We start from the raw sequence: 914,152 nt of genomic DNA, 5'->3' as shown, positions 1-914,152 counted from the left end.
GCCGGCGGCGGCTTGGCCGAAGCTCGGTTTGCCGAAACCGGCCCAGACCGGAATGTTCGGCGTGATCGTATGGGTCAGATCGACGTATTTGGCGCCTTTCAGGCTGTCATTATAAACTTTCCACAAGCCTTGTTCCTCCGCCAGGGCGGGTGAAAAGGACAGGGCGGCAAGCAATATCGGGAGGATCGTCTTATGCGGAAAAATCTGCATGCTGTATTCCTTCGTGAAAGAGATCAGCCAGCTTTTGGCGGGTCGCAGAAAGCACCCGCCGGGATTTCATCGCAAAGAATGTGAGCCGGCAACAGATGTTATGCCGAAGGGACGACAGAAGCCGAAAAAATCCTGCCCAACATGATGCCGGCGCCGCACAGATGTGCTGCGCCGCTGTTTTGACTGGCAAGGGGCCGATTAGGCCCATTCACCCTTGCGCATAACCGGAACCTTGGAGCCGTCCGGCCGGATGCCGTCGATATCGACCTTGTCGGAACCGATCATCCAGTCGATATGGATGAGCGAGGAATTGCCGCCCTGCGCGTTGATCTCATCAGGCGTCAACGAAGCGCCGTTGAGGAAACATTTCGAGTAGCACTGGCCGAGCGCGATGTGGCACGAGGCATTTTCGTCGAACAGCGTGTTGTAGAAAAGGATGCCGCTTGCCGAGATCGGCGACGAATGCGGCACCAGTGCCACTTCGCCGAGCCGGCGTGCACCTTTATCCGTATCCAGCACCTTGTTCAACACTTCCTCGCCCTTCGAAGCTTTCGCCTCGACAATGCGGCCGCCTTCGAACCGCACCCGGATATTGTCGATCAGCGTACCTTGATGCGAGAGCGGCTTGGTGCTCGATACATGGCCCTCAACCTTAAGCGCATGCGGCGTGGTGAAGACTTCTTCGGTCGGGATATTCGGGTTGCAGGTAATCCCGTTCTTCGCCGTGGACGCGCCGCCATGCCATTCATGGCCATCTGCCAGGCCAACGGTCAGGTCGGTGCCGGGACCGGTGAAATGCAGCGCCGCAAAACGCTCACCATTCAGCCAGGTCGAACGCTTCCTAAGGTTTGCATTATGCTCCGCCCAGGCTGCTACCGGATCTGCGACGTTGACGCGCGAGGCGGCGAAGATCGCTTCAGCCAGCTTGGCAACGGCAGCATCTTCCGGCAGATCCGGAAAAACCTGACGTGCCCAAGAGGGATTGGGATAGGAAACGATGTTCCAGTTGATGTCGAAATTGGCGATCTTTTCGAGTGCCGGCTTGTAGGCGATGGAATTGGCCTTGTTGGCGCGGGCAACTTTGGCCGGATCTTGCCCGGAAAGCAGCATCGGATTGTCGCCGGCGATTGCAAGCCGCGCGGCACCGTTCTCATAAGCCTTGGCCATGCCCTCGTAGAGCCAGCCGGAGGCCTTGTCGAAGCTGGCATCAGGTGCATGCTGATAACGAGCCAGCGTCGTTTCCTCGTCGGAATAGAAGGCCGAAACGATGCCCGCACCTGCCATATAGGCGTGTTTGGTGATGAACCGAACTAGCGGCAGCGCGGCGATCGGCGCGGTGATGACGAGGTCCTGCCCCTTTTCCAACCCAAGCCCCACCTTCACTGCGACTTCGCCAAGCTTCTCAAGCTTGATCGGATCGATGGATGTCTGGATGTTCGGGACGATGGTCATGGCTCAGCCTCTCGATTATTCGTGTGAGGCTAGACTTAGAGAGCTTTGGGGCAAAATTGAAGTCTTGGACATGCGGTCGTCAGGCAATCAGCGGAGCGGCGATCGCCTTCAACGCCTCTTTCGCATCGGCGGGCACTAGGCGTATCTGCAGCCCGCGCTGCCCACCGTTGATGAAGATGTAGGGCTCGTCCAGTGCGGTGATTTCGATCGCCGTCGGTACGAGCTTCTTCTGGCCAAGCGGGCTGATGCCGCCGACATGGTAACCCGTCAAGCGTTCCGCATCGGCCGGCTTCATCATATGGGCGGATTTTCCGCCAAAGGCCGAGGCGAGCTTTTTCATCGACACTTCATGATCGGACGGCACCACGACACAGATAGGCTTGCCATCAAGTTCGGCCATCAGTGTCTTCAACACGCGTTTCGGCTCTTCCCCGATCGCCTCCGCCGCCTGCAATCCGATCCGGTCGGCATTGGGATCATAGTCGTAGGAAACGATCGTATAGGCGATTTTCAGCTTGTCGAGGGTTTGGGTTGCGCGTGTGGTCTTCGACATTCTCAGGCGCCCGGAAAAGCGTTTTCGTAAATCTCGGGCTTGAAGCCGATCAGCAGCTTTCCATCCGCTTCCAGCACCGGCCGCTTGATCATCGACGGCTGCGCCAGCATCAACTCGATCGCCTTTGCCTGATCGATATTCTGGCGATCGGCCTCACCGAGTTTCTTGAAGGTCGTGCCGGCGCGGTTCAGCACCGTTTCCCATCCGGCTTTATCGACCCATGCTTGCAAATGGTCGCGATCGATACCCGAGGCCTTGTAGTCGTGGAATGCATAGCTCACACCCTTCTGGTCCAGCCATGTCCGCGCCTTCTTCATCGTGTCGCAGTTCTTGATGCCGTAGATGGTGATCGCCATTTCGCCGTCCTTTTGTCCCCTTTGCCCGCATCACGCGATGCCGGACTGGTCAGCGAAGCGATAACAACACCACATCGCAGAATGCAAGCCAATGAGGCAGATCAAATAGTGGCATGCCAAGTTCGCATGGCTGATCTGTGCGCGTATGCGTTGTGAAGATGAAGTCTTGGGCGCATATATTAGCCGACAGAAAAGGAGTTGATGTCATGTACGCCCAGAACAAAAACCGTGGTAGCCGTATCAGCCGCGCCTTCGCAATTTTCGGCGCTGCAGTTTCTGCTTCGGCTGCCGTTGAAAACCATCGTCGTCCGAAGAATAGCGATCTGACCATTCTCGGTATCGATCCCAAGGCTTTCGACCGCATCGGCTAATTGCCTAATATCACCTCGTTTCTCGCGGGCCGTCATTTCGCATGGCGGCCTTTGTTGTGAGAGCGGGGTTTCGGTCGCCGCCGGTGATTGGTTCATCCAAAAGCGATAATTGGCTTGCCGGCCTGGCATATGGTGGAGCGTCGGCGTTAAAACGCCAGCATCCAAATGGCTCATGGCGTGTTTCGCCCTTGTGGCTGTAGACAAGCGCAAATTCGCGCGCCTGCCATGTAAATGATTTCCCAATATTCAGAACCTCCTTGCGCCCGTAGCCATAGATGATGGTAACGTGAGGTGAAGGTGTGCGAAATGCCTGGCGTGGCAGGTTATGCCGGCTGAGCGCGCCATGAAGCATCCGCACGAATGCCTGAATATCGGTATTCCTCGCCGCACTTGTCAGCGCCAGATGCCGTCCGCCTCCGTAGATAGCACATGCGTCCAAAGTCACTGTAAGCGGGCATGCCCTGATCGATCCGATTGCAGTTTCGATCCGGGGAATGAGATCGTAGGGCGGCTTGTCAAATTCGTCCATCAACAGCAGGCTCACATGCAGCAAATGCGCCGGGTGACGTTGGCGGTTGGTGCGACCATGCGCATGCTCGCAAGCCGCCTTGTATATCTCCTCGGCCAAGGAGGGCGGCGGTTTCAGTACGAAAAAGAGTTCACTTCTCCACCGAGGCGCGAAGTGCGGTTGTCCGGATCGGTTTTTCCCAGGAACATTGCCTGTCAGCGGCAGGCATGGCTGGTGGTACGGCAACTCTGCACCTCCCATTATTCATCAACGCGGGATCATGCGGATGACGCAGTATAAGAGAATTCAATTGACAATAAAGAACAAAAAGAGAACGTAGGCAAGCGATCTAGGCGATCACAAATCTTCTGGTGCAAGAAACGGGTTGATTGCCTGTTCATGACATAGGATTCTGACAGGGGAAATCACACGAACGGAGTGAGCTCATGTCCGGACATCGATATGCGATCTTCGAAACCGCTGGCGGCTTCTGCGGCATTGCGTGGAATGTTGCCGGTATCACCCGTTTTCAGCTACCGACAAGCAGCGAGTTGTCGACCGAGAACCTTCTCCTGCGCCGGATCGGTGACGGTCAAAAATCGCCACCGCCCGTGGAGATTGGAGAGACGATCGCGCTGGTGAAACGGTATTTCGCTGGCGAGCGGATTGATTTCTCCGAGATCCGCCTCGATCTTGAAGGCCAGGATGAGGTCTTCAGGAATATCTATGCCGCAGCCCGCCGCATCGGCTGGGGTCATACGAGCACCTATGGCACGATCGCCAAGGAACTCGGCCTTGGGCCGGAGGCTGCGCGTGATGTTGGCCAGGCCATGGCGAAAAATCCGGTGGCGCTGATCATACCTTGCCACCGGGTACTGGCCGCCGGCGGCAAGCTCGGCGGTTTTTCAGCCCCTGGTGGATCGACCTCGAAACAGCGTATGCTCGAGCTTGAGGGTGTGCGTTTCACGCCGCCGGAGCCGGCACAGCAATCCCTCTTTTGAACTTTTGCCGACGCTCAGTGCGCCAGAAGAAGCTTGTACCCCGTGAAGGCGACGATCAGCACAGAAGCACCGATCATCGCAATCTTGCCAAGACGCTTCTCGATGAAGTGGCGAATGCCCTCGCCGTAGCGGCGCAACAGCCAAGCCAGGAGGAAGAAGCGTGCTCCGCGCGTGACGAGCGCCGACATGATGAATAGCCAGATGTTTACATGCACCGCACCGGAAAGGATCGTCACCACCTTGATAGGCGGCAGATGCGCAAAACCGGAGGTCACCAGCATCAGCAGGATCGTCTCGAAAGTGATGCCGGCCCTCAGCTCGTTGAAAGTATCGAGCTTGCCCCAGAATTCGAGGATCGGCATGGCAATGGCATCGAAGGCAAATGAACCGATCCACCAGCCCGCAATACCGCCGAGAACCGAGAAGACCGTCGCGATCAGCGCATAACGCCATGCACGCTCCGGCCGGGCCAGCGCCATGGGCAGGAAAAGCACGTCCGCCGGCACGAGAAAGATCGAGCTTTCGACAAAGGCGATGACCGCAAGCCAGACTTCCGCGGATTTGCGCGCACTGAGCGCCATCGTCCAGTCATAGAGGCGTTTGAGCATTGTGAAATCCAGAGCTTGGGGGGAAATCCGAAGGTGATGAAAGATACCGTGGGAGAGCTCGGTTGTTTGTCTGCCCTATCGATCCACAGATGCGGCTGAAGCGCAACCCTACACCGTGAAGCTGATCGTTACCTGAACGGTCTTTCTTTTGGGAATTTGGCGACAAGCCAAGCTCGTCTCGGCATCCAACTGCCTGAAATTATCGCCTTCATTCGGAAACCGCGAGGCAAGATAGATGATCGGCACGCCATGTCTTCATAGCGCGCCGACAATATTTCAATCTCTTATTCCCACTCGATCGTGCCGGGCGGCTTGCTCGTCACGTCGTAGACGACGCGGTTGATGCCGCGGACCTCGTTGATGATGCGGGTTGCCGCGCGGCCGAGGAAGTTCATGTCGTAGGGATAGAAATCCGCCGTCATGCCGTCGACCGAGGTGACGGCGCGCAGTGCGCAGACGAAATCATAGGTGCGATAGTCGCCCATGACACCGACGGTCTGCACCGGCAGCAGTACGGCAAAAGCCTGCCAGATCGTGTCGTAGAGACCGGCCTTGCGGATTTCGTCGAGATAGATCGCATCTGCCTTGCGCAGGATGTCGAGCTTCTCCTTGGTCACGCCGCCCGGGCAGCGGATGGCGAGGCCCGGACCCGGGAAGGGGTGGCGACCGATGAAGCTCTCCGGCAGGCCGAGTTCGCGGCCAAGGGCGCGGACTTCGTCCTTGAACAGTTCGCGCAGCGGTTCGACGAGCTGCATGTTCATGCGCTCGGGCAGGCCGCCGACATTGTGGTGGCTCTTGATCGTCACCGAAGGGCCGCCCGAGAAGGAAACGCTTTCGATGACGTCCGGGTAGAGCGTGCCCTGCGCGAGGAAGCGCGGTTCGCCCTTGCCATCGGCTGCGATCTTGGCTGCTTCCGCTTCGAACACTTCGATGAACAGGCGGCCGATCGTCTTGCGCTTCACTTCCGGGTCGTTTTCGCCGGCAAGCTGGGTCAGGAACATGTCGGATGCATCAACAGCCACGAGCGGGATGTTGTAATGGTCGCGGAACATGCCGACGACCTGTTCGGTCTCGCCCTGACGCATTAGGCCGTGATCGACATAGATGCAGGTCAGCTGGTCGCCGATCGCCTCATGGATGAGGATCGCCGCGACCGACGAGTCCACGCCGCCGGACAGGCCGCAGATGACGCGCTCATTGCCAACCTGATCCTTGATCTTGCGGATCATTTCGGCGCGGTAGGCAGCCATGGTCCAGTCGGACTTCAGGCCGACGATCTTGTGCACGAAGTTGGAAAGCAGCTTGGCGCCATCCGGTGTATGTACCACTTCTGGGTGGAACATGGTCGTATAATAGTGGCGGCTCTCGTCGGCAGCGATGGCGAACGGAGCGTTCTCGGAGGTCGCGATGACCTCGAAACCTTCCGGCAGTTTCGTCACGCGGTCGCCGTGGCTCATCCAGACCGGGTAACGACCGCCCTGTTCCCAGAAACCGTCGAACAGCGGGCTGGCCTTTTTCACTTCCACATCGGCGCGGCCGAATTCGGCGGCATGGCCACCTTCAACGACACCGCCGAGCTGGGTGCAGAGCGTCTGCTGGCCGTAGCAGATGCCGAGGATCGGCACGCCGCTGTCAAATACCGCCTGCGGTGCACGCGGGCTGCCTTCGGTGGTAACCGAAGCCGGGCCGCCGGAGAAGATCACGCCCTTGGGGGAGAGCCTGTCGAAAGCTTCGGCGGCGTTCTGGAAGGGATGGATTTCGCAATAGACACCCGCTTCGCGGATGCGGCGCGCAATCAGCTGCGTCACCTGGCTGCCGAAATCGATGATGAGGATGCTGTCGGGATGAGCTATCTGGGTCATGGCGAGCCTTTAATGAAGAACCCCGATTTTTGCAACTGCTCAGAAAGCCAAATTGCCGCTTTCTAGGGCGTTTCCTAGTCTGTCGATGACGCCAGCCAGCTTCTCGTCGATGACATGCAGATATTCAGTCCAGTTATCGACATGCTTCAGCTCCGCCTTCCCGTCGGAAATCCCGCGCAAACCGATCAGCGGAATACCGAACAACTGGCAGCAGCGCATGATGGCGAAGGTTTCCATGTCCACCATGTCTGCAGCGATCAGATCGTAGGCAGCGCCAGAGACGATATTGCCGCCGGTGGAAAGCGCAGCCTCGGGCACGCCTGGAATGCGAAGTGGCAGCGGCATGATCGCCGGATGGTCGAGAAAGGGTGTGCAACCTTTCTCGAAACCGAGCGGCGAGGCGTCCATGTCGCGATAGGCAACGGAGGAGGCCTGATAGACTTCCGTTTGTTCCAGCGTCCGGGAGCCGGCCGAACCGAGCGACACGATCAGATCCGGCATTTCGTTTTTCGCCTGCAGCTTCGTCAGCGCGTGCGACAGCACGATCGCGGCCTCGATCGGACCGACGCCGGTCATCAGCGGTTTGATGCGAGACTTGAGGTGCGGCCCATATTCGGCGTCGACGGCCATGACGAATAGCACCACATGCCGGCCGAGCCGTGTCAGTTCGAAACTCATTCCACCACGTCCTGACGATCGCGGATGACCATCATCGACGTGGTCATGGAGGCGATCAGTTTTGCCGGCCCGTCGCCGATCGCATAGGCACGGCCATCGGCCACAATGATCGTCGATCCGGGCTTGGTGACCTCGCCACGGAAAAGGAAACGCTCGCCGCGACCGGGCGAAAGCAGGTTGACCTTGAACTCGATCGTCAGAAGCGAAACTTCCGGCGCAATCACCGTATAGGCGGCATAGGTACAGGCAGTCTCCAGTGGTGCGGAAATCACCCCGCCATGCAGGAAACCGTGCTGCTGGGTAAGCTTCTCATCGAAAGGAAGCTCGATCTCCACCATGCCCTGCTGGATGCGCGTCAGTTCCGCGCCAAGCATCTCCATGGCGTTCTGCTTGGCGAAACTGCGCCGTATGCGTTCGTGAAAGTCGCCTGGATCGGTAATCTTCATGGTCTGCCCTTGGTGTCGCGGCGAAACTGGCATGCTGCAGGCGGATCGGCAAGCGCGACAAAATGACTATTATCAATTCAACAGAACGATCGAAAGGTTCAATACTGCGGCAAATGCAACCCAGAATGCGTAAGGCACGAAAAGCCACGCGGCCTGCCGGTTGGGTCTCCAGCTCATCATGATGAACAGCAGGATGAAGGCCAGCATCGGTACGATGATGACGAGGCCGAGAAGCGGGCTCTGCAGGCCGAAAAAGGCTGGCGACCAGAAGATGTTGAGAAAACCCTGTATGGCGAAGACGATCAGCCGGCCGGTATTGTTCTCATCGAACCATGTCGTGGACAGCGCAACGCCGATCATCACGTAGAGACCCGCCCAGACCGGTGCGAAAACCCAGTCGGGTGGATTGAAGAACGGTTTGTTAAGCGACTGGTACCACTCGCCCGGTGTGTTGGCGTAACTGCTGAGTGCACCGATGGCAACGCAGGTGACAATGAAGAAAGCAAAGGTCAGTATTTTACCCATGGAGGGTGATCTAGGGTCGCTGCAACCTGAGTAAAGATCATTTTATTTGGATAATATGCTGGTCCCAGGCGACGTCGCTGCGTGTGTCGTTGAAGCGGCCATCGTAGGATGACACAGCAATACCGTGGGCCGCAGGCGCCACACCGGCCGCCTCGTGGACGCTCTCTTCTTTCAAGACGATGCCTGTCTTCGCATCGAGTATCACTGACGCACCGCCGATCGGCGAGGTAAGTCCGACGATGTTTTCATGGCGGTTGACGGCAATTGCGCCGACATAGTTGGCAAGCCGCGCCGTCGTTTCATCCGGCAGCGAGAGAAGTGCAATATCCTCGCCCTTCGAGAACCAGCCGGCAAGCGGCGGTGTTTCGTTGCGTGCGCCTTCCCACTGGCAGGCAAACCAGATGCGGCCATTCTCGGCTATATCCAGATGCCGGGTCGAGAGCTTGCTGAGCGAAGACGGCATGCTGTGTTTCTGGATCAGCGTGCCGTTTTTCGCATCGAGCACGACCAGCGATGGTTCCATACGGTCGATGTTGAGCTTGGTGCGGCCGAAATCCGGATGGGTCTCGATGCCGCCATTGGCAATCACCAGAAGAGCACCATCATCCGAGACGGTCATGTCATGCGTGCCGATGCCATGAGCGTCGAATTCGCCGATCCGCCGGAATGCATTGCGGCCGTCATAGAGGCCGATCATGCCGCGATTGCCGTCGAAATCGTTTTCGCTGGCATAAAGAACGGTGCCGTCCGGCGAGAAATGCCCGTGGCCGTAGAAATGCCGGCCCTCCGGCGCGGTGATGACGATCGGCTCCGCCTGTCGAGACGGATCGAACACCATCGCAAACGTGCCGGGTCTACGGGCAAAGGCGACGGCGCGGCCCGTCGTGGAACTGAAAGCCATGCCATGCGCACGGGCGGGCAGGGCCATCCGATCGATGATCTCGCCCCGTTCGGAAACCGTGGCAATGCCGAATGTACCGTCAGAGGCGCGATAACCGGAGGCATAGACCGCATCGGCCCGCTCTAGCGCATAGAGCGATTCGGGAGCGAGCGTGGCCGCAAAACCGATGCCGGCAGCCTTCAGAAACGCCCGGCGGTCGATTGTCTCACCGTTCGAGGCCATCTCAGTCTCCGTCGGCGAAGGAGAAGCCGGAGGAGAGGCCGATCGCGCCGCCATATCCGTCATTGAGCTTGGCGATCACATCCTTGCCATCGACCAGCAGCGTATCGAGCTTTCTGCGTTCGCCCGCGTCCTCTACGGCCTTTTCGAGATCCGGCGTCACTTCACCCGTCAGGGCAGACATGGATTTCAGCTTCTCTTCCGTGGCGGCGACGATCGGCCTGTCCTTTTCAGGAAGAAGCTCGACCATGCCGGATGTCGTCAAAAGTTCGGACAATCCATCAAGATTTGCCTTGATCATAGGCCAAGTATTTTCCGAGCGCCAGAACAGCGCCTGTTTAGGAAATTTCGCCTTGTCCGCCCCCTTGTAGAAGGTCTCGATCCGCTGGTCGCGCACCGCTTCGGCGCCATGCACGAGAATGCCGAGCAGCCCGGTGATCGCTTCACCGCCGGTCCGATAGATGGGATTGTCTGCTCCCGGCTGTTCCCAGGCCTTCTGGATGCCATCCGGTGCATCCCAGATGCCGGATATTTCGGCGGCGACATTCCCGATATTTTCGGCAACGGCAGTGCTGTAACGGCAACGGAAGTCATTTCCGGAAATAAGCGTATCTGAGCCCGTACCGAACAGAAGATATTCCAGTGCGCCCAGCCCTTGCGTCGCGACGCTCTTGGTGGCGAGCGTCTTGGCATCGGTGGCCGTCTCGTCGGATTTGGAAAGAACTGCCTGGACCTGTTTCAGGCCGGTGCTCTTGCGGTCAGGATAAAACAGGATGCGCTCGAACCTGTTCTGCTCGATCACGGGGCCGGTGCGGACGATCTCGATATGCGCCCAACTGGCCGCGAGCTTGCCGAAGCCGGCTTTGGCCGCATCGTAATTGGTTTGAGACGGCGCCGCACAGAGTGTCTTCATCGTCGCCGTCATGTCTTCTGCGGATTTTTGGAACGCGTCATACCCCGGCCGTATGAAGCCATCCACTGCGGCCGTCATCACTTTCGTCACGGTCGCTACCGGAAGTTCGACGGTCGGCGCGGTATCAGCCTCCTGGGCAAACGCGGCGGAAGCGAATGCTGCGGGAAGCAGTGCGATCAGGCTGGCGGCCAAGGTCTTGCGCATCAGAGCGACTCCAGGAAGGTAAGAAGGGCGGTGCGATCCTCTTTGTCCATGGCTGCAAATGCGCTGCGCGCGGATTCCGCCTCGCCACCATGCCAGAGGATCGCTTCGGTAAGATTGCGGGCACGCCCGTCATGCAGGAAGAATGTGTGGTTGTTGACGGTCTTGGTAAGCCCGATGCCCCAGAGCGGCTGGGTGCGCCATTCCTGACCGTTCGCCATCCCCACCTGCTGACCGTCCGCCAGCTCTTCGCCCATGTCATGCAGCAGGAAATCCGAATAGGGCCAGATCAGCTGGAAGGCATGTGCCTTGTTGCCGGCATCGCGGCGGGTGACCAATTTCGGTGTGTGGCAGGCGGTGCAACCGGCCGAATAGAACATCTCCTTGCCTCTCAGCACCGTTGGATCATCGATATCGCGACGCGCCGGCACGGCAAGGTTTTCCGAATAGAAGGTGACGAGCGACAGCACCGGATCGGGCGCTTCGACCGGGCCGAGCCGCTCCTGCACGCCGGTCGGCATGGCAAGACAGGTGGCCTGCGCCTTGGTGCAATCGCCATGCGAAAACGGCGTGTCGGGTGTCGAAATGCCGATATCGCCGGTAAACGCGCCCGAGGATTGGTCGCGGATCGAGGCATTCTGCGCCTTGAAGCCGAACCGTCCGAGTTTCAACTCGCCGGTCATGTGGTCGCGCACCAGCGCCGCCTTGCCGGATATGCCGTCGCCGTCCTTATCGTCTGGATCGGCCTTCGCCAGGATATCGGCCTCGTGGATAGCTTGGATCAGCCCCATGCCGATCATCGGCGGTGCAATACGGGGCGACAGCGTTACATCGCCTTCAAGCGGCCCGTAACCGAGATTGGAAACCGAATAGGTCGGCTTGCGCAGGCTGACGACTTCGCCGTCAACAAGCGTGACCGGAACTTCTTCGTAGGAAATCTCCATCTTCCCTTCCGAGGCAAGCCCCGGAACGGCCAGATCCTGAAACTGCTCGCCATAGACGGCGTCAGGAAAGTTCAGCTTGCGGTAATCGCCGATCGCCTCGCGCTCCTCGTCGGTGCGGGCGGGCCGTGCCAGCCGCAGGAACATCGAGGTTGCATCCGCCGCGCCTTCCGGAGGATGGCCGCGGCCATCCTTCAGGTGACAGCTCTGGCAGGCGCGCGCATTGAACAACGGCCCAAGACCATCGGATGCCTGGGTGGAGGAGGGGGAAGACACCCAGAGCTTGGTGAACAGCGCATTCCCAAGCTTGAAATTCTGCTCTTCCTCGAAGGTGATGTTCGGCGAAAAATGCGAGAACGCATCGCCATTGACGATCGCCTTCGTCGTCGCGGCACCGCCGGACATGGTCTCGAACTGCTCGGCTTTGGAAAAATCCGTCGTCGGCCTCGTCACGCTCGTGACGCGTTTCAAATCCTTCGGATTAAGGTCGGTGCGGGTCTTCGGCAACTGGCTGTCGCTGCCGGTCGCGATCAGCGGCACCAGCACGAGTGCACCGGAAATGAGAGGCAGCAAGTAGGGAAAGGCTCTGAATGCGCCCATGGGTGATCGGGCCTCACCCGGAAGCGAGACCCGCCTTTTCTTCAATTATTTAAAGACAGCATCAGGATTATCGAGGCTGTCGGAACCTTCAAGCTCGATCTTCCCCAGATCCAGCGATGCAATGACGCGCTCGATGCTCTTGGTCTGATCGATCAGGCCGTCGATCGCCTTCTGCACCACCGCATTGCCCTTGGCGTTGTTCTCGCCGATCATCTGGTCATAGGCTTCGACCTTCTGGGCGCGATCCTTCATGACGTTCATCGCCGCAAGCGTTGCATCGAGCTTGCCCTTGATTTCCTTGTCGAGCGCCTTGTCCTTGGCGGCAACGAGGTCGGAAAGCGATGGTCCCTTCATCTTCGTGCCGTCCACACGGGTATATTCACCCGTATAGGCGGACTTGATGCCGATCGCATCGTTGAGATGCGAGGCATAGGTATTGTCGGAGAAGCAATCATGCTCTTCTTCCGGATCATGCAGCAGAAGGCCAAGCTTCATGCGCTCGCCCGCAAGCTCGCCATAGGAGAGCGAGCCCATGCCGGTCAGGATCGCGGTGAGGCCGGCATTGCCGTCGGATTCGACGTTTTTCGTCGCTTCCCCGTCAGGAGCCCAAGCCGTCACCATGTCCTTCAGGTCGGCAATCAGAAGCGTCGATGCAGCCTTCAGATAGGCGGCGCGTCGATCGCAATTACCACCCGTGCAGTTCGCCTTGTCGTAATCGGTATAAGGGCGTTTTCCGGCGCCGGCCTCTGTGCCGTTCAGATCCTGGCCCCAGAGCAGGAACTCGATCGCGTGATAACCGGTTGCGACATTCGCCTCGATCTCGCCCGCCTCGTGCAGGCTCTGGATCGTCTCCGGCGTAATCTCGGTAAGATCGACTTCCTCGCCGTTGATCTTGAGCTTGGGGTTGGCGATCACATTGGCGGTGTAAAGCGCGTTTTCATCGCTTTCGGTGCCGTAAGACGCATCGACATAATCGATCAAGCCTTCGTCGAGTGGCCAGGCATTCACCTTGCCTTCCCATTCGTCGACAATCGGATTGCCGAACCGATAGACTTCCGACTGCTGGTAGGGCACGCGGGCGGCAATCCATGCTGCCTTGGCGGCTTTCAGCGTCGCGTCGCTGGGCTTGGCGATCAGGGCGTCGATCGCCTTGTCGAGAGCCTGCGCCGTCGTCAGCGAGTCCTCGTATTTCGCCTGCGCCAATTCGGCATAGTGCTTCAGCACGGCGGCCGGTGTAGTTTCTGCACGGGCCGGTATCGACGTGAACACCGTCGAGGCGGCAAAAAGCACCATAGCGGCGCCGAGCAAGGTTTTACGGGTCATGTCCCTCTCCTTCGCGGCGCCGATCCCACGACGTCGCCAATGAGAGTTCTTGGCGCGAATTAAAAGTGGTGTCAAACGTTCTAGTTTAGAACGATTTGAAGTTATGGTTGATCCGCGCGGCCGAAATTTACACCTTGCGTTGCATGCGGCAGAAAAAGAATCCGTCCGTATCGGTACTTGCGGGTGACAGCGTGATCGTGCCTGCAGCCGCAACGCGAGGACGGGGTGCCTGAGCGCCGAATATTTTCGTCCAGTCGTCGGCGACGGAGGTGATCGCGAAAGCCGGGTTCTCAGTGCAGAAACGCTCGACCTGGCGATCATTTTCTTCCGGCAGCACCGAGCAGGTGACGTAAAGCAATGCCCCGCCGGGCTTCACGAACTTTGCCGCCTCGCCAAGCGCGTCCTGCTGCTGGGAAATCCGTTCATCGAGGTTCTTCTGCGTCAGTCGCCATTTGGTGTCCGGGCGACGGCGCCATGTGCCGGTGCCGGTGCAGGGCGCATCGACGAGAACGGCATCCAGCTTGTCCTTCAGGGCATCGAGCTGGCGCGGGTCGTCATGAACCTGGACATTGCGGGTGCCGGCACGGCGCAGACGCTCGATGATCGGCGCAAGGCGCTTGCGGTCGGCATCATAGGCATGAACCTGACCCTTGTTATGCATGGCGGCCGACATGGCGAGCGTCTTGCCGCCACCGCCGGCGCAATAATCCAGCACCTGGTCGTGTTCGCCGGGCTGAACCAGATCGGCGACGATCTGCGAGCCCTCGTCTTGAACCTCGAACCAGCCCTTCTGGAAGGAAAGCTCGGCCGTCACGTTCGGCAGGCGCGATGCGCCTTCGCCGGCTGCGATGCGGATGCCGTTGCGGGCGATTGCGGCTGCCTTTGCGCCGGAGCGCTCCAGCGCTTTCACCACCTTGTCGCGGTTGGCCTTTAGCGTATTGGCGCGAAGATCGAGCGTCGGGCGGTCGGCAAGCGCTTTGGCTTCTGAGAGCCAGTTCTCGCCAAAATTGGTTTCGAATGAAGGCTGTACCCAGTCCGGGATATCACCCTGCACATGCAAAGGCGCATCACTAAGATTACGGCTGGAGAAAGCGGCAATATGAGCGTCGGTCAGTGCCGGCGGTGCAAACTTGTCGTCGGCAAATTCGGCTGCAAGCGTCTCGGTGGTAAAACCCCACTGGCGCAGCAGGACAGAATAGGCAAGTGCAACGGGACTTTCGTCATCCATCAGCCAGGCATGGGAAAGCCGCATGCGAAGCGCGTCGTAGACGATATTGCCGATGGCTGCCCGGTCGCCGGAGCCGGCGAAACGGTGGGCAAGGCCCCAGTCTTTCAGTGCATCCGCCACCGGGCGTTTGCGTTCTTCGATATCGGCCAGAACTTCAATTGCTCCAGCTACTCGCCCGCCCAGTCGCATGTGATACTCCGTATCGGTTGAACCCGTATGGGGCCGGTCGTAACCGCGATCGGGCAGAAGGGCAAGAGGGAGGCCTGCCGCAGCAAGGCCTGTACCTTGAAGTTCGAAGTGTCGAATGGCTTAGCCGTCGACGCCCTTGATGCCCTTGCCTGCAACCTTCTGGGTGTCGGCAACAATCTGATAACAGACCTGCGCGGTACCGGATGACACCATGCCGATGTTCTGGGCTGCAGCCTTGGATACGTCGATAACCCGGCCGCGGATGAATGGCCCGCGATCGTTGATGCGCACGATCACGCTTTTGCCGTTGCGCTTGTTGGTCACCAGTACCTTGGTGCCGAAGGGCAGCGAGCGATGCGCGGCGGTGAGCTTGGCCGCATTCATCCGTTCACCGGATGCGGTCTTGGAAGTGAGAGCATACCAGGATGCGTGTCCGCATCCGGGCGCCGCATTGGCTGGCGCCTGGCCGAGTAGTGCAAAAGCAGCAATGGCGGCCGTGGCGGCAGTTAGGCGTCGAACTATTTTCAAGTCGGTCGTCCCCGTCGTTAAGTCCCTGCACGTTGCGTGCAATTGGCTTAGGCGCGGCGAAAAATGGCGAAAACGTGGGATTTTATATCACGGAGTGTTAATGACCGTAACATTTGTGATTACATTGCTATCGATCTTTTTAACGAGCCGGCTAATTGATGTTGGAATAAAACCTTAGGAATCAGTCGGTAAACGGAATCACGTTCCTGCAAGATTCCGTGATGCGCCGCGATCACAAAATGACGCGAAAAAAATTTGTTGTCGCACGGTGATTTCTGCCCAAATTGGACAGATTATGTGGCGCATTGCCGTAAGGATTAAGAAATATTAACTCGAAAGATGCCTAAGGATGGAAATTTCAACCGTTTCAAAATGGGATTTTCAGCCGCGCCAGATAGTCTCCGACCACATTTGGGCGAGTGAAGTGTGGTAATTGGGGAATGCAAACTGGAAACCCAGCGAACGGATTTTTTCATTCGAGACACGCTTGTTGGCGCCATAGAAAGAGCGTGCCATGGGCGTCATGTCGGCGCTGTCGAAATCCACTTCCGCTGGCGGCTCGACACCCATCAGGCGGGCGGCCTCCGTGATCACATCCTGGGGCGCACAGGGTTCGTCGTCCGTCACATTATATATGCCGGCAAGATTACGCTCCGCGAGAAACAGCGTGGCGCTGCCGATATCCTCGACGCGGATACGGTTGAATACCTGGTCCTTCTTTATGATGCGGCGTGCGGTGCCACGGTCGAGATTGACGAAGGCGTTGCGCCCCGGTCCATAAATGCCGGAAAGGCGCAGCGCCGCGACCGGCATGCCCGCAATGCGACCCTGCTCGGCCCATGCCTCTTCCGTGTCGACGCGCTCGATCGACCGACCAAGGATCGGGCTTCCCGGCGTTTCTTCCGTCACCCAGCCGCCGCCATGATCACCATAAACGCCGACTGTCGATAGATAACCAATCCATTTCAGCTTCGGGCAGAGCGCCGCAAGCCGACCGGAAACGAGCTGTAGTAAAGGATCGTGCTCCTTGCCGGGCGGGATCGACTGAACGAGATGGGTGACATCCCGCAGTGCCGCCAGCAATTCCGGGCTGAACGCAGTGCCGTCGAAGATGTAAGGCTTGATATGATGCGATGCGAGCGCTTCGGCGCCTTCAAGCGTGCGGACTGTACCGGCAACGGAAAAGCCCTTTTCCGCAAAGGCTTTCGCAATCGCCTTGCCCGAATAACCGCATCCGAAGATCATCACCGTCATCAATCCACTCCTGCCATCTGCCATTCCCGGCGAACCTCGGGATCATTATCTGCTGAGCGGCCTCTCGCGAATGCGGCAAACGCGCCATCGTCCATCAGCTGCCTCAAGGCCCAGACCGCCATGCCGCGCACGATAGGAGAAGCGTCATCGGCAAGAAGGTGACATTGCGCGATGAACTGGCGATCACCGGAATTGCCGGCTGCGATCAGCACATTGCGAACAAAACGGTCGCGCCCGATACGTTTGACCGGCGAACCCGAGAAGAAGGTGCGAAACGCCGGATCGTCCAGCGTCAGCAGAAAGGCGATCGACGGTTCCTTCAGATCATCGCGCGCCTTGAGCTTCATCTCGGAGGCGCTGGCGGCAAACTTGTTCCACGGACAGGCTGAGAGACAGTCATCGCAGCCGTAGATGCGATTGCCGATCAGCGGCCGGAATTCCGCATCGATCGGCCCTTTGTGCTCGATCGTCAGATAGGAAATGCAGCGCCGCGCATCCAGCCGGTAAGGGGCCGGGAATGCGGCTGTCGGACAGGCATCGAGACAGGCTCGGCAGGAGCCGCAATGATCCTTCTCCGAACTGTCGATCAAAAGTTCGGCGGTGGTGAAAAGGCTGCCGAGAAACAGCCACGACCCATGGGTTCGGCTGACGAGATTGGTATGCTTGCCCTGCCAGCCAAGCCCCGCCGCCTCCGCCAGCGGTTTTTCCATGACGGGCGCGGTGTCGACGAAGACCTTGACGTCTTCGCCCGCACGCGCTGAAAACCGAGTGGCGATTTCCTTCAATCGCCCCTTGATGACGTCATGATAATCGCGATTGCGCGCATAGACTGAGATCGCCGCCTTGTCCTTCATGGACTGGAGATAGCGCGGATCCTCCTCGGGGCCGTAGTTCAGCCCGAATATCACAATCGAACGCACTTCGCTCCAAAGTGTCTTGGGATCTGCGCGGCGCTCTTTCGTTTCCGCCATCCAGTCCATCGTGCCGTGATGGCTGTCGTCGAGAAATACGGAGAGCCTCTCCGGTGCGCGCGGAATGCTTGTCGGCAGGGTGATGCGACAGAGATCGAAGCCCTGAGTGATGGCTTCCTCGCGAATGAAGGCGGTCAGCTTCTCCCGCCGGCGAAGCGCCTTATCGTCTCCGGCTTTGTCGGCGCTAGAAATCGAGGTCCGCATAATGGGAGACCGGAGTCAGGCCGCGAATGCGCTCGGCAAGCATCGGGCGGAAGGAAGGACGCGATTTCAATCGCTGGTACCAATCTTTGGCGATAGGGAAATCCGACCATTCGATTTCGCCGAGATAGTCGAGAACGGAAATCGAGGCCGCAGCAGCCAGATCCGCATAGCTCAGCCGTTCACCGGCAAGCCACTGGCGGGAGCCTGCAAGCCAGGACAGATATTTCATGTGCTGACGGATATTGGCGCGCGAGGTGCGCAGCGCCTTTGAATCCGGCGCGCCGCCGCCCTGCGCTGCTGTCATCTGCAGCTTGTAGACCCGTTCGCGGGTCAGCGGCCGGGTCACGTCCTGCTCCATCTTCTGCAGGAACCATTCTGTCAGTCGGCGGATTTCAGCGCGGTGCCAGGGATCTTCCGCCAAAAGACGGCGCTCGCGCTTCAGCACGCCATGGGTTTCGTCGAGAAACTCCATCAGCACCGAGGGACCACAGAGCACACGCATGCTGTCATCGACATAGACGGGAAGCGTCGCTGCCGGATTGATGCTGAGAAATTCCCGCCGCTTTTCCCATGGCTGCTCTTCGACCAGATCGGCCTGAAATCCATACTCGGCAAGGATCAGGCGAACAAATCGCGAGGCGGACGACATGGGATGGTGGTAGAGGGTGGGCATCGGGCTTTGGGCTTCGGCTATTGTGTGCGGGGTGTGGGTGGCGTAGGCTTATATCGCGCCCGCCTGACTTAAGGTCAGCTATATGGACTTGATAGGGCCAACACAAGCAAGCGGCATAAATTCGCGACAAGTCGCAAACTGCCTGCATTTCGTCAGCAAATAATTAAGAACGATTGCAATTGCTGGTAACCGTGCGAATTGCGGGGCTTGCGGCCGGTTTTCCTAAGGCTCTCGGCTACGCCGCCATTTAAATATGAGAGCTAAGCCGGGATGGCGTTCGGCGCTAAAAAAGAGCGGCTTGTCGCCGCTCTCGTGTCTCGTTTAGCGAGGAATGGATGCCGTGGCGCAAGGGTCGACGCCGTAAGCCGGAGCGCAACCTTCCTTGCCGCTTGCGGCGGTCTGGGGCGCCATGAAAGAGCCCGCGAGAATAACAAGTGCCGCGCATGCAAAGAAAAGGGCGATAGGCTTGCCCATGAAAGACGCCTTTCAAACAGGTGATTTGCAGTGAACTAATTTCGTGCGACCGATTTATTGGTCACCGCTTCTGAATTCAATAACGGTTTTTGCTAAACCTGCGGTTAACGCACACTCATTCGCGTGTGAGGACTTTATGCCACATCGACAATTGTCAAGTTGCATAAATCCAAGGCTTTAGAAGCGCCTGCCCGATAGGCAGGCACCCGAAGCGCGCTGAATGAAAATAACAAAAGCTAAATTCAGGCCGCTTTGCCGCTGCCGGTGAACTGGCCCTGCGGACGGAAGTGCACGAGGTAGGATGCAAGGATCGAGCCGGGAACGACCGGACGAATGCCAAGCCCGCAGAGCGTGCGGCCTTCCTTGATCGCGTTTTCGGAGACGACGTTGTCGCTCTTCAGTAGTTCCACCTGGTCGGCAGTGACCGGCGGCTTCACGAACGGGATCATGGACGCGATGCTGCCGATCGTCGAGGCGATGCCGAAGGGCAGCGAGATCAGCGCGCGATCGCGGCAGGTCACGCGCAGCACGGTCTCGAGACAGTCGCGGAAAGTCATCACCTCGGCGCCGCCGAGTTCATAGGTCGTGCCGGGTGTCAGCGTGCCATCGACCGAGCGGCCGACCACTTCGGCCACGTCCTCGACATAGACCGGCTGCAGCTTGGTCTTGCCGCCGCCGATTAGCGGCAGTGCCGGAAGCTGGCGAGCCATGGCGGCAAACCTGTTGAAGAAATTGTCTTCCGGCCCGAAAACGATCGACGGCCGCAGGATCACGGCGTCGGGGATCAGGGAGAGGATGCTTGCTTCGGCGCGGCCCTTGCTGCGGGCATAGGAGGAGCCGGAATTGGCGTCGGCACCGATCGCCGAAATATGGGTGAACTTGGCGCCGGCCTTGGCGGCAGCTTCTGCAATCGAGCGCGCCCCGGTGTCCTGGATCGCATCAAACGTGTTGCGACCGCTCTCGAACAGAATGCCGACGCAGTTGACCACATGGGCCGCGCCTTCCACGGCGCGGTCAATGGACTGGCGATAGCGAAGATTGGCCTGAACCAGCGAAATCTGGCCGACATATCCGGCCGGCAGAAGGAAACCCGCGAGATCCGGGCGGCGCACAGCGACCCGCACGCGATAACCGCGCTTTACCAGCGTCCGGACCACATGGCGACCTACGAAACCCGATCCTCCGAAAACGGTAACGAGCGGCGGAAGATTGTTCACGGTCATGGTCTGCCCCGAAAGCTGTCTCTTACTCATTGGTCTTTAGCTTAAACCTCAACGTGGTGGAAGAGACTTGCGCGCCCCAGATGTCGCAAGTCTCCTGGAGCATCGACACGAAAACCGGAATCGGTTTCGGAAAGTACGATGCGCAGGTTATGAAGCGCCGTAGGCGTGTCAGATCCCCTGCACGACCACCATCTCGCCATCGGCGACTTCCTGCCGGATTTTTGCGGCAATCTGGTATTCCGGCGAGTTGTAGCAATCGATAGCGGCCTGCATCGACGGAAACTCGATCACGACATTGCGATGGCGTGACGAGCCTTCGAGTTCTTCCGCTGCGCCGCCGCGCGCCAGAAAATGGGCGCCATATTTCTCGAATGCCGGTTTTGCAGCTGCCACATAATCCTTGTAGCGCTCGGGATCATGCACATCCATTCGTGCGATCCAATATCCCTTGGTCATCAAATATCCTCCTCTCCAGTTTAGGTATATTCGAGATCGGGCGAATCAGGAGGCAAGTCAATATGGTGCGCTACGCATTCCCTTTGGCAGCGAGTGTATTTCTGGCGATCGGCTCGCCGATATTCACCGGATTATCCGATGCGCGGGCCGATGCCTGCCCGGCAAACGTCATGGATGCGCTTCGTGCGCCGGGCAAGAAGGATTCAAAACCGGTCGATATTCGATGCGACGTCAGCCTGAACAAGGGAGACAAGATCACCCAGCGCATCACGTTTTCGGGCAGTCGTGCTTCTGGCGTGGTTTTCGATTGCAACGGCGCGATGATCGACGGCACTGGAACCAAGGCGAGGACGGTGCTGATCCAGTCCCGCAAGGGAAGCGACGGAAAATGGGACGTGCCGACCGACATCACCATTCGCAATTGCCAGATCAAGGGTGATCTGCGCATCCAGGGCCTGGGCAATAACGGCCAGGCAAAGGAAGTGAAGGCATCCTCGAACCGGGACGGACATACGCAGCGGGCACAGGCGGCAGCGCCGACCGGCGTCCTGCTCGACAACATTACATTCTCTGGCAGTGTCGGGGTGCCGCTCTATCTCGCGCCCGGCGTGACACGAGTCACACTGCAGAATTCCCGCTTCACCGGCAAGGCAAGCTCGACCATCGTTTATCTCGATGCGGAATCGGCCGGAAATGTCATCACCGGCAATACGTTTTCGGCCCGCCCCGAATGGCGGGAAGTCATTGCCGTCGACGGATCGGCGAACAATCGCATCGAGAACAATACATTCGTGAACCCGCTCAGCGGCGGTATCTATCTCTACCGCAATTGCGGCGAGGGCGGCACGTTCCGCCATCAATCACCGCAGGGCAATACCATCCGCGGCAACACGTTCCAGTATCAGGTGCCGGTCGCACGTCCTGCCGTGTGGATCGGCAGTCGGGAAGGACTCAGCATGTTCAACAGCTATTGCCTCGTCCAACCCAAGATGTTGCTCGGCGGTCTGGATCACGATGACGGCGCCAATAACAACACCGTCATGGATAACCGCCTGATCGGCGGCTCTCCGAGCCTGATTGTCGATGAAGGTGCACGCAATCGGGTCGCTAACAATCGCTAGTTAGCTACGCGTATCAGGCGTCGTTTGCTGGCCAGAGAGCCTCGCGCATTTCGGCAAGAATTGCTTCGGCGGATGCTTTCGGGTCTTCAGCCTTGACGATAGGGCGGCCGACGACGAGATGCGTCGAGCCTGCTTTCAGGGCGTCGAATGGCGTCACGACACGTTTCTGGTCGCCTGCATCCGCGCCTTTCGGGCGAATACCCGGCGTAACGATTGCCATGTCGGCGCCGACGATTTCGCGCACGGCGGCGGATTCTTCGGCCGAGCAGACGATGCCGCCCATGCCGGCGTCGCGTGCTTGTGCAGCGCGGGTGCGAACCAGCTGCTCCGGCGTCTGCGCATAACCGGCTTCGGTCACGTCCGCAGCATCCATCGAGGTCAGCACGGTGACGCCGAGCAGGCAGAGATCCGAACCTTTGGCAGCTTCCACCGCAGCCCGCATTGCCTTGGGATAGGCGTGCAGCGTCAGCATGGTCATGCCCATCTTGGCAATGTTCTCGACGCCTTTGGCCACTGTGTTGTCGATGTCGAGCAGCTTCATGTCGAGGAAGATCTGCTTACCGTCCTTGGCGAGGTCACGGGCAAATTCCAGTCCGCCGGCAAACACCAGCTGGTAGCCGATTTTGTAGAAGGAGACGCTCTCGCCGAGCGTGGCGACCATTTTTTCGGCTTCGGAAACGGTCGGGATATCGAGGCCCACGATCAGTCGGTCACGCGCTTGCATGTTGGTCATTCCCCTTGCCATGTTTCTATCGGGGTCCAGTCGCACGAGATGGTCCGATCCGCAAGGGAGAAGCAGAAGAGATTTCCGCCGCCGCCCGGCTGATCTTGGCTTCTTGTGATCGGGATCTGCAGCAGATGGCACTTCAAAAGTGTGCCGACGCCGCCATGGCCGACAAAGGCGATCGGCATGTCGGGATTGTGGTCGGAAAGGATGCGGTCGAAAGCCGAAACAATGCGGGCCTGTGCATCCGCGGCCGTTTCCCAGCCCTTGAAGCTTTCCGTCGGATTGGCGAAGAACCAGTCTGCCGCCGCTTCGAATTCCGGCGGTGCCAGGAAACCGGTCGCCGACCGGTCGTTTTCATGCGTGTCAGGGGCAAGCATGATCGAGACATCGGAGGCTGCGGCCAGGATCTCGGCCGTTTCGATCGCCTTGGTCTCGTCGCTCGAAACGATCCGGCCAAGCTTTTGCGCCCAAGGCTGCTGCGCAGCCTTCTCGGCGCGCTGCCGGCCGATATCCGAAAGGCTCCATTGCGGCACCGGTACATCAGGATCGATGCGCACCTGAGGGTGAGTGATATAAAGGCCGAAGGTCATGTCGGTCAGAACTCCAAAGCGGGTCGAAATCGATCCCGCTTACCTCGGCCAGTTGACGCGCGTGTGAATCAAGTCCGAGTGTAGGTCCACAACTGCGCCGGCGGTATATTCCGCACGACGAAATCGTAATGCTTGATCTTGTAACGATCCGGATTGGCGATGATCGGCGAGACCGGGCCATAGGTGATCTGCATCACCGGCCTACCTGCCGGCATGCGGTCGAGCAGGTCTTCCAGAAGCGCGATACGGCTTTCCATCGGAAAGCTCAGCATCGGGATGGCGGAGATCACACTGTCGAAGATGACCGACTTCATCTCGCCAAGCGTCTTGTCGAGTTCGAAAGCGTCACCATTGATGAAGTGAACGCCTTCATAGGTCTTGATCAGGTTCTGGTAGAAATCCGTCGAATATTCGATCGAAACCAAGTTCTCCGGCGCAATGCCGCGTTCCAGGATCGCCTTGGTGATGACGCCGGTGCCCGGGCCGAGTTCAAGCACGGGCAGGCCCGATGAAGGGCTGATGACGCTCGCCATGCGCTTGGCGGTGACGGAAGAGGTCGGGCAGATAGCGCCTACGCTTTTCGGGCCATCCATCCAGCCCTTGAAGAAACGGATTTCCTCGTCGAACTTACGGCCGAGCCGTTCCTTCAAGCGTAATTCCATCTAGTTACCTCTCCCGGTTTTCAAGCCTATTTGGTCGTCTGGCCTCAGGGGTCAAGGTCGATGACGCAAAGGCAGGCAAAAATGTCGCAATTAGAAAACGGCATAAAAAAGGCGGCTCGAAATTTCCGGCCGCCTCGATTGTCTTAAACGCGCATTGGCATAAGCACGTAGAGAGCATCGTCTCCCGCGGTATCTCTGACCAGTGTCGGCGAACCCGCATCCGCAAGCATGAAGATGGCGTCGTCGCCCGAAAGCTGGGCCGTGATGTCGAGAAGATATTTTGCGTTAAAGCCGATTTCCATCGGATCGTTTTCATATCCGACCGCGACTTCTTCCGTGGCGCTGCCCGAATCCGGGTTGTTGACCGTCAGCATCAGCTGGCCTTCCGTCAGGGCAAGCTTTACCGCACGGCCGCGCTCGGACGAAATGGTCGAAACGCGATCGACGGCCTTGGTGAAGGTCTGGCAATCGACGCGCATTTCCTTGTCGTTGCCGGTCGGGATGACACGCTGGTAATCCGGGAACGTGCCGTCGATCAGCTTCGACGTCATGATGATGTCGGCGATCGATAGACGGATCTTTGCGTCGGAAACCTCGACGGTGACCTGTGCTTCCGGATCGTCCACCAGCTTCTGCAGCTCGCCAACGGTCTTGCGCGGAATGATGATGCCCGGCATGCCTTCCGAACCGGAAGGCGCCTGCACGTCGGCGCGCGCCAGACGGTGACCGTCGGTCGCAACGGCACGCAGCTTCAGATCGCCGCCGGCCTCGATCGTGTGGAAGAAGATGCCGTTCAGGTAATAACGGGTCTCTTCCGTCGAGATAGCGAACTGCGTGCGGTCGATCAGCATCTTGAGATCGGTCGCCTTCAGCTTGAACGTGTGGCTGAACGAACCGGCGGTCAGATCCGGGAAATCCGTTTCCGGCAGGCATTGCAGCGAGAATTTCGAACGGCCGGATTGGACCGTCATCGAGCCGCCGTCCGGATTGGTGGCAAGCAGAACTTCCGAACCGTCCGGCAGCTTGCGGACGATTTCGTAGAGAAGATGCGCGGGAACCGTGGTCGCGCCGGCCTGCTCGACCATCGCCGGAACGGATTCGGTGATCTCCAGATCCAGGTCCGTCGCCTTCAGTTCGACGCTGGCGTCGGAAGCGCGCATCAGAACGTTGGAAAGGATCGGAATTGTGTTGCGGCGCTCGACCACGCGGTGAACGTGGCTCAACGACTTAAGAAGATTGGACCGCTCGAGAGTAATACGCATGGACTCAACCGCTTTCGACCTGGGTGTCCCGGGAGGCGGGGCACCGGATATTCTTCGGCTTTCGCAAGCCGGACGATGTGGAGGGGCAAAATGGCAGAGATCAGCCTTTGAACGCAAGAGCATATGCGGGGTGTCCGCTTCATTTCGGCACTTGCAATAGACCTGCACACAGAAAACTTGGGCCCGTGCCGCTTGCGGGCCGCCATCGCCTTGACCATAAAGGGCTTATGATCATCCAACTGAATTGCGAAGCTCGTGGCTGGACCTGCTGAAGCGACCCGCGGCTACCGCGTCGCCAATACTTTTGTGCCTTCGCGCCCGCTGGAGCCGGCGCTTTATCTCGTTGCCACGCCAATCGGCAATCTCGGCGATATCACGCTGCGCGCGCTTGAAACGCTCGCCGGTGCCGATGTGCTGGCCTGCGAAGATACGCGCGTCACCCGCGTACTTCTCGATCGCTATGGCATCGCCAACAAACCTTACGCCTATCACGAGCATAATGCCGATGAGATGGGGCCAAGGCTGCTGGCGGCACTGGAACAGGGAAAGTCCGTGGCTCTGGTCTCCGATGCCGGCACGCCGCTTGTCTCCGATCCGGGGTATCGGCTCGGACAGCTGGCCATCGAGGCGGGCCATCGGGTAGTCCCCATTCCGGGCGCTTCGGCGCCTCTCGCCGCGCTGGTTGCTTCCGGTCTTCCGAATGATGCCTTCCTGTTTGCCGGTTTTCTGCCGGTGAAGGAAAAAGGACGCCGCGACCGACTGGCGGAACTGTCGAAAATTCCCGCAACGCTGATATTCTTTGAATCTCCGCATCGCATTACCGCCACGCTGGCCTCCGCTGCCGATGTTCTGGGGCCGGGCCGCGCGGCTTGTGTTGGGCGCGAACTGACCAAGGCCTTCGAGGAGATCAGCCGCGCGTCGCTCGGAGAGCTTGCTGAAGCCTTCGACGGTCGCAACGTCAAGGGTGAGATCGTCTTCCTCGTCGGGCCGCCTGCCTATGATGATGTGCCGGCGGCTGTCGATGTCGATGTGCTGCTGGAGGAGCTGGCATCATCCATGCCCGCGGCAAAGGCTGCGGCGGAAGCGGCACGTCTGACAGGCCTTTCGAAGCGAGACCTCTATCAACGGCTGGTTACCATGAAAGACGCCGCCATGAAGGACAAGGATGAGGGCTGATGGGGCGCGGAGCCGAGGACAGGCGGCATAAACGCCGGCGCGCCGAACGGCGCGGCCACGTCTCCGAATATCTCGCAGCTCTCTATCTTCTCTTTAAAGGGTATCGGATCCTGAAGTTCCGATACCGGACACGGCTCGGCGAAATCGATATCGTCGCCCGCAAAAACACTCTTATCCTGTTTGTCGAGGTTAAGGCGCGCGCCCGAGAAGCTGACGCGATCGATGCGGTCGGTTACGGCGCCCAAAGGCGGATAAGGGCTGCAAGCGATATCTGGCTGTCGCGCCGCCGTGACGCCCATCTTCTATCCTGCCGTTACGATATTATCGCCGTCCTGCCCTGGCGTTTGCCCCGGCATTTTCCGGATGCTTTTTGACGGTGTTGTGAAGTTTTTGCAAAGCTGTGCAAACGTCACAAATCTGAAACAGAATTGTTAAGAGCCTGTCACGGGCAAGCCCTATTGCGGTCCTCGATCCAACCAAGGCGGAGAGGACGTAACCATGACCATGATCAAGAAATTCTCGATGGCCGCGATGGCAGTTGCAATGTCTGCAACCTCCTCGCTCGCAGCAACCAACATCACCTGGTGGCACGGCATGGGCGGCCGTAACGGTGAAGTCATCAACGAAGTGTCGCAGAAGTTCAACGCTTCGCAGACCGCTTGCGCTCTGACTCCGATCTCCAAGGGCACCTACGAAGAAGCTCTGGCAACCGGTATCGCCGCTTTCCGTTCGGGCGAACAGCCGAACATCCTGCAGGTATTCGATGCCGGTGCTGCCACCATCATCAACGCCAAGGGCGCAACCGTCGCCGCCGAAGACCTGATCAACAATGCAGGTTACAAGTTCGACCGCAATGCGTTCATCGAGGGCGTTCGCTATTTCTACGCTGACTCGAAGGGCAAGTTCATCGGCATGCCGTTCAACTCTTCGGCTCCGATCATGTACGTCAACCCGCAGGCTTTCGAAAAGGCCGGCGTTGCCGTGCCGAAGACCTGGGAAGAGTTTGAAGCTGTTGCTCCCAAGCTCAAGGAAGCCGGCTTCATCCCGATGACCGCTTCGCAGCTCACCTGGCAGTTCACCGAGAATTTCTTCTCGCGCCAGAACATCCAGTTCGCCAACAACAACAACGGTTACGACAGCGTTGTCGACACCAAGATGAACCTCACCGACAAGAACCTTGTCATGATGTTCGAAAAGCTGAAGGCCTGGTCTGACGCAGGTCTCTACAAGTTCTACGGCGCAAGCTGGAACGACAACCAGAAGCCTTTCGAAGAAGGCAAGGTTGCCATGTGGATCGGTTCTTCTGGCTCCTTCGGTGGCCTGCAGAAGACCGCTTCCATGCCGTTCTCGGCTGATTTCCTGCCCTACTGGTCGAGCATCAAGGGCGCCGGCACCAACACCTTCATCGGTGGTGCGGCTCTCTTTGCAATGGCCGGCAAGCCGGAAGCCGAAAACAAGTGCACGGCAGACTTCTTCCAGTTCCTGACCTCGCCGGAAATCCAGAAGTTCTACCACCAGGCTACCGGTTACGTCGCCATCACCAAGGCTGCATACGAGCTGGCCAAGTCTGAAGGCTACTACGAAAAGACCCCGGTTGCCGAAGTCGGCATCAAGCAGCTGATGCTGCCGTCGGGCGAATGGTCCAAGGGCTACCGTCTTGGCTTCTACCCGCAGATTCGTTCCATCATGGAACGCGAATACAACAAGATCTTCTCGGGTGAAACGACCGTCCAGAAGGCCTTCGAAACCATCGAGAAGGAAGGCAACGACCTTCTCACCCGTTTCGCCAAGACCGCCGGCTGATAGCCATCTCCCATCATGGTCCGTCCGCTCTTTTCAAGGGCGGGCGGGCTCTTTTGTAATTGCAAGAAAGGGGAGAACTCGTGGCCTATACGACGTCACAACCGCAACCCGGCGGTTTCCTGTCCCGCCTCGGTTACCGGGGGAACGCACGCAGCAAGAAGCCTGCCGTCGCAGCAGAAGAAATGAAGCGTGTGCAGTTCACCTCGCCCGTTCTGCCCTATCTGTTCCTGTTTCCGCAGCTCGCGGTAATCTTCATCTTTTTCTACTGGCCCTCGGTCCAGGCGGTGAGCTCGTCCTTTTACCTCGAGGACCCGTTTGGCTTCGGCTCGACATTCGTGGGCTTGAGCAATTACACCGATGTGATCTTCAGCTCCGAATATCAGTCGATCGCGCTGTTTACCGCCGTCTTCACTGTGCTCGTCACCTTCCTGTCGCTCTCGCTGGGATTGCTGCTCGCCGTCAAGGCCGATCGCGTCATCCGCGGGGCCTCGACCTACAAGACGCTGCTGATCGCCGTCTACGCCATTGCAGCGCCCGTTTCGGGCCTGATCGGCATGATGATCTTCGACCAGCATGTCGGTCCTTTCGTGAAGATGATGTCTTATTTCGGCTGGCACATGCAGGTGGGCCTGAACTATTACGACACGGCCTTCGCCATGACGGTTGTCGCCGTCTGGAAGCAGATCCCCTATAATTTCATCTTCTTCCTCTCGGGCCTGCAGAATGTTCCGGTCTCCGTGCGCGAAGCGGCGATGATCGACTGCCGCTCGGGCCTGCGCCGGTTCTGGACCGTCATCCTGCCGCTTCTGGCGCCGACCGCCTTCTTCCTGCTGACCATCAACGTCACCTACGCGCTGTTCGACACGTTCGGCATCATCGACGTCATGGTCAAGGACAAGCCGGCCAACAACCCGGTCACGCTGGTCTACAAGGTCTATGCCGATGGTTTCCGCGGCAATGATATCGGCGGATCTTCGGCCCAGTCGGTCATCCTGATGATCGTCGTCTTCGTCCTCACCATCTTCCAGTTCCGCTTCATCGAGCGGCGCGTCCACTACAATTGAGAGGACAGACCATGTATCGCACCAAGTTTTCCGATCATCTCGTCCTCATCCTTGGCTCGCTGTTTCTCTGCATGCCAGTCGTGGTCGCCTTTATGACCTCGACCCACACGGCGGCCGACATCCACATGAACGGCTTGTCGCTCGCCTGGGGTGACAATTTCATTGCCACCTATGAAAAGGTGCTGACGCAGAAGGGCGGCTTTACCGGCGATATCACCGGCGCCCGCATGGTGATGAATTCGCTGATCCTCGGCATCGGTTTTGCCGCAGGCAAGATCGTTCTGTCGATGATGGCCGCCTATGCCATCGTCTATTTCCGCTTCCCCATGGCGACGCTCTCTTTCTGGGTGATCTTCACCACCCTGCTTCTGCCGCTCGAAGTGCGTATCATGCCCTCCTATCAGGTCATGTCGAACCTCGGCCTGTTGAACAGCTACACGGGCCTGATCGTGCCGCTCCTGGCGTCCGCCACCGGCACCTTCTACTTCCGCCAGTTCTTCAAGTCCGTGCCGGAAGAACTGTTGGAAGCAGCCCGCATCGATGGCGCAGGTCCCTTTAAGTTCTTCATCGACATCCTGGTGCCGATCTCGCGCACCATGATCGCCGCCATCTTCATCATCATGTTCGTCTATGGCTGGAATCAGTATCTCTGGCCGATGATGATGACGACCGACGAGAGCTTCTTCACCCTGATGCGCGGCATCAAATCCATCCTGCAGGTTTGGGTCGGCTCGAACATTCCCGATTACAACGAGGCATTTGCCCTGGCGGTTCTCGCCATGCTTCCGCCCGTGGCAATTGTGGTGATTTTCCAGAGTTGGTTCATCAAGGGCCTGACCGAAAGCGACAAGTAAGGAACGATAACAATGGCCGCGATCGACATCAGCAGCGTTGGCAAGATCTATAATGGCGGCGTACGTGCCGTCTCCGACATCAATCTCGACATAAAGGACGGTGAGTTCATCGTCCTCGTCGGCCCTTCGGGCTGTGGCAAGTCCACACTTCTGCGCATGGTCGCAGGCCTGGAGGCCATTTCCGAAGGTACGGTGAAGATCGGTGACCGCGTGGTCAACCAGGTCGAACCGGCCGACCGCGATATCGCCATGGTGTTCCAGAACTATGCGCTCTACCCGCATATGACGGTGCGCCAGAACCTCGAATACGGGTTGAAGAACCGCAAGACGCCGAAGGTCGAGATCGACGCGCGCGTCAATGAAGCTGCCCGCATGCTGGAAATCACCCAGTATCTCGATCGCAAGCCGCGTGCGCTCTCCGGTGGCCAGCGTCAGCGCGTCGCCATGGGTCGCGCCATCGTCCGCAAGCCGGCCGCCTTCCTCTTCGACGAGCCGCTGTCGAACCTCGATGCCAAGCTGCGCGTCTCCATGCGCGGTGAAATCAAGCGCCTGCAACGCCGCCTCGGCACGACCTCCATCTACGTCACCCACGACCAGCTGGAAGCGATGACGCTTGCCGATCGCCTCGTCGTGCTGAACGGTGGACAGATTGAACAGGTCGGCTCCCCGCTGGATGTCTATCACACCCCGGCCTCCACCTTCGTTGCAAGCTTCATCGGCTCTCCGGCGATGAACCTCGTGAAAGCGGAACTGCAGAGCGACAGGCTCGCGATCGGCCCGTCGCAGATTTCGCTCAACGGCTACGCCCCCACTTCTGGTGCCGTCACGGTCGGCCTGCGCGCCGAAGACCTGCGCGTGGTGTCGTCGGCTGAAGGCATGCCCTTTACCGTCGAATATGTCGAGGAACTCGGCTCCCAGCGTCTGGCCCATGGCCTTGTCGGTGATCAGGCCGTTACGATCGCGCTCTCCGGCGAAGCCGAAATCACGAATGATATGCGGATCGCAATCGACCCGTCCAAACTGCATTTCTTTGATGCCGAAACAGGCAAGCGACTGGAGGCTTCCGTGCCCGCCAAGGCCCCTGCCGCAGTGGCCGAACCGGTCGCCTGAACGGCCGGATGCCGATGAGTTTAATCTGTGCGGTCGGGATTGTTCCCGGCCGCATTGCTTTCGGGCCTATGCCATCCTAAATCAGGCAAGCCCAAATTCAGGCGGCATCTTTATCGGGGACGAAACTCATGGCGCATGTTCGCAAGGTCGCAATCCAGATGGACCACATTTCCAGCATCAACATTGCTGGCGATTCCACCTTCGCAATGACCTTGGAGGCGCAATCGCGCGGCTACGAGCTTTTCCATTACACGCCCGATCGCCTGACCATGCGCGACGGCAAGATCTTTGCGGCCGTCGAGCCGCTGCAGGTGCGCGACATCAAGGGCGATCATTTCACCCTCGGCGAAAGGCAGCGTGTGGATCTCTCGCAGATGGACGTCGTGCTTCTGCGTCAGGATCCGCCCTTCGACATGGGCTATATTACTTCCACGCATCTTCTGGAGCGCATCCACCCGAAGACGCTCGTCGTCAACGACCCGGCTTGGGTGCGCAATTCGCCGGAAAAGATCTTCGTCACCGAATTCGCCGACCTGATGCCGCCGACGCTGATCTCGCGTGATCCCGAAGAAATCGCAGCCTTCCGTCAGGAACTGGGCGATATCATCCTCAAGCCGCTTTACGGCAATGGCGGCGCCGGCGTCTTCCATTCCGCCCACGACGACCGCAACTTCACCTCGCTTCTGGAAATGTTCGGCCAGATGTATCGCGGCGAGCCCTATATCGCTCAAGGCTATCTGAAAGAGGTGCGCAAGGGCGACAAGCGTATCCTTCTCGTTGACGGCGAGCCGGTGGGCGCGATCAACCGCGTGCCGGCCGAAACCGACAGCCGCTCCAACATGCATGTCGGCGGCCGCGCCGAGCCTACCGAACTAACGACGCGTGAAAAGGAAATCTGCGCCCGTATCGGACCGGCTCTGCGCGAGCGCGGCTTCATCTTCGTCGGCATCGACGTGATCGGCGACTACATGACCGAAATCAACGTAACTTCGCCGACAGGCATCCGCGAAGTGAAGAAATTCGGCGGAGCCGATCTCGCAAGCCTGATGTGGGATGCGATCGAAGCCAAGCTCAACTGAGTTTAGTCTTTGATTCGACAGAGAGGCGCCTGACCGGGCGCCTTTTTTGTTTAGTTTGTTCGATTTTTGTTCTTGTTTAAATTTTCGCGCCGTGTCAGCTTATGGTTGTATTGGGGCGAAGGCAAGCCGTGGGGGCAGGGCCGTCGTTCCGGACATGATCTGTGGGAGCGATTGGCATGGTTTCACGCGTCAGTACCATTGCATTCCAGGGCATAGAAGGTGTTCCCGTCGACGTACAGGTCATGGTCGGCCCGGGCAAGATGGGCATGCATATCGTTGGCCTGCCGGATAAGGCGGTTGCAGAAAGCCGCGAGCGGGTGCAGGCCGCACTGCACGCGTCCGGCCTCGCCATGCCGGCGAAAAAGGTAACGGTCAATCTTGCGCCTGCCGACCTGCCCAAGGAAGGGTCGCATTTCGACCTTGCCATCGCGCTTGGCTTGATGACTGCACTTGGCGCCATTCCGGGTGATGCTGTTTCCGATCATGTCGTCATCGGCGAACTGAACCTGGATGGCACGCTGGCAGCGGTTGCCGGTGCGCTACCGGCGGCAATCAGCGCCAATGCCGTCGGCAAGGGCCTGATCTGCCCGGCAGACAGTGGTGCGGAAGCAGCATGGGCAGGGCCGGATGTTGATATTATCGCCCCGCGCAGCCTGATCGCGCTCGCCAATCATTTTCGCGGCACGCAGGTCATCTCGCGTCCGCAACCGGCAATCCGCGCTCTGCCGGCCAATCTGCCGGATCTGGCCGAGATCAAGGGACAGGAAAGCGCCAAGCGTGCCTTGGAAGTCGCGGCGGCTGGCGGACATAATCTACTTTTTGTTGGTCCGCCTGGTTCCGGCAAGTCGATGCTGGCGGCACGACTTCCCTCTATCCTCCCGCCGCTTTCGGCAGCCGAACTGCTGGAAGTCTCGATGATTCACTCGATCGCCGGCCAGCTTTCGGGCGGAAAGCTTTCGGATCGTCGACCCTATCGCACGCCTCATCATTCGGCGACCATGGCGGCGCTGGTCGGGGGCGGCCTGCGGGCAAAACCGGGCGAGGCCTCACTTGCCCATCACGGAGTTCTGTTCCTCGACGAATTCCCCGAATTCTCACCTCAGGTGCTGGATGCTCTGCGCCAGCCACTGGAGACCGGCGAATGCGTCATCGCCCGCGCCAATCACCGTGTTTCTTATCCGGCCAGCATCCAGCTTATTGCGGCGATGAACCCCTGCCGCTGCGGCATGGCGGGTGAGGCCGGCCATTCCTGCGCCAGAGGTCCGCGCTGTGCCGCCGATTATCAGGCGCGTATCTCCGCCCCGCTGATGGATCGTATCGATATCCGCATCGATGTGCCGGCAGTGTCGGCTTCTGACTTGATCAGGCCGGCACCGGCGGAAAGCAGTGCCGATGTCGCCAGACGCGTTCATGCAGCGAGAGAACTGCAGCAGGATCGTTATCTCGCGGCAGGTCTGTCGGGGCCGCTCACCAATGCACGCTGCTCCACGGCACTCATCGAGAAGGTGGCCGAGCCTGATCCATCTGGCCTGCAATTGCTGAGGGATGCGGCGGAGAAACTGAAATTCTCCGCCCGCGGATACCATCGGGTGCTGAAAGTGGCCCGCACGCTCGCCGATCTCGACGGCAAGCCGACCGTCGGCCGGCTGCATCTGGCGGAAGCGATTTCCTACCGTATGGCCAGCGAGCGGCTGGCCATCGCGGCGGCTTGAGTAAGGCGACTTAGCCGCCCAGCCCGTCGAACAGCGCGGTCGAGAGATAACGCTCGGCGAAGGAAGGGATGATGACGACGATTGTCTTGCCGGCGTTTTCCGTACGGCTGCCGACTTCGATGGCAGCCTTCAACGCGGCACCGGAAGAGATGCCGACCGGCACGCCTTCAAGGGCGGCCACGTGGCGGGCGGTCTCCAATGCGTCGTTGCTCGCAACCGTGACGATCTCGTCATAGATTTTCGTATCGAGGATTTTCGGCGCAAAGCCTGCACCGATGCCTTGGATCTTGTGCGGACCTGGCTCGCCGCCGGAAAGGACCGGAGATTCCTTCGGCTCGACGGCAATCACCTTGACGTCAGGCTTGCGGCCCTTCAGCACCTGACCGACGCCGGTAATCGTGCCGCCGGTGCCGATACCGGCGATGAAGATATCTACCTTGCCGTCGGTATCGTTCCAGATTTCCTCGGCCGTTGTCTTGCGGTGGATTTCCGGATTGGCGGGATTTTCGAACTGCTGCGGAATGATTGCATCGGGCAGCGTGGCGGCCAGCTCTTCGGCTTTGGCGATCGCGCCCTTCATGCCCTTCGGACCTTCGGTCAGAACGAGTTCGGCGCCGAGAAGCGCCAGCATCTTGCGTCGCTCGACCGACATGGTTTCCGGCATGGTCAGGATCAGCTTGTAACCCTTGGCGGCTGCCGCAAAGGCAAGCGCAATACCCGTATTACCCGAAGTCGGCTCGACAAGCGTCGTCTTGCCCGGCGCGATCTTGCCCTGTGCTTCCAGGCTCTCGATCATCGCGACGCCGATACGGTCCTTGACGGAGGCAATCGGGTTGAAGAATTCGAGCTTGGCGAGGATCGTGGCCTTCACGCCCTTTTCCTTCGCCAGCTTGTCCAGCTTTACGAGCGGCGTATCGCCGATCGTTTCGGTGATCGAGGAATAGATCCGGCCGCGGCCCGGCTTCTTGTCCGACATTGTCGTTTCTCCACTAGAACAGGTGACCGAAAATAGTGTCCGATGGAGAAAGAGGCGAGGATGAATTTGTCTTGTCGCATCGAAAAAAGGCGAAATATTCTTCTCCCGACAGGCGGCGTGGCGCAATCGCATGCTGCAAAAGAGGCAATCTTGACAGCTATCAATGCTGGCGCGGCCGGAAAGCGGCGTCAGACCCCGGTCGAACCGAAGCCGCCTGCACCGCGCACGGTTTCGGTCACGTCGCTGATCTCGGCCACGCGCACCTGCGTTACCGGCGCGATTACCATCTGGGCAATCCGCATTCCGCGACTAATGATGAAGTCTTGCTCACCGAGATTGATCAGCAGCACCTTCACTTCGCCACGATAATCGCTGTCGATCGTACCGGGCGTATTGAGGCAGGTAATGCCGTTCTTGAACGCTAGACCGGAGCGGGGGCGAATCTGCGCCTCATAACCGGCCGGGATCTCGAAAATGAAGCCGGTCGGCACGAGTGCCCGTTTTCCCGGTGCAAGCGTCATGGGCTCGGCCTCGGCCACCGCCGCACGAAGATCCATGCCTGCCGCACCGGCGGTTTCATAGGAGGGCAGGTCCAGTCCATCGCCATTTTCTAGGCGGATGAGATTGAGCTTGGGCGAAGAAGAAGTGTGAGCGTTCATCTCCTCATTAGCCCGGTGATAGTCGCCGGGGTCAAACACGAATTGAAACTTATCCACTAAGTCGCTAGATACGCGGCAACTCGAAGGATTGTTGCTGACATGGCCGAAACTCTGGCAGAGGCGGTTTCCCGCCGCCGTACATTTGCGATCATCGCCCACCCGGACGCGGGCAAGACGACGCTGACCGAAAAGCTGCTTCTGTTCGGCGGCGCCATCCAGCTCGCCGGTGAGGTCAAGGCGAAGAAGGATCGCATCCAGACGCGGTCCGACTGGATGAAGATCGAGCGCGAGCGCGGCATCTCGGTCGTCACCTCGGTGATGACCTTCGAATATAACGACAAGGTCTTCAATATCCTCGATACGCCGGGTCACGAAGACTTCGCCGACGACACTTATCGCACGCTGACGGCGGTGGATGCCGCCATCATGGTCATCGATGCCGCCAAGGGTATCGAGCCGCGGACGCTGAAACTTTTCGAAGTCTGCCGCATGCGCGATATCCCGATCATCACCTTCGTCAACAAGATGGACCGCGAAAGCCGCGACATTTTCGAGGTCCTCGATGAAGTCGAGGAAAAGCTGGCGCTGGATACCGCCCCGATCACCTGGCCGATCGGCCGCTCCAAAAGCTTCTGCGGCTCCTATCATCTTGCCGAAAACAAGGTTCGCGGTCCCGATAGCGAAGATTCCATCTCCGTCAACGGTCCGCAGGCGGTCGCCGACCGTCTGCCGGAAAACGAGCGCGCGGCCTTCGTCGAAGAAGTGGAACTCGCGCTCGAAGCCTGCCGCCCGTTTGATCGTCAGGCCTTTCTCGAAGGCCACATGACGCCGGTCTTCTTCGGTTCGGCGCTCCGCAATTTTGGTGTTCGCGATCTGATCAACGCATTGGGTGATTTCGCCCCGCCGCCGCGCGACCAGGTTGCTGATATCCGCACCGTTCATGCCGCCGAAGACAAGATGACGGCCTTCGTCTTCAAGATCCAGGCCAACATGGACCCGAACCATCGCGACCGTATCGCGTTTGCCCGCATCTGCTCCGGCAAGCTTGAACGCGGCATGAAGGCCAGGCTTGCCCGCACCGGCAAGCAGTTGGGCCTCACGGCACCGCAGTTCTTCTTCGCTTCCCAGCGCCATATCGCTGATACGGCCTATGCCGGTGACGTGGTCGGCATTCCGAACCACGGCACGCTGCGTATCGGTGACACGCTGACCGAAGGTGAATCGCTGGTCTTCCAGGGTGTTCCTAACTTCTCGCCGGAAATCCTCCGCCGCGTGCGGCTGGGCGATGCGATGAAGGCGAAAAAGCTCAAGGAAGCCCTGCAGCAGATGGCGGAAGAGGGCGTCGTGCAGCTCTTCCAGCCGGAAGACGGCTCGCCCGCTATTGTCGGCGTGGTCGGCGCGCTGCAGCTCGACGTCTTGAAGGAACGGCTTTCGGCGGAATACAGCCTGCCGGTCAGTTTCGAAATGTCGCGCTTCTCGGTCTGCCGCTGGGTTTCGTCGGACAACAAGGTTGACATGGAAAAATTCATCACCGTCAAGCGCGGCGATATCGCCCGCGACCTCGATGGCGACCCGGTTTTCCTGGCGCAGGATGCGTTTTCGCTGCGTTACGAGGCCGAACGTTATCCTTCGATCAAGATGGCCGCCATCAAGGAATATCACGTCGCCAAGGCGGCGTGATCCCGATCAATCGATCTTCAGCTCCGACCTGCCGCTCGTGAGGTCAAAGACAAGCCGTGATACGGTTTCGATTTCTGTCTCTGGAACCCGAAGATGCAGGTCGGCTCCGGTTGCGGTAAACTGCTCCTCGGCAATCGCAAGGTCCGCGATCGCCTGAAGCCGCGCCTTCACGCGCGCCAGATCAGAGAACTCGACACGCACAAGCCCTTCGACGGAAGGTTTCAGCTCGATCATCGGCGCGTTTCTCAGGCAACCCGCCGCCGTGCCGCCATAGGCGCGCACAAGACCTCCGCTACCGAGCAAGATCCCGCCGAACCAGCGGGTGACGATCACCACGACATTGGTCAGCGACTGGCCGTCGATTGCAGCCAGTATAGGTTTGCCCGCCGTACCGCTCGGCTCCCCGTCATCGGAAAACCGATAGGCCGCACCGGTCCGCCATGCCCAGCAATTATGGTTGGCGTCGGCATCGGAATGCGTCGCGAGGGCTGCCTTCGCTTCCTCTTCGTTCGCAACGGGAAGCGCGATCGCGAGGAACCGGCTTTTCTTGATGATCTGCTCGAATGTGGCGGCTTGCTCTAGCTGGAACATGCCAGAGCTTTAGCGTCTCGCCCTTGGCAAGAAAAGTGACAGCCTTTCCTAGCCAGGTCGGGCTCGTTTAATCCGCTGTCAGGTCCTTGAGGAAATCGTCGCACCAGCGGTTGATGTCGTATTCGAGCAGGTGGTTCATCATCTTTTCCCACCGCTGCTTGCGCTCGTCGAGCGACATGCTGAGACCACGTGCGATCGCATGCGCCGTCCCTTCGATATCGTAAGGATTGACCAGCAGCGCGCCTGTCAGTTCGCGGGCGGCGCCGGCGAAACGGGAGAGAACCAGAACGCCCGGATCTTCCGGGTCCTGCGCCGCGACATATTCCTTTGCGACAAGGTTCATGCCGTCGCGCAGCGGCGTGACGAGCCCGATCTTGGCAAGGCGATAGAGGCCGGCCAAAAGAGGTCGTGGTACGGACCGGTTCACATAGCGGATCGGCGTCCAGTCCACCTGGCCGAGAGCGCCGTTGACGCGACCTGCCTGCTCGGCGACCGTGCGCTGCATCTGCTCGTATTCCGGAACCTCGGATCGCGATTTTGGCGTGACCTGCAGATAGGTGACCTTGTTCTGGTAGGCCGGGTTCAGCCGCACGAACTGTTCGAACGCATCGATACGCTGGGTAATGCCCTTGGAATAATCCAGCCGATCCACGCCGATGATGAGATCGCGGCCCTCGATGCTTTCCTTGGCTTTCTTCACCATCGTATTGCGCGATGCCTTCACCGCATATTTGGAAAAGGCTTCGGTCTCGATGGAAATCGGATAGGCGCCGCCCTTAAAGGTCCGGCCATAGGTGGAGAATTTATTGCCTCCCTCCAGACGTTCGCCAATTCCCTCGCGCACCAGTCCGCCGCCGAAATTGTCGAGATCGAAATCCGTGTGGAAACCGACGAGATCATATTGCGACAGTCCGCGCATGATCTGTTCGTGCACCGGCATGGCGAAAAGCACATCTGCCGGCGGCCAGGGGATGTGCAGGAAGAACCCGATCTTGTTCTTGAAGCCCATCTGCCGCAGTTCGGAAGCAAGCGGGATCAGGTGGTAGTCATGCACCCAGATGATGTCGTCTTCCTTCAGAAGCGGCGCCAGCTTGTGGGCGAAGAAACGGTTGACGCGGAAATAACCGGCCATTTCCTTGCGGCCATATTCCGCAAGGTCCAGCCGGTAATGGCAGATTGGCCAGAGCACCCGGTTGGCAAAACCGTGGTAATATTCCTCGACATCCGTATCCGTCAGATCCGTCAGCGCATAGGTGATGTTGCCATGCTCGCGGATATCCAGTTTTTCCGGCTCACGTTCGCCGCTCGAATTGCCGGACCAGCCCATCCAAATGCCGCCGCGCTCTTCGAGCGCCGCCTGCAAGGCAACGGCAAGACCGCCGGCCGGCGCATCGCCAGCCTTTTTTGGAACGGTGACACGGTTCGAAACGACCACAAGGCGGCTCAAATTAAATTCCTTCCAATGATGAAGTACAGCCGGCGCATTATCGAGAAAGACCAGCCAGAATATCGCGCAGCTCGGCTGCGGAAGAGATAAGCATCGCCGCCTGCGTGGTTTTTCCGTCAGGCAGGGTCGCCTCGCCGATTCTGATCGACAGCCCGCCAAGCGCATTGGCGGTCGCAAACATGGCTTCGTCGGTCAGATCGTCACCGATCGCAACCGGTAAGCGGCCTTCAAAACAGGGTTCGCTGAGGAAGTGTCGTACGGCTTCACCCTTGCTGGCTCGCGCCGGGCGAAGTTCGATCACCATCTTGCCGCGCTGCAAAATGAAGTCGCTGCCTGCATCGATGGCGGCGCGTTCCATCAGCGCTTCAAGCTGGGCCTGAAGCTGCGGGGCCTGTCGGTAATGCGCGCCGATTGCGGCCCCCTTGTCCTCGATCAGCACGCCGTCCAGTCCTGCGGCCTCTGTCGCAAGGCGTTCCTTCAGCACTTCGAATTCCGGTGTCGCGGTGACACGCTCTATGAGGCCATCCGACATCCGTCGTTCAGCGCCATGAAGGCCCGCGATCGGAAATCGGTAGGGTTCGAAAAGCCGGTCGGCATAAGGCAGGGCGCGACCTGTCACCAGCGCCAGAGCGCCACCGAGCTTTTTAGAGATCGTGTGAAGAGTGGTGGGGAGATTAGGTGGAACGACGATCCCGTCAGGCGTGGCTGCCAGATCGATAAGCGTCCCGTCGATATCAAGGAACAGTGCCCATCGGTCGAAGTCTCTGAGAAGACCCGAAACCACTGCTCCGGATGGTGTGAAACCGGAAGAATCCCGGGCTTCACGTGGATTTGCTTGTTGCGACATGGGTTCTTATCTAGGCCGAGGTGGAACATCGGCAACCCTTGATGCCACGGAATGGCCGCAAATGGGGCGGTCTGTACGGTACCGTGCGGGCAAGCCGAAAAGCGTTGCCTGCACACAACAGTCTTAATGTGCGTTGCAAAACGTGAAGTTTCGCCCGTCGCATTTCCGTCACGAATACTGTTAGCTTAACTTTTCATTAGGCGAATAACCCGACCCTCCTCTCAATGCGCCACGTTTGGCCGCGATCTCTATCGGAGTTAAAAAATCCATGTGCCGCTGGGCTGCCTATCGAGGCGAACCGCTTTATCTGGAAGAGCTTGTTTCATCACCCGCCCATTCCCTCATAGAGCAATCCCATTGTGCAACCCGCGCCAAGACGGCCACAAACGGAGATGGTTTCGGCATCGCCTGGTATGGCGACAGGCCTGAGCCGGGGCGTTACCGCGATGTTCTGCCCGCCTGGTCCGACTGCAATCTGAGGAGCCTCGCAAGGCAGATCCGTTCATCGCTTTTCCTCGCTCATGTCCGCGCAGCAACAACGGGCGCAACCCGGCGCGACAACTGTCATCCCTTCGTTCACGGCCACTGGTCGTTCATGCATAACGGCCAGATCGCCAATTTCGATCGCATTCGCCGCCGTCTGGAAAGCATGCTCTCCGATGATCTGTTCAGCGCCCGAACCGGCACGACCGATAGCGAAATGATCTTCCTGCTCGCGCTGCAGTTCGGCCTCGATGCCGATCCGCTGGGCGCAATGGAAAAGGCCGTGGCCACGGTCGAGGCGCTGTCGATGGAAAAATCCGGCGAGGCACTGGTGCGCTTTACCGCTTGTTTCTCTGACGGCAAGCAGCTTTATGCCGTGCGTTACGCCACCGATCACAAGCCGCCGACGCTTTATGCAGCACCTATGGCCGGCCCGGCAGGAGCCAAAAGCGGTTATTGCCTCGTCTCCGAACCGTTGAACGACGAGGCCGATACCTGGGTGGAAATCCCGGATGGCAGCGCCGTCAAGGTCTGCACGGATGGTATGCAGGCGCTGCTGTTTCAGCCGAAGCTGCTCGCCGAGGCCGCCTGATCTTCACGCCACGGGTAGCGTGATCCCAAGTTCCAGCCGCAGTTTCTTCGTCAGTCCGGCAGCCACCAGCTCGTAGGAGCGGGTCACGTAGTGCACGAGTTCTTCCTCGGAAAGCGGCGCGCTCGCCTTGATCTCCACCCATTTGCGCTTGGCGAAATAGGGTGCCTGGCCGATCCCGTCGAGCGCCGTCAGGATCTCGAAACTTTCCTCTGAACACTTCACCACGATCCGCGCCTCGTCGCCCTCGCTCAGAAGCGTGAACACCTTGTCGCCCACCTTGGCGACATGGCCGTCCCACTGGTTGACGAATGTGGTTCCCGGCAATGTCTTCACGAAGGCGTCGAAGCCTCTGCGGGTGAACAGGTTCATGGTTTTCGCTCCTCCTTAGCTCTGCAGCTTGGAAGCGATCAGTGCCGCCAGCCGTCCGGCAACCTCATCTTTTGCAAGATCGGGCCATTCATCGATGCCCTGAGCTGAAATGATCTTCACGCGGTTTCTATCGCCGCCCATCACGCCGGTTTCCGGCGAAACGTCGTTGGCGACGATCATGTCGGCGCCCTTGCGCTCCAGCTTGGCGCGGCCGTTTGCCTCGACATTCTGCGTTTCGGCCGCAAAGCCGACAACGAGCTTCGGGCGCTTCGCATGGTGGCCGACGGTTTTCAGAATATCCGGATTTTCCGCCAGCTGCAGCGGGGAAGGGGCCTCGCCCGGCTGTTTCTTGATCTTCTGGTCGGCGGAAGAAACCACGCGCCAGTCCGCAACGGCCGCCACCATGACAGCAATATCCGCGGGCAATTGCGACGTCACGGCTTCCAGCATCTCGCTTGCCGTCTCCACATGAACGGTCGTCACGCCTTCCGGATCGGGGATCGTCACCGGGCCGGAAACCAGCGTAACTTTTGCGCCGAGCTTTGCCAGCGCTGCGGCAATAGCATGCCCCTGGCGGCCGGAAGATCTGTTGGCAATGTAGCGTACCGGGTCGATCGGTTCATGAGTCGGGCCGGACGTAACGATTGCGGTTCGGCCTTCAAGCGGCTTTGCTCCACTATCGAGAAGATCGATAACCGCGGCCGCAATCTGCAGCGGTTCGGCCATTCGCCCGATACCTGCCTCATTGCTTTCCGCCATTTCACCTGCCATCGGGCCGATGAAGGAAATCCCGTCCCGCTGGAGAACCTCGACATTGCGGCGGGTTGGAGCCGCATTCCACATTTTCGGGTTCATGGCGGGTGCTACGAGAACCGGCCGGTCGGTCGCAAGCAGAACGGTGCTCGCCAGATCGTCGGCCAGGCCAAGCGCCATCTTCGCCATCAGGTTCGCCGTGGCGGGTGCCACCAGAACGAGGTCGCAATCGCGCGCCAGCCTGATGTGCCCGACATCCTGCTCGTCTTCGCGCGAAAACAGTTCGGTATAGACATGGCCTGAAGACAGCGCGCCGACGGCAAGCGGCGTGACGAATTCCTGCGCCGATTTCGTCATCAGTGGCAGCACCTCCGCTCCGCGCTCGCGCAGCCGGCGGATCAGGTCGAGGCTCTTATAGGCCGCGATGCCGCCCGAGATGATGAGGAGAATACGCTTGCCGGAGAGTTCCATAGTCTTGCCTGCCATTGAAGTGCCCGGAAGCTAAGACCTTGTCCTCAAAGTTGCAATCGCCTTTCCATCAAGTGGTGAACGGCTGCGGATCCACTTGCCTGCGACAATCCGCTGCGTTACCAATTCGCGTGGCCGGATGCGGCCAGCCGCCCGCGGCTTCCAGCCATGGTGAATGCATCCACCGACCATCATCCTCGACCATCCGGTCAATGATGACGAACGGATCAGCAATGCGGGCACTGATTTGGCCGTTCGTCCGTTGAAAGGATGATGTCATGCGCGATTTCCGCGATGCAAAACTGATGGCAAAAAGCCTGCGCGAGGCGCTTGCCGAACAGAATGTCGAACTCTCCCACAGCAAGGCGCTGGAACTGGTCTCGGCCCAGTTCGGCTATGACGACTGGAATGTTCTTGCCGAAAAGATCGATGCGGCAGTACCGACGGAGCGAAAAGATCCGATCTCCATCCAGCCCGCCATCCCGATCTTCCGCATTTTCGATGTGACGAAGGCGATGGAATTCTATCGGGATTTCCTCGGCTTTGCCGTGGATTGGGAACATCGCTTCGCGCCCACTGCACCGCTTTATTGCCAGATGTCGCGCAGCGGCATGCTGATCCATCTCTCCGAACATGCCGGTGACGCCTCGCCCGGCGCGCGCGTATTCGTGCCCATGTCGGGGGCGGCCGCCTTCCAGAAAGAGCTGATCGGCAAGAACTACCCCTATATGCGGCCGGGGCTGGAGCAGGCGGACTGGGGACTGGAGGTCACTGTCATCGACCCGTTCAGCAACCGCATCACCTTCTGCGAGCGCGAGATCAAGCAAAGCTGATTAGCTCGCCTGAACAAGCCCGAAAAGATTGAGTGCGATTGGGGATCGTTGTTCCTTCATCACGGCGATCCCCAGTCGCGCCACCAGCGGCGGCCCTTCTATCGGTCGAAACACGACGCCGTCGATTTCGATCTTGGCAAGTGATTTGGGCACGATCGACACGCCAAGGCCCGCCGCGACCAGATTGACGACCGAAGGGATTTGAGGGGCTTCCTGTGTCACCGTCAGCTCGAAACCGGCTTCCTTGCAGGCCTGCAGGATGTCGGTATAGAGACTAAGGCCCATATTGCGCGGAAAGATGATGAAAGGCTCGCCGGCAAGACTTGCGAGCTTCACGCGGCTTTGTGCCGCAAGCGGGTGACTGGCAGGAAGCGCCACCAGCATCTGTTCGTCCGCCATGCGTTTCAGTCGCACGTCCTTCGGATCCTCCAGCCCCGGCCGAATGAAGGCGACGTCAAGTTCACCTCTTGAGAGCTTTTCCATCAGCCAGTTGCTGTTCATCTCGATCAGCGACAGGGCGACCTCCGGCCATCGCGCCCGAAACTGCCGGATGATGGTCGTCACGGCCGGGTTGAACGTCGCCGAAGCCGTAAAACCGAGCGTCAGACGCCCCGTTTCGCCACGCGCGGCTCTTTGCGCCGCAAGTTTTGCGTGATCCGCCGCCGCAAGCGAGATCCTGGCCTCTGCAAGAAATGCGATACCAGCCGCCGTAAGTTCTGCGCCATGCGCCACCCGGTGAAACAGCTGCGAGCCGATCTCCGTTTCGAGGTCACGAATCTGCTGGCTGAGCGGCGGTTGGCCGATGCCGAGTTTTGCCGCTGCCCTGGTGAAATTCAGTTCTTCCGCGACGGCGACGAAATAACGAAGATGTCGAAGCTCCATATCTAAAACCTATCACGAACGCGTCCTCCATATATTGGACACATGAACGCATGCTGGCTAGATTCGGGGTATTCCAGAAGGTCTTTTTTATCATGCCGTCCGCCGCCGCCAGCCGTCCTTTAGCTTCCGAAATCGATACTCTAGAACCCACGATTGCCCCGCCTCAGTCTGATCCTCCCAAACAATATCTGACGCGCGGTACGCCAGGCTACCGAAAGGCTAGCCTGGCACTTTTCATGTCCGGTTACTCGACCTTTGCGCTGCTCTATTGCGTACAGCCGCTGATGCCGATCTTTGCCGACGAGTTCAAGGTCAGCCCGGCCATGAGTTCGCTGTCGCTGTCACTGTCGACGGGCCTGCTTGCGCTGGCCATCTTCTGTGCCGCCGCGATCTCCGAACGTTTCGGTCGTCGCAGCCTGATGTTCTGTTCGCTGATGGGGGCCTCGCTCTGCACGCTTGCCTGCGCCATCATGCCGAGCTGGAACCTCATCCTCGTGATCCGCGCGCTGGAGGGCTTGCTGCTCGGTGGCGTCCCGGCCGTTGCCATGGCCTATCTGTCGGAAGAGATCGATCCCAAGGGCATCGGCGCCGCGATGGGCCTCTATATCGCCGGCAACGCGCTGGGCGGCATGTCTGGGCGCGTCTTCACTGGCATTCTCGCCGAGTATCTGTCTTGGCGCGTGGCTCTGGCCGTCATCGGCGCTTTCGGCATCGCGGCTGCCATCGGTTTCTTCACTATGTTGCCGCCGTCGCGCAACTTCAAGCCGCGCCGTTCCAGCGCCAGCCATCACGTCTCGGCCTGGCTCGGCCACGTCAGGAAAGGCCCGCTGGCACTGCTATTTCTCATCGGCTTCCTGCTGATGGGCTCCTTCGTCACCATCTACAACTATTCCGGCTTCCGGCTGGTGGTCGAACCCTATCACCTCAACCAGACCGAACTTGGCCTGATCTTCACCGCCTATTTGTGTGGTGTCGGCTCGTCATGGGTCGGCGGCACGCTGAGCGACCGTTTCGGCCAGTTTCAGGTAATGATGGCGGGTATCATCCTGATGTTTGCCGGGCTGATGACCACGCTGGCATCGCCGCTCATCCTCATCATTCTCGGTATCGCCATGCTGACGGCGGGTTTCTTCATGGCCCATGCGGTCGCAAGCGCTCTCATCGGGCGTCTGGCCGGAGCCAACAAGGGGCATGCCTCCTCGCTTTATCTTCTGGCCTATTATCTGGGCTCCAGCATTGCCGGTTCGATCGGCGGAAAATTCTGGAGCGCCGGCGGCTGGTCGGCGGTCATCACCTTTACCGGCATCATGTTGGCGCTCGCTCTGGTTGCCGGACAGACGGCCTACTTCCTTAGCTGTCGCAAGGCTAGATAAAAGCCATTGCTATCCGTTGGTCCGGACAGCCCGGATCGGCTGGGTGACCAGCTTGAAATCCGCCATTTCCTTTGCGCTCAGGTAATAGAGTCGGTCGGGTGGCGTCTCCAGCGCATGCAGCCACAGACCGGAGCCGATGCCCATGTCTTCCAGATGCCGGGCAACCCGCGCGGTCGTCGACTGCGCGCTCGACATCGCCTGTTCAGCCGTTGGCCGCTCGCGGCTGCCGTTGAACACCTGATGCACACCGACGACGGCATCGTTTTCCGCGATACGCTCGGTGCCGCCGGAAAAGGCGATCGGGCAGGACGAGGCGCAAAGCCCGCGTGAAGCGACCCGGGTCTGCAGCTTCTTCTCGCGGATGAGTTTTGACATCGCAATCGCGTCATCCACCGAACCGCCCGGCGAGTTCAGCTGTACGGTCTTCACATATTCCCCGCGCGCCTCGATTTCCTGCGCAAACCGTCCTGCCGCACCCGGATCGATCGTCCCTTCCGCCATCAGCACGCCGCCGGATTTGAGGTCGAAGGTCATCGCCTTGCGCAGAACTTCGCTCGGGCTGGCGGGCTCGACCGGTGGGGCAGCGGGGCGCCCGTCCGTCAGGGCAGGCGGCAGCACGGGCTGATCGTCATGCATCGGGTCGAAACCCGGCAGTTCCGCGCTCGCAGTTGCGATCTCGCGCACATCGATCACCAGAAAGGTCGCGGAGGCCGCGAGCAGCATATAGAATACGCAGCGCATCAGCACGCCGTCGTCGATCCGGCGGATGGCCTCACCGATCGTCATGCAGCCTGTCCCTGCCGCGCGAGCGCGGGTCGAGATTGGTAATATTGTTCGGCTCTTCGGCTGTGCCTTCGCCTTCCGCCTTGTTCTCCTCCTCAGCTCTCGCGACGGCAGCCTCCAGATCGACGCCATTGGCCGAAAGCGCGCGCTGGATTTCCAGCGCCCGCATCAGTTCTGCCGCGGTAATGCGCTCGGCATAGGGCAGTTTCTCCTCCTGGCGGCGGATCGAAGCGTGGGCGACGGCGAGAATGAAGACCATCACGCCCGGCAGAAGATCAATCGAGATCGCTCCGGCCCAGGCGGGAATGAAGTCTTCGGCATAATGCAACACGGCTTCAGCCGAAGACAAAGGCACGAAGCGACGCTCGGTCACCGGCGCGCGCGAAAGGATTTCGTCTGCGGCCTTGGCAAGTGCCTTCGACTGTGCGGCAACAGAGGCTCTGACCGTCGCCATCACCTGATCCTGCCGGTTGACCAGATTGGCATCGCTGCCATCGGCGACAGGCGCAATGAAGCCGAGCGAGAGATCATCTGCCGCGCGGCGGATCGATGGGGCAATCGATGTCTGGGCGAGCGAACTGATGACGCCGGTCAGCGCCACCGCTTCGGTCGAAAACTGGTCGGCGCGCGGCGCGATCAGGCCGGGTGCCGAGATCAGCGAACGCATCGTTTCCAGCCGCTTCTGCCCCTGCTCGAAAAGCTCCGCCACCTGCTCGCGCGAACCGTTGATATTGGCCTCGAGCGATCTCATCTGCCCCGACATCTGGGTCAGAAGCTGCACGACGCTCCCCGAACCCGTCGTGCCGGTCAGCGAGCCGGATTGCCGCTCGACGGCGGCAAGCTGGGTAAACCGCTCCGAGGCGCGCTGGATGTCCGGCAAAAGGCTCTGAACGGCAAGCGTGTTCTGGTGGGCGCGGTCCAGATCTGCGGCGTAACCTTCGACTGTTTCCGAAAGGTGCTGCTCGACGGCGGCAGAGCCGGCAAGGGCCGCAGCATTCAGCCAGCTCGACATGGCAAGGATCATCGCCGCACCGCATGCCATCACGAACAGCATCGCGGTCTTGCCGGTCCGGCTGGTGATATGCGGGTAGAAGCGCGCCATATAGGACCAGAAGGCATAGATGCCGACCGAGACCGAAACCGAATAGATGATCGCGGCAAAAAACACGCCGGTCGGCGATCCGTCGAGGATCGAGCGGACGCCTAGATAGGTGTAGACGCCAGACGCCAGCGCCAGAACGGCAAGCGCGAAACGGGTCATGGTTTCGACGGCTGCGACACCGTCCTTCAGGCGTTGCGTAGGACCCAAGGCCATCGGCAATCTCCGGGAAGAGGAATGTATTCCTTAAAGAGGTATGAAGAAACCGGCGGAATCAAGACAGGGTAGTGGTGCGGAAATGGCAAAAGGCCGGGAAACCTAGGCTTTACGGTCGAAATCCGTTCACGTCTTGATTGCCTGCATGCCGAAACCGCCGAGTGCGAAGAAATCGTCGATCGCGTGAATGGGCGAGATCGCGATCAGCTTTGCCAGGAAGGCGTCGGAAGCAAGTTCCTCCTCGATCGCTTCCACCTCGGCGGAAAGCGCGCGATCAATGGTATAGAATGCCGCGTGTTTGCGTACCACCTCGTAGATAAGCCCCACTGCGCCGCCCGGCTCGTCGCCATGCAAATCCATCGCCTGTGCAGCCAGCAGCGCCTCCAGTCCCGCGAGACGTCTCACAGCCCGGACCTGTCGCTCGAAGCGTTCTACCACAAGCGGCAGGAAGGCTGCCTCGTCCTCCATGCCGCCGGCAACGACGATTGACTGTGCCGAAACCGGATTGCTCATCGAAAGAACCCGCGAATAGATATCGCCGGCAAGCTTGATGATCGGCCCGAAGCCGGTGGCGATCGCACCGGGCGGCACCAGATTGACCGGCAGGTCACGCCGCTGGCCGTTGCCCAGAAGGACGCAGCGGTTGAAGGAATTACGCGCCGCATGCGCCATGCACAGTACAGCCGATTCCATCAGCACGGTCACATCGAGCGGCAGCGATCCACCGGATGTAAGCACCCGACCGTCGGCGATCACCGGATTGTCGTCGGAGCGTCCGGTCGCCGCGAGGATCTTGTGGCCGGACGTCAGCACGCTTTCGAACACTGCGCCGAAAACCTGCGGGATCATTCGAAGACTGAGCGGGTCCTGCACATGGGTGCCGCTTGGCCACGCCCAGCCCTGCGAGGCATTGAGCAGCCAGGAGCCGATCATCGCCTCGCGCGGCGTGCCCACATGGGTGACGGCGAGCCAGGGATCGCGGGACGCACCCATGGCGCCGGCTGCGGTGAGGCCTGTAGCCAGCAGCACGCGCAAGGCGCCGGCGGCTCCACGCATGATCCGGGCAGCTGCGGCGAAACTGACCGAATTGACGCTCAGCGAGGCGAGACCGTCGCGGGGTGCCATCCGCTGGGAGCTCAGGCCCGCTGCCTTGAAAGCCTCTTCCGCCGGCATCCTTCTGCCCCGATAGACGGCTTCCCCGACACCAGTCAGAACGGCGCCTATCTGCCCCATCAACCCGATATCGGCGCAACCGATCGAACCGGTTCGACGAACGATGGGAATGACGTCTGCTTCCAGGAGTGCCAGATAACTCTCCACCAGCTCCGTCGTGCAGCCGACATAGCCGGTCAGCGCCGTGTTGACCCGCATTGCAATAGCGTTGCGCACCACCTCTGTCGGAAATGGATCGCCGGTTCCGAAATGGTGGGCGCGCACCAGGCCGAGATTGAACTGGTCCAGTTCGTCGCTCGACCATTCGATATCCTTCATCGCGCCGACGCCGGTCGTCGCCCCGTAGACCGGCATGCCGTCGGCGATCGCCTGTTCAAGCACGGCTCTTGCTGCTCGAACACGTGCCATGCCGTCCGGCTCGGCGCTGACGGAGGCGCGGCCATCGCCGATCACCAGAAGTTCCGCAAAACCGAGCGGCTGCCCGGTCAACCGGATGGGGAATTTCGCTTCGGACATCTGCTTTGCCATGCTTCCACCCTAATGGAGATAAGTGGCTGCGGGATATCCCGAAATGCGAACGGATATGTCGCGCGAAGCCCGTTAGAGCGTCACGGCGATATAGACGAGAGCAGCAGCAATCACCCAGAGCGCCAATCTGCCGTAGCGGCTATGCCGTGCTTCCGCCTTTCCGATCGCCTCCGCTGTCTCCGGATCGAAGCGCAGGCCGTTTTCGCTCATATGGACCAGTTCCTGGTGGAACTTGCCCGTTTGTGCCGCGATTTCGGGTGCCGCCTCGGCAAGCTTGACGATCGCCTTCAACCCATCCTTGACGTCGGAGACTACGCGTTTCGGGCCGAGATTGTCGCGGATCCAGTCGCCGACGACCGGCTCCGACGCCTTCCACATGTTGAAGCGCGGGTTGAGCATGCGCGACACGCCCTCGACCACCACCATCGTCTTCTGCAACAGGATCAGCTCCGGCCGGGTCTGCATCTCGAAAAGGTCGGTCACTTCGAACAGCAACGCCAGAAGACGCGCCATCGAGATCGTTTCGGCCGGCTGTCCGTGGATCGGCTCGCCGATCGCCCGGATCGCCTGCGCAAATGCGGCCACGTCGTGGTGGCCGGGCACGTAGCCGGCTTCGAAATGCACTTCGGCAACGCGCATGTAGTCGCGGGTGATGAAGCCGAACAGGATCTCGGCGAGGAAGCGTCGCTCCTTTTTGCCCAGCCGCCCGGTAATGCCCATGTCGACGGCAACGATCGTGCCGTTCTGTTCGACGAACAGGTTGCCCGGATGCATGTCGGCGTGGAAGAAGCCGTCGCGCAGCGTGTGGCGCAGGAAGGACTGGATCAGCACTTCGGCAAGTTTTTCCAGATCATGACCGGCGGCTCGCAGCGCCTCGACATCGTTCATCTTGACGCCGTCGATCCACTCCATGGTGATGACATCGCGGCCGGTCCGCTCCCAGTCGACGGTCGGTACCCGAAAGCCTGGATCATCCTTGATATTTTCGGCAATCTCGGAAAGGGCTGCTGCCTCGAGGCGCAGGTCCATTTCCATCTTGGTCGTCTGTTCCAGTGTCCGCGTCACCTCGATAGGGCGAAGGCGCCGACTGGACGGCATGAGGCGTTCCTGCATGCGGGCGACCACATACATGCCCTCGATGTCATGGGCGAAACGCTGCCGCACGCCGGGGCGCACGACCTTCACGGCAACCTTCTTGCCGTTAACGGTCGCCGGATGAACCTGCGCGATGGACGCGGCGGCAATCGGTTCTTCAAACGCCGTATAGAGATCTTCGATCGGCCGGCCGAGCGAAGTCTGGATCGCGTTCTTGGCGGCATCCGTCGGGAAAAACGCCATCCGGTCCTGCAGCATGGCAAGATCGACGGCCCAGTCGACACCGACAACGTCCGGGCGGGTGGCAAGGAACTGGCCGATCTTCACATAGGACGGTCCGAGCCTGTCGACGGCACGCGTCAGCCTTTCGCTGCGCGCCTGCTTCTTGGCGCGAAAGCGCGCGAGCGGTTCCAGCATCGATTTGGCGAAACCGACAGCCGGCGGCATGTCTTCGGTCGGCAGCGCGGAAACCACGCCTTCGCGGACAAGGACCCAGCCGACACGGGCGAGCCGGAAATAGGCGCCGATCGTGCTCATGCGCTCAAAGCTTCCAGCCGGAATGCAGCGCGGCGATACCGCCGGTATAGTTGGTATAGGTCACGCGCGAAAAACCGGCATTGCGGATCATCGTGGCGAAATTCTCCTGGTTGGGGAATTTGCGGATCGATTCCACCAGATACTGGTAGGGTTCGGCATCGCCGGTAATCATCTTGCCGAATTGCGGGATCGCCCTGAACGACCACTCTTCGTAAAACTTGTCGAGCAACGGCATTTCGACTTCGGAAAATTCCAGAACCAGCAGCCGCCCGCCGCGCTTCAAGACGCGATAGGCCTCGGACAGCGCCACATCGATGCACGGCACGTTGCGGATGCCGAAGGCGACCGTATAGGCATCGAAGGAATTGTTTTCGAAAGGCAGCGATTCCGCATTGGCCTCGACGAAATCCAGATTGTCGGAAAGCTTCTTCTTCGCCGCACGTTCTGCGCCGACGGCAAGCATCGAGCCGTTGATGTCGAGCACGGTCGTATGCGCCCTGCGGCCGGAAGCCTCGACGATGCGGAAGGCGATATCGCCGGTGCCTCCGGCAACGTCGAGTGTCTTGTAGCCTTCTTCCTTGCGCGGCGAGAGCGCTGCGATCATCGCATCCTTCCAGACGCGGTGCATGCCAGCCGACATCACGTCATTCATGATGTCGTAGCGTTTGGCGACCTTGTGGAAGACGTCGTTGACCAGACCCTGCTTTTCTCCGTCGGCCACCTGGCGGAAGCCATAGGAGGTTTCCATTCCGCCATGGGCGCCGGTTCGGGCTTCGGTCATCGGTTACTCCTTAACGTCTTGTCCTTGAGCCTTCGATGGTAGCGAAACCGATTGTGGATCGCTATGTGGTGGATGGCCCGGTCGGTAAATCAATTGTCCGTCCGGTCTATAGATCACCGGCGCGGTTGTTGAAACAGGAAGTTAGGTATCCATGCCCGAATTGCCAGAGGTCGAAACCGTCAGACGCGGGCTTGCCCCGGTCATGGAAGGTGCGCTTGTGACACAGCTTCAGCAGAACCGCCCGGATCTGCGCTTTCCGCTGCCGGAAGCCTTCGCCGAAAGGGTCTCCGGCCGTCGCATCATTTCCCTTGGGCGCCGTGCGAAATATCTGCTGATCGATATGGAAGACGACCTGACCTTGATCAGCCATCTCGGCATGTCGGGTTCGTTCCGCATTGAGGATGCCGTTCAGGGCGACTTTCATTATGCGCGCTCGAAAGACAGCAAACATGATCATGTGATCTTTCACGTCGAGCGTGACCGGAGGCAACAGAAGATCATCTATAACGACCCGCGCCGTTTCGGCTTCATGCATTTGTGGAAGCGCAGCGAGCTCGATCTCTACCCCGCCTTTGCCGAGCTCGGCCCGGAGCCGACCGGCAATGCACTCGATGCCGATTATCTCGCCGGACGACTGAGCGGCAAGAGCCAGCCGCTGAAGGGCGCGTTGCTCGACCAGACGGTCATCGCGGGTCTCGGCAATATCTATGTCTGCGAAGCCCTGTGGCGATCGCACCTGTCGCCGAAACGCCAGTCGGGCACGCTTGTGACGCCGAAGGGAAAGCCGAAGAAAGAGCTGCTGGCTCTGACCGAGGCGATCCGCGCCGTCATCGCCGATGCGATTGCCGCCGGCGGCTCGTCCCTGCGCGACCATATCCAGACGGATGGATCACTCGGTTATTTCCAGCATTCCTTCTCTGTATATGATCGCGAGGGCGGGGCTTGCCGCATGCCTGGATGCAACGGTACCGTTGAGCGCATCGCGCAATCCGGCCGATCAACCTTTTATTGTCAGGCCTGCCAGAAATAAGCCGCTGCAGACACGGGAGGATACCTCTATGACCCTAGAAGCAGACTTTGAGACGATCTTGACCGAAACCCGCGGTGCGGTGGCGATCATCACGCTGAACCGCCCCAAGGCGCTCAATGCGCTGAATTCGGTTGTCATGACCGAGCTGACCGCGGCACTGAGCGCCTATGACAAGGATGAGAGCGTTGCTGTCGTCGTACTCACTGGCTCTGAAAAGGCATTCGCAGCCGGGGCCGATATCAAGGAAATGCAGTCGCTCGACTTCGTTGATGCCTATCTCGGCGATTTCATTTCTGGCTGGGATGCAGTTGCTTCTTTCCGCAAGCCGCTAATCGCTGCCGTCTCTGGCTTTGCACTGGGGGGCGGCTGCGAGCTTGCAATGATGTGCGACTTCATCATCGCATCGGATACGGCAAAGTTCGGCCAGCCTGAGATCACCCTTGGCGTCATTCCGGGCATGGGCGGCTCGCAGCGCCTCACCCGCGCCGTCGGCAAGGCCAAGGCGATGGATATGGTCCTGACTGGCCGGATGATGGATGCAGCGGAGTCAGAGCGTGCGGGACTCGTATCGCGTGTGGTCGAGGCCGAAAAACTGATGGACGAGGCACTGGCAGCAGCAGTGAAGATTGCCGCCTTCCCACGCGCCGCCACGCTGATGGCCAAGGAGGCCGTCAATCGGTCGTTCGAGGCAACATTGTCCGAAGGACTGCGTTTCGAACGCCGTGTATTCCAGTCGCTGTTTGCCACCGCCGACCAGAAGGAAGGCATGGCTGCCTTCGTCGAAAAGCGTAAACCCGCCTTTTCCAACCGGTAGAGGCTTAAAAAGCGCGTTGACTGGGGCGGGTATTCCCGCTATATGCCCGCCCACAGTTGGGAAAGCCTTTATGCGGCTTCCTCTATTGCTCCCGAATTGCTGGATGATGGGTCGCAGGACCGGCGGCAACGGTGGAGTGTTGGTTCGAATTCGTAGAGAGGCATGAAATGGCCAATACAACTTCGGCGAAAAAAGCGACCCGCAAGATCGCTCGCCGCACCGCAGTCAACAAGGCTCGCCGTTCGCGCGTTCGCGGCTTCATCCGTAAGGTTGAAGAAGCCATCGCAACCGGTGACGTTTCCGTTGCTGCAGAAGCACTCAAGGCTGCTCAGCCTGAGATCGCTCGCGCCGCTACCAAGGGCGTTCTTCACAGCAACACGGCATCCCGCAAGGTTTCCCGTCTTGCTGCTCGCGTGAAGGCACTTTCCGCCTAAGCCGGCTATCAATTTCAAAGTTTTAAGAAAGCCTGGTCTAACGACCGGGCTTTCTTTGATTCTGCCTTTTTAACCGGTCGTTGCTCGGCTCAATAACGGTTTCGTGTCATATGCGTGACAAAGAAAATGCAGGTTTATTAGAGACTTACGAGCATTAGCTTGGCCTTTGCCTTCATTTGGCCCGGACCTTGGAGGGTCAAAATAGAGTCAAGCGATTTTTTATTTTTCCTGTGAATCGCGATGGTTGTGGCTGGCCAAATTTGAATCCCATTGATTCAACTGCGATTCTTTATGACAGCCCCTGCGGCATTCTAAACACGCAGCAAGAGTCAACGCCCGGCGCTTAATTTTGGGTAAAAAACACTGTTGATCTTGCCAGGTGATCCTGCCTAAATGGCTTCCAGCAAGGGGCTCGGGGACAACTTCAGGAGCTTTCGCTGACAGTCTCAATCAAGAGAAGGTCGCGGACGTTTCATGTTCTTTGCTGCGGGATAAGAACTCCCGTTTTCCATAAACTTAGGGTTGCAAACCGGAAAGTGCATACTTTTCGGCCGCATTCCTTTTGTGTCCGCAGCCCGCCTCGGCGGTTTGTGGGCATTCCGCACTCATGATGTCTCGTACGAGGATGAGACATTGGAGTGACCCGTATCGACCGGCCTGAACGAGGCGGACCGGAAGATGAGCTTCGTTCTGGCGGATGAAGCTGGGAAAATTAAGGGGACGATTTAAAGCCTTTCCTTAGCGGGAAGGGTTCGGTGAAATTTACGACTATGTCTGGCGAAATCAGTTCGCCGGGCTTCCATTCAGAAGGCGGCAAATAATGCAGATCAATACCGTATCGACACGGGCACTTGGTGACAGCGACCGTGCTCGACAGGGATTCGATACAGTTTGCTCCCAAGCGGCAGGGGAAACAGCGGAAATGCAGCATGATGCTCTTTTCGAGCGGTTCAGTGCGCGATTGAAGGCGCAGGTCGGTCAGGATGTTTATGCAAGTTGGTTTGCGCGTCTTAAGCTTCATTCTGTATCAAAAAGCGTTGTGCGGCTCACCGTTCCGACGACCTTCCTGAAATCCTGGATCAACAACCGGTATCTCGAGCTGATCGAAGGCCTCTTCAAGGAAGAGGATAAGGAAATTCTCAAGGTGGAAATCCTGGTCCGCAGCGCAAGCCGCGCGATCAAGGCTCCCGGTGCTGCCGAACAGCGGCCGGCACCGGTCGAGAACAGCGCTACAACCAGTTTCAATCGCGCTTCGCAGCCGCGTGAAATCGGCAAGATCGCAGCCTTTCCGGCGCCGCTGGCTGCAGCCTCGACTGCGACGCGCAATGCGCACTCCGGACCGTTGTTCGGCTCTCCTCTTGATAGCCGTTATACGTTCGAGACCTATATCGAAGGTTCTTCCAACCGCGTGGCGCTTGCCGCCGCAAAGACGATTGCCGAAGCCGGTGCAGGCGCTGTCCGCTTCAATCCGCTATTCATTCATTCGAATGTCGGTCTCGGCAAGACACATCTTCTTCAGGCGATTGCCAACGCTGCCGTCGGCAGCAACCGTAACCCGCGTGTCGTCTACCTGACGGCTGAATATTTCATGTGGCGTTTCGCTACTGCGATCCGTGACAATGATGCCCTGACGCTCAAGGACAGCTTGCGCAATATCGATCTTCTGATCATCGACGACATGCAGTTTCTGCAGGGCAAGATGATCCAGAACGAATTCTGCCACCTCCTCAACATGCTGCTCGACAGCGCAAAGCAGGTTGTTGTTGCAGCTGACCGTGCACCTTGGGAGCTGGAATCGCTCGATCCGCGCGTCCGCTCGCGTCTTCAGGGTGGCGTTGCCATCGAGCTGGAATCCCCGGAATACGAAATGCGTCTGGAAATGCTCAAGGGCCGCCTGCAGACGGCCAAGCAGGACGATCCGTCGCTCGATATTCCGGCCGAAATTCTCAGCCACGTTGCCCGCAACGTCGCCAGCAGCGGCCGCGAACTGGAAGGTGCCTTCAACCAGCTTCTGTTCCGTCGTTCGTTCGAGCCCTCGCTTTCCATCGAGCGTGTTGATGAGCTTCTGGCGCATCTGGTTGGTGCCGGCGAGGCAAAGCGCGTCCGTATCGAGGATATCCAACGCGTCGTTGCCCGTCACTATAACGTGTCGCGGCAGGAACTCGTTTCGAACCGTCGTACCCGCGTCATCGTCAAGCCGCGCCAGATTGCCATGTACCTGGCGAAGACCATGACGCCGCGTTCCTTCCCGGAAATTGGCCGTCGTTTCGGCGGACGCGATCATACGACCGTTCTTCACGCGGTGCGCAAGATCGAGGAATTGATCGGCGACGACAGCAAGCTTGGCCATGAGGTCGAGCTCCTGAAGCGCCTGATCAATGAGAACAATGCATGATCGGCTGCTGAGCCAAATTTGAAGACCGGATGGGTCGTTCCGCAAGGAGCGGCCCATTTTTTCACTATCCATAATGGGTGCTCTCGACGAGAGGCTCTTGACGAGTCGAGCCCGCAAGTCGAACTTCTGGGAAAATGCCGGTAATCGACCAAGAGGCTCTGCATGTTCCTGTTATCTGTCGCTATGATCTGGGGCGTTGCTTGCATCACGCCGGGACCGAATACGCTTCTGGTAATCCGCTACTGCCTGACGGCACCGCGCAAGGTGGCGATCTCTGCGGTCATGGGGACTATTACCGGAACCCTGTGCTGGGGCATCGCCGGATGGCTCGGCATCAATGCTCTTTTTCAGGCGGCACCCTTTGCCTATCTGGCTTTGAAAATTGCCGGCGGTCTTTATCTGATCTGGCTCGGCATTCGTGTGTTTGTTGACGTTAGAAAGGCGCGCAGAGCACCAGAGGCCATCTCAGAAAAGGCCGATTTTTCGCTGAAGACTGCTTACCGCATGGGATTGGCGACCAATCTCGCCAATCCGAAATCCGCGCTTTTCGTCGCCTCGCTCTTCGCCGTCACCATGCCGGCCGGCACGCCATTTCTTTACGGTGTTGCTGCGATCGGGGTAATGGTGACCGTCTCGGCGCTTTATTATAGCTGCCTCGTTGCATTGATTACCCATCCACGAGTGGCGGCGGCTTACCTCAAGGCAAAACGGAAGATCGATCTCGGCGTCGCAACGGTGTTTGTCGGTTTCGGCACGAAGCTTCTCTTGTCGCAGCGGTGAGCGACAATGCATGGTAAGGACGATCCGACATCGCTCTTCTACTCCCACAACGCGGCAACATATGCGGCGGCGCTTTCAGATGCGAGCCTGAAACGGCTGGATGCCTTTCTCGCGGGGCTTTCTGCAGGAGCAACCATTCTGGAACTCGGCTGCGGCAGTGGCCGTGACAGCGCCGTCATGATTGCCCGCGGTTTTGATGTCCTGCCCACCGATGGCATCCTGGAGATGGCAAGCGAAGCTTCATTGCGTCTTTCCATCCCCGTTCCGGTCCTGCGTTTCGAGGATATCGATAAGGTATCGGCCTTCGACGGTATCTGGGCCAATGCATGCCTGTTGCACGTCCCACGTAGCGAGCTTGGCGGCATTCTGCAGAAGATCCATGCGGCCCTGCGCCCGGGCGGAGTGTTCTACGCCAGTTTCAAGGCAGGCGAAACCGAAGGGCATGATACCTTGGGCCGATTTTTCAACTATCCGTCAAGGGATTGGCTTCAGTTGAAATACGAAGTCCTGCCTTGGAAATCGATAACAATGGAAGAGCAGTCGGGCAGTGCTTACGATCGCAAGCCAACCGAATGGCTCCACGTAACTGCCGTCAAGTCTTGATGCAGGGCGAACTTAGTGAAGCTTAGCGCGTACGGTTGCAGTAATTCTTTCGAAACATCTAATCCTCCCCCTTTGTTTTAGAGAAAGGCGCTACATGTTTGATCGTATCTCTGGAGGAAGGCAATGAATGAAGAAGCGCGCGCCCGCATCGCGGCGAACGACAAGTTGTTGAAAGCCGTCATCACCCTGCTTGCCATCAAGGATCCAGACCTGCTGGACGAACTCGACATCATCTTCGCGCTTGCCGATGAAGAAGGCAGCGCTTTGGCCGAAACGGATCGCAGAACGCGGATCCATCTGAAGCAGGAGCTGGAGCTTATCCGTAATCTGGCAAGCTCCGCTCTGGAGACGACCCACTGAAGAGCCGTTCGCACGCCTCAGTGACGATGCTTGATATCAGGCGTCGCCGCCGGCCGTAGCGGCTTCGGTCTTCGGGCCGCCCTTGGCAACACCGACCATGGCCGGGCGCAGAACGCGGTCGCCGATCGTGAAGCCTGCCTGCACGACCTGCACGACCGTGTTGTTCGGAACGGCCGGGTTAGGAATTTCGAACATCGCCTGATGGAAGTTCGGGTCGAACTTTTCGCCCTCTGCATCGATCTTTTTCACGCCATGACGCTCAAGAGCCGAAAGCATGGCGCGTTCGGTCATTTCGACGCCTTCGAGAAGGGTCATCAGCGTGGCGTCCGCGCCAGAGCGCTGGTCGGCCGGAACTGCATCGAGAGCACGGCGAAGGTTGTCCGAAACGGCCAGCATGTCACGTGCAAAGCCGGAAACGGCATATGACTTGGCGTCCTTCACATCGCGCTCGGTTCGGCGGCGCAGATTGTCCATTTCGGCAGCAAGCCGAAGGAAGCGGTCGCGCAGTTCGGAATTCTCGGCCTTAAGCACATCCAGCGGATCCGGCTCGGCTGCAACCTCAGCAGCTTTCTCTTCGGCGGCACCGTCAAAATCGGCTGCTGCAGCTTCGACCTCGTTATCCGCGAAAGCTGCTTCAGGTCCGGTTTTCTTGGTTTCGTCGGTCATGACGTTCTCCGATTGATCTGTATCTTGAATTTGCGCTCGATATCGAGGTTTGCGGGCAAAAAATCAAGGCTTGGAGGACGAAGGAGCTGACTTACATCGAGCCGCGCGACAAGCGAGCGATCAACTGGGCCGTATAATCGACCATCGGTACAACACGCGAATAGTTGAGGCGGGTTGGTCCAATCACGCCGACGGCCCCGACGATCCGGTCCTCGCCATCGCGATAGGGTGCGACGATCAGCGATGAACCGGATAGCGAAAACAGCTTGTTTTCCGATCCGATGAAAATCCGAACCCCGGACCCGGCTTCGGCAAGCTCCAGTATTTCGATCAGGCTGTCCTTCTTCTCCAGATCGTCGAATAGCAGCCGCAGCCGGTCCAGATCCGAAGCCTCTCCCAATCCCTCCAGAAGATTGGCGCGGCCGCGAACGATGAGCTGGGTCGGCTTGCCTTCCTCGCTGTCGCCTGACCAGACCGCTAGGCCTTTCTCGATCAGATCTTGCGCCAGAGCATCGACTTCCGTCTGCACCTCCTGCTTCAACTTCTTGATCTGCCCCCGGAATTCGGGAAGCGTCTGGCCGGTCAGGTGTGCGTTGAGAAAATTGGCAGCTTCAGTAAGCTGTGAAGAGGTCACGCCTGCCGGCAAATCGATGATGCGGTTTTCGATCTGATTGTGATCGCCGACAAGCACAGCCAGGGCCTTTGTCGGCTCCAGCCGGATGAATTCCACATGCTTGAGGATCGGGTCGCTTTTCGTCGTGATGACGATGCCGGCTCCGCGCGAGACGCCTGACAGCATCAGGCTCGCATCCGTCATCAGGTTTTCCAGCGTCTGGTCCCTGTCGTTGGGACGCACCTGTCGATCGATACTGGCGCGTTCCTCATCGGAAAGGTTGCCAGTCTGCATGAAGGCGTCGACAAAGAAGCGCAGCCCGCTCTGCGTCGGCAGCCGACCTGCGCTGATATGCGGTGAATAGATCAGGCCCAACTGTTCGAGATCGCTCATCACATTGCGTACCGATGCCGGCGACAGCGACATGGGTAGCAGGCGCGACAAATTGCGGGAGCCGAGAGGCTCGCCGTTTTCCAGATAGCTCTCCACGATACGACGAAAGATCTCGCGTGAGCGCTCGTCGAGCATCGACCCGACATCCATGCCTCTACCCGCAGAAAAGCTCATATCCCTAAGTAACCTCGATTTGTTCGCCTCCGAAATATAGTTATTGCAGCGGAGGCCTCAAAAGGGAAATCGCAGATGTCGTGCCAATTGTCACGATAAGGCGCGGCCAAGGCTTTTTCTTTGCAAATGAAGCCCGCGCACCTTAGAAGGCGGGAAACGCTGCAACAGATGAAAACGGCAACAATTCGCCTGTCATCCAATGCGGAAAATCAAAGGATCATCGCATGCTTGGGCGTCTCGCCTGAAGATGCGATGCGCTGATATAGGGAGTGATCAATGCGGCCTTCAGGCAGACCAGTAAACCAGATGCGCAAAGTGTCTTTCGAGCGCAACTTCTCCAAACATGCCGAAGGCTCCTGTCTGGTGAAGTTCGGCGACACGCATGTGCTGTGCACCGCAAGCCTTGAAGAAAAGACCCCGCCGTGGCTGCGCAACACCGGCAAGGGTTGGGTAACCGCCGAATACGGCATGCTGCCGCGCGCCACCGGCGACCGCATGAAGCGGGAAGCCACGTCCGGTAAGCAGGGCGGTCGCACGCTCGAGATCCAGCGTCTGATCGGCCGTTCGCTGCGTGCGGTCGTCGATCTCGAGGCGCTCGGTGAAAAGCAGATCACCATCGACTGCGACGTCATCCAGGCCGATGGCGGTACCCGTACGGCGTCCATCACCGGCGGCTGGATCGCGCTTCACGATTGCCTCAAGTGGATGGAAACCCGCTCGATGATCAAGCTCGACAAGGTCCTGAAGGATCACGTCGCGGCAATCTCCTGCGGTATCTTCGCCAACCAGCCGGTGATCGACCTGGATTACCTCGAAGACTCCGCTGCGGAGACCGATGCGAACTTCGTCATGACCGGCGCGGGCGGCATCGTCGAAGTGCAGGGCACAGCCGAAGGCAAGCCGTTCAGCCGCGAGGAATTCCTGCAGCTTCTGACGCTCGCCGAAGCCGGCACGCAGGAACTGGTTGCCATGCAGAAGGCCGCCATCGGCGCCTGAAAGGTGGAGCGGTGATCGAAGGCATACTCGAAACCGCACTTTACACCGACGATCTCGACGCGGCGGAGGCTTTTTATGGCGGTGTGCTGGGGCTTGAAAAAGTCCTGCGCGCCGGCAACCGCCACCTCTTCTTTAGCTGCGGAGAGATGATCCTGCTGATCTTTGATCCGAAGGAGACGGTAAAGCCGCCGTCTTCTGACGCGCTCCCTGTTCCGCCGCACGGCGCAACCGGCCCCGGTCACCTCTGTTTCCGTATGCGTGCGGAGGCGATTGACAGGATGGTCGAAAAGCTCAACAAGGCAGGCATTGTGATCGAAAGCGATTTCCGCTGGCCCAACGGCGCCCGCTCGATCTATTTCCGTGATCCCGCCGGCAACAGCCTGGAATGTGCAGAGCCCATGCTCTGGAACCTGAAGTAGGAATTTTCATGCGTAAGCTCGAGACCAAGACGATCGTTGTCGCAAGCCACAACGCCGGCAAGATCAGGGAGATCGCCGAGTTGATCGGACCATTCGGTTTTTCGGCAAAGTCTGCCGCGGAACTGAAGTTCGAGGAGCCGGACGAAACCGGCACGACATTCGAGGAAAACGCCACGATCAAGGCGCTGGCATCGGCCAAGGCTTCGGGCCTTCCGGCGTTGTCGGATGACAGCGGCATCGTGATTGATGCTCTCGGCGGCGCACCGGGCGTCTATACGGCCAACTGGGCCGAGCGCGAGGATGGCAGCCGCGATTTCCAGATGGCGATGGAAAAGGTCGAGAAAGCGCTGCAGGAAAAGGGCGCTGATACGCCCGACAAGCGCACCTGCCGTTTCGTCAGCGTGCTCTGCCTCGCCTGGCCGGATGGCCATACCGAGCTGTTCCGCGGCGAGGTCGAAGGTGTGGTCGCCTGGCCGCCGCGTGGCACCGCGGGCTTCGGTTACGATCCGCTTTTCCAGCCTGAAGGCTATGAAACGACCTTCGGCGAGATGACCAGTGAAGAAAAGCATGGCTGGAAGCCGGGCGACGAGCATGCCCTGTCGCACCGTGCCCGCGCCTTCAAACTCTTCGTCGAAACCTGCCTGGAGGCCTGATCCTTCGTGAACGCCGTAGCCTCCAACCTGCCCAATACGCTGCTTCCCGACACGGGTGAGCCGGGCTTCGGCGTATACGTCCATTGGCCGTTTTGTGCTGCCAAGTGTCCCTATTGCGACTTCAACAGCCATGTCCGCCATCAGCCGGTGGATCAGGCCCGTTTCACCGCCGCTTTCCTCAAAGAGATGGAAACGATGCGGAAGATGAGCGGCCCGAAAGTCGTGACCAGCATTTTTCTTGGCGGCGGTACGCCGTCGCTCATGGATCCTTCAACCGTTGAGGCGATCCTCAACGGCATTGCCCGTCACTGGAACGTTCCGGATGGAATCGAGATCACCATGGAAGCCAACCCCTCCAGTGTCGAGGCGGAGCGTTTTCGTGGTTATCGGGCAGCCGGTGTCAATCGTGTATCCATGGGCGTGCAGGCCCTCAACGATGCCGATCTCAAATTTCTCGGCCGGCTGCATGATGTTGCGGATGCTTTGAAAGCGATACGGCTGGCGCGTGAGATTTTTCCGCGCATGTCCTTCGACCTTATCTATGCCCGGCCCAGGCAGACGGTTGAAGCGTGGGAAGCCGAGCTTAAGCAGGCAATTTCCTATGCGGTTGACCATTTGTCCCTCTACCAGCTAACGATCGAGGAAGGCACGCCCTTTTACGGATTGCACAAGGCAGGCAAGCTCATCGTGCCGGATGACGATCAATCCGCCTTGCTTTACGAGGCAACACAGGAAATCACCGCACGTCACGGCATGCCGGCTTATGAAGTGTCCAATCACGCAAAGCCCGGCGCCGAAAGCCGCCATAACCTGACCTATTGGCGGTATGGCGATTATGCAGGTATCGGGCCGGGTGCACATGGTCGTCTTACCCGTGGCCGTAACAAGATCGCCACCGCCACCGAGCGCCGTCCCGAAACCTGGCTTGAGCGTGTAGAAGCCGAAGGCCACGGGATGAACGATCAGGAAGTTCTCGGCTACGATGAGCAGGCAGACGAACTGCTGCTGATGGGGCTGCGCCTCACCGAAGGCGTCGATCTCGCCCGCTGGCAGGAACTCTCCGGCCGCGATCCGGATCCTGTCCGGGAGCAGACTTTACTGGAACACGGGTTTATCGAGCGTCTCGGCAATTCGCGTCTGCGCTGCACGCCAAAGGGGATGCTTATCCTAGACGCGGTCGTTGCTGATCTCGCCTGCTAAAAGCAATATCGGCAGGAGTGGAAACCGGTTTTCCGTCAGGAATCGCGGTAAAAATAGACAGGCCCGTTTCGCGTTTCGAAGAAACGCGGAAATGATCTGATCAATCGATTTTCATGAAAAGGAAAGCGGCATTCAAGCCGCGTTATTAGTCTGCTCTTCATTGAGGAAGGCATAGATCGCGGAGGCGGAATCGGTCTGCCTCAGTTTCGCGGCAAGATCCTGGTCACGCAGCACGCGTGCAATGCGCGAAAGCGCCTTGAGATGGTCGGCGCCAGCGCCTTCCGGAGCAAGAAGAAGGAATACGAGATCCACCGGTTCGTCATCCAGTGCCTCGAAATCGACAGGGCTCTCCAACCGCGCAAAAATGCCGCTGATCGATGAAATACCGTTAAGCTTCCCATGCGGAATGGCGATGCCATGTCCCACACCCGTCGATCCCAGCCGCTCGCGCTGCAGGATGACGTCAAAGATTTCCCGTTCGGAAACGCCCGTCAGCTTGGCGGCCTTAGTCGCCAATTCCTGCAGGAGCTGTTTCTTGGAGGTCGCTTTTAAGGCAGGGATAATCGCATCTTGATGCAGCAGATCTGCCAATGCCATTCGTTTCTTCCTTTGTGCCGCGAAGGCAGGGGAAGCGTCGTTGCCGACGCCTCCCGAGTTTCGTTAGTTCTTGATATTGGTGGAGTCGATCCAGCCAATATTGCCGTCGTGGCGCCTGTAAACGATGTTCAGCTTCTCGTCACCGGGGCTACGGAAAAGAAGCACGGGTTCATCCGTCATATCCAATGCCATGACGGCCGTCGCAACTGACATCGTTCTCAGCTGCTTGGTAGTTTCGGCAACGATCGTCGGAGCAAAATCGTCCGGCACATCGTCTGCCTCTTCAGGCACCCGGTCCATGACCGTGTAAGCCACTTCGGCAAAGCCGTTCTGCTGGTTGGTGCCAGCGTGATGATCCTTTAGACGGCGCTTATAGCGACGCAGACGCTTCTCTATACGCTCGGCGGCAGCATCGAAACTGCCCTGCGGATCATTGGCTTCGCCTGCGGCGTGAAGCACGATCCCCGTATCGAGATGCACTTTGCAATCGGCAGAAAAACGTGGGCCGGATTTCTCTACGATAACCTGGCTTGAATAGCCTCCATCGAAGTATTTGGTTATGGCCTCCCCGATATGGTCCTCGATCTTTTGGCGGAAAGAATCACCGATTTCCATATGCTTACCGGAAACACGCACACTCATGGAATTATTCCTTCTTGTCGTGACTTGCGTGTTCCAGTCTACGCCAAGCCGCTCTCTCATCCAAGCCGTCCGAACCGATTGCAGCAAAATAGCGCTACCTGTCCTGCCTTGCGCGGAATTGTGGGGAAGCCCCGCTGGCGGCGGCGCTTCTAGCCTTCGTTGGAAAGGAAGTCAACGTCTCGACCTATGGATGCATCGCACGCTGGTCACAACGTGGCTACTCTGGCCGCAGCGCGCTTCTCTCGCCGGCGCTGAACCGACGAGGGAATGTTCATGGCTTCCCGATACTTGGCGACCGTGCGGCGGGCTAGGTCTACTCCTGCCTGCTTGAGGCTGGTCACGATGTCGTCATCGGAAAGAACGGCGTCAGCAGCTTCCTGTGTTATCAGCATCTTGATTTTGTGGCGAACGGCCTCGGCGGAGTGGCTGTCGCCACCTTCATCGGCCGATCCGATCGAAACCGTGAAGAAGTATTTGAGCTCGAACATGCCCCGCGGCGTCAGCATGTATTTGTTCGAAGTAACGCGGCTTACCGTGGACTCGTGCATCTTGATGGCTTCTGCGACGGTCTTCAAATTGAGCGGGCGCAGGTGATCGACACCGTGCATGAGAAAAGCGTCCTGCTGGCGGACGATCTCTGTTGCGACCTTCATGATCGTCTTGGCGCGCTGGTCCAGGCTGCGGGTCAGCCAGTTGCCGTTCTGCAGGCAATCGGAAAGAAATGCGTAATCTCCGCTGTTTTTCGGGCAGTTCTTCGATACCTGTTGAAAATAGGTCTGGTTGACCAGAACGCGTGGCAGGGTTTCCGGATTAAGTTCCACCGCCCAGCCGCCGATATTGGCAGGACGGACGACGATGTCCGGCGAAATAACATCAGCGACCTGAGTTGCGAAATCTGCACCCGGCTTCGGGTTCAGTTGGCGAATTTCAGCAAACATGTCGATGAGGTCCTCGTCATCGACGCCGCATAACTTTCTGAGATTTGCGAAATCACGCTTCGCCAAGAGGTCCAGGTGGCGGACCAGGGTATCCATGGCGGGATCGAGCCGATCCCTTTGTTTAAGCTGGATCGCCAGGCATTCGCCGAGTGAACGGGCAAATATGCCGGGTGGATCAAGTGTCTGCAGGCGCACCAGTACTTGCTCGGCGTACTCGGTCGTTATGCCGAGCCTGGCAGCGATCTCGTCGAGGTCGGCCTGAAGATATCCTGCATCGTCCAGTTCTTCATTTAGCTGCTGGGCAATAAGGCGATCCTGCGACTGTTTGAGCAGCAGCGGGATTTGCTGGCTGATGTGCTCCCGTAGGCCGACTTCGCTGGCAATGAAATCGTTGATATCGTAATCATCGCCGGCATCACCCGCTGGCATCGATTTCCATTGGCCCATTAGCTCGGGCGCATCTCCTCGCCGCTCGGGCGGGTCGTCGGGAAAGACGTTTTCAGTGCCGCCGTCCAGGCCTTCGCCAAACGTTTCTGTAATGACGATACCCTGCTCGTCCCGCCATGCTCCCGCATCGACATCGGCTTCTGCGGCAATGTGATCCGTTGTGTCGCCATAGCCCAATTCTGCGCCACTTTCGCCGTCCGATGGCGAAATTTCGAGCAGTGGGTTCTTTTCTATTTCCTGCGCGATGAACTGGTTCAGTTCGAAATGCGTCATCTGCAGCAGCTGAATCGACTGCATCAGCTGCGGAGTCATCACAAGCGATTGGGTCTGTCGCAGGAAAAGGCTGGCGGTTAAACCCATGGTGGACGCTAAACTCCCAAAACACCCGGCCGCGCACTCATTGCGTGGCCGTCATGCGCATCTGGCACAAGAATTGCTTTTTTGAGAGATTTGGTCAAGCGCCGAGGTGGCGGAATTGTGACGCTATTTTAAAGGCTGAACTTGTCGCCAAGGTAAAGTCGACGGACATCCTGGTTATTAACGATGTCAGAAGCCCGGCCGTGGGTCAGCACTTCACCCGCATGGATGATATAGGCTCTATCGATAAGGCCGAGCGTCTCACGCACGTTGTGATCGGTTATCAGTACGCCAATGCCGCGTGCCGTCAAGTGTCGGACAAGATTCTGGATATCCGATACGGAAATTGGATCGACACCTGCAAAAGGTTCGTCGAGCAGCATGAACGACGGGTCTGTTGCCAGTGCCCGGGCAATTTCCAGGCGGCGTCGTTCGCCGCCCGATAAGGCCACGGCTGCAGACTTGCGGAGCTGGCTGATGTGAAATTCTTCCAGCAATTCGTCGAGCTTCGCTTCTCGCTTGTCCCGGTTGGGTTCGTGGACCTCGAGCACGGCACGGATATTGTCTTCCACCGACAGCCCGCGAAAGATCGAAGCCTCTTGCGGCAGGTAGCCGACACCAAGCCGCGCCCGGCGATACATCGGCATGCGCGTTACTTCATTGCCGTTGATCGCGATCATTCCCTCATCGACCGGAACAAGGCCGGTGATCATGTAGAAGCAGGTTGTTTTGCCCGCGCCATTCGGCCCGAGCAGGCCAACGGCCTCCCCACGGCGCACGACCAGCGATACGCCGTTCACAACGCGTCTTGTGTCATAGGTCTTGGAAAGTCCATGCGCGACGAGGGTCCCCTCATAGCGCGCCTTGTCGCGTGCGATAAAGGGTTCGGGCGAAGGCGTTTTCCTTGCCGTCAACTGGGGGAGAAAAGGAAGTTTCACGTTATGAGTCTATTGTTTAGGCCGCGACTTTGGGTCGAGCATGATTTCAACGCGACCACCGCAGCTGTCGAGCTTGGCTTGGCCGCTCGCCATCTGCACAGTCAGCTTGCAGCCTTTGAACACATTCGGTCCATCGGAAAGCACAACCTGCTTGCCGGTCAGCACAAACGTCTGGCTCGCCATGTCGAACTGGCCAGCTTCGGCTGTCGCTTGCTGTGTACCCGAACTCAGGAAAACCGTATCATCGAGAAAAATCTTGTCGATGTCGGCGTTGCCGCTGGAAATCGACGCCGCACCGCCGTCGCCATTGGCTTTCTCTTTGTACTGAACGGTCATCTTGCCGGCCTTCAGTGTGGTTGTGCCCTGCACAACATTCACATTACCGGTGAAATAAGCCTTTTTTTCCTGATCCTTGATCTCCAGCTGGTCGCTCTGGATCTGGATAGGCTGATCGTTCGACAGCTTGAGACCGCTCATGTTGCTCGTTGTAGACTGAGCAAAGGCGGAAACACTGAGGCAGGAAAACATGGCCACCGCGGTCGCGGCAGGAATGCTGAGTGAAAAACAACGATGCATCATGGCGGCCGGGCTCTATTTGCCTTTGTTGCGGATGGCTGCGGGATCGAGATGGACCCGAACCTTACCGGTGAAGTTGAGGGTATGCCCCTTATCGGTGATCTTCATGGAATCTGCAACAATAGAGCCTTGGCTCATCGAGATATTAACCGCATCGGGCGTGTTCATCGTCCCGCCGGGAATATCGAGATGAGCAGATTGGAAGTGGGCGGTGATCCCGTTGCTCAGATTGACGTCGAATGGTGCAGTCAGATCCAGGATGTCGGCACCACGGTCGAAATCTGCACTTGTTGCGGTTACGCGCGCGATCAGGTCGTCATTGATCGGCACTGCCGCTTTGACGTCCTTGAGCGTGATTTTATTAGGGTTTTGGATGTCCTGAAGAGCTTTGTTGGCCAGCATAGAGTAGCTGATCCCGTCACTGTTGCGGCCGGATATGGCGGGCCGCTCCATGACAATCTTTCCGTCTTCTATCTTGGCGCTCTCGATTGACAGATTTTCTGGCAGATAGGTCCGGACAATGGCAACGCCAATAAAGCCAAGCGAAATTAGGCCCGCAGCCACAGGTAGGAGAATTTTCAGCCGGCTGACGCGCGAAGAATGGGACAGCGCAGCATCGTAAGCGCTTGTCGGCGCCTGTATCGATGCGAGTATGCTTCCTGTCTTTCGTATATGCTGCAGCATGAAGCTCCATTTCGTCGTTTCCGGCGATCTCTTCGCTAGCCGATAGGGCAGGGCGATCAATCGTCGACCGCCAATATGGTTTTTATTCTTCAACAAACAATAATGGAGAACATAAAAACGTGATACGAACCGCTGCAATCGGGCAAATTGGGGCCTATGTAAAGCGCTTTAGGCATTAAGGGAAATTTTATGGACCAAATGGCAATCGCGGATCGGCGCCAGTTGCGCCGCAAGCTCAGCTTCTGGCGCGTCGCGGCATTGATCTTTTTGGCGGCCATTGGCTTCGTATCCTATTGGGCAATCGCCGGTGAGCAATCCGGTTCTGCCGTCCCCCATATCGCTCGCGTGAATATCTCCGGAATGATCACGGATGACCGTGAGCTGATCGAGCGTCTTGATCGTGTTGCGGAAAGTAGCCAGGCCAAGGCCTTGATCGTCTCTATTTCCTCACCCGGCGGAACCACCTATGGTGGCGAGCGCCTCTATCAGGCCATCCGCAAGGTGGCCGAAAAGAAGCCGGTCGTTTCCGACATTCGCACCTTGGCGGCATCTGCCGGTTACATGATCGCTACGGCCGGAGACACGATTATTGCCGGCGAAAGCTCGATCACCGGGTCGATCGGCGTCATTTTCCAGTATCCGCAGGCCGATGAGCTGATGAAGAAGATCGGTGTATCGCTCGAGGAAATAAAGTCCTCACCGCTTAAGGCCGAGCCGTCGCCTTTCCATCCGGCCAGCGAGGAAGCCAAGGGCATGATCCGCAACATGATCATGGATAGCTATGGCTGGTTTGTGGACCTTGTGGCCGAACGCAGAAAGCTACCGCGCGACGAGGTTTTGAAACTTGCTGACGGCACGATCTTCACCGGAAGGCAGGCTTTGAACGTCAAGCTCATCGACAAGCTCGGCGGCGACGACGACATTCTGGATTATCTTGATACGCGCGACGTTTCCCGCGATCTGCCGATTGTCGAGTGGAAAAAGAGCGATTCCTCGTCGTCCTTCTGGTTTGCCCATGCGCTGACGGGGCTTTTCCGTTATCTCGGTGTCACTCTGCCGATCACGCCGGATGCGATCGATGGTTGGGGTTCCGGCAAGTTGTTCCTTGACGGTCTTGTCTCGGTTTGGCAGGTTGGCAAAGGTTGAAAATCTAATTTTTTCAGGGGGCAACCGTGATTAAGTCTGAATTGGTACAGATCGTTGCGGCACGCAATCCGCATCTCTACCATCGCGACGTCGAGAACATCGTCAATGCCGTGCTCGATGAAATCACGGATGCGCTTGCTGGCGGTAACCGGGTTGAGCTGCGTGGTTTCGGCGCTTTCTCGGTAAAGAACCGTCCGTCGCGTTCCGGGCGCAACCCGCGTACGGGTGAGAGCGTCTTTGTCGAGGAAAAATGGGTGCCGTTTTTCAAAACCGGTAAAGAGTTGCGTGAGCGCCTCAACCCGGGCATGGCCGACGAGGACGATTGAGCGCGGATATCGCCGCAGGGTCTTGAAACTGTGGCGTCCGGGCCAATCTGCTATGGCTGAATGAGAAATTGCCGGAGTGACCTATGACGAAGCTTAAGCGTATTGTTTCGCTTGTCGTTTTCGTGCCGATTGGCATCGTCCTGATTGTCTTGGCGGTGGCGAACAGGCAGGTGGTCACACTGGCGCTAAACCCGTTCCGTCCACAAGACAGCATATTGTCCGTTTCGGCGCCGTTCTTTGTTTTTGTTTTCCTGGCGATCTTGGTGGGCATGGTGATCGGCGCTTCTGTGACGTGGTGGAAACAAGGCCACTATCGCCGCCAGGCTCGCGTCGAAGCCAAGGAAGCGGTGAAATGGCAGAAAGAGCATAAGGCGATCGCCGCTCGACGGGGCTGACAGATGGCGAACCGGCCCCGGTTCCTTCCCAGTCTCGCGTAACCGCTGTGATGAAATCCTCCTGACATCGTGGGCTATTTTTTTCGGCCCGCAGACCTGGAATAGCCCCATCCTGCTCCCCGCATTTGCTTTCGTCGCGTATGATCGCATGGGCTTTGCCGAATGCGCTGCAGATGCTATCTGCACGAAAATGAAAGCGAAGGATCAACCGTTGAAGAGCAGAGACAAGCGGATGGGGCAGAAGGCTCCTTCTCGGGGCGGCAATGCGCAGGACCGGCATAGCGTCACCGGCAAGCCGAAGTCTCCCGTTGCCGCATCGCGTCCGAAAGCAAGCGACAAGGCGAGCGAGGTCAAGCCCGTCATCAGCCAGTCTGCAGCGCAAACGCGACCGCTTATGGTACGCGAGGGCGATCTGCCGAAAGAAAATGTTCCGATTATTCTTGAGTCGCAGAATGCCGGCGATTTCCATCTGGTCGACAGCGGCAAGGGTCTCAAGCTCGAAAAATACGGTCCGTATTTTGTCGTCAGGCCCGAGGCGCAGGCGCTCTGGCAGCCATCTCTGTCAGCGGACGTCTGGAACAGGGCCGATGCCGTCTTCACCGGCAACACCGATGAAGACGGCATGGGCCGCTGGAAGTTTCCGCGTGAAGCGCTCGGCGAGACCTGGCCACTTTCGCTGCTGGACATCGATTTTCAAGGCCGCTTTACCGCATTCCGCCATATGGGCTTTTTCCCCGAGCAGATCGTCCACTGGACCTGGGTCCGGGATCGGGTCGAAGAGGCGAAGGCAAAGGGCCGCACGCTCAAGGTGCTCAACCTATTTGGTTACACCGGAGTGGCGTCGCTGGTGGCAGCTGCTGCCGGCGCAGAGGTGACCCATGTCGACGCCTCTAAAAAGGCCATCGGCTGGGCGCGGGAAAACCAGGCTCTTTCGCGTCTCGACAAGGCTCCGATCCGCTGGATCTGCGAGGATGCGATGAAATTCATCCTGCGCGAAGAGCGCCGGGGCAGCACTTACGATATCATTCTCACCGACCCGCCGAAATTCGGCCGTGGTCCGAATGGCGAAGTCTGGGAGCTTTTCGAGCACCTGCCCGTCATGCTCGACGTCTGCCGTGAACTTCTGTCGAAGAATTCCGTCGGACTGGTCCTCACTGCCTATTCCATCCGGGCGAGCTTCTATTCCATCCACGAGCTGATGCGCGAGACGATGCGCGGTGCCGGTGGCACGGTGGAATCGGGTGAACTCGTCATTCGTGAGACGGGTATCGACGGCAAGGCCCGTGGCCGTGCCCTATCCACCTCACTCTTCAGCCGCTGGGTTTCCCAATGACAGACGAATTCAGAAAGCCGGGTGCCCGCAAGGTCGGGCAGGTGAAGGAAGTTACCTCGCTCGCCAACCCGATCATCAAGGATATCAAGGCGCTTTCCAACAAGAAGGACCGCGAAGCGGCCGGGATCTTCATGGCCGAAGGCCTGAAGCTCGTCATAGACGCGCTGGAACTCGGATGGGAAATCCGCACTCTCATTTATGCCAAGGCCGCCAAGGGCAAGCCACTGGTCGAGCAGGCCGCCACCCGCACGGTGGCAAATGGTGGCCTTGTTCTGGAAGTTTCCGAAAAGGTCCTCTCGTCGGTTACCCGCCGGGACAATCCGCAAATGGTTGTCGGCATTTTCGAACAACGCTGGAAGCGTCTGGAAGACCTTGCACCTGGCAGGGATGAAACCTTGGTGGCGCTCGATCGCGTCCGCGATCCCGGCAATCTCGGCACGATCATACGCACGGCAGATGCTGCCGGTGCTTCCGCCGTCATCCTCGTTGGCGATTGCACTGATCCGTTCTCGCTTGAAACCGTCCGTGCCACGATGGGCTCGGTCTTCGCACTTCCCGTGGTGAAATGCTCGGTGGACGAGTTTCTTGGCTGGCAGAAGCGTTCAGGCGTCAATGTCGTCGCAACCCATCTTGCCGGTGCCGTCGATTATCGTACGGCCGACTACAAGAGCAAGCCGGTCGTCATCCTGATGGGCAATGAGCAGTCCGGCCTGCCGGATAATCTTGCCAAGGCCGCCAATCGTACCGTGCGCATACCGCAGCAGGGCCTTGCCGACAGCCTCAATCTGGCCGTCGCAACCGCCGTCATGCTTTTCGAAGCGCGCCGCCACCTCTTGACGTTGGAAGACAGAACATGACGCAAGGCGTAACACCTCTGTCTCGGCCACTGATTGCAGGCATCGTCATCGTAATTGCGGTCATTCTCGATCAGGCCATCAAGCTTGCGGTGGAAGCTTGGCTGCCTATGCACGAAGCAGTGCCGGTCATCCCGTTCCTGGCGCTCTTCCGAACGTATAATCTCGGTGTTGCCTTCTCGCTTCTATCCGGCATGGAGCGCGAATTCATTATTGGCATGCGCATTGTCATCGTTGGTGTCGTTCTCTGGCTTTGGCGCCGCACCCCGGTTTCGAGAACATTTGCGCATGCAGGTTTCACCCTGATTATCGCCGGCGCTGTCGGTAACCTGATCGACGGTTTGGTCTATGGTCACGTCATAGATTACATCCTGTTTCATACAGAGACGTGGTCGTTTGCCGTCTTCAATCTGGCCGACAGCTTCATAACTATCGGAGCCGGCTTGGTTATTCTGGATGAGCTTATCGGATCGAAATCGGGCGATTAAGTCCCTGTTAAGCCGTCGGCCTAAGGATTGCGAAGGAAAGCCCGTGTAGGCTTAATCCATGCGCACCCTCGCCGAGTTGCAAGACAGATTGACCAAGGCCTTCTCCCAGCCCCATTCTGCTGAAGGGCAGGCGGAGCAATTGTCTGAACTCATCGTCGAGCCGCCCGCAGAAATGGATTTCTTCGCTGCTGTAACCCCGCGGCACCTGAGCCCACTGCAGAACCTTATTTTCCAGTTGAAACGTTTGTCGCCCGGCCGGCACTCGCTGAAGAACCGCCTGAAAGAATCCGAAGCCGCTAGCGAAGCAAAATCGCGCCGCCTTTCGACTGTCGTGCATGAGATCCGAACGCCACTGAATGGCATTCTCGGCATGACACATCTGCTCAGCCAGACGAAGCTGACCGCTGAACAGCAGAACTATCTCAGCGGCATTCGCCAGTCCGGCCATCTCCTGGCCCAGCTGGTCGATGATATCCTCGATCTCTCCACCATGGAGGCAGGCCGTTTCCGGCTGAACACGAGAGCGGAAAATCTTCGCCAGTTGCTGGAAAGCGTAGTGGAAATGCTCTCTCCACGCGCCCACGAAAAACGCATCGAGATCGCCGCGACCTTTGCCGCCGATCTTCCCGAATTGCTGGATTTCGATCCCGCTCGTCTTCGCCAGGTTCTATTCAATGTCATGGGCAACGCGGTAAAATTCACCTCCAGCGGTGGTGTGCTCGTTCGGGTGACCCTTGCTGAGGCTAACGTCGAAATCGCTGTCATCGATACTGGTCCGGGAATGACACCCCAAGAGCAGGCGAGAATCTTCGGTGAGTTCGAACAGGTCGGATCGGTGGAGGCTCGCAGTGGAGGGACAGGCCTCGGCCTCGGCATCGCGTCGCGCATTCTGGCGGAGTTCGACGGTTCTCTTTCGGTCAAGAGCCGTAAGGGTGAGGGCAGTACCTTCACAATTCGCTTCCCTGTTCGTCTTGCCGAAGATGTGGCCGCGGGCGAAACCGACAGAAGCGGCATGCTGGCGCGGTCTTGTGTGATCTTGCTCGCGCCGCAAGGGCCAACGGCTCAGGCTACCGTTGCAACGATCGAGGCGCTGGGCGGCCGTTGCCGCCACCTTTCCACAACGCAGGACGTGTCGATGCTGATCGACCGGGCGGCGGATGGGCAAGCGCCTTTCACGGATCTGATCGTCGACCATCGGCTGGCATCGGATTATGCCTGCGAGCCGCTTCACAAACCTCTGCATCGCATTCTCCTCGTCAATCCGGAGGAGCGGGCCTCGCAGCCGCAGGATCTGTTCGATGCCTGGCTGATCCGCCCCCTGCGAGAGCGGTCGCTTGTCGACGTGTTGAGTGGCCGCATGCGTGGTTTCAGCCGTATCGACAATCAGTCGCAGAGCGTGCCGTCCCATGCGGATGGGATCGAAGCATTTGTGCCTTTCGATATCCAAAGAGAGTTGGATATCGTTCTTGCCGAAGATGATCCGGTCAGTGCCATGCTGCTGCGTACGATGCTGCAGAAGAATGGTCACAAGGTTCGATGGGTCACGGATGTCCCAAGTTTCCACAATCTTGTTCGCGCGCCCGGCGCGCCGCCTGACCTGATTATAACCGACTTGAACATGCCGGGTGGGGATCCGTTGGATGTTGTCACCGATCTGCGCGAGGCCGAAAAAACAATGAATAGTCTCGCAGTTCCGGTGATCGTCTTGACCGGCGAAGATCGCGACGAGGCTCTGCAAAACGCGTTGACTGCCGGTGCACAAAGGGTCCTGCAAAAGCCCGTAGAGCCAGCCCGTTTACTCGCTGACATTGGTCATCTTCTCTCGGAGAATATCGCGCGTCAGCGTCTCCGTTGACGGATTCTTACCCGCAGCCTATTGTGACAATCGATGTCACGTTCCTGTTGCAGAGACGTGATTAATGGCGGTGATCCAACCGGTACGGGTGACTCACCATGGCAATCGAACTCCTGAACCGCGAATTGACCCTCGATCATCCCTCGACACCGGCGCCTTCCATCGAGAAGAGCGATGTATTCGGCCGCATAGGCTCGTTGGAAACGCGGCTTGCGCGCAACAGCCGGGAGATCGATGCGGCACAGTCGGTTCGCTATCGCGTTTTCGTTGAAGAGATGAATGCGATGCTGCCTCCCGAGGCGATGCATCTCAGGCGCGATTTCGATAGCTATGACGATATCTGCGATCATCTTCTAGTGGTCGACAATGCGATTGATGGCGAAATCGAAGATCAGATCGTTGGCACCTACCGCCTGCTGCGCCAGGAAGTCGCAATGGCCAATGGTGGTTTCTATTCCGCCTCGGAATTCGATATCGAGCCGCTCCTGAAGCGCCATCCCGACAAGCAGTTCATGGAGCTCGGCCGTTCTTGCGTCCTGCCCGATTACCGCACGAAGCGGACCGTGGAACTGCTCTGGCAGGGCAACTGGGCTTACGCACTGAGGCACGGTATGGGTGCCATGTTCGGCTGCGCATCCTTCCCCGGTGTCGATCCGCAGGAACATGCGCTCGCTCTTTCCTTCCTGCACCAGAATTCGCGGGTGAAGGATGAGTGGATGGTGTCGGCCAAATCGGATCTCTATCGCAAGATGGACATGATCCCCGCCGACGAGATCAATCCGCGCCAGGCCCTGTCGGCCATGCCACCGCTGGTCAAGGGTTATCTACGTCTCGGCGCAATGATCGGTGACGGTGCAGTGGTCGACCAGGCCTTCAACACGACCGACGTCCTGATCGTCCTGCCGATCGCCGTCATTTCCGGCCGCTATATCAACCATTTCGGCGCCGACGCCGGCCGCTTCGCCAGCTGAGTGTTATACAACGAGCCGTATCGGCCCGCTGTAACGGGCGATCGTCTCGTCGGAGGTGAGTAGAGGCATGCCTTCGGATTTGGCTTGCGCGATCAGGATCCGATCGAACGGATCCTTGTGGAGGTACGGAAGCGTTTCAAGCCCGAAGGCGTGGTCACCGGTTACCGGCAATTCTTGAAAACCGTTATCTAACAAAGCGCGGTGCAGTACACGTGGATGAACCGGAATATCTTCCCGGCCGTGTGCATGCTTAATGGTTAGTTCCCATATGCTGGCTGCACTGAAAAAAGCGTGTTGTCGGTATTTTCGACTAATGGTCTGGCCTGTGCGGCAAGTTTCGCACTCATCGCCGCAAGCCAGACCAGAATATGAGAGTCCAGCAACAGTTTCATTTATCTTCGCCGCAGAACATGTCTTCAATGTCTTTGGCGAACAGGGTGTCGAAATCATCCGGCACGGAAAACTGGCCATCGAGAAAGCCTATGTGGCGTTTCTTACTTGAGGCGCCTGCGGGAGCATCCTCCAGTGGACCGACCTTCACCATCGGCTTGCCCGCCTTGGCGATGACGAACCCTTCACCATTCGCAGCCTCTTCGACCAGCCGCTAAAGGTGTATCTTTGCTTCGTGAATATTGACCGTTTTCATGGTGGGTGCCTCGAGCGGACTTAGTTCACTGAACTTAGTCCGCTCGAACGGGCGTATCAAAAAATGCTTACGACCCTGCATTGTAGGCGGCGATCGCCGCCATGTTGACGATCTCGCTGTCCTTGGCACCCATTTGGGTGATCTGCACCGACTTGTCGAGACCGACGAGAAGCGGTCCGATCAGGGTTGATCCACCCAGTTCCTGCAGCATGCGCGTTGCAATCGAAGCCGAATGGATCGCCGGCATGACCAGCACATTTGCCGTGCCTGAAAGCCTGCAGAACGGGTACTGCTCCATGCGCGTTGCATTGAGCGCCACATCCGCAGCAATCTCGCCGTCATATTCGAAATCGACCCGGCGGCTATCGAGGATTTTTATAGCCTCGCGCACACGCTCGGAGCGTTCACCCACCGACTGGCCGAAGTTGGAATAGGCAAGCATCGCCACCCGTGGTTCGTAGCCCATGCGCCGGGCAACCCGTGCGGCCTCGGTGGCGATATCGGCAAGATCCTCCGCATTCGGCTGGTCATGCACGGCCGTGTCGGCAACGAAGATCGTCCGGCCGCGGGCAACGACGAGCGAGACCCCGATCACCCGGTGGCCGGGCTTGGTGGCGATACAGCGCCGCACGTCGGCAAGCGCAGAGGCATAGTTGCGGGTCGTGCCCGTCACCATTGCATCCGCATCGCCTACGGCGACCATCGTTGCCGCAAAATGATTGCGGTCATTGTTGATCAGGCGCTGCACGTCACGCAGCAGGTAGCCCTGACGCTGAAGCTTGGCATAGAGGTGATCGGTATAGGCTTCGGTCCGCTTCGAAATACGGGCGTTGACGATTTCGATGCCGGGTTGGTCGAGATCGATCCCCGCCTTCTCCGCCGTGGCGCGGATCACGTCATCTCGTCCGAGCAGGATGGCCGTGCCAAGCTCCTGGTTGCAGAAGGAAATCGCCGCCCGCATCACCTGCTCTTCTTCCGCTTCGGCAAAGACGACCCGCTTCGGAAAGCGCCGTACCCGGTCATAGATGCTCTGTGTCGTGGCCGCTATCGGATCGCGCCGCGCAGCAAGTTCGCGCCCGTAAGCCGCAATGTCGGTTATCTCGCGACGCGCCACGCCACTTTCCATCGCAGCCTGCGCAACCGCCATCGGAATGGCCGAGATCAGGCGGGGATCGAACGGGACGGGAATGATATACTGCGCGCCGAAACGCGGACGCACGCCCTGATAGGCAGCGGCCACATCGTCCGGCACGGCTTCGCGAGCGAGATTCGCAAGCGCCTGCGCTGCGGCGATCTTCATCGCGTCGTTGATCTGGCGGGCGCGAACATCGAGCGCGCCGCGGAAGATGTAAGGAAAGCCAAGCACATTGTTGACCTGGTTCGGATAGTCCGAGCGGCCGGTCGCCATGATCGCGTCGTCACGGATACGCGCCACTTCCTCAGGCGTGATTTCCGGATCCGGATTGGCCATGGCGAAGATGATCGGCTTAGGCGCCATGGAGCGGATCATCTCTTCGGTGAAGGCTCCCTTCTGCGACAGGCCGAAGACCACGTCAGCGCCATTCATCGCTTCTTCCAGTGAGCGGCGGTCCGTCTTGGCGGCATGCGCCGATTTCCACTGGTTCATGCCCTCCGTGCGGCCCTGATAGATCACGCCCTTGGTGTCGCATAGAATGATGTTCTCCGGCGCAAACCCCATCGCCTTGATAAGCTCGATACAGGCGATTGCGGCAGCACCGGCACCGTTGCAGACGAGTTTGGTGGTCTTTAGATCGCGACCGGTCAGCTTAAGCGCATTGATCAGGCCGGCAGCGGCGATGATTGCCGTGCCATGCTGGTCGTCATGGAAAACCGGGATATCCATCAGCTCGCGCAGCCGGCTTTCGATGATGAAACATTCTGGCGCCTTGATGTCTTCGAGATTGATGCCGCCGAAGGACGGGCCGAGATAACGCACGCAGTTGATGAACTCGTCGACATTCTCGGTGTCCACCTCAAGATCGATGGAATCGACATCGGCAAAGCGCTTGAACAGAACCGACTTGCCTTCCATGACCGGCTTGGATGCCAGCGCACCTAGATTGCCGAGGCCGAGGATTGCCGTGCCATTGGAGATGACGGCCACCATGTTGCCGCGGGTCGTATAGTCATAGGCCTTGGCAGGATCGGCAGCGATCGCCAATACCGGAACCGCAACACCTGGCGAATAGGCAAGTGACAGGTCGCGTTGCGTGGCCATCGGCTTGGTCGGCGTGATTTCGAGCTTGCCGGGGCGCCCATCGGAGTGAAAATCGAGTGCTTCCTGCTCGGTTACCGATGTTCGCGTGCTTGCTGTCTTATCGTTCACGACCATATCCTCCAGCTTCCTGTGGGCAGCTTCGCCTGAAGCTGCTGCAAATGTTGTATTCAAAGGGGCTTCACCGATAGTGTCGCGACTTTCTATGCGCAATGAAAATCGGCCCAGTGACCCAGTTTGAACGTTTGTCCATCGACGCCCTGACCACCGACCAGCTCGCCTCGGAGGAAAGCCGTGCCACGGCCACCCCGATGATGGAGCAGTTCATCGAGATCAAGGCGAACAATCCCGGTTCGCTGCTCTTCTATCGCATGGGCGATTTCTACGAACTGTTTTTCCAGGATGCGATTGACGCATCCCGGGCGCTCGGCATCACGCTTACCCGGCGTGGTCAGCACATGGGCCAGGATATCCCCATGTGCGGTGTCCCTGTCCATGCGGCGGATGACTATCTGCAGAAACTGATTTCGCTCGGTTTCCGCGTCGCCGTCTGCGAGCAGGTGGAAGATCCGGCGGAGGCGAAGAAGCGCGGCTCGAAATCGGTGGTGAAACGCGATGTCGTGCGCCTCGTCACGCCGGGCACGATCACGGAAGAAAAGCTGCTTGTCGCCTCGGAATCGAACTATCTGATGACGCTTGCTCGCATCAAGGGCGGCGCCGAGCCGGCGATGGCACTTGCCTGGATCGACATCTCCACTGGCGTCTTCCGCCTTGCGGAAACAGAGCCGTCGCGCCTGCTTGCCGATATCCTGCGCATAGAGCCGCGCGAACTGATCATGCCGGATACGATGTTTCACGATCCGGAGCTGAAACCGGTCTTTGATGTGCTCGGCCGCGTCGCCGTGCCGCAGCCTTCGGTTCTGTTCGACAGCGCCACGTCCGAAGGCCGCATCGCTCGTTATTTCGGTGTCACGACGCTCGATGGTTTCGGCACTTTTTCCCGTGCCGAATTCGCCGCCGCCGCGGCCGCCATCGCCTATGTCGAAAAGACCCAGATTTCCGAGCGCCCGCCGCTCGGGCGGCCGGAACGCGAAAGCGGCGCCTCGACGCTGTTCATCGATCCCGCCACCCGCGGCAATCTCGAGCTGACGAAGACGCTTTCGGGTGAGCGCGAGGGAACACTGCTGAAGGCCATCGACCGCACCGTTACCGGCGGCGGAGCCCGGCTTCTTGCCGAGCGGCTGATGTCGCCACTGACCGATCCGGAGCGCATCAATCTCCGGCTCGATTCCATCTCCTTTCTGCTGGAAGAGCCGTCGCTCTGCTCCGACCTGCGCACATCGCTGAAGCACGTGCCGGATATGCCCCGCGCGCTCTCGCGTCTTGCGCTCGACCGTGGCGGCCCGCGTGATCTCGGCGCAATCCTGACCGGTCTGGAAGCCGCGCGCGGGGTGGCGGCCTTTCTTGATGGATCAATGCTTCCGGAAGAACTGTCCGATGCGCTGGTCGATCTGAAGGCGTTGCCGGTTACGGTTCAATCCCTGCTCGGCAACATGCTGGCGGAAGACCTGCCGCTTCTGAAGCGTGACGGGGGATTCCTGGCTGATGGCGCCAATGCTGAACTGGATGAGGTTCGTGCCCTGCGCGACCAGTCCCGCAAGGTGATCGCCGGCCTGCAGCTGCAATATGCCGACGAAACCGGCATCAAGTCGCTGAAGATCAAGCACAACAACGTGCTTGGTTATTTCATCGAAGTCACTGCCGGCAATGCCGGCCCGATGACCGATACGCCGGAAGCAAAGGCGCGTTTCATCCATCGTCAGACAATGGCGAATGCGATGCGTTTCACCACGACCGAGCTTGCCGATCTCGAAAGCCGCATTGCCAACGCCGCCGACAAGGCGCTGACGATCGAACTCGAAGCCTTCGACCGCATGGTCGCCGCCGTTACCACGGAAGCAGAGGCGATCAAGGCCGGTGCCCGCGCGCTGTCGATCATCGATGTCGCCGGCGGTCTTGCCATGCTCGCCGAGGAATGGAATTACCGCCGCCCGATCGTTGATGACAGCCGAATGTTTGCGATCGAGGGGGGCCGCCATCCGGTTGTCGAGCAGGCGCTTCGCCGCCAGTCGTCGGGCCCGTTCATCGCCAACGAATGCGATCTGTCACCGAAAAATGGTGGCGAATTCGGCGCGCTCTGGCTGCTCACCGGCCCGAACATGGGCGGTAAATCGACCTTCCTCCGCCAGAATGCGCTGATCGCCATTCTTGCCCAGATGGGTTCTTTCGTGCCGGCTTCCGCCGCCCATATCGGCGTGGTCGACCGGCTGTTCTCGCGCGTCGGCGCGTCTGATGATCTTGCCCGCGGCCGCTCCACCTTCATGGTCGAGATGGTCGAAACGGCGGCCATCCTTAATCAGGCAACCGACCGTTCTCTGGTCATCCTCGACGAGATCGGCCGTGGAACCGCGACCTTCGACGGCCTGTCGATCGCCTGGGCTTCCGTCGAGCACCTGCATGAAGGCAATCGTTGCCGCGGCCTGTTCGCTACCCACTTCCACGAACTGACCGTGCTTTCGGAAAAACTCGGTCGTCTTTCCAACGCCACGATGAAGGTGAAGGAATGGGATGGCGAGGTAATCTTCCTGCACGAGGTCGGCCCAGGTGCTGCCGATCGTTCCTACGGCATCCAGGTCGCCCGCCTTGCTGGCCTTCCCGATAGCGTGGTGAGCCGCGCCCGGGACGTGCTGACCAAGCTGGAAGATTCCGACCGCAAGAACCCGGCAAGCCAGCTGATCGACGATCTGCCGCTTTTCCAGGTCGCGGTGCGCAAGGAAGAAAAGCGCGGTGGATCTTCCAAGGTCGAAGAAGCGTTGAAGGCCATCAACCCGGATGACATGAGCCCGCGTGAGGCGCTCGAAGCGCTTTATGCGCTCAAGAAGCAAGCCGGTGCGAAAACCTGATTTGGTTTTCGCACCGCTGCAGGATGGCAAAAAGCGTTTGTTCGGTCACCCCTGATACAACTTGGCATTTGCATCGTGTTCATCTGCTCCTGTAGCCTCGCCCGCGGGGAAACGGGATATGACTGATTTAAATGACCTATTGGTATTATAAGCTTGGCCGGAAACAGGGTGGTCCTGTTTCCGCTGAAGACCTCGGCGTGCTCGCCCGCAAAGGCACGATAAAGCCGGAAACACTACTCTGGCACCCCGGCCTTGCAGATTGGGTCAATGCCTCGGAAGCCTCCGAACTGAGCCTTTGTTTTGAGAGCGACATGTCGGACAAGGAATCAGATCCCTTGCCCGATCCGACGATTGCAGGGCCATGGCCGCGCTTTTGGGCGCGCCTTGCGGACGAAATGATAATCGGGGCGGTAGTAGGATTGCCTTTCGGCTATTTAATCCGGCCACACCTGCCTGAGATTGGCGTAAATTTCCCGGCAGCCGACAACCTTCTGACCATCGTGATGCTTGCTGCCATCACCAGCATCGTTTTGTGGGGGGCGATGACATTGTTTGGCACTACCCCCGGCAAACTGGTTGCGGGGCTCAGGGTGGAAAACAGATCCGGCATGCCGGATTGGCAGTTCTATATGACGCGGGAATTCAGGATCTGGTTCTTTGTCAACACCGTCGGCGTTCCTTATCTTTCAATCATTCCCTGCATCCTGCAATACCGTCGCATCACCAAGGGAAGACCTGCCTGGTATGACGAAGGCGCAGCCATTGTCCGCGGAAAAGGCAGGCTCTCTCGCTCTGCTGCCGCAGCCGCAACTGCTGCAGTCACATTCATGCTGACCGTAATGGCGATCGGCTACATGAACATGCTGCGCGCAGAAGAGCGCATGGCCTCCAGTTATCGGTATTGGGAAAATCCCGCCACGGGCAAAAAGGCGGATCTCTGGTCCACTTGGGTCTTTGGAGAAATCAAAGCCGACAGCGGCAAGCTCTATCACTTCACATCTGACAAACTGACGTCCGAAATTCTGTTTGGTTATGAGCCGATGGATCAGCCATCGGTCGATGCGGTTGCTTACGGTGAGGCGCTGCAAAGCGTGATTGCCGAAGACATTTCCGTCAACGGCAAATGGGAACCGTTCAAGCTGAATGGTTTCGATGCAGCACGCGTCACCGGCATTGAGCCGAAGTTGAAGGATGTCAACGTTGAACTGACTGTCGTTATCGTCGGTCGGAGCGCCTGGCGAATGCTTCTGTTCGTGGAAGGTAGGCCTTTGACCAAACTCGCGATCAGGGAGGTTCTCATTCATTCGCTTCTGTCGACAGCAAAGGACATAAATGTCCCGGCGAGCATGCCCTGTGACGACGAAACCTGCTTTTCCGCGCTGCTGTCAATCGTCCGGTTTGCCCCCTCATGAGATGAGGTCTCGCCGACGAGTGGGTTTTTCCGAATGAGATGGTACTTGCAGATACTCTCATCTATTGTGTAGTGGCTGTGAAAAACGCTGAAGCCACTGTCAGGCGGTGGCTGATACGGGTGCAGAGGAGTTCACGCGTGAGCGTTGCCTTCATGAAGGAAGAAAGTGCCGAAACGGCCGCCGAAACGGTGCTGCCTGACCGGCCGATATCAACCCATCCGAACCTCGTGACGGAAACCGGGCTGAAGGCGCTTGAGCTTCAGCTGCAGGCCGCCCGCGATGCCTATGAGGCGACGAACGGGTTGGATGACATCAATGAGCGGCGACGCCAGGCGGCGGGTCCGGCGCGCGACATCCGGTATTTCGCGGAACGGGTCCACACGGCCCAACTCGTCCCGGCGTCTGCATCGAATGCTACAGTCTCTTTCGGCAGCACGGTTACATTCAGCCGCGATGATGGCCGCGAGCAGACCTACCGCATCGTCGGCGAAGACGAGGCCGATCCCAAGGCTGGAACGATCTCCTATGTGTCGCCGGTCGCACGCGCGCTCAACGGCAAGTCCTTAGGCGATCTGGTGACGGTCGGTCATCAGGAACTCGAAATCATCGCGATTTCGTAATCAGCTTTGCCAATCATGGTGCTGCCGTGCTTGTGAAGACCTGCGACTGCGGCTATCTGGTGCGTTTCCTAGAGCAATTCCAGCAGAAGTGGGAACCGGTTTTGCGTCCGGAATTGCGATGAAACAAACCAACAAAGGCGCATTCCGGCATGAAACCAGATTATCTCGTCACCCATTCCGGTGGCTTCCATGCCGATGAACTTCTCTCCAGCGTCATCCTGACCCGGCTTTTTCCCGAGGCAAAAATCGTCCGCAGCCGCGCGCCGGAGTGGATCACGCCCGGCAGCGATCGCATCATCTATGATGTCGGCGGCGCTTATGATGCCGAAAAACAGATCTTCGATCACCACCAGCGCGGCGCGCCGCTGCGCGAGGACGAGGCGCCCTACAGCTCCTTCGGCCTGATCTGGAAGCATTATGGTCGCGACTATCTTGCCGCCATGAATATCCCGACCGCCCATGTCGATGCCCTGCACGCCTCCTTCGACAAGAGTTTCGTCCTGCCGATAGACCTGATGGACAATGGTGCGCTCAGCCCGTCCAGCGCCGGTCCTCTTGCCGGCCTCACCCTGTCGAGCCTGCTCGAAACGCTCAAACCCAACTTCGACGACAAGGAGCAGGGTGCCGATGATCGCGCTTTTCATGCAGCGCTCGCCATCGCCCGTGCCTTTGTCGAGGCTGGTATCGGCAAGCGCGCCGCCAAGTTGCGTGCCGAAACGCTCGTCCTTGAAGCGATCGCCGAGGCTGGCGAGGGTCGCGTGCTTGAGCTTCCCATGGGCATGCCCTTCCGCCCGGCAATCGTGAAGGCCGGTGCCGATCACCTTCTTTTCGTCGTCCATCCGCGCGACGGCAAGGACTGGTGCGTTACCGGCATCCGTAAGGCGGATGACGGGTTCGAACTGCGCGCCGATCTGCCGAAATCCTGGGCGGGCCTGACGAACGGTGATCTCGAAGCCGCTTCCGGCGTCAAGGGCGCCACTTTCTGCCATAACGGTCGCTTCATCGCAGCAGCCACCAGCCGCGAGGCAGCCCTTGCCATGGCGGAGATTGCCGTAAAGGAAGCCTTGGCATCGGCCTGAACCGCCAAGACTGGCGAAGCCGGGTTCGGGCTACCTGCTATTGCGGGTAGCGCGATCTCCCTTTCGGGTCCGAAGATGATATAGATTGTCGTAGAATTTTCTTCAGGCTTTTCTGAGCGCCATCGGGATCGTCCATTGCTCGCCATACCGTTACCCTTCATTGCCGGATTGATCTTCGCACTGGTTCTTCATCACAGCCTCAAGGGCGTGGAAGCGCCTGGAAGTCGCCGGTATTTCGTGGCTTTCCTGATCCTTTATGCGTTGCAGGGCGTGGTCGTCGGCCTGCATTTCGGCTACGGCGTCAAGGCGCTTGCGCCGATCCAGCCGATTACCGCCTCCGTGATGCCGCCACTCGCCTTCCTGGCATTTCGTGGCCTGACGGATGAGACGATACCCAAACCCTGGATCCATCTATGGGCACCGGCTTCCATCGCGCTTTCGGTCGCCTTTATGCAGGTGCTGGTCGATCCGCTGCTGCTTGTGATCTTCCTCGTTTACGGCACTGCCATCTGGCGTCTGGCGCGAACCAGCGATGACGAGGTGATGGCGGAGGCGAGCCTTCAGCGCATGCGTCCGGCTTTGCGCGCCGCGCGTCTGACCGCGATCCTGATGTTCTTCTTCGCCCTGAGCGATGTTGCCGTGGCCGTCTATGCGGGTGTCGCCGGTGCAGAAGGAGTTCCGTTTGCGGTGGCGATCATGAACATCGTCGCGCTTGCGGCAACAGGTATTTATTACCTCCTGCCCGATCCGGACCGCACCGCGGTTTCTCCCAAAGCATCGGCTTTGCCCGATCCGGCAGATGCAGCAATCGTCGAGCGCGTCACAGCGGCTCTTGGCGAAGGCGAACTCTACAGGGATGAAAATCTCAGCCTCGCGAAAATCTCCCGCAAGGCGAAAATTCCGGCGCGCGACCTGTCTTCCGCCATTAACCGTGCCACAGGTCTCAACGTCTCCCAGTTCGTCAACAACCGTCGTGTCGGCGAAGCCTGCCGCCTGCTGGATGAAACAAAACAATCGGCGACGGCAATCATGCTCGACGTCGGATTCTCGACAAAATCGAACTTTAACCGGGAGTTTCGTCGCGCAACGGGCATGAGCCCGCGCCAGTGGCGCGCAAGGTCGAAAGTCGAAACAACCGGCTCTTGAACTTCATGCTGCAAGGCAACAACTTGGAAACGACCTACTGCCATAATCGGTGGTCAAGGTGACCAGAATTCGTTAGAGCAACACCACCAAAATCGGGAGCCGGTTTTGCGCCCGGAAATGCTCTGGAGCCGACCGGCAAACTGGCATCGGCAGGGATGATATGGCCAGACACGAAATCAATTTCTCCGAACTTCTCGATGTAGATGCCCTGAAGGCCGAATGCTGCGCGGTGATGAAGACGGCCCGTCCGCTTCTGGAGCTGAGGTCGGCGCTTCTGCCCATCATGCGCCGTGCCAGCAACGAGGGCCGCCAGAAGGCGCGCGAACTTCTGGTAAAGGACGGCAGCGGGCTCAATTGCGCCGAGCGGATTTCCTGGGTTCAGGACCAGATCATCTGCATTCTGCATGAGATGGTGGCAGCCGCCGTACACCCTGAAGGCAAGGACATCACGATCGCTGCTGTCGGTGGCTACGGCCGCGCTACGCTCGCGCCCGGATCGGATATCGATCTTCTGTTCCTGCTGCCGGCGAAAAACTCCGACGAGATGCGCAAGGCCGTCGAGTTCCTGCTCTATATTCTCTGGGATATGGGTTTCAAGGTCGGCCACGCGACCCGCACGGTCGAAGAATGCATCCGCCTTTCCAAGACGGATATGACCATCCGCACCGCAATCCTCGAAAGCCGCCTGATCTGCGGTTGCGCAACCCTGTTTGCAGATCTGGAGACCCGTTTCGACCATGAGGTCGTGGCCGATACCGGTGCCGAATTCGTCAGCGCCAAGCTTGCCGAGCGCGATCAGCGCCACCAGAAGTCCGGCGACACCCGTTATCTGGTTGAACCGAACGTCAAGGAAGGCAAGGGCGGCCTGCGCGACCTCCATACGCTATTCTGGATCGCCAAATATTACTACCGCGTCAAGGATGCCGCCGAACTGGTCAAGCTCGGCGTGTTCTCTCGTGGCGAATTCCGGCTGTTCGAAAAAGCGGACGATTTTCTCTGGGCGGTTCGCTGCCACATGCACTTCCTGACCGGAAAGTCGGAGGAGCGCCTGTCCTTCGATATCCAGCGCGATATCGCCTCGGCCCTCGGTTATCATACGCGTCCCGGCCTTTCCGCCGTCGAGCGTTTCATGAAGCACTATTTTCTGGTCGCCAAGGATGTCGGCGATCTCACACGTATCTTCTGCGCGGCACTGGAAGAACAGCAGGCCAAGGCCGCGCCGGGGCTTGCCAATCGCGTCATCTCGCGTTTCACCCACCGTTTGCACAAGATCCCCGGCACCACGGATTTCGTCACCGACCGTGGCCGCATCACGCTCGCTTCGCCGGATGTCTTCACCCGCGATCCGGTCAACATCATCCGCTTCTTCCATGTTGCGGATATCCATCAGCTCGAACTGCATCCGGATGCGCTGAAGCGTATGACCCGCTCGCTGACGCTGATCGACAACAGCCTGCGTGAAAACGAGGAAGCCAACCGGCTGTTTCTCTCGATCCTGACCTCGCGCCGCGATCCGGCGTTGATGCTGCGCCGCATGAACGAGGCCGGTGTACTCGGCCGCTTCATCCCCGAATTCGGCAAGGTCGTGGCGATGATGCAGTTCAACATGTATCACCACTATACGGTTGATGAGCATCTGATCCGTTCTGTTGAAGCTCTCTCGGAGATTGACAAGGGCGAGATGCAGGAAGCGCATCCGCTTGCCACCAAGATCATGCCCGGCATCGAAGAGCGCGAGGCCCTTTATGTCGCCGTGCTTTTCCATGATGTCGCCAAGGGCCGTCAGGAGGATCATTCGATCGCCGGCGCCCGCATGGCCCGCAAACTTTGCCCGAGACTCGGCCTGAACCACAAGCAGACCGAAATTGTCGTCTGGCTGATCGAGCAGCATCTCGTCATGTCGATGACCGCGCAGACCCGCGACCTGCATGACCGCAAGACGATCAGCGATTTTGCCGCTGTCGTGCAGTCCATGGACCGGCTTAAACTGCTGCTCGTCCTGACGATCTGCGACACGCGCGCCGTTGGTCCCGGCGTATGGAACGGCTGGAAGGGCCAGCTTCTGCGCACCCTTTATTACGAAACCGAGATCCTGCTCTCCGGCGGCTTTTCCGACCTGCCGCGCCGCGAGCGCGCGACTGTCGCCGAAGAGGCGCTTTTCGATGCGCTGTCGTCCTGGGACGGGAAGGAGCGGAAGACCTATTCGTCGCTCCATTATCAGCCCTATCTCTTGGCCGTTTCGCTGAACGATCAGGTTCGCCACGCGACCTTCATCCGCGATACCGATCGCGCCGGCCATGCGCTTGCAACCATGGTCCGTACCGATGCCTTCCGGGCAATCACCGAGATCACCGTACTCGCGCCCGACCATCCGCGCCTTCTGTCGATCATTGCAGGCGCCTGTGCTGCTGCCGGCGCCAACATCGTTGATGCGCAGATCTTCACGACTGGCGACGGCCGTGCCCTCGATACGATCCTGATCAACCGGGAATTTGCGGTAGACGAGGATGAACTCCGCCGTGCCGGCACGATCGGCCGGATGATCGAGGATGTGCTTTCGGGCAAGCGCCGCCTGCCGGAAGTCATCGCCACCCGCGCCAAGACCCGCAAGAAGACCAAGGCCTTTGACATCCCGCCTTCGGTCACCATTTCGAACGGCCTCTCTAACAAGTTCACCGTCATCGAGATCGAGTGCCTCGACCGTACAGGTCTTCTGGCGGATATCACCGCCGGCCTTGCCGACCTGTCGCTGGACATCCAGTCTGCCCGCATCACCACATTCGGCGAAAAGGTCATCGATACCTTCTACGTCACCGATCTGGTCGGTCAGAAAGTCACCAATGACAACCGCCAGAACACCATCTCTGCCCGGCTGAAGTCGGTCATGACCGACCAGGAAGAAGAAGCGAAGAAGAACCCGACACCGGCACCGGCCACAGAAGAACAGCCGCCGCGCAAGAGCAAGGCGCGCGCGTGACGGATATTCGACCATGAGCCTCGTCAAGAAATTCGCGACCGTCGGCGGCGCGACGCTCGGCAGCCGCATCTTCGGCTTCGCCCGTGAGACGGCGATGGCGGCAGCGCTGGGAACGGGGCCGATGGCCGACGTCTTTTACGCCGCCTTCCGTTTTCCGAACCTGTTTCGCCGGCTGTTTGCCGAAGGCGCCTTCAACGCCGCCTTCGTGCCGCTGTTTTCGAAAGAAATCGAGGCCAACGGTGTCGAGGGCGCCAAGCGCTTTTCGGAAGAGGTCTTCGGGGTGCTCTTTTCGGCGCTCCTCCTCATAACCATTGTCATGGAACTCGCCATGCCATGGCTGGTGCGTTTCATCATTGCGCCGGGTTTTGCCGACGACGCCGAAAAGATGTCGCTGACCATCCGCATGGCCGCAGTCATGTTCCCCTATCTCATGTGCATGTCGCTGACGGCGATGATGAGCGGAATGCTGAATTCGCTGCATCATTTCTTCGCAGCGGCAATTGCGCCCGTTTTTCTGAACGTGGTGATGATCGCCGCTCTGGTCTACGGCCTTTGGATCGGTGCGGAGCCCCAGCTGATCGCCTGGTATCTCTCCTGGAGCGTGCTGGTAGCGGGCGTTCTACAGCTTGCTGTGGTTTATATCGGTGTGCGCCATGCGGGCATCAATATCGGCTTTCGCCGCCCGCGCATGACACCGAACGTCAAGCGGCTTTTATGGCTGGCGGTTCCGGCTGCGATTACCGGTGGCGTTACCCAGATCAACCAGATCATTGGTCAGGCGATCGCCTCCGGCAAGGAAGGCGCGATCGCGGCTCTTCAATATGCCGACCGTATCTACCAACTGCCACTCGGCGTGGTAGGCGTGGCTGTCGGTGTCGTTCTTTTGCCGGAACTGTCGCGAGCGCTCAAAGGCGGCAAGATGAAGGAAGCGGCCGGCATCCAGAACCGCTCCATCGAATTCGTCCTCTTCTTGACGCTCCCCGCTGCTGTCGGTCTCTGGGTCCTGTCGGATGCGATCATCCGCGTACTCTACGAACGCGGGGCGTTCTCCGCCGAAAATACTTCGGTCGTTGCCGGCATTCTGGCGATCTATGGCCTCGGCCTTCCGGGTTTCGTGCTCATCAAGGCGCTGCAGCCGGGCTTTTATGCACGCGAGGATACCAAGACGCCGATGCGCATCACTATGCTTGCCGTCGTGGTGAATTCAGCGCTGGCGATTTCGCTTTTCCCGATCCTTGCCGAGCGCGGCATCGCCACAGCGGAAGCGGCAGCCGGCTGGCTTAACACTGTGCTGTTGTTCACGATCCTGGTCTGGCGCGGCGATCTCGTCTGGGAATGGCAGCTCGCCAGGCGCACGGTTCTGTTGATCGTCTCGGCAGGCGTGATGGCGGCAGCGCTTATCTACGCCTTGCCCTATGCCGGATCATGGTTGGCGCCGGGCGCTCATCTGCTAAGCCAGGTCACGGCCCTTGGCGCTTTGATTGCGCTGGCAATGGTCGTCTATTTCGGCGTCGCCTTCCTCATCGGCGGGGCCGATCTCGGCATGATCCGCCGGAGCTTGAAGCGCAAGCCAAAGGCGTCGTCTTAAAGAATGCCGCGATCACGTATCGCGGCTCTTCGACTTCGGCTTCAGGTTGGCAAGGCTGCCCTTACCCTTCTTGCCACAGTGCGCCCAAGTACGGCTTGGGCCGATATCGACATGCACGATGCCGTTGCAGTAACGGCCGATGCCGCCAATGCCCGGCGCGGTGCGGGCTGCTGCCAGGATACGTTTTTCGGAGACACCCGGCACGCGGATGTCAGCGGCGAAACAGCGGCTATGTTGCGACTTGCCCGAACGCGGGCGATGACCTGACGTGACCATCGGCTTCTTGCCGGTCTGCTTGGCGATATGGGCAAGGATCGCTTCCAGCTTGTCGGGAAAACAGCCGGTACGGACACTGACACGTTGTACCGTGTAGAAAGCGGAGTAATCGTGCTGAATTGCTGTGCTGCGGCGTTTGTCGTTCTTGCCTGCTGCCTCGGCGTTTACGTTCATACTGAATGCCAATAGGCAGGCCAGCGCGACGCGAGAAAAGATGCGCATGGTTGTCCCCTAAGAAAAGACCAGTCGTCATGACGATCGACTTCGTCGTAGCGGGGTATTTCATTCTGAAAAGTGACGTGAATAAGGTGGGATTTACCTCGAATTGAGATTAATAGGTCATGAATCTTAATATTCATTAACCAATTGCAGTCTTGATGTTTGTTATAGTTGTTCGGGGAGCGCCAAAACTTCGTTATAAAACTGTTACATAGCGGCACTCCGAGCTTCTGTAGCAACGTCCTCGAAGTTGATTGTCAAAACCCCCAAAAAAATTGGGGTCCGAGGCATAAAATTGCGAAAAATTCCCTTAATGGTTGCTATGGCCCATGATTTTAGCCAGATCACTACGCGAAACTCAGGAGCCGCCCATGCCAGTCCGATCACTTTTTCTCGTGACCTTGGTGGTCGATGACTTCGATCGGGCGAGGTCTTTCTACTGTGGTGACCTTGGCTTTGACTGCGTGGAGGATACGTCCCTTGCCGATGGTAAGCGCTGGCTTGTGGTAAAGCCGAAGGGCGATGAGGGTGCGGCTCTGCTTCTCGCTCAGGCCGCGGATGACAGGCAACTGGCCGCGATCGGCAACCAGGCCGGAGGGCGGGTCGGCTTCTTCCTGAAAACCGATGACTTTGCCCGCGACCACGCGGCAATGCGTGCCCGCGGCGTCAAATTCATGGAGGAACCGCGCCGTGAGGTTTACGGCACGGTAGCCGTGTTTGCCGATCCCTACGGCAACACCTGGGATTTGATTGAGCATGCTCCGCGCTGAGGCCTTGATTTTGCACCGCCCGACGTGCTTAGAGCGCGGCGTTAGCTACATGGCCCGCGGGGCGCGATTGCCGGAGACGTTCAAACCTGCCGGGAGCGCGTAACCTTGAGGCCTGAGGCCTTCCAACCGCCTATTCGAGGACATCATGAACACCTTCAAGCCGCTCGTTTTCTCCGGCGTTCAGCCGACCGGCAATCTCCATCTCGGCAATTATCTCGGCGCGATCCGCAAATTCGTGGCGCTGCAGGAAAACAACGACTGCATCTATTGTGTCGTTGACCTGCATGCGATCACTGCGCAACTTGTGCATGACGACCTGCGCGGCCAGATCCGCTCGATCGCCGCAGCCTTCATCGCTTCCGGTATCGATCCGGTGAAGCACATCGTCTTCAACCAGTCGGCCGTGCCGCAGCACGCCGAGCTAGCCTGGGTGTTCAACTGCGTTGCCCGTATCGGCTGGATGAACCGCATGACGCAGTTCAAGGACAAGGCCGGCAAGGACCGCGAAAACGCCTCGCTCGGCCTGCTCGCCTATCCGAGCCTGATGGCGGCCGACATTCTCGTTTACCGCGCCACCCATGTTCCGGTCGGCGACGACCAGAAGCAGCACCTGGAACTCGCCCGCGATATTGCCCAGAAGTTCAACATCGACTTCCAGGACAAGATCCGTGCGACGGGAACCGGCGTCGACATGGTCGTCGGCGAAGAGCCCATCCATGGTTATTTCCCGTTGGTAGAGCCGCTGATCGATGGTCCGGCCCCGCGCGTCATGTCGCTGCGTGACGGCACCAAGAAGATGTCGAAGTCCGATCCGTCGGATCTGTCGCGCATCAACCTGATGGACGATGCCGACGATATCGCCAAGAAGATCCGCAAGGCCAAGACCGACCCGGAAGGCCTGCCGAGCGAAATCGAAGGCCTGGCCGGCCGCCCGGAAGCCGACAATCTCGTCGGCATCTATGCTGCCCTTGCCGATCGCACCAAGGCTGACGTCTTGGCCGAATTCGGCGGCCAGCAGTTCTCCGTCTTCAAGCCGGCGCTTGCCGAACTGGCGGTCGAGGTTCTGGCTCCGATCGGCGCCGAGATGCGCCGCCTGCTCGACGACACCACGCATATCGACGCAATCCTCAAGGATGGCGGCGAGCGCGCCGGGGCACGTGCACAAAAGGTCATGGACGAAGTCTTCGACATCATCGGCTTCCTGCGCTGATTTTTGAGGCGGCATGAACAGGCAAACCCGTCGCGTGAAGCGGCGGGTTTTCATTTTTACACGTTGGTATAAGGTCCGCGGCGAGACTGCTTCGGCAACACAGGGGGCGTTATGGTTTCCAAGAGACTTTCGCGGCTTGAAGGCCACAGGCGCAAGTTCATGGCGGTCATCGACGGCACGCCGGAATGCGAAAAAGCGGTCCATTATGCCGGCCGCCGCGCCAAGAATACCAATGGCGGTCTGGTTCTCCTCTATGTCATTCCCGAAGGCGATTTCCAGCAATGGCTGGGTGTCGAGCAGATCATGCGCGCCGAAGCGATGGAAGAGGCCGAAGCGGTAATGGCGAAGGCCGCCCACCGGGTGCGTGAAACAATCGGCATCGACCCGGAAATCGTCATCCGCGAGGGCAGCGCTCCCGAACAGATCAACGGACTGGTCGAGGAAGACCGCGATATCGCGATCCTCGTGCTCGCAGCAGGTTCGGCGAAGGAAGGCCCGGGACCGCTGGTCTCCGCAGTCGCCGGTCGCGGTGCAGCCTTCCCAATCCCGGTCACGGTACTTCCCGACACGCTCTCGGACGAGGAAATCGACTCGCTGGCGTGATCTCACTATTGACCATGAGCGGACAAAGGCGCACTTGAACCCAAAGATGAGAACGGTTATCTTATTTGGAAGAGTTCTAAACTGAGTGCCGCTCGCGGCCAGGAGCAAGCCCATGTTCATCCAGACCGAAGCCACGCCGAACCCGGCGACCCTGAAGTTTCTTCCCGGCAAGGTTGTCATGGAAAAAGGCACGGCCGAGTTTCGCAATGAAGCAGAAGCTGCAGCCTCTCCGCTGGCCCTGCGCCTTTTTAACGTTCCCGGCGTCACGGGCGTTTATTTCGGCTACGATTTCATCACCGTTACCAAGTCTGATTCCGAATGGCAGCACCTGAAGCCCGCCATTCTCGGCTCGATCATGGAGCATTTCATGTCCGGCCAGCCGGTCATGGGCGGCGGTTCGTCCCTTGCCGAGGCTTCCGACGAGGAAGGCGAATTTTTCGATGAAGGCGACGAGACGCTGGTTGCCACGATCAAGGAACTGCTCGAGACGCGTGTCCGCCCGGCAGTTGCGCAGGATGGCGGCGACATTACCTTCAAGGGGTTCAAGGACGGCACCGTCTATCTCAACATGAAGGGCGCATGCTCCGGCTGCCCGTCTTCCACTGCAACGCTCAAGCATGGTGTGCAGAACCTGCTCAAGCACTTCGTTCCCGAAGTCCAGGCGGTTGAGGCCCTCTGATACCCGCAAGACCTGTTCATGATCGTTCTCGCTATAGACACTGCAGGCATCGATTGTTCTGCGGCGGTATTTGACAGTTCCGCCAGCAGGCTTTTGTCTGCCGTCTCGGAAGAAATCGGCAAGGGGCATGCGGAACGCCTGATGGCGGTCATCGATCAGGCTCTGGATGAAGCCCAAGTCGATCTCCATGCGGTCGGCCGCATCGCCGTCGTCATCGGCCCAGGTTCCTTCACGGGCATTCGTGTCGGCGTCGCGGCTGCTCGCGGTCTGGCTCTCTCCCTCGGGATCGATTGTGTCGGCGTCTCGACGCTGGAAACGCTCGCGGCATCGTATCGGGCAACCAGCGGTTCCGACATGCCGGTTCTCATCGCCATGGATGCCAAGCGCGAGGAAATCTATGCGCAGGCTTTCGCCGTCGATGGCGCTGCGCTGAACGAACCGGCAGCGCTTTCGGCAGAAAACGTCGACAATCTTGTCAAATCCCTCTCTGCCGAGCCTACCGGCTCGTGGATTTCCAAGACGGGTGATCGCTTCGATATCGGAACTGTCGCGCGTATCGGTGCTGCAAAGGATGCCGCTGGAGCACGGCCGAAGCCGCTTTATTTGCGTGGACCTGATGCAAAACCGCAGACGGGTTTTGCTCTGGCGCGGGTGTAGCCCATGTTTGACGACTATCTGACCTGGAAGCCGTTTTTCGAAGTCGTGCCGATCGAGGATGTCGATTGCCACGAGATTTCCGAACTGCACGGCCTGCGTTTTCCGCGCCAGTGGAGCGAAGCTGAGTTTCAGGACCTTCTTTCGCAGAAAAATGTCTTCGGCTTCATTGCACGCCAGACGAATGCATTCTTTTCAAAGCCACTCGGCGGCTTCGTGCTCAGTCGCGAGGCTGGCGGAGAGGCGGAAATCCTGACGGTTGCGGTCGCCGAAAAGTTCGGTCGCCAGGGGCTCGGCTGGCGCCTGATGCAGGCAGCGGTGCGTGAGGCAATCTCCCGCGGCGCCGACAGCATGTTTCTTGAAGTCGAGGCCGAAAACAGGCCTGCCGTCGGGCTTTACGGCAAACTCGGTTTTGCCAAGGTGGCCGAGAGACCGGCTTATTATCTGGGAGCGGATGGTCGACGGACCGCAGCGCTTGTCATGAGCCGTGATCTTCGCTAGTCCCTCAGCATACGTGAATATTTCGAAGGCCAGAACGTCATGACAGACCTTTCCAAGACCCTGGAAGAGTTGTGTGCCGAAAAGGGCATGCGCATGACCGATCAGCGCCGGGTCATCGCCCGGATTTTGCAGGATTCCGACGATCATCCGGATGTCGAGGAGCTTTATCGCCGCTCGTCCAAGGTTGATCCGCGCATCTCGATTTCGACGGTCTATCGGACAGTGAAACTGTTCGAGGACGAGGGGATTATCGAGAAACATGACTTTCTCGACGGCCGCTCCCGTTACGAGACCGTGCCGGAAGAACATCACGATCACATGATCGACCTCAATACCGGCAACGTCATCGAGTTTCAGTCGGCCGAGATCGAAGCGCTGCAGGAGCGCATCGCCCGTGAGCTCGGCTTTCGGCTGGTCGGCCACCGGCTCGAGCTTTACGGCATTCCCCTCGACAAGAACGATGATTGAGCGGAACCGGTAGGGACAAGACAAGTGATCACATCCATCCGGATCGGCCTTGTTGTCGTCTGTCTCGTGATCGTGACACTGGCGCTCCTGCCGTTTCAGCTTTTCGGCCTCGCCTTTGACTTGAAGATCCGCCGTTACGTTCCGCGTCTTTGGCATCGTTCCGCCTGTTGGCTTCTGGGTATCCGTATCCGGGTCCATGGCCACATCGAACGCCGCCGGCCGCTGATGCTCGCGGCAAATCATGCCTCGTGGAAGGACATCCTCGTTCTCGGCGCGGTTGCCGATGTCGTCTATATTGCCAAGTCGGAAGTAGCCAACTGGCCGGTCTTCGGCATTCTCGCAAAGCTGCAGAAGACGATCTTTGTCGTGCGCGAAGAAAAACGCCGCACCGGCGAGCAGGTCAACGAGATTGCCGCGCGCATGAATGCCGGCGAGATCGTCGTGCTTTTTCCCGAAGGCACCACCTCGGACGGCAACCGTCTGCTGGAGGTGAAATCCTCGCTTTTCGGAGCTGCTGCAGCAGCAGTGCCTCACACCCCCGATGGTGTCGTGCACGTCCAGCCGGTCGCGATCGCCTATACCCGCGTTCACGGCATGGCGATGGGGCGTTTCCATCGCCCGCTTGCCGCCTGGCCGGGCGATATAGAGCTGATGCCGCATCTGATCGGCGTGCTGAAGGAAGGCGCGCTCGATGTGGAGGTCGCTTTCGGCGATACGGTCGATTTTCGCACCGGTGACAATCGCAAGCACCTGAGCCAGAACATCACCGCCCAGCTCCGTCGCATGTTGATAAGGCATCTGCGGCAAAGGGAGTATGATGCGGATTGAGCGGACGGTTTATGTGCCGCTTCAATTCCGCCCTTTCTTGCGGTATGGAAGCGGCATGAACGAACATGTCTCCATTCCCGCGCCGGCCAATGAGGCTGCTCACTGTCCGGACAGCCGTCCCAACACCCGCAAGGTCTTCATCAAGACCTACGGCTGTCAGATGAATGTCTACGATTCCACCCGCATGGGCGATGCGCTGGCGGGCGAGGGATATGTGACGACGGAAGACATGGGGGAGGCGGATCTCGTTCTGCTCAACACCTGTCACATCCGCGAGAAGGCGGCGGAAAAGGTTTATTCCGCGCTCGGCCGCCTGCGTGACATGAAGAAAGAGCGCGCCGCCGAAGGCCGCGAATTCATGATCGGCGTTGCAGGCTGCGTCGCCCAGGCCGAAGGCGAGGAGATCATCCGCCGCGCACCGGCAGTCGACGTGGTCATCGGCCCGCAAACCTATCACCGCCTGCCGGACGCGCTGAAAAAGGCCCGCAATGGCGAGCGTGTCGTCGATACGGAATATGCCGTCGAGGACAAGTTCGAGCACCTGCCGGCAACCGAAAAGAAGGTTATTCGCTCGCGCGGTGTTACCTCCTTCCTCACCGTGCAGGAAGGTTGCGACAAGTTCTGCACCTTCTGCGTAGTGCCTTACACGCGTGGCTCCGAGGTTTCCCGTCCCATCGGCCAGATCATCGACGAGGCAAAGCGGCTGGTGGATGCCGGGGTGCGCGAAATCACGCTGCTCGGCCAGAATGTCAACGCCTGGGCTTCAGAAGACGGCAAGGGGAATGCAATCGGCCTTGCCGATCTTCTCTATCGGCTGGCCGATGTTCCGGGCCTTGCCCGCCTGCGCTATACGACAAGCCATCCACGCGACATGGACGACCGCCTGATCAATGCACACCGCGACCTGCGCATTCTCATGCCCTATCTGCATCTTCCGGTTCAGGCAGGCTCCGACCGTATCCTGAAGGCGATGAACCGCCGTCATACGGGTGCGGAATATTTGGCACTGATCGAGCGTATCCGCTCAGCCCGTCCCGATATCGCCATGTCGGGCGATTTCATCGTCGGGTTCCCCGGCGAGACGGATCAGGATTTCGAGGACACGCTGAGAATGGTCGAAGAGGTGAATTACGCCTCGGCTTTCTCGTTCAAATATTCGAGCCGTCCGGGCACGCCGGGTGCGGATCTTCCGGATCATGTGGCCGAAGAGGTCAAGACCGAGCGGCTGGAACGGCTTCAGGCGCTGCTCTTGAAACAGCAGGCCGACTTCGCCACATCCTGTGTCGGAAAGACCATCGATCTGCTTCTGGAAAAGCCGGGCCGCATGCCGGGCCAGGTGATCGGACGTTCGCCTTGGCTGCAGTCTGTGAATGTTGATGCAAAAACATCGCAAATCGGTGAGATTATCAGTGTACGAATCATCGGCACCGGTCCGAACAGCTTGTTTGCCGAGCCGGTTGAGAGTTTAATCGAGGTCTAATTCAAGTTGAGGAGCTTGCTTACTTGAACGCATCAGAATTGGTTTCTTCGACAGCGCGCCAGCCCCGATCCGCAGCGACCGACGCCAACCACTTCGTCCTGACGTTCGAGAATAACCGATTAGCAAGCGAACTTTTCGGTCAGTTCGACCAGAACCTCAAGCTTCTCGAACAGCGTCTCAATATCGATGCCCGCCCGCGTGGCAATTCGGTCTCCATTTCAGGAGATGTCGTTGCCACGAATCAGGCGCGCCGAGCCCTCGATTCCCTCTATGAACGTCTGCAGAAAGGCGGCTCCGTGGAAGCGTCCGATGTCGAAGGTGCGATCCGCATGGCGCAGGCCGCCGATGACCAGTTGAGCCTGCCGACGCTGGAACGCAAGGCAAAGCTCTCCATGGCGCAGATTTCCACCCGCAAGAAGACCATTCAGGCCCGCACGCCCACCCAGGACGCCTATATGCGGGCGCTGGAACGCGCCGAGCTCGTCTTCGGTGTCGGCCCGGCCGGTACCGGCAAGACTTATCTCGCCTGCGCCCACGCCGCCCAGCTTCTGGAGCGCGGTGCGGTCGACAAGATCATCCTGACGCGACCGGCCGTAGAGGCGGGCGAGCGCCTGGGCTTTTTGCCAGGTGACATGAAGGAAAAGGTCGATCCCTATCTGCGCCCGCTTTATGATGCGCTTTACGACATGATCCCGGCCGACAAGGTCGATCGTGCCATTACCGCAGGCGTCATCGAAATTGCACCGCTCGCCTTCATGCGTGGCCGCACGCTGCAAAACGCCGCGATCATTCTCGACGAGGCACAGAACACGACATCGATGCAGATGAAGATGTTCCTGACCCGCCTTGGCGAAAACGGGCGCATGATCATCACCGGCGACCCGAGCCAGGTGGACCTGCCGCGTGGCGTCAAATCCGGTCTTGTCGAGGCGCTGCAGATCCTGAAGGGTGTCGAAGGCATCTCGGTCGTCCGCTTCAAGGATACGGACGTCGTGCGTCATCCGCTGGTCGGTCGCATCGTCAGGGCCTATGACGCGCAATACGCCGTCCACGAGGAAAGCGAGGAAGCTCTCGACCGGTAATACCGGTCGGGCTCACCATTCATGCCCGAACTAGACATACAGATCAGCGTGGAAGATGGCGGCTGGCCGGACGAGGCCGTTTTGGCGTCTCTGGCAAGCCGCGTGCTTGGTGCTGCCGTGGATTATCTTGTCCGCGAAGAAGACCAGCCCTTCCCGAAAATGGCGCCGGAACTGTCTCTGGTCTTCACCAATGACGATTCCATCCAGGAAATTAACGCCGAGTGGCGGGATCAGGACAAGCCGACCAACGTCTTGTCTTTCCCTGCTTTTCCACTCGAACCGGGCGGCATGCCCGGCCCGATGCTGGGCGATATCGTGGTTGCAAGGGAAACTGTCGAGCGCGAGGCGGTTGATCTCGACAAGACTTTCGACGATCATCTGACCCATCTGCTCGTCCATGGTTTCCTCCATTTGTTCGGTTACGACCACATGGAAGAGGACGAAGCGGAAGAGATGGAAGCAGTGGAGACTCGCATTTTGGCCGGTCTCGGCCTATCTGACCCCTATGCGGGGCAGGACCCGTTGATATAAGTTTGGAACAATGAACGATTATTCGAGCAATGTCGCCCGAGAGGGCAAGGACAGTTCGGACTCTGCCTCGTCGGACGAGGGCAGTAGTTCGGCGAGGTCCGAACATCATCCCAAATCCCACAATTCCTTTTGGTCGAGGGCCGTGCGCCTGCTTCGGCCATCGCAGGGCGAACAGCTCCGCGAGGATCTCGCCGACGCGTTGATGACGGATACGAATGTCAGCAACGCCTTTTCGCCTGACGAGCGGGCGATGCTGCACAACATCCTCCGTTTCCGCGAAGTCCGCGTCGAGGACATCATGGTGCCGCGCGCCGATATCGAGGCGGTGGATATGAACATGACCATCGGCGAGCTGATGATCCATTTCGAGGAAACCGGCCGCTCTCGCATGCCGGTCTATAGCGACAATCTCGACGATGCCCGCGGCTTCGTCCACATTCGCGATCTCCTCTCCTATTTGGCCAAGCAGGCGCGCAATAAGCGCCGCGTCAGCTCGAAGGCCTCGACGGTGCAGATCTCTGCAGCAGTCAATGGCACCGAAAAGCCGACCCGCGCGGCACCCAAGGCTGCCTTCGATCTCGGCCGCGTCAACCTCGAACAGACTGTTGCCGAGGCGGGCCTCGTCCGCAAACTGCTTTTCGTACCACCCTCAATGCTGGCTTCCGACCTGTTGCGCTCGATGCAGGCTGCCCGCACACAGATGGCTCTGGTCATCGACGAATATGGCGGCACCGACGGCCTCGTCAGTCATGAGGATATCGTCGAAATGGTCATCGGTGATGTCGAGGACGAACATGACGATCAGGAAGTCATGCTCTCCAAGGCCGGTGAGGATGTCTTCATCGCCGATGCCCGCATCGAGCTTGAGGAGATTTCTAAGGCCATCGGTCCCGATTTCGATGTCCGCGACCGCATCGAGGATGTCGATACGCTTGGCGGCCTGATCTTCTCGGCGCTTGGCCGTATTCCGGTTCGCGGCGAGGTCGTCCAGGCCGTTCCCGGCTTCGAATTCCAGATCCTCGATGCCGATCCGCGCCGCATCAAGCGCGTCAAGATCCTGCGCAAGCGCGCTCTTGTCCGTCGCCGACAGGTGAAAGGCGAGAGCGAGGCGCTGATTACCGCGCCGCCGCAAGCGGCCGCGCTGCTGCCGGCTCCGGCCGAAAACGGCGCCGCGCGTCCCGAAGCCTGATCCACAGTCCGACCCGCGACAGGGCGCAGTTTTTTTGAAACACTGCGCCCTGATTCGCGAAAAGGGGACTTGTATGGAGTGGCTGGCGGGCAAGGTCATGCTTCTTTCGGGGTGGTCCCGGATTGCACTCGCAGTATTTGCGGGTGCCATTGGTGCTCTGGCACTTCCTCCCTTCGGTATCTTCGCCACGCTTTTCATATCGTTCACGCTTCTCGTCTGGCTCATCGACGGATCGACGGGCAATCCTGGCGGCGGGGCAGCCAGCCGCTTGCGCGCGGCCTTCGTGATCGGCTGGCTGTTCGGATTCGGCTATTTCGTTGCTAACCTCTGGTGGCTCGGCAACGCCCTGCTGGTCGATGCCGAGGAATTCGCCTGGGCGCTGCCTCTCGCCGTCTTCGGACTGCCCGCCTATCTCGCAATCTTCTATGGCCTGGCGACGGCGCTTGCCCGCGCTGTCTGGTCCGATGGCATCGGGCGTCTGGCAGCACTCGCCGCAGCCTTCGGGGTGGCGGAATGGTTGCGCAGCTTTGTGCTGACTGGCTTTCCTTGGAATGCCATCGCTTATGGCGCCATGCCGGTTCCGCTGATGATGCAGTCGGACGCGGTTCTTGGGATTTTCGGCGTCACGGTGCTTGCGGTCTTCGTTTTCTCGGCTCCTGCGTTGTTCGGCACGGGGAAGGGTAAGATTATCGGTCTTGCCTTTGCTGTCCTTCTGGCGGCGGCGCATGTAGGCTTTGGTGCGTGGCGACTAAATGTCGCAGACGAAAAACTCGCCTCGGGAGACGGCAAAAAAACAACCATACGTATTGTTCAGCCGATGATTGATCAGGCCCAGAAACTGGACGATACGAACCGCACGGAGATCTTCGAGGAGCATTTGCGCCTCACGGCAGCGCCGCTCAAGGACGGTGAAGCCCGCCCGGATATCGTGGTCTGGCCTGAGACTTCGGTGCCGTTCATCCTGACCGAAAATCCGGACGCGCTGGCTCGGATCGCCGAGGTTCTTGAAGACGGACAGGTGCTCGTCACCGGCGCCGTACGCTCCGAAAACGCCGGCGTCGGCGTCGCGCCGCGATATTATAATTCCATCTATGTTATTGATAGTGATGGGCAAATAACATCAGCGGCAGATAAGGTGCATCTTGTTCCCTATGGCGAATATGTGCCCTACGAAAGCATCCTTGCGTCGCTTGGGATTACCGAGGCGATCGCCATGCCGGGCGGCTTTACGGCCGCGTCCTCACGCAGCCTTCTCACCTTGCCAGGCGGTGCGCTTCTCTATCCGTTGATCTGCTACGAGGCGATCTTCCCAGGCGAGATCGGTCCGGATGTCGAGCGGACTTCGGCCATTTTGAACGTGACGAATGATGGCTGGTTTGGTGCAACGCCCGGTCCTTACCAGCATTTCCAGCAGGCCCGTCTGAGGGCCGTCGAGAACGGTATGTTCCTGATTCGCGGAGCAAATACCGGCATTTCGGCGGTCGTGGATCCATTTGGCCGTGTAGTGCAGGGGCTTGGATACAATCAAAAGGGTGTGATTGACGCATCTATAGGTGGTAAATATATCCTATATTGGAGTAATAGCAGTCGGCGGTGGTACTTCTGGTTGGTTGTGGCATTTATGTCTTTGATTGCAGTGTCCTCGCGTCTAAGTTTTAATTCCCGCGCGAATTGACCAAAAACCCCCAAAATTGCATAGTGAGAATGCCTACCGTCTCGTCATATGCTTCGCGCATTGGTTCTGTCGTCCCAATCGTGAGGTGTATTCTCCATACGCGGACCGGGTTGAAAACCTAACTGCAACTTCACCAGGACCCCCATTATGATTGAAAACAAGAAAAAGCCGAACCCGATCGACATTCACGTCGGGAGCCGGATCCGCCTGCGCAGAACGATGCTGGGCATGAGTCAGGAAAAGCTGGGCGAAAGCCTTGGCATTACTTTTCAGCAGATCCAGAAATACGAAAAAGGGACGAACCGCGTCGGTGCGAGCCGCCTGCAGAACATCTCGAGCATTCTTAATGTTCCGGTGTCCTTCTTCTTCGAAGACGCGCCGGGCGAGCAGTCCGGCGGTGCAACCGGCATGGCCGAAGCATCCAGCTCCAACTACGTCGTTGACTTTCTGTCGTCCTCGGAAGGTCTCCAGCTCAACCGTGCGTTCGTGAAGATTGCCGATCCCAAGGTTCGCCGCAGGCTCGTCGATCTCGTCAAGGCTCTCGCAGCCGAGGCGGAGGAGTAGTCTCTCTTCAAGAGACGGGGAGGAGAAAGCGGCTTTTACAGCCGCTTTTTTTTGTCCTCATTTCAGCTCAGAGGCAATTTTAGGCATAAAGATATATTTATGTCGTTGTGTTCTTGTTTTTATCAGTTGAACTCACTAAACATTTCACTGTCCATTCTTTGAGGGGTTCCCCGCATGCACGCCAATTATCTGTTCACCAGCGAGTCCGTGGCAGAAGGCCACCCGGACAAGGTTTGTGACCGCATTTCCGATGAAATCGTGGACCTTGTGTACCGCGAAGCTGCAAAGACGGGTGTTGATCCGTGGACGGTTCGCATTGCCTGCGAAACGCTCGCCACCACGAACCGCGTAATAATCGCCGGTGAAGTGCGCCTGCCGCCAAGCCTGATGAAGAAGGACAAGAACGGCAACGACGTCATCAACCCGTCGAAGTTCAAGTCGGCAGCCCGCAAGGCCATCCGCGACATCGGTTACGAGCAGGACGGCTTCCACTGGAAGACGGCGAAGATCGACGTGCTGCTGCACTCCCAGTCTGCCGATATCGCGCAGGGCGTCGATAGCGCAGCCGACAAGCAGGGCGACGAAGGTGCCGGCGACCAAGGCATCATGTTCGGTTACGCCTGTAAGGAAACGCCGGATCTCATGCCGGCTCCGATCTATTATTCGCACAAGATTCTGCAGCTGCTCGCGACTGCCCGCAAGAAGGGCGAAGGTGATGCCGGCAAGCTCGGCCCCGATGCCAAGAGCCAGGTGACTGTGCGTTACGAAAACGGCAAGCCGACCGAAGTCGACTCGATCGTTCTCTCCACCCAGCACATCGATGCCAGCTGGGATTCGAAAAAGGTTCGCCAGGTCGTCGAACCCTATATCCGCGAAGCGCTCGGCGATCTGCCGATTGCCGCCGATTGCAAGTGGTACATCAACCCGACCGGCAAGTTCGTCATCGGCGGCCCGGATGGTGATGCGGGCCTCACCGGCCGCAAGATCATCGTCGACACCTATGGCGGTGCAGCCCCCCACGGCGGCGGCGCATTCTCCGGCAAGGACACGACCAAGGTCGACCGTTCGGCAGCTTATGCCGCCCGTTACCTCGCCAAGAACGTTGTCGCAGCAGGCTTTGCCGATCGCTGCACGATCCAGATCTCCTACGCGATCGGTATTGCCCAGCCGTTGTCGATCTATGTCGACCTGCACCAGACCGGCAAGAACGTCACCGAAGACCAGATCGAAAACGCGATCCGCAAGGTGATGGACCTGTCGCCGACAGGCATCCGCCGCCATCTCGACCTCAACAAGCCGATCTACGCCAAGACCTCGGCTTACGGTCACTTCGGCCGCAAGTCCGGCCGTGACGGCTCCTTCTCCTGGGAAAAGACCGACCTCGTGAAGCCGCTCAAGGATGCTCTGAAGGAAGATCTTCTGGTCGCGGCTGAGTAAGCCTTTTCCGATCGGGGCTTTACCGATCTGGTAATCACACGTTAAAGCGGGTGCCTTCTGCGGGCATCCGCTTCTTTGTTTTTGGACGACGAGATCATGACTGACGAGCAGCAGCACCCAACGCGGGCAACGGAAGCGTTTTACGGCCGCCGGAAGGGCAAGCCTCTCCGCGAGCGTCAGGCCGAAGGCATGGCGACGTTGTTGCCGGCCCTCAAGCTCGATCTCGCATCACCGGCGCCGGACGACCTGCGCACGCTTTATCCGGCTCCGGTCGAGCGTATGCGGCTTGAAATCGGCTTCGGCGGCGGCGAACATCTGGTTCATCGCGCCCGGGAAAACGAAACGACCGGTTTCATCGGTGTCGAGCCCTTCGTCAACTCGATGGCGAAGCTGCTGTCGCAGGTCGAGATCCATGATCTGAAGAACATTCGCGTCTACGACGATGATGCGACGCAGGTGCTGGACTGGTTGCCGGCAGGCTCGATCGACCAGATAGACCTTCTCTATGCCGATCCTTGGCCCAAGCGGAAGCATTGGAAGCGTCGCTTCGTCTCACAGGTCAACCTGGATCGTTTCCATCGCGTGCTGAAACCCGGCGGCACGTTCTGCTTTGCCTCGGATATCGATACCTATATCAATCATACGCTGATGCATTGCCGTGACCACGGCGGTTTTGCCTGGCAGGCGGAGCAGTCTTCCGACTGGCTGACGCCTTATGCCGGCTGGCCGGGAACGCGCTACGAGAACAAGGCCCGCAGGGAAGGGCGCTCCTCAGCCTATCTGACCTTTATCAGGGCCTGAGAACGGCCCTTAAGAGAAATGCGGTCAGTGCAGGCTGACCGTCTTCAGGTCGTCTTCTGCTGCCTTGAAGAAGGTGCTGGACCGGTTGTCGGTCAACAGGATCGGCGTGCCGTCGGCGCCGAACAAAGCCCAGAGGTCCAAGCTTGGATCCATATCGGGAGCTTCGGGAAAGCAGCGGGAGACTTCTTCAGACCGCATCCTGCGAATATACCCAACTTCACCAGCACCGAGATGGGCGAGTTCGGATTGCGACAAATGCGTGTTCGCTTTCAAAAGCATTCCAGCCTCCGCTTGAGGGCGTCGGCCTTGATGCCGACACGTTCTAGTCTGAGACGGAAATGTTAATTTTTCTCACTACGCGTTGCGGTTCCGGGCGCACCAGATCGACCGAGAGAAGGCCGTTCTTCAAGAGGGCGGAGGAGACTTCCATCCCGTCTGCAAGCATGAAAACCCTTTGAAACTGGCGTGCAGCAATGCCTCTGTGGAGGTAATCGCGCTCCGGCTGCTCGATCTGGCGACCGCGGATCACCAGCTGATTTTCTTCGGTCGTAACGTCAAGTTCGTCTTCCGAAAAGCCGGCGACGGCAAGCGTGATGCGCAGTTTCTCATGGCCATCGGCAATGCCCGACCTGATTCGCTCGATATTGTATGGCGGGTAGCCTTCATTCGCCTTGGCGAGGCGTTCGAGTGTTTTTTCCATCGCATCGAAGCCCAGCAGTAGCGGGCTCGCGAAGGGTGTCATCCGGGTCATCGTTCAGTCCTTGCATCAAGCGACCATGCCGACGCCCAGAAGGCACGCCGGTACCGTGATTTATATGGGTTGCCGACATCGGAAGCGCAAGTTGCGGCGGATGATCTGCTGCGTGAAAGCTGCTCCTGCCGTGCTTGACAAAGCTTGCGCAGGCCTCCACCAATCCCCCTCGAATTCAGGGGATGAACAATGTCGCCACGTAAGATCATTATCGATACCGACCCAGGCCAGGACGATGCCGCAGCGCTGATGCTGGCTTTCGCAAGCCCTGAGGAACTGGAAATCCTCGGCCTCTGTGCCGTTGCCGGAAATGTCCCCCTCTCGTTTACCAGCCGTAACCTGCGCATCGTCTGCGAACTCTGCGGCAAGCCGGATGCCAAGGTGTACGAGGGGGCATTGAAGCCGCTCAACCGGCCGCAGGTGACCGCCGAGCATGTGCATGGCAAGACCGGGCTTGACGGTGCTGATTTGCCTGAACCGACCATGCAGGCGCAGGCTCAGAATGCCATCGATTTCATCATCGAGACGCTGCGCTGCGAGCCTTCCGGAACGGTAACAATCTGCACGCTCGGCCCGCTGACCAACCTCGCGCTGGCACTGCAGAAGGCGCCGGATATCGCCAGCCGTATCCAGGAACTGGTGATGATGGGCGGTGGCTGCTTCGAAGGCGGCAACATCACGCCGGCGGCCGAGTTCAACATCTATGTTGATCCGGAAGCGGCCAAGATCGTTTTCGACGCCGGCATCCCGACCGTCATCATGCCGCTGGACGTGACGCATCAGCTTCTGACGACACGGGACCGCGTTGCAAAGATCGCGGCGCTCGGCACGCGTCCCGCCCAGGTTCTGGTTGAATGGCTGGCCTTCTTCGAACGCTTTGATATCGAGAAATACGGTTCCGATGGCGGGCCGCTGCATGATCCGAGCGTGATTGCCTATCTGCTGAAGCCGGAACTCTTCTCTGGTCGTCTTTGCAATGTGGAGATCGAGGTCGAGTCAGAACTGACGGTCGGTATGACCGTGGTCGACTGGTGGCATGTGACCGACCGCAGGCGCAACGCGACCTTCATGCGCAATGTCGATGCCGACGGTTTCTTCGCGCTGCTGACGGAACGCGTCGCGCGCCTCTGAAGTTCAGGGTGCCGCCCTTCACGGGCGGCACCCCATCGTGTTTCTCAGAACTCTTCCCAGCTTTCCGCAACGGCTGCCGAGCCATGGGAAACGCCTGCCACCTTACGCGGTGCATAGACGGGCGCCTCAGCTCGGCGCGGAGCCGCAGACTGCATTCTCTGCGCCATCTGACGAAGCGGCTGCGCTGAACCGACGCTTGGAGCCGAGGTGCGGAAGCGTTGGACGAGATCCCTGAGCGTTTCCGCCTCGCCATTCAGCACGGCGCTGGCAGCGGTCGTCTCTTCTACCATGGCGGCGTTCTGCTGCGTCACCTGATCCATCTGGTTGACGGTCGAGTTGATCTCCTTCAGCCCCACCGCTTGCTCGCCGGCGGAAGAGGAAATCTGGCGGATCAGTCCGTTGATCTGCATGACCTGGATTGCGATCTTCTGCAGCGCATCGCCGGCCTTGCCGACAAGGTCCACACCCTCGTTGACCTGCGTCGTAGAGGCATTGATAAGGGTCTTGATTTCCTTTGCCGCGGTCGCAGAACGCTGCGCCAGTTCCCGCACTTCCTGCGCGACGACGGCAAATCCCTTGCCGGCTTCACCAGCGCGGGCTGCCTCGACGCCGGCATTCAGCGCCAGAAGATTGGTCTGGAAGGCGATCTCGTCGATAACGCTGATGATGCGCGAGATCTCCTGCGAGGAATGCGCGATGGCCTGCATGGAAGCGACGGCCTTCTGCACCACTTCGCCGGACTTTTCGGCGTCTTCACAGGCAAGATTGACCGTTGAGGCTGCCGTGCCGGCGTTTTCGGCACTGGAGTTGACCTGCTCGGTCAACTCGTTCAGCGCTGCGGCGGTCTGTTCAAGGCTTGCCGCCTGCTGCTCGGTGCGGTGAGACAGGTCACCAGTGCTGGCCGTGATTTCACGCGTGCCGTTACCGATATTCTGCACTGACGAGGCGACCGAGATGACGGTGTTTTCGATGCTCTCGAGAGCGCTGTTGAAGTCGTGCTTCAGCTTCTCGTAGTCACCTGGGAATTCACCCGTCAGGCGATGCTGCAGGTTGCCGTTGGAAAGTTCCGCAAGGCCTGAAGCGAGAAGCTCCACCACATGCGCCTGCTGACGGGCAGCGGCTTCACGCTCGGCCGCCGAGCGATGGCGCAGGTCTTCGGCGGCACTGCGCTGGGTTTCGGCTTCCGAAGCGAGCCGCTTGCCATCGGCCAGCGTGTGGCGGAAACCTTCCAGCGATCTCGCCAGCGCACCGACTTCGTCATTTCGGTCCTGGCCTTGTACGGCCTCGTTGTACCTGCCTTCGCCAAGCTGTCCGACGCTGGCAAGCAGGGCGTTCAGCGGGCGGCGCAGCAGCGAGCCGCTGGCAACCGAGAGGGTGACGATGACGGCGCTGAGCAGGAGGATGCCGCTGACGATCATCATGAAGGTCTGGTCGGTGACCGGAGCCATGATCACGCTCATCGGCACATCGACGACGACAGCCCAGCTGGTGTTGAGGTCTGGAACAGTGAAGGGATAGACGACCCGCTCGTAAAGTTCGCCATCAGGGCCGGCCAGATTGTCGATCGTTGCCGGCTTGCCGGATTTCAGTGTCGAAAGCAGCACGTCCGTGCCCTGGCCCTCGACCGGCTTCATCAGATTGTCGGCGATATCCGGAACGATCCACTTGCCGCCCTGAGAGACGAGCAAAACCCGGCCGGAACCGAAGGGACGCATCGCCTGCAGGGTCCTCGAAAGCGTTGCCATCGAAACATCGACGCCGGCAATGCCGATGAGCTTGTCACCGGACATGACGGGGTAGGCGATCGAGCTCATGGCGGTCTTGTCGCCGGTCGAGCTTTCGATATAGGGCTGGGTCAGCGCGCCTTTTTTTGACGCTGCCGGCAGGGCATACCATTCCGCCTGGGTGTCGACCTCGAAGACGCTATAGGCGATGTTGCCGGCCTTGTTTTTGGTCCAGTAGGGAGCAAGTTCGCCCTTCTTGTTGCCGCCGAACTCGCCATTGCCGATGAACTCGGCGTTCCGGCCGTCGAACGCGCCGGGAACTTCGGCAAACCAGCTGCCATAGGCAAAGGTGTTCTGTTCGAGATTGGCCTTCAGCGCATCGATGACATTCTTGCGATCGAGATAGCCCGCCTCGTGGCCGCGGCCGACAACGCCGGCCATCGCGCGCGCCGCACCCGCAAGCTGGCCGATTTCGGCCGCAACTTCGTTGCCGATGGAACGCGCTTCGGCATTGGCCTGCTCCAGCGTAAGCGTGGTCACCCTGTCGCTTGTCTGGGAGATCATGAAGAAATTGGAGACGATGAGCAGTAGCGCGATGGCAATGCTGGTGACGACGATCAGTTTTTTCGAAAGGGAATTCAGGCGCAGGAAGGACATGACTTGCCTCGTGGATCCGTGGGGCGGAGATCGCTGACATGGCAAGTGAAGGCCCCGTCATGGGGCGTTCTGCTCGGCTGACGCCTTAAGAAGAAGATGCCGCAGCGACGCTACCTGGCATCTGTTAAATTTGACTGAAATTGCAACAAGGCATCGGCCCGGTTTTCCAGGCCGATGAGAGGTTTTTACAGCTTCTGATCCACGGCTTCGGCAAGAGGGATCGAAGGCTGGGCGCCACGCGAAAGGCAGGCGAGCGACCCGGCGACCGCTGCCCGACGAAGGGCCTGCGCGAAGGTCAGGCCCTGGTCGAGGCTGGCAGCCAGGTAGCCGCAGAACGTATCGCCGGCTCCCACCGTATCGACGGGCTCGATGACAAGTCCCTTGGCCGTCAGGATCTCGCCATCGCGAATGGCAATGACACCATCGCCACCGAGCGTCACGACGAATGTCTGACCGCTTTCCGAATGCAGCTTATTCAGGGCCGCTATGCGGGCTTCGGCACTGGCCGCAGGTTCGCCTGATACCAGATCGAATTCCGTTTCGTTGGCAACAACGATATCTGCCAAAGAGGACAGCCGGACCGCCTCTTTCGTGAATGGTGCGGTATTAAGGATAGTGGTAACGCCTTTTTCTCGCGCAGCCTTGAACACGGCCTCGACGGCAGCTGGCGGAATTTCGAGCTGCAGCATCAGAATGTCGCCCGCGGCCATTGCATCGACCGTCTTGACGGCCTCATCGGCGGTGATCGTGCCGTTGGCACCGGGAATGACGACAATCATGTTCTCGCCATCGCCGCCGACAAGGACGAGTGCCGTCCCCGTCGGTTCACGAGCCTTCAGAACAGAAGAAAGGTCCGTACCGGCAGCCTTCAGAAGTTCCAGTGCCGGGTCTGCGAATGTATCGCTCCCGACTGCACCCGACATTTTTACGCGGCTGCCAGCCCGCCGTGCCGCGAGTGCCTGATTGGCGCCTTTGCCACCAGCGGCCGTCGAGAATGTCTGACCTGGAACCGTCTCGCCCGGCTTGGGCAATTCTGCCGTTGTGGCGATAAGATCCATATTGATGGAGCCGAAGACGGTGATCATGAAGTGCCCTGCCATGCGTGTTGATATGCGCGGACACTGCCCGACGGCACTAGTCCTCGTCAACTACCCGAAGCCGCAGAAGACCTGTACGGCTCTCGACCGATTTCGGCGGCGGTGCATCTGCCGATTGCTCGGCTTTCGCGGGTGCTTCCAGCTCCAGCGAAGTAATCCGGTTGCCACGTCGGGTCAGTTTCTCGGTAGAGGTCAGTATCTGCTCGACATCCTTTTCCGCGGCAAGGAAATGCGACTGCAGCTTGCGCGTTCTGTCATCTAGCCGCGTCAAATCCTCCATCAGCAGGCCGACCTCGCCCTGAATCAGATGCGCCTGCTCGCGCATTCGCTGGTCTCTCAGCACGGCCTGAATGACCTGGATCGATAGAAGCAGCAGTGAGGGCGAGACGATCACCACGCGGGAGCGCTGAGCCTTCTGCACCACCGCATCGAAATGCTCGTGGATCTCGGCAAAGATCGATTCCGACGGCACGAAAAGAAGCACGGTATCCTGTGTTTCGCCGGCAATCAGGTATTTTTCCGAGACGTCCCTGATATGGACGTCCATATCTCGCCGGAACTGCTGGGCGGCAGCACGCCGCGCGTCGGGCGAGGCGGCCTCGCGAAACGCAGTCCACGCTTCGAGCGGGAATTTGGCGTCGATCACCAGCGGCGGTGCGCCGTTCGGCATACGGATCACGCAATCCGGTCGCGTTCCGTTGGAAAGCGGCGACTGGAAGGAATAAGCCCCGTGCGGCAGGCCGTCGGCCACGATCGTCTCCATCCGGCCCTGGCCGAATGCTCCGCGCGTCTGCTTGTTGGAAAGGATCGCCTGCAGACCAACGACATCCTTGGCCAGCGTCTGGATATTGTTCTGTGCCGCATCGATGACAGCCAGCCGCTCCTGCAGCTTACGCAGGTTTTCATGCGTCGATTTGGTCTGTTCGGTAATCGTCGAGCCCAGCCTGTGGGTCATGCCATCGAGCCGCTGGTTGACGGCATGATTGAGTTCGGCCTGACGGCTGGTGATCGTCTCGGCCATGGCGGCGACACGCCCGTGCATCTCGCCTTGCATCCGCACCAGTTCGGCCAGGCGCGCTTCCGCATCCATCGTGCGCTGCGTCATCTCTTCGCGTTGGCGGCCGCCGCGAAGGATGGCGAAAAGCGCGATGATGACCGCCAGAACGGCGAGAACTGCTCCTATGAGCAGGATTGGTAGTACAAAATCAGGCGGCAGGATATGGGCAAGGATCTCTCTCATGGCGCCACTCTAGCAGATTGCATTAGCAACGAAAGATCAAAACGTGAACATACGCCAAGAAGCATGCTGCATACCTGTTCCATCGACGCAAAAGATGCGCTATGGGGGCGGCATGACAATCAAGCCGCTCATCATCCTTCCCGATCCGCTTCTTAGGCAGGTTTCGGCGCCCATCGAAACCGTTAACGCCGAGCTTCTCAAGCTCGCCGATGACATGCTCGAAACCATGTATGACGCGCCGGGCATCGGTCTCGCCGCGATCCAGATCGGCGTGCCGAAGCAAATGCTCGTAATCGACGTGTCGCGCGAGGACGAAGAGAAGAACCCGCAGGTCTTCATCAACCCGCAGATCGTCAAATCTTCGGATGAGCTCTCGGTTTACGAAGAAGGCTGCCTTTCGATCCCGGATTATTATGCCGAGGTCGAGCGACCGGCTACGATCGGCGTGAAATATGTCGGGCGCGACGGCAAGGAACATATGCTCGAAGCGGACGGCTTGCTTGCCACCTGCCTGCAGCATGAGATCGACCATCTGAACGGCGTGCTTTTCATCGACCACATCTCGCGGCTGAAGCGTGACATGGTAATCAAGAGGTTCACCAAGCTTGCCAAGGGCAAGGCTGTTTAGGTCTCGGTCTACCTGACTGAAAACGGAAGGCGCGTCCGCGAGGCGCGAGAAGTCCCATGTCACTTCGCATCATCTTCATGGGCACGCCGGATTTTTCCGTGCCGACATTGCAGAACCTCAAGCAGGCCGGCCACGAGATCGTTGCGGTTTACACCCAACCGCCGCGCCCGGCCGGTCGCCGCGGGCTTGATCTGACCAAATCGCCGGTGCATCAGGCCGCCGAACTGCTCGGTATTCCGGTTCTCACACCGTTGAATTTCAAGGCGGAAGAAGATCGCCAGACATTTCGCGATTTCGACGCGGATGTCGCGGTCGTTGTGGCCTATGGCCTGCTTCTGCCGGTGGCGATCCTCGAAGGCACGAAGCTCGGTTGCTATAATGGCCACGCTTCGCTCTTGCCGCGCTGGCGCGGTGCAGCGCCGATCCAGCGCGCCATCATGGCCGGCGACGAGAAGACCGGCATGATCGTGATGAAGATGGAAAAGGGACTTGATACCGGCCCGATGGCGCTGACGAGAGAAGTTGAGATCACGCAAGCGATGACGGCCGGCGAACTGCATGACAAGCTCATGCTCGTCGGCGCCCGCGCCATGGTCGAGGCGATGGAAAAGCTCGAAGCCGACGACCTGCCGCTGACGCCGCAGCCGGAAGAGGGCGTCCTTTACGCCGCCAAGATCGACAAGGCCGAAACCCGCATAGATTTCTCCAAGCCGGCGCGTGACGTTCATAACCATATCCGTGGTCTCTCGCCTTTCCCGGGCGCATGGTTCGAAGCCGAGATCAACGGCAAGCCTGAACGTATCAAGGTTCTCAGCTCTGCCATCGGAGAAGGAAGCGGTGCCGCCGGAGAGCTTCTCGACGATACGCTGATCGTTGCCTGCGGCGAGGGCGCCGTGAAGCTCACCCGCCTGCAGAAGGCGGGCGGCAAGCCGCTGGATGCGGCCGATTTCCTGCGCGGCACGCATCTGCCCAAGGGCACCAAACTTCCGGTCGGGGCTGCCTGATGCCGCGGTTCCGCATGACCGTCGAATATGACGGCACATCCTATGTCGGCTGGCAGATGCAGGAAAACGGCCATTCCGTACAGGCTGCCCTGCAGAACGGCATCCTGTCGCTCACCGGCGAAACGGTATCTGTTCGCGGGGCAGGCCGTACCGATTCAGGTGTTCATGCGAGGGGCCAGGTCATCCACGCCGATCTGACCCGCGAGTGGCAACCGTTCAAGCTGCGCAATGCGCTCAATGCCCATCTGATGATGGCGAACGAGCGTGTCTCGATCATCGATGTGCAGCAGGTCTCGGATGATTTCGATGCGCGGTTTTCGGCGGTGAAGCGGCATTATCTCTATCGCATCATCAGTCGCCCGGCACCGCTGGCGATCGAGGCTGGTCAGGCCTGGTGGGTGCCGAAGGAACTCGACCACGAGGCGATGCACGCCGCCGCCCAGATGCTCGTCGGTCACCATGACTTTACCACCTTCCGCTCCACCCATTGCCAGGCCAAAAGCCCGGTGAGGACGCTGGACCGGCTGGATGTGACACGCTCCGGCGACCTGATCGAAATCCGCGCCAGCGCGCAAAGTTTTCTGCACAATCAGATCCGCTCCTTCGCCGGGACGCTGAAGCTCGCCGGTGAAGCGAAGATGTCACCTGACGACGTGCGCAGAGCGCTTGAAGCGCGAGACCGCAAGGAATGCGGCCCGGTTGCGCCACCGGAAGGCCTCTATTTCATGAAGGTCGATTATCCCGGCGATGCTTGAAGCAATTCCAGCAAAAGCGGGAACCGGTTTTGCGTCCGGAATTGCGCTGGCATAAATCAGTAGGGCGACACGCCGAGATAGGATTGCAGCAGGTCGGCGACGATGAGACCCGGCACCAGCAGCACCAGCATGGTTGTTGCGACCACAAGCGGCTCCGGTCCACAAATCTGACGCACGAAGCGGGAAATGGCGAAAATCGTCGCGATCAGCAGGGCAAGCTGCACGAGTGCGATGAGGCCAGCTGCAAACGGCACGAGAAACAGCAGCAGCGTCAGCACCGCATAGGCATAGGATATCGGAACCGAAAGCCAGTTGGTCGCCACCACGATGGCGGTGAACTTGCGTTCGGTCTTCAGCAGCAGGCAAAGAACGCCGAGCAGCGTAAGCGGCAGGATCCAGTTGATCGCCTCGACCATAAAGAGCCTCAGATAAAAACCGAGACCTGCCTTGGTTCCTTCCGTGCTCGCAGAGAGGAAGGCGAACCGCATCCCGGTCCAATAGACGAACATGGCCGGCAGGCACCAGACGAAGGCCCAGAACGACCGCATCATGCCGCGATCGGTCATGTCGAGCCGCTGCAGGCCCTGCGCATCACCTTTGAAAAGCAGCCAGAGGCCGCTGATGTAGAATTTGACTTCAGGAAATGGAGGCATCGCCGAACCAGCGGGAGAGGAAGGTTCCGTAGATCTGGGTCAGCGTCTCGAGATCGGCAAGGGCGACACGCTCATCCACCATATGCATGGTCTGTCCGACAAGGCCGAATTCGACGACGGGGCAATAATCCTTGATGAACCGCGCATCAGACGTCCCACCGGTGGTCGACAGCGCCGGCTGCTTGCCGGTCACGGCTTCGACGGCGGAAGAAAGCGAGCCGATCAGCGCGTTGTTGCGGGTCAGGAACACATGGCTCGGCCGCTCTGCCCAGGTGATCTCGTACCTGGTCGGCTGGCGATCCGGCCGCAGCGTCTGGTCGGAGGCAGCCTCGTCCAGCCGGCGCAGGATCTCGGCCTTCACCGTATCGGCCGTCCAGGTGTCGTTGAAGCGGATATTGAAGGCGAAGCCTGCCTTGGCCGGCACGACATTGGTGGCAGGATTGCCGACATCGACGGTCGTCACTTCCAGATTGGACGCCGGGAACTCCGGGGTACCGGCGTCGAAGGGCGGGTCCATCAGCGCCGAAGCAAGCGGCAGAAGACCGCGAACTGCATTGTCGGCCAGATGCGGATAGGCCGCATGGCCCTGCACGCCGAACACCGTGACCTTGCCGGACACGGAACCGCGGCGGCCGATCTTGATCATGTCGCCGAGCATGTCGGGATTGGTCGGTTCGCCGACCAGGCAGGCATCCCAGCGCTCACCCTTGTCAGTGGCCCATTTCAAAAGCTTTTCCGTACCGTTGACGGAAGGACCTTCCTCGTCGCCGGTAATCAGGAAGGAGATCGATCCTTTTGGCGCGCCATGCTTCTCGATATGACGGGCGACAGCTGCGATGAAGCAGGCGATGCCGCCCTTCATGTCGACCGCTCCGCGGCCGAACATCTCGCCATCGGCGATCTCTGCCCCAAAGGGTGGATGGCTCCACGCGCTTTCATCGCCGACCGGCACGACATCCGTATGGCCGGCGAACATCAGATGCGGCCCGTCTGTTCCGAGCCGAGCATAGAGGTTTTCGACGTCGGGAAGACCCGGCTCAGTCGCGATCATCCGCTCAACGGTAAAGCCGAGAGGCGCAAGCATCGCTTCGAGTGCCGAAAGCGCGCCGCCTTCCGCCGGGGTGACGGAAGGGCAACGGATCAGCGTTTGCAGGTTTGCAATCGGATCGGAAACAGACATCGGATGGGTCTCTATTAGTCGCGCAGCAGCTCGTTGATACCCGTCTTGGAACGGGTCTTCTCATCGACGGTCTTGACGATGACGGCACAGTAGAGATGCGGAGCCGCGAGGCCGTTGGGCATCGTTGCATTGCCCGACGGCATCGAGCCGGCGACGACGACGGAATAGGGCGGGACTTCGCCATAGGTCACTTCGCCGGTGGCGCGATTGACGATCTTGGTCGACTTGCCGATGTAGACGCCCATTCCGAGAACCGAGCCCTCGCGGATGATGCAGCCTTCGACGACTTCCGAACGGGCGCCGATGAAGCAATTGTCTTCGATGATCGTCGGACCGGCCTGCATCGGCTCGAGCACGCCGCCGATACCGACGCCGCCCGAAAGATGCACATGCTTGCCGATCTGCGCGCAGGAGCCGACGGTTGCCCAGGTATCGACCATCGTGCCTTCATCGACGAAAGCGCCGAGATTGACGAAGGACGGCATCAGCACGACGTTCTTGGCGATATAGGCCGAACGGCGTACCACTGCATTCGGCACGGCGCGGAAACCGGCGGAACGGAACTGGTTTTCACCCCAGCCTTCGAACTTGGACGGAACCTTGTCCCACCAGGTGGAGTTGCCCGGACCGCCCTTGACGACTTCCATGTCGTTCAGGCGGAAGGAGAGGAGAACGGCCTTCTTGAGCCACTGGTTGACAGCCCAGGTGCCGTCTTCGCCGCGAACCGCGACGCGGGCCTGGCCACCGTCGAGCAGGTTGAGCGAGGTTTCGACGGCATCGCGTATTTCGCCTTTGGTCGAGACGGTGACGCTGTCGCGGTTGTCGAAAGCGGTCTCGATTGTCTTTTCGAGGGCGGCGAGGTCGAAGCTGCTCATGGAAGATCCTTAAACGTCACGCGGTATCGTGATGGCTGGGAAGGTGGTCATTTGGTCCCATTTGCTCTAAGCGACCGCCACTCAAGCGTCAATGTGAATTGGCGTCAACCACGGTTGGCGCGGGAAGGAAGCATCAGCATGTCGAAGAGAAGGTCAGAAGCGCGGGGAAATGAGGATAAGGTGTGGGAACCGCTGAAGGACAGCACGGCCGACAAGCACGCTGCCGCTGCCCAGCCCAAGACACCGCAGACGCAATCTCCGTCTTATCGTCTGGCCTTTGCCGATGAGGATTTCCTCTGCAGCAAGGAGTTGCGGCCACTTCGTCTGCAGCTGGAGCTTCTGAAGGCTGAGATGATCCTTGCCGAAAAGGGGATCGCTTCGACGGTGGTCCTGTTCGGTGGCGCGCGTATTCCCGCTCCCGGTGAGAAGCCCTGGGCAGCCCATAACGAGACCCAGCACAACAATCTCCAGGCGGCCTCCGTCTATTATGACGAAGCGCGTAAATTTGCCGCGCTCTGCGGGGAATATTCGGCGAAGTTCGACCACAAGGAATATGTCGTCGTCACCGGCGGCGGACCCGGCGTGATGGAGGCGGGCAATCGTGGTGCAACGGAAGCGGGCGCGCCGACGATCGGCCTCAATATCATGCTGCCGCACGAGCAGGCGCCGAACCCATATGTGACGCCTGAACTCTCCTTCAACTTCCACTACTTCGCCATCCGCAAGATGCATTTCATGATGCGGGCGAAGGCGGTTGCTGTTTTCCCCGGCGGCTTCGGCACGCTGGACGAAATGTTCGAGGCGCTGACGCTGATCCAGACCAAGCGCATGGAGCGCATTCCGCTCATCCTGTTTGCTGAAAAATTCTGGCGCAGCATCATCAATTTCGAAGCGCTGGCCGATTTCGGCACGATCGCGCCGGAAGATATCGAGCTGATCAATTTCGTCGAGACCGCCGACGAAGCCTGGAAAGTCATTCAGGATTTCTACGAGAAATAAAAATAGAAGACCCGCCCCTCGGGGGAGAGGCGGGCCTTTGTCGACAACTGCCGGGCTAGTTCCGTTATGCGGGGGGCGGGGAACTAGAGGGGGCGGTCCGGCAGGTCGTCGATGGAAATTACGCCGTCCTTGTTGGTGTCCATGCTGGCAAACAGCTTGTCGCTGGCAGCAGAAGCTTCGGCCTTGGTGATCTTGTTGTCTCGGTCTTCATCGATCATCCGGAAGAAGCGACCGCCGCCCATGCCGCCGTGGCGTTCGAAGCGGGCCTTTCGGAATTCGCCGTGTCGGCCGTCATGGCGTCGATCGTCGCGGTCGGCATGTTCATGCCGCGGACCATCGCCATCCTTGCGCTCGGCATTTTCAGCCAATTCCGGGCGCGGATTATTCTTGGCGAACTCTTCCCGTTTGGCGATGCGATAGTCGACAAGCTCGCCGCGCGTGATGTTGCCATCCTTGTTGGCGTCGATCTGGTTGAACAGGGCCTCCTGGCTGGCGGCCATTTCCTCCTTGGAGATCTTGCCGTCCTTGTTGGTATCGGCGCTCTTCAAAAGGCGAACGAAGGTCACGTCCTTCATCATCGCGCCACGCATCATGGCGTGAGAGCCATGCCGGCCGCCTGGTCCGCGGTCAGGCCGTTCGGGTGCGGCGAATGCCGGGATTGCGGCTCCTGCGACCAATACGGCTCCGAGCGTCGCAATAACGATCTTCTTGGCGGTCATCGAGAGTTTCCTTCCCTTTTATTTCGATGACCTCAAGCTATGGCCGCCAAGCCCCGGCGACCACTTAAACTCCCGTAATGTGGATGAATTCTTTGTAATGCTGGGCCAGGACTTCAAGCCTCAGCCCTGCACGATCCCCTTCAGGAATGTGGCGAGATCATCGGTCACGTAATCGATGTGATCGTCCTCGTCGGAAAACGTCTCCCAGCGCTCGATCAGCACGTCGTCGAGATTGCGCGGCGTGAGCAGAACGGTCCGCATGCCGAGCGCTTTCGGAACGGTGAGGTTACGCGGCAGATCTTCGAACATGGCGGCATTGGCCGTATCGACCCGATGAAGGCTGGCGAACTTGTCATAGGTCTCACCCGCCGGCTTTGGGACGTAACCCGCCGCGACGATATCGAAAATATCGTCGAAATTGTCGAGGATGCCGAGCGCGCGGGCTGTCGCTTCGGCATGCGGAACACTGCCGTTGGTGAAGATGAACTTTCGGCCGGGCAGCGCCTTGATCGCATCTCCCAGATCCGGGTTCGGGACCAGTATCGAATAATCGATCGCATGCGCCCTTTCCAGAAATCCGTCCGGATCAATGCTATGGTTCAGCATCAGGCCCTGAAGCGTCGTGCCGTGCTCGTGGTAATAGCGCTTTTGCAATGCGCGTGCTTCGTCTCGCTCAAGCTGCAGCAGTTCCTGCACATAGGCCGTCATGTTCACATCGATCTGGGCGAAGAGATTGATGTCATGCGGGTAGAGCGTGTTGTCGAGATCGAAGACCCAATCGCGGATCTTTGAAAAATCTGTGGCGTCGGCTGAGATCTTGGGTTTCTTGTCCATATCCCGCTTATGCACTGCCTTGCTGATAAAGAAAATCGAAAAGGCGACGGCTCGCCGCCGCTTGCGGCTTGGCGACAAATCCGCCTGCATGATACCGGCTGAAACATGGAACTCTGGATCCCCATCACCATTGCTGCCGCCTTCCTGCAGAACCTGCGATCGGCATTGCAGAAGCATCTTCAGGGCAGGCTCGGCACCCGTGGCGCGAGCTTCGTCCGTTTCGGCTACGGTTTTCCGGTAGCGATCCTCTATGTCGTGCTGCTCCACCAGCTCGCAGGTTTTGCGGTCCCTCAGATCAACTGGACCTTTGCAATCTGGGTGGTGATCGGCGGCTTGGCGCAGATCTTTGCCACCATCATGCTGGTCCATCTTTTCTCGCTCAGAAATTTCGCCGTCGGCACCGCCTATTCGAAGACGGAGCCCGTTCAGGCGGCGATCTTCGGCTTCATCCTGCTCGGCGAAAAGCTGACGGTTGGCGCGATCGGCGCGATCATCACCGGCGTCATCGGCGTGATGCTGATCTCCATGGCGCGCATGCCGCTGTCATGGAAAAATACCGTCACGGCGCTGGCCAGCCGTACGGCACTGGTCGGCATCGCTTCCGGTGCCGTCTTCGGCATTTCTGCCGTCGCCTATCGCAGCGCGTCCCTGTCGCTCGATGGCCCCAATTCGATCATGCAGGCGGCAATGACGCTTGCCTGCGTCACGACCTTCCAGACGATCTTCATGCTGGTCTGGATGGCATGGAAGGACAAGGGCGAGATCGTCACGGTGTTGAAGACATGGCGCTCTTCATCGCTGGTCGGCCTTGCCAGCGTCCTCGGCTCGGCCTGCTGGTTCACCGCCATGACGCTGCAGCAGGTGGCCTATGTCCGCGCGCTCGGCCAGATCGAACTCGTCTTCACTTTCATGGCCTCGTATTTCCTCTTCCACGAGCGGATCAACCGTATTGAAGTGATCGGTTGCCTGCTGATCGTGGCGGGCATTCTCGGGCTTCTGGCAGGCTGAAACGAAAAAGGCGCCTTGCGGCGCCTTCATCATTCGATCTCGTGCGCGATCAGGGCACGATCAGCGTGCCTGCGCCGCGTTCGGTGAAGATCTCGAGCAGCACCGAATGGGCGGTCTTGCCGTTGAGGATGACGACGCCCTGTACGCCGGAGCGGATCGCGTCGATGCAGGTCTCGACCTTCGGGATCATTCCACCGGAAATGGTACCGTCCTTGATCAGCGCCTGCGCCTGCGCGACGGTCAGTTCCTTGATCAGGTTCTTGTCCTTGTCGAGCACGCCCGGAACGTCGGTGAGGAAGAGCAGGCGGGTTGCATGCAGCGCACCGGCAATCGCGCCCGCAAACGTGTCGGCATTGATATTGTAGGTCGCGCCATCGCGGCCGGGAGCGACCGGTGCGATGACCGGGATCATTTCGGACTTGGCGAGCAGGTCGAGCAGCGTGCGGTCGACTTCGACCACTTCGCCGACGAAGCCGAGATCGAGCACGCGCTCGATATTGCTGTCGGGATCGATGACGGTCTTCTTCGCCTTTTCGGCGAAGACCATGTTGCCGTCCTTGCCGCACAGGCCGATCGCCCATTCGCCGGTCTGGTTGATCAGCGCGACGATTTCCTTGTTGATCGAGCCGGCAAGTACCATCTCGACGATCTCGACCGTCTTGGCGTCGGTGACGCGAAGGCCGCCTTCGAATTTCGATTCGATGCCCATCTTGGTCAGCATTGCGCCGATCTGCGGGCCGCCGCCATGCACGACGATCGGGTTGACGCCGGACTGCTTTAGAAGCGCGATATCGGCGGCAAAAGCCTTGCCAAGTTCGGTGTCGCCCATCGCGTGGCCGCCATATTTCACCACGATCGTCTTGTTCTCATAGCGCTGCATGTAAGGCAGAGCCTGAGCAAGGAGTTTGGCCTGGAGTTCGCTGTCCGACGTCGTCATGAAAATCCCTCACATCAAAGGTGGGGCGCTTTTAGCGCAAGTTTTTGTCAGAAGGAATAATCACTACAAAGTTTTCGGAATAACCGCGTCGTGGCCCTGCTGTCTTTATGACGCATTGCGCAGGCGCGTTACCCACCGTTTAGTGATGCCGGGCGTGTTGACAGAAGACAACGAGAAGCCGACCCTGTTTTGGTGTTCGTGCATTGTTTGCGTACCCAAATAAAAAGACACAGAACACACACCGGAAAAAGATCGCGCGACTTATGACGACTCCGAACCAGAGCGAAAGTGACCGTTCACGAGATCAAGTTCTCGCGGGCGAATATGTGTTGGGCGTATTGCCTCCCGAGGCTCGCCGGGGCATCGAGAAGCGTATGGCCCGCGATCCCTCTTTTGCGGCAACGGTCCGGCGGTGGGAAGACAATCTTTCGGATTACGACGAGCCGTATAACGATCCCAAAGCGCGACTTAGGCTTCAGGCACATTTTCCGGTTCTTGTGTCAAAGAGAAGCTTCAGCCGCGAACTGGCCGTTGCAGGAAGATGCTGGAACTCGATTAGCTTCTGGCGTGCAATGTGCGTGATGTTGGTTTTCGGTATCGTGACCTACGCGGCTTTCCAGTCGGGATGGCTTGCACTCTGAGCATGCCCGCCGGCGTTTAGATTGTCAGCGTTACGGCCTCGCCAATCGCAGCTCGCAACTCGTCCAGACCCTTTCCTTTCTCCGATGATGTGGAAAGAACGAACGGATACGCAGCCGGGCGCTTGCGGATCTTTTCGAGCGTTTCCTCGATCAGCTTCGGCACGGCCGGTTCCTTGATCTTGTCGGTCTTGGTCAGCACTATCTGATAGGATACGGCGGCCTTATCGAGCAGGTCCAGAACGTCGTCATCATTCTTCTTCAGCCCGTGCCGGCTGTCGATCAGTACATAGACGCGTTTCAGCGTCGCACGTCCGCGCAGATAGTCGAAGACGAGTTTCGTCCAGTTATCGACCATTTCCTTTGGCGCCTGCGCATAGCCATAGCCCGGCATGTCGACGAGAGCCATTGGCGGCAGGTCGCCCTCCTGACCCGAATATCCATCGGGCACAAAATAGTTCAGTTCCTGCGTCCGACCGGGTGTGTTGGAGGTTCTCGCCAAGCCTTTTTGGCCAACCAGAGCATTGATGAGCGATGATTTGCCCACGTTGGAACGACCTGCGAAGGCAACTTCCAGAGGGCCTTCCGGCGGCAGGAACTTCATCGAAGGCACACCACGGATGAAGATCCAGGGGCGACCGAACAGAGGCTTGTCGTTGGTGGTCATTCGTTTTTCTATCTCTGCATCTTCTGGAAAATAGATCGCATCCGGGTTTTGGCGTCAGATGTCAAGCATCTCGGGTGAGATGCGCCATACCGCCCTCAAAAGAAAACCCCGGTCGATGCCGGGGTTTTCCTGATTTACTTGCTTGTCGCAGGCTTTCGTTTGAACAGGCCCTTGAGATTGTCGAAGAGCTCGATCTTGGCACCGTGGCGCTTCATGATCACGGCCTGCTGCGTGACCGACAGCGTGTTGTTCCAGGCCCAGTAGATCACCAGACCGGCCGGGAAGGATGCCAGCATGAAGGTGAAGACGAGCGGCATCCAGTTGAAGATCATCTGTTGCGTCGGATCAGGCGGCGTCGGGTTCATGCGCATCTGCAGGAACATCGTGATGCCCATGACGAGCGGCCAGACACCGATCATCAGGAAGTGCGGCACGTCGTAGGGCAGAAGACCGAACAGGTTGAACAGCGAGGTCGGGTCCGGCGCGGAAAGGTCCTGGATCCAGCCGAAGAACGGTGCATGGCGCATCTCGATCGTGACGTAGATAACCTTGTAGAGCGCAAAGAAGACCGGGATCTGCAGGAGCACCGGCCAGCAGCCGGCGATCGGGTTGATCTTCTCTTCCTTGTAGAGCGCCATCATTGCCTGCTGCAGCGCCATGCGGTCGTCGCCGTGCTTGGCCTTCAGTTCTTCCATCTTCGGCTGCATGCGCTTCATGTTGGCCATCGAAGCATACTGCTTGCTGGCCAGCGGGAAGAAGATCAGCTTCACGACGATGGTCGTCAGAAGGATCGCAACACCGAAATTGCCGACGTGACGGAAGAAGAAGTCCATCAGCTGGAACATCGGTTTGGTGATGAAGTAGAACCAGCCCCAGTCGATAAGAAGGTCGAAATGCGGGATCTTGTATTCTTCGGCATAACGGTCGACGAGCGGAACGCGCTTGGCGCCTGCGAACACCATGTTCTTCAGCTCAGTCGATTGGCCGGGCTGAATGGTCAGCGCATCGCTCTTGTAGTCAGCCTGGTAGCGCGGCTGGCCATCGGTGAAGTGGGTGAATCGGCCTTCATAAGGCAATGACTGCGGCGGTACGATCGTCGCGGCCCAGTATTTGTCGGTAATGCCAAGCCAGCCGCCGGTTGCCTTGGCGCTCGTGACTGCATCTTCTTCGACGTTGGAATAGGTATGCTCGCTCAGGCTGCCGTCGGAACCGAAAACGCCGAGGAAGCCCTCATGAATGACCCATACGGACGGTGTGACCGGCTTGTTGTTACGGGTGATGCGGCCATAGGACGAGAGCGTTACGGCTTCAGAGCCCGGGTTCTCGATCTTGTCCGATACGGTGATCATATAGTGATCATCGATCGAAATCGTCCGGTTGAACAAGATGCCCTTGTCGTTGGTGAAGGAAAGCGTCACCGGTGTGGTCGTGGTCAGCTTCTGGCCGCTGGTGAGTGTCCACTTCGTGCCGGGACCCGGCGTCTGTCCGCTCGTGTCGCTGCCGATGTAGCCGATTTCGCCGAAATAGCCTTCCTTGGTATCGGAGGGCGAGAAGAGCGTGATGAGCGGGCTCGAGTCATCGACGGTCTCGTGATACTCGCGCAGTTTCAGGTCGTCGAAGCGCGCACCTGTCAGGTTGATCGAGCCGGAAACGGCCGGAGTATCGATTTCGACTCGCTCTGACTTGGCAAGCGCCTGCTCGCGTGTCGCGGTCGCTTCGGCCTGACCTGCACCCGGAAGGTTGCCGGTCGTCGCGGTAGCACCGGCGTTTTCCGGCGATGGGGTCGGGTTTTGCGCGGCTTGCTGCTGCTGCAGTGCCTGCTGGGCTTCAGCGGCACGCTGCTGCGCTTCCATGCGCGGGTTCATATAAAGGAACTGCCAGGCAAGGACGATGACGACCGATAGGCCGATCGCGATGAAGTAATTTCGGTTTTTTTCCATCATGCTTTCCTGGAGGAGGTTCCTGAGACAGACTTGGGCTTTTGCCTGCCTTCAATCCGTGCTGCAAGTTGTTCGGTCAAATTTGAGAAGGAAATGCCGAGCACCTCCCTGCGCGCGACGATCACATAGTCGTGTCCATTTTCCATTGCAAATCCGGCGGATTTGCGCACCGCTTCCTTCAGGCGCCGGCGCATCCGGTTCCGCTCGACGGCGTTTCCGTGCTTTTTGGTAACGGTGAAGCCTACACGTGGCGGCTCATCGGGCTGCTTGCGGTCGAGAACTTCAAGGAGAAAGGTTCTCCCGCGGCGTGCTTCGCCTTTCCGAACAGCAAGAAACTGCGGCCGGCTTTTCAGCCGCCCGACAGTGTTTTTCTTGTCTTTACTCGTCGTCACTGCCCGGTCCGGGCAAGTCGGCCGTTAGGCCGACAGACTGGCACGGCCGCGTGCGCGACGAGCCGAAAGAACCTTGCGGCCACCCTTGGTAGCCATGCGGGCACGGAAACCATGACGACGCTTGCGAACAAGCTTGGACGGTTGGTAGGTACGCTTCATTTTTTTAATGCCGCGGTGTGCGGCCCTTCTTGAAGATTGCCTCTATCGAAGCAAGAGCGTTTCGGAAAATGCGCTGGCATGCGGATATGCAGGTTGCGAGCCGCTGCCTGAGCGCGCGGGCATATAGTTCAGGTTAAGCCCGAAAGTCAATCCGCAAGCCCCGGATGACCGGAAAGCCGCCGTTTTGCCATCCATTATTTAAGCGATTACGAATGCAATTATTAATATAGCTCGCGTCAGGCGTAGTTTCTTTGGTTGTGTTTTTGGCGAAGTTTTTTCTATGTTGTGGGCAATGGCTCAAGTCGTGAGAAAATATATCGCGAAATAAGTCATGCGAGCGGGAGAATTTTGCTTGCGCGTCTAAAGTCGGGTGGTGCTTTCGATCAGCCATTATTAACGATTTTATGCTAATTTTCACAGTCATCAAGAATAGCGGCTGATCTTGGCGCTGTTCTAGTGTCTTTGGAGGGCGTTACCGTGAAAATTGGAGTAAAGATCAACCTTCTCGTAGGGTTGATGAGCCTTGTCGCATGTGCAATTGCCGGATTGTCGGTATTCGCGGTGAGCGAATACCATGACAAGCAGAGCGCCTACGCTAATATCGCTGATCGCGTCTACAAGGGCGAGCGGCTCAACCGCCTGGTGACCGCGGTGGTTATGGACGCTCGCGGTATGTATGCGGCGAAGGATGTCTCATCCGCCAAGCCTTTTGGTGAAGGCGTGACGAAAAGTCTCGCCGACATGGAAAAGCTGATTGCCGATTGGGCCGCTGTCGTTCCAGCAGCGCAGAAGGCGCAATTCGACAAGCTCACGGCAGGTTTCACAGAGTTCAAGGCATTCCGCACCGAAACGGTGCGCCTCGGCGCGACCGAAGGGCCGCAGGCTGCCAATGTTCAGGGTAACAACGACGCCAACCGCGCAAACCGCAAAGCCTATCAGGGGGAGATCGACAAGGTCGTTGCCTCAGATGTTGCCGAACTGGACGTGTTAAGCGCAGAGATGACGTCCTTCGGTAACCTGATCTTCTACTCCGTTCTTCTCGTTGCCATTCTCGGTGTCGGCGGTGGCCTGGGCTTTGGCCTTTATCTTGGACGCAGCCAGATTAGCGGTCCTATCCTTAAGCTGACATCTTCGATGGGGCGCCTTGCTCACGGTGATTATGATGCCGCCGTGCCATTTTCCGGCCGCAGGGACGAAATTGGCGACATGGCCGCAGCCGTCGAAGTCTTCAAGACGAACGGCTTGGAAGTTGCCCGCATGACCGATGCCGAGGCGGGTTTGAAGGCAAAGAGTGACGATCTGCAGACGCGTATGTCTGCCGTTGTCCAAGCTGCAGCCGAGGGCGATTTCACTTGTCGCATTGATAAGCAATGGGGTGTCGAAAGCCTTGACCGTGTGGCCCGCAATATCGACCAGCTCGTCAAAAGCATCGATGCCGGCGTATCGGAAACGCGCCGCGTCGTGAAAAGCCTTTCCGATGGCGATCTCACCGACGCCATGCGGGGAGATTTCAAGGGCGCATTTGCCGAACTGCAGGAAAACGTCAACAGTACGATGCAGACACTTCAGTCCACCATGGGTAAGGTGCGCAATGCCACCGGTGCCATGAATAACGGCGCGTCCGAACTGAGCATTGCCGCTAATGATCTGTCGAAGCGCACCGAGCAGCAGGCGGCAGCCCTTGAAGAAACGTCGGCCGCTCTCGATCAGATCACCTCCGTCGTGAGGACCTCGACCGAGCGGGCCAATGAAGCGACCACCATGGTCGGCGAGGCGAAGGAAAGCGCGATCCAGTCCGGCGCGGTCGTTCGCAATGCCATCGAAGCGATGGGACGAATCGAGCAGGCCTCGCGTGAGATCGCCCAGATTACCAATGTCATCGACGAGATCGCGTTCCAGACCAACCTTCTGGCTCTGAATGCGGGTGTGGAAGCGGCGAGGGCCGGGGAAGCAGGCAAAGGCTTTGCCGTCGTCGCCCAGGAGGTCCGCGAACTCGCACAACGCTCCGCCAGCGCGGCGAAGGATATCAAGTCGCTGATCGGCAAGTCAGGCGAGGAAGTCGCAGGCGGCGTTCAACTGGTTCAGAAGACCGGAGCAGCCCTGTCGGAAATCGAAGCGCGCGTCAGCCGCATCAATGACCATATCCATTCGATCGCCGTGGCATCGAAGGAGCAGGCGACCGGTCTTGCCGAGGTAAATACCGCGGTCAACCAGATGGACCATGTCACCCAGCAGAATGCCGCCATGGTTGAAGAAAGTTCTGCTGCGACCAGCAAGCTATCTACTGAAGCCGATGCACTTTATCGTCTTGTATCGCACTTCAGGATTGCCGAGGAAGATAGCCGCTTGCCTCGTCTTGTGCCGGCCGAAGCCTCTCATCGCCCGCAAGCTTCCCCGGCAAGAAAACTGACCGCAGCTCTCAGCCGTGCCTTGGGCGGAGGTGGCTCGGCCAAAGCAGCGGCGAGCGTTGCTGATTGGGAAGAATTCTGAATTCCAGCCTGAACATTACCGAAATTTAAGGCGGAGGCGGCTTTTGCCTCCGCCTTTTGCGTTTGCGCGGGGTGTTCAAATCTTGGTGACGCGGTAAAATGGTCGCATACACGCGGAGTTGAAACCCGTGGCTGAAATTGGAGATCCGTATGGATAGCGAGGTTCACACCTCGGAACGTCAGGGGACATGGCCGGACGGCGCCGGACCGGAGCCGATGCCGACCATTCTGCGCGGTCTTTCCGGGCGGTTGCTCTGGCTGACGGTGATATTCGTCATGATGGCAGAAATCCTGATTTTCATGCCATCGATCTCCGGCATGCGCATGAACTGGCTTCGTGATCGCCTGGATACTGCCGCCGCCGCGGGAATCGTGATCGACGGGTTGCAGCCTGCCGAATTGCCGCGTGCCGTACAGGACGACACACTGCTGGCGACCGGAACAAAGGTCATCGCGTTGCGCAAGGATGGAACGTCCCGGCTTCTGGCCGCAATCGAGGTTCCGCCGGAGATCGACGCTCAATACGATCTTGCTCACACGTCTATGCTGAGCTCCATGCGTGATGCGCTGGATACGCTTGTGTTCGGTGGTAACCGGGTGATGCGTGTTTTCGGTCCGGTTGGTGAAAGCGATATGATCATCGAACTGGTCATGACTGATAACGCCCTTCGCAAGGATATGCTGATCTACTCGAAGATGATGTTTCTCATCTCCTTGCTGATTTCGTTGATCACGGCAGTGCTTATATTCCTCGCAATCAATCGCATGATGATCTCACCGATCCGGCGACTGACACACAATATGCAGCTTTTTTCAGAGCGGCCCGATGACCCTTCCCGGGTTTTCTCCGCCGATCGTTCTCGCGGCGAGCTGGCCGTCGCAGGGCGGCATCTTGCGGCAATGCAGGTCGAGCTTCAAAGGACTTTGAAGCAACAGAAGAACCTTGCCGATCTTGGTCTGGCTGTATCGAAGATCAATCACGACATGCGCAACATCCTTGCTTCCGCTCAATTGATGTCGGACCGCCTGACGGATGTCGAAGACCCGATGGTCAGAAGTTTTGCGCCAAAACTACTACGCACCATCGACAGGGCCGTCGGATACACCAACGAGGTCCTGGCCTATGGTCAGGCATCGGAAGCTGCTCCGCGCCGCCGCCGGGTAAACCTGACCGACCTGTGCCAGGAAGTGCGTGACATGCTGGCCATCGATCCTGACTCGGGCATAGAATTCGTCGAACAGATCTCGGAAGGCGTGGAGGTCGATTGCGACGGGGAGCAGATTTTCCGCGTGGTCCACAATTTGTGCCGTAACGCCGTCCAGGCGTTGCTCACGCATGATGCCAATGATCCCAAAGCTGTGCGGCGTGTCACACTGACGGCACATCGTCTCGGCAGCGTCGTCAGCATCACCGTTGATGACACCGGGCCGGGCATGCCGCGCAAGGCGCGGGAGAATCTCTTCTCGGCCTTCAGGGGCTCTGCACGTTCTGGCGGAACAGGGTTGGGGTTGGTCATTGCGCGCGAGCTGGTGCTGGCGCATGGCGGTACGATCGCGCTCGTTGAAAAACCAGGTCCGGGCACGCAATTCCGTATCGAAATTCCCGACCGTCCGGTCTCTTTGGAGGACTATCGCGCCAGGGCGTGAGTAATTATTATTTGAAAACAACGGCTTGATGAATTTGCGAAGATAAAATGACATCAAGCCAGGGAAAATCGCTTGCAATCCTTCTCGGCACCCTTTAGAGGATCGCCACGCCAGCGGAACACACCGCTGACAGACGCACCCGTAGCTCAGCTGGATAGAGCACCAGACTACGAATCTGGGGGTCAGGAGTTCGAATCTCTTCGGGTGCGCCATTTCACTTTTCAATTGAAAATCAGAATTAAAGTGCATCTGTATCGGTTTTCGATCCGACGCTTTTTCGTTTTTTAGTCGCATTTTCCTCATCTGATTCCTGACAATGCCAATAGGCATGGCATATGCCTTGCGCTATCCAATGCGAACTTGTGATTGGGAAACGTCGCAGTCGTCGAATCGACCGCGATCCATGCGGAGTTCGGAAGATGAGATGGAAGCGTACGATCCAGTTGCTGGATGTTCATGCGGAAGGCGAGATCGGTCGCGTGGCGATTGGCGGGGTTCCTAAAATCCCGGGCAATACCGTTGCCGAGCAGCTGGAATGGATGAATTCCGATCCCAAGGGGCAGGAACTGCGCCGCTTCCTTTGCCTTGAGCCGCGCGGCACCCCGATCGGTTCCGTCAATCTTCTCCTGCCGCCAAAACATCCGGATGCTGATGCCGCCTTCATCATCCTGCAGCCGGATCAGGCGCATGCCAGCTCCGGTTCCAACTCGATCTGCGCCACCACGGCGCTGCTGGAGGCCGGTATCGTCGAGATGAAGGAACCGGAAACCGTCGTCACGCTGGAAACGGCGGCTGGCCTCGTACGGGCTGTCGCCACTTGCCGCGACGGCCGGTGCGAAAAGGTGAAGCTCACAATGGTCCCGTCCTTCGTCCATGAGCTGGACGTGAAGCTTCAGACGCCGGAATGGGGCGAGATCACGCTCGATATTTCCTATGGCGGCATTTTTTACGGTCTCGTCGACGTATCCCAGATCGGCCTCACCATCGAAAAGAAGAATGCCGCTGCCCTCGTGCAGGCCGGCATGATTCTGAAGGATCTGATCAACCGCCAGATCCCTGTGGCCCACCCGGAAATCCCGGCAATCTCCGGCGTCGCTTATGTAATGTTCCGCGATACGGAAGCCGATGGCACGGTGCGTACCTGCACGACCATGTGGCCGGGCAGGGCTGATCGTTCGCCATGCGGTACAGGCAACTCCGCCAATCTGGCAACGTTGCACGCCCGCGGCAAGGTGGCGGTGGGTGATATGTTCCTATCACGCTCGATTATTGGGACGCAGTTCGAAGTGGGACTTTCCGCCGAAACCGAGGTTGCGGGAAAGCCCGCCATCATCCCGACGATCGCCGGTCGAGGGTTTACCTTCGGCCTGCATCAGGTCGCACTCGACCCGTTCGATCCGTTGGCCGATGGTTTTGCAATGACCGACGTTTGGGGACCTTCTGCCGGCGAGATAATCTGATCTATCAGATCTCGCTGCCGATCTTGGCAGGCGCTTCGACATCACCTTGTTTCAGCACCAGCGAGCTTACGCCCTCGACGCCCTGGTGGTTAGGAGCAGGCACAACACCCAGTTCTTGGAACTGCATGTATTTGGAAGCGCCGAACATATCGCCTTTTTCTGCAGCCTGACGATACATTTCGGCAGCTTTTTCTGCATTGGCCGCAATGCCTTCGCCAGTCTCATACATGATGCCAAGATTGATCATCGCGTCAGTATTGCCGCGCTGCGCAGCAAGGTCGTACCAGGCGATTGCAGTCTGGTCGTCAGCCTGGACGAGTTGGCCTTCGTCATAGATGGCACCAATATTGAACGCCGCCGTGTCATCGCCGTCAGCGGCAGCTTTCTCGAACCATTGAAGCGCCTTGTCGACATCCGGCTGCGTGCCCAGACCATCGCGATAGGCAACGCCGAGATTATACGCGGCAAGTGTATTGCCGCTGTCGGCAGCCTGCTGATAATACGCAAACTCAGCCTTGTCGTCGCCGAGACGACCCATAAGCATGCCATAGTTCACCATGGCAGCCGCGTAACCATCCTTTACCGCCGTGCTGTAGGCATTCATCGCCTGATCGGGCTGGTCGACGCTATTGAGCGCTCGGCCCAGCTGATACGCGAAACGCGGGTTCCCTGTCGTATCGAAAGCGATGCGGCATGCCTGAACGGCCTGATTGCCTATGTCGGCAATGTTGACAGGCGCAAAATCGCCGTTGCGCTGTTGGTCGTAAGGGCTGCCTGCCAGGCGATCGCAATCACCCTGCTGCGCCGAGGCAAGAAGGAGGTTGTTGCGCTCGGCAGCATCAGGTGAGACAGTCAGCGCAAGAAGCGCGACAGCGGCACCTGTGGTAATCGCAAAACCCTTGTTGACTTTCAGAGTCCGGGATTTCATTGTTCGCTCCGACTCAAAACACTTTCAGATTGCTTAATGAACGCAGCACTCGTGTGCTTGTTCCGCGTATTCGCATCGAGTGTCCTTTCAGAGCCTCTGTAATCCGCACGATTTCGTGAAGTTTAGCGTGATATTGTCGGCATCGATTGGATGTTCCGGTGTTCTCGGAATGGGCGTGAGATTGTCTTTGCGTCTGCTTTGATGTTAAGCGGGATCGGCATCCCCAAAACACTCAGCGGAACAGCTCCATGAAAACGCTCCAGATTCGCCGCCCCGACGATTGGCATCTCCATCTGCGGGATGGCGCAGTGCTGGAGGGCGTGATCGGCGATACGAGCCGTCACTTTGCCCGTGCGATCATCATGCCGAACCTCGTTCCCCCGGTCGTGACCACGGCCGATGCCACAGCTTATCGCTCACGTATCATGGCTGCCCTGCCGCAAGGGCATAGGTTCGAGCCGCTGATGACCCTCTATCTGACGGAGCATACGAACCCGGATGATGTGGAGGAAGGCAAGAAGAGCGGTCTCATTACTGCCGTGAAGCTCTATCCTGCGGGCGCCACGACCAACTCCCATGGCGGCGTGCGTGATCTGGAAAAGGCCATGCCGGTTTTGGAGCGCATGGCGAAGATCGGCCTGCCGCTTTGCGTGCATGGTGAGGTCACGACGCCCGAAGTCGACATCTTCGATCGCGAGGCGGTGTTCATCGAGACGGTGCTTGATCCGCTGCGCAAGCGGCTTCCGGAACTGAAGGTAACGATGGAGCATGTCACCACCTCGGACGGTATCGACTACATCAAGTCGTCCAAGGCGAACCTTGCAGGCTCGATCACTACGCATCACCTGATCATCAACCGCAACGACATTTTGGTCGGCGGCATCCGCCCGCATTATTACTGCCTGCCGGTCGCCAAGCGCGAGAGCCATCGCCTAGCCTTGCGGGCCGCTGCGACATCCGGCGACCATCGTTTCTTCCTTGGCACGGATTCCGCGCCGCATGTCGACCCGTTGAAGGAATGTGCCTGTGGCTGCGCCGGCATCTATACTTCGGTGAACACGATGAGCTGCCTTGCTCATGTCTTCGAGCAGGATAATGCTCTGGAAACGCTGGAAGCCTTTGCATCGCTGAATGGTCCGGCATGGTACGGGCTTCAGCCGAACGAAGAGAAGATCACGCTTGAGAAGCAGGACGTTCAGGTCGAGTTTCCTGCAAAACGCGATACCGGCGCCGGTGCAATCACCGTTTTCGACCCGGGCTTCCAGATCTTCTGGAATGTCTTAGACTGAAATTACTGGTTGTTCCTGCCGGGTTGATATTTATTCGAGTTGTAGCTCTCCAAAGGTAATAATCTGGAGAGATTCTCATCTTAGCTTCTGCTCGTTTATTGAATAAATCTTCGAAGAGAATTCCGGCATGATGCTCGACTATCAGTCTCTTCTGCTTGCTCTCGGCGTATCCGCTGCATGTCTGATGGTCACCTTGTTCGGCACCTGGTTTTCCCGCCGGACGGACTCTTTCCTTTTGACGCTGGTAATTTCGCTTTGCCTCGTTGTGGCCGGCATTATTGTCTACAGCACGTTCACGGCCCGATCAGGTGTTACGCCTGCCGCCATAGCCTACGCTCTGTTCATGAGCGGATTTTCCACAATTTACGCGGCATCCGTGCAATTCCGTACGGGAATGTCACCCTGGCGATTGGCCGGCACTTTGTCCTTTGTCAGCCTTGCCCTTGGCATGCCGCTAATTCTCGTCGGGCTCGACGGGCTCGGCCTGATCATCATGAATGTCCTGACGGCCACCCTTCTTGTCGGCACGGGGTGCCAATACTGGACGGCACGCAAAGAGGCTCCTGGTCCTTTGCTTGGCATGGTCGTTCTTTATTGTGTCAGCGGTTTCTCCTTCGCGCTTTGTGCCGGTGTTCTCATTGCGGATGGCCGCCTGAGCCTGGGTGAACCGCCGGTAAACTGGGCGGAAAATCTCAATATCGGCATCTGCATCGCGGGCATGACCGGCATTGGCGCCTTGTCGCTGGCGCTTCATCAGTGGCGTATGGCTGCCCTTCACCGGCATGAGGCGATGACCGATGCCCTGACCGGCCTCATCAATCGTCGCGCCTTGTTCGATCAGTATGGCGGACGCAAGCTGAATGCGTCGACCGCCGTGATCGTCTTCGATATCGACCGGTTCAAGTCGATCAACGACCGGTTCGGCCATTCCGCAGGCGATGAGGTTCTGAAACTTTTTGCGCAGGACATGCTGTCGGAAATGGTTCCGGCCGGATCCGCAGCACGGCTGGGTGGCGAGGAGTTTGCCATGGTTGTCGGCGAAGTCATGTCCGGTCGCGCTGAAAGGATCGCCAACGCGGTGCGTATGCGTTTTGCGGCCCGGGACATCGCCATAGACGGAAAACTCCTTCGCTGCACGGTAAGTGCGGGCGTGTCAGTGGGTGCCCCGGAAGGTTTGCCGTTCGAAACGGTCCTGAATCTTGCTGATGGCGCTCTTTACGAAGCAAAGGATGCCGGTCGCGATCGTGTCGAGATCGCATCCTACCTGCGGTCGGTTCCCCCTGCGCCTGACAGCCGCACTTCAGCCTGAAAATTTCATCGCTAATCTATCCGCTGGCGTATCTGACACCATGCTGCTATTGCGGCGCGTGGTTTGAAGCAATGTCCAGCGAAAATCTGCAGCAGTTTCGCGTTCGGACTTGCGAATAAAGAAAAGCAGCGATTAAGGAGCGGGCGCATGATCCAGACCACATTTACCGACCGGAACGTAATGGCCGAACTGATGGCAAAGATGCTCTGGGAAATCGGAGCCGTGCATTTCAGCGCTGACAAGCCCTACAAGTTCTCCTCCGGCATGATGAGCCCCGTCTATATCGACTGCCGCAAGCTGCTTTCCTTCCCGCGTGTTCGCTCCACCATTATGGATTTTGCCGCAGCCACCGCTTTGCGCGAAGCCGGCTTTGAGAAGTTCGATTGTATCGCGGGTGGTGAAACTGCGGGCATTCCGTTCGCTGCCCTTTTGTCGGAACGCCTCGGCCTGCCGATGATCTATGTCCGCAAGAAGCCCAAGGGCCACGGTCGTGCATCGCAGATCGAAGGCCATCTGCCGGAGGGGGCCCGTGTCCTCGTCATCGAAGACCTCGTCACGGTCGGCGGCGGCATGTTCACCTTCATCGACGCCATCCGCGCAGCAGGCGGCGTGGTTGACCATGGTATGTCGCTGTTCTTCTACGACATGTATCCGCAGGTCGCCGAGCGTTTTGCCAATGGCAAGGTTCAGTTCAATTACATCGCCACATGGCGCAACGTTTTGGCTGTTGCCCGTGAGCAGAAGCTGTTCGACGAAAAGACCTTTACGGAAGTCGAATCCTTCCTCGACGCGCCATTGGCGTGGTCGGGTCGCAATGGTGGTGTAGCTGAGCTTTCGCTCTAGCAATGATATAAAAGCTCAGGTATCGATGGGCGAAACAATGATCTCGGGAGGAAATCGATGATCCTGTGCTGCGGCGAAGCTTTAATCGACATGTTGCCGCGTGAGACGACGCTCGGCGAACCGGCGTTTTCGCCCTATGCCGGTGGCGCCGTCTTCAACACCGCGATTGCTCTAGGCCGTCTGGGTGTCCCGACGGCCTTCTTCACCGGTCTGGCTGATGACATGATGGGCGACATCCTGCGCGAGACGCTGCGCAAGAGCAATGTCGACTTCAGCTATTGCGCCATCGCCTCGCGGCCCTCGACCATCGCTTTCGTCAAGCTGGTGAATGGTCATGCAACCTACGCCTTTTACGACGAAGGCACCGCTGGCCGCATGATCACCGAGGCCGACCTACCGGCAATCGGAGACGAATGCGAGGCGCTGCATTTCGGCGCAATCAGCCTGATCCCCGAACCCTGCGGCTCGACCTACGAGGCGCTGATGCTGCGCGAGCATGAAAAGCGCGTCATCTCGCTCGATCCGAACATCCGCCCCGGCTTTATCAAGGACAAGGCGGCTCATCTCGCCCGTATCCGACGCATGGCCGCCATGTCGGATATCGTAAAATTCTCGGATGAGGATCTCGCCTGGTTCGGCCTGGAAGGCGACGAGGATACGCTCGCCCGCCACTGGCTGCATCACGGCGCAAAGCTCGTTGTCGTCACCCGCGGTGCCGAAGGTGCTGTCGGCTATACGGCGGATCACAAGGTAACGGTTCCGAGTGAACGGGTGACGGTCGTCGATACGGTCGGCGCCGGCGACACATTCGATGCCGGTATTCTCGCGTCGCTGAAGATGCAGAACCTGCTGACCAAGGCCCAGGTCGCAAGCCTCACCGAAGACCAGATTGCTAAGGCACTCGCCCTCGGCGCCAAGGCAGCCGCCGTGACGGTTTCGCGGGCGGGGGCAAATCCACCCTTTGCAAACGAGATCGGGCTGTAATCGAGCCTTCCGCAGCGAATAAAAAAGCCCTCCGGAACGTCCTTCCGGAGGGCTTTTTGTTTGATTGTAACGAGCTTACTTCTTCAGGCCAGCCAGCGTCTTCACCAACCCTTGAGTCGAGGAATCGTGGCCGGCGGCGCTTTCCTTGCCTTCGACGACCGGAAGCAGGCCAGTCGCCAGTTCCTTGCCCAGTTCCACGCCCCACTGGTCGAAGGAGTTGATGCGGAACAGCACGCCTTCGACGAAAACGCGGTGCTCGTAGAGCGCTACGAGGCGGCCGAAGGCAAACGGCGTCAGCTTGTCATGCACGAAGGTGATCGACGGACGGTTGCCGGTAAACACGCGGTGTGGCGCGATAAAGTCGGCCTGTTTGTCCTCCATACCCTTGGAGGTCAGCTGGGCTTTCGCTTCCTCGAAAGTACGGCCCTTCATCAACGCTTCCGACTGCGCCAGGCAATTGGCGATCAACAGGTCGTGCTGATGGCGAAGCTCCGGCTCGAATCCGTTTGCCGCGATCATGAACTCGGCCGGAATGATGCTCGTGCCCTGGTGGATCAGCTGGTAGAAGGCGTGCTGGCCGTTGGTGCCGGGCTCGCCCCAGACGACCGGGCCGGAATTGCCCTCGACCGGCGTACCGTCGATCGTCACGCCCTTGCCGTTCGATTCCATATCGAGCTGCTGTAGATAGGCCGGGAAGCGGAGCAAGCGCTGGTCATAGGGCAGGATCGCGCGGGTCGGGTAACCCAGAACGTTGCGATGATAAAAGCCGATCAGGCCCAGCAGCATCGGCAGGTTTTCACGAACCGGTGCCTCGCGGAAATGCTTGTCCATCGCATGTGCGCCATCAAGAAACTTGCCGAAATTGTCCGGCCCGATAGCGATCATCAGCGGCAGGCCGATAGCCGACCAGATCGAATAACGGCCGCCGACCCAGTCCCAGAAGCCGAAGACCCGCTCTGCATCAATGCCGAAGGCCGCCACCTTCTCGAGCGCGGTGGAGACGGCGCAGAAGTGATGCTCTACGGCGGCATCGCCCAGCTTGTCCGCGATGAACCTGCGGGCCGTGGCCGCATTGGTCATCGTCTCGACCGTCGTGAACGTCTTGGACGCAACGATAAACAGCGTCGTCTCCGCATCGAGCAGCTTCAGCGTATCGGCAATATGCGCGCCATCGACATTGGAAACGAAATGCGCGCGTGGGCCGTCATGGTAAGGAGCGAGCGCCAGCGTTGCCATGACCGGGCCGAGGTCCGAACCGCCAATGCCGATATTAACGACATCGGTGATCTTTTTGCCGGTTGCGCCTTTCAAGGCGCCGGAACGGATGCCATCGGCAAACTTGCCCATCGCTGCCAGAACGGAATTGACGTCCGGCATGACATCCTTGCCGTCGACCAGAACCGGCGTGTTGGACCGGTTGCGTAGCGCCGTATGCAGCACTGCGCGGTCTTCGGTGAAGTTGATGGCGACGCCGGAGAACATCTCCTCGCGCTTCTTCGCCACGCCGCCGGCATCGGCTAGCTTCTCAAGCAGCGTGAGGATTTCCTCGTTCACCGCGGTCTTGGAATAATCCATGGTGAGATCATCGAAGCGGGCGCTGAATTTTTCGAAGCGGCCCGCATCCCTGGCGAAAGCGGCACGAATGTCCGTCGCCTTGGTAGCGTCTGCGGTTGCCTTGAGCTCTTGGACGATGGTCTGCATGATTTCCTCGCATTCTGCAGAATGATGCAGGGGAACCTATTCGCTTTCTTGTTCAAATCAAGCGTCACCGTTGCGTCTTTTGCGTAACGGCTCAGTCAATTGTCCATTTCACTGGCCGACGGCCGTCTCCACCGTGTTGCCGACTGCCTGTCCGAAACGGCCGACCTGATCGTTATAACTGCGCCGTGTTGCCGGGTCGAAGATCGCAATCGGCGTGCTGACGGCGACACTCGCTGCGCCGCCCACGGTTTGTGCGGTGCCGAGCGCCACAGCCCCCAGTCGTTCGCCAAGCCCGACATCGCTGTCGGTCACGGTCTGCCCTGCAATCAGCCGGTTTCCGATCAGCTTCACCACTTCCGGGCTTTCGGCGAACTTGCCATGGTTCAGCCTGTCGCCGCCCTTGAGCTTGGTCAGGTCCAGCACAACGATTCCGGCTTTCTCGAATTCGCTGCGATACGGCTCGACAGTCGGGTCGACCTGGCCCAGCCGGTCGATATTGCCGGAGATCCGCCGGGACAGGCTGAGAGCCCGGTCATCCTGCGATACGAAAAGGGTGAAGTGCGGGTGCTTGGGACCAAGCTCGGCAAACTGCCGGCCGAACACGTCGACATCGAGATCCGGCGAGGCCAGAATGACGTTCTGGATCTTGGGCGCCACGCGACCGTCGCGGATTGCCATTTGGCGCAGCGCCTCGACCGTGAGCCAGGACCCCATGGAATGCGCCATGATCGTCACTTCGCCGACCGCAGGATCGGTAGAAAGCTGACGCAGCATGTTCTCCAGCGCATCGCGGGAATAGTTGGTGCTTTCCTTGTCGTAGTTATAGGCAAAGATGCTGCCGCGCGACGGCCAGGTGAAAAGTACCGGCGCCACGTCCGTATTGGAATCATGAACAATCTGCGCAAAGCGATAGACGGCATCCTCGTAGCGATTGTTGAACCCGTGGACAAAGACCATCACCCTGCGGCTCTTGGGCAGGTTATGATGCAGCCAGTTGCGCGCACCGCCGATCTGCAGCGGGGTGACCGAAAGCGTGGCGAATTCCTTGGCGGGGTTGGCAGGAAGCTTTTTCGGCCATTGCACCTGACCCACTTCACGTGCGCTGTCGGGCGGTATCGAAACCTTGATTTCAGTGACGGAGGGTTCTCGTCCGCGTTCACCGGAGAACAGGATGCCGGGCGCTTCGGTCGGCTTGCGGGTTGTCGCCACCAGCACATCGACGGTCGAGGTATCGGGAACGGACGCAGTAGCAGTCGGAATGAGCACGCCTTCGGGCCTGCCGGCGCAGCTCGAAAGCGCAGCGACGAGCGAAGCAACGGCAATCAGGCGAAACGAAAATCCGGCACGGTTTTGCAAGCGAACTCCAACAGCTTATCCCCGGCACCACAGCTCGTGAGTAGTTGAGCGCGAAGGTGCCGTCCACTGCTAAACGGAGGAGATGACAGCGACAAGTCACTCTTGGTTCTGACCTGTCGCCGTGTTGCAACGGCGCTGGAGCAATGCCAGCAAAAGTGGAAACCGGTTTTGCGTCCGGAATTGCGCGGAAATAAGGTGCTTACCGCAACTCCCGCCGCAGGATCTTGCCGACATTGGATTTCGGCAGCAGATCGCGGAATTCGATGACGCGCGGCCGCTTGTAGTTGGTCAGGTTCGCGGCACAATGGGCCTTGAGATCCGCCTCGCTCAGGTTCGGGTCCTTCTTCACCACAAACAGTTTCACCGCCTCGCCGGAATTCGGGTCGGGAATGCCGACTGCTGCACACTCCAGCACGCCGGGATGCATCGCCGCCACTTCCTCGACCTCGTTGGGATAGACGTTGAAGCCGGAAACCAGGATCATGTCCTTCTTGCGGTCGACGATTTTGACATAGCCCTGGCGGTCCATGTAGCCCATGTCGCCGGTGCGGAAAAAGCCGTCCGGCGTCATCACCTTTGCGGTTTCATCCGGCCGGTTCCAATAGCCCGCCATCACCTGTGGGCCGCGAATGCAGATTTCGCCCACATCGCCAAGTTCGACATCATGGCAGTCATCGTCCCGGATCGCAATTTCGGTCGACGAGACCGGCAGGCCGATCATGCCGGAAAATTCCTTGGTATCCAGCCGGTTGGCGGTCGCGACGGGAGAGGTCTCGGAAAGTCCGTACCCTTCCGTGATCGGGCAGCCGGTCATTGCCAGCCAGCGCTCGGCGACCGGCCGCTGCACCGACATGCCGCCGCCGAAGACGAGGATCAACGACGAGTGGTCGAGCTTCTGGAAGTCGGCATTGTTCATTAACGCATTGAACAGCGTATTCAGTCCCGGAAAGATGTGAACGGGGTGTTTCTGTAATTCCTTGACGAAGGCCGGGATGTCGCGCGGATTGGCGATCAGAAGGTTATGGCTGCCGGTCGCAACCCCCATCAGCGAATTCACCGTCAGTGCGAAGATGTGATAGAGCGGCAGCGCGCAGAGGAACTGCAGCTGCTCCGGGCGCGGCTTGTTGAGGAAGGCGGTTTCCAGCCATGTTCCCATCTGCTCCTTGTTGGAGAGAAGGTTGGCATGGGTGAGGATGGCGCCCTTGGATACGCCGGTTGTTCCGCCGGTATATTGAAGAAAAGCGACATCATGCGGGCCGACGTCAATCGACCTCAGCGTCGTTCCTGCGCCTTCATTGAGTACGGTCCTGAAGCTGGAATGGCCGGGCAGCGACCATGCCGGTACCAGCTTCTTCACCTTGCGCACGACCAGATTGACGATATGCCCTTTGACGCCCAGCATGTCGCCCATCGTCGCAACGACGACATGTTTGACGCTTGTCGCAGGCAACACCTGCTGCGCGGTTGCGGCAAAATTCTCCAGCAGAAACAGCGCTTTCGCACCGGAATCCTTCAGCTGATATTCAAGCTCGCGCGGCGTATAGAGCGGATTGACGTTGACGACCACCAAGCCGGCGCGAAGAATGCCGTAGACGATCACCGGGTTCTGCAGGACGTTCGGTAGCATCACCGCTACGCGGTCGCCCTTCTCCAGCCCCTTGGCCTGAAGCCAGCCGGCTATTCTGCGGCTTTCGGCCTCCAACTGACGGAATGTCAGCGATTTTCCCATGCTGGTGAAGGCGGGCCGGTCACCATAACGGGCGCAACTCTCCTCGAAAAGCTGCCCGAGCGAGCGATGAGCCAGCGGCGGAATCTCTTCGGGCACTCCGGGCGGATAGGACTTCAGCCAGATCTTGCGCGGGTTCGTCGGGGCTCTCGCCACCTGTTCGTTCATGAGAGCATCCTCCATGCTCGTTGCCCTTACCTGAAGGCTATGGAAAAGTCCTCCACTTCTCCAAAGCCTATATTAGGTCATTCACAGGAACCGGAAAAGACTGGTCCATTCTCGAACAGCTAGATGACTTTAACGTAAGCGTCAATTGTCGCAGGCCGAGAAGATTTTCGGGAACGATTGCCGTGGGGGGAAGTTCTATTCACATGACGAAAAGATCAAAGGAGGTACGTCATGTTGCATCAGGAACCCCGTGCAGGTCAGGATCCGTATGTGAAGGATACGCCTTCGCTGATCGCCAGTGATAAGGTTGAGGGCACTGCAGTCTATGGCGCCGACGGTAAGCGGATCGGCTCGATCGAACGCATTCTGCTCGAAAAGCGCGGCGGCCGTGTCAGTTATGCGGTCCTGAGCTTCGGCGGTTTCCTTGGCATCGGCGATGACTATTACCCGCTGCCATGGGAAAAGCTGCACTATGACGAACAGCTCGACGGTTACCGCATCGACCTGACCAAGGATCAGATTACCGGTGCTCCGAAATATCACGATCTCGACGACGATAGTTTCTATCGAGCAAATGACCGGAAGGTTTACGACTATTACGGCGTTCCGCCTTACTGGATGTAATCCGATCTGATCGTTCTGAGAGAGGCCCCACGCGGGCCTCTTTTCGTTTGCTTAAGCCTATTCTGGCACGGTCCCGCCAAGGCGGTTTGGTCAACGGGGATTGCTGTCATGGCGGAAAAGGCGGGCGGAGTGCGTGATCTGGAGCGGGAGGATCTGCCTGCCGTGGCAGAACTTTTCCAGAAGACATTCCGTGGTTCGCAGCCTGTACGTCCTTCGATGATCCAGTATCTGCGCGAGGTGCTCTTCGATCATCCCTGGTACGACGAGGAAATTCGTTCCAAGGTTTTCATCGACAAAAGCGGCGGTGTGCAGGGCTTCATCGGTGTATTTCCATCCCGCCTCGAAATAAACGGTCGCCCCATCCGCGCGGCCTTTGCCGGCTCCATGATGGTGGATCGGCATGAGCAGAATCCACTGGCAGGTGCCCGTCTCCTGCGTGCCTTCCTCACCGGGCCGCAGGATATCTCACTGACGGAAACCGCCAATGCCCTGGCGCTCGGCATGTGGCAGAAGCTCGCCCTGCCTTTGGATATAGCTTACAGTCTCAACTGGCTGCGAATCCTGCGCCCTGCAGGCACGGCCGTTCAGGTTGCCGAGCGCGGGCTGAAAGCTGCGCGTTTTCTCCGCCCCGTTGCATCACTGTCAGACGGCATGATCGATCGCATGGGAGTGAAGGCGTTTCGGGCGCCGCCGATCCATGGGGCAGGGCGCGTAAATTTCTGGGATGCATCGCGGGAAGATTTTACCCAAGCGGTGCTGAAACTCTCCGAACTCTTTCCCCTGCGCCCGCAGTGGAACCGAGCGTCGCTGGATTGGTTCATGGATCATGCGCAGGAAAAGCGCCAGTTTGGTAAGCCCTCGTGGCGTATCGCCGAGTCCCGCAGCGGCGAGCTGGTCGGTTGTTACGTCTATTACGGTCGCCCGCGCGGGATTGGCTGGCTACTGCAGGCCGTCTGCGCACCAAATATCGCCGGCGAAATGGTCGACGATCTGTTTGCACATGCCGATGCCGCGGGCTGTGTCGCTATCCGCGGCGCCGGCCATCCTTGGCTGACGCCCGAACTCATCAGCCGGAAGACGCTGTTTTACGGCCGCGCTTTTTTCGTCGCCCATGCAAAGGACAAAAGCCTGCTGGAACCGATCAAGGCCGGCGAAGCCCTGATCAGCGGGCTCGCCGGAGAAAACTGGATGCGCCTGATCGGCGACGATTTCGACTGAGCCCGATCGGGTTTAGTCGAGCATCGTCAGCGGCGGGGCGTGCAGGTAATCGGCAACCTTGCGCTTCGAGGCGATATTGCGCCAGACCGCATCCACCTGATCCGGTGTAAGCCCCGCGGCGTCCGCGGTCTCTTCGCGGGAAATACCGTTATCCAGCGCATAGAGGCAGATATCCATCCGGTCATAGGGCAGCGAGAAATAATACTCGTCCTGTCCCTGTGGCAGCGACCATGTGTCGGTCGTCGGTGGGCGACGGCGGATCTCTTCCGGCACGCCGAGCGCTTCCGCCAGCTGATAGACCTGGGTCTTGTAGAGATGCGCGATCGGCTTGAAATCGGCCGCGCCATCGCCGTTCTTGACGAAGAACCCCTGGTCGTATTCGAGCCTGTTCGGAGTGCCTGCAACGCCGAAGTTCAGACGGTCGGCATGATAATATTCGATCTGCTTGCGCGTCCGCTGCTTCATGTTGGCGGCGGCGATCATGCCGAGATAGACGTCGAGCGGCATCCGGTGCCGGCTCTGCTCGCCTTGCGGATTGGCGACCACCAGCCAGGAGATGTTGTAACCGCGCCCCGTGAGAGCATCCTCCAGCACCACCTTGCAGCCCCAGCCGTCACCGAATTCCGGCACGACCTGACGGATAAAGCCGTCACGGCGGGCGTAGCAGCCCTGGGCGGCGAGTGACGGGCCGATATCCTCCAGTACCGTTTCGATGCCAACCGCCTCCGCCAGCGCCTTGCCGAGCCGCAGACTGTCCGGGTCGCTGTCATGTTCCGGCATGAACACGCCGGTCACCTTGCCCTTGCCGAGCGCGCGGGCGCAAAGCGCGGCCGTCACGCTGGAATCGATGCCGCCGGAAAGGCCGAGCACGGCACCGCGCTTGCGTAGGTCTTTCAGTACCGTCAGGCGCAGCCATTCGCAAATGCGCTCGATCTCCGCCTCGGCATCGAGCACGAGGTTCTTTGCGGAAAACGATGTGGTCGGTTTCAAGCGGGCAGGGGCGTTTGTCATGCGACATTGTCCTCGATATCGGGAGCGGATTGTTCGGCCGTAAGGCGGATCTTACCGGTGCTGGTCTTTGGCAGTGCGTCGCGAAACTCGACGCTTTTCGGCACCATATAATCTTCGAGATGAGCCGCGCAGTGGCGCAGGATATCCTTTTCGGAAAGTTCGGCATCAGGCTCCAGCGCGACATAGGCGCGGATCAACTGGCCGAACACCGGATCATCAACGCCGGCGACAGCCGCCTCTCGAATACCGGGAAGCGCGTAGAGAACCCGCTCCACTTCCTGTGGACTGACCTTCTCGCCGCGGGTCTTGATGATGTCGTCGCGCCGGCTGACGAAATACAGAAAGCCGTCTTCGTCGGCCCTGAACAGGTCGCCGGTATGAAGCCGTCTGCCATGGGCAACGGGCAGCAGCTTGGTGGACGAACTCAGCTCGTCTCTCCAGTAGCCGCTCATTACATGCGGTCCTTCGATCACCAGTTCACCGATCTCGCCGGCGCCGAGCGCACTACCGTCCTCATCGATGATCAAGGCGCGCGTTCCCGGAATGGCCCGGCCGACGGAGAGCGGCCGCCGATCGGCCTCTTCCGCCGGAAGATAGGTCGCGCGAATACATTCCGTCTGGCCGTACATCAGAAACAGTTGAGTGTCCGGCAGCAGGGCACGAAGACTCTGGCTGACAGACGGAGGCATGGCGGCGGCAGCGCTGGTGATATAGCGTAGCTGGGGCAGGAAATCCGGCTGTAGATCCTGCATGCCCGTGATCAACGCCGCCATCGGCGGCACCAGCGGAAATCCGGTTGCCTTCACTTCAGCGAGGCGTTGAAGCGTCTTGCGCGGAAAGGCAAAGCTCTTCTCCAGAACCAGTGTTCCACCGACCATCACCATGGTCAGGATCTGGGTGATCCCGTAACCGAAGGAGATCGGCAACACGCTCAATATTATGTCGTCGGAGTGGTTTTCCAGATAGTCGATAATCGCGCCACAGGCCGCGAGCAGGCTGGCATGGCTGTGCATCACGCCCTTCGGCGTGCCGGTCGAACCCGATGTGTGGATCAGAAGCGCCAGCGCTTCGCTGTCCACCTGTCGCGGCAGTTCGGCCTTGCCGTCATGAGTGGCAATCGCCTCATAGGCCAGCCAATCTTCGGTGGCGCTCGTTGGCAGGGTGCCGAATGCAATTTTGAGAGGAACATGATCCGCACCGCTGAGTGCACTGTCCACCAAGCTCAGGAAACGGGCCTGCGCAAGGATGGTATAAGGTTCTGTACTCTCGATGATGGCGCGCAGCTTGTCCTGCTTGATCGAGGCATGGAGAGGGCAGGGTACCGCCCCGGCCTTCCACGCGGCGAAGAATGCGACGACCGCCTCGGCCGAATTTTCGGCAATCATCAAAACCCGATCGCCGACCTTGATACCGTTCGCGACCAGGCTTGCCGCCAGATAGTCCGATAGTCTGTCCAACTCCCCGTAGGACAGCTGGGTCCCGCCGGCGATCAGCGCCATCTTCGATCCGAAACGACCGGCGCTTTGGCGAAGATGATCCTCGATACGCATGGCCGGTCCGCTGGCCTCAAGCCGCCGCGGCCGGCAGCTTCGATGCCAGATATCGCGTCATGTTGGCGATGCTGTCGAGATTTTCCGGAACGATCTCATCGTCCGCAATGGAAATGCCGAACGTCTGCTCCAGAAAGGCGATGACTTCGAGCACGCCGGTGGAATCGATCACGCCGCTTTCCAGCAATGACTGATTGTCGTCGAGTTCAGCATCGGCGCGAAACAGAAAGTTTTCCGCAATGAATTCCCGCACGGGAGCGTTGAACTTGTCGGCCATCAGAATAAGCCTTCCCCAGAGAGTGGCCTATTCAGCGGTTTCAACACGCGCGGCCACTATTACCCATGGTCTGACCCTGCATCAAACACCTGAATCTTTCGCTAAGCCCGCATTTCCACTTTGATACATTCCCGAAAATGTTCAGGTCGATACTTTACAGAGCGTTGGACGGCGTGCCTTTTTCGAAATTCTCGACATGTCCGATTACCTGCGCCCAGAGCGCTTGCATCGCCTCGTCGCTCGCCCAGGCGACATGCGGGGTGAGGATTACATTCGGCCGGTCGAGCACGATCAGAAGTGGATTGTCGGCTGCCGGCGGCTCTTTGGTCAGCACGTCGAACCCGGCGCCGGCAATCAGCCCCTCATCCAGAGCCGTCACAAGGTCGGCCTCATTCACCAGCCCGCCCCTTGCGGTATTGATGATCAGCGGATGCCTTTTCATCCGGCGGAATTCCTCGATACCGATCAGATCGCGCGTCTCGGGCTTCAGCGGCATATGCAGCGTGATGATGTCGGCCTCTTCGAGCACCGTTTCGAACGGCGTATAGCCCTCCGCCGCCTTGGCTGCACCCTTGCGTCCGGCAAACATCACCTTCATGCCCAGCGCCTTGGCGATCCGTGCCACCGATTGGCCCAGCGTGCCGCCACCGAAAATGCCGATCGTGGAATTGGCCAGATCACGGATCGGATGGTTGAAGAAGCAGAACTGGTTGGCGCGCTGCCACTCGCCTGCAATCACATCCTCGCGAAAGCCGACGATCGAGCGGCGTAGCGCAAAGATCAGCGCAAACGTATGCTCCGGCACGGTATTGACCGCATAACCGCGCACATTCGAAACCACGATGCCGCGCTCCTTGGCGAAGGCGAGATCGATTACGTCGTAGCCGGTCGCCGCGACCGTGATCATTTTCAGCTTCGGCGCAGCCTTGATCGACGCTTCGCGCACCGGTGCCTTGTTTGTGATGACGATATCCGCCTCGCGGATTCGTCCCGCCACCTCTGTCTCCGGCGTCTTGCCATATTCGACCCATTCATGGGGAAAGCTCGGCCGGGTGATCGTCACCGCAGGACCGATCGTGTCGCGATCGAGGAAAACAATCTTCGTCATTGGAGCCTCCCAAAAAAGTAAAGCATGTCGCGCAAAAGTGTGCAGCGGTTTTGCGCTGAAGACATGCGACAAATCAAGAATCTAAAGCGTGTGAGCGAATCCGAAGGATCGCGACACGCTTTAGTTCCGGCTTGCATTCGGCGCGCGCCTGTTTGAGGAATGTAGTCCTACAACATTCGGGCTTTCGTGAAAGCCCGAAGAACGGCCAAGTTGACCTGTATGGGGGAGTTGCATGGGGGAAGTTCTCGACCTCGATTGCGTGGTCGTCGGTGGTGGTGTCGTCGGTCTGGCTATTGCCCGCCGGCTGGCGATGGCGGGGCGTGAGGTCGTCGTTCTCGAAAGCGAGCCGTTGACTGGCAGCATCACCTCCTCGCGCAACAGCGAGGTCATCCATGCCGGGCTCTATTATGCAAGCGGCAGCCGCAAGGCGGAACTCTGCGTCAAGGGCAGGGATGCGCTTTATGCCTATTGCCGCGCGCGCCATGTCCCGCACCGCCAATGCGGCAAGCTTGTCGTCGCTTCCGACCCCGATGAGGTCGCCTATCTGGAAAAGCTGCTGAAACAGGCTGCAGCCAACGGCGTCGACGATTGCTACCTCATCGATGCCGCGGAACTGCATGCACTCGAGCCGCAGATTACCGGCCATGCGGCGCTCTTTTCGCCGTCGACCGGCATCATCGACAGCCACGGCCTGATGGATGCCTATATTGCCGATATCGAGGCTCATGGCGGCACGATTGTCGTAAACTCTCCGCTTCTCTCCGGCGAATTGACAGCCAATGGGCTAAATCTCTCCGTTGGCGGCAATGACCCTTTCACCGCGAACGCACGGCTGGTTGTTAATTCGGCGGGGCTTGAGGCATGGTCGGTCTCTGAAAACTTGGCAGGGCTTGATCCTGCAACAATTCCGCATCGCTCCTACGCCAAGGGCAATTATTTTGCCCTGTCTGGCAAGGCACCGGCCAGTCGGCTGATCTATCCGGTACCGGAACCGGGTGGCCTCGGCACGCATCTGACACTCGATCTCGCCGGACAGGCGCGGTTCGGGCCTGATGTCGAATGGGTGGAAGCCCCAAACTACGATGTCGATCCGGCCCGCTCGGAAAAATTCTATGCCGCGATCCGTAAATACTGGCCGCATCTGAAGGATGCCTCGCTGCAGCCGGCCTATGCCGGCGTGCGGCCAAAGACGGTAGGCCCCGAAGGCGGTGGCGGCGGCGACTTCATCATCCAGGGACCGCAGGTTGCGGGACATCAGGGTTACGTGGCGTTATACGGTATCGAATCTCCTGGCCTCACCTCGTCGCTTGCCATCGCCGATGAGGTCTGGAGGCTGATTTCCGAATAAAAGTCGTGGGTATGGACCGGTCAGCCTCGGCATCCGCCCTTGTGTCATGTCCCTGACATCCGTCCGTGCTTGGCTCCTTCGCCAAGCCCGATGAGCCGCGCCCCATGAAGGCGGAGCCCGACGCTGATATATCGAGGCCCAACGGAGATCGCTTGTGATGTCGCTTATTCTAGGCCTTGTTTCCGGTGCACTGATCGCTGCCAACGGCATCAGTATCGGCATTGCGATGGGTCGCCTGTCGCGCAGAGGCAGCCCGGCACCAGCGCTCACCGAAAAGCCGCCTGTCTCCGTCGTCATCCCGGCCTGCGGCATCGAGAATTTCACCCCCCTGACGCTAGAACGCGCCTTCGATCTGGATTGGCCGGACTACGAGCTGATTTTCTGTGTTGCCGATGCGCGTGACACGGTCATTCCGACGGTCAAGGAGGTCATGGCGAGGCATCCCGAAATCAAGGCAAGCCTGCTGATTGGCGACGACCGCGTCAGCGCCAATCCGAAGCTCAACAATTGCGTCAAGGGTTGGCGTGCTGCGGTGAACGACTGGGTTGTCCTGGCCGATTCCAACGTTCTGATGCCGCGCGATTATATTGGCCATCTCATGGCGGCGCGTCGACCGAACACCGGTCTTGTTTGCTCCACTCCGCTCGGCTCTCGCCCGGAAGGTTTCTGGGCAGAAATCGAATGCGCTTTCCTGAACTCCCAGCAGGCACGCTGGCAATATGCCGGCGAAGCAGTTGGCCTCGGATTTGCCCAGGGCAAGAGCATGTTGTGGTTCAAGCCGATGCTCGATGCGGAAGGCGGCATCGCCGCACTCGGTGCCGAAATTGCTGAGGACGCTGCCGCGACCAAGCTGGTGCGCCGTCTCGGCCGCAAGGTCCATCTTGTCGCCTCGCCATTCGAACAGCCGCTCGGCAGGCGCGAACTCACTCAGATATGGTCTCGACAAGCCCGTTGGGCGCGCCTGCGCCGGGTCACCTTTCCGGCCTTCTTCGTGCCGGAAATCCTGCTCGGTTGCCTGCCGCCGCTTCTACTGGCGCTTGCTGCGGCAGCCTTGTCGACAGGCTCCCCCTCATTCTCGATGATCACCCTTGCCGTCCTCACTGCGGTCTATCTTCCCGAGCTCGCTCTGATCCTGGCAAAGAACTGGCACCTCTCGGTTTGGACGCTTCCTGCTATGCTTGCACGCGATGTGTTGTCACCCGCAATCTGGATGAAAAGCTGGCTGAGCGGTTCATTCGACTGGCGCGGCAACACGATGACGATCGGCACCGAGACAAGCGAGCTGAGTTCTGCGTCCCCGCCCCATTGAAGCCGGGACTAAGGTCAATATCTCCGCGAGCTTCCCATTTGGTTGCGAACCGCTCTATACCGTCTGCTCAGGCAGTTTACGGCTCAGGGCAGGCGCGATGATCGGGGATATCGAGAGGAGAGTGCGGGCAGGCAGAAACCTGCGGATGATGCGCATCCTGCTTGGCGCTGCCGCGTTTTTCATGCCTCCGCTTGTCTCATTGAGAAAGCTGTCGGCTCTTCTCTTCGAGGGCCGGATGCTGATCGAATACCATGCCGACCGACCCGAAGCGGCGGAAAATCTATTCATCCGCCGTGTAAGGAAGAAGCAGCTCACCTTTTGGAGCATATCGACTTACATCACCAGAGTGGTGGAGCCCGGTCACGCTCGGCGGCTGGCCGAAATCCTTGGCGATCCGCGCCTCTCCCCGGGGGCGGCGGTACTTCTGCGCGCAGCTTCTCAGCGTCAGATGAAGGGCGGAAACGAGCCTGCGGGAGTGAACGATTCCGATCAGCAACGTTATCACGAACGACTTGCCGAAGACGGACTGGCCTTCATGCAGGCGGAGCCGGGCTATCTCGACCTGACACTGGCCCTATCGACGGCCCTTTCCGCGGAAGCCTGTGATCGAGAGGACATTTTCGCCGGTGCCATCAGGCATCTGACCACGCAGCTGGTCCATATCGAAAATGATCGAACTCTAGCCCGGTGGCATATGGGCGATGTGGTGACCGCAAGGCTTAGCCTTTTCGATCTTGATGGCGCCCTGCATTTCGTCTCCTCGTCCCATCTGTCAGGAATGACAAAGACACAAAAACTCTCTGCGGAGCTGCAATCTATCGTGGATGAGACCGTGGGTTTTCGTCATGTGATCCGCAAAGCCCATGAGGATATCCTGGCCCGTGCCGGCGGTAGCCGGCTGGCTGTTGTTGCTGACCTGCTCGTCATCTTTTTGCCGGCCGCCGCTTTTCGAAGAAACAAGATCGATTATCCCGGCTTTCGCTCGGACATCCGCTTTGCCCTTTCCGGCATAGTCAAGGCACTCGACAAGCATGGAATACCCTATGCGGTCAGAAGCAGATTGCGGACCCATGGCGTGCTGAATATGTCAGCCCCGTTCTTCGCCTATCACACCGTCTCCGAAACGGATTTCGGCCTGCATTTCAAGGAGACCGACCGGCCGTCCCTGTTCAGCTTCGATCCACGTGGCTATGCAGGCTGGTCAAGATTTTCGACCATGACGCTGGATGAACTGCACGCAGCGGATGTGTCCCAGGAGGCCGCGAGCGACTTCTTCTATCGTGAAAGGCAGCGCGTCATCGGCGGCAATCTGTCGAAATACCGGCAGGCGGATGTCTCCAATGTCGAGGAACTGCCGGAAAAGTTCATTTTCGTCGCGCTGCAACTGATCGGCGATGCCGTCAGCCAACTGGCCTATCTCGACCTGTTCGAAATGGTGGATGACGTCGTCCGGGCAGCGCAGGCTCATGGCATGGCCGTCGTCATCAAGCGGCATCCCCTGTGCACGACGCCGGAAGTCTCGCATTATCTCGGCGAACTCGTCTCCAGAGGCACGATCCGACAGGTCTATTCGAGCATCCACGCCATCATTCCGAAGGCTGAAGCTGTCTGCGTCATCAATTCGGGTGTTGGCGCGGAAGCGCTGCTGCACGAAAAACCGGTCTATGTCTTCGGCCGCTCGGATTACATGGCCGGATGTTTCGTCTGCAAAAGCCGCGGCGATTTTGCCGATCAGTTCGTCCCTGGCCGATCAAGGCTGTCGCCTGATGAGCTGCGGAAATTCTGGTATCTCTTGAGAAATACCTATGCGGTGGACCTGCGCGACCGCGATCGCGCGACAGCCGAAATCGAAACGCGAGTGATTGACCATTTGAAAACGTATCAGGTAGGCAGCCGTTTCGCAGGCGAAGACCATTGACCCGGTCTTGGTCGCGTAAATAAAGATTCGCGCTTCAATGAAACGAGAACAAAATCACTCTATTGACATAGGAAGAATGGTGCCGCTTGCAGGACTCGAACCTGCGACCCCATCATTACGAATGATGTGCTCTACCACCTGAGCTAAAGCGGCCCGGCAGTGGCGACTGGCGCCAATCTGCGAGTGATGCGCTGATACAGGCAACCAATTCCGATTTCAAGCCGGTTTTCGCGATCCTGTCGTTTTTCCTCAAACAGGTCTGGTGGGGCTAAAGTCCGAGCCGTTCACGGGCCTGCAAATATTCTCCCTCCAGCCGGTCGACGAGCTTTGCCACCGGTTCGATTGCCTTGATCGCGCCCACACCCTGGCCAGCCCCCCAGATTTCCTTCCAGGCTTTCGCGCCGGTGGTCGCCTTGTCGAAATCCATCTTCGACGGATCGGCCTCAGGCAGTGCATTCGGGTCCATGCCCATCGCTGTGATCGACCCCTTCAGGTAATTGCCGTGAATGCCGGTGAAATAGTTGGAATAGATGATATCGGCTGCGGTCGAATCCACGATCATCTGCTTGTAGCCCTCTGAAGCGCGTGCCTCATCCGTAGCGATGAAGGGCGAGCCGATATAGGCCATGTCGGCGCCCATGGCCTGGGCCGCTAGAATGCCGCCACCGGTAGCGATCGCTCCGGCCAGAAGAAGCGGTCCGTCGAACCATTCTCGGATTTCCTGTACCAGTGCGAAGGGGGACAGTGTGCCCGCATGGCCGCCGGCACCGGTCGCAACTGCGATCAAACCGTCGGCACCCTTGCGGATGGCAGATTTTGCATGCCGGTTGTTGATGATGTCATGCAGCACGATGCCGCCATAAGAATGCACGGCGGCATTCACCTCCGGCACGGCGCCGAGCGAGGAGATCACGATCGGCACCTTGTACTTCACGCACATCATCAGATCGTGTTCCAGCCTCCTGTTCGACGTATGGACGATCTGGTTGACGGCAAATGGTGCCGATGGCTTGTCGGGATTGGCGGCATCATACGCTGCAAGTTCTTCCGTTATCTGTGCCAGCCATTCGTCGAGCTGGCTTTCGGGCCGCGCATTGAGCGCCGGAAAAGCCCCGACGACACCCGCCTTGCATTGCGCCAGCGTCAGTTGCGGATGCGATATGATGAAGAGCGGCGATGCCACGACCGGCAGCCGCAGCCTGTCCTTGAGGACCGCTGGAAGCATGAAAGTAACCTCCCGAATTACCTTTACGTAAGATGGTGTATCAGATGAATTTCACGGGGGGAAGTCGCCTCGGTTTAGCGGATCGAACTTACCCGCCATGGATTTGCCACCATGTTTCGGCCGTCTCATCACGGGATGAGTTGGGTCGCCTTCTTGCAGTTCGGCGCCTGAGACGTTACCGAGAGGTTAAAAATCGGAGCGTGACACGATTACGCTCGCCAGTTGGAATGAACCGGAAGGACCGGCAGTGAGCGGCCTGGAAACAGCCATAAGAAATGCCCTGGATCGCGCCGAACGTGGTGATGGCCAGGTGCGCGCCCGGATCTATCAGTCCGCCCGCCAGGCACTTGATGCCGGCCTGCGCAAGCAGGGCGTCACCGATAATCTCGTCATCATGCAGCAGCGAAAGCGGCTGGAAGACAAGATCAGCGAGATCGAGAACGAGGAGATCGACCGCCTGGCGCAGTCGGCCCAGCCTGTTCCGGCTCCCGATGTCGATCCCTTTGTCGAAATCGATGCGCCTGTCCGCCAGACCACATCACACGTTGTCCCCGACGTCTCCGTATCTGTCGACGCACCGCGTGCACCCGCTCCCCACGTGGCTGAGGCGGTTGCACTTGGTGGTGTAACCCGATCAGGAGCGACCGCAGACCGTCACTCCGAAATGCCCTCGATGGCCCCGGATATCGCGCCGGCAGGGTATGGATCCGAACAGGTGCCCGGCACGCCACCGGAAGCCTCTCCTGTCGACGAGGTTGCAGCGGCCACCGGGACGAAGGGGCGCAAAGGCCGTAAGGCCAAGCCATCCGCCGAAATTCCGGCTGGACGCCGCGGCCGGAAGAAACGTGGCTTTCTGTCTCATCTGATCACATGGATCATAACGCTGGGCATTGTCGCTGCTGGCTGCTTCATCTTCTATCAGTCGGGCATGGTGCAATCGATGATCGAGGATGCTGTGCGCAGCGCCAATCGTCCGTCGGCGCTTCAGTCCTCGGGGCAGGGGCCATCCGTGCTGTCCTCGCGCGGAGGTTTTTCAGAAGAATGGGTTTCCATCTTCCAGCCGCAGCAGGGAACGGCCTTTACCGCAGGTTCTCAAGCCAGGGCGGAAATCGCAACGGCCACCGAAGCGCAGGCGCTCAAGATCACCTCTGCCACGCCGGATGCCTCAGGAGATGTCGCAATCGAAGTGCCGGTGGAAATCCTGCGCGAGCTTGCCGGCAAGAGTTCCACGCTGGCGCTGACCATCCAGTCGGCAGCAAACCAGCACTCGCAGATTTCGGTCCGCTGCGATTTCGGCAGCCTCGGCAGCTGTTCGCGCCACCGTTTCACGGCAACGCAGGAAAAGCTCGACGCGCTGTTCAAGGTAAGCTTCGACCGCACGATGGCGCCCAATGCGCCCGGCCGCATCATCGTTAACACCGGTATTCAGGGTGCCGATCGCCCGGTCTTTATCTATTCCGTTCGCGCTCTGCCGGGTCAGTGACCCGGCAGCTTCGCCTGCCGGATCGTCTTTATTTGAGATACTTCGGCCCGAACCCGAGGATCTTGTCGTCGATCTCGCCGATGGCATCCTTGTCCTTGCCTTCGTAGTCGAGAGACAGAAGGATGTGGCGGATCGCGTTCAGCCTTGAACGCCGCTTGTCGTTGGCCCGCAGGATCGCCCAGGGCGCCTCCTTGGTGTGGGTCTCTTCCAGCATTTTGTTGCGTTTTTCGGTGTACTGATCCCATTTCGTCAGCGCGGCGATATCCATCGGCGAGAGCTTCCAGATCTTCAGCGGATCATGGCGTCGGTCGTGAAAGCGCTTCAGCTGCATTTCCTGGCCGATATCGAGCCAGAACTTGAAGAAATGCACGCCATCTTCAACCAGCAGCTTTTCAAACCGCGGCGTCGCCCGCATGAAGCTGTCATATTGCGCCGGCGTGCAGAACCCCATGACCGGCTCGACCACGGCGCGGTTATACCAGGAACGGTCATAAAGAACGATCTCGCCCTTGGTCGGGAAATGCGTTGCATAGCGCTGGTAATACCATTGCCCCGCCTCGGTCTCCGTCGGTTTGGTCAGAGCGACGACCCTCGCCGAACGTGGATTGAGATAAGTGCGGATGGAAAAGATCGTGCCGCCCTTGCCGGCCGCGTCCCGGCCTTCGAACAGCGCCACCATCCGCTTGCCCGTCGCCTGCATCCAGAACTGCATCTTGACCAGTTCGATTTGCAGCTTCTCAAGCTGCTTTTCGTATTTGTCCCGGTTCAGCTTGTCGTCATAGGGATAATCGCCCGAAGAAAGCGCTTGGTCGTCGATCCAGTCCGGCAGGGTTGGGTTGTCTATGTCAAATCGCCGTTTCTTTCCCCCGATTGTCAGATCGACCGTCCTGCTTTCACCCGTTGACATGCCTGCTCTCCTCTTTGTCCTCGGTATCTCTTATGACGACGCGCTGCGCCATGGCGGCACGCTATCCGAAAGGTGGCATTCCGGCATAGGTTTTCCATAGACCCTGATGCACAAGTGTCATGGAAGGCTTATATGACCACATGTTTAGCAAGCAAAATGCCGGGATGTGGCCCGGGATCCAGTTGGGGTTGTCATGGCGTCGAGTGCAGAGCAGGCAGGCGGAGGTCTTATCGCCGCGATGAGAAGAGAATGGCGTCTCTTCTTGTTGCTGACGGTGTCTGCATTGGCCGCGATTGCCGCAGGTCTGCCCTGGTATTGGGTTGCTCTGGTCTGGCTGATTCTTGTCCTGGCGGTTTCGGCCCGGCCTCCGGTCGTCATGCCCGTCGCGGAACTGGAGAAGTTTGAGGAAGAAGAGCTGGCGTCCGATCCACTGCCCAGTATCACAGCGACGCTTTCCGCTCTCGATATCCCGGTCCTACTGTTGAATGCCGAGGCGATCGTTTTGTGGGAAAACAAGGCGGCGGAAAAGGCGCTTGGCCTGCTGCCGATCGGCTCGCATCTCTCGGCGCGCCTGCGCTCGCCGGGTATTCTCGACATGGTCAAGGAGACGATCGCAACCGGCGAGCCGAACCAGATCGAGCATTCTGAAAGGCTCCCCTCCGAGCGCGTCTACCTCCTGCGCATCGCGGCAATGGAGCCGCTGGACGCTTTCGGTGCGGAAAAACTCTTCCTCCTGTCGTTCAAGGATATCTCCGAACTTCGCCGGCTCGATCGCATGCGGTCCGATTTCGTCGCCAATGCCAGCCATGAATTGCGCACCCCGCTTGCCTCGCTGCGCGGGTTCATCGAGACCATGCAGGGGCCGGCGCGTTCTGATGATGCCGCCAAGGAACGGTTTCTCGGCATCATGCTGGATCAATCGACCCGCATGAGCCGCCTTGTCGACGATCTCCTGTCGCTTTCGAGGCTCGAACTGAAATCCCATATCGCGCCTGACCAGTCAGTCGATCTTCGTCCGGTTATAGGCCATGTCCGTGATGCGCTGCTGCCGCTGGCGGAGGAGCTTGGCGTCGAAATCCGCCTTCATCTGCCGGAACAAAAGGTCGAGGTCCTGGGGGATCGCGACGAACTGGTGGAAGTCGTCGAGAACCTGATCGAGAATGCCTGCAAATATGGTCAGGAGGGCAAGTTCGTCGATGTCTTCCTGCGCAACGAGCCATCCCAGCCGGTGGAAGTCAGTGTCGTCGACCGCGGTCCTGGCATCCCTGCTGAACATGTTCCGCGACTTACCGAGCGTTTTTATCGGGTTAGCGTTGCCGACAGTCGGTCGAAAAAGGGCACCGGCCTGGGACTCGCCATCGTCAAGCATATCCTCACCAGACACCGCGCCCGCCTCATCGTGAAGTCAGAACTGGGCAAGGGATCCGAGTTTACCGTCAGATTCTGACATAAAACATACGTACTGCACAGGCGTGCAACAGTATTATGTAGTGAAATCAGACATTTAATTTGTCACAAATGTTTCATCGAAGTGACATAAAAGCTGAGGTCAACGGCCGCTAATAGGAGCGGGCAAGAAGCCGGCAGGTGCGAAAGCCGGCGATCAAAGCTTTCACAAACCCCATCATGGGAGAGATCGATGAACATGTTGAAACTTTCTGCAGCTGCCCTCGTGGCCTCTGTCGCATTCGCCGGCGCTGCTGCCGCTCGCGACCAGGTCCAGGTTGCCGGCTCCTCCACCGTTCTGCCGTACGCCAAGATCGTTGCTGAAACTTTCGCGGAAACCTTCCCGAACTTCAAGGCTCCGGTTGTTGAATCCGGCGGCACCGGCGGCGGTCTGAAGGCTTTCTGCTCGGGCGTTGGTGAAGGCACGATCGACGTTGCCAATGCTTCGCGCAAGATCAACAAGAGCGAAGCCGAAGCCTGCAAGGCAGCTGGCGTTACCGACGTTCAGGAAATCCGCATCGGTTACGACGGCATCGTATTTGCCGCTGATAGCTCGAACGGTGACATGAAGATCGAGCCGAAGGATCTCTACAAGGCTCTCGCCGCTGAAGTTGTTGTTGACGGCAAGCTCGTCGCCAACCCTTACAAGAACTGGTCGGACATCAACGCTACCCTGCCGAAGGGCCCGATCGCTGCCTATATCCCGGGCTCCAAGCACGGCACCCGCGAAGTCTTCGAAGAGAAGATCATGGCTGAAGGCTGCAAGGAAGCCGGCGCCACCGACGTCATCAAGGCTGCCATCACCGATGCCAAGCAGGCTGCTGCCAAGTGCGTTGCAGTCCGTAAGGACGGCGTTGCTGTCGACATCGACGGCGACTACACCGAAACGCTGGCCCGTATCGCTGCCAACAAGACCGGCCTCGGCGTTTTCGGCCTGGCTTTCTACGAAAACAACAAGGACAAGCTGAAGGTTGCAACTGTTTCGGACGTCGTCGCTTCGACCGAGACGATCTCCTCCGGCAAGTACCCGGTTTCCCGTCCGCTGTACTTCTACGTCAAGAAGGCTCACCTGGGCGTTATCCCGGGCCTGAAGGAATACGTAGAGTTCTTCATCTCTGACGACATGGTTGGCCCGGAAGGCCCGCTCGCCGAATACGGCCTGGTTGCCGCTCCGGACGATCAGCGCGAACAGGTCCGCAAGGACTTCGAAGCCGGCAAGACCATGTAATGCTTGATCCGGCGCCGCTTCGGCGGCGCCGGTCTCTTATCCGGCATTCGGCCGGCGCCTTCGCAGGGCGACCTTTTAACTGGGTATTTGCGACCAATTCGGTTCCGGTGATGGGAATTGTGCGGTAGTGGCTGCCGCCGATGGCGGTAGGCCGGGGGATTCTGATGAGCACACCACTGATCTTGTTGATTTTGGCGATCATTGCGATCGTCTGTTATGTCGTTGGGACCCGACATGCGCTGGCGATCGCTGGCGGACTGTCCTCCAAACTCCATTCTCGTCCCGGCTATTATGGCTCGTTCGTCGCGATCTGCGCCGTCCTGCCGGCCGCGATCGTTCTGGCTGCCTGGCTGATTGCCAGCCCGCTCTACATCAATTCCACCATTCGCGGCGGTTTCCCCGAGGATGTGAAGGCCAGGTCAGAAGCTGAGCAGGGTCTCGCTTTCGGCATGGTCAACTCGCTTGCCCGCGGCATGGATATCCTGACGCTGGACGAGATCGACAGGGTCGGCAGCAACCCTGCCGAACTTCGAAGCGCGCTCGGCGCCAAGGGCGTTGCGCTTGCCGGTGATCCGGAACCGTACATGGTCGAATCCGCCGGCGACCTCAATGCGATGAACAAGATCAGCAACCGTGTCATGACGGCTGTTGTGCTGATCGTTGCGCTGATTGGCGCAGGTCTTTCCTATACCCGCATCTCGCATCGCTTCCGCGCCCGCAACAGGGTCGAACGTGTCATCCTTGGCGCGCTTGTCGTCGCTTCGTCGATCGCGATCATCACGACGATCGGTATCGTCATGTCGATGCTGACGGAAGCCGGCCACTTCTTCGGCCGCGTTCCTGCCTGGGAGTTCTTCTTCGGCACCGTCTGGGATCCGCGTTTCGCTGCAGCCGGTGCGAGCGCCTCTGAGGGCCAGTTCGGTCTGATCCCGCTGTTGCTCGGCACGCTTTATATCGGCTTCGTCGCAATGCTCGTGGCCGTACCGGTCGGCCTGTTCTCGGCAATCTACATGTCGGAATATGCCTCGCCGAAGCTTCGTTCGATCGCCAAGCCGCTGCTCGAAGTTCTCGCCGGTATCCCGACCATCGTCTATGGCTTCTTCGCGCTGACCACGGTCGGTCCGTTCCTGCGGGATCTTTCCTCCAGCATCAACGGCATCGCCACCGGTGATTTCGCCAACTTCATCCAGGCGCAGTCGGTTCTCACGGCCGGTTTCGTCATGGGCATCATGCTGATCCCTTACGTTTCCTCGCTGTCGGACGACATCATCACCGCAGTGCCCCGCGCCCTTCGTGACGGTTCGCTCGGTCTCGGCGCAACCAAATCGGAAACCATCAAGAAGGTCGTCATGCCGGCTGCTCTGCCGGGTGTTGTCGGCGCTCTCCTGATGACCGCCTCCCGTGCCATCGGTGAAACCATGATCGTGGTTCTCGCTGCCGGTGTGGCGGCCCGCATGCAGCTCAATCCATTCGAGCCGATGACGACGGTGACCGTCAAGATCGTCAGCCAGCTGACGGGCGACCTTGAATTCACCTCGCCGCAGACGCTCGTCGCCTTCGCACTGGGTATCACACTCTTCGTGATCACGCTTTGCCTCAATATCTACGCGCTCTTCATCGTGCGCAAATACCGGGAGCAGTACGAATGACCGACGTGGTTTCTTCCCCCGCCGGCGTCCTGGCGAAGCCCGCCCGTCGCGATATCGGCATCAAGCGCCGCTACGCCGCAGAACGTCGCTTCCGCGCCTATGGCATCGCCGCCCTGTCCTTCGGGCTTCTTTTTCTCGCGCTGCTTCTGTGGTCGGTCGTTTCCAAGGGATATACCGCCTTCCAGCAGACGATGATCACCGTTCCGGTCGAATTCTCCGAACAGATCATCGACAAGGATAACGAGCGCGCCACCGATCCGCAGAAGCTGGTGACGGCCAATTACCCGCTCATCGCCCGTAATGCCGTCGCCAAGGTGCTCGGCGTTGCCGAAACCGATCGTTCGGGTCTGCGCGCCGTCAACCAGATGATCTCGGACGGCGTTCGTGGCCAGCTGCGTGACATGGTTGTCGCCAACCCACAGATCATCGGCACGACCCAGACGGTCTCGCTGCTTGCCGCCGGCGATATCGACAGCGCATTCAAGGGCCAGATCGATCTCTCCGTGTCGGAAAACAACCGTAAGGTTTCCGACCAGCAGGTCGGCTGGATGAACCAGCTTGCGGAATCCGGCGCCCTCGGAAAGCACTTCAACACCGGCATTTTCGTTAACGGCAATTCCAGCCGTCCGGAAGCTGCCGGCGTCGGCGTGGCCTTGATCGGCTCCTTCTACATGATGCTGATCGTGCTCGTCCTGGCGCTGCCGATCGGCGTTGCCGCCTCGATCTATCTCGAGGAATTCGCGCCGAAGAACAAGTTCACCGACCTGATCGAGGTGAACATCAACAACCTCGCGGCCGTCCCCTCCATCGTTTATGGTCTCTTGGGTCTGGCGGTCTTCATCAACTTCATGGGCCTGCCGCGCTCGGCTTCGCTGGTCGGCGGCCTGGTCCTGACGCTGATGACGCTTCCGACGATCATCATCGCCACCCGCGCTGCATTGAAGGCGGTTCCGCCATCGATCCGTGCGGCGGCTCTCGGCCTCGGCGCCTCGAAGATGCAGACCATCTTCCATCACGTCCTGCCGCTTGCCATGCCGGGCATCCTGACCGGTACGATCATCGGCCTGGCGCATGCTCTCGGCGAAACCGCACCGCTGCTCCTGATCGGCATGGTCGCCTTCGTCGCCAACTATCCGACGACGCCGATGGATCCGTCGACAGCACTGCCGGTGCAGATCTACATGTGGGCAAACGAGGCGGAACGCGCCTTCGTCGAAAGAACTTCGGGAGCGATCATCATCCTGCTCCTGTTCCTCGTGGTCATGAATGTTGGTGCAATTCTGTTGCGTCGGCGCTTCGAACGCCGTTGGTAGGAGATCGACACAATGAATATGTTGTCAGAAGCAGCAGTTGAGAAGGCGCTGGACAAGAAGATGAATGAAGTCGCGTACAAGATGATTGGCAAGGACGTATCAGTCTATTACGGCGAGAAGCGCGCGCTTTTCGACGTGAACCTGAATGTCCGCGAAAACACGGTGACGGCGCTGATCGGCCCCTCGGGTTGCGGCAAGTCGACCTTCCTGCGCACGCTCAACCGCATGAACGACACGATCGAGGGCTGCCGCGTCACCGGCAAGATCACCCTTGATGAAGATGATATCTACGACAAGGAAATCGATGTCGTGGAACTTCGCGCCCGCGTCGGCATGGTGTTCCAGAAGCCGAACCCGTTCCCGAAGTCGATTTATGAAAACATCGCCTACGGCCCGCGCATCCATGGTCTGGCCCGCAACAAGGCGGATATGGACCAGATCGTCGAAGCCAGCCTTCAGCGCGCCGGCCTCTGGGCGGAAGTCAAGGATCGTCTTCATGAAGGCGGGACCGGTCTCTCCGGTGGTCAGCAGCAGCGTCTCTGCATCGCCCGTGCGGTTGCAGTTTCGCCGGAAGTCATCCTGATGGACGAACCCTGCTCGGCGCTCGACCCGATCGCCACCGCAAAGGTCGAGGAACTGATCCACGAACTGCGCGCCAACTATACGATCGTTATCGTCACCCACTCGATGCAGCAGGCCGCCCGCGTATCCCAGCGTACCGCCATGTTCCACCTTGGCCAGCTGGTCGAAGAGAACGACACGGACAAGATGTTCACCAATCCGGATGACCAGCGCACCCAGGATTACATCATGGGCCGCTTCGGCTGATTGGCCGTTGCCTGTTGCCCGCTGCTACGGATTTTGAGGACAAAGAGATGGTATCAAGTCATATCCTGTCGGCCTACGACGAAGAACTGAAGTATCTGCGCCGCCGCATCTCGGAAATGGGTGGCCTTGCGGAACAGATGTGCGGCGATGCCGTGCGCGCCCTGGTCAATGGTGACTCTGCCCTGGCCCAGAAGGTTATCTCCGACGACGTGATCCTGGATCACGCCGAGCGCGAGATCCAGGACAAGGCGATCGTCACTATCGCCAAGCGTCAGCCGATGGCTGCCGACCTGCGCGAAATCATCGGGACGCTGCGCATCGCAGCCGATCTGGAACGCGTCGGCGATCTCGGCAAGAACACCGCCAAGCGCGTCATTGCGGTTCAGGGCCATGGCGTTCCCCGCAAGCTCGCCCGCGGTCTGGAACACCTCTCCGATCTCGCGGCTGTACAGCTCAAGGAAGTGCTGGATGTCTATGCCAGCCGTTCGGCCGAAAAGGCAGAAGCGATCCGCCTGCGCGACGAAGAAATCGACGCCATGTACACGTCGCTTTTCCGCGAACTCCTGACCTACATGATGGAAGATCCGCGCAACATCACCACCTGCACGCATCTTCTGTTCTGCGCCAAGAACATCGAGCGTATCGGTGACCACGCGACCAACATCGCGGAAACCATCTACTACATGACGACGGGTGCTGTGCCGGAAGGCGAGCGTCCCAAGGACGATACGGCGAACACCGTCGGCGCGATTGCTGACTGATTTTGCCTGTCTGATGGAGTGTATCTAGTATGCAGCCGAGAATTGCGGTCGTGGAAGACGAGGAGGCGCTCAGCGTCCTCCTCCGTTATAATCTCGAAGCCGAAGGCTACGAGGTCGAAACCATTCTGAGAGGTGATGAGGCCGAAATCAGGCTTCAGGAGCGTGCTCCGGATCTTCTGGTTCTCGACTGGATGCTGCCAGGCGTTTCCGGCATCGAATTGTGCCGGCGCCTGCGCATGCGGCCAGAGACCGAGCGCCTGCCGATCATCATGCTGACAGCGCGCGGCGAGGAAAGCGAACGTGTTCGCGGTCTGGCGACCGGTGCCGACGACTATGTCGTCAAGCCGTTCTCGACGCCGGAACTGATGGCGCGTGTCAAGGCGATGTTGCGCCGTGCCAAGCCCGAGGTTCTCTCCAGCGTCTTGAAATGCGGTGATATCGAACTGGATCGCGAGACCCATCGCGTTCATCGCAAGAGCCGTGAAGTACGCCTTGGCCCGACCGAATTCCGTCTCCTGGAATTCCTCATGGTCTCGCCTGGCCGCGTCTTCTCGCGCTCCCAGCTTCTGGATGGCGTCTGGGGCCACGATATCTATGTCGACGAACGCACCGTCGACGTGCATGTCGGCCGCCTGCGCAAGGCGCTGAACTTCTCCAACATGCAGGATGTCATCCGCACCGTTCGCGGTGCCGGCTATTCGATGGAATCCTGATACGCGGGATAGCATCTGGAATGCAGGTTTCTCAGCCCGAGTGCGGTCATCCGCCTCGGGCTGAAGCATTTCAGGCCTTGGCTTCTTCCTGCCACTCAGGCAGCGGAAAGATCCGGTCGTAGGCCAGATTGAAGAAGAACGCATAGACCAGGTAGAACAGGGCGAACGAGATATCCATCACGAGCGCCTGCATCAGGCTCACGCCCAGATACCAAGCGATGAACGGCATGAGCACGATCAGCAGTCCGAGTTCGAACAGCACGGCATGTGCAACGCGCAGCGCCATGGTTTTCTGCGTACCGCCGCGATACGTCTGCATCAGGTGGTCGAAGCCGAGATTGTAGAGATAGTTCCAGCCGGTCGCCAGCGTTGCCGAAACGATCCCGACGACACCGATATGTTCGACCGGTATGCCGAAGACGAAAGAGGCGAGCGGTGTGAAAATCGCAAGCCCGATGATTTCGAAGCTGATTGCGTGACGAATACGGTCGCGTGTCGTGCGCATTTTATACCCCATTGGGTTATCCGGGTCGTCCCGGCATCAATGCCCATTCTGGGGGAGGTCGTCCTCACGCCTTTTCAGATAGGTGTTTGTGGCGCAGGAGGCAAGGCGCAGGCGGGCAAGGCTGCCTTGCAGAACCCGCAGCACGGCAAACAAAAAAGCGGGCCGAAGCCCGCTTGATCGTTGTTTATGGTGCCGAACTTTACGCCCGTGCAGCGCTCGGACGGCGGCGCTCGTTGACCGGCTGGTAGGCGAGCTTCGCATGGTAGGTGCAGTAAGGCGAATTATCCGGGGACTCACAGCCACAGAAGTGGAAATCGTCCGTCAGCGGATCGCCGACGGGCCACTTGCAGGTGCGTTCGGTCAATTCGGTCAGCGCCAGCTTGCGGGAAATCGGCAGGACAACGTTGGAAGCGGGACGGTAGACCAGTTCCTGCGAAGCCTCGAACTCGACCTCTTCCTTGAGCGCGGTTGCGCCGACCGGACGGGCGACCGGGCGTGCTGCCGGACGGGTGGCGAATGTCTGCTGGGGACGGGAAGTAGTTGCTGCTGGGCGCTTTGCCGTACGGTTCGTCGCGATTGTGCCGCCCGCCTTTGCGCGGCCCGGCAGGTTGAGGCGATGGACCTTGCCGATCACGGCATTGCGGCTTACGCCTCCAAGTTGTGCGGCGATCTGGCTGGCGCTCAAGCCTTCCGACCACAACCTTTTCAGTTTTTCAACGCGCTCGTCCGTCCAGTTCATGCCCGTTCTCCGCCTTTGAACGTTGGTGGCATGCAGAATCCCTCACCAATGTCGCGCGATACATCTCGCAACAGGCACTATATCTATGCTTTTGGTGACTAGTTCCGCCGCATGCAGTCTAGTAATTGATCTTTAACCTAGAGGTCCGCAGACTCCGTGACAAGAGTCCCCGGAATCGCCACGAATCGATTTCCCGGTTTTCCCCAACTTGCTTTCCGGGAGAGTCATTTTTGTCACAGCTGTCGGCAGGGTTGCGTCCTTGCAGCAAAATGCCTTGAAGCCCCAGATTTCCGTGAGTTTTATTGACATCACATGGATGAGTGGCGATAGTGCCGCGGCCGCCCCGAGGGCGGCATTTTGATTTTTTGAATATCCGCAATCGGATGCATTAGGAGTGAGCCGCCATGGCTGAATCTGCGCTTTTCGACACCTTTGCCCGGGCCCCGCTGCGCTTTGAGCGTGGCGAAGGCGTTTGGCTTGTGACGGAAAGCGGCGAGCGATATCTCGACTTCGGTGCGGGTGTCGCTGTCACGTCCTGCGGCCATGCCAATCCGCATCTGGTCGAAGCGCTGAAATCGCAGGCCGAGAAGGTCTGGCATCTGTCCAATCTTTATGAAATCCCGGAGCAGGAGCGCTTGGCGCGCCGTCTGGTCGACGCAACCTTTGCGGACAAGGCCTTCTTCACCAATTCGGGTGCGGAAGCGCTGGAATGCGCAATCAAGACGGCCCGCCGTTATCACTATTCCAAGGGGCACCCGGAAAAGTTCCATATCATCACCTTTGAAGGTGCCTTCCACGGCCGGACGATCGCAACGATCGCAGCCGGCGGCCAGGAAAAATATATGGAAGGCTTCGGCCCCAAGGCTCAGGGTTTTGATCAGGTGCCCTTCGGTGATCTCGATGCGCTGAACGCTGCGATCAACGAGAACACCGGCGCTCTGTTGATCGAGCCGATCCAGGGCGAGGGCGGTGTGCGTCCGGTTCCGAAGGAATTCATGCGCGAGCTGCGCCGCATCTGCGACGAAAAGGGTCTTCTTTTGATCCTCGACGAAGTTCAGACCGGCGTCGGCCGTACCGGCAAGCTCTTTGCCCATGAATGGGCCGGCATCACCCCTGACATCATGGCGATCGCCAAGGGTATTGGCGGCGGCTTCCCGTTCGGCGCATGCCTTGCAACGGCAGAAGCCGCATCCGGCATGAAGCCCGGCATCCACGGTACCACCTATGGTGGCAACCCGCTGGCCATGGCCTGTGGCAATGCGGTGCTTGATATCGTGCTCGCCGACGGTTTCCTGGAAAACGTTCGCGATGTCGCACTCGTCTTCCGTCAGGGCCTTGCTGCGCTCAAGGATCGTTTCCCGACCGTGATCGAGGATATTCGCGGCGAGGGCCTGTTGCTCGGCATCAAGGCAAAGGTGCCGGCCGGCGACCTGATCTCCGGAATGCGCGATCAGCATATGCTGGCCGTCATGGCAGGCGATAACGTCGTCCGCATTCTGCCGCCGCTTGTCGTCACCGCCGAGGAAGCGCGCGAAGGTCTTCGCCGTATCGAGCGTGCTGCCGAAACGCTGTCGGCTGACCAGCTGAAGAAATCCGCTTAAGAATACGTAGAGAGGGCGCCTTCCGGTTCCCTCCGTTAGGGAACAAGGTAATGGCATCTCCCAAGCATTTTCTCGATCTTTCCGCTGTGTCGGCGGGTGACCTGCGCTCCATCCTCGATGATGCAAAGGTGCGAAAGCTGGCAACCAAAGCCGGCACGGCTGACAAGCCGCTGGCCGGCAAGATGCTGGCCATGATTTTCGAGAAGCCGTCCACCCGCACCCGCGTCTCCTTCGATGTGGGCATGCGCCAGCTCGGCGGCGAGACGCTGTTCCTGTCGGGTACCGAGATGCAGCTCGGCCGCGCCGAGACGATCGGCGACACCGCCAAGGTTCTGTCGCGTTATGTCGACGCGATCATGATCCGCACCACCGATCACAAGCGCCTTCTGGAACTGGCCGAACATGCCACCGTGCCGGTCATCAATGCGCTGACAGACGACACCCATCCCTGCCAGATCATGGCCGACCTGATGACCTTCGAGGAACATCGCGGTCCCGTCGCCGGCAAGACGATTGCCTGGACGGGCGACGGCAATAACGTGCTGCATTCGCTCGTCGAAGGTTCGGCCCGTTTCGGTTACCGCATGAATATGGCCGTTCCGATGGGTTCCGAGCCGCATGACAAGTTCTTGAACTGGGCGCGCAACAACGGCGGCGAGATCATGCTCACCCACGATGTCGAGCGCGCGGTTGCCGGCGCCGATGTCGTGGTCACGGATACCTGGGTTTCGATGAACCAGGAACACAAGGCGCGCGGCCACAACATCTTCCAGCCCTATCAGGTCAATGAAGCGCTGATGAAGCAGGCCAAGGCCGATGCGCTGTTCATGCACTGCCTGCCGGCCCATCGTGGCGAGGAAGTCACCGACGCCGTGATCGATGGCCCGCAGTCGGTCGTCTTCGACGAGGCTGAAAACCGCCTCCACGCCCAGAAGTCCATTCTGGCCTGGTGCTTCGGCGCGATCTGAGCCTGTCTTCTGGCTCTTGAATTGGCTTGAAGCCGGCACCATTTGTCGGCTTTCAAACGCGCAGTGCCTGGTGCCGGCGCTTCAACAGACATCCCCGACATTTTCGAGCGGCCCAGCGGTTCCGCTTGCCGGCCTGTTTGTGTAAAGGTCGGGGACAAGGCCCGAGACGATCGGTGTGAAGGAGTAAGATGATGGCGGAAGCAACCGTGGAACTGAAGGACCTCCACTTTGCCGGAGACGACAGGGTTGTTCCCTTCCAGGTCGAGGGCCTGGATGTTCGTGGCCGTGCGGTGCAGCTTGGGCCGCTTCTCAACACCATTCTGGGTCGCCATGATTATCCGGCTCCGGTTGCAAGGCTGCTTGCAGAAGCACTGGTGCTGACGGCATTGCTCGGTACTTCGCTGAAATTTGATGGCAAGTTCACAGTTCAGACCAAGGGCGACGGACCCGTCGATCTTCTCGTGGCTGATTTCTCCACGCCGGATGCGCTTCGCGCCTATGCCCGTTACGACGAGGATGCACTGGCTGCTGCCGTCAAGGATGGCAAGACCTCGCCGCCGGAGCTTCTTGGTCAGGGCGTACTCGCCTTCACCATCGATCAGGGCAAGGGCATGCAGCCCTATCAGGGCATCGTGCCGATGGACGGCTCGTCTCTGGAAGAGATTGCCGGCGTCTATTTCCGTCAGTCGGAACAGATACCGACCCGTGTCCGTCTTGCCGTGGCCGAGCTTTTCGACCGCGATGAGGACGGCAAGCCGCGTCATAATTGGCGGGCAGGCGGTCTGGTCGCCCAGTTCCTACCCCAGGCGCCGGAGCGCATGCGTCATCCGGATCTCCACGGCGGTGATGGCGACGAACGCGATACCAGCGTCACCGATGATGCCTGGGATGAAGCCCGTTCGCTGGTCGAGACGATCGACACTGACGAGCTGACCGATCCGCAGGTCGCGATCGAACGGCTTCTCTATCGCCTGTTCCACGAGCGTGGCGTGCGGGTTTATGAACCGCAGACGGTCTTCGATCGTTGCAGCTGCTCGCGCGACAAGATCAAGGGCGTGCTCGCCGGCTTCACGGCGGAGGAAATCGAGGCAAGCCAGGAAGATGGCCAGATCGCCGTCACCTGCGAATTCTGCTCGACGACCTATCGTTACGAACTGGCGGAATTCGCTCCGGCCTGAGCCGCAGGGCTCAATTCAGCACCCGGTTCAGCCCGGGTGAATCCAGCGAGAAGGCGGGGATGTCGACCTTGAAGACCTCGCCTTCTTCCGTCTGCATGTCGTAATAGCCGAACATCATGCCGGATGGCGTGTCCAGTGGGCAGCCCGATGAATATTCATAGCTGTCGCCCGGCTGCAGGCGCGGCTGTTCTCCGACGACGCCAAGCCCGTCCACTTCGTCGACCAGACCGTTCTGGTCGGTAATATGCCAGTAGCGGTGAACCAGCTTTACCGTATGGATCGAGTGGTTCTCGATAACAATGCGATAGCCCCAGACATAGCGGCTCTCTTCCGGACTGGACTGCTCCTCCAGATAGAACGGCTCGACGGCAACTTCTATGTCTCTTGTCCGGGCGCGATACATGGACAAATACCTCAAAACTACAGCGCCGGATATCGTTTCTTGCACGTCAACCACGCCGTAGAACATGGAATCTACATCCCCGCATATCGTACACACGGCATCGAACGTCAAGAAAACTCGCGGTTTACGCGAGAAACTGTGATCTGTTCTTGGAATTAGGGATAACTGATATGGTGAATCCGAAAACCGGATTCACCATATCGACGGGCCGAAAAGACCTCAGATAGAAGCCAGAGCCTTGGCAAAATCTTCAAGCAGATCTTCGCCGTCCTCGATGCCGGCCGAGAAGCGCACGGTGCCGGGCGAAATGCCAAGCTCTGCACGCGCCTCGTCGGTGAGGTTCTTGTGCGTCGTTGTTGCTGGATGCGTGATCAGGCTGCGGGTGTCGCCGAGATTGTTGGAGATCGTTACCACGTCCAGCGCGTTCTGCAGCTTGAAGGCAGCTTCCTTGCCGCCCTTCAGCTCGAAGCAGACCAGCGTCGATCCGCCGCTCATCTGCTTGGCGATGATGTCGGCCTGCGGATGGTCCTTGCGGCCCGGATAGATGACCTTGGCGACATGCTTGTGCTCTGCCAGGAAGTCGGCGATCTGCGAGGCGTTGTCCGTCTGCGCCTTGACTCGGATCGGTAGCGTCTCAAGTCCCTTGATCAGCGTCCAGGCGGTAAACGGCGACATGGCCGGACCCGTGTGGCGATAATAATCCTGCAGATGCTCGTCCACCCATTCCTTGTCGGAAAGGATCACGCCGGCAAGGCTGCGGCCCTGGCCGTCGATATGCTTGGTGGCCGAATAGACGACGATGTGGGCGCCGAGTTCCAGCGGCTTCTGGAAAAGCGGCGTGGCGAACACGTTGTCGACCACCACCTTTGCGCCGATCTGGTTGGCAAGCTTTGCCACGCCGGCAATGTCGACGATCTCGAGCGTCGGGTTGGTCGGGCTTTCGAGGAAGAACACCTTGGTATTCTTCTGGATCGCTTTCTCCCAATTGGCGAGATCGCGGCCGTCGATGAGCGTGCATTCGATGCCGTAGCGCGGTGCGAGCGTCTCGACCACCCAACGGCATGAGCCGAACAGCGCGCGGGCTGCAACGATATGATCGCCGGCCTTCAGCTGGCAGAGCAGGGCGGCGGAAACGGCGGCCATGCCGGATGCCGTGGCGCGGGCTTCTTCCGCACCTTCCAGCGCACACATGCGCTTTTCAAACATGTCATTGGTCGGGCTGCCGTAGCGGGCGTAAATGTAACCTTCGGTCTCGCCCTTGAAGCGCGCTTCCGCGGCTTCCGAACTGTCGTAGGCAAAGCCCTGGGTGAGATAGATCGCTTCAGACATTTCGCCATATTGCGAACGCAGCGTACCGCCGTGGACGAGTGTAGTTGCCGGGCGCCATTTGTTTGTCATGCTAGTCCTCAATCCAAAACAAAAAAAACCGGCCGCGAAAGCAGACCGGTTTTAGCAACCCGGTCTTTTTAGCCACTTGTTTAACGTGGCTGCAAGCCGACCGGCAAATCACCACGGGATAAAGCTGGCTTACGCCTCGCATTCGCTTGCGTCAATGCCCTGCATTTGGTTTTGTCACCGCCAAATTTTGAAAGAAACGATCATGGCTCGCGACACGGGAATTCTGGCGGACCGCGCAATTGCGGCGCTCTTCGAAACGGGACGGCTGTTCTCCGAACGGGATCTCGACCGCGATCAGATTCAGCCGGCCAGCTTGGACCTTCGTCTGGGTGCCAAGGCATTTCGCGTGCGCGCCTCCTTCATGCCAGGTCCAAACAGCCTCGTTTCCGATAAGCTCGACCGGTTGAAGCTGCATGTTGTCGATCTGTCGGAGGGCGCGGTTCTGGAAACCGGCTGCGTCTATATCGTGCCGCTGATGGAAAGCCTCGATCTGCCGGCAAATATGTCGGCGTCGGCAAATCCGAAATCCTCGACCGGCCGTCTCGATATCTTCACCCGCGTCATCACTGATCATGCGCAGGAGTTCGACAAGATCCCGGTCGGTTACCGCGGCCCGCTCTATCTCGAAATCTCGCCGCGCACTTTCCCGATCGTCGCCCGACAGGGTTCGCGCCTGTCGCAAATCCGCTTCCGCATCGGCAATGCCCTCCTGTCGGAACCTGAACTCTTGCATCTGCACGAGACCGAAACGCTGGTCGCATCCTCGATGCCGAACGTGTCCGGCGGCGGTATCGCGCTGTCGATCGATCTCAAGGGTGATGCGAATGGCCTGATCGGTTATCGTGGCAAGCATCACACGGCCGTAGTCGATGTCGACAAGAAGGCCCAGCACGATGTTTTCGATTTCTGGGAGCCGCTCTACAGCCGCGGCCGCAACGAGCTGATCCTCGATCCGGATGAGTTCTACATCCTCGTCTCCCGCGAGGCCGTGCATGTGCCGCCGCTTTATGCCGCCGAAATGACCCCTTTCGATCCGCTGGTCGGCGAATTCCGTGTCCATTATGCCGGCTTCTTCGATCCGGGCTTCGGACACGAAGCCGCAGGCGGACGAGGCAGCCGCGCCGTCCTGGAGGTCCGCAGCCACGAGGTGCCCTTCATCCTCGAAGACAGCCAGATTGTCGGACGCCTCGTCTACGAGCATATGCTGCAGGCTCCGGAAGGCCTTTACGGCTCGGGCCTCGGCTCGAACTATCAGGCTCAGGGCCTGAAACTGTCGAAACATTTCCGCGGCTGAGCATCACGCTCGATCCCGGTTGGGCGTTTCGAACCGTATCTGCCCGACCAATCCCGATGCCGCAGACAACCCAGCCGGCCTTGACAGCCGCGATCCGTTGTTGGAAACCTGCACGCGCAAGCGGGTGTAGCTCAATGGTAGAGCAGCAGCTTCCCAAGCTGAATACGAGGGTTCGATTCCCTTCACCCGCTCCAGCCACCTTTCCCGCCAAGGCCAAAGCTGCCTATACCCCTGATGATGAGCCTCCCGGCATAAGACGTCTTTGAAGCCGTATCTTCGGCTTGGGTGAGATGGTTCGTTCTGCTGGCGCAGCCCAATAAGAAGGCCAGTCAACGCGCTTCCGGCAAAGGTCGACTGTCACGAACTTTCATTGATCCACCCGGCAAGCCTGAGGCGGAGCCAACGATTATTCATGGCGTCGGATAGCGGTTGCGGATCGCGCGCATATAGTAGCCACCGGGCGAACTCGCATCACACAGATCGGCGATGACAACGGCGGGAACCTCGCAAAACTCGCGAACCTGCCCGTTGGACATGAATACCGTCATGCGGAACGACATTTCGTCATACTCGACGGAATCGATAAGCTTTGATCTGAGATGGATACGCATGAGTTCCCATCCTGTTTCGCCGGCCTCCCTGCATTGAAAATAGTCGGGCATGCCATCGAGTCAATAATGATGAATTCATCTATCAAGATGTTTGGCAGTGCCTGCATGTGTAGGACTGCGATTGGGAAATGAAATTCAAGTAAAATAAATGATTGTTGTGTTGCGGGTCTGGAAGATCATCGTGACAATACGCGAGGCCGTTTCCATTGGTGTAGTGTGTATATCGGAAATTTGGTTCGACTTTGATTTTTGAGAATACGTGCGGCATCTTTCGAATATTGATGTGATGGATGACGCCAGACAATTCTTACGACGCACGTTATTTCGGGAAAAGGATTTCCATGCAGAAGTTTGCCGCATTCCTTGGTCTCCTCATCGCAATTTTGAGCTTCCCGGTATCGGCTGCTTCGACGAACCTTCTATTCGGGCGTGGCGTCAATCTCGTCGGGAATAACGGTTATTATACCCAGTCCACCACCTGGGCGACCGATGAGGGAATGAAATATTACCTGGGAAAGGGCATGCGCGTTTTCCGACTGGTTTTCGCCTGGGAATGGATTCAGCCAAGGCTCGGCGGAGATCTCGATCCAACCGTGCTTGCGGCGCTTGAACGGGAGGTTGATTTTCTGACGGGTGCTGGGGCCACGGTCATCGTCGATGTACATAACTTCATGCGCCGGGACCTCAATTTCGACAGGCAACCGAAGAACGAGGTCATCATAGGCGAGGCTCAGGAAGTCTCGGCGGCCCATTTCTCTGATCTCTGGGTCAGGCTCGCTATGAAATTCAAGACAAATCCCCGCGTCATGTTCGGCATCATGAATGAGCCGCACGATGTGGACGGCATCAAGCTTGCTGCGACCTACAATACGGTGCTGAAGGATATTCGCGCAACCGGCGCGACCAACACGATCCTATTGGATGGATACGGTTTCGCCCATGACCTGTCCTGGACGGGGCAACCGCTTGGAAAACCGCTCGGGCCGCTCGTCCGTGATCCCGGCAACAATCTGGTCATCGACGTTCACCGTTATCTTGACGACTACAGTGCCGGACAGAAACAGACCTGCAATCCTGGATCAGGTGCCACAGTTCTGGTGGAGTCGACGGAATGGGCGCGCGCCAACAGGATGCGGTTGTTTCTCGGCGAATTCGCGGTGGCCAAGAATGAGGCTTGCTATAAGGAACTGCGAGACCTTCTGGCATATTTTGCCGCCAACTCCGATGTCTGGACCGGCTACACCTGGTTTGGTGTCTATGCCGGACAGAAAGGCTACCATACGCCTGATCAGGGCTTCTGGTATTCGATCGATCCGGGCGGACCCGATGCGCAGGACTTTTCGGGCGCAACGCCGGATGATCCGCGCATGAAGATCCTGCTCGAAGGTCCGTGAGGCCAGTAGAACGTCTGGATGCATTCGACGGAAATTGTCGTCATGCGGTTTCAGTCCGTTGATGTCGGCGCATGCGGTGTCTTGTTCCAGTGGAACGGATTGGTCTTGAGTTCGATCACCGCCCGCCAGGCTGCAGCCGAGATCATCAGCCAGTAGAATGGCACCATCACCCATCGCCAGCCGATCTGCCGCTTTTCATGGTCGATCATCGACCCGACCCCCAATCCCAGGAAGATCAGGTAGCTTCCGAGGATGTTGACGAAATCCATGACGAACAGCGAGACGACACCGAGTGGCAGGTCGTTTTTGGGTGCGTCGAGCATGGCGGATGCCCCGAGCCAGAGGAAAACGAAGATCAAGGGGTGAAGCAATGCCGAGATCAGCATCCCGCCCACCATCAGCTGGAAAGTCACAAAAGCGGGCAGGCCCATCTCCCGCATCAGCCTCGCCGGATCGCGCATCAGCACCAGCCATGTCTGCAGCCAGCCTTTATACCAGCGGGCGCGTTGCGCCATCCAGACGGAAACCTGTACCGGCGCGTCCTCCAGTGTCTGGCAGGTCAACACGTCCGAACGGTAGCCGAGCCGATAGAGGCGCAGCCCCATATCTGCGTCCTCGGTCACATTATATGGATCCCAGCCGCCGACTTTCTTCAATATTTCGGTTTTGAAATGGTTGGACGTTCCTCCGAGCGGCAGGGGCATTCGTCGTCTGGCGAGCATTGGTAATAGGCCCCTGAACAGTGCGGAATATTCAAGCGAGAACAGGGCGCTGAGCGGTGATTTCCGGGCATTGGCAATGATCAGCGGCGCCTGCAGGCAGGCCAGTTCGGGCGGCCCGTTGACAAAGGTTGCGTGCGCTTCGCGCAGTTGCAGGGGGTGCGGCCGGTCTTCCGCGTCATATATGGCCAGAAATTCACCCCGTGCCGAAGAGAGCGCATAGGTAAGTGCCTTTGGCTTGGTTCGCGGACCGATTGGCGGCACAATGACGATTTCGAACTGTGGTCCAGGTTCAAGCGCGGTCAGCGCGGCAATCGTCTCGGCGTCGTCGTCTTCGCAGACGAGCTTGATATCGATGAGTGTATGGGGCCAGTCGAGCCGTTCGAGGCAGGCTATGAGTTGGCCGACGACGGGGGCTTCTCGGTAAAGCGCCACCATGACAGTGTAGCGCGGTAACGGGCCGGCTTTCAGGTTGAACCTGGTAGCAGGGCTCGGCAGATGCATCTTCAAAGCAAGCGCCGTCAGCCGCAGCAATAGCGAAGCAAGATAGGTCAGCGACAGAATGATATGCAGGCTGAGAAGCGTCACGACCGGTATGATGAGGAAGGTCGCGATCGTTCCGGCGACGAACGCACCTGCGAAAAATCCCTGCTTACCCGAAAGCACCGTCCGGGCGGAGAAAGCTGGTTGCCGCTCGAAAAGCCCGTTGGTCGTTTCCTGCCCGCGCCGTCCGGCTCCCGCAGCCCACACCGCCTTGCGAATGGCGCCTGGTGTCGTGATGGCAAGGTTCCGGCCGAGCATGGGCATGGTGGTCAGGGCTGCGGCAAGTTCTGCCAGTCGCGCCGCCTCCGGCACGATGACGGTTTCCGGCGCCCGACTGCGATGAGCAAGCCGGATCATGGTCGGACGTATAAGCTGGCTGTCCAGCGTCATTGCGTCCTGCACAAGACGGGGATCGATCGTGTCGATGAAAGGCAACCGCAGCAACCGCGCGATCGCGCCGTAATAAGCCTCTTCGCGCACCTCGCCGGAGCGCAGCAGCTCGGCCTCGATCGACGTGCCGTGACGCAGCGCCCGCTCGCGCATTCGGGCAATCATCGGCTTGGAGAAACCGAGAGCGGCAAGAACCGCGGCCTCAGCTTCCGGAGGATCCGGATCGGTGTCGCCGCGAAACTCTTGGTCATTGGCCTGCCGGCCCTCTGAACCGCCGTTCGGCAAGCTCGTGGCAGGCTCATCGTCACAGACCGCCGATCCCTGCGGCGGATATTCCCCGAAGCGCATGGTTCTGTTACACCGTCCCCAAGGAGCACCCGATAGGGGCGCTCCTGCCTGACCCGCAGACGATCATAATGAGGCACCGGATGATTACATCCCTAGTTTGGCGGGGGGCGCGCGATCTCTTTGCAGCTTTCGTGATGTTGGTGGCCGCTTTCGCATCACCCGGGACGAGCCTTGCATCCGAAAGCGGAAATCGCCTGCCGCTGATGTTCGACAGCCGCGAACGCGTGGCTCGCCCGGATCTGTCGACGATCGTTCGCCTGCGCATTCTGACAACCGTTGATTTTCCGCCTTTCAACTTCACCGACCAGACGGGACGCCTATCCGGTTTCAACGTCGATCTTGCCCGCGAAATCTGCGCTGAACTGAAGCTCGAGGCCAAATGCCAAATCCAGTCCATACCGTTCGACGAACTGGAAAGGACGTTGGAGGCCAATGGCGGTGAGGCGGTGATGGCGGGCATCGCGGTCAATCAGGACCGGCGGGAGCGTTTTTTGTTCTCCCGCTCCTATATCGGCATCCCGGCGCGTTTTGCCAAAAGCCGCTCGGCCGACATACCGGGCGACACTGCTGCAGCACTCGCCGGGCGTCGTGTCGGCGTAGTCAAGGAAACCGCACATGAGGCGATGCTCAAGGCATTTTTTCCAGGCATCATCGCCGTGCCGTTCGAAACCGGTGAGGCAATGACTACGGCCTTGAAGGAAAAAAAGATCGACGCCGTTTTTTCCGATGGATTGAGATTGCCCTTCTGGGTCGCCAGCGACGCTTCTGAAAAATGCTGCATGCTTTTCGACGGCCCTTATCTTTCGGAAAAATTCCTGGGCGAGGGCCTGTCCGTCATGGTGCGTCGCACCGACCCGCTTCTGGTCTCGGCCTTCGATCAGGCACTCGCCGAGCTGTCCCGTAACGGCAGGCTGCAGGATCTTTATCTGCGCTATTTTCCAAACGGGTTATATTGAGCTGGGAATTTGTTCCTGTCTCCCGTAACCGAGAAAGCAGGGACCTCACTGGCTCGCCCAGATTATGCGGGCCATCCACTCCACATCGGCAAGATCAAAGGTCCGGTTGGGATGCTCCGGGTTGAGCGACATCACTTCGACGCTTTTCGGGCTCTGGCGTGCCAGCACCTTGGCCATCACTTCACCCTCCTTGGTTTTCAACACGACGCGGTCACCGCGTCTCACCTGCGCCCCCGGCTCGACAATCAGCACGTCACCGTCGCGATAGAGCGGCATCATCGATTCCCCCTGCACTTCGAGCGCATAGACGCCCACCCTGCGTGACGGATCTACGGGAAACTCGACGACATCCCAGCCCTGTCCGGCCGGAAATCCACCATCGTCGAAAAAGCCGCCTGCTCCCGCTTGGGCAAAGCCAAGCAGCGGAATATTGCCGGCCTGCGGCGGAAAATTACCCTCGGGTATCTGGTTGCGGCCGCCAGCGGGCAGATAGCTCATGAATTGGTCGATCGTGGCCCCGGTTGCATCGAGTACTTTCGAGATCGATTCCGTCGAAGGCCAGCGCAGCCGCCCGTCAGGCCCCAGACGCTTTGAACGATTGAACGAGGTAGGATCCAGTCCAGCCCGCCTCGCAAGCCCGGATGGCGTCAGTTGATGACGTTCGGCAAGCCTGTCGATCGCGTTCCATATGGCGTCATGTGACAGCATTTTCGCCCGTGCCCCGGCCTTTACAAGGCTCCAGTCCGCGACCGCTTGAAGAGGGGCGCCATGCAGCCTTCAATCAGAGGTGACGCGCTCACCGATCCCGGCTTCTGCGTCAATGCCAAAGAGCGTCTCCGGCACGCCTGATTTTAGCCGAAGGTCACCTGCACGTAAAGCTCGAAGAGGAATAAAATCCTTTTTCTCCTTACGCCACCATGGCCATGTTGATCTTGCCGAGCTTGATCACAGCCTGGGTCCGGCTGTCGACATTGAGCTTCAGAAGGATTGCCGAGACATGCGCCTTGATCGTCGCTTCCGAGACGCCAAGTTCATAGGCGATCTGCTTGTTGAGCAGGCCTTCGGCAAGCATGGTCAGCACCCTGTTCTGCTGTGGTGTCAGCGTCTTCAGCCGGTCGAGAATTTCGATCAGCATCGGATCGTCCTCCGGCTGGCTGGTGTCGCTGCCGGGTGAGAATATCCCGCCGTCGAGCACGGTCTTTACCGCCATGCGGATGTCGTCGAGTCCGGATGACTTCGGAATGAAGCCGGATGCTCCCAGCTCTATCGACCGGCGCACGGTGCCGCTGTCGTCCGTTGCCGAAACGATGACGATAGGAAGCGCCGAAAACTGCGCCCTCAATGTCATCAGCCCCGAAAACCCGCTGACCCCTGGCATGGCGAGGTCAAGCAGCATCAGGTCGGCATCCGGATGTTCGTCTGCTGCCTTGAGCGCGGCGGAAAACTCGCCGCATTCGATGATGGTTACATCCTCCGCCATGGCCTGAAGCGTCTGCACGAGCGCGCCGCGAAACAGGGGATGATCGTCTGCGATGATGATTTTGAGTGTCTGCATTCCCACGCCTCCTCCCAAAGGCATAGTTGTGCTGAGATTGAAATCCCGGGCCCTCCTCAAGGCCTGCGTCAATTTGTAACGCTGTTGATGAGCCGAAACAAGAGTGGCCTTTGACTGCTGCACATCTTCCGCGAGTAGAAGGCCAACGGATCTGTATCGATTATGCGACAACCCACCATGTCGCGCAGTGATGCACGTCAGGTCCTGTCCGGTTGCGGCGCGGGGTTCGGCTCTCCGGTAAATTCGCGCACGATACCCATGAACGTTCGCATGAAGCGCTCCATGATCGATAGCGACCGATCGACTTCCGCGTCGCTCGGCAATCGTCCGGGCGGTGTCTGGCTGATACGTTCCTCGAGCGCCGTTACGCGTTTTTCCAGGAGGTCGAGTTCCTTCTCATAGGCCGCGCGCTCGTCCGGTGCCATCCGGCAGGTCAACTCGTTGTTTTCCTGTGTGCAGGTGGTGATCGCCCCGGTCTCCGTGTCCAGCCGCACGATGCCCTGGTCCGTCTGCTCCAGCTGGAACCTCTGCTGTGCCTCTGCCCCTGTTGAAACGAGCAAGGCGCCGGTCAGAGAAGCGGCGGCAATGCTGATTGCCGAAATGCGCATTTTGTCTCCTCCGATAGTAATGGACTTTTCGCCGCCTTTGCGGCAAACGATCCGCAACGCCGCTTATCTGCTCTAACGGGTTCGCAGGCCTCAAAGTTCTCACAAGCCCTAAATCTCAATGGAGATGTGTGATGACGGATACCGTTTACAAGATCGTGCCCGAAACCATCTGGCGGGAAGCCAAGGCGAGGGGTGTCTTCGAAGGGGCCGAGATCGACCACCGTGACGGTTATATCCATTTTTCCACCGGCACCCAGGCGCGCGAAACGGCAAGACTGCATTTCGCCGGCGTGACCGGGTTGATGCTGGTCGCGGTGGATTCGCGGCCTCTTGGCGAAGACCTGAAATTCGAGCCGTCCCGTGGCGGCGATCTTTTCCCTCACCTTTATGGCAGCCTGCCGCTTTCGGCGGTGATCTGGGAGATGCCACTCCTGATCGGCGTTGACGGCCAGCATGCCTTTCCGGAGAAAATGCCATGATCGGCCGCCTGGCGGGAATTGCCTCCCGTAGCCTTTTCGTTTTCGATCCTGAAATCGCCCACAACCTGTCGATCACCGCGCTGAAGAGCGGCATCTCGCCGGTCTGTCCGCCAAAGCCCGATCCGCGTCTGGCGCAGACGGTTGCCGGCATCCGCTTCGAAAACCCGGTCGGTCTTGCCGCCGGATATGACAAGAATGCCGAAGTGCCGGATGCGCTTTTGAAGATCGGCTTCGGTTTTACCGAGGTTGGAACGCTGACGCCGAAGCCGCAGGCGGGTAACGACAAGCCGCGGCTCTTCCGCCTGGTCGAGGATCGCGCCGTTATCAACCGCTTCGGCTTCAACAATCGGGGCCATGACGCAGTTTTCGCGCGCCTCAGCGCCCGTGGCAACGCAAAGGGCATCGTTGGGGTCAATATCGGCGCCAACAAGGACAGCGCCGATCGCATCGCCGATTACGTTCTGGGCATCCGGCGTTTCTATTCGCTGGCGACCTACTTCACCGTCAACATTTCCTCGCCCAATACACCCGGCCTGCGTGACCTGCAGGCGCGTGAAAGCCTGGCGGCGCTTCTTTCCGCCGTGCTTGCTGCCCGCAATGAAGAGGCGGACCGTGCCGGAAAACGCCTGCCGGTCTTCCTGAAGATCGCCCCGGACCTGACAGAAGAAGGTCTCGATGATGTAGCCGCCGAAGCGCTGGCTCATGATCTTGACGGCCTGATCGTCTCGAATACCACGCTTTCGCGCGAAGGCCTGAAGGATCAGGATCAGGCGAAACAGGCCGGCGGCATGTCCGGTGCTCCGCTATTCGCCAAGTCGACGGCGGTGCTTGCCCGCATACGCAAGCGCATCGGTCCGGATATGCCGATCATCGGTGTCGGTGGTGTGGGAAGCGCCGAGAATGCAGCGGAAAAGATCCGCGCCGGTGCCGATCTGGTGCAGGTCTATTCCTGCATGGTCTATGAGGGTCCGGCTCTTCCGGGCGATATCAACCGCGGTCTATCGAAATTGCTCGATCGCGACGGCATCGCTTCGATACGGGATCTGCGCGATACCCGCGTCGATCACTGGGCCTCGCAGCCGATCTGATCAGCCGGAAAGGACCATGGCCCAATAGGGCCTGCCGTCCTTGGACGGCGCCATGGCGACGCCCAGCCCGCGATAGTTCCCGAGCATGTTTTCCAGATGCTTGGGACTGTCGATCCAGGCCTGCACGGCGGCTTCCACCGATCTCTGCCCGGCCGCGATGTTTTCAGCTGCCGGCAGCGCCACGTCGCTCTTTTTCATCCGTGCGCCGAAATCGTCGCCGAAGCCGATCAGGTGCTTCATCTCTTCGGCCTTCGCCATCCGGATCGCCTGGATACCTGCTGCCTTGCGAGCCGATGTATCGAGCGAAAGTGCCGAAAGTCCTTTGGCGGCGCGCAGCTTGTTGACCATGGGCAGCGCTGCAACCGTGTCATCCTGCGAGCCGGGCGTCGGCGTCATCACAGCGGTGGTGGAACAGCCGGCCAGCGCGAGGCTCATGCCGGAGAGAACGAGAAAGCCCCGTCGCGAAGTGTTGAGCGAAACAGTCATTAGCGGCGATAGCTTATCAGGCGAAGAACGACGAAAACCGGGATGACCACGATCGCGCCGAGAAGCAGGTAATTGCCGATGTCGCCCAGCGCATCGAATCCGTTATGCAGGATATCGTAGAAATGGTAGCGCAGGCTGCCGATGATATTGTTCGGCGTGTAGCCGAAAAAGGCGAGCACGAAACCGACGATCAGGCAGACCACGATCAGCTTGATGATCGTCCGGCCGATCGAGTCGCCGAGAAACCTGTTCACACCATCCGCCATTCTTGACCGTCTCCGTTGCTTCAAAATGCCATAGCTGCGGCGACAAGCGCCTGCAACCGTCAGATAAGCATTCATCTTCGCCTCTCAAATAGAACTTGAGTTTTTTTGTGGCTTCGGCGATGAGCGGCATGATTTCAGGACAATATCGATGAGCCAGTTCTCTTCCGGCGATGTGATCGCCGACCGTCGTGCCGATTACGCTCGCATGCTGGCGGAAGGTCGCGACTTCGCTGCCGCTGCCGAACTGATGGAACAGGCGCTGGAACTGGCGCCCGGCTGGGCCGCAGGCTGGTTCCGTTTGGGTGAATATCGCGAGAAGGCGGAGCTGGAGACGGCGGAAGACGCCTATCGTCGCGCGCTGGAACTCGAACCCGAAGACGTGTTCGGCGCAACGTTGAAACTGGCTGTCATCGGCGCCGAGGAAGCGCCGGATCAACCACCGAGCCGCTATGTCGAAAGTCTGTTCGATGAATATGCCGAGCGCTTCGACACAGCCCTGGTCGAAAAGCTCGATTATTCCGTCCCCGGCAAGCTCACCGCACTCGTGCTTCCCCATGCACCCTTCGCCCTGACGGTCGATCTTGGCTGCGGCACAGGGCTTTTCGGCGCGGAGATCAAAGAGCATACGGCACGTCTGGAGGGTTTTGACCTCTCCACCAACATGCTCGCCAAGGCCGAGGAAAAAGCGCTTTACGATCATCTCGGCCAATCCGACCTCAGCCTTTCGGCCGAAGAAAGCGGCCTGTTCGGCCCGGATCTCCCAAAACATCGCGCCGATCTCGTATCTGCCGCCGACGTTCTGATGTATCTCGGCTCGCTGGAAACCGTCTTCCCGCTGGTCGCCGATCTGCTCGCACCCCGAGGCCTGTTCGCCTTCTCGGTGGAGGATGCCGGCGAAGAGGAGGGCTTCGTGCTGCGCGACAGCCTTCGTTACGCCCATTCCGAAGCCCATATCCGGCTGCTGCTCGCCCATCATCGGCTGGAGCTTCTGGAGATCGAGCGCACCACCATTCGCATGGATGCCGGAAAACCGGTCAGGGGCATATTGTTTCTGTCGCGCAAAGCCGCCTGAACCGGCGTTTTCTTGCGATTTTGCCTGGAGCGCTCACGCGTTGTTGATGACGCTTGATGAAGCCGCTATCGCAATGCACAATTGCTGAAAAACCGGCGCGAAACCCGGAACGGATTAAGGGGAACAATTTGGCCGACCAACAGAGCGCGCAGAAGCGCCGGCTGGGCTTTTATAGCCTAGATCCGGCCCGCCACACGAAGATGGAGGATGCGCAGGGCCTGTTCATCAGCGCCATGGTCGCGGCCCTTGGACTTTATTTCCTGAGCCAGGCGGGGTTCTTGACGAGCGGCACCGCAGGTGTCGCCTTCCTTTTGCACTATGCTTTCGATATCCCCTTCGGCGTCCTGTTCTTCGTCGTCAATCTGCCCTTCTACTATCTCTCGTTCAAACGCCTCGGCCTCGGCTTTTCCTTCAAGACCTTCATTGCCATCCTGATGGTCTCCTTCATCACCGAGCTTGAGCGGAAATTCATCGTCATCCAGCATCTCGATCCGTTCTGGGCGGCCCTTCTCGGCGGCATCCTGATCGGCTTCGGCCTGCTCGGTCTTTATCGCCACCGCGCCTCGCTTGGCGGCATCGGCATTCTCGCCATCTATATCCAGGACCGTTTCAAGATCCCGGCAGGCCTTGTCCAGCTCGGTTTCGATCTCTGCGTCATGGCCGCCGCCTTCTTTGTCGTCAGCCCGATGACGGTCCTCTGGTCGCTTCTGAGCGCTGTCGTCTTGAACCTGCTTCTGACCATCAATCACCGGTCCGACCGGTATATCGCGGTGCGCTGACATGGCGGATGCGGCGGACAAGAAAAGCCCGATCGGCTTCTGGGCCTCGTCAACGGAAAAGCACTCGATCATCGAGGATATTCAGGGCGTCGTTGCCGGCTCCATGCTGGCGGCGCTCGGCGTCACCATGCTTGCGGCAGCCCATCTGTTGATCGGCGGCACGGCCGGCCTCGGTTTCCTCCTGCGTTATTCCGTCGATATCAGCTTCGGCACGGCCTTCTTCCTGCTGAACCTGCCTTTCTACTGGTTGGCCTATAAGCGCCTCGGCCTCGCCTTCACGGTCAAGACTTTCGCCGCCGTCGCACTCACCTCCGTGCTCACCGGCATCCTGCCGAAACTTATCACCTTCGACAGCATCGAGCCCATCACCGCCGCCCTTTTCGGCGGCCTTCTGATCGGCTGCGGCATGCTCGTTCTTTTCCGCCACCGCGCCTCGCTCGGCGGTTTCGGCATTCTGGCGCTCTATCTGCAGGACAGGCTGGGCTGGCGGGCCGGCTTCGTGCAACTCGGGCTGGATTGCGTCGTGCTCTTCCTGTCCTTCTTCGTCGCAAGCCCGTTCGTCATTGCTTGTTCCATCGTTGCGGCGGTGACGCTCAACCTGACGCTCGCCATCAACCACCGCACCGATAGATATATCGTCCGCTGATCCACGGGCCTCAGGCGGCGTTGGCCACCTTGTCGATCGGATGCTGCGAGCGGAAGCCGACGGCCAGCCGGTTCCAGATGTTGATTGCGCCGATCGCCACGGTGATCTTGACCATCTCCTCTTCGGTAAAATGCGCCTTCAGCGGCTCATAGGTGCTGTCCGGAATACCGGTCTCGGCAATCTTCGTGACCGAGTCTACCCAACCGAGCAGGGCGCGTTCCTTGTCGTCATAAACGGGCGATTCCCACCACACGCTCATCAGGTTGATCCATTGTTCGGATAGCCCGTCATGGCGGCTTTCCTTCACATGCATATCGACACAGAAGGCGCAGCCGTTGATGATCGAGGCGCGAAGCTTGATCAGGTGAATGAAACGGCGCTCAAGGCCGGAAGCCTGCACGTAGTTCTCGATATCCATCACCGCCTTGTAGGCGTCGGGCGAGGCTTTGAAAAAGTTGAAGCGCGGGTGCATGATCGTGTCTCCTAGAGGGTTTCGGGCCCTATCCACGGGCCGATTTGCGTTCGTTGATTTCCATGAAGGCGCAGCCACGGGCGGCGATCCCGCCGTCATCGTCCGCTGCAAGCTCCGCCAGGATCGATGCCATCGTCACCTTGGCAAGTTCGGCGCGATAGGCCTTTTCGGCCTTCAGCATCGCCGCATTGATTCCGCAGGGTTTCGTAAAATACCGCCCCGGCAGCGGGTTCGGCCCACGCTGGCGGATCTCCGCGCAGCGAAACGCCGGTGCCGGCCCTTCCACGGCCAGCACGATGTCGAGCAGGCTGATCCGGTCCGGTGTTTTCGCCAGCCGGTAGCCGCCTTTCGGACCGGGCATGGTGGCAACGATACCGGCGCCGGAAAGCGCCTGCAGGTGCTTCAGGAGATAGCTGGTCGAAACGCCGTGAAATTCGGCAAGCGCCGCCGCAGACAGAACCCCACCTTCCGAAAGGCCGGAGAGCATGCCCACACAGTGGATTGCCTGTTCGACGCCGTCACTCAGTTTCATTTCCATCTCCTTATCACGGATAAAATTTATCCATGATTGTCGGGGCCGTGTCAATAGGCCTTCATTTCCGCTGATGAAAGCTTATCTTTCATTCCGTGGATCTCGTCGAAACCAAACCCTCCGGCAATCAGGCCGCGACCCTGCCCACGCCGTTCCTCAAATGGTTCGGTGAAAAGGGCTGGCAACCGCGCGCGCACCAGCTGGAACTTCTGGCCCGCGCGCAGGGCGGCGAGAACATGCTGCTGATCGCGCCGACCGGTGCCGGCAAGACGCTTGCCGGTTTCCTGCCCTCGCTTACCGATCTCGTCACCCGCGGAAATATCCCGCCCGGTTCCGCCTTCACCGGCATCCACACGCTTTACATCTCGCCCTTGAAGGCGCTGACCGTCGATATCGAGCGCAACCTGATGAAGCCCGTCACCGAAATGGGCCTCTCGGTTACCGTCGAAAACCGCACCGGCGATACGCCGCAATCCAAGCGCCAGCGCCAGAAGCTCACCCCGCCCGATATTCTGCTGACCACACCGGAGCAGGTGGCGCTTCTGCTTGCCAACAAGGAAGCCGGACGTTTCTTCAAGGACCTGAAATATGTCGTGCTCGACGAGCTTCATTCACTCGTCACCTCCAAGCGCGGCCATCTCCTCTCGCTCGGCCTCGCGCGTCTCCGCAAGCACGCGCCAGAAATGCAGACGATCGGCCTTTCCGCCACCGTCGCCGACCCGATGGACCTGCAGCGCTGGCTGGTCCCTCAGGGAGAGCATCCGGCACCTCCCGCCGGCCTCGTCCATGTCACCGGCGGTGCCGCCCCCGACATCACCATTTTAGGCACTGAAACCCGCATCCCCTGGTCCGGCCACGTCTCCACCTACGCCATCCCGGAGGTCTACGAGGAGATCAAGCGCCACAAGACCACGCTGATCTTCGTCAACACCCGCTTCCAGGCGGAACTTCTCTTCCAGTCGCTCTGGACCATCAACGAGGACAATCTGCCGATCGCCCTCCACCACGGTTCGCTCGATGCCAGCCAGCGCCGAAGGGTGGAGGCGGCGATGGCCGACAACAGATTGCGCGCTGTCGTCGCCACCTCGACGCTCGACATGGGGCTGGACTGGGGCGATGTCGATCTGGTCGTCCATGTCGGCGCGCCGAAGGGCGCCTCGCGGCTTGCCCAGCGCATCGGCCGCGCCAACCACCGCATGGACGAACCGTCGAAGGCGATACTCGTCCCCGCCAACCGTTTCGAAGTCATGGAGTGCCAGGCAGCCCTTGATGCCAACTATCTCGGCGCGCAGGATACGCCGCCGGTAGGCGAGGGTGCTCTCGATGTTCTGGCCCAGCATGTGCTTGGCATGGCCTGTGCCGAACCTTTCGATCCGGTCGAACTTTACGATGAGATCACCTCCGCCTCGCCCTATGCGAACCTCTCCTGGGAAATGTTCGAGCGCATCGTCGATTTCGTCGCCACCGGCGGTTACGCCCTGCGCTCCTACGAGCGTTATGCAAGGATACGCAGACAAGAGGACGGCCGCTGGCGCGTCTCCAATCCGCAGATCGCCCAGCAGTACCGCATGAACCTCGGTACGATCGTCGAAGCCGCTGAACTCAATGTCCGTCTCGTCAAACGCAATGCCAAGGGAACTTTAGGCAGGGGAGGCATGTCGCTCGGCAAGGTCGAGGAATATTTTCTCGAACAGCTGGTCCAGGGCGACACGTTCCTGTTTGCCGGTAAAGTCCTGCGCTTCGAAGGCATCCGCGAAAACGAATGCCTCGTCTCCAACGCCTTCTCGCTCGATCCGAAAATCCCCGCCTATGCCGGCGGCAAGTTTCCGCTCACCACCTATCTGGCCGACCAGGTCCGCGCCATGCTGGCCGATCCGGATCGCCGCGTCAGCCTACCCGACCAGGTCCGCGACTGGCTGAATATCCAGCTCGAACGCTCCATGCTGCCGAAACAGGACGAGCTGCTGATCGAGACCTTTCCGCGCGGCAAACGCTTCTTCCTCATCGCTTACTGCTTTGAGGGCCGCCTGGCGCACCAGACGCTCGGCATGCTGCTCACCCGCCGTCTCGAACGCCTCGGCGCCCGCCCGCTCGGCTTCGTCGCCACCGATTATTCGCTCGCCATCTGGGGCTTGAACGATCTCGGCGCGATGATCGCCGATGGCTCCCTGAGCCTCTCCGACCTCTTCGATGAGGACATGTTGGGAGACGATCTCGAAGCCTGGCTCGACGAAAGTTACATGCTCAAGCGCACCTTCCGCAATTGCGCCGTGATTTCCGGTTTGATCGAACGTCGTCATCCGGGCAAGGAAAAGACCGGCCGTCAGGTCACGGTCTCGACCGACCTGATCTACGACGTGCTGCGCTCCCACGAGCCGGACCACGTGCTTTTGGAGGCGACACGCCGCGATGCCGCTTCCGGGCTTCTGGATATCGGTCGTCTCGGCGATATGCTGTCCCGAATCAAGGGGCATATCACCCACCGTGACCTCGATCGCGTCTCGCCGCTGGCGGTGCCGATCATGCTGGAGATCGGCAAGGAGCAGGTACCGGGCGAGGCGCAGGATGCGGTGCTGCAGGAGGCGGCGGATGAATTGATTGCGGAGGCTGGATTGTCCACCGTTTCGGTTGGCGATCGCCCCTCACCCTAACCCTCTCCCCGCAAGCGGGGCGAGGGGACTTGCCCTGCTCGGTGTAGCGGATCGGGGCTGTACGGGTGCCACAAGTCTCCTTCTCCCCGTCAGTACGGGGAGAAGGTGCCCGGCAGGGCGGGTGAGGGGCAGCCCTCGACATTGACAGGAAAGACGAAACGACCTTGATGCACCGCCTCGGGCTTAGCCCCCGCACCATCGTAACAGGCCAACCCACCGGCGCCGAGGAAATCCTTGTCCACGGCATCGCCGCCGTCTGCGATCCGCTGGGCGGCCTTTACCTGCCGGAAACGCAGACCCTCGTCGTCTCCGACCTGCATCTGGAAAAGGGCGCGGCCTTCGCCCGCCGCGGCATGATGCTGCCGCCCTATGACACGATCGCCACGCTTAATATCCTCAACGCCGTTATTGCCCGCTATGAGCCGAAACTCGTCGTCTCGCTCGGCGACAATTTCCATGATCGCAGCGGCTCTGAACACCTGCCTGCGGACCTGAGAAAAATGATCACGGACATGGCGCGCGGCCGCGACTGGATCTGGATCAACGGCAACCACGATCCCGACGGAACCACAGACCTGCCGGGCATCTCGAGCGACGAACTTCTTTATGGGGGGCTGGTTTTTCGCCACGAACCCAGCCTGATTTCGGCAAAGGGCGAGATTGCCGGGCACCTCCATCCCGCCGCTACCGTCCGGCGCCGCGAAAAGTCGGTTCGTCGCCCGTGTTTCGCCAGCGACGGCCACCGCCTGCTCATGCCGGCCTTCGGCGTTCTCACCGGCGGCCTCGATCTCCGCCATCGGGCCATGCAGGGCCTGTTCAAGCAGGAAACGCTTGTCGCCCATCTCCTCGGCCGCGATCGCATCTATTCGGTGCGCTACGGCAGCCTGATGGGCTGATATGAATCAAACGGCGAAGGTAGTGGCCCTCCTCTGTGCGGTTCTAGTGTTGATCGCTGCAGTCGGATATCGGTCCAATCTGATCATCCTGCGGGTCAACCGAGAAGATTTCTTGGGTGGCCGGCTATCGGTATGGGACAGCCTCCTCCAGCTCCCACCCGGCAGCGGGCGGACATGGGCATTCATCCGCGCCGAGGATGGAGAAGCCGAGTTCAGTTTGGAATGCAACGACGGTCGGCATGTCCACGCTGGCTATCTTGAGGGAGGTGCGCTCCAATATGTGAGCGTCGCCATAACCGACTGTCGATTTGATGACAGCGGAACCTCCACTATCATTCTTTTCTTGCCGCTGGATGTAGCCGAACGTCTGTTCTCTTACCTGTAAACAAGCACCGGCAGTTTCGATCCGGCAAGCACCTTCATCGTCACGCTACCGAGCATGAATGCCTTGAAGCCCGAACGTCCGTGCGATGCCATCACGATCGCGTCGCAGCCATATTTTTCTGCTGTCTTGACGATGCATCCGGCCGGATCGACGCTCTGGAGCTTTATCGCTTCGCAGGTCAGATCGCGCTGTGCGGCGGCCGCTTTCGCATCGGCCAGAATGCCGTCTGCCTGTTCGTTCGCGCGCTGCTCGTATTCGGCATAGGCGATGTCCATGCCGACGGGATAGACGGTAAACACCTGTAGCGGCTCGATCACCGCCAGCACCGTCACCTTCGCATTGCTTTCGCGCGCAAAATCGAGCGCCTTTTCCAGTGCCTGGGTCGATAGCGGCGAACCGTCGGTCGGGATGAGGATATGTTTGAACATTTTGTTGACCTCCTTGGGTGACCTCCCTGGTCGAGATCATCTTGGCACCGGCCGATTGTCGCACATTGACCTGTCTCAAACCGAAGCGCTGCTCCCAAAGGGGTTCACGCCATCCTTCAGCCACGAGAGCGTATCCTTCCAGAAACCGCCGGCATGGCGGGAGTGGAAAAGGCTGAAATGCCCGATTGCATCGAGCCCGTAATGCGATGGCGATAGACTGGCTTCGATCCGCTCGGCATTGCAATAATAGGAAAGCGTCCGCCGGATCGCCGCGGCCGAACCTATATCATCATCGGTCACGCAGATCGCCAGGATCGGCGCGGTGACGGCGGCAAATCGCGAAAGCACAGCCTCGCGTTCATGCTTCGGATGCGTCCGCTCCATTCGCGGCCCGCGAAAGCTCCATTCATTGGCGACACCAGCCGGAAGATCTTCCAGCCAGCCGAGCTTCCTGCCGGGAAAATACCCGTAGATCGCGGTCAAGGCAGGCATCACCATGTGCCAGCGCCAGAACAACCTCGATCGATGCCCTGCCGCATAATCTCCCCACCAGGCATATTGCGCCCCCATCGTCAGCATCCGGTCTATCCGGTGCGCTTCGGTAGAAAGCCCCGGCAGGTAACCACCGATACTGTGCCCCACTACCATCAACGGAAGTTCCGGCGCTCTTTTGGTCATGAACCGCAGCGCCGCATCGAAATCCTGCTCGCCCCAGTCCCGCCAGCGATACCCGCAGCCGCGCAGGGTTTCCGGCCGCGACAGACCGATGCCGCGATAGTCATAGGTCAATACATCGAACCCTTCGCCGGCAAGGAAGTCCGCGTAATAGTGATAATAACGGGCAAGCACGCCGGTGGCGGCGTTGATGATCACGCGAGCGATGGGCCTTCCTCGCGCTGGCCAGATATGACCGTTCAGTGGCACGCCGTCCCGGCAGGTCAGGCTTGTCGAAATCCCGGTTGGGCGGGATGTCGATTGCGCGATTTCGGCCATGCGATCCTCCCGGCTGACTTCCCCGCAAGGCGGAGAATAGTCGGGCAAATCGACCACGCAATTATCCCAAGGCAGGGGTTGCGCCTTTCCGGCAGCACGGTGTCAACGCGCCAGCTTGGCAAACCCCTTGGCTAGGATGGGCCCGGTCGGTCGCCCGGTCGGCGATCCCCCGGCCTGTTCCAGCGTGATTTCGTAAAGCTGCGCATCCTGCGGCTTCGGCAGCGTCGACCCGCTCAGCCGTGCGGAATGAGCATCTTCCAGCAGGCCGAGCGACATTGGCCCCATCTCACGCGAAGGAAGCGTCCAGACCTGCATCGTCTTGTCCTCGGGCACACTGAAATCCGCCAGAAGCCGGATGCTGGCCGTATCGTTTCCGAAATCCTCGACCACCGCCTGAACCTCGCCGGCCTCGTTGACAAGCACTGCTACGACCAGCGGCTCGATCGTGCGCGTCACGCTCCACACCAGACCCACGGCCAGGATCAGCGAGGCGGCAATCGCTGAAATCGCCGCCGACCGCCAGCCGGAGCGAACATTGTCATTACCCGCTGTCGGAACTCTCGGCGAAACGGAGGCGATGGATGGCACCTCCACCGCGGCCTGTTCCGGCAGCCGGGCCTCGATGGCTTGCCACAGAACCGGAGACACGGCGGCCGGATCGACATTGGTGTCGAGTGGCAAAAATCGCTCGCGCGCTTCCGCAACGGCTGTGGCAAGCGTGGCATTGCGCTCGATCTCGTTTTCCACCTCCGCCACGTCTGTTTCGCTCAGCAGACCAAGCACATATTCGTCGGCGATATGGGCAACATTTTCGGTAGCGAACTTCATGCCATGCACTCCCGCAGCGTCAGGAGTCCGCGCCTTATCCAAGACTTCGCCGTGCCGAGCGGAAGTTTCAGCCGACCGGCAATTTCCCCGTGGGTATATCCGCTCACATAGGCCATCAATATGCCGCGCCGTCTCGTCTCTTCCAGGCGGCCAAGGCACTCTTTCAGCCGGCTGTTATGGTCGAGCCTGTGCCACGCCGCCATGATCTGTTCCAGTTGCTCGGCGTCCTGAATGGTCTCCAGTTGATCTTCCGTGATCAGGTCTTCCCGGCTCCCGTCTCTCAGCATGTTGAGCGCCCGGTTGCGCACGATCGCGTAGATCCAGCCGCGCGCCGACCCTTGCTCTGGCCTGTACTGATGCGCATGTGTCCAGATGCGAATGAACGCTTCCTGCACGACTTCTTCGGCAAGCTCACGGCGTTTGACGATCCGCTGTGCCACCGTCACCAGCCGGCCGGCCTCTGCATCGAATATGTCGCGCAACCCGCGCCGGTCGCCCTTGGCGCAGGCGGCAAGCGCCGCCTTGAAGTCCGTCGATTGGTCTGTCACCAAGGCCAGGCTGTCCTCTCTCCCCGAATAATCGCGCAGTTGCGAATATTCCATCTCTGCAGTTTTAGCGACGGACATGCGCTCGTCCAGAGTTTCACGTTTCCCGCAGTCATCCTGAGACTGCATATGGAAGACACGCCCGATGCGGAAATGGATGCGCGGCAAATAAATATTTTCAACGGCTGCATCCAAAGGCGTCCCGCCATGTGTCTACACATCGGGAGTGCTTCAGAGGCCGTGTGCCCTACCGCTCTTCATCATGCTGGAAACACAACGGGAGAGACAAAATGAAAACCCTTCGCACCGCGCTCGTCGCGTCCACCATGCTTGCCGCGTCTGCTGCCGCTGCAATGGCGGCCCCGGTCCTCGGCCTCACCGGTGACAAGACGCTCGTCATGTTCGACACCGCAAAGCCGGAAGTGACCAAGACCATGGATGTCACCGGCGTCGACAAGCTGGTCGGCATCGATTTCCGCCCCGGCAACAAGACGGTCATCGGCGTCACGCCCGATCACGCGATCGTCTCGATCAACCTTGAAACCGGCGCGGCCACGGAAGTCGCCAAGATGGACAAGATGCTGGCCATGACGCAAGCGCCGGTCGTCGTCGACTTCAACCCGATGGCCGACCGTCTGCGCTTCATGACCGGCACCACCAACCATCGTGTCCACCCGGATACCGGAGCAGTCACGGTCGATCGTGCTCTGGCTTTTGAAGAGGGCGATATGCACAAGGGCGAAACCCCGAACATCGTCGCGGCGTCCTACACCAATTCGATCGGCAAACCCGAAAAGACGGCGATGTACAATATCGATGCCACCATCGGCGCATTGATCCAACAGACCAAGCCGAATGACGGCACCCTGAAGGCGATCGGCAAGCTGGGCATCAAGCAGATGCCGGCAACATACGCCTTCGACATCCACGGTGAGGACGGCGGCAAGAATACTGCTTATCTGGCCGCAAACAAGACGCTCTATACCGTCAATCTTGAGACCGGTGCGGCCACCGAAATCGGCCCGATCACCGGCACCGAAAACGAGGTGCGCGACATCGTCATCCTCCCGGCCATGTAATCATGTGCAAAGGTTGGGGCGGAGTTCCGGCTTCGCTTCAGCCTGCCTCTAAATCTCGCCTGACATTTCGCGCCGCCGCCGGTCCAGCTCTTCCGTATAACGCCGCAGCGTGTGGCTTTCGGAAAGCTGCCCGACCACCTTGCGCTCGATCTGGTTGTTCACCACCGCCAGCGCTTCCGCCTCCGTCCGGTCGAACATTGCAGCCGCCTGCTTGGCATTCATGCTTCGAAGCAGCACGTCGTTCTTGTAGCGGATGAAAGAGGAGAGCTCTGGTTTCTCCTCGCCGCCCTCGGTCGCTGCCGAATAGACTTCCGGGGTAAGAATGATCCCGACATATTTTTCGGTCTCGTCGATTACGATCACGCGCTGGGTTGAACCGATCGGAAAATCCTTGCGGAACTCGTCGAGCGTCATTCCCGCCTGCGCCGTCTTCACATCGGAGCGCATCAGCTTGTCCACCGTCAGGTTGCGGATCCAGCCGATATCATGCGCGCTTCTGATTCCTTCGCCGCGCAGGTGAAAACGCCACGTCGCGAACGAGTAGCCGAAGCTGGTGCGCACAACGACCGATGACGTGATGACCGCCGCAAGCGCCAGCGCGGTGATAGGAAAGTCGCCGGTCACTTCCAGCGCCAGAAACGTCATCGTCAGCGGTCCGCCGATCACCGCCACTGCCATCGCGCTCATGCCGACCACCGCATAGATGACCGGCGTCAGCGTTGCATGGGCAAACAGGAACGGCGTCGAATAGGCAAACAGTTTTCCGATAAGCGCGCCTAAAAACAGCGAGGCGAAGAACAGGCCGCCACGGAAGCCGGCGCCGATGGTGATTGCCGATGCAACGGACTTGAGCAGCAGAAGTCCGATCACCGCCCCGATCGCCATGTGCTGGTTGAGGCTTTCGTGCAGCGCGCCGTGTCCGGCCGAAAGCACCCGCGTATCGATCAGCGCCAGCAGCCCCACGATCAGTCCTCCGAGCGCGGGACGGAAGACGGGGGAGATCGAGCTTTTGCGCGCCTGCTCCTCAACCTTCGAGACACCTTTCATCAGCAGGATGCCGCAGCCCGCACACACAATCCCGAGCATGACGGCTGGAAGATAGTCTGCCGGAACGACCGTGCCGATCTCGCCGATATCGATCATGAATTCGTCGCCGACGAAAAGCCGTGTCACGAAGGTCGCGGCCAGTGCCGCGACGACCACCGGCGCAAGGCTGACAATCGTATAGGTGCCGATGATCAGCTCGAAAGCGTAGAAAGAGCCCGTCAGTGGTGCGTTGAACGCCGAAGCGATTGCGCCTGCCGCCCCGCAGCCAACGAGAATGCGCATGTCCGAGCGGCGCAATTGCAAAATGAGACCGATCTTCGAGGCGATACCGGACGAAAGCTGCGTATAGCCTGCCTCCAGTCCTATCGAGGCGCCAAAACCGTTGGAGATCAGGTTCTGTACCGCAACCACGATACTGTCCGTCAGCGACAACCGGCCACCATGCAGCGCGTTGGCCTCGATCGGGTCGACCATCGGCTTTTTGCGCCACTTCTTTAGGATCAGGAACACGATCCCCATCACCACGCCGCCTGCGGCCGGTGCCCAGAGCACCACCATCGGATCGAGCGAGGTTGCCGCGCTAAGCCTCTCGTCGGGACCGATCCCGAAGATCAGCACCTGGACCTCATGGGCGATGAAACTCATCGCCGCCACCGCAAGCCCGGCAAGCACGCCGACCACAGCCGCCATCGCGATCAGGCCGAATTCGCTGCGCCTGATCAATATGCGCAATTGGGTCGGATGCAGCAGGTGGCGCCAATCGGGCAATCGATCTGGCAGGCGGTCGAGGAGGCGTTTCAACATCTTGGGCAGTCTGGGTTTGCGATATCGATCGCTAACTAGTGTAGGTTTCGCCGAAGCAAAGACGGCGGCAACAGGTCGGAGGTGATCAATCCTTGCGGAAGACGATGCTGGCACCCCAGCCGGTTACCAGCGCAATCAGCACGCAGAGCAGGCCATAGGCAAACGGCTGGTTATGAGCGGTGTCGGTGATCGCCTGTTCGAGGCCGGTCTTGACCACCCGGAGCGGAATTTCGCGCTGGGTCAGCAGCGTACCGCTCTTGAACAGATAGGCGCGCACGATATGCACCCCGTCCGGAACATTGGCCGGCAGCCTGAGCGAGGCGCGGAACAGACTGGATGAGACGAAACGAACGCCGCTCGCTTCCTTCTGGTAAAGGCCTCCAGCCAGCTTCAGTCGTCGATAAGCCTCGCGGAAATCGGAAAGCTCGCCGACATCGCGGATATAGCCGATCGGATTGAGCGCCAGATGTTCGATGCCGACACCCGCCGTATTGATCGGCGGCAATTGTGTGGGGTCGTCGAGCTGGCGGGTGCTGGCGATCGAATAGCTTTCCGGCACCTGCTCGAAGATCATCGAATCCGTGTTCACCCAGACGCCGAAGATGCGCTCCTTCTTGCGCACGGTGGCATAGTCGCGCGGGCCTTCAAGCGTGACGATGATGTCATAGCTGCCGATCGCGAGCAGTAGTTCGTCCGGATTTGTCATCGCCCCGAACACGGTTAGGTCGGCCCCGCGAAAATCCGAGGCGATCGCGATCTCGTTGGTCGAAACCCCGATATCGAGCCCTTCCTTGGCGGTCGAAGCCTCGCCCATCGGGATTTGCGCAAATCCGTTGGTCGCAGGGATCAGCAGCAGCGAGAAGAGGAGGGCGAGACGGCAAAACATCAGTAACCGATCCCTCCGACTGCAACCGAATAGAGATCCTGCGGGCGGATGAACAGGCCGACGGCAAGTCGGATGCCGACCGCCAGAACCAGCAGCGCCAGAAGAGCGCGCAGCTGTTCGCCGCGCAGCTTCTGCCCGACGCGTACGCCGTACTGTGCGCCGATAACACCCGCCACCATCAGGATGAAGGCAAGCACGATATCGACGGAATAGTTGGTCGCCGCCTGCACCATGGTCGTATAGGCGGTGACGAAGATGATCTGAAACAGCGACGTCCCGACAACGACATTGGTCGGGATGCGCAACAGATAGATCATCGCCGGCACCATGATGAAGCCACCGCCGACACCCATGATCGAGGTGAGGATGCCGATCAGGAAACCGAGCGTCACCACCGGAATGGCCGAAAGATAGATCCTCGACTTCTTGAACCGCATCTTCAGCGGCAGCCGGTGCACCCAGTTATGCTGGCCGGGACGCTTCAAGGGAAGCGGCTGGTTGAGCTTCGCCTTTCGCATGGCGCGCAGGCTTTCCTGCAGCATCAAAAGGCCGATCGTCGTCAGAAGCACGACGTAGAGAAGCGAGATGAACAGGTCGAGCTGGCCGATGCTGCGCAGCCACGAGAAGATCCACACGCCGACCGTCGCCCCGACAAGACCGCCGACAAGCAGCACCGTGCCGAGCTTCATGTCCAGCGTGCCGCGCCGGAAATGCGTGATCGCGCCGGAAACCGAGGACGCGACCACCTGGTTCGCCCCGGTCGCGACCGCAACGACGGGCGGAATATTGTAGAAGATCAGGAGCGGCGTGATCAGAAACCCGCCGCCGACGCCGAACATGCCGGACAGGAAACCGACGGCCGCACCCATGCCGAGGATGATGAAAATATTCACCGAAAGCTCTGCTATGGGCAGGTAGATCGTCACGGTTGACCCCGACAAGGCGAAACAGAACAACCTCGTCCAGCAGGCGATTTCTCGCTTGTCTGATGAGGTGGTGGGAAAGTGTCTCACATGCCGGGTGAACAAGGCATGAAGATGTCTGCTCCACATGCCTGCGCAGGCGTCAGGCTGTCAAACCCGCATGGGCGCGTCAGGGTATCGCAAGCCTTTGATTCGGCCGTTTTCTCAGCGGCGTGGCGAATATGCCGCGTCACCGCAAACCCGGTCGTTTTAGTCGTGATTGGAGATATGCGTGGGCGCACCAAAAAAGCCGGACCGAAAACGGACATGCCGTCTCCGGTCCGGCGACTGGAGCTTATCCATTCCGCTTGAGAAGTTCACGCACCATCGCGTCGTCCACCTTGCCGGTCGGCTCCTGGCCGATCGAACTCTGGAACGCCTTGATCGCCGCAACCGTCTTGGCGCCCATCTTGCCGTCCGGCGTGCCGGCATCGAAACCGTTCTTGTTGAGAATGGCCTGGATGTTGCGGATCGCCTTGGTCATGTCGATCGATGCAGTGGTCAGTTTCTTGCCGGAAACCCATTCGTCCGGAATGTTAACTGCATTGGCATTCGGGTCGAGCGGCTTGGCGGTCCAGGCATTCAGCTTGGCGCGAGCGCTTTCCAGCTGCTCCTTGCGCATCGCCTTGCCCACCTCTTCCTGCTTGGCGGCAGCGTCCGTATCGCCACCCCTGGCAGCTACGCCGAACCACTTGTAGCTCTCTTCGAGATCTTGGCGCACGCCGTTGCCGCGGGCATAGAGGATCGCGAGGTTGAACTGGCTATCGGCAACGCCGTGCTCGCTTGCCTTGCGGAACCACTCGACGGCCGCCGCATAGTCCGGCTGGCCGGCAGCCCCCGAAGCGTAAAGAACCGCGAGATTGTGCATCGCGCTGGCATTACCCGCCTGCGCCGCCTGACGATAATAGGAAATCGCCTCGCCGAGATTGCGCTCGACGCCGGTTCCCTTCTCCAGAAGGTTGCCCATCCGATACTGAGCCGGCGCAAGACCGCGATCGGCTGCAAGCTTGTACCACTTGGCGGCTTCGCCGAGATCGGTCGTAACTCCGCGGCCGTCGCTGAAGCGTGCACCGATTTCAAACAGCGCATTGGCGTCACCGGCCGCTGCCGCATCGGCCATCGATTGTGGCTCGATACCGGCAGGCACGGCGATCGAGGCGTGTTCGACCGGTGCGATCGGTGCCGCCGGCAGGTCTTCCGCCGGAGCTTCCGCAACCACATCCGAATCGCTTGCCTGCGGCGCTGCAGCCTCGGGTGTATTTGCCATTTGCTCCACCGGCGGAGCAGTTATCTCGGGCGCAGCGCTCTGCGGTAAGACCGGAGCCTCGGAAGCCGCCGGCGTCTGCGGAACCAGAGCGGCAGGCGTCGGCGCGCTTGCCTCGGGAGCGGCCGCAATCACCGGCTGCTCGACCGAAGCTACCTGCGGTGCCGGGCTGCCGCTCGTCACGGTCTTGATCAGCGGCATTGCCATCAGCGCCAGAAGCACGGCGCCGACTGCCATCAGGATCGGCCGGCGATGGCGCGAAAAGGCCGATGCGCCCTTTTCCTTCTCTGCCTTGCCGATATCAGGCTTCGCCTTGGCGGGTTTGGCCTTTGCAAGCGAGCCCATCTGGGAAGGATCGGCCTCCTGCGCGGCGGCCTTTGCGGCCCGGCGGGCAGCAGCAATATAGTCGGCGCGGTCGCCTGTGCGATCGCCACCCCGCTCGCTGCCGAATTCTCCCGCTGCCTGGCTGGCTCTCACCCGCTCGAGGATCTTGCGAACGTCTGGTGCACCTGAACCCGGCTCCAGAAGGTCGTTTTCGCCTTCGCTCTCCAGCATGTCGCCGGCAACCACGGCATCGTCTGCCGAAGGATCGATCGATGGCGTCGGGTCGACGAAGGTGCGTGCCTTGGCAGGCTTGTCCTGCTTCGAGCCGGGGAGAAGGCGCTTGGCCAGCCCGCCGAGCAGGCTCTTCTTCGCAGGCTTTTCTTCGTCCTCAATGTCCGTCTCGGCATCGACCGGCAAGAGCATCGCCGGAACATGATCGGCCATGGTGGAACCGATCGCGCTGGTCTCTCTCAACCGGGCTTCCGTGCGCGGCATGTCGAGGTTGGCCAGTTCACGATCCGCTTCGGCTGAAACGGGCGGCATCGCAACGGGTGCCGCCTCGCGCGCCACCGGCATGTCGCGCTGGATCGGCGCAGCCGCAAAGGCCGGCTGGCGAACAGGCTCTTCGTTTCGATAGGACACGGCAGGCGCAGTCGCAAACTGGCCTTCCAGCTGGTCCAGCCGTTCGGCGATCTGCACCAGCGTGCCGTGCAGTGCCTCGAACGTCTGGTGTGTCCGGCTTTCGGAACCGCGCGTCAGCTCTTCGAGATGCTTCAGGTCGTCGGCAAGGGCTGCAAGTGCCGCCATGTCTCCGCTTGTGCCGGGCGCGCCGGCACTCAGATTACGTGAATAGGCCTCGACCACCGCTTCGGCCGCCTGCCGGGCGGCCTCGACGATATATTCGTCATTGGTCGCCATATAGCCTTCGATCGCCGCCATGCGGCTGTCGAATTCCGGCGGCCATGCGGCGGGCGTACTGCTCGGCTGCGAAATCAGCGTCGAAAGATTGGCAATCTGGGCTTCCAGCCCGCGCAGCGCCTCGTCGTCATTGCGTGGAGCGGATGTTGCCTCGTCCAGTTGCGCTGCAATCGCGCTAAGCCTGTCCTCGATCCGCACGAAAGCGCCGTCATCGGCATGCAGGGGCCGCGGCTGCTGTTCCATCTCCTCAATCCGGTGCGACAGATAATCGAGCCGCTCGCCAAGCCCCTCGGCGCCAAAACTCGTGTCCAGCGCATCGATCTTGCGCGAAATGTCGGAAAGGTAGTTGGTGACGTCTTCCTGCTGGCCGGGAACATGCATCTGCTGCACCAGCACCGAAAGCTGTTCGATACGCTCCTGCAGCTGTGCCGTTGCCTGCTCCTCGGCCATGTCTTCGATTTTGCCGGCGAGCAGCTCGATCCGCATGGAAAGACCGTCGGTGGCGCTCTGGTCGGCAGTATAGCGGCCGATCGTTTCCACCTGTTCCATCAGCCCGGCCAGCCGGTCTTCAAGCCGGTCTTGCAGCCGCTGCATCGCAAGCTCGTCCTGCGCATTGGCAGCGCTGGCTCGGGAATTGGCGGCAATTGCGCGGCTGATCTCGTCCAGCCTGTGGTCCAACTGGCTGAACTGTTCGGTGATCGCCGCGTCATTCGGCTTCATGCGAGAGCCGAGCTGTTCCATCATGCCGGCAAGCGCCAGCAGCTTCTGTTCCAGCGCGCGAATGGTCGGGCTGTCCGCCATCACGCCGAGCTGGTTGCGAATTTCGTCGACCCGGTAGGCAAGCGCCACCAGTTCTTCGCGCAGCGCACTCGTGTCGGCGTCCTGAAGGCGTTCTTCCAGCCCTACCCACTGGTCCTGCATCTGCCGCAGCGATTCCTGCCGGGCAAGCCCGTCCATGACGGTCCGCAAATCCTCGAATTCGGAACGCAAGCCCGAAGCGCCTGGAGCGGATTGCATCGCAAGCTGGTCGATGCCCTGGGCCAGCCGTGCAAGGTCCGCCTGCACATCCTGCGTGAAACGCGAGTCCTCTGCCTGGGCGCGGATCGCACGCACTTCATCCTTCAGCGCCCGCATCTCGTGCGATACGCCTTCGGAAATGTCGCGCTTGAGATCATGCCTCAGGCCGGAAAGCGTCTCGGTAAATTCACGAATGTCGGCGCGGCGCTGGTTGGCCTCGGCCACGCGCGTGGCAACCGCCGGCTGGCGAATGTCTTCGCGGCGGGTGCCGGTGCGCTGTTCGGTGCGAGCGGGTGCTGCAGGCATTGCTGCACTGTTTTCAAAACGGCGGCTGCTCTGGCCTGCCTGTTCGAGCATGCGCTGCCGCTCGCGGATTTCCGCCAGCGGGTCGCGCGCACGCTCCGCGTAGCCCGCATCGACGGGGCTCGCCTTCGCACGCGGATCAGGCCCGGCCGGCATACGCGGCTGTCGATTGTCGTCAATGGCTCTTTGCGGTGCGACTACCTGTGCTTGGATCGGTGTCTGCGATGGCGCGCGTCCACCCGCCATCAGGCCCTGGATGCGTGCTTCCAGTCCCTCGATTGTGCGGCTCAGCGCATCCAGCGACGAGCGGTCTCGGTCGCCGTGACGGGGATGTGCCGATCGTGATCCGTTCATGTGCTCGCTCGTTTCGACGTTGATCCTGCCGGTCCGACTCTGAACGTTTCCCCCGGAGGTATTCCTCCATGAGTAAAACTGAATATTAGAGAAACCTTACGCAAGACTTGCCATTGTGACGGTTTGAACGCTTTTCGAAGCAAACGCACCGAACCGTCAGATCGCCTACTATCTCTGCAAACATGGTAAACAACCCGTTAAAGGTGCTCCAGATTTTAATTATTTCACGACATTCTAATATTTATGCCGCGGCTGACTTCGCACCTGCCCGCCCTATCTCGGAGCCTGTGCCTCATAAATTGCGTGTGAGTACCAATTGACGTTTACGCGCACGTCAATTAAATGACGAATGCAAGAATTGGCAGTGTCAGCGCAGCGGCCCTTGATCGGGACGCTTTCGGAAACGAAGCGCAGAAGGAGTGGTGCTGCCGATGAAGATGACAGGGAGGATGCTCATCGATGCCAATCTATAAGGCCCCGACCACTGATACGCTTTTTATTCTCAACGATGTTCTGGGCCTTGAGCGCTATGGCAACCTGCCCGGTTTCGCCGATGCCTCGCCGGACATGATCGAGGCGATCCTCGGTGAAGCGGCAAAGGTGGCTGAGGAAGCACTGTTTCCGCTCAATCTGTCAGGCGATCAGGAAGGCTGCAGCCGAAGGGATGATGGCTCGGTCACCGTACCGAAGGGTTTCAAGCAAGCATACGATCAATATTGCCAGGGCGGCTGGATCGGTCTGGCCGTGCCGGAAGAATTCGGAGGGCAGGGGCTTCCCTATACGCTGCACGCCGCTGTCGGCGAATACATGTCGTCGGCCAACATGTCGCTGATGATGTATCCGGGCCTGACCCAGGGCGCGATCGCCGCCATCCTTGTCCATGGTTCGGATGAGCAGAAGGCCACCTATCTGCCGAAAATGGTCGAGGGCACATGGTCTGGCACCATGAACCTCACCGAACCCCATTGCGGCACCGATCTCGGTCTTCTGCGTACCAAGGCCGTGCCGCAGGGTGATGGTTCCTACAGGATCTCCGGCCAGAAGATCTTCATCTCCGCCGGCGAACACGGCATGACCGACAACATCATCCATCTGGTTCTCGCCCGCATCGAAGGCGCACCGGAAGGAACCAAAGGCATCTCGCTGTTCATCGTGCCGAAATTCATGGTCGGCGAAGACGGTTCGCTCGGCGCCCGCAACGGCGTCACCTGTGGCGCACTCGAAGAAAAGATGGGCATCCACGGCAATTCCACCTGCGTCATGAACTATGATGATGCCACCGGTTACCTGATCGGCGCGGAGAACAAGGGCCTGTCGGCCATGTTCGTGATGATGAACGAGGCCCGCCTCGGCGTCGGCCTGCAGGGCCTGTCGATCGCCGAGACCGCCTACCAGAACGCCGTGGCTTACGCCAACGAGCGCATCCAGGGCCGTTCGCTCTCCGGCGCCAAGGCCCCGGACAAGAAGGCCGATCCGATCATCGTCCACCCGGATATCCGCCGTTCGCTGATGACGATCAGGTCGTTCAACGAAGCCGGCCGCGCCTTCCTGCTCTGGACGGCGCTGAAATCCGACATCGCCCACCGCTCGCCGGATGAGGCCGAACGCCAGAACGCCGACGACCTTCTCGGCCTCGCCACGCCGATCCTCAAAGGCGTGCTGACCGACAAGGGTTTCGACCACGCCGTCATGGCCCAGCAGGTTTTCGGCGGTCACGGCTACATCGAGGAACACGGCATGAGCCAGTATGTCCGCGATGCCCGTATCACCATGATCTACGAAGGCGCGAACGGCATCCAGGCGCTCGACCTGGTTGGCCGCAAACTGGCCTTAAACGGCGGCCGCGCCGTTATGGCCATGTTCAAGGAAATCGGCGATTTCTGCGAGGAAAACCGCGCCGACGAAACGATGGCTCCCTATACCAAGGCGTTGAAGAAGGGCCTCAACGACCTGCAGGCCGCAACCATGTGGTTCATGCAGAACGCCATGGCCAAGCCGGACAATGCCGGCGCTGGCTCTACCGATTACATGCACCTCTTCGGCCTCGTGACCTTGGGCTATATGTGGGCCAGGATGGCAAAAACCGCTCAGGAAAAGCTTGGTAGTGGTGACCCGCGCGAGGAGTATCTGAAGAACAAGCTGGTGACCGCGCGTTTCTATATGGAAAAGATCATGCCGGAAACTGCGTTGCGCAAGGTGCGCATCGAGGCGGGCAGCGACAGTGTGATGGAACTGGCTGCGGAAGCATTCTGAACCATTTCTAAGGACAAGGCGCTCCGAAGTGCCGCCCTGAAAGGGAAAACGGGAGAGACAACACCATGACCGAAGTCTTCATTTACGATCACGTGCGCACGCCGCGCGGTCGCGGCAAGAAGGATGGCAGCCTGCACGAGGTCCCCTCCGTCCGCCTCGCCGCCAAAACGCTGGAAGCCATCCGCGACCGGAACAATCTCGATACGGCAACCGTCGACGATATTATTATGGGCTGCGTCGATCCGGTGATGGATAGTGGCGCCGTCATCCCCAAGGCCGCCGCTTTCGAGGCCGGATATTCGACCAAAGCCCCCGGCATGCAGATCTCCCGTTTCTGCGCCTCGGGCCTCGACGCCATCAATTTCGGCGCCGGCAAGATCGCCGCCGGTTCGGACGACATCGTCATCGCCGGTGGTATCGAATCGATGTCCCGCGTCGGCATGGGCATGTCCGGCGGCGCCTGGTACATGGATCCTTCGGTCAACTTCCCGGCTTATTTCATGCCCCAGGGCGTCTCGGCCGATCTGATCGCTACCAAATACGGTTTTTCCCGCGATGACGTCGATGCCTATGCCGTCGAAAGCCAGAGACGCGCCGGAAAAGCTTGGGATGCCGGCTACTTCAACAACTCCGTCATTCCCGTAAAAGACCAGAACGGCCTGATCATCCTCGACCGCGATGAGCACATGCGTCCGGGAACCGACATGCAGGCGCTCGCTTCCCTCAACGCCTCCTTCCAGATGCCGGGCGAAATGGGCGGCTTCGAAGCCGTCGGCATTCAGGCCCATCCGGAAATCGAGAAGATCAACTATGTCCACCATGCCGGCAACTCGTCGGGCATAGTCGATGGCGCTGCTGCCGTCCTGATCGGCTCGAAAGCGGGTGGCGAGAGCATGGGCATCAAGCCGCGTGCCCGTATCCGCGCTTTCGCCAATATCGGCTCCGACCCGGCTTTGATGCTGACCGGCCCGGTTGACGTCACCGAAAAGCTTCTCGCCCGCACCGGCATGAAGATTTCCGATATCGATCTGTTCGAACTCAACGAAGCCTTCGCCGCCGTGGTCCTGCGCTACATGCAGGCTTTCGATATCAGCCACGACATCATGAACGTCAACGGCGGCGCCATCGCCATGGGCCACCCCCTCGGCGCCACCGGCGCGATGATCCTCGGCACCGTTCTCGACGAACTGGAACGCCGCGACCTGAACACCGCACTGGTCACCCTCTGCATCGGCGCCGGCATGGGCACGGCGACGGTGATCGAGCGGGTTTGAGAGGGTCTTAACCCTCCCCCTTGTGGGGAGGGTGGCCGGCAGGCGGGAGGGGTCTCACGACAATGAAGATCCCCTCCCCAACCCCTCCCCACAAGGGGGAGGGGCCCAACCGCCAGAATTTCAGGCCAGATTTCAGGGAAGAGGAAATCCCACCATGAGCACCTACACCAATTTCACCGTCGAAACCGACGCAGATGGCATCGCCCTCATCACTTGGGACATGCCCGGCAAGTCGATGAACGTCTTCACCGTCGAAGTCATGGACGAACTCGAGGCGATCCTCAAACAGACCGTCGAGGACGCTGCCATCAAGGGCGTCGTCTTCACTTCCGGAAAGTCCACCTTCTCCGGCGGCGCGGACCTGACCATGATCCGCGGCATGTTCTCCATGCTTCAGGACGAGCGCGCCAGAGACCCGCAGGCCGCCGCCCAAAAACTCTTCGATGCCGCCGGCCGCATGAGCTGGTTGTTCCGCGCCATCGAAACCAGCGGCAAGCCCTGGGTCTCCGCCATCAACGGCACCTGCATGGGCGGCGCGTTGGAACTGTCGCTCGCCTGCCACGGCCGCGTCGTCTCCAATTCGAAATCGGTCAAGCTGGCGCTGCCCGAAGTCAAGGTCGGCATTTTCCCCGGCGCCGGTGGCACCCAGCGCGTGTCGCGCCTCACCGATGCCCAGTCCGCCCTGCAGATGATGACGACAGGCCAGTCGCTTGCGCCTGCGCGCGCCAAGGCCATGGGCCTCGTCCATCAGGTGGTCGAACCCGATCAGCTGATCACCGCCGCAAAACAGATGATCAAGGACGGCCTCAAGCCCGTCGCCCCCTGGGACGAAAAAGGCTTCAAGGCCCCCGGCGGCGGCGTCTGGACACCCCAGGCTGCCCAGCTCTGGCCCGCAGCCCCGGCAATCCTGCGCCGCGAAACCGCCGGCAATTATCCCGGCGCGCTCGCCATCCTCAAATGCGTCTATGAAGGCCTGCAGCTTCCCTTCGATACGGCCCTGAAGGTCGAGCAGCGCTATTTCACGCAAGTTCTGCAGACCACCGAAGCCTTCTCGATGATCCGTTCGCTGTTCATCTCCATGCAGGAACTCGGCAAGGGCGCCCGCCGCCCGGCCGGTGTGGAAAAGAGCGAGTTCAGAAAGGTCGGCGTCGTCGGCGCCGGCTTCATGGGCGCCTCGATCGCCTATGTCACCGCCGCCGCCGGCATCCCTGTCGTCCTCATCGATCGCGATCAGGCCGCAGCCGACAAGGGCAAGTCCGTCTCGGAAAAACTGGTGGCAGACAGCATCGCCAAGGGCCGCATGACGAAGGAGGAGGGCGAAAAGCTCCTCTCGCTCGTCACCCCCACGCCCGATTACGCAACCCTCTCGGATGCCGACCTCGTCATCGAAGCCGTCTTCGAAGATCGTGCGGTGAAGAAGGCCGTCATCGAACAGATCGAAGCCGTCATCCCGGAAACCACCGTCTTTGCTTCCAACACCTCCACCCTGCCGATCACCGGTCTCGCCGAAAATTCAAAACGCCCGGACCAGTTCATCGGCGTGCATTTCTTCTCGCCGGTCGAAAAGATGATGCTCACCGAAGTCATCCTCGGCAAAGACACCGGCGACAAGGCGCTGGCGGTCGCGCTGGATTTCGTCGCGAAAATCAAGAAGACCCCGATCGTCGTCAACGATACCCGCGGCTTCTTCGTCAACCGCTGCGTCTTCCGTTATATCAACGAGGCCTATGACATGCTCACTGAGGGCGTGCCGGCCGCAATGATCGAGAATGCTGCCAAGATGGCCGGCATGCCGGTCGGCCCGCTCTCGCTCAACGACGAAGTCGCCGTCGATCTCTCCCAGAAGATCATGAAGGCCTCTATCGCCGATCTCGGCCCTAACTCGGTCAAGCCCGAGCACATGGACCTGATCGACAAGATGGTCGACGTGCTGGATCGCCGCGGCCGCAAGAACGGCCAGGGTTTTTACGACTACCCGGCCAAACCGGCCAAAAAGTCCCTCTGGCCCGGCCTCAAGGACCTCTATCACCAGAAACCGGCATCAGAAATCGACGTTGAAACCCTCAAGCAGCGTTTCCTCGTCACGATCGCGCTGGAGGCCGCCCGCACGGTGGAAGAAGGCATCGTCACCGACCCCCGCGAAGCCGATGTCGGCTCGATCCTCGGCTTCGGCTTCGCGCCTTACACGGGCGGCACGCTGAGCTATATAGACGGCATGGGCGTAAAAACCTTCGTCGCGCTGGCCGAAAAACTGGCGTCACAATACGGCGATCATTTCGCCCCGACCCCGCTCCTGAAGGACATGGCCGCCAAGAGCGAAACCTTCTACGAGCGCTTCAACCCCTATGCCGAAGTCGGCAAAGCGGCTTGAGGCCACGGGCCTCTTCCCTCATTCCTTTGCCTGTCACAGGAATCCAGCCAGCCCAAGTCATTGGGCTGGAAAGACCCTTCAATTCAGGTGAAGTGTCGAAGCGAGGTCGTGCTTTAAGACCGCCATTGCTGCCGCTCAGCCCTTCTTCACCCGAAACCGGTCGAGCCTCAGCCTCTCCCGCTCGTCGCTCAGGCTTTTGGCGGCGAGCCAGACCGCAGTCACCACGCTGGCCGTCGAGGCGGCGCAGAGGAGCAGCATCAGAAAGATCTGAGATTGCGCCGCAATTAGCGGATTGGCCCCGGCCAATATCTGCCCGCTCATGATGCCGGGCAGCGTGATCAGCCCGGCGCCCGCCATCTGGTTCAGCACCGGCAGCGTGCCGGCATAGATCGCCCGCTGCATCAACGGCGCCATCGCCTCTCGGCGCGTGCGCCCGAGCGAAAGCTGCGCCTCGATGGCTGCCCGCTGGGAAGACACGCCTTCGAAAATGTTGTTGAGCGCGATGCTGCTGGCGCTCATCGCCGAGCCTAAAATGATGCCGAAGATCGGAATGACGATCCTTGGTGCAGTCCAGTCTTCCGATCCCGCCACCGTCATCAGCGCAAAGGCCGCGACCAGCATCGTGCCGCCGGAGACCGCAATGCCGGAAAGCCCGTAATGCCAGAAGCCGATCAGCTTCTTGCGCTGCCGTGACCCCACTTCGAAAGTCGCTGCCACTAGCATCGCGAAAAGAACCAGAAGGCTCAGCCAATGGTCGGCGCTGGTAAAGATGAAACCCAGCACGAAACCGACCAGCAGAAGCTGCGCCACCATTCGCAGCGCCGCGATCAGGATGGACCGGTGAATGCCGAGGCTGAAAGCCACTGACAACACCGCGTTGACCAGAACCAGCAACGCCGCAAATGCCAGCTCGAAAGGGCCGAAGACGAGACCGTTCATTGCGGCCTCGCAAGCGTCATCACATGGTCGGCCAGCCGCTCCACCTGTTCCGGGTCATGCGAGGTCAAAACCACGGCGCATCCATCGGCCATCAGCTCTTTCACGATCTCTTCCACCGCCTTCACAGAAGCCGGGTCCAGCGCCGAAGTCGGCTCGTCCAGCAAAAGCACTTTCGGCCGATCCTCGATCGCCCGTAAAAATGCCATCCGCTGCCGCTCCCCGGTCGAAAGCCGCTCGGGTGCTGCCTCCAGCAGCGAAGCATCGAGAAAAAGCCGCTTCATCCCGTCGGTCTGCGCGCTTGCATCGGCAAAATGCTCGCCAACCGTTGCCGCCCACCAGCCGGGTTCGGAAGAAACATACCGCACCACCCGCCGCCATGCTGGCCCTGTCATCGAAGACGCCGCCAGCCCATCGACAAAACACTCCCCCTCATGCGGCACCAGATCGGCAATCATCCGCAATGTCAGGCTCTTTCCCGCCCCCGAAGGCCCGCTTACCGCGAGACACCGCCCCGCAGAGACTTCAAGCTCGATCGGTCCAACCAATTGGAATTTCAGCCCCCTGGCCGTCAGTCTTATCGCGGGGTTTTGCATGGGTGTCGTAATGGCATTAGGGGCGTTGGGGCGCAATATGGTGTGGGGACGGTTTGATGCGGTGGAAAGGGAAGCGTGGCCGATCGACGTCTTCATTGATGATCGCATGTCTGACGAATTATCAGGTCGAGCCGGACAAGTCGGATTTAGCTTTCCGAGATTGCTTGTGTCTGGATCCTCGGGTCAAGCCCGAGGATGACGGAGGAGAGGGATGCGCAAGGGCGCTTAAAGTAAACATCGAGTTTGGCTTGATTGCTTAATTTACTGTTTTATGCGGCTCCCACAAGTAAAGCATGCGCTCAGCAGATATTTGGAGAAACGTTGGCTTTCGGCTAAGCGCTACCCTAACGGCCGTCATCCTCGGGCTTGACCCGAGGATCCAGACGCAAGCCTAAAGTCGATGCCAATCCGGTAAAACGTGCCAGCCGGAGAGAGCCTTCTTCACCCAAGCTCATATTACAAATCCCGCCAGTGCGGGTTCATCGTCTCGATCAGCTCGATCTTCCATTTTCGGTACCAGCGCTTGAGTGATTTCTCCCGCTGTATCGCCGTCGTGATGCTCAGATGCTCCTCATACCAGACAAGCTGTCTGCAGCCGTATTTCGAGGCAAAACCGGGTGTCATGTCTTCGCGATGCTCCCAGATGTGCCTCTCAAGATCAGACGTCACGCCAATATAGAGCGTTCCGTTTTTGTGGTTGGTGATGATGTAGACATATCCCGCCATGCGAGCAGGATGTTGGGATGCACGCGCGTCGTCAATCCTAGCATTGTAGGGGCGTGTGCCTGGATCCTCGGGTCAAGCCCGAGGATGACGACAGATAGGTGAGAGCCAGAGTGCTACAAGCAAAGCAACGTCATTGTGCAAGCATGGAAATGTCGTCCGTCAGACCTTTATACTCGACGCACCAAGTTGCTGCCGCGTTCTCTGGCGAAACCTAAAAAGTGAGGCAGTACCGACCTTATTTCTGCCGACCAAGCACGACATCGCGTTAGGTGCTGTCCTACATCCCCTCAGATCCGTCATCCTCGGGCCTGACCCGAGGATCCAGACACAAGCACTCCAAGCGTCCTTGAGCATGGGGACGAAATCATGCCATGACCGAACAAAATCAACATCTTACGAAAATTTTATCCCCACCCTCCTAACCTATGACTACACTCTCCCCGTTCCGTCACGGATACACCGGCAGGCGTGCCGGCGAGGCGGGACCGGCGCTGGGGGTGAAGGGACGACGTGAACCGTCACCACCGGGGTCTGCGGAAAATGGTCTCCCTCCGGCGACACGGGGGAAGCGGCAAGGTTTTCGGACCGGCCTGCCGCTTCTGATGCCCGAACGGCGCGTCGGATGTGCCTGTGCGGCACACATGGTGGCCTGAAGGATGGTCTCGCCGGGCTTCGACCAAGTCCGTCCGTGAGAACGGAAAGCCCGGCGGCGGTGAAATGGAAGGTTGGCGATAAGTCCTCGGGTTTAACCCGAGGATCCGCCCGTTTTCCATCAAGCCAGACGAAAACCATTCGGCAAGGCAACGGCAGAGGGACCGGAGTCGCGGATAAAAACTGCCGAACGGGGCGCTGAGAGGTGTCACTTACAAACTAAATCATGAGGCAGCTTTCAGCGCCCCGTCCGAACTTGGAAATGCTCAAGATCGCCAAGGGCGTATTGCATCCATATCCCGATGCGCATCTGTCACCCAGTCAACGACCTTAATCCCTGCGACAAATCCGCATTTCGAGCATTCGCCCGTGGAGGACGCAAAAAATATTCGCATTTGCCGCTTTCGGCGGCGGTTTTCTTTCCTCACAACGCGCCTATTTTCTGCGATCACCACGGCAACTCATTCGTTGGAGAATACCGAAATGAACCTCGTCAAAACCACTCTCAAGGCTGTTGCCGCCGCCCTGCTCGTGCAGGCTGCTTTTGCCGCTCCGGTCTTTGCCGGCGAAAATCTCGACAAGATCAAAAAGGCCGGCGTCATCCGCATCGGCACGGAAGGCACCTACGCCCCCTTCACCTTCCACGACGCATCGAACAAGCTCGTAGGCTTCGATGTCGAGATCGGCGAAGCGGTTGCCAAGAAGCTCGGCGTGAAGGCACAGTTCATCGAAGGCAAGTGGGATGGCCTGATTGCCGGTATCGATGCGGATCGTTATGACGCCGTCATCAACCAGGTCGGTATCACCGATGCCCGCAAGCAGAAATACGCCTTCTCGGAGCCCTATATCGCCTCCAAGGCCGTGCTGATCGTCCGTGACGACAACACCGATATCAAGGGTTTTGCCGACCTCAAGGGCAAGAAGGCCGCCCAGTCGCTCACCAGCAATTACGGCAAGATGGCCGAGGCCGCAGGCGCCGAACTCGTCGGCACCGATGGTTTCGATCAGTCGATCCAGCTGGTTCTTACCCGCCGCGCCGATGCGACGCTGAACGACAGTCTTTCCTTCTTCGATTTCAAGAAGCAGAAGGCCGACGCACCGGTCAAGATCGTCGCCGAACAGGCTGAAGCCAGCTATTCCGGCGTCCTGCTGCGCAAGGGTGACGACGAACTGGTGGCCGAGGTCAACAAGGCGCTGGCCGATATCAAGGCCGACGGCACCTACAAGACGATCTCCGAGAAATATTTCGGTCAGGACGTCTCCAAGTAAGGGATATGCAAGAGATATTCGTCCGATCCTCCTGCACTTGAACCGTGCTACGATTTGGCGAAAGCTGAACCCGAACGTCCGGCCTTGGCCGGGCGTTTTCGTGTTAATGATCATAGAGCGTTAGAGAGTAAGGACTTCGCCCGTGCCGCATTGGCTTCAACTGATGATGGATTCATTTCCGACCCTGCTCTGGGCCGGTGTGAAATTCACCGTGCCGCTGACCTTGCTCTCCTTCGCCTTCGGCCTGACGCTCGGTCTCATCACCGCCGTCACAAGGCTGTTCGGCCCGAAGCCGCTGGTGCTGATCGCAAGGTTCTACGTCTGGGTCATTCGCGGCACGCCGCTGCTCGTCCAGCTTTTCGTCATCTTTTACGGCCTGCCCAGCGTCGGCATCCTACTCGATGCCTTCCCGGCGGCGCTGATCGGCTTCACGCTCAATATCGGCGCCTATTCGTCCGAAATCATTCGCGCGGTCATCGCCTCCGTGCCGAAAGGCCAGTGGGAAGCGGCCTATTCGATCGGCATGAACTGGCGTCAGGCCATGGCCCGCACCATCCTGCCGCAGGCCGCCCGTGTTGCCGTGCCGCCGCTCTCCAACACCTTCATCTCGCTGGTCAAGGATACATCGCTCGCCGCCGCCATCACCGTGCCGGAACTGTTTCAGGCCGCCCAGCGCATCGTCGCCACCACTTACGAGCCGCTGATCCTCTATATCCAGGCAGCGATCATCTATCTGGCGCTCAGCTCCGTGCTTTCGGCGCTGCAGGTACGGCTGGAAAAACGCTTTTCAAGATATGGCGGCATGCTGGAGGCCAACCGATGATCGAGCTCTCCCATATCCGCAAGAATTTCGGCGACCTTCAGGTCATCGACGATATCAGCCTCAAGGTAAATGAAGGCAGCGTCACTGCCCTTGTCGGCCCGTCGGGCGGCGGCAAGAGCACGCTTCTGCGCTGCATCAACCTGCTCGAAATCCCAACTTCCGGCACGATCCGCCTAGGTGATGCGGTAATCGAGTTCGCTCCCGGCAAAAAGGTCGGCTGGGATGCAGTTCAAAAAATCCGCCGCCAGACCGGCATGGTTTTTCAGAATTTCCAGCTTTTCCCCCACCGCACGGCGCTCGAAAATGTCATGGAAGGCTTGGTCACGGTGTTGAAATGGCCGCGTGAGAAGGCGGAAGCCCGTGCGCGTGAACTGCTCACCAAGGTCGGCATGGCGCATAAGGTCGACTCATGGCCCTCGACCCTTTCCGGCGGCCAGCAGCAGCGTGTAGCAATCGCCCGTGCACTCGCCATGTCGCCGCGTGTGCTGCTCTGCGACGAACCCACTTCGGCGCTCGATCCGGAACTGGCAACCGAAGTCGTCGAGGTCCTGAGCAAGCTTGCAGCCGAAGGCACGACCATGGTCATCGCCACCCACGACCTGCGCCTCGCCTCCCGCGTTGCCGATCATGCGGTCTTCCTCGAAGCCGGCAAGGTCGTCGAACAAGGGGCGGCCGATCGCGTTTTCGGCGCACCGGAACACGAGCGCACCCGCCGCTTCGTTTCCTCCATCAGCGCTGCCGTGCAATCGGGCTACGGGGAGGGGATCTGATCGGGTAATCGGGGCCGAAACGGACGGATGGGGAACTGATATTCGTCAAATCGGCCTTGACGCCGGGCTTGAGAGAACTAGACCGCGGACACTTTGTTTCGTTCGGGAGTGCATTCTTGAAATCCTTGGCAACCTTCTCAGCTTTCTTTGGCAAGACCTTCGCAATCTGGGTCATCCTCTTCGCCGTCCTCGGCTTCTTTTTTCCCGATACATTCAAGCTGGTAGCGCCGTGGATCGTCGCCCTTCTCGGCATCATCATGTTCGGCATGGGCCTCACCATCTCGGTCGATGATTTCCGCGAACTGGCCCGCCGCCCCTATGAAGTGGCGATCGGTGTCGTTGCCCATTTCGCCATCATGCCGGCACTTGCGCTGCTGCTGACGAAGATCATCCCGATGCCGCCGGAAGTCGCCGCCGGCGTCATCCTCGTCGGCTGCTGCCCGGGCGGCACCTCGTCCAACGTCATGACCTATCTTGCTCGTGGCGATGTCGCGCTGTCAGTTGCCTGCACCAGCGTCACCACGCTGGCGGCCCCCATTGTCACGCCGTTTCTGGTCTGGATGTTTGCCAGCCAGTACCTGCCGGTCGATGCCTGGGCGATGTTCGTCAGCATTCTCGAAGTCATCATCCTGCCGCTGGCGCTCGGTTTCCTGGCGCAGAAGCTGATCCCGGGCCTCGTGCGTGCCGCGATCCCGGTTCTGCCGCTGGTCAGCGTCGTCGGCATCATTCTGATCGTCGCGGCTGTTGTCGGCGCATCGAAGGGCGCGATCGCCCAGTCCGGCCTGCTGATCTTCGCCGTCGTCATGCTGCATAACGGCCTAGGTTATCTGCTTGGTTATTTCGGCGCCAAGGCGCTCGGCCTCAATTTCTACAAGCGCAAGGCGCTCGCAATCGAAGTCGGCATGCAGAATTCCGGCCTGGGTGCAGCCCTTGCCACCGCCTACTTCTCGCCGCTCGCCGCAGTCCCGAGCGCCATCTTCTCCGTCTGGCACAACATTTCCGGCGCGCTTCTCGCTAACTGGTTTGCCGGCAAGGAAGATGCCGATGCAGATGCGGCAACCAACCGGGTGGTTATTCCGCATTGAAGAAGGCGGAACGCTTTCCATAAAAAAAGGGCGGCTCCCGGGCCGCCCTTTTCAATTTTTCCATGCGCTTAGCTTTACCGCACGACCATCTGCTGCTGGCCGGTGGAAGCGGCGGGTTTCGGGTCGCGGGTCTTGGCCGGTGCCGGCTCCGCGGTGCCGAGATACTTGTCGCGTTCCCGCCAGACGGCCGGGATTGCAAGAAGTCCAACCGCAACGACCGCAATCGCCGTTTTTGTCAGTTCGTCCAGCTCCGGCGAACGGCCGTCGAAATAATAGACGAAGTAAACGATGGCGACGTGCCAGACATAGACATAAAGCGAATGGCGGCCGAGCAGGCGCAGGAAACGCAGAGTGAACACCCAGGTCAGTGCCGAGGCAATCGCGCGAACCCATGCCGCCTTGTGCTTCGGGCCGGCAACGATCAGCCAGGTGACGAGCAGACCCATCGCCGCGAAGTTCAACAGATAGACCGGACCGAAATCTGCACGGATTTCCATCGAGGCGAACTTGCCGATCATGTGCGGCGGCATCAGCTCATTGGCGGTAATCAGGCGCAGCGGCAGGAAGAACAGCACCAGCACCAGCGCCACCTTGGGGATGAAGGTGTTGTCGGGCGACAGCACATTACCCCAGTTGATCTTGCCCGAAGACGTCAGCGCGCCGAGCACCAGACCCGAGAAGAACACGATCTGCCAGCCGAACAGGTTGAACGAAACGCGCAGCCCCTGATCATCGGCACCCATGACCAGCTCGTTGAGCGGGATGGTGAGCAACTGGTGCAGGCCAAGCTGGCCGGCCATCCACAGCATGATCGATGCGGCCACCACATAGTGCCATTTGTCTTCCAGCACGAGCTTGATCAGCATTGGCGCAAACAGCATGTAGATGATGTATTGCGGCAGAATGTCCATGAAGGTCGGCTGGTACAGGAAGGTCGCGATCGCGGCGAGACGCAGCGGATCGTCGAAGGTCGTGTAGCCCAACCAGTTGAACCAGATCGAATAGGCGCCCGGCAGCACCATCTGCGCCACCATGACCGCGATCACGATGCCCATCGCATAACGATAAAGCTCGAACGCGCGGCTATAGATCGCCGAACGACCAGCCGCATATCTGGCCTTCATCATCTTGCGGGCGTAAACCATGCCGATCATCAGGCCGGAAAGGAATACGAAACCCTGAGCGTCCTCCACGAAGGCGAGCTGGTTGTGATTGATTTTTACAAGCAGGTATCCACCAGCAAAGATAAGGTGGTTGAGTACCATGAACACGAGGAAGTACCCTCGCATTCCGTCAATGATTTCAAAGCGCTTCATCGGTCGCGGTCTCCGTCTCTGCCGGTTCCGATGGTGCCAGCCCCTCGGTCCGTAAGGCCTCTGCGGGCCAGGAAGTCACGCGCCTAAACGTCGCGAGAAGCCGGAGAGTTCCGGCAAGAATCGGTATTAGCCGACGTTCAGACATTTCAACCGTAAACAGTCCGTGATGACTGTCACATGAACGGCATTTGTCAGTGGATGTGGAAAACTATTCGGCGGCGACCCGGCGCAAACCGGCGCTTTGCGTCAGATAAGCGCGGATTGCCGCAGGCTTTACTGGCTTGTGCTGCACGGCAATGCCATGCCGCTCGGCCTCTGCCCGAACCTCCGGTGTCCGGTCGGCCGTGATCAGCATCGCCGGTATTGCGGTCTGATAATGGGACCTCAGCGCAAGGATTGCCTCGATCCCATAACCGTCGTCGAGATGGTAGTCGGCGATGATGACATCCGGCGGCGGTTCGCGGCCCTTGATGATCGTATCGATCTCGGCAAGCGAGCGGGCCTGGCCGACCGTGCAGCCCCAGCCGGTGATCAGAAGGCTCATGCCTTCGAGGATCTGCGGTTCGTTGTCGACGCAGAGCACCCGCAATCCATTCAACACATTGGCGGGTTTTGCACGCTCGCGTCGAACTCTGGCCGAAGCAGCGTTCGGCGCAGCAAGGTCTCGCGGGTTCTCGACGCGGAAGCTCGTGCCGCGGCCGGGCTGCGAGGCAAGCTGTACCGGATGGCTCAGCATCCGCGACAGCCGGTCGACGATGGAAAGCCCCAGCCCCAATCCGCTTGCAGTCCGCGCGCCATCCTCCAGCCGGGCGAATTCCTTGAACACGGTGCGGAATTTTGATGACGGAATGCCGATGCCTGAATCCAGCACCTCGATGATTACCTTGTCGCCACGCCGACGCGCGCCGACGATTACCTTGCCCGAGACCGTGTACTTGATCGCGTTGGAAACGAGGTTCTGCACCAGTCGCCGCAGCAGGTTGGCGTCGGAAACCACTTTCAGCGAGGTCGGCATGACGACGAATTTGAGATCCTTCTCCCGCGCCATCGGCGAAAAGTCCGTGTCGATCCGCTTGAACAGATCGTCCAGCTCTATCGAGCTGAAACGGGGCTTCATCGTGCCGGTGTCGAGCCGCGAAATGTCCAGTACGGCGCCAAGGATTGTTTCGACCGATTCCAGCGAACTGTCGATATTGCGGGCGATTGCCGCATTCTTGTCCGCGCCAGCCAGTCGTTCGACCAGCGTCGAGGAATAAAGCCGGGCGGCATTGAGCGGCTGCAGAATGTCATGACCGGCGGCGGCAAAGAAGCGGGTCTTGCTGACATTCGCCTCGTCGGCCGAAGCCCGAGCCTCGCCGAGTGCGCGGTTGACGCGGGTAAGCTCCGCAGTTCGCTCCCCGACCCGCTGCTCCAGCGTCTCGTTTGCCTGTTTCAGCGCCTGATCCGCAGCAACACGCGCGGTAATGTCGGTAAAGGTTGCAACGAAACCCGCATCCGGCATGGGATTGCTGCGCACTTCGATGATCCGCTCACCGCCATGCACCATCAGCGAGAAGGTCGTTCCGAGATCCTTGAACTGGCTGGTAATAGCCTGCTTGTCCTTCTCGCTCACATCGCCGCGTTCGGCCAAAAGCGCGACGATATCGGAAAGCTCGAAGCCTACCTGTCCAGCCTGTTCGGGAAGATCCAGCAACTGGCGGAACCGCCGGTTCCACACCGTCAGCCGGTCGGAACTGTCGAACACGGCAATCCCCTGGTCCATGTGGGAAAGCGCCGTCTGCATCATGTCCTGGTTATATTGCAGCGCTTCGCTTGCCTGATCGAGCAGCCAGGCCGTGTCGGAATTGGTGTCCTCCACCTTCTGCAGCAGAAGAGAAAGCACAAGCCGCGCCGAAGACGAGCCGATTGCGCTTCCAAGTAACTGTTCGGAAAAATGGATCATCGCCATATCTGCCTGCTGGTCGTCGCGGAAACGGCGCCCGGCAGTCTTCTCGTAATTGGAAAAGGAGCGCAGCATCCGTTCCTCGCCAAGATAGCGGGCGATCACGGTCTTTAGGTCACCTACGCTGATGCGGGTCTTCCAGCCGCGCGTGGCAAATTGTGACCGCGGCTGGCGCTTGACGAAAATCCCCGCCTGCAATCGCTCCACCGGGCGTGGATTTCGCGACAGCGAACCGAGCACGAATGCAATCGTGTTGAGCGCGAGGCTGAATATCGTCGTCGTGACGAAAGGATCGATCTCCCGCCCGGAAAAGATCGCAGCGCCGGGAAAGATGAAATTCAGCACGGCCGCCGCGATATGGGAGTTGTCCGGTCCGCCAAGGCTCGGCAAGAACAGGAGATAGGCCCAGGACAGGAAGCCGAAGGAAAGGCCTAAAATGGCGCCGCGCGCATTGGCCCGCCGCCAGATCAGCCCGCCGAGAAGGGCAGGGGCGATCTGCGCAATGGCGGCAAACGCGAGCAGGCCGATCGACGCCAGCCCCGACTGGCTGTCGGCCATCCGGTAATAACCGTAGCCGAGCAGCATCACGGCAAAGATCGCCGCACGGCGGATATTGAGAAGCGTGCGGGTGAGGTCCTGGCTTGCGCCGGCATGCGAGGCGAGCTTGCGACGCAGGAAAAGCGGCAGCACGATATCGTTGGATATCATGATCGACAGCGCCACCGATTCCACGATCACCATTGCCGTTGCTGCCGAAAAACCGCCGATGAAGGTCATCAGCGTGACGAAGGGAAGCCCGGCTTCGAGCGGCAGCGTCAGAACATACAGGTCGGCATCGCCCATGCCGCCGAACGTGATCAGCCCGGCTGCCGCCACCGGGATCACGAAGATATTGATGGCGATGAGATAGACCGGCAGCAGGAAAGCGGCGGCACGGCGTTCCCGCGGTGTTCGGTTCTCCACCACCGTGACATGGAACTGCCGCGGCAGTATGACGATTGCGAACGCCGACAAAAGAATGACCAGCACCCATCGGCTGACCGGCGTTTCATAGGATGCAGCGGATGCAACCAGCAGGCTTTCTGATGCCCTGGCCGCAAGATCCGACCATCCGTCGAACATGAAGAACACGACGGCGATCCCGACTGTCGCGAAGGCGACCAGCTTCACGAGGGACTCCATGGCGACAGCCAGGATCAGCCCGTCCTGATGTTCTGTCGCATCCGTATGGCGAGTGCCGAAGACGACGGCGAAACAGGCCATCAGCAGGGTAACGATCAGCGCGAGATCGATGAAATGCAGGTTGCCGCTGCCGATGCCGAAATCGGATGGATTGACCATCACCGCGACGGAGCTGGACACTGCTTTCAGCTGCAGCGCGATATAGGGCACAGTGCCGACCAGCGCGAGCACGGCGACGATCGCTGCTACCGTGGCGTTCTTGCCGTAACGGGCGGCAATGAAATCGGCGATCGAGGTGAGTTTTTCCGCCTTGGCCAGTTCGACGATGCGGCGAATGATCGGCATGCCGAGCGTGAACGCCAGGATCGGCCCGATATAGATCGCGGCGAATTCCAGCCCGCGCTGGGAAGCAAGGCCGACACCGCCGAAATAGGTCCAGGAGGTGCAGTAAACAGCAAGGCTCAAGGCATAGACCAGCGGTCGCCCGCCTTTGGGAACACCCGAAAGCCGGCTCTTTCTGTCGCCGTAACTCGCCACCGCAAAAAGCAGCAGAATATAGGCGAATGCCGAGACAAGAATGACCCAGCCTTGAAGCATGTTTCCTCCCCCGCAGGCACGTGCGGACAGGAGATGAGATTAAGCGAAAGACGAAGCGTTGGAAATCGGCGAAGCCTCGTCAAAAAGTTCAATGCGGTCGAAGCTTCTCTGAGGATCTGTCAGGTTTAAACCCTTGGCTTTTTGCATCTTTTCAGTATCTGATGAAACGCTATGTTAAGCACGACGGCAACCGAGAGAGGGGTCAAGTCATGTCTGTAGTCAGCGAGTTTCGTTCATTTATTGCAAAGGGCAATGTTATCGATTTGGCAGTCGGTATCATCATTGGCGGCGCCTTTACCGGCATCGTTACATCGCTTGTCAATGATATCGTCATGCCGGTCGTCGGCGCGATCACCGGCGGCGGTTTCGATTTCTCCAATTACTTCATCGCGCTGTCGAGCGCCGTCACGGCTCCGTCGCTGGAAGAGGCGCGCAAGCAGGGCGCTGTCTTCGCTTATGGCAGCTTCATCACTGTTATGATCAATTTCGTCATTCTCGCCTTCATCATCTTCCTGATGGTCAAGGGTGTGAACAAGCTGCGCGCCATGGAAGAAAAGAAGCCGGTCGATGAAAAGCCTGCACCGCCGCCGGCCGATATCCAGCTTCTTTCGGAAATCCGCGATATCTTGAAGACGAAGTAACGAGACGCCTTGAGCCTGCAACTCATCAGAACAATGAATTGCAGGCTCAAGGAAACTCATGGGATTTCCGGACTTTTCTGCGCTATGAAAGGCACACGAAAAACAGGAAATCCGCATGTCTCTGCTTGGCTCCCTCAGTTCCCGCGCTCTTGCTGCTCCTGAAAGCGGCATTGTCGAGATCATTACCCATGCCCGCATCGGCGGCCGTGACGATCTGATCCCGCTTTGGGCGGGTGAGGGCGATCTGCCAAGCCCGGATTTCATCAACCGCGCAGCATCCGACGCGCTTCTGGGTGGTGAGACCTTCTATACCTGGCAGCGCGGCATTCCCGAGCTGCGACAGGCGCTTGCCGATTATTACACTCGCCATTTCGCGGTTTCGCTGCCGCCCGAGCATTTTTACGTCACCGGTTCCGGCATGCATGCCATCATGATGGCCGTGCAGGCGATCTGCGGACCGGGCGACGAGATGATCTATCTGTCGCCCACCTGGCCGAACATCGTTTCCGCAATCGAGCTTTCCGGCGCTGTCGCTACCGGCCTGCCGCTTGAGTTCACCGGTGGTAAATGGTCGCTCGACCTGAATAGGCTCGAAGCAATGATCACGCCGAAGACCAAGGGCCTGTTCGTCAACACGCCGTCCAACCCGACCGGCTGGACCGCGACGAAGAAAGACTTGGCCAGCATCCTCGGGCTTGCGCGTAAACACGGCCTGTGGATCATCGCCGACGAAATCTATTCCCGCTATTATTACGGCGGCGCGGTGAGGGCTCCGTCCTTCCTCGATATCGCGGAGCCGAACGACCGCATCATCTATGCGAACTCGTTCTCGAAGAACTGGTCGATGACCGGCTGGCGCGTCGGTTGGCTGGTCGCCCCGCCGGAATTGGGGCAGGTCATCGAGAACCTCATCCAGTATTCGAATTCCGGTGTCGCCCAGTTCATGCAGCGTGGCGCCGTCGTGGCGCTGAATGAAGGGGATGCTTTCGTTGAGGAAAATATCGAGCGCGCCCGCGTTTCTCGCGACATTCTCTGCGACAGGCTGATCGCCACCAACCGTGTCCAGACGCTGAAGCCCGAAGGGGCGATTTATGCGTTCCTGAAAGTGGATGGCATCACTGACAGCCGCGCGGCGGCACTCGATATCGTCGACAAGATCGGCGTGGCACTCGCACCGGGATCGGCCTTCGGCAAGGGCGGCGAGAATTTTCTCCGCGCCTGCTTCCTGCGCAATCCCAAGCATGTCGAAGAGGCCGCCGACCGGCTCGCGGGTTATATCAAGGCGCTCTGAGACAGTTGCCGGGGCTATTCGATAAAATTCGAAATATCCCCGAAAACCTCCCTTATCCACGTCATCGGATATAGTTGGGTCACCCCTTCATAAGTAACCGGTGATCAAGCGCCGCAATGCTTTCCTGCAAAAAACAAAAGGCAGGGAAGTTGTTCATGGCAGTGCTGGTAACAGGCGGTGCGGGGTATATAGGCAGCCATATGGCCTGGGCGTTGCTGGATGCCGGGGAAGACGTTGTCGTGCTTGACCGGCTTTCGACCGGCTTCCGCTGGGCGGTTCCGGATGCGGCGCGCTTTTATCTCGGCGATGTCGGCGATCAGGCCCTGCTAGCCCAGGTCTTCGCGGAAAACCAGATCGAGGCGATCATGCATTTCGCCGGCTCGATCGTCGTGCCGCAGTCCGTCGCCCATCCGCTCGATTATTATGAAAACAATACCAGCAAGACCCGGCTTCTCGCCGCTGCCGCGATCGAGGCCGGCATCAGGCATTTCGTCTTTTCCTCCACCGCTGCCGTCTATGGCGACCAGAAGGACGACACGCCGGTTCTGGAAAGCGCGATGACGTTGCCGAAAAACCCCTATGGCCAGTCCAAGCTGATGTCGGAACTGATGCTGCGCGATGCCGCTGCGGCTTATGATTTCCGCTTCGTCGCCCTGCGCTATTTCAACGTCGCCGGTGCGGATCCGCTCGGTCGCACCGGTCTTTCCACCGTCGGTGCAACGCATCTGATCAAGCTCGCCTGTGAAGCAGCCCTTGGCGAGCGGCCTGGCGTCGATATCTACGGCACCGACTATCCCACACCCGATGGCACCGGCGTGCGCGACTATATTCACGTCACCGATCTCGTCGAGGCGCATCTGAAGGCCCTGAGCTATCTGCGCCGCGGTGGCGAGCCGCTGATTGCCAATTGCGGTTACGGCCGGGGGTATTCGGTTCTGGAAGTGCTGAACGCGGTCAAGCGTGTCAGCGGCCAGTCCTTCGAGGTTCATTACGGTCCGCGCCGACCGGGCGATGCCGCAAGCGTCGTCGCCAATTCGACGCTCGCCCGCAGGCTTCTCGAATGGCAGCCGCGCCATGACGATCTCGACCTGATCGTCGAGACCGCGATCGCCTGGGAAGGGCAATTGGCCGGTCGCCGGGTGGAAGATCTCCGCTCGCTCCACCAGCGTCTGGCCGCCGTGCGCTTCTGATGCGCGATCAACGACAGGGGTGTCATGCCGAAATGATTATGGATAAGCGATTGCTTGAGGAGTAAGGGAAGCGCAAACAATCTGATCCGACGGATATCATGCGCCTCTCTTTGACAGCCGGTCTCGTTCTTCTTTTCTGCGGTATTGCCGCCTTGCCGGCCTATGCCTCGGATATCCCCAAGGCCGCCGCACAATCGCCGTCAGCCGTTTTGCCAAAGGTAAAACTGGTTGAGCCGCGCCTGCATCTTGCCAAGGGTGAGGCCGGCGCCAAGTCGCGTGTCGCTCTGACCTTCGACGCATGCATGGGTGCCGTCGATGAGCGCATCCTGTCGACGCTGATCAGCGAGCGTATCCCGTCCACGATCTTCGTCACCGCCCGCTGGCTCAGAAAGAATCCGCAGACAGTTGCGGTCTTTCTCGCCAATCCGGACCTGTTCGAGATCGAGAACCACGGCGAGAACCACATTCCGGCGATCGATGTCGCCGTGCCCGTCTATGGCATCCCGTCCGCCGGATCACCACAAGCCGTATCGCGGGAAGTCGGCAAGGGGGCGGAAGCGGTGATTGCTGCGGGCTTTTCGGCGCCCCGCTGGTTCCGGGGGGCGACGGCGAAATACGATGCGAGCTCGATCGATGAGATCCGCAAGATGGGCTATCGCGTCGCCGGTTATTCGCTGAACGGCGATGACGGTTCGCTGCTTGGCGCAGGCGCCGCCGAGAAGCGCATTGCGGCAGCCAAGGACGGGGATGTCATCATCTCCCACATCAACCAGCCGACCCATGCGGCAGGGCAGGGTGTCGCCAATGCTATTTTGAAGCTCAAGGCCCGCGGCGTTGAATTCGTCCGGCTCGCCGATGTCGAAACTATCGGCGACAACGATACGACCGGGCAGCGCCCCGGCCTGTTTTGAGCGGTTCGCATCTGCTGCGCCATCGCACCCGATTCTAAAACATGAGTTAAATCCTCAAGTCACTTGATCTGCAGCAAGTGGCCCCATGTCTCCAGCCTCTAGATTGCCGTCATATTGACGATCGGTAATCAGCGGAGAAGTTCGGGCATGGCATCGAGTGAGGACTTGGCACGCTATTTTGCGGCCGGAACCGGGCTCGATCCGCTCAGTGAGGCATTCAGCCGGCGGGGGGCGGTGATGCCGTTTCGCGGCAAGCGGCGTCTGCCGCCGGAAGAGATGCAGGATGTCTGGCTTGAGCTCCAGTCTCAGCCGGCTAAACCGGGCAAGCGGCTCGCCTATATCCACGTCCCTTTCTGCGCCAACCACTGCCTGTTCTGCGGCTTTTACCGCAATGCCTACGTGCCGCAGATAGGGGCGGATTATACCGAACTGGTGATCGAGGAAATCAGGCGTGAGGCGCAAACCACTGCCCTGCGCCACAACCCGATCCACGCCGTCTATCTCGGCGGCGGCACCCCGACGGCGTTGAGCGCGGAGGAACTGTCGCGGATCATCACGACTGTCCGCACCGAGCTGCCGCTCGCGCCCGATTGCGAGATCACCGTTGAGGGCCGGATCATCCATTTCACCCCGGACAAGATCGATGCCTGCCTGGAGGCCGGGGCGAACCGGTTCTCGATCGGCGTCCAGACCTTCGATACGGATGTGAGGAAGCGGCAGGGACGTCGCTCCAGCCGCGAAGAGGCCGTCCGCTTCCTCGAATATCTGCGCGACCAGGATCGCGCCGCTGTGGTGATCGACCTCATCTACGGGCTGCCGGGGCAGACGCTGGATGTGTGGCAGCGGGATCTGGAGACGGCCGTCGATATCGGTCCCGATGGGCTTGATCTTTATGGATTGAATCTCATTCCGACCACGCCGCTCTTCAAGGCGATCGAGGCAGGAAAGTTTCCGGCAACGCCGAGCCTGAACCAGATCGGCGCGTTCTACCGAACCGGAGCCGATTTCTTCCGGCGCAGGAACTGGCGTCAGATCAGTAACAACCACTGGGCCCGCACCACGCGCGAGAGAAATCTCTATAACCTGTTGATCAAGCAGGGCGCCGATTGCATCGCCTTCGGTTCCGGCGCCGGCGGTTCCATCGGTCCGGTCGGTTACGGCCTGAGCGGAGATCTGGCGGTTTATGGCGACGACATGAGGGCAGGCCGCAAATCGCTCGGCATGATGATGATTTCCGACGAGCTTTCCGCCCTGCGCACGCTGGTGACGGCAGGTTTCGAGGTCGGGCATCTCGATCTCGGCCAGCTGGACCGGACTTCCGGTCGCGCCATGACGCCGGTACTGGAGCCGCTTATCGCCCAGTGGCAGGGGGCGGGCCTCCTGTCGTTTGCGGGCGGTATCGTCGAACTCACCACCGCAGGCCGCTTCTGGTACTCGAACCTGATTGCCGCCCTCCACGACATTTTAACCCTTGAACTGGGCCCTTCACGGGATGCGGCCTGAACGAACTCATTGAAACGGAGCAGGGACATGTCCGATCTCGACCAAGCCGAAGCCATCATCAAGATCAAACAGGCCATCGCCGAAAAGCCGGACGGCGTGCTGGAAGCGCTTTCGGCGCAATATGGCGTCCCGTTTCAGACGGTGCTCGAATGCCTGCCGGAAGGCGTGACCCGCATCGACGGACACCATTTCATCGATGTGCTGACGGATATCGCCAACTGGGGCGACGTCATGTTCATCTGCCATTCGAAAGACGCCATCATCGAGTTTTCCGGCCCTGTGCCCAAGGGAGAGATGGGCCACGGCATGTATAATCTGCACGGCGGACCGGGCGGCCTTTCCGGCCATCTGCGCCCGGAAAACTGCGCCGCGATCTTCTTTGTCCGCCGCCTCTTCATGGGCATGGAAACCAGGTCGATCCAGTTCTTCAATGCCGAAGGCGAGACCATCTTCAAGATCTATGTCGGGCGCGACAGGGAACGCAAGTTGAAGGCCGTGCAGGTCGAGCGCTTCGAACGGCTTTCCATTCAATTCGCCAGGCCTGCAGGCAATGCCTGACATGCGGCCGCTTCTGATTTTCGGCGCCAGCCGCGGCGTCGGCCTTGAACTGGCAAAGCTCGAGCGCGCCGCCGGTCGTCCGGTGGCAGCGATGCTGAGGCATCAATCGGATGCCGTGGATCTGCTGCAGATCGGCGTCGAGATCCTGCGCGGCGATGCCCTGTCGCGGCCAGAGATAGAGCAGGCGCTGTTACGCCTGTCCGGCCCGTTTGACGTCGTGTCGACATTGAGCGGGCGAGGCGAGGCTGGCCGGCTTGTCGATGACGAAGGCAATATCAACGTCATCGAAGCGACGGCTGCGAGTGGCAGGGCAGGGCGCTTTGTCTTCATCACCTCCATGGGCTGCGGAGACATGGCGCCCTATCGGTCGGAAAGAGCGATCGCGGCCTTCGGTGCGGTCGTCGACGCCAAGACGTTTGCCGAAGACAGTTTGAAAGAGAGCGGTCTCGACTGGACGATCCTGCGTCCGGGCGGTCTCGTCTCCGAAGCCGCCACGGGCAATGGGCTGCTGACCCGCAACCCTCGGGTCCACGGTTTCATCCACCGCGCCGATGTCGCACTGCTTGCCTCCCGGGTGCTGCGTGACCCCACGACATCCCGCCATGCGTTTGCCGCTGTCGATCGGGACCGGATGAGGTGCGACACGCCGGTGGAACCCTTCTCGCTCGCGTGAGGCAGTCCGTTCCAGCATTGCGCACCCGGTGATAAAAACACCGGGTGCGCTTTTGTTTTCCGGGCTTTTTGGTTATGGACATCCATGGCCGAAAATGACGACGTAAATGATGATGCCCTTGCAAGGGGCGAAAGCCGCGGTGATCGCGCCCGCAGGTCGCAGGCGGCGCGAGAGGCCGACCGCAAGGCAAAGGCCGCTGCCAAACTTCGCGAAAACCTGATGCGTCGCAAGGGACAGGCCCGCGCCCGTCGCGCCGGCGAAGCGGACGATACACAGGGACTTCCGGCATCCACACCGTCTGCCGCAAAATCGGACGAATCATCCTGATTTATGTCGGCCACGGGATACTACGAGATTTCACGAACATTGAAGCGCCAGGGGTTTTCGTCTAAGGACGCGACCTTCCGAGCGTGAGAGGGAAAGTTTTTCAACCATGGATCGCATTCGCATTACCGGCGGCAACAAGCTGAACGGCATCATTCCGATTTCCGGCGCCAAGAACGCCGCCCTGCCGCTGATGATCGCCTCGCTTCTGACCAGCGACACCCTGACGCTTGAAAACGTGCCGCATCTGGCAGACGTCGAGCAGCTTCTGCGCATTCTCGGCAACCACGGCGTCGATATTTCCGTCAACGGTCGCCGCGAAGGCCAGACCGACAGCTATGCCCGCACCATACAGTTCACCTGCCGCACGATTGTCGACACCACCGCTCCTTACGAACTGGTCTCGAAGATGCGCGCCTCCTTCTGGGTCATCGGCCCGCTTCTGGCGCGTGAAGGCAAGGCCCGTGTTTCGCTGCCGGGCGGCTGCGCCATCGGCACGCGCCCGGTCGACCTCTTCCTCGAAAGCCTTGCAGCGCTTGGCGCCGAGATCGAGATTGACGGCGGTTATGTCAACGTATCGGCCCCCAAGGGCGGTCTCGTCGGCGCGCAATACACTTTCCCCAAGGTGTCCGTCGGTGCGACCCATGTGCTGCTGATGGCAGCAACGCTCGCCAAGGGCACGACCGTCATCGACAATGCTGCGCGCGAGCCGGAAATCGTCGATCTGGCGGATTGCCTGATCGCCATGGGCGCCAAGATCACCGGCGCCGGCACGAAGACCATCACCATCGAAGGCGTCTCCTCCCTGCATGGCGCGCGTCACCGCGTGCTGCCGGATCGTATCGAGACCGGCACCTATGCCATGGCCGTCGCTATGACCGGCGGCGACGTGACACTGACGGGCACGCGCGCCTCGCTGCTCGACAACGCACTCGACACGCTGAAGCTCGCCGGTGCGGAAATCACAGAGACCGAAAGCGGCCTGCGCGTCGTACGCAACGGTAACGGCATCCAGCCGGTCGATATCGTCACCGAACCCTTCCCGGGCTTCCCGACCGACCTGCAGGCGCAGTTCATGGCGCTGATGACCCGTTCCTCGGGTGTCTCGCATGTGACTGAAACCATCTTCGAAAACCGCTTCATGCACGTGCAGGAACTAGCCCGCCTCGGCGCCAAGATCTCGCTCTCGGGCCAGATGGCGCGGATCGAAGGCGTTTCCAAGCTGAAGGGCGCACCGGTCATGGCGACCGACCTGCGCGCCTCCGTGTCGCTCGTCATCGCCGGCCTTGCTGCCGAAGGCGACACCATGGTCAGCCGCGTCTATCACCTCGATCGCGGTTTCGAGCGTCTGGAAGAGAAGCTTACCCGATGCGGCGCAATCGTCGAACGCGTCAGCGACTGATCGTCGCCCAGATCACGAAGTCTTTGAAAGGACGGCAAGGAAACCCTTGCCGTCCTTTTTCGTATCCCTATGTTGAAGCGGCGTCCCAAGTTCCTCCCGCCTCATCTTCATGATCCGGCTTGGTCTTTCTGTTTCAACGCAATTCCGCATGCAGAACCTGCGCCCACTTTTGCTGGAATTGCTCTCATCGGAGATTTCCCAATGGCTGACGTTTCTTTTCCCGTCTGGTTCATCACCGGCTGCTCGACCGGCTTTGGCCGCGAACTCGCCAAGCTGACGCTCGACCGCGGCTGGCCGACCGTCGTCACCGCGCGCGACAAGAGCCGTCTTGCGGATCTCGTTGCCGGTTACGACAATGCGCTTGCCGTCGATCTCGACGTGACGGATCAGGCCCAGATAGAGGCGGCGGTAAAGGCTGCGGAAGAAAAATTCGGCCGCATCGACGTGTTGGTGAACAACGCAGGATACGGCTATCAGGCCTCGCTCGAGGAAGGTGAAGAAGCCGAAATCAGGGACATGTTCGACGCCAATGTCTTCGGACTATTCGCCATGACGCGTGCCGTCCTGCCCGGCATGCGCACCCGTCGCAAGGGACATGTCCTCAACCTGACCTCCCAGGCCGGTTTCATAGGCTTTGCCGGATCGGGCTATTACGCCGCCACCAAACATGCGGTCGAGGGCTTTTCCGATGCGCTTGCCGCCGAAGGCGCTCCGATCGGCATCAAGGTGACCTGCGTGGCGCCGGGGCCTTTCCGTACCGATTGGGCAGGCCGTTCGTTGAAGCAGACACCGGTGAAGATCGCCGACTATCAGGAGACGGCCGGTAGCCGCATGACCACGACCGCAGGCTATAGCGGCAAGCAGCCGGGCGATCCGGTTCGTGCCGGCGAGGCGATGATCAAGGCGACCGAAACGCAAAACCCACCGCGCCATCTGGTGCTCGGTGAACTTGCCTATAACGGCATCACCGGCAAACTTGCGGAGCGCCTTGCCGAAATCGAGAGCTGGAAAGATGTCAGCCTCTCTGCAGATTTCCCGAAATAAGCTTTTGACATCCATTGAACGAAGCCGGGGCGTGATATCCGCTCCGGCTTTTTGTTGTGTTCTTCAAGCCGATCGCTGCTGCGCCTGACGTCGAAGGATTTCGGTTGTCGTGTCGCGGTCTGCAGGCCGACCGAACAGATACCCCTGTGCAAAACCGCAACCGAGACGCTGCAGGCGAAGCGCCTGATCGGTGGTCTCGACACCTTCCGCCACCATGCGAACACCCAGTCCGCTCGCCATGCCGAGCAGCGCCCTGATGATCACCTCGCCGGGACCGCCCGACATGCGATCGACGAAGCTCTTGTCGATCTTGACGATATCGACCGGGAAATTCAGGAGATGGGTAAGCGAGGCATAACCGGTGCCGAAATCGTCGAGTGCCACCAGCAGTCCATCGGCCCGCATGCCTTCGATCGTCTGGCCGACCTTGCTGTCGCGTTCGTCCATATAGACCGTTTCGGTGACTTCGACGACGACCTGTTCGGGCGGCACCTTTTCCTGTGAGAAGATCTGGCTGATCCGCGCCCGCAGATCTCCCTGATCGAAATCGGCCATCGACACATTCACGCTGACATAGGAAAGCGGAATATCCCGATCGCGCCATGAGCGCATGTCGCGGGCAACCTGCTTCAGCATGAGGTTCGTCAGCTGATGGCCCAGCGACGCATCCTGCAAGGCTTCCGCAAACATTCCGGCCGAAAGAACCTGTCCGTCCGCCGTGCGCACGCGGCAAAGCGCTTCCAACCCGACGATCTCTTTGGTGTCTAGCCGGACGATCGGTTGGTAATACGGCTCTATACGCTCTTCGATAAGTGCGTTGGTCACTGTTTGAAGGACACGAAAACGCTCCGTCATCGCGCCGGTAAGCTCGTCGCTGTAAAGAACGAAACTGCCGCGCGCAGTCTGTTTCGCATGATGAAGCGCGAGATTGGCATGCTGCAGATAGGACGGAACGCCGGACGGATGCGATGGGTCGCAGATGGCACCGCCGCAGCTTGCCGAGAGGCGAAGTGTGTGGCTGTTTTCCTGCAGGTTGCGCTCTGCCATCGCCTCCAGGATGCTTGTGCAGACCGTGGCCAGATCCGACGGATCATTGTCGATCAGCACCGCAAATTCGTCGGCATCGACTCTGAAACTTTTCTCAGGTCCGATATTCCGCGTGATCGCATGCGCCGCCTCAAGGATCAGCCGGTCGCCAGTCGTGTGGCCGAAGGCATCGTTGATCTGCCCGAGATGGTCGATATCGATCAAGAGGATGCCGAACGGATCGGGATTGTTCTTCGCCCTCTCCTCGACCGTTCTGATGAAATTGGCGCGGTTGCCCAGCCCTGTGAGAATATCGAAATAAGCAAGTCGCTGGTTCTCCGCCTTCATCTCTTCGCGTTCAAGCACTAGCGAGCAGAGGTCGACGCATTCGGCAACGATCATACGCTCCTCTTCGGTCGGTCCCCGGTTTTCCTTGTAGTAGAAACCGAAGGCACCGAGCACACGACCGTCGCTCTGCAAGATCGGGCTCGACCAGCAGGCCATGACCTCGTGTTCTCTTGCCAGAATGTCCGCGAGCGCCCGATACGGCAGCCAGTAAGGATCGGTGAAGATATTCTCGACCGCGATCGGCTGACCAAGAAAGGCGGCAGTACCGCAGGAGCCGACACCCGGCCCGATCGCGATACCGTCTAGTGCTGCCGAATACTCTTCCGAAATGGTTGGGCCGGCCAAAGGATGCAGATGGCCGCTGCGATCGACGGTGACCAGCGAGCAGAGCACGCCTTCGGCCATCTGTTCGGCATGGCTGCAGATATGATTGCCGGCCTCCCTTACCGAGCAACCGCGAGCAAGCATATCCAGTATTTCCTGCTAAGTCGTCCCCTCCCGACTGCCATCCGTCAAAATTTCCCGGTTCTAAATGACTTGGATATCGAATGTTCCGATGATGTCCGTTGAAAGGTAAGTATAAGGTTATTCTGGTGGGCGTAATTATTATAAAACATCGATATTGTTGAGAAATATGGTTGCGAAGGTGACGCAGGTCAATGTTTCGCACCTCCGCGCGCCCTAGCGTCCGGGCAGCTCTTGGGGAATCCTATCTACACATGACATATTTTGCCTTCCTCTCCGCTGTTCTTGCGCTCCTGCTGGCGCCGGGGCCGACGAATACGTTGATGGGCATTGCCGGCGCGCGCGGCGGCCTTGGCGCCTCGGCGAAGCTTCTGCCCGCGGAACTTGCCGGTTACCTGACGGCGATCCTGCCGCTGACATGGTTGGGCGCGGAACTTCTCGCCCGTTTTCCTTCCGCTTCTGTCGCATTGAAAGTGGTTGCGGCTGTGTGGGTCATGTTCCTGGCAGTCAGGCTCTGGCGCATGCCGGGCGATGCGCAAAACGGCAGCGGCGTGACCGCTGGCCGTGTCTATCTCACCACCGTGCTCAATCCCAAGGCCCTGATTTTCGGCCTCGTGCTTTTACCGTCCCCCGCTGACAGTCAGTTCCTGCCGCGCCTTTTCGCCTTCTGCATCATGGTCATGGTCGTTGCCATGCTGTGGGGTGGCTTCGGCCGGCTGACCCAGGCGGGTGATGGCGGCAACAGGCGGTTGCTGCTGGTCCAGCGTGCGGCCTCCATCTGGCTGGCTGTCGTATCCGTGACGCTGATTACCGGCGTGTTGCGAGCGTAGAGCACTTCCGCTTTTCTTCGAAACGCGAAACCGCTCTATCTCTTCATTTTACCGCAATTCCGGACGCAAAACCGGTTCCCATTTTTGCTGGAATTGCTTTAGCCGAAACGGCTGGGCGAAAACGCTGTAAGATCCATGGCGGGTGACTGATCCTGCAGGAGATCCGCCACGAGCCTTGCCGTGCCTGCCGATTGGGTGAGGCCGAGATGGCCGTGGCCGAAGGCGTAGACGACGTTCGCAGTCGCCTTGGCCCGGCCGATTGCCGGCAGGCTGTCCGGCATGGACGGCCGAAAGCCCATCCACTGTACGCCGCCTTCGGTTTTCAGGCCCGGCAGAAAGCTCTTCGCCTTTTTCAGCATCGCTTCCGAGCGCGCGTAGTTCGGCGGCAATGACAGCCCGCCGAGCTCCACCGCGCCACCGACACGGATGCCGCTGGTCAGGCGGGTGACGACAAAGCCATGGCCGCCGAATGTGACCTGCGTGCGCAGGTCGAGCGCATCTGAGGGGAGGGTGGTGTTGTAGCCCCGCTCGGTCTCGAGCGGTATGTTTTCACCAAGTGTGCGCGCAATGCGATGCGAGAATGCGCCGGCCGCAAGCACGACCTTGCCGGCCAAGCGTGCAACATCGCCGGCAAGCACGATCTCGACGCCATCCGAAACCGGGCGCAAAGCCTTGACCTCGGCAATCTCGACGACGCCACCGCGGGCGCGAAAATTCTCGGCAAGCACCAGCGTGTAGAGTTTCGGATCGGCGATCGAATACCAGCCGGGCGTGAACGTGCCGCGGATGAAGCGGGGCGCGATCCCCGGCTGGATACCGGCCATCTCGGCGGCGTCCATGTGCTGGAACTCGATACCGTGCTCTTCGCGCGCTTCCCAGCCGGGCAGCGAGGTGCGGAATTCGGCATCGCTTTCATAGACCTGCAGATTGCCTTCCTTGCGCAGCATGGAAAGCGTGTCGGTGGCCGACAGGAAGGGCTCGAGCTCGGCCTTGGAAAGATCCATCAGCGCCGTCTGGGCGCTGGTCGAATGCGCCACGCGCGAGGCCGAACAGGCGCGCCAGAAGCGGAACATCCAGGGCGCGATGTTGAGTGCATAAGCGGGCGGAATGGAAAGCGGCCCAAGCGGATCGAGCAGCCATTTCGGCGCTTTTTTCAGGATGCCGGGGGAGGCAAGCGGGAGGATATCGGTAAAGGCGAAAGCGCCTGCATTGCCCGCCGAAGCGCCCGCCGCCGGACCCTCCCGGTCGATGACCGTAACGTTGAAACCGCGCATCTGCGCAGCGATGGCGACGGAAAGGCCGACGACCCCCGCCCCGATGACGACTATATCCGACCTTGCCATTTCCCTGATCGTCCCAACCTCACGCGGCCGTTTGCGGCTTCGCGCATCTTCCCCTTGTTATGTGACAAAGCCCTCCTTGTGGGAGGGCTTTGCGTGTTCGAATATCAGGCCTTGCAGGTCTGAACTGCGCCGGGCAGCTTGCTCCAGTCGGCATACCAGCTGTCGAAGAGTTTCAGCTGTGCCTCGACATAACCGCGCTGGCTGTCGGAAAGCACGTCGGTCTCGATGAAGTTGAGCGAGAACTCCTTGTTCCCCTTCAACACCATCATGTGCTTGAAATAGAGCACCAGATCCGGGCCTTCGTCGAAGGAGGAGAGCACGCCGAGCGCCTCTTCCAGCTCTTTGGCGCGCACGCGCGCATCCGCATCGCCCTTGGCGGCAGCCTGGGCGAGATTGCAAAGATGCAGCACTTCCTTCGGCAGAACATTGCCGATGCCGGTGATGGCGCCGGTTGCGCCGCAATTGACATAACCGTGGTAGACGGCAGTATCGACGCCGATCATCAACGTCACGTCGTCGTCACGGCTGGTGATGTTTTCGGCCGCATAACGCATGTCTTCCTGACCGCCGAATTCCTTGAAGCCGACAAGGTTCGGATGTTCTGCGCGCAGCGCGAAGAACAGGTCGGCGCGGGTGGCAAAACCGTAATAGGGGCTGTTGTAGATGACCGCCGGAAGATCCGGAGCCGCCGACAGGATCGCCTTGAAATGCGCCTTCTGGGCGGAAATGACTGAACCGCGCGAAAGGACGCGCGGGATGACCATCAACCCTTGAGCGCCAACCTTCTGAGCGTGCGCGGCAAGGGCAACGGCCGAAGCGGAGTTGATCGCGCCGGTGCCGACGATGACCGGAATGCCGGCCTTCACCAGGCGCTCGACGCCTTCCATGCGCTGCGCGTCCGTCAGAAGCGGCCAGTCACCCATCGAGCCGCAATAGACGACGGCCGACATGCCTGCTTCGATCAGCTGCTTGCCCTTGGCAACCAGCGCGTCGAAATCCGGCGTGCGGTCGCTTTTGCAGGGGGTCATCAGTGCCGGTACGACGCCGGAGAAAATCTTCGATTTCATCTTGCAAATCCTCGATATCAAAACGGCCGGCGGAGACGATCCCTAGCCCTTGGATAGAGAGAATACTCCTTCCATTTTCTTTGTCGACAAAAAAAATACAAGATGTCAAAGATCAATATCGAGGCGGTCGTTGCGGGTCAGGAGCCTGCCGATCTGTTCAACGATCTGCTCGCCATGCGCCTTGCCGAGACGGTCTGCCTCGGCAACGTTACGCGCCTCGACGGCGGCGATGATTTCCTCATGCTCATCGACATAACGCGGCGGCAGGCGATCCTCGTAGGACTGGTAATAGAGGCGCAGCATGCGTCGTCCTTCGCCGAGCAGCCGGTCGAAAAAGCTGGCGTAATAGGCATTGCGGCCGCTAGCCGCGATGGCCGAATGAAAATCGGCATTGGTGGCGATCATCGCCAGCGCATCCTGCGCCGCCACCGCCGCGCTGAACTCCGCCTGCCGCTCGCGAATGAGAAGAAGATCGTCCGCCCTGTGATGCTGAGCCGCCAGCCGGGTGGTGACGCGGTACATCAGCACGAGCGCATCGAAATAGGCGGGCATGCCGAGAAAATCGATATTCGACACCATGGTCGACCTGTTCGGCAGGGTCTCGATCAACCCTTCGCCGGCAAGCCGCACCAAAGCCTCGCGGATCGGCGTGCGCGACATGCCGAAACGCGCCGCAAGCTGCACCTCGTCGATCGCGCTGCCGGGCGAAAGCTTCAGGTCGAGAATCTCGTCGCGCAACAGATCATAGACCAGTTTGACCCCGGAGCCGCGCTTGCGTTCCGTGATCTGGCTCGAATCGTCATTGGTCATTTGCGCCTCGCGTGTCGACATGATGTCTTTTCGTCTTAGCGTATTAGACGCGAGGCGTTAAGCCAGAGGCGTATAGATCTCTTCGGTTCGTTCGATCAGGAAAGTGGTGGCAAGGCGACCGAAGGTGTGAGCGGGGCCGGGACATGGGGTCAACAAACAGGAAGACGGCAATTCGCGCCGAAATCAGGTGGCGGGTAGGCCTATTCTGTGGCCCGTCTCGAAATCGAGAGACATCTAATTTCGGATAAATGTCATTATCTCTTCATTTTTCTCAGATTGAGGTTGATCCTGGAAAATTCATCGGTATATATCGCGCCGTTCCAACGTTTTGGGTCCGCAGCGACACAGAACACTTTTAAGGACAGGTGGCCGAGTGGTTTAAGGCGCACGCCTGGAACGCGTGTGTGCGTGAAAGCGTACCGTGGGTTCGAATCCCACCTTGTCCGCCATTTATCTTATTAATACGCTGATTTTGTTTGGTTTTTTATACGGCGAATAAGCTGGCCCATCATTCAGCCCATCAGCTCCTTTTTTTGTGATTTTTATCTGCGCCGGGATTGTCATATCCGGGTGCGGTCGGATACACCCCGTAACACGGGCTCGAAAGGTCCATGCGCAAGACGTGCTAAATCAATCTGTTCGCCAACAGGCGGAATAGGGTTTAGTATGAAATGCGTTCCTCCGCGCCGGGCAACAAGCCTGGACGAACTCTCCCACAACAACAGCTACGCTGCGATGAAGGCTGGCCTTGGCGACGATACGGAGAATATCTCCGATCACGCAGAGCCCCAGCACGCAAACACGCGCTCGACGAAGCGCATCTCTACCGGCTCCTCTCCGGATAACGCCAATATCCATGTCCCCAACAAGGTGTCTGCCTCCGCTTCGTTTGGCCCCTATCTGTCGGATAAGGAGGTCGCGCAGCGCTACGGAGTGAAAAAACAGACGATCTGGCGGTGGGCGAAGAAGTCGGAAACTTTTCCGAAGCCCATCAAATTCCAAGGTACGACGACGCGCTGGTGCCTCGCGGCGCTGATGGAGTACGAGCGCCGCGAAAAGGAGGATCACGCGTGAGCACGGCTCCGTCGAAGCAGCCTCGCCGCAACCTTCAGGACCCGCGCAAGGCAAAGGCAAACTACCTCTATACCAGCGAAAATGTCATCAGCCTCTACGGGATCTGCGCGAACACCCTGACCAACTGGGTGCAGCGCGGCTTGGTGCCCTATCAGTCGGGCCGCAAGCGGCTGTTCAAGGGCGAGCATCTGAATGCCTTTCACCAAAATCGACGCCAGAAGGCGAAGCATGAGGTGGAACTAGATGAGGTGTACTGCGTCATATGCAAAGACACCCACTCTCTTCTGGTATCCGAAGTTCAGGCCACGCTCTTCAAGGGAAAGATGTCGGTATCTACCCCGTGCCCCAAAAAGGCATCGCCGGCCTATAAATGCATGTCGATCGGCGATTACGAGGCTCTCCAGGCGCTCAGAAAACCAATCCCAGAACGAAGCCAGAAGACTAATAATGATTCCGGCTCTCTTCCTGGGTTTGGGATTGAACAGGTTTTTTCGGATGGCAGCTGCCAACCGCCGAGTGCGGAACAGATGCACTTAGCAGTTTCACTGCCGCCCAAGGCGATTGAGATGGGCAATACCGCCAAGGCGCAAGTTATCGCCAAGCCCTCCGCTGCTGAGACCGAAAACGCGTTCGCAATTTACGAGTATCAGATGCTCGTGAAGGAAGCCCGTGGACGTCATGACAAGACTGTAGACGCGATCCTTCGCCATATCTGGCAGTTTGTCGATCTTTCGGGCAAGGGTGACTTCCGCGAGGTCGACAAGGAAACAATCGCGCTCTTTAAATCGGCCTTCCAAGAGAAGGGTACGGATGGCAAAGCGCGGGCCGCACAAACCGTGGTTCATGCCTTCGCTCACCTGAAGGGCTTCTTCGAGTGGCTCACGGAGCAGCCGGGGTACTCGTGTGTGCCGTCGCATCTCCACGACTATTTCACGCCCCCGCGACGGCTGGTTAATATTGCCAATGCGCCAACCACGAAGAATTACCCCTCTCACGAGGAAATCGTTGCAGCAGTGGAATCAATGGCCGGCAACTCGTTCTTGGAGCGCCGAAATCGTGCGTTGCTGGCGTTCGCATACCTGTCCGGCGTTCGCGTGGGGGCACTCATCACCTTGCAGATAAAGCACGTCGATCTGAAGCTGAAAGCGGTGGATCAACTAGCTGCCGAAGTCGCTACCAAAAACAGCAAAACGATACGTTCGGATTGGTTCCCGGTTGGGGAGATGTTCGAGGCAATCGTTTCAGACTGGATCACCGATTTGAAAGCGCAGGGCGCCACCGGCGAGACGCCTCTCTTCCCCAGGGGAGCACGGTACACATTTGGCGCCAGAAACGGTTCCGGCTGGGAGCCGCTGAAGGACGAAGGAACCGTCGCAAAGATCTTCGCCCGCATTGCGATCGATAATGGCATTGATCACTTCACCCCGCATCGGGTGCGTGACACGATCGGCTCGATGATCTTTCGCTGGGCTTCAAATCTGGAGGAAGCGAAGGCCCTCAGCCAGGGCTTTGGGCATGACAACCTAAAAACGACGCTGGATCACTACGGAGCGATCAGCGAAGCGAGGCAGCACGAACTGTTCTCGGGAATTAGGGACCGGAGCGAGCTGCAGTTTGGCGTCAACACCCGCAGCCTTACCCCAACAGCACGCGTGCAGCTTCAGCAAACGGTCGAAGACTTTATCGAGAAGATGATGTCGATGCTGAAGACGGAATAGGTAAAGAGCCTCTTTCTCGTTATCCAGCTCCCAAACCGCGGTTCCAAAATCAAGAATAGCGCGGCGGCCACACAGGCCACCGCTTCAGCCAGAGGCTGCCGAAGAGCAGAACGCAATTGCGTAAACCAGCTGGGGCCGAACTTAGCGAACTGATGGCTCCCTCGAAGTTGAGGCTTCCTTGCGACGTCTCATTGACGCCAAAAGAGCAAGGGCACCCTCGAAATTGAGTTCCTCCCGTCGCTCTGGATCAAAATAGCGGGGATAGAGGATATATGCCGCAGCGAAGATCTCTAGGGGCGTGCGCCTCGCCGTTCGGCGATCACACTTCTGGCGATCGTCGGTGGCGCCCCAGCCGGCATAAAATGGCATGCCAACGCAGGTTACTGGGATATCGCGGATCAACGCTTCGAATCCAGAAAGCGATGTGATCGTATAAACGTGATCGACAGTATTGAAGGCGTCCGCGAGCGTGATGTCTTGCTCGAGGATCATAGCCAGATGGCTGACGTCCCGAGGGTTTGACTGATATGGCCGAGTGCCGTGCAGCAGTTCGGGATGTGGCTTGTAGATGATCTGCGCGCCCGGATTTTCATAAGCAGCGATCTTCACGAGGTCGTTGTTATCGATCTTACGGTCGCAACCCTTTTCGATTGATGCATCACCCTCTACTTGTCCGACAACGAGGATACGCTTGCGCGTCTTCGGACCATATGTTGCATCAATGTCCACATCGTTCGACGCATTGTATTTCGAAAGCCTTGAGGCGATGAGCGCGCCCATGCCGGCCTTTGCGCGCTCGATCAATCGGGGATTGGCCTCAAAATCGTAGGTTTCTATGATGCGCTCAAGATCGGACTGTTTGGTCGCATCGAAATACATTGCCGAGCTATCAAAGCATAGCGAGATCGGCGGAGCCCGCGTAGCGCCTAGTGCGATTGAGCGAAGGAAACCGTCTTCTACCCTCGTAATGGGGATGGCATGTCGCAGGCAGAAGTCTTCGATAAAGGGCGGGATTTTATACCCCCACACATAAACCTTCGAGCCTTTGCGCATCAGCATAAAGGGCGCAATCAGGAGATAGAACCGTAGCTTGCCTATATGCCTGTTGCGTCGAACTACCTTCTCTCCGGCCAGCCAATGTTTGATGAAGTGTTTCCAGGTATTCAGGCCCAACACATAAGAACGTGGCTCGAGCTGTGGCATCGCTCGAGACAAAAATGATGCCAGCCGCATATGAAAATTCCCACTCATGGCTGGTTCGTCTCATTTCAGAGGAGGAAATGCAATGCGCAACGAAGCGCCGCCCACCTCAGTGATTGACATCAGCAAAGTCAGCTGCGCTCGCTCGAACCGCTCAAATGAGAAGCATTTTGTGATGGAGATGTATGCTGCGGCTGAGAGTGGCGACACCCAAAAATGTGATCGATGTAACATAAAATATAGCCGCCACGAGGGCGGCTAAACTCGCGGCTACCACCGAGAAAACAGCTATGCGATTTTCGCCAAGCTTTCCTGTCTCTTTCTCTCGGCTATTTCCCCGTCGATCGCGTCTATGCGATCTCTAAGGTTTTTCCACGTTCCGATGGGAACGTCATCCATATCCGGGGCACATGGCTCATCGAGCGCGCAGGGAAAGGACTGCTCGGAAGGACGGAAGTCAAGACCGGGGTCACGACGGACGTAACTAACCTCCAGGGAGGTCACGCCATAGGTATGATCGGGAAACCAGTAGGTCCCACTGTAATTGTTAAAATGAAGGTGAACCGGCGCATGTGTCGTGTCTATCTTGCGCATCACTGCCAGATAGCGGGCGAAAGCGGCAACGTCAGGCCGCATACCGTGAAACTCCACGATAATCTGTTTGAATGCCTTGAGATCCTCAAGGCTCATGGCCTCAAAGACATCCCATTCCGAGCCCTCGATGTCGATCTGCAAAATCGCATCTTTTCCCTCCGGCACACGCTCAGCGATGACATCGGAAATGCTTCGCCAACCTTCCGGCAAGTTAGCACCTGCTCCAACATTGGCCTTCGTGAAAATCAGGTTGGGGTGCTCATCCGGATGGTTCTCGATCGTGCCATCATATTGATAGACCTTATATCCCCGCTCCGCCATTTCGAGATCCCAAGGGGATTTCAAAGATACACCCAAGCTTAAGGCTACACCGTCCCGACCGGGATCGAGCATCACATAGCCGCCATCGTTAGCGCCACCAATCCGGACCATATCCAATCCCGCCGCCGATCGCGGGAAGAGTAGGCGCAGCATCTGATTCCAGGCCTGCATGTGACGGATGTGGGGAATGAGGATGATATTCGACTTCGGGCGCCAGCGAGCCCGCTTAAGGATGATGTCGTAAAGTTCCTGCTGCTGAAGAGATACACCAATCTTGTTCATAAAGCGCTTCCCAGTGACACTTTAGGGATAATGTACGGAGTGCCTCAGAGAGGCAACAGGTCGCAGCGACATATCCGCGCGATTGACGCGTGCAATGCTAAGCGCACCACCCATGCCCATAATCACGGGGCCGAAACTCATTTAATAGGCGACCTTCGCTGGCGGTTTACGACTATCGACGCCGTGTCTATGTTTGCGGAAAAATCAATGAGGAATGCCATGGGCGTGCACGACACCATCAAGGCGCTGTTATCTACAAAACAGGGTTCACGAGACTTAGATTTGGAAGTCGCAGCCATCTTTGGATGGAGCACCGCAAAAGTGGAGACGCCAGATAAGGCTAGTGGCTTTCTAGTCTATAAAACCGTATGGATCGACCCGAAGACATCGCAACCCGGGTTTGTCCCGCACTACACAACCGACCTGCAAGCCGGTTATGATCTTTCGGCAGAGTTATCCCCTCAAGGAGCCGTCGCAGTCGTGATTGAATCTGACGCAAGCCGAGCCACCTTCGAGGGCGAAGACCCGATTTACCATCCAGACCCAGCAGTAGCCCTTTGCATCGCTTGCCTGACATACGCCTCACGTCATGCGTAAAAGCTGGGCGCCCAGATCGAGACGTGCTCCAGATGGAGGTAAGATCTTTCGCGCAGGTAGATTTTGACGAATCGAACTGGTTTTTCATGGTCGATCTCGACAACTAGACGATCGTCACCGGCGCCGAAGGCAACGCGTCGATCTGGGGAGTAGACATCTACGTACTCCTTTCCATCTGCGGATACCGAGATTGCAATACTCGCGGCTCGCGCGGCGTGATCATCTGATCGATTATGAACCTCTACTCGTCTGATTAAATAAGCTGCATCAAGGCTTACGAGAAGGCTTGGTACATCATCCTTGTTCGTGTGGAAATGAACCTTCCCAAGAGATTTAGGTCCAAATGGCTTGGGAGCAAAGCCCTTCCACACGCTGCTGGGCGTGCATTTCGCGCCAATGGCCACGTTCCTCATACTGATCGACGAGGCAACTGGCCATTTTCGATCAAGGACGCCACGCAATTTCTCGGTAAGGCCGAGCCTTTCGAGCGATTTGTGCAGCTCTGTTTCAGCCAGAGGCATGACAACATTGGAGAGGTGGCATCCGTCGTAGAGGACTTCAGTTTTGGTCACATATCCGACGTCGATCAGGTGATCGAAGATAGTAATATGATCAATCCGGCCTTCTCCGACTTTTTGAGCCAAAAGCTCATTGAACCGTTTGGCAGCGTAATTTCGCTCAAGTACCCCTCCAACTGTGGGAAAACTTGGATGATAATTAACCTTGCCGGGAGGAGATGAAGGGATAGGTCCCCATATAATGCAAGGAATATCGTACTTCTTCACGAGCGAGTTGATTGCAAACAGATATCTATCGACGACTTTGGCCACTTCCGCGTCAAGTGACGTCTGGTTTATAATCGCGTTCCTTACGATGTGAACGCGACAATCGATTTCTCCGAAGCTCAGAAGTAAACAGCCATATTCTTCCCTGCGGCGATCAAGGTGATCCGTAATTTTCTCGATGGCCCGTGTAGCCGTTCCGGGCTTGCTCAAGCCATAGGCAGTTGCGGGCCCGACATGCAAGAGATCCACGCCCTCAAAAACACTCCTTTCCGAAGAAAGATTATTGTAGCCTGACCAGAATTGCGAATGACTGTCACCAGCCGCGAGTATCCTGTCGCGATTGCCCTTGGGACCAGAGCCCCCCCTAAATGCATTAATGAGTCGGCTGATCGGCATGCTGAAAAACCCGTGGTCGGTGAGTCGAAATCGGCGAGAGTTATAGCTTAGCGACTAAACCGCGCCATAGAATAATTAGCCCGATATCTAAGCTCCAGATTTCGATAGGCGGAACGCATTATTGGTCTAGACGAGATCATGGCGCCTACACAAAAGCTCATGTGTCGCCGTATTCTGATCCAATCCAAACCGGAGCGATAACTCAGATGGCGATTAACCACCGTTTACACCTGCGGCACGGCCTTTATATCTGTGCGGCACGAACTTAATGGAATCAGGTGGATTAGGTGAAGCTCAACAAGGAACAGCAGAACTCGATATTGGGATCGAGCTACAGCACGTATCGGGCGTTGATCGCTTATCTCGCGAACCGCGGCGATTCCTCCACATCTTCGCTCGACAGGAGCAAAACGGTTGCCGTTAGTGTCTATGACGACCAGATCGATTCTCATCAGCCCCTTCTGAGAAAGGTCTACCGGGATAACATACAGGGAATGAGTGACGTCAATCGGCTCTGGACTGACCGTTATCTTTTCTGGGGTGCCAAATTCGGCCGTATCGATCGTTTAGCAGCTCGTGCCATGCAGAATAATGCTCCAGCATGGTTTGTCGAGGACAGCTACATACGCAGCGTCGTCGGCTCGCTCGTCAAGGAGAGAAAAGAATACAGCCTGAGTTGCAGCCTGACCTTTGACGACCTAGCGCCACATTATGACGGAAACTATCCAAGCAGGATCGAGCAGATCATCCAGGCTCAGCAGCCGCTGGCGCCCTCCGAAGCAGCAGAAGTTCGGAGAAAAATTGATTCCATCATCGACACGCGGCTAACCAAGTACAACGATCAGCCGATCATGGACGACGTGTGTATCGGAGCACGCGACAAGAAGGTCCTCATCATATTGCAGAGCTACGGGGATGCGTCGGTTGAAGTTACCGGGGGCGACACCGCCGTGTTCGAACGAATGCTCAGCGACGCCATAAATGAAAATCCCGACGCTGACATTCTGGTGAAAACACACCCGGATACGATCATTAAGTCGAATAGAAGCTACATCAACGATAGAAGCGACAAGCTTCATTTTCTCAATTTTCGTATCAATCCTATTTCGCTCCTTCGTTACGTGGACAAGGTCTACGTATATTCATCACAGATGGGCTTTGAGGCCCTCCTGCTCGACAAGCAGGTCAAGATATATGGCACTCCGTGGTACGCAGGCTGGGGATTGACCGAGGATGTCAAGCCAATCAGCAGACGCGCAGATTACCCGAGGACCATCGAGCAACTCTTCAAGGCTTTTTACCTCGATTATTCGCACTACTTCGACACGGACGGCGCCGAGACCACCCTTGAGCAGGCGAGCAACAACATATTGTCGCTGCGAAAGCAGTTTTTCGACGAAAAGTATCGTGCAAAAAAAGTACTGATCATCAAACTCGACGGTATTGGCGATTATATCCTGGCGCGCGATCCCATGCGTTCCCTAAAAACCTCCGATTACTTCAAAGATGCAGAGTTCTCCCTTCTCGGCGACTCGGGATATCGCGGTGTACCGGAAGCACTGGACGGAGACTTTTTCTCAAACTTCAAATGGGTGAACAGGCGCGCCAACCGGTTTATGAATTGGCTGGAACGGGTGCGACATGACGCCGGCGGCACGCGGCGAAAGGTTCTGGATGTCCTGTCATATCTCTACCTAGTCTACTCAATGGGCATCAAAACAGGCATCCGGAAATCGGACTACGACTGCATTGTCGTTTGCTGCTGGAACCGTCGCCTACGCAACACCATCCTGCTGTTTCTAAGATGGATGAAGCCAAAGTATACGGTCGGCCTCGCAACAATGGATTTCAAGAAATCGCGATACTCTATCTCGATTCCCATCTCAGGCGACCATCTCAAATATTTCCGTTACGATCTGGAAAAGGCTTTCTTCAGTGCGCTGGCCCCTGCCCAAGAATCGCTACCTTCAGTTCAGCAAGCAAAAACAAGCTCCGTTGTTATGGTGGTCGGAGCGTTCCACGCCAAACGGCGCTGGCCAATCGAACGCTATCTTGAAGTTGCGTCTTGGCTATCCAAGGAACACGGGCTCGCCGTGACCTTGATAGGTGAAAGTGAGTTACCCACGCTTCCCAAGAATATAGCCGACGATAAAAATATCACACTTTCTTTGGGCAGACTGCCCATAGAGCAAGTAGTATCCTTGATCTCGTCAAGCTCCTTGGTGATATCAAACGATACCGGGTTTTATCACCTCGCAGTTGCTCTCCATAAGCGTACCGTCGTCATTTCCAATGGCAACTCCTACTCAACATTCTTGCATTATCCGGATACACACCCCGATGCCCTCAACATTAGGGAGGTGCTCGTGCCCGAGTTCGAGAAAATGCTGAAAACTCAAAATATGGATAAGGTCAGGGCATTTACACGCTCGTCTGACCTAGATATCGCCACCGTCACGGTCGAGAAGGTCAAGGCAGCGGTGATTGATGTTATGAAGATTTAATCACTCGGGCTGAAAGGCTTGGCCGAGCCGGATATCAATTTCGCTCGTGTCCGAGCAAACCAATGCAATGAAGACGCCCAAGCTTACATCACCGGACTGCGGTACCATGGCAACCAAGAGACATTCTTATCCCAGCATTCTTTCCAAGTTTTCCGACCTGACGGTGTTAGTTGTCGGCGACTTCATGCTTGACCGTTTTGTATATGGAGCGGTCAAGCGTGTTTCCCCAGAAGCTCCAATTCCCATTCTCAATTTCAATGGTGACGAGCTTATGCTGGGCGGAGCGGCAAACGTGGTATCGAACGTTGCTGCGCTAGGCGCGAAAGTGATACCTATCTCGGTAATTGGAGATGATGATGCCGGCACCCAACTTTGCACGCTCCTCAAGGCAGCAAACGTCGATCAAAGCCATCTGATTTCCAGCAACGGGCGAAGCACAACGCGTAAAACACGCTTCGTAGCGCAGCAACAGCTTTTCAGATTTGATGAGGAAGTGATCCAAGTCTTAAACGACGCGGATAGAAAAGCACTGGTGGCAGCCTTCTCCACGGCAATCACATCAGCCGACATCGTTGTTCTGTCAGATTACGGGAAGGGCGTTCTTTCCGATGGCGTCGCTGCATCTTTGATCGATGTGTGCAAAGCCGCTGCAATTCCAGTGATAGTCGATCCAAAGGGAGCCGATTACTCCATATACCGTGGAGCAACCGCGGTGACGCCGAACCGCCTCGAACTGCATGTTGCAACTGGCCTGCCCACTTCGTCCGATGAAGAAATCGTGGCTGCGGCGCGGCTTCTATGCCAGCAATGTTCATTTGACTTCGTCGTCGCAACACGCAGCGAGGAAGGTATGAGTATCGTGGACGCTGATACCTCGGTGCATGTACCGACTACGGCCCGAGAAGTATTCGATGTATCCGGTGCCGGCGATACCGTCATAGCAGCATTCTCTCTGGCGTTTGCGGCCGAAGGCGAGAGAGAAGTTGCAACAGAGATTGCAAACGTTGCAGCGGGAATTGTCGTTGGCAAACGTGGAACGGCGCAAACCAGCCGCGACGAACTTTTGAGCAACCTTACATTTGGTTGGCGAGATCATGCTCGCGAGGTGCTAGACGTGACTGCAGCTGCAAATCTATCCGCTGCTTGGAAGCATGAGGGGCTGAGGGTCGGCTTTACAAACGGTTGCTTCGACATACTGCACGTTGGGCACGCCTCCCAGCTGGCGGATGCCAGATCTCATTGTGACCGCCTCATTGTCGGGCTTAACACAGACGCCTCGGTCAAACGGAACAAAGGGCCGACCCGCCCTATCAATTCGGAGCTTGACCGTGCATCCATGCTGTTGGCCCTGAAGGCTGTGGATGCGGTTGTCCTTTTCGACGAAGACACTCCACTGAATGTAATACGTTCTGTTTTGCCCGATGTACTGGTGAAGGGCGGAGACTACACCGTAGATACCGTGGTTGGTGCCGATGTAGTCATCAGCAATGGCGGCCGCGTCCATATTTCCCCAACTGTAGGCGGTTACTCCACTACCGCGACACTTCGTAAAATGTCGTCTACTTCTCCCGAAAAAAGGAATGCCCAATGATCAAGCTGGACGACTATCTCAGCCAGTCGCTTGATGCTCTGAATGACTTGAAGGCTGCCCGACTCGATGAAAAAGCCGATCAAGCCGTCACCGCGATTGTGACTGCATTGCGCAATCAAAAACCACTGCTAGTTTGCGGTAACGGCGGCTCCGCTGCAGATGCCCAACACATTGCGGGCGAGCTCGTGGGCCGCTTCCTTAAAGAGCGTCGCGCCTACAATGTTATTGCGCTTAGCACCGACGCGGCAGTTTCGAGCGCTTGGAGCAATGACTATCAGTACGAAACCTTGCTTGCTCGACAAGTCCAAGCCTACGGTTCGCAAGGCGCTGTTCTACTTGCGATATCGACATCAGGAAACTCTCGAAATGTGGTGGCTGCAGCCGAGGCGGCACGTGCGATCGGTATGTCGGTTATCTCTATGACGGGACGAGGTGGAGGCACTCTGGCGTCACTGTCCGACGTTTTGCTAGATGTGCCTTCGACTTTCACACCAATGATCCAACAGGGCCATCTCAGCATATATCACTTCCTTTGTGGCGCGATCGAAAGCCGAATGGAGGAGTGACTTGAGCCGTGATTTCATCAATGATCCTAGGCAAGATGGGGCAGATAGAGGCCTATGGATTGAAATAGGAACGGATGCTGCGCGTTTCGCAAATCGCCCTGCTCTGTTTCTTGACAGGGACGGGGTCATAAACGTCGATTGCGGCTATCCTTCAAAACCATCAGATATAATAATCATTGAGGACATCATCCCTACAATACGGCTCGCGAATGAAGCAGGCTGGCCGGTGGTCGTGGTGACAAATCAATCTGGCATAGCGCGAGGTTACTTTACGTGGAGCGATTTCGCTGCGGTAACCGCCCACATTGATGCGGAGTTAGACCAACGCGGCGCTCGAATAGATGCTGTCCTCGCCTGCGGATACCATCAGGTTGGGCACGCCCCGTTGAATGTAGCAAATCATCCGATGCGGAAACCTCAATCAGGAATGTTCGTAGAGGCTCAGCGTAACTTCAAAATCAATCTTAAGCAGTCAATCATGATTGGCGACAAGATAACGGATTTCCAGGCAGCAAAAGCGGCGGGAATTGTTACATGCTATGAACCTGTGATGGGCCCTAGTGTTGCGTAAGTTAGCAACTTTCTGTTTTGGCGATAGGTTTGCGTATCTTCGCAAATAATTCAACTACCTTCAAAATCGACTTATCCAAGAAATAAAGCCTGTACCTATGCTATTGGGCTCTCCGCAGTCCCAATAGCCTGATGCGTCCCGTGTGATGACGGTCGGCAGCGCGACATATACTGACATGGACGCTACAAAGCAGGCTCAGAGAAGTAGCCACCCCGTGCTGCAGCCATCAGCGCCGCAATACAAAGAGCTATCTGAGGGGAGGCTGCCTGTATATAGCGATCGCTATCTATTCGTGCGCTGCCCTTGCCCTCTTCCCAAGCACATCCCAATCGTGATTGTGGACACAGTTCTTGTGCTAACTGAAGCGCACAACCCAAATTGGATGTGTAGAAGGGTACCCGTCCTGCCTCCGACGAGTCCTTGAAGAACCACTGTTCCGTCACTTTGGTTTCGCCCGTATGTCCGTCCACAACAGATTTAGTTCGCCTTACCCAACCGAGCAATATAGCGATCTGGCCGTCGAAAACCCTCGACCCTTGGGTTGCCGAGTTCAAATTTCTGATCACATCAACAACATTCATAGTCGACACCTTCTCGGCCTAACGTACGTCGGCACATCTATCCTGGCGGGGGCCCAACACCCAACACAACCCACCTCCCTATAATGGCGATGGACACTGGGGTCATTCAGATTTTCTACTGACACTACGCTGATATCACGCATTGAGTTGGCATTTACGCCACAGGTGGCTCCATGTCTTCCAAGAACGCTTAACTGCAGCAATACTGCTCCCACTCCAGCATCATCACTCGCCTCTGCTCCAACAAATCCGTTCGATGATATGCCGCCTCCACCGCATTCTTGATCGTATGTGCCAAGGCGCGTTCCGCCAAATCTCGTGCGTACCCATTCTCGGATGCCCAGTCGCGGAAGCTAGAGCGGAAGCCGTGGGCCGTAGCGAGGCGGCCGGGGGTATCGCTTTGGATCTTCTTGTCGCGAAGGAACTTGGTCAGCACCATATCGGTCATCGGCTTGCGTGAGCGAGAGAGGAAGACTAATCCCTCGCCCGTTTCAGATTTATCCAATTGCCGCTCCAAAATTTCGATCGCTCTTTGGCCAAGGGGCACGCGGTGCGTGACCTTACCCTTCATTCGCGCCGCCGGGATGGTCCAGATCGCGTGAGAGAAATCGATCTCTTCCCATTGCATTTCTCGCAGCTCGCCGGAGCGGCAAGCCGTCAGGATGAGCAGCTCCAGCATTTGCCGTGAGACAGCCTCACCTTCCATGAGCATCGAAAAGAACTTCGGGATTTCCCGCCAAGGCAGAGCTGGCTGGTGCTCTACCCTTTCGCGCTTGCCCGGTTGCTTCGGCAAGATCTTGTCGACGACACCCACAGGGCTGGCTAGTATGAAGCCGTTGGCCGCCGCCCAGTTCATCACGGCGTCGCAACGCTGTTTAATCCTTGCCGCAGTTTCAGCCTTTTTGAGCCAGATCGGCTTCAGGCATGCAGCAAAATCCGCAGGCGTCAGATCGTTGACCATCCGCTTGCCTATCTTTGGGAAGATGTACGTCTCCAGCGACGTCATCCACTGTTCGGTATGCTTGCTGTTACGAAAACCTTCAGCCTTGTCTGCGTGATGCCGCCTTGCAGCCTCTTCGAATGTGGGGACGGAAGCGAGCTTCTTTTTCTCGCGCTCTTGGACGCGGCGCTCCTCCAAGGGATCAATGCCCTTCTCGATCACGATCCGCAACTCAAACGCCTTCGTGCGAGCATCTCGGATCGAAACGATGGGATAGCTCCCTAATCCCATGTCTCTCCGCTTGCTGTTTTCGGGAGACTTGAAGCGGAAGATCCATTTTCCGGTGCCGACAGTCTTTGCTGGATAGAGATACAATCCGGCGATCGTCCCATCTGAAACAGGCTTATCATCGGGTTTCAGTTTTCGTGCTTTCGCATCGCTCAGGGCCAAAATCATTCTCCAGTATTCGGATCGTGATTGGTCTCTAGCCCATCATCCAGCCCATCACAAGATGATGGGCTGGATGATATTCAGTGTGATTCCATGTACCCATTTCTTCATACCAAGATCGTATTTTATCCTTATTATACAATGCCATATGGCGACACATCCAAGAACATGGAAAATCAAATATAGCAGTCACCTTGTCTGCCATTTTTACAAGTCAAACTCCTTCTTCGAGACGAGTTTGTGTGGTCGGTGTGTGATAGATGTCTGAGTGGCTGAGATGTCTTTTTCAGGAAAATCGATGATAAAGTCACTGTCACGCGTAGCTGCAATGGTTTGATTGGTGCTTGCTGAGTGAGCGTTTGCGTGAGGTTTGCGAAGTCTTGCATTTGCGCGGTATCTGCGCTCAATCCGTTTTCGACTTGAATATGAGTTTTCACAGGCCAGTGAGGCCGACGGTTATGGGATTGCATGTACCTGGCGGCGACAGGGCGTCCGTTTCAACAGATTGTATGGATTTCTGAAGAGAAATGGTGCCCGGAGGCGGATTTGAACCACCGACACGCGGATTTTCAATCCGCTGCTCTACCAACTGAGCTATCCGGGCATCCTAGGCTTATGTGAAGCCTGCCGGTCGTTTGGGACCGTCCGGAGCATGTAATCCCCGGGAGCGAGCGGGGTTATAACATCTTGTTCGGCCATGTCCAGCACCCCAAACGACTTTTTTGACAGGTTTGCGAAAATTCCGAATTTCCCTGCAGAATCAGTCGGAAAAGGGTGGCGTGTGGAGGTCGGAGGCCGCTGCTGCTGTGGATAATTGCCAAATCCTGCCGGGATGGCACGGTCTGCAGGGAGTGTATCTCCCGAAAGTGGCCGCTGGTTTTGGGGGATGGGTACGCAAACAAGACGTCAAAGCGTCGTGATCGCGTCCGAATGGCGGCGATGCGTTTCGTCGTCCGCAGGGCAAGCTTCTGCCGGTCTTGGAAAGGCGGATCACGCGATAGCGGCAGGTGCTGAAGTCAGTCGGCGATCGAAGGCGAAAAGGCTCAGGAAGAACAGACGCCGCTGTCGGGGGGGCAGGGGCGCGGATGGCATAGGTAGACGTTGAGGGCAAGCAATGCAGCAGACGTTCCTGGCCTTAACTACGAGCGATTATTCGCGACCCTCCAGATCATCATCCGCCTTGCGCTCGTCGTCGGCCACTGGAATGGCGTAGGAGCCTTTCAGCCAGCGCGACAGGTCGAGCGTGCGACAGCGTTCGGAGCAGAAGGGATAGTCTTCGCGCGAGGAGGGCTTGCCGCATTCCGGGCAGGGCCGGGCTTTCCTGAGCGGCTCGACCTTGCCGCCCGTCTTGATCGGTTCGGATGTCATGGGAGCAACTCCTTTTCGTCAAATCATTTGAGCAACGCGGGCAGAACGGCTGTCGCGCCTGTAAAGCCTGAAATCAGGCTTCGGGCCAGCCCTGTGCCACATCGAACCCTTCGCCGGAAAGCAGCGTCGTCACATCGTAGAGCGGGAGCCCGACAACGTTAGTGTAGGAGCCGGAAAGCTTCTGCACGAATGCGCCGGCAATGCCCTGAATGGCATAGGCGCCTGCCTTGCCGCGCCATTGGCCCGATGCGATGTAATTGTCGATCTCGCGGGTCGAAAGCCGCTTGAAGCGCACCTTCGTCTCGACCACCTTCTGGCGGAACTGTCCGCCGGGCGTGACCAGGCAGATGCCGGTATAGACCCAGTGGCCGCGGCCGGACAGAAGATGCAGCGCGGAAAACGCTTCTTCCGTATATTCGGTCTTTTCGAGGATGCGGCGGCCGACGGCAACGACCGTATCGGCCGACAGTATATAGCTGTGCCGCCAGGTCGGGTCGTCCTTGATCGCGCGATAGGCGGCCTCGGCCTTTTCGCTCGACAGCCGACGTGCGAGCGAGCGGGGATGCTCGGCACGCTTCGGCGTCTCATCGATATCCATCGGCATCAGCCGGGCAGGCTCTATGCCGATCTGGTTGAGAAGATCCAGGCGGCGCGGCGAACCCGATGCCAATATCAGCTTTTGCTCAAGCGCCATTTCAGGCCTTATCCCGCCGAAAAACTTACTTGAAGCGATAGGTAATACGGCCCTTGGTCAGGTCGTAAGGGGTCATTTCGACCAGAACCTTGTCGCCGGCGAGAACGCGGATACGGTTCTTGCGCATGCGGCCGGCCGTGTGGGCGATGATTTCGTGTTCGTTTTCGAGCTTCACCCGAAACGTCGCATTCGGCAACAGTTCCGTGACAACGCCCGGAAATTCAAGGACTTCTTCTTTAGCCATTTTATCGGTTTTCTTTCTGTCTAAGGTCGGGCAGGCAGGAATCTTCGTCCGCCGCCTCGAAATTTGCGCGGAAACTACACAATCGCGTCCGGTTTGTGAACCACGCCTAATCGCTATTCTTTTACATGCACAATTTCGCCGTTCAGCCGCTTGCCGGCGGCGCGCGCCTGATGGGTTTCATTCGCTTGTCGATCAGCTTCCAAAGATGGTCCCGCACCTGGCGATAGGCATCCAGTCGCTGCTCGCGCGTTCCCGTCACCACCGTCGGATCCATGGTCGGCCAGTAGACCACATCCACGGCATGCGAACGGGTCAGTTCCAGCGCCGTATGATGCGCTTCCGGCGCAAGCGTGACGATCAGATCGAAGAAGTCGTCTTCGATCTCCTCCAGCGTGCGCGGCCTGTGCGGGCGCTTGTGGTTGAGCGAAAGCCCCACTTCTTCCAGCACGACATCGACAAAGGGATCAGGCTCACCGGAACGGACGCCGGCAGACTGTATATATATATCGGGTTGCAGGAGGCTTTTCGCAATGGCTTCGGCCATCGGCGAGCGGATCGAATTCTGCCCGCACATGAACAGGATCGCCGTCGGAATGCCGATTTCCTGTTTCCGGTTCGGTGCGTCGGCGGTCATCTCAGCCACGCCAGTAGAGAACGCAGACGAGCGTGAACAGCCGGCGTGCTGTATCGAAATCGACGCCGATCTTGCCGTCCAGCCGGTCCATCAGTGTTTGCGAACCTTCGTTGTGAATGCCGCGGCGGCCCATGTCGATCGCCTCGATCCGCGATGGCGTGGCGGTCTTGATCGCCTCGTAATAGCTCTCGCAGACCATGAAATAGTCCTTGATGATCCGGCGGAACGGCGTCAGCGACAGGATGTGGGTGGCGACATCCTGATCCGCTTCGGTCGTGATCGTCAGCACCAGCCGCGCATTGACCAGTGAAAGCCGCAGCTTGTACGGCCCGCCCGCATGACCGAGCGGGGTGAACGAGTTTTCCTCGACCAGATCGAAGATCGCGACCGCGCGCTCATGTTCCACGTCGGGGGTGGAACGCCCGATCGAGTCGTCCAGAACGACATCGCAAAGACGAAACTCCCCCTGGCCCATCCGTCAATCTCCGGGGTTGAGGCGAATGGAGACGGAACGGGCATGCCCGTCCAGCCCTTCGGATTTGGCGAGCGTGATCGCCGCTGGCGCAAGCTGCCTGAGCTGTTCTGCGCCCAGACGCAGGATCGACGACCGCTTGACGAAATCGAGCACGCCGAGGCCGGACGAGAAGCGCGCCGAACGCGCCGTCGGCAGAACATGGTTCGATCCGCCGACATAATCGCCGATCACTTCCGGCGTATGGCGGCCGATGAAGATCGCGCCTGCATTGACGATACCGGGCATCAGCGCATCCGGATCGGCAACCGCAAGCTCCAGATGTTCGGCGGCGATGCGATTTGCGAGCGGCAGCGCGCTTTCGAAATTCTCGACGAGGATGACGGCGCCGAAATCGCGCCAGCTGGCGGTGGCGATGTCCGTGCGCGACAGTGTCTTCAGCTGCCGTTCGACGGCGGCTTCCACCGCTTTGCCGAAATCGGCGTCGTCGGTCATCAGGATCGACTGGGCGCCGGCATCGTGCTCGGCCTGGGCGAGAAGATCTGCGGCGATCCAGTCCGGATCGTTATTCTTATCCGCGATCACCAGAACTTCCGAAGGGCCGGCGATCATGTCGATGCCAACCGTGCCGAAAACCTGGCGCTTGGCGGCGGCCACATAGGCATTGCCGGGGCCGACGATTTTTGCGACCGGCGCGATCGTATCGGTGCCATAGGCAAGGGCGGCCACTGCCTGAGCGCCGCCGACGCGGTAGATTTCGGTAACGCCGGCGATCCGGGCTGCAGCCAGAACCGCGGGATTGATCTTGCCGCCGCCGGCGGGCACGACCATCACGAGGCGCGGGACGCCTGCAACCTTGGCCGGCACGGCATTCATCAGCACCGAGCTCGGATAGCTTGCCGTACCGCCCGGCACGTAGAGACCGACCGCCTCGATCGCCGTCCAGCGCGAACCGAGACCGACGCCGATCGCATCCTCGTAGATGTCGTCCTTCGGCATCTGGCGGGCGTGGTGTTTTTCGATACGCTCGGCTGCGAGCTTCAGCGCATCGATGACGGCGGCATCCGTTTGAGCAATCGCAGCATCAACTTCAGCCTCCGAGATGCGGATACCGTCCTTCGCCAGATCAACGCCGTCGAAACGGGCGGAATAATCGATAAGTGCCGCATCACCACGGGCGCGTACGTCATCGATGATGGCCTTGACCACGGCATTGACGTCTTCCGAGACCTCGCGTTTGGTCGACAGAAACGCCTTGAACTGCGCTTCGAAATCGTCGGATGTCTGTTCAAGCCAGAGTGCCACGCGGGTCGTCCTTCTTATGTCCTGCCATCATCGGGCCGGACACACCCACATTGGTCAGGGATGGCGCGGCCTTGTTGGGGTTTCCCACGCGCCGCCGATATCCGCAAGTGCGACTTCGATGCATTCGACATCCAATTCGATCGCGGCATTGCCGGAAAGCACCAGTTCGACCGTGCCGTCGGGACCTTCGCCTTTCTGGGTAAAGCGGATTGCCAGAAGCGACATCACGTCCTCCTTGCGGGCGCGGTTGATGCCGTTGGAGCGTACGGCCTCGACACGCTTGAGGACGAGAGCAGCGCGATGGCGCTCGAAACCCTTGCGCTTGCCTTCGGCGGCAGCCCAGTCGAACCGGTTCGCGGCAAGCGAAAACGCCTTCTCCGATGCGGACCAGTGCAAATCGCCCACTTTGAAAACCGCATCCTGCATATGGGCGGATATCACATCCAGATCATCCGTATCGAGAGCCAGAAGTTTCAGCTCGGTCATGCGCTTTTTCCATGATTGCATCGCCCGGACTTACAATATTCCGGGCGGCCGTTGTTCCATAATAAGGAGATAGGATGAACGCTTGCGGTAAACAACCGCGCTTGTCCATGTCTCGCGCGAGAATGATGCAAGACGACGACATTTCGCTTGGTGGAGTGGAGCGATGTTCTACGGAACTGCTCGGAGAGCCTGGATACCACCCTCCTTGTGTCGACTTGACATTTGTCGGCGCGAATAATCTGAGTATATGCAACTATAAGTAAAATGACGATACCCTTTGGGAGGAGGGGAAAATGTCAATGCTATATGTCGTTACGCTCTACAGTGATGCAGGCGCAGATCTGAACTCTTCTCAGCAGGCGCTGCCGATTTATCGCTTTGCAATCGAAAGTGCCGATCGCGGCGACGCAATTGCGCGTAGCTGCATGTCTGCTCTGCGCCGGCAACATACTGGCCTCGAGTTTTCTCACGACATCCGCGCGATCGTTCTTGTGACGCCGCAGACCGAGATTTTCGAGGTTGTTTCGGAGGTGCTGGAGATCGATGAATGCTAAAGTCTGCCGGACAAAAACATTCGATGAGGCAGAAATCTAAAGTGCGAGGATCGCGACAGGCTCTAATCGTGGAGACTACACGTCGGTCCATCATCTCTCTGTTGAGCGAGACCGAGCCTTGAGGGGCTTTGTGTGTCAGGCCAAATCCGCAACCTGTTCACGCCCGGATGGCCGCAATGCCCTGTTGGTCTTGACGATCGTGTGGATGAGCGCATCGTCATCGCGAATGCCTAGCTGATAGAACCGGATCGTCATGGCTGCTAGCCGTTCGGCTGCAGGATCATGACGCGACATGCAGGCGATATAGCGCGCCGTCTCGAAAATGGTCTGAAGCCGTTCGAGTTCTTCGGGCTCGATCGGCTCGTATGCTGCCGGCATTTTGGAACTTCCCATCCCTTGCTTCGCCCCAATGATTGTTTTTTAGGTAAGTCTAATAAGTATGCTTTTCCCCCCGATAGGAAAGCGAGAAACAAATATGGTGTTAGCAGAAAGTAAACATCGGCTCTGAGCACAATCTTGTTCGAAGGGCGGATGATCTCTTATAGCTGTGTGGCACGTGTGTGCATCCCATGGTTGGGTGGCAGGATAGATGAAGCAGGATTTCTTCGAACGTGAAGCGACGATCGTTGCTGCGGAATTGATCGGTGTGGAACTCGATGTCGCGGGATCTGGCGGTATTATTGTGGAGACGGAGGCCTATCTGCCCGATGACCCCGCCTCGCACAGTTTTCGCGGCCGAAGCGACCGTAATGGAAGCATGTTCGGTCCGGCCGGTAATGCCTATGTATATCGATCCTACGGTATTCATTGGTGCCTGAATTTCGTCTGCAGGCCCGGTAGTGCAGTTCTCATTCGCGCCGTCCAGCCGCTTTATGGTCTTGCGGCAATGCAGGTGCGCCGTCGCCTGGACGATCCTCTGCTGCTGTGTTCAGGCCCGGGTCGGCTCTGTCAGGCGCTTGGGATAACCATTGATCATGACGGAAAATCCCTGTTCGCACATCCGTTCGATCTGAGGGTTCCGAGCGAGCCGGCACGCGTTGTGACCGGCCCGCGGATCGGGATTTCGAGGGCGGTCGACAATCCATGGCGCTTCGGACTTGAGGGCTCGGCTTATCTCAGCAAGCGCTTTCCCGGCTGACGGGTTTAGCGACGGCCGAGCAGACTGAGCAATCCGCCGGTCGCAAGTCCGAGCAGTACGCTGCCTGCTGCCAGAAGCAGGGCATAGGACATGATGTTGTCCGACAACCAGTTTGCGGTGATCAGCCTTGCATTGCTGAAGCTAAGATCCTGCGTTGGCATGAAGCGGAACCAGCTGACTGGAACGCTTCCCATCACGTCTGTCTCGCCGCTGTAGATTGCGATGCGCCCGCTCATCTTTTCCCACGCCTCGCGGCTGGAAATTTCTCGCATGCCCTCGTCTAGCTGGGCGCTGTCCGGCGCAAGCACCGCCGTCCAGGTCCCTTGACCCGTCGGGTCGCTTTCCTGCGCAACCAGAAGATGGGCGGATTTCGGTGGTTTGTAGAGCTGGTCGGTAGGCGGCGCAAAACGCAAGGCGGAAAGCGACAGATCGTAATTGTCCTTGGCCCACTGGCTCAACTCTTCGAACTGGCGGCTGAAGAAGTTGCCATCGGCGCGCTGCTGCCAGTCCTGCAGGCTGATACTGGAGGGCGTAACCGTCTGCGGAGCGATATCGGGGCTCCAGCTGTTGCGGCTGTCCTGGTCGATTTTCAGCTGGGACAGGACGTTGAGCGGCATCTCGGAGATACCGCCGACAAAGATCGCGTTGCGCTCGGCCATCCGTGCTGCCGAGATTGTCACGTTGAGCGGTATAACCCGATGTGATGCGTTGGATATCTTGCCGGCGAAGGTTGCTGCGGCCGAAAGCGTATGTTCATCGATTCGGCCGAGGAACAGAGATACCGGGTCCTGTCCGAGGAAATACGGAAAGCCGATACCTGCAGTCGCGGCGACATTGGGAACCTGGGCGATCCGGGCAAAATCCGGCATGTGGAATTGCGAAGTACCAAATATCGCAAAACGCGGTTTTTCCTCGCTGCTCGCGCCTGGGGCGCAGGATCCATCAGAAGCAGTCCGCAGTGCGGCTTCGACAGTGATCGTGTTGACGCCGGGCCGGAAGTGTCGAAGCGTCAGCTTGATCGGAAGATGCCGCAGGATCGCACCGCCCGCAGATGTGATCGGAACGGTGGAGGCGATGTTTCCGTTGACGAAGATGTCTAGATGGCTGCCCGGCAGAACGTCAGGCGTGTACGCCGCATCCAGCAGGATACGAGCCTCACCATAGGCATTTGCGTAGAAATCCGCGGGAACGCCGATCGTAAAGCTGGTTCTGAAGAGGCGGCCGGTAAATTCCTGGCTGTTGACCCCAAGGGCGGAGAAGTCGAGTACCTTGTCGGAGAACAACAGCGGCGTATCCATGCCGCGCCAGCTTTCAGTCGAAAGCGTTTCGCGCCGTTGCGTCGAGCGGTTGTCGAGCGACGCGACGAAACTTTCGACAAGTCCGTCGATGGAAGACCAGGTTGGACCGGACAATACGAGCGAGGAAACGCCCTTGCTCCGCGGATAATCGACGAAGCTTGCCGCCGCCGAGTTGCTGTTAGAAGCGGAAAGTCCTGGAAGAACGGTCCTGAGTTCATCGGTCGTGCCGATGAAGACGGCAACTTCGCCGGGCTGGATGTCACCATCCGCCTGCCTGCTGAAGGTGAACGACTGGTTGGGCATGCCGGCGATGAGTGCAAGCGCCTGGCTCAGCCGCATCAGTGTGTCGGTGGCGCCGAGCTGATCGAGGGCTGGAGCAATGATGCGGAAGCGGGTATTGCCCTTGCCGTCCACGCCGATCGCCCTCAGGTCGTCCAGAGTGCCTAGGCGCCGGTCGTTGGTGCCGTCGAAGGACAGGTAAGTTTTGGATGGATCGATATCGGTCCATAATTCATAGGTGGATTCGATCGTGCAGTCGGTGCGATGGCGTTGGCTGGTACCGAAACGGACCATGTTGCCACCCGCCTTCAGCAATCCGGCCGGGATCTCGAAGGCCCGTTCGGCAGGCTGTTCGGCCGAGGCAATCGTCTCTGCGGCAACGACCACGTCATTGATCGTGATTGTCAGTTTCGATGTTTCTGGCGCGACAAAGATCGAGTTCTGATAGGCAAGATGCAGTTTTGCTGCGCGTCCTGCCTGATCGGCCGTCAGGTAGACGGACCACGATCGCTGTTCGATTTCTCCATTCAGCCGCATGTCCGTAAACGGAAGAATATAACGGCGTGCCTGATCGGCCGAGCCGGCTGCGGACACCGTCTGTGCAGGGGCCGCAGATTGTGCGGGTGACGGCGGCTGGGCGCTCCACTGCGCGGGTGCCGTCTGTTGTGCGGGCGGAGTGGCAGGCCTTGCGATCGGCGGCGTAATGGCGGGCGATGGAGCCTGGCTTGTTGGTGCCGGCTGGCCAGGAGCAATCGGCACGGGATTGACGGGCACAGGCGTCGGTGCGGGCGGCGGCGTCTCCTGAATGCCGCGATCGCGACGCTCCGAACCCATGTCAAAAGGCGTTGCGCCCTGTTGGGCGCAAACCGGAGTGGCGGCGCAGGCAACGAGGGCAAGGACAATGAGCTTGTTCATGTCGATCTCCTAGCCTTTCTCTGCGCTGCGGGACTTTCCGAGGTCACGCATCAGGTAACCAAGGCCGCGGCTCGTCTGATAGACGGACAGCCACAGGAACCACAACGTGCCGCGGAAGAGGCCCGGATTGTTCCGGCGAGCGGTCTGGAACTGGGTCCATTGGGCGGAATTGGCGAACATCAGGTCGGCGATCAATCGGTGATCGAGAGCCTTTTGCGGCACGTAACGGCAGCCCACGGAGGTGACGTCGCCGGTGCGGTCGAAGTTACGGATTTCGACCGGCAATTCGCTGACCGGAAGGTCGCTGAATGGCTGGAAGCGGATATGCCCGATCGTATCTTTGGCAATGCCCGTCGCGCCTTCCGTATAGACCTCGAGCTGAGCCCCGTGCACCGAGACATTGTTGATCGTCGCCGTATACCACTTTCCGTCGATGCCGAATTCGCACCGCCGGCTGATCTTGACGCGACGTGACGCCTGGCGTTCGCCGCGTTCGGAAACGACGCCGAGCGCGCAGCCGGCAATGATGATGTTGAGCATGTTCCAGCCGGCGACGACGAGTGTCACGTCCGCCTTGAACGGCTCGTTATAAAGCTTGTAGACGCTCATAGCGAAGGCGACGATCAGGATGAAGAAGATCACGAAGAACGGCCGGCTGACTTCCGAAAGGCGGCTCACCGAAACGGATTCATCCTTCGCCGTGACCTTGAAAGTCGGCTTGCGCGGGTTGAGCATGACCGAGATGACGGCCGGCAACAGATGCACCGTCTGCACATATTCGTAGAGTTCGGAAATCCATGGCCAGCGGAACGATCCGTAGAGATAGTTCTGCATCATCATGTTCACCGCCATATAGGTCAGCGAATAGACGAGGAATTCGCCGCCGGACGAGGTGAAGATTTCCAGATCGAAGAAGATGTAGAACAGCGGCGCGAACAGGAAGATCGTCCGCGGGAAGGGAAACAGCCAGAACAGCGTCGACGACATGTAGCAGAGACGCTGCGCCAGCGAGAGGCCGCGTTTGAGCGGCGGAAAACGGAAGCGCAGGATCTGCATCATGCCCTGAGCCCAGCGCGAGCGCTGGCCGATGAAGCTGGCGAATGTCGCCGGCTGCAGCCCGGCAATCAGCGGGCGGTCGACATAGATGCTGTTCCAGCCGAGGCCGTGCAGGTCGAGCGCCGTTTCGCAATCCTCGGTGATGCTGACGCCCGAAAAGCCATTTGATACTTCCAGCGCCTTGCGGTTCAAGACCGCAGCCGAGCCGCAGAAGAAGGCCGCATTCCATTTGTCGAGCCCGCGCTGGATGATGCCGTAGAACATCTCGTTCTCGCTCGGCATCTTTTCAAATGTTTGGAGGTTGCGTTCGACTGGGTCCGGGTTGAGGAAGAAGTGCGGCGTCTGGACGAGGAAGAGTTTCGGATCGCTCTCGAAATAATGCACCGTTTCCAGAAGGAAGTCGCGCGTCGGCGCATGGTCGGCGTCGAAGACCGCGATAAGATCGCCGGTCGAATGGGCAAGCCCGTTATTGAGATTGCCGGCCTTGGCATGCTCGTTGCGCTCGCGGGTGAGGTAATTCACCCCCATTTCTACGCAGAGCCGCTTCAGCTTTTCGTGGCGGGCTTCGGCCGCACGGGCGTCGGCAACATTACTCGCCTTGCGCTTCTGCACAGTGCCGCCATCGTCGAGCAGCCAGACGGTCAGCTTTTCCGGCGGATAATCCATGTTGCGGGCAGCGGCCAGAGTATTGGCAAGAAGCTGTTCGTCCTCGTTGTAGCTTGGCACAAAGACATCGACGGTCGGCAGGTTTTCGTCGCTGCTCGATCTGCTGCTTGGCCGCGCCGGCGGCAGCGGCATGGCAACGACGAACAGGCTGAGCGACAGCATCAGCACGCTGTACATTTCTGCCAGATAGACAAGCATGCCGGGAATGAAGTTTTCCAGCTGGTTGACCGGCGGCAGCGTGCTTGTCGTGCGCCAGTAGACATAACGCAGCACCATCCCTGTACCGAAGGCAAGCGCCACCAGTCGCCATTTTCCGCCGACATCCAGAAGCTTGATGATCGCCATGACCGTGACGATCAGGATGCTTGCGATCAGCTGCGTGCGCGTATTGATCGGCAAGGTCACCAGAAGGATGATCATCACCGTGGCGACGGCCCAGATAACGGCTGAATATAGTGTCCTCATGGCGGACTACCTCGATGAGAGCCGAAGACGGACAACAGGATCAGCGGCAGACAACGTCTGCTCCGTCGGTTGCCATGGAGCAGGATGGAGACGGAACTGCCACCCTTTGGGTTGCCGGTACCGTCGCGCCGTTTGGCGTCGTCGTTGCGGCATAACCATCGGAGGATCGTCCGGTGGCAGAAGAATAGCCGTTGCCGAAAGGCGAAGGTACGCGGGGACCACGCGGCTCAAGCTGCGGCGGTGCGACCGGCGCCGCCACAGGCTGAGCGACCGGCTGGACACGACGGACCTGAACTCGCGGCGCATAGGACGTCGTCTGCCGCTGCGGCAGCGTCTGGACCATCGGCTCGGATGACGCCGGGCGCGGATAGATCGGAGCGCCGGTGGTGCCGACGGCGGAGTTGAACTCGCGATTTGCACCGTAAGGGTTCCAGCCGAGTGCATCAACCGATGCGTTGATCGTAAAGTTATACATGACCGAAAGGAGCTTTGCTTCGGTGGCATTCGCCTCGCAGGTTCGCAGGCGGATCTGGATCACGCCGTAGTTGGCGAATGGCGTGCCCTGGTCGCGGGTGCGGATTTGTTGCCAGGCATAAAGGCACAGATCGGAGCCTCTGCCGCGCCCGAAAGCATATCCGAATGGACCATAGGCGTTCTGCACATAGAACTGTGATTTCGCCATCGCCACACGCGGCAGGGACTGGCGCATTTCAGATGAGATGCGTCCTTCGGTGATCGACGACATGCCCAGACTGTTATCGGCCTGGCTGTAGGCGCTCTCTGTGCCAAAGAGCTGGACCTTCAGCATGTTCTGTCCGGGTGTGGATGCGTTGGTCGCCAGATGGATGTCCTGGCTGATGGCATTGTTGAAACGTCGTTCGATAATGTTGACGACCGCGGGTCCCCCTGGCGGTGGCATGACTATGGCCTGTTCCGGCGGAACGCTCTTTATGAAGGCTTCGGATTGGATCGGCTTTCCTGCGCATCCGGTGAGGCTGAGCGCTGCAAATCCTATGGAGGCCGTGATAGCAGCACGGCGACCGCTCCATCCCGGCTGCAAAGTCATAAAGTGTCCGTCCGTCATCAAAATCCAGTCCTGGGGCAGACACGCATTACTCATTGCCCGCTTTCTGCGAGGGTCACCGGGCAGCCATTTGTGGAATGCCTGCCGGTTCGAGTCACTTTTGTGTATTCATGATTTCTTATTTACTTACGAAATCTAAATTGTTCGTTAACTATATGCCCTCATTCTTTAACCAATTGCTGTCAGATGTGGGCTTGTGTGCACGGGCCGAAATGATTTGGATGGACAGGGACCGGGGTGCAAATGCGGTTTTCGCTGATCTCTTTAGCTGCTTTCGGCATGGCCGCAGCGGCATTGATCGCTTACAAACAGGCGTCTGACGTCGATTTCAACGAGATCACCGGTTCGTTGACTGCTGCTGATTCGTTTTTCGCAGGCACAGACGTGAACCGCACGAACCGATTGCAGTCGCAATCTCCGACCGTGGCGCCAGCCGATAAGCGCGCCGGACGCCCGCCACTGGTAATTGCACAATCACAGCAGACTGCCCCGGCTTCGGAGCCGAGTGCGCAGATTTCGCAGCAGTTCCCGAAGCAGTCTCAGACGCAGCCGCCAGCACAAGCGCAGTCGAGGCCGGGCACTCAGCCGTCAGCCTCGGCTCCGCAGGTCGATGAAAGCGCGCTCCGCTATTTTGCCGCCCGAGGCGATACAGCCCGTCTACAGGCCGAAATCTCCCGTCTTCGAGCACTCTATCCCAACTGGACACCTCCGGCCGATCCGCTGGCCGCACGACCGACGACAGATCCGCAGTTGGACAACATGTGGCAGCTCTACGCACAGGCGCGCTATGCCGATGTGCGCAAGGCAATCTCCGATCGCCAGGCCGCCGAGCCGAGCTGGCAGCCGCCTACCGATCTTCTGGATAGGTTGAAGCTTGCCGAGGCGCGCACCCGGCTGACGGCGGCATCCGATGCCAAGACCTATGACGAGGTTATTCGGATTGCAGCGGAAAACCCGACGCTTCTGACCTGCAGCGAAGTCGATGTCTTGTGGCGTCTTGCCGAAGCCTTTGCCGATACCGACCGCAAGCCGCGGGCGCGTGATGCCTATCTGTACGTGCTCAGCAATTGCGACAATCCTTCGGAGCGGATGGCCACGGTCCAGAAGGCGAGCGAATTGCTGGCGCCGGACATGATCGAGGAACTGCTGTCGAAGGAACGAACCGGCGCGGACGGGCAGCCCGAATTCGAAAGCCTGCGTGATGATCTGGCCCGCCGTCTGGTGGGCGACGGCAATACCGATCCCAAGCTCGTCGTCGCTGACAAATATCTGACGCGGCTGGAACGGCTGGCCGAAAAGGATGAACTGGCGTCCGATGCGCTTCTGCTCGGCTGGTATTATTATCGCCGAGACAATCTCGGCGGCGCCGAGCGTTGGTTCCGCAAGGCCTTCACCAAGGAAGAGACCGCCTCTGCAGCTGAGGGCCTGGCTCTCACCCTGACACGCCAGAATTCTCCGCTCGAAGCCGAAAACGTGCTCTACAAATGGCGTGACACGTCGCCCGGCTCCAAGGCCGCCTATATGGCCGCCGTCGCCAACCTTCTCGCCATCGATCCTCCGCCGATCTTGCAGGAGGAAGTGCTGTCGCGCATGGCGCCTGTCGTCATCGAAGCGAAGGATGCAGCCGCGGCCCAGCAGTTCGGATGGTATGCGCGTTACATGCGCCAGCCGACAACGGCGGCTCAATGGTTTGCCGCAGCCCTCACATGGAAGCCGGATGACGAACCTTCCGCCTATGGTCTGGTCCTGAGCCGTAACGATCTCGGCGACAGGGCCGGTGTCGCGGCGATCCAGCGCACCTGGGCCGGCAGGTCCGACCGCATCGCCAATCTCGGCGAGGACGATCGTCGTCGTTTGCAGGGGCAGGATTATCTCTCGCAGCTCACGCCGCCGCAGCAACAGCAGACGCAACCCTATCTTGCGCAGCAGATGCAGCAATATCCGGTGGAGCAGCAACTACAGCCGCCGCCGCGCCAGCAGGCTTACTACCAGCAGCCCTCAAACCAGCAGCCTTATGCCGCTCAGCCTGAACCGGTCACTCAGGCTTACCGGCCTGTGCCCGTCGAAAGGCCCGCACCGCGTGTGTCACGCGCCACACCTGCCCGCAGTGCTCCAGTCAACAGGGGGTGCGCCTCTACCGTCGACCCTCGCCAACTTTCGCCGGATCAGGCTCTCGCCCGCGGCTGGTGCCTGATGGATCTCAACCGGCCGCTCGAAGCAGCGCAGGCATTCGATGTCGCGACCATGGCTTCCTCTCAGGCCGCCCGTTCCGATGCCGCTTACGGCAAGAGCCTCGCTTATCTGCGTGTCGGCCTGACTGACAAGGCGGCTGCCGCCGCAACGATCGCACCGCAGAACAATACCCGCGCCGTCGAACTGCAGGCATCCATCCTTGCCGACAGGGCCGTCAATTCGTTCAAGTCGGCCCGCTACCGGGAGACGCTGATCGCGCTCGATCAGCGGGCGCAGATCGTGCCCGAACAGACCGATCTGATGAGCCTGCGCGGATACGCCCTGCTCAACATCGGCAGGCAGGCGGAAGCGCTGCGTATCTTCCAGGCCTTGGCCGATCTCGGCAACAAGGATGGCCTGAGAGCGATTGCCGATCTTACAACCAAGAACAATTGAGCCGATGAAACCTCTGCTTGCAGTCTTTGCCGGACGGTGTTCCGATACCGTGGTTTCAATGGTCGTTTTGTAGCAAAACGGCCGATATCTACTGTCCATTAACCTTCGGGCAAGGAATTAACCATACAAATTGGACTATACGGCAAATGGGACGACTGCGGTCTGCTCACCAAGGCATGAAGCCGCCAAGGCCGTACCGGTTTGAATCCGGTATCCGCTCAAGAAAAGTCAGGAAAACTGCGGTGACCGCGTTCGCACGGCACGGGATCATGTCCTGTGTGCCAAGGCATTCATTGTCCATCTCCAGTCCCTGACCCGCATGGCTTCTCTCACGCCGAATTCTCGGTTTGTGTGGTTTTTGGGGACGACTTTTGGTGCAGGACACGCCAAGCGAACAGGTTCGACGTCGCCAGGCAGGCAGCCTTGGCGAGAGACTGGCATTCGCCGGTCTCGACGGCGATCTGTGCGATCTGCTCCGCCGGTGTCGCCCACAGCTCGAAGGCCATCTGAAGAACGGTCTGCGCGATCTCTTTCAACGCTTGCAGTCCTCTCCCGAAGCCTCCAGCCATTTCGAAACCGAACAGCAGGTCGACCGTCTCAACGATCTTCAGGCGTCCCACTGGGCGGTGCTGACCGACGCTCGCTTCGATGCGCTTTATGCAGATCGCGTCAAGGTTCTGTCGGATACTGAAAGCCGCATGGGTCTCGACCCGCGCTGGCATATCGCCGGCCATTCGGTGATGCTCGAACATCTGGTACTCGGCGCTGTCGAGGATTTTGCGCCGCGCTCCTTCCTTCCCGGTGCCCGCCGGCGCGAACAGGAACTGCGCGATCTCATCGCCGCCATCCTGCGCCTGGTCATGGTCGATGTCGAAATCGCCGTCTCGCTCCGTTTCAATGAACAGAGACAGAAGCACCAGCGCGCCCTTGCCGACCAGCGCTCCGCCGATCAGGCCGAAGCGGTCGACACCTTTGCCGCCGTCATTGGCGCGCTCGCCGAGCGTGATCTGACAGCCGCCCTGCCGAATGACGTGCCGGAAGCCTATCGTGAACTGGCCGAACTTCTGTCAAGCGCGATCGGCGGCATGCGCAACTCGGTCGGCGTGATCGACAATGCCGGAATGCAGGCGATCGGTCTGACGGATGCCATGGCACGCAACGCCTCGACATTCGCGGCCGCTTCGGAAGAGCAGGCGCGCCGGGCACAATCAGTGCATAACGACCTTTATCAGCTTTCCGCACTCGTCAAGGAAAGCGTTGCCGGAACGTCGGCTGCCGAAAGCGCTGCCGTTGCGACACGCCGTTCCGTCGAAGAAAGCGGTGAGATCGTTGGCCGCGCAATCAGCGCCATGACCGATATCGAGAATTCGGCCGAAAAGATCGGCGAGATCATCGGTGTCATCGACGAGATCGCCTTCCAGACCAATCTTCTCGCGCTCAATGCCGGCATCGAAGCGGCGCGCGCCGGCGATAGCGGCCGCGGTTTTGCCGTCGTCGCACAAGAGGTGAGGGCGCTTGCCCAGCGTTCCGCCGATGCGGCCCGCGAAATCAAGACACTGGTCACCGGTACCAAATCGCAGGTCGGGGCTGGTGTCGACATGGTTCATCGCACCCAGGCGGCGATCGGCGGCATCGTCCAGCAGGTCGGCGAGATCAATGATGCGATCACCGGCGTCGCCCGCCGCACGGTCGAACAGGCCGACGGGCTGAACCGCGTCACCTCGGAGATCGGCTCGCTCAGCCACGAGATCAGTGCAAATGCGAGCTTCGCACGCAATACCGGTGAAAGCGCCGATGAGCTGCACACCGTCATTCTCGAACTGGGCCGCACGGTGCGCGAATTCCGCATTGCCCGCCAGCAGGGTTTCGAGCGCGACGTCCAGAATACCCACGATGGCAGGCGCCCGGCAGTTCAGCCGGTTGGCGCATTGTCCGACCGATATCAGGCATTGGCTGAGGCCGAGGCACAACCCTTTTACAAACGGCAAGGAATACGCTGATGGCAGCAAAGAAGGCCGCATCCGGAAAACTGGCTCTCTCGGCCGTTCTCGACCTCAATGAAGCATCGGTCCTGCACGGTAAGCTCATGTCCATGCGGGGCAAGGATATCGTGATCGATGCCTCTGCGGTGGAGCGTGTCGGCGTGCAATGCGCCCAGGTTCTGGTTGCCGGTGCCACAGCATGGCAGGCCGACAAGAAGTCATTCCTCGTCGAGAAGGCATCGGATGCCTTTGAAAAGACGATGGCGCTGATTGGAATCAGCGAAACCCAGTTAATTGCTAAGGAGATCTAGCAATGAAGAAAAAAGTACTGACCGTGGATGATTCACGGACGATCCGGAACATGCTTCTGGTCACCCTCAACAATGCCGGTTTCGAAACGATCCAGGCAGAGGACGGCGTCGAGGGCCTTGAGGTTCTCGAAGGCTGCGAGCCGGATGTCATCGTTACCGACATCAACATGCCGCGCCTCGATGGCTTCGGTTTCATCGAAGGCGTGCGCCGCAACGAGAAATACCGCGCCATCCCGATCCTGGTTTTGACCACGGAAAGCGATGCCGAAAAGAAGAACCGTGCGCGCCAGGCCGGCGCGACCGGCTGGATCGTCAAGCCCTTCGATCCGGCAAAACTCATTGATGCGATCGAGCGTGTAACCGCCTGAACCGGGAATTCTTCCGATGGATATGAACGAAATCAAAGAGATCTTTTTTCAGGAATGCGAAGAGCAGCTCGCTGAACTGGAATCCGGTCTTCTCAAGCTGAACGATGGGGATCGCGATCCCGAGACGGTCAACGCCGTTTTCCGCGCCGTTCATTCCATCAAGGGTGGTGCCGGTGCATTCGGTCTGGAAGAGCTCGTGGCCTTTGCCCACGTCTTCGAGACCACGCTGGACTGCGTGCGCTCCAACAAGCTGGAGCCGAACCAGGATGTCCTGAAGGTCATGCTCAAGTCGGCCGACGTGCTCGCCGACCTCGTGACCTGCTCGCGTGATGGCGGCAGCGTCGAGGAAAGCCGTACGCGTGGACTGGTGAAGGAACTGGAGGCTCTGGCCAACGGCGAAGCTCTGCCGGCCGCCGAGGCACCGAAGGCTGCAAAGCCCGTTGCTGCTGCTCCTGCAAAGCCGACTGACGACAGCGGTTTCCAGCCGATCCCCTTCACCTTCGACGGTTTCGGCGAAGAAGAGAAAGTGGTCGAACAGTTCACCTACGAAGTCACCTTCAAGCCGACGCGTGAACTCTATTCCAAGGGCAACGAAGCGGCGCTTCTGCTGCGCGATCTTTCCCGCTTCGGCGAGATGGGCATTGCCTGCGATATGGATCAGCTTCCCGCGCTGGAAAACATGGATCCGGAAGCATCCTATTTCGGCTGGAAGATCTCCATCACCACGCCGAAGTCCGAGGAAGAAGTCCGTGCGGTCTTCGAATTCGCCGAGTGGGATTGTGAGCTGGAGGTCAAGCCGGCCGAAGTGTCGGAAGGCGAGCAGCTACCGATGATCCCGGTGCCTTTCGATCTCTCTGCACTGGACGACGAGCCGGCCGAGCCGACCCCGCAGACCGAGACCGCTGCGACGGAAGAAGCTTCTGCGAGCGTCGTCAAGGCCGTCAATGCTGCCGTCGAAAAGAAGGAAAGCGCTGCCGCCGCAGCCGCCGCGGCTGCTGCTGCCACCCAGAACAACGCCGCAGCCGCCGCATCTTCGGCCGGCCAGACGATCCGCGTCGATCTCGATCGCGTTGACCGCCTGATCAACCTCGTTGGCGAGCTCGTCATCAACCAGGCGATGCTCTCGCAGAGCGTTATCGAGAACGACAATAACGGCGTGTCCTCGATCAACATGGGTCTGGAAGAGCTGCAGCAGCTCACCCGCGAAATCCAGGACTCGGTCATGGCGATCCGCGCGCAGCCGGTCAAGCCGGTCTTCCAGCGCATGTCGCGTATCGTCCGCGAAGTGGCCGACATGGTCGGCAAGCAGATCCGCCTCGTCACCGAAGGCGAAAACACCGAAGTCGACAAGACGGTCATCGACAAGATCGCCGAGCCGCTCACCCACATGATCCGCAATGCCGTCGACCACGGCATCGAAAGCCCGGAAAAGCGAGAAGCCGCCGGCAAGGATCCGGAAGGCACGATCAAGCTTTCCGCAAAGCATCGTTCGGGTCGCATCCTCATCGAACTGCAGGACGATGGCGGCGGTATCAACCGCGAGCGCGTCAAGCAGAAGGCGATCGACAACGATCTCATCAGCCCCGATGCAAACCTTTCGGATGAAGAAATCGACAACCTGATCTTCGCGCCGGGCTTCTCCACCGCCGACAAGATCTCCGACATCTCCGGCCGCGGCGTCGGCATGGACGTCGTCAAGCGTTCGATCCAGGCACTTGGTGGTCGCATCTCGATCTCCTCGCGCCCGGGCCTCGGTTCGACCTTCACCATGAGCCTGCCGCTGACACTCGCCGTCCTCGACGGCATGGTCGTCACCGTTGCCGGCCAGACGCTGGTCGTGCCGCTGACGGCGATCGTTGAAACGCTCCAGCCGGAAGCCTCTGCCATTCACTCCTTTGGCGCGAACCAGCGGCTCATCTCGATCCGCAACTCGTTCTGCCCGCTGGTCGATGTTGGTCGCATCCTCAACTTCCGCACCAACCAGGCCAATCCAGTCGATGGCGTCGCGCTTCTGGTCGAATCCGAAGGCGGTGGCCAGCGCGCCCTGATGGTCGATGCGATCCAGGGCCAGCGCCAGGTCGTCATCAAGTCGCTCGAGGCGAACTACACCCACGTTCCGGGTATCGCCGCCGCAACCATCCTCGGCGATGGACGCGTGGCGCTCATCCTCGACGTCGATGCGGTCGTCGGTGCTTCTCGCGGTCAGTCGCTGAAGCCTGAAATGTCGCTCGCAGCAGCAGGATAACCTGGGTCATGAGCGTATCTTATGCCGTAAAGTCTCTGTCGCAGGGTGCCCGGGAGCTTATTGCCTTCCGTATCGGCGATCAGGAATTTTGCGTGAACATCATGTCCGTCCGCGAAATCCGCGGATGGACCCAGGCCACGCCGATGCCGCATGCGCCCGCCTATGTCAGGGGCGTGATCAACTTGCGCGGTGCGGTTTTGCCGATCATCGACATGTCGGCCCGGCTCGGCATGAAGGAAACAGAACCGACCCCGCGCCACGTGATCATCGTCGCGCAGGTGAAGAGCAAGGTTGTCGGCCTGCTGGTCGAGGCCGTTTCCGATATCCTTACGATTACCGACGATAATATCCAGCCGGTTCCGGAAGTCTCCTCGGACCTGGAGAAGCAATACGCAAGGGGCATCCTGGCCATCGACAAGCGAATGATCTGCTTGATCGAGCTGGAAGCCCTTTTCCCCGAGAAAGCTCACGACAAGGAAAGTGAAGCTGCATGATGCCGTTGGGCGCGCTTGATAGCCGGCAGTCGCCGGATGAGGTATTGGCGAGCGGAGAATATCCGCTGAAGCGCCGTGATCTCTCCGAAATCGCTGCAATGATCTATGCCGATGCCGGAATCTATCTCAACGATTCCAAGGCTTCTCTCGTCTATTCGCGTCTCTCCAAGCATATCCGCAATCTGGGCTTGAGAGGTTTTCGCGAATATTGCGAGCTTGTCTCATCGCCGGAAGGCGCAGCTGTTCGTCGCGAGATGCTGTCGCATCTGACCACGAATTTCACTCGCTTCTTCCGCGAGAACCATCATTTCGAACATCTGCGTGACGAAGTCTTGCCGGGCCTTATCAACCGTGCCAAGAGCGGCGGACGTGTGCGCATATGGTCGGCTGCCTGCTCGGATGGGCAGGAACCCTATTCGATCGCGCTTACCGTACTCGCGATGTTCCCGAACGCCGCCGATTACGATTTCCGTATTCTGGCGACCGATATCGATCCCAAGATCCTCGAAACGGCACGAGCCGGTGCCTATGACGAGAACGCTCTTGAGAGCATTTCGCCGGCCATGCGCAAGCAATGGTTCCGCGACGTCGATATCAACGGCCGCCGCAAGTGCCAGATTGACGATCGCGTCAAGAAGCTGATCACCTTCAACGAACTGAACCTGATGGCTCAGTGGCCATTCAAGGGCGGTTTTGACGTTATCTTCTGCCGCAACGTGGTCATCTATTTCGATGAACCGACGCAGATGAAGATTTGGTCCCGTTTCGCATCGCTGCTTCCAGATGCCGGTCACCTCTATATCGGCCATTCCGAGCGCGTGTCGGGTGATGCGAAGCATCTCTTCGACAATATCGGGATCACCACCTATCGCTATATCGGAAAGCATGCAGGGAGGAAGGCATGAGCGCGCCCGCACGCGTCCTCGTCGTGGACGACAGCCCCACTATGCGGGGCCTGATCACCGCTGTGCTGAATTCCGATCCGGAGGTTAGCGTCATCGGTCAGGCCGGCGATGCCATGGAGGCGCGTGCCGCAATCAAGCAGCTGAACCCGGACGTCGTCACGCTCGATATCGAAATGCCGAACATGAACGGCCTCGAGTTCCTCGAAAAGATCATGCGCCTGCGGCCGATGCCGGTCATCATGGTCTCGACGATGACGCATCACGGCGCCAACGCGACGCTGGCAGCACTTGAGATCGGCGCCTTCGATTGCGTCGGCAAGCCTGCTCCGGGCGAACGGCGTCCGTTCATGGATCTTGCCGAAAAGGTCAAGGCGGCTGCCCGCTCGGGCCGCAGGTTTACGGCAACATCCGCGCCGGCTCCGGTTGCGCCGCCAATGTCGGTTCATGAATACCGTGTGGGACGCAAAGTTGTCGCGATCGGATCTTCTACCGGTGGTGTGGAAGCGTTGATTACGGTGCTGCAAAAGTTCCCGCAGAACTGCCCGCCGACAGTAATCACTCAACATATGCCTCCGACGTTTACGAAAAGTTTTGCAGAACGTCTTAATCGTATCTGCGCTCCTGTAGTGGAAGAAGCGACCGATGGCGCACGCCTGGAGATCGGCAAGATCTATCTCGCGCCCGGTGGTGAACGACACATGCAGGTGGCAAATCCGTCAGCGCCATGCTGCCGGCTGATCGAAAAGGAACCCGTCAACGGCCATAGGCCGTCGGTCGATGTACTCTTCGATTCAGTTGCGGAATTGGCCGGCCGCAACGCGGTTGGCGTCATTCTGACCGGCATGGGGCGCGACGGGGCTTCCGGACTTCTGAAGATGCGCGGCGCCGGCGCACGCACTATCGGACAGAACGAGAAGACCTGTGTGGTCTATGGGATGCCGAGGGTTGCCTATGAACTGGGTGCCGTCGAGCAGCAGTTGCCCCTGGGCTCCATTGGAGAAGAAGTTTTGAAATTAACTGCCGCCCGAAAAGAAGGTACCGAATAAATGTCTCTCGCTGAAAAAATCAAAGTTCTGATCGTCGACGATCAGGTTACCAGCCGCCTGCTGCTCAGCGATGCTCTGACACAGCTCGGCTTCAAGCAGATCACCTCCGCCGGCGATGGCGTACAGGGCATGAAGATCATGTCCGAACAGCCGCATCACCTGGTCATTTCCGACTTCAACATGCCGAACATGGACGGCATTGGTTTCCTGCAGGCCGTTCGCTCGAACCCGGCAACCAAAAAGGCAGCCTTCATCATCCTGACGGCTCAGGGCGATCGCGCTCTGGTTCAGAAGGCAGCCCAGCTCGGCGCCAACAACGTTCTCGCCAAGCCGTTCACCATCGAAAAGATGAAGGCCGCTATCGAGGCGGTGTTCGGAGCCCTAAAATGAATGATGCTATCGCGTCCAGGCGCGTCCATATCATCCAGGGAGAGTACAAGGTCATTGACGACCCTGACGTCGTCCTGTCGACGATACTTGGATCGTGCGTGGCCGCGTGTCTTCGTGATCCAGTCGCCGGTGTCGGCGGCATGAACCACTTCTTGTTGCCTGGCTCGGGCGGGGCCATGGCATCGGGAGGTGATGCGACGCGCTATGGCGTGCATCTGATGGAGCTGTTGATCAACGGTCTCCTGAAGAAGGGCGCCCGGCGCGACCGGCTGGAGGCAAAGGTCTTCGGCGGCGCAAAAACGATCGCAAGCTTCTCGAATGTCGGCGAACAGAACGCAGCCTTTGCCATGCAGTTCCTGAGGGACGAAGGCATTCAGGTTGTCGGCTCGTCGACCGGCGGAGAGCACGGAAGAAAGCTTGAATATTGGCCCGTCCACGGACGTGCCAGACAATACCCGCTGACGGGCGCGGAAACGCAAAGAACAGTTGCGCTTGAACAGCGCCCTGTCCGCACGCCACCCAAGCCAGTCGACAACGCTATCGAATTCTTCTGATCGTCACCTCAATTCTTATTCTGGAATGGCCATGAACGACATTGTTACGCCGCAGATCTCTGCCCTCGAGGAGGCTTTGCCGGATGTTCTGATGCGGCTGGTTTCCGAATTGCACGATGTTGCATATCTGATCGAGCGGGTGGAGCCGCAAATTCTCGAAGTGGGCGGAGAGAATGTATTGCAGTCGCCCGACACGATGAAGATCTTGCAGGGCATCGATCTTGCCGTGCAGAAAACGCGCGGTCTGGCTGAATTCATCGATACCATTACGGGATCCATTCCCAATGAGTGGAAGGTGGATGTTTCCACGGCGCTCAGCCTCGTCAAGCTGGCAGACATGCAGAGATCTCTGGCGAACGGCATGCGGCATGGTCACTCGCAGCCGCTGACCAAGGCAGCAGGCGACTTCGACTTCTTCTGATCTTGTAGGCTGACGCGCTGCTCGCAAACTTTCGCGTCTGCACCCCCACATTCCAAATTGCCGAAACGCTCGCACAAGCTTCGCCTCATAGGGTGCGCCTGGGCAGTAGCTCTATAACCGTGTTCGGCGATGTGGGAACAGAATGAATCTGTTAGCTCAATTTTCACAAATTTCTAGAAATCTGGCATCTCTCGGTCAGACAAAACTTATTGCTTTGGCCGCTGCAGGTGCGATTTCAATCGCGATCGTCATTGCCGCCGCGATGTTTGTTAATAAGCCTGCCTACGAGACACTCTACGTGAACCTTGAGTCCAGCGATCTCAATCAGGTCAGCATGGCACTTGCAGAAGCCAACCTGGCTTTTGAAGTCGGTTCCGACGGCAAAAGCATCCAGGTTCCGGTCGGCAGCACCAGCAAGGCGCGTCTGCTGTTGGCGGAACGCGGGCTGCCAAACAGTTCCAACGCAGGTTATGAACTCTTCGACAATGTCGGCTCGCTCGGCCTGACGTCCTTCATGCAGGAAGTTACGCGCGTCCGCGCGCTTGAAGGCGAAATTTCCCGATCGATTCAGCAGATCAGCGGCGTCTCCGCCGCCCGCGTCCACATCGTCATGCCCGATGTCGGAAACTTCCGGCGCGCACAACAGAAGCCGACGGCCTCGGTGATGATCCGTGCGGGATCGTCGACCGGCCGCAAGGCCGCATCTTCAATTCGTCACCTTGTCGCTTCGGCCGTTCCCGGGCTCGACGTCGAGGACGTAACGATTCTCGATTCCACCGGCCAGTTGCTTGCTTCGGGCGACGACGGTGGCAATAATCAGATCAACCGCTCGCTTGGTATCGTCCAGTCTGTCCAGTCCGAAATCGAGACCAATATCGACAAGGCTCTCGCGCCGTTCCTCGGCATGGACAATTTCCGCTCCAGCGTCACGGCCGCCCTGAACACGGATAGCCAGCAGACCCAGGAGACCGTTTACGATCCGAATTCACGTGTAGAGCGTTCGGTCCGCGCGACGCGTGAAAACGCGCAGTCGCAGCAGTCGGCTGACGACAACGCATCGACAGTCGAGCAGAATGTTCCCCAGGCGGCACCTGACCAGGGTGGCAATAACGGGCCGAAGTCTTCCGACAAGTCCGACAAGCGTGAAGAGCAGACCAACTACGAAATCAACCAGAAGACCATTGCCACGACGCGCAACAGCTATCTGATTGAAAAAGTGTCGGTTGCCGTTGTGGTCAACAGGGGCCGTATCGCTCAGATGGTCGGAGAACCTGCTGATCAGGCCAAGATTGACGCCTACCTCGCCGAGATGCAGAAGATCGTGACCTCTGCCGCCGGCATCAGTCCGGATCGTGGCGACGTGATCACCCTCACGGCCATGGACTTCCTCGAAAGCCAGTTGCTTGAAGAAACCGCTACCGGCCCGAGCGTCACGGAAGTTCTTACTCGCAACCTCGGCGGCATCATCAACTCGCTGGCTTTCCTCGGTGTCGCGTTCCTGGTTATCTGGCTTGGCCTGCGCCCTCTGGTTCGCACGGTTTCCGGTACGAGCGCATCGGGAGAAACGATCGGCGAAGGTGCCGGCCTGGAACTGCCCGATTTCTCTCCGGCCGGCGGCAGCCCCGCTCTTATGGACGGTTTCGGCGCAGACTTCGGTTTCGATGGCAGCAACGACCTCATGGGCGACGACGAAGGCGATGGCTTCAACCGCCGCGTCAAGGAAGGCCCGGAAAAACGTCTTGCCCGCATGGTCGAGATTTCCGAAGAGCGTGCAGCGAAAATCCTCCGCAAGTGGGCCTTCGAAAAAGCAGCCTAAGGGTAGATCACGGAAACATGATGCAAAGGGTCGGATGCAAATCCGGCCCTTTTTTGCGGAAATTGGAACCAATTCGTCTGCGTCACTTTAACCTAAGATGTGACACTCCCGCAGCATCTGGGGAAATTCGCCCAGCACATGATGGCAATTGTGTGGGCTTCTCTTAAACTGACCGTGATTCGTCGGCGGTTTCATAACCCCTCAGCAAGGGGTGCAGCGGGTGTCGGTAACAGGAACTCGGATAGGCTTCTTCAGGCGAGGTCTTAATCGACGCAGCAGGAGCAGATAACGAATGGAGTTATCGGGCATGGATGTATCGGCGCAAGGACGCCCTATTCCGGAGAATGATCGCACTCCAGTAATGTCTCGTAATGAGTTGGTGCGCCGCCTTTCCGCCTTGGCCGGTTCGGAAAATCTGCAGGTGATCATGCGATTGCTCGCCGATCACGTCGGGGCGTCCCATTTTCTGCTTGCTCGTTACGATCTCATCCAGGAACAGGGTCTCGATTTCATCGTGACCTCGAACTGGCCCTTCGATCTCGTTCGTCGTCTCGGCTCTGAATTGGCCAGTGCCTACACGCGGTCGACGGAGCTTGAAAAATGTTTCGCCGTTCTGACACCGAGCTTTGCGCTTTTGCCGGACGAAATTGTCCTGCCTGAAAAATTGAGCCGCCAGTATTGCGCCCTGACCTTTTCGGTCGGCCGCACACGTTTTTCCTTGATGCTTCTGTTTGTCGAGGGCGTCATTCTTTCGCAGGAACATCTACGCGAAATTGGGCTTCTTGCCGCCTATGGCGCAAGCTTTGTCGAAAGCGTGGAATCCCGCACCGAACGTGATTTCGAGCTGACCGAACGAGAACTGGAATGCCTTTTCTGGATCGCCGAAGGCAAGACCAGCGACGAGATTGCGGTCATACTCGGAATTTCGAGAAATACCATCAACAACTACATCACTAGCGTGATGCGCAAGACTGCTACCAAGACCCGCTCCGAGGCGATCGCCTACGCGGTTCGCAACAATCTGGTATAGAGGGCGGCAACGGAATGGGCTATTCGCGAGGCGGTACCGCTGACGGACCGGGGAGCGTTCAACATCTCCGCTTGCAGCGTGGATCAAGCAGATCGGATATCTTTCCGAAACTCGTCGCCATGCAGAAAAGCCTCAAGGCTCGTAATTTTGCTGTTTTCCGGATCTCGGGAGCCGGGCTTCCGAATAAGCGAAAGCTGGTATGCGAACTGGAGAACTGGGGACCGAACGCGGTTGAAAACAGCAACCGGCTTCTCGGAGAGTTTGAAGAGACATTGCTCGATCATGTCGAGATGTCGCTTCTCCCTCTGGTATGGAGTGGAAATGGTTCCGGCAGCACCATAGATGCCGGCGAGTTCACACCGCTTATCCGGCGACTTGAGAGCGCTGTGCTGCCATTTTCGGGCGTTGTTTTCCCCGTGCGCTTGGGTGCTCTCGGGAACGGTTACGTTGCGTTCTTCGCCGAGCATCTCACGCTTGATGCGGGATCCGTGATAGATCAGCATGTGGAAAGCTGCCAGATCATGATGGATCTGCTGGCATTGGACGAGCGGCGCAACGTGCCGGCGGAATCGCTCAGTGAGCGGGAAATTGCCTGCCTGCAATTGGCGGGCGATGGTCGCATCAGCGAAGAGATTGCCGAAAAGCTCGGCCTTTCGGTCCACACCGTAAATGCCTATCTCGGTTCGGCGACGATCAAGCTTGATTCCGTCAACCGTATCCAGGCGATCGCAAAGGCGATCAGGCTCGGCTACATCACCTGATTTCTTATGCCGCTATCGCCGGCCGCGTTTTGCTCTTGCCGCATAGACACGATGGATAAGTTCGGCAACGGCCTTGTAGAAGGGCGGCGGGATAACGCCATCGACGGTGACCTGCGCGAACATCGAACGCGCCAGCGGTGGATCCTCGAAGATTGGGATATTGTTCTGCTGCGCCACTTCGCGGATCTTCAACGCGACCAGATCCTGACCTTTCGCGACCACGATCGGAGCTTCGTTCTCTCCCTGGGCATAACGGAGTGCCACCGCATAGTGAGTAGGATTGGTGATCACGAGCGTGGCGCGAGGAACATTGGTCATCATCCGCCGCCGTGCGCGATCGCGGCCGATGGAGCGGATGCGAGCCTTGATCAGCGGATCGCCCTGTGACTGCTTGAATTCGTCCTTCACTTCCTGCTTGGTCATTCGCATGTTCGAATACCAGTGATGGCGCGTCCACATGTAGTCGGCGATGGCAAGAATGCCGGTCGCAAACAGGATTACGATCATGATTTTCTTCATGATCGCCATCATCTCGACGAGCATCACCTGGGGATCGGAGAAGAGGGCATCGAGCGAGCGGAAATAATCGCTGCGCAGAACCAGAACCATCACGACGGAAACGACGATGATCTTGAACATCGACTTGCCGAATTCGACCAGTCCCGCCATGCTGAAAAGGCGCTGCCATCCCTTTACCGGCGATATCCGGTTGAACTGGGGCGTGATACGCTTCAGTACGAATTCAGGCATGTGCTGGGCAAAATTGGACCCCAGTCCGAATATGATGAACAGAACCGCCACCGGAAGCAGCATCGCGCTCGCATCCCACATCAGGCGGACAAACAGCGAAACGAGATCGTTGGCGGTCTGCATTCGCCATTGATCCGGCTGTTCAAGCAAATCGCGCAATGTTTCCGCTAGCCTGGCTGCACCCGTCGGAAGGAAGAAGACCAGATAGATATAGAAGGCGAGAGAGGACGCGAAGATAGGAACTTCGCGTGACGAGGGAGTATTACCCTCGGCCATCGCGTCCCGGATCTTTTTCTCTGTCGGGTCTTCTGTTTTACTGTCCTTGTCCTGATCGTCGGACACGAGCGCCTTCCTGACGGCCCTGGAGCAGACCCCGAAACCTGCAGTCGTCCCCCGCAAAAGGGATGCTGCAGAAACCTATAACGATGCATCGATAGGAAACCCTAGGTTTCCGCACCGATACGCAAGCGGTCATCAGACATTATTCATGGGATCGAAAAGGGGCAATCGTTAAGCCCCGGCGGTATCGCGGTTATCAACAGCGACCGATATGGTGCCGCGCGCCGAACCGGGCGCGCGGGATTGGTGTCACGGCCTCGTTCAGGCCGCCGCTCCCTCTGCCTGGGCTTCGGGATCCTTGAGGATGATCTGGCCCGAATTGGCGAGACGCAACGCTTCCTGTGCGATGGCGCGGCGTGCAATCGCGATTTCGCGCGGATTGGTGCCGGGCATCTCGACCTGCAGATCGGATTCGATCATGCGGCGAGAACGAGGGCTGATCGACGACAGGACACTTTCGCGCAGCTGCGCAGAAGAGGTTCTGAGCGCCATCGTCAGCACTTCGCCGGAGATGTCGTTCAAGAGCAGCACGCGGCTGCGCTGCGGCATGAGGAGAATATCCTCGAAGAGGAAGATCTTCGGACGAACCTTGGCAACGGCATCCTGGCTGATCTCCTCGAGAGAATTGAGCAGCGTATCGACGTCGGGCTTGGTCAGTTCGTTCATCAGTTCCGCGACCTTCATCGGGCCGACGGAGTTCTTCTCGCGTTCGATCTCGGTAATCAGGTCGACGACCTTGTTCTCGATGATCTGCGCCGCCTTCGGGTTGACGTTCTTCAGGTTCACCGTGCGGTTCATGATGTCCGCGCGCTGGCCGTCGGGCAGTTTCAGCAGCACCTTTGCACCGAAACCGGACGGCAGCATCGAAAGGATGTAGGCCACGGTCTGAGGATGTTCGCGCATCAGGAAAGTCGCGATGAAATCGGGATCGGCTTCCTGCAACCGGTCCCAGATGGACTCTTCGTAAGACTGGAAAGCCATACGTCGACCGAGAAGGCTGTCGACTTCTTCCGGGGTAAGGCCAGCCTCGAGAATGCTCTCGATGACCTTGGCGTTGTCCATAAGGCCTGCACCTTCGGTGAACAGGTCCTCAAATTCGTTGACGAGCTGTGCAAGTTCATTCGGCGGAATGGTGCGCAATGTTTGCGCCGCGGCGATGATCGCCTGCAGTTCTGCCTGGGTGAAAAATTTGAGCAGCTTTCCGGCGACATTCTTTCCCATGGCGAGCAGCACTGCTGCTGCCTTTTCCGCCTGGGAAAGAGGTTTGTCTGTCAATGCCCCGCCGAAGTCTTCAAAGTCCATCATGGTCTTTTTCCTCTTTGCTTCCGACTTCCTGGATCAGGAAGTTTTGGAGCTCATGACTTCAATGAGCTTCACACCGAAGCGGGTGTCGTCGTCTTCGAGAACCGTGATCTCACCACGGGCGATGCGACGCCCGTTGACGGTGATATCGACCGGTTCGCCGATCTTCTTGTCGAGCGCCACGACGGCGCCTTCCTGAAGGTTCATCAGATTCGACACCGAAATGCGACTGGTTCCGAGCACAACATGAACATCGATGGGGATATCCATGATGAGATCGAGGTTGCTGTTAAGCCCCGAGCCAGCAGTCGGCTTGCTTTCGGGCATGGAGTAGTCGAAATCGCTGCTCCCGCCGAAATCGCTGCTTGCCCCGAAGTCGTTGTCACCGCCAAAATCGCTGGTGGTGGCAACATCGCCGAATGAAGGCAATTCGGAGTTCGTTTCGCCGCCGGCCGGAAAGTCGAAGCCGAAACTGTCGTCAGCTGCCGGCGCCGTACCGTCGGCATCGTGTTTCATCACGCCACGGAGTTCGTTGACCGCATTGTCGAAATCGAAGTCCGAATCCGATGGGTTCAGTTCATTTTCTTCCGTCGAAGCTGTCTTCTTTGTCGCCATGAAATTAGCATTCCCGTTCCAAATCTATCGACTATCGGTGTTTTTCCACCAAGCCCCGGAGGTCCGCTGCCCTAGCCAAGCAGATGTTTCAAAATGTCGTTTTCGTTGCTCACATTGTCCTTGACGCGGACGGTGTAGTTCTCGCCGCTTCTGCCGAACTCGCAGTTATACATCTCGCGGCCATTGGCACTGACATCGACGATGATCTCTTCCTTGTCCCGGAAGGCAATCACGTCGCCTGCCACAAGCTTGGAAATCGTCTCGAGTGTCAGGGACTCAAGGGAAATCTTGGCTTCCAGCGTTACCCGTGACCGGCGAACTTGCTCGGACATGCTTTCCGACCAGGCATCCTGCTCACGGGAGAAGTCACCCTTCGATTTCGGCAGTGTAATGGTCGTCTTGAGCAGATATTTCTGCGGGATGACGAGGAAGAATTCGGAAGCGATCTTGCCTAGCTTCAGCTCGACCCGGATGGACATGGCGAAGGGATCGGCCTCTTCGTCTTCCAGCATCGGCCTTGCATCGGCATTGTGAGGCCTCTCGATCGTCGTTTCGAAGCCGCCCGGTGCGTTCACACCGGAACGCAATACCTGAGCTATCTTGTCGAAGACCATCGTCGAAAGATCCAGCTCGATCTGTGATAGAGCCCGGCGCGGCGGTTGGAAAATCGAATCCGGCGTTGCGCCGAGCATGTTTTCCATCAGCGTGATGACGAAGGCATTGTCGCAGGCGATGACGAATTTCGGGCACCAGTTGCGCAAGGTTGCATCGGCCAGCACGACATTATCGCCCAGCCTGCCAACCAGCTCGCTCATCAGGCCGGATCTGTATCCAGCGAAGATAACTTCGACCGAAAGTCCGAGCTCGCTCTGCAGCACGTCCGGAAGGAAGCTCTGGTAGAGAGTACCGAAATCCTGGGCCAGACGCTCCAGCGTTTTCTGGTCGCCGAGCGAACCCGTCAGGCGGGCCAGGAGTGCCCGCTCCATGGCTGGCTGTGCTTGCGAAGCTTGGTTGTTGCTGGTCATTGTCGTTAAGCCGCCTTCGTGTCGCCGCCGGGCTTCATCATTTCCTGCTCGACCGAGTCGATCGACGGACGGTCGGAGGAGGAGATCGTCTTGCGGCCGTACTCAAGCGCCACCTGCGGTACCGAGCCGTTCATGTAGGCAAGCAGGGTCTGCTTGACGATGATGTAAAGCCGGTGCTGCTTGGTGCGCACGATCTTGATCTGCGAGACGATCGGGTTGCACAGGCAGTAGGAAAGGAAGATGCCGAGCATCGTGCCGACGAGAGCCGCGCCGATCAGGCCGCCGAGAACCTCGGGAGATTCGTTGATATGGCTCATCGCCTTGATGACGCCGAGAACCGCGGCGATGATGCCGAGTGCTGGGAAGGCGTCGCCCATCAGCTGGATCGAATGATAGGGCTTCAGGCGATCATGAAGGATCGTCTCGATCTCTTCGTCCATCAACGCTTCGATCTCGTGGGAGCGTGCGTTGCCGATGATGATCAGTCGGACATAGTCACAGATGAAGGAGGTAAGTTCGGTATCCTTCAGAACCGATGGCGCTGACTGGAAGATCGGCGATTCTGCGGGATTGTCGATATGCGCTTCGATCTCGTTACGTGATTTGGTGCGCAGGTCGCGCATCAACGAATAAAGCACGCCGAGCACTTCGAGATAGGCCCGCTCCTTGGGAACGGCATTCTTGAAGATCTCGCCGATCGCCTTGCCGGAATCCTTGAGCACCTTCATCGGGTTCGCCATGATGAAGCTGCCGACGCCCGCACCACCGATAACGACCAGTTCGAACGGCTGCATGAGGAGCGCGACATGCCCGCCCATAGCCATGTAGCCGCCAATGATACAGCCGACCGTGATGACAAATCCGATAATAAGATTCATTGTAAGCTCGTATCCAACGCTTGTCCTAGACTAAACCGATAAGGCAGCTGCCTTGCGTGAGACTGTTGTAGTTCGCGGGGCGATGCGACCGAATGGCCTCGAACGCCGCTGAGGAGATCCGGCGCAGCTATTCGCCATAGACCTTGCCTGCCGAGGTCACGATTTCCCATTTGCCATTGCGTTGCCGCAAGCCTGCCAGACGCGAGCTATCCGGAAGCTTCGAGCCGATCTGGACGAGAAAAATGCCGTTGCCGTTTTCGATCAGTGCGCGGCCGTTGGCGACATGCAGCAGCTTGAATTCAGTGCCGCCGGGAAACGCCTGATCTTCGAAGCCGCCTGCATCCGATCCGTTACCGGATGGCGTCGACGGTATTGCAGCGGTGGTCAGCCGATCTGTTTCCATCTCGCGCAGAAGTGCGCGCTCGACTTCGTCCTGCTGCGGATCACGCATTGCGCCGATGCCGGCCTCACCGGCTGGACGCGCGTGGCGAACGTCGCGAAGCCCTTCCCAGCCGGCTACGTTGACCCCGAATTTCTCCTGGTTGAAGAAGACATACCAGGGGAAGGCGGCGCACAACATCGAAAATCCGACCAGCGAGGCGACAAGCCAGCGGTCGATCGGCTTGTCTAAAGTCGTTGCCGGCCCTGAAGCTTGATGCCTGCCGGATCTGGTTTTACCAAAGAGCCTGGTTTTCATGCTCATCTCTTTCCTGCCGGCATTGGGCGATTGGTATTGCTGAGAGATGCCTTCAGGGCATTGGCGAGTTCGGTGTAGGCGTCGATGACCGCCGCATCGCCAGGTGACTGCTTCAGCACGTCATAGATAATCGGCACCTGCTTGACGGCCATGTCGAGATCGGGATCCGCGCCGGGCCTGTAGCCGCCGATAAGGCGAAGATCCTTTGTCTCCTCGTAAACGCTGATCAGCCCCTTCAATCTGGAGACCAGTCGTTCCTGATCCCCGGTCCATGCCTTGCGGGCGAGACGCGAGATCGAGGAAAGCGGATTGACCGGCGGATACCGGCCTTCGTCGGCAAGTGCACGGTCAAGCACGATATGTCCGTCAAGGATACCGCGGGTCGAGTCGGCGATCGGGTCGTTGTGATTGTCGCCGTCGACGAGGATCGAGATGATTGCCGTGATCGTGCCCGTGCCTTCGATGCCGGGGCCGGCACGTTCCAGAAGGCGCGGCAGCTCGGTAAAGACTGAAGCCGGATAGCCTCGCGCGACCGGCGGCTCGCCTGCCGCGATCGCGACCTCGCGGATCGCATGCGCAAATCGCGTCACGCTGTCGGCGATGAACAGCACGTTCAATCCCTGATCACGAAAATGTTCCGCGATCGTCATGCCCACCAGCGGGGCCATCTTGCGTAGCATCGGGCTTTCGTCGCTGGTGGTGACGACGATCACCGCTTTGGCAACGTTGTCACCCAAAGTGTCTTCGATGAACTCACGTACTTCGCGACCACGTTCGCCGACCAGCGTTATGACCACCCGGTCGAAGGCATCTGCCTTTGCCAGCATCGATAGAAGCGTTGATTTGCCGACGCCTGAACCGGCGAAAATGCCCAGACGCTGCCCGTAACAGATAGGGGCAAAGATATCGATCGCCTTCACGCCGGTGCGGAACGAGGTATCGACCCGCCTGCGGGTCATGGATGGCGGCGGCAGGGTGTTGATTGAACGCTGCACCGAGCCTTCCCGCAATGGGCCTTTGCCGTCGATCGGTCTGCAGAGTGAATTGATCGTTCGACCGCACCAGCTCTCGCTGGGAGCCAGCCGGAATTCGCCGGTACGCAGCACGAGATCGCCGACACCGATCGGCTCGCCCGGCTCGATAGGGCAGACATAGATGAGATCGGGCTCGACACGCACGACCTCGCCCATATGCGCGCCAGTAGCACTCTGATGCGAAACGAATTCGCCAAGGCGAACATGTCTGGAAAGGCCACTGACGGTGTAATATCCGGCCGCGATCATCCTCACCCGACCGCCCCAGGACAGGACGCTCGAAGGATTTGCATAATGCGCCGCCATGTCCGACAGACGTTCCAGTCGTGGCATCACGACTGGTGAGGTGACCGGTTCGCTAACCGGCTGAAAATCGGATTGGGTCGTCGTCATCCGCGTGCGTCCTACTGGCTACCGCCCAGCGTTCTCATGGCGGATGAGAAGTTGTCTTCACTGGTGCTCATCAGCGAGGAAATGCTTTCGAACGCGCGGTTCACCTGGATCAGCTGGGTCATCTCGCCGATGGCATTGACGTTGGACTGTTCGAGGAAGCCCTGCATGACGCCGACGCCCATCGTATCGACGACTGCCTGCGGCGTGTCGGTGGGGATGATGCCGCTGTTGTCAGCGCGGTAGAAACCCTTGTCGATATCGACCGAGAAGACGCCGATCTGTCCGACCGCGCGGTCGCCCTGCATGATGCGTCCGTCCTGGCCGACCTTTGGTGTCGGGGCTCTCGGATCGAGCTGGATCGGAGCGCCGCCGCCATCGAGAACGGGGTAGCCATTCGTCGAAATGAGTTCACCCGTAAGCGACATGGAAAACCGTCCGTCACGTGTCAGAACCTGACCTTGAGGAGTCTGAATGGCGAACCACGCGTCGCCTTTGACGGCGAAATCCAGGGAATTCCCGGTCTGCTCAAGCTCGCCATTACGCATGGAGAGGTAGTCATTGCCCTGGGAGACGAATGCGATCTTGGTGTTGTTCTCGTTCTGGGTCTGGCTGAGGATCTGATCGAACTTCACCTCAGTCGAACGAAAGCCGACCGTATTCATGTTGGCAATATTGTCGGAGATCGTGGTGAGGCGACGCTCGAGAGCGATCTGCGAGGAAATGCCGACATAGATACCGGATTGCATGGATGTCTCCTGATTTACGGATACGGCGCATGCCCCCGCGCGGGAGAGCTGTGGCGATTTGAAGGAGACAGTTAAGAGCCCGGGCTTGCGCGAACCTGTTTGGTTTAGCGAGGGGGAAAATGCGTGCGGATACGGCAAATCGGCGGGCTGCGCCTACCGCAAGTCCCGCGCAAGATTGTCTCTCTAGCGTCCGGGACAACAAGATGGAGAACAACCATGACCATGCAGCCGATTCAGTTGTTCGAGCTTGCGTCTCGACAGGCGGAATGGCTGTCCGTTCGACAGCAGGTGACGACGACGAACATCGCCAACGCCAACACGCCGAAATACGTCTCCAAGGATCTGACGCCTTTCGATGCCGAGCTCAAGTCGGCAAGTGGTCTCGGGTCCATGGAAATGGCGAGGACGAATGCGGCTCACATGACCGCGGACATCGCCGGCAATGGCCGGGTTGAGCTGAAGGACTCTAAGCTCAATCAGGAGATAGGCGTCCAGGAATCCGGCAATACAGTCTCATTGGCGTCGGAAATGTCGAAGATGGGCGAGATCAAGCGGCAGTTCGAGCTGAACACCCTCCTCGTTCAAAATATCAACAGAATGATGCTGACGGCATTGGGTAAATAAAAATGGACTCTTTGATCGCTTCGCTCAAGATCGCAGGTAGTGGAATGGAAGCCCAGTCCACCCGCCTGCGCGTCGTTTCTGAAAACATCGCAAACGCACGTACGACCGGCGACACCTCGGGTGCGGATCCCTATCGTCGCAAGATCATCACCTTCGGTAATGAGATGGATCGCGCCAGCGGCATCAACATGGTGGATGTCAAGAAAATCGGCGCTGATGAGGGCAAGTTTACCGAGGAATACGATCCCGACCACCCCGCTGCAAATGCGCAGGGCATGGTCAAATATCCGAACGTCAATGTGCTGATCGAGATGGCCGACCTTCGCGAAGCCAATCGCAGCTACGAGGCAAACCTGCAGAGCATCAAGCAGACGCGGGATCTGATCTCGTCGACAATCGATTTGTTGAAAGGTTAACTATGATCGATAGCATTTCAAGCATCGGTGCGCTGAAAAAGTCCACTGGTCTCGACCAGACGGAGACCACCTCCAGCAGCATGTCGAACATGCTGGGCGCCGCAGTCGGTACGGTTGCAACCGGTGTTGCGGGGCCAACATTCGGCAGTTTTCTTGCTGATGCCGCCAAGGGTGCGCTCGATAGCGTGAAGCAAGGCGAAGCGATGTCCTTTGCCGGCATTCAGGGCAAGGCAGATACGCGCGAAGTCGTCGATGCTGTCATGGAAGCCAATCGCACGCTCCAGACCGCGGTCGCCCTTCGAGACAAGGTCGTATCGGCCTATCTCGAAATTTCCAAAATGCAGATCTAGGATAAAGAGGTTTCACGTCCATGAGAGCACTCGCCATTGCTGCAACGGGTATGAATGCCCAGCAGACGAACCTCGAAGTCATCGCCAACAACATCGCCAACATCAACACGACCGCCTTCAAGCGCGGCCGGGCGGAGTTTACCGACCTTCTCTACCAGACCGAACGCGCCGCAGGCGTCGCCAACCGCGCCAACCAGTCGGTTGTGCCGGAAGGCGCCAATATCGGTCTCGGAGTGCAGACATCGGCTGTTCGCAAGCTGTTCGAACAGGGTGAAATTTCCCAGACAAGCAATACGCTTGATGCCGCAATCGTCGGCAATGGCTGGTTCCAGATCGAAGGCTCGGACGGTACGACGCTTTATACGCGTGCCGGTGCATTCAACAAGGATGCCAACGGCCGTCTGGTGACGATCGATGGCTACGGCGTCATTCCCGCGATCACCATTCCGCAGGACGCGACCGAAGTCACCATCGCTCAGGACGGCACCGTCTCGGTTCGCATCGGCGAACAGGATAACATGACACAGGTCGGTCAGCTGCAGGTGGCGCTTTTTGCCAATGATGCAGGTCTGCGTCCGCTGGGCGACAACCTTTTCGCGGTCACGGAAGCGTCCGGCGATGCAGTTGTCGGTTCGCCGCTGGATACCGGCTACGGCTATCTGAAGCAGGGTTATCTCGAAAGCTCGAACGTCGATTCCGTCAAGGAAATCACTGACCTGATTTCTGCACAGCGCGCTTACGAAATGAACTCCAAGGTCATCACGACAGCGGATGAGATGGCTCAGATCGTCAGTAAGAATCTGAAGTAACGGATTAAGAGGCGGGCAAACATGATGTTTCCTAGTGTAAATGCACTTCGGTCGGCTGTCGGCGGGGCTATCCTGTCACTGCTGTTCATCGCTGGTGCCGGATCGCAGGTCGCGGTTGCCCAGCCTCTTTATGCCGTCGTTCCCACATCGACGATCTTCCCGGGCGATATCATCTCCTCAAGCCAGGTCATGGAGGTCGAAGTGACCAATCCGAACCTTGCCGGCGGATACACGTCAAGCGTCACAGATGTCATCGGCAAGGTGGCAAAGCGGACGCTGGTGGCGGGACGGACTATCCCGGTTTCCTCGCTGCGTGAGCCCTACACGATCGAGCGCGGCAAGGCGATCCGTATCATGTTCAATGTTGGCGGCCTGACGATTTCGGCTGCCGGATCGGCTCTGCAGGATGCCATGACCGGAGACTCGATCCGAGTCCGAAACACTGAGAGTGGAGTTACCGTCACCGGCGTGGTGAGGGCTGACGGAAATGTCGAGGTTGTCCAGAAATGATCGGTAGACTGCTAACAACGATCGCCGCCAGCCTGCTGGCGCTTTTTGCTGCGGCGTCTGTCGTCGAAGCGGCATCAAATGCGCGTATCAAGGACGTGGTATCGCTCCAGGCCGGGCGTGATAACCAGCTCATCGGTTATGGTCTCGTTGTCGGCCTGCAGGGAACCGGCGATGGCTTGCGTGCCTCGCCGTTTACCGACCAGTCAATGCGCGCGATGCTTCAGAACTTGGGTATTTCGACGCAAGGCGGTCAATCGGCCGCCAAAAACGTTGCGGCCGTTATGGTCACGACGAACCTCCCGCCTTTCACCAGTCCCGGCAGCCGCATCGACGTGACCGTCAGCTCTCTCGGTGACGCCACCTCGCTGCGCGGCGGAACACTTGTCATGACCTCGCTCACGGGTGCCGATGGACAGATCTATGCCGTTGCACAGGGCGCAGTCGTCGTTTCCGGTTTCTTGGCCGAAGGCGCAGCCGCCACCGTCACTGAAGGCATTACTACGGCCGGCCGTATTCCCGGTGGCGCCATCATCGAGCGGGAATTGCCTTCGCGCTTCAAGGATTCGGGCAATCTTGTTCTTCAGCTGCGCAATCCGGACTTCTCTACGGCAATCCGCGTTGCTGACGCGATCAACTCCTTCTCCACCAGTACCTATCGCATGCCGATTGCCGAAGCGCGCGATTCCCAGGTCGTCGCCGTGCAGAAGCCACCGCAGGAAGATCTCGCTCGCCTCATGGCGAGGATCGAGAACCTTGCCGTCGAAACCGACACACCCGCCAAGGTCGTCATTAACGAACGGACGGGAACCATCGTTATCGGCGCGGATGTCCGCATCTCCCGGGTCGCGGTCAGTTATGGAACGTTGACGGTACAGGTTACCGAAATGCCTCAGGTCGTGCAGCCCCTGCCTTTCTCGCGCGGCGAGACCTACGTCCAGCCGCAGACGGACATCATGGCCGAGAAGACTGGTGGTCCGGTTGCAGTTCTCGAGGGTCCGGATCTGCGCTCGCTGGTGGCAGGATTGAACAGCATCGGCGTCAAGCCTGATGGAATTATTGCGATCCTGCAGGGGATCAAGTCTGCAGGTGCGCTGCAAGCGGAGCTAGTACTGCAATGATTGGCCCAGACACTTCATCTCCGGCTCGGTTGCGCCCATGGGAGCGCTCCTCGGTTGCACTTCCGGTTCTCGCTCTCTTGGGGCTGCTCGTTGCGCTGCCCTCGGCCGACGCCCAGGAGCAGGTTCGTGACACGACCGGGATGACGAGCGAGACCGAAGTCCAGCAATTCTGCGGCAATATTGCCGACGCGGCGCGCGATCGCCGTTATGCCTTGCAGAAACAGGACCTTGAGAAACTTCAGGCCGAGGTCGATGATCGCATAGCCGTGATGGAGGCCCGCAAGGCCGAATACGAGGACTGGATCGGCCGGCGCAACGAATTCATGAAGCAGGCCGAAAACGGCCTGGTCGATATCTTCAAGACCATGAAGCCTGACACTGCTGCTCCGCAGCTGTCCGAAATGCAGGCAGGGCTTGCCGCCGCAATCGTCATGCGGCTGCCGCCCCGCCAATCCGGTCTGATATTGAGTGAGATGGAGGCCAAGAAGGCTGCGGCCGTTGCGTCCATCATCGCCAGTGCAGCGGATCCCAACACGTCGAAAGATCCGTCATGACCAAACTCGCACCTGCACTCCTTGCTACCGTGGCGCTTCTTTCGGGATGCTCGCAAACGCCCCAGACGATTAGGGAAGTCGGCAATGCACCGTCGATGAGCCCCATCGGCAGTGGCCTGCAGTTCAGTCAGGCGCCGCAGCTGGCTTCCTATCCTAAGCGCCCGCACAACATGAACAATGGCTATTCGCTCTGGAGCGACAGCCAGGCCGCTTTGTTCAAGGACGCACGCGCGCTCAATATCGGCGACATCCTGACCGTCACGATCAAGATCAACGACAAGGCTGATTTCGACAACGAGACGAAGCTTGAAAAGAGCAACGACCGGACGACCGCGTGGAAGGCCGATGCCACAATTTTCGGATGGAACCCCAAGACCGATTCTTCCTTTGGCTTCAACGGCGAATCCAATTCCGACGGCAAGGGGTCGACAACCCGGTCGGAACAGCTGAACCTGCTCGTAGCGGCCGTGGTGACCGGCGTTCTCGAAAACGGGAACCTTCTGATCAGCGGTTCGCAGGAAGTGCGTGTCAATCATGAGATCCGCATCCTGAACGTGGCCGGTATCGTCAGGCCGCAGGACGTCGATTCGGAGAACGAGATCTCCTACGAAAAGATCGCCGAGGCGCGCATCTCCTACGGCGGCCGCGGTCGCGTAACCGAAATTCAACAGCCGCCGGTCGGCCAGCAGCTCATGGACCTGTTCTCGCCGATCTGAGGCGTCCGGGTTTTTGCCGAGGAGTGAAACCACATGGCTATCACGGCTGAGGACGACAGCGTCCCGAAGAAGAAGAACGCACTTATCCCGATGATCGGCGCCGTGGTGCTGTTGTCCCTGGTGGGCGGCGGCGGCGGCTGGCTGACGGGAAAGCTGATTGCACCGGCGCCAAAACCGGTGGAGGAAGCGACAAGCACCCCTGCCGCCGAGGGCGAGAAGAAAGGCGAGGGCGAAAAGGCCGCGCCGGCTCTCCCCAACATGCTGGAACTGGCACCGATATTGACTAATATTGGCTATCCGGCGGAAAATCTCATCCGGCTGCAGGTGGGTTTGGTATTTGACGGCCCGCCTGACCCGGCGCTGGCCGAAACTGTGAACCAGAACATCATGACCTATCTGCGGACGCTCTCGCTGCAGCAGTTGCAGGGGCCGCGTGGATTCACATATTTGAAGGGCGACCTTCAGGAGATTGCTAGCCTGCGTTCCCAAGGGCGTGTAACAAAGGTCCTGATTAGGACTTTTGTTGTCGAATGATTCGTCTCGCGATTTTCGTTGCCACATTGGCTTTGGTGCCCGGTCTTGCGCATGCGCAGCAGCTACAGGATTTGATCAACGCTCCTGTTGACGGCTCTGCTGCTGCCTGGATCGTTCGCACTTTCGGCCTTCTGACCGTCCTGTCTGTGGCGCCAGGCATCCTGATCATGGTGACGAGCTTCCCGCGCTTCATCATCGCCTTCTCGATTTTGAGAACCGGCATGGGCCTCGCCACCACGCCGTCGAACATGATCCTCACCAGCATGGCGATGTTCATGACGTTCTACGTCATGTCTCCGACCCTTGAGCAGTCTTGGCGCGAGGGCATCCAGCCCATGTTGCAAAGTCAGGTGACGGAAGCGCAGGCGATCGAGCGTACGGCCGAACCGTTCCGAAGCTTCATGATCGCCAACACTAGGCCGAAGGATCTCGCCCTGTTTGTCGATCTCGCCACTGAACGCGGTCAGCAGACTTCAGAGAACGACAGGCCCTATTATCGGGTGCTCGTTCCGGCATTCATGTTGTCCGAAATCCGTCGCGGCTTCGAGATCGGCTTCCTTATTGTCCTGCCTTTCCTCGTCATCGATATGGTTGTCGCCACGATCACCATGGCCATGGGCATGATGATGCTTCCGCCGACATCGATCTCCCTTCCGTTCAAGATCCTGTTTTTCGTCCTTATAGACGGCTGGAACCTGCTCGTCGGCTCTCTGGTCAGATCGTTCTCCTGAACAATCGAAATTGTGCGCCTGTCTCTCGGCGCGGCAAGCCTGCCGGGTTGCGGTAGGGGCCTGCAGCTGTCTATCTGAAGGCCTCCTGACCTCCGTGGCGAGCGTGGCTCTCCTGTCGGTGCCGGCTGGCTTTGTCCTCCGCTCGGCGCCGTAGCGCACCTCGCATTCCTATCTTCCGTTCCTGGATATCCGTGAGGCCAGGCAACGAGCAGGCGCGTTGGTGGCGATACTGATCTCCTTCATGTCACATCCGCTCCCGTCGCTCGATCTCGCCTGTGTGCAATAGGCGAGGCGGCAGCACTGGGATTGCCCATCGGCCGGGTGAGGGGCTTCTTAAACGCAAATTGCCGCGCACATGGCGCGGCAAGCGGTGAATAAATCGCTCGGTTCCCCTCCGACGCACGCAGGAGGGGAACGATAGTCTTGTCAGTGATGAGCCGGGCTGCTCAGCTCGAGAGCCGCCTGCGCCTTGGTCGTATGGAAGGTCACCTTCCTGAGGCTGTCGGCCAGAATGGACGTGTTCTCCCTCGGATCGGCAGACGGGCTGTGGAAGTTGATGTAGTTGATCGAGATGCTTGCCTTGTCGGCTTCCAGCTTCAATCGGCTATATATGGTGATGCCCGGTGGGCTGATCTCCAGATCGAGCGTGATCGACGGGTAGGTCGACCAGTCGAGAGCATAGTCGCCTCCGACGCCGAAGCGGACCGTCCCCGGATGAAAATAGAGTTCGGCAGCAGAATCGACGAGATCAGCGATGCTGCTGTGATACTCGAAACGAAGAAGCGAAATGAGATCGGCAGCGTCCAGCAGCCTCAGTTCGGCCGCCAACGGGCCAATCGCCTTGGCAAGGATTTCTTCTCGTTCGATGGAGTAGGGGCATGTTTTCATAATGAGCCGTCTAGCCAGTTTTTATGGTTAACGTTGTATTCGGGCCGTCACGAGATCCCTGAAACTTCAGAGGATCGCTCGGTAGTGAAGTTAGAGTATGAGGCTTGCGTAGAAATGGAGTGTTGAATTTAAAAGGAAATTCGACATTCCAAGGCTTGGTCGACCATCGTAGCGCAACAGATCGCGCCGGCTTTCGATCGCCAGTTCTCATCAGGTTGAATACCGGGCTGTCATGATGCGTCTTGCACGCATCTCGGCAATGATGTTCGGTTCCGGACAACGCGTGTCGGGAACGGTGTGCTTCAGAGCAGCATCATGCTTGTAGGTTGTCGGGCGCAACGCTCAATGTGCGTCCGGCCAGGCCTGTGTCTGGCGTTTGTGTTCAGTCGGACTTTTCCATGAAAGGCCCGCTACGTGCCGGCAGGCACGCAACATCGATATGATCGGGCTTCAAGCCGTTTTTGGCGCGCTCTACCATTGTCTCGTAAGCGGTTTCGAGATGCAGGGTGAAGCGTGCGTCGTCGAAAAGCGGGCTTTTCAGGCGATTGTCTTCCAGGCGCTGCCGCAGAGGCTTGAGCTGTTCGGGATTTTTGCCGAACTCGACGGCCAGCCTTACATAGTCGTTCTCGTCTTCCGCAATAAGTTCGGGCAGTCCGATTGCATGCAGCAGACTTTGGCTGACGCGCGAGGCGAAATTGGTGCCCTTGTAGGTCAGGACCGGCAGACCGGCCCAGAGCATCTCGGAAGTCGTCGTGTGGCCGTTAACGGGATAGGTGTCGAGGCCAAGGTCCGCGAGCGGAATGCGGTTCAGGTGGTGCTCGAACTGCATCTTGGTCATGAAGAAGATGCGCTTGGCTGGAACGCCGGCGGCGACGAGCTTCTTCTGTATGTTCATCCTGCTTTCGGCATTGTTGGTCAGGATCCAGAGGATGCCGTTCGGCGTGGACTTCACGATATCTGCCCACATATCCAGCATCTGCGGCGTAATCTTGCGGTTCGCGTTGAACGACCCATAGATGAAGGCGTCTTCGGGAAGGCCCACTTCCTTGCGTGTCATAGGCTTGGCAAGCGGCCTGTTGACCGGATCGTTCGGCTGATACGTTTCCGGCAGGCGGCAGAACTTCTCGTAATAGTGCGGTTTCGAACTATCCGGCAAAACGTATCTGTCGCCCACGGCATAGTCGAGATCGACGTTGACAGTGGAGCCTGGGAAGCCCAGCCAGGCAACCTGGATCGGTGCCGCCTGCATGTTGAAGACCGTATTGCGAGTGCCGATCGTATGGCCCTTGAGATCGACGAGGATGTCGATATTGCGGGACCTGATTTCGGCCACGATCTCCTCATCGCTGAGATCGCGAACGGTGACGACATTGCCCCACTCTTCGCGGTTTGCCTCATTGGTCGCCAGCATCTTCGGATCGGTATGGCAAAAGAGGGTCACTTCGAAGCGATCCCTATCATGCAATTCGAACACCCGGCGGATAAGCTTCATCGTGGCATGTTTGTCGAAAAGGTCGGAGGAGAGGTAACCGACACGGATCTTGTCACCCCACGTATGGGGCATTTGATGCCGGATTGCGGTCATCTCCGGGGAAAATCTCGGCGTGTTGCTACGAGCCAGCTGGTTCAGATGCTCATTGCCGGTCCAATGGAGGTTGAAGAAGGTGCCGTCCATCCTGACGAAGTCCGTCTCGCCTGACGCAAGTTCAGCGTCGATGATCGGCTGGTGGCGCTCTATCGCGTCGTACTTGCTGTGTTCGCGGCTGAAGGTGAGATACATCAGCCGCACCGGCTGGCTGTTCGGAATTCGGCTGAGCAGTACACGGGCTGTCTCGATATCGGACGGATCGAACATATCCCAGGTGTTCAGCGAAATCCGGGCGCCGAGCAGCATATGCGGCAGCTCCTTACTCCTGATCAGCAAGGTTTTAAACACGCGGGCGATACGAGCCTCACCTCTCTCGACCAGAGTTGACGCGACGATGAAAGCCAGTTCTGGGTCGCGGGTCAGCTTTGGAAGAATGCGATTGGCCAGAGCCAGCGCCTTGTCCTTCTCACCGATTTCGAAATTGAGCTTGATGGCATCGATCAGATTGTCGTCGGCATGTTGACCGCCGAGCTCGGCAGCCAACTGGAAGGACTGGGCGGCTTCCGCCTTGTGACCGAGCTGCTTCAGCGTGCGGGCGAGCAGCGTGTAGGTACGGGCATCCTTTTGAACTTCGAGCAACCTGTTGATGGTGACGAGCGAGGAGGTGTAGTCGCCGCTGCGGAAATGCTGGGACGCGGCCTTATAGCTGATCTCGGTCAACATCTGCTCCGTATTTTCGTTGCCGCGCCAAGTTCGTCTGTTGGTTGCAGAGGCTTGCTTGCGGGCGACGCAAGAAATCGATCCGACTTTGCTATCCGGCGAAGCTTGCTTGAAACCGGTGTTGGTTGGCCGGAGCCGGAAAAACGCTCGCTAAAATTATGTTTAACGTACCACCCCGAGCGCTAACCGTTTGTTTACTATGTGTCCGCATTGCCGACGACTCACCCCCAAAATTAAGACTGTGGCAACTCTTGGCTGGCTAATTTGGTCCTGCGACGGGTTGGTGTCCTAAACGAATAAACGGAACCGAGTGGCATGATGTCGGACCGTCGCAGCCGATTAAGAACCGGCATGTCCTCACCGTTTGTTTTCAGTCTTTAGGGGACACTTCATGTCTAGCATCAACTTCAATGCCGGCGCTACTTCGGCTCTCGAAACCCTCCGCAACATCAACAAGGATCTGCAGAAGACGCAGAACAGCGTCTCCACGGGCGAGCGCGTTAACTCTGCTTCTGACGGCGTTTCCTACTGGTCCATCGCGACCACGATGAAGTCGGACAACAAGGCTCTCGGCGCCGCTTCCGACGCACTCGGCGTTGGCGCTGCCAAGGTCGACACAGCTTACGCTGCAACCGAAAGCGCCATTGACGTCGTCAACGAAATCAAGGCCAAGCTGGTTACCGCTTCGGAAAGCTCTGCCGACAAGGATCAGATCAACCTGGAAGTTGAAAAGCTTCAGGAACAGCTGACCGCAATCGGTAAGGCCGCCTCGTTCAACGGCGAAAACTGGCAGATTTCCGGCTCGAACACCTCGACCACCGCTAAGGTTGTCGACGGCTTCGTCCGCGAAGACAGCGGTACGGTCAAGATCACCACTGCCGACTTCAACCTGTCCAGCTACGCAATGTTCTCGACGCTCGCCAGCGACGTCGGTTCCGGCGGCATTCTGGGCGCTGTCATGACCATCGCTCTGACCTCTGCTTCCACGCAGGGCGCAATCGACGGCTTCATGACCACGGTTGAAACCGCTCTGTCGAGCCTGACGGATGCCGGCGCTGCTCTCGGCGCTCTGACCACCCGTATCACCCTGCAGGACGAATTCGCTTCCAAGATCTCCGACGCAATCGACTCGGGCGTCAGCCGCCTCATCGACGCCGACATGGAAGAAGAATCTGCAAAGCTTTCGGCACTCCAGACCCAGCAGCAGCTCGCTGTTCAGTCGCTGTCGATCGCCAACTCCTCGGGCCAGAACATCCTGCGTCTGTTCCAGTAATCACTGGCATCGTTCCGAAATTGGGGCCGCACCTTCCAGGTGCGGCCTTTTTCGTTTTGGGCGCCTTGAAATCCAGCGGAAACGCTGCTGCCAATCGTAGATATTAACAGGAAGTAAATGCTTAAAAATTAACGGGAAGTAAATGAAATTAAAGCGTTTTTTTTGTTTCTTTGTTTGGAACTTGTTAACCTTAACGGTGTCTACTCGGCTCATCAAAACGACGGGCCGAAATTAACGGTTTCCGGCAAGCATGAAGCTGACTGTCGTTCCCGGCGAAATCCGGAATGTCCCTTCAAATCATAGTGCCAAAGGGGCAACTTTCATGACCAGCATTCTGACCAACACCTCCGCCATGTCTGCTCTCGCAACGCTGCGGAACATCAACACTGATCTCGCTTCCACACAGGATCGCGTTTCGTCCGGTTATCGCGTCGGCGCTGCCAAGGTTGACACAGCTTACGCTGCAACCGAAAGCGCTATCGACATCGTCAACGAAATCAAGGCCAAGCTGGTTACCGCTTCGGAAAGCTCGACCGACAAGGAGCAGATCAACCTTGAAGTCGAAAAGCTTCAGCAGCAGCTGACGGCCGTTGCCCAGGCAGCATCCTTCTCCGGTGAAAACTGGCAGATTTCCGGCTCCAACACCTCGACGACGGCCACGGTCGTTGACGGCTTCATCCGCGAAGACAACAGCTCGGTCAAGATCACCACCGCAAGCTTCAACCTGTCCAGCTACGCAATGTTCGAGACCCTGTCCAGCGACGTCGGTTCCGGCGGCATTCTGGGCGCTGTCATGACCATCGCTCTGACCTCGGGTTCGACCCAGGGCGACATCGATGGCTTCATGAACACGGTTGAAACCGCACTGTCGAGCCTGACGGATGCCGGCGCTGCTCTCGGCGCTCTGACCACCCGTATCGACCTGCAGGACAACTTTGCAGCCAGCCTTTCCGACGCGATCGAATCGGGCGTAAGCCGCCTCGTCGACGCCGACATGGAAGAAGAATCAGCAAAGCTTTCGGCACTCCAGACCCAGCAGCAGCTGGCCGTCCAGTCGCTGTCGATCGCCAACTCTTCTTCGCAGAACATCATGACGCTGTTCCGCGGCTAAAAAAAATCCGCTCTCGGATAATAGGGTCGCACCATGGTGCGGCCCTTTTTTACGTCTTGTTTTTATTTGTTAATTTTGTATTTCCGCAATCATAGGCTGTTAGCTTTCTGTTCATTCGTGTTAACAGCCGCAAGCAGGCGTTAACTCTCTGTTAACCCTGATCGGTTTTTCTCCTCGTCATTGAAACAGCGGGCCGGGCAGCAGCGAACACGCAACGTCCACCGGCCAGGCATGAAGCTGATCGCGTTTACCGGTCCACGCCGGAATGTCCCTCCCAACCGTGAGCCAAGGGGCAATTTGAGATGACGAGCATTTTGACAAATACTTCCGCAATGTCCGCACTGCAGACGCTTCGTGCTATCGGCAGCAGCCTTGCAGACACGCAGGATCGCGTCTCTTCCGGTTACCGCGTCAGCGAAGCCGCCGATAACGTCGCCTATTGGTCGATCTCCACGACCATGAATTCCGACAACAAGGCGATTAACGCCGCCTCCGACGCTCTTGGCGTTGGTGCCGCCAAGGTCGATACCGCTTACGCTGCGATGGAAAGCGCCATCGACGTTGTCGACGAAATCAAGGCCAAGCTGGTTACCGCAACGGAAGAGTCCACCGACAAGGACCAGATCCAGCTCGAAGTGGAAAAGCTGCAGGAACAGTTGAGCGCGATTGCGCAGGCAGCTTCGTTCTCCGGTGAAAACTGGATGGTTGCAGCCGACAACGCCTCCAACACGGTGGTCGTGGATGGCTTCATCCGCAATGAGGACGGCACGGTCAAGGTTACGACCGCTGAGTTCCAGGTCGCCTCTTACGCAATGTTCGGCACCATCAATAACGGCGTCGGCGAAGACGGAATTCTCGGTAGCGTCATGAGCATCGCTCTGACCTCGGCATCCACGACCGGCGACATTCAGGCCTTCCTCGACCAGGTCGAAGCCGCACTTTCCAGCCTGACGGATTCGGGTGCCGCCCTTGGTGCTTTGATCACCCGCATCGATCTGCAGGATGAATACGCAGCGACTCTGTCGGACGCAATTGAAACCGGTGTAAGCCGACTGGTCGACGCGGACATGGAGGAGGAATCAGCCAAGCTTTCGGCGCTTCAGACGCAGCAGCAGCTTGCGATCCAGTCGCTGTCGATCGCCAACTCTTCTTCGCAGAACATTCTTTCGCTCTTCCAGGGCTAAATGTTCGGGATCACTTGATTTCGATGACAAAAAACGGGCCGCGTTTCCACGACGCGGCCCGATACGTATTAAGAAAAATCAACGGCTTATGCCGAATGACAGTAGCTGGAATCCGAGACGATATGCTGGCGCAAGGTTGTTTGCGTCTTGTCCGAATCGTAGGTTTTCATTAACCTTCGTGTATTGGCCAAAGAGCCATAAACGTGACGCGCTTGCCACATGGCAAGCAGCATGAAGTCGATGCGTCGCGGCCGGATCACAAACGGCATGTCCTGATTCCGAACATAGGTGGTTAGAACATGTCGAAGATCATGACCGTCGGTTACGTGCAGAGCGCGCTACAGACCCTTCTTTTCGCGAGCGACAATCTCGAAGAAACCCAGAAGCGCACGGCATCCGGCCTGGCGGTTGAATCTGCGGCAGACAATGCTGGTTACTGGTCGGCCGCAACCAACATGACCTCTGACCAGAGCGTTCTCGGTAGTATCGGAGATGCGCTCAACCTCGGTGCCTCTAAGCTCGATACGGCCTATGAGGCAGTGACCTCCTCCATCAACATCATGGACGAGATCACCAGTCAGCTGGTGACCGCCTACGAGGAGGGTACGGATAGAGATGCACTCAACGGCCGAATTAGCTCGCTCAAGGAAAATCTGAACTCTGTCCTCCAGGCAGCGACGTTCTCCGGCGACAACTGGCTCTACAATTCGGATGAAATTCTCGGCGCATCGAAAACCATTCCGACGTCTTTCCAGCGTAGCGTTTCGGGGGCGGTATCGCTCAGCTATGTTTCCGTCGATACCGCGGATACGACGCTGATCGATTCGGCCGATGCCAATCGCGGCCTTCTGACCGGCGCGATCGACGCCAATACATTGAATTCCGACGGAACCGCGACCTCCCGCAACTACTACCTGCTTGACGTGGATTCGACCATTGCGACGACCGGCACGTCGATTGCCGTTTCCGACGCCACGACCTCGGCCGAGCTGGACGATATGATTGCCGTCGTTGGCCATTTGACCGACAGGCTCAATCAGCTGGCAAGTTCGCTGGGCACCGTCTCCGCCCGTGTCGATCAGCAGACCGGCTTCGTGAAGTCTCTCCAGGATATTCTCGACAAGGGCGTTGGCCGCCTGGTCGATGCGGATATGGAAGAAGAATCCACCAAGCTGGCGGCTTACCAAACCCAGCAGTCGCTGTCGTCACAGCTCCTCTCCCTGCTCAATGGTCATCAGCAGAGCACACGCGTTCTTTTTAGCTAGCGCCGTTGGCGGGTCTTCATCTTCGCACAAGTTTGGCATCGTAGCTGGTTTCAGGTGATAATGCGTTCATTCCCGGATGCATCGCGCCGATCGCCTCGAAGCGAGCCTGCCAAACGCACGAAGGAATGGTCCACTTGTTCAGTTTTGAGGTAAGCCTTTTCATTCTCCGCATGTCGGCTAGGTAGGGATATCTCCATGAGTATGCCGCTTGCTCGTTACCTGAAGGATTTTGGCGCTCCGCAACCGCAGCCGCAGCCATCGGAGTTCGTTTCCGATTTCGATTTTCCCGAGAACAACTTCGATCTCCCGGACGTGGCGTCAGAGCCTGCCGTCGATATCGAAGAGGAAAAAAGCAAGGCGCGCGCCGAAGGCCATGAGGCTGCCGTGGTCGAAATGACGGAACGCCATGAGGAGCAGGTGGCGCAGATCACCGCAAGGCATCGCGAGGAAATCGAGGCGCTGACGGCGAAATACGACGCTGTCGTTGCCGAACGCGTTGAAGCCTTCCTCAAGGAGATGAAGGCATCAGTCTCGGATGCCGTAGACACTTCGGTGGCGCGTGTCCTGCAACCCTTTGTCCAGGAAGAGGTCGCTCGCGCTGCTGGCGCAAAATTCGCAGCCGATGTCGCTGAAGAGATCGGGCAGGGCAGGACGGTGAAACTCTCGGTGAGAGGTTCAGAAACATTTATCGAAATGATGCGCAAGCGGCTCGATCCGCTCGTGACTGAAGTCGAATACGAAGAATCGTCGGAAATCGACATGACGCTGGAAGTCGGTGACTCGATTCTCGTGACGCGTCTGAAGACTTTTGTCGAAGCGATGGAAGAGCAGATAGATGAGTGAAAGTCATCATCACGGCAAGAACGAAATTATTGTCGTCAAACGCCACAAGGGTGATCATGACGGAGCCCATGGCGGCGCCTGGAAGATCGCCTATGCGGACTTCATGACGGCAATGATGGCATTCTTCTTGGTCATGTGGCTCGTCAACGCCTCCAACGAAGAAACGAAGGCCTCGATTGCAAGCTACTTCAATCCGATCAAGCTGACGGATGAGCAGCCCAGCTCTGACGGCGTCAAAGAACCGGCAAAGGACGCACAAGGCGAACAGAACGGTCAGAAGTCGGACGTTGCAGCCGATAAGACACAGGACGGTTCCGCCGCAGCTTCCGGCGAGGATCTGACGGCTTCTTCCGGCGAGAACACCAGCTTTTCCGAAGAGGCATTTTTCGAAAATCCTTACGCGGTGCTGGCTGAGATCGCTCAGGAAGTTGGCCAGCAGGCCAATGTCAGCGTGAAGGGCGAGGGTGGCGCTGCAAATTCCGGCCCTTCGACCGGCGCTTCCGGCGGCGAGGCCTATCGCGATCCGTTCGATCCCGACTTCTGGAGTAAGCAGGTTTCCGCTCCACAGAACGGCCAGAACGGTGCCGTTGCCGTGTCGCAGGACAGCAAGCTGCCACCGGTTCCCGATGCCAAGCCGGTCGAGACAGCCGCCGCACAGGCGCATCCACGCACTGACACCCAGAGACAGTCGCCATCTGACGCGCAAGCGTCGACCAGCACCGATGCGGCCCAGCAACAGATTGCCGCGCTGCAATCACCCAAAGGCGCTGTCGACGGCAGTGGTCAGCCGAAGGAAGAGGAGCCTTATGATGGCTCTCCCGAGCCTGACAGGCCTCAGACAACGTCCAAGCCGACGGAGAAGCAAACCGAGAAGGCCGAGGAGTTGCGGGAAGAACTCGTCAAGGCTTTGACCGGCGTTCCGGGCAAACTTGCCGAGGGCATCGTCGTCACTCCGTCCGAGGGCGGTATGCTCGTTACCATTTCAGACCAGGCCGCAACGCCGATGTTCGATCTCGGATCGGCCGTTCCTCGCAGGGAGACTGTCCTGGCGATGGAGAAGGTTGCCGCAGTCTTGAAGGCGAAGGCTGGCTCGATCGTCATCCGCGGCCACACTGACAGCCGGCCTTATCGAGGTGGCAACGCCGACAACTGGACGCTTTCGATGGACCGCGCCCATGCCGCCTATTTCATGCTTCTGCGTGGCGGCCTTGAAGATACCCGCGTAAAGCAGCTTTCCGGTTTCGCCGATCGCCGACCGCAGGTTACCGACAATCCCGAGGACGGAGCCAATCGCCGCATAGAAATCCTGATTGCCGATGGTTGAAGGTAAGCGCTGATGTTCGCTCGCAGATACTGGATTGTTCGCTCCACGCTTCTTGCGGCCGCGCTGGCTGCAGGAGCCGCCGAGACGCGCGCCCAGGACCAGTCGCTCGATGCCTATAAGATCTTGAGGTCCCTCCAGTTCGTCCAGGATTCGCTGGTACTCGGAGATCACTCCGCCTCCGATCTCCAGCGCTACCTGCTCGATTCTCTCGACAAGAGGCTGCGATCTGCGGACAACGGAACGCTTGCGGATACGCGCAATGCAGACGCAGTCTTCGTTTACGTGATGAGTGGCGGTAATCCCGCCACCTTGAACTTCCTGGCATCCCGCGACACTCAGGGATATCTCGACGCGCGTGTCGTCAACGTCCTGCAGAAATATCTCGACGGCCGCGGCGGGCAGGTTGCAAGCTCGATTGCCTCTCTCTCCCAGGAATATAAGGGCTCACCGATCGGTCCCTATCTCAATCTTGTCGCCGGCAACGTCAATTATCCGACTGATCCGACCGCCGCACTGATCTTTTACGATCGCACCCGCATCGATGCACCGGGCACGATCCTGGAAGAGGCGGCGCTGCGCCGCTCCATCGTCGCAAGCGCAAGTCTGAAGGATGTCGATCGGGCTTTCGGCTATTCCGTGCGGTATGCGCGGCGTTTTCTTCATTCGCCTTATGCCAGCCAGTTCGCTGACCTCTTCGTCGACCTCGCGGTAACCAGCGCGCCGGGGCTTGGACACGACCGGGTTTCGGAAGTGGCCGACCTCATGGATCCGGACCGGGCCCAGGAGCTTTACCTGCGCATATCACGACTGGCGACGCTGAAGGGTAAATATGATCTGGCGAGCTATACGGCTGAAGAGGCACGCAAATTGAACGATGTGCTTAGCGGCAAGGGACGTACGCTACTCCCCGGCCTTTACGAGCATATTGCCAAGGTTCCGTCTTCAAATGTTTCGCAGGTTGTCGACCAGCTTTCATCGATTCCCCGCGAAGGTCTTTCGGATCGCGACCGAGCACTTCTCGATGCTGCGCAACGCGTCGGCGAGGAGATTGTCAGGCCTGTGGATATCAGCGGCAGCGGCGAAGACACCCCTACGCCCGATGGCAACACCCGGACTGCCGATGCCAAGCCTGATCCGACGACTGCAGGCTCAGTCGTGCCGAATGCCGCGACCGCGACAAATGCGGCCGTTGACGACTTCGTCACGCAAGGCCGAAACAAGCTGGGTGAGATAGATTCGCTCCTTGCGAAGGAGATTGGGGGTCGATGATGAATGTAGTGAACAATGCCTTGCCGGCGAGCGCGGATGTTTCAACCGCAGCTTCCTCTGCGTCCAACAAGGGTACGCGGACTTCCAAGGACGACGGTTTCGCCAAGACGCTCAACTCCTATGGCGACGGCCAGGGCCAGCGCGAAAAAGCCGCCGCGGCGAATGACGATGGCGCGGCAACCGAGACACAAGCCGGACAGGACCAGCCTGATACGGACGTCGCCGCCGAGCCGAAGGCGACTGCAAGCGCTCGTCCGTTCGCGATGACCGTCGAAACGATGCTTTCAAAGGCCGTTGTTCAGGCCTCGGATGCGATCACTCCGGAGGCCGTCGTTGAAATGCCGGTCGAGGGGCAGGACGCGGAGCCGCAAGTGCCTGTCGACGTTGCCGATCTCGATACGGCGGCAGACCTTTTGGCCGACCTGCAGGCGGCAATGCCGGCCAATACGAAGGGTTCGAGCAGCCCGGTTCGCAACACCGCCGCCGATCAGGCCAAGACAGACAATACGGACACCGATGCCGCAGACCCGGATGCTGCGGACGACGCGCTGGCATTGCTCCAGTCGCTTCCGGAAACGGCGTCTGCCCAGACTGTGCAGTCGGACATTGCCGGCGATCAGCTGCCGGTACAGACGGAATCCGCTGAAATCGACGTAGACACGGTAACAGCACAGGCCGGCAATGCTGCTCTGTCCTTGAAGGACGCAGCGGCAGGAACGGCCACGAACACCGTGGCGACGGATACAAAAACTAGCCAGCGTCCAGCTGCGACTGCCGCCGATGTTGCCCCGGCGGTTCACGATGCGCTGGAGCATGACAGCGAGCTTTCGGTCGACATGGAGACGCCCGCTGTCCAGGTCACCGAGAACCGTCGATACATCGGCATGGCACCGAGCTCCAACGCGGTCTCACTGGCAACCGCATTTGGTCAGGATCCGGATTGGTCGGCTGCCATGAACCCGAGCGCAAAGCTGTCCAACGAGGCGCTTTATGCCAGCACGGGCAAGGTGGTGAATACGCTCAAGATCGAGCTCAACCCCAATGACCTCGGGCATGTGACGGCAACGATGCGCATGGTCGGCGAAGAGCTGAACATTCATCTCACCGTCGAAAGCAGCAAGGCCTATCGGCAGCTCATGCACGACAGTTCCACGATGCTCGATAACCTGAAGTCACAAGGTTACAGCGTCGACCAGATCACGGTCAGCATTGCGAGTGGAAGTAGTTCGACTTCGTCCGACAAGGGCAGCGATACATTCGCCAACAGCCGGCAGTCTTCCGATATGGGACAGGCGCAGCAGCAACAGCAGCAGAACGGCCGCCAGGGCGGCAATACGAGTGGCGGTCTGACGGATACGTCGGACATCGGTACGCGTATCAGCTCTTCCGGAGGTAAGGATGAAGGTTCGGCTCAAGGCGCGGGTTCTGGCGGCGCTGGTGCTCGTCCCGACACCGTTTATCTCTGATAGGGGGGAAGCGGCGGTCGGCGCCAGCCTCGCTTGCGAACGGCAGATACAGCGCGCTGCTGCACAATATGGCATTCCGGAAGGCATACTCTATTCTGTCGGCCTCACCGAGACAGGGCGAAAAGGCTCGCTCAGTCCCTTTGCCTTGAATGTCGAAGGCAAGGCATTCTTTCCCGGTTCGCTGCAGGAAGCCTTTACTCAGGTTGCTGCATCTCGGGGGCAGGGGGCAAAGCTGATCGACATCGGCTGCATGCAGATCAACCTCATGTATCACGGCGCGGAATTTGCCTCCTTGCAGGATATGTTCGATCCGGCTCAGAACGTTGCCTATGCCGCACGTTTTCTGCGGCAGCTGTATGATCGGCACGAGACCTGGACGATGGCTGTTGCCCGTTACCATGCCGGGCCGAACAATGACCCGGCGCAGCAGCGATACGTATGTCGCGTGATCGCAAATCTGGTCGCTTCGGGATATGGGCAGTGGACCGCAGGAGCGACGAATTTTTGCGCTGGCGGCAACTGGAAGTAGATTGCCTTTCCAATTTACATCGCGCCTTTGATCTGGCAGCAATGAGGCGTGTCAAACAGGGGCATGCCGAATCCTGTTATGAATCTGTCAAAATCCACCGAAAAAATTGTGGCTGTTTTGGTTTTTACTACTATATCTAGTGCAAATCGGAGAGGTGTGGTTAATCAATTATTAATTAGTCCCCACAAGTTCCTATAATTGTGGCTGACTCTCACGATTCGTACTCATGCCTCAGCACATGAACGCTGCTGATTCGGAGATGGGTGAATGATCGTCGTGGTTGATGAGCGAGAGCTCGTAACGGAAGGTTACACATCCCTGTTCGGCCGCGAGGGCATCCCCTCGGCAGGCTTCGATCCCGTCGAGTTCGGCGAGTGGGTCAACTCCGCAGCCGATGCCGATATCCGCGCCATCGAAGCCTTCCTCATCGGCCAGACCAAGAACGCCTGCGATCTGCCACGCGCCATCCGCGATCGCTCCACCGCACCGGTCATCGCCGTTTCCGATCAGCCGTCGCTCGATGCGACGCTGGCGCTGTTTGATGCCGGCGTCGACGACGTCGTCCGCAAGCCGGTTCATCCGCGCGAGATCCTGGCGCGCGCCGCTGCCATCCGTCGCCGCCTGACCGCCATCGCCAACTACACCGATATCGGTTCGATCCGCGTCTATTCCGACGGTCGCGATCCTGAGATTGGTGGGGAAGTCTTTCCGCTGCCGCGCCGCGAGCGCCGCATTCTCGAATATCTGGTCGCCAATCGCGGCCGACGTGTTTCCAAGGCGCAGATCTTCTCGGCCATCTACGGCATCTTCGACGAGGACGTCGAGGAAAACGTCGTCGAGAGCCATATCAGCAAATTGCGCAAGAAGCTCCGCAAGAAGCTCGGAATCGACCCGATCGATTCAAAGCGCTTCCTCGGGTATTGCATCGACTGGAATTGATGACGGCACAGCATGGTGCTGTCCTGTTCAACGCAAAAACACCGCCCGATCGCTTTGGGCGGTGTTTCTATTTGAGATGACAGAAAAGATGGATGAAGCTCTTCGTTAGCGTGCCGAAAGCTGGGCCACGGCCAGCAGCGTGTCAGCGCTGATCGAGGAGGAGCTGCCCTGAAGAATGGAAAGGGCAGCCGAGTCCGTTGCGCCGTTCTGGCTGTCGTAAAGTGCGGTGAAGCGTTGAATGACCTTCTGCACGTAATCCGGATCGGACAATTTATCGAGCTCGACGAATTTCTCGACGGTCGCTGCCTGCTTCTCAAGCTCCTGGCTGGAGAAATAGGTCGACAGATTGTAGGCTGTCTTGAAAAAGTTGAGCAGCGCTGAATCCCCAAGGATGTCGTAGGCACTGGTGATCGACGAGGCCTTGCGCTCGAAATAGAGAGCAAGTCGAACGCCCTCGTTGGAATCGCCCTGCTCTTCTTCCAGTGTCTGCCGATAGTAGTTACTGACAGTCTGGAAAACGTCGCCCCTCTGCTGGACCGTGCCAAGCGTATCGGATGTCAGGTTACCTTCGGTGTCGAAATTGAAGGAAGCGACGATCTTGGCGAAGCTCTTGTTGTCCAACTGGTTGACGTAGCTCTTCGGATCGTCGAGATCCGAAGCGAACATCTGCTGCAGCTCGTCTTTTGTGACGCTCTTCGGATCAATTTCCTGGCTCTCGAGCAGGAAGTTGACGAGCCTGCTGTCCGATAGAAGTTCATCGACAGTCGAAATCGATTCCATCTTCTTTTCGAAATACTCGATCTCGTCAGTGGCGGTTTCGCCCGCTTTTTCCCTCTCATCGCCCTTCAGGAAGCGTGTCTTGAGGCTGAGGTAATCCGCGGTAAAGTCCTGAGTTACGTTTTCCGACTGTGCCAGAAGTGGGGTGTCGACGTCGCCCTTCGTATCGAAATTGAACGCTTTGACGAGGGCCACATACCGCTCGTCATCCAGCTGATTGGCGTAGCTGTCCTTGTCTTCGAGATTGCTGGAAAGGATCTTGCGCAGGGCCGTCATTTTGACCTCACTTGGGTCGATGCCGAAGGCGCGCAACGCGACATCCCATATTTCGGTAACGTCGTCGTTGTTCGCATCGTCGTCATCTGCATTCGACTTGAAGAAGTCATCAATGCTTTTGACGTCGGCGATGCGGGTCTCGAAATTGGAGACAGCATTTTCCACCGCATCGGCCTGGCTGGCCTGGAACGCGGTCTTGTACTTGGCCTCGAGATTGGTCGCCTGTTCGCTGGTCTGGGCCGAACCACCGGCCGCAACCGTTCCGTCGGTCTGGAAACTGAAATAATCCAGTAGCTCAGTATTGCCGATCGTCTCGGCGAATGTCCGGCTGTACATCATACTGGCAACGCTCGATGCCATCATCGTGTCGCGCAGTCCGAAAGCAGTTTTGACATACTCCAGAAGCCGCGCGTCCGAAGTGATTTCGGAGGCGCTTCCGGCCTCGGCAACGTGTTTTTCCCAGTAGGACTGGTTTGCGTCCAGGAGCAGGTCGGAGGGATAGGTCGACTTGTTGTAAATGTAGTCGAGCCGCAGATCCGATGTCTGTTCAGCGCTCTGCGCGGTCTCGCCTGCAGCGACTGTGCCATCGGAGCTGAAATTGAAAGCCGCAGCCAGTTCGCGCCAGGCATCGTTGCTCGCCTGATTGGCAACGCTATCGGGATCGTTCAGATCGCTTGTCAGGACCTGCGATAGATAGTTCTTGGAGGTGTATTTCGCGTCGAGCCCGAATGATTCCAGCACGTAGGTGCGCAGCCTGTCATTGCCGATAATGTCGTTGACATGATCGATGCTACCGATCTTGCTCTGGAAATAGGACACCTCGGACTTGATGTCCGTTTCTTCCTGGGTAAAGGAATCCTGGTAGGCCGTAACGAGGTTCTCGGTCTGGGCCGATGTCTGTGCCTTCGCCAAATCGCCCGAGAAATTGTAGGCCTTGGCGAAATCCGCGTATCGGGTGTCGGTGAGTGAATTGGCGAAGCTGGAATCGTCGTTCGGATCGCTTTCCAGCACCTTCTTCATGAAGGCCTTGGCATAGGTCATCTCCTCGAGGCCGTAGGCCTTCATTGCATAGGAAAACAACCTGTAATCGTTGACGAATTCCTCGGCTGTGGTGACTTTGCCGATATTTTCTTCGTAATAGTCCGTGTTGCTTGCAACATCACCCTGGCTTGCAACGCGCGACAACGAGGAATTGATGTCCCTGTTGAGGACAAGATAGCTCGTATATGTGGAGAATGCGCTTGAAACCATGCGGATGGAAGCCTTTTGCTTGCTGCAATGGCCGATATCATGGCCCAGACTTGCGCTTCCATCGCGCACACGTCCACCGGGCATCCTTGCCCTCGGGACTTAATTCGTGATGAACGTAGCTGAAAAATGCTCTTGTGTCATCCCCGTCCGGCCATCAATTCCGGGAATGGCTTAACGCGCCGTCACTCTCACGCAAGCTTCGCTTTCTAGATTTTACCCAAACCGGCTGGCTGTCCGATGTTGCGACGGCTGTCCGAATTCAAGGACTTTGGAAGCGAAAGCGCCTCAGGCGGTTTCCGCATCTCATGACGAGACGGAGCAGAAATGGCCACCCCTCAGAGTATCCTGCCGTTGCCGAAGGTCGCGCCGAAGGGCCGTGACATCGGTTTTGCCGTCGGCATAGTCACGATCCTTTGCATTCTCTTCCTGCCGATCCCGGTCTTCATGATCGACGTGGGGCTGGCCTTCTCCATCGCCTTCGCCGTCCTCATCCTGATGGTTTCGCTCTGGATTCAGCGCCCTCTGGATTTTTCGTCCTTCCCGACGATCCTTCTGATCGCCACCATGATTCGTCTGGCGCTCAACATTGCGACAACGCGCGTCATCCTCTCCCATGGACATGAGGGACATGATGCGGCTGGCGGTGTCATCGCCGGCTTCTCCAGTCTGGTCATGTCCGGCGACTTCGTTATCGGTCTGATCGTCTTTCTGATCCTGATCGTCGTCAACTTCATCGTTATCACCAAGGGTGCCACCCGTATCGCGGAAGTCGGAGCCCGCTTCACCCTCGATGCCATTCCCGGCAAGCAGATGTCGATCGATGCGGACCTGTCCGCCGGCACGATCGACGAGAAGGAAGCCCAGCGCCGCCGTAGTGAACTCGAAGAGGAAAGCTCCTTCTACGGCGCGATGGACGGTGCCTCGAAATTCGTTCGCGGCGATGCGGTCGCAGGCCTGTTGATCACCGCGATCAACATTTTCGGCGGCATCATCATCGGCTATTTCCGTCACGGTATGGAAATCGGCGAAGCAGCCGATGTCTTCGTCAAGCTTTCTGTCGGTGACGGTATCGTAACCCAGATTCCGGCTCTCATTGTCTCGCTCGCAGCCGGCCTCATCGTAACGCGCGGCGGCACCAAGGGCTCCACCGATACGGCCGTTATCGGCCAGTTGAGCAGCTATCCCAAGGCCATGTCGGTCGCTGCGGGCTTGATGTTCGTTCTCGCGCTCATTCCGGGCCTGCCCCTCCTGCCGTTCACCGCCCTTGGTGGTCTTCTGGCTGCTGGCGCATGGCTCGTTCCCCGCCAGATCGAGGCGCAGAACAAGCTCCTGCGCGAGGAGGAGGAAAAGAAGGCCGTCCAGAAGCAGGAGGTCGAAAAGGACACGGTCAAGAACGTCCTCAAGACCACCGAGATCGAGCTGGCGCTCGGCAAGCTCGTTTCGCCGCGCCTGCTGGGAGCCCATCAGGAACTTGCCTTCCGCGTCAGCAAGATGCGCAAGAAGTTTGCCGTACAGTACGGTTTCGTCGTACCCGAGATCAAGGTCAGCGACGATATCGCCATCCCCGACAAGTCCTACCAGATCCGCATCCATGGCACGACGGTCGCCGCAAGCACACTGCGTGTCGGTGAAGTGCTCGTCATTACCGGCAAGCGCCACAAGCCGTCGGTTCCTGGCGACGAGGTTCGCGAACCCGCCTTCGGCATGCCGGCGGTCTCCGTTCTGGAGCATTTCGTCGAAGATCTGAAGCGCGAGGGCTTCCACCCGATCGACAACATCTCTGCGCTGCTGACGCACGTGAGCGAGGTGATCCGCAACAATCTTCCGTCGCTCCTCTCGTTCAAGGACGTGAAGATCCTGATCGACCGGCTGGACCCGGAATACAAGAAGCTTGCCGACGAAATCTGCTCGTCTCACATGTCCTATTCCGGCCTGCAGGCCATCTTGAAACTGTTGCTGGCCGAGCGCGTTTCGATCCGCAACCTGCATCTCATTCTCGAAGCGGTGGCCGAACTCGCACCGCATCTGAAGAAGGCCGAGCAGATCGTCGAGCATGTGCGTGTCCGCATGGCGCAGCAGATTTGCGGCGATCTTTCCGACAACGGCGTGCTGCGTGTCGTCCGCATCGGTACCAAGTGGGACTTGATCTTCCAGCAGGCGCTCAAGCGCGACGCCAAGGGTGAAGTGATCGAATTCGATATCGATCCGCGCCATCTGGAAGAGTTCAGCAACGAGGCAAGCAAGGTTATCCGTGAATTCATGGACGAGGGACTGCCTTTTGTACTTGTGACCCTGCCCGAAACGCGCTCCTATGTCCGCATGATCACCGAACGCCTGTTCTCGACGCTTCCGGTGCTCTCCCATGTCGAGTTGGCAAAAGGCACGGAAATCAAGATACTCGGTTCGATTTCATGATCCCCGATCCCCAGGGCGCCATAATGGCGCTTTTCCTGGCATTCTGCCGAATAGGTGGATGCGTGATGGTTATGCCAGGGTTCTCGTCGGCGCGTCTGCCGATGCAGATCAGGCTTTTTCTGGCGCTGGCGTTATCGCTGGCGCTTTTGCCTTTGTTCTGGGATATCCTCTATCCGCCCGCCTCGGCCGCCCCCGAAGTCTTCATCGTGACGATCTTCTCCGAGACGATGACGGGCGTCATCTTCGGCCTCGTCGCGCGGATCTATGTTCTCGGCATCCAGTTTGCGGGTGCGATAATCGGCATGGCCATTTCGTTCAATGCCACGCCTTCAGGAGACATATTCGAAGACAGTTCCGACAACTCGCTGACCAGTCTTCTGGCAACGGGCGCGCTTCTCATCCTTTTTGTTTTGGATTTCCACCATTACATGATCAAGGAGCTGGCCGAATCCTATCAGAGCATTCCGGTGGGCTCGTTGATCGGTTCGCAACGCTCGCTGGTCAGCCTGACGGACACGCTCTCCGCGTCTTTCATGATCATGCTGAGGCTGGCGAGCCCCTTCATCCTCTATGGTCTGCTGTTCAACGTGGTCGTTGGCCTCATCAACAAGCTGGCACCGCAAATCCCTCTCTATTTCATTTCCACGCCTTTCGCGCTGGCAGGCGGTATCCTGCTGATTTATTTCGGCATAGCGGCAATTCTCGATCAGTTTGCCGATGGCTTCTTCGTCATCTTCGGCAATCTATAGGAGCGGATAATGGCGGATATGGACAGATCCAAGAAGCTCAAGCGTCTCGTCAGCGTCCAGCGGCATATGGAGAAGATGATCGAAAACGAGCTTTCGGTTATCGTTCGCCAGCGCGAGGAAGTGAACACAGCAATGGAATTGACAGCGAATGTCATGACCTCGCTCGACCCGATCCATCGCGGTCTTTCGCGCCATTATCTGGGCCGTTTCTCACGGCTGGCAACGGAAGAAAAGCAGCTTATGGCGGCCCGCCGCTCTCAGGAAGCGCGCCTGGCAAAGGAGCGCAGCAAGGGAGACCGGCTTGATGAGCGCCGCAAGGAGGCCCTGGAGCAGGAGCAGCGTGCTCGCGAGGACGATGCCGTCATCAACTTGCTTGAGATGATGATCACATTGAAGGACACCAGCTTCCAGCAAGGTTAAGGTGGCAACATTCCCCTCGATTTTACAGCGTCGTGCGCCATTCATCGGTTCAGGCAAGACGCTGTGACACTGAGGTCTGCGCATCGCAAGCCCGGAAATCGAAGTCGATTTTCGGTCGGCGCGCAAGCAAGAGGGAAACGACGTGGCCATATCTCCTTCCAGCGATCTTGTCCTCGACGTAGTCAAGGCAGCCGATCCGAACAGCATGTTGGCAGCGCGCGAAAAGCTGCGTTCTGTAAGTGCTGAACATCAGGCATCCGTGCTGACGGCCAGCAATGCCGGTTTTGCATCTGTGCTGGGCGCCGGTGCAAGCGATGCATCCAAGGCGGGCATCGGCAATATTCAGCACGCTACCGGCAAGGAGCAGATTCCTGAAGTTTACCGGAAGTTCGAATCGAGCGTCCTGACGACCTTCCTCAAGGACATGATGCCTTCCGAAAGCGAAGCCGTTTACGGCAAGGGCTCTGCCGGCGAGTTCTGGAAGAGCATGATGGCCGAACAGATGGCGGATTCGGTTTCCAAGCGAGGCGGCATTGGCATCGCGGAACAGGTCTTCGCGCAGGCGCTGAACAAGCAGCGTCTTGAAGTGCCCAACAACACGACAGACGGAAACGACAAGGCCAAGGCTGTCAGCATGATTACGGATTTCGAACGCCGTACGCTGCTGTCGCCGGGCGCCATCAAAAAAACTGATAACGACGCGGCTTGATTGAAATGCCGAGGGAGAACGATTCCATGGAAGTGCTGAACAGCGAGTACCGCATCAAGGCGGTTCTCGGTCGTCTTGACGTGATCATCGAAAACGAAAACCAGCGGATCGGCACCGATCCCGAGTTCGATTTCAAGCTCTCGAATGCACACAAGAGCCGCTGCCTTTACGAATTGACCATGCTTTTCCGCAACAGCGAGCGAAATGACATCACGGCGGCCCATCTGGAGCAGCTGCATGCGCTCAAGGCCAAACTGAAGTTGAACGAACGCCGCGTGGAAGCTCATATGCGTGCTGTACGCGCCGTTGCCGAACTTCTGAAGAATGCCGTTCGCAGTGCAGACGACGACGGCACCTATTCCCAGGAACAGTTCCTCGTTCGGGCCGATAGATGATCAAGATTGTCCTGATCGGCGTCTGGGTATGCATAATCTCGCTTGGCGGGGTATATGCGGCTGTGACCTTGTCGGCGAAATCCGGCGTAGAAGTTGCCAAACCCGTCATTCCCCCGGCTTATGTGGCAGGTGAAACCCTGAGCATACCCGTGGTGACGGAAGGAGCTGTGACCGGTTACTTCCTCACCAAGGTCTCGGTGATGATCGATCAGGAGAAGGCTGCTAACACGCATATCCCGATCGCGCCCTACATCACGGATGAGCTCTACACCGTCCTGGTGGGTAACAAGATGATCGACCTGCCGAAGGTGGGTGACCTGAATGTCGAGGGCCTGAGAGCCAAGATCAAGGACGACCTCAACGCGCGAGCCGGGGATGCATTGGTGACCGCGGTGATTTTCGAACAGCTCGATTACCTCTCCAAGGCGGACCTTGCCGGGAAGTCGAACCAGAAGATGGCTTCCAAGAAAATCATTGCGCCAGAGCCTGCTCCTGCCGGCACAGCCGGCAGTGCGGCTGCGCCGGCGCAATCGCACTAGAGCGCACCGCACTTTGGTTTCTTGTTTCCAGGCATGTCTTTCCCGCAAATTCCGGGATCACTTCGAGAGACATGCTCGGGCGGGTTCGGGAATTTAGGGGGGCACAGTGCCGAAACCAGTTCTGATCGTCGGCGCCGGTCTGTCCGGTGCCGTCATCGGCCGCGAGCTGGCAGAGGCCGGTCACGTCGTCCACATCATCGATCGGCGTTCCCACATCGCTGGCAATTGTCACACTGCGCGGGACGAAGCGTCCGGCGTGATGGTCCATGTCTACGGGCCGCATATCTTCCACACCAATGATGATGAGGTGTGGCGTTACGTCAACCGGCACATGACGTTCATGCCCTATGTGAACAGGGTGAAGACGACGAGCGCAGGGCAGGTCTATTCGCTGCCCGTCAACCTGCACACGATCAACCAGTTCTTTGACAGGACCTTCAGGCCGGATGAGGCGCGCGACTTCATTCAGTCACAGTCTGACCCGTCGATCGGTGAACCGGTGACATTCGAGGATCAGGCACTCAAATTCGTCGGACGCGAACTCTACGAAGCGTTTTTTGAAGGATACACGCGCAAGCAGTGGGGATGCTCGCCTGCGGATCTGCCTGCCAGCATCCTCAAACGACTGCCGGTGCGGTTCAGCTACGACGACAACTACTTTTCGCATCTCTATCAGGGCATGCCGGAGCACGGTTATACCGAGATGGTCGCGCGTATCTTGTCGCACGACAACATCTCCATAGAACTGGAGCGGAATTTCGTCCGCAGCGATGCCGGCGATTTCTCACACGTGTTTTATTCCGGGCCGCTCGACGGTTACTTCGACTACGAGCTCGGCCGGCTTGGATACCGCACCCTTGATTTCGAGGAGTTTCAATACGACGGTGATTATCAGGGTTGCGCGGTGATGAATTACGCAGATGCCGATGTCCGTTACACACGGGTTACCGAGCATAAGCACTTCTCTCCCTGGGAAAGCCACGAACGGAGCGTATGTTACCGGGAGTATTCGCGGGCATGCGGTCCGGATGATGAGCCATATTATCCGATAAGGCTGAGTGGCGAGCAGGCGCTGCTGGCGCAATACGTGGCGCGTGCTCGCTTCGAGCAAGGCGTCACCTTTGTCGGCCGCCTCGGCACATACCGTTATCTCGATATGGATGTGACGATCCGTGAGGCGCTTGATACCGCCCGATCCTGTATCCGCGCATTCGCGGACGGCTTACCACTCCCCGCGTTCAATATCGAGCCGTAGAAATGGTGCCTCTTTACCGTGTCGGGGTGGATGAGTAACAAACATATCCGCAACTAAAAGTAGATTCTTGATCGCGGTTTTTTTCCATCACGAGTCCGGCGATAATGAGGCGTGTCAAACGGAGTCTCGTTAGCATCAATCATTCTAGTACGATATCCACCGAAAAAATTGTGCCTGTTTTGGTTTGAGCCACTACATCTAGTGCAAATCGGAGAGGTGTGGTTAATCAATTATTAATTAGTCCCCACAAGTTCCTATAATTGTGGCTGACTCTCACGATTCGTACTCATGCCTCAGCACATGAACGCTGCTGATTCGGAGATGGGTGAATGATCGTCGTGGTTGATGAGCGAGAGCTCGTAACGGAAGGTTACACATCCCTGTTCGGCCGCGAGGGCATCCCCTCGGCAGGCTTCGATCCCGTCGAGTTCGGCGAGTGGGTCAACTCCGCAGCCGATGCCGATATCCGCGCCATCGAAGCCTTCCTCATCGGCCAGACCAAGAACGCCTGCGATCTGCCACGCGCCATCCGCGATCGCTCCACCGCACCGGTCATCGCCGTTTCCGATCAGCCGTCGCTCGATGCGACGCTGGCGCTGTTTGATGCCGGCGTCGACGACGTCGTCCGCAAGCCGGTTCATCCGCGCGAGATCCTGGCGCGCGCCGCTGCCATCCGTCGCCGCCTGACCGCCATCGCCAACTACACCGATATCGGTTCGATCCGCGTCTATTCCGACGGTCGCGATCCTGAGATTGGTGGGGAAGTCTTTCCGCTGCCGCGCCGCGAGCGCCGCATTCTCGAATATCTGGTCGCCAATCGCGGCCGACGTGTTTCCAAGGCGCAGATCTTCTCGGCCATCTACGGCATCTTCGACGAGGACGTCGAGGAAAACGTCGTCGAGAGCCATATCAGCAAATTGCGCAAGAAGCTCCGCAAGAAGCTCGGAATCGACCCGATCGATTCAAAGCGCTTCCTCGGGTATTGCATCGACTGGAATTGAAAAATGTAAGGGGCGATCAGGATCGCCCCTTTTTTGTTTTCCGGCCGGCAATGATTGTTCGGCCTTTTCCGATTGTTTCGACTGCCGGTTTTCCATCGACCCGTTGGGCATCCCGCCGTCGAAAAATGTTTTTCAAATTTTCCATCCATCCTTTTCAGACAGCTTCACGCAAGGACCGGCACCTAATGTGGAGCAACTATCACAGCGAGGATTCGAAATGAGCATTTTTGGAACCATGAAGACCGCCGTTTCGGGCATGAATGCTCAGGCTAACCGCCTGGGGACGGTCGGTGACAATATCGCGAACTCGAGCACGACAGCCTACAAGGGCGCTTCGACCTCGTTTTCGTCACTGGTTCTTCCATCCACTTCCGGCAACTACAACTCCGGCGGCGTGGAGACGAAAGTTTCCTACTCCGTTTCGGAACAGGGTGCCTTGGAATACACCACGTCCGGATCTGATCTCGCGATCCAGGGTGAAGGTTTCTTCATCGTCCAGGATACCGCTGGAAACATCTTCCTGACGCGTGCGGGTTCGTTTACTCCCGATGAAAACGGCTATCTCGTGAACGACGCCGGCTACATGCTTCTCGGTTACGACGCCGATGGAGGCACGCCGACCACCGTCGTCAATTCCTATGACGGGCTGGTGCCGGTTAAGGCTTCCAACTCGAGCATCACGGCTGTCGCAACGACCAACGGCTCGCTCACCGGCAACCTCAACAAGTCGGCGGATCCTGTCGCTGCGGGCAGCTGGGCAAGTGATAACGGTGCTACCACCGATGTCGACATGGACAGCATGCTGAAGACCTCGGTAACGACCTATGACGAGTACGGCGCAGCTGTAACCTACGATTTCTACTTCACCAAGACGGCCGATAACTCTTGGGAAGTCGCAGTTTACAATGCTGCCGATAAGAGCACGACCGGCAGCGGCAGCTTCCCGTATTCCGGCACGGCCGTGACCGCCGATCTGGTGTTTGATTCGAAGGGTCTCGTCAGCGTTGACGGCGCGACCTCGCCGCTGTCGATCACCGTTGGCGGCATTGACTTCGACCTTTCCGGCATGAACCAGCTTTCCAGCGCATCGGTAATCTCCAAGGGTAGCGCCAACGGTAGCCCGGCCGAGTCTATGACCGGTATCGAGATCGATTCGGATGGCACGGTTTACGCGACCTACGCCAAGAGCGATCCGAAAGCCCTCTACCAGATTGCGATGGCGACGGTTCAGAGCCCGGACAATCTCAAGCTCTTCTCGGGCAACGTATATAAGCCGACCGCAGACTCAGGTGTCGTCACCATCGGCTTTGCCGGCACCACCGGCTTCGGCGAAATCGTTTCCGGTGCCCTGGAAACATCCAACGTCGACCTCGCAAGCGAACTGACGGAAATGATCGAATCGCAGCGTAGCTACACGGCGAATTCCAAGGTATTCCAGACCGGCTCTGACCTGATGGATGTTCTCATCAATCTCGCCCGTTAAGGCGTAGGAGCCAGCTGAATGTCCATCGCATCCGCAATCAATACGACGAAATCGATCCTGAGCAACACCGCGACCCAGACGGCCACGGTGTCGACCAACACGTCCAATACGAACACTGAGGATTACAATCGTCGTACTGCGGTCACGACGACGAACCCCTATTCCGGTGCGACTACGGTCAAGCTGGAGCGTACCGAGGACGCGGCCCTTCTGAAGCAGACATTGTCGGCAATTGCAGACGATGCAGGTCAGCAGGCTTTGTTGAAGGGTCTCGTATCGCTCGATGCGGCGATGGGCGGAAGCGAATCTTCGGCGACGCCTTCGCAATATCTGGCGGCTCTTGTCGAGTCGCTTGATACTTATGCTACGTCACCGAGCGACGTAACATTGGCAGCGGCCGCAGTAGCGGCGGCTGGCGATCTTGCCAACTCCCTTAATCAGCAGACATCAGCCGTTCAGGGGCTTCGCGTCCAGGCGGATTCGGAGATTTCGACGACCGTTGATAAGTTGAACCAACTCTTGAAGGATTTCGAGAAGGTCAACGACAAGGTCAAGGAAAAGATCTCGAGGGGCGAGGATGCCAACGATGCACTCGACACCCGCGAAGGCCTTGTAAAGCAGATATCCGAGATCGTCGGCGTCACGAGCACCGTCCGTGATGGCAACGACATGGTGCTTTATACCAGCGGCGGCATCACCCTGTTCGAGACGGTGCCACGCGAGGTAACCTTCGATGCCAGTGCGGTTTTGTCTGCGGACGGACCGCCAGGCAACGCCGTCTATATCGATGGTGTCTCGCTTGCTCCGGGCAAGGGCAGTAGCACCAGCGCCAGCGGCTCGCTTCAGGCGCTGCTGCAGTTGCGCGACGAAGTCTACCCGACCTATCAGGATCAGTTGGACGAGATTGCCCGCGTTACGATGTCGGTCTTTGCCGAGTTGGACGGTGCAGGTGATGAAATCGCCGGCCTCTTCACCACCAAGGACGGATCGACTATCGATTTCAATAACCCGGATATCGTCTCCGGTCTGGCGGGGCTGATCACGGTCGATAGTGACGCGCAAGCCGATCCGACTAAGTTGAGGGACGGCAATATTTCCGGCGTAAAGCAGAATACCGAGAATGCCGCAGGCTTTTCGAAGCTCCTTTACGGCTATCTCGCAGGATTCGAAGAGACCGTCGATTTCGACGGCGATGCCGGAACCACAACCCGTGCCACGCTTCTGGCTTATTCGACCGATTCCGTCGGCTGGGTTCAGGAATATCGAAGCAACGCCAGCTCGGCTGCAGAAAGCACCTCTGCCATGCAGATGCGGGCGAAGGAAGCCTATGCCAATGCCACAGGCGTCAACCTCGACGAGGAGCTTATTCTCCTGTTGGACATCGAGCAGTCCTACAAGGCGGCCACGAAGCTGCTTTCGACGATTGACGAAATGCTCAGCTCACTAATGCAGGCGGCTAGCTAGTCATGAAAACAACGTCTATCTCATCTCTCGCCATTAGTCAGTCTATGCAATCGACCGTCTCCACTGCGATGACGGAGATTACAAAGCTGCAGGATGAGGCGGTTACCGGTACCTATTCCGATGTCGGGCTGGAACTTGGAACCCGTACCTCGACAAGCCTGGATTATTCGCGTGAAAGCAGCCGCCTCCAGTCGGTCATCGATGCGAACTCCTTCGCCGAGACGAGAATGGAAGGGTCGCAGCTTGCGCTGACCAACATCTCGGATGCAGGGCAGACACTGCTGGATGCCTTGACGGCGCTCAGTGGCAATTCCGATGTAAACAGCCTCAAGGTTTCCGCCGACAGCGCAATGTCGGTGCTGGAGAATTTCGTCAGCTACGCGAACACTGCAGTTAACGGCGAATACCTCTTTTCCGGCATATCGACGGATGTGCAGACTTTCGACGATGATTTCATCGCCAACGTGACGGATGACTTCAATACGGCGTTCACCAACTTCAGAACGGCAAACGGCATCGCCTCGGCCGGTGATGTGACCGCCGGCCAGATGACCCAGTTTCTGTCCGATTATGAGACATCTTTCAACTGGGCGTCCTGGACCAACGCGTCTGACACCGTAATGACGACGCGCATAAGTTCTTCGGAAACCGTAGCGACATCAACCAGCGCCAATTCCGAAGGTTTCAAGAACCTTGTCCTCGCTTCTGTGGTAGCGTCGCAGCTATCGAACGCCGGCCTCGGAAGCGGAGCCTTGTCCGTGGTTAGCCAGAAGGCAACGCAATATGCCGGCACCGCAATCTCCGGCGTGACTGCTCAGCAGTCAGCACTTGGTTTGTCGCAAGAGCGTATCGACAAAGCGAACACTTATATGAGCAACCAGATCAAGATCATCGATACGCAGCTGACGGGCTTGGTGGGTGTGGATACGGAGGAGGCCTCTGTGCGGTTGTCGACACTGCTGAACCAGGTTGAAACCTCTTACTCGATCACATCTCGAATCCTGGGCATGAGCCTCGCTGATTATCTCTAGTCATCGGCATGTATGTCCGATGCCCGCTCTACCATGAAGGGTAATTGAATGTTTCAGTTTTCATACGCGGAGATCATGGAGGATGATCTCACTGTCGCCCGCGAACGAGAACGCCAGATCCTGACAAGATCGATCGAACTTTTGGAAGTGGCCAAGCAGAGCGCCAAATACGACAAGGATTCGATCGAAGCTGTCTACTACACGAGACGGGTATGGATCAGGTTGATCGAGGATCTGCGGAGCGCCGACAATCAGCTTAGTGTGGAAGTCAGAGCCAATCTAATATCGATCGCAATATGGATACTGAAGGAGTTGGAAAACATTCGCCGACGAACGTCTACCAACTACCAGGGTATCATCGACATAACCATCATCATTCGGGATGGACTTAAATGAAAAGTACGCTACGCCTTTCGCTGAAATCCGGGGAAAAGATCTTCGTCAACGGTGCCGTCCTGCGGGTGGACCGGAAGGTTTCGATCGAATTCCTCAACGACGTGACGTTCTTGCTGGAAAACCATGTTCTTCAGCCCGAGCAGACCACGACGCCACTTCGGCAGCTTTACTTCATCGCCCAGATGATGCTGATCAACCCGGAAGGCAAAGAGCACTCCATGGCGCTCTTCCGCAAGTCGATTACCATGCTGGTGGCCTGCTTCCAGAACGAGGAAGTTCGTGCTGAATTGAAGCGGATCGACACCATGGTATCCTCGGGTCGTCCCTTTGACGCACTGAAGGCCATCCGTGCCCTTTATCCTGTCGAGGAAGCCATTCTCAACAAGAACGAGATCACGCCCGCAGCCGTTATGGAACTGCGAAAGGAAATTGCGCTATGGTGACCGTTACTTCCGCAACGTCGACGACATCGACGGCGTCCACCTCGACATCTGCCTCGGCCACGGCTTCGGCCGCGGCATCGCTGGATTACAACAGCTTTCTCAAGCTGCTGATCACGCAGATGCAGAACCAGGATCCGACCGATCCCATGGATGCGACCGAGCAGGTTTCCCAGCTCGCGACATTCTCGCAGGTTGAGCAGACGATCAAGACGAACTCCAATCTGGAGAGCCTGATCAGCCAGTCCAACCTGTCGAACGCGTCGAACTATATCGGCAAGACGATCACCAGCGCAGATGGCAAGACCACAGGCGTTGTCGCTTCGGTCGAAGTGACGTCCGATGGTCTCACGGCCAAGACGACGGATGGCAAGGAAATCAGCATTGGAGAGGGCATAACGATCTCCACCGCGAAAACCACGACGACAACCGAAACTTCCGCTTAAACTAAGCGCACGAATCCCTTAGAGCTGGGACGGTCGATTTGCGACGACCGTGCGGCCGTCCAGGCGCCTATGAAGGGTAGAATGTCATGAATGAGGCCGATGCGCTCGACATTATGCGCAACGCCATCTGGACGATCCTGGTCGCTGCAGGACCGGCTGTTCTTGCAGGCATGATTGTAGGCGTGACCATCGCCCTGATCCAGGCCTTGACTCAGGTGCAGGAAATGACGCTCACCTTCGTGCCCAAGATCGTTGCCGTCATGGTCGTTATCGGCCTTTCGGCGTCTTTTATGGGCGCACAGATTGCCTTGTTTGCGGATCTGGTTTTCTCACGCGTACAAAGCGGTTTTTGAAGCCTGCAGGCTTGCACCTTATCTGTCTTCCTTTTTTCGACGGTCATCTTAACGTCTTGTCTGTGGCGCTGCATCGCGCCCGTGAGGTTCGCAATTCGGACCGGGTTTGCTGTGGCTGCATCGTGCCGGCACGTTGGGCTGAAAAGTGGATACTCAATCATATTTCTCTGTGGCTGTAGCAATACTTCAGCTTCGCACAAGTCGGCCCCCCTACAGCTTCTGATATGACCAGCATGAAAAGCTGGTTGCAGCTCGCCATTCCAGGGAGGAGGGGGCGGCGAGAATTTGTTTCCTCGCATTGTTCGCCATACCGCGGAAGCCATTCCCGGGTTTGTTTTAGGCATTTGATCCAGCGTCAAGGCTCCACACATGACTACGACCATTTCCTCGCTCAGCGTTACCCAGATCAGGTCGCTTTCGACGGCGGCAGTTGCGGCGTGGACGACGGAGGACGTGGCGTCGCTGTCCACGGCCCAGATCAAGGCCCTATCTTCTGAACAGATTTCGGCGATGGATACGGAAGACATCGAAACGATGGATTCCCGTCAGTTGAGCGCCATCGCGACAAACGCGATCGTTGGCCTGACGATGGATCAGCTTGCGGTGCTCAGCAAGGTCGCTATCGAAAGCTTGAGCACAGGACAGGTTGCAGCGCTCACCACGGCGCAGCTGCTGGCGCTGTCTACGGATCAGGCCGAAGCACTGACGTCGTCGCAAGTCGGTTCATTGACGTCGGCACAGCTTGCGGCCTTGACGCCGGCCGATCTCGCGACCTTCTCGACGGCCGACATGGCAGCCATCAATCCGGCCGCGATCGGAGGCCTTACAACCAAAGTCATGGCGTCGTTGTCAACGGCGCAGGTTGCTGCGCTTTCCACCGGCTCGATCTCCAGACTGACGACCGACCAGATCGTGGCCTTGTCTACAGGACAGGTTGCGGCTTTGACGACTGCACAGGTCGGGGCTCTCAAGTCCCAGCAGGTCGCGGTTCTTGGAACCAACGATATCGCCGCGCTGTCGACCGAAAGCGTCGCAGCACTCAGCAACGGCGCGGCTCCCGGCCTGTCGTCGGCCCAGATCTCGGCCCTCTCATCGGCGCAGCTCGCCGCCGCCAACACGGCGCTCATTGCAAGCCTGACATCGACGCAGATCTCGGCACTGTCTACGGCTCAGGTCGCGGCCTTGACGTCAGCTCAGATTGGCGCGTTGAAAGTGCTGCAGGTTGCGGCGCTTAGCACAGCGATGGTCGGTGCTCTCACAACGATGCAGATCGCCTCCCTCAGCACCGGAAGCGTTTCCAGTCTGAGCACTGACCAGATCAATGCGCTGTCGGCGACACAGATTGCAGCATTGACGACGGCGCAGATGTCGGCGTTCAAGGCAACGCAGATCGTTGCCTTTTCGACGGGTGACATGGCAGGCCTGACGACAGCGCAGATTGCGGCCTTAGGCACGAAGTCCATTCTCGGTTTGACGGCGGATCAGGTTGCGGCACTATCCACCAGCCAGGTTCAGGCACTGACTTCGACCCAGATCAGGGTCCTGTCATCGGATCAGGTGTCGGCTCTCGGTGCGGATGATATTGCAACCTTCTCTACCGATGAAATGGCGGCACTCAGCAACAAGGCTGTGGCCGGCCTCTCGACCGCAGTCATGGCATCGCTGGCGCCCGCTCAGGTCGCATCGCTAAGCACCAGCGCCGTGGCCGCTTTGTCTACGGATCAGTTTGACGCATTGAACACCGCCCAGATCGCGGCCCTGACGAACCTGCAGGTTGCCGTGCTGACATCGGCCCAGCTTGCCGTGTTGAATTCGGCAGACTTTGCGGCCTTCTCGACCGCCAATATTGCAGCTCTTACCAGCCGCAGCATTTCGGGTCTCAGCACCAGCGTCATGGCATCCTTGTCGACCGCACAGGTAGCGGCCTTGAGCGCGGCCGCGGTAGGAAAGCTTTCGTCTGATCAGATGGAAGTTCTTTCGGTAGCGCAGGCCGAAGCACTTACTTCCGCGCAGGTAAAAGTACTGACGTCTGCTCAGCTGGCGATGCTGACGCCGCAGCAGCTTGCAACATTCTCGACCGGTGACATGGCAGCGATCTCGAGCGCTGCAATTTCCGGTTTGAAGGCAGACGTTATCGCGTCGCTCTCCACCGCTCAGATCGCTGCACTGACCGCAAGCTCTGTCGGTGGACTGACGACCGAACAGCTCGACAGCCTGTCGCTGGCACAGATTAAGGCGATGAGCACTGACCAGATTGGCGCGCTCAGGACCTCGCAGATCGCCGCGATTGGATCGGAAGGCGTGGCGGCTTTGTCCACTGCACAGATTGCAGCCTTGTCCGCCGCTGCGGTGTCTCGTCTGACTGTCGCCCAAGTCGCCGCCTTGAGTTCAAGCCAGGCCGAAGCCCTCACCACGGCACAGGTTAAGGCGCTTACTTCCGCCCAGGTTGCCGCGCTGGATCCCGAGGATCTGGCCACCTTCTCGACTGCGGAGATAGCCGCGCTCACCACGGGTACAATTCCAGGGTTGAGTACCGCGACCTTGCAGGCGTTGTCGACTGCACAGATTGCCGCCCTCACGACCGTTGCCGTCGCCAAAATGACGACCGAGCAGATGGCCGCCTTGAGCGGCATTCAGCTTGCGGCATTGACCACCGCTCAAGTGGGAGCCTTGTCCTCCTCGCAGCTCGGGGCGATCGACACGGAAAGCCTGCTTGGTTTGTCTGCCAAGTCCTTCGCGGCAATTACCTCTGCGGCTATGGCAGGTCTTTCGACCGATACGGTCGCAGCCTTGTCCACGGCCCAGATCGCCGCGCTGAGCACATCGGCAGTCGCCGCCATGTCGACAGCCCAGGTCGCAGTCCTGTCCAGCGGTCAGGCATCGGCTTTGACCACCACACAGGTCAAAGCGCTGACTTCAAAGCAGATCGGGGCATTGCCGACCGAAACGCTGGTATCGCTTTCCAGCGGTCAGATCGCATCGTTGAACACGGCTGCGTTTGCCGCTCTCTCGACCGATCAGATCGCTTCTCTGACGTCGCTTCAGCTTGCAGCTCTTTCCACGGCCCAAGTCGCGGCTCTGACTTCGCTCCAGGTCGGCGCACTTTCGTCGGAGGCTATCGCGGCCTTCTCTGCAGCCCGGCTTTCCGTGCTTAACTCAGGTGCCGTCGCCGCCTTGTCCACGGACGTGATCGCGGCCCTTTCCACGGCACAGGTCGCCGCTCTCAGCACCGCGGGTATCGCCAGCCTTACGACAGACCAGATCGCTGCTCTGTCGACGGCGCAAGTGGATGCGTTGTCGACGCTGCAGATAGGCGTTCTGAAGTCATCACAGCTCGCAGCATTGAGCACTGCAGACCTCGCGACCTTCTCGAAAGCCGATATCGCGGCGATCGGTGCGAAGGCGATAGCGGGCCTGAGCAGTAGCGCGCTTGCTTCATTGACGAGCGATCAGCTCGGTGCGCTCGGTGTAACGGCGATCGCCAATCTGACGAGCGACCAGATCGAAGCGCTCAGCTCGGCCCAGATCGACGCCCTGTCGACCAAGCAGGTCGCCGCCCTGACCTCGGCACAGGTGGCGGCGTTGAGTGCGACCGCAATCGGGCATTTCAGCTCCGCGCAGATTTCGGCGCTGAGCACGGCCGGCATGAAAGGCTTGAGCGAAGATCACATCGCAGCCCTGACGGCCGCACAAATCTCGGCTCTGTCGACTCTCCAGATGTCGACGCTGAGTTCGATGCAGATCGCGGCTTTCGGCACGGATGATATTGCCTCACTTTCCACGGCGCAGGTCGCGGCACTGAGCACGGCTGGCATTACTGGTTTGTCGACAAGACAGGTCGCAGCCTTGTCGACGGCGCAGGTCGATGCCCTGACCGCCACTCAGATTGCTGTATTGAGCATCGACCAGATCGAGGTTCTTGATCCGGCCGATATCGCGACCTTCTCGACGAAAGAGATGGCCGCAATCAGCTCAGCCGCCATTTCGGGGTTGTCGACATCGGCCTTGGCTTCCTTGTCTACCGCCCAGATCGCGGCGCTCAGTGCCAGCGGCATTACCGGTTTGACTACCGGGCAAATCTCGGCTCTGCTCTCGAGCCAGGTCTCGTCACTGACGACGAAACAGATTGCGTCGCTGAGCGCCACCCAGGCGGCCGCCCTTGGCACGGATGACATCGCAGCCATGTCCACTGCCCAGGTCTCGTCTTTCAGCACGGCGGGTATTTCCGGCCTGACGACGAAACAGGTTGCAGCGCTTTCAACTGCGCAGGCGGGAGCCTTGACCAGCGTTCAGGTTGCGGCATTGAGTTCCGCCCAGGTCGCGGTTATCGGAACGGAAAACATCAAGAGTTTCTCCACGTCTGATGTTTCAGCCATTCATACGGATGCGATTTCCAGCCTGACGACGGCTGTCATCGCAACGCTTTCTACGGGCCAGATTGCATCCTTGACCACCAGCGCGATCGCGTCGCTGACGACGAAGCAGGTTGCAGCGCTCAGCACGGGGCAGATCGCCGCCCTATCGAGCAAGCAGGTCGGCGCTCTGACGTCACAACAGATAGCGGCTCTTGGTGCGGACGATCTCGAGGCACTCTCCAGCTCGGCCCTCTCGGCAATCAGCTCCGCTGCGATAGGAGGCCTGTCTACCGATACGCTGGCATCGCTGTCGAACGAAATGATTGCCGGCCTCGGCACCTCGGCGATCGCTGGTCTCACCACCAGACAGATTGCGACACTGAGTACCGACCAGATCGGCGCGCTGACGACGCGCCAGATGGGAGCTTTGAACTCTTACCAAGCGGCAGCGCTGTCGAGCGACGACCTTGCAGCTTTGACGACCGGCCAGATCGCGGCCTTGAGCACCGCAGGTATTTCGGGGCTTTCCTCGGGTCAGATAGAGGCGCTGACGACTGCCCAGACAGAAGCGCTGACCGCCACGCAAGTGGCCTCAATGACCTCCAAACAGGTCGCGGCACTTGGCGCCGATGATCTTGCATTGTTTGCGACCAGGGAAATCGCTGCCCTGAGTTCCAGCGCCGTTGCCGGATTGTCCTCCGCGACACTTGCATCTCTCTCCAATGATCTCGTTGCCGCCTTCAGCACGGCTGCAATTACCAGTCTGTCGACGAGCCAGATGGCTGCATTTTCGACAACGCAGCTTGCGGCGATGACGAGCAGTCAGGTCAGTGCACTGAATTCGAAACAGCTTGAAGCGCTGGGGACGAGCTATATCGCCTCCCTCTCGACGGAGGAGATTGCGGCTCTCAGCACGGCAGTCATTGCCGGCCTTTCGACTGCGCAGATCGCCACGCTTTCGACCGCGCAGGCCGAAGCGCTGACGAGTTCACAGATTGCTGTCCTGAATTCCAACCAGATCGCCGCGCTTGGCAGTGACGACCTGGCCCTTTTCACGACCCGGGAGATTGCTTCGCTAAGCGCGAGCGCGATTGCCGGCCTCTCGACAGACGTCCTTGCATCCCTATCGACTGACAGGATCGAGGCGCTCAGCTTTTCGAATATTGCAGCGCTTTCCACCGCCCAGGTGGCAGCTCTCGGCAGCAAACAGTTGGAGGCCCTCACAACCGCTCAGATCGGCCATCTGTCATCGAGGCAGATCGGCGCGCTCGGTGCGGCAGGCATATCGGTGCTCTCCACCGGTCAGATCGCCGCCATGGCAACGGCTGGACTGGCCGGCCTGACCTCGGCCCAGGTGAATGCGATGTCGACCAGCCAGGTCGAGGCACTGACGAGCACGCAAGTTGCGGTTCTGACCTCGGCGCAGGTCGCGGCCCTCGGCACCGACGATCTGGCAGTCTTCTCGACAAAGGAACTTGCGGTTCTCGGCTCAAGCGCCATTGCCGGCCTGTCCACCGCTGTGCTTGCAGCACTCTCGACCGAGCAGATCGCGTCGCTGAGCTCTGCCGCAATCGGTCAGCTTACCACCAGCCAGGTCGCGGCGTTGAGCACCGCGCAGATCGATGCCCTGACAACGGCCCAGTTCGGTGCCCTCGGTTCCAAGCAGATCGCGGTCCTCGGTACCGATGCAATCGCAGGCCTCTCGACCGATCAGATTGCAGCGTTTGGCACGGCCGGTATTGCGGGGCTGACGGCTGCCCAGATCGCGGCGCTTACCACCAGCCAGGTCGAAGCCCTGACGTCGACGCAGATCGGCGCACTTAATTCGGCCCAGGTGGCGGCTTTCGGCACCGACGACCTTGAAGTCTTCTCGACTGCCGATATTGCTGCCCTGAGTTCCAGCGGCGTGGCGGGATTGACGACCACTGTTCTTGCTGCGCTCTCGACTGAACAGATCGCGCATCTGAGCGCTGCGGGCATTGCCGGTCTCACCAGCAGCCAGATTACCGCGCTTACGACGGTTCAGGCGGAAGCGTTGACGACGACTCAGATCGCAGCGCTCAACTCCAGGCAGATATCCGCACTCGGCCTTGACGATCTTGCGACCTTCACGACCGACGAGATTGCAGCCATCAGTTCTATGGCCATCTCGGGTCTGTCGACCAGCACCGTTGCCGCGCTGACGACGGAGCAGATCGCGGCCCTCGGAACGGCAGCTATCGCTGGTCTCACAACCGGCCAGATCGCCGCACTGAGCCTGAACCAGCTCGAGACCCTATCAACGGCTCAGATCGGCGTTCTCTCGTCGAGCCAGGTGGCCGTGCTGACAACTGTCGAAATCGCGGCTCTGACAACGGCGCAGATCGCGGCACTCAGCACATCCGGCATCGCAGGTCTGACGAGCGGACAGGCCAGTGCATTGACACTGGACCAGATTTCCGCGCTGTCGACGACGCAGATCGCGGCGCTGACATCGACAGCCATATCGGGACTGACCGCGGAGGATCTGGAATCCTTCTCGACCGAAAAGCTTGCCGCAATCTCGTCCACAGCGATTGCCGGCCTATCGACGAGCTTCATCGCGGCTCTTTCAACGCAGGAGCTCGCGGCGCTCGGGACCGCCGGTATCTCCGGTCTGACCAGCGCCCAGGTCGATGCATTGACGGCAGAACATCTCGACTCGCTGTCGACGGCGCAGATTGCGGCCTTCAGCTCGGCAGGCCTTTCCGGCCTCACCACCGAGGACATGGCCGCATTCTCGACTGCGGATCTCGCAGCCATTGGCACCGCCGCAATCAAGGGCCTGTCCACCGCGATCATCGCATCGTTGACGACGGAGCAGATCGGCGCACTCTCTGCCAGCCAGGTCGGTGGTCTGAACTACAATCAGATCGTCGCTCTCTCCACCGCCCAGGTCGCAGAGCTGACTACAGCCCAAATCGGCGCGCTCAACGCGCTGCAGGCAGCAGCGCTGGGTACTGACGATATCGCTGTCTTCACGACGGGCGAGATTGCCGCGCTGAACACCGGGGCGATCTCCGGTCTGACCTCGTCGGTCATTTCGTCGCTCACCACGGCGCAGGCAGAAGCCCTGACCCCGACCCAGGTCAACTCCCTGACCTCGTCGCAGCTCGCCGCCCTGTCCAATGATGGATTGGCCACGTTCTCGACCGAGGATATTGCCGCCTTCAACAGCGCCGCTCTCCCCGGCCTGTCGACGGAAAGCATCGTGGCCATGTCGAGCGCACAGCGTGACACGCTGATCGAGACCCATATGGCAGCGCTGAGCCCTGCTCAGGTCTCCGCGATCATCTCGCTTTATCTGGCGGCATAAGTACGCTGCCGGGAGCATCGATCTAAACAAAAACCACCGCTCATTGAGAGCGGTGGTTTGTTTCTTTCTATCGGTCTGCTCTGGCCCAGAGACGGTTGTCAGCCTCTATCGGCGACTGGTCGTCCCAATCGGCAAGCCTTTCGCGATAATGTCGCCGATAGTCGCTATCGTCACAGTATTCGACATGGGCCTGAACGAGATCCGCGCCGATCTCGTAATAGATTTCCATGTTGCGCAGGTCCGGCACCGGCGTCTCGCCGCGTTCGCACTCCCCCTGCATTTCCCAGAAGATCTCTTCCAGTCTGCGGGCGAGGCCGGGAATGTCGCGAAGCACGCTGCTTTCGCGTCGTGCCGCAAGCTGGTCCCGGATTGCCTTCAGGCTGGCCGGGTTCTTCGCATAGCCGATTGCCTTCGCCACATAATCTTCCGGATCGCTGCACAGCAGTTCCGGCACGCCCGCGGCATGGACGATACTGTGGCAGAAACGGGCGGCAAAGCTGCGGCCCGGGAAAGTCAGCACCGGCAGACCCATCGTCAGGGCATCGGCCCCGGTGGAGTGGGCGCCATAAGGGAACGTATCGAGGAACAGGTCGGCAGCAGCGATACGCGCCAGATGCTGCGCATTCGGCGCCTTCGGTGCAAATATGATCCGGTCGCTGTTGATCCCGGCCTTCTCCGCACTTTCACGCAGCCGCTGGTCCACCTTGTCGCCGCCGGTCAAAAGCCAGAGCACGCTGTCTGGAGCTTCTCGCAGGATTTGCATCCAGTGGCCGAACGTGGTTTCGGTGATCTTCTGCATGCCGTTGAAGCAGGCGAAGACGAACTTGTCCTTCGGCAGCCCGGCATCCGCGCGTGTCGGTTTGTCCGCGATGGCACGCTTCCGGTCGATCGGCTGGTTGCAGGCGATGCGGAAGACCTTTTCGGAATAATAGATCTCGTTATCCGCCGGAACGATATGCTCGTCGGCGATCATATATTGATGGAACGGGCTGCCCATCGAGCCTGGATAACCGCAGAAATTGACGATCACCGGTGCCGGACGATAGGCGAATATCTTTGTCCGCGCATGTTTGGTGTAACCGTTGACGTCGACGAGGATGTCGATCTCGTCGTCGCCGATCAGCTTGGCAGCCTCTGCATCGCTCATCGTCGCGATATCACGCCAGCAATCAACAACCGCCTTCATCCGCGTCTGGGTTTCGTCCCGCAGCACCGGATCGCCGCAATAATAGGCGTAGATCTCGACGCTTTCCTTGTCGTGCAGTTCGAGCACTTCCCGGAGCGCGAAGCCGACGGCATGGTCGCGCAGGTCGGAGGAAACGTAACCGATCCGCAACCGCTCACCCGTTCCGGTCTTCTGCTTCGGGATGCGGCGCTGCAACTCCTTCGTCTCGACGCGCCCGACCAGCGACCTGTTGTAGCGGTAGGCCTTGGCAAGCTGGAACATCGGATCGTCCGAATAGCAGGCAAGCGTCAGTGGCGACATGGCATCAATCATCTGCCGCTGCGTGGCATGGGTCGATGGTGTCAGCACCGGCCATTTGCATTGGCGCTGCCGAAGCGCGCTCCAGTGCTGTCCGGCCTCCGGCTTGTCGGGGCGCAGTTCGATCGCCTGCCACAGTGCAGTTTCGGCTTCCTCCAGAAGACCGGCATTTTCCATCACGCGGCCGATATGCTGCAGCGTCATCAGCCGGTGGCTGACCCGGTCGGCGGTACTTTCGGCGGTGAGCGCGGTATAAGCCTGCCACTGCTGGATGGCCTGAACGGCAAGACCACCGTCTTCAAGCGCGCGACCGAGATTGATATGGGCAGCACCAAAAGCTGGATCGAGCTTCAGGCAGGCGCGCAATGCGTTGATCGTCCCGGCAAGGTCGTTCAATTGCCTGAGCGTGACCGAATAATTGAAATAGACGAGATGCAGGAATGGATTGCCATCGTTGAAGGCGATCCAGGCCTTGTATATTTCCGCCGCCTCTGCCTTCTGCCCGGCAGCACTTCGACTTTCCGCAACGGTGAAGAGATCGGTGAAGGCGAGCCGCTGGGTGCGCGCAAGTTCCAGAATTTCGGCGAGCGGGGCGTTGGGAGATAAGCTCATCTTGTCGACCTTGGCATCCATAAAGTTCTGCAATTTATGATGTAGGCAATATCGTCGCCGGCCTTGCCTGGACATGCGCCGGCATCATGCCGACCCCTGAGGTCTTATCGCGTTGCATCAACCATCGGCAAGGCTGCGCAAATATGTGTCCCCATCGGATTCACAGAAGTCTGGCCGCTGCGCTAACCTGATACCTGGGTGATGCCGCATAATCACGCAACGGTTGCATTTTAGCCTTTTACTTAAATGTCGCTTGAGGACACGCTGTTACACGATCGGACAGGTGACGCTGTCTGATCGAGTCGGTAATGAGCAAAAGCATGAATTCTTCAACTGGTCCTGTATCCCGCACATTTTGCGGTCTGCCGGTATCGGCCCTGGATTGGAATGCGGCTCTCGCCCATGCGGAAGAGCTTGCTCTGGCAAAGGGGCATCCCAAAACTATCGCCTTCCTCGACGATGCACAGCTCCTGGGCGCGCTGTTAGGGTTTTCTCGCGGCAAGATATTGAAGCGACATATGTTTCTGCCGGTCGGTGGGGCCTTTCAGCACATTCTGATGAAGTTTTTCCATCGTAGACCGGCGTTCGACGCCAGGTTTTCTCCCGACAGCTTTATTCCTGCTCTGCTTACCTATTTTGCAGAACCATGCCGTGTCGGCCTCATCGGCGATGACAAGAGCCGCACGGAGCTGCTTTGCACACATTTTGCCCGTCATACCCCGTGGCACGATTTCGTCGCCATCCCGTCTGACGCGAACCTGTCGGGCCGGTTGGATCTGGTGATCGTCGATGCGACAGACCCGCATGTATATGAGCATATTGTGGGTGGTTTGCGTGGCGCCGATATCGGGCTCGTCGTGTTGGCGGGCAGGGGGCTTCGCCGGTTCTCTAAAACGCCTCCCGTTTCCTCTGGCCTTCAATCTTCAGTTTCCAAGCCGTCTTTCGCCTGACGGTTAACCTTTTGTTTGCCACGAAAATTTAGACTGCCTTAATCAATGCGGGCAATGGCGGCTCCGCTGCGCGCAGAGGTGGTGAGCAATGTATGCCGATGCAAAGGACAGGCAAGCGCCCGATGGGACGCCGTCGATCTTTCGCCGGCTCCATTCAGCTTTCCTGACATTTAGTCCGGCGCTGGCAATGACAGCGGCTTTCGGCATCACCATACCTTTCGTCGCCATGCAGCTCCAAGGCGTCCAATTTAAAGCCGAGACGCAGGTAGCAGTCACCACCCAGCGCGGCGAAGCGATCCATTCCGCCATCGAAGAGCTGGGTTCCAAGACGGTGCTGGACAATGTCATTCGCGCCCTCAACCTTGCAAGCGTAGAGGAAAACCGCCCCAGCATAGCCCGTGTTGTCTCCGAAGTTGTTTCGGGTGAGGTGACGACGGTTTCGCAGGTGGAGGAAGTCGCCCGCCAGAAATTACGCGATGCAATGTCCGTTTCTTACGACGCTGCCGGCGCCAGAATAGTGCTCGGTGCCAAGGCAGATGATCCCCATACAGCCGCTGTTATCGCCAATCAGCTGGCAAGCGAACTCCGGCGCTCGCTTGTTGCTAATATTGGTGAAACGCCAAGTCCGCAGGTGGATGCGATGCGCAAGGCGGCCGCCAGGGCCGAATCCGCGCTCACAGGTTTTGTCGGCAAGCTGGATGAAGGCACGCGCGCAAAACTGCAGTCGTTGCAGGACGAGCATCGCAAGCTTGAGACCGATATCTCCGATACCGAACGGCATCTTGCGGAAGTGGCTGAAAAGCAGCAGATGGCGTCGTCGATGAAGCTCGCCGATGTGCTTGCCAAGCCGCTTCCCGACAGCCTGGAATTTACGGGCCTTGAATACGAACGGCAGCGTTATGTGCAGGCGGAGCTTGCCGTCCAGCAGCTCGCGGTCAATCTTGGTCCGCTTCATCCACGGCTGGTGGCGGCTCAAGGCGCTCTCGACGGTGCCAAACGGGATATCGGCAGCGCATTGCGCCAGCTTGTGGCCTCGCTCAAGGATGATCTTGCTACAACGACGAAGGCCCTTGCCGAGCTTAAGGATCGCAAGGCGGCTCTCGATGCGGACAGGCCGTTGAACGACACGGCCGCACAGCTTTCATCGCTTCATGCTTCAGCCGAAGAGGCCCGCCATAACCTCGATAAGATCGAAGCGGCATCCAATTCATCCAGGCCCGTGGCCGTTTCGCTCCCGCCTGTTCTGCGCGCTGCATCGCCCGCTTCAGCGGAGCGTCTCGGTCCCGACCTGATCAGGCTTTCAGGTCTTGGGGCGCTCCTCGGGCTTCTTGCCGGTCTCCTGTTATCGGCGCTGCGTTATCGGCGTCAGTCGCAGCTTGCGACCGAATTCGAAGATATGCCCGTTCAACTGGACTTGCTCGAGCACGATCTGCAGGCGGAGCCTGCCGCGGCGCACGCCATTGATGAAAGCGCATTGCTTTATGAAAATGGCCATAATGAGCGCCTTCCCGATGACGATCCGGTCGAGGAACGGCTGGCTGCAAACGATACCGCTTTTGGCGATCGGGTGCGTTCCTTGCTCATCGAAAACCGGATGACTTTGCAAGAGACGGATTTGCCGCCGCATGTTGCAGCCCTGGTCGATGAGTCCCGGACACGTCGCGGCGAGGAGAGCTGGCAGCGTTGGGATGACGCCGTTGACTATGATCAGGAAGAGTTGCTCACGTTGCAGCGCGAACTCGCCGAGCTTCGCGAACTGGTGGCCGAACACGCTGCCCGTCAGCTGAAGGCGACGGGCTGATCCAGTGTCACCCGGCATAAACTCCTTGCATTTGCCTGATCTGGACAGCATAGGGCGTGCACGGGCAATCGGCCCTCCGCCGATCCCCTAATTTGACGCTGAGAAGCGAGGAGTTCACCGTGGCATTTGTGATCGATGGCAAGGAAGCAGCCGCTTCCGTGATTTCCGCCGTAACCGAAGCATCCGTATCGCTGGAAGGCAAAACCGGTATCAAGCCGGGCCTCGCGGTCGTCATCGTCGGCGAAGATCCGGCAAGCCACGCCTATGTCAATTCCAAGGGCAAGATGGCCAAGCAATGCGGCTTCAACTCCATCCAGCACACGCTGCCGGAAGAGACGACGCAGGAAGAACTGCAGGCGCTGGTCGACACGCTCAACGCCGATCCGGCAGTTCACGGCATTCTCGTCCAGCTGCCGCTGCCGAAACATTTCGACAGCGATGCCATCATCCAGTCCATCCTGCCGGAAAAGGACGTCGATGGCCTGAACATCGCCAATGCCGGCAAGATTGCCACGGGCGACCTCGATACCGGCCTCATCTCCTGCACTCCGGCCGGCTCGATGCTGCTCGTCAAGCGCGTCCATGGTGAAGACCTTTCGGGTCTCAATGCCGTCGTCATCGGCCGTTCCAACCTGTTCGGCAAGCCGATGGGCCTGCTTCTTCTCGCGGCCAATGCCACCGTCACCATGGCGCATTCGCGCACCAGGGATCTCGCTTCCGTCTGCCGCAATGCCGATATTCTTGTCGCAGCCGTCGGGCGGGCCGAAATGGTCAAGCGCGACTGGGTCAAGCCGGGCGCAACCGTTATCGATGTCGGCATCAACCGCGTGCCGGCTCCCGAAAAGGGTGAGGGCAAGACCAAGCTCGTCGGCGACGTCGCTTTTGCCGAAGCCTCGGAGGTTGCTGCCTCGATTACGCCCGTTCCGGGCGGCGTCGGGCCGATGACGATTGCCATGCTGATGGCCAACACGGTCATCGCCGCACACCGCGCCTGCAGCCTACCCGTGCCGAAGTTCTAAAATTTGCACATTTGTCGCGCCGTGGTTGCGCGATAGCCCCTTGATTCCTCAGCGGGAGCGTTAAATCATCACTCCGGTTGCCACGTCGTCGCATGTGGCAATCTTTCAGGTCGACTTAAACGATTTTGAGAGGGAGGAGGATTTGATGAGGACTTCTGTTTGGATCGGCACCGCTGTGGTGGCCTTGATCGCAGGCATGGCACATGCGCAGGAACTGAAGTTTCCGCCGGGTCAGGATGCCAAGTTCAACTGGAAGAGCTATGAGGATTTCAAGGCGGCGCATGCCGACCTCAAGGGCCAGAGCCTGACCCTTTTCGGTCCGTGGCGCGGCGAGGACGAGGTGCTGTTCAACAGCGTGCTTGCCTATTTCAACGCTGCCACCGGCATCAACGGTAAATACTCCTCCTCCGAAAACTACGAGCAGCAGATCGTCATCGATACCCAGGCAGGGTCACCGCCCAACATCGCCATCATCCCGCAGCCGGGCCTTCTGGCCGATCTTTCCACCAAGGGTTTTCTCACCTCGCTTGGCCAGGAAAACGCCGACTGGGTCAAGACCAATTACGGCTCCGGCGAAGACTGGGTTCGCTACGGCACCTACAAGGGCAAGGATGGCAAGGAAGGTTACTTCGGCTTCCCCTTCAAGGCCGACCTCAAGTCCATGGTCTGGTACGTACCGGAAAATTTTGAGGAAGCCGGGTATGAAATCCCCAAGACCATGGAGGATCTGATCGCGTTGACCGACCAGATCGTCGAGGATGGCGGGGTGCCATGGTGCATCGGTCTCGGTTCCGGCGGTGCGACTGGCTGGCCGGCGACAGACTGGGTCGAGGACATGATGCTGCGCACCCAGACGCCGGAAACCTATGACAAGTGGGTATCGAACGAAGTGAAGTTCGACGATCCGGCTGTGGTAGGCGCGATCGAGGAATTCGGCAAGTTCGCCAAGAACGAGAAATATGTCGCCGGCGGCGTGGCAGCGGTTGCCTCGACCGACTTCCGCGACAGCCCCAACGGCCTCTTCGACATTCCGCCGAAATGCTACCTGCATCACCAGGCATCCTTCGTCCCGTCCTTCTTCCCGCCGGACAAGGAACTCGGTGTCGATGCCGATTTCTTCTACATGCCGACCTATGCCTCCAAGCCTGAACTTGGCACGCCGGTTTTGGGCGCCGGCACATTCTTCGCCGTCACCAAGGCTAGTCCTGCCGCCAAGGCCTTTATCGAATTCCTGAAAACGCCGATCGCCCATGAAGTGTGGATGGCGCAGGCCTCGTTCCTGACGCCATATAAGGGCGTCAATCTCGATGCTTATGCCAACGAAGTCCTCAAGAAACAGGGCGAGTTACTGACAAAGGCAACCACCTTCCGCTTCGACGCCTCCGACCAGATGCCCGGCAAGATCGGCGCAGGCGCCTTCTGGACCGGCATGATCGACTATGTCGGCGGCAAGGATGCAAAGACGGCCGCAGGTGAAATCCAGAAAGCCTGGGACGGGTTGAAGTAGAAACTTCTTCTCTCGATTATGTCGGCGGCCCCTCATCCGCCTGCCGGCACCTTCTCCCCGCATGCGGGGAGAAGGAAGCAAGGCGCAACGTCTCGATAATCTCGGCCTTTGCGCAGGGCACGTTCTAGGGTGAGGGGCCAAGCAGACGAATGTCTGCGCTTAAGCCACAGATTGGGAGGGGCAGCATGGCATCGCAGATCGTATCGGCCTTCGGCGCGGTAATCGCCGGCGTGTTTGCCTGTGCGCTCTATTACTGGCTATCCGACAAGCTGCTGCAGATCATCCTGCCGGTGCGCTCGGGTGACGTGCAGAGGATCTCGGCCAATCTGAAGACCCACGCGGCGATCCGGCCCTGGCTGTTCCTCGGTCCCGCGCTGCTCTTGATGATCGTCTACCTCGTCTATCCCGTCATCGCGACCTTCATCCTGTCTTTCTATGACAGGTCAGGCGGCAATTTTGTCGGGCTGGCCAATTACTGGTGGGCGGCGACCGACGCACAGTTCCGCCAGTCGATCTTCAACAACATCCTCTGGCTTGCCGTCGTGCCTGCCGCCTGCACCTTCTTTGGCCTGGTCATCGCGGTGCTCACCGACCGCATATGGTGGGGCAATATCGCAAAAAGCCTGATCTTCATGCCGATGGCGATCTCCTTCGTCGGTGCTTCCGTGATCTGGAAATTCATCTACGAATATCGCGGCGCAGACGGCACCCAGATCGGCCTCCTCAACGCCATCGTGCAGTTCTTTGGCGGCGATCCGCAGGTCTGGATCGCCATACCGATCTGGAACAACTTTTTCCTCATGGCGATCCTGATCTGGATCCAGACCGGTTTCGCCATGGTCATCCTGTCAGCCGCACTCCGTGGCATCCCCGAAGAGACGATCGAAGCAGCGGTCATCGACGGCGCCAATGGCTGGCAGATTTTCTGGAAGATCATGGTGCCGCAGATCTGGGGCACCATCGCGGTCGTCTGGACGACGATCACCATCCTCGTCCTGAAGGTTTTCGACATCGTGTTGACCATGACCAACGGCCAGTGGAACACGATGGTGCTGGCGAACCTGATGTTCGACTGGATGTTCCGCGGCGGTGGTGACAGCGGTCGAAGCGCCGTCATCGCGCTCGTCATCATGGCGGCTGTCACACCGATCATGATCTGGAACATCCGCCAGGCCAGCGAAGACCGGGGAGGGCACTGACATGAACGCAGCGATAAATCTCCGCCGTATCGGCTTGCCTCGCCTGATCGTTCACTTCTCCGTTCTGGTCATCTGCATCCTCTGGCTCATCCCGACGATCGGCATTCTCGTGACGTCCTTGCGAGAGCCGGGCCAGATCGCCTCATCCGGCTGGTGGACGGCCTTCAGCGGAGCAGCCGAAACCAGTGCGGCCCGACTCGGCGAGCCTTCGACCGCAAGACAGGACGGCCCCAACTACGTGATTTCCGGTTCGGTCTTCGATGGCGCCGATACCGGCCCGAAAGGCAGCGTCCGCGCCTTCGGCACCAAAGTCGCCGCTCCGACTGAATTTACAGCCGGTGAAGCTGCTGATCTTGGCGACGGCGAGACGCTGACCGTCAATGAGGACGGCACTTATGTCTATTCCAAGAACGCGCCCTTCACGGACAAGCGCGGCAAGCGTGTCTATCTTTCCGTCGCGCAGCCGCCGTCCTTCACGCTCGATAATTACCGCACGGTTCTGACCTCTCAAGGCATCGGTCAGGCCTTCATCAATTCGTTGACCGTCGCCATCCCGGCAACGATCATCCCCATCCTGATATCGGCTTTTGCGGCCTACGCGCTGTCATGGATGCAGTTCCCCGGCCGCGCGATCATCATCGCCGTCGTTGTCGGCCTGATCGTCGTGCCGCTGCAGATGTCGCTTATCCCGCTGCTGAAGATGTATAACGAGATCGGTGCCTTCTTCGGCATTGCGTCGCGCAGCTATGTTGGCATCTGGTTGGCGCATGCCGCCTTCGGCATGCCGCTCGCCATCTATCTCCTGCGCAATTACATCGCCGGTCTGCCGAAGGAAGTGATCGAATCCGCCCGTGTCGATGGCGCCAGCGACTTCGAGATCTTCGTCCGCATCGTGCTGCCTTTGTCTTTCCCGGCACTGGCTTCTTTCTCCATCTTCCAGTTCCTCTGGACCTGGAACGACCTTCTCGTTGCCATGGTTTTCCTCGGCACCGGCAAGGACCAGCTGGTGCTGACAGGCGCACTCAATGCGCTGCTCGGTTCCATGGGTGGAAAGTGGGAAATCCTCACCGCTTCCGCCTTCATCACCATTATCGTCCCGATTATCGTCTTTTTTGCACTGCAGCGTTATCTCGTTCGCGGCCTGCTGGCAGGCTCCGTCAAGGGCGGCTGAGGCCGCGGACGATCACCAGAACCAACAAGGATATTGAATGAGCATTTCCGCAGAAGCCGCAGCGACGCCCAGCAATGCCCCGGACCGGGATTGGTGGCGCGGTGCCGTGATCTATCAGATTTACCCGCGCTCCTTTCAGGATTCCAACGGTGACGGCATCGGTGACCTCAAGGGCATTACCGCCCGCCTTCCGCATATCGCAGCGCTTGGTGCCGACGCCGTATGGATCTCGCCCTTCTTTCCGTCGCCGATGAAGGATTTCGGTTACGATGTCTCGAATTACATCGATGTCGATCCGATGTTCGGCACGCTGTCAGATTTCGACGGCCTGATCGCCGAAGCCCATCGCCTCGGTATCAAGGTGATGATCGACCTCGTGATGTCCCATTCGTCCGACCAGCATCCCTGGTTCATCGAAAGCCGGTCTTCTCGCTTCAACCCCAAGGCCGACTGGTATGTCTGGTCGGATGCCAAGCCGGATGGTTCACCGCCCAATAACTGGCTGTCGATTTTCGGCGGATCCGCTTGGCACTGGGATCCGACGCGCATGCAATATTACATGCACAATTTCCTTACCTCCCAGCCGGACCTGAACCTGCATAATGCCGAGGTGCAGGATGCGCTGCTCGATCTGACCCGCTTCTGGCTGAAGCGTGGTGTCGATGGTTTTCGTCTCGACACGATCAACTTCTATTTCCACGACAAGGAGCTGCGCGACAATCCGGCGCTCGACCCTTCGCGCCGTAACGCCTCCACCGCGCCTGCGGTCAATCCCTATAACTTCCAGGAGCATCTCTACGACAAGAGCCGCCCGGAAAACATCGACTTCCTCAAGCGTTTCCGTGCCGTGTTGAACGAGTTCCCCGCCATCGCCGCCGTCGGCGAGGTCGGCGATAGCCAGCGCGGGCTGGAGATCGTCGGCGAATACACGTCCGGCGGCGACAAGATGCATATGTGCTACGCCTTCGAATTCCTGGCGCCAGATGTGTTGACGCCAGCACGCGTGGAGGAAACCCAGCATGCGTTTGCGGCCGCAGCGCCGGAAGGCTGGGTCTGCTGGGCCTTTTCAAACCACGATGTGGTGCGTCATGTCAGCCGCTGGGGCCAGGAGGTCCTTGATCGCGACGGCTACGCCAAGATGCTCTCCGCCATCCTTCTGTCCCAGCGCGGCTCGGTCTGCATCTATCAGGGAGAGGAACTGGGCCTGACGGAAGCAGATATCGCTTATGCCGATCTGCAGGATCCTTACGGCATCCAGTTCTGGCCAGAATTCAAGGGCCGCGACGGCTGCCGCACACCTATGCCGTGGGATGCGCAGGCGCTGCAGGCGGGTTTTTCGACTGCGGAACGCACATGGCTGCCCATCCCGGTCGAGCATCAGTTGAAGGCTGTCAGCGCCCAATATGGCGACCCGGCTTCGGTGCTGGAACAGTATCGTCGCTTCCTCGCCTTTAGAAAGACAAATCCGGCTTTGTCGAAGGGCGAGATCTCGTTCCTGGCCACCGAGGAACCGCTGCTTGCCTATGAAAGGCAATATGGCAACGAGACCATCCTGTGCATGTTCAACATGAGCCCTAATTCCTCATCGACAGCATTGCCGGACGGGAATTGGGAAGTGCTGGAAGGGCATGGGTTTGAGACTCCATTTGAAGGCCGCCAGATCGAGCTGCCGGCGTGGGGCGCGTTCTTCGCACGGCACGTGTGAGATAGGGAACAGGGGAGGACGGTCATGACCGGCGTAACGCTCAAGGAAATCCGCAAGTCCTATGGTCAGGTCAAGGTGCTGCATGGCATCGACCTCACGATAGAACAGGGCGAATTCATCGTCTTCGTCGGTCCGTCCGGCTGCGGAAAATCGACTCTGCTTCGGATGATCGCCGGGCTCGAAACCGTGACTTCCGGTGAGATGTCCATCGATGGCGAGGTTGTCAATGAAGTCCCTCCCTCGCGCCGCGGCATCGCCATGGTCTTCCAGTCCTATGCGCTCTATCCGCATATGACTGTTTACGACAACATGGCTTTTGGCATGCGGATCGCCCGCGAAAGCAAAACCGAGATCGATCGCCGCGTTCGCGCGGCGGCCGATATCCTGCAGCTCACGCCCTATCTCGAACGTCTGCCCAAAGCGCTCTCCGGTGGCCAGCGCCAGCGTGTCGCGATCGGTCGCGCCATCTGCCGCAATCCTAAGGTCTTCCTGTTCGACGAGCCCCTGTCGAACCTCGATGCGGCGCTGCGTGTCGCGACCCGCATCGAGATCGCCAAGCTCAAGGACAAGCTTTCCGACACGACGATGATCTACGTCACCCACGATCAGGTCGAGGCCATGACGCTGGCGGATCGCATCGTCGTTCTGTCCGCTGGAAAGATCGAGCAGGTCGGGCCGCCGCTGGAGCTTTACGAGCGCCCGGCCAATCTTTTCGTTGCGCGTTTCATAGGCTCGCCGGCAATGAACATCCTGCCGGTGACGATCGGCGAACCCGGCGCCGAAACCTTGGTCACTCTCAAGGGTGCCCAGTCAACGAGCGTACCGATCACGGTACCCGCTACCGACAGGGGCGCGAAGGCAAGTCTCGGCGTTCGTCCAGAAGATCTGGAGATTTGCATAAATGACGACTACCTCTTTGAGGGCCGCGTTTTGCTGGTGGAAGCGCTGGGCGAGGTGACCCTGCTTTATCTCGAAGGCGGAGCCGGCGAAGAGCCGGTCATCGTCAAATTGCCCGGCAAGTCCGATGTCTCGAAGGGCGATATCGTTCGCCTCAAGGCTGCTCCTCAAAAGCTGCATCTTTTTAATGCAGAAGGCAGGACATATCGGGTCTGATGAAGGCCCTGTGAAACGAGAAGGCCGTTTCTGCGTCCCGATTTGCGCTGGCGGAATTAGCTTGCTCGTTTTCGCGTTTCGAAGAGAGGCGCAATGCCCTCGTCGGTAAGGGTGAGTTCACCACATTTCGTGAAGCGTCCATTTGTCCTGTGCTGAAACGGGACTCGCCAACCCGTTGTTAAACTTCACGACCTAGTCTCCGCCTGTAAGTATAGGAGTAAAGTCGTGGGTGCGGCGCCAATTAACAAAAATCATTATCTGAACAAGGAAGAGTCATTCATGTATGACCGCGAACAGCGGTTCAAGATGGAAGACACGATGAATGCGGGCCGCATCGAATATACCGAAAAGGCCGTACTCAACATGGCGCAGCGCCGTTGCGATGTGGTGCAGATTTCCCAGAGCGGCGCGGTCCTTGGCCTGCTGACGCAGTATAATCTTCCCGAACAGTTCTATCTCGATATCCCCGATGCCCGCATCAACAAGGTCGGCTGTGTCCTGATGCGCGTCAACATGAACAACACGATCGAAGTCCGCTTCCTGCGCCTGCTGAGCGATAAGGAACTCAACCGCATCTTCGTCTTCTCCACCCATCCAAGGCACCGGGACCACAAGATGGATATCCGCACCTGGTAAGATAGATCGATAGACACAAAAAAGGCGGCCACCGGGCCGCCTTTTTGCTGTTTGATCCGCAGCCTGTGCCTCAGGCAAAAACGCTTGCGCCCTGATCAGCCCTGCCGACATTGCGGCGGAAGGCGGAGAACAGCTCGCGGCCCATACCGAATTCGTTTTCGGAAAGATCGGCTTCGGCCGGCGTGCGTGCATCGAATTCCGCTGCGTCCACCAGCACTTCCAGCGTTCCGGCAACCGCGTCGAGACGGATCATGTCGCCTTCGCGGATTTTCGCGATCGCGCCGCCGTCAGAAGCTTCCGGCGTCATGTGGATCGCTGCCGGCACCTTGCCGGATGCGCCCGACATGCGGCCGTCGGTGACGAGGGCGACCTTGAAGCCGCGGTCCTGCAACACGCCGAGCGGGGGCGTCAGGCGGTGAAGTTCCGGCATGCCGTTCGCCTTCGGTCCCTGGAAGCGGACGACGGCAATGAAGTCACGGTTCAGCTCGCCGCGCTTGAACGCATCCTGCAGGCCCTGCTGGTCGTGGAAGATCACGGCCGGTGCCTCGATCACATGGCGCTCCGGCTTGACGGCCGAAATCTTGATGACGCCATGGCCGATATTGCCGGAAAGCATCTTCAGGCCACCGGTCTTCTGGAACGGCTGGTCGACGGTTGTCAGGACCTTCGGGTCACCGCTGACCTCCGGCACGCTTTCACGCGTCACCTGTCCGTCTGCGCCGAGCTTGGCTTCGACCGTATAGGCTTCCAGCCCGTGACCGAAGACGGTGCGCACGTCGTCATGCACATAACCGCCGCGAAGAAGCTGCTTGATCAGGAAACCCATGCCGCCGGCAGCGTGGAAATGGTTCACGTCGGCAAGCCCATTCGGATAGACGCGCGCGAGAAGCGGTACGGTATCCGAAAGCTCGGAAATATCCTGCCAGGTCAGGTGAATGCCTGCAGCCCGCGCCATTGCGACCAAATGCATCGTGTGATTGGTCGATCCGCCCGTCGCATGCAAGCCGACGACGCCGTTGACGATCGAGCGCTCGTCGATCATCTCGCCGGCCGGTGTAAATTCATTGCCCATGGCGGTGATGGCGAGTGCCCGTTTCGCAGCTTCGCGGGTCAGGGCTTCGCGCAGCGGCGTGCCGGGATTGACGAAGGAGGCGCCGGGCATATGGAAGCCCATGATCTCCATCAGCATCTGGTTGGAATTGGCCGTGCCATAGAAGGTGCAGGTGCCGGGACCATGATAGGACTTGGATTCGGCTTCCAGAAGCTCGGTGCGACCGACCTTGCCTTCCGCATAGAGCTGGCGAATGCGCGACTTCTCGTCGTTGGGCAGGCCCGAGGTCATCGGACCGGCCGGAATGAACACGGCCGGCAGGTGCCCAAAGGAAAGCGCGGCAATCACCAGGCCCGGCACGATCTTGTCGCAGATGCCGAGATAGACGGAAGCGTCGAACATGTTGTGGGAAAGGCCGATACCGGCCGCCATGGCGATCGTATCGCGCGAGAACAGCGACAGTTCCATGCCCGGCTGGCCCTGCGTGACGCCGTCGCACATCGCCGGAACCGCACCTGCCACCTGTGCAATGCCGCCCGCTTCACGGGCAGCTTCGCGGATGATCGGCGGAAATGTCTCATAGGGCTGATGCGCCGAAAGCATGTCGTTATAGGCGGTGATGATGCCGAGGTTCGGAACGACGTCTCCGGACAGCGCGTCCTTCTCGGCGGGGGAACAGACGGCAAATCCATGTGCCAGGTTCCCGCAGGAAAGAACCGCCCGGTGCGGCCCCTTGGCGACCGCTCGTTGCAATCGGTCGAGATAGGCCTCGCGATGCGGTTTGGATCGCTCGATGATCCTTGCCGTGATCGCCTGAATGCTGGAATGCGCCGCCATGTCAAAACCTCCTTCGGGCAATCCCGGCTTGGGAGAGGCCAAAGCCACCGGGATTGCATGTCTCGTCAATGTGTTGCCGCCTGACGAGCGCCAGGCGGACGATAGGTGCCTCAGGGCGCCCAGTAGATCTCGAGCGGTGAAACCGCTCTGGTGAGTACGGCGCGGATCGGCATGTTCTTCTCGTCCGATCCGGCTTCAGCCTTCGCCAGCACGTCCTTCTTCTCCTGGCCCTCGATATGCAGCACCAGCAGCGGTGCGTCGGAGAGACTTGAGAAAGTGAAGGTCAGCCGCTCTTCGCCGGCACCTTCCGCCGCCATGGTCATCACGCCGCGTGGCGTCGAAAGATTGAGCGCTTTGGCAAGATGATTGCCACGTGGAAAGAACGATGCAGTATGTCCGTCGCCGCCCATGCCGAGGATCGCGACATCGAACGGATTGCAGATCGAAGCCGTCTTTCCGGTGGCAATTTCCGCGGCTGTATCGATCGTTGCCGCTTCGTGATAGAGCGGGATGAAGGTCGTGGCCGCAGCCTTGTCCTTGAGCAGATGCGTTGCGACCAGAAGATGATTGGAGCGTGGGCTGTCGGCCGGCACGAAACGTTCGTCGACCAGCGTCACCGAAACCTTCGTCCAGTCGAGATCCTTGCCCGAAAGCGCCTCGAAGAAGCGTTTCGGCGTCGACCCGCCGGAAACGGCGATGGACGCCGCTCCCTTTTTCGAGATCGCTGCGGAAAGCTGCTTGGCAACCTTGTCGGCTAGCGCTTCGGCGAGATCGGCTCCATTGGCAAACTCATGAAAAGTCGATGCCATGGTCTTCAGCCTTCGTGCCAGGTGCGGCCGTCACGCTCGATCAGTGCAATCGCCTGGCTCGGACCCCAGGTGCCGGCCGTGTAACCCTGCGCCACCTGTCCGGTTTCTTCCCAGCCCTTGAGGATAGGATCGACCCATTCCCATGCCGCTTCCACTTCGTCGCGACGCATGAACAGCGTCTGGTTGGCACGGATCGTGTCCATCAGCAGGCGCTCGTAGGCGTCCGGGCTGCGGGCGTTGAAGGCTTCCGCAAAGCTCATGTCGAGCGAGACATTGCGCAGGCGCATGCCGCCCGGACCTGGGTCCTTGATCATCAGCGACTGCTTGACGCCTTCGTCCGGCTGCAGGCGGATGATCAGCTGGTTGGCCGAAATCCGGCCCGCTGCCGTGTCGAAAATGTTGTGCGGCACAGGCTTGAAGGAAATCACGATTTCCGAAACGCGGCTCGCAAGGCGCTTGCCCGTGCGGATGTAGAAGGGAACGCCGGCCCAGCGCCAGTTGCCGATCTCGGCCTTGATGGCGACGAAGGTTTCGGTGTTGGAAACGCCACCTTCCAGCTCTTCGAGATAACCCTTGACCGGGCCGCCCGCGGAGGCACCGGCGCGGTACTGGCCGCGCACCGTCATCACTTCGCAATTGTCGGCGGTGATCGGCTTCAGCGCCCGCAGCACCTTGAGCTTCTCGTCACGCACCGCTTCCGAATTCATCGAAGACGGGGTTTCCATCGCAACAAGGCAAAGCAGCTGCATGATATGGTTCTGCACCATGTCGCGCAGTGCGCCGGCCGTGTCATAATAACCGGCGCGACCTTCGAGGCCGACAGCTTCGGCGACAGTGATCTGCACATGGTCGATATAGTTGGCGTTCCACAGCGGCTCATAGAGCGCATTGGCAAAACGCAGCGCCATCAGGTTCTGGACCGTCTCTTTGCCCAGATAGTGGTCGATACGGTAGATCTGTTCTTCCTTGAACACCTTGCCGATCGTGTCGTTCAGTTCCAGCGCCGAGGCGAGGTCGCGGCCGATCGGCTTCTCGACGACGATGCGCGTCGACTTGGTGATCAGCTTGTGGTCGCGAATCTTTTCCGAAATCGCGCCGAAAATCGCCGGCGCAACGGCCAGATAGAAAGCGCGAATGCGCTCCTTGCCGGTGCCTTCGTCGAGAATCTTCTTCAGCTTGTCCCAGCCCTGATCGGACTTGGCATCGACGGAAATGTAGAAGATGCGCTCGCAGAAGGCCTTGACCTGGGCTTCGTCATATTCGCCCTTCTTCAGATGCTCCTTGAGCGCATCCTCGGCGAACTTGCGGTATTCTTCATTGGAAAGCGCGCTACGGGACGCGCCGATGATCCGCGTCGGCTCCGTGAACTGACCTTCGATCTGCCGGTGATACAGAGCCGGAAGAAGCTTGCGCTCAGCAAGGTCGCCGGTCGCGCCGAAGACGATGCAATCGAATGGTTCCACTGGAATGATCTGGCTGCTCATCGCTCAACTTTCGTCATGTGTGGTTGGGGTGTGTCTTATGCTAATCGATTTAAAAAGGCTAGCCCGAATGTCGGCCTCAAATACGGTCTCTTAGCGCAAACCAGGTTAATGCAAGGAAAAGCAGTGGTTTACGCATTGCATGTCCTCCCGGAAAGGCAGGTATGGTAAGATCGGCCAGCACGTCGAGCTCGCTTTTGCCTCCAGCGACCATTTCAGCATAAAGCTTGCCACAATAATTTGACAGCATCACGCCATGGCCGGAATATCCACCGATGGAGGTAACGCCTGGCATGACCTGGCGAACGAAAGGCCTTCGCGGCAGAGTGATCCCCACATTGCCGCCCCAGGCATGGGTTATCCGCACGTCCTTCAAGGCCGGATAGGTGGTGACGATCTGCTGCCGTATCGCTTCCGCCGTATCGCTCGGGTTTTTCGAACTATAGACCTCACGGCCGCCGAACAGCAGCCGGTTATCCTTCGACTTGCGGAAATAGCGCACCACGAAGCGGCTGTCGCAGACAGCCTCCATGCCCGGAATGACATGCGGGAAAGCATCGAGCGGCTCGGTTGCCGCGATGAACGAGCCGATCGGCATCACATGCGCTGAGGTGACCGGTTCGAGATCGCCGATATAGGCATTGGTGGCGATCAGCACCCGGTCGGATGTCAGCGTGCCTTTCGGCGTCTCGACCCTGATCTTGGTACCCTCGCGGCGGATCGCCGTCGCTCTGGTATTCTCGTAAATGCCGGCGCCTGCGGCCTTGGCCACTTTCGCCAGACCGATCAGGAATTTCAGTGGGTGGATATGGCCGGTGCCGATATCACGCACGCCGCAATAATAATCCTTGGTGCCGACCCGCTCTTCCGTCTCCGCCTTGTCCATGAATGTCATGTACGGATAGTCATAGCGTTCAGCGGCGATCTCCGCATTGGCGCGGTAATCGCGCTCATATCCCGGTTTGTGTGACACGTTGAGCTGGCCCGGCATGTAATCCATGTCTATGCCATGCAGTGTCGCAAAATCGTGGAGATGCCGCTTGGCGTTTTCTGCCATTTCGAACAAAAGCTTGGAGCGTTCGTAGCCCAGTTCCTTCTCGGCCTCTTCCGGCCACCAGCGCTGCCCGGTGCCGAGCTGCCCGCCATTGCGGCCGGAGCCGCCATCGCCGAAGTGCCCGCCTTCGATCAGCGCCACGGAGACGCCGGAAGCCGCCAGATTACAGGCTGCCTGCAATCCGGTATAGCCGCCGCCGATGATCGTTACATCCACCGCCTGCGAGCCGTCGAGTGTGGGATAGGTGGGGCGTTCCTCGACGCTCGCCTGATACCAGGAAAGACCCGGCGCGATCGGGCTCTGCCATGTATCCATGCTGCTCACCTTAAACGTTGAGAAGCAGGAACTCGCGCTCCCACGGGCTGATCACCTGCATGAAGGTCTCGAATTCCCCGCGTTTGACGCCTGCATAGATACCGATGAACTCCTTGCTGAACACCTCCGCCAGCGCCGGCTCCTCTTCCAGCAGCGAGACAGCTTTCAGGAGATCGCGCGGCAGGTCGATCGCGCCTTCGTTGGCGGATTCGTCCGTCGGCGGTGTCGGATCGATCTTGTTCATGATGCCGAGCAAACCGCAACCGAGCGACGCAGCGAGTGCCAGATACGGATTGGCATCCGAACTCGGCAGCCGGTTTTCGACGCGCCTTGCCACCGGATCGGAAACCGGCACGCGGAAAGCCGTCGTGCGGTTGTCGTAACCCCAGGCGGTATTGACCGGCGCCGCCATGTCCGGCGTCAGGCGGCGGTAGGAGTTCACGTAAGGCGCCATCATCACCAGCGCCTTCGGAATATAGGTCTGCATCCCGCCGATGAACTGGAAGAATTCCTTCGAAGGTTTGCCGTCCTTCTGCGAGAAGATGTTCTTGCCCGTATCGATATCGACGACGGATTGGTGGATGTGCATGGCCGACCCCGCCTGGCCCTGCATCGGCTTGGCCATGAAGGTCGCGTAGATGCCGTGTTTCATCGCCGCTTCGCGGATCGTCCGCTTGAACATGAATACCTGGTCGGCCAGTTCCACCGGATCGCCGTGACGCAGGTTGATTTCGAGCTGCGCTGGTCCTTCTTCGTGGATCAGCGTATCGATCTCCAGTCCCTGCTTTTCGGAGAAGTGGTAGATATCGTCGATCAACTCGTCAAACTCGTTGATGCCGGCAATCGAATAACCCTGTCCACCGAGAATCGCGCGGCCGGAACGGCCCTTCGGCGGATGCAGCGGATAATCCGGGTCGTCGTTCTTGGCGACCAGATAAAATTCGATTTCCGGAGCCACGACCGGCTTCCAGCCACGCTCTGTGTAGAGTCGCACAACGTTCTTCAGCACGTTGCGCGGCGTATAGGCGACAGCGTTGCCTTCCGTGTTGACGATGTCGCAGATCACCTGCGCTGTCGGATCGGTTTCCCACGGCACGACCGAGAGCGTCGAAAGATCCGGCATCAGCTTGAGATCGCTGTCGCGCGGCTCGTAGCGGAAGCTCTCGGTCTCTTCCGGATATTCGCCGGAAATCGTGTGCCTGTAGAGCGCCGATGGCAGCGCCAGCGATGTGTTGGAGGTGAATTTCGACGACGGCATCATCTTGCCGCGCGGCACGCCGGCAAGGTCGGGCGTGATGCATTCGATATCTTCGATCCCTCGCGCGCGCAGCCATGCCGCGGCCTCCTGCCAGTCTGCCACGCCGCGAAGCGAGGTCAACGTTGGTTGGGCGACGGCGGCCTTGGCGACCGTACCGACTTCAACTGCAGCGGGATTGGCTTTTTTGGTTGGCATGACACACCGGGTGAGGTTGATCGAATGTTCCCATCATAGCCACCGATCGGCAATTGGCGAGGGGGAGGCGTTGACTTTGGGTGAACTATGTCGAACAGCGAAAGCGGCAACCAATGGAGTGATGATTGGCCCGTAAATTCGATGTGGTGATCCTCGGCGCCGGTGCCGCCGGCATGATGTGCGCGATCCGCGCCGGTGCGCGTGGGCGTTCCGTTCTGGTTCTCGACCACGCCAAGGCTCCGGGCGAGAAGATCCGCATTTCCGGTGGCGGTCGCTGCAACTTCACCAATATTCATGCCGGCCCGAAGAATTATCTCTCTTCCAACCCGCATTTCGTCAAATCAGCACTCGCCCGGTATTCGGCGCAGGATTTTATCGATCTGGTGAACCGCCACGGCATCGCCTTCCACGAAAAGACACTGGGTCAGCTCTTCTGCGATGAAAGCGCCAAGGACATCATCCGCATGTTGCTGTCAGAGATGGAAGCGGTAAGGGCCAAGCTCGAACTCCAGACCGGCGTCACCTCGGTGGAAGGGAGCGCTGACGGTTTTCGCATCGTCACCTCCACCGGCGAGACGATCGAAGCCGGCTCCGTCGTCGTTGCCACCGGCGGCAAGTCGATCCCGAAAATGGGTGCGACCGGTCTCGCTTATGACATCGCCAGGCAGTTCGATCTGAAGCTCGTCGAAACCCGCCCTGGCCTCGTGCCGCTGACGCTCGATCCGGGGCTTCTGGAAAAGCTCGCGCCGCTTTCGGGCATCGCCGCACCCGCCGAAATCCGCCATGGCAAGACCAGCTTCCGCGAGGCTCTGCTTTTCACCCATCGCGGCTTGAGCGGTCCCGCGATCCTGCAGATCTCGTCCTATTGGCGTGAAGGTGACGAGATCACGCTCGTGATCGAACCGGATCGCCGGATCGCCGACGACCTGAAGGCTGCCCGCAAGGCCAACGGCAAGCAGTTGGTGCAGACGGCGCTTTCCGATATCCTGCCCAAGCGGCTTGCGCAGTTCTTCGCCGAGAAACATCCCGCGGCAACGAAGCTTGCGGACTGTTCAGACAAGGTTTTCGACGCTGTCGCCGCTTCGATCCAGGACTGGCGAATCCGTCCGGCAGGCTCCGAAGGTTATCGCACGGCCGAAGTCACGCTCGGTGGCATCGATACTTCGGAACTCGATTCCAAGACGATGCAGGCAAAGTCTGTTCCCGGCCTATACTTCATCGGCGAATGCGTCGACGTCACTGGTTGGCTCGGCGGCTACAATTTTCAATGGGCGTGGTCGTCGGGCCATGTCTGCGGAGAAGCGCTTTGATCCTGGCATTCACGCCCGCATGGCTCCGGTTGTGGTGTTATCGTTCAGCACTTCTTAATGTAACGAACTGATCCTGCCATAATCCCAGCTTATTTTGATGTTCAAGATCGAAAAAGGCTGCCACTATAGGTTTGATTATCGTCTCGGAGTTCCAATCCATGCCGAATGCTCGCCGTACCCGCGCCATTGCAATTGCCAAGGCGGATGACCGCGCAAAACTCTTTCGTTTCAGCATGCTGATGATTGCCGCTGGAACCACGGCTGCACTTTTGGCCGTACCGGTACTGTTTTAAGCGGTACGCTAATTTAATCGGTTTTTCAGTGGCTTTGGGCTGGTTTGCTTTGCGCGGCCGCCTCCAAATTCTTGACGTTTGTCAAGTTTAGCAAAAATTTCACCTATGTCGGCGAGTGTGTGTGGGAAATTTACACCCACAAAGGCTCCCCATGAAAAAGATCGTACCTTCTTCGGTCGTCACTAAAATTGTATTTCTTTGTCTCTTTCTTATCGTGGTTGCAGTCTCCGCCGTTTCCGGCCTTGCCTACAACACGTTTCGCAAGGACATCATGGAAACGGCTGTGGAGGATACGCACAAGTCCATCCGGACGATGGCGTTAATCTATGAGACGGCTGTGGTGAGTGCAAAAACAGCACTTTCTGACGGAAAGCTCGCCAAGGTTACTGCCGGCGAGGGGGCACTTCAGGGCCATGATCTTGTCGATCGTACCGCCGGCTCCATCGGTGGCGTAGCGACGGTGTTCGAGAAGCAGGGCGGCGATTATGTCCGCATCTCCACTAACGTGAAGAACGAGAAGGGCGAACGTGCCGTCGGCACCAAGCTCGTCGCCGATCACCCGGCACAGAAGGCTCTGGCCAAAGGCGAGGCCTATTATGGCCCGGCCGTTCTTTTCGGCCGCGATTTCATGACCGCCTATTATCCTGTTGTGAACGCCTCCGGCGCTGTCAGCGGCGTACTCTTCATCGGCATCCCGATGGAGGTCTATTTCGCCCATATCGCCTCTGCCGGCACGGCCTTGATGGTCTCCTCGCTGCTTGCGCTTCTCTTCATTGCCGTTGCCAGCTATTTCGTCATTCGCAGACTCGTCAGCCCGCTCGGCGTCCTGACCGGCTCCGTCCGGGCGATTGCCGATGGCGACAACAAGTCCGAGATCCCTTACACCGCACGCTCTGACGAGTTCGGCAACATTGCCCGCGCCCTGCAGGTCTTCCGCGACAACGCGCTCGAAAAACTGCGCATCGAGCATCAGAGTGCCATGGAACGGGCAGAGGCCGAAGCCGAACGCGAACGCAACGACAGTGACAAGCGCATGGTCGACAGCCAGATTGATCAGGCTGTCGCAGCACTCGGCACGGCCCTGTCGCGCCTGTCGCAGGGGGATCTCTCGGTCACTATTGACCAGCCTTTCTCCGGCAAGCTGGAACCGCTGCGCACCGATTTCAACGGTTCGATCCTCAAGCTGCGCGACACGCTGTCCCACATTCGTCAGAGCACGATGGCAATCCAGAAGAGCAGCGCCGATCTCAGCCATTCGTCCGCTGATCTGTCTCGCCGCACCGAAAGCCAGGCGGCTTCGCTGGAGGAGACCGCGGCTGCTGTCGAGGAAATCACGGCAACCGTGCGCTCTTCCGCCGATCGTGCCCGCGAGGCGAACGAGGCCGTTGGTCACACGAAGAAGAATGCCGACAATTCCGGCACCGTCGTCAAGAATGCTGTCGAGGCCATGGGGCGTATCGAAGACGCGTCGCAGAAGATCGAACTGATCATCGAGGTGATTGACGACATCGCCTTCCAGACCAACCTTCTCGCTCTGAATGCCGGTATCGAGGCGGCCCGCGCGGGTGAAGCCGGCAAGGGGTTTGCGGTTGTCGCGCAGGAAGTGCGTGAACTGGCGCAGCGCTCAGCCGATGCGGCCAAGGAAATCAAAGGCTTGGTCAATCAGGCGACCAACGAGGTCGGTTCCGGTGTCTCGCTCGTCCAGCAGGCCGGCGAAGTACTCGCCACGATCAGCAGCGAGATCGTCGTCATCAGCCAGCATGTCGAAACCATCGCCACCGCCAGCCGCGACCAGTCGGCAGCGCTGTCCAACATCAATCAGTCCGTCAACCAGATGGATCAGATGACCCAGCAGAACGGCGCAATGGTGGCCGAAACCAGTGAGGCAAGCCAGCGCCTGGCGGCAGAGACCGAAGCCCTGTTCGACCTGCTGCAGCAGTTCCGCATCGATGCGGCCGCCACGGGCACGCAGTCTTCTTATCGCTACAGCAAGGCCGCCTGAACGGCGTCTCTTGAAGATCGGCAACCAGATGTAAGAAAGGGCGGCTTGAGGCCGCCCTTTCTGTTGGCAGGGAGATGAAAAGGTATGGTGGCCGAAGGGCTCCCAAGAGGCTCCCTAATGGCTCCATCGGCCCGGCTCTTGTCCGGCCGGTGTTTGAGGCAATTCCAGCACAAGTGTGAAACTCTGACTGCTGAATTTGCGACAAATTGCGGGACGGTGCGGTCCGACCCGGCAATCTTGCACCCGCCGCTACTGAAGCCTGTTGGTCATGACGACGGGAACCATAAGGTCGCCCCAGTGGCCGTCGCCGCCGTGATGCCGCGCCGAACGGATCAGCTCGACCGAAACGCCGGCCTCGACTGCTTTCATGACGGCATGGTTCAGCCGGTGCAGGTCATTGGCAAGCGAGCGGATCGCTGCCTGCTGATCGGCGGTCATGGCGCTTGCCTGCTCCTCCGCCCGTTCTTTTACATGGGTCTTGATGGGTGCCTGGATCGTCATTTCGGGGTCTCCTTTCGTTGGGTTTGGTGGTCTTGATATCTCTTGTTGCCGTGAGCCTTTTGCGGATGGCGAAGTCCCCCTCTGGCCTGCCGGCCATCTCCCCCACAAGGGGGGAGAAAAATCGCGGCAGCCGCCCATTTCACCTGTGAACGCTGGCGGTGAGGCTGGGTTAAGCCCTCCCCCTTGTGGGGAGGGTGGGGAGGGGACTTTGCGGCTCACTCCGCCGCCGGCCGGAACTGTGCATGCTCGGTGGACTCTCCCATCGCGGTCGTCGACGACAGCCCGCCGGTGATCGCCATCGACACGGCATCGAAATAACCGGTGCCGACTTCGCGCTGGTGTTTGGTCGCCGTATATCCGTTGATCTCGGAAGCGAATTCCGCCTCCTGCAGCTCTGAATAGGCGGCCATCTGCCGGTCCTTGTAACCGCGAGAAAGTTCGAACATGCCGAAATTCAGCTGGTGGAACCCGGCGAGCGTGATGAACTGGAACTTATAGCCCATCGCCCCCAGTTCCCGCTGGAATTTCGCGATCGTCGCGTCGTCGAGGTTCTTTTTCCAGTTGAACGACGGTGAGCAATTGTAAGCCAGCATCTTGCCCGGATGTTCCCGGTGCACGCCCTCGGCAAACTTGCGCGCCTGCTCCAGATCCGGTTTCGACGTCTCGCACCAGATCAGGTCGCAATGCGGAGCGTAAGCGACGGCACGGGCAATGCAGGGCTCAAGCCCGTTCTTCACTCGATAGAACCCTTCCGCCGTCCTCCCGGCATCGTAATCGACAAAGGGCCGGTCGCGCTCGTCGATATCCGAGGTCAGAAGCTTTGCAGCTTCCGCATCCGTGCGGGCAATCACCAGCGTCGGTACGCCCATGACGTCGGCGGCAAGCCGCGCCGCAGTCAGGTTGCGGATGTGCGCCGCAGTCGGGATCAGCACCTTGCCGCCCAGATGGCCGCATTTCTTTTCGGCCGCCAGCTGGTCCTCGAAATGAACGCCCGCGGCGCCAGCCTCGATAAACGCCTTCATGATCTCGAAAGCGTTGAGCGGTCCGCCGAACCCGGCTTCTGCATCGGCAACGATCGGCGCAAACCACGTCTCGACCGAAAGCCCCTTGCCCTCGGACGTCTCGATCTGGTCGGCGCGTTGCAGGGTGCGGTTGATCCGCCGCGCCAGTTCCGGTGCCGCATTGGCCGGATAAAGCGACTGGTCCGGATACATCGAGGATGCGGTATTGCTGTCCGCCGCCACCTGCCAGCCGGAGAGATAGATGGCCTTTAAGCCCGCGCGCACCTGCTGCATCGCCTGATTGCCAGTCATGGCGCCGAGCGCATTGACGAAATCCTCAGCTTTCAAAAGCTCCCACAGCCGGTTCGCACCTTTTTCCGCCAGCGAATAACGGATCTCGATCGAGCCGCGCAGCCGCTGCACGTCCTCAGCCGAATAGGGGCGGGTGATCCCGTCGAACCGGCCGTCAGGCGCATTGGCAACGAGCTTGTAAAAATCTGTCATCTGTCTCTCTCCCACTGGTTTTGAACTTTGGATCAGGCCCGAAAGCTCATGTGAAATATTTACAGAATGACGAATGTTAATTCTATAAGTGCATGATATAAAAGAAGTTACGATGTCACGACTTACACAGAAGCGAGTTGAGTTTTGTAAATATTGTAAAATCGAAGCCGCGTAAAACTTTGACAGGAGGAGGTCTATAGTGGAGCGGAAGGTATTTGCGGGAGGCCGCGTCAGGCGGGTCCGGCTCGGGCTTGGTTTGACCCAGACCGCCATGGCAGGCGCGCTGGAAATCTCTCCCTCCTATCTCAACCTGATCGAGCGCAACCAGCGGCCGCTGACGGTGCAGCTTCTGTTGAAGCTCGCCTCCACCTACAAGGTGGATCTCGATGCGCTCCAGGGGGAGGGCGGCGGGCTTGCCCCCCAGCTGCGCGAAGTTTTTGCAGATCCGCTCCTGGCCGGTGAAATCCCCGGCGATCAGGAAATTGTCGAAGTCGCGGAAGCGGCGCCCAATGCGGCACTCGCCACGGTAAAACTCTATCGCGCCTATCGCGAACAGGCGGGCCGGCTTTCCGATCTCGCGGTCCTGCTGGCAAGCGAAGGCCGCGAGATGGCAACCAGCAGCAGCCGAATGCCGATGGATGAGGTGCGCCAGTCGCTGGAACGTCGCCCGAACTTTTTTCCCCGCCTGGAGGATGCGGCAGAGGCTCTGGCAAAGACCTTCTCCGCCGGAGACGACCTACCCTCCGCCCTACGCACATGGCTGAAGAACGAGCGTGGCATAACCGTCCGCACGCTTCCCTCTCACGTTATGCCGAGCTTGCGTCGCCGTTACGATCGCCACAGCATGCGGCTCTTCCTCTCGGAGCGCCTCTCGCCCTTCGATCGCAACCGGGAACTGGCGACTGAAGTCGCACTGCTGGCAATGGCGACGGAAATCGATGCGGAGCTGGACGGCCTGTCCCTGCAGACGGCAGAAGCCCGGCGTATCGCCCGCTTCGAGCTTGCCCGTTATGCGGCCCATGCGCTGCTCATGCCCTACGCGGCGTTTCTGGCGGCCGCACAGCGCGCCCGTTACGATATCGATATCCTGCGCGCCCGCTTCGATGTCTCCTTCGAACAGGCTGCAAACCGCCTGACCTCCCTCTGTCGGCCGGACGCTGCCGGTATTCCTTTCTTCCTCATGGAGATGGATCACGCTGGCAATGTCGTGCGTCGCGCGGGCGCCCAAGGCTTTCCGCAATCCCGCTTCGGTGGCCGTTGTCCCAAGCTCGGCATCCATTCCGCCTTTGCCGAGCCCGGCCGCATCCTCGTCGATCGCGTGGAGATGCCGGAAGAGGACGCCTTTCTCACCGTGTCGAGAACGCTGGAAGGTCCGCAGGCGGATTTCGGCGAGCGGATCCGACGTACGGCGATCCTCATCGGTTGCGATATCGGCTTTGCAGCCGATGTGGCCTATGCCGCGGCGCTGCCGGCCACCGGCTTTGCCGTCGAATCCGGCCCCGCCTGCCGCATCTGCGAGCGCAAGGCCTGTCTGTCGCGTGCCGAGCCGCCGATCACACGCCCGCTCGGGCTTGACGAAATGGTGACCGGCCTCAGCGCCTTCGACTTTCAGTAGCCCCTTGGGTAATTTGCACGACAAGCCTTGGGGGCAAGTCATTCCGCAGTGCACATTCCCACTTGTAGGTCGTAAAAATCCTTTCTACTCTCACGTTCAAATACAGAGGGAATTCCTGCGTGGGGGCACCCGCGGAGAAAAAAGAAACAGGAGAAATCATGAGAACCCACCTGCTTGGAATGGCGGCAGCACTTGCTGTTACCGCCCTTGGCTCCTCCGCTTTTGCGCAGGAAAAGGTCGTCCACGTCTATAACTGGTCGGACTATATCGATGAGTCCATTCTCGAGGATTTCACCAAGGAAACCGGCATCAAGGTCGTTTACGACGTTTTTGACAGCAATGATCTCGTGGAAACCAAGCTGCTTGCCGGCGGCTCGGGTTATGACGTCGTTGTCCCGACCGGTCCGTTCCTTGCCCGCCAGATCACGGCCGGAGTGTTCCAGAAGCTCGACAAGTCGAAGCTGCCGAACCTCACCAACATGTGGCCGCTCGTGTCCGAGCGTCTGGCAAAATATGATCCTGGCAACGAATATGCCGTCAACTACATGTGGGGCACCACCGGCATCGGCTATAATGTCGACAAGGTGAAGGCAGCGCTCGGCGATGTGCCGATCGACAGCTGGGACGTCCTGTTCAAGCCGGAAAACGCAGAAAAGCTGAAGTCCTGCGGCATCAACATTCTCGATGCCTCCGACGAAACGTTCGCCATCGCCATGAACTATGTCGGCAAGAACCCGGACAGCAAGGAAACTGCCGATCTGGAAGCCGGCGGCGAGGTCTTCAAGAAGATCCGTCCTTTCGTGAAGACGTTCAACGCCTCGGCCTATATAGATGAGCTCGCTAACGGCGACAGCTGCATCACCATCGGTTGGTCGGGCGACGTGCTGCAGGCGAAGTCGCGCGCCGAAGAAGCTGGCAAGGGCGTCAAGGTCGAGTTCGTCATCCCCAAGGAAGGCACCTATATGTGGTTCGACAACCTCGCGATCCCGGCGGATGCGAAGAATGTCGAAGAGGCGCACGCCTTCATCAACTACCTGATGAAGCCGGAAGTCATCGCCAAGGCCTCCAACTATGTCCAGTATGCCAACGGCAACCTTGCCTCGCAGAAGTTCGTCGATAAGGAAGTGCTGGAAAATCCGTCGGTCTATCCGCCGGAAGATGTGGTGGCAAAGCTCTTCACCATCTCGCCTTACGGACCCAAGGAACAGCGCGTGCTGAATCGGGTCTGGACGCAGATCAAGACCGGCAGCTGATAGCTGACAATCCAAGGGCGGGCTTTTACCCGCCCTTTCAGTTTCCAAGGATCGCAAGCGGGGCAAGGCATGGCGAAAACTCTCGGACCGGTAAAACGCAAATTCTCTCCCTGGACCGATCCGAATGCGGTCCCCTTCATCCGCTTCGAGAATATCACCAAACGCTTCGGCGATTTTGTTGCCGTCGACAACCTCACGCTTGATATCTACGAGAAGGAATTCTTCTCGCTGCTTGGCCCTTCCGGCTGCGGAAAGACGACGCTGATGCGCATGCTCGCCGGCTTCGAGGAGCCGACGGAAGGCCGCATTCTTCTGCAGGGGCAGGACATTCGTGGCGTCCCGCCCTATCGCCGCCCGACGAATATGATGTTCCAGTCCTATGCGCTTTTTCCGCATATGACGGTGGAGAAGAACATCGCCTTCGGTCTCGAACAGGACAATATGCCGAAGGGCGAGATTACCGCCCGCGTTCAGGAAATGCTCAAGCTCGTCAAGCTCGAACAGTTCGCCAAACGCAAGCCGAACCAGCTTTCCGGCGGTCAGCGCCAGCGCGTTGCTCTCGCCCGTTCGCTCGCCAAGCGTCCCAAGGTGCTGCTGCTCGACGAGCCGCTCGGCGCGCTCGACAAGAAGCTGCGCGAGGAAACCCAGTTCGAGCTGATGGACCTGCAGCACACGCTCGGCATGACCTTCCTTATCGTCACCCACGACCAGGAAGAAGCGATGACCGTGTCCGACCGGATCGCAGTCATGGACAAGGGCATCATCATGCAGGTGGCGACCCCGGCTGAAATCTACGAGGCGCCGAACAGCCGCTACGTCGCGGATTTCATCGGCGACATCAACATCATCGAAGGCAAGATTGCCGACACCGCAAGCGCGCTCGGCGCACCGGGCACGGTAAGGATCGAAAGCGAAGGCCTGTCGATCGCCGTCGATCAGGAATGCCAGGCTGTTAAAGGCGATCATGTCGCCTTCGCTGTTCGTCCGGAAAAGGTGCGAATCTCGCTGGATGCTCCGGCCGATAGTTCCACCAATGCGTTTTATGGCGAGGTCTGGGATATCGGCTATCTCGGCGATTTCTCGCTCTTCATCGTCCGCTCCGAGGATGGCCGTTTCCTGCGTGCGGCCCAGGCCAATGTTTCGCGTCTCGTCGATCGGCCGATCACCTTTGGCGATATGGTCTGGCTCACCTGGTCGCGCGATGCCGGCCTCGTCCTGACGCGATAGGGAAGGGGAGCGAACATGGCCAATGTCGCGGAAACCAATCCTGTCAGCAATGCCGCGACCAGTACCGGAGGTCCGTCCTGGACGCGCTGGCTGGTCGTCGTCGTGCCCTATATCTGGCTCATCCTGTTCTTCGTCGCGCCGTTCCTTATCATCTTCAAGATCTCGCTGTCGGATACGGCCATCGCCATGCCGCCCTATCTGCCGACCTTCGATGGTTTCGGCAATCTTGGCGAATTCTTTTCCGAGCTGGATTTCGAGAACTATATCTTCCTGACCGAAGACCCGCTCTACATCTGGTCCTATCTGTCGTCGCTCAGGATCGCGGCGATCTCGACGCTGCTGCTGTTGCTGATCGGCTATCCGATGGCGCTCGCCATGGCCCGCGCCCCGACCTCGATCCGCCCGACGCTGGTCATGCTGGTGATCCTGCCCTTCTGGACCTCGTTTCTCATCCGCGTCTACGCTTGGATCGGCATCCTCAAGCCGGATGGCCTGCTGACGCTTCTCCTCCAGACGATCGGACTGATGGGACCGGACCAGCAGGTGCAGATCTTCCGCACCGATTATGCCGTCTTCATCGGCATCGTCTATTCCTATCTGCCCTTCATGGTCCTGCCGCTCTATTCGGCGTTGGAAAAGATGGATCATTCGTTGCTGGAAGCCGCAAGCGATCTCGGCTGCCCGCCCTGGAAAGCTTTCTGGAAGATCACTTTCCCGCTCTCCATACCGGGCGTCATTGCCGGCGCGATGATCTGCTTCATCCCGATCACCGGCGAATTCGTCATCCCGGATCTTTTGGGCGGTGCCGATACGCTGATGATCGGCAAGACGCTCTGGACCGAATTCTTTGGCAATCGTGACTGGCCGCTCGCCTCTGCCGTCGCCGTCGTCCTGCTGATCATGCTGGTCGTGCCGATCATGATCTTCCAGAACCAGCAGAAGAAGGTGGTGTGATGAGATCTCCCCGTTTCGACGCCACCGTTCTCACCCTCGGTTTCGCCTTTCTCTACATCCCGATCATCATCCTGATCGTCTACTCGTTCAACGCTTCAAGGCTGGTCACGGTCTGGGGTGGCTTCTCGCTGAACTGGTACTCCGCGATGTGGTCGAACCAGGGCTTGATGGATGCAGCCTGGGTCACGGCTCGCGTCGGCGTCCTGAGTGCCACGCTCGGCACAATCCTTGGCACTCTGGCGGCATTGGCGCTCACCCGCTTTGCCCGCTTCCCCGGCCGCATGGCCTTTTCCGGCATGATCTACGCCCCGCTGGTCATGCCCGAAGTCATCACTGGCCTGTCGCTGCTCCTGCTCTTCGTCGCAATGGGTGTCGATCGCGGCTTCTGGACGGTCACGATCGCGCATACGACCTTCACCATGTGTTATGTGGCGATCGTCGTGCAGTCGAGGCTCCTGACCTTCGACCGCAGTCTGGAGGAGGCAGCGCTCGATCTCGGCTGCCCGCCGGTCAAAACCTTCTTCAGGATCACCCTGCCGCTGATCCTGCCCGCAGTCATCGCTGGCTGGATGCTCGCCTTCACCTTGTCGCTCGATGACCTCGTCATCGCGAGCTTCAACACTGGTCCGGGCGCAACAACACTGCCGATCAAGATCTATTCGCAGGTCCGCCTCGGTGTGACGCCGGAAATCAACGCCATCTGCACCATCCTCATTGGTCTTGTAACGATCGGCGTCATCGCCGCATCCCTCACCACCAAGCGCGCCGAGTTGAGGCGCGTCCGCGACGAGCATCTGGCGATCCGCGGCGCGGAAAGCTGATAGGCGGAACCGGGTTTTATTCGCCGGGCTTGGCGGCCGGCACGTTCATCGGCCAGAGGATCGGCGTCGGCCACGCTCCGCCGATGAAGAAGTTTAGCGGCGGGTTTGCATCCTTCGGTGTGATCGTGGCCGAGAGCGCGAGGCTGCTGTTTGCAAGCGGCACGGCCCCGGTCAGCGCAATCGTTTCGTTGCGCCCGGCAATCTCGGTGTCCTGAAGGTCGGCAATTCCGTTGCGGATAGTGGCCGTCGCCTTCATGCTGTCGAATTCGATGGAGCCCGTTGCAGCGTCGCTAAGCGAGAAATAGGGTTTTCGGATTGCTAGCTGGCGAATAGCCGACAGGTCCATGCCGGTCAGATTGCCGGAGCCTGTCTGGAAGCTGACCGTCCCGGTCGCTGCGTTCCAGGCGTCGCGCGTGATCGGGCGTGGCACATCCAGCGAAATGTCGAGCGATCCCTGTGCTGCAGGCAGCGGGCCTTTGAGCTGCAGCTGTTGTGCGATCGTCGCGAAATCGACGCCCCGGACGGCCGCGCGGAAGGCGACGCTTTGTTCCTCGCCCCGGGCGCTGGAATTCGCATTAAGGGTGGTGATCCGCCCCGTCATGCGACCCGGTTTTAGATCGCTATCGAGAATATCGAGGCGGAACTGCTGAGTCACATTCATCAGGCCAAGCGCAACATCATAAAGCTGGAGACCGCCCAGCGAGGCGATTTGTGAAGAAAGCCTCATATCGAGGTCCATATTCGTCACAAGCGACGGCAGCGCTTGCACATCCTTGCTGATCGTCGGCTCCAGAGCGATAAGCAGGCGACGCAGGTCCATATGATCGAAGGCAAGCGTGCCCGAAAGCTTCGGCGGCGAGGAGGCGGGGATGTCGAGCTCCAACAAACCGGTCGCATTCTCCTCGTTCAGCCCGAGCGAAAGCTCCTCGAACCTCATTTCCTGGCGGTCTGCAATCAACCGGGCCGAAACCGATGCCGATTGCAGTCCATCCACCAGGCGTGGATCGATCTCGAACCAGCGTAGCGCAGCAGGCATGTCCGATGCCCGAAGCTCGGCATTGCCGGAGAAATAACCTCGCGGCGTCAGGCTTGCGACGCCGTCGAACTTTGCAAACCCGATGTCGGCACTGGCCGTTCCCTCGAAATCTCCGCTTCTACCATCGAGAAGCAGCAGCGGCTGTGTGCTGCGAATATCGAGGCCGATCCTTTTGCCGCGGACAACGGCATCCCCGCGGATGATGGCGGTATCGGAAAGACGAGGCCAATCCATCATGCCGTTGATGGCATCGAAGCGGACGACACTTCCATCTGTTTCGCGGATGATATCGAGAATGCCGTTGCGAAACTGTACCTCGCCAATCGGTGCATCCAGCGCCTGATCGAGCCTCTGCCGGTCGCCATTGGCCGAAACTTTCGCCATGGCATCGACCAGCTGTCCGCCATTGGCCCAATGAAGCCGCTCGTCCTTGTCGCGGCTCATGAAAAGGTGTGGTTCGTTAAGGCGGAAATCCTCAAAGACCGGCTGGCCAAGCAAGGCTTCCATCAAGTCGAACGAGGCGGACAGTTCCTTGATCGTTGCCAGTATCTGCCGTCCGCCATGTTCATCGTTATGAATGGTGATGTCGGTAAGCGTGACTTCCGGATGCGGCCAGAACCGAATTGTGGAGATGCCGCCGATTGTGGCGTTATTCCCGGTCCACCGTTCTACCGACTGTTCGATGCTTTCCCGCACCAGACTGGTGGAAATCAGGAAAGGCGTGACGATCCTGAAAATCGCGCCCACCGCAAGGATCATCGCAAGCGCAATCAGCACCGTTCGACCAACTGGCCGGCGTGCATGCCTGCGGAATGTCTGGGCGGCTTTCGTGAACATGCAAGGCGCATATAGGAAATGGCTGCAGGGCGCAATTCGGGCATCGAAACGACAACGTCATGTACTTCATTGTCGCATGCGACATGTTATACATTTCCTGTCGCCCCGGCATGGAGGTGCCCGCGGCAAGAGGAGGCCGGCAGATGCCGGAAAGGGAGGACTATGCTCGAACAGGAAAAGCCGCTCTGGATCATGCCCGAAGAGAAGCGGCATGAAACACCCCTTTATCGGTTCATCCGCTGGTGCGAGGCGCGCCATGCCACCAAATTTGCCGATTATGACGCCTTTCATTCATGGTCGATCGATGAAAGCGAACATTTCTGGTCGGCGATCTGGGATTTCTGCGGCGTCAGGGGAGAGCGTGGCGAAATCGTGCTGGCAAACGGGGAAGATATGCTGGCCGCACGTTTTTTTCCCGAAGCTTCGCTCAACTTTGCGGAAAACCTGCTTGCCCATGCCGGTGAGGGATCCGAGGAAGCACTGATTTTTCGCGGAGAAGACAAGGCCCGTTACAGCTGGTCGTGGGACAGGCTGCGCTCGGAAGTCTCGAAGCTCCAGCAGACCTTTCGCGCCATGGGTATCGGCAAAGGGGATCGCGTTGCGGCAATGATGCCGAACATGCCCGAAACCATCGCCTGCATGTTGGCCACTGCCTCGCTTGGCGCCATCTGGTCGTCCTGTTCCCCCGATTTCGGTGAGCAGGGCGTGCTCGACCGCTTCGGCCAGATCGAGCCCAGGCTTTTCATCACCTGTGACGGTTACTGGTATAACGGCAAACAGCAGGATGTTTCCGCCAAGCTGAAGGTGGTGACCGCCCGCCTTGGCGTGCCGGTCATCGTCGTGCCCTATCTTGGCAAGGCGGCAACGCTGGCCGCCGACTTGACGGACTCACGCACTTACCCCGATGTAATCGCCGCCTATCAGGAAAAGCCGCTCGAATTTGTCCAGCTGCCGTTTTCCCATCCGCTCTACATCCTGTTTTCCTCTGGCACGACCGGCATCCCGAAATGTATCGTCCATTCTGCCGGCGGCACCTTGCTGCAGCATCTGAAGGAGCATCGGCTCCACTGCGGCATAGAGCCGGGAGAAAGGCTCTTCTATTTCACCACCTGCGGCTGGATGATGTGGAACTGGCTGGCTTCGGGCCTCGCGGTTGGCGCGACGCTGTGCCTCTATGACGGCTCGCCCTTTGCTCCCGATGGCAACGTGCTCTTCGATTTTGCTCAGGATGAAAAGTTTGCCGTCTTCGGCACGGCGGCAAAATATATCGATTCATTGCGCAAGTCCGGCATCGTGCCGAAGGAAAGTCATGATCTGTCATCGCTGCGCCTGATGACCTCAACCGGTTCGCCGCTGTCTCCTGAAGGATTTTCCTTTGTTTATGAAGGCATCAAGCAGGATATGCATCTTGCATCGATCTCCGGCGGCACCGACATCGTCTCGTGTTTCGTGCTGGGCAATCCGTTAAAACCCGTCTGGAAGGGCGAGATTCAGGGGCCGGGACTGGGGCTTGCCGTCGATATATGGAACGACGACGGCGAGCCGGTACGCGGCGAGAAGGGCGAACTGGTTTGCACCAAAGCCTTCCCCTCAATGCCGGTCGGGTTCTGGAACGACCCGGACAAGTCGAGATACAGGGCCGCTTATTTCGAGCGTTTCGACAATGTCTGGTGCCACGGCGATTTCGCCGAATGGACAGCGCATGGCGGGCTGATCATTCATGGTCGCTCGGATGCGACGCTCAATCCTGGCGGCGTGCGCATCGGCACGGCCGAAATCTACAATCAGGTCGAGCAGATGGAGGAAGTGTCAGAAGCCATCTGTATCGGCCAGGATTGGCACAATGATGTGCGCGTCGTGTTGTTCGTCCGGCTCGCCAATGGGTTGTCGCTCGATGAGGATCTTGCCAAGGCAATACGTACCCGTATCCGCAATGGCACGACGCCCCGCCATGTCCCCGCCAAGGTCATACAGGTATCGGATATTCCGAGAACCAAATCCGGCAAGATCGTCGAACTTGCAGTGCGCGATGTCGTTCACGGCAGGCCCGTCAAAAACAAGGAAGCACTCGCCAATCCCGACGCGTTGAAACAGTATGAAAACCTTGCAGAACTTGGCACGTGATCTTGCTGCAATGCAGCAATACATCGCGATGATCCGGATCGGGACAGGTTTAAGCTCTTGTTGAGTGACGTTCCTCAATTCTGGGGCAAAATGTCCGGTTAAGGGCTATAAAGCTGACACACGATGAGATTTTGAGGCGGGACGTCTTTTACTTCTATCGTTGTTCAACAGCACAATGACTTGAGGGCAGCCGAGGCTGCCCCTTTTTTATAGCGGTATACACGCATTGCGTGAATAGGTGATTCTGTATCGCGTTTTTGGCGTGTCGTTAGCTCGCCAGAACCCGCTGCGACGGGAAGGTGATCTCCACCAGCGTTCCCTCGTTCGGCACCGAGGTAATGGCGAAATTCGCCCGGTTCGCATCCACCATCGCTTTTGTCAGTGGCAGCCCAAGGCCCGTGCCGTCACCCCGTTTGCGGGATGCTCCCGCCACCTGCCGGAATGGCTTCATCGCCAATTCCAGCTCGGCGCGGTTCATGCCGATACCGGTATCGCGAATTCTCAGCACGACGCTGCCATTCGTCTCATAGGCGGTGGAGACGACGATCTGACCGCCCGATGGCGTAAACCGGATGGCGTTGGACAGGATGTTGAGCACGATCTGCTTGATCGAGCGCAGATCGGCCACCACCTGCGGCACGGCTTGCGACAGTGCCGTGCGTATGATCACCCGCTGGCCGTTTGCCTGCGGCTGCACAAGCGAGACCGCTTCCGACACCGTTTCGTCCAGGCCGACAGCGACGAAATCGAGATCAAGCTCTCCCGCCTCGATCTTGGAAATATCGAGCAGGTCGTTGACGATATCGAGCACATGCCGGCCCGAGCGGCCGATATCGTTCGAATATTCGATATAGCGGGGGTGGCCGACAGGCCCGAGCCGTTCCGATGCCATCATGTCGGCAAAGCCGATAATGGCATTCAGTGGCGTGCGAATCTCGTGGCTCACATGTGCAAGGAACTCGCTCTTGTGCGCATTGGCCGTTTCCGCGGCGCGTTTTGCGGTGCGCAGCTCGTCTTCGGTCCGTTTCCACTGGGTGATGTCGCGGATGACGGCGCAATAGCCGTTGGATGACGTCAATCGGCCGATCGTCATGAAAAGGGGAAGGAACCCGCCGGATGCCTCGCGGCCGATCACTTCACGACCGTCGTTCAGCACGCTCGCCACGCCATGGCCGGAAATCCCGGAGAGATAGTCGAGGATTGCCCGCTGGCTTTCATGCGCAAAAAGCGTGACGAACGGCTTGCCGTTGATCTCTTCGCCATCGAAGTTGAACAGCGCGCTTGCCGCTCGGTTCATCGATCGGACTTCCCTGTCGGATCCGATGATGACGACGCCGTCGGTGGCGGTCTCCAGAATGGCCCGCAGCTCCTCCACCTCGACCTGCAGTTTCGCCAATTGGTCGGCGGTGCGGATCGGGCGCAGCGGCAACACTTCCGCCGTGGTGTTTTCTGGCGGCTCCGCTTCGGCGGCAACCGGCATCAGCGCCAGCATCAATGCCGATGTCTCATTGAAGCGGATCGACTGAAGCCTTGCCGTCACGGGAACGATCACGTCGTCGGCGCGCACCACCACCATGCCGCCGGCATGCGTGGTCTTGTCTTCCAGTTCCTGCCGCTGCAACAACGCATCAAGTCCGCCGACATCACCAAGCGCCTCTAGTGAAGGATAGCCGGTCAGTTTCAGGAATTCGCCGTTGGCGTGGATCAGTCGATCACCGGCATGCACTAGAAGTGCTACCGGCATCTGGTCGATGATATCCTCCGAAAGGCCGGTGCGATCGCGGCCGGGCAGCATGGCGGCGAGAGCTGCGGCATCCACCGCTTCCTCGTGCTCGATCTCATTCTCGGGGCGGTCCTCGGTTGCTTCCGTCGGCTCGTTGTCGAACAACGTGACGACGATGTTATCGGAAGTCTCCGACCCGTCGGTCACCTCAAGCGTCTCATCCTCGTGAAATGCCTGGGCATCTTCCGGCAGTTCTTCGTCAACCTGTTGCGTTTCGTCGTCGTCGGTCGGCAGGGACTGCTCAACCTCGCCATTCGCCTCGGAAACGAGGTCTTCGTTCGTGCTGGTGACGTCCTTGCTGAAAGCCGCAACATCCTCCGGCAGATCGGATGCGGTGGTGTCTGCAGTAATAACCTTATCACCGAGGGCTTCGTCGCTTTCGGTCTCCAGATCCTCGGCTGGTTTCACGAAATCATCCAGACGTCGGGCAATTTCCTGAAAGTTTGCCTGCTCGCCGGGACTCAGCCGTGAGCGTCGCTCCTCAAGCTGGATCACCTTGTCCCATTGCCGTCTGCCCGGCGTTTCGGTCAGCGTCAGGGCTGGGGGCTCGCCTTCCGGCCAGTCAACGGTCTTGGCCGGGTCTTCAGCTGTGTCCGCATCAACGGTATCCACATCCGGTTCGTTGTCCGTTTCACCCGGCATCGGCATGTCGTCATCGGCGAAAGAGCTCGCTTCGACATCTGCCTCTTCATTCGATGTGTCGCCAATCTCATCGAACGCTGCCGTTTCCGCGTTCTCGTCGCTTGCCGCAGGGACAGTATCGGCATTCTGGTTTTCGGCCGGTTGCTCGAGAACCTCTTCCAATTGCTCGGAAGCTTGCAATTCATTCTGTTCTGCTTCGAGCGGCTTGGTTGCTAGGTCTGCCTCTGCTCCCCCCAATGAAAGGCCAGCGGCGTGCGGGTCTTCGGCTGCGTCGCCCATCCGAACGATGCCGAAGCCGCGGAACCCGTCAAATTCGCGTGCTCTCGTGTAAGTCGGGAGCGCTGCCAGATCGACCGGCACCACGAGCGAGGTTCCCTCTACCGGCCACCAGATCGTCTTGCCTGACCATGTGTCCCGACGGCCAAGCAATTCGCCGATCTTGCCGTCCGGATCGAGATTGAAGAGTGCGGCGAGATCGGAAAATGCCATGCCCGAAATATCGGCTGCATGCGGCCCGACAGCCTGGGCGAATTCCTTCGACACTTCGCTGAACCGGCCGGCGGCATCGATTTTCCAGACGAAGCGCACCGTTCCGAGCGGACGTGATGCCGGCTCTGCCTGTTGCATATGCGGCAACGGTTCGACGTGGTCTTCGGCGATGTTTATGCCTTCATCCCCCGGCGCCTCTGCCTCAGACGTGGTGGCTGGCACGGTTTCGTCATCATGCTCTTCGTGCGATCCGAACGTCGCGACCTCGTCGTCATCGGTTTCAATGTCGACAGCCACGTCCGCGTCGCCCGACAGGTCTGCCGGAATGCGATTTTCTCCGCTCACGATCTCTTCGGCAGAAATGTCCTGCGCAACGGTTTCGGCATCCCGCTCAGCAGCTGTGGTGCCGTCGAACGTCTTCGCATCCGGTTCGCCGCTCTCGGTGAAAACCTCGTTTGCTTCATCAGCAGGGGCCAGATCTTCAGTCTTCACATCCCCGCTCTCGATGTCTTCAATGCGGGAAACCGGCGAAGGCGTGTCCGAAGCCTCTTCCACCGTGACCTTTTCTGCAGCGGTCTCGGCGAAGGCATCAGCTTCGGTTTCTGTCTCGTGTCCACCCGTCTCCACGTAGGCCGCATCGCTCTCATCGGCCGCGCCCGTCGTATCGTCGAGTGAGATTTCTTCCTCCGTTTCGGGATTGTCCTCGATCGCGGCGACGGCGCTCAGCGCATCTTCGTAGTCAGGCAAGGCGACGCTATCAGCGGCGATTTCTTCCGCGGCATGCGTGGCATTCACCGCCGCAGCCTGCATTTTTGCGGCTCCCACGACGAACAGAAGATTAAGTGCAGGCTCTTCCGACACCTGGCCGATCGCAGCAGGCAGATATCCGCTGGCGGTCGCGATCGGGCGCTTGATCAGTCGGTGACGGTCATTGCCGACCATCGAGACAAGCATGCGCGTCGTCTGGATGGAAAGGGTGAGCGCTGCAAACTGGCCGGATGCAGCCAGAATGTTACCATCGCCATCGAGCACGGCCATATGCGTGTCGGGATCGTCAAAGCCTTCGATCAGGCGGGCAGCACATTCCTTGAGCGGCAGGTTTTGGCTGTCCACCGGCACGGAAAGAAGGATGCACGGCTTGTCCTGAACCCGGATCATTTCGCAGCGCGCCTGCACAGCCACGCGCAGAAACCCGGAAGCGATGCGAACGGTAAACGTGCGCCTGTCGCCCACCGACTGCAGCGAGCGTGCGACAGGCTCCACCTGGCGAAACATCAGTTCGCCGCGGTCGAGCCCCTGGTCGAGAAAATCATAGATTGAGCCGAAGCCAAAAAGTGCGGCACCCCGGCCATTTGCCCATGAGACCGATCTGAGATCCGCCGAGAACAGAACGACGGCCATACCCGCGGCAAATGCCTCTCGCACACGCTCGTGTACGGCGACATCGATGAATGGGTATTGCACGTCCGACATGGGCAAGCCTGTGAAATTACGTGTCGGCCTATAAGGCCATGGAATTAACCTCTTGTTAATATCCCTCCCCTTCGACAGGGTCCACATGGGAGAACAGGAACGCGTAAACAGGGTTAACGTCGGTCGGTTGTGCTGCACTGCAAATATTGCAATGCACAATAGCATCGGCTATATTTACGGCAGAACAGGTTCGGCGATGCCTGTTTTTTCGCCGGACCGGATCTTTTTGGAGGAAAAGATTGTGGCTTATTCTGACGATATCTTCTCGTTCTCTGCATTCGATCCGGCAAAGCTGACGCAAAGCTGGCACGAGTTTGCAGAGCAAAGCACGACCCATTCCCATGACGCCTACGGTAAGATGAAAACGGCGGCGGCGGAAGCCTCCCGCACGGTTGAATCCACAATCCATTCTGCCCAGGCCGGCTCTATGGAATTCGGCTTGAAGGCAATCGACGCACTTCGCACCAATACCGAAATGTCGCTCTCCCATATGGAGCAGTTGATCGGGGCCAAGTCCTTTTCCGAAATGATGGAATTGCAGACTGCTTTCGTCCGCAAGCAGGCGGAGTTTACCGTCGAGCAGGTGAAGGTGATGCAGGACGCCGCGCAAAAGGTTGCAGGCGAAGTCTCAAGGCCCGGCCGGCAAGCCGCCGAAAAAGCCATGGACGCCTTCAAGCCGTCCTGATCGCCAGGTTCTTCGGCAACCTTGTCCACATCCTCGCGGCGGACTTGATCACAAGGATCGAATTTGTCAGATTGAAAGGACTTGCAATCTTCATTCGATGGCCGTATGTGACCGGTCAACATCGCTTCGGCGGTTTATGCGGTTGTAGCTCAGTTGGTTAGAGCGCAGGTTTGTGGCACCTGAGGTCGGTGGTTCGACCCCACTCAACCGTACCATTCCCCTCTCTCAGTAAGTCTATAAGTCACTAGGACTTACGGGGAGAGGGGAATTATCCTTCCCCGATATCCCGGTCCATTTGTGCACGCGCGTAATGCGTTGGCGGCATGCCGACAAATCGGGTGAACGCGATGCTGAAGGCGCTGGCGGAGCCGTAGCCGACACGATCGGCGATCTCCTTGATGCCTTCATCGCCACGTCTGAGCAGTTTTTTCGCGATCGCCATCCTCCAGGAGAGCAGGTATTCGATCGGCGCGACGCCCATCGCCTTGCGAAAGCGTTCGAAAAAGACCGATCGGGATAGAGCCGCTTCGCCGGCCAGTTTCTCAACCGTCCAGTCATGCTTCGGGTCTGCATGTATCTTGCGAAGCGCCGCCGCCAGCCGCTCGTCGGAAAGCCCGCGAAGCAGGCCGGGAGAGGCGCTGCCGCCGGACGCCGACCGAAGCGCCTCGATCAGCAGCACTTCGAGAAGCCGCGTCAGCACCATGTCGCGCGCCGGCTTTTCTTCCTTCGCTTCGTTCCGGATCAGTTGAACGATGGTGGCGAACTGCCTTTCCCCGCGCACATGCACCAGTCGCGGCAGCAGCGATACAAGAAGGCTGGCATCCGGGGATCCGAACGCAAGTCCGCCGACAAGCATGCGCATATTGGCCGGTCCGTCCGGATCGCCGTGCCGGGTCTCCTCATCGCGCCTGGTAACGGCGAAATGCGCGGCATTTTCCGGATCGACCGGCTCGATACTCGACATGGTAAAGTCGCAGGCGGCGGGGATCAGAATGAAGTCGCCGGCCCGCAGTTCTATCGGTTCCTCTCCGGGAGCCGACAGCCGTGCTGCACCTTCGAGAAGGACGCAGAAAAGCGGCCGGGCCGTCGCCGGAGCATCGACGCGCCATGGGCCGGAGCCGCTCGCCATCTTCGAAAACGGCAGGCTTGGCTGAAGCAGGGCCACCACATCTGCGAACGGATCGGTCAATTCAGGACTTTCAAAAATGAATTGAGGACGATCGATTGTAGTACGTCCTGGCTTCAATATCTACTTTCATGACCAGACAACATGAAAGGAACAACCATGAAGACTGTTCTCATCACCGGCTGCTCGTCTGGTTTCGGCCTCGATATCGCAAAACTGTTTCTCGATCGCGACTGGAAGGTGATCGCGACTATGCGCACGCCGCGTGAGGACCTGCTGCCGATATCCGAAAACCTGCGCATACTCCCCCTCGAAGTCAGAAGCGATGAAAGCGTCGCAAGGGCTATCGAAGCGGCCGGCCCGATCGACGTCCTTGTCAACAATGCCGGCATCGGCTGGCTGAACGCGCTCGAAGGCACGCCGGTCGATGTCATCCGCGATATCTTCGAGACCAACACGATCGGCACGATGCGCATGGCGCAGGCCGTGCTTCCGCAGTTCCGCGAAAGGAGGGCGGGGCTGATCGTCAATGTCACGTCGGCGGTCACCATGAAGCCGCTGCCGCTTCTGTCGGTCTATACGGCGAGCAAGGCCGCGGTGAATGCGTTTACGGAATCGCTTGCACTCGAACTCGAACCATTCGGCATTGATGTGAAGATCGTGCTTCCGGGCGCGGCACCAGCCACCAGTTTCGGCAAGACCGCGATCTCCCGTATGGAAGGGCATGGTGGTTTCCCCGAAGCCTATGCGGGATATGCAAATGAGGTGTTTGGCGAGATGAGGCAGAGAACCGAGGTCACGCTGCCGATGGATGTCGCACAAGCCGTCTGGCGTGCAGTGACCGATCCGTCATCCCCGAAGCGGCTGCCGGCTGGCACCGATGCGGTGGCGCTCGCCAATTCGCAGGCCTGACGCAACAAAAATCCGCCGGGTCGCTTTCGATCCGGCGGATATGTTCGAAGACGACGGTCACTCTTAGCCGAAGGCCGATGCCAGCCGCTGGCCCAGCGCACGTGCCGGCGATGGCTCCCTCCTGTCCCGCAGGTCAGCATTGTTGATGGCCCGAACTGATGCTTCCGCATCAAGCTTGAACTGGGCAAGCAGGGCGGTCAGCTCGGCAGCCTGCGAAGCAAGGCTGTAGGTCGCGGCGGTTGTCTCTTCCACCATCGATGCATTTTTCTGCGTACCCTGGTCCATCTGGTTGACCGCGGAGTTGATCTCCGAAAGCCCGGTAGACTGCTCGCGTGTGGACGATACGATGGCCGAGACGCTCCGGTTGATTTCCTGCACTTCCGATACGATCGTGTGCAGCGCCGTGCCGGTTTCTCCGACCAGCGCCACCCCGTCGCGCACCTGCGCGCTCGACTTGGTGATCAGGTTCTTGATCTCCTTGGCGGCATTCGCCGAACGTTGAGCCAGTTCGCGCACCTCCTGTGCGACGACGGCAAACCCCTTGCCTGCGTCGCCCGCCCGCGCGGCCTCTACGCCGGCGTTCAGCGCCAGCAGGTTGGTCTGGAAGGCGATATCGTCGATCACGCCGATAATGTTGCCGATTTCGGATGACGATTTCTCGATCTCCTGCATCGCCAAAACGGCCTTGCGAACGATCTCTCCGGAGCGTTCGGCACCATCATGGGCCTTTTTCACCAGTTCGCCGGCCGTGCTTGCCTGCGCGGCGGAATCCTTGACGGCGGTAGTCACCTGTTCCAGTGCTGCGGCGGTCTCTTCCACTGATGCAGCCTGCTGTTCCGTGCGCTTTGACAGGTCTTCCGTTGCCGCACGAATTTCGCTCGCGCCGGCATCGATCATCTTGGCGTTGTCGCCAACCGACCGCAGTGCTGCCTGAAGTCTGGTGATGGACTCGTTGAAGTTCAGCCGAACCTTGTCCAGTTCACCGGCAAACGGGGTAGCCAGACGGTAGGTCACATCGCCTTCGGCAAGATGGTTCAGGCCGCGGGCGATATCATCCACCGCGAACTTCACCTCCGCTGCTTGCCTTGCACTTTGCTCCTCGCGCGCCTGTCGTTCCTGTTCTGTAAGCCGGCCATTGGCTTCCGCTTCGCGTTCCAGCCGCTCGCGCTCGATGGCGTTGTCGCGGAATACCGAAACAGCGGCTGCCATGTCGCCGATCTCGTCCTTGCGATCCCGATGCGGGATCTGATGCTCTGTATTGCCGGCCGCGAGTGCGTTCATCGACAGGGTGATGCTGGCGATCGGCCGCGCGATCCAGCGGAAGCCGAGCAGGGCGGCAATCCCGCCGACCACGCCGACGATGACCACCAGGATAACCGTTGTCACCAGCGACGAACTCGCTGTTGCCTTTGCCTCACTGACTGCCGCTTCTCCGGTTGCCTTGTTCAGGCTGACCATTTCGGCAAATAGCTTGACGGCTTCTCCACCCATGACCGTCATCTGTTGCACATGTTTCTTGGCCGCAGCCATGTCGCCTTCACCCAGCAGGGTAACAAGACGCCCGCCTGCCGCTTCATAGGTGTCGATTGCGGCTTCCGTGGCCTGATATTTGGCACGCATAGTGTCTGTCGTCAGACTGGCGCCATAGGCTTCGAATGCTTTGTTGCGTGCGGCATATGCCGCCTTCAGCACGGCAAGCGCGCTGGCGCGTTCCTCCTGCGTCGAAGTGCTGAGCAGCAGTGCGACGTTGCGGCGGACATCGCCGAAAAGACGTTCCATTTCGCCCATCTGGGTTGCCCGCGAAACCCGTTCGCCGACGGTGTCGACCTGGGCCTGGAGAGAATTGACCGCGAGAATGGAAAAGGCGCCCTGGACAATTCCGAGCGTGACGACGAGGCCGAATAACAATGGTAAAAGTGTTTTAATCTGAATTTTTGCAAACATAACCGGGTCCTTGGATGTGCCGTGCATTCTTGTGTTGTGCGCGTGCCCGTTGAGATTTGTGACAGTTTTGCTAACAAAGGGCTTACAGCGGGCTGTGCACCGCTGCGGCTTGTTGCCTCAAATCTGACAAAGTATCATAAAAATTGATTTAACATTTTCTTGTCCATTCCTGCCGTCGATTGGCATGCGGCAGGCACAAAAAATGGGCCGCTTAGTCGGCGGCCCAGTCTGGTATTGCCATATCGGTGGGATATCATCCCACCGGTTCGCCTATGATCAGGCGGTAAGACCCGTCCATTTCCAGTCGCGGATTTCCGGCATGTCTTCACCGTATTCCTGCACATGGGCCGTATGCAGTGCGAGCTTGCCCTTGAGCATTTCGATCACATGCGGAACCTTTTCCTTCAGCTCCGGCACCCGTTCGATGGCTTCGAGCGCCAGGTGATAGCGGTCGAGCTGGTTCAGCACCGTCATGTCGAAAGGCGTCGTGGTCGTGCCTTCCTCGACAAAGCCGCGAACGTGCATGTTGCGGTGGTTGTTGCGCTTATAGGTCAGCCGGTGGATGAGATACGGGTAACCGTGATAGGCGAAGATGACAGGCCGTTCGGTGGTGAACAGCTTGTCGAACTCCTCGTCCGTCAGGCCATGCGAATGCTCTTCCTTCGCCTGCAGCGTCATCAGGTCGACGACGTTGACGACGCGGATCTTCAGTTCGGGGATCGCCTCGCGCAGGATCATCACGGCGGCGAGAGTTTCCATTGTCGGCACGTCGCCGGCGCAGGCCATCACCACATCCGGCGCAATCGCATCATCCTCGTTGCTGGCCCAATCCCAGACCCCGATGCCTGCCTCGCAATGCCTTGTCGCATCCTCGATCGAAAGCCATTGCGGCTCCGGCTGCTTGCCGGCCACAATGACGTTGATGCGGTCCCAGGTATTCAGGCAATGGTCAGCCACCCACAGAAGCGTATTGGCATCCGGCGGCAGGTAGATGCGCACCACGTCCGCCTTCTTGTTGGCAACGTGATCGAGGAAACCCGGATCCTGATGCGAAAAGCCGTTATGGTCCTGCCGCCACACATGCGAGGTGAGCAGGTAGTTGAGCGAGCTGATCGGCTTTCTCCACTCGAGATGACGCGTCACCTTCAGCCACTTGGCATGCTGATTGAACATCGAGTCAATGATGTGGATGAAGGCTTCGTAGCAGGAGAAGAAGCCGTGACGGCCGGTGAGCAGATAACCTTCCAGCCAGCCCTGGCACAGGTGCTCGGAAAGCACTTCCATCACCCGTCCGTCTGGCGCGAGATGCACGTCATAGGGCTCGATCTTTTCCATCCACACCCGGTCGGTTGCTTCGAAGACCGGGCCAAGCCGATTGGAATCCGTCTCATCCGGCCCGAAGACCCGGAAATTCTTCTCCGTGTCGTTAAGCTTCATCACGTCGCGCAGATATTTGCCCAGCACTTCCGTCGTCTGGACGATCTTTTCGCCCGGTACCGTCACATCAACAGCGTAGTCGGAAATCGGCGGGCATTTCAGCTCCTTGCGCAGGATGCCGCCATTGGTATGCGGGTTTGCCCCCATACGGCGGTTGCCGGTTGGCGCAAGGGCTTTCAGTTCCGCTTTCAGGCTTCCGTCCGCATTGAACAGGTCTTCCGGATTGTAGCTCCGCATCCAGTCTTCCAGAACCTTGCGGTGGCTGTCGTTTTCGCGGCATGTGGCAACCGGAACCTGGTGCGCGCGCCAGAAATCCTCGACCTTCTTGCCGTCGACTTCCTTCGGTCCCGTCCATCCCTTGGGGCTGCGCAGGATGATCATCGGCCAACGCGGTGCCTGGGTGGAGAGTGTGCCCGAGCGCGCCTCTTCCTGGATCGCGCGGATCATGTCGGTCGCCAGATCCATCGCATCCGCCATCAGCCGGTGCATCGCCTCCGGCTCGTTACCTTCGACGAAGATCGGCGCATAGCCATGGCCTTCGAACAGCTTTCTCAGGTCGTCATGCGGAATGCGCGAAAGCACGGTCGGGTTGGCGATCTTGTAGCCGTTGAGATGCAGGATCGGCAGAACCGCGCCGTCGCGGGCTGGGTTGAGGAATTTGTTGGACTGCCAGCTTGCCGCCAGCGGCCCGGTTTCGGCCTCGCCGTCACCCACCACGCAGGCGACGATCAGGTCCGGGTTGTCGAAGGCTGCACCATAGGCATGCACCAGCGCATAACCCAGTTCGCCGCCTTCATGAATGGAGCCGGGCGTTTCAGGTGCGACATGGCTCGGCACGCCACCGGGGAAGGAGAACTGCCGGAACAGCTTGCGCATGCCTTCTTCGTTTTCAGCAATCTCCGGATAGACTTCGCTGTAGATGCCTTCCATCCAGGTATTGGCGACCATGCCCGGCCCGCCATGTCCCGGTCCGCATATATAGATGACGTCGAGATCGCGGCTTTTGATCACCCGGTTGAGATGCGTGTAGATGAAGTTGAGGCCGGGGGTCGTGCCCCAGTGGCCGAGGAGTCGCGGTTTGATATGCAGCGGCTGAAGCGGCTCACGCAGGAGCGGGTTTTCCAGAAGATAGATTTGACCGACCGAAAGATAATTGGCCGCTCGCCAGTACCGGTCCATCAATTCCACTTCCGCCTGCGACAGTTGCGTGCGCGGACGGGTGGGGTCGAAATATTCGGCCTGCGAAAATGCGGCGTCCTTTTGGACCAAATGTTGCTGCATTGAAAACTCCTCTCTTTTTCCTCACCTCTGATGCTAATCGATTTAGATGATCTGTTTCATGACATGGATCATGGACTGGCGGATTGTCCGCCTCTCAAGAGGCATCGCGCTTCCAGCAATGTGGATGCTTTTTGTGACAATCAATCAACTCTTGCGCGATGGACGTCAGGATAGGGCAGGGGCTGACGATTGCCAGCTTTCAGCGCGACATTTCTGGCTTCGGTCTCCCGTTGCCGCCAGTCGGGCCTGACCATTCGCCGCGCACAAACTCCGTGCGTTATGCCGTCGCAGGTTTTGATGCGACTCAACGCGCGCCTGTCATGTCCGGGTGATGTTGAAAGGCCAGACTTGTTTCCTGGCCGGATTGTCGTCATCGGAGGAGACGAAACATGCATGACACGAATAGCATCGCCGCCATCGATGCGGATGAACGCACGATCGAGCTTGGTGCGCTTTTCTCCGAGGTTCGGGCATTGCGTGACCGGGTCGCTGACGAAGGGCGATCATTGTTGGAAAGCCTTATCACCGGGGGTGTCGAAGCGGATCGCCTTGAAAACCTTTGCCATTATCTCTGCCTGCGCAGGCACGACATTCGGCCGCTGCAGCGCAGGCTGATGTGTTACGGCCTCTCCTCACTCGGCCGGCTGGAAAGCCGGGTTCTGCCGACGCTGGATGCCGTGCTCTCAGCCCTGTCTGCCATGCAGGGAATGACCTCTCCCTATGTCCTGCCGTCAGAAGCGCAGTTTTTTGCCGGCGAGGCGGAGCTCAGCGCGATGACGCAGTGGTTGCTGGGCAGCGGACGCCCGCATCGCCGCGGCCGCATCATGGTCACGCTGTCGGGAGAGGCGGCGACCGATCCCGACTTCATCCTCGATCTCGCCCGGCGCGGCATGGATGTCGCTCGCATCAACTGCGCTCATGATGGTCCCGACAGATGGGAGGCAATGGCGCGGCATGTGCGTGCCGCCGGCGAAAAGATCGAACGCCGGATCACCGTGCTGATGGATATCGCCGGGCCCAAGATCAGGACGGAAGCCGTTGTGGCCGACAAGGGCGCCAAACTCACGACAGGCGATCTTTTCCGCCTTGTCGCTTCACGCGAACCTTATCAGACGGAAGACGTGCGTTTCTGCGCGGCGGTTTCACTGCCGGAGATCGTCGAACGGGTCGAGCCGGGGCATAAGCTACGTTATAATGACGGCAAGCTGGAAGCCGTCGTCGAAAGCGTCTCCGAAGGGTGACCCACGTGAAGGCCGGTGGCGTCAAGCTGAAACCGGAAAAAGGATTGAACCTGCCGGATACGGCACTCGGCCTGTCGCCCCTGACCGCCAAGGATGAAGGTGATCTTGCTGCCGTCATCGGCAATGCCGACATGCTCGGTTATTCCTTCGTCAGCCGGCCGGAGGATCTGGATCTGTTGGAGAAGGCGCTCGGCGCCCATCCGCCGCGTGTCGAAAAGCTTGGCCTCGTTGCCAAGATCGAGCAGCCGGAAGCGGTCCGCAACCTGCCGGCCTTGATTGCCCGTGCCCACACACTCGGTCGCCCCTTCGGCGTCATGATCGCCCGCGGCGATCTTGCAGCCGAGATCGGTTTCGAGCGGGTTGCCGAAATGCAGGAAGAAATCCTCTGGCTCTGCGAAGCGGCATCCGTACCCACCGTCTGGGCGACACAGGTTCTGGAGGATTTGGTCAAGGACGGCTTGCCATCGCGTGGAGAGATGACCGATGCCGCCATGGCTGCCCGTGCCGAATGCGTCATGCTGAACAAGGGACCGGCGGTTGCCGAAGCCGTCACGCTGCTTGACACGCTTCTTGCCCGCATGGACGAGCATATTTTCAAGAAGACGCCTACGCTTCGTGCACTGAAATCCTGGTAGCTCAAATAGGAAGACCCGGCCCATGAATGTTGGGCCGGGTCCTTCGTGGGACGACGCGGCCTCCGTCGCGTCGTCCCAGCCCACCGTTCAGGCGGAGATGGCGAATCCGGCACCGTCCGGCTCTTGATCGAACCGTCCTTTGGCTGCGCCCGGATATCGTTGATATCGTCGCGCAGGGTTCACGGATTTCAGACTTCACCTCAACCCTCGGCGGCAAACTGGATATATGCTTTCCGGGAGACCAAATTCCGGGAGTGGAAATCCTTGCAGTCCGAGTTGGCTTTGAGCCTATACATGCTGCGGTTGATTTCATTGACCCAACGCAATGCCCCTGAAAATGCCCCGGAAATGCCTTCGAATGGATATCCGATTCAGGCGTCGTGGATGGGCTTGTGCTCGGCGATGTCGGCGGCGTGGCGGAACATGCGCACCAGCCTTGTCCGCTCTTCCCCATGCCGCATCAGTGCGTGGTCGAAGCGCCGGATCTGGCCCGGATCCGGCCGCCAGCGCCCGTCGCGGGCCTTGTCGTTGCTGCTTGCAGGCTTGAACGACATGCGCGGGCCGATATTCTCCTGAAACTGCGCCAGCGTCATGCCGGCCTTCACCAGTAGAGCCCGCACACCAGAGCGGCTTTCTGTGGCGATCACCACACGGAAGGCGTTGATGAGGCTGCCCTTGGATACCGGCAGCTCGCGTGTGTCGAACAGATCGCTGCCGGTTTCATGCTCCCGCAGATAAACCAGATAGATGTCGACCAGCCGGTGCGCCGTCTGCAGCAATTGCGCGTCGGTTCCACCATCGATCCCATAGACGTGATCGTCGCCATGCGCCGGTTTTGTGAAAGCTGAATAAGGCATGATCCTGTCCTCGTTTGCCTTATAAACGCGCAGGGCTTGCTTTGGTTCTGCCGGAATTTTGACCACCTAAGATACGGAGGCGCCACCGTTTTTTCACATTCGATGTTGTGCAGCGCACAATTGCCTATTGCACAAAGCGGATTATGGCCTATGTTTGTCCTGCGGCCGCGTGTCGCACCATGGGTCATTTGACCCCCTTCACCCGTCGCAAACGCCGGGTTTTTTCAAGAAGGATGAAACCATGACAGTCTCAATTAGCAACATCAAGGCATCTCAGAGCGGCGCTGTTCTTTCGGGTCAAGTGGCAAGAGCCGTTGCCGAAGCGCGTATTGCCGCCGGCTACAGTATTGATGACCTTTCTTTGACCACCGGCCTCGTGCACGAGGAAATTCTTGGCGTCGAGGAAGGCCTGAATGCCGATCCGGCCAAGCTGAAACGTATTGCCGTTGCGCTGAAATTACCCCCGTCAGCGCTTCTCGTCGCCTGATTTTAAGGTGTACCAAAAGCCCGGCTCCAGCCGGGCTTTTTCGTCTTTGCCGTCAACCGGCGACGAAGATATGGCTTTCCGCCGCCACCAGTTCGCGGATGTATTCGACAACGATCCGAAGCCGCGCAAGGTCGCGGGATGTTTCGTGATAGGTCGTCCAGTAGGATCGCTTGAGCGAGACTTGCGGCAAGAGCCTGATGAGCTCGGGATGTTGCCGCGCCACATAATCATGCAGGATGCCGATGCCGGCACCCGCTTTGACCGCCTCGGTCTGGCCCATCGCGCTCGAGATCTCGAAACCCGCATCCCAGTCGCGCATGATCTCGCCGGTGAAATTCAGCGAGGGTGAGAAGATCAGGTCTTCCACATAGCCCACCCGCGCATGCCGTCTCAGCTCTTCGGCGGTTTTTGGTTCTCCGGCGGTATCGAGATAGGCCCGTGATGCATAAAGCCCGAGCGTGTAATCGGTGAGTCTGGAGGAAACGAGCCGGCCCTGTTCCGGCTGCTCGATGGTGATCGCAATATCCGCCTCGCGTTGCGACAGCGAAAAATGCCGCGGCACCGGCACCAGCTGGATCTTCAGTTCCGGATGCCGGCGGGTAAGACGGCTCATCCGCGATGCGAGAAAGGAGACGCCGAAACCGTCCGGCGCGCCGATCCGCACCGTTCCGGCAATCACCGTGTCGGTGCTGGCCGTTCTTGCCTGCGCCGAAAGCATTTCGGTTTCCATCTTTTCGGCCGCAGCCAGCAGCACTTCGCCTTCCGCCGTCAGCGTGCAACCGTTGGTTCTCCGCACCAGAAGCCGCGTCTGCAGCGCATCCTCCAGCGCCGTCATCCGCCGCCCGAGCGTAGCATGGTTGATACCGAGCCGCCGTGAGGCGGAGAGCAACTGGCCGGTGCGAGCCACCGCCAGAAACATCCTGACATCATCCCAGTCCACGGGCGCTACCCTCTAATGTCGAAATTTGCACAACAGTTGCGTAAACTATCGCGTTGAATTGCGCAAATTCGAGTGACATTCTGGCTGTCACAGAAACCAGGAGGAAACCATGCAGGAAATCGGTCATTTCATCGGCGGCAAGCATGTCGCCGGAACCAGCGGTCGCACCGCCGACGTCTTTAATCCGGCAACCGGCGAAGTACAGGCCAAGGTCGCGCTCGCAAGCGTTTCCGAAATTCGCGCGGCAGTCGAAAACGCCAAGGCCGCTCAGCCGGCATGGGCTGCCACCAATCCCCAGCGCCGCGCCCGCGTCTTCATGAAGTTTGTCGATCTGCTCAACCAGAACATGGATGAGCTTGCCGTCATGCTGTCGAAGGAGCATGGCAAGACGGTCGAGGATTCGAAGGGCGATATCGTCCGCGGCCTGGAAGTCTGCGAATTCGTTATCGGCATTCCGCATCTTTCCAAGGGCGAGTTCACCGAGGGTGCAGGCCCGCAGATCGACATGTATTCGATCCGCCAGCCGGTCGGCATCGGTGCTGGCATTACCCCGTTCAATTTCCCCGGCATGATCCCCATGTGGATGTTCGCCCCGGCGATTGCCTGCGGCAACGCTTTTATCCTGAAGCCTTCCGAGCGTGATCCGTCCCTGCCGATCCGGCTTGCCGAACTGATGATCGAGGCAGGTCTCCCGGCTGGCATCCTCAACGTCATCAACGGCGACAAGGCCGCCGTTGATGCGATCCTGACGGATCCGGATATAGGCGCCGTCTCGTTTGTCGGCTCCACCCCGATCGCCCGTTATGTCTACGGAACGGCAGCTCAGAACGGCAAGCGCGCCCAGTGCTTCGGCGGCGCCAAGAACCACATGATCATCATGCCGGATGCCGATCTCGATCAGGCCGTGAACGCGCTTATGGGCGCGGGCTACGGTTCCGCTGGCGAGCGCTGTATGGCCGTCTCGGTCGCCGTGCCGGTCGGCGAGGAAACCGCCAACCGACTGGTCGATAAGTTGATCCCCAAGATCGAGAGCCTGCGCATCGGCCCCTATACCGATGACAAGGCCGACATGGGCCCGGTGGTCACCAAGGCGGCGCAGGAGCGCATCAACGGCCTGATCGACAAGGGTGTCGAAGAGGGTGCCAAGCTTCTCGTCGATGGCCGCGGCTTCAAGCTGCAGGGATATGAAGACGGTTATTTCGTCGGCGGTTCGCTGTTCGACAACGTCACGCCGGACATGGAAATCTATAAGCAGGAAATCTTCGGCCCGGTCCTCTCCGTCGTTCGCGCGACGAATTACGAAGACGCCCTGTCGCTGCCGATGAAACATGAATACGGCAACGGTGTAGCGATCTACACCCGTGACGGCGATGCCGCCCGCGATTTCGCATCCCGCATCAACATCGGAATGATCGGCATCAACGTGCCGATCCCGGTTCCGCTCGCATACCATTCCTTCGGCGGCTGGAAGGCGTCGTCCTTCGGCGACCTCAACCAGCATGGCACGGATTCGATCAAGTTCTGGACCAAGACCAAGACGATCACCGCCCGTTGGCCCTCCGGTATCAAGGACGGCGCGGAATTCGTCATGCCGGTCATGAAATAATCTGGACACTATCGATGGCGGGTATGATCGTATCCGCCATCCAGCTTTCGCTTAATCAACTATCCCTCACGAAAGGTTGACGTGGTCGCCAGTTGCCCTAATTTGACGCGGGTAGGAGTGGGAGTTGTATCATGGTCTACGAATGGGACGAAAAGCGTGCCCGTCGCGCGTATTTGGCGCGTGTTGGCCTGAGCATCCTGGCAATCACGATAACTCTGGGCGTTTCCGCAGCGATTGCTATCGCGATGTCTATCGGTTGAGCCATCTTCGCGGCATATTTCAATCATGTCAGACAAGGCCTGCTAATGACTTGGCGCTAAAGGCATGCGGTGAAACAGGCGCGCGAAGCGTGCGAGTGGTTCGCTGGCGCAGCGCGTTTTTCCTGGTAGATGGTCTCAGCAGGCCTGCAGTTTTCTCGCGAGAAACTTCCGGCGGTCGATCACGGCTGGTGCTGAACCTATTTGTCACAGCCTTGGTATGAATGTCATTTATCAAGGATCGTCCACTGGCGCGGGTGTAAGCAGATGGTAATCACCACCAGGAAAACCGCACCTAGTGGCTGCTTTATGTTGATTGTTTAATTCAGGATTTGCTTTTTTGTGTGTTCGGTGAATTAGTGCACTTGAAAACATGATCCCGATTTTCCTATTTTGGAATTGTTCAAAACTAGGGAAGCGTCTATATAGAGTTCTCTCGAGTCTTCGGAGACCATCATGCGCCTGACCAAACAGACCAATTATGCCGTAAGAATGCTGATGTATTGTGCAGCCAATCACGGCCATCTCAGCCGCATTCCGGAAATTGCCAGGGCATATGGCGTATCCGAACTGTTTCTGTTCAAGATCCTTCAGCCGCTCAACAAGGCTGGTCTGGTGGAGACCGTGCGTGGCCGCAACGGTGGTGTGAAGCTCGGCCGTGCTGCCGATAAGATCACCCTTTTTGATGTCGTGCGCGTCACGGAAGATAGTTTCGCAATGGCGGAATGTTTCGAGGACGATGGTGCGATCGAATGTCCTCTGGTCGATAGCTGCGGTCTCAACTCCGCGCTTCGCAAGGCGCTCAACGCCTTCTTCGACGTTCTGGCCGAATACACGATCGACGATCTGGTCAAGGCGCGTCCGCAGATCAACTTCCTCCTCGGCCTCGATGCGGTCGATATGAAGAAGGTTGTCGCTCCGGCGGCCTGATCTCACCAAAGCTTTTTCGACGAAAAACGCCGGTCGCTCCGGCGTTTTTTGTTTCTGCTGACCGCACTTGGTTGACCTTCCTGCCGCAGTGGCTAGAACGAATTATGTCTTGCCATGCCGGCAGCCTGCCGTGTCGGTAGCCTGTTGCGCCGACAGGTATCAGGTCCGGTCTGCATGAATTTTCCTGAACTGCGCCAATTTTTTGTAACGTTGCTGATCGGAACTGCCGGCGCACTTATAGCCATGGCCATAGGCTTTCCGGCGCCCTATCTCATCGGACCGGCGCTTGCAGTCACCTTTGCTGGTCTAGCCGGACTTCGTCTGGGTGTCCCGCTTCTCGTCCGCAACGCCTGCTTCGTCATCATCGGCATATCGATGGGCTCGACAGTTACGCCGGAGATTTTTGTTGCGGCACGTACCTGGCCGCTCAGCTTCGTCATGGTCTTCGTGGCGATTGTCATCCTGCTTTTTTCCGCAGCCTGGGTGCTTCAGCGGCTGTTTCGTTACGATCGCACGACAGCGCTTCTTGCCGCATCGCCCGGCCATCTGGGTTATGTTCTGAGCCTCGCTGCAGAAATGCGCTGTGATCTTCGCGCTGTCAGCATTTCCCAGAGCGTGCGCGTGCTTGCGCTGACGATCAGTGTCCCGCTGATCGTTGAATTCTTTGATTTGGCCGACACCGACGTGATCGTTCTGCCCGACGCGATGAGCATGCCGATCCTCGTTGTGATGCTGATCGTTTCAGCCGGTTTCGGCCTGCTTTTCCAGCGTTGGAAGTTTCCCGCGGCCCTTTTGCTTGGCGGCGTTTTTGTCTCCATCTCCACCCATATCACCGGTTCCGTCTCCGGCACCGTCCCCAACTGGCTGCTGATCCCGATCTATGTTCTGCTCGGCTCGCTGATCGGTTCGCGCTTTTCCGGCCTGTCCTTCGCCGATCTGCGCCTCGCCATCGTTTCGGGTTTGGTCGTCACGGTCGTCGTCATGGCGCTTGCGGGGGGCATTGCCGTTATCGTCTCCTATTTCGCCAATGTGCCGCTGGATGCGGCGCTGATCGCGTTTTCTCCCGGTGGACTGGAAACCATGGCCGCCATGGCCGTCATGCTTCATGCCGACCCCACCTATGTCGGCGCTCATCATGTGCTAAGGCTGATGTTCCTGTCCGTGCTGATGCCGCTCGTCATCGGCAGGGATGCAAGATTGAAATAGAATTCGTCGCGTCAGATGCGCAAACACAAGCAGTGAGGAGAAGGAATGTCGAAGGCGATCATCGTCATGGGGGTTAGCGGCGCCGGTAAGACGTCGATTGCCGATCTTCTGGCAAGCCGTCTCGGCTGCAAGTTCGTCGAAGGAGATCGGCTGCATCCGGAGGCGAACGTCAAGAAGATGGCGGAAGGGACGCCGTTGACGGACGAAGATCGCTGGCCGTGGCTGGATATCATCGGCAACGAACTGAAGGTGGCCCGCTCTGCGGGCGAAGATATTGTCGTGACATGCTCGTCTTTGAAGAAGATCTATCGCAAAAGACTTCGATCCGCTGGCGGTGATCCGCTCTACTTCGTGTTCCTCAAGGGCTCGCCCGAGCTTTTGGCCTCCCGCATGGGCGCTCGCAAGGGTCACTTCATGCCGACCTCCTTGCTGCAGAGTCAGCTTGCAACGCTTGAAAGCCCGGAAGGTGAGCTTAATGTGGTGACCGTCGATATCGACGCTTCGGTTCCGCAAATCGTAGAGGATGCAATCGGCAGGCTGGAAAAACTCTGGCGGGAAAATAGTTGAACGATATCTCGCCCGGATCGACAATTCTTAGTGAATTAAACTTTTATTTACATTTTTTGTCCGGCTTGGTGATCTGAAACTGGTCTTTCTACGTATAACACTCAATTAGCGTTATCGGTTTCGCCGGTAGCGTTCGGTCAATGAGTGTTGGGTGGAAAAGGGATCGCATGCAGGAGTCGAGCCATGGCGCGGGACGTGCCGCGCTTCGCCGGGTGCCGAAACAGGAAAGAAGTCGTGAACGTATCGGCGAGATCCTGAAAGTCGCGAAGGAACTGATCGGTCAGAAGGGTATTGATGCCGTCACCATGAAGGAGATCGCAGCGCTTTCCGGCGGTCCCATCGCTTCGGTCTACCAATATTTTCCTAACAAGTCGGCCATCATCGCCATGCTCTATGAGCTCTACGTCGAAGAGGTTCGCGAGCTGATTGCTGGCCACGTCTCCCACATCGAAACTGCGGATGACGCCCTGAAGGCAACCGACGATCTGTTCGACATGTATTACGAGCGCATGCGCCAGGAACCGTCTACTCAGGACCTTCTGAACGCGATCCAGGCAGACAAGACACTGGCCGATCTCGATATCGCCGAGACGCGGGCTCAGGCAGAGGGTTTCTATCAGCTCACCCGGCATTTCGTTGCCGAACCGCTTCGTGAAAGCTATGCGCAGACCCTGTTCGTCATGTTCCACATGGCCGGCGCCACCTTGCGCCTCGCACTGATGGTTCCGGCGGAAGCGGCGCAGATTTCGGCACAGTTCAAGTCGATCGTGCGAACCCACGCGACCTACTTCCTCAAGGGACATTTCCCGCAAGCAGCTGTGTGATGACTGGGCGTTCTCAGACGCCCAGTTTATCCCTTATCCCGTAATACCATGCACCGAGTGCCGTCAGCGGCACGCGGAACATCCGTCCGCCGGGGAAGGGCAGGTTGGGCAGCGATGCCCAGACATCGAAACGCTCCGCATGGCCGGCAGCGGCCTCACCGAGTATCTTTCCTAGAAGATGCGTCGTCGTTACCCCATGGCCGCTGTCGCCATGGGAGAAATAGACCTTGTCCGACAGTTTCCCCATATGCGGAATACGCGTCAGCGTCAGCGCGAAATTGCCGCTCCAGGCATAATCGATCTTCGTGTCCTTCAACTGCGGAAACGTCTTGAGCATATTCGGACGGATCACGCCGGTCAGGTTTTTCGGATCGTTTCCGCCGTAACCGATGCCGCCGCCATAAAGCAGCCTGTTGTCTGCGGTGCGGCGATAATAGTCGAGAATATAATTGGCATCCTCGACGCAGTAATTGGCCGGCAGCAGATCCTCGATCAGTGAGGACTCGAGCGGTTCCGTCACCATCACCTGGCTCGATACCGGCATCATCCGTCCATGCACCTGCGGAAACAGCGGTGCCAGATAGGCATTGCCGCAGATCAGCACATAAGATGCCGTCACCGAGCCGCCGCCCGTGCTGACGACCGGACGCTTCCTGTCAGTATCGACCGCGATCACCCGCGAGCCTTCAAAAATCTTCGCACCCAGATTTTCCGCCGCGCGCGCCTCGCCAAGCACGAGGTTGAGCGGATGGATATGCCCGCCGAGCTTGTCGATCATCCCGCCCGCATAGCGGTCGGTCCTTACATATTTGGCCACGTCGGCCTTGGACACCATTTCCAGCCCTGTATGGCCGTAACGTTCCCAGTCGGTCTTGTGATGCTCCATCTCGCGGATCTGCTTGTCGGTGAAGGCCGCAAAGAAACCGCCATGCTCAAGCTCGCAATCGATCGCATATTTGACCACCCGCTCGCGGATGATATTGCCGCCTTCGAGCGACATCTTGCCAAGCTCGATCGCCTTGTCTTTCCCATAGCGTCCGGCGATCGTCTCGAGATCGCGGCTGTAACCGTTGACGATCTGCCCGCCATTGCGCCCGGATGCGCCGAAACCGATACGCTCCGCTTCCAGCACCACGACCGAAAAGCCGCGCTCCGAAAGCTCCAGCGCCGCCGATATGCCGGTGAACCCGGCACCGATGATGCACACGTCAGTCTCGATATCGCCGGCAAGGGCAGGGTGCACGCGCTTGTCATTGGCGCTTGCCGCATACCACGAGCCGGTATGGCCGGGATTGGTGGCGCTGTCTCGAAACGTCATCTCATACCGTCCTTATATAGGCGTCATATTCCACGTCGGTGACGCGCAGCGAAAACTCGGCCAGTTCCTGCGCCTTGCAGGCACTATAGAGCGACCGGTATTTCGGGCCGAGTGTGGCATAGGCGAAAGTGGATCGGGCAAACTGCCGCAGCGCATAGTCCCAGTTGGTCGGCAGCGGATCATGGTTGATCGCGTGCTCGTCGCCGGTAATCGCCCCGCCCGGATTACGCTTCTCCTTGATGCCGGAAAGTGCGGCATTGAGGATCATCGCCAGCGCCAGATAGGGGTTCACATCTGCACCCGCCACCCGATGCTCGATCCGCGTCGCAGGCTTCGATGCGGTGATCACCCGCACCGCCGCCGACCGGTTGTCGAACCCCCAGGATGCATAGGTCGGCGCATGTTCCGATGGCCTCAAGCGCCGGTAGGAATTGGCATGTGGCGCAAACACCGCCATGCTCTCCCCCATATTCTCCAGCAACCCGCCGACCGAATGAAACAGCATTTCCGAAGGCCCGTCCTCGCCGGCATAGACATTGCGCCCGCTCTCGTCGATCAGCGAGAAATGCACATGCATGCCGCTGCCTGCCTGCATGCCATAGGGTTTCGCCATGAAGGTCGCATCGAGATCATTCGCCCGTGCCACGCCCTTGACGATCCGCTTCAGAAGCACCGCATAATCTGCGGCTCTCAGCGCATCCGGCACATGGTTGAGATTGATCTCGTACTGGCCCGGTCCGTTTTCACGCACCACCATGTCGGCCGGTATGCCTTGCGCCCTTGCGGCACTGGCAATGCCATGGAACACATCCTCGAAATCCTGCAGTTCGGAGATCGAAAGCACCTGCGTCTGGCCCGTATGCCAGCGCCCCTCGCGCGAGTTCGGCGGTCGCACAGGATCGAGCGCCGAACGCAGCGGGTCGATCAGGTAGAACTCGAGCTCCGTCGCCACTACCGGCGTCAGCCCGATCTTCGCAAACCCTTTGAGCACATTGGCCAGCACCTGCCGCGGATCGCCGTAGAAACCGGAACCGTCCGGATCGCGCATGCCGAGCAGCACCTGTGCCGTCGGCCGGTTCAGCCAGTTGATCCGCGACAGCGTACCGGGAATGGGAAAACATAACCCGTCCGGATCGCCGGTTCCCTGCGCTAGTCCGGCGGCATTCACGTCGCGGCCCCAGACATCCAGTGCATAGACCGAGCGCGGCATCGCCATGCCTTTGTCCAGCACGTCCAGCGCCCGTTCGCGCGGTATCCACTTTCCGCGCGGAACACCATTCGCATCGATCACGAAGGCCTCTAGAACCTCGATATCGGGATTGGCATCGAAAAAGCTTTTGGCATTGGCAACATCATTCATGAAACACCAGAAAATCCAATCGAACCCGAGGCGAAAAACGCCCGTTCACGCCGCTAATGAGGCGCGCTAACGGTCGAGAAATCTGGCGTCGTAGATGAGATAACGTGCCATTGTCATGTCGGCCCGGCGGATCAGGGGCGATCATCCGGGCATCGTTCCCTTTGATTGTTCCTTAAAGCCTAACCCGCCTTTTTGCCAAAAGCCAGCCCGGCCGCTGTGATCGCTATTGAGGCCCGCAACCATCAGGCCCGCAACCATCAGGTCCGGAGGCATCAGGCCCGGAGGCATCAAGCATTGAACCGCTCTGGCCGATAGGCCGAAATATCGATCAGCGTCTTTTCGCCCAAAATTGCCTCGGCAATCACCTGACCCGTCACCGGTCCGAGCGTCAGCCCGTGATGTGCATGGCCGAAAGCGAACCACAGGCCCTCATGCCGGGGCGCTCTTCCGATCACCGGCATCATGTCCGGTGTGCAGGGGCGGGCACCCATCCACGGCTCCTTGTCCAGCCTCTCGCCGAGCGGCAAGATGCTGCGCGCCACCGCTTCCGCGCGGGCCAACTGCACCGGCGTTTTCGGGGCATCCCGGCGAGCGAATTCCGCCCCGGTCGTCAGCCGTATCCCCTGGTTCATCGGCGCCAGAAGATAACCGCGCTCCGCATCCAGCAGCCAGCCGTTGAGCACCGCATTGCCCTTGGGCGCATAATGCATGTGATAGCCGCGCTTCACCCCGACGAGGAAATTGTAGCCGAGCGGCTTCGTCACCACGTCAGACCACGGCCCGAGCGCCACGACCACGTCCTTGGCTTCCACCGTGCCTTCCCCCGCCACGATCCGCCATCCGCTCGTGGTTTTCGAAAGGCTGCGTGCATCGCCCTTCAGCACCTTGCCGCCAAGCTTTTCGAATAGCCGCACATAGGCCTGGCTCAGCGCCAGAGGGTCCTTCACCGACCACGGATCTTCCCAGCGCAATGCACCGGCGAAATCCCGGGAGAGATGTGGCTCTTTCGCCGCCAGATCGTTGGGCGAAAGCGCCTCGAACGCCACGCCGTATTCCTGTGCCAGCCTTTCGGCCTCGCGAAGCTCGCCATCCCGTTTGGCAGGCGTGCGAAAAAGCTCCGTCCAGCCATCCTTGGCGATCAGCGCCTGCGCCCCCGCTTCCTCGATCAGCTCGTTATGGGTGGAGATCGAATGCTCGATCAACGGCGCATAGGCGCGTGCGATCAGCTGGTGACGGGAAAGGTTCGAGTGCCACCAGTATTTCGCCAGGAAGGACGAGACGGAAGGGAGCGCCCGCCAGTGAAAATGCGAGTCGATCCGGTTGTTCATGGCATTGCGCAATATCTGGCCGAACTGCTGCGGAAAGCCGTAAGGGACGACGCCTTCGCGCTGGATCAGCCCGGCATTGCCATAGGACGTCTCGCGCCCCGGCTCGCCGCGGTCGACAAGAACCACAGCCTTGCCGCGACGGGCAAGCTGCAAGGCCGTCGAAATGCCGACGATGCCGCCTCCAAGTACGATGACATCTGCAGCCGCCATGATCTTTCGTCTCCACACTCAACCATCACCGGAACATGCCGCCCCGGTGATCGCCGCGCAAACGAAAAATGTCGAAATGGCGGTGGTTTAACCCTTCAGCGCTTCGGCGGAAATCCAGAAGACGGCATCCTGAGATTCAGCCGTTTCCAGCCAGAGGAATTCCAGATGCGGATATTCCTCCTCGAGAATTTCCCGGCCCGAGCCGATCTCGCAGATCATCCCGCCTTCCGGGTTGAGATAGTCGCCGGCCTGCTCAAGTATCTGGCGCACCAGATCGAGCCCGTCCTCGCCGCCGTCATGCGCCATCGCCGGCTCCGCCTGATGTTCGGCCGGAAAGCCGGCCATCGAGGCATGGTCCACATAGGGCGGGTTGGTGATGATCAGGTCATAGGTCTTGCCCTTGAGCGGCGCAAACAGATCGCCCTGATGGAGCGACACCTGTTCACCGACTTCATGCTCGGCGACATTGATCTTCGCCACTTCCAGCGCATCGGCCGAAAGATCGACCGCATCGATCGCCGCATTGGGGAAGAATTTTGCCGCCAGCACCGCAAGGCAGCCCGAACCGGTGCAGATATCGACGGCAGTTTCCACGGCAAAGGGATCAGGCAGATAGGTCGAACCCTGTTCGCCCAGATATTCGGAAAACAGGATCTCGCCGATATGCGAACGCGGCACGATCACCCGCTCGTCGACATGGAAGCGCACGCCCTGGATATAGGAATGGCCGGTAATATAGGACGAAGGCTTGCGCGTCGTCACACGCGTCTCGATCCGCTCGGAAAGCAGCTTGCGTTCGGATGGGAGAAGCCGCGCATCGAGAAACGGATCGAGCGCATCGATCGGCAGGTTGAGTGAATCGAGCAGCAGAAACGCCGCATCGTCCCCGGCCGTCGTCGTGCCGTGGCCGTAACCCAGCTCGGCCGCATTGAAACGGGAAATCGCATAACGCCAGTAATCGCGCAGCGTCACGAGGTCTGTCGTAATGTTATCCTGGCTCACCGGCGTCTCTCTTCGTCACAACTGGGTTTTGGCAATTGGGTTTTGATCACATCCGGACCATATAGGACTGGACGAAGCCGGGCATAGAATGGCAAGGGCGGATGGGTCAACAGGGAAGGCTGGACAAGACCCGTCCTGACCGTCCCGCAAGGCAAATGGTTCAAGCTGGCCGCTCAACCGAGGCCAAAAGTAAGGCAGGCGGGTACCACTCGTAATCTCCCCACTTGTGGCGGGCTCGAAGAGCGGGCAGAGACAGGTGGCTCTGCCCCGGCAGCCGACAGGCCAGAGGGGGCGGAAACTCAGAGTCGAGCGAAGACGTGATCGCCTGCGCAGGAAACCGCATGAAATGAACGAAAAGCCCCGACGCTCCAAACCAACACAGAACCGCCGGCCGCCGGCGGCCCCCGTCCGCAAACCCGCCGCGCCATCCTCCGGCAAACGCGTCACGCTCCCGCGTGCCTTGTCGAAACTCGGCTTCTGCTCACGCACGCAAGCCGAGGATCTCATCCGCGCCGGCCAGGTCAGCGTCAACGGCCGCACCGTCACCGATACCGAAGCCTGGATCGACCTCGACACCGCAAAGCTCGCCGTCGATGGAAGAGAGGTCGCGGCCGAAGCCCCGGTCTATCTGATGCTCAACAAACCCCGCGGCCTAGTCACCACCCGCCATGACCCCGAAGGCCGCCCGACCGTCTTCGATTGCCTGAAAGGCCACGACCACACGCATCTCTCCCCTGTCGGTCGGCTCGACAAGGCGAGCGAGGGCCTTCTCCTCTTCACCAATGACACGCAATTCGCCAATGCGTTGCTCGATCCCGAAACCCATGTGCCGAAAACCTATCACGTCCAGATCGACACGCTCGTCGACGACGAGATGCTCAAGGTGATGACGAAAGGCATTGAAAAGGACGGCGAAACCTTAAAAGCCCGCCGCGCGATAAAACTACGCGAAGGCGAAAAGAATTCCTGGCTGGAGATCGAACTGGACGAAGGCAAGAACCGCCACATCCGCCGCATGCTCGAAGTGCTAGACATTGGCACGCTGCGCCTCATCCGAGTGGCGATCGGTGATCTTGTACTGGGCGATCTGGATAAGGGGGCAGTGCGTGCGCTGAGCGAGGCGGAGCTTGATGGGCTGAGGGTCCAGTCCGCCGCTGCGCCGAAGCGTTAAGCCAGCTTCTGTGCAGCGATTCGACATAGGCTATCAAGTCTGCGGATATGATTAGCAATCATGACACCCAATCAAAACGCCAACAAAAACATAATCTTCTAGAGAAAATTGGCTGGGGAACCTGGATTCTCACATGATTTCAAGAGCTTAGCGGAAACGCCCTGAAATTCCCTCTGTTTTCCTGTCGCGAGCGACCGTGGATGCCACCTTTGTGCCCTGGCTTTGGGCATCAGTCAACTGGACGGTCGAGCGGCAATAATTTCCGCTTCCGGGCCTCAAGTTTGCGGTGAGGTGGCCATGAAGCGCCCGGCAGCTTTGCGCCCCTCAAGGCGGCGAAGCCTTCCGCGAACCTGTCATCATTCATGTGGACGAGAGGCAGTATCAGGTGAGGTAGTCTGGGCGTGACTTACTTAGTCATCTGTATGAAAATTAGTGACGTCGAAAACGCTTACCTACGGGTCATCACTCAATCCTTGCAGGTCATTGAGCATCGGCGCATGCATAGAAGCATGTCGAAGAGCATCACAGAACACCCGTTGAAAACATGTGAGCAATAACGGGACATATACTCGGTCCTCGGAAGTTTCGGCCAGGAAGTGTAGCAGCGGTGTAATATCCTCGGTATAGGTACGCGCGACGAGCAAGCAGAATTTCTGAAGGTCGCGACTGTCCGCAAGCTCTGCCTCGACAAGCTGAGAAGCTTCGGCCGCTCCGGATGCAGCAAGACCAACTATGCACATAGCGCGGATCAATGCATCTGGATGCTCAATAGCGCCATGACGGAGATAGCGACGTGTTTCAGGCGAACCTGGCGCTAATTGCCCGAGTGACCAGGCAGCATAATAGCCTAACTCGCCTCCCCCGCTGCCGGAAACTAGAGCGCCAAGATTGTCAACGGCGTGCAGCCGAAGATCTATTGCGGCGGAGATGACGTCGCCAATCGAGCCCTTCGCCAATAAGTCTTGCTTTAGCTCGCGGATTGTCCGGGCTTGAGCGGGGATGAAAGCCAAAGCTTTCATCGCTTGCGAGCTTAGCTCGCTGTCGGCGGCTCGGATCAGGACCTCAAGATCGGGAACTGCGCCCTTGGATGGCTCCAAGCAAAGTCTGGCAAGAAGAGCATAGATCATGTCCGATGGCGCCTTCTTCGCGACCATTTCGTTCAACAGAATCTTGGCGTTCCCAGGAGGAATGCCCTTCATCGCCGAAAGCCAATCGAAAACAGAGATGTCTCGATTATAGTAGTCGAAGAAATGTCGATTCATATCGATAAGACGGCCGGCTATCGAGCGCAGCGCATTCTCATTTTGATCCTTCCAGGCAGCATGTGCATAGGCCATCGAGTATGTGTAGGCGAATTTTTCCTTGTGATAGCGGTCGCTCATGTCGACAACGGAGAAAAGCCAGTTGCCCGACCAGCCCGCCATGGTTGCCTGCATTCTTGTCTTGTAGACCCAAGACGGCTGTAACCTTTCCTCGAACAGTTTAGCAGCCTCTTCAGCCGTGCGGTTGTCGCGAACCCACCGGAGCCAGGGTGCGATCAACTCGAACTGCCGTTCACTGCTAGCCAGTCCGGCAGCGGCCATAAATATTGCAGTTGGATTGACGTCATTCTTAACCAGAGCCGATGCAAACATCCGTTCGATCATACGGCCAGCCCTCAACTCGAGAGCAATCTCAGCTTTACGCTCCAAATTCGCGTCATCCGACGGCATGGTGGTGCCTGACGTAAGCTTCACCGAGAGCGCGGACTGAAATACTGTTCCGTTGTCCGGGCCGAGGCGAAGGGGAGGAGGTTCAACAGTCGTTGTCTCGCGAGTGACCTGTGATCCTGCTGACTCTTGATCGCGTACGACGGGGCGATGATCCGGCTCGCCGAAACCCATCTCTAAAGACTGCCTGACAAACCGCACGAGCGCTTGATGCTGTAGGGCGGTGCGGCTCAGCGGCTTCACGATCGACGAATGATCCGAACCCGGAATTTTCAGGGGTTCATAACCTTCTCCGTGGAAATAAGCGGACGCTGAAAACGGTTCGACCACCTGCCGCCAGAGCCCGAACAGGCGCTTAATCCTAATCGGTCGGTCCTCAATCAGTTCTCTACCGACGATGCGTAAAATTTTACTGTCAAGAAGCGTGCGGAAATCGCGGTGGAGATCATCGAGAGTAGTGTTCGATTGGCTAAAGCGCAGGATTGCCGCCTGACTGTGCGAAAAAGCATATGAGAGTATGGAGAGCATATTTGCATCACGCGACCCCAGCGAAGGCGATGCGACCAGAAACAAGCCGAGGATCGGATTGGTCTTCGCCAGTCGCGCCTGATTTGCCACAATGAACCGCCTGATGACGATCCCGCCCATGCTGTGGCAAACGAAGATGATCCTCCGCTGCTTCCATATATCGAACTCGGAAAGATACTCTCTCAGCGCGTCGGTTGCATCCGAGACGCTGTAAGTGTGTGAGATCAACCCCGTGCGATAGGTGAAAACATATACACCGGCTCCTAAGATTTCCTCCTCTTCGAGAAGCAAACTGGGCCATGACGGATTTCCCCATGCCGCTTCGCTGTCAGACAGTATGCCATGGACGAAGATGACGGTTGTATCGGAATTCGACCGCCTCAACGGCTGCAATCCGAAGCCGAGAGACGAAGCCGCTTGGCGCGCGGCGTTGGTGCTTTTCGATAATCCTGACATCGCCTAATCACTTCTCGGACAAATGTTAGAAGAAATTGCAATTTCCTACACAAATATAAAGCATTACTACACCTTTGCATTTATACAGCGGTTGCTTCACGGGACTTATCAAGCGAAATCCGACGCCGCCAACCCGATTATATGGAAGATGCGTAGTGCTATATGTCTGACGCAATCTATGTCCGAATGGCTGCTCCTGGCGAATGCTGGCCCACGCGTGATGCGGTGACGATTAGATCATCAGCCGAATAACGTTTGCGACGTTAATGCGGCTGATGGCCGCCTGTCCGGTTTCGGCCCTGACGCCGTCGTTAGTCACACATCCGTCCGAGGGCACTAGGACAGGGTCCCCAGCCGTCTTTTTGAGAACTCTAAGCATCATTGGGATCTGCAGAACGTCACATGCCACTTGACCCGAGATCGCGCCAATGGCTTAACGAGCTTGCCTTGAAATTCCCTTGTTTTTCCCATCGCTAGCGACCGTGGATGCCACCTTGTGCTCTGGCTTTGGGCGTCAGTCAACAGCACGGGCGAGCGGCAATAATTTCCGCTTTTAGCGCTGAAGACGGCATCTGGCGATCGCCACGCGATGACCGCTTTGCGCCCCAATATCAGTCATGGAGGCAAATCATCGGACTTCTTCGCGGAAGAGCATGAGGCAATTGGACCGATCTGGTTTTGTCGCTGGCTTGCGTTCGCGCAGAAGGCCTTCGAGCCGTTTTCCAGCTTTTGGGTGAATCTCCTCGAAGTGACGCGCGGTCTCGATGGTGTCGCCGCGCTGAAAAATGCGCTTGACTGCACGAGAGAATTTCCATCCCGACGCCTCTGGCTGTGCAAGAACTTGCACGCTGCCGCAAGAGAGCTATAGCAAATCGCGCTGGTGAGTAGCGCCGCTGGACAAAGGACGCTGCAGGTGCCTCTGAAACTCAGAGTTTAAACGCGTTAGTAGACTCGAAAATAAATTTGACAGCAGTTTCAAGCGTGCAGGTGGGACGAGTCCTGTACCAGCCTCGGCGCCGACTCGGTATGACCCCTTGTGAGGCGTCCAAGATATGATATTTTGCGCAGCAAGCAGCCCGATGTTCTTCACTTTTTCTTTTGGTGAAAGGACCGGCTATGGAACCCAATGATTCTCTCTTCCTCGAAATCCTCGGCATCAAGGCTGGCGCTCACGGCCGTTTCGCGATTGTCGCCGTGCTCGTGACTTTTTTGCTGGCGGGGGCGGGGTATCTGACGGGGCGGACGCTGGGATTGTGGTGATGCTGATTATCTCCGGCCGATATGAGACTTCCCCCGCAATCTCAGCCGCCACCTTGGCTTGGGCTGCCGCTTGTTCTCTCGCATCGAGACGCTGGATGATCCCAAGGCGCATGGCGCGGCGTCTATTGATGGCACTTTCGCCCGCGATTTGGCGCAAGGCGACCGCTGCCTTGTCGAGAATGGTATGGAGATATTCGTTCGGATTGCCGACGGTGAGATATTGGCGCAGGCCGTTGATTATATCCGAAAACGCCTCGTCTTCATGGGACTTCAAGGCGCGAGTGTATTCCTCCACCGGAAGTGCGGCTGTGCCAACAACAACATCTTCCTCAAAGCCCCTCTTTGCGAGCGCGAGGAAAAGCTCGTCAGGGGTCATCTTCGGTTTCTGCCGCGCTTGGGCAGCCGCCAACCTTTCTTGCACCTCTTGTGTCAATTCCTCTCCAAACCGAGCGAGGTGGTCCAGATCGAACGCTGACGGGTTGTCGGCATTCGCGGCAGCGTACATGTCTATGAATTCCATCGCACGCGGGTCATCCAGCTCGCGAAACAACCTCTCCAACTGTACGGTGTCGTTCAGGCTCATGTAAGCGTTCAACCGCTTGTACGTTTCATATATTTCTCCCAACGCCTCGTCGGCAGGTCGATTGAACGAGTTGTGATAGAAATTCCAAGCCCTTCGCATCTCCATATCCGCTTTGCCACGGATATCGGCTTGATTGAGAACTCTGGCGTGTTGCGCTATTTCCGCTTCAGCGAAGTAACCGTTTCTGATGCCCGTTAAGAGCTGATCGTCAAAATCATTCGAACTGTAGAAGTCGATGCTGAGGAGGGTGTCCCGCCAGCGCACTTGCTCATCAGAATCGTTCTTTTCAGCCGAGTAGGTGTTGACCTTCCGGAGGTATTCTAGCGATGGAGCGCTTTCTGGCTGGAAGTAGCTCCATCCGAACAGTGTTATGGTTCGGACGGTATTGATCGTGACCTTGAATGAGTATTCCTTCAGAAGCGGCGTCACGAGTTTGCAAAGCGCGAAAATCTTTCTTATGACGCGAACGTTGCTGATGCCGAGCTTTATGGCGAAACCCTTGATCAAGTTCCCAATGTTGTCTGCATCACCAGGTATCGCGATCTCGGCTATCTCTTCATGGGACGGTTCAAACCGAAGATGAACGTCAACCACCTTTTCGAGGTACCCTTCAAATTCAACTTTGTCTTCTAGCTGAGCGTCATTGAGCAGCAGCACGACCTTGCACTTGCGGTCGATAGCGAGCTGGGAAATGTAGCCGAGTACATCCACGCTCCTGAGGTCTTCGCCCTTCCTTTCGAGGTCATCCACGCAAATGATCATGTTGCGTGCGGATAAGGCTAGAGCCTCGACTATCGCATCCGAGCCTTTGTCGAAAAACACATCTACGGCTTTGAGCCAGAGGTTGGATTGCGATTTAACGCCTGCGTAAAGGTCTTTATAGTTCGCGGGGTCGAATGGCTTATCTATCTGCGCCACGTCGACGGTCGATTGGAAAATCTCGCGCTTTATCTCTGCAAGGGAGTTCAGGCCGAACAGCGACGCTTTGGCATAACGTTTAAGAGGGACTTTCCCCGCTTGTCCCTGCATTTTCAGCACATCGTCCCATGTCCATGTCTTGCCTGTTCCCCACTCGCCCCGAATACAAAGCACCTCGGGCTTATCCGTGGAAAGGAACCTTTGAATGGCTGCACGCGCGTTCTGAACCGACATCAATTCCCCCCACTTGAATATGAGAGTGGCGTTCTACCATGAGCTGTTGTCAAAGTTCCACTGGAGGATGGATTGCTCCTATGCAATCCTGCCTCGTGGCGAACAGCCGGTGGCAAGTGTCAATCCCCTTCGCGGGGAACCGCTTGCGCGGGGAAGGGGGTGTCTCCCCGGAAAGTCTCTCCTAGACCGAAGGACTTGAACACCCGGAGTAGGCGCTCAAGGCGCGGTTCCTCTTTCTCGGGAAGGAGGATCCGTTTTGTATCCAGGGAGAACGGCAGGACCCAGAGGGTCAGGCCCGGTCTGTCAGGGAAAGTAAATGGCGCGAGCGGACCCTTGAACTGCCCCGTCGCCGGGTAGAGAAGGACTACGTCGCCCGTCGCTCCGAGGTAGGAGTGCCCGTATGCGTACATCTGATAGAAATCGGACTGTGACAGCCAGTATTTGGCGCGGAAAGCGGCCTCCTCGTCGATTAGCTTCCATTTCGTGTCGGCGAGCAAAACGTTCGACATCGATCGCGTAACAACTAGATCCGGACGCATACAGAACATTCGTCTGCCCGCATGGTGCACCAGATATCTCGAGCTTCGCTGGACCTGGAGCTGGTGACCCTCTTTGAGTTGCCTTCGCATGTGCTTGGCGACAAAGGCTTCAAATAAAGCTTCCATGGGAAACAACAGCGTGGGCGCGTTGCTCGAGCCGATTCCGGTGATCGGGGAGTGCCCGGATAATAGAAGCCGGGCCCACGCGAGAGGTTCCTCGTAGTGATCCATGCCGCGCTGCCGGGCCAACCCGGCGAAGTCGCGATCGATGTCGGCTGATCTCGGGACCTCCGCAAACGCGAACCGGAGTTCCTGAGCGAGCCTCTGATTGGCCGGACTACGGGTTTGGTCTGCGACTGCGGCCAACGCGCTATGGATTAAGCGGTTCTCGGGCCTGTTCTGGGTGAACTCGTCGAGAGCGGCGAAAAACCTATCGGGTCGGACGAGGTTCTTCTTGAGGTTCTCGGAGAAGAGGAGCTTTCCGCGAAGCGAGGCAAGGTTTTCCTCCAGCGGGTTATAGCCACTCGCCAGTCCTCGTTGGAGAACCTTGCGGACCCCCTCGAGAAACTGCGACACGAATACCTCGAAAAGTGGCATGCGCCGGGCCTGGAGTTCCGCCCGATCCTTCCGGATGTGGCGGAATTCTCCCAGACAGGACAGCATGTCGAGAAGCAGGGAGCGCGCGGAAGAGCCGCCGTCGGCCGCTACCTTTCCTATCTTGGGCAGTACTTCGATCTGGAAACCGCCAGGCGCACGGATGACGCCGACGGAGTTCGTCATCTGGATCGTCCGCCTGCCGTGGCGGAGACCCGGCCTTGCCCAAGCGGCGTCACCGATTCCGCTGGCTCGTAGGCATTCGCTCTCGAGCCAGGCAAACACCGCATCCGGTATACCGATGACCTCCCCGAAGCCCGGTCCGGCCACCAGGTGCTGGTATTCGAAGACGGTGACCGCGCCCAAACCTCTCATGGTCATCTCGTCGTCGTATAGATCCCGACGTAGGACTCCACATCGGTAAAGGCTGACTTCTGGATTTCGTAACGCGGTCGCGAGAGAAGGCTATCCATCTCGTGGGTGTCGCCGAACAGTTCCGCCACCAGCTCTTCGTTCTGAGAGAGCTCGAGGACGAACTGATGCCTGGCGTGGCTCTTCTGGTTGTCGCCGAGGACAAGCCTGATTTTCCGCCAGTCGTCGAAGAAGTATTCCTCGAGGAGGGGGATTATCTTCGACTGGAAGATCGCACCCAGCGTCGCCAGGCGCTCCTGTTGATCGCCAATCAAAGAAAGCGGGGTGAGATACGCGTGGCCGATGCAGTGGTCGCGGTCATACAGGAGCTCTATCCTCCGGTTGATGGTCTCCAGCATCCGCGCCACGTCGATGGCGTGTTCGCCGGTCACGATGTCGGTGTCGGCAAGCGGATAGCCTTCGCTCTTTCGTGTTTCCGGCGGGAGCGAAACGAATTCGAACCGCCTCCTAAGGGCTGTGTCCATCAGAGCCAGTGAGCGGTCTGCTGTATTCATCGTCCCGATGATGTCGACGTTCTGGGGAACGGTGAAGAGATCGCCCGAATACGGTAGGACGACTGCGACCTTGTTCGGCATGCCCTCCCGCTTGTCGGTCTCGATCAGCGTGATCAGCTCCCCAAAAATCTTGCTGATGTTTCCGCGGTTGATCTCATCGATGACGATCGCGAAGCGGTGTTCGGGAGCCTGGCGCGCGCGTTCGCAGATGTCTTTGAACACGCCGTTCTTGATATGGTACCGCACCGATCCGTCGTCTTCGTCGGACAGCACGGGCCTCAGTCCTTCAACGAACTCCTCGTAGCCGAACGACTGGTGGAACGTTACGAATGAATGCCGTCGGACGATGGAGCCGGCACCGGGCTTCTGCCGCGATTGCTTGACGAGGTCGACGAGCGGAACGCAGACCGCTTCCCAATCTCCGGAAAGCTCGAATTCTCCCGCTCCGGCGCGAGAGAATATTCGGATAGTGCCGTCGCCTATTCCGGAGACCATCTTGGTCAGGATCGTGGTATGCAAGGTTTCGCGGACGTTCTTGCTTCGGCCCTTTGTCGCCGATACTGCCTGCACGAACGGATGGCCGAGAAGCTGAGTGACAGACGCCCTGCCTCCGAGGTCGTACATGGCGGCTGCGACCGCTTCCCACCAACTGAGCGTGCCCATTTTTTCCAGTACGAACTGGCTACGCCACTCGGAATCGCTCTCGACGTCGGCGCGCTGCTCGTAATCCTCCTTAAGGAGGCGCGAAACGGTATAGGTTTTACCCGTACCCGGAGGGCCGTAGTATATCCGGTTCAACGGGCCCCGCGTGTTGAGGTCGGTTTCGGATTCGTCCTTGTCTTCGTCGCTGACGGTATCGCGGTCGGCCTCGAGCTCGTCTGGCCACCGTCCCGTCAACTTCCGCCCTGGCGGCAGGATTCCCTCGGCGACCAGGGACGCTTCCGACAGCGCGTCCTCTAGTTCCGTCAGCAATTCGGCGGTCAACGGTCGACGGCGGACCGTCTCCATTCCGTTGATCGTCCGGCGAATTGAAATGGTGCGCCTCGTTTTGCCCTGGACGGTCCCGAGGACCGCGTTGGCGCGCTCGGCGTTCGGTTCTTTCCAGCCGAACCGAACCTGGACGCCGCGACTGATGTGCCACCAGTCCAGTCCGAGATCGTGGGTCAGCCGCGCGAGCCTGCAGAAGAGGGCGCTTTCCTCGACCGTCCATCTTTCGCGGTATTCTTGAAAGGCGGGTTTGCCGTCGAAGTGGCTGAGGATCTGCTGATCTGTCATGTCAGCCAACGCGAGCTGCTTTACGATCTCGTCGTAGTCGGGCCGGAAGTCCGCAATTCTCTCGAGGGTCCAATCGACAAGCTGGTCCATCGACATGCGCAGCCCGTCGGCCTTTGCAAGGATGGAGACTATCCCGGATGCGGCGTCGTCGTTTCCCCTGATCGCTGCATACGCCTGTTGCTGCGGGGGATTGCCCACCGTGTCGATTTTGACGAGAAACACCTGCGCGGCGTCGATCCCAACCGTGTAGGCGAGATTTGTCGGCGAACTGGGAGAGGGATAAATCTTCGCCCAGTTATAGCTGGAGAAGTTTCCGGCCTGATTGGTCGGCCTTCTCCTTATCTTCACGTAGGCTCCCGGCCCGATCCTCGACGCGACCGCCTCGGCCCAGTGCCCGGTAATATCGTACGCCGTCTTGAGAGCCGCGTAGGCGTTTTGATGGTCCTCGCTCGTGCTATCCATGTGTGTCCCGTTCCACTGCTGGAGAAGGGAGAAGTGCTCTTCAGTAAAGAACGCCATTCGGGTGCCCGCTGCGCATGAGTGATTCTAGGCGGTGATATTAGCGCAGGCATCGATAAGCAACTAATGGCATCGAAGGGCCGATGTGGGCGTTGGCGGAAAGGCAGTTATCTGCTGCCCTGCCTAAAACAGACATTTTGCTATCTGCCAACAAGGTCATGGGTCAGGGTGTCTTTGAGGAAGGTCCCCAGCCGCTTTTTACCGAGCTCAAGGTGGTCTAATGATCTGGAGGCAGTCACATAGGATTTGAGGCGAAATCGCTCCAAGTAGCTGCAAAGACGTCACTTTTTCTAGTGGGCATAGGCAGCTATTAAACAGAGGGAATGGGTCCAAAAATGGCTTGCCTGGGGACCTTGGATTCTCACGTTATTTCAACGACTTAGCAGAAAAGTCTTGAAATTCCCTATGTTTTCCCATCGCGAGCGACCGTGGATGCCACCTTTGTGCCCTGGCTTCGGGCATCAGTCAACTAGACGGTCGAGCGGCAATAATTTCCGCTTCGCGGCCGAAGTTGTGTTCCCGCGGTCGCCGCTCGGATGGCCGCTTCGTGCCCTATTTACGACCGGTCAACCCGCCGCTCCGATCTCCTGAAAGCGGAGGGCCGCCCACGTAGAAGTCATGATTACGGCGGTGTGGCTCGCGGACGGACCGCTTAGCGCGCAACTATTGGCCTCTCCCGCCGTTCACGTGCGCGCTTCCGACGGTGCGCGCCCGGTGAACAAGGAATGCCAACTTTCGCCGATTGACAAGGTTGACGAAGCTGCCGCTCTTGGTGGCATTGCCAGCCTATAGTGAGGTCTTAGGAGACAGCAGTTTATTTTCGCTGCGAAATTACAAAAGTCTGAGAACCTAAGTTGCAAGCAAAAGCGTATTAAAATTAAAGTTGCATTGAAATCATCGTTGCGTTATTATTCACGGACAATCGATACCTCATACTATTTGCGCCTGTTGGGTTTTTGTTTCCATAAAAGGGAGGCTAAATTGCAAGAGACCGTAGAAGAAAGATTGGCTCGAATTGAAGCAGTTTTAGCTGAGACAAAAGAAGCTAAAATTAAGCTAACTACTGAAAGAATTACATCAGCGGCTAGTTCATTTGCTTCAGAGCCGGGATCGGATACTGCTCACAAATTTCTCAAAGAAATTGAGCGCGCGACTTCTGAGTCTGGGGATCAGAAGTTGATGGGCACGACAAGCACTGTGTCGACTGTGACAACGGTTACCATTTAACTCAGTACGGCAGGTGTTCGCTGTGAGTGCAGAGCTTGAGTCCCGTGGCGGTAATGGGCCACTGGATCCGCTATTTGTTGAGCAGTTGAGGCGGATTGCAATTGAGGGGCAAGAGCTACCCACGGTGCCTTGCCGGATTATCTGGCTGCGAGATGGTCGACATCGAACAGCCTTAATTGAAGCGGTCGACGAGGAAGGTGACCGCGTTCTGTTCATAAAAATGAGGGGAACATCGCAGTTCCTTGGTGATCTCACTCTCGGCGTTGAGAGGCATGTTCGGGCAGTGATCGAAGCAGCCAACTCAATAGGAGTGTATTCCTCGGTGCCCTTAATTATGGGGGGCGATGATGACTTCCTGGTGTTTGAGGGAATACCTGGCGCCGCGTCGCTCGCTGAGCACGACCTTTCTGTGGAGCCTGGCACTTCTGCGCGTTGGGCGGCGGAAACTATGGCGACCCTGCACCGAATCCCCCTTCTCTTTGCCGAGAACTTACGTCCCATTCGCATGCCAGTCCCAACCTACGGGAGCATAACGCCTGACAAGATGGCCTCAGGTCTTGGCTTGAACGAGCACTTCTTGCGGCTTGTTCAAATTAGTCCATCTTTAAACGATGCGCTGAGAGAAGCGAGCGCTGAATGGTGCGCTGACACGGTAGTGCATGGTGACTTTCAAGTGAGCAACGTTTTGCAGCTTGAAAGCGATGCAACCCGTCTTTTTATTGTCGATTGGGAATTGTCAGGCATAGGAGATCGCCATTGGGACATGGCGACGCTCGTGGCCAGCGCGTATTACCGTCAAATTATCATGCAGCGCCCACCCCCAACGAAATGGATTAGTTGCGCAATAGCGCACTATCAGCACATTGCGGCGTACAGGCTGAACGAGCGGAAACTATTTGCGTACACTGCTGCGTGGTTGGCCCTGAAGACGCAGGTCAACATTGCATTTGGCGTTACTCCCACGAAGATTGATGTAGAAAGCTTGTTCCTAGCCGCTAGCATCGTCGGTTAATGCCAATGCTGACACTGTTTCAACTCCTTGAACAGATACAGCCGTCCACTGAAGGCATTCTTACTCTGCCTGCCGCTTTGGTCGAAGATGGCCAACAAATTCGTTTCAACGCTGAGCAAGAACGCGGACCGTTAATTCGGCAACTTTATAGCCTATATCATCTCCGGGTTCGTGAGATAGCAACCCTCACCGTCCCGGATATTTTTAACGGAGCTTCTTCTAGCGCGGATGCTCACCTTACAAGAGCATTCTCGAAGCTATTTAGGGGGCGTTTTTATGAAAGTTTGGGATGGAAGCGGCAGACGTGTGAAAATGACGGAGTCGGAGGACATTTTACCCGCGCCGGGGTGTCCCTACATTGCAGCGCTGCTCAAATCAGGCGCATGGAAGATGATTTGCATCACACATTACTGTTTCCTTGCCTCCAGACGGGTGCTCGTCCAGGTTTTTTTGTGATGCATTCGTCGCATGGACCAGCAAATCCTGTCCAGTTTAGAGTATATCTGAACCTTGAGAGCAGCCGATCGATTACCTCGCTTTACTATATATGGCAGGCGCTAGATGCGCGATCAATGAAGTTTTCAATAAAGGTTGTGAGCAGCGCGTACAGGCTCGGACGCTCGGACAGTGCAGTCATATATATCGCTGCGGACGGGCTGCGCTCTTGCCTACGAGAGCTAAGGAATCTTCGTTTTGACCGGCATTTTCCGCGGCTCGTCGCAAGTACTTCTTTGTTCGCGCGAAGGGTGAGCGACGGCATCGCAGTCGCAGAAGAGCCAGAGCGCCGGACTGGCGATGCCCTACTGAGTTTCGGCCAGCACAGAGCATCAATGCTCGCCGCCGCGATTATCGCTGCCCGCACGAGTGGATGGTCGACCGACGCGCTGATTTTCGCGTTACGTATGGAGGGGATGGACCCTCGTCGTGCCTACCGAAACCAAAGAGTGGGATGGATAGCAAATGGCTGACAAAAAGGTCGCGCTGATCAGCATGCCTTGGATGTCTACGAGTTTTCCGTCAATTCAACTCGCAGTGCTGGCGCGCGCGCTTGAGGATTCGGGTATCCCTTGTGACAGGTTCGAGCACTTCCTGCGCTTTTCACACGAAATAGGACATAGTGCGTATAGCGCGATCTCTGGCGGCGACAGCGCGGCGGGAGAAGCGGTGTTTTCTCAATTATATTGGGGTAGTCAATTGTCTGCCGCCGACATAGGCGCCGAACGGCTTTTCAACCTCTCGCAAGCCGACACGATGTGGAAGGCAATCGGCTTTGTAGCTGAGCGCTTTATCGACGAAGTCGCAGCCGAGACAGATTGGAGCCAATATGACATCGTCGGCTTCACGCTAACTATCGCGCAGAATTCGGCTTCAATGGTTCTTGCGCGTCAGATAAAGCTAAGAAATCCAGATATCAAAATTGTAATTGGAGGAACAAGCTGCGCCGGCCCCATGGGTAAAGCGTTATTGGATATATGCCCCCATTTTGACTACGCCGTGACCATCGAAGGAGAGGAAGTGCTTCCAGCCATGGTAAATCGGATGAGGAGCGGGGGTATAGTGAATGACCTCGGCGGTGTTGTAGAGCGTGGTGTTACGGACAATGGGCAGGGGCATAAATTACCTAAATTGCTGCGACCACGGCTTGAGGGACTATCCTTCGACCCGTACTTCTCAACTTTAAAATTGCTGCAAATGGAAGCACGAATTGCTGTCTGGTTGCCGATAGAAACATCACGAGGATGTTGGTTTGGAGAGAAGAACCAGTGTCGCTTCTGCGGGCTGCACGAGGTAATGAAATACCGCACCCCAGATTCGAATGCGCTGGTCGCCGAACTTGATCGCCTTGAGTCAAAGTATGGCGTGAAGAGATTCTTCGCAGTGGATCTTATCATGCCGCAAGAATTTTATGAATCGACGCTAGACCATTTGGCGAACAGCGATCGAGGATGGTCATTTTTCTACGAAATTAAGGCCAATGTGACTCGATCGCAGATTGCACTGCTAAAGAGAGCGGGAGTTGAGTGGATACAGCCTGGACTGGAGAGTCTTTCGAGCAATTCACTGAAACTAATGAAAAAGGGCTGCGAACCATATCACAACGTTCAATTGTTGAAATGGTGTCATACGGACGGCATTCGCGTATCGTGGAACGTACTATATGGGCTGCCTGGTGAGACTGATATTGACGTGCAGGAGACTATTTCCCGCACCCATTTGCTTCAGCACCTCCAGCCACCATCGGGTGCTGGCCGATTTCAGCTGCATCGGTTTAGCCCTTATTTCGAGAATCCATCTATCTTCGGGATTACAAACATTCGTCCGCGAGAAATCATGCGAAAAGTCTATCCCGTTTCAGACGATCTGCTGGTGAATGTTTGCTATCAATTCGACTATGACTGTGAGGCACTACACGTCACAGACGAATGCGAGGGCGCGCTCCAAGCCGCTATTGACCGCTGGCGCATCGCTTATAAAGCTGGGGCATTTCTGCGACTCAAAAGTCAGCCGGGCTGTGGAGGCACGCTGTGGGATGGCCGGGATCCGGATAACGTTCGCGAGTACCAACTAAGCGCTTTCGAAGTGGCACTACTCCAGCGACTTGATAGCGCATTGCCAGAACGTGCGATTATTATTTCCGATAGCGCCTGTAATCATGAGCTCCAAGTTGGGCTGGAGCGTTTAATCGAAATTGGTGCGGTAATACGTGACTGCGGCAAGCTGCTCAGCCTCGTACCTTTGGCTGACGATTTTCGGGTTCCGCGTGAATTAATAGGTCAGGAAATCGCGGCCCACCCGTCGTTGGTCGGTTAAAGACTGAATGACTATTCGGTTCGTTTGTTCGTTGGTTCACTGAACCGGAATTGCCCATATTGTCCACCCTAGTCTGGGGACTCAGCTTCGAGCTGTTGAAAGCTGCGTATTGCCTTATTTCTGAATCGTCTAATTTCTGGATCTGACTATACAGCCATAAGTGACCGGAAAGGAGCTGACAGCGCCCCAATCCAACCGCCGTCGACGGGCAGCTATTCGAACCGGGAATGCCAAAAGCGAACGAACCGCCGTCGGCCCCCAATGCCGCCGTCAGTGACAGCGTGTCCGAGTAAGAACAACAGGTCCCCAGCCAATTTTCCTAGCCACCTTCGAACGCGACGGGTGGCCCAAGGAACTGCGGCCGAAATCGCCCAACTTATTGAGAAGACGCCACTTTTCAGAGGGGAAGATGGTTGCCAATTTAGATCAAAAAATCGATCGAAAATGACTTGCCTGGGGACATCGGATTCTCACATGATTTCAATTACTTAGAATAAAAGCCTTGAAATTCCCTCTGTTTTCCCATCGCGAGCGACCGTGGATGCCAGCTTTGTGCCCTGGCTTTGGGCATCAGTCAACAGGGCGGGTGAGCGGCAATAATTTCCGCTTTCGGACTTCAAGTTTGCGGTGAGCAGGCACTGACCTCCCTGCGCTGAGGACGAACGCGGCGGCCGCCAGCGGCCTAGTCGCGGTCACATTTCGACATCTTCATCTTCCTCGTCGTCGGTCAGACCCTCAACGTCCTCCCCTAGAAGAATCGCGCGTTGTCGGCGGGAAGGTTTCTCGAACGTCTCGAACCGCGGAAGCGCCTGGAGGGCGCCAGCCTCCGAATGGAAAAGGCGCGTGAAAGAACGGCGGCCGCCGAAGCCGTCGCTGTGAAGTGGGCCGAAGACGCTTTTCTCCCCCGCCACCGCCCATATCGCGACCAGCTCCTCGCGCGCGAGCATCTCAAGGAACGCGGCGCGATCGACTAAGGCCGCGCTTCGCCCAACCCGGTGCGCCGACGGATCCATGAACACCACTTCGCCATCCGCGTTGCGATATTCGATCGACCGGCCGTCGGAGAGGCGCAGGCCGAGTTTGTCGATCAGCCAGCCAGCGGGCAAGTTGAGGGTGATGTTCTGCGTGATTGAATAGTCGTAACTACTGCTCTCAGCCGTATACTCGGCGGTGGGCGGTCGCACGGACAAGGCGGGCGCCTGCCAGTCGCCTCCATTGGGCCGCCACTCGATCCAGCCGTTGTCGCTGTGGTCGGGCCAGGCCCAAGGATGCTCGCCCAGATGCATATGATAGCCATCGGCACCGCCAACCGGCATGTCGTGATTCCCGGTCAAGTGGATGCCCTCGAGCCGCTCGAGAAACTGCGGCAGATCGGCGGCGCCGATGACCGTGCAGCCGATCCTGCGCCATGATTCAGAGCGGAGCCAGTCGCGGTCCTCCTCCCATATCTCGAACCCGGTGAGCACGAGCCACTGGCGGCCGTCCTGGTCGGAGACCTCGATATTCTCCGCGCCGTCGAGTATCGAGGCGCTCGAATGGAGCCAGGCCAACGCCTCGCCGGGCGTCCTAGCTTCGATGGTCGGACGCAAAGGCGCCCAGAAGCTCGCCTCGCGTGGCCGGCGCCAGCCGTCATCTTCGGTGCGCTCGCGTAGCATCGACGGGTCGATATTGCGTAGCCGGCTCGGTCCGTTCTCCTCCTCTTCGCCGGTCAGCACCGCAAGATTGTCTTCCATTCGCGCTGCGAGTTCATAGGTTGCTAGCCATTGGTATTTCTTGCCGATCCGCTCGACCTCGTGGCTATTGCGGCCGGTGCCGATGCCCCGGTCAAACGCATGGTGTAGCGCCTCGGACCAGCCGAGTTCGTGAGCACGCCACGCCACCCAACGGCGTGCCCAGGCCAGGTTGAATTCGGCCGGGCCGCGCGCGGCGAAGCCCTGATACATGCCTTCGTCGCGCCAGTTCTCGGCGCGCGCGCGCCAATCCTCGAATCGCTGTGGACCGATGGCGTCACGAAAGGCGCGCTTCGCCGCGCGGAGATTGTCGCGCCGGTCCGCGTGAACCGGCCCGTTTCGCTCCCCCTTAATCGCAACGGTTTCGGCTTGGAGGGTCGCGTAGGCGGCAAGATCCTCCTCGCTGGCGTCGGCAGTAAATTCGGCGAGCCACTGGCTCCTCAGCTCCCCGGCGGTGGGCAGCGGGTCGGTGCCGCGCAGCGCTGGGCTGAAGCGGCGAACGATCGGATCTAGAATATAGCGCGCGAAGTCGCCGTCCTTGAGCGAGCTAACGATCGCGTCGTGGAAGCGCTTACCGTCATCGCCATAGGAAACCTTGAACGCGGCAATCTGCTCCTCGGAGATCTTCTCGATCGGCCAGGCACTCGAAAAAGGCGGCCTGGTTGACGTCAGGTCAAATTCGGACGCCAGCGCACCCTGCGCCGCAGCGTAGCCGATCAGGCCCGAGGCATGGTCCCGAAGCAGCTTGTTGGCAGGCGGGTTGCCTCCGGCGAACAGACCGTCATGTAGCATCCCGGCGACAGACTGCAGTTCCTCAGTGCTCCAGCGCCCCTGCATCCCCGCGCCGAATAGCGTGGCGGCAAGCCGCTCGACGACATAGAGATCGTCGAGCCCAGCGAACCCCTGCCAAATCCGCATAGCCAGCGCGGCACGATCGGCGAACAGCACGACCAACGCCTTGGTCGCCTTGTCGCGCAGCGGCCGGCGCGTCGCGGTGAGACACCAGGCGAGTTGAATCGCGGTGAGCTCCGCGCGTTCGGGCGCGACACCGGCGAGATCGGCCGTGCGGACCCAGTCGATCAGGTGGAATGCCGCGTCGGGCGATCGGGCGAGGTGGATCGTCCAGTGCATATCGCGCTCGCCCATTGGCAGCACGCGAAGCTCGGCGTCGAGACGACGCGCATTGTCTTGGTGCCCGGGCTCGGTGGCGAAGCCCGAACATCCCTATCAGGCGATAGGCCCAGCCATTTTCGATATCCATTTCCAGCTCTGCGATGTCGGCGGGACGGCCGTAGCGACGCGCAGCCGTCGAGACGTCTTCCAGATGCTCAAGCATCATGTCGCGTTCGTGTTCGCAAAGCTTTTGGAGCTGCGCCTTGGACATCGGTTCCTTCAAATTCATCTTCAGTTCGGCCAGCAGCGTGTTGAGCTTCCGACCGATGACTTGCGCCTTTTTATGATCCGAACAGTGAAGGCTCAGTGAAAGCCGGCTGCCGGATCGGCATTGCTGGAACGTGTTCGGAATGCGCGCGCGCCAATAGAAGATATTGCCGCGGCGGGTGAGATTCTCGACGTCGTGGCGGACCGCCATGAGGAACTTGCCCTTGCCTGCCACCGGCGCTGCCGCCGCGCATATTTCGCGTGGGCATCACCTGTGGGCTACAGTTCTGGGCATCAGGTCGCCGATGATGCCAAAACGATATCCGGCACGACTGGAAAATCAAGGAATTAAGGGCATTTAGGGAGAATTGGCTGGGGAACCTGGATTCGAACCAAGATTAACGGAGTCAGAGTCCGTCGTTCTACCGTTGAACTATTCCCCAGCAGGAAGCGGCGCTTGGCCGGTTCGTCGGTGTGCGGCGCTTATAGCCAAACCTTCGCGACTTGCAAATAGTTTTTTCCGAAAAATTTGCAGCATCTTGCATCAGCCACTTTTGGTCGCCGTTCGGAAAAAGACATTGGCGAATTGCGCTTGCGCTGTTATCCTTGCCGCAACGAAGCAATCAGACGCAGCAGCACGCCTTTTGGAGGCGGTGCGCCGCGAAATGGATAGAACGACCAATGGACCCCGATAGCGGCCGTATGCCGCCAGATGGCGGGGCGTCGGCCGGAGAGCGTGGGGCGCAAAAGCGGCCCCGTCGCAGGAAAGGGAAGCGCGGCGGCAAAAACCGCAATGCGAACACTTCCCAACACGCGTCATCGGCCGTTCAGGCTGACCCGGCCGCGCGCCCAGAAAAAAAGCAGGACTCGTCAAGACAGGACGTGGCTAAACGCGATGCCGGGAAATCGGATGTCGCGAAGCAGGATCAGCCTGCGCGCAAACGCAAGCGCAGGCGCTCCAGATCTCATTCCGGTGCATCGTCCGATCACATTCCACAGGCTGCAGCCGGTGCTTCAGGGCATTCCGGTGGCAAGCCGCATGTCGATGCCCGAGGCGGATCATCCCATTCGGCAGGCGCATCGAATGCCGGCGCAAGCGCGCAGCAGCCTCATCATGCGGGTGGCGAAGGCGCATCGCGGAATGAAGGCAAAAATCACGGCGGCCAGTCTCATGGTGGCCAGTCTCACAGCGGTCAGTCTCATGGCGGCAGAGGGCGGGACCGGCGCAAGAAGAACCGGGCCGGTCGCGGCCTTCAGGGGCGCCCCCTCACACAGGCAAAAGGCGCTCTGAACGGTGTTTCGCAGCCTGCGTTGACACGGGCGATGTCTTCTTCCGAGCAGGGCAGCAGCATCACCCCGGCCCTGCAGTCGGTCGACGCGCCGCTTCCCTTCCATGACGATCTTTATGCCGCGCTCGATCTCGGCACCAACAATTGCCGCCTGCTGATCGCCCAGCCGACGCGTCCGGGCCATTTTCGCGTCGTCGATGCGTTCTCGCGCATCGTGCGTCTGGGGGAGGGGCTTGCAGCCACCGGCCGGCTGTCGAACGACGCGATGGACCGTGCCGTCGAGGCTTTGCGCATCTGTGCCTTGAAGCTCGCCGCCAAGCCGATCCGCAAGATGCGGTTGATCGCAACCGAAGCCTGCCGCGCCGCCGCAAACGGCGAGGAATTTCTGGCGCGGGTGACTGCCGAAACCGGTCTTGAGCTGGAAATCATCGATCGCGAGACAGAGGCGCGTCTTGCCGTTTCCGGCTGCTCCTCGCTTGTGGGGCGTGAGGCGCGTTCTATCGTGCTGTTCGATATCGGCGGTGGCTCGTCGGAAATTGCCGTCATCCGCATCGCCGACAATCGCTCATCGCGGCTTGCCAACCATATCACGCACTGGACGTCGCTGCCCGTCGGCGTCGTCACTCTGTCGGAGCGTTATGGTGGTCGCGATGTGACGCCGGATGTCTTCGAGGCGATGATCTGTGAGGTTCAGGGCATGCTGGCAAAATTCGATTGCCCGCCGCCTGAAGCCGGTGGCAACGGCAGCGACTACGATTTCCATCTGATCGGCACATCGGGCACGGTCACGACGCTTGCCGGCGTCCATCTCGATTTGCCGCGTTATGACCGTCGCAGGGTCGATGGCCTGTGGCTGTCGGATGCGGAAGTTTCCGCCATGCAGGCAAAGCTGCTTTCCTGGGATTTCGCCGGGCGTGCCGCCAATCCGTGCATTGGCCCTGATCGTGCTGATCTGGTGCTTGCTGGCTGCGCCATTCTGGAGGCGATCCGCCGCCGTTGGCCAAGTCCCAGAATGCGGGTTGCCGATCGCGGGCTGCGCGAAGGGCTTTTGACCGATATGATGGCCGATGATGGCGTCTGGCGGCGCATTCGCTCGAGAAGATCGGGCTCGACAGGTTCCGGAGAGGTTTTGAGACGGCGATGACGAAGACACCGGTCGGAATAAACAGAACAGGGCGAAAGCTCGGCCAGAAGGTCAAGAAGGGCAAGCTGAAGGCGTCTTCGCGCCGCTGGCTGGAGCGCCATATCAACGATCCTTACGTGCAGCGGGCAAAGCTCGAGGGTTATCGCGCCCGCGCCGCCTTCAAGCTGCTTGAGATCGATGAAAAACACCAGATCTTGAAGGGCGCCCGCCGCATCATCGATTTGGGCGCAGCACCTGGCAGCTGGTCGCAGATCGCCGCCAAGGTGACGAACTCGACGGACGAGGATCCGCGCGTGGCCGCCATCGACTTTCTGGAGGTCGATCCCTTGCCGGGCGTAAAAATCCTGCAGCTCGATTTTCTCGATGACAGCGCGCCTGCACTTTTGAAGGAAGCGATCGGCGGCGTGCCGAACCTCGTGCTTTCCGATATGGCGGCGCCGACGACCGGCCATCACCGGACAGACCATCTGCGCACCATGCATTTGTGCGAGGTCGCGGCGCATTTCGCCATCGAGGTTCTGGCCGAAGGCGGTCACTTCCTGGCAAAGACCTTCCAGGGCGGCACGGAAAAGGATCTGCTTGATCTCCTAAAGAAGAACTTCAAGCAGGTCATCCATGTGAAGCCCGCGTCGTCGCGTCAGGAATCGGTCGAGATGTTCCTGCTCGCCAAGCACTTCAAGGGTCGCAGGGCAGAGGATGCTGACGCCGAAGTCGTTTCCGAGACGTCTGACGACTGATCCTTATTCTCCCGCTTCCGGCTGCACGTCAGCCGGTCGCCGGCCCCGGTGGCCGGAAACATCGGCCCCTGTCAGCGGATCGAGCTTGATGAGCGGAATGATCGAAAACAGCGAGACGGCGGCCACGATGAAGAAGGCAAGGTGAAAATCTGAAAGCTGCAGATGGCTGCCTGAAAACATCGACGACATTTCCAGGATGAAGGCGGCAAAGGCGACGCCAAGCGCAAGGCTGACCTGCTGCAGCGCGGATGCCATGGAGGTCGCCTGGCTCGCCAGTTCGTCGGAAATCTCCGAATAACCTAGTGCGTTGACGCCGGTAAAGAACAGCGAGCGGAACAGGCCTGCCGCCAGAAGCGCACCGATGATCCAGATATGCGGCGTCTCGGGCGTGAAGAACCCGTTCACCGCCGTCATGGCTGCGCCGAGAACGCCGGCGACCATAAGCGCCGTGCGGAAGCCGGTGACGGCAAATACCCGCCGCGCCATGAACTTCACGGTCAGCGCACCGATCGCACCTGAAAAAGTGATAAGACCGGATTGGAACGGATTGAGCCCGAAACCGAGCTGCAACATCAGCGGCATCAGAAAGGGGATGGCACCGGTGGCAATCCGAAACAGCGTGCCACCCGTTGTCGATGCCCTGAATGCCCGGTCGTTGAAGATCTGCAGGTTCAGGATCGGGTGAGGGTGCAGCCTTGCGTGACGCACATAAAGAAAGCACGCGGCAAAGCCTGCAAGCGTTGCGCTGATTCCGACTGCGGGCGGCAGGGCCGGCAGGCCGATTACCGAAAGCCCGAAGACGACGCCGGAGGCCGCGACGGATGTCAGCAGGAAGCCAGTCCAGTCCATCCTGGCAGTTCCCATCGGCGGCACTTCGGGCAGGTATCTGCCGGTGAGGTAAAGGCCGATCACCCCGATCGGCACATTGATGATGAAGATCCAGTGCCAGGAAAAATAGGTCGTAATGAAGCCACCGATCGGCGGCCCCGTCAGCGGTCCGACAAGCGCCGGTATGGTCAAAAGCGCCATGGCGGAAACGAGATCGCTGCGCTTGGTGGTGCGCAGCAGAACCAGGCGCCCGACCGGCGTCATCATTGCCCCGCCCATGCCCTGCAGAAAACGTGACATGACGAACTGGACGACAGAATCGGAGATCGCGCAGAGGATCGATCCGATGATGAAAACGCAGATCGCCAGCCGGAACACCTTCTTCGCGCCGAACCGGTCCGACATCCATCCGCTGATCGGGATGAACATCGCAAGCGCCACCATATAAGAGGTTAGCGCCAGCTTGAGTGTGATCGGGCTGACGCCGAGATCATTGGCGATTGTCGGAAGCGCGGTGGCGATCACAGTCGAATCCATGTTCTCCATGAACAGGGCGACAGCGAGGATGAGTGGAATGATACGATTCATGGAGACGGATGCCGTTATCTGACAGGCCCGAGGGACAAGAGGCCTGTAAACCTCCAAAGCCGTTCTGCCAATGGACGTTCCGCGCCTTTTGTTCATCTCATTGGTCGGGCGAGGTGTCACGTCTGCGTGAAAACGCGATTTTGACCCCTGATCATCGTCAACTTTTCGCTCGGGCGCGCTAACTTCGCGTCGACATCATTCGTCATGAGGGAACGGGATATGGCTGGAAACGGTATCGGAAGAAGAACTTTGCTGGGCACTGCGGGCTTCACGGTCCTCGCTGCACCGGCAATCATCGGCAACCGGGCGGCCTTCGCCCAGGACAGCAGCAAAGCGAGCAGCAATTTGGCAATCGATCGTGTTACCCCGCCCGATCTTCATAAGTTCAAGGTAGGCAGTTTCGAGGTTCTCGTCGTCAAGGATGGCGCTCGTCCGTCTGGCGTGCCGAACGAAACCTTCGGCACCAACCAGTCCGCTGAAACCGTCGGCGCGCTTCTGTCTGACAATTTTTTGCCGACAGACCAGTTCGTCAACGGCTTCTCGCCGACCCTGATCGACACCGGTTCTGACGTTATCCTGTTCGATACCGGTTTCGGCCAGTCCGGTCATGCACAGGGCGCAGGCCGCCTGATAGAAGGTATGGCCGCTGCCGGTTACATGCCGGCCGACGTCACCATCGTCGTCCTGACCCATCTACACGGCGACCATATCGGCGGCCTGATGGAAAATGGAAAACCTGCCTTCGAGAATGCCCGTTATGTCGTCGGCCAGAAGGAATACGATTTCTGGAGCGATACTGCGCGTGTCGGCACACCTGCCGAAGGTGGCCACAAGGGCGTGCTTGCCAACGTCAAGCCGCTTGCCGAAAAGATCACCTTCATCGGTGATGGCGCCGATGTCGTCTCCGGCATCACCAGCATGGCAGCTTTCGGCCACTCGCCGGGCCACATGATCTTCAACGTCGAATCCGCCGGCAAGCGCCTGATCCTGACGGCCGACACGGCAAACCACTTCGTGCTGTCGCTGCAGCGCCCGGATTGGGAAGTGAAGTTCGACATGGACAAGGCCGCCGCCGCCGCAACCCGGAAGAAGGTGTTCGACATGGTCGCCACCGACAAGGTCGCCTTCCTCGGCTATCACATGCCGTTCCCGGCGGTCGGTTATGCCGAAAAGCAGGAGACGGGTTACCGCTTCGTGCCGAAGAGCTATCAGTTCGATATCTGATCGTTTTCTGCGTACAGCATATGAGCTATGCAAACCCGGGTGGGCTGCCTCCCGGGTTTTTTCTATTCCCTTGTTGTCATGAACGTGTTACCAGCCCTCGCCAACTTCCATGTATTTCATGCAGAAGCAACCGGATGAAGGATTTCCTTTTCCCGGAGGATTCTGCCTATCCAACTGAAGGAACTGGCAATGGCACGCATCGTAATCTCGGCAACCGGCGCGGAAGCGCTAACATTCGACGACGTGCTTCTCCAGCCGGGGCACTCGGAAATCATGCCGGGTCAGACCAATATTTCCACCCGCATCGCCAAGGATATCGACCTTTCGTTGCCGATCCTGTCCTCGGCCATGGACACGGTCACCGAAAGCCGTCTGGCGATCGCCATGGCGCAGTCGGGCGGCATGGGCGTCATCCACCGCAACCTGACCCCGATCGAACAAGCTGAAGAAGTCCGCCAGGTCAAGAAGTTCGAAAGCGGCATGGTCGTCAACCCGGTCACGATCGGCCCGGATGCAACGCTGGCCGAAGCCCTGTCGTTGATGAAGGCTCACGGCATTTCCGGCATTCCGGTCGTCGAAAACGGCGGTCGCCCGGGCCGTCTGGTCGGTATCCTCACCAACCGCGACGTCCGTTTCGCTTCTGATCCGAACCAGAAGATCTTCGAACTGATGACCCGCGACAACCTGATCACGGTCAAGGACGGTGTCGAGCAGGCCGAGGCCAAGCGCCTTCTCCATTCCCACCGCATCGAAAAGCTGCTGGTCGTCGACAATGAAGGCCGCTGCATCGGTCTCATCACCGTCAAGGACATCGAGAAGTCGCAGCTCAACCCGAACGCCGCTAAGGACGCCCAGGGCCGTCTGCGTGCCGCCGCCGCCATCTCCACCGGTGACGATGGCGTCGAGCGCGCCGAGCGCCTGATCGATGCCGGCGTCGATGTCATCGTCGTCGATACCGCCCACGGTCATTCCCAGAAGGTTCTGGATGCCGTTGCCCACGTCAAGAAGATGTCGAACGCCATTCGCATCATCGCCGGCAATGTCGCTACCGCCGAAGGCACCAAGGCACTGATCGATGCCGGCGCAGACTGCATCAAGGTCGGTATCGGCCCGGGCTCGATCTGCACCACCCGCGTTGTCGCAGGCGTCGGCGTTCCGCAGCTCGCAGCCGTCATGGCGGCAGTCGAGGAAGGCAACAAGCACGGTATCCCGGTCATCGCCGATGGTGGCCTGAAGTTCTCGGGCGACGTCGCCAAGGCGATCGCCGCCGGCGCCTCCGCCGTCATGGTCGGCTCGCTTCTGGCCGGTACCGATGAAAGCCCGGGCGAAGTTTACCTCTACCAGGGCCGTTCCTTCAAAGCCTATCGCGGCATGGGCTCCGTCGGCGCCATGGCGCGCGGCTCGGCAGACCGTTACTTCCAGGCGGAAGTGCGCGACACGCTGAAGCTCGTTCCGGAAGGCATCGAAGGTCAGGTTCCGTACAAGGGCCCGGTCTCGGCCGTGCTGCACCAGCTCGCCGGTGGCCTCAAGGCTGCCATGGGTTATGTCGGCGGCAAGGACATCAAGGACTTCCAGGAAAAGGCGACCTTCGTGCGCATTTCGGGCGCTGGTCTTCGCGAAAGCCATCCGCATGGCGTGACCATCACCCGCGAAAGCCCGAACTATCCGGGCGTCAGCTCGTAAAGAGTTGAAGCATCTCCACCGATTTCAGGCGGGCCGGGCATTTTGCCCGGCCCGTTTTCGTGCCAGAAGGTCGGGAAGATTGTAGGAGTATTGCCGATGATGACCGACACGACCGCCATGTTCTGGCCAATGATTGCCCACGCTTTTCTGGTCTTCATCCTCTATTATCTGCTGTCGATGCGCCGCGGCGCAGCCATCCGCGACGGCGGTTACGATGCGCGGCAGTTCAAGGAGAACTTGTCAGAGCCGACTGAGAGCCTGCTGGTCCATAACAACCTGAAGAACCAGTTCGAGCTGCCGATGCTTTTTCACGCCGGCGTGCTGGCGATCTTCATCTGCAATGCCGACAACATCATCACCATTGTACTCGCCTGGATCTTCGTCATCTCGCGTTACGCGCATTCCTATGTCCACATCACCAGCAACCGGCTGCTTCTGCGCCGCCCGCTGTTCATGCTCGGCTTCATGGTGACAGTGTTGATGTGGGGCTGGCTGGCGATTTGGCTCGCCACGTCCTGAGGCGGGTCCGCTCTCACGCACCAATCTTTTTAACGCACCAATTTCTTCACGCATAAGTGTAGCGCGGCCCTTCCGCGCTTCATCGCCTTGTCGGAGGGCCGCCCTAACTTTGCACGAAGCGTAGCGAGAGGAGCAGGCATCATGGACAAGGAGCCAAAAGTCACCCAGGCGATGATCAACGCCTATGACGAATATACCCATCTCCATCTCGACCGACGCAAGTTCATGGAACGGCTGACCGCACTCGCAGGGTCCGGCGCCGCAGCGGCCGCCATCGCCCCCATGCTCGCCGCCAATGGCGCCCGCGCCGCCATGGTCGAGGCAAGCGACGACCGGCTGACGACCGAAAACGTCACTTTTCCCGGTTCGACCGGCGACATGAAAGCCTATTGGGCCCGTCCCAAATCCGCGACCGGCCCGCTCGGCTCCATCATCGTCATCCACGAAAACCGCGGCCTCAACGACCATATCCGCGATGTCGCCCGCCGCGCGGCGCTGGAGGGCTTCAACGCGCTTGCGGTGGATTTCCTCTCTCCTCTCGGCGGAACGCCCACGGATGAGGACAAGGCGCGCGAGATGTTTTCCACCCTTGCGCCGGCACAGACTGCCGCTGATGGCGAAGCGGCGCGTGCCTGGCTTTCGAAACATGAAGGCGCCAACGGAAAAGTCGGTGCTGTTGGCTTCTGCTGGGGTGGTGGCCTCGTCAACCGCATGGCGGTCAACTCGCCGGAGCTTAATGCCGGCGTCGCCTACTATGGACAACAGGCACCGGCGGCGGATGTGCCAAAAATCAAGGCGCCGCTGATGTTGCATTACGGCGGCCTCGACGAGCGCATCAATGCCGGCATCCCCGCCTATCGCGAGGCGCTGGAAAAGAACGGCAAGACCTTCGAGCTCTTCGTCTACGAGGGCGTCAACCACGCCTTCAACAACGACACCTCGGCCGCCCGTTATGACAAGGCAGCCGCAGATCTCGCCTGGAGCCGAACGACCGACTTTTTCAGGAAGTATCTTAGCTGACACCAATCTTGCCACACACAAGTGTAGCAGCCTTGCGACAGAAGCGGCGGCGGCAAACCCGCCGACGTTGACATGTGTCAGTTCGGCTTCTTTTCTCTCCACGGTTGCGGCGAGCAAGCGCTCAGCCGAATGTCATCGCTTGTGAGGAGGATGAAATGGCATCAACAATGAAGGCCGCCGTCGTACGGGCATTCGGAAAGCCGCTCGTCATCGAGGAAGTGGCGATCCCCGATCCAGGCCCGGGTCAGGTCCTGATAAAATACGAAGCAACAGGTGTCTGCCACACCGATCTTCATGCCGCCAATGGCGATTGGCCGGTCAAGCCCAATCCCCCCTTCATTCCCGGCCATGAGGGTGTCGGCTATGTCGCAAAGCTCGGCGCCGGCGTCTCCCGTATCAAGGAAGGCGATCGCGTCGGCGTGCCGTGGCTGCACACCGCCTGCGGCGCGTGCTCGCCTTGCCGCACCGGCTGGGAAACGCTCTGCGGCAGCCAGCAGAATACCGGTTATTCCGTCAACGGCACGTTTGCGCAATATGGTCTGGCCGATCCGGATTTCTGCGGCCGCCTGCCGGATAATCTCGAATTCGGCGCAGCCGCTCCCGTGCTCTGCGCCGGCGTCACCGTCTACAAGGGCCTGAAGGAAACTGAGGTCCGGCCCGGCGAATGGGTGGTCATCTCCGGCGTTGGCGGCCTCGGCCATATGGCTGTTCAGTATGCCAAGGCCATGGGCATGCATGTTGTGGCCGCCGATATTTTTGATGAAAAGCTGGATCTGGCGAAAAAGCTTGGCGCAGACATCACAGTCAATGGCCGCGATGCCGATGCCATCGAGCAGGTGCAGAAGGCGACCGGCGGCGTGCATGGCGCGCTGGTTACCGCCGTTTCGCCCAAGGCGATGGAGCAGGCATACGGCTTCCTGCGCTCCAGGGGCACGATGGCGTTGGTCGGCCTGCCACCCGGTTATATCTCGCTGCCGGTCTTCGATACGGTTCTGAAGCGTATCACCGTGCGTGGCTCCATTGTCGGCACCCGTCAGGATCTTGAGGAGTCGCTGGTCTTTGCTGGGGAAGGCAAGGTTGCCGCGACTTTCTCTTGGGACAAGCTGGAAAACATAAACGCCATTTTCCACCGCATGGAAGAGGGCAAGATCGACGGCCGTGTCGTCCTGGACCTCGCGGCCTGATCCAAGATCGGGTGAGGGGCGCTCAGCGCCCCTCATTTCTGCTTCGGGGCTGTCTCGATAATCGCTGCCGCCAAGGCAGACATGTCCTCTGAACGCCCGCTGGATTTTCGCCATATCAATCCGATCTCGCGAGATGGTGCGGGATCGGCAAACGGCACGATTATCAGGTTGTTTCGGGCGGTTTCCGAGGCAAGCGCCATTTCGGGGATCAACGTCATTCCCATGTCATGGGATACCATCTGCAGCAGCGTCGCCATTGAGGTTGCGCCAAAATTGACGAGGCTTCTTTTCCCGGCCGCGCTGCAGACGGCAAGCGCCTGATCGCGCAGGCAGTGCCCTTCTTCGAGCAGCAGCAGCCGGTCGGCATCCACCTGGTTTTCCGTCATCGGCGAGGTCAGCACCTCACGGTCATTCTTCGCCATCGCCATGAAGAACCGGTCGGCGAACAAGGGCCTGACCTCAAGCGTCTCTGCTTCTACCGGCAGCGCCGCGATCACCGCATCCAGCCGCCCGTCGAGAAGTTCGGCAACCAGCCGGTCGGTCACTGTTTCCTTCAGCTCAATCTCGATTTCCGGATAGGCTTGACGCAGATACGGGATCAGTTTCGGCACAAGATAGGGCGCGACCGTCGGAATGATGCCGATGCGGATCGGCCCGGCCAGGACACCGCTCTTGCGCCTCGCCGTCTGTTCCAGTTCGTCAACCGCGCCAAGAATGACGCGGATGCGCGACAATACCGCCTCGCCCTTGGCGGTCAGAAGCACGCCGGCGCGATTGCGCTCCACCAGCTGCGCGCCCAGATGATCTTCCATTTCCATGATCTGGGTCGAAAGCGCCGGCTGGCTGACATGCACCATCGCCGCCGCCTTGCCGAAATGCCGCGTGGCAGCCAGCGCCTCGAAATACCGCATCTGGCGAAGTGTAAGCATGATAGGAAATTCCGATCGAACGGCGACGATGCCGCACCTCAAGATTATGAGATGAGGGTATCTTCTTCAACTGTTTGCAGCCGCGTTGGAAAATGAAACGCTGACGGAGATCTCACCACCCCGTCATCACCTGGCCCGACCTCGCTCGCGCCTGCCGGGCGAAGCTCTTCACCTCGCCGTCGAGATCGTCGGGTATCGCGGCCGGTGAAATGTTGTCGAGGCAGGCGGTGATGTGATCGGTGATCGCGTTCATCAGCGACGGCGAAAGCCCCGGCCGTTTCATCAGGCCGATCTGCACTGGCGGCAGCGGCGGAAAGCCGTCTGCGGCTGTCAGAACCTTCATGCCCGGCCGAAGTGCCGATTCCGGCAGAACCGAAACGGCCATGCCGGCAAGGATCGCAGCCGCAATGACGGTCGAAGACCAGCTGGTGAACAGAACCTGATATTCGCGCCCATCCGCGTCCAGTGCCGAACAGGCAAGCTGCCGCCACAGACAGTCACGGCGTCCGACCGCAAGCGGCACAGGCGCATCATCCTTCAGCGGATGGTTGGCGGATGCAACCCAGCACAGCGGTTCCGTCCGCACCACATCCGAGATCCGCTGCCGCGGGTTATGGGTCACGAGTGCGATATCGAGTTCGCCCCGCGCCATCTTTTCGCCGAGGCTGACCGATGGTTCGCAGACGATATAGAGTTCCACATTCGGATGGGTCTTGGCGAACCGGCCGATGATTTCCGGCATGTAGCGGTCGGCATAATCGTCGGGAGTGCCGATCCGGATCGTGCCCTCCAGCCGGTTGTCATCGAAGGCCGCAATCGCCTCGTTGTTCAGCCGGATGATGCGCCGGGCATAGTTCATCAGCTTCTCGCCCTCGGCCGTCAGGCGGTTGCCCCGCCCGTCCTTGGCAAACAGCTGCTTGCCGATCCGTTCTTCAAGCCTGCGCATCTGCATCGAAACGGCAGATTGCGTCTTGAACACTCGGTCCGCAGCCTTGGTGAAGCTGCCCGTGTCGATGATGGCGATGAAAGTATGCAACTGGTCGATATCGAGAGGAGCGGACATGGGCGTCATCCATCAGTGAAGTTGATAATCATCATTAGAAACATTCGTTGGACTGATCAATACGATTAACCGATAACACCTGCAATTCTCGAACAGAGGCGCTGTTGCAAACGGCGCAAATGTCTCACCGGCAATCCGTCCGCATCAGCCGTCGGAAAGCCTTTGACCGTGCCCGATGAAAGGATACCCCGATGAGCACGACCGAATGCGGAACTGATTTGAAGCTCGTAAAGGCTGCGGCCCCGGTTCGCGCCGGTTTGGTCCAGACGGCCGTGTTCGTGCGCATCAAATCCGCATGGCGCGCCATCCGTAATCGCATTGCGGCGCATCCGCTTTCTGAATTGGATGATCATATGCTCGACGATATCGGACTTAGCCGCCGTGATGTCGTGATCGCACTTGATCGTTCCGGCGCGCTGGATGATCCGTCTCTGCTTCTGGCAAAGGCTGCTCGTACGCGCGCCCGCACGCGGTTTGCCCGGCCGCCAGCTCGCTGACCGCGTGCATCAATTCGAAAATGTAACGATTTTCCCCGCAGGGTAAGCCAATGACCCTGCCTCTTGCCCGGCCGGACACCCGCGCCGGGCCTTTTTTGTTTTGTGTGGAGCGAAGAAAAGCCCGCCGAAGCGGGCTTTCAGATCAATACTGGTATTCGTCGAACACCGGCTCGACCGAGCCATTCCAGCGGCCGTTGAAAAGTGCAAGCAGATCGTCGGCGAGCGTTGCCTTCTTCGCCAGCACTTCTTCGAGCGGTTGCAGGAAGACGCTTTCGTCCTGGCCGTCGCCATTGAGCTTCGCCCGCGCCTTGAGGCCGGCCGTCGAAATCCGCGCTGCATCGCGCGCCACGTCCAGAACCGGACGGCCCTTGATCGTCGCTGCAAGCCCCTGTGCCGGGACGGCATCGCGCATCGCGACAACATCCTCGAACGTCCAGTCTGCCGTCAGCGCCTCGGCTTCGGCAAGCGCCGCATCGTCGTAAAGCAAACCGACCCAGAAGGCCGGAAGCGCGCAGATCCGGCGCCACGGGCCGCCGTCTGCGCCGCGCATTTCAAGAAAACGCTTCAGTCGAACGTCGGGGAAGAGCGTCGAGAGATGGTTCGTCCAGTCACCCATGTTCGGCTGCCAGTCGGCCACTTCGCCCTTCAGCGCGCCGGCCATGAACTGGCGGAAGGTCACATGAGTGCAGTCGTGATATTTGCCGTCGCGAACGATAAAATACATCGGCACGTCGAGCGCCCATTCGACATAGTGGTCGAACCGGAAATCCGCATCGAAGACGAAGGGCAGGGTGCCGGAACGCCGGTTGTCGGTATCGCGCCAGATATCGCCGCGCCAGGAGAGGAGACCGTTAGGCTTGCCTTCGGTAAACGGCGAGGAAGCAAACAGCGCGGTCGCGATCGACTGCAGCTTCATCGACACCCGCATCTTGGCGGCCATGTCGGCTTCCGAGGAGAAATCGAGGTTAACCTGGATCGTGCAGGTGCGGTACATCATGTCGAGACCCTTGGCGCCGACCTTCGGCATGTAACGGGTCATGATGTCGTAGCGGGATTTTGGCATGCGCGGCGTTTCAGCCAGAGACCATGTCGGGCTGCCGCCCAGCCCAAGGAAGCGAATGCCCATCGGCTCTGCGATCTCTTTCACCAGCGCCAGATGCTTGTTGGATTCCTTGCAGGTCTCGTGGATCGTCTCCAGCGGCGCTCCGGACAATTCGAACTGGCCGCCAGGCTCGATCGAGATCGCGCCCATGCCGGACTGTTCTCCAAGCCCGATGATGTTCTCGCCGTCCATGATCGGCTCCCAGCCGAGCCTTTCCTGCATGCCCTTCAAAAGCGCGGAAATGCTGGCATCGCCGAAATAGGGAACGGGAGCGTTGTCCTTGGCGAAAAACACGAATTTCTCGTGTTCGGTGCCGATGCGGAATTTTTCCTTGGGGCGCGAGCCCTGCGCCAGATAGGCGGAAAGCTCAGATACCGAGGAAAGTGGTGTCTGGTCGGTCGTGTCACGCGCCATGAAAATACCTTGGTCGGAAGGCCTGGAATGATAAGCCAGACTGATAATCGTCCGGCTGATTGAACCGAATTCATCTGCGGTGCAAGCGAATTTGTTTCAAGATCAGTTCAGAAAAACAGTGCGATCTGTTGCGCTTTGGCAAGTCTGCAATGGTCCTCCATTACTTCCAATCACCGATCGCCGCCTGAATGACCGCCAGTGCCGCAACCGCCGCCGTATCGGCCCGCAGGATCCGCGGCCCGAGCGGTATCGCCGTCACGTAGGGCAGCGAGCGCAAGAGGCTGCGTTCCTCCTCCGAAAACCCGCCCTCCGGACCGACAAGCAGGGCAACCTTTTTCTCGGTGATCTTTGCCAGGATCGGCAACGGGTTCTGGCCCTCGTCGCCTTCGTCACAGAAGATGATCCGCCGGTCTTCAGACCAGCGCTCCAGTATCTCGGCAAGCTTGCGCGGTTCGCAAACCTCCGGGATCGACAGCACGCCGCATTGTTCGGCAGCTTCCGTCACATTCGCTTTCAGCCGGTCGAGATTGGTGATCTTACCCTGTACATGCTGGGTCATCACCGGCTGCATCGTGCCGGCCCCCATCTCCACGGCCTTCTGCACCAGATAATCCAGCCGGCCGACTTTTAGCGGCGCAAACAGATAATGCAGGTCGGAGGTTTCCGGTTGCGGCCTTGTCTGCTCGATCGGCTGAAGCACGATCTTCTTGCGGCTGGGAAAGGTGATCTCGGCCAGCCATTCGCCGTCGCGTCCGTTGAATACCAGAACCTTCGCACCGGCTTCCAGCCTCAGCACGTTGGCGAGATAATTGAACTGCTCGCTCGATACCTCATGCCGGGTGTCGGTAGACAGGGGAGAAACGACGAAAAGCCGCTGAAGGCGAAAATTGGCGCGCATGATCTTCTCTTACAAAAACAGCGCAAACATAACCGTAGCAATGATCGCCGCAAGGCCTGCCGCGGCCGGAAGCGTGATAATCCAGGCGGCGAGAATGCTCAGGATATGCGAACGGCGCACCAGGTAGCGCCGTTTCATCTCGTCGTCATTGTGCTCGCGTTCCTCGGCCTCGGGGTGGATGTCCCTGCCGGAACGGACCCGCATATATTCGTAGCGCCGCTTCGAATTGCGTGTGTACCATTCGCGGAAAAGCCCGACGCCGAACACCGCGCCGACGGCAATATGGGTGGAGGAGACCGGCATGCCGATCCACGACGCGACGAGCACGGTCAGTCCCGTTGACAGCGATACGCAATAGGCCCGCATCGGGTTGAGCTTTGTGATCTCGGCACCCACAAGCCGCACCAGTTTTGGTCCGTAAAGCAAAAGCCCGAGCGAAATGCCCAGGCCGCCGATCACCAGTTCCCACAGCGGTACGCCGGGCATGCGGTGCACGCTGCCGGTGGCCACGTCCTGAACCGCTCCGACGATCGCCGCCAATGGCCCGATCGCGTTCGACACGTCATTCGCTCCATGCGCAAATGACATCAGCGCCGCCGACAGGATCAGCGGAATGCGAAAAAGCTTTCTCAGCGACTGGTTACGGTTTTCCAGCCCCTCCGCCTGCCGGGCAATCACCGGGATCAGTACCCGCCAGGCGATAAGGCCGGTCACGACGGCCACCAGGCTTGCCAGATAAGGCGAGGGCGCACGTAGCTGATTGCCGCCGACAAGCGTCAGATAGCCCGCAAATACACCGGTCATGATACCGATCAGCACCGGCACCCATGTCTTGGCTGACGTGATCTTGTCTTCGCGGTAGATGATCGTTTCCTTGACCAGCAAAAGGAACGCCGCCGCGATCACCGCTCCGAGCACCGGTGAGACGACCCAGCTTGCGGTAATGCCCGCGACCAGCCCCCAGTTGATCGCGCCGAAGCCGGCGGCGGCAATGCCGGCACCCATCACCGCACCGACGATGGAGTGGGTGGTCGAGATCGGCGCGCTCGCCCAGGTCGCGATGTTGATCAGTACGGCAGCGGCAAGAAGCGCCGCCATCATCGCCCAGATCAGCACGTTAGGGCTGGAAATCAACGCCCCGTTGGTGATGCCACTGGCAATCGTGGTGGCGACATTGCCGCCGGCCAGCACGGCCCCCGCCACCTCGAAGACGGCAGCCAGGGCAAGTCCGAAGCCCATCGTCATGGCGCGCGCACCGACCGCGGCACCGATATTGTTGGTCACGTCGTTTGCGCCGATATTCATCGCCATATAGCCGGCCAGCGCCGCAGCGGCGATGACGATGACGGAGCCGGATGTGCCGGTCACATAGGTCGAGGCGAAAATCGCGGCCAGAATGATGAAGAGCAGCGCCACGCCCGGACCGGCAAGCCCGCGCGCCGTATGCCGCGCGGCGTCTTCCACCGAGGAGAGTTTTTCCAGATCCTTGTCGAGCGTCGGCTTTGCCAGACGCGGCTTCTGTTGGGCCATGCTTCGTTTTATCGGTAAGGAGCAGCGCTTGGATATCTTGCTCCGGTTTATCCCGAAGCTTTTTTAGCGCTCGCTTTTGAAGAGATTATGATGTTGGGCCGCAGGGCCTGCTCAGCCCGTGGCTTTCATGGCGAGAGTGCCAACCGCGGCGACATCCTGAACCGGTTTGCGCATCCTTTCGGCAAACTGCAGCATCAGGATTTTCAGTTCCGGCTCGTTCACCCGGTTGGAGGCTTCTTCGGGAGAAACCCACTCGATCTGCCGCACGCCCTTTTCCTTGAAGTCCTTGCAGCTGCCTTCGACCTTGAGCAGATGAACCTGCACGCGCACCGGCACCTTGATGCCGTTATCGAGACCCTTGCGGTAATGGTAAAAGCCGAAAGGCTTTTTCTCGGCCTTGCCTTTGACGCCGACCTCTTCCCTGGCTTCCTGCTCGGCGACCTGATGCGCTTGTCTGTTTTCCATCGGCCAACCCTTGGGGATCACCCACCGGCCGGTATCGCGACTGGTGGCAACCAGAACCTCGAATTCGCCGCGCTTTGTGGCGCGATAGCAGATCGCAGCATATTGCTGGCGCGGGGGGCGCTGCACCATGAGACGAAGATTGCTGGCGATACGGTTCATCAGGCCCAATTTAGAAAACACCTCCGAGAGTTTCATTTTACTAATATAATGATTGCGCCAGGATTAACGAGGTGTCGGGATCGAATTTGATCGTGAATCACCCGTTAAAAACCCTTACTCAGCTAAATATAAGGGGGTCGATAAACTGAGACGTCAACAGCTTATTGCACACCTGTTCAACTTTCCTCGAAATGTTGCCGAAATGCGCATGGCGAACGCATCGAGGCGACATTCGTCAAGAATAAGTTGAAGCATCCCGGCGTCATGAAATAGGTTGCGATTGAGACATGCGAGGGAGGAATGCATGCCGCAGCCAATCCAGTTTTTGCCGCCGAGGCAGGATGTCCTGTCTCGCAGGGCAACCATCATCGATGATCTGCGCGGCCTTCTGCCGGCCGATTGCGTCATCCATGAGGCGCGCGAACTGGTTCCCTTCGAAACAGACGCCTTCATCAGCTATCGCCGCATGCCGCTCGCCGTCGTTCTGCCGCGTACCACCTCGCAGGTGGCGGCGGTGATGAAATACTGTCATCGCTACGGTATCCCCGTCGTGCCGCGCGGCGCCGGCACCTCACTTTCGGGCGGTGCCATCCCGCAGGAGGATGCGATCGTGCTCGGCCTGTCGCGCATGTCCCGCATCATCGAGATCGACTATGCCAACCGCACCGCGACGGTGCAGGCCGGCGTCACCAACCTGAATATTTCCGAAGCCGTGGCGGTGGACGGTTTCTTTTACGCACCCGATCCCAGCTCCCAGCTTGCCTGCACCATCGGCGGCAATATCGGCATGAATTCCGGCGGCGCGCACTGTCTGAAATACGGTGTCACCACCAACAATCTTCTCGGCGTGAAACTGGTCCTGGTCGATGGCCAGGTGATCGAGTTGGGCGGCAAGCATCTGGATGCGGCAGGCTATGATCTCTTGGGCCTCGTCTGCGGCTCGGAAGGCCAGCTCGGCATCGTCACCGAGGCGACGGTTCGCCTGATCGCCAAGCCGGAAGGCGCCCGCCCGGTCCTGTTCGGGTTCTCGACATCCGAGGAAGCCGGCGCCTGCGTGGCCGATATTATCGCCGCCGGCATCATACCGGTCGCCATCGAATTCATGGACAAGCCGGCGATCGAGATCTGCGAGGCTTTTGCCAAGGCTGGTTACCCGCTCGATGTCGGCGCACTCCTGATCGTCGAGGTCGAAGGCTCGGAAGCGGAAATGGATGCCACGCTGGAAAACATCGTCGAGATCGCCCGTCGCCATCAGGTCATGACCGTGCGCGAATGCCAGTCGGCAACCGAGGCCGCGCTGATCTGGAAAGGCCGCAAATCCGCCTTCGGCGCCACCGGCCGCATCGCCGACTACATCTGCATGGATGGCACGGTGCCGCTCGGCAAGCTCTCTTATGTGCTGAAAAAGACGTCGGAAATCGTCGATCGCTTCGGCCTTCGCGTCGCCAATGTGTTCCACGCCGGCGACGGCAACATGCACCCGCTGATCTTGTTCAACGCCAATGACCCGGAAGAGGCGATGAAGGCGGAAGAGGCGGGCAACGAGATCCTCAAACTCTGCGTCGATGCCGGCGGCTGCCTCACCGGCGAACACGGCGTCGGCATCGAAAAACGCGACCTGATGCGGCATCAATATACGCCGGCCGAGCTTGCGCAGCAGATGGCGGTGCGCGCCGCGTTTGACGAGGACTGGATCCTCAATCCGTCAAAGGTGTTTCCGCTGGAAGGGAGGGGATGAAGCCTATGCTTTCCAGTTCCGTCTCGTTCCCCCATCACCCCCCTCTGCCCTGCCGGGCATCTCCCCCACAAGGGGGGAGATCACGAGAGGCATGCTCCTCGTTCCTCTCTCTACCCGTCTTATCGTCTCGATACATATCCAACATTGATTGGGGCAAAGGGGTGCGCCTGGCTGATCTCCCTCCTTGTGGGGGGCTCGGAGAGCGGGGCGAGACACGTGGCTCGACCCAGGAAAGCCGGCAGGGCAGAGGGGGGCATTCACACTCTCGACACCAGCGGGGAGCATCCCCCGCATGCTGATCCCCAACACCGAAGCCGATGCCGCCTACATCATTCGCAATGCGGCAGCCGAGAGAAAGCCACTGGAGATCTGCGGCAACAACACCCGTGGTTTTGCCAGGGCGAACCAGCCAGCCGAACAGATCAGCTCCCGAGGTCTCACCGGCATCGTCGATTACGACCCCGCCGAAATGGTGATGACGGTCAGGTCCGGCACGCCGGTTTCCGAGGTCGAGGCAGCCCTTGCTGCCAACCGCCAGATGATGGCTTTCGAGCCTATGGATCATCGCGGCATTCTCGGCACCCATGGAGCTCATTCTCGCGAGCCGACCATCGGCGGCGTTTTTGCAGCCAACGTTTCCGGCCCCCGCCGTCTCACCGCAGGGGCTGCGCGCGACAGCCTTCTCGGTCTCCGCTTCGTCAACGGCCGCGGTGAGATCATCCGCGCCGGCGGCAGGGTGATGAAGAATGTCACCGGGCTCGACCTCACGAAGTTGCTGGCCGGCTCGCAGGGCACGCTCGGTTTCCTCACCGAAGTCACTTTTCGCGTGCTGCCGGTTCCGCCAGCGGTGGAAACCGTCGTCATCTCCGGCCTTGACGACGAGATGGCGGCAAAAGCGATGGCTGCGGCCATGGCCTTGCCGGTGGAAATCTCCGGTGCCGCACACCTGCCGGCAAGCGTCCGTTCTCGCTTCATCGGCAATCACCTGCCGGAAGGTGAGGCGACCGTGCTGCGGCTCGAAGGGCTTGGGCCTTCTGTAGAGGTCCGGGCGCAAAAACTTGCCGCCGTCATGGAAGCCTTCGGACCGGTTGCGACGCTCGGTATGGAACGGAGCCTCACGCTCTGGCGCGAGATCCGCAACGTTGTCCCTTATGCCGATGGCACGGAAAAACCGCTCTGGCGGGTCTCGGTCGCCCCGAGCGCCGGTTATCATCTGGTCTCGGCGCTGCGTCTGGAGGCCGGCATCGATGCCTTTTACGACTGGCAGGGAGGACTGGTCTGGATGCGAATGGAGGCCGATCCCGAAGCTGAGCTTCTCCGCCGCTATATCCGCGCGTTGGGCGGCGGCCACGCAACCCTGATCCGGGCCACGGAAGCAGCACGCGCCGATATCCCGACCTTCGAACCGCTGCCGGATGCTGTTGCGGCGTTGTCTGCGCGGGTGAAGGAAAAGCTCGATCCGGCGGGGATTTTTAGCGTGGGGAAGATGGGGTGATGAGAATGAACTTTAGCAGATGGCATTTTGCTCGTGGCGTGCCCCTCACCCTAACCCTCTCCCCGCCTGCGGGGAGAGGGGACGTGCCCCGCTCGACCTCAGTGGCTGAGCGAGCGGTCGCGGCATATCCCTTCTCCCCGTTTCAACGGAGAGAAGGTGGCGGCAGCCGGATGAGGGGCGATTGCGCGTTCAGAATTGGCGGAGTTGGCATCCTAAAAAACATGCGCGAAGGTCGCGCCGCTTGTGATCTCCCCCCGTGTGGGGGAGATGCCCGGCAGGGCAGAGGGGGGCTGGCGACCTCGACGATCCGAGGAACCTTCTGATGCAAACCTCCTTCACCCCCGAACAGCTCGAAGACCCGCACGTCGCCGAATCCGAAAAAATTCTTCGTCGCTGCGTCCATTGCGGTTTCTGCACCGCCACCTGTCCGACCTATGTGACTTTGGGCAACGAACTCGACAGCCCGCGCGGCCGCATCTACCTGATCAAGGACATGCTGGAAAACGGTCGCGATGCAGATGAGGAAGTCGTCACCCATATCGACCGGTGCCTCTCCTGTCTCTCCTGCGTTTCCACCTGTCCTTCCGGCGTCGACTACATGCATCTGGTCGATCATGCCCGCGTCCATATCGAAAACACCTACAGGCGCCCGCTGATCGACCGGTTGATCCGCAGCCTGCTTGCCGCCGTTCTGCCATATCCGTCACGCTTCCGCACGGCGCTGACGCTGGCAAGATTCGGCCGCCCTTTCGCGCCGTTGTTGAAGCAGGTCAAGGCGCTGAAGCCGCTCGCCGCCATGCTCGATCTCGCGCCGCAATCTGCACCGGTGCGGCAGGAAACGGTCATGCACGGCGCCCAGCCCATTCGCGGCATAAGGCGGGGGCGGGTGGCTATCCTCTCGGGCTGCGCGCAATCCGTGCTCGATCCGGGCATCAATTCAGCAACAATCCGGCTTCTCGCCCGCTTTGGTATCGAGGTCATTTTGCCTGAAGGCGAGGGGTGTTGCGGCGCGCTTGTTCATCACATGGGGCGTGAGGAAGAGGCGCTCGATTTTGCCCGCCACAACGTCGATGTCTGGACACGCGAGATCGACAACAAGGGCCTCGATGCGATCATCATCACCGCATCCGGTTGCGGCACGACCATCAAGGATTACGGCCACATGCTGCGGCTCGATCCGGCCTATGCCGAAAAGGCGGCAAGGGTATCGGCGCTGGCCAGCGACATAACCGAATATCTCTCAACGCTCGATCTGCCTCGACAGGAACAGAGACGTATCAACGTCACCTATCATTCCGCCTGTTCCATGCAGCACGGCCAGAAAATCACTATGGCACCGAAACTGCTGCTGAAAAATGCCGGCTTCACCGTGCGCGATCCGGCGGAAGGGCATCTCTGTTGCGGCTCCGCCGGCACTTACAACATCCTGCAGCCGGATATTTCTGCCGAGTTGAAAGCCCGCAAGGTTCGCAATATCGAGGCGACGAAACCGGATGTCATCGCCACCGGCAATATCGGCTGCATGACCCAGATCGGCTCAGGCACGGCCATTCCGATCGTCCACACAGTGGAATTGCTGGATTGGGCTTATGGTGGCGAGAAGCCGGGGAAACTGTCGGCTTTAAAGGAAAAGGCCACCGTTTAGGTGGCCTTCCCAGGTCAATTCCGGAGAATTCTGTTATCCGCCGAAAATCGTGCGGAAAATGTCGATGCCACGATCCTTGAAGGCAACGTCGCCGGGCTTTGATCCGGGTCCGATCACGACGACCTTGGAGCCGACCGGAGCGCGGGCATAAAGATGCTCGACATCCTTGTTCATCATGCGGATGCAGCCGGAAGACAGGTTGAGGCCGATGGACCAGGGCTGGTTGGTGCCGTGGATGCGGAAGATCGTGTCTCGGCCCCCTTTGTAGAGATACATGGCGCGGGCGCCCAGCGGATTGTCCGGACCGCCGGGCTGAACCGCCGGCAGCTTGATGCCGCGGCGGGCTTCGCGGGCGCGCATTTCCGCCGGCGGGGTCCAGGTCGGCCATTCGGCCTTGCGTCCGATCGAGACTTCGCCAGACCAGCCGAAACCTTCGCGGCCGACACCGATGCCGTAACGCGTCGCGCGGTTTTTGCCTTCGACGTAATAGAGGAACTTGTTGTTGGTATCGACGATGATCGTACCCGGTGCTTCATTGGTGGTGAAGCGAACGCTGCGGCGCTGGAATTTCGCCGGCACTTCCTTGTTGCGAACCTTTGGCGCGACATCGCTGGCGGTCGTTTGAGATTGAGCGCTGGCGGTCTCGACCGGTGCCATGGTGGCGATGGCCGCAAATATCATGCCGGCTACGGCCAGCAGCAATTTAGGCGATTTCATCCTTACCCCTCATACAGATCTGATCTTCAAGCCGAGGCAAAATGTCCCGGCTTGGCCTGTAGGGCAAGTCAAAGAGGCGAGAATATGGGCAGCCTGTGGATAATAAAACGGCCGGATCGTGTCGATCCGGCCACATGAATACATGTCGAAGGGGCGGAAAACCTAGATCACGATCACCCTGGTTCCGATCTCTACCAGTCCGTAAAGATCGGTTACATCCTCGTTGCGCATGCGGATGCAACCGGACGAGACGGCGCTGCCGATCGTCCAGGGCGCGTTGGTGCCATGGATGCGGTAGAGCGTCGAGCCGAGATACATGGCGCGCGCACCGAGCGGGTTTTCCGGTCCGCCATCCATGCGCGCAGGCAGGTAGTGGCCCTTGGCGGCCTCGCGGGCGATCATCTCCTGCGGCGGCACCCAGCTCGGCCATTCCGCCTTGCGGGTCACCTTGTGTTCACCAGCCCATTCGAAGCCCGGTTTGCCGACACCAACGCCGTAACGTTTGGCCTGACCGTTTTCCATCACGAGATAGAGGAAACGGTTATTGGTATCGATGACGATCGTGCCCGGCCTTTCCTTCGTGTCATAGGCCACCATCTGCGGCAGGAACTGCGGCTCGATCTGGCTGCGGACAGCCCGGTTGGGACGCACGGCTGCCTGCTGCACCTGGCTGTTGTCGCCGAAGATGCCGCGGCGCACGACCGGCGTGCGGGCCGGTTGCTGCACGTCCGCCTGCCGCGCGACACCGGGCCGGTTCGGCGCCGCCGGGTAATAATTGCGCTGGCCGGTCACCACGGCCTGCGGCTTCATCGATCGCTGCGGCTGAACCTGTCTCTGGCGGGCCTGCGGCTGCGCACCGAGTTGCATCAGCCATGGAGCAGCAAGATCGGGACTGACCACGATCGGCGGGCGTTCGCGATAACGATCATCCGCCATTGCGGAACTGGAAAACAGGGCAGCAAGGCCCAGCGCGAGAAGAAGTTTCGCCTTCATGTCGGATCCACTCGTTACAATCACCGAAAGGCGGCCGCGCATCGACCTGAAAATCGAAATCGATTTTCGGAAAGTACGATGCGCCACTTAAATTGCCCGCCATTTGAGGCAGATGGTGAACGCAAGCTCAAAGCGAATGGTAAACGGGTGGCGCGTTTCATGCGTCAAATCCGATATAGCTTCCGGCAAGGTTACCCGCCGGTTTCGAGACATGGTTGCCTGAAACTGAAACCGGCGATACTGCCGTTAACGATTGGAATTGCGTAGAAAGAATTAGAGCGGATAGTATGGTCTGGGAGAAGGAAATGGCGGGCATCATAACCGGCGAGGATGGCAGGGGACGCTGCTTCTGGCATGGCGGGCTGGAGGATTACCGCCGTTACCACGACGAGGAATGGGGCCGCCCGGTCACCGACGATATCCGTCTGTTCGAAAAGATCTGCCTCGAAGGGTTTCAGTCCGGCCTTTCCTGGCTGACGATCCTGCGCAAGCGCGAGAATTTTCGCGCGGGCTTTGCCGGCTTCGACTTTCACAAGGTGGCGGAATTCGGTGAGGCCGACATCGAGCGGCTGGTGGCGGATGCCGGTATCATCCGCCATCGCGGCAAGATCGTCTCTACCATCAACAATGCTCGCCGCGCCATCGAACTGCAGCAGGAATTCGGCTCGCTCGCCAAATTCTTCTGGAGTTTTGAACCCGGTGCCGACCAGCGCCCGGCTACGCGCGATCTCGAAACGCTGCGCGCCAATCCGACCACGCCGGTTTCCGTGGCGCTTTCGAAGAACCTCAAGAAACGCGGCTGGAGCTTTGTCGGCCCGACGACGATCTATGCCTTCATGCAGGCCATGGGCATGGTCAACGACCATATCGACGGCTGCTTCTGCCAGAGCGAGGTGGACGAGATGCGGCTGAGGTTCAAACGACCCTAATCCGAGGCCGAGGTGATGCCGTTCAGCACGCCGTGCAGCTCGCCCAGATGGTCGATCTGGCGAAAGCGCGGAGCATCGGTCGGCGCGTCGACGTGTTCAAGAACCCAGGTCAGTGCGTGGGGAACGAAGACGCCGTAAGCGCCGGCGGCAATTGCCGGCACGATGTCGGATTTCAATGAATTGCCGACCATCATCGCCCGTTCTGGCCCTTCTGCAACCTTGTGAAAGATGCGGCGATAGGTGGTGGCGTTCTTGTCCGAGACAATCTCAACGGCATCGAAGTAGTCGCCAAGGCCTGATTGCGCCAGCTTGCGCTCCTGGTCGAACAGGTCGCCCTTGGTGATCAGCACCAGCAGATAATGGCCGTTCAGCGCTTCAAGCGTCTCTTCCACATGCGGCATGCATTCCACCGGATGGCGCAAAAGGTCACGACCAATCTCGAGGATCTTGGTGATCGTTTTTGTCGGAACCTTGCCCTCGGTGATCTCGACGGCGGTCTCGATCATCGAAAGGGTGAAACCCTTGATACCGAAACCGTAATATTCGAGGTTTCGCTTTTCGGCTTCGAGCAGCTTGGCCGAAATATCCGGCCCCTCGGCAAAATCGCCGAGCAGCGTCTGAAAATGCTCTTCCGTCAGCCGGTAATATTGTTCGTTCTGCCAGAGCGTATCGTCGGCATCAAAGCCGATAGCGGTAATCGGGCGCATGTCCACTGCCTCCGGCCCTATCATATGGAGGAAGATCGACGCCGGGCAAGCGGCAAGCTTGCCCGGCGCCATCTCATTCAGCTCTTATTTTCCGTGCTGTTTCAGCCAGGCCTGCATGTCGGCGATCTCGGCCTCCTGCGCCTTGATCACTGCTTCCGCCAGCTTGCGCTGGGTCGGGTCCTTTCCGTATTCGAGTTCGATCTTGGCCATGTCGATCGCGCCCTGATGATGGGCGATCATTCCGCGGGCGAAATCGACATCCGCATCGCCGGAAAACTCGATCGCCATGCCCTGATGCATTTTTGCATTGGCGGCCTTGAAGGCTTTTGTCGAGGCGCTGTCTTCGGCCGACGCAGCATTCATCGTCATGCCAGCATGGCCTTTCATGTCGTGGCCCTTCATTTCCTGCGCAAATGCGCCGGAGAAGGACGTGTTGGCAAAGGCGAGCGTTATCGCAGCCGCGGCAATGATCGTGGTCTTGGACATGAGGTATCCTTCCGTGTCCTGAAATTCGTTATCGATGATATGACGAAAACGATCAGGCTCGGGGAGGAGGCGTCAGCGGCGCAGGGCCTGAAACGATCAGCGAAAGGCCGGTTTCCGGTGCGGGGTAACGGTGGATGAAACGGCCGCTATCGGCGAAGGTGATGTGCGGCGGCATCACCAGGCAGGCGGAGCAGAAAGGTGCGACGCAAATCTTCTTGCCGTCTTCGCTCTTGTGCGGGCAAGGCTGCTGTATCTCGCCATGCATGGGATCGGATTGCGCGATATCGCCATGCCCCGAATGGACCGGCATGGCGTGCTGCGACGTTGCTGGACCGGCGTTTATTGCTGCGCCAGCCATTGCCGCACCCGCCATAGGCATGACAGCCATAGCCGGCATCGCTCCGTAAAGGAGCCAGGCGGCAAACATCATGATGGTGGCGAGCTGTCTCATTGCAATGATTCTAAGCTTTGGGCGTTGGAAATCAAGCGAGGCCGGCATCACGTCACGCTGATCGGATGCGGTGACGGTTCAGACCGCGATCACCCGATGGATGGCCTGCCGGTCGCGGCCAATCTCGCCGAACGGCGCCACCGGCCAGTTCCACCGCCGTTTCGCCTCAGGCGCCGCAACGCCGCAGAGAAGGTCGTCCTCTTCAAGGATAGCCCCGTCGCGGTCGGTCACCTCATAGCTGATGTCCGTCAGCAGCGCCGTCTTGCAGGGCAGTTGCCCAAGTCCGTCGAGATGGGCGCGGATGAGTTGCGAGATGACTGCATCCGGATTTTCATGGCCGGATCGCTCCAGCAGCCGGCGACAGCCGACGCCGATCTGCGAGACGATATTGGCCGAGACGACGAGATCGAGATAGGGTACCTGCCGCAGAAACGCCAGCGGCTCCGGTGTCTTTCCAGACAGCGCATCCTCAAGCCCGGAAAGATCGCGCGAGATCAACCGGACATTGGTCAGCCGCTTTGCCCTGATCCATGTGCGGACGCTGGCGAGATGCACGAGATCGACCAGCACGACGGTATCGAAGCGTTTCGACAGTTCGACTATCGGCACATCGCGCAGCAGGCCGGAGCCGAGCACGACGGCGGTGCGCCGCTGTTTCATCGGCGCGATCGTCTCGCGGATAAAGGCATGGCAATTCTCTTCATGCGCCGCCCAGTCCTTCGTGCAACGCGCCGCCCGGCCCCAGAGGCCGAGAGAAGAGCGGATGAAGGGACGGAATTTTCGCGGCGTGACCAGAGCGGTCGCGGTATATTGGATGGCTTCGAGGATCATATGAATACAGGCAAAGACTAACGGTAGGCTTGGCGGCGGTGATCAACTTCCATCACCAGAACCACCAGTCGTTGATCCTGTATGTCGCAGATGATGCGATAGTCACCGACCTTGTAGCGCCAGAGATGTTTGAAACGAGGCCCCTGAAGGGCCTTGCCGAGTTGGCGGGGATTGTCGAGCGGCTTCACCCGGGTGTGCAGAAAATCTCGTATGCGAGCCGACTCTATATGGCCCATTTTCTTGAGCTGTTTGATCGCAGTCGCCTGAAAGTCAATCTTCCACGCCAACCTCGCGCTCCATCTCTTCCCAGGTGTAGGTGCGCTCGCCGTTTTTTAAGCGCTCCATCGCCGCCTCGGCGAGTGCGATGTCGTGCAAATCCTCCAGATGCTGCTCGATCACCTCGCGCATATAGGCATCCGGCGCGGAACCGGCTTCGGCCGCATATTCCTCTACGAGCTTCATCATCTCATCCGGCATTTCGATGGTGACACGCTTGTTCATGGTGATTAATCCTTCAGGTCGCCTGTATATACCATTGCGCTGCACTCTTCGCCAGCCGCCGCCCTTGCCGGGTGAGGCCTCATCCTCTAAGAAACCGCTCGTATTTTCGGCCTTTTCCGAAGGCCACAAAGCAATGGATATCGATCATGAGCGACAAGCAAAAGAAGCCCCAGAAACTCAAGGCCCGCCTGCCGCGCGGTTTTGTCGACCGCTCGGCTGCCGATATCCATGCGACCAACGAGATGACGGCGAAAATCCGCGAGGTCTATGAGCGCTACGGTTTCGATCCGGTCGAGACGCCGCTGTTCGAATATACCGATGCGCTGGGCAAGTTCCTGCCTGACTCTGACCGCCCCAACGAAGGCGTGTTTTCGCTGCAGGACGATGACGAGCAGTGGATGAGCCTGCGTTACGACCTGACGGCGCCGCTGGCCCGTCACGTGGCGGAGAATTTCAACGAGATCCAGCTGCCGTTCCGCACCTATCGCGCCGGTTATGTGTTCCGCAACGAAAAGCCCGGTCCGGGCCGTTTCCGCCAGTTCATGCAGTTCGATGCCGATACGGTCGGCGCGCCGGGCGTTCAGGCCGATGCCGAAATGTGCATGATGATGGCCGACACGATGGAAGCGCTCGGCATCAAGCGCGGCGACTATGTGATCCGCGTCAACAACCGCAAGGTTCTCGATGGCGTCATGGAAGCCATCGGTCTCGGCGGTGACGACAAGGCCGGCCAGCGCCTGAACGTGCTGCGCGCCATCGACAAGCTCGACAAGTTCGGCCCGGAAGGTGTGAAGCTGCTTCTCGGCGAAGGCCGCAAGGACGAGAGCGGTGACTTCACCAAGGGTGCGGGCCTGAATGCCGACCAGATCGACAAGGTTCTCTTCTTCGTCGGCATCAAGGACTATGCGCAAAGCGCTGCCCAGCTTGCCGAGCTCGTTGCCGGTACTGCCAATGGCGGCGAAGGCGTCGATGAACTGAACACGATCGGCGCTCTGGCGACCGGTGCCGGTTACGGCCCGGACCGCATCAAGATCGATCCTTCCGTCGTCCGCGGCCTCGAATATTACACCGGTCCGGTCTTCGAAGCCGAACTGACCTTCGACGTCACCAACGAGAAGGGTGAAAAGGTCGTCTTCGGCTCGGTCGGCGGTGGCGGGCGTTATGATGGTCTCGTCTCGCGCTTCATGGGGCAGCCGGTTCCGGCAACGGGCTTCTCCATCGGCGTATCGCGGCTGATGACGGCGCTGAAGAACCTCGGCAAGCTGGGGCAGGACGAGGTCCTGGCTCCCGTCCTCGTCACCGTCATGGATGGCGATGTGGAAAGCATGGGCCGTTACCAGCGTTTCACGCAGGCTCTTCGCTCCGAAGGCATCCGCGCCGAAATGTATCAGGGCAACTGGAAGAAGTTTGGCAACCAGCTGAAATATGCCGACCGCAGAGGTTGCCCGATCGCCATCATTCAGGGCGGTGATGAGCGCGCGGAAGGCGTCGTACAGTTGAAGGACCTGATCGAGGGCAAGCGCCTGTCTGGTGAGATCGAGGACAACGCTTCGTGGCGCGAGGCGCGTGTGGCTCAGGAAACTGTGTCGGAAGCCGATCTTGTTGCCAAGGTGAAGGATATTCTCGCGGCTCAGGCCGAAGATCGCAGGCGGGCGAAGGATGTTTGATCGCGTTTCCTGTGTTTCGGGAGCTCTCCCATGCCTCTGATCAACATGCCCGAATTTTCAGGCACCCTGCTCGATGAATTCGCTGCCCGCGGTACCGCGCGGATCGACACACCGGTCATCCAGCCGGCAGCGCCGTTCCTCGACATGGCGGGCGAAGACCTGCGCCGGCGTATTTTCCTCACCGAAAGCGAGACGGGCGAGAGCCTCTGCCTTCGGCCGGAATTCACCATTCCCGTCTGCCTGCGCCATATCGCCAATGCCACCGGCACGCCGCGGCGGTACTGTTATCTCGGCGAAGTGTTCCGCCAGCGCCGCGAGGGTGACAACGAGTTCTATCAGGCCGGTATCGAGGATCTGGGCGAGACCGCGACGGCCAATGCCGATGCGCGCGCCGTCAACGATGCGATGCAGATCCTGCACAACCTCATTCCCGGCCGCCGCCTGACGGTAACGCTCGGTGACCAGGCGGTCTTCGAGGCGGTCGTTCGTGCGCTTGGCCTGCCCGGCGGCTGGCAGAAACGGCTGATCCAGTCCTTCGGCAACAATGCCCATCTGCGGCACCTGCTGATGACGCTGGCGAGCCCGCAGGCTGAAACGGGTCTGTCACCAGAGCTTGCCGCGCTTCTGAGCCAGGACGAGGCGGCGCTGATCGCCCATATCGACCGGACCATGGAAGAGACGGGGTACTCCACCAATGCCAGCCGTTCGCCGCGCGAAATCGCGGCCCGGCTGAAGGAAAAGCAATCGCTGGCCGAAACCAGGCTCGATGGCTCGGCGCTTCTTCTCCTGAGCGAATTCCTGTCGCTGGAAATGTCGCTTTCCGAGGCTCCCGCAGCACTGGCCGGTTTCGCCGATGCGGCGGGGCTTGCCATGGGGGCGGCACTCGTGACGTTTCAGGCACGCGCGGAGGCCATGGCCGATCTCGGTGTCGACCTGACCAAGGTGACCTACCGCGCCGCATTCGGCCGTCCGCTCGATTATTACACCGGGCTCGTCTTCGAAGTCAGCCGCGACAACGCGGTTCTGGCCGGTGGCGGGCGTTTTGACCGGCTGATGACGCTTCTCGGTGCGAACGAAGATATTCCGGCCGTGGGCTTCTCGCTCTGGCTCGACCGGATCGAACAGGCGAGGGCGCGCTGATGTCTATGATTACCATCGCTCTCCCCTCCAAGGGCCGCATGAAGGAAGATGCGTCCGCAATCTTCGAGCGCGCCGGCATGCCGATCGTTGCCGTTGGTAACGAGCGCTCCTATCGCGGCAAGGTCGACGGTCACGACGATATCGAGATCGCCTTCCTGTCTGCCTCCGAGATTGCCCGCGAAATCGGTGCCGGAACGGTCGATTTCGGCGTGACCGGTGAAGACCTGATCCGCGAAGGTTTGGCAGATGCCGACCGTAAGGTCGAAATTTCGGCCCGCCTCGGCTTCGGTCATGCGGATGTCGTCGTCGCCGTGCCGGAGATCTGGCTCGATGTCGACACGATGGCGGATCTCGGTGACGTTGCCGCCGACTTCCGCTCGCGCCATGGCCGCCGTCTGCAGATCGCCACCAAATACTGGCGGCTGACGCAGCAGCATTTTTCGGGAAGCCACGGCATCCAGCTCTATCGCATCGTCGAAAGCCTTGGCGCCACCGAAGGAGCGCCTGCCGCGGGACAGGCGGATATCATCGTCGACATCACCTCGACCGGCTCGACGCTGAAGGCCAATCACCTGAAGATCCTGTCCGATGGCGTGATCCTGAAGTCGGAAGCCTGCCTTGTTCGCGCCCGCAAGGCCGAGCACGAAGGCGACGACCGTATCGCGGCGATCGTCGAGGCAGTCCGCAAGGCCGTGTGATCAGGATGTCAGGCGCGGACGCCAACATTATCGGGCTTTATGAACGCCACGCGCTCGCCTTCGACAAGGTGCGCGGTCGCAACCTGTTCGAACGGCCGTGGCTCGATCATTTTACCGGGCTTATCCCGCAGCGCGGGCATGTGCTGGATCTCGGTTGCGGGGCGGCCGAGCCGATGGCTGCACATCTGATCAGCAGAGGTTTTCACGTCACCGGTGTCGATACGTCGAAGACGCTGATCGGGCTGGCGCGCGAGCGGTTTCCGGGCATGGCCTGGCATGAAGACGACATGCGGAAGTTCTACATACCGACCAAGTTTTCCGGCATCCTTGCGTGGCACAGCTTCTTTCACCTGAATGCCGATGACCAGCGGGCGATGTTTCCGCGCTTCGGCGCGCTTGCCGGTCCGGGTGCTGCGCTGATGTTTACCAGCGGTCATTTCGAAGGCGAGGCGATGGGCGAGTTCGGCGGCGAGCCGCTTTACCATGCCAGCCTGTCAAAGGCCGAATATGAGGCGCTGCTGCAGAAGAACGGCTTTAGGGTGGTCGCCCAGATCTCGCAGGATCCTGCCTGCGGCGGCGCGACCGTCTGGCTCGCCAAAAATATCCGCCGCTAGAACAGTCCTTTATTCAGACAATAAAAAACCCGCCGGATGTTGGTCCGGCGGGAATGTCTTGGCAGGGATTTGATAATTGTTAGGCGGCAATTGCGACGGAACCGCGGCGGGCGTCGATGGAATATGCGCCCGGGCCGAAGGTTGCGAGCAGGATGTATGCGCCGGCCAGTGTGAAATTCTTCATCAGCATGATGCCGTTAAGGGCGTTGATCCAGCCGAGAGCCGCATCAGGCCAGCCGGGAACGGCAACGGTACCCGAATGGAAGACGGCACCGGTGAAGATGCAGAAGAGTGCAAGCGCCCAGCCGACGATTTTGGTCTGGAAGCCGACGAGAACGGCAAGACCGGTGACGAATTCGAACAGGCCGGCGAGATAAGCCAGAGCCGTGGCAGCAGGCAGGCCGGCGCCGGTGATCATGCCGGCGGTGCCTGCCGGATCGGTCAGTTTGCCGAAGCCGGAATAGATGAAGATGAAGGACAAGAGGATACGGGCGATCAGGACGATGGTGTTTTGCGAGCTAGACATGGAAGTCTCCAGATATTCGCCAGCTCCGGTCTTTCGGGCCAGCGGTTGAATTCTCTGGAGCTGTATGTGCCACGTTTATCGGTGCCCCGAAAGGTGAACGAAGGTGGACAAATTGTTCGCTAAAAATGAACGACAACGACAAGGCTCGGCGCGGGATGTGAAACAGGGGAGAGGCCGCGCAAATGCGGAATCGGGATATATGTTTGTATGGCGTTGCAATTGCGCGGCCTGGCATATTGGTTGATGTCCTGCCGGTTTCCCTCGATTTCTTCCTTTCATGAGGATGGGTCGGCTTGCGGACATGCCTTGCATGCCGCAGGCGTGACTGCGACAGGCTTATGCCAGCTTCCGCCTGCCCACGAACGTCTCGCGAAACACTCCGGTGGCGAAAGCGACATGATTATGTGACCGCCATTCGCTGCGGGGATGAAGGGGCGCGAAATTCACGCCATCATCCTGATTTTACTGGGATCAATGAGACAAAGCTTCCCCGTCCGATTGCCGCGCCATTGCATTTGCGGGACGAAAGACTACGTGGCGAGCACACAGCTTGATAGATTCGCTTTCCTGCTCCATCCTTGCGCCCTGTCTTCGCATTGCGATCATGGGAGGGAGTGAGGGATGACCTTCGAATATCTGGTGACGGCGTTCATAATATGCCTCTCGCCTGGCATCGGTGTCGTTTACACGCTGTCATCGACACTTGGCGGCGGATTGAAGGCGGGTTTCTGGGCTGCGATCGGCTGCACGATTGCGACGGTCATTCATCTGGTCGTCGCCATGGCCGGTCTTGCCGCTATTCTCCACACGAGCGCGGTTCTGTTCCAGGCGATCAAATTCGCTGGCGTCGCTTATCTGCTCTGGATGGCCTGGGCGGTTTTGAAAGGGCGAGGCGGGCTGTCGGTGCGCCCAACGGAACCGAAATCCCCGCTGCAGCTCATCCGTAGCGGCATTCTGCTGAATATACTGAACCCGAAACTGCCATTGTTCTTCGTCGCCTTCATCCCGCAATTCGTACCCGCTGGAAGCCCGGTTGGGCTGTTGATCGAACTTGGTCTCGGCTTCACCGCGATGACCTTCATCGTGTTTATCGGTTATGCCGTGATTGCCGCGACCGGGCGGCAATATCTGCTGCAGAGTGAAACCGCGATGAGCTGGATGCGCCGCGCCTTCGCCGCATCCTTTGCCGCACTTGGATTGAAGCTTGCGACCGAAGGAACGCGATAGCTTCAGAACTCCTGCCAATTATCCCCTGCAGCGCTGGGCGCGAGCCCCAGTCCTGCTGCCAGTTTTCCGGCCAGCGACCGTGCGGGCGAGGGGTGAACCTGACGGACGGGCGCTGTCGGTGAGACGGCGCGCACAGCCGGGGCCGTTGCGATCGGAGCATCCGCACCGAGATCGAAGCGGGACACCAGCACACGCAGCCGCTCCGCTTCACCGGCAAGTGCCACGCTGGCGCTGTTTGCCTCTTCCACCATGGCGGCATTCTGCTGCGTGACCTGGTCCATCTGGTTGACCGCGACATTCACCTGCGACATGCCGACCGACTGTTCCTTCGATGATGTGGCAATCGCATCCAGCTGGCTATTGATCGCCGAGACATGATTGCGGATGCCGGCAAGCGCAATACCGGTGGCGCTGACCAGCGAAACGCCGCTTCTGACCTCATCGGCCGAGTTGCGGATCAGCTCCTTGATCTCCTTTGCCGCCTGGGCCGAGCGCTGGGCGAGTTCGCGCACTTCCTGGGCGACCACGGCAAATCCCTTGCCCGCTTCACCTGCGCGCGCGGCCTCCACACCCGCATTCAGCGCCAGAAGATTGGTCTGGAAGGCGATCTCGTCAATCACCCCGATAATGCTGGAAATCTGTTCCGACGACTGTTCGATCTTCTGCATCGCATTGACCGCCTTCGCGACCACCTCACCCGATTGCAGCGCCGATTGATTGGCTTCCACGGCCATTCCGCGCGCCTCTTCCGTGCGGTTAGAGGAATTGGCAACATTCGAGGTGATCTCGTCGAGTGCTGCTGCGGTTTCCTCCAGCGAGGCGGCTTGCTGTTCTGTTCTGCGGGAAAGATCGGCGGCGCTCTGTGAAAGTTCGCGCGAACCGCTGTCGATCGCGCCGGTGGCGTCTGAAACAGCCTGCATTGTGTCACGCAACTGCGCCACGGCGGAATTGAAATCCGATCGAAGGCCTTCGAAATCCGGGCTGAACGGCCGGTTAAGCGTGACTGCCAGATTACCGCTGGAAAGCTGCTTCAGCCCCTCTGCCAGCCCTTCCGTCGCCTGCGCCATGTTTGCTGCCCGCACCCGGTCGGCTTCAGCGTTGCGCTGGCGCTCCGCATCCTGGGCGCTGCGGTTGTCTTGCGCCTGCTGTTCCATTTCGCGGGCGCGCAGGCCGTTATCCTTGAATACCTGCACCGCACCAGCCATCTGGCCCACCTCGTCGCGGCGATCGACGCCGTCGATCGTCACCGAAAGATTGCCGTTGGCCAAGTTGACCATCGTTGCCTGCAACTGCTTGATCGGCCGCACCAGCCAGCTGCGAATGGCAAAGAACCCGACCGACAGCACGACGACAAGACCGAGAAGGACGCCGCCAAGCGTAGTCAATGCTGTGGTATTGGCAGCACTGCCGAGAGTTTCGGCCTTGCCCGATACGCCATTGATGATCGTATCGGTGATTTTCGTCGACGTTTCGGCAAATGCGGCGAACTGCGGCTGGCAGCCGGTCAGGAAAGCCTCCTGCGATGCCTGTATCTCGCCCTCTGTCTTTGCGACCTCGCCGAGCCTGATTGCCGGTGCGCAGGATTGCTGAAGGATCGAAAGGCCGGCAGCCTTCAGCGCATGCAGATCCCGGTTATCAGAAAGAATGCCGATCGCCGCGTCCATCCGCTCGGCAAATCCCGCCTGCGCATGCTGCAGTTCCGCGGTCGCGGCCGCATTGCCTTCCGGCGTGCGCGACATCAAAAGATCACCTATCGCCGCCCGAGCCATCTGGATCGACCGGTTGGCACGCGCCACCGAAAGTGATGCCGTACTCTCCTTGTGCAGAAGATCGCCATAGGACCCGTTGATCTCATAGATGCGTGAACTGCTGTAACCCGCAATGGCTATGGCGAAGATACCAAACAGCGCCATGATGGCCATGAACTTGCCGACGATCGAGATGTGCTTCATCGAAATGCCCCGTGTGCAGAGAGTGCGTCGAGGCCAGGGTAGCGGCAGGTCTTTATGATTAAGTATCGGCTAATGTATTATTTTATACCTGTCTAAAATTATACTCGCACAGGTGGTGCCGTCGAATTTCATTTGGACCTTGGTTGCAGCATGCTTCTGCCTCCGAGAAGCGAATGTATTCATAGGGGGCAGGCGGTCTCAGTAGTTCGCGACCATCGTCGGTTCGAAATCCGGGACGACATTGAGCATCGGCGCTGCGCGCGCAACGATCTGCTTTACCATCGGCGCTGCCGTATTGGTGGCAAAAGTACTCGTCGTGCCTTCGCCCGAAAGCGGCTCGTCGCAGAAGGACAAAACGACATATTGCGGGTGATCGATCGGGAAGGCCGCCAGATAGGCGTTGAAGCTCAGCGTGTGGGAATATTTGCCGTTGATGACCTTGTTTGCTGTTCCCGTCTTGCCGCCGACATGGAAGCCGGGAACGTCGGCGCTTTTGCCCGAGCCCTCTTCGCCGTTGAGCTTGAACAGGGTGCGGATCGTATCGCTCGTGCTCGGCTTGACGATCCTCACCGCGGTCTGTTCGGCAGCCTCTGCCGTGCGCGGCAGGAAGGTCGGCTCGATCAGCTCGCCGCCATTGACGAGGGCCGCGCCCGCAACTGCCGTCTGCAGTGGCGTGGTCGCCACGCCATGGCCGAAGGAGATGGTGATGGCGTTGATCTTCTTCCACACTTTCGGCTGGCTCGGCGTCTTCACTTCCGGCAGTTCGGTTTCCATCCGTGTCAAAAGCCCGAACCTGGTGAGATAGGCTTTCTGGTTATCCATGCCGACCCGGTCCATCATCTTCGCCGTGCCGATATTGGAGGAGTAGCGGAAGACCTCCGGTACTGTCAGCCAGCGGCGCGGCACGTCGCGGTCGTCATGAATGGTGAAGCGGCCGAAATGAAGCGGCGTCGTGGCGTCGAACGTATCGGAGAGTTTTGTCACGCCGGAATCGAGCGCCATCGCCATCGAAAAGGTCTTGAAGGTCGAGCCCATTTCGAACGTGCCGTTGGTCATCCGGTTCAGCCAGCCGTCTCCGCCATCGGCCTGCGGATCGTTCGGATCGAAATCGGGTGCGGAGGCAAGCGCCAGCACTTCGCCGGTGTGAATGTCGATGACGGCCGCACCGGCAGCCTTGCTCTTGTATTCGCTCATCGCGTGGCGAACCGCGTCATAGACGATATTCTGCACCCGGATATCGAGCGAAAGGCGGATCGGCTTCAACGCTTCTTCGGTGGTCAGCCCGACGCTCTTCAGGTCGGAAAGCCCCTGCATGTCGAGATACTTTTCCATGCCGGCGACGCCGCGATTGTCAATATCGACATAACCGAGCACATGCGCCGCGATGCGCCCATCCGGATAGAACCGCTTCACCTCCGGACGAAAGCCGATGGCGGGGATGCCGAGTTTCAGCACTTCGCTCTGCTGCTTCGGCGTCAGCTGGCGGCGAACCCAGATGAATTTCTGGCGCTTGTCGGAAAGCTTGGCATAAAGCGACTTGCGATCGAGATCCGGAAAAAGGGCCGAGATTTTCTCCACCGTCTCATCGAGATCGACGATGCGGAAAGGTTCGGCAAACATCGAAACGGTGTGGATGTCTGTCGCCAGAAGCTCGCCATTGCGATCGGTAATGTCCGGACGCGCCGCGATATTGTTATTGGCGGGAATGGATGCGGTCGCCTCTGCCGGGCTGAAGCCGTATTCGGTCATCCGGGCAAACATCGCGCAATAGGCAAGGATGAAACAGGTCGACAGGATGACGAGGCGGGATCTCGCCTGCTTCGCACTGCCCGGCGCCTTCCGCTTTGCTTTGGCTGAGCGTTTTGCAGAGATCAGCGTTTTCACGCGACCGCTCTTGCGAAGGGAAAAGGCGATAACTGACATGAAGGTCTTCTGCTCTCAGGCGGAAGATCATCGACCACCGTGCCGACGATTGTCTAGGTTCGGATGGTTAACGACACGCTAATATCGCGCGCCGAACCGATCACGAAAACGCACATTCGGTGCCCGGGAGGGGCCACCGAATGCCTGGCCATCACAGGCTCAAGTCCAGACCGAGCTGACTGCTGAGGAAAAATGCGAAGACTGCCAAGGCCAACACCGCCAGCGCAAAAACTGCCGCTACCTTGCCGCCCGTGCGTACCAACGCCAGCGTCTCACCCTTTTCACCCTGATCATAATGCCACTTGATGGCGAAGAACATGGCCAAGCCCAAAGCGACAGCTTTGAAGATGACGAAGACGACAGGGACCCAATCCATGACAAAGGCTCTCATTTGCATAAGCTATGTGCCTTATGCTCCCATTTTGGGCAGATGCATATATCTCATTCTGCAACGCTGATATGTGACAGCAGGTGGTTGGGGAGCAGGGCTGTGTGCGTTGGGTTCGGGAATGGCTGCGTCGCACAATGGTGGTGAGTGTCACGCCACTGGATTGCTGGTTCGAAGCTGCTGGCGAGGTGTACGTCACACTGAAAGTGGAGCGTCAAAACATTCTAGGAATAGGATTCTTCGTAATCTTCAAATTCCCAAAACATAAACCGGGACAATATATTTGCTATGTCATTCCATGTTTCGCCTGACACCTCGGAGACAAGTTTTCCGACAGCTGCCTTAATCGCGCAACCATCGTGCTCGTTCATAAATAAAATGTGCCTTGAAAAGGCAGGGTGTTGGGCACGGTTCTTCTGAAACCATTTCGGAGAACAAACTTCAAAGCTGAAGATATCTCCGCCCTCTTTGCCCTGAATGGCAACTGTTACATCCATGCCAATACAAAAGTCTGATGGGTCATCGGGCCAGTAACTATCGAACTCTCCCCCTGCCATCGAGTAGGACTTAATCACAGCTTTCATGGCACCATATGGGTTGTATACCTATCATCTGAATGGGGCCGGTATACAGGCCATCTGCTGCTCCGGCGACCAGTTTTCAGGCCTGTCCTGAGCATAGACCCATTTCAAGCCGCTTTTTATCCATGTCTCGCGAAATGCCTGAGCACTCCGGATCGTCTCATCTTCATAACCGAATTCAACACCACAGCAGGGACATATTTCGTAGGTGGGGCAATTTCCGTCTTCTCCGTACTGGGGGTACGGTTGCCGCAATCCACAGACGCGGCAATGGCAAGTGGGATCATTATGCATTGAAATTGGAGCGCCCTGCCTTCCGAAATATTGGGTAGTTTCTCGACTATCAACCAATAGCCTTCGTGGGCGTGTGACAGCAACGGGCAGAAAGTCGCCGTCGTCTTTTATCCCATTCACAACGCAAAAAAGGGCGGCCTTGCGACCGCCCTTCTATTCCTGAACCGGATGGCTCAGATATGAAACCTTAACGGTCTCACATCATGTCCATGCCGCCCATGCCGCCCATGCCGCCAGGCATGCCGCCGCCAGCTGCTTCCTTCTTCGGAAGTTCGGCGATCATGGCTTCGGTGGTGATCAGCAGCGAAGCAACCGAAGCTGCGTTCTGCAGAGCCGTACGAACGACCTTGACCGGGTCGACGATGCCCATGGCGATCATGTCGCCATATTCAGACGTCTGGGCGTTGTAGCCGTAGTTGTCTTCGTTCTTTTCGAGGATCTTGCCGACCACGATCGAAGCTTCGTCACCAGCGTTTTCAGAGATCTGGCGAACCAGAGACTGCAGAGCGCGGCGAACGATGTTGACACCAGCTTCCTGGTCGTCGTTCGCACCCTTGACGGTGATCTTGGAAGCCGAACGGAGCAGTGCAACGCCGCCGCCCGGTACGATGCCTTCCTGAACGGCCGCGCGGGTTGCGTTCAGAGCGTCGTCGATGCGGTCCTTGCGTTCCTTGACTTCGATTTCGGTCGAGCCGCCAACGCGGATGACGGCAACGCCGCCAGCGAGCTTGGCAAGACGTTCCTGCAGCTTTTCGCGGTCGTAGTCCGAAGTGGTTTCTTCGATCTGCGCCTTGATCTGGGCTACGCGGCCTTCGATGTCAGCCTTCTGGCCGGCGCCGTCGACGATCGTCGTGTTTTCCTTGGAGATCGAAACCTTCTTGGAACGGCCGAGCATGTCGAGGGTGACGTTTTCGAGCTTGATGCCGAGGTCTTCGGAGATGACGGTGCCGCCCGTGAGGATGGCGATGTCTTCCAGCATGGCCTTGCGGCGATCGCCGAAGCCCGGAGCCTTGACGGCAGCGATCTTCAGGCCGCCACGCAGCTTGTTGACGACGAGCGTTGCAAGAGCTTCGCCTTCAACGTCTTCAGCGATGATGACGAGCGGCTTGCCGGTCTGAACGACGGCTTCGAGAACCGGCAGCATGGCCTGGAGGTTCGAGAGCTTCTTTTCGTGCAGCAGGATGTACGCGTCTTCGAGGTCCGCGATCATCTTTTCCGGGTTGGTCACGAAGTAAGGCGACAGGTAGCCGCGGTCGAACTGCATGCCTTCGACGACTTCGAGTTCGGTTTCAGCGGTCTTGGCTTCTTCGACGGTGATGACGCCTTCGTTGCCAACCTTCTGCATGGCTTCAGCAATGTCGTTACCGACCTGCGTGTCGCCGTTTGCGGAGATCGTGCCGACCTGGGCAACTTCAGCCGAGGTGGAGATCTTCTTTGCCTTGGCCTGCAGGTCCTTGACGACTTCGAGAACGGCCAGATCGATACCGCGCTTCAGGTCCATCGGGTTCATGCCGGCAGCAACTGCCTTGGCGCCTTCGCGAACGATCGCGCGGGCAAGAACGGTTGCGGTCGTGGTGCCGTCACCGGCGATGTCGTTGGTCTTCGAAGCAACTTCGCGGACCATCTGGGCGCCCATGTTTTCGAACTTGTCTTCAAGTTCGATTTCCTTGGCGACCGATACACCGTCCTTGGTGATGCGCGGAGCGCCGAAGGACTTGTCGATAACAACGTTACGACCCTTCGGGCCGAGGGTTACCTGCACTGCGTCAGCGAGGATGTCGACGCCGCGCAGCATCTTTTCGCGCGCAGAGCGGCCGAATTTTACTTCTTTAGCTGCCATTTTGAGAGCTCCTGAATAGAGGTTTCAGCGAATTACGAAAAAAGCGTTGCCGGCAATCAGCCGATAACGCCCATGATGTCGGATTCCTTCATGATCAGAAGGTCTTCGCCGTTAAGCTTGACTTCGGTGCCGGACCACTTGCCGAACAGAACGCGGTCGCCGACCTTGACGTCGAGAGCAACGAGTGCGCCCTTGTCGTCACGTGCGCCGGAGCCGACTGCGATGATTTCGCCTTCAGCCGGCTTTTCCTTGGCGGTGTCCGGAATGATGATGCCGCCCTTGGTCTTTTCTTCAGACTCGACGCGCTTTACGACAACGCGATCGTGCAGGGGGCGGAAAGTTGTGCTTGCCATTGTCTAATCCCTCGATCAAATGACATGGACAGGTCTCAGGAATAAGACCCGCGGATCTCGTTTAGCACTCCTCGGATGAGAGTGCTAACGGAGCCCGAGATAAGGGTGGCGATCGGGCGAGTCAAGAACGGGCTCGAAATTTTCGTTGCCGCTCTGCAACATCAAGCAAAACAGGATTAACAGCCAACGGCCATCACTCTCCTGCTCTGGCGAGACGGCTTCTGTCAGAAGAGTTTGACCTCAGCATGGCAGCTGCCGATGAAGCCAGCCAATGAAAATTGTCATATAGCTTTAACATGACATTTTTACTGAGGCGCATTCCTTTTGAGGATATTGGTTTGGGGGAGGGCATATGGCGGCGATTGACGATGTGGCAAAATCGGATAGCGCTCAGCCCACACTTGCCGAACTAACTTCCGTCTTCGCCCGCATCGGCTGTTTGAGCTTCGGTGGCCCGGCAGCGCAGATAGCCATGATGCACCGTGCAGTCGTGGAGGAAAAACGCTGGCTCTCGGAGGAGCGGTTCCTGCATGCCCTGAACTACTGCATGCTGCTGCCGGGACCGGAGGCGCAACAGCTCGCCACCTATATCGGCTGGCTGACCCATGGCACCCGCGGCGGCGTCATCTCAGGGCTGCTTTTCATTCTGCCCGGCCTCGTCGTCATCACCATCCTGTCGGCCGCCTACGCGCTCTGGCAGGAAACCACATGGCTGGCCGGTCTGTTCTTTGGGCTCAAGGCCGCAGTTCTTGCCATCGTCGTCGAGGCGGTCATTCGGCTCTCGAAGAAGACGCTGAAGAGCGGGTTTCTCTGTCTTGTGGCAGCCACGGCCTTCGTGGCGCTGTTTATTTTTTCTGTACCCTTTCCGGTCGTGGTTCTCGCTGCTGCCTCTGCCGGTTTCCTCAATGCCCGGCGAACCGGTGTCACCACGGCACCAACAGACCTCACCGATCTTCACGCACCACCATCACCGGGCAGGGCGATCATGAGCCTGATCGGCTGGATCATCGTCTGGCAATTGCCGCTTCTGATCCTTTGGGCCTTTTCCGCACCGGATGGCCTGACAAGTCTTTTCTCCTTCTTCTCAAAAATGGCGCTGGTCACCTTCGGCGGTGCTTATGCGGTTTTGGCCTATGTGGCGCAGGTCGGTGTCGAGCAATATGGCTGGCTGAAGCCGGGCGAAATGCTGGATGGGTTGGCGCTGGCCGAAACCACGCCGGGGCCGCTCGTTCTCGTTCTTTCCTTCGTTGGTTTCCTCACCGGTTTTCGCGAGGCTTCCGGGGTCGTCGGAGGCGTTCTCGGCGCTTTGCTGGTAGCCTGGGCGACCTTCGTTCCGAGCTTCATCTTCATTTTTGCCGGTGCGCCTTATATCGAGCGCCTGCGCGGTAATCGCATCCTGTCCGGCGCGCTGTCGGCGATCACTGCGGCGATTGTCGGCGTCATCCTCAACCTCGCCATCTGGTTCGGCCTGCATGTTCTGTTTCGCGAAGTAGGAAAGGTCGAACTCGTGCCGTCGCTCGGGCTTGAACTGGCGCTGCCGGTCTGGGCAAGCCTCGATCCGGTGGCAGCAGTTCTGTTCGTGCTCTCGGCCGTTTTGCTGTTCCGGATGAAGCTCGGCATGATGCCGGTTCTCGGTATCTGCGCCGCGGCCGGGCTGGCGGTTCGCTTGGCGGCACTCATGTAACGGCCGCATGAAATATACCGCACTGCACGCAAATCTCCTTGCCATCCAGGCCACGCTTTGCGACATCAGCGCCAGATATGTGAGGCCAGACGTGGCAGAAGGTGATCAACAGGCATGGCAAAGCGCATCCAGAACTTGAGTGAAGTCATTGGCGGCTACGATGTGGTTCTGTCCGATGTCTGGGGCGTGGTGCATAACGGTGTTGCAGCCTTTCCGCATTCCTGTCAGGCATTGGCCGAAGCCCGCAAAGCCGGTGCAACCGTCGTGCTGATCACCAATTCCCCACGGCCCGCGCCGGGCGTCATCGAGCAGCTGAAACTGCTCGGCGTCGAAGACGGCACCTATGACCGCATCGTCACGTCTGGCGACGTGACCCGCCATCTGATCGCCGAAGGCCCGAAAAAGGTTTTTCTGCTCGGCCCCGAACGCGACATGCCGCTTTTCGATGGTCTCGACGTCGAGGTTGTTTCCGCCGACCAGGCGGAAGCGATCGTCTGCACCGGCTTCTTCGATGACGAGAAGGAAGTGCCGGAAGACTATACCGACATGCTGAAGGCCTTGGTTGCCCGCGACGTGCCTTTCATCTGCGCCAACCCGGATCTCGTCGTCGAGCGTGGCCACAAGATCATTCCATGCGCCGGTGCTGTTGCCGCCTATTACGAACAGCTCGGCGGCAAGACCCGCATCGCCGGCAAGCCGCATTTCCCGATCTACGAGGCCTCGCTTGCGGCCGCCCGCGAAGTGCGCGGCGACTTCGACAAGTCGAAGGTGCTCGCTGTTGGCGACGGCATGCCGACCGATGTGCGCGGCGCGCTTTCGCAAGGCCTCGACCTGCTTTATATCAGCGCTGGTATCCATGTGGCGGAATACACTGTCAACGGCGAGACGGACGAGGCCATCCTGCAGGCATGGTTGAAGAGCGAAAACGCCGCGCCGAAATTCTGGATGCCCAGACTTGCTTGATTGATCTGGCCTGGCCAGTCACGCAATATCGAATAGCCTGATCCGGACCTGTCCCATGACCGTATTTCACCGCAACGAAAAGAAGGATCCGCTGCCCGAGGCTCTGAAGGGCGGAGTGGTCGCGATCGGCAACTTCGACGGCGTGCATCGCGGTCATCGCAGCGTGCTCAAACGTGCGCTGAAGCTGGCGGAAGAACGCGGTGTACCGGCTCTGGTCCTGACCTTCGAGCCGCATCCGCGTACCGTCTTCAAGCCGGACCAGCCGGTTTTCCGCATCACGCCGGCGCCGGTGAAGGCGCGGCTCCTGGAGGCGATGGGGTTCCATTCGGTGATCGAATATCCATTCGATCGCGATTTTGCCGGCCGCTCCGCCGAAGAGTTCATCCGGTCTATTTTGGTCGACTGGCTGGGCGCGAGTGCAGTCGTCACCGGCTTCGATTTCCATTTCGGCAAGGGCCGCGAGGGTGGGCCGGCCTTCCTGATGGCCGCCGGTGAGCGCCACGGTTTTTCCGTCTCGCTGGTCGATGCCTTCCGCGATGAAAACGCCGAGGTGATTTCATCAAGCCGTATCCGCGAATTGCTGGGCGAGGGGGATGTCGCTCAGGCAGCCGGCCTGCTCGGTTATCGCTATACGGTGGAAGCCGAAGTGATCGACGGGGAAAAGCTCGGCCGCCAGCTCGGTTTTCCTACCGCCAATATGCGGCTGGCGCCCGAGGCGGAATTGAAGCCCGGCATCTATGCCGTCCGTTTCCGCCGCGCAGACGGCACGCTTTATGACGGCGTCGCAAGCTACGGCCGCCGCCCGACGGTGACCGATAATGGCGCTCCGTTGCTCGAAACCTATCTCTTCGATTTTTCCGGTTCGCTCTATTGCGAAATCTGCGCCGTCTCTTTCTTCGGCCATCTGCGCGACGAGCTGAAATTCGACGGGCTGGACCCGCTGGTGGCGCAGATCAAGCGCGACGAGGAAGAGGCGAGGGCGCTGCTTTCCGGCGTTCAGCCGATTAGTGAACTGGATGCGAAGATCGCATTCGCCTTCAACGCAGAAAACGAAGGATAAGATCATGGCAAGCACCCCGCGCCGGCCCACCAATCCTATGGATGCCGCCGAAGCCCTGTTCAAGCCGGCAAAGAAAGCCGCCGCAGCACCTGTCGAAAAGCGCGCCCTGCCGGAAGTTAAGGAACTTGTGTCGATCAAGCTCGACAGCGCGGTTATCGAATATTTTCAGGAAGACGGCCCCGGCTGGCAGGACCGCATCAACGATGCACTGCGCGGTGTGATGGCGGCAAATCCGAGAGATTGAAGAGCAGTCGTTTTTTAAAGGCGCTTTTCCGAGCCCGCATCTTTCAGGATAGCGTTGTCGGTGTGTCGACTCAAAAGATTATGCGGAAGCAATATGATCTTTCCGGTGTCTCGCGAGCGCCATTTTTCATGCGAACCCTTCGCGTTGGTCAGATATTCATAACCGAGTTCCGAAATGATCGTGCGGACGGTTTTGTAAAAACCATCGACCATCAGGCCGCAGCCGGAATGCTGGCAGGTCTCTCCCAGAGAATTGCTGGGATGAGATCTCTGATCGGTGTGTCAGCAAGGTCTGCTGCTGACATATGGTTGGCGACGATCAGATCGATGGCTGCGTCAAAGAGCACGTCCTCGAAAGCATTTACGGTCGGAGCTTCGATATGGAGGCCGTCGATATCGCTCTCGGAATAAAAGACCTTGGCCTCTTCATCCCAAACGGCTTTTACGAAAAACGTTCTTTTCATAACAACGGCCCAAACCTGTTCTGGTACAGTCGCGGCAAGAATATACGACCTCGCGGCAGTCAGGCAATCATGTCGTCTCGCCAATCCGATTTCCCCCTTCCTTTCCGCCCCAAAACGCCTTAATAACCGCGTCCATGACAGTTTTCCGGTCGGCCCAGATCATCGCTAGGATGATCATACGAATTATCGGCCCGGCTTTCCGCGCTGCTTGATCAAGCTGCGGGAAGGTCCGGGATTTTGGCGTTTGAACAGTGCCTCCGCCACCGAATTCTCATCCGCATCGCGCCGAAACGTGGCGCCAAGAGACGATTGCCTGATATGACCGATACTGCTGAAAAGCTCGATTACTCGAAGACCCTTTATCTGCCCGAGACGGAATTCCCGATGCGCGCCGGCCTGCCGCAGAAGGAGCCGGAAACCGTTGCCCGCTGGCAGCAGATGGACCTCTACAGACAACTGCGCACCTCCGCCGTCGGCCGCGAAAAGTTCGTGCTGCACGATGGGCCTCCCTACGCCAACGGCAACATCCATATCGGCCATGCGCTGAACAAGATCCTGAAGGACGTCATCACCCGCTCGTTCCAGATGCGCGGTTATGACTCGAATTACGTTCCGGGCTGGGATTGCCACGGCCTGCCGATCGAGTGGAAGATCGAGGAAGAAAACTACCGCGCCAAGGGCAAGGCCAAGCCGGACCTGAAGCAGCCGGACGCGATGATCGAATTCCGCAAGGAATGCCGCGCCTATGCCGAAAAATGGATCAAGATCCAGGGCGACGAGTTCAAGCGCCTCGGCATCGTCGGCGATTTCGACAACCCGTATCTAACGATGAACTTTCACGCCGAAAGCCGCATCGCCGGCGAACTGCTGAAAATCGCCATGAGCGGCCAGCTTTATCGCGGCTCCAAGCCGATCATGTGGTCGGTCGTCGAGCGCACGGCGCTGGCGGAAGCCGAGGTCGAATACCACGATTACGAGAGTGACACGATCTGGGTGAAGTTCCCGGTCGTCGGCGCTGCCGAACTCTCCGACGCTCACGTCGTCATCTGGACCACCACCCCGTGGACCATCCCCGGCAACCGCGCCGTCGCCTATTCGCCGAAGGTCGCTTACGGCCTTTACGAGGTCACCGAAGCTGTCAACGACTTCGGTCCGCAGCCGGGTGAAAAGCTGATCTTTGCCGATGCGCTGGCCGAAGAATCGGCTGCCAAGGCAAAGCTCACCTTCAAGAAGCTGCGTGGCGTCTCGGCAGACGAAATGGCAGCCCTGACGCTTGCGCACCCGCTCGCGGGCCTCGGCGGCGGTTACGAATTCGCCGTTCCGCTTCTCGCCGGCGATCACGTCACCGATGATGCTGGTACCGGTTTCGTCCACACCGCTCCTTCCCATGGCCGTGAAGACTTCGAGGCATGGATGTCGTCGGTCAAGGAACTGGAAGCCAAGGGCATCGATACCCGCATCCCATTCCCGGTCGACGACAGCGGCACCTACACCGCCGACGCCCCCGGTTTCGAGGGCGCTCGCGTCATGGATGACAACGGCAAGAAGGGTGATGCCAACGACCGCGTCATCAAGGCGCTGATCGAACGTAACGCACTGTTTGCCCGTGGCCGCCTGAAGCACTCCTATCCGCATTCGTGGCGCTCCAAGAAGCCGATCATCTTCCGCAACACGCCGCAATGGTTCGTCTATATGGACAAGGACCTGAAGGACGGCACAACGCTGCGCACCCGTGCCCTGTCTGCGATCGATGACACCCGTTTCGTGCCCGCCGGCGGCCAGAACCGTCTGCGTGCCATGATCGAGCAGCGCCCGGACTGGGTTCTGTCGCGTCAGCGCGCCTGGGGCGTTCCGATCTGCGTGTTTGCCGATGAAGAAGGCAATGTCCTGCAGGACGAAGAGGTCAACAAGCGCATTCTCGAAGCCTTCGATACCGAAGGTGCCGATGCCTGGTTCGCCGAAGGCGCCAAGGAACGGTTCCTGGGCAATGGCCACGACCACGGAAAGTGGACGCAGGTCATGGATATCCTCGATGTCTGGTTCGATAGTGGCTCGACGCATACGTTCACGCTCGAAGACCGCCCGGACCTGAAATGGCCGGCCGATGTCTATCTCGAAGGCTCCGACCAGCATCGCGGCTGGTTCCACTCCTCGCTTCTGGAATCGGCTGCCACCCGCGGCCGCGCGCCTTATGACACGGTCGTCACCCATGGTTTCACCATGGATGAAAAGGGCCAGAAAATGTCGAAGTCGCTCGGCAACGTCGTGTCCCCGCAGGACGTGATGAAGGATGCCGGTGCCGACATCCTTCGCCTATGGGTCATGACCACCGACTATTGGGAAGACCAGCGCCTCGGCAAGACGATCATCCAGACGAATGTCGATGCCTATCGCAAGCTGCGCAACACCATTCGCTGGATGCTCGGCACGCTGGCCCATGACGAAGGTGAGGAAATCGCCTACGCCGAACTGCCGGAACTCGAAAAGCTGATGCTGCATCGCCTGTATGAGCTCGATAAGCTCGTACGCGAAGGCTATGATGCGTTCGAATTCAAGAAGATCACCCGTGCGCTGATCGATTTTGCCAATATCGAACTCTCGGCTTTCTATTTCGACATCCGCAAGGACGCGCTCTATTGCGATGCCCCGTCTTCGCCGCGCCGCCGCGCTTCGCTCGCCGTCATCCGCGAAATCTTTGAGGCCACCGTCACCTGGCTTGCCCCGATGCTGCCTTTCACCACCGAAGAGGCTTGGTTGTCGCTGAAACCGGATGCGGTCTCGGTGCATCTCGAGCAGTTCCCGCAGGTGCCGGCCGAATGGAAGAACGACGCGGTTGCCGAAAAGTGGGCGAAGATCCGCAAGGTTCGCTCCGTGGTCACCGGCGCACTCGAGATCGAGCGCAAGGACAAGCGCATCGGTTCGTCGCTGGAAGCGGCGCCCGTCGTCTATGTTGCCGATGCCGAATTGTTGAAGGCGCTGGAAGGTCTCGAATTCGAGGAAACCTGCATCACCTCTGCCATCACGATCACGGCAGGTGAAGGTCCGGAAACGGCTTTCCGTCTGCCGGAAGTCGCGGGCGTGTCGGTCGATCCGAAGCTGGCCGAGGGCACCAAATGCGCCCGTTCGTGGCGTGTGACAACCGATGTCGGCTCCGATCCGGCATGGCCGGATGTCTCGGCTCGCGATGCTGCGGCGCTGACCGAACTTGCCAAGCTTGGCAAGTTGTAATGTCATGAACCGTGCCGGATGATTGCGCTTAAGCGCGTCATCCGGTATTCCTGCCTGAAATTGGCCGGATTTATCCGTCAGGTCGATGGCAATAGTCTATGAGGCGTCGAGGCGGGCGTCCGTGGTAGGGGTTTGATGGAAACGACGAAAACCTTGCGTATGGCCCTTGGTGCGGCCGGTATTCTGGTTGCGACCGTGACGCTTTCCGGCTGCATGGGAAGCCCGACCTACGGCACAGACAAGACTGCCATGGAACAATTGGGCGATGACGTGACTTCGGCCATCGATATCGGTGGCGATCGCGCCAAGGAAAAGGCGAAGATCCGCTACAACCCACGTCCTGCGCTGGTCGTCGCCAGCCATCAGGAAGGCGGGGCGTTGCCACCGCCGCAGCAATCGCTTGCCAACCGCGAAAACAACCCGAACTGGGTCGAATCGCCGGAAGAGGCACGTGAGCGCCTTCGTCAGGAAGCGACCGACAACCAGAGCAACCCGAACTACCGTTCACCGCTTCTGGCCGGCAAGGGCCAGGCCGGGCAGTTGACGGAATCGCAGAAGTGGGAAGCCTTCCGTCAGGCGAAAGCCAACGCAAACGATCCGGGCATCAGCGGAGGCCGCCGTTCGCTCTCCGATCCGCCGACGGAATTCCGAACTGCCGATGCGCAGACCCTGCAGGATCTGGGTGAGCCGGAGACCAAAAAGGAAGCTCGCCGCAAGAAGGAAGCCGAGGCCGCCTCCACAAAGGGCTCTGCCTGGTGGAAGCCCTTCCAGTAAGATTGAGCGAACGAGGCTCGGCCAAGCCGGGCCTTTTTTGTAAGTCTTATTTGTCCCGTCGGGACCGGAAAAAGTCGATGAGCAGGTCTGCCGCCGGCACTTCGGCAATGCCGGAATAGACTTCGGGCGCATGGTGGCAGGTGGGTTGCGAGAAAAACCGCACGCCGTTTTCCACAGCGCCACCCTTCGGATCGTTGGCGCCGTAATAAAGCCGGCGGATACGGGCGAAGGATATGGCGCCGGCGCACATGGTACATGGCTCCAGCGTCACATAGAGATCCGCTCCGCCAAGCCGCTCGCTTCCGGCCTTGGCTGCAGCTGCGCGGATCACGGCAATTTCGGCATGGGCGGTGATGTCGTTTTCGGCGCGGGTGCGGTTGCCTGAGCGGGCGACAATCTCGCCGTCGATGACGAGTACGGCACCAACTGGAACCTCGCCGCGTTCCGCGGCATTTCTGGCTTCTGTCAATGCGGCATCCATGAAGCCGTCGCTCTTTGGCATTTCAGCGATTTCCTCTTAACCCGGATCGCATGAACTGGTAGGAAGCATGCAACGCGAAGCGCGCCTTCTGGGTGTGCATCCATCTGGTCAACACGAACAAGTATGTCCGGGATACTCCGTCGACATCCTGCTTCAGGCAAACAACATATGAATTCAAAAGACAAGCCGAAGCGCGGCGAAGCGAAAACCTTCGTTCGCGAAATCAAGCCGAAAGCCGAAGGCAGCACTGCTTCCAAGTCGGGGGGCAAGCCGGGCTTCAAGTCCTCAGGCAAGCCGGGAGCCAAATTCAGCGACAAGCCCGCTGGGGCTGCGAAGCCGCGCGCCAAGGCAGAAGGTGCAGTGAGAAAGCCGGTCCGTTCGGCCAAGCGCGAGGAATTCGTCGGCGAGGGTGCATCCGCGCCGACCGACGGCAAGCCCGAGCGTATTTCGAAAATTCTCGCCCGTGTCGGTGTCGCATCCCGTCGCGATGTGGAGCGGATGATCCTCGAGGGCCGCGTCACATTGAACGGCAAGCCGCTCGATACCCCTGTCGTCAACGTGACGCTGGAAGACAAGATCGAAGTGGACGGCGTGCCGATCCGCGGCATCGAGCGCACCCGCCTTTGGCTCTACCACAAGCCAGGCGGTCTGGTGACCACCAATTCCGATCCGGAAGGCCGTCCGACCGTGTTCGACAACCTGCCGGAAGGCCTTCCGCGGGTTCTCTCCATCGGCCGCCTCGACATCAACACCGAAGGCCTGCTGCTTCTGACCAATGACGGCGGTCTGTCGCGTACGCTCGAACTGCCGACCACCGGCTGGCTGCGCCGCTACCGCGTGCGCGCCCATGGTGAGGTCGATCAGGCCGCGCTCGACAAACTGAAGGACGGCATTGCCGTAGACGGCGTGCTCTACGGCTCGATCGAAGCGACGCTCGACCGCGCCCAGGGCCACAATGTCTGGATCACCATGGGTCTTCGCGAAGGCAAGAACCGCGAAATCAAGAACGTGCTCGGCGCGCTCGGTCTCGAGGTCAACCGCCTGATCCGCATTTCCTACGGCCCGTTCCAGCTCGGCGATCTGCCGGAAGGCGAAGTGCTGGAAGTGCGCGGCCGCACCCTGCGCGACCAGCTCGGCCCGCGCCTGATCAATGAATCGAAGGCCAATTTCGAAGCCCCGGTCTATAACGAGCGCGGTTCGGAAGAAGAGCAGCCGCAGCGTGCCGAAAAGACGGAGCGTCCTGCCAAGTCCGAACGCGGCTGGGCGAATGATCGCTCGGACGATCGTGGTGGTGACCGCGGCGACCGCCGCGAGCGCGCCCTTGGCCGCCTCGACACCAAGCGTCCCGATGCCCGCCGCGACGATCGCAAGTTTTCCGACAGGCCTTCGGGCAAGTTCGGGGCGAAGCCATCGGATCGCGATTTCGGTGATGAGAAGCCGAAGAAGCGCCCGCCGATGGGCACCAGCCGCACGGCGAATGTCTGGATGGCGCCCGGCGCCCGCCCGACGACCGACGACAGCGGCCGCAAGGTAACAGCCCGTGCCCAGGCCGAGCAGCTGTTCAAGAAGCCAGCGCCGGAAAACGATCTCCGCGTCAAGATCAATCGCGTCAAGGATGACAGCGACTGGATCCGCGGTGAAGACCAGCCGGAACGAGGCGCAAGGCGTGGTGATCGCGAAGACCGTGGCGACCGTGGTTTCGGCGACAAGCCACGCGGTGAACGTTCGTTCGGCGACAAGCCGAGAGGCGAGCGCTCGTTTGGTGATCGCCCCCGTGGCGACAGGCCTTACGGCGACCGCAAGCCCCGCGAAGACGGAGACCGTCCGGCCCGCGGCAAATCCTTCTCCAGCGAGGGGCGCTCCGAGCGTCCGCGCGGCGAACGCAGCTTTGGTGACAAGCCCCGTGGCGATCGTCCCTACGGCGACAAGCCGAGGGGAGAACGTTCGTTCGGTGATCGCCCCTCTGCTGATCGCCCCGCACGTTCCTTCTCGGATCGCCCGCCGCGTGACGATAGAGGCGAGCGCTCCTTCGGTGATCGCCCCGCAAGAGGTGACAAGCCCTTCGGTGGCAAGCCTTCTGGCGCAAAGCCTGGCTTCGGCGGCAAGCCCTCGGGTGGCAAGCCCGGTTTCGGTGGCAAGCCGGGTGGCGGAAAATCCTTTGGCGGCAAGCCTTCCGGCGGCAGACCCAATAGCGGTAAGCCAGGTGGTGGTTCGCGTGGTGGCCCAGGCGGTGGACGCCCGGGCGGCAAGCCGCGGACACCGAGGGGCTAAGCTGTGCGGATCGTAGGGGGTGAGTTCCGCGGCCGCGCTCTGGCCACGCCGAAGACGAATGATATCCGGCCGACCATCGACCGGACGCGCGAAAGCCTGTTCAATATCCTCGGGCACGTCTATCCGGACGCGCTCGATGGTACACGGGTGATCGACCTTTTTGCCGGAACCGGCGCGGTGGGGCTGGAAGCCCTGTCGCGCGGTTGCAAGCAGGCCTTGTTCGTTGAAAACAGCGTCGAAGGCAGGGGCCTTCTCTGGGAGAATATCGACAGTTTCGGTCTGCATGGCCGGGCGCGTATTCTCCGTCGGGACGCAACCAGCCTCGGTTCGATCGGCAATATCGAGCCGTTCAACCTGATTTTCGCCGATCCACCTTACGGCAAGGGCCTGGGTGAAAAGGCACTCCATGCGGCGCATGCCGGCGGCTGGTTGGCCGCGGGTGCCCTTGTTCTGCTGGAAGAGCGGATTGATGCCGAGATCGTCGTCGATCCAGTTTTCAAACCGCTGGAAAGCCGGATGTTCGGCGATAGCCGCATCGAATTCTATCGATATCAGCCAGGCTGAACCTCGCCATGAACACACGCCTCTCCCTGCCGGATCTGGATACTGAAAACAGCGGGGAGGGCCTGCGTTATGCCGTAGCCTTCGGCGGCGGCGGAGCAAGAGGCATCTCGCATATCTGTATCATCGAGGCGCTCGATGAACTCGGCATCAAACCGGTGGCGATTTCGGGATCTTCGATCGGCGCGATCATGGGGGCCGGCATGGCGTCCGGCATGCGAGGCGCCGACATCCGCGACTATACGGTGCGCACGATGGGCAACCGCAATTCGCTGTTCAATCGCCTCTGGACGCTCGGACCGGCTTCAATGCGCGACAAGCTGGGCGGCTTCCGCTTCGGCCATTTCAATCTCGATCCCATCCTCGATGCCTTCCTTCCTCCCGATATCCCGGAGGATTTTTCCGACCTGAAAATCCCGCTTAAAATCTCCGCCACCGATTATTACGGGCAGGCCGAGGTGATCCTCGAAGAGGGGGATCTCAGAACCGCGATTGCCGCATCAGCCGCCATTCCCGGCCTGTTCATGCCGGTCTGGGTCAACGGAAGGGTGATGATCGACGGCGGCGTATTCAATCCGGTTCCCTATGAACAGCTGCTCGACCTTGCCGACGTTGTCATCGGCGTCGATGTCGTTGGCGCACCGGAAGGCGACGGCACCCACCCGCCGACCCGCATCGACGCGCTGTTCGGTGCCAGCCAGCTAACCATGCAGGCTTCGATCGCGCTGAAACTGAAACTAAATCCGCCGCACATCTTCCTGCGCCCGCAGGTCAACCGTTTCCGCGTGCTGGATTTCCTCAAAGCGCAGGAAATTCTGGACGAGGCAAGCCACGTCAAGGATGAATTGAAGCGTGCAGTGGATGCACTGCAGGCATCCGTCGCCAAGGGCTGAAGCCGTCCTGCTCACCATTTCCCCAGAGACAGACCCGCTTCCACCTCGTCGGCCACGTCTTCCTGAACATTGATGCGTTTCGGCTTGATCAACGGTTCCGGCTTGACCGGGCTGTTGAACAGCTTGTCGCGTCCTGCCGAAATGCCCTCGACTGCTTGGATCTGCAGGCGCTCCTCGTCGCGGCGGCGGATATCCTGAAGAATTTCCTCGGCGCGCGCTTCGGACATGCCGAGCGCTTCCAGCGTCTTGGCACCAAACAGCAGGCCGGATTCCAGCGTTTCGCGCAATTCGTATTCGACGCCCTTTTCCCTCAGCCACAGGGAATGGATGCGGTCATAGGAACGGGCGAAAAGCCGGACATTGGGAAACTCTGACTGGATAAGCTCGACGATCCTGCTGGTCGTTTCCTTCTTCTGCGTCGCAACGACGACGATCTTGGCCTTTTCGATACCGGATGACACGAGCACGTCGCGACGGGTGCCGTCGCCGAAATAGATGCGGAAGCCGAAATTGGCGGCCTGGCGGATACGATCGGCGGAATCATCGATCACGGTCACGGCGCTGCCGCCGGCAAGCAGCATCTGCGAGGCGATCTGGCCGAAACGGGAAAAGCCGATCATCAGCACGTCTGCGCCGGCGCCGGCGAAATCCTCGTCCAGTTCCTCCCGCGCCTCACCATGCATCAGGCGTTTGGCAAGTGCCGCACCAAGCGGCGTCAGCGCCATCGAAAGCGTCACGATGGCGATCAGCAGCGAGGCGGTCGAGGATGACAGAAGCCCGGCGGCGGTGGCGGTGGTAAACAGAACGAAGGCGAATTCGCCGCCTTGCGGCAACAGGAAGGCAATCTGGATCGCATCGTTATGGGATGAGCCCCAGAGCCGGCAGAGCCCGTAGACGATAAACGCCTTCACTGCCATGAACACGATGACGGCCGGGATGATGAACAGGATATGGTCGACGATCACTTCGAGTTCCAGCGACAGGCCGACCGCAACGAAGAACAGTGCCAGAAGCAGGCCGCGGAACGGCTCGATATCAGCCTCCAGCTCGTGCCGATAGGAGGATTCCGCCAGCATCACGCCGGCGAGAAACGCTCCCATCGCCATCGACAGGCCAACCATCTGCATTGCCGCCGCCGATCCGAGCACGACGAGCAGGGCGGCCGCGATCATCACCTCGCGCGCGCCGGTGCGGGCAATGATCTGGAACATCGGATTGAGCAGATATTTTCCGGCGATGATCATCGCGCCGATGGCCGCGATCGCAACGGCGAAATCGACAAACGGTGTGGCGGCCTGTTCCTCCGTTCCCGGCGCAAGCACGGTGATCAGCGCCAGAAGCGGCACGATCGCCAGATCCTGGAACAGCAGAACTGAAAACGAGCGTTGCCCGTAGCGGCTGTTGATATCGCCGGCGTCGTTGAGCAACTGCAATGCAAAGGCGGTGGAGGAAAGCGCAAGGCCGAAGCCGACGATCAGGCTTCCCTGCCACGTCGCCATGCCGGTCTCGAAGGCGAGCGCCGCAAGCGCAAGCCCGGTCAAAAGAACCTGAACCGGACCAAGACCGAACACGTCGCCGCGCATCTGCCATAAGCGCGAGGGTTTGAGCTCCAGCCCTATGACGAAGAGCAGGAAGACGACGCCGTATTCCGCTACATGCAGTACCTCTTCCGTATCGGTGATACGCTGGAAGACCGGGCCGATGATGACGCCGACCGCCAGATAGCCGAGAACCGTTCCAAGCCCCAGCCTCTTGAAGATTGGTGCGGCGATGACCGCTCCGGCCAGAAGAAGCAACATTTCGGTGAATAGCGAGCCCGGTGCGGTCATGCAGAAACTTTCGAATAGGCGGAATGAATCAGTCGGGCTGTTCGCAGACGCGACAACCCGGTCAAGAAAAGGTGTGGCACACTTGATGCTTCGAAGCGCTCACAATAAATGGGACAGGAACGAAAGGCTTGCAAATATGAGCTCTGAAATTGATTCCGCCCAGCTTTTATCCCGTGCTTCTGAACTAATCGACCTGGCGAAGGCGGCAGGCGCCGATGCGGCCGATGCAGTCGTGGTCCGCTCGCGCTCGCGCTCCGTCTCGGTGCGCCTCGGCAAGGTCGAGGGAACTGAATCATCGGAAAGCGACGATTTTTCGCTGCGCGTGTTTGTCGGCCAGAAGGTTGCCAGCGTGTCGGCCAATCCGGGCTTCGACATGAAGACGCTTGCGGAACGCGCCGTCGCCATGGCGAAGGTCTCTCCCGAAGACCCCTTCGTCTGCATGGCGGATGCGGACCGGCTGGCGAAATCCTATCCGGATCTCGACCTTTTTGACCCGACCGATGTGCCGACCGATGCATTGCGTGAGGCAGCCCTTGCTGCCGAAGCTGCTGCATTGGCCGTTAATGGCGTCACCAATTCTTCCGGCGCCGGCGCCTCTGCGGGCATGGGCGGCATGGTTCTCGTCACCTCGCATGGCTTTTCCGGCAGCTACATGGCCACGCGTTTCGGCCGATCCGTCAGCGCAATTGCAGGCGAAGGCACGAAGATGGAGCGCGACTACGATTTCGACAGTCGCCTTTATAACGCCGATCTCGATGCGCCGGATCTGATCGGTCGGCGCGCCGGCGAGCGTGCGGTTGCTCGTATCAATCCGCGCCAGGTGCCGACAGCAAGCAATGTCACCGTCGTTTTTGATCCGCGCATGGCGCGTGGTTTCGTAGGCACGATCGCCGGCGCCATCAATGGTTCATCCGTGGCGCGCAAGACGAGCTTCCTGCGTGACAGGATGGGCCAGCAGGTTTTGAAGGCTGGTCTCAACATCACCGACGATCCGCTGATCGTCCGCGGTTCATCCTCGCGTCCGTTCGATGGCGAAGGTGTTTCCGGCGAGCGGATGACGATGATCGAGGACGGCGTGCTGAAGCACTGGTTCCTGTCGACCTCCACCGGCCGCGAACTCGGCCTGCCGACCAATGGTCGTGGCGTGCGCGGCGGTAACTCCGTCACCCCGGCCTCTACCAACCTGGCGCTTGAACCGGGCGATATCTCGCCGGAGGAACTGATCGCGTCGGTGGGTACCGGCCTTTATGTGACCGAACTGATCGGCCAAGGCGTAAACATGCTCACCGGCGAATATTCGCGCGGCGCCAGCGGTTTCTGGATCGAAAACGGCAAGCTTGCCTTCCCCGTCTCCGAGGTGACGATCGCGTCCAACCTCAAGGACATGTTCATGCGTCTCACGCTGGCAAACGATATCGACCGCAAATACGGTGTCGCTTCGCCGACCATCGCGATCGAGGGCATGACGCTGGCGGGAAGCTGACGCCATGGTTTCCTCCGACAAAAACTGGAGCGCAGATCTCGACCTCATCCTCGATGCCGCCCGGCAGGCAGGTGAGATCGCCAACGGCTATTTCCGGCAATCGCCGGAAGTCTGGTGGAAGAACGAGGGCCGCTCGCCGGTCAGCACCGCCGACTTTGCCGCCAATGATCGTCTCCAGTCGCTTCTTCTGAAGGCGCGCCCGAACTATGGCTGGCTTTCGGAAGAGACCGACGACGACAGCGCCCGGCTGGCCTGTGAGACGCTGTTCGTTGTCGATCCGATCGACGGCACCCGCGCCTTCATCGCCGGAGAACCGATCTGGTGTGTATCCGTCGCGGTTGTCCACAAGGGCCGCCCGGTGGCGGGCGTCCTCGTCGCGCCGGCGCTGCAGCAGGAATACCAGGCCGCGGCAGAAGGTCCGGCCTTGAGGAACGGCGCACCTATCGCTGTCCGATCCGAGGTGGAGGTTGACGAACTGGTGCTGGCCGCGGACGAGAAGATCGTCAAAAAGCTGCAGCCCGAGCTTGCAATCCATCGCGTCAGCCACGTTCCCTCGCTCGCTTATCGGCTGGCGATGGTGGCCGATGCACGCATCGATGGGACGATCGTGAAGAAGGACAGCCATGACTGGGATCTGGCCGCTGCCGACTTGATACTGGAGCGTGCAGGCGGTGCGCTGACCGGGCTTGATGACCAACCCCTGATCTACAATCGCGAAACCATCCGTCACGGCGTTCTGGTGGCCGGAACCCGCCATGCGCGCCATGTGCTTCTGCCCCATCTTGTGACCGGTGCAGCGGGTTGACCTTTGTGACGGAATGCCGCAGAGGAAGGGCTTCTAGTCAAGAAATGGACGGATTTGGAAATGACGCAATCGAGCGAAAAGAAGCAGCTCCTGCACCTGGTTTTTGGCGGTGAACTTGCGAGCCTGGACGGCGTGCAGTTCAAGGATTTGTCTGCCCTCGACATTGTTGGCATCTATCCCGACTACGCAACAGCGCTGACCGCCTGGCGCTCAAAGGCGCAGTCGACTGTCGACAATGCCGAGATGCGCTATTTCATCGTCCACATGCACCGCCTTCTGGATCCTGAAATCAAGTAGGCCTGACACAAGGCGCCAGAAATATGATAGTCCTTCAGGTTAGGGCGCACTTGACCTGAAGCTCGCTTTTTTGACGCATTTATGAAGCAGGTAAGACGAGCTAAATTATCGCTCCAGGGGTGAGGTATTGATGGCGCTAGGCAGGGATATGGAGCGAGGGCTATGAGCGGTGCTGTGGCTCGCATGGCTCTTGCCGGCTATCGCCTTGCAGGCGTAGCGCTTTATCCTTTGGCCGGCCCCTATCTCGCCTGCCGGGCGATGAAAGGCAAGGAAGACCGCTCAAGACGACTTGAGAGACTGGGTTATGCGAGCCAGCCGCGTCCTCGTGGGCCGCTGGTCTGGGTTCATTCGGCAAGCGTCGGGGAAACCCTTTCCATCCTGCCGTTGATCCGTGAACTGCGCCGCCGCGAAATCCATGTCGTGCTGACTACCGGCACTGTCACCTCAGCTGCCCTTGTCGCCGCTCGGCTGGGTGATGAGGTCATCCATCAATATGTGCCGATCGATCTTAAATTCCCGATCAAGCGTTTCATCGCCTATTGGCGGCCGGATGCCTGCATTACGGCGGAATCTGAAATCTGGCCGACAACCGTCGCTGAACTCGCGCGCCGCCGCATCCCGCAGATCCGGGTCAATGCCCGCATTTCGGATCGCTCCTTCGCGCGCTGGAGCAACCACGCCAAGGTGGCTGAGGCGCTGTTCGACAAGATGGCGCTCGTCGTCGCCCAGTCCGATCTCGATGCAGAACGCTTCCGTGACCTCGGTGCATGGCCGGTCATCGTCTCCGGCAACCTGAAGAGTGACACGGATCCGCCGCCCTGCGACGAGTTGCTGCTGGCGAAATACAAGGCAGAGATCGGCGACCGCAAGACCTGGGCGGCGATCTCGACCTTCGATGGCGAGGAAATGGCTGCTGCCACTGTTCACCGGGCGCTGAAGCCGAAGAATGGCCAGTTGACCATCATCGTGCCGCGCCATCCCGACCGGGCTGATGCGATCGAAACCATGCTTAAGGAAGAGGGCCTAGTTGTTGCACGTCGTTCGCGCAATGACGAACTTACGCCTGAGACTGATATTTTCCTCGGCGATTCCATAGGCGAAATGGGGCTTTACCTGCGCCTGACCGAAATCGCCTTTGTGGGCCGATCTCTGACCAATGAAGGCGGTCAGAACCCCCTGGAGCCGGCAATGATCGGTTGCGCCGTGCTGACCGGCCCGAACATCCAGAATTTCCGTGATGCCTATCAACATCTCGTCCGCAAAGGTGGGGCGCGAGTAGTCAAGGATGTCGAGATGCTGGCCAAGGCCGTGCATTACCTGCTGATTACCGATCACGCCCGGGCCAGGATGGTGGAAGCCGGAGCCGATGCGATGGAAGACCTGCGCGGTGCACTCGCCAAGACCGTCAAGGCGCTCGAACCCTATCTCAATCCCTTGACCGTGACGGCACGCCTGCAGCCGAAGGTCGCGGCTGCCGGAACCGGTCGGTGAGCCCGCCCCCCGCGATCGCGGGCATCCTGTTCGACAAGGACGGTACGCTTATCCGTTACGACGAAAGCTGGGGACCGGTAAACCGGGAGGCTGCACGCATCGCTGCAGCCGGAAACGCAGCGCTCGAACCCGTTCTGCTGGCCGCCGGCGGCATGGACCCGGAGACGGGCAAGACGAAAGCCGACAGCCTGCTCGCCGCCGGTAATTCCGCCGAGATTGCCCAAGGTTTCGTCACGGCCGGCTCGCCGCTCGATGTCGATGAGCTGACCCGCGAACTGGATGCGCTGTTCCTCCGTGCGGCGGAATTTTCCGTGCCGGTCGCCGATCTCCTTTCCGTGTTTTCGGATTTGAAGGCACGTGGTTTGAAGCTTGGCATCGCCTCCAGCGACAACGAGAAGGCAATCCGCCGCATGGCCGAAAGCTTCGGCATTGCCGGACATGTGGATTTCATCGCCGGTTACGACAGCGGTTTCGGCACCAAGCCGCAGCCGGGCATGATGCTCGCCTTCTGCAAGGCCGTCGGCCTTCAGCCGGCGGAAGTCGCGATGGTGGGTGACAACAATCACGACATGCATATGGGCCGTGCCGCAGGTGCCGGGCTCAACCTTGCCGTCCTGACCGGCACGGGGACGCGTCAGACGCTTTCCGCCCTTGCCGACCATTGTCTCGACGATATTACCGCACTTCCCGACGTCATCTTTGCCCCCGCATCGCCCGGCGCGGTTTCCGTAGGGGATTAGCCGCGATGGTTTCCGAAGCGCCGCCCTTCTGGTGGGAAAAGGCCGATTGGCGCGCTTATGCGCTGTCACCTTTTTCGGCCATCTATGGCGCGGTTGCGGGTAAAAGGATGCGCACGGCTAGGCGCGCTTCTGCCCCGATACCTGTGATCTGTGTAGGCAATTTTACAGTTGGGGGCGCCGGCAAGACCCCGACCTCGATCGCGCTCGCAAGGGCTGCCAAGGCAATGGGCCACACACCCGGTTTCCTCAGCCGCGGTTATGGCGGCTCGCTGGATGTGACCACGCTGGTCGATCGCGATCGCCATCGTGCCGATACGGTGGGCGACGAGGCGCTGCTTCTGGCGGCAGAAGCCATGACGGTAATCTCGCGCAAGCGGGTCGATGGCGCAAGAAAACTGGCCGCGGAAGGCGCTGACCTGATCATCATGGACGACGGTTTCCAGAGTGCCCGCCTGCATCTGGATTTCGCTCTTGTGGTGATCGATAGCGTAAGAGGCATCGGCAATGGCCATCTTGTGCCGGGTGGCCCGGTTCGCGCTCCGATAAAGGAACAGATGCACCAGCTCTCTGCCATCCTCAAGGTTGGTAATGGCGAAGCTGCGGATGCGCTTGTCCGCAAGGCAGCTCGTGCCGGCAAAGCGATCCATGTCGCCACGATCGAGCCGCGCCCGGATGCCAGCCTGTCGGGCAAGAATGTGCTGGCCTATGCCGGAATAGCAGATCCGGAAAAATTCTACCGCACCGTCCGCGCCATCGGCGGGCTGATCTCGACGACCCGCTCCTTTCCGGATCATCATTATTTCACCGGGGACGAGATCCAGTCGCTGCTCGACGATGCCGAGCGCGAGGACCTGGTACTGGCGACTACGGCCAAGGATGCCGCCCGCCTTGCCGGCCATTCCGGCCCGGCCCGCACGCTGCTGGAGAGATCGAAGATCGTCGAGATCGACATGGTCTTCGACGATCCCAATGGTCCTTCGACCATGATCGAGGCGGCATTCAGGAATTTCCGCGAAAGACGGCTGCGCGAGGGCGCGGCCAAGGGCTGATCGTTCAGCCCACCTGCTGGTTCGGCAGCGTTCCGGCGCGTTTTTCGGCTTCGAGCGAGGTTGCGCAGTCGATATAGGCTTCCTGCCTTGCAACGCTCCAATAACGCAGTTCGTCGACCGGGATATGCGCGCCGGTCAAGGCGCAGGTGACGTAGGAGCCGGCGCTCAGGATTTGGTAGTCGCCGTCGAGATAGCGGATCTTGGCCTCGCGAAAGCCGCTTCCCTCAAACCGGTTCATCACTCGTCTCCTGCGAAAAAACATCGGTCCCCTCTACCCCGAACCAATTACGATTACCAGAGCGCTTCTCAACTCCGCCCGAACAGCCGTTCTATATCAGAAAGCTTGAGTTCTATATAGGTCGGCCGCCCATGGTTGCAGGTTCCCGAACCGGGTGTCGCCTCCATCTGGCGCAAAAGCGCATTCATCTCGTCTGGTTTCAGCCGCCGACCGGACCTGACTGATCCGTGGCAGGCCATCGTTGCGGCAATATATTCGAGCTTGTTCCTGAGGCCGCTCGCTGTATTCCATTCCGCGATCTCGTCGGCGAGATCGCGGACAAGCGCGCTCGCATCCACTTCGCCGAGCATGGCTGGCGTTTCGCGCACGGCAACCGCGCCCGGACCGAAACGCTCGATCGCAAGCCCCAGCCTGTCGAGTTCCGTTGCATGCACCATCAGCCGGTCGCAATCCTCTTCCGGAAGGTCAATGATCTCCGGGATCAGCAGCACCTGCGAGGCAAGGCGGTCATTTTCCAGCGCCTTGCGCAGGCTCTCGTAGACCAGGCGTTCATGTGCCGCATGCTGGTCGACGATCACGAGACCTTTCTCGGTCTGGGCGACGATATAGTTCTCATGGACCTGCGCGCGGGCAGCACCCAGCCGGTAACCGGCGGCGGTTGTCTCAGGCGTATAGGTTGTTTCCGCACTCGTGTCGGCGCGAGCCGTCGGCGCGGCAAAGGCGTCGAAACCGGACTGGACCGGGCGGGCTGCATAGGCGGTTGCGATATCGAGATCGAGCGGTCTTGAAGGCGAAGAAGACGCGGACCAGCTTGCCTGCGCAGAAGCCGAATGCGAATAGGAACGCTGCGGGAAAGCTGAACCCGAGCCCTCGGAAAAGCCCGGTTGAGCGGAAGGCTGCTGGAAAGAGCCGGGCTGGAAGGCGCGCAGCATGGCAGCGGCCCCGGTGGTCGAGGCACGGTCACCCTCGCGATGCAGCGCCTGACGGATGGCCCCGACGATCAGCCCGCGCACCAGCTGCGGGTCGCGGAAGCGCACGTCGGCCTTCGCCGGATGCACGTTGACGTCGACAAAGGCGGGATCGAGATCGATCGAAAGGACCGCGACCGGATAGCGCCCTGCCGGCATCTGTTCGGCATAGGCACCACGGATCGCAGACAGGATCAGCTTGTCCTGCACCGGCCGCCCGTTGACGAAGGCGAACTGATGCGCCGAGTTGCCGCGGTGAAAGGTCGGCACGCCGACGAAACCGGACAGCGACACATCCTCGCGCCCGGCATCGATCTCGATCGCATTCTCCTTGAATTCCGGGCCGAGGATCTGCGCCATGCGGGCAAGATGGTCGTCACCGGTGGCGGCAAATTCCAGCGTCGAGCGGTCGGAACCGGACAGCACGAAACGGATATGCGGGAAGGCGATGGCCATGCGCTTGACCACTTCGGTGATCGCTGCCGCCTCCGCCCGCTCGGTCTTCATGAATTTCAGCCGGGCAGGGGTGGCAAAGAACAGGTCGCGCACCTCGACCACCGTACCGGGATTGGCCGGCGCCGGCTTGACCGGGATCGCGGCACCGCCATTGACCGAAACCTGCGAGCCGGACGGATCGCCGTGGCGGCGGCTGGTGATCGTCAGCCGCGCGACCGAACCGATCGATGGCAGCGCTTCGCCGCGGAAACCGAGCGTGTGGATATCGTTGAGCGTCGTCGAGATCTTCGAGGTGCAATGGCGGCGCACGGCCAGTTCCAGATCTGCCGCATCCATGCCCGATCCGTTGTCGGTGACGCGGACAAGGCTCTTGCCCCCGCCGGCCGTGGCGATTTCGATACGCGTCGCACCGGCGTCGATCGCATTCTCGATCAATTCCTTTGTCGCGCTGGCGGGCCGTTCAATGACTTCGCCGGCGGCGATCTGGTTGATCAGGGTTTCAGGCAGGAGCTTTACAGACATGTCGCCATTTTCGGGGATTCTGCGGCCGGAGGAAAGTGCTGCAATAGGATTATCCTCGGCAATCGTCTCAATGGGAAACGCCATTAATCCGGCCTTAAGGTAAACGGGCTAGGGTTCATGTGAGAAATTGGATGAATCCGGGAGAGCATCTCTGCTCTTCGCGAATGACCGGAGTGGCGGCCAGCTGGGCACCGCCACAACAATCTGGTCATTCGTTGATGACTTGCAGCCAGCATGTTCCCATTGACGAGCGTGAAGGAAGTTTTGCCGATCGTACGTTGAATCGGCTGACCGGGAGTGGCCGAAAGCCGTCCCGAAAGCATACGGAGTTTCATCCATGAATGATTTGGACGCGGCGGATCCGAACATTCAGACTGCCATTCTGGAAGCACTGGCCGAGGGCTTGTCCGCGGCTGTGTTGCTTTACGACAGGAACGATCTTGTCGTATTTGCCAGCCAGCAGATCGCGAGCATCACACGGGTACAGCCCCGTCTGCTGGTGCCGGGAACCCGTATTCGCGATCTTCTCGCTGCCATGTATGATGCCGGTATCCGCCTTGTCGCCGACACCCACAATTATCGCCGTGCGCTCAATCGCGAGGATTGGGTTGCCGAACAGATTGCCGGTCTGTGGAAGGAGCGTTCTGAAAGCCTGGAGCGTCCCGGTCCCGATCGCTGGCTGAGTGTCGTCAAGCGCCGTCTTCCTTCCGGCTACGGCGTCTGCGTCATCAAGGATGTCTCCGAACAGAAGAAGCGCGAGGAGCAGTGGCGACTCGACACCGAACGCGTCCAGGTGACTGAAGAAGTTCTCGACAACCTGCCTTTCCCGATCAGCGTCAAGGACCGCAACGCCACCTTCGTCGCGGTCAACAAGGCCAATTGCGATTTCCTCGATCTGCCCGCCGATGCGATCCTTGGTCACAAGGGTTCCGACATCAATTCCAGGGCCTTCGAAGACCGTCTTGCGCCGATCAACCAGCATGTCTATGAGACTGGCGACCCGATCCAGCTCCCCGAGCACATCACCCGCCCTGATGGTTCGACCGCACTGACGATCGTCCACAAATATCGGATCGGCAAGCCCGGCCGTTATTATCTTGTAACCGTCAAGCAGGATGTGTCGTCGGTTGTTGCCGGCGTCCGTACCGATCTGTCGCAGCAATCGAGCGAATGGGTCTCCGGCTTTGTTCCGATCGACATGACCCGGAGCGCCGTTTCGAGCTCGGCCGTCGACCCGCTCTCCGCCGTCGCTGGCGCAAAGATACTCGTTGTAAGCCGTTTCGCCGACACGGTGGCGGAGGCAATCGATGTCCTTTCCCGCCAGGCCGCCGATGTTTCAGCCGCAGCCGACGCCGAGGAACTCACCCTGTTTCTTCAACTCGCGGCCGAAGCCGATGTCCGCATCGACATCGTCGTCATCGATGCCCGTATGCCGGCCGAGTTGAAGCAGATCGCCGAAGCCTATGGCGTAACGGCACTGCGTGTCGAAGAAGGGACTTTCGGGCCCGGCCTGCCGGTTCGGATCGCCACCGAACTGCGCAAACCCGTTGATGAAATCATATTGCCGCCAATCGACGAGCCGTCGTTCGCGCCGGTCTCGAAGGACGATAGTATCGATGTCCTTGTTGCCGAGGACAATGAAGTCAATCAGATCGTCTTTTCACAGATCATCGAAGGACTTGGCTATAGCTACGTTCTGGCGACCGATGGCGAAGAGGCAGTCCGCCTTTGGCGCGAGCATTCGCCGCGCCTTGTTCTCATGGATGTAACGCTACCGAAACTGACCGGTTTCGAAGCGTCTGCGGCGATCCGTGCACTTGAGGACGGAGTTCAGGCGGTGCCGATCATCGCTGTCCTGCCGCAAGCGTTCGATCGTGATCGCGAGGCCTGCATCGAGGCCGGCATGAACGATGTGATCCTGAAGCCGATCAGCCCGGAAGCACTGGATGCGGTATTCCAGAGGTATTTGCTTTCGGACGAAGACGAGATAGCAGCTGAAGCCTGGCCCGTTTCGTGACCATATTGGCATAAGCTGATACATCAGCAGAGTTTCTTAATCTTTGTCCCTCATCCTTCGCTCGTTTCGATGAGCAGGATTTTTTATGAAGCTAGCGGGCAACCCATTGCCGCACGTCAGCCAGAACGAGTTGCAGGCCATGGCCTACAGCGATCCGTTGACGGGCCTGGGCAACCGCTACCGGTTGCGCGACAAGGTGCGCCTGCTTGCAGCCGAACGCGCCGACGACCCGGCCCCCTTTGCCATCTGCATCGCCAATCTCGACGGCTTCAAGCCCATCAACGATCTTTTCGGCTCGGAGGCGGGTGACGAAATTCTCTGCCAGGTTGCCCATCGTCTGAAGGCCTGCATGCCCGATGGCGCGACGGTAACACGCCACGATGGCGACGAATTCGCCTTTGTCCTTCCTCTTGTCTTCGAGCGGGTAGGGGCGGAGCGCATCGGTCAGATGATGAAGGATGTGCTCTCCGCTCCGTATGATTTGGGCGACCGCAATGTTCGCCTTTCGGCATCCTTCGGTTTTGCCATCTATCCTTTCGCAGGTGAGGAATTCGAAAACCTGCTGAAGAGCGCCGAAACGGCCCTCTACCGATCCAAGCGCCGAGGCCGCGCCCAGATCACTGTTTATTCCACTGAAATTGCCCAGGAAATGAAGCGTGCCACGCAGATCGAGCAGGCACTGCGCAACGCAATCATCACAGATGCGGTCGATGTGCATTTCCAGCCGATCGTGCGCATCCGCGACGGCGTGGTGGTGGGTTTCGAAGCTTTGGCGCGTTGGCGCGATGCCGATCTCGGTTTCGTCTCGCCTGCCGTCTTTGTGCCGCTGGCCGAAGAGCGCGGCTTTATCGATGCATTGTCGGATACGCTGCTGCGCAAAGCGGCAGAGGCTGCACTTTCATGGCCGCGCGAGCTTTTCCTGTCGTTCAACCTGTCCTCCGCCCAGCTCATGGATCCGGGCACATCGCGCAACATCCTCTCGACGCTGTCGCGCGTCGGGCTTGATCCGCGGCGCGTGGAACTGGAAATCACCGAAACAGCCGTGATGACATCGGCCGATACCGCCCAGCGGATCATTTCGGAATTGCGAGCAAGCGGCGTGCGCATTTCGCTCGACGATTTCGGCACCGGCCAGTCCAGCCTTGGCCGGCTGCGCGACTTCACATTCGACAAGGTCAAGATCGACCGCGCCTTCATCTCACGCATCACCTCAGACCGCGCGTCGGAACATATCGTGCGCGCCATCATCGCCATGTGCCAGGGGCTGGATCTCGCAGTCGTTGCCGAAGGCATCGAGGAACAGGCCGATGTCGACATGCTGCGCGCACTCGGCTGCGGCATGGGGCAAGGCTACCACTACGGCCGCCCGGTGGATGGCGCCGCGACCCTGCGCTACCTGCAGGACCACTACCACGACTTCATGGCGATCGAGCGGATCTGAGGCGCGCGTAGCTCGCTTGAGAGCTGGACTTTGCCGCAAAGGCAGGGTTCGATCCGGTGTGGTTATATAGACGCATCCCATCGCATCCGAATTTCTCGCTCCAAAGTATCCACCGCATCACAGTCGAGGTTTTCATTTCCCGCATATGCGAGGTGAGATATCACCGTTAAAGCCGCGTATTGTCCTTGGATTGCCGCTGCTTCGCGCATCAAGCTTAGCGCCTGTTTTGTGGACACTTCTCTACCATCAATCACGTGACTGGCCATGTTTGAGATGGGAACAGCAAGGGGAAAACTCGCAAGCTCACTCCAGGTGGCCAGCAATTCCCGCTGTCTTTGTTTTGGCACCTTTTCCGAATGTGGCGGGGCGAGGATTTCGTACAGCACACAAAATGCGGCATTTGGGGAAATGGACAATGCTTCCGCGACGAGTGCCGTAGCCTTGGAAGTATCTAGGTATGGAAATTTGCAGTCGATCTTATCAGAAAATGCTCGCTCTTGATCGATAGAGTTCATAATTGGGCTCGCACAAATAATCACGAATTTTCTAACAACCGTAGCTCATGACGGCAATTGCCGTTTTACAGACATCCCGCGGCGCTTCTGATTGTCGCGGGAAGCCCGCTCCTCGGCGATGATCCCCTCTCGATCGAACGAGAGTGCGCCATTTCGATGTCCAACGATCCGCTGCTACAGCCGTTTCAGCTCAGGCATCTGACGCTGAAAAACCGCATTATGTCGACAGCCCATGAACCGGCCTATTCGGAAGACGGGATGCCTAAGGATCGCTATCGGCTCTATCATCTGGAAAAGGCCAAGGGCGGTATCGCCATGACGATGACGGCGGGGTCGGCCAGCGTTTCGGTCGACAGCCCGCCCGCCTTCGGCAATCTGCTCGCCTACAAGGACGAGATCGTTCCGTGGCTGAAGCGGTTGACCGACGACTGTCATGAGCTTGGCACGGCGGTGATGATCCAGCTTACCCATCTCGGCCGGCGCACCAACTGGAACAAGGGCAACTGGCTTCCGGTCCTCGCACCCTCTCCGATCCGCGAACCTGCCCACCGCGCTTTCCCGAAGGAAATGGAGGACTGGGATATCGAGCGGATCGTCGCCGACTATGCCGATGCCGCTGCTCGCATGAAGGAAGGCGGTCTCGATGGGATCGAGATCGAGGCCTACGGCCATCTGATCGACCAGTTCTGGTCGCCCGCCACAAACAAGCGGGAGGATGAGTTTGGCGGTTCGCTGGAAAACCGCATGCGCTTTTCCGACATGGTGCTGAAGGCTGTCCGAAAATCGGTGGGACCGGATTTCATCGTCGGCATTAGGCTGGTGACGGACGAGGACTGGGAGAAGGGCCTTTCACGCGAAGAGGGGATCGAGATCGCAAGGCGGCTGGTCGCCTCCGGTAATGTCGATTTCCTCAATGTCATCAGAGGCCATATCGATCACGATGCCGATCTCAACAATGTCATCCCGATCCAGGGCATGCGCGCGTCGCCGCATCTGGATTTTGCCGGCGAGGTGAGGGCGGCGACGAAATTCCCGGTCTTTCATGCGGCCCGCATCGCCGACGTTGCAACCGCCCGCCACGCGATCGCGGACGGCAAGCTCGATATGGTCGGCATGACCCGCGCCCATATCGCCGATCCGCATATCGTCCAGAAGATCATGCGCGGAGAGGAGGCGCGTATCCGCCCCTGTGTCGGTGCGACCTACTGTTTGGACAGGATTTACGAAGGCGGCGAGGCGCTCTGTATCCACAATGCGGCGACCGGCCGCGAGGCGCTGATATCTCATGATATCGCTCCTGCACATGAGGTAAGGCGCGCCGTTGTCGTCGGCGCCGGTCCGGCAGGGCTGGAGGCGGCGCGGGTTCTGGCAGAACGGGGGCATTCGGTGACAGTGCTCGAAGCCACGGGAGAGGCCGGCGGCCAGATCAATCTTCTCATCCGCAATCCCCGCCGGCGCGAAATGATCGGCATTATCGATTGGCGCCTGTCGGAACTCGAACGTCTCGGTGTGGAAATCCGTTACGACATCTACGCCGAGGCGGATGACGTCATGTCGCTCGATCCCGACCTTGTTGTTGTCGCGACAGGAGGTTTCGCGCAATTGCCCGAGCTGGAGGAGGGTGAGGATCTGGTTACCTCGAGCTGGGATATCCTCGCGGGTACCGCAAAGCCTCAAGCTTCGGTTCTTCTTTTCGACGACAATGGCGGCCATCCGGGCATGAGCGCGGCCGAAGTTATCGCATCAAGCGGCGCGGAGCTGGAACTGGTCTCCCCCGAGCGTTTTTTCGCCCCGGAAATGGGCGGCATGAACCATGTGCCCTATGCAAAGAACTTCGCGGACAAGAACGTAAAGGTCACGATCAACACACGGCTTAAATCCGTGCGGCGCAATGGCAATGGCCTGACGGCCGTTCTCGGTTCGGATTACTCGCCCGCGACTGTTGAGCGTCAGGTCGGTCAGGTGGTGGTGGAACACGGCACCGCGGCCAATGCCGACTTGTTTCTTGCATTGAAGCCATTGTCGAAAAATCTTGGAGCGGTGGATTACCGCGCCCTGATCGACCGCCGCGTCCCGCTGCCTCTCAAGCTTGAAGATGCCACTTTCGACCTCGTCAGGATCGGCGATGCCGTGTCGAGCCGCAACATCCATGCGGCCATCTATGACGCATTACGGCTCTGTTCCCTTCTCTAGATCGACGAAAGGGCGGCGCCGCGGCACCGCCCTCTGTCATTCTCATCGCATCACACGTGGCGGATGGCTCGTTCCGGGCTTCAAACTTTAAGGCTTCGTCGCCGTCGACGAGTTTGTATCGCCACCCGTTGCGGGGGCTGCCGGCGTGGCAGGGGTGGCCGGCGTCGTAGTCGTGGACGATGTCGTGGTTGCGTCCGTCGCAGCCTGCTTGTCGTCCAGAGTCTTGAATTCCGGGGCGGACTGAAGCGCTTCGGCCGTTTCAGTCGTCGTCAGGCGTACGTCGTTTTTCTCGGCGTCGCGGGTCATGCTGATCTTGCTCATCGGCAGTGCGACATCCTTGGTACCGATGCCGAGGAAGCCGCCGACACCGACAATCGCCGCGACGATGCCGCCGTTTTCTTCGAGGATCAGGTCGTTGACCTTGCCGATGCTCTCGTCGCCGGCGTTATAGATCTGCTTGCCGATATAATCATTGGCGCTGACCTGGGTTTCCGACTGCTGGGTCAGATAGGCTGCATCAGCCGCAGCGGATGTCGTCGAGCCGGCTGCCGGTGCCATCGTATTGGTCTCGGCCGGCGCCATCGGTGCTGCAGGGGTAGCCGGCGTAGCATTGTTTGTCTGGGCGAATGCCGGCGCAAGGGCGGTGGACGTCATGAGGGCGGCCGCAATAAGTGCTCCAAAGGTCTTCTTCATGGTGTTCCTGCCTTTTCCATTTGTTATTGTTACATAAAACCACTGCCTTGACCGGGAAGTCGTCACGGCTGCGGCTCGATAGGGAAACAAGCAGGGACAGCATTGGTTCCCCGAATGCTGTTTTTTTACGCTGAGAACGTCTTGATTTGAGACGCGCCTCGGTCGTCAGAGGCGATAGGAGGGATCGTATTTGGCCTCTGCGCCGGTATCGACCGCGAATGTCGCACCGGCCATCGCATCAGCCGCGCGGCCGGCAGCGTCCAACCCTTCCCAGGCGGAAGTGATAGCGATGCGGCCGTTACCGATAAAGGCGGGGCAGGTCGTTCTACTGGCCGGCAACTGATATCGCTGAATAAAGGTTCCGGCGGCATCGTAATGGTCGAGCGCCGCTTCGCCCCAGCGTGCATTCCACAGATGGCCGTTGGCATCGCAGATAGACCCGTCGATACCGCCTGCGTCCGCGCTGCCGTCGATGAAGACGGATGGCTGGCCCGCTGGAAGGCCGGTTGAGGGATCGATCGCAACTTTCATCAACCGGTTGCCGCGGGTATCGACGAAGTAGGCCGTTGCGGCATCGGGGGAAAAGCAGATGGAGTTCGGTATGCTGATTGCATCGTAAAGCCTCGTCACCACGCCTCGGGAGACATGGTAGATCGCGCCGGCACCATCGGCAGCGGTGCGTCCCATCGTACCGATCCAGAGGCTGCCGGAGGGGTGTACGCGCCCGTCATTCGAACGATTGCCGTCATTGCCCGGTTCGAGTTCACAATACGGTGCGAGTTCGCCGGTTGCCCGGTTGCGGACGAACAGCCCCTTGTCGCTGCCGATCAGTTGTGTGTCGGCATCGATCCGCGCAACGACGCTCGCCATCACTGGAAGCGGATGGATGCTCTCGATGCCGGTTGCCATATCGAGGGCATGCAGCGCCTTGCCGAGAATGTTGCACCACCACAGCGTATTGGTCTCGGCTTCGAAGCTGATCCCTTCACCCAGTTCGCACAAGCTGGAAGACAATACCGTGCCTTTGAACGAATGAACGGATGCCATCTTTTCCTCCCGGATACCGTGATGTTCTCGCGGCTGCCTATTCGCCATATTGCGGCGTCCCTGTCCACACCGACCGCGCAATATGCGTCATCCCCAGCTAATAACCTGCACCCTCGTGTCGCCTGCGCGAGAACTCTGTTAAGACGAGTACCTGTCAGTATTGATAAAACGGTTGATGGCGGAAAAAATTAACATCTCTTTTAAGTCTGCAGTGGAAGCTCCTATATTGTAAGACACGCGATGCGGGAAGAAATGCAAGGAAATTGCAACTTTTGCCTTTTCTCCCAATGAGCGATCTCCGAAAATCACCTGAATGATTCGTGTGCTTGCGCCGCCAATCCTGCGCATTCGGAACAGAGAAGTTAGAAAATGTCCAAAACGGAAACGGCCGCCAACCTGATTACATTCGACGTCGATGTCGAAGAGATTGCAGGTTTGAAGACCCAGTTCGATGTCTTCCGTTTCACCAAGAAGCTTGCGGAGTTTTACGGCTTTCGCAATTTCATGGTTCTCAACCTTCCGCCTGCAACCGCGTTGGGCCTGTCCGGCAGTGCTATCATCAATAACTGGCCGTCCGAACTCGTTTCGCTTTTCGATCGCGAAGGCATGATCCGCTCAAGCTTTGTCGTGCGTCAGCTGCGTCGTTCCGCGGTGCCATTCGCTTTCGACCTTGAGCGCGATGCGGAAACGCCGGAAATGGCTGCCGTGTTTGGCAGATTTGGTATCGTGCGCGGCGCTTGCATTCCGGTCCACGATCCGGCTGGAGCCAGGGGGGCGGTTGTGATCGGCGGTTTGGGCAGCGAGCCGAATCGCCAGCAGTTGATGGAAATGACTTTTGCGGCGATCCATATCTTCGACCGGCTTGCCGAAATCCGAAACATGGACGTTCGTGCGACCGATCTTTTGACGGATCGCGAGATCGATTGCCTGACCTGGACTGCAGCGGGCAAGACAAGCGCCGAGATCGCCGATATCCTCGGCCTGTCGGAACATACCGTTAATCATTACTTGAATCGCGCCGCCAAAAAGCTGGATACCGTCAATCGTACTCAAGCTGTGGCCAAGGCTTTGCGCATAGGGCTGATTAAATAGGCTTTCGCTAATCTGCACAAATGATGTGCGAACCCTGTTTGCTGCAGTGCGGAATGCCGTCTTATACGTCGTTTGTTCTGAAAATTACTGCAAAAAAGTGCTAAAATACCCTCTTTCAGACTGGCACGTTTCATGCTTGCTTAGAAATAGGTCCAGAGGGGACTTCAAAAGCGTACCAAGAGACGCGACCAAGAAAAAAGCCGCTGTCCGGATCGAGCGCCCATTGGCTGCCATCCAGACAGCGGCTTTATTCATCTTGCCGGTATGCGGCAGCAACTCCTATATAGCAGCAAGGAATGTGCGCCGTGGCGAAAAGCCGGGATGCGCTTGAGGACAAGCAGGAGCTAGACATGCCGGATGTAACGAAAACCCAGGTGCTCGAAGCACTCGGCAAGGTTCGCAGTCCGGATCTGGAAAGCGACCTTGTGAGCCGCGGCATGGTGTCGGACGTCTTCATCTCGGATAACAAAGTCTATTTTTCGATCACCGTGCCTGCAGATAAGGCTCAGGAACTGGAGCCCTTGCGGCTGGCCGCCGAAAAGGCGGTCACGTCCGTGCCGGGCGTCAAGGGTGCGCTGGTCACATTGACGGCAGACCGAAAGGCGTCTGCCGCACCGCAGCAGGCTGCGGCGCCGTCGGCTCACGGTCATTCGCACGCTCATGCTCCCGCCGGCGGTCCATCCCGTGGTCCGGGCAACGTGAAGGCCGGCGTTCCCGGTGTTGGGGCGATCGTCGCGGTCGCATCCGGCAAGGGCGGCGTCGGCAAATCCACCACTGCCGTCAATTTTGCGCTTGGGCTGCAGGCGAACGGCCTGCGTGTCGGCATTCTCGATGCGGATATCTACGGACCGTCCGTACCACGGCTCCTGAAGATTTCCGGCAGGCCCGAACAGATCGACGGCCGGCTGATCAAGCCAATGGAAAACTACGGCCTCAAGGCCATGTCGATGGGTTTCCTCGTCGATGAGGAAACGGCGATGATCTGGCGCGGCCCCATGGTCCAGTCGGCGCTTCTGCAGATGCTGCGTGAAGTCGCCTGGGGCGATCTCGATGTTCTCGTCGTCGATATGCCGCCCGGCACCGGCGACGCGCAACTGACCATGGCCCAGCAGGTGCCGCTCGCTGGTGCGGTGATCGTGTCCACGCCGCAGGACCTGGCATTGATCGATGCCCGCAAGGCCGTGACGATGTTCCGCAAGGTGGAAATCCCGCTTCTCGGCATCGTCGAGAACATGAGCTATTTCCTCGCCCCCGATACCGGCAAGCGCTATGACATCTTTGGTCATGGCGGTGCCCGCGCGGAAGCCGACCGCATCGGCGTTCCCTTCCTCGGCGAAGTACCGTTGACGATGGATATTCGCGAACGCTCCGATCTCGGGACGCCGATCGTGCATGCCGAACCGGACAGCGAGATTTCAGGCATCTACAAGGATATCGCCGCCAAGGTCTGGGCGCAGCTTTCGCAAGGCAAGCGCCGCCAGGCGCCGTCAATCGTTTTCGAATAGGACGGCCGCAGCTCTGGCGCTTTCTTTTGCGGTGTTACCGCCTAATGCAGGGAGGGCTTGTGGCCGATCGCCGCAAGGCCCTTGCGCAGAAGGCTTCCAAGCGCCATTTTCCGTCTACTGTCCGGGGCACCCCGCCTCCTATATTTTGGCAATTGCCGCTTTCATCGTCGCCTCGCTTGCTGGCCGGCGACGGTTCGCTGGCCGGTTCCGGGCAAAAAATCGAGAGTGATCAAGGCCCGACCTACCAAATAATAGTCTGCCTATCTTAACCTTAGTCCGGAAGTTCGTCCGCTCTGTTTCGCCCATTCTGTTGCGCATGCCGTTATCCGTTTCATTGTCCGTCGTCTTCTGGAAAGGCTGACTGAAGTCAGGCACTCTATGGGTCACCCCGCTGAACATCACGCTGCCGAAAAGACGCGTACTCACAGCCTGTTTGCACTCACCCTCGGCTCCGTCGGCGTCGTTTACGGTGATATCGGCACCAGCCCGCTTTATGCATTCCGCGAGGCGCTGAAACCCGTTGCCAGCGACGGCCTCACTCATATGGAAATCATCGGCCTGATCTCGCTGATGATCTGGACCCTGACGATCATCGTTACGCTGAAATACGTGATCTTTCTGCTCAGAGCCGATAACGACGGTGAAGGCGGCACGCTCTCGCTTCTGGCGCTTCTGACCAAGTCGGCCAATGGACAGCGCGCCATGCTGATGCTGCTCGGCCTGATTGGCGCAGCCCTGTTCCTTGGCGATGCGATGATAACGCCGGCGCTTTCCGTCATGTCCGCGGTCGAGGGCTTGAAACTGGTCACGCCGAAGCTGGATAGCGCGGTTCTGCCCATCTCCGTGGTCATTCTGATTGCGCTTTTCGCCATACAGTCGAAGGGCACCGCCCTGGTGTCACGTTTCTTCGGGCCGATTACCGCGCTCTGGTTCATCGTCATGGGTGCGATAGGGCTCGTCCATATCGCCGATGATCTGAGTATTCTGAAGGCCTTCAACCCCTGGTACGCGATGGAATTCATGCTGCGCGAAGGCTTTGCTGGCATTGTCGTTCTTGGCGCTGTCTTTCTGACGGTGACCGGGGCTGAAGCGCTTTATGCCGATCTCGGTCATTTCGGTCGCAAGCCGATCCAGTTGGCCTGGTTCCTTCTGGTTTACCCTGCGCTGACGTTGAATTATCTAGGCCAGGGCGCCATGGTGCTGCAGCATCCGGAAGCGATGAGCGACCCCTTCTATCTAATGTTTCCCGAATGGGCGCTGATCCCGGTCATCCTTCTGGCGACAGCCGCGACGATCATTGCCAGCCAAGCGGTGATTACCGGTGCTTTCTCGCTCGTGCGCCAGGCGATCCATCTCGGTTACCTGCCGCGCATGCAGATCCTCTTTACCTCGGAGACCAATACGGGGCAGATCTTCCTGCCCGGCGTCAACACGCTGCTGCTTGTCGGTGTGATTGCGCTCGTTCTCGGCTTCGAAAGCTCCGAAGCACTCGCTACCGCCTATGGCATCTCGGTGACCGGCGCGATGGTGGTCACGACGCTCATGGCTTTCGAATTCGTCCGCCTTCGCTGGAACTGGCCGCAGACGGTGGCGATTATGGTTTTGGCGCCATTGCTCGCCTTCGAGCTGGTTTTCCTTGGAGCCAATCTCCTGAAGATCCATGATGGCGGCTGGGTGCCGGCGATGATGGCCGCGTTTTTCACCATCATCATGTGGACCTGGAAACGCGGCACCGCAATCCTTTTCGAAAAGACCCGTCGCATCGACGTGCCGCTTAATACCTTCGTGCCGATGGTGGAGAAGAAGTCGGATCATGCCCCGGTTTCGGTGCCCGGCATTGCCATCTTCCTGACCAGCGATCCGGAAACCGCACCTGCCGCATTGCTGCACAACATCAAGCACAACCATGTCCTGCACGAAAAGAACGTCATCCTGACCATCCGTACAGTCAATAAGCCGCGCGTTTCGATCGAGGAGCGATATCGCTTGGAAAAAATCTCCGAGCGCTTCACCGTGATCGAACTGCGCTTCGGCTTCATGCAGTCGCACAATGTCTCGCAGGCGCTCGCCTATCTGCGCAAGACCGGCTTCAAGTTCGACATCATGTCGACCTCGTTTTATCTTGGCCGGAGGAAGCTGGTGCCGGATGCCGAATCGGGCATGCCCATGTGGCAGGACCGGCTCTACATCGCCATGGCCAATGCTGCGACCGACCCATCAGACTATTTCCATCTGCCGGCTAACCGTGTGGTCGAACTCGGTGCGCACGTCGTCATCTGAGCGGAATGGACCACCTCTACCGCGTGTCCTTGGGGCTATATTCACGTCTTTGTTAAATGCGCGTGTGCTGAAGGAGGCTGTGGCGCAAGGCTTTCCGTTCGCGCGTTAACCGCTCATCAAGGTTAATGATTCACTCTTCAAGCATAGTCGCTGTCCCGCACGTTCTCTTGCGGGCTTCTATGGTTACCTTGTGGAGTTGCCGTTTTGCGTTCGAAAAGAGTTCTGCGTAAGAGGTCCCTGCCGCGTTGGGACAAATTGGCCTCTCCGGTTCTGTTCGGTTTTGCCGCCTGGCTGGCCTTTCCTTCCATACCCTCTCAGGGTGACCTCACTGACCTGCTTTCCGGTGTTAACGGGCCGTCGGAAAGCTGGCGGATGGTGATCACCCAGTCACCGGCGGGCTCGCTCCACACGGCGTCGCTTGCCTTTCCGGGCGGCTCGCATGTTCTCGGCGGCGATGCCGGCATCGCGTTGCCGGACGGGCGCAGGGTGGCGTTGGCCGACAAGGACAAGCCGGGCGAAGGCACGCCCGACGAAGATCGCATCAACCGCTCTGAAAAGAAGGGCCGCATCGTTGCCGTCATGCCGATGCTGCCGCCGAAGGCATTCTCTGCCGGCTCCATCCTCGATCGTTCGAGTTCGTTGACCAGGCCCGTCGATGACGAGGACGAGATGACCGCCTTCGTCAAGGTCGCCCGGGGCGAGCAGGCCAGTCAGCAACCGGTCGAAGTGGCCGAATTCTATTTCCGCAAGGATGAGGTGAAGGAAAAGAGCCTTCCGCCGATGATTGCCAGCCTCGTGACTAACGATCGTGCGGATATACTGGCAACCGCCTATGCTTCATCCGCCCCTGATTTCTCCCGCCAGTCACCCTTCGATGCAATCCTGAAGAAGCCCGAGGCGGGAAGGTTTATCCCGCCGATCGGTCCCGAGGACCATGCCTGGGCGGCGAACCCGCTGCCCGCCGATTCTTTTTCGCCCAAGCAGCAGCAGTGCCTGGCATCCGGCATCTATTTCGAGGCGCGAGGCGAATCGGTGCGCGGCCAGGCCGCGGTTGCCCAGGTCATCCTCAATCGGGTGCGCAATCCAGCATATCCGGATACCATTTGCGATGTCGTCTATCAGAACGAGGATTGGCGAAACCGCTGCCAGTTTTCCTTCGCATGCGACAATATCAAGGACCGGATACGTTCGCAGGATCATTGGAAGACGGCGCGTGAGGTGGCCATGGCCGTCACCGCCGGAAAGATCTGGATGCCGGAGGTCGGCTCTGCGACACATTATCACGCCACCTATATCCGGCCGAACTGGGCGAAGACGATGAAAAAGGTGGGACGCATCGGTTTGCACGTCTTCTATAGAACCTATGGTGGTGGTTGGAGCTGATACAAGCGCCCCAGTGCCCGCCGATTCCCGCAACAGTTTTATCCACTATCCCGTCACTTATGCTATAAGGCGATGAATTCATTAGCTTTAAAACGCTTGTGGCAAGCTTGTTCAGCGCCTTGACTAGCAAGGCGGTGAAAACTATGTTGCGCGCACTTGAAAGAGGGCCGGAAGGCGCGAAATCCCTCGCTAACCGTTGCACGGCTTTGCCGTGCGGGAGAGCCGGTGATGGAGGATGCGATGGACGACCCTGATGATGGTCTGGATGAGCGCCGGAAGCGCCTTTCTGCAGCCTTGGCTGAAAGAAAGGCCGAAGACGCGGCAGAGGATCGGAAGAACGGACAATCGGAAGCCAGCCGCAAGGGTATGGCGCTCGGATTGAAGATTTCCTCCGAATTCATCTCTGCCATCGCGGTTGGCGGGGTCATAGGCTATCTGATCGATTGGGCCATCGGCTCAAAACCCTGGGGGATGATACTTTTTGTCCTCCTCGGTTTTTGTGCCGGTGTGCTAAGTGTGCTCCGCGCCGTAGGTATGGTGGCTCAACCGCCGCACCTTGAAAGCCGGAGCAGTGAAGACAAGAAGTGAGGCGACCTCGGGTCGTCTTGGTGAACAGGCCGCGCGGGCGGTCATCGAAAGAGGGTAAACGGTGGCAAACGATCCGATCCATCAGTTCCACATCAACACGATCGTGCCGATTGAAATCGGTGGCATCGACTTCTCTTTCACCAATGCTTCCCTGTTCATGGTTGCGACAGTCGCTATTGCAGCCGGCTTTCTCTATTTCTCGACCTCGCAGCGCTCGCTGATCCCGGGCCGCGCGCAGTCTGTTGCCGAAATGTCCTATGAATTCGTCGCAAATATGTTGCGAGAAGGGGCGGGCAGCCACGGCATGAAATTCTTCCCGCTGGTCTTTTCGCTGTTCATGTTCATCCTGACTGCGAACCTGATCGGCATGTTCCCTTACTTCTTCACCGTCACCAGCCAGATCATCGTCACCTTCGCTCTGTCGATCCTGGTCGTCGGTCTCGTCGTGGTCTACGGTTTTGCCAAGCATGGCCTTCGCTTCCTGAAGCTTTTCGTGCCGTCGGGCGTTCCTGGTGCGCTTCTGCCGCTGGTTGTTCTGATCGAGGTCATCTCCTTCATCGCCCGCCCGATCAGCCTCTCGGTTCGTCTCTTCGCCAACATGCTGGCTGGCCACATCACGCTCAAGGTTTTCGCAGGCTTCGTGACCTCGCTCGGTGCACTCGGTGCGCTCGGCATTGGCACGGCTATCCTGCCCCTCATCATGACCGTCGCTCTGACCGGTCTGGAATTTCTCGTTGCATTCCTTCAGGCCTACGTCTTCGCAGTCCTGACATGCATGTACTTGAACGATGCCCTGCATCCGGACGGTCACTGAGAAATAAAGTCGTTGGTGCTTGAGGGCACCAGTCCAAAGCCGCAACAAACCATTCGAAGGAGTTCATCATGGACGCGGAAGCAGCAAAGTACATCGGCGCAGGTATCGCTTGCCTCGGCATGGGTGGCGCAGGCATCGGCCTCGGCACGATTTTCGGCAACTACCTGTCGGGCGCTCTGCGTAACCCGTCGGCTGCTGATGGCCAGTTCGGCCGCCTGATTTTCGGCTTCGCCGTTACGGAAGCTCTGGGCATCTTCTCGCTGCTCGTAGCTCTCCTTCTCCTGTTCGCTGTCTAAGACTTATCGTCTAGCGGCATAGGATAGGATCACGGCCGGCCGGCAACGGTGAGCCGTGATCCACTTTATATGGAATTCACCTGGAGGTGATGATGTTCGTGACCTCGGCATACGCGCAGACCGCGCCGGCCGCATCTGAAACGCCTGCTGCGCCCGCAGGCGAGGTTCATACCGAAACCGGCGTCGCTCACGGCGGAGAGCACGAGTCTGCGGGTTTCCCGCCATTCGACTCGTCGCATTTCGCGTCGCAGCTGCTCTGGCTCGCCATCACCTTTGGCCTTTTCTATCTCGTCATTCAGAAGGTCATCATGCCGCGCGTTGGCGGCATCATCGAAGATCGCAAGGGCCGTATCGCCGGCGATCTCGAAGAGGCAGGCCGCCTGAAGGCCGAAGCTGACGCTGCCGTCGAGACCTATGAAAAGGAACTGGCTCAAGCCCGTTCCAAGGCAAACGGCATTGCTGACGCTGCTCGTAACGACGCCAAGGCCAAGGCCGCTGCCGATCGCACCGCGATCGAGGCGGAACTTGCTGCCAAGCTCGCCGCAGCCGAAACCCGCATCGGCGAAATCAAGTCCAAGGCTTTTGCCGAAGTGGGCGCGATTGCCGAAGAAACCGCGACCGCGATCGTCGATCAGCTGATCGGCGGCAAGGCCACCGGCGACGACATCAAGGCTGCTGTCGCAGCTGCCAAGACGGGAGCCTGATCCATGGACGCAACATTTTGGGCCCTTATCGGTCTCGTCCTCTTTCTCGGCCTGATGATCTACATCAAGGTTCCGGGTATGGTCGGCCGTTCGCTGGACAAGCGCGCCGATAACATTCGCGGCGAACTCGACGAGGCAAAGCGCCTGCGTGAGGAAGCCCAGGCTCTGCTCGCCGAATACCAGAAGAAGCGCAAGGAAGCCGAGGCCGAAGCGGCAGCCCTGTTGGCCGCCGCCGAACGCGAAGCCGCTCTTCTGACCGAGGAAGCCCGCCAGAAGACCGAGGAATTTGTTGCTCGCCGCAACGCACTTTCGGAACAGAAAATCAAGCAGGCCGAAGCCGACGCCATCACCGCCGTCAAGTCCGCTGCCATCGACATCGCTGTCGAAGCCGCAGGCAAGGTGATCGCCGCAAAGACCGACAAGACCACCCAGACCGCCCTCTTCAAGGACGCCGTCGCCAAGGTCCAGTCGCGCCTGAACTGATTTTTTCTCAGAATTCGAATTTGAAAAGCCGGGTGAAAACGCCCGGCTTTTTTGTTTCGAGATGTCGGACGTTGATTATGGCCTGTAGACAAGTCTCTAATTCGAGGTAGAGCTTCCCGGCTCCTAGTAGAAATAGATTCTATCGAGTTCGATCTCATAAGGATCTATAAGGATCGGGCTGCCGTCCTCTTTATAGATTTCAAGCTCATCTATTTTCCCGTCGATGACATGAAGCAGCAAGTGGACCAATGCGCCGCTTTCATCGACGTCATCCATATAGAAGCCTTCAACGGGAATGCGCCCACTAACCCTATCCGATGGATAGTCATTATCGCGAACATCCGCCCAGGGGCCGTTGCTGCGCAATTTCAAGCTTCCTTCCGGATCAATGCGCATGACTTCTACAGACTGCATCTGGTCGAGAATTTGACGCCGTCCGGGGAAGTCGCCACGAAGGAGATGCATCAGCAGATTGTGCTCAACTGTTCCGATGGGTCTCCAATTGTCAACGATGCGCTCTTTGAACGGATCCTGACCTCGTTCTTCAGAAAGCCTGAGCCAGCCTACGGCTTGCCGGGCTTCGATGACTGCTTCGGCGGTGCTATAAAAAATTCCGGAGACTAGCTCTTCGACCCAGGCCGGCGGGCAGTCGTCCCACATCGATACCTGTTCCTCAACATAGAAAAACAGTCCACCGGTGCGCCTATATATACTTATGCGCTTTAGCTGATCGGCGCGCATAATTCGCTTTACGAGTTTCCTAGTCATCCTACTTGCTTGACCCTTGGACGATTGCTGTTGCCCGGAGAAGCGCAGCATCGGCCAATGAGGGCAAACAGGCAATGCGTCGAGACCGCCCGGCGTTCTGTTCGCTCTATTCTAAAAAGTCGTCGTTCTTCAACGGCCGAAAACTCATCCTGTGCAGCGGGCAGGGGCCGTCGGCGATGATCGCGTCCCTATGCTGCTTCGTCCCGTAGCCGGCATGCTTTGCAAAGCCATAGGCTGGATAGACGACGCCGGCGCGGTTCATCATCCGGTCGCGCGTCACCTTTGCGACGATCGAGGCGGCGGCGATGGAGACGGAACGGCTGTCACCCTTGATGACGGCCGTGCCCGAGCAGGAAAGCCCCTTGGGCACATCGCGGCCATCGACCAGCACATGGGCTGGAGCGACCGAAAGGAAGGCGACGGCACGGCGCATGGCATCGAGACTGGCACGCAAGATGTTGATCTCGTCGATCAGCTTCGGCCCGGAGGAGGCGATCGACACATGGGCGGTCGCCATGATCGCTTCAAACAGGGCTTCGCGCTGCTTCAGGCTGAGCTTCTTGGAATCGTTGAGGCCGGCCGGGATATTATCGGGGTCGAGGATCACCGCAGCGGCGACTACAGGGCCCGCGAGCGGCCCGCGGCCTGCCTCGTCGGTTCCGGCAACCGGCCAGTGTCCGGCATCGCGAGCGGCAAGCTCCAGGCTGAAATCACAGGTGAGGGGGGTATCGAAAAGCATCGGAGAATCGGGCGGCGTGTGAACCAACATGGCGGCAGGCTCGCACGCCGTCCCGATCTCCTGCAAGCCCCGAAAGCGAGTGCGGCTTCGCTTTCCACCGCGCTCATGGCGGTGGGCTCGGGGCAATGTTCTCGGCGGGGCAAGGGGGCGGAAACCTTACCGAGAACGAAGTTGAATATGTCGTGCCTCACGGGAGGCGCATGAATGACACAAAACTCGACATGCGGAGGACTGAAGAAAAATCTGGCTTAGAATGCGCGGGCATTCTTGGACGTTTCCCTTCCTGCGTGTTCTTTCGCGCTATGGTTCCTTATCCTAGAGAAGCGACAGCTGGATCCCGCCGCCATTGGGGCGGATGAACAGGTCGTCGCGCAGATGCATGCCGCGCCGGCCGAGCCCAAGCCGCTTGGTCGCCATTTCGAAACGGCGGCCGATCTGCCATGCATAGGGACCGGCACCCTTCATCCGCTTTCCGAACTCGGCATCGTAATCCTTGCCGCCCCGCATCGAGCGGATCAGCGACATCACATGCCGGTAGCGATCCGGATAATTGCGCAGCAACCAGTCGCGAAACAGCGGGCTGACTTCCAGCGGCAGGCGCAAAAGCACATAACTTGCTTCCGTCGCCCCCGCAGCATGGCCTGCATCCAGAATTCGTTCTATCTCGTGGTCGTTCAGCGCCGGAATGATCGGCGAAGCCATGATCGCAGTCGGTATGCCGGCATCCGACAGCGCCTTGATCGCTTCCAGCCGCTTGGCCGGTGTCGAAGCACGGGGTTCCATCGTTCGGGCGAGCTTGCGATCCAGTGTCGTCACCGAAATCCCGACTTTGGCCAGGCCTTTCGAGGCCATGTCGGAAAGGATGTCGATATCGCGCATGACCAGCGCCGACTTCGTCACGATCACCACCGGATGATTGGCCTTCTGCAGCACTTCGAGGATCTGGCGCATGATCCGCCATTCCCGCTCGATCGGCTGATAGGGATCGGTATTGGTGCCGATCGCAATTGCCCGCACCTTGTAATCCGGCCTGCTCAGCTCCCGTTCCAGAAGCCGCGGCACGTCCGGCTTGGCAAATAGTTTAGCCTCGAAATCGAGCCCCGGTGAAAGGCCCATGAAACTGTGGCTCGGCCTTGCAAAACAATAGATGCAACCATGCTCGCAGCCGCGATAGGGATTGATCGACCGGTCGAAACCGATATCGGGGCTGTCGTTGCGGGTGATCGCCGTTTTCGGCTTCTCGATCTGCACTTCCGTGCGGAACGGCTCGAGCTCCTCGAGTGTCTGCCAACCGTCGTCGAACACCTCGCGGCGTTCCTCCTCGAAGCGTCCGCTCGGGTTCAGGCCGGCGCCTCTGCCGCGCCGCCGATCGATCTCGATCCTGAGCCCGGATGATTGGACCAGTGCATCGGCAATGTCAGCCGTATGGGCGGGCGCAAACGCACCCTGCCGCAGTTGGGACAGCTCGGTCATTGAAGGCTCCTGACGGGATCACTTCCCGTTCTCGATGACTAAATTCCTATCGCCAGAATGAGAACATTGCAAGAACAAACTTTGTTCGTTGCTGGCTTTTGCCCAAGCTATGGGTTAAGGGTCAGAAATGCTGACTGTTTTAATGGAATGCAGGGACCAGGAAGCCGAGCTTGCGCAGACGCTTTCGATCCTCGTTACTGCCGCTGTGGAAGGACTTGTAAGTGACGTGATCGTGCTCGATCACGCGTCGCATGATGGTTCGTCCCGTGTGGCGGATGCTGCCGGCTGCCGGTTTCACAGTCACTGGGACATCAAGGATGTCCTGCGCAGTGCGCGTGGCGAATGGCTGCTTTTCATAGAGGCAGGCGCGCGTCCGCAAAGCGGCTGGATCGAGGAAGTCATCGAGCATCTGGCGATCCACAAGCAGCCGGCGCGCTTTTCGCCGTCGCGCAACTACCGCCGGCCATTCTTCCAGCGTATCGGTCGTTCGGTCCCTCCGCTGGAATACGGGCTGATCCTACCGAAGAAGAGCGCGATTGCGGTCGCCAAATCAGGCATGAGCCTGGAAGCGCTGGCAAAGGGCCACAAGGCGACGAAGCTGATGAGTCAGCTCATTCCGGCGTGGGTTGTCCGCAGCCGATAATTTCAGCCTTTCGTGCGCTTCAGATGTTCGTCCAGCCGCGGCAGGATTTCGACGAAATTGCAGGGCATGTGACGATAGTCGAGCTGCGCCTTCAATATCCCGTCCCAGGCATCCTTGCAGGCGCCGGGCGAGCCGGGAATGACGAAGATGTAGGTGGCATTGAGCACGCCGCCCGTCGCGCGCGACTGGATCGTCGATGTGCCGATCTTGTCATAGGAAATGCGGTGAAAAAGCGCCGAAAATCCGTCCATCCGCTTTTCGAACAGCGGTTCCAGCGCTTCCGGCGTCACGTCGCGGCCGGTAAAGCCGGTGCCTCCGGTGGTGATGACGACATCGATCTCCGGGTCGAGCGTCCAGGCCGTCACCTGTCCGGCGATCTTTTCGCGGTCGTCGGTCACGATGGCGCGGGCTTTCAGCAGATGCCCCGCCGCCTCGATGCGGTCGACAAGCGTCTGGCCCGACTTGTCGTCTTCGAGTGTGCGCGTATCGGAGACGGTCAGAACCGCGATGCCGAGCGGAATGAAGCTGCGCATTTCGTCTATCCCGATCATTATTTCGCTCCGATGGTCCGTGCGGCTGTGAAATACCAGTCTGGCCGCTTGCTCTGAAGATCGTTCGCAGCGTTTACCGCTTTGGCTGACGTTTCAAACAGTCCGAAATATGTCGCACCGGAACCGGACATGCGGGCAAGCCACGCGCCTTCCGCCGCAATCAGTTCGGAAAGCTCGCCGATCTCGCTGACAAGCGAGCGCGCCGGCGGCTCCAGATCGTTGCGCAAGGCGCTGAGATCGGCTTGCCAGTCTCCGGTAAGGGCTGGAATGGCGGGATTGTTCTTGGTTGTCAGCCGCCGAAAAATATCCGGTGTCGAGACGCCGCGAAGCGGATTGCCAAGCACGATGGCGAAAGACGGCATGGTGTCGAGCATGGTGATGTCCTCACCTATGCCTCTTGCGGCAAGCGGCCGGCTTTTCAGGCACATGGGCACATCGGCGCCGAGTGAAAGCGCAAGCGCCGAAAGTTCCGGCTCGCTGATCTGTGCATCCCACAGGCGTAAAAGACCGCGTAGGGTTGCTGCCGCATCGGCCGATCCGCCGCCGATGCCAGAGGCGATCGGCAGGTTCTTTTGCAGATGGATGGCAACCGGCGGCGCGGCAATGCCTTTTGCGTCAAGCGCAATGCGCAGGATATCGCGAGCCTTGAGCACGAGGTTCTGCTGGGCCGCATCCGGATCAGGCGAAAGCCCTTCGCCGAACCGGCCGGAAATCGAAAATGCATCCTTTTTGGAAAGCGTAAAACCCAGCCTGTCTCCGGCGGGCGCACCCGCCGTCGCATCGTCTGCATCAGCGGTAAAGGTCACGATACTGTCGAGCAGGTGATATCCGTCGGCGCGCTGGCCGACCGCATGCAGCGCCAGATTGATTTTCGCCGGTGCGAATTCGGTCACTGCGAAGTTTGTGAATGCTAAGTCGAAAAGGCCCGCGTCTGTGGCGGGCCTTTTGATATCTGCCGATGTGATGTCCAGAGACATATCGTGCATCAGGACTTCTTATCGGGCGTGGCAGGTGCCGGAGCGGCCTGAGCCGGGGTTTCCGTCTGGTTGCGCACCGTATTGGTGGCATTCGGATCGAGCGCCGGCAGGCCGTTTTCGATCTTCTGCTTCACATGCTCGCGGTTGACGTCTTCGCCTTCGGAAACAAGCGTGCGGTTCCACTGGTAGACGGCTTCGAGCTTGCGCCCGACCCGCCAATAGGCATCGCCCAGATGGTCGTTGATCGTGGCATCACCGGCGCGCAGCTGGATTGCTTTCTCAAGCTCCGTCACCGCATCGTCGAACCGGCCGAGGCGATAGTAAGCCCAGCCGAGCGAATCGACGATATAGCCGTCATCGGGGCGCGCATCGACGGCCGCCTGGATCATCTTCAGGCCTTCGTCCAGGTTGAGGTTCATGTCGACCAGCGAATAGCCGAGATAATTCAGAACCTGCGCCTGTTCAGGGTTCAGTTCCAGTGCCTTGCGGAAATTGGGTTCGGCTTTCGGCCATTCCTTCAAGCGCTCATAGGCAATGCCGCGCTGGAAGAACACCGACCAGTCGCTCTGCCGAGGCACCGAGCCGATGACTTCGACGGCCTTGTCGTAATTCGCGGCCATCTCCTTGTAGTCCTTGGCCTCGGACAAGACGCTGCCATAGGCGATGTAGCTGCGGATATCGGCCGGGTCGGACTGGATCAGTTCCTTCAGGTGGCTCTTGGCCTCATCGATCTTGCCGGTATCGGAAAGCGTGATGCCGAGCTGCAGTTCGGAAATCCGCCGCATCGGCGAATCCTCGGGAACCTGCTGGTAGAATGCGATGGCGCGCTGCGGCTGTTCCAGTTTTTCGGCAATGCCGCCGAGCATGATCAGCGTATCGGCACTCTTCTCGTCGAGCGCATGCGAGATCTGCAGGTAGAGCGCCACCATGTCTTCCGCACCCTGGCGGTTCAGCGCCCCGCCGATGGAGAAGAGCACGCCGGCTGCACCTTCGGCAGCGGTCGTGACCTGCTGGGCCGGCTTTTCACCCTTTTCGATGCTCTGGCGCAGCGCCTTGAGCGGAGCGTAATTGGAGATCATGCCGTCGCCGACAGAGATCGCATCGAGCGCCTTCTGCTTGTTGCCCGCCGAGGCTTCCAATCGCGCCAGCGCCATGACGGCGCGCATGAACGTATCCGGAGCGGTAGCGACCGCGTCATTATTGGTCACGGCCCGGTTGAGATATTGGCGGGCGGTCGAGGTGTCGCCGGCGACGATCGCCATTGCACCCAGATGGTAATCGGTAAAGACCTTGAACCAGGCGGGGCCTTTCAGCCCGTTGATCGTCGCGATCGCCTTTTTACCCTTGCCGGCGCCGACATCGGCCCAGCCGGACAGAAGAAGATGCGTCAGGCGGTCGAGATCGTTCGGTCCCTCATAGGCAAGGATCTTCCTGGCGCTGTCGTATTTACCGCTGCGCAGCGCATCCAGCCCGCGCACGATCTTCGTCACGCGCTCGACGGCGGTGTCGCTCTTCAGCGCTTCGGCTTCCTTCAACCCGTCGGCAAAATCGCCGTTGAGAAGAAGCGAGATCATAAGCCGTTCGCGGATTTCGAGATTGGCCGGCTCGAAATCGAGTGCCTTGCGATAAAGCGCGATTGCGGTCGGGTAGTCGTGATCGACATCGGCCGTGCGGGCAGCGAGAAACGCGCCGGCAAACGACTTCACGTCACGCGCCCCGAACGTCGCCGCCTTCTCTTCGGCCGGCTTGGCGTCCGGTGTGGCGGCGCCCGCCACAGAACCGAACACCAGGCATGCCGCGAGCGCGACGCTGGAAAGCAGGAGATGACGGTTTGTCTGCCGCATAAACGGGCCTTTCATGAAAGCTGGCGTGTCGGCGACGCGTCGCCGCAGGAATGCGCCGAATGATTCATAACAGAATGGCTTTTTTGAAGCAGGTCCGCAAGGAAATCTGCCGTGAGCTCAGCTATCCCCAGAAGGGTTGTCACGGCAGATTGATCAGTTCACCCGCTGGATGGTGAAGTCGATGACTTCCATCATCGCATCCTTCAGCGAACCGGCCGGAAGCGGAGCCAGCGCATCGCGGGCGATCTTGCCGTAATGCAGGGCGCGCGCGATCGTATCCTTCAGCGCGTCGTGCCTGGTAATCAGACCTAGCGCCTTTTCGAGGTTCTGGTCGCTGCTTTCACCCTTTTCGATGGCGCTGCGCCAGAAGGCTTGTTCTTCCTGCGTGCCGCGACGGAAGGCGAGGATGACGGGAAGTGTGATCTTGCCCTCGCGGAAATCGTCGCCGACATTCTTGCCGAGATCAGCAGCATTGCCGCCATAATCCAGCGCATCGTCGACCATCTGGAAGGCATAACCGAGGTTCATGCCGTAGGAGCGCAGGGCCGAACGGCTTGCCTTGTCTGCATTGGCGATGATCGGGCCGACTTCGGCAGCCGCGGCAAACAGTGCCGCTGTCTTGGCGCGGATGACGGAGAGATAATCGTCTTCGGTCGTTTCGAGATTCTTGGCGACAGAAAGCTGCAGAACTTCACCTTCGGCGATCACGGCGGCTGCTGTCGCAAGCACGTCGAGCGCTTCGAGCGAACCGACATCGACCATCATCTTGAACGCCTGGCCGAGCAGAAAATCGCCGACGAGAACGCTTGCCTGATTGCCCCAGATCATCCGTGCTGTGGACTTGCCGCGGCGCAGATCGCTTTCGTCGACCACGTCGTCATGCAGAAGCGTCGCCGTATGCATGAACTCGACCGAGGTCGCGAGCCTCACATGGCCTTCGCCCTGGTAACCGAACATCGAGGCCGATGCGAGCGTCAGCATCGGGCGCAGCCGCTTGCCGCCGGAAGAGATCAGGTGGTTGGCCACTTCCGGGATCATCTGTACATCCGAGCCGGCCTTAGACAGGATCAGCTGGTTGACGCGATCCATGTCCGCCTTGGTGAGATCCACCAGCGGCTTTACGGATGCAGATTTGTTTTTGCCTTCTTCAAGCGGTATGACGACGCCCAAGTTCAGGCCTCCCTGGAAATGTATGAGACGAGACTAGTAACGTCGTCATAGGGCGGTAGGGCAAAAACATAAAGGGCTTTTCACGAAAGGGTGCCTGATGATCGAGCTTATCCGCACCAATGATGTCGTCACGCTGTCACTTGCGGAAAGCCTGATGAAAGATGCCGGCATACATTGCCTCGTCGCCGATCAGTCGATGAGCGTGCTGGAAGGTTCGCTTGGCCTCCTGCAGCGCCGTCTTCTGGTGGAAGAGTCGCGTTCGCAAGAGGCCCGCACAATCCTTACTGATGCCGGCCTGGAGACCGAACTGCGGTCATGAGCACATCCGATCTGATCAAGTCCAAGCCGCAGGTAGACTTCACCATCGATGCCTTCCATCGTGGCCGCTTCCACGTTGTACAGCCGAAAAATGAAGGGCATCGCTCTGGTGTGGACGCCATGCTGCTTGCCTCGCTGGTATCGGGCGACGGGCCAGCAAGCGTTGCCGATCTAGGCTCCGGGGCAGGAGCGGCGGGTCTCGCGGTCGCCTCGCGGCTTGGTGGGGCACACGTCCTCCTGGTCGAAAAATTTCCGGTCATGGCGGATTATGCCAGACGAAGCATCGCTCTGCCCGAAAACGCCTTCCTGGCGGACCGCGTGGATGTGCTCGAGGCGGACGTGAGCCTGACCGGCAAGGCCCGGGTCGCAGCAGGTCTTGAAGACGAGGTTCACGATCACGTCATCATGAACCCGCCCTTCAATCATGCCGGGGATCGCAGGACCCCCGACAACCTGAAGGCAGAGGCGCATGCGATGACGGATGGCCTGTTCGAGGCCTGGCTGAAGACTGCGGGCGCTATCATGAAATCCGGCGGGCAGCTGTCGCTGATCGCACGGCCTGAATCCATTGCCGATATTCTGGCAGCTTGCGGAAAGCGTTTTGGCGGCGTCGAAATCACCCCCGTCCATCCGCGCCCCGGCGAGGATGCGACCCGCATTCTCGTGACGGCGATCAAGGGATCGAAGGCAAGGCTGATATTCCGCGCACCGCTTGTCGTGCATGGTCCAGACGGCCATTCGTTCAGCGCCGATGTCGACGACCTGAACAATGGCCGTTCGGCCTATCTGCGTCGCACTGTCAGCCGCTCACCACGTCGATCAGCAGTTTGACATTGAGCGCGGCAATGGCGAGGGCGATCAGGTAGGCAAGTGCCGCCAGCCAGCGTGGCGCGACCAGCGCACCCATCTTCGCCTTGCTGGTCGTGAACATCACCAGCGGAAAGACGGCGAAGGAAAGCTGCAGGCTGAGCACGACCTGGGTGAGGATCAGAAGTTCGGACGTTCCAGCATCGCCATACCAGATGGTGACGATACCGGCCGGCACGATCGCAATTGCCCGCGTCACCACGCGCCGGACCCACGGCTTCAGCTTGATATGCAGAAAACCTTCCATGACGATCTGCCCGGCAAGCGTTGCCGTCACCGTCGAGTTGAGGCCGCAGCAGAGCAGGGCGATGCCGAAGAAGACCGGCGCCAGAGCGAGGCCAAGGATGGGCGACAGGAGCGCATTTGCCTGGCCGAGTTCAACCACATTGGTGTGCCCGTTGGCATTGAAGGCTGCTGCCGCAAGGATGAGAATGGCGGCATTGATCATCAGCGCGAAGGTGAGCGCAACCGTGGAATCGATCGTCGCGAATTTGAGCGCCTCGCGCTTTTCCGGCACCGTCTTGCCGAAATCACGCGTCTGCACGATGCCGGAATGCAGGTAGAGATTATGCGGCATGACGGTCGCGCCTAAAATGCCGAGCGCCAGATAGAGCATTTCGGGGTTTTTGACGATCTCCGTCGTCGGCACGAAGCCGAACGCGACCTCAGACCAGACCGGATCTGCAAAGAAGATCTGCACGCCGAAACAGACGGCGATGACCCCGAGCAGGGTAATGATGAAGGCCTCGACCCAGCGAAAACCGAGCCTCTGCAGATAGAGGATGAGAAACACGTCGAGCGAGGTAACGAGAACGCCGACTTCCAGCGAGATGCCAAAAATCAGGTTGAGCCCGATCGCGGTGCCTATCACCTCGGCAATGTCCGTGGCGATGATGGCGATCTCCGCCAAAGCCCAGAGAACGACCGAGACCGACCGCGGAAAGGCATCACGGCAAGCTTGCGCCAAATCGCGGCCCGAGGCGATCGCCAGTCGGGCGCAGAGCGATTGCAGCACGATCGCCATCAGGTTGGAAAGCAGCGCGACAGAAAGCAGCGCGTAACCGAATTTCGACCCGCCGGCGAGCGAGGTGGCCCAGTTGCCGGGATCCATGTAACCGACTGCGACCAGATAACCCGGACCCGCGAAGGCAAGGACACGTCTCAGTTTCGAGCCGTGGCGGGTGACATTGACCGATTGATAGACATCCGACAGCGACGCCTCGCGGGCATCTTGCCGCCAGCCACTCTCGGTCTTTATGCGGGAGAAATCCATGTAATCCTCGGATGGGCAATAACGGCATCTTGCTTGTTTGGAATGAAATTGCAAGTCATTCGCAATAAGCCGTAAACCTTCGTTGGAACACAGCGATTGCACTTGTCGTTCCAATGCCTACATGCATTGCTGAACCGATATTCTGGAAGGATCTTAAATGGCTGGCTTGTTCAATCGTCTGCTCCCGAAGCGTTTTCGCAAGAAGGGATTGGCGATACCCGTCGTTCGCCTGCATGGGGCGATCATGACGGGCGGAAACCAGTTCAAGCCGACATTGAGCCTGGCGACGGCAGCCCCGATGCTGGAAAAGGCATTCGCCAACAAGGAGACACCGGTTGTTGCCATCTCGGTGAATTCCCCGGGCGGCTCGCCCGTGCAGTCGCGGCTGATCTTCCAGCGCATCCGGGCGCTTGCCGAGGAAAAGCAGAAGAAGGTGCTGATCTTCGTCGAGGATGTTGCGGCCTCCGGCGGCTATATGATCGCGCTTGCGGGCGACGAGATCTTTGCCGACCCGACCTCGATCGTCGGTTCGATCGGTGTCGTCTCCGGCGGCTTCGGTTTCCCTGAAATGCTGAAGAAGATCGGCATCGAGCGCCGCGTCTATACCGCCGGTGAAAACAAGGTCATCCTCGATCCGTTCCAGCCGGAAAAGGATAGCGATATCGAATATCTGAAGACGCTGCAGGTCGAGATCCACAAGGTCTTCATCGATATGGTGAAGATGCGCCGAGGTGAGCGTCTGTCCGATGACGGAGAAATTTTCTCCGGCCTGTTCTGGACGGGCTCGAAAGGTCTGGAACTCGGCCTGATTGACGGGCTGGGCGACATGCGCGAAGTCTTGAAACGCCGCTTCGGCAAGGATGTCCGCCTCGAACTGATCGGCAGCGCCCGCACCCTGTTCGGCAAGCGTCTGCCCGGCGTGGAAATGACCACACCCGCCTTTGGTGAAATCGCCGCGCAGGCGGGGGCGGGACTTGCCGCCAGCATCGAAGAAAGGGCATTGTGGAGCCGATACGGGCTCTGACGCCCGACACGTCTCGTTTGAGAGCGGGGCGCATTTGCATAAGGACTTCGAGGGGAAATGGCCCAGCTCATATTCATGGCCGTGCTGATCTGCGGCGGATGGATGCTTTACAAGCGCTTCATCAAGGACGCGGAGAAACTGACCGCACGCCGCAAGCAGCAGGAAAAGGAACGCCAGACCGGTGCCGTCGGCACGCTGGAAAAGGATCCGGTGACGGGCGAGTATCGGGTGAAGAAGGAAGAAGAGTAAGGCACTCGTGCCTTCACGCTTGACCCTCGCCGCCTCGCGTGGCACTCGTCCGCATCCTCAATCAAACGATGCCGATATGCCCATGACCGATCTGCCCGAACACATGGACCCCAAGCGCTCTTTCCAGGCGCTCATCCTGACGCTCCATAATTACTGGGCGGACAAGGGCTGCGCCGTTCTGCAGCCTTACGACATGGAGGTCGGTGCCGGTACCTTCCATCCCGCGACCACTTTGCGTGCGCTTGGTCCCAAGCCGTGGAAGGCAGCTTACGTTCAGCCGTCGCGCCGCCCGTCCGACGGTCGTTACGGCGAAAATCCGAACCGCCTGCAGCATTATTACCAGTATCAGGTCATCCTGAAGCCGAACCCTTCCAACCTGCAGGAGCTTTATCTCGGCTCGCTGAAGGCGATCGGCCTCGATCCGCTTCTGCATGACGTGCGTTTCGTCGAGGATGACTGGGAAAGCCCGACGCTCGGCGCCTGGGGTCTCGGCTGGGAATGCTGGTGCGACGGCATGGAAGTCTCGCAGTTCACTTACTTCCAGCAGGTCTGCGGCATCGAATGCTCGCCGGTTGCCGGCGAGTTGACCTATGGTCTCGAACGTCTCGCCATGTATGTCCAGGGCGTCGACAACGTCTATGACCTGAACTTCAATGGCCGCGAAGGCGAAGAGAAGATTTCCTATGGCGATGTTTTCCTGCAGGCAGAGCAGGAATATTCCCGCCATAACTTCGAATACGCCAATACCGAAATGCTGCATCGCCACTTCATCGATGCGGAAAAGGAATGCCAGGCGCTTCTCGCTGCCGGTGCACCGGGCGACAACGCCAACCAGATGCTGCACAAGTGCGTCTTCCCGGCTTACGACCAATGCATCAAGGCATCCCACGTCTTCAACCTGCTTGATGCCCGCGGCGTGATCTCGGTCACCGAACGCCAGAGCTACATCCTTCGCGTCCGCACGCTCGCCAAGGCCTGCGGCGAGGCTTTCCTGCTGACGGATGCCGGTGGCGCGAATTTCGGCGAAAAGGCCGCCTGAGGCTCGCTTGATACTATCGCGCGATGCCGCAGTTACGCGGCGTCGCTTTTTTCCAGAGCCAGCCGGAAGCCCAGAGCCTGAACGACTTTCTGGACGGTTTCGTAGCGCAGTTTCGATCCTGATTTGAGAGCTTTGTAGAGGCTTTCCCGTCCAAGCCCCGAAAGTTCTGCGACTTGGGACATGCCGCGCGCCTTGGCGACGTGCCCGAGTGCCGCGATGAAAACGTCCGGGTTTTCATCTTCCATGGCCAATTCCAGATATTCCAGCATGGCATCCGGGCTATCGAGATATTCGGCAATTTCGAATGTGCTGGTCTCGCTCATGGCCATTCTTTCCTGATTGTCGCGGCCAGCTCGATGGCTCGGCCTATATCCCGCTTCTGCGTGGATTTATCGCCGCCGACCAGCAGCAGGTAAACAGTCTGGCCGCGGCGGGTGTAGTAGATGCGGTAGCCGGGACCGTAATGAACACGCATTTCGGAAACCCCGCCGCCGACCGGTTCGCAATCACCGAAATTCCCTTGCTCTGCCGATGTCAGGCGAGCGAGAATTCGCAGCCTGCCCTTTTGATCCTTGAGCGAACGCAGCCACTCGTCAAATTGCTTGGTCTTCTCGAACGTGATCATACGAATGTATCCGATTGGATACGGTTTCGCAATAGAAGCGAAAGCCGTCAAAGTTTAGTGCGGTCAGCTATTCAATAAGTGACGGATCGCGTTAGATGTATCGGCAGAAACTGGGGGTATTACCGATATGTACATCGCGCTCGGCCTTATCGCGCTCGTCGCTCTCTACGTCATCGTCATTTATAACGGCCTCGTCCGCGCGCGGCAGATGGCGGAAGAGGCTTGGTCCGGCATCGATGTGCAGCTGAAGCGCCGCGCCGATCTAGTCCCCAACCTGATCGAGACGGTGAAGGGTTATGCTGCGCACGAAAAAGGCACGCTCGAAGAGGTGGTGAAGCTGCGCAATCAGGCTCAGGCGGTGCCCACCGGCGATGTCGCCGGTCGTGCGCAGGCGGAAGGCCTGCTCTCTCAGGCGCTCGGCAAACTGTTCGCGCTCGCAGAAGCCTATCCCGACCTCAAGGCCAACCAGAATTTCGCCGAGCTGCAGACTTCGCTGGAGACGATCGAAAGCGAGATCCAGATGGCGCGGCGTTATTACAATGGCTCGGCGCGCGACCTGAACATCAAGGTCGAGAGCTTTCCCGCCAATCTTGTCGCCGGCCCCTTCGGCTTTTCCAAGCGCGAGTATTTCGAGATCGAAAACGAGGCCGATCGCGCCGTTCCCAGCGTGAAATTCTAAAGCGGAGGTCGCTGATGTTTCGGCGCCTTGTCCTCGCCCTTGCCTTGGTTCTGGCAGGTTATCTTCCGGCTGCGGCGGAGGAATATATCCGCAGCTACAATTCGGATATCAGGATTGCTGCCGATGGTGAGCTGACGGTGACCGAGGCGATCACGGTCAATGCCGAGGGCAATCGCATCCGCCGCGGCATTTTTCGCGATTTCCCGATGACCATGGAGGATGCGAAAGGCCGCACGATCCGGGTCGGTTTCGAGCCCGTCTCCGTTACCCGCGATGGCCGCCCGGAAGCCTTTCATACGGAAACCATCTCCCGCGGCATCCGCATCTATGCCGGGGATGAAAACACGTTTCTATCTCCCGGCGAGCACACCTACGCCATCACCTACAGAACCAACCGGCAGATCCGTTATTTCGACGATCATGACGAGTTGTACTGGAACGCCACCGGGAATGGCTGGCAGTTCCGCATTGCACAGGCTTCGGCGCGTGTGACGCTGCCGGGCGGCAGGGTCACGGATACCACTGCCTTTACCGGTGCCTACGGTTCCACCGCCAGCGACGTCCGCGCAAGCGCTTCTGGCAGCCAGGCGACATTCACCACGACCCGCCCGCTGGGCAGTGAGGAAGGCCTCACGATAGTCGTCGGCTTCCCCAAGGGCATCGTTACAGCACCTTCCGCAGATCAGGAGAGTGCGTGGTGGTGGCGTGACAACCGTAACTTGTTCCTTGCCCTCGGTGGCCTCGCCGTCGTTGCTTTTTATTATTTCGTGGTCTGGCGGAGAGTCGGCCGTGACCCGCAAGGCGGCGTCATCGTGCCGCGCTGGGATACACCGGCCGGCATCTCGCCGGCGCTGGTCAACTATATTGACAACAAGGGATTTTCCGGCGGCGGCTGGACTGCGTTTTCGGCAAGCCTGCTTGATCTTGCGGTAAAGGGTTATCTGACGCTCGAAGACCTCAAGTCGCGGGTTGTCGTCAGGATCAGCGATAGAAAGCCGTTGAAGGATCTCCCCTCCGGACAAAAGAGCATGCTGTTCCAGATGGGCGCAGCGGGTGACACATTCGCGATCGAGAAGTCGAATGGCGAACGGGTACAAGAGATCGGCAAGGCCTTCCGGCAGGCGATCGAGAAGGAACATCGGGGCAAATATTACAGGCACAATACCGTCTATGTCGTGCTTGGCGTGCTGCTCAGCCTGATGGCCGCGGCGGCGTTGCTGATTTTTGGCGATATCGATCCGGATGATCTCGGGCTTCTGCTTCCCGCCGTCTTGTTCGGCGGCTTCTGGTCCTTCTTTGCGGTCAATGCCGGCAAGTCACTGCTGCGGAAGAAAACCATTGCCGCCCGCATCGTCGCGATCATCTCGCTTGCCATGTTCGGCCTTGTCGCCTTTTCCATTGGCGGGACTTTCATCGTCGGCATGATCGACAGCATCGGGGATGGCCAGTGGCCGGTCTTCGCCGGCATCGGCGGTTTCGTCCTCATCAATGCGCTGTTCTTCTTCCTGATGGGCGCGCCGACCCCGCTCGGCCGCAAGCTGATGGATGAGATCGAAGGCCTGCGCACCTACCTGACGGTCGCCGAAAAGGACCGGATGAACATGGCCGGCGCCCCTTCCATGTCGCCGCAGCATTTCGAAAAGCTCTTGCCCTATGCCGTAGCGCTCGGCGTCGAAAAACCGTGGAGCGAGGCATTCGAGGCATGGCTGGCAACGGCGGTTGCCGCCGGTGCCGCAGCCTATAGCTCGACCTGGTATCACGGTGACGGTTTCGGCAGTTTTGGCGATCGCATCGGCGGCTTCTCGTCATCCATGTCGCAGACCATCCAGTCCACCATCCCGACCCCGAAATCCTCGTCGTCTTCCTCCGGCTTCTCGACAGGTGGCGGTTTTTCCGGCGGCGGGGGCGGCGGCGGAGGCGGTGGAGGATGGTAGCTGCTGCTTGAATTCTGCAAGCTGATCGACTACGTTACATGTAACGCGATCCTTGGAGGTGAAAATGCCCGCTTCCGTTGGCAGAAGAGTACAGAAGCATCGGGATGCCCTGAGAGCATCCGGTCTGCGTCCGGTGCAGATTTGGGTACCTGATACGCGTCGGCCGGGGTTTGCGGCGGAATGCCGCCGTCAGGCCAAAATTGCCGCCGCCGCGGATGCCGCCGATCGTGATCTCGATGCAATTCTGGATGCGACGCTTGCCGACCTTGATGACGAAGGCTGACCATGCGGCGTGGCGATCTCGTTACCATTGGGGTCTCTGGTGATTTCGGTAAACCACGCCCGGCACTAGTCATCCAAGCGGACCTATTTTACGAGACCGGCACGGTGACCGTGCTGCTTATTTCTTCCGCTCTTGTCGAGGCGCCGTTGATCCGGGTGAGGGTTGAGCCTTCCTCTTTAAACGGCCTGCAGAAGACCTCCCAGATCATGATCGACAAGGCCATGTCGGTAAAGCGTGACGAGCTCGGCCTCGTTATCGGCCGCCTCGAAGACGAAACGCTGCTTGCCGTCACCAGATCGCTTGCGGTGTTTCTCGGCCTGGTCTGAGCTTTACCGGCGGCCTAGCCGCCACTTTCCCAATCAGACCTGATGACTTTTGCGGATGGGCTTGCTAAGCCCGCCACGTCATTATTTTTAAGCGCAAAGACTTGAGCCCCATGCCCGACCTGCTTCTAGAACTTCGCTCCGAGGAAATTCCTGCCCGCATGCAGCGCAAGGCGGCGGGTGACCTGAAAAAGCTCGTGACCGACGCGCTGGTGGATGCAGGCCTGACCTATGAAGGTGCGCGCGAATACTGGACACCGCGTCGCCTGACGCTCGATATCCGCGGCCTGACAGCCCGTTCGGCCGATCTGCGCGAGGAAATCAAGGGACCGTCCACCAAGGCGCCGGAACAGGCGATTGCCGGTTTCCTGCGCAAGGCCGGACTTTCGGATATCTCCGAAGCCCAGGTCGCCACCGATCCGAAGAAGGGCGATTTCTATGTCGCCATCGTCTCCAAGGCCGGCCGCGCCGCCGAAGAGATTATTGCAGACGTGATGCCCGGCATCATTCGCTCCTTCCCTTGGCCGAAATCGATGCGCTCCGGTTTCGCCTCCATGCCAAAGGGTTCGAGCTATGGCGGCGTCGAGGGCAAGGGTTCGGAAAGTCTGCGCTGGGTGCGCCCGTTGCAGTCGATCATCTGCACTTTCGGCTCCGAGCATGACGAGACCAAAGTCATCCCCTTCGAAATCGATAGCATCACCGCCGGCAACGTCACCTATGGTCACCGTTTCCACGCACCGGATGCGATCACCGTTCGCCGTTTCGATGATTATGTCGCAAGCCTCGAAAAGGCGAAGGTCATGCTCGATGCCGACCGTCGCAAGGACATGATCCTGCACGATGCCCGTGATCTCGCATTCGCAAGCGGCCTCGATCTGGTCGAGGACGAAGGCCTGCTCGAAGAGGTTTCCGGTCTGGTCGAATGGCCGCATGTGCTGATGGGCACGTTCGAGAAGGACTATCTCGAAATCCCGGCTGAAATCATCCGCCTGACGATCAAGACCAACCAGAAATGCTTCGTTACCCGCCCGCAAGGCGTGGAAGAAGGCCTGTCCAACCATTTCATCCTGATCTCGAATATCGATGCCAAGGATGGCGGCAAGGAAATCATCCACGGTAACGGCAAGGTCGTGCGCGCCCGCCTGTCGGATGCCAAGCATTTCTGGACCCGCGACCAGGGCGATATCCCGGATCTCGGCACGCTGGTGGACTCGGCGAAAAAATTCGATCTCGACCTGAAGAAGCCGCTCGACCAGCGCATGGCCAAGCTCGATGCGCTGAACGTGACGTTCCACGCCAAGCTCGGCACGCAAGGAGCGCGCGTTGCCCGCATCCGCGCGCTGGCCAAGGAACTGGCCCCTATCGTCGGCGCCGACCCGATCCTCGTCGATCGTGCGGCTGTGCTCGCCAAGGCTGACCTTCGCACAGAGGCCGTCGGCGAATTCCCCGAACTGCAGGGCCTGATGGGCCGCCGTTATGCCGGTCTGCAGGGCGAAAAGGAATCCGTCGCGATCGCCATCGAGGATCACTACAAGCCGCAAGGCCCGTCCGACCGTGTGCCGAAGGACAAGGTGGCAATCACCGTCGCGCTCGCCGACAAGCTCGATACGCTTACCGGCTTCTGGGCCATCGACGAAAAGCCGACCGGCTCGAAGGACCCGTATGCGCTGCGCCGTGCGGCTCTGGGTGTTGTGCGCATTCTCTTGGAGCGGAGTGTCGAGTTGCCGCTCCTCAAGCAGATCGAAAATGCGGCTATTCCCGTTCTAAATTCGGACGCAGAGAGGTTCTTCTCTGAGATGGGGAAAAGCGTAAGTGCTGCAGCGGAGATACTGAACCGCCCAGAAATGGTTGAGGAATTTGATAGTTCTTCGCCCGTCATCGAAGGATGGTCGGATCACGTGTTTCACGGGATCTATCGAGTTCAGAACGACCTCCTGTCCTTCTTCCATGACCGCCTGAAAGTCTACCTGCGCGATATGGGCGCCCGTCACGACATCATCGACTCGGTACTGACGCCGGAGACCGATGATCTCCTGCTCGCAGCCCGTCGGGCAGAAGCGCTGACCTCCTTCATCTCCTCCGAAGACGGCCAGAACCTGCTGGCTGGCACCAAGCGCGCTACACAGCTGCTTGCCGCCGAAGAGAAGAAGGGCACCGTTATTGCCGAGGGCGTTTCCGGCGAACTCCTGAAGCTCGATGCCGAAAAGGCGCTTTGGGCTGCGGTCCAGGTGGCCTCTAAGGAAACCTCCGAAGCGGTATCGAAGAAAGAATACCGCTCCGCCATGGAAGCCCTGTCACAGCTGCGCGCGCCGGTCGACAAATTCTTCGAGGATGTTCTGGTCAACGACGAGGACACCGCCATCCGCGCCAACCGCCTGGCCCTCCTGAAAGCCATCCGCGAGGCGACCGGCACGGTTGCGGATTTCTCCAAGATCAGCGGGTAAGGCGCGGCTCTGCAAAAGCAGACGCAATCCATCCGAACTTTCAAAAGCCCCGCTAATCCGGGGCTTTTTTCTGCGCTGCGCTCCGTGTTAAACTGAGTGTGGATTTCTCCAGGAGCCTTCGATGAACAAGCCCGTGCAAGTGACCGTCAGCGATCAGGCCGCAAGCTTCGTCTCGCGCGAGTTGGAAAGCGGACGCTTCGAGACCGTTGACGAGGTTATCGAGGCGGGGCTTCGCATGCTCGAGGAAGAGCAGATGAAGATCGAGAGGCTGCGCGAATTGCTGATCGAGAGCGAGAATAGCGGCCCTGCGCATTACGTCGATCGGGATGAGTTCCTGTCCCGGATGCGTGAAAAGCATGGGCGATGAAAGTCTATCGTCTACGCCCGACTGCCGAGGCAGATCTTGACGATATCTGGTTATATACTGCCAATATCTGGTCCACTGAGCAGGCTGAGACCTATGTCTCCCGCTTGTTCGATATGTTCGTTTTGCTTGGGACCAATCAAGGTCTCGGGCAACAGGTAGATACGATCATGCCCGGCTATCGCCGCTTTCTATGCGACCACCATCTCATTTTTTATGTATGCGCTGATGACGGGCAGGTCGAAATCGTTCGTATCCTCCACGAAAAGGTCGATATCCGCCGCCATCTCGACGAACAGCAATGACAGTCTCCAAAATCCTCATCAGCGCCTGCCTTCTCGGCCATGCCGTCCGTTATGACGGCAAGGGAAAGCCGCTCGTCCATCCGGCGATCGATCGGTGGCGGGAGGAGGGGAGGCTGGTGACGATCTGCCCGGAGCTGGCCGGCGGCATGGGCGTGCCGCGGCCGCCTGCCGAGATCGAGAAGGGCATGACCGGGGCCGATGTGCTTGAGGGGCGGGCGCGGGTCATGGAGATCACCGGCGGTGATGTGACCGAGGCCTTCGTCGCGGGTGCCCGTCACGCGCTGGAATTTGCGCAGGCGCATGGCTGCACCCACGCGCTTCTGATCGACGGCAGCCCATCCTGTGGCTCGGGCTTTATCTATGACGGATCGTTCGAGGGGCTGAGACACGCAGGCAACGGCGTGACGGCTGCGCTTCTGGAGCAGGCAGGTATCGTCGTGTGTTCAGATCGCCAGGTGGAGGAACTGGTGGAGCTGTTGGCAAAAGCCTGACGCCGCCCGTTTGCCGCTATCGCGCGGATCCCGAAAAAGTACTGAAAAGAGAAAGCCGCCGGACCATATTGTCCTGACGGCTTTCATCCCCGCGTCCCCCGCGTAACTTGGTGAGCACTCCGCCCGACTAGGGCGGAACCTAGATAGTGTAAATTAGCTTGCCATGCGCATCTGGCCGGCCATGTCGCGCAGGCTGTCGGCGTGTTTCGAACCGCTGACGCGGAAGCCTCGGATCAGGTTCAGGAGGTCCTCGGTATCGACTGCGAGCGCTTCCGCAGAGGCCGTGGTCTCTTCCGCCATGGCGGCGTTCTGCTGGGTTGCCTGGTCGAGATGGTTGAGCGACGAGGAGATCGAACGCAGTGTCGAATCCTGCTCTGCGGCGGAATCGGCGATCTTGCTGACGATGTCGCTTGCCGCCTTTACCTGGCTCGAAATTCGCTTGAGCGCTTCGCCGGCCTCGCCCACCAAGCGAACGCCATTTTCCACCTGATGCGAGGAATGCGAGATCTGGTCCTTGATCTCCTTGGCGGCGGCTGCCGAACGCTGGGCGAGTTCACGCACTTCCTGGGCGACGACGGCAAAACCCTTGCCGCTTTCGCCGGCACGCGCGGCCTCGACGCCGGCATTGAGCGCCAGCAGGTTGGTCTGGAACGCGATCTCGTCGATGACGCCGATGATCTTGGAAATCTCGCCGGAGGATTGCTCGATACCGCTCATCGCCTCGATCGCTTCGGCAACCACGGCATCGCTGCGGTTCGCTTCGCCGCTGACCGTGACGACCCGCTGGGCCGCCTCGCGAGCGCCGTCAGCGGTCTGCTTGACGGCAACCGTCAGTTCGTCGAGAGCCGCCGAAGTTTCTTCCAGACTTGCCGCCTGGCGCTCGGTGCGCTGCGACAGCTCATTGGAAGCGCGACGGATTTCCTCCTTCGAGCCGCCGATATCGATGCCCTTGGCATTGACCTTGGACATGGCAGCTTCGAGATGGCCGAGCGCCTCGTTGAAGTTGTCGCGCAGGCCGGCATAGCGACTGCCGAGATCGCCGCAGCGAACCGTGAGGTCGCCCTTGGCGAGGTTTTCGAGAGCGGAGCCGATCGTGGAGACGACGCGGGCCTGCAATTTGGCCTCGTCGCGCTGCATGTCGAGGTTCTGCTGGCGCTCGCCGTCGAGTTCCTCCTGTTGGCGCTGTTGGCGTTCTTCCATCGCATGGCGCTCGCGCACCTTCTGCTGCAGGGCTTCGGTGGCGCGGGCCATCAGGCCCACTTCGTTCGTCATGCCCGTATGCGGGATCTTGAGATTGACATCCTCGTCGGCAACGGCGTTCAGCGCGTTGCGGATATCGCTGAGCGGTCCGGAAATGTTGCGGATGACAATCAGTGCAAGGATGGCGGCAAGCACAAGGATGCCGGCTCCGATGCCGACGGCCTTCATGATGTCCGAGCGGACCTGGGCTTCGAGGTCATCGACATAGACGCCGGTAACGAGAACCAACTGCCAGGGTTCGAAAGCGAGCGCATAGGAGCTCTTGCGGAAATCCTCGCCCTGTTCGCCGGGCTTGGGCCCAAGGAAGTCTGCAGTGCCGCCGCCGGCACGGGCGAGCTTGACCAACTCGTCGCGATACATGAAGCCCTGGCTGTCGGGCTTGCCCTTGAAATTCTGGCCGAGACGCTTGGGGTCTGGATGCAGGCGCATCGTCACGTCATAGTCATAGGCATAGAGATAACCGTCCGGCTTGAAGGTCATGGCGGAGACAGCTGCGAAGGCCTGTTTCTGGGCGTCCTCGCGCGTCAGCTCGCCAGCCGCTTCACGCTCCTGGAATTTCTTCAGAATGCCGATGCCGGATTCCACTTGGCTGCGCAGCATTCCGTAACGCTCTGCATAGATCGCGCTGGTGGATGCGCGTAGTTCGAAATAGGTACCGACCGCGAAGGCGACCATTAATGTCAGCACGAGCAGGACGAGCTGATGGGAGATCTTCAGGTTCTTCATGGAATCCTCGCGACCATACCGACCGCCATTGTCCGGCAGCCGAATAAACTTCAAGTGTTGGGAAGGAGCGCATCCTGCGCAAAATTCGTGCTGCATCGCACAAGGCTAAAAATGCCCTGTATCTTTGAATAAAAATTTAAGTTTTTGGCGGATGGCCGATGATAACGGATATATTATCGAACGTTATCGCGAATTTTCAGCCCGATAGGGAATTTAACAAGTCAGGGTAGAAGTATTAGGAATAGTGTATCTTGCGGATGGCGAAATAAGCAGCTCTCGTTATTCACTCAACCTAAGTGGAGTGTCTTTTATCTTCTGCTCGCTGAAGGTGCTTTTCTCCACGGCGCCTGTCTTTGACTCAAGGTCGATCGGGTCAGCTTGATGGCTCGCGGTCTGGACCTCTGTCTGGACATATCTGCCGCTCGTGGTCGCAATCACAGCCTGCATCTGATCGATGTTCATCCAGTCCGGTACCTTGCTGATATGGACGACCGGCGAGCCGCCCATCCAAGCATCGGTACGTACGATCTTCTTCTGGCCGTCGATCTCCATAAGCGAGACCGATTGGATGCTGCCTTTCAGCTCGGGAACCTTGTAGTTACTGTCTTCGGCCTTCTTGAGAGGAGGGCAGGTTTCGCAAGTCAAGCTCAGCATGCTTGGGGTCGTTCCCTGCGTATTGCCCGGAAATGGCATTACAGACTGCGCCTGGGCAGTACCGGCGAAAAGCACGAAGGCTGTGAGGGCCAGATGGCGCATGATGCAAATCCTCTCTTTGCATCATGCATAGTCCATCAGTGGTTTCGATCCCGTCAGGAGAACCGGTAAATAACGGCTTAAACTGTAACGATCGGCCGCATCACCAGAAGGCATGCGGCCAAGCTGTCAGGAATTCTCGCGCGCGGCCGCACGCCAGCCGATATCGCGGCGGCAGAAACCGTTTTCCCAGGTGATGCCTTCTACGAGCGAATAGGCCCCGGCCTGTGCCTCGCGGACATTATGGCCGATCGCCGTAACGTTCAGCACCCGGCCGCCGGTCGCAACCAGCTGTCCGTCCTTGATCGCGGTGCCGGCATGGAAGATCTTCTCGCCTCTGCCGGTTGACGGCAATTTGGCGATCGGCGTGTTCTTGTCATAGGCGGCGGGATAACCCTTGGATGCCATGACGACGCTCAGCGCCACATCGTCGTTCCACAGCGCCTCGACCTGATTGAGGGTGCCGGTTGCGGCGGCATAGAGCAGTTCGAGAAGATCGCTCTTCAGCCGCATCATCAGCACCTGGCATTCCGGGTCGCCGAAGCGGACATTGTATTCGATCAGTTCCGGACCCTTCTGGGTGATCATCAGGCCGGCAAAGAAGACGCCGGTGAACGGATGGCCGCTTTCCGCCATGCCGCGGATGGTCGGCTCGATAATTTCCTTCATCGTCCGCTCGACCATTTCGGGCGTCATCACCGGGGCAGGGGAATAGGCGCCCATGCCGCCCGTGTTCGGTCCGGTGTCGCCGTCGCCCACACGCTTGTGGTCCTGCGCGGTTGCCAGCGCCAGCGCGGTCTTGCCGTCGGAAAGGCAGAAGAAGCTTGCCTCCTCGCCATCGAGATAGGCCTCGACCACGACTTCCGCACCGGCTGCCCCGAAGGCGCCGTCGAAGCAGTCGTCGATCGCGGCAAGTGCTTCTTCGACCGTCATTGCCACGGTGACACCCTTGCCGGCGGCAAGTCCGTCCGCCTTGACCACGATCGGCGCGCCCTGCTCGGTCACATAGGCCTTGGCTTCTTCACCATTGGTGAAGCGGCGATAGGCTCCGGTCGGGATATTGTAGCGGGCGCAGATATCCTTGGTGAAACCCTTGGAGCCTTCGAGCTGGGCTGCCGCGGCCGATGGTCCAAATACGACGATGTTCTTGGAACGCAGCACGTCGGCGATACCGGCCACCAGCGGACCTTCCGGACCGACCACGACGAAGTCGATACCATTGGTCAGGCAGAATTCGGCAACTGCGCCATGATCATCGACGTCAAGGGAAGCGATCTGGGCATGTTCCGCGATACCGGGATTGCCCGGAGCGGCATAAAGGGCAGTCAGTTTGGGAGACTGTGCGAGCTTCCACGCCAGTGCATGTTCGCGGCCGCCTGAGCCGATCAGCAGAACCTTCATAAACCGCCCTCATGGTTGTTTCACTGGGGCGGTTAAGGCCCGTTGCCGCAAAGGTCAAGGGTCTGCGGCCGATATGCACCCGGTTGGCGGCCGGCCCCACAGGGATAACAGGGTCGGCACCGCCTTGATGATATGTTTCTAGAGCGTGCATGCTCCTACCGGCGCAACGCCAGTGTCGTTTCGAAAATCAGTCGATTTCTATAGGCGAGGAAGGGAACCGGTTCGTCTCTTTTGGCCGCATCTTTTATCTTTTCGCTCAGGTAGATGATGGCGGCCTCCAGCTCTTCGGAGCCCACCGCCTCATCACGGGCGAGTTGGGTGGCGATTCTTCTGGGCATTCATACCTCCATGCGTACCGCATCATGCGGCGTCGCTAACTATAGGTGGCGCGACGAATGCGAGAAGATGTCACGTCTTTATCCACCGGGTGACGGTTATCGATTTGTGAATGCCGGTCCGTTTTGGCACAGGCTGCTTCATCATCCTGTGAGCGCAGGGAAAGGCAGTGTTGTCTTGCCGCAAAGTTTGACTATGGTCGCGCCTCCCGATCTAGACGAGGACTTCCATGGCCGCCGACATCCAAAAACTCAGCCTTGCGATTGCCGCAGAAATCAACGCGCGCCCGGATCAGGCGAAGGCGGCGATCGGTCTGCTGGATGAAGGCGCGACGGTTCCCTTCATCGCGCGCTATCGTAAGGAAGTGACCGGTGGCCTCGACGATACGCAGCTTCGCAATCTCGCCGAGCGCCTCGTCTATCTGCGTGAGCTGGAAGCCCGCCGCGTCTCGATCGTCGACAGCATCAATACCCAGGGCAAGATGACCGACGAACTGGCGGCCAAGCTTGCCGTTGCCGCCACCAAGGCCGAACTGGAAGACCTTTATCTTCCCTACAAGCCGAAGCGCCGTACCCGCGCCGAGATCGCCCGCGAGCGGGGCCTTGGCCCGCTCGCCGAAGCCATCTGGGCAGATCGCAACGCCGACCCGGCAAAGCTTGCGCAAGACTATGTTCAGGGTGAAGTCGCCGACCTGAAGACGGCGCTCGATGGCGCGCGCGATATCGTTGCCGAAACCATCTCCGAAAATGCCGATCTTCTCGGCCGCCTGCGCCAGCATATGCGCGATGGCGCCGTTCTCCGCGCCAAGGTGGTCGATGGCAAGCAGGAGGCGGGCGCAAAGTTCGCCGACTATTTCGATCACACGGAGCGCTGGGCAACCGTTCCCGGCCACCGTGCACTCGCCATGCTGCGCGGCTGGAATGAGGAAATGCTAACGCTGACGATAGATGTCGATGCCGACGACACATCCCCGGTCAAGCCGGCACAGCGCATCATTGCCGCTGCGTTTGAAATCCGCGGCTCTGGCAAGGGCGACCTGTGGCTGATGGAGGCTGCCGGCTGGACCTGGCGCGTCAAGCTCTCTGTCTCCCTGTCGCTCGATCTGATGCGGGAAATGCGCGAGCGCTCCGAAGAGGATGCAATTCACGTCTTCGCGCGTAATCTCAAGGACCTGCTTCTGGCCGCTCCTGCCGGTTCCCGCTCGACCATGGGCCTCGATCCGGGCATCCGCACTGGCGTCAAGGTCGCGATCGTCGATGCCACCGGCAAGCTGATCGACACCTCGACCGTCTATCCTTTCCCGCCGAAGAACGACCTGCGCGGTACCCAGGCTGAACTTGCCTCGCTGATCCGCAAGCATGATGTCGAACTGATCGCCATCGGCAACGGTACCGGCAGCCGCGAGACGGAAAAGCTGGTGGCCGATATGCTGTCATCCCTGCCGGGGGCCAAGCCGACCAAGGTTATCGTGTCGGAAGCCGGCGCCTCGGTCTATTCCGCCTCGGAAACGGCAGCCGCCGAATTCCCTGGGCTCGACGTGTCGCTGCGCGGCGCGGTCTCCATCGCCCGCCGCCTGCAGGACCCGCTGGCCGAACTGGTCAAGATCGAACCCAAGGCGATCGGCGTCGGCCAGTACCAGCACGATGTCGATCAGGGCAAGCTCGCCCGCTCGCTCGATGCCGTCGTCGAAGATGCGGTGAATGCCGTTGGCGTCGATCTCAATATGGCGTCTGCGCCGCTGCTCGCCCGCGTTTCGGGCTTGAGTAAATCCATTGCTGAAGCGATCGTTGCCCATCGCGATTTGAATGGCGCTTTCGCAAGCCGCAAGGATCTTCTGAAGGTCGCGCGCCTAGGCAACCGCACGTTTGAGCAGGCTGCAGGCTTCCTGCGTATTCCGAACGGCAAGGAGCCACTCGATGCCTCCTCCGTCCACCCGGAAGCCTATGGCGTGGCAAAGAAGATTGTTGCCGCCTGTGGCCGCGACCTGCGCACCCTGATGGGCGACAGCGCCGCGTTGAAGTCGGTCGATCCGCGCCAGTTCATCGACGAGCAGTTCGGTCTGCCGACGGTGAAGGACATCATCGCCGAACTGGAAAAGCCCGGCCGCGACCCGCGCCCGAGCTTCAAGACCGCCACTTTTGCGGAAGGTGTCGATGAGATCACCGATCTCAAGCCCGGCATGCTGCTGGAAGGTACCGTGACGAACGTTGCGGCCTTCGGCGCCTTCGTCGATATCGGCGTGCATCAGGACGGTCTCGTCCACGTCTCGCAACTGGCCGACAAGTTCGTCAAGGACCCGCATGAAGTCGTCAAGGCGGGTGATGTGGTGAAGGTTCGGGTAGTCGAGGTGGACGTCAAGCGCAAGCGAATCGGCTTGACAATGCGCAAGGATGGAGGCGAAAGCGCCCCGCCGCCGCGTGGTCCGGGCAAAAATGAACGCCCCGCCAATCAAAAATTCATGAAGACCGAAAAGCCTTCTTCACAAGGCGCTTTCGGCGCAGCGCTCGCAGAAGCTTTAAAAAAGCGCTGAATTTTACAAGCTTCGATGCCATTGCTACCATTAGGTGTGCGCCGTCAAACAACCCGTTTGACGGCGTGCTGTTTCGTGTCATTTTCATGACCGGAATGTGCTTGCAGTCCGAGGAATAGACGCTAGATTTCGAAAAATAGTAAGGTTCCCTTAGTATTCAGGAGGTGGGTCCGTGAACTCGTCCCTTCACGATCTTCTTAGCAAAATCATCAAGATAGGCACTCTCACCGTCCGTGGGACGGGAGGCGAACAGCGATATGGAGGAGGGGGAGGTCGGTCGGTGGCCATCCGCTTCACCGACGAAGCATCGGAATTGGCGCTTCTGCGTGATCCGCAGTTGCAACTCGGCCAGCTCTACATGGATGGCCGTCTCCTTGTGGAAGAAGGCGACATCTATGAGTTCCTGGCCCTGATCAAGGACAACACCCTGTCCGAAGGCCTGACATTCGGCATGATCGTCCGCGGCATCGGCCGCATGATCGAGGCGCAGTTCCGTAATCGCGTTCCGATCAACCACAATCGCAAGAACGTCTCGCATCACTACGATCTCGACGAAAAGCTGTTCTCGCTGTTTCTCGACGAGGACTGGCAATATTCTTGCGCCTACTTCAACCCGCCCGGCATTTCGCTGGACGAGGCGCAGATCGCCAAGAAACGCCATATCGTGGCAAAGCTTCTGGCAGAGCCCGGCCAGAAGGCGCTGGAAATCGGCTCCGGCTGGGGCGGCATGGCGATGTATCTGTCGGAAAGCTCCGGTATCGACGTGACCGGCATCACGCTGTCGACCGAGCAGCTCAAGATCTCCCGCGAACGCGCCGCCAGGCGGGGTCTCGCCAACAGCGTCCGTTTCGAGTTGCAGGACTATTATTACCTCCCGCCGACCAAGAGCTACGATCGCATCGTCTCCGTCGGAATGTTCGAACATGTGGGCCGCCTGAACTACAAGAAGTTCTTCAACAAGGTGAACGATGTGCTCGCCGATGACGGCGTGATGGTGTTGCATTCGATCGGCCAGCCCTATCCGGCGATCTACAACAATCCGTGGATCGAAAAGTACATCTTCCCGGGCGGTTATATCCCGTCTCTGGCGGAAGTGCTTCCGGCGATCGAAAAGGCGGGACTGCTGGTCTCCGACGTTGAAATCCTGCCAATGCATTACGCCTATACGCTGCGCCACTGGCGCGAGCGCTTCATGGCCAACAGGGAAAAGGCGGCAGCGCTTTATGACGACCGTTTCGTCAGGATGTGGGAGTTCTACCTCGCAGCCTCCGAAATGGCCTTCACCCACGAAGCCTTCCACATCTTCCAGATCCAGATCGTCAAGAAGCGCCAAGCCGTTCCTGATACCCGCGACTACATCTATGAGCGGGAAGCGGAATTGCGGGCGTTTGAACAGAGCCGATTGCCGTTGGACAAGATTGCGGTGTGATGGTGCCCAGCTGGGGGCAGAAGACCCCTCCCAACCCTCCCCACAAGGGGGAGGGCTTAACCCGGCCGATCCCTCCGGTGAGAAATTGGCAAGAGGCCGCCACGGGTCTTCTCCCCCTTGTGGGGGAGATGGCCGGCAGGCCAGAGGGGGACTTGAAGGCGATGATTCTTCCATCTCCTTGACCACCCCAAATCCCCGGCGCTAGAACCTCGGCATGATGACAAACGCCCCAAATGATGCCGCTCGCGTGGCCGATGCCCCTTCCGATAATTTTGTCTATCGCGTGCTGCCGCGATCGCTATGGGGATATTCCCAGCTTGCCCGCTGGGACCGCCCGATCGGCTGGCAGCTTCTGATGTGGCCGTGCTTCTGGTCCATCGCTCTTGCGGCGGACGCGGCACCCGATGGCCTGGAGCCTTCGGCGGGCACGATCATCTTCTATCTCTTCCTGATGTTCGTCGGCTCTGTCGCCATGCGTGGCGCAGGCTGCGCCTATAACGATCTCGTCGACCACGATATCGACATGGAAGTGGCGCGCACCCGTTCGCGCCCGCTGCCGTCGGGCCGCGTGTCCCGTTTCGGTGCCAAGGTGTTCATCGTTCTGCAGGCGCTGGTCGGACTGCTTGTCCTCATTCAGTTCAACACCTTCTCGATCGTGCTCGGCATAGCCTCGCTCGCTGTCGTCGCCATCTATCCCTTTGCCAAACGTTTTACCGATTGGCCGCAGTTCTTCCTTGGGCTCGCATTCTCCTGGGGCGCGCTGATAGGCTGGGCGGCAATCTTCGGATCGCTCTCCTGGGCGCCGGTGTTTCTCTATATCGGTGCCGTTGCCTGGACAATCGGTTACGACACGATCTATGCCTATCAGGATATCGAGGATGACGAACTGATCGGTGTTCGCTCTACTGCACGGCTGTTCGGCGACAAGGCAAAACCCTGCCTTGTCGGGCTCTACGGCGTCACCGTCCTGTTTCTTTTCTTGTCCTTTATCGCGGCCGGTGCCGGTTTCTTCGCCTATGTCGGGCTGATTGCTATGGTCATTATGCTCGGCTGGCAGATTCTCATTCTGGATATCCGCAATACCGCCCAGTGCCGGGACCTGTTCCTCTCCAACAATCGTGTCGGCGCAATCCTCTTTGCCGGCCTGCTTCTCTCGCTCATTTTCTGAGACAGCGATGATGCTGAACTGAGAAAGCCCGGCTTGTTGAAGCCGGGCTTTGCGCTGCGCCTTGCAGGTTCAGGGGACGTTCCTACCGGCGCGCGATGATTTCCCGGCCTTCGATCCTCAGCGCGACGCCGAGGCTGCCGGTCGTGCGGCGAACGAGGAAGCGGGGACGCCTTGCGGCGAAATAGGAGTGACGGCGGCGCTGCTTGGTGCCATGGTTGCGCACGTCGCCGATATGGTTTTCGAGCGGACGGGCAACGCCATCGGCTTCAACCATCAGCATCGGAATATGAAAGGCTTCAGACCACGAGCGCCAGTCGGCTGCGATGTCGCAGAGATCGTGCGCTACGAGAAGCGGGATGCAGAGATCAGGATCGTCGTGATGGAGTTCGAGCGTGACGGTGACTTCACCGTTGCCATGGTCGATCGCACGGGCGGCGACACCCTTGAACGCGCGCGCCGGCAGGGCGAAGGACAGCGGCAGACCGCTACCCGGAAGGATCTTGCGCAGCACGGCGCCGCGCTCGTCGATGGTGATCGTGACATCTCCTGAGGTCTCGCGCAGCGAATAGGTAATCTGCTGCGGAAAACGAGACGGATCGAGCCTCAATGTCGACCCTGCCCAATCGGGCTTCAGAACGGTTTTGCTCATCGCTTTATGCTACCCTTGTTTTACCTGAGAGCCGCTTCCGGTTTCCCGTATTCGTTTCTCTGCGGGACTTTTGTCCTCTGATGGGCTCACATTAGGCGGCGGGGTTGCGAAAACCCCTTAAAAATCGCGGTTAAGGAAAGTTTGCCTTGGTGGATGGTTACCGAATGCCGCAATTATCGCGGTTTCTGAAGGGTGAACGCGTCAGCTTGGATTGAAGGCGTATCGCCGTGAGACACGCCCTTGCGATCGCGTTTTCGGGTCTGTGGAAAACCGTCCGGATCGCCGATTATGCAGGCCGAAAGCCTGGGACAAAAATCAGCTGTCGTCTTTTTTGGAGAAGGGTGTGAAGGCCGCGTCGATATTGGACGACAGCCACGCCAGATCCTCGTCGGCGGCTTTGAGCATGGCGGCTTCCATCCGTCGATAGCGTGAAAGAAGCTCCCGGCCGAACTCGGTAAGGCCGGCCCCACCGCCGCTTTTTCCACCATGGCGGGTAAAGATCGAAGGTTCGCGGAACATCCGGTTAATCTCGTCCGAAAGCAGCCATGCACGCCGGTAGGACATGCCGATCGAAGCTCCGGCGGCGCGGATGGAACCATGTTCCTCGATCAGCTCGAGCAGTTGCGCCTTTCCCGGCCCGAGCCTTACGCCGATATCGAAATCGATGCGGATCGTGGTTTTCCGGATATGGCTCATGGGGCGATGATGACCTTGCCCGGGTTCATGATGCCGGCCGGATCGAAGGATTTCTTGATCCGGGCCATAAGGTCCATCTCGATCGGCGAGCGGACATGCGCAAGCTCGTCCCGCTTCAGCTGGCCGATGCCGTGCTCCGCCGAAATCGAGCCGCCAGCGGCAAGCACGATCCTATGGACGATCTCGTTGATCTCGCGCCAGCGGTCGAGAAACGCTTGTTTGTCGGCACCTACCGGCTGGGAGATGTTGTAGTGGATATTGCCGTCGCCCATATGGCCGAAGGCGCAGACGCGCGCGCCTGGCATGGCGGCGAGAACCGCCGTTTCGGCCTCCGCCATGAATTGCGGGATCTTCGAGACCGGCACGGACACGTCGTGCTTGATCGATCCGCCTTCCGGCTTCTGAGCGCCGGACATGCTTTCGCGCATCGTCCACAGCGCCTTCTGCTGCGCAACCGAGCTGGCAATCACCGCATCGCGTACCAGACCGGCCTCGAAACCCTGCTCCAGCAGCGAATGGACCATGACTTCAGCAGTCTCGGCCGAGTCCGACGTCGATATGTCGATCAGCACATACCACGGATGCGGTTCCGACAGCGGGTCGCGCACGCCGTCGATATGGCGCGAGGTGAATTCGATGCCGATCCGCGGCATCAGCTCGAAGCCGGTCAGGGCCATGCCGCAAAGTGTCGAGGCCTTGTCGAACAGTTGAAGCGCGTCTTCGGTCGAGGCGACACCGGCAAACGCCACCTGATGACCGACCGGTCGGGGGAAGAGTTTCAGGACCGCACCGGTAATGATGCCGAGCGTGCCTTCCGCACCGATGAAGAGGTCGCGCAGGTCGTAGCCGGTATTGTCCTTCTTCAGCCGACGCAGGCCGTCCCAGATCTCGCCGGTCGGAAGTACCACTTCCAACCCGAGGCAGAGCTGGCGCATGTTGCCATAGGCAAGCACCGCCGTGCCGCCCGCATTGGTGGAAAGATTGCCGCCGATCCTGCAGGAACCTTCCGATCCGAGCGAAAGCGGAAACAGCCGGTTCACCTCTTCCGCAGCCTTCTGCACGTCGGCAAGAATTGCGCCGCCATCGGCAACCAGCACATTGGCTACCGGATCGACGTCGCGGATGCGGTTCATCCGGGCAAGCGATACGATGACGTCATTGCCGCCGGCGCGTGGTGTCTGTCCGCCGACAAGACCGGTATTGCCGGTCTGCGGCACGATGGCGGTGCCGGTTTCGCTGGCGAGTTTCAGGATCGCCGAGACTTCCTGCGTCGAGGCAGGCTTCAGAAGCAGCGGCGAGGAACCCTTGTAGAGACCACGATCCTCCACCAGATGCGGGGCAAGGCCTGCCGCATCGCGGATCACATTGGCATCTCCGACAATCGCGGCAAAACGGTCAATCAGTCCCGAAGCCATCTCTGAACCGGCCTTTGCGCTCTCGCCCGCTGCATTGTCCATTTTCATTCCTCTCCGTCGCGTGGTGCGGCTGCCCGTCCCAGCCTGTCATTGATCGCTTCGCCTAGTCCCTCGTTCGGGATCGGCGCAACCGCGATGCTTGAGGCACCGCTGGCATCCGCGCGCTTCAGGTATTCGAACAGGTTGGCGGCCGCCTGCGCAAGGTCGGCGGATGGGCTGAGGTCGAGATCGATCGCAGCCTTTTCCGCACCGGCAACCGGCTGGCCACCGAAACGGATCAGCGCTTCGCCCGGTTCGATCGCCGTCGCGTCGAGACGCACGCTAGCGCCCGGCGCATAATGCGAGGCGAGCATGCCCGGCGCCTCGATGATCGCGGCAGGGCCTGAGCGGCGCTCAAGGTCACGCCCGGCAGCGTCGGCGATATGCATGGCCGCAAGACCACCGGGCCTGAGAAGCAGGATCGCGCCGGTTTCGGGATCGACGCGGATGATCGTCGACTCGACGCCGACTGGCGAAGAGCCGCCGTCGATGATCAGTTGAAGCTTGTCGCCGAGGTCGTCCATCACATGGCGTGCCGAGGTCGGGCTAATCTTGCCGGACGTGTTGGCGCTTGGTGCCGCAAGCGGCCGGCCGAAATCGCGGATCAGGTCGTTGGCAAAACCTTCCGGGCAGCGAAGCCCGACCGTTTCCAGCCCCGCGGTTGCCAGCGGATGGATGGTGCTGTCTTTCCTGAGCGGCAGGACAATGGTCAGCGGACCGGGCCAGAAGGTTTCGGCCAACTTTCTCGACGCCGGATCGAACACCGCGTACCGCTCGGCCATCTCGATATCGCAGACATGGCAGATGAGCGGATTGAACTGCGGACGCCCCTTGGTCTCGTAGATGTGCGAGATCGCATCGGCGCGCGTCGCATCCGCGGCAAGGCCGTAGACCGTTTCGGTCGGAATGGCGACGGGAAAACCGTCATTGAGCACGCGGCTTGCCTCGCTGATGGCGCGCTGGGGCTCATGGGTGATGTTTATGATTTCGGCTGTCATGCCGCTGTCAATACAGCGGAGTGCCCGTGCTTTAAAGCCTTTTGATGATTTCGCGCACTGCGGCACTGGGCGCGCCGAGCATCAGAACGTTGCGCATCGCATCGCGCGGGCTGTTGGTCTGGAACAGAAGCCCGTTCTTGCGCCATGTCCGGTCGATCCGCGCCTGTTCGCCTGCTTCGCCTTCCACCGCGACGGCGAAATACATGCGGGAATTCCGTGGATTGATTCGGGCGAAAAACACCTCGTCGCCGCCGATCTCGGAAGAGAAGTTGGCGATGTAGAATGACCAGCTGACCATCGCATCCTGCGAAAAGAAGGTACGTGCTGCGGTCACATGGCAATAGCCCAGATGCGGGCTACCCTCCAACGTGCGGTGAAAGATGATCTTCGGCAGGTGGATAGACCGGTGAAAGCTGTTCAGCCGCTTATGCGTGGTTTCGCCGGCCGTTTCGAGCTTCTTGCCTGTCTTTTCAGCCACTTCGTCATGGGTGAGATAGCGACGTTCGTCGGGAACCCAGACAGGGCGGGAGCGTGGAATTCTGCCGGTTCGCAGGAATTCCGTATGGGCATTGCCGCTGCTTGGCGGCATCATCAAGGGCCTGGGCCTGTTGACTTCGTAATAACGGAGCTGTCCTGGCATGGTGGCGGCTCTTCCCAATGAATTTTCAAGAACACTATTAGCAAGACCTTAACAGTCGGTTTCTCCCGCAATCGGATGCTATTGCGCGATCGTCGCCAATGCAGTGGCCGATGTCGCAATGTCGTCTATGCGACAGGCCGGCGTCCCGCTTAAATATGACAAAGCTCAAGGTGCCGCCTCGCTAGGGGAGGCGGAGAATTGGGAAGCCGGCGGGTCGCAGAGATCTATCCGGCGCTGCCCCCGCAACGGTGGTGGAGTTGAAGGCATGGTAGGGGGCGACCCCGGCCACTGGGACAGAGCCGAACGGCCGACCGGGAAGGTGCCATGCAGTCCTTTTGGGACAACTCCTCAGCCCGGAAACCAGCCTGAGCTTGATGACACCGGTCGCGGAGGGCGCACGGGACGGGAATTGGCTGCATTGATTGTTGCCGGCTTGTCCATGCCCTGAAGCTTGCTTGTATTGCGAGGAAGCATATGGACATTCACAATCAGGTTCTGCGGCAGCTGAAGAACCGCCGCGAAGGTTTCAGCCTGGAACAGCCCTTTTATATCGATCCCGATTATTACAAGCTCGATCTCGAGATGATCTGGTATCGCGACTGGCTGTTTGCCGGCCACGATTGCCAGATCAACAAGGCGGGCATGTATTTTACCCTGCAGGTTGGCGACTATCCGGTTCTCGTCATCCGCACGCGCGAGGGCGATATCCGCGCCTATCACAATACCTGCCGCCATCGCGGCCACCGCGTCTGCACCAAGGAAACGGGTTCTGCGACCCGCCTCGTCTGTCCCTATCACCAGTGGACCTACCAGCATGACGGCTCGCTGATGTCGGCCCGTCATATGGGCGAGAATTTCGACAAGAAGCAGTTTGGATTGAAACCCGTCCACTGCCAGGTGGTTGCTGGCTACATCTTTATCTGCCTCGCAAAGGAAGCCCCGGATTTTGCTCCGGTTCGCGCAACGGTCGAGCCTTACATGGCGCCGCATCGCCTGCCCGAAACGAAGGTTGCTGCCCAGAACACGATCATCGAAAAGGGCAACTGGAAGCTCGTCTGGGAAAACAATCGCGAGTGTTATCACTGCGCCGGTAACCATCCGGAACTCTGCCGCACCTACCCGGAAGCGCCGACTGCGACCGGTGTGCAGGGCGCCGGCGACGATCCGTTCATTTCCGAACACTGGAGCCGCTGTGAAGCGGCCGGCCTGCCGAGCACGTTCAACATGTCGCCGGACGGCCAGTTCCGCGTGGCGCGCATGCCGCTGATCGAGGATGCCGAAAGCTACACGATGAACGGCCGTCCCGCAGTTCAACGGTCGCTCTCCGACGACGTGACGATTTCCCATATCGGCACGATGCTTCTGTTCCATTACCCGACCACCTGGAACCATATGCTGGTCGACCACGCGATCTCTTTCCGAGTCATCCCCATCGGGCCGGAAGAGACGGCGGTCACCACCACATGGCTGGTCCACAAGGATGCGGTGGAAGGCGTCGATTACGATGTCGAGCAGCTGACCCATGTCTGGAACATGACCAACGACCAGGACAGGCAGATCGTCGAGGAAAACGCCTTCGGCATCCGCTCTCCCGCCTATGAACCCGGCCCTTATTCCGAGGCGCATGAAGGTGGTGTGATGCAGTTCGTTGAGTGGTATTCGAACTTCATGATCGATCGCCTGCAGGGCAAGGACAGCACGCTTTACGCGGTGGCGTGATACTGAGCGCTCCTCCGCAATGTGCCGTCAGTTTGCGGAGGAGCCTGTTTTTACGCTGAGTGGGACGTACGATCACTCCCGATTAAGGCGTCGAAGGCTTGGTGTCTTTGGGTCGCAAGCCAGGCCCGAAAGGAAATGATCTCGGGATTGATCTCGCGCATCGCAGCAAGGTCCACGTGATCCGCCAGCGGGCCGTTATCCAGGATCGCCGCAAGCTGACCAAGATCGCTATTGGCGGCAAGGACTTCATCGGCAAAGCGGGAATAGATGACCGGACGACCGGCGGCTTCGCTGAAGATTTCCCCCAGCTGGCGCCCTGTAACCGTATCGCTCGCGATCTTAATCGTCCGTCCGCTGAACCGTATGCCATCGGCAAAGATCGCGGCGACGAATTTCCCGATGTCTTCCACGGCAATCAGTTGCATCGACTGGTCCGGCCTGAGGAAGAATGTGTACCGGCCTTCTGAAAGGCCGAATGCCGGGTTGATCAGCATATCCATGAATATCATCGGTCTGATTATGGTTGCGGTGACCGGCAGCCAACGGATATGCGCCTCGATCCGCGGCTTGGCGTCGAAACGGGCGATCCCGGTCGGTGTGTCGCCGGAACTGGCGCCCGAGGAATAGACGAGATGTGCGACGCCGCTTTCGGCCGCAAGATCGGCGATCCCGCACCCTATCCGTACCTCTTCGGTCTCTGACAGGTTGGCCGGTAAGACGCTGAACACGCCATGGGCACTGTCCATCCCGGCGCGAAATGTATCGAGATCGGCAAATGATCCTTCAACCAGTTCGGCACCCGCCTGACGAAGGGCGACGGATTTGGGGGCCGCAATGTCTCGCACAATCGCGCGAACGGGCCATCTTGCCTTCAAAAGCGCTTCGGCGACCGCTCCACCCTGCCGGCCGGTGGCGCCGAATACCAGGATTGGACGCTTGTCTTCTTTCATCTGAGAACCCTCGTGGTGAACACGGGGTCTCCATATATACTGTTGAAACACAGCCGGAAGACGGCACTATTTTCAGCCTCGGGCACACGGGTGATACTCTTGGACAATTCAGGTCGGAGCAAAACCGAAAGGCAGTTGACGCGCGATCAGGCTTTCCTGCCGCAACCTGCTAACGGAGTATGCGGGCGTCTGGGTGACAAGTGGACGGTTCAGGTCATCTGGCGCCTCTCGCTGGCAGAGGGTCGAAGGCTCCGTTTTTCGCATCTGAAAAGGGAAATCGACGGCATCACGCAGCGCATGCTGACACTGACGCTACGCGGCCTGGAACGCGACGGTTTCGTCAGGCGACACTATTTTCCCGAGGTGCCGCCGCGCGTCGAATACGAGCTGACCGAATTGGGAGCCGGCATACTGGCGTCTCTTCAGGCGCTGAATTTCTGGATCAGGGACAACTTCTCCCGCATCGAGGAAAACCGGCGCGTTTTCGACGAAGCCGGCGAATAGGGCATCTGGCATTCCTCTGCCAGGGAATATGGCGTGGAACAAATTGGTATGTATCACGTTCTAAATCGCTGATTATATGTCGAGGAAACATTCCCATGAACGCATTCCGCATGCGCATTGCCACCGCCTTAACGGCAGCGGCCGTTCTTGCTACGAGTTTTGTTCCGGTTTCGGCCGCACCTGTGATGCCGGTGGCACCGATGGCGGTGCAGGCCTCCGCCAGCCAGGCGACCGAGGTCCAATACCGTCGCGACGATCGTGACCGCCGCTATTATCGCCATGATCGCGATCGCCGCCACTACCGCCATGATCGACGCGCCTATCGGGAAGGATATTACAACGGCCATCGCGGATATCGCGAGCGCCGCCAAGGATATCGCTATCACAACGGTTACTGGTTCCCGCTGGCAGCATTCGGTGCCGCTGCGATTATCGGCGGCGCCATCGCCAACCAGCCGCGTGCTTCGGGGGGCAGCCATTATCAGTGGTGCGCCAATCGCTACCGGACTTATCGAGCTTCGGATAATACCTATGTCGCCAGCGCCGGCGTCCGCCGCTCTTGCGTTTCGCCTTACAGGTAAGCGGATATCATGACGAACAAGCCCGGACGCTCACGCGGCCGGGCTTTCACATTTCCGCGCATAGCATGCATTCAGGACAAAAATCCTAGCGTTGGAATGTTTGTTGACTATCCTGTGAGTTGGTGGCGCGGGAGGCGTCACCTCTTCAACTAAGGGAATGGAGAGTACGAAATGACTCTGTTCAAGAAATTTGCCGTTGCAGCTGTTTCAGCCGTCGTTCTTGCTGGATCACTCGGAACCGCGCAGGCGCTGCCGCTGCCAGCCGCACCGAATGCGCAGTTCGTATCCGACGTAAGCAACGTGCAATATTATCGCGACCGCGGCTGGCGTGGCGATGGCCCGCGCCGCGGCTGGTACGGAGGTCATCGCGGTTACCGCTACCACCGTGACGGATATCGTCGTCACAATGATGGCTACTGGTATCCGCTTGCAGCCTTCGGTGCCGGCGCGATCATCGGAGGAGCGATCGCTTCGCAGCCACGTTATGTCGAGCCCGCACCCCGGCCTGCTTATAGCGGCGGAGGCGGCTTGAACCCGCGCCACTATGAATGGTGTGCGGGCCGCTACCGGTCCTATGATAGCTATTCGAACTCGTTCCAGCCGTATAACGGCCCACGCCAGACCTGTTATTCGCCCTACTACTGAGTGGGGTGGGAAATGGCACGATAGATCGGCCCGCGCTTCGGCGCGGGTTTTTCGTTTGCGCATTACAGAATGCCGACCCGCCTTAGTAGCCACCAAGCGGCGGCAACCGAAAGCCCGATCGCGCCGAAGGCGAACAGCGTGCCATGCTCCAGATGCGCAAATGGCAGGCCTTCCGTATTCATCCCGAAAAAGCCGGTGACCAGCGACGGTGGCAACAGGAAGGCGGTCATCAGCGACAGGATGTAGAGGTGGCGGTTGGTTTCCGACGAAAGCTTGGAATCGATTTCCTCATGCAGCAGCCGTGCCCGTTCCTGCAGCGCATAGACATCATGATCGACCGCTTCCAGACGGCTGATCAGTCGTGATGCCGCATCATCGAAACCATCCGGCATCTCGTCCTCGTCGGAAGCCGCGGCCCGTCGCATCAGGGTCAGCACCGTTCGCAGATGCCGGTGAAGCCGAACGACGGTGCGGCGCACGGGCGCGAGCTTGCGGCGTTCGTCACGCGGTGCGTTGTCGTAGACGAAATCCTCGATCAGGTTCAGCTCTTCCGTCAGTTCCATGACAAGCGTGATCAGTGTTCGCTGGAATTCCGCCACCAGCGTCTCGAACACGTCGATCGGCCGTTTGAAGCGTGCCGCATTCTTTTCCATCTGCGCCTTGAGCCGGTCAATGGAACGCAGCGGCTGCAGACGCGTGGTGATGATGATGCGGTCGGAGACGAAAAAATGCAGCCAGCCGATATCGCGCGTTTCGCTGTCGAACTCCTTCTGGAAGTCGATCAGCGTGCCGTAGATCAGCTGCTCGTCGAGAATGATCGCCGCATGGGTGTCACGCGTGGTGAGAGCCGCAAGCACCGGCGGCGTCACACCCGGCAGGCTTTCCAGAAACGCCGGTACCCGGCTGTCGGCAAGGTTCAGATGCAGCCAGAGAAAACCGTCGCCGCTATCCAGCTCTCGCGCCGTCGTCTCGAGCGGTAGCCGTGCGCAGGAGCGCGTCGGCGCATCGAAGCGGTAGGCCCAGACGAGACCGGGAATGGCAGGCGTCATCAGCGGTGGCGTATCCATCGGCAGAACTCCGGTATCCTGAAGACCTTCTAGATCAAACTCGCGAAAGAATCTTTATCGCCGCGGCATCCTGCATTTTATCATTTTTCTTTCCCCTCATGCGCGACTGCTTCATGATGGAACAACCTGCCGATTGACAATCTCCTTTACGTTTACGTAAAAGGAATTACTTGTCCCGAGAGGCAAGGCTGCACTTCTGATGAGGAGGATCATATGTACAGCGCCCCGGTGGAGGAGATTGCCTTCACGTTGAACCATGTTGCCGGTCTTTCCGCGGCCCTGGAGGAGGGGCGCTTCGGCGACCTCAGCGGCGATCTGGTGGCGGCAATCCTTGAGGAGGCCGGACGCTTCGCCTCGAGCGAGATCGCGCCGCTCGGCGAGAGGGGCGACCGCGAAGGCGCGAAACTCGAAGACGGCGAGGTGACGACGCCGAAGGGCTGGCCCGACCTTTATCGTCGCTGGCGCGAAGGCGGCTGGAACGGACTGACCGCGCCGGAGGCTTATGGCGGCCAGAACCTGCCGCATATGCTCAATGTCGCAGCGCTCGAAATGTGGAACTCAGCCTCAATGGCCTTCGCGCTGGCCCCGACACTGACGATGGGCGCGATCGAGGCGCTCGCAGCCCACGGCTCGGATGAACTCAAAGAAGTCTTTCTGGAAAAGATGGTGTCCGGCGAATGGACCGGCACGATGAACCTCACGGAACCGCATGCCGGCTCCGATCTCGGCGTGCTGAAGACCCGCGCCGAGCCGCGCGACGATGGCACCTATCGCATCTTCGGCCAGAAGATTTTCATCACCTGGGGCGAGCATGATGCCGCCGACAACATCATCCATCTGGTCCTCGCCCGTTTGGCGGACGCACCGGCCGGCACACGTGGCATCTCGCTGTTTCTGGTGCCGAAATTCCTGGTCAACGAGGATGGATCACTCGGTGAGCGCAACGACGTTCTCTGCCACTCGATCGAACACAAGCTCGGCATTCACGGCTCTCCCACCTGCACGATGATTTTCGGTGACGGCCGGTTCGGCGAGGAATGGGGTGCTGTCGGTTATCTCGTCGGCGAGGAAAACAAAGGTCTCGCCTGCATGTTCACGATGATGAACAACGCACGCCTCGCCGTCGGCATCCAGGGTGTCGCGATTGCCGAAGCCGCGACCCAGAAGGCCATCGCCTTCGCCAAGGAACGCACGCAGGGCAAGGCGCCGAACTGGTCGGGAAACGATAAAAGCACCGTCCAGAACGGGGGCCAGAACGGGGGAATGAGCCCGATCGTCGAGCATCCGGATGTCGCCCAGATGCTTTTGACCATGAAGGCACTGACCCAAGGCGCACGAGCCATTTGTTATGCCTGCGCCCATGCCACCGACATGTCCCATCATCATGAGGGTGAAGAGGCCAAACATTGGGCAGAGCGTGCGGCCCTGCTGACCCCGATCGCCAAATCCTTCTCCACCGATATCGGCGTCGATGTCGCCTCGCTTGGCATTCAGGTCCATGGAGGAATGGGCTTCATCGAAGAGACCGGTGCGGCGCGTTATCTGCGCGATGCCCGCATCGCCCCGATCTATGAAGGCACAAACGGCATTCAGGCGATCGACCTCGTCACCCGCAAGCTGCCGCTTTCCGGCGGCGATCAGGTGAAGGGGTTGCTTGCCGAGTTGAAGCAGGTGGCCGAAGAGATCGCCGTCCGCAACGATCCCGATTTCGGCGAAACCGGTGACCGGCTGCGCGCCGCAATCGCTGCTCTGGAGGCTGCAACCGCCTGGCTGCTGGTGGCGCAGGCGGATGGCCGTACGGCCGATGCTCTGGCAGGAGCGACGCCCTATCAGCGCCTCTTCGGCCTCGTCCTGACCGGCGTCTATCTCGCCAGGGGCGGGCTGGTCGCAGCCGATAACGGCGAGGGGAGCGGCCGCGTCAACCTCTGCCGCTTCATGGCGGAAAACCTGCTCGCCGAAACCTCGGCGCTCAAGGATCGCGTCATCGCAGGCTCCGCCAGCCTTGCCGCCGCCCGCAGCCTGCTGGATTGAGGAAGATATCTTGACCGAACATATCATCGTCGATCGTACCGATGCCTATCCCGGCGTGCTGGTCATCCGTTTCAACCGGCCGGAAAAGAAGAACGCCATCACCGCCGCCATGTATCAGCGCATGACGGCCGCGCTTGAAGAGGCCAATGCCGATGACGAGGTGAAGGCCGTCGTGTTTCTTGGCACCGAAGGCTGCTTTTCCGCCGGCAACGACATGGGCGATTTCGTCGGTTACGCGATGTCGGGCACCACGGAGCCGCCGGCCGGCGCCCTGTTCATCAAGGCGCTGGCACTGGCCGAAAAGCCGCTCGTCTCCGGCGTCGACGGGCTGGCGATCGGTATCGGCACGACACTCAACCTCCATTGCGACCTGACGGTCGCTTCTGGCCGCAGCCTGTTCAGGACGCCCTTCGTCGATTTGGCGCTTGTCCCGGAAGCTGCATCGAGCCTGCTTGCGCCGAGGATCATCGGCCATCAACGCGCCTTCGCGCTTCTGGTGGCCGGCGAAGGCTTTTCCGCCGAGGCAGCACTCGAAGCCGGCATGATCTGGAAGGTTGTCGCTCCGAATGCGGTGGAGATGGAGGCGCTGGCAATCGGTGCCGAACTTGCCAAGAAACCGCCCCAGGCGCTGCAGATCGCCCGCGATCTCGTTCGCGGCCCGCGCGATGAGGTGTTGGCGCGGATCGATGACGAACTCGTCCATTTTTCCGCTCGTCTGAAAAGCGCCGAGGCGCGGGCCGCCTTCGAAGCCTTCCTTCGTCGTTAGAAGAATAGGGGCAGCCTGCCGATGCGACTGTGAGGTCGGCACCGGCAGGCCTTGCCTGCGGGCGGGCGGGCAGTCTCGGTTGTTTACGGCTGCGGTTCCAATGCCTGTTCCAGGGCGGTGCCGACCGGGTTGATATCGCCGACGAAGCGGATCAGGTCCGCCATGGTGAAATGCCCGGCCTTGGCGCTCGGCAATTCCGGCTTCCAGTCGGACCGCTGCCAGAGGAAGGAATCGTGATCGCCATGCACCATGCCGAGAAAGGTTTCGGCGACGATGGTCGAGGCCATCGGGCCGAGGCGTTCGCCCTTGTGGTAATGCTCCGCCTCTTTCAGCGCATAATACCAGAGCGGCGTTTCCTCATGCAGCCCGTGTTTCTTGGCGGCCTTGCCGTCAGGCCCGGTCGCAACCTGCGCCGGTTTCAGCGGCGTGAGGCCCATCGCCCGACAGACAGCCTGGCCGGACGGAAGCCCGATCTGCACGCCGCGGCGCAGGTTACGGAAGGCGAGGTTGAATTCCCGCACCAGCTGCGGCGGTGCCTCGGGTATCAGCCCCGGCAGCGTATGTAGCGCCGGTGTCAGCAATGGGTCGAGACGGCGGCTGTGGTTGAGTGCGAAGTTGCCGCCGGCCGGCGTGCCGAGATCGAAATAACGCCGCCAGTCGATCACCCAGTTGGAGGGCAGCGTGTTCTGCGCCGCAGGAGGCGGGGCAGGCGGCACGGGCGCGAATTCGCCGGTGATCGATCCTGACTTGCCGGTGAAGAAGAACAGAAGCCCCAGCGTGCCATTGGCGATCGAATCCGCCGTCGGGTTGAATACCTGGTTATGGCTGTAGGTCTGCCGCACCATCGAATGCCCGAGCCGGTAACAGGCAGCGGCAAATTCCGCTGGCATGTAGGGCCGCTGCTTGAACCGGTAGAAACGCCGGCCCTGATGCTTGATCTTCTGGATGAGGCCCGGCTCGGTCAGCCGTTCGACGAAATCGAACAGCACGATCCACTGGTAGTGCCAGGTGACGATCCGCCTTGTTTCCTTGAAAAGCGCGTCGTCGCTGAGGCCGGGATTTGCGGCGACCACCCTGTCGAATACCTTGTTGTGGAACTTCAACATCAGAAGATGCATCTGCGCCACCAAAAGGTTCTCGTCATTGCGCTCGTCGAAGATCAGCGCATGTCCGACCTGGTTGCGCGGCAGGTCGTTGGGCAGTGTCGGGATGGAGCGGCCATTCTGGTCGGGTGATTGCGCCGCATGTCCGATCAGCATCTTGCCGATGATCTTCGGCTTGGCGGGATCGCGCTGGTAGAGATAGGGATGGATGCCCGGCCCGTCGCCATAAAGCGAATCGAGGTCGAGCGCCGGTGTGCGGAAATTCACCGTCGCCAGCGGATCGGCCTTCTGCTGGTCGAGCGGCGTCGTGTCCAGCGTGATGTCGTGGTCGATGAATTGGCCGAGATAGGTATAGCCCGCCGGGATGTTCATGTTGTCGCCCGCGGGATCGGGATTGCCCGCCGCATCGAGCCTGTCCAGCATCGCTGCCGCCAGTTCCGCAAGCGCATCATCGCTGGCCGAAAGCGGCAGAAGATTTGGAAACATCACCCCGAATTTGCCGGGATCGCCTATGCCGTCGAAGGAATGCAGCGTCTCCGGTTTCATCCCGCGCACGCCATGCCCATGCATCGCTACGTCTGTCATGATTTCCCCTCCCGTCGCAGCAAAGCAAGTCATTTGCTTCCACAGGCTGCGAGGCGGCGAAATATGCTCTCGTCCTAATGTTCGGTAAATTGGAGGGAATTCAAAAGTGCCGAAAGCAATACCGGAAGGTGTATCTTCGCGGCACTTCAGAATGAGCCTGCCCCGAACTGGGGCGAGGTTTGCGTCAGATTAACGCGAAAGCAGCGCCACGGCTTCCACATGCGTCGACCAGAGGAACTGGTCGATCGGCGTCACCGACTTGATGCGATAGCCCGCATCGACGAGAATTTTGAGGTCTCGCGCAAGTGTTGCAGGGTTGCAGGAAACGGCCACGACCGTCTTGATCCCGGAGCGGACAAGCTCCTTCACCTGAACTTCGGCGCCGGCGCGCGGTGGGTCGAAGACGGCCGCATCATAGACCTTCAGTTCCTGCGCCATCATCGGACGACGGAAGAGGTCGCGCTTTTCCACCGTGACCGGTTTCAGCCCCTGCGTGTTGCGCGCCGCAAGATCGAGCGCCTTGATCGACTTGTCCTCGCCCTCGACCGCATGCACTTTCGCCTTGCGGGCTATCCTGAGCGAAAACGTACCCGAGCCGGCAAACAGGTCGATCACCCGCTTGGCCTTGCCGAGATGGTTCATCACCAGTTCCGCCATCGCCTCTTCCGCGGGCTTGGTCGCCTGGGTGAAGGCTCCGGGCGGCGGCGACACGTTGACACCGCCGAAATCGATGATCGGCTTCGTCGGTTCGAGAATGATCTCGCCATTCACCGAAACCCGCGCAATGCCTTTCAGCGAAAGCACGGCTTCGGTCACGGCACGACGCTGTTTGTCGTCGAGCTTTTTCAGTCCATCAGCCGCCAGATCAAGCCCGGATAGCGTCTCGAGCACCGTCAGGTGGAAGCTCTCGGACCCTTGAGCAAGCGCTGCTGCCACTGTGCGGATCGCGGGAAGCCTCGCCACGATACCGGGCGAGGTGATGGGACATTCTTCGATTGATACGATGTGGTTGGTCTCGGCGCGATTGAAGCCGAGAAGCAGCTCCTTCTCTGTGCGGCGCACGGAAAATACGGCGCGGCGTCGCTCGCCGGGATGGCACGCAATGGTCTCCCCGACTTCCGGTGTCAGCCCGCGCGCCTTCAGCGCATCAATGACCAATTCACGCTTGAAAGCGTTATAGGCCGGTGCCGCCAGATGCTGCAGCGAACAGCCGCCGCAATTGTCCCGGTCGGGATTGAAATGCCGACAGATCGGCTCGATCCGGTCCGGGGACGGATTGGAGGTCGACATGACGGTACCGTAATCGCCGTTGCGGGCGATTGCCAACGTTTCGCCGGGCAGCGCGTAAGGCACATAAACCGGCCCGTATTCACTTTCGGCAACGCCATGGCCCTGTGCGCCGAGCTTTTCGATCGTGACGGTGACCGTACTCATGATGGCTTCCTTCCGCCAAGCAGGAATTCGACATTGCCGTCGCCGCCAGCGATCGGCGAGGGGATCATCCCGAGACTTTCCCACTCCATCTCTTCGACGAGCCAGCGCTGCAGTTCCGCCGCAACATCCGGCGCAGTCTCCGGCTGTTTCAGCATGCCGCCCTTGCCGACATTTTCGCGGCCCGCTTCGAACTGCGGCTTGACCAGCAGCACGCAATGGCTGCCCGGTTCCGCCAGTTCGAGCGCCGGCGGCAGGGCAAGCTTCAGCGAGATGAACGAGACGTCGGAAACGATGAAATCGACCGGCTCGTCATCGATGTCGTCCGCCGTCATCTCGCGGGCATTCAGGCCCTCGATATTGGTGACGCGCTCATCGCTGAGCAGCCGCTCATGCATCTGGTCATGGCCGACATCCACGGCGATGACGTGGGCGGCACCGCGCTCCAGCAGAACCTGGGTAAATCCACCCGTCGACGCGCCGACATCGAGGCAGGTCAGGCCTTCCGGATCGAGGCCGAAATGGTCGAGCGCCGCAATCAGTTTCAGCGCCGCGCGCGAGACATAGGTGCTGGCCGGATCATCGACGACGATCTCGGCCTCCGACGAGACGGACTGCGCGGGCTTGGTCACGACCTTGCCATCGACCTTCACGGTGCCGCGCGCAATCGCGTCGCGCGCCCGCGAGCGGCTGTCGAAAAGGTTGAGCGAGACCAGCAGCTGGTCGAGACGGACGGATGAGGAGTGTTGGTTCATGCGGCTCTCTTGGCGGTTTCCGTGTCGCAAGGCAAGCAATTCCAGCAAAAGCAGGTATCAGTTCCGCCTCCGGATTGGAGCAAAAGCGAAACAGACAGGCGATGGCGCCGTGCCCCAGCAATAGGCAGAGAATCCCGAAATCGGCCATAAGTCGGAGATCTGTAAAATGAGTATGAGTTCTTCAAGCGGCCGGTAGTGATTTTTCGCTAGGAACGAGCCAGCGGCATTGGTGATGATTGTGTCGCGGAGACACCCATGGGAATTCAACGCGAAGTCAGGATCGATCTGTTACGCGGCATAACGCTGCTGCTGATTTTTATTGGCCACGCCGAATTCACCTTTTCCGCCACGTTCCAGCATTCGCGCGGCTTTGCCGATGCGTCGGAGCTATTCGTGCTGCTCGCCGGCATGTCTTCGGCGCTTGCCTATTATCGCCCGAATGCCGGTCTCTCTCTGTCGCGCCCCTGGCGCCGTGCATGGCGCATCTATCTCGCATACCTGCTGCTTTTCCTGATCATGGCGGCATTCGCGTCGCTGCTGGCGATCGAATATGCCCATACCAGCGCGGTCAGTGATATGGCCGGCTTTCTCAACGAGCCGGTCCGGCGTGGGGTACAGGCCGCGCTACTGGCGTACATGCCCGGAGATCTGGACATTTTGCCGATGTATATCGTGCTCATGCTATGGGTTCCGGTCGTCTTCTTGCTTCACGATCGTTCCCCGACACTGCTGATAGGCCTTTCGACGCTCATTTGGATCGTCGCGGGTCGTGGGCACGTCAACTTTGCGAACCCGGCGCTGGAAAGCGGGCATTGGTACTTCGATCCGCTTTCCTGGCAGCTGATCTTCACAATCGGCGTCGTGCTCGGTATCCGCATCAAGACCGGTCGTGATCCCTTGCCCTATGACCGCAAGGCGTTCTTCCTTGCGGCAGGCTTCGCCATCATCGCCATCCCGGTAAACCTTGCCTATTTCCTGGCATGGTTTCAGCCGCCTTATCCCGGTTTCTACAAGGAACTGATTTCGAAAACCAACAGTGGGCCGTTGCGCATCGCCGACGCGCTGGCCATCCTCTATCTCGCCTGGAACATGGATTTTGTGAAAAAGGCAACAGGATGGGTATGGCTGCGGCACGTTTCGATGATCGGTCGCCACAGCCTGCCGATCTTTTCGATAGGTATCGTTCTTTCTACCTCGGCAAGCGTCTATATGGGCCTGCACCCGCAGGCGTCGCTTGGCGCCCAGATGATTATCCTTGTTGCGGGCTGCGCCGCACATCTGGCGCTTGGCTGGTTTCTCGAAAGGAAAAGGCTGCGCGCTTCTTCCGACCGCCTGCAGCTTGGCAGAGCTAATCCGGCTTGACCGGAATACCGGCCGATTTATCGTTATCTGCTCGGTATGATTTGAGGCGACGCAAGTGATTGTGAGTTGAAGCAACCACCGGCCAGGCGCAAAGCTGTTTGTTAAGGCATCGGGAAAGCCAGCCATGCGCCGTCATGCCAAGGGCCTTGATCGATATAACTTTGTGACGATCACGCTCCATTGGCTGGTCGCCCTGCTGATCTTCGGGTTGATCGTGCTTGGTTTCGCGATGACGCGCCGTTCCGTCGATCCGGCTTTGCAGTTCTCATTGTTTCAGTGGCACAAGTCTTTCGGCATGCTGGCTCTGCTTGTGTCTCTGGTGCGGCTTGCCTACTCATTGTTTGGTCCCCGACCGAAACCGGTCGCCGAGATGAGCGCTCTCGAACATGGGGCCGCGCGCGGAATGCATCATCTGCTGCTTTTGCTGGCGCTTGCTGTGCCGCTCGCAGGCTGGATGATAGCCTCTGTGTCTACGCTGGAGATACCGACATTTGCTTTTGATCTCGTCGTCATCCCGCATCTGCCGGTGGCAAAATCCGATGCCGCCGAAGCCTGGTGGACGACGGCGCATGCCGTGCTCGCCTATCTTGTCCTCGCACTGGTGGCGCTGCATGCCAGCGCTGCGCTTTACCACCATTATATAAGGCGCGATGCCGTTCTGATCCGCATGCTCGGCCTTCGCGGCCATCGATAAGGCAAGGATTCGTCAGGGAGGTGACGTGTCATGATCCGAGGGACATCAATTCTAACCGCAATAGTTCTCTATTCGTCATCGGCGCAACTTGCTCCGGCGGCGCCAGGCGTCCCAAATCTCACCGAAGCGGCGGGGCGTTACACCATCACCGGCTCATCCGATATCCGCTTTCAGGTCGATCAGGTCGGCGGTGGCGGTATCAAGGGAAGCTTTCGCAGGTTCTCCGGCAATTTCAATCTGAAGGCAGGCGACTTGAGCAATGCGGTGGTGAATTTCGAACTGGAGCCGCAAAGTGTCAGCACCGGCCAGGCAAGGGTCGATACCTTCCTGCGTTCGAGTGCCGTGTTCGATACCGAAAATTACGACAGCATTACCTTTCGTTCCAATCGTGTCGAGCAAACCGGTCCGGATAGCGCCCATATCACCGGCACGCTAACTGCCAAAGGGCATAGTGCAGCGGAAAGTTTCGATGTCAGGTTGACGTCGTGGAACGGCCGCATGATCGGATTTACCGTCAGCGGCCGGATACTGCGGTCGCATTACGCCATGGATGTCGGCACGCCGATCTATTCCAACGTGGTGGAATTCGACATGCTGGTAGAAGGTCAGCGAAACTGAGGCGTGGCTTATCCCGCAGCGCCCACGCCGATCACAGTCTTGCCGAGCGCGCCGAACACGGTCCTGACGATGCCGGCGCGGTCGAGGCCGGCCTTGGCATACATCACGTCCGGGCTTGCCTGTTCCATCCAGATATCCGGAAGAACCATAGAGCGGACCTTCAGCCCGTGGTCGAGCAGGCCTTCAGAGCTCATGAACTGCAGCACATGGCTGCCGAAACCGCCGACGGCGCCTTCCTCGATGGTGATCAGCACCTCGTGGTGGCGGGCAAGCTGGCGGATCAGCTCATAGTCGAGCGGCTTGGCGAAACGCGCATCCGCAACCGTCGTCGAAAGCCCGGCGGCCTCAAGATCTTCGGCAGCAAGCAGACAGTCCTTCAACCGCGTGCCGAAGGATAAAAGCGCAACCTTGGAGCCTTCCTTGACGATGCGGCCCTTGCCGATCTCAAGGATCTCACCGCGCTCCGGCAGTTCGACGCCGACGCCTTCGCCGCGCGGATAACGGAACGAGATCGGGCCATCGTCATAGGCGACGGCGGTGCGCACCATGTGTTTCAGTTCCGCCTCGTCGGCGGCGGCCATGACAACCATGTTCGGCAGCGTGGCGAGGAATGTCGTGTCGAACGAACCGGCATGTGTCGGCCCGTCGGCACCGACGAAACCGGCGCGGTCGATCGGGAAGCGCACCGGCAGACCCTGGATCGCAACGTCATGCACGACCTGGTCGTAACCGCGCTGCAAGAAGGTGGAATAGATGGCGCAGAACGGCTTGAAGCCTTCGGTCGCAAGACCGGCCGCAAAGGTCACCGCATGCTGTTCGGCAATGCCGACATCGAAGGTGCGCGACGGATAGGCCTGTTGCAGCTTGCTGAGACCCGTACCGTCCGGCATCGCCGCGGTAATACCAACGATCTTGTCGTCGAAGCCTGCCTCCTGTACCAGAGCGTCACCGAAGACGCTCGTATAGGAGGGGGCATTCGGCTTGGCTTTCGCCTGCGCACCGGTGATGACGTCGAACTTGTTGACGCCGTGATATTTGTCGGCCGCAGCTTCCGCCGGCGGATAACCCTTGCCCTTCTGGGTGACGACATGGATCAGCACCGGGCCATGGGCATTGTCGCGCACATTGCGCAGGACCGGCAGGAGATGGTCGAAGGAATGACCATCGATCGGGCCGATATGGTAGAAGCCGAGTTCCTCGAACATCGTACCGCCGGTCACGTAACCGCGTGCATGTTCGACGGCACGGGTGATCGCGCGGTCGACGGAACGGCCGAGATAGCCGGTCAGCTTCTTGCCCATTTCGCGCACGCCCATATAGGCGCGGCCGGAGGCAAGGCGCGCCAGATAGGCGCTCATCGCGCCGGTCGGCGGGGCAATCGACATGTCGTTGTCGTTGAGAATGACGATCAGCCGGGCATCCAGCGCGCCGGCATTGTTCAGCGCTTCAAACGCCATGCCGGCCGACATCGAGCCGTCGCCGATGATCGAGATCACGTTGCGCTTCTTGCCCGCAAGCTCCGAGCCGACCGCCATGCCGAGACCGGCCGAAATCGAGGTGGAGGAATGCGCGGCGCCAAAGGGATCGTATTCGCTTTCCGCCCGGCGGGTGAAGCCGGAAAGACCGTCTTCCTGGCGCAGCGTGCGGATCCGGTCGCGGCGGCCGGTCAGGATCTTGTGCGGATAACACTGGTGGCCGACATCGAAGATCAGCCGGTCGTCGGGCGTGTTGAAAACCTTGTGGATGGCGATCGTCAGTTCGACCACACCAAGTCCGGCACCCAGGTGACCACCCGTTTTCGAGACCGCATCGATCATCTCGTCGCGCACTTCACGGGCAAGCTTGGGCAGGTCGCGGTCATCGACTTTCTTCAGATCTGCGGGGAGCTTGACGGTGTCGAGCAGCGGCGTCGCGGGCAGGGAAGTCACGGAAGCTGGCTTTCTCTTCTTGTTTTCTTGGAAGTCGTTTCGTCCCAAAAGATGAGCAGAAAACGGCTTTTTTCAAGTTTTACGAACATCCGGTTCTAATCGATTTTAGCTGCCGGGCAAGCGGAAAGCCTATGGCGAGGGCAAAGGAACGAACTCTTCCTCGTCGCCCGGAACGATGTCGAAACGGCCCGTTCGCCACTCTTCCTTGGCTTTTTCGATCCGTTCCTTCGAGGAGGAGACGAAGTTCCACCAGATGTAACGCTTCGAATTGAGCGCGGCACCGCCGAACAGCATGACATGACAGCCGAGCGGCCCGGCCCGAAGCGTGATCTCGTCGCCGGCGCGAAACACCAGCAGCTGATCGGCTGCGAACCGGTCACCGGCGATCTCCAGCTCGCCAGCGAGGATGTAAAGCGCGCGCTCCTCATGGCCCGCGCCGAAGGGAAAGCTCTTGCCCGGTTCGAGCCGCAGGTCGACATAAAGCGTGTCGGTAAAGGTCGAAACCGGCGAGGCAAGCCCCTCGAATGCGCCGATTACCACGCGCCCATGCGCGCCGTCCCATTCTATTTCGGGCATCACTTCCCGGCCGGTATGGGCAAAGGCGGGGTCGATTTCTTCCTTGTTGTCCGGCAGCGCCAGCCATGTCTGCAGCCCGGACATCGACAGCGGATGCCCGCGCAGGTTCTCCGGCGTCCGCTCCGAATGCGTAATGCCGCGTCCAGCCGTCATCAGGTTGATGTCGCCGGGCTTGATCACCAGTTCGGTGCCCAGACTGTCGCGATGCTTGATCTCGCCGTCGAACAGATAAGTGACGGTCGAAAGCCCGATATGCGGATGCGGCTTCACATCCAGCGCCTCGTCGGGCTTGAGGATGGCCGGTCCCATGCGGTCGAAGAAGATGAACGGCCCTACCAGCCGCCGCTGCCGGCTCGGCAATGCGCGCCTCACCGAAAATCCGCCGATATCGGAAGAACGCGGAATGATCAGGTTCTCGATCGCATCACAAGCAAAGGCATCGCCGGGGGCGGGGTCTGTTCCAGGGAAAAAGGACATCCAGCAATCTCCGTCTTTCGGTTCATCCTAGCGCGTTCGCCCCCGGGTGGACAACCACGAGGCAACAGGGGCGGGCAGCTGCTCCGCCAAGCTCAATATGGGGGTGGGTCTTGCGAATACAGGTCCATCTGCTCATCGCCTTCGGATGGCGGAAATATTTCGGCGACGAAAGTCTCCGGATCGGAGGTGAACTCCTTCATCAGCGAGAAATGGTCGGTCTCGCGGAAATCGATTTCCGACAGCCCGTCCTTCGTCATCCGCAAAAGCCGTGCGCCGGGATAGGCCATGATCAGCGGTGAATGGGTGGCGATGATGAACTGCGCTTCGCCTGCATGTTCCGCCTCGCGCAATATCCTCATCAATTCGATCTGGCGTCTGGGAGAAAGTGCAGATTCCGGTTCGTCGAGGATGAAGATACCGCGTCGCCGGCAGCGTTCGTGGAAAAAACGCAGGAACCCTTCGCCATGGGAATAGGAAAGAAAGTCCGGCCCCATCTCGTTGCTCTCTCTGGCGGCCTGATCGAGATAACGGGCGACGGAGAAGAACGTCTCTGCCTTGAAGAACCACCCTGCAGAAACTTTCGGCAGCCATCCGCCGATTAGGCATTTGGACAGGATGCCGCCGGGCGTTTCGATCGCCATCGAGTGATCGACGGGACGGTAACCACTGCCGCCGCCGGCATCATCGAATCCGGCAAGCACGGCAATGCCCTCCAGAAGGGTGGATTTGCCGATGCCGTTTTCCCCCACGATGATCGTAATCGGGTGGTCGAACCGAAGGGAGAAATCCCCGCCCTGCAAAAGCGGCAGGGAATAGGGATAGGCTTCGAAGTCCGTCCAAGTGCTTTTTATGGAAATGCTGCGCAGGTAAGGCGGTTTGGCCCGGACTTTCGGCTTTTTGCTCATGGCATACCTGTCTTGCGGCATCTGGTGGCGGAGCACGCATGCAGTTATCGGGGAGCGCCTTCCAGCGTTACCGCTGAGCCTTATTCCCCGTCGAGCGGCTCGACGCCCTGCACCTTTCCGGCGCGGTCGAGGCGGATCTTCTCGATCCGGTTTTCGGCCGCGTTGAGCAGCTTCTCGCAATGTTTCTTCAGCGCTTCGCCGCGCTCATAAATGGCGATGGACTCGTCCAGCGCCACGTCGCCGCGTTCCAGCCGCGCAACGATGCTTTCGAGTTCGGCAACAGCCTTTTCGAAGGAATAGCCGCTTACATCGATCGTATCGGTGGTTTCGGTCATGTCCTTCATCCTCTCATCAGTCTTACGATATGCATGCCGGCGGATTCTGCCAGTCCTTCCAGATCATAACCACCCTCAAGCAGGCTGACGACCCGGTTGTTGGCGTATTTCCCAGCAATTTCCATCAGCCGCCCGGTCGCCCAGTCGAAATCATCGCCGACAAGGTTGATCTGCGCCAGCGGATCGCGGTGATGCGCGTCGAAACCGGCCGAGATGATGATGAAATCGGGACGAAAATCATCGAGCCGCGGAAGCACGCGGTCCTTGAACGCATCGCGAAAATGATCGCTGCCGTCATTGGGCGAAAGCGGCGCGTTGACGACCGTGTTCTTCGCACCCGTTTCGTTCTTGGCGCCTGTGCCGGGGTAGAGCGGCATCTGGTGGGTGGAGCAGAACAGGACAGACGGGTCATCCCAGAATATGTCCTGCGTACCGTTGCCGTGATGCACGTCCCAGTCGATGATCGCGACGCGCTCGACGCCATAGGTCTGCTGGGCATGGCGCGCTGCAATCGCTCCATTGTTGAACAGGCAGAAGCCCATTGCCTTGGATTTTTCCGCATGGTGGCCCGGAGGCCGGGCCGCAACAAAGGCATTGTCGACCTTGCCCGTCATCACATCGTCGACAGCCGCCATCGCGCCGCCGATACCGGTCAGCGCCGCCTGCAGGCTTTTCGGCCCGACATAGGTATCCGCCTCGATCTGACGGATCGTGTCCTCTTCCGGGATTTCGCGCATCACGGCGCGAAGATGCTCTTCCGGATGCGCAAGCAGGACCGCATCCTCGTTGGCCTGGGGGGCTTCCTTGCGTGCCAGATCGGAAAAATTCGGATGCTGGAGCGCGATCGCCAGCGAACGCAGCCGGTCGGGTCGCTCAGGATGGCCTTCAGGTGCAGGATGTTCGAGAAAGATCTGGTGTTCGTAAAGGCGGGTGGTCATGAAACGTGTCCCCGACGGTCTGTTGCCCACGACATGGCGCATCCGCCGCATTTTTTCAAGCAGCAGCCCTTGCCCTCGGGCCGGTTTGGCCGGAAAGAATAGTGTTGGGGAAATGGCTGTTCAGAGGTGTGCGTGGCCAAGGATACGATCAAGGCGTCGGATTTTCGCGTTGCCTTCCGCGACGTCGACATGAATGGCCAGATGTTCCGTTCGGTCTATATCGACCGCGCCGAGGAAGCGGTTGCCGCCTTCTGGCGTCGCCGCAAGACCAAGGACGATGACCCGTTCTTCATCACCGGCAAGGTTGCCGGGACATTCCATGTGCCGCTTGCCGTCGGAGATATCGTCCACACCCATGTCGGTGTCAGCAAGATCGGCGGAAAATCGGCAGGTTTCCTTGTGCGCATGACCCGTGGCGAAGAAGCTGTCGCCGAAGTCGAGATTGTCTGGGTCGCAACAGACGGGAAGGGTGGCAGCCCGGTCGCGCTTCCGGAAGACCTGCGCGACTGGCTTTATTCGTTTCTCGATTGAGCCTTATGCTCAGGCCCTCTGGGGCAGGAGCGGGTAGCCGACCATGACGGCGCGGCCGGCAAGGGCTGCGATCACGGCTTTCAGGACATCGCCCGGAATAAAGGCGAGCGAACCCATGAATGCCTTTGAGAAGCCGAGGCCGGTGATCAGCGCCAGATAGCTGATGCCGCAGACGTAAAGAACGATCACACCGCCGAACAGCGCCGCGACGAAGAAATTGACCGTTTGCACGAAGCCGGCCTGGCTGTGGCTGACGAGAAGCTGCGACAGGTAGCCGGTGGTGAGGACGGCGAAGACCCAGCCGATCAGATAACCGGTGGTCGGCGCCATGAACACGGCAAGGCCGCCACGGCCGCCGGAAAGAACCGGAAGCCCGATCGCGGCAAGCACCAGCACAAGCAGCACCGAAATCGTGCCGCGCTTGGCGCCGAGCACGACGCCTGCCAGCATCACGCCGAGCGACTGGGCGGTGATCGGAACCGGAATGAAGCCGAGCATGATCGGCGGAACGAGGCCGAGAGCCACGATGATGGCGGCAAAGAGCGCTGAAAGAACGAGGTCGCGGGTTGCCATGGTTTGGAGTTCCTTGAGACTGACAATCCGTCACTTCTGACTGCGGATGCCGCGGGCGTCAATGGCAGCGGCAATCTCGTCCGCGCTTTGGAGCGTTGTGATGATCAGCGGAACGATGAGCGACACCGGGCGCGGCTTCAACCCGCGGGCGTAATGCGCATCCCGGATCACCTCGTAGCGGCTGAGGATTTCCGGCACGAAACGGATGACCAGGCCGATCGAAAGCCCGACATCCCGCGCTTTCAGAATGCCCAGCCGCTCCAACGGCATCGCAGCCCTGGTGATCACGTCGATGAAATCGCCGGTCGTCGTCGTTGCGGTGACAAGGCTGGCGAAAAGCGCCAGCGCCGCCAGCCGGAAAAACGCGGTCAGTCCTTCGGCCGTGCCGTTGAAAGTCGCCGTAAACAGCGCAACGACGACAACGATCAGTGCAAACGGGCGCATGCGGCGCCAGATCTCCGCGGTGCTGATTCTCAGCAGCGCGTGGCCGGCAAGGCCTGCAAATGCCGCACCCGCGAGAAATCCTGCATTGTTGATCATGAAGAGGATCAGGCTGATGATGGCCAGCGCCGCCAGTTTCACAGCCGCCGGAAGCCGGTGCAGAACGCTGTCGCCATTGATATGCAGCGAGCGCATCAGGCTGTCGCTCCGTGCATCGCTCGGTACTCGCCGATGACTTCGGCAGGTCCACCGTCTGCCGCGATCCGTCCTTCATGAACGAGCAGCACCCGGTCCAGACCGGCCACGAGATCGAGATCGTGGCTGATGACGATCACGTCTTCCGGCAGTGTGTGAATCGTCTTTTCCACCAGGTTGCGGTTCTTCAGGTCGAGCTGGTTGGTCGGCTCGTCCATCACCAGAATTTTTGGTTCGGTGACGAGCACCGAGGCCAGCGCTGCAAGTTGCAACTCTCCGCCGGAAAGCTCGTGCGCGCGCCGGTCTCCGAGATGTCTTATACCGAAACGGTCGAGTATGGCATCGACCGCCGCCGTCACCTCCGGCTTCGGCAGTTTGCGTGACTTGAGGCCGAGCGCGATATCTTCGCGCAGCAGCGGCAGAATGATCTGGTTCTGCGGGTTCTGGAAAATGAATCCGCTTTGTCCGCGCGCTTCGTCTTCGTTTGTCACCGTATCGAAACCGTTGACCGTGACCCGGCCGGACGATGGCTTGACCAGCCCGTTGATCATCCGCGCAAGCGTGGTCTTGCCGGAGCCGTTCAGCCCGATAATGCCGACCCGCCGCCCGCTTATCGTCAGGTCGAGCGGATGGATGACGGTGCGGCCCTCGAAGCGAACCTCGACCTTTTCAAAGTGGATATCCAAACCTGATCCTCAAAATCCTCCCGCGTCTATAAACCGCCATCGGCAACAAAGGAATTCGGAACAAAAAAAGAACATTGCAAAGGTTGCATGAAGCCCATAGTCTCCCGCCATGGCTATTTTGATCAACAACGAGCAGGCAAGGCGGATCTTTCTGGAACGGCAGCAGCTTTGCGCTCCGCCCGGTCGCGCGCTGGCCAAGGCCGATCTCCTGCAACTGATCGACGATCTCGGCTTCGTCCAAGTGGATAGTATCGCCACCGTCGAGCGCGCCCATCACATGATCCTGTTTTCCCGTAACCAGACCTATCGACGGGAGCATCTGACCGCGCTTCTCGAAAAGGACGGCGAGCTTTTCGAGCACTGGACCCACGACGCCTCGATCATTCCGGCGCGGCTTTTCCGTTACTGGAAACATCGCTTTCGTCGCCGTGAACCTATCCTCGCAGAGCGCTGGCGCAAATGGCATGGCGAGGGCTTCGATTCCGCTTTCGACGACACATTCCGACATATCGCCGAAAACGGGGCCATCATGTCCCGCGATATGAAGATGGAGGACCACAAGTCCGGCGGCTGGTGGAATTGGCATCCGAACAAGACGGCGCTCGAATATTACTGGCACACCGGCAAGCTGGCGATCGCAGGGCGGGTCAACTTTCAAAAGGTCTATGATCTCACCGAACGCGTCATCGCCACTCATCATCACGAACCCGAAGTCGATCATCAGGAATTCGTCGACTGGGCCTGCCGCAGCGCGATGAAAAAGCTCGGTTTTGCCACATCCGGAGAACTCGCCGCCTTCTGGGATATCGTCACGCCGGAAGAAGCAAAAGCCTGGGTGGCAAGCCATCGCGACGAACTGACCGAAGTGGTGATCGAAGCAGCCGACGGCAGCCGTCCGCGGGCCTCCTTTGCGCTTCTCGGTTTTCCCGATCATCTCGGCGACATTCCCGATCCGCCGGCGCGCATCCGGGTGCTGAGCCCGTTCGATCCGCTGCTGCGCAACCGCGACCGCGCCGAGCGCCTGTTCAATTTCGTCTACCGTATCGAGGTTTTCGTGCCCGAGCCGAAACGGCAATACGGTTATTACGTTTTCCCGCTTCTGGAAGGCGACCGGATGATCGGCCGCATCGACATGAAGGCGGACCGCAAGGCGGGCGTGCTCGACGTCAAGCGCCTATGGCTCGAAAAGGGCGTGCGGGCATCGGCCGGACGACTGGAAAAGCTTGATGCGGAGCTGCAGCGGGTGGGCAGGTTTGCCGGTGTCGAAAAGGTTTTCTATCAGCCCGGTTGGCGAGGATAGTGATTACCTCAGCCACCTCAGAAACACCGTCGAAAGTGGCGGGAGGTCAAGCGCGATCGAGTATGGCTTGTCGTGCTGCGGGGAGCGTTGTCCCCAGGCATCCATCTGGCCGAAATTCGAGCCGCCATAGATTGCTGCATCGGTGTTGAGGACCACCTCCCAGCGGCCGTCTTCCGGCACGCCGACACGGTAGCCGTAGCGCGGCACTGGCGTCATGTTCGACATGACCAGCATATGTGATGAACGGTCCTGTGATGAGCGAAGCATGCCATATACGGAGTTTTCCGCGTCATCCGCCACGGCCCATTCAAATCCCTCGGGATGCACGTCGCTGAACTGCAGCGCCGGCTCGGTCGCATAAAGCCGGTTGAGGTCGCGGATGAGGAACTGGATACCGGCATGCTCCGGCCGGTCGAGGAGATCCCAGACGACCGAGGCGTCATGGTCCCATTCGCTTTCCTGACCTATCTCGCAGCCCATGAAAAGCAGCTTCTTGCCTGGATGTCCCCACATGAAGCCGTAATAGGCGCGCAGGTTGGCAAGCTTCTGCCACCGGTCGCCTGGCATCTTGCCAAGCATCGAGCCTTTGCCATGTACCACTTCGTCATGGGAAATCGGCAGCATGAAACGCTCGGAATAGGCATAGATCATCCCGAAGGTCATGCCGCCATGTTCATACTTGCGGTAGACCGGGTCGTCCGAGACATAATGCAGTGTGTCGTGCATCCACCCCATGTTCCACTTGAAATCGAAGCCCAGCCCGCCGTCTTCCGGTTTCTTGGTCACGCCAGGCCATGCGGTGGATTCTTCCGCAACGGTAAAGGCGTGTGGGCAGCGCTCGTGGATGATGCTGTTCAGATGTTTGAAGAACTCGACGGATTCAAGGTTCTCTCGCCCGCCATATTGGTTTGGGACCCATTCACCCTCGTTGCGGCTATAGTCGCGGTAAAGCATCGAGGCGACTGCATCGACGCGCAATGCATCGACATGGAAATGCTCAAGCCATTCGAGCGCCGAGGCGATCAGGAACCCTTTCACTTCGTTGCGGCCAAGATTGTAGATCAGCGTGTTCCAGTCCTTGTGAAAGCCCTCGCGAGGATCGGAATGTTCATAAAGCGCGGTCCCGTCGAAACGGGCAAGACCCCAGACATCGGTCGGGAAATGCGCCGGCACCCAGTCGAGAATGACGCCGATGCCGGCCTGATGGCAGCGGTCGACGAAATAGGCGAAGTCCTCGGGCGTGCCATGACGCCCGGTCGGTGCGAACAGGCCAAGCGGCTGGTAACCCCATGAACCGCCGAACGGATGCTCCATGATCGGCAGCATCTCGATATGGGTGAAGCCGAGGGATTGCGCATAGGGAATAAGTCGCTGGCTGAGCTCTACCCAGTCCAGCGAGCGGTTGCCCTCTTCGGAAATCCGCACCCAGGAACCGAGATGCACTTCATAGACAGACATCGCGCCGTCGCGGCTGCGATCCTGTGCCTGCCGTTCCATCCAGTCCGCATCATGCCAGCGAAACGGTCGCGACGATGCGACGATAGATGCGGTTGATGGGGCCGCTTCCGATGACCGCGCCACCGGGTCGGCGCGTTGCGGCGAGAGGTGGCCGTGGCTGTCGAGCAGCTCGAACTTGTAGCGCTCGCCATGCGTCAGCCGCGGAATGAGCAGTTCCCATATCCCCGCTTGCGGGCGAAGCCGCATCGGGTTGCGCCGTCCGTCCCAGGCGTTGAAATCACCGACGACGGAAACCCGCTGCGCATTCGGCGCCCAGACGGAAAAGCGTACGCCTGAAACGCCGTCGATCTCCATCGGGATGGCCCCGAGCGTGCGGCCGAGTTCGTAATGGGTGCCCTGGCTGATCAGATGCAGATCCAGTTCGCCGAGCAGCGGTGAAAATGAATAAGGGTCTTCGGTCTCCTGAACCGCGTCCGGCCATTCGATCCGCAGACGGTAGGGTGCCGGCCCGCCGACAAGACCAGCGAAAATGCCGACGTCATGGATCGGTTCGAGCTCTGCCATCACCCGTCCGGTATCGCTTTCGATAACCGACACAGACAGTGCGCCGGGCAACAGTGTCCTGACGACGGTGAGATCACCATATTGATGCTGCCCGAGCATGGAGAACGGATCTCCGTGACGCCCTTCGGCAAGTGCCTGCAGTCCTTCCTGCACCATGCCGGTCATCAGCTCTGCGCGTTCATATCTCATCTGTCAGTCTCCAATAGTCGTGAGGCGATCGCCGAAAAACCGGCAAGCGGAAGGGGCAGCCAGTGCGGTCGGCTGCGAACCTCATAGGCCACTTCGTAAGCGGCCTTTTCCAAAAGGAAGAGATCGAGTACCCGGTCTCGATTTTCGTTGGATTGCACAAGCGCATCGGATTTTTCGACTGCGGTGAAATAGGCGCTCAGGAATGCCGGTTCGGCCAGTTCGATGAAGCGGGTGATCAGCTGGCGGTGGCGGATATCGTCTACCTCGCTCACAACTTCGCGGTCCATGTCTGCCGCAGCGGCGAGATAGCTGAGTGAACGTAAGAGTCCTGCCACGTCGCGCAGCGGATTGGTTTTTGCCCTTCGCTCGCCAAGCGTCTTGGTCGGCTCGCCCTCGAAGTCGATAATATAGGCATCGCTTTCGGCAACCAGGATCTGGCCGAGATGGAAATCACCGTGGTGGCGCGTCTTCAACGTGCCGCCGGTCGCTTCCGTCAGACGGCTTGCAAGTGCTGTAAGTTCGTCACGGCGGGCGATCAGCGACCGCGCGATCTCGGCCATCTCGCCCTCCAGTCCCGGCAGGGTGCCCTCCAGAATGGCAAGGCTCTGGCCGATCTGTTCGGCCACTGCACGGCGGGCTGCGGCGACGTCGTCCTTCGTGCCCCATTCCGGCTTGAAGGCTTCGTCATCGGTATTTTCCGCCAGCGCCACATGCAGCTCGCCAAGCCGTGTTCCTATTGTCGCGGCGAAATCCACCAGCGGTTTGAAATGTTCGTCGGCGGTTTCGTTCTCCAGTCCGGTGACGACGATCTCGTCGATCGAGCGGCGCAGATTTCCGAGCATCCAGTTCCACGCATCACCCTGGTTGCGGATTGCCTTCTGTACAATGATCAGCGTGTGACGCGTGCCGTCGGGCCCTGTGCGGGCGACTTCGCCGAGAAGCTGCGCCGTGTTCCGGTACCCCACCTTGGTGAGGTGCCGCGTCATCTCCACCTCCGGATGGATCCCCGGAAAGATATGGCGGATAAGCTTGACCATCGCCAGATCGCCGACGATCAGTGAACTATTGGACTGTTCGGCTGAAAGCCAATGCACCGGCAGCTCGTCGCTGATCTCCAGTTTATCAAGATGATCGGTGCCGATGAATTCAAGGGCCCCGGTGCGACCGGTAATCACGGCACGCTCCGACAGGCCGCGCAGGATAGCGCGTGCAAAACTTTCATGCGCAAAGCCATCGGTCAGGAAGCCGACCCGACGCCCTTGTCTCAACCGCGCCATGGCAAGCTGCTGGGCAAGTGCGGTCGGAAAACTGTCGTCCCAGGATACTGCCAGCGGCAGGAGATAGTTGTCCATGCGGCCGGCGATATCGGCTTCCAGTTCGCCGAGAAGGATGTTGTTGGCAAAGGGAAGCGGCGTTGCCGAGATGAGCGCCGCGTGGTTCAGGATCTCACCCTTCGCGCCGAACCAGCGCCGCATCGTGAGATATCCCGGCAGCACCTCGTTCGACATCGTGTCCACCAGCTTGGGCTGGTCGACCAGTTCCTGCAGGTCGCGGCGCACCACCATGGTCACCATATCCTGCACCTGTTCCGGCGGCGCCTTGCGCCAGCTCGGCCCATCGGATTCGGGCGACAGCTGGAACCAGAAAAAACCATAGGGCGGAAGCGTCAGCAGATAGGTCAATTGCCCGATCGGCGGGAAGGGTGACATGCCGGTGAGCTCGATCGGCACCGAGCCCTCGAACTGCGCCAGATCCAGCTCCACGGCTTGGGGCAGTCGCGAAAGATTGGCGACGCAGAGGATCGTCTCGCCGTCATGCTCACGCAGATAGGCCATGATCTTGCGGTTGCCCGGCGTCAGGAACCGAAGCGAACCACGGCCGAAAGCCGGGTGCCGGTTGCGCAGCGCCAGCATGCGCCGGGTCCAGTTGAGCAGCGAATGGGCGTCAGCCCCTTGCGCCTCGACATTCACCGCCTCATAGCCGTAGAGCGGGTCCATGACCGGTGGCAGCACGAGACGGGCAGGATCGCCCTTGGAAAAGCCGCCATTGCGGTCCGGCGACCATTGCATCGGGGTGCGCACGCCGTCGCGATCGCCGAGATAGATATTGTCGCCCATGCCGATTTCGTCACCATAATAGATGACCGGCGTGCCGGGCATGGACAGGAGCAGCGCATTCATCAGTTCGATCCGCCGCCGGTCACGTTCCATCAGCGGAGCGAGGCGCCGGCGGATACCGAGATTGATGCGGGCGCGACGGTCTGCGGCATAGGTGTTCCAGAGGTAATCGCGCTCCTCGTCGGTCACCATTTCCAGCGTCAGCTCGTCATGGTTCCGCAGGAAGATCGCCCATTGGCAGTTTTCCGGAATTTCCGGCGTCTGGCGCATGATGTCGGTGATCGGGAACCGATCTTCCTTGGCAATGGCCATGTACATGCGCGGCATCAGCGGAAAATGAAACGCCATGTTGCATTCGTCGCCGTCACCGAAATATTCGCGCGTATCCTCCGGCCACTGGTTGGCTTCTGCGAGCAGCATTTTTCCGGGATGGCTCTCATCGAGTGCCGCACGAATGCGCTTCAGGATGTCGTGGGTTTCGGGCAGGTTCTCGTTATTCGTGCCCTCACGCTCGATCAGATAGGGGATCGCGTCCAGCCGAAATCCGTCGATCCCGGTATCGGCCCAATAACGCATCACCTGCAGAAGCTCTTCCAGCACGGCCGGATTGTCGAAGTTGAGATCCGGCTGATGCGAATAAAACCGATGCCAGTAATACGCTCCGGCTACCGGATCCCAGGTCCAGTTCGACTTTTCCGTATCGAGAAAGATGATCCGGGTTTCGGGGAATTTCTGGTCAGTATCGGACCAGACATAGAAATCCCGTTCCGGCGAACCCGCCGGCGAATGTCGCGCCCGCTGGAACCAGGGATGCTGATCCGAGGTGTGGTTGATGACGAGCTCGATGATGACGCGGATTCCGCGCTCGTGTGCGGCTTCCACAAACGCCCGAAAATCCTCCATCGTGCCGTAGTCGGGGCTGATATTGCCATAGTCTGCGATGTCATAACCATCGTCGCGGCGCGGAGAGGGAAAGAAGGGCAGGAGCCAGATCGCATTTGCGCCGAGCGAGGCAATGTGATCGAGCTTTTCGGTCAGCCCCTTGAAGTCGCCTATCCCGTCGCCGTTCGTGTCGTGAAAAGACTTCACATGCAGCTGGTAGATGATCGCGTCCTTGTACCATAGCGGATCGTCGTTCTGCTGCTGGTTCTGGCTGATCGCCTCCGAAAGGCTATTGGTCATGAAATCCACGGCGCATTCCTCCCTTATCTGACACGCCAGATGGCGAACGGCAGTCCTGCCTGCGGGTCGAGCCGCAGGCGCTGGATTTTTCCTGTCCAGGTGAACCGGTTGCCGGCGATCAGGTCTTCCAGTTGAAGCGAAGCGTGGTCGGGCTTGTTCCACGACCAGAGCGGAATTTCGACATCCGCCTCATGCGCATTGTAGGGGTCGAGATTGACGGCGATGAGCAGCACGTTCTCGCGTCCTGCACTGGCCTTTTCGAAGAACATGATATTGTCGTTCCACGCGGTCAGAAGCTGCAGGCCGAGATGCGAATGCAGCGCCGGGTTTTCGCGGCGGATACGGTTCAGGAGCGCGATCTCGCCCTTGATATTGCCGGGCCTGTCGTAATCCCAGGCGCGGATTTCGTATTTTTCCGAATCCGCATATTCCTTGCGCTTGGCATCCGGCCGGCCTTCACAAAGCTCGAAGCCGTTATAGACGCCCCACAGACCGGACAGCGTGGCGGCAAGGGCAGCCCGGATCAGATAGGCAGGGCGCGGCGCGTTCTGCAGGAAATCCGGATTGATGTCGTGGGTGTTGACGAAGAAATGCGGCCGGAAGAACTCCTTGGGCTCTTCGGTGGTGATCTCGCGCATATATTGCTCAAGTTCCCACTTGGCGTTTCGCCATGTGAAATAGGTATAGGACTGCGAGAACCCGACCTTGGCGAGCCGGTACATCACCTTCGGCTTGGTAAACGCTTCCGACAGGAACACCACATCCGGATGCCGCGAGCGGATATCGGCGATCATCCATTCCCAGAAGGGAAACGGTTTGGTGTGCGGGTTGTCGACGCGGAACAGCTTGACCCCGTTGTAGACCCATTTCTGGACCACGTCGCGCAGTTCGATCCAGAGCGAGGGAACTGCCTCTTTCGCGTAGAAATCGACATTGACGATGTCTTCGTATCGCTTCGGCGGATTTTCCGCATAGCGGATCGTCCCGTCTGGCCGCCAGTCGAACCAGCCTGGATGTGATTTCAGCCACGGGTGATCCGGCGAGGCCTGGATGGCGAGGTCGAGGGCAATCTCAAGCCCATGATCGGCGGCTGCATCCACCAGTCGACGGAAGTCATCGAACGTGCCGAGTTCGGGATGGATCTCGGCATGCCCGCCATCCGGCGAGCCGATTGCGTAAGGACTTCCCGGATCGTCCGGTGCGGGCGTGAGCGTATTGTTCTTGCCCTTGCGGTTGGTCTTGCCGATCGGGTGGATAGGCGGAAAATAGAGCACGTCGAAGCCCATCTCGCGAATGGCGGGCAGCCGGGCGATCACGTCATCGAATGTGCCATGGCGGCCCGGATCGCCGCTCTGCGAGCGCGGAAAGATCTGGTACCAGCTGGCAAAGCTTGCCGCGGTCCGTTCCGCATCGACGGGTATCGCTTGCGAGCGAACCCGGTGTGGTCGACGGTCGGCTTTTGCCATCAGCTCGGCAGTTTCCGGCAGAAGCAGGGTCTGCGTTCGCTGCTTGTCCTGTTCTGCCGTCAACCGGTCGAACAGCTTTTGCAGTTGGGGTTTCAAATTGCCGGTGGCATGATCCAGCGCATCGAGTACCAGATTGATACCTTCCTGAATTTCCAGCCGGAGATCCAGGCCGGCCTCGTGTTTCTTGGTGAACTCGTAGCGAAAAATCTGGAACGGGTTCTTCCAACCTTCCACGGCAAACTCGTGCCGTCCCATGCGTTTCAGCGGAAATTCCGCCTGCCAGCGGTCGTTGAGAACGAGCTGCATCGGCACTTCCTGCCAGTCCTCGTCATCTGCGCAGCGATAAAGCAGGGCGGCCGACAGCGGATCATGCCCATCGCCAAAAATGTCGGCCTCGACCTTCAGGATCTCGCCCACCACGCGCTTGACGACAAAGCGGCCCTCATTGACGGCAGGCGTGATCTTCTCAATCGCCAGCCGTGGGGAGGCTGCAGCCGCTTCGGCTCTGGGAACCGGTACGGCATCGACGATCGGTTCGGAAACATAACCCTCGAAGATGCGGATTTCTCCGGGCCTGAGCTTCAGTTTCGCATCAAAAACCTCTGTCCCGTCCTCCGGTGCTACCAGGGGCAGGAAGGGTGAGGCGGCCTCACGCAATACGTTGAAAGGGGCGGGAGCAGTCTTGCGCAGGTCGCGATTCAGAAGCACGACGCGCATCTTTTCTGACGCGCGGCTGTCCTCTTCATCCGTCTGGAACAGTCCGACGACGGGACCCTGGCTAGCGGAAACGAGCGTCAGCGGGCGCCGGGCAAAACCGGCGGTCGTTTTGTTGGTCGCACCGTTGATGTCGCGGATCTCGGCGGAAAGATTGTAGGAGCCCTGGTCTTTCAAACCCCGCAGCCCCAATCCGTCGCCATGGAGCGGATCAAGCGGCAGTGAAACGCCATATTCGAATCCCATCGGGATCATCAGCCCGCTGGTGAAAGTCGAGGCGAGCTTCAGCGCCCGCACGGCCTTGCGCTTCAAGACCTCGCAACCATCCGTGCCATGGGCGATGCGTCTTCCGAAAGGCGCTTCGGGAAAAGCGATCTGGTAACCGAGGTCACGCTGGATCTGGTATTCGTCCATGATCCATCGCTCTTCCATGTCCCACCACGCGAGCGAGGAAAAACTGCCGTCGAATCCGCTGTCCTTCAGTGCCTTGCGGTCGGCAAACGAGCTTCCCGGCGTCCAGGCAATGAAGATCGTCTCGGGTCTGGACCGGCGCGTATGAGCGACCAGATCATGCCATGCTTCCGGGGCAACGCTACCGATGCCGATACAGCGGAAACCGGAGACACCGGCCTCGGTCAGAGACACCAGCCGCTCCTTCCATTCTTCGACATGTCGGGGCTGCGCGGTAAAATCGATCCTCTGCGCGCCCATCTGATGTGGCTTCAGGCGTGGATCGGCTGCAACCGATGGCGAAGCGTAGCGGTCTGCCGCGACCTGATCGATAACCAGATCAAGCATGAATTTCAGCTCGCATTCGTGCGCGGCATGCGTAAGTGCGGTAATCGCCTCCAACGAATTCGAGCCAAGCCCGAGAGAGGGGGCCAGACGATCGAAGTCAGATGTCGTAAAGATGCTTGCACCACTTGCGCTATGAAACAGTGGGCCTGACAGGATCGTGTCGAAGCCCAGGGCGCGGGCATGAGCAAAAACCTCTTCCCACGCATCCATCCCATTGAGCGCAAGCGGATGCACATAATAGATTTGTGGTGGCAGAGCGGTCAGCGGAATACGGGATGCAAATTGAGGGCGCGTGTTCATCGGTCCTGCCTTGCATTTGATGGTTGGGGGCACGTGATCGGATCCACGAAGTCCTCGACTAACTGCAAGCCCGCATGGCTGGTTCCGATAAAATTGCAGCAATCATCTCCGCCCGCGCGGCCTTGCCATTTCCTTCGGTGCCGAAGATGTTGAAGATAAACAGCAATCAGGGATTGATCCGAGAGCGCTTTCCTGCTCGGTTTCGCAGCAGTTTATGAAAGGCGTCCATTCGTCACGCCAGGACGATGTCACTGACGGATCGTCCGGCATCGCAAAGCAGCGACGATCCGGTTAAGTCTTGGACGCTGCATATCGGGAGGAATACGACATGGCAAAACTACAGGTGGCGATGATTGGTCTTGGCATGGCGGCAGGCCACCACGCCCGAGCCTTGATCGATCTCGCCGATCAGGTCGAATGCGTTGCAGCCTACAGCCCGACAGCGGCACGTCGCGAGGCTTTCGCCGCACAATACCCGATCCCGGTTATCGACAGTCTCGACGCTATTTTCGACGATCCGGATATCGATGCCGTGCTGATCCTCACACCTCCAAGCAGCCATTGGGAGCTTGTCGAGCGTGCCGCAGCGGCAGGAAAACATATTCTCCTGGAAAAGCCATTGGATATCAGCCTTCAACGGGCCGAGGCTATTGTGGCTGTGGCTGAGAAGGCGAATGTGAAATTGGGCGTCGTGCTGCAGAACCGGTTTCGCCCGGCCGCACTCGCGCTCGATCTTCTGGTCGTCACCGGCCGCCTCGGTTCGCTGGTCGGCGCATCCGCTGCCATTCGCAACTGGCGGCCGCAAAGCTATTACGATGTCGAGGGCAGGGGAACGAGGGCGCGTGACGGCGGCGGCGTCCTGCTCACCCAGGCGATCCACACGATCGACCTTCTCCTGAGTTATGCCGGCGCGCCCAAGGATGTTTCCTCCTTTGTTCGCACCACGCCCATCCACCAGATGGAGACAGAGGATCTGGTCGCGGCCTGCCTCTCCTTCGAAAGCGGCGCGATCGGTACGCTGAACGCCACGACCTCGGCCTATCCCGGCCTGCCAGACCGGATCGAACTGATCGGCACGCAAGGCACGGCCACCCTTTCCGGCGACACGCTGGAAGCAGCGTTCATGGACGGCACGGTGGCAAAGGTGGGGGGCGAGCAGTCGATCGGCACGGGCGTCGATCCGATGGCCTTCGGGCATGAGATGCACCGCGCCCTGATCGGCAATTTTATCGGTTCGATCACCGGTGAAGAGACATTGCGCGTCTCCGGTCGCGATGCGCTGCAGGCGCACCGCTTCATTGAGAACATACTGGCGGCCAGCCGCTGAAGGCTTGAAGCGCTGAAGGTTTAAAGTCCGGCGGCCTTGCGCAACTCTTCCGCCATACGGCTGCGCCAGTCCTTGCCGGATGCCTTGAACCTGTCGAGCACGTCGGGATCGAGCCGCAACGTCACGGCAACCTTCGGCGCCTCGACCTTGGGGCGGCCGCGGGCAGCAATTGGCTTTTCCATCTTCTCCGCCATTTCGGGGAAGACCTCGCGGAAGGGGCGGGCGTTTTTCATTTCCTCTTCCGTCCACGGCGGATTGTCGGAAACTTCGTCCCAATCCTCTTTCGAATATCCTCGGCCGGGCTGAAACTCTGTCTGCTTTTGAGGCTTGATGTTCATTCGATCAAACTCCTCTCATCCCTTCGCGCCGGGCGCCTTGATATGACTGAAAGCGCCTCGGATCCAAGATTGACAAAGATTGCTGCGATTACACCGTTTCGCAATCTGCCGATCGCTGTGCGCCGCCCGTTCTTCGCCGGAACGGTCACGGCTGACAGAAAGAAATCAAATGACAGATCTTCGAAATCGAGACCATGCTTCTCGATATTCGCAACTCGCTTCTGCTCGTCCCAGATGATCCGCATTATTCGTACACGAAAAATCGCCGCCCGACAATGAGCGACGATCCGACGAAACGAAAGAGGTTACAATCCCGGAATTATAGTGGTTGCGATCGCAGCGATCAGCAGATCACCGTCTCGGCGATCCGGATGCCGAAACCTTCCAGCCCGACATAGTGGCGCTCGCTGCGGGTGAGGAGCTTGATCGAGGTGACGCCGAGATCTTTCAGGATCTGCGCGCCGAGACCGATTTCAAGCCATTCGCTTTCACGCGCCTGCGCCTCGGCATGGGCTTCCTGGTCCTGGCGCATCTTGCGTCCATGTTCGGTCTGGCCGACGCCCACGGAACCTTCGCGCAGGTAGATGATCACACCGCGGCCTTCGTTCTCGATCATCTTCATGTAGCGCTCGACAGAGCGTTCGGCGCCGAACACATCCTGCGCCACGTTTTCGAGGTGAAGGCGAACCGGAATGTCGACGCCGTCACGGATGTCACCGAAGATCACGGCGACATGCTGCATCGGGTCCCAGGGCAGCGAATAGGCATGCGCCTTGGCGCGGCCGACCGGGGTTGTCACGTCGAAGGATGAGATCAATTGGATCAGGGTTTCCTTGCGCTGCCGGTAGGCGATCAGGTCGGCAACGGAAATCTGCTTCAGCCCGTGTTCGACAGCGAATGCCGCCACCTGCTGGCCGCGCATCACGGTGCCGTTGTCGTTGACGAGTTCGGAAATCACGCCAATCGGCGGCAGGTTGGCGAGCTTGCAGAGGTCGGTCGCCGCTTCCGTATGGCCGGAGCGCATCAGAACGCCGCCCTCGCGCGAAATCAGCGGAAAGATATGGCCGGGACGAACGAAATCCGCAGCACCGACATTCGGGTTGGCAAGGTTGCGCACCGTCAGCGTCCGGTCGTCGGCGGAAATGCCGGTCGTCGTGCCATGCTTGAAATCGACGCTGACGGTAAAGGCCGTCGTGTGCGCGCTGTCGTTTTCGGCCACCATGGCGTTGAGGTTCAGCCGCTTGGCTTCCTCGCGCGGCATCGGCGCGCAGACGATACCGGATGTATGGCGTACGATGAAGGCCATCTTTTCGGGCGTGCAATGCACGGCGGCGACGATCAGGTCGCCCTCGTTCTCGCGGTCGTCATCATCGGTAACGACGACGATCTCTCCGGCCTCGAAGGCGCGGATGGCTTCAACGACGGACTTCTGATCGTAAACCATTGGAAAATTCCTATTTCAGGCGGCCGGTCTGGCCGCGATCCCTAAGATAATGATCTGCAATCGCGCAGGCGACCATGGCTTCGCCGATCGGCACGGCGCGGATCCCGACGCAGGGGTCGTGGCGGCCCTTGGTGCGCACATCGACATTGTGGCCATCGGCATCGATCGACTGGCGCTCGGTGAGGATCGACGAGGTCGGCTTGATCGCAAAGCGCGCAACGATCGCCTCACCGGTGGATATCCCGCCGAGAATGCCGCCCGCGTGGTTGGAGAGGAAGATCGGCTTGCCGTCATTGCCCATCCGCATCTCGTCGGCATTTTCCTCGCCGGTGAGCTCCGCCGAGGCAAAGCCTTCGCCGATCTCGACGCCCTTCACAGCGTTGATCGACATCAGCAGCGAGGCGATGTCCTGATCGAGCTTGCCGTAGATCGGCGCGCCGAGACCTGCCGGAACACCTTCGGCGATAACTTCGACAACCGCGCCGATCGAGGAACCGGATTTGCGGATGCCGTCGAGATACTCTTCCCAAACCGGAACCATCTCCGGGTCGGGGCAGAAGAACGGGTTCTGGTCGACTTGGCGCCAGTCCCAGTTATTCCGGTTGATCTTGTGCTTGCCGATCTGGACGAGCGCGCCGCGCACGGTCACACCCGGCACAACAAGCCGTGCAATGCCGCCGGCGGCGACACGGGCCGCGGTTTCGCGGGCAGACGAGCGTCCGCCGCCGCGATAATCGCGAATGCCGTATTTGACGTCATAGGTATAGTCGGCATGGCCGGGACGATAGCGGCGGGCGATCTCGCCATAATCCTTGGAACGCTGATCGGTATTCTCGATAAGCATCGAGATCGGCGTGCCGGTCGAAATCATCGTCTCGCCGTCCTCGTCGAACATCACGCCGGAGAGAACCTTGACGATATCATCCTCGCGCCGCTGGGTGACGAAACGCGACTGGCCGGGCTTGCGCTTGTCCATCCAGGCCTGAATGTCGGCATGGGTGAAGCGCAGTCCGGGAGGGCAGCCATCGACCACGCAACCGAGTGCGGGACCATGGCTTTCGCCCCAGGTCGTAACGCGGAAAAGATGGCCGAACGAATTGTGGGACATGAAGACTGCCTGGCTGCAAGGGCGCTTGAAACGCCGGTTTTATCGAGGCTTTATTAGGCAAAAGCATGGGCGCGGACAAGCCTTTCTTGCTTGCTGCCGGTACCCGCCGGGTGAACAGTCCGGTCGACAGGCGCAAGGTTCGGCGGCTCATGCCACCGATCTTTGCCAGCCCTCCTGTGCTCTTAACGTGAAATCGTCGAAGGGCAGGGCGCGCGCGAAGGCATAACCCTGCAGAAGATCGCAGCCGAGGTCCTCAAGCAGACTTGCGTGTTCGAAGGTCTCGACACCTTCCGCAACCGTTTCGACGCCGAGTGAACGGGCTATATCGATGATCGATCGAACCAGCGCGCGCTCTTGCGGCGAATGAAGGATTGGCAGAACCAGTTGCTTGTCTATCTTCAGTCGCTTCGGTTTCAGTCGCAGAAGGCTGACGATTGAGGTGTGCCCGGTGCCGAAATCATCGATCTCCACATCGATGCCGAGTTCCTTGATCCGGTCCAGATTGGCGACGACGGCGCTGTCGCTGTCATCGAGGAAGATCGATTCCACCAGTTCGAAGGCGATCTCGCCGGGTGCGATCTGCAGGCCACGCAGCATGTCGATCAGGTGTTCGTCATGCAGCCGTCGCGACGACACGTTGACAGAAACCCTGGGCACAGCGACGCCCATCGCCGCCCATCGCATCTTGTCCTTCAGCACCGTTTCCAGCATCAGCTGATCGAGCGTCGCCGTCACGTTAAGGTCGTCTGCGATCTTCAGGAACTGGTCGGGAGCAAGCAGGCCCCGGCGGGGATGCCGCCAGCGGATAAGCGCCTCGACGCCCGTCAGCTTATGTGTGCCCGCGCTGATCTGCGGCTGGTACCAGGCGGAAAACTCATGGTTCTCGATTGCCGCCAGCAGCTCGTCCGCCGTCCGCTTATGGTCGATAATCTCCGCATGCAGGTTCTGTGTAAAGAATTCGAACCGGTTGCGCCCCATGCCCTTGGCTCGGTAAAGCGCCAGATCGGCATTGACGAGAATGCGCCGCGCATCGACATGCGTGCCATTGGCTTCGGCGATCCCGATCGACACGCCGCAGCGGCAGGAAAACCCGTCGAAATCGAGCGGCTGGCGAAACTCGGAAATGATCCGGGCCGCAAGCTGCGCAAGCTCCTTCGAGCTTGCCTGATCGTGCACCAGAATGACGAATTCGTCGCCGCCGATGCGAGCGACCGTATCTTTTTCGTTGATATTGCGGGTCAGGATTTTGGAGGCGTGCACGAGCATCGCGTCGCCTGCGGCATGTCCCAGCGTATCGTTTATCTGCTTGAAACGGTCGAGATCGAGGTGAAGCAGGGCGAATTTTCGCCTGCCGGAAGCGCGCGACAGGGCGTCGAGCTCCATGTCGAGCTTACGCCGATTGGCCAGCAGCGTCAGCGGGTCATGCAGCGCGTTGTGTTCGATCCTGCTCTTGGCAATTTCGAGTTCGCTGTTCTTGGCGTCCGCTTCTGTCTTGGCCTTCTGCAGTTCCACCGTGAGTGCCGTATCCTTCGTCACATCAAAGGCCAGCCCGATGAGTTTCTTCGAGCCGTCCTTACCCTGATGCAGCTGGCCGACGGAGCGCACGTAGCGGATCGTACCGTCCGCCTGCGCTACGCGAACCACCAATGCCTCCTTCGTTTGGCCGCTGAGATACGCTCTCGATGCGTTGATCGCGATCGGTCGGTCTTCGGGCAAGAGCAGATTGAGCCAGCGTTCCTGGGTTATGATGCCGTTGGTGAAAGGGATGCCATACAGCTGGCACATGCGCGCATCCCACGTTTCGGTGCCCTGCCCGGGCGTATATTCCCATATGCCGCAGCCGTAGGAGGCAAGTGCGAGGTCGAGCTTGCCGGATAGTTCCTCAAGCTCCCGCTCGCGGCTCGACAATTCGTCCAGCGCAAGCTCCAGCTCGGCATTCTTGACCTCGGTATTGGCCTTGGCGTCGCGCAGCGTCTGCGCCATCAGCATGTCGGCGCTCACATCCCACACGATACCGGTCATGCGGTGGCTGCCGTCGATGTTTTCGTAACGTGCGCCGGCTGATCTCAGGTGCCGGACCTCGCCGTCAGCCGAGGTTATGCGATAGGTTTCGGTGCAGGATTCGTAGAGCCGCGCCCATTTCAGGAAATGAGCTTCCGCCTTCGCTCTATCTTCAGTGGCCACGTGCTGCAGCAATCCCTTCAGCCGCTGCACATCCTGTGGCGAGTTTACGCCGTGAAGCAGTCTGGCGCGCCGATCCAGGAAGAGCTGCAACCCGTCGCCGCTGACCTCCCATATGCCGATGTTGGAAGCCTCCATCGCGAGATTGAAGCGCTGTGAAAGATCAAGAAGGCTGGATTCACGCGTTTTCAGTTCGGCAATATTCCGGTTGCGCTCGGAAAGCAGCCCGGTCGCCACCACGATTGGTACGATGAGCGCAACCGCACCGAATGCGAGAAATAGCCGGAAGTGGTGCTGGTTTTCCGGGGGGGTAGCCCAGCCGTTCTTCGGGGCAAGCGAAAGATCCCAGCGCGAGCCGGCAATCTCCAGCGTCTTGGTGAGCGGCGATTGGTCGTCGACCGTGTCATCGCCAAAAAACGCCAGATAGCCAGGTTTCGCCTTGTCTCGCAGCGAGAAGTTTACGTTTGTAAGATCGACTGGGCTGGGCCGGCCCGCGTCATCGTCGACGATCATTCCCGCTTCCTTTAGAAGCTCCGCCTTGTCGATGACGATGGCAAGCGCGCCCCAGGGCTGGCGAAGTGTCTTATCGTCCAGCACAATCGGTACGACCAGCGTCAGGTGGTTCTCCTGCGAACCTGTGACGATACTCGGCGATGTCCTGTCCCTGGTATCCATCAGATCCGCGTCTAACCTTTTGACGTCGAATGGCAGCGAAGCGTCCGCGCTCGAAATACCCTCGGGTGTGTGGATCTGCGATATGGAAAGATCTGGCGCCAAGGCTACCGCGGCAAAATGCCGATGATTGTCGAATGTAGCCTCGACGAGATGTCGCAGGTGGTCTGAGGTTGCATTCTGTTCGCGCAGAAGACGCTGTGCAAGCGCCTGCGCATCCTTGATATCTGTCTCGATGCGCCCAGTCAGGTTACGTGACACGGCAGAGGCTGTGTTTTCCACATCTGCGCGCAAGGCGGCACGCCCGAATTCGGTATTGCGCCGATCAAGACCTAGTGCAATCGCAAATATGCAAAGCGAAATTGTTAGTGCCGCAAGCAGGGAAATTGGATTCGAGGCAATTATATTGTGCCAGTTTAAATAGTGTGGCGGCCTGAATTTCACCTGCTGAATGCCCTTCTCTAACCCGGGATGACCGAGAAATAGTGTATTGGCGGGGTGTTAATTTATCATTTCGCGATACAGGGTGCTGTGAACGAGGAATTATGTTTAATCAATACTTGATTTTGATGTTTTGAATCTCCTGGGGAAAGTCGAAAAAAGGTATTTGTTATATTTTTGTTAATAATAATGCCTCGTTTCACGCGCGAAATGTCATGATCAAGAGCAACTTTTGCCACATTCTGAGGGCTATCTTTGCTTCGAAACGAAACACACGGACCTCATCAAAGGCCTCCAAGATGCGCATGCTCATCGCCACCCTGCTCGCCACCGCAAGTATCTTCTCGCCGCTCAACAGCTTTGCTCAGAGCGCGGATATCGAGGCGACAATCAGGAAGGTGGACGTCAATGCGCTGAGCCTGACGCTTGACGACGGCAAGACCTACAAGGTTCCGGAAGAGTTCAACTTCGAAGGATTGAAGGCAGGCGTCAAGGTTCTGGTCTTCTATACCATGGTAGACGGCAGCCGTATTGTCGACGATCTGGAAATCGTTTGATATCAGAGTGAGAGAATGCGGGTGCTTTCGACGTGTTTGACGCCCGTTCAGCTTAAATCCAGGCGATCGAACCTTTGGCAACCGTTCCGTCACCCGCGTCGCCCTCACTCAACTCGATCCTGACGATACGGTCCTGATGGATCGGCATGTTGGCGGCTTCATCTTCATCGACATTGCCGATAATGCGGAAAAGCGAGCGAAGCACTCCGCCGTGGCTGACGGAAATCGTCGGTCCCTTCAGCGACGCGAGCCATGCGCCTATACGCCAGGAAAGGATTTCATAGCTCTCGGCATCTTCGCCCGGTGGAATGAAGCTCCACTTGTTTTTTGAACGTTCCCGCAGTCGCTCCGGAGCAGTCTTCTTTATCTCGGCGGTGGTAGACCCTTCCCAGTCACCGAAAGAAAGCTCTTTCAGGAGTTCATCTGTACGGTAGCCCGCCGGGTCCAATCCCATGGCTGTCCGTATGCGCTCCATTGTCTCCCTTGTACGCCAAAGGGGGCTTGCAACGAAATCGAACCCGTCGGCTGAGCCGACGAGTTCGCGCAGCGTTTCACCGTTACGGGTAGCCTGTCCACGCCCGATCGCATTGATCGGGATATCCTTTTGTCCCTGAAGACGACCTTCGGCATTCCAGTCCGTCTGGCCGTGGCGGATCACATAGACAAGCACGGGATCGTTCCTCGTTAGTCCTTGATGACCGAAATGTCCGGAGCGTCGACCGCCTTCATGCCGATAGCGTGATAACCGCTGTCGGCGTGATGCACTTCGCCGGTCACAGAACGGGAGAGGTCGGAAAGCATGTAAAGGCCGACATCGCCGACATCTTCGATGGTGACGGTACGGCGCAGCGGCGCATTGTACTCGTTCCATTTCAAGATGTAGCGGAAGTCACCGATGCCGGATGCGGCAAGTGTCTTGATCGGACCGGCCGAGATCGCGTTGACGCGGATGTTCTTCGGGCCGAGGTCGACCGCCAGATATTTGACGCTGGCCTCGAGAGCCGCCTTTGCAACGCCCATGACGTTGTAGTTCGGCATGACCTTTTCCGCACCGTAATAGGTCAGCGTCAGCATCGAGCCGCCATCGGTCATCAGCTTTTCGGCCCGGCGTGCGACGGACGTGAAAGAATAGACCGAGATCTGCATCGTCTTGGCAAAATTGTCGGCAGAGGTGTCGACATAACGACCGGTCAGCTCGTCCTTGTCGGAAAAGCCGATGGCGTGCACGATGAAATCGATCTTGCCCCAGTGGTTTTCGAGATTGGCGAAGACCTCGTCGATCGTCGCTTCGTCGCTGACATCACAGTGGCCGGCCATGAAGGCGCCGAGTTCGGCCGCCAGCGGTTCGACCCGCTTCTTCAGCGCATCGCCCTGATAGGTGAAGGCCACTTCGCCGCCATTGTCGACGATGGCCTTGGCAATGCCCCATGCAATCGAGCGATTGTTCGCAACGCCCATGATGAGCCCGCGCTTGCCTGCCATAAGGCCGGATGCCTGAACCATTGTGTAATCCCTGACACGAAAAAATGAATGTTGCCTATGGCATAGGCCGCATCAGGGTTCAAGCATGCGTCAAATCATCAACCGTAAAGATGGCCTGAAATAGATGCGTGCCTGGGGATGATGTCATCCCTTTGTCACGCTTTCCGTCTCACAGATACAGCCCATCGCGCATCAGTCGCATCAGGTCGGTGACCTTGGCGTCCGGCGTTTCCAGAAGCACGATCCTCAGTTCGACCACCAGATCGCCGCGTCCTGCAGCGTCATGAAGGCCGAGCCCTTCGATCGTGATCGTGCGGTCGGATCCGGACCAGCTGGGAATTTCCACCGTCCGCCGGCCCGCTGGTGTCTCCACCTGCGCCTCACCGCCGAGGACGGCATCCTGCAGCGAGATGGGCAGCACGATATGAAGGTTGAAATCCCTGACGATATAGATGTCGTCGCGGGCCGCATTCAGCGTCACGACAAGATCGCCCTGTTTCATGTTGGGCAGTTTCAGGCCTTGGCCCGTAAGCCTTACCTGATGTCCGTCGGTGGTGCCCCGCTCGATCGGAACGCGAACTTCCCGGTCGTCCGAGAGCTTGATCGTAACCGGTTTCAGCGCCAGCAGTTCGGCCACCGTCACCTTTGCCTCGACCAGAAGATCCGGCGCCTTTTCCGGTGTTGGCGCTGTGCCGCGGATACGTTTGACCAGATTGGCGATGAGGTCGACTGCCATCATCGGCAGCGGGGAGCGGACTTCCGGCCCCGGCGCATCCTTCGGGCTCGTTTCTTCGACCTTTGTCTCCGACGTGTCGGCATGTTCCTTGGCGCGCTCGCGTGCCTCGGGGCTGCCGCCGAAAATGCGTTCGATGGTTTCTTCCGGGCTTTCGCTCGGCTTCTTGCCCGTCTGCTGCTTGGCTTGTCCGCTTGCCGCACCCTGGGCTTTCGCCTTTGCCGCATCGGCCTTCGGTTCGGCCTTGGTGGCGTCGGCCTTGGTAGCATCGGACTGGGCTCGGGCAGCCTGGGCCTTTGCCAGCTCCTCCATCACCTTTTCCGCATTGGCGCGCGCAGCCTTGGCGCGCTCTGCCGCATCGCGCTGCTGCATGATCGTCTGGTGCATGTCGGCTGCACGGTCATAACGCCGGCGCCGCTCCGGATCCTTGAGCAATTCATAGGCCTGCCCGATCTCCGCGAACCGGTCCGTTGCACTCGGATCGTCGCGATTGTGATCGGGATGAATCGTCTTGGCCTTCGTCCGCCAGGCCGCCTTGATTTCGTCTGCATCGGCGTTCCGTCTGACGCCGAGGATGGAATAGGGATCACGCATCGTGAGACCACCGGTTACGCTTTTGGCGGCAGATCCGGCATAATCGCGAACCTGCCGATAATAAACTTAAACACGGGCAACACAGGGCCATCATGCACTGCTCGCTGCTCCGATTTTCTCGGATTGAGAGAGTAGAGGCGCAGTCCTGAATCAGTGGTTACAGCGCGGCTTCACAGCTGAGGCATGGTGAAGGATCAGTTAACGCGGTGTGTGGTTTGGAAACAATTAGGCCAAGGGTGACAATTTGGCTCAGCCTTGCCTGTCGAAGGCCGTCAGCATCCAGTCGCCGCTTCCGGTCATGCAGGTCTGGCCAGCAAAAACGGCGATCCCTTCATAGGAATGACGCGTTGTCTTGAAGGCGCGGCAGACGCGACCCTGGGCGTTGTCTTCCTGAATGACGGAAACCACGCCGGCACTGCCGGTCGCGGCATTGGCCCAGGGAAGGGGAGTGTTGCCCATTTTCACGAGATCGGCCGAAGTGACGGCATTGCGCACAGTCGCTTCGTCGGAAAGGCTTGTCTCGGATTGGGGCTTGCCGGCAACGGTTCCCGTCGCAAGCGATCGATCGACCTTGCTCGATCCGCCAAACAGATCCAGACTACTCGTACATCCCGCAAGCGACAGTGTCAGCGTGGCGAGGCAAATTGCAGCGCCGCTCTTGCGGCCCAGGCACTTTGTCATTTCGGTCCACTTTGCTATCACTGACACCTAATATCCTGTCCGGCGCTTCGTCTCGGGCATGTTCGAGCAGATTGGGAGTATTTAAGTCAATATGTCTGGAAGTGAGTTAACAACCGGTGACTTCACCGAAGAATCTGAACCATTTACCCTTTTCGCCCGCTGGTTGAAGGATGCGGAAGCTTCTGAGCCTAACGATCCAAACGCCGTTGCGGTTGCAACAGTAGATGAACATGGCCTTCCGAATGTGCGCATGGTGCTGCTCAAAGGTTTCGACGAGCACGGGTTCGTTTTCTATACCAATTTTGAGAGCCAGAAGGGCCAGGAAATCCTAGGCCAGAAGAAGGCGGCCATGTGTTTCCACTGGAAATCGCTGCGCCGGCAGGTGCGCATCCGTGGCCCGGTAGAAGTCGTGACTGATGCTGAGGCCGACGCCTATTATGCATCCCGCCCGCGCGGCAGCCGCATCGGCGCCTGGGCATCGAAACAGTCGCGTCCGCTCGAAGGACGTTTTGCCCTGGAGAAGTCAGTCGCGGAATATGCGGCGCGTTATGCAATCGGCGAAATCCCGCGGCCGTCCTACTGGTCCGGCTTCCGTATCCGGCCGACATCGATAGAATTCTGGCACGACCGCCAGTTCCGCCTGCATGACCGTGTCGAGTTCCGTCGCGACGATCCGTCCGGCAACTGGAACAAGGTGCGGATGTACCCGTGAGCAATTCCAGCAAAAGCGCGAACCGGTTTTGCGTTCGGAATTGCGTAGAACAAAACCTCTAGCGCTTCAGCGCGAAGGGAATGCCGGAGGCGAGTGCGGAAACGTAACGCGCCTTCTGGTAATAGCCATTCAGTGAGACGCGCGGCAGGGCGGTCGGCCGGGCCAGGTCGGCGGCGGTGAGCATTCCAGGTTGTGTGGTAAGGCCGATCACAAAACCGAGATCGCGGGCGGATTGGAATTCCCTCGGTCCGATCGCGTCCCGGCTTCCATAGGGATATGCAATTGCTGTTGGTCGCTCGCCCGTGAGTTCCGTCAGCCATTCTGCCGATTTGCGCATCTCTCTCAGGGCTTCTTCCGCGCCAAGTCGGCTGAGCTTGCGATGCGTCACGGTGTGAGCGCCCAGCGAAACGAGCGGATGCGCCGCGAAGTCTCGCAGTTCCTGTGGCCCCATGATGAGTTCGCGGGTAGTGGCAAGGGGATCGATGCCGTATCGTTCCGCCAGGAGACAGAGGTCTGCGACGGCTTCGGCCTCTTTGCGAGCCCAGACATAGCTGGCAAAGCGGAAAGACGTGTCGAGTTGCTGTACCGGCGTCTTCAAGTCCACCGTTTCAACGCCACGCCCGAAATCGAAGCTGATGCGATCCTGCTCACGCAGAAGTCGGCCCATGATCTCCCACCAGAGCGGTTGCCTGTGTTCGGCAAGCCCTTGTGCGATGAAGACGGTGAAGGGCACGCCATGCCGGGCGAAAACGGGCAGCGCGTGTTCCGCATTGTTGCGGTACCCGTCATCAAGCGTGAAGGCTGCAAACGGCTTGGTCGAAGGGACAGCCAGCCGTTCCGGTAAATCCGAAAGTGCTATGAAATCGTAGCCGAGTGATTTCAGCCGAACGATCGCGGCATCGAGGAATTCCGGCGTGATTTCCAGATGCCGGTTAGGCCCGATGACCGATGCGGATTCCGGCCTTACATGATGCAGCGTGAAGATGACGCCCGAGCCGCGAGCCGACGTCAACAGGCCGCCCCCTGCCATCAGCGCCGAAGCTTCCAGCCCGGCACCGATCAGCCAGCGCTTGACGTTGCGACGCCAGATCGCTTTTGCCTTGTCCTTCATCGTGTCCGCAATTAGCCCCCGGGGCAGCCATGCCCGATACGGGACAGGCTAGTGCCGACCCATTAAGCCTTGCTGAACGATGGCACGCTTACGGCCGTAATCCGTCGAGAAGCGGAAGCCCGATGACGGCGGCGGCTCCGATAAGTGTGAAGCAGATCCGCCGGAACGTGGTCTCACTGGCGATACCGAACATCCGTGAACCGAAAAAAAGCCCGATGCCGTAAGCCGGCCCTGCAGCAAGCGCGATCAGCAGGACTTGCAGCGTCAGGATGCCACCGATGATATAGGACGTGGCCGAAAGCACGCTGGCCAGCGCGAAGTAGAGAATGAGGTTGGCGCGCACGACATTACGTTCGATCGCTCCACCGAGCCAATAGGCGACGATCGGGGGGCCGGACATCTGGGCCGCGCCGCCGAAAAGGCCGGCAATCGCGCCGACGCCGACCGTCAGCCAGGTTTTCGGCCGGCCATGATAACGCCAGCCCGAGATCAGGAAAACCAGCAGGCAGACGACGACAGCGGAAATGATCCAGCGCAGCGTCACCGACGGCATCAGCGAAAGCATTGCCGCGCCAGCCGGAACGCCGATGATGGCGCCGGCCAGCATGGTGAAGACATCGCGGCGGTTCGCCCTGCGCCATCCTTCCGGCAGCATGCCGAGCGTCATTACCCAATCGATGACAAGGAGCAGTCCCGACGCGATCTGCGGGCTCGTCGCCGCTCCGGCGAGCGGTATGAATATCAGCGCCCCGCCAAAGCCGGAAAAGCCGCGCGCAAGGCCTGCAACAACGGCGGCAAGAAGCACGAAGGCAAGTTCGCCGATCGAGTGGCCCGGAAGCCATGTCGCGAGAAAAGCGGAGATAGGATTGAGGGAAGTCATGACATGCGGTGTTTGTGAGGTGAAGAAAGCCGATCACCTGCTGCGGTTTCGTACGATCTGTCAATAAGGGGTAGTCGGGGAGGGGTGACGAAAATCGTTTGCGATCCACCAGTCGCATTCCTCTTGTGTATAGCCGAGCAGATACCCCTGTCGCCGTTCCATCTCTTCCGTCCACGGCCTCGGGCCGTTCATCAGGTCGTCATAGGCCTTGAAGCGCCATTCTTCACCGGGCAGGGCGTAATAGACGGTCAGAAATGTTTGGCCGCCACCCCGCACAGCCTTGACGCTCTCGACGAACGCGCCGCTTTCGACATGCGGCCGAAAAAGGTTGCGAACGTTTTCGAACCATTCAACCCCTTCTTCGCCATCAAGAATGGCAAACGGCTTACGTCCCTCCAGCATCAGCGGCAGTTCGAAATTCGTATGGACCAGATAGCTAGCCTCGTCGATCCGATGCGGCCGTGTCAGCATGATCTCGCCGTCCCATTCGGGCAGCAGGAGATCGGCTGCCGAGGCAAGCGCGAACAATTCCTCCTTGTCGGGATAGAAGGAGTGTGTTGCCAGATCTGCGAATTCCGTAACCAGAATGGATGCAACGATCGCCGGGTTGGCTTCAAAGCGCATTTCGTGGATCGAGCATCCCGTTTGCGGCGACAGGAATTTTAACACGAATGTCTCAGCACGCATCACTTTCTGATCTGGGGATGTGTGCCTGATTTTGCTGGGTCGTCTGTCTGCTGCGTGCCACATGATCTGTCGCGCATCGGGCGCTTCTTGGCAGATTGAAATCGGCATGTTGCGGCGCAGGTCGCTGCGAAAGCGCGATGCATAGCGCCTCCCCCAAACGCCTAGGAAATGGCACCCCGTTTCGTCATTTCGGAAGACGACGGCTCCACCGAAGGCCGAGGAAAGACCCTCCGTGCCGAATGGTCCTTCACCACCATAAACAGCGATGACGCATTCAGCGGGCGCGACACACACTACGGTATCCCCGGCGGGTGCGAACCCCTGGCTTCTGAAAAGATAGACTGGACAAGGTTGTGTAGTCATGTCGCGACCATACTGCACAGGTCTACTTCAGCAACTCGGAAGTTTGACGCCGTCAAACCGTCCGTCGATAGAACTTCGTATCCACCGCCATCCGCGGAAAGCTTGCCGGCAGCTCGTCGGCGACGATCTCGGAGAAGCCGTTCTTCTCGTAGAAACGGTGGGCAGCGAGAAACTTGTCGGTGGTGCCGAGCAGGATCGTCTTCAGCCCGACAGCCGCTGCATGCGCCATAAGCGCGTCGAGCAATCTCGCAGCCACGCCGAACTCCTTGCCACGAACCTCGGCGGCGACGAACATCTTGCGCAACGCGGCCTCGTCATTGCCGATATCCTTCAGGGAAATCGTGCCGACGATCTTTCCGTCCTTTTCGGCGACCCAGAACCCGCTCTTGGCCGTCTGATAGAAATCCGCAATGGCGGCGAGATCCGGCTGATCCGCCGCGGTGATCGCGACACCGAACTCCTCGCGCTGGATCGGCAGGATGACACCGATCACGCCCTGTTCGTCGCCTGCCCGGAAGGCGCGGATCACGATGTCGCTCATCCTTTTTACGCCTTCGTGCCGCCGACGGTGACCTGATCCATCCTGAGATGTGGCTGGCCGACGCCGACCGGAACCCATTGACCGGCCTTGCCGCAATTGCCGATGCCGGTATCGAGCTTCATGTCGTTACCGACCATCGACACGCGCTTCATCGCATCCGGGCCGTTGCCGATCAGCATCGCGCCCTTGATCGCCGGGCCGACCTTGCCGTTTTCAATGAGATAGGCCTCGGTGCAGCCGAAGACGAATTTGCCCGAGGTGATATCCACCTGACCACCGCCGAAGGAGACGGCATAGACACCCTTCTTGACGGACGCGATGATCTCTTCCGGCGTCTTGTCGCCGCCAAGCATGTAGGTGTTAGTCATCCGCGGCATCGGTACTGAAGAATAGCCCTGTCGGCGGCCGTTGCCGGTCGGCTTCATGCCCATCAGCCGGGCATTCTGCCGGTCCTGCATATAACCGACGAGCTTTCCGTTCTCGATCAGCACGTTATAGGCCGACGGCGTGCCTTCGTCGTCGATAGTGATCGAGCCGCGGCGATTGTCGATCGTGCCGTCGTCGACGACGGTGACGCCCGGAGCGGCGACCATCTCGCCCAGAAGCCCGGCAAAGGCAGAGGTTTTCTTGCGGTTGAAATCGCCTTCCAGCCCGTGACCGACCGCCTCGTGCAGCATCACGCCCGGCCAGCCGGAGGAAAGCACCACATCCATCGTGCCGGCCGGCGCCTCGATCGCCTCGAGATTGACCAGCGCCTGGCGCAGCGCCTCATCAGCGCCAACCTGCCAATTGCCTTCGGCGACGAAATCGCCGAAGCCGATGCGGCCACCGGTGCCAAACGAACCGCTCTCCTGCCGGTCGCCGCTTCCCACGACGACGGAAATATTGATGCGCGTCATCGGACGGATGTCCTGCACCCGGTGCCCGTCCGCACGCAAAATATCGACCACCTGCCAGCTGGCGGATATCGTCGCGGTGACCTGGCGAACCTTTTCGTCCTTGTTGCGCAGATAGGCGTCGATATCGGTCAAAAGCTTGGCCTTCGCCTCGAAGCTCGGGGAGCCGATCGGGTTCTCGTCGCCGTAATATTTCTTGTTGGTCCGCTGCGGGGCGCTCGCATAGGAACCGGAATAACCGGCGGTTACCGCGCGAACGGCATCCGAGGCGCGTTCCAGCGCTGCGGCGCTCAGGTCGCCCGCATGGGCGTAACCGACCGCCTCACCCGCAACCGAACGCAGGCCAAAACCCTGGTCGGTATTGAATGAGCCACCCTTCAGCCGTCCGTTGTCGAAGGTCAGCGATTCCGCCTGGGCGTGTTCGACGAAAAGCTCGCCGTCATCCGCGCCGGAAAGCGCTTTTGCGACAATCGCCCGCAGCTTCGCTTCGTCCGTGTCGAACAGGCTCAAGAGATCGGTGTTCATGGAAATACTCCTTGGGCAGGACCCGCCTCGGCGCGGCAGGCTGTGGCGGCAAACCGCCTTTTCATCCGATGTAGGTCCGGCACGGAGCCGAAGCAAGCCTATCCTTGGGTCGGCCTGGTTCGCAGATAGGCTTGAACCGCATCAGGCATGGTTTCGCGAGGCAGCGTGTTGAACTGGCCGTCACCGCTGAAGACCATGAAGGCCCGCGGACGCTCCCAGACTTCGGTAATGCTTCGCCACGTCAACTTGCCGCTGCCGAGATCGGACACGATGTCGATTCCATCGGCATCGACGGTAATCTCGGCCTTCGGATCGCCCATGCGCTTGTAGCGACCGAAGGTGTTGACCTTGTGGGCGCGCCAGATCACGGCGACGAAGATGACCGGCGCCAAGGCGAGGACAAGCATGACGCCGGCGAAAATATTGTTGTCGCCCGAGATAATGAAATAGATGGAAAAGCTCAACATCAGAACCGAGATGACCCACATCATCTTCTGTTCGACCACGGCACGGCGCCAGACGAAGGCGCGGATCGCATCGCGCACGATATCGTCATCATAGCGAACGGTGAAACGGTGGCTGCCTGCAAGGCCCATGGTCTTCCTGCCCTTCGACGCAGCTATCCGATGATCAGGGAAGTGCGTCGTAGCCGGGGCCAAAACCGTTGAGTTCGACGGGAATGCCGACGCGGTCCTGATCGGAAGATTCGCGCAGCGCGAAGACGGCATTCTTGCCGGCGCGCAGGATACGCATCAGTTCCTCGTCGATTTCCACTTCCACATAGCAGCCTTCCGAGAAGCAGCGGGTGAAATAGGCGCGGCCGATATTGTTGTTATCGACGTAAAGCTCCATCCCGTCCTTCAAGAGAACGCCGAGCGGTGCGAGGATGCGCAGGATACGCGCCTTGCGATCGGCGGTCTTGAGCACGACGACCGAAAGCCCCACTTCCGGCCGGTCCTCGGCAATGACGTTCTGCATCAGCGCGCATTGCTCGGCGGAAGCGCCGGCAGGGCGGTCGCAGATCACCGACCATGCGCCATGGCTTTCCTTCACATTCCCGGGCTGCTGTCCGGAAGGGCCAGGCGTGGGGGCGGGTGCCGGAGCCTGCGCGCTCGGGGCGGGACCTTTCGGTGCGGCACTCGGCACCGGCGGCGTCTGTGCCGGCTGTGCGAATGCGGTGGAGACCGTGCCCAGCGTCAGGAGGGCAATAAGGCTTGCGCCGATGAGGGAGGGACGACCCATGGAAACCTCTGGTTCGAATCAATGCGGCTTATCCTGTCTTTCGCGGTGCGAATTGGAAAGCCTTGCCGAGTTTTCAGCGGAGTACGGCGAAAGTAGGACCCTGTTCAAGTCACAAGGGCGTCGCCGGCTTCAAAATCTGGTGGAATTTGTCAGCCGAAAGAGCATATCTTCATTTCAGGCTGCGACTCTGTGGAGGGAGGTGTGGTCTATTACGGAGGGAAATCAACCAGAGGATGTCGCGCGTCTGCAATGCGCAAAATGCCGCAGGGGCATTTGTCGCAAGACGTTGCGGATATAAGCAAACTATGGTTGAACCAAGCTATAGCTTGGAGACTGCGTAAGAGTTGATCTGGATCACATGCGTGGGGAGAAAGTTTGTGATGAACAGGGCTTATGCGATGATGATGGCGATCATCTGTCTTATCACCGCCCCGATTGCGGGGCTGGTAAGCGCCTCGGTGGCGCATGCGGACCAGCCGCATCCCTGGCAGATGGGGCTTCAGGCGCCGGCAACCGAAATCATGCACCAGATAAGCTGGTTCGAGAAGTACACGCTCTGGTTCATCGTTCCGGTCACGCTTTTCGTTCTGGCACTGTTGATCATCGTCGCCGTGAAATTCCGCGCCGACAAGAACCCGACGCCATCGCGCACCAGCCATAACACGACGATCGAGATCGTCTGGACGGTGGCGCCGGTCCTGATTCTCTTCATGCTGGCCATCCCGTCCTTCAATCTTCTGAACGCCCAGCTGGAAATTCCCGAAACCGACATGACGGTGAAGGCCACCGCCACCCAGTGGCAGTGGAATTACGAATATGAGGGATCCGGCCAAGGGGAAGGGGCGTCGCCTGTCGCTTTCGACAGCTACCTGTTGAAAGAACCCGATCGCGCCGCGGCCGGCAAGACGGACATATCCGTTTATCCGCGCCTTCTTGCCGTCGACAACGAGATGATCATTCCCGTAGGCAAGACGGTACGCCTTCTCGTGACAGCCGCTCCGACCGATGTCATCCATGCTTTCGCCATGCCGGCTTTCGGCGTGAAGATCGATGCCGTGCCAGGGCGCCTTAACGAAACCTGGTTCCGCGCCGAACGCGAGGGCCTTTATTACGGGCAGTGCTCCGAGCTTTGTGGCAAGGACCACGCCTATATGCCGATCGCCATCCGTGTCGTCTCTGAAGACAAATACACCGCCTGGCTCGCTGCCGCCGCAAACGATCTGCCGGGAGCCTACAAGGCGCTTCTGGCATCTGCGGACAACAAAAATGCAGTCGGCGTCGATGTCGCTGCAAACGACGTCAAGTAAGGGAGGCGAGATCAATGGCTGAAACGACACATCACGACGACCATTCCCATCGTGCCGCCCATGACGACGCACATGCGCATGGCGAACATCATCACAAGCCGGGTTTTGCCGCCCGCTGGCTCTTTTCGACCAACCACAAGGATATTGGCACGCTCTACCTGATCTTCGCGATCATGGCCGGCATTATCGGCGGCCTTCTGTCGGTCGCGATGCGCATGGAGCTGCAGGAACCCGGCATCCAGATTTTCCACGGCCTCGCCTCTATCGTCTATGGTTTCGAGGGCGATGCCGCGATCGATGGCGGCAAGCACATGTTCAATGTGTTCACCACCGCCCACGCGCTGATCATGATCTTCTTCATGGTCATGCCGGCGATGATCGGCGGTTTTGCCAACTGGATGGTGCCGATCATGATCGGCGCGCCGGACATGGCTTTTCCGCGCCTCAACAACATTTCCTTCTGGCTGATCGTCCCGGCCTTCCTTCTTCTTGTCTTGTCGATGTTCGTCGAAGGACCGGCAGGCGCCTATGGCGCGGGCGGCGGCTGGACCATGTATCCGCCGCTTTCGACCTCCGGCCATCCGGGACCTGCCGTCGATCTCGCGATCTTCTCGCTCCACGTCGCCGGTGCCTCGTCCATTCTCGGCGCGATCAACTTCATCACCACCATTTTGAACATGCGCGCGCCGGGCATGACGCTGCACAAGATGCCGCTGTTTGCCTGGTCTGTTCTGGTAACCGCCTTCCTTCTGCTTCTGTCGCTGCCGGTTCTGGCCGGTGCCATCACCATGGCGCTGACCGACCGTAACTTCGGCACCACATTCTTCTCGCCGGAAGGCGGCGGCGACCCGATCCTCTACCAGCACCTGTTCTGGTTCTTCGGCCACCCGGAAGTCTACATCCTCATCCTGCCCGGCTTCGGCATCGTCAGCCACATCGTCTCGACCTTCTCGAAAAAACCGGTTTTCGGTTATCTCGGCATGGCCTATGCGATGGTGGCGATCGGCGCTGTCGGCTTCATCGTCTGGGCCCACCACATGTACACGGTCGGCCTGTCGCTGGATGCGCAGCGTTATTTCGTTTTCGCCACGATGGTGATCGCGGTGCCGACAGGCATCAAGATCTTCTCCTGGATCGCGACCATGTGGGGTGGCTCGATCACGTTTGCGACACCGATGATCTGGGCGATCGGCTTCATCTTCCTGTTCACCGTTGGCGGCGTCACCGGCGTGCAGCTGGCCAATGCCGGCCTCGACCGCTCGCTTCACGACACCTATTACGTCGTGGCCCATTTCCACTACGTCCTATCGCTCGGCGCGGTCTTCGCCATCTTTGCCGCCTGGTACTACTGGTTCCCGAAAATGTTCGGCTACATGTATAACGAGACGATCGGCAAGCTGCATTTCTGGGTCATGTTTATCGGTGTGAACCTCGTTTTCTTCCCGCAGCACTTCCTCGGCCTTGCCGGCATGCCGCGCCGTTATATCGACTATCCGGATGCTTTCGCCGGCTGGAACTACGTCTCCTCAGTCGGTTCGTATATCTCCTTCGTGGGTGTACTCATCTTCCTCTTTGGCGTATGGGAAGCCTTCGCCAAGAAGCGGGTTGCCGGTGATAACCCCTGGGGCGAGGGTGCGACCACGCTTGAATGGCAGCTGTCGTCGCCGCCGCCCTATCACCAATGGGAACAGCTTCCCCGCATCAAGTAGGAATTCCGATCCGGGTGCTGCCTTGGCAGCGCCCGGCATCTCGTCAGGATCTGAATTGAAATGACTGTTATCGATTCCACCCAAGCGATGTCGCAAGAGGAAGGAAAGCTCCTTTCCGAAGCCGATGCGCGCGATTTCTTCGCGCTGCTGAAGCCGCGCGTCATGTCGTTGGTGGTTTTCACCGCCTTTGCAGGCCTTGTTCTCGCGCCCGGTGAGATCAACCCGGTTCTGGCGATCATCTCCATCCTCTGCATCGCCGTTGGTGCCGGCGCCTCCGGCGCGCTCAACATGTGGTACGATGCCGATATCGATGCCGTGATGACGCGCACCGCAAAACGCCCGATCCCCGCCGGCCGTATCCGCCCTAATGAGGCACTTGCCTTCGGCCTGACGCTCTCGGCCTTCTCGGTCGTCATCCTCGGCCTTGCCGTCAACTGGTTTGCCGCCGGCCTGCTCGCCTTCACCATCTTCTTCTATGCCGTCGTCTACACGATGTGGCTGAAACGCTCGACGCCGCAGAACATCGTCATCGGCGGTGCTGCAGGCGCATTCCCGCCCATGCTGGGCTGGGCCTGTGTAACCGGTGGCGTGTCGCTCGACAGCGTCATCCTGTTCATGATCACCTTCATGTGGACCCCGCCGCATTTCTGGGCGTTGGCGCTGTTCAAGATGCGCGATTACGGCTCCGTCGGTATTCCGATGATGCCGAATGTCGTTGGCCAGCGCTCGACCAAGATCCAGATGGTCGTCTATTCGGTCCTGATGGCCGCCGTCGTCGCCGCACCGACCGTCACCGGTCTTGCCAGCGTCGGCTACGGCGTCTTTACCGGCATTCTGAGCCTCATCTTCATCTGCTATTCCATTCTCGTGCTGCGCATGGCCGAGGATGACGAGAAGATGCTGCCGGCAAAGAAGCTGTTCTTCTATTCGATCTTCTATCTCTTCGCGGTCTTCTCCGCGCTGATCTTCGACCACATGGTGGCCGGTCTCAGCCAGTTCCTCGGAGGGCTTCTGTGATCGATACCGTCAAGCTCAGCGAGACACAGAAGAAGTCGCGACGAAACCGCAATGTGGCGCTCGGCCTCGTTCTCGCGGGGCTTTGCGTGCTTTTCTACATCATCACGCTCGTCAAGGTCGGCGGGTTCTGGAACTAGGCTGAGTATCGGAGCCAAATGGAGCTAGGGAGGAGCGACATGGGAGGCGGAATTCAGGGCGGTCATTCAGGTCAGGCAAAGCGGGTCAGCAACGCCTCGATCTTTGCCGGTTGCGCCGTATTTGTTTTCGGCATGGTTGGCGCCGCTTACGCGTCTGTTCCGCTCTACCGTCTCTTCTGCCAGATCACCGGCTATAACGGCACAACCCAGCGGGTAGAGCAGTATTCGTCGACCGTGCTCGACCGCACTGTTCAGGTTACCTTCGATGCAAACATATCAAGCGGCCTGAACTGGGATTTCAAGGCGGCGAAAGCCGTGCAGCCGAAGATCGGCGAGACCATCCAGGTCGAATACACGGCGACCAACCGCTCGGCCGTCGCCACCACCGGCACCGCCGTCTTCAACGTCACGCCGATGGAAGCCGGTGCCTATTTCAACAAGGTGCAGTGCTTCTGCTTCACCGAGCAGACGCTGCAGCCGGGTGAAAGCGTTTCCATGCCCGTCGTCTTTTACGTCGATCCGGAGATCGTCAAGGCGGAGGAAACGAAGAATATCAGAACGATTACCCTGTCCTATTCCTTCTACCCGAGCGAGCCGGCAAAGCCCGTCGCAGCGGTGAAGAAGAATGAGGCAGACAATAAGCTTTGAGAGGAGCGCCTGCGAAAAAATTCCGCAGGCGGTGGAGAGGCATTTATCGGGGATTTTGACATGGCAGACGCGCATCAGAAAAATCACGACTACCACATCATCGATCCGAGCCCTTGGCCGCTTCTGGCCGCGATCGGCGCCTTCGTCATCACCTTCGGTGGTGTCGGTTACATGCGCTATCTCAAGGGCGCTGAGTTCCACATGTTCGGCCTCAACTGGGCCACCCCCTGGGTGTTTTTCATCGGCCTGGCGATCATCCTCTATGTGATGATCGGCTGGTGGGCGGACACGATCAAGGAAGGTGATGAAGGCCATCACACGCGGGTCGTATCGCTGCACCTGCGCTACGGCATGATCATGTTCATCGCCTCCGAAGTGATGTTTTTTGTCGCCTGGTTCTGGGCCTTTTTCGATGCGAGCCTCTATCCCAACGAAGCGATCCAGGCCGCCCGCGTCGAAGCGCTCGGCGGTCAATGGCCGCCCAAGGGCATCGAGGTTCTCGATCCCTGGCACCTGCCGCTATACAACACGATCATCCTGCTTCTCTCCGGCACCTGCGTAACCTGGGCGCATCACGCGCTCCTGCATAACGACCGCAAGGGACTGGTCACCGGCCTTGCGCTGACGGTCGCGCTCGGCATCCTGTTCTCCGCCGTGCAGGCCTACGAATACGCGCACGCACCCTTCGAATTCTCCAATTCGATCTACGGCGCTACCTTCTTCATGGCCACCGGTTTTCACGGTTTCCACGTGCTGATCGGCACCATCTTCCTGATCGTCTGCCTGATCCGCGCCATCAATGGCGGCTTCACCCCCGAACGCCATTTCGGCTTCGAAGCGGCCGCCTGGTACTGGCATTTCGTCGACGTCGTCTGGCTGTTCCTGTTCTTCTCGATCTATATCTGGGGCGGCTGGGGCGCACCGCTGGCGCATCTGTGAGGTTTTTTGGGGGGGGCCTGCCCCTCATCCGCCTGCCGGCACCAACCGGGGACGGGTCGCTTGCCCCGTCCCGTCCTCCGGACCCCCGTAATGACGGGGAGAAGGACGCAAGCCGCGGCCGCTATGCCTCAATCGTGGCACGTTCCCTCGCCCCGTTTACGGGGAGAGGGTTAGGGTGAGGGGCTAGTTCTCCGCGTGTGACTTTGTTTGAGATTGGTCGTAGCAAGATGAGAACCAACGTCGTCACGACCAACTCACGCAAGAAAACCTCATTGAGAAACATCCTCACCACTGCCCTTATCCTCCTCTCACTCGCCATCCTGCTCGCTCTCGGCACATGGCAGGTAGAGCGGCTCTATTGGAAGGAGGGCCTTCTCGCCGATATTACCGAGCGCCGCGCAGCCCAACCGGTATCTTTGGCGGAAATCGAGCAGAGAGCTGCAGCCGGCGACGATATCGAATACCGCCGCATCGCGCTTTCCGGCATATTCGACCACACAAAGGAGCGGCATTTCTTCGCCACGTTCGAAGGTCGCACCGGCTTTTATGTCTACACGCCGCTGACGCTGGCGGACGGCCGCAAGATCTTCGTCAATCGCGGCTTCGTGCCCTATGAGATGAAGGAGCCGGCGACACGAGCGGAAGGCGAGGTTTCCGGCGAACAGACGATCACCGGTTACGCTCGCGCAAAACTCTCCGGCAAGCCGTCCATGCTGGTCCCGGACAATGATCTCGCTAAAAACATCTTCTATTGGAAAGACCTCGATGCCATGGCGGCAAGTGCCGGGCTCTCCGACGTCATTGCCTTTTTCGTCGATGCCGATGCATCCGTCATCAATCCCGGCGGCTGGCCGAAGGGCGGTGTGACGCAATTCGACCTTCCCAACAGCCATCTCCAATATGCCGCGACATGGTACGGTCTCGCCGCAGCACTGCTGGCCGTGGTTTTCGGCATGTGGTGGCGCAGCCGCAAGTCCGCATCATCACCGGCCGGAGAAGGTCGATAACGACATTTTCTGTTGGCGCGCCTCAATTGCCTCGCCTATATGAGGCCTTAGGCGTTTTCCAACAGCGGATGCGGAATGAACATTCAGCTCACCAAACCGGCTCTTTCGATCAGGCTTTGCGGTCCGCGCGGTTTCTGCGCCGGCGTCGACCGGGCGATCCAGATCGTCGTTTTGGCGCTGAAACAATACGGTGCGCCGGTCTACGTCCGCCACGAGATCGTCCATAACCGTTATGTCGTCGAGGGACTGGAAGCCAAGGGCGCCGTCTTTGTCGAGGAACTGAACGAGATCCCGGAAGAACATCGCCAGCAGCCGGTCGTTTTCTCCGCCCACGGCGTACCGAAATCGGTGCCCGAAGATGCGCAGTCGCGAAACCTCTTCTATCTCGATGCGACCTGCCCGCTGGTGTCCAAGGTTCACAAGCAGGCCATGCGCCATCAGCGCCTCGGCCGCCATGTCGTGCTGATCGGCCATGCCGGTCATCCGGAAGTCATCGGCACGATGGGGCAATTGCCGGAAGGCACGGTCTCGCTCGTCGATACGATCGCCGATGCCGAAGCCTATATGCCGGAAGATCCCGACAATCTCGGCTATGTCACCCAGACGACCCTGTCTGTCGACGACACGGCGGGCGTCATCGCCAAGCTGCAGGAACGGTTTCCGAACCTGACAGCCCCGGCCGCCGACAGTATCTGCTATGCCACCACCAACCGCCAGGAAGCGGTGAAGGAAGCCGCCCCCGGCTGCGATCTCTTCATCGTCGTCGGCGCTCCGAATTCATCCAACTCCAAGCGCCTCGTCGAGGTAGCGCTGAGGGCAGGGGCAAAGCGCTCGCTGCTTGTTCAGCGCGCCTCCGAACTGAACTGGGACGAAATCGGTAATATCCGCACGCTCGGCCTCTCCGCAGGCGCATCGGCACCCGAAGTCATCGTGGACGAGATCATCGCCGCCTTCAAGGAACGGTTTGCCGCCGAGATCGAGCTGGCGATCACCGCCGAGGAAACCGAAAACTTCCTCGTCAACCGGGAGCTTCGCAGTGTTCCGCTGACGGTGGAAGATATGGCGTGGGTGAATGGGCGACGACCGGTCGGCGTAGCCGACGAAACGATCCAGTGAATCGTTTCGAGGGAGGAGCGCCCGGAGCGTAAGCGCAGGGCCGGGGCCGCTTGTGGCGGAATGAGCGTGATCGCTTGTTGCACCCCCTCTGCCCTGCCGGGCATCTCCCCCACAAGGGGGGAGATCGACCTGAAGCTTTCGTCCTGCCAAGACCTTGAACTTTCGAGCCTTGCAGGCGACTAATCTGCTACTTCATCCTCTCCAGCGCGATAGGGGAGCGATCGTTGGCCTCTTTATGATCTCCCCCCTTGTGGGGGAGATGCCCGGCAGGGCAGAGGGGGGTAATATGACGGCAGATGATTCTGCCCCTTGACCGACTGTGAGACCGCCTTGGCCGTTTATACCGACATCACCGAAACCGACCTCAAGCACTTTCTGGCGCAATATGACGTCGGCGAGCTGACCTCCTACAAGGGCATTGCCGAAGGCGTCGAGAACTCCAACTTCCTGCTGCATACGACGAAGGATCCGCTGATCCTGACGCTTTATGAAAAGCGGGTGGAAAAGTCGGACCTGCCGTTTTTCCTAGGGCTCATGCAGCATCTGTCGGAACGCGGCCTGTCCTGCCCGCTGCCGCTTCCGCGCCGTGATGGCGAACTTCTGGGCGAGCTTTCCGGTCGTCCGGCAGCGATCATCTCCTTCCTCGAAGGCATGTGGCTGAGAAAGCCGGAGGCAAAACATTGCCGTGAAGTCGGCAAGGCGCTGGCCGGCATGCATCTTGCCGGTGAGGGGTTCGACATCAAGCGGCCGAATGCGCTGTCGCTCGAAGGCTGGAAGGTCCTTTGGGAAAAGTCGGCCGAGCGTGCCGACGAGGTCGAGACGGGCCTTGAAGCGGAAATCACCGCTGAACTCGCCTATCTCGAAGCCCATTGGCCGAAAAACCTGCCCGCAGGCGTCATCCATGCCGATCTTTTCCAGGACAATGTCTTCTTTTTGGGCGACGAGCTTTCCGGCCTGATCGACTTCTATTTCGCCTGTAACGACCTGCTCGCCTATGATGTCTCGATCTGCCTCAATGCCTGGTGCTTCGAGAAGGATGGCTCCTACAACGTCACCAAGGGTTCGGCCCTGCTGGAAGGTTATTGCTCCGTGCGTCCGCTTTCGGATGAAGAACGCGAAGCGATGCCGGTTCTCGCCCGCGGCTCGGCCCTGCGCTTTTTCCTCACCCGTCTCTATGACTGGCTGACGACGCCGGAAGGCGCGCTGGTGGTGAAGAAGGACCCGCTCGAATATCTGCGCAAGCTGCGCTTCCACCGGCAGATTTCATCGGTCGCCGAATATGCACCGGCAATCGAGGTGGCGTCATGAAACAGGTCGAGATTTTCACCGATGGCGCCTGCTCCGGCAATCCCGGCCCCGGCGGCTGGGGCGCTATCCTGCGTTACGGTGAAACCACCAAGGAACTGAACGGCGGCGAGGCGGAAACCACCAATAACCGCATGGAGCTTCTGGCTGCCATCTCCGCGCTCACCGCATTGAAAAGCGCTTGCGAAGTCGATCTCTATACCGACAGCAAATACGTGATGGACGGCATCTCCAAGTGGATCTTCGGCTGGAAGAAAAACGGCTGGAAGACCGCCGACAAGAAGCCGGTGAAGAATGGCGAACTCTGGCAGCAGCTCGATGCCGCCAACCAGCGCCATAAGGTCAAGTGGCACTGGGTCAAGGGCCATGCCGGCCATCCGGAAAACGAACGGGCTGACGAACTTGCCCGCCTCGGCATGGAGCCGTTCAAGAAACCCAATCTCGGCCGGTCGCTTCTGGTAAAATAACCCGCCTTCGACGTCGCTCAGCCGCATCAGACCCGACTTGCCATTGCGGCGTCACCGCCTATGGTGATCGTGGCCAAATCGGGGCACGACAACGGGAGACCACGCATGATCCTTCACTGTGTTTTTCTGCGCTTCAAGTCGTCGGTACAGGACGCCGAAAAACAGGAAATCTACGCGGCGATCGCAGGCCTTCAGAACACGCTTTCGGGCATCGTTGATGTTAAATTCGGTCCGAACATATCGTCCGAAGGTTTGAGCGGTGGCTTTCTCGATGGCTTTATCGTGACATTCGAAAGTCCGGAGGCGCGTGATACCTATCTCGCGGCTCCGGATCATCTTGCCGTCGCCGAACGTATCGTCGCCTCCGCCGATGGTGGCCTGTCCGGCCTTATCGTCTACGATCTCGCAGCGTAGCCACACCAATTTAGTTCACAATGCAAAGGGCGCCATCTGGCGCCCTTCGTCATTCTACAAATCCCGTCAGTTAGATCAAAGCTGTTCCAGCATCGCCGCGGCACCCGAGACGGTGGCCTGGCCGGGGCTTTCCTCGATGTTGAGCGACTTCACCACGCCGTCCTCGACCAGCATGGAATAACGCTTCGAGCGCACGCCGAGCCCACCGCCGGAGAGGTCGATGTCGAGGCCCATGGCCTTGGTGAAGGAGGCGTCGAAATCGGCGAGAAAGTGGATCTTGCCGAGCGCGTTGGATTGTTGCGCCCAGGCACCCATCACATGCCAATCGTTGACGGCAACGACAGCGATATCATCGACGCCGCGTGCAAGAATGGCATCGCGGTTTTCAATGTAACCGGGCAGATGGTTGAGCGTGCAGGTCGGCGTGAAGGCGCCGGGTACGGCAAACAACACGACCTTCTTCCCGGCGAAAAGACCGCTGGTTGTCACTTCCACCGGGCCATCTGCCGTCTTTTCCTTGAATGTTGCTTCCGGAAGCTTTTCGCCCACTGCGATCGTCATGTCGTCTCTCCTGCCAATGATCGCCCATGCGATCGTTCGCGGCACTATAAAGTTGGCGAATGACAAGACAAGAGAGGGCAGGGAGAACTGTCGACCAGTTTGCGATCACGGCATGCGGTGCCCGGAAAGGCTCACTCGAAGGCCAGCGAGGTTTCCATGGCGCGCTTGCCGGCAAGCACGAGAATGCCCCAGTGCTTGCCCTTCATGTCATAGCCTTTCGGCAGCTTGCCGACCGGCATGTCGACGGAATAGCTGTCCTCAAGCCGTTCCCCCTTGGTCTCGTTGAACAGCACATGTCCTTCCGGCCCGGTGACGATCACTTGCGGCTTCTTCGGTGCGTCTTTGGGTAATTGCAGCCGCAGCCGCAGCGTGTCGCCGTCGGCGGAAACGGAATAATGCGTGACGGCAAAATCGTCGGACGGATGTTCCGGCAGCTTGCCTTCCGCATCGTTGATGATCATCGCCTCGGCAAAGGACGTGCCGCCATCTGCCTTGAGTCCCAGGTTGAATTCGGCCTGGAAGGGAATGCAGATGTTTCGGCAGATGCCGATAAAGGCAAATGCCGTGATTGCGGATGACTGGTTCGGGTTCTTCACCGAAAGCTCGAAGGGAAAGCTGACAGCCGTATCGTAACCGATATCGCGAACGTCACCATTGTCGAAACGACGCGGCACCGGGTAGGAGATCTTGCTGAGGCTGACGTCGGATGTCTCGGGAAACGAGATATGCGGCGGTATGCCTGCATCGCCCGGTTCGCGCCAATAGGTGATCCAGCCGGCCTTGGGCTCGATTTGCAGCGCGCCGCGCACGGTGCCGCGCGCATCAGGCGCCAGCGCAACGATCCTCATGCGCCCGCCCTCATTGCTCACCCAGTCGGTCGTTTCTGCCTGTACTGAGACCGGCATGAAGGCAGAGGCGAGCAGAAGTGGGATGGCGATGAAAAGGCGGCGGGTGGTGAAAGCGGTCGAGATCATGAGAACGGATTTATCCCAGCAATCCCATGCTCGCCAGCCACGTCTGATGAAAACCAATCATTTTCGGTTGAATGATCCCGTAGACTGCCCCATGTTGCCTTGGAAGGGTCGCCCGATGCGGCCGCCGCCACACGGCGCTTTAAAGGCACACGGGAGGCTCGATGGGAATTACGGCGCTCAAAGACAAGCGTGAACGCGGATTTCTCGACGGCCAGTTCCTGATCGCCATGCCCGGTGTTCAGGACAGTAGTTTCGCTCGCAGTGTTGTTTATATCTGCGCTCATTCACCAACCGGTGCTATGGGTTTCATCATCAACAGGCAGCAGGAACTCTCATTCCCCAACGTGCTTGAATATCTGAAGATCGTTGAGGAACCTCACACCGCCTTTCTTTCGGAACAGGCGCGTTATTTCCCGGTTCTTTACGGCGGTCCGGTGGAAACGGGCAGGGGCTTTGTTCTGCATTCCGACGATTTTTCCTGCGAGTCCTCGATCCCTGTCAGTGACGAGATTTCACTCACCGCAACGCTTGATATTCTAAGGGCGATCGCGGAAGGCCGGGGGCCGACGCGGGCAACTCTGCTTCTCGGCTACGCCGGATGGGGGCCGGGACAGCTTGAGGCCGAAATCAGCAACAACGGCTGGCTCAATTGCGCATCGCAGGATGACATCATTTTCGATCCTTGCGTTGATGCCAAATACGAACGCGCGCTTGCCCTTATGGGCGTCAGCCCGGAAATGCTTTCGACCGAAGCAGGACATGCTTGATCTGTTTCGGTGGAACGATATCCACCCTTCAGAGTTCTATTATCGCAAGGCGTTGAACAACGTCGAAAGAGATAAGGAGAACAAGGAATGGGTAGCACCAGCGATAAGATGGCAGGCAAGGGCAACGAAGTTGCCGGTAAGATCAAGCAGGCCGCAGGTGACATGACCGACAATCCGAAGCTCAAGGCGAAGGGCAACGCCCAGGAAGCCAAGGGCCATGCTCAGCAGGCTAAGGGCAAGATCAAGGAAGCGGGCAAGGATTTCGTTGACCGCATGTAATGTCTGGGACCTGACCAAATCCCGGTAATGTCGGACGGCATAGTCCGAAAAAATGATCTCCAGTAATTTGATAAACCTGTTTCGGCACTGCCGGAGCAGGTTTTCTCTATTCCCCTCCCTCCATCGATGCGGACCAGCCCATGCGCCTCTACGATTGCGATCACTGCGGACAGCCTATCCATTTCGACAACCGGGACTGCATGAATTGCGGCTCCCGTCTGGCCTTCGTGCCGGAGGCGCTTGCCATGCATGCGCTGCAGCCTGTCGAAGGCGAGGAGGTCTGGTTGCTATTCGCCAACCCGCAGCGGAAGGTCCGGCTTTGCGCCAATGCCGGCATGGATATCTGCAACTGGACCGTTCTCGCGGACGATTCCAATCCCTTTTGCCCGGCCTGCCGCCATAACCGTCTGGTACCGGATGCCTCCACCGAGGAGGGATTGCGGCAATGGCGGCGCATCAGCCAGGCTCAGCGTCACCTCTTTTATTCCATGCTGAAATGGAACCTGCCGCGCATCAACCGCGATGAGGATCCTGCAGGCGGTCTCGTTTTCGATTTTCTCGTTGACGAGATCCAAGCCGACGGAACGGTAAAGGCCGCATTGACCGGCCACGAAAACGGCCTCATCGCGATCCGTGCAGCCGAGGCGGACGATGCGACGCGTGAGCAGATCCGCGTGTCGATGAACGAACCTTACCGCACTATGCTCGGCCATTTCCGGCACGAGACCGGCCATTACATCTGGGACAAGATGGTCCGCGACGGCGGCAGGCTGGATGAATTTCGCGCGGTATTCGGTGACGAAACCGTGGATTACGGCGAGGCGCTCAAACGCAATTACGAGGAAGGCCCGCCACCGAACTGGCAGGAATTCTTCATCTCTACCTATGCAAGCTCGCATCCATGGGAGGATTTCGCCGAGAGCTTCGCCCACTATGTCCATATAGTCGACACGCTGGAAACGGCACGAGCCTACGGCATGTCGATAGACCCGCGCAGGCACGAAGAACTATCGGCGGAAGTGGATTTCAATCCCTATCGCGCCGACAGCGCCGAACAGCTCGTGTCCGCCTGGATCCCCTTCAGCCTGGCGATCAACGGTATCCACCGCTCGATGGGGGTGCCTGACCTTTACCCGTTCATCCTGACGCCGGCCGTGACGGCAAAGCTGCAATTCGTGCATGATCTGGTGTTGAGACGGTAGGGCGGAGACGCCCCTTCCCAATCCTCTCCACAAGGGAGAGGGTTTAATCCGACCGCCTCGTCGGACCACAATTGCGGTAAGGAGCGTGCCACGGATTTTCTCCCCGCGTGTTGGCGAGATGGCCGGCAGGCCAGAGGGAGACTGTGGGAAGTTACGCCCGTTTCGTCAGCGGAAACCGTTCCTTCAGTAACCGCAGCATGGCTTCGCTGGTGGCAGGCGGGCCGAACAGGTAGCTCTGGCCGTAGTGGCAGCCCATCTTGGCAAGCTCCATCGCATGCTCATCCGTCTGGATGCCTTCGGCGACGACTGTCATTTCCAGCCCACGGGCCATGGCGATAACGGAGCGCAGCAGGATCGAGCCCTTTTCGCTCATGTCGCTGACAAGCGTCTTGTCGAGCTTGATCATGTCGAACGGAAACTGCGTCAGGTAGGCGAGTGAGGAATAACCGGTGCCGAAATCGTCGAGTGCAAGGCTGAGGCCGGTCTCTTTCAGCTTGGCGAGGATCAGGCGAGCCTGTTCCGGGTTTTCCATCATCAGGGATTCGGTCAGTTCCAGCTTCAACTGGTGCGGATTGACCTGAGTCTTCGAAATCAGTGCCCTGACATCGTTATAAAGGTCCGCATTCAAAAGCTGTGCGCTAGACAGGTTGACGGAAACGAAGATCGGCACTTCACCAGTCTGCTCCTGCCATGAAACCAGGTCCGACGCCGCACGCTCCATCGCAAACACGCCGAGAGGGCCGATAAGGTCGGACATTTCGGCGATCGGGATGAATTCGGCAGGCGGGATGCTGCCACGCTTGGGATGTTCCCATCGCATCAGCGCCTCGAAGCCGGCGATCTCGCCGTCTTTCAGCGATATGATCGGCTGATAGGCGAGCGACAGTTCCTTGCGCTCCAATGCGCGGCGAAGATCCGTTTCGATCTGCAGGCGGTCGGTGCCGGACGTGCGGAAGATCGGCCGGAACGGCTCCACCTTGTTACCGCCGCCGCGCTTGGCCCGATACATTGCAAGTTCCGCGTCCGCCAAAAGCCCCGCGGCGCTTTCCTGCTGGTCGACGAAGGACGCAAGCCCGATCGAGGCGGTCAGTACGATCTCGCGATTGGCATAATTGATCGGCACCATGATGGCCTGCGATACGGCCTCGGCAAAATCGGCGATCTTTGCAGGGTCGCGCTCGGAAACAAGGATCAGGCCGAACTGGTCGCCGGCAAGGCGTGCCAGCGTATCCTGCGGTTTCATTAGGCGGCGCAGGCGCCGGGTGATCGCGATCAGCATATTGTCGCCTGCCGCAATCCCGAGGCTGTCGTTGACCTGCTTGTAGCGATCGAGATCGATTGCCATCACGGTCGGGCGCACGGTGTCGCCGCTGGCGGCAAGTGTCAGAACGCCCTGCAGGCGATCGAGGAAGATCTGCCGGTTCGGCAAGCCTGTCAGGTTGTCGTGCAACGCATCCTGCAACAGCCGTTCGACCGAATTTTTCTGTTCGGTCACATCGACGATCGTGCCGACACAGCGGATGATCTCGCCGTTCGAGCCAAGCACGGGCCGCGCACGGATCTGCAGCCAGTGAAAATGTCCATCCTCGGCGCGAATGCGGAATTCGTGATGCAGGCGGCCGCGGCGATGTTCGAGCAGCACGTCGAGCGTGGCACGGAACCGGTCGCGGTCGTCGGGGTGGAGGCGGGGAACCCAGTTGCGCACCGGACCATGCATGGCGCCGGCCTCAAGCCCGAGACGGCCCGAAATATCTGGGGTCGTGACGACACGATCACGCGCGACATCCCAGTCCCACACGGTATCGCCGGAGCCGGTCAGCGCCAGTGACTGCCGTTCCAGATCGGAGAACAGGCCCTGCTGATAGGCGCCGCCGGCAAAGGCGTGCTGCATGACCGTAAAGCCGATCAGAAGAACGATCAGCACCAGACCACCGCCGAGCGCCGGCTGAATGATGTCGTTGTCGAGCTGCCCTGTCACCGTCAGCCAGCTGCCGAACAGCCAGACGAGGATCAGCGTCCAGGTCGGCACCAGCAGGATCGCCCGGTCGTAGCGGTTGAAGCCGAGATAGATGATCAGCAGGATGCCGACCGTACCCGTCAGCGCGAAGGAAAGCCGGGCGATACCGGCCGCAACGGAAGGGTCATAGATCGCCACGCCGCCGAGCAGCACCAGTCCGACGACCCAGGCAAGCGTCGCGTAACCCAGATGCACATGCCAGCGGTTGAGGTTCAGATAGGTGAACAGGAAGATGACGAGCGACGAGGCGAGCGCCACTTCCGCACCCGCACGCCATATTCGCTGGTCGCTGGATGTGATGGTGATCAGCTTGTCGAGGAAGCCGAAGTCGACGCAGATATAGGCGAGCACGGCCCAGGCAAGCGCTGCCGCCGCCGGTAGCATCGATGTGCCCTTGACGACGAACAGGATCGTCAGAAACACCGCCAGAAGACCCGCAATGCCAAGCACTATGCCGCGATAGAGTGTGAACGAGTTGACCGTATCCTTGTAGGCGTCCGGCTGCCAGAGGTAGATTTGCGGCAGCGAAGGGCTGGCCAGTTCGGCAACAAACGTGATCGTCGATCCCGGATTGAGCGTGATGCGGAACACGTCTGCATCGGGGCTCGGCAGACGATCGAGCGAGAAACCTTCCGATGGAGTAATCGCGGTAATACGCTGCGAACCGAGATCCGGCCAGAACACCTTCGATCCGACAAGGCGAAAATGCGGTGCGACGATGACGCGCTCCAGCTGCTCTTCCGAGACGTTGGAAAGTGCAAAAACCGCCCAGTCGCCCTGGTGCCCGGGATTGCTGGATCTGACTTCGATGCGTCGCCGAATCCCGTCACCGCCCGCCGCCGTGGAAACCTGGAAAGCCTCGCCCTGATTGGTATAGATGTCGGTCGTGGCCGTCAGGTCGAGCGCCGTGTCGTCACGCGAAATTTTCACCGGCTCGGCGGCACGCGCACCGTTAAGCCCGAAGGCCAGAATGGCGACGATCATCAGCAGCAGAAACTTCAGGCCAAAGGCCCGATACGCAGAACTAAAACGCATACCGTCAATCATGGTCCGACCATTTTCCCGAATTCGCCGTCTTCCGGCAACCGGGAAAACATCATGTGGTCACGCCATTCGCCGTTTATTTTGAGATACTTCCGCAAAAGACCTTCCCGCTCGAAGCCGGCTTTTTCTAGAAGCCGCATGCTTTTCCAATTGTCCGGAATACAAGCTGCCTCGATCCGGTGCAACTGAAGTCCGCCATAGATATACGGGATTGCCACTCTCAATGCGGCCAACATATGGCCTTGGCCCGCATGTTTTTCACCCATCCAATATCCGATCATGCAGCTTTGTGCTGCACCCCGGCGAATATAGCCGATGGTAAGTCCCCCGAGCAGGGTCATGTCGTCCTTGCGGAAAAGCAGCATGGGCATGGCGAGACCCGACGCACATTCCTGGTTTGCGCGCAGGATTCGGGCGCGAAACGAGCTTTCCGTCAGTTCGTCGGCCCGCCAGGTCGGTTCCCACGGCTGAAGGAAGCTGCGGCTCTCGGAACGCAGACGATACCATTGCTTGTAATCGGAATTATGCGGCAGCCTCAAAAGATGCTGAGGTCCGGATAACTCGGGCGTGTCCGGCTGACGGGACAGAAACCGAAACACCGATCTACCCATTGTGCTTCGGAGCCTCTGTTCAGCTGGCGGCTTTTGCCTTGATGACAGGTGAGGATAGAGCCGAGGCGATATCGGACATCGGCGCGAGCTTCTCGATCGGGCCGACGGCCGAAAGGGTCGGTACGGTGTCGAAGAACAGGCGGCCTGCCAGATCGGTCAGCCGCTCGGTGGTAATGCCTGCGAGACGCTCCATCATCTCTTCGTTGGGGATAGAGCGACCATAAAGCATCATCTGCCGGGCGATCTGGCCGGCGCGGGCGGCAGGGCTTTCCTGACCCATGAGCAGCTGCGCGCGAATTTGTGCGCGAGCCCGGTCGATTTCCACCTGATGGATCGTGTCGGCAGACTTGTGCAACTCGTCGATGATGACCGGGATCAGCTTCGGCAGATCGTCAGCACCGGTTGCTGCGTGAATGCCGAAAATGCCGGTATCGGAAAAGCCCCAGTGGAAGGCATAGACCGAGTAACAGAGGCCGCGATGCTCGCGCACTTCCTGAAACAGGCGCGAAGACATGCCGCCGCCGAGAATATTGGCGAGGATCTGCGAACAGTAGAAATCGCGCATATGATAGGCCTTGCCCTCGAAGCCGAGCAGGACCTGTGTATCCATGAGGTCGCGTTCCTCACGAATATCGCCGCCGATATAGCGTGCAGCATCAAAGACGGGCGGTGCGCTGGGCGAAGTCGGCAGACCGGCAAAACGCTCTTCCACCTGTTTGCAGAAGGTCTGGTGGTCGACCGCACCGGCGGCCACCACGAACATCCGGTCGGTCGTATAATTGCGCGAAAGGTAGCCGCGAATCTGACTCGGCGTGAAGCTTTTCACCCGTTCCGGTGTGCCGAGGATGGCGCGCCCGATCGTCTGGCCACGATAAGCGACTTCGGAGAATTTGTCGAAGACGACATCGTCGGGCGTGTCGTTGGCCGCACCGATTTCCTGCAGGATCACGTGCTTTTCGCGGCGCAGTTCTTCCTCGTCGAATTCCGACTCCGTCAGGATATCGGCAAGGATATCGACCGCCAGCGGCACATGATCCTTGAGCACGCGGGCATAATAGGATGTCGTTTCCGTAGAGGTCGCGGCATTCAGCTCTCCCCCGACATCCTCGATCTCCTCGGCGATGTCGCGGGCGCTGCGCCGTGCTGTTCCCTTGAAGGCCATGTGCTCAAGCAGATGGGCGATGCCATGCTCTTCTTCGGTCTCGTTGCGAGAACCCGACTTGATCCACACGCCGAGTGCCACGCTTTCCAGATGTGGCATGCTTTCGGTGACGACAGTCAGCCCGGAGGGGAGCCGGGTAATCTCTACATTCATACTATGTCTTTCCGGCGCGCCGTTACTTGGCCCGGGCGTTGCTGCCGATGAAGGTCTCGACGGCTTTCAGCTCCGGTTCCAGTATATCGAAGCGCTCCTCCCTTTGCATAAGATCAGACAACCATGATGGGAGCGCGGGATCAATTCCGCAAGCGGATTTTACCGCAGCCGGGAATTTGGCCGGATGCGCCGTCGACAGCGTTACCATCGGGCTGGACGGCTTGGCATTCTTGGCGGCGACGAAGACGCCGGTCGCCGTATGCGGGTCGAGAAGGTAACCGGTGGCCGAAAGCGTCTCGCGGATCGTGGCGGCAACTTGGCGTTCGGTAGCACGTCCGGCGCGGAACTCGCGCTTGATCGCCTTCAGCGCCTTTTCCTTGATCTCGAACGAACCGGATTGCTTCAACCCGTCCATCGAGCGGCGCACTGCTGAGTCGTCGCGATCATAGGCTTCGAACAGCAGGCGTTCGAAGTTGGATGAGATCTGGATGTCCATCGAAGGCGAGGTCGTCGCTTTGACGCCCTTCATCTCGTAACGGCCGGTCTTCAGCGTGCGGGCCAGGATGTCGTTGTCATTGGTGGCGATGACGAGGCGATCGATCGGCAGGCCCATCTTCTTGGCCACATATCCCGCAAAGATATCGCCGAAATTGCCGGTCGGCACGGTGAACGAGATTTTCCGGTCCGGTCCGCCAAGCGAGATAGCAGCGGTGAAATAATAGACCACCTGGGACATGATGCGCGCCCAGTTGATCGAGTTGACGCCCGAAAGCTTGACCTTGTCACGGAAGGCCGCGTCGTTGAACATCTCTTTGACGAGGTTCTGGCAGTCGTCGAAATTGCCCTTCACAGCGATCGCGTGCACGTTGGACGCGGAAGAAGAGGTCATCTGCCGCTGCTGCACCGGCGAGACCTTCTCATGCGGGAAGAGAATGAAGATGTCGGTGCGCTCGCGGCCGGCAAATGCATCGATCGCAGCACCGCCGGTATCGCCCGATGTGGCGCCGACGATCGTCGCGCGTTCACCGCGCTCGGCAAGCACATGGTCCATCAGGCGCGCAAGCAATTGCATCGCCACGTCCTTGAAGGCGAGTGTCGTGCCGTGGAAGAGTTCGAGAATGAAATCGTTCGGCCCGACCTGCACCAGCGGCACCACGGCCGGGTGGCGGAAAGTGGCATAGGCCTCGTCGATCATGGCCTTCAGCTTGTCATCGGCAATCTCGCCATCGACGAAAAGCGACAGGATCTCGAAGGCGACTTCCTGGTAGGATTTGCCGCGCAGGGCACGGATCTGTTTTTTCGAAAGGGTAGGCCATTTGCGCGGGACATACAGACCGCCGTCTTTTGCAAGCCCGGCCATGAGCGCATCCCGAAAGCCGAGAGCGGGTGCCGTACCACGGGTAGAAATGTATTCCACGACCTTGAATCCCTAATCGATTTTTGTTCTGACCGCTGATATAGACTATCGAAATCGGCGGTGAAAGACCGGAAAATGCCGGGTCGGTACCGTATCGGAAACGAGGCTGCAAAGGGTTGAGTAACGTGGTTGGCAAGTTCTCTCGCGGTTTTCTGACGTTGTCTTTGGTGGCTGGCTTAGGTGGCTGCAATTCTGCTTCGCAGGGACTGGACCTGAGTTCCAACGCTGCTCCTGCCAATGCCCAGCCGGTTCAGGCTGTCGTGCAGGCCTACTGCCCACAGGTGGTTATGCGTGACCAGGATGCCGTCTATCGCTCCTATGCGCGCGGCGGGCAGGATAACCCTGACAAACTTCTCTACCAGGCCTCGTTCAACGACGCGACGCGCCAGTGCACGGCAAACGAAACCACGATGACCATTAATCTCATCGCCCAGGGCCGTGTCGTGCAGGGACCTGCCGGCACGCCGGGTTCCGTCACTCTGCCGGTTCTGGTCGAGGTGGTCGATGGTGACAACGTGCTCTATTCGCAGAAGGTGGCCTTCCCGGTCGAGATCCCGGTGGGCGGCACACAGTTCATCTTCTCCAAGGCCGACGTGCAGATCCCGAACAATGCAGGCGGCGCAACGCGTTTCACCCGCGTTCGTCTCGGTTTCGACACCGGCCCGGCCAAGAAGCCGCGCCGGTCCTGATTTCGACCTTGTGAAAGAACCGCCAGCCGCTGCGGGAAACGGTCGCCATTAAGGCTCCGTTAACCATAATTCCTTAACTCATATTAGCAGATCATTAAGGGTGCTTCGCCCTGAACTGCCCTGCGTGAGGTGGGAATGTCTGCTCCGGCGATCTCGGCGGGCGCGAAACGGCGTCTCAAGCTATACACGGCCATCGTCTCGGTGGCCTGGCTGCTGCCGGCTGCCGCCTCGGCGCAATCCACCTGGACGGGCACCTCCGATAATGACTTCTCCAACGGCGCCAACTGGACACCGGCAGCACCCGGTGCGACCGGCAGTGCCGCAATCGGTTCCGGCGCACCGACCGTCTCGACGGATACGACCGTCAGCACGGTCGATGTTTCCGGCGGCACGCTGCATGTTGACGCCGATCTTTCGGCGGCCGGCGGTACCAGCCTTGCCGATCCGGGGCGCATCGAAATCTCCACTGGCGGAAGGCTATCCTCGGATGTCGGGATGAGTGGCGGCAATCTCGCCAATTCAGGCACGCTGGACGGCAACCTGCATATGACCGGCGGCGAGACGGTCAACGACGGCACGATCACCGGCACCGCGACCATCGACGACGGCAAGCTCACCAACAATTTTGTCGTAACCAATGTCGATGTGTCGGCCGCTGCCGAATTCGTCAACAACTCTGGCGCTGAGGCAGGAAATGTCACCAGTGCCGGCACGTCGTCGAATGCCGGAACGATAACGTCGCTGACCAACACGGGCGGCTCCTTCACCAACAACAGCGGCGGCAGGATTACCGGCGATACGAACGTCATCGGCGGGACGGTGACCAATAATTTCGTCGTCACCTATGTGGATGTCGCGGCTGCGGCGATTTTCGTCAACAACTCGGGCGCGACTGCAAGTGCCGTCACCAACGCCGGCACATCGTCGAATGCCGGCACGATTGCCTCGCTGACCAATACCGGTGGAACTTTCACCAACAATGCCGGCGGCACGATCACTGGAACGACGGTGATTTCCGGCGGTACTTTGACCAACAATTTCGTCGTTACCGATGTGGACGTGGCCGCCGCTGCAATCTTCGTCAACAATACCGGTGCCTCGGCAGGCGATGTGACGAATGCCGGTAATTCCTCGAACGCCGGTACGATCGCCTCGCTGACCAATACCGGCGGCACTTTCACCAACAACGATGGCGGCACGATCACCGGTAATACAGTGGTATCCGGCGGCACGCTCGTCAACAATTTCGTCGTCACCGATGTCGATGTTGCGGCAGCAGCCAGCTTCGTCAATAACTCGGGCGCGACGGCGGGTGATGTCACCAATGCTGGCAGCGCCTCGAATGCGGGAACGATTGCCTCGCTCACCAATACCGGCGGCACGTTCACCAATAATGATACCGGCACGATCACCGGCGACGCGACCATAGCCGATGGCACGCTGGTCAACGACGGCACCATTGGCGGCACGATCGGTATCGGCTCGGACGGCGTGCTGGCCGGCTCCGGCGCGATCGGTGGGCTGACCGTTGGCTCCGGAGGCACCTTCGCCCCGGGTCCCGGTATCGCGACCGTTGCAGTGAACGGCGATGTCACCTTCGAAAAGGGCTCTACCTATCAGGTTGAAACCGATGCATCCGGCCTGTCCGACCGCCTCGATGCCGCCGGAAGCGTGACGATAAACGGCGGCACGGTTGATGTCCTGGCCGGGTCGGGCACCTATTCTCTGGCCACCACCTACACGATCCTGACCGGCGACAGCGTCACCGGCACCTTCGATGAGGTCAATTCCGATCTGGCCTTCCTGTCGCCGATCCTCAGCTACGACCCGACCACGGTGACATTGGGCCTTTACCGCAACGACGTCGATTTCGCCGATGTGACGGAGACGCGCAATACGCGCGCGACGGCCGAGGCGGTCCAATCTCTCGGTGCCACCAATTCCGTCTTCCTCGGCGTGCTTCCGCTGAACGCTACCGGTGCCCGCGATGCCTTTTCGCAACTGAGCGGCGAGCTGCATGCCTCGCTGAAAAGCCAGTTGCTGCAGCAGGCAGGCCTTGCCCGCGAGGCGGTGATCGACCGGATCAACGGCAATGTACCGGTTAAGGAAACCGAAGGCGGCGCAAGTTTCTGGATGACCGGTATCGCCGCGACCGACCGCTTCGACAGCGACGGCAATGCTGCAGATATGAATGGCCATATCGCGGGCCTGTTTGCCGGCATCGACGCCGATGTCTCGGAGCATTGGCGTATCGGCGGCCTGTTCGGTTACACGAATGCGTCTGCGGGCACCGATGCCGACTGGGACAGTTACAGCGCCGGTCTTTATGCTGCGGCCGATTGGGGAAGGCTCAACTTCACGACGGGCGCGATCTATTCAAGAAACGATATCTCTACCGAACGGAATATCGCTTTCGGCGCATTCGAGGACCAGCTTGAAGCCGATTACCAGAGCGCGACGCGGCAGGTTTTTGCCGATCTCGGCTGGCGCGAGAAGGTCGGTGCCGCCACGCTCGAGCCTTTTGCCAATCTCGCCCATATCAATCTCGAAACCGATGGTTTTCGCGAACAAGGCGGTGCGGCAGCGCTTTCGGCAAATGGCAACACGGATGACGTGACGCTGACCACCCTTGGCCTCAGATGGTCCGCCGATATCGGCAATGCGGATCTGCCGGCGACCTTTTCCGGCATGCTGGGTTGGCGTCACGTGATCGGCGATCTGACGCCATCCTCGCGGTTTGCCTTCTCGTCCGGCAGCCCCTTCGTCATTGAAGGCGTCTCATTGCCGCGCGATACGGCCGTGCTGGAGGCTTCACTCACCGCGCAGATCTCCAAGACGGCACGGGTTAAGCTCAGCTATTCGGGCGAGTTCGCCCACTCCTTTGCCGCCCATGCGGCAAAGGCAAGTCTCGTCGTAGACTTCTAGAAATCAGATCGCGTCGGCCCATTCGCCGAGTGCGGCAACCACGGCCGGCAGGTCCTGCATGCGCGAGATCACCGTTTCGGCACCCGCATCCGTCAGGCGGTCAGCGTGGCTCGGATAGGTATGCGATGCGCCGGTAAAGCCGACGACCCGCATGCCCGCAGCTCTGGCAGCGTGGACGCCATGGGTCGAATCCTCGACCACCAGGCAGCGCGACGGATCGACACCGAACTGCTGCGCGCCATGCAAAAAGATGTCCGGCTTCGGCTTGACCCGATCCGGTCCCAGATCCTTGGCCGAATAGATATGCGGCGCGAAATAGGGTTTGAGGCCGACCTTGGTCAGCATCATGTCCAGCCGTGCGCTGGAGGAATTGGAGCAGATGCAGCGCTGTGTCGTCAGCCGGGCAAGTGCGAACTTCACGCCCTCGATGATCTTCACATCGCGTTCCAGCCGGGCATCGAGCAGCTTTTCCGACTTGTCGAGCAGCGAGGCGGAAAGCGGAATATCGGCTTCCTTCTCGATGCTAAGCAGGATGTTCTTCCAGGTCATGCCGGCAAAACGCTCACCCATTTCCTCGACGCTGATCGGGTAACCGGCTTCCGTCAGCAGCTGGGATTCCACCCTTGCAGCAATGATTTCGGAATCGACGAGCACGCCGTCGCAATCGAAGAGGATGAGGTCGAAACCGCTCATGATGGAGATATACCCTTTTAAGACGTCAGCCGCCTTCTAGCGGATGGGTGCCGGAAGCTCAACCAGTACGGTCGCATGGCTGGGTCAATCGGGGCGGGAGGCTGCTCACTTCAATATGGGGTATCGAGCGGGAACTGTAGCAAAAACCTCCGCTCGCCTTCGGGCGAAAAGAGTACCGCACGGCTCTCCTCGCTGCGTCGCGCCCAGCCCTGGGCGAGCATATGGGCAAGCAGCGCCTTGCCGAGCGTGCCTGCCAGATGCGACCGGCGCTCGCTCCAGTCGAGGCAGGATTTGCACAAGGGGCGGCGGCTGGAGGCGAGGGCTGATAAATCGATGCCGAAGGCTGAGAGCTGCGCGCGGCCCTTTTCCGTCACCGAAAGGTTCTCCCCATCCGACGCGATCTCGCCATGGCAGACGAAACTGTCGAGCATCCGCACGCCGAAATCGCCGGCAAGGTGATCGTAGCAGACGCGCGCCTTTCTGAGCGCCGGGTCCTTTGGTCCCGGCCTGTAACGCAGATGTCCGCGGCTTGAGGCAAACCCCATCATCGTTTCGATCAACCGGGCTGCCGCTTCGTCGGCCAGCGCGAAATAGCGATGCCGCCCCTGCTTGCGCTGGGATAAAAGCCCGCCGGCCTCAAGTTTGGAAAGATGTGTGCTCGCCGTCTGCAACGTGATCCCGCCAATGGCTGCAAGCTCGGTCGCGGTCAGCGCCCGCCCACCGGTGAGTGCTGCCAGCATGTTGGCGCGGGCGGGGTCGCCGATCAGAGCGGCGATCTGGGCAATGTCTGGACCTTCGTTCATGCGAAAGCTTCTAGCATGTTTTTGCAATCGATACTTCGATCGCTATCGAAGCATTCTCGCTAACCAGCATGGCAAAACACCCCGTCACGAGGAAAACGAAGCCAAGGGAAATGCCATGATCACCTGTTTCATCCGTTACGAGATCGACCCATTCAAGCGCGACCGTTTCGAACAATATGCCCGCGCCTGGGGCCAGTCGATCCCGCGCAACGGTGCCGATCTGATCGGCTATTTCGGTCCGCACGAAGGATCGGCCAACATCGCTTACGGCATCTATAATATCGAGAACCTGGCGGCCTACGAGGCCTATCGCGCCCGGCTGGCCGTCGATTCGCTTGGCCGGGAGAATTACGAATTCGCCAAGCGCGAACGTTTCATACTCAAGGAAGACCGCATCTTTCTGAAAAATATGTCTCTGCCGCATGGAGCTTTTGAAAAACTATGATCGCCGTCATCTTCGAAGTTGTGCCCTATATGGGCGAACGCCACCGTTATCTCGATCTGGCCGGTGATTTGCGCGCCGAGCTTGAAAAGATCGATGGCTTCATCTCCATCGAACGGTTCGAGAGCCTGACGATGCGCGGTAAGCTTCTCTCGCTCTCCTTCTGGCGCGATGAAGACGCGGTTAAGGCATGGCGTAATGTCGAGGCGCATCGCGCCGCGCAGCAGGCCGGGCGTAACGGCATCTTCGCCGATTACCGACTGCGGATCGGTCATGTCCTGCGTGATTACGGTATGTTCGAGCGCGACGACGCGCCGACGGATAGCCGGCAGGTGCATGCGGCATAAGCCGGGTCAGACGGTGTAGCGCGCCTCGGCAAGGTCGATCTCGCGGATGAGCTTGCGGGCGATCTCCTCGGAGACCTTTCGGGCGCGGCTGAGGCGAAAGATCTCGTCGCGCTCGGCACGCAGTGCTGCGAGCCGCAGCCGCTTGTCCACCTCTTCCATCCGCCGGACCTCTTCGGCCTCGTCACCGATCTTCGAGCGCCCGTCGATACGTTGTCGGTAAAGTTCCATCAGCCGAGTGCCGACTTCGCCATAGAGATCGGCATCCGTGCGGCCCTCGCTCATCGCGTGCTGCAGTTTCTCGATCATTCGGATTGCGGCCTCCGCCGAGGCGATACGCGCCGTATCCTCTTCCTGGTGATGGTCGGGCTCGGGTGGAAGTTCGAGATCCTTCAGCAGGAAAGGCAGGCCGACGCTGGCCGCAACCAGCGAGAAGATGATCACGCCGGCCGCAAGGAAGATCGCAAGGTCGCGGGCCGGGAAGGGCGTGATGCCGTCATCGAGAAAGAAGGGCAGCGTCAGGATACCGGCAAGCGTGATGGCGCCGCGCACGCCGGCGAGTGAGGTGGCGACCAACAGTTTCCAATGCGGCTTGTGGATCTCCTGTCCACGGCGGGCTGCCCGGAACAGGGTGAAATGCAGCGATACCCACACCCACACGAAACGAAGTGCGGCAAGCGCTGCGTTGATCGCGATCACGTATGCGATCAACCAGATTGGATCTACATGCCCGGTCTCGGTGACAACCCGTGCCGCACCCGAGATGATGCCCGGCAACTGCTCGCCGAGCAGCACGAAGATGATGCCGTTCAGCGCAAACTGCACCGTATCCCACACGGCATTGCGCCTGACGCGGGTAATGCCGAGCGCTTTGCCCCGCAGTTCGGCATAACTCATGGTAATGCCGGCGGCGACAGCGGCAAGAATGCCGGAACAATGCAGGTGTTCGGCAACCAGATAGGCGCCGAAGGGAATGAGAAGGCTGATCAGGATCTGCGCGCCTGGGTCTTCGCCGAGCTTGCGGGAAACGGTGTCCTTTATCCGCACGACAAGCCACGTCACGCCGAAGCCGATAAGAATGCCGCCGATCGCGACCCAAAGAAACGTGCCCAGCGCGTCCGTCAGCGAGAATGTGCCAGTGACGGCCGCCGCAACGGCAAACCGCATGCAGACAAGGCCGGATGCGTCGTTGAGCAGCGATTCCCCTTCGAGAATGTGCATCAACCGGGGAGGGATCGGCACGCGCGCCGCAATCGCCGAGACCGCGACCGGATCGGTCGGCGAAACAATGGCGGCAAGTGCGAAGGCGACCGCAAGCGGCATGGCCGGGATCATCCAGTGGATCAGAAGCCCGACGCCGACGACCGTGAACACCACGAGCCCGAGCGCCAGTTCCAGGATGACGCCCTTGTCGCGGAACAGCCCTTCCTTCGGAATGCGCCAGCCATCGAGAAACAGAAGCGGCGGCAGAAACAGCAGGAAAAAGATATCCGGTTCCAGCACCACACCATCGCCGGTGATCCCGGTGATCGCAGCCCCGAAGGCGATCTGGATCAGAGGTAGCGGAACGGGCAGCGGAAGCAGCCTGGAGATCGTGCCGCTGAGGATGACGGCAAGCAGCAGGACCAGGGCTATCGTGATACTGTCCATGGTTTTTCCATTCCCTGCTGTTCCAAATCAAGGCCCTGAATAGGAAAGCCGTCCACGCTAGGCAAGGGCGGAAACTGGCTGTTTGGCAGATGCGGGCATCATCTTCCTGCGCATAGGTTATGTTTTTCATCGGCCGCGGACTTGGAGAATTCGGCTGTGATTGCCGCCTCGTCATGTGTCGCAAACTGCCTGATTGTTTTGTGATTTTTGGATAAACTATATGGCCGGCGCATTTCAGATTTTGGCTCATACACCGGTCTATGTGTGGTTCCTGCTTGCCTATCTTGTCTGGCAGGGGGTGGCCGCGACAAGGACGAGAAAACGTCCGCTTTGGCGGCTTCTGACGGTCCCGTTTATCTTCACGGTGCTGGGCATCTGGCCACTGATCGGAAGCTTGGCACTGGACATCAAGCTGGTCGCCATCTGGCTCGGTGCAATCCTCCTTTTCGCGTTGCCGGGCATCGTTACCGGCCCCTGGGTGATCGCTCGGGACGCATCACGCCGTAACGTGACGATCTCGGGAAGCATCGTGCCTCTCGTCAGGAACCTGACACTGTTCGCGTTGCATTATGCGCTTGCTGTCGCGCTTGCACTCAACCCTGATGGGGCTCAAATCCTTACCATGGCAGGCTTTGCGCTATCCGGAGGCTCGATCGGTTATTTTGCCGGCTGGGCGTTCGCATTGCGCCGGCACCTGCTTGATATCCCCATTACAAGGCATTCAGCTTAGCCCTGCGAACCGGGTGCCATGCCGCTCCGGCATCGAAGTGGGGCGAAACCGCAGCCTCTTGAACCCTGACGTTCCTGGGCGACGGGCCCTGCTTCCCAAGGTTACGAGCCTCTGGTTGGCCATGCGGCAAGTGCCTGTTCGGCAACCGCTTCCAGCGTCTCGCGGCTGAACCCGGCTTTGGCCTGTACAGCCATGCCGTGAAGTACGGCCATCAGATACGCCGCCAGCGCATCGGGTTTGGCCGTCTCGGGCAGGTCGCCTTCCGCCTTTGCCCGCTCCAGGCGCTCGCGAAACAGCGCTTCGCCGCGCGCGCGCACCTCGATCAGCATTTGCCGCACGGGTTCGGCACCATCCGACCCGGCCAGCAGGCCGGTGATGTTGAAACAGCCCGTATGCTTGGGATATCGCGTGTTGAGATCGATCGCATTGTACAGCATGTGAGCGGCGACTTCCCGCGACGTCGGTTTCTGAAGCGCATCCGGGATGTAGTCGAGATACCGTTCGTAATAGCGGTCGAGCGCTTGGGCAAACAGCGCTTCCTTGTTGCCGAAGGCGGAATAAAGGGCAGGCCTCTCAACGCCTGCCGCCTCTGTAAGGTCGCTATACGATGTTCCCTCGTAACCCTTGCTCCAGAAGACGCACAGGATCGCATCCAGCGCCTTCTCCACGTCAAATTCGCGATGTCGTCCCATTCGATCAACTCAACCACATTTCGTAACGACCGTTATTAAACAGCTTGACGCCTGAGGTCAAATTTCATACCGATCGTTATAGTAATGGCCATTACGTAAATCAGCCAGGCGTCTCCCGACATTCGGAAACGCCTTCGTTTTTATGGAAAGGTTACCCATGTCGAAGACATTGAAGGGCAAGGTTGCCCTCGTTACGGGCGGTTCTCGCGGCCTTGGCGCGGCAATAGCGCAAGCGCTGGCGGACGAGGGTGCTGACGTTGCGATCAGTTACGTCGCCTCTGCGGAAAAGGCGGAGGCTGTGGTCGAGAAACTGAAGTCGAAGGGCGTCCGCGCGCTTGCGATCCAAAGCGACCAGGCGGATATGGCAGCCGCCAAGCCGCTGGTGGACAAGGTCATCGCACATTTCGGCAAGCTCGATATCCTCGTCAACAACGCGGCGATTGCAGTTCAGGGCAAGACGGTTGACGATCCCGCCCTCGATACGGTCAATCTCGATCGCCAGTGGCAGATCAACGTCTTGGGATCGGTTGCCGCGACTCGCGCCGCAGCGCCGGTTCTGACCGATGGTGGGCGGATCATCTTCATCGGTTCGCTATTTGGCACCCGCATACCGGTTTCGGGTGTTGCCGACTATGCAGGCAGCAAGTCGGCGCTTCTCGGTTATGCCAAGGGCGTCGCGCGCGATCTGGGCAGGCGCAACATCACCGTCAATGTGGTTCAGCCCGGCGTCATGCCCACCGACATGGCCAAGGGCGCTCTGGGCGACGAGGTGCCGGAAGCGCTGCTGGACATGCATCCGATCCGTCGTATTGCGACGCTTGAGGAAGTCTCGGCGCTCGTCACGCATCTTGCCGGCCCGAACGGCGGCTACATGACCGGCGGTATATTCGATATCGCGGGTGGCTTCGCGATCTGACGGGAAAGCCCGCAATACTGGCAGGCATTCGAGAGAGCGCCTGCCACCCCACCTTAATCTCGCCACAGGGTTGATATCATTGCATTCCGACCTGCAGCCGCCTGTCGTCGAAAGAAAATTGAGTGCCCGAAATACCGTCATCCGCGCGCGTGAAGCGGCGCGTCGTCCTGCATTTTCCCGGATTTGAACCGCTTGACGCGGAAAGGCACCGGACCCGCTATGAAAGGGCGATGCAGAGGACTGCGGAACTCTGGGGGCTTGATGCAGATGTCGGCACTTTGCAGCAAGAGGACGGGCGAGCCTATTTCGACATCGAAACCAGCCGCCCGGAAGATGCCTGGCGAACATCGAGCCGTTTCTTCGTCTTCGATCACGGCGCGATCGTCGATCATCTGGGCGCGCGTCCGCTGGTCACCCGTCTGGCACAAGGTTTCCGCAGTGCTGCAGCCGTTGTCATCGAAGGCGGTGCCTTCGGTTATTTCCGCCATGCCTGGCGTTTCGGCCTGTTCTTCATCTTCCCGTTTCTTCTGGTCGGCCTCGGCATGGGGATCAGCCTTGCGCTGGCGACTTATCCGCTCTGGCTGGGCCTCGGCCTGTGGCAGCTCCCGCTCGGTATCGCCCCTGGCTACCTCTTTTTCGCAAAGTTGTTCATTCCCTGGTCGGACCGGTTCCACACCCTGCATTTGTTTTCCGATTGGGAGATGGCAGTTGCCGTGTCCCGCCTCGACAACGCCATCGTCAACGACTGGATAGAGGCCTCCACCCAAGCGGCAAGACAGGCCTTCGAGTTGCCGGCCGATGAATATGTCATCAGCTCCCACAGCATGGGTTCCAGCATGGCGGCCCAGACGATCGGCCTTCTGCTTGAGCGGGAACCAGAGCTGTTCGCCGGCAAGCGTGTGGTCTTCGTAACCCTTGGCGGCGCCACGCTTCAATGTGCGCTGCTGCGCTCGGCAAGCGTCCTTCGTGCCCGTGTCGGCTTAATCGCCGGTGCAAAAAATGTCACCTGGCTCGAAGTCCAGTGCCTGACCGATGTCATCAGCTTCTACAAATCCTCGGTCACCGCTCTGACCGGCCACCCGGATGCGCCTCAGCCGCGTCTGGTTTTCCTGAGGATCAAGAACATGCTGTTCGCCGATCGTTACAAGAGGATCAAGCTGGATTTCCTCAGGGTGCATCGCCAATATGTGCTGGCGTCGGATCGGCGCTCGAACTTCGATTTCGGCCTGATGACCGCCGGGCCGCTTGCGGCCGTAACCTTCAGGCGATTCTCCGGAGAATGGGGTCAGGACGCTGAGCTGGACTACCCGCAAGGAGCCGTGAACGGAGAGCTGCATTAACAAAATAGCGGCGTTTCCTCAAAGTTTTTCCGAAATAATTCAGCAGCTTCAGCATTTGGTAACCAGATTGGGTAACCATAACAGTCGATAAATTCGTTTTATGTATAGCGTAGCGAGTGTGATATGGCTGCTGTTCTTCCGCTGTCTGACCTGAAGCATCAGGTCCGTCCCGACGCATGGGTTAACTCCATCATCAAGGGTGATTGCGTTGCAGCCTTGGAAGCGCTCCCGGATCATTCGGTCGACGCGATCTTCGCTGACCCGCCGTATAACCTCCAGCTCGGCGGCACGCTGCACCGCCCGGATCATTCGGTCGTCGATGCCGTCGATGACGAATGGGACCAGTTCGCCTCGTTTGAAATGTACGACGCCTTCACCCGCGCCTGGCTGCTCGCCTGCCGCCGCGTGCTGAAGCCGGCCGGCACGATCTGGGTGATCGGCTCCTACCACAACATTTTCCGCGTCGGCTCGATCATGCAGGACCTGAATTTCTGGCTGCTGAACGATATCGTCTGGCGCAAGGTCAACCCGATGCCGAACTTCAAGGGCCGCCGGTTCCAGAACGCCCATGAAACGATGATCTGGGCCAGCCGCGACGCCAAGGCCAAGGGCTACACCTTCAATTACGATGCGTTGAAAGCCTCGAACGACGACGTGCAGATGCGCTCCGACTGGCTGTTCCCGATCTGCTCGGGCGGCGAACGCCTGAAGGGTGAGGACGGTAAGAAGGTGCATCCGACCCAGAAGCCGGAAGCGCTGCTCGCCCGTGTCATCATGGCTTCGACCAAGCCGGGTGATGTCATCCTCGACCCGTTCTTCGGTTCCGGCACGACCGGTGCCGTCGCAAAGCGCCTCGGCCGCAACTTCGTCGGTATCGAGCGCGAACAGAATTATATCGACGCAGCGTCTGCCCGTATCGAAGCGGTAGAGCCCCTCGGTAAGGCGGAACTGACCGTCATGACCGGCAAGAAGGCCGAGCCGCGCGTTGCCTTCAACGTGTTGATCGAAGCCGGTCTGCTAAAGCCCGGCCAGGTGCTGACCGATGCCAAGCGCCGCCACAGCGCGATCATCCGCGCCGATGGAACCCTGGCATCCGGCGGTGATGCCGGCTCGATCCACCGGCTCGGCGCAAAGGTACAGGGCTTTGATGCCTGCAACGGATGGACCTTCTGGCACTTCGACGACGGCCAGTCCTTGCGTCCCATTGATGAACTTCGCGTCGTCATCCGCAACGATCTCGCCAAGCTGGACTGAACCACCAGTCCTTAGCCCCAACCTGGCCGAGATCTGAGAGTTCCTCTTTCGGTTTTGTACCTCTAGTCCTGAAAGAGGATAATGGCGTCCGGGTGGCTGTACCCGGACGCCATATTCATTTGTCGTTTCAGAAGAAGCGGGTCCGGCGAAGCCGGACGCGGTCGGCCAGAAGAGCGCAGTAGCTGGCCAAGTAGACGCCCTTCTCGGTCACGCTGATCCGCAATGATCCATCGGCCTCGAATGTCTCCGTGGTCGTATCCACCACGGCTCCATCCACATAAATGATCTCGACTTTGAGGCTTCTGCCGGTCCGGGCAAGTTTGACAGACTTGCGCAGCCCGTCCTCCATGTCGAAGGCGTAGTTTCGGGTAAAGTCTTCTTCGGACGTCTCCAAAGTCTGGGCAAGGTTTTCGGGATAAGGCATCAGGGCGGCGTCGCTATGAGCTGGCACATGGCTTTCCGGTCACCTGTTGCTAAGGTGAGCAGCTTAAATATGCGAAATCGACTTGCGGTTGTGACTGCGGCAACTAATCTGGATTGCAGTCATAGTCTGCGATTGGGAAAATCACCCGCAGACTAGTAAAAATATTTTCACCTGTAAACTGACTTCTACTCAGGGTTTTGGATGAAATGAGAATTCCACTCGAGGGGGATGTCGCGGCGAAGATAGAGGCCAAGCTGGCCAAGTTTTCGCGCGGATGGGCAAAGCTGGAACTGGATCCTCTGCGCCGCGCCACATCGTTCAAGGTTCTGGTGCTCTGCGAAATGCTGGGGGGCCGGACAAAGGCTGCCGAAGCTGTGGAACTGGCCGACAATACGTTGGACAACTACCGCCACGGCAAGAAGGATCCGACATTTGCCAAATTGGAATTAATGGCGGAAAAGGCCGGTATCGCCGCTCGTTATCTCGGGGGCGAATGGTCGTTTGAAGATGACGCGATACGCATCAGTCTCGCCGCACCGGTAACATCATCTGGTTTCGTCGCGCCGCCCGGCCTGATGGACAACCCCTCTCAGCCTTATGTCCACGGCTATGACGAGATCAGGCCATCGACGACTGCGGCAGCAACAGCGATCGAGAACTACTGGGCGAGATTGGGTCTCGATCCGGACACCGTCACCACATTGCTGGCTGAGGGAGACAGCATGCTCCCGACGATCGCCGACCAGTCGCCGGTCTTCGTCGATACCGGAGACCGTGATCTTGCCGATGGTGGCATCTATGCATTGCGGATCGACAATCGCCTGATCATCCGCCGTGTGCAGCGTCTGGTCGGGGGAGGGCTGCAGCTTCTAGCCGACAACAATGCCGCCTATCCGCCGCAAGAACTCGGTGAGACTGCATCGGCCGAACTCGAAGTCATCGGTCGCGTGCGCAGCACAGCCATCGCCTGCTGACGATAGCTGCGCCAAGCCGGGTTACTTAGACATCGATGCCGTGAGCGATGAGATCCTGCTTCAGCTTCTCCGCGCCGGTAAACTGCACGGCTTTCCAGCCTGCAGCGCGTGCGCCTTCGACATTCACCATCGTATCGTCGATGAAGATCGAGTTTTCGGGGGTGAGGCCGAAATCCTTCGCATGCCGCTCGTAGATCGCCACATCCGGCTTGATCAGGCCGATCTCACCCGAGACGGTGATACCGCGCGTCGCATTGAGGAATGGATACATCCTGCGCGCCTCGACAAACGTGTCGGCCGCAAAATTCGTCAGCATCGTCACGTCATGGCCCTTGTCGATCAGCCCGAGCATGATGGCGACGCTGTCGTCATAGGAATGCGAGACCATTTCGGGCCAGTATTTGCGGAATGCGCGGATATGCTCTTCCCGCTCGGGATATTGGGCAATCAGCAGAGCTTCTGCGTCTTCCCACTTGCGGCCGCGGTCCTGCTCCAGGTTCCAGTCATGGGTGCAGACATTCTGGAAAAACCATTTCCGCTCTTCGGCATCGGGAATGATGCGCGAAAACGGCAGGTTGGGATCGTAGTGAATGAGAACCTTGCCGATATCGAAGACGATGTGGTCGATCTTGTCTGCCATGATGTTTCCTGCGGTCAGTGTTTTGCAAAGGCTGTCGGAATAGCCTGAGTGATTACCTTTTTCATGACAGTCGGCAAAGCCTCGTCATCGAGCTTTTCGACACCCACCCACCAGCCTGTCGGCTCTTTACCGGCAGGAACCCGCGTGCGGAAAACCGAAAGCCTCAGTTCGAAATGGGTGAAGACGTGGGTAATGGCGCCGCACGGATGCCAATCCGAGTCGAAGGGTGCATGGTCGATGTCGGTTCCGCCGTCGATCCGCGCTGTCCATGCGGTGGTCGGCACTTCCGTCATTCCGCCGAGCAGGCCGGTTTCGATGCGCCGTCTCAGCAAGATCTCGCCATTCTCTGTCACGGCGACGAAGGCAGCGCCGACGCGGACCGGCTTTTCCTTTTTCGCTGCCTTGACCGGAAAACGCTCCGGCTCGTGTTCCGCCAGCGCCAGACAGTCATCGCGGAAGGGACAGAGCGCGCAGGCAGGGCGCTTCGGCGTGCAGATCGTGGCCCCCAGGTCCATCATCGCCTGGGCGAAATCGCCGGGCCGGTCGGTCGGCGTCAGTTCGCGCACCCTGGCTTTCATCTCGGGCTTGGAGCCGGGTAGTGGCGCATCGATCGCATAGAGGCGCGAAATCACCCGCTCGACATTACCGTCCATGACGGCCGACGGCCGGTTGAAGGCGATGGCGGCGACAGCTGCGGACGTGTAGTCCCCGATACCGGGAAGCGCGCGCAGTCCCTCTTCGGTATCAGGGAATATGCCGTAATGGTCGTTGGCTACCGCTTCGGCGCATTTCTTCAGGTTGCGGGCGCGGGCGTAATATCCGAGCCCCGCCCAGGCGGCCATCACGTCCTCCGAAGGCGCTGCCGCCAGATCGGTTACCTTGGGCCAGCGCTCCAGGAATTTTGTAAAATAGGGTTTGACCGCCTGAACGGTCGTCTGCTGCAACATCACTTCCGACAGCCAGACATGATAGGGATCGGCCCGTTTCCCGGCCGTCGCCGCCGACGGGCTGACGCGCCACGGCAGTTCCCGATGATGGCGGTCATACCAGGAAAGCAGCTTATGTGCATGGGTGAGCGTGGGTATCGGGGATAACGTATCGAGCATCGTTTGCCGTTTTAGGGGTGTGTGCCCTATACTTGGAAGATGAATGCGCCGGCATCAAGGACGGCTCAAGCCTGTGGGGCCGGTTATCCAGCGATGAATTATCCATCCAAGAAGACGCCATTTATCCGCAAGGGTGCAAACCAGATCGCCGAGATCGCCAACGGCATCATCGATCCGGTGCTGGCCAAGCGGGCCGGCATCTCGACGGCGCTTCTCGGTTCCTGGGATGAAATCGCCGGCGAAGAATTCGCCGATTGCACCCGGCCGGAAAAGATCACCTGGGCCCGCAATGACGGTTACCGGGACGATGGTTATACGCCCGGCGTGCTGACGATTGCCTGCGAGGGCGCACGTGCGCTGTTTCTCACCCACGCCCAGGGCGAACTGATCGGCCGTATCAACAGCTTCTTCGGTTTTCCGGCCGTGCGCCAGATCCGCATCGTCCAGAAACCGGTCTCGCCGCAACTCAAGCATCCGCGGACGCCGCGCCCCTTGAAGGGCGCGCCGGCCCGCAAGCTGCACGACATGATGGAAGGCATCGAAAGCGAGGCGCTGCGCAAGGCGGTCGAGCGTTTGGGCACCGCAGTGATGCAGCAAAAGCGCACACGTTGAGGTGAAGCCGGGCTTAAGCCCAGGTTTTCCCAGCTTTCGTCACAATTCTTTGAAGTAAGTTACCTATCGGCAACTTGCCGAGGATTGAGCGCCGGGATACGGAGGTTCCAATCTTTTCTTATTTGCTCTCAAACGGGTGTCCTATGCTTTTGAACGATATGACCATGACCAGGCGCGCGCTTCTCGGCGGTGTTGCCGTCACAGCGCTCGCTCTTGCCCTTCCGCTCGGCGTTACCGATGCTCTCGCTCAGGAAAAGCCGGAATCGCAGGGCGATGTCGACATGGCTGCAGCGCTGAAGCCCGGCACCCTGCCGGAAATGGCGCTCGGCAGTGCCGATGCCCCGATCAAGGTCATCGAATACATGTCGATGACCTGCCCGCATTGCGCAAACTTCCACAACGTCACCTTCGACCCGATCAAGACGAAGTATATCGATAGCGGCAAGGTGCAGTTCATCATCCGCGAATTCCCGTTCGATCCGGTCGCAACCGCCGCCTTCATGCTGGCACGCAGCAACCCGCAGAAGCCGGAAGAGCTGGCAACGCCGGAACAGTATTTCGCGATGGTCTCCATGCTGTTCAAGCAGCAGCGCGCCTGGGCGGCTCCAGCCGACAAGGATGTCCGCAACGCGTTGATGCAGACGGTCAAGATTGCCGGTTACACACAGCAGACTTTCGAAGCCTGCTTGACGAACCAGAAGCTTCTCGATGAAATCAATGCTTCTGTGAAGCGTGGCGCGGATGAATTCGCCGTCAACTCCACGCCGACCTTCCTGATTAACGGGAAGAAGTATTCTGGGGACATGTCGGTTGAATCCATGTCGGCGCTTTTCGACAGCATCTGATAACGCTCTCTCCATCGGGAGAGTGAGGGGCGCAGCATGAAGTTCAACAAGCTGCGCCTCGTCGGTTTCAAGTCCTTTGTCGAACCGACCGAATTTTTCATCGAGCGCGGCCTGACCGGAGTGGTCGGGCCGAACGGCTGCGGCAAGTCCAATCTTGTCGAAGCGCTGCGCTGGGTGATGGGCGAAAATTCCTACAAGAACATGCGCGCGTCCGGCATGGACGACGTCATCTTCTCCGGCTCCGGCAATCGACCGGCCCGTAATACCGCCGAAGTCGGCCTCTACCTCGACAATTCCGATCGTACCGCACCGGCAGCTTTTAACGATGCCGACGAGATCCAGGTCACCCGCCGGATCGAGCGCGAAAATGGCTCCGTCTATCGCATCAACGGCAAGGAAAGCCGTGCCAAGGATGTACAGCTGCTTTTCGCCGATGCCTCGACCGGCGCACGTTCGCCCTCCATGGTCGGGCAGGGCAGGATCGGCGAACTGATCAACGCCAAGCCGCAGGCTCGCCGGCAATTGCTGGAAGAGGCCGCAGGGATTTCCGGCCTGCATTCGCGCCGCCACGAGGCGGAACTTCGCCTGCGCGCCGCCGAAACCAATCTCGAGCGTCTCGAAGATGTCGTCGTCCAGCTGGAAAGCCAGATCGAAAGCCTGAAACGTCAGGCCCGCCAGGCAAACCGCTTCAAGTCGCTGTCGGCCGATATCCGCGCCCGCGAGGCGATGCTTCTGCATATCCGCTGGGTCGAGGCCGAGCAGGCTGAACTGGAAGCCCAGACCGCGCTCAACCAGATCACCGTCACGGTTGCCGAAAAGGCTCAAAGGCAGATGGAAGCGGCCAAGGATCAGGCCGTCGCCAGCCTCAAACTGCCGGAGCTGCGCGAGGAGGAGGCGAAAGCCGGTGCCGCCCTGCAGCGCCTGCAGATCGCCCGCAGCCAGCTGGAAGAAGAAGCAGGACGGCTGCTCAAGCGTCGCGACGAACTGACCCGGCGCCTGGCGCAACTGGCCGAAGACATTCGCCGCGAGGAACAGCTCGCCGCCGACAATACGTCTTTCCTTGAAAAACTGGACGAGGAAGAAGCCGAGCTGAACGACATGCTGGCGGATAGTGGTGCCGAAAGCGCCGATCTCGGCGAAGCATTCGAGGCGGCAGGCGCAGCCCTTACTGAGAGCGAGCAACTGCTGGCGACGATCACCGGTGAGCGCGCCGAAGCCGCCGCCGGTCGCAACCAGCTCGAACGTCTGATCCGTGATCTTTCAGAACGTCGTCAGCGCCTCGATCGCCAGCGGCAGGATGCGGTGGCCGAACTCGATGCCGTTTCCGAACGGCTCGGCGCACTTGATGACCCGGAGGAAAAGGCGGAACTGGTCGAAGCCGCCGAGATGGCGCTGGAGGATGCTACTGCCGCTGCCGAAGAGGCAGAAGCCGCACTCAACTCCACCCGCTCTGCGGAAGTCTCCGCCCGCCGTCCGGTGGAGGATGCCAAGACCAAGGTCAACGGGCTGGAAACGGAAGCCCGCACGATCAGGAAGATGCTCGCTGCCGGCGCCGCCTCAGGCGACTACGTGCCGGTTGCCGAAATGATCCATGTCGAGCGCGGTTACGAGGCGGCACTTGGTGCAGCTCTCGGGGACGATCTCGAAAGCCCGGTCGATGACGCGGCCCCCAGTTATTGGTCGGTGACCGGTGACAGCTCCGGCGATCCGCGCCTGCCGGATGGCGTCGAGCCGCTGTCGGCCCGTGTTACGGCCCCGCCGGAACTTACCCGCGCATTGGCGCAGATCGGGATCGCCTCTGCCGGTAACGCGCAGAGCCTGATGGCATCGCTGAAGCCCGGCCAGCGGCTTGTGACCAAAGAGGGTGCTGTCTATCGCTGGGATGGCCATGTCACCGGATCGGAAGCGCCCGGAGCGGCTGCACTGCGCCTGTCGCAGAAGAACCGCCTTTCCGAACTCGAAGCCGAGATCGACGAAGCCCGGGATGTTCTGGCCGAATGCGAAAGCCTGCTCGCGGATGCCGTCGCCGAGATCGCAACGAGCGAGCGGCTGCTTGCCGATGCTCGCGACCGGGTGCGGCTTGCTACACGTCAGGTTGCCGATGCCCGTGAGGCGCTGGCCGCTGCGGAGCGCGCCTCAGGCGATCTCATGCGTCGCCGCGATGTGGTCACCGAGGCGCTCAATCAGGTCGATACGCAAATTGAAGATGTCGATGTTCAGGGCGAAAACGCCCGTATCGAACTCGAAAATGCCCCGGACCTGTCTGATCTCGACAATCGCCTGCGTGACCAGCAGGCCGCTGTTGCAACCGATCGTGGCCGGCTGGCCGAAGCGCGTGCCCGCTATGAAGGCCTGAGCCGGGAACTCGAAGCCCGCAAGCGCCGTATCGCTGCCATCGCCCAGGAACGCTCATCCTGGAAGGCCCGCGCCGATAGCGCCGCCGCCCATATCGACAGCCTGCGCGAGCGCGAGGAAGAGGCGCGCGACGAGATCGTCGAGCTGGAAGCCGCGCCCGAAGAGGTCGACGATCGTCGCCGCAGCCTGATGTCCGAACTGCAAAAGGCGGAGGCTGCGCGAAAACTCGCAGCTGACGAACTGGTCATTGCTGAAACTCGCCAGCGCGAAGCGGACCAGCGTGCCGCAACCGCTCTTTCTGAGCTTGCCGATGTGCGCGAAAAACGCGGGCGTGCCGAGGAGCGACTGGTTTCCGCAGCCGAAAGGCGCCACGAGAGCGAACAGCGTATTCGCGAGGCCTTGAATGTCTCGCCGCCGGAAGTCCTGCGCCTCACCGGGCTGCAGCCGGGCCAGCCTGTTCCGGATATTCGCGCCATCGAACGCGAGGTCGACCGCCTGAAAATGGAGCGCGAGCGGCTCGGCGCCGTCAATCTGCGTGCCGACGAGGAGCAGAAGGAACTTTCCGACAAGCTTGCGACGCTCATCCGCGAGCGAGACGACGTGGTCGACGCGATCCGTAAGCTGCGTGGTGCGATCCAGAGCCTCAACAAGGAAGGTCGCGAGCGCCTGATTGCCGCTTTCGATGTGGTCAACACCCAGTTTCAGCGCTTGTTCACCCACCTTTTCGGCGGCGGTACGGCAGAATTGCAGCTGATCGAATCCGAAGATCCGCTGGAAGCCGGGCTTGAAATCCTCGCCCGCCCACCCGGCAAGAAGCCGCAGACGATGACGCTTCTCTCAGGCGGCGAACAAGCATTGACGGCAATGGCGCTGATCTTCGCCGTCTTCCTTACCAATCCCGCTCCGATCTGTGTTCTGGACGAAGTGGATGCGCCGCTCGACGACCACAATGTCGAGCGCTACTGTAACCTTATGGATGAAATGGCGGCCTCGACCGAGACTCGCTTCGTCATCATCACCCATAATCCGATCACCATGGCACGCATGAACCGGCTCTTCGGCGTGACAATGGCGGAGCAGGGTGTTTCCCAGCTGGTTTCGGTCGATCTCCAGACCGCCGAGCTGCTGCGTGAGGCAAGCTAAAAAAACGAGAGTTTTTTGCGCCATAATTGATTGTAGTCACATATACGTTGTTTCACCCATATAGGGGATGCGCGGGATGTGGTATATGGCTATGCAGAATTACGGATTCGGCGGGGGCTGGGGGGCGTCTTTGGGCGCAAAGGCCATTCGGCGAATATGTACCCCCCGCGTGGGTTTCCTGTCCTACGCGGAAGGCTTTGCGGGGCCGAGTGTGATCCGGCCCCGCAAAGCTTTTATCTCTCCCGTCTTCGGGCTTACCTCCAAATTGCGCCAAATTGCCTGTTGCATAATGCTGCAGCGCACATAATCCTGCCTCCATGATTTCCCAAGCTGTTGCAAAAGCTCTGAATTTCAGAGAAAAATGCGCGGGGAGGCAGGAATGGCAAAACGGGTTTACTGGTTCGGCGGTGGTAAGGCAGAAGGCGGCGCGGTGGATATCGCATTGCTGGGCGGCAAGGGGGCACATCTCGCCGAAATGGCGAGCCTTGGCTTGCCGGTCCCTCCGGGGCTGACCATTACCTGTGACTGCTGCCACGAATTTTTCCGCAATGGCAAAAAGATCTGCGACGACCTGAAGGCTGATGTTCTGGCCGGGCTGAAAGCGGTTGAAAAGGAAACCGGTCGCATCTTCGGCGGCAGCGAAAGGCCACTGCTTCTTTCCGTCCGTTCCGGATCGCGCGCCTCCATGCCCGGCATGCTGGATACGGTCCTCAATCTTGGCCTCAACGACGAAACGGTGCAGGCGCTCGGCCATGATGCCGGCGACGCCCGTTTTGCCTGGGACAGCTATCGCCGCTTCATCCAGATGTATGCCGATGTCGTCATGGGCCTCGACAACGAAATCTTCGAAGAGGTGCTGGAAGACGAGAAGGGCCGCCTCGGTCGCCAGCACGATACCGATCTGTCGGCCGTCGAATGGCAGCACATCGTCACGCTCTACAAGCGCCTGATCGAGGACGAACTGGACGAGAGTTTTCCGCAGGACCCGCATGTCCAGCTCTGGAAGGCGATCGCAGCGGTTTTCTCCAGCTGGCACAACGCCCGCGCCGTGACCTACCGCACGCTCCATCGCATCCCCGAAACCTGGGGCACGGCCGTCAACGTCCAGGCCATGGTCTTCGGCAATCTTGGTTCGACTTCCGCCACCGGCGTTGCGTTTACCCGCAACCCGTCCACCGGCGAAAAGGCCCTGTACGGCGAGTTTCTAGCCAATGCGCAAGGCGAGGATGTCGTCGCCGGTATCCGCACGCCCCAGTCGATCACCGAGGAAGGCAGGCTTGCATCGGGCTCTGAAAAGCCGTCGATGGAAAAGCTGATGCCCGAGGCGTTTCAGGAATTCCGCGGCATCTGCGATCGTCTCGAACAGCATTATCAGGATCTTCAGGACGTAGAGTTCACCGTCGAGCGCGGAAAACTCTGGATGCTGCAGACGCGTACGGGAAAGCGTACGACCAAGGCCGCCATGCGGGTTGCCGTGGAAATGGTCGAGGAGGGGCTGATCTCGGAAGAACAGGCGGTCTGTCGTATCGACCCGCCGTCGCTGGATCAGCTTCTGCATCCGACCATCGATCCACGCGTCCCCCGTCACCAGATCGGCTCTGGCCTTCCCGCCTCGCCGGGGGCGGCGACCGGCGAGATCGTTTTCACCGCTGAACAGGCGGTCGCGGCGGAAGCCGAAGGAAAACGTGTCGTGCTCGTGCGCATCGAGACCAGCCCGGAAGACATTCACGGCATGCATGCGGCAGAAGCGATCCTGACGACACGCGGCGGCATGACCAGCCATGCGGCGGTCGTTGCGCGCGGCATGGGTATCCCCTGCGTCGTCGGCGCGGGCTCGATGCGGGTCGATCTGCGCAACGAAACCCTGACCGGAGCCGGCGGCGTGACGCTCAGAAAAGGTGATATCGTTACCGTTGACGGTTCATCAGGTCAGATCCTCAAGGGTCGCGTCGCCATGCAGCAGCCGGAACTCTCCGGTGACTTCGGAAAGCTGATGGCCTGGGCCGACAGGGCGCGCCGGATGCAGGTCCGCACCAATGCCGACACCCCTCAGGATGCGCGCTCGGCGCGCTCCTTCGGGGCGGAAGGTATCGGTCTTTGCCGCACCGAGCACATGTTCTTCGAAGGTGACCGCATCCACGCGATGCGCGAGATGATCCTTGCAGAAGACGAGGCAGCGCGCCGTGCTGCTCTGGCAAAGCTCTTGCCGCTGCAACGTTCGGATTTCACCGAGCTTTTCACCATCATGCACGGCCTGCCGGTGACCATCCGCCTGCTCGACCCGCCGCTGCATGAATTCCTGCCCAAGACGGAAGCCGAGATCGACGATGTCGCCCGTGCCATGGGCATGTCTCCCGACTTTCTTGCCCGCCGCATCGATGCGATCCACGAATTCAACCCGATGCTCGGCCATCGCGGTTGTCGCCTTGCGATCTCCTATCCCGAGATTGCCGAAATGCAGGCGCGCGCCATTTTCGAGGCCGCAACCGAGGCGGCAAAGGCAACCGGCGAGCCGGTGGAGCTGGAGATACTGGTACCGCTGGTCAGCCTCCGGGCAGAGCTCGATTACGTCAAGGGCGTCATCGATGCCGTTGCCCGCGATGTCTGGAAAGAGACCGGCATGGAGATCGGTTATCTGGCCGGCACGATGATCGAGCTGCCGCGCGCCGCGATCCGCGCCCATGTGATTGCCGAAACCGCCGAGTTCTTCTCCTTCGGTACCAACGACCTGACCCAGACCACATTCGGCATGTCGCGCGATGACGCGGCAACCTTCATCCCGACCTATCAGCGAAAAGGGATCATCGAGCACGACCCCTTCGTCTCACTGGATTTCGATGGCGTCGGCGAACTGATCCAGATCGCCGCCGAGCGCGGGCGAAAGACCAAGCCCGATCTCAAGATGGGCATCTGCGGCGAACATGGCGGCGATCCGGCATCGATCCATTTCTGCGAAAATGCCGATCTCGACTATGTGTCCTGCTCGCCCTTCCGGGTGCCGGTAGCGCGCCTCGCGGCAGCCCAGGCCGCTATCGCCAAGCGCAACGCCTGACCCTTCAGTGGGGAAGGGCGCTGAGGATGGCGTGAGCTTGGCCGCTCATGTTAGTATGCCCCCGGGGGAAAACCGGGGGGGGCGGATGCCGAATCTCGATCATGTCAACATCCACACCCGCGATGCGGCTGTGATGATCGATTTTTTGACGACGCTTCTCGGCGTGGAGGAGGGGTATCGCCCACCTTTCGGCATGCCGGGCCACTGGCTCTATCTCGAAGGCCATCCGGCCATCCATCTGAACGTCGTGGAGCGCGAAAACGATTTTCCGCAAGGCATGCTCAACCACGCAGCCTTCGCCTTTTTCGATCGGGACGATGCGATCAGCCGGGCAAAGGCCACCGGTTATCGTCTCGAACACGATGAGATACCCGGTGCAGGTATCGGCCAGATATTCGTCTATGGCCCGGAAGGGATCAGGATAGAGTTGCAGTACAGGCAGTAGCGGGTCTTACGGCCTGTGCACGATCACGCGCCGTTCGACCACGATCGGCGGGCGCCAGAACATCTGGTCGTTGCGTTCCATCATCGAGCGGGTCTGTGCGCGTCGGTCGAGTTCCAGATCGAGCAGGCATTGCGCCATGGCATCCGTTTTGGCGCGAAAACCGTAGCCTGCGCATGTGCGCTCGTCGGCCGCTCGCCGCTCCTCCGGCGTCATTGTCTGGCATGAGGCCAGAATGAGAAGCAGTGCCGAGGGAATGAGAATTCGGGAAAGGCGCATGGTCATGCTCCATCAGGTCGTACGGACGAGCCGCGAACAGGTATGTAGAGCATTCGACGATAAAATGCGCGGGGCATGAAAAAAATCGAGGTGGAAAAACCGGCTGCGGAAGGCGTCGGCAGTGGCCCACGATGCTTTGAGATTCCATTCTTGCGACACCTGTCCTACACAGTCTTGATTGTTTCGTCCGGAGCTTGCGCCGCAAAATGACTGTCCGTTTCGTCCGGCCCGTTTCCCAATCCGCCTATCTTGGTCGGCGGTTGGCTTTGTCGGCATTGCTGCTGTTCGTGATTGTGGCTCTTGCCCATCGTTTCGGCCCGTTGAGCGAACCGGATTTCCTGGCGCTTCTGTTCCTGTCCGCAGCAATCGCAGCCGTGTCCCTGCCGCTTTCGCTCGTTGGCCTTGTCCGCTTATGGCAGGTCGGGGCCGATGGTGGCGTCGCGGCCACGAAGGGACTGATCTATGCGGCATTGCCGCTTGGGACAGTCATTTATGGGGCCGTGCAATATTATACCAAGCCGGCAATCTACGACATTTCCACCGATCTGGCTGATCCGCCGGCTTTTATCTCCGAATTGCATTTCGCCCAGCGCTGGCTTCCCAGACCCCCGGTGCCTGAGGCATGCGAGCGGCGTGCCCAGTTCGCAGCTTACCCGGGTTTGATCGGCAGGCGGTATGAGGGTGCGCTTGACCGTGTTTATGATGGAGTCCGCAAGGCATCCCTGTCCGCCAGAATTGCGATTGCAAAGACCGACGGGCTTTCGCTGGTCGAGCCTGACCGGACCGAGCGAAGCGCGCCGAAGGATGATCAGGCGCCGGTCCCGGATATCGCGCCAGTGCCTTTGCCACGGCCCGAACCATCGCTGGACGGCGCTGTCGGCAATCCGACCGAGGTCGTGTTGCAGGGTGCGACCCGCACATTGATCGCCGGATTGCGTTTCGATGTGGTTATCCGTTTGCGCGAGGATGCCGAAACGACCTTTGTCGATATCCGTGTCGTCTCTCGCTACGGGCCGCATGATCTCGGTTTCGGTGCGGAGATCGCCGAGGATTTTCTCGACCGCCTCGACGCCGAACTGCTCGGGCTATCTGGCGGCTAGAGCAATTCCAGCAAAAGTGGGAACCGGTTTTGCGTCCGGAATTGCGTTAAAACAACGCGATAGAGCCGTTTCGCGTTTCGAAGAAAGGCGGAAATGCTCTAAAGTCGCAACCGGATTGCGTAAGCAAAGCGACAGGCAATTCTGTCAGGCCGGCCGATAAATCCCGTGCAGCGAGGGTGGCCCATCGGTTGCTACTCGACCTTTTTCAAGAAGGTCTTCGATATGGGCAAGAACCGAAAGCGCTGCCGCGCCATGCAGCTTGGGATCGGTCTTCACGTAGATGGCCTTGACCATGTCGGCGATCAGTCTGTCGCCCGCCAGAATGCGTTCCATCACGGCTCGTTCCCGCATCCGCCGATGGGTCCGCAAGCCCCGCAGGAATGAAGCAGGCTCGCGCACCGGGCCACCATGGCCGGGAAAATAGATCCGGTCCTTGCGGGCTAGCAGCTTTTCGACAGAGGCCATGAAATCGGCCATGAATCCGTCCGGCGGCGCAACGATCGTTGTCGCCCAGGCCATCACGTGATCGGCCGAAAACACGATGCCGGTATCCTCCAGTGCGAAGACGGAATGGTTCGCCGTATGGCCGGGCGTGTGAATGGCCGAAAGCGCCCATCCATCGCCTTCGATCACCTGCCCATCGGCAATCGCGATATCCGGCAGGAAATCCGTATCGGCGCTTTCCGAAAAAGGATTGATCTCCCCTTCATGCAATGGCCGCGCCGCGCGATGTGCACCTTCTGCTACCGTCAATGCACCCGTGGCGTCCTTCAAGCGCGCTGCCAGCGGCGAATGATCTCTGTGCGTATGGCTGACGAAGATATGGCTGACTTCCCGACCATCGATGGCCCGCATCAGCGCATCGAAATGCGCTTCGTTGTCGGGGCCGGGATCGATGACGGCCAGCGAGGATTTGCCGACGATATAACTGTTGGTGCCGTAAAAAGTGAAGGGGGAGGGATTGTTGACGGTCAGTCGCTGAACGTCCTGCGCAATCGGAACGGCATGGCCGTAGTCCGGTGAGAATTCGGTGTCGAAATCGATATCGCTTGCCATGCCTTGCGTCTTGCTAGCCTTTTCCTTCGCCATATCCCGCTTTATTCCAAAAACTATCGCAAGGAAAATAGCCGGATGAACGAAGATAGCCGTTGAGGGCGGGATAAAGCTTTGCTAGAGGAAGCGCCTGCCGTGCGGCATCTTCATGCGGTCACGGAAGTGTTGGGGCGTCGCCAAGCGGTAAGGCACCGGTTTTTGGTACCGGCATTCCCAGGTTCGAATCCTGGCGCCCCAGCCATATTTCAGCAAAATGTGTTGGTGACCGAGGAATCCATCCGCCGAATCTGTCGCAGCACGCGATAGGGCATGCTGGCCTTGGTAACGATATAACGGGGCGATGTCTTGCCGCCGAAGCCGGAGAACAGCAGGATCGAGCCCGCGTTGACGATCCCGTCGAAATCGAAGACACGGCCCATAGCCGCCGCAGACTGGATCGCGTTCCAGAGCAGAAGCGGTACGACGCCGTTGCCGGCATCCGGTGCGCGGGTCGACATCAGGTAATAATAAGTGCTGTTGTCGAAGACACAGAAAATCGCCGCCTTCGGCCTGCCGGTTGCGCTCTCTCGTGCGACCCAGATGTGGCCGCGTCCGCGACTCACCGCCTGGATCGCGACTTCCTTGCAAACGCCGAAATCGATATTGGCCTGCAGGCTCTTTTCTTCGAGATGTGCCGCAGAAAGGTGGAAGAAGGCTTCCGGATCCGAACTTTCGTGAACGTCGAAATTCTCCGCGGCCCGGCGGATGACATTGCGTGTCTTGTCGCGCATCGCCTTCCAGATCACGGCGTCCGGGTAGGGCTCTATTTCGAAAGTGAACTGAACCTGGACATTGTAGCCCTGTGCCTGAAAGGGCAGGGCGTCACATACGCCGCGATGCATCTTCTGACGAAAGGATGAAAGCGGCGGGAGTTTGCGGATAAGTTCCTGCGTGATCGAATGGCGTTTGACATAGCGATTGGCTTCGCTGCCGCCGCCGTCATCGATGCCGGGGCCGAGAAAATGCGTCAGCGTCGGCATGTTGCTGCTTGTCAGGCCGTATCGGGAATTGACCATATAGGGAAGGCGCCCGACCGTTCGTCCGCCATCGGTCACCTCGACGAAATCGACCCGCCCGCGTGTGGCAGCTTCCAGCCACCATTGTTCGTGGAATATTGTCGGCGTCAGCTTGTTGAACGCCATCTCTGCTGCCGCTTTTAACTGGCCCTGTTGGTCAATACTCTTGCTACGCGTGATCATCGAACCTAGCCTCAGTACTATAGATTCTGAACTATGCCTGCTGAGCGGGTATCTGTCGGAGTTATTTGCATTGTATTTGCAGCGTCATGTTAAACGAAAATTAATTAATGTGAATAAGAGCATTCATATTTATTGATTCAAGTTTAATTGCTGCGCTGCAAATAAAATCGGTCGCGCGGCAAAGTAAAAATATTAATTCGATGAATCAATAGCTTGCCGACTGGCCTGTAGCGGCTGTCGGCGAGGTTTCGTCGGAGGAAATGTAGATCGCTTCGGGTTCTAGGCCTGCTGCTCAAGCGAAAAGGCACAGTTTGTGGGGGCAGGTGAGTGAAACCTGCCGCGTCCTTGCTTCAGAGCGGGATAGGGTGGTCGCCGAAAAATATGGATCAGACAGCCTGACGCGTCGCGCCGATGAATTTCGGTTTTGCCATGGCGGACCGGTAGACCGCCGTCGTTTCCAGGGCGACGCGTTCTATGGTCAGGTTGTCGATGCGAATCTGGCTCTTTTCCTGCCATTCGCGAAGAGTGGCGGGATCGGCAAGGAGGTTGGCAAGGGCTGCGGCCAGCATCTCCGGTGCCGATGGAGGCACGAGTATGCCGGCTTCGCCGAATTCCAGCAACTGCGGAATCCCGTCGACCTTTGTCCCAATGATGGCGCAGCGCGCCTCGCGCGCCTCGGAAATCACCAGAGGTGCAGGATCGGCAAGCGACGGCAGGACGAATATGTCGGCCGCCAGCATGTAAGGATAGGGATCGTCGAGCGAGCCGACGAAGGTGATTGCGTCACCGCAGCCCGTCTGCCTCGCCAGTTCCCGGTATTCTTCGCCCATAGGGCCGCTGCCGACGATGAAAAGCCGCGCTGCGGGATATGTGGCGTGAACAATCTTGAACGCCTGTATGAGGTCCACGACCCCCTTGCGCGGGTGTAACCCGCCAACGAATAGGATGCTCGGATGCGCAAGATCGGCAGGAGCCGCTTGCCTGTTGGCAAAACGTGCAGTGCCGATCGTGCCGTTGAGCACGACATGCAGCTTTTTCGCCGAAATTCCGCGCTGCTGCATGGAGCGACTGACGGATTCGCTGACGGCGATCACCCGGGTGCCGAGCCCCATCAGGATGGCGCTTTTTTCAAATTCATTGTGAACGGTGGTGACCAGCGGAATCCCGGACAGCTTGCAGACCGGATAGGCCAATACGGCGCTCGTCATCATATGCGCATGGATTACGTCAGGTTTCCACTCGTTGACATGACGTTTCAATGTCGCGACCGAGCGGACGACCGTCAGCAGTCTCCGTTCGTGATCGACGATGCGGGTTGCTACATGGTTGCTTGCCAGCAGCTCGTCGAAATCGCCGCCGCCGCTGGCGATGCACACCTCGTGACCGAGCCTTCTTTGCTCGCATGCGAGATCGACTGCTGCATGGACATGTCCGTTCAGCCGGTAGGTGTGGTTAAGAAGATGCATGATACGCATGTTTGATTACTATCCGCTTTTACATGGAATAAGCTCAAGTCTCTTGTCGTGCCGTTCCCGACGGTCCGGATTATCTGCGGGTTCCGGGTGACGGTAGCCCAAAGCCCGTTCCGCTTCCAATGTCGAAACTCTGGCTGTAGGTTGATAGTTGAATGCGCCGTGGCGTCCGAAGGACTCGATCCCGAACTGTCTCAGTCGATCGATTTGCCGGGCAGCTTCCGCCGGCGCGCCGTGCGTATAGATCGGATAGGCGTTTTTAAGAACCTGGCCGCCCTCCAGCTTCAGGTCGCCGTTAAATATGGCGTTGTTGGCAACATGCGCCCTGAATTCCGCTTCGGCAAGTTCAATGCTGGTGATCGTGTCGTTGCTGACGACCTCGACAGCGAAATATTCGCGGCCGTCATTGCGGCCATAGAAATCGGAATAGATCGTCAGCCGCTTCCATGCTGCTTCATAGGAGAAGTTGTAAAGGATGGATTGGGTGAACCCGCGATCGCCCGAGAAGCTGAAATAGAGACTGATAAGCGTGATTGTCTCCAGCGACTTTTCCTGTTCCAGCCCGCAAAGTCGAAGCATGATGTTGATCGGCATGGTCGAGATCACTCGCGCAGCCGCTATTGTCTTGCCTTGTGCTGGCGTTACGATGAACTGTTCAACGTCCTTGGCCACCTTGGATATCGGCGTGCCAAGCCTGAAGGTGACCCCGTTTTCGATGAGGCCTTTCTTGGCTGGCTCGTAAAGGACCGCATAGCCTTCCTTCGGTCTTGCCAGCTGCTTGTTCTTTAGATGCGGCAATTTCCTCTGGCGCATTTTCCGGAGCAAGCCTCGCAGCGACGAGTGCTCCTTGATCCACATCATGCGCTTTTCGGCCAGTTCCAGGTCGATATGTTCGGGTGGAACGCCGTAAAAGCGCGCCATATAGTTTTCCAGCCCCGAACGCTTGAGGAGGTAGCCGCCGATCCAGAACCTGGCGAAATCCTTGGCGTTGCGCAGCCGACGGCGCCAGATCCGCGCATGGATGATGGAGAGGACAATTCGGCAGATGCCAACCGGCCCGGCGCCAAGGATGTCATCGACGATCGAAATCGGGTAGCGCGTAATCTGCCTCTGAGGATTGAGCCTTCCCCAAGTCGGATGGACATGAACGTAATGTTCGAGCAGTTCCGGAAAATGCTTGAGGAGTGGAGAGCCATCCTGAAAGATCAGGCTGCCGATGTCGAAGGTGAAGCCATTGGCCGACCAGTCGATGTGGTTCCCGCCAATGTGTTGATATTCGTCGATAATCGCAATGCGCGCGCTGTTTTGTCGAAGGAGTACCGATGCAGCAACGAGGCCGGTTATGCCCGCGCCCAGGATGATTGCATCATAGACGTCAGCCTCAGATGCCGTTTCCGGCTGCAACTTGTAAGAATCAAGCATCGATTCTCCCTCATAGTTGGCTAGGAGGCTAACAATACTTTCAATAAATATCACATACATCAAATCCGCACTATAATTACTGGCGTGTCAATGCAGGAAATGCACAATAAGTTTGGATTTAATAATTCATAATTCACGACGTATTTCGAGATATCTTTGATTTCAGTATAGATTATCGCCTGTTTGTGTGTATCGTTGATTTAGTCGAAAGGTCTGTTTGCGCTCTTTATCGGCATTGTCGGCATTTATCGATCGGAAATGCTCAGCTTCGGCTAGGTTGAATTCGCGTTTATGACGTCCTCTGTGCCGGTTCGTCACGTCGGACGGAAGGACGTTTTCCAGATAAGTGAGCCTTATTCTCGAAGGCTTGCTGACGGTCTCTTTTGTTTGAGGGTTGGGTCGTCCATGCTTGCATTTGCCACGCTAAGAGGCGCATCCTGGCTGATCTTCTCGCGCCTGTTCGGCCGCGTTGTCGACTTTGTCAATCTTCTCATCCTGGCGCGCCTGCTCGTGCCTGCCGATTTCGGCGTCACTGCTTTGGCCATGGCGCTGGTGCTGATTATCGACAGTATATTGGAGGTGCCGGTTACCCAGGCGCTCGTGCGCCTTCCCACGATAGACAAGCAGCATCTGGATACGGGCTTCACGCTTGCCGTTCTGCGAGGCATCGCTGTTGCCGCACTCACAATCGGCTGCGCGTGGCCATATTCCTGGATCAATGGTGATCCGGAACTGGTACCCGTTGTCTGTATTCTGGCGATCGGCACGGTGGTCAAGGGGCTCTACAGTCCGGCAATGGTCTACTTCGCCCGCAATATCGATTTCCGTCCGACCTTTATTGCCGAGACGACCAGTAAGGTCTGCGGCCTGATCGCCGCTATCGTCATCGTTTATACGGAGGGCGGTTATTGGGCGCTGGTCGCCAACTATGTCGTCGCGGCAAGCGTCACGACAATGATGTCATATGTTTTTGCTCGCTATCGCCCCGCTTTCTCTCTTCGGCGTCTTGGCGATTTTGCCGGCTTCATGGGTTGGTTCACCGCCTCGCAGGTCGTGTCTGCACTGAATTGGCAATATGACCGGCTGATGATCGGCGCCTATGTTCCGAAAGCTTTGCTCGGCCGCTATACGGTGGCGAATGACGTTTCGTTGATACCGACGCAAAGCTTTATCGGCCCGGCTTTGCAGCCTCTGATGTCTGCATTTTCGAAGATGAGTTCGGACCGGGCAAGGGTCGGCCAGGCATTTCTGAAGGCAATCCGTATCGCCATGCTGATCTGCGTGCCTGCCACGCTCGGCATCGCTCTGACCGCGGATCTGGTCACTAATCTTCTGCTCGGGCCGAAATGGGCTGAGGCTGCGCCTTATCTGGCCTTGCTGTCCATCTCCATGCTGCCGGTGCCCTATTTTCAGACGCTGATTTCTCTTAGTCTTGCCCTTGATCGTCCAGATCTTCTGTTTCGGATAAATCTGATCGATTTCATCCTCCGCACGATCGCTGTCACGACCGGTTTCTATTTCTTTTCGATCGAGGGCGTTATCTACGCAAGGCTTCTGATGGCCGCCGTAATGGGGGCCTATTACGTGTTTCAGCTGCGGCAGCTCCTCAATCTCGGGTTCCGGCGGCAGATCCGGAATCTGTGGAAGGTTGCGGTGGCCGGCGCCGTGATGGTCGTTGCCGTCTATTGGTTGCGAATGCAGTTCGCCGGTCTGGAAATCCCCGATTTCCTTGAGATGGTCCTGATTGCAGGTTTCGGCGCGGCAGCTTACGGCGTAACGCTGCTGGCTCTGGGCTTGAGGCTTAAGCTCGGCGGTGGCCGCTTTGAGCTGTTTGACGCACGCTGACGTCGTCACGTGCTCAAGGGCAAGGCTTCCGGCTCTGGCGTCTGATGGGTGTCTGGCTGCCAAAGCAGTCGCAGCGGAAGCGGGATGGCCATCAATATCTGTCGGATGATGGATAACCTGACCCAATTGTCTGGATGATATTTTTATTACTGTCGAGTTCTTCTTTAAAGCTTAACAATAAATAAAAACTCTTGCTCGCTCCGTTAATTTATGTTTTGCTTGGGTCATCACGTGAAATTGCCAGCATTCGAGTATCCTTAGTATTTCAATGTGAGATCCATTCGCGGCTCTCACAGAGCGGGTGGCGTGTTTTACTATGAAAGCTGTAATTTTGGCGGGAGGTCTTGGAACAAGACTTTCCGAGGAGACGTCGACTGTACCAAAGCCTTTGGTTGAGATAGGCGGACAGCCAATTCTCTGGCACATCATGAAGATATACGCCGCTCATGGCGTGAAAGACTTCATCGTGTGCTGCGGTTACAAGGGACATCTGATCAAGAAGTTCTTTGAAGACCTGCGTATGCGTGGATCGAGCGTGACTTTCGATCTTGCAACATCGGAAGTTACCTATCTCGACCCGCCTTGCGAAGATTGGCGCGTCACGTTGGCGGATACGGGCGCAGATACGATGACCGGCGGCAGGCTTGCCCGGGTTCGGCATCTTCTCGGCAACGAGCCGTTTTTCATGACCTATGGCGATGGCGTCGGTGACATAGACCTGACCGCGCTTCTGAAATTCCACAAGGACCACGGCAAAAGCGCAACCGTGACTGCCGTGCAGCCGGTCGGCCGGTTCGGTGCCATGTATCTGGAAGACGAGGATCCGCGCGTCCAGTCCTTCAATGAGAAGCCAGAGAATGGCGGGACCTGGATCAGCGGCGGTTTCTTCGTCCTCAACCCGTCCGTGCTCGGGCTGATCGAAGGCGATGAGGTGATGTGGGAGAGAGGTCCCATGGACGAGTTGGCCAAGCAGGGCGAGCTTATGGCTTATCGCCATCGTGGCTTCTGGCACCCGATGGATACGCTGCGGGATAAGACGGTGCTTAACGAGATGTGGGCATCCCGTTCGGCTGAGTGGAAAGTCTGGTAGCCGCAGGCTTGAGGAGGCGTCATGAACTTCACCTCTCTCGGCGGCTCGGATGCGAAACTTATCGATCTGAAGGTTCACGGCGATAGCCGCGGCAGTTTTGCCCGGACATGGTGCACGAAGCTTTTTGATGATGCCGGTGTCGTGTTCACGCCCATTCAGGGAAATACGTCCCTGACGAAAACGCGCGGCGCTGTTCGCGGCATGCATTTTCAAAGGGCACCGCATGCTGATGCCAAGGTCGTCCGCTGCAGTCATGGGCGTATCCATGACGTGATCGTCGACCTTCGCGAGGGATCGAAGACATTGGGAGAGAGCTTCCATGTCGAACTCGGTGCCGACGATGGAAGGATGCTGTTCATTCCGGCCGGTTTTGCACACGGGTTTCAGGCGCTGAGCGAGGACGCGATCGTAGAATACCTGATGGGTGATGCCTATTACCCGGAACTTTATGACGGAGCGCGTTACGATGACCCGCTTCTGTCGATCGAATGGCCGGAGCCGGTGACGGAAATCTCCGACAAGGATCGGGAATGGCCTGATCTTCTGGCGAGAATGCCCTGGCTCCAACGGAGCGCCGCATGATGCTGGATGGTGTGTTCAAGACTGCAGGCAATGACGACGGTGGCATCCTGCCGCCGCTCGACGTGATGTCCTTGCTTCGCACCCTGTTTCCGTTGCCACGCAGCCTGACGGGGAATGGCGTGCGCGCGACGCTGCAGGCATTGAAGCAGCATATCCCGCTCGATATCCACGAAGTTGCCACCGGCACGCAGGTCTTCGACTGGGACGTGCCGCGCGAATGGAATATCCGGGCAGCGTCGATCAAGGCGCTCGATGGCCGTGTGCTCGTCGATTTTGCCGATAACAATCTGCATGTCGTCGGTTACAGCGTGCCCGTCCGCGGCACGTTCACCCGCGAGCAGCTGGCCGCGCATATCCACACGCTGCCAGACCAGCCGGAGGCCATCCCATACCGCACCTCCTATTACGCCGAGAACTGGGGCTTCTGCTTGCCGCATTCGCTCTGGCAGACGATGCAGGACGAGGCCTACGAGGTCGAGATCGATAGCGCGCTGGCCGATGGCGCGCTGACCTATGGCGAGTTCCTCATTCCCGGCGAGACAGATCAGGAGATCCTGATCTCCGTGCATGTCTGCCACCCGAGCCTCGCCAACGACAACCTGTCCGGCATCGTCGTTGCCACTGCGCTCGCAAGACATTTCCTGGCGCAGCCGAAGCGCCGCTTCGGCATCCGCTTCCTCTTCCTGCCGGCCACCATCGGCGCGATCACCTGGCTGGCGCAGAACGAGGATCATCTCGACCGCATCGCCCACGGCCTTGTCCTGACCTGCATCGGTGACGATGGACCGTTCCATTACAAGAAGACTGTCGACGGCGCGGTGGTCGATCTCGCGGCCGAGCATGTGTTGCGGCATAGCGGGCATGCGTTCGGAATGCTTGAATTCTCGCCTTATGGATACGACGAGCGGCAATACGGCTCCCCTGGTATCGTCCTTCCGGTTGGCTGCCTGATGCGTTCCATCCACGGCACTTTTCCGGAATATCACACCTCGCTCGACAATTGCGACTTCGTCACATCGGAGGCGCTCGACCAGTCTTTCCACCTTCTGGTGGATCTCATCGAGCTGCTTCAGCGGAATGCCACCTATCGCCGCGTCGACGGCAGGGGCGAACCACAACTCGGGCGGCGCGGGCTTTATCGCGCCATAGCCGGGCAGAAGGAAGCAGGCGGGGCCTCGCAGATGGACCTGCTCTGGGTCCTGAACCAGTGCGACGGAAACCGCTCGCTTCTCGATATCGCGGAACGCGCCAAGGCGCCGTTTTCCAGAATACGTGCAGCCGCAGATCTATGTTTGAACGCTGAATTAATCACGGAGGTTCGGCCATGACTATCGCAAGCATTCAGGTGGAAGCATCAACGCCGAAGTCCGGCCGTATCACAGCCTGCAGGTCCTGCGGCGGAAATCATCTCGATACGATCCTTGATCTCGGCAATCAGCCGCTTGCAAACGCGCTGCTCGAACCCGAACAGCTCGGCGTTCTGGAGCCGCTGTTTCCGCTGGAAGTGGTGCTCTGCCAGGAATGCGGCCTCTTGCAGGTCAGCGAGGATGTGCCGCCGGAAATCCTTTTTGGCCAGGATTATCCGTATTTCTCGTCCTTCATTCCGGCCCTTCTTGCCCATAGCCGCGAACACGCACTCGATCTAATCGCGGAACGGGGTCTGGGAGCCGACAATCTTGTCGTCGAGATTGCCAGCAATGACGGTTATCTTTTGAAGAATTTCGTCGAGCACGGCATTCCGGTCCTCGGCATCGATCCTGCTGGCGGCCCGGCCAAGGCGGCGATCGAGATCGGCGTGCCGACGGTCATCGATTTCTTCGGCAAGGACGTGGCAACGAAGCTGGTTGCCGAAGGCAAGCGTGCGTCGGTCATGCTGGCCAATAACGTGCTCGCCCATGTCAACGACATCAACTATTTCGTCGAAGGTTTCGCCATTCTGCTGGCCGATGACGGCATTGCCGAATTCGAATTCCCTTACGTCAAGGATCTGATCGAAACCTGCGCTTTCGACACGATCTACCACGAGCATTTCTTCTATTATTCGCTGGCAGCCCTCGAACCGCTGATGGGCCGTCATGGGCTTTATCTCAACGATGCCAAGAAACTCGATATCCATGGCGGCTCGCTGCGTCTGCGGGTCTCCAAGACCGAGGGCAAGTCCGAACGGCTGCAGAAGATGCAGGCGGAAGAAGATGCGATGGGCCTGACCGGCTTCGATTGCTACCGTGATTTCGGCCTGCGCGTTTCCGGCATCCGGGATGACTTGCGGAAGATGCTCGGTGCCTTCCGTGAAGAAGGCAAGACAATCGCCGCCTATGGCGCGGCCGCCAAGGGCGCGACGCTTCTGAACTATGCCGATCTGCCAGCCGGTACGATCTCCTATGTCGTGGACCGCAACACCCACAAGGTAGGCAAGTTCATGCCCGGCGTCCGCTTGCCGATCCGGCCGGTGGAGGAGCTGGTTACCGCGCCGACCGATTATCTGCTCATCCTGCCCTGGAATTTTGCCGAGGAGATCGTCGCCCAGCAGGCTGATTACAAGAAGAAGGGCGGAACCTTCCTCAAAGCCATTCCCTATCCTCAGGAGATCGAGGTGGGCTGATGTCTGACGCCAACAAAGTCCGTAACCTCGTCTTCGCACGCGTCGGCCGCCTGTCGCTGCATCGCAACTGGCTGGTCGAGCCGAAGGCGTCGCGAAACTGGGATCTGCAGCTGAGCACTTATGACGAGCAGCAGTCGGATCTCGATGACGGAGACTTTCCCCTCTCCGTCGACACCGGCACGAAATGGGATAGCGCCTGTCGCTACCTGCGGGCCAATCCCGATCTGCTTGACCGCTACGACTACATCATGTTTCCCGATGACGACCTGCTGTTCGAGCCGAATGGCCTGTCGAACCTGTTCGACCTCATGACGTCGAACGATCTGGATATAGGCCAGCCATCACTCCTCCCGTCGAGCCATATTTCCTATCCGGTCACGGCGCATTGCCCCGGTTTCACGCTGCGATATTCGAATTATGTCGAACCGATGTGCCCGATTATCCGCACGGATTATCTGCGCACGCTCCTTCCCATCCTTGCCCGTTGGCCAACCGGCTGGGGGCTGGATGATATCTGGACCATGATGATGGCAAAACCGGCCTATCGCGCCGCCTTCATCGATGCCTCGCCGATCCTGCACACGAGGCCGCTTTATACCGGCGCCGTCTACAAAACCTTCGAGAGACTGGGCATGAACCCGGAGGGCGACCTGAGGGAGGTCAGAAGCACGTTCCGGGGCGTGCCGCAGCCGAAACTGATCTATGGCGGCATAACTGATGGCAGCCGCAAGGTCAGCCATCTCGCCGCCAATATTCGCAATGGCCTGCATCTCCTGCGCGCCGCAAGCGCAATGCGCAAACCGCGCGAAGCCAGAAGGGCGGGTTACGGCATGCTGATACGCACGGTCACCCAGATCGGCTACCGGCCGGTGCAGCTTGAAAAGGTGGTCGGGGCGAGCCCCGCCGTCACCGTTCTTTCGACAACCACAACCACAAGATAGAGGCGGTTCGTATATGCGTATCCTAATCACCGGAAATATGGGTTATGTCGGCCCGGTCGTGGCAGCACATTTTCGCTCGGTCTGGCCGGACGCGGAGCTTATCGGGTTCGATACCGGTTATTTTGCCCAATGCCTGACGCTGCCTGATGAATTTCCCGAGCGTGTGCTCGACAAACAGGTATTCGGCGATGTCCGTGACTTTCCGGTGGAATTGCTCGAAGGCGTGGATGCGGTCGTACATCTTGCAGCGCTTTCCAACGATCCGATCGGTGCCCGTTTCGAAAAGCAGACGGAAGGCATCAATTACCGCGCCAGCGTCGATATCGCCACGGCAGCCGCTGAGGCAGGTGTGAAAAGCTTCGTCTTTGCCTCCAGCTGCAGCGTCTACGGCTTTGCCGAGGGTGGGCCACGCAAGGAAAACGACACGCTGACACCGCTGACCGCCTATGCAAGGTCCAAGATCGCCACCGAACAGGCGCTGGAACAGCTGGAAGCGCCGGACATGGCGATTACCTGCCTGCGTTTCGCCACCGCATGCGGCCAGTCCCCGCGGTTGAGACTGGATCTGGTGCTGAACGATTTCGTCGCGACGGCCCTTTCGACCGGCGAGATCAAGGTCCTGAGCGACGGCACGCCCTGGCGCCCGCTGATCGATGTCAAGGACATGGCGCGCGCCATGGAATGGGCAATCAAGCGCGATAGCGACAATGGCGGCCGCTTCGTGTCGATCAATGCCGGCCGCAACGAGAACAATTACCAGGTCTTCCAGCTTGCCGAGGCCGTCGCCCAGGCGATCCCCGGAACGCGCGTTTCGATCAACAAGGACGCACTGCCGGATCTGCGTTCCTATCAGGTGGATTTCACCCGCTATGCCAAGGCAGCCCCGGACCACCAGCCGGCTGTCTCCCTGTCTGAATCGATCACGCGGTTGGTCGACGGTCTAACGAGTGCAAAACAGGCGGGACGTGAAGTCATTCCGGCTGCTGCCAAGCGACTGACCACGCTTGAACGCCTCATGGATGCGGGACGTCTGTCCGACGATGTTCGCTGGGTAAACTGAAGCGCCGAGACCAAAAGAGACGAGTGGTGATAAGGGAACGATGATGGAGCATCAGGGATATGCGATCTTGGGCAGCGGAATGGCCGGGTTCGGCGCTGCCAACGTTCTGTTTGCCAATGGCATACGGGCCAGGATCTACGACAAGCGCTCCAGGCCTGGCGGCCTGACCTCGAGCTTCGGCAATGGTGACGGCTTCGTCTTCGACGAGGGCGTGCATATCTCGTTCACGAAAAATCCCCGCGTGAAGGATCTGTTTGCTGAATCGACCGGCCAGAAATTCGAGGTCGGCAATGTCTATTGCAACAACTACTGGCAGGGGCACTGGATAAAGCATCCCGCCCAGGTCAACCTTCACGGCCTGCCGGCCGAGCTGGTGGTCAATTGCATCAAGGATTTCATCGAGGCGCGCCAGATCGAAAACCCGAAGATCACCAATTACGAAGACTGGCTGCTGGCCGCCTTCGGCAAGACCTTCGCCGAAACCTTCCCGGCAGTTTACACTCGCAAGTATCACACCACGGATGCCAGCAACATGTCGACGGACTGGCTGGGGCCGCGTCTCTATCGCCCCAATCTGGAAGAGGTGCTGCGCGGCGCGCTGGAACACGAGCCGCTCGACGTTTTTTACGTCAATGAGTTCCGTTATCCGATGGAAGGCGGCTTCGAATCCTTCATCAGCGGCTTTTACGACAAGGCCGAAGTGCTCTGCGACCACGAGATCGCGGCGATCGACACGAAGGAAAAGCAGCTGACATTCAAGGACGGTACGACGCATGACTTCAAGAAGCTGATTTCGTCCCTGCCTCTCCCGATCGTCATTCCGCTGATCAAGGGTGTGCCTGATGATGTTCGCGAAGCTGCAGCGAAGCTCGCCTGCACCCAGGTCGTTGTCGTCAATATCGGGCTCAATCGCCCAATCGAGACCAAGCCACAATGGTCCTATTTCTACGATGAGGACATCCCGTTCGCGCGCGTCAGCTACCGAGGCAATCTGTCGAAGAAAAGCGTTCCCGATGGCTGTGGGGCTCTGCAGGCGGAAATCTACTTCAGCGAAAAATACCGGCCGCTAACCGGCAGCCCGGACGAGTGGATCGAACCGGCCATCGATGCGCTGATCAAGTCCGGCATCGTGCAGTCGCGCGCCGAGATCATTCACAAGAGCGCAATCATGCTGCCCTTTGGCAACGTGATCTTCGATCTTGACCGAAAAGCTGCCGTCGAAACCGTGCATGCCTATCTCGACGAGGTGGGCATCGAATATTGCGGCCGCTTCGGCCAGTGGGGCTATATCTGGACCGACGCCGCCTTCCTGAGCGGTGAACGAGCCGCACGTGCAGCGCTCGGGCTCACCGGCACTGTCGAGGAGTAGAGCAATTCGCTTCAAGGTGGGAACCGGTTTTACGGCCGGAATTGCGTCAGAACAGGGAGATGGAGCGATCTCGCGTTTTGAGGAAACGCGGAAACGCACTCGCTCGACGGCGCGCCAAACGCACTTAACCACAACGGCGGGGTTGCTGCGATGAGTATCCCGCCCGTTGGTGTTTTCACACTTATCGTCGGCATCCTCTGCCTGATATCCGGTTATCGCGCCACAGCGATTGCCTTCGGCGTGATGACCATATTCGGCGGAGCGGCTGCGGTGATGATCGGCGGGGCAGGCATTCAGCCCGGCCATCTCTTCGTCGGCTTCCTGGCGCTCGCAACGCTCTCCTACCGTGAGAAGATGAAGGTCGCACTCAACGCGCTGGCCTTTCCGCAACCTGCTTTCTGGCTTCTCTGCCTTCTGACCTATGGCGTGCTTGCAGGGTTTTTCGCTCCGAGGCTGTGGGCGGAGACGATGAACATCATTCCGCTCGGCTCGTCGGAATATCCCGAGACCGGCGGCGCGGTGCCGCTCGGTCCGGTTTCCAGCAATCTCACCCAGGCCATCTACAACACCGCCAATATTGTGACCTTCGTCATGATCGTTGCGATGGCCTCTACCATGGCAGGGTTTCGCGCGGCGACCGGTACCGTCTTGGCCTTCTCTTCCGCCAACCTGCTCTTCGGCATTGCCGATCTCGTCACCTACGGAACCCCGATCCAGGAACTCTTCAGCTATATCCGCAACGCACCTTATGCGTTCCATGACGAGGCGATTGTCGCCGGCGTCAAGCGCGTTGTCGGTTCCTGGCCGGAAGCCTCCACATTCGCCGGTGTCAGCCTGGGCGTGGTGGGTTTTGCCGGAACGATGCGCATTTGCGGGCGCTACAGCAAATTGACAGGTTTTCTCTTCCTGCTGACATCGATCATGGTGATCAGGTCCACTTCGTCTGCAGGCCTGTTCGGTCTGCCGGTCTGCCTCGCAATCCTTTACATGACCTGCTTTTTCCGCTGCGGCGGCCAGTCCGGCACGCGGATCAGTGGCGGCGTCGTCCTTTTCGCGCCGATCATCCTCGTCCTCATCGGCATGATGATCGTTATGAACGAGGATCTTTTCCGCCAGCTTTATGCCTATTTTGATCTTCTGCTGTTCAGCAAGGCGAACTCTGCATCCGGCATCGAACGGGGCATGTGGAATGCCTATGGCTGGAGCAATTTTATCAACTCTTATGGCCTCGGCGTCGGGCTGGGCACATCCCGCACATCGAGCTTCATTATTGCGCTTCTTTCCAATGTTGGCATTCCGGGTGTGATTTTCTTCGGCCTGTTCTTTTTGTCTGCCTTTTACACCAGGCGAGGAACGCCACGGACATTCGACAGTGATGTCCGGCTTGCCGGCCGCAACGGCTGCCTTTGTCTTCTCATCGGCGCTTCGGTATCGGGATCAACTGTGGATACCGGGCTTTTGTTTTTCGTCATGGCAGGGCTTGCGACAGCGGTGCCGGCCGAAGAGCGTGAGACGTCTTTCGCGCCGGTGCCTGCTCACGCATAGACCTTCACATAGTCCACTCGCATCGATGTTTCCTTGTGTTCGGGAAGCAAGGGGTCCGGGTAAGGCACATCCGCACGCAGCGCGAGGGTCACGAGCGGCCAGAAGAGATCGTTATTGGCCTTGATTTCAGCAGCGCGCCCGATCGGCCAGACGGTCGGCCGGCCGCTCGCGGGATCGATCACCGGCTCACGTTCGAAATACGGCCTGCATTCGCTCTCGGTCACCAGCATCCCGTATCGACAATATTGCGTCGTCATGTCGACCGGTGTCCTGACGCCGACTTCGGCGTGCCGTTCTCCCGGCTGGCCCCATTCGTGCAGGTAGGCACCGTAATTCGTCGGCTCGAACCCCTTCTGCTCGACAACATCGATCTCGATGCTGGTTTTCGGGAAAAGAATGCTGCGGCCATTCATCAGCCAGAAGGCGGGCCATGTGAGCGGATGTTTGGGAAAGATCATCCGGGTCTCGAAGTAGCCGGTCCGCCATCCCTTGAGAATTGTCCCGTCTCCGCGGGCAGTCTGAAGATTGCCGGAAATCCATTGCTTCTGCGGGTCCCCGTTGCCGTAATAATGCGGCACGGACATTTGCCGTCCGATATATTTTGCCGAAATCTGCAGCGCCTTGCCGTTTGCCGTCGCGTCGTCGTCGACGATTGCGTAAGGATTGAAGCCCTCCTCGCCGGTGCTGCGGGCAAAGGCGGAATTGCCGTAAAAGCCCGGATCGAATGTCGTGGCTTTCCGCCCGGCTTCCCAGATCGTCCAGTCGATCGTTCGGAATTGCTCGTCAAAGATCAGGCGGCGTCCGCTGGTCGGGTCACTTGCTGCCAGCGCCCGGCCACCCAGCATCACCCCGGCCCCTGCCAGTACCGATGCCTTGACGAATGTTCTACGCGGCAGCTTCGACATGTCCGATCCTATCTTCAAGGAAATTGAGTGTGTCCTGGCAGGTCAGCGGCTCTGGGATGATCGCTTGGATATATCCGTTTTTATTATCCGTATTTCCCGATGTTCGTGAAAGGGAGGTGAATGCTCCATAGATTGATCATCGGTTATTCAGTGTTTCTGTATGTATTGATAGGTTAGACTAGCGATAGACACGGCGTCCATCGAAAATAAACGTCGATACGTATATTTGATTGTCGTATGAAGACTTAGTATATCCCAGGCGCATGGGATGGAATTCGATTGCGAAATTTGAATATTTGCTTCGAATAGGCCGAAATTATCCGCATCCGGCCCGAACACGCCTTCGGCTATCTGCCGCGCCGGTCAGGGGTGTTGCTGATCGTGAAGATATTTGGTGCCAGATTCCAGCTCCGAATGCCGGTGCTTGGCTTTATGTGCCCGGCTATGGGCCACGTAGCATACGAAATGAGAGGCAATATAACCAGCGCCAAGCGCAGTGCTCAGCATCATGATCCATATGAAGGTAGATGCTAATGAAAGTCCCGACAGGACTGCGGTCAAGAGATAGACAATCGCAACAAACACGGAAAGTATAGTAAAGACAACGACATGAAGCCAGATTCCACAAACGGCGCCAATGGCGGCAGAAAGGATCAGGACCCAAATAGCCATTCATTACTCAATTTTAATTAGGATTCTCTAATATTAATATCGCATGTCTAGGCGTGTTCGATCAAGCCCCGAGCGCTGCCGTGGCGAGTTTTCCTCTCTATTAGGGTTGATGCCGGTTATTGCGAGGCGCCCCCGTTTTGCGTCACCGCATTTTGTTGAGGCTCGACACGAATGACGTCGCCGGGCTGAACGGCATCGTCGTCCTTGACCACGAATGTCTCTGTCGCGCCGTTGATCGTGCGGCTGATTTTCGTGATCGTACGCGGGCGGCCTTCGGCATTCAGCGCGGATAGGGCCGCCGGCACGCGCATCTCGATATTCAGGAGCAGTGCCTGCGAGGTTCTCATCTTCTCGTCATTGGCTGCAAGCTTGTCTCTGAGCTCTGATGCTTCCATCAGTGCGGATGCCTTGAACTTCTCCACGACGGCCAATGCATCCTGGTCGAGTTTCGTCAGATCCTGCTGAGTAGTCAAAAGTGCAAGCGATACGTCGAGATTGCGGCTCTCGAGATCCGCGAGATTCTGGTTCGCGCCAAGCTGGCGTGATGACACGGTCAGCCCTTGTGATACCAGCTTGTTGACCGAGCTCAGATCCTTGTTGGCGAGATCGATCTGCTTCGTCAGCGACGCTTCCTTCTGCTTAAGTCCTTCGATCTGGTTCTTGGCAAGAACCTTGGACTGTTCCAGCGCGGTAAGATCGGAATCCATAGAGCGCAGGCGGCTGTCCAGAAGCGCCTGCTCGTTTCGCATCACCTGCATCACGGCGGTCTGGGACGAGCGCTCCGTCAGTTCGCGCGGAAAGCTGATCTTGACGTTCTTCGCCAGCATGGCATCCACGCGGGCTTGTCTCGCCAGCAGGCCAAGCCGCTCTGCTTCGAGCTCCCGCATCGTGCCCTGGTTCACAAGGGCCTCGCGCTGAACCTCCATGACCCTAGGATCAACGCTTCCGCTTCCTCCAGCCATGCTGAGCGCCTGGGTTACGGTAAGGCCGGGGAGGAAATTGAACTTGCCGGGTGTCCCAACTGCGCCGGTAACGAAAAATGGCCGGTAGCTGGAGATTTCGATCGATGCATTCGGCCGTTTCTGAAGACCGATCTGGGCCTGAAGTTGCTCGCCGATGATCTCGGAAACTTCCTCTGGTGTCTTGCCGGCAACCGGAATTGTACCCACGATCGGCAGTGAAAGCGTTCCGGAGGCCGAAACCGTAAATTCTCCCGTCAGCGGCACCCACTCATATGCGATACCCGCACTCGGCCGCCATTCGAAAACGCGGATCTTCAACACGTCGAGCGGACCGAGAAGATATGTGGCTGCAAGGGCTTGCCCGATGGTCGATACGAGCATGCCCGAGGCAAGCGCAACTATCCAAGCGCCTGCGGAGAAGGAAAAGAATGCTTTGCGGTTACGGCGGCAGGAGGAATTGGTATGCGTCACGTTCCCTATGCTCCTTCGGCTATTTCACCTGTGTCATGCTATCTGTGCGGGTCTCACGGCCGGCGGCGGCTCCGTGCCGAGGGCCTTGTACGCAAAGTTACTGAACTTCCTGATGAACACAGGTGTTGCGAAATCTGCAGCGCGTGTCACTGCATCGGCCGGATCGAAGTCCATGCGCTCCAGCCGATCAATTGCGTCGATAAGCGTCTCGACGGTTTGATCCTTGAAGAATACGCCTGTCCTTCCATCGATGACCGTCTCGGTTGCTCCACCGCGCCCAAATGCGATCACAGGACGACCGCTCGCCATGGCTTCCAGTGGGACTATACCAAAATCTTCCTCACCCGGAAAGATCAGGGCTCTGCACCGTGCATAGTGATACTTCAGCACGTCGAAGGATTGTGAGCCCATGATCGTCACTGTCGGGCCGGCTATCTTGCGAAGATAGTCCAGCATCTCGCCGCCGCCGATGACGACGAGTTTTTTCTTCATCAGATTGAAGGCCTCTACAGCCAGATCCGGCCTCTTGTAGCCGACGAGTTCGCCCACCATCAGATAGTAGTCGCCGACCTCCTGCATGGGCACCGGGCGGAAAGCCTGAGTGTCGACAGGCGGGTGGATGACATCCGCATCCCTGCGATAATAGCTTCTGATCCGGTTGGCGACTGTGACCGAGTTGGCGGCGAAATGATCAACCCGGCTCGCCGTTCCGATATCCCACGCCCGGAGGCGATGCGCGAGCGGCGGCATCATCAGCCGCGTCATTATACCTGACTTCCGATAGTATTCGTGATACATATTCCAGACGTATCGCATCGGAGAATGACAATAGCAGATGTGAACGGCCGGAGAATTCGGAATAACGCCCTTGGCAGGGCCGGATTCGCTACTGATGACGAGATCATATTGACTTAAGTCCAGCTGCTCCAGCGCCATCGGCATCAGGGGAAGGTACTTTTTATACATACGCTTTGCATACGGCAAAGAATTGATGAACGTCGGGTAAATTGTATGTGAATTGATCGCAGCTGATATGGAAGCCTTGTCATATACATGTGTGTAAATGTCAGCTTGAGGGTAAATCTTGCAGATCGCCTCAAGGACTTTCTCGCCGCCTCGCATTCCGACGAGCCAATAGTGGATAATTGCCACACGCATGAACCACCTCACGAGAATCGTTATATTCTATAAATCGTATTAGTTCCGAGAGTTCTGAGGATAAACCTGTAATTTCGGTTGTTCCAAAGAAGAACTAAGGGAGAACGGTCCGGAAAGTTTCACTAAAGACTTTCTGGAGTTTCTAACATTTTTCAATAGACTACAGTCAATAAATATATTGTCAAACTTTTAAGCATTTGTTAGCAATGATTAACAGTGCTACGCAGTGCATGCAAATCGACTGACCTTTAATCACATCTGCTGATATGGAGTGCGTCAATGCGTGACGTCAATGTAAACGCCGGCGAAAGTGGCATTCAGCGATTATTTGTTTTCGACAAATTCAAGTTAAGGCTGTCTCCTAGGCTATCTTTATTTGCAAAGCGTGCTTTAGATATTCTTTTGTCTCTGACAGCTTTGTTTGTTCTTGTGCCATTAATATTTATAACATCTCTCGTATTGCTGCTGATCCAAGGAAGGCCAATCTTCATAGCTCATAGCAGGATTGGGCGAGGCGGGGGCATGTTCCCATGTCTTAAGTTTCGCACCATGGTCAACAATAACGAAGCGTTGCTTGAAAAATACTTGGCGGATAATCCTGCGGAGCAGGCGGAATGGGCGGCCACGCGCAAGCTGAAGAACGATCCGCGCATCACGCCGTTCGGCGCTTTTCTGCGCAAGAGCAGCATCGACGAGATTCCGCAGCTCGTGAACGTCGTTCTTGGCCATATGAGCATTGTCGGTCCTCGCCCGATCGTTCCCAGCGAGACGGTTTATTATGGCCAGAACTACGCCGATTATATTCGCGTGCGTCCGGGTCTGACAGGATTGTGGCAGGTTAGCGGGCGAAGCGATGCAGATTATGTCAAGCGCGTGCAGCTCGATGCGCTGTATGTCGCCAATCGCAGTCTTGTCGGCGATCTGGTGATTATGGCCAAGACCATACCCGCCGTGTTGAATGCGCGTGGAAGCTATTGAGGAGTAATGCCTTTTGGCATTGCGGGCATCATTCGAGCGCTGGTTGGGTCTGGTAATATATCGTCGAAAAATCGGGGTGTATTCCCTTCTGGATTAACTATTTCAACTCTTCAGTGCTGAAACTTGAATTTATCGTGCTATTGTTATTGAAGTATCCGGTATTTTTACTGGAATAGGATTTCAACAATAGTTTCTGTGGCAGGGAAGGCGTTGGAATTTATCGATGGGCCTGAAGGATAGTTTCGCAGTCAACGGCCGCTTTCTGACCCAGACGCCAACCGGCGTGCAGCGCTACGCCTTGAATGTGCTGAAGGCCCTCGATGAGGCAAGCGGTGGCGGGGCGGTCGCTTCGCTTCTTGTTCCTTCCGGCGCTGCCGATCCAGGTCTGAACGCCTTTTCGCGGATTGAAGTCGCCAGCCGCCTCAACGGCCATGCGTGGGAACAATGCGTTCTGCCTTGGAAATGGCGTGGCCCCTTGCTCAATCTCTGCAATACGGCTCCTGTCGCCAAGAAGAACCAGATCGTCTGTATCCATGACGGCAACGTTTTTGCAGCGCCTGACAGCTACAGTCTGGCGTTCCGGACGGCCTACAAGTCCATCCAGCCGGTGCTCGCCAGACGGGCGATGCGGATCGCGACGGTTTCGCATGCCTCGGCGCGCCAGCTTGCCCGCTACCTGCCGATAGAGGCAAAGGATATCGCCGTCCTGCCGAACGGCTACGAACATGTCCTGCAATGGAATGCCGACGCGGCCACCATCGCGCCGGGGATCGTTCAGGCGATCGCAGCGCGGTCTCGCCGGTATGTTTTTGCGCTTGGATCCCGCGCCAGGCACAAGAACCTGGCGCTTCTGTCCAAGATTGCCGCGGAACTGGATAGGCTTGGAATAGATATTGTCATTGCCGGGGGGGATTTCGGTATTTTCAGCGAAAGCGCGGCGGGGCAGCACGACAATGTCATAATGGCCGGTCGGGTTTCCGATGACGACATCGCCTATTTTCTGAAACGTGCCCTGTGTCTTGCCTTTCCCTCCCTGAATGAGGGTTTCGGCTTGCCCGTCGTGGAGGCGATGGCACTGGGATGCCCGGTCATATCGTCTTACCATTCGAGCATGGCCGAAGTCTGTGGCGATGCCGCGCTGATGGCTTCGCCCTTCGACCCGGCTCAATGGATAGCTTATGTCGAGGCCCTGAGGAACTCGGCTTCGCTGATGGACGACCTGCGTGCGAAGGGTTTCGTCCAGATGCAGAAATTCTCCTGGCGTGAGACCGCTGCAGGATATTGCGAACTGCTTGACGAGCCGACGGTCCGCCTGGCGCCTCCTGCGCCGGCAGCGCCGCCCATTGCCAGGGTTGCTGTCGCCATCGCCACCCGCGGTCGTCCGGCAGTCGTGTCGCAGACCGTCCGTCACCTTCTGGAAACGCAGACATTGGCGCCCGAGCGGGTAATCCTTTCCTGCGTGGATAGCAGTGATGCTGGAGATCTTGCCGATGATGATCGTGTAGAGGTGCTCACCGGGAAGGCGGGCTTGCCGGCCCAGCGCAACAACGCTCTGGATCATTTGCCAACGGGAATTGACGTTCTCGTGTTTCTGGACGACGATTTCGTTGCCGACCCGAACTGGCTTGCCACCGCGGCGCGCGCCTTTGCGGACGAAAGCAGTGTGGTGGGCTTTACCGGGCGTGTGGTCGCCGATGGTATCAAGGGGCCGGGCATACCCTTTACTGAGGCAGTCAAGCTTGTCGAAGAGGCCCCTGCGACTGAGGGATCGGTCTGGGAGCGTCCCTTCAGCCCCTACGGCTGCAACATGGCGTACAGAGTATCGGCGATAGGCGATAATCGCTTCGACGAGCGTCTCGTTCTTTATGGCTGGCTGGAGGATCGCGACTTTGGTGCATCGCTGGCGAAAAAGGGCGGGGACCTGGTCAAATGCGCCGAAGCCTATGGTGTTCACATGGGAGTGAAGGTCGGCCGGGTCAGTGGCCAGCGCTTGGGATATTCGCAGGTAATAAACCCCGTTTATCTACGTCGGAAGGGAACGATGACGACCAAACAGGCGATCGGCCAGATCTGGCGCAACATGTCGATGAATTTCGCAAAGTCCGTGGCCCCGGAACCGTTTATCGACCGGCGTGGCAGGGTAAAGGGAAATCTAGCAGCCTTGGCTGATCTTCTGTGCGGTAAAATCAACCCGGAAAGAGCGGCCTCTCTGGATGTTCCGCCCACCAAACTCGAGCGCCTTGGCGGAGGTGCCGCACGATGACTTTTGACAGACCTGGTCCCGTCGAGCGAGCGTCGCGCATCTGGCCTATAGATAACGTGGCAAAGGATAACAGGGTCGATGGCCCTGTCATGTTCCTTAAACTGGTTTTTGTCATAGCGTGGCGATACAAGCTTCGCCTGCTTGCCTGCATGTTTTCAGGTGTCATTGCCGCAGCGCTTTACGCGCATTCTCTGCCGCGCACCTATGATGCGACAGCCACGATCTTGCTCGAACCGCGCCAGTTCGCCAATGCCAGCTCGATATTGCAGCAGGGGCTTGATCTGAACAGCGCCGAAAGTGAACTGCAGATCATTCTCTCGGAGCGGCTTCTCTCGGCAGTTTTCGAAAGCCTGAAATTGTATGAAAGCCCGGAGCTTGCGCCCCAGCCTGTGAGCTTGCTCAAGTCGGCCATTACCGGCCCGATCGAGTGGGTCCGGTCGACTTTCTCGGGACAGCCCGCGGAAAATAACGCCACCACGCTCACCCAAAGCCCGGAAGAAAATCTCAAGCGTGTTGCCTTCGCCAACTTCGTTGAGAGAGTGTCCGCACGCCGCGTCGGCCAGTCCTATGTTGTTGCGGTCGGTTATTGGTCCACGGACCCAACCCAGCCCGCGCGTGTCGCCAATGCCATCATCTCCGGTTACATCCTGCAATCCGTCACCTCGAAGGAACAGGTTGCCAGCGCCGGAACGGAAACCCTGCAGGGGCGACTTGATGCATTATCCGCCCAGATCGCGACGGCCACGCAGGCGATGAAGGAAGGCACGCTGCCAAAGGCCGCGACACCGGATGCCGATGCCAAGATCACTGGCGCCGCACTTCCCCCTCTTGCTCCGTCAAGTCCAAAAACCTCTCTTATCGTGGCATTCGGCGGCGTGCTGGGATTGTTTTTCGGTATGGCTGCGCTGGCCATGAGCATTGCTTTCGATCGCAAGGTCCGCAGTCCCAAGGATCTGGAAACTGAAACCACGATGCCTTGCATGGCTCAGATACCGGAGGTCGGGGGCCGATTGCAGCTTGCGACGCGGGTCGGGGCCGGACAGCGGATGCGGCGCCACGCGGCGGCCATCCGTGATCTGCGTACCTTGATCGATATCTCCTATACCCACAAGAAGGCCGACAAGAACGCCGTGATCGCGCTGGCGGGCTATTCCCGTGACGCGGGCGGATCGGCGCTCGCGCTCAACCTTGCAGATATGCTCAATCGCAGCGGACGTCCCGCAACCGTGTTCTGGTGCGGTGAACAGACCAGAGGCGTATCGGGCGGCCCGCTCGCATCGCTTGCAGATGCCGCAATTTCGGAAGCGGATATCGCGGAGATAACTTTCGAGCAGCGGGATGGGATTGCAATTTTGCCGGTTCTCTCCCGTGATGCGGTGACCAATATCTATTCCAATTTCCGTCACCCGCGCATCCGCGAGATCATTGAAGCGGCGCGTCAGAAAGGTGATGTTATTATCGATCTTCCTGAATTGGATAGTTCGTTGGACGCCCTGGCTCTTGCGTCTCAAGCCGATGTCGTTGTCCTCGTGACGCGATGGGGTCGCACGACGCGTGAAGCCGTCAAGAGCGCCGAGCAGCAGCTGCGCAGGGCCGGAGCCAATCTTGTCGGTTATATCATCAACAGGCAACGGTCATGACCGACGACATTGCCTTGAAAACGCTTGAGTCTATGGTAGCGGGTCGGGGCAAAAACATTTCCATGGATACGCGGGGTGCCGGCTCTCCCAAATTGGCGGTCATCGTTACCTGCTGGAATTATGCCGATTATGTCACCGATGCCATTGAAAGCGTTTTGAGGCAGGGTCGCCGGGATTGTGAACTGGTCGTCATCGATGACGGATCGACAGATAATTCCTGGGACGAAATATGCCGAACTGGCGTCCGGGCGTACCATATCGAAAATGCGGGGCAAAGGCTCGCCTGCCTTCGCGGGCTACAGGAGACGACGGCCCCTTTCGTCCTGTTTCTCGATGCCGATGACGAATTGTTGCCCGGCGCGCTGACGGAAGTCCTCTGGCACCTCGACAAGGATGTGGCGAAACTTCAGTTCCCGCTGCTGAGGATGGATGCGCGGCGGCGGATCATGAGCGGTCCCGTCCCACCGCTTTCCGATTTTCGTGAGAGGGAACTGCTCGTCCGGGAAGTTCTGAAGACCGGATACTACACAAGCCCTCCGACATCCGGAAATGTGTTTCGCAGGGATGTCTGCCAACTGATAGAAGGAGCGGATTACGAACGCGCTGTCGATGGCGTCATCCTGTTCGTGGCTCCTTTCATGGGTGACATCATAAGTCTTTCGAGGCCGCTCGGCCTTTACCGGGTGCATGACCGTAATGATTCTGGTTTCAGCAGTGAATTGAACCCGATCCCGCTCAAGCGCGAGGCGGAGCGTTTCGAGCACCGGCTGGAGCATCTTCGCTCGCTTCTTGATAAGACAGGTCTCGGATCCCGCCTGGTGACCGCCAATCGCGCCTATTTTCATCAGGAACGCAGCTTCTATCTGGCCATCGCAAACAGCGCACGTGTCGGGCTGCGCCAACTGCTGTTTCTGCTGTCGCTTTTGTGGACCTATCCGTATTCCGCCAAGGTCAAACTGTCGATGACAGTCTTTTTTGCGCTAACCTTCATGCTTTCATCCGAACGGGCAAAGCGCGTCATCAATTATCGCCTGCAGGCGCACAGCAGGTCCGCCATGGGACTTATCAGGGCAATTTTCCGGCGTTAGCCATCGACGTTTCACTCGCGGGCCCGGGCAACCGGGAAAACCGTGAAGAGAAGCATTCCGACAAACAGAAGCCCTGTCGATGTCGTGATAAGAAAGGGCATGTCCAGCCCGGTGTCTCCGTGCTGTACGTAAAATCCTTCGCGGAATAGCACGACGACCTGGGTAATCGGATTGGCAAGGAGCACGTCCGAGAACGGATGCGGCATATGCGACGGCACGTAGAACACGCCCGATAGCAGGAAAAGCGGCCGCATGACGATGTCGAAGATCTTCTGGTAAAGCGGAAACTTGAAGAACAGCACGGTGTTGCCGAGTGCCACCCCGAGCGCCATGATCCAGGCAAAGGCGATCGCCTCGACGATATAGGCCCACTGGATGGTAACCGGCTGGTTCGTCGTCCACAAAGCCGCGTAGAGAATGATCCAGGTCACCACGCAGGACGTCATTGCCTGCAGGATGAACCGCGAAATCACCGCATCGAATGGCGATACTTTCGGGTAGCTCATCAGAGCCTTGTTACCGCTGATCGCCGAGACGAGATAACCTTCCATGCCTTTGTACATGCTGAAGGCGAGGTAGCCCGTGGCATAAAACAGGGTGAAGCTCGTTCCGAGCGCCGGCAGTCTTCCCAGTGACCCCAGAAGCAGCGACATCAGCCCGATGAAGGCAACCGGCTCCAGCAGGGCCCACACATAACCACCCGGGCTCCTGCCGTATCGGGTCGCAATTTCACGGATCACGAAAGCAGTGACGATGCGGATATGGGTGGTCAGGTAGTTCAAGGACGTGCCTCGTCTGCAGGCGAATGGATGGCCGGCGGTGCGGGTTTCCGGACCGCCGGGATACCGTCAGTGTCGGTCGCGGATATTATAGAAGACCATCACGGCAACACCCCAAAGCAGTAAGCCCGCCAGTGTGACCAGGATCGGGTTCAGCAGGCGATGCGGATATTGTGCCATCTGCGACAGGGTCGGTTTGATGAAGACCGCAAGATAACGCTGTTTCGCCCCCGCTTCTACACGGGCCTTTTCGAGAGAGGCGAGCGAAGCCGTATAGGCGCGCTCGGCAAACTCGTTCTGTGTCTGGATTGATTCATAAAGCGCGATACGACCGGCAACATCGGTTGCCTGACCTGTCGAGCGACCGCCTTTTCCGGAAACGCCGCTACCGAAGCGCTGGCGTTCCTTTGCAATCTGGTCTTCCAGGCTGGAGATCTGCGAACGGATGAGGCGCACGCGCGGAGTGTTGCTGCCCATTTGGGTCAGTGCTGTCGAAAGCTCGGTCTTGAGCTTGACCAGTTGTTCTTCGAGCGAGCCGATCAACTGGGCCGCGAGCTTTGCGCCTTCGACCGGGTCGGCTTCCTGCGAGGCGTCGCGATAGCTTCTAAGCGACGCGCGGGTCTGGGTTAGGCGGTCTTCGGCAGTCTGAACCTCGTCCCGTGCCGTCTTGAGCACTTCGTTGCGTGCCGTCAGCGACAGGTCGTTGATCAGCTTTTCGCTCTGGGCGATGACGAAATCGGCAACCTTCTGCGACATTTCCGGGCTGAATGCCTTCACCTGCAGGTCCATAATGCCCGAGGTCTGGTCGAAATTCACGGTCACCATGTTGCGCCAATAGGCCAGCCTGTCTTCGATCGGCATATCCGGGCTGATACCATAGAAGAAATCCATGCCCTGGCGTGCAAATACCGCATCAAGGCCAAAGGCCTCGTCGACCATCTGAACCATCCGCTCGCTCAGGATGAAGTCGACCAGTACGTAGGAATCGGAAAGCGTGCTGCCGGATGAACTTTGCGAGAACATGCCGAGCAGGTCGCTCGACGGTGCGGCTTCGATGCTGCGCACGGAGAAGGACGAGAAGCTGTGATACTGGTCGGCCGCGATGAAGGCCATGTAACCGGTGCTGACGACTGAAGGCACTGCGACCAGGGCGAGAAAACCGCCAACGATCGCCATATGCCGCGTTTTCAGTGCTGACAGCCAACCCCGCTTGGCAGGTTCCGGCGATGCGGGGTCTATCGTGATCTCAGGCGATGCCGGTTGAGCAGGCTGCACAGACGGAGCCGGCACGGACGCAGGGCGTTCGAGCAGCGATTCCAGTAGGCGCAGGTTCCTGCTCTTCGGCGCGGCTTGGCCGTTCTCGGAGGGCAGAGCAACTTGATTGCCTGATACGGTGTTTGGAGCCGTCTGGTTCAAAGTCAGTGCCTCTTCATATTGCTTTCATGCACGGCGATGGCCTCGTTGATGTCATCGTAGTAGGTCATCTGCCCATTTTCCAGAACGATGCCGGTCTGGCAATAGTCGCGCAACGTTCCGGTGCTGTGGGAGACCATGATCACGTCGGAATTGCTCAGCTTTTCCTTGAAGGTCTGCTGCGATTTCCGCTTGAAATTGGTATCGCCCACGGCGGTGATTTCGTCGACCAGATAATAGTCGAAATTGATTCCCATGCTCACCCCGAATGCCAGCCTAGCCTTCATGCCCGAAGAGTAGGTTCTGACAGGCGCATGGTAGAATTGCCCTAGTTCGGCGAATTCGGCAACATAGGCAACCAGCTCGTCGGTATTCACGCCATAGATGCGGGCGACAAAGCGGACATTCTGCTCGCCGGAAAGATTGCCCTGGAAGCTGCCCTGAAAGCCCAGCGGCCAGGAGATTTTTCCCTGCCGGATGATGCGGCCGCGGTCGAGTTCGAGCGTACCTGCGATAATCTGAAGCAGCGTCGACTTTCCCGCGCCGTTACGGCCCAAAAGCCCGATGCTCTTGCCACGCGGAAAGGTCACCGACACATTGTCGATGATCATCTTTCTCACGCCTTTCATGCGCACCTCTTTGGTTGCGCGCTCCAATCGGATCATCGGTCTCTCAGCCTTCCCCTGGATGTCGTAAATAGCACAAGCCCGATGAATACCAGGCAGGCCGCGACACTCCAGACATAGAACCCGTCATATCCGGCTGCCCGGTATTGCGGATAAAATCCGGTCCTGAATTGCATGACGATATGAGCCAAAGGGTTAAAAAGTATCACATCCTTGGCGATCGGTGGCAGTGAATCCGGCAGGAAGAATACGCCGGAGACGAGGAAAAGCGGGCGGGTGACGATGCCATAAAGCTTTTCGTAGATCGGGTACATGACGAACAGCACTGCATTCGCGAGCCCGATGCCGAGCGCGATCAGGCTCGCCGCTACCATGGCTTCCAGGATGGGCGGCAGATGGATGGAAACGGGATGGCGGACCGTGAACACGATATAACCGAGCACAACGATTGCGACGATTGTCGTCGTCACGATCTGCAGCACGTAGCGTGCAGCAACCGTGTCGATCGGCGCCACGCTCGGATAGCTGAGCAGGGCCTTGTTGCCGCTGACGGCGCTGTTCAGATAGCCGGCCAGCGCCTGGTAGAACTGGAAGCCGATATAACCGGTGGCAAAGAACAGCGGGAAGCTGGTTCCAAGCGGCGGCAGATGGGCGATCGCCATGAAGATGACGGACAGGAAGACGATATGGCTGACCGGATCGAGGAAGGCCCAGAGATATCCGCCCGGCTTTGCTCCGAAGCGCGTCGACATTTCACGCATTACCAATGCGCTGACGACACGAGCGTGAGTTGCTAGATAGGACAAGCGCGTCTGGAAACCCTGGTTGAAGAACGGCCGGAAACTGACGCCAAATTATGTCAAATCGGCGGTTTATGCTACCAAAAACAATGGTGGCTCAAGACGGCTACCCTGATTTGCAGCCATCGCGCGTGTTCTGAAGCGTAGCACCGGTCCGGGGAGCGGTGCTACGCAAGTCTCTACAGGTGCTGTTACGCGCCGGCCAGCAGTTCCTCGCAGTAGCTCGGTCCGGTTGCGCCGGGGCGGTCGGCGGTGATCTCGATATTGCGGATCGTGTAATCGGAGGAAACGGTGATCTTGGCCGAGCAGCTGACGCTGGCGCTCTTGCCGTTCTCCAGCTTGATGCGCTTGTAGCCGCCGCGCCAGCTATAAACTGTGCTGGAACCGGAAGTAACGTCATCGAGCGGCGGATTGTATTTTGCAAAGAACTCGCCGGCAGAGTGGCCGACCCAGCGCTTGGATATCGGGCTGTCGGTTATGGTAACGGTCGTGCAGCTGGAAAGTGCAAGCGCGAGAAGGGCGGTCGATGCGATGAGGCGGCGGCTCATGATCCGTGAAAATCCTTGTGTGATGGGCTGGTCCCCAAGCAATGCCTGCGGGACATATGTCATGTTCCAGCTAGCAGATTTTCCTGGCTCACCGCGAGATCACGGGACGGCTTTGACATCAAATTCTTGAAGCGCCGCTTTTTTGCAACGGATTCACGGCAGTGCCACAAGGTGCGACAAACGAATTAAGCCTTGTCACATTTTTTTCGAAAACGGTGCTTGTCGAAGGAAAAATGCTGTTCTATAGAGGCGCCACTGGTCACGGAGTGTAGCGCAGTCTGGTAGCGCACCACGTTCGGGACGTGGGGGTCGCAAGTTCGAATCTTGCCACTCCGACCAGTCAAAAGCCTTTCAGAGCAAAGGTTTCAACTCCCGAAAGACTTTCTCCGCAGAATTCCTTTTCTGATAAACGGACCGATTGGGGACTGTTTTATCGTTTGGGCTTAAGAACGCATTTGTCGGCGCGATCTGGACGTCCCAGTTTGCATGTGTGCGGTCTGTTTAAACCCTTTCGCTGCCGCCTCCATTACCATGTCCGAGATCGATTAATCTCGAACCAGCAGGTCCTGTATTCTCATTTTTGGGAACAGCTGAAGAGAGCCGGCGTTATCAGCCCATCGAAACCGATGGAGGTGACTATGCTTAAAGGTATCGCATTGTGGGCAATGGGTGTTCCTATCCTTGTAATCGTTCTGCTCTACATGTTTGTTTTCTAGCTGCAGCCACTTGTTGCGCCATTGAGCAGAAGCAGCTCAGCCGAAGCATTATCGGCTGCAAAACAACAAACTCATATGAAAAGGCCCGCTTTCGCGGGCTTTTTTTGTTTCCGTAATTTGTGATCTGAGAGCTACTGGCGCTGAGAGTTACAACGCACTTGTCGTAACACGAAGGCGGCTTGCGCCGCCCTCGTGACATTCTTGCGTTCAGATATCGCTTCCGGCGCTGGGGAAGAACTCGGCTGCTTCTGCGGCCGTCAATCTCCGGATCTCCGCTTCGTCGCGGCGTGATGCGAACAGTTCGCTTGCCATCAGTTGTTCGGCCAGATCCGCGGGCAGCGAAAGCACGATGCGCTGTTCACCTTCCTTGCCGCGATGGATGCCGCCGACATCTGCGCGCTTCGCGGTAACCATGCCGCCGGCAACCGTATTCAGCGTGTCGGGATCGATCAGGACGAAGGCGCCGGTGGCGCGGTTCTGCTCATAGGCATCGAACACCGCCGGTTCTTCGAAGGAAAGATGCACCTTGCCGATCGCGTTCATCGAAAGCAGCGAGGCATGCGGCTTCCACTGGCCGGTCGAAAGATCGAGCTGCGACGTGGGTTCGATCGTTACCCGCTGCCGGCGCGAGCCGCTTTTCAGCCAGTAACGCTTGCCCGGCTCGATGCCGCCCGGCTGAAGCGACACGAGCTGCGCGTCGAAGGATGTGCCGGTCATCGGCTGGCCATCGATGGAGACAATGATGTCGCCACGCGCCACATCCACCTGCCGGTCGAGAACGAGCGTGATCGCATCGCCGGCGACCGCTGCATTGCGCACGAGATCGAAGGTGACAATCTGCTTCACATTGGCGACGGTGCCCGAAGGCAGGATCGCAACCGAGTCACCCGGCTTGATCGCGCCGCCCGATACCGTACCCTGATAACCGCGAAAACTCTCGCCGGGGCGCACGACGCGTTGCACGGGGAGGCGGAAACCGCCGGCCTGGGTGGAACGGCTGGTGGCAAGCTCCAGCGCTTCGATCAGCGTCGGGCCTTCATACCAAGGCATTGCATCAGCGCCGGAGAGAACGACATTCTCGCCCTTGAGCGCCGACATCGGAATGGCGGTGATCTGCCGCACGCCGAGTGCCAATGCGAATTCGCGGAATTCGGCCGCGATCTTTTCGAACACTGCCTTGTCGTAACCGATCAGGTCGATCTTGTTGACCGCCAGCACGAATTGCCTGATGCCCATCAGCGCCGCGATCGTTGCGTGCCGACGGGTCTGTTCGAGCAGGCCGACGCGGGCGTCAGCCAGAAGGATGGCGAGATCGGCGGTAGAGGCGCCGGTCACCATGTTGCGGGTATATTGCTCGTGGCCGGGTGTATCGGCGACGATGAAGGAGCGGCGATCCGTGGAGAAATAGCGATAGGCGACATCGATCGTGATGCCCTGTTCGCGTTCCGCCTGCAGGCCGTCGAGCAGCAGCGCGAAATCCGGCAGGCCGAGATCGTTCTGCGCGCCACTGTCACGCGCAAGCGTCGCCGCCTGGTCTTCCTTGACCGCCTTGGTGTCCCAGAGAAGCCTGCCGATCAGGGTCGACTTGCCGTCATCGACAGAGCCGCAGGTGATCAGGCGCAGCGGCCGCGTATCGCGCGAAACGCGGGCGGCGGATTCGGCGAAGGGAATGACATTCGCCGAAGCAGCGACGGGCGTGGTTGTGGCTGTAGCTGTGGCGCTCATCTTAGAAATATCCCTCGCGCTTCTTCTTTTCCATGGAGCCGGACTGGTCGCGGTCGATGGCGCGGCCCTGTCGTTCGGAAACGGTTGCGATTTCCAGTTCCGCGATCACCTCTTCCAGGTTGGACGCCGTCGAGCGGATCGCACCGGTGAGTGGAAAGCAGCCGAGCGTGCGGAAGCGGATCATGCCGTGCTGGATTTCTTCGCCGGGCTGGAGTTCCAGCCGCGGATCTTCCGCCAGGATCATCATCCCGTCGCGCTCCACATAGGGGCGCTCGGCGGCGTAATAGAGCGGCACGAGCGGAATGTCTTCCGCCTGGATGTATCGCCAGATATCGACCTCGGTCCAGTTCGACAGCGGGAAGGCGCGAACGCTCTCTCCCTTTTTGATCATGCCGTTATAGATGTTCCAAAGTTCCGGCCGCTGGTTGCGCGGGTCCCATTTGTGGTCCGGCGTCCGGAAGGAATAGATGCGTTCCTTGGCGCGGGAGGCTTCCTCGTCGCGACGGGCGCCGCCGAAGGCCGCATCATAGCCGCCTGCATCGAGTGCCTGCTTCAACGCTTCCGTCTTCATCACGTCGGTATAGAAGGCCGATCCGTGGGTAAACGGCGTGATGTTTTCTTCGGCACCGCGCTTGTTGGTATGGACCACGAGATCGAGGTCGTATTTTTCGGCGATCTGGTCGCGAAACTCGATCATCTCCTTGAACTTCCAGGTCGTGTCGACATGCAGAAGCGGGAAGGGGACGCGGCCGGGGAAGAAAGCCTTGCGTGCCAGATGCAGCAGCACGGATGAATCCTTGCCGATCGAATAGAGCATGACCGGGTTTTCGAACTCCGCGGCAACCTCGCGAAAGATATGGATCGCTTCGTTTTCGAGGGCTTTCAGATGCGGATCGAGCGGCGGGCGGGAAACGGGTGGGTTCCTGATTTCCGTTTCCTGTGCAGACAGGGACATTTCGGTCTCCGGTAGATTTTGAATGTTACACACAAAGAGTGGGGATTTGGGCCTCAGCGGGCGATGGAACTCGCGAGCGGTGCTGAAGCCGGTATCGGCTGAGACGCGCTTTCCGGGACATGCAGTCCGCATTCGCGTTTCTCGTCGTTTTCCCACCACCATCGTCCGGCGCGTTCAGGCTCGCCGGGCTTGATGGCGCGGGTACAGGGCTCGCAGCCGATGGAGGGGTAACCGCGGGCATGCAGCGGGTTGACCGGGATATGCTCAGCCGTCACATGGGCATTGATCGTGTCGATATCCCAGTCGGCCAGCGGGTTGACCTTGATGAGGCCGCGTTCGGCATCATATTCGGCAAAAGGCGTGGTGGCGCGATTGCCGGACTGGCCGCGGCGCAAGCCGGTCACCCACACCTGCGCTTGCGAAAGCGCCTTGGCGAGCGGGATCAGCTTGCGCACATGACAGCAGGCGTGACGTGCTTCGATACTGTCGTAGAAACCGTTCAAGCCGTATTTCGCGGCATAGGCATCGATATCGTCCTGTTCAGGATAGAACCGCCGGATCGTCATGTCGTAACGTTCCTCAGTTTCCGAGATGAGCGCGACCGTTTCCTGAAACAGGCGTCCGGTTTCCAGCGTGGAAACTTCGATCGGAAGGCGATGCGTACCGATCGCGGCGGTGATGACCTGGTCTTCTATTCCAAGCGAGGTGGTGAAAACGGCGTGGCCAAGTTCGGCAGCAGCGGAAAGACGGCCGGCAAGATCGAGGCTTGCAAGTCTGGCGTTCAATTCTTCGGCGAGGCTCTCGTTGCCTTCTGCATACGCGGTACGCTCAATCACATCATGCGTGGTCATGGTTCTTCTTTCATCAGCAAGTGCTGTAGTATTGCGACTTGCAGGGGCTGATGACAGGAAAAGCCGTTTCTTCCGCCGGTTCTGGGGAGCAAATATCTCTAGAAAGCCGGGCCTACACAGAAAACCTGCCGCCTTAACCAAATGTGACTGTTTTTACGGCAGCAGATGCCCGCATAGGTTTGTATTTTCTGCATGTTTGCGGTACTCCAGAACGGAGTGTGCAATGCGGCATAGCCGTGTGCACGAACGCGACCGCGGATGTCGCATCCAAGATATTCGCGAGGCGCAGGGATACGAAGTGTGAAGCGGCGACGTGAGGGCAAAAAAGCCTCGCGGCGGCGTTGCTGTTGATGGTTGCGTGATGATATCCCAGAAAGCGAAATATGCGCTTCGAGCCTTGGCTGCTCTGGCGCAGGCCGACCCGGATGAGCCGATGCTGATCTCGGAGATCGCGGTCCAGCAGTCCATTCCGAAGAAATTTCTGGAACAGATCCTGCTCGACCTGAAACGCTCCGGCATCGTCATGAGCCGCCGTGGCAAGCAGGGTGGATATCTACTGCTGAAGCCCGCCGACGCAATCTCCTTCGGTGAAGTCCTGCGGCTTGTCGACGGGCCGATCGCTCCGCTTCCCTGCTTGTCGCAAACCGCCTATCGCAAATGCGATGATTGCGATGGCGAACACCTGTGCGAAATCCGCCATGTCTTCGCCCGTGTAGCCGACGCCACCCGCGACGTTCTGTTCAACACCACGATTGCCGATGCGATCGAGGGGGCAGGCGAAGGTACACAGAAGCCAGCTCAGGTGAGAGAGCTTCTGACGGCGTAAGCCCTCTTGCTTAATTGATATTGGCGTCTGCCTACGTGCAGCAGGGCATGCTAATGTACTCTCCTTGTCGAGAGGCTGGCATGTTTTCTGTGTCCATCGCAAAATCACCGAAGGACTTCGAGATCGCCGCGGCGCTGTGCCGGGAACTGGCGGATTGGGATATCGCCATGGCCGCGACCCATGGCGTCGATCCTCAACTGGTGACGGATCTTTATCACGGTGAGACTGCGGCAAGCCTTGCCCGGCGTTACGCGCAATCGGGGACAGGAATGTTGCTGGCATCATGGGATGGCCAGCCGGCGGGATGTTTGGCATTTTCCATCTTCGACGATACGGCCGACGAACTTCACAAATTCTACGTGGGCCCCGATTTCCGGCAAAGAGGCATCGGCGGCGCAATGATGCGGGCGGTCATCCATGCTGTCGAAGCGCGTCGGAAGAGCACGCTGCTGGCGCACACCACCATCTATATGACCGATGCTATCTCGATCTATCGCGCCTGCGGTTTCGACTTCTGCCCACCCTTTCGAGACGTGCCCAAAGCGGTTGGCCATACGGAGATTTTCCTCAGGCGCGACTCTCCGCCGGGTTGAAATCGAGCCTCTGGAACGAATTTCGGCCGGATTGCGTTTTTGCCGTTCGGTGTTTTCCCGATGCTGCTGTTCTGTGAACTGATGCTCATGGAACGCATTCTTTGTCGCGCGAACCCGCCCGAGGGAAACAGTTTTGCCTTCTTTTCGCCGTGAATTGACTAAGACGACCTGACCGATAGAGTTTAGCCCATATCAAATGGCCCGATGATCACGGGACACTGGTCATGGGACAAGGATCACAGGAGAGACTCTATGCTGAACTTCACCGATGGGATTGGAAAGCGGCTGGCAGTGGTTGCGCTCGGCGTGACGCTCGCTGCAGGAAGCATAGCGCCGGCCTTTGCCGCGAGCCAGCTTCTGAACGTGTCCTACGATCCAACACGCGAGCTCTATAAGGATTTCAACGCCGCCTTTGCCAAGCACTGGAAGGCGGAAGGTGGTGAGGATGTCACAATCCGTCAGTCGCATGGCGGCTCCGGCGCGCAGGCCCGCTCTGTGATCGATGGCCTTGAGGCCGATGTCGTGACGCTGGCGCTGGAGAGCGATATCAATGCCATCCAGAAGACCGGCAAAATCAAGGAAGACTGGCGCACCCGCCTGCCCAACAACGCTTCGCCCTACACCTCGACGATCGTCTTCCTCGTTCGCAAGGGTAATCCGAAGGGCATCAAGAACTGGGGCGATCTGGTGAAGGGCGACGTGCAGATCGTCACGCCGAACCCGAAAACATCAGGTGGCGCCCGCTGGAACTATCTGGCTGCCTGGGCCTGGGCCAATGAAGAATTCAAGGGCGATCAGGACAAGATCAAGGCCTATATCGGCGATCTCTACAAGCGCGCTCCGGTTCTCGATACCGGTGCCCGCGGATCCACCGTCACCTTTGCCCAGCGCCAGATCGGCGACGTTCTGCTCGCCTGGGAAAACGAGGCCTATCTGGCCGGTGAGGAATTCGGCAAGGATGCGTTCGACATCGTCGTGCCGCCGATCTCCATCCTCGCCGAACCGCCGGTCGCAGTCGTCGATGCCAATGTCGACGCCAAGGGCACCCGCAAGGTCGCCGAAGCCTATCTCCAATATCTTTATTCCGACGAAGGCCAGAACATCGCGGCCAAGCACTTCTATCGTCCGTCCAAGCCGGAAGTGGTGAAGCCGGAACTGTTGAAACAGCTGCCTCCGATCAAGCTCGTCACCATTGACGATCCGCTCTTCGGCGGCTGGAAGAAGGCGCAGCCGGAGCACTTTGGTGATGGCGGCATTTTCGACCAGATCTACAAGCCCGGCGCCAAATAATCACTCAAGTGACACTGGAGGCACGGTGCGGTAGTTTGTTGCCGCACCGTTGCCATGTCGGGCCTGAACGTAGAATTCGGAACCAAGCATGACCGCATCCGCTACCGTTTCCACGGCGGGCTGGAGATTGAAACAGCCGAGCATCATCCCGGGTTTCGGGTTGACGCTCGGCTTTTCGCTCGCCTACCTGTCGCTGATCATTCTCATCCCCATCGCCGGCCTGCTCTGGCGCACGGCCGAACTCGGCTGGTCGGGCTTTTTTGCCATCTTCTCCGATGAACGGACGATCCGGGCTCTTTATGTATCCTTCGGCACGGCCTTTATCGCGGCAGTGATCAATGTCGTCTTCGGCACGCTGCTCGCCTGGGTGCTCACCCGTTATCGGTTTCCCGGGCGCCGGCTGATCGATGCGATGGTCGATCTGCCCTTCGCCCTTCCGACGGCTGTTGCCGGTATCGCGTTTGCCTCGCTTTATGCGCCGAATGGCTGGATCGGCTCGCTGTTCATGCCCTTCCGCATCGCTTTCACGCCGATCGGCATCGTCATCGCGCTGATCTTCATCGGTCTTCCCTTCGTCGTGCGCACCGTGCAGCCGATCATGGAAGAGATCGACAAGGAGGTGGAAGAGGCGGCTGCCACGCTTGGCGCCAACCGGTTCCAGACGATCTTCAACGTGCTTCTGCCCGGTCTTACGCCAGCCCTTCTCACAGGCTTTGCGCTCGCCTTCGCGCGCGGTGTCGGAGAATACGGCTCGGTCATCTTCATCGCCGGTAACATCCCTTACGTGTCTGAAATCGCACCGCTGCTGATCGTCATCCGGCTGGAAGAATTCAACTATGCCGGCGCGACCGCCATCGCCACGATCATGCTTCTGATCTCCTTTGCCATGCTTCTGGTGATCAACCTCATCCAGGCCTGGAGCCGCAGGAGATATGGCAATGTCTGATAATCGCCGTATCTCCTTCCGTAACCCGGCTGACGAAAGCTTCTCCACCAAGCTGATCCTCGTCGCCCTGACGCTCGTCTTCCTCGCCTTCTTCCTGTTCCTCCCGCTTGTGTCGGTTTTCTACGAAGCCTTTCGCGAAGGATGGGTCACCTACGAGGAGGCGTTGCTGGAACCCGATGCCTGGGCAGCGATCCGGCTGACTCTGATCGTGGCTGCCATCGCCGTGCCACTCAATCTCGTCTTCGGTCTGGCCGCCTCCTGGGCGATCGCCAAGTTCGAGTTCAAGGGCAAGGCGTTTCTGATCACCCTGATCGATCTGCCGTTTTCGATCTCGCCGGTCATCTCCGGTCTGGTCTATGTTCTTCTCTTTGGCAGCGGCAGCCTTCTCGGCCCCTGGCTGAAAAGCTATGGCATCGAGATCCTGTTTGCCGTGCCCGGCATCGTGCTTGCGACCGTCTTCGTCACCTTCCCCTTTGTTGCGCGCGAACTGATCCCGCTGATGCAGGACCAGGGCACCGGCGATGAGGAGGCGGCACTGTCTCTGGGCGCGTCCGGCTGGCAGACGTTCTGGTATGTGACGCTGCCCAATATCAAATGGGGCCTACTTTACGGCGTGCTGCTCTGTAACGCCCGCGCTATGGGTGAGTTCGGCGCCGTCTCAGTCGTTTCCGGCCGTATCCGCGGCCTCACCAACACCATGCCGCTGCATGTCGAGATCCTCTATAATGAGTACAACATGGTCGCCGCCTTTGCGGTGGCATCCCTGCTGGCTCTTCTGGCACTCGTCACGCTCGCTTTGAAAACCTTTCTCGAACTTCGGTTCGGTGCCGGCGCCGCCGGCGGCCGGCACTAGGATACCCCGCGTATGGAAGTCAAAATCAACAATATCCGCAAGGAATTCGACCGTTTCGCCGCGCTGAATGACGTATCGCTCAATATCGCTTCGGGTGAATTGATCGCGCTGCTCGGCCCGTCCGGTTCCGGCAAGACGACACTGCTTCGCCTGATCGCCGGCCTGGATTTCCCGACTGCCGGCCAGATTTTCTTTGGTGAGGAAGATGCCTCCCGCCATTCGGTCCAGGAGCGAAATGTCGGCTTCGTTTTCCAGCATTACGCGCTGTTCCGTCACATGACCGTGGCACAGAATATCGGCTTCGGACTCAAGGTCCGTCCGTCCGCCAGCCGCCCGCCGAAAAGCGAGATCAAAAAGCGGGTTTCCGACCTGCTCGACATGGTGCAGCTCTCGGGTCTTGAAAATCGCTATCCCAACCAGCTTTCCGGCGGTCAGCGCCAGCGCGTGGCGCTTGCCCGTGCCATGGCGATCGAACCCCGCATCCTTCTGCTCGACGAGCCTTTCGGCGCGCTCGATGCCAAGGTCAGGAAGGAACTGCGCCGCTGGCTGCGCGAATTCCACGACCGCACCGGCCACACGACCGTGTTCGTCACCCACGACCAGGAAGAAGCGCTTGAACTTGCCGACCGTGTTGTCGTGATGAGCCAGGGCAAGATCGAGCAGGTCGGTTCAGCGGATGATGTCTACGACCGCCCGCAGTCGCCTTTCGTCTTCTCCTTCATCGGCGAATCCTCGCATCTGCCGGTCGAGGTGAAGAATGGTACGGTTCTGTTCCAGGGCGAGCCGATCGGCATTTCGGAAAAGACCGATGCGGCCGGAGACCTGTTCTTCCGCCCGGAAGACGTGGTCCTGACCGACGAGAAGGACGCATTGTTCGGCAAGGTTACTGCCTGTCGCCGTCTCGCCGGCACCCGTATTGCCGAGATCGACATCGCCAACAACGGCCACGATCCGTTCCATGTCGAAGTGGAGGTGCCATTGCATGCTCCGATCGAGCTTGGTTCGGAAGCCCGTTTCCGCCCGACCCGCTGGAAGATCTTTACCAAGTAACTGCCGGACGGTTTACGCTCGGAGTCCGTGAGCTTGTTGATGTTCCAGCCCTGTCCGAAGATCAAGGAGAGGCTGGAATACTATTCCATCCAAGCTTCGTCTGTCGTCTTGCCCGCATCGGTTTGTATATCCGGCTCATGTGTCGCAGCCGCTACATCTTTAAGGCGTAAGATTCGATAAATACAAATACGCTAAGGCAATTGCGGTTCAACGTCTTTAATAGGCTTAAAATGTCGGCTCATGTCGATGAAACCTGCCAACCGAAGCAGCATGAGCTGCTATCCCCAGCTGTAGTCGATACAGTTTCGGCATCTCGTCAGCCATTGTTCGGGCGCTTTTTGCGTGGCGCTGGCCAAGCGCAATCCAGAGGGCGCACCCTTCGGCAAGGCCCTCCGCCGGAAGATATGGCGAAGGCGCTGGCCATCCTTGCAAACCAGCCGAATGCCAGCGCTGGCCTTGTCCGGCTTGGAGACAAGCAGATCCTGTTTTCCGATTGCGAGCAGGCGTTTGTCATGTATGCCCGGCACGGCCACTCGCTGGTCGCGCTGTTCGATCCTGTCGGCCCGCAGGAACTGTGGCCAAACCTGCTTGAAAAGTTCATGGCGACGGCGCGTCATCAAGGCAGCCGACCGGTCTTCTATCAGGTTTCGAAAGCTTTCCTGCCGCACGCCTTTGATTGCGGCCTGCGTCCGTACAAGCTCGGCGAGCAGGCAGTGGTAGACCTGACCCGTTTCGACCTCAAGGGCGGTGCCTGGCTGAAACTGCGCCGCTCGATCAATCGCGCCGAACGCGACGGGCTGGAATTCTCCATGCTTTCACCCGATGAGGTGCCCGAGGTCATAGACGAGCTGCTCTCGGTTTCGCGTGCCTGGCTGGCCTCGCACAACGCCTCGGAGAAGGGTTTTTCGCTCGGCACATTCGACCTCGCCTATGTCAAGGCATGCCCGGTGGCGATCATCCGCTTGGAAGGGCGCATCGTCGCTTTCGCAAACATTCTCGAAGCCGGCCAGCATGGCGATGCCTTCATCGACCTTATGCGTCACATTCCCGAGACGCATCGCGGCATGATGGATCTGCTCTTCGTGCGCATCATGGAGCATATGAAGGCGCGGGGTTTCCGCACGCTCAATCTCGGCATGGCCCCTCTCGCGGGCCTGGCGGATCATCACTACGCGCCGCTGTGGAACCGGCTCGGCCGGGAGATCTTCGAATTCGGCGAGCGTTTCTATAATTTCCGCGGCGTGCAGGCTTTCAAGTCGAAGTTCGATCCGGTCTGGCAGCCGCGTTATCTCGTCGTTTCGGGCCGCGGTCTTCCGCTCGCTTCCATCTTCGATGTAACGATGCTGATCGGCGGCGGGTTGCGCGGGATTTTGCGCAGATGAGGGCTTTGCCGGTTATCGTTGCAGCGCTCACGCTGGTTGCCGGTGCCGTTGAACTCTATCACATGCAGTTCGCTCAGAATGAAATCGTCAGCCTGCCGACCTCCCGCATCAGCGATCCGCAGGTGCAGGAAAAAGGCATCGTCGTGCTTCTGTCGGACGCCGATGGCTGGGGCCGCGAAGAAGACCGCATGTCGGATGCGCTGACAGCCGATGGTGCTGTAGTCGTCGGCGTCGATCTGCCCGACTATTATGCCGGGCTTGGCGAAGAGAAGCGGGACTGCCTCTATCTCGTCTCCGATATCGAGGAACTGAGCCGCCAGATCCATCGCGATCGGGACATGACGACCTATCGCGCTCCGCTGGTGGCAGGCATCGGCGCCGGCGGATCGCTGGCTCTGGCGATTGCCGCCCAGACACCGTTCTCCACCATCGGCGCGACGCTGGCGGTCGACCCGGATCCGTCGATCGCCCTGTCGAAAATACTCTGCACGCCGGCGCCGAAAAATCAGGTCGATGGCGGTATGCGCTATGGCCTGACCGAAGGCGAGCTGCCGAACGATATCGACGTCGTATTCACGCCCGAAGCCGCAAAGGCGGGGCGCGAGCATGTCGAAGATCTGAAACGCACCCACCCCGACATCGAGGTGACTGCGGATGACGAGGCTTCCGAGGAAGCTTTGCTTGCAGTTTCACGCAGCGTGATGACAGCCGCTGAGGCCACCGGTTCTCCGCTGGACCTTCCGATTGTGCCGATCGAGGCCGCGCCGCGCCGCAATACGATGGCGATCATCTATTCCGGTGACGGCGGCTGGCGTGATATCGACCAGAAACTCGCGGCATATCTGAAGGACGAGGGAATCCCGGTCGTCGGCGTCGATGCCCTGCGCTATTTCTGGAACGAAAAGACGCCGGCACAGACGGCAGCCGACCTTTCCCGCATCATCGCCACCTACCGCCAGCGCTGGAATGTCGAGAATGTCGTTCTGATCGGCTATTCCTTCGGCGCCAACATTCTGCCCGCCACTTACCGGCTGTTGGCGAAAGATGACCAGGAGGCAGTTCGTCTCATGTCGCTGCTGGCACTGTCGCATCAGGCCGATTTCGAAATCGCCGTCACCGGATGGCTCGGTTATGCCGGTGCCGGCAAGCATGGTGACCCGGTGGATGACTTAAGAGCGATCGAGCCTCTTAAGATCCAGTGCGTCTATGGGCTTGAGGAAGAAGATACGGCCTGCCCGGATGTGGGTGAAATCCCGGGTGTCGACATACACCCGCGCAAGGGTGGTCATCATTTCGACGGAGATTACCGCGCACTCAATCAACTCATCATTGATCGACTGAGCCAGCTTCTATCAGTGATGTGACAGTGAAATTCGGTTGTTGCCACGGCAAGCGAAACGGAAAGATCGCGGCGTGCTTTAGATCGCCGCGAAGCTTGCTTCGTTGGGCAGGAGATCGACCTGCTTTCCGTCGAACAGGTCCGAATGTTCGCCGATCGCCTGTTCCCAGGCGGCTGCGGGTCCCTGGGCGATCAATTGCAGCGAACCGTTCATGGGGTTGACGACTTTCAGTCCGAGGGGCTCATAGGCATTCAAGGCGTCAATGACCGGTGCCTTAGCGCGCAACGAAACGTCCCGCAAGGCCGCCTTGCGGGCCATGATATCCGATATCTCTCGGGCCTGAGACATTTCCTGATCGGCATTCACTTCGACGATGAAAACGATCGAGTCCTGCGGCGACGAGCTCGAAACGATATTCCTGACTCTGGCATTCAGCATGGTCAGTCCTTTCGATGGAAGAGCCGGCGTCATGGCAGCAGGCCTTCCAGGTCAATGCAGCCACGCCCCACTCTTGGGACAATATTGGCCCAATTTTGATTACATCTAGTAAACTCCATCAGCGTTTCCGTCAAACGTCGAGGCTGGCCGGTGAGTTCCGGATACTTCTCAAGAATGAGCGCCAGAGCTGATGAAATACATGGCGCCGAGAGCGAGCTGCCGTTCATGGAGGCGTAGCCGCCGCCGGCCAGAGCACTGTGTATATCCACGCCCGGTCCTACGATATTCGGTTTGCTCGGGGCTTGCCGCGCTGTATCGCCGTAGGAATACCCCCAGTCGCTGAAGGCGGCGACACGATCGTCCCTGTCGATCGCCCCGACGGCGACGACATGCTCAAGCTTGGCGGGAAAGCAATGGTTGCCCATACCCAGGTTGCCGTTGTTGCCGATTGCCGCCACGACCACCGCGCCCTGGTCTGCAGCGTTGCCGATCGCCTTGTAAAGGCTGCTGATATCCTCTCGGGTCAGGTTTCGTGTGCCGAGCGATGCGTTGACGATCTGGACGCCGTCGCCTTGAGGGCCTGCTTCGTTGACGAGCCAGTTCAGGCCGCCAAGCAACTGCGCAAAGTAACCTCGCAATCCCCCGTTCTCCGACTGCTCCGTCAGCACGGCCGCAACCGAGAGATGGACCTGCGGTGATATGCCGGCGTTCTGGCCGGCGCATATGCCTGCCACATGTGTTCCGTGGCTGCCGAAATCCCGCGGGCTTGCGCCCGGCACTTCGACGCCGTTGAGGTCGAACTGCCGGTAGACGATATGGTCGCCTTTCCTGTGTGAAAATTCAGGATGATCGACATCGATGCCTGTGTCCAGAAGGCCGATGGAGATGCCGTTGCCCCGGTATGCCTGGGGAAGCTCGCCTCGATTGGGAAGAATGCGACGGTGCCAGAAGTCGGGTGAAGTTTGCAACTCCCGGATCTCCGGCGGATGCACCAGGATTTCCGATTTTGGAACGACCTCGACGCCCTGTTCCTCGAGGATATCGATCATCGGCTGTTCCAGTCGAGGCAGGATCACCGCTCCCAGCGCTTCGAGATAGACCCCGCGCAGAAACAGTCGCTCGCCGCGGCTAACCCGCGCAACCGCGGGCAGAGCCTGCCGATAGGTGTTGGAGGCGTTGATGAGATCCAGTGTCGTTTGCGATCGGGACGTCATCGCCACATGCATCAGCCGCCGCAATTGTTTGCGGGAATCCGTCTGGCTCGTTTGCGGCAAGATGATTTTGTTCTCGGAACCCGGACCGGCCTTGTCGCTCTGTTCGTCCAGATAGCGATTGTCCGGAAGGAGAATGATCACGGACGATTTGGGCGACACCTCGATATCCGCAGTAAGCCCACCAATCTCCGGGCGGCTGTACCGGGCAAGCGACTGGATGCCGCGCTTGTTCTTGTAAAGGCGGATCCAGCGCCTTCTCAGATCTCGCCGGTGGCGTTTTCCTGCAAAACCGCCGCTTCCGCGCCAGACGGACGACTGCTTTGCAAGCGCACGCACAAACTCTTCCGGCGCCAGCGCCAGGATCCTGCTCATCATGATTCGCCCCCAACTTTTGACTGAGGCGAGAATATTATCGCTATTTAAGATTGCAACAATTTCCTGCGCAACCAAAGGGTGAGGCAGGTTGCATCAGCGGTCGCTGAGTGCTGCCCGCGGATTGACCCAGGGCTCTTGATTGCTCCGGGGCAGGGGGACTTTTCCGAGGATATGATCTGCCGCCTTCTCGCCGGTCATGATCGAAGGCCCGTTGAGATTGCCATATGTGATGTGCGGGAAGATCGAACTGTCCGCGACCCTCAAACCTTCCACTCCGATGACGCGACATTCCGCATCGACGACAGCTTGTCGGTCGTCGGCGCTTCCCATCCGGCAGGTGCCGCAGGGATGGTAGGCGCTTTCCAGATGCTCGCGCAGGAAAGCGTCGATCTCGTCATCCGACTGCAGGTTTTCACCGGGCTGGATTTCCGGTCCGCGATAGTCGTCGAATGCTTTCTGGTTGAAAATTTCACGCGTCAGCCGCACGCAATGGCGGAATTTGATCCAGTCTTCCTCATGGCTCATGTAGTTGAAGCGAATGACCGGATCATCCTTCGGATCCGCCGAACGAAGGGTTACGTTGCCCCGCGATTTGGAAAGATTGTAGCCGACATGCGCCTGAAAGCCGTGGCTCTTGGCGGCAGCTTTCCCGTCGTAGGAAATCGCCACCGGCAGGAAATGATACTGGATATCCGGCTGCTTCAACCCGGCTTGCGAGCGCAGGAAGGCGCAGGCTTCGAACTGGTTGGAGGCGCCAAGGCCACCCTTGGACAGCACCCATTGCGCCCCCGCCACCCCCTGCCAGAACCACGGCAGCCAGGAGTAGAGCGAAACCGGCTTGGTCGAGACCTGCTGGAAATAGAATTCCATATGGTCCTGCAGATTTGCGCCGACGCCTGGCCGATCAGCCTTCACCTCGATCCCCATGTCCTTCAAGTGCGCCGCCGGCCCGATGCCTGACAGCATCAGAAGCTTGGGCGAGTTGAAGGACGAGGCTGCCACGATCACCTCGCGATTGGCTTTAACGATCTCCGGCACGCCGCGCCGTAACACCTCGACACCGGTCGCCCGTCCATTCTCGATGACGATCTTTTGCGCCAGACCATAGACGATCTCGACATTCTTCCGCTTCATCGCTGGCCGCAGATAGGCATTGGCGGCAGACCAACGGCGGCCCTGATGGATCGTCTGTTCCATCAGCCCGAAACCCTCCTGTTTCGAGCCGTTATAATCCTCGGTCGTTTCGAAGCCTGCCTCGGCACCCGCCCGGATGAAGGCATGAAAGAGCGGGTTCTTCACTGGCCCGCGCTGCACATGCAAAGGCCCGTCGGTACCACGCCAGCCTTCTTCTCCCCCATGGCTGTGCTCCATCCGCTTGAAATAGGGTAGCACGTCGGCATATGACCAGCCGCGCGCGCCAAGCTCCTCCCAGCGGTTGTAATCCTCCGCATGGCCGCGCACATAAACCAGCCCGTTGATCGAGGATGAACCGCCCAGAACCTTGCCGCGCGGCGCGGTGATGCGGCGGTTGTTGAGGTTCGGCTCGGGTTCGGAAAGATAGCCCCAATTGTACCGCTTCATGCTCATCGGCCACGCAAGGGCTGCCGGCATCTGGATGAACGGGCCATAGTCCGACCCACCCGCCTCGATCACGATCACCGAATGCCTGCCATCCTCCGAGAGGCGGTAAGCCATGGCAGATCCTGCCGAGCCGGAACCGATGATGACGAAATCTGCCTGCATGAGTGTCTCTGATCCGATCTATTAGGTATCTCGGTGAATTTTAGCTGGATGCAGTTCTCAGTTGAGTTCCGATGTCTTATTTCTTTGGTAGCGATATCGTTTAGGCGGCGCGTGACCGATGGAAAATAAGCACTTTACCAAGAAGCTCCTTGCGAAGCTCGCGCGTGGCCACAGTGAAAGGCTCGAAGAGGAGCGCAACCGAACACGCCTCAGCAAAGGTATATCCAACACTTATCGAGATCGCCGGGAAAACCGGCAACCGTTCGCTCGTTGCATGGTGCATCACGCGCGCATGTTTTTCGTCGGCATCGGCATGTTTGTCGGGACTTTGGTGCATTTGCGCTTCGGGATAAATCTGATCATTTGCGTTGCTGCTTTCGCCGCTTGCACTTTCTTCATCTTCGAGCGTTGGAGACAGATAAAGCGCGCACGCGACGCCCATTTCGACTAACGGCTTCACCCTCAATACGGCGCCTCGACTTTGCCCATTCCCACATAGACCGTCTTCAGCTCGGAATAATGCTCAAGCGCCGCAAGCGAGTTTTCCCGTCCGAAACCGGACTGTTTCGATCCACCAAAGGGAATTTCCACCGGGCAGAGATTGTAGGTGTTGATCCACAAGGTCCCGGCCTCAAGTTGGTCCACCACCCGGTGCCCGCGCGAAAGGTCGGCGGTGAATACCCCCGCCGACAGGCCGAATTCAGTGGCGTTCGCCCGCGCGATCACCTCGTCCTCGTCGTCGAAGTCCAGCACGCACATCACCGGGCCGAAAATCTCTTCCCGCGCAATGGTCATCTCGTCGGTCACATCGGCAAACACGGTCGGCTGGATGTAGTAGCCTTCGCCCGTCACGTCGTTCGGAATGCCGCCGCCGGTCAGAAGCGTCGCGCCTTCGGCCTTGCCCTTGTCGATATAGCTCAAGACCTTCTGGCGCTGGTCGAAAGAGATCAGCGGCCCCATCTGCGTCGCCTCATCCATAGGCTCGCCGATGGTGATCTTTTCCGTCCGCTCTTTCAGCCGCGACAGGAACTGGTCCTTCACCTTGCGTTGCACGAAGACGCGGGTGCCGTTGGAGCAGACCTGTCCCGTGGAATAGAAATTGCCGAGCATAGCCCCGCCGATGGCGCTGTCGATATCCGCATCGTCGAACACGATCAGCGGTGATTTCCCGCCAAGCTCCATCGTCACATGCTTGAGTTGGCCGGCGGCTGCCGCCGCCACCTTGCGCCCGGTCGGCACAGAGCCCGTGAGTGAAACCTTGGCGACATCCGGATGGTTGACCAGAAGCGGCCCGGTTGTCCGATCACCCTGGATGACGTTGTAGAGCCCCTTGGGAAGCCCGGCTTCGATCAGGATTTCGGCAATCTTCAGTGCACCGAGCGGCGTGTTTTCCGACGGCTTGAACACCATCGCGTTGCCGGCGGCAAGCGCCGGCGCACCCTTCCAGCAGGCAATCTGCTGCGGATAGTTCCAGGCGCCGATACCGACGCAGACGCCGAGCGGTACTCGTTTCGTATAGGCAAAGTCACCGCCGAGCGGGATATACTGGCCGTTCATGCCCGCAGCGATCACGCCGCCGAAAAATTCGAAACTGTCGGCCCCCGAAGTCGGGTCGGCGACGATCGTTTCCTGGATCGGCTTGCCGGTATCGAGCGTTTCGAGTTCCGAAAGCTCGCGGTTCCTCTCGCGCATGATTTCGGCGGCACGCTTGAGGATTCGGCCGCGCGCCGTCGGGCTAATTGCCGCCCATTCGGGCTGGGCGCGTTTGGCCGCTGCGATCGCCTTTTCGACAATCGCCGGCGTTGCCGCATGCAGCCTTGCGATCACCTCGCCGGTGGCGGGGTAAAGGCTCTCGATGACGCTGCCTGCGGTATCCTCCACATATTCGCCGTCGATGAAGTGGCTGGCTTTCGGCTGTGCTTTCATTCTCTTGTCTCCGTCCTCACTCCCCACGGGGATAACGCTTGGACTCTTCCAGATTGTCGAGGTTCATGTGGTTGCGCATGTAGCGCTCGGAGGCCTTCTGCAAAGGCTGGTGATCCCACGGATAATAGGCGCCGTTGCGCAGCGCTTCATACACCACCCATCGCCGCGCCTGGCTTTCGCGCACGGCGGCGTCGAATTTCGCCATGTCCCATTTGGCATCCCGCTTGGCGCGAAATCCTTCAAGAACCTCGGCATGAGCCGGGTCGCCCGCAAGGTTCGTGAGCTCCTTCGGATCGGCTTCGAGATCGAAAAGCTGCTCTGGATCGAGTTCGCAATGGATATATTTCCACTTGCCCTCGCGAATGCCGACGAGCGGCGCGTAGGACGCTTCGGCTGCGTATTCCATCAGCACCGGCGAGGTCCGTTCACCGCCATCGATCACCGGCTTCAGGCTTTCGCCATCCGTCCATGGCGCAATCTCGGAGATCGATATCCCGGCAAGGTCACAAAGCGTTGGCGTCACGTCGAGATTGGAAACGGGAGCTTTGTGCAGGGCAGGGGCAACGCCCGGTCCCGCCACCATCAGCGGCACACGCGCGGAGCCTTCGAAGAAGTTCATCTTGAACCACAATCCGCGCTCGCCCAGCATGTCGCCATGGTCGGAACAGAACAGGATGACCGTATTGTCGAGCATCCGGGTGCGGGTCAGCGTATCGATCAGCTCGCCGACCTTCTCGTCGATATAGGAGATATTGGCGAAATAGGCCTGGCGCGAGCGGCGCACATTTTCCTCGGTAATGTCGAAGCTCGCATAATCGCATGATTTCAGGATGCGCTGCGAATGCGGATCCTGGCTCTCCAGCATGCCGACATCCGGCATCAGATACTCGCAGTCGTTATAGAGATCCCAGAACTTTTTCCGCGCCACGTAAGGGTCGTGCGGATGGGTAAACGAGACCGTCAGCGCCCAGGGCCGACGGTCGGCGTCATCGTTTTCGCGCGCCAGATGATAGAGCTTCTGGTTGGCCAGAAACGCCACTTCATCGTCATATTCCATCTGGTTGGAAATCTCGGCGACACCTGCACCGGTCACCGAACCCATATTGTGATACCACCAGTCGATCCGCTCGCCCGGCTTGCGGTAGTCCGGCGTCCAGCCGAAATCGGCCGGATAGATATCGGTCGTCAGCCGCTCCTCAAAGCCGTGCAACTGGTCTGGACCGACGAAATGCATCTTTCCCGAAAGTGCCGTGTAATACCCAGCTCGGCGCAGATGGTGCGCATAGGTCGGGATCGACGAGACATATTCGGCGGCATTGTCGTAAACCTGCGTCCGGCTCGGCAATTGCCCGGCCATGAAGGATGCGCGGGCAGGGGCACAGAGCGGCGAGGACGTGTAGTTGTTGGCAAACCGCGCCGAGCGCGCGGCAAGTGCTTTCATGTGCGGTGCATGCAGCCACTTCGCTGGTCCGTCAGGAAACAGCGTGCCATTCAACTGGTCGACCATGATGATGAGAAAGTTCGGGCGGTACATGATCGCGGCAGGACCTCTGTAGGCAGGAATGGCAATGTAAGGAGTTATTTTCGATCTTGTTTTCGATCAAGTGATGATTGCGAAACGCGCTATCCCAAATGCGTAGGGCGCATTGAACGCGCCCGGCCACTCAATCATGCAGTCTGATCCGCGATTGACGCTACCAAGTGCCGCAGCAGATTTGGATAGTCATCGGAAATGCGGGTAGCGTTTGCCATCAGCGTGATCGCGGCATTTGCTGGTCTCGTCATTGCGTCAGGCTGGCCGGTTAACAGCTTGGCAGTGCTTGGTATTTCCCTAAAGTCGGACCTGTTGTCCAAGACTGGGCAACGTCCGCGCCGGCACTTGCCGCACACTGTCCAAACATCGGATGATCCCTCGTAATTCATTGAATTTTAAGCAAATACCGGAAGGTCGTCACAAAACCTTCATGCGATTTTCATAGAGGAGCAACGGATTGTTGACGGGTAGCGCCGCAACCTGCGCAACGTCATTTAAGGCCTTTTTTCGAGCATTTTGAAAAGCGCTCGTGCAGTGGAGTAATGCGTATGTCGTCTGCGGCTGTTCTCGAACCGGGTGTTGTCCGGCGATATGCAGGCGACCAGCTTGTTACCCTCGGGAAACTGGTTCTCGAAAACGCCTTCCAGCCGATTGTCGAAGTGGCGACAGGATCGGTCTTCGGTTACGAATCCCTGCTGCGTGGCCATGAACGGATCGGCTTTTCCTCTCCGCCGGAATTGCTCGACGAGGCCCAGCAGGCAGGCCAGCTTCTGGCGCTCGAGCAGATGATGTCCGGCCGCGCGCTCGCCAAATTCGCGACGCTTCCCGACTATTCGTCAGCCACGCTTTTTCTCAATCTGGATGTCCGACTGATCCGTCAGGGGTATGAATTCCTCGAAAGAGTGCTGCACCATCTGCGGGCGGCCGAGATCGCACCTTCTTCGGTCTGTTTCGAATTCTCCGAACGCTTCGACAATACCAGCGTACCGGAATTTGCCGATCTGGTGGCCGATATGCGCAAGGCGGGCTTCAAGCTCGCCATCGACGATTTCGGTGTCGGTCACGGCGAGATGAAGCTGCTCTGTGACTTCCCCGTCGACTACCTGAAGATCGACCGGCATTTCGTGTCCGATATCGACCGCAATCCGCGCAAGCGCCATCTGGTCAAGAATATCGTCAACATCGCCCACACGCTCGGTATCCGGGTCATTGCCGAGGGCATCGAGACGGAATCCGAATTTCTGGCCTGCCGCGAATATGGTGTCGATCTCGTTCAGGGCTATTTCATCGCCAAGCCGACGACCTTCCTGACCGAACTGCAGCCGGCCTTTCCGCATCTTGCCGATATCGGCCGTGCGCGCCGTTCCAGCCAGTCGCTGGACGAGATCCTCATCCGCAAGCAGATCGAAAGACTGCCGACGGTTTTCGAGAATGACGCGATCGATTCTGTATTCGAATTGTTCCGCCGCAATCCGCGCCAGGCATTCTTTCCGGTCCTGAACGCCAATGGCGAACCGCGTGGCGTCATCAACGAATACCACCTGAAGGAATTCATCTATCAGCCCTTCGGTCGCGACCTTCTGAAGAACAAGGTCTATGAACGCTCGATCGCTCACTTCGTCGAGCGCGCCCCGATCATCGGGCTGGATGCCGAGGCGGAAGAGCTGATGAGCCTGTTTGCCAACATGGAAAACAGTGCCTGTGTCATCCTCACCGAAAACATGCGTTATGCCGGCGTCGTCTCGGCCGCATCTCTTATCAAGGTGGTAAACGAGAAACAGCTGAAGATCGCGCAGGATCAGAACCCACTGACTAGCCTGCCGGGTAACCGCGCGGTACGCGATTTCATGCAGGAAGCTGGCCGCGACGACGAAGAAAGCCGCTTTTTCTGCTATTGCGACTTCGACAATTTCAAGCCGTTCAACGATCACTACGGTTTCCAGAAGGGCGACCACGCAATCTCGCTGTTTGCCGCGCTGATGAAGCGTTACTTCTTCTCGGAGGGTGACTTCCTTGGCCATATCGGCGGCGACGACTTCTTCATCGGCATCCGCGATTGGACACGCGAGGAGCTGGACGAAATCCTCGAGCGCCTGCTGTCGGATTTTCACGGCGATGTGATAGAGCTTTATTCCGAAGAAGAACGAGCCTCCGGCAGGATCCGCGGTCATGACCGCTCGGGCCGCGAACGGGACTTCCCGCTGTTGCGCTGCTCTATCGGCGTTCTGGAGCTGCCCAAGGGCCTGCTTCTCGATGATATCGGCCGCATCAGCGTCGAGATCGCATCGGTCAAGGCAACCGCCAAGGAGAGCGAAGGCGGCCTCGTCTTCTCGTCCTTTGGTGAGACAAAGTGACCGGCCACATCCACCGGTCCCTTTCTAAGGCAGAGGTCGTGTCCTAAGTCAGTGGTCTCATGCTGACAGGAGACTTTTATGCCGCTTCCCAATGAGATGCGTTTCATCGACCTGCCGTCCTTCGGTTCCCCCGACGTGATGGTGGTGGCCCGCGGGCCGCTGCCGAAGCCACGTCCCGGCGAAATTCTGGTCAAGGTCGAGGCAGCGGGCGTCAATCGCCCCGATGTGGCGCAGCGTCAGGGCAATTATCCAGCGCCCAAGGATGCAAGCCCGATCCTCGGGCTGGAGATTGCCGGCGAAGTCGTGGCTCTCGGAGAAGGTGTTTCGGAATATTCGGTAGGCGACAAGGTCTGCGCACTGGCGAATGGCGGCGGTTATGCCGAATACTGCGCAGTGCCGGCCGGCCAGGCTCTGCCTTGGCCGAAGGGCTATGATGCGGTCAAGGCGGCTGCCGTGCCGGAAACCTTCTTCACTGTCTGGGCCAATCTCTTCCAGATGGCCGGCCTGACCGAGGGTGAGAGCGTGCTGATCCATGGCGGCTCAAGCGGCATCGGCACGACCGCAATCCAGCTTGCCAGGGCCTTTGGCGCAACCGTCTATGCAACGGCCGGATCTAAGGAGAAATGCGACGCCTGCGAAAAGCTCGGCGCAACGAGAGCGATCGACTACAAGTCGGAAGACTTTGCCGAAATCATCAAGGCAGAGACTGGAGGGCAGGGCGTCGATGTCGTGCTCGACATGATCGGGGCGGCTTACTTCGAGAAAAATCTCTCCGTGCTGGCCAAGGATGGCTGTCTGTCGATCATAGCTTTCTTAGGGGGAGCCAAGACCGACGCCATCGATCTGAGACCTATCATGGTCAAGCGGCTGACGGTGACCGGCTCGACCATGCGGCCGCGCACCGCAGACGAAAAGCGCGCAATTCGCGATGATCTCGTCACCGAGGTCTGGCCGCTTCTGGAAAAGGGTGAAATCGCCCCGGTAATCCACTCGGTGCTGAAATTCGGTCAGGTCGCTGATGCCCATAGGCTGATGGAAACCAGCAGCCATATCGGCAAGATTGTTCTGAAGATAGGGGAAGGAAAGGTGGCTTGAAGGAATCACAATCCCGTTCAGGCTTGCGAATGCTAAGCCGGGATCGGTGATTTTGCAAAGCACTTATATTCGCGCAGCGTTACATAACTTGCCTTGCAAGACATGCGTATGACACCTACTTTCTAGTCATCGTCAACGTAGTGAAAGGAAGGTGATCCAATGTCTAATGAGATTTCGGTCTGCGTAACGGGCAATGGAAAGGTGGCGGTCTTGACGGGGCAGCCCTCGGCCTGAACCACATCTTCTTTCGGACTGTCGAGAGACGGGCCGGGTTCGTTGAACGGACCAGATTTCATGGAAGGGTCGCCTCGGCGGCCCTTTTCCTTTTCTGCAGCAGGCATACGCGCGCGGCATGCCCGCAGCGAGGCTTCGCAAAATTGATGCGAGTTTTTTGAGCTTAATTCTTTCAGGTATGCCTATTTTTAGCGCGGTTGCTTTGACCGAGATCACAAAAATCCCTGCTCATTTGGCAAGGGTGTGCTGCTAATCGAGTGCTACTTCAAGACGGTCTTCGCGCGTATAACAAACGCATCGAAACAAGAGGGCGCCACCAACCGGCCGCCGTTTCGAAAGCCCAGGAAAGGGGGACCATCATGAACGTGAAACGCACTTTGACGAATTGGCGCAACTACCGTCGGACGGTTGCCGAACTGGAGCGGATGACGACGCGCGAACTGGCAGATCTCGGGATCACCCAATACGAGATCCGCAGCTTCGCTCGGACCGCCCACGGTTTCTGATCGAAAAACAGGCAAATACTTCGATGAAAACGCCCGCCATGACGCGGGCGTTTTGCTTTTGTGGGATTCCGCCGGATCAGATGCCTATCCGCCCGAGTGCCGGTATCTTGAGGCCGGGTCGGGCAAGATCGAAGCCCGCGACAAGTCCGAGAAAATGCACTTCCAGACCGCTGCGCTGGCCGACCGAGAAACCGGCAAGTCCACGCAGCGTTACATGAAGGTCGCGCCGGTCTTCGTCCAGATGAACGAATTCACCATTCGGCAGATAGTCGCGCCCCACCGCATGCGGCGGCAGCACGGCGCCGATTTCCGGCACGGTGCGCAGCACATAGGCGACGAACGTATTGGAATTCGGCCCGGGCCAAATCGTGTAGCCGCCGGGTTCTGCATAAGGATAGGCCGCGATCGCGCCTTCTATCTTCGGGATCAGTAACTCGGCCTTCGATCCCGTGACCGTGGCGACCAGCTGCGGTTCGTTCGAATACCAGTAGGCGTCGGGCGCCCGGTGATTGCGCCGGATCGGCGATCCCCAGCCCACCTTGTCGTAACGGGTATAGGCCGATGCGCCTTTTTCCTTGGTGACGATCCAGGCGTGGCTGGCGACAGAACCTTTAAGCCCACCCGTCATGGCGGAGAAGATGTAGATCGCCGCATCCTTGTTATCCTCGGGCTTGGGCAGGATGCCCGCCGAGGTCCAGCGCGCCGCACTCCACCCGGATGGATGATCCTTCATTGCCCAAAGCCCCGCAGACGCGAAGGTCGGCAGCAGGTAGACGATGAAGATGACGACCAGCAGACGTTTTACCGATTTCATAAGCATTTCCCGTGCAAGTCTTCCGCGAACAGGATAAGAGCCTGCCACCAATCTCTTGTTGCCATAGAAGCCAGCAAAATCAGGACAGACCATGCAAAATCCCGTTACCGTTGAAGTGACCCGCGGTTCTTCCGTCGAAAGCCGTCACAGAGGATTGGGTGTGGTTGTCGATGGAAGCGGAAAGACGGTGTTCTCCTTCGGCGATGCTGAGGCCGGCGTCTTCCCGCGTTCCTCCTGCAAGGCCATGCAGGCGCTGCCCTTGATCGAGAGCGGTGCTGCGGACGCCTATGGTTTCGGCAATGCAGAACTCGCCTTTGCCTGTGCCTCTCACTCCGGCGAGGATCGTCATGTCGAAATGGCGGCATCCATGCTGGCCAAGGCCGGGCGCGATGTCTCTTCACTCGAATGCGGCGCGCACTGGTCTTCCGATCAGGCAACCCTGATCCATCAGGCGCGAACCATCGACAAGCCGACGGCGCTGCATAACAACTGCTCGGGCAAACATTCCGGCTTCGTCTGCACCTGTGTCCATTCCGGCGCGCCGGTCGAAGGTTATGTCGGTTACGATCACCCGCTGCAGCGCGAAATCCGCGATGTCATGCAGAGCCTGACGGGTGCAGTGCTTGGCGCCGACAATTGCGGCACGGATGGCTGCTCCATCCCGACCTATGCCGTGCCGCTCAAGGGACTGGCCCATGGTTTCGCGAAAATGCTGACCGGCGAAGGGCTTGCCGCATCGCGTGCCAAGGCGTCACGACGCCTGATCGATGCCTGCATGGCCGAGCCTTTTTACGTCGCCGGCACTGATCGCGCCTGCACGAAGCTGATGGAAGTGGCTCCGGGCAAGATCTTTGCCAAGACCGGTGCCGAAGGCGTTTTTGTTGCAGCACTTCCCGACCAGGGCCTCGCCATGGCTGTCAAATGCGAAGACGGCACGACCCGCGCCGCCGAAGCGATGATCTTTGCGCTGATTTCCCGCTATTTCGAAAAGGGTGGCGAAACCCAGACGAAGCTGATGGCCATGGCCAACCGCCAGATGAAGAACTGGAACGGCATGCCTGTCGGTGATGTCCGCGTAACCGACGCCATGTTCGCCTGATAGAAGCGTATCGGCATCGCTCTGCACTGGTCTGCGTCTCCTGTCATGTTATGACTGTTGCAGATCAGGAGGATGTGGATGAACACGTTCTATTTTTCGCCCGGCAGTTGCGCGCTTGCCAGTCACATCGCACTCGCCGAATCCGGCCTGCCTTATCAGGTGAAGAAGCTGAACTTCGCCGAGGGCGAGCAGCGGTCTGAGGCCTATCTGGCGATCAATCCCAAGGGGCGTGTCCCGGCGCTTGTCACGGATAAGGGCGTGGTAACGGAAACCGTTGCCATTCTCGGCTATATCGCCCAGGCGGCACCGGAAGCGAGGCTTGCGCCGCTTGCCGATCCCTTCCTCTTTGCCAAGATGCAGGCCTTCAACGCCTACATGGCGTCCACCGTGCATGTTGCGCATGCGCATGGCCGGCGCGGTTATCGCTGGGCCGATCAGGAAACCTCATTCGAGGACATGAAGAACAAGCTGCCGTAGGTGATGAGCGAGTGTTTTCGCATTATCGAAGACGGCATGCTCGAGGGTCCCTATGTGCTCGGAGAGCACTATTCGACCGCCGATCCCTATCTCTTCCTGATGTCCGGATGGCTGAAGAGCGACCGGGTGGAAATCGCAGATTTTCCGCGCGTACACGCGCATTACCGCATGATGCTGGAGCGTCCCGCCGTGCAGAAGGCACTGGCGGAAGAAAAGGCAGCCTGAAGCAGAAGCAGCAACCGGTTTGCATCCCAAATTGCGGTGAACGCTCTATGCGCAGCGCGCGAGTGGCATGCTTTCCGGCTGAGCTTCGGCATCGGCTACCATCGGTGCCGGCATCGGAAGATAAGGCATGGGCAGGTCTGCGAGCTGCAGCAGATCCATCGCCCGAATGTCAGGATGGTCGAGAGCGTCTGGTCGGAGGGCCTCGGCCGCCGAGCGGGTCGACATCGTTTGTAGTATCGTGTTCAAGAAAATCTTGAGGGGGTTCATTATTCACCTCGCAAATGGTGGTTTCATTTGCAGGTTGAATATGTGCTTCGTTCGGCGTCACTACAATCGACATTATCAGGTACTCGTTATAGGTTTTCTATATGAGTAATCTGAATCTCGTCCATCTGAATGGTCTTCGGGCACTGGAGGCTGTCGCCCGTTTGGGCTCGTTGCAGGCCGCAGCGGCAGAGCTTGGCGTTTCGATCGGCGCCGTCAGCCAGCAGGTGATCAAGGCGGAAGCGCAGCTTGGTCATCCTGTCTTTCAACGCCTGCCGAAAGGCATGATGCCGCTGGATACGGCAAGGCCTATGCTGGCGCGACTGACGGACGGGTTCCGCAGCCTTTCGGAAGCAGTGGCTGTCGGACGAGCGCGAGATGACAAGCTGCTGACGATCTCCGTGGCGCCGGTCTTCGCAGCCCGTTTCCTTGTGCACCGGCTCGACCGGTTCACGGCATTGCATCCCGAGATCCGCCTGCGCATCGATGCGACCACCGCTCTGGCGGATTTCGTCACCGATGGCGTGGATATCGGCATTCGTGTCGGGGCAGGAAAATGGCAGGGTGTGAATGCGGACCTGCTGTTGCCGCAGCTCGTTTTTCCCGTCTGCGCGCCGGCTCTGGCCGCGAAATTGCGCGAGCCGAAGGACATTCTCGAACTGCCCACGATCATCGACGGGCATGCGATGTTTTCCTGGGATGTCTGGCTTAGTTGCGTGGGCCTCGAGGGGCGGCAGATGCAGGTCCGTCACGTCTTCAATGAAGCCTCGCTCTGTCTCGACGCAACGATAAGGGGCGAGGGCGTCATGATCGCCTGGCAGACGCTTGCCGATTATCCGCTGGCGCAGGGCAAGCTGGTTGAGCCCTTTGCCATTCGCGCCGCGACCGGCTTCGGGCATTATTTCGTCACGCCCGCCGGAATTCGCCAGCCACCGAAGGTCAAGGCCTTTCATCGATGGCTGACGCAGGAGCTTGAGGCCTTGCAGCCTGAATAGTCTTATGGATTTGCCGGTTCGGCGTTCCGCTTTGCCCACATCGCCTGATAGCCGGGGCGATGGGTGCAGGCCTCATACCATGCCTTCAGCGATGGACGGTTGTCGAACAGCGAGTGATAACCGCGTGCATAACGCAGGATTTCGATGACATTGATATCCGCGGCGGTAAACCGATCGCCAACGAGATAATGTGTTGTCTCAAGATGCTTTTCGAGCGCATCCAGAGGACGGACGAGGCAGTCGGCTGCATCGTCGATCGCTGCGATGCCTTCCGGCGTGTCGCCCTTGGTTGACTGGATCTTCAGCGCATCCGTTTCGATGCTGGTTGCCGCAAACAGCGACCACTGCACCATCAGTGCTTCTTCCTCGACATTCTTCGGGCCGAGTTCGCCGCCATATTTGCGGGCGAGATAAAGCGAGATCGCAAGTGACTCATGCAGCACGAAGCCGTCGTCGTCCATCGACGGGATCGATCCCATCGGATTGACGGCAAGAAACTCGTCCGAGCGGGTGTGCACCGGGCAGCCGGGGGCAGACGTGTCAGCCAAGCGATAGGCCTGGATGATCGGCACGAGCTCGAATGGCAGGCCGATTTCCTCGATAAGCCAGAGTGGCCGCGTCGCGCGTGAACGGTAAACCCCGTAGATCTTCAGCATCGATATCTCCTTGATGAGTTGGCGCGAAGCTAAAGCAATTCCAGCAAAAGTGGGAACCGGTTTTGCGTTCGGAATTGCGTGAAACAAATGATTAGAGCACTTCTGGCGAAATCTATTTTCGCCAGAAATGCTCTAAGCAGGTTCGGTGACGAACGGAAGATCATCCTGGGTTGGACGCCCATGAAAGTTTTCGATAGGATTAAATCGTGTCGGATAACCTCAAGGAGCTTCCCATGCGCACCACCCAGTCCCTCAGCATCACGCTTCCGATCGAGATGGCGGAAATGGTCAAGGCCAAGGTCGCCTCCGGTGAATACGCATCCGAAAGCGAAGTCATTCGCGACGGCCTGCGCACCCTGATCGCCCGCGACGCGGCAATCGAAAAGTGGCTGGTCGAGGAAGTCGTGCCGACGATAGAGGCGGTCGATGCCGGTCGGGTGAAGGCTCGTCCGCTTGAAGAGACACGCGAACGTCTGCATGCGAGGATCGACCGCATGGTCGCTGATCGTCGATGAAATATGAGGTCATGTTTTCTGACGACGCTGAAGATGATGTCGCGGAACTGTTGGCCTATCTCGTGCCGAGGGCAGGCGAGCGTGTGGCCAGACGCTATGTCGATAGGCTGATTGATTACTGTCACTCATTTGAGGATTTTCCGGAACGAGGTATCCGCTCGGAGCTCGATCCCAACCTTCGACTGGTCGGTTATCGAAGGCGTGCAACGATCGCTTTCCGTGTCCTGGACAATACAGTGCTGATCGCCCGTATCTTCAACCGGGGTAGGGACGTCGGTTTTAATGAAGATGATCTCGATCTCTAGCTTGCCCGATTGCCTTCTATGGTCAGATGCGAAAATCGCTCTGCGCCGCCCTTTGACAGATCCCCGGTCGATGCTTCTCTCCACCGATACCCGATGATCGCGCCCCGTCTCGCCCCCTGAAAGATGTTGTTGGCGATGATAGCGTCACCTGCACCTTCCACCACGGTCACGACGCAGCCCACCCCGGCGTCGCGCACGATATTGCCGGTCGCCGTGACATTGCGCAGGTAGGGGCCGAAACCGAATGCCAGGCCGCCATAGGGCGCGTTCTCGACCATATTGCCCGTCACTGCCGTATCCGCCTCGGCGCTGATGCCGACGCCGAAGATCGGGTCCTCGACCGTGTAGGGGCCAACCAGGCGCAGGTTGCGGACGATATTGTTGGAGATGGTGGCAAGCCGTCCCCCCTCGTTGAAATTGACGACCGAAATGCCGTTGGCCGCGCCATCCACCAAGTTGCCTGAGATCATCGCGCCTTCGAAGGAGAATTCGGCGTAGATCGCCGTCTCGCCGGATGCGCTGCAGTGATTGCCAGATATCATCGCATTCGAGGCGCTGTTGGCGCGGATCGCGGAAAAGGCCGAATCCGAGATGTGGTTGCCGGAAACGATCACGTCATCGGCGCGGTAAAGGTTGATCGCATTGCCATACTGGCCGGTGCCGCCATTACCCGCGCCGGTGCGCGAGATGCGATTGCCGGAAACGATCGTCCCATCCCGACCTTTTTCCCAGCGATGAATGAGAATGCCGCCATTGCCACAGTCCGAGACGATATTGTCGGCGACCGTGAGATCGGCGCTATTGACCGCATAAAGCCCGTATTCGGCAGCGCGCGTCATCCGGTTGCGCGTAATTCTGCCGCCGCATGCCTCAAGATGCAGCCCCGACTTGCCCCCATTTGCCACGTCGCAATTTTCGATGGCGAGGTCCGCCACGTTGCGAAACAGCGCAAGCGCCGGGGCATCTCCACCAGCCGCGCGCCCCGCACCATCGATGGCCAGGCCCGACAGTTCGATGCGGCGCACGTTTTCGGCCCGCAGCAATATCCCGGAGCCGGACAGGATCAGGCGTGTCGCGCCGGCAATCCCGATCAGGCGGGTGCCATCGGGCAGATCAAGGCTCGATATCGGATAGTCGCCGGGCGGCAGATAGACAGGCATGTTGCGCCCTGCAGCCTCGGTGAGCAGCCGCTGGAGATTGCGTCGCGTCGTTTCTCCTCCGCCCGGTGCGACGCCATGGGCGCTTGCATCGATGGAGCCACGCAATTCGCCGCTGGAGATGGCCGGTGATCGGGCTGCCGCCGACCGGGCAAGAGCCGCAGTCGAGGCCGCTGCGACCAGCCCTGTCAACAGTCGACGTTTCGAAATCATCCAGCTTGCCTCACCACGTCAATAAATAGTTTCCCATTGCAGTATCTGTGATCGACCTGCGTCACAAATATTTGCGTATCCGGGTAAAAACTTTGCAATCATCTCAACAAGACATGTCATCGCACGATTTTATTAAGCAAGGGGTAGTAATTGCTTTTTAAGGTGTATTGCGTGGGGCATGCAATTTCTGGACGTTTCGGGGGCTTGGAGACGGACATGGTAATTCCCGTATCATATGAGATGACGGTGGAAACGCCGAGGGAAGCATTGGAAGATGCGTGCGAGCGATTGCGACGCACCGTTATGGACAGCGGTTGCGCGCTGGACCTTGCGGAGGCGTTGCAGGAGCTGACGGCGCTGAGGGTGCTGGATCAGTTGCCCGATTTCATTTCGATCAAGGACCGCCGCAGCCGGTTTGTCTTCGCCAACGAAGCAGCCTGCCGTGCGGCCGATATCAGCGATTACTCCAGCCTGATCGGCAAGACCGATTTCGATGTCTTCATCGGAGAGACCGCCAACCGGCTTTTCGCCATGGAGCAGCTGGTGATGGAAAGTGGTTTGGCCGTTGAGAAGCAGGACGAATATCTCGTCCGCCATGACGGCAAGACATTCTGGCTGTCCATCTCGAAAATTGCGCTCAGGAACTCTGCCGGGCAGATCGTCGGTCTGGTCAGCATTTCGCGCGATATCAGCGAGCGAAAACGGCAGGAAGAGCTGCGCCACGGCCAGGCGCGCCTGCTGGAAATGATCGCGCGTGGTCAGCCGCTGGATGTGGTGCTGAATGCAATCGTCCGGCTTATCGAGGCGCAGCTTCATGATGTGAGGGGCGCCGTAATGCTGCTTGACGAGGACCGCAAGCGGTTCTCAGGAGGCGCGGCCCCCGGTCTTTCACCTTCCTATGTGCAGCTCATCGAGAGCATCGAAATCGGTCCAAGTCGTGGTTCCTGCGGCACGGCGGCCTGGACCGGTACGCTCGTGACAGTCGCGGATGTAGAGGCCGACCCGCTCTGGGAGCCATATCGTGAGCTTGGTTCCCTGTTCGGTTTTCGCTCTTGCTGGTCGACGCCGGTCATCGGCGCCGAGGCGCGCGTGCTTGGCACGTTCGCGCTTTATTCGCCCACAAGGCGCGAGCCGACGACGATTGAACTGGAGTTGATGGCGATCGCCACCGATCTTGCCGGCATTGCCATAGAGCGTGCTGAAAGCGAACGCCGTATCCGTCATCTGGCGCATCACGATCCGCTCACCGGCCTGCCCAATCGCACGCTTTTCTGGAGCCAGTTCAATCGCAGCCTGCACGAGGCGCGGCGCGAAAGCCGCAAGGTGACGGTTGCCTATATCGACCTCGATAATTTCAAGGCGATCAACGATACCCACGGCCACGCAGCTGGTGATGCAGTTCTCAAGACGCTTTCGGATCGCATGGCTCACTGTATCCGTGCGAGCGATCTCATCGTCAGGCTGGGCGGCGATGAATTCGCCATCGTCTTCTCAAATCCGGATGGCGACCGCAGCGGCGTGTTGCGGCGTCTGGATAAGCTGCGGGCCCTCATTGCCGAACCTGTCTTGGTTGAGGGAGAAAGCATCGGCGCGACCTGCAGCATGGGCGTCGCCTTCTATCCCGAGGACGGCGAGCTTGCAGAGGATCTCCTGGCAAGCGCTGACCGCGCCATGTACGAAGCCAAGGAACTCGGCCGCGACAGGCTGACTATCTGTGGGTGATTGTCAGGCGCTGGTGAGGATACGCGCGGCACTCGGGCTGCCGGCCTTCTCGTTCGGATAGGTTTCCTCGAACTTGCTGACGAACTTGTCGAACAGCCCGGCGAAGACGTTGAGTTCCTCCTCACTCCAGCCATCGAGCATGGAGGCAAGCAGCCGTCGTTTGGTCGCGTCGACCTGTGCCATCAGCTGGTCGCCGAGTTCCGTGCGCACGACGATCGACCGGCGTCCGTCAGCTTGCGATGCATCACGTCGCAAAAGCCCTTGTGTCACCAGTTCCGCGACCAGCCGGCTCCCGCGTGAAGGATCGAGCCGCATCACATCGGCGATCGCACCGACCGTGACCTCGCCGTCGATACGGTTCATTGCCCGTAATGCATCCAGGTGTGAGATTTCGAGGCTTGGAGCAAGATTGTCGACCAGCGTCCGGCTGATCACCCTGCGGCCGATCAGCAGCCGCATCCTACCCATCACCTCGCTGATATGGGCAATATCGGCGGCGGCTTGAAAGAAGTGTTCTTCGGTCACTGTCTTTGTCATGGCGAAGGAAAATAGCAGAGCTGTATATCCGGGCAAGAATTATCTGCCGCCCGCATCTGGGTGCGATTGACAATTATATGCTAAAGGCACATAAATTGCGCCTCACACTGGATAGCCCATGACACCTCCCGCATCCCTCGTCGTCCCGCTGGTTGCCAGCCACCGCCAGCGATTGATCGTTTTCTGCTTCCTGATGGCGGCGCTTTTCATGGCGACGCTCGACAACCAGATCGTCTCGACGGCATTGCCGACGATTGTCGGCGAATTCGGCCAGATGGAGCGTTTCGGCTGGGTCAGTTCCGCCTTTCTGCTCGCCACCAGCGCCGTAATGCCCATTTATGGCAAGCTGGGCGATCTTTTCGGCCGCAAATACGTCATGCTGGCTGCGATCGTCATCTTCACGCTCGGTTCGCTCGCCTGCGGTTTTGCATGGTCGATGGATAGCCTTATCGCTGCCCGCGTCTTTCAGGGACTGGGCGGCGGCGGTATCATGGTGTCGATCTTCTCGATCAATGCCGATCTCTTCGAGCCGCGCGAACGCGCCAAATACCAGAGCTATTCCAGTCTGATGATCATGGCATCCGGCAGCCTCGGCCCCGTCCTCGGCGGCACGATGAGCGATCTCTTCGGCTGGCGGTCGATCTTCCTCATCAACCTGCCGCTCGGCGTCATCGTCATCACCGGTCTCGTCCTGATGTTGCCCTATCGCCGCCCGACGCGTCAGCCCAGGATCGACTATATCGGCGCCGCAGTCCTGGCCGCGACGATCACCTGCCTCGTCGCCTTTGCCGACAGCCGCCAGATTTTCGGCTCGCTCATTGCACCGGCTTCGCTCGCCCTTCTGGCTGGCGGCATCGTCTGTGCCTGCCTCTGGGTTTTCGTCGAAAGCCGCGTGCCGGAACCGATCGTGCCGCTCAAGCTTTTCCGCGATAGCACGTTCTCGCTCTACTTCATCATCTCGCTTTGCGCTGGTTCGGTCGGCATCGGCCTAGTCAACTATTATGCGCTCTTCCTGCAGACAACGACCGGTCTTTCGCCCTCTGCCGCCGGCCTGTTCTTCATCGCGCTGACCGGTGGCATCGTGACCGGCTCGATTTCCGCCGGCCGGCTGATCTCGATTACCGGGCGCTATAAGCCCTTTACCGTGATCGGCCTGGCCATGAGCGTCGTCATGCTTTTCTGCTTCTCGCAGATCGGTCACGATGTTTCTCTGGTCATGGTCGCGATGATCATGTTCCTGCAGGGCCTCTCGGTCGGTTTCGGCCAGCAGGCGCCGATCATCGGCGTGCAGAATGCCGTGCCGCGCGGCGATGTCGGGGCCGCAAGCGGCGCCGTGGCGCTGATGCGCATGGGCGGCGCTTCGATCGCCATCTCGCTCTTCGGTGCGATCATCGGCACGGGCCTCAAGGCTCATCCGGTCGAAATCCCCGGACTGCCCGATATCGAGACGCTGACGCCAAAGATCCTGGCCACCTTGCCCGAGGCATCGCGTCAGGCCGTGGCGGCCGTCTATCATGATGTCTTCTCGCCGCTCTTCCTCGTTGCGGCAGCCATCGCCCTGATCGGCCTCGTCGCAGCTCTGTGCCTGAAGCCGATCCAGCTTCCGACGATGCAGGCAGCAAGCCAGCCGAAAGAGGAAAAGGCGGCGGCCTGAGGTCCTCGAAACTGCGCCTCTCGAAAGTCTCGGGTTGTCGCCTATCTTGATAGGCATGAAACCCGAGGCTCTGCTTCATCCGACTCCCGCCGGGCTGTTCTGCCCCATCGGAAATTTCCACGTCGATCCGGTCCGCCCCGTCGAACGGGCGCTGATCACCCATGGTCATTCCGATCATGCCCGCTCTGGCCATGGCCATGTGCTCGCCACACGCCAGACGCTCGACATCATGGCGATCCGTTACGGAGAGGATTTTGCAGGCAGCGAACAGGCGGCCGCTTGGGGCGAGGAAATCTTCATCAACGGCGTCAAGGTGATGTTCAAACCGGCCGGCCATGTTCTCGGCTCGGCCCAGATCCTCATCGAAAAGGACGGCATGCGCATCGTCGTCTCGGGCGATTACAAGCGTGGTGTAGACCCGACCTGCGATCCCTTCGAGCCGATCGCCTGTGATGTCTTCATTACCGAAGCAACCTTCGGCCTGCCGGTCTTCCATCACCCCGACCCGAAGGTCGAGATCGCAAAACTGTTCACCTCGTTGAAACAGTTTCCCGAGCGTAGCCATCTTGTCGGCGCCTATGCGCTCGGCAAGGCGCAGCGCGTCATCCGCCTGATCCGCGACAATGGCTATTCCGACCCGATCTATATCCATGGCGCACTGGCGCGGCTCTGCGATTATTATCGGGGGCAGGGCATTGAACTTGGTGATTTGAGGCCTGCAACCATCGAAAAGAGCAAGCCCACGGAATTTTCAGGCGCCATCGTCGTCGGCCCGCCATCGGCGTTTCAGGATCGCTGGGCGCGGCGTTTCAACGAACCGCTGATTTCGTTTGCTTCCGGCTGGATGATGGTCCGACAGCGCGCCAAACAGGGCGGTGTCGAACTGCCGCTCGTCGTCTCCGACCATTGCGACTGGCCGGAACTCCTGTCCACGATCAGGGAGATTGCCCCGCAACAGGTCTGGGTCACCCATGGGCGCGAGGAGGCGCTGGTAAGGTGGTGCGAGCTGCAGGGCATTCCGGCAAGGCCGCTGCATCTCGTGGGCTATGAGGATGAGGGGGATTGATGAACGCCCGTCCGCATCGAAACACCCCCCTCTGGCCTGCCGGCCATCTCCCCCACAAGGGGGGAGATCACAGGTGGCCTGCACCTTGCCCAGCTCAGGCGTTTGCGAGTGCATCGATTAAACCGTCTCTTCTTTCGTTGAATTTGATCGAGGCAAGCCATTACGCCCAGCTGATCTCCCCCCTTGTGGGGGAGATGGCCGGCAGGCCAGAGGGGGGCTGGCACGGCAAAGCCCCGGCCACCGGGGAGACTCCCCCATGAAACCCTTCGCAACCCTGCTCGACCGCCTCGTCCTCACCCCATCCCGCAACGGCAAGCTCACCCTGCTCGTCGATTATTTCCGCACCACACCCGATCCCGATCGCGGTTATGGCCTCGCAGCCCTTGCCGGCGCGCTGGATTTGAAAAGCGTCAAGCCTGCCATGCTGCGTGAACTGGTCATGGAGCGGATGGACGAGGTCCTGTTCCGTTATTCTTACGATTATGTCGGCGATCTCGCCGAAACCATCTCGCTCGTCTGGGATGGCGGCGCCAAGGACGTTGCCGACCATGCCCCGCAACCCCGCCTGTCGGAGGTCGTCAAGCGGATGAATTCGCTCGGTCGCACCGAAGTTCGCGGTGCCGTGCGCGATCTGCTCGACCAGCTCGACACATCCGGCCGTTTCGCCTTCCTCAAACTTGCCACCGGGTCGCTGCGCATCGGGGTATCCGCCCGTCTCGCCAAGCAGGCGCTGGCCGATATGAGCGGAAAAGACATCATCGAGATCGAAACTCTCTGGCATGGCCTCACACCACCCTACGAAAGCCTGTTCGCCTGGCTGGAGGGCAGGGCGGACAAGCCGGTTCTTGCCACCCCGGCGATCTTCCATTCCGTCATGCTCGCCAATCCGGTGGAAGACGGTGATCTCGAAAAGCTCGATCCGGCCGATTATGCTGCCGAATGGAAATGGGACGGCATCCGCGTGCAGATGTCGAGTTACAGCGGCACAAAGAAACTCTATTCCCGCTCGGGCGATGATATTACCAACGCTTTCCCGGATGTCGTCGAGGCGATCAATTTCGACGGCGTCATCGATGGCGAGTTGCTCGTCGGCGGCACGAAGCGGACCAACGCTCCGACCCGAACTTTCTCCGATCTGCAGCAGCGCCTCAACCGCAAGACGGTTACGGGAAAGATGATGGACGAATATCCCGCCTTCGTCCGCGCCTATGATCTTCTGTTTCAGGGCGAGGCGGACATTCGCGATCAGGGCTTTCTCACCCGTCGCGATCGTTTGGCTGATGTAATCGACAAAGCCCCTCACGACCGGTTCGATCTCTCCGATCTGGTGCCCTTCACCGATTGGAGCGAACTCGACCGGTTGAGAGCCGACCCGCCCGATCCGGTCATCGAAGGCGTGATGATCAAGCGCAAGGACAGCTCCTATCAGGCCGGTCGCCTCAAGGGGCCGTGGTTCAAGTGGAAGCGCGATCCCTATAACATCGATGCCGTCATGCTTTACGCCCAACGCGGCCACGGCAAACGCTCGAGCTATTATTCCGACTTCACCTTCGGCGTCTGGACCACGACTGATGAGGGGGAACAGCTCGTGCCCGTCGGCAAGGCCTATTTCGGCTTCACTGACGCGGAACTGGAAGTGCTCGACAAGTTCGTCCGCGATAACACGATCGACCGTTTCGGCCCGGTGAGGGCGGTCAAGGCGACGCCCGATTTCGGCTTCGTGCTGGAAGTCGCCTTCGAGGGCATCGCTCGCTCCACCCGCCACAAATCCGGCGTCGCCATGCGCTTTCCCCGTATTGCAAGGCTCAGGCAGGATAAGCTGCCGCGCGATGCCGACCGGCTGGAAACGCTTGTCGCAATGATCGAGACACGCGAGGCGAAAACCTGAAATTTTCGATCATGCTTAAATTGTGCATGACGTCAGTTAGCGGATGCCTCTCACGCCAAGGTGATTATTTTGGCCGCAGCGGTTGCGCCTTCTGCGACGCACCAATCCGCTTGTCCCGCCCGGCGGCCTTCCCGTGTCGCCTTGCATTTTCAAAGCCCCGTGGGCGAGATCGCCAACGCGCATATTTGAGAAATACGATGTCCATTCCTGAAATTGCACTGCCTCGCCGCCCGCTATCTCTCAAGTCCAGCGCGGTTTCCCTGCCGCGCGGCTTCTTCTGGTTCGTGCCGGTCATCATGGTGCTTGCCGGTTTCATCATCTGGTGGCAGGGGCCGGGCCTTTGGCGTGACTATCAGATCAGCCGCAACCCGGTCGTGCTGCAGGACGGAGACATCCGCAACGGCAAGTGCACCACGCGAAAGGGCGTGATGACTGAATGCGAGGCAAAGCTTGCTTATAGCTACCAGGGGCGAGCTTATGAGACGGAGACGCATTTCTTCTTTGTCGATATGCATTCCGGCGACTACATGACCGAACTCGTCATCGCCGCCGATCGCCCCGAACTCGCCACGCTGACACTCGGCCTGGAAAAGCTCTGGAACCGGGCCATCTCCTTCGCCGTCCTTGGAGGCCTGATGGTGCTTCTCAGCGGCGCAATGGTGTTTCTGGCGATCCGTGTCTGGCGCGTGCGCGGCCAGATATGCAGGCCGGCGGAACTGACGCTGATCCCGGTCGCGGTCACTGCCGCGAAGAAGAGCCGCAAACGCCTGTTCGTCACCTATGTGGACAAGCTCGCGCCCGGCATGACCAAGCGCACGGCCTACACGCTGTTTGGGCGCGATGAGGAGCCCCTGTTCCTGACTGATCCGCAGGGCAATCCGGTCGGTGCCGCCGTCCGCCATGGAAAGACGGCCCTGCCGGTGATGATAGATGCCGGACTTCAGCGCATTGACCTGACGGCAGAAGAGCGCGAGACGGCACTCGCTTCGATCCGTGCCGCCGAGGCGGATGCCAATGAAATCGAGCCGCAAGCCGCACCGAAGAAGAAACTTCAATGGATGCAGGGCTTCAAGACGCTTCTCGTCGGCATCATTCTCGTCGTGGTCGCTGCGCTCGGTTACTGGGCCTGGTACGTCACCACGTCGCCGACGCAATTCGACCAGATCGGCATGGAGATCAATAACGTCATGCCCGGCCCGCTCAACGAGTGGGGCTGCGGCCAGTTGCAGAAGCGTTTTGGCGATGACCGCGCACCGCGTGGCTGCTCGGCTGCCGATCATCTGAGCTGGAAATAGGGCGGCAGTCCGGCTTTCGTTTTCTTGAACGCCTCCGGCCCCATTGACGAACATGTGACACGCAGCATTTTATCGTCTGCTAAGAGTGCCATGTGTTCGTTCCGCTTCCGGATGTTTCGCCCATGATCGTGACCCGCCGCCTCGTGCTTGCCGGCATCGCCGCCGGTGCCCTTTCCAGAAGTGCTCTCGCTGCCACTCCCTTCCCGACGCCGGATATCCCGCCGCTTGAAAACCGGGACTATGCGCAGGCGCGCAAACATTTTCGCACCTCTCTCCTGCGCAAGGGGCCGTCGCCGGAAGTCTCGCCGCCGCTCGGCACACCGCCGGGTGCAACACGCGTTACCTATCCGGGCGGCCCGGATGGTTCGATCCAGCTGATCGCCTGGCTTTCCCATTACGAGCCGTCGAAGACACTGAAACCCGCAGTGCTTTTCCTTCACGGCGGAAATGCCACCGGCGACGGCCATTGGGAACTGATGAAACCCTATTGGGAAGCAGGCTTTGTTGTTCTTCTGCCGTCCTTCCGTGGGGAGAACGGACAGGCCGGTTATTACTCCGGCTTCTACGATGAAACCGCCGATGCGCTGGCGGCTGCGACCTATCTGGAAAATCTGCCCGGAATAGACCGCAATCGCTTCTTCATCGCCGGTCATTCGAATGGCGGCACGCTGGCGCTGCTCGCCTCGATGACGCGCAAATTCCGCGCCGCCGCGCCTATCTCGGCCGGTGTCAGCGCCTGGCGCTATTTCGGTCGATATTCGAACGAAATGCCGTTTGATCCGGCGGATCCGATGGAATTCGTCATGCGCTCCTCCGCCTGTTTCGGCGCCAGCCTCAAATGCCCGACATATCTGCTGCGCGGCTCTGAGGAACGTCCGTTTGACAAGGACCATGAGTTGCTGATGGAGCGGGCAAGATCGGCAAGCGTCTCGATCGAAAAGAAACTGCTACCGGGCACGCATAACGGTGTCGTCCCCGGTGCCGTTGTCGAAAGCATCCATTTTTTCAACCAGTTTGCCTGATCGCGGGTGCTGCCGGGGCCGTTTGTCGAGCCAATAAAAAAGGCGGGATCTTGATCCCGCCTCTTCTTTTCATGTCGCTGATCTGATGATCAGAACTCTTCCCAGTTGTCCGCTGCCGGTGCCGCCGCAGCGCCGCTGCGACCGCCGCCGAAGGCCTGGGCAAGCTTGCCGACCATGCCGCGTGCTGGCGAGGCGACCGGTGCAGTGCCGCGCGAGGCGGCTTTCACCGGCGCGGCCATCATCGATGCCGTCTGGCGCAGTGCACCTGTCTGTTGCGAAAAGCCTGCGCTCGAACCCTGGCCGAGCTGGAACTGCGATACCAGTTCGCGCAGACGACCCGATTCCGTGGCCAGCGTGGCGCCTGCAGCATTGGCTTCTTCCACCATCGCTGCATTCTGCTGGGTCACCTGGTCCATCTGGTTGACCGCGGTGTTGACTTCCGCGAGGCCGACCGACTGTTCACGCGAGGAGGTGGCGATCGAATCCATATGCTGGTTGATCGTGACGATATAGGTCTCGATCGTCTTCAGCGCCGTACCGGTTTCGCTGACCAGCTTGACGCCGGTCTCGACCTCGACCGACGACTTGCCGATGAGATCCTTGATCTCCTTGGCTGCCTGGGCGGAACGCTGTGCCAGTTCGCGCACTTCCTGTGCGACAACGGCAAAGCCCTTGCCCGCTTCACCCGCACGCGCGGCCTCGACGCCGGCGTTGAGTGCCAGAAGATTGGTCTGGAAGGCAATGTCATCGATCACGCCGATGATGTTGGAAATCTGGCCGGACGATTCCTCGATCCGTTCCATGGCGTTGACCGCGTTGGCAACGACGACGCCGGACTGGCGGGCGCTTTCATTTGCCTGGATAGCAACGGTGCGGGCTTCTTCCGCACGCTTCGACGAGTTCGACACGTTGGTCGTGATCTGGTCGAGGGCGGCGGCGGTTTCTTCCAGCGAAGCGGCCTGCTGTTCGGTCCGCTTGGAAAGATCGTCGGCGCTCTGGCTGACCTCGCGCGAGCCCGAATCGATCGAGCTTGTCGCCTGGGCGACCGAGCCGAGCGTTCCGCGCAGCTGCGAAACTGTGGCGTTGAAATCTGCGCGCAGGCTTTCGAATTCCTGGGCGAAGGCCCGGTTCAGCTGGAATGTCAGATCGCCGGAGGAGAGGTGCTTGAGACCTGTGGCAAGGCCATTCGTGGCTTCAGCCATCGCTTCGGCGCGGATGCGGGCATCCTCGGCATTGCGCTGGCGCTGCTCTTCTGTGAGGCTGCGCTGTGCTTCCGCTTCGCTTTCAAGCGCCTGCGTCTTCAGGGCGTTGTCCTTGAACACCTGAACCGCCTGCGCCATCGTGCCGATCTCGTCGCGGCGGTCGAGACCAGGGATCTCGCGATTGGTTTCTCCCGAAGCAAGTTCCGCCATGCGGTCGCTCAGTCGAGCGATCGGGCCGGTAATCCCGCGCGAGGCGACGTAGAGGCCAAGCAGGATAAGCACGGCAAGCGAAATGCCCAATGCAATCACGCCGGTGATGATCGTATCGTTGGTATCGGCCTGAAGTTCGGCGGTGCCGGCATCGACCGTCTTCATCAACTCGTCATTACCGGAGGCGAAAAGCGGCAGGACCTGCATGACCTTGGCGCCGGCATCGCGCATGGCAGCGCGTGCCTGGATCGCCTGGCCGTTCTTGGCGAGCGTGATGACCTGCTGGCCCAGCTGGTCGAATTCATCGACTGCCTTCAATATGGCGTCGGCGGCAGCGCGGCGTGTGGGTACGAGATCCACGGTCATGCCGACGCGCTGCTTCATCAGGTCGCGGTCGCCTTCGTATTTTTTCACGGCAGCTGCAAATTCCGGCGAGGCCGGATCATTGACCTGCATCAGGCCGAGCTGCAGGCCCATCTGCAGCAATCCGGCCGTTGCGCGCGCATTCAGCGTTGCAGCCGTGCTCTCGTGCGAAATGAAATAGGAGTATCGTTCGTCGGCATTCTTGAACTGCATGCTGACATAGAAAAGCCCGATGAGTGCGATCGCACCCATCAGTGCGATGACCGCGACGATCTTCGTGCGGATTTTTGCATTTTCGAGGAACTGCATTTCGCTTCCTATTGGGAAAGGGCGATCCCGTGCGAAAATGCTGTCATACGCAGGGATGCTGTCTGAACCGATTACATGACGATCACCACCGCTCCCATCGCGGCTGAACCTCTTGCACCGTCGTGTGAGATCTAGCCTGGGCGCATTTAAATTTGATTAAACATGTTTCGAACCGTTCCTGATCGCGGGAATGCGCGCTGCGCCAGACACACCAGCTTCGCGCCAGCGCCACCTGCCAGAGTGTACATAGACGTCATCTGCTCGAGCGGGTCTTTATGCCGAACACATTTTCATCGTTTCGCCGCGCCACCGGTCTTGCGGCCGCACTGATTGCAACGACGGCGCTCGCCGGTTGCCAGGTTCCGTTCGTCACCGATACCAGCCGCGTGAACCCGAATGTTTTCGTTCAGGAAACGGCTCCGGTTTTCCACGTCCCGCCCTATCAGGATCCTCCGTCTAACCAGCCGCCGCCAATGCCGGGTGCCATCCCGCAGAAACGTCAGCTCTACCCGTCGGATTTCCACCAGAAATACGATCTCGGCGCGACCTACGGCCTGCCTGTTTCCAACCCCGTCTATCGAACCATGTACGACGTCACGCGCGACGCCGACCACACGCTTCCGGCGATCCCCTATTCGCGCGTCGATCAGCGTTTCCTGAGATCGCAAGTCGACTATCGCACCAACGAGGCGCCGGGCACGATCATCGTAGATACCCGTGCACACTACCTCTATCTGGTTCAGCCGGGCGGCAAGGCGATGCGATATGGCGTCGGGCTCGGCAAGGCCGGCTTCGCATGGTCCGGTCGCGGCGTGATCCAGCGCAAGGCGAAATGGCCACGCTGGACGCCGCCCGATGAGATGGTGTCCCGTGATCCAGGCCTGCGCCAGTTTGCTGCCGCCGAGGGCGGCGCGACCCCAGGCCTCAACAATCCGCTCGGTGCCCGCGCGCTCTATATATTCAAGGATGGCAAGGACACGCTCTACCGCGTCCATGGAACGCCGGACTGGCAGTCTGTCGGCAAGGCCACGTCTTCGGGCTGTGTGCGCATGTTCAATCAGGATGTCATCGATCTTTTTGATCGTGTTCCGAACGGCACTCCGATCGTCGTTACCTGACCGATTATCCGTTGACTATAAGCCTGGAGCCGCCCGCAAGGCGGCTTCTTGCGTTCCTTCGGTCAATGTAAACGTTGCCGATTTGCCGCAGACCCGTCTCTTAGAGGTGGAGCATATGCTGCTGGAACCTTTCGCCTTCGAGATCGTTCGATTAAGCTTTGCGTTATCGCGTTCCTCTGGATGGTTCTCCCTGACATGACATTCGACACTTCCTTCTCTCGCCGGAGCTTCCTTACTCTTCTCGGCGCGGGCGCAGCCTCGACGCTTGCCGGCTGTGCCTCGACCACGCCATATGGCGGGCAGGTCATCACCTATCGAGACGGCATCAGCACCCAGCCGCCGGAGCCGGCCGGATACGATGCCGATGCGGCCCAGATGTATGGCAGCGTGCAAGATGGCGGTTTCGTCATCCCGGCCATCCCCTATCAGAAGATCAATCCGCGTTATTATCGCCAGCGCGTCGTCGATCCGACCGGCGAGCGCCCCGGCACGATCGTCGTCGATACGCCCTCGCGCTTCCTCTATCTGGTCGAGCCGGGTGGCTCTGCCATGCGTTACGGCGTCGGCATCGGCCGCGAAGGCTTTTCCTGGTCAGGCGAGGGCGTCATCCAGTGGAAGCAGAAATGGCCGAAATGGACCCCGCCGGATGAGATGGTCGCCCGCCAGCCCGAACTGGTCAAATATTCCGCCAAAAACGGCGGCATGGCTCCCGGCCTCAACAATCCGCTCGGCGCCCGCGCGCTCTATATATTCCAGAACGGCCAGGACACGCTTTACCGCCTGCATGGCTCGCCGGAGTGGAACTCGATCGGCAAGGCCGTCTCCTCCGGCTGCGTGCGCCTGATGAACCAGGACATCGTAGACCTTTATGAACGCGTTCCCGCCAAGACACGCATCGTGGTCTGGCAATAACGGAACTCTTCTCAAGATGTTATCCTCGGCCTCGTGCCGGGGATTTTCTTTCCGGCACGTCAGTCTACGCGAACATTTCTAGGATCGCACCGAAACATGTGTTAAGCGCCAGCCGAATAAAAGCAGGAGCGCAACATGACCGAACTGACCGTAGAAGACGCAACCAACCGCATCTATGAATCGCTCCACGCGGACAATGCCGATATCGACACCCATATCGCATCTCTGAAAGCTGCTCTGGCAAAGGCCGGCCAAAAGGAAGCCGTCTTCGATCCGGCCAAAATCTCGCAGAACAACCGTTCCGGCCGCAAACTGATGCAGGCCTATTTTCGCCAGCGCGGCGTGACGGTAAAATTTTCGGCGTGATGACTTGGTCGAACCGTGATGCAGGCTTTGCATCACGGCTGACTTGCGGGCGAAGCGGATGCCGGAGGGTGATTGAGCCGCGCGGGCAGCCAACTGGGCCAACCGCAAATGCTCCTCTTATATGAGGCCGTGCATGTGCTTCATGGGCTGCAGTACGATATCCGCAATGGCCGAAATTCCGACCTTGAATGCCTCCTGATATCCAGGATCGGCGACCATATTCTTGAATGCCGACCGATTTGGATATTGAACCAGCACGGCAGCATCCCACCCTGCTGCCGGCCCTGCGGTGAGCAGAGGCAGGCCGTCACCGCCAAACAGAATTTGTGCGCCAAAGCGCGCCAAAATCGGCTTGGCCATCTTATGGTATTGGCGATACCTTTCCCGTCCGTCATCGGGTTTGAAGTTGATCAGGTTCAGCATCACGATGGGCGTGTCGTCGGCTTCACTCAGGAAGACCTCGACTGCAGCTGGGGACAATTCAGCCATTCGCTTATCTTTCTTAAACACTTTGCTCGGAGGGCGTGCACCCGGCAAACGAATAGCGTGTTCATTTGTCAGAAACTGTCAGGAGTGAACGCCAGTCGCGATCCTGTTCGTGCCACTGTTTCACGATCGATTGTCGTCGGCCGGGATAACGCTCCTGCAAAACGGTTGTCAGTTGCAACCGATCTATGCGGAAGTGACGGAAGGCCGATCTCTGTTCGCACCATGCGGCGAGTACCCGCACACCGTCGAAATAGACGATGGCTATCGGCCAGATGGTGCGATCCGACAATGAACCATGAGCGTCTTCATAGCTGATCTCGACTTTGCGCTGCCGACGAATGGCCTCTCGCAATGATGCGGCGTGTGGAGGGTCGACAAGCTCCGACGATGGCGCCGCCGTTATAAGGCCAGACGCTTCATCGCTCGTCGCAGAAGGTGCCTTTCCAACGGAAAGGATCTTTGCCAATGCGCTTTCGCTGCCATGTGCCAGCGCCGGATCGGCGCGTTGCTGCACCCAACTCAAGCCGAGCTTGATCGCGTCCAGTTCGTCCGGTGAAAATGCGAATTCTGGAAGGAAGTAGCCATCTCTCAGACAAAAGCCAATGCCCGCTTGTGCATCGATCGGCGCTCCCAAAGCGCGCAACGTATCTATATCCCGGTATATGCTCCGCTCCGACACCCCCAGCCGATCCGCGAGATCGAGGGCAGTGACGGGTATCCTGCGTGCTCGCAGTATGCCGAGTAGTTCAAATAATCGACCCGTTCGCGACATATGCAGATATCCCTCGGCAAGTTCGGTGCCCGCTTCCTACTTCTCCTCGGCCCCCTCAAGCCGATCCTTCAGCCCCACCAGCGCGGCCCTCAGCGTTCCCACCTCTTCGAGGCTGCATCCTGTCGCCTTGCCGATGGCTTGCATCACGCCGGCTGACCGATCCTTCAGCTCCAGCCCCTGCGGCGTCAGCGTGATCTTCACCTGCCGTTCGTCTTCCGCATCGCGCTTGCGCTTGACGAGGCCGGATTGCTCCAGTCGCTTGAGGAGCGGCGAGAGCGTGCCGGAGTCGAGCCCCAACCTGTCGCCGAGCGCCTTCACCTTCTGACCATCTTCCGCCCAGAGTGCCATCATCACCAGATATTGCGGATAGGTCAGTCCGAGCGGTTCGAGCAGGGGCTTGTATGCGCGCGTAAACGCATGCGCCGCGCCATAGATGGCGAAACACAGCATCGCATCCAGCCCGCCGGCTGCTGCCTCGCGGCTTTCGACCTCATCGTTTTTATTCGGCTCTGCCCCTGTCATCACGAAACCGTGCTCTATCTCTTTCATAATCTATTCTCGCAGGCTTGACGTCAGAATGCAATGCGCATAAATCTATTGCACGCAATTGAATTGCGAACGATTTAACCGAAGGGAGTACGAACATGCCCATTCTTTATACCACCAAGGGTTCTGCCACCGGCGGCCGTGCAGGCCACGGCGCCTCTGAAAACGGCGTTCTCGATGTCACGCTGACAGTCCCGAAGGAACTCGGCGGCGACGGCGCAACCGGCACCAACCCCGAACAGCTTTTCGCAGTCGGTTATTCCGCCTGCTTCCTCGGCGCGCTGAAGGCCGTTGCCGGCAAGGAAAAGGTGAAGATCCCGGAAGACGCCAAGGTGACGGCAACGGTCGGCATCGGCCCGCGTGAAGACGGCACCGGCTTCGGTATCGAAGTCTCGCTCTCCGTTTCGATCCCCGGAATGGACAAGGCACAGGCCGAAGATCTGGTCGCCAAGGCGCATATCGTTTGCCCCTACAGCCATGCCATGCGCACCGCCACGGAAGTTCCGGTCACGGTCGCCTGAACATCGTAGGCATATGAGGTGCCGTCTTCGGGCGGCATCCGGACCATGTTTTTAAAACGGCTGGAAGCCTCGGGGCTTCCGGCCGTTTTGCCATATCAGTTCCGTTGCAGGGCGAGATGAGCGCCAAGCCCGATCAGAACCGCCCCGCCGGCCCGCTGCATCATCTTTTGCGCCGCGGCCGATTTCTTCAGGCCCTTGACGACGGCGCCTGCGAGAAACACGCAGACGATATCGGCGGACGAGAAAGTGAGGTTCACCACCGCGCCGAGGATCAGGAACTGCAGCCAGACGGGAAAGGCCGCCGACGCATCGACGAATTGCGGCAGGAAGGCCATGAAGAAGATCGCCGTCTTCGGGTTCAGCACCTCGACTGTAATGCTTTCCACAAAGGCGCGGCGGGCGGATTTCTGGCCGATCACGGGCAGGGAAGGATCGCCGCTTGTCCTGGCTCTAAAAAGCGAGATACCGAGCCAGATCAGATAGCCCGCTCCGATCATCTTTACCGCCAGATAAAGCGTCGGCACTGCATGGAAGAGAACGGAAAGCCCGGCAGCAGAAGCAACCACATGCACATAACAGCCCAGATGAATGCCGAGCGTTGCCATCAGCCCGCCTTTGCGCCCCCGCGCCATTGTCTGCGCCGCGGCATAGAGCATCGCCGGGCCGGGAATATAGGCGAACACCGCAGTCGTGATGAAGAAGGTGATCAGCAATTCGACAGATGGCATCGGGTGATCCTTGGCGAGAATGATAGGCGAAACACTATTCTTTAGCCCGGCCAAAAGCCATCAGGTCATCTCATCCGAAAATCTGCAAAACCATTGTCTTTGGAAAGATATCGTTTATATTCTTTCGTGGGAAAGGAATAATGCCATGGCTTACGCATCGAAAAATCCCGATCTCGTCATCTCGGAAGCGCAGGTGGTGACCAAGGCCACTGTCGCGGCTGCAGACCGGCTCGGCCTCAGCGCCCGCACGCTTGCCGGCATTGTCGGCGTGTCGGAAGCCTCCGTATCGCGCATGAAGCGGCTGGATCATCTCCTGGAAAAGGGCACAAAACCCTTCGAGCTGGCGCTGTTGCTGATCCGTCTTTTCCGCTCCCTCGATGCCATCACCGGCGGCGATGAACAGGTGGCGCGCGCCTGGCTGAAGAACCACAACACGGCTCTCTCCGGTATTCCCGCCGACAAGATCCTCTCCATTTCCGGTCTGACTGATGTCCTTGCCTATCTGGATGCCCGCCGCGCTCTCGTCTGAGTTCAGACGGCTGAGCACGACTGTCTGGCGTCTCGTCGAGGCGCAGCATCGTGTCTCGACGATGAAGCTGGTCGATCATGTCGATGAGCAGGCGCTGCTTGAAAACCTTCTGGAAGAAACCAAGCCCGCCTATCCGCCGGAATGCGAAGGGCTGGATTATCTGTTGAAGACGCCGTTCCGTTACGGCGCGGCCTATCCGCATGGCTCCCGTTTCCGCCGCGCCGGCAAGACACCGGGCGTTTTCTATGCGGCCTTCGAGATTTCCACCGCGATTGCCGAAATGGCGTTTTACCGTTTGTTGTTCTTCGCAGAATCTCCGGCCACGCCGCTGCCGTCCAATCCCGCCGAATACACGGCCTTTGCCGTCTCGATCGACAGCGCAAAGATCCTGGACCTCACCACAGCCCCATTCGATCGGGATCGTGCGGCCTGGGAAGATCGACAGGACTACGCTGCCTGCCAGGCTTTCGCTGAAACCGCCCGCAGCGCCGATGCCGAAGCGATCGTCTACCGTTCTGTTCGCGATCCTGAGGGCGGGTTGAATATCGCGCTGCTGATGGCCTCCGCCTTTGCTGCGCCTGAACCATCAGAACGGCAGACATGGCGAATTCGCCTGTCACGGGCAGGCGTACAGGCGATCCGCAATCATCCGCTACTGAGAATGGGATTTTCAATTGCCGATTTTGCTGACGATCCACGTATAGCGGCGGTGATCAAGCCCTGATCGGCCTCAGAATGTCGGGTGTAAAAACGAAAAAAGGCCGGGGCAATGTTGCTCCGACCTCTCTCATCGCCGCTTTACCCACCAGTGCCAGTACATCCGTGGTCAAAAGCTGAAAGCAGCGGCGGCAATTGCGAGCAGCACATGGGTTAAGCGCTCATCAGCAATGCCGATGAAGCTTATGTAATCCATGATTGTGTTGAAATCAAGAATAACTGCTATCTGCGGCAATTATGCGCGTTTGCCGCGTATCATGCGGATTGCCCGTTTCTGTCCGCCTGACGAAATCGACGAAGGCGCGCAAGGCCGCCGGCATCTGGCGACGGCTCGGGTAATAGAGATAGAAGCCGGAATAATAGGGGCACCAGTCTTCGAGCATGCGCGTGAGCCGGCCATCCGACACCAGGTCCTTCACCTGATCCTCGAAGGTGAAGGCAATGCCAGCACCTGCAAGTGCTGCATCCACCATCATGTCCTGATCGTCGAGCACAAGGGCGCCATCCACCTCCACCGACAGTTCCACACCGCCACGCTCGAATTCCCAGGCGTAAAGCCGACCCGTGCCGAAACGAAAGCCGATGCAGGGCAGGGATTTCAACTGTTCCGGCGTAACCGGCTTCGGATGTTTTTCGAAAAAGTCGGGCGTCGCGACGATCGCTGTCCGCTGCCTTGGACCGATCGGAACCGCGATCATATCCTGCGCAATGATTTCGCCGAAACGAACACCGGCATCGAACCCTTCCGACACCATGTCGACCAGCTCGTTGTTGATGACAATCTCGATGCCGACCCTCGGATGGGCCTCCAGAAACCGCGCGACCAGCGGCAGAAGCACCATCCGCGCTGAAGGCCGCGAGGCATTGATCCGCAACCGCCCGACCGGCGTGCCGCGAAAATTGTTGAGGTCGTCCAGCGCATCCTCGATATCGCGGAAGGCGGGGGCGACGCGCGAAAGCAGCCGCTCGCCGGCCTCCGTCAGCGCCACGCTGCGCGTCGTGCGGTTGAACAGCCGCACATCCAGCCGCTCCTCCAGCGCCTTCAGGGAATGGCTGAGCGCAGATGGCGTACAGCCCAGTTCGTCGGCCGCGCGACGAAAGCTCTTGTGTCGCGCCAGCGCCAGAAACGGTGACAGATCGGTGGGTGAGAAAATTGCCATTGCTGAATTTTACTCATCAACTCGAAGAGAATCCAGTCGATTATCTCACGAGCGGTGTCGGCGTAAAAATGTCCTCAGCCGCCGATCAACGGAACGGCATCACGAAAGAGGAGATTTCAACATGCGTACATGGTTCATCACTGGTGCATCCCGCGGCTTTGGCGCCCTGATCACCGAAAAGGCTTTGGCAAAGGGCGATAACGTCGTCGCCACCGCCCGCAATCCGAAATCGGTGACGGAACGTTTCGGCGACCATCCGAACCTTCTCGCCGTCGCACTCGATGTCAACGACGAGACCCAGGCTCATGATGCCGCCAAGGCTGCGATTGCCCGCTTCGGCCGCATCGACGTTCTGGTCAACAATGCCGGTTTCGGCCTGCTCGGCGCAATCGAGGAAGCGAGTGCTGAGGAAGTCGAGGCGATCTACCGCACCAATGTCTTCGGGCTTCTCTCCGTCACCCGTGCCACACTCCCGCATATGCGTCGTCAGCGCTCGGGCCATATCCTCAACTTCTCGTCCATCGGTGGATATCGCAGTTCAGCCGGTTTCGGCGTCTACTGCTCGGCGAAATTCGCCGTCGAAGGCCTGACGGAAGCGCTGGCCGATGAACTCGCTCCCCTCGGCATCTTCGCCACCGCCATCGAACCCGGCTATTTCCGCACGGATTTCCTCGAAGGCAATTCGCTCAGTGTGAGCCCGGTCGAGATTGCCGATTATGCGCAAACCGCCGGCGTGGTGCGCGAAAAGGCAAAACACATCAGCCGCAACCAGCCCGGCAATCCGCAGAAACTCGCCGACGTGCTGATCGATTTCGTCGATATGGAAAACCCGCCGGTCCGCCTACCGCTCGGCAGCGACACGGTCGCGGCCATCGAAGCCAAGATCGCCTCCGATACTGCGCTGCTGGAGCGGGTAAGGGCGATCTCTGTGTCGACGGATTTCGACAAGACTGAAGCCGCCTGAGCGGCCGCGCTACCAATATCAAAAGCGCCCGGTGATGAGCCGGGCGTTTGGTTGCTCTGTATTTGCCAGATCCATCAGCCTATCGTCATGCGCCGCAGCACATTGGTTTTCCAATAGAAATGATGCGCCAGTGCGCCACCGACATGCATTGCCAGTATCAGCCAGAGAATGACTTTGAGAATATCCGCGTGGAGGTCTCCGGCACTGCCCCAGCCCAGATAATAGGCGCCGATACCCGTCAAGGGCATCATAAGCAGCAATACGTAAAGCAGAACATGCGCGATTTTTGCCCCAAGCCTGAATATCGCAGGCTCACTCACGGGCGCAGCCGGAACGCCCTGGATATTGCGCAATAAAAGCCGAAGCAACACCATGAGCAATACCGCAAGGCCGGCATAGGCATGGATATTGGCCGAGGCAATCTGATCCACGGTGGCGGCTCCGGTCCGCCGCATGGCGTGTTGCCACGCATTCATGCCGTCCGGCAAAAGCAGGTTGAACAACACGAGTATAGCAGTCAGCCAGTGGAGAATACGCTGCGGCAGAGAATAGGTAATCGGCGATGTCATCTGAATTCGCTCTCGATTTGGAAGAACTGGTCGTTCGGCGACTGATTTATTTGGTGACGGTCAGGGTCCCATGCATGCCCGCTTCATAGTGGCCCATGATGTTGCAGAAGAGCATGTAATGACCGGGTGAAAGTCTGGCTTTCAACGAACCGTTCGCGCCTGGTTTGAGATCCGCGACCTCGCCAAGACTTTTAAGCTGCTTTTCATCAATGCGATGCTTGCCCTTGATGACGGTGATCTTCTGGTCGGCAGACTTCAGCTTCACCAGCACCATTTCGTGTTCCTCGGTCATCGCCGCATTGTGCACCGAAAAGACGACTTCACCGGCCTTGATGATGGACTGGTCCATCTTGAGGCTCATGGGGCCACCGCCTTCGCCGTCTTCGATGACATTGATAGCCGTGGCCGCGAAGGCCTGTGGTGCCAGCGACATAAATGCGATTGTGCCTAGTGCCAGGAAATGTCTGCGCATCATGGATCTCCTCAGGTTTATCCCGCCGGAGACTTAGAACCGTTTTCTGACGGCACTCTGAACGCGAAACGTGTCTAGGAGGCTTGTTTCAATCCTGCCAGCAATTGCCGCACCCCATCCGATCCGCCAGCACCCAGTTCAGCATCGATTTCCGCGTGAACCCGTGTCCAGATCGGCAAGGCTGCAGAAAGCATCGCCATCCCCGCTTCGGTCAGCGTCAAAAGTCGCCCGCGGCGATCTTTCGGGTCGGTCTCGGTTCTGACCAGCCCGCGCCGTTCCAGAACCTTGAGCGCCGCCGTCAAAGTCGTGCGGTCCATGGCGAGTAGATCGCAGACGGATTTCATCGTCGCCGGCACCGGTCGGTTGAGTGACATCATCAGCGAAAACTGCCCGTTATTCAGCCCGATAGGTTTCATCGCCACATCGAAACGCCGGGCAAGCGCCCGTGCCGCCCGCTGCACATGCAGGCACAGGCAGGTGTCCCGTACATGCAGGGTCGTGGAGAATGGAATTGATTCGGAATTTGACAGCATGGAATAATCATGTTGATATCAACGTAATCTGTCAAGGAAGAGGAGGTTCCGGGCATGGATATCACCGCATCCGCAAAGAATAACCCCGACAATCCGGTCGTCGACAAGGATGAATGGCGCAATGCGCGCCTTAAACTTCTGGAGCTTGAGAAGGAAGAAACCCACCTGCGCGACAGAGTGCGGGCGGCGCGCCAGGCGCTCCCTCGGGTGAAGGTCAACAAAGATTATACCTTCGAGACGCTTGCCGGCCGAAAGACACTCGCCGAGCTTTTCGATGGCCGCAGCCAGTTGCTTGTCTATCATTTCATGCTCGGCCCGGATTGGGACGAGGGCTGTATCGGCTGCTCCTTCTTCTGCGATCATGTCGAAGGCGCGCTGCCGCATCTCAACAACCACGACGTCACCTGGGTGGCGGTCTCGCGCGCACCGCTCGCAAAGATCGAGGCCTATCGCAAGCGCATGGGCTGGAATTTCCCCTGGGTCTCGTCCTTCGGCGATGATTTCAACTACGATTACAACGTCTCCTTCTCGGATGAGGAGCGGGCATCCGGCGCCGTCGAATACAATTACCGTAAGGTGCCGACCACAGAGATCGCCGATGAGGAACACGGCATGTCCTCTTTCTACCGTAACGAGGCAGGCGAGATCTTTCACACCTATTCGACCTACGCCCGCGGCGGCGAAGAGGTCTGCGGCACGCTGATGCTGCTCGACCGGGCACCGCTCGGCCGCAATGAAACCTCGACCATGAGTTTCCTGAAGCGCCACGATGAATATGAAACGGCGCCAAAGGAGAAGGGTTCATCCTGCTGCCATTGAGGCGGTGCAGATTTCATAATCAGGGAGGAAAAGACAATGACGATGGTCATGGCAAAACCGCGCGCCGAGCACGGGTTTCTGGAGAGGATGGTCGGCACCTGGGATGTCACCTCGGATATGAGCGGCGAAATGCCATGGGTCGAAAACGTCCGTTCGCTTCAGGGAATCTGGATTATCGCCGAAGGCACCGGCATGATGCCGAAAGGAGACGGCGGCGAAGGAGGAGAACCCGCAACCACCATGCTCACGCTCGGACATGACGCCGCCAAGGGCAAATATGTCGGCACCTGGTTTGGTTCGATGATGGATTATCTCTGGGTCTACGAAGGCGAGGTCGAGCCGGATGGCAAGACGCTCAGTCTCTATACGACAGGGCCGACGATGAGCGGCGAGGGCATGGCCGATTACCGCGAGCAGGTCACCTTCCTGGCCGATGACCACCGCACTTTCACCTCCAGCGCCAGGCAACCGGATGGCAGCTGGAAACAGTTCATGGAAGCGCATTATCGCCGCAAAGGCTGAGAGCCTTCCTTTCCCTAACCGATCACGAGGATAGTGCCATGCTGCAGACTGCTTCCAACACGCGTTCCGCCATTCATGGAAAATTCATCTGGTGCGAGCTGATGACCTCCGACACCAGGGCCGCCGGTGATTTTTATTCCGCCGTTGTCGGCTGGAAGGTGAATTCCATACAGATGCCGGATTTGCCGTCCTATTATCTGTTCGAAATGGGCGAGGGAGAAAACTGCCCCGGCATCGGCGGCATGATGAATTTCCCGCCCGAACTGGAAGGCAAGCTGCCGCCGAACTGGACGGGTTACGTCGCGGTCGATCACGTGGATGAGACGGCGAAAGAATATGTTTCACTCGGTGGCCGGGTTCAGCGCGAGCCGGACGATATTCCAGGCATCGGCCGGTTTGCCGTTGTCGCCGATCCGCATGGCGCAGTGCTTTGCATCATGACGCCGATCCCACCGGAAAATCCGCCACGCGAACTGGGACCGGAAGACCCGGGCAATGTCGGCTGGCGCGAGCTTTACGCCGGTGAGGTAAACGAGGCTTTCGACTTCTACGCCAAGGTTTTCGGCTGGACCAAGGACCATGATTTCGACATGGGCGCGATGGGGCCGTACCGCATCTTCGCCCATGGAGGCAAAGCCATCGGTGGCATGATGACGAGGCCCGAAACCGTGCCGATGGCCTGCTGGAGTTATTATTTCAATGTCGAGGCGATCGACGCAGCGATCGACCGGATCAAGGCAAATGGCGGCGCGGTGGTGTTTGGCCCGCAGGACGTGCCCGGCGGCAGCTGGATCGTCCAGGCGACGGACCCGCAGGGTGCGTTCTTCTGCCTGGTGGCACCGGGAAGGTAGATAATTAAAGACCTCTCCCAACCCTCCCCACAAGGGGGAGGGCTTAACCCAGCCGAGACGTTGAAGCAAAATCAGGGCAGAAGTTTGCCGCGGATTTTCTCCCCCTTTGTGGGGGAAATTGCCGGCAGGCCAGAGGGGGAATTGTCCCGCGCCATAACGTCTGACGTTGTAATGAGCGCCTCCATTCCTACCGCTTCAAGCTCCCCAAAATCCCGCGCACGATAGCCCGGCCGAGTTGCGTGGCAACCGTGCGCGTCACGCTCTTCATCGCCGCTTCCACGATCGTCTCGCGCTGGTAGCCCGAGCGGCCGACGGTCTTGCGCCCACGCTGCTGGTCCTGATCGTCGTCACCGCCGCCGAAGCCCGGCAAAGTCCAGCCGGTCGTCTCGCCGGAACCGGCAGGCGGCGCGGGGTCGAGTTCGTCCTGTGCGTTTCTGGCGGCAGCCGCATCGGCGGCTTGCTTGGCGCGAGAGGCAAGGATCTCGAAGGCGCTTTCGCGATCGATATCCTCGTCATAAAGCCCAAGAACCGGGCTGCGGTCCATGATCCCCTGACGCTCGGCATCGGTGAGCGGCCCGATCCGGCCCGACGGCGGGCGGATCAGCGTGCGTTCCACCATCGAAGGTGCGCCCTTTGCTTCCAGCGTCGAGACCAGCGCCTCGCCGGTGCCAAGCTGGGTGATTGCGGTTGCGCAGTCGAAATCCGGGTTGGGGCGGAACGTATCGGCCGCCGTCTTCACCGCTTTCTGCTCGCGCGGCGTATAGGCGCGCAGCGCATGCTGCACCCGGTTGCCGAGCTGTGCCAGCACCGTTTCCGGTACATCGAGCGGGTTCTGCGTGACGAAATAGACGCCGACGCCCTTGGAGCGGATAAGGCGTACCACCTGCTCCACCCGGTCGATCAGGATCTTTGGCGCCTCATCGAACAGAAGATGCGCCTCGTCGAAGAAGAAGACGAGCTTCGGCTTGTCCGGATCGCCCACTTCCGGCAGTTCCTCGAACAGTTCGGAAAGCAGCCACAGAAGGAAGGTCGCGTAAAGCCGCGGGTTCATCATCAGCTTGTCGGCGGCCAGAATGGAGATCTGGCCGTAACCGTTATTCGGGTTGACCCGCATGATATCGGTGATCTTGAGCGCCGGTTCGCCGAAGAAATGCTCGGCACCCTGCTGTTCCAGCACCAGAAGCGCGCGCTGGATGGAGCCGACCGAAGCCTTGGAGATCAGGCCGAATTCCTTGGAAAGCTCGGTCGCATTCTCCGCCATGTAGTTGAGAAGCGAGGTGAGGTCTTTGAGGTCCAGAAGCGGCAGGCCGGCCTTGTCGGCCAGCTTGAAGGCGATGTTGAGCACACCTTCCTGCGGCTCGGACGCGTTCATCAGCCGGGCGAGCAAGAGCGGTCCCATTTCGGCGATCGTGGTGCGCACCCGATGGCCTTTTTCGCCATAGATGTCCCAGAAGATCACCGGAAACTGTTCGAAGTCATAATCCTGAGAACCGATCTGTTCGGCGCGCTTCAGCAGGAAATCCTTGGATTCTCCCTTGGCGGCGACACCGGAAAGGTCACCCTTGATGTCCGCTGCGAAAACCGGAACGCCTGCCTTGGAAAAACCTTCCGCCAGAACCTGCAGCGTCACCGTCTTGCCGGTGCCGGTGGCCCCGGTCACCAGACCGTGGCGGTTGCCGAATTTCAGGTCCAGATATTCCGCCTTGTTCAGCGTGTCGTCCGGCTTGCGGCTGCCGCCGATGAAGAGCTTACCCGTCTCGTCCGTCATGCAACTCTGCGCTCCCTCGCGGCGTTTGTTCTCAAATGCTTATACGGCGGGCTTTGGCGGGCGGCAACGATTTCCCGAGGCCCCGAGCGATCAGATCACGCGAAGGCGAGGGCCATATGACGACGAGCGGCAACCTGCTGGAGAACGGCACCGGACATATCGACAAGGACAATATTTCTGGTCCGCATCACGGACGAGGGCGCGACGCCGATAAGCCCGCCGAAATTCCGGCTCGTGGTTTGAAGGATGTCTTCTGGCGGATTGTCTCCGGGGTGATGGAAGACAGGGTCACGCTGATTGCGGCCGGCGTCACCTATTATCTTCTTCTGGCTCTCTTTCCAGCCGCCAGCGTGCTCGTCTCTCTGTATGGGCTTATGGCCGACCCCGCGGCGATCGCCGACCGTATCGCTTCGCTCGGCTCCGTCATGCCAGCGGACGCGCTTGACATCTTTCTCAATCAGGTGAGGGCGCTGTCGGCAGAGCGCGGCGCCACCCTGTCGGCAGGTTTGGTCGGCGGTCTGGCGCTGGCGCTGTGGAGCGCCAATAACGGCATCAAGGCGCTGTTCGATGCGATGAATGTTGCCTATCGCGAAAAGGAAAAACGCAGCATCGTCCGCCTCAATCTCGTCTCGCTCGCCTTCACCTTCGGCGCCTTCCTGATCGCCATCGTCATCCTGTTTTCGATGGGCGTCGTGCCGGCGGTGCTGAACTATTTCTGGCTGGATCGCTGGGCCGAACTCATCATTCGCGTCGCCCGCTGGCCGATCATGATGGTATTCGTCGGTTTTGGCATCATGGCTCTCTATCGGTTCGGCCCCAGCCGCGAGCCCGCCAAGGTCCGCTGGCTCACATGGGGCGCTGTCTTCTCCACGCTCCTCTGGTTCGCCGCCTCCCTCGGCGTCTCCTTCTATCTCTCCAATATCGCCAACTACAACGCGACCTATGGTACATTGGGCGCGCTGATCGGTTTCATGGTCTGGACATGGATATCGGCCATCATCGTGATCGTCGGGGCCGAGATCAACGCCGAACTGGAACACCAGACGACGCGCGACTCGACCACCGGCACGCCGCGGCCCATGGGAGAACGCGGTGCCTACATGGCCGATACATTGGGAGAAACGCGGGATTGATCGGTGGCGGCGATTAAGCACTTGCGCTGCCATCCCTGGATCGCGAATAACAATGTTCCAATCTCCCGTCATGGCTGGTCTTGCCGTGGCTGAATGTGTATTACTTTGACGTCAACGTCAGAATTTTGAGGAGACATCCTGATGAACGAACTGGTTTCCCGCGTCGCCGACAGCGTCGGCATCACGCCCGATGTAGCCGCAAAGGCGATCGGCATGATGCTCGGCTTCCTGCAGCGCGAGGCCGATGATGGCGCGGTAGCAAAGATGATTGAAGCAATCCCGGGCGCTCCCGAACTGGTGGCCCAGTTCAACGGCGAAGGCGCTGGCGGCGGCGGCCTGCTTGGAGGCCTGATGGCAAGCTTCGGCGGCGGCGTCATGGCGCTTGGCCAGCAGCTCATGTCCCAGGGCCTCGGCATGGGCGAAATCACGGCACTTGCCAAGGAAACCATGGCAGTTGCCCGCGAACATGCCGGCGATGAAGTGGTCGACACGGTTATCGCCTCGGTGCCGGGCCTGTCTCAGTTCGTTTGAGCCAGCCGGATCAGCTCGATAGACGGATCGCATAAACAAAAAGGCCGCCGGTTCCTGTTCCGGCGGCTTTTTTGTCGGGTGGCCAATCGGGGGAATGCCAAGCCGAATAGGGCAGGGGTGTGCCCGGCCGAAGATTGTGCTTCGGACCATCGCCGGTTGATCTGGGAAATGGCGACAAGATGAATTTATATTAGATTAGCCTAATTTACAAGTGATGATTGCTGGCAGCGAGGTCGCATCCTTGCCATTTTTCGACCGCCATCATTCCCATTGACTTTCCGGTGCGACAGGCCCATGTGAGCCTCAAAGCGGCTGCCCGTCCGGGCGTCGCTCTTTCAAAGGACAAACCGAGATGAACCCCGACAGTCGAAGTTCGACGTCAACAGATAGACCTGCCGCTTCGGGGCTCTGATCCGTTCTCTCGGTGATGCGCTCCGGGGACCAGATGGTCCGAAAAGGAGCCGTCATGCTGCGCATCCACGCCTATGACCTTGACCGCCTTGTACCTGCAGCCTTCGACCAATCGTTCGAAGGCGAAAAAGCTGTTGCGCAGACCGAAATTCAATCCGCTGAACGTAGCGCCTCCGTCGTCTGGTACGATCTGATCAGCCCGACCGCAGAAGAAGAACGCCAGGTCGGAGAATGTCTCGGCCTCGTCATACCGACCATGGACGAGATGGAGGATATCGAGCTTTCCGCCCGGCTCTATCAGGAGGACGGCGCCGAGTTCATGACCATGACCGTGCTGATACGCCCGGATGCCGGCACGCCGATCAAGGTGCCGGTCACCTTCATCATCAAGGGGCAGATCCTCGTCACCGTCCGTCATGCAGAACCGCGTCCGTTCGATGCCTTCATGGCGCGTGCCCGCAAGGCAAACGGGCTCGGCACGCATACGGCCACCGGCGAGCTGATCATGAGCGGTCTGGTCGAGGCGATCATCGACCGCATGGCCGATACGCTGGAAAGGCTCGGCGCCGATATCGACCAGATCTCCCGCGACGTCTTCGAAGCCAAAGCCTCGAAGGCCAACAAGAAGCAACGTGACCTGCAGGAACTGATCCGCGCCATCGGCCAGAAGGGCGAGTTCATCACCGTCGTGCGCGAAAGCCTTGTCAGCGTTTCCCGTGTGGTCGCCTATTATGCGGCGCTTGATGGCGTTGACCGCAAGCTTTCAAAGGAAGTCCGCCAGCGGCTTAAGCTGCTGCAGCGGGATGCCACCTCGCTTGGCGATCACTCGGCCTTCATGTCGAACAAGATCAATTTTCTGCTCGATGCGACGCTCGGCCTGATCAATCTGGAGCAGAACCAGATCATCAAGATCTTCTCGGTCGCCTCGGTCATGTTCCTGCCGCCGACGCTGGTCGCTTCCGTCTACGGCATGAACTTCGCCTATCAGCCGGAATTGCAATGGCATTACGGCTACCATTCGGCGATCATCATGATGATCTTCTCGATGGCCGTGCCCTATCTCTATTTCAAGCGAAAAGGCTGGCTGTAACGCCGGCCTTGAAATGAAAGAAGGCGGGGCATCGCTGTCCCGCCTTCCTGTCGTCTGGATTGTGCTGAACTGTGAGGCTCAGAATTCTTCCCAGTTCTGCGCCACGGCAGCATTGCCGGAAAACGCGCCTGCGACCTTGCGGGCGAGTGACCGGGCCGGCGAAGCGGCCGGGGCATCGTTTCTTGCCGCGGGGCGAACCGCTGCCGGCGCATGGCCATCGGCCAGCTTGAATTGCGCCAGCAGCGAATTCAGAGACGCGACTTCGCGGGCCAGGCTATGGCTGGCGGCAGTGGATTCCTCGACCATCGCAGCATTCTTCTGCGTGTCCTGGTCCATCTGGTTGACGGCGGTGTTGATCTGCTGGAGACCGGATGACTGTTCCTGCGAGGATTCGACGATCGCCGCGACGTTGCGGTTGATCTCCTGAACTTCAGAAACGATGTTCTTCAGTGCTTTGCCGGTCTCTCCGACCAGTTCCACGCCATTGCGAACCTGTTCATTCGAGGTCGTGATAAGCGCCTTGATTTCCTTGGCTGCATTGGCCGAGCGCTGCGCAAGTTCGCGAACTTCCTGTGCGACGACGGCAAAGCCCTTGCCGGCTTCACCGGCGCGTGCTGCTTCGACACCGGCGTTCAGTGCCAGCAGGTTGGTCTGGAAGGCGATATCGTCGATGACGCCGATGATGTTGCCGATCTCGCCGGAGGACTTTTCGATCTCCTCCATCGCCTTCACGGCGGTCTGGACGACTTCTCCGGACTTTTCCGCACCTTGACGGGTACGGGCGACAAGCGCACCGGCTTCGGAAGCACGCTTGGCGGCATCCTTTACCGTGGTGGTGATCTGTTCAAGTGCTGCGGCCGTTTCTTCCAGCGCTGCGGCCTGCTGTTCGGTACGCTTGGCCAGGTCGTCGGCGGCCGACTTGATTTCGTTGGCACCGGCATCGATGCCGCGGGCATTCTGGGCAACGCCGCGCATGGCTGCCTGCAGCTTGTCGGCCGAGGCGTTGAAATTGTGGCGTACGCCATCCAGCGTTTCGGTGAACGGCTTGCCGATCCGGTAGGCGAGGTCTCCGTCTGCCAGATGCGAAAGGCCATTTGCCAGGTTGTCGACCGCAAACTTCACGTCGGCAGCTTCCTTCGCCTTCTGCTCTTCGCGGGCGGCGCGTTCCTGTTCGGAAAGGCTGCGGTTGGCGCGGGCCTCTTCCTCGAGCTTGGCGCGCTCGATCGCATTGGTGCGGAACACGGCGACTGCTTCGGCCATATGGCCCACTTCGTCCTTGCGGCCGAGCCCCGGAACCTCCTGGTTCGTCTGACCGCCGGCAAGTGACGCCATGCGCTGGCGCAGCATGTCGATTGGACCGGAAATGCCGCGCGAGGCAACGAACAGCGAGGCGGCGATCGCAGCGGCAAACAGCACGCCGAGCGTCGTGATCAGGGTGATGAGGGTTGAATTGATTTGCGCTGTGATTGCGGCACTGTTGTCTAGTACCGTTTTGGTATTGGCAACATTCCAGTCCTTGAAGTCATCGCGGATCTTGGCGATGTCCGGATCGACCTGTGCAAGAACGACTTGTGCATCCTGCATCTGGCCCTGCTCGGTCAAGGCGACAGCCTTGTCCGTCATAGCCGTGATTGCAGCTGCGCGTGTTTCGAACGCCGCCAGGTCATTCGCCTGCTCGGGGATAAGCTGCTTGGCCGAACCTAGCAGCGTGCCGATAACCTTCTTGCCGCTTTCATAGTTCTTCTGCGCCACGGCGCGGAAGGCGGAACCCTGCGGATAGACCGTCAGCTGATAGGCGCTGTAGGCAACCGAGTTCATCGAGGTCGATGCGCGCGAAACCTGTGTCGCAGCGACGCTGTCTTCCGCGATGAAGGCTGAATATTGGCCGTCCGCCTGCTTGAAACTGTAGGCAGCCACACCAATCCCGGCCACACCGATCAGACAGACCGGCACGATCAGGGACAGTATCTTGGTTCTAATTGTCGCGTTTGAAAGAAAACTCATAGCATGCACCGTGAGAATGGACCGCGTGGACGCAGGTCGCCTGGGACGATCGGACAGGGGAGGGAAGGCACGAGTGGAAGCTATCGAGGCCGGGGAGGCGCGGGCTGGGCTTTCATGCAGGCCTGTCATGGGCTTGGCCGCACGCTATGGCAAGGTTGCTTAATCGCAATTTAATCAAATGCGCATGAAGCGAAAAAAATGTTGCGAAACTGAATATTTGTCAGGAAACAAAGTTGAAATTCCGCAGCGATGCAAATTGAGATTGATATGCGCAGCTTCGCTTCGGATTGACGGCACTCATTGTCTTGTAGATCCGCTATAAGTGCGAATTTTTGCAGTTGACGTTCTCGGCTTGAGCCTCAAATTCAGTCAGTTAATATTCTATGTCTTTCGGGGGTAATCAGAATGCGCATTTTCACGTCGAGGGCGTTTGCCGTCGCCGCGGTTTCGCTTTTGCTGCAGGTGCCGACGATGGCGCCGGTTCTCTCCGGCACGCCTGCTTTTGCCCAATCCTCCACAGCGCCTGAAGCGGAGGTTGACGTTTCCGACGCGGCGATCGTCAAGATGAATGCCTATGTCGAATTCTTGAACCGCTCCATTCGCGCCTCGGAATCGCTCGAGCGTTACGGTAGCTGGGTCGATATGAAGAAGGGGCCGACCGGCAAGGAGAGGGTCATTTATGGCCTCTACTCGCTTTATGACGTGCGCGACGAGATCGCAGCCGTCGAGCAGGCAGCCAAGGCCGATCCGAAAATGCCGGAACTCGATGCAGCCATGCTCGCCTATGTCGAGACCTACCAGAAGCTCGCGCCGGTGATCGAAAAAGCCAACAAATATTACGAGCGGCTGGACTACAAGTCCGACAAGATGGAAGGCGCGAAGGCCTACCATAAGGATATCGCAGCACTTGCTCCGACCTATGGGGAGCGCCGCGACGCTGCCGACCTGACGCTGCGGGCGGAAAAGGTGAAGCTCGACCTGGCGTCGCTCAAGGCTCTCGAACAGTCCGAAGGGCGCAAATCCCGCTGGCATGTCCGCAATGTCATGATCCGCGCCGAAGCGATGATGGACCTGATGCCGGACAACGAAAAACCGGTGGTCGACATGGCCGTTTTCAAGGGTGAGCTCGACGCCTATGCAAGCGCGGTGCGCGAATTCGACGACTATGCCATCGATCACCCGGACAGTTTCCACGTCTTCGAAAGCCGTCCGGCTTCGCTTCTCTCCAAACTGCGTGATCTCGACGAACAACTCCGAAAATTCAAGGGCGACGCCCGCAAGGCCGGCGGCAACGACATCGAGTGGATCGTCTCGGACTATAACACCATGGTAACGACCTCGCAGACGGCGACGACCTTTGCCAAGGACTGACTAGATCATTCGGCGCAAGTGCAAAGCCAGGCCCCTCTGGCCGACAGGGCAGAGGGGTATCGGCAGGTTCCGGTTTGCTTATTCCACCGCGGGCTCAAATTCCGGCAGCAGCTTGCAGGCCTCGTTATAAGTCTTGCGCTTCTCCTCGCAGAGCGCCGCGACGGACTGCTTGGTCGGCTTTTCGTTTCTGTCAATCCAGCTCAGCATGGCGGAAAACAGTGCCGCATATTGTGGCGTAGACAGTTTCGAATGCTCCGCCTCGTCGGAAAAATTCTGCTGCAGCAGGTCGCCATTGCCGGCCTTTTCCACCGTCTGGCGATAGATAGCCTCGTGATTGACGAACACCGTCGGGTCTTTTCTGGCGTGCAGCGTAATCGTCGGCAGGACGATCTGGCCGGTGAGATCGGCGTCGTAGACCATCGCCCGCTGCGCTTGCGGATCGGCCTTGAACCTCTCGACCCCCTTGTTCAGCGCCGCATCGTCATCCGATCCCTTGTACTGAACCTGCGAATTGTCGAACGGATTTTTCCCGTCCAGCCGTCTCCAGACGATATCCTGAAACATCCCCGTCGCCCAGGCGAGATGCGCCACCAGGGTCTTTTCCGGCACATGGGTGACCGCAAGAATATTGGCGAGGTTTCTTGCCTGCTCCGGTGATCGCTTATCCTTGGCAAGCGACAGGCCCGTGCATTCGTCGACGCGTTTTTCCAGCTCCTCGCGCTTCATCGAGGCGCCCTTTGGAAGTCCCTGCCAGACCGGGTATTGCACCTCGTCGGCACGCGGATGGTTCTTGCAGTAATACTGGTAGACGGCGCGCAGATCGGCGCGGAAGTCATAGCCGCGGCTTCCGCCTGCAAGCAGCCCGCTGGTCAGCACCACACCGTCGTAATTCTTGTGGCCACGCCAGTCGAGCGCATAAAGTTCGGCGGTCTTGGCGGCCACATTGCCGCCCCATGACTGGCCGTGTAGCAAAACTGTCTTCGGCTCCCCCAGCAGCCGCTCGGCGATGCGCCGCACATTGTCGGTGTCCGCGGCGGCCATCCGCACGCCATAACCCTGTCGGCGATAGTTGGACCCTGCCCAGGCATAACCCTCCTGAACCGTCACGGCGAAACGCTCCAGATCCTCCACCGGATCGTCGGGTTTCGGCTTGGCCGTCCGCGGCCCGCCATGGGCATGGACGACAAGCACGCCGTTCCAGTTCTTCGGCTTGGCGATCCAGTAATAGGCGCCGCGCATATCCCGGCCTGCGAAACACTCGGTGCCAGCGGGCAGGCTTTCGGGGCAATCCTTCGGTGTCGTTTCATCACCTCGCCGTTGTGCCGCAGCAGGCAGGCTTGTTGTGGCGATCACCGCCGCAGAGAGCAATAAGGTTCTGAAAAGCATAGAAAATTCCTCCTTATCCAGCCCGCTTGGAAAACTATGGCGATGGCCGGGGGAGGCAATGGTTGACCGAAACAGTCCGGCACAATGATGGCCTCTACTTGCCCGGATGGGTGATTTCTTTCCCAAATGCGAAACGAAACGGGTGCTTCCCCACCCATCCTGTCCTTAGTCGGTTCGGCTCCTGTCCCATGTCGGCTCTCCGGCGAGGAGAACGATCTCCACTGGCTCGCCGCATATCTCCACCTTCGGACCACCGCTTTCATTCCAGTAAAACAGGTTGAGATGCCATCCGCCCGGCATCTTGCGGGATCGATCGATAATCCCTCCCGCACCTGCGGCGCGGGCGATATCGGCATTGTGCCAGGAAGCAGGCTCGCGACCTTCCGCAATCGCTGCCTGCCACGGTTCGTTGGAAAGATCGCGCTCTATGCCGAATGCCCGGCATGCCTCTTCGTCATGCTGGTCGAGCACGAAGGCCTCGCCGATCCGGAGCGGCACCATCATGCGCGGCAGACCATTCTTTCGCATACAGCCGGAGACAGCCGCGATAGCGGATTCGAATGTCGCGCTCGTATAGAGAATTCTCTCGCCGGGACGATGATAACGGCCGGCACTTTTGGGATCGGGCGGATCGAGAATTCTGTCCAGCCGTTCTGTCGGCACCGAACGGAAGAAGCGGCCTTCCACCCGACGCAGGAGCGGATGCGCGGCGGCCGGATTTTTCTCTTCATTCATACGCCTGATACTCACAATCACCCGGACAAAAAAAGCTCCGGAGATGTTCTCTCCGGAGCGTCGATCATTCAACCCGAAACTGGGATCTGGATTTACTTATCCCATTCCGGCGCCAGATGGCCCGGATTGACGATACGGCCGTCCGGGCGGGCAAGTTTGTGAACTGCTGCCATCTCGTCTTGCGAAAGCGCGAAGTCGAAAATGTCGAAATTCTCCGGCAGACGGCTTTCCGTGGCGGTCTTCGACAGCGCGATCACGCCCTTCTGCTGCACGGCCCAGCGCAGCACCACCTGTGCGGCGGTCTTGCCATGCTTGGCGCCGATATCCTTCAGCACCTCGTCCTTCGGCACGGCGCCGTCGGCCATTAGGTAATAGGCTGTCACCGACATGCCGGTCTTTGCCGCTTCCGCCAAAACCTTGGTCTGGTCGAGATAGGGGTGATATTCGATCTGGTTGTTGACGATCGGTGCATCCGACAGTTTTACCGCTTCCGCCATCAGCGTGGTGGAGAAGTTGGAGACGCCGATATTCTTGACCTTGCCGGCCTTTCGCAGCTCGTTCAGCGCTCCGATCCGGTCAGCCAGCTGCATCTCGCTCTGCGGCCAGTGAAGCAGAAGAAGATCGACATGATCGGTCTTCAGCTTGGTCAGGCTTTCATCTACCGAAGCGATGAAGTCCTGGTGGCCGACACGATCGACCCAGACCTTGGTGGTAAGAAAAATGTCCTGCCGGGCAATGCCCGAAGACTTCAGAACATCGCCGACGGCGGCTTCGTTCTTGTAGATCTGAGCGGTATCGACATGGCGGAAGCCGAGCTTCAGGGCTTCCGGCAGGACGCGATGCACATCGGCATCGGGCATGCGGAAAGTACCGAAACCGAGGGCGGGGATATTTGCGCCGTTTGCGCTGACGTCGAACATGAAAACTCCTTTGAAAAGCGAAGCCCGGCCGAGACTAGACGAAAAGTGGCCGAGCCAGAAATGAAGCCCACTCTACATGGGCTGTTTGGCGGAGGGATCAACTGCGAGATTTTGTCGGATGCAGGTCCGTCTCGCGGTAATCACCCGGCAAGTGGCGGATTGAGCTTCGCGAACCCGTCCTGCCGGTAATAGGGGAAATGCGGATAAGGCACTGTCACCGCGCTTGCCGTGTCCAGCTTTGCGATCTGCTCTTTCGTCAGGGACCAGCCCACTGCGCCGAGGTTCTGCCTCAGTTGTTCCTCGTTGCGGGCGCCGATGATGACGGAAGAAACGGTCGGACGGGATATCAGCCAGTTAATAGCCACCTGCGGCACGGTTTTTCCCGTTTCGGCGGCCACGTCCTCCAGGGCGTCGACTACCCGGTAGAAATGTTCGTCCTCCACCGGCGGGCCGAAACTTGCTGTCTCATGCAGCCGGCTTCCCGCCGGGATAGGTTTTGAACGGCTGATCTTGCCGGTCAGCCTGCCCCAGCCGAGCGGGCTCCACACCAGCGCGCCAAGCCCTTGGTCTTCGCCGAGTGGCATCAGGTCCCATTCGTAATCGCGGCCGATCAGCGAATAATAGACCTGATTGGCGACATAACGGGTCCAGCCGTTCCTTTCCGCCGCTGCCAGCGATTTCATGATCTGCCAGCCGGAGAAGTTTGACACGCCGATGTAACGCAGCTTGCCGTCTCGAACGAGCCGGTCAAGCGTCGACACCACTTCTTCCACCGGGGTCGAAGCATCGAAAGCATGCAGCTGGAAAATGTCGATATGGTCGGTGCCCAGCCGTTTGAGCGCTTTCTCGACGGCTCCGATCAGCCGGGACCGCGACGAGCCCCAGTCGTTTGGCCCATCGCCGGCCGGCAGGCTGGCCTTGGTGGAGATCAGCACGTCGTCACGACGGCCCTTGATCGCCTGTCCCAGCACCTCTTCCGATGCGCCGTTCGAATAGACGTCCGCCGTATCGAACAGGTTGACGCCGGCTTCGAGGCAGATGTCGACGAGGCGGCGCGCTTCTTCGACATCCGTATTCCCCCATGCGCTGAACAGCGGGCCGGACCCGCCGAATGTTCCGGCGCCGAAGGAGAGGACCGGCACTTTCAAACCGGATTTTCCAAGTGTGCGATAATCCATGACCGTCATCCTTCCTAACTGTTATTCTGCCGGTGAAAGCTGGGCGGCATTGCCGCTGCGGCTCTTGTCCATGCGGATCGCGATAAGGGCGACTGCAAGGGCTGCGATCGGAACGAGGCCGGCAACCAGGGTAACCGATCCGAGACCGGGGCCATGGTCAATGACGGCGCCGCCGAGCCATGCGCCGATCGCATTGCCGAGGTTGAAGGCGGCAATGTTGAAGGACGAGGCGAGCCCCTGGCCGGCGCCTTCGGCCTTGGCAAGTACCCACATCTGCAGCGGTGCGACGGTGGCAAAGGCGGCCGCGCCGAACAGGGCAATCGCGATCACCATAAGCACCGGCTGGTGGATGACGACAGTCATGGCGAGGAGTACGACGGCAAGTGCGATCAGGCTGCCGACAATGGTCGGCATGAGGTGACGGTCTGCCAGCCAGCCGCCGGCAAGGTTGCCGATCACCAGGCCACCACCGAAGACGAGCAGGATCGGCGAAACTGCGGCTTCAGAGAAACCGGTAATCTGCGTCAGGATCGGCGCGATATAGGTGAAGCCGGCAAAAACACCCACCCAGGAGAGCACGGTGGTCAGAAGGCCGAGAAGAACGGCGCGGCGGCCGAGCACGGCAAGCACGCCCTGCGAGGCTTCTTCCTGTGTGTCGGATGCGTTGTCCTTCGGTACCAGAAGCGCGATCACCGCAAATGCTGCGACGCCGATCAGTGTCACGGCCCAAAAGGTCGAGCGCCAGCCATAGGCCTGACCAAGCCAGGTACCGAACGGCACGCCGAGAATGTTCGCGACCGTGAGACCGGTGAACATGATGGCGATGGCGGACGCCTTCTTGTTCGGCGCGACGAGACTGGTCGCAACCACCGAACCGACGCCGAAGAACGAGGCATGCGCAAAGGCGGTCAGCACGCGGGCGGCCATAAGCGTCCAGTAATCGGGCGCGATGGCGCAGGCGAGATTGCCGATGGTGAACACCACCATCAGCGCCATTAGCAGGGTCTTTTTCGACCATTTGCCGGAAATGGCACCGAGGATCGGCGCACCGATGACGACACCGAGCGCATAACCGGAAATAAGCAGGCCGGCAGCCGAGATCGAAACGCCGAGATCCTTGCTGACATCGATCAGCAGACCCATGATGACGAATTCCGTGACGCCGATGCCAAACGCACCGGCCGTCAACGCATAAAGAGCGAGAGGCATTGGGGTATCCTTGTCCTGATCCCTTGGGAGGAGGGGGCCAAGGGAAGATCATTCGATGCGCCGCAATATCGTTGCTAGACACTTGCCTGTGTAGCGACATAAATTGATAATCATCTGTGAAATGAAATCACAGGTGAGACGTCGAACGATTTGTTTTGATTTCGAGCGGCTGGATCCAGGCACAAAGAAAGATGCCGTGGGGTTAGCATCGGCAAGTTGAGAGGTTCCCTTGGACAACCGAGCCGGAGAAATGGAAGTCTTCGTCCTCGCCGCCGAGCTGAAGAGCTTTTCGGCGGCAGGCCGACGGTTGAAGCTGTCACCCTCGGCAGTCAGCAAGCTCGTCACCCGTCTGGAAGACCGGTTGGGTACGCGGCTCGTCGTGCGTTCCACCCGTTTGCTGCAACTGACGCCGGAAGGCGAAACCTATCTGGCCCGCGCCTCGCGCATCCTCGCCGAGATCGCCGATACGGAAGAGATCGTTTCCGGCGGCGGGCGGGCATTGCCGCGCGGTCCGCTGTCGGTCAATGCCTCCGTCGGCTTTGGTGAACTCTACATCCTGCCGATGACCCGCGAATTTCTGCAGCTCTTTCCGGATGTCCAGCTGGATGTCACGCTGACCGACGATACGGTCGATCTCATCCGCGAGCGGGTGGATATCGCCATCCGCCACGGACCGTTGCGCGACTCCTCGCTGATGGCGCGAAAACTCGGTCAGACCCGCCAGGTGGTGATTGCCTCGCCCGCCTATATTGCCGAACACGGCTTGCCGCAATCGCCGGCCGACCTTGAAGGGCACAACTGCATCAACTTCAATTTCCGCCGATCGGTCGAAGGCTGGCCGTTCCGCGATCCGCTGACCGGCAAGATCGATCTGCGCCCCGTATCCGGAAGCCTTAGGGCCTCAAGCGGTTCGATCATCCGCCAGTTCTGCGTTGATGGTCTCGGTATCGGTCGCGTCGGCCGCTTCCATGTGGAACCGGACATCCAGGCCGGCCGCCTCGTTCCCATATTGGAGGATTTCAACCCGGAAGATATCGAAGACATACACGCTGTTTACGCCGGGCATGAACATCTGGCCGTGCGCATCCGCGCTTTCATCGATTTTCTCGCGGAACGGTTCTGAACGCATCCTGCACGATGGCGTTCAGAGCGCTTTTTTCACCTTGTGCCCGAACTTCCGCTTGAGGAAGCTGGAAGTCCGATAACGCACGCCGGCAGGCCGCTCTGGATCGGCAATGTCGGATTCGGCAATCAGCTCCTCGTCCGCCGTCAGATCTCGCATCGGCACAGGCACAAGCCCGCGTCCACTGTCCCGGTTCAGCGCTTCGATTGCAGCGATGATCGACCCGCCATGGGCCGCGATCGCTGCCGAAACCTCCGACACATCGCGTCCCAGATGCTCGGCAATCAGGTCGTCCCGCGTGGCGATGATCTTGTCCGTGAGATCCGTCTGCCCTTCAGAAGCCTCCAGAATGAGGTCGCATTCTGTGTCATAGCCCATTGACCGGTTGTTCAGATTGGCCGAGCCGATCTTCACGATCCGGTCGTCGGCAAACATCATCTTGGCATGGACATAGATCGGCGTGCGCGCCGCATTGACCGGATAATAGAGGCGGAAACGGTTGTGGACGTCCGCCTCTCTGACCAGCTTCATCAGCCGGATACGTGCGCCGTCCATTGCCTTCGCTTCCAGAAACCCTTCGCAGCCTTCCGGATTGATCAGCACGATCTCCGGGCCGTCCGGTTCTTTCAGGCGCTCGGCCATGGCTTCCGCGATCCGCCGGGAAGCGAAATACTGGCTTTCCACATAGAGCGTCTTTTTCACCGCTGCGATGATCGCAAGCTTGGCGGTCTCGATCTCGACGACCTGTTCGCGACTGTCATATTCCGGTGCGGTGCGCGCAATACCGATGGCGATGTCGCGGAAACCGACATCGAGCCCCTCCGGCCAGGGTGTATCTTTCTGCGCCAGATCACGCGGCTCAGGCAGTTTCTCGTCCGTTGCGCGTTTCCATCGCATCCGCGCGATTTCGCCGAGCGCCCGCGCCGCCTCGCCGGAAAGACACGTTGTTGCATCATGCCAGGGGCCTTGCGCGAAACCCATGGGAGACTTGCGCAACGGTTCGTTTTCCGCATGGTCGCGCGTATCCCAGCGCCCGACCGTCATGTCGATCCCGCCGCAGAACGCCACCTCGTCGTCGATCACCAGCAGCTTCATATGATGCGATGAAATCGATGGATGCGCGCCGTCCAGCTTCAGGTTGATGCGTTTGTCGAACATCCATTTGAGAATGTAGAACGGCGTCTCTCCACGTGTGATCGAGTTGATCAGCCCGATATCCCATTTCAGGATGCGGATATCGAGATTTTCATTGCGCGCGGCGATCGCGTTGAGAAACTTGCCGAGCTGGTCGGGCAGTTCGTCGGAGGCCTTCCGGTTCCGTTGCCTGTCGTCGCCATTGCCAGGTATCAGGTCGATCCGCGTGTCGAAATCCCAGCCGATCAGGTAGATAGAGCGTTGTGCCTTTGCCATGGCGCTCTTGGCGTAACGAAAGAAGTCGGCGGCATCGATGATGATCGAAAGCCTGTCTGCCTGTGCGATCCGCCAGCAGGTCTCGCCTTCCTTCAATATGCTCTGCATCTGCCCCGTTGCCCGCCGTCAATTGATATCGACGGGCGCATATAGGGCGATGGCACAGGTCTTCTATGGGCAGCTGGCGGTGTTTCGAGGATCGGGGTCTTGCGCTGTCTTCTTGCTGCTCCGGCGGCTGGCAATGGCGACTGCGATTATGAGAAAGGGCCATGCAGTGGTCAGCAACAGCCCCGAAAACCGAGCCGCCGTCCACGGAAGGTTGCGCAACGCGCCCTCGATCAGGGTGATGACGAAGAAGATTTTCGCAATCAGCAAATAGAGGATAAGCGCCGTCGTCGTCACAGTTTCTGCCATTCTTTCTTCATGTATACGTATGGCTGGCCCTCTCGTGGAGTGCCCCGAACAGGTTTGTCGAGGGAGCCAGCCATTTCAGTCAAGGGCTGACAAGGCCCCTCAAGCGTTCAATCACGATCGAAGCGTGAGGTCTTCACCCATTTGAGGGATAGTACGCCGGGATGCACAGTGCGATGAGCCTCGATGCGAAGAGTGGAACCGCTGCCGTCAGGTAAGGCGCGCAGATGTGTAAGGCGACAGGGTGCCGGCCGCATTGGTAGGAGCTTGGAAGGCCGAGGCCCCGTGGACTGCTTCCACTTCCTTCGCCACCAGTTCCTGCAGCCGCCAGAGATTGCGGTCGCGAATGCCGAATTCCGCCAGATGGACCACGGTATTATAGAGATATTCGGCGCAGGAACCGCGATGCCCGCAGGCACGCGCCAGAATGGGGGCCACTTCTTCCAGCGGCAGTAGCGGCTTGACGATCCGCGGACTGTCTCCTCCCGCCCAGAATGTCAGGGCCGGGATCGTGCCGCCATCCTCCGTCCTGACCGGCAGAAAACGAAACGTCGACAAGCTGTCCTTATTGCTGAGTTCGCGCCTAAGCGCGCTTTCGATCTGCTCGCGCTTGTCGTGGTCGGCCACCCTGTAGATCAACCCGTCGCAACGTCCCCCGCGCGATAACATCATCATCAGCCCAGGTTGAGCGGGAGAGCCGCGTCCGCGCTCGATACGCAGCGAAAACGATCGGTGCCAGCCATAGGCGGTTGCGCGCTTGCACGCGATGGATGCGAAACCCGGTTTCCAGATCAGCGAGCCATAAGCGAAGATCCACAACGGCTCGTCACCGATTTCCTCGACCAGGCGCTCGGTCAGCGCCGTATAGTCGGCGTCGGTCAGCGGGGTCCAGGCCGCGGGCAACCCCGGATCTTCCTCCTCGCGAAAGCAAAGGTCGACCATCTGCTGGGTCAGTGACATTGGAGATGATTTGGGCATGGCGTTTATAGTGTCTAGACTTGTGGGATAGCAGCGAAGCTCAAAATTGCGCTGCCTTTACAGGCCTGTCAACGCAGTGCCGTCCCATGTTTATTCTTATTGCCGCATAGACGCCCGATTGTTCTGGTGAAAGATCACGGATCATGTCGGTCGATATAGATCCGTGAACGAAATGAAGAGGTGTCCCGTTGCGTTGGCTGTTTATCCTTGTTCTTGGCCTTTTGGTTGCATGCGTGCTGAGCATTATCTGGATGAATGATGCCAATCGATTTCCTGCTGGCGGCCATCTGCAAGGCGCAGACCCGACACAGCAGAACCCTTTGACCGGGCAGCCTCCCACGCCCAGCCAGCCCGGCGCCAATCCTTGATCGGTAATTGACGAAGAAACATCAATTTTTGTGATGTTTCATCTCAGATTATCGCTTGACCTTCCGTCGTCTGAAGCCTTCATTCGCGCCATTTTTCGTGCCTGCTTTGAAGGAGACTGATCATGGCCGTCGATACATCCCCCCGCTCGATCACCTGGACCTATGTGGACGGGGAATGGATTGATGGCAATCCGAAGCTCATTGGCCCGACCTCGCATGCCATGTGGCTGGCCTCGACAGTCTTCGATGGCGCCCGCTGGTTCGATGGCATCTCGCCGGACCTTGACCTGCATTGCCAGCGCGTCAACCGCTCCGCCACCAATATGGGCATGAAGCCGACGATGACCCCGGAACAAATCGAGGCGCTCGCACTCGAAGGCGTCAAGAAATTCGACGGCAAGACGGCGATCTACATCAAGCCGATGTATTGGGCCGAACATGGCACATCCTACAGCGTCGTCGCGCCTGATGCGGAATCGACCCGCTTTGCGCTCTGCCTGTTCGAGGCGCCGATGGGAACCGCAAAGCCCTCTTCACTGACGCTGTCGCCCTTCCGTCGCCCCAGCCCGGAAGTCGCCATGACCATTGCCAAGGCCGGTAGCCTTTATCCCAACAGCGGCCGCATGATCATCGAGGCCCATTCGCGCGGCTTCGACAATGCGCTCGCGCTCGACATGAACGGCAATGTCGCGGAAACCGCGTCCTCGAACATCTTCATGGTCAAGGACGGCGTAGTCATGACGCCGATCGCCAACGGCACCTTCCTTGCCGGCATCACCCGCTCGCGTGTCATTGGCCTGCTGCGTGAATCCGGTTTCGACGTTCGCGAAGTAACGCTGACGGTAAAGGATTTCGAAACTGCCGACGAGATCTTCACCTCGGGCAACTATTCCAAGATCGCACCTGTCACGAAATTCGAGGAACGCTCACTGCAGGAAGGGCCGGTCGCCCGCAAGGCTTTGGAGCTTTACATGGACTGGGCTCGATCAGGCGGTCGCAACGACGCCTGATCGTCCGGAAAACCAATGAAAGCTGAGATCGTTATAGGTATAGGCTTTCATGGAAACAAAGACTTAGAGGTTTAGAGTAAATTGTGCCTGCAGTTGAAATAATCCAAGTCGGATATCGCCAATGCTCGGGTAGAATAGTGCCCGGGCATTGATCTTGTTTGCCGTATTATTTATCGAATAAGATAGAGTATTATATAGTCATTTCCGTCAATTGTATTGCGGCGTAGAAAGTATATGCTGAATTGACCTCATATTTTTGCCGCATTGCAGCAAAAATATGCCAAATGAGTTCAGGTAGTATCTGCATCCTCTCTCCCCCTTGGGAATACAGGCCCCTTAGGAGTGGCAATGTCAGTAGACGTATCATCATCGAGTGCATCGCAGCCCACCGACCTTGAGACAATCGCCCGAAATGGCAGCCGGTTTCGCCGGATGGCGGTTAGAATTCCAACCTATCTTGCGGACGTGAAGGAAAATCCGGCCTGGTTGCCGATGTTCATGCTTGCCCGCACGATGCCCGGCCGTCGTGCCCATTGGGCCCTGTCGGCAAAATACAAGCCCTCGGGTAAGCCGCAGCCATCCCTGTTCGGTAGGCTGGATGCAGCCGCGATTGCTGATGCCTTGCGCGGCGACGGTATTTTCACCGGCCTGCAGATGCCTGCCGAGATCCAGCAGGAGATCGGCCGCTTTGCGTTGATGATGCCGTGTTTCGGCAATTTCGACCGGTCTCTCGAATTTGTCGCGCCCCGGCATAAGGAGGCCGAGCAGAGTTTCGGTCGCTCGCTGCTGAGCGGCCATTTCTTCGAGCGATCGCTGAAAAGCCAGGGTGTACGCGCCATCCAGGCCGACCCTTTGCTGATGGATGTCGCAAAACATTATCTCGGCGCCAGCGCCCGGCTTATAACCACTCGCATCTGGTGGAGTTTCCCGACTCAGGCCTCTTCTGAAGCCGACCGCAGCCTAGCGTCGCTAGACAAGTTCCATTTCGATCTCGACGACTGGCGAATGCTGAAATTCTTCTTCAACCTCGTCGATGTCGATGAAGGCACCGGTCCGCATGTCTTCGTCAAGGGTAGTCACAACCGGCGCAAGGCAAAGCACCAGTACACGCTGCTCGTCGGTCATCCGGCGGATGAAGTGCTGGATTATTACGGTGCCGATCAGGCCGTCACGTTGACTGGCCCGGCCGGCTCCGGTTTCGTCGAGGATCCTTTCGGCTTCCACATGGGCACGGTACCGGTAACGAAGCCGCGGCTGATGATGGAAGTCGGCTTCGGCGTATCCAAACCGTCCCGCCGCCGTTTCCACGGCGAGCCGATTATCAGGAAATAAGCCGCCCGGCGCTCAGTTCCGGGCGATGCCTTCCAGGAAATCCGCAGCGCGGTCGACACCGCCGATCGAGATCGTATGGCCGAGGCCCGGCTCGATGACCGTCTCGACGCCCACGCCTGCCGCTTTGAGTTCGGTTTCCGCCTTCTCTGTTTCCCAGGAAGGGATGACCGGGTCGGACGTGCCGTGCACCAGCAGAACTTTGGTTGCTGTCGATGGCGCCAGCGGCTTTTCGGTCGCCAGCCGCCCGGAAAAACCGACGACAGCTGCGACCGGCCAGCGGCCGCTCGCGACTGCATCAAGCGACATGATCGTGCCTTGCGAAAAACCGACCAGCACCACCCGGTCGAGACGCCCGTTGAAACCGTTTTCCTCGATGATGTCGGAAATCACCGTATCGAATGCGGGGCGGGCCGCGGTAATGCGGGCAGGGCGGTTTTCTTCGGTCACGCCGGCAACGCTGAACCACTGGTAACCTGTTCCGAAGCTCGACCGTTCCGGTGCATTCGGTGAAACGAAAACGGCATCCGGCAGGCGCGCTTTCCAGTTTTCGCCGAGCGGCGCGAGATCGGCGCCGTTGGATCCAACACCGTGAAGCAGGATGACAAGAAGGGAATTCTGCAGGGCGGTCATGACAATACCTTATGCGCAAGGGATACGGATCGTCCGCATCAAAGGAAGATCGGTCTACGACAGGAACCGGAAAGGAGCTAGGCCGCAGCCTGTGACCGCTCCGTTCACCGATAGCATATCTGGATGACGATCGGTTCGCGTGGCTTGGATGATCCGACTTATGTCATGCCATGAGGCATAGTGATCCCGCAGCGTTTCAGCGCCGCCGTGATGTCTGCTTTACGTGAAATCCATCCGTGTCGATCTGCGGAAGAGACGGGTTGTCCTCCGCCCCGGTCAGGCCGGCATATTGCGCGATCGGGCCTGCCCGGCCGATCAGGTGGCCCTGCAGGTTCTGGCACTGCGCGTCTTCCAGAAACGCGCGTTGTTCTTCCGTCTCCACACCTTCCGCCACGATCGGAATGTTCAATCCGCGCCCGAGCCCGATCACCGCGCGCACGATCTCGTCGGCGCTCGAGTCGGCCACCAGCTTGGAGGTGAATGACCTGTCGATCTTGATCGTATCGAAGGGGAAGGATTGCAGATAGGAGAGGGACGAATACCCTGTACCGAAGTCGTCCATGGCAATCCGCACACCAAGTGCCTTGAGGCCTCGCAGGATTTGCAGCGCCCGGGCGAAATCTTGTACCAGCACGCCCTCGGTGACTTCAAGTTCCAGCCGGTCGGCGGAAAGCCCCGTTTCCAGAAGCATCGTATGAACGTCGCTAACGAGGCTGTCCTGGCGAAACTGGATCGGTGAGATGTTTATGGCGATCTTGAGCCGGTTCGGCCAGCTTGCAGCTTCACGCCCGGCTTCGTTAAGCACCCAGCGGCCGATTTCGACGATCTGGCCGCTTTCCTCAGCCAAGGGCACGAATTCGTCGGGCGTGATCAGGCCGCGGGTTGGATGATGCCAGCGTAAGAGTGCCTCGAAGCCAAAGATCTCGCCGGTAACGGCGGCCTGTGGCTGATAATGCAGCATCAGTTCGCCACGTTTGATCGCATGGCGCAGGTCCTGCTGCAGCACGCGCCGGTCATGCATTCGGCGGTCCATGCGGGAGTTGAACGCACAGAAGCGACCGCGCCCTTCTGCCTTGGCGCGATAGAGCGCCGCATCCGAATTGGCAAGCAATGTCGCGGCATCGGCGCCATCCTGCGGAAACATCGCGATTCCGATGCTGAGGCTCACCCGAAGCGAGCGCCCGTCCACTTCAATTTCCTCTTCCATCACCCGCGTCAGCCGCTCGGCAAGCCGTGTCATCGTTTCCGGCTGGTCGTCACCAACGCTGATCACGGTAAACTCGTCACCGCCAAGGCGCGCAGCCACGTCGTCTTCATCGATCACGCTCTTCAGTCGCCTGGCCAGTTCCGCCAGCACGGTATCGCCGGCTGCATGGCCGAACACGTCGTTGATATCCTTGAAACGGTCGACGTCGAAACTCATCACGCCAAACTGGCGGCGCAGCACCCGGCTTTCCGCAATCAGCTTGGCAAGCTCTGCCGCAAACCGCATGCGATTGGGTAGGTCGGTGAGCGGATCGTGATGGGCGAGATAGGAAACCCGCTGTTCCGCCGTCACCCGCGCAGTAATATCCTGCTGTGTGCTCAGCAGATATTTCCCGTCAAGCAGCACATCCTGGACGTCGATGATCTTGTCGCCGATCTCCACCTGCGTCACGGAAGAGCCTTCTTCGAGCAGCTTGCGGATAAGACGCTCGAAATAGGCGATTGGGTCCTCTTTCCAGTCGGCCATCCGGCCATCGGCAACGACATCGGCGAAAGTCTCGTCCTCGTTGTGCCATCGGCTGTCGAGGTCATGCAATTCCTGGAAGCGACGATTGGCGTAGAGCGGCCGTCCTTCCAGCTCAAAAATGCCGACGGCGACCGGCAGGTTGTCCATTGCCGCCATCACCGCCTGCAGCATTGCCCTGTCGTTTGCAAACCCGCGCGTCTTTGCCGTGGTCATGCCTTGCTCCCGTGGTCCGGAAAACTGTAGGCCTCACGGCTTAAATATTAGATAATCAAAATATATCAAATCCGACAATATCGGTGGAGATGGTTCAGGAGGCGCCAAATGTATGTGCGCTGTTCTCTTCCTTCACCCTCATGATTGCCGTTTCCAATCGTTCGAATGCGATCAGTCCCCGGGACCCGATGGAGCTTGCTGCACGCCGGATCGCCGATAGCGTCAGGGCAAGATCCTCGATCGCCAGATTTCGTTGAGCCGAGCCGTCCAGACGCCGCTGCCTGTCGGCAAAACGAAAGGCTTCTTCAGCCAATGTAGTGAAAAGCCGATCGGCCGTTGAGACGCGGTTCCCGTTATCGTCCACAGCCCGCCATATCGGTGTATGCGTATCCAGGCGATAGCCGGTAAGCGTGCGGAAGAGGATTAGTTCGCTTGTAGAATACCCGCTTCCAGATGCGGCAGCGGTCGCATTGAGCGCAATCGGGGGCGAACCCGCCTTGTCTGTCGTGTCGGAAACCTCAGTGGTATCCGGCACGAACAGATCGACCGAAGAGAGGTCGAGGGCGGGCAAGGGTGTAGCCGTATCATTTGCATCGTCCAGACAGGCGATATCGGAAGCTCGCCTGTCCAATTCATCGGTCACCATGGCCTGAAGAATATGATGATCGGTTTCGCGCATCAAAAATTGCGGAACTGCTGGAATATCGTTGGTGATCACATTGCTCTCATCGGTCAAATGTCAAAATCGCAAACGGAAACGCAAACAATGACCAACCATAGAAATGCAATCCTGCGCGAAGCTGATTGTTGATCGCATTTTGGCTTACGGCTTCACCGCCAGCTTTTCTGCACTGATCTCACCGCCGATTTCGGCCGTTTTTTTCTGCTTGTCGTAGACGCAGATGGTGCTGATCCTGGTTTTCGCACCGACAGCCTTCCCGGTCACGACGGCCATCCCGTAATGTTGGCTGCCATAGGGATCAACGACTGTATTGCCTTTTTCGATCAGTCCCTTGGAAGCCTTTACGCAGGCTCTGGAAACATCCGTCTGGAACTTTGCCCAGGCATCATCCGTGGATGCATGAGCAACACTGCCGGTGATGAGAAAGATGCTCAGCGCGGCAAACGGCGCGGTCGTGATTGTCATCGAATCAAATCCTCCTTTTGGAATGTTCCGATTGCCACCGATTGGCGGCAGTCCTGTGACGCGCCGCTAAATTCAGGTATTGGCGGAGCAATTTCCGGATCGCTGGAACGATGTTCCACGACATGGCGTTACCAAGCAAAGCTGCTGCGCTGCATCTTTGATTTTTGCCATAATTTTGGCATCGGGGGCGTTGCCTCTTCTCCGGTCCGCTCCTATGTTCCCGCACGACGATTACCCAAGGTTTTGCCTAAAAGGAGTAGACCAATGGCCTTCGAACTTCCCGCACTTCCCTATGATTACGAAGCGCTCGTTCCCTTCATGTCGAAGGAGACGCTCGAATATCACCACGACAAGCACCACAAGGCCTATGTCGACAACGGCAACAAGCTCGCAGCGGAAGCTGGCCTTGCCGACCTTTCGGTCGAGGAAGTCGTCAAGAAGTCCTTCGGCACCAACCAGGGTCTCTTCAACAATGCTGCCCAGCACTACAACCACATCCATTTCTGGAAGTGGATGAAGAAGGACGGCGGCGGTAACAAGCTGCCCGGCAAGCTGCAGGCTGCAATCGACAGCGATCTCGGCGGCTACGACAAGTTCAAGGCTGATTTCATCGCAGCCGGCACCACGCAGTTCGGCTCCGGCTGGGCTTGGCTTTCGGTCAAGGACGGCAAGCTTGCCATTTCCAAGACCGCGAACGGCGAAAACCCGCTGGTTCACGGCGCATCCCCGATCCTCGGCGTCGACGTATGGGAACACTCCTATTACATCGACTACCGCAACGCCCGTCCGAAGTATCTCGAAGCCTTCGTCGACAGCCTGATCAACTGGGATTACGTGCTGGAAATGTACGAAGCCGCTTCCAAGTAAGCTTCAGCCGTTTCAGTCATCGGAAAACACCCGGCGTCTCGCGGCGCCGGGTGTTTTCTTTTGTGTTTGGAAGGTTTCCCCTCACTGCCGTTTCTAGACGGCTTCGGGCATGAAGCCTTCTCGTGGACCATCCTGCAGAACGACGACGCGGGTGCCATCTGGAACGCGGCGATAAAGGTCGACGATGTCCTGGTTGAGCAGGCGAATACAACCGCTCGAAACTGCCTTGCCGATCGTCCAGTCCTCCGTCGTGCCGTGAATGCGGTAGAGCGTGTCGCGACCGTCTTTGAAAAGATAGAGCGCGCGCGGCCCAAGCGGATTGAGCACGCCCGGCTCCATGCCGGCGGCAAGCGGACCGTAACGTTCCGGCTCGCGGGCAATCATGTCCTGTGTCGGCGTCCAGCGCGGCCACTGGCGCTTGTATTGAACCCTGCCGACGCCTTCGAATTCCAGTCCGGCCTTGCCGACGCCAATGCCATAACGCAACGCCTGGCCGTTTTCCTGAACGAGGTAGAGGTACCGGTTTCTAGTGTCGACGACGATCGTTCCGGGTCGTTCGCGCGTCGGATAGGCCACCTCGCGGCGATAATATTGCGGATCGACGCGTTTCAGGTCCGCGGCCTTGATCGGAAACTGCTCCCCCTCGATCGCGGCATACATGGCCGTATAGTGAGGGTCGACGGACGGCTTGAGGGCGATGGGCTGCACCGCTGATGTTGCGCATCCTGCCACAAACAGGGGAGTTGCGATGAGAAGGGTTCGGCGGGTGATTGCTGGCAAATCGTTCTTCCGGAATAATCAGGCAAAAGAGCGTATCTTCGCGATGACGCGCATGCAGTTCCTCTTACCCGCAATGACCGCGAGACCGGATCACAATGCCGACGATTATGTTCACGTCGTCTTTATCGCGGGTGAGCAGCCAATCTGCATGCCGTCCGTCACACCTCTGTCACAGATCGAGCCTAACTGCGCGCCATGTCTTCTGAAAAAACTCTTCTCCGCTTCGGCGTCATCGCCGATCCCCAGTATGCAGATGTCGAACCGAGGCTGGAATACGACCGGTATTACCGCAACAGCCCGAAGAAGCTGGCGGACGCGATCGATACGCTGAACGGCGAGGATCTCGCTTTCGTCGCGACGCTCGGGGATCTGATTGATCGCGACTGGGAAAGCTTTGACCCTATTCTTTCCGTCTATGAAGGGCTGCGCCACGAGAGCATCCTGCTTCCCGGCAACCACGATTTTTCCATTGCGCCGCAGCGGCTGACAGAGGTTCATGCGCGTCTCGGCATGCCTGCCCCCTGGCATCATTTCTTGCGCGGCGGCATCCGCTTCGTAGTCATCGACGGCAATGAGGTGAGCCTGTTCTCCACTCCGGAAGGGCATGCGCGTCACGCCGAGGCACGCAGTCGTCTGGCCGCACTGGAAGCTGCCGGCGCCATCAATGCCATGCCGTGGAATGGCGGCATCGGCGATGGGCAGTTCGCCTGGCTGGACCAGATGCTTGCCGACGCGCGAGAACGCGGCGAGGCGGTCATCGTCATGGGGCACTATCCGCTCTATCCCGAGAACCCGCATAATCTCTGGAATGGCGAGCGGGTTACCGAATTGTTCGAGCGCTCGGGCAACGTCATCGCCTATCTGAATGGCCATAACCATGTCGGCAATCTCGGACGCACTGGCTCCACCTGGTATGTCAATTTCAAGGGCATGGTCGATACCGAGACGGAAAACACCTTTGCCGTCGTCGAGGTCTACAAGGACCGTATCGAGGTGATCGGCTACGGCCGCGAGGAAAACCGCAGCTTGGCTCTCTGAGTAATTCCGGCTGAGGCGGAAACGCCTCTCGGTGAATTGCCGGCTCAACCCTGGGTGAGGCAAAGCGCCGCGATTGAAGATGGCGCCACAGACGCAGTCAAAACAGAAAGCCTTTCATTGGAAACGGTTTAAGCCGGTTTTCCCTGCCTCTCGTTGAGGTAACGAGGGATATCTTCGCGCGTTCTGCGACACTCTGTGTACTTGGATAAACTGACTTCGATCTGTTTCCTCACAATCGCAAGTAACGGCCCGAATGACTTATGTTATTTGTCAATTTTTGAACTGATTTGAAGAACCATCCAAAACCTATTTATTGATTTTCCGCAGGAAATGTTCGGGCCGTCTTCGCGAGTGTATTCAACTGGGAACGAGCGAAACGACATGGCCAGCACAACAGACACGGGAACCCTGACGCGACCCGGATCGCGGAATTTCAATGCAACCTCAAAATTTCTTCACTGGCTTATGGCGGCCATCATCGTGGTCGCCTGGGGCGTGGGATATTACGGCGGCGCCATGCTGCATTACGGTGTCAGCGACGGCGAGACGGCACAGAAGATCTGGGCCATTACCCTGCACAAATCGATCGCCACCACGACGCTTTTCCTCATCGTCGGGCGTATCATCTGGCGCGCCTATAACCGCCCGCCTGAACTGACGGACATGCCGGCAATCATGAAGACGGCCACCCATCTCGGCCACTTCGCCCTCTACTTCCTGATGGTCGCAGTGCCTGTTTCCGGCTGGTGGAACAGTTCTTCTGCCGGTTATGCAATCCCGGTTGCCGGTCTCTTCACCATTCCCGGCCTCGGCGGAAAGAACCCGGAACTGACGCCCTATCTCGTCTCTGCCCATTTCTACCTCTCCTGGGCGCTGGGCCTCGTCGTCGCCGGCCATGCCGCCTTCGCGCTGAAGCACCACTTCATCGACAAGGACGAAACGCTGACGGCCATGCTGCCGAAAAAAGACTGAGCCTTAATGCGGCACCGGATGCATGAGAGGTGCCAAAACGCCCCATGCATTCGGGTATCAGGCGATCGGTTGCTGCCATCCGTCGATCCAGACCTGGCGTAACCGGTCGCCTTGCCCCGGAAAGAAATCGTCCCTCGCTTCGCAATGCGTCACGCGGTCCGCACGAAAATTGCGGATCGCGTTGCGCAATTCGCACCAGGCGACGATGTTGGCAGTTTGCGAATAATAGATGAGTGCAATCGGCCGGATCGCCCGATTCGTCACATTGCCCGGCTCGTCACGATAATCGATCAGCAGCTTCTGCTCGTCACGGATCGCACGGCGCACAAGGGCCAGATCCACCGCGTCCGGCGAAGGGGCAACCGTTCCCCAGGCATGCAGTGCATCTGCCGAAAATGTTCGTGCAAGCGGCTCAGGAACGACCGCCGCGATCTTGCGGTTCACCCGCTTCGCGGCGCGTCTCAACTCGGTATCTCCGGTGCGGTCGAGAAGCGCCAGAGCCAGCACGATTGCCTCGGTTTCCTCGATCGACAGCATCAGCGGCGGCAGGGTGAAGCCGGGCCTCAAGATATAGCCGATGCCGCGCTCGCCTTCGATCGGCACACGCATGGCCTGAAGCGCTGCAATGTCCCGATAAATCGACCGTATCGTGACTTCCAGTTGCGCGGCGATTGCCGCCGCCGTCACCGGCTTTCTAGCCGGCCTCAGGATCTGGATGATCTCGAACAGCCGCGACGCCTTGCGCATGAGATTTCTCCGTCATCATCGATTCAACTGACAGAACGCTGTCAGTTGCACTGGCTTATAGCGCCTGCTGCCGGCCTGAAAAACAAGGGTAACCGGCGAATTTTCAAAAACGGGATGGCGCGACAACTGACATGAGTTACGGCGAAAACCTCTGGCTCTTCTTCACCCTTCTCTTCGGTATCATCATCCTGCCGGGCATGGATATGATATTCGTCCTGGCGAATTCGCTTGCCCGTGGCCGGGCGGCAGGGCTGGCCGCCACAGCAGGCATGATGCTGGGCGGCCTGGTCCATTCTGCCTATGGCGCCCTAGGCGTTGGCCTGCTGGCAAAACTCCTGCCCGTCCTGTTTACGCCGCTGATGCTGGTCGGCGCGCTCTATATGGCCTGGATCGGGTTCACCCTGATCAGAAGCGCTATCGTCGTCGATGATGTCGGGCGTGCCGATACGAAAAGCAATTGGGAGGCCTTTCGTCGTGGCGCCATTACCTGTCTCATCAACCCCAAGGCCTATATGTTCATGCTGGCCGTCTATCCGCAGTTTCTCAAGCCCGAATTCGGTCCGCTCGCGCCGCAGGCCCTCGTCATGGCCGCGATGACCGCGGCAACCCAGCTGGCTGTTTATGGCGCAATCGCTGTCGCGGCCGGTCGGGCAAGAAACATGCTCGTCGGAAATCGCACAGGCACAGTATGGATCGGCCGCTGCTGTGGCGGGATCTTGTTGCTGATCGCCGCCCTTGCTTTATGGGAAGCACTGCATCGGCAGCTGTAATCTGTCTGTCACTGTGCTGTATTTGTGAACACTGTGTTCAACGCAGGGTCCACAGCATTCCGCAATCCTGACAGGAACGTGATTTCTTTCAAACGGATAAGCCGGTCCAATATCCTCGCGCAATTGCCGGCTGTCTTGCCGCATAACGAGGAGACTTCTTCATGAAGATCAGGATGACCGCTATCACCACTGCCGCACTCTGTCTTGGCTTGGCGGCTGCAGCCGTCGCTCAGGACAATCCTGTCGCCAAGCGCGAGCAGATGATGAAGCAGGTCGGCGCCTCCGTGGGCGCACTTGGCGCTATCGCCAAGGGTGAAAAGCCTTATGACGCGGGGGCGGTCAAGGCCGCTCTGACGACGATTAGCACCGACATGAAGGTCTTCCCGGATCAATTCCCGGCCGGTTCCGAAGTCAATTCTGCAGCTGCCCCGGCAATCTGGGACAACATGGATGACTTCAAGGCAAAGTCCATGAAGCTCGCCAGCGATGCCGATACGCTTCTCGCCTCCATGCCTGCGGATCAGGCCGGCGTGCAGCAGGCGGTGCAGACGCTCGGTGCCAATTGCGGCACCTGCCACCAGACTTACCGCCTGAAGCGATAAGCGAACCGGTTGAGGGATCGGCGCAGTCTCGGCTGCGCTGATCCGCTTCATGAACCTGAAGGACGGATTTCCGGAGACTTGCCATGGCCTCGACTTGGTCGAAGATAGCGGCGGCTGGCGTCGCGGTAATAGGTTTGGGAGCCGTCACCGCATGGGCGCTGACAAAACCTGAGCCGCATCCGGAAAACTTCTGGGCGAATGCCAGCACGCCGGATCTGGCCCATGGCGAGCAGTTGTTCTGGGCCGGCGGATGCGCCAGCTGCCATGCTGCAACCGGGGCCGAAGGCGATGCGCTGAAGGTCATGTCCGGCGGGAGGGCGCTGCCAAGCCCGTTCGGCACCTTCCATATTCCCAATATTTCTCCCGATCCGAATGCCGGTATCGGCGGCTGGACGCTGGCTCAGTTCGGCAATGCCATGACCCGCGGCGTCGGGCCGAATGGCGAACATCTCTATCCGTCTTTCCCCTATGGCTCCTATGCGCGCATGTCGCCGAAGGATATCGGCGATCTCTTTGCCTATCTGAAGACCCTGCCGGCAAGCTCCAATGTTGCCCGGCCGCATGAGCTGGGCTTCCCGTTCAATATCCGCATGGCGGTCGGCGGCTGGAAGCTCCTCTATTTCAGCGAGGCACCCCGGGTTGAACTCGCGTCAGCCGACGAAAAGATCCGTCGCGGCCAGTATCTCGTCGAAGGCCCGGGACATTGCGGCGAATGCCATACGCCGCGCAACGCCCTTGGCGGCTTCGAGTCAGGCAAATGGCTCGCCGGCGGTCCCAATCCGGAAGGCGAGGGCAAAGTGCCCGGCATCACCCCGTCAGGCCCGATCGGCTCGTGGAGCGAAGCCGATATCGTCAATTACCTCGAAACTGGCTTTACCCCGGAATACGATTCGGCTGGTGGCGCAATGGTCGAAGTCCAGAAGAACATGGCTCATCTGCCGAAAAGCGACCTGGAAGCCATTGCGGCGTATCTGAAAGCCGTGCCAGCGCTTTGATGGTCTCGAATATTACCTATGCTCGGCGGAAAACGGCGATAATTCCTCTTGCGCCGTCGCATCCCACAGTCCGAGACCTTTCAGGATTTCGACCGTGAAGGTGAAGGGTGCGGTTCCTGCAGCTGTCACCACGCCATCGGCAGACACCGCCTTCGGGCCATCCACATAAAGCTTTTCGCCACTATAGCCCGGGTATTCCTGATGCGAGGCAACCCGGTTGCCGGTATGCTTCACGTCGTTCAACACGCCGGCGCCGGCCAGCATGCTGGCGGCAGCGCAAATGCCGGCCGCCATCTTGTTCTTGTCGCGGAATGACCGCACAAGATCATGCAGGTCTGCGGGCACGCGCTTGTTTTCCCAGGCGAGCCCGCCGGGCACCACGAGCGCATCGAAATCTTCCGGCCTTACCTGCGCAAAAGAAAGATCGGGTGTCACGTTCAGTCCGCCCATCGAAGTCACGGGACTGCCATCACCTGTCGCAGTCTTCACTATCACTCCGAGATAGCTGCGTGCTACCGCCATCAGCAGCGCGCATTCCCAATCGGCGAATTCCGGTGTTAGCGCTACCACGATCGCTGTCATCTTTCGGTCCTTTCAAGGCCGCCAAGGGTCGGATTGCGCGCTCAGGTGAGCGCCTGTGTATAGCGCATGCCGGTGACCGGCCGCGGCTTGAATTCCAGGTGTTCGTAGAAACGGTGAGCGGCCGAATTGCCCGTCGTGGCGCTGACGGAGAGGTAACCGCAGCCGGCGCCTTTGGCGATGTCGCGGGCGCGCGCCACCAGATGCTGGCCGATGCCGTGCCCACGCTGGCCGTCGCGCACGAAGAGATGATGCAGGTCCATGCCGCGGGTGCCTTCCTGGGCGCGGTAGAGCGGCACGAGAATGGCGTATCCGATCAGTTCCGAACCGGTATCGGCCACAAGCACGGTGATCCATGGCCGATCGCCGAACAGGTCGCGTTCGAGAATATCGGGCGTCATGGCCGAAGCATCATGGTGATGCGCTGCAAGTGCCGCGATCATCTCGTTAAGTTCGGGCAGGTCGTGGCGCTTGGCATGACGGATGGTCAGCACGGCCGGGCGGGGAAGGGATATTTCGCTGTCTTCGAGAAGAACTTGCGGCATTTCGGCATCCTTTGATCTTGTGGTGCCGTCAGGTGCCGTCTGAAACAACAAAGCCGCCTGACGGCGGCTTGTTGACATGATGATCTGTCGAGCCGCCCTTTACAGGTAGGCCCAAAAATACGTTGCGGCGGTGGTTAGGCGCGTATTGATCATGGCAGCTCTCATGCGCCTGTCCGAAAAACTTGTCAAGGGTGTCTTGATCGAGAAGAAGCCTCAATGCTCACTGTCGCAAAGTCCGTGATCTGAAAGCGAGCGGATCACGTAGCAGTCCTCGATTGCGTGATCGCCGTCGCAATGCGAGACGATGCGCGCCAGCTCCTGTTCCAGCTTCTTCAGTTTCTCGATCTTGTCGCGCACGCTTTTCAGGTGATCGCTGGCGATCCGGTCGGCATTGCCGCAGGGCTGGTGCGGATGCTGGCTGAGTGCAATCAACTCGCGGATGGCGGAAATGTCGAGCCCCAGGTCGCGCGCATGGCGGATGAAGGCGAGCCGCTCGAGATCCTGCCGCTCATAACGTCGCTGGTTGCCCTCGGATCGTTCCGCCGCGGCAAGCAGGCCCATCTGCTCGTAATAGCGGATAGTCGGAACCTTTACGCCGGTCCGTTTCGAAAGATCGCCAATCGACAGCATGACACACTCCAAACCTATAGTCTCTGGAGATATCTAATCGGCGATCCCTTGCTGTTCAAGGTTTTGTACACCGGATCTGAAACGGTCGGGTCGCAACCTGTGCCGTCACAACTGTGTCTCGTCTTCCGCGTTTTTCGCAACGAAGTCGGTTGCATTCGGGACGTTGATGGTGACCGCTATCGCCTGCTTGTCCTCGTTGACGCCCATCGCCTCGAGAATTGCATTGCGGATATCGTCTTCTACCGCTTTGCGGTCCTCGGGCGACATCGCATTGACATCATCTTCGGTCAGGTCGTTATCCTTCAGGTACTGTTCTCGGATCCGTTCAGCGAGCGTCTTGTCGGCAAGATCCATGAATTCCTGTTCGTATTGGCTGTAGGCGCTCTTTTCGGTTCCCGTTTCGCTCGCATCCTTGGCTGTCTCTGCTTCTGGCCTTTCAGGCACCAGGAACATGGCTGCCAGCTTGGCGCTGAACGATGTGTCGCCGCTGGTCAAGGCATTGCCCTGACTGTTGCTGCCGCTTCCCTGCTGCCGATTCTCATCCAGCACGAACATGTCGGTCCCACTCTTCGCGGACCTGTCGGTATAGCCTGCATAGGCACTGGAACTCGAACTTGATGTAACGATCATGGTTGTCTCCTCAGCTTTCTGACTAAGGCTTAGAAAGCGGGGCTTGCTCGGGGCTAGAGCTGACCTGCGGCAAGGTGGCTCAATGGTAGATTGCACCTTTGTGATCTTATGATAGTATACCCCCCTATACTATATTTGAGGCGAGACGTGTCGCACACCGTTCGAGACAAGGCAAAACTCCTGGCGCGCGTGCGCCGTATGAAGGGGCAGATGGAAGCTGTCGAGCGCGCGCTGGAGGCGGAGGCGCCCTGCGGCGACGTCCTGCAGCTTCTGGCTTCTATCCGCGGTGCGCTGGCCGGCCTGACCGGCGAGGTCATAGAGGGCCATTTGCATGAGCACGTGGTGCATGCCGAAAACGATGCCGAGCGGGACAAGGCGGCCGCCGAACTCGCCGATGTCCTGCGTACCTACATCCGGTGAGAACGGCCGCTCACAGTTTGAATGCGGCTTCGGCCGTTGGTGTTTGGAAATGGAGCCTGTCATGGCAAGCAGTATCGATAGTCTGAAGCATGAACACGTGTTTCTCGGCGCGGATCATGAGCGCAACGAGCGTAAGGTCTGGCTGGTCATTGCGCTGACCGCCTCGATGATGGTGGCGGAAATCGTCGCCGGCTCGATCTTCGGGTCTATGGCGTTGACGGCCGATGGCTGGCACATGTCCACCCATGCCGGAGCCATGTTGATCTCGGCGCTGGCCTATATGTATGCAAGGCGCAATGCGAAGAACCCGCGTTACACCTTCGGGACCGGCAAGTTGGGTGATCTCGCCGGTTTCGCCAGTGCTGTGGTGCTGGCGCTGGTGGCGCTGTTCATCGCCTGGGAAAGCTTCGTGCGCCTGGCAAATCCGGTGGCGATCGATTTCGATCAGGCGATCTTCGTGGCCGTCATCGGCCTGGCCGTAAACCTGCTTAGCGCCTGGCTGCTGCGCGATGACCACGATCATCATCACGGCGGCCACCATGGACATCATGGCAGCCATAGCCATGCCGGTCATCATGGTGATCACGCTCATTCCGGTCATCATGCACATGTTGGCACCGAAGATAATAATCTTCGCGCCGCCTATCTCCATGTTCTCGCCGATGCGCTGACCTCGGTACTGGCAATCGCCGCACTTATCCTCGGCCGGCTCTATGGCTGGAATGCGCTTGATCCGATCATGGGCATTGTTGGCGGCATTGTCATAGCGCGCTGGTCCTTCGGGCTTGTCCGCGCTACCTCTCGCGTATTGCTCGATGCGCAGCCGGATGACGGGGATCTGGCGGTCAGGATCAGGAAGGTCATGGAAACACCCGATGATACGGTCATGGATCTGCATGTCTGGCAGCTTGGTCCTGGGCACAATGCAGCGATCGTTTCAGTCGCGACGACCGTCCCCAAGGCGCCTGCGTCCTATAAGGAAAAGCTGAAATCCATTCCCGGCCTGTCGCATGTGACGGTGGAGGTAACCGCTCTCGGTTGATTGCCTCAACTAGGTTCCGGCAGACCAAAAAAGAAAGGCCCGAAACCGGATCCGGTTCGGGCCTTTTTTGTATCTGGTGTTGCAATGCCGGTCAGGCAAATTCCTGGTAGAGGTTCTGCACCCATGCTTGCGGTGCTGCGGCCGCGCTAAAGCTTGGGCCGGCGTCTTCCGCGTCCATTGTCCAGAGCGCGCTTGCAAGCGAGCTGGAAAGCTGCGTGCTGCTGCCGGTCAAGGCGTCCGCGAAGCGTGTCGACGAAACGGCGGCAGCTTGAGGCGCTTCCTCAGCCGTGCGCTCCACTTCAACGGTTCGGTTCGGATATTGATAGCCACTCAGGCCGCTATCGATCTTCATCGCTTTGGTCCACGTCCAGTTAGTTAACGAAGGGTTAACGCTGGAACCTTGCGCGAAGCTTGCGTCGGGCTGATGTGGGGACTGAAGAGGGCTTGACAGGCTGAAACATGCTTGTTCGAACCGGTAAAACGCCTGTAAAAGCGCAAGCTTGCGCGATTTCGCTCAGCTTCGCCGCCGCCAGGAAAATATGAACCCATGTCTGGAATTTAACTGTTACGGCGCGCCCTGATTATCAGCGCACCGTTTTTCCGCCTCTCCGTCAGTGTGGGGCGGCATGGTCTGAAGAATCATGCAAGGCGAGGCCCCATTGCAATTCGGGCCAGCAAGATGCTGGCCCGATTGTCAATTATCCGGTTAAGGTGGGTACCCGTATTCGCTTACATCTTGCCCGCCACCTTGATCGCGAATGCATATTCGAACGCGATTTCTTCAAGCCTCTGGAAACGGCCCGACTTGCCGCCATGGCCGGCCGCCATATTCGTTTTGAGCAGGATCGGCGCCGTCCCGGACGTATGCTCGCGCAGCTTGGCCACCCACTTGGTCGGTTCCCAATAGGTCACGCGCGGGTCGGTCAGTCCGGAAATCGCTAGGATCGGCGGATAGGCTTGCGCCGTGACGTTGTCGTAAGGCGAATAGGCCGCGATCCAGCGATATTCCTCCTCGGACTCGATCGGGTTGCCCCATTCCGGCCATTCCGGTGGAGTGAGCGGCAGCGTGTCGTCGAGCATAGTGTTCAACACATCGACGAAGGGCACTGCGGCGATGATGCCGGCGAATTTTTCCGGCGCCATGTTGGCAACCGCGCCCATCAGCATGCCGCCGGCGGAGCCGCCCTCGGCAATGATCCGGTCATACGAGGTAAAGCCGGTCGCAACCAGATGGTCGGCCGCCGCGATGAAGTCTTTAAAGGTGTTCTGCTTGTTCTCCATCTTGCCGTTTTCGTACCAGGCGAAGCCTTTGTCCTTGCCGCCACGGATATGGGCGATGGCATAGACGATGCCGCGGTCTGCAAGCGAAAGCGCATTGGTCGAGAACGACGCCGGGATGGTTATGCCATAGGCGCCATAACCGTAGAGCAGGCAGGGCGACGAACCGTCGAGTGGCGTCCCCTTTTTGTAGAGCAGTGAGACCGGCACCAGTTCGCCGTCATGCGCCCGTGCCATCACCCTGCGGGTGACGTAATCATCCGGGTTATGCCCCGATGGCACTTCCTGGGTCTTCAGCAGCACCCGTTCGCGCGTCACCATGTCGTAGTCATAGAGCTGGGTTGGCGTGGTCATCGACGAATAGGAGAACCGGATCATATCGGAATCGTATTCGGCTGCGCCCGAAAGACCGAGCGAATAGGCTTCCTCATCGAAGGCGATCGCATGTTCTTCGCCCGTCCGCCGGTCACGGATGACGATCTGCGGCAGACCGTCCTTGCGCTGCAGCCAGATCAGATGGCGTGCATAGGCCATGTGCGAGATGATCAGCCGGCCCGGTTCATGCGGCACGACGGGCTTCCAGTTCTCCTTGCCGGGAGCGGAAATCGGCGCCTCGACGATTTTGAAATCCTTGGCGTCGCCATCATTGGTCATGATGTAGAAAACGTCGCCGCCCTCGGTCATCGAATATTCGATGCCCTCTTCGCGCTCCGCCACCAGCTTCGGCTCGGCAGTCAGATCGGAAGTCGGGATCAGCCGGTATTCGGACGTCTCGTGGTCGTGGATGTCGATATAGATGAAGTCGTCGAGCAGCGAGCCTCCGACACCCATGAAGAAGCCTGGATCAGTCTCCTCGAACACCAGCCGATCGGAAGACTGCGGCTCACCGACGATATGGTGGAAGACTTTCGACGGGCGATGGTTCTCGTCCTGCAGCGTGTAGAAGAAGCTCTTGCCATCGGGCGCCCACACGCCGTCGCCAGCAGTGTTCTCGATCACGTCATCGAGGTCCACGCCGGTTTCAAGATTGCGGATGCGCAGGGTGAAATATTCCGACCCCTTGTCGTCATAACCCCAGATGCCGTGGCTATGATCGGTCGAGTGGTCCATGCCGGCCAGCCGGAAATAATCCTTGCCCGCCGCTTCCTTGTCACCGTCGAAAAGCGTCTGCTTGTCGCCGCCGTCACGCGGCGTGCGGAAATAATGCGGCTGCTCGCCGCCGGTCACGAACAGGGAACCATAGGCGTAAGGTCCGTCCTTCGTCGGCACCGAACTGTCGTCTTCCTTGATGCGGCCGCGCATTTCGGAAAACAGGGTTTTCTGCAGCTCTTCCGTATCGCCGAGTGCTGCTTCCATATAGCTGTTTTCAGCTTCCAGATGCTTGCGGATTTCAGGGTCGAGGATCGACGGATCCTTGAACATCGCCTGCCAGTTGTCGGCCCGCAGCCAGGCATAATCGTCCGAGCGGGTAATTCCGTGACGCGTGTCGCTGACCGGCTTCTTGGGCGCTACAGGGGCTGTAGGGAGATTGGCGAAAGGCGATTTAGGGGAGGGGGCCAAGGGAGCACTCCGGTATGAAAGGAAGGAGTGCCAGAGATAGGTTGTGGGCGCCTGAGAGGCAAGCAGTGATGACGCCGCGCGTTACTTCTTCTTTGCATCCGAAAGCACCTGTTCAGCCATTTTTCTCCGCTCACCGCCTCGTCTGTTCACATCATGGTATTTCGCGCCTTGGTTGGTGGTCAATTGACTGCACGTCTCCTAGTTTCCGCGCCATCCAAGTCGATATGAGTAGGGATCACATGAAGAAACAGCTGTCGGTGATGGCTCTTGTCCTGTTTTCCGCGTCTGCGGCACATGCGCTGGATGCGCGCGTTACCAGGCAATTGAACGCCCTGGACCCCGATGAACGTCGCGAGCAGCGTTGCGACATGGAAGCGATGGACCAGATTCGCAAGACCGGCGAATTCCGCCCCGACAAGGTCATCGCCTACACCTTTTCCGATACGATCGAGGACGGAAACAAACTGAAGGCACCAGGTGCCGTCTTCCGCAGCGCGGGGGATTGGTACCGCCTCAAGTTCAAATGCGAAACCGGTGAGGCCGGCCTGAAGATCATGTCCTTCGACTATACGATCGGCTCCAAGGTCACCCGTGACCTTTGGGACAAATATTACCTCTACGACTGATCCTGTGTCGCCGCAGCATCGATAATGCTGCGGTGCTTCTCCAGCCTCAACCCGGCAGGTTTGGCGTTGCCTTACGCTCGGGAAACAGTTCCGCCAGCACCGTCATGAGGATCAGCGAAAGCGGCAGCGCCAGCATCGCGCCGACAGCTCCCCACATCCAGGTCCAGAACAGGATGGCGAGGAAGACGACGAAGGGATTGATCTCCCACTGACGCCCCATCACCGCCGGAAAGATCAGGTTTTCCATCGCGAGATGCACGGTGAAAAACAGGAAGGCCGGCAGCAGCGCCAGGAGAATGGCGTCATGGGTGAGAATGCCGGCAATCGCCACCGAGATCGTCATCAGCGTGATCCCGAGGAACGGGATGAAGCTTGAGAGAAACGCGAACATGCCCCACAGCACCGGCATGCTCAGTCCGCACAGCCACGCGATTACCGTCATTACGATGCCGAGGCAGAAATACATGACGCTGGCTGTCGCGAAATAATAGCCCAGGACCTCATCGATCGAGTTCAGTATCCTGATTGTGATCAGACGCTGGCGGCGGTTCGGAAACGCCATGATCACGGTTCTGCGAAGCCTCAGACGTCCATAAAGGAACAGCAGCAGCGCAGCAAAGAAGATCATCCCCTGAATGATCGCAGGTGTCAGGCTGGCCGTTACCACGCCCAGAATGTTGGTGGAGTTCTCCAACAGCTTGTCCATCGACATCGTACCGGTCTGGAACGTGGCCGGGGAGATGTTCAGCCAGTGCTGACGTTCCAAAAAAGGCATGAGGCGATCGTAGGAGCGTTCGACGAATGTCGGCCCCTCCCGCATGAGCGTTGCAACCGGTTCCGCCAGCGCATTGGCGATCACGAACAGTACGAGAAACACAAGGGTCGACAGGATTACGGCAATGCCGAAACGCGGCACGCCCGCCCGGCCGAGCTTGTCTGCCACAAGCCCGAGGATCAGTCCCACCACGACTGCAAGTGTGATGGGGATGAGGATCAGCGCCATATAATGAAGGATGGCGAAGAAGATGATCGCAAATATGCCGATCACGGCCCAGGCCATGGCCACATTGAGTGCGTCACGTCCCAGCGGGACATCCTCGGCCGAGCTCAGATCTTCTTCCTCGACGACAGCGAATGCCTCGCGCCGACGCGACGAAAAATCTACGAAATGCTTCTTCGGCTTGCCGCTGCCGCGCGCGCTGGTCGTTGTCATGTGTTTCCTGAGTGCCCCGAGCCTGCGACAAAACGCAAAAACGGCACTCCGGTTCCGGAGCGCCGAGTGTTTATTAGCTTTCTGGTAATCCTGCCAAACAGGTCGATACTGGAGGCCTCAAGCTGCCAACGTCAGGCCGATACCCCACGGGTCTTTCAGCGCATGTCCTTCGGCTGTCTTCGTCGTTGAGATTTCCTGGGTTTCCAGCGCTGCGAGTGCCTTGGAAAGTGCTTCCTTGTTGTTGAAGCGCACCGTGTAATCGGAAAGGCCGGTCATGTTGTCTTGGCGTGGCTGAGCGCCCCGGCTGTTCCAGATATTGGCCGCGATATGATGGTGGTAGCCGCCGGTGGCAAAGAAGCTCGCACCCGGATAGCGCGCCATGATTTTCAACCCCAGCACGTCGCGATAGAATGCGTCCGCTTGCGGAATGTCGCCGACCTGCAGGTGGATATGACCAACGGATGTGCCCGGTGCCATGCCGTTCCAGTCGCTCTTTGGCGCCGAGTCGTAAAGCGCCTGGAGGTTCAGCCGGTCGGTTGCCATCTGCACCGTTCCATCCGGAAAATAGGTCCATTCATCCGGCGTGCGGTCACGATAGATCTCGATACCGTTGCCTTCCGGATCCGACAGATAGAGTGCTTCCGAGACCAGATGGTCCGACGCGCCGTCGAGCTGCACGCCCTTGTGCGCCGCATTCGCCAGCCAGTGGGCAAGTTCCAGACGGTTCGGCATCAGAAACGCGGTGTGAAAAAGACCTGCAGCCTGGCGCGGTGCGCGAGTAACAGTGCTGTCGGTCGTAAGCTGCAACAGAGGCAGGCCATGGGCGCCAAGCAGCACGCCGCTGGCACTCTTTTCCAACACCGACAGGCCGATGATCTCTTGATAGAATTTCGATGTGGTATCGAGATCGGTAACCACCAGATGCGCGCGGTCCACATGAGCCGGGCGTGTCAGGGCGAAAGCTGCTTCAGAAGAATTGCTCATTGATACTCTCCGGGGCGAGTTTGCATCGCCGCAGACGTCTGCGGCGGCAAAGCCGCGATGCCGAAATATCGCCCATTCTCATCGTTCACGAAAGTCGAAAAATGAGAGAAGCTTCGTTCTTAAAAGGTGAACAATGAAGCTTGATGCGAATCAAGGCGGTAGGTGTAAGCTGGGCAAAAATGCTGGACAATTGAAGGAGATTGAAATGTACAAAACGATCCTTGTAGCAGTCGATATAGCCCAGGCGGAAAAGGCTGAACGTATATTGAAGCAGGCTGCACAGCTGTCTGCTGCAGGTGGCCGCATTCTGATGATCAACGTCGTCGAGGAACTGCCCGCCTACGTCGTGTCGGATCTGTCCATCGACATGCTCGTCGATGCCCGCAAGCGGGCTGAAACAGAACTGACCGAACTTCGCAACACGGTCGGAGTCAAGGCCGATATCGAAATCCGCCAGGGCGCGCCGGCGCGCGAAATACTGGCTGCTGCCGAAGACGCAAAGGCCGATCTCATCATCGTTGCCTCGCATGTTCCCGATCTCAGCAACTACATTATCGGCGCCACTGCCGACCGCGTCGTCCGCCACGCAAAATGCTCGGTGCTGATCGACCGCTGAAATCGTGACGTCGCACGGATAGACGGATACTCTGATCTTACGGCTTTAAACCGAATGTGAGGCGGTCCTCGCCTCACAAGTCTTGCCTTAACCGGCGACGCCACGCATTCTGTCGTCGGACGGAGACGGCTTTTGGAATGAGTGAACTCTTCAACTTCGGACGGCGTTACGATCTGCATGAGGTCATCGCGGACGGTATTGTCCACGGGATCGGGATAGTTTTTGCCCTCGTTGGTGCCACAGCCCTGATCTTTTATGCCACCGTCTGGTCGAGCTATGGCGAACTCGCCGCCGCCTGGATCTACGGGCTGGGGCTGATCCTCTGCCTGTCGGTCTCTTTCACCTACAATATCTGGCCGCATTCGCGCACCAAATGGATACTGCGCCGGCTTGATCATTCGGCGATCTTCATCCTGATTGCCGCCACCTACACGCCTTTCCTGCAGCGCGGTGCGGCTCACGATCCCTGGATTGCCGCAATGCTGGCGGCCATATGGATCACCGCCATCGTCGGCGTATCGCTGAAATGCCTCTTCCCCGGCCGCTACGACAGGCTCGCCATTCTGCTTTACCTTGCGATGGGCTGGAGCGGTGTGGTGGTGATGGAAGAGGTCTCGCAATATCTCCCGACGGTCACGACGCTTCTGATCGTCATCGGCGGGCTGATCTACTCGCTCGGCGTCATCTTCCATGTCTGGGAAAAGTTGCGTTTTCAGAACGCAATCTGGCACGGCTTTGTCGTTGCCGCCGCCGCGGTCCATTATGGTGCCGTGATGACCTGTTTCAGCCTGACCGGCAGCATCTGAACAGTGAGCCCTGTCGCTGACAGCCCTCGACAGATAGATGCCGTCTGCTAAGGTGGATGAAATTGTAATATAGTGGACAAGGCAATGAGCAATACCCCGATCATCCGCGACGCAGATGAGGCCGACCTGCACGGCATCATGGAGATTTATAACGACGCGGTTCTCAATACGACTGCGATCTGGAACGAGACGCTGGTTGATATCGAAAACCGCCGCGCATGGTTCGATGCCCGTAAGGCGAAGGGTTTTCCGGTTATCGTCGCGCAGCTCGATGGCGACGTTGCCGGTTACGCCTCCTATGGCGATTGGCGTGCCTTCGACGGTTATCGTTTCACCGTCGAACATTCGGTCTATGTCCACAAGTCCTTCCGCGGCCACGGTCTTGGCCGCAAGCTGATGGAAGAACTGATCGCCCGCGCCGCCTCGAACGGCGTGCATGTGATGATCGCCGCGATCGAAGCCGAAAACCAGGCCTCGATCGCGCTCCACAACGCGCTCGGCTTCCGCATCGCCGGCAAATTCTCCGAGGTCGGCACGAAATTCGGCCGCTGGCTGGACCTGACCTGCATGGAGCTGAAACTCACTAAGGTCTGAACTGTCCAGCGTATTCTGCGTTTCCATCCAACACCCTACATTGCCGGCGATACTTGGAAGCAAAGGACACCCGAAATGGATATCAGGCGCAGCGGCTCACAGGCCTCGAAGAAACAGCCGGCGGATTATTTTACCGGCACGGTGCGGCTCGACCCGCTGATGGAGGCGCCGGAACCGGCGCGGGTGCGCGCCGCAAGCGTCACCTTCGAACCCGGTGCCCGTACCAACTGGCACACCCATCCGCTCGGCCAGACGCTGATAATCACCGCAGGTTTCGGCCGCGCCCAGACTGAAGGCGGCCCGGTCAGGGAATTGCGTCCGGGCGATGTGGTCTGGTTTTCTCCGGGCGAAAAACACTGGCATGGCGCAGGCGTCGAAACGGCCATGACCCATATCGCCATCCAGGAGGCGCAGGATGGCGTCACCGCCGACTGGCTGGAGCCGGTCAGCGACGTGGATTACTCGCGGCCAGTCGAGAAGGACTGAGCTTTCCGTCGATCTCCTTCAATATGTCGATGAAGGCCCGCAATCCGGTCGGCACATGCCTGTGCCCCGGATAATAGAGGCAAAGGCCGTCGATCTCCGGGCACCAGTCGGAAAGTACGGCAACCAGCCTGCCTTGCCGGATATAGTCTTCCGCCACATGCTGCGGCACATATGCGATGCCGAGACCCGCCGCGGCAGCCTTTGCCATCAACTCGGTATCGTCGAGCGTCAGCGGACCGGAAACATCCACGACAATCTCTTCGCCGCGCCGTTCGAATTCCCACCTATAGAGCTTGCCGCTCGGCATCCTCAGCCGGATGCAGTTGTGCCCTGAAAGATCCTGCGGCGTCAAAGGTTCGCCACGGGTGGCTATATAATCCGGCGAGGCCACCGTGATGAAGCGGGCAGGGCCGCCGAACGCGATGGCGATCATGTCCTGCGGCACGCTCTCGCGCAGCCTGATCCCGGCATCGAACCCGTCTACGACGATATCGACCAGCCGCCCGTCGCTGACCAGATCCAGCGCCACGTCCGGATAACGGGCGAGAAATGCCGGAACCGCATTGTCCAGCAGCCTGCGAATGACGATGCTGCTGGTGTTGATCCTGACCGTGCCGCTCGGCCCGCCGCGAAAATCATCGACCGCTTCCAGTGCCGCATCGAGTTCGCGCAGCGCCGGCCCGAGCCTTGCCACCAGCCGCTCACCCGCCTCGGTGGGCGAAACGCTGCGTGTCGTTCGGTTGAGCAGGCGCACGCCCATCCGCGCCTCCAGCCCGCGCATCATGTGACTCAGCGTCGAGGGCGAAAGCCCCAGTTCCTCTGCCGCCCTGCGAAAACTGCGATGCGCGATAATCGCCGTGAAGGCCGCAAGGTCATTGAGCGTCGGCTTTTCATTCATGGGGAAATTTCACCAGCTTATGCAGGATTGAACTGCTTATAGCATGAATTGGCAAGGGCTATCTTCCCTGCAGAAACTCCGGCTTCGAAAAGCTCGGCAAGCCGCAGAACGAAGGAGAAAGATCATGTCCAGAACCTGGTTCATCACCGGCACATCCTCCGGCTTCGGCCGCCTGCTCACCGAAAAGCTTCTGGCCCGCGGTGATCGCGTCGCCGCCACCCTGCGGCGCATCGATGCGCTGGACGATCTGCGCCAAACCTATGGCGACCGGTTGTGGATCGCAAAGCTCGACCTCACCGATCAGGATGCGATACGCGCCACCGTCGACCGCGCATTCGCAGAACTCGGCCCTATCGATGTCGTCGTCAACAATGCCGGCTATGGCCTGTTCGGTGCGGCGGAAGAGTTGAGTGACGAGGAAATCCGCCGCCAGATCGACACCAACCTGATCGGCTCGATTCAGATCATTCGCGCGGCGCTGCCGCATCTTCGCGCCCAGGGTGGCGGGTTGATCCAGCAGGTCGCGTCCGAAGGCGGGCAGATCACCTATCCCAGCTTCTCCCTCTACCACGCCACCAAATGGGGTATCGAAGGTTTCGTCGATGCCGTTGCCAAGGAAGTCGCACCCTTTGGCATCGGGTTTACGATCGTCGAACCGGGGCCGACGCGCACCGATTTCGCCAAGGGTCTGTCCATCGCCGCGCCAATGGATATCTACGCCGATACGCCCGCAGGACAGGTTCGTCACGCCATCTTCAATGGTGGTTTCGATATCAAGGGCGACCCGGACAGGATGGCGGAAGCGATGATCGACTATGCCGGCCATGAAAATCCGCCGCTCCGCCTGGCCCTTGGCGGCGCCACCTATCCGTCGATAAAGGCAGCACTTGAGGGGCGTCTCGCTGAACTGGAGGCGCATAAGGCGACGACACTTGCCATGGATTTTACCGACTAATCGGCATGAAGCGATCCGGATGTTCAAGTCGTCATTGAACGTCAACGCATGTCGGGCAAATATGTCGCACCGATTCCACGGCATGTCTCCCGAAAGCGGTCACCGGTTTCGGGAAGAAGACATGCGCAAAAACAAAGAGCTAAAACACGGCAGGCAAATCTGAAAGATTGCGACGTGTTTTAGCGTGCCGGAGGAACAGCAGCATGCCCGATATCGTCCGTATAACCAGCGATGAACTCGTCGCCGAGATTTCTTCGCTCGGCTCCGAAATGCAGTCGCTGCAGACGACCGATGGCCGGGACTGGTTGTGGAACGGCGATGCTGCCTTCTGGACCGGCCGTTCCCCGATCCTGTTCCCGATCGTCGGCAAGGCGCCCGGCAACCACATTGCCGTCGATGGCGTGCCCTACGAAATGGGTCAGCACGGCTTTGCCCGAAGGGCCGAATGGGTGCTGGCCGACGCCAGCACCTCCACTTGCCGTTTTGAACTTGAAAGCTCACAGGACACCCTGAAAACCTATCCTTTCGCGTTCCTGCTTTCGCTCACCCATTCACTCGAAGGCCACAGCCTGACGGTGACGGCCGAAGTCGAAAACCGCGACAGTCGTCCGATGCCCTTCGGCCTGGGCTATCATCCGGCCTTCCTCTGGCCGCTGCCGGGTGGAGAAGGCAAGCCACATACGATAACGCTCGACAATGGCGCAGAGCCGCTCCTGACCCGGCTTGAAGACGGGCTTGTCACAAGGGACAAGCTGCCGTCACCCTTTTCGAAAGGGCATCTCACCCTTTCCCATGACCTTTTCGAAGCCGATGCGATGATCTTTGCCGAAGGTGCAGGCAAGGGGCTGACCTATGCAGCCGAGGGCGGCCCGAGCCTCAAATTCGCGTTCGACAACCTGCCTAACCTGGCGCTCTGGCAAAAGGTCGGCGCGCCGTTTCTTTGCGTCGAACCCTGGCATGGCACTGCGGCAGAGGCGGGAGGTTCGGCCGAAATGGCAAAACGCCCCTACACCACAATTTTGCCTGCAGGCGAGAAGGTGCGCTTTACCTTTTCGGTTTTGGTAACTGGTTGATCCGGCAGTTGGTTTTCCGGCATCCCAGCCCTTGACGAGTGAGCAACGCAGAGTTGATATCCCCATGTTAAATCAATAATGGGGATAGGAAGTGACGCCCACTTTTTTCGACAGTTGCAATTGGATTTTTCCGTTTTTCTTTTTCTGCAAGCCAGCCGTTTCTGCCCTTTCGGACACAAGTTCCACGAGCTGGTGGAACATGGCTGCGACGATAGCTAGCGTGGTTTCGGCGGTAGCAGCAGCTATTGCCGCAGTCGCCGCCTATTTCACGATCCGCTCCACTAAAAGCGAACGGCGTGTATCGGCACTCGTCACCATCAAGGAGTGGTATAGTCGCAGCCACGAAAAGTTTGGAGATGTGACGAAGGAGCTGGATTACGGCACAATTGTCTACGATCCATTTACGCGAGAAAGCAAGAAGGAAGGGCAGTTGCTAAGCTTCCTCAGCACGCTCAACGAGGTTGCCTTTCTCGTGGAAATTGGTCATGCCACTGCGGAAGATATTCGTAAGACCTCGCTGGGATACTGGTTTACGGCCGCTCTGAGCGACGGCGCAACGGTTGCTGCCCTCGCCAAGTTAATCGTAGCCGACAAGGCGCGTGGGTATGAGTCCAGCGTGTTTCCGTTCCTGACGCAAATAGGCCCGAAGATAACCGGAAATAAAGCGCATGAGTTGGTGGAAGTGCGGGCAAAAGCCATGTCCGAAGACAAGAGCTTCAACGACAAGGTTCTCAGCGTGATCCGGCCCGCGTCTGGCGGCACGGTTGCCCCTTAATAAGCGATCGTCCGGCACATATGCCGTCGCATGGATGGCCTGCGAAACTCCGGCTCGTGGGAAACATCCCAGAGGTAATGGTCGATTTCCAGTATCGTCGACCATTTCCGCTCGGCCGCCAGTGTCTTTTGCAGAATGTTTCCTGCAATCACGGACGCTGCCCTAATTTCGTTTTCGGCGCGCTCTCCCGCCTCCAGGTATTCGCCCGCATCGATGCGCGCGGCAAGACGGTCAGAATAGACCAGAACGCCGAGCTGGCGAAGAACATGCGCGACCGCATTGTCGGCAAAAATAGTCAGGCGCTCGAGCCCGACCGTATTCCACCAGCCGAATTCGCGGCCGACGCGCGCCAGATCCGCGATCAGCAATTGCGCGCGTTTGTAATAGTAGATTTGTTTGTTGTCGTAGAGCGATACGTCCTCGAACCGCTTCATCCGCAGCAATGACTGCAGCATTGTATGCGTCGAGCGCGTATCGTCGATCACGGCGTCCAGATCGTCGTCATACCGGTCGATGAGCCAGTGACCGAGTTCGTTGAGGCTCAGCCTGAACTGCGCCATCAGTTCCGTGGCCCGGGGGTTGTCATTACCCGCCTGGCCGAAAAGCTCCCGCACCTCTTTCATCGTCAGGGCAATCAGCCTCTGCGAAGACACGATCTCCGGATCGCGCGTGACCGCATCCTTCAGCAGGCTTGCAATCGTATAATATGTGGAATTGGGCACAGACCGGATAAGATCGTGCGCATAACCCGATCCGAAATTGATTGCTCCGATGCAGAGCACATAACGAAGGGTCAGGGATTCTTCGCCGGTATAATGATGTCTTCCGGAAAATTGCCATGCGACTTTTCCGTTGCGCGGCATTGTCCGGGCAAAATGCGAAAGGGCATTGTCGTCGATTGCGACATCCCGGGCATTGTCGACTACGAAGGAACAGCTCGATATGACTTTCGAGAACGGGTCATTCGACCTGTTGTTGTCCGTTTGTCCAACTGGCATCTTCAAGGCTATATCGGTCATGTTGCGCCCGCTAACCATCTCGCTGACGTCACGAGATCAGACTCGTGCACGAAAGCCGACCATAATACCACGTCATCAACAAAAAAGTTGCATTTTCGTAAGCGTCTTGGCCTGTGCCGTCAACCTTTTGCGCGTTTGCTGATATGTACGGGGCGCGTTTTGCCGCCTCCCGGAGAAATTGCACCCGTCAGGAAATGCCCCGCCGGGTGCCTTGGCGGCTTATTCCACCGGCGTAAAATTCATCGCATGGCCGTTGATGCAGTAGCGCAGGCCGGTCGGCGGCGGGCCATCGGGGAACACGTGGCCGAGATGGCCGCCGCAATTGGCGCAGCGCACTTCGGTGCGTACCATGCCATGCGACGTGTCGCGGATTTCGGTAATGACATCCGGCTTCACCGCCTCGAAATAACTCGGCCAGCCGCAGCCGGAATCGAATTTCGTGTCGGAGACGAACAGGTCTTCGCCGCAGCCGGCACAGCTGTAAATGCCCTTTTCCCTGGAATTCCAGTAGGGGCCGGTAAAGGCGCGTTCGGTGCCTGCCTGCCGCAGGATGTAATACTGTTCCGGCGTCAGTTCTTCGCGCCACTCGGCGTCGCTCTTTGAGGTCTTTGGGGTGCTGATCGAGGACATGACCGTTCCTTTCGTTTGCTCCCTAGATAGGCGTCGTGATGCTGTGAATAAAGATGCATGTCACAGCCTTGTGCCCGGTTGAGCTTGAGGCAACTGCCCGTTTCACTTAAGACGATCACACGCGTTCGATGATCGACCGTGTGGGGGGTAGGAGAGATTATGGCCGCAGCCGCGCCGGCATGGACGTTTATTGCGCTCTTCCTGCCGTTCCTTGCCGCCATTCTGGCACCATTCCTCGTTTCGCGCCTCGGCGACAGGGCCGCCTGGATCGTTGCGCTCGCGCCTGCACTGTCCTTTCTGCATTTCTGCGGTTTTCTGTCGGAAATCTCGGCTGGTGAGGTCGCGACCGGCGGATATGCGTGGGCGCCCAGCCTCAACCTGTCGTTCTCCTGGTTCATCGATGGCCTGTCGTTGACCTTCGCGCTGCTGATCACCGGCATCGGCACCCTGATCGTGATCTATTCCGGCGGTTACCTGAAGGGGCACCGGCATCTGGGAAGGTTCTTGTCCTTCATCCTCCTGTTCATGGGTGCGATGCTCGGCCTTGTCGTCTCCGACAGTTTCCTGATGCTCTTCGTCTATTGGGAGCTGACCTCGATCGCCTCCTTCCTGCTGATCGGTTTCGATCATGAGCGGGAGGCCGCAAGGCGTGCCGCGCTGCAGGCGCTGGTCGTCACCGGGGCAGGCGGGCTGTCGCTGCTGGCTGGCCTCGTTTTCCTCTGGAACGTCACCGGTGTGACCCAGCTGTCGCTGCTCGTCCATCTCGGCGATGCGCTGCGGATGAGCCCTTTCTATCTGCCGGCCCTGTTTCTCGTGCTCGGCGGTGCCTTCACCAAATCGGCGCAGTTCCCGTTCCACTTCTGGCTGCCGAACGCCATGGAGGCGCCCACACCCGTCTCCGCCTATCTTCATTCGGCAACCATGGTAAAGGCCGGCGTCTACCTGCTGATGCGGCTCAATCCGGTTCTGGGCGGCACGCCGGCCTGGGAAATCCTGCTTCCCTTTTTCGGTGGCGTGACGCTGGTTGCGGGAGCGCTGATCGGCATTCGCCAGACCGATCTCAAGCTGATGCTCGCCTATACGACCATGGCCTCGCTCGGCCTGCTCACCATGCTCACCGGTTTCGGCTCGCCGCATGCCATCGAGGCGGCGGTACTCTATCTTGTCGCCCATTCGCTCTTCAAGGGCGCCCTGTTCATGGTTGCGGGCGCGGTCGATCACGGGACAGGCACGAGAGAGCTGCCGCTCCTGGGCGGTCTTCGCCGCGCCATGCCGATCACCTTCGTAGCCGCATTTCTGGCGGCCTGCTCGATGGGAGGACTGCCGCTTTTCGCCGGTTTTCTCGCCAAGGAAGAAATCTACGCAGCCCTTGCCACCGGCAATCCGCGCGCCGTCTTCTTCACGGCTGCGGCGCTTGTCGGCAATGCGCTGATGTTTGCCATCGCCCTTGCCGTCGGCCTGAAACCCTTTGTCGGAAAAGGTAATCAAACACCGCTGACGCCGCATGAGGCACCGGTCGCGCTCTGGCTTGGCCCCGTGATATTGGCCGCGCTCGGCCTCGTCTTCGGCATATTTTCGCCGCTGCTTCACGCTTACCTGACATCGCCCATGGCAAGCGCGGTCATCGACGAACCGACGGTGATCACGATCGGCACGATGCCGCATTTGGGCTTGCCATTCGGCCTTTCGCTGCTCACCGTGACGCTCGGCATCCTTGTCTATCGGGAGCTCGACCGGGCTCGCGCTCTGGCTGCGCAGATGCTGGAAGGCCTCGGCCCCGGCCCGGATCGCTGGTTCGATCAGTTTGTCAGCGGCCTTGTCCGTTTTTCCGCGCGCCTCGTCCGCATCATCCAGCCGGGACGGCTGGAAATCTATATCACCGCAACTTTCATCGCCGTGGCGGCAACCCTGCTTGTGCCGCTTTTCCTTTTTGACGAACTCCCCGCCATGCCGTCAGGGCCGGCCGGAGCCCTCGTGCAGGAAATCGCCTTTTTCGTCATTGCAGCACTCGGCATCGTCACCGTCTTGCGCGCCGCCGACCGCCTGACCGCGATCGTTTCACTCGGCATCCAGGGATTTGCGGTCGCGGTGATCTTTCTGCTGTTCGGTGCGCCGGATCTCTCCTTCACACAGTTCATGGTGGAAACGCTGTCGGTCGTCATCCTGACCCTGGTGATGACGCGGCTCAGGCTGTCGGTCACCGATCACCGCCCGCCAGGGCAGATCCTGCTGGACGGGACGATCGCAATTGCCTGCGGCCTCGGTTTTGCCCTGATGCTGCTGAAGGCGGTCGGCACGCCCTTCGATCCGTTCATGACGGATTTCTTCAACACCTATTCCAAGGCGATCGCTCACGGCGCCAATGTGGTCAACGTCATCATCGTCGATTTCCGCGGCACCGACACATTGGGCGAGATCGCCGTGGTGATGGTCACCGGCCTTGCGGTTCTGGCGCTGATCAAGCTGCGGGTCGGGAGGCGCGCCTCATGAATACCCTTATCCTGCGCACGGTCGCGCCCGTCATCACCGCCCTGATGCTGCTTTTTTCCGTCTTCGTCCTGCTGCGCGGCCATAACGAGCCGGGCGGCGGTTTTATCGGCGGGCTGATCGCGGCCTCGGCGCTGGCAATCTTCGGCATCGCGCATGGACCGGGTGCGGTGCAGCGGGCAATCCGGTTTCATCCGATGGCGATCGCCGGTGCCGGCCTGGCCCTCGCGGCCGTCTCCGGCCTCGTTTCGATCGCAGCCGGCGTTCCCTTCATGAGCGGGCTGTGGATCTATCCGGATATTCTCGGCGCAGAAGTGCCACTCTCGACGGTCATGTCCTTCGATATCGGAGTTTATCTCGTCGTGGTCGGTTCAGTCACGGCGATTGCGCTCGCACTGGAGACCGAGCCGGATGGCGGCGCGGGCGAAGGCGAGGGAGGTGGCTGATGGAAATCCTGTTCACCGGGCTCATCGGCCTGTTCTTCGCCGCCGCCGTCTATCTCATGCTGTCGAAATTCACGATCCGCATCCTGCTCGGCATCGTGCTCCTTGGTAACGGCGTCAATCTTCTCCTGTTTACCGCCGGCCGCATCACCCGCGAAGTTCCTCCTATCATCCCCGCAGATGCGTCGACGCTCGGTTCCGTCGCCGCCAACCCTCTGCCGCAGGCGCTGATCCTGACGGCGATCGTCATCTCGTTTTCCTTTTTCGCCTTCCTTCTGGTGCTGACCTGGCGCGCCTTCGAGGAACTTGGCACCGACAGCACCGACGAAATGCTGCTCGCAGAACCACGCGATGAACCGCTTCCGCCGACGGGGTATTGATTTGATGCATGTGCCCCAACCCGCTCCCCGCCGACATTTGCCGACACAGGGAGGCCAGCCCTGATGGCCTCACCATCAACCCCCGTAGATCTTGCCGCCGCCATGGTCACGACGGTCCCGGCGCTCGCCGACTGGCTCGTCATCCTGCCGACCGCGCTGATGATCCTTGCGGGCGCGGCTCTGATGATGATCCGCAAGTCGGTCCGCCTTCATGCGGTTATTGCCATCGCAGCGCTGGTCTTGCTCGTCCTCATTGACGCGCTCCTGCTCTGGCAGGTTTCATCAAGCGGGCCGGTCACCATGACCATGGGCGGCTGGTTGCCGCCTTTCGGCATATCCTTCACCGCCGACATGTTCGGAGCCGTCATGGCGCTCGTTTCGGCGCTCGCGGCTCTGTCGGCGGCGGTCTATTCGCTACGCGATATCGATGCGAGCGGATTGCGCCACGGCTTCTTCGCCTTCCTGCTGCTCCTGATGGCCGGCGTCTCCGGCGCCTTTCTGACCGGCGATATCTTCAACCTCTATGTCTGGTTCGAAGTCCTGCTGATCTCGTCTTTCGGCCTGCTCATTCTGGGCTCCGAGCCGAAGCAGATCGAAGGGGCGCTGAAATACGCAATTCTCAACCTCATCGGCACGACGCTGTTTCTCATTACTGTCGGTTATCTCTATGCGATCTTCGGCACGCTCAACATGGCCGATATCGCCCGAAAGGCTGGCGCGCTGCGTGGCGTGACCGAAAACGCGCCGCCGCTGATGACGCTGACGGCACTGTTCGTGCTCGCCTTCTGCATGAAGGCGGCAGCCTTCCCGGTGAATTTCTGGCTGCCTGCCTCCTACCACACGCCGCGCATTACCGTATCGGCATTGTTCGGCGGCCTGCTCACCAAGGTCGGCATCTACGCCCTGATCCGTGTGACGATCATGCTTCTGCCGGTCGAGCGGGAAGCGATCAGCCTCGTCGTTGCCGCATCCGCCGTTCTCACCATGATCCTCGGCGCGCTCGGTGCGCTTGCCCAGAACGACCTGCGCCGCATGGTCGGTTACGTCGTCATCGTCGGCATCGGCAACATGCTGGCGGGTGTAGCAATCGGTTCGCCGGCCTCCGTCAGTGGCGCAATCCTTTATGCGCTGCATTCGATCGTCACCATGACCGCGCTTTATCTGGTGGTCGGCGAGGCAGGGCGGCTGGCCGGCACGTTCGAACTGTCGCGCCTCGGCGGCCTTTGGAGCCGTGCGCCCTGGTTTTCCTTTGCGTCCCTGGCGCTGATGCTCGCCGCGGCCGGCCTGCCGCCGCTTTCCGGCCTCTGGCCCAAGGTCATGCTGTTGAAGGCATCGCTGGATATCGGCGCCTGGTGGCTGGCCATCGCCATTCTCCTATCTGCCTTCCTCGTCACGCTGGCGCTCGCCCGTGTTTTCCTGCTCGCCTTCTGGCGGCCGGCGCCGGACGGGATGGATCAATCCCTGCCTGAAACGGACTGGCGTTCGGTTTTGCCGATCGGCCTGCTCTCGGCCCTCGTTCTGGTTTTCGGTGTTTATCCCGAACCGCTTCTGGCGCTCGGCCAGGCCGCCGCCGATGGCCTTGCCGATCCGTCCGCCTATATCCGCTCGGTGTTTCCAGAAGGGGCAGCGCCATGATCATCTATGTCCTGTCATTGATGATGGCGATCATCTGGGCCGCGATCACCGGCAGCGCCACGATCCACAATCTGATCTTCGGTTTCCTACTGTCGGCTGTGGCCCTGTGGATCGTTCGCGACGAGATGAGCGCGACCGGTTATCTCCTGCGTCTTGGCCGCATCCTGTCGCTGCTGCTGCTCTTCTTCAAGGAGCTGGCTCTGTCGGCCTGGAAGGTGGCGGTGCTCGTCACGCGGCGGAAGATGCAGGTAAAACCCGGCATCTTCGCCTTTCCCTTGACCGTGGACAGGGATTTCGAGATCACGCTTCTGGCCAATCTCATCACGCTCACCCCCGGCACCATGTCGGTCGACGTGTCGAAGGACAGGAAGTTCCTCTACGTCCATGCCATCGATTGCTCCGATGTCGAGGCGACGAAGCGCGAGATTGCCGAAGGTTTCGAGCGCAAGATCATGGAGGCGTTCCGATGAACATGTCGGGCATGACCTTTGAGCAGGCGATCCTCCATGCCTCGATCTGGATTGCGCTTGCCGTTCTCGCCGTTGCCTTCCTGCTCACGGTCTGGCGGGTGGTCAAAGGTCCGACATTGCCCGATCGTGTCGTGGCGCTCGATATGCTGGTGGGCATCGTCATAGGCTTCATCGCCCTGATCGCCATCCGGACCGGCTTTACACTCTACATTGACATCGCCATAGCACTTGGACTTGTCGGCTTTCTGGCAACTGTCGCTTTCGCTCGCTTCATTCTCGCTGGTGCGGCAGGGCAGGCCGGCGCCATTTTGGCGGACGGGCCTGGAGAAAAGGTCAGCAAACTCGGCGGCAAGGCGCGCAAAGTTTCGACGAAGAAGATCGTCGATAGCGACAGCAAGTCGGCTTCGAAACGCTCCGGCAAGCCCGTAAGGCCAGTAAAACCGGAAAAATCGGCCCCATCCGTCAAATCGCCCAAGCCGGGAAAGGGGAAGTGATGCAGCTTGTTCTGGCAATACTGACTTCTGCTTTGATCCTTGCCGGCGCGGCATTTGCCCTGGTTGCGGCAATCGGTCTCAACCGGCTGCCCGATATCTACTCAAGGATGCATGCCGCATCCAAGGCCGGGACGGTCGCTTCGGGGCTTCTACTGCTCGCCGTTGGGCTCCAATCAGGCGATATCGCAGTGCTTGCACGGGCACTCGCCGGCTTCTTTTTCTTCGTGCTGACCGCCCCGGTATCTGCGCATTTGCTGGCTATGGCGTCGTTGAAAGCGGGATATTCAATGGCGAATCAGTCTGTCTGCAACGAAATGCCAGTGGTCAACAATGAATAATATTTTTCAGACGGTATTTATAAGCGCGCGATGATTGTAAAATCGCCTTATTGCCAGCAATAAATGTCAGAAATATGCGATATTCGTTGAGAAACCACTCGGCATTACTAGATTTCGCAATTGGACTTTCCTGATTGTAGTGATAATTGAATAGAAGTAGAGCAATGATGCTGTTGTAGACTAACGTTTTACCGCGTATTTATCTGAATTAGATCGGCCTTGATAAGGCCGCTTCGGATAAACTGGACGAATATGCGGTTTACGGAGGCTACATGCAGCATCTGGTGACGATCCGTTTTTCTCGCAGGAAGCTTAGGGGTAGGCTTCTGTCCTTGGACGCTGTGCGAAGGTTGGGTTCTCGTCGCCATCGCTCGACTACGGAAGAAGCCGCGGAGGTCGCGGCTGGCTCCGTATATAAGTCGAACAGGAGACCGGAAATGACAGATATGGCACTGGGCAAGGGTCCCGAGCTGCTGGTGGAACTCACCGCAGATATCGTGGCTGCCTATGTGAGTAACCACGTAGTTCCCGTCGGCGATCTCTCCAACCTGATTGCAGACGTACATACCGCATTGAGCGGCACATCTTCCCCGACCCCGGTCGTCGCAGCGGTTGAAAAGCCGAAGCCGCCGGTGCCGATCAAGAAGTCGATCGAGGACGATTATCTGATCTGCCTCGAGGATGGTCAGAAGTTCAAGTCGCTGAAGCGCCACCTGATGACCCATTACAACATGACGCCGGATGAATACCGCGAGAAGTGGGGCCTGCCGGCCGATTATCCGATGGTTGCTCCGGCCTACGCCGAAGCTCGTTCGCGTCTGGCGAAAGAAATGGGCCTCGGTCAGCGCCGCAAGCGCACCCGTAACTGATTTGTAGAGACTGGCCGGGCTTCGTCCGGCCAAAAGCAAATCCAGCCAGAAGCCACTTCGGGCGAGAGCCGCCTTGTGGTGAGCCAATGCCCGCGCGCTTCTGCATAGGAATTGGGTCGGAAATCAAAGCTTGAGCAATGGCTGTGATCTCTCTTAGCCAGTCTGCTTTGGTAAAATGCGCGCCCTGAGGCGCCACGAAAAGCCGGGCTGTCGCTCGGCTTTTGCGCATCCGGCCCATGTCCGAATGCTGGTCCTGATCTGCTTTTTGCCGGAAAACGGGGATGAATTGAGGAAATAAATCCTATTTCCGCACAGAGAAATCAAAAAAAACATAAGCATTATCAATGTTTCTGTAAGAAGCTGCTCTTGCCTGCATTCCCCGTTAGCGCTCAAGGTGTATGAATTAATTCCTATTTAAGAAGGAGTTGTCATGCCTTTTGAGACTTCGACCAAACAAGAGGGGCCGACGAACGGGAGACGCTCCGATACGCTTGCTTGCAATATAGGTGCGGTTCCTCTGGTTGCCGACGCTAAGCCCGTCTACCCGGCAAGCCTTCCTGCGCGTATCGTCTGCCGTATCGTCAGCCAGATCACGGCGGAAACGATCTCGCTTCTGAGCGACCGGGTGATGGTGCGCAACGAGCGGCGCCGGCCTTCCTGCCATGTGCGGCAGATTTCCATGTATGTCTGCCATGTGGCGCTGCGAATGTCGTTCAGCGATATCGGCGCGGCTTTCGGCAGGGACCGCACCACTGTCGGCCATGCCTGCCATGTCGTCGAAGACCGGCGAGACGATCTGGCCTTTGACGAATTCGTCTCGGCGATCGAACGCATGGCGACGGCAGTCTTCCAGTCCTCGGACCTTTTCGGACGCGAGGGTGGTCATGACTGAAGGATCGAGGCGTGACCGTTCAGTGCAGCCGGGGTCGTCCACAACATCGGGGCGGGCCGTATCCGTCAAAGGTCTCACGCGCCTGGTGCGTCACGCCGTCAGTGCCGGAAAGGCCGGGCTGGTGATCGCGAACGGCTCTGCCGGTACCGTTCACCTTGGCGAGGAGCGTCGTTGTTATCCCGAGACGGTGCTGAGACAAGCCGTTTCGCTCGGCCTTGTCACTCGCGCAGCCGGCCTCGTGCAGGCATCAGCCGAAGCCCGCAACTTCCTGCGCCGCGCGCTTGCTGCAGCGGGGATGGAAGGTGAGGGTGGATTTGCCGGGCAGCATGGCGAGATCGTCAGGACGGAGGTGGAAATCGACGGTGCGCGCCAAAATGTCAGTCGCAATCTCGATGATACGCCGCTTTCCAGCCTGGCGCGCCTGAAGGACAAGGCCGGCACCCCTTTCTTTCCCTCCGAGGCGCTTGGCGCCGGCGAAAAGCTGCTGGATGATTTCACTCGCGGTCAGTTGCAGCCGCGTATCACCTCGTCCTGGGAGCCGCGCCTGTCTTCGCGCGGCAAAGGCGAGGCGGGCGGCCTTGCCGATATCGCGACAAGCGCGCTGGAAGCGCGCCGGCGTTTCGGCCGCGCGATGGAGGCGATAGGACCGGAGCTTTCGGGTGTAGCAGCCGATGTCTGCTGTTTCGGCAAGGGGCTGGAACTGGTTGAGCGGGAACGGCAATGGCCCGTGCGCTCCGCCAAGCTTATGTTGAGGACGGCGCTTCTTGCCCTTGCCCGTCATTATGCCCCGCCGCCGCGTCATGCGCAGAGGCGCCACAGCCATCATTGGGGCACGCAGGATTTTCGCCCCACCGCCGAGTCTTACGGCAGCAGCGGGTCGTCGTAGATCTATCAGGCAGCAGCTTTCAAACGCGCCTCTTCGCGGATGCGCTTAACCATCGAGCGCAGTCCGTTGGCGCGTTGCGAGGAAAGATGTTCGACAAGCCCGATCTGGTTGAAGATGTCGATCGCATCGGTCGCCACGATTTCCGAGGCGTGCTTTCCAGAATAGGTGGCCAGTACGATGGCGACGAGCCCGCGCACGATATGGGCATCGGAATCACCTTCGAATGTCATCACCGGATCGGCGCTTGCATCCTTCACATGGCTTACAAGCCACACCTGGCTGGCGCAGCCCTGCACCTTGTTTTCAGCCGATTTCTGCGCCTCCGGCAGGTCGGGCAAAGCCTTGCCGAGTTCGATCACATACCGGTAGCGATCTTCCCACTCGTCCAGGAAGGCGAAGTCGTCGATGATCTGGGAAAGCTCTGCCATGGTCTCGTCCGGTGTTTTTCTGTTTTCTCCATATAGGTATTTTGCGCGCCGATAACAGAAAAAACTGAATAGATGCAGGCAAGAGGTGCGGCGGCGTCCCGCATCATTCCGAATTGGCTGAACGGCTGGCGTGCAAGCTTTCGCAACCGAAACCCTCAAGGCGTCAAACCCGTTTCTCTTGTTCGTATGGAACGAGGGATATCGCCACAGTCTTTGCCCGGATGAAGCCGTCCAGGCCGTAGCAGGGCAAAAGTTCGATCTCGATATCAAGCTCATCCTGAGGCAGTGCGTAATAATCGGATCGGCCTCGATCGGTCGCGCGCTGGAGCAAAAGCCCGCCGATTACATTTTGACCGCTGAAGCCATCCAGTTGCAGGTCCATGATGCCTTCCAGAGTGAAGGTCACGATGGCATGTTTGTCGAGTTTGATGAACCCGTCAGAATCGACTGCATCGGTCATGATCCAGCCATGTATCTTCAGCTCGCTGGCTCCGCTTCTGTTGAGGGACAGGCTGATAATCTCGGCATCGTGGAATGTTGGCAGTTCTCCAAACCATGCCAGCAATTCCTTTCCGCCCGCAACATCTTCGTAAATCATCGATCATCCCGCGCCCGACCCGGTTGTATTTCACAATAGCCGGCCGCAGGCGCCTTGCAACGTGCCCGGTCAACCCATCGGTCGAGTGCCGCGCAGGGTGGCGGTGTCCTGAAAGCCGGGATCCCATGCAAAAAAATCGCCGCAAGGAGTTTCTTCCTTGCGGCGTCAGCAGTTGCTGAATTCAGGGCGGGCAGTCAGGCGCCGGGAACCGTTGGCTGTGGGGCCAGGCGCAAGTCGTAAAATGCAAGGAATGGTCCGTTTATTGCGCGGGGCGTTTCAGCGGCAGCGGCACGGAACCGGTATGGACCGGGGCGGAAGGGGCGATCGACTGAGTCTTGACCGCATCTCCCGGGAAAGGCGTCGGCTCGGGATCCTGTTTCAGCGCCACATCGGCGGGATTGGCGGCAGGCTTGTTGTTGAAATGGCTGTCGAGTAGTTCAAAGGCGACATGCGCGCCTTCGGCAGCGCGCACGCCGAGAACGGAAAGCGTCTCCGCGCCTTTTGCACAGACATCCGGCTTTTCGGCGCATAGACCAGAAATATAGCTGTAGGCACCTGTCGCAGCCGAGATTGCGTCGCCCATCTGTACGGCGCCGGCACCCTCGCTGACCTCAAGCGGCCTGTTGCTGAAGTATGAAAGCACCACCAGCACGGCTGCGAAGAAGATACTTCCCTTGATCAGAAACCACATTGCCCTATTCCGTCCGACCTGGCCTGTCCCACCCTCGGGTCCGGCTTCGCCACTTGTTTTTTCCACAGCAGAGTATTTCTGCCGGGCGTCGGTCTGTGCCGCTCTTGAACACCACCGTACCGGGGGGAGGCAAATACCCCTTTGACGCGACCGCTCGGATTTATCTAAAATTTGATCTAAATCGACACACGCCCCGCATTTTCGCCGTCCAGCGCGGCATTTGTCTCAAACTTTAGCGAATGCCGTTAAGCATAAATGGGGCGGCGGTTCGAAAGGCAAGGCGTTTTGCCCGGCCCGTTCTGCCACAATCATTAACAGCACGCGAAAAATCGAGATAAATCCATCGCTTACCTGTCGTTAACTACGATTGCAGATGGGTGTCCGATTATGTGCCAAAGCCGGAAGACCCGGCTTCTGACAGAGTGTCGAATCGCGCATCCTTAGCCTTTCTTTAAGTCGCGGAAGCCTAATGTGACCGCGTAAAACGAGTTCGTGTCAGGGTATTGAGTGCGCGTATTGGGTAACATTGCCGGGAAGGCTGTTGAGGTAGTCGACAAGACCGCCGAACGCTGGCTGGCGCGCCTTGGTGGCGAAGTGGTTCGGGGAACCGACATCACGCTGCTGCGCCGTATGGTGCTGACCGCCGCCGTATCGCTCGTCGCGATCCCGATGGCTTTGACCGCTCTGCTGCGTCCGGTTCTGGCGCTGCCTGTCGGTGTTGCGATCGCCGCCTCGGCTTTCCTTGTCGCCGCTGCGATCGCCTTTTCGCGTCCCCGCCCGCTGCCGCAGCCGGCAGCCAGTGAAGATCTTTCTTTCGATGCATGCCCCGGCCTGATGTTGTCGCTGGATGCCCAGGGACATGTGCACAGGGTCGGCGGCCGTGATGCCCATTCGTTTCCCGCAACGATCCGTGATTGCGCAGGCGTAACGCTCGCCGAGCGCGTTCATGTTTCGGATCAGATCGCGCTACTCCAGGCTTTCGACATGCTGCGCCAGGGCGCATCGCGGGCCGAGACGGACGTTCGGGTGCAGAAGACGTTTTCGGTTGCCGATGGACGCCAGTTCGTTCTCGTCCGTTTCGATTTTACCGCCATCCGCGACGGCGAGGGTAGCCTTGTCCAGGTAATCGCCCAGGCGCGCGATGTCTCCGAATACGATGCGCTGAAGCGCGAGGCCGAGCGTCGCCAGGAAGAGGCCCGTTCCGCCCACGAGACGAAGTCGCGCTTCCTTGCGGCCGTCAGCCATGAGCTGCGCACGCCGCTTAATGCCATTCTTGGTTTTTCCGACGTGCTGGCCGGTGAATATTTCGGCAAACTGGCAAACGACCGCCAGCGCGAATATGTCGGGCTTATCCGCCAGTCGGGCGGTCATCTTCTTTCCGTCGTCAATACAATGCTCGACATGTCGAAGATCGAGGCCGGCCGCTACGAACTGCTGATCGAGCCCTTCGCGGCATCGGAAGCGATCGAGACCTGCCGCGCCATGCTGGACCTGCAGGCCCGCGACAAGGGTATCACGCTGACGGCGCGCGTCTCCCGCGCCCTGCCGGAAGTGCAGGCCGATCGCCGCGCTCTGCAGCAGATCCTTATCAATCTCGCCGGCAACGCCATCAAGTTCACCGAGCGCGGCGGCGTGGTGTCGATGGATGCTGCGGTCCGTGGTCGCGATCTCGTCGTCACAGTCAGCGATACCGGCATCGGCATCGCGCCGGAGAAGCTCGGCACGCTCGGCCAGCCTTTCACCCAGGTGGAAAATGGCTATAGCCGCAATTACGAAGGCACCGGCCTCGGCCTGGCGCTGACAAAGGGACTGGTTGCGCTCCATCGCGGCACGTTCGTGATTGCCAGCAAGCCGGGCGAGGGCACCGTCGTGACGATCACCTTGCCGATGGGCGGCCCCGATACGGCCGATGCCGACGAGCCGATGGCGGAAACGGTGGAGTTCCCGCCGCGGCTGAGGACCGTGCAGTTGAAGAATTCGGATGAAAAGGCCATGATGGAAGGGTCCGCGATGGAGCGGTCCGAAATTCAGCTGGGATGTGTAAATGACCACGCGGAAGCGAAAAGCGCCTAAGGGGCGACGGACAGCGAAGGAGCAAAGCCTTCCGTCCCGCATCCTTGCGGGCACGGGCTCCGCCGTGCTTTACGGCGCGACCGGTTCCGCACGCGGTATCGGCGGCGCCATCGTCCGCAATCCCAAGGCCACTCTCTACGCCACGACCTTCATCGTTGCTTTCTCCTTCGTTGCAGCCAATGCGCTCTGGTATCAGCCGGGTGGCCATCCGGCCCCTTTCCTTGCCACGCGTGATGCTCACGATCCAAACGCGATTGCCGGTTATCGCCAGTTTCGCCAGGCCGATCCCGCTGACGTGACCACTTTCCGGATCGAGCGCGCGCCGGCAGGCGGGCAGACTGCGCCTGAAAGATCCGCCGCCCGCCCGCCTGCTTCTCTACAGACGGTGGCCTCACCCGCGACACAGCCAGTGACGACGGCACCCGCGGCAGCACCCATGGAAGCACCCGCTGACGACATCCGTTCGATCATCGCAGGCCAGACGCCGGCGGCGCAGTCCGCGCCCGGCACGACGACGGATGCGGAGCTGGTTGCAGGCATCCAGCGCGAGCTTGCGCGCCGTGGTATCTATCAGGGCACCGATGACGGCCTGATGGGCCCCCGCACCGAAAGCGCCATTCTCTTCTTCGAGGAAGCCTCTGGCCTTCCGCAGCGCGGTAAAGCCACGCCGGAACTTCTGGCCGTTCTTCAATCGCAGTCCGGAAGTCGGAGCCAGGCTCAAGCACAGGCCACGGCCGCGCCGTTGCCGATCCCGCGCCAGGCTCCAAGAGCGGATGCATCCAGAGCCGAGGCGCCGAAGGCTGAGGCGCAAAGAACTGCGGCTCGACCCGCGACCCAGCCTGTCGTCCAGCAGATAAAGGCTCCGGCCCGCAACGAAGATCCGGTCACGGCTGCAATCCGTTCCTCCGAGCGTCAGCCGGGCATGATGCCGCCGGCTGAAATTCCGGGCGCGCGCCGGGCCGCTGCTGCGCCCGTACAGGCCGCCGCCAGACGATCCGATCCACTGCCCGCCTCGCAGATGGTGCTGCAAATCCAGAAGGGCCTGTCGAACATCGCCTATACCGATGTCGAGATCGACGGCGTCGCCGGCACACAGACCAAGGCCGCCATCCGTCGTTTCCAGAAGCACTACCGCCTGCCGGAAACCGGCGAGCCCGACGAAGTCGTGCTGCAGAAGCTGAAGGCGATCGGCGCGCTTTAGGGGGGAGGGGTCATCCGCCGGCGGTCACTCAGACGGGCAGGAAGATGAAGGCACCGTCGAGCTGGCAGCATTAAAGACAGCCAATCGGGCAAACGCCATTCCGCCGATCTCCTTTCGTTGCCCCATCATCCGTGCATGGGAGCAGCTATGTAAAAAGGCTCGCCTGTTTCTGCGAGCGTCTTCAGCCGCGACAGGGCTTCGGGCCATCCGCCACCAACCGCCTTGCTTGTGGCGGTGTCACCGCCGAAATCGTCGTGTGTCAGCGTCAGCTTGCAGGCATTTTCCCCGACAGCCTCGATGAGCCAGGTGACGCGCGAAGCCGGATCAACAGCGACATCCGGCGACCATTGGGCGCTGAAGGAATGTACGAAGCGGTGCGGAGGATCGATCTCCAGGACCTTGCCGACAATCATTTCGCGATCTCCGACAAAGAATGTGATCGCGCCGCCTACGACCCATTCCGTTCGTGAGGTCATGTTGAAGTGTTGCCAGAGCGGCGTTTTCTCATCATCCGCGAGAAGGGCCCACACATCTTGCGGTGTGGCACGAATGAACATTTCCCAGACGTGCTTCGGTATTGCTGATGCCATGGTTGCGTCCCTTTTCTCGGCGACAGCTTTGATGTCGTTTATCGTTTGAGCAAACGGTGCGGCAAAGCGCGAAATCCAGCGATCCGCGATCTCCTGGACGGGAAGCGGATTGAGGTAATGCAGCTTTTCCCGGCCGATCTTGCGGGTCACTATGAGATTGGCGTCTTCGAGTATGTTGAGATGTTTCATAACCCCGAAACGGGTAATGGACTGACTACGCCCAAGTTCGTTTAACGTCTGGCCATCTCGTTCACGGAGATGGTCTAGAAGTTCGCGCCGGAGCGGATGTGCCAAGGCATTGAAGATATCATCCATGCAGATGAATAGGTGACCAAGTGGTCACCTGTCAAGATGTGGCCATTTCGTATCATTTGCCTCCGCCCCCAATCCATCCTATTCACTTCCCATGCGTCTCCGTTCCGATATCTATGTCTCCGCTCTCATCCGCCGCGTCTTCGGTCTCGGCGGTTTTGCGGCTGTCGAGCACAAGGGGGCGGACGCGGCGGGGGCGATCTTTATCCGGCAGCGGTTTCGCGACGGGCTGGAGAGCCTCTATGCTCCGGCACCGCAGAACTTCTTTTCAAGTGAGGATGACGGCAGCCGTAAGTTCGAGATGCGGCTTGAGCGTGCCGAGCCGGATCTCATGCGCGAGGCGCTCGACAGGGAACTGCGTTTCGATCCCGATCTGTGGCTGGTCGAGCTGGAGATCGACGACATCGGCGATCTCTTCCCGGTGGTAAAGCCGGATCCCTGATCCTCAGCGGATACTGAAACCGGAGGCGCTTCTGCGCAGCGTGGCCGAGGTCCGCACAGACCTCTCCTCGATAAAGGCTTCGGCTTGTGTTGTGTCAGTATCTGCGCCGGAAAACAGTCTGGAAGCAGCCTGGTCCGCACCATAGGTATAACGATCGGCCCTGCGCCAGGCTTCCACACGCGCATTGCACTCTTCTTCGTCCAGGGATTGCCACAGGCTTTCTGCCTCCGACACGCCATCCGTCGCTTCCGCCAGATGGCCGTAGAGGCGGGTAAGGATATAGGTCGCGTCCGCCGATTGCATGCCGAGGCTCTTCAGCACGGTGGCAAGCTGGCGGCCGGAGAGATCGAGCAGGATACGTTCGGCCAGCCAGCGGCTGGTCGTCAGGATGTCCGAAAGCGCGGTGACGAGAAAGGTCGCTTCACGGTTGCGAGCAAACCGCACCAGAAGCGCTTCCTGCACTTCCGAAAGGCTGCGCAGGCCGAGACGATCGCCTTCGACCCGTTCCACATGGCCGGCAAGCAGCTTGATCCGGCGGCGCAGATCTTCTTCACGGGCACGTTTGTCGGTATCGATGGACGTGTCGACTTCCGCCCTCGGCATCTCCACGGGCGCCGAACCGGGATAGGGCTCGGCGGTGGCGCTTCTGGCCTGCCGGGAAATATCGGGACGCAGGCCTACCAGCGCATCGATGACTGTCGGAGAGAGCGCGGCACGGCTCACGATAGCGCGCGCATGCTCGGTGCCCTGGCAGCGGGCGATGGTGACCAGCGCCTCGTCGGAGAGGCAGGTCGATGTCATCAGGAACGGAGCTGCGACGGCGATCGGCTGGCTACCGAGAAAGAAGGCGACGGCGGCAGGAACGTTGGGAGATTGCGCAAGGGCGGCGACCGCCTGCCGGCGCGCCTCGTCGGATGAAGCGGAAAAGATCGGCATGAAGAGTTCGGCGAACTGCCGCAGCTCCGAACGCGTCGGATGGGACAGCGCTTCAAAGCTCGTCACCGTTGCCATCAGCACGACGTCCTTCCTGCGCAGCGCCTGCGGTCTCTCAAGGTCTCGAAACTCACTCGTCACGGGCAAACTCTTCGAACGCAATACAAACAGAGGTGCCGACAAACGCGTTTGGCCGCCGCAGGGCAGCCGACACGTCATCTACCTTACCTTGGAAACTCCCGGTGGGCGGGCAGTATCAGCCGGCGTTTCCGCCGGTTTCGTCACCCGCTCAAGGTCGATTTGATGCTAGGCTCAATAGGGTTAATGTCTGGTGAAGACGGCTCGTTTTGGGACATCCTGTCCACAGCCGATATGCTGGTCAGCGACAGGTCCGCATCCCGCCAGCTGGCCTCGGTCGCTGCGCCGTTCGCGGATAAATAGAGAAATCTGAATTCTGTGGCCCTGATAATGAACCAAATCTGCAACACCGCGTTAATGATCCGATCTTGAAAGCGGATTTCCAGCGGGCGCTACTTTAGCGTTAATATCTCGTTAACCGTCTTATGGCTGAATTTCAGCAATGGCCGGCAATAAAGCCGGAAAGGGCAGTAGACTTGATTGTTGCTGCAGCTGCTGGTTCAGGCGGAACGGGCAGGTGAAATGTCGCAGCGTCTGGCAAAAAGACGCTTTGACGAGAAAGACGCGGATGTCCGTGAACCCTTCGGGGCAGGCACGGGCGCGTCGGCCCAGTTGGGCAGGATGAAATCGAGCCGCCTTCATCCCTCTCGATCCCTTGATTGGAGACGAGCATGGCAGAGATAGTGGTAATGAATCTATGGCGTGATCGGAAAGGCCGAAAGGTTTCGAGCCCGACGGATGCTTCCAACCTTGCTCTTGCGGGTGAGATCGTGATGTTCACCGGCGTGCGTTACGAACGTTTTGACGATCGCATGGACCGCAAGGCCGAAAATCACGCTGTCCGTATCGAACAGAAGTGAATTCGAAAACCCGATCTTGTGAGATACTGAGGAATGCTGCGCAAAGACGCGGGGCGGCATTGGTTTCAAGGCACGCGAGAATACGGTGAACCCAGGCGTCGCGAGCGGATCCGGACGATCGAGACGCGCTTAGAACTGGACTCTGGTTCTCCACTGGAATGGAGCACAGGTCGCCTGATCGAGAAATTTCGATATGACCGGAACGACGCTTTTATGCGTCACGAAACTTCTCAAGACCGCATAGCCCTCCGTCTGCTGCGCCTCGACCAGCACGGTCTGTGAAAAGCCTCTCGGCAGGCTCTTTCGAAGAGCGGCAAGTTGTGCCGGCGTTCCCACGACTACATCCAGAACATGATCCGCCGATGTGCGGTCGTTGATCGAGAATATCTCGTCGGACGAAGCATCGAACACGCCGAGCGACCAGAACGGAACACCGCTGTTCGGAGCCGTCAGTCTCACCGGTGTTTCGCTTATGTCGAATGAACAGACCGACATCTCCATCATCGGGTCTTCCTTGGAAAGCCCGGCGCGGTCCGGCTGCTCGCCGAGACGATAGAAGCGGTGGCTTTCTCCCTCGGCAATGATGCGCGTATAGGCGTCCCGCTGGGAAAACTGCGGCAGCGAAAAGACGATGATCAGGTGCAGCAGGGCTGCACCCACAAGCCCGGTGAAGATCGCAAACAGGATCTTCAGCCACAGGAAGTCGCGTCGCAGTGAAAGGAAACTGAACAGCCTAGACATTGCCGCATCCGATCCTGCGGATGGCCGGCATGGAAAGGTCGATCAGGCCGGAGCTTCCAGCCGCCGGCGTATCGAGCAGGGTCAGTGTCAGGCGAAACTGGCCTTGCTGAGGGCTTGCCAGCCAGTTGCCGGGGCGGGCGCGCGAGGCGATCGTGATGTCGAGAGAACCATCCGATTGTCGCCCCACCATGCGGGAATTGAGCGAAGAGGGCAGGTCCGCATCCGCAGCCGGTGGACGGCCGTCCGGTCCTGTTGCAAACAGCGTCCAGAAGCGCGCGGTCGGCGTCTGTCCGGTCAACTGATAGGTGCAGCTTCCGGAAAGTCTTGCGCCGCTGTCATCGGTCGTTGCCGTGAAGCTCAACCCTTCCGCCGTGGCATAAATAAGCTTGCCGGCATTTGCGCGGTGAGACTTGGCATAAGGATCCGCATCCGCCGTCTGCGCCTCCGGGAAGGCTTCCCAGGAGCCGAGCTTGATCGCGCCGAAACCGATCGTGGCATCGAGCGCCAGCCGGGTCGACCAGATCCCGCCTCCGAAGGCGATGGCAAGCGCGATTGCGACGAGAAAGGGAACACGGAACACGAGCAGTCTGGGTCCTCGGCAGAACGGTGCAGGGAGGATTAGCATTGATTCTTTTGTGGGGAAATGCCGAGATGCCATTCCGCTGTGGGGAGCGTAAGTCCTCTCACGGTATCGAATTCGTCACCACCGGGCTTACGGTCGCCGTACCCTTGCGCATATCGCTGGCGGAACCCTGTCGCAGGCCTGCTGCGGGTCTCGTGGCTTCGGCAACCTTTTCGACACCCGCCACCAGCGGCGGTGCGGCCTTCAGCGCCTGTGCCAGTTGCTTCAGAACGCGAGTCGATTCGCCCGAGAGCGAACGCGGGCGCGTCAACGCCATCAGTGCCGGATCCTCTTGGCGTTGCTCGGCCGGCGTATCGCCCTTTTTGTGGTTCCCCGTCGGAAGCGGATTTTCGATGCCGGGAATGGGTCTGAGTTCGATGCCCTGATGTGCATAGTCCATCAGCTTCTTGAACGTCATCGCCGGCAGCGCGCCGCCGGTCATGTTGTTCATCGAGGTGAAGTCGTCGTTACCGAACCAGACGGCAGTCGTGTAATTGCCGGTAAAGCCGATGAACCAGGCGTCGCGATAGCTCTGCGACGTACCGGTCTTGCCGCCGGTGACGATGCCGCCGTCAAGCGCTGCACGCCGCGCCGTGCCGATCACCGGGATCTGCGTCAGGATGCGGTTCATCGAAGAGGTCGCCTTTTCCGTCAGCACGCGGTTGGCAGGCATCTCGTCACGGTTGAAATCGTAGAGAACCTCACCGCCATAACCCAGTACCTGCTCGATCCCGTGGCGACGCGATTGCATGCCGCCTGCCGGCATCACGGCATAGGCCGTCGCCTGGTCGAGTACGGTCACTTCCGAGGTGCCGAGCGGAATGGTCTTGTCCATGCGCAGCGGCGTCTCGACCCCCATCGCTTTCGCCGTTTCGACGATCACCTTGGTGCCGAGCACATCCTTGGCAAGCCGCACGGGCACCGTGTTGAGCGATTGCGACATGGCGGTCAAAAGCGATACGCGGCCCTTGTAGGAGCGGGCATAATTCTGCGGTGACCAGCCGCGCCAGGTGATCGGCGCGTCGGAAATCATTGTTTCCGGTGTCATGCCGTGTTCCATCGCGGCCGAATAGGTGAACAGCTTGAACGACGAACCCGGCTGGCGCAGTGCCTTGGTGGCACGGTTGAACTGGCTCTCGCCATAATCCCGACCGCCGACCATGGCGCGAACGGCACCGCCGTTCTCGATCATCGCCATGGCGCCCTGCTTGACCTTGTAGCCCTCGCCAAACTCGCGCAGGCTGGATTCCATGGCCGCGTCGGCTGCCTGCTGCAGGCCCATGTCGACAGTGGTGCGAACCACGACCGAATGTTCCTTGATCTTGCCTTCCTTGGCCAGCCGCTGCACTTCGTCGAAAGCCCAGTCGAGGAAATAGTCGGGCGCTTTCACGTCGGCGCGGTCGATAGCGGTTGCCGGGTTACGCCGCGCGCCGATCACCTGGCCCTCCGACATCAGGCCGCTCTGCACCAGATTGGACAATACGTCGTTGGCGCGGGCGCGCGCCGCCGGCAGGTTGACATGAGGTGCGTATTTAGCCGGCGCCTTGAACAGGCCGGCCAGCATGGCGCTTTCCGCCAGGCTGACATCGGTGATCTTTTTGCCGAAATAGAACTGCGAAGCCGCCGCCGCCCCGAACGTGCCGCCGCCCATATAGGCGCGGTCGAGATAAAGCGACAGGATCTCTTTCTTCGACAGATTGGCTTCCAGCCATACAGCCAGAAAGGCTTCCTTGATCTTGCGCTCGATCGAACGTTCGTTGGTCAGGAACAGGTTTTTCGCCAGCTGCTGGGTCAGCGTCGAACCGCCCTGCACGACGCCACCCGCCTTGGCGTTTTCCGTCAGTGCCCGGCCAAGCCCGATGAAGTCGATGCCGTAATGGTCGAAGAAACGTCGGTCTTCGGTTGCCAGAACCGCCTTGATCAGGTGATCCGGCAATTCGTCGATCGGCACTGAATCTTCATGGATAATGCCGCGATGGCCGACCACATTGCCGTAACGGTCGAGAAAGGTGACGGCAAAATCGCCGCGGTTCTTCCAGTCTTCCTTGGTCTCTTCGAAGGCGGGAAGTGCCAGCGCCAGAAGGACGACAAAGCCTGCCGTGCCGAGCGTCATGGCCTCGCCGGCCACCTCGAAGGCGAGTTTTTTCCAGCCACGCACGCGAAAACGACGGAAGAATATGGTGATCTCTTCCCAGGCTTCGGCGAGTTTGAAGCCAAGGTTCCAGACGGTGGAATCGATCCAGCTGTCGACACGCAGCAGGATGTGGCGCTTCTTGCGCGGCCGGCCCTCGGGTGCTTTGGGTTCGTCCTGCAATCTTTCCTCCCGTCCGCAACGCCATTATTTTAGCTTTTGCGTTTGGCTTGACGTAGCCCCTGACAACGATCAAGAGCATAAGCTTGCCACGGTTAATCAGCATTAGCTGACAATTGGTTGATGCGCGATTGTAAAATCGCAACGTGAAAAGGGCGGCCGACACGAATTGTATCCGACTGCCGCAAAAGTGATGATGAACGACGTACCTTTCTGGAAACTGAAGTCCCTCGACGAGCTCACGCCGGGCGAATGGGAAAGCCTGTGCGATGGCTGCGGCCTCTGTTGTCTCAACAAGCTGGAAGATTGGGATACAGGCGATGTGGTCTTCACCTCGGTCGCCTGTCGCCTGCTGGATGGCTCGACCTGTCGCTGCAGCGACTATCCAAACCGGCAGAAAACCGTACCCGACTGCATCCAGCTGACACCGCAGGAAGTGCGAGAGATCCACTGGCTGCCGCCGACCTGCGGTTATCGCCTGGTTCGCGATGGCGAGGATCTGTACTGGTGGCATCCGCTTGTCTCGGGCGATCCGGAGACCGTACATCAGGCGGGAATTTCGGCGCGCGGACGCACGGTCAGCGAGGTCGAAGTCGACGTGGACGATTTCGAAGACTATGTCGTCAGCTGGCCGCTGCATGTGGGATCTGAGCGTTAAATCGAGGCAAACCACAGGTTTTCGACACGGGTGTACGATACCGTACAAAGCATTCCGCGTGACTAAGGCGCCATTCATCTATGTTGTTTGGCGCATATATAGTCTATTGAACTGCTGATATGTATCGTTGCAACTGTCGAAAGCCGTGATTTCACTCGATGAATGCTCAAAGCACTCTGGCAGATCGCCTTTACGAGGCAGCCCTTGTCCCCGAACTCTGGACGGAGACTTGCGAGCGGCTGGCGATTGAGGCGGGGTCTTCTACCGCTTCGATCTTCACAGTCGATGCCAGCGGCAATCATCGTTACGTCACTACCCCCAATATCGCCGACCTGTTCGCCAAGTTCGTTGCCAGCGATCTGAGACTTCAGAACCCGCGCCCGGCGCGCGCGATGCAGGCTTCGCCCTTTTCCTTCGTACGCACCTCCGACATCCTGACGCCGGAAGAGATGCAGGGCGATATCATTGCGCGCGAATTCTTGAAGCCGCATGGTATCGACTGGGAAGCCGGCTGGGCCTTCCAGGAGCCGACAGGCCATGTGATCGTGATCACCCTGATGCGCAAGGCCGGGCTCGACAATTTCTCCCACGCGCAGATTGCCAAGCTCAATCACCTGAAACCGGATCTGGCGCGCGCTGCCTATATGGCCTCGAGGCTTGCCTTCAATGAAGCGCGCTCGATGACGGAGACCTTGTCCATGCTTGGCCTTCCGGCCGCCGTGATCGGCGATGGCGGTCAGATGCTCGCCTCCAATCCGGAACTTGAAGCACTTTCGCCGCGTATCCGCACTGGCGCCGGCGACAAGATCCTGCTCGAAAGCCCGGGGGCTCGCGCACTGCTCGACGAGGCGATCGAGCGCTACAAGGCGCAGGCGGTGCCGACCGTCCAGTCGGTGCCGGTAATTTCCCGCGATGAGCTGCCGCCTCTTATCCTGCACCTTCTGCCGATCCGCCGCGCGGCACGCGATATCTTCTCGCGCTCCATGGCCGTGCTTTCAGTCACCCAGGTTGGCCAGGTCGGGCCGCCGGATATGCGGGTTCTCTGCGGTCTCTTCGATCTGACGCCCGCCGAAGCCAAAGTGGCGCGCGGCATTGCTATGGCCCATACGCCGGAAATGGTCGCCGCATCCCTTAACATCTCGCTTGAGACAGCGCGCTCGCACCTTAAGCGCATCATGCAGAAAACCGGCACGACCCGGCAGGCTGAACTCGTCCTGCTTCTCTCCGGCCTCAACGCGCCGGGCGTCGGGCAAGGCGGGCGTTAGGCAGAAGTTCGGCCCGTGCGTTTTCGTCGCTGCGAAATTATCTCGTTCTGTCCTTGACCTTCCCATCATGGGAAGCCTTACATGCGGATGCGAAAGGATCGCATCTCATGAATCAGCACCTTGGACATACCCATTCCGGTATCGCCGAACCTTTGACCATTCCCGTAGAGGGCATGACCTGCGCCTCCTGTGTGCGCCGGGTTGAGACCGGCGCTGCCAAGCTGCCGGGCGTTAAGACGAGCGCCGTCAACTTCGCGACGAAGAAGCTCACCGTCGAAACGGGCGAGGGGTTTGATCCGCAGGCGCTGGAAAAAGCGATCCACAAGCTTGGTTATGAAGTACCGGCGGGTGCGATGGAACATGCATTGCGCGAGGCGGGAAGGGTGGTGACAACCGCTCCGCCGGAGGCTGCCCCTCACCCTAACCCTCTCCCCGTGAACGGGGAGAGGGGACGTGGCCCACGCAAGGGCGCGGTGGATGAAGACGGTGCGGCATATCCCTTCTCCCCGTCAGAACGGGGAGAAGGTGGCGGCAGCCGGATGAGGGGCAGCGCCGCAGACCACGCTCACCACCATCACAAGTCTCACTCCACCCACGACCACGCCCATATGCACCAGGGCGAAGAGGCAGCGCTGAAGCGGGATCTGGCGATCGCCTTCATCCTCACCCTGCCGCTGTTCGTGCTCGAAATGACCGGCCATGCCTATGAACCGTTCCATCACTGGCTGATGGGCGTCATCGACCCCCAGACCCTCTATTATCTGTATTTCGTGCTCGCCACCGCGGTGATCTTCTGGCCCGGTCTGCGCTTCTTCAGAAAAGGCCTCCCCGCGCTTTTGCGCGGCCACCCGGAAATGAACTCTTTGGTCGCGGTCGGCGTGGCAGCCGCCTACGGTTATTCGCTCGTTACCACCTTTGCCCCCGGCCTGCTGCCGGAAACCGCCCGCTATGTTTATTACGAAGCCGCCACCGTCATCGTCACGTTGATCCTGTTCGGCCGCCTGATGGAGGCACGCGCCACCGGCCGCACCGGTGCCGCGATCGAAAAACTTGCAGGCCTGCAGGCAAAGACCGCCCGCGTCGAACGCGATGGCCGCGAGATCGATGTTCCGACGGCAGATGTCGTTCCAGGCGATATCGTCGTCATCCGTCCGGGCGAGCGGATTCCGGTCGATGGGACTGTGCTCGACGGCCAGTCGAATATCGATGAATCGATGATTTCGGGCGAACCGATCCCGGTCGCAAAGTCCGCAGGCGCCACCGTCATCGGCGGCACGGTCAATACGACGGGCACGCTGCGGTTTACGGCGGAAAAGGTCGGTCGCGATACGATGCTCGCCAGCATCATCCGCATGGTCGAGCAGGCCCAAGGGGCAAAGCTGCCGATCCAGGCGCTGGTTGACCGCGTAACCGCCTGGTTCGTGCCGGCGGTCATCGTGCTCGCTATCATCACTTTCGCTGTCTGGTACCTTGTCGGCCCCGATCCGAAGATCACTCATGCGCTGATTGCGGCGGTCGCCGTGCTCATCATTGCCTGCCCCTGCGCCATGGGGCTTGCCGTGCCGGTCTCGATCGTCGTCGGCGGCGGCCGTGCAGCCGAGCTTGGCGTTCTGTTCCGCAAGGGCGACGCGCTGCAGGGCTTGGCTGACGTCTCGACCGTCGTCGTCGACAAGACCGGCACCGTCACCAAGGGACGGCCGGAACTCACCGATTTCATCACCGCCGAAGGTTTCGATGAAGCCGAAACTCTGGCAATGGTTGCAGCCGTCGAGGCTCGTTCCGAACACCCGATCGCCGATGCCATCGTCAAGGCTGCAAGGGCGAGGGGGCTTGAAGCCGCGAGCGCCGAGGACTTTTCTTCCGTCACCGGTTACGGCATCCGCGCGCGTGTCGGTGGCCATGAGGTGGCGGTCGGCGCCGACCGTTACATGCAAAAGCTCGGCGCTTCAGTCGACACATTCGCCGACGTCGCGAAACGCCTCGGCGGCGAAGGCAAGACACCGCTCTACGCCGCCGTCGATGGAAAACTTGCCGCCATCATCGCCGTTGCCGACCCGCTGAAACCGTCGAGCGTCGAGGCCGTCCGCGCCCTGAAGGCGATGGGCGTCGAGGTCGTCATGGTCACCGGCGACAACCGCCGCACCGCAGAGGCGATTGCCGCCCAAGTCGGAATTCACAAGGTCGTTGCCGAAGTGCTGCCCGAGGGCAAGGTCAAGGCGATCCATGGCCTGCGGGCCGACGGCCGCAAGCTCGCCTTTGTCGGCGACGGCATCAACGACGCCCCCGCACTTGCCGAGGCCGATATCGGCATTGCCATCGGCACCGGCACGGATGTGGCGATCGAAAGCGCCGATGTCGTTCTGGTCGGCGGTGAACTTACCGGCGTCGTCTCGGCAATCGCCGTCAGCCGCGCAACGATGAAAAACATCCGCCAGAACCTGTTCTGGGCCTTCGGCTACAATGTGGCGCTCATCCCTGTTGCCGCAGGCGTGCTCTATCCGGTCTTCGGCCTGACTTTGTCGCCGATGATCGGTGCCGGCGCCATGGCGCTGTCTAGTGTTTTCGTGCTCGGCAATGCGCTGCGGTTGAAAACCTTCAGCGCGGAGGATCATGCATGAATATCGGTGAAGCATCGGGCGCATCCGGCGTCTCGGCCAAGATGATCCGTTATTACGAGCAGATCGGCCTGATCGCGCCGAAGGGGCGCACGGAAAGCAATTACCGGGTCTATGGCGCCGAAGAGGTGCATGTGCTGCGCTTCATCAAGCGGGCGCGCTCGCTCGGTTTTTCGCTGGAAGAGACCGAGACGCTTCTAAAACTCTGGCAGGACAAGAGCCGCACGAGCGCTAGCGTCAAGGAAATCGCCACGACCCATATCAACGACCTCGAACGCCGTATCGCCGAAATGCAAGGCATGGTGAAGACGCTGAAACATCTTTCCCATTGCTGCGGCGGCGACCACCGGCCGGATTGCCCGATCCTTGATGATCTAGCGGGCGAGAGCCCTGCCAAGGGCGAACGCGCCGCATCGGGCGAGAGCCCTGTTAAGGGCTAAAGCGTCGCATAGCCAAACACGATATCGAACACGCATAACCAAACCAGCTACCAAGGAGCTTTTCAGATGACCGCCATATTCACCGTAGCCGACATGACCTGCGGCCATTGCGAAAAGACTGTCCGCGCCGCCCTTTCCGAAGCCCTGCCGGGCGCTGCCGTCACCATCGACCTGCCGTCCCACAAGGTCACGGTAGAGGGCGACAGGGCAAAGGCCGAAGAAGCAATTCGCGAGGCTGGCTACACGCCGGAAACCGCAGCCGCCTGAGCAGCTCGAGTTGGGGGACGGGACCATGAGGCAACGGATCATCGTATGTCCGCTGATCGAAAATGACGGCGCTTACCTCATTTGCAAGATGCCCTCCGACCGGGGTGTGTTTCCGGGCCAATGGGCGCTTTCCGGCGGTGGAATGGAAGCCGGAGAAAAGATCGAGGAGGCGCTGCGGCGTGAGATCCGCGAGGAACTGGGCGAGGGACTGACGATTGCGGAAGTCACTCCCTGGACTTTTCGCGATGACGTCAGGACCAAGACTTATCCGGATGGCTCGACCGAGGAGATTTACATGATCTACCTCATCTTCGACTGCCGCGCGGTTAGTCGCGACATAACCATCAATGACGAGTTCGAAGACTACGCCTGGGTGCAGCCCGGCAAGTTCGAAGCCTATGACCTGAATGCCGCGACGCGGGTGACGTTAGCGGCGAAGGGTTTTCTGTCGGATTGATATGTGTTTTGGCCGGTCCATGTGCACTTTGTTTGCGAATGAATAGCTGATTGGCCGGTCTGCCCGCTGCCGTCCACAATCACGGGATCCAAGAGATGTTGAGGTTCAAAGCCGAGTGGGAACGTTTTCATGGTAACACGCCCCCTATAGCCTTTATGCTGAGGGACGTTGCAGGAAAGCCATGGGTTCGTTTTCACGCATTGCCGGCTCCGTCCGATACGCCAAAACCAGGCAAGAGCAGGACGAGATCCGGCGAAGAGCGGCTGTATTGGCTAACGAAACGCTTGAGAAAGGCTCCGATTGCTGGCTGGTTCAGTCTTGGCGCGAAGAGGATTCTAAACCCTCAAACAGCATTTCCGATTGCGAAATCCGGTACCGTGAAGATGGCGACGAATTTCAATGGGTAAGCTCGGCATCCCGCGTCCGATGTCACCAATACGCATTTGGCGATCTTCTGGGAGACATTGCGGAAGATAGCACCGGGCCAACGCTCTGGTTTGATGGCAAGACAGGAAAGGTCTTTGCACCTTACGATGGCGGGTTCGATCTTTTTCTGACTTCGGTGGAAGAGGTCCGCGAGTTTGAGAAGCGACATGAGGGGTGGCTATCTTCTCATCCGTCCGGCCTCTAAGAATACCTCGTCGCCGTTCTTCCCACCCATCCCTTAAAAGCCTCGCCATCATGCTCACCTACCGCCCGGCGGTCCCGTCCGACGCTCAGATGATCATCGACCTGCACGTGTCGATGAGCCAGAGCGTGTACGCGCATATCCTGCCGCAAGCCTATCTGAAGGAGGTTCTTCCGGCTGAAAAGCAGGAGCTTTGGAAAACGCGATGCGCCGAGCTGCCATCTCCCGATCACCTCGTCATCATTGCCTGCAACCGGGCGGAAATCGCGGGTTTCTGCTGCTTCGTCTTCAATGAGGAAACCGAATTCGGCACCTATCTGCACAATCTCTACGTATCGCCGTTTTTCCAGGGAAAGGGCGTAGCGAAAACGCTTCTCCGCGAGGCACTCTCCAGCTTCGAGAATTCGCGAAAAGACCTGCCGGTCCATCTTGTCGCCTTCGCGAAAAATATCCCGGCGACAGCCGTCTATGACCGGCTTGGCGGTTTGGTGATCGAAAGGCGGGAGGTCACACGGGCGGGCAATCCGGGCGTGGAACTGGTGCGCTATCAATGGCCCACAGCGCACGACCTTCTGGAAAAGCTTGCGGCTTGAATGATGTCGTCGGCCCATAACCGACGCATTCCGGTGCCAGACAGCCCGCCACCGAAATCCATGCAGGGAGAACCATCCGATGAACGATAGCTGTCCCGTCCTGACCCCGGTAGAGAGGCAATATATGGAGATCGACGAGAAGGCCCGGCATGCCATGATGGCCAGGATTTACAAGGCGATCGAGGATGCGACAGCGCAGGCGGCCGAAGAACTGAAATCGACCGAATGGACGAACGCGCCGCCGGCCTACGAATATTTCGTCTCGGTCGCCCACCAGAAGCTCTTCGTCCACCTCTGCGGCGGTGATCCCGAAACCTTTCAGGGCGGCGATCCCGAACTGGCCGCCCATATCCTGAAGAACGGCCAGAAGATCGTCGATCATTATTTTATCGGCGCAAAGGCGGACCCCGGTGCAGATAGATCTACGGCCTGAAGAAGCTTGGCCGCAGGTGGATATCAACGCCCCTGCATCACCCTTATCATGTTGGGAGTGGGCGTGCTCCAGACAGACTTCACATCTTCATAGGTGATGCGGCCGCTCGCCAATCCGCCGTGCAACCTGTTGCAGAATGTCGATTTCGCCTGCTTTTCCTGCACGTTCATCAGCTTGGCCAGATTTCCGGTTCTTTCCGAAGACCAGTGCCTCTTCGTGCAATCGGCAATTGCCTGCGCACGCACCTGGGGGCTGCCTTCAAGCGTCGTCTGCAGCGCATCGTATTGCGCGCGCGTAGGCGCACAGGCACTTAAGGCAGCAACCAGCGATATTGTTGTCAAGATATTGATAAATCTCATTATATCCCTCGATTCTATAGATCGTGCGATAATCCTTCAAGCGAACGGCCGCAACATCGCCGATCAATATTTTATCGGAAAAAACCAAACCTGCTGTCGGATTGGCGATCAGCCCTACGTCTTCAATGCGAGATGGACCTGCGATCCGCCCGAAGAGGAAGAGCCGGACGCAACAGCAACGGGAGGCCTGCCATGAACAAGAACACAATCTGCCTTTGGTACAACAAGGATGCCGAGGACGCGGCGCGGTTCTACGCCGAGACGTTTCCCGATAGCGCGGTCGGTACGGTGATCCGTGCTCCCGGTGACTATCCGGATGGCGTCGAGGGCGATGTTCTAGTCGTCGAATTCACCGTCGCCGGTGTCGCTTGCGTCGGGCTGAATGGAGGCCCCCATTTCAAGCACAATGAATCCTTCTCCTTCCAGATTTCCACCGAGGATCAGGAGGAAACGGACCGCTACTGGAATGCCATCGTCGGAAACGGCGGCGAAGAGAGCGAATGCGGCTGGTGCCGTGATCGCTGGGGCATTTCCTGGCAGATCACGCCGCGCACGCTGATGGAGGCGCTTAAAGTTGGCGGCGCCGAGGCCAAACGTGCTTTCGATGTGATGATGACGATGAAAAAGATCGACGTTGCCGCAATCGATGCTGCGCGCCGGGGTTGAGGCAGGTCTCTGTCGGCTCTGGCCCTGATTGCCGCAGGACAATATGACGTCCTGCTTTAATATCCCTTGCAATCAGGTTGGCCCGAGGAGTATGGAGCGCCCATTCCAACAGGTATCGAGACGATCCCGGTATGGCTCGGGGTCTTTTCCCCGGCGTAATCCCGGCCGCCATCGAAAATGGCGTCGCGGAGCGCCGAAAGATCATGAAAGCAACAACGGCTTATGCCGTCGGCGGCAACGCCATTCTGGCCGGCATTCTTCTTATGTTGCTCGGCGACCTGATGTTCGCCCTGAACGATGCCATGGGCAAATGGCTTGTCGCCAGTTTTTCCGTCGGCCAGGTCCTGCTGCTGCGCTCGCTCGGTGCTTTTCTGGTTCTAGGGCCGCTTTTGGCCCGCAGTTCGACAACCTCGCTTTTCAAGGTCGAAAAACCGGGCCTGCAGTTTGCCCGTGTGGTCATGGCAACTGCCGATACCGGCCTGTTCTACGCCGCCGTGGTCTATCTGCCGCTCGCCGACGTGATGACTTTCTATATGGCCGGACCGATCTATGTGGCGGCGATCTCGCATTTCTTCCTTGGAGAGCGGATCGGCTGGCGGCGCTGGCTGGCGGTCCTGATCGGCTTTGTCGGTGTCATCATCGCGCTTCGCCCGTCGGAAGCCATGCTTTCGTGGCCATCGATGTTCGCCCTGGTCGGTAGCCTCTCCTTCGCTCTGTCGCTTGTGCTTGGCCGCGTGCTGCGCTCGACGCCCGACGTGACGCTGGTGACCTGGCAGACACTCGGCGCCCTTGTTGCAGGCATCTTCTTCAGCGTCGGCAACTGGAGCCCGTTTACCGGCCAAGAGCTTTTCGCGCTCCTGCTGCTCGGCGTCGTTTCCTGCTCGGCGCATCTGCTGATCACCCGCTCGCTCAAGCTCGCGCCGGCCTCGGTTCTCGCGCCGCTGCAGTATACGCTGCTTTTATGGGCGATCGTTTTCGGCTGGGCCTTTTTCGGTGATTTCCCCGATGCGCAGACGCTTGTCGGCGCCGCCATCATCGTCATTGCCGGCATGTTCATCTTCCACCGCGCCAAGGTGAAAAAGGTCGAACCCGTCGTGCCGAACAATTCCAGCCACGGGTGAGGGAAGGGATGCAGATCGACCGCTTTTGAGGTCGATCTCCTGTCTTTTGAACGTCAGCCATAATCCAGCGATGCGATAAACGCATCGAATGCGCTGATATCGTAGCGGAGCGGGTTGGTGGTGATGGAGCCAAGCGAAAGCCCGGTTTCCGGCAGTCCCCAGCGCACACGACCCGCCAGTATTTCGCCCATCCGCGTGTACCAGCGCAGAAGCGATGGCTGCAGCTGTACATTGAGATCGAACCGGTCCCGCGATTTTGACCTGTCGCCGTCACGCTGCTGCCGGGCTATGGCGGGATCGATGGCCTTGACGAAATAGGCATCGGCGAAGCCGAGCCGCTTTTCGGCAAATGCCGCGCGGCACGTCTCGAGTTGCAACCGCCATTGTGATTCCGGCAGAACACCGAGCTGAAACATGCCCCAGTTGTAGTGCAGTTTCTGCGGGTCGGTGTCGCAGATGGCATGGCCGGTTGCCTCTTCCATGGCAAGCGCATCGCCCCACCGCTTGGCATTCCAGTTCGTCCAGTAAAGTGCCGTCGCCAGTCCCGTCTCGGGCTGTTCCCTGCGATCTGCCGGATAACTCTCGCGGATCAGATGGGATTGTGCATGCTCCCGGCACCAGGTGGTTTTTCCCGCGGCGCTGATGCCCTCTATGACGATGATCATTCTGCCCTCCCTTGTGCTTTTCCGGGTCAGCTATCCTTCAGGCGAACCCGTTCGGTCATCCGCGTCATTGATCCGCGCTGTCAGCACATGGTCGCGCCATGCTCCGTTGATCTTGAGATAGTCCCGGGCGAGCCCTTCCACCTCGAAGCCGAGGCGCTTGAGCAGCGCACCGCTTCTTTCATTCTCGGGCATGTAATTCGCCATCACCCGGTGCAGTCCATAGCTGCCGAACACATGCGGGATCAGCCTGTCGAGCACTTCGAACATCAGGTTTTTGCCCTGCATGTCGTGGTCGATCGAATAACCGAGATGGCACGCCAGAAATACGCCCCGAATGACGGTGGTGAAATTCGCTACCGCGATAATCTTGCCGCCTGTCTCGAGCCTCACGACATATCGATAGGCAAAACCCTTGAGCGCCTCGCCGGCGAAATCCCTTGCCCGGTCCTTCCATGCGTCGGCCGAGTGATAGCCCTCCTCGCGCAACGGTTCCCAAGGGCCGAGATGCTCGGCATTGCGCAGGTAATAGGCGGACAGATCATCCGCATCGTCGGCGCGGACGAGGGTGATGAGCGTTCGTCCCGTTCTTATCGGTTGCATCTTGCTGTCCGCAATTTTGACGCTTCGGATGACCGGCCTGCGATCTATGGCGTGTCGTCGCTATCGTGCCTCGCATCCGCCAAGTCAACCTTTCCCCGCGCGGCCGGCGTCTACCGCTCGCTTGGCTGGGGCAATGCGCAGGATATCGGCAGCGCCGATATCCGTCTGACCAAGCACCGTAATAGAAGAGCCGCATAGGCTCCGGTGCGCACAAAAAAGCCGCCCGCACAGATCGTGCGGACGGCTTCTCCTCGTGCCTTGGCAGGCGGTATTCCTAGAACTTTACACCCACGCCGACCTGGAAGACATGCTGGTTGAAATCGACGTCCAGTCCGCCGATATCGCCGTTGCCGTAATCGTTGTAACGGTATTCCAGCCGGCCGAAGATGTTGTCGGTAAAGGCGTGGTCGACGCCCGCGCCGATCGTCCAGCCATGCAGGGTGTCGTCGTCGTTGAAGCCGGCAGGCCCGTTGACCTCGACATTTGTCGCAGTCCAGCCGCCAGCCGCATAAACCAGCGTGCGGTCGAAGGCGTAACCGACACGGCCGCGAACGGAACCGGAGAAGCCGCTCTCGGCATCGAAGCCGGCGCCGATGTCTTCGTTGTTCCAGTCGTAGTTCACGTCACCTTCGATACCGGCGACGAAACCGTTGGAGAACTGCCAGTTATAGCCGGTAAACGCGCCGAGACGCCATCCATCGAAATTATCCGAGCCGACGCCTTCGAGATCGCCGTCACCCCAGCCGTAACCGGTATGAGCGCCAAGATAGAAGCCTTCCCAGGTAAACGACGGCGCCATTTCAACGGCGACCGGCGCGGTCGGGATCTGCTCCACAGCGTCTGCTGCGTAGGCTGCGGTCGATGCGCTGAAAGCGGCGACGGAAGCGGCGAGAATGAAAAGACCCTTCATGGATTTTCCCTCCATAAGCATTGCGTGATGAGATGGCATGTAGGAGCGATTGCTGAAAAGGCAGTAGCAAAAATGTCACATGCTGAAAAATCGATCATTGACTGCCGATAGATTGGTCTTTGTGCCTTCTATTTGCGCGTCGATTGATCTCTTTCGAGGCCGGATGCAAATCAGGAGTCGACCCTGCCCGAAAGCAGGATTGGGCCACTTCCGCCGATAGCCAACTGGTCGCCAGGATTGCGCAAGGGGCAGGCCTTCAGCGACAGGCAGCCGCAGCCGATACAGCCGGTCAACTCGTCGCGCAGCCGCGTCAGCGCCTCGATCCGGGCATCCAGCTCGGACTTCCAGCGGGCAGATAACCGTGCCCAGTCCTTTGCGTTCGGCGTGCGCTTTTGCGGCAGGGTTTTCAGCGCTTCGGCAATCTCCTTCAACGGCACGCCGGCCCGTTGCGCCACCCGGATCACCGCGATGCGTCGCAGAACGTCGCGGCTGTAGCGCCGGTGGTTGCCGCCATTGCGCCAGCTTTCGATCAGCCCCTCCGCCTCGTAGAAATGCAGTGCCGAGATCGCCACGCCGGAGCGTTCCGCGACTTCTCCCACACTCAAACCCTGAAGTTCTTTGATCTTTTCCGATTTCGTCATTTTTGCCGTTGACCTCAACCAAGGTTGAGCTTTTACGGTGCCGATCCTGAAGAGAAAAGGCCTGGCTGAAGCAGGCGTGCATGAAAAGGTTTAAGTGGCATGACGGAATTGATCGGGGAGCGGGACGGCCCAATGGGGGATATCAGGCGGGATGGAGCGCCGGCGGAAGACGAAGCCTTGGGTTATGCAAGCCTTTTGAGCGGAGAAAGCGGCCGCATGCTGGCGCTGATCTCCAGCGGCATCGGCCTGCATGCCTTCAACCAGTTCGCCATCGTCGCCGCCATGCCGCTTGCAGCGGCAGAACTTGGCGGGCGTGATTGGTACAGCTGGGTCTACAGCCTCTATTTCATCGGCTCGATCGCTGGCGGCACGGCGGCCGCCTCCATCCGCGACCTGCTCGGCGTGCGGCGGGCTCTTGCCCTCTCGTCTCTCTTCTTTGCCCTCGGCGGGTTGAACGCCTTTGTCGCACCCGATTTTGGCTGGATCGTCTTCGGGCGCTTTCTGCAGGGCGTCTCCGACGGCCTGATCGTGGCGATCTGCTACAGCCTCATCCCGGCGAATTTTTCGTCTTCCTTGATCGCCCGTGTCTTTGCCGTCGAAGCGACCGTCTGGGCGGTAACGGCACTGCTCGGGCCGCTGATCGGCGGGTTGATGACCGAGGCGATCTCCTGGCGTTTTTCCTTCCTCGCGGTCACGCCTTTTCTCCTGACGCTGGTGTTGTTCACTTTTCTGACCGAGCCGAAGACCGGTGAGGGCAGGGCGGCAAGTTTCGCGCCCGTCTCCGTCGGGCTCTGCGTTGTCACCGCGCTCATCTTTGCGTTCTCCTCAGCCAGTGGGCAGCCGATTTGGCAAGCCACGCTACTGGTTTTCGGTATTCTGTCGCTGCTCTCGGTCGTCACCCTTGATGGCCGTTTCGGTTCGCCGCTCTTCCCGGTCGGCACCTTCCGCTCCGGCTCGGTGCTCGGCCGCGCCTTCGCGATGCTGTTTCTGATGTCGGCCGGGCATTCGGCCGGCAGCACCTATCTGGCTCTGCTGGTCAGCGAGGTATTCCGCCTCAGTCCCGCGGTCGTCGGCTATATCGTCGTCACCATGGCGCTGGTCTGGAGCGTCGTCGCGATGTTCGCCAGCCGCTACGAGGCCTTCGCATGGCGGCATGCGACCATGTGGCTTGGGCCACTCTTCCATCTCTCCGGTTTTATCGCGCTGGCAATCGCCATCGGCCTGCAATCACTGCCGCTGGTAATCTTCGGCCAGATCCTGATCGGCATCGGCTTCGGCCTCGCCTGGGCCAATGTCAACGAAGCGGCGATGTCTGCGGCCGAAGGAGCGGAGCGTGATCGCGCCAGTGCGCTTCTGCCCACCATGTCGACGGCAGGTTATGCAGTCGGCGCCGCACTCTCCGGCACGATCGCCACAGCAACCGGCCTGACGGCAAGCCTTGCAACGGGAACCGCCGGCGACACAGCCGCATGGCTTTATGGCACAGCCGCCCTCGGCGCACTGGTGAGCTTCGTCCTCGGCTTCGGCGTGAAGCTCAAGTCCACCTGATCGTCAGGCCTTCAATGCGCTTTTCAGCGTCTCGAAAATACGCGGATCGAGCGTTTGCGAGACGTTGAAACGCATGCAGTTTTTCGCCGATTGCGACAGGCTGAAGGCATTGCCGGGCGCAAGCACGATCTGCTTCTGCAGGCAGGCGCGCGCCACCTCGGCGGCATCGGTCTCACCGGGAAGCCTGCACCATAAAAACATGCCGGATTGCGGATGCAACACCGGCTCGATGCCGATTGCCGCGAGCTTCTTGGTCACCTCCGCCATCGCCTTGGAAAGCCGTGCCCTCAGCGCATCGAGATGCTTGCGATAGCCGCCGTCCGAAAGGGCGGCATGAACAACCTCCTCGGTCATCCGCCCGCCGGCAAAGGATGTGGCGATCTTGAGATCCGTCAGCCCCTCGATCCAGTCCGGCCTTGCCGCGATGAAACCGCAACGCGCCGCAGCCGACAGCGTTTTCGAAAAACTGCCGATATGGATCACCCGCTCCAATCCATCGAAAGCCGCAAGCCTCGGTGCCGCAACCGTCTCGAAATCGGCAAAGATATCGTCTTCCACGATCGTCAGGTCGAACTCCTCGGCGATCTTCAAAACCCGATGCGCCGTGACCGGCGAAAGCACTGCCCCGGTCGGATTGTGGATCGCCGAATTGGTGATGTAGAGCCGCGGCCGATGCTCGGAGACGATTGCGGCAAAAGCCGCAAGGTCCGGCCCGTTTGCCGTATAGGGCACGCCGACGATCTTTGCCCGGTGCGCCCGCAGAAGGGCATGGAAATTGAAATAGCAGGGATCGTCGACCAGTACGGTATCGCCCGGCTCGATCAGGAAGCGGCAGAGAAGATCGATCGCCTGCGTGCCGGATTCGGTCAGCATGATCTGTTCCGGTGAGGCTTCTATGCCGCGCTCGCCCATCCGCCGCGAAATCAGCCGCCGCAGCGGATAAAGTCCCAGCGGCGTGCCGTAATCGGCCAGCGATGAAGGCTCTGCGCGGGAAAGTGTTCTGAGCGACTTGCGCATCGCCTCTTCCGGAAGCCATGAAGGCGGCAGCCAGCCGCAGCCGGGTTTCAGACTGTCTTCGCTGCTTTCCAGCGATTGCCGCGAGATCCAGAACGGATCGACCGCCCGATCCAGTTTCGGCCCGGCCTCGGCGGGCGAAAAGGGCGCGGCCTGGTTGGCCACGTAAAACCCCGACCCCGGCCGCGAAACGATCGCGCCTTCCGCCACCAGCCGCTCATAGGCATCGACGACCGTGGAGGTGGAAACCGAAAGAGTGCCTGAAAGCGAGCGCACCGAAGGCAGCTTCGCCCCCGGCGTCAGCACGCGCCCGATGAGCCGCTGCCGGATCACGCCCATCACCATCGCCGCCTTGGACGAGGTTGCCGATAAATCCATTCCCCAAATCTCCTGACTGTACTGCTGCATGAAGCATAACAGTTTGTCGAAATCGTATCAGACCGTTTCTGGCATGGCCATGCTGAAAAGAGCATAACGCAGCCATTGGAATGCCTGAAACAGCGCCCACGGATTGACCCTGTGCGGCGAGGGGAGAATGACATGGATCGCAGTCTGTCGGGTTGGCTCAACGGGTTTATCGGCGTGCTGATCTTTTCCGGTTCGCTGCCGGCCACAAGGCTGGCGGTGATCGGTTTCGACCCGCTGTTCCTGACCGTCGCCCGCGGCACGATTGCCGGTCTTTTGTCACTTCTGCTGCTCCTGGCCTTCCGGCAGAAACGGCCGCAAAGCAGCGAGATCTTTTCCCTCGTCATCGTGGCGCTTGGCTGCGTCGTCGGCTTTCCGCTGCTCACCGCACTGGCGCTGCAGCACATCTCGTCTGCCCATTCGGTCGTCTTCATCGGCCTGCTGCCGCTTGCCACCGCCATCTTCGGCGTCATTCGCGGCGGTGAACGCCCCAAGCTCGCCTTCTGGGCTTTCGCCATCCTCGGCAGCCTGCTCGTCACCGGTTTCGCGCTGGCGCGGGGCGGCACGGCTGCCTCGATTGGCCTCTCCTTCGGTGACTGGCTGATGCTGGCGGCAATCATTGTCTGCGGTCTGGGTTATGCCGAAGGTGCTGCTTTGTCGAAGCGGCTCGGCGGCTGGCAGGTCATCTGCTGGGCGCTGGTCATCTCGCTGCCGGTCATGTTGGTCGGCGCGCTGGCGCTGATGCCGGAAACATTTGTAGGCGTCGGCGGCTCTGCCTATGCAGGCCTTGCTTATGTCTCGCTCTTCTCGATGCTGATCGGCTTCATCTTCTGGTATCGCGGCCTTGCCCAAGGCGGCACCGCGACAGTCGGCCAGCTGCAGCTCATCCAGCCATTTTTCGGTCTGGCGCTGGCAGCGCTCCTGCTCGGCGAGCAGGTAACCTCATCCATGTTCATCGTCACCCTCGGCGTCATCCTCTGCGTTGCCGCGGCGAAGAGGTTTGCTCGGTAGGTAAGGAAGGGCGATGACGTAGCGTCTGGCTGATCTCCCCGACAAGGGGGGAGATCATTAGGAGCGCTCGGCACCGACAGCAAGAAAAACGGCGCGCCCCCAATCGGAGACGCGCCGCATAAAGCCCTCGTCAGGCCTCCTCGAAATTGAGCCTTAAAGCGTCGCGCCCAGCTTGCGCAGGTCGGCGAGGATCGGGGCCTTGGGCAGCCAGATCTTGTCGTATTCGGCAATCACCTTGCCGGCGTCCGCCACCTGCACGTCCTTGACTGCGATGACCTTGCCGAACTCGTCGAGCAGTTTTGCTTCGTTGGCGACGGTCGCGTCGATCTGGGCGTCGAGCGCTTCCTTGGTCAGCCTGGTGATCAGCTCGCGATCCGAGGCAGGTACATCCTTCCAGACGCGGCCCGAGGCGAGCGCGACGCAGGGCATGAAGATCGCGTTCATCTTCAGCATCGTCTTCGAAACCTTGTCGAAGCGCTGGTTCCACGAGAAGTCGAGATCGGCCTCGAGCCCGTCCACCTGGCCGTTCGACATGGCGTCGAACACTTGCGGCGTCGGGATCGGGGTCGGGGCGGTGCCGAGCAGCTGGTAGAAATCGCGATAGGCCGGCGTCGTATTGATGCGAAGCTTCATGCCGTTCAGATCGTTAAGCCCGCCGATCTCCTTGGCGGTGAAGACGACGCGCATCGTGGTGATGCCCCAGGCAAGACCCAGCGTGCCGGTTTCCTTCGGCAGCACGTCGAGCATCTTCATGGCCAGCGGATCACGCACGAGCTTGGCCACCTTTGCGGTGGAATCGACGACGTAAGGCGCGTTGATCGCCGCGATCGAGGGAATGCGCGAGCCGAGTTCGGCGGTCATGATCCAGCCGAAATCGAGCGAACCGGCCTGCATCTGCTGCATCATCACGGCTTCGGTGCCGAGCTGGTTGGCCGGGAAAACGACGAGGTCGAGACGGCCCTTGGTCTCGGCCTTCAGCATCTCGCCAACCTTCAGCGCCGCATTGTTCCACGGATGGCCGGGCGGCGTGGTGATGCCGAGACGGAAGGTTTTGGCCTCCTGCGCGCGCAGCACGTTCGGCATCGAAAGCGTGCCGGCGGCAACGGCGCCGGCTGCAGCCATCGTTGAATTGCGGAGGAATGATCTGCGGGAAATTGTCATGGTCTAATCCTCTGGAGTTTTATTGTTGTGGTTACGGTTACTTGACGAAGAAGGTCGACAGGATCGGGAAGATCGAAAGCAGCACGAGCAGCACGCAGGAGGCGAAGAAGAAGGGCAGGGTGACGATGAACATCTTGCCCGGTTTCGCCCCCGTCACCGCCGAGGCGACGAAGAAGCACAAGCCCACCGGCGGCGACAGGAAGCCGAGAACGAGGTTGACGGTGACGACGACGCCGAAATGGATCGGGTCGATGCCATAAACCTCCGTCGCAATCGGAAGCAGGATCGGCACCGTCATGATCAGTCCCGGCGCGCCATCGATGACGGTGCCGATAACGAGCAGGATGACGTTGACGAGAAGCATGAAGGTGATCGGGTCGGATGCGATCGTCTGCACCCAGGCGGCGACATTCTGCGGCACCATGCCGTAGACCAGAACCCAGGAGAACACGGCCGCGGCCGCGACCAGCAGAAGCACGACGGCGGAATAGATCCCGGCCTTCAACAGCATCATCGGCAGGTCGGAGAATTTTAGATCCCCGATCCAGTAGCGCCCGACGAGAACCGCAGCGACCACGCCGACGGCGGCTGCTTCCGTCGCATTGGCAATCCCCGCCATGATCGAGCCGACGATGATGATCGGGATGGAAAGCGTCGGCAGTGCGCCGAGCACGATGCGCACACGCTGTTTCAGCGTCATCACGTCGCCGCGCGGATAGTCATAAACGAACCAGCCCATGCCGGCGATGACGACGCAGAAAATCGCGGTCAGAAGAATGCCGGGCAGCATGCCGGCCGTCAGCATGTCGCTCACCGGCACCTGCGCCAGAACCGAATAGACGACGAACATGATCGATGGCGGAATGATCGGCCCGAGCATGCCGGCGTAAGCTGTCAGCCCCGCCGCAAAGGTCTTGTCATAGCCCTTCTTTTCCATCTCTGGCACCATCATCTGCGCCATGATGGCGACCTGCGCGGTGGCCGAGCCGAGGATGGAGGAGACGAACATGTTGGCGAGCAGGTTCACATAGGCGAGCCCGCCCTTCATCGAACCGACAAAGGCCATCGTCATGTTGATGATCCGGCGGGTAATGCCGCCGCCGTTCATCACCTCGCCGATCAGCACGAAAAGCGGAATGGAAATAAGGCCGTAATTGTCGACCCCGCCGAAAAGCTGAACCGGAAAGCTGGCGAACAGAAGCGTATTGCCGGTCGCCCAGATATAGACGGCGGCGGCCATGCAGAGGCAAAGTCCGATCGGCACGCCGACCAGCATGAAGAAGGTGAAAAATGCGGTCGTGACCATCAGTTGACCCCTTCCGCATTGGCGAATGCAAGCCGCTGTCTTTTGGGAGCGAACTTCATCTCTTCAAGCAGATTGGCGGCGGTATGGATCGTCATGGTGACGGCAAACAGCGGCACAACGAGGCTGATCGCCCAGACCGGCCAGTTCAGCGTCTGGGTGTATTCGGTATAGAGGAAGTTGAAGCTCTCACCGGCATATTCCTTGGCGTCGAATCCTGCGGCTGCGATGCCGATCGGGTCCATCCAGTTCCAGCACATCACGCCGAGCCCGATGGAAAACAGCATCGCGAGAAAGGTCGCGAAGGCCTGCAGTCGCTCGGCATTCTTCTTCTGCAACTTGTCGCTGATCAGCGTCACGGCGAAATCGAGCCGCAGGCGTGTCAGTGCCGAACCTCCGATGAAGGTGAGCCAGACCATGGCGTAAACTGCCGCCTCATCCACCCAGTAGAGCGGCATGCCGCCATAACGGGTGACGACATTGAGCAGGATGAGGAAAAGCACGAGTGCCATGAAAAATCCGACGAGGAGCTTTTCCACGGCAAGCACGCCTTCCGACAGTCCGATGATCGCGCGTGCGGCAAAGGAAGGCGAACCGGGCGGCAGCCCGTCCTCCGTCAAGGCAGTCGTCATAATTTCAGTTCCCTCTTTGTTGGGTATAATGTAGATTTTATACATTTCGAGAGTCAACTGGCTTTTCGACGGAAATGGTGTAGCGGGGTTGCATGGCCTTAAAACTGAAACACAAGACGCTTTCGGGCGCCCTCATCACCGAAATCCGCCAGGCGATCCTGTCGGGAAAATATGCCGGCGGCACGCAGCTCAGGCAGGATGCATTGGCGGAAACCTATGGCGTCAGCCGCATTCCGGTGCGCGAGGTATTGTTTCAGCTGGAAGCGGAAGGGCTGGTAAAGATCCTGCCGCAGAAAGGCGCGATCGTCTCGGAACTGTCGCGTGCCGAAATCGACGACGTGTTCGACTTGAGGATCATGCTGGAGCCGCGGCTGCTTCTGGCCTCCGCCCCGGCCTTGAACGAGAAGGATCTGGCCGAACTCGATGAGCATCAGGCAAATTACGTCAAGGCGATAGCATCTGGCGAGCGGGATGATTACGGCCGGCTCAATGCCGACCTGCACATGGCCATGTATCACCGCGCAGACATGCCACGAAGCCAGCAGATCGTTGCCTCGCTTCTGCAGACCAGCGACCGCTATACCCGCCTGCAGCTGTCCAACGAGGCCGCAATGGAAAAGGCGATGTTCGAACATGCCGAACTGATCGGCCTGATCCGCGCCCACCGCTTCGAAAAGGCCGGCGAGCTGCTCGCCACCCATATCGGCTCCGTCCGCGAAGACCTGATCAAGGTCGTCGAGGGCAGGGGATAAGAAAAGTCGGGAATTTAAAGCGTGTCTCCCGAAAGTGGTCACCGGTTTCGGGATGAAGACATGCGCCAAAAACAAAAAGCGAAAGTACGGCCAGCGAATCTCAACGATCGCGAAGTGCTTTAGCGGACGGCCAGCGTGATCTCGCGGCAACGACGTGACGTCAATCTATCGCCCGACCCCGTTCTAAAGTTAACGGCAGTCGCGTCCGGTGGGGCTTGTGGCAGAACGGGACCGATAAGTCCAATCGTAAAGCTATCGGTCGTGCCTGGCTAGCCGATTGCGCCCGGTTACGGTCATCAACTTCGGCTGCGCGAAGACTGGAGTTTGACTTTGGGCGTTCGGTGTACTATCTGAGGTATATCGATATTTTTCTTGCCGAGATTTGGTTACTGCGCGAGTGGCACCGCGTATTGAACGACACTCCCTTTAAAGCATCGTTATCATCATCCGCGGCGCTTTTGCGCAGCGGTCCCTCTATGTTGCTATGAAAGGGTTCATCATGACCACTGGCACAGTTAAATGGTTCAATTCCACCAAGGGCTTCGGCTTCATCCAGCCTGACAACGGCGAAGCTGACGCATTCGTCCATATCTCCGCTGTCGAGCGTTCGGGTATGCGTGAACTCGTAGAAGGCCAGAAGGTCTCCTTCGATCTGGAGCGCGACCGCAAGTCTGGCAAGATGTCGGCCTGCAACCTTCAGGCTGTCTGAATTGGTATCCGCTTTCGTGTGACCACGGATGTACTGGCACTGTCGAAAGCATGGGACCACAGGAGGTCAGGCAGCCGCCTGGCCTTTTTTTATTGCCGTTGAAGAGCGGATCACGCTGTCGATGGTGCTCAAATGGCGCTGTAGCAGTTTCAGGTCTGCACATCCTGCTTTGCGAAAGTCCGGACTTCTGATCGAAGCGCCGGCGCGCACAAACCGAGGAAGACAATGACCGAGCAACACAGCAAAGCGCGACAGGTTGCCGAAAAGGCATTCGACAAGACACAGGCCTCAAGTGCTGCCGGCGACCGTGCCCGCGATGAGGTCGATGCCGTTACTAAGGCGCGTCAGGAAAAGACGTCCCGGTTGCGCGAAGCGCGTCTCGCCATGGAGGCGCAAAACGCGGCCGATGTGTCCGTCAGGAAAACCTGAGCGATTTCGAAACGGACCTGCTTGAAAGCGGCAGTGAGCGGCATTGACGCCTGTTGCGAAGAGAAAGAACAAAGACATGAACAGCACGACAACTGCTGCGCTGACCATTGAATTGACGCCAACCCAGATCAGGGGATTGAAGCTCGCAAAACTCGGCGACCTCCACCCCCAGGACGGGAACCGCTGGACCCATCTTGGCGCCACCGAGACCTACGCAAAATCCGACCGCTTCAAGGAGCGGCCGCTGAAGGTGAAGTTCGCGACGACCGCCACTCTCGAACAACTTACGGGCTACGGCCTTCTCAAAGGGCTTGACCCCGATGCCGAGGCCGGCGAAACCCCACATGGAATAACCATGGCGGGCAAGATGTGGCTGCTGAAGCACAAATGATGACAGGCGGCGCCTCATCAGGGCGCGGGGGGCGGGATTTTGATCACGCCCTTGACGATGATCTGTCTTCAGGCGATCAGGGCGCTGCTGACCTTCCGGATTGCCAGGCCTGTGGTGCCTGCTGTTCCTATTCGTCCGAATGGCCGCGCTTCACCACCGAAACCGATGAAGCTCTCGACTTGGTTCCGCTGCAGTTCGTTGCTGCGGACCAGCGAGGCATGCGGTGTGAGGATCAGCGATGTTCGGCGCTGTCCGGCCGTGTCGGTGAGAGTACCTCATGTCTGGTCTACGAGGTTCGTCCCGACGTATGCCGCGCTTGCGCCCCCGGAGATCCCGAATGCAGGACCGCACGCTGGGCTTTCGGTTTGAAATAGGCGCGGTCAGGTCGATTGGGGTCAGTTGATCGGCCGAAAGCCAGTGTCGAGTGCCTTGATGAGCGCCGCGCTCCTCACGCTTCCCGATATGCCCATCCGGTTCAGGCGTTTCTTGATCCGCCAGTCGCTGACCTTGAAAAATCCGCCGAAGAAGAACAGTGCCACGGACCCGATGACACGGGCGTCCGAAGACGCTTCAACGTGGCGCGGATATCGAGCGTCTTGCCTTAAGTCGTCCGTAACGGATAGCTGCCAATGGTATGGGAAATATCGTCCAGAGGCTGTTCTATGTCCATTTCGCAAGATGATCCGAACAGGGCCGCGGCCCGCATCCGCCTCTTGCAGGACCATGATGCAGCGTTGCCGCGGCTAGCGGTATTGATAGAGGAGATGCAGGCTCACTATGAGGTGCCGTGTCCTGCGCGCGCGGAAATCATTGCCGGGCTGCAGGCGAGGCCGCAAGGGGCAGAAATTCTCGTTGCCGAGCGGGAAGAAAGCGTGATTGCCTTATGTGCATTCAGTGCGATCTATCCGGGGCCGGGCTTGAACCCAGGCATTTTCCTCAAGGAGTTGTATGTCGGTAGAACGTCTCGCGGTCTCGGCGTCGGGCGTTCCCTGATGCGGGAACTCGCCGCCTTGGCCGGCCGGCGGGGGTTGTCGAGGATAGACTGGACCGCCGACGCGCAGGACGACAGGCTTCTTGCATTTTATGATGAGATAGGCGGCGTCGCAAAACCGGAAAAACTGTTCTACCGGCTGGATGGCGAGGCGCTGGCAAGGCTCGGCGACGAGGCGTCCTGAAAACGCGTGGCGGGGCCTGAGGTTTCAGGTCTCAAGCCGCTTCCCGTCCCGCATTGACCTATATTCCCCCTGCAAGGCGGCGATTCCGCCATGCGCGTATTCCTTCGCGCGGGTTGATCGTCTCCATCGCCCGAATGCGCTTAATCCGGGCTTTAACGATAGGGCGTTGCTGTGCCTCGAACGGGCGGTGCGGGTGGATAAACGGTGCTTCGATGATTCGAAGCAATATCCCTCATATGGGGTATGCCCTGTCTGCAATATAAGGTATGGTTAACCTCCGGTTAACTCTTGGAGTGGCGCATGGAAAAGCTTTTTCGTCACCTTCAGCTGCCTTGCGGTTTCCTGAAGATGCTGCTCGCGTCTGCTTTTGTTGCTTGCGCTAGTCTGATTTCAGGCGATGGGGCGTGGTGGGCTGCCGGCTTTGGTGTCGCCTCTCTCGTCTTCATGCAGGTCGGCTACTTCGGTGCAGTTGTCGCCCTGTCCTTCGCGGAAAAAAGCCGTAGAAGATAATTTCCGGCTTCAAAACAGAGACCATACGAGTGCAAAAAGGCCTGTAAGCCAAGCTATGGTCAAAACCGCGACGCAGACCAGAAACAGCTTTATGCGCATTCTTCGTCCTCCAGTTGGAGAAAATAGGCCAAATGCCCGGCTCGGCAAATCTATTTTAGAATCCGCTTTTATTCTTTTCCGTCACAGTTAACCGACGGCTGATGATAGGGCGTGTTTTCCGCGCCAGGCTGCGGGAACGGCTGGCTCAAAGCCAATGGCTCCAGAATTGTGATTTGAAAATAAGCACGCGAAATATTGATGATAAAATGTGCAGGGATACTTGCGCGGTTGGCGATTTGTCGTTTTCTATGGGTCAATAACAACCAGCAGGGGAACATGATGCTGACTCGTAGATATCTGACTAAATTGGCCGCCCTGGCCGCGGTGGCCTTGGGCACCGGCTTCTCCGGCGCGGCCTTTGCCGAAACCAATATCAAGTTCACGCTCGACTGGAAATTCGAAGGCCCGGCTGCCGGCTTCCTGCTTGCCGTGGACAAGGGATATTTCAAGCAAGAGGGGCTGAACGTCACCATCGACACCGGCAATGGCTCGGTGGAGGCGATCCCGCGCGTCGCGACCGGCACCTACCAGATGGGTTTCGGCGACATCAACTCGCTGATCAAGTTCCTCGACGAGGATCCGGCGCAGAAGGTCAAGGCGGCGATGATGATCTACGAGCGCCCGACCTTCGCGGTCGTCGGCCGCAAGTCGCTCGGCGTCACCACCGATCCGAAGTCGCTGGAAGGCAAGAAGCTCGGCGCACCGCCGCCGGATGGCGCATTCGCCCAGTGGAAGGCCTTCAAGCAGGTGGCAAAAATCGACGACAGCAAGATCACCATCGAGTCGATCGGCTTCCCGGTGCGTGAGCCGATGCTCGCCAAGGGCGATGTCGATGCCGTCTTCGGTTTCGCCTTCTCGGTCATCCTCAACCTGAAGGCTCAGGGCATCGCCGATGACGATATCGCCACCATCCTGATGGCCGAACACGGCTTGAATCTTTATGGCAACTCGGTGCTGGTAAATACCGATTTTGCCAAGGAAAATCCGGAAGCGGTGAAGGGCTTCATGAAGGCGCTGGCCAAGGGCTTTGCCGCCGCTGTCGCCAACCCGAAGGAAGGCGTCGATGCCGTGTTGAAGCGCAACGAGACGCTTAACCCGGATATCGAGATCCAGCGGCTGAACATGGCCAACGCCATGAACATCAAGACGCCTTACGTCGTCGAAAACGGTTTCGGCGGCGTCGACATGGCAAGGCTCTCCGCTTCCATCGACACGCTCAAAATCTCGATGGGCCTCAAGGGCGCTGTCAAGGCCGAGCAGGTCTTCGACGCCAGCTTCCTGCCGGCAAAGGCGGAGAGGATGCTGCCGTAAGGACAGAGGAAAGTCCCCGCCCCAAACCCCTCCCCACAAGGGGAAGGGGCTTAACCCGGCCGCACCCTCTACGCTTGATTTTGCCAGTCGTGGTGCCGCGTGTTCAACCCTCCCCCTTGTGGGGAGGGTGGCCGGCAGGCGGGAGGGGTTTTCGCGACAAGATTGTTCGATCAAGGAAATTCTGATTGGCACACCTCGTTTCCATCGATGATGTCGACATGCGTTATGGCGGCGCGGAAGGCACGCTTGCTGTCTCCGGCCTCACCATGCGCGTCGACAAAGGCGATTTCGCCGCCGTTGTCGGCCCGTCCGGCTGCGGCAAGTCCACGCTGATGAAGCTCGTCACCGGCCTGCATATCCCGCAGGTCGGCACGGTCATCGTCGCCGGCCAGCATGTCACGCAGCCCGTCTCGATCGTCGGCATGGCGTTCCAGAACCCGACCATGCTGCCTTGGCGCACGACGCTGGAAAACATCCTCCTGCCGCTCGAAATCGTCGAAAGGCACCGCCACCGTCTGCGCGCCAACAAGAAGGAATACGTGGAGAAAGCCGAGCATCTGCTTGAACTCGTTGGCCTCAAGGGTTTTGGCGAAAAATTCCCCTGGCAGCTTTCCGGCGGCATGCAGCAGCGCGCCAATCTGTGCCGCGCCCTCATCCACGAGCCGGAACTTCTGATGCTTGACGAGCCTTTCGGCGCGCTCGATGCCTTCACCCGCGAGGAACTGTGGTGCGTCATCCGCGATCTTCACGCGGCACAGGGCGTCACCATCGTTCTCGTCACCCACGACCTGCGCGAAGCGGCCTTTCTCGCCGACAAGATTTTCGTCATGAGTGCGCGGCCGGGCCGTATCCTGAAAGAGCATCGCGTCCCCTTCGAGCGGCCGCGCGATCTCGAGATCATGTATGAGACGAGGTTCAACGACCTCGTGCACCAGCTGCATGGCGAGATTGCGCAGGCGAGGGCAACCGTATGACGATCACGACCGAAAATACGACCGCACCCGCAGCAAAACAGCCCGCCCGCATCAACTGGGTCAAGGCGGCGTCCTGGCTTTTCACGCTTGGGCTGTTTCTCTTCTGGGAACTGCTGGTGCGCGGTCTCGGCACACCGGTGACGATCCTGCCGGCCCCGAGCCGCATCTTTCAGGCCGTGGTGCAATACTGGTCGCCGCTTCTGAAAAACTCGGCCCAGACGCTGTTTACCACCACGCTCGGTTTCGGCCTGGCGGTGGTCGGCGGTCTGGCGATCGGTCTGTTCATCGGCTGGTCGAAGACCATCTATGCCGGGCTTTACCCGATCATGATCGGCTTCAACGCCATCCCCAAGGTCGCCGTCGTGCCGATCCTGGTCATCTGGTTCGGCATCGGCACCATTCCTGCCGTCATCACCGCCTTCCTGATCTCCTTCTTCCCGATCGTCGTGAATGTCGCGACGGGTCTGGCGACGATCGAGCCGGAGACGGAGGATGTGCTGCGGGCACTCGGAGCAAAGAAGCTGGACATCATGCTGAAGGTCGGTATTCCGCGCTCGATGCCCTATTTCTTCGGCTCGCTGAAGATCGCTATCACGCTTGCCTTTGTCGGCTCGGTCCTGAGTGAAACCGTCGCCTCCAATTACGGCCTCGGCAACATGATGGCCTCGGCCCAGAGCCAGTTCAACGTGCCGCTGGTGTTTGCCGGTCTGCTCGCACTCGCAGTCGAAGGCATCGCCATGTATTCGCTGATGGCGTGGATCGAACGCCGCATGACCGGCTGGGCGCATCGCTCGACCATGGCCAACTGAGAATAAGGAATGCCCCGACGAGACCTGCCGGGGCATGAACTTCAAGGCTATGCGGCTCAGACCGGCAGCGGCGCCGCGGGGTTCACCAACTTTTCCGCCCTCAACTCCCGCCAGAAATCGGCAGGTACGACTTCCTTCAGGGCGGCGCTGTCCTCGGCGATGCGCGAGGGCTGGCTGGCGCCGGGAATGACGGCGGCAACGGCCGGGTTGGCGAGTGAGAACTGCAGGCCGGCAGCCTTCATGCTCACGTGATGGCGGTCGGCAATCGCCTTGATCTTCGCGATCTTCGCAGCCATGTCAGGCTTGATCGGCGCATATTCGAAATTCGGTCCGCCAACCAGAGCGCCCGAGCTGTAAGGCCCGCCGACGACGACACCCAGGCCCCGCTCTGCCACCATCGGCATCACCCGCTGCAAGGCCTTGTCATGGTCGAGCAGTGTGTAACGGCCGGCAAGCAGGAATGCATCGGGCTTCGGTTCGTCCAGTTCGAGCACCAGCTCGATCGGCTCGACCTTGTTGACGCCCAGCCCCCAGGCCTTGATCACCCCTTCGTTGCGCAACCGGTCGAGTGCCTTGAAGGCACCATTTCGGGCCTCCTCGAACTTTTCCAGCCACCGGTCGCCCCAGAAATCCTGCGCCAGATCATGCACGAAGGCGATCTCGATATGGTCGGTCTTCAGTCTTTCCAGGCTCTGCTCGATCGAACGCAACGTGCCGTCATGGCTGTAGTCGTTGACCACCTTGTTCGGCAGACCGTGGCTGAACACGCCGGCCTTTTCGCCCTGCTCGCGGGCGCTGACATCCTCGATCTCGTCGAGAATGTAGCGGCCGACTTTTGTCGAGATCACATACTGGTCGCGCGGCTTATCCTTCAGCGCGTCGCCCATGCGGATCTCGGCCAGCCCTGCGCCGTAGAAGGGAGCGTTATCGTAATAACGGATGCCGTCGGTCCAGGCGGCTTCCACAGTGGCGCGCGCCTCATCCTCGGGAATATCGCGAAACATGTTGCCGAGTGGGGCTGCGCCGAAACCGAGGCTGCTCGGCAGAATATCCTTGAGTGCCATGGGGTCTATCCTTCTTTTCAGGGGTGTCAGCCGAGATTGACGGGAGTGACCACATAGGCGGACCGCTCGGCCAGGCTGTTGATCTTTGAAGCGTAGTTTTTGAAATGGGGCGTCTCGCGATGCGCTTCAACCGCATCCGCATCGATATAGAGTTCATCGAGGATAAAGCGTTCGGGGTTCGCCCGGTCCTGCCAGACATCCCAACGCAGATTGCCCGGCTCGGAACGGCAGGAAGGTGCGGTGTCGGCAAGCAGCGCCCGCAATTCAGCGGCCTTGCCGGGCAGGGCGGTGAGTATGGCGATGATTTTGGCGTTGTTGGTTTCGGTAGTCATGGCGTGTTCCTTTGGGTGAGCCGTCGCGCGTGTAAAAAGTCCCCTCCCAACCCTCCCCACAAGGGGGAGGGCTTAACCCGGTCGACCTGCCGTGGCTTAATTGGGACAGGCGGTCGCCCCAGGAAAGCCGGCAGGCCAGAGGGGTATTTCTGCCAAGTATGTTTACTGTCACGCAGCCAGCCTGCGATCCAGCGCCTCGATCAGTGCCGTGGCGATCGGATGATCCGAACGTGGGTTCTGGCCGGTGATCAGTTCGCGGTCGATGACGACATTCGGTTCGAAATCGATCTTGGTCTTGCTTACATCACCACCTGCCGCCGTCAGCGCCTCGATCATGTTGAAATAGAGTTTGGCGTGCAGAACATAATCCTCGACGACCTTTTCTTCCGTGTCGGAAAAGACTGTCATCTTGTAGCCCGCATATTGCCAGCCCTTGGCCCATTCGCGCGCCTTGGCCTCATCGCCGGCCACCAGTGCCGAGCGAAATTCGCGGGCATGCGGCATGGCGGCGACAGTCGCTATCGGGCCGTGGCACAGATAGGCGGAAGGCTTGCCCTTTTCGTGGAAATGCCTTGCGATTTCGCCCATGTCGGGGTCGATCATCAGGTCGACAACCGGGCCCTGGCCGCCGGGAACGAAGATAGCCGCAAAATTGTCGAGCCCCTGTTCTATTGCGCCACGCAGCGTCAGGCCGCTGTTCATCGACGTGTCGTTTGCCCAGAATGCCTTGGCTTTTTCGTAAGCCGCAACATCGCCACCGAAATGCTCTGCACTGTCGGATGCCTCGTCCATATGCGGCTTCGCTCCGTTCGGCGTCGCCAGCACGACCTCGTAACCGGCATCGATCAATGCCAGCATCGGCACCACGGTTTCGTTGAGATATTGACCGGTCGCACCCGTGCGGCCGTCTTTGGTTTCGATCCGGGTCGCATTGGACCCGATGACCAGTACCTTGCCCTTGCTCATCGTCTCTCTCCTTCGAGTTGTGTTGTCCGTTTTGGACAGCCTGACGATGCGCAATCTCGACACATTTCGGAAATTTATTTAATTTATTCCAGACATAATCAATGCGTTATAACTGAATAGGCGTTGTGTTTGAATGAGATACGACCTCAACCTGTTGCCGGTCTTCGTCGTGCTGATGGAGGAGCGCAATGTCACCCGCGCCGCTGAACGCCTCGGCATCACCCAGCCGGCGCTGTCCAACACGCTCAACCGGTTGCGCGAGACCTTTCGCGATCCGCTTTTCGTACGCGAGCGATATGGCATCCGGCCGACGGAACTCGCAGAAGAGATCGCCCCTGCGATTGTGGAGGCGCTGGCGAAGCTGGATGATGTCATACTCGGCCAGCAGAACTTTGACCCGCTGACTGCCGAGCGGCTGTTCACCATCGCACCCAACGATTATGTGGAATTCGTGCTGGTGCCGGCCATCGTCGAGCGGCTGCGCCAGGTGGCGCCTGGCATCCGGCTGCGGCTCACTCCCTTCGGCAGCGATATCGCCGAGACGGGCGTGATGTCCGGCACGACGGCAATGGTGCTGGGAAGGCTCACCGATCCTCCGGATAATCTCGTCGTCCAGCATCTGATGGAGGATGGACTTGCCTGCGTTGTCCGTGCCGATCATCCCGATATCGGCGACAGCATCTCCAAGGAGCAATATGAGCGGCTGAAACATGTCAACATGCTGCCGCCCGGCCGGTTGCGTGCCGGCCTGTTCCAGTCTCTGGAGCGGCAGGGGCTGAAGCGTGAGGTGGCGGTGTCCGTCACGCATTTCCTCTCCATTCCGGAACTTGTCGCCGTCACTGATTACTGCACCACGCTTCCGGCATTGATCTGCCGGCGTATTGCGCTCGATCCGCGGCTGAAGGTGCTTCCCCCGCCAGTGGATCTCGGCACCTTTCCCGTCCAGATGGCCTGGCATGTCCGCCACCGCAACGACCCGGCGCATCGCTGGCTGCGTGGGTTGATCGGTGACGTTGCCAGGGAGTTGGCGCGCTGAATATCAGCTATGCCTTCATTCGAATTCTGAATACTGCGGATATCTATATCAACGAGAAGCGACATATGTCCGAAAGGGTCGCTGTGTGACTGTCCGGGCTGCCTATCGGAATGGTTATTTGGCGAAAGCAATATGGCCATATCCTGCCCTAGGCAGACCCGCAGAAACTGACGATAATCCAAAAGATTGCAGAGATGAGGGGCTGAACCCGCCATAACCGATCTTTCATAGGTATCGGATATACCGATGCCGACCAGTTACACTATTCCTGAGGGCATGAAGGCCTTGGACGACGACAAAACGATGTTGCAGGCCGTCCGGCTGATGGAAGCCGCTGACGTCTGCGTGGCGCTCTATGACGACCAGGATCGGCTGCGTTATGCCAACCGTGCGTTTCGTGCGGCATGGTTCATCGAAGAAGGTGAACATCCGCTCTGGTCGGAGTTGATGCGTCGAAATTTCCACGCAAGGCGCGGCACCGTCATCAAGGTCGAAAATTTCGAGGCATGGCTGGCGTCCACCATCTCCCGGCGCGGCAAGGCAGGTTTTCGCGCCTTCGAAACGGACCTCCACGATGGCCGCTGGTTGTGGATGACGGAGACGACGCAGGATGATGGCTGGATGCTCTGCGTGGCGAGCGACATCACCTCAAGCCGCCCCGACGAGCGTGCCTTGCGGCAGGACCGCGACGACGCGATCAAGGCTTCCCATACCGACGAACTGACCGGTATTCCGAGCCGCCGTTTCGTCATGGCAAAGCTCAACGATCTTCTCGCTATGCGTGACGAGGGTAACGTCAACGGGCTGCATTGGGGGCCCGTAGGCTGTATCGCCGTGCTCGACATCGACAATTTCAAATATATCAACGACCGTTTCGGCCATTCGGTCGGGGATGCGGTGCTGAAGGATTTCGCCGCCACCTTGCAGAGCTACGTCCGCAAGACGGATGTCCTCGGCCGTGTCGGCGGAGAGGAGTTCGTTCTCATCCTTCCCAATACCACCGCGGAAAATGCCGAGGTGATCGTCGGGCGCATGCTTGAGGCAGTCAGGCTGTCTCGGCCTCTGCCGGATCAGGTCAGTTTTCGCTACACGTTCTCCGCCGGCATCGCCTGCGCCGAAAGAAACGAGAAGGCTGACGACCTCTATCGCCGTGCCGACCTCGCGCTCTACGCCGCCAAGATGCGCGGTCGCAACCAGATCAGCCTCGATACGGCGGCGCGAGTGGGGTGAAAGATCAAAGACCCCGCACCGTCGCCGCAGGATCCCTGAGCGATGGCAGGTGACGGCGGATATGCTCTCCCAGCATCGCGGCAGCGGAGGACGGGCGGCTTTCGGAAAACTCAAGCGCTATACCGATCGTCGGCAGACGCGGCAGCCCATGCTCGATGATGTGAAGGTCAGGCGGCACCGCCGTTTTTGTCAGTACGCTGACCGCATGGCCTGCGCGAGTAATCGCGATCAGCCCAGCAAGACTGTCGCTGGCAAACGCTACTCGATAACGGCGGTTGACGGCCTCCATCGCGTCACAGGCGGCGCGGTAATCGAGTGTTGTCGGTGCCGATAGCGCCAGCGGCAGGATCTCGTTGGACAGCAGCTGCGTATCCGGCCTGTCCGCCACCCAGACGAAGCGCTCCTGCCGGATCACCGCGGCATCATCCGCATCGGGCAGCGATACCAGCGCCATGTCGATCTGCCGGCGCTGGATGAGCGGCCGAAGCCCGATCGTCGGAGCGCAGACAAGCCTCAGCTCCACTTGCGGATTGGCAGCGCAAAAGCGTTTCAGCAGCTCCGGCAGGAAAGCGATCGAATAATCCTCCGGACATCCGAGGCTGACCGCCCCCTTCAGCGCCAGCCCGCCCATATCTGCCAGGATCTCGTCATGCCGCGCGATCAGCTGTTCGGCATGGGCCAGCAGTCTCTCGCCTGCCGCAGTCAACCGCATGCCGGCGCCGGTGCGCTGCAGAAGCGGCTGACCGACCTCGGCCTCCAGCCGCTGCATCTGCATGCTGAGTGCGGATTGGGTGCGCCCGACTTGGTTGGAGGCAAGGCTGATCGAACCCGTGCGGGCAACGACGACGAAGTTTTTCAGAAGCGCGAGATCAAGCATGGCAATATCAGGAAAATGGATATCGGATTAAAATACTATCAATTGGACTGAGGTGCCAGTGGCTTGTTACCCTCCCGGCCAATCAATCACAATGGGGAACCGTCATGGAAAACGCCGCCAGAAACCTCACGTCGCGCAATGACGATCCGGCCTTCTGGGCCGATGCCGACAAGCACCTGACCCGTTACGGGCCGGCCTTCGAGGACGTCATCATCGAACGCGCTGAGGGCAGCTTCGTCTACGATGCCGATGGCCGCGCGATTCTCGACTTCACCTCCGGCCAGATGAGCGCCGTGCTCGGCCACACCCACCCGGATATCGTGGCGACGGTAAACCGCCAGATGGCCTCGGTCGCGCATCTGTTCTCCGGCATGCTGTCACGTCCGGTGGTGGAGCTGGCTGCAAGGCTCGCCGCGCTCGCCCCGGGCCTCGACCGTGTCCAGTTGCTGACAACGGGTGCCGAATCCAACGAGGCGGCCATCCGCATGGCGAAGCTCGTGACCGGCGGGCACGAAATCGTTGCCTTCGCCCAGAGCTGGCATGGCATGACCGGAGCTGCGGCTTCCGCCACCTACAGTGCAGGTCGCAAGGGATATGGTCCGGTCTCGGCCGGCTCCTTCGTCATCCCGGCACCGAATGCCTATCGCCCGCGCTTCAGGAACCCGGACGGATCGAACGACTGGCAGGCCGAGCTAGACGATGCGTTCCATCTGATCGACAATCAGTCGACCGGCAATCTCGCCGCCTTCATCGCCGAACCGATCCTGTCTTCCGGCGGAATTCTCGAACTGCCGCTCGGTTATCTCGCGGCCTTGAAGAAGAAGTGCGAGGAGCGCGGCATGCTGCTTATCCTCGACGAGGCACAGACCGGCGTCGGCCGCACCGGCAACATGTTCGCCTTCCAGCGTGACGGCGTGACGCCCGATATCATGACGCTGTCGAAGACGCTCGGCGCCGGCCTTCCGCTTGCCGCTGTCATGACAAGCGCGGAAGTGGAGCAGAAAGCATTCGAGAAGGGGTTCCTCTTCTACACGACCCACGTATCGGACCCGCTGCCGGCTGCTGTCGGTGTGACCGTGCTGGATGTGATGGCACGTGACAATCTGGTCCAGCAGGCGATAACGCGCGGCAAACGCCTGAAGGACGGGCTGTTGGCGCTTCAGCAGCGTTTCGAATGCATCGGCGACGTGCGCGGCCGCGGTCTTCTGCTCGGGCTGGAAGTGGTGACCGACCGCCACACCAAGGCGCCCGGTTTCGAGCTTGGCGCGAAGATCATGGAAGAAGCGATGGTTCGTGGCCTTTCTATGAACATCGTCAAGCTGCCCGGCATGGGCGGCGTCTTCCGCATCGCTCCGGCGCTAACCGTTTCGGACGCCGAGATCGACCGCGGCGTCGAGATCATGGCGGACGCGATCGTGGCGGCTCAAGGATAGCCGATAGACGGAAGACCGCTCGGAGACACGGCCGGGCGCAAACCTCCAAATGACGAATATCGACCGTATCCTGCCCATGCGGCAGGATACGGCATGAGGGCTGATGAGCCGCGGGCCTAATCTATTCGGCATCCTCAAGGGGGCGTTTCACACAAAGTGCCACCCTCGCCATTACTTGGTTCTGAGTATCCTCCCAGTGCAACCATCGTGCTTCTGGATGGATGAGGCGATCACGTCTTTATCGTTTTCGGTGACCTGCGGAGGAATGGCCGTTCCACGAGGATCCAGCTGAGATAACCAGCCATATAGGCCAAGGGCAGGCTCAGCGCGATCATCATCGCTGGCGATTGGACACCAACGAAATAGAGAAGGGTGCCTGAAATCGGCCAGCCATATAGATACACTCCGTAGGAAACGTCGTCGTCAGCGTTTATCCGCGATATCGCTTCTGATTTTACTGCAAAGGAGAACCAGAAGATCAGATAGCCGCCAAAGACGGCGAAGGCTGCGATTTCGAATTGTTCAAGGAACATCATCACGACCAGAGCGGTGGTGCTGGCAATGGCAAGGGTATTGGTGAACGGAATTTCCCGGCGGAACAGATAGAAGCACGCGCCGACAGAGAAGTTTGCAAACAGACGAACGCTTTCGGAATAATAACCGGTGAAAAATGCGATCCTGTTGGGGATCTGGATATCCAAAGGCCTCATCGTCATGAGGAGCAGTGCCGCCGATATCGCAGCAAAGGCAAAGCGTTTTCGGCTCAGACCGACGAGGCCGACGAGCAAGGCGAATATGTAGCAACGGAATTCGTAGGAGATCGTCCAAAGCGAACCGTTCAGGATTTCATAGGGTAATCCTATGAAGCCAGGCTGCGAGGGGCCGTGAAGCGTTACGATTTCCAGGGTGAAGCGAAGCAGATCACCCATCCCGTAATAACCGATTGCAGCGCCTGTCAAAGGTGCAAGCGCCAGGCAAATACAGACCGCAACCAGATAACCCGGATAGATACGCAAAGCGCGTTTTTTCAGAAATGAAATTGGGTTGCTGGAGCGATCGTAACTCTGAGTGATCAGATAACCGCTAAGAAGAAAGAACCCGTCCACGGCAAGCTCCGCGAATGTCCGCGCTCCAAGCGCGCTAGACAATATTTCTCGGGATCTATTGCCGTCGATGATCTCTGATGCATGAGAGACTATTACGAGAGAAGCAAACAGCAGTCGAAGAAAACCAATGTTGTTGGCATGCAGTGTGTGTTGCATAATATACCTGCTTCATTAATAATATAAATTCTTATTGTTTTGCAGGCTGGAAGTGTCAAGTTCAGTATACGAAATCCTTTTTATAGCATTAATGCCGGTGCCATGAGTTGCGTTTGCCTGAGTTAGAGGGCGCGGCGTCTGCCTGTGAGTCAGGCCGGTTTCAGCATGCTTTCGAGGAGGGCGGCCATGATGGCCGAAAGCGTCATTGCTGCGGGAGATATCCTGATGATCCGGCGTGTCTATTGCCAGCTTCGGGCGGAAGGGTGGGAGGACGCGGGCGATCCACGGCGTCTGGCCGCCAATCTCATCTATCTCTACAAGATCGGCGTGAGGCAGGAAAAGCACCTGCTTGAGCTTGCGCCCTATCTCACCTGAGGCCTTTGGTGGGGCGGTATTCCCATTGCAGAACAAAGCTCGAATACCTATTGTTATTAATTAAGCAAGTTTGAATGTATGGCGACACGAATGACGCGTCTTTGCGTTAAATGTCGTCATGCTAATATTCAATAGAGCCAATCGCAGCATTGTTTCCGACCCGGCTGGTAACTTCGGGATGATGACTGCGCTCATCCTGCCCATGTTGCTGGGAGGCGCCGGGCTGGCGGTCGACACCGCCAATCTGATGGTTTCGAAACGCCAGTTGCAGGAGGCGACGGATGCCGCAGCCCTTGCCGTTTCAGGTGCCATGGCCAACGGTTCCGATACCGCGGCCGGCCAGAAGCTCGGCAAGGACTTTCTGGCGGGCCAGTTAGCCAATTATATGAACACCACCGACACCGCGACGATCAAGAACGCGACGACGGTGGCAATCGTCACCAACACGGATGCATCGACGGGGGCCAAGAGCTATTCGGTCTCGGTAACCTCCTCTGCCGATATTCCGCTGACGCCGCTTACCAGTTTTTTCGCCGGGCGAACCTATCCCGTAAATGCCTCGAGCAACACGATATCGGGCACCGGAAGCGGTACTGGTGCTGACGGAGCGGCTGCGGCAAGCAATGGCATATCGATGGAAATCCTGCTCGATGAATCGGCTTCGATGGCGGAGAACACGACGACGGTGAAGGGCACGAAATGCGTCATCAACCTGCTCGGGATCTGTATCGGCCAGCAGACTGTTTATGTGACCAAGGTGGAAGCGCTGAAACAGGCTGCAGCCACGATGTTTGACGCCCTCGACAAATCCGATCCCAAGACCCGCTTTGTCCGCACCGGCACGATCTCCTATACCAACGGCATCAAGGGGCAGTCGGCGGTCGCCTGGGGAACGACGGCTGCAAGAAATTACGTCAATGCCATGACGCTTAACCCGGTTGGTGGAACGGACGCGACGGCGGCGGTGACCACCGCGACCTCCAACATCAAGAGCAACATCTACGGCACCGATACCGAGAGCGTCGAGCAGGCCAAGAAAGGCAACAAGACATCGGATCGCATCATGATCCTGATGACCGATGGTGATATGACCGGCAATAGCGTGGACTGGAGCCAGAGGCTGGACCAGAACGTACGTGACGGATGCGCGGCCGCAAAGACGGCCGGAATAAAGATCTACACCGTCGCCTTCATGGCGCCGCCCAAAGGGCAGGAACTGTTGAAATACTGCGCCTCTGCCGCAGGCAACTATTACGAGCCCAACACGATGGAAGCCCTGGTTGCATCGTTCAAGTCGATTGCCGACAACGCGATCAAGCCGGTGAACCGACTGACCAATTAGCCTGCCTTCAGCATTTCCTCCCGCGTCACGCGGGAACCGGACGGCGACCTTCCTGTTCTAACCTTCAGAGGCACAAAGGAAAGGGATGCATATGGTTGAGGCACATGGAGAAAAGACGCAGGCTCTGGAACTGGCCGAGGAATATCGCAGGCTCGGCGGAACGCGGCTTGCCAAGCTCGACGACAATTTCGTCACGACCCGAAAGTGGGAAGACGAACCCGAGGAGGCATCACGCTTCTGGCACGACCGGGTGGAAATTCTCGATGACAAGCGTCAGGCGGAAGTCGTCACTCATCTGAAATCCATGAATTCCTGACATTTCGAGATAGCAGGCTCCCAAGGCGAAAGCCGCCATTGCCCGGGCGGACCCAAGTGATCCGTCCGGGCAAATGGTTCGGTCGGGAAGGGCTAGAACACCGCCAGATATTTCAGAAGCGAAATGATGCCGATGATGATGACGACAACCCGCACGATCTGGCGGACCTTTGCGTCAAGCGGCAGCATGTTGACAAGATAAAGTACCAGCACGATCACGAGGAAAGTGATCAGGATGCTGATCAGAAGCGACAAACCCATAGCCCCAGTCTCCATAATTTGCGGCGCGTCCTGCGCCGATCACGAAACTGTAATTATGAGACGATGCGGAAAAGGAAAGGGTGCTCAATAAGATAGTGTGGGCGCTTTATCATTCGGTCCGGACAGGCACAGATGTTTCGGCTTGTTCCTCGCCTGCTATTTCCCATATTGGGCGAAAAGGCCCATATGCCCGATGGAGACATGCTTGTTCCACTTCGACAACTCCTATGCCCGTCTGCCCGACAGGTTCTACGCTTCGGTTTATCCCGAGCCGGTCGAGGGGCCGAAGCTGATCATGTTCAACGAGGCTCTGGCGAAAGAGCTTGGCGTCGAGGCCGATCTTTCCGATCCGGATCGGCTGGCGGCGACATTTTCCGGCAACGTGGTGCCACAAGGGGCGATGCCGCTTGCGATGGCTTATGCCGGCCACCAGTTCGGCAGTTTCGTGCCGCAGCTCGGCGACGGCCGTGCGATCCTGCTGGGCGAAGTGGTGGATCGAGGCGGTATTCGTCGCGATATCCAGCTGAAAGGCGCAGGCCCGACGCCATTTTCCCGCCGTGGCGACGGCCGTGCGGCTTTGGGGCCTGTGCTGCGGGAATATATCGTCTCCGAGGCCATGGCTGCGCTCGGCATTCCTGCGACACGGGCGCTGGCCGCGGTGACGACCGGCGAGCAGGTCTATCGCGAGACGGTGGAGCAGGGTGCGGTCTTCGTTCGTGTCGCGGCAAGCCATGTGCGGGTCGGCACCTTCCAGTTCTTTGCTGCGCGCGGCGATACGGATGGCATAAGGGAACTGGCCGACTATGTTATCGACCGGCATTATCCCGAGTTGAAGGCGGCCGAGAACCCCTATGCGGCACTGCTGCAGGCCGTGGCATTCCGGCAGGCGGAGCTGATCGCGCGCTGGCTCGGCGTCGGTTTCGTCCATGGTGTGATGAACACCGACAACATGACCATATCGGGGGAGACGATCGACTTCGGCCCTTGCGCCTTTCTCGACGAATATCATCAGATGAAGGTGTTTTCCTCGATCGATCATGGCGGGCGTTACGCCTATCGCAACCAGCCGGGCATCGGCCAGTGGAACATCGCCAGACTGGCGGAATGCCTGCTGCCGGTAATCGACGCGGATCAGGACAGGGCAGTCGACGCGTCGAACGAGGTTCTGAGAGAGTTCGGCGAGCGGTTTCAGGCGGAATGGATCAAGGTGTTCAGGGCCAAGATCGGGCTTTCGAGTGAAGCCGATGATGATGGAGAACTGGTACAGCAGCTGCTTTCGGCAATGCAGGATCAGGAGGCGGATTTCACGCTTGTTTTCCGTGGTTTGGCGGATGCGGCGGAAGGGCTGGACGAACGGTTCCTGAGCCAGTTCGCCGATCCTTCCAAGGCTGCGGAATGGCTGGGACTGTGGCGCGAGCGGCTGGCGCAGGAGCCTCAAGGTGACGCTGGCCGTGCCGACGCGATGCGTGCCGTCAATCCGGCGATCATCCCGCGCAACCACCGCATTCAAGAGGCGATTTCGGCTGCCAATTACGGTGACTTTTCCTTCTTCACCCGACTGCTCGCAGCACTCGAAAAGCCCTACGAGGAGCGTGCCGGATTTGCCGATTACATGACGCCGCCAACACCTGAAGAAAGGGTGACGCGAACCTTCTGCGGAACCTAGTCCTTCAGAAGCGAGATGGCTGCTTCGATATCCCGAACGGCCTCCGAGCCCAGCGGCAGGACCGGACGCGGCGGCTGGGCTTTGGTGATGCCCATGAGGTTCGCTGCCGCATAGACCACACGCAGGCTGCCATGCGTCTTGAACAGCTGCCAGAGAGGGTGGAAGGAGGTATCCAGCCGTGCCGTTTCTTCCGCGTTGCCGCTGATCGCCGCGCGGGTCAGGGCCAGCGCCGGCTTGGGGAACAGACCGGCGACGACGCTGTACCAGCAATCCGCACCGGCCAGCAGTGCATGCGGGCACTCCCAGTCACCGCTATAGCCAATGGCGAAATTGGCCGGTGTGGCGGCTCTCAATCGAGCGATCTCGCCTGAAAAATCGCCGCCCTTCGGCAGCGGCATTTTCACCGCGCTGACATTGGCAAGGCCAGCCAGGCGCCCGATCAGTGCCTCGCTGAAAGAAAAATGCGTGGTCGACGGGTTGTTGTAGATCGAAAGCGGCAGATCGGTTGCGGCGGCGACCGCTTCGAAATGGCGAAACGCCTCTTCCTCGGTGAGCGGCGTGTATGAGACCGGCGCAAGAAGCAGCGCGTGGGCGCCGGCTGCTGCCGCATCGCGGGCAAGCGCCACCGCATCGTCGGTGCGCAGAGTGCCGACGCCGACGATCAGCGGGAGCTTGCCGCCAACGCATTCGACCGCGGCCTCCACCGCCCGGCGGCGTTCCTCGCGGGAGAGGTACATATAGGTTCCGGTGCTGCCGAGAAGACCGATCGAATTCGTCTTGGCCTCGACAACGCGCGAAAGAAGTCGCTGCAGGGCATCGGTATCGACGCGGCCGGCTTCGTCAGCAGGCGTCAGCGGGAAGGCGGAAAGGCCGGTAAAGGCGGGCGGTGTGGTCGGCATCGAATTCTCCGGCGAAACGAATGGGGGGCCACTATGAGCGATTGCACCACGATCGCAAGGGCTTAAGACGGCAGGGCAGAGAGCGTCTCCGCCTATTTACGAAAAATACCGAGATAGGAAAATAATCCTTGACGGCGTGACGGTGCTTTGATAGGGTTCAGGCATAGTCGAAGAACTGCGCTTGAGGGCGGGGGGGCTTCGAAGGGTGTGCGCCTATAGTTGAGCGCGCCAGGTCTTGAGCAACCATTCTAATCCGACATTGCGATACGGGAACGAAACGCTGCAGCCGAAGAGGCTGTCGGCGATTTGCCTGTGCGCTTCATGGAGCCTGCCATGGATGATTTCGACAGTTTCGATCCGGGCCTGTTCGGCATCTGGCGGGATCGCGCGGGCTATGGCGACGAGATGCCAACGGAGGATGCCGTGCTGGCGGATGAAGTGCGGATTGCGCTGGAGATCAAGTCGGCGGATGGCGGCGTTTCTGCGAGCGACGAACTACGCAAGCTATTAAACGACATGACGGTGGAGATGCGCGAGCAGTTTTCCACCTTCCGCAAGATGCGCGAGAGCGCGGCGGGCGCTCTGACGGATGGCGACGAGGCGGCGCAAAAGCTGGCGCGCGCCGACGTGAAGGCGGCGACCGACGCCATGAGCCTGATCGTGCGCACGCTCGAAAAGGTCGACAGTCTTCAAAGGCAGCTGGCGCGGGATCGCGAGATCGAGGCCGAGCGCGTGGCCGATGAGGGCGGCTATGGAGAAGCGAAAGACCGCCTGCAGCGGCTGATAGCGGACAAGGCGGATGAACGGGCCAAAAGTCTTCTTGCTACCTGGATCCGAAACGGCGCTGCCTCTGATGCCGAGCCTCGACGAGCGGGCACCGATCCGCCATCGGGCACGGGCTGAGCGTCGTGCACGGGCATCCGATGCAAGGCGTCTCGCCAAGCAGAAAAGTCGTATCGCTGCCCAACATCAGGCAGGCATGCAGGGTATCGACGAGCAGCATGAGAGTGAATGCATGGCGGTCACCAGCGCGGAAAACATATTGGCGCGAGGGGCAAGCCATGCGCATGAAATAGAAACGGCGGAAGCATCTTCGACAGCGGCGACGCAACCTTCCGCGGTCGTCGAGGTGGAGGGGCTTGTCGTACCGGCACGGTTCGTCTCTCGCTATGAACGGGACTGGGACATCAACGGTCGACCGGAACAGAGGCCGCCCGCAGGTGACTGGCGGACGTGGCTGGTCATGGGCGGACGCGGATCGGGCAAGACGCGGGCAGGGGCCGAATGGGTGCATAAGCTCGCTTCTGCCGGGGAGCGGTCCGATCTGAGGATCGCGCTGGTGGCGGAAACGCTGGGTGACGCCCGTGAGGTGATGGTCGACGGCGTGTCCGGTATCTGCCGGATTGCGCGCGACAAGTCTCCGGACTTCGAAATCTCGCGGCGTCGGCTCGTCTGGCCGAACGGGGCGGTGGCGCAGATATTTTCCTCCGAGGACCCGGAGGCGCTGCGCGGGCCGCAGTTTCATTATGCCTGGTGCGACGAGCTCGGGAAATGGAAACATGCCGAAGAGACATTCGACATGCTGCAGTTCGGCCTGCGGCTGGGGACCGATCCGCGCCAACTGGTGACGACGACGCCGCGGCCGGTGCCGGTATTGAAGCGGCTGATCGCCGATCCTTCGACGCGGCTGGTCAGGATTGCCACCGGCGACAACCGGCAAAACCTGGCGCCGGGTTTTATCGAGGCGCTGGAGCGCCGGTATGGCGGCACGAGGCTGGGCCGGCAGGAACTGGCTGGCGAGCTGATCGAGGACCGCGAGGACGCGCTGTGGCGCCGCTCGGAGATCGAGGCCTGCGTGATCCGGGTCATGCCGGCATTAAGGCGGATCGTCGTTGCGGTCGATCCGCCCGCAGGCATAGGACAGAATTCCTGTTGCGGCATCGTCGTGGCCGGGCTGGAGCCGGAGGGGCGGGCCGTTGTGCTGGCGGATTGTTCCGTTGAGGGCGCAACGCCTGCCCAGTGGGCGCAGTCTGTCGTGAGGGCCTATCGGCGCTTTGCCGCCGACAGGATCGTCGCCGAGGTCAACCAGGGCGGCGAGATGGTGACGGCGATGCTCCGAAGTGTCGACGTGGCGCTGCCGATCACCATGGTCAGGGCGACGCGGGGAAAGTTTCTGCGGGCCGAGCCGGTGGCGGCGCTCTACGAACAGGGAAGGGTGGCGCATGCAGGACGGTTTATCGAACTGGAGGACCAGATGTGTGATTTTGGTCCCGATGGGCTGTCATCGGGGCGTTCACCTGACAGGCTGGATGCGCTGGTCTGGGCGCTGACGGCGCTGGTTCTGGAAGGGCAGGGCGAACCGCGGGTACGGGGGATATGATGCAATGCGCTTTAGGGTCAAAACTCAATCAGGATAGGGGTTTTGACCCTAGAGCGTGCAGCTTTCGGCAAGGTCCTTGTAAAGCCGAGCCTCAGTCTGCCTTCTCAGCGCTTCACCGTTGCGGCCCGGCCCGAAACACCGATCGCCTGGTCTTATCTGTTCGGCGATGAGCGCGGCGCGCTCGCGATAGAACAGGCATTGTTGGTTTCGCGGCAGTGATGACAGCCGCAAGAGAGTTTGTTCGGATTGCTGCATTCGGCGTGAATGCTCGGCTTGTCGCGGAGCGCAGGATGGATCTATGGCCACCCTGACCAGCATGCTTGCACCAAACAAAAGCACCGTTCCCATAAGGACCGGTGCCACGTAGTTACGCCATCCGGACATCGGCGATATCCGGATGGGTTATATGGCTCAGCGCTGGTTCGGCTGGCGGGAATTGTTTTCCTGCATCTGCTTCCATTCGGATTCCATGCGATCCAGAACTTCCTGCGGGATCGGTTTCGAAGGGGCTGCCTGAGCGGGCTGCGGCATCATCATGATCTCCTTTTTTGTTGCGCTGCACCATCATGGAAAAGCGTCGACATAACGTCGCATGGCCATATTGGTTCCATAGCTCGAGACAAAAGTAAATTAGCCTTTAAGTCGTTAAAACGATTTAGTTTTCTTAAACCGATTGAAAGTCGCAACACGGTGAAGGCGAGCGGTAAATGGGTAAGCTTAACAATGCGGCGGAACGTCGCATTTTCTTCGACGAGGTGCGCAAGAGCCTGTTTTCCGGGTGTCTGAAGCAGCGCGAGGTTAACGGGCTCAATACGATTCTTGACGGATGGACGAAACTGAGCGTGGCCGTTCGAAAGTCTGCAGGTGGCGACGATGCGCTGGCCTATGTGCTGGCGACAGCCTTCCATGAGACGGCGGCGACGATGCAGCCGGTGCGCGAGACGCTGGCGCTCAATGATGAGGAAGCGATTGCCCGGCTGGAAAAAGCCTTCAAGGCGGGTCGGCTTCCCGCGGTGAAGACACCCTATTGGCGGCCGGATGCCGAGGGCAGGACCTGGCTTGGCCGCGGCTTCGTGCAACTGACACATCGGAGAAATTACGAGGCGATGTCGGCACTGACCGGGATCGATCTCGTTTCCGAGCCTGGGCGTGCGATGGAGATGGGCGTTGCGGTCGCGATCCTTGTCAGTGGCATGCTCGAGGGCTCGTTTACCGGCCGCAGGCTCGGCGATTATTTCGCTGACGGCAGGAGAGACTGGACCGATGCGCGAAAGATCGTCAACGGAACGGACCGGGCGGAACTTGTGGCCGGATACGCCAAGGCATTCCGGCTGGCTTTGCCGAGGCGCATTGATGCGGGCGGGGACGCGTGTTAGCAGGCAGCTTGTCTGAATGAGGTGCTGCGGAGTTTCGATGATACGCCATATCGTGTTTTTCACGGCCACGTCCGAAAATCTCGAGGATGTCCGGGCAGGGCTTTCAATGCTGACCGCAAACCCGCATGCATCGCTTCTGGAAATCGGCACGAATGTAAAAACCGACCAGTGGGACCGGGAAGTCGACTTCGTCGTCTACGGCGAGTTCGAAAACGAGGCGGCGCTGGCAGCCTACAAGGCGCATCCGATCTATCATAAATCGACTGAAACCGTGCGGCCGCTTCGCGAGATGCGCATTGCTGCAGACTATGACAGCGACAAGGCGGTAAAGACGCCGCTCAGGTAGGCTCAGTCTTACCCAAAAAGGATCACCGTAATGAAATCTCCTTTTCGCCTGCCGTGGCTTTCCACGGGGGAACGCAAAGCCGTGTCTGCAGATCAAGGGAAGGGCGGTGCGGCCGTGGCCGAGGTGAAGATGGCGGCGGGCGTCGCGTCCGCCTTTGCGGTGCTTGCCAGCGAGGGAACGGCGCATTGGTCCGGCAGGTCTTATGCGGCGCTGGCGCGGACAGGGTTCATGCGCAATCCGGTGGCATATCGGGCGGTGCGGATGATTGCGGAGGCTGCAGCCGCTGTGCCGTGGCTGGCTTACGAAGGTGTTGCGGAGGTTGCGGATCATCCGGCGCTGGCGCTGCTTCTGCGTCCAAACGGACGGCAGGGCGGACCGGATTTTTTCGAGGCGCTCTACGGGCATCTGCTCCTGTCCGGCAATGCCTATGTCGAGCCGCTGGCGATCGGCGGATCGTTACGGGAACTGCATCTGCTGCGGCCCGACCGGGTGAGCGTCGTCGAGGGGCGCGATGGCTGGGTGACGGGGTATGATTATCGCGCCGGCGGGCGAACGCGCAGGCTGGCGGCTGAAGCAGAGGATGGGCGGCTTTCGCTGTTGCACTTAAAGCTGTTTCACCCGCTCGACGACCATTCTGGCTTTTCGCCGCTTGTGGCGGCGGGGGCAGCACTCGATCTCTCCAATGCGGCGGCGGGTTGGAACAAGGCTTTGCTCGACAATTCGGCAAGACCTTCCGGCGCGCTCGTCTATCAGCCGAAGGATGGCGGCAATCTTTCGGCCGACCAGTATCAGCGGCTGAAGGACGAGTTGGAGGCAGGCTATTCCGGTGCCGTCAATGCGGGGCGGCCCTTGCTGCTCGAGGGAGGGCTAGACTGGAAAGCGATGGGGCTTTCGCCGAAGGACATGGATTTCATCGAGGCGCGCAATGGCGCCGCAAGGGATGTCGCGCTGGCGCTTGGCGTGCCGCCGATGCTGATCGGTATTCCCGGCGACAATACCTATGCCAATTACCAGGAGGCCAACCGCGCCTTCTACAGGCTGACCGTGCTGCCGCTGATTGCGCGGACTGCCGCGAGCTTTTCCGCCTGGCTGTCCGAGATCTACGGGGAATTACGGCTGGAGCCGGATCTCGACCGGATTGCGGGGCTGAGTGCCGAGCGTGAAGCGCTGTGGGCGCGGGTCGGGGCGGCGGGTTTTCTGACCGACGACGAGAAACGCGAGGCAGTGGGATATTGAGCGAATGGCCGCATGGGTGTAATTTGTAATACGTCGTATTATAAATGGAGGCTCCTTTGGCTGACAAAAAGAACGCCGACAAATCGGCCGACAAGCCGGTCCTGTCCGATCCGATCACGCTGCGTGTGCCGCAAGACATTCTCGAGGATATCGAGAGGATTGCCGAAACTGCCGATCGCAGCCGCAGCTGGGTGATTGTGCGGGCGTTGAAATATTACCTGATCAATGAGGGCAGCGATCTGCTCGAAATTAGGCAGGGGCTAGACGATGTGAAGGCCGGTCGCGTCCACGACGCCGAAGAGGTTTTTGCCGAACTTGAGCGCCTTTCTAGAGAAGACGCCGCCTGATGAAAATTCGCCTTTCGGATCGAGCTTTGGCCTATCTGAAACGTGAGCAGGGCTATCTGGCGAAATTCGATAAGCGTGTCGCTCTTGCCGTTGTTCGGCAAATCAGGGCCGCGACCAAACTGATTGGCGAGCATCCGCAGATCGGACCTGTCATCGATGGTGCTAAAGGGGTTCGGCGTTATATCTCCGCGCCCTACCAGATCGATTATCAAGAAGACGACGTGGGGATCATGGTGGTTGCCATTCGTCACGGAAGACAAGCCCCGAGAGAGGTCGAGGCAGAGTACCCGCAGTTCAAGCTCGACTGAGCGTTGAGAAGGCAGGTATCGGCTGCAGCTTTCAAGCTTCAGCCTCTCACGCAACCTCCGAAGCGTCGGACTCAACCTCTCAAGGCTTCTCTACAAGCGATTCTGAAAGTTGACCAATATCCGCCTGCGCTCGCGGTAACACGGCGCCGCAATTGTCCGAAGGTGCTGTGGGTACACGCCTTTCCGAGATGCGCCTGATTGGGATCTCGACTGACTGCCCCCCTCTCTAACCGACAAGGGATTAACTATGGCAGACCTTGGACATGATCCGGGCGCGATCATCGGCGTCTGGGCGGCGAAGACGGCGGGGGCTTTTGCAGGTGCCGGCGTGTCGCTGATCTACCTTCTGCCCAAAAGCAGGCGCGAGGCGGCGAGCCGGTTTGCGACGGGCGTGACATGCGGGTTGATTTTTGGCGGACCGACGGGGCTGTGGCTGGCAGAAAGGCTCGGCATTTCCGGCATGCTCTCGGGAGCGGAAACGATGCTGGCGGGGTCGGCTGCGGCGAGCCTCTGCGCCTGGTGGGTGCTGGGCGCGTTGTCGCGGGTGGCAGAGAGATATGGCGGTCGACGTTAGGTGGTCAGCTGTGGCTGCCACCACCGCCACCTTCATCGGTGCCGGTATACATGACCGCGTCTCCCAGGGCGTGATCCGCTCTTTCGAGGGCATCGGCCAGAAGCGGCTTTCGGAAAATGGCTGGTGGATGCAGGGCAAGGCCAACTGCTCCAGCTATCACTGCCGTGCCTGAGATGAGACCGAGTGCGATGAGCATCAACGTCTGCATGGCGCGCTCCATTCAAGGACCCGTGCTCCGAATATAGTGCGGCTCGCACGGGGCTTCAACTCAGCCAAGAGCGCACGCCGAGCCGTTCGCTAAGTTCATTCAGGAGATTTCCATGCACGCTTACCGCGGGCATCGCGCCCCCATGCGTATTCCTTTGCGCCCGACGGCCCGAAAATTCGCCAATCTGGAACTGGCCGGGATTACCGGCGACGGCACCTTTTCCGGTTATGCCAGCGTCTTCGGCGAGGTCGATCTCGGCAAGGACAAGATCGAGCGCGGGGCGTTTCTGAACTCGCTTGTCGCCCGCGGCGCGGATGGCGTGCGGATGCTTTACCAGCATGATCCGAACGAGCCGATCGGCGCCTGGAAGACGATCCGCGAGGATGCCCGCGGGCTTTTTGTCGAGGGCGTGTTGTCGCCGGGCGTGGGCCGCTCGCGCGAGGTGTTTTCACTGATGAAAACGGGTGCGCTGGACGGGCTTTCGATCGGGTTTCGGACCGTCAAGGCGCGCACCGATGCCAAGACAGGGGTGCGGCGCATCCTCGAAGCCGATCTTTGGGAAATTTCCGTCGTGACCTTTCCGATGCTGCCATCGGCCAGGGTTTCCGACGTCAAGCATGCCCGGTTCTTTCGAGATCGGGAAACAGAACTCGTCCGCCAGATGCGGCGGGCGGCGAAGATGATGTTCACCTCAAGCTTCAAGGGAAAATCGATATGACGGAGCAGGTTATGCAGGCAAACAAGGTGGCGCCCGAAGTGAAGGCCATACCCGAGACGGTAACGGCGGCTTTCGACGAGTTCATGGAGGCGTTCGAGGCCTTCAAGGATGTCAACGACCGCAGGCTCGGCGAAATCGAGCAGAAGCTGACATCGGATATCGTCACTCGTGACAAGGTCGACCGTATCAACCGGGCAATGGACGACCAGAAGAAGGTTCTCGACCAGCTTGTTCTGAAGAAGGCACGGCCGCAGCTCGGATCGGCCCGTGCCAATACCCATGGAGGAGCCGAGCTGTCGCCGGACGTGGCGGAGCACAAGGCCGCCTTCGATGCCTATGTCCGCCGTGGTGACGAGGCGGGGTTGCGCGAGCTGGAAGCCAAGGCGATGTCGGCAGGCAGCGGTGCGGATGGCGGTTATCTCGTGCCGGACGAGACGGATAGCGAGATCGGCAGGCGGGTTGCCGTCGTCTCGCCGATGCGGGCGCTTTCGACCGTGCGCACCGTCTCGACCGCGGTATTGAAGAAGCCGTTCGCGACGACCGGTCTTGCCACAGGCTGGGTGGCTGAGACAGCGGCGCGGCCGCAGACCAATGCGCCGCAGCTTGCCGAACTGTCGTTTCCGACCATGGAACTTTACGCCATGCCGGCGGCAACGCAGGCGCTGCTTGACGATGCCGCGGTCGATATCGAGGCCTGGATTGCCGGCGAGGTGGATATCGTCTTTGCCGAACAGGAGGGCGATGCCTTCATCCGCGGCGATGGCGTCAACAAGCCGAAGGGATTTCTGTCCTACACAGCGGTGGCCGACAGCGTCTGGACCTGGGGCAATCTCGGCTATATCGCGACCGGGGCCGCGGGCGCCTGGAAATCCACCGGACCATCGGACACGCTGGTCGACGCGATCTATTCGCTGAAGGCGGGGCATAGGCAGAACGGCACCTTCATGCTGAACCGCAAGGTGCAGGCCGATATCCGCAAGTTCAAGGACGCCGACGGCAACTACATGTGGCGCCCGCCGGCATCTGCCGGTCAGCCGGCAACGCTGATGGGCTTTCCGGTGGCGGAAGCCGAAGAAATGCCGGATGTGGCGGCGGGTTCGCTGTCGATCGCGTTCGGCGATTTCCGTTCGGGTTATCTGGTCGTCGACCGGGCGGGAGTGCGTATCCTGCGCGATCCCTATTCGGCCAAGCCTTACGTCCTGTTCTACACCACCAAGCGTGTCGGTGGCGGGGTGCAGAATTTCGAGGCGATCAAGCTGGTGAAGTTTGCGGTGAGCTGATGCTACCGCGAAGCGAATAGGGAGTGGCGAATAGCGAATGGAGGGGCGGACGCGACCGCTTTCTCCCATCGCTACAAGCCATCTCCCTATTCGCCACCCTCAATTCGCTATTCGCTTACCCAAGGGATTTCCATGACCTATGCACTGATCGATCCGCCACTGGCGGAACCGCTGACGCTTGCCGAGGTGAAGGCGCATCTGCGGCTTGATGGCGGTGAAGAGGATGCGCTTCTCCTGTCGCTGATCACGACCGCCCGCACGTTTCTGGAGAGCGAGACGGGGCTTTGCCTGATCGCGCAAAGCTGGCGGCTCTATCTTGATCGATGGCAGACGGACGGAGTGATCCCAATCCTCAAGTCGCCGCTGCAAGCGATTCTATCCGTTACGATTTATGATGCCGATGGCGCAGCCGTTGATGTTTCGCTTGAAGACCATCTGCTCGACGGTGTGGGGCGTCCGGCACGGCTCTGGCTGCGTGAACCACCTTCTCCGGGCCGGGCCGTGAATGGTATCGAGATCGATTTTTCGGCCGGTTATGGTGAGGCGGGAACGGATGTGCCGGACACGCTGAAACGGGCGATGCTGATCCATATAGGCCACATGTTCGCTTTTCGCGGCGTCATCTCGGCAGAGCAGCAGCCGGCCGGTGTTCCCGACGGCTACGAGCGGCTGATCGCGCCGTTCCGGATGCGGAGGCTCTGATGGTGGTCTTCTTCGACCCCGGCCAGATGACGGCGCGGCTGTTGCTGGAAGGCCCGGTCAGAATACCGGACGGGCAAGGGGGCGCGACGGTGAACTGGACCGAGACCGCCGCCATGTGGGCCAAGGTCGAACCGGTATCGGCAAGCCTTGCCGAACGGGCCGGTGCCGAGATCGGCACGATTACACATCGCATCTGGCTGCGGTTTCGCAGCGATGTTTCTGCTGGACAGCGTTTGCGCAAGGGTGCTCGGCTGTTTGCGGTGAAGCTGGTCCAGGACCCGGATGAGACCGGGCGCTATCTGACCTGTCTTTGCGAGGAGGGCGCGGGATGAGTGCGGCAAATGCACTTCTGAGTTCTATCCATTTGCGGCTTGCCGGCGATGCGGTGCTGACGGCGCTGATCGGGCCGGATGGCATTCGTGATCGCCTGCAGACGCGGCCGAAACTACCCGCAATCGTGATCGGCGAAATGGAGACCCGCGATCTTTCCACCGTGACCGAGGCCGGCGAGGAGCATCTTATCACACTGGAGGTCTGGTCAGAGGGAGACGGACGGCGGCAGGCACTGGAGATTACGGCGAAGGTGACGGCGCTGCTCGACAATGCGGATCTGGCGCTCGACGGTGCCCTTCTGGTGAACCTGCTCAGGATCAGTGCGCGAAGCCGTCGCGAGCCGAAGACCAGATATTATCTCAGCGAGATACGTTTCAGGGCCGTGACGGAGTGACGATGCTGGCCGTTCGGCGCGCTTTTCTGACAAGCGAGATCAAAAGGATGACCGAGCAGAGAGCGACAAGCGTGAGCAGGATTGAAATGATGAGTGCGGTGGACACCCCTGTTCGGTCAAGCAGGGCGGTAAACAGGATCGGGGCGATGGCGTTGGCGATATTCTGCGGCATCATCAGCCGTGACGCCTGACGGCCGTATTCGCTCGGCGAAAACAGCGCCAGCGGCAGCAATGCGCGGGCGACGACCAATATGCCCGAGCCGAAGCCGTAAAGTGCGACAAAGATCCAGAGGCTGACAGTTGACGGTGGCAACAGGAGAAGGCTGCTAAAGCCGGCAATCATCAGGCTGATCCCGCTGACCGAGGTGAGAAAGGGATTACCGTGCTTGCCGAGCAGCATATCGAAACCGCGTGCCGAAATGCCGAGCACGCCGCGTGCTGCGGCAAGCTGCAATGCGAGTTCAGGCGTGGCACCGGATTGTTGCAGCACTTCCAGAAGGGAAGGCGACAGGCCGAAGGTGACGAAGGAGGCGATTGCCGTTGAGAGCGCCACGAAGATGAAGGCTGCCTTTTTGCCGGCCGCAGTCAGCGGTACTGGTGCGGTGTTGGCCGATATGCGTGCGGTTTCCCGGGCGACCGGTTTCGGCAGGCCGAACAGATAGAGCGGCAGGCAGACGAAGACCTGCAATCCGGCGGCCCAGAGGAAGGTCGAACGCCAGCCGATCAGATCATGCAGCAGGTTGAGCAGCGGCCAGGAAATCGTCGGCGACAGGCCGGTGAACAGCATGAGAATGGCGATCGTGCGCTTTCCCTCGACGCCTTCGCGTTCGACCACGGCGGTGAAAGCCGGGGCATTGAGGGCAAGCGCTGCACCAAGACCGAGGATGATCCAGGCAGTTATGTAGCCGATCACCCCTTGTGCGCTGGCCAGAACGCAAAGTCCTGCGGCGAAGAACAGGGTTCCGATGGAAAGCACGCGTGAGGCGCCGAAACGCTCCAGCATCCTGCCCGTCAACGGGCTTGCGAAGGCGCTCGTGATCATCATGACGGATAGGCCCGCAAAGACGATCTCGTTTGCAAGGCCAAGATCCGAGCCGAGCTTGCGGCCGATCGCCCCGACTGCTTCGAATGTCGTTCCCCATCCGATCAATTGCCCAACGGCGAGGACGCTCACGGTTCTGACCGAACTGGGGGGATGAGGCATGGCGGGACATCGCGAAGGGAACTGGCGGTAACGGCTGTAGCAGGTCCTCGTAACAGCGGGAAGTGGCCTTTCGGGCGAAGACGACAACCAATCGAAAAGGAATGGTAGAATGGCAGCGCAGAAAGGCAGGGACCTGCTTCTGAAGGTCGACGATGGCGGAACGTTCATGACGGTGGCGGGGTTGAGATCGCGTCGTCTCGCATTCAACGCGGAGACGGTGGATGTAACGGATGCGGAAAGCGTCGGGCGCTGGCGGGAATTGCTGGGCGGCGCGGGTGTCCAGCGCGCATCGCTGACAGGCGCCGGGATATTCAAGGATCAGGCGAGCGATGAAAAGGTAAGAGCCGCCTTCTTCGCCTCCGCGATCTTGAACTGGCAGGTCGTCGTTCCGGGTTTCGGTACGATCGCCGGTCCGTTTCAGGTGAGCGCTCTCGAATATTCCGGCGAGCATAATGGCGAGGTGCGCTTTGAACTGGCGCTTGAATCCGCCGGCGCAATCACCTTCGGTGCGCTGTGATGGCCGGGGCGACGATAACCGGCAGCCGGGCCAACCGGCACCGCGGCGAGGTGGAGGCGGTGCTGAACGGCGAGCGTCGTATCCTTTGCCTGACGCTGGGCGCATTGGCGGAACTCGAGACGGCATTTTCCGCGGAAGACCTGAACGGGCTGGCGGCGCGTTTTTCCTCCGGCAGGCTGAAGTCCGCCGACATGATCCGTATCATTGGCGCGGGCCTGCGCGGCGGCGGAAATCTGCTTTCGGACGACGAGGTGGCGGCAATGAGCGTCGAGGGAGGGATCGCGACCTATGCCGGTATCGTTGGCGACCTGCTGACAGCGACCTTTTCCGGGCGCGGGGAGGGTGCTGCAGCAAACCCTTGAATGCCGCAGCGGGAAAGAATGTGCGTCACGACAGGGCAGGCGCGTCGGCGCCATTTCCCTGGGACGTGGTGATGCATGTCGGCTTCTACCTGCTGCGGCTTTCTTCACGGGATTTCTGGGCGCTGACGCCGGTGGAATTCCTTCTCATGACAGGTGCCGCGCGGCCACGCGAGATGGCGGCTGGCAGGGCCGAACTGGATGCGTTGATGCGAGCGTTTCCGGATGTGGGCGTCGGCGCAGCAATGTCTGACCTTCATCCTGGTCCTCTCCCCGCAGGCGGATGAGGAACTGTGGCTCACGGAGAACAACAATGGAAAACGACGATACGGATGTCTCTGCAACGCTTGCCGGTGCAGAGGCGCTTTCGGACGTGATGGCGGATCTGGAGGCCAGGTCGCAGCGGTTCGGTACGGCGCTGACCGGTGCGCTGAGATCGGCAACGACCGGCAGCAAGGGGCTGGAGGACGTGCTGCGCGGATTGGGCAACCGGCTGACGGATATTGCGCTGAGTGCCGGCCTGAAGCCGCTTGAAGGCCTGCTCGGAAATGCCGTGGGATCGCTGATCGGATCCGTGACGCCGTTTGCCGATGGCGGGGTCGTACGGGCACCAAGCTATTTTCCGATGAATGGCGGCACCGGCCTGATGGGCGAGGCGGGGCCGGAGGCGATCTTGCCGTTGAAACGCGGACCGGATGGCTCGGTCGGCGTGGCTTCGGCTGGCGGCGGGGCAGGGCCACAGATCGTTTTCAACGTGACGGCGACGGATGTCGCGAGCTTTCGCAAGAGCGAGGCGCAGGTTTCGGCCATGCTCGCACGCAGCGTGATGCGTGGGCGCAGAGGGCTTTGAACCGGACACTTTAGGGGGAAATCGGCATGAGCGGGTTTCATGAAATACGTTTTCCGTTGCGATTGGCGCTCGGCGCGAGCGGCGGGCCGGTGCGGCGCACGGATATCGTCAATCTCTCGAACGGGCGGGAACAGCGCAACCAGCGCTGGCGCGATAGCCGCCGCAGCTATGAGGTCGGATCGGGTATCCGCTCGCTCACCGATCTTTATGCAGTGCTGGAGTTCTTCGAGGCGCGGCGGGGGCAACTGTATGGTTTTCGCTTTCGCGATCCGGTGGATTGGGCCTCCTGCTCACCGGGCGGGGTAGTGTCCGCAAACGACCAGATCATCGGCACCGGCGATGGCGTGACAGCCGTGTTTCAACTGGTAAAGGCCTATCAGGATGCGGGTGGCAGTTGGACGCGGCGGATCACCAAGCCGGTTCGGGAGAGCGTGCTGGTTGCCGTGGAAGGCGTGGCTGTCACGGATGCGACCTATACGGTCGATGCGACGACCGGGATGGTGACCTTTGCTGCGGGGCATGTGCCGGTGGCCGGCGCGCTGATCGAGGCCGGATATGAATTCGACGTGCCGGTGCGTTTCGACATCGACCGGATCGACGTCAACCTCGCGCATTTCGATGCCGGGCGTATCCCGACCATTCCGCTGACGGAGATATTGGCATGAGGACAATCCCGCAGGCGTTCAAGACGCATCTCGACGGGCAGGCGACGACGACCTGCCATTGCTGGCGGGTGACGCGGCGCGATGACGTCGTGATCGGTTTTACCGACCACGACCGCGACCTTAGTTTCGACGGTACGAATTTTCTGGCGGCGAGCGGCTTTGAAGCGAGCGAAAGCGAGCAGGCCGCAGGACTTGGCGCGGAAGCTGACGAGGTGGCAGGTGGGTTTTCAAGTGCGGCGATCGAGGAAGAGGATCTGGCGGTCGGACGATATGATGGTGCCCGGGTGGAACTGTTTCTCGTCAACTGGACCGCGCCGGATGAGCGCATGCTGCTGAATATACGCGAAATCGGGGAGGTCGTGCGGGCCGGCGGCCGGTTTCGTGCGGAGCTGCGCAGCATGGCACACCGGCTGAACCAGCCGCAGGGCAGGCTTTACAATCGCCGTTGCGACGCGAGCCTGGGGGATGGCAGGTGCAGGATGAATCTTGCCGCCTGGCGTGGCGAAGGATCGGTCGTCGAGATGATCGACAGAAGCAGGTTGCTCGTATCGGGGCTGTCCGGTTTCGCCGATGGTTTTTTTCGGCAGGGCAGGGTCGTGTTTTCGTCAGGCCTTTCCGCCGAGCTGGATGGACATGGCAGGCGCCAGGACGGGACTGCTGTCCTTTCACTCTGGTTGCCGCTGGAAGAGGAGGTCGAGCCGGGCCGGGCATTCACCGTGACGGCCGGCTGCGACAAGACGTTTTCAATGTGTCGGGAGCGTTTCGCCAATTCGCTGAATTTCCGTGGCTTCCCGCATGTGCCGGGTTCGGACTTCGCCTATTCCTATGCAGACGGGGAGCGGGTCCATGACGGCGGCCCGATTTTCGAATGACGGGGCCGGGTGATCGGATCGTCGCGCTGGCGGAAAACTGGATCGGCACGCCCTATCGCCATCAGGGCGCAGTAAAAGGCGTGGGCTGCGATTGCATCGGCCTGATCCGTGGCGTCTGGCGCGAGCTTTATGGCCAGGAGCCGGAAGTCGTACAGCCCTATGCGCCGGACTGGGCCGAGCGCAGCGGCGAGGATAGACTGATGCAGGCCGGGCGGCGATTGTTCGGACCGGCCTTGCCATTGGCAGAGGCGAGGCCGGGAGATCTGCTTCTGTTTCGCTGGCGGCCGGATTGTGCGGCAAAGCATGCCGGTATTCTGGCTGGGTCGACGCATTTCATTCACGCCTATGAAAAGGCTGCGGTGATACGCTCAGCGCTGGTGGCTTCATGGCGGCGCAGGATTGCGGCCGTGCATCGCTTTCCGGAAACCCGGATTGATTGAAAACGGCTGTCAGTTGGCGTATATTGTCGGAGTGGTGAGCGCGGTTGCAGCCCCGCCCACCGTTTTGCTTATCTATTGAAATGTACCCGGACGGTCATTGACCAGCCCGTCCGGGTTACTCTCCAGATAAGTGTAAGGCTAATCGGCCGAAGCTTCATAACTTTACCTCCATGTTCGAAAGCAGGGCTTCTGCCGAAGTCAGCGTAGCCAACCTTCGCTGATGCGCCGGGCTGGCTCGGCGCGTGCTGCTTTTGCTCTCAAACATACACACGCTATCACAATTTTAGCGCGCATCCAGTCGTAAGGGCCGGTGCGTGGGGAGAGATCATGGCTACTCTTCTTTTTCAGGCCGCGGGCGCGGCGCTCGGCGGTGTTCTTGGTCCCATCGGCGCGATTGTTGGTCGGGCTGCTGGCGCTTTGGCCGGGAGTATGGTCGATCGGGCCTTGATCAACGGAAACACTACAATTTCGGGCGTAAGGCTCGGTACGGCGCGGATTCCGGGTGCCGATGAGGGGAGTGCGATCAACCGGCTTTATGGCACGGCGCGGATCGGCGGTACGCTGATATGGGCGACGCGTTTCGAGGAGGAGGTGACGAGTGAACGCACCGGTGGCAAGGCGACGGGCCCGCGTATCGAGACGTTTCGCTACTTTGCCAATTTCGCCATCGGGTTGTGCGAAGGGCCGATCGCTTCGGTGAGGCGTGTCTGGGCCGATGGCCGGGAAATCGACCTGACCGCGATCGAAATGCGCGTCTATCGCGGCGACGAGGAACAGCTGCCCGATCCGCTGATCGAGGCGAAACAGGGAGAGGGATTGGCGCCGGCCTATCGCGGGCTGGCCTATGTCGTCTTCGAAAGGCTGCCGCTCGATGCGTTCGGCAATCGTATTCCGCTGCTGCAGTTTGAGGTGTTGCGACCGGTTGGCAGGCTGGAGGCGCAGATCCGGGCGGTGACAATCATTCCGGGGGCGACGGAGCATGGCTATCAGACCGGTGAGGTAACGGAGAGCACCGGTGAGGGCAGCGGCCGCATCATCAACCGGCATACGACGACGGCGCTGACCGACTGGCAGGCCTCGATCGATGAATTGCAGGCGCTTTGCCCGAACCTTCAGCGGGTGGCGCTGGTCGTTTCATGGTTCGGCACGGATCTCCGTGCCGGGCATTGCCGGATCAGGCCGGGTGTCGAAGTGGAGGCGCGGCGCGATGAAAGCGATCCCTGGTCGGTAGCGGGCATCGGGCGAGGTGAGGCCTACCTAGTCAGCCGGCGCGACGGCGCGCCTGCCTATGGCGGTACGCCGAGCGACAGGAGCGTCAGGGCGGCAATCGCGGATCTCAAGGCGCGTGGGTTGAAGGTCTATCTCTATCCGTTCGTGATGATGGATGTTCCGGCTGGAAACGGTTTGCCCGATCCTTATGGCGGCAGTGAACAGGCGGCCTATCCCTGGCGGGGCAGGATCACCTGTCATCCTGCCCCGGGAGAAGCCGGGTCGGTGGACCGGACGGCGGTTGCTCGGGCCCAGGTGGAGGCCTTCAGCCAAGACAGCGAAGGTTATCGTCGCATGGTTCTGCATTATGCGGATATGGTGGGCGATGCGGGTGGTGTAGACGGCTTTATCATTGGCTCTGAACTGCGCGGGCTGACGCAATTGCGCGATGAGGCGGATCGGTTTCCCTTTGTTGATGAACTGGTCGAACTTGCCGGGGATGTCAGGGCGAGGGTCGGAGCGGAGACGAAGATAACCTATGGTGCCGACTGGAGCGAATATTTCGGCTATCATCCGCAGGACGATAGCGGCGACGTTTTCTTTCATCTCGACCCGCTCTGGGCCTCTCCGGACATCGATGCGGTTGGCATCGACAATTACATGCCGCTCGCCGACTGGCGCGACGATGACCTCATAAAGCGTAACCCGGATGGCTTTGTTGCGCGCGACGACGTGACGGGGATGGCAGGGCAGATTGCAGCCGGTGAAGGGTATGACTGGTATTATGCCAGTGAGGCTGACCGGCAAAATCGCCTTCGCTCCCCCATAACCGACGGGCTGGCGGGCAAGCCCTGGGTCTTTCGTTACAAGGATATCGAAAGCTGGTGGTCTAGTCTGCATTTCGACCGTGTAGACGGTGCGGAGCGGACGACGCCGACGATCTGGATGCCGGGACAGAAGCCCGTGTGGTTTACCGAACTGGGATGTCCGGCAGTGGACAAGGGCGCCAATCAGCCGAATGTCTTCGTCGATCCGAAATCGGCAGAAAGCAATCTGCCGTACTTCTCTTCGGGTGGAAGATCTGACAGCCAGCAGCGGCGTTTTCTTCAGGCGCACCACGATCATTGGCAAGGCAATACAGCACCGCAGGGCATGGTCGATCCGGACCATGTTTTTGTCTGGACATGGGACGCGCGCCCGCAGCCGGCCTTTCCGGATGACCTGTCGTTCTGGAGCGACGGCAGCAACTGGCGGACCGGGCACTGGCTTAACGGGCGTATTGGCGGCACCACGCTTGCCGATGCGATTGCCGCGATCCTTGTTGACCATGGCATCGAGGATTTCGATGTTTCCGCGGTCAGCGGTGACCTGACCGGTTTCGTGCAGGCGGACCTCACTTCGGCGCGGGCCTTGATCGAGCCGCTGATGGAGGCCTTTCAGATCGATGCGGTCGAGGACGGCGGACGGATACGGTTTCGCTCGCGATTGGCCTCGAGCCTTGAACCGCATGAAATCAATGTTCTGGCCGATATCGAGGATGAACCGCTATGGACGGAAAACCGGGGGCACGACAGCGATTTCCCTGCCGAGACCGCATTGGGTTTCTTCAATCCGGTGCTGGACTACGAGCAGGCAAGCGTGCGCTCGCGCCCGGTTGTGGCCGCAGGCAAGCGGGTGCTGGGCTACGATCTGCCGGCGACGCTTTTTGAGGAGACGGCGCTTGCTGCGGTTGAAGCTGCCCTGCGGGCAAACCGTATTGCCAGGCGGACCGTGAATTTTGCGATTTCACCGGCCGACCAGGCAATCGGGACGGGTGACGCGATCCGGCTCGTTGATGGGCCTGATGGGATATTCGTGGTTGAGCGTATCGAAGAGGGCGCGATCCGCCGGATCGAGGCGAGCCATCATGTGGCGGTGCCGCCTTCCGGTTCGCATGTGGCGACCAGCCGGGGCCACACAAGCGGCGGAGGCGTTTCCGATGCCTTTCAGCCCCTCCTGCACTTCATGGACCTTCCGCGCCTGACCGATGCCGCATCGGAAAGTTTCGCCTGCGTTGCCGGTTACTGCCGGCCGTGGCGGCGCATGGTGATCTCCTCCTCGGCAACCAGCGAGGCATATCGCACACGGGTGACGATTGATCGCCCTGCACGGCTCGGGTCGCTGTATTCGCCGCTGCGGCCCGGCGTCTCTGGCCGGTTCGATCATGCGAATGTACTGGAGCTGGATCTTCATTTTGGCGGGCTGGCATCGGTCGATGAAGTCGCGGTTCTTTCCGGCGAAAACCGGATCGCGGTGAAGGCGCAGAATGGTGCCTGGGAAATCATTGGCTTTCTGTCGGCGCAGGAAATCGCGCCAAAACGCTGGCGGCTGTCCGGTCTGCTGCGGGGGCTTGCCGGCACGCAGGATGCGACTGGGGCCGGTGCCGTGGCTGGCAGTCCGTTTGTCGTGCTGGATGAAGCGGTGGTGTCGCTTGGGCTTGGCAGCGAGGAACGCGGGCGGTCGCTGAACTGGCTCGTCGAGAGCCTTGGCAGCGGTGGCGGTCAGGCCGGACCTCGTGTGTTTACGGGTGGTGAGCGCGCCGAAACTCCGTTGGCACCTGTGCATCTTTGGGCCGACAGGAGAGCTGATGGAGACATCGTCATAGGCTGGACACGATGCGGCCGGGTGGACGCAGATGGCTGGGAGGCCTTGGACATCCCGATGGACGAACCACAGGAGCGATATCGAATCGATCTGATGGCACATGGCGATGTGGTGAGGAGCGTTGAAGTGACTGAGCCGTCCTTTTCCTATGCCGCAGAAGACGAGCTTACCGATTTCGGTGAACGGCAAACAAGTATCGATTTCGCAGTCAGGCAGATGGGACGCGCGGCTCCTTTCGGCATTCCTGCGCGATCTTCGATCAATCTTTGATAACAAGGAGATGAACAGATGGATTTGATGAAGAACTGGTATCAGTCGAAGACGATCTGGGGCGCCCTGATTGCTGTTGCGGCCTCCGCGCTACAGCTTGCTGGCCTTGAGATCGGGGCTGCGGATCAGGCGGAGCTGGCCGATATCGCAGTGACGCTTACGGGGGCGGCGGGTGGCCTTCTGGCGCTTTACGGACGCCTTGTGGCAACCGGCTCAATCGGTGGAAAAGCCCCCTCCAGGCCATCCTGAAGGGGAGGATTACGGAGCATTCATTTGCCATTCAGCCGTCATCCGATACATAATCCATAACATGCATTGGACATGACCTTTCGTCGGTTGAGTGGAAACAGGTAAACATGGCGCGACTGCCGATCATAGCGATTTTGGCTGCCGGCACTGCATTCGCAGCATTGCCTGGGAAGCCTGCGACTGCTCGAGACTATCTCGTTCTTGTTGCGGGCGACTGTGGCACAGCCGCCTCGCGCGTTGTCCGTGACACTGGTGGACAGCTTCTGTCGGCCCAGCCGTCCTCGGATGGCCAGACCTGCATTGTGACGGTCCTTGTGCAGGGCAATGGCAGCGAACGGCCGCGCAAGGTCACCGTCCGGGTGCCGATGTAGGCGAGGTATACTAGACATCAGCGCCTTTTTGGATCCGAAACCGGGTGCGGTTTTCGGGTTGATGCGCTAGATACTTGCAAGATTTTATGCAGGGGACGGTTCATGCGCATTCTCGTGGTCGAAGACGACGTCAATCTCAATCGCCAGCTTTCGGACGCATTGAAAGAATCCGGCTATGTCGTCGATACCGCATTCGACGGCGAGGAGGGTCATTTCCTTGGTGATACGGAACCTTACGACGCGGTGATTCTCGATATCGGCCTGCCTGAAATGGACGGCATCACGGTCGTTGAGAAATGGCGTTCCAACGGCAAGGGCATGCCGGTCTTGATGCTGACGGCGCGTGATCGCTGGAGCGACAAGGTGGCCGGCATAGACGCCGGTGCTGACGACTATGTGGCAAAACCCTTCCATGTCGAAGAGGTGCTGGCGCGAGTGCGGGCGCTGATCCGTCGCGCGGCTGGTCACTCGTCGTCAGAGATCGTCTGTGGCCCGGTACGCCTCGACACCAAGGCTTCCAAGGCAACGGTCGATGGCATTGCCCTGAAGCTGACCTCCCACGAATTCCGCCTTCTGTCCTATCTCATGCACCACATGGGCACGGTCGTATCGCGAACCGAACTGGTCGAGCATATGTATGACCAGGATTTCGATCGCGATTCCAACACGATCGAAGTGTTTGTCGGTCGACTGCGCAAGAAGATCGGTGTTGATCTGATCGAGACCGTGCGTGGGCTTGGCTACCGGATGCAAGCGCCGGCCGATGCCCAATAGTCTCCCCAAACAGCCTCCGAGCCTTGGCATGGGAGGATTTCGGTCACTCACCGCACGCGTGCTTCTGCTTGCGACCGCATGGTCTGCCGTAGCGCTGGTGGTGATCGCGATCGTCATCTCGCAGCTCTACCGGCAATCGTCGGAGCGGGCTTTTACCGATCTTCTGCGTGCGCAGCTCTATAACGTCATCAACTCGATGACGATTGGTGAGGACAACAAGCTTTCGGGCAATCCGCAACTCGGTGACCTGCGTTTCTCGCAGCCGGAGACTGGCTGGTACTGGATCATCGAGCCGCTCGGCACTTTCGCGGCGACACCGCTTTCTTCGTCTTCCCTCGGGACCTCGAACATCAAGGTGCCGACCATTCTGAGCGTGCCGTTCAACAATCGGTACGAACGGTTCTACCGCACCAATGATGCTTTCGGGAATACGGTGCTCGTGGCCGAGACCGAAGTGGTTCTCGACGGCGAAGGGCGTGCGGCGCGGTTTCGCGTTTCGGGAAATCTGGCCGTCGTGGAAGATGACGTGCACGGATTTTCGCGCAATCTCTATATCACGCTTGCCGTGTTCGGCGTTGGCAGCCTGATCGTCAATGGCCTGGCGATCCTTTTCGGCCTGTTGCCGTTGAAGGGCGCACGCCGTTCACTGGAGCGGGTGCGGCGCGGCGAAGTCGAACGACTGGAGGGACGTTTCCCTCGCGAAATCATGCCCTTGGCCAACGACATCAATGCGCTGATCGAAAGCAATCGGCGTATCGTGGAGCGTGCGCGCATGCAGGTGGGAAATCTTGCCCATTCGTTGAAAACACCGATTGCAGTGCTGCTCAACGAAGGGCGGCTGGGCGAGAAGGTGCCGTCCGATCTGGTGCGCTCCCAGGCCGAAGCGATGCAGACCCAGGTTCAGTCCTATCTCAATCGCGCCCGGATCGCGGCCCAGCGCGACTCGCTTCTCGCCAGAAGCGAGGCCGAACCGGTGATGGAGCGGTTGGTGCGCGTCATGCGCAGGTTGAACCCGGACACGAAGTTCCATCTTTCCGTTTCACCGCCGTCATTGGCGGTGGCGCTGGAACAGCAGGACCTTGAAGAGACGGTTGGCAATCTTCTGGAGAATGCCGCGCGTTTTGCCAAGACCGATATCTGGGTAGCGATCGCTCCGTCGTCTCCGCCGCCGGGTTCCGAAGGCGAGGCTGCCCGAAGGGCATGGGTAGAGCTGATTGTAGAGGATGATGGTCCCGGTCTCGAGCCGGAGCAGATCACCATAGCGATGAAACGCGGAAAACGGCTGGACGAAAGCAAGCCCGGTGCCGGTCTCGGCCTTTCGATCGTCAGTGAAATCGCCTCTGAATACAATGGTACTTTCAATCTGGACCGTGGTGCGCACGGAGGATTGCGAGCAAGACTTCTGCTGCCCGGCGTGACCCGTGACGCAGCCTGACGCCGCTCATGAAACCTGTGGCCAATGAGCAACTGCTAAAGACTTGCTGTCATATCTTCTGGACGATCGCATCGCCTGCTATATCATTGAAGTGAAAGGCGGACGAACAAGGCTCTGCAACGGTCTCGATCAACCTAGCCAGGGAATTATTTCCCAAGGCGGGCGGAGATGCTGATGTGAAGACCTCGTTTTCTGCCGAGCATGCAAGTCGGAGACCATAAGCAAGCGATGCGCCCCACGAGCTTTTCAACCGTGCTGTTGACCCTTTGCGGAATAGCTGTCGTTTCCGGCTGCACGTCGACGTCGCGTTCTGCGGCCGGTGCGCGAGGGCTCTTGTCTCCAAAGCCGTCTGCCTCGGCAGGCTATATTACCGCCCTGCAGGGCGGTATCGTTGGGCGTAGTGGTGCAGAGCTTTCATCCAGCGACCGCTCGCGCGCATTGGAAGCTGAATACCGTGCTCTGGAAGAGATGGCCGGCGGGCAGTCTGTTCAATGGAAGGGCGATAACGCCAACGGGACGGTCGTCGCCAACGCACCTTACCAGGTAGGCGCACAGAATTGCCGGCAATACCGGCACACGGTTACTGTCGACGGTCGGGACATACTCGCGAGAGGCGCCGCCTGCCGCAATTCCGACGGGACCTGGACGCCGCTCAACTGAATTCGTGTCGGATATGCCCGCACGGATTCGTGAATTTGATACAGGTCATAGTAGTCGATAGACATTCCCATCAGTCTTGAAACGTTCTAAAGACCTGGCCCGTGGCGTGGCCATGGGCCACGGAGATCTCTCAAATTCACGTCAACGGCATGGGACCGATTGGAATGTCACCGCCGTTGCAGTAATTGGCGAACATGATTTTATGGATCCTTCTTGCGCTCATGACGGCAATCGTCGCTGCAGCGCTGCTTTATCCGCTCTATCGGCGTCCCGAGGCCCTTGCGCCTGACAATGCCGGAGAGATCGAGGTCTATCGTGACCAGATGAAGGAACTCGACCGGGATCGTGCCGGCGGCCTGATCAGCGCCGAGGAAGCCGAATATGCGCGCGCCGAGATCGGTCGCCGGTTGCTGGCCGCTGCGGGTAAGGAAAATGTAGATGCTGCGGACGCGGTAAAGACGAGCGGATTACGCAGGATGGCGATCGGTATCGTGACTGTCGCGCCGCCTGCTATCGGGCTCTGTCTCTACGTCATGCTGGGCAGCCCAGGTTTGCCCGATCAGCCGCTGGAAGCGCGGCTGGCGAACCCAGGCAATGACATGTCGCTGCTGGTGGCGAAAGCCGAGCGGCATCTGGCGCAGAATCCGAACGATGGTTCCGGCTGGGATATTCTGGCTCCGATCTATTTCCGCACTGCACGGCTTGGGGACGCCGAACTTGCTTATCGAAATGCGATTCGCTTGATCGGACCCAGTGCGGCACGTCTGTCGGGCCTCGGCGAGACGCTGGTCGTTGCCAATGATGGTATCGTGACCGAGGACGCCCGCTCTGCCTTCGAGCAAGCGGTTCGGCTGGAGCCGGGTGATGTGCGCGCGCGCTTTTATGTTGGCGTGGCACAGGAACAGGCCGGCAAGGCGACTGACGCGAAAGCGACCTTCGAGGAGATCGCCAAGGCTTCGCCCCGAGATGCTCCGTGGATGGGCCTGATCAACGAACATATCGCCAAAAATGGCGGCACCGTTGCGGCACCTGCAGCGCCGCCTTCTCTGGGCGGCCCGAACGCTGATGATGTAGCCGCAGCGCAGGATATGTCGCAGGGTGATCGCCAGGACATGATCCGCGGCATGGTCGACAGCCTCGCATCAAAGCTGGAATCGGATCCGAACAATATCGAGGGCTGGCTGAGGCTGGTAAGATCCTACATGGTGCTCGGCGACAGGGAGAAGGCTGAAGCCGCCTTGAAGACCGGGCTGGAGCATTTCCCCGCCGATGGAAACGAGGGCAGACAATTGATCGCGCTCGCACAGGAAATAGGACTGTCGGCCGAAGGCGCGGCAAATCCGGGAGCCACCCCCAAGATGGGAGTAACCCAATGACGCGCAAGCAGAAACGATTGGCCGTAATCGCCGGCGGCATGAGCTTTATCATCATCGCCGTCTTCCTCGTGATGTTCGCCTTCTCGCAGTCCGTCGCTTACTTTTTCATGCCGGGCGATCTGGCCACGGCCAATCTGCAGCCTGGAACCCGCATCCGGCTCGGCGGTCTGGTGGAGGATGGATCGGTGAAGCGCGGGCAGGGGTCTACTGTGAGCTTCACCGTGACCGACGGCAAGGCGACCGTGCCTGTGAGCTATACCGGCATCCTTCCCGACCTGTTCCGCGAGGGGCAGGGGGTTGTCACCGAAGGTTCCTTCGATGCCGCGACGCATGCTTTCGTGGCTGACAGCGTGCTTGCCAAGCATGACGAGAACTACATGCCCAAGGAAGTTGCTGACCGGCTGAAAAAGGATGGTGTCTGGGAGGACGGAACCGGCAAGGGCATGGCGCCGGCCAAGGACGACCAGAGTAAGAAGGCTGGAGCCAAAAGCGGACAGGTTGTCGGGAGCACCACGCCATGATCGTCGAGATCGGCCATTTCGCGCTGGTACTGGCGCTTGCGACCGCAATCATCGTCTCGCTCCTGCCGCTGATCGGCGTGCATCGGCGTGACGCTAGCATGATGGCGGTGGCGACGACCGGTTCGCTCGTCATGTTCGGCCTCGTGGCGCTGTCATTCGCCGCGCTGACCTGGGCCTATGTCGTTTCCGATTTTTCGGTGAAGAACGTCTGGGAGAATTCCCATTCGCTGATGCCGCTGATCTACAAATATTCCGGCGTCTGGGGCAATCACGAGGGCTCGATGATGCTCTGGCTGCTGATCCTCGTTTTCTTCAGCGCGCTGGTCGCCGTCTTCGGCCGTAATATTCCCGAAACGCTGAAAGCCAATGTTCTGGCCGTGCAGGCCTGGATCAGCCTGGCCTTCCTGCTGTTCATCCTTCTGACCTCCAATCCGTTCCTGCGCCTCGATCCGGCGCCGGCTGAAGGGCAGGATTTGAACCCGATCCTGCAGGATTTCGGGCTCGCCATCCATCCGCCGCTTCTCTATCTCGGTTATGTCGGCTTTTCCGTCTGCTTCTCCTTTGCCGTGGCGGCGCTGATGGAAGGCCGCATCGATGCGGCATGGGCACGTTGGGTGCGCCCATGGACGCTCGCCGCATGGACCTTCCTGACCGCCGGCATCGCCATGGGCTCCTACTGGGCCTATTACGAACTCGGCTGGGGCGGCTGGTGGTTCTGGGATCCGGTCGAAAACGCCTCCTTCATGCCCTGGCTTGCCGGCACGGCCCTCCTGCATTCGGCACTGGTCATGGAAAAGCGCGAGGCCTTGAAAATCTGGACCGTGCTTCTCGCGATCATGACCTTTTCGCTATCGTTGCTCGGTACCTTCCTTGTGCGCTCCGGCGTGCTGACCTCGGTCCATGCGTTTGCCACCGATCCGTCGCGCGGTATCTTCATCCTCTGCATTCTGGCGATCTTTATCGGAGGAGCGTTCATGCTGTTTGCATGGCGAGCGCCGACCTTGAAGGCTGGTGGCCTGTTCGCGCCGATATCGCGAGAAGGTTCGCTGGTGCTGAACAACCTGATCCTGACGGTTTCGACTGCGACCGTCTTGACCGGAACGCTCTATCCGCTGGTGCTGGAAACCCTTACGGGTGAAAAAATCTCGGTTGGTGCACCGTTCTTCAACATGACCTTCGGCCTGTTGATGCTGCCGCTTCTGATCGCCGTGCCGCTCGGACCGATGCTTGCCTGGAAACGGGCTGATCTTTATGGGGCGCTGCAGCGGCTCTGGGTTTTCGCCGGCCTCGCGCTGCTTTTAGGCCTGCTGCTCTGGTATATGCAGAACGGCGGCCCGGTCCTTACGATCTTCGGACTGGCAATCGGTTGCTGGGGCATGCTCGGCGCGATCGCCGACCTTTGGTATCGCGGCAACTTCGGTAAACTGCCGGTGATGACCTCGCTGCGCCGCTTGAAAGGCCTGCCGCGCTCGGCCTGGGGCACGGCATTCGCCCATTTCGGCCTCGGCGTGACCGTTGTCGGTATTGTTGCCGCATCGGCTTTCAGCACCGAACATGTCGTCGAGATGAAGCAGGGGCAGACGGCGGACGCCGGCGGTTATTCGCTGACCTTCGACGGTTTTCGCGAAGCTGTCGGCCCGAACTTCACCGAGGAGCGGGGGCATTTTGCGGTGAGCTCCGGTGGCGCTGTGGTCTCCGATGTCTGGTCGTCCAAGCGGCTTTATACAGCGCGTCGCATGCCGACCACGGAAGCCGGCATCCTGACCTTCGGGCTTAGCCAGCTCTATGTCTCTCTCGGTGATCCTATGGATGGCGGTGGCATCGTCGTGCGCATCTGGTGGAAGCCTCTGATCCTGTGCATCTGGGGCGGCTGCCTGATCATGATGGTCGGTGGTTTCGTGTCTCTGTCGGATCGACGCTTGCGCGTGGGCGCACCGTCGAGGAAGGCCAAGCAGGTCAAGGCTGTGATGGAGCCGGCGGAATGAATTGTCAAAACCCCTCCCCAACCCCTCCCCACAAGGGGGAGGGGCTTTATGGCCCTGCCCTCGACTCTAGATCCGGGCAAGACGGTGCCACGGGTTTTCTCCCCCCTTGTGGGGGAGATGGCCGGCAGGCCAGAAGGGGAATTATCACCAAACTCCTGATCGCTCTTTTCCTCCTCCTCACCCCCATCCAAGCCTTCGCCGTCAATCCGGACGAGGTGTTGAAAGATCCGGCACTCGAACAGCGTGCGCGGCAGATTTCGGCGCAGTTGCGCTGCATGGTCTGCCAGAACCAGTCGATCGACGACAGCAATGCCGAGCTTGCCAAGGATCTGCGCGTGCTGGTTCGCCAGCGGCTGACCGATGGCGATACGGACAAACAGGTCGTAGATTACGTCGTGTCGCGTTACGGCGAGTTCGTGCTGCTCAATCCGCGGCTCAGCAGCAAGACGATCATTTTGTGGTCCATGCCGATCGGACTTCTGATCGCGGGTATTTTCGCTCTTGTCATTTTTGTCAGGAGCAGGCCTGCGCGGCGTCCTTCCGAGGTGTTAAGTGCCGAAGAGAAAGCCAAAATCGACGAACTGCTCGGCAAGTAGGTTTTGGACCACGGGCCGGATATTTCGAAATATTACGAACATTTCATGCTCTAGCCACCTGCAGTTAAGGTGACGACGCCTATATCTCTGTCATCGAACAACGGCGGGTTGCCCATCGGCAGCCTGACCAAGATTGAGTGACGAAGAGAAGAAGGTAGCTTTCACCATGACGTTTGGACGTCCCTCCCTCAAGACAGTGCTGAAGACCTCGACCGTTGCCGGCCTTGCCGCCGTCATGCTGTCCACCGGCATCTCAGGCCAGGTCATGTCCTCCTTTGCCGCTCCGGTTTCCGTGACAGCGCCGCAGGCACCTAGCTTCGCGGATGTCGTGTCTGCAGTTTCCCCCGCGGTCGTTTCGGTTCGTGTCCAGTCCGACGCACAGCCGGTCTCCGACGACAACAGCAATTTCTCCTTCAACTTCGGCGGCCGCGGCTTCGACCAGCTGCCGGATGATCATCCGCTGAAGCGTTTCTTCAAGGAATTCGGCGGCCAAGGTGGTCCCGGTGGCCCGGGCCCGGGCGCAGGCCCACGTGACCGCGCAGAGCGCGGTGGCCCCGGTGGGCCAAATCGTCCGCACCACCTGCGTCCGACTGCCCAGGGCTCCGGCTTCTTCATTTCCGAAGACGGTTACATCGTCACCAACAACCACGTCGTTTCCGATGGACAGGCCTATACGGTCGTGCTGAACGATGGCACCGAACTTGATGCCAAGCTGGTCGGCAAGGACAGCCGTACCGACCTAGCGCTCCTGAAGGTCGATGCGCCGGCCCGTAAGTTCACCTATGTCTCCTTTGCCGATGACAGCAAGGTTCGCGTCGGTGACTGGGTTGTCGCAGTTGGCAATCCGTTCGGCCTCGGCGGCACCGTGACTGCCGGTATCGTTTCGGCCCGTGGCCGTGACATCGGCTCCGGCCCATATGACGACTATATCCAGGTCGACGCAGCCGTGAACCGCGGCAACTCGGGCGGCCCGACTTTCGACCTGAACGGTCAGGTTGTCGGCATCAATACCGCGATCTTCTCGCCGTCGGGCGGCAATGTCGGTATCGCCTTCGCGATCCCTGCCTCCACCGCCAAGGACGTGATCGCCGACCTGATGAAGGACGGCAAGGTCGAGCGCGGTTGGCTCGGTGTGCAGATCCAGCCGGTAACGCAGGACATTGCCGACTCGCTCGGCCTGAAGGAAGCTTCCGGTGCGCTGGTCGTTGCTCCGCAGGAAGGCTCTCCGGGCCAGAAGGCAGGCATCAAGCAGGGTGACGTCGTTCAGGCGGTCAACGGCCAGCCGATCAAGGATGCCCGTGATCTCGCCCGCCGTGTCGCAGCCTTTACGCCGAATACCAAGGTCGATGTCGATCTGTGGCGCGACGGCAAGAAGCAGACCATTCCGGTGACGCTCGGCAACATGGCAAGCGATGAGGCTGCTTCCGCTGAGCCCACGCAGCCGGACGATCCGGCTCCGGCAAGCGAACAGGCGCTGGCAAGCCTCGGCATCACCGTTGCCCCGGCTGAGGACGGCTCCGGCCTTTCCGTGACCGATGTCGATCCGGACAGCGAAGCAGCCGCCCGCGGCCTGAAGAACGGCGAGAAGATTCTTTCGGTCAACAACAAGAAGGTCGAAAGCGCAGCCGATGTCGGCAAGGTTCTCGAACAGGCTAAGAAGGACGGTCGCACCCGTGCGCTCTTCCAGGTCGAGGCCGATGGTTCCAGCCGCTTCGTCGCTTTGCCGATCAACGAAGGCTGATGCCGCGCAACCATCTGAGTGACACTGCGGGGGTGGTACCTCCAGGCCCAACCGCAGGATCAAGCTCATCAAGGGGCGCCGCCGGAAACGTCGGCGCTCTTCTTGTAACGGAGACCAGCATGCAGACCTCGTCGTTTTCCTCGGTAAAGACAGAAGATTCCGATAGTGTAAATGTTTCCGCCGAGGCTATTGTCCCGCACATGAAGATTCTGGTTATCGAAGACGATCTCGAGGCGGCAGCCTACATGACAAAGGCCTTTCGCGAGGCCGGCATCATCGTGGACCACGCCAGCGACGGTGAAAGCGGCCTGTTCATGGGCTCGGAAAACTCCTACGACGTGATGGTCATCGACCGCATGTTGCCGCGCCGCGATGGCCTGTCGGTGATCAGCGAATTGCGCAAGCGCGGCGTCAACGCCCCGGTGCTGATCCTGTCCGCGCTCGGCCAGGTGGATGACCGCGTCACCGGCCTGCGCGCCGGCGGCGACGATTACCTTCCGAAACCCTACGCCTTTTCCGAGCTTCTGGCGCGTGTCGAAGTGCTCGGTCGCCGCAAGGGCACGCCGGAACAGGATATGGTCTACCGGGTCGGCGATCTGGAGCTCGATCGGCTTTCTCACGAGGTCAAGCGCGCCGGCAAGGATGTGCTGCTGCAGCCGCGTGAATTCCGCCTGCTCGAATACCTGATGAAGAATGCCGGTCAGGTCGTGACCCGCACCATGTTGCTCGAAAACGTCTGGGACTATCACTTCGACCCGCAGACGAATGTCATTGACGTGCATGTCTCGCGCCTGCGCTCCAAGATCGAGAAGGACTTCGACAAGCCATTGTTGAAGACCATCCGCGGCGCCGGCTACATGATCAAGGACGAGGGGTAATGCTTTCCCGCATCGCCAAGCGCGCCCGCCTCATGTTCCGCTCGACGGCCGTGAGGCTGTCGGCGCTGTATATCCTCCTGTTCGCGATCTGCGCCGGGTTTCTCGTCATCTATGTGACGGCGCTTTCGGAAAAGACGCTGGTACAGCAGACACGCCAGACGATTACCGAGGAAGTCGCCGATATCCAGCGCGCCTATGAACGCGGCGGGGTGAACCTTCTCCTGCGCATCATGGAGCGCCGCGCCCGCCAGCCGGGCGCAAATCTCTATGTCATCGCCGGACCGAACGGCGAGATGCTGGCCGGCAATGTCTCCTCCGTCCAGCCTGGCGTGCTCGACCAGGAAGGCTGGACGAATATGCCTTTCTCCTACGAACCCTATGCCGAGATCGGCGGTTCGCGCAAACATCTCGCCATCGCCAATGTCCTGCGCGTCGATAACGGATTGCGGGTGATGATCGGTCGCGATCTCGGTGACCCGAGCCGTTTCCGTTATATCGTGCGGCAGGCGCTGATGGTGGCGCTGGCGATCATGGGACTGGGCGCACTGGTCATCTGGTTTGGTATCGGCCGCAATGCGCTGAAGCGCATCGACCGCATGTCGGCTGCGAGCCAGAAAATCATGGCCGGCGACCTGTCTCAGCGACTTCCCGTCGGCCGCTCCGGTGACGAGTTCGACCGGCTGTCGGGATCGCTGAACGCCATGCTAGGCCGGATCGAAAAGCTGAACGAAGGCCTGCGGCAGGTTTCCGACAATATCGCCCATGACCTGAAGACGCCGCTGACACGGCTGCGTAACAAGGCTGCCGACGCTCTGGGCGAGGATGATGAAGATGCGCGGCGGGCGGCGCTTGAAGGCATCATTGCCGAATCCGACCAGTTGATCCGCACCTTCAACGCGCTGCTGATGATCTCCCGTGTTGAGGCCGGATCAATCGCGGCGGAGATGTCGAGCGTCGATCTCTCTGCCGTTTCCGCCGACAGCGCCGAGCTTTACGAGCCTGTCGCAGAAGAGGCGGGCATAACACTGATCACCGGGATCAACCCAGGCATCTCCGTCAACGGCAACCGCGAACTGATCGGCCAGGCGATGTTCAATCTGCTCGACAACGCGATCAAATATGCCAGCGAAGGCAGCGAGACGCCGGTGATACGGGTGAAACTGTCTTCCGAGGCGGGTGAGGTTAGGCTTGCCGTTAGCGACAACGGCCCAGGGGTGCCGGCCGACAAACGCGGTGAGGTGACCAAGCGTTTCTTCCGGTTGGATGCCAGCCGTTCCAAGCCGGGAACAGGCCTTGGCCTGTCGCTGGTCGAGGCGGTGATGGAGCTGCATGGCGGCAGGCTGGAGCTTTCCGCCACGGACGAAGCGAAGACGGAGACTCCGGGCCTGACGGTGACGATGGTGTTTCCGGTGGTGAAGGGGTGAGAGGGTAATAAAGACCCCTCCCAAACCCTCCCCACAAGGGGGAGGGCTTAACCCGGCCTTACTGTTGAAGGATGATTGAGGCAGGTGGTTGCAGCGGTTTTTCTCCCCCTTGTGGGGGAGATGGCCGGCAGGCCAGAGGGGGACGTCCTCCCCATCATCTGTGGCCGGTCACACCAGCGGCGGCGCCAGGTTCATCAGTAGCACCATCACCAGCCCGACCACCGAGACGATCGACTGGATGATCGAGATGGTTGCTGTTGCTTCACCCATCGTCATGCCGAAGGATTCCTTCACCAGCCAGAAACCTGCATGGTTGGCATAATTGAAGAACAGCGAGCCGCAGCCGACTGAGAGCGCCAGGAGCGAGGCATTGAGCGACGGGTCATGTCCGACAAGCGGCGCGAGCAGTCCCGATGCGCCAACGATGCCGACCGTGGCGGACCCTGTCGAGACCGAGAGCAGCATCGAGATGATCCAGCCGAGAAGCAGCGGCGAAAGCGAGAACTGCTGGCTCAGATGCATGATCGCATCCCCGACTTTCGCATCTCCCAGAACATGCTGGAACGCCCCGCCGCCCGCAATGATCAGCAGAACATTGGCGATCGGCTTGACGCTGGCGGACAGCTGCGTGCGCAGAAGCTCGCTGTTGCCGCCGCGGCTGATGATCAGGGTCCAGGCGGCAAACAGCACGCCGACCAGCATGGCGATGCCCGGATCGCCGAGGAAATCGGTGATCGACAGCAGCGTTGAACCCTTCGGCAGGAGAAGTTCGGCAATCGCATGGAAAAGCATCAGCAGCGCCGGCAGAAGCGCTGTCAGCAGGCTGAGACCGAGGCTAGGCGGTGCCTGGCCCGTCGATGCGCCCTCCGCTGCGTCCTGCGAGAACTGGTCGATCAGCCCCTGATCTGGCTTGACCTTGAGGCGCGGGGTAACGATCGCGCCATAGACCGGTCCGCCAAGGATGATTGCCGGAATGGCGGCGATGAAACCGTAGAGCATGGTCGCGCCGATATTGGCGTTGAGCGAGGCGATCGCCGTCAGCGGGCCGGGATGCGGCGGCACCATGCCGTGCATCGACGCAAGTGCGGCAATGACCGGAACGCCGACATAGACATAGGCCGAGCCCTTGATGCTCCCGGTCTCGTCAAGCTTGCGCGCAACGCTGAAGATCAGCGGCAGAAGCACGACGAGGCCGACTTCGAAAAACATCGGAATGCCGATGATGAAGGCGGCACCCGCCATTGCCCAGGGCAGCATGCGGGTTGAGGTTCTGGTGATGATGAGATTGGCAATGCTTTCAGTCACGCCGCCGGCGGCCAGGATGCGGCCGAGCATGGCGCCGAGCGCCACGACGAGGCCGACAGCGCCGAGCGTGTGGCCGGCACCGGCCTCGATCGACTTGATCAGCTTTTCGCCCGGCATGCCGGTGACAAGGCCGACGCCGATGGAGGTGATGATCAGCGCCAGGAGCGGATGCAGCCGGATGCGCGATACGATCAGCACGACGAGGAAAATCACGCTGCCGAGCGCTGTCGCAAGAAGCGCGATGTCTGAGGAATTCATGGTTTCTCCCGAGGGTGTACGCGGGAGCGCAAGGCAATTCGGATGACTCCACGCAACCGAAGAGCGGGAAGCGACCCGCTAAGGCATGGAGTACGAAAGTCTCCAAATAGATAGCGCCCTAATTAGATTGCGTCACTTGATAAACCGCAATCGTTCATGGGTTGTGGTTTCCCCTCATTCCGGTTTGTCTTCTCCGTCTGCGCAAACTAAAAGCTGCATGAGGGAGGAAACGGCATGAAAAGCGTAAAACGGCTCGATACCGTATCAGCGGATGTCATCCGTCCCCTATCTCAGGCGGAAGCTAAGACTGCTCTGGCGGCGCTGAAAGATATTGGAAAATCCGAGGCTTCCGTTGCGCAAATGTTGAAAGAAGGCGGCGCGCTGAAGGATTTTCTCGTCGCGGCATTCAGCCTGTCGCCCTATCTGCGCGACACGGCTTCGGTATCTCCCTCATTTCTGGCGCAGGCTATCGGCGAGCCGGTAGAGCCGGCGCTGTCTTCCCTCATCGACAAGGCGCGGAGTGCGTGGCGGCCGGTTGACGGAAAAATCCCGTCCGAGGGCGAGGTCATGACCGTGCTTCGGTCGGCCAAGCGCGCCTTCAGCTTCATCCTGGCACTGGCAGATCTCGCCCGCATCTTCTCTGCGAAGGAGACGACCTGCTGGCTGAGCGAATTTGCGCAAGCCTCCGTTGCCTCCGCGGTCGACCATCTCCTGCTCGCGACCCATGAGAGCGGCAAGCTCAAGCTTGTCGATCCGGAAGAGCCGAGCCGTGGCTCGGGCCTCATCGTGCTCGGCATGGGCAAGCTCGGCGGGCGCGAACTCAACTATTCCTCCGATATCGATATCGTCGTTTTTTTCGATCCGGAGGTGGGCATTCTTGCCGATCCGCTCGATCCGTCGGAGATCTATGGCCGGATGATGCGCCGGCTGATCCGTATCCTGCAGGACCGCACGGCCGATGGCTACGTTTTCCGAACCGACCTGAGGCTGCGGCCTGACCCCGGCTCGACGCCGCTCGCCGTCTCCATGGATGCAGCCCTGATCTACTACGAGGGCAGGGGACAGAACTGGGAGCGTGCCGCCTACATCAAGGCGCGTCCGGTGGCGGGTGACATGGCTGCCGGCGATAATTTCCTGAAACTGCTGACGCCCTTCGTCTTCCGCAAATATCTCGATTATGCGGCGATCGCAGACATTCATTCAATCAAGCGCCAGATCCATGTCCACAAGGGCCATGGGGCGATCGCAGTAAAGGGCCACGACGTCAAGCTTGGCCGCGGCGGCATCCGCGAGATCGAATTTTTCGCCCAGACGCAGCAGCTGATCGCCGGCGGTCGCATGCCGGCGTTGAGGACGCGCGAGACGGAAGTAGCACTTGGGGCGCTGGCTGAGGCGAAGTGGATCAAGCCGGAGATCGCCACGGCGCTGACCGAGGCCTACTGGTTCTTGCGCGATGTCGAGCATCGCATCCAGATGGTGCATGACGAGCAGACACATCGCCTGCCGGACAGCAATGCGGAACTAAAGCGCATCGCCTTCATGCTCGGCTTTGCCGATGTCGCAGCCTTTTCCGCGCGGCTGGAAAGCACCCTGAAGACGGTCGAGAGACGTTATTCCCGGCTGTTCGAGCAGGAGGAGGGGCTTTCAGGGGGCGAAGGTAATCTTGTTTTCACCGGCCAGAAGGACGATCCCGATACGCTGAAGACGCTGGCTGAACTCGGCTATGAGCGGCCCGCCGACATGTCGCGGATGATCCGCACCTGGCATTCCGGTCGTTATCGCGCGACGCAATCCGTCGAGGCGCGCGAGCGGCTGACGGAGATGATGCCGGCTTTGCTCAAGGCCTTTGGCGAGAGCCGGCGTGCCGACGAGGCGCTGCTGCGGTTCGACAGCTTTTTGAAGGCGCTGCCGGCTGGCATCCAGCTTTTCTCGCTGATCGGCAAGAACCCACCGCTTCTCTCCCTCATCGTCACCATCATGGCGTCTGCTCCGCGCCTCGCCGATATCATCGCCTCGAAGCCGCATGTCTTCGATGGCATGCTCGATCCCGGCCTGATGTCGGAAGTGCCGACACGCGACTATCTGTCGAAGCGGCTGGACACGTTTCTCTCGGGCTCGCGCCACTACGAGGACAGGCTGGATCGGTTGCGCATCTTTGCCGCCGAGCAGCGTTTCCTGATCGGTATCAGGTTGCTCACCGCAGCGATCTCCGGCGACGATGCCGGCCGCGCCTTCACTCATCTGGCAGATCTGTTGATCGATGCTGCGCTGACAGCGGTGAAAGGCGAGATCGAGACCGCGCATGGCACCTATCCGGGCGGCCGGGTGGCCGTGATGGGCATGGGCAAGCTCGGCTCGTTCGAGCTGACGGCCGGATCGGATGTCGATCTCATCCTGCTCTATGACTATGACAGCGAGGCTTTCGAAAGCCTTGGTCCGAAGCCGCTCGACGCCCAGCGCTATTTCACCCGACTGACGCAGAGATTGATCGCGGCCCTTTCCGCGCCGATGGCGGAGGGTGTTGTCTTCGAGGTCGACCTGCGCCTGCGCCCCTCCGGCAACAAGGGGCCAGTCGCCTCCCGCATCATCGCTTTCGGCAAATATCAGCGAGAAGAGGCCTGGACCTGGGAGCATATGGCGCTCACCCGCGCACGCATCGTCTGTGGCGACGAGAGCCTTGGTAATGAGGCAAAGGCGATCATAAGCGAGGTTCTGGCGACCAAGCCGGACGTGAAGAAGATCACGACGGACGTGGCCGAGATGCGGGCGCTGATCGCGGAAGAGAAGCCGCCGCGCGATATCTGGGACTTCAAGCTCATTCCTGGCGGATTGATCGATATTGAGTTCATCGCCCAATACCTGCGGCTGATCGCGCCGACGCGGGCAGGGAGCAAGGATCTACTGGTCGACACCTATGGCCTGTCGACTGCGCAAGCACTGAAGGCACTGGGCGAAGACCTGCCTGAACGCGCCGATCTCGATACATGCCTTGAAGCCTTGCGTCTGTTCACCGAACTCTCGCAGATCATCCGCCTCTGCGTGGATGGTCCTTTCGATGCCAAGGATGCACCCACGGGCCTTGTCGAGCGGATCTGCCGCGCAGGAGACTGCCCCGATCTCTTGACGCTGGAGGGAGAGGTGAAGCGGTTATCGGGTGAGGTCCGGGGAGTGTTTGAACGGGTTATGAAAAGGTGAGGTAGGGTGAGGGGCTTTCGCCAAGGTGAATGCGGCGAAGGTCAGTTGTGATCGCCTTACGCCGCCCTTTTCCGTGCTTCCACGAAAGGCCGGTCGGGAATGAACAGCGACACGGCGGTGCCTTTGCCGCATTTCGAGCGGATACGCATCCTGCCGCCATGCAGCGCCACCAGCGAGCGGGAGATGGCAAGCCCGAGGCCCGAACCGCCCTTGCTCTTGGCATACTGACTCTGCACCTGTTCGAAGGGCTGGCCGATCTTCGGCATTGCATCCTTGGGGATCCCGATGCCGCTGTCGGCGATCGTCAGCATCAGGCCTTTTTCCATTCGGTGAGCGCGCAACTCGATACTGCCGCCTTCGTCGGTGAATTTAACGGCGTTGGAGAGGAGATTGAGCATCACCTGCTTCAGCGCGCGTCTATCACCGACCATGTCGAGTACTTCGGGTAGCCGTTGATGGATCGTGATCTGCTTGTCCTGGGCGGAGATAGAGGTCAGGCGCAGGCTCTCTTCGACCAGGGGCACGAGATCGATCTTGTCCGCCTGGATGCGCATGTGGCCGGCTTCGATCTTCGACATGTCGAGAATGTCGTTGATGACGTTCAGCAGGTGCTTGCCGCTGTCGTGAATGTCCTTGGAATATTCGCCGTATTTCGGCGAGCCGAGCGGGCCGAACATGCCGTTCATCAGGATTTCGGAGAAGCCGAGAATGGCGTTGAGCGGCGTGCGCAGCTCGTGGCTCATATTGGCGAGGAATTCTGACTTCGCCTGGTTGGCGGCCTCCGCGCGTTCCTTTTCCGCCTGATAGTTGGCATTGGCGACGGAAAGTTCTGCTTTCTGCTTTTCCAGCGTCTTTTGCGAGGCTGAAAGGTCCCCAATCGTTGCCATCAGGCGGCGCTCGCTGTGGCGCAGGCGATCCTGGTGGCGCTTGAGAAGCGTGATATCGGTGCCGACAGAAACCGTGCCGCCGTCGCGGGTGCGGCGCTCGTTGATCTGCAGCCAGCGTTCGTCGGCAAGCTGAACCTCGGTGGTGCGGGAGAAACCGCTGCCATCCGCATCTGCGATGCGACGCTCGATCACCGGCCGTGCCGCTGCTGCATTGACCGTAGTACGCTCGGTTCCCGGCACCAGCACACTTTCAGGCAATCCGTAAGCTTGCTGGAAGTGGGTGTTGCACATCACGAGACGGTCGTTCTTGTCCCACAGCACGAAGGCTTCGGACGTGCATTCGATCGCGTCAGCGAGGCGCTGATCGGCCTCGGCATAACGTTGTGCCAGACGGTGCTGTTCGGTGACGTCCATGGCGATGCCGATCACGTGGATACGACCGGAAGCGTTGCGAATGACCTGTGCCCGTGCGCGCATCCAGACATAATGTCCCGCCGCGTGGCGCATGCGGAATACCTGGTCGACCTGCTTGGCATTGCCGCGGCCGATGGCACGCGCGAGAGCGTAGATATTACCGTCCGACGGATGCATCATCCTTGCGGCATCGGAAAACGACATGATGCTGCCGGCAGCAGGCAGGCCAAGCATTTCGTACATCGAACCGGACCAGAAGAGCCTGCGATTGGCAACATCGAAATCCCAAAGTCCGCAACGCCCATGAGACAATGCGGCTTCGATCCGTAGATTGGATTCAGCAAAGATCTCGTCGGCGTCGTGCGCACGCCTAACCTGCGTGTAATAGGCATAAAGGATGACGAGAAGAATGGCGGAAATGCCGGTAAAGAGAGTGACGTTGAGCGAGATCTCGCCACGCAGGAAATTGTTCGTGGTGTCGAGCGAATGCGCCGAGACGATCAGAGCGCCGTCATCACCGATCGGCTGAATGGCAGCATAGTGCGGAATGTCGCCGAGATAGGTCTCGATCACGCCGCCGAAGCGCCGAAGTGTTGCGGTCTCGGGCAGAAGCGAAGCAAGGCGGCGGCCGATATAGGCGGAAGAGGCTCCTTTCGAGCCACCGAAAACGACACCGGACTTGTCGATGAACAGCGTGAAGGAACCATGCGGCTGTGGATCGGAAGAGAGATAGGATGAAAGCCGTGCTTCGGCGGCAGCGCGGTTGGCCTGGGCGAAAAGGGTTTCCTGGCCGGTGAAAATCGCCTGGGTGGTTGCTGCCATCAGCGCAGTCGATTGCCGGGCGGCATCTTCCATACGGCTGTTCTCGCCCATGATGCCGAGAATGCGCGACGCTGCCACGACCATAAGGAATGCGATGATGAGAAGGGGAATGGATCGCTTAAGCACCAGTTCCACCTTCGGCGTTTGACGTGCGATCGGCTTGACCGCGAAATTGCTGTCTTTCGAAAGCGCTTTCTGCAGGCCCGAAACCTTCGGAAATTTAGGGCGCAGCCAAGCGCCGGCCGCGGTTTCCCGCTGCACGTCCGATACCGTATTCATCTAGTCCCTCGTGATGATCCGGTACGCCGCCCGTCCGAATCTACCCTAATGAATCATAGAGTGATTCTTCGTGTCCAGAGGGTTGGTAATATTTTGTTAACTATTTGAAAAATGCTAGAATTTGCAGGTTTATGTGGCGCAAATCAGCTGCGGCTTCAGTCGAAATCCGGATGCGAGATTTCAGGGCGCGTCAAGCAAAGTGTTTCAAAATGTGTCAATCGCGGCCAAAAATGTGGCAGGCGCTTAAATGTGACCCGCAGCGCTTAAAGTGCTGCGGGTCACCAAGGCTATCAGTCCTTCAGCATGCGTCCGACGATGTCGCTGACATCCGTCGAAAGGCCGGCTGCCTTGGCGATCTTCGAAAGCGCCAGCCGTGCCTGTTCGGCACGGACAGGCTCAAGCGAACGCCACGAGCGCATCGAGGTGAGGATGCGTGCGGCGAGCTGCGGGTTCTTCGGATCGATCGCAAGGATCTGGTCCGCGAGGAAATCATATCCCTTGCCGTCGACGCGGTTGAAGCCGGTCGGGTTGCCGAAGGCGAACGTGCCGACAAGCGAACGGACGCGGTTTGGATTGCCTGGGTTGAAACGCGGATTTTCCATCAGCGCCTTGACCCGTTCGAGCGCATCAACGCCGGGGATCGTCGCCTGGATCGAGAACCACTTGTCGATGACCAGGGGATTGCCGTCGAAACGGGTGAGGAAGCTGGCGAGAGCAGCCGTTGCTTCCGAAGCATCCGGGAAGCGATGCGCAAGCAGCGTCAGTGACTGCGCAAGATCCGTCATGTTGTCGGCAGCGGCAAATGCTTCGGCGGCGCGCTGCGGGCTGTTTTCAGCATACATGAGATAGGAGAGGGCAACGCCGCGGAGCGAACGCTTGCCGGCATCCCCGGCTTTCGGCGAATAGGCGCCTTCGACCTTCATCTCGTTATAAAGGCGGACGAAGACTTCCTCTCCAGCCTTGGCGATCGCCTCATGCACGGCCTTGCGGCCGGCATGGATCGCATCGGGATCGTTATTGCCACCGAGCGCGCGAGCAATGTCGGCCTCGCTCGGCAGGTTCAGCGCCTGCGCCCGGAAGGCGGGCTCCAGCGATGCATCGCCGGCGCATTCCAGAAGAGCGGCAACAAAAGCCGGATCGCAGGTCACATCCTTGCCGTCGCGCGCATCGCGGGCGGCCTGCGCCAGGTTCGGCATGGCAAGGTCGGTCAGAGCCTGCCAGCGCGAGAAAAGGTCGCTGTCATGGCGGGCGATATGGACGAGGTCTTCCAGCGACTGTTCGAATACCAGATTGACCGGTGCCGAGAAGGACCGGTTGAGCGACACCACCGGCCGGGACGAGACGCCCGAGAATGTGAAGCTCTGGCTGCGCTCCGTCAGGTGCAGCACGTCGCCCGTTATTTCGCCGCCGGTGACCGATGTCGGTTCGGCAATCGAACCATTATCGAGGATCAGCGCGAAGGAGAGCGGGATATGCAGCGGCTCCTTGTTCGGCTGGCCGGGTGTGGCCGGTGTCGTCTGCTCGAGCGACAGCGTGAACGTGCCGGCGGCAGCGTCATAGGCGCCTGAGGCGGAAACCAACGGCGTGCCGGCCTGAACATACCAACGGAAGAACTGGCTGAGGTCGCGACCGCTCGCATCCTCGAAGCATTTTACATAATCCTCGACGGTGACGGCCTGTCCGTCATGGCGCTCGAAATAGAGGTCCATGCCTTTGCGGAAGTTGTCGCGTCCAAGAATGGTCGCGATCATCCCGGTGATCTCGGCACCCTTCTCGTAGATCGTCATCGTGTAGAAGTTGTTGATCTCGCGATAGCTGTCCGGGCGCGGCGGATGCGCCAGCGGGCCTCCATCCTCCGGAAACTGATCGGACTTCAGATGACGCACGTCGGCAATCCGTTTGACCGGGCGCGAGCGCATGTCGGAGGAGAATTCCTGGTCGCGATAGACCGTGAGGCCTTCCTTCAGGCAAAGCTGGAACCAGTCGCGGCAGGTGATGCGGTTGCCGGTCCAGTTGTGAAAATATTCATGCGCGATTATGCGCTCGATATTCGCATAATCCTGGTCGGTGGCGGTTTCCGGGTCGGCCAGCACGTATTTGTCGTTGAAGACGTTGAGACCCTTGTTCTCCATCGCCCCCATGTTGAAATCGGAGACGGCGACGATCTGGAATATGTTCAGATCGTATTCGCGGCCGAAATGCTCTTCGTCCCACTTCATCGAGCGCTTCAGCGCATCCATGGCATAGGCCGCACGCGGCTCCTTGCCGTGCTCGACATAGATCTTCAGCGCCACTTCGCGGCCGGACATCGTTTCGAACGTGTCTTCGATGACGCCGAGATCGCCTGCGACCAGCGCGAAGAGATAGGCGGGCTTGGGATGCGGATCGAACCAGGCGGCAAACGAGCGGCCCTCGTCATAACCGGCGCCGCCAAGGAAATTGCCGTTCGACAGCATGACCGGGTTGGCTGCCTTGTCACCGATGATCGTGATTGTGTACGGCGCCAGAACATCCGGACGGTCGGGGAAATAGGTGATGCGGCGAAAGCCCTCGGCCTCGCACTGGGTGCAATAGACGCCGTTGGTCCGGTAAAGACCCATCAGCTGGGTATTGGCTTCCGGATTGATATAGGTAGTGATCGTAAGCTCGAACGGGCTTTCCGCCGGCAGGTCGCGGATCGTCAGGCTTTCCGGCGTCGCGTCATACTGGCTTGCCGACATTTCCTTCTGGTCAAACAGCAGGCCGGAAAGCTTAAGTTCGTCACCATCCAGGACCAGCGGCAGCGATGCGTCGACGCCTTCGCGCCGATGGAAGATCAATCGGGCCTCGATCTTTGTATTGGTCGGATCGAGTTCGAACGTCAGGTCGACCCGTTCCAGAACAAAGTCAGTGGGGCGGTAATCCGCCAGATGCACGATCTGGCCCGTATCTGTTCGCATGATGTTTCCTGAAACGGCTTAACGACTGGACGTGACGACGTGAGACCTGTCCCCGAAAAGACTGGTTTGGCCCCCACGCCGCGGGCATATTTACATTCAATGCTAAACGATTGTTGAACCGCGGCTAAAATAAAGTGTCGCACTGTCAGTATAGTGATCGATTTTCATACAGTGCTATTTCGGAGCTGTAGGCAAAAGATCGCAAATCCGATTGTCGGCTGCGTCGATTGGCGCACTGGCGAACTTTCGTCAATTTTCACACACGGCGCTCCACTTTTGCGTTAATGTCCTTGCGAATCCACCCCGCCTATTTCCGGATCAAGGCCCAAGGCCTGAACCCCAATGAGTTCCCTTATGGCCCCCGATGCCCGAAATCCCCTGCACGGGATTATGCTGAAAGTATTGTCTGTTGTCGTATTCGTGATGATGCAGACCTGCATCAAGGCGGCCGGGCCGGATCTCCCTGCCGGGCAAGTCACCTTCTACAGATCGGCTTTCGCGCTTGTTCCGATCATGGGATATCTGGCTTTTCGCCGGGAATTGTTTCACGCCTTCCACACCAATAGCCTGTCGGGTCATCTCAAGCGCGGCGTGCTCGGCATTATGGGCATGATATGCGGCTTTTATGGCCTGGTGCATTTGCCAATGCCCGATGCAATAGCACTCGGTTATTCGATGCCGCTGATCGCCGTCGTCTTTGCCGCGATATTTCTCAAGGAGACCGTAAGGCTCTATCGCTGGACCGCGGTTGCTATCGGCATGGTCGGCGTTGTGATCATTTCATGGCCCAAGATGACCATGTTCAGTGGTGGTGGCATGGGGTCAGAGCAGGCAATGGGCGCGATGGCAGTGCTCCTGGGCGCCGTCATGGGCGGCTTTGCGATGATCCAGGTACGCCAACTCGTTCAGACGGAAAAGACCGCAACAATCGTGCTCTATTTCTCGCTGACCGCGGCGATCTTCTCAATCATCAGCCTGCCCTTCGGCTGGTCTTCTCTGAGTGGTTATGCGCGCCTATGCCTGATCGCCTCGGGATTTTTCGGAGGGCTGGGGCAGATCCTGCTGACGGAAAGCTATCGCCACGCGGACGTCTCGACGATCGCGCCGTTCGAATACACATCCATCATTCTGGGAATTGCGATTGCCTACACGCTGTTCGGTGATATCCCGGCGATCAATACCTTGATCGGTACCGCAATCACCGTCTCGGCCGGCATCTTCATCATCTACCGCGAACACCAGCTTGGGCTGGAGCGCAGGGCTGCGCGCAAAGCCTCTCCGCCGGGTGCATGAAGATCAGGGAAGGGAAAATCAGAGCGGGATGCCGGAAAGCGGACTGACGGACCCGATCGCTTCGCCCCGAGTTCTGCTTGCCTCGGAAAATTCGCGCGATGCGTTTACGGCGGCGTTTATCTGACGCAAGTTTTCACGGAGAGTGCGAAGAGGACTGAATATCGATCTCATCGCACATCCTCCTCAACGTTCGCGAAAATCGGCAAACATGGCCGAGGGACGCGAAATGCCGCCCGGACGCACCATGGCGCGCGATGTGATCTGCTCGTTGGTTGCCGAGCCGAAGCGGTGGTAGCCCTGCGTCGAGCGCGGGCCGACGCCTGCGGCGCGGAGTGTTTCGAAGCCCGAATGTATTGGGCGAAAGCGGCTGGTCATTACCGTGGTCCTTTGTCTGGGTCCCTCCCAAGACATTACTAATATTGCTTAAAATGCTCTGATTCAGCAATGTGGCAGAACGCCACGCTGCCATGCGTTTCTCGCATGGGTTGCTTCATATAATGGTAATAATTTGCATTTCGTCAGTTTGATTGCACGAAATATGTGCAATTCCGGCTATTGAAGACCGTGTCGAAAGGCCAGCAGATCTTGCCAGGTCAGGGCTTTGTTGGCGGGGGCGGCAAGAAGCTCCTGCGGGTGAAATGTCGCAAGCGCAGGGATTTCCATCCCTGCAAAGCTCACGGTCTGCCACTTTCCACGCATCGTGTGGATCGTGCCGTTGCCGCCTATGAAGAAGCGGGCCGGGAAATTGCCGAGCAGCAGCAGCGCCTTCGGTCGGGCAAGCACGATCTGGCGCTCGATAAAAGGCTGGCAGATATCCATCTCGGCCGCCGACGGCATTCTGTTGCCCGGTGGGCGCCAGGGAATGATATTGGTCATCAGCACGCCGTCGCGCGAAAGGCCGATTGCTGCAAGCATCCGCTCGAGAAGATCTCCGGCCCGACCGGAGAAGGGGGCACCATCGCGATCATCATCCGCATTCGGCATCGGCCCGATAATCGCGATCCCGGAAGACGGATCGCCGCTGGCAAACACAGTCGAGCGGGCGCTGTTTTTCAGGTTGCAGCCGTGGAATGTCTCGATCGCCGCCTTCAGCTCAGCCAGTGAACCGGCAGCGCCCGCCGCCAAACGTGCAGCTTCCACCGCCTGTCCGGCCGGCACGGAGACCGGTGCCGTGGTTGCCGGGGGAGGGGCGGTAGCACCCGGCCGCCGCGAGGGCGCACTCCCACCATTCGAAGCCGAAGATACGCCGTCCTGCGGACTGTGCTCCCGCGCACTTGCCGGGGCCTTTGCCTGAGCCCTTGCGGCCTTCTGCGCCTCGAACTGGGCAATCCGATCGACCGGTTCGTCGTCGACGAGCCATTCCACGCCGGCATCCGCAAAAAAATGCAGAAGCGCGGCAAGCTCGGCCGGATTGAGATCTGAGGCGGCGTTCATGCTTTCACCTTAACGAAGCCGAACTTCGCGGGAAAGCCTTAAGCCGCCCATTCACCGACATTCTCGCTCTCTCCGATCAGAGCCAGACCATGAGCAATCGACAGAAGCTCTCCGCCGCTTTCGATCTTCGATGCGTCGAAACGCCGGGTAAAGATCTGGCGCACTGCGGGAACGAAGGAAGTGCCGCCGGTGAGGAACACCTTGTCGACTTCGGCCGGTGCGGTATTCGTCTTGGTCAGCACATCGTCCAATGCGCCTTCGATCTTTGCCAGATCGTCTGCGATCCAGGTCTCGAAATTCGCACGCTTGACCATCTTCTTGCCGGCCTTGCCAAGCGGTGAGAAATTGAACTCGGCTTCTTCCGCGGAAGAAAGCGCCATCTTGGTGGCCGAGATCGCCTGGTAGAGCGGATAGCCTTCGTCATGCTCGACCAGTTCGATGAACAGTTCCAGCTTGTCCGGGTCTATCGCCGAGCGCACCAGCGATTTCAGGTCGTTGAACTCGCGGGTCGTCTTGAAGATCGACAACTGGTTCCAGCGCGCAAAATTGGCGTAGTAGTTCGATGGTACTTCCAAGAGCTTGTCGAAACTCTTGAAGAACGTGCCCTTGCCGATTTCCGGGGCTACCAGATGTTCGATCATCTTCGCATCGAAATGGTCGCCTGCAATGCCCACGCCGGAATGGCCGATCGGCTTGGCCGTCAGCTTGCCGGCCACGCGTTCGAAGCGGATCAGCGAATAGTCCGTCGTGCCGCCGCCGAAGTCGGCGACCAGAACATTGGCATCGGTCTTCAGCGTCTGGGCGAAGTAATAGGCTGCTGCGACAGGTTCATAAACATAATGGATCTCGGGAAAACCGAGCCGTGTCAGCGCTTCGTTATAGCGATCCGTCGCAAGCTTCTCGTCCGGGCTGGCGCCGGCAAAATGCACCGGCCGGCCAGCGACAAGGCGCGAGACTTCGGCGGGCCAGTGCCCGTCCGCATAAGTCTTCAACCGCTTGAGGAAGACCTCCATCAGATCTTCGAATGTGTGGCGACGGGCAAAGACCAGCGTACCCTGGAAGATCGGGCTTGCGGCAAAGGTCTTGATCGACTGCAGGAAACGGGCGTCGCCCGGATTGTCTATGAACTGGCGGATCGCCGCCTGTCCGGCCTCGACCTTTAGTGCCTGAGCGCCGAGCTGGGCATCCTTCATGAAGGAGAGCGCCGTGCGCATCGAATCCGTCTCGCCTGCGCTGCTCGAAAACTGCATCGAATGGGTAGTGCTGCCGCTGTCTGCCAGCGCCAGAACGGTATTGGTCGTGCCGAAATCAAGCCCGAGCGCCCGTGCCATGGCCGTGCTCCTTGTGGTCTGCAAAAATGATTGAGCCGGGACGCTCCCGGACGCGATAAGGGCGAAGCCGCTGCCTCGCCCTTTTTGAGAGCGCGCCTGATGCCACAGGCTCGGCGCCAAAGCAAGCGGGAAGGGGGCGGTGGATGCTGAATTACGTGACGAACGCCACCAGTCGTGAGCGCTGCGGCGCTGGCGGGTTCGATCGTAAATTCAGCCAGAAGTAGATGTCCGCAAGGCGCTGGAAACGGTCATTGCGCGGATGCGCAGCTAGCGATAGTCCACCATCGGCACATCTTGATTCCCGGAAGATGATTGTTAAGGAATTGGACCGATGCATCTTGTCGCAATGAAAATCCTGGGCACCGTATTCCGTGTTGAAGGAACACCTTGGGACTATCAGAACAACGTGCGGCCTTTGGTGTTGAGCATCGAAGGCTATGTGACTTGCGAGGTCGTTTTGCCTGATCCAAATGGCACGATCACCATAGTGCCTCAGCCAGCAGAACTGCACTTTCATCGGATCGTTCAGCTGGAGGCAGGAGTTGAAGAAATCGATCTCTATGACGGCCCTAATAAGCTGGTTCTTAAGTTTCGACCATTAACCCTGTGAGAAAGCGGGAGTGTACGATCCGCGATGTAGGGAATTGATTTCGGCTTTGGACCGAACCCGGACCATCACAGCAACCTCATTGCGATACAGGCATTGACTCGGTAAGCATCTCAGATGCTTGGCTCAATATATCAATATATCAATATATCAATATATCAATATATCAATATATCAATTCGTCAAGAAGAGGCTGATTAGCCATGGCGTCGAGCGGACGCCAGATGGACTTATAACGCTCGAGAATAAGCTGCTCTTTTTGGCGTTCGTTCAGCTTGAACGAGCCGTAAGGATTGCTGATTTTGATGCAGTACAATCTGCGGTGAAGAGGATCGACGACCGCGCTGAGTCGCTGGGAAAGCGACACCTAATTGTTTTTGCCTATATGTACCTGCGGTTCGCTGATGGCACTCCGAAGGTGACTCATGCAGATGTCATTAAGGAAGATGGCCGCGTCTTGCGGTCAGTTGAGTATCGACGGCCAGTCACACCAGCGGAACGTCTCATCGCGGATTGGGGGCGTTTGCGCGATGAGCGATACGGAAAGTACCTTCTTCGAGCTGTTTATGCGTCAAAAGTGTAACACGGCAGTCTGTCCTGTGACGGCCAGTTTCAAGACACCGGGTTGTCCGCAGTGGGCCGAAAGCCGACCCGCCACCCTGACATCATCTACACTGGTTCGTGTTCGGAATGATCTCTTCCACATTTGGCGCAGCACTTAACCGGTGTCGTCTGACGGGGATAATAGGAAATCTTTTCAGTTTTCCATAGCGAACGCGTCCCACCTGGACAGAATGGATCAGAGGTAAGACGGTGCCATCAGAGGTCACAGATTATGAAGTCATTCTAACGGTTCTGCATTATGCGTTAATAGAAATCAGAGCAGCTGAGAACCTGAGAAAAGCGCAAATTCTGGCGGACATGTTCCACAACGTGCCCAATGGAATTGCATCAAGCAGGCCGCCTGAAGAAATTCGAAGAAAACTAGACGAATCGGCAACTCGGTTAGGTTGCCAAGACTATATCGACGGCCTCTTTGTCAGCGCTCTGCGAAACATGAACAGATAGCGCAATTTGTCTGCTTCGGGCCGATGGCAGACATCGACTGCATTTGCGGATAGCAAAAGGGGCGCAGATGCTGCGCCCCTTGCTTCGGCCCGATCCCGATCGTGTCGGTCAGGCTTCGGCGTACCAACGGGCGGGCAGGGATTGCGTTTGTTCGGCTTCCTTGCTTTTGAACAGCTGCGTCGACGAAGCGCCGGTGTCCGTTGCCGAGATCTGGTCGAGCATCTGCCGGATCATCTGGTCATGTACATTGGCCGCAGCGCGCCGCTGGCTGGCCGAGACGTCCTCATTGGCCTTCGCAGACGAACGTTGGCTGATCGCCTGAAGATCGGCCAGCAGCGGGGTGACGAAATCCCGGACACCCGAACCTGCCGCGGGCGCGCTTGTTGATGCTGAACCGTCCGCCTGGCCGGCAGATGAATCCGCATCCGGCTCGCTGCCCGATATGCTATCGTCCTCGGTCGATGCCGAAGCTTCATCAGAGGTGGAGTGCTCGGCGACGGCTTCATCTGGTGGAACATCGCCGTCTGCCGCATGGGGCGCCCCGGCGGTCTCGGTCTCGTCCACAGGCTGAGAGGCGCTCTCGTCTACCGGTTCGTCCGTTCCCGCTTCGGCAGGCGGCGTCGGGCCATAGGTACCGTCATCGGTTTCTTCCGGCGAGTAGTTTTCGACTGTGTCGGACTGGCTGCCGCTTGATGGTGCCGTGTTGTTTTCACCAGTCGTCGTTTCGTTGTCCGTCGCATCGGAAGAACCGGACGATGGCGATGATTGGCTCGGTGAGCTGGACTGGCTTCCGCCACCGAAAATACCTTCGAGAAACACTATATTCTCCGCTGTTAACGAATGCGGAGCGGCCTCTAGCAGCTGCGGATTGAAGTGGGGTCAACGCGCGAATGATAAATAAAATCAATATTTAAGCATGTGAAAATATGATTGAATGATAGATTTCTCATGTTGGTGAAATCATGGCCCGGATGTCCATGCCGCCATGTTTTGGCCGGGTCGCTCATGTCTATCGCAAGGCCCTTGTCGAACGTATGGAGTTGATCTGCCTTGACCCCTGGAAAACTCTCCTTTCTCGCTCTTTTCGGTGCGGCCGTTATTGCCGTTGCGGCTCCCGCCCGGGCCGCTGAGCCAGTGCGCTGCACCGTCATTCTCGACGTCGACACCGGTATGGCAATCCACCGGGAGGGCGGATGTGATAGCCCCTTCTATCCGCAATCGACCTTCAAGCTGCCGCTGGCGATGATGGGCTACGACAAGGGTATTCTTGTGGATGACCATAATCCCCGCTGGGAATACCAGGCGAAGTTCAAGCGCTCTGAGCGCGAGCAGAAGACGACCGACCCGACGATATGGGAGAAGGACTCGATCGTCTGGTATTCGCAGGAAATCACCCGCCGTCTCGGAAAGGAGGCCTTCGCCGATTACGTCCGCCGGTTCGACTACGGCAATTGGGACGTTAATGGCGGGCCGGGCGGCACCGACGGGCTGACGGAATCCTGGCTCAGTTCCTCGCTGAAGATATCGCCCGACCAGCAGGTGGGTTTTCTGCGGCGTTTCATCACCGGCAAGCTGCCGATTTCGGCAAAGGCAGTGACCATGACACAGGCAATCGTGCCGACTTTTGAGGCCGGTGACGGCTGGACGGTTCATGGCAAGACCGGCGCAGGCTCTCTTCGAAACGCCAATGGCAAGCTGGACGGCAGCCGCCCGCTCGGCTGGTTCGTCGGCTGGGCCGAGAAGGGCGACAAGAAGGTCGTCTTCGCCCGCATGCTGGCGGACAACAAGCGGCATCCCGACAAGCCGATCAGCTTCACTGTTCGTGACGGCCTGATTTCCGACCTGCCGAAGCTGGCTTCCGGCCGGCCGAATTGAAATCAGATGCGAGCCGGGCGTATCGACCCGGCTCGCATATTCTCTCAGGCGTTTGCCTGAAAACGCACGCCGCTTTCGTTGAGGAAGCAGGTCTTGTCGAATGCTGCCAGATCCACCGGATTGGCAAGTCGCACATCGTCGAGCGTCGGAAACGGCTTGTCTTTCGGATCATAGCTGCGGCTGATCTGCGATACGAAAACGATGATCAGGCCTTTCGATCTCGCGAAGGATTGCAGCGCCGAAATCTGCTGGTCGAGCGGTGGGGTCGAACGTTGCTGATCCAGCAATTGCAGATAGTCGACCACGATCAATGTGCCGGGGGCGGCATCCTCCGTGGCCTTGATGATGTAATCGGCGCAGACCCCGTCGGAGCAATCCGAAACGAAACGGTCGCCATAGCGGGAAAGCTCTGTTCCCAGCCGTAAGAGCCGCTCGGCGATCTGCGCTTGCGTATATTCCAGCGTGAAGAAGAAGGCGCGGCTGCCGCCCTTCATCGCCTCAAGCGCCAGTTCCAGCGCCATCAGCGTCTTGCCAAGTCCCGGCCTTGCGCCGATCAACACCAGATCGCCATGCTTCAGTTGTTGATATAGTTCACTGGCTGGAGACGCGGCGGCGTGGCGCGCCGCAAGCAAGCTCCAGCTTTTGCAGCCTTCGGTGCGTGCGATACGGTCGAGCGCGGCATTGAGAGGGATGGATTGTTGGCGCGACAGGGCCTTGGCCTTACGCTTCAGGTGATATATGGGGGCCGAAAGTTTCATCGACGAAAACCTCCTGATGCGAGCAATATTCGCAATCCCTCCTTTTGCTTCTGCCCGGACAGTCGGTTGAAATCGCCAGTGCCCGGCATGAAATCTGCTTTCCCGATCGGAGGGGGAGGCGCGGGCCGCGCCGGAATCAGATGATAGCCGAAGCCCGTCAAATCCGGAAGCGGCGTGATGCCCAGACGATCAGCACGCCTATGACGGTTGCCAGCAAGCCCCAGAAGATCCAGGGCGTCTGGTTTATCATGAAGCTGGAGCGCGGGTAGGGAAACACGCCCGTGCCCTGACCGATCCAGACAAGCCCGATGATGCCGACGAGAAAACCGAAAATACCGGCGATAAGCCTGATTAAATGCATTGCCGCTCTCTCATGTCGTTGAGGTCACGAGGAAGATAAGACGAATGCCGCTGCCATCAATGCCGGATGGTTGCCGCGGATGCGGCAAACCGATCCCCGCAAATGAAAGGACCCGGCTGTTCACCGGGCCTGATATTGTCAGAGCGACTTTGCCGCGCCGCCGTCGACGCGCAGCATCGTGCCGGTAATGTAGCTTGCCGGTTCCGAGCAGAGGAAGGCGCCGGCGGCACCGAATTCTGCGACCGTGCCGAGGCGACCGGCCGGAATGGTCTTCACCGAAGCTTCGCGGACTTCTTCCATGCTCTTGCCGAGCCGCTTGGCATTGGCGCCATCCAGTTCCTCGATACGGTCCGTCAGGATACGGCCCGGAAGCAGCATGTTGGCGGTCACGCCGGAGCCGGCGACTTCGGTTGCAAGCGTCTTGCTCCAGCCGACCAGCGCGCCGCGCAGCGTGTTGGACAGTGCCAGGTTGGGGATCGGTTCGAGGACGCCGGAAGAGGCGACGGTCAGGATGCGGCCCCAGCCTTGTTCCTTCATCTGCGGCAGGAGCGCGTTGGTTAGCGAAATCACCCTTAGCACCATCGACTGGAAGAAGCTGTCGAGCTTGTCGGCGCTCATGTCCTGCGTGCCGCCGGGCGTCGGGCCTCCGGTGTTGTTGACAAGAATATCGATGCCGCCGAGCTTTTGGCTAACCGCTTCAACCATGGCCTCGACGAAATTCTCGTCGGCGAGGTCGCCCCAGACCCAGTCAGCCTTGCCTTTTCCGGCGGCGTTGATCGTCTTGCAGTTTTCGGCAAGCTTGTCGCCCGAACGTCCCACCAGGAGAACATTGGCGCCTTCATTGGCGAGCGCCGTTGCGATCCCGAGGCCCAAACCGCGCGAAGAAGCGAGGACAAGCGCCCTTTTGCCCGAAATTCCCAGATCCATTCCGTTCTCCTGTGACGATGTTGTCTGTGCATGCGGTTATAATGGCCGCGGCTCACATTGGAAGCCTGATCCGGTCTTTGGATCGGCTCGATCAGGCGCAGACGAAGCGGGGCGGCGTTAGGACGCAATCATGCATGAGGCCTTGGCTTGTGGTGCGGTTTGACTTTACGGATATCCTGTTTCGAAGAGAACTTGCAGCTTGTCAGGTTGTATGACAACAAGAGCTTGGAGATTTGTGCGACATTTTGACGTTGACGTAAACGTTATTTGTCCTGCAGATAAGGGAGTGGGTCTTCGTGTCTGGTCAGCGGGTGTCGCATCTCGGCTCGACAACCACCCTGGCATTTGCCAAGGAATAGTTTGACAAAAGGGGATCCCGCCAAGGCGGAGGCATATGGAATGAGCGAAGAGATGGAACTTCCCGAACGGGAGATGATGGAATTCGACGTCGTGATTGTCGGTGCTGGCCCGGCCGGCCTGTCCGCTGCAATCCGGCTGAAGCAAATCAATCCCGACCTCACCGTGGTGGTGCTGGAAAAGGGCGCGGAAGTCGGCGCCCATATTCTCTCCGGCGCGGTGGTCGATCCGGTCGGCATCAATGCGCTCCTGCCTGGTTGGCAGGAGGAGGAGGGGCATCCGTTCAAGACCAAGGTCACCGACGACCAGTTTCTGTTCTTGGGGCCAGCCGGCTCCGTTCGACTGCCGAACTTCGCCATGCCGCCGCTGATGAACAATCACGGCAAGTACATCGTCTCGCTCGGCAATGTCTGTCGGTGGCTTGCGACCAAGGCGGAGGAACTCGGTGTCGAGATCTATCCGGGCTTTGCCGCAAGCGAAGTGCTTTATGACGATGCAGGCAACGTTATCGGCGTAGCGACCGGCGACATGGGCATCGAGAAGAACGGCGAGCCCGGCCCGAATTACACCCGCGGCATGGCGCTCTTGGGCAAATATACGCTGATCGGTGAAGGCGTGCGCGGCTCGCTTGCCAAGCAGCTGATCGAGAAGTTCGAGCTGTCGAAGGATCGTGACGTCCAGAAATTCGGCATCGGCATCAAGGAACTCTGGGAGGTCAAGCCCGAGAACCACAAGCAGGGTCTCGTCCAGCACTCCTTCGGCTGGCCGCTCGACATGAAGACCGGCGGTGGTTCCTTCCTCTATCACCTGGAAGACAATCTTGTTGCCGTCGGCTTCGTCCTGCACCTGAACTACAAGAACCCCTATCTCTTTCCCTTTGAGGAGTTCCAGCGGTTTAAGACTCATCCGGCAATCGCGCCTACCTTCGAGGGCGCCAAGCGCATTTCTTACGGCGCCCGTGCAATCACCGAGGGCGGTTACCAGTCGGTGCCGAAGCTTTCTTTCCCCGGTGGCGCGCTGATCGGCTGCTCGGCAGGCTTCGTCAACGTGCCGCGCATCAAGGGTTCGCATAATGCCGTTCTCTCCGGCATGCTCGCCGCCGACAAGATCGCGGCAGCAATTGCCGACGGCCGCGCCAATGACGAACCGGTCGAGATCGAAAACGAATGGCGTTCCGGCCCGATCGGCAAGGACCTGAAGCTGGTCCGCAACGTCAAGCCGCTCTGGTCGAAATTCGGCACCGTCATCGGCATCCCGCTCGGCGGGCTGGACATGTGGACCAACCAGCTGTTCGGCTTCTCTTTGTTCGGCACGCTGAAACACGGCAAGACCGACGCCCAGTCGCTCGAACCGGCGGCAAAGCACAAACCTATCGACTATCCCAAGCCGGATGGCGTGTTGACCTTCGACCGCCTGTCGTCCGTCTTTCTGTCCAACACAAATCACGAGGAGGATCAGCCGGTCCATCTCAAGGTGAAGGACATGGAGCTTCAGAAGCGCTCCGAGCATGACATCTATGCCGGTCCGTCTACGCGTTACTGTCCGGCAGGCGTCTACGAGTGGCGCGAGCAGAATGGCGAGGAGGTTTATGTGATCAACGCGCAGAACTGCGTCCATTGCAAGACCTGCGATATCAAGGACCCCAACCAGAATATCAACTGGGTGCCGCCGCAGGGCGGCGAGGGACCGGTCTATCCGAACATGTGATCTTCGGTCCGGTTGCGAGAATGTCTCGTGCAACATCAATGATGAACGGCAGCTTTTAAGTTGCCGTTTTTCAATTTCATCCGCCGGATATTATCCGGGGCTGAAAAGGTCTTGGTAACGCTGAGTTCATTCTTATATCTGATCACATCTGGCTGATTGCCTATCTCTTTCGTGTCGCGTGAAAGAAGAATAGGTATGGTTCAGGATAAGAAATCGGCTTCGTTCGCGCCAACAGGTCAGCATGTGATGAGCAACAGAGATATCGTCTTCGGCGTCGCCTCCGTCATCGGGGCCATCAGGCGTATTTTTATCTTCGCCGCGATTGCGATCATGCCGGCATTCTTCTTTGCGGGTGAAGCGGCCGCGGTCGATTGCCGTGCCTATCCGACGCCGGGTGTTGACTGGAGCAACTGCAAGAAGCGGCTGCTGATGCTGGACAACAGCAATTTCGAGGGAGCCAATCTCTCCGGCGTTGATTTCAGCATGACCGATCTCAGCCGTACGAACATCAAGAATGCGAATTTCAGCAAGGCCATGCTGGTGCGTGCCTCGCTCGCCGGTTCGGATGCGAGAGATGCCAATTTCGAGCGCGCGGAAGGCTATCGCAGCAATCTCTCCGGCATTTCTGCTGCCGGTGCGACGTTCGTGTCGGCCGAAATGCAGCGATCGAATTTTTCCGATGCCGACCTGACCAATGTCGACTTCACCAAGGCCGAGCTCGGTCGCGCGATCTTTTACAAGGCAAAGCTGGCGAACACTCGTTTTGCGCTGGTCAATCTTTCTCGCGCAACCTTCCATAATGTCGACATGAGCGGGCCGGTTGATTTCAATAACGCGTTCCTTTTCCTGACCCGGATCGAAGGTGTTGATCTGTCCAAGGCGACGGGCCTCGAGCAGGACCAGATTGCGCTGGCTTGCGGCGACGACAGGACGAAATTGCCGGAGGGACTGAAGATGCCGCCCTCATGGCCCTGCGAAGACGAGTGACATCAAACACGATTGTTACCAGCCGAGGCTTCGGCGACACACGTCATTAGCGAAGCATTAACCATAACGTCCTTAGCTTGCGTCATCTTTTCGACGCATCAAGGACACGATCATGCCGATTTCACGCCGCGGCCTTCTGGCTGGCTTGCCGCTTTTGCTGGCCGGTTGCGCTTCGACCTATAACGAGCAGCAAAATTACGCTGCCGTGCCGGAAGAAGAGTTCCCCCTTCACCGCGTGCCGATCGACAAGATCAAGCCGGAACTGCGCCGCCAGCAGGTTGCCTTCTCCGGCAACTATGCCCCCGGCACCGTTGTGGTCGATACCCCTGCACGCCGCGCCTATTACGTCCTCGGCGGCGGTCAGGCGATCCGTTACGGCGTCGGCGTCGGCCGCGCTGGCATGGCGCTTTCCGGCAATGCCTATGTCGGTCGCAAGGCCGAATGGCCGTCCTGGACCCCGACGCCCGCCATGCAGCGCCGCGAGGAACGTTATCGCAAGCTCGCCGGCGGCCTGCCGGGCGGCCCGAACAACCCGCTCGGCGCCCGCGCCATGTATCTGTACCGAAACGGCAACGACACGATGTTCCGCCTGCACGGCACCAACCAGCCGGAATCGATCGGCCACGCCATGTCGAGCGGCTGCATCCGCATGATGAACCACGACGTGATCGATCTCTACAACCGCGTTCAGGTTGGCGCGAAGGTCGTCGTCATCCAGGCCTGAACCCGGAGGCTCAAATTCAGTCAGGCCCGTTGCGTCCATCGCGGCGGGCTTTTACATTTCAGGTCCGCGCTTTCCAGGCGACCACCATCAGCGCGCCGATCACCGTGATATGCTCCATCACCACATAGAATTCGATCGTCTTGAACGGCTCCTCCATCGTCCAGAAGTGATGCACGAGCGGTATCGTCAAGGCGGTGAAAACTGCCAGAGCGCCTGCGCCGAGCCAGGTCCAGCGATTGAGGATGATCAGGATCGAGCCGCCGAGCTGGGTGACGATCGTCGCGATGTTGAAGGCGACCGCCGGTTCCAGCCCGAAATGCGCCATCTCGGCGACGCCGGCATTGAAGTCGATCAGCTTGGAAAGCCCACTTGCCCAGAACATGAAGGTCAGGATGGTGCGCGCCAGATAACCGAACCAGGTGGAGCCGGTCAGAGCGCTGATCGGGTTCGGATTGCCATATGATGATGTCTGAGATGTCGCCATGATGTCCCCCCATAGGCTTAAGGGGACAATCATAGCGAGAAATTTGCGCTTTGGTAAGTATAGGAAGAGTTCGGACAGAGCTGGCTGCGTTGTCAGAATCCCGAGAGAACCAGCTTGCCGCGGGTTTTGCCACTTTCGATCAAGGCATGTGCCGCCTTCAGGTTGGTCGCATTGATCGGACCTAGGACGTCAGACAGCGTCGTCTTGATCTTCCCGGCATCGACCAGTTCCGCGACCTGCGTCAAAAGCTTGTGCTGCTCGATCATGTCTGCCGTCTGGAAGACCGGCCGGGCGAACATCGTTTCCCAATGGATCGAAAGCGCCTTGCGCTTGAACTGGCGCACGTCGACAGGCTCTTTCGGATCGTCGATCAGGCCGAGACGACCCTGCGGGGCGATGAGTTCCAGAATATCGCCGATATGCTGCGAGGTTTCCGTGATCGAAAAGACAAAGGCCGGTGCACCGATCGCCAGTTCTGCGATCTGCCGGGCAAGCGGCTTGGAATGGTCGAGCACATGATGCGCGCCGAGCTGTCTGATCCAGTCCTGCGTCTCGGGTCGTGAGCCGGTGGCGATCACTGTGACGTCTGAAAGCTCGCGCAGAAGCTGGATGGCGATCGAGCCGACACCGCCAGCGCCGCCGATCAGAAGGACGGCGTTCCAGGCGCTTGCCACCTTGTCCTGCACCCGCATCCGGTGAAACAGCGTCTCATAGGCGGTGATTGCGGTCAGCGGCAGCGCGGCGGCCTGTTCGAAGCTCAGCGTCTTCGGCTTAGGCCCGACGATCCGTTCATCTACCAGATGGAACTCGGCATTGGTGCCCTGGCGGTTTATCGCGCCGGCATAATAGACCTCGTCGCCCGGTTTGAAGAGTTTGACATCCGGGCCGACCGCCTTGACCACACCGGCCGCGTCATAGCCCAGTACCTTGTACTGGCCGGGTTCGAGAACCGCATTTTTGCGGGTTTTCGTGTCGACGGGATTGACCGAAATCGCTCTGATCTCGACCAGCAGGTCACGCCCCTTGGCCTCCGGCATCGGCAGGTCGATGTCGACCAGAGCTGTTTCGGACGAAATCGGCTGGTTCTGGTTGAAACCCACGGCGCGCATCGATCATCTCCCTTGCTGTATCGAGGACTAGAGATGGCGCGGACTTGGGCGTGGCGCAAGGAGCGATGGGCCGCACTCGGTACGTCTATCAAATCCTGTGGTGGCAGATCTCAGGCGTGACCGGTCTTGCGTTCGAGCCAGATCGAGACGGAGAATACGCCGAGCCCGAGCAGCGAGAACAATACGCCGACATAACCGGTTGCCGCAAAACCCCAGCCCCAGGAGATCACGAGACCACCGAGGGCCGCACCGAGTGCATTGGCGATGTTGAAGGCCGAGTGGTTGGAGGCAGCGGCGAGCGTCTGCGCATCGGCGGCCACATCCATAAGGCGTGTCTGCAGTGCAGGCGCGGGTGCAAAACCGCAGCCAACAAGGAAGACGGTGATATAGAGCACGATCGGATATTGCGCGAAATTGGCGAAGATCAGCATGACGATGATGTAGAACACCATTGAACCGCCGATCGTACCCTTCAGCGAGATATCGGCGAGCCGTGAGCCGACGATATTGCCGACATTCATGCCGATGCCGAACAGCGCCAGCACTACGGCAACCATGCTCGCCGACAGGCCGGCCGTCTCGGTCGTCGTCGAGGCGATGTAGCTGAACACCGAGAACATGCCGCCAAAGCCGACGGCTGCGACGCCGAGCGTCAGCCACACCTGCGGTTTGGCGAATGCGCTGAGTTCGCGCAGGATGCTCGCACCTTCCTGCACCTTATCCTTCGGCTTGAAATACCAGACCAGCGCGACCGTCAGGGCGCCGATGCCGCCGACCAGATAGAAAGCGGCGCGCCAGGAAAGAAGCTGGCCCATGAACGTGGCAAGCGGCGTGCCTAGGAGCGTCGCGATGGTGAGGCCCAGCATGACCCGGCCGACGGCGCGTGCGCGCTTGTTCGGCGGCACCATCGACGCTGCCACCAGCGAAGCGACGCCAAAATAGGCGCCGTGCGGCAGGCCGGTCAGGAAGCGCAGGAAGGTAAAGCTCCAGAAGTCGGGCGCCATGGCGGACAGGATATTGCCCGCCGCAAATACGCCCATCAGCCAGAGCAGCAACGTGCGGCGCGGCACCCGTGCCGAAAGCACCGCGATGATCGGCGCACCGACGACGACGCCCAGCGCATAGGCGCTGATGACATAGCCTGCCATCGGAATGCTGACATCGAAGGTCTTCGCCACGTCCGGCAACAGCCCCATGATGACGAATTCGCCGGTACCGATGCCGAAGCCACCCACTGCAAGGGCGAAGGTTATAAGCAGCACCGCGAGGGGAGAAAGGGTCTGATGGCTGGATGCAGCGCGTGCGGCATCCATGGAATGTACGCTGTCGGTCATGATGTCGGATCGTCTTGAAGAATGGGACAGGCAGGAACCGTCCCGCCCGATTGGCCGTTGCGGCCGCAAATCCGCCCGCGGATATCAGCTTACCATGTCATTGTGCAGTGCGGTAGATGAACATTGTATTTCGTCAAATTTTCACATGCGATCGACATATCTTCTGCTCATCTATCAACGCGGCGCTCTTGATAAGACCGCGTCCCGCAACCATTTCCTGATCCACCCGTTGTCTCGCCGCCTCAAATTTCAAACCGGATAGTTCATGAACCTTTATGCAGTGTTCAACCGCGATGGCGGCACCTTCCGAACCACCGACATGGACGCCTATTGCGCCCATGCCCTGCGGTCGTTCGAAGGAGCGGGGCATGAGATCGAGTGCCATGTCGTGTCCGGCGACAAGGTTGTCGAGACGATGGAGAAGGCCGCAGCCTTGAACGGAGTTGACGGCCTGATCGCCGGCGGCGGTGATGGCACCATTTCCGCCGCATCCTCGATCGCCTGGAAGAGCGGCATCGCGCTCGGCATCGTGCCGGCCGGCACCATGAACCTGTTTGCCCGTTCGCTGAAGATCCCGCTGGATATCTGGGATGCCATCGATGTTCTCTCCCATTCGGATGTGCGCAATGTCGATATCGCCAGCGCCAATGGCAGGAGCTTTGTCCACCAGTTCTCCGCCGGGCTGCATGCCCGCATGGTGCGCTACCGCAACTCGATGAGCTATGCCTCTCGTCTGGGAAAAATCCGCGCCAGCGCCCGTGCCGCGATCGGTGTGATGCTGAACCCGCCGGAATTCGAGGTCGAGTTCAATGCCGAGGGCAAGACTGGTGTGCGCCGGGTTTCGGCGATCTCGGTATCGAATAATGAATTCGGCAGCGACGCGCTGATGTATGCCGATGATGTCACCCGCGGCCATCTTGGGTTCTACATTGCCGATCCGCTGACGCCTGCCGGTGTCGCAAAGCTCACGCTCGATATCCTGCGCGGCCGGCTGAAAGACAATGAAGCGGTGACGGCGATGACCGTGACCGAGCTGGAACTGCATTTCCCCCGCCACCGCAAGGATGTCCGCTGCGTCATCGATGGCGAACTCCTGCCGATGGATCGCGATATCCTGCTCAAGATCCATGCCGGCGAGTTGAAGGTCCTCGTCGACCATATCCCGCAGAAGGAAGTCGCCGAACAGCAGGGCAGCGGCATCTGATAGGACTCATGCAGACGATGCGACCGGTGCCAGCGGCTGAAGCATGGTCGCAGCCGCCGCATCGTCATGCATCTCACCGCGTGATTTCACCGTAACGGCATTGGACGCAAATTCCAGCCCCGCAGCCTTGCAGGCGGAAATCAGCCGCTTGATCGCCTCGCGCTTGATAATGCTCGGATTGCCCGGCAGCGAGGTGAACTTGAAGCGCACCACGATCGACGTTTCGGTAATGTCCTGAATGCCCTGCATCTTCAGGGGGACTAGGAAATCCGCTCCGAATTCGGGATCGTCCAGCATGGCGATGCCGACCTTCTTGGCTGTCTTGCGGATCAGTTCGGGATCGCTCTCCCGCTCGAACTTCAGCTGGAATTTGATCGTGCCCCAGTCACGGCTGTAATTGCTGACAGAGCTGATCTGGCCGAAGGGCACTGTATGGATCGGCCCGTTATGGTGGCGCAGCCTGACCGAGCGGATGGCGATCTGTTCCACCGTGCCCTGCTGGCTGCCGGTGCTGATATATTCGCCAATGCGGAATGCGTCCTCGGCGATGAAGAAGATGCCAGACACGATATCCTTTACCAGTGCCTGCGAGCCGAAGGAGAGCGCCAGGCCCAGCACGCCGAAGCCTGCAAGAAGCGGCGCCACATTGACCCCGAGAGCGCTCAATATGACCAGCGCACCGACGGCAAGCACCGCTCCGAGCGCCAGATTGCGCACGACGGGCATCGCCGTCGAGAGCCTGCTGGTCTGGCGCTTCTCGTTCTGGTCCTCATGTCCCGGCAGCATGATGGCCGGCGAAGGGGCAAGCGCTTCCGAATAGTGCCAGATGAAACTCGCCACAGCCCAGCTTGCCACGATCGCAAAGCTCAGTCTTTCGAGCCAGAGAATCCAGCCCGTCGCGTCCGCCGCCTGTCCGCCCATGAACGGCGACCATATGGCGGTGATCAGATGCAACCCGCCGATCCACACGGCACCCGCGCAGAGCACCCTGAGGCTTGCGAGAAGTGAAGAACCAAGACCAGCACCTCGCACCCGCTCATGGTGCCGCGTAAAATCATCGACCAGCGCATGTGCGCCGAGTGCAAGGATCGGCAGTGCCAGCAGGGCCATCTGCGTCGTGCCGGCGGCGAAGATCCAGCGGGCGCTGTTCGGCGTTCCGGCAAACAGCACACAGATCAGCCACAGCGCCAGCGCCGTCACGACGTAAAATTCCGGCAGAAGATTTCCGGCAACCCGGCGTACAATGCCTGGATTGTCGCTGATGAAGGCGTCGCGAATATCGTTGCGCCCACCGATGAACCAGTAGAGCTTCAACAGTGTCAGCAGCGTATTGCCGGTCAGGAACCAGCCGTCGATAATCAGGCTGTCTATCCCGATAGCGCCTGCAAGCCTTGCCATTTCGGCAATCGCCGCGCTGATCAGGCCGTAGGTCACCAATATGCGGAAATGCCATTCCGGCCTGTTGATCGGCACCAGGCTGCGCCCGCCGTGGTTTTTCTTGAACAGCAGCCGCGCAAGCGAGACATAGAGCGACGCCACGATAATGGCCGTCACGATGCTCCTCACCATGCGGGTCGTTGCTTCCCCTTGCGGTCCGAGCAGATCAAACACAAAGCGTGTGGCGACAAGGAAAAACGCCACCGAGGCGAGATCCCCGATCATTCGCCTCAGGCTTTGACCGATGATCCCGGTCATTCGTCCGCCCTGCGGCACTTCCCGCGTGAATGCAGCCGCAATCAGCCGCCGCAGAATGAGTGTCGCGGTGGCCGCGGCTGCGATCGTCGAGAGCGCAAGAAGCAGGACCCGGCCATGGCTGCTGCCTTCCTCGGTCAGCTTCTCGTCTGCCATCACCATCGCCGTGGGCAGGCTGCCGACGCCGGAGAGAGCTGTCGTCGCGCCGCGCATGAAGGCGGCGGAAAACTGGCTCCACTTCGCCATACCCATGTCTGTCGCCATCATTTCGGGCGTCGGTGTCATGGGGGCAGGCGCGGGTGCTGGTGCGGCTGCGGCAGGTGCCAGTGCCGCAGGTGGCGAAGATGCGGGTGCCTGGGATACAGCTTGGGTGGATGTGACTTGCGAGAATGTCGCGGGCGTTGTGCCGGTATTGCCTGCTACCGCTGCCGGAATAGGTATCGCAGTCCCGGGTGAAACCGTCGTCGCCTGTCCGACCTCGATCGCCACAGGCCTGCCGCTTCGTGCCGCGAAATCGAGGATCTGCTCGACATCGGCATCGCTCTGGCCGGGATGGACGATGATCTTCAGTGGCGCGTCATCCGCCATGGCAGAACCGCCAAGGGCGATCGTCACGACGATGGCGGCGAATGTGGTGCGGAGGAATGCGAATATCATGTCCATGGCCAACGTCCTCAACGACGCTGTCGCCTTCCGTACAGACCGGTGCGACAATCCGTACCTGCGATTTATATCAGCAAGATGGCCCGGCGCGAATGGGGACTTTTGCGAAGCCTATATCGACGCGACAGCCTGGTTTCGCCCGCGTGACTTTGCCTGGTAGAGATACTCGTCGGCCCCTTTCAGGCAATCGTCCGGATCGAATCCGGGGCTGCACATCAGCGCTCCGATACTGGCCGAGAGCGGAATACGGGCGCCGGATGAGGAGCGCAGGTCGATCGCCTGTATCGCCTGCCGGACATCCTCGCAGCGCCGTGCCAGCGCCTTCGACGTCAGCCCCACCTGGAAAAGCGCGAATTCCTCCCCGCCCAGCCGGCCGGAAATGTCGTGCTGTTCCATCCGGTGGGCAGCCAGCAGCTTGCCCGTCAGGCGCAGTGCCTCGTCGCCGGTGGCGTGCCCGTACCGGTCGTTGATCGACTTGAAGTGGTCGAGATCGAGAAACATCAGTCCGCCCGTCACTCCCTGCCGGCTGAGGGAGGCCAACTCATCGAGAAATGACGTGCGGTTGAGCAGGCCGGTCAACCCGTCATGGCGAGCAAGCTGCTTTAAGTCTTCATAGGCGACTGCGAGCTTTTCCAGAGCCTCCGTCGTCTCCGCCTTGGCGCGCCTGATCCGGTCGGACTGCCACAGATGCAGGATCGAGGCGGGAATGGAGATCACGAAGGGGCAGACGATCGTCATGATCAGTCCGGCGCCGGCCACCTGCCCACCGAGATGCGGCACGATCGCAAAAGACAGCCCAAGCGAGGCAAGCGTCGCCAATATTCCGATCAGTATCGATTTCACCAGAATAACGCGCATGCGCCGCCCTCAAACCAATCAAATATGGTGATGTGATTAGAGGTCTGAATTTTAACGAGGGCTGAATGAAACGATTAAAGACTGGTCGTATTCTTGCTGTTTGTCAGGATGGGCGAGCAATAATAGGTATATGCGCAAAGACTAACGCTGCCTTGTGCGCATTCCTTACCTGCTGCCGGGTCAAATCCTCGGCAGATAGGTCTGGTAATCGAAGTCGCTGACCGTGCGCAGATAGGTGATCGCCTCCTTGCGCTTCGTGTCGCCATAGAGCTTACGGTAACGCTCGCCGAACACATCGCTAATGAAGGGCGAGGCAGAGAAATCCTCTACGGCGGTCAGAAAATCATGAGTCAGCCGCTTCGTGCCTTCGGGCGGTTCCTGACCGGGTTCTGTTGCCGGACCGGGATCGAGCACCTCGTCCAGTCCCGCCAGCATGCCGCCTAAAATGGCCGTGAGCAGCAGATAGGGGTTGGCGTCGGCGCCTGCGACCCGGTGCTCCACGCGTGCAGCCGGCCCATTGGCGTCGGGAATTCGCACCGCCGTGCCGCGATGCCCGAAACCCCAGTCGATATCGACCGGCGCAAATGACCCCGGCTGGAAACGGCGATAGGAGTTGGCAAAGGGAGCAAAGATCAGCTGTGCATCGCGCATCGTCTTGAGCATGCCTGCCGTCACCGACTTCAGCTTCACCGGATCACCGCCCTTGGCATCCAGAATGTTGTTGCCGTCGCGGTCGATGATGCTGGCATGCACATGCAGGCCGGAGCCTGCCTGATCGCCATACGGCTTGGCCATGCAGGTGGATTTCATGCCGAACTTGCGCGCAGCCTGTTCGGCAATGCGCTTGAGATAGATGCAGTCATCGGCGGCGGCGAGCGCGTCCGCCCGGTGCAGGAGATTGATCTCGAACTGGCCGGGGCCGAATTCGGCTGTCGTCGCGTCAGCGGGAATATCCTGCAGCTTGGCCCAGTGGCGCACCGTCTGCAGGTACTCGTCAAGCGCGTCGACGGCGCTCATGTCATAGAGCTGGAACCCGTTCGGCTGGTCTCGGTACATCAGCTTTTCAGGCGGGCGAGGGCGGCCGGTCTCACGCCAGTCGTCCTGCATCACGTAAAATTCAAGTTCGGTCGCCACCACCGGTGTCAGCCCGCGTTCCTCGAAACGCTTCAGCAGGTTGGCGAGAATGGCGCGCGGGTCCATGAAGCTCGGAGAGCCATCCATCTCGTGCATGGTGGCCAGAACCTGTGTCGAGCCTTCAGGCCCCCATGGCATCGGCGCCGCACTGCGTGGGTCTGGAACGCACTGCCCGTCGGGGTCGCCGATCGTCAGCGACAGGCCGGTAATATCGTCATTGTCGTCGCCCCATATGTCGAGCGACTGGGTGGAGGAGGGCAGCCGAACAAGCCCGTCCCACACCTTCTTTTCCTTCGATTTCGGAATGCGTTTGCCGCGCAGATCCCCGTTCATGCCGACGAGCAGGATTTCGGTATGGGGCTCAATGCGATCGGTCATGAAGCATCATCTCTAAGGTTGCGGAACCTCGTTCGTAGCCGATAAGAATTGACCGCACAATCTTCAGGAGAGCGACGCGATGAACGACAAGCCGGCCATTTCCAATCCTGGCATTTCCAATCTTCAAGCCATCGATGCCGCCCACCACATCCACCCCTTCTCGGACATGAAGGAACTGAACGCCAAAGGCACGCGCATCATCGAACGCGCCGAGGGCGTCCATATCTACGATTCCACGGGGAAGAAATATCTCGATGCCTTTGCCGGGCTGTGGTGCGTCAATGTCGGTTACGGCCGCAAGTCGATCGCCGAGGCAGCCTTCCGGCAGATGCAGGAACTGCCCTATTACAACACCTTCTTCGGCACCACGACGCCGCCGGCGACGCTGCTTGCACAGAAGATCGCTTCGAAGACCGGTGGAAGGATGAACCACGTCTTTTTCACCAATTCCGGCTCGGAAGCGACCGACACATGGTTTCGCATCGCCCGCGTCTACTGGAAGGCGCTCGGAAAGCCGGAGAAGACGCAGGTCATCGCGCGGAAAAACGCCTATCATGGTTCGACCGTCGCCGGTGCCTCGCTCGGCGGCATGAAGCACATGCACGAACAGGGCAACCTGCCGATCGAAGGCGTCCATCATATCGGCCAGCCCTACTGGTATGCCGAGGGCGGCGATCTGACGCCTGCCGAATTCGGCCTGAAAATGGCCCGCGAACTTGAGACCAAGATCGATGAACTGGGTGAGGATCGTGTTGCCGCATTCGTCGCCGAACCGATCCAGGGGGCAGGCGGCGTCATCATCCCGCCCGACACCTATTGGCCGGAAATCGCCCGCATCTGCAAGGCCCGCAACATCCTCCTGATCTCGGATGAAGTCATCTGCGGTTTCGGCCGCCTTGGCTCATGGTTCGGCTACCAGCATTTCGGTGTAGAGCCAGATCTCGCACCGATCGCCAAGGGTCTGTCCTCGGGTTACCTGCCGATTGGCGGCGTACTGGTCTCGGATCGCGTGGCGCAAGTGATGATCAGCGAATTCGGCGATTTCGCCCACGGCTATACATATTCCGGTCATCCGGTTGCCGCAGCAGCCGCGCTGGAAAACCTTCGAATCATCGAGGAGGAAGGGCTGGTCGAACGGGTGCGCGACGATATCGGCCCGTATTTCGCCTCCGCCTGGAAAAGCCTCGAGGATCACCAGGTCGTCGGCCAGGCGGAAAGCGTCGGCCTGATCGGCGGGCTTCAGCTGGCGGCCGATAAATCCACCCGCCGCCGTTATGCAAAGCCCGACGACACCGGCTCTCTGGTGCGCAATCACTGCGTCGAGAACGGCCTGATCATGCGCGCCACCGGCGACCGCATGCTGGCCTCGCCGGCGCTGACGATCACGCGATCGGAGATTGACGAGGTGATCGAGAAGCTGGGCCAAGCACTCGAACATCTGCGCGATACGGTGAAGGAATAGGTTTTAACGCGGCAGATCCATCACCGCATAACCGAAGCGGTACTGGTCCATCGGCCGGCCCCATTGATAGGGGTAGCCGACGATCGCGATATCCTGCGGTGCGGTGGTGATCCCTTGTTCAAGTAGATATCCGGAGAACTCCTTGTCGAAGGCGACCGGCATGCTGCCATCCTTCGTGCGCCAGACGAAAACGACCCGGTCGAAATCCGCAAGCGGCCGGTTTTTCAGTCCCGGCGGCGGCGGTTCCACGGCAACCGGCTGTTCGGGCAGGCTGAAATGCAGGTTGCCGGCAAGCTGCCTGTCCGAGGCGACGACGACCGTATCGGCGCCTGCGGCCTTTTCCGCCACGGTCTTTGAAAGAGCCGCGAATGGAATGTTCACATAGCCGTAATTGCCGTTGATGCGGCCCATATTGGCGCGAAGCGCCAGCGCCGCCGGGATCAGCACCATAATCACGATCGCCACGCCCCAGAGGCGCTTGAAACTCACCTCGACCGGGATTTTTGCTGCATCCACCTTCAGCGCGAGATAGAGCGGTGTGGCGAGCAGAAGTGGCGTCAGCCAGCGATCACGCACGTTCTCGAAACCGGCAAACAGGATCATCAGCACGATCAGCGCAAGCGAGAGCACGAGAATGCGGCCGACAAGCCGCGTCCAGCGACTATGAGCGCTAAAGATGGCTTTCAGGTGCTCGCGATAGACGGCTGCAAAGATGATCAGCGTAAGGGCTGTGAAACTGAAAAAGCCGATCGTCAGTGAGCCGAGGCCGCTGGCAATCCCGCCGATCAGCCCTGCATCGTCACCGCCGAGTTTCTTGAGCGTGCTCTGGCTCGCATCGCTGAAATTGTCGACAAGCCATAGCGCATGCGGTGCGACGATCGCCAGAGCCAGGACACCGGCGGGTATCAGCTTCCAAGAAAGCATCGTACGGCGCATGTCGCGGTCCATCAGCACGGCAAGTCCGGCGGCAACCGGCAGGACGGCAAAATTGTATTTCGTGATGCCACCGATGCCGATGGCAATGCCGAACAGCAGGAAGGCCTCGAGCGTTGGCCGGGAAATGACCCTCAGCAGGGTAAAAAGAAACAGGCATGCGCCGAAAATGGCAGCGACCGTATGTGAAAGGTCGCGCTGCGCCTCGAAGGATACCTGCGGAATGGTGAGAAGCCCGAGTGCGGCAACGACCGCCAGCCGCTTGTCTTCCAGCACCTGCCGTGCAGCGAGATAATAGAAGATGTAGGACAGGAAGAGCATCAGCGCCTTCATGCCCGAGAGAGTGATGATCGAGATGCCGAAAATCTGGATCGCGCCGTGCTGCAGCCAGTTATAGAAGGGCGGTTGCGCGCCATAGCCGGCAAGCAGCCATTGCGACAGATAGACCTGCTCGGACTCGTCGAGTTCCAGCCCGTGCGGAAGCACGAAGCGCACGATGACCTGGATAACGAAATAGGCGGCAAGCACCAGAGCAAGAGTTTGCCCGCTACCGAGCCGGTCGGAAAAAGCTGGTGCGGCATACGCCTGTGTCGGTGAGGAAATCTTCGGCAAATTTGTCTCCGGCATTCTACCTTGACGGCTCGTCAGTTTTGACCTGACGGATCTGCGGTCCAAGCGTAGTTGAATTGTTCCGTGTCGCGCCCGCCCGAGAACGGGTAGGCAACCGCCATCGTTTTGGTGATGAGTGCGGCGGTGTCAATGCCGTTGGAGCGAAGAAACTCTCCAAGTGCGGGAGGCAGGTCCGGCCCATTGGCGCTATTCCAGATCACCAGTCCGCGGTTTTGCGGAGAGATGAACGTTCTGGAACGGGCAAATCCGGGTTGTGCTACTCCGGCTTGTGGGGCGTTGACCCGTGCCGCTGCGGCTAGCGTCATGCCGTCTGCCACGATGAAGTCCAGCGGGGTATCCGCCTCCGCCAGCACTTGGCGAACGAAAGGCACCGAAGGAAAACTGTCCTTCTGGTATTTGCCGTGGAGTGGCCCAAGCAAATTGCCGGCTGTCAGGTAGAGCAGGAAACCAAACATCAGTATCGATGTTGGCACAGCCAGAACTGCGACCGCATGGGGATGTCGATCGAAGCCGCCTGCGGCTTCGATCTTCAGGCAGAGATAAACCGGCAGGAGCAGCAGAAAGGGTGACAACCATTTCTGGCTGATCTTCGTCGCCCCCATAACAAAGGAAATCAGGCCGACAATCAAAAGACAGAGCAGAAACATCCGGCCGATCGCACGCGTCCAGACCGTTCCCGCCCGCCTGCCGGCCCAGATCTCACGACCAAAGGCAATTGCCATGAAAATGATGAGTGGAAGTGCGCCCTCTACGGCTGAGGTGACCAGCGAAATCAGGCCTTCCAGGCGATCGGCGATGAAATTCCCCGAAGGACCATCGCGCATCTCGTCGATCGTATCGGTGGTGGTCGCGTCGATGTTGTTAAGGAACCAGAGTGCATGCGGCATGCAGATGAGCCCCGCAACCAGGATGGTTGCGATCAGCCTACGGTCGAACAGGCGGCGGCGCAGGTCCGGATCAGGCAGAATGGTGAGAATTGCTGCGATCGGAACGACTACGAAATTGTATTTCGAGATCACCCCGATGCCTATTGCAAACCCCGTCAGCGCATATCGCCAGAGCGTGGGCTGTTTCAGCGCGCCGATGAAGCCGTAGAGAAACAGGGAGACGCAGAAAAGCAACGCCACCGCATGACTGAGATCACGCTGAGACAGAACCGAGACCGCTGGAAGGGCCAGCACGCCAAGCATGGCCGCCGCCACGACATCTTTCCGGTCACTGACCTGCCTGACCGCAAGACCGATAAATACACAGGAGAGAAACAGGAGGCTGTTCTTCAGCAGTGTCAGCGCCAGAACCGAGGGACCGATCAGATGGATTACGCCGTACTGAAGCCAGTTGTAGAACGGCGGCTGTCGCCCGTAGCCCAGGAGCAGAAATTGCGACATGAAGATCTGCTCGGACTCGTCCGCTTGCAGGCCTTCGGTCCGCAATACCCTCAGCACGATTGCGGCCAGGCAATAGGCCGCAATCAGCCAAAGAACACGCTCCGGTTTCCGGGTTAGGATATCACACGGCCGGTGCATCAGCCTGATAGACTTCCCTGACGATGTAGCTGAGGGCGCTATCCTCGCGGTAGTAGGTGCGAGCTATCATTTCCGCGATAATACCTGTCGTGATCATCTGTACGGACGAGAGGAACAGCATCACGCCGATCAGGAACAGCGGTCGCGTGCCGATGTCGTTGCCCATGATGAACTTGTCTATGAACAGGTAGAACAGGATCAGTGCCGAGATCGCGCCGAGGCCAAGGCCGAGCGAACCGAAGAAATGTCCCGGCCGCGCCTTGAAGCGCATGAAAAACATCACCGACAGGAGGTCAAGAATAACCCGGAACGTCCGGGAAATGCCGTATTTTGATACACCGTGCTGGCGGGCGTGGTGCGTTACCGGCATTTCGCCGATGCGCGAGCTCGGTACGACACCGGCGACCCAGGCAGGGATGAAACGGTGCATTTCGCCCATCAGCTTCACCTGCTTGATGACCGTCGAACGGTAGATCTTCAGCGAGCAGCCGTAATCGTGGAGGCGCACGCCGGTGATGCGGCCTATCAGCCGATTGGCGATGAAGGATGGAACCTTGCGCAAAAGCAGGCCGTCCTGGCGGTTTTGGCGCCAGCCGACGAGCAGATCGAGTTCACGGCGCTCAAGTTCAGCGACCATCGCAGGGATGTCCTTCGGATCGTTCTGCAGGTCTCCATCGAGCGTGGCGATAAGCCGGCCCTCAGCCTGGTTGATGCCTGCCTGCATGGCGGCCGTCTGGCCGAAATTGCGCTGCAAAGCAACGATCTTCAGGTCGAGGCCGGGGCGATTGAGCGCAGTTCGGGCATTGGCGATCGTGGCATCCGTGCTGCCGTCATCGACCAGGATCAGCTCCCATGAGGCTGCATAACCGGCCATCGACGTCACGATCCGCTCGATCAGGGGCTTGACGCTTTCCTCTTCATTGAAAAGCGGCACGACCAGCGACAGTTCGACCGGGCTGGTCGTCTCGATGAGGCGGGTGACCGACTCTGCTGTTGTACCCACCGTGTGTTTCTCCTAGAAGTGCGGGCTTATACGGGCGGCGCGCCATGGCGCAGCATCGTCGCATAGACCCGAATTTATCGCATTGGGGCCACTTACTATATGAAGAATTATTCCGTTGCCAGCCAGAGAGCGTGGATAATTCGTAACGCCATGACGCTGCTGACGCTGGCGACCGTCGCGCTTTATGCAATCTTCATACAGTGGGTTTGGGGCTGGGCGACCGTGCTGGCTCTATGGAAAAGTGCCGGCCTCGGTTCGGCTTTTCTCGCGCTTGCCGCACTGCTTGGCACCTATGTCCTGCGCACCTGGCGTATCTATGATTATTTTCCGACAGAGACCGGCGGCCGCTTCGGAACGCTGCTGCGCCTCACCCAGGTGCACAATCTTTTGAACATCATGCTGCCCTTCCGTTCGGGCGAGGCAAGCTTTCCGCTGCTGATGAAACGCGAATTCGATCTGTCGCTGGCAAGAAGCACCGCCGCTCTTTTCGTTATGCGGCTTTTCGATCTTCATGCTCTGCTTGCTGCAGCCGGCATCGGACTGGTCCTGCAGCATCATTCGTCATGGGCCTGGGCGCTCTGGTTCGGCTTCCTTGTCCTGCCGGTCGCAGGTTTTGTCCTGCGCGGCATCGGCATTCGGTTTGCTGCAAGGGTACTGCCGGCAAAGGCGGAAAGATTGCTTGCCGAAGTCGAAGCAGGCCTTCCCGTCGATGCCGCAGCCTTTGCGAGGGCCTGGGGCGCAACGCTGATCAACTGGTTCACCAAGATCGCAGTCCTTGCCTGGGTGCTTGGCCTGCTCGGCGGCGTTTCGATGGCACCCGGTTTCGGCGGCGCGCTCGGCGGGGAACTGTCCTCCGTCCTGCCGGTCCATGCGCCCGCCGGTGTCGGAACCTATCCAGCCGGCATCAGCGCCGGTGCCGTCGCCTTCGGCGCCGCAGCCTCGGGGGCTGCTTTCGAAGACCTCGCTCAGGCTGCTGTCAACACCCACCTGCTCGTCATCGTCTCTTCGCTGATCGGCACGGCGCTGTCGCTGTTTGCTGCGAGAGGGAAGGGGTAAAGGGATCAGGCTAATTTTAGCCCGAGGTGTTCGGCCATCGGCAAGTAGTCCTTGTCTCGCTGTAGCTGAGTATATCCGTTTTCTATGCAATAGGTTCCGATGATGAGATCGGGCGCCTTGCTTGTCGTGAAGCCGCGGGCGCGCGGGGTCCTGTAGTTTGACGCTGCCTTGATTGCCAGTTCGCCGGATAACATCTGCGGGATGGGGAAATCCCTGAGGTGCTGTTCTATCCAGCGGGCCTGATGACTATCCCGTGCCCCCTGAAGCACTTCCTTCAGGATGACGTCGCCGAGCAGGACAACTCCGCGCGGTATGAGTGATCTGAGCGTGGAGGCAACCTCGGCATCATCTTTTCGAAAGAGCGATATCCAGACGGAGCTATCCGCGACGATCATTCGCCCTCCTGAAAGCCCCAGCTCGAATATCTAACGGAATTCTCTCTTGAGGCGTCAAGGTCGCATTCCCAGCCGATACCCTCGAGATTGTCGATCGCGCGCAATTGCCTCTTGATCCGCACGAAATCTCTCCGCGCCTGATCAACTGCGGCCTTCTTGGTAGGCAAGCCCCCAAGTTCCATGGCCTCGGCGATAAGGTCGTCATCCAATTCGATATTGGCGCGCATGCTGACCCCATGGTGTATGAATTTTGAAATCATACACCATGGGCATGGTGGCTGGAATTATTACTGGAACGCCGTCTCGTAGAAGCTTCTGAGCTTACGGGAATGCAGCGTTTCGGTCGGCATGGCGGCGAGCTTCTGCACGGCGCGGATGCCGATCTGCAGATGCTGGCTGACCTGTGTGCGATAGAAGGCGGTCGCCATGCCCGGCAGTTTCAGTTCGCCATGCAGCGGACGGTCGGAAACGCAAAGCAGCGTTCCGTATGGCACGCGGAAACGGAAGCCGTTGGCCGCGATTGTCGCCGATTCCATATCGAGTGCGATAGCGCGCGACTGGGACAGCCGCTTCACCGGCCCGCGCTGGTCGCGCAGTTCCCAGTTGCGGTTGTCGATCGTCGCGACCGTGCCTGTGCGCATGATCCGCTTCAGCTCGAAACCTTCATAACCGGTCACTTCCTCGACGGCGCTTTCCAGCGCCTGCTGAACTTCCGCCAGCGCCGGGATCGGCACCCACACCGGCAGGTCGTCGTCCAGCACATGGTCCTCGCGCACATAGGCATGGGCAAGCACATAGTCACCGAGACGCTGGCTGTTGCGAAGCCCGGCGCAATGGCCAACCATCAACCAGGCATGCGGCCGCAGCACGGCGATATGATCGGTGGCGGTCTTGGCGTTCGAAGGGCCGACGCCGATATTGACCAGCGTGATGCCGGAATGGTCGTCCTTCTTCAGGTGGTAGGCCGGCATCTGCGGCATGCGGGTAATCGGCGTCGTCTCCGGCGTATCCTTGCCGGCAAGCGTGATGACATTGCCCGGTTCGACGAAGGCCGTGTAGCCACCGCCACCCTCGGCCATCAGCTTGCGGGCCCAGGCGGCAAATTCGTCGATATAGAACTGGTAGTTGGTGAACAGCACGAAGTTCTGGAAATGCTCGGCACCCGTGGCCGTATAGTGGCTGAGGCGAGCCAGAGAATAATCGATGCGCTGTGCGGTAAACGGTGCAAGCGGCGCCGGTTCTCCCGCCGGAGCTTCATATTCGCCATTGGCGATCAGATCATCGGTATTGGTGAGATCCGGCGTGTCGAACAGGTCGCGCATCGGTATATCGGCCATCGCGTGACCGGCCGAAGCTTCCACATGAGCGCCTTCGCCGAATGCGAAATGCAGCGGGATGGGCGTAGTCGATTCCGACACGGTGACGGGAATGCCGTGATTGCGCATCAACAGATCCAGCTGTTCGATCAGGTAATGGCGGAACAGTTTTGGCCGCGTCACGGTCGTCGTGTAGATGCCGGGGGCCGCGACATGGCCGTAGGAAAGCCGCGAATCGGCATGGCCGAACGAGGTCGTTTCGATCGAGACCTGCGGATAGAAGGCGCGATAACGGCCGGTCATCGTGCCGCTCTTGGCCAGCGCGCCAAAACTGTCGATCAGGAATTTCGTATTACGCTCATAAAGCGCGGTCAGGGCATCGACAGCCGCCTCGGCATTGTCGAAAGCCTGCGGTTCCACCGCGCTCGGGCTGATGTAGGAAAGCGGAGAAAAGGGAGAGATTCGTGTGTTCATGAGCCATTATAAGGAGAACTCCATGACAATCAAACGGCGATCATCGTCCCACTTTTTAGCTTGATTGTGCCTCTTCAAAGCGTGGCAACGCATTCGCCGCTGTTGGAGTAGACACACAGGCTGCCCGTGTTGATGTTGAAGCCCAACGGTCGCTTGGACGGTTGCACGGCAAGTGCGGCAAAGGACAATGCGAAGATCGTCATCATCAAGGTGACGATGGTCAGGCGGCGTGCAATGGTCATCATGATCCTGCTCCCGTAATGTCAGGTTCCGATCGGTTCCTGGCTGAATGAGGGCAGAATAATGGCGACCGGCTGTATGAAGGCTGAGAGCCCTTTTCATCTGGCGTTCAGGGTGATTAACGGGCCGGGCTCCAGATTCCGGGTAGAAAAAAGCCGGCTGTGACAGCCGGCTTCGTATCGGGGGATTAAGGTTAGAGCCGCGTCCATGTCTGCGACTTGCACAGAACCTTCAGCACGCAGCCCTTCATCTTCAGCGTATTGCCGGCAACGGAGCCGGAGCCGCTATAGGTCTTGTCGTTTTCTGGGTCGGTGATCTCGCCGGAATATTCGTCGCCGGTGCCGGACATTTTTCCGATCTGCTTGCCGGCATGTTTGCCGGTTCTCAGCGTTACGCAATAAGCCGATCCGCATTTGCCGATCTCGGCGGTCGCGCCACTCTGGGTCTTCCAGTTGCCCTCGATCGGCTCCGCGGCGTGGCCCGCCGCAGCACTCACCAGCAATGCCGCCGCCGCGGCAAAAGTCTTCAGCATGAGATCCCTCCTCAGATCCTCGTTATTGCGGCGTTCGACAGCCCTCCAGCAATCGACGCCCCGTGTCTAAATTAGCTTACCAGTACGTAAAGGTAAAGTTGCGGAGTGCTGGTAGTAGGCCCGTTTTTCAGATGTTTTCAGCTGACTGGGTGGCGGGCGACTTTCTCTTTCCTGAAACGGAAGCGGAAAACATGGTTAACAAAGAGTTTCGATCGAAATCCTAACGTTTCGTAAACGAAAGCCGAAAACCCTTAACGTGCAGGCATTGTAGTGCTTAACGAAAACTCAAATTTACGAAGCATTTGAACTTTGTTTTCCGCAAGTTAAGCATTCTTTTTAGTCGGATTTTCGAACCTTGGGATCATATTGGTCTCATCAAACGAGCGGGAAAAACCGCCACCCTGATGGATTAACAAAGCCGCATAAGACGGTGGTCCGGAAGGGAATGATGAACAGGGCAGAAGAAGAAACAAGGTCTTAAACAGGGATCAAAACCGATGGCACGCTTTGAAATTTCGATGACTGAAATGGCCACCATGGGTGGCGATGCCCGCGCAGAAGTCTTCTGCGATATGGGCCTGATGTATGCAACGGGCCGCGGGGTCGAAATCGACCTCGTGTCCGCCCACAAATGGCTGAACATTGCCGCCATCAAGGGCTCCGACCGCGCCGCCGAACTGCGTGCCGATCTGACCCCGCAGTTGACGAAGATGCAGCTTGCGGAAGCATTGCGCGCCGCCCGCGAATGGATGACGGTGCACTGAGCAGAACCACTTCGCAGAAGAGCCTGCACTTATCCGGCTTTTCGTAATCAAACCGCGACCGGCAGAGACAAGGCCGGCGCGGTTTTGCCTGGTTCCTATTCAGCTCAGAGCGATTTCAAAACCTGAGGCAACGCGGCCTCCAGAAGCGCCATGTCGGGCTCTTTTCCGGCGCTGATGCGGATGCAGCGGTTGAGAGGCTCGACACCCGGCATGCGAATGAAGACGCCGTGGCCTAAAAGCCCATCGACAATCGCGCGGGCGTAAGCCGCATCGCGTCCGCAATCGATCGCGACGAAATTGGTGGCCGAAGGCAGCGCCTTGAGACCGTTGGCGGCCGCGATCGCTCCAATACGCTCGCGCGATGCCTTGATGTTGCCGACGACTTGCTTGAGATAGGCCTTGTCCTTCAGGGCAGCGATTGCGCCTGCAACGGCGATCCTGTTCATGCCGAAATGGTTGCGGATCTTGTCGAAGGCTTTTGCCGTGCCTTCCGTCGTGATCGCATAACCGACGCGCGCGCCAGCCATTCCATAAGCCTTCGAGAACGTGCGCGTGCGGATGACGTTCGGCATGTCGATCAACGCCTCGATCGACGGCGTCGAGCTTGCCGGCGCCGTTTCGCAATAGGCCTCGTCGAGCACCAGCAGCGTCGTTTCCGGCAGGGCCTTTGCAAAGGCCACGACCTCGTCGGCCTCCCACCAGCTTCCCATTGGATTGTCAGGATTGGCGAAATAGACGAGCGGCGCATTTTCCCGGCGCACGGCATCGAGCAGCCCGTTCAGGTCCTCGCGGTCGTTCACGTAAGGCGTGGTCACCAACCGGCCGCCAAAACCGGCGACGTGGAAATTGAAGGTCGGGTAGCCGCCGAAGGAATTCACCACCGGCATAGGCGTTGCCGCTGCCGGGTCGATGACGAGCCGCACGATCTGGCCGAGAAGGCTGTCGACCCCTTCGCCGATCGCCAGGTTTTCCGGCTTGCAGTTGAGATGGGCAGCAAGCGCCGCCTTGAGGTCGAAATTTTCCGGATCGGCATATTTCCAGATGCCCGTCGCGGCTTCCGTCATGGCTGCAATTACGGATGGCGCCGGGCCGAAGCCGTTTTCATTGGCGCCGATGCGCGCCTTGACGACCGCACCGCTCTTTCGCTCCAGCGCTTCCGGGCCGACAAAGGGCACGGTCGAGGGCAGTGAATTGATCAGCGGAGTAAAACGAGAAAATGCAGGCATGTGGGATAAGTCCGGTTGAAAGCCGGGACACAATAGAAAGCTTTCGCTGCTGTGCAAGGGTAGGAGTTTGACCGGTAGCCTTCCGGACGACGATTCGCGGAATGCCGGACACCTCGATGCATCCTGAGGTTTTGTGATCCGAAATATGCAATTTTAGGAATTGCTGAAGCGAGCAATCAATCTTTTCGGCCCATCTTCGTCGGATGAGCAAATTCGTGCTGATTGTTCTTGGAGCAGCGACCGCGAGTTTCCTCGCCACGGGCGGGCATACGCTGCTTCCGGGCATCCCCCGTTACGTCGAGGCGAATATCGGCACCTCATGCCGGATCAAGGGCAATATCTCGATCAACTCCGGTGAGCGCATTTATCATGTGCCCGGCCAGGAATATTACGATGAAACCAGGATCAGCGCTCAATATGGTGAGCGCTGGTTCTGCTCCGAGGCGGATGCCCAGGCGGCTGGATGGCGCCGAGCGCGGCGCTGATTTTTGCCGGAACCGCCTGCGGCACCAACTCCGTATTCCGACTCAGTGGCTCGTCTCGAAGCTCAGCCGAATGACATGGTGGAGGAATTCAGGGTTGATCAGCATGTTGAAGCCGACCGTCACCTTCTCCTCTTCGCGCGCCATGACCGTGCAGCCGATCTCGTCGCGTATGCCGAGGATGGCGAGGAAGAAATGAGACGGCACCGGAATGTGCGGGGTTACCTCAAGTTCGGCTCCCTGCAGAGAGATCGTACGGATCAGGCAGCGAATACTCGTCTTGGTGCTTAAATGGTGTTCGACGAGCACAATCTTACCCGGCCGATCAATCGTGAATTTTTCAAAGACACGGCGCAGGCCCGCCGGTTCTTGCGTGTTGGTCCCGTCCATCAATGGGGCCATGGTATCCTCCTGACTTGTCCCGCGAATATGATTTTATTCCTGCAATTCTGATGCATTCTAAAGTTGATTGGTAAATTTTTCTCGATCTATGGTGTCCTTATCCGCCTCATTCCGCTCACTGGACACAATGTCGCGTTGTTGACGCCCACGCGTCGCGACGATACGCCTTTGCGGCCGTTCGAGGTGCTATCTCTTGGCGGTCGAACAGGAATGGAGCAAGCAAGTGACAGGCAGGCTGGTAATCGTCGGGGCAGGGCAGGCGGGCTTTGCGCTTGCGGCGAAACTTCGGGCATTGAAGGATACACGGCCCATCACGATGATCGGCGCTGAAGAGGTTTATCCCTACCAGCGGCCGCCGCTTTCCAAGAAATACCTTCTCGGCGAGATGAGTTTCGATCGCCTAACCTTTCGCCCGGATAACTGGTTTGCCGAAAACGACGTGGAAGTCCGACTCTCCACCTATGTCGAGGAAATCGACCGCGAGAAAAAGACCGTCCGCATGCAGGATGGTTCGGGGCTCGAATATGAAACCCTGGCGCTGACGACGGGCTCCACCCCGCGTACTTTGCCTGCCAGCATCGGCGGCGAACTTAAGGGTGTATATACTGTCCGCGACAAGCGTGACGCGGATCGGCTGGCCGATGAAATGAAGGCCGGTCGTCGCCTGCTGATCATCGGCGGCGGTTATATCGGGCTGGAAGCGGCAGCCGTTGCACGCCATCTCGGTCTCGACGTAACGCTGATCGAAATGGCCGACCGTATACTCGCCCGTGTTGCCTCGAAGGAGACCGCAGACATCATGCGCGCGATACATAAAGAGCGCGGTGTCGTGATTTGCGAACAGACCGGCCTTACCCGCCTGATCGGCGAGGATGACCAAGTACGTGCCGCCGAACTTTCCGATGGCACGGTCATCAATGTGGATTTTGTCATCGTCGGCATCGGTGTCACCCCGAACGACCGTCTGGCGCAGGATTGCGGCCTCGATGTCGGCAACGGCATCATCGTCGACGAATTTGCCCGCACCTCCGACCCGTCGATCTTCGCCATGGGCGATTGCGCCCTGTTGCCGTGGGAAGAGGGGCGCATTCGCCTAGAATCGGTACAGAACGCCGTCGACCAGGCCGAATCGGTTGCCGCGACACTTGCCGGCGACGCTAGGCCCTATTTGCCAAAACCATGGTTCTGGTCCGACCAGTACGATGTGAAGCTGCAGATCGCCGGCTTTAATCTCGGCTATGACGAGACGCTGGTGCGCGCAGGCAGCCGCGAGGGAGCCGTCTCGGTCTGGTATTTCCGGAACGGCATGCTGATTGCTGTCGATGCGATCAATGATGCGAAGGCCTATGTAACCGGCAAGAAGATGCTGGAAACTGGCATCAACCCGGACAGGTCCCGCCTGGCCGATCCGGCCACGGATCTCAAGTTGCTGTTATCTTGATTATATATGGTCTGCATTTCGCGGCCGGGATTTATGACGAAAAGGCATAGGAGGAGAAATGCCGGTACCGAAGAATGACTTCAAGGCTGCGATCAGTGCCGGCCGCCAGCAGATTGGCCTATGGCTGAACACCGGCGAGGCGCTTCCGGCGGAGATTGCTGCAAGCGCGGGCTTCGATTGGCTGGTGATCGATTCGGAACACGGGCCGAATGATCTGCGCAGCATTATCGCCCAGTTACGGGCGCTGGCTCCCTTTGCCGTCGAACCCGTCGTGCGCCCGCCTTCAGGCGAGACATGGTTCATCAAGCAGTTGCTGGATGCCGGTGCGCGAACGCTCCTCATTCCCATGGTCGATTCGCCCGAACAGGCCAAAGCGCTGGTCCAGGCCGTGCGTTATCCGCCGCGCGGCACGCGCGGGCTCGGTGCCGCCGTCGCACGCGCTTCGGGTTTTAATGCTATTTCCGATTATGCGCAGACAGCCGATGACGAGATCTGCTTGCTGGTTCAGGCCGAAACGCGTGTCGCCATCGACAATATCGAGGCGATTGCCGCGATAGACGGCGTTGACGGCGTCTTCATCGGCCCGGCGGATCTCTCAGCCGACTTGGGCTGCCTCGGCCGAATCGAGGCGCCGGAAGTGCAGGGCGTCATCGAATCGGCGATCGGCCGAATCATCGCCGCCGGCAAGCCCGCAGGCATCCTGACCTTCAACGAAACTCTCAATCGTCGTTACCTCGAACTCGGTGCAAACTTTGTTGCCGTTGGCGCAGACGTCACCGAGCTTGCCGCGACGCTGAAAAACCTTGCCGGCCGTTACGGGCGCGGCCCGGGCGCAGGTCCGGCAGGCTCGGGTTATTGAGCCGGCAATCTCGTGGATTCGTCCGCTCCGCGCCGAAATAATGCTGCGGCTGGGGTTCATCCCCAGCCTGCGACGCCTCTTTTTGCTAAAAGACCTTGCATTCGGGATTTATCCGCAATAATCAGGCCGCACCGGAGAGGTGGCCGAGTGGTCGAAGGCGCTCCCCTGCTAAGGGAGTATACGTCAAAAGCGTATCGTGGGTTCGAATCCCATCCTCTCCGCCACTATCCTTCATGAAATCGCTGGATCATTAGCGCGAGCGCACGAAGCGCCTGCGAGTTATTCCTGTTGCCTGTCGGCAACATTCTCGCAAAGCTATGTATTCGAATGTGACCTTTCCTTAAGTTGCTGTCGCAAAAACGTTTTCTTAACGAAAACTAAATTTTTAATGACCGCGGACTGCGGTTTTGTGTCCTTTCGGCAACATGGTTTTGGGAAGCTGCCTTGAAACTCTCGCTCATCCACAGTTCGGCATTGCGCAGCTCACGGCGATTTGTATTTTCAACTTCGAAGCGCGGCGGTGGTTCGTCAGCTTTCAAGCACGGGGATGGGCCCAAGGAATTTTTGTCCTTCGGTAAATCAAGACCTAGACCCATACGTAACTTTGACTGGAGGTCAAAAATGAACATCAAGAGCCTTCTTCTCGGCTCCGCTGCTGCCCTCGCAGCAGTTTCTGGCGCACAGGCTGCCGACGCAATCGTGGCTGCTGAGCCCGAGCCGCTGGAATACGTTCGCGTTTGCGACGCTTTCGGCACCGGCTACTTCTACATCCCGGGCACCGAAACCTGCCTCAAGATCGGTGGTTACGTCCGCGTTCAGGTTGACGGCCGTTCGGACTCGGATGTTGTCGGTTCGGCACTCGTTTCTGACGGTGCTGGCGGCTTGGTTGAAGTTGCTACCGGCCAGAACGGCGGCTACCGCACCAACACCCGCGCTCAGCTCGTAGTTGAAGCCAAGAACGACACCGAGTTCGGTACGCTTGCTTCCAAGATCACTGCGCGCGCTAATACCAACGGTTCGAGCTCTGACTTCTATCTGGAAGAAAGCTACCTGCAGCTCGGCGGTCTTCGCGTCGGTTACTTCTACAACTACTTCGATAACGGCCTTCCGGGCGAAACCGTTCTGTCTGACGGTGGTCCGTTCGACAGCGTTTACGGTCTCGGTGGTGACACGCTGAACAACTCGATCCGTTACACCTACGACGCCGGTACCTTCTCGGTTTACGGTCAGGTTGACGCATTCGATTCGCAGGACGGCTGGAAGACCGATGAAGCTGGCAACGATGACGAAATCGGCATCAATGGCGTCATCACTGGCAAGTTCGGTGGCGTAACGCTTGACTTCTTCGCTGGTTATGACTTCGACAGCGAAAATGCAGCTCTTGCTTCTACGCTGACTGCAGAAATCGGCCCGGGTTCGCTCGGCGTCTTCGCTGCTTACTCCTTCGGTGCAAACCGTTACTTCGATGCTTCCGAGTGGACGATCGGCGCAGAATACGCCATCAAGGTCACCGACAAGTTCTCGATCGCTCCTGGCGTTCAGTACTGGGATAACATCGTTCTCGCTTCTGACGGCGACTTCGATGGTGGTGACGCATGGCGCGCTGGTATCACGGCTGATTATAAGATCACCACCGGCCTGTCCGCTAAGGCAACCATCAACTACACCGACGTTGACGCTGGCCAGTTCGGCGATGACGACAAGTGGGACGGTTTCCTCCGCCTGCAGCGTTCTTTCTAATCTGATCTTTCAGATTTGAGCGAAAAGCCCGGCCCAGTGCCGGGCTTTTTGTTTTCGTGATTCGGCTGACATACTTGATTGTCGCAGAAATTAGCGACCCAACATGCACGGACAGGCCGCTAGCCGATGACTTTTCTCGTTAAATTTGTGACAAATAAGTAACTGCAGGCTCACAAGTAGCCGGTTCGCCAAGTTCGCGAAGGCGGAAACGCTTGTGAGAACCGGCTAATCGACTGTACCTTGACGAATGTAAAGCCTAGAGTTGACCGGGGAACCCCAATGAAAATCACGAGCCTTCTCATCGCATCGACCGCGGCGCTTGCAAGCGTCACCGTCGCGCAGGCAGCTGACGCAATCGTCGCTGCCGAACCGGAACCGATGGAATATGTTCGCGTCTGCGACGCCTTCGGCACCGGCTACTTCTACATTCCGGGTACCGAAACCTGCCTCAAGATCGGCGGTTATGTCCGCGTTCAGGTTGACGCTCGCAGTGATGACGACTTCGGCGGGGATAGCGGCTATCGCACAAATACCCGTGGTCATCTGACACTCGACGCGAAGTCGGATACCGAATACGGTACACTTGCTTCGACCATCAACCTGGAAGCCAACACGAATTCGCCGGATGGTTCCGACTTCTTCCTTGATGAAACCTTCATCGAACTCGGTGGTCTCCGCGTTGGTTACTTCTACAACTACTTCGATACCGGACTTCCGGGCGAAACCGTTCTCTCCGATGGCGCACCGTTCGGCAATGGTGGTTTCGGTGGCGACACCCTCAACAACGGTATCCGTTACACCTACGACGCCGGCGCTTTCTCCGTCTACGGTCAGGTCGATGCATTCGACTCTCAGGACGGCTGGAAGGACGACGTACCGGGCACCGGTCGTGGCCAGGATGAAATCGGCATCAACGGCGTCATCACCGGCAAGTTCGGTGGCGTAACCCTCGACTTCTTCGCCGGTTACGACTTCGACCGCGAAAATGCTGCTCTCGCTTCCACGCTGACGGCTGCAATCGGCCCGGGCTCGCTCGGCGTCTTCGCCGCCTACTCCTTCGGTGAAAACCGTTACTTCGACGCCGCTGAGTGGACCATCGGTGCGGAATACGCGATCGCTGTGAATGACAAGTTCTCCATCGCGCCGGGCATCCAGTACTGGGATAACGTTGTTCTCGACGCCGATGGCGATTTCGACGGCGGCAATGCATGGCGCGCTGGTATCACGGCTGATTACAAGATCACCACCGGCCTGTCCGCCAAGGCAACTGTCAACTACACCGATGTTGACGCAGACGATCTCGGCGACGCCGACCGTTGGGACGGCTTCCTGCGTCTGCAGCGCTCGTTCTAATCCGGCTCTCGGATCTAATTTGGAAAGCCCGGCCTTGTGCCGGGCTTTTCTTGTTCTGGCGACGTCGAAATTCGTCCGTGATAAATTGGTAACTGTCAGTTTCCAACTGCGTGATGTAGTGGATCTGAATGTACGAAGCCGCTTGCACTTATCCTGATCGCGAGTAGCGTTTTTTCAATGTGCGAATGCAGCTCACCGAGGAAATCCCAATGAAGCTGACCAGTTTTCTCATCGCATCGGCAGCAAGCCTGGTTGCTACATCTGTTTCCCACGCCGCTGATGCCATTGTCGCTGCCGAGCCGGAACCACTGGAATATGTCCGCGTCTGCGACGCTTTCGGCACCGGCTATTTCTATATCCCTGGCACGGAGACCTGTCTCAAGATCGGCGGTTATATTCGTCTGCAGCTGGATGGCCGCAGCAATTACGACATCGACACAAGTGCTGGCGCGGTCGAACTCGACGATGATGCTGGCTATCGCACAAATACGCGTGCGCAGCTCCGGTTCGAAGCCAAGTCCGACACCGAGTTCGGCCCCCTTGGTTCACGCGTCACGTTGCGCGCCAACAATAACTCCGACAGCTCGGACTTCGCGCTGAACGAGACCTATATCGAGCTGGGCGGTTTCCGCATCGGCTACTTCTACAATCACTTTGATACCGGCCTGCCGGGTGAGACCGTGCTGTCGGACGAAGGCCCGCTTTCGGGCAGCGCAACCGATATTTTCGGGGACTATATTGGCGGAGATACGCTGAACAATTCCATTCGCTACACGTTCGAATCTGGAGCATTCACTGCATACGGTCAGGCTGATTTCTTCAATTCGCAGGCGGGCTGGAAGACCGACGCCGATGGCAGCGCTGACGAGATCGGTCTCAGCGGTCTCATAGGCGGCAAGTTTGACGCGTTTTCCATCGATCTGTTCGGCGCCTATGAGTTCGACCACGAAGACGGCGTCGTCGCATCCACTCTGTCGGCCGAGATCGGACCGGGCAAACTGGGTGTTTTCGGTGTCTATTCTTCCGGCCCGACCCGCTACTGGGATTATTCGGAATGGACGATTGGCGCCGAGTATGCCTTCGCTGTTTCCGAAAAGTTCAAGCTCACGCCCGGCGTCCAGTATTGGGATAACATCATTCCCACGAGCGACGACTATACGGGCGGCAGTGCCTGGCGCGTCGGCGTGACGGCGGATTATCAGGTCACGCCGAACCTCCTCGCCAAGGCGACCTTCAACTACAACAATGTTGACATTGACACTGCCGGTTATGGCGATGGCGACCGTTTCGACGGCTTCCTGCGTCTGCAGCGGGATTTCTAATCACAGAAGTTGAAAAGCCCGGCTAGGCCGGGCTTTTTCGTGCTTATCAGGGTATCTTGCTATCGAACTGTTCGAGAACCGGGGTAAGGCGCGGCTGTCTATGGCTCTCGGTCTCACCGCCTGCCGAACCGCAGATCGTCAACAATATCGGCCTTCTGCCCCAGCCGGGTCTTGTAGACCTGATAATTCTCTAAGACGCGCTGAACGTAGTTGCGCGTTTCGGGGAAGGGGATGCGTTCAACCCAGTCGATCACCTCTTCGAGCGACTTGCCACGCGGATCACCATAACGAGCAATCCATTCCGGCACACGCTTCGGTCCGGCGTTGTAAGCTATGAAGGTCAGTACATAGGAGCCGCCGAAAGCGTCGATCTGCTCGCCGAGATAATGCGCGCCAAGTGTGGCGTTGTAACCAGCGTCACTGGTCAGCCGGTCCGCCTTGAAGCTCATCCCGTGCCGCTTGGCAACGCCCTGTGCCGTCCCGGGTAAAAGCTGTAGAAGGCCGCGGGCATTCGCTGCGGAAACGGCTGACGGGTTGAATGCGCTTTCCTGCCTTGCGATCGAATAGGCAAGCGCCTTGCCGGAACCGGCAATATTGGCGCCGGCCGGAATGACGCCGATAGGATAGGCGAGTGCCGCCACATCGACACCGCGGGAAAATGCCGACTTGCCGATTCGCAGCGATAGTGCATGGTCGCCTTGTGCTTCCGCGCGTGCGGTCAAAAGCGAAAGTTCGCCCGGGCTGTCGATCTGCTCGCCGAGTGCCGCATAAAGTGCTGCTGATCGCCGGTCATGGCCGACGGCGTCAAGCCGAGCGATGGCACGGACCACCTCACGCGAAGCGAAGCGCTCACGGTCCTGCGCCGTGGGGGAGGGGTAGCTTACATCGAGCGTCGATTTGCCGAGTTTTGCTGCGGCCAACTGCCCGTAGAACGTGCCGGAATAACGCGCCGCCTGTTCATAAAAGTTACGCGCCTCTCCCGGTCCGCCGGCCTCAGCCGATCGGCCGAGCCAGTAGAGCGCCCGCGACGCGGAAAGCGGCCGGTTGGAAGCTTCGTAAATCTTGCGGAAATGCGTCTCGGCCGTCGCCGGATCCTGAAGCGCCCTCAGCGCATACCATCCAGCATGGAATTCCGCATCGGCGCGATCGACGGTAGACTGAGCCACATGATTTGCGACCAGCCTGTAGGCGGCGCTGAACTGACCTAGATCCGCAAGCCCGCGCGAGACGATCCGTTGCTCGTTCCACCATTCCGTTGGATAGACGAGTTTTGCCGGATCGCGCGGTATGCGCTCAAGCAGCTTTGCCGCTCCGGCATAATCGTTCTGCCGCCTTGCATATTCTATTTTGACGAAGAGATAAGCGGGATCGCTCGCCCACGAGCCTGCAACGGCATTGATCAGCGCATCGGCATTCCTGGCATTATTCGCAACGGCCGCCCACGCGTTATAAAGCGACTGCGCATTGCCGAGACTGGAAAACCGCTTTGCTTGCGCCACGCGGCCGCGATACATGAGATAGTCCATGCGGGCCTTGTGATCGGCTGCGGTGAACAACCCGCCGAATTCGCCAAGCAGCTTGTCTTCGGTCGCCACATCGAGTGTCTCGGAAGACCATAGACCACGCAGGGTCCGGGCGGCCTCAGCGGTTTTCCCAGCTGCCGTCTGCGCGCGGGCGAGGATCATTGCACCTTCCGGCGTCTGCGGGCGTGAATTGCCCATGGCGGAAAGCACGGCTGCAGCAGGTGGGTTTTCGCGATAAAGCGCGCGCTCTTCCCGCTCGCGCAATCCGCCGAGCCCCGGCCAGCCGGTCAGCTCGCGTGAAGCGCTGGCAATCTCGCGATAGGGCACATCCTTCATTCCCGAACTGGCAATCGCCCAGGTGAGGATTTTACGGTCGAGCGAGCCTGCCGGCAGGCTGTCGCGCGCAGCAATCGCCTGCGCTGCATCATTGCCGGAAAGCGCGTCGAGCCCGGTTTTGAGTGCAGAAGATGCAAGCGGTCGGTCGAGCCTCGGAATGGAGCCGGTAATCTCGGGAATGGGCATGGCCGTTGGCGTGGGGATAGCCTGGGGGCCCGGTTGCGTTGGCACAGGCGCGCTCATCGGTGCGTTCGGTCGGGCAAAGGGAAGCGGCACGATGCCGCTACCAGCGCCACCGCTCTGGGCGAGCACAAGGCTCGATATGCTGGCTGCACCCAATCCTAAGGTGAGGATCAGAGCGGGCTTCTTCATCCGGCGACTCGCGAAAAAGACATATACCCCTATCGGGTTCTCCCATTAGGCTCCGGCGGCATTAACGAAACCTTACCACGACCTCTAAAATACGCATCAATGAGCGGTGGCCGGCGATCAGTTTCCCGTGAGCTTTGCGCTTGTCGGCGATCTGCCTCCGCTTTATGGTGCGCCACCTTAGTCATTGATTACGGCCGAAGCATGGACTGCGGCCATTGGGAGTTTTGCATGTTCAAGGGATCGATCCCCGCGCTCGTAACGCCGTTCACCACTGGCGGGGCTGTCGATGAAAAAGCGTTTGCAGATCATGTCGAATGGGTGATTGCAGAGGGCAGCTCGGGCCTTGTCCCGGTCGGCACGACGGGTGAATCGCCGACGCTTTCCCATGATGAGCACAAGCGCGTGGTCGAACTCTGTGTGGAGGTCGCTGCCAAGCGCGTGCCGGTCATCGCTGGTGCTGGTTCCAACAATACGACAGAAGCGATCGAGCTCGCACAGCACGCAGAACAGGCCGGCGCCGATGCTCTGCTTGTCGTCACGCCCTATTACAACAAGCCGACCCAGAAGGGGCTTTACGCCCATTTCTCGGCAATCGCTGATGCGGTTTCCCTGCCCATCTTCATCTACAATATTCCCGGCCGCTCGGTCATCGACATGAGCCCGGAAACCATGGGCAAGCTTGCGAAGGCGCATAAGAATATCGTCGGCGTTAAGGACGCGACGGGCAAGATCGAGCGCGTCTCGGAACAGCGCATCTCCTGCGGTACCGATTTCATCCAGCTTTCCGGCGAGGACGCTACGGCGCTTGGTTTCAATGCGCATGGCGGTGTCGGCTGCATTTCGGTCACGGCCAATGTCGCGCCGCGCCTCTGTGCCGAATTCCAGACGGCGACGCTGGCCGGAGATTACAAGAAGGCGCTCGAATACCAGGATCGTCTTATGCCGCTGCACAAGGCAATCTTCATGGAGCCGGGTCTCTGTGGCGCCAAATACGGTCTGAGCCAACTGCGCGGCATGGAGCGTACCGTGCGCTCGCCCTTGGTCTCCGAGCTTGAGCCGACAACCGAAGCCGCAATCGATGCGGCGCTGCGCCATGCAGGCCTGTTGAACTGAGGCATTGCCTTGGCGCTCGAAGTCGCTGACGCATAAGCTTCACATTCGGTCCTGACCGCATTATATCAATGCTTAACCCCGCTCATTGCTTTTGGGCGGGGTTCTTATTTGGAAAAGCAATTCCAGCAAAAGTGGGAACCGGTTTTGTGTCCGGAATTGCGTCAAACAGAGTATTGGAGCCTTTTCGCCTTTCGAAGAAAAGCGGATACGCTCTAAGCGGAATGGAATTCGTCTGATGGCACCCAAAGGCAGCCAGCGCGTGGTCAACAAGGTCGTTGCGGAAAACCGCAAGGCCCGGTTCAACTACGAGATCATCGACACCTATGAGGCAGGCCTGGTGCTGACTGGTACCGAGGTGAAGTCTCTGCGCGACGGCAAGGCCAATATCGCCGAATCCTATGCGTCGGACGAAGGCGAGGAGATCTGGCTGATCAACAGCCACCTGCCTGAATATCTGCAGGCCAACCGCTTCAACCACGAGCCGCGCCGCCGCCGCAAGCTGCTCCTGTCGAAGCGCGAGATCGGTCGTCTGCGTAACAGCATCAACCGCGAAGGCATGACGCTCGTGCCGTTGAAAATCTATTTCAACGAAAAGGGCAGGGCCAAGCTGGAGCTCGCACTCGCCAAGGGCAAGAAGCTGCACGACAAGCGCGAGACCGAGAAGGAACGCGACTGGAACCGGCAGAAGTCGCGGCTGTTGAAGAACGGCTGAGACTGATCAAAAGCGCATTCGGCGTAATCGCTGACCCTCTGCCCCCAAGCGGGGCGAAGGGAACGTGCCCTGTTCGAGATCTGCGACGCACGGTAACGGCGTGGCTTGGGTCCTTTTCCCCGCCTGCGGGCAGAAGGTGCTGGCAGGCAGATAAGGCGTTGAAGCTGGCGCCGAGGTAAACCTCCACCGGAACCAAACTCATCCCCCGCCGTTTCCCCGCACGTTCATGCGGGTAAGCGGATAATGACGAAGAAGCAGTTTTTCACCTACCTGATGCTGGTTGTGGGCTTCGGCCTTGCCGTCTGGCTCCTTTATCAGGTTTTTCGCGAGCACTCGTTCTCCGAGATCGCCCAGTCGGTCCGCGATATCCCCGCTGCCAATCTGGCTCTGGCACTCCTCTTCGCCTTCGGCTCCTATCTCTGCCTCACCGGCTTTGACTGGTGCGGCGTGCGTTATGTGAAGAACGATCTGCCCTATCCTAAAATCGCGCTCGCGTCTTTCATCGCGCTCTCCATCGGCCAGAGCGTGGGCATGTCGGGCCTCAGCAGCGGTGCGCTGCGCTATCGCTATTACGCCCACTGGGGCATGACGACTGAAGATGTGGCGAAGATCGTGCTGCTCTCGGGCGTCACGGTAGGGCTCGGCATGGCCGTGCTTGCCGGCATCGTCATGGTGCTCAACCCGCAGGATGCCGCCGCAGTGCTGCGTCTGAGGCAGGGGGGCGTGATTGCCATCGGCGCAGGCTGCCTTGCCGCAACGGCACTATACATCGCGCTTGCCGCCTTCCTGCGTGCGCCGCTGAAAATCCGCAGCTGGACCTTCCAGATGCCCACCTGGAAAATTGCCGTCGCACAAGTGGTCATCGGCACGGTCAACTTCGCTCTTGTCTCTGCCTGCCTGCGCGAGGTCATGGCGGCGGGCGCCGATGTCAGTTATCTCAAGGCCGCAACCGCCTTCGTGCTCGCCAATGTTGCGATCCTCATCACCCATGCGCCAGGCGGCCTCGGTGTGTTGGAGGCGACCGTCCGGCATGTCATGGGCGATCAGGCATCGATCGGCTCGCTGGTCGCCTTCCGGGTGATCTATTTCTTTATCCCGCTCTTCATCGGCCTGCCGCTGTCGCTCGTCGTCGAGGCCATCTTCCGGGCAAGAAAGTCGGGCAGTAGCCCGCAGCCGAACGGCGATCAACGCGCAGCGGTCTCTGCCGGATAGAAAGTCAGCGTTCCGCCATTCGGCGCTCATGTTCGATCAGCCAGCGTTTGCGCCACAGGCCGCCGCCATAACCGGTCAGGCCGCCATCGGCTGAAAGCACCCGGTGGCAGGGAATGACGATGGCGATCTGGTTGGCGCCGTTGGCACCCGCAACGGCGCGGGTGGAGGAGGGCCTGTTCATGTCGCTCGCAAGTGCGCCATAGGTGCGAAGCTCCCCGGCCGGGATATCGCGTAGCGCCTGCCACACCTGCCGCTGGAACGGCGAGCCATGCTCGGCAAGCCGCGTCCTGAACCCCTTGTTTTGGCCGGAAAAATAGGCCTTCAGTTCCGCCTCGATCTCGTCGATTGGCGGATACCGTCCCATGACGATACCGCTGCCGCTCGCCTCCTGCAGTCTGCGGATCTCTGCCGGTAGCGCCTTGCGCTCGGCAAATTCCAGAATATGCAGGGCGTGCGTGTCGGCGATCGCGATCATCGGGCCGATCGGCGTATCGATCCAGTCGGCACGCAGAAGGCCCTTGCCACGCAGTCTCACCGGAGCTTCCCCGAACAGTCTTGCGATCGCGGCACGAAAGCCGCTACCGGATTCGTAACCCGCATCGAGCTGGGCGTCGATCACATTGGCGCCGTCATTCAGCACTTCCGCGGCCTTGCCCATTCGTCTCAGGCGCGCCATTTCCAGAAAACTCATGCCGAATTGCCGCTTGAACGCACGTCGAACGGTGGATGGATCGACGCCTAAGGCGCTCACGTCGCCTTCGCTCCAGCGCCGCATCGGATCGGCATCGAGTGCATCGATCAGCCTTGTGACCACGGGATCGGTCTCGCCAAGCTTCAACATCGGCCGGCATCGATTGCAGGGGCGAAAGCCGGCTTCGAGGCATTCGGCGATCGTCTCATAGAAAGTTGAATTCTCGCGCTTCGGCTTGCGGGCAGGGCAGGTGAGGCGGCAGAAAATGCCGGTTGTCTTCACGGCCACCCAGACAAAACCTTCATAGGAAGGATCGCGGGCGATCAGCGCATCATAAAGAATGTCGTCGGAAGGGCGTTGAAACAGCATGACACTCTTCTAGCCCGAAACGAAAATAGGCGCCGCCGAAAAACGGGCGCCTATTTTTCTGATTATGTCTGCTTCGACAGTTACGCGTCGGCCGGCTCTGTGGGCTCGGTCGGGCGTACCGCGCGTTCGCTCGGGTCGCGGCCGACCTCCGCCTTCAGCGTCATCAGGTCGATGAAGTGATCGGCCTGACGGCGTAGGTCGTCGGCGATCATCGGAGGTTGCGTCTGCATCGTCGAGACGACCGAGACCTTACGGCCACGACGCTGCAACGCTTCCACCAGGTTGGTGAAGTCGCCGTCGCCGGAGAAGATCACCAGATGATCGACGGTTTCCGACTGTTCCATCGCATCGATGGCCAGTTCGATATCCATGTTGCCCTTGATCTTGCGACGACCAAGACTGTCCGTGAATTCCTTCGCGGGCTTGGTCACGACCTTGTATCCGTTATAGTCCAGCCAGTCGATCAGCGGGCGGATCGAGGAATATTCCTGGTCTTCGATAAGCGCCGTGTAATAATAGGCGCGAAGAAGGTAGCCGCGTTTCTGGAAAGCCTTCAGAAGCTTTCGATAGTCTATATCGAAGCCGAGGCTTTTTGAGGCGGCGTACAAATTCGCGCCATCGATAAAGAGAGCAATTTTCTCTCTCGGGTCAAACATATGTCTCCATCCCTTTTTATGCCCGTTTTCCGAGCAGATCGGTAAAACGAAATATGTACCGACGATATCGGAATAATTCTTACATTACGAACTATTCATATATCTGTCATGTAAGTTACGATTCGCAATATTCCAAGCACGTGCTGATTGAATATATTCCTCCATCCCAAGCACTTTAGTCTTAATGTCCAAGGCGCGGACCATTCGACTATGAGTTCTCGGGCGCAGCGCTTGCCGGATTTGGTATCCGGATAAACAGGTGAACCTCACCCGTTTCTTCGCCGCCAGGCTTTGACAGAGATCATGCTGTCAGTGCTTTGCGCCTTCGAATGGAGCGTTTTCTCCTCAGTAAACGCCCCGTAACTCACCACTCGATTGGCCCCGGGTTTAGGAAAAACTTGAATTTCCCGTCCGATGGCTGTATCGGGCGTATCAATTCCGGAAATCCAGGACCGCAAAGGACAGGCAATGGCCCGCGTCACAGTAGAAGATTGCATTGACAAAGTCGACAACCGTTTCGAGCTGGTTCTGCTCGCAAGCCATCGCGCTCGCCAGATTTCGCAGGGCGCTGCGATCACCATCGACCGCGATAATGACAAGAACCCCGTAGTCGCTCTTCGCGAGATTGCCGATGAGACACTGTCTCCCGACGACCTGAAGGAAGACCTGATCCACTCGCTGCAGAAGCATGTTGAAGTTGACGAGCCCGAGCCCGATCCGGCAGCTCTGATTGCCGCTGGCGGTGTATCGGTTGCCTCCGACGTTGAAGATGAAGATGCTCCGGAAACCGTCAATTTCGACCAGATGTCGGAAGAAGAACTGCTGGCCGGTATCGAAGGTCTGGTCCCGCCGGAAAAGAGCGACGACTACTGATCGGCATAATGTGCCTGAGCGGATTTCAATCGATATTCGCTTGGCGCGGATAAAACGGTCGGAATAATCGCTCCGGTCGGAACGATAGTGCGCTGCGGCAAGGTATCGTTCATCCTATCGCCCTAATCTGGTTGTCTCAATAATGATGGCTGCGCTAACCGATGGTTGGCGCGCCATTTTCTTTTGTCGCCACACCGTATTTGAAGGGCATTTCCGGGAATGATGAGGCAGTACGAGCTTGTTGAGCGGGTGCAGAAGTACAAGCCCGACGCCAATGAAGCTCTTCTCAACAAGGCCTATGTTTACGCCATGCAGAAGCATGGCCAGCAAAAGCGCGCCTCTGGTGATCCCTACATTTCCCATCCGCTCGAAGTAGCGGCCATCCTCACCGACATGCATCTCGATGAGTCGACCATCGCGGTCGCGCTTCTGCATGACACGATCGAGGATACGACAGCCACCCGCGCCGAGATCGACGAACTGTTCGGCGAGGATATCGGTCGGCTCGTCGAAGGCCTGACCAAGCTGAAACGCCTCGACTTGGTGTCGAAAAAGGCCAAGCAGGCCGAGAACCTTCGCAAGCTGTTGCTCGCCATTTCCGATGACGTCCGCGTCCTGCTGGTGAAGCTCGCCGACCGCCTGCATAACATGCGCACGCTCGACCACATGAAGGCCGAGCAGAAGGCGCGCATTTCCGAAGAGACGATGGATATCTATGCGCCGCTCGCTGGCCGCATGGGTATGCAGGACATGCGTGACGAACTGGAGGACCTGTCCTTCCAGTACATCAACCCGGAAGCCTACGAGACCGTCACGCAGCGCCTGGCGGATTTGTCCGCCCGCAACGAAGGCCTGATCAAGAAGATCGAGGACGAGCTGCGCGAGCTTCTGGTCGCCAACGGCCTGAATGGAACTTTCGTCAAGGGCCGGCAGAAGAAACCCTATTCGGTCTTCCGCAAGATGCAGTCGAAGTCGCTCTCTTTCGAACAGCTCTCGGATGTATACGGTTTCCGCATCATCGTTGACGACGTTGCCTGCTGCTACAAGGCGCTCGGTATCGTCCACACACGCTGGCGCGTCGTTCCCGGCCGGTTCAAGGATTACATTTCGAACCCCAAGCAGAACGATTACCGTTCGATCCACACCACCATCGTCGGTCCGTCCCGCCAGCGTATCGAGCTGCAGATCCGCACCCAGCTGATGCAGGAAATCGCCGAATACGGCATCGCCGCTCATACGCTCTACAAGGACGGCCAGTCTGTTGCAGGCAAGGGACCGGCCAAGAGTGACGAGCTTTTGCCGAAGGAGAGCAACGCCTATTCCTGGCTGCGCCACACGATCGAATCGCTGGCCGAGGGTGATAATCCCGAAGAGTTCCTCGAACACACCAAGCTCGAACTGTTCCAGGACCAGGTTTTCTGTTTCACCCCGAAGGGCAAGCTGATCGCGCTGCCACGCGGTGCAACCCCCATCGACTTCGCCTATGCGGTTCATACCAACATCGGCGACACCACGGTCGGCGCCAAGATCAACGGCCGTATCATGCCGCTCGTAACCCGGCTGAACAACGGCGACGAAGTCGAGATCATCCGTTCCGGCGTCCAGGTCCCGCCAGCCGCGTGGGAAGAGATCGTCGTCACCGGCAAGGCGCGCTCGGCGATCCGCCGCGCTACCCGCATGGCGATCCGCAAGCAATATGCCGGCCTCGGCCACCGCATTCTGGAGCGCACCTTCGAACGCGCCGGCAAGACGTTTTCCCGCGACGCGCTGAAGCCGGCGCTGCACCGTCTGGCGCAGAAGGATGTCGAGGATACGATCGCCTCCGTCGGTCGCGGTGAGCTTTCTTCGCTCGACGTGCTGCGCGCCGTCTTCCCTGATTACAAGGACGAGCGCGTAACAGTGAAACCGGCAGCCGATCAGGGCTGGTTCAACGTCCCGAGCGCAACCGGCATGATGTTCAAGCTGCCGGCGAAATCCCAGACCGATCTGGAAAACGCCCAGGCAGCAGATCTCGTGGCGACCCTATTGCCGATCCGCGGCCTTGCCGCCAATACCCAGGTGCGCTTCGCCCCGAGCGGCGCGGTCCCCGGCGATCGAATCGTCGGCATCATGGATGCGGGCAAGAGCAAGGGCATCACCATCTATCCGATCCAGGCGCCTGCGCTGCAGAAATTCGACGACGAGCCGGAACGCTGGATCGATGTCCGCTGGGATCTCGACGAAGCCAACAAGTCGCGCTTCCCGGCAAAGATCGAGATCAACACGATCAATGAACCGGGCACGCTTGCAACCGTCGCCACGACGATCGGTGCGCTCGACATCAATATCCGCACCATGTCCATGGGCTCCAACCGCGCCGACGACTTTTCCGAGATCGCGATGGAAATCGAGGTCTGGGACCTGCGTCAGCTCAACCAACTTCTTTCGCAGTTGAAAGAACTGGACTGCGTGGCCAATCTGAAGCGGGTTTATGATTGACGTGCGGCTGATGATTTAGGCCGATTTGACCTTCGAGGCTCGACATTCGCCTATGCTGCACTATCTCACTTTGATCGTCGTGTCGGAACGAGCAGCGACGGCTGAGGGATGAGATGGGCTCTCGCTCAAGGCGGGAGGCTCAATTGCCCCATACCTCTCACGATTTGCAGGCAATATTCGACCATGGATGGCGGGACGCTGAGGATGGAAAAGGCCTGAGTGCCAACCCCTATCTGCGCGACGAAAGCAATTACCGCCTCTCTGCCTGGGTTGAGGGCTATCGCGAGTTCGCGGACGGTATGAGTGCCGCATACAGAGATCAATTGGTCGATGAGGGCAAGCAGGCAGGTACCCTTCTCCTCGACAACCGGGCCTGCCCGTACATCCTCGACCAGAGCAGTCTGCGCTATGATGCCTGGCTGTCGGGGTATCAGTCTCCCGGCGCGCAATGATCTTTCCGCATCGGACAGGTGGCCATCTGCAGGATCGCACAATTCAGGTCTGCTCGCGCTCGAGATCAGGCGTGAATTTATCGTCTGGAAGCATTTGGAAGACACCGGCGATCGACAATCTCCGCTTCGACTTGGAGCATATTCGGTCGACGCCATGGAGGATCATGCATTGCTCACCGTTATCCAAATCGACTTTCGTACACGATGGGAATATCCCGTCATGGTAGCAAGGCGCAGTGGAAATTCGGTCGCCATAAATGGTCCTGGACAGGCGTTGAATTACCTGCGTAACGACTTCGTTTTTCAGTCCGGGCGATCTTATTTGTCTGCCGTGTGGGCGTGTCAGTCGGTCCTGCGCTGCAGGGGAGACGCCGAGACCGCGCGACAGCATTTTATCGCCGCTTATGCTGACTACATGATCAAGCTCCATCCTTAGCCAATTCTCTGCGCAGGGTGATCTGAGCTTCCTATGCAGCCGGCGTCGTGCAGCAAGGCCCCGCAATCTCCATGCAAAGCCTTTATTTTCGCGCATGCCTTGTTGTTGGCCCATTAATCGCTATTTTAGATTTTATCGAACCTTGCTAGCGACTCTCGTCGGCAGCCTAACGGCTCTTCTTGATTTTCTCTCATCGTCGATTTAGCGCCGGGCAACCGGCTTACACAGCGATTGAAAGGAAATCGTTATGAGCACTGGTACAGTGAAGTGGTTTAATAGCACGAAGGGCTTCGGATTTATCCAGCCGGACAATGGCAGCGAGGATGTGTTCGTGCACATTTCTGCCGTGGAGCGTGCGGGTCTGCGCGGTCTGAACGACGGGCAGAAGATCAGCTACGAGCTCGTGCAGGACAATCGCTCCGGCAAAAGCTCCGCAGACAACCTGCGCGCAGAATAATATGTCATCGCCCTCGCGTGACCACGGATGTACTGGCACGCGAAAGGCTTGATGATAAACGGAGGTCGGGCGTCAAACTCCGGCCTTTTGTTTTGACCCTTGGAGGTCATGATGAGCAAGCACCGTTATGATGCCGGCGACGTGGTCGTCTTGAAGAGTGGTGCATTTCGCTTCGGCGAAACCAATGGCTCATGCCGGATTGTTGCTGTTTTGCCGGATGCTTACGGGCTGACGCAATATCGCGTCCAGTTTGACGGTGAGAATTGCGAGCGCCGCATTACGCATGGCGATATCAGTCATGAGGGTTCCGTGGATGTCTCGAAGACATCGACCGCGACACCGCTTCCATCTGGTAGTTCGTGGATCAACGTGAATACGATCAAAATCAAGAAATAGTGGCTTTGCCGCGTCAGGAGATATTTTGCAGGTACTTGTAAGAGACAACAATGTTGATCAAGCGCTTCGCGTTTTGAAGAAGAAACTGCAGCGTGAAGGCCTGTTCCGGGAAATGAAGGCGCGCAGCGCATATGAGAAGCCGTCGGTAAAGCGCGCCCGCGAAAAAGCCGAGGCGATCAGGCGCGCCCGCAAACTGGCGCGCAAGCAGATGCAGCGTGAAGGGCTGTTGCCTGCTCCGAAGAAGAAGGTCATTGCTCCTCGGGCTCGCTGATTGCCGGTTCGATATCGGTTCCCCGCGGCACCCGTCGCCGGAGGCATGGTTTTCAGATTGTTTTAGTGCGCTTTTGACCTGAAACGCAGGAGGACTGACATGACTGTGACGAAAGACCGTTTCTTCAAACCGACGAAGCTTTCAGCCGATGCAAAGGCGAAAACGACCAATTCCATCGTCCGCGACATTCTCGATTCCGAGGTCGCCGAGAGGGAAAAGAAGACGCAGAAACTTCGCGCTCTGCGCCTTGCGCAAGTCTCTGCAAGCCCATCCGGCACCTCCCGTTTCGGCAAGTAATTGGGTCGGCCGGGGCTAACCTCTCCGTTAAGCGTCACCTAAAACAAAACCCGCCGACAGCGTCGGCGGGTTTTGTTTTTCGTTTGATCGGAACCGCTCTTCTGTTCGACGGCCGAATCTCCAAGCTCAGATCGGGCTGACATAGCCGAAGCCGAGCAAGCCAAGCAGCGCCACGCCGATCACCACGCGATACCAGACAAACGGCATGTAGCTCTTGGTCGATACGAGTTTCAGGAACCAGACGATGACGCCGTAACCGACGACGAAGGCGATCAGCGTTGCAAGCGCGGTCGGACCGGCCGCGACCGCCGTGTCTTCCCCCATCGTCTTCAGGAGCTGGTAGAAGCCCGAGCCGAATACGGCAGGAACAGCGAGCAGGAAGGAATAACGCGCTGCCGCCTCGCGCGTGTAGCCAAGGAGAAGGCCGGCAGTGATCGTTCCGCCGGAGCGGGAGACGCCGGGGATCAGCGCCATCGCCTGGGCAAAACCGAAGATAATGCCGTCGCGCCAGATCAGCTGCCTAAGCGCATATTTCTTCTTGCCGATGCGGTCAGCCCAGCCCAGGATAAGACCGAAGGCGATCAGCATCACGGCGGTGATATACATGTTGCGCAAGCCGTGTTCGATCTGGTCCTTGAAGCCAAGCCCCAGGATGATGATCGGCAGCGAGCCGATGATGATGAGCCAGCCCATGCGGGCCGCGTCCCTGTCGTAATCGCCGATCCTGAACACCTGACGTAGCCAGGCGGTGGCGATATTGACGATGTCTTTCCAGAAATAGACGAGAACCGCAGTCTCGGTGCCGAGCTGGGTGATGGCCGTGAATGCCGCGCCAGGATCGGTGCCAGAGGGCAGGAATTCGCCGAGAATGCGCAAATGCGCACTGGAGGAAACCGGCAGGAATTCGGTCAATCCCTGGACAAGTCCAAGAATGGCGGCATCAGTCCAACTCACGCTCATGGCAGCTCCGAAGGTTGGGGAAAGGATTTAAAGGGTAAAAGGGATTTCTGAAGGCAGGCTGAAGGTCATGTTTGCATAGGTCTGGCAGCTTGCGATCGTCAAGCTGCAAAGCTTGGAACCGCTCAATGTGACGATTCTACGGTAGACCGTCCATGTCTCAAACATATCACGGCTATTCTTGGCATCTGCGCTATGCCTGCGAATGCCCCGTCATGAACGCGAACGGGCCGGATTTCTCCGGCCCGCCATGTTTTTTCACAAACGGGGAGATGCGGCTCACCTGACGCCGCGTCACCTCAGCACTTGTTGAAATTGATCGCGTTGATGACGTTGTTATAGTCCTGCAGCAACTGCGTTGCGTCCTGCCGTTCCGCCGACATCATCTGGAACTGCGCTTTCTTGTCTTCCTGATAGCGGCCGTTCTCGGTCCGCAGGATGATCTGGCGGCCGGTGGAAAGATAGGCATTGACGTTGAGCATCATCGACGAGCATCCGGCATGGTTCTTCTCGCGCACCTTGGCGTCATAACCTGTCGCCATCGTGTTGAACTGATCGAGCGAGGTCTTCAGCGCATCCTTCCTGTCGCCCAGCCCCTTGCCCTGCAGAAAGCCGTCGGCGGCGTCCATGCTTTCCTTGATGTGGTAGATCATGCCGATGCGGAAATAGTCGCGGGTATCCTTCTGCGCACTTTCGAACTCGGTCTTGATCCGGGCGCGGTCCTTGGCGTCGATGGCGCTGATGAAATTGCCCTGCGCGGCGGCAAGCGCCTCCATGGCGGCGATGAAGGCGGGCCCGATCTCGCGACCATGCACGCCCTTGTCGCTCAGATAGGTCTTGGCGGCGATATAGTTACCCATGTCCCGATCGAGCGGTTCGGCCTTCTCGGCCGCGTCGCGATAGGCATCGGCCGAACCGTCGAGCTCGGCCATGTCGGGCTTCATCTCACGGGCCTTGGCAAGGGCGTTCTTCAGCCTGTCCAGATTGTTGGTCGAGTAGAACAGGTTGTCATTCTTGTCCTTGCCGTCGAGCACGGGCTGGACATAGCTCTGGAAGGTCGCCAGTTCCTTGGCATAGGAGCGTTGGAACGAGTTCGCCACTTCGACATAGGCGTTGTATTTCAGCACTTCGGCCTGTTCGGCGGATGGCTGGCTCTGTTCCTTATTGCTGGTCTTGCTTTCGTCGCAGGCAGAAAGCGTCAGGACGCAGGCCGCAACGGCCAGCGACCGGATCATGTTTCCGGTGTTCATCAAATTGTCCTCGTTTGAAATATCAGCTTGAAACCGCAGGATCGGCAGCCGCGACTGGCAGCCCGCATATCAGGATCGCTATATCGGGATCACTTGGTTGGCGTCTCGGACCGATCAGGTTTCATCCTGTTTCGGGTCTGGTATCCGCTCCAACTACCTCCTCTTCACTGGTGGCGTCCGATGGCTCACAACAAGCCATGGTTATCAGGCGCACACACCGTTCTCCCTCGATCTGTTGAAATGCCTGGGGACTTATTCATCTGCGCCCTAAGTCCGCTCGGGAAAGGCGGCGATCATCTGAAAATACATGATCTGCAGAATGTGAGAATGTTTCCTATTGGCGCAATCCCGGCTTGTCACCCCGAAAACGGCTTCCGCTGATATTTGCTATCCGGTGAAACGGAAACGGGCCGGATTGCTCCGGCCCGCTTCTCAATTCAATGATGCTGGTGAGAGCGATCAGACGGCGCCGCGGGTCTCGACATAAAGTGCGTAGACCGAGTGGCTCGACGCCATGTAGAGGCGGTTCTTCTTCTTGCCGCCGAAAACAAGGTTCGGGCAACGCTCCGGCAGCTTGATGAAGCCGATCGCCTTGCCTTCCTTGTTGAACACCTTGACGCCGTTCAGCTCTTCCGGCTTTGCGCCGGCAGCACCGGACGAACCCCAGCCGCACCACAGATTGCCGTCGACATCGACCTTGAAGCCGTCGAGACCGCCATTGTCGTCAGCTGTGATCAGCGCCTTCTTGTTGGAAACTGTCTTGCCGTCCTTCGAGACGTCGTAAGCCCAGACGATACGGTAGGGCTGCGCGCGGCCTTCGACGATATAAAGCTTCTTCTCGTCTTCGGAGAATGCGATCCCGTTCGGGCCCTTCAGTTCGTCGGTGATCAGCGACAACTCACCTTCGGCTGAAATGCGGTAGACAGAATGTGGCAGTTCCGGGTCTGCCTTTTCGCCCTCCCACATGCCGCCGATGCCGAATGGCGGATCGGTGAACCACAGCGAGCCGTCCGACTTGCAGACGATGTCGTTCGGCGAATTCAGCTTCTTGCCCTTGTAGGTGTCGGCAAGAACCGTGATCGAGCCGTCATGCTCCGTGCGGGTGACGCGGCGGGTCAGGTGTTCGCATGCAATCAGGCGGCCCTGCAGGTCGCGGCAATGGCCGTTGGCATAGTTGGAATTGGCGTCGAACACGCTCCATGTCTCGTTCGTTTCGTCGAACTTCATGACGCGGTTGTTCGGAATATCGCTAACCAGCAGATACTTGCCGTCACCGAAATAGACCGGACCTTCCAGCCAGCGAGCGCCGGTGGCAACCTGTTCCAGAGAAGCGCTGGCAACACGGTATTTCGCAAAGCTCGGGTCGAGAACCTGAATGGCCGGATCGGGATAGATCGGGGAGGGGGTGAAGCTGATCGCCTGGGCGGAGGCGTTTTTGATGGTGACGGCAGTTGCGGCTGCGACGGCACCGAATGTCATGAGGTTGCGGCGGCTAAGATCCACGGGAAAATTCCTTCGATAATAGTCGTTGATTTCATATCAATCTGCCCGTTCTGCGGGAGGCGGCAATCATCGCCTTGGTGCCCTGTTAACTTCGTAACATTGTGCGCCGCAATATAAATCTGATGCATTCTCCCCCCATGATTAAGGAGGCATGAAGGCCGATGATCGGAGAGCAAGGGCAGTTTTCTCGCCTTTGTCAAAAACTATAATGCAGTGCAGCAAATGTAAGATTTTTTTATGAAATTCGCCCTAGGGTGCGACAAGGACACAGAGATCGCCTTAGTCGATCCTTCACGCGCATGATGCGCGCCGTCAAAACGGTTCCTGCATTTTCCTCCTCCCCCGAATGCGTGTTTTCAGTCTTCCTGAGAAGGTCCCCCCATGCTCAAGAACTTAAAAATCAAGACCAAGTTTTTGATGGCGATCGCCATCCTTGGCGTCATTTCGCTTGCCGGTCTGTTATTCGTGACCCAGCGTTTCAGCGCCGCCAATGAATCCTATTCGAATTTCTTGCATAACGAGAGCACGGCTGCGACCTTCGTACCGCGCGGTGCCGCAGGCATGTGGACCGCCACCACCTGGCTCAGCCGCGCTCTTGCACAGGACCCGCAATCCGCTGCGTTCAAGGATTTGTCCGAGCGCTTCGGCAAGGAAATCACCGGTGCGCGCGCACGTCTGGCACAGGTCCCCGGTCTTGTGCCGAGCCGCCAGGCCGCAACGGACGAATTGCTCGCAGGCGCAGATAAGCTCAAGGCAATCGGTGATGATCTGCTGAAGGCTCATGTTGCTGGCGACGAAGCGAAGGTCACCTCTCTTTCGGGTGATCTCGACAAGGCTATTGTTGAACTGTCCCCGAAGTTTGGTGCCAGCAACGGCGCCATGGCGGACCTGATCAAGAACGGCGGCGATCAGCTGTCGGCTGAAGTCTCATCCACCATCAAGTTCACGATTGTCGGCATGCTGATCGGTATCGCCGTTGCTATCGTGTTGGCGCTGACGATCGCCCAGAAGGGTATCACAGCTCCGATGGCGCGCCTTCGCGAACGTATGGCGTCGCTTGCCGCCGGCGATGCCCGCGCTGCAATCGATGGTCTCGACCGAAAGGACGAAATCGGCCAGATGGCCGAAGCCGTCGAAGTCTTCCGTCACAACGCTCTCGAGCGCACCCGCCTGGAACAGGAAGCCGACGACAACCGCAGCCTGTCGGAAAAGGAACGCATCGAGCGCGAAGCCGCCAAGGCCCGCGAAGCTGCCGACGTCAAATTCGCCGTCGACAATCTCGCTCAGGCGCTGAGCCAGCTTTCCGATGGCAACGTCTCCTACCGTATCGAAAAGCCGTTTACGGCAGCGCTTGATGGTGTCCGCGGTGACTTCAACGCCTCGGCTGCAAAGCTGCAGGGTGCATTGGAACAGGTCGCAGAAAATGCCCGCAGCATCGAGGCCGGTTCGGCCGAGATCAAGTCGGCTGCCGACGATCTTGCCAAGCGCACCGAGCAGCAGGCTGCTTCCGTCGAGGAAACCGCAGCCGCTCT

General features: G+C 59.2%; 864 protein-coding genes, 10 tRNA genes, 6 pseudogenes and 2 riboswitches (1 of these 882 cut by a window edge). Of the genes and pseudogenes, 500 read left to right on the top strand and 380 right to left on the bottom strand.

What is annotated here, in order from left to right; all coding sequences use genetic code 11:
• From GGE33_RS13195 to GGE33_RS13180, 4 genes are all read right to left on the bottom strand, one after another.
• Window positions 1-210, bottom strand: partial view of a cyclase family protein gene (locus GGE33_RS13195; RefSeq protein ID WP_148146061.1) — the start only. It extends 723 nt beyond the left edge of the window; 210 of the gene's 933 nt are visible here — the first part of the coding sequence; it begins with the start codon at window positions 208-210; its stop codon lies beyond the left edge, outside the window.
• 198 nt (window positions 211-408) lie between these two features.
• Entirely contained in the window at window positions 409-1,662 is a 1,254-nt protein-coding gene (locus GGE33_RS13190) for an aminopeptidase (RefSeq protein ID WP_183823676.1), read from the bottom strand.
• Window positions 1,663-1,741: 79 nt separating this feature from the next.
• Entirely contained in the window at window positions 1,742-2,215 is a 474-nt protein-coding gene (gene ybaK / locus GGE33_RS13185) for a Cys-tRNA(Pro) deacylase (protein WP_148146059.1), read from the bottom strand.
• 2 nt (window positions 2,216-2,217) lie between these two features.
• On the bottom strand, window positions 2,218-2,571 hold the full coding sequence (locus tag GGE33_RS13180; protein WP_148146058.1) for an ArsC family reductase: 354 nt from the start codon (window positions 2,569-2,571) through the stop codon (window positions 2,218-2,220).
• Window positions 2,572-2,777: 206 nt separating this feature from the next.
• On the opposite strand from GGE33_RS13180, the gene GGE33_RS13175 reads away from it, so the two are divergent.
• Window positions 2,778-2,942 carry a hypothetical protein gene (locus GGE33_RS13175; RefSeq protein ID WP_183684924.1) on the top strand — a complete coding sequence of 55 codons (165 nt, stop codon included), beginning with the start codon at window positions 2,778-2,780 and terminating at the stop codon, window positions 2,940-2,942.
• Between the two features lie 10 nt (window positions 2,943-2,952).
• On the opposite strand, the gene GGE33_RS13170 is transcribed toward GGE33_RS13175, so the two are convergent.
• Window positions 2,953-3,570 carry a 2'-5' RNA ligase family protein gene (locus tag GGE33_RS13170; RefSeq protein ID WP_183684925.1) on the bottom strand — a complete coding sequence of 206 codons (618 nt, stop codon included), beginning with the start codon at window positions 3,568-3,570 and terminating at the stop codon, window positions 2,953-2,955.
• A 326-nt stretch (window positions 3,571-3,896) separates the two neighbouring features.
• Here GGE33_RS13170 and GGE33_RS13165 point away from each other — a divergent pair, with 326 nt between their 5' ends.
• Complete coding sequence (locus GGE33_RS13165; protein ID WP_148146056.1) at window positions 3,897-4,451, top strand: methylated-DNA--[protein]-cysteine S-methyltransferase; 555 nt, start codon at window positions 3,897-3,899, stop codon at window positions 4,449-4,451.
• Between the two features lie 14 nt (window positions 4,452-4,465).
• Here the strand turns inward: GGE33_RS13165 and GGE33_RS13160 are convergent, their stop codons facing one another.
• The 16 genes from GGE33_RS13160 to GGE33_RS13085 all read right to left on the bottom strand — a co-directional run bounded on the left by GGE33_RS13160 (window position 4,466) and on the right by GGE33_RS13085 (window position 20,868).
• On the bottom strand, window positions 4,466-5,059 hold the full coding sequence (locus tag GGE33_RS13160; protein WP_183823674.1) for a YqaA family protein: 594 nt from the start codon (window positions 5,057-5,059) through the stop codon (window positions 4,466-4,468).
• Between the two features lie 284 nt (window positions 5,060-5,343).
• Window positions 5,344-6,921: a glutamine-hydrolyzing GMP synthase gene (guaA, locus tag GGE33_RS13155; RefSeq protein ID WP_183823672.1), complete on the bottom strand. Its 1,578-nt coding sequence runs from the start codon at window positions 6,919-6,921 to the stop codon at window positions 5,344-5,346.
• 39 nt (window positions 6,922-6,960) lie between these two features.
• Complete coding sequence (locus GGE33_RS13150) at window positions 6,961-7,599, bottom strand: 5'-methylthioadenosine/S-adenosylhomocysteine nucleosidase (protein WP_183823670.1); 639 nt, start codon at window positions 7,597-7,599, stop codon at window positions 6,961-6,963.
• Entirely contained in the window at window positions 7,596-8,045 is a 450-nt protein-coding gene (locus GGE33_RS13145) for a PaaI family thioesterase (protein WP_183684927.1), read from the bottom strand. Before GGE33_RS13145 ends, GGE33_RS13150 begins: the two co-directional genes overlap by 4 nt.
• Window positions 8,046-8,117: 72 nt before the next feature.
• Window positions 8,118-8,570, bottom strand: coding sequence for a TspO/MBR family protein (locus GGE33_RS13140; RefSeq protein WP_183823668.1), 453 nt, complete (start codon window positions 8,568-8,570; stop codon window positions 8,118-8,120).
• Between the two features lie 37 nt (window positions 8,571-8,607).
• Window positions 8,608-9,693, bottom strand: a complete 1,086-nt coding sequence (locus GGE33_RS13135) for a DUF1513 domain-containing protein (protein ID WP_246435977.1) — start codon at window positions 9,691-9,693, stop codon at window positions 8,608-8,610.
• A gap of 1 nt (window position 9,694) precedes the next feature.
• Window positions 9,695-10,807 (bottom strand): imelysin family protein, encoded by a 1,113-nt coding sequence (locus GGE33_RS13130; RefSeq protein ID WP_183823666.1) that lies wholly within the window; start codon window positions 10,805-10,807, stop codon window positions 9,695-9,697.
• Window positions 10,807-12,345: a di-heme oxidoreductase family protein gene (locus tag GGE33_RS13125; RefSeq protein ID WP_183823664.1), complete on the bottom strand. Its 1,539-nt coding sequence runs from the start codon at window positions 12,343-12,345 to the stop codon at window positions 10,807-10,809. Before GGE33_RS13125 ends, GGE33_RS13130 begins: the two co-directional genes overlap by 1 nt.
• A gap of 45 nt (window positions 12,346-12,390) precedes the next feature.
• Window positions 12,391-13,668, bottom strand: coding sequence for an imelysin family protein (locus GGE33_RS13120; protein ID WP_183823662.1), 1,278 nt, complete (start codon window positions 13,666-13,668; stop codon window positions 12,391-12,393).
• Window positions 13,669-13,795: 127 nt separating this feature from the next.
• Window positions 13,796-15,085, bottom strand: coding sequence for an RsmB/NOP family class I SAM-dependent RNA methyltransferase (locus GGE33_RS13115; RefSeq protein ID WP_183823660.1), 1,290 nt, complete (start codon window positions 15,083-15,085; stop codon window positions 13,796-13,798).
• A 120-nt stretch (window positions 15,086-15,205) separates the two neighbouring features.
• On the bottom strand, window positions 15,206-15,613 hold the full coding sequence (locus GGE33_RS13110; RefSeq protein ID WP_148146046.1) for a septal ring lytic transglycosylase RlpA family protein: 408 nt from the start codon (window positions 15,611-15,613) through the stop codon (window positions 15,206-15,208).
• A 381-nt stretch (window positions 15,614-15,994) separates the two neighbouring features.
• Complete coding sequence (locus GGE33_RS13105; protein ID WP_183823658.1) at window positions 15,995-16,867, bottom strand: SDR family oxidoreductase; 873 nt, start codon at window positions 16,865-16,867, stop codon at window positions 15,995-15,997.
• Complete coding sequence (gene queG, locus GGE33_RS13100; RefSeq protein ID WP_183823656.1) at window positions 16,867-18,042, bottom strand: tRNA epoxyqueuosine(34) reductase QueG; 1,176 nt, start codon at window positions 18,040-18,042, stop codon at window positions 16,867-16,869. Before queG ends, GGE33_RS13105 begins: the two co-directional genes overlap by 1 nt.
• The gene (locus GGE33_RS13095) at window positions 18,023-18,715 is read right to left on the bottom strand and encodes a glutathione S-transferase family protein (RefSeq protein ID WP_148146043.1); all 693 of its coding nucleotides are present in this window, start codon (window positions 18,713-18,715) and stop codon (window positions 18,023-18,025) included. Before GGE33_RS13095 ends, queG begins: the two co-directional genes overlap by 20 nt.
• 716 nt (window positions 18,716-19,431) lie before the next feature.
• Window positions 19,432-20,412 (bottom strand): complex I NDUFA9 subunit family protein, encoded by a 981-nt coding sequence (locus GGE33_RS13090; RefSeq protein WP_183823654.1) that lies wholly within the window; start codon window positions 20,410-20,412, stop codon window positions 19,432-19,434.
• Between the two features lie 168 nt (window positions 20,413-20,580).
• Window positions 20,581-20,868: a DUF1330 domain-containing protein gene (locus GGE33_RS13085; protein ID WP_148146041.1), complete on the bottom strand. Its 288-nt coding sequence runs from the start codon at window positions 20,866-20,868 to the stop codon at window positions 20,581-20,583.
• A gap of 62 nt (window positions 20,869-20,930) precedes the next feature.
• Between GGE33_RS13085 and GGE33_RS13080 the strand changes: the two genes are divergently transcribed.
• Window positions 20,931-21,989 (top strand): right-handed parallel beta-helix repeat-containing protein, encoded by a 1,059-nt coding sequence (locus GGE33_RS13080; protein WP_183823652.1) that lies wholly within the window; start codon window positions 20,931-20,933, stop codon window positions 21,987-21,989.
• Window positions 21,990-22,002: 13 nt separating this feature from the next.
• Here the strand turns inward: GGE33_RS13080 and pyrF are convergent, their stop codons facing one another.
• The 4 genes from pyrF to dnaN form a co-directional block, all read right to left on the bottom strand.
• Window positions 22,003-22,713 carry an orotidine-5'-phosphate decarboxylase gene (gene pyrF, locus GGE33_RS13075; protein WP_183824130.1) on the bottom strand — a complete coding sequence of 237 codons (711 nt, stop codon included), beginning with the start codon at window positions 22,711-22,713 and terminating at the stop codon, window positions 22,003-22,005.
• A gap of 5 nt (window positions 22,714-22,718) precedes the next feature.
• Window positions 22,719-23,306: a histidine phosphatase family protein gene (locus GGE33_RS13070; RefSeq protein WP_148146039.1), complete on the bottom strand. Its 588-nt coding sequence runs from the start codon at window positions 23,304-23,306 to the stop codon at window positions 22,719-22,721.
• A gap of 68 nt (window positions 23,307-23,374) precedes the next feature.
• Window positions 23,375-23,968 carry a phospholipid N-methyltransferase PmtA gene (gene pmtA / locus GGE33_RS13065; protein WP_183823650.1) on the bottom strand — a complete coding sequence of 198 codons (594 nt, stop codon included), beginning with the start codon at window positions 23,966-23,968 and terminating at the stop codon, window positions 23,375-23,377.
• Window positions 23,969-24,111: 143 nt separating this feature from the next.
• On the bottom strand, window positions 24,112-25,230 hold the full coding sequence (dnaN, locus tag GGE33_RS13060) for a DNA polymerase III subunit beta (RefSeq protein WP_183823648.1): 1,119 nt from the start codon (window positions 25,228-25,230) through the stop codon (window positions 24,112-24,114).
• A 255-nt stretch (window positions 25,231-25,485) separates the two neighbouring features.
• Between dnaN and rsmI the strand changes: the two genes are divergently transcribed.
• The 8 genes from rsmI (at window position 25,486) to GGE33_RS13020 (ending at window position 34,028) form a co-directional block, all read left to right on the top strand.
• The gene (rsmI, locus tag GGE33_RS13055) at window positions 25,486-26,406 is read left to right on the top strand and encodes a 16S rRNA (cytidine(1402)-2'-O)-methyltransferase (RefSeq protein ID WP_244654371.1); all 921 of its coding nucleotides are present in this window, start codon (window positions 25,486-25,488) and stop codon (window positions 26,404-26,406) included.
• Entirely contained in the window at window positions 26,406-26,780 is a 375-nt protein-coding gene (locus GGE33_RS13050) for a YraN family protein (RefSeq protein ID WP_148146035.1), read from the top strand. Before rsmI ends, GGE33_RS13050 begins: the two co-directional genes overlap by 1 nt.
• Before the next feature lie 130 nt (window positions 26,781-26,910).
• Window positions 26,911-28,209 carry an extracellular solute-binding protein gene (locus tag GGE33_RS13045; RefSeq protein ID WP_183824126.1) on the top strand — a complete coding sequence of 433 codons (1,299 nt, stop codon included), beginning with the start codon at window positions 26,911-26,913 and terminating at the stop codon, window positions 28,207-28,209.
• Between the two features lie 80 nt (window positions 28,210-28,289).
• Window positions 28,290-29,273, top strand: a complete 984-nt coding sequence (locus GGE33_RS13040; protein ID WP_343062424.1) for an ABC transporter permease subunit — start codon at window positions 28,290-28,292, stop codon at window positions 29,271-29,273.
• Window positions 29,274-29,284: 11 nt separating this feature from the next.
• Window positions 29,285-30,127 carry an ABC transporter permease subunit gene (locus GGE33_RS13035; RefSeq protein ID WP_183823646.1) on the top strand — a complete coding sequence of 281 codons (843 nt, stop codon included), beginning with the start codon at window positions 29,285-29,287 and terminating at the stop codon, window positions 30,125-30,127.
• 12 nt (window positions 30,128-30,139) lie between these two features.
• Window positions 30,140-31,237: a sn-glycerol-3-phosphate import ATP-binding protein UgpC gene (locus tag GGE33_RS13030; RefSeq protein ID WP_183823644.1), complete on the top strand. Its 1,098-nt coding sequence runs from the start codon at window positions 30,140-30,142 to the stop codon at window positions 31,235-31,237.
• Window positions 31,238-31,365: 128 nt separating this feature from the next.
• Window positions 31,366-32,316, top strand: coding sequence for a glutathione synthase (gshB, locus tag GGE33_RS13025; RefSeq protein WP_183823642.1), 951 nt, complete (start codon window positions 31,366-31,368; stop codon window positions 32,314-32,316).
• A 176-nt stretch (window positions 32,317-32,492) separates the two neighbouring features.
• Complete coding sequence (locus GGE33_RS13020; RefSeq protein WP_183823640.1) at window positions 32,493-34,028, top strand: YifB family Mg chelatase-like AAA ATPase; 1,536 nt, start codon at window positions 32,493-32,495, stop codon at window positions 34,026-34,028.
• 10 nt (window positions 34,029-34,038) lie between these two features.
• On the opposite strand, the gene cysK is transcribed toward GGE33_RS13020, so the two are convergent.
• Together cysK and dut are read right to left on the bottom strand one after the other, a co-directional pair.
• On the bottom strand, window positions 34,039-35,004 hold the full coding sequence (gene cysK / locus GGE33_RS13015) for a cysteine synthase A (RefSeq protein ID WP_183823638.1): 966 nt from the start codon (window positions 35,002-35,004) through the stop codon (window positions 34,039-34,041).
• 188 nt (window positions 35,005-35,192) lie between these two features.
• Complete coding sequence (dut, locus tag GGE33_RS13010; RefSeq protein WP_183823636.1) at window positions 35,193-35,663, bottom strand: dUTP diphosphatase; 471 nt, start codon at window positions 35,661-35,663, stop codon at window positions 35,193-35,195.
• Between the two features lie 99 nt (window positions 35,664-35,762).
• On the opposite strand from dut, the gene GGE33_RS13005 reads away from it, so the two are divergent.
• Window positions 35,763-37,343: a peptide chain release factor 3 gene (locus GGE33_RS13005; RefSeq protein ID WP_148146028.1), complete on the top strand. Its 1,581-nt coding sequence runs from the start codon at window positions 35,763-35,765 to the stop codon at window positions 37,341-37,343.
• A 6-nt stretch (window positions 37,344-37,349) separates the two neighbouring features.
• Here GGE33_RS13005 and GGE33_RS13000 read toward each other — a convergent pair whose 3' ends face one another.
• The 3 genes from GGE33_RS13000 to otsB form a co-directional block, all read right to left on the bottom strand.
• A complete protein-coding gene (locus tag GGE33_RS13000) occupies window positions 37,350-37,934 on the bottom strand; it encodes an IMPACT family protein (RefSeq protein ID WP_183823634.1) in 585 nt (194 codons plus the stop codon).
• A gap of 67 nt (window positions 37,935-38,001) precedes the next feature.
• Window positions 38,002-39,381 (bottom strand): alpha,alpha-trehalose-phosphate synthase (UDP-forming), encoded by a 1,380-nt coding sequence (gene otsA / locus GGE33_RS12995; protein WP_148146026.1) that lies wholly within the window; start codon window positions 39,379-39,381, stop codon window positions 38,002-38,004.
• 37 nt (window positions 39,382-39,418) lie between these two features.
• A complete protein-coding gene (otsB, locus tag GGE33_RS12990) occupies window positions 39,419-40,228 on the bottom strand; it encodes a trehalose-phosphatase (RefSeq protein ID WP_148146025.1) in 810 nt (269 codons plus the stop codon).
• A 268-nt stretch (window positions 40,229-40,496) separates the two neighbouring features.
• On the opposite strand from otsB, the gene GGE33_RS12985 reads away from it, so the two are divergent.
• Entirely contained in the window at window positions 40,497-41,303 is an 807-nt protein-coding gene (locus GGE33_RS12985) for a class II glutamine amidotransferase (RefSeq protein ID WP_183823632.1), read from the top strand.
• Between the two features lie 3 nt (window positions 41,304-41,306).
• Here the strand turns inward: GGE33_RS12985 and GGE33_RS12980 are convergent, their stop codons facing one another.
• The 3 genes from GGE33_RS12980 to GGE33_RS12970 form a co-directional block, all read right to left on the bottom strand.
• Window positions 41,307-41,672, bottom strand: a complete 366-nt coding sequence (locus tag GGE33_RS12980; protein WP_183823630.1) for an MmcQ/YjbR family DNA-binding protein — start codon at window positions 41,670-41,672, stop codon at window positions 41,307-41,309.
• 15 nt (window positions 41,673-41,687) lie between these two features.
• The gene (gene coaBC / locus GGE33_RS12975; RefSeq protein ID WP_183824122.1) at window positions 41,688-42,896 is read right to left on the bottom strand and encodes a bifunctional phosphopantothenoylcysteine decarboxylase/phosphopantothenate--cysteine ligase CoaBC; all 1,209 of its coding nucleotides are present in this window, start codon (window positions 42,894-42,896) and stop codon (window positions 41,688-41,690) included.
• A gap of 67 nt (window positions 42,897-42,963) precedes the next feature.
• On the bottom strand, window positions 42,964-43,173 hold the full coding sequence (locus GGE33_RS12970) for a hypothetical protein (RefSeq protein ID WP_183823628.1): 210 nt from the start codon (window positions 43,171-43,173) through the stop codon (window positions 42,964-42,966).
• On the opposite strand from GGE33_RS12970, the gene GGE33_RS12965 reads away from it, so the two are divergent.
• Entirely contained in the window at window positions 43,172-43,726 is a 555-nt protein-coding gene (locus GGE33_RS12965) for a glyoxalase superfamily protein (protein WP_183823626.1), read from the top strand. The genes GGE33_RS12970 and GGE33_RS12965 overlap by 2 nt on opposite strands.
• Here the strand turns inward: GGE33_RS12965 and GGE33_RS12960 are convergent, their stop codons facing one another.
• A complete protein-coding gene (locus GGE33_RS12960) occupies window positions 43,727-44,608 on the bottom strand; it encodes a LysR family transcriptional regulator (protein WP_183823624.1) in 882 nt (293 codons plus the stop codon).
• Between the two features lie 92 nt (window positions 44,609-44,700).
• Here GGE33_RS12960 and GGE33_RS12955 point away from each other — a divergent pair, with 92 nt between their 5' ends.
• The gene (locus tag GGE33_RS12955; protein WP_183824120.1) at window positions 44,701-45,981 is read left to right on the top strand and encodes an MFS transporter; all 1,281 of its coding nucleotides are present in this window, start codon (window positions 44,701-44,703) and stop codon (window positions 45,979-45,981) included.
• A gap of 9 nt (window positions 45,982-45,990) precedes the next feature.
• On the opposite strand, the gene GGE33_RS12950 is transcribed toward GGE33_RS12955, so the two are convergent.
• The 5 genes from GGE33_RS12950 to ubiE all read right to left on the bottom strand — a co-directional run bounded on the left by GGE33_RS12950 (window position 45,991) and on the right by ubiE (window position 52,193).
• Window positions 45,991-46,767 carry a COG3904 family protein gene (locus tag GGE33_RS12950; protein WP_183823621.1) on the bottom strand — a complete coding sequence of 259 codons (777 nt, stop codon included), beginning with the start codon at window positions 46,765-46,767 and terminating at the stop codon, window positions 45,991-45,993.
• Window positions 46,754-48,079 (bottom strand): hypothetical protein, encoded by a 1,326-nt coding sequence (locus GGE33_RS12945; RefSeq protein WP_183823619.1) that lies wholly within the window; start codon window positions 48,077-48,079, stop codon window positions 46,754-46,756. The genes GGE33_RS12950 and GGE33_RS12945 overlap by 14 nt, the downstream gene beginning before the upstream one ends.
• Before the next feature lie 126 nt (window positions 48,080-48,205).
• Entirely contained in the window at window positions 48,206-49,780 is a 1,575-nt protein-coding gene (locus GGE33_RS12940; protein ID WP_246435973.1) for an aromatic amino acid ammonia-lyase, read from the bottom strand.
• A 72-nt stretch (window positions 49,781-49,852) separates the two neighbouring features.
• The gene (gene ubiB, locus GGE33_RS12935) at window positions 49,853-51,412 is read right to left on the bottom strand and encodes a 2-polyprenylphenol 6-hydroxylase (protein ID WP_183823617.1); all 1,560 of its coding nucleotides are present in this window, start codon (window positions 51,410-51,412) and stop codon (window positions 49,853-49,855) included.
• Window positions 51,413-51,416: 4 nt separating this feature from the next.
• Window positions 51,417-52,193, bottom strand: a complete 777-nt coding sequence (gene ubiE, locus GGE33_RS12930) for a bifunctional demethylmenaquinone methyltransferase/2-methoxy-6-polyprenyl-1,4-benzoquinol methylase UbiE (protein ID WP_183823615.1) — start codon at window positions 52,191-52,193, stop codon at window positions 51,417-51,419.
• Window positions 52,194-52,344: 151 nt separating this feature from the next.
• Between ubiE and mutM the strand changes: the two genes are divergently transcribed.
• From mutM to GGE33_RS12895, 7 genes are all read left to right on the top strand, one after another.
• Window positions 52,345-53,223: a bifunctional DNA-formamidopyrimidine glycosylase/DNA-(apurinic or apyrimidinic site) lyase gene (mutM, locus tag GGE33_RS12925; protein WP_183823613.1), complete on the top strand. Its 879-nt coding sequence runs from the start codon at window positions 52,345-52,347 to the stop codon at window positions 53,221-53,223.
• A 28-nt stretch (window positions 53,224-53,251) separates the two neighbouring features.
• Window positions 53,252-54,037, top strand: a complete 786-nt coding sequence (locus tag GGE33_RS12920; protein WP_183823611.1) for an enoyl-CoA hydratase — start codon at window positions 53,252-53,254, stop codon at window positions 54,035-54,037.
• A gap of 167 nt (window positions 54,038-54,204) precedes the next feature.
• Window positions 54,205-54,471 (top strand): 30S ribosomal protein S20, encoded by a 267-nt coding sequence (gene rpsT / locus GGE33_RS12915; protein WP_112507133.1) that lies wholly within the window; start codon window positions 54,205-54,207, stop codon window positions 54,469-54,471.
• A gap of 820 nt (window positions 54,472-55,291) precedes the next feature.
• Window positions 55,292-56,866: a chromosomal replication initiator protein DnaA gene (dnaA, locus tag GGE33_RS12910; protein WP_183823609.1), complete on the top strand. Its 1,575-nt coding sequence runs from the start codon at window positions 55,292-55,294 to the stop codon at window positions 56,864-56,866.
• Between the two features lie 162 nt (window positions 56,867-57,028).
• A complete protein-coding gene (locus GGE33_RS12905) occupies window positions 57,029-57,646 on the top strand; it encodes a LysE family translocator (protein WP_183823607.1) in 618 nt (205 codons plus the stop codon).
• A 6-nt stretch (window positions 57,647-57,652) separates the two neighbouring features.
• Window positions 57,653-58,249: a class I SAM-dependent methyltransferase gene (locus tag GGE33_RS12900; protein WP_183823605.1), complete on the top strand. Its 597-nt coding sequence runs from the start codon at window positions 57,653-57,655 to the stop codon at window positions 58,247-58,249.
• 123 nt (window positions 58,250-58,372) lie between these two features.
• A complete protein-coding gene (locus GGE33_RS12895) occupies window positions 58,373-58,609 on the top strand; it encodes a hypothetical protein (protein WP_148146011.1) in 237 nt (78 codons plus the stop codon).
• A 36-nt stretch (window positions 58,610-58,645) separates the two neighbouring features.
• On the opposite strand, the gene grpE is transcribed toward GGE33_RS12895, so the two are convergent.
• Window positions 58,646-59,275 carry a nucleotide exchange factor GrpE gene (gene grpE / locus GGE33_RS12890; RefSeq protein WP_183823603.1) on the bottom strand — a complete coding sequence of 210 codons (630 nt, stop codon included), beginning with the start codon at window positions 59,273-59,275 and terminating at the stop codon, window positions 58,646-58,648.
• A 91-nt stretch (window positions 59,276-59,366) separates the two neighbouring features.
• Window positions 59,367-60,455: a heat-inducible transcriptional repressor HrcA gene (hrcA, locus tag GGE33_RS12885; RefSeq protein WP_148146009.1), complete on the bottom strand. Its 1,089-nt coding sequence runs from the start codon at window positions 60,453-60,455 to the stop codon at window positions 59,367-59,369.
• A 276-nt stretch (window positions 60,456-60,731) separates the two neighbouring features.
• Here hrcA and rph point away from each other — a divergent pair, with 276 nt between their 5' ends.
• Genes rph through hemW form a run of 4 tightly spaced genes read left to right on the top strand, consistent with a single transcriptional unit; the run spans window position 60,732 to window position 63,723 of the window.
• The gene (rph, locus tag GGE33_RS12880; RefSeq protein WP_148146008.1) at window positions 60,732-61,451 is read left to right on the top strand and encodes a ribonuclease PH; all 720 of its coding nucleotides are present in this window, start codon (window positions 60,732-60,734) and stop codon (window positions 61,449-61,451) included.
• A gap of 11 nt (window positions 61,452-61,462) precedes the next feature.
• Window positions 61,463-61,870: a VOC family protein gene (locus GGE33_RS12875; protein ID WP_183823601.1), complete on the top strand. Its 408-nt coding sequence runs from the start codon at window positions 61,463-61,465 to the stop codon at window positions 61,868-61,870.
• Window positions 61,871-61,878: 8 nt separating this feature from the next.
• Window positions 61,879-62,523: an RdgB/HAM1 family non-canonical purine NTP pyrophosphatase gene (gene rdgB / locus GGE33_RS12870; RefSeq protein ID WP_183823599.1), complete on the top strand. Its 645-nt coding sequence runs from the start codon at window positions 61,879-61,881 to the stop codon at window positions 62,521-62,523.
• A 6-nt stretch (window positions 62,524-62,529) separates the two neighbouring features.
• Window positions 62,530-63,723 (top strand): radical SAM family heme chaperone HemW, encoded by a 1,194-nt coding sequence (gene hemW, locus GGE33_RS12865; protein WP_183823597.1) that lies wholly within the window; start codon window positions 62,530-62,532, stop codon window positions 63,721-63,723.
• 132 nt (window positions 63,724-63,855) lie between these two features.
• On the opposite strand, the gene ptsN is transcribed toward hemW, so the two are convergent.
• The 6 genes from ptsN to lptC form a co-directional block, all read right to left on the bottom strand.
• Window positions 63,856-64,320, bottom strand: a complete 465-nt coding sequence (gene ptsN, locus GGE33_RS12860; protein ID WP_183823595.1) for a PTS IIA-like nitrogen regulatory protein PtsN — start codon at window positions 64,318-64,320, stop codon at window positions 63,856-63,858.
• A 63-nt stretch (window positions 64,321-64,383) separates the two neighbouring features.
• Complete coding sequence (gene hpf / locus GGE33_RS12855) at window positions 64,384-64,962, bottom strand: ribosome hibernation-promoting factor, HPF/YfiA family (RefSeq protein WP_148146003.1); 579 nt, start codon at window positions 64,960-64,962, stop codon at window positions 64,384-64,386.
• A 206-nt stretch (window positions 64,963-65,168) separates the two neighbouring features.
• Window positions 65,169-66,707, bottom strand: coding sequence for an RNA polymerase factor sigma-54 (rpoN, locus tag GGE33_RS12850; RefSeq protein ID WP_183823593.1), 1,539 nt, complete (start codon window positions 66,705-66,707; stop codon window positions 65,169-65,171).
• A 128-nt stretch (window positions 66,708-66,835) separates the two neighbouring features.
• Window positions 66,836-67,618, bottom strand: a complete 783-nt coding sequence (lptB, locus tag GGE33_RS12845; protein WP_148146280.1) for an LPS export ABC transporter ATP-binding protein — start codon at window positions 67,616-67,618, stop codon at window positions 66,836-66,838.
• Window positions 67,619-67,651: 33 nt separating this feature from the next.
• Entirely contained in the window at window positions 67,652-68,170 is a 519-nt protein-coding gene (locus tag GGE33_RS12840) for an LptA/OstA family protein (protein WP_246436069.1), read from the bottom strand.
• Between the two features lie 63 nt (window positions 68,171-68,233).
• Complete coding sequence (gene lptC / locus GGE33_RS12835) at window positions 68,234-68,902, bottom strand: LPS export ABC transporter periplasmic protein LptC (RefSeq protein WP_148146279.1); 669 nt, start codon at window positions 68,900-68,902, stop codon at window positions 68,234-68,236.
• 189 nt (window positions 68,903-69,091) lie between these two features.
• Here lptC and sppA point away from each other — a divergent pair, with 189 nt between their 5' ends.
• The 8 genes from sppA (at window position 69,092) to olsB (ending at window position 76,270) form a co-directional block, all read left to right on the top strand.
• A complete protein-coding gene (gene sppA, locus GGE33_RS12830; RefSeq protein ID WP_148146000.1) occupies window positions 69,092-70,048 on the top strand; it encodes a signal peptide peptidase SppA in 957 nt (318 codons plus the stop codon).
• 26 nt (window positions 70,049-70,074) lie between these two features.
• The gene (locus GGE33_RS12825; protein ID WP_112454414.1) at window positions 70,075-70,374 is read left to right on the top strand and encodes an integration host factor subunit beta; all 300 of its coding nucleotides are present in this window, start codon (window positions 70,075-70,077) and stop codon (window positions 70,372-70,374) included.
• Between the two features lie 83 nt (window positions 70,375-70,457).
• Window positions 70,458-70,769: a lipopolysaccharide assembly protein LapA domain-containing protein gene (locus GGE33_RS12820; RefSeq protein WP_183823589.1), complete on the top strand. Its 312-nt coding sequence runs from the start codon at window positions 70,458-70,460 to the stop codon at window positions 70,767-70,769.
• A gap of 211 nt (window positions 70,770-70,980) precedes the next feature.
• Window positions 70,981-72,102 carry a class I SAM-dependent methyltransferase gene (locus GGE33_RS12815; RefSeq protein ID WP_394353663.1) on the top strand — a complete coding sequence of 374 codons (1,122 nt, stop codon included), beginning with the start codon at window positions 70,981-70,983 and terminating at the stop codon, window positions 72,100-72,102.
• Window positions 72,099-72,959, top strand: coding sequence for a TrmH family RNA methyltransferase (locus GGE33_RS12810; protein ID WP_183823587.1), 861 nt, complete (start codon window positions 72,099-72,101; stop codon window positions 72,957-72,959). The genes GGE33_RS12815 and GGE33_RS12810 overlap by 4 nt, the downstream gene beginning before the upstream one ends.
• Window positions 72,956-73,444 carry a signal peptidase II gene (lspA, locus tag GGE33_RS12805; protein ID WP_183823585.1) on the top strand — a complete coding sequence of 163 codons (489 nt, stop codon included), beginning with the start codon at window positions 72,956-72,958 and terminating at the stop codon, window positions 73,442-73,444. The genes GGE33_RS12810 and lspA overlap by 4 nt, the downstream gene beginning before the upstream one ends.
• A 58-nt stretch (window positions 73,445-73,502) precedes the next feature.
• Window positions 73,503-75,299, top strand: coding sequence for a hybrid sensor histidine kinase/response regulator (locus tag GGE33_RS12800; RefSeq protein WP_183823583.1), 1,797 nt, complete (start codon window positions 73,503-73,505; stop codon window positions 75,297-75,299).
• 98 nt (window positions 75,300-75,397) lie between these two features.
• Window positions 75,398-76,270 (top strand): l-ornithine N(alpha)-acyltransferase, encoded by an 873-nt coding sequence (gene olsB, locus GGE33_RS12795; protein ID WP_183823581.1) that lies wholly within the window; start codon window positions 75,398-75,400, stop codon window positions 76,268-76,270.
• 3 nt (window positions 76,271-76,273) lie between these two features.
• On the opposite strand, the gene GGE33_RS27850 is transcribed toward olsB, so the two are convergent.
• The 4 genes from GGE33_RS27850 to GGE33_RS12780 all read right to left on the bottom strand — a co-directional run bounded on the left by GGE33_RS27850 (window position 76,274) and on the right by GGE33_RS12780 (window position 79,269).
• On the bottom strand, window positions 76,274-76,525 hold the full coding sequence (locus tag GGE33_RS27850) for a type II toxin-antitoxin system VapC family toxin (protein ID WP_343062451.1): 252 nt from the start codon (window positions 76,523-76,525) through the stop codon (window positions 76,274-76,276).
• A gap of 2 nt (window positions 76,526-76,527) precedes the next feature.
• Window positions 76,528-76,662 carry a hypothetical protein gene (locus GGE33_RS27845; RefSeq protein WP_343062455.1) on the bottom strand — a complete coding sequence of 45 codons (135 nt, stop codon included), beginning with the start codon at window positions 76,660-76,662 and terminating at the stop codon, window positions 76,528-76,530.
• Window positions 76,659-76,871, bottom strand: coding sequence for a type II toxin-antitoxin system Phd/YefM family antitoxin (locus tag GGE33_RS12785; protein WP_246436066.1), 213 nt, complete (start codon window positions 76,869-76,871; stop codon window positions 76,659-76,661). Before GGE33_RS12785 ends, GGE33_RS27845 begins: the two co-directional genes overlap by 4 nt.
• Window positions 76,872-76,983: 112 nt before the next feature.
• Window positions 76,984-79,269, bottom strand: coding sequence for an NADP-dependent malic enzyme (locus GGE33_RS12780; protein WP_183823579.1), 2,286 nt, complete (start codon window positions 79,267-79,269; stop codon window positions 76,984-76,986).
• 194 nt (window positions 79,270-79,463) lie between these two features.
• Here GGE33_RS12780 and mutS point away from each other — a divergent pair, with 194 nt between their 5' ends.
• The 7 genes from mutS (at window position 79,464) to murJ (ending at window position 90,937) form a co-directional block, all read left to right on the top strand.
• The gene (mutS, locus tag GGE33_RS12775) at window positions 79,464-82,115 is read left to right on the top strand and encodes a DNA mismatch repair protein MutS (RefSeq protein WP_394353668.1); all 2,652 of its coding nucleotides are present in this window, start codon (window positions 79,464-79,466) and stop codon (window positions 82,113-82,115) included.
• Window positions 82,116-82,246: 131 nt separating this feature from the next.
• Entirely contained in the window at window positions 82,247-83,527 is a 1,281-nt protein-coding gene (locus GGE33_RS12770) for an RDD family protein (RefSeq protein ID WP_183823575.1), read from the top strand.
• A gap of 137 nt (window positions 83,528-83,664) precedes the next feature.
• Window positions 83,665-84,147 carry a transcription elongation factor GreA gene (gene greA / locus GGE33_RS12765; RefSeq protein WP_183823573.1) on the top strand — a complete coding sequence of 161 codons (483 nt, stop codon included), beginning with the start codon at window positions 83,665-83,667 and terminating at the stop codon, window positions 84,145-84,147.
• A 149-nt stretch (window positions 84,148-84,296) separates the two neighbouring features.
• Window positions 84,297-85,226, top strand: coding sequence for an MYG1 family protein (locus GGE33_RS12760; protein ID WP_183823571.1), 930 nt, complete (start codon window positions 84,297-84,299; stop codon window positions 85,224-85,226).
• Window positions 85,227-85,361: 135 nt separating this feature from the next.
• On the top strand, window positions 85,362-86,372 hold the full coding sequence (locus GGE33_RS12755; RefSeq protein ID WP_183823569.1) for a helix-turn-helix domain-containing protein: 1,011 nt from the start codon (window positions 85,362-85,364) through the stop codon (window positions 86,370-86,372).
• A 160-nt stretch (window positions 86,373-86,532) separates the two neighbouring features.
• Window positions 86,533-89,349, top strand: a complete 2,817-nt coding sequence (locus tag GGE33_RS12750; RefSeq protein WP_183823567.1) for a [protein-PII] uridylyltransferase — start codon at window positions 86,533-86,535, stop codon at window positions 89,347-89,349.
• Window positions 89,350-89,362: 13 nt separating this feature from the next.
• Window positions 89,363-90,937, top strand: a complete 1,575-nt coding sequence (gene murJ, locus GGE33_RS12745) for a murein biosynthesis integral membrane protein MurJ (protein ID WP_148145985.1) — start codon at window positions 89,363-89,365, stop codon at window positions 90,935-90,937.
• 12 nt (window positions 90,938-90,949) lie between these two features.
• Here the strand turns inward: murJ and GGE33_RS12740 are convergent, their stop codons facing one another.
• The gene (locus GGE33_RS12740; protein WP_148145984.1) at window positions 90,950-91,435 is read right to left on the bottom strand and encodes a YcbK family protein; all 486 of its coding nucleotides are present in this window, start codon (window positions 91,433-91,435) and stop codon (window positions 90,950-90,952) included.
• A gap of 368 nt (window positions 91,436-91,803) precedes the next feature.
• Between GGE33_RS12740 and GGE33_RS12735 the strand changes: the two genes are divergently transcribed.
• The 16 genes from GGE33_RS12735 (at window position 91,804) to trmB (ending at window position 105,904) form a co-directional block, all read left to right on the top strand.
• Window positions 91,804-92,202 (top strand): VOC family protein, encoded by a 399-nt coding sequence (locus GGE33_RS12735; protein ID WP_183823565.1) that lies wholly within the window; start codon window positions 91,804-91,806, stop codon window positions 92,200-92,202.
• A gap of 145 nt (window positions 92,203-92,347) precedes the next feature.
• Window positions 92,348-93,412, top strand: a complete 1,065-nt coding sequence (gene trpS / locus GGE33_RS12730; protein ID WP_183823563.1) for a tryptophan--tRNA ligase — start codon at window positions 92,348-92,350, stop codon at window positions 93,410-93,412.
• Between the two features lie 111 nt (window positions 93,413-93,523).
• A complete protein-coding gene (locus tag GGE33_RS12725) occupies window positions 93,524-94,015 on the top strand; it encodes a universal stress protein (protein WP_148145981.1) in 492 nt (163 codons plus the stop codon).
• 112 nt (window positions 94,016-94,127) lie between these two features.
• Window positions 94,128-94,694, top strand: coding sequence for a NifU family protein (locus GGE33_RS12720; RefSeq protein WP_148145980.1), 567 nt, complete (start codon window positions 94,128-94,130; stop codon window positions 94,692-94,694).
• Between the two features lie 18 nt (window positions 94,695-94,712).
• On the top strand, window positions 94,713-95,351 hold the full coding sequence (gene tsaB, locus GGE33_RS12715; RefSeq protein ID WP_183823561.1) for a tRNA (adenosine(37)-N6)-threonylcarbamoyltransferase complex dimerization subunit type 1 TsaB: 639 nt from the start codon (window positions 94,713-94,715) through the stop codon (window positions 95,349-95,351).
• Window positions 95,352-95,354: 3 nt separating this feature from the next.
• The gene (locus tag GGE33_RS12710) at window positions 95,355-95,849 is read left to right on the top strand and encodes a GNAT family N-acetyltransferase (RefSeq protein ID WP_183823559.1); all 495 of its coding nucleotides are present in this window, start codon (window positions 95,355-95,357) and stop codon (window positions 95,847-95,849) included.
• A 39-nt stretch (window positions 95,850-95,888) separates the two neighbouring features.
• A complete protein-coding gene (locus GGE33_RS12705; RefSeq protein ID WP_148145977.1) occupies window positions 95,889-96,317 on the top strand; it encodes a Fur family transcriptional regulator in 429 nt (142 codons plus the stop codon).
• 24 nt (window positions 96,318-96,341) lie between these two features.
• On the top strand, window positions 96,342-97,145 hold the full coding sequence (gene olsA / locus GGE33_RS12700; RefSeq protein WP_148145976.1) for a lyso-ornithine lipid O-acyltransferase: 804 nt from the start codon (window positions 96,342-96,344) through the stop codon (window positions 97,143-97,145).
• 55 nt (window positions 97,146-97,200) lie between these two features.
• Window positions 97,201-98,625, top strand: a complete 1,425-nt coding sequence (miaB, locus tag GGE33_RS12695; protein WP_183823557.1) for a tRNA (N6-isopentenyl adenosine(37)-C2)-methylthiotransferase MiaB — start codon at window positions 97,201-97,203, stop codon at window positions 98,623-98,625.
• A gap of 23 nt (window positions 98,626-98,648) precedes the next feature.
• Complete coding sequence (locus GGE33_RS12690) at window positions 98,649-99,707, top strand: PhoH family protein (RefSeq protein WP_148145974.1); 1,059 nt, start codon at window positions 98,649-98,651, stop codon at window positions 99,705-99,707.
• A 21-nt stretch (window positions 99,708-99,728) separates the two neighbouring features.
• Window positions 99,729-100,238 (top strand): rRNA maturation RNase YbeY, encoded by a 510-nt coding sequence (gene ybeY / locus GGE33_RS12685; RefSeq protein WP_183823555.1) that lies wholly within the window; start codon window positions 99,729-99,731, stop codon window positions 100,236-100,238.
• Window positions 100,239-100,248: 10 nt separating this feature from the next.
• Window positions 100,249-101,427, top strand: a complete 1,179-nt coding sequence (locus GGE33_RS12680; RefSeq protein WP_183823553.1) for a hemolysin family protein — start codon at window positions 100,249-100,251, stop codon at window positions 101,425-101,427.
• A 73-nt stretch (window positions 101,428-101,500) separates the two neighbouring features.
• Window positions 101,501-103,102 (top strand): apolipoprotein N-acyltransferase, encoded by a 1,602-nt coding sequence (lnt, locus tag GGE33_RS12675; RefSeq protein ID WP_183823550.1) that lies wholly within the window; start codon window positions 101,501-101,503, stop codon window positions 103,100-103,102.
• A gap of 147 nt (window positions 103,103-103,249) precedes the next feature.
• On the top strand, window positions 103,250-103,666 hold the full coding sequence (locus tag GGE33_RS12670; RefSeq protein WP_148145970.1) for a helix-turn-helix domain-containing protein: 417 nt from the start codon (window positions 103,250-103,252) through the stop codon (window positions 103,664-103,666).
• Between the two features lie 174 nt (window positions 103,667-103,840).
• On the top strand, window positions 103,841-105,103 hold the full coding sequence (gene metK / locus GGE33_RS12665) for a methionine adenosyltransferase (RefSeq protein WP_183823548.1): 1,263 nt from the start codon (window positions 103,841-103,843) through the stop codon (window positions 105,101-105,103).
• A gap of 96 nt (window positions 105,104-105,199) precedes the next feature.
• Entirely contained in the window at window positions 105,200-105,904 is a 705-nt protein-coding gene (gene trmB, locus GGE33_RS12660) for a tRNA (guanine(46)-N(7))-methyltransferase TrmB (protein ID WP_148145968.1), read from the top strand.
• A gap of 24 nt (window positions 105,905-105,928) precedes the next feature.
• Here the strand turns inward: trmB and GGE33_RS12655 are convergent, their stop codons facing one another.
• Together GGE33_RS12655 and GGE33_RS12650 are read right to left on the bottom strand one after the other, a co-directional pair.
• Entirely contained in the window at window positions 105,929-106,183 is a 255-nt protein-coding gene (locus GGE33_RS12655) for a BQ00720 family protein (protein WP_183823546.1), read from the bottom strand.
• A 43-nt stretch (window positions 106,184-106,226) separates the two neighbouring features.
• Window positions 106,227-106,655, bottom strand: a complete 429-nt coding sequence (locus tag GGE33_RS12650; protein ID WP_148145966.1) for an Hsp20 family protein — start codon at window positions 106,653-106,655, stop codon at window positions 106,227-106,229.
• A gap of 189 nt (window positions 106,656-106,844) precedes the next feature.
• Between GGE33_RS12650 and GGE33_RS12645 the strand changes: the two genes are divergently transcribed.
• Window positions 106,845-107,786, top strand: a complete 942-nt coding sequence (locus GGE33_RS12645) for a nucleoside hydrolase (RefSeq protein ID WP_183684933.1) — start codon at window positions 106,845-106,847, stop codon at window positions 107,784-107,786.
• 44 nt (window positions 107,787-107,830) lie between these two features.
• On the opposite strand, the gene GGE33_RS12640 is transcribed toward GGE33_RS12645, so the two are convergent.
• From GGE33_RS12640 to GGE33_RS12630, 3 genes are all read right to left on the bottom strand, one after another.
• Window positions 107,831-110,167, bottom strand: a complete 2,337-nt coding sequence (locus GGE33_RS12640; protein WP_183823544.1) for a methyl-accepting chemotaxis protein — start codon at window positions 110,165-110,167, stop codon at window positions 107,831-107,833.
• A gap of 185 nt (window positions 110,168-110,352) precedes the next feature.
• Window positions 110,353-111,252 carry a ribokinase gene (locus GGE33_RS12635; RefSeq protein WP_148145963.1) on the bottom strand — a complete coding sequence of 300 codons (900 nt, stop codon included), beginning with the start codon at window positions 111,250-111,252 and terminating at the stop codon, window positions 110,353-110,355.
• Between the two features lie 49 nt (window positions 111,253-111,301).
• Entirely contained in the window at window positions 111,302-112,504 is a 1,203-nt protein-coding gene (locus tag GGE33_RS12630; RefSeq protein ID WP_183823541.1) for a DNA recombination protein RmuC, read from the bottom strand.
• A 112-nt stretch (window positions 112,505-112,616) separates the two neighbouring features.
• On the opposite strand from GGE33_RS12630, the gene def reads away from it, so the two are divergent.
• Genes def through truA form a run of 3 tightly spaced genes read left to right on the top strand, consistent with a single transcriptional unit; the run spans window position 112,617 to window position 114,891 of the window.
• Window positions 112,617-113,132, top strand: a complete 516-nt coding sequence (gene def / locus GGE33_RS12625; RefSeq protein WP_148145961.1) for a peptide deformylase — start codon at window positions 112,617-112,619, stop codon at window positions 113,130-113,132.
• A gap of 56 nt (window positions 113,133-113,188) precedes the next feature.
• On the top strand, window positions 113,189-114,136 hold the full coding sequence (gene fmt, locus GGE33_RS12620) for a methionyl-tRNA formyltransferase (protein ID WP_183823539.1): 948 nt from the start codon (window positions 113,189-113,191) through the stop codon (window positions 114,134-114,136).
• The gene (truA, locus tag GGE33_RS12615; RefSeq protein ID WP_183823537.1) at window positions 114,136-114,891 is read left to right on the top strand and encodes a tRNA pseudouridine(38-40) synthase TruA; all 756 of its coding nucleotides are present in this window, start codon (window positions 114,136-114,138) and stop codon (window positions 114,889-114,891) included. The genes fmt and truA overlap by 1 nt, the downstream gene beginning before the upstream one ends.
• Before the next feature lie 56 nt (window positions 114,892-114,947).
• Here the strand turns inward: truA and GGE33_RS12610 are convergent, their stop codons facing one another.
• From GGE33_RS12610 to dapD, 3 genes are read right to left on the bottom strand one after another with little or no spacing between them, the layout of a single operon-like run.
• Window positions 114,948-115,544 carry a hypothetical protein gene (locus GGE33_RS12610; RefSeq protein WP_183823535.1) on the bottom strand — a complete coding sequence of 199 codons (597 nt, stop codon included), beginning with the start codon at window positions 115,542-115,544 and terminating at the stop codon, window positions 114,948-114,950.
• Window positions 115,528-116,724 carry a succinyl-diaminopimelate desuccinylase gene (gene dapE / locus GGE33_RS12605; RefSeq protein ID WP_183823533.1) on the bottom strand — a complete coding sequence of 399 codons (1,197 nt, stop codon included), beginning with the start codon at window positions 116,722-116,724 and terminating at the stop codon, window positions 115,528-115,530. Before dapE ends, GGE33_RS12610 begins: the two co-directional genes overlap by 17 nt.
• A 14-nt stretch (window positions 116,725-116,738) precedes the next feature.
• The gene (gene dapD / locus GGE33_RS12600; RefSeq protein ID WP_183823531.1) at window positions 116,739-117,599 is read right to left on the bottom strand and encodes a 2,3,4,5-tetrahydropyridine-2,6-dicarboxylate N-succinyltransferase; all 861 of its coding nucleotides are present in this window, start codon (window positions 117,597-117,599) and stop codon (window positions 116,739-116,741) included.
• Between the two features lie 138 nt (window positions 117,600-117,737).
• Here dapD and GGE33_RS12595 point away from each other — a divergent pair, with 138 nt between their 5' ends.
• A complete protein-coding gene (locus tag GGE33_RS12595; protein WP_183823529.1) occupies window positions 117,738-118,598 on the top strand; it encodes an LOG family protein in 861 nt (286 codons plus the stop codon).
• Window positions 118,599-118,681: 83 nt separating this feature from the next.
• Here the strand turns inward: GGE33_RS12595 and GGE33_RS12590 are convergent, their stop codons facing one another.
• Both GGE33_RS12590 and GGE33_RS12585 read right to left on the bottom strand, forming a co-directional pair.
• Window positions 118,682-119,317, bottom strand: coding sequence for an EF-hand domain-containing protein (locus tag GGE33_RS12590; protein ID WP_183823527.1), 636 nt, complete (start codon window positions 119,315-119,317; stop codon window positions 118,682-118,684).
• A gap of 120 nt (window positions 119,318-119,437) precedes the next feature.
• A complete protein-coding gene (locus GGE33_RS12585) occupies window positions 119,438-120,151 on the bottom strand; it encodes a pyrimidine 5'-nucleotidase (RefSeq protein WP_183823524.1) in 714 nt (237 codons plus the stop codon).
• A gap of 105 nt (window positions 120,152-120,256) precedes the next feature.
• On the opposite strand from GGE33_RS12585, the gene GGE33_RS12580 reads away from it, so the two are divergent.
• A complete protein-coding gene (locus tag GGE33_RS12580; RefSeq protein WP_183823522.1) occupies window positions 120,257-121,159 on the top strand; it encodes a DMT family transporter in 903 nt (300 codons plus the stop codon).
• Between the two features lie 49 nt (window positions 121,160-121,208).
• Here GGE33_RS12580 and argB read toward each other — a convergent pair whose 3' ends face one another.
• Complete coding sequence (gene argB / locus GGE33_RS12575; protein ID WP_148148346.1) at window positions 121,209-122,096, bottom strand: acetylglutamate kinase; 888 nt, start codon at window positions 122,094-122,096, stop codon at window positions 121,209-121,211.
• 263 nt (window positions 122,097-122,359) lie between these two features.
• On the opposite strand from argB, the gene GGE33_RS12570 reads away from it, so the two are divergent.
• Window positions 122,360-122,737, top strand: a complete 378-nt coding sequence (locus GGE33_RS12570) for a hypothetical protein (RefSeq protein WP_183823520.1) — start codon at window positions 122,360-122,362, stop codon at window positions 122,735-122,737.
• Window positions 122,738-122,753: 16 nt separating this feature from the next.
• Here GGE33_RS12570 and yihA read toward each other — a convergent pair whose 3' ends face one another.
• The 4 genes from yihA to rpmH all read right to left on the bottom strand — a co-directional run bounded on the left by yihA (window position 122,754) and on the right by rpmH (window position 125,892).
• Entirely contained in the window at window positions 122,754-123,401 is a 648-nt protein-coding gene (gene yihA, locus GGE33_RS12565; protein ID WP_210297746.1) for a ribosome biogenesis GTP-binding protein YihA/YsxC, read from the bottom strand.
• Window positions 123,402-123,535: 134 nt separating this feature from the next.
• The gene (yidC, locus tag GGE33_RS12560; RefSeq protein ID WP_183823518.1) at window positions 123,536-125,341 is read right to left on the bottom strand and encodes a membrane protein insertase YidC; all 1,806 of its coding nucleotides are present in this window, start codon (window positions 125,339-125,341) and stop codon (window positions 123,536-123,538) included.
• Window positions 125,341-125,733 carry a ribonuclease P protein component gene (gene rnpA, locus GGE33_RS12555; protein ID WP_148148342.1) on the bottom strand — a complete coding sequence of 131 codons (393 nt, stop codon included), beginning with the start codon at window positions 125,731-125,733 and terminating at the stop codon, window positions 125,341-125,343. The genes yidC and rnpA overlap by 1 nt, the downstream gene beginning before the upstream one ends.
• A 24-nt stretch (window positions 125,734-125,757) precedes the next feature.
• Complete coding sequence (gene rpmH / locus GGE33_RS12550) at window positions 125,758-125,892, bottom strand: 50S ribosomal protein L34 (protein ID WP_112458319.1); 135 nt, start codon at window positions 125,890-125,892, stop codon at window positions 125,758-125,760.
• A 477-nt stretch (window positions 125,893-126,369) separates the two neighbouring features.
• On the opposite strand from rpmH, the gene GGE33_RS12545 reads away from it, so the two are divergent.
• From GGE33_RS12545 to GGE33_RS12530, 4 genes are all read left to right on the top strand, one after another.
• Window positions 126,370-128,382 (top strand): methyl-accepting chemotaxis protein, encoded by a 2,013-nt coding sequence (locus GGE33_RS12545; protein WP_183823516.1) that lies wholly within the window; start codon window positions 126,370-126,372, stop codon window positions 128,380-128,382.
• A 149-nt stretch (window positions 128,383-128,531) separates the two neighbouring features.
• The gene (locus tag GGE33_RS12540; protein WP_183823514.1) at window positions 128,532-130,028 is read left to right on the top strand and encodes an ATP-binding protein; all 1,497 of its coding nucleotides are present in this window, start codon (window positions 128,532-128,534) and stop codon (window positions 130,026-130,028) included.
• Between the two features lie 135 nt (window positions 130,029-130,163).
• Window positions 130,164-130,240: transfer RNA gene (locus GGE33_RS12535), tRNA-Arg, on the top strand.
• 207 nt (window positions 130,241-130,447) lie between these two features.
• On the top strand, window positions 130,448-131,488 hold the full coding sequence (locus tag GGE33_RS12530) for a 4-hydroxyproline epimerase (RefSeq protein ID WP_183823512.1): 1,041 nt from the start codon (window positions 130,448-130,450) through the stop codon (window positions 131,486-131,488).
• A gap of 4 nt (window positions 131,489-131,492) precedes the next feature.
• Here the strand turns inward: GGE33_RS12530 and GGE33_RS12525 are convergent, their stop codons facing one another.
• Window positions 131,493-132,416: a tetratricopeptide repeat protein gene (locus GGE33_RS12525; RefSeq protein WP_183823510.1), complete on the bottom strand. Its 924-nt coding sequence runs from the start codon at window positions 132,414-132,416 to the stop codon at window positions 131,493-131,495.
• Window positions 132,417-132,664: 248 nt separating this feature from the next.
• Between GGE33_RS12525 and pyrC the strand changes: the two genes are divergently transcribed.
• From pyrC to GGE33_RS12505, 4 genes are all read left to right on the top strand, one after another.
• Window positions 132,665-133,705, top strand: coding sequence for a dihydroorotase (pyrC, locus tag GGE33_RS12520; RefSeq protein ID WP_183823508.1), 1,041 nt, complete (start codon window positions 132,665-132,667; stop codon window positions 133,703-133,705).
• Window positions 133,706-133,832: 127 nt separating this feature from the next.
• Window positions 133,833-135,014: a GGDEF domain-containing protein gene (locus tag GGE33_RS12515; protein ID WP_183823506.1), complete on the top strand. Its 1,182-nt coding sequence runs from the start codon at window positions 133,833-133,835 to the stop codon at window positions 135,012-135,014.
• Between the two features lie 147 nt (window positions 135,015-135,161).
• Window positions 135,162-135,857 (top strand): orotate phosphoribosyltransferase, encoded by a 696-nt coding sequence (locus tag GGE33_RS12510; protein WP_183823504.1) that lies wholly within the window; start codon window positions 135,162-135,164, stop codon window positions 135,855-135,857.
• Window positions 135,858-135,914: 57 nt separating this feature from the next.
• Window positions 135,915-136,841: a carbohydrate kinase family protein gene (locus GGE33_RS12505; RefSeq protein WP_183823502.1), complete on the top strand. Its 927-nt coding sequence runs from the start codon at window positions 135,915-135,917 to the stop codon at window positions 136,839-136,841.
• Window positions 136,842-136,916: 75 nt separating this feature from the next.
• Here GGE33_RS12505 and pgi read toward each other — a convergent pair whose 3' ends face one another.
• The 3 genes from pgi to GGE33_RS12490 all read right to left on the bottom strand — a co-directional run bounded on the left by pgi (window position 136,917) and on the right by GGE33_RS12490 (window position 141,792).
• Window positions 136,917-138,542, bottom strand: a complete 1,626-nt coding sequence (gene pgi / locus GGE33_RS12500; RefSeq protein WP_183823500.1) for a glucose-6-phosphate isomerase — start codon at window positions 138,540-138,542, stop codon at window positions 136,917-136,919.
• Window positions 138,543-138,650: 108 nt separating this feature from the next.
• Window positions 138,651-139,898, bottom strand: a complete 1,248-nt coding sequence (locus GGE33_RS12495; RefSeq protein ID WP_148148332.1) for an alpha/beta hydrolase — start codon at window positions 139,896-139,898, stop codon at window positions 138,651-138,653.
• Between the two features lie 199 nt (window positions 139,899-140,097).
• Window positions 140,098-141,792, bottom strand: coding sequence for a long-chain fatty acid--CoA ligase (locus GGE33_RS12490; RefSeq protein WP_183823498.1), 1,695 nt, complete (start codon window positions 141,790-141,792; stop codon window positions 140,098-140,100).
• A 231-nt stretch (window positions 141,793-142,023) separates the two neighbouring features.
• Here GGE33_RS12490 and GGE33_RS12485 point away from each other — a divergent pair, with 231 nt between their 5' ends.
• Window positions 142,024-142,416, top strand: coding sequence for a PRC-barrel domain-containing protein (locus GGE33_RS12485; protein ID WP_183823496.1), 393 nt, complete (start codon window positions 142,024-142,026; stop codon window positions 142,414-142,416).
• A 108-nt stretch (window positions 142,417-142,524) separates the two neighbouring features.
• Window positions 142,525-143,634, top strand: a complete 1,110-nt coding sequence (locus GGE33_RS12480) for a hypothetical protein (RefSeq protein WP_183823494.1) — start codon at window positions 142,525-142,527, stop codon at window positions 143,632-143,634.
• Window positions 143,635-143,646: 12 nt separating this feature from the next.
• On the opposite strand, the gene nadE is transcribed toward GGE33_RS12480, so the two are convergent.
• The 4 genes from nadE to GGE33_RS12460 all read right to left on the bottom strand — a co-directional run bounded on the left by nadE (window position 143,647) and on the right by GGE33_RS12460 (window position 147,580).
• Window positions 143,647-144,645 (bottom strand): NAD(+) synthase, encoded by a 999-nt coding sequence (gene nadE / locus GGE33_RS12475; RefSeq protein ID WP_183823492.1) that lies wholly within the window; start codon window positions 144,643-144,645, stop codon window positions 143,647-143,649.
• The gene (locus GGE33_RS12470; protein ID WP_183823490.1) at window positions 144,642-146,195 is read right to left on the bottom strand and encodes a class I adenylate-forming enzyme family protein; all 1,554 of its coding nucleotides are present in this window, start codon (window positions 146,193-146,195) and stop codon (window positions 144,642-144,644) included. Before GGE33_RS12470 ends, nadE begins: the two co-directional genes overlap by 4 nt.
• A 16-nt stretch (window positions 146,196-146,211) precedes the next feature.
• On the bottom strand, window positions 146,212-146,472 hold the full coding sequence (locus tag GGE33_RS12465; protein WP_183823488.1) for an acyl carrier protein: 261 nt from the start codon (window positions 146,470-146,472) through the stop codon (window positions 146,212-146,214).
• Between the two features lie 154 nt (window positions 146,473-146,626).
• Window positions 146,627-147,580 (bottom strand): D-2-hydroxyacid dehydrogenase, encoded by a 954-nt coding sequence (locus GGE33_RS12460; protein ID WP_183823486.1) that lies wholly within the window; start codon window positions 147,578-147,580, stop codon window positions 146,627-146,629.
• A gap of 232 nt (window positions 147,581-147,812) precedes the next feature.
• Between GGE33_RS12460 and GGE33_RS12455 the strand changes: the two genes are divergently transcribed.
• The 3 genes from GGE33_RS12455 to GGE33_RS12445 all read left to right on the top strand — a co-directional run bounded on the left by GGE33_RS12455 (window position 147,813) and on the right by GGE33_RS12445 (window position 152,155).
• Entirely contained in the window at window positions 147,813-148,928 is a 1,116-nt protein-coding gene (locus tag GGE33_RS12455) for an NAD(P)/FAD-dependent oxidoreductase (RefSeq protein ID WP_183823484.1), read from the top strand.
• Window positions 148,929-149,085: 157 nt separating this feature from the next.
• Window positions 149,086-150,237 (top strand): ceramide glucosyltransferase, encoded by a 1,152-nt coding sequence (locus GGE33_RS12450; RefSeq protein ID WP_183823482.1) that lies wholly within the window; start codon window positions 149,086-149,088, stop codon window positions 150,235-150,237.
• A 97-nt stretch (window positions 150,238-150,334) separates the two neighbouring features.
• A complete protein-coding gene (locus GGE33_RS12445) occupies window positions 150,335-152,155 on the top strand; it encodes a capsular polysaccharide export protein, LipB/KpsS family (protein ID WP_183823480.1) in 1,821 nt (606 codons plus the stop codon).
• A 77-nt stretch (window positions 152,156-152,232) separates the two neighbouring features.
• Here GGE33_RS12445 and GGE33_RS12440 read toward each other — a convergent pair.
• Together GGE33_RS12440 and GGE33_RS12435 are read right to left on the bottom strand one after the other, a co-directional pair.
• Window positions 152,233-152,308 (bottom strand) — tRNA-Thr (locus tag GGE33_RS12440).
• A 115-nt stretch (window positions 152,309-152,423) separates the two neighbouring features.
• Window positions 152,424-153,380, bottom strand: coding sequence for an NAD(P)H-dependent flavin oxidoreductase (locus GGE33_RS12435; RefSeq protein WP_183823478.1), 957 nt, complete (start codon window positions 153,378-153,380; stop codon window positions 152,424-152,426).
• Between the two features lie 247 nt (window positions 153,381-153,627).
• Between GGE33_RS12435 and GGE33_RS12430 the strand changes: the two genes are divergently transcribed.
• On the top strand, window positions 153,628-154,863 hold the full coding sequence (locus GGE33_RS12430) for a hypothetical protein (RefSeq protein WP_183823476.1): 1,236 nt from the start codon (window positions 153,628-153,630) through the stop codon (window positions 154,861-154,863).
• A 28-nt stretch (window positions 154,864-154,891) separates the two neighbouring features.
• Here the strand turns inward: GGE33_RS12430 and ppk2 are convergent, their stop codons facing one another.
• The gene (gene ppk2, locus GGE33_RS12425) at window positions 154,892-155,770 is read right to left on the bottom strand and encodes a polyphosphate kinase 2 (protein WP_148148319.1); all 879 of its coding nucleotides are present in this window, start codon (window positions 155,768-155,770) and stop codon (window positions 154,892-154,894) included.
• A gap of 193 nt (window positions 155,771-155,963) precedes the next feature.
• Here ppk2 and phoR point away from each other — a divergent pair, with 193 nt between their 5' ends.
• The 7 genes from phoR (at window position 155,964) to phoB (ending at window position 163,708) form a co-directional block, all read left to right on the top strand.
• Window positions 155,964-157,217 (top strand): phosphate regulon sensor histidine kinase PhoR, encoded by a 1,254-nt coding sequence (gene phoR / locus GGE33_RS12420; protein WP_210303630.1) that lies wholly within the window; start codon window positions 155,964-155,966, stop codon window positions 157,215-157,217.
• Between the two features lie 192 nt (window positions 157,218-157,409).
• Window positions 157,410-158,444, top strand: coding sequence for a substrate-binding domain-containing protein (locus GGE33_RS12415; RefSeq protein ID WP_148148318.1), 1,035 nt, complete (start codon window positions 157,410-157,412; stop codon window positions 158,442-158,444).
• A gap of 164 nt (window positions 158,445-158,608) precedes the next feature.
• On the top strand, window positions 158,609-160,093 hold the full coding sequence (gene pstC, locus GGE33_RS12410) for a phosphate ABC transporter permease subunit PstC (protein WP_148148317.1): 1,485 nt from the start codon (window positions 158,609-158,611) through the stop codon (window positions 160,091-160,093).
• Window positions 160,090-161,406 (top strand): phosphate ABC transporter permease PstA, encoded by a 1,317-nt coding sequence (pstA, locus tag GGE33_RS12405; RefSeq protein WP_148148316.1) that lies wholly within the window; start codon window positions 160,090-160,092, stop codon window positions 161,404-161,406. The genes pstC and pstA overlap by 4 nt, the downstream gene beginning before the upstream one ends.
• A gap of 12 nt (window positions 161,407-161,418) precedes the next feature.
• Window positions 161,419-162,234 (top strand): phosphate ABC transporter ATP-binding protein PstB, encoded by an 816-nt coding sequence (gene pstB, locus GGE33_RS12400; protein ID WP_148148315.1) that lies wholly within the window; start codon window positions 161,419-161,421, stop codon window positions 162,232-162,234.
• A 47-nt stretch (window positions 162,235-162,281) separates the two neighbouring features.
• Complete coding sequence (gene phoU / locus GGE33_RS12395) at window positions 162,282-162,995, top strand: phosphate signaling complex protein PhoU (protein ID WP_148148314.1); 714 nt, start codon at window positions 162,282-162,284, stop codon at window positions 162,993-162,995.
• 29 nt (window positions 162,996-163,024) lie between these two features.
• On the top strand, window positions 163,025-163,708 hold the full coding sequence (gene phoB, locus GGE33_RS12390) for a phosphate regulon transcriptional regulator PhoB (protein ID WP_112458346.1): 684 nt from the start codon (window positions 163,025-163,027) through the stop codon (window positions 163,706-163,708).
• Window positions 163,709-163,778: 70 nt separating this feature from the next.
• On the opposite strand, the gene GGE33_RS12385 is transcribed toward phoB, so the two are convergent.
• Both GGE33_RS12385 and GGE33_RS12380 read right to left on the bottom strand, forming a co-directional pair.
• Complete coding sequence (locus tag GGE33_RS12385) at window positions 163,779-164,213, bottom strand: PACE efflux transporter (protein WP_183823474.1); 435 nt, start codon at window positions 164,211-164,213, stop codon at window positions 163,779-163,781.
• 199 nt (window positions 164,214-164,412) lie between these two features.
• Window positions 164,413-164,952, bottom strand: coding sequence for a GcrA family cell cycle regulator (locus tag GGE33_RS12380; RefSeq protein ID WP_148148312.1), 540 nt, complete (start codon window positions 164,950-164,952; stop codon window positions 164,413-164,415).
• Between the two features lie 404 nt (window positions 164,953-165,356).
• Here GGE33_RS12380 and GGE33_RS12375 point away from each other — a divergent pair, with 404 nt between their 5' ends.
• The 3 genes from GGE33_RS12375 to GGE33_RS12365 all read left to right on the top strand — a co-directional run bounded on the left by GGE33_RS12375 (window position 165,357) and on the right by GGE33_RS12365 (window position 168,699).
• Window positions 165,357-166,553 (top strand): aspartate aminotransferase family protein, encoded by a 1,197-nt coding sequence (locus GGE33_RS12375; RefSeq protein ID WP_183823472.1) that lies wholly within the window; start codon window positions 165,357-165,359, stop codon window positions 166,551-166,553.
• 50 nt (window positions 166,554-166,603) lie between these two features.
• Window positions 166,604-167,521 carry an ornithine carbamoyltransferase gene (gene argF, locus GGE33_RS12370; protein WP_183823470.1) on the top strand — a complete coding sequence of 306 codons (918 nt, stop codon included), beginning with the start codon at window positions 166,604-166,606 and terminating at the stop codon, window positions 167,519-167,521.
• A 191-nt stretch (window positions 167,522-167,712) separates the two neighbouring features.
• Window positions 167,713-168,699, top strand: a complete 987-nt coding sequence (locus GGE33_RS12365; RefSeq protein ID WP_183823468.1) for an Hsp33 family molecular chaperone — start codon at window positions 167,713-167,715, stop codon at window positions 168,697-168,699.
• Window positions 168,700-168,709: 10 nt separating this feature from the next.
• Here GGE33_RS12365 and apaG read toward each other — a convergent pair whose 3' ends face one another.
• Window positions 168,710-169,102, bottom strand: a complete 393-nt coding sequence (gene apaG, locus GGE33_RS12360) for a Co2+/Mg2+ efflux protein ApaG (RefSeq protein WP_112458352.1) — start codon at window positions 169,100-169,102, stop codon at window positions 168,710-168,712.
• A gap of 219 nt (window positions 169,103-169,321) precedes the next feature.
• On the bottom strand, window positions 169,322-170,500 hold the full coding sequence (locus GGE33_RS12355) for an O-succinylhomoserine sulfhydrylase (RefSeq protein ID WP_183823466.1): 1,179 nt from the start codon (window positions 170,498-170,500) through the stop codon (window positions 169,322-169,324).
• Between the two features lie 47 nt (window positions 170,501-170,547).
• Window positions 170,548-170,625, bottom strand: a riboswitch (SAM riboswitch).
• A 77-nt stretch (window positions 170,626-170,702) separates the two neighbouring features.
• On the opposite strand from GGE33_RS12355, the gene GGE33_RS12350 reads away from it, so the two are divergent.
• Entirely contained in the window at window positions 170,703-171,794 is a 1,092-nt protein-coding gene (locus GGE33_RS12350; protein ID WP_183823464.1) for a 2'-deoxycytidine 5'-triphosphate deaminase, read from the top strand.
• 120 nt (window positions 171,795-171,914) lie between these two features.
• Window positions 171,915-171,988 (top strand) — tRNA-Gly (locus GGE33_RS12345).
• 216 nt (window positions 171,989-172,204) lie between these two features.
• On the opposite strand, the gene GGE33_RS12340 is transcribed toward GGE33_RS12345, so the two are convergent.
• A complete protein-coding gene (locus GGE33_RS12340; protein ID WP_183823462.1) occupies window positions 172,205-172,405 on the bottom strand; it encodes a KTSC domain-containing protein in 201 nt (66 codons plus the stop codon).
• 341 nt (window positions 172,406-172,746) lie between these two features.
• Here GGE33_RS12340 and GGE33_RS12335 point away from each other — a divergent pair, with 341 nt between their 5' ends.
• A complete protein-coding gene (locus GGE33_RS12335) occupies window positions 172,747-173,799 on the top strand; it encodes a glycoside hydrolase family 5 protein (protein WP_183823460.1) in 1,053 nt (350 codons plus the stop codon).
• Between the two features lie 50 nt (window positions 173,800-173,849).
• Here the strand turns inward: GGE33_RS12335 and GGE33_RS12330 are convergent, their stop codons facing one another.
• Window positions 173,850-175,799 (bottom strand): glycosyltransferase family 2 protein, encoded by a 1,950-nt coding sequence (locus tag GGE33_RS12330; protein WP_183823458.1) that lies wholly within the window; start codon window positions 175,797-175,799, stop codon window positions 173,850-173,852.
• 68 nt (window positions 175,800-175,867) lie between these two features.
• On the opposite strand from GGE33_RS12330, the gene GGE33_RS12325 reads away from it, so the two are divergent.
• Complete coding sequence (locus tag GGE33_RS12325) at window positions 175,868-176,755, top strand: transporter substrate-binding domain-containing protein (RefSeq protein WP_394353664.1); 888 nt, start codon at window positions 175,868-175,870, stop codon at window positions 176,753-176,755.
• A gap of 45 nt (window positions 176,756-176,800) precedes the next feature.
• Here GGE33_RS12325 and GGE33_RS12320 read toward each other — a convergent pair whose 3' ends face one another.
• From GGE33_RS12320 to GGE33_RS12310, 3 genes are all read right to left on the bottom strand, one after another.
• Window positions 176,801-177,463, bottom strand: coding sequence for a S24 family peptidase (locus tag GGE33_RS12320; RefSeq protein WP_183823456.1), 663 nt, complete (start codon window positions 177,461-177,463; stop codon window positions 176,801-176,803).
• A 199-nt stretch (window positions 177,464-177,662) separates the two neighbouring features.
• Window positions 177,663-178,310: a response regulator gene (locus GGE33_RS12315; protein ID WP_183823454.1), complete on the bottom strand. Its 648-nt coding sequence runs from the start codon at window positions 178,308-178,310 to the stop codon at window positions 177,663-177,665.
• A 197-nt stretch (window positions 178,311-178,507) separates the two neighbouring features.
• Complete coding sequence (locus GGE33_RS12310; RefSeq protein ID WP_183823452.1) at window positions 178,508-178,918, bottom strand: hypothetical protein; 411 nt, start codon at window positions 178,916-178,918, stop codon at window positions 178,508-178,510.
• Window positions 178,919-179,049: 131 nt separating this feature from the next.
• Between GGE33_RS12310 and GGE33_RS12305 the strand changes: the two genes are divergently transcribed.
• Together GGE33_RS12305 and GGE33_RS12300 are read left to right on the top strand one after the other, a co-directional pair.
• Window positions 179,050-179,397 carry a DUF952 domain-containing protein gene (locus tag GGE33_RS12305; RefSeq protein WP_183823450.1) on the top strand — a complete coding sequence of 116 codons (348 nt, stop codon included), beginning with the start codon at window positions 179,050-179,052 and terminating at the stop codon, window positions 179,395-179,397.
• Complete coding sequence (locus GGE33_RS12300) at window positions 179,394-180,485, top strand: quinone-dependent dihydroorotate dehydrogenase (RefSeq protein ID WP_183823447.1); 1,092 nt, start codon at window positions 179,394-179,396, stop codon at window positions 180,483-180,485. Before GGE33_RS12305 ends, GGE33_RS12300 begins: the two co-directional genes overlap by 4 nt.
• On the opposite strand, the gene GGE33_RS12295 is transcribed toward GGE33_RS12300, so the two are convergent.
• The gene (locus GGE33_RS12295; protein ID WP_183823445.1) at window positions 180,486-180,971 is read right to left on the bottom strand and encodes a CAP domain-containing protein; all 486 of its coding nucleotides are present in this window, start codon (window positions 180,969-180,971) and stop codon (window positions 180,486-180,488) included. It lies immediately after the preceding gene.
• On the bottom strand, window positions 180,971-181,237 hold the full coding sequence (locus tag GGE33_RS12290) for a DUF6460 domain-containing protein (protein ID WP_183823443.1): 267 nt from the start codon (window positions 181,235-181,237) through the stop codon (window positions 180,971-180,973). Before GGE33_RS12290 ends, GGE33_RS12295 begins: the two co-directional genes overlap by 1 nt.
• A gap of 142 nt (window positions 181,238-181,379) precedes the next feature.
• Here GGE33_RS12290 and GGE33_RS12285 point away from each other — a divergent pair, with 142 nt between their 5' ends.
• The 3 genes from GGE33_RS12285 to GGE33_RS12275 all read left to right on the top strand — a co-directional run bounded on the left by GGE33_RS12285 (window position 181,380) and on the right by GGE33_RS12275 (window position 183,734).
• The gene (locus GGE33_RS12285; RefSeq protein WP_183824112.1) at window positions 181,380-182,309 is read left to right on the top strand and encodes a methyltransferase; all 930 of its coding nucleotides are present in this window, start codon (window positions 181,380-181,382) and stop codon (window positions 182,307-182,309) included.
• Window positions 182,310-182,509: 200 nt separating this feature from the next.
• Complete coding sequence (locus GGE33_RS12280; protein WP_246436058.1) at window positions 182,510-183,088, top strand: YitT family protein; 579 nt, start codon at window positions 182,510-182,512, stop codon at window positions 183,086-183,088.
• Between the two features lies 1 nt (window position 183,089).
• Complete coding sequence (locus GGE33_RS12275; RefSeq protein ID WP_183823439.1) at window positions 183,090-183,734, top strand: YitT family protein; 645 nt, start codon at window positions 183,090-183,092, stop codon at window positions 183,732-183,734.
• A gap of 10 nt (window positions 183,735-183,744) precedes the next feature.
• Here GGE33_RS12275 and GGE33_RS12270 read toward each other — a convergent pair whose 3' ends face one another.
• On the bottom strand, window positions 183,745-184,206 hold the full coding sequence (locus tag GGE33_RS12270; protein WP_183823436.1) for a carboxymuconolactone decarboxylase family protein: 462 nt from the start codon (window positions 184,204-184,206) through the stop codon (window positions 183,745-183,747).
• A gap of 28 nt (window positions 184,207-184,234) precedes the next feature.
• Window positions 184,235-184,738, bottom strand: coding sequence for an RrF2 family transcriptional regulator (locus tag GGE33_RS12265; RefSeq protein WP_183823434.1), 504 nt, complete (start codon window positions 184,736-184,738; stop codon window positions 184,235-184,237).
• A gap of 95 nt (window positions 184,739-184,833) precedes the next feature.
• Between GGE33_RS12265 and GGE33_RS12260 the strand changes: the two genes are divergently transcribed.
• The 3 genes from GGE33_RS12260 (at window position 184,834) to GGE33_RS12250 (ending at window position 188,670) form a co-directional block, all read left to right on the top strand.
• A complete protein-coding gene (locus GGE33_RS12260; protein WP_183823432.1) occupies window positions 184,834-187,389 on the top strand; it encodes a ligase-associated DNA damage response DEXH box helicase in 2,556 nt (851 codons plus the stop codon).
• Between the two features lie 164 nt (window positions 187,390-187,553).
• A complete protein-coding gene (pdeM, locus tag GGE33_RS12255) occupies window positions 187,554-188,285 on the top strand; it encodes a ligase-associated DNA damage response endonuclease PdeM (protein ID WP_394353665.1) in 732 nt (243 codons plus the stop codon).
• A gap of 49 nt (window positions 188,286-188,334) precedes the next feature.
• Window positions 188,335-188,670 (top strand): hypothetical protein, encoded by a 336-nt coding sequence (locus tag GGE33_RS12250; protein ID WP_183823430.1) that lies wholly within the window; start codon window positions 188,335-188,337, stop codon window positions 188,668-188,670.
• Here GGE33_RS12250 and GGE33_RS12245 read toward each other — a convergent pair.
• The 4 genes from GGE33_RS12245 to GGE33_RS12230 form a co-directional block, all read right to left on the bottom strand.
• On the bottom strand, window positions 188,661-189,098 hold the full coding sequence (locus GGE33_RS12245; RefSeq protein ID WP_183823428.1) for a universal stress protein: 438 nt from the start codon (window positions 189,096-189,098) through the stop codon (window positions 188,661-188,663). The two genes, GGE33_RS12250 and GGE33_RS12245, sit on opposite strands and share 10 nt — an antisense overlap.
• Window positions 189,099-189,173: 75 nt before the next feature.
• On the bottom strand, window positions 189,174-190,091 hold the full coding sequence (locus tag GGE33_RS12240) for an alpha/beta hydrolase family protein (RefSeq protein WP_183823425.1): 918 nt from the start codon (window positions 190,089-190,091) through the stop codon (window positions 189,174-189,176).
• Between the two features lie 102 nt (window positions 190,092-190,193).
• Window positions 190,194-190,919: an anti-sigma factor gene (locus tag GGE33_RS12235; RefSeq protein ID WP_183823423.1), complete on the bottom strand. Its 726-nt coding sequence runs from the start codon at window positions 190,917-190,919 to the stop codon at window positions 190,194-190,196.
• Window positions 190,916-191,467, bottom strand: a complete 552-nt coding sequence (locus GGE33_RS12230) for a sigma-70 family RNA polymerase sigma factor (protein ID WP_343062449.1) — start codon at window positions 191,465-191,467, stop codon at window positions 190,916-190,918. The genes GGE33_RS12235 and GGE33_RS12230 overlap by 4 nt, the downstream gene beginning before the upstream one ends.
• Before the next feature lie 287 nt (window positions 191,468-191,754).
• Between GGE33_RS12230 and GGE33_RS12225 the strand changes: the two genes are divergently transcribed.
• Complete coding sequence (locus GGE33_RS12225) at window positions 191,755-192,543, top strand: DUF4394 domain-containing protein (protein ID WP_183823421.1); 789 nt, start codon at window positions 191,755-191,757, stop codon at window positions 192,541-192,543.
• Between the two features lie 48 nt (window positions 192,544-192,591).
• Here the strand turns inward: GGE33_RS12225 and GGE33_RS12220 are convergent, their stop codons facing one another.
• The 4 genes from GGE33_RS12220 to GGE33_RS12205 form a co-directional block, all read right to left on the bottom strand.
• A complete protein-coding gene (locus GGE33_RS12220) occupies window positions 192,592-194,394 on the bottom strand; it encodes a chloride channel protein (protein WP_183823419.1) in 1,803 nt (600 codons plus the stop codon).
• Between the two features lie 85 nt (window positions 194,395-194,479).
• Window positions 194,480-195,280 (bottom strand): TIGR02186 family protein, encoded by an 801-nt coding sequence (locus GGE33_RS12215; protein WP_183823417.1) that lies wholly within the window; start codon window positions 195,278-195,280, stop codon window positions 194,480-194,482.
• Entirely contained in the window at window positions 195,280-196,206 is a 927-nt protein-coding gene (locus GGE33_RS12210) for a TSUP family transporter (RefSeq protein ID WP_148148286.1), read from the bottom strand. Before GGE33_RS12210 ends, GGE33_RS12215 begins: the two co-directional genes overlap by 1 nt.
• Window positions 196,207-196,537: 331 nt before the next feature.
• Window positions 196,538-200,422 carry a peptidoglycan-binding protein gene (locus tag GGE33_RS12205; protein ID WP_183823415.1) on the bottom strand — a complete coding sequence of 1,295 codons (3,885 nt, stop codon included), beginning with the start codon at window positions 200,420-200,422 and terminating at the stop codon, window positions 196,538-196,540.
• 459 nt (window positions 200,423-200,881) lie between these two features.
• Here GGE33_RS12205 and GGE33_RS12200 point away from each other — a divergent pair, with 459 nt between their 5' ends.
• From GGE33_RS12200 to GGE33_RS12190, 3 genes are all read left to right on the top strand, one after another.
• On the top strand, window positions 200,882-202,675 hold the full coding sequence (locus GGE33_RS12200) for an acyl-CoA dehydrogenase C-terminal domain-containing protein (RefSeq protein ID WP_183823413.1): 1,794 nt from the start codon (window positions 200,882-200,884) through the stop codon (window positions 202,673-202,675).
• A gap of 65 nt (window positions 202,676-202,740) precedes the next feature.
• The gene (locus GGE33_RS12195; protein ID WP_183823411.1) at window positions 202,741-203,949 is read left to right on the top strand and encodes an acetyl-CoA C-acetyltransferase; all 1,209 of its coding nucleotides are present in this window, start codon (window positions 202,741-202,743) and stop codon (window positions 203,947-203,949) included.
• 154 nt (window positions 203,950-204,103) lie between these two features.
• Window positions 204,104-206,320, top strand: a complete 2,217-nt coding sequence (locus GGE33_RS12190) for an FAD-dependent oxidoreductase (protein WP_183823409.1) — start codon at window positions 204,104-204,106, stop codon at window positions 206,318-206,320.
• A gap of 135 nt (window positions 206,321-206,455) precedes the next feature.
• Here GGE33_RS12190 and GGE33_RS12185 read toward each other — a convergent pair whose 3' ends face one another.
• The 3 genes from GGE33_RS12185 to GGE33_RS12175 all read right to left on the bottom strand — a co-directional run bounded on the left by GGE33_RS12185 (window position 206,456) and on the right by GGE33_RS12175 (window position 208,578).
• The gene (locus tag GGE33_RS12185; protein WP_183823407.1) at window positions 206,456-207,259 is read right to left on the bottom strand and encodes an ABC transporter permease; all 804 of its coding nucleotides are present in this window, start codon (window positions 207,257-207,259) and stop codon (window positions 206,456-206,458) included.
• Window positions 207,256-207,804: an ABC transporter ATP-binding protein gene (locus GGE33_RS12180; protein ID WP_210303628.1), complete on the bottom strand. Its 549-nt coding sequence runs from the start codon at window positions 207,802-207,804 to the stop codon at window positions 207,256-207,258. The genes GGE33_RS12185 and GGE33_RS12180 overlap by 4 nt, the downstream gene beginning before the upstream one ends.
• A 504-nt stretch (window positions 207,805-208,308) precedes the next feature.
• Entirely contained in the window at window positions 208,309-208,578 is a 270-nt protein-coding gene (locus GGE33_RS12175) for a GIY-YIG nuclease family protein (RefSeq protein WP_183823405.1), read from the bottom strand.
• Window positions 208,579-209,712: 1,134 nt separating this feature from the next.
• On the opposite strand from GGE33_RS12175, the gene GGE33_RS12170 reads away from it, so the two are divergent.
• The 4 genes from GGE33_RS12170 (at window position 209,713) to GGE33_RS12155 (ending at window position 213,176) form a co-directional block, all read left to right on the top strand.
• Window positions 209,713-210,498 carry an amino acid ABC transporter substrate-binding protein gene (locus tag GGE33_RS12170; RefSeq protein WP_148144446.1) on the top strand — a complete coding sequence of 262 codons (786 nt, stop codon included), beginning with the start codon at window positions 209,713-209,715 and terminating at the stop codon, window positions 210,496-210,498.
• A gap of 142 nt (window positions 210,499-210,640) precedes the next feature.
• Window positions 210,641-211,321: an ABC transporter permease subunit gene (locus GGE33_RS12165; protein ID WP_148144445.1), complete on the top strand. Its 681-nt coding sequence runs from the start codon at window positions 210,641-210,643 to the stop codon at window positions 211,319-211,321.
• On the top strand, window positions 211,318-212,091 hold the full coding sequence (locus GGE33_RS12160) for an amino acid ABC transporter ATP-binding protein (RefSeq protein WP_148144444.1): 774 nt from the start codon (window positions 211,318-211,320) through the stop codon (window positions 212,089-212,091). The genes GGE33_RS12165 and GGE33_RS12160 overlap by 4 nt, the downstream gene beginning before the upstream one ends.
• Window positions 212,092-212,207: 116 nt before the next feature.
• Window positions 212,208-213,176 carry a bile acid:sodium symporter family protein gene (locus tag GGE33_RS12155; protein WP_183823403.1) on the top strand — a complete coding sequence of 323 codons (969 nt, stop codon included), beginning with the start codon at window positions 212,208-212,210 and terminating at the stop codon, window positions 213,174-213,176.
• A gap of 74 nt (window positions 213,177-213,250) precedes the next feature.
• Here the strand turns inward: GGE33_RS12155 and GGE33_RS12150 are convergent, their stop codons facing one another.
• Together GGE33_RS12150 and GGE33_RS12145 are read right to left on the bottom strand one after the other, a co-directional pair.
• Window positions 213,251-214,492, bottom strand: a complete 1,242-nt coding sequence (locus GGE33_RS12150; protein ID WP_183823401.1) for an OpgC family protein — start codon at window positions 214,490-214,492, stop codon at window positions 213,251-213,253.
• 208 nt (window positions 214,493-214,700) lie between these two features.
• Window positions 214,701-218,213: a PAS domain-containing hybrid sensor histidine kinase/response regulator gene (locus GGE33_RS12145; protein ID WP_183823399.1), complete on the bottom strand. Its 3,513-nt coding sequence runs from the start codon at window positions 218,211-218,213 to the stop codon at window positions 214,701-214,703.
• A 209-nt stretch (window positions 218,214-218,422) separates the two neighbouring features.
• Between GGE33_RS12145 and mscL the strand changes: the two genes are divergently transcribed.
• The 10 genes from mscL to GGE33_RS12095 all read left to right on the top strand — a co-directional run bounded on the left by mscL (window position 218,423) and on the right by GGE33_RS12095 (window position 227,750).
• On the top strand, window positions 218,423-218,854 hold the full coding sequence (gene mscL / locus GGE33_RS12140) for a large conductance mechanosensitive channel protein MscL (protein WP_148144440.1): 432 nt from the start codon (window positions 218,423-218,425) through the stop codon (window positions 218,852-218,854).
• Window positions 218,855-218,969: 115 nt separating this feature from the next.
• A complete protein-coding gene (locus GGE33_RS12135) occupies window positions 218,970-220,145 on the top strand; it encodes a pyridoxal phosphate-dependent aminotransferase (protein ID WP_183823397.1) in 1,176 nt (391 codons plus the stop codon).
• Between the two features lie 155 nt (window positions 220,146-220,300).
• A complete protein-coding gene (galE, locus tag GGE33_RS12130; RefSeq protein ID WP_183823395.1) occupies window positions 220,301-221,335 on the top strand; it encodes a UDP-glucose 4-epimerase GalE in 1,035 nt (344 codons plus the stop codon).
• 98 nt (window positions 221,336-221,433) lie between these two features.
• On the top strand, window positions 221,434-222,246 hold the full coding sequence (locus GGE33_RS12125; RefSeq protein WP_183823393.1) for a polysaccharide deacetylase family protein: 813 nt from the start codon (window positions 221,434-221,436) through the stop codon (window positions 222,244-222,246).
• Window positions 222,247-222,393: 147 nt separating this feature from the next.
• A complete protein-coding gene (gene hutW, locus GGE33_RS12120; RefSeq protein ID WP_183823391.1) occupies window positions 222,394-223,749 on the top strand; it encodes a heme anaerobic degradation radical SAM methyltransferase ChuW/HutW in 1,356 nt (451 codons plus the stop codon).
• Window positions 223,750-223,776: 27 nt separating this feature from the next.
• Window positions 223,777-224,307, top strand: coding sequence for a heme utilization cystosolic carrier protein HutX (gene hutX, locus GGE33_RS12115; RefSeq protein ID WP_183823389.1), 531 nt, complete (start codon window positions 223,777-223,779; stop codon window positions 224,305-224,307).
• 1 nt (window position 224,308) lies between these two features.
• Entirely contained in the window at window positions 224,309-224,980 is a 672-nt protein-coding gene (locus tag GGE33_RS12110; RefSeq protein ID WP_183823387.1) for an SDR family oxidoreductase, read from the top strand.
• An 84-nt stretch (window positions 224,981-225,064) separates the two neighbouring features.
• Window positions 225,065-225,307, top strand: a complete 243-nt coding sequence (locus GGE33_RS12105) for a hypothetical protein (RefSeq protein WP_183823385.1) — start codon at window positions 225,065-225,067, stop codon at window positions 225,305-225,307.
• Window positions 225,308-225,413: 106 nt separating this feature from the next.
• Window positions 225,414-226,706, top strand: a complete 1,293-nt coding sequence (murA, locus tag GGE33_RS12100; RefSeq protein WP_148144432.1) for a UDP-N-acetylglucosamine 1-carboxyvinyltransferase — start codon at window positions 225,414-225,416, stop codon at window positions 226,704-226,706.
• 201 nt (window positions 226,707-226,907) lie between these two features.
• The gene (locus GGE33_RS12095) at window positions 226,908-227,750 is read left to right on the top strand and encodes an oxidoreductase (protein ID WP_183823383.1); all 843 of its coding nucleotides are present in this window, start codon (window positions 226,908-226,910) and stop codon (window positions 227,748-227,750) included.
• A 63-nt stretch (window positions 227,751-227,813) separates the two neighbouring features.
• On the opposite strand, the gene GGE33_RS12090 is transcribed toward GGE33_RS12095, so the two are convergent.
• Window positions 227,814-229,592: a putative bifunctional diguanylate cyclase/phosphodiesterase gene (locus GGE33_RS12090; protein ID WP_183823380.1), complete on the bottom strand. Its 1,779-nt coding sequence runs from the start codon at window positions 229,590-229,592 to the stop codon at window positions 227,814-227,816.
• A 251-nt stretch (window positions 229,593-229,843) separates the two neighbouring features.
• On the opposite strand from GGE33_RS12090, the gene GGE33_RS12085 reads away from it, so the two are divergent.
• Window positions 229,844-230,419, top strand: a complete 576-nt coding sequence (locus tag GGE33_RS12085) for a hypothetical protein (RefSeq protein ID WP_183823378.1) — start codon at window positions 229,844-229,846, stop codon at window positions 230,417-230,419.
• A 98-nt stretch (window positions 230,420-230,517) separates the two neighbouring features.
• Here GGE33_RS12085 and GGE33_RS12080 read toward each other — a convergent pair whose 3' ends face one another.
• From GGE33_RS12080 to GGE33_RS12070, 3 genes are all read right to left on the bottom strand, one after another.
• A complete protein-coding gene (locus tag GGE33_RS12080) occupies window positions 230,518-231,771 on the bottom strand; it encodes an NAD(P)/FAD-dependent oxidoreductase (protein ID WP_343062448.1) in 1,254 nt (417 codons plus the stop codon).
• 95 nt (window positions 231,772-231,866) lie between these two features.
• The gene (locus GGE33_RS12075) at window positions 231,867-232,829 is read right to left on the bottom strand and encodes a dihydrodipicolinate synthase family protein (RefSeq protein WP_183823374.1); all 963 of its coding nucleotides are present in this window, start codon (window positions 232,827-232,829) and stop codon (window positions 231,867-231,869) included.
• A 105-nt stretch (window positions 232,830-232,934) separates the two neighbouring features.
• On the bottom strand, window positions 232,935-233,639 hold the full coding sequence (locus tag GGE33_RS12070) for a GntR family transcriptional regulator (protein WP_183824106.1): 705 nt from the start codon (window positions 233,637-233,639) through the stop codon (window positions 232,935-232,937).
• A 359-nt stretch (window positions 233,640-233,998) separates the two neighbouring features.
• Here GGE33_RS12070 and GGE33_RS12065 point away from each other — a divergent pair.
• The 3 genes from GGE33_RS12065 (at window position 233,999) to GGE33_RS27840 (ending at window position 236,431) form a co-directional block, all read left to right on the top strand.
• A tRNA-Ser gene (locus tag GGE33_RS12065) sits at window positions 233,999-234,088 on the top strand.
• Window positions 234,089-234,305: 217 nt separating this feature from the next.
• Entirely contained in the window at window positions 234,306-234,713 is a 408-nt protein-coding gene (locus tag GGE33_RS27385) for a helix-turn-helix transcriptional regulator (RefSeq protein ID WP_210303627.1), read from the top strand.
• Complete coding sequence (locus GGE33_RS27840; RefSeq protein ID WP_183823372.1) at window positions 234,710-236,431, top strand: tyrosine-type recombinase/integrase; 1,722 nt, start codon at window positions 234,710-234,712, stop codon at window positions 236,429-236,431. The genes GGE33_RS27385 and GGE33_RS27840 overlap by 4 nt, the downstream gene beginning before the upstream one ends.
• Before the next feature lie 141 nt (window positions 236,432-236,572).
• Here GGE33_RS27840 and GGE33_RS12050 read toward each other — a convergent pair whose 3' ends face one another.
• On the bottom strand, window positions 236,573-237,664 hold the full coding sequence (locus GGE33_RS12050) for a capsular polysaccharide export protein, LipB/KpsS family (protein WP_246435969.1): 1,092 nt from the start codon (window positions 237,662-237,664) through the stop codon (window positions 236,573-236,575).
• A gap of 255 nt (window positions 237,665-237,919) precedes the next feature.
• A complete protein-coding gene (locus GGE33_RS12045; RefSeq protein WP_183823370.1) occupies window positions 237,920-238,828 on the bottom strand; it encodes an FkbM family methyltransferase in 909 nt (302 codons plus the stop codon).
• Window positions 238,829-239,047: 219 nt separating this feature from the next.
• Between GGE33_RS12045 and GGE33_RS12040 the strand changes: the two genes are divergently transcribed.
• Window positions 239,048-239,425 (top strand): hypothetical protein, encoded by a 378-nt coding sequence (locus tag GGE33_RS12040; protein ID WP_183823368.1) that lies wholly within the window; start codon window positions 239,048-239,050, stop codon window positions 239,423-239,425.
• Here the strand turns inward: GGE33_RS12040 and GGE33_RS12035 are convergent.
• Window positions 239,416-240,606: a discoidin domain-containing protein gene (locus GGE33_RS12035; RefSeq protein ID WP_183823366.1), complete on the bottom strand. Its 1,191-nt coding sequence runs from the start codon at window positions 240,604-240,606 to the stop codon at window positions 239,416-239,418. The two genes, GGE33_RS12040 and GGE33_RS12035, sit on opposite strands and share 10 nt — an antisense overlap.
• A gap of 287 nt (window positions 240,607-240,893) precedes the next feature.
• Here GGE33_RS12035 and GGE33_RS12030 point away from each other — a divergent pair, with 287 nt between their 5' ends.
• The 4 genes from GGE33_RS12030 (at window position 240,894) to GGE33_RS12015 (ending at window position 245,838) form a co-directional block, all read left to right on the top strand.
• Window positions 240,894-243,110: a capsular polysaccharide export protein, LipB/KpsS family gene (locus GGE33_RS12030; protein WP_183823364.1), complete on the top strand. Its 2,217-nt coding sequence runs from the start codon at window positions 240,894-240,896 to the stop codon at window positions 243,108-243,110.
• A gap of 106 nt (window positions 243,111-243,216) precedes the next feature.
• Window positions 243,217-244,701: a D-glycero-beta-D-manno-heptose-7-phosphate kinase gene (rfaE1, locus tag GGE33_RS12025; RefSeq protein WP_183823362.1), complete on the top strand. Its 1,485-nt coding sequence runs from the start codon at window positions 243,217-243,219 to the stop codon at window positions 244,699-244,701.
• On the top strand, window positions 244,698-245,267 hold the full coding sequence (locus GGE33_RS12020; protein ID WP_183823360.1) for a D-sedoheptulose-7-phosphate isomerase: 570 nt from the start codon (window positions 244,698-244,700) through the stop codon (window positions 245,265-245,267). Before rfaE1 ends, GGE33_RS12020 begins: the two co-directional genes overlap by 4 nt.
• Before the next feature lies 1 nt (window position 245,268).
• Window positions 245,269-245,838: a D-glycero-alpha-D-manno-heptose-1,7-bisphosphate 7-phosphatase gene (locus tag GGE33_RS12015; RefSeq protein WP_183823358.1), complete on the top strand. Its 570-nt coding sequence runs from the start codon at window positions 245,269-245,271 to the stop codon at window positions 245,836-245,838.
• Window positions 245,839-246,609: 771 nt separating this feature from the next.
• Here the strand turns inward: GGE33_RS12015 and GGE33_RS12010 are convergent.
• From GGE33_RS12010 to GGE33_RS11970, 9 genes are all read right to left on the bottom strand, one after another.
• Window positions 246,610-247,815 carry a tyrosine-type recombinase/integrase gene (locus GGE33_RS12010; RefSeq protein WP_183823356.1) on the bottom strand — a complete coding sequence of 402 codons (1,206 nt, stop codon included), beginning with the start codon at window positions 247,813-247,815 and terminating at the stop codon, window positions 246,610-246,612.
• Window positions 247,816-248,337: 522 nt separating this feature from the next.
• A tRNA-Phe gene (locus tag GGE33_RS12005) sits at window positions 248,338-248,413 on the bottom strand.
• 545 nt (window positions 248,414-248,958) lie between these two features.
• Window positions 248,959-249,177 (bottom strand): DNA gyrase inhibitor YacG, encoded by a 219-nt coding sequence (gene yacG / locus GGE33_RS12000; RefSeq protein ID WP_183823354.1) that lies wholly within the window; start codon window positions 249,175-249,177, stop codon window positions 248,959-248,961.
• Between the two features lie 73 nt (window positions 249,178-249,250).
• Window positions 249,251-249,871: a Maf-like protein gene (locus GGE33_RS11995; protein WP_183823352.1), complete on the bottom strand. Its 621-nt coding sequence runs from the start codon at window positions 249,869-249,871 to the stop codon at window positions 249,251-249,253.
• Between the two features lie 25 nt (window positions 249,872-249,896).
• A complete protein-coding gene (infA, locus tag GGE33_RS11990) occupies window positions 249,897-250,115 on the bottom strand; it encodes a translation initiation factor IF-1 (protein WP_004435948.1) in 219 nt (72 codons plus the stop codon).
• A 142-nt stretch (window positions 250,116-250,257) separates the two neighbouring features.
• Window positions 250,258-250,749 (bottom strand): arsenate-mycothiol transferase ArsC, encoded by a 492-nt coding sequence (locus GGE33_RS11985; protein ID WP_246435966.1) that lies wholly within the window; start codon window positions 250,747-250,749, stop codon window positions 250,258-250,260.
• A 1-nt stretch (window position 250,750) separates the two neighbouring features.
• The gene (locus GGE33_RS11980) at window positions 250,751-251,224 is read right to left on the bottom strand and encodes a UPF0262 family protein (protein ID WP_183823350.1); all 474 of its coding nucleotides are present in this window, start codon (window positions 251,222-251,224) and stop codon (window positions 250,751-250,753) included.
• Between the two features lie 3 nt (window positions 251,225-251,227).
• Complete coding sequence (gene hisD / locus GGE33_RS11975; protein ID WP_183823348.1) at window positions 251,228-252,526, bottom strand: histidinol dehydrogenase; 1,299 nt, start codon at window positions 252,524-252,526, stop codon at window positions 251,228-251,230.
• A gap of 54 nt (window positions 252,527-252,580) precedes the next feature.
• Window positions 252,581-253,012 (bottom strand): DUF2948 family protein, encoded by a 432-nt coding sequence (locus tag GGE33_RS11970; protein WP_148144422.1) that lies wholly within the window; start codon window positions 253,010-253,012, stop codon window positions 252,581-252,583.
• Between the two features lie 293 nt (window positions 253,013-253,305).
• Between GGE33_RS11970 and GGE33_RS11965 the strand changes: the two genes are divergently transcribed.
• Window positions 253,306-253,566, top strand: coding sequence for a hypothetical protein (locus GGE33_RS11965; RefSeq protein ID WP_183823346.1), 261 nt, complete (start codon window positions 253,306-253,308; stop codon window positions 253,564-253,566).
• A gap of 135 nt (window positions 253,567-253,701) precedes the next feature.
• On the opposite strand, the gene GGE33_RS11960 is transcribed toward GGE33_RS11965, so the two are convergent.
• On the bottom strand, window positions 253,702-253,944 hold the full coding sequence (locus tag GGE33_RS11960; RefSeq protein ID WP_183823343.1) for a hypothetical protein: 243 nt from the start codon (window positions 253,942-253,944) through the stop codon (window positions 253,702-253,704).
• 211 nt (window positions 253,945-254,155) lie between these two features.
• On the opposite strand from GGE33_RS11960, the gene GGE33_RS11955 reads away from it, so the two are divergent.
• Window positions 254,156-254,704 carry a DNA-3-methyladenine glycosylase gene (locus GGE33_RS11955; protein ID WP_183823341.1) on the top strand — a complete coding sequence of 183 codons (549 nt, stop codon included), beginning with the start codon at window positions 254,156-254,158 and terminating at the stop codon, window positions 254,702-254,704.
• A 5-nt stretch (window positions 254,705-254,709) separates the two neighbouring features.
• On the opposite strand, the gene GGE33_RS11950 is transcribed toward GGE33_RS11955, so the two are convergent.
• Genes GGE33_RS11950 through bcsN form a run of 3 tightly spaced genes read right to left on the bottom strand, consistent with a single transcriptional unit; the run spans window position 254,710 to window position 260,449 of the window.
• The gene (locus GGE33_RS11950) at window positions 254,710-257,196 is read right to left on the bottom strand and encodes a cellulose biosynthesis cyclic di-GMP-binding regulatory protein BcsB (RefSeq protein ID WP_183823339.1); all 2,487 of its coding nucleotides are present in this window, start codon (window positions 257,194-257,196) and stop codon (window positions 254,710-254,712) included.
• A 9-nt stretch (window positions 257,197-257,205) separates the two neighbouring features.
• The gene (bcsA, locus tag GGE33_RS11945; protein WP_183823337.1) at window positions 257,206-259,383 is read right to left on the bottom strand and encodes a UDP-forming cellulose synthase catalytic subunit; all 2,178 of its coding nucleotides are present in this window, start codon (window positions 259,381-259,383) and stop codon (window positions 257,206-257,208) included.
• Window positions 259,384-259,423: 40 nt separating this feature from the next.
• Entirely contained in the window at window positions 259,424-260,449 is a 1,026-nt protein-coding gene (gene bcsN / locus GGE33_RS11940; protein ID WP_183823335.1) for a cellulose biosynthesis protein BcsN, read from the bottom strand.
• Window positions 260,450-260,710: 261 nt separating this feature from the next.
• Here bcsN and GGE33_RS11935 point away from each other — a divergent pair, with 261 nt between their 5' ends.
• The 14 genes from GGE33_RS11935 to visR all read left to right on the top strand — a co-directional run bounded on the left by GGE33_RS11935 (window position 260,711) and on the right by visR (window position 275,418).
• Window positions 260,711-263,095: a cellulose synthase gene (locus GGE33_RS11935; RefSeq protein ID WP_183823333.1), complete on the top strand. Its 2,385-nt coding sequence runs from the start codon at window positions 260,711-260,713 to the stop codon at window positions 263,093-263,095.
• A 371-nt stretch (window positions 263,096-263,466) separates the two neighbouring features.
• Complete coding sequence (locus GGE33_RS11930; RefSeq protein WP_183823331.1) at window positions 263,467-265,095, top strand: globin-coupled sensor protein; 1,629 nt, start codon at window positions 263,467-263,469, stop codon at window positions 265,093-265,095.
• Window positions 265,095-265,388, top strand: a complete 294-nt coding sequence (locus GGE33_RS11925) for an STAS domain-containing protein (protein WP_148144413.1) — start codon at window positions 265,095-265,097, stop codon at window positions 265,386-265,388. Before GGE33_RS11930 ends, GGE33_RS11925 begins: the two co-directional genes overlap by 1 nt.
• Window positions 265,389-265,390: 2 nt before the next feature.
• Window positions 265,391-265,756, top strand: a complete 366-nt coding sequence (cheY1, locus tag GGE33_RS11920) for a chemotaxis response regulator CheY1 (protein ID WP_119938787.1) — start codon at window positions 265,391-265,393, stop codon at window positions 265,754-265,756.
• Window positions 265,757-265,772: 16 nt separating this feature from the next.
• Complete coding sequence (locus GGE33_RS11915) at window positions 265,773-268,001, top strand: chemotaxis protein CheA (RefSeq protein WP_183823329.1); 2,229 nt, start codon at window positions 265,773-265,775, stop codon at window positions 267,999-268,001.
• 8 nt (window positions 268,002-268,009) lie between these two features.
• Window positions 268,010-268,495 carry a chemotaxis protein CheW gene (locus GGE33_RS11910; protein ID WP_183823327.1) on the top strand — a complete coding sequence of 162 codons (486 nt, stop codon included), beginning with the start codon at window positions 268,010-268,012 and terminating at the stop codon, window positions 268,493-268,495.
• Window positions 268,492-269,400, top strand: a complete 909-nt coding sequence (cheR, locus tag GGE33_RS11905; protein ID WP_148144410.1) for a protein-glutamate O-methyltransferase CheR — start codon at window positions 268,492-268,494, stop codon at window positions 269,398-269,400. Before GGE33_RS11910 ends, cheR begins: the two co-directional genes overlap by 4 nt.
• Window positions 269,397-270,446, top strand: coding sequence for a protein-glutamate O-methylesterase CheB (gene cheB, locus GGE33_RS11900; protein ID WP_183823325.1), 1,050 nt, complete (start codon window positions 269,397-269,399; stop codon window positions 270,444-270,446). The genes cheR and cheB overlap by 4 nt, the downstream gene beginning before the upstream one ends.
• The gene (locus tag GGE33_RS11895; protein WP_112508324.1) at window positions 270,447-270,836 is read left to right on the top strand and encodes a response regulator; all 390 of its coding nucleotides are present in this window, start codon (window positions 270,447-270,449) and stop codon (window positions 270,834-270,836) included.
• A complete protein-coding gene (gene cheD / locus GGE33_RS11890) occupies window positions 270,833-271,390 on the top strand; it encodes a chemoreceptor glutamine deamidase CheD (protein ID WP_148144408.1) in 558 nt (185 codons plus the stop codon). Before GGE33_RS11895 ends, cheD begins: the two co-directional genes overlap by 4 nt.
• Window positions 271,391-271,421: 31 nt before the next feature.
• Entirely contained in the window at window positions 271,422-271,811 is a 390-nt protein-coding gene (gene cheT, locus GGE33_RS11885; RefSeq protein WP_148144407.1) for a chemotaxis protein CheT, read from the top strand.
• 142 nt (window positions 271,812-271,953) lie between these two features.
• Window positions 271,954-273,627 (top strand): flagellar basal-body MS-ring/collar protein FliF, encoded by a 1,674-nt coding sequence (fliF, locus tag GGE33_RS11880; protein ID WP_183823323.1) that lies wholly within the window; start codon window positions 271,954-271,956, stop codon window positions 273,625-273,627.
• A 307-nt stretch (window positions 273,628-273,934) separates the two neighbouring features.
• Complete coding sequence (gene visN, locus GGE33_RS11875) at window positions 273,935-274,657, top strand: transcriptional regulator VisN (RefSeq protein ID WP_246435964.1); 723 nt, start codon at window positions 273,935-273,937, stop codon at window positions 274,655-274,657.
• Window positions 274,658-274,671: 14 nt separating this feature from the next.
• Window positions 274,672-275,418, top strand: coding sequence for a transcriptional regulator VisR (gene visR, locus GGE33_RS11870; protein WP_148144404.1), 747 nt, complete (start codon window positions 274,672-274,674; stop codon window positions 275,416-275,418).
• A gap of 12 nt (window positions 275,419-275,430) precedes the next feature.
• On the opposite strand, the gene flhB is transcribed toward visR, so the two are convergent.
• The 8 genes from flhB to flgF all read right to left on the bottom strand — a co-directional run bounded on the left by flhB (window position 275,431) and on the right by flgF (window position 283,197).
• Entirely contained in the window at window positions 275,431-276,510 is a 1,080-nt protein-coding gene (flhB, locus tag GGE33_RS11865) for a flagellar biosynthesis protein FlhB (RefSeq protein ID WP_183823321.1), read from the bottom strand.
• 258 nt (window positions 276,511-276,768) lie between these two features.
• Window positions 276,769-277,812, bottom strand: a complete 1,044-nt coding sequence (gene fliG / locus GGE33_RS11860; protein WP_148144402.1) for a flagellar motor switch protein FliG — start codon at window positions 277,810-277,812, stop codon at window positions 276,769-276,771.
• Window positions 277,813-277,845: 33 nt separating this feature from the next.
• The gene (gene fliN, locus GGE33_RS11855) at window positions 277,846-278,424 is read right to left on the bottom strand and encodes a flagellar motor switch protein FliN (protein WP_148144401.1); all 579 of its coding nucleotides are present in this window, start codon (window positions 278,422-278,424) and stop codon (window positions 277,846-277,848) included.
• 71 nt (window positions 278,425-278,495) lie between these two features.
• The gene (locus GGE33_RS11850) at window positions 278,496-279,449 is read right to left on the bottom strand and encodes a FliM/FliN family flagellar motor switch protein (protein WP_148144400.1); all 954 of its coding nucleotides are present in this window, start codon (window positions 279,447-279,449) and stop codon (window positions 278,496-278,498) included.
• A gap of 5 nt (window positions 279,450-279,454) precedes the next feature.
• On the bottom strand, window positions 279,455-280,327 hold the full coding sequence (motA, locus tag GGE33_RS11845) for a flagellar motor stator protein MotA (RefSeq protein WP_148144399.1): 873 nt from the start codon (window positions 280,325-280,327) through the stop codon (window positions 279,455-279,457).
• Window positions 280,328-280,454: 127 nt separating this feature from the next.
• Window positions 280,455-281,024, bottom strand: coding sequence for a hypothetical protein (locus GGE33_RS11840; protein WP_148144398.1), 570 nt, complete (start codon window positions 281,022-281,024; stop codon window positions 280,455-280,457).
• 2 nt (window positions 281,025-281,026) lie between these two features.
• Complete coding sequence (gene fliI, locus GGE33_RS11835; protein ID WP_394353646.1) at window positions 281,027-282,364, bottom strand: flagellar protein export ATPase FliI; 1,338 nt, start codon at window positions 282,362-282,364, stop codon at window positions 281,027-281,029.
• A gap of 98 nt (window positions 282,365-282,462) precedes the next feature.
• A complete protein-coding gene (gene flgF, locus GGE33_RS11830; RefSeq protein ID WP_148144396.1) occupies window positions 282,463-283,197 on the bottom strand; it encodes a flagellar basal-body rod protein FlgF in 735 nt (244 codons plus the stop codon).
• Window positions 283,198-283,419: 222 nt separating this feature from the next.
• On the opposite strand from flgF, the gene flgB reads away from it, so the two are divergent.
• The 10 genes from flgB to fliP are packed head-to-tail and all read left to right on the top strand — an operon-like array spanning window position 283,420 to window position 289,559.
• The gene (gene flgB / locus GGE33_RS11825; RefSeq protein WP_148144448.1) at window positions 283,420-283,821 is read left to right on the top strand and encodes a flagellar basal body rod protein FlgB; all 402 of its coding nucleotides are present in this window, start codon (window positions 283,420-283,422) and stop codon (window positions 283,819-283,821) included.
• Window positions 283,822-283,823: 2 nt separating this feature from the next.
• Window positions 283,824-284,237: a flagellar basal body rod protein FlgC gene (gene flgC / locus GGE33_RS11820; protein ID WP_148144395.1), complete on the top strand. Its 414-nt coding sequence runs from the start codon at window positions 283,824-283,826 to the stop codon at window positions 284,235-284,237.
• A 2-nt stretch (window positions 284,238-284,239) separates the two neighbouring features.
• Window positions 284,240-284,587: a flagellar hook-basal body complex protein FliE gene (gene fliE / locus GGE33_RS11815; RefSeq protein WP_148144394.1), complete on the top strand. Its 348-nt coding sequence runs from the start codon at window positions 284,240-284,242 to the stop codon at window positions 284,585-284,587.
• A gap of 20 nt (window positions 284,588-284,607) precedes the next feature.
• Window positions 284,608-285,396, top strand: a complete 789-nt coding sequence (gene flgG / locus GGE33_RS11810; RefSeq protein ID WP_148144393.1) for a flagellar basal-body rod protein FlgG — start codon at window positions 284,608-284,610, stop codon at window positions 285,394-285,396.
• 21 nt (window positions 285,397-285,417) lie between these two features.
• Window positions 285,418-285,906, top strand: coding sequence for a flagellar basal body P-ring formation chaperone FlgA (gene flgA, locus GGE33_RS11805; RefSeq protein WP_183823319.1), 489 nt, complete (start codon window positions 285,418-285,420; stop codon window positions 285,904-285,906).
• The gene (locus tag GGE33_RS11800; RefSeq protein ID WP_148144391.1) at window positions 285,903-287,024 is read left to right on the top strand and encodes a flagellar basal body P-ring protein FlgI; all 1,122 of its coding nucleotides are present in this window, start codon (window positions 285,903-285,905) and stop codon (window positions 287,022-287,024) included. Before flgA ends, GGE33_RS11800 begins: the two co-directional genes overlap by 4 nt.
• Window positions 287,021-287,578 (top strand): MotE family protein, encoded by a 558-nt coding sequence (locus GGE33_RS11795; protein ID WP_246435961.1) that lies wholly within the window; start codon window positions 287,021-287,023, stop codon window positions 287,576-287,578. The genes GGE33_RS11800 and GGE33_RS11795 overlap by 4 nt, the downstream gene beginning before the upstream one ends.
• The gene (gene flgH / locus GGE33_RS11790) at window positions 287,575-288,294 is read left to right on the top strand and encodes a flagellar basal body L-ring protein FlgH (RefSeq protein WP_148144390.1); all 720 of its coding nucleotides are present in this window, start codon (window positions 287,575-287,577) and stop codon (window positions 288,292-288,294) included. The genes GGE33_RS11795 and flgH overlap by 4 nt, the downstream gene beginning before the upstream one ends.
• 33 nt (window positions 288,295-288,327) lie before the next feature.
• Window positions 288,328-288,828: a flagellar basal body-associated FliL family protein gene (locus GGE33_RS11785; protein WP_148144389.1), complete on the top strand. Its 501-nt coding sequence runs from the start codon at window positions 288,328-288,330 to the stop codon at window positions 288,826-288,828.
• Complete coding sequence (gene fliP, locus GGE33_RS11780; RefSeq protein ID WP_148144388.1) at window positions 288,825-289,559, top strand: flagellar type III secretion system pore protein FliP; 735 nt, start codon at window positions 288,825-288,827, stop codon at window positions 289,557-289,559. Before GGE33_RS11785 ends, fliP begins: the two co-directional genes overlap by 4 nt.
• Before the next feature lie 426 nt (window positions 289,560-289,985).
• Here the strand turns inward: fliP and GGE33_RS11775 are convergent, their stop codons facing one another.
• Both GGE33_RS11775 and GGE33_RS11770 read right to left on the bottom strand, forming a co-directional pair.
• The gene (locus tag GGE33_RS11775) at window positions 289,986-290,447 is read right to left on the bottom strand and encodes a hypothetical protein (protein ID WP_148144387.1); all 462 of its coding nucleotides are present in this window, start codon (window positions 290,445-290,447) and stop codon (window positions 289,986-289,988) included.
• Window positions 290,448-290,829: 382 nt separating this feature from the next.
• Complete coding sequence (locus GGE33_RS11770; RefSeq protein WP_183823317.1) at window positions 290,830-292,758, bottom strand: O-linked N-acetylglucosamine transferase, SPINDLY family protein; 1,929 nt, start codon at window positions 292,756-292,758, stop codon at window positions 290,830-290,832.
• 388 nt (window positions 292,759-293,146) lie between these two features.
• Between GGE33_RS11770 and GGE33_RS11765 the strand changes: the two genes are divergently transcribed.
• The 10 genes from GGE33_RS11765 to rem (GGE33_RS11720) all read left to right on the top strand — a co-directional run bounded on the left by GGE33_RS11765 (window position 293,147) and on the right by rem (GGE33_RS11720) (window position 303,958).
• Window positions 293,147-294,028 (top strand): flagellin N-terminal helical domain-containing protein, encoded by an 882-nt coding sequence (locus tag GGE33_RS11765; RefSeq protein WP_183823315.1) that lies wholly within the window; start codon window positions 293,147-293,149, stop codon window positions 294,026-294,028.
• A gap of 322 nt (window positions 294,029-294,350) precedes the next feature.
• Window positions 294,351-295,139, top strand: a complete 789-nt coding sequence (locus tag GGE33_RS11760) for a flagellin (protein ID WP_183823313.1) — start codon at window positions 294,351-294,353, stop codon at window positions 295,137-295,139.
• 302 nt (window positions 295,140-295,441) lie between these two features.
• A complete protein-coding gene (locus GGE33_RS11755) occupies window positions 295,442-296,323 on the top strand; it encodes a flagellin N-terminal helical domain-containing protein (RefSeq protein WP_148144383.1) in 882 nt (293 codons plus the stop codon).
• 299 nt (window positions 296,324-296,622) lie between these two features.
• Window positions 296,623-297,588, top strand: coding sequence for a flagellin N-terminal helical domain-containing protein (locus GGE33_RS11750; RefSeq protein ID WP_148144381.1), 966 nt, complete (start codon window positions 296,623-296,625; stop codon window positions 297,586-297,588).
• A gap of 195 nt (window positions 297,589-297,783) precedes the next feature.
• Window positions 297,784-298,431 carry a hypothetical protein gene (locus GGE33_RS11745; RefSeq protein ID WP_183823311.1) on the top strand — a complete coding sequence of 216 codons (648 nt, stop codon included), beginning with the start codon at window positions 297,784-297,786 and terminating at the stop codon, window positions 298,429-298,431.
• Window positions 298,424-299,755 carry a MotB family protein gene (locus GGE33_RS11740; RefSeq protein WP_183823309.1) on the top strand — a complete coding sequence of 444 codons (1,332 nt, stop codon included), beginning with the start codon at window positions 298,424-298,426 and terminating at the stop codon, window positions 299,753-299,755. Before GGE33_RS11745 ends, GGE33_RS11740 begins: the two co-directional genes overlap by 8 nt.
• Window positions 299,756-299,767: 12 nt before the next feature.
• Window positions 299,768-301,024: a chemotaxis protein gene (locus GGE33_RS11735; RefSeq protein ID WP_183823307.1), complete on the top strand. Its 1,257-nt coding sequence runs from the start codon at window positions 299,768-299,770 to the stop codon at window positions 301,022-301,024.
• Window positions 301,021-302,490, top strand: a complete 1,470-nt coding sequence (fliK, locus tag GGE33_RS11730) for a flagellar hook-length control protein FliK (protein WP_183823305.1) — start codon at window positions 301,021-301,023, stop codon at window positions 302,488-302,490. The genes GGE33_RS11735 and fliK overlap by 4 nt, the downstream gene beginning before the upstream one ends.
• A complete protein-coding gene (locus GGE33_RS11725) occupies window positions 302,450-303,019 on the top strand; it encodes a lytic transglycosylase domain-containing protein (protein WP_394353645.1) in 570 nt (189 codons plus the stop codon). The genes fliK and GGE33_RS11725 overlap by 41 nt, the downstream gene beginning before the upstream one ends.
• Before the next feature lie 267 nt (window positions 303,020-303,286).
• Window positions 303,287-303,958 carry a transcriptional activator Rem gene (gene rem / locus GGE33_RS11720; protein WP_183823293.1) on the top strand — a complete coding sequence of 224 codons (672 nt, stop codon included), beginning with the start codon at window positions 303,287-303,289 and terminating at the stop codon, window positions 303,956-303,958.
• Window positions 303,959-304,063: 105 nt separating this feature from the next.
• Here the strand turns inward: rem (GGE33_RS11720) and GGE33_RS11715 are convergent, their stop codons facing one another.
• Window positions 304,064-306,346 (bottom strand): DUF1217 domain-containing protein, encoded by a 2,283-nt coding sequence (locus tag GGE33_RS11715; RefSeq protein WP_246435959.1) that lies wholly within the window; start codon window positions 306,344-306,346, stop codon window positions 304,064-304,066.
• Between the two features lie 240 nt (window positions 306,347-306,586).
• On the opposite strand from GGE33_RS11715, the gene flhA reads away from it, so the two are divergent.
• The 16 genes from flhA to GGE33_RS11635 all read left to right on the top strand — a co-directional run bounded on the left by flhA (window position 306,587) and on the right by GGE33_RS11635 (window position 327,047).
• The gene (gene flhA / locus GGE33_RS11710) at window positions 306,587-308,677 is read left to right on the top strand and encodes a flagellar biosynthesis protein FlhA (RefSeq protein ID WP_148148804.1); all 2,091 of its coding nucleotides are present in this window, start codon (window positions 306,587-306,589) and stop codon (window positions 308,675-308,677) included.
• Window positions 308,674-309,426: a flagellar biosynthetic protein FliR gene (fliR, locus tag GGE33_RS11705; RefSeq protein WP_148148805.1), complete on the top strand. Its 753-nt coding sequence runs from the start codon at window positions 308,674-308,676 to the stop codon at window positions 309,424-309,426. The genes flhA and fliR overlap by 4 nt, the downstream gene beginning before the upstream one ends.
• 9 nt (window positions 309,427-309,435) lie before the next feature.
• Window positions 309,436-309,846, top strand: a complete 411-nt coding sequence (locus GGE33_RS11700; RefSeq protein ID WP_183823301.1) for a hypothetical protein — start codon at window positions 309,436-309,438, stop codon at window positions 309,844-309,846.
• Between the two features lie 142 nt (window positions 309,847-309,988).
• Entirely contained in the window at window positions 309,989-310,555 is a 567-nt protein-coding gene (locus tag GGE33_RS27835; RefSeq protein ID WP_183823299.1) for a rod-binding protein, read from the top strand.
• 26 nt (window positions 310,556-310,581) lie between these two features.
• The gene (locus tag GGE33_RS11690) at window positions 310,582-310,950 is read left to right on the top strand and encodes a hypothetical protein (protein ID WP_148148808.1); all 369 of its coding nucleotides are present in this window, start codon (window positions 310,582-310,584) and stop codon (window positions 310,948-310,950) included.
• Window positions 310,947-311,489 carry a hypothetical protein gene (locus GGE33_RS11685; protein WP_183823297.1) on the top strand — a complete coding sequence of 181 codons (543 nt, stop codon included), beginning with the start codon at window positions 310,947-310,949 and terminating at the stop codon, window positions 311,487-311,489. Before GGE33_RS11690 ends, GGE33_RS11685 begins: the two co-directional genes overlap by 4 nt.
• A 106-nt stretch (window positions 311,490-311,595) precedes the next feature.
• A complete protein-coding gene (gene glf, locus GGE33_RS11680) occupies window positions 311,596-312,744 on the top strand; it encodes a UDP-galactopyranose mutase (protein ID WP_183823295.1) in 1,149 nt (382 codons plus the stop codon).
• 329 nt (window positions 312,745-313,073) lie between these two features.
• Window positions 313,074-313,745: a transcriptional activator Rem gene (gene rem / locus GGE33_RS11675; protein ID WP_183823293.1), complete on the top strand. Its 672-nt coding sequence runs from the start codon at window positions 313,074-313,076 to the stop codon at window positions 313,743-313,745.
• A gap of 217 nt (window positions 313,746-313,962) precedes the next feature.
• On the top strand, window positions 313,963-315,228 hold the full coding sequence (locus GGE33_RS11670; protein ID WP_183823291.1) for a flagellar hook protein FlgE: 1,266 nt from the start codon (window positions 313,963-313,965) through the stop codon (window positions 315,226-315,228).
• An 18-nt stretch (window positions 315,229-315,246) separates the two neighbouring features.
• Entirely contained in the window at window positions 315,247-316,692 is a 1,446-nt protein-coding gene (gene flgK / locus GGE33_RS11665; RefSeq protein ID WP_183823289.1) for a flagellar hook-associated protein FlgK, read from the top strand.
• A gap of 2 nt (window positions 316,693-316,694) precedes the next feature.
• On the top strand, window positions 316,695-317,723 hold the full coding sequence (locus tag GGE33_RS11660) for a flagellar hook-associated family protein (protein WP_183823287.1): 1,029 nt from the start codon (window positions 316,695-316,697) through the stop codon (window positions 317,721-317,723).
• Window positions 317,724-317,771: 48 nt separating this feature from the next.
• Entirely contained in the window at window positions 317,772-318,119 is a 348-nt protein-coding gene (flaF, locus tag GGE33_RS11655; protein WP_148148138.1) for a flagellar biosynthesis regulator FlaF, read from the top strand.
• On the top strand, window positions 318,116-318,562 hold the full coding sequence (gene flbT, locus GGE33_RS11650; RefSeq protein WP_148148137.1) for a flagellar biosynthesis repressor FlbT: 447 nt from the start codon (window positions 318,116-318,118) through the stop codon (window positions 318,560-318,562). Before flaF ends, flbT begins: the two co-directional genes overlap by 4 nt.
• On the top strand, window positions 318,556-319,005 hold the full coding sequence (gene flgD, locus GGE33_RS11645; RefSeq protein ID WP_183823285.1) for a flagellar hook assembly protein FlgD: 450 nt from the start codon (window positions 318,556-318,558) through the stop codon (window positions 319,003-319,005). Before flbT ends, flgD begins: the two co-directional genes overlap by 7 nt.
• An 86-nt stretch (window positions 319,006-319,091) precedes the next feature.
• Window positions 319,092-319,358 (top strand): flagellar biosynthesis protein FliQ, encoded by a 267-nt coding sequence (gene fliQ / locus GGE33_RS11640; RefSeq protein WP_148148136.1) that lies wholly within the window; start codon window positions 319,092-319,094, stop codon window positions 319,356-319,358.
• Between the two features lie 369 nt (window positions 319,359-319,727).
• Window positions 319,728-327,047, top strand: a complete 7,320-nt coding sequence (locus GGE33_RS11635) for a beta strand repeat-containing protein (protein ID WP_183823283.1) — start codon at window positions 319,728-319,730, stop codon at window positions 327,045-327,047.
• Between the two features lie 67 nt (window positions 327,048-327,114).
• Here the strand turns inward: GGE33_RS11635 and GGE33_RS11630 are convergent, their stop codons facing one another.
• Complete coding sequence (locus GGE33_RS11630) at window positions 327,115-329,163, bottom strand: O-linked N-acetylglucosamine transferase, SPINDLY family protein (RefSeq protein WP_183823281.1); 2,049 nt, start codon at window positions 329,161-329,163, stop codon at window positions 327,115-327,117.
• A gap of 287 nt (window positions 329,164-329,450) precedes the next feature.
• Between GGE33_RS11630 and GGE33_RS11625 the strand changes: the two genes are divergently transcribed.
• The 9 genes from GGE33_RS11625 (at window position 329,451) to GGE33_RS11585 (ending at window position 340,243) form a co-directional block, all read left to right on the top strand.
• The gene (locus GGE33_RS11625; protein ID WP_183823279.1) at window positions 329,451-330,092 is read left to right on the top strand and encodes a hypothetical protein; all 642 of its coding nucleotides are present in this window, start codon (window positions 329,451-329,453) and stop codon (window positions 330,090-330,092) included.
• Between the two features lie 88 nt (window positions 330,093-330,180).
• Entirely contained in the window at window positions 330,181-331,893 is a 1,713-nt protein-coding gene (locus GGE33_RS11620) for a GumC domain-containing protein (protein WP_183823277.1), read from the top strand.
• A gap of 119 nt (window positions 331,894-332,012) precedes the next feature.
• Window positions 332,013-332,912 (top strand): bifunctional methylenetetrahydrofolate dehydrogenase/methenyltetrahydrofolate cyclohydrolase FolD, encoded by a 900-nt coding sequence (gene folD / locus GGE33_RS11615; RefSeq protein ID WP_183823275.1) that lies wholly within the window; start codon window positions 332,013-332,015, stop codon window positions 332,910-332,912.
• Window positions 332,913-333,057: 145 nt separating this feature from the next.
• Window positions 333,058-334,419, top strand: coding sequence for an ABC transporter substrate-binding protein (locus tag GGE33_RS11610; protein WP_183823272.1), 1,362 nt, complete (start codon window positions 333,058-333,060; stop codon window positions 334,417-334,419).
• 185 nt (window positions 334,420-334,604) lie between these two features.
• Window positions 334,605-335,618 carry a carbohydrate ABC transporter permease gene (locus GGE33_RS11605; RefSeq protein WP_183823270.1) on the top strand — a complete coding sequence of 338 codons (1,014 nt, stop codon included), beginning with the start codon at window positions 334,605-334,607 and terminating at the stop codon, window positions 335,616-335,618.
• Between the two features lies 1 nt (window position 335,619).
• Window positions 335,620-336,789 carry a carbohydrate ABC transporter permease gene (locus tag GGE33_RS11600; RefSeq protein WP_183823268.1) on the top strand — a complete coding sequence of 390 codons (1,170 nt, stop codon included), beginning with the start codon at window positions 335,620-335,622 and terminating at the stop codon, window positions 336,787-336,789.
• Between the two features lie 37 nt (window positions 336,790-336,826).
• Window positions 336,827-338,494, top strand: a complete 1,668-nt coding sequence (gene bglA / locus GGE33_RS11595; RefSeq protein ID WP_183823266.1) for a beta-galactosidase BglA — start codon at window positions 336,827-336,829, stop codon at window positions 338,492-338,494.
• Window positions 338,495-338,518: 24 nt separating this feature from the next.
• The gene (locus tag GGE33_RS11590; protein WP_183823264.1) at window positions 338,519-339,607 is read left to right on the top strand and encodes an ABC transporter ATP-binding protein; all 1,089 of its coding nucleotides are present in this window, start codon (window positions 338,519-338,521) and stop codon (window positions 339,605-339,607) included.
• A 279-nt stretch (window positions 339,608-339,886) separates the two neighbouring features.
• Window positions 339,887-340,243: a hypothetical protein gene (locus tag GGE33_RS11585; protein WP_183823262.1), complete on the top strand. Its 357-nt coding sequence runs from the start codon at window positions 339,887-339,889 to the stop codon at window positions 340,241-340,243.
• 70 nt (window positions 340,244-340,313) lie between these two features.
• On the opposite strand, the gene edd is transcribed toward GGE33_RS11585, so the two are convergent.
• The 5 genes from edd to GGE33_RS11560 all read right to left on the bottom strand — a co-directional run bounded on the left by edd (window position 340,314) and on the right by GGE33_RS11560 (window position 347,243).
• Window positions 340,314-342,131 (bottom strand): phosphogluconate dehydratase, encoded by a 1,818-nt coding sequence (gene edd / locus GGE33_RS11580; protein WP_183823260.1) that lies wholly within the window; start codon window positions 342,129-342,131, stop codon window positions 340,314-340,316.
• Between the two features lie 110 nt (window positions 342,132-342,241).
• A complete protein-coding gene (gene pgl, locus GGE33_RS11575) occupies window positions 342,242-342,940 on the bottom strand; it encodes a 6-phosphogluconolactonase (RefSeq protein WP_183823258.1) in 699 nt (232 codons plus the stop codon).
• Between the two features lie 5 nt (window positions 342,941-342,945).
• Complete coding sequence (gene zwf, locus GGE33_RS11570) at window positions 342,946-344,424, bottom strand: glucose-6-phosphate dehydrogenase (protein WP_148148122.1); 1,479 nt, start codon at window positions 344,422-344,424, stop codon at window positions 342,946-342,948.
• A 76-nt stretch (window positions 344,425-344,500) separates the two neighbouring features.
• Window positions 344,501-345,799: an FAD-dependent oxidoreductase gene (locus tag GGE33_RS11565; RefSeq protein ID WP_183823256.1), complete on the bottom strand. Its 1,299-nt coding sequence runs from the start codon at window positions 345,797-345,799 to the stop codon at window positions 344,501-344,503.
• A 1-nt stretch (window position 345,800) separates the two neighbouring features.
• Window positions 345,801-347,243, bottom strand: a complete 1,443-nt coding sequence (locus GGE33_RS11560; RefSeq protein ID WP_148148120.1) for a glutamine synthetase family protein — start codon at window positions 347,241-347,243, stop codon at window positions 345,801-345,803.
• A gap of 125 nt (window positions 347,244-347,368) precedes the next feature.
• Between GGE33_RS11560 and GGE33_RS11555 the strand changes: the two genes are divergently transcribed.
• The 3 genes from GGE33_RS11555 to GGE33_RS11550 all read left to right on the top strand — a co-directional run bounded on the left by GGE33_RS11555 (window position 347,369) and on the right by GGE33_RS11550 (window position 350,848).
• Complete coding sequence (locus GGE33_RS11555) at window positions 347,369-348,553, top strand: BaiN/RdsA family NAD(P)/FAD-dependent oxidoreductase (protein ID WP_183823254.1); 1,185 nt, start codon at window positions 347,369-347,371, stop codon at window positions 348,551-348,553.
• A gap of 158 nt (window positions 348,554-348,711) precedes the next feature.
• The gene (locus tag GGE33_RS27720; RefSeq protein WP_280518264.1) at window positions 348,712-348,846 is read left to right on the top strand and encodes a hypothetical protein; all 135 of its coding nucleotides are present in this window, start codon (window positions 348,712-348,714) and stop codon (window positions 348,844-348,846) included.
• A gap of 151 nt (window positions 348,847-348,997) precedes the next feature.
• Window positions 348,998-350,848 carry a methyl-accepting chemotaxis protein gene (locus GGE33_RS11550; protein ID WP_183823252.1) on the top strand — a complete coding sequence of 617 codons (1,851 nt, stop codon included), beginning with the start codon at window positions 348,998-349,000 and terminating at the stop codon, window positions 350,846-350,848.
• Between the two features lie 249 nt (window positions 350,849-351,097).
• Here the strand turns inward: GGE33_RS11550 and GGE33_RS11545 are convergent, their stop codons facing one another.
• Both GGE33_RS11545 and aceA read right to left on the bottom strand, forming a co-directional pair.
• Window positions 351,098-351,349 (bottom strand): SMc00767 family acetate metabolism repressor, encoded by a 252-nt coding sequence (locus GGE33_RS11545; protein ID WP_148148117.1) that lies wholly within the window; start codon window positions 351,347-351,349, stop codon window positions 351,098-351,100.
• 215 nt (window positions 351,350-351,564) lie between these two features.
• Entirely contained in the window at window positions 351,565-352,854 is a 1,290-nt protein-coding gene (gene aceA, locus GGE33_RS11540) for an isocitrate lyase (RefSeq protein ID WP_183823250.1), read from the bottom strand.
• Between the two features lie 196 nt (window positions 352,855-353,050).
• On the opposite strand from aceA, the gene GGE33_RS11535 reads away from it, so the two are divergent.
• From GGE33_RS11535 to GGE33_RS11515, 5 genes are all read left to right on the top strand, one after another.
• Window positions 353,051-354,469, top strand: a complete 1,419-nt coding sequence (locus GGE33_RS11535; protein WP_183824096.1) for a short-chain fatty acyl-CoA regulator family protein — start codon at window positions 353,051-353,053, stop codon at window positions 354,467-354,469.
• A gap of 158 nt (window positions 354,470-354,627) precedes the next feature.
• Window positions 354,628-355,722 (top strand): polyamine ABC transporter substrate-binding protein, encoded by a 1,095-nt coding sequence (locus GGE33_RS11530; protein ID WP_183823248.1) that lies wholly within the window; start codon window positions 354,628-354,630, stop codon window positions 355,720-355,722.
• A 69-nt stretch (window positions 355,723-355,791) separates the two neighbouring features.
• Window positions 355,792-356,949 (top strand): ABC transporter ATP-binding protein, encoded by a 1,158-nt coding sequence (locus tag GGE33_RS11525; protein WP_183823245.1) that lies wholly within the window; start codon window positions 355,792-355,794, stop codon window positions 356,947-356,949.
• A gap of 15 nt (window positions 356,950-356,964) precedes the next feature.
• Window positions 356,965-357,903 carry an ABC transporter permease subunit gene (locus tag GGE33_RS11520; RefSeq protein ID WP_183823243.1) on the top strand — a complete coding sequence of 313 codons (939 nt, stop codon included), beginning with the start codon at window positions 356,965-356,967 and terminating at the stop codon, window positions 357,901-357,903.
• Complete coding sequence (locus GGE33_RS11515) at window positions 357,903-358,724, top strand: ABC transporter permease (RefSeq protein WP_183823241.1); 822 nt, start codon at window positions 357,903-357,905, stop codon at window positions 358,722-358,724. The genes GGE33_RS11520 and GGE33_RS11515 overlap by 1 nt, the downstream gene beginning before the upstream one ends.
• 16 nt (window positions 358,725-358,740) lie before the next feature.
• Here GGE33_RS11515 and GGE33_RS11510 read toward each other — a convergent pair whose 3' ends face one another.
• Window positions 358,741-360,597: an AsmA family protein gene (locus GGE33_RS11510; protein WP_183823239.1), complete on the bottom strand. Its 1,857-nt coding sequence runs from the start codon at window positions 360,595-360,597 to the stop codon at window positions 358,741-358,743.
• Between the two features lie 162 nt (window positions 360,598-360,759).
• Here GGE33_RS11510 and GGE33_RS11505 point away from each other — a divergent pair, with 162 nt between their 5' ends.
• A complete protein-coding gene (locus tag GGE33_RS11505) occupies window positions 360,760-362,721 on the top strand; it encodes an acetoacetate--CoA ligase (RefSeq protein ID WP_183823237.1) in 1,962 nt (653 codons plus the stop codon).
• A 268-nt stretch (window positions 362,722-362,989) separates the two neighbouring features.
• On the opposite strand, the gene GGE33_RS27980 is transcribed toward GGE33_RS11505, so the two are convergent.
• The gene (locus tag GGE33_RS27980; RefSeq protein WP_425486659.1) at window positions 362,990-364,201 is read right to left on the bottom strand and encodes a PAS domain-containing sensor histidine kinase; all 1,212 of its coding nucleotides are present in this window, start codon (window positions 364,199-364,201) and stop codon (window positions 362,990-362,992) included.
• Window positions 364,189-365,629 (bottom strand): annotated as a pseudogene (locus GGE33_RS27975) (PAS domain-containing protein); the annotation flags it as partial. The gene GGE33_RS27980 and the pseudogene GGE33_RS27975, both read right to left, overlap by 13 nt.
• 1,720 nt (window positions 365,630-367,349) lie before the next feature.
• Between GGE33_RS27975 and GGE33_RS11495 the strand changes: the two are divergent.
• Both GGE33_RS11495 and GGE33_RS11490 read left to right on the top strand, forming a co-directional pair.
• Window positions 367,350-367,793 (top strand): phasin family protein, encoded by a 444-nt coding sequence (locus GGE33_RS11495; protein WP_343062411.1) that lies wholly within the window; start codon window positions 367,350-367,352, stop codon window positions 367,791-367,793.
• Between the two features lie 138 nt (window positions 367,794-367,931).
• Window positions 367,932-368,008: transfer RNA gene (locus GGE33_RS11490), tRNA-His, on the top strand.
• A gap of 53 nt (window positions 368,009-368,061) precedes the next feature.
• Here the strand turns inward: GGE33_RS11490 and GGE33_RS11485 are convergent.
• Entirely contained in the window at window positions 368,062-368,982 is a 921-nt protein-coding gene (locus GGE33_RS11485) for an AraC family transcriptional regulator (RefSeq protein ID WP_183823231.1), read from the bottom strand.
• 96 nt (window positions 368,983-369,078) lie between these two features.
• Between GGE33_RS11485 and GGE33_RS11480 the strand changes: the two genes are divergently transcribed.
• Window positions 369,079-369,831: an SDR family oxidoreductase gene (locus GGE33_RS11480; protein WP_183823230.1), complete on the top strand. Its 753-nt coding sequence runs from the start codon at window positions 369,079-369,081 to the stop codon at window positions 369,829-369,831.
• A gap of 63 nt (window positions 369,832-369,894) precedes the next feature.
• Here the strand turns inward: GGE33_RS11480 and GGE33_RS11475 are convergent, their stop codons facing one another.
• Both GGE33_RS11475 and GGE33_RS11470 read right to left on the bottom strand, forming a co-directional pair.
• Window positions 369,895-371,775, bottom strand: coding sequence for a methyl-accepting chemotaxis protein (locus GGE33_RS11475; RefSeq protein ID WP_148148105.1), 1,881 nt, complete (start codon window positions 371,773-371,775; stop codon window positions 369,895-369,897).
• A gap of 276 nt (window positions 371,776-372,051) precedes the next feature.
• Window positions 372,052-374,493: a phosphoketolase family protein gene (locus tag GGE33_RS11470; protein ID WP_183823228.1), complete on the bottom strand. Its 2,442-nt coding sequence runs from the start codon at window positions 374,491-374,493 to the stop codon at window positions 372,052-372,054.
• A gap of 389 nt (window positions 374,494-374,882) precedes the next feature.
• Here GGE33_RS11470 and GGE33_RS27830 point away from each other — a divergent pair, with 389 nt between their 5' ends.
• Window positions 374,883-375,734 (top strand): pyruvate kinase, encoded by an 852-nt coding sequence (locus GGE33_RS27830; protein ID WP_343062410.1) that lies wholly within the window; start codon window positions 374,883-374,885, stop codon window positions 375,732-375,734.
• A complete protein-coding gene (locus GGE33_RS27825; protein ID WP_343062409.1) occupies window positions 375,731-376,369 on the top strand; it encodes a pyruvate kinase in 639 nt (212 codons plus the stop codon). Before GGE33_RS27830 ends, GGE33_RS27825 begins: the two co-directional genes overlap by 4 nt.
• A gap of 371 nt (window positions 376,370-376,740) precedes the next feature.
• Here the strand turns inward: GGE33_RS27825 and GGE33_RS11460 are convergent, their stop codons facing one another.
• Complete coding sequence (locus tag GGE33_RS11460; RefSeq protein ID WP_183823225.1) at window positions 376,741-377,226, bottom strand: hypothetical protein; 486 nt, start codon at window positions 377,224-377,226, stop codon at window positions 376,741-376,743.
• A gap of 241 nt (window positions 377,227-377,467) precedes the next feature.
• Here GGE33_RS11460 and GGE33_RS11455 point away from each other — a divergent pair, with 241 nt between their 5' ends.
• Window positions 377,468-377,713 (top strand): helix-turn-helix domain-containing protein, encoded by a 246-nt coding sequence (locus GGE33_RS11455; protein WP_183823223.1) that lies wholly within the window; start codon window positions 377,468-377,470, stop codon window positions 377,711-377,713.
• 52 nt (window positions 377,714-377,765) lie between these two features.
• On the opposite strand, the gene GGE33_RS11450 is transcribed toward GGE33_RS11455, so the two are convergent.
• The gene (locus GGE33_RS11450; protein WP_183823221.1) at window positions 377,766-378,653 is read right to left on the bottom strand and encodes a LysR substrate-binding domain-containing protein; all 888 of its coding nucleotides are present in this window, start codon (window positions 378,651-378,653) and stop codon (window positions 377,766-377,768) included.
• A gap of 109 nt (window positions 378,654-378,762) precedes the next feature.
• Here GGE33_RS11450 and GGE33_RS11445 point away from each other — a divergent pair, with 109 nt between their 5' ends.
• The 6 genes from GGE33_RS11445 (at window position 378,763) to GGE33_RS11425 (ending at window position 384,043) form a co-directional block, all read left to right on the top strand.
• Window positions 378,763-380,259: a CoA-acylating methylmalonate-semialdehyde dehydrogenase gene (locus tag GGE33_RS11445; protein ID WP_183823219.1), complete on the top strand. Its 1,497-nt coding sequence runs from the start codon at window positions 378,763-378,765 to the stop codon at window positions 380,257-380,259.
• Between the two features lie 131 nt (window positions 380,260-380,390).
• On the top strand, window positions 380,391-380,519 hold the full coding sequence (locus tag GGE33_RS27715) for a hypothetical protein (RefSeq protein WP_281388752.1): 129 nt from the start codon (window positions 380,391-380,393) through the stop codon (window positions 380,517-380,519).
• Window positions 380,520-380,972: 453 nt separating this feature from the next.
• The gene (gene rirA / locus GGE33_RS11440; RefSeq protein ID WP_183823217.1) at window positions 380,973-381,446 is read left to right on the top strand and encodes an iron-responsive transcriptional regulator RirA; all 474 of its coding nucleotides are present in this window, start codon (window positions 380,973-380,975) and stop codon (window positions 381,444-381,446) included.
• A 174-nt stretch (window positions 381,447-381,620) separates the two neighbouring features.
• Complete coding sequence (locus GGE33_RS11435; RefSeq protein WP_246435957.1) at window positions 381,621-382,652, top strand: AbrB family transcriptional regulator; 1,032 nt, start codon at window positions 381,621-381,623, stop codon at window positions 382,650-382,652.
• 45 nt (window positions 382,653-382,697) lie between these two features.
• Window positions 382,698-383,219, top strand: coding sequence for a gluconokinase (locus GGE33_RS11430; RefSeq protein WP_183823212.1), 522 nt, complete (start codon window positions 382,698-382,700; stop codon window positions 383,217-383,219).
• A gap of 167 nt (window positions 383,220-383,386) precedes the next feature.
• Complete coding sequence (locus GGE33_RS11425) at window positions 383,387-384,043, top strand: TetR/AcrR family transcriptional regulator (RefSeq protein WP_148148095.1); 657 nt, start codon at window positions 383,387-383,389, stop codon at window positions 384,041-384,043.
• A gap of 13 nt (window positions 384,044-384,056) precedes the next feature.
• Here the strand turns inward: GGE33_RS11425 and GGE33_RS11420 are convergent, their stop codons facing one another.
• The 4 genes from GGE33_RS11420 to prmB form a co-directional block, all read right to left on the bottom strand.
• Window positions 384,057-385,361 carry an NAD(P)/FAD-dependent oxidoreductase gene (locus GGE33_RS11420; RefSeq protein ID WP_183823210.1) on the bottom strand — a complete coding sequence of 435 codons (1,305 nt, stop codon included), beginning with the start codon at window positions 385,359-385,361 and terminating at the stop codon, window positions 384,057-384,059.
• Window position 385,362: 1 nt separating this feature from the next.
• Entirely contained in the window at window positions 385,363-386,721 is a 1,359-nt protein-coding gene (locus GGE33_RS11415) for a glutamine synthetase family protein (RefSeq protein ID WP_183823208.1), read from the bottom strand.
• 287 nt (window positions 386,722-387,008) lie between these two features.
• Window positions 387,009-388,259: an NAD(P)/FAD-dependent oxidoreductase gene (locus GGE33_RS11410; RefSeq protein WP_183823206.1), complete on the bottom strand. Its 1,251-nt coding sequence runs from the start codon at window positions 388,257-388,259 to the stop codon at window positions 387,009-387,011.
• Between the two features lie 87 nt (window positions 388,260-388,346).
• A complete protein-coding gene (gene prmB, locus GGE33_RS11405) occupies window positions 388,347-389,261 on the bottom strand; it encodes a 50S ribosomal protein L3 N(5)-glutamine methyltransferase (protein ID WP_183823204.1) in 915 nt (304 codons plus the stop codon).
• 346 nt (window positions 389,262-389,607) lie between these two features.
• Here prmB and GGE33_RS11400 point away from each other — a divergent pair, with 346 nt between their 5' ends.
• Window positions 389,608-390,432 (top strand): pseudouridine synthase, encoded by an 825-nt coding sequence (locus tag GGE33_RS11400; protein WP_183823202.1) that lies wholly within the window; start codon window positions 389,608-389,610, stop codon window positions 390,430-390,432.
• Window positions 390,433-390,884: 452 nt separating this feature from the next.
• On the opposite strand, the gene GGE33_RS11395 is transcribed toward GGE33_RS11400, so the two are convergent.
• A complete protein-coding gene (locus GGE33_RS11395; RefSeq protein WP_183823200.1) occupies window positions 390,885-393,125 on the bottom strand; it encodes an alpha/beta fold hydrolase in 2,241 nt (746 codons plus the stop codon).
• Window positions 393,126-393,714: 589 nt separating this feature from the next.
• Between GGE33_RS11395 and GGE33_RS11390 the strand changes: the two genes are divergently transcribed.
• Window positions 393,715-393,993 (top strand): hypothetical protein, encoded by a 279-nt coding sequence (locus tag GGE33_RS11390; RefSeq protein ID WP_183823197.1) that lies wholly within the window; start codon window positions 393,715-393,717, stop codon window positions 393,991-393,993.
• 288 nt (window positions 393,994-394,281) lie between these two features.
• On the opposite strand, the gene GGE33_RS11385 is transcribed toward GGE33_RS11390, so the two are convergent.
• From GGE33_RS11385 to GGE33_RS11375, 3 genes are all read right to left on the bottom strand, one after another.
• The gene (locus GGE33_RS11385; protein WP_183823195.1) at window positions 394,282-396,120 is read right to left on the bottom strand and encodes a hypothetical protein; all 1,839 of its coding nucleotides are present in this window, start codon (window positions 396,118-396,120) and stop codon (window positions 394,282-394,284) included.
• A 119-nt stretch (window positions 396,121-396,239) separates the two neighbouring features.
• A complete protein-coding gene (locus GGE33_RS11380) occupies window positions 396,240-397,628 on the bottom strand; it encodes an McrC family protein (protein WP_246435954.1) in 1,389 nt (462 codons plus the stop codon).
• A gap of 2 nt (window positions 397,629-397,630) precedes the next feature.
• A complete protein-coding gene (locus GGE33_RS11375) occupies window positions 397,631-399,973 on the bottom strand; it encodes an McrB family protein (RefSeq protein ID WP_246435952.1) in 2,343 nt (780 codons plus the stop codon).
• A 981-nt stretch (window positions 399,974-400,954) separates the two neighbouring features.
• Between GGE33_RS11375 and GGE33_RS11370 the strand changes: the two genes are divergently transcribed.
• From GGE33_RS11370 to GGE33_RS11355, 4 genes are read left to right on the top strand one after another with little or no spacing between them, the layout of a single operon-like run.
• On the top strand, window positions 400,955-401,200 hold the full coding sequence (locus GGE33_RS11370) for a hypothetical protein (RefSeq protein ID WP_183823191.1): 246 nt from the start codon (window positions 400,955-400,957) through the stop codon (window positions 401,198-401,200).
• A 22-nt stretch (window positions 401,201-401,222) separates the two neighbouring features.
• Window positions 401,223-402,212: a phosphotransferase gene (locus GGE33_RS11365; protein WP_183823189.1), complete on the top strand. Its 990-nt coding sequence runs from the start codon at window positions 401,223-401,225 to the stop codon at window positions 402,210-402,212.
• 5 nt (window positions 402,213-402,217) lie between these two features.
• A complete protein-coding gene (locus tag GGE33_RS11360; protein ID WP_183823187.1) occupies window positions 402,218-403,180 on the top strand; it encodes a T3SS effector HopA1 family protein in 963 nt (320 codons plus the stop codon).
• Window positions 403,173-405,023, top strand: a complete 1,851-nt coding sequence (locus GGE33_RS11355) for a RiPP maturation radical SAM C-methyltransferase (RefSeq protein WP_183823185.1) — start codon at window positions 403,173-403,175, stop codon at window positions 405,021-405,023. Before GGE33_RS11360 ends, GGE33_RS11355 begins: the two co-directional genes overlap by 8 nt.
• A gap of 692 nt (window positions 405,024-405,715) precedes the next feature.
• On the opposite strand, the gene GGE33_RS28120 is transcribed toward GGE33_RS11355, so the two are convergent.
• Window positions 405,716-407,899 (bottom strand): hypothetical protein, encoded by a 2,184-nt coding sequence (locus GGE33_RS28120; RefSeq protein ID WP_210303624.1) that lies wholly within the window; start codon window positions 407,897-407,899, stop codon window positions 405,716-405,718.
• A 58-nt stretch (window positions 407,900-407,957) separates the two neighbouring features.
• Here GGE33_RS28120 and GGE33_RS28115 point away from each other — a divergent pair, with 58 nt between their 5' ends.
• Window positions 407,958-408,236, top strand: a complete 279-nt coding sequence (locus GGE33_RS28115; RefSeq protein WP_183823183.1) for a hypothetical protein — start codon at window positions 407,958-407,960, stop codon at window positions 408,234-408,236.
• Here GGE33_RS28115 and GGE33_RS28110 read toward each other — a convergent pair.
• Together GGE33_RS28110 and GGE33_RS11340 are read right to left on the bottom strand one after the other, a co-directional pair.
• Window positions 408,237-408,344, bottom strand: a pseudogene (locus tag GGE33_RS28110) (DUF6538 domain-containing protein); the annotation flags it as partial.
• 158 nt (window positions 408,345-408,502) lie between these two features.
• A tRNA-Gln gene (locus GGE33_RS11340) sits at window positions 408,503-408,576 on the bottom strand.
• Window positions 408,577-408,814: 238 nt separating this feature from the next.
• Between GGE33_RS11340 and GGE33_RS11335 the strand changes: the two genes are divergently transcribed.
• A complete protein-coding gene (locus tag GGE33_RS11335) occupies window positions 408,815-410,566 on the top strand; it encodes a Ppx/GppA phosphatase family protein (RefSeq protein ID WP_183823181.1) in 1,752 nt (583 codons plus the stop codon).
• Window positions 410,563-411,303: an RlmE family RNA methyltransferase gene (locus GGE33_RS11330; protein WP_148147392.1), complete on the top strand. Its 741-nt coding sequence runs from the start codon at window positions 410,563-410,565 to the stop codon at window positions 411,301-411,303. The genes GGE33_RS11335 and GGE33_RS11330 overlap by 4 nt, the downstream gene beginning before the upstream one ends.
• Window positions 411,304-411,306: 3 nt before the next feature.
• Here GGE33_RS11330 and GGE33_RS11325 read toward each other — a convergent pair whose 3' ends face one another.
• Entirely contained in the window at window positions 411,307-412,719 is a 1,413-nt protein-coding gene (locus GGE33_RS11325) for an MFS transporter (protein WP_148147391.1), read from the bottom strand.
• A gap of 219 nt (window positions 412,720-412,938) precedes the next feature.
• On the opposite strand from GGE33_RS11325, the gene GGE33_RS11320 reads away from it, so the two are divergent.
• The 5 genes from GGE33_RS11320 (at window position 412,939) to adhP (ending at window position 418,349) form a co-directional block, all read left to right on the top strand.
• Window positions 412,939-413,943 carry an MBL fold metallo-hydrolase gene (locus tag GGE33_RS11320; RefSeq protein WP_183684969.1) on the top strand — a complete coding sequence of 335 codons (1,005 nt, stop codon included), beginning with the start codon at window positions 412,939-412,941 and terminating at the stop codon, window positions 413,941-413,943.
• 189 nt (window positions 413,944-414,132) lie between these two features.
• On the top strand, window positions 414,133-415,626 hold the full coding sequence (gene guaB / locus GGE33_RS11315) for an IMP dehydrogenase (RefSeq protein WP_148147389.1): 1,494 nt from the start codon (window positions 414,133-414,135) through the stop codon (window positions 415,624-415,626).
• Between the two features lie 99 nt (window positions 415,627-415,725).
• Entirely contained in the window at window positions 415,726-416,145 is a 420-nt protein-coding gene (locus GGE33_RS11310; RefSeq protein WP_148147403.1) for an MAPEG family protein, read from the top strand.
• Between the two features lie 141 nt (window positions 416,146-416,286).
• Complete coding sequence (locus GGE33_RS11305) at window positions 416,287-417,165, top strand: dienelactone hydrolase family protein (protein WP_183823179.1); 879 nt, start codon at window positions 416,287-416,289, stop codon at window positions 417,163-417,165.
• Window positions 417,166-417,320: 155 nt separating this feature from the next.
• Window positions 417,321-418,349, top strand: coding sequence for an alcohol dehydrogenase AdhP (gene adhP / locus GGE33_RS11300; RefSeq protein ID WP_148147387.1), 1,029 nt, complete (start codon window positions 417,321-417,323; stop codon window positions 418,347-418,349).
• A 32-nt stretch (window positions 418,350-418,381) separates the two neighbouring features.
• On the opposite strand, the gene GGE33_RS11295 is transcribed toward adhP, so the two are convergent.
• Both GGE33_RS11295 and GGE33_RS11290 read right to left on the bottom strand, forming a co-directional pair.
• The gene (locus tag GGE33_RS11295; protein ID WP_148147386.1) at window positions 418,382-419,278 is read right to left on the bottom strand and encodes a hydrogen peroxide-inducible genes activator; all 897 of its coding nucleotides are present in this window, start codon (window positions 419,276-419,278) and stop codon (window positions 418,382-418,384) included.
• Between the two features lie 112 nt (window positions 419,279-419,390).
• Entirely contained in the window at window positions 419,391-420,341 is a 951-nt protein-coding gene (locus GGE33_RS11290; protein ID WP_148147385.1) for a LysR substrate-binding domain-containing protein, read from the bottom strand.
• A gap of 191 nt (window positions 420,342-420,532) precedes the next feature.
• On the opposite strand from GGE33_RS11290, the gene GGE33_RS11285 reads away from it, so the two are divergent.
• Complete coding sequence (locus tag GGE33_RS11285; RefSeq protein ID WP_148147384.1) at window positions 420,533-420,838, top strand: DUF1127 domain-containing protein; 306 nt, start codon at window positions 420,533-420,535, stop codon at window positions 420,836-420,838.
• A 142-nt stretch (window positions 420,839-420,980) separates the two neighbouring features.
• Here GGE33_RS11285 and GGE33_RS11280 read toward each other — a convergent pair whose 3' ends face one another.
• The 4 genes from GGE33_RS11280 to GGE33_RS11265 all read right to left on the bottom strand — a co-directional run bounded on the left by GGE33_RS11280 (window position 420,981) and on the right by GGE33_RS11265 (window position 425,376).
• Complete coding sequence (locus GGE33_RS11280) at window positions 420,981-422,354, bottom strand: glutamate--cysteine ligase (protein ID WP_183823177.1); 1,374 nt, start codon at window positions 422,352-422,354, stop codon at window positions 420,981-420,983.
• A gap of 160 nt (window positions 422,355-422,514) precedes the next feature.
• Window positions 422,515-423,252: a 16S rRNA (uracil(1498)-N(3))-methyltransferase gene (locus GGE33_RS11275; RefSeq protein WP_183823175.1), complete on the bottom strand. Its 738-nt coding sequence runs from the start codon at window positions 423,250-423,252 to the stop codon at window positions 422,515-422,517.
• Window positions 423,253-423,261: 9 nt separating this feature from the next.
• Entirely contained in the window at window positions 423,262-424,782 is a 1,521-nt protein-coding gene (locus GGE33_RS11270) for an inorganic phosphate transporter (protein ID WP_183823173.1), read from the bottom strand.
• A gap of 111 nt (window positions 424,783-424,893) precedes the next feature.
• Window positions 424,894-425,376: an NUDIX hydrolase gene (locus GGE33_RS11265; protein ID WP_148147402.1), complete on the bottom strand. Its 483-nt coding sequence runs from the start codon at window positions 425,374-425,376 to the stop codon at window positions 424,894-424,896.
• Window positions 425,377-425,710: 334 nt separating this feature from the next.
• Between GGE33_RS11265 and GGE33_RS11260 the strand changes: the two genes are divergently transcribed.
• The 3 genes from GGE33_RS11260 to glcF all read left to right on the top strand — a co-directional run bounded on the left by GGE33_RS11260 (window position 425,711) and on the right by glcF (window position 430,284).
• On the top strand, window positions 425,711-427,144 hold the full coding sequence (locus GGE33_RS11260) for an FAD-linked oxidase C-terminal domain-containing protein (protein WP_183823171.1): 1,434 nt from the start codon (window positions 425,711-425,713) through the stop codon (window positions 427,142-427,144).
• Window positions 427,145-427,436: 292 nt separating this feature from the next.
• Window positions 427,437-428,639 (top strand): FAD-binding protein, encoded by a 1,203-nt coding sequence (locus GGE33_RS11255; RefSeq protein WP_183823169.1) that lies wholly within the window; start codon window positions 427,437-427,439, stop codon window positions 428,637-428,639.
• A gap of 322 nt (window positions 428,640-428,961) precedes the next feature.
• The gene (glcF, locus tag GGE33_RS11250; RefSeq protein WP_183823167.1) at window positions 428,962-430,284 is read left to right on the top strand and encodes a glycolate oxidase subunit GlcF; all 1,323 of its coding nucleotides are present in this window, start codon (window positions 428,962-428,964) and stop codon (window positions 430,282-430,284) included.
• Between the two features lie 33 nt (window positions 430,285-430,317).
• On the opposite strand, the gene GGE33_RS11245 is transcribed toward glcF, so the two are convergent.
• Together GGE33_RS11245 and GGE33_RS11240 are read right to left on the bottom strand one after the other, a co-directional pair.
• Window positions 430,318-431,001, bottom strand: a complete 684-nt coding sequence (locus tag GGE33_RS11245; protein ID WP_183684971.1) for a L,D-transpeptidase — start codon at window positions 430,999-431,001, stop codon at window positions 430,318-430,320.
• Between the two features lie 162 nt (window positions 431,002-431,163).
• Window positions 431,164-431,994, bottom strand: coding sequence for a L,D-transpeptidase (locus GGE33_RS11240; RefSeq protein ID WP_183823164.1), 831 nt, complete (start codon window positions 431,992-431,994; stop codon window positions 431,164-431,166).
• A gap of 305 nt (window positions 431,995-432,299) precedes the next feature.
• Here GGE33_RS11240 and GGE33_RS11235 point away from each other — a divergent pair, with 305 nt between their 5' ends.
• Window positions 432,300-432,923 carry a DNA-3-methyladenine glycosylase I gene (locus tag GGE33_RS11235; protein ID WP_183823162.1) on the top strand — a complete coding sequence of 208 codons (624 nt, stop codon included), beginning with the start codon at window positions 432,300-432,302 and terminating at the stop codon, window positions 432,921-432,923.
• Here GGE33_RS11235 and GGE33_RS11230 read toward each other — a convergent pair.
• From GGE33_RS11230 to relB, 6 genes are all read right to left on the bottom strand, one after another.
• Window positions 432,920-433,636: an HAD family hydrolase gene (locus GGE33_RS11230; protein WP_183824092.1), complete on the bottom strand. Its 717-nt coding sequence runs from the start codon at window positions 433,634-433,636 to the stop codon at window positions 432,920-432,922. The two genes, GGE33_RS11235 and GGE33_RS11230, sit on opposite strands and share 4 nt — an antisense overlap.
• Window positions 433,637-433,714: 78 nt before the next feature.
• Window positions 433,715-434,116, bottom strand: a complete 402-nt coding sequence (gene copM, locus GGE33_RS11225) for a CopM family metallochaperone (RefSeq protein ID WP_183823160.1) — start codon at window positions 434,114-434,116, stop codon at window positions 433,715-433,717.
• A gap of 52 nt (window positions 434,117-434,168) precedes the next feature.
• Window positions 434,169-434,567, bottom strand: a complete 399-nt coding sequence (locus GGE33_RS11220; protein ID WP_183823158.1) for a hypothetical protein — start codon at window positions 434,565-434,567, stop codon at window positions 434,169-434,171.
• A gap of 78 nt (window positions 434,568-434,645) precedes the next feature.
• Window positions 434,646-435,398 carry a hypothetical protein gene (locus GGE33_RS11215; RefSeq protein ID WP_183823156.1) on the bottom strand — a complete coding sequence of 251 codons (753 nt, stop codon included), beginning with the start codon at window positions 435,396-435,398 and terminating at the stop codon, window positions 434,646-434,648.
• 17 nt (window positions 435,399-435,415) lie between these two features.
• Entirely contained in the window at window positions 435,416-435,685 is a 270-nt protein-coding gene (locus GGE33_RS11210) for a type II toxin-antitoxin system RelE family toxin (RefSeq protein WP_183823154.1), read from the bottom strand.
• The gene (gene relB, locus GGE33_RS11205; RefSeq protein WP_183823152.1) at window positions 435,669-435,899 is read right to left on the bottom strand and encodes a type II toxin-antitoxin system RelB family antitoxin; all 231 of its coding nucleotides are present in this window, start codon (window positions 435,897-435,899) and stop codon (window positions 435,669-435,671) included. Before relB ends, GGE33_RS11210 begins: the two co-directional genes overlap by 17 nt.
• Before the next feature lie 146 nt (window positions 435,900-436,045).
• On the opposite strand from relB, the gene hisS reads away from it, so the two are divergent.
• Genes hisS through GGE33_RS11185 form a run of 4 tightly spaced genes read left to right on the top strand, consistent with a single transcriptional unit; the run spans window position 436,046 to window position 440,018 of the window.
• A complete protein-coding gene (gene hisS / locus GGE33_RS11200; protein ID WP_183823150.1) occupies window positions 436,046-437,566 on the top strand; it encodes a histidine--tRNA ligase in 1,521 nt (506 codons plus the stop codon).
• Window positions 437,567-437,596: 30 nt separating this feature from the next.
• Complete coding sequence (locus tag GGE33_RS11195; protein WP_183823148.1) at window positions 437,597-438,706, top strand: ATP phosphoribosyltransferase regulatory subunit; 1,110 nt, start codon at window positions 437,597-437,599, stop codon at window positions 438,704-438,706.
• Between the two features lie 5 nt (window positions 438,707-438,711).
• Window positions 438,712-439,404, top strand: coding sequence for an ATP phosphoribosyltransferase (gene hisG, locus GGE33_RS11190; RefSeq protein WP_183824090.1), 693 nt, complete (start codon window positions 438,712-438,714; stop codon window positions 439,402-439,404).
• A gap of 5 nt (window positions 439,405-439,409) precedes the next feature.
• The gene (locus GGE33_RS11185) at window positions 439,410-440,018 is read left to right on the top strand and encodes a class I SAM-dependent DNA methyltransferase (RefSeq protein WP_183823146.1); all 609 of its coding nucleotides are present in this window, start codon (window positions 439,410-439,412) and stop codon (window positions 440,016-440,018) included.
• Between the two features lie 79 nt (window positions 440,019-440,097).
• On the opposite strand, the gene GGE33_RS11180 is transcribed toward GGE33_RS11185, so the two are convergent.
• Window positions 440,098-440,544 carry a DoxX family protein gene (locus GGE33_RS11180; protein WP_148147367.1) on the bottom strand — a complete coding sequence of 149 codons (447 nt, stop codon included), beginning with the start codon at window positions 440,542-440,544 and terminating at the stop codon, window positions 440,098-440,100.
• A 621-nt stretch (window positions 440,545-441,165) separates the two neighbouring features.
• Here GGE33_RS11180 and GGE33_RS11175 point away from each other — a divergent pair.
• Window positions 441,166-441,771 (top strand): LysE family translocator, encoded by a 606-nt coding sequence (locus tag GGE33_RS11175; RefSeq protein ID WP_148147366.1) that lies wholly within the window; start codon window positions 441,166-441,168, stop codon window positions 441,769-441,771.
• A 2-nt stretch (window positions 441,772-441,773) separates the two neighbouring features.
• On the opposite strand, the gene GGE33_RS11170 is transcribed toward GGE33_RS11175, so the two are convergent.
• The 6 genes from GGE33_RS11170 to groES all read right to left on the bottom strand — a co-directional run bounded on the left by GGE33_RS11170 (window position 441,774) and on the right by groES (window position 449,102).
• Entirely contained in the window at window positions 441,774-443,723 is a 1,950-nt protein-coding gene (locus tag GGE33_RS11170) for a methyl-accepting chemotaxis protein (protein ID WP_183823144.1), read from the bottom strand.
• Window positions 443,724-443,921: 198 nt separating this feature from the next.
• Window positions 443,922-445,646 (bottom strand): peptidoglycan D,D-transpeptidase FtsI family protein, encoded by a 1,725-nt coding sequence (locus tag GGE33_RS11165; RefSeq protein ID WP_148147364.1) that lies wholly within the window; start codon window positions 445,644-445,646, stop codon window positions 443,922-443,924.
• 151 nt (window positions 445,647-445,797) lie between these two features.
• Window positions 445,798-446,022 carry a hypothetical protein gene (locus GGE33_RS11160; RefSeq protein WP_183823142.1) on the bottom strand — a complete coding sequence of 75 codons (225 nt, stop codon included), beginning with the start codon at window positions 446,020-446,022 and terminating at the stop codon, window positions 445,798-445,800.
• Window positions 446,023-446,258: 236 nt separating this feature from the next.
• The gene (locus GGE33_RS11155; protein WP_183823140.1) at window positions 446,259-446,618 is read right to left on the bottom strand and encodes an immunity 8 family protein; all 360 of its coding nucleotides are present in this window, start codon (window positions 446,616-446,618) and stop codon (window positions 446,259-446,261) included.
• Window positions 446,619-447,105: 487 nt separating this feature from the next.
• A complete protein-coding gene (gene groL, locus GGE33_RS11150; RefSeq protein WP_148142920.1) occupies window positions 447,106-448,749 on the bottom strand; it encodes a chaperonin GroEL in 1,644 nt (547 codons plus the stop codon).
• A gap of 56 nt (window positions 448,750-448,805) precedes the next feature.
• Window positions 448,806-449,102 carry a co-chaperone GroES gene (groES, locus tag GGE33_RS11145; RefSeq protein ID WP_092997992.1) on the bottom strand — a complete coding sequence of 99 codons (297 nt, stop codon included), beginning with the start codon at window positions 449,100-449,102 and terminating at the stop codon, window positions 448,806-448,808.
• A gap of 352 nt (window positions 449,103-449,454) precedes the next feature.
• On the opposite strand from groES, the gene chrA reads away from it, so the two are divergent.
• The 4 genes from chrA (at window position 449,455) to GGE33_RS11125 (ending at window position 453,053) form a co-directional block, all read left to right on the top strand.
• Window positions 449,455-450,786 (top strand): chromate efflux transporter, encoded by a 1,332-nt coding sequence (gene chrA / locus GGE33_RS11140; protein WP_183823138.1) that lies wholly within the window; start codon window positions 449,455-449,457, stop codon window positions 450,784-450,786.
• A 114-nt stretch (window positions 450,787-450,900) separates the two neighbouring features.
• Window positions 450,901-451,749 (top strand): TIGR01459 family HAD-type hydrolase, encoded by an 849-nt coding sequence (locus tag GGE33_RS11135; protein WP_183823136.1) that lies wholly within the window; start codon window positions 450,901-450,903, stop codon window positions 451,747-451,749.
• A 55-nt stretch (window positions 451,750-451,804) separates the two neighbouring features.
• Window positions 451,805-452,809 (top strand): bifunctional riboflavin kinase/FAD synthetase, encoded by a 1,005-nt coding sequence (locus GGE33_RS11130; RefSeq protein WP_183823134.1) that lies wholly within the window; start codon window positions 451,805-451,807, stop codon window positions 452,807-452,809.
• A 4-nt stretch (window positions 452,810-452,813) separates the two neighbouring features.
• Window positions 452,814-453,053: a BrnA antitoxin family protein gene (locus GGE33_RS11125; protein WP_183823132.1), complete on the top strand. Its 240-nt coding sequence runs from the start codon at window positions 452,814-452,816 to the stop codon at window positions 453,051-453,053.
• A gap of 211 nt (window positions 453,054-453,264) precedes the next feature.
• Here GGE33_RS11125 and GGE33_RS11120 read toward each other — a convergent pair whose 3' ends face one another.
• Window positions 453,265-453,516 (bottom strand): DUF1902 domain-containing protein, encoded by a 252-nt coding sequence (locus GGE33_RS11120; protein WP_148142915.1) that lies wholly within the window; start codon window positions 453,514-453,516, stop codon window positions 453,265-453,267.
• A gap of 318 nt (window positions 453,517-453,834) precedes the next feature.
• On the opposite strand from GGE33_RS11120, the gene ileS reads away from it, so the two are divergent.
• Both ileS and GGE33_RS11110 read left to right on the top strand, forming a co-directional pair.
• Complete coding sequence (ileS, locus tag GGE33_RS11115) at window positions 453,835-456,744, top strand: isoleucine--tRNA ligase (protein WP_183823130.1); 2,910 nt, start codon at window positions 453,835-453,837, stop codon at window positions 456,742-456,744.
• Window positions 456,745-456,879: 135 nt separating this feature from the next.
• On the top strand, window positions 456,880-457,518 hold the full coding sequence (locus GGE33_RS11110) for a hypothetical protein (RefSeq protein WP_148142913.1): 639 nt from the start codon (window positions 456,880-456,882) through the stop codon (window positions 457,516-457,518).
• A 46-nt stretch (window positions 457,519-457,564) separates the two neighbouring features.
• Here the strand turns inward: GGE33_RS11110 and GGE33_RS11105 are convergent, their stop codons facing one another.
• Entirely contained in the window at window positions 457,565-458,020 is a 456-nt protein-coding gene (locus GGE33_RS11105) for a nucleoside deaminase (RefSeq protein WP_183823128.1), read from the bottom strand.
• A 147-nt stretch (window positions 458,021-458,167) separates the two neighbouring features.
• On the opposite strand from GGE33_RS11105, the gene GGE33_RS11100 reads away from it, so the two are divergent.
• The 3 genes from GGE33_RS11100 to GGE33_RS11090 are packed head-to-tail and all read left to right on the top strand — an operon-like array spanning window position 458,168 to window position 461,724.
• Window positions 458,168-460,270, top strand: a complete 2,103-nt coding sequence (locus GGE33_RS11100) for a pseudouridine synthase (RefSeq protein WP_183823126.1) — start codon at window positions 458,168-458,170, stop codon at window positions 460,268-460,270.
• A 3-nt stretch (window positions 460,271-460,273) separates the two neighbouring features.
• The gene (rsmD, locus tag GGE33_RS11095) at window positions 460,274-460,834 is read left to right on the top strand and encodes a 16S rRNA (guanine(966)-N(2))-methyltransferase RsmD (RefSeq protein WP_148142910.1); all 561 of its coding nucleotides are present in this window, start codon (window positions 460,274-460,276) and stop codon (window positions 460,832-460,834) included.
• Between the two features lie 8 nt (window positions 460,835-460,842).
• Entirely contained in the window at window positions 460,843-461,724 is an 882-nt protein-coding gene (locus GGE33_RS11090) for a patatin-like phospholipase family protein (protein WP_183823124.1), read from the top strand.
• 11 nt (window positions 461,725-461,735) lie between these two features.
• On the opposite strand, the gene GGE33_RS11085 is transcribed toward GGE33_RS11090, so the two are convergent.
• Complete coding sequence (locus GGE33_RS11085) at window positions 461,736-463,553, bottom strand: monovalent cation:proton antiporter-2 (CPA2) family protein (RefSeq protein ID WP_183823122.1); 1,818 nt, start codon at window positions 463,551-463,553, stop codon at window positions 461,736-461,738.
• Between the two features lie 136 nt (window positions 463,554-463,689).
• On the opposite strand from GGE33_RS11085, the gene GGE33_RS11080 reads away from it, so the two are divergent.
• From GGE33_RS11080 to lpxK, 6 genes are all read left to right on the top strand, one after another.
• Window positions 463,690-465,036: a TldD/PmbA family protein gene (locus tag GGE33_RS11080; protein WP_183823120.1), complete on the top strand. Its 1,347-nt coding sequence runs from the start codon at window positions 463,690-463,692 to the stop codon at window positions 465,034-465,036.
• Window positions 465,037-465,040: 4 nt separating this feature from the next.
• Window positions 465,041-465,841, top strand: coding sequence for a 3'(2'),5'-bisphosphate nucleotidase CysQ (locus tag GGE33_RS11075; protein ID WP_183823118.1), 801 nt, complete (start codon window positions 465,041-465,043; stop codon window positions 465,839-465,841).
• 60 nt (window positions 465,842-465,901) lie between these two features.
• A complete protein-coding gene (locus GGE33_RS11070) occupies window positions 465,902-466,138 on the top strand; it encodes a DUF4170 domain-containing protein (protein WP_148142905.1) in 237 nt (78 codons plus the stop codon).
• Window positions 466,139-466,300: 162 nt separating this feature from the next.
• A complete protein-coding gene (waaA, locus tag GGE33_RS11065; RefSeq protein ID WP_183823116.1) occupies window positions 466,301-467,629 on the top strand; it encodes a lipid IV(A) 3-deoxy-D-manno-octulosonic acid transferase in 1,329 nt (442 codons plus the stop codon).
• A complete protein-coding gene (locus GGE33_RS11060; RefSeq protein WP_183823114.1) occupies window positions 467,626-468,369 on the top strand; it encodes an HAD-IA family hydrolase in 744 nt (247 codons plus the stop codon). Before waaA ends, GGE33_RS11060 begins: the two co-directional genes overlap by 4 nt.
• Before the next feature lie 5 nt (window positions 468,370-468,374).
• Window positions 468,375-469,418, top strand: coding sequence for a tetraacyldisaccharide 4'-kinase (lpxK, locus tag GGE33_RS11055; protein ID WP_183823112.1), 1,044 nt, complete (start codon window positions 468,375-468,377; stop codon window positions 469,416-469,418).
• A gap of 4 nt (window positions 469,419-469,422) precedes the next feature.
• Here lpxK and GGE33_RS11050 read toward each other — a convergent pair whose 3' ends face one another.
• Entirely contained in the window at window positions 469,423-469,656 is a 234-nt protein-coding gene (locus GGE33_RS11050) for a DUF2093 domain-containing protein (RefSeq protein WP_183684976.1), read from the bottom strand.
• Window positions 469,657-469,724: 68 nt separating this feature from the next.
• On the bottom strand, window positions 469,725-471,602 hold the full coding sequence (gene mutL, locus GGE33_RS11045; protein ID WP_183824088.1) for a DNA mismatch repair endonuclease MutL: 1,878 nt from the start codon (window positions 471,600-471,602) through the stop codon (window positions 469,725-469,727).
• 337 nt (window positions 471,603-471,939) lie between these two features.
• Between mutL and GGE33_RS11040 the strand changes: the two genes are divergently transcribed.
• Window positions 471,940-473,619 carry a response regulator gene (locus tag GGE33_RS11040; RefSeq protein ID WP_148142900.1) on the top strand — a complete coding sequence of 560 codons (1,680 nt, stop codon included), beginning with the start codon at window positions 471,940-471,942 and terminating at the stop codon, window positions 473,617-473,619.
• Between the two features lie 85 nt (window positions 473,620-473,704).
• Window positions 473,705-475,060, top strand: a complete 1,356-nt coding sequence (locus GGE33_RS11035) for a putative bifunctional diguanylate cyclase/phosphodiesterase (protein ID WP_148142899.1) — start codon at window positions 473,705-473,707, stop codon at window positions 475,058-475,060.
• Window positions 475,061-475,122: 62 nt separating this feature from the next.
• Here GGE33_RS11035 and GGE33_RS11030 read toward each other — a convergent pair whose 3' ends face one another.
• Entirely contained in the window at window positions 475,123-475,575 is a 453-nt protein-coding gene (locus GGE33_RS11030) for a hypothetical protein (protein WP_183823110.1), read from the bottom strand.
• A gap of 156 nt (window positions 475,576-475,731) precedes the next feature.
• Between GGE33_RS11030 and GGE33_RS11025 the strand changes: the two genes are divergently transcribed.
• Complete coding sequence (locus GGE33_RS11025; protein WP_183823109.1) at window positions 475,732-477,768, top strand: NADH:flavin oxidoreductase; 2,037 nt, start codon at window positions 475,732-475,734, stop codon at window positions 477,766-477,768.
• An 87-nt stretch (window positions 477,769-477,855) separates the two neighbouring features.
• On the opposite strand, the gene GGE33_RS11020 is transcribed toward GGE33_RS11025, so the two are convergent.
• Together GGE33_RS11020 and GGE33_RS11015 are read right to left on the bottom strand one after the other, a co-directional pair.
• Window positions 477,856-478,461, bottom strand: coding sequence for a PRC-barrel domain-containing protein (locus GGE33_RS11020; RefSeq protein WP_183823106.1), 606 nt, complete (start codon window positions 478,459-478,461; stop codon window positions 477,856-477,858).
• Window positions 478,462-478,626: 165 nt separating this feature from the next.
• Entirely contained in the window at window positions 478,627-479,508 is an 882-nt protein-coding gene (locus GGE33_RS11015) for an SMP-30/gluconolactonase/LRE family protein (protein ID WP_183823104.1), read from the bottom strand.
• A gap of 369 nt (window positions 479,509-479,877) precedes the next feature.
• Between GGE33_RS11015 and GGE33_RS11010 the strand changes: the two genes are divergently transcribed.
• The 9 genes from GGE33_RS11010 to GGE33_RS10970 all read left to right on the top strand — a co-directional run bounded on the left by GGE33_RS11010 (window position 479,878) and on the right by GGE33_RS10970 (window position 488,653).
• Complete coding sequence (locus GGE33_RS11010) at window positions 479,878-480,600, top strand: helix-turn-helix transcriptional regulator (protein ID WP_148142894.1); 723 nt, start codon at window positions 479,878-479,880, stop codon at window positions 480,598-480,600.
• A 350-nt stretch (window positions 480,601-480,950) separates the two neighbouring features.
• Window positions 480,951-482,105, top strand: coding sequence for an Mrp/NBP35 family ATP-binding protein (locus GGE33_RS11005; protein WP_183824086.1), 1,155 nt, complete (start codon window positions 480,951-480,953; stop codon window positions 482,103-482,105).
• Between the two features lie 378 nt (window positions 482,106-482,483).
• Complete coding sequence (locus GGE33_RS11000; RefSeq protein WP_183823102.1) at window positions 482,484-484,385, top strand: potassium transporter Kup; 1,902 nt, start codon at window positions 482,484-482,486, stop codon at window positions 484,383-484,385.
• A 204-nt stretch (window positions 484,386-484,589) separates the two neighbouring features.
• On the top strand, window positions 484,590-485,768 hold the full coding sequence (locus tag GGE33_RS10995; protein WP_183823093.1) for a cell wall hydrolase: 1,179 nt from the start codon (window positions 484,590-484,592) through the stop codon (window positions 485,766-485,768).
• Between the two features lie 228 nt (window positions 485,769-485,996).
• Complete coding sequence (locus GGE33_RS10990; RefSeq protein ID WP_246435949.1) at window positions 485,997-486,356, top strand: AtpZ/AtpI family protein; 360 nt, start codon at window positions 485,997-485,999, stop codon at window positions 486,354-486,356.
• A 61-nt stretch (window positions 486,357-486,417) separates the two neighbouring features.
• Window positions 486,418-487,170 carry a F0F1 ATP synthase subunit A gene (locus GGE33_RS10985; RefSeq protein ID WP_148142891.1) on the top strand — a complete coding sequence of 251 codons (753 nt, stop codon included), beginning with the start codon at window positions 486,418-486,420 and terminating at the stop codon, window positions 487,168-487,170.
• A gap of 68 nt (window positions 487,171-487,238) precedes the next feature.
• Window positions 487,239-487,466: a F0F1 ATP synthase subunit C gene (locus GGE33_RS10980; RefSeq protein WP_112455014.1), complete on the top strand. Its 228-nt coding sequence runs from the start codon at window positions 487,239-487,241 to the stop codon at window positions 487,464-487,466.
• Between the two features lie 92 nt (window positions 487,467-487,558).
• Window positions 487,559-488,170, top strand: a complete 612-nt coding sequence (locus GGE33_RS10975; protein ID WP_148142890.1) for a F0F1 ATP synthase subunit B — start codon at window positions 487,559-487,561, stop codon at window positions 488,168-488,170.
• Window positions 488,171-488,173: 3 nt separating this feature from the next.
• Window positions 488,174-488,653: a F0F1 ATP synthase subunit B gene (locus tag GGE33_RS10970; RefSeq protein WP_183823091.1), complete on the top strand. Its 480-nt coding sequence runs from the start codon at window positions 488,174-488,176 to the stop codon at window positions 488,651-488,653.
• Window positions 488,654-488,776: 123 nt separating this feature from the next.
• Here the strand turns inward: GGE33_RS10970 and GGE33_RS27480 are convergent, their stop codons facing one another.
• The 3 genes from GGE33_RS27480 to GGE33_RS10955 all read right to left on the bottom strand — a co-directional run bounded on the left by GGE33_RS27480 (window position 488,777) and on the right by GGE33_RS10955 (window position 491,633).
• Complete coding sequence (locus GGE33_RS27480; protein ID WP_246435947.1) at window positions 488,777-489,313, bottom strand: DUF6984 family protein; 537 nt, start codon at window positions 489,311-489,313, stop codon at window positions 488,777-488,779.
• Window positions 489,314-489,527: 214 nt separating this feature from the next.
• Window positions 489,528-490,190, bottom strand: coding sequence for a ribonuclease HII (locus GGE33_RS10960; RefSeq protein ID WP_183823088.1), 663 nt, complete (start codon window positions 490,188-490,190; stop codon window positions 489,528-489,530).
• A 285-nt stretch (window positions 490,191-490,475) separates the two neighbouring features.
• Window positions 490,476-491,633 (bottom strand): PA0069 family radical SAM protein, encoded by a 1,158-nt coding sequence (locus GGE33_RS10955; protein WP_183823086.1) that lies wholly within the window; start codon window positions 491,631-491,633, stop codon window positions 490,476-490,478.
• 127 nt (window positions 491,634-491,760) lie between these two features.
• On the opposite strand from GGE33_RS10955, the gene GGE33_RS10950 reads away from it, so the two are divergent.
• On the top strand, window positions 491,761-492,276 hold the full coding sequence (locus GGE33_RS10950) for a glycosyltransferase family protein (protein WP_183823084.1): 516 nt from the start codon (window positions 491,761-491,763) through the stop codon (window positions 492,274-492,276).
• 2 nt (window positions 492,277-492,278) lie between these two features.
• Here GGE33_RS10950 and moaB read toward each other — a convergent pair whose 3' ends face one another.
• The 4 genes from moaB to GGE33_RS10930 all read right to left on the bottom strand — a co-directional run bounded on the left by moaB (window position 492,279) and on the right by GGE33_RS10930 (window position 496,818).
• Entirely contained in the window at window positions 492,279-492,827 is a 549-nt protein-coding gene (gene moaB, locus GGE33_RS10945) for a molybdenum cofactor biosynthesis protein B (protein WP_183823081.1), read from the bottom strand.
• Window positions 492,827-493,804, bottom strand: coding sequence for a 4-(cytidine 5'-diphospho)-2-C-methyl-D-erythritol kinase (locus GGE33_RS10940; RefSeq protein ID WP_183824082.1), 978 nt, complete (start codon window positions 493,802-493,804; stop codon window positions 492,827-492,829). Before GGE33_RS10940 ends, moaB begins: the two co-directional genes overlap by 1 nt.
• An 8-nt stretch (window positions 493,805-493,812) precedes the next feature.
• The gene (locus GGE33_RS10935; RefSeq protein WP_183823079.1) at window positions 493,813-495,648 is read right to left on the bottom strand and encodes a tetratricopeptide repeat protein; all 1,836 of its coding nucleotides are present in this window, start codon (window positions 495,646-495,648) and stop codon (window positions 493,813-493,815) included.
• A 153-nt stretch (window positions 495,649-495,801) separates the two neighbouring features.
• Window positions 495,802-496,818: a polyprenyl synthetase family protein gene (locus GGE33_RS10930; protein ID WP_183823077.1), complete on the bottom strand. Its 1,017-nt coding sequence runs from the start codon at window positions 496,816-496,818 to the stop codon at window positions 495,802-495,804.
• Window positions 496,819-496,915: 97 nt separating this feature from the next.
• Between GGE33_RS10930 and GGE33_RS10925 the strand changes: the two genes are divergently transcribed.
• Window positions 496,916-497,137: a putative signal transducing protein gene (locus GGE33_RS10925; protein WP_148142882.1), complete on the top strand. Its 222-nt coding sequence runs from the start codon at window positions 496,916-496,918 to the stop codon at window positions 497,135-497,137.
• On the top strand, window positions 497,134-497,967 hold the full coding sequence (locus GGE33_RS10920) for a tRNA1(Val) (adenine(37)-N6)-methyltransferase (RefSeq protein WP_148142881.1): 834 nt from the start codon (window positions 497,134-497,136) through the stop codon (window positions 497,965-497,967). Before GGE33_RS10925 ends, GGE33_RS10920 begins: the two co-directional genes overlap by 4 nt.
• Here GGE33_RS10920 and GGE33_RS10915 read toward each other — a convergent pair.
• The gene (locus tag GGE33_RS10915) at window positions 497,936-499,276 is read right to left on the bottom strand and encodes an Nramp family divalent metal transporter (protein ID WP_183684978.1); all 1,341 of its coding nucleotides are present in this window, start codon (window positions 499,274-499,276) and stop codon (window positions 497,936-497,938) included. The genes GGE33_RS10920 and GGE33_RS10915 overlap by 32 nt on opposite strands.
• Window positions 499,277-499,433: 157 nt before the next feature.
• Here GGE33_RS10915 and GGE33_RS10910 point away from each other — a divergent pair, with 157 nt between their 5' ends.
• The 3 genes from GGE33_RS10910 to GGE33_RS10900 all read left to right on the top strand — a co-directional run bounded on the left by GGE33_RS10910 (window position 499,434) and on the right by GGE33_RS10900 (window position 501,588).
• On the top strand, window positions 499,434-500,300 hold the full coding sequence (locus tag GGE33_RS10910; RefSeq protein ID WP_183823075.1) for a S49 family peptidase: 867 nt from the start codon (window positions 499,434-499,436) through the stop codon (window positions 500,298-500,300).
• A 57-nt stretch (window positions 500,301-500,357) separates the two neighbouring features.
• Complete coding sequence (locus tag GGE33_RS10905; protein WP_148142878.1) at window positions 500,358-500,549, top strand: hypothetical protein; 192 nt, start codon at window positions 500,358-500,360, stop codon at window positions 500,547-500,549.
• Between the two features lie 82 nt (window positions 500,550-500,631).
• On the top strand, window positions 500,632-501,588 hold the full coding sequence (locus tag GGE33_RS10900; protein ID WP_148142875.1) for a glycine--tRNA ligase subunit alpha: 957 nt from the start codon (window positions 500,632-500,634) through the stop codon (window positions 501,586-501,588).
• A 32-nt stretch (window positions 501,589-501,620) separates the two neighbouring features.
• On the opposite strand, the gene GGE33_RS10895 is transcribed toward GGE33_RS10900, so the two are convergent.
• Complete coding sequence (locus GGE33_RS10895) at window positions 501,621-501,917, bottom strand: addiction module antidote protein (protein ID WP_210303622.1); 297 nt, start codon at window positions 501,915-501,917, stop codon at window positions 501,621-501,623.
• On the bottom strand, window positions 501,908-502,213 hold the full coding sequence (locus GGE33_RS10890) for a type II toxin-antitoxin system RelE/ParE family toxin (RefSeq protein WP_183823071.1): 306 nt from the start codon (window positions 502,211-502,213) through the stop codon (window positions 501,908-501,910). The genes GGE33_RS10895 and GGE33_RS10890 overlap by 10 nt, the downstream gene beginning before the upstream one ends.
• Before the next feature lie 127 nt (window positions 502,214-502,340).
• On the opposite strand from GGE33_RS10890, the gene GGE33_RS10885 reads away from it, so the two are divergent.
• The 8 genes from GGE33_RS10885 to GGE33_RS10850 all read left to right on the top strand — a co-directional run bounded on the left by GGE33_RS10885 (window position 502,341) and on the right by GGE33_RS10850 (window position 509,036).
• Window positions 502,341-502,892, top strand: a complete 552-nt coding sequence (locus GGE33_RS10885; protein WP_183823069.1) for a LemA family protein — start codon at window positions 502,341-502,343, stop codon at window positions 502,890-502,892.
• A 14-nt stretch (window positions 502,893-502,906) separates the two neighbouring features.
• Window positions 502,907-504,826, top strand: coding sequence for a DUF2207 domain-containing protein (locus GGE33_RS10880; RefSeq protein WP_183823067.1), 1,920 nt, complete (start codon window positions 502,907-502,909; stop codon window positions 504,824-504,826).
• Window positions 504,827-504,890: 64 nt separating this feature from the next.
• Window positions 504,891-505,109 (top strand): antitoxin MazE family protein, encoded by a 219-nt coding sequence (locus GGE33_RS10875; RefSeq protein WP_183823065.1) that lies wholly within the window; start codon window positions 504,891-504,893, stop codon window positions 505,107-505,109.
• Between the two features lie 2 nt (window positions 505,110-505,111).
• Window positions 505,112-505,435 carry a type II toxin-antitoxin system PemK/MazF family toxin gene (locus tag GGE33_RS10870; RefSeq protein ID WP_183823063.1) on the top strand — a complete coding sequence of 108 codons (324 nt, stop codon included), beginning with the start codon at window positions 505,112-505,114 and terminating at the stop codon, window positions 505,433-505,435.
• A 110-nt stretch (window positions 505,436-505,545) separates the two neighbouring features.
• Window positions 505,546-507,876, top strand: a complete 2,331-nt coding sequence (glyS, locus tag GGE33_RS10865; protein ID WP_183823061.1) for a glycine--tRNA ligase subunit beta — start codon at window positions 505,546-505,548, stop codon at window positions 507,874-507,876.
• 121 nt (window positions 507,877-507,997) lie between these two features.
• Window positions 507,998-508,243 (top strand): type II toxin-antitoxin system ParD family antitoxin, encoded by a 246-nt coding sequence (locus tag GGE33_RS10860; RefSeq protein WP_183823059.1) that lies wholly within the window; start codon window positions 507,998-508,000, stop codon window positions 508,241-508,243.
• Entirely contained in the window at window positions 508,240-508,545 is a 306-nt protein-coding gene (locus tag GGE33_RS10855; RefSeq protein WP_183823057.1) for a type II toxin-antitoxin system RelE/ParE family toxin, read from the top strand. The genes GGE33_RS10860 and GGE33_RS10855 overlap by 4 nt, the downstream gene beginning before the upstream one ends.
• Window positions 508,542-509,036 (top strand): 2-thiouracil desulfurase family protein, encoded by a 495-nt coding sequence (locus tag GGE33_RS10850; protein ID WP_183823055.1) that lies wholly within the window; start codon window positions 508,542-508,544, stop codon window positions 509,034-509,036. Before GGE33_RS10855 ends, GGE33_RS10850 begins: the two co-directional genes overlap by 4 nt.
• Window positions 509,037-509,189: 153 nt before the next feature.
• Here GGE33_RS10850 and GGE33_RS10845 read toward each other — a convergent pair whose 3' ends face one another.
• The 4 genes from GGE33_RS10845 to GGE33_RS10830 all read right to left on the bottom strand — a co-directional run bounded on the left by GGE33_RS10845 (window position 509,190) and on the right by GGE33_RS10830 (window position 513,514).
• Entirely contained in the window at window positions 509,190-511,022 is a 1,833-nt protein-coding gene (locus GGE33_RS10845; protein ID WP_148142866.1) for a methyl-accepting chemotaxis protein, read from the bottom strand.
• Between the two features lie 279 nt (window positions 511,023-511,301).
• Window positions 511,302-511,778 (bottom strand): plant virulence effector HPE1-like domain-containing protein, encoded by a 477-nt coding sequence (locus GGE33_RS10840; RefSeq protein WP_148142865.1) that lies wholly within the window; start codon window positions 511,776-511,778, stop codon window positions 511,302-511,304.
• A gap of 126 nt (window positions 511,779-511,904) precedes the next feature.
• Entirely contained in the window at window positions 511,905-513,176 is a 1,272-nt protein-coding gene (gene purD, locus GGE33_RS10835) for a phosphoribosylamine--glycine ligase (protein WP_183823052.1), read from the bottom strand.
• Window positions 513,177-513,331: 155 nt separating this feature from the next.
• Window positions 513,332-513,514 carry a hypothetical protein gene (locus tag GGE33_RS10830; protein WP_148142863.1) on the bottom strand — a complete coding sequence of 61 codons (183 nt, stop codon included), beginning with the start codon at window positions 513,512-513,514 and terminating at the stop codon, window positions 513,332-513,334.
• Between the two features lie 227 nt (window positions 513,515-513,741).
• Here GGE33_RS10830 and GGE33_RS10825 point away from each other — a divergent pair, with 227 nt between their 5' ends.
• The 3 genes from GGE33_RS10825 to ubiA all read left to right on the top strand — a co-directional run bounded on the left by GGE33_RS10825 (window position 513,742) and on the right by ubiA (window position 518,639).
• Window positions 513,742-516,042: a Tex family protein gene (locus GGE33_RS10825; RefSeq protein WP_183823050.1), complete on the top strand. Its 2,301-nt coding sequence runs from the start codon at window positions 513,742-513,744 to the stop codon at window positions 516,040-516,042.
• Window positions 516,043-516,214: 172 nt separating this feature from the next.
• Window positions 516,215-517,471 (top strand): cyclopropane fatty acid synthase, encoded by a 1,257-nt coding sequence (locus tag GGE33_RS10820; protein ID WP_148142861.1) that lies wholly within the window; start codon window positions 516,215-516,217, stop codon window positions 517,469-517,471.
• 217 nt (window positions 517,472-517,688) lie between these two features.
• Window positions 517,689-518,639: a 4-hydroxybenzoate octaprenyltransferase gene (gene ubiA / locus GGE33_RS10815; RefSeq protein ID WP_183823049.1), complete on the top strand. Its 951-nt coding sequence runs from the start codon at window positions 517,689-517,691 to the stop codon at window positions 518,637-518,639.
• A gap of 82 nt (window positions 518,640-518,721) precedes the next feature.
• Here ubiA and GGE33_RS10810 read toward each other — a convergent pair whose 3' ends face one another.
• The 5 genes from GGE33_RS10810 to GGE33_RS10790 all read right to left on the bottom strand — a co-directional run bounded on the left by GGE33_RS10810 (window position 518,722) and on the right by GGE33_RS10790 (window position 523,076).
• Complete coding sequence (locus GGE33_RS10810; RefSeq protein ID WP_183823047.1) at window positions 518,722-519,288, bottom strand: DUF6101 family protein; 567 nt, start codon at window positions 519,286-519,288, stop codon at window positions 518,722-518,724.
• A 315-nt stretch (window positions 519,289-519,603) separates the two neighbouring features.
• Window positions 519,604-519,984, bottom strand: coding sequence for a winged helix-turn-helix domain-containing protein (locus GGE33_RS10805; protein WP_148142859.1), 381 nt, complete (start codon window positions 519,982-519,984; stop codon window positions 519,604-519,606).
• Window positions 519,981-521,441, bottom strand: a complete 1,461-nt coding sequence (locus GGE33_RS10800) for an FAD-binding oxidoreductase (RefSeq protein ID WP_183823045.1) — start codon at window positions 521,439-521,441, stop codon at window positions 519,981-519,983. Before GGE33_RS10800 ends, GGE33_RS10805 begins: the two co-directional genes overlap by 4 nt.
• A gap of 2 nt (window positions 521,442-521,443) precedes the next feature.
• The gene (locus GGE33_RS10795) at window positions 521,444-522,436 is read right to left on the bottom strand and encodes an L-threonylcarbamoyladenylate synthase (RefSeq protein ID WP_183823043.1); all 993 of its coding nucleotides are present in this window, start codon (window positions 522,434-522,436) and stop codon (window positions 521,444-521,446) included.
• A gap of 31 nt (window positions 522,437-522,467) precedes the next feature.
• Complete coding sequence (locus tag GGE33_RS10790; RefSeq protein WP_183823041.1) at window positions 522,468-523,076, bottom strand: DUF6656 family protein; 609 nt, start codon at window positions 523,074-523,076, stop codon at window positions 522,468-522,470.
• 150 nt (window positions 523,077-523,226) lie between these two features.
• A riboswitch (cobalamin riboswitch) is annotated at window positions 523,227-523,459 on the top strand.
• 91 nt (window positions 523,460-523,550) lie between these two features.
• Here GGE33_RS10790 and GGE33_RS10785 point away from each other — a divergent pair.
• Window positions 523,551-524,795 carry an aromatic ring-hydroxylating oxygenase subunit alpha gene (locus GGE33_RS10785; protein WP_183823039.1) on the top strand — a complete coding sequence of 415 codons (1,245 nt, stop codon included), beginning with the start codon at window positions 523,551-523,553 and terminating at the stop codon, window positions 524,793-524,795.
• Window positions 524,796-524,845: 50 nt separating this feature from the next.
• Here GGE33_RS10785 and GGE33_RS10780 read toward each other — a convergent pair whose 3' ends face one another.
• Complete coding sequence (locus tag GGE33_RS10780) at window positions 524,846-525,745, bottom strand: NmrA/HSCARG family protein (protein ID WP_183823037.1); 900 nt, start codon at window positions 525,743-525,745, stop codon at window positions 524,846-524,848.
• Between the two features lie 135 nt (window positions 525,746-525,880).
• Between GGE33_RS10780 and GGE33_RS10775 the strand changes: the two genes are divergently transcribed.
• From GGE33_RS10775 to GGE33_RS10765, 3 genes are all read left to right on the top strand, one after another.
• Window positions 525,881-526,249, top strand: a complete 369-nt coding sequence (locus tag GGE33_RS10775; protein ID WP_246435944.1) for a winged helix-turn-helix transcriptional regulator — start codon at window positions 525,881-525,883, stop codon at window positions 526,247-526,249.
• 95 nt (window positions 526,250-526,344) lie between these two features.
• The gene (locus tag GGE33_RS10770; protein ID WP_148142853.1) at window positions 526,345-526,830 is read left to right on the top strand and encodes a BA14K family protein; all 486 of its coding nucleotides are present in this window, start codon (window positions 526,345-526,347) and stop codon (window positions 526,828-526,830) included.
• 171 nt (window positions 526,831-527,001) lie between these two features.
• Window positions 527,002-527,475, top strand: coding sequence for a BA14K family protein (locus GGE33_RS10765; RefSeq protein WP_183823033.1), 474 nt, complete (start codon window positions 527,002-527,004; stop codon window positions 527,473-527,475).
• A gap of 62 nt (window positions 527,476-527,537) precedes the next feature.
• On the opposite strand, the gene GGE33_RS10760 is transcribed toward GGE33_RS10765, so the two are convergent.
• On the bottom strand, window positions 527,538-528,542 hold the full coding sequence (locus GGE33_RS10760; protein WP_183823031.1) for a transporter: 1,005 nt from the start codon (window positions 528,540-528,542) through the stop codon (window positions 527,538-527,540).
• 213 nt (window positions 528,543-528,755) lie between these two features.
• On the opposite strand from GGE33_RS10760, the gene GGE33_RS10755 reads away from it, so the two are divergent.
• Both GGE33_RS10755 and GGE33_RS10750 read left to right on the top strand, forming a co-directional pair.
• Window positions 528,756-530,573 carry an acyl-CoA dehydrogenase family protein gene (locus GGE33_RS10755; RefSeq protein ID WP_183823029.1) on the top strand — a complete coding sequence of 606 codons (1,818 nt, stop codon included), beginning with the start codon at window positions 528,756-528,758 and terminating at the stop codon, window positions 530,571-530,573.
• 10 nt (window positions 530,574-530,583) lie between these two features.
• Window positions 530,584-531,339 (top strand): crotonase/enoyl-CoA hydratase family protein, encoded by a 756-nt coding sequence (locus tag GGE33_RS10750; RefSeq protein ID WP_183823027.1) that lies wholly within the window; start codon window positions 530,584-530,586, stop codon window positions 531,337-531,339.
• Window positions 531,340-531,422: 83 nt separating this feature from the next.
• Here the strand turns inward: GGE33_RS10750 and GGE33_RS10745 are convergent, their stop codons facing one another.
• From GGE33_RS10745 to GGE33_RS10735, 3 genes are all read right to left on the bottom strand, one after another.
• Window positions 531,423-533,027 carry a peroxidase family protein gene (locus tag GGE33_RS10745; protein ID WP_183823026.1) on the bottom strand — a complete coding sequence of 535 codons (1,605 nt, stop codon included), beginning with the start codon at window positions 533,025-533,027 and terminating at the stop codon, window positions 531,423-531,425.
• Between the two features lie 189 nt (window positions 533,028-533,216).
• The gene (locus GGE33_RS10740) at window positions 533,217-534,461 is read right to left on the bottom strand and encodes a class I SAM-dependent RNA methyltransferase (protein WP_183823023.1); all 1,245 of its coding nucleotides are present in this window, start codon (window positions 534,459-534,461) and stop codon (window positions 533,217-533,219) included.
• Window positions 534,458-535,213, bottom strand: coding sequence for a TlyA family RNA methyltransferase (locus GGE33_RS10735; protein ID WP_183823021.1), 756 nt, complete (start codon window positions 535,211-535,213; stop codon window positions 534,458-534,460). The genes GGE33_RS10740 and GGE33_RS10735 overlap by 4 nt, the downstream gene beginning before the upstream one ends.
• A gap of 255 nt (window positions 535,214-535,468) precedes the next feature.
• Between GGE33_RS10735 and GGE33_RS10730 the strand changes: the two genes are divergently transcribed.
• The 3 genes from GGE33_RS10730 (at window position 535,469) to GGE33_RS10720 (ending at window position 537,887) form a co-directional block, all read left to right on the top strand.
• Window positions 535,469-536,575 carry an OpgC family protein gene (locus GGE33_RS10730; protein WP_183823019.1) on the top strand — a complete coding sequence of 369 codons (1,107 nt, stop codon included), beginning with the start codon at window positions 535,469-535,471 and terminating at the stop codon, window positions 536,573-536,575.
• A gap of 124 nt (window positions 536,576-536,699) precedes the next feature.
• The gene (locus GGE33_RS10725; protein WP_183823017.1) at window positions 536,700-537,269 is read left to right on the top strand and encodes a cytochrome b; all 570 of its coding nucleotides are present in this window, start codon (window positions 536,700-536,702) and stop codon (window positions 537,267-537,269) included.
• A 30-nt stretch (window positions 537,270-537,299) separates the two neighbouring features.
• Window positions 537,300-537,887, top strand: a complete 588-nt coding sequence (locus tag GGE33_RS10720) for a YceI family protein (protein ID WP_183823015.1) — start codon at window positions 537,300-537,302, stop codon at window positions 537,885-537,887.
• 8 nt (window positions 537,888-537,895) lie between these two features.
• Here the strand turns inward: GGE33_RS10720 and dxs are convergent, their stop codons facing one another.
• The 5 genes from dxs to GGE33_RS10695 form a co-directional block, all read right to left on the bottom strand.
• Window positions 537,896-539,815: a 1-deoxy-D-xylulose-5-phosphate synthase gene (dxs, locus tag GGE33_RS10715; RefSeq protein WP_183823013.1), complete on the bottom strand. Its 1,920-nt coding sequence runs from the start codon at window positions 539,813-539,815 to the stop codon at window positions 537,896-537,898.
• A 129-nt stretch (window positions 539,816-539,944) separates the two neighbouring features.
• Window positions 539,945-540,868 carry a pirin family protein gene (locus GGE33_RS10710; RefSeq protein ID WP_183823011.1) on the bottom strand — a complete coding sequence of 308 codons (924 nt, stop codon included), beginning with the start codon at window positions 540,866-540,868 and terminating at the stop codon, window positions 539,945-539,947.
• Between the two features lie 92 nt (window positions 540,869-540,960).
• The gene (locus tag GGE33_RS10705; protein WP_183823009.1) at window positions 540,961-541,773 is read right to left on the bottom strand and encodes an AAA family ATPase; all 813 of its coding nucleotides are present in this window, start codon (window positions 541,771-541,773) and stop codon (window positions 540,961-540,963) included.
• An 80-nt stretch (window positions 541,774-541,853) separates the two neighbouring features.
• Complete coding sequence (locus GGE33_RS10700; RefSeq protein ID WP_148142839.1) at window positions 541,854-542,108, bottom strand: exodeoxyribonuclease VII small subunit; 255 nt, start codon at window positions 542,106-542,108, stop codon at window positions 541,854-541,856.
• Window positions 542,109-542,113: 5 nt separating this feature from the next.
• Window positions 542,114-543,046, bottom strand: coding sequence for a histone deacetylase family protein (locus GGE33_RS10695; protein WP_183823008.1), 933 nt, complete (start codon window positions 543,044-543,046; stop codon window positions 542,114-542,116).
• 132 nt (window positions 543,047-543,178) lie between these two features.
• On the opposite strand from GGE33_RS10695, the gene GGE33_RS10690 reads away from it, so the two are divergent.
• Complete coding sequence (locus tag GGE33_RS10690) at window positions 543,179-543,577, top strand: thioesterase family protein (protein ID WP_183823006.1); 399 nt, start codon at window positions 543,179-543,181, stop codon at window positions 543,575-543,577.
• Between the two features lie 9 nt (window positions 543,578-543,586).
• Here the strand turns inward: GGE33_RS10690 and GGE33_RS10685 are convergent, their stop codons facing one another.
• Genes GGE33_RS10685 through GGE33_RS10675 form a run of 3 tightly spaced genes read right to left on the bottom strand, consistent with a single transcriptional unit; the run spans window position 543,587 to window position 545,472 of the window.
• On the bottom strand, window positions 543,587-544,150 hold the full coding sequence (locus tag GGE33_RS10685) for a biotin transporter BioY (RefSeq protein WP_183823004.1): 564 nt from the start codon (window positions 544,148-544,150) through the stop codon (window positions 543,587-543,589).
• 30 nt (window positions 544,151-544,180) lie between these two features.
• On the bottom strand, window positions 544,181-544,786 hold the full coding sequence (locus GGE33_RS10680) for an energy-coupling factor transporter transmembrane component T family protein (protein WP_183823002.1): 606 nt from the start codon (window positions 544,784-544,786) through the stop codon (window positions 544,181-544,183).
• Window positions 544,786-545,472 carry an energy-coupling factor ABC transporter ATP-binding protein gene (locus tag GGE33_RS10675; protein ID WP_183823000.1) on the bottom strand — a complete coding sequence of 229 codons (687 nt, stop codon included), beginning with the start codon at window positions 545,470-545,472 and terminating at the stop codon, window positions 544,786-544,788. Before GGE33_RS10675 ends, GGE33_RS10680 begins: the two co-directional genes overlap by 1 nt.
• Window positions 545,473-545,581: 109 nt before the next feature.
• On the opposite strand from GGE33_RS10675, the gene GGE33_RS10670 reads away from it, so the two are divergent.
• A complete protein-coding gene (locus tag GGE33_RS10670) occupies window positions 545,582-546,772 on the top strand; it encodes a winged helix-turn-helix domain-containing protein (RefSeq protein WP_183822998.1) in 1,191 nt (396 codons plus the stop codon).
• A 3-nt stretch (window positions 546,773-546,775) separates the two neighbouring features.
• Here GGE33_RS10670 and glgB read toward each other — a convergent pair whose 3' ends face one another.
• Genes glgB through GGE33_RS10655 form a run of 3 tightly spaced genes read right to left on the bottom strand, consistent with a single transcriptional unit; the run spans window position 546,776 to window position 555,470 of the window.
• Window positions 546,776-548,983 (bottom strand): 1,4-alpha-glucan branching protein GlgB, encoded by a 2,208-nt coding sequence (gene glgB, locus GGE33_RS10665; protein WP_183822997.1) that lies wholly within the window; start codon window positions 548,981-548,983, stop codon window positions 546,776-546,778.
• Window positions 548,980-552,282: a maltose alpha-D-glucosyltransferase gene (gene treS / locus GGE33_RS10660; protein ID WP_183824080.1), complete on the bottom strand. Its 3,303-nt coding sequence runs from the start codon at window positions 552,280-552,282 to the stop codon at window positions 548,980-548,982. The genes glgB and treS overlap by 4 nt, the downstream gene beginning before the upstream one ends.
• A gap of 23 nt (window positions 552,283-552,305) precedes the next feature.
• On the bottom strand, window positions 552,306-555,470 hold the full coding sequence (locus tag GGE33_RS10655; RefSeq protein WP_425486658.1) for a maltotransferase domain-containing protein: 3,165 nt from the start codon (window positions 555,468-555,470) through the stop codon (window positions 552,306-552,308).
• 418 nt (window positions 555,471-555,888) lie between these two features.
• Here GGE33_RS10655 and GGE33_RS10650 point away from each other — a divergent pair, with 418 nt between their 5' ends.
• Window positions 555,889-556,887, top strand: a complete 999-nt coding sequence (locus tag GGE33_RS10650) for a Gfo/Idh/MocA family protein (RefSeq protein ID WP_183822993.1) — start codon at window positions 555,889-555,891, stop codon at window positions 556,885-556,887.
• Window positions 556,888-556,907: 20 nt separating this feature from the next.
• Here the strand turns inward: GGE33_RS10650 and GGE33_RS10645 are convergent, their stop codons facing one another.
• The 5 genes from GGE33_RS10645 to GGE33_RS10625 all read right to left on the bottom strand — a co-directional run bounded on the left by GGE33_RS10645 (window position 556,908) and on the right by GGE33_RS10625 (window position 562,924).
• A complete protein-coding gene (locus GGE33_RS10645; RefSeq protein ID WP_183822991.1) occupies window positions 556,908-557,225 on the bottom strand; it encodes a BrnA antitoxin family protein in 318 nt (105 codons plus the stop codon).
• Window positions 557,222-557,470: a BrnT family toxin gene (locus GGE33_RS10640; RefSeq protein ID WP_183822989.1), complete on the bottom strand. Its 249-nt coding sequence runs from the start codon at window positions 557,468-557,470 to the stop codon at window positions 557,222-557,224. Before GGE33_RS10640 ends, GGE33_RS10645 begins: the two co-directional genes overlap by 4 nt.
• A gap of 98 nt (window positions 557,471-557,568) precedes the next feature.
• Window positions 557,569-558,669 carry a 3,4-dihydroxy-2-butanone-4-phosphate synthase gene (ribB, locus tag GGE33_RS10635; RefSeq protein WP_183822987.1) on the bottom strand — a complete coding sequence of 367 codons (1,101 nt, stop codon included), beginning with the start codon at window positions 558,667-558,669 and terminating at the stop codon, window positions 557,569-557,571.
• A 10-nt stretch (window positions 558,670-558,679) separates the two neighbouring features.
• A complete protein-coding gene (gene aroC / locus GGE33_RS10630) occupies window positions 558,680-559,777 on the bottom strand; it encodes a chorismate synthase (RefSeq protein ID WP_183822984.1) in 1,098 nt (365 codons plus the stop codon).
• Window positions 559,778-559,924: 147 nt separating this feature from the next.
• Window positions 559,925-562,924 carry a bifunctional diguanylate cyclase/phosphodiesterase gene (locus GGE33_RS10625; protein ID WP_246435942.1) on the bottom strand — a complete coding sequence of 1,000 codons (3,000 nt, stop codon included), beginning with the start codon at window positions 562,922-562,924 and terminating at the stop codon, window positions 559,925-559,927.
• 446 nt (window positions 562,925-563,370) lie between these two features.
• Between GGE33_RS10625 and GGE33_RS10620 the strand changes: the two genes are divergently transcribed.
• Complete coding sequence (locus tag GGE33_RS10620; protein WP_148142825.1) at window positions 563,371-563,628, top strand: DUF1344 domain-containing protein; 258 nt, start codon at window positions 563,371-563,373, stop codon at window positions 563,626-563,628.
• A gap of 52 nt (window positions 563,629-563,680) precedes the next feature.
• Here GGE33_RS10620 and GGE33_RS10615 read toward each other — a convergent pair whose 3' ends face one another.
• From GGE33_RS10615 to GGE33_RS10600, 4 genes are all read right to left on the bottom strand, one after another.
• Window positions 563,681-564,298, bottom strand: a complete 618-nt coding sequence (locus GGE33_RS10615; RefSeq protein WP_183822982.1) for a histidine phosphatase family protein — start codon at window positions 564,296-564,298, stop codon at window positions 563,681-563,683.
• 14 nt (window positions 564,299-564,312) lie between these two features.
• On the bottom strand, window positions 564,313-565,131 hold the full coding sequence (gene fabI / locus GGE33_RS10610) for an enoyl-ACP reductase FabI (protein ID WP_183822980.1): 819 nt from the start codon (window positions 565,129-565,131) through the stop codon (window positions 564,313-564,315).
• 148 nt (window positions 565,132-565,279) lie between these two features.
• Complete coding sequence (locus GGE33_RS10605) at window positions 565,280-566,437, bottom strand: J domain-containing protein (RefSeq protein WP_183822978.1); 1,158 nt, start codon at window positions 566,435-566,437, stop codon at window positions 565,280-565,282.
• A gap of 249 nt (window positions 566,438-566,686) precedes the next feature.
• Entirely contained in the window at window positions 566,687-567,145 is a 459-nt protein-coding gene (locus GGE33_RS10600; RefSeq protein WP_183822976.1) for an RT0821/Lpp0805 family surface protein, read from the bottom strand.
• A gap of 64 nt (window positions 567,146-567,209) precedes the next feature.
• On the opposite strand from GGE33_RS10600, the gene pdxH reads away from it, so the two are divergent.
• Window positions 567,210-567,830: a pyridoxamine 5'-phosphate oxidase gene (gene pdxH / locus GGE33_RS10595; protein WP_148142821.1), complete on the top strand. Its 621-nt coding sequence runs from the start codon at window positions 567,210-567,212 to the stop codon at window positions 567,828-567,830.
• A 58-nt stretch (window positions 567,831-567,888) separates the two neighbouring features.
• On the opposite strand, the gene GGE33_RS10590 is transcribed toward pdxH, so the two are convergent.
• The 7 genes from GGE33_RS10590 to GGE33_RS10560 all read right to left on the bottom strand — a co-directional run bounded on the left by GGE33_RS10590 (window position 567,889) and on the right by GGE33_RS10560 (window position 574,075).
• Window positions 567,889-568,941, bottom strand: a complete 1,053-nt coding sequence (locus GGE33_RS10590; RefSeq protein ID WP_183822974.1) for a polysaccharide deacetylase family protein — start codon at window positions 568,939-568,941, stop codon at window positions 567,889-567,891.
• A gap of 88 nt (window positions 568,942-569,029) precedes the next feature.
• Window positions 569,030-569,821, bottom strand: coding sequence for a sulfite exporter TauE/SafE family protein (locus GGE33_RS10585; protein ID WP_183822972.1), 792 nt, complete (start codon window positions 569,819-569,821; stop codon window positions 569,030-569,032).
• A gap of 60 nt (window positions 569,822-569,881) precedes the next feature.
• Window positions 569,882-570,508 carry a hypothetical protein gene (locus GGE33_RS10580; RefSeq protein ID WP_148142818.1) on the bottom strand — a complete coding sequence of 209 codons (627 nt, stop codon included), beginning with the start codon at window positions 570,506-570,508 and terminating at the stop codon, window positions 569,882-569,884.
• Between the two features lie 415 nt (window positions 570,509-570,923).
• A complete protein-coding gene (locus GGE33_RS10575) occupies window positions 570,924-571,412 on the bottom strand; it encodes a GNAT family N-acetyltransferase (RefSeq protein WP_183822970.1) in 489 nt (162 codons plus the stop codon).
• A gap of 5 nt (window positions 571,413-571,417) precedes the next feature.
• Entirely contained in the window at window positions 571,418-572,833 is a 1,416-nt protein-coding gene (tldD, locus tag GGE33_RS10570; RefSeq protein WP_183822968.1) for a metalloprotease TldD, read from the bottom strand.
• 98 nt (window positions 572,834-572,931) lie between these two features.
• On the bottom strand, window positions 572,932-573,429 hold the full coding sequence (locus tag GGE33_RS10565) for a YcxB family protein (protein ID WP_148142815.1): 498 nt from the start codon (window positions 573,427-573,429) through the stop codon (window positions 572,932-572,934).
• 34 nt (window positions 573,430-573,463) lie between these two features.
• A complete protein-coding gene (locus GGE33_RS10560) occupies window positions 573,464-574,075 on the bottom strand; it encodes an invasion associated locus B family protein (protein WP_246435939.1) in 612 nt (203 codons plus the stop codon).
• A gap of 380 nt (window positions 574,076-574,455) precedes the next feature.
• Here GGE33_RS10560 and coxB point away from each other — a divergent pair, with 380 nt between their 5' ends.
• The 11 genes from coxB to GGE33_RS10505 all read left to right on the top strand — a co-directional run bounded on the left by coxB (window position 574,456) and on the right by GGE33_RS10505 (window position 584,141).
• A complete protein-coding gene (gene coxB, locus GGE33_RS10555; RefSeq protein ID WP_183822966.1) occupies window positions 574,456-575,382 on the top strand; it encodes a cytochrome c oxidase subunit II in 927 nt (308 codons plus the stop codon).
• Between the two features lie 14 nt (window positions 575,383-575,396).
• Window positions 575,397-577,091, top strand: coding sequence for a cytochrome c oxidase subunit I (gene ctaD / locus GGE33_RS10550; RefSeq protein WP_183822964.1), 1,695 nt, complete (start codon window positions 575,397-575,399; stop codon window positions 577,089-577,091).
• Window positions 577,092-577,151: 60 nt separating this feature from the next.
• A complete protein-coding gene (gene cyoE, locus GGE33_RS10545; RefSeq protein WP_183822962.1) occupies window positions 577,152-578,108 on the top strand; it encodes a heme o synthase in 957 nt (318 codons plus the stop codon).
• Entirely contained in the window at window positions 578,105-578,245 is a 141-nt protein-coding gene (locus GGE33_RS10540) for a hypothetical protein (RefSeq protein WP_162706676.1), read from the top strand. The genes cyoE and GGE33_RS10540 overlap by 4 nt, the downstream gene beginning before the upstream one ends.
• A gap of 39 nt (window positions 578,246-578,284) precedes the next feature.
• Window positions 578,285-578,893: a cytochrome c oxidase assembly protein gene (locus tag GGE33_RS10535; protein ID WP_246435937.1), complete on the top strand. Its 609-nt coding sequence runs from the start codon at window positions 578,285-578,287 to the stop codon at window positions 578,891-578,893.
• A 60-nt stretch (window positions 578,894-578,953) separates the two neighbouring features.
• The gene (locus GGE33_RS10530) at window positions 578,954-579,832 is read left to right on the top strand and encodes a cytochrome c oxidase subunit 3 (protein ID WP_183822958.1); all 879 of its coding nucleotides are present in this window, start codon (window positions 578,954-578,956) and stop codon (window positions 579,830-579,832) included.
• A 227-nt stretch (window positions 579,833-580,059) separates the two neighbouring features.
• A complete protein-coding gene (locus tag GGE33_RS10525) occupies window positions 580,060-580,839 on the top strand; it encodes an SURF1 family protein (protein WP_183822956.1) in 780 nt (259 codons plus the stop codon).
• 75 nt (window positions 580,840-580,914) lie between these two features.
• On the top strand, window positions 580,915-581,955 hold the full coding sequence (gene ispH, locus GGE33_RS10520; protein WP_183822954.1) for a 4-hydroxy-3-methylbut-2-enyl diphosphate reductase: 1,041 nt from the start codon (window positions 580,915-580,917) through the stop codon (window positions 581,953-581,955).
• Window positions 581,956-582,285: 330 nt separating this feature from the next.
• Window positions 582,286-583,263: a homoserine kinase gene (locus tag GGE33_RS10515; protein WP_183822952.1), complete on the top strand. Its 978-nt coding sequence runs from the start codon at window positions 582,286-582,288 to the stop codon at window positions 583,261-583,263.
• Window positions 583,260-583,727: a ribonuclease HI gene (rnhA, locus tag GGE33_RS10510; RefSeq protein WP_183822950.1), complete on the top strand. Its 468-nt coding sequence runs from the start codon at window positions 583,260-583,262 to the stop codon at window positions 583,725-583,727. The genes GGE33_RS10515 and rnhA overlap by 4 nt, the downstream gene beginning before the upstream one ends.
• Window positions 583,728-583,832: 105 nt before the next feature.
• The gene (locus GGE33_RS10505; protein ID WP_148144080.1) at window positions 583,833-584,141 is read left to right on the top strand and encodes a Dabb family protein; all 309 of its coding nucleotides are present in this window, start codon (window positions 583,833-583,835) and stop codon (window positions 584,139-584,141) included.
• A gap of 75 nt (window positions 584,142-584,216) precedes the next feature.
• Here GGE33_RS10505 and GGE33_RS10500 read toward each other — a convergent pair whose 3' ends face one another.
• Window positions 584,217-584,702 (bottom strand): peroxiredoxin, encoded by a 486-nt coding sequence (locus GGE33_RS10500; RefSeq protein WP_148144079.1) that lies wholly within the window; start codon window positions 584,700-584,702, stop codon window positions 584,217-584,219.
• 131 nt (window positions 584,703-584,833) lie between these two features.
• On the bottom strand, window positions 584,834-585,676 hold the full coding sequence (locus GGE33_RS10495) for a protein-disulfide reductase DsbD domain-containing protein (RefSeq protein WP_183822948.1): 843 nt from the start codon (window positions 585,674-585,676) through the stop codon (window positions 584,834-584,836).
• Between the two features lie 161 nt (window positions 585,677-585,837).
• Here GGE33_RS10495 and GGE33_RS10490 point away from each other — a divergent pair, with 161 nt between their 5' ends.
• The 3 genes from GGE33_RS10490 (at window position 585,838) to GGE33_RS10480 (ending at window position 587,924) form a co-directional block, all read left to right on the top strand.
• Complete coding sequence (locus GGE33_RS10490) at window positions 585,838-586,443, top strand: YqgE/AlgH family protein (protein ID WP_183822946.1); 606 nt, start codon at window positions 585,838-585,840, stop codon at window positions 586,441-586,443.
• 87 nt (window positions 586,444-586,530) lie between these two features.
• A complete protein-coding gene (locus GGE33_RS10485; RefSeq protein WP_148144076.1) occupies window positions 586,531-586,722 on the top strand; it encodes a CsbD family protein in 192 nt (63 codons plus the stop codon).
• 140 nt (window positions 586,723-586,862) lie between these two features.
• On the top strand, window positions 586,863-587,924 hold the full coding sequence (locus tag GGE33_RS10480; protein ID WP_183822944.1) for a zinc-binding metallopeptidase family protein: 1,062 nt from the start codon (window positions 586,863-586,865) through the stop codon (window positions 587,922-587,924).
• Window positions 587,925-588,075: 151 nt separating this feature from the next.
• On the opposite strand, the pseudogene GGE33_RS10475 reads toward GGE33_RS10480, so the two are convergent.
• From GGE33_RS10475 to thrC, 4 genes and pseudogenes are all read right to left on the bottom strand, one after another.
• A pseudogene (locus tag GGE33_RS10475) lies at window positions 588,076-590,889 on the bottom strand (EAL domain-containing protein); the annotation flags it as partial.
• 95 nt (window positions 590,890-590,984) lie between these two features.
• The gene (locus tag GGE33_RS10470) at window positions 590,985-591,596 is read right to left on the bottom strand and encodes a GNAT family N-acetyltransferase (RefSeq protein WP_183822942.1); all 612 of its coding nucleotides are present in this window, start codon (window positions 591,594-591,596) and stop codon (window positions 590,985-590,987) included.
• A 19-nt stretch (window positions 591,597-591,615) separates the two neighbouring features.
• On the bottom strand, window positions 591,616-592,911 hold the full coding sequence (locus GGE33_RS10465) for a M16 family metallopeptidase (RefSeq protein WP_148144073.1): 1,296 nt from the start codon (window positions 592,909-592,911) through the stop codon (window positions 591,616-591,618).
• 22 nt (window positions 592,912-592,933) lie between these two features.
• Window positions 592,934-594,328 carry a threonine synthase gene (thrC, locus tag GGE33_RS10460; protein WP_183822940.1) on the bottom strand — a complete coding sequence of 465 codons (1,395 nt, stop codon included), beginning with the start codon at window positions 594,326-594,328 and terminating at the stop codon, window positions 592,934-592,936.
• A 125-nt stretch (window positions 594,329-594,453) separates the two neighbouring features.
• Here thrC and GGE33_RS10455 point away from each other — a divergent pair, with 125 nt between their 5' ends.
• Entirely contained in the window at window positions 594,454-595,017 is a 564-nt protein-coding gene (locus GGE33_RS10455; RefSeq protein ID WP_148144110.1) for a PilZ domain-containing protein, read from the top strand.
• A gap of 135 nt (window positions 595,018-595,152) precedes the next feature.
• The gene (locus tag GGE33_RS10450) at window positions 595,153-597,942 is read left to right on the top strand and encodes an autotransporter outer membrane beta-barrel domain-containing protein (RefSeq protein WP_183822937.1); all 2,790 of its coding nucleotides are present in this window, start codon (window positions 595,153-595,155) and stop codon (window positions 597,940-597,942) included.
• Window positions 597,943-597,945: 3 nt separating this feature from the next.
• Here the strand turns inward: GGE33_RS10450 and GGE33_RS10445 are convergent, their stop codons facing one another.
• On the bottom strand, window positions 597,946-598,635 hold the full coding sequence (locus tag GGE33_RS10445; protein ID WP_148144070.1) for an HAD family hydrolase: 690 nt from the start codon (window positions 598,633-598,635) through the stop codon (window positions 597,946-597,948).
• A 110-nt stretch (window positions 598,636-598,745) separates the two neighbouring features.
• On the bottom strand, window positions 598,746-599,438 hold the full coding sequence (locus tag GGE33_RS10440; protein WP_148144069.1) for an ArsR/SmtB family transcription factor: 693 nt from the start codon (window positions 599,436-599,438) through the stop codon (window positions 598,746-598,748).
• Between the two features lie 115 nt (window positions 599,439-599,553).
• Here GGE33_RS10440 and GGE33_RS10435 point away from each other — a divergent pair, with 115 nt between their 5' ends.
• Complete coding sequence (locus tag GGE33_RS10435) at window positions 599,554-599,883, top strand: NIPSNAP family protein (RefSeq protein WP_183822935.1); 330 nt, start codon at window positions 599,554-599,556, stop codon at window positions 599,881-599,883.
• Entirely contained in the window at window positions 599,880-600,227 is a 348-nt protein-coding gene (locus tag GGE33_RS10430; protein WP_183822933.1) for an antibiotic biosynthesis monooxygenase family protein, read from the top strand. The genes GGE33_RS10435 and GGE33_RS10430 overlap by 4 nt, the downstream gene beginning before the upstream one ends.
• Window positions 600,228-600,233: 6 nt before the next feature.
• Here the strand turns inward: GGE33_RS10430 and GGE33_RS10425 are convergent, their stop codons facing one another.
• On the bottom strand, window positions 600,234-601,874 hold the full coding sequence (locus GGE33_RS10425; protein ID WP_183822931.1) for a Na+/H+ antiporter: 1,641 nt from the start codon (window positions 601,872-601,874) through the stop codon (window positions 600,234-600,236).
• Window positions 601,875-602,094: 220 nt separating this feature from the next.
• Here GGE33_RS10425 and GGE33_RS10420 point away from each other — a divergent pair, with 220 nt between their 5' ends.
• A complete protein-coding gene (locus GGE33_RS10420; RefSeq protein ID WP_183822929.1) occupies window positions 602,095-602,604 on the top strand; it encodes a DUF6622 family protein in 510 nt (169 codons plus the stop codon).
• A gap of 101 nt (window positions 602,605-602,705) precedes the next feature.
• Here the strand turns inward: GGE33_RS10420 and GGE33_RS10415 are convergent, their stop codons facing one another.
• Window positions 602,706-603,296, bottom strand: a complete 591-nt coding sequence (locus tag GGE33_RS10415) for a TetR/AcrR family transcriptional regulator (protein WP_183822927.1) — start codon at window positions 603,294-603,296, stop codon at window positions 602,706-602,708.
• Window positions 603,297-603,453: 157 nt separating this feature from the next.
• Here GGE33_RS10415 and GGE33_RS10410 point away from each other — a divergent pair, with 157 nt between their 5' ends.
• From GGE33_RS10410 to GGE33_RS10400, 3 genes are all read left to right on the top strand, one after another.
• Window positions 603,454-604,212: an SDR family NAD(P)-dependent oxidoreductase gene (locus GGE33_RS10410; RefSeq protein ID WP_183822925.1), complete on the top strand. Its 759-nt coding sequence runs from the start codon at window positions 603,454-603,456 to the stop codon at window positions 604,210-604,212.
• A gap of 230 nt (window positions 604,213-604,442) precedes the next feature.
• On the top strand, window positions 604,443-605,552 hold the full coding sequence (locus GGE33_RS10405) for a hypothetical protein (RefSeq protein WP_246435935.1): 1,110 nt from the start codon (window positions 604,443-604,445) through the stop codon (window positions 605,550-605,552).
• Between the two features lie 123 nt (window positions 605,553-605,675).
• Entirely contained in the window at window positions 605,676-606,806 is a 1,131-nt protein-coding gene (locus tag GGE33_RS10400) for a site-specific DNA-methyltransferase (protein WP_183822923.1), read from the top strand.
• A gap of 127 nt (window positions 606,807-606,933) precedes the next feature.
• Here the strand turns inward: GGE33_RS10400 and GGE33_RS10395 are convergent, their stop codons facing one another.
• Window positions 606,934-607,257: a hypothetical protein gene (locus GGE33_RS10395; protein WP_183822921.1), complete on the bottom strand. Its 324-nt coding sequence runs from the start codon at window positions 607,255-607,257 to the stop codon at window positions 606,934-606,936.
• 179 nt (window positions 607,258-607,436) lie between these two features.
• Here GGE33_RS10395 and GGE33_RS10390 point away from each other — a divergent pair, with 179 nt between their 5' ends.
• The gene (locus tag GGE33_RS10390; RefSeq protein ID WP_183822919.1) at window positions 607,437-608,204 is read left to right on the top strand and encodes a S24 family peptidase; all 768 of its coding nucleotides are present in this window, start codon (window positions 607,437-607,439) and stop codon (window positions 608,202-608,204) included.
• 25 nt (window positions 608,205-608,229) lie between these two features.
• Here GGE33_RS10390 and GGE33_RS10385 read toward each other — a convergent pair whose 3' ends face one another.
• The gene (locus GGE33_RS10385; protein ID WP_148144060.1) at window positions 608,230-608,844 is read right to left on the bottom strand and encodes an HAD family hydrolase; all 615 of its coding nucleotides are present in this window, start codon (window positions 608,842-608,844) and stop codon (window positions 608,230-608,232) included.
• A 14-nt stretch (window positions 608,845-608,858) separates the two neighbouring features.
• A complete protein-coding gene (gene mutY / locus GGE33_RS10380; protein ID WP_183822917.1) occupies window positions 608,859-609,950 on the bottom strand; it encodes an A/G-specific adenine glycosylase in 1,092 nt (363 codons plus the stop codon).
• Between the two features lie 93 nt (window positions 609,951-610,043).
• Between mutY and GGE33_RS10375 the strand changes: the two genes are divergently transcribed.
• From GGE33_RS10375 to GGE33_RS10355, 5 genes are all read left to right on the top strand, one after another.
• On the top strand, window positions 610,044-610,562 hold the full coding sequence (locus GGE33_RS10375; RefSeq protein WP_183822915.1) for a DUF721 domain-containing protein: 519 nt from the start codon (window positions 610,044-610,046) through the stop codon (window positions 610,560-610,562).
• A 143-nt stretch (window positions 610,563-610,705) separates the two neighbouring features.
• A complete protein-coding gene (locus GGE33_RS10370) occupies window positions 610,706-611,407 on the top strand; it encodes a DsbA family protein (RefSeq protein WP_183822913.1) in 702 nt (233 codons plus the stop codon).
• A gap of 36 nt (window positions 611,408-611,443) precedes the next feature.
• On the top strand, window positions 611,444-614,905 hold the full coding sequence (locus tag GGE33_RS10365; protein ID WP_183822912.1) for a chromosome segregation SMC family protein: 3,462 nt from the start codon (window positions 611,444-611,446) through the stop codon (window positions 614,903-614,905).
• A 379-nt stretch (window positions 614,906-615,284) separates the two neighbouring features.
• Complete coding sequence (gene ppdK, locus GGE33_RS10360) at window positions 615,285-617,957, top strand: pyruvate, phosphate dikinase (protein WP_183822910.1); 2,673 nt, start codon at window positions 615,285-615,287, stop codon at window positions 617,955-617,957.
• Between the two features lie 85 nt (window positions 617,958-618,042).
• Window positions 618,043-618,402, top strand: coding sequence for a VOC family protein (locus GGE33_RS10355; RefSeq protein ID WP_183822908.1), 360 nt, complete (start codon window positions 618,043-618,045; stop codon window positions 618,400-618,402).
• A 6-nt stretch (window positions 618,403-618,408) separates the two neighbouring features.
• On the opposite strand, the gene GGE33_RS10350 is transcribed toward GGE33_RS10355, so the two are convergent.
• Entirely contained in the window at window positions 618,409-618,678 is a 270-nt protein-coding gene (locus tag GGE33_RS10350; protein ID WP_183822906.1) for a hypothetical protein, read from the bottom strand.
• 206 nt (window positions 618,679-618,884) lie between these two features.
• Here GGE33_RS10350 and GGE33_RS10345 point away from each other — a divergent pair, with 206 nt between their 5' ends.
• Window positions 618,885-619,778, top strand: coding sequence for a DUF1499 domain-containing protein (locus tag GGE33_RS10345; protein ID WP_183822904.1), 894 nt, complete (start codon window positions 618,885-618,887; stop codon window positions 619,776-619,778).
• Between the two features lie 144 nt (window positions 619,779-619,922).
• On the opposite strand, the gene GGE33_RS10340 is transcribed toward GGE33_RS10345, so the two are convergent.
• Window positions 619,923-620,834, bottom strand: a complete 912-nt coding sequence (locus tag GGE33_RS10340) for an MBL fold metallo-hydrolase (RefSeq protein WP_183824076.1) — start codon at window positions 620,832-620,834, stop codon at window positions 619,923-619,925.
• Between the two features lie 163 nt (window positions 620,835-620,997).
• Here GGE33_RS10340 and GGE33_RS10335 point away from each other — a divergent pair.
• Window positions 620,998-621,072, top strand: a tRNA-Gln gene (locus tag GGE33_RS10335).
• Between the two features lie 4 nt (window positions 621,073-621,076).
• Here the strand turns inward: GGE33_RS10335 and GGE33_RS10330 are convergent.
• From GGE33_RS10330 to GGE33_RS10320, 3 genes are all read right to left on the bottom strand, one after another.
• Window positions 621,077-622,069, bottom strand: coding sequence for a GNAT family N-acetyltransferase (locus GGE33_RS10330; RefSeq protein WP_246435931.1), 993 nt, complete (start codon window positions 622,067-622,069; stop codon window positions 621,077-621,079).
• A gap of 386 nt (window positions 622,070-622,455) precedes the next feature.
• Complete coding sequence (locus GGE33_RS10325; protein WP_148144051.1) at window positions 622,456-623,544, bottom strand: glycosyltransferase family 4 protein; 1,089 nt, start codon at window positions 623,542-623,544, stop codon at window positions 622,456-622,458.
• 9 nt (window positions 623,545-623,553) lie between these two features.
• Complete coding sequence (locus GGE33_RS10320; protein ID WP_183822902.1) at window positions 623,554-624,963, bottom strand: NAD(P)-binding protein; 1,410 nt, start codon at window positions 624,961-624,963, stop codon at window positions 623,554-623,556.
• 405 nt (window positions 624,964-625,368) lie between these two features.
• Here GGE33_RS10320 and GGE33_RS10315 point away from each other — a divergent pair, with 405 nt between their 5' ends.
• The 9 genes from GGE33_RS10315 (at window position 625,369) to GGE33_RS10275 (ending at window position 635,997) form a co-directional block, all read left to right on the top strand.
• Window positions 625,369-626,808: a lipopolysaccharide biosynthesis protein gene (locus GGE33_RS10315; RefSeq protein WP_183822900.1), complete on the top strand. Its 1,440-nt coding sequence runs from the start codon at window positions 625,369-625,371 to the stop codon at window positions 626,806-626,808.
• Window positions 626,809-627,124: 316 nt separating this feature from the next.
• Window positions 627,125-627,898: a glucose-1-phosphate cytidylyltransferase gene (rfbF, locus tag GGE33_RS10310; protein ID WP_148144048.1), complete on the top strand. Its 774-nt coding sequence runs from the start codon at window positions 627,125-627,127 to the stop codon at window positions 627,896-627,898.
• A gap of 21 nt (window positions 627,899-627,919) precedes the next feature.
• Entirely contained in the window at window positions 627,920-628,480 is a 561-nt protein-coding gene (locus GGE33_RS10305) for a dTDP-4-dehydrorhamnose 3,5-epimerase family protein (protein WP_148144047.1), read from the top strand.
• The gene (locus GGE33_RS10300; RefSeq protein ID WP_183824072.1) at window positions 628,480-629,808 is read left to right on the top strand and encodes a DUF4910 domain-containing protein; all 1,329 of its coding nucleotides are present in this window, start codon (window positions 628,480-628,482) and stop codon (window positions 629,806-629,808) included. The genes GGE33_RS10305 and GGE33_RS10300 overlap by 1 nt, the downstream gene beginning before the upstream one ends.
• Window positions 629,805-631,082 carry a class I SAM-dependent methyltransferase gene (locus GGE33_RS10295; protein WP_183822898.1) on the top strand — a complete coding sequence of 426 codons (1,278 nt, stop codon included), beginning with the start codon at window positions 629,805-629,807 and terminating at the stop codon, window positions 631,080-631,082. The genes GGE33_RS10300 and GGE33_RS10295 overlap by 4 nt, the downstream gene beginning before the upstream one ends.
• Entirely contained in the window at window positions 631,082-632,023 is a 942-nt protein-coding gene (locus tag GGE33_RS10290) for a DUF707 domain-containing protein (protein WP_183822896.1), read from the top strand. The genes GGE33_RS10295 and GGE33_RS10290 overlap by 1 nt, the downstream gene beginning before the upstream one ends.
• A gap of 13 nt (window positions 632,024-632,036) precedes the next feature.
• On the top strand, window positions 632,037-633,083 hold the full coding sequence (locus GGE33_RS10285) for an NAD-dependent epimerase/dehydratase family protein (protein ID WP_148144044.1): 1,047 nt from the start codon (window positions 632,037-632,039) through the stop codon (window positions 633,081-633,083).
• Between the two features lie 40 nt (window positions 633,084-633,123).
• On the top strand, window positions 633,124-634,452 hold the full coding sequence (locus GGE33_RS10280; RefSeq protein WP_210303621.1) for a protoporphyrinogen/coproporphyrinogen oxidase: 1,329 nt from the start codon (window positions 633,124-633,126) through the stop codon (window positions 634,450-634,452).
• Between the two features lie 150 nt (window positions 634,453-634,602).
• On the top strand, window positions 634,603-635,997 hold the full coding sequence (locus GGE33_RS10275; protein ID WP_183822892.1) for a hypothetical protein: 1,395 nt from the start codon (window positions 634,603-634,605) through the stop codon (window positions 635,995-635,997).
• On the opposite strand, the gene GGE33_RS10270 is transcribed toward GGE33_RS10275, so the two are convergent.
• The 4 genes from GGE33_RS10270 to GGE33_RS10255 form a co-directional block, all read right to left on the bottom strand.
• Window positions 635,988-636,902: a glycoside hydrolase family 16 protein gene (locus GGE33_RS10270; RefSeq protein ID WP_183822890.1), complete on the bottom strand. Its 915-nt coding sequence runs from the start codon at window positions 636,900-636,902 to the stop codon at window positions 635,988-635,990. The two genes, GGE33_RS10275 and GGE33_RS10270, sit on opposite strands and share 10 nt — an antisense overlap.
• Window positions 636,903-637,265: 363 nt before the next feature.
• Window positions 637,266-637,574, bottom strand: a complete 309-nt coding sequence (locus tag GGE33_RS10265) for a hypothetical protein (RefSeq protein ID WP_183822888.1) — start codon at window positions 637,572-637,574, stop codon at window positions 637,266-637,268.
• Window positions 637,575-637,690: 116 nt separating this feature from the next.
• Complete coding sequence (locus GGE33_RS10260) at window positions 637,691-639,007, bottom strand: polysaccharide biosynthesis/export family protein (protein WP_343062393.1); 1,317 nt, start codon at window positions 639,005-639,007, stop codon at window positions 637,691-637,693.
• Window positions 639,008-639,040: 33 nt separating this feature from the next.
• A complete protein-coding gene (locus GGE33_RS10255; RefSeq protein WP_183684982.1) occupies window positions 639,041-640,165 on the bottom strand; it encodes a glycosyltransferase in 1,125 nt (374 codons plus the stop codon).
• Window positions 640,166-640,444: 279 nt separating this feature from the next.
• On the opposite strand from GGE33_RS10255, the gene GGE33_RS10250 reads away from it, so the two are divergent.
• From GGE33_RS10250 to GGE33_RS10235, 4 genes are all read left to right on the top strand, one after another.
• Complete coding sequence (locus tag GGE33_RS10250; RefSeq protein WP_183822886.1) at window positions 640,445-641,143, top strand: sugar transferase; 699 nt, start codon at window positions 640,445-640,447, stop codon at window positions 641,141-641,143.
• Window positions 641,144-641,366: 223 nt separating this feature from the next.
• Entirely contained in the window at window positions 641,367-643,406 is a 2,040-nt protein-coding gene (locus tag GGE33_RS10245; protein ID WP_183822884.1) for a glycosyltransferase, read from the top strand.
• Window positions 643,403-645,046, top strand: coding sequence for a Wzz/FepE/Etk N-terminal domain-containing protein (locus GGE33_RS10240; protein WP_183822882.1), 1,644 nt, complete (start codon window positions 643,403-643,405; stop codon window positions 645,044-645,046). Before GGE33_RS10245 ends, GGE33_RS10240 begins: the two co-directional genes overlap by 4 nt.
• Window positions 645,043-646,134, top strand: coding sequence for a glycosyltransferase family 2 protein (locus GGE33_RS10235; protein WP_246435929.1), 1,092 nt, complete (start codon window positions 645,043-645,045; stop codon window positions 646,132-646,134). The genes GGE33_RS10240 and GGE33_RS10235 overlap by 4 nt, the downstream gene beginning before the upstream one ends.
• A gap of 11 nt (window positions 646,135-646,145) precedes the next feature.
• Here GGE33_RS10235 and GGE33_RS10230 read toward each other — a convergent pair whose 3' ends face one another.
• The 5 genes from GGE33_RS10230 to GGE33_RS10210 form a co-directional block, all read right to left on the bottom strand.
• Complete coding sequence (locus GGE33_RS10230) at window positions 646,146-646,916, bottom strand: ABC transporter permease (RefSeq protein ID WP_183822880.1); 771 nt, start codon at window positions 646,914-646,916, stop codon at window positions 646,146-646,148.
• Between the two features lie 66 nt (window positions 646,917-646,982).
• Entirely contained in the window at window positions 646,983-648,089 is a 1,107-nt protein-coding gene (locus GGE33_RS10225; RefSeq protein WP_183822878.1) for a KpsE/RkpR family capsule polysaccharide export protein, read from the bottom strand.
• A gap of 242 nt (window positions 648,090-648,331) precedes the next feature.
• A complete protein-coding gene (locus GGE33_RS10220; RefSeq protein ID WP_148144035.1) occupies window positions 648,332-648,991 on the bottom strand; it encodes an ABC transporter ATP-binding protein in 660 nt (219 codons plus the stop codon).
• Complete coding sequence (locus tag GGE33_RS10215) at window positions 648,988-649,758, bottom strand: ABC transporter permease (RefSeq protein ID WP_148144034.1); 771 nt, start codon at window positions 649,756-649,758, stop codon at window positions 648,988-648,990. Before GGE33_RS10215 ends, GGE33_RS10220 begins: the two co-directional genes overlap by 4 nt.
• Before the next feature lie 185 nt (window positions 649,759-649,943).
• Window positions 649,944-650,300, bottom strand: coding sequence for a hypothetical protein (locus GGE33_RS10210; RefSeq protein ID WP_148144033.1), 357 nt, complete (start codon window positions 650,298-650,300; stop codon window positions 649,944-649,946).
• 262 nt (window positions 650,301-650,562) lie between these two features.
• On the opposite strand from GGE33_RS10210, the gene GGE33_RS10205 reads away from it, so the two are divergent.
• Window positions 650,563-650,639, top strand: a tRNA-Pro gene (locus tag GGE33_RS10205).
• A 584-nt stretch (window positions 650,640-651,223) separates the two neighbouring features.
• Here the strand turns inward: GGE33_RS10205 and cysN are convergent.
• Genes cysN through GGE33_RS10190 form a run of 3 tightly spaced genes read right to left on the bottom strand, consistent with a single transcriptional unit; the run spans window position 651,224 to window position 654,547 of the window.
• On the bottom strand, window positions 651,224-652,741 hold the full coding sequence (cysN, locus tag GGE33_RS10200; protein WP_183822876.1) for a sulfate adenylyltransferase subunit CysN: 1,518 nt from the start codon (window positions 652,739-652,741) through the stop codon (window positions 651,224-651,226).
• A 1-nt stretch (window position 652,742) separates the two neighbouring features.
• Window positions 652,743-653,696, bottom strand: coding sequence for a sulfate adenylyltransferase subunit CysD (cysD, locus tag GGE33_RS10195; protein WP_148144031.1), 954 nt, complete (start codon window positions 653,694-653,696; stop codon window positions 652,743-652,745).
• 53 nt (window positions 653,697-653,749) lie between these two features.
• Window positions 653,750-654,547, bottom strand: a complete 798-nt coding sequence (locus GGE33_RS10190) for a phosphoadenylyl-sulfate reductase (protein WP_183822874.1) — start codon at window positions 654,545-654,547, stop codon at window positions 653,750-653,752.
• A gap of 361 nt (window positions 654,548-654,908) precedes the next feature.
• Here GGE33_RS10190 and GGE33_RS10185 point away from each other — a divergent pair, with 361 nt between their 5' ends.
• The 8 genes from GGE33_RS10185 to GGE33_RS10150 all read left to right on the top strand — a co-directional run bounded on the left by GGE33_RS10185 (window position 654,909) and on the right by GGE33_RS10150 (window position 662,851).
• A complete protein-coding gene (locus tag GGE33_RS10185) occupies window positions 654,909-655,373 on the top strand; it encodes an RrF2 family transcriptional regulator (RefSeq protein WP_183822872.1) in 465 nt (154 codons plus the stop codon).
• Window positions 655,374-655,453: 80 nt separating this feature from the next.
• Window positions 655,454-655,966, top strand: a complete 513-nt coding sequence (locus GGE33_RS10180; RefSeq protein ID WP_246435927.1) for a GNAT family N-acetyltransferase — start codon at window positions 655,454-655,456, stop codon at window positions 655,964-655,966.
• A gap of 252 nt (window positions 655,967-656,218) precedes the next feature.
• Window positions 656,219-657,256 (top strand): sulfate ABC transporter substrate-binding protein, encoded by a 1,038-nt coding sequence (locus GGE33_RS10175; protein WP_183684984.1) that lies wholly within the window; start codon window positions 656,219-656,221, stop codon window positions 657,254-657,256.
• A gap of 88 nt (window positions 657,257-657,344) precedes the next feature.
• Window positions 657,345-658,202, top strand: coding sequence for a sulfate ABC transporter permease subunit CysT (cysT, locus tag GGE33_RS10170; protein WP_183822870.1), 858 nt, complete (start codon window positions 657,345-657,347; stop codon window positions 658,200-658,202).
• Window positions 658,195-659,055, top strand: a complete 861-nt coding sequence (cysW, locus tag GGE33_RS10165; protein ID WP_148144026.1) for a sulfate ABC transporter permease subunit CysW — start codon at window positions 658,195-658,197, stop codon at window positions 659,053-659,055. The genes cysT and cysW overlap by 8 nt, the downstream gene beginning before the upstream one ends.
• 12 nt (window positions 659,056-659,067) lie before the next feature.
• Entirely contained in the window at window positions 659,068-660,105 is a 1,038-nt protein-coding gene (locus GGE33_RS10160; RefSeq protein ID WP_183822868.1) for a sulfate/molybdate ABC transporter ATP-binding protein, read from the top strand.
• Window positions 660,106-660,509: 404 nt separating this feature from the next.
• Window positions 660,510-661,487, top strand: coding sequence for a GNAT family N-acetyltransferase (locus GGE33_RS10155; protein WP_246435925.1), 978 nt, complete (start codon window positions 660,510-660,512; stop codon window positions 661,485-661,487).
• Window positions 661,484-662,851, top strand: a complete 1,368-nt coding sequence (locus tag GGE33_RS10150) for a virulence factor family protein (RefSeq protein WP_183822865.1) — start codon at window positions 661,484-661,486, stop codon at window positions 662,849-662,851. The genes GGE33_RS10155 and GGE33_RS10150 overlap by 4 nt, the downstream gene beginning before the upstream one ends.
• A gap of 54 nt (window positions 662,852-662,905) precedes the next feature.
• On the opposite strand, the gene GGE33_RS10145 is transcribed toward GGE33_RS10150, so the two are convergent.
• From GGE33_RS10145 to betC, 6 genes are all read right to left on the bottom strand, one after another.
• Entirely contained in the window at window positions 662,906-663,265 is a 360-nt protein-coding gene (locus tag GGE33_RS10145) for a hypothetical protein (RefSeq protein WP_183822863.1), read from the bottom strand.
• Between the two features lie 29 nt (window positions 663,266-663,294).
• A complete protein-coding gene (locus tag GGE33_RS10140) occupies window positions 663,295-664,854 on the bottom strand; it encodes a S8 family peptidase (protein ID WP_183822861.1) in 1,560 nt (519 codons plus the stop codon).
• Window positions 664,855-664,947: 93 nt separating this feature from the next.
• Entirely contained in the window at window positions 664,948-666,597 is a 1,650-nt protein-coding gene (betA, locus tag GGE33_RS10135; protein ID WP_183822859.1) for a choline dehydrogenase, read from the bottom strand.
• Between the two features lie 100 nt (window positions 666,598-666,697).
• Window positions 666,698-667,057 carry a hypothetical protein gene (locus GGE33_RS10130; protein WP_183822857.1) on the bottom strand — a complete coding sequence of 120 codons (360 nt, stop codon included), beginning with the start codon at window positions 667,055-667,057 and terminating at the stop codon, window positions 666,698-666,700.
• Window positions 667,058-667,059: 2 nt separating this feature from the next.
• Complete coding sequence (gene betB / locus GGE33_RS10125; RefSeq protein WP_183822855.1) at window positions 667,060-668,523, bottom strand: betaine-aldehyde dehydrogenase; 1,464 nt, start codon at window positions 668,521-668,523, stop codon at window positions 667,060-667,062.
• Window positions 668,524-668,539: 16 nt separating this feature from the next.
• Window positions 668,540-670,057, bottom strand: coding sequence for a choline-sulfatase (gene betC / locus GGE33_RS10120; protein ID WP_183822853.1), 1,518 nt, complete (start codon window positions 670,055-670,057; stop codon window positions 668,540-668,542).
• Between the two features lie 548 nt (window positions 670,058-670,605).
• On the opposite strand from betC, the gene GGE33_RS10115 reads away from it, so the two are divergent.
• The 3 genes from GGE33_RS10115 to GGE33_RS10105 all read left to right on the top strand — a co-directional run bounded on the left by GGE33_RS10115 (window position 670,606) and on the right by GGE33_RS10105 (window position 674,246).
• The gene (locus GGE33_RS10115) at window positions 670,606-672,411 is read left to right on the top strand and encodes a bifunctional diguanylate cyclase/phosphodiesterase (RefSeq protein ID WP_183822851.1); all 1,806 of its coding nucleotides are present in this window, start codon (window positions 670,606-670,608) and stop codon (window positions 672,409-672,411) included.
• Between the two features lie 78 nt (window positions 672,412-672,489).
• Window positions 672,490-673,506: an NAD(P)H-quinone oxidoreductase gene (locus GGE33_RS10110; protein WP_183822849.1), complete on the top strand. Its 1,017-nt coding sequence runs from the start codon at window positions 672,490-672,492 to the stop codon at window positions 673,504-673,506.
• A gap of 593 nt (window positions 673,507-674,099) precedes the next feature.
• A complete protein-coding gene (locus tag GGE33_RS10105; RefSeq protein WP_148144014.1) occupies window positions 674,100-674,246 on the top strand; it encodes a DUF1127 domain-containing protein in 147 nt (48 codons plus the stop codon).
• Between the two features lie 76 nt (window positions 674,247-674,322).
• Here GGE33_RS10105 and GGE33_RS10100 read toward each other — a convergent pair whose 3' ends face one another.
• Entirely contained in the window at window positions 674,323-675,060 is a 738-nt protein-coding gene (locus GGE33_RS10100; protein ID WP_183822847.1) for a DUF3750 domain-containing protein, read from the bottom strand.
• A gap of 91 nt (window positions 675,061-675,151) precedes the next feature.
• On the opposite strand from GGE33_RS10100, the gene GGE33_RS10095 reads away from it, so the two are divergent.
• Window positions 675,152-676,159: an asparaginase gene (locus tag GGE33_RS10095; protein WP_183822845.1), complete on the top strand. Its 1,008-nt coding sequence runs from the start codon at window positions 675,152-675,154 to the stop codon at window positions 676,157-676,159.
• Between the two features lie 78 nt (window positions 676,160-676,237).
• Window positions 676,238-676,861 (top strand): annotated as a pseudogene (locus GGE33_RS10090) (glutathione S-transferase family protein).
• Window positions 676,862-676,906: 45 nt separating this feature from the next.
• Here the strand turns inward: GGE33_RS10090 and GGE33_RS10085 are convergent.
• Entirely contained in the window at window positions 676,907-677,086 is a 180-nt protein-coding gene (locus tag GGE33_RS10085; protein ID WP_183822843.1) for a hypothetical protein, read from the bottom strand.
• 143 nt (window positions 677,087-677,229) lie between these two features.
• On the opposite strand from GGE33_RS10085, the gene GGE33_RS10080 reads away from it, so the two are divergent.
• Window positions 677,230-678,120 (top strand): LysR substrate-binding domain-containing protein, encoded by an 891-nt coding sequence (locus GGE33_RS10080; RefSeq protein ID WP_183822841.1) that lies wholly within the window; start codon window positions 677,230-677,232, stop codon window positions 678,118-678,120.
• 2 nt (window positions 678,121-678,122) lie between these two features.
• Here the strand turns inward: GGE33_RS10080 and GGE33_RS10075 are convergent, their stop codons facing one another.
• A complete protein-coding gene (locus GGE33_RS10075; protein ID WP_183822839.1) occupies window positions 678,123-678,776 on the bottom strand; it encodes a glutathione S-transferase family protein in 654 nt (217 codons plus the stop codon).
• Window positions 678,777-679,009: 233 nt separating this feature from the next.
• On the opposite strand from GGE33_RS10075, the gene GGE33_RS10070 reads away from it, so the two are divergent.
• Both GGE33_RS10070 and GGE33_RS10065 read left to right on the top strand, forming a co-directional pair.
• Entirely contained in the window at window positions 679,010-679,291 is a 282-nt protein-coding gene (locus tag GGE33_RS10070; RefSeq protein ID WP_183824068.1) for a ribbon-helix-helix domain-containing protein, read from the top strand.
• A gap of 11 nt (window positions 679,292-679,302) precedes the next feature.
• Window positions 679,303-679,596, top strand: coding sequence for a type II toxin-antitoxin system RelE/ParE family toxin (locus tag GGE33_RS10065; protein ID WP_246435920.1), 294 nt, complete (start codon window positions 679,303-679,305; stop codon window positions 679,594-679,596).
• Here GGE33_RS10065 and GGE33_RS10060 read toward each other — a convergent pair.
• Window positions 679,593-680,966: a TIGR03808 family TAT-translocated repetitive protein gene (locus tag GGE33_RS10060; protein WP_183822835.1), complete on the bottom strand. Its 1,374-nt coding sequence runs from the start codon at window positions 680,964-680,966 to the stop codon at window positions 679,593-679,595. The genes GGE33_RS10065 and GGE33_RS10060 overlap by 4 nt on opposite strands.
• Window positions 680,967-681,182: 216 nt before the next feature.
• Between GGE33_RS10060 and GGE33_RS10055 the strand changes: the two genes are divergently transcribed.
• The gene (locus GGE33_RS10055) at window positions 681,183-682,688 is read left to right on the top strand and encodes a diguanylate cyclase domain-containing protein (protein WP_183822833.1); all 1,506 of its coding nucleotides are present in this window, start codon (window positions 681,183-681,185) and stop codon (window positions 682,686-682,688) included.
• Between the two features lie 3 nt (window positions 682,689-682,691).
• Here GGE33_RS10055 and GGE33_RS10050 read toward each other — a convergent pair whose 3' ends face one another.
• Window positions 682,692-683,213, bottom strand: coding sequence for a MarR family winged helix-turn-helix transcriptional regulator (locus GGE33_RS10050; protein ID WP_343062390.1), 522 nt, complete (start codon window positions 683,211-683,213; stop codon window positions 682,692-682,694).
• A gap of 130 nt (window positions 683,214-683,343) precedes the next feature.
• On the opposite strand from GGE33_RS10050, the gene GGE33_RS10045 reads away from it, so the two are divergent.
• From GGE33_RS10045 to GGE33_RS10025, 5 genes are all read left to right on the top strand, one after another.
• Window positions 683,344-684,879, top strand: a complete 1,536-nt coding sequence (locus GGE33_RS10045) for an MDR family MFS transporter (protein WP_183822831.1) — start codon at window positions 683,344-683,346, stop codon at window positions 684,877-684,879.
• A 55-nt stretch (window positions 684,880-684,934) separates the two neighbouring features.
• Window positions 684,935-685,945, top strand: coding sequence for a ligase-associated DNA damage response exonuclease (locus GGE33_RS10040; protein ID WP_183822829.1), 1,011 nt, complete (start codon window positions 684,935-684,937; stop codon window positions 685,943-685,945).
• 256 nt (window positions 685,946-686,201) lie between these two features.
• Complete coding sequence (locus GGE33_RS10035; protein WP_183822828.1) at window positions 686,202-687,833, top strand: cisplatin damage response ATP-dependent DNA ligase; 1,632 nt, start codon at window positions 686,202-686,204, stop codon at window positions 687,831-687,833.
• A 197-nt stretch (window positions 687,834-688,030) separates the two neighbouring features.
• Window positions 688,031-689,128: a hypothetical protein gene (locus tag GGE33_RS10030; protein ID WP_210303620.1), complete on the top strand. Its 1,098-nt coding sequence runs from the start codon at window positions 688,031-688,033 to the stop codon at window positions 689,126-689,128.
• Window positions 689,129-689,250: 122 nt separating this feature from the next.
• Window positions 689,251-690,150, top strand: a complete 900-nt coding sequence (locus GGE33_RS10025; RefSeq protein ID WP_183822826.1) for an alpha/beta hydrolase family protein — start codon at window positions 689,251-689,253, stop codon at window positions 690,148-690,150.
• Window positions 690,151-690,239: 89 nt separating this feature from the next.
• Here the strand turns inward: GGE33_RS10025 and GGE33_RS10020 are convergent, their stop codons facing one another.
• Complete coding sequence (locus tag GGE33_RS10020) at window positions 690,240-692,234, bottom strand: methyl-accepting chemotaxis protein (protein ID WP_148143998.1); 1,995 nt, start codon at window positions 692,232-692,234, stop codon at window positions 690,240-690,242.
• A gap of 275 nt (window positions 692,235-692,509) precedes the next feature.
• Between GGE33_RS10020 and GGE33_RS10015 the strand changes: the two genes are divergently transcribed.
• The 3 genes from GGE33_RS10015 to GGE33_RS10005 all read left to right on the top strand — a co-directional run bounded on the left by GGE33_RS10015 (window position 692,510) and on the right by GGE33_RS10005 (window position 694,630).
• Window positions 692,510-693,352 (top strand): L,D-transpeptidase, encoded by an 843-nt coding sequence (locus tag GGE33_RS10015; protein ID WP_183822824.1) that lies wholly within the window; start codon window positions 692,510-692,512, stop codon window positions 693,350-693,352.
• A gap of 195 nt (window positions 693,353-693,547) precedes the next feature.
• Window positions 693,548-694,264, top strand: a complete 717-nt coding sequence (locus GGE33_RS10010; RefSeq protein WP_148143996.1) for a L,D-transpeptidase family protein — start codon at window positions 693,548-693,550, stop codon at window positions 694,262-694,264.
• 135 nt (window positions 694,265-694,399) lie between these two features.
• Window positions 694,400-694,630, top strand: a complete 231-nt coding sequence (locus GGE33_RS10005; protein ID WP_183822822.1) for a hypothetical protein — start codon at window positions 694,400-694,402, stop codon at window positions 694,628-694,630.
• Window positions 694,631-694,747: 117 nt separating this feature from the next.
• Here GGE33_RS10005 and GGE33_RS10000 read toward each other — a convergent pair whose 3' ends face one another.
• The 3 genes from GGE33_RS10000 to GGE33_RS09990 all read right to left on the bottom strand — a co-directional run bounded on the left by GGE33_RS10000 (window position 694,748) and on the right by GGE33_RS09990 (window position 696,341).
• Window positions 694,748-695,119 (bottom strand): DUF1330 domain-containing protein, encoded by a 372-nt coding sequence (locus GGE33_RS10000; RefSeq protein ID WP_183822820.1) that lies wholly within the window; start codon window positions 695,117-695,119, stop codon window positions 694,748-694,750.
• A gap of 61 nt (window positions 695,120-695,180) precedes the next feature.
• Window positions 695,181-695,891 (bottom strand): helix-turn-helix transcriptional regulator, encoded by a 711-nt coding sequence (locus tag GGE33_RS09995; RefSeq protein WP_183822818.1) that lies wholly within the window; start codon window positions 695,889-695,891, stop codon window positions 695,181-695,183.
• Window positions 695,892-695,927: 36 nt separating this feature from the next.
• Window positions 695,928-696,341, bottom strand: coding sequence for a MarR family winged helix-turn-helix transcriptional regulator (locus tag GGE33_RS09990; RefSeq protein ID WP_246436014.1), 414 nt, complete (start codon window positions 696,339-696,341; stop codon window positions 695,928-695,930).
• 194 nt (window positions 696,342-696,535) lie between these two features.
• Between GGE33_RS09990 and GGE33_RS09985 the strand changes: the two genes are divergently transcribed.
• Window positions 696,536-696,958: an organic hydroperoxide resistance protein gene (locus GGE33_RS09985; protein ID WP_148143992.1), complete on the top strand. Its 423-nt coding sequence runs from the start codon at window positions 696,536-696,538 to the stop codon at window positions 696,956-696,958.
• 95 nt (window positions 696,959-697,053) lie between these two features.
• Here GGE33_RS09985 and GGE33_RS09980 read toward each other — a convergent pair whose 3' ends face one another.
• On the bottom strand, window positions 697,054-697,686 hold the full coding sequence (locus tag GGE33_RS09980) for a LysE family translocator (protein ID WP_183822816.1): 633 nt from the start codon (window positions 697,684-697,686) through the stop codon (window positions 697,054-697,056).
• Between the two features lie 145 nt (window positions 697,687-697,831).
• Between GGE33_RS09980 and GGE33_RS09975 the strand changes: the two genes are divergently transcribed.
• On the top strand, window positions 697,832-698,215 hold the full coding sequence (locus GGE33_RS09975) for an MbcA/ParS/Xre antitoxin family protein (RefSeq protein ID WP_183822814.1): 384 nt from the start codon (window positions 697,832-697,834) through the stop codon (window positions 698,213-698,215).
• Window positions 698,175-698,939, top strand: a complete 765-nt coding sequence (locus tag GGE33_RS09970; protein ID WP_183822812.1) for an RES family NAD+ phosphorylase — start codon at window positions 698,175-698,177, stop codon at window positions 698,937-698,939. The genes GGE33_RS09975 and GGE33_RS09970 overlap by 41 nt, the downstream gene beginning before the upstream one ends.
• Window positions 698,940-699,141: 202 nt before the next feature.
• Here GGE33_RS09970 and GGE33_RS09965 read toward each other — a convergent pair whose 3' ends face one another.
• The gene (locus tag GGE33_RS09965; RefSeq protein ID WP_183822810.1) at window positions 699,142-700,092 is read right to left on the bottom strand and encodes a LysR family transcriptional regulator; all 951 of its coding nucleotides are present in this window, start codon (window positions 700,090-700,092) and stop codon (window positions 699,142-699,144) included.
• 121 nt (window positions 700,093-700,213) lie between these two features.
• On the opposite strand from GGE33_RS09965, the gene GGE33_RS09960 reads away from it, so the two are divergent.
• Window positions 700,214-701,056, top strand: coding sequence for an oxidoreductase (locus GGE33_RS09960; RefSeq protein ID WP_183822808.1), 843 nt, complete (start codon window positions 700,214-700,216; stop codon window positions 701,054-701,056).
• 74 nt (window positions 701,057-701,130) lie between these two features.
• On the opposite strand, the gene GGE33_RS09955 is transcribed toward GGE33_RS09960, so the two are convergent.
• The 3 genes from GGE33_RS09955 to GGE33_RS09945 all read right to left on the bottom strand — a co-directional run bounded on the left by GGE33_RS09955 (window position 701,131) and on the right by GGE33_RS09945 (window position 702,627).
• Window positions 701,131-701,625 (bottom strand): cytochrome b/b6 domain-containing protein, encoded by a 495-nt coding sequence (locus GGE33_RS09955; RefSeq protein ID WP_148143986.1) that lies wholly within the window; start codon window positions 701,623-701,625, stop codon window positions 701,131-701,133.
• A 46-nt stretch (window positions 701,626-701,671) separates the two neighbouring features.
• Window positions 701,672-702,097: a plastocyanin/azurin family copper-binding protein gene (locus tag GGE33_RS09950; protein ID WP_246435918.1), complete on the bottom strand. Its 426-nt coding sequence runs from the start codon at window positions 702,095-702,097 to the stop codon at window positions 701,672-701,674.
• A gap of 74 nt (window positions 702,098-702,171) precedes the next feature.
• Window positions 702,172-702,627, bottom strand: coding sequence for a MarR family winged helix-turn-helix transcriptional regulator (locus GGE33_RS09945; protein ID WP_183685064.1), 456 nt, complete (start codon window positions 702,625-702,627; stop codon window positions 702,172-702,174).
• 57 nt (window positions 702,628-702,684) lie between these two features.
• Between GGE33_RS09945 and GGE33_RS09940 the strand changes: the two genes are divergently transcribed.
• Genes GGE33_RS09940 through GGE33_RS09930 form a run of 3 tightly spaced genes read left to right on the top strand, consistent with a single transcriptional unit; the run spans window position 702,685 to window position 704,822 of the window.
• A complete protein-coding gene (locus tag GGE33_RS09940; protein WP_183822806.1) occupies window positions 702,685-703,449 on the top strand; it encodes a DUF899 domain-containing protein in 765 nt (254 codons plus the stop codon).
• A 42-nt stretch (window positions 703,450-703,491) separates the two neighbouring features.
• Window positions 703,492-703,971 carry a DUF1579 domain-containing protein gene (locus GGE33_RS09935; RefSeq protein WP_183824062.1) on the top strand — a complete coding sequence of 160 codons (480 nt, stop codon included), beginning with the start codon at window positions 703,492-703,494 and terminating at the stop codon, window positions 703,969-703,971.
• A gap of 38 nt (window positions 703,972-704,009) precedes the next feature.
• The gene (locus tag GGE33_RS09930) at window positions 704,010-704,822 is read left to right on the top strand and encodes a VOC family protein (RefSeq protein ID WP_183822804.1); all 813 of its coding nucleotides are present in this window, start codon (window positions 704,010-704,012) and stop codon (window positions 704,820-704,822) included.
• A 187-nt stretch (window positions 704,823-705,009) separates the two neighbouring features.
• Here the strand turns inward: GGE33_RS09930 and GGE33_RS09925 are convergent, their stop codons facing one another.
• Window positions 705,010-706,590 (bottom strand): helicase HerA-like C-terminal domain-containing protein, encoded by a 1,581-nt coding sequence (locus GGE33_RS09925; protein WP_183822802.1) that lies wholly within the window; start codon window positions 706,588-706,590, stop codon window positions 705,010-705,012.
• A gap of 116 nt (window positions 706,591-706,706) precedes the next feature.
• On the opposite strand from GGE33_RS09925, the gene GGE33_RS09920 reads away from it, so the two are divergent.
• From GGE33_RS09920 to corA, 3 genes are all read left to right on the top strand, one after another.
• Entirely contained in the window at window positions 706,707-707,723 is a 1,017-nt protein-coding gene (locus tag GGE33_RS09920; RefSeq protein ID WP_183822800.1) for a YihY/virulence factor BrkB family protein, read from the top strand.
• Between the two features lie 141 nt (window positions 707,724-707,864).
• Window positions 707,865-708,254, top strand: a complete 390-nt coding sequence (locus tag GGE33_RS09915; protein ID WP_148143979.1) for a hypothetical protein — start codon at window positions 707,865-707,867, stop codon at window positions 708,252-708,254.
• Between the two features lie 466 nt (window positions 708,255-708,720).
• Window positions 708,721-709,755, top strand: a complete 1,035-nt coding sequence (gene corA / locus GGE33_RS09910) for a magnesium/cobalt transporter CorA (protein ID WP_183822798.1) — start codon at window positions 708,721-708,723, stop codon at window positions 709,753-709,755.
• A gap of 78 nt (window positions 709,756-709,833) precedes the next feature.
• On the opposite strand, the gene GGE33_RS09905 is transcribed toward corA, so the two are convergent.
• Complete coding sequence (locus GGE33_RS09905) at window positions 709,834-711,759, bottom strand: methyl-accepting chemotaxis protein (protein ID WP_183822796.1); 1,926 nt, start codon at window positions 711,757-711,759, stop codon at window positions 709,834-709,836.
• A gap of 405 nt (window positions 711,760-712,164) precedes the next feature.
• Between GGE33_RS09905 and GGE33_RS09900 the strand changes: the two genes are divergently transcribed.
• Window positions 712,165-713,130: a YiiG family protein gene (locus GGE33_RS09900; RefSeq protein ID WP_183822794.1), complete on the top strand. Its 966-nt coding sequence runs from the start codon at window positions 712,165-712,167 to the stop codon at window positions 713,128-713,130.
• A gap of 78 nt (window positions 713,131-713,208) precedes the next feature.
• Here GGE33_RS09900 and GGE33_RS09895 read toward each other — a convergent pair whose 3' ends face one another.
• The 5 genes from GGE33_RS09895 to GGE33_RS09875 form a co-directional block, all read right to left on the bottom strand.
• Window positions 713,209-714,516 carry an alpha/beta hydrolase family protein gene (locus tag GGE33_RS09895; protein ID WP_183822792.1) on the bottom strand — a complete coding sequence of 436 codons (1,308 nt, stop codon included), beginning with the start codon at window positions 714,514-714,516 and terminating at the stop codon, window positions 713,209-713,211.
• 165 nt (window positions 714,517-714,681) lie between these two features.
• Window positions 714,682-715,251: an RES family NAD+ phosphorylase gene (locus GGE33_RS09890; protein WP_183822790.1), complete on the bottom strand. Its 570-nt coding sequence runs from the start codon at window positions 715,249-715,251 to the stop codon at window positions 714,682-714,684.
• 92 nt (window positions 715,252-715,343) lie between these two features.
• Window positions 715,344-716,171 (bottom strand): aldo/keto reductase, encoded by an 828-nt coding sequence (locus tag GGE33_RS09885; protein ID WP_183822788.1) that lies wholly within the window; start codon window positions 716,169-716,171, stop codon window positions 715,344-715,346.
• Window positions 716,172-716,311: 140 nt separating this feature from the next.
• On the bottom strand, window positions 716,312-717,349 hold the full coding sequence (locus tag GGE33_RS09880) for an aldo/keto reductase (RefSeq protein WP_183822786.1): 1,038 nt from the start codon (window positions 717,347-717,349) through the stop codon (window positions 716,312-716,314).
• A 21-nt stretch (window positions 717,350-717,370) separates the two neighbouring features.
• On the bottom strand, window positions 717,371-718,558 hold the full coding sequence (locus GGE33_RS09875; protein WP_183822784.1) for an MFS transporter: 1,188 nt from the start codon (window positions 718,556-718,558) through the stop codon (window positions 717,371-717,373).
• Between the two features lie 229 nt (window positions 718,559-718,787).
• On the opposite strand from GGE33_RS09875, the gene GGE33_RS09870 reads away from it, so the two are divergent.
• Window positions 718,788-719,681 carry a LysR family transcriptional regulator gene (locus GGE33_RS09870; RefSeq protein WP_183822782.1) on the top strand — a complete coding sequence of 298 codons (894 nt, stop codon included), beginning with the start codon at window positions 718,788-718,790 and terminating at the stop codon, window positions 719,679-719,681.
• A 21-nt stretch (window positions 719,682-719,702) separates the two neighbouring features.
• Here GGE33_RS09870 and GGE33_RS09865 read toward each other — a convergent pair whose 3' ends face one another.
• The 3 genes from GGE33_RS09865 to GGE33_RS09855 all read right to left on the bottom strand — a co-directional run bounded on the left by GGE33_RS09865 (window position 719,703) and on the right by GGE33_RS09855 (window position 722,480).
• A complete protein-coding gene (locus tag GGE33_RS09865; protein WP_183822780.1) occupies window positions 719,703-721,199 on the bottom strand; it encodes a phospholipase D-like domain-containing protein in 1,497 nt (498 codons plus the stop codon).
• A 63-nt stretch (window positions 721,200-721,262) separates the two neighbouring features.
• Window positions 721,263-721,505, bottom strand: coding sequence for a hypothetical protein (locus GGE33_RS09860; protein ID WP_183822778.1), 243 nt, complete (start codon window positions 721,503-721,505; stop codon window positions 721,263-721,265).
• A 207-nt stretch (window positions 721,506-721,712) separates the two neighbouring features.
• Window positions 721,713-722,480: a gamma-glutamylcyclotransferase gene (locus GGE33_RS09855; protein ID WP_183822776.1), complete on the bottom strand. Its 768-nt coding sequence runs from the start codon at window positions 722,478-722,480 to the stop codon at window positions 721,713-721,715.
• Between the two features lie 490 nt (window positions 722,481-722,970).
• On the opposite strand from GGE33_RS09855, the gene GGE33_RS09850 reads away from it, so the two are divergent.
• Both GGE33_RS09850 and GGE33_RS09845 read left to right on the top strand, forming a co-directional pair.
• Complete coding sequence (locus GGE33_RS09850) at window positions 722,971-723,858, top strand: branched-chain amino acid aminotransferase (RefSeq protein ID WP_148143966.1); 888 nt, start codon at window positions 722,971-722,973, stop codon at window positions 723,856-723,858.
• 348 nt (window positions 723,859-724,206) lie between these two features.
• On the top strand, window positions 724,207-725,190 hold the full coding sequence (locus GGE33_RS09845; RefSeq protein ID WP_183822774.1) for a phytanoyl-CoA dioxygenase family protein: 984 nt from the start codon (window positions 724,207-724,209) through the stop codon (window positions 725,188-725,190).
• Between the two features lie 12 nt (window positions 725,191-725,202).
• On the opposite strand, the gene GGE33_RS09840 is transcribed toward GGE33_RS09845, so the two are convergent.
• The 4 genes from GGE33_RS09840 to GGE33_RS09825 all read right to left on the bottom strand — a co-directional run bounded on the left by GGE33_RS09840 (window position 725,203) and on the right by GGE33_RS09825 (window position 728,912).
• A complete protein-coding gene (locus tag GGE33_RS09840) occupies window positions 725,203-725,820 on the bottom strand; it encodes an alpha/beta hydrolase (RefSeq protein WP_183822772.1) in 618 nt (205 codons plus the stop codon).
• 196 nt (window positions 725,821-726,016) lie between these two features.
• Window positions 726,017-727,765: a putative bifunctional diguanylate cyclase/phosphodiesterase gene (locus tag GGE33_RS09835; protein ID WP_210303619.1), complete on the bottom strand. Its 1,749-nt coding sequence runs from the start codon at window positions 727,763-727,765 to the stop codon at window positions 726,017-726,019.
• Between the two features lie 94 nt (window positions 727,766-727,859).
• Window positions 727,860-728,483, bottom strand: a complete 624-nt coding sequence (locus GGE33_RS09830) for a hypothetical protein (protein ID WP_183822770.1) — start codon at window positions 728,481-728,483, stop codon at window positions 727,860-727,862.
• 105 nt (window positions 728,484-728,588) lie between these two features.
• On the bottom strand, window positions 728,589-728,912 hold the full coding sequence (locus tag GGE33_RS09825; protein WP_183822768.1) for a hypothetical protein: 324 nt from the start codon (window positions 728,910-728,912) through the stop codon (window positions 728,589-728,591).
• A gap of 264 nt (window positions 728,913-729,176) precedes the next feature.
• Between GGE33_RS09825 and GGE33_RS09820 the strand changes: the two genes are divergently transcribed.
• Window positions 729,177-729,779 (top strand): superoxide dismutase, encoded by a 603-nt coding sequence (locus GGE33_RS09820; RefSeq protein ID WP_183822766.1) that lies wholly within the window; start codon window positions 729,177-729,179, stop codon window positions 729,777-729,779.
• Between the two features lie 93 nt (window positions 729,780-729,872).
• Here the strand turns inward: GGE33_RS09820 and GGE33_RS09815 are convergent, their stop codons facing one another.
• Complete coding sequence (locus GGE33_RS09815) at window positions 729,873-730,487, bottom strand: L,D-transpeptidase (RefSeq protein WP_394353640.1); 615 nt, start codon at window positions 730,485-730,487, stop codon at window positions 729,873-729,875.
• Window positions 730,488-730,754: 267 nt separating this feature from the next.
• Here GGE33_RS09815 and GGE33_RS09810 point away from each other — a divergent pair, with 267 nt between their 5' ends.
• Window positions 730,755-731,597, top strand: a complete 843-nt coding sequence (locus GGE33_RS09810; RefSeq protein ID WP_183822764.1) for a metallophosphoesterase — start codon at window positions 730,755-730,757, stop codon at window positions 731,595-731,597.
• A gap of 381 nt (window positions 731,598-731,978) precedes the next feature.
• The gene (locus GGE33_RS09805; RefSeq protein WP_148143958.1) at window positions 731,979-732,569 is read left to right on the top strand and encodes a cytochrome b; all 591 of its coding nucleotides are present in this window, start codon (window positions 731,979-731,981) and stop codon (window positions 732,567-732,569) included.
• A gap of 57 nt (window positions 732,570-732,626) precedes the next feature.
• Here GGE33_RS09805 and GGE33_RS09800 read toward each other — a convergent pair whose 3' ends face one another.
• On the bottom strand, window positions 732,627-733,316 hold the full coding sequence (locus GGE33_RS09800; RefSeq protein WP_183822762.1) for a helix-turn-helix transcriptional regulator: 690 nt from the start codon (window positions 733,314-733,316) through the stop codon (window positions 732,627-732,629).
• A gap of 131 nt (window positions 733,317-733,447) precedes the next feature.
• Between GGE33_RS09800 and GGE33_RS09795 the strand changes: the two genes are divergently transcribed.
• The 3 genes from GGE33_RS09795 to GGE33_RS09785 all read left to right on the top strand — a co-directional run bounded on the left by GGE33_RS09795 (window position 733,448) and on the right by GGE33_RS09785 (window position 735,683).
• Window positions 733,448-734,086, top strand: a complete 639-nt coding sequence (locus GGE33_RS09795) for a LysE family translocator (RefSeq protein ID WP_183822760.1) — start codon at window positions 733,448-733,450, stop codon at window positions 734,084-734,086.
• A 167-nt stretch (window positions 734,087-734,253) separates the two neighbouring features.
• On the top strand, window positions 734,254-734,688 hold the full coding sequence (locus GGE33_RS09790) for a c-type cytochrome (RefSeq protein ID WP_394353643.1): 435 nt from the start codon (window positions 734,254-734,256) through the stop codon (window positions 734,686-734,688).
• 83 nt (window positions 734,689-734,771) lie between these two features.
• On the top strand, window positions 734,772-735,683 hold the full coding sequence (locus GGE33_RS09785; protein WP_183822756.1) for a cytochrome c: 912 nt from the start codon (window positions 734,772-734,774) through the stop codon (window positions 735,681-735,683).
• Between the two features lie 12 nt (window positions 735,684-735,695).
• On the opposite strand, the gene GGE33_RS09780 is transcribed toward GGE33_RS09785, so the two are convergent.
• The 4 genes from GGE33_RS09780 to GGE33_RS09765 form a co-directional block, all read right to left on the bottom strand.
• Window positions 735,696-736,265: a DJ-1/PfpI family protein gene (locus GGE33_RS09780; protein WP_148143953.1), complete on the bottom strand. Its 570-nt coding sequence runs from the start codon at window positions 736,263-736,265 to the stop codon at window positions 735,696-735,698.
• A gap of 41 nt (window positions 736,266-736,306) precedes the next feature.
• Window positions 736,307-736,885: a GNAT family N-acetyltransferase gene (locus GGE33_RS09775; protein WP_148143952.1), complete on the bottom strand. Its 579-nt coding sequence runs from the start codon at window positions 736,883-736,885 to the stop codon at window positions 736,307-736,309.
• A gap of 135 nt (window positions 736,886-737,020) precedes the next feature.
• Window positions 737,021-737,437, bottom strand: a complete 417-nt coding sequence (locus GGE33_RS09770; RefSeq protein WP_183822754.1) for a MerR family transcriptional regulator — start codon at window positions 737,435-737,437, stop codon at window positions 737,021-737,023.
• A gap of 105 nt (window positions 737,438-737,542) precedes the next feature.
• On the bottom strand, window positions 737,543-738,067 hold the full coding sequence (locus GGE33_RS09765; RefSeq protein WP_183822752.1) for a hypothetical protein: 525 nt from the start codon (window positions 738,065-738,067) through the stop codon (window positions 737,543-737,545).
• Between the two features lie 147 nt (window positions 738,068-738,214).
• Here GGE33_RS09765 and dmeR point away from each other — a divergent pair, with 147 nt between their 5' ends.
• Window positions 738,215-738,487 carry a Ni(II)/Co(II)-sensing transcriptional repressor DmeR gene (gene dmeR / locus GGE33_RS09760; RefSeq protein WP_148143949.1) on the top strand — a complete coding sequence of 91 codons (273 nt, stop codon included), beginning with the start codon at window positions 738,215-738,217 and terminating at the stop codon, window positions 738,485-738,487.
• A gap of 61 nt (window positions 738,488-738,548) precedes the next feature.
• Window positions 738,549-739,529, top strand: a complete 981-nt coding sequence (dmeF, locus tag GGE33_RS09755; RefSeq protein WP_183822750.1) for a CDF family Co(II)/Ni(II) efflux transporter DmeF — start codon at window positions 738,549-738,551, stop codon at window positions 739,527-739,529.
• A 91-nt stretch (window positions 739,530-739,620) separates the two neighbouring features.
• Here dmeF and GGE33_RS09750 read toward each other — a convergent pair whose 3' ends face one another.
• Both GGE33_RS09750 and GGE33_RS09745 read right to left on the bottom strand, forming a co-directional pair.
• Window positions 739,621-739,881 carry a hypothetical protein gene (locus tag GGE33_RS09750; protein ID WP_183684988.1) on the bottom strand — a complete coding sequence of 87 codons (261 nt, stop codon included), beginning with the start codon at window positions 739,879-739,881 and terminating at the stop codon, window positions 739,621-739,623.
• A 377-nt stretch (window positions 739,882-740,258) separates the two neighbouring features.
• Entirely contained in the window at window positions 740,259-742,367 is a 2,109-nt protein-coding gene (locus tag GGE33_RS09745; protein ID WP_183822740.1) for a S9 family peptidase, read from the bottom strand.
• A gap of 239 nt (window positions 742,368-742,606) precedes the next feature.
• On the opposite strand from GGE33_RS09745, the gene GGE33_RS09740 reads away from it, so the two are divergent.
• Window positions 742,607-742,993 carry a DUF930 domain-containing protein gene (locus tag GGE33_RS09740; RefSeq protein WP_148143945.1) on the top strand — a complete coding sequence of 129 codons (387 nt, stop codon included), beginning with the start codon at window positions 742,607-742,609 and terminating at the stop codon, window positions 742,991-742,993.
• 46 nt (window positions 742,994-743,039) lie between these two features.
• Here GGE33_RS09740 and GGE33_RS09735 read toward each other — a convergent pair whose 3' ends face one another.
• Window positions 743,040-744,206, bottom strand: a complete 1,167-nt coding sequence (locus GGE33_RS09735; RefSeq protein WP_148143944.1) for an AI-2E family transporter — start codon at window positions 744,204-744,206, stop codon at window positions 743,040-743,042.
• A 117-nt stretch (window positions 744,207-744,323) separates the two neighbouring features.
• The gene (locus GGE33_RS09730) at window positions 744,324-745,190 is read right to left on the bottom strand and encodes a VOC family protein (protein WP_183822738.1); all 867 of its coding nucleotides are present in this window, start codon (window positions 745,188-745,190) and stop codon (window positions 744,324-744,326) included.
• Window positions 745,191-745,395: 205 nt separating this feature from the next.
• Between GGE33_RS09730 and GGE33_RS09725 the strand changes: the two genes are divergently transcribed.
• The 4 genes from GGE33_RS09725 (at window position 745,396) to GGE33_RS09710 (ending at window position 747,692) form a co-directional block, all read left to right on the top strand.
• The gene (locus GGE33_RS09725; RefSeq protein WP_183822736.1) at window positions 745,396-745,806 is read left to right on the top strand and encodes a universal stress protein; all 411 of its coding nucleotides are present in this window, start codon (window positions 745,396-745,398) and stop codon (window positions 745,804-745,806) included.
• 137 nt (window positions 745,807-745,943) lie between these two features.
• The gene (gene trhA / locus GGE33_RS09720; RefSeq protein WP_148143941.1) at window positions 745,944-746,612 is read left to right on the top strand and encodes a PAQR family membrane homeostasis protein TrhA; all 669 of its coding nucleotides are present in this window, start codon (window positions 745,944-745,946) and stop codon (window positions 746,610-746,612) included.
• An 84-nt stretch (window positions 746,613-746,696) separates the two neighbouring features.
• Window positions 746,697-747,206 carry a GNAT family N-acetyltransferase gene (locus GGE33_RS09715; protein WP_183822734.1) on the top strand — a complete coding sequence of 170 codons (510 nt, stop codon included), beginning with the start codon at window positions 746,697-746,699 and terminating at the stop codon, window positions 747,204-747,206.
• Between the two features lie 75 nt (window positions 747,207-747,281).
• Window positions 747,282-747,692 carry a (R)-mandelonitrile lyase gene (locus tag GGE33_RS09710; RefSeq protein WP_183822732.1) on the top strand — a complete coding sequence of 137 codons (411 nt, stop codon included), beginning with the start codon at window positions 747,282-747,284 and terminating at the stop codon, window positions 747,690-747,692.
• Here GGE33_RS09710 and GGE33_RS09705 read toward each other — a convergent pair.
• A complete protein-coding gene (locus tag GGE33_RS09705) occupies window positions 747,652-748,590 on the bottom strand; it encodes a LysR family transcriptional regulator (protein WP_183822730.1) in 939 nt (312 codons plus the stop codon). The two genes, GGE33_RS09710 and GGE33_RS09705, sit on opposite strands and share 41 nt — an antisense overlap.
• 124 nt (window positions 748,591-748,714) lie before the next feature.
• Between GGE33_RS09705 and GGE33_RS09700 the strand changes: the two genes are divergently transcribed.
• The 3 genes from GGE33_RS09700 (at window position 748,715) to GGE33_RS09690 (ending at window position 751,393) form a co-directional block, all read left to right on the top strand.
• Window positions 748,715-749,545, top strand: a complete 831-nt coding sequence (locus GGE33_RS09700; protein ID WP_183822728.1) for an SDR family oxidoreductase — start codon at window positions 748,715-748,717, stop codon at window positions 749,543-749,545.
• A 203-nt stretch (window positions 749,546-749,748) separates the two neighbouring features.
• Complete coding sequence (locus GGE33_RS09695; protein WP_148143933.1) at window positions 749,749-750,618, top strand: aldose 1-epimerase family protein; 870 nt, start codon at window positions 749,749-749,751, stop codon at window positions 750,616-750,618.
• 91 nt (window positions 750,619-750,709) lie between these two features.
• Window positions 750,710-751,393 (top strand): hypothetical protein, encoded by a 684-nt coding sequence (locus tag GGE33_RS09690; RefSeq protein ID WP_183822726.1) that lies wholly within the window; start codon window positions 750,710-750,712, stop codon window positions 751,391-751,393.
• On the opposite strand, the gene GGE33_RS09685 is transcribed toward GGE33_RS09690, so the two are convergent.
• On the bottom strand, window positions 751,390-752,412 hold the full coding sequence (locus GGE33_RS09685) for a queuosine salvage family protein (RefSeq protein WP_183822724.1): 1,023 nt from the start codon (window positions 752,410-752,412) through the stop codon (window positions 751,390-751,392). The genes GGE33_RS09690 and GGE33_RS09685 overlap by 4 nt on opposite strands.
• Window positions 752,413-752,631: 219 nt before the next feature.
• Window positions 752,632-753,042, bottom strand: coding sequence for a peptide-methionine (R)-S-oxide reductase MsrB (gene msrB / locus GGE33_RS09680; RefSeq protein WP_148143930.1), 411 nt, complete (start codon window positions 753,040-753,042; stop codon window positions 752,632-752,634).
• Window positions 753,043-753,201: 159 nt separating this feature from the next.
• Here msrB and GGE33_RS09675 point away from each other — a divergent pair, with 159 nt between their 5' ends.
• From GGE33_RS09675 to GGE33_RS09625, 10 genes are all read left to right on the top strand, one after another.
• Complete coding sequence (locus tag GGE33_RS09675; RefSeq protein WP_148143929.1) at window positions 753,202-755,532, top strand: putative monovalent cation/H+ antiporter subunit A; 2,331 nt, start codon at window positions 753,202-753,204, stop codon at window positions 755,530-755,532.
• On the top strand, window positions 755,529-755,975 hold the full coding sequence (locus tag GGE33_RS09670) for a Na+/H+ antiporter subunit B (RefSeq protein ID WP_148143928.1): 447 nt from the start codon (window positions 755,529-755,531) through the stop codon (window positions 755,973-755,975). Before GGE33_RS09675 ends, GGE33_RS09670 begins: the two co-directional genes overlap by 4 nt.
• Window positions 755,975-756,352: a Na+/H+ antiporter subunit C gene (locus GGE33_RS09665; protein WP_148143927.1), complete on the top strand. Its 378-nt coding sequence runs from the start codon at window positions 755,975-755,977 to the stop codon at window positions 756,350-756,352. Before GGE33_RS09670 ends, GGE33_RS09665 begins: the two co-directional genes overlap by 1 nt.
• Window positions 756,353-756,415: 63 nt before the next feature.
• Window positions 756,416-757,987 (top strand): Na+/H+ antiporter subunit D, encoded by a 1,572-nt coding sequence (locus tag GGE33_RS09660; RefSeq protein WP_183822722.1) that lies wholly within the window; start codon window positions 756,416-756,418, stop codon window positions 757,985-757,987.
• The gene (locus GGE33_RS09655; RefSeq protein WP_183822720.1) at window positions 757,984-758,457 is read left to right on the top strand and encodes a Na+/H+ antiporter subunit E; all 474 of its coding nucleotides are present in this window, start codon (window positions 757,984-757,986) and stop codon (window positions 758,455-758,457) included. The genes GGE33_RS09660 and GGE33_RS09655 overlap by 4 nt, the downstream gene beginning before the upstream one ends.
• An 11-nt stretch (window positions 758,458-758,468) precedes the next feature.
• Window positions 758,469-758,951 (top strand): cation:proton antiporter, encoded by a 483-nt coding sequence (locus GGE33_RS27710; RefSeq protein ID WP_183824056.1) that lies wholly within the window; start codon window positions 758,469-758,471, stop codon window positions 758,949-758,951.
• A complete protein-coding gene (mnhG, locus tag GGE33_RS09645; RefSeq protein ID WP_148143924.1) occupies window positions 758,948-759,289 on the top strand; it encodes a monovalent cation/H(+) antiporter subunit G in 342 nt (113 codons plus the stop codon). The genes GGE33_RS27710 and mnhG overlap by 4 nt, the downstream gene beginning before the upstream one ends.
• Window positions 759,290-759,726: 437 nt before the next feature.
• Entirely contained in the window at window positions 759,727-760,158 is a 432-nt protein-coding gene (locus tag GGE33_RS09640) for a Ros/MucR family transcriptional regulator (protein ID WP_148143923.1), read from the top strand.
• A gap of 430 nt (window positions 760,159-760,588) precedes the next feature.
• Window positions 760,589-761,050, top strand: coding sequence for a helix-turn-helix domain-containing protein (locus tag GGE33_RS09630; protein WP_343062385.1), 462 nt, complete (start codon window positions 760,589-760,591; stop codon window positions 761,048-761,050).
• Window positions 761,043-761,936 carry a DUF6456 domain-containing protein gene (locus tag GGE33_RS09625; RefSeq protein ID WP_246435916.1) on the top strand — a complete coding sequence of 298 codons (894 nt, stop codon included), beginning with the start codon at window positions 761,043-761,045 and terminating at the stop codon, window positions 761,934-761,936. The genes GGE33_RS09630 and GGE33_RS09625 overlap by 8 nt, the downstream gene beginning before the upstream one ends.
• A 5-nt stretch (window positions 761,937-761,941) precedes the next feature.
• On the opposite strand, the gene GGE33_RS09620 is transcribed toward GGE33_RS09625, so the two are convergent.
• From GGE33_RS09620 to GGE33_RS09610, 3 genes are all read right to left on the bottom strand, one after another.
• Window positions 761,942-762,364, bottom strand: a complete 423-nt coding sequence (locus GGE33_RS09620) for a SufE family protein (RefSeq protein WP_148143922.1) — start codon at window positions 762,362-762,364, stop codon at window positions 761,942-761,944.
• 163 nt (window positions 762,365-762,527) lie between these two features.
• On the bottom strand, window positions 762,528-762,962 hold the full coding sequence (locus tag GGE33_RS09615; RefSeq protein WP_183822718.1) for an Imm50 family immunity protein: 435 nt from the start codon (window positions 762,960-762,962) through the stop codon (window positions 762,528-762,530).
• Window positions 762,963-763,221: 259 nt separating this feature from the next.
• Entirely contained in the window at window positions 763,222-763,653 is a 432-nt protein-coding gene (locus GGE33_RS09610) for a DUF5330 domain-containing protein (RefSeq protein WP_148143920.1), read from the bottom strand.
• 507 nt (window positions 763,654-764,160) lie between these two features.
• On the opposite strand from GGE33_RS09610, the gene GGE33_RS09605 reads away from it, so the two are divergent.
• Both GGE33_RS09605 and GGE33_RS09600 read left to right on the top strand, forming a co-directional pair.
• Window positions 764,161-765,726 (top strand): ATP-binding protein, encoded by a 1,566-nt coding sequence (locus GGE33_RS09605; protein WP_183822716.1) that lies wholly within the window; start codon window positions 764,161-764,163, stop codon window positions 765,724-765,726.
• Window positions 765,698-766,927, top strand: coding sequence for a peptidoglycan-binding domain-containing protein (locus GGE33_RS09600; protein ID WP_183822714.1), 1,230 nt, complete (start codon window positions 765,698-765,700; stop codon window positions 766,925-766,927). Before GGE33_RS09605 ends, GGE33_RS09600 begins: the two co-directional genes overlap by 29 nt.
• 125 nt (window positions 766,928-767,052) lie before the next feature.
• On the opposite strand, the pseudogene GGE33_RS27960 reads toward GGE33_RS09600, so the two are convergent.
• Together GGE33_RS27960 and GGE33_RS27955 are read right to left on the bottom strand one after the other, a co-directional pair.
• Window positions 767,053-767,469: pseudogene (locus GGE33_RS27960) on the bottom strand (SRPBCC family protein); the annotation flags it as partial.
• A gap of 54 nt (window positions 767,470-767,523) precedes the next feature.
• Window positions 767,524-767,832 (bottom strand): annotated as a pseudogene (locus GGE33_RS27955) (ArsR/SmtB family transcription factor); the annotation flags it as partial.
• 91 nt (window positions 767,833-767,923) lie between these two features.
• Between GGE33_RS27955 and GGE33_RS09590 the strand changes: the two are divergent.
• Entirely contained in the window at window positions 767,924-768,271 is a 348-nt protein-coding gene (locus tag GGE33_RS09590) for a DUF1491 family protein (protein WP_148143916.1), read from the top strand.
• 3 nt (window positions 768,272-768,274) lie between these two features.
• Here GGE33_RS09590 and GGE33_RS09585 read toward each other — a convergent pair whose 3' ends face one another.
• Both GGE33_RS09585 and GGE33_RS09580 read right to left on the bottom strand, forming a co-directional pair.
• Complete coding sequence (locus GGE33_RS09585; protein ID WP_183822710.1) at window positions 768,275-769,345, bottom strand: DUF2336 domain-containing protein; 1,071 nt, start codon at window positions 769,343-769,345, stop codon at window positions 768,275-768,277.
• A 420-nt stretch (window positions 769,346-769,765) separates the two neighbouring features.
• Complete coding sequence (locus tag GGE33_RS09580) at window positions 769,766-769,984, bottom strand: hypothetical protein (protein ID WP_183822708.1); 219 nt, start codon at window positions 769,982-769,984, stop codon at window positions 769,766-769,768.
• Between the two features lie 29 nt (window positions 769,985-770,013).
• Between GGE33_RS09580 and GGE33_RS09575 the strand changes: the two genes are divergently transcribed.
• Window positions 770,014-770,202: a hypothetical protein gene (locus GGE33_RS09575; RefSeq protein WP_148143913.1), complete on the top strand. Its 189-nt coding sequence runs from the start codon at window positions 770,014-770,016 to the stop codon at window positions 770,200-770,202.
• A 129-nt stretch (window positions 770,203-770,331) separates the two neighbouring features.
• On the opposite strand, the gene GGE33_RS09570 is transcribed toward GGE33_RS09575, so the two are convergent.
• From GGE33_RS09570 to GGE33_RS09560, 3 genes are all read right to left on the bottom strand, one after another.
• Window positions 770,332-770,943: a DUF1254 domain-containing protein gene (locus GGE33_RS09570; protein WP_183822706.1), complete on the bottom strand. Its 612-nt coding sequence runs from the start codon at window positions 770,941-770,943 to the stop codon at window positions 770,332-770,334.
• Window positions 770,936-771,523 (bottom strand): DUF1214 domain-containing protein, encoded by a 588-nt coding sequence (locus tag GGE33_RS09565; RefSeq protein WP_183822704.1) that lies wholly within the window; start codon window positions 771,521-771,523, stop codon window positions 770,936-770,938. Before GGE33_RS09565 ends, GGE33_RS09570 begins: the two co-directional genes overlap by 8 nt.
• Before the next feature lie 103 nt (window positions 771,524-771,626).
• Window positions 771,627-773,879: a transglycosylase domain-containing protein gene (locus tag GGE33_RS09560; RefSeq protein ID WP_183822703.1), complete on the bottom strand. Its 2,253-nt coding sequence runs from the start codon at window positions 773,877-773,879 to the stop codon at window positions 771,627-771,629.
• Between the two features lie 193 nt (window positions 773,880-774,072).
• Between GGE33_RS09560 and GGE33_RS09555 the strand changes: the two genes are divergently transcribed.
• The 9 genes from GGE33_RS09555 to GGE33_RS09515 all read left to right on the top strand — a co-directional run bounded on the left by GGE33_RS09555 (window position 774,073) and on the right by GGE33_RS09515 (window position 781,232).
• Window positions 774,073-774,534 (top strand): YcgN family cysteine cluster protein, encoded by a 462-nt coding sequence (locus GGE33_RS09555; RefSeq protein ID WP_183822701.1) that lies wholly within the window; start codon window positions 774,073-774,075, stop codon window positions 774,532-774,534.
• Window positions 774,535-774,692: 158 nt separating this feature from the next.
• Window positions 774,693-775,799 carry a helix-turn-helix transcriptional regulator gene (locus GGE33_RS09550; RefSeq protein ID WP_183822699.1) on the top strand — a complete coding sequence of 369 codons (1,107 nt, stop codon included), beginning with the start codon at window positions 774,693-774,695 and terminating at the stop codon, window positions 775,797-775,799.
• Between the two features lie 107 nt (window positions 775,800-775,906).
• Complete coding sequence (locus GGE33_RS09545; protein ID WP_183822697.1) at window positions 775,907-778,417, top strand: heavy metal translocating P-type ATPase; 2,511 nt, start codon at window positions 775,907-775,909, stop codon at window positions 778,415-778,417.
• Window positions 778,414-778,854, top strand: coding sequence for a Cu(I)-responsive transcriptional regulator (gene cueR / locus GGE33_RS09540; RefSeq protein ID WP_183822695.1), 441 nt, complete (start codon window positions 778,414-778,416; stop codon window positions 778,852-778,854). Before GGE33_RS09545 ends, cueR begins: the two co-directional genes overlap by 4 nt.
• 66 nt (window positions 778,855-778,920) lie before the next feature.
• Window positions 778,921-779,121, top strand: coding sequence for a heavy-metal-associated domain-containing protein (locus GGE33_RS09535; RefSeq protein ID WP_183684993.1), 201 nt, complete (start codon window positions 778,921-778,923; stop codon window positions 779,119-779,121).
• A 25-nt stretch (window positions 779,122-779,146) separates the two neighbouring features.
• Window positions 779,147-779,578 carry a nucleoside triphosphatase NudI gene (gene nudI / locus GGE33_RS09530; RefSeq protein ID WP_183822693.1) on the top strand — a complete coding sequence of 144 codons (432 nt, stop codon included), beginning with the start codon at window positions 779,147-779,149 and terminating at the stop codon, window positions 779,576-779,578.
• 181 nt (window positions 779,579-779,759) lie between these two features.
• Window positions 779,760-780,209 carry a DUF3885 domain-containing protein gene (locus GGE33_RS09525; protein ID WP_183822691.1) on the top strand — a complete coding sequence of 150 codons (450 nt, stop codon included), beginning with the start codon at window positions 779,760-779,762 and terminating at the stop codon, window positions 780,207-780,209.
• Window positions 780,210-780,259: 50 nt separating this feature from the next.
• Window positions 780,260-780,799: a GNAT family N-acetyltransferase gene (locus GGE33_RS09520; protein WP_183822689.1), complete on the top strand. Its 540-nt coding sequence runs from the start codon at window positions 780,260-780,262 to the stop codon at window positions 780,797-780,799.
• Window positions 780,800-780,878: 79 nt separating this feature from the next.
• Window positions 780,879-781,232 (top strand): hypothetical protein, encoded by a 354-nt coding sequence (locus GGE33_RS09515; protein ID WP_183822687.1) that lies wholly within the window; start codon window positions 780,879-780,881, stop codon window positions 781,230-781,232.
• A gap of 23 nt (window positions 781,233-781,255) precedes the next feature.
• On the opposite strand, the gene GGE33_RS09510 is transcribed toward GGE33_RS09515, so the two are convergent.
• A complete protein-coding gene (locus GGE33_RS09510; protein ID WP_183822685.1) occupies window positions 781,256-781,573 on the bottom strand; it encodes a hypothetical protein in 318 nt (105 codons plus the stop codon).
• A gap of 210 nt (window positions 781,574-781,783) precedes the next feature.
• Between GGE33_RS09510 and GGE33_RS09505 the strand changes: the two genes are divergently transcribed.
• The gene (locus GGE33_RS09505) at window positions 781,784-782,257 is read left to right on the top strand and encodes a VOC family protein (RefSeq protein ID WP_183822683.1); all 474 of its coding nucleotides are present in this window, start codon (window positions 781,784-781,786) and stop codon (window positions 782,255-782,257) included.
• 203 nt (window positions 782,258-782,460) lie between these two features.
• On the top strand, window positions 782,461-783,378 hold the full coding sequence (locus tag GGE33_RS09500) for a DMT family transporter (RefSeq protein ID WP_183824052.1): 918 nt from the start codon (window positions 782,461-782,463) through the stop codon (window positions 783,376-783,378).
• A gap of 53 nt (window positions 783,379-783,431) precedes the next feature.
• On the opposite strand, the gene GGE33_RS09495 is transcribed toward GGE33_RS09500, so the two are convergent.
• Together GGE33_RS09495 and GGE33_RS09490 are read right to left on the bottom strand one after the other, a co-directional pair.
• Window positions 783,432-784,043, bottom strand: coding sequence for a hypothetical protein (locus tag GGE33_RS09495; RefSeq protein WP_183822681.1), 612 nt, complete (start codon window positions 784,041-784,043; stop codon window positions 783,432-783,434).
• A 30-nt stretch (window positions 784,044-784,073) separates the two neighbouring features.
• Window positions 784,074-784,643, bottom strand: a complete 570-nt coding sequence (locus GGE33_RS09490) for a GNAT family N-acetyltransferase (RefSeq protein WP_183822679.1) — start codon at window positions 784,641-784,643, stop codon at window positions 784,074-784,076.
• Window positions 784,644-784,694: 51 nt separating this feature from the next.
• Between GGE33_RS09490 and GGE33_RS09485 the strand changes: the two genes are divergently transcribed.
• A complete protein-coding gene (locus tag GGE33_RS09485) occupies window positions 784,695-784,841 on the top strand; it encodes a hypothetical protein (protein ID WP_183822677.1) in 147 nt (48 codons plus the stop codon).
• A gap of 76 nt (window positions 784,842-784,917) precedes the next feature.
• On the opposite strand, the gene GGE33_RS09480 is transcribed toward GGE33_RS09485, so the two are convergent.
• Together GGE33_RS09480 and soxR are read right to left on the bottom strand one after the other, a co-directional pair.
• On the bottom strand, window positions 784,918-785,553 hold the full coding sequence (locus GGE33_RS09480) for an outer membrane protein (RefSeq protein WP_148143896.1): 636 nt from the start codon (window positions 785,551-785,553) through the stop codon (window positions 784,918-784,920).
• 170 nt (window positions 785,554-785,723) lie between these two features.
• Window positions 785,724-786,194 carry a redox-sensitive transcriptional activator SoxR gene (gene soxR, locus GGE33_RS09475; RefSeq protein WP_183822675.1) on the bottom strand — a complete coding sequence of 157 codons (471 nt, stop codon included), beginning with the start codon at window positions 786,192-786,194 and terminating at the stop codon, window positions 785,724-785,726.
• A 99-nt stretch (window positions 786,195-786,293) separates the two neighbouring features.
• Here soxR and GGE33_RS09470 point away from each other — a divergent pair, with 99 nt between their 5' ends.
• Window positions 786,294-787,742, top strand: coding sequence for an MFS transporter (locus GGE33_RS09470; RefSeq protein ID WP_183822673.1), 1,449 nt, complete (start codon window positions 786,294-786,296; stop codon window positions 787,740-787,742).
• 3 nt (window positions 787,743-787,745) lie between these two features.
• On the opposite strand, the gene GGE33_RS09465 is transcribed toward GGE33_RS09470, so the two are convergent.
• On the bottom strand, window positions 787,746-789,134 hold the full coding sequence (locus GGE33_RS09465) for an aminotransferase-like domain-containing protein (protein WP_183822671.1): 1,389 nt from the start codon (window positions 789,132-789,134) through the stop codon (window positions 787,746-787,748).
• Window positions 789,135-789,296: 162 nt separating this feature from the next.
• Between GGE33_RS09465 and GGE33_RS09460 the strand changes: the two genes are divergently transcribed.
• Entirely contained in the window at window positions 789,297-790,172 is an 876-nt protein-coding gene (locus tag GGE33_RS09460; RefSeq protein ID WP_183822669.1) for a DMT family transporter, read from the top strand.
• Between the two features lie 153 nt (window positions 790,173-790,325).
• Here GGE33_RS09460 and GGE33_RS09455 read toward each other — a convergent pair whose 3' ends face one another.
• From GGE33_RS09455 to GGE33_RS09445, 3 genes are read right to left on the bottom strand one after another with little or no spacing between them, the layout of a single operon-like run.
• Window positions 790,326-791,333: a TRAP transporter substrate-binding protein gene (locus GGE33_RS09455; RefSeq protein WP_183822667.1), complete on the bottom strand. Its 1,008-nt coding sequence runs from the start codon at window positions 791,331-791,333 to the stop codon at window positions 790,326-790,328.
• 37 nt (window positions 791,334-791,370) lie between these two features.
• Window positions 791,371-792,639 carry a TRAP transporter large permease gene (locus GGE33_RS09450; protein WP_183822665.1) on the bottom strand — a complete coding sequence of 423 codons (1,269 nt, stop codon included), beginning with the start codon at window positions 792,637-792,639 and terminating at the stop codon, window positions 791,371-791,373.
• Complete coding sequence (locus GGE33_RS09445) at window positions 792,639-793,268, bottom strand: TRAP transporter small permease (RefSeq protein ID WP_183822663.1); 630 nt, start codon at window positions 793,266-793,268, stop codon at window positions 792,639-792,641. Before GGE33_RS09445 ends, GGE33_RS09450 begins: the two co-directional genes overlap by 1 nt.
• A 92-nt stretch (window positions 793,269-793,360) precedes the next feature.
• Between GGE33_RS09445 and GGE33_RS09440 the strand changes: the two genes are divergently transcribed.
• From GGE33_RS09440 to GGE33_RS09395, 10 genes are all read left to right on the top strand, one after another.
• A complete protein-coding gene (locus GGE33_RS09440; protein ID WP_183822661.1) occupies window positions 793,361-794,020 on the top strand; it encodes a GntR family transcriptional regulator in 660 nt (219 codons plus the stop codon).
• Between the two features lie 499 nt (window positions 794,021-794,519).
• Window positions 794,520-794,729 (top strand): cold-shock protein, encoded by a 210-nt coding sequence (locus GGE33_RS09435; RefSeq protein WP_148143885.1) that lies wholly within the window; start codon window positions 794,520-794,522, stop codon window positions 794,727-794,729.
• A gap of 225 nt (window positions 794,730-794,954) precedes the next feature.
• Window positions 794,955-795,158 (top strand): hypothetical protein, encoded by a 204-nt coding sequence (locus tag GGE33_RS09430; protein WP_183822659.1) that lies wholly within the window; start codon window positions 794,955-794,957, stop codon window positions 795,156-795,158.
• 76 nt (window positions 795,159-795,234) lie between these two features.
• A complete protein-coding gene (locus GGE33_RS09425; RefSeq protein WP_148143883.1) occupies window positions 795,235-795,549 on the top strand; it encodes a hypothetical protein in 315 nt (104 codons plus the stop codon).
• Window positions 795,549-795,923: a YkgJ family cysteine cluster protein gene (locus tag GGE33_RS09420; protein ID WP_183824050.1), complete on the top strand. Its 375-nt coding sequence runs from the start codon at window positions 795,549-795,551 to the stop codon at window positions 795,921-795,923. The genes GGE33_RS09425 and GGE33_RS09420 overlap by 1 nt, the downstream gene beginning before the upstream one ends.
• 288 nt (window positions 795,924-796,211) lie before the next feature.
• Window positions 796,212-796,724, top strand: a complete 513-nt coding sequence (locus tag GGE33_RS09415) for a GNAT family N-acetyltransferase (RefSeq protein ID WP_246435915.1) — start codon at window positions 796,212-796,214, stop codon at window positions 796,722-796,724.
• Window positions 796,725-797,024: 300 nt separating this feature from the next.
• Window positions 797,025-797,234, top strand: coding sequence for a hypothetical protein (locus GGE33_RS09410; protein ID WP_183822656.1), 210 nt, complete (start codon window positions 797,025-797,027; stop codon window positions 797,232-797,234).
• Window positions 797,235-797,609: 375 nt separating this feature from the next.
• Window positions 797,610-798,644 (top strand): ABC transporter substrate-binding protein, encoded by a 1,035-nt coding sequence (locus tag GGE33_RS09405; protein WP_183822654.1) that lies wholly within the window; start codon window positions 797,610-797,612, stop codon window positions 798,642-798,644.
• A 185-nt stretch (window positions 798,645-798,829) separates the two neighbouring features.
• Entirely contained in the window at window positions 798,830-799,618 is a 789-nt protein-coding gene (locus tag GGE33_RS09400) for an ABC transporter ATP-binding protein (RefSeq protein WP_183822652.1), read from the top strand.
• Window positions 799,615-800,427, top strand: a complete 813-nt coding sequence (locus GGE33_RS09395; protein ID WP_183822650.1) for an ABC transporter permease — start codon at window positions 799,615-799,617, stop codon at window positions 800,425-800,427. The genes GGE33_RS09400 and GGE33_RS09395 overlap by 4 nt, the downstream gene beginning before the upstream one ends.
• Window positions 800,428-800,483: 56 nt before the next feature.
• On the opposite strand, the gene GGE33_RS09390 is transcribed toward GGE33_RS09395, so the two are convergent.
• The 3 genes from GGE33_RS09390 to GGE33_RS09380 all read right to left on the bottom strand — a co-directional run bounded on the left by GGE33_RS09390 (window position 800,484) and on the right by GGE33_RS09380 (window position 802,789).
• Window positions 800,484-801,491, bottom strand: coding sequence for an aldo/keto reductase (locus GGE33_RS09390; protein ID WP_183822648.1), 1,008 nt, complete (start codon window positions 801,489-801,491; stop codon window positions 800,484-800,486).
• 26 nt (window positions 801,492-801,517) lie between these two features.
• The gene (locus tag GGE33_RS09385) at window positions 801,518-801,823 is read right to left on the bottom strand and encodes a putative quinol monooxygenase (RefSeq protein ID WP_148143877.1); all 306 of its coding nucleotides are present in this window, start codon (window positions 801,821-801,823) and stop codon (window positions 801,518-801,520) included.
• Between the two features lie 168 nt (window positions 801,824-801,991).
• Window positions 801,992-802,789: a type 1 glutamine amidotransferase domain-containing protein gene (locus GGE33_RS09380; RefSeq protein ID WP_183822646.1), complete on the bottom strand. Its 798-nt coding sequence runs from the start codon at window positions 802,787-802,789 to the stop codon at window positions 801,992-801,994.
• 133 nt (window positions 802,790-802,922) lie between these two features.
• On the opposite strand from GGE33_RS09380, the gene GGE33_RS09375 reads away from it, so the two are divergent.
• Window positions 802,923-803,825: a LysR family transcriptional regulator gene (locus GGE33_RS09375; protein WP_183822644.1), complete on the top strand. Its 903-nt coding sequence runs from the start codon at window positions 802,923-802,925 to the stop codon at window positions 803,823-803,825.
• Window positions 803,826-804,071: 246 nt separating this feature from the next.
• Window positions 804,072-805,055: a GGDEF domain-containing protein gene (locus GGE33_RS09370; RefSeq protein ID WP_394353639.1), complete on the top strand. Its 984-nt coding sequence runs from the start codon at window positions 804,072-804,074 to the stop codon at window positions 805,053-805,055.
• Window positions 805,056-805,059: 4 nt separating this feature from the next.
• On the opposite strand, the gene GGE33_RS09365 is transcribed toward GGE33_RS09370, so the two are convergent.
• Window positions 805,060-805,932, bottom strand: coding sequence for a LysR family transcriptional regulator (locus tag GGE33_RS09365; RefSeq protein ID WP_183822642.1), 873 nt, complete (start codon window positions 805,930-805,932; stop codon window positions 805,060-805,062).
• Window positions 805,933-806,036: 104 nt separating this feature from the next.
• On the opposite strand from GGE33_RS09365, the gene GGE33_RS09360 reads away from it, so the two are divergent.
• On the top strand, window positions 806,037-807,365 hold the full coding sequence (locus tag GGE33_RS09360) for an aspartate aminotransferase family protein (RefSeq protein ID WP_148145566.1): 1,329 nt from the start codon (window positions 806,037-806,039) through the stop codon (window positions 807,363-807,365).
• A 230-nt stretch (window positions 807,366-807,595) separates the two neighbouring features.
• On the opposite strand, the gene GGE33_RS09355 is transcribed toward GGE33_RS09360, so the two are convergent.
• Window positions 807,596-808,627 carry an acyltransferase family protein gene (locus GGE33_RS09355; RefSeq protein ID WP_183822640.1) on the bottom strand — a complete coding sequence of 344 codons (1,032 nt, stop codon included), beginning with the start codon at window positions 808,625-808,627 and terminating at the stop codon, window positions 807,596-807,598.
• Between the two features lie 186 nt (window positions 808,628-808,813).
• On the opposite strand from GGE33_RS09355, the gene GGE33_RS09350 reads away from it, so the two are divergent.
• From GGE33_RS09350 to GGE33_RS09340, 3 genes are all read left to right on the top strand, one after another.
• Window positions 808,814-809,002 (top strand): hypothetical protein, encoded by a 189-nt coding sequence (locus tag GGE33_RS09350; RefSeq protein WP_183822639.1) that lies wholly within the window; start codon window positions 808,814-808,816, stop codon window positions 809,000-809,002.
• A gap of 178 nt (window positions 809,003-809,180) precedes the next feature.
• Complete coding sequence (locus GGE33_RS09345) at window positions 809,181-810,344, top strand: vWA domain-containing protein (protein ID WP_246435914.1); 1,164 nt, start codon at window positions 809,181-809,183, stop codon at window positions 810,342-810,344.
• A gap of 91 nt (window positions 810,345-810,435) precedes the next feature.
• On the top strand, window positions 810,436-810,660 hold the full coding sequence (locus tag GGE33_RS09340; protein ID WP_148145562.1) for a hypothetical protein: 225 nt from the start codon (window positions 810,436-810,438) through the stop codon (window positions 810,658-810,660).
• Between the two features lie 92 nt (window positions 810,661-810,752).
• Here the strand turns inward: GGE33_RS09340 and GGE33_RS09335 are convergent, their stop codons facing one another.
• Window positions 810,753-810,920, bottom strand: coding sequence for a Thivi_2564 family membrane protein (locus GGE33_RS09335; RefSeq protein WP_162713894.1), 168 nt, complete (start codon window positions 810,918-810,920; stop codon window positions 810,753-810,755).
• Window positions 810,921-811,113: 193 nt separating this feature from the next.
• On the opposite strand from GGE33_RS09335, the gene GGE33_RS09330 reads away from it, so the two are divergent.
• The gene (locus GGE33_RS09330) at window positions 811,114-812,586 is read left to right on the top strand and encodes a protein adenylyltransferase SelO (RefSeq protein ID WP_183822635.1); all 1,473 of its coding nucleotides are present in this window, start codon (window positions 811,114-811,116) and stop codon (window positions 812,584-812,586) included.
• Here GGE33_RS09330 and GGE33_RS09325 read toward each other — a convergent pair.
• Window positions 812,583-813,485, bottom strand: coding sequence for a dihydrodipicolinate synthase family protein (locus tag GGE33_RS09325; protein WP_183822632.1), 903 nt, complete (start codon window positions 813,483-813,485; stop codon window positions 812,583-812,585). The two genes, GGE33_RS09330 and GGE33_RS09325, sit on opposite strands and share 4 nt — an antisense overlap.
• A gap of 333 nt (window positions 813,486-813,818) precedes the next feature.
• On the opposite strand from GGE33_RS09325, the gene GGE33_RS09320 reads away from it, so the two are divergent.
• The 3 genes from GGE33_RS09320 to GGE33_RS09310 are packed head-to-tail and all read left to right on the top strand — an operon-like array spanning window position 813,819 to window position 816,084.
• On the top strand, window positions 813,819-814,388 hold the full coding sequence (locus tag GGE33_RS09320) for a hypothetical protein (RefSeq protein WP_183822630.1): 570 nt from the start codon (window positions 813,819-813,821) through the stop codon (window positions 814,386-814,388).
• Window positions 814,339-815,865: a DNA-packaging protein gene (locus tag GGE33_RS09315; protein WP_246435912.1), complete on the top strand. Its 1,527-nt coding sequence runs from the start codon at window positions 814,339-814,341 to the stop codon at window positions 815,863-815,865. Before GGE33_RS09320 ends, GGE33_RS09315 begins: the two co-directional genes overlap by 50 nt.
• Window positions 815,866-815,907: 42 nt before the next feature.
• On the top strand, window positions 815,908-816,084 hold the full coding sequence (locus GGE33_RS09310; protein ID WP_183822628.1) for a hypothetical protein: 177 nt from the start codon (window positions 815,908-815,910) through the stop codon (window positions 816,082-816,084).
• A 192-nt stretch (window positions 816,085-816,276) separates the two neighbouring features.
• Here GGE33_RS09310 and GGE33_RS27705 read toward each other — a convergent pair whose 3' ends face one another.
• Entirely contained in the window at window positions 816,277-816,402 is a 126-nt protein-coding gene (locus GGE33_RS27705) for a hypothetical protein (protein ID WP_281388729.1), read from the bottom strand.
• 170 nt (window positions 816,403-816,572) lie between these two features.
• Here GGE33_RS27705 and GGE33_RS09305 point away from each other — a divergent pair, with 170 nt between their 5' ends.
• The 12 genes from GGE33_RS09305 to GGE33_RS09250 all read left to right on the top strand — a co-directional run bounded on the left by GGE33_RS09305 (window position 816,573) and on the right by GGE33_RS09250 (window position 823,687).
• Complete coding sequence (locus tag GGE33_RS09305) at window positions 816,573-817,241, top strand: hypothetical protein (protein ID WP_183822626.1); 669 nt, start codon at window positions 816,573-816,575, stop codon at window positions 817,239-817,241.
• A gap of 37 nt (window positions 817,242-817,278) precedes the next feature.
• Entirely contained in the window at window positions 817,279-817,587 is a 309-nt protein-coding gene (locus GGE33_RS09300; protein ID WP_183822624.1) for a Dabb family protein, read from the top strand.
• 30 nt (window positions 817,588-817,617) lie between these two features.
• Window positions 817,618-818,823 (top strand): phage portal protein, encoded by a 1,206-nt coding sequence (locus tag GGE33_RS09295; RefSeq protein ID WP_183822622.1) that lies wholly within the window; start codon window positions 817,618-817,620, stop codon window positions 818,821-818,823.
• A gap of 56 nt (window positions 818,824-818,879) precedes the next feature.
• On the top strand, window positions 818,880-819,170 hold the full coding sequence (locus tag GGE33_RS09290; protein WP_148145553.1) for a CopG family ribbon-helix-helix protein: 291 nt from the start codon (window positions 818,880-818,882) through the stop codon (window positions 819,168-819,170).
• Window positions 819,170-819,478 (top strand): type II toxin-antitoxin system RelE/ParE family toxin, encoded by a 309-nt coding sequence (locus GGE33_RS09285; protein ID WP_183822617.1) that lies wholly within the window; start codon window positions 819,170-819,172, stop codon window positions 819,476-819,478. The genes GGE33_RS09290 and GGE33_RS09285 overlap by 1 nt, the downstream gene beginning before the upstream one ends.
• A 247-nt stretch (window positions 819,479-819,725) precedes the next feature.
• A complete protein-coding gene (locus GGE33_RS09280; RefSeq protein ID WP_183822615.1) occupies window positions 819,726-820,052 on the top strand; it encodes a DUF6107 family protein in 327 nt (108 codons plus the stop codon).
• A 10-nt stretch (window positions 820,053-820,062) separates the two neighbouring features.
• On the top strand, window positions 820,063-820,224 hold the full coding sequence (locus GGE33_RS09275) for a hypothetical protein (RefSeq protein ID WP_183822613.1): 162 nt from the start codon (window positions 820,063-820,065) through the stop codon (window positions 820,222-820,224).
• Between the two features lie 148 nt (window positions 820,225-820,372).
• Window positions 820,373-820,978 (top strand): HK97 family phage prohead protease, encoded by a 606-nt coding sequence (locus GGE33_RS09270; RefSeq protein WP_148145549.1) that lies wholly within the window; start codon window positions 820,373-820,375, stop codon window positions 820,976-820,978.
• Window positions 820,975-822,258 (top strand): phage major capsid protein, encoded by a 1,284-nt coding sequence (locus GGE33_RS09265; RefSeq protein ID WP_183822611.1) that lies wholly within the window; start codon window positions 820,975-820,977, stop codon window positions 822,256-822,258. The genes GGE33_RS09270 and GGE33_RS09265 overlap by 4 nt, the downstream gene beginning before the upstream one ends.
• Before the next feature lie 132 nt (window positions 822,259-822,390).
• The gene (locus tag GGE33_RS09260) at window positions 822,391-822,960 is read left to right on the top strand and encodes a head-tail connector protein (RefSeq protein WP_183822609.1); all 570 of its coding nucleotides are present in this window, start codon (window positions 822,391-822,393) and stop codon (window positions 822,958-822,960) included.
• Entirely contained in the window at window positions 822,960-823,292 is a 333-nt protein-coding gene (locus tag GGE33_RS09255; protein WP_394353638.1) for a phage head closure protein, read from the top strand. The genes GGE33_RS09260 and GGE33_RS09255 overlap by 1 nt, the downstream gene beginning before the upstream one ends.
• Window positions 823,289-823,687 carry a DUF3168 domain-containing protein gene (locus tag GGE33_RS09250; RefSeq protein WP_183822607.1) on the top strand — a complete coding sequence of 133 codons (399 nt, stop codon included), beginning with the start codon at window positions 823,289-823,291 and terminating at the stop codon, window positions 823,685-823,687. Before GGE33_RS09255 ends, GGE33_RS09250 begins: the two co-directional genes overlap by 4 nt.
• Here GGE33_RS09250 and GGE33_RS09245 read toward each other — a convergent pair.
• Complete coding sequence (locus tag GGE33_RS09245) at window positions 823,668-824,891, bottom strand: MFS transporter (RefSeq protein WP_183822605.1); 1,224 nt, start codon at window positions 824,889-824,891, stop codon at window positions 823,668-823,670. The two genes, GGE33_RS09250 and GGE33_RS09245, sit on opposite strands and share 20 nt — an antisense overlap.
• A gap of 109 nt (window positions 824,892-825,000) precedes the next feature.
• Here GGE33_RS09245 and GGE33_RS09240 point away from each other — a divergent pair, with 109 nt between their 5' ends.
• The 20 genes from GGE33_RS09240 (at window position 825,001) to GGE33_RS09145 (ending at window position 844,726) form a co-directional block, all read left to right on the top strand.
• Window positions 825,001-825,408 (top strand): phage major tail protein, TP901-1 family, encoded by a 408-nt coding sequence (locus GGE33_RS09240; RefSeq protein WP_183822603.1) that lies wholly within the window; start codon window positions 825,001-825,003, stop codon window positions 825,406-825,408.
• Window positions 825,408-825,770: a gene transfer agent family protein gene (locus tag GGE33_RS09235; RefSeq protein ID WP_183822601.1), complete on the top strand. Its 363-nt coding sequence runs from the start codon at window positions 825,408-825,410 to the stop codon at window positions 825,768-825,770. Before GGE33_RS09240 ends, GGE33_RS09235 begins: the two co-directional genes overlap by 1 nt.
• Window positions 825,771-825,790: 20 nt before the next feature.
• A complete protein-coding gene (locus tag GGE33_RS09230) occupies window positions 825,791-826,054 on the top strand; it encodes a rcc01693 family protein (RefSeq protein ID WP_343062382.1) in 264 nt (87 codons plus the stop codon).
• Between the two features lie 26 nt (window positions 826,055-826,080).
• Window positions 826,081-826,617, top strand: coding sequence for a phage tail tape measure protein (locus GGE33_RS09225; RefSeq protein WP_183822599.1), 537 nt, complete (start codon window positions 826,081-826,083; stop codon window positions 826,615-826,617).
• Between the two features lie 26 nt (window positions 826,618-826,643).
• Window positions 826,644-827,282: a DUF2460 domain-containing protein gene (locus tag GGE33_RS09220; RefSeq protein WP_183822597.1), complete on the top strand. Its 639-nt coding sequence runs from the start codon at window positions 826,644-826,646 to the stop codon at window positions 827,280-827,282.
• Entirely contained in the window at window positions 827,279-828,154 is an 876-nt protein-coding gene (locus GGE33_RS09215) for a DUF2163 domain-containing protein (protein ID WP_183822595.1), read from the top strand. Before GGE33_RS09220 ends, GGE33_RS09215 begins: the two co-directional genes overlap by 4 nt.
• Window positions 828,151-828,594, top strand: coding sequence for an NlpC/P60 family protein (locus GGE33_RS09210; RefSeq protein ID WP_183822594.1), 444 nt, complete (start codon window positions 828,151-828,153; stop codon window positions 828,592-828,594). Before GGE33_RS09215 ends, GGE33_RS09210 begins: the two co-directional genes overlap by 4 nt.
• A 327-nt stretch (window positions 828,595-828,921) precedes the next feature.
• Window positions 828,922-832,716, top strand: a complete 3,795-nt coding sequence (locus tag GGE33_RS09205) for a baseplate multidomain protein megatron (protein ID WP_183822592.1) — start codon at window positions 828,922-828,924, stop codon at window positions 832,714-832,716.
• A gap of 18 nt (window positions 832,717-832,734) precedes the next feature.
• Entirely contained in the window at window positions 832,735-832,965 is a 231-nt protein-coding gene (locus GGE33_RS09200) for a hypothetical protein (protein WP_183822590.1), read from the top strand.
• A gap of 107 nt (window positions 832,966-833,072) precedes the next feature.
• Window positions 833,073-833,336 carry a hypothetical protein gene (locus GGE33_RS09195; RefSeq protein WP_183822588.1) on the top strand — a complete coding sequence of 88 codons (264 nt, stop codon included), beginning with the start codon at window positions 833,073-833,075 and terminating at the stop codon, window positions 833,334-833,336.
• 102 nt (window positions 833,337-833,438) lie between these two features.
• Window positions 833,439-834,110: a response regulator transcription factor gene (locus GGE33_RS09190; RefSeq protein WP_148145533.1), complete on the top strand. Its 672-nt coding sequence runs from the start codon at window positions 833,439-833,441 to the stop codon at window positions 834,108-834,110.
• Between the two features lie 28 nt (window positions 834,111-834,138).
• Window positions 834,139-835,545, top strand: a complete 1,407-nt coding sequence (locus tag GGE33_RS09185) for a sensor histidine kinase (RefSeq protein WP_183822586.1) — start codon at window positions 834,139-834,141, stop codon at window positions 835,543-835,545.
• Window positions 835,546-835,773: 228 nt separating this feature from the next.
• Window positions 835,774-836,205, top strand: coding sequence for a hypothetical protein (locus tag GGE33_RS09180; RefSeq protein ID WP_183822584.1), 432 nt, complete (start codon window positions 835,774-835,776; stop codon window positions 836,203-836,205).
• 194 nt (window positions 836,206-836,399) lie between these two features.
• Window positions 836,400-837,581, top strand: a complete 1,182-nt coding sequence (gene ccmI / locus GGE33_RS09175; protein ID WP_183822582.1) for a c-type cytochrome biogenesis protein CcmI — start codon at window positions 836,400-836,402, stop codon at window positions 837,579-837,581.
• The gene (gene ccmE / locus GGE33_RS09170; RefSeq protein ID WP_183822580.1) at window positions 837,578-838,102 is read left to right on the top strand and encodes a cytochrome c maturation protein CcmE; all 525 of its coding nucleotides are present in this window, start codon (window positions 837,578-837,580) and stop codon (window positions 838,100-838,102) included. Before ccmI ends, ccmE begins: the two co-directional genes overlap by 4 nt.
• Window positions 838,099-840,087 carry a heme lyase CcmF/NrfE family subunit gene (locus GGE33_RS09165; RefSeq protein WP_183822578.1) on the top strand — a complete coding sequence of 663 codons (1,989 nt, stop codon included), beginning with the start codon at window positions 838,099-838,101 and terminating at the stop codon, window positions 840,085-840,087. Before ccmE ends, GGE33_RS09165 begins: the two co-directional genes overlap by 4 nt.
• A 140-nt stretch (window positions 840,088-840,227) precedes the next feature.
• On the top strand, window positions 840,228-840,683 hold the full coding sequence (locus tag GGE33_RS09160; protein WP_343062446.1) for a cytochrome c-type biogenesis protein: 456 nt from the start codon (window positions 840,228-840,230) through the stop codon (window positions 840,681-840,683).
• Between the two features lie 166 nt (window positions 840,684-840,849).
• Window positions 840,850-842,424, top strand: coding sequence for a Do family serine endopeptidase (locus GGE33_RS09155; protein ID WP_183822574.1), 1,575 nt, complete (start codon window positions 840,850-840,852; stop codon window positions 842,422-842,424).
• A gap of 119 nt (window positions 842,425-842,543) precedes the next feature.
• Window positions 842,544-843,302, top strand: a complete 759-nt coding sequence (locus GGE33_RS09150; RefSeq protein WP_281388726.1) for a response regulator transcription factor — start codon at window positions 842,544-842,546, stop codon at window positions 843,300-843,302.
• Window positions 843,302-844,726, top strand: a complete 1,425-nt coding sequence (locus GGE33_RS09145; protein WP_183822572.1) for a sensor histidine kinase — start codon at window positions 843,302-843,304, stop codon at window positions 844,724-844,726. Before GGE33_RS09150 ends, GGE33_RS09145 begins: the two co-directional genes overlap by 1 nt.
• Window positions 844,727-844,894: 168 nt before the next feature.
• Here GGE33_RS09145 and GGE33_RS09140 read toward each other — a convergent pair whose 3' ends face one another.
• Window positions 844,895-846,289, bottom strand: a complete 1,395-nt coding sequence (locus tag GGE33_RS09140) for a GntT/GntP/DsdX family permease (RefSeq protein WP_148145524.1) — start codon at window positions 846,287-846,289, stop codon at window positions 844,895-844,897.
• Window positions 846,290-846,523: 234 nt separating this feature from the next.
• Here GGE33_RS09140 and GGE33_RS09135 point away from each other — a divergent pair, with 234 nt between their 5' ends.
• Complete coding sequence (locus tag GGE33_RS09135) at window positions 846,524-849,484, top strand: bifunctional [glutamine synthetase] adenylyltransferase/[glutamine synthetase]-adenylyl-L-tyrosine phosphorylase (protein ID WP_183822570.1); 2,961 nt, start codon at window positions 846,524-846,526, stop codon at window positions 849,482-849,484.
• 56 nt (window positions 849,485-849,540) lie between these two features.
• Here GGE33_RS09135 and GGE33_RS09130 read toward each other — a convergent pair whose 3' ends face one another.
• Both GGE33_RS09130 and pepN read right to left on the bottom strand, forming a co-directional pair.
• Window positions 849,541-851,886, bottom strand: coding sequence for a PAS domain-containing sensor histidine kinase (locus tag GGE33_RS09130; RefSeq protein WP_183822568.1), 2,346 nt, complete (start codon window positions 851,884-851,886; stop codon window positions 849,541-849,543).
• Window positions 851,887-852,176: 290 nt separating this feature from the next.
• On the bottom strand, window positions 852,177-854,825 hold the full coding sequence (pepN, locus tag GGE33_RS09125) for an aminopeptidase N (RefSeq protein WP_183822566.1): 2,649 nt from the start codon (window positions 854,823-854,825) through the stop codon (window positions 852,177-852,179).
• A gap of 354 nt (window positions 854,826-855,179) precedes the next feature.
• Here pepN and GGE33_RS09120 point away from each other — a divergent pair, with 354 nt between their 5' ends.
• Window positions 855,180-856,118, top strand: a complete 939-nt coding sequence (locus tag GGE33_RS09120) for a DMT family transporter (protein ID WP_183824038.1) — start codon at window positions 855,180-855,182, stop codon at window positions 856,116-856,118.
• 183 nt (window positions 856,119-856,301) lie between these two features.
• On the opposite strand, the gene GGE33_RS09115 is transcribed toward GGE33_RS09120, so the two are convergent.
• The 3 genes from GGE33_RS09115 to GGE33_RS09105 all read right to left on the bottom strand — a co-directional run bounded on the left by GGE33_RS09115 (window position 856,302) and on the right by GGE33_RS09105 (window position 858,883).
• Window positions 856,302-856,493, bottom strand: coding sequence for a hypothetical protein (locus tag GGE33_RS09115; RefSeq protein WP_148145520.1), 192 nt, complete (start codon window positions 856,491-856,493; stop codon window positions 856,302-856,304).
• 177 nt (window positions 856,494-856,670) lie between these two features.
• Window positions 856,671-857,552 (bottom strand): uracil-DNA glycosylase, encoded by an 882-nt coding sequence (locus GGE33_RS09110; protein WP_183822564.1) that lies wholly within the window; start codon window positions 857,550-857,552, stop codon window positions 856,671-856,673.
• Between the two features lie 38 nt (window positions 857,553-857,590).
• Window positions 857,591-858,883 carry an Hsp70 family protein gene (locus GGE33_RS09105; protein WP_183822562.1) on the bottom strand — a complete coding sequence of 431 codons (1,293 nt, stop codon included), beginning with the start codon at window positions 858,881-858,883 and terminating at the stop codon, window positions 857,591-857,593.
• A gap of 331 nt (window positions 858,884-859,214) precedes the next feature.
• Between GGE33_RS09105 and GGE33_RS09100 the strand changes: the two genes are divergently transcribed.
• A complete protein-coding gene (locus GGE33_RS09100; RefSeq protein WP_148145517.1) occupies window positions 859,215-859,493 on the top strand; it encodes a hypothetical protein in 279 nt (92 codons plus the stop codon).
• A 1,173-nt stretch (window positions 859,494-860,666) separates the two neighbouring features.
• Here GGE33_RS09100 and GGE33_RS09095 read toward each other — a convergent pair.
• Entirely contained in the window at window positions 860,667-861,377 is a 711-nt protein-coding gene (locus tag GGE33_RS09095) for a hypothetical protein (RefSeq protein ID WP_183822560.1), read from the bottom strand.
• 231 nt (window positions 861,378-861,608) lie between these two features.
• On the opposite strand from GGE33_RS09095, the gene blaOXA reads away from it, so the two are divergent.
• On the top strand, window positions 861,609-862,433 hold the full coding sequence (gene blaOXA, locus GGE33_RS09090) for a class D beta-lactamase (RefSeq protein ID WP_183822558.1): 825 nt from the start codon (window positions 861,609-861,611) through the stop codon (window positions 862,431-862,433).
• Between the two features lie 44 nt (window positions 862,434-862,477).
• Here the strand turns inward: blaOXA and GGE33_RS09085 are convergent, their stop codons facing one another.
• From GGE33_RS09085 to GGE33_RS09075, 3 genes are all read right to left on the bottom strand, one after another.
• Window positions 862,478-863,191: a DNA helicase gene (locus GGE33_RS09085; RefSeq protein ID WP_183822556.1), complete on the bottom strand. Its 714-nt coding sequence runs from the start codon at window positions 863,189-863,191 to the stop codon at window positions 862,478-862,480.
• A gap of 157 nt (window positions 863,192-863,348) precedes the next feature.
• Complete coding sequence (locus tag GGE33_RS09080) at window positions 863,349-863,552, bottom strand: hypothetical protein (RefSeq protein WP_183822555.1); 204 nt, start codon at window positions 863,550-863,552, stop codon at window positions 863,349-863,351.
• Window positions 863,553-863,690: 138 nt separating this feature from the next.
• A complete protein-coding gene (locus tag GGE33_RS09075) occupies window positions 863,691-864,479 on the bottom strand; it encodes an SDR family oxidoreductase (RefSeq protein ID WP_183822553.1) in 789 nt (262 codons plus the stop codon).
• A 399-nt stretch (window positions 864,480-864,878) separates the two neighbouring features.
• On the opposite strand from GGE33_RS09075, the gene GGE33_RS09070 reads away from it, so the two are divergent.
• The 3 genes from GGE33_RS09070 to GGE33_RS09060 all read left to right on the top strand — a co-directional run bounded on the left by GGE33_RS09070 (window position 864,879) and on the right by GGE33_RS09060 (window position 868,254).
• Window positions 864,879-866,543 carry an electron transfer flavoprotein-ubiquinone oxidoreductase gene (locus tag GGE33_RS09070; RefSeq protein WP_183822551.1) on the top strand — a complete coding sequence of 555 codons (1,665 nt, stop codon included), beginning with the start codon at window positions 864,879-864,881 and terminating at the stop codon, window positions 866,541-866,543.
• Between the two features lie 330 nt (window positions 866,544-866,873).
• On the top strand, window positions 866,874-867,530 hold the full coding sequence (locus GGE33_RS09065; protein ID WP_394353642.1) for a pentapeptide repeat-containing protein: 657 nt from the start codon (window positions 866,874-866,876) through the stop codon (window positions 867,528-867,530).
• A 112-nt stretch (window positions 867,531-867,642) separates the two neighbouring features.
• Window positions 867,643-868,254 carry a L,D-transpeptidase gene (locus GGE33_RS09060; protein ID WP_148145509.1) on the top strand — a complete coding sequence of 204 codons (612 nt, stop codon included), beginning with the start codon at window positions 867,643-867,645 and terminating at the stop codon, window positions 868,252-868,254.
• A gap of 58 nt (window positions 868,255-868,312) precedes the next feature.
• Here the strand turns inward: GGE33_RS09060 and GGE33_RS09055 are convergent, their stop codons facing one another.
• The 3 genes from GGE33_RS09055 to GGE33_RS09045 form a co-directional block, all read right to left on the bottom strand.
• Window positions 868,313-868,738, bottom strand: coding sequence for a DoxX family protein (locus GGE33_RS09055; RefSeq protein ID WP_183685004.1), 426 nt, complete (start codon window positions 868,736-868,738; stop codon window positions 868,313-868,315).
• A 92-nt stretch (window positions 868,739-868,830) separates the two neighbouring features.
• On the bottom strand, window positions 868,831-869,847 hold the full coding sequence (locus GGE33_RS09050) for a zinc-binding alcohol dehydrogenase family protein (protein ID WP_183822547.1): 1,017 nt from the start codon (window positions 869,845-869,847) through the stop codon (window positions 868,831-868,833).
• A gap of 110 nt (window positions 869,848-869,957) precedes the next feature.
• Window positions 869,958-871,181, bottom strand: a complete 1,224-nt coding sequence (locus tag GGE33_RS09045) for an MFS transporter (RefSeq protein WP_183822545.1) — start codon at window positions 871,179-871,181, stop codon at window positions 869,958-869,960.
• A gap of 265 nt (window positions 871,182-871,446) precedes the next feature.
• On the opposite strand from GGE33_RS09045, the gene GGE33_RS09040 reads away from it, so the two are divergent.
• Window positions 871,447-872,385 carry a diacylglycerol/lipid kinase family protein gene (locus tag GGE33_RS09040; protein ID WP_183822542.1) on the top strand — a complete coding sequence of 313 codons (939 nt, stop codon included), beginning with the start codon at window positions 871,447-871,449 and terminating at the stop codon, window positions 872,383-872,385.
• A 6-nt stretch (window positions 872,386-872,391) separates the two neighbouring features.
• Here the strand turns inward: GGE33_RS09040 and GGE33_RS09035 are convergent, their stop codons facing one another.
• The 3 genes from GGE33_RS09035 to GGE33_RS09025 all read right to left on the bottom strand — a co-directional run bounded on the left by GGE33_RS09035 (window position 872,392) and on the right by GGE33_RS09025 (window position 877,110).
• Entirely contained in the window at window positions 872,392-874,740 is a 2,349-nt protein-coding gene (locus tag GGE33_RS09035) for a mechanosensitive ion channel family protein (protein WP_183822540.1), read from the bottom strand.
• A 111-nt stretch (window positions 874,741-874,851) separates the two neighbouring features.
• Window positions 874,852-875,598 (bottom strand): GGDEF domain-containing protein, encoded by a 747-nt coding sequence (locus tag GGE33_RS09030; RefSeq protein ID WP_183822538.1) that lies wholly within the window; start codon window positions 875,596-875,598, stop codon window positions 874,852-874,854.
• A gap of 180 nt (window positions 875,599-875,778) precedes the next feature.
• Window positions 875,779-877,110 (bottom strand): glutamine synthetase family protein, encoded by a 1,332-nt coding sequence (locus GGE33_RS09025; RefSeq protein WP_183822536.1) that lies wholly within the window; start codon window positions 877,108-877,110, stop codon window positions 875,779-875,781.
• A 79-nt stretch (window positions 877,111-877,189) separates the two neighbouring features.
• Between GGE33_RS09025 and GGE33_RS09020 the strand changes: the two genes are divergently transcribed.
• A complete protein-coding gene (locus GGE33_RS09020) occupies window positions 877,190-878,572 on the top strand; it encodes an aspartate aminotransferase family protein (protein WP_183822534.1) in 1,383 nt (460 codons plus the stop codon).
• Window positions 878,573-878,575: 3 nt separating this feature from the next.
• Here the strand turns inward: GGE33_RS09020 and GGE33_RS09015 are convergent, their stop codons facing one another.
• The 3 genes from GGE33_RS09015 to GGE33_RS09005 all read right to left on the bottom strand — a co-directional run bounded on the left by GGE33_RS09015 (window position 878,576) and on the right by GGE33_RS09005 (window position 882,664).
• On the bottom strand, window positions 878,576-880,117 hold the full coding sequence (locus tag GGE33_RS09015) for a glycosyltransferase family 39 protein (protein WP_183822532.1): 1,542 nt from the start codon (window positions 880,115-880,117) through the stop codon (window positions 878,576-878,578).
• A gap of 32 nt (window positions 880,118-880,149) precedes the next feature.
• Entirely contained in the window at window positions 880,150-881,523 is a 1,374-nt protein-coding gene (locus tag GGE33_RS09010) for an ArnT family glycosyltransferase (protein ID WP_183822530.1), read from the bottom strand.
• 121 nt (window positions 881,524-881,644) lie between these two features.
• Window positions 881,645-882,664, bottom strand: a complete 1,020-nt coding sequence (locus tag GGE33_RS09005) for a glycosyltransferase (RefSeq protein ID WP_183822528.1) — start codon at window positions 882,662-882,664, stop codon at window positions 881,645-881,647.
• A 99-nt stretch (window positions 882,665-882,763) separates the two neighbouring features.
• Here GGE33_RS09005 and GGE33_RS09000 point away from each other — a divergent pair, with 99 nt between their 5' ends.
• Window positions 882,764-883,720 carry a lysylphosphatidylglycerol synthase domain-containing protein gene (locus GGE33_RS09000; protein WP_183822526.1) on the top strand — a complete coding sequence of 319 codons (957 nt, stop codon included), beginning with the start codon at window positions 882,764-882,766 and terminating at the stop codon, window positions 883,718-883,720.
• 5 nt (window positions 883,721-883,725) lie between these two features.
• On the opposite strand, the gene vapC is transcribed toward GGE33_RS09000, so the two are convergent.
• From vapC to GGE33_RS08975, 5 genes are all read right to left on the bottom strand, one after another.
• A complete protein-coding gene (gene vapC, locus GGE33_RS08995; RefSeq protein ID WP_183822516.1) occupies window positions 883,726-884,115 on the bottom strand; it encodes a type II toxin-antitoxin system VapC family toxin in 390 nt (129 codons plus the stop codon).
• Window positions 884,112-884,342, bottom strand: a complete 231-nt coding sequence (locus tag GGE33_RS08990) for a type II toxin-antitoxin system VapB family antitoxin (RefSeq protein ID WP_183822514.1) — start codon at window positions 884,340-884,342, stop codon at window positions 884,112-884,114. The genes vapC and GGE33_RS08990 overlap by 4 nt, the downstream gene beginning before the upstream one ends.
• A 60-nt stretch (window positions 884,343-884,402) precedes the next feature.
• Complete coding sequence (locus tag GGE33_RS08985; protein WP_183822512.1) at window positions 884,403-885,905, bottom strand: AMP nucleosidase; 1,503 nt, start codon at window positions 885,903-885,905, stop codon at window positions 884,403-884,405.
• A 74-nt stretch (window positions 885,906-885,979) separates the two neighbouring features.
• Window positions 885,980-886,150 carry a hypothetical protein gene (locus GGE33_RS08980; RefSeq protein ID WP_183685008.1) on the bottom strand — a complete coding sequence of 57 codons (171 nt, stop codon included), beginning with the start codon at window positions 886,148-886,150 and terminating at the stop codon, window positions 885,980-885,982.
• A gap of 188 nt (window positions 886,151-886,338) precedes the next feature.
• Entirely contained in the window at window positions 886,339-886,677 is a 339-nt protein-coding gene (locus tag GGE33_RS08975) for a DUF2147 domain-containing protein (protein ID WP_183822510.1), read from the bottom strand.
• A 497-nt stretch (window positions 886,678-887,174) separates the two neighbouring features.
• On the opposite strand from GGE33_RS08975, the gene GGE33_RS08970 reads away from it, so the two are divergent.
• Window positions 887,175-887,441 carry an SEL1-like repeat protein gene (locus GGE33_RS08970; protein WP_148145493.1) on the top strand — a complete coding sequence of 89 codons (267 nt, stop codon included), beginning with the start codon at window positions 887,175-887,177 and terminating at the stop codon, window positions 887,439-887,441.
• A gap of 104 nt (window positions 887,442-887,545) precedes the next feature.
• On the opposite strand, the gene GGE33_RS08965 is transcribed toward GGE33_RS08970, so the two are convergent.
• Window positions 887,546-888,667, bottom strand: coding sequence for a pyridoxal phosphate-dependent aminotransferase (locus GGE33_RS08965; RefSeq protein WP_183822508.1), 1,122 nt, complete (start codon window positions 888,665-888,667; stop codon window positions 887,546-887,548).
• Between the two features lie 203 nt (window positions 888,668-888,870).
• On the opposite strand from GGE33_RS08965, the gene GGE33_RS08960 reads away from it, so the two are divergent.
• Window positions 888,871-889,152, top strand: a complete 282-nt coding sequence (locus tag GGE33_RS08960) for a sunset domain-containing protein (RefSeq protein ID WP_148145491.1) — start codon at window positions 888,871-888,873, stop codon at window positions 889,150-889,152.
• A 42-nt stretch (window positions 889,153-889,194) separates the two neighbouring features.
• On the opposite strand, the gene GGE33_RS08955 is transcribed toward GGE33_RS08960, so the two are convergent.
• A complete protein-coding gene (locus tag GGE33_RS08955; RefSeq protein ID WP_246435909.1) occupies window positions 889,195-889,551 on the bottom strand; it encodes a hypothetical protein in 357 nt (118 codons plus the stop codon).
• Window positions 889,552-889,774: 223 nt separating this feature from the next.
• Between GGE33_RS08955 and GGE33_RS08950 the strand changes: the two genes are divergently transcribed.
• The 6 genes from GGE33_RS08950 (at window position 889,775) to GGE33_RS08925 (ending at window position 896,266) form a co-directional block, all read left to right on the top strand.
• Window positions 889,775-890,992: an FAD-dependent oxidoreductase gene (locus tag GGE33_RS08950; RefSeq protein WP_183822506.1), complete on the top strand. Its 1,218-nt coding sequence runs from the start codon at window positions 889,775-889,777 to the stop codon at window positions 890,990-890,992.
• Between the two features lie 58 nt (window positions 890,993-891,050).
• Window positions 891,051-891,851 carry an aldolase/citrate lyase family protein gene (locus tag GGE33_RS08945; RefSeq protein ID WP_183822504.1) on the top strand — a complete coding sequence of 267 codons (801 nt, stop codon included), beginning with the start codon at window positions 891,051-891,053 and terminating at the stop codon, window positions 891,849-891,851.
• A 133-nt stretch (window positions 891,852-891,984) separates the two neighbouring features.
• A tRNA-Ser gene (locus GGE33_RS08940) sits at window positions 891,985-892,075 on the top strand.
• A gap of 397 nt (window positions 892,076-892,472) precedes the next feature.
• Window positions 892,473-893,591 carry a porin gene (locus GGE33_RS08935; protein ID WP_183822502.1) on the top strand — a complete coding sequence of 373 codons (1,119 nt, stop codon included), beginning with the start codon at window positions 892,473-892,475 and terminating at the stop codon, window positions 893,589-893,591.
• A gap of 279 nt (window positions 893,592-893,870) precedes the next feature.
• Window positions 893,871-894,944, top strand: a complete 1,074-nt coding sequence (locus GGE33_RS08930; RefSeq protein ID WP_183822500.1) for a porin — start codon at window positions 893,871-893,873, stop codon at window positions 894,942-894,944.
• Window positions 894,945-895,153: 209 nt separating this feature from the next.
• Window positions 895,154-896,266: a porin gene (locus GGE33_RS08925; protein WP_183822498.1), complete on the top strand. Its 1,113-nt coding sequence runs from the start codon at window positions 895,154-895,156 to the stop codon at window positions 896,264-896,266.
• A gap of 113 nt (window positions 896,267-896,379) precedes the next feature.
• On the opposite strand, the gene GGE33_RS08920 is transcribed toward GGE33_RS08925, so the two are convergent.
• Window positions 896,380-898,497, bottom strand: a complete 2,118-nt coding sequence (locus GGE33_RS08920; RefSeq protein ID WP_183822496.1) for a lytic transglycosylase domain-containing protein — start codon at window positions 898,495-898,497, stop codon at window positions 896,380-896,382.
• Between the two features lie 228 nt (window positions 898,498-898,725).
• On the opposite strand from GGE33_RS08920, the gene dapA reads away from it, so the two are divergent.
• The 3 genes from dapA to GGE33_RS08905 all read left to right on the top strand — a co-directional run bounded on the left by dapA (window position 898,726) and on the right by GGE33_RS08905 (window position 901,534).
• On the top strand, window positions 898,726-899,610 hold the full coding sequence (gene dapA, locus GGE33_RS08915) for a 4-hydroxy-tetrahydrodipicolinate synthase (protein ID WP_183822494.1): 885 nt from the start codon (window positions 898,726-898,728) through the stop codon (window positions 899,608-899,610).
• 235 nt (window positions 899,611-899,845) lie between these two features.
• A complete protein-coding gene (gene smpB, locus GGE33_RS08910; protein WP_148145483.1) occupies window positions 899,846-900,322 on the top strand; it encodes an SsrA-binding protein SmpB in 477 nt (158 codons plus the stop codon).
• 243 nt (window positions 900,323-900,565) lie between these two features.
• On the top strand, window positions 900,566-901,534 hold the full coding sequence (locus GGE33_RS08905) for a lysylphosphatidylglycerol synthase transmembrane domain-containing protein (protein WP_183822492.1): 969 nt from the start codon (window positions 900,566-900,568) through the stop codon (window positions 901,532-901,534).
• Window positions 901,535-901,538: 4 nt separating this feature from the next.
• On the opposite strand, the gene GGE33_RS08900 is transcribed toward GGE33_RS08905, so the two are convergent.
• Window positions 901,539-902,594 (bottom strand): bifunctional transcriptional activator/DNA repair enzyme AdaA, encoded by a 1,056-nt coding sequence (locus tag GGE33_RS08900; protein WP_183822490.1) that lies wholly within the window; start codon window positions 902,592-902,594, stop codon window positions 901,539-901,541.
• An 80-nt stretch (window positions 902,595-902,674) separates the two neighbouring features.
• Window positions 902,675-903,250 (bottom strand): LabA-like NYN domain-containing protein, encoded by a 576-nt coding sequence (locus tag GGE33_RS08895; protein ID WP_112511088.1) that lies wholly within the window; start codon window positions 903,248-903,250, stop codon window positions 902,675-902,677.
• Window positions 903,251-903,718: 468 nt separating this feature from the next.
• Here GGE33_RS08895 and rpoZ point away from each other — a divergent pair, with 468 nt between their 5' ends.
• The 8 genes from rpoZ (at window position 903,719) to GGE33_RS08855 (ending at window position 908,910) form a co-directional block, all read left to right on the top strand.
• On the top strand, window positions 903,719-904,123 hold the full coding sequence (gene rpoZ / locus GGE33_RS08890) for a DNA-directed RNA polymerase subunit omega (RefSeq protein WP_148145480.1): 405 nt from the start codon (window positions 903,719-903,721) through the stop codon (window positions 904,121-904,123).
• Between the two features lie 219 nt (window positions 904,124-904,342).
• A complete protein-coding gene (locus GGE33_RS08885) occupies window positions 904,343-906,601 on the top strand; it encodes a RelA/SpoT family protein (protein ID WP_148145479.1) in 2,259 nt (752 codons plus the stop codon).
• Window positions 906,602-906,744: 143 nt separating this feature from the next.
• The gene (locus GGE33_RS08880; protein WP_183685010.1) at window positions 906,745-907,053 is read left to right on the top strand and encodes a hypothetical protein; all 309 of its coding nucleotides are present in this window, start codon (window positions 906,745-906,747) and stop codon (window positions 907,051-907,053) included.
• Complete coding sequence (locus tag GGE33_RS27950) at window positions 907,010-907,489, top strand: DUF982 domain-containing protein (RefSeq protein WP_394353637.1); 480 nt, start codon at window positions 907,010-907,012, stop codon at window positions 907,487-907,489. Before GGE33_RS08880 ends, GGE33_RS27950 begins: the two co-directional genes overlap by 44 nt.
• 247 nt (window positions 907,490-907,736) lie before the next feature.
• Window positions 907,737-907,946, top strand: coding sequence for a cold-shock protein (locus GGE33_RS08870; protein WP_148145477.1), 210 nt, complete (start codon window positions 907,737-907,739; stop codon window positions 907,944-907,946).
• Between the two features lie 111 nt (window positions 907,947-908,057).
• On the top strand, window positions 908,058-908,342 hold the full coding sequence (locus GGE33_RS08865) for a cold-shock protein (RefSeq protein WP_148145476.1): 285 nt from the start codon (window positions 908,058-908,060) through the stop codon (window positions 908,340-908,342).
• A 25-nt stretch (window positions 908,343-908,367) separates the two neighbouring features.
• Complete coding sequence (rpsU, locus tag GGE33_RS08860; protein WP_148145475.1) at window positions 908,368-908,613, top strand: 30S ribosomal protein S21; 246 nt, start codon at window positions 908,368-908,370, stop codon at window positions 908,611-908,613.
• A gap of 99 nt (window positions 908,614-908,712) precedes the next feature.
• The gene (locus GGE33_RS08855) at window positions 908,713-908,910 is read left to right on the top strand and encodes a hypothetical protein (RefSeq protein WP_148145474.1); all 198 of its coding nucleotides are present in this window, start codon (window positions 908,713-908,715) and stop codon (window positions 908,908-908,910) included.
• A 126-nt stretch (window positions 908,911-909,036) separates the two neighbouring features.
• Here GGE33_RS08855 and GGE33_RS08850 read toward each other — a convergent pair whose 3' ends face one another.
• From GGE33_RS08850 to GGE33_RS08840, 3 genes are all read right to left on the bottom strand, one after another.
• A complete protein-coding gene (locus tag GGE33_RS08850) occupies window positions 909,037-909,870 on the bottom strand; it encodes an undecaprenyl-diphosphate phosphatase (RefSeq protein ID WP_183822486.1) in 834 nt (277 codons plus the stop codon).
• Between the two features lie 296 nt (window positions 909,871-910,166).
• The gene (locus GGE33_RS08845) at window positions 910,167-911,117 is read right to left on the bottom strand and encodes a DUF3829 domain-containing protein (protein WP_183822484.1); all 951 of its coding nucleotides are present in this window, start codon (window positions 911,115-911,117) and stop codon (window positions 910,167-910,169) included.
• Window positions 911,118-911,576: 459 nt separating this feature from the next.
• Window positions 911,577-912,620: an SMP-30/gluconolactonase/LRE family protein gene (locus tag GGE33_RS08840; protein WP_148145471.1), complete on the bottom strand. Its 1,044-nt coding sequence runs from the start codon at window positions 912,618-912,620 to the stop codon at window positions 911,577-911,579.
• A 381-nt stretch (window positions 912,621-913,001) separates the two neighbouring features.
• Here GGE33_RS08840 and GGE33_RS08835 point away from each other — a divergent pair.
• On the top strand, window positions 913,002-914,152 hold a 1,151-nt coding region (locus GGE33_RS08835; protein ID WP_183822482.1), incomplete at its 3' end, for a HAMP domain-containing protein.

It is taken from the genome of Aliirhizobium cellulosilyticum (assembly GCF_014198105.1).
GTDB lineage: Bacteria > Pseudomonadota > Alphaproteobacteria > Rhizobiales > Rhizobiaceae > Neorhizobium > Neorhizobium cellulosilyticum.
Note: the sequence above shows the minus strand (reverse complement) of the source record. Positions and strands in the feature narration are given on the sequence as shown.

Coding starts and splice junctions, on each gene's coding strand:
- GGE33_RS12160 (WP_148144444.1), top strand. CDS start 211,318: ATGATCGAGCTCTCCCATATCCGCAAGAATTTCGGCGACCTTCAGGTC.
- GGE33_RS11390 (WP_183823197.1), top strand. CDS start 393,715: ATGACCGCTTTGCGCCCCAATATCAGTCATGGAGGCAAATCATCGGAC.
- GGE33_RS12735 (WP_183823565.1), top strand. CDS start 91,804: ATGCCAGTCCGATCACTTTTTCTCGTGACCTTGGTGGTCGATGACTTC.
- GGE33_RS12035 (WP_183823366.1), bottom strand. CDS start 240,606: ATGCCGATCAGCCGACTCATTAATGCATTTAGGGGGGGCTCTGGTCCC.
- GGE33_RS11265 (WP_148147402.1), bottom strand. CDS start 425,376: ATGGTGCAGCGCCCCCCGCGCCAGCAATATGCTGCGATCTGCTATCGC.
- GGE33_RS10410 (WP_183822925.1), top strand. CDS start 603,454: ATGTCGAAGACATTGAAGGGCAAGGTTGCCCTCGTTACGGGCGGTTCT.
- GGE33_RS09460 (WP_183822669.1), top strand. CDS start 789,297: ATGGATCGCAGTCTGTCGGGTTGGCTCAACGGGTTTATCGGCGTGCTG.
- GGE33_RS13165 (WP_148146056.1), top strand. CDS start 3,897: ATGTCCGGACATCGATATGCGATCTTCGAAACCGCTGGCGGCTTCTGC.
- miaB (WP_183823557.1), top strand. CDS start 97,201: ATGAACGAACATGTCTCCATTCCCGCGCCGGCCAATGAGGCTGCTCAC.
- GGE33_RS10795 (WP_183823043.1), bottom strand. CDS start 522,436: ATGACAGCCGAAATCATAAACATCACCCATGAGCCCCAGCGCGCCATC.
- GGE33_RS12455 (WP_183823484.1), top strand. CDS start 147,813: ATGGGGGAAGTTCTCGACCTCGATTGCGTGGTCGTCGGTGGTGGTGTC.
- flbT (WP_148148137.1), top strand. CDS start 318,116: ATGAAAAGTACGCTACGCCTTTCGCTGAAATCCGGGGAAAAGATCTTC.
- GGE33_RS12655 (WP_183823546.1), bottom strand. CDS start 106,183: ATGCTTTTGAAAGCGAACACGCATTTGTCGCAATCCGAACTCGCCCAT.
- GGE33_RS09470 (WP_183822673.1), top strand. CDS start 786,294: ATGACGGAATTGATCGGGGAGCGGGACGGCCCAATGGGGGATATCAGG.
- chrA (WP_183823138.1), top strand. CDS start 449,455: ATGGCGGCGATTGACGATGTGGCAAAATCGGATAGCGCTCAGCCCACA.
- smpB (WP_148145483.1), top strand. CDS start 899,846: ATGGCACCCAAAGGCAGCCAGCGCGTGGTCAACAAGGTCGTTGCGGAA.
- GGE33_RS09115 (WP_148145520.1), bottom strand. CDS start 856,493: ATGACCAGCCGCTTTCGCCCAATACATTCGGGCTTCGAAACACTCCGC.
- guaA (WP_183823672.1), bottom strand. CDS start 6,921: ATGACCCAGATAGCTCATCCCGACAGCATCCTCATCATCGATTTCGGC.
- glcF (WP_183823167.1), top strand. CDS start 428,962: ATGCAAACCTCCTTCACCCCCGAACAGCTCGAAGACCCGCACGTCGCC.
- GGE33_RS11460 (WP_183823225.1), bottom strand. CDS start 377,226: ATGCCTTATTCAGCTTTCACAAAACCGGCGCATGGCGACGATCACGTC.
- GGE33_RS13020 (WP_183823640.1), top strand. CDS start 32,493: ATGGTTTCACGCGTCAGTACCATTGCATTCCAGGGCATAGAAGGTGTT.
- GGE33_RS10960 (WP_183823088.1), bottom strand. CDS start 490,190: ATGTTGGTTCACACGCCGCCCGATTCTCCGATGCTTTTCGATACCCCC.
- GGE33_RS12630 (WP_183823541.1), bottom strand. CDS start 112,504: ATGAGAGAGATCCTTGCCCATATCCTGCCGCCTGATTTTGTACTACCA.
- argB (WP_148148346.1), bottom strand. CDS start 122,096: ATGACGACGTCGGACAGCGAACTCCAGGCCAAACTCCTTGCTCAGGCT.
- GGE33_RS08925 (WP_183822498.1), top strand. CDS start 895,154: ATGAAGCTGACCAGTTTTCTCATCGCATCGGCAGCAAGCCTGGTTGCT.
- GGE33_RS09295 (WP_183822622.1), top strand. CDS start 817,618: ATGAAATCTCCTTTTCGCCTGCCGTGGCTTTCCACGGGGGAACGCAAA.
- GGE33_RS12275 (WP_183823439.1), top strand. CDS start 183,090: ATGGCGGATGCGGCGGACAAGAAAAGCCCGATCGGCTTCTGGGCCTCG.
- GGE33_RS12485 (WP_183823496.1), top strand. CDS start 142,024: ATGTTGCATCAGGAACCCCGTGCAGGTCAGGATCCGTATGTGAAGGAT.
- GGE33_RS09395 (WP_183822650.1), top strand. CDS start 799,615: ATGACGATCACGACCGAAAATACGACCGCACCCGCAGCAAAACAGCCC.
- GGE33_RS12310 (WP_183823452.1), bottom strand. CDS start 178,918: ATGCGCATTTCGGCAATCAGCATTGCCGCCGCTTCTCTGACCGGCGCC.
- GGE33_RS12330 (WP_183823458.1), bottom strand. CDS start 175,799: ATGCGCTTCGGGGAATATCCGCCGCAGGGATCGGCGGTCTGTGACGAT.
- GGE33_RS09155 (WP_183822574.1), top strand. CDS start 840,850: ATGACGTTTGGACGTCCCTCCCTCAAGACAGTGCTGAAGACCTCGACC.
- GGE33_RS11120 (WP_148142915.1), bottom strand. CDS start 453,516: ATGAAAAGAACGTTTTTCGTAAAAGCCGTTTGGGATGAAGAGGCCAAG.
- flgK (WP_183823289.1), top strand. CDS start 315,247: ATGTCCATCGCATCCGCAATCAATACGACGAAATCGATCCTGAGCAAC.
- GGE33_RS12750 (WP_183823567.1), top strand. CDS start 86,533: ATGGCCAGACACGAAATCAATTTCTCCGAACTTCTCGATGTAGATGCC.
- cysT (WP_183822870.1), top strand. CDS start 657,345: ATGACCGCATCCGCTACCGTTTCCACGGCGGGCTGGAGATTGAAACAG.
- GGE33_RS09020 (WP_183822534.1), top strand. CDS start 877,190: ATGAACGACAAGCCGGCCATTTCCAATCCTGGCATTTCCAATCTTCAA.
- GGE33_RS12980 (WP_183823630.1), bottom strand. CDS start 41,672: ATGAACCTGTTCACCCGCAGAGGCTTCGACGCCTTCGTGAAGACATTG.
- GGE33_RS13050 (WP_148146035.1), top strand. CDS start 26,406: ATGGGGCGCGGAGCCGAGGACAGGCGGCATAAACGCCGGCGCGCCGAA.
- GGE33_RS09110 (WP_183822564.1), bottom strand. CDS start 857,552: ATGAACGCCGCCTCAGATCTCAATCCGGCCGAGCTTGCCGCGCTTCTG.
- GGE33_RS11700 (WP_183823301.1), top strand. CDS start 309,436: ATGGCGGATATGGACAGATCCAAGAAGCTCAAGCGTCTCGTCAGCGTC.
- GGE33_RS09190 (WP_148145533.1), top strand. CDS start 833,439: ATGCGCATTCTCGTGGTCGAAGACGACGTCAATCTCAATCGCCAGCTT.
- murA (WP_148144432.1), top strand. CDS start 225,414: ATGGATCGCATTCGCATTACCGGCGGCAACAAGCTGAACGGCATCATT.
- cheR (WP_148144410.1), top strand. CDS start 268,492: ATGATGCCGTTGGGCGCGCTTGATAGCCGGCAGTCGCCGGATGAGGTA.
- GGE33_RS11800 (WP_148144391.1), top strand. CDS start 285,903: ATGATCGGTAGACTGCTAACAACGATCGCCGCCAGCCTGCTGGCGCTT.
- GGE33_RS09450 (WP_183822665.1), bottom strand. CDS start 792,639: ATGGTCACGACCGCATTTTTCACCTTCTTCATGCTGGTCGGCGTGCCG.
- GGE33_RS11435 (WP_246435957.1), top strand. CDS start 381,621: ATGAATTTTCCTGAACTGCGCCAATTTTTTGTAACGTTGCTGATCGGA.
- GGE33_RS10370 (WP_183822913.1), top strand. CDS start 610,706: ATGCTTTTGAACGATATGACCATGACCAGGCGCGCGCTTCTCGGCGGT.
- GGE33_RS10485 (WP_148144076.1), top strand. CDS start 586,531: ATGGGTAGCACCAGCGATAAGATGGCAGGCAAGGGCAACGAAGTTGCC.
- rpmH (WP_112458319.1), bottom strand. CDS start 125,892: ATGAAGCGTACCTACCAACCGTCCAAGCTTGTTCGCAAGCGTCGTCAT.
- GGE33_RS09490 (WP_183822679.1), bottom strand. CDS start 784,643: ATGCAACCGATAAGAACGGGACGAACGCTCATCACCCTCGTCCGCGCC.
- dut (WP_183823636.1), bottom strand. CDS start 35,663: ATGAACGCTCACACTTCTTCTTCGCCCAAGCTCAATCTCATCCGCCTA.
- GGE33_RS09465 (WP_183822671.1), bottom strand. CDS start 789,134: ATGGATTTATCGGCAACCTCGTCCAAGGCGGCGATGGTGATGGGCGTG.
- GGE33_RS10045 (WP_183822831.1), top strand. CDS start 683,344: ATGACACCTCCCGCATCCCTCGTCGTCCCGCTGGTTGCCAGCCACCGC.
- GGE33_RS09185 (WP_183822586.1), top strand. CDS start 834,139: ATGGGAGGATTTCGGTCACTCACCGCACGCGTGCTTCTGCTTGCGACC.
- GGE33_RS08920 (WP_183822496.1), bottom strand. CDS start 898,497: ATGAAGAAGCCCGCTCTGATCCTCACCTTAGGATTGGGTGCAGCCAGC.
- GGE33_RS11010 (WP_148142894.1), top strand. CDS start 479,878: ATGTCCAAAACGGAAACGGCCGCCAACCTGATTACATTCGACGTCGAT.
- GGE33_RS11325 (WP_148147391.1), bottom strand. CDS start 412,719: ATGAATCGTATCATTCCACTCATCCTCGCTGTCGCCCTGTTCATGGAG.
- GGE33_RS09420 (WP_183824050.1), top strand. CDS start 795,549: ATGACAGGCGGCGCCTCATCAGGGCGCGGGGGGCGGGATTTTGATCAC.
- GGE33_RS11290 (WP_148147385.1), bottom strand. CDS start 420,341: ATGTCCGCTCCTCTCGATATCGACCAGTTGCATACTTTCATCGCCATC.
- GGE33_RS09805 (WP_148143958.1), top strand. CDS start 731,979: ATGGCCAGCACAACAGACACGGGAACCCTGACGCGACCCGGATCGCGG.
- dapA (WP_183822494.1), top strand. CDS start 898,726: ATGTTCAAGGGATCGATCCCCGCGCTCGTAACGCCGTTCACCACTGGC.
- fliQ (WP_148148136.1), top strand. CDS start 319,092: ATGAATGAGGCCGATGCGCTCGACATTATGCGCAACGCCATCTGGACG.
- GGE33_RS12325 (WP_394353664.1), top strand. CDS start 175,868: ATGAGGCACCGGATGATTACATCCCTAGTTTGGCGGGGGGCGCGCGAT.
- GGE33_RS11955 (WP_183823341.1), top strand. CDS start 254,156: ATGAAGCAGGATTTCTTCGAACGTGAAGCGACGATCGTTGCTGCGGAA.
- GGE33_RS09375 (WP_183822644.1), top strand. CDS start 802,923: ATGAGATACGACCTCAACCTGTTGCCGGTCTTCGTCGTGCTGATGGAG.
- GGE33_RS11310 (WP_148147403.1), top strand. CDS start 415,726: ATGACCGACACGACCGCCATGTTCTGGCCAATGATTGCCCACGCTTTT.
- GGE33_RS09240 (WP_183822603.1), top strand. CDS start 825,001: ATGGCAGCGCAGAAAGGCAGGGACCTGCTTCTGAAGGTCGACGATGGC.
- GGE33_RS09525 (WP_183822691.1), top strand. CDS start 779,760: ATGGGTTCGTTTTCACGCATTGCCGGCTCCGTCCGATACGCCAAAACC.
- GGE33_RS27705 (WP_281388729.1), bottom strand. CDS start 816,402: ATGATGATGCCGCAGCCCGCTCAGGCAGCCCCTTCGAAACCGATCCCG.
- GGE33_RS10480 (WP_183822944.1), top strand. CDS start 586,863: ATGCGCCTCTACGATTGCGATCACTGCGGACAGCCTATCCATTTCGAC.
- trmB (WP_148145968.1), top strand. CDS start 105,200: ATGACTGACGAGCAGCAGCACCCAACGCGGGCAACGGAAGCGTTTTAC.
- GGE33_RS08945 (WP_183822504.1), top strand. CDS start 891,051: ATGCCGGTACCGAAGAATGACTTCAAGGCTGCGATCAGTGCCGGCCGC.
- GGE33_RS10700 (WP_148142839.1), bottom strand. CDS start 542,108: ATGACCGAAACCACCGATACGATCGATGTAAGCGGCTATTCCTTCGAA.
- GGE33_RS10780 (WP_183823037.1), bottom strand. CDS start 525,745: ATGAAAGAAGACAAGCGTCCAATCCTGGTATTCGGCGCCACCGGCCGG.
- GGE33_RS11610 (WP_183823272.1), top strand. CDS start 333,058: ATGAGGACTTCTGTTTGGATCGGCACCGCTGTGGTGGCCTTGATCGCA.
- GGE33_RS09235 (WP_183822601.1), top strand. CDS start 825,408: ATGGCCGGGGCGACGATAACCGGCAGCCGGGCCAACCGGCACCGCGGC.
- GGE33_RS11795 (WP_246435961.1), top strand. CDS start 287,021: ATGATTGGCCCAGACACTTCATCTCCGGCTCGGTTGCGCCCATGGGAG.
- groL (WP_148142920.1), bottom strand. CDS start 448,749: ATGGCAGCTAAAGAAGTAAAATTCGGCCGCTCTGCGCGCGAAAAGATG.
- GGE33_RS10175 (WP_183684984.1), top strand. CDS start 656,219: ATGCTGAACTTCACCGATGGGATTGGAAAGCGGCTGGCAGTGGTTGCG.
- GGE33_RS11160 (WP_183823142.1), bottom strand. CDS start 446,022: ATGGATTGGGTCCCTGTCGTCTTCGTCATCTTCAAAGCTGTCGCTTTG.
- GGE33_RS10225 (WP_183822878.1), bottom strand. CDS start 648,089: ATGGCGATCGTTGGCGGTTTTCTCGCCCTGGTCGCAGTGCCTTCAGTC.
- GGE33_RS11670 (WP_183823291.1), top strand. CDS start 313,963: ATGAGCATTTTTGGAACCATGAAGACCGCCGTTTCGGGCATGAATGCT.
- GGE33_RS11915 (WP_183823329.1), top strand. CDS start 265,773: ATGGATATGAACGAAATCAAAGAGATCTTTTTTCAGGAATGCGAAGAG.
- motA (WP_148144399.1), bottom strand. CDS start 280,327: ATGAATCTTATTATCGGATTTGTCATCACGGTCGGCTGTATCATTGGC.
- hutX (WP_183823389.1), top strand. CDS start 223,777: ATGTCCGATCTCGACCAAGCCGAAGCCATCATCAAGATCAAACAGGCC.
- GGE33_RS10655 (WP_425486658.1), bottom strand. CDS start 555,470: ATGGATGCGTGGGAAGAGGTTTTTGCTCATGCCCGCGCCCTGGGCTTC.
- GGE33_RS09365 (WP_183822642.1), bottom strand. CDS start 805,932: ATGCTTGATCTCGCGCTTCTGAAAAACTTCGTCGTCGTTGCCCGCACG.
- GGE33_RS10765 (WP_183823033.1), top strand. CDS start 527,002: ATGACTCTGTTCAAGAAATTTGCCGTTGCAGCTGTTTCAGCCGTCGTT.
- GGE33_RS11970 (WP_148144422.1), bottom strand. CDS start 253,012: ATGACCGAGCTGAAACTTCTGGCTCTCGATACGGATGATCTGGATGTG.
- GGE33_RS12465 (WP_183823488.1), bottom strand. CDS start 146,472: ATGGCCGACAAGTTCAACGCTCCCGTGCGGGAATTCATTGCGGAAAAC.
- GGE33_RS09055 (WP_183685004.1), bottom strand. CDS start 868,738: ATGGCGACATCTCAGACATCATCATATGGCAATCCGAACCCGATCAGC.
- grpE (WP_183823603.1), bottom strand. CDS start 59,275: ATGACCGACGAAACCAAGAAAACCGGACCTGAAGCAGCTTTCGCGGAT.
- GGE33_RS08955 (WP_246435909.1), bottom strand. CDS start 889,551: ATGGCCCCATTGATGGACGGGACCAACACGCAAGAACCGGCGGGCCTG.
- GGE33_RS10920 (WP_148142881.1), top strand. CDS start 497,134: ATGAGCACATCCGATCTGATCAAGTCCAAGCCGCAGGTAGACTTCACC.
- GGE33_RS10240 (WP_183822882.1), top strand. CDS start 643,403: ATGACTTTTGACAGACCTGGTCCCGTCGAGCGAGCGTCGCGCATCTGG.
- cheT (WP_148144407.1), top strand. CDS start 271,422: ATGAACGACATTGTTACGCCGCAGATCTCTGCCCTCGAGGAGGCTTTG.
- GGE33_RS11320 (WP_183684969.1), top strand. CDS start 412,939: ATGGCTGGAAACGGTATCGGAAGAAGAACTTTGCTGGGCACTGCGGGC.
- glgB (WP_183822997.1), bottom strand. CDS start 548,983: ATGAGATATGAACGCGCAGAGCTGATGACCGGCATGGTGCAGGAAGGA.
- fliP (WP_148144388.1), top strand. CDS start 288,825: ATGATTCGTCTCGCGATTTTCGTTGCCACATTGGCTTTGGTGCCCGGT.
- rpoN (WP_183823593.1), bottom strand. CDS start 66,707: ATGGGTTTAACCGCCAGCCTTTTCCTGCGACAGACCCAATCGCTTGTG.
- GGE33_RS10825 (WP_183823050.1), top strand. CDS start 513,742: ATGGCCGCCGACATCCAAAAACTCAGCCTTGCGATTGCCGCAGAAATC.
- GGE33_RS11660 (WP_183823287.1), top strand. CDS start 316,695: ATGAAAACAACGTCTATCTCATCTCTCGCCATTAGTCAGTCTATGCAA.
- GGE33_RS09855 (WP_183822776.1), bottom strand. CDS start 722,480: ATGCCCAAATCATCTCCAATGTCACTGACCCAGCAGATGGTCGACCTT.
- GGE33_RS11620 (WP_183823277.1), top strand. CDS start 330,181: ATGTATGCCGATGCAAAGGACAGGCAAGCGCCCGATGGGACGCCGTCG.
- dnaA (WP_183823609.1), top strand. CDS start 55,292: ATGCAGATCAATACCGTATCGACACGGGCACTTGGTGACAGCGACCGT.
- vapC (WP_183822516.1), bottom strand. CDS start 884,115: ATGATCGTCGCGGATAGCTCCGTCTGGATATCGCTCTTTCGAAAAGAT.
- GGE33_RS10905 (WP_148142878.1), top strand. CDS start 500,358: ATGGCCCAGCTCATATTCATGGCCGTGCTGATCTGCGGCGGATGGATG.
- zwf (WP_148148122.1), bottom strand. CDS start 344,424: ATGAGCAGCCAGATCATTCCAGTGGAACCATTCGATTGCATCGTCTTC.
- GGE33_RS10830 (WP_148142863.1), bottom strand. CDS start 513,514: ATGCCCAGAAGAATCGCCACCCAACTCGCCCGTGATGAGGCGGTGGGC.
- GGE33_RS13160 (WP_183823674.1), bottom strand. CDS start 5,059: ATGCTCAAACGCCTCTATGACTGGACGATGGCGCTCAGTGCGCGCAAA.
- phoB (WP_112458346.1), top strand. CDS start 163,025: ATGCAGCCGAGAATTGCGGTCGTGGAAGACGAGGAGGCGCTCAGCGTC.
- GGE33_RS10500 (WP_148144079.1), bottom strand. CDS start 584,702: ATGACGATCGCAGTGGGCGAAAAGCTTCCGGAAGCAACATTCAAGGAA.
- GGE33_RS09655 (WP_183822720.1), top strand. CDS start 757,984: ATGATCATCTATGTCCTGTCATTGATGATGGCGATCATCTGGGCCGCG.
- GGE33_RS11840 (WP_148144398.1), bottom strand. CDS start 281,024: ATGAAAACCAGGCTCTTTGGTAAAACCAGATCCGGCAGGCATCAAGCT.
- GGE33_RS11585 (WP_183823262.1), top strand. CDS start 339,887: ATGTATGACCGCGAACAGCGGTTCAAGATGGAAGACACGATGAATGCG.
- GGE33_RS11335 (WP_183823181.1), top strand. CDS start 408,815: ATGGACCCCGATAGCGGCCGTATGCCGCCAGATGGCGGGGCGTCGGCC.
- GGE33_RS12320 (WP_183823456.1), bottom strand. CDS start 177,463: ATGCTGTCACATGACGCCATATGGAACGCGATCGACAGGCTTGCCGAA.
- fliF (WP_183823323.1), top strand. CDS start 271,954: ATGAATCTGTTAGCTCAATTTTCACAAATTTCTAGAAATCTGGCATCT.
- GGE33_RS11380 (WP_246435954.1), bottom strand. CDS start 397,628: ATGAGAGGTTTGGGCGCGGTCACCGTCTTCGAATACCAGCACCTGGTG.
- GGE33_RS09880 (WP_183822786.1), bottom strand. CDS start 717,349: ATGGATTATCGCACACTTGGAAAATCCGGTTTGAAAGTGCCGGTCCTC.
- GGE33_RS10095 (WP_183822845.1), top strand. CDS start 675,152: ATGCAAAATCCCGTTACCGTTGAAGTGACCCGCGGTTCTTCCGTCGAA.
- GGE33_RS10670 (WP_183822998.1), top strand. CDS start 545,582: ATGGCTATTTTGATCAACAACGAGCAGGCAAGGCGGATCTTTCTGGAA.
- GGE33_RS10085 (WP_183822843.1), bottom strand. CDS start 677,086: ATGTCGACCCGCTCGGCGGCCGAGGCCCTCCGACCAGACGCTCTCGAC.
- GGE33_RS11215 (WP_183823156.1), bottom strand. CDS start 435,398: ATGATCCTCGAAGCCATCCAATATACCGCGACCGCTCTGGTCACGCCG.
- GGE33_RS12385 (WP_183823474.1), bottom strand. CDS start 164,213: ATGCGCACGACACGCGACCGTATTCGTCACGCAATCAGCTTCGAAATC.
- GGE33_RS12020 (WP_183823360.1), top strand. CDS start 244,698: ATGATCAAGCTGGACGACTATCTCAGCCAGTCGCTTGATGCTCTGAAT.
- GGE33_RS10190 (WP_183822874.1), bottom strand. CDS start 654,547: ATGACCACGCATGATGTGATTGAGCGTACCGCGTATGCAGAAGGCAAC.
- relB (WP_183823152.1), bottom strand. CDS start 435,899: ATGAACAAGCGTGTCACCATCGAAATGCCGGATGAGATGATGAAGCTC.
- GGE33_RS09045 (WP_183822545.1), bottom strand. CDS start 871,181: ATGACCGACAGCGTACATTCCATGGATGCCGCACGCGCTGCATCCAGC.
- GGE33_RS11965 (WP_183823346.1), top strand. CDS start 253,306: ATGTCAATGCTATATGTCGTTACGCTCTACAGTGATGCAGGCGCAGAT.
- GGE33_RS10105 (WP_148144014.1), top strand. CDS start 674,100: ATGAACGTGAAACGCACTTTGACGAATTGGCGCAACTACCGTCGGACG.
- sppA (WP_148146000.1), top strand. CDS start 69,092: ATGGACCAAATGGCAATCGCGGATCGGCGCCAGTTGCGCCGCAAGCTC.
- GGE33_RS11980 (WP_183823350.1), bottom strand. CDS start 251,224: ATGGGCCAGGGGGAGTTTCGTCTTTGCGATGTCGTTCTGGACGACTCG.
- fliI (WP_394353646.1), bottom strand. CDS start 282,364: ATGGCGGCGCATTATGCAAATCCTTCGAGCGTCCTGTCCTGGGGCGGT.
- fliG (WP_148144402.1), bottom strand. CDS start 277,812: ATGATGGACTTTGAAGACTTCGGCGGGGCATTGACAGACAAACCTCTT.
- GGE33_RS09130 (WP_183822568.1), bottom strand. CDS start 851,886: ATGAATACGGTATCGGACGTGCAGCGGGAAACCGCGGCCGGCGCTTGG.
- GGE33_RS11850 (WP_148144400.1), bottom strand. CDS start 279,449: ATGACCAGCAACAACCAAGCTTCGCAAGCACAGCCAGCCATGGAGCGG.
- GGE33_RS10855 (WP_183823057.1), top strand. CDS start 508,240: ATGAAAGTCTATCGTCTACGCCCGACTGCCGAGGCAGATCTTGACGAT.
- GGE33_RS10565 (WP_148142815.1), bottom strand. CDS start 573,429: ATGGGCCTTGCAGGCAGCCACCGTTTCACCGTTCGCTATGATGACGAT.
- cysN (WP_183822876.1), bottom strand. CDS start 652,741: ATGAGCGCCACAGCTACAGCCACAACCACGCCCGTCGCTGCTTCGGCG.
- GGE33_RS12245 (WP_183823428.1), bottom strand. CDS start 189,098: ATGTTCAAACATATCCTCATCCCGACCGACGGTTCGCCGCTATCGACC.
- GGE33_RS11020 (WP_183823106.1), bottom strand. CDS start 478,461: ATGAAGAAGACCTTTGGAGCACTTATTGCGGCCGCCCTCATGACGTCC.
- GGE33_RS10055 (WP_183822833.1), top strand. CDS start 681,183: ATGGTAATTCCCGTATCATATGAGATGACGGTGGAAACGCCGAGGGAA.
- GGE33_RS12710 (WP_183823559.1), top strand. CDS start 95,355: ATGTTTGACGACTATCTGACCTGGAAGCCGTTTTTCGAAGTCGTGCCG.
- GGE33_RS09410 (WP_183822656.1), top strand. CDS start 797,025: ATGGAAAAGCTTTTTCGTCACCTTCAGCTGCCTTGCGGTTTCCTGAAG.
- GGE33_RS10300 (WP_183824072.1), top strand. CDS start 628,480: ATGCTGGATGGTGTGTTCAAGACTGCAGGCAATGACGACGGTGGCATC.
- corA (WP_183822798.1), top strand. CDS start 708,721: ATGCTGCGCATCCACGCCTATGACCTTGACCGCCTTGTACCTGCAGCC.
- GGE33_RS08905 (WP_183822492.1), top strand. CDS start 900,566: ATGACGAAGAAGCAGTTTTTCACCTACCTGATGCTGGTTGTGGGCTTC.
- GGE33_RS09345 (WP_246435914.1), top strand. CDS start 809,181: ATGATGACTGCGCTCATCCTGCCCATGTTGCTGGGAGGCGCCGGGCTG.
- GGE33_RS09960 (WP_183822808.1), top strand. CDS start 700,214: ATGCGTACATGGTTCATCACTGGTGCATCCCGCGGCTTTGGCGCCCTG.
- GGE33_RS09355 (WP_183822640.1), bottom strand. CDS start 808,627: ATGCAACACACACTGCATGCCAACAACATTGGTTTTCTTCGACTGCTG.
- GGE33_RS11195 (WP_183823148.1), top strand. CDS start 437,597: ATGCCTCTGATCAACATGCCCGAATTTTCAGGCACCCTGCTCGATGAA.
- GGE33_RS12235 (WP_183823423.1), bottom strand. CDS start 190,919: ATGAAGTTCGCTACCGAAAATGTTGCCCATATCGCCGACGAATATGTG.
- purD (WP_183823052.1), bottom strand. CDS start 513,176: ATGAAGGTTCTGCTGATCGGCTCAGGCGGCCGCGAACATGCACTGGCG.
- GGE33_RS28120 (WP_210303624.1), bottom strand. CDS start 407,899: ATGGGCGAGCGCGATATGCACTGGACGATCCACCTCGCCCGATCGCCC.
- GGE33_RS10025 (WP_183822826.1), top strand. CDS start 689,251: ATGATCGTGACCCGCCGCCTCGTGCTTGCCGGCATCGCCGCCGGTGCC.
- GGE33_RS12205 (WP_183823415.1), bottom strand. CDS start 200,422: ATGAACGGATCACGATCGGCACATCCCCGTCACGGCGACCGAGACCGC.
- GGE33_RS09380 (WP_183822646.1), bottom strand. CDS start 802,789: ATGAGCAAGGGCAAGGTACTGGTCATCGGGTCCAATGCGACCCGGATC.
- GGE33_RS11360 (WP_183823187.1), top strand. CDS start 402,218: ATGCTGACACTGTTTCAACTCCTTGAACAGATACAGCCGTCCACTGAA.
- GGE33_RS10030 (WP_210303620.1), top strand. CDS start 688,031: ATGTCCATTCCTGAAATTGCACTGCCTCGCCGCCCGCTATCTCTCAAG.
- tldD (WP_183822968.1), bottom strand. CDS start 572,833: ATGAACACCGATCTCTTGAGCCTGTTCGACACGGACGAAGCGAAGCTG.
- GGE33_RS10470 (WP_183822942.1), bottom strand. CDS start 591,596: ATGGGTAGATCGGTGTTTCGGTTTCTGTCCCGTCAGCCGGACACGCCC.
- GGE33_RS10220 (WP_148144035.1), bottom strand. CDS start 648,991: ATGATCCGATTGGAGCGCGCAACCAAAGAGGTGCGCATGAAAGGCGTG.
- GGE33_RS10710 (WP_183823011.1), bottom strand. CDS start 540,868: ATGTCCTTTTTCCCTGGAACAGACCCCGCCCCCGGCGATGCCTTTGCT.
- GGE33_RS10505 (WP_148144080.1), top strand. CDS start 583,833: ATGATCCTTCACTGTGTTTTTCTGCGCTTCAAGTCGTCGGTACAGGAC.
- GGE33_RS12185 (WP_183823407.1), bottom strand. CDS start 207,259: ATGAACGGTCTCGTCTTCGGCCCTTTCGAGCTGGCATTTGCGGCGTTG.
- pstC (WP_148148317.1), top strand. CDS start 158,609: ATGAGCACACCACTGATCTTGTTGATTTTGGCGATCATTGCGATCGTC.
- GGE33_RS12650 (WP_148145966.1), bottom strand. CDS start 106,655: ATGACCCGGATGACACCCTTCGCGAGCCCGCTACTGCTGGGCTTCGAT.
- GGE33_RS09270 (WP_148145549.1), top strand. CDS start 820,373: ATGCACGCTTACCGCGGGCATCGCGCCCCCATGCGTATTCCTTTGCGC.
- GGE33_RS10940 (WP_183824082.1), bottom strand. CDS start 493,804: ATGTCTCTGGACATCACATCGGCAGATATCAAAAGGCCCGCCACAGAC.
- GGE33_RS12450 (WP_183823482.1), top strand. CDS start 149,086: ATGTCGCTTATTCTAGGCCTTGTTTCCGGTGCACTGATCGCTGCCAAC.
- GGE33_RS10735 (WP_183823021.1), bottom strand. CDS start 535,213: ATGAACCAACACTCCTCATCCGTCCGTCTCGACCAGCTGCTGGTCTCG.
- GGE33_RS10405 (WP_246435935.1), top strand. CDS start 604,443: ATGCAGAGGACTGCGGAACTCTGGGGGCTTGATGCAGATGTCGGCACT.
- GGE33_RS12415 (WP_148148318.1), top strand. CDS start 157,410: ATGAACATGTTGAAACTTTCTGCAGCTGCCCTCGTGGCCTCTGTCGCA.
- GGE33_RS11075 (WP_183823118.1), top strand. CDS start 465,041: ATGGTTTCCTCCGACAAAAACTGGAGCGCAGATCTCGACCTCATCCTC.
- GGE33_RS13125 (WP_183823664.1), bottom strand. CDS start 12,345: ATGGGCGCATTCAGAGCCTTTCCCTACTTGCTGCCTCTCATTTCCGGT.
- GGE33_RS11430 (WP_183823212.1), top strand. CDS start 382,698: ATGTCGAAGGCGATCATCGTCATGGGGGTTAGCGGCGCCGGTAAGACG.
- rirA (WP_183823217.1), top strand. CDS start 380,973: ATGCGCCTGACCAAACAGACCAATTATGCCGTAAGAATGCTGATGTAT.
- rph (WP_148146008.1), top strand. CDS start 60,732: ATGCGGCCTTCAGGCAGACCAGTAAACCAGATGCGCAAAGTGTCTTTC.
- edd (WP_183823260.1), bottom strand. CDS start 342,131: ATGGCGGCGCATTCCAGCATTCAGGCGATCACGGCAAGGATCATCGAG.
- GGE33_RS12105 (WP_183823385.1), top strand. CDS start 225,065: ATGGCCGAAAATGACGACGTAAATGATGATGCCCTTGCAAGGGGCGAA.
- GGE33_RS09330 (WP_183822635.1), top strand. CDS start 811,114: ATGGAGACATGCTTGTTCCACTTCGACAACTCCTATGCCCGTCTGCCC.
- GGE33_RS10100 (WP_183822847.1), bottom strand. CDS start 675,060: ATGAAATCGGTAAAACGTCTGCTGGTCGTCATCTTCATCGTCTACCTG.
- GGE33_RS10420 (WP_183822929.1), top strand. CDS start 602,095: ATGGCCGGCGCATTTCAGATTTTGGCTCATACACCGGTCTATGTGTGG.
- truA (WP_183823537.1), top strand. CDS start 114,136: ATGCCGCGGTTCCGCATGACCGTCGAATATGACGGCACATCCTATGTC.
- GGE33_RS12725 (WP_148145981.1), top strand. CDS start 93,524: ATGGTTTCCAAGAGACTTTCGCGGCTTGAAGGCCACAGGCGCAAGTTC.
- GGE33_RS09010 (WP_183822530.1), bottom strand. CDS start 881,523: ATGTCGCAATTTCTGCTCCTGGGCTACGGGCGACAGCCGCCGTTCTAC.
- GGE33_RS09940 (WP_183822806.1), top strand. CDS start 702,685: ATGGATATCACCGCATCCGCAAAGAATAACCCCGACAATCCGGTCGTC.
- GGE33_RS10040 (WP_183822829.1), top strand. CDS start 684,935: ATGAAACCCGAGGCTCTGCTTCATCCGACTCCCGCCGGGCTGTTCTGC.
- GGE33_RS10185 (WP_183822872.1), top strand. CDS start 654,909: ATGATATCCCAGAAAGCGAAATATGCGCTTCGAGCCTTGGCTGCTCTG.
- GGE33_RS09105 (WP_183822562.1), bottom strand. CDS start 858,883: ATGGCACGGGCGCTCGGGCTTGATTTCGGCACGACCAATACCGTTCTG.
- GGE33_RS12760 (WP_183823571.1), top strand. CDS start 84,297: ATGAAACCAGATTATCTCGTCACCCATTCCGGTGGCTTCCATGCCGAT.
- GGE33_RS11775 (WP_148144387.1), bottom strand. CDS start 290,447: ATGAAAACATGCCCCTACTCCATCGAACGAGAAGAAATCCTTGCCAAG.
- trpS (WP_183823563.1), top strand. CDS start 92,348: ATGAACACCTTCAAGCCGCTCGTTTTCTCCGGCGTTCAGCCGACCGGC.
- GGE33_RS11755 (WP_148144383.1), top strand. CDS start 295,442: ATGACGAGCATTTTGACAAATACTTCCGCAATGTCCGCACTGCAGACG.
- GGE33_RS09480 (WP_148143896.1), bottom strand. CDS start 785,553: ATGAAGGGTCTTTTCATTCTCGCCGCTTCCGTCGCCGCTTTCAGCGCA.
- GGE33_RS11475 (WP_148148105.1), bottom strand. CDS start 371,775: ATGTTTGCAAAAATTCAGATTAAAACACTTTTACCATTGTTATTCGGC.
- GGE33_RS11560 (WP_148148120.1), bottom strand. CDS start 347,243: ATGCCAACCAAAAAAGCCAATCCCGCTGCAGTTGAAGTCGGTACGGTC.
- GGE33_RS11785 (WP_148144389.1), top strand. CDS start 288,328: ATGGCTATCACGGCTGAGGACGACAGCGTCCCGAAGAAGAAGAACGCA.
- GGE33_RS10400 (WP_183822923.1), top strand. CDS start 605,676: ATGGCTGCTGTTCTTCCGCTGTCTGACCTGAAGCATCAGGTCCGTCCC.
- GGE33_RS09060 (WP_148145509.1), top strand. CDS start 867,643: ATGCCGATTTCACGCCGCGGCCTTCTGGCTGGCTTGCCGCTTTTGCTG.
- GGE33_RS12900 (WP_183823605.1), top strand. CDS start 57,653: ATGCATGGTAAGGACGATCCGACATCGCTCTTCTACTCCCACAACGCG.
- GGE33_RS10490 (WP_183822946.1), top strand. CDS start 585,838: ATGGGAATTACGGCGCTCAAAGACAAGCGTGAACGCGGATTTCTCGAC.
- GGE33_RS10605 (WP_183822978.1), bottom strand. CDS start 566,437: ATGCGTGATCCCTATTCCATCCTCGGCGTCAGACGGAACGCCGATGCA.
- GGE33_RS09285 (WP_183822617.1), top strand. CDS start 819,170: ATGAAAATTCGCCTTTCGGATCGAGCTTTGGCCTATCTGAAACGTGAG.
- GGE33_RS27950 (WP_394353637.1), top strand. CDS start 907,010: ATGATGCCTGGCTGTCGGGGTATCAGTCTCCCGGCGCGCAATGATCTT.
- GGE33_RS11600 (WP_183823268.1), top strand. CDS start 335,620: ATGAACGCAGCGATAAATCTCCGCCGTATCGGCTTGCCTCGCCTGATC.
- fliR (WP_148148805.1), top strand. CDS start 308,674: ATGATCCCCGATCCCCAGGGCGCCATAATGGCGCTTTTCCTGGCATTC.
- GGE33_RS09575 (WP_148143913.1), top strand. CDS start 770,014: ATGGCAGAGATAGTGGTAATGAATCTATGGCGTGATCGGAAAGGCCGA.
- yidC (WP_183823518.1), bottom strand. CDS start 125,341: ATGGAAAAAAACCGAAATTACTTCATCGCGATCGGCCTATCGGTCGTC.
- GGE33_RS12215 (WP_183823417.1), bottom strand. CDS start 195,280: ATGTTTTGCCGTCTCGCCCTCCTCTTCTCGCTGCTGCTGATCCCTGCG.
- GGE33_RS27980 (WP_425486659.1), bottom strand. CDS start 364,201: ATGCCGGTTGCCGCCGAAGCGGAGCCGCCAGAAAACACCACGGCGGAA.
- GGE33_RS09455 (WP_183822667.1), bottom strand. CDS start 791,333: ATGACAATTTCCCGCAGATCATTCCTCCGCAATTCAACGATGGCTGCA.
- GGE33_RS10065 (WP_246435920.1), top strand. CDS start 679,303: ATGTTTTCTGACGACGCTGAAGATGATGTCGCGGAACTGTTGGCCTAT.
- GGE33_RS12110 (WP_183823387.1), top strand. CDS start 224,309: ATGCGGCCGCTTCTGATTTTCGGCGCCAGCCGCGGCGTCGGCCTTGAA.
- aroC (WP_183822984.1), bottom strand. CDS start 559,777: ATGTCCCACAATTCGTTCGGCCATCTTTTCCGCGTTACGACCTGGGGC.
- GGE33_RS12350 (WP_183823464.1), top strand. CDS start 170,703: ATGGCTCGCGACACGGGAATTCTGGCGGACCGCGCAATTGCGGCGCTC.
- GGE33_RS10385 (WP_148144060.1), bottom strand. CDS start 608,844: ATGGCAGACAAGATCGACCACATCGTCTTCGATATCGGCAAGGTTCTC.
- aceA (WP_183823250.1), bottom strand. CDS start 352,854: ATGACAGATTTTTACAAGCTCGTTGCCAATGCGCCTGACGGCCGGTTC.
- GGE33_RS10465 (WP_148144073.1), bottom strand. CDS start 592,911: ATGAATGTAGAGATTACCCGGCTCCCCTCCGGGCTGACTGTCGTCACC.
- GGE33_RS10910 (WP_183823075.1), top strand. CDS start 499,434: ATGGCTGGCTTGTTCAATCGTCTGCTCCCGAAGCGTTTTCGCAAGAAG.
- GGE33_RS09070 (WP_183822551.1), top strand. CDS start 864,879: ATGAGCGAAGAGATGGAACTTCCCGAACGGGAGATGATGGAATTCGAC.
- fabI (WP_183822980.1), bottom strand. CDS start 565,131: ATGGTTCAGGCATCCGGCCTTATGGCAGGCAAGCGCGGGCTCATCATG.
- guaB (WP_148147389.1), top strand. CDS start 414,133: ATGGCACGCATCGTAATCTCGGCAACCGGCGCGGAAGCGCTAACATTC.
- GGE33_RS27830 (WP_343062410.1), top strand. CDS start 374,883: ATGCATGACACGAATAGCATCGCCGCCATCGATGCGGATGAACGCACG.
- GGE33_RS11515 (WP_183823241.1), top strand. CDS start 357,903: ATGAGATCTCCCCGTTTCGACGCCACCGTTCTCACCCTCGGTTTCGCC.
- GGE33_RS12095 (WP_183823383.1), top strand. CDS start 226,908: ATGGCTGACGTTTCTTTTCCCGTCTGGTTCATCACCGGCTGCTCGACC.
- GGE33_RS10915 (WP_183684978.1), bottom strand. CDS start 499,276: ATGGATTTCTCCCGCATAAAGACCGAGAGTGGCTGGCGGCAAGATGCC.
- GGE33_RS10695 (WP_183823008.1), bottom strand. CDS start 543,046: ATGACCACCCGCCTTTACGAACACCAGATCTTTCTCGAACATCCTGCA.
- ctaD (WP_183822964.1), top strand. CDS start 575,397: ATGGCTGAAACGACACATCACGACGACCATTCCCATCGTGCCGCCCAT.
- flgH (WP_148144390.1), top strand. CDS start 287,575: ATGACCAAACTCGCACCTGCACTCCTTGCTACCGTGGCGCTTCTTTCG.
- GGE33_RS11530 (WP_183823248.1), top strand. CDS start 354,628: ATGAGAACCCACCTGCTTGGAATGGCGGCAGCACTTGCTGTTACCGCC.
- GGE33_RS09665 (WP_148143927.1), top strand. CDS start 755,975: ATGGAAATCCTGTTCACCGGGCTCATCGGCCTGTTCTTCGCCGCCGCC.
- GGE33_RS11080 (WP_183823120.1), top strand. CDS start 463,690: ATGAGCTCTGAAATTGATTCCGCCCAGCTTTTATCCCGTGCTTCTGAA.
- GGE33_RS10290 (WP_183822896.1), top strand. CDS start 631,082: ATGTCTGACGCCAACAAAGTCCGTAACCTCGTCTTCGCACGCGTCGGC.
- pstA (WP_148148316.1), top strand. CDS start 160,090: ATGACCGACGTGGTTTCTTCCCCCGCCGGCGTCCTGGCGAAGCCCGCC.
- GGE33_RS09445 (WP_183822663.1), bottom strand. CDS start 793,268: ATGACGACTGCCTTGACGGAGGACGGGCTGCCGCCCGGTTCGCCTTCC.
- GGE33_RS11155 (WP_183823140.1), bottom strand. CDS start 446,618: ATGAAAGCTGTGATTAAGTCCTACTCGATGGCAGGGGGAGAGTTCGAT.
- cyoE (WP_183822962.1), top strand. CDS start 577,152: ATGACTGTTATCGATTCCACCCAAGCGATGTCGCAAGAGGAAGGAAAG.
- GGE33_RS10345 (WP_183822904.1), top strand. CDS start 618,885: ATGACTGTCCGTTTCGTCCGGCCCGTTTCCCAATCCGCCTATCTTGGT.
- GGE33_RS11030 (WP_183823110.1), bottom strand. CDS start 475,575: ATGAACTCTATCGATCAAGAGCGAGCATTTTCTGATAAGATCGACTGC.
- GGE33_RS09225 (WP_183822599.1), top strand. CDS start 826,081: ATGGAAAACGACGATACGGATGTCTCTGCAACGCTTGCCGGTGCAGAG.
- GGE33_RS13095 (WP_148146043.1), bottom strand. CDS start 18,715: ATGCCCACCCTCTACCACCATCCCATGTCGTCCGCCTCGCGATTTGTT.
- GGE33_RS11630 (WP_183823281.1), bottom strand. CDS start 329,163: ATGGATGCCAAGGTCGACAAGATGAGCTTATCTCCCAACGCCCCGCTC.
- GGE33_RS12540 (WP_183823514.1), top strand. CDS start 128,532: ATGGATAGCGAGGTTCACACCTCGGAACGTCAGGGGACATGGCCGGAC.
- GGE33_RS13115 (WP_183823660.1), bottom strand. CDS start 15,085: ATGCGACTGGGCGGGCGAGTAGCTGGAGCAATTGAAGTTCTGGCCGAT.
- GGE33_RS10060 (WP_183822835.1), bottom strand. CDS start 680,966: ATGATTTCGAAACGTCGACTGTTGACAGGGCTGGTCGCAGCGGCCTCG.
- GGE33_RS12445 (WP_183823480.1), top strand. CDS start 150,335: ATGATCGGGGATATCGAGAGGAGAGTGCGGGCAGGCAGAAACCTGCGG.
- metK (WP_183823548.1), top strand. CDS start 103,841: ATGCACGCCAATTATCTGTTCACCAGCGAGTCCGTGGCAGAAGGCCAC.
- argF (WP_183823470.1), top strand. CDS start 166,604: ATGGCATCTCCCAAGCATTTTCTCGATCTTTCCGCTGTGTCGGCGGGT.
- bcsN (WP_183823335.1), bottom strand. CDS start 260,449: ATGACTTTGCAGCCGGGATGGAGCGGTCGCCGTGCTGCTATCACGGCC.
- visR (WP_148144404.1), top strand. CDS start 274,672: ATGGGCTATTCGCGAGGCGGTACCGCTGACGGACCGGGGAGCGTTCAA.
- queG (WP_183823656.1), bottom strand. CDS start 18,042: ATGCGGACCTCGATTTCTAGCGCCGACAAAGCCGGAGACGATAAGGCG.
- GGE33_RS09145 (WP_183822572.1), top strand. CDS start 843,302: ATGCTTTCCCGCATCGCCAAGCGCGCCCGCCTCATGTTCCGCTCGACG.
- GGE33_RS10525 (WP_183822956.1), top strand. CDS start 580,060: ATGAGAACCAACGTCGTCACGACCAACTCACGCAAGAAAACCTCATTG.
- GGE33_RS09725 (WP_183822736.1), top strand. CDS start 745,396: ATGTACAAAACGATCCTTGTAGCAGTCGATATAGCCCAGGCGGAAAAG.
- GGE33_RS08845 (WP_183822484.1), bottom strand. CDS start 911,117: ATGAACACCGGAAACATGATCCGGTCGCTGGCCGTTGCGGCCTGCGTC.
- GGE33_RS12490 (WP_183823498.1), bottom strand. CDS start 141,792: ATGAACGAACAGGTGGCGAGAGCCCCGACGAACCCGCGCAAGATCTGG.
- otsB (WP_148146025.1), bottom strand. CDS start 40,228: ATGTCGCAACAAGCAAATCCACGTGAAGCCCGGGATTCTTCCGGTTTC.
- GGE33_RS10265 (WP_183822888.1), bottom strand. CDS start 637,574: ATGGCTATTTGGGTCCTGATCCTTTCTGCCGCCATTGGCGCCGTTTGT.
- GGE33_RS10740 (WP_183823023.1), bottom strand. CDS start 534,461: ATGAGTACGGTCACCGTCACGATCGAAAAGCTCGGCGCACAGGGCCAT.
- GGE33_RS09750 (WP_183684988.1), bottom strand. CDS start 739,881: ATGAAGATCGATAGCGGCCTGAGTGGCTATCAATATCCGAACCGAACC.
- GGE33_RS08865 (WP_148145476.1), top strand. CDS start 908,058: ATGAGCAAGCACCGTTATGATGCCGGCGACGTGGTCGTCTTGAAGAGT.
- GGE33_RS11415 (WP_183823208.1), bottom strand. CDS start 386,721: ATGAATGATGTTGCCAATGCCAAAAGCTTTTTCGATGCCAATCCCGAT.
- GGE33_RS09080 (WP_183822555.1), bottom strand. CDS start 863,552: ATGCATTTAATCAGGCTTATCGCCGGTATTTTCGGTTTTCTCGTCGGC.
- GGE33_RS12505 (WP_183823502.1), top strand. CDS start 135,915: ATGATCCTGTGCTGCGGCGAAGCTTTAATCGACATGTTGCCGCGTGAG.
- GGE33_RS09775 (WP_148143952.1), bottom strand. CDS start 736,885: ATGTCAACAAGCCGCCGTCAGGCGGCTTTGTTGTTTCAGACGGCACCT.
- GGE33_RS11015 (WP_183823104.1), bottom strand. CDS start 479,508: ATGGCATCCGTTCATTCGTTCAAAGGCACGGTATTGTCTTCCAGCTTG.
- lptC (WP_148146279.1), bottom strand. CDS start 68,902: ATGCTGCAGCATATACGAAAGACAGGAAGCATACTCGCATCGATACAG.
- GGE33_RS08870 (WP_148145477.1), top strand. CDS start 907,737: ATGAGCACTGGTACAGTGAAGTGGTTTAATAGCACGAAGGGCTTCGGA.
- GGE33_RS10790 (WP_183823041.1), bottom strand. CDS start 523,076: ATGCCAGGACAGCTCCGTTATTACGAAGTCAACAGGCCCAGGCCCTTG.
- GGE33_RS12820 (WP_183823589.1), top strand. CDS start 70,458: ATGACGAAGCTTAAGCGTATTGTTTCGCTTGTCGTTTTCGTGCCGATT.
- GGE33_RS09685 (WP_183822724.1), bottom strand. CDS start 752,412: ATGACCGATATAGCCTTGAAGATGCCAGTTGGACAAACGGACAACAAC.
- GGE33_RS10890 (WP_183823071.1), bottom strand. CDS start 502,213: ATGATCACGTTCGAGAAGACCAAGCAATTTGACGAGTGGCTGCGTTCG.
- GGE33_RS12940 (WP_246435973.1), bottom strand. CDS start 49,780: ATGGCAAAGCAGATGTCCGAAGCGAAATTCCCCATCCGGTTGACCGGG.
- GGE33_RS08885 (WP_148145479.1), top strand. CDS start 904,343: ATGATGAGGCAGTACGAGCTTGTTGAGCGGGTGCAGAAGTACAAGCCC.
- GGE33_RS10950 (WP_183823084.1), top strand. CDS start 491,761: ATGCTGACTGTTTTAATGGAATGCAGGGACCAGGAAGCCGAGCTTGCG.
- GGE33_RS09195 (WP_183822588.1), top strand. CDS start 833,073: ATGGCGCGACTGCCGATCATAGCGATTTTGGCTGCCGGCACTGCATTC.
- GGE33_RS09570 (WP_183822706.1), bottom strand. CDS start 770,943: ATGTCTAGGCTGTTCAGTTTCCTTTCACTGCGACGCGACTTCCTGTGG.
- GGE33_RS11165 (WP_148147364.1), bottom strand. CDS start 445,646: ATGTCAGTTATCGCCTTTTCCCTTCGCAAGAGCGGTCGCGTGAAAACG.
- GGE33_RS11455 (WP_183823223.1), top strand. CDS start 377,468: ATGACAGTCTCAATTAGCAACATCAAGGCATCTCAGAGCGGCGCTGTT.
- GGE33_RS10430 (WP_183822933.1), top strand. CDS start 599,880: ATGATCGCCGTCATCTTCGAAGTTGTGCCCTATATGGGCGAACGCCAC.
- gshB (WP_183823642.1), top strand. CDS start 31,366: ATGGCGCATGTTCGCAAGGTCGCAATCCAGATGGACCACATTTCCAGC.
- GGE33_RS11100 (WP_183823126.1), top strand. CDS start 458,168: ATGAATTCAAAAGACAAGCCGAAGCGCGGCGAAGCGAAAACCTTCGTT.
- GGE33_RS09950 (WP_246435918.1), bottom strand. CDS start 702,097: ATGCGCAGACATTTCCTGGCACTAGGCACAATCGCATTTATGTCGCTG.
- GGE33_RS13135 (WP_246435977.1), bottom strand. CDS start 9,693: ATGGCCTCGAACGGTGAGACAATCGACCGCCGGGCGTTTCTGAAGGCT.
- GGE33_RS12200 (WP_183823413.1), top strand. CDS start 200,882: ATGCCAATCTATAAGGCCCCGACCACTGATACGCTTTTTATTCTCAAC.
- GGE33_RS09935 (WP_183824062.1), top strand. CDS start 703,492: ATGGTCATGGCAAAACCGCGCGCCGAGCACGGGTTTCTGGAGAGGATG.
- rem (WP_183823293.1), top strand. CDS start 303,287: ATGATCGTCGTGGTTGATGAGCGAGAGCTCGTAACGGAAGGTTACACA.
- GGE33_RS12585 (WP_183823524.1), bottom strand. CDS start 120,151: ATGGACAAGAAACCCAAGATCTCAGCCGACGCCACAGATTTTTCAAAG.
- GGE33_RS12195 (WP_183823411.1), top strand. CDS start 202,741: ATGACCGAAGTCTTCATTTACGATCACGTGCGCACGCCGCGCGGTCGC.
- GGE33_RS10840 (WP_148142865.1), bottom strand. CDS start 511,778: ATGCGCCATCTGGCCCTCACAGCCTTCGTGCTTTTCGCCGGTACTGCC.
- treS (WP_183824080.1), bottom strand. CDS start 552,282: ATGACCAATAGCCTTTCGGAGGCGATCAGCCAGAACCAGCAGCAGAAC.
- GGE33_RS12590 (WP_183823527.1), bottom strand. CDS start 119,317: ATGACCGCCAAGAAGATCGTTATTGCGACGCTCGGAGCCGTATTGGTC.
- GGE33_RS12305 (WP_183823450.1), top strand. CDS start 179,050: ATGACGGATACCGTTTACAAGATCGTGCCCGAAACCATCTGGCGGGAA.
- infA (WP_004435948.1), bottom strand. CDS start 250,115: ATGGCTAAAGAAGAAGTCCTTGAATTTCCGGGCGTTGTCACGGAACTG.
- GGE33_RS09675 (WP_148143929.1), top strand. CDS start 753,202: ATGGCCGCAGCCGCGCCGGCATGGACGTTTATTGCGCTCTTCCTGCCG.
- GGE33_RS09955 (WP_148143986.1), bottom strand. CDS start 701,625: ATGACATCGCCGATTACCTATTCTCTGCCGCAGCGTATTCTCCACTGG.
- GGE33_RS09085 (WP_183822556.1), bottom strand. CDS start 863,191: ATGAAACTTTCGGCCCCCATATATCACCTGAAGCGTAAGGCCAAGGCC.
- ccmE (WP_183822580.1), top strand. CDS start 837,578: ATGACGCGCAAGCAGAAACGATTGGCCGTAATCGCCGGCGGCATGAGC.
- GGE33_RS13105 (WP_183823658.1), bottom strand. CDS start 16,867: ATGACGGTGATGATCTTCGGATGCGGTTATTCGGGCAAGGCGATTGCG.
- GGE33_RS12905 (WP_183823607.1), top strand. CDS start 57,029: ATGTTCCTGTTATCTGTCGCTATGATCTGGGGCGTTGCTTGCATCACG.
- coaBC (WP_183824122.1), bottom strand. CDS start 42,896: ATGGAACTCTCCGGCAAGCGTATTCTCCTCATCATCTCGGGCGGCATC.
- GGE33_RS10110 (WP_183822849.1), top strand. CDS start 672,490: ATGCCGCTTCCCAATGAGATGCGTTTCATCGACCTGCCGTCCTTCGGT.
- GGE33_RS09615 (WP_183822718.1), bottom strand. CDS start 762,962: ATGATTTACGAAGATGTTGCGGGCGGAAAGGAATTGCTGGCATGGTTT.
- GGE33_RS12225 (WP_183823421.1), top strand. CDS start 191,755: ATGAAAACCCTTCGCACCGCGCTCGTCGCGTCCACCATGCTTGCCGCG.
- GGE33_RS12240 (WP_183823425.1), bottom strand. CDS start 190,091: ATGGCCGAAATCGCGCAATCGACATCCCGCCCAACCGGGATTTCGACA.
- GGE33_RS09315 (WP_246435912.1), top strand. CDS start 814,339: ATGCCGAGCCTCGACGAGCGGGCACCGATCCGCCATCGGGCACGGGCT.
- GGE33_RS10560 (WP_246435939.1), bottom strand. CDS start 574,075: ATGGGTCGTCCCTCCCTCATCGGCGCAAGCCTTATTGCCCTCCTGACG.
- dapE (WP_183823533.1), bottom strand. CDS start 116,724: ATGTCTGTTTCCGATCCGATTGCAAACCTGCAAACGCTGATCCGTTGC.
- GGE33_RS11270 (WP_183823173.1), bottom strand. CDS start 424,782: ATGGCCCAACAGAAGCCGCGTCTGGCAAAGCCGACGCTCGACAAGGAT.
- GGE33_RS10180 (WP_246435927.1), top strand. CDS start 655,454: ATGTTTTCTGTGTCCATCGCAAAATCACCGAAGGACTTCGAGATCGCC.
- GGE33_RS10250 (WP_183822886.1), top strand. CDS start 640,445: ATGCGTGACGTCAATGTAAACGCCGGCGAAAGTGGCATTCAGCGATTA.
- GGE33_RS10785 (WP_183823039.1), top strand. CDS start 523,551: ATGGACATTCACAATCAGGTTCTGCGGCAGCTGAAGAACCGCCGCGAA.
- GGE33_RS10155 (WP_246435925.1), top strand. CDS start 660,510: ATGGCGAAGGCGCTGGCCATCCTTGCAAACCAGCCGAATGCCAGCGCT.
- GGE33_RS12680 (WP_183823553.1), top strand. CDS start 100,249: ATGAACGATTATTCGAGCAATGTCGCCCGAGAGGGCAAGGACAGTTCG.
- GGE33_RS11355 (WP_183823185.1), top strand. CDS start 403,173: ATGGCTGACAAAAAGGTCGCGCTGATCAGCATGCCTTGGATGTCTACG.
- GGE33_RS09050 (WP_183822547.1), bottom strand. CDS start 869,847: ATGCGCGCCGTGGGTTTCAACCAGAACCAGCCGATTTCGTCCGAAACA.
- betB (WP_183822855.1), bottom strand. CDS start 668,523: ATGAAAGCACAGCCGAAAGCCAGCCACTTCATCGACGGCGAATATGTG.
- GGE33_RS08850 (WP_183822486.1), bottom strand. CDS start 909,870: ATGAGCGTGAGTTGGACTGATGCCGCCATTCTTGGACTTGTCCAGGGA.
- GGE33_RS09820 (WP_183822766.1), top strand. CDS start 729,177: ATGGCCTTCGAACTTCCCGCACTTCCCTATGATTACGAAGCGCTCGTT.
- GGE33_RS11275 (WP_183823175.1), bottom strand. CDS start 423,252: ATGCGCGCCAATTTTCGCCTTCAGCGGCTTTTCGTCGTTTCTCCCCTG.
- yacG (WP_183823354.1), bottom strand. CDS start 249,177: ATGACATCCGAACCGATCAAGACGGGCGGCAAGGTCGAGCCGCTCAGG.
- pdxH (WP_148142821.1), top strand. CDS start 567,210: ATGTCTGGAAGTGAGTTAACAACCGGTGACTTCACCGAAGAATCTGAA.
- lspA (WP_183823585.1), top strand. CDS start 72,956: ATGACGCAAGGCGTAACACCTCTGTCTCGGCCACTGATTGCAGGCATC.
- GGE33_RS08895 (WP_112511088.1), bottom strand. CDS start 903,250: ATGTTTGACCCGAGAGAGAAAATTGCTCTCTTTATCGATGGCGCGAAT.
- GGE33_RS12705 (WP_148145977.1), top strand. CDS start 95,889: ATGACAGACCTTTCCAAGACCCTGGAAGAGTTGTGTGCCGAAAAGGGC.
- GGE33_RS27480 (WP_246435947.1), bottom strand. CDS start 489,313: ATGTGGGACGACTGCCCGCCGGCCTGGGTCGAAGAGCTAGTCTCCGGA.
- pgi (WP_183823500.1), bottom strand. CDS start 138,542: ATGCAGACCATCGTCCAAGAGCTCAAGGCAACCGCAGACGCTACCAAG.
- GGE33_RS13190 (WP_183823676.1), bottom strand. CDS start 1,662: ATGACCATCGTCCCGAACATCCAGACATCCATCGATCCGATCAAGCTT.
- GGE33_RS10080 (WP_183822841.1), top strand. CDS start 677,230: ATGAGTAATCTGAATCTCGTCCATCTGAATGGTCTTCGGGCACTGGAG.
- GGE33_RS09845 (WP_183822774.1), top strand. CDS start 724,207: ATGTCAGTAGACGTATCATCATCGAGTGCATCGCAGCCCACCGACCTT.
- GGE33_RS11925 (WP_148144413.1), top strand. CDS start 265,095: ATGGCAGCAAAGAAGGCCGCATCCGGAAAACTGGCTCTCTCGGCCGTT.
- GGE33_RS08935 (WP_183822502.1), top strand. CDS start 892,473: ATGAACATCAAGAGCCTTCTTCTCGGCTCCGCTGCTGCCCTCGCAGCA.
- GGE33_RS12090 (WP_183823380.1), bottom strand. CDS start 229,592: ATGCTTGCTCGCGGTTGCTCGGTAAGGGAGGCCGGCAATCATATCTGC.
- GGE33_RS12515 (WP_183823506.1), top strand. CDS start 133,833: ATGATGCTCGACTATCAGTCTCTTCTGCTTGCTCTCGGCGTATCCGCT.
- GGE33_RS10725 (WP_183823017.1), top strand. CDS start 536,700: ATGCGCCGTCATGCCAAGGGCCTTGATCGATATAACTTTGTGACGATC.
- GGE33_RS09250 (WP_183822607.1), top strand. CDS start 823,289: ATGAGTGCGGCAAATGCACTTCTGAGTTCTATCCATTTGCGGCTTGCC.
- GGE33_RS10450 (WP_183822937.1), top strand. CDS start 595,153: ATGTCTGCTCCGGCGATCTCGGCGGGCGCGAAACGGCGTCTCAAGCTA.
- GGE33_RS09215 (WP_183822595.1), top strand. CDS start 827,279: ATGAGGACAATCCCGCAGGCGTTCAAGACGCATCTCGACGGGCAGGCG.
- GGE33_RS12070 (WP_183824106.1), bottom strand. CDS start 233,639: ATGACCAATGACGATTCGAGCCAGATCACGGAACGCAAGCGCGGCTCC.
- cueR (WP_183822695.1), top strand. CDS start 778,414: ATGAATATCGGTGAAGCATCGGGCGCATCCGGCGTCTCGGCCAAGATG.
- GGE33_RS12365 (WP_183823468.1), top strand. CDS start 167,713: ATGGCGGAAGCAACCGTGGAACTGAAGGACCTCCACTTTGCCGGAGAC.
- GGE33_RS11420 (WP_183823210.1), bottom strand. CDS start 385,361: ATGACGTTTCGAGACAGCGCCACCAATCCCGGCCATACCGGCTCGTGG.
- GGE33_RS09535 (WP_183684993.1), top strand. CDS start 778,921: ATGACCGCCATATTCACCGTAGCCGACATGACCTGCGGCCATTGCGAA.
- GGE33_RS12340 (WP_183823462.1), bottom strand. CDS start 172,405: ATGCGTATCCATCTCAGATCAAAGCTTATCGATTCCGTCGAGTATGAC.
- GGE33_RS13120 (WP_183823662.1), bottom strand. CDS start 13,668: ATGACCCGTAAAACCTTGCTCGGCGCCGCTATGGTGCTTTTTGCCGCC.
- GGE33_RS10990 (WP_246435949.1), top strand. CDS start 485,997: ATGGAGGATGCGATGGACGACCCTGATGATGGTCTGGATGAGCGCCGG.
- ubiE (WP_183823615.1), bottom strand. CDS start 52,193: ATGACCGAAGCCCGAACCGGCGCCCATGGCGGAATGGAAACCTCCTAT.
- GGE33_RS10445 (WP_148144070.1), bottom strand. CDS start 598,635: ATGAGCGGTTTCGACCTCATCCTCTTCGATTGCGACGGCGTGCTCGTC.
- GGE33_RS09735 (WP_148143944.1), bottom strand. CDS start 744,206: ATGACAACGACCAGCGCGCGCGGCAGCGGCAAGCCGAAGAAGCATTTC.
- hisG (WP_183824090.1), top strand. CDS start 438,712: ATGATTACCATCGCTCTCCCCTCCAAGGGCCGCATGAAGGAAGATGCG.
- GGE33_RS11035 (WP_148142899.1), top strand. CDS start 473,705: ATGAAGCTAGCGGGCAACCCATTGCCGCACGTCAGCCAGAACGAGTTG.
- GGE33_RS13140 (WP_183823668.1), bottom strand. CDS start 8,570: ATGGGTAAAATACTGACCTTTGCTTTCTTCATTGTCACCTGCGTTGCC.
- GGE33_RS10925 (WP_148142882.1), top strand. CDS start 496,916: ATGATCGAGCTTATCCGCACCAATGATGTCGTCACGCTGTCACTTGCG.
- GGE33_RS12580 (WP_183823522.1), top strand. CDS start 120,257: ATGGAACTCTGGATCCCCATCACCATTGCTGCCGCCTTCCTGCAGAAC.
- GGE33_RS10330 (WP_246435931.1), bottom strand. CDS start 622,069: ATGATCACGCGTAGCAAGAGTATTGACCAACAGGGCCAGTTAAAAGCG.
- GGE33_RS10140 (WP_183822861.1), bottom strand. CDS start 664,854: ATGATGAGCAGGATCCTGGCGCTGGCGCCGGAAGAGTTTGTGCGTGCG.
- mutL (WP_183824088.1), bottom strand. CDS start 471,602: ATGTCTGTAAAGCTCCTGCCTGAAACCCTGATCAACCAGATCGCCGCC.
- GGE33_RS10680 (WP_183823002.1), bottom strand. CDS start 544,786: ATGCGCTCGCTGCATATCAATGGCGACAGCGTTCTGCACCGGCTTCCG.
- phoU (WP_148148314.1), top strand. CDS start 162,282: ATGGTATCAAGTCATATCCTGTCGGCCTACGACGAAGAACTGAAGTAT.
- GGE33_RS12525 (WP_183823510.1), bottom strand. CDS start 132,416: ATGAAATCCCGGACTCTGAAAGTCAACAAGGGTTTTGCGATTACCACA.
- flgC (WP_148144395.1), top strand. CDS start 283,824: ATGGACTCTTTGATCGCTTCGCTCAAGATCGCAGGTAGTGGAATGGAA.
- GGE33_RS12125 (WP_183823393.1), top strand. CDS start 221,434: ATGCGCCTCTCTTTGACAGCCGGTCTCGTTCTTCTTTTCTGCGGTATT.
- GGE33_RS13175 (WP_183684924.1), top strand. CDS start 2,778: ATGTACGCCCAGAACAAAAACCGTGGTAGCCGTATCAGCCGCGCCTTC.
- GGE33_RS09205 (WP_183822592.1), top strand. CDS start 828,922: ATGGCTACTCTTCTTTTTCAGGCCGCGGGCGCGGCGCTCGGCGGTGTT.
- murJ (WP_148145985.1), top strand. CDS start 89,363: ATGAGCCTCGTCAAGAAATTCGCGACCGTCGGCGGCGCGACGCTCGGC.
- GGE33_RS12780 (WP_183823579.1), bottom strand. CDS start 79,269: ATGGTCGTGAACGATAAGACAGCAAGCACGCGAACATCGGTAACCGAG.
- GGE33_RS09930 (WP_183822804.1), top strand. CDS start 704,010: ATGCTGCAGACTGCTTCCAACACGCGTTCCGCCATTCATGGAAAATTC.
- nadE (WP_183823492.1), bottom strand. CDS start 144,645: ATGACAAACGCCCCTGCCCGCTTGAAACCGACCACATCGTTTTCCGCA.
- rfaE1 (WP_183823362.1), top strand. CDS start 243,217: ATGGCAACCAAGAGACATTCTTATCCCAGCATTCTTTCCAAGTTTTCC.
- GGE33_RS11985 (WP_246435966.1), bottom strand. CDS start 250,749: ATGACCGCCGACGCACCGAACCGGAAACAGGAAATCGGCATTCCGACG.
- GGE33_RS10530 (WP_183822958.1), top strand. CDS start 578,954: ATGGCAGACGCGCATCAGAAAAATCACGACTACCACATCATCGATCCG.
- bcsA (WP_183823337.1), bottom strand. CDS start 259,383: ATGAGGACACTATATTCAGCCGTTATCTGGGCCGTCGCCACGGTGATG.
- GGE33_RS09865 (WP_183822780.1), bottom strand. CDS start 721,199: ATGCAGAGCATATTGAAGGAAGGCGAGACCTGCTGGCGGATCGCACAG.
- GGE33_RS11950 (WP_183823339.1), bottom strand. CDS start 257,196: ATGAACAAGCTCATTGTCCTTGCCCTCGTTGCCTGCGCCGCCACTCCG.
- GGE33_RS09200 (WP_183822590.1), top strand. CDS start 832,735: ATGGATTTGATGAAGAACTGGTATCAGTCGAAGACGATCTGGGGCGCC.
- GGE33_RS12960 (WP_183823624.1), bottom strand. CDS start 44,608: ATGGAGCTTCGACATCTTCGTTATTTCGTCGCCGTCGCGGAAGAACTG.
- GGE33_RS11410 (WP_183823206.1), bottom strand. CDS start 388,259: ATGGCGGCTGCAGATGTCATCGTACTTGGAGGCGGCATCGTCGGCATT.
- GGE33_RS09780 (WP_148143953.1), bottom strand. CDS start 736,265: ATGACAGCGATCGTGGTAGCGCTAACACCGGAATTCGCCGATTGGGAA.
- GGE33_RS09970 (WP_183822812.1), top strand. CDS start 698,175: ATGTCCTTGCCTATCTGGATGCCCGCCGCGCTCTCGTCTGAGTTCAGA.
- GGE33_RS08980 (WP_183685008.1), bottom strand. CDS start 886,150: ATGATGACCATTGCACGCCGCCTGACCATCGTCACCTTGATGATGACG.
- rpoZ (WP_148145480.1), top strand. CDS start 903,719: ATGGCCCGCGTCACAGTAGAAGATTGCATTGACAAAGTCGACAACCGT.
- GGE33_RS09500 (WP_183824052.1), top strand. CDS start 782,461: ATGAAAGCAACAACGGCTTATGCCGTCGGCGGCAACGCCATTCTGGCC.
- flgD (WP_183823285.1), top strand. CDS start 318,556: ATGGTGACCGTTACTTCCGCAACGTCGACGACATCGACGGCGTCCACC.
- GGE33_RS12510 (WP_183823504.1), top strand. CDS start 135,162: ATGATCCAGACCACATTTACCGACCGGAACGTAATGGCCGAACTGATG.
- GGE33_RS10150 (WP_183822865.1), top strand. CDS start 661,484: ATGAGGGCTTTGCCGGTTATCGTTGCAGCGCTCACGCTGGTTGCCGGT.
- GGE33_RS08900 (WP_183822490.1), bottom strand. CDS start 902,594: ATGCTGTTTCAACGCCCTTCCGACGACATTCTTTATGATGCGCTGATC.
- GGE33_RS12265 (WP_183823434.1), bottom strand. CDS start 184,738: ATGAAACTGAGTGACGGCGTCGAACAGGCAATCCACTGTGTGGGCATG.
- ribB (WP_183822987.1), bottom strand. CDS start 558,669: ATGGTTTACGATCAGAAGTCCGTCGTTGAAGCCATCCGCGCCTTCGAG.
- ptsN (WP_183823595.1), bottom strand. CDS start 64,320: ATGGCATTGGCAGATCTGCTGCATCAAGATGCGATTATCCCTGCCTTA.
- GGE33_RS12085 (WP_183823378.1), top strand. CDS start 229,844: ATGACATATTTTGCCTTCCTCTCCGCTGTTCTTGCGCTCCTGCTGGCG.
- GGE33_RS09040 (WP_183822542.1), top strand. CDS start 871,447: ATGAACCTTTATGCAGTGTTCAACCGCGATGGCGGCACCTTCCGAACC.
- GGE33_RS09035 (WP_183822540.1), bottom strand. CDS start 874,740: ATGGACATGATATTCGCATTCCTCCGCACCACATTCGCCGCCATCGTC.
- dnaN (WP_183823648.1), bottom strand. CDS start 25,230: ATGCGTATTACTCTCGAGCGGTCCAATCTTCTTAAGTCGTTGAGCCAC.
- GGE33_RS09340 (WP_148145562.1), top strand. CDS start 810,436: ATGGTTGAGGCACATGGAGAAAAGACGCAGGCTCTGGAACTGGCCGAG.
- GGE33_RS12810 (WP_183823587.1), top strand. CDS start 72,099: ATGACAGACGAATTCAGAAAGCCGGGTGCCCGCAAGGTCGGGCAGGTG.
- GGE33_RS09385 (WP_148143877.1), bottom strand. CDS start 801,823: ATGACTACCGAAACCAACAACGCCAAAATCATCGCCATACTCACCGCC.
- GGE33_RS08975 (WP_183822510.1), bottom strand. CDS start 886,677: ATGCTGAAGACTTTTGCCGCGGCGGCGGCATTGCTGGTGAGTGCTGCG.
- GGE33_RS11280 (WP_183823177.1), bottom strand. CDS start 422,354: ATGGCGCGTGACACGACCGACCAGACACCACTTTCCTCGGTATCTGAG.
- phoR (WP_210303630.1), top strand. CDS start 155,964: ATGGCGTCGAGTGCAGAGCAGGCAGGCGGAGGTCTTATCGCCGCGATG.
- GGE33_RS10745 (WP_183823026.1), bottom strand. CDS start 533,027: ATGACAGACGTAGCGATGCATGGGCATGGCGTGCGCGGGATGAAACCG.
- GGE33_RS09305 (WP_183822626.1), top strand. CDS start 816,573: ATGGGTAAGCTTAACAATGCGGCGGAACGTCGCATTTTCTTCGACGAG.
- GGE33_RS11635 (WP_183823283.1), top strand. CDS start 319,728: ATGACTACGACCATTTCCTCGCTCAGCGTTACCCAGATCAGGTCGCTT.
- GGE33_RS10075 (WP_183822839.1), bottom strand. CDS start 678,776: ATGCTGAAGATCTACGGGGTTTACCGTTCACGCGCGACGCGGCCACTC.
- GGE33_RS11525 (WP_183823245.1), top strand. CDS start 355,792: ATGGCGAAAACTCTCGGACCGGTAAAACGCAAATTCTCTCCCTGGACC.
- GGE33_RS09025 (WP_183822536.1), bottom strand. CDS start 877,110: ATGACCGATCGCATTGAGCCCCATACCGAAATCCTGCTCGTCGGCATG.
- GGE33_RS09120 (WP_183824038.1), top strand. CDS start 855,180: ATGGCCCCCGATGCCCGAAATCCCCTGCACGGGATTATGCTGAAAGTA.
- GGE33_RS09065 (WP_394353642.1), top strand. CDS start 866,874: ATGCCGGCATTCTTCTTTGCGGGTGAAGCGGCCGCGGTCGATTGCCGT.
- dapD (WP_183823531.1), bottom strand. CDS start 117,599: ATGAGCAGCTTCGACCTCGCCGCCCTCGAAAAGACAATCGAGACCGCT.
- GGE33_RS12740 (WP_148145984.1), bottom strand. CDS start 91,435: ATGCGCATCTTTTCTCGCGTCGCGCTGGCCTGCCTATTGGCATTCAGT.
- GGE33_RS10860 (WP_183823059.1), top strand. CDS start 507,998: ATGAACAAGCCCGTGCAAGTGACCGTCAGCGATCAGGCCGCAAGCTTC.
- GGE33_RS09915 (WP_148143979.1), top strand. CDS start 707,865: ATGAACGAACTGGTTTCCCGCGTCGCCGACAGCGTCGGCATCACGCCC.
- cysW (WP_148144026.1), top strand. CDS start 658,195: ATGTCTGATAATCGCCGTATCTCCTTCCGTAACCCGGCTGACGAAAGC.
- cysD (WP_148144031.1), bottom strand. CDS start 653,696: ATGTCCCTGTCTGCACAGGAAACGGAAATCAGGAACCCACCCGTTTCC.
- rnhA (WP_183822950.1), top strand. CDS start 583,260: ATGAAACAGGTCGAGATTTTCACCGATGGCGCCTGCTCCGGCAATCCC.
- GGE33_RS10935 (WP_183823079.1), bottom strand. CDS start 495,648: ATGCGGCAGACAAACCGTCATCTCCTGCTTTCCAGCGTCGCGCTCGCG.
- GGE33_RS11960 (WP_183823343.1), bottom strand. CDS start 253,944: ATGCCGGCAGCATACGAGCCGATCGAGCCCGAAGAACTCGAACGGCTT.
- GGE33_RS09030 (WP_183822538.1), bottom strand. CDS start 875,598: ATGCGCGTTATTCTGGTGAAATCGATACTGATCGGAATATTGGCGACG.
- GGE33_RS10895 (WP_210303622.1), bottom strand. CDS start 501,917: ATGGCCATGAGCGAGACCAGCACATTCGAAATTGCCGAATATCTCGAT.
- GGE33_RS12300 (WP_183823447.1), top strand. CDS start 179,394: ATGATCGGCCGCCTGGCGGGAATTGCCTCCCGTAGCCTTTTCGTTTTC.
- GGE33_RS10800 (WP_183823045.1), bottom strand. CDS start 521,441: ATGGACAATGCAGCGGGCGAGAGCGCAAAGGCCGGTTCAGAGATGGCT.
- GGE33_RS10295 (WP_183822898.1), top strand. CDS start 629,805: ATGACTATCGCAAGCATTCAGGTGGAAGCATCAACGCCGAAGTCCGGC.
- GGE33_RS13070 (WP_148146039.1), bottom strand. CDS start 23,306: ATGACCTTCGGCCTTTATATCACTCACCCTCAGGTGCGCATCGATCCT.
- GGE33_RS11105 (WP_183823128.1), bottom strand. CDS start 458,020: ATGCCAAAGAGCGACGGCTTCATGGATGCCGCATTGACAGAAGCCAGA.
- GGE33_RS13150 (WP_183823670.1), bottom strand. CDS start 7,599: ATGAGTTTCGAACTGACACGGCTCGGCCGGCATGTGGTGCTATTCGTC.
- GGE33_RS12220 (WP_183823419.1), bottom strand. CDS start 194,394: ATGTTGAAACGCCTCCTCGACCGCCTGCCAGATCGATTGCCCGATTGG.
- GGE33_RS12295 (WP_183823445.1), bottom strand. CDS start 180,971: ATGACTGTTTCGCTCAACACTTCGCGACGGGGCTTTCTCGTTCTCTCC.
- GGE33_RS09245 (WP_183822605.1), bottom strand. CDS start 824,891: ATGCCTCATCCCCCCAGTTCGGTCAGAACCGTGAGCGTCCTCGCCGTT.
- ppdK (WP_183822910.1), top strand. CDS start 615,285: ATGGCAAAACGGGTTTACTGGTTCGGCGGTGGTAAGGCAGAAGGCGGC.
- GGE33_RS10350 (WP_183822906.1), bottom strand. CDS start 618,678: ATGCGCCTTTCCCGAATTCTCATTCCCTCGGCACTGCTTCTCATTCTG.
- GGE33_RS09630 (WP_343062385.1), top strand. CDS start 760,589: ATGCCTTTTGAGACTTCGACCAAACAAGAGGGGCCGACGAACGGGAGA.
- GGE33_RS12965 (WP_183823626.1), top strand. CDS start 43,172: ATGCGCGATTTCCGCGATGCAAAACTGATGGCAAAAAGCCTGCGCGAG.
- GGE33_RS11625 (WP_183823279.1), top strand. CDS start 329,451: ATGAGCAAAAGCATGAATTCTTCAACTGGTCCTGTATCCCGCACATTT.
- GGE33_RS10900 (WP_148142875.1), top strand. CDS start 500,632: ATGACCGATCTGCCCGAACACATGGACCCCAAGCGCTCTTTCCAGGCG.
- GGE33_RS09255 (WP_394353638.1), top strand. CDS start 822,960: ATGGTGGTCTTCTTCGACCCCGGCCAGATGACGGCGCGGCTGTTGCTG.
- GGE33_RS10720 (WP_183823015.1), top strand. CDS start 537,300: ATGATCCGAGGGACATCAATTCTAACCGCAATAGTTCTCTATTCGTCA.
- rdgB (WP_183823599.1), top strand. CDS start 61,879: ATGCGTAAGCTCGAGACCAAGACGATCGTTGTCGCAAGCCACAACGCC.
- GGE33_RS09435 (WP_148143885.1), top strand. CDS start 794,520: ATGACCACTGGCACAGTTAAATGGTTCAATTCCACCAAGGGCTTCGGC.
- GGE33_RS09520 (WP_183822689.1), top strand. CDS start 780,260: ATGCTCACCTACCGCCCGGCGGTCCCGTCCGACGCTCAGATGATCATC.
- GGE33_RS12595 (WP_183823529.1), top strand. CDS start 117,738: ATGTCGAAGAGAAGGTCAGAAGCGCGGGGAAATGAGGATAAGGTGTGG.
- GGE33_RS11375 (WP_246435952.1), bottom strand. CDS start 399,973: ATGGCGTTCTTTACTGAAGAGCACTTCTCCCTTCTCCAGCAGTGGAAC.
- GGE33_RS12985 (WP_183823632.1), top strand. CDS start 40,497: ATGTGCCGCTGGGCTGCCTATCGAGGCGAACCGCTTTATCTGGAAGAG.
- GGE33_RS13145 (WP_183684927.1), bottom strand. CDS start 8,045: ATGAAGATTACCGATCCAGGCGACTTTCACGAACGCATACGGCGCAGT.
- moaB (WP_183823081.1), bottom strand. CDS start 492,827: ATGATCGGGATAGACGAAATGCGCAGCTTCATTCCGCTCGGCATCGCG.
- cysK (WP_183823638.1), bottom strand. CDS start 35,004: ATGTCGGACAAGAAGCCGGGCCGCGGCCGGATCTATTCCTCGATCACC.
- GGE33_RS12800 (WP_183823583.1), top strand. CDS start 73,503: ATGCGCACCCTCGCCGAGTTGCAAGACAGATTGACCAAGGCCTTCTCC.
- GGE33_RS08855 (WP_148145474.1), top strand. CDS start 908,713: ATGACTGTGACGAAAGACCGTTTCTTCAAACCGACGAAGCTTTCAGCC.
- GGE33_RS09835 (WP_210303619.1), bottom strand. CDS start 727,765: ATGACCACGGCAAAGACGCGCGGGTTTGCAAACGACAGGGCAATGCTG.
- GGE33_RS09995 (WP_183822818.1), bottom strand. CDS start 695,891: ATGTCGCGAACGGGTCGATTATTTGAACTACTCGGCATACTGCGAGCA.
- GGE33_RS09920 (WP_183822800.1), top strand. CDS start 706,707: ATGACGACGAGCGGCAACCTGCTGGAGAACGGCACCGGACATATCGAC.
- GGE33_RS09425 (WP_148143883.1), top strand. CDS start 795,235: ATGAACAGCACGACAACTGCTGCGCTGACCATTGAATTGACGCCAACC.
- GGE33_RS09405 (WP_183822654.1), top strand. CDS start 797,610: ATGATGCTGACTCGTAGATATCTGACTAAATTGGCCGCCCTGGCCGCG.
- GGE33_RS12920 (WP_183823611.1), top strand. CDS start 53,252: ATGACCCTAGAAGCAGACTTTGAGACGATCTTGACCGAAACCCGCGGT.
- GGE33_RS11510 (WP_183823239.1), bottom strand. CDS start 360,597: ATGTTCACGAAAGCCGCCCAGACATTCCGCAGGCATGCACGCCGGCCA.
- GGE33_RS12040 (WP_183823368.1), top strand. CDS start 239,048: ATGGGCGTGCACGACACCATCAAGGCGCTGTTATCTACAAAACAGGGT.
- GGE33_RS11745 (WP_183823311.1), top strand. CDS start 297,784: ATGAGTATGCCGCTTGCTCGTTACCTGAAGGATTTTGGCGCTCCGCAA.
- GGE33_RS09505 (WP_183822683.1), top strand. CDS start 781,784: ATGAACAAGAACACAATCTGCCTTTGGTACAACAAGGATGCCGAGGAC.
- GGE33_RS09415 (WP_246435915.1), top strand. CDS start 796,212: ATGTCCATTTCGCAAGATGATCCGAACAGGGCCGCGGCCCGCATCCGC.
- GGE33_RS27385 (WP_210303627.1), top strand. CDS start 234,306: ATGAAATGCGTTCCTCCGCGCCGGGCAACAAGCCTGGACGAACTCTCC.
- ybaK (WP_148146059.1), bottom strand. CDS start 2,215: ATGTCGAAGACCACACGCGCAACCCAAACCCTCGACAAGCTGAAAATC.
- msrB (WP_148143930.1), bottom strand. CDS start 753,042: ATGTCCTCGATCAGCACCCCAAAGACCTCAAAGAGCGACGCCGAGTGG.
- GGE33_RS12075 (WP_183823374.1), bottom strand. CDS start 232,829: ATGAAATCGAAGATTTTCTCCGGCGTCGTACCGGCACTGATGACCCCC.
- GGE33_RS09265 (WP_183822611.1), top strand. CDS start 820,975: ATGACGGAGCAGGTTATGCAGGCAAACAAGGTGGCGCCCGAAGTGAAG.
- GGE33_RS09140 (WP_148145524.1), bottom strand. CDS start 846,289: ATGAATTCCTCAGACATCGCGCTTCTTGCGACAGCGCTCGGCAGCGTG.
- GGE33_RS11170 (WP_183823144.1), bottom strand. CDS start 443,723: ATGAAGCACATCTCGATCGTCGGCAAGTTCATGGCCATCATGGCGCTG.
- GGE33_RS10340 (WP_183824076.1), bottom strand. CDS start 620,834: ATGGCAAGCGATATCGATTTCGACACCGAATTCTCACCGGACTACGGC.
- GGE33_RS10730 (WP_183823019.1), top strand. CDS start 535,469: ATGGGAATTCAACGCGAAGTCAGGATCGATCTGTTACGCGGCATAACG.
- yihA (WP_210297746.1), bottom strand. CDS start 123,401: ATGACCACCAACGACAAGCCTCTGTTCGGTCGCCCCTGGATCTTCATC.
- GGE33_RS10115 (WP_183822851.1), top strand. CDS start 670,606: ATGTCGTCTGCGGCTGTTCTCGAACCGGGTGTTGTCCGGCGATATGCA.
- GGE33_RS10535 (WP_246435937.1), top strand. CDS start 578,285: ATGGGAGGCGGAATTCAGGGCGGTCATTCAGGTCAGGCAAAGCGGGTC.
- GGE33_RS10005 (WP_183822822.1), top strand. CDS start 694,400: ATGACCGAACTGACCGTAGAAGACGCAACCAACCGCATCTATGAATCG.
- GGE33_RS13080 (WP_183823652.1), top strand. CDS start 20,931: ATGGTGCGCTACGCATTCCCTTTGGCAGCGAGTGTATTTCTGGCGATC.
- GGE33_RS11995 (WP_183823352.1), bottom strand. CDS start 249,871: ATGGCGCTTGAGCAAAAGCTGATATTGGCATCGGGTTCGCCGCGCCGC.
- GGE33_RS11400 (WP_183823202.1), top strand. CDS start 389,608: ATGAACGAAAAGCCCCGACGCTCCAAACCAACACAGAACCGCCGGCCG.
- GGE33_RS11445 (WP_183823219.1), top strand. CDS start 378,763: ATGCAGGAAATCGGTCATTTCATCGGCGGCAAGCATGTCGCCGGAACC.
- GGE33_RS10620 (WP_148142825.1), top strand. CDS start 563,371: ATGCGCATGCTCATCGCCACCCTGCTCGCCACCGCAAGTATCTTCTCG.
- pmtA (WP_183823650.1), bottom strand. CDS start 23,968: ATGGAATTACGCTTGAAGGAACGGCTCGGCCGTAAGTTCGACGAGGAA.
- GGE33_RS09875 (WP_183822784.1), bottom strand. CDS start 718,558: ATGCCTCTCGCTCTTTATGCGTTGACGGCCGGTGCGTTTGGCATCGGC.
- GGE33_RS09280 (WP_183822615.1), top strand. CDS start 819,726: ATGGCAGACCTTGGACATGATCCGGGCGCGATCATCGGCGTCTGGGCG.
- GGE33_RS11245 (WP_183684971.1), bottom strand. CDS start 431,001: ATGAAATCGCCTAAATTGCTGCTGGCCGTAGCCGGCATGATATTTGCG.
- GGE33_RS10415 (WP_183822927.1), bottom strand. CDS start 603,296: ATGGGACGACATCGCGAATTTGACGTGGAGAAGGCGCTGGATGCGATC.
- GGE33_RS12335 (WP_183823460.1), top strand. CDS start 172,747: ATGCAGAAGTTTGCCGCATTCCTTGGTCTCCTCATCGCAATTTTGAGC.
- GGE33_RS10020 (WP_148143998.1), bottom strand. CDS start 692,234: ATGCAGTTCCTCGAAAATGCAAAAATCCGCACGAAGATCGTCGCGGTC.
- GGE33_RS12355 (WP_183823466.1), bottom strand. CDS start 170,500: ATGACAAACAAATGGCGCCCGGCAACTACACTCGTCCACGGCGGTACG.
- lnt (WP_183823550.1), top strand. CDS start 101,501: ATGGAGTGGCTGGCGGGCAAGGTCATGCTTCTTTCGGGGTGGTCCCGG.
- GGE33_RS10365 (WP_183822912.1), top strand. CDS start 611,444: ATGAAGTTCAACAAGCTGCGCCTCGTCGGTTTCAAGTCCTTTGTCGAA.
- GGE33_RS10880 (WP_183823067.1), top strand. CDS start 502,907: ATGTTTCGGCGCCTTGTCCTCGCCCTTGCCTTGGTTCTGGCAGGTTAT.
- GGE33_RS11135 (WP_183823136.1), top strand. CDS start 450,901: ATGGCAAAGCGCATCCAGAACTTGAGTGAAGTCATTGGCGGCTACGAT.
- GGE33_RS10640 (WP_183822989.1), bottom strand. CDS start 557,470: ATGCGGATCATCTGGGACGAGCAGAAGCGAGTTGCGAATATCGAGAAG.
- cheY1 (WP_119938787.1), top strand. CDS start 265,391: ATGAAGAAAAAAGTACTGACCGTGGATGATTCACGGACGATCCGGAAC.
- GGE33_RS11260 (WP_183823171.1), top strand. CDS start 425,711: ATGCCGCAGCCAATCCAGTTTTTGCCGCCGAGGCAGGATGTCCTGTCT.
- betA (WP_183822859.1), bottom strand. CDS start 666,597: ATGCAGGCAGATTTCGTCATCATCGGTTCCGGCTCGGCAGGATCTGCC.
- mutM (WP_183823613.1), top strand. CDS start 52,345: ATGCCCGAATTGCCAGAGGTCGAAACCGTCAGACGCGGGCTTGCCCCG.
- GGE33_RS27715 (WP_281388752.1), top strand. CDS start 380,391: ATGGTCTACGAATGGGACGAAAAGCGTGCCCGTCGCGCGTATTTGGCG.
- betC (WP_183822853.1), bottom strand. CDS start 670,057: ATGTACCGCCCGAACTTTCTCATCATCATGGTCGACCAGTTGAATGGC.
- GGE33_RS12610 (WP_183823535.1), bottom strand. CDS start 115,544: ATGCCTCCATTTCCTGAAGTCAAATTCTACATCAGCGGCCTCTGGCTG.
- GGE33_RS08970 (WP_148145493.1), top strand. CDS start 887,175: ATGGCACGCTTTGAAATTTCGATGACTGAAATGGCCACCATGGGTGGC.
- GGE33_RS10245 (WP_183822884.1), top strand. CDS start 641,367: ATGGGCCTGAAGGATAGTTTCGCAGTCAACGGCCGCTTTCTGACCCAG.
- GGE33_RS09710 (WP_183822732.1), top strand. CDS start 747,282: ATGGATATCAGGCGCAGCGGCTCACAGGCCTCGAAGAAACAGCCGGCG.
- hrcA (WP_148146009.1), bottom strand. CDS start 60,455: ATGAGCTTTTCTGCGGGTAGAGGCATGGATGTCGGGTCGATGCTCGAC.
- GGE33_RS10590 (WP_183822974.1), bottom strand. CDS start 568,941: ATGAAGGACAAGGCAAAAGCGATCTGGCGTCGCAACGTCAAGCGCTGG.
- GGE33_RS09985 (WP_148143992.1), top strand. CDS start 696,536: ATGCCCATTCTTTATACCACCAAGGGTTCTGCCACCGGCGGCCGTGCA.
- fliK (WP_183823305.1), top strand. CDS start 301,021: ATGATGAATGTAGTGAACAATGCCTTGCCGGCGAGCGCGGATGTTTCA.
- pgl (WP_183823258.1), bottom strand. CDS start 342,940: ATGGCATCGACTTTTCATGAGTTTGCCAATGGAGCCGATCTCGCCGAA.
- GGE33_RS10755 (WP_183823029.1), top strand. CDS start 528,756: ATGTACAGCGCCCCGGTGGAGGAGATTGCCTTCACGTTGAACCATGTT.
- GGE33_RS09785 (WP_183822756.1), top strand. CDS start 734,772: ATGGCCTCGACTTGGTCGAAGATAGCGGCGGCTGGCGTCGCGGTAATA.
- GGE33_RS09320 (WP_183822630.1), top strand. CDS start 813,819: ATGGATGATTTCGACAGTTTCGATCCGGGCCTGTTCGGCATCTGGCGG.
- GGE33_RS10440 (WP_148144069.1), bottom strand. CDS start 599,438: ATGAACGAAGGTCCAGACATTGCCCAGATCGCCGCTCTGATCGGCGAC.
- GGE33_RS12135 (WP_183823397.1), top strand. CDS start 218,970: ATGTCTCTGCTTGGCTCCCTCAGTTCCCGCGCTCTTGCTGCTCCTGAA.
- hisS (WP_183823150.1), top strand. CDS start 436,046: ATGAGCGACAAGCAAAAGAAGCCCCAGAAACTCAAGGCCCGCCTGCCG.
- GGE33_RS10255 (WP_183684982.1), bottom strand. CDS start 640,165: ATGCGTGTGGCAATTATCCACTATTGGCTCGTCGGAATGCGAGGCGGC.
- GGE33_RS09900 (WP_183822794.1), top strand. CDS start 712,165: ATGCGCATTTTCACGTCGAGGGCGTTTGCCGTCGCCGCGGTTTCGCTT.
- GGE33_RS10305 (WP_148144047.1), top strand. CDS start 627,920: ATGAACTTCACCTCTCTCGGCGGCTCGGATGCGAAACTTATCGATCTG.
- GGE33_RS12640 (WP_183823544.1), bottom strand. CDS start 110,167: ATGTCCTTCCTGCGCCTGAATTCCCTTTCGAAAAAACTGATCGTCGTC.
- GGE33_RS11255 (WP_183823169.1), top strand. CDS start 427,437: ATGCTGATCCCCAACACCGAAGCCGATGCCGCCTACATCATTCGCAAT.
- GGE33_RS27845 (WP_343062455.1), bottom strand. CDS start 76,662: ATGAAACTGTTGCTGGACTCTCATATTCTGGTCTGGCTTGCGGCGATG.
- GGE33_RS09515 (WP_183822687.1), top strand. CDS start 780,879: ATGAACGATAGCTGTCCCGTCCTGACCCCGGTAGAGAGGCAATATATG.
- GGE33_RS10315 (WP_183822900.1), top strand. CDS start 625,369: ATGCTTGCATTTGCCACGCTAAGAGGCGCATCCTGGCTGATCTTCTCG.
- GGE33_RS11220 (WP_183823158.1), bottom strand. CDS start 434,567: ATGAGACAGCTCGCCACCATCATGATGTTTGCCGCCTGGCTCCTTTAC.
- GGE33_RS11935 (WP_183823333.1), top strand. CDS start 260,711: ATGCGGTTTTCGCTGATCTCTTTAGCTGCTTTCGGCATGGCCGCAGCG.
- GGE33_RS12280 (WP_246436058.1), top strand. CDS start 182,510: ATGGAGGATGCGCAGGGCCTGTTCATCAGCGCCATGGTCGCGGCCCTT.
- hutW (WP_183823391.1), top strand. CDS start 222,394: ATGGCATCGAGTGAGGACTTGGCACGCTATTTTGCGGCCGGAACCGGG.
- mscL (WP_148144440.1), top strand. CDS start 218,423: ATGTCTGTAGTCAGCGAGTTTCGTTCATTTATTGCAAAGGGCAATGTT.
- fmt (WP_183823539.1), top strand. CDS start 113,189: ATGTCACTTCGCATCATCTTCATGGGCACGCCGGATTTTTCCGTGCCG.
- GGE33_RS10955 (WP_183823086.1), bottom strand. CDS start 491,633: ATGACCGAGCTGTCCCAACTGCGGCAGGGTGCGTTTGCGCCCGCCCAT.
- GGE33_RS11715 (WP_246435959.1), bottom strand. CDS start 306,346: ATGCCCGGTGGACGTGTGCGCGATGGAAGCGCAAGTCTGGGCCATGAT.
- GGE33_RS11550 (WP_183823252.1), top strand. CDS start 348,998: ATGAAAAAGATCGTACCTTCTTCGGTCGTCACTAAAATTGTATTTCTT.
- GGE33_RS11025 (WP_183823109.1), top strand. CDS start 475,732: ATGTCCAACGATCCGCTGCTACAGCCGTTTCAGCTCAGGCATCTGACG.
- GGE33_RS10325 (WP_148144051.1), bottom strand. CDS start 623,544: ATGCGTATCATGCATCTTCTTAACCACACCTACCGGCTGAACGGACAT.
- GGE33_RS12530 (WP_183823512.1), top strand. CDS start 130,448: ATGAGATGGAAGCGTACGATCCAGTTGCTGGATGTTCATGCGGAAGGC.
- GGE33_RS08985 (WP_183822512.1), bottom strand. CDS start 885,905: ATGAACACACGAATCTCTCCCTTTTCTCCGCTTTCCTACATCAGCCCG.
- GGE33_RS11185 (WP_183823146.1), top strand. CDS start 439,410: ATGTCAGGCGCGGACGCCAACATTATCGGGCTTTATGAACGCCACGCG.
- GGE33_RS09590 (WP_148143916.1), top strand. CDS start 767,924: ATGCGTCTCCGTTCCGATATCTATGTCTCCGCTCTCATCCGCCGCGTC.
- GGE33_RS09165 (WP_183822578.1), top strand. CDS start 838,099: ATGATCGTCGAGATCGGCCATTTCGCGCTGGTACTGGCGCTTGCGACC.
- lpxK (WP_183823112.1), top strand. CDS start 468,375: ATGGTTTCCGAAGCGCCGCCCTTCTGGTGGGAAAAGGCCGATTGGCGC.
- GGE33_RS10580 (WP_148142818.1), bottom strand. CDS start 570,508: ATGCGTGCTGAGACATTCGTGTTAAAATTCCTGTCGCCGCAAACGGGA.
- GGE33_RS11735 (WP_183823307.1), top strand. CDS start 299,768: ATGTTCGCTCGCAGATACTGGATTGTTCGCTCCACGCTTCTTGCGGCC.
- GGE33_RS10280 (WP_210303621.1), top strand. CDS start 633,124: ATGATGGAGCATCAGGGATATGCGATCTTGGGCAGCGGAATGGCCGGG.
- GGE33_RS09300 (WP_183822624.1), top strand. CDS start 817,279: ATGATACGCCATATCGTGTTTTTCACGGCCACGTCCGAAAATCTCGAG.
- GGE33_RS09580 (WP_183822708.1), bottom strand. CDS start 769,984: ATGAAGGCGGCTCGATTTCATCCTGCCCAACTGGGCCGACGCGCCCGT.
- GGE33_RS10275 (WP_183822892.1), top strand. CDS start 634,603: ATGAGTATCCCGCCCGTTGGTGTTTTCACACTTATCGTCGGCATCCTC.
- ccmI (WP_183822582.1), top strand. CDS start 836,400: ATGATTTTATGGATCCTTCTTGCGCTCATGACGGCAATCGTCGCTGCA.
- GGE33_RS09975 (WP_183822814.1), top strand. CDS start 697,832: ATGGCTTACGCATCGAAAAATCCCGATCTCGTCATCTCGGAAGCGCAG.
- GGE33_RS09640 (WP_148143923.1), top strand. CDS start 759,727: ATGACAGATATGGCACTGGGCAAGGGTCCCGAGCTGCTGGTGGAACTC.
- GGE33_RS12290 (WP_183823443.1), bottom strand. CDS start 181,237: ATGGCGGATGGTGTGAACAGGTTTCTCGGCGACTCGATCGGCCGGACG.
- GGE33_RS09810 (WP_183822764.1), top strand. CDS start 730,755: ATGTCTTCTGAAAAAACTCTTCTCCGCTTCGGCGTCATCGCCGATCCC.
- GGE33_RS11180 (WP_148147367.1), bottom strand. CDS start 440,544: ATGTCTAGCTCGCAAAACACCATCGTCCTGATCGCCCGTATCCTCTTG.
- GGE33_RS12050 (WP_246435969.1), bottom strand. CDS start 237,664: ATGCGGCTGGCATCATTTTTGTCTCGAGCGATGCCACAGCTCGAGCCA.
- flgB (WP_148144448.1), top strand. CDS start 283,420: ATGCAGCCGATTCAGTTGTTCGAGCTTGCGTCTCGACAGGCGGAATGG.
- GGE33_RS13130 (WP_183823666.1), bottom strand. CDS start 10,807: ATGCGCAAGACCTTGGCCGCCAGCCTGATCGCACTGCTTCCCGCAGCA.
- GGE33_RS10160 (WP_183822868.1), top strand. CDS start 659,068: ATGGAAGTCAAAATCAACAATATCCGCAAGGAATTCGACCGTTTCGCC.
- GGE33_RS12270 (WP_183823436.1), bottom strand. CDS start 184,206: ATGCACCCGCGCTTCAACTTTTTCAAAGCCTCGCCCGACGCCTACAAG.
- GGE33_RS12045 (WP_183823370.1), bottom strand. CDS start 238,828: ATGAACAAGATTGGTGTATCTCTTCAGCAGCAGGAACTTTACGACATC.
- groES (WP_092997992.1), bottom strand. CDS start 449,102: ATGGCAAGCACAACTTTCCGCCCCCTGCACGATCGCGTTGTCGTAAAG.
- GGE33_RS10145 (WP_183822863.1), bottom strand. CDS start 663,265: ATGCTGAATGCCAGAGTCAGGAATATCGTTTCGAGCTCGTCGCCGCAG.
- GGE33_RS09210 (WP_183822594.1), top strand. CDS start 828,151: ATGACGGGGCCGGGTGATCGGATCGTCGCGCTGGCGGAAAACTGGATC.
- GGE33_RS12895 (WP_148146011.1), top strand. CDS start 58,373: ATGAATGAAGAAGCGCGCGCCCGCATCGCGGCGAACGACAAGTTGTTG.
- GGE33_RS11545 (WP_148148117.1), bottom strand. CDS start 351,349: ATGACGATCCAGGCACCCATCAAGACCCATGTAAAAGAACGGGCGGAG.
- GGE33_RS10390 (WP_183822919.1), top strand. CDS start 607,437: ATGAGAATTCCACTCGAGGGGGATGTCGCGGCGAAGATAGAGGCCAAG.
- GGE33_RS09660 (WP_183822722.1), top strand. CDS start 756,416: ATGGCCTCACCATCAACCCCCGTAGATCTTGCCGCCGCCATGGTCACG.
- flgF (WP_148144396.1), bottom strand. CDS start 283,197: ATGCAATCCGGTATCTATGTCGGCATTTCCTCGCAGATCGCTCTCGAG.
- GGE33_RS12720 (WP_148145980.1), top strand. CDS start 94,128: ATGTTCATCCAGACCGAAGCCACGCCGAACCCGGCGACCCTGAAGTTT.
- GGE33_RS09180 (WP_183822584.1), top strand. CDS start 835,774: ATGCGCCCCACGAGCTTTTCAACCGTGCTGTTGACCCTTTGCGGAATA.
- copM (WP_183823160.1), bottom strand. CDS start 434,116: ATGTCCAAGACCACGATCATTGCCGCGGCTGCGATAACGCTCGCCTTT.
- fliN (WP_148144401.1), bottom strand. CDS start 278,424: ATGGCGACAAAGAAGACAGCTTCGACGGAAGAAAATGAACTGAACCCA.
- GGE33_RS10850 (WP_183823055.1), top strand. CDS start 508,542: ATGACAGTCTCCAAAATCCTCATCAGCGCCTGCCTTCTCGGCCATGCC.
- tsaB (WP_183823561.1), top strand. CDS start 94,713: ATGATCGTTCTCGCTATAGACACTGCAGGCATCGATTGTTCTGCGGCG.
- GGE33_RS13005 (WP_148146028.1), top strand. CDS start 35,763: ATGGCCGAAACTCTGGCAGAGGCGGTTTCCCGCCGCCGTACATTTGCG.
- GGE33_RS13045 (WP_183824126.1), top strand. CDS start 26,911: ATGATCAAGAAATTCTCGATGGCCGCGATGGCAGTTGCAATGTCTGCA.
- GGE33_RS09370 (WP_394353639.1), top strand. CDS start 804,072: ATGCCGACCAGTTACACTATTCCTGAGGGCATGAAGGCCTTGGACGAC.
- GGE33_RS09700 (WP_183822728.1), top strand. CDS start 748,715: ATGTCCAGAACCTGGTTCATCACCGGCACATCCTCCGGCTTCGGCCGC.
- GGE33_RS11750 (WP_148144381.1), top strand. CDS start 296,623: ATGTCGAAGATCATGACCGTCGGTTACGTGCAGAGCGCGCTACAGACC.
- GGE33_RS11110 (WP_148142913.1), top strand. CDS start 456,880: ATGGAAACGACGAAAACCTTGCGTATGGCCCTTGGTGCGGCCGGTATT.
- GGE33_RS10980 (WP_112455014.1), top strand. CDS start 487,239: ATGGACGCGGAAGCAGCAAAGTACATCGGCGCAGGTATCGCTTGCCTC.
- GGE33_RS09135 (WP_183822570.1), top strand. CDS start 846,524: ATGAAAAGCGTAAAACGGCTCGATACCGTATCAGCGGATGTCATCCGT.
- GGE33_RS10575 (WP_183822970.1), bottom strand. CDS start 571,412: ATGAGCGACATCGTGATCCGCGCCTTCCGGGCAGGCGACGAACAGGGC.
- GGE33_RS10760 (WP_183823031.1), bottom strand. CDS start 528,542: ATGGATACGCCACCGCTGATGACGCCTGCCATTCCCGGTCTCGTCTGG.
- GGE33_RS12380 (WP_148148312.1), bottom strand. CDS start 164,952: ATGAACTGGACGGACGAGCGCGTTGAAAAACTGAAAAGGTTGTGGTCG.
- GGE33_RS11005 (WP_183824086.1), top strand. CDS start 480,951: ATGCCGGATGTAACGAAAACCCAGGTGCTCGAAGCACTCGGCAAGGTT.
- soxR (WP_183822675.1), bottom strand. CDS start 786,194: ATGACGAAATCGGAAAAGATCAAAGAACTTCAGGGTTTGAGTGTGGGA.
- ispH (WP_183822954.1), top strand. CDS start 580,915: ATGAACATTCAGCTCACCAAACCGGCTCTTTCGATCAGGCTTTGCGGT.
- GGE33_RS11085 (WP_183823122.1), bottom strand. CDS start 463,553: ATGACCGCACCGGGCTCGCTATTCACCGAAATGTTGCTTCTTCTGGCC.
- GGE33_RS11330 (WP_148147392.1), top strand. CDS start 410,563: ATGACGAAGACACCGGTCGGAATAAACAGAACAGGGCGAAAGCTCGGC.
- GGE33_RS10650 (WP_183822993.1), top strand. CDS start 555,889: ATGGCAAAACTACAGGTGGCGATGATTGGTCTTGGCATGGCGGCAGGC.
- GGE33_RS11740 (WP_183823309.1), top strand. CDS start 298,424: ATGAGTGAAAGTCATCATCACGGCAAGAACGAAATTATTGTCGTCAAA.
- GGE33_RS11000 (WP_183823102.1), top strand. CDS start 482,484: ATGGGTCACCCCGCTGAACATCACGCTGCCGAAAAGACGCGTACTCAC.
- GGE33_RS10805 (WP_148142859.1), bottom strand. CDS start 519,984: ATGAGCCATATCCGGAAAACCACGATCCGCATCGATTTCGATATCGGC.
- GGE33_RS09715 (WP_183822734.1), top strand. CDS start 746,697: ATGAGCAATACCCCGATCATCCGCGACGCAGATGAGGCCGACCTGCAC.
- GGE33_RS09890 (WP_183822790.1), bottom strand. CDS start 715,251: ATGAATGAAGAGAAAAATCCGGCCGCCGCGCATCCGCTCCTGCGTCGG.
- GGE33_RS08960 (WP_148145491.1), top strand. CDS start 888,871: ATGAGCAAATTCGTGCTGATTGTTCTTGGAGCAGCGACCGCGAGTTTC.
- GGE33_RS09625 (WP_246435916.1), top strand. CDS start 761,043: ATGACTGAAGGATCGAGGCGTGACCGTTCAGTGCAGCCGGGGTCGTCC.
- apaG (WP_112458352.1), bottom strand. CDS start 169,102: ATGTATCGCGCCCGGACAAGAGACATAGAAGTTGCCGTCGAGCCGTTC.
- GGE33_RS11895 (WP_112508324.1), top strand. CDS start 270,447: ATGTCTCTCGCTGAAAAAATCAAAGTTCTGATCGTCGACGATCAGGTT.
- GGE33_RS09765 (WP_183822752.1), bottom strand. CDS start 738,067: ATGATCGTTACATCAAGTTCGAGTTCCAGTGCCTATGCAGGCTATACC.
- GGE33_RS11130 (WP_183823134.1), top strand. CDS start 451,805: ATGACCGTATTTCACCGCAACGAAAAGAAGGATCCGCTGCCCGAGGCT.
- GGE33_RS09795 (WP_183822760.1), top strand. CDS start 733,448: ATGAGTTACGGCGAAAACCTCTGGCTCTTCTTCACCCTTCTCTTCGGT.
- GGE33_RS10210 (WP_148144033.1), bottom strand. CDS start 650,300: ATGAGCCGCCGCCTCATCGCATCGACCGCCCTTCTCGCGCTTGCACTT.
- GGE33_RS09730 (WP_183822738.1), bottom strand. CDS start 745,190: ATGAGCAATTCTTCTGAAGCAGCTTTCGCCCTGACACGCCCGGCTCAT.
- GGE33_RS09550 (WP_183822699.1), top strand. CDS start 774,693: ATGAATGCTCAAAGCACTCTGGCAGATCGCCTTTACGAGGCAGCCCTT.
- GGE33_RS11690 (WP_148148808.1), top strand. CDS start 310,582: ATGGAAGTGCTGAACAGCGAGTACCGCATCAAGGCGGTTCTCGGTCGT.
- GGE33_RS09150 (WP_281388726.1), top strand. CDS start 842,544: ATGCAGACCTCGTCGTTTTCCTCGGTAAAGACAGAAGATTCCGATAGT.
- GGE33_RS08965 (WP_183822508.1), bottom strand. CDS start 888,667: ATGCCTGCATTTTCTCGTTTTACTCCGCTGATCAATTCACTGCCCTCG.
- pepN (WP_183822566.1), bottom strand. CDS start 854,825: ATGCGAACAGATACGGGCCAGATCGTGCATCTGGCGGATTACCGCCCC.
- GGE33_RS10770 (WP_148142853.1), top strand. CDS start 526,345: ATGAACGCATTCCGCATGCGCATTGCCACCGCCTTAACGGCAGCGGCC.
- GGE33_RS11395 (WP_183823200.1), bottom strand. CDS start 393,125: ATGTCAGGATTATCGAAAAGCACCAACGCCGCGCGCCAAGCGGCTTCG.
- GGE33_RS09670 (WP_148143928.1), top strand. CDS start 755,529: ATGAATACCCTTATCCTGCGCACGGTCGCGCCCGTCATCACCGCCCTG.
- GGE33_RS12955 (WP_183824120.1), top strand. CDS start 44,701: ATGCCGTCCGCCGCCGCCAGCCGTCCTTTAGCTTCCGAAATCGATACT.
- GGE33_RS12460 (WP_183823486.1), bottom strand. CDS start 147,580: ATGACGAAGATTGTTTTCCTCGATCGCGACACGATCGGTCCTGCGGTG.
- GGE33_RS10845 (WP_148142866.1), bottom strand. CDS start 511,022: ATGAAGAACCTGAAGATCTCCCATCAGCTCGTCCTGCTCGTGCTGACA.
- GGE33_RS11240 (WP_183823164.1), bottom strand. CDS start 431,994: ATGAAGGCGAAACTTCTTCTCGCGCTGGGCCTTGCTGCCCTGTTTTCC.
- GGE33_RS09770 (WP_183822754.1), bottom strand. CDS start 737,437: ATGCTGTCGATTGGCGATCTTTCGAAACGGACCGGCGTAAAGGTTCCG.
- pyrC (WP_183823508.1), top strand. CDS start 132,665: ATGAAAACGCTCCAGATTCGCCGCCCCGACGATTGGCATCTCCATCTG.
- GGE33_RS12480 (WP_183823494.1), top strand. CDS start 142,525: ATGGCGGAAAAGGCGGGCGGAGTGCGTGATCTGGAGCGGGAGGATCTG.
- GGE33_RS10070 (WP_183824068.1), top strand. CDS start 679,010: ATGCGCACCACCCAGTCCCTCAGCATCACGCTTCCGATCGAGATGGCG.
- waaA (WP_183823116.1), top strand. CDS start 466,301: ATGAGCGGTGCTGTGGCTCGCATGGCTCTTGCCGGCTATCGCCTTGCA.
- flaF (WP_148148138.1), top strand. CDS start 317,772: ATGTTTCAGTTTTCATACGCGGAGATCATGGAGGATGATCTCACTGTC.
- GGE33_RS13035 (WP_183823646.1), top strand. CDS start 29,285: ATGTATCGCACCAAGTTTTCCGATCATCTCGTCCTCATCCTTGGCTCG.
- GGE33_RS09925 (WP_183822802.1), bottom strand. CDS start 706,590: ATGACGGACGAGACGGGTAAGCTCTTCATCGGCGGCAGCCGCAAGCCG.
- GGE33_RS13085 (WP_148146041.1), bottom strand. CDS start 20,868: ATGACCAAGGGATATTGGATCGCACGAATGGATGTGCATGATCCCGAG.
- GGE33_RS09990 (WP_246436014.1), bottom strand. CDS start 696,341: ATGCTGTGTTTCGCCATCTATGGCGCGGCGCATGCGTTTACGCGCGCA.
- GGE33_RS09100 (WP_148145517.1), top strand. CDS start 859,215: ATGCATCTTGTCGCAATGAAAATCCTGGGCACCGTATTCCGTGTTGAA.
- GGE33_RS09555 (WP_183822701.1), top strand. CDS start 774,073: ATGAACGACGTACCTTTCTGGAAACTGAAGTCCCTCGACGAGCTCACG.
- GGE33_RS12570 (WP_183823520.1), top strand. CDS start 122,360: ATGACGACTCCGAACCAGAGCGAAAGTGACCGTTCACGAGATCAAGTT.
- GGE33_RS09350 (WP_183822639.1), top strand. CDS start 808,814: ATGATGGCCGAAAGCGTCATTGCTGCGGGAGATATCCTGATGATCCGG.
- GGE33_RS12840 (WP_246436069.1), bottom strand. CDS start 68,170: ATGTTTTCCTGCCTCAGTGTTTCCGCCTTTGCTCAGTCTACAACGAGC.
- GGE33_RS13000 (WP_183823634.1), bottom strand. CDS start 37,934: ATGTTCCAGCTAGAGCAAGCCGCCACATTCGAGCAGATCATCAAGAAA.
- GGE33_RS11760 (WP_183823313.1), top strand. CDS start 294,351: ATGACCAGCATTCTGACCAACACCTCCGCCATGTCTGCTCTCGCAACG.
- GGE33_RS09495 (WP_183822681.1), bottom strand. CDS start 784,043: ATGATCATCGTCATAGAGGGCATCAGCGCCGCGGGAAAAACCACCTGG.
- GGE33_RS10685 (WP_183823004.1), bottom strand. CDS start 544,150: ATGGCAACCCGCGACCTCGTTCTTTCAGCGCTCTTTGCCGCCATCATC.
- GGE33_RS11285 (WP_148147384.1), top strand. CDS start 420,533: ATGAGCACGACCGAATGCGGAACTGATTTGAAGCTCGTAAAGGCTGCG.
- GGE33_RS09965 (WP_183822810.1), bottom strand. CDS start 700,092: ATGGCAATTTTCTCACCCACCGATCTGTCACCGTTTCTGGCGCTGGCG.
- GGE33_RS10885 (WP_183823069.1), top strand. CDS start 502,341: ATGTACATCGCGCTCGGCCTTATCGCGCTCGTCGCTCTCTACGTCATC.
- GGE33_RS09430 (WP_183822659.1), top strand. CDS start 794,955: ATGACCGAGCAACACAGCAAAGCGCGACAGGTTGCCGAAAAGGCATTC.
- GGE33_RS09360 (WP_148145566.1), top strand. CDS start 806,037: ATGGAAAACGCCGCCAGAAACCTCACGTCGCGCAATGACGATCCGGCC.
- GGE33_RS09905 (WP_183822796.1), bottom strand. CDS start 711,759: ATGAGTTTTCTTTCAAACGCGACAATTAGAACCAAGATACTGTCCCTG.
- GGE33_RS09545 (WP_183822697.1), top strand. CDS start 775,907: ATGAATCAGCACCTTGGACATACCCATTCCGGTATCGCCGAACCTTTG.
- GGE33_RS10035 (WP_183822828.1), top strand. CDS start 686,202: ATGAAACCCTTCGCAACCCTGCTCGACCGCCTCGTCCTCACCCCATCC.
- GGE33_RS12645 (WP_183684933.1), top strand. CDS start 106,845: ATGTCGCCACGTAAGATCATTATCGATACCGACCCAGGCCAGGACGAT.
- GGE33_RS11235 (WP_183823162.1), top strand. CDS start 432,300: ATGGCGGGCATCATAACCGGCGAGGATGGCAGGGGACGCTGCTTCTGG.
- flhA (WP_148148804.1), top strand. CDS start 306,587: ATGGCCACCCCTCAGAGTATCCTGCCGTTGCCGAAGGTCGCGCCGAAG.
- GGE33_RS11605 (WP_183823270.1), top strand. CDS start 334,605: ATGGCATCGCAGATCGTATCGGCCTTCGGCGCGGTAATCGCCGGCGTG.
- GGE33_RS09390 (WP_183822648.1), bottom strand. CDS start 801,491: ATGGCACTCAAGGATATTCTGCCGAGCAGCCTCGGTTTCGGCGCAGCC.
- flgG (WP_148144393.1), top strand. CDS start 284,608: ATGAGAGCACTCGCCATTGCTGCAACGGGTATGAATGCCCAGCAGACG.
- GGE33_RS09610 (WP_148143920.1), bottom strand. CDS start 763,653: ATGTGGTTTCTGATCAAGGGAAGTATCTTCTTCGCAGCCGTGCTGGTG.
- GGE33_RS11385 (WP_183823195.1), bottom strand. CDS start 396,120: ATGTCGGTTCAGAACGCGCGTGCAGCCATTCAAAGGTTCCTTTCCACG.
- GGE33_RS09325 (WP_183822632.1), bottom strand. CDS start 813,485: ATGCCGACCACACCGCCCGCCTTTACCGGCCTTTCCGCCTTCCCGCTG.
- GGE33_RS11480 (WP_183823230.1), top strand. CDS start 369,079: ATGAAGACTGTTCTCATCACCGGCTGCTCGTCTGGTTTCGGCCTCGAT.
- ybeY (WP_183823555.1), top strand. CDS start 99,729: ATGCCCGAACTAGACATACAGATCAGCGTGGAAGATGGCGGCTGGCCG.
- GGE33_RS09620 (WP_148143922.1), bottom strand. CDS start 762,364: ATGGCAGAGCTTTCCCAGATCATCGACGACTTCGCCTTCCTGGACGAG.
- GGE33_RS11590 (WP_183823264.1), top strand. CDS start 338,519: ATGACCGGCGTAACGCTCAAGGAAATCCGCAAGTCCTATGGTCAGGTC.
- GGE33_RS10270 (WP_183822890.1), bottom strand. CDS start 636,902: ATGTCGAAGCTGCCGCGTAGAACATTCGTCAAGGCATCGGTACTGGCA.
- galE (WP_183823395.1), top strand. CDS start 220,301: ATGGCAGTGCTGGTAACAGGCGGTGCGGGGTATATAGGCAGCCATATG.
- GGE33_RS09895 (WP_183822792.1), bottom strand. CDS start 714,516: ATGCTTTTCAGAACCTTATTGCTCTCTGCGGCGGTGATCGCCACAACA.
- rem (WP_183823293.1), top strand. CDS start 313,074: ATGATCGTCGTGGTTGATGAGCGAGAGCTCGTAACGGAAGGTTACACA.
- GGE33_RS11125 (WP_183823132.1), top strand. CDS start 452,814: ATGGCAAGCACCCCGCGCCGGCCCACCAATCCTATGGATGCCGCCGAA.
- GGE33_RS10000 (WP_183822820.1), bottom strand. CDS start 695,119: ATGGCTGAATTGTCCCCAGCTGCAGTCGAGGTCTTCCTGAGTGAAGCC.
- GGE33_RS27710 (WP_183824056.1), top strand. CDS start 758,469: ATGACCTTTGAGCAGGCGATCCTCCATGCCTCGATCTGGATTGCGCTT.
- GGE33_RS09825 (WP_183822768.1), bottom strand. CDS start 728,912: ATGACAATCACGACCGCGCCGTTTGCCGCGCTGAGCATCTTTCTCATC.
- ubiA (WP_183823049.1), top strand. CDS start 517,689: ATGACAAACGCCCCAAATGATGCCGCTCGCGTGGCCGATGCCCCTTCC.
- GGE33_RS10375 (WP_183822915.1), top strand. CDS start 610,044: ATGAATTATCCATCCAAGAAGACGCCATTTATCCGCAAGGGTGCAAAC.
- GGE33_RS11910 (WP_183823327.1), top strand. CDS start 268,010: ATGAGCGTATCTTATGCCGTAAAGTCTCTGTCGCAGGGTGCCCGGGAG.
- GGE33_RS10495 (WP_183822948.1), bottom strand. CDS start 585,676: ATGATCTCGACCGCTTTCACCACCCGCCGCCTTTTCATCGCCATCCCA.
- GGE33_RS11520 (WP_183823243.1), top strand. CDS start 356,965: ATGGCCAATGTCGCGGAAACCAATCCTGTCAGCAATGCCGCGACCAGT.
- GGE33_RS08930 (WP_183822500.1), top strand. CDS start 893,871: ATGAAAATCACGAGCCTTCTCATCGCATCGACCGCGGCGCTTGCAAGC.
- hpf (WP_148146003.1), bottom strand. CDS start 64,962: ATGAGTGTGCGTGTTTCCGGTAAGCATATGGAAATCGGTGATTCTTTC.
- GGE33_RS09800 (WP_183822762.1), bottom strand. CDS start 733,316: ATGCGCAAGGCGTCGCGGCTGTTCGAGATCATCCAGATCCTGAGGCCG.
- GGE33_RS13030 (WP_183823644.1), top strand. CDS start 30,140: ATGGCCGCGATCGACATCAGCAGCGTTGGCAAGATCTATAATGGCGGC.
- GGE33_RS10970 (WP_183823091.1), top strand. CDS start 488,174: ATGGACGCAACATTTTGGGCCCTTATCGGTCTCGTCCTCTTTCTCGGC.
- GGE33_RS09850 (WP_148143966.1), top strand. CDS start 722,971: ATGGCCGTCGATACATCCCCCCGCTCGATCACCTGGACCTATGTGGAC.
- coxB (WP_183822966.1), top strand. CDS start 574,456: ATGAACAGGGCTTATGCGATGATGATGGCGATCATCTGTCTTATCACC.
- GGE33_RS09980 (WP_183822816.1), bottom strand. CDS start 697,686: ATGCCATCTGTCGAATTGCTGATCACCTTCTTCATCACGACTGCGGTG.
- GGE33_RS09840 (WP_183822772.1), bottom strand. CDS start 725,820: ATGACCGCCCTGCAGAATTCCCTTCTTGTCATCCTGCTTCACGGTGTT.
- GGE33_RS09260 (WP_183822609.1), top strand. CDS start 822,391: ATGACCTATGCACTGATCGATCCGCCACTGGCGGAACCGCTGACGCTT.
- GGE33_RS12375 (WP_183823472.1), top strand. CDS start 165,357: ATGGCTGAATCTGCGCTTTTCGACACCTTTGCCCGGGCCCCGCTGCGC.
- GGE33_RS09000 (WP_183822526.1), top strand. CDS start 882,764: ATGAAGAATTATTCCGTTGCCAGCCAGAGAGCGTGGATAATTCGTAAC.
- GGE33_RS10975 (WP_148142890.1), top strand. CDS start 487,559: ATGTTCGTGACCTCGGCATACGCGCAGACCGCGCCGGCCGCATCTGAA.
- GGE33_RS09220 (WP_183822597.1), top strand. CDS start 826,644: ATGAGCGGGTTTCATGAAATACGTTTTCCGTTGCGATTGGCGCTCGGC.
- GGE33_RS12145 (WP_183823399.1), bottom strand. CDS start 218,213: ATGCTTCAAGGCTGGGTCATTCTTGTCTCGGCATTCGCCTATATTCTG.
- GGE33_RS13090 (WP_183823654.1), bottom strand. CDS start 20,412: ATGACCGTGAACAATCTTCCGCCGCTCGTTACCGTTTTCGGAGGATCG.
- GGE33_RS09075 (WP_183822553.1), bottom strand. CDS start 864,479: ATGGATCTGGGAATTTCGGGCAAAAGGGCGCTTGTCCTCGCTTCTTCG.
- trhA (WP_148143941.1), top strand. CDS start 745,944: ATGAGTGAACTCTTCAACTTCGGACGGCGTTACGATCTGCATGAGGTC.
- GGE33_RS11040 (WP_148142900.1), top strand. CDS start 471,940: ATGAATGATTTGGACGCGGCGGATCCGAACATTCAGACTGCCATTCTG.
- pstB (WP_148148315.1), top strand. CDS start 161,419: ATGAATATGTTGTCAGAAGCAGCAGTTGAGAAGGCGCTGGACAAGAAG.
- rfbF (WP_148144048.1), top strand. CDS start 627,125: ATGAAAGCTGTAATTTTGGCGGGAGGTCTTGGAACAAGACTTTCCGAG.
- GGE33_RS12635 (WP_148145963.1), bottom strand. CDS start 111,252: ATGATCACCGTCTTCGGCTCCATCAATATGGATCTTATCGCCACAACG.
- cheD (WP_148144408.1), top strand. CDS start 270,833: ATGAATGATGCTATCGCGTCCAGGCGCGTCCATATCATCCAGGGAGAG.
- mutY (WP_183822917.1), bottom strand. CDS start 609,950: ATGCTCGATACGTTATCCCCGATACCCACGCTCACCCATGCACATAAG.
- adhP (WP_148147387.1), top strand. CDS start 417,321: ATGGCATCAACAATGAAGGCCGCCGTCGTACGGGCATTCGGAAAGCCG.
- GGE33_RS13180 (WP_148146058.1), bottom strand. CDS start 2,571: ATGGCGATCACCATCTACGGCATCAAGAACTGCGACACGATGAAGAAG.
- rpsT (WP_112507133.1), top strand. CDS start 54,205: ATGGCCAATACAACTTCGGCGAAAAAAGCGACCCGCAAGATCGCTCGC.
- GGE33_RS10875 (WP_183823065.1), top strand. CDS start 504,891: ATGCCCGCTTCCGTTGGCAGAAGAGTACAGAAGCATCGGGATGCCCTG.
- olsB (WP_183823581.1), top strand. CDS start 75,398: ATGGCAATCGAACTCCTGAACCGCGAATTGACCCTCGATCATCCCTCG.
- GGE33_RS10235 (WP_246435929.1), top strand. CDS start 645,043: ATGACCGACGACATTGCCTTGAAAACGCTTGAGTCTATGGTAGCGGGT.
- GGE33_RS10435 (WP_183822935.1), top strand. CDS start 599,554: ATGATCACCTGTTTCATCCGTTACGAGATCGACCCATTCAAGCGCGAC.
- GGE33_RS09440 (WP_183822661.1), top strand. CDS start 793,361: ATGGCCTTAAAACTGAAACACAAGACGCTTTCGGGCGCCCTCATCACC.
- GGE33_RS12970 (WP_183823628.1), bottom strand. CDS start 43,173: ATGACATCATCCTTTCAACGGACGAACGGCCAAATCAGTGCCCGCATT.
- GGE33_RS09740 (WP_148143945.1), top strand. CDS start 742,607: ATGAAGAAACAGCTGTCGGTGATGGCTCTTGTCCTGTTTTCCGCGTCT.
- GGE33_RS11070 (WP_148142905.1), top strand. CDS start 465,902: ATGACGCAATCGAGCGAAAAGAAGCAGCTCCTGCACCTGGTTTTTGGC.
- GGE33_RS11305 (WP_183823179.1), top strand. CDS start 416,287: ATGGACAAGGAGCCAAAAGTCACCCAGGCGATGATCAACGCCTATGAC.
- GGE33_RS12435 (WP_183823478.1), bottom strand. CDS start 153,380: ATGCTTCCAGCGGTCCTCAAGGACAGGCTGCGGCTGCCGGTCGTGGCA.
- GGE33_RS27720 (WP_280518264.1), top strand. CDS start 348,712: ATGCCGAATGCTCGCCGTACCCGCGCCATTGCAATTGCCAAGGCGGAT.
- GGE33_RS12945 (WP_183823619.1), bottom strand. CDS start 48,079: ATGGCCTTGGGTCCTACGCAACGCCTGAAGGACGGTGTCGCAGCCGTC.
- GGE33_RS12175 (WP_183823405.1), bottom strand. CDS start 208,578: ATGGCGGGATATGTCTACATCATCACCAACCACAAAAACGGAACGCTC.
- GGE33_RS12010 (WP_183823356.1), bottom strand. CDS start 247,815: ATGATTTTGGCCCTGAGCGATGCGAAAGCACGAAAACTGAAACCCGAT.
- GGE33_RS11505 (WP_183823237.1), top strand. CDS start 360,760: ATGCTCGAACAGGAAAAGCCGCTCTGGATCATGCCCGAAGAGAAGCGG.
- GGE33_RS10355 (WP_183822908.1), top strand. CDS start 618,043: ATGCCGAATCTCGATCATGTCAACATCCACACCCGCGATGCGGCTGTG.
- GGE33_RS10285 (WP_148144044.1), top strand. CDS start 632,037: ATGCGTATCCTAATCACCGGAAATATGGGTTATGTCGGCCCGGTCGTG.
- GGE33_RS10645 (WP_183822991.1), bottom strand. CDS start 557,225: ATGAACATCAAGCCTCAAAAGCAGACAGAGTTTCAGCCCGGCCGAGGA.
- ubiB (WP_183823617.1), bottom strand. CDS start 51,412: ATGAGCACGATCGGCGCCTATTTCCGGCTCGCCCGTGTCGGCTGGGTC.
- def (WP_148145961.1), top strand. CDS start 112,617: ATGACAATCAAGCCGCTCATCATCCTTCCCGATCCGCTTCTTAGGCAG.
- GGE33_RS09600 (WP_183822714.1), top strand. CDS start 765,698: ATGACCACGCGGAAGCGAAAAGCGCCTAAGGGGCGACGGACAGCGAAG.
- GGE33_RS11470 (WP_183823228.1), bottom strand. CDS start 374,493: ATGCAGCAACATTTGGTCCAAAAGGACGCCGCATTTTCGCAGGCCGAA.
- GGE33_RS11685 (WP_183823297.1), top strand. CDS start 310,947: ATGATCAAGATTGTCCTGATCGGCGTCTGGGTATGCATAATCTCGCTT.
- GGE33_RS12470 (WP_183823490.1), bottom strand. CDS start 146,195: ATGCGTATCGAGGATCATCTTCGCCAAAGCGCCGGTCGTTTCGGATCG.
- ppk2 (WP_148148319.1), bottom strand. CDS start 155,770: ATGTCAACGGGTGAAAGCAGGACGGTCGATCTGACAATCGGGGGAAAG.
- cheB (WP_183823325.1), top strand. CDS start 269,397: ATGAGCGCGCCCGCACGCGTCCTCGTCGTGGACGACAGCCCCACTATG.
- glyS (WP_183823061.1), top strand. CDS start 505,546: ATGCCCGACCTGCTTCTAGAACTTCGCTCCGAGGAAATTCCTGCCCGC.
- GGE33_RS12170 (WP_148144446.1), top strand. CDS start 209,713: ATGAACCTCGTCAAAACCACTCTCAAGGCTGTTGCCGCCGCCCTGCTC.
- GGE33_RS12150 (WP_183823401.1), bottom strand. CDS start 214,492: ATGAAGCGCTTTGAAATCATTGACGGAATGCGAGGGTACTTCCTCGTG.
- nudI (WP_183822693.1), top strand. CDS start 779,147: ATGAGGCAACGGATCATCGTATGTCCGCTGATCGAAAATGACGGCGCT.
- GGE33_RS10320 (WP_183822902.1), bottom strand. CDS start 624,963: ATGCTTGATTCTTACAAGTTGCAGCCGGAAACGGCATCTGAGGCTGAC.
- GGE33_RS11175 (WP_148147366.1), top strand. CDS start 441,166: ATGACCTTCGAATATCTGGTGACGGCGTTCATAATATGCCTCTCGCCT.
- GGE33_RS09705 (WP_183822730.1), bottom strand. CDS start 748,590: ATGAATGAAAAGCCGACGCTCAATGACCTTGCGGCCTTCACGGCGATT.
- GGE33_RS10705 (WP_183823009.1), bottom strand. CDS start 541,773: ATGAGCAAAAAGCCGAAAGTCCGGGCCAAACCGCCTTACCTGCGCAGC.
- GGE33_RS12190 (WP_183823409.1), top strand. CDS start 204,104: ATGAGCACCTACACCAATTTCACCGTCGAAACCGACGCAGATGGCATC.
- GGE33_RS12770 (WP_183823575.1), top strand. CDS start 82,247: ATGACCTATTGGTATTATAAGCTTGGCCGGAAACAGGGTGGTCCTGTT.
- GGE33_RS10585 (WP_183822972.1), bottom strand. CDS start 569,821: ATGACTTCCCTCAATCCTATCTCCGCTTTTCTCGCGACATGGCTTCCG.
- GGE33_RS09335 (WP_162713894.1), bottom strand. CDS start 810,920: ATGGGTTTGTCGCTTCTGATCAGCATCCTGATCACTTTCCTCGTGATC.
- ileS (WP_183823130.1), top strand. CDS start 453,835: ATGACCGATACTGCTGAAAAGCTCGATTACTCGAAGACCCTTTATCTG.
- bglA (WP_183823266.1), top strand. CDS start 336,827: ATGAGCATTTCCGCAGAAGCCGCAGCGACGCCCAGCAATGCCCCGGAC.
- GGE33_RS10425 (WP_183822931.1), bottom strand. CDS start 601,874: ATGGACAGTATCACGATAGCCCTGGTCCTGCTGCTTGCCGTCATCCTC.
- GGE33_RS12315 (WP_183823454.1), bottom strand. CDS start 178,310: ATGCAGACACTCAAAATCATCATCGCAGACGATCATCCCCTGTTTCGC.
- flgA (WP_183823319.1), top strand. CDS start 285,418: ATGATGTTTCCTAGTGTAAATGCACTTCGGTCGGCTGTCGGCGGGGCT.
- GGE33_RS09695 (WP_148143933.1), top strand. CDS start 749,749: ATGCCCGATATCGTCCGTATAACCAGCGATGAACTCGTCGCCGAGATT.
- pyrF (WP_183824130.1), bottom strand. CDS start 22,713: ATGCAAGCGCGTGACCGACTGATCGTGGGCCTCGATATCCCGACCGTT.
- GGE33_RS11295 (WP_148147386.1), bottom strand. CDS start 419,278: ATGCTTACACTTCGCCAGATGCGGTATTTCGAGGCGCTGGCTGCCACG.
- dmeF (WP_183822750.1), top strand. CDS start 738,549: ATGGCAAGCAGTATCGATAGTCTGAAGCATGAACACGTGTTTCTCGGC.
- GGE33_RS08990 (WP_183822514.1), bottom strand. CDS start 884,342: ATGCGCGCCAATATCGAATTGGATGACGACCTTATCGCCGAGGCCATG.
- GGE33_RS12670 (WP_148145970.1), top strand. CDS start 103,250: ATGATTGAAAACAAGAAAAAGCCGAACCCGATCGACATTCACGTCGGG.
- GGE33_RS10810 (WP_183823047.1), bottom strand. CDS start 519,288: ATGAGCAAAACCGTTCTGAAGCCCGATTGGGCAGGGTCGACATTGAGG.
- GGE33_RS09860 (WP_183822778.1), bottom strand. CDS start 721,505: ATGGCAGAAACTGTGACGACGACGGCGCTTATCCTCTATTTGCTGATT.
- GGE33_RS10870 (WP_183823063.1), top strand. CDS start 505,112: ATGCGGCGTGGCGATCTCGTTACCATTGGGGTCTCTGGTGATTTCGGT.
- GGE33_RS11050 (WP_183684976.1), bottom strand. CDS start 469,656: ATGAACCGGTTTGAGGGAAGCGGCTTTCGCGAGGCCAAGATCCGCTAT.
- GGE33_RS11770 (WP_183823317.1), bottom strand. CDS start 292,758: ATGTTGACCGAGATCAGCTATAAGGCCGCGTCCCAGCATTTCCGCAGC.
- GGE33_RS10010 (WP_148143996.1), top strand. CDS start 693,548: ATGACATTCGACACTTCCTTCTCTCGCCGGAGCTTCCTTACTCTTCTC.
- visN (WP_246435964.1), top strand. CDS start 273,935: ATGGATGTATCGGCGCAAGGACGCCCTATTCCGGAGAATGATCGCACT.
- GGE33_RS11765 (WP_183823315.1), top strand. CDS start 293,147: ATGTCTAGCATCAACTTCAATGCCGGCGCTACTTCGGCTCTCGAAACC.
- GGE33_RS09885 (WP_183822788.1), bottom strand. CDS start 716,171: ATGTTCGACGTCAGCGCAAACGGCGCAAATATCCCCGCCCTCGGTTTC.
- mutS (WP_394353668.1), top strand. CDS start 79,464: ATGATGGAGCAGTTCATCGAGATCAAGGCGAACAATCCCGGTTCGCTG.
- fliE (WP_148144394.1), top strand. CDS start 284,240: ATGATCGATAGCATTTCAAGCATCGGTGCGCTGAAAAAGTCCACTGGT.
- GGE33_RS11090 (WP_183823124.1), top strand. CDS start 460,843: ATGAACACACGCCTCTCCCTGCCGGATCTGGATACTGAAAACAGCGGG.
- GGE33_RS10015 (WP_183822824.1), top strand. CDS start 692,510: ATGCCGAACACATTTTCATCGTTTCGCCGCGCCACCGGTCTTGCGGCC.
- GGE33_RS12950 (WP_183823621.1), bottom strand. CDS start 46,767: ATGACGATCGGTGAGGCCATCCGCCGGATCGACGACGGCGTGCTGATG.
- GGE33_RS11425 (WP_148148095.1), top strand. CDS start 383,387: ATGCAGGAGTCGAGCCATGGCGCGGGACGTGCCGCGCTTCGCCGGGTG.